At 43.4% G+C, this 922746-nt stretch carries 754 protein-coding genes, 5 tRNA genes, 11 pseudogenes and 1 riboswitch (2 of these 771 cut by a window edge); of the genes and pseudogenes, 382 read left to right on the forward strand and 388 right to left on the reverse strand.

Annotated features, from left to right (window positions below):
• Positions 1-146, reverse strand: the 5' portion of a protein-coding gene (rpmF, locus tag ACL6C3_RS06395; protein WP_413166310.1) for a 50S ribosomal protein L32. It extends 34 nt beyond the left edge of the window; only the first 146 of its 180 coding nucleotides appear in the window; the start codon lies at positions 144-146; the stop codon falls past the left edge of the window.
• 226 nt (positions 147-372) lie between these two features.
• Between rpmF and ACL6C3_RS06400 the strand changes: the two genes are divergently transcribed.
• Positions 373-1515, forward strand: a complete 1143-nt coding sequence (locus ACL6C3_RS06400) for an amidohydrolase family protein (protein ID WP_413166312.1) — start codon at positions 373-375, stop codon at positions 1513-1515.
• On the opposite strand, the gene ACL6C3_RS06405 is transcribed toward ACL6C3_RS06400, so the two are convergent.
• Together ACL6C3_RS06405 and psbA are read right to left on the reverse strand one after the other, a co-directional pair.
• Positions 1512-2294, reverse strand: coding sequence for a hypothetical protein (locus ACL6C3_RS06405; RefSeq protein WP_413166313.1), 783 nt, complete (start codon positions 2292-2294; stop codon positions 1512-1514). The two genes, ACL6C3_RS06400 and ACL6C3_RS06405, sit on opposite strands and share 4 nt — an antisense overlap.
• A 155-nt stretch (positions 2295-2449) precedes the next feature.
• Positions 2450-3514 carry a photosystem II q(b) protein gene (psbA, locus tag ACL6C3_RS06410; protein ID WP_413164888.1) on the reverse strand — a complete coding sequence of 355 codons (1065 nt, stop codon included), beginning with the start codon at positions 3512-3514 and terminating at the stop codon, positions 2450-2452.
• A 302-nt stretch (positions 3515-3816) separates the two neighbouring features.
• Here psbA and ACL6C3_RS06415 point away from each other — a divergent pair, with 302 nt between their 5' ends.
• The 3 genes from ACL6C3_RS06415 to ACL6C3_RS06425 all read left to right on the forward strand — a co-directional run bounded on the left by ACL6C3_RS06415 (position 3817) and on the right by ACL6C3_RS06425 (position 10701).
• Positions 3817-7533: a CAAX protease gene (locus tag ACL6C3_RS06415; RefSeq protein ID WP_413166315.1), complete on the forward strand. Its 3717-nt coding sequence runs from the start codon at positions 3817-3819 to the stop codon at positions 7531-7533.
• 780 nt (positions 7534-8313) lie between these two features.
• Positions 8314-9144, forward strand: a complete 831-nt coding sequence (locus tag ACL6C3_RS06420; protein WP_413166317.1) for a fatty acid desaturase — start codon at positions 8314-8316, stop codon at positions 9142-9144.
• Between the two features lie 366 nt (positions 9145-9510).
• Positions 9511-10701: a GNAT family N-acetyltransferase gene (locus tag ACL6C3_RS06425; protein ID WP_413166319.1), complete on the forward strand. Its 1191-nt coding sequence runs from the start codon at positions 9511-9513 to the stop codon at positions 10699-10701.
• Between the two features lie 435 nt (positions 10702-11136).
• On the opposite strand, the gene ACL6C3_RS06430 is transcribed toward ACL6C3_RS06425, so the two are convergent.
• Together ACL6C3_RS06430 and ACL6C3_RS06435 are read right to left on the reverse strand one after the other, a co-directional pair.
• Complete coding sequence (locus ACL6C3_RS06430; RefSeq protein WP_413166321.1) at positions 11137-11700, reverse strand: ExbD/TolR family protein; 564 nt, start codon at positions 11698-11700, stop codon at positions 11137-11139.
• A 58-nt stretch (positions 11701-11758) separates the two neighbouring features.
• Positions 11759-12628, reverse strand: coding sequence for a MotA/TolQ/ExbB proton channel family protein (locus ACL6C3_RS06435; RefSeq protein WP_413166323.1), 870 nt, complete (start codon positions 12626-12628; stop codon positions 11759-11761).
• Between the two features lie 242 nt (positions 12629-12870).
• On the opposite strand from ACL6C3_RS06435, the gene ACL6C3_RS06440 reads away from it, so the two are divergent.
• The 4 genes from ACL6C3_RS06440 to ACL6C3_RS06455 all read left to right on the forward strand — a co-directional run bounded on the left by ACL6C3_RS06440 (position 12871) and on the right by ACL6C3_RS06455 (position 18358).
• Entirely contained in the window at positions 12871-14724 is a 1854-nt protein-coding gene (locus ACL6C3_RS06440) for a PQQ-dependent sugar dehydrogenase (RefSeq protein WP_413166325.1), read from the forward strand.
• A gap of 178 nt (positions 14725-14902) precedes the next feature.
• Positions 14903-16399 (forward strand): FAD-dependent oxidoreductase, encoded by a 1497-nt coding sequence (locus ACL6C3_RS06445; protein ID WP_413166326.1) that lies wholly within the window; start codon positions 14903-14905, stop codon positions 16397-16399.
• A gap of 553 nt (positions 16400-16952) precedes the next feature.
• Positions 16953-17627: an actin-binding WH2 domain-containing protein gene (locus tag ACL6C3_RS06450; RefSeq protein ID WP_413166328.1), complete on the forward strand. Its 675-nt coding sequence runs from the start codon at positions 16953-16955 to the stop codon at positions 17625-17627.
• Positions 17628-17629: 2 nt separating this feature from the next.
• Positions 17630-18358, forward strand: coding sequence for a hypothetical protein (locus tag ACL6C3_RS06455; RefSeq protein ID WP_413166330.1), 729 nt, complete (start codon positions 17630-17632; stop codon positions 18356-18358).
• Positions 18359-18428: 70 nt separating this feature from the next.
• Here the strand turns inward: ACL6C3_RS06455 and ACL6C3_RS06460 are convergent, their stop codons facing one another.
• The 7 genes from ACL6C3_RS06460 to ACL6C3_RS06490 form a co-directional block, all read right to left on the reverse strand.
• Complete coding sequence (locus tag ACL6C3_RS06460) at positions 18429-19178, reverse strand: PEP-CTERM sorting domain-containing protein (RefSeq protein WP_413166332.1); 750 nt, start codon at positions 19176-19178, stop codon at positions 18429-18431.
• Between the two features lie 506 nt (positions 19179-19684).
• Positions 19685-20230: a hypothetical protein gene (locus ACL6C3_RS06465; protein ID WP_413166334.1), complete on the reverse strand. Its 546-nt coding sequence runs from the start codon at positions 20228-20230 to the stop codon at positions 19685-19687.
• 72 nt (positions 20231-20302) lie between these two features.
• Positions 20303-21670, reverse strand: a complete 1368-nt coding sequence (locus tag ACL6C3_RS06470; protein WP_413166335.1) for a 1-acyl-sn-glycerol-3-phosphate acyltransferase — start codon at positions 21668-21670, stop codon at positions 20303-20305.
• 225 nt (positions 21671-21895) lie between these two features.
• The gene (mnmE, locus tag ACL6C3_RS06475) at positions 21896-23305 is read right to left on the reverse strand and encodes a tRNA uridine-5-carboxymethylaminomethyl(34) synthesis GTPase MnmE (protein WP_413166337.1); all 1410 of its coding nucleotides are present in this window, start codon (positions 23303-23305) and stop codon (positions 21896-21898) included.
• Between the two features lie 667 nt (positions 23306-23972).
• Entirely contained in the window at positions 23973-24746 is a 774-nt protein-coding gene (locus ACL6C3_RS06480; RefSeq protein ID WP_413166339.1) for a lipoate--protein ligase family protein, read from the reverse strand.
• Between the two features lie 295 nt (positions 24747-25041).
• Positions 25042-25512: a YbjN domain-containing protein gene (locus ACL6C3_RS06485; protein WP_413166341.1), complete on the reverse strand. Its 471-nt coding sequence runs from the start codon at positions 25510-25512 to the stop codon at positions 25042-25044.
• Positions 25513-25619: 107 nt separating this feature from the next.
• On the reverse strand, positions 25620-26690 hold the full coding sequence (locus ACL6C3_RS06490; protein WP_413166342.1) for a class I SAM-dependent methyltransferase: 1071 nt from the start codon (positions 26688-26690) through the stop codon (positions 25620-25622).
• Positions 26691-26772: 82 nt separating this feature from the next.
• Between ACL6C3_RS06490 and ACL6C3_RS06495 the strand changes: the two genes are divergently transcribed.
• Positions 26773-26907, forward strand: a complete 135-nt coding sequence (locus ACL6C3_RS06495; RefSeq protein ID WP_413166344.1) for a DUF6906 family protein — start codon at positions 26773-26775, stop codon at positions 26905-26907.
• Here the strand turns inward: ACL6C3_RS06495 and glnA are convergent.
• Positions 26849-28270, reverse strand: a complete 1422-nt coding sequence (glnA, locus tag ACL6C3_RS06500) for a type I glutamate--ammonia ligase (RefSeq protein WP_413166346.1) — start codon at positions 28268-28270, stop codon at positions 26849-26851. The two genes, ACL6C3_RS06495 and glnA, sit on opposite strands and share 59 nt — an antisense overlap.
• Positions 28271-28434: 164 nt before the next feature.
• On the opposite strand from glnA, the gene apcB reads away from it, so the two are divergent.
• The 5 genes from apcB (at position 28435) to ACL6C3_RS06525 (ending at position 33123) form a co-directional block, all read left to right on the forward strand.
• Positions 28435-28944 carry an allophycocyanin subunit beta gene (apcB, locus tag ACL6C3_RS06505; RefSeq protein ID WP_413166348.1) on the forward strand — a complete coding sequence of 170 codons (510 nt, stop codon included), beginning with the start codon at positions 28435-28437 and terminating at the stop codon, positions 28942-28944.
• 215 nt (positions 28945-29159) lie between these two features.
• Positions 29160-30053: a TlyA family RNA methyltransferase gene (locus ACL6C3_RS06510; RefSeq protein ID WP_413166349.1), complete on the forward strand. Its 894-nt coding sequence runs from the start codon at positions 29160-29162 to the stop codon at positions 30051-30053.
• A gap of 4 nt (positions 30054-30057) precedes the next feature.
• Positions 30058-30750, forward strand: a complete 693-nt coding sequence (locus ACL6C3_RS06515) for a hypothetical protein (RefSeq protein WP_413166350.1) — start codon at positions 30058-30060, stop codon at positions 30748-30750.
• A gap of 196 nt (positions 30751-30946) precedes the next feature.
• Positions 30947-32302 carry a hypothetical protein gene (locus ACL6C3_RS06520; protein ID WP_413166352.1) on the forward strand — a complete coding sequence of 452 codons (1356 nt, stop codon included), beginning with the start codon at positions 30947-30949 and terminating at the stop codon, positions 32300-32302.
• A 41-nt stretch (positions 32303-32343) separates the two neighbouring features.
• Entirely contained in the window at positions 32344-33123 is a 780-nt protein-coding gene (locus ACL6C3_RS06525) for an OmpA family protein (RefSeq protein ID WP_413166353.1), read from the forward strand.
• Positions 33124-33368: 245 nt separating this feature from the next.
• Here the strand turns inward: ACL6C3_RS06525 and holB are convergent, their stop codons facing one another.
• A complete protein-coding gene (gene holB, locus ACL6C3_RS06530; protein WP_413166354.1) occupies positions 33369-34343 on the reverse strand; it encodes a DNA polymerase III subunit delta' in 975 nt (324 codons plus the stop codon).
• 19 nt (positions 34344-34362) lie between these two features.
• A complete protein-coding gene (gene tmk / locus ACL6C3_RS06535) occupies positions 34363-35022 on the reverse strand; it encodes a dTMP kinase (RefSeq protein ID WP_413166355.1) in 660 nt (219 codons plus the stop codon).
• 676 nt (positions 35023-35698) lie between these two features.
• Here tmk and ACL6C3_RS06540 point away from each other — a divergent pair.
• Positions 35699-36046, forward strand: a complete 348-nt coding sequence (locus ACL6C3_RS06540) for a hypothetical protein (RefSeq protein ID WP_413166356.1) — start codon at positions 35699-35701, stop codon at positions 36044-36046.
• Positions 36047-36263: 217 nt separating this feature from the next.
• Positions 36264-36941, forward strand: a complete 678-nt coding sequence (locus ACL6C3_RS06545; protein ID WP_413166357.1) for a hypothetical protein — start codon at positions 36264-36266, stop codon at positions 36939-36941.
• Between the two features lie 56 nt (positions 36942-36997).
• Here ACL6C3_RS06545 and ACL6C3_RS06550 read toward each other — a convergent pair whose 3' ends face one another.
• The 5 genes from ACL6C3_RS06550 to ACL6C3_RS06570 all read right to left on the reverse strand — a co-directional run bounded on the left by ACL6C3_RS06550 (position 36998) and on the right by ACL6C3_RS06570 (position 44404).
• Positions 36998-39358 (reverse strand): heavy metal translocating P-type ATPase, encoded by a 2361-nt coding sequence (locus ACL6C3_RS06550; protein ID WP_413166358.1) that lies wholly within the window; start codon positions 39356-39358, stop codon positions 36998-37000.
• Between the two features lie 132 nt (positions 39359-39490).
• Positions 39491-39943: a D-aminoacyl-tRNA deacylase gene (gene dtd / locus ACL6C3_RS06555; RefSeq protein ID WP_413166359.1), complete on the reverse strand. Its 453-nt coding sequence runs from the start codon at positions 39941-39943 to the stop codon at positions 39491-39493.
• A gap of 44 nt (positions 39944-39987) precedes the next feature.
• The gene (locus ACL6C3_RS06560) at positions 39988-41130 is read right to left on the reverse strand and encodes a CobW family GTP-binding protein (RefSeq protein WP_413166360.1); all 1143 of its coding nucleotides are present in this window, start codon (positions 41128-41130) and stop codon (positions 39988-39990) included.
• A 173-nt stretch (positions 41131-41303) separates the two neighbouring features.
• Positions 41304-41939: a Uma2 family endonuclease gene (locus tag ACL6C3_RS06565; RefSeq protein WP_413166361.1), complete on the reverse strand. Its 636-nt coding sequence runs from the start codon at positions 41937-41939 to the stop codon at positions 41304-41306.
• A 113-nt stretch (positions 41940-42052) separates the two neighbouring features.
• A complete protein-coding gene (locus ACL6C3_RS06570; protein ID WP_413166362.1) occupies positions 42053-44404 on the reverse strand; it encodes a glycosyltransferase family 4 protein in 2352 nt (783 codons plus the stop codon).
• A gap of 467 nt (positions 44405-44871) precedes the next feature.
• Here ACL6C3_RS06570 and ACL6C3_RS06575 point away from each other — a divergent pair, with 467 nt between their 5' ends.
• The 9 genes from ACL6C3_RS06575 (at position 44872) to ACL6C3_RS06615 (ending at position 58046) form a co-directional block, all read left to right on the forward strand.
• Positions 44872-46002, forward strand: a complete 1131-nt coding sequence (locus tag ACL6C3_RS06575; RefSeq protein ID WP_413166363.1) for an AI-2E family transporter — start codon at positions 44872-44874, stop codon at positions 46000-46002.
• Positions 46003-46042: 40 nt separating this feature from the next.
• The gene (locus ACL6C3_RS06580) at positions 46043-47278 is read left to right on the forward strand and encodes an FIST signal transduction protein (protein WP_413166364.1); all 1236 of its coding nucleotides are present in this window, start codon (positions 46043-46045) and stop codon (positions 47276-47278) included.
• A gap of 246 nt (positions 47279-47524) precedes the next feature.
• Positions 47525-51208, forward strand: coding sequence for a response regulator (locus tag ACL6C3_RS06585; RefSeq protein ID WP_413166365.1), 3684 nt, complete (start codon positions 47525-47527; stop codon positions 51206-51208).
• Between the two features lie 262 nt (positions 51209-51470).
• Complete coding sequence (locus tag ACL6C3_RS06590; RefSeq protein ID WP_413166366.1) at positions 51471-51848, forward strand: response regulator; 378 nt, start codon at positions 51471-51473, stop codon at positions 51846-51848.
• A gap of 215 nt (positions 51849-52063) precedes the next feature.
• Positions 52064-53137 (forward strand): adenylate/guanylate cyclase domain-containing protein, encoded by a 1074-nt coding sequence (locus ACL6C3_RS06595; protein WP_413166367.1) that lies wholly within the window; start codon positions 52064-52066, stop codon positions 53135-53137.
• A 73-nt stretch (positions 53138-53210) separates the two neighbouring features.
• Positions 53211-53741, forward strand: a complete 531-nt coding sequence (locus tag ACL6C3_RS06600; RefSeq protein WP_413166368.1) for a Ycf51 family protein — start codon at positions 53211-53213, stop codon at positions 53739-53741.
• Between the two features lie 12 nt (positions 53742-53753).
• A complete protein-coding gene (locus tag ACL6C3_RS06605; protein ID WP_413166369.1) occupies positions 53754-54896 on the forward strand; it encodes a hypothetical protein in 1143 nt (380 codons plus the stop codon).
• 682 nt (positions 54897-55578) lie between these two features.
• Entirely contained in the window at positions 55579-57369 is a 1791-nt protein-coding gene (gene typA, locus ACL6C3_RS06610) for a translational GTPase TypA (RefSeq protein WP_413166370.1), read from the forward strand.
• 467 nt (positions 57370-57836) lie between these two features.
• Positions 57837-58046, forward strand: a complete 210-nt coding sequence (locus ACL6C3_RS06615; RefSeq protein WP_413166371.1) for a hypothetical protein — start codon at positions 57837-57839, stop codon at positions 58044-58046.
• A 151-nt stretch (positions 58047-58197) separates the two neighbouring features.
• Here the strand turns inward: ACL6C3_RS06615 and ACL6C3_RS06620 are convergent, their stop codons facing one another.
• A complete protein-coding gene (locus ACL6C3_RS06620) occupies positions 58198-59400 on the reverse strand; it encodes a Coenzyme F420 hydrogenase/dehydrogenase, beta subunit C-terminal domain (RefSeq protein ID WP_413166372.1) in 1203 nt (400 codons plus the stop codon).
• Between the two features lie 303 nt (positions 59401-59703).
• On the opposite strand from ACL6C3_RS06620, the gene ACL6C3_RS06625 reads away from it, so the two are divergent.
• From ACL6C3_RS06625 to ACL6C3_RS06650, 6 genes are all read left to right on the forward strand, one after another.
• Positions 59704-60123 (forward strand): hypothetical protein, encoded by a 420-nt coding sequence (locus ACL6C3_RS06625; protein WP_413166373.1) that lies wholly within the window; start codon positions 59704-59706, stop codon positions 60121-60123.
• Between the two features lie 135 nt (positions 60124-60258).
• The gene (locus ACL6C3_RS06630) at positions 60259-61692 is read left to right on the forward strand and encodes a TerB family tellurite resistance protein (RefSeq protein ID WP_413166374.1); all 1434 of its coding nucleotides are present in this window, start codon (positions 60259-60261) and stop codon (positions 61690-61692) included.
• A gap of 189 nt (positions 61693-61881) precedes the next feature.
• Positions 61882-62475, forward strand: a complete 594-nt coding sequence (locus ACL6C3_RS06635; protein ID WP_413166375.1) for a hypothetical protein — start codon at positions 61882-61884, stop codon at positions 62473-62475.
• An 11-nt stretch (positions 62476-62486) separates the two neighbouring features.
• The gene (locus ACL6C3_RS06640) at positions 62487-63083 is read left to right on the forward strand and encodes a hypothetical protein (RefSeq protein WP_413166376.1); all 597 of its coding nucleotides are present in this window, start codon (positions 62487-62489) and stop codon (positions 63081-63083) included.
• Positions 63084-63208: 125 nt separating this feature from the next.
• Positions 63209-63727 (forward strand): PspA/IM30 family protein, encoded by a 519-nt coding sequence (locus tag ACL6C3_RS06645; protein ID WP_413166377.1) that lies wholly within the window; start codon positions 63209-63211, stop codon positions 63725-63727.
• 498 nt (positions 63728-64225) lie between these two features.
• Positions 64226-65173 (forward strand): calcium/sodium antiporter, encoded by a 948-nt coding sequence (locus tag ACL6C3_RS06650; RefSeq protein ID WP_413166378.1) that lies wholly within the window; start codon positions 64226-64228, stop codon positions 65171-65173.
• Between the two features lie 80 nt (positions 65174-65253).
• Here the strand turns inward: ACL6C3_RS06650 and ACL6C3_RS06655 are convergent, their stop codons facing one another.
• From ACL6C3_RS06655 to ACL6C3_RS06675, 5 genes are all read right to left on the reverse strand, one after another.
• Positions 65254-65631: a phage holin family protein gene (locus ACL6C3_RS06655; RefSeq protein ID WP_413166379.1), complete on the reverse strand. Its 378-nt coding sequence runs from the start codon at positions 65629-65631 to the stop codon at positions 65254-65256.
• Positions 65632-65672: 41 nt separating this feature from the next.
• Positions 65673-66764, reverse strand: a complete 1092-nt coding sequence (gene ychF, locus ACL6C3_RS06660; protein WP_413166380.1) for a redox-regulated ATPase YchF — start codon at positions 66762-66764, stop codon at positions 65673-65675.
• Positions 66765-66846: 82 nt separating this feature from the next.
• Positions 66847-67803, reverse strand: coding sequence for a diguanylate cyclase domain-containing protein (locus ACL6C3_RS06665; RefSeq protein ID WP_413166381.1), 957 nt, complete (start codon positions 67801-67803; stop codon positions 66847-66849).
• A gap of 122 nt (positions 67804-67925) precedes the next feature.
• Positions 67926-69383: an ATPase domain-containing protein gene (locus ACL6C3_RS06670; RefSeq protein WP_413166382.1), complete on the reverse strand. Its 1458-nt coding sequence runs from the start codon at positions 69381-69383 to the stop codon at positions 67926-67928.
• A 211-nt stretch (positions 69384-69594) separates the two neighbouring features.
• Positions 69595-70257, reverse strand: a complete 663-nt coding sequence (locus ACL6C3_RS06675) for an L-threonylcarbamoyladenylate synthase (RefSeq protein ID WP_413166383.1) — start codon at positions 70255-70257, stop codon at positions 69595-69597.
• A gap of 105 nt (positions 70258-70362) precedes the next feature.
• Between ACL6C3_RS06675 and larC the strand changes: the two genes are divergently transcribed.
• The 3 genes from larC to ACL6C3_RS06690 all read left to right on the forward strand — a co-directional run bounded on the left by larC (position 70363) and on the right by ACL6C3_RS06690 (position 73554).
• Positions 70363-71637 (forward strand): nickel pincer cofactor biosynthesis protein LarC, encoded by a 1275-nt coding sequence (larC, locus tag ACL6C3_RS06680; protein WP_413166384.1) that lies wholly within the window; start codon positions 70363-70365, stop codon positions 71635-71637.
• A 495-nt stretch (positions 71638-72132) separates the two neighbouring features.
• Positions 72133-73335: a hypothetical protein gene (locus ACL6C3_RS06685; protein ID WP_413166385.1), complete on the forward strand. Its 1203-nt coding sequence runs from the start codon at positions 72133-72135 to the stop codon at positions 73333-73335.
• Positions 73336-73341: 6 nt separating this feature from the next.
• Positions 73342-73554: an NACHT C-terminal helical domain 2-containing protein gene (locus ACL6C3_RS06690; protein ID WP_413168274.1), complete on the forward strand. Its 213-nt coding sequence runs from the start codon at positions 73342-73344 to the stop codon at positions 73552-73554.
• 98 nt (positions 73555-73652) lie between these two features.
• On the opposite strand, the gene ACL6C3_RS06695 is transcribed toward ACL6C3_RS06690, so the two are convergent.
• Entirely contained in the window at positions 73653-74507 is an 855-nt protein-coding gene (locus tag ACL6C3_RS06695) for a neutral zinc metallopeptidase (protein ID WP_413166386.1), read from the reverse strand.
• A 445-nt stretch (positions 74508-74952) separates the two neighbouring features.
• On the opposite strand from ACL6C3_RS06695, the gene ACL6C3_RS06700 reads away from it, so the two are divergent.
• A complete protein-coding gene (locus tag ACL6C3_RS06700; protein ID WP_413168275.1) occupies positions 74953-75399 on the forward strand; it encodes a J domain-containing protein in 447 nt (148 codons plus the stop codon).
• A 30-nt stretch (positions 75400-75429) separates the two neighbouring features.
• A complete protein-coding gene (locus tag ACL6C3_RS06705; RefSeq protein ID WP_413166387.1) occupies positions 75430-75723 on the forward strand; it encodes a DUF3143 domain-containing protein in 294 nt (97 codons plus the stop codon).
• A gap of 34 nt (positions 75724-75757) precedes the next feature.
• Here ACL6C3_RS06705 and ACL6C3_RS06710 read toward each other — a convergent pair whose 3' ends face one another.
• The 3 genes from ACL6C3_RS06710 to lysA all read right to left on the reverse strand — a co-directional run bounded on the left by ACL6C3_RS06710 (position 75758) and on the right by lysA (position 79071).
• Positions 75758-76507 (reverse strand): isoprenyl transferase, encoded by a 750-nt coding sequence (locus ACL6C3_RS06710; RefSeq protein ID WP_413166388.1) that lies wholly within the window; start codon positions 76505-76507, stop codon positions 75758-75760.
• The gene (gene cdaA, locus ACL6C3_RS06715; RefSeq protein ID WP_413166389.1) at positions 76504-77421 is read right to left on the reverse strand and encodes a diadenylate cyclase CdaA; all 918 of its coding nucleotides are present in this window, start codon (positions 77419-77421) and stop codon (positions 76504-76506) included. Before cdaA ends, ACL6C3_RS06710 begins: the two co-directional genes overlap by 4 nt.
• A 240-nt stretch (positions 77422-77661) precedes the next feature.
• A complete protein-coding gene (gene lysA, locus ACL6C3_RS06720; RefSeq protein WP_413166390.1) occupies positions 77662-79071 on the reverse strand; it encodes a diaminopimelate decarboxylase in 1410 nt (469 codons plus the stop codon).
• 276 nt (positions 79072-79347) lie between these two features.
• Here lysA and rimI point away from each other — a divergent pair, with 276 nt between their 5' ends.
• Both rimI and ACL6C3_RS06730 read left to right on the forward strand, forming a co-directional pair.
• Complete coding sequence (gene rimI / locus ACL6C3_RS06725; RefSeq protein ID WP_413166391.1) at positions 79348-79959, forward strand: ribosomal protein S18-alanine N-acetyltransferase; 612 nt, start codon at positions 79348-79350, stop codon at positions 79957-79959.
• 685 nt (positions 79960-80644) lie between these two features.
• Positions 80645-83122: an ATP-dependent Clp protease ATP-binding subunit gene (locus tag ACL6C3_RS06730; RefSeq protein ID WP_413166392.1), complete on the forward strand. Its 2478-nt coding sequence runs from the start codon at positions 80645-80647 to the stop codon at positions 83120-83122.
• Positions 83123-83246: 124 nt separating this feature from the next.
• On the opposite strand, the gene lptC is transcribed toward ACL6C3_RS06730, so the two are convergent.
• From lptC to metG, 3 genes are all read right to left on the reverse strand, one after another.
• Positions 83247-84470 carry an LPS export ABC transporter periplasmic protein LptC gene (lptC, locus tag ACL6C3_RS06735; RefSeq protein ID WP_413166393.1) on the reverse strand — a complete coding sequence of 408 codons (1224 nt, stop codon included), beginning with the start codon at positions 84468-84470 and terminating at the stop codon, positions 83247-83249.
• 10 nt (positions 84471-84480) lie between these two features.
• A complete protein-coding gene (locus ACL6C3_RS06740; protein WP_413166394.1) occupies positions 84481-85098 on the reverse strand; it encodes an NYN domain-containing protein in 618 nt (205 codons plus the stop codon).
• A gap of 110 nt (positions 85099-85208) precedes the next feature.
• Positions 85209-86813: a methionine--tRNA ligase gene (gene metG / locus ACL6C3_RS06745; protein WP_413166395.1), complete on the reverse strand. Its 1605-nt coding sequence runs from the start codon at positions 86811-86813 to the stop codon at positions 85209-85211.
• 548 nt (positions 86814-87361) lie between these two features.
• On the opposite strand from metG, the gene ACL6C3_RS06750 reads away from it, so the two are divergent.
• From ACL6C3_RS06750 to ACL6C3_RS06765, 4 genes are all read left to right on the forward strand, one after another.
• Entirely contained in the window at positions 87362-88087 is a 726-nt protein-coding gene (locus ACL6C3_RS06750; protein WP_413166396.1) for a lysophospholipid acyltransferase family protein, read from the forward strand.
• A gap of 102 nt (positions 88088-88189) precedes the next feature.
• Entirely contained in the window at positions 88190-89035 is an 846-nt protein-coding gene (locus tag ACL6C3_RS06755; RefSeq protein WP_413166397.1) for an alpha/beta fold hydrolase, read from the forward strand.
• Between the two features lie 647 nt (positions 89036-89682).
• Positions 89683-90618, forward strand: a complete 936-nt coding sequence (locus ACL6C3_RS06760) for a class I SAM-dependent methyltransferase (protein WP_413166398.1) — start codon at positions 89683-89685, stop codon at positions 90616-90618.
• A 160-nt stretch (positions 90619-90778) separates the two neighbouring features.
• Positions 90779-93037: an alkaline phosphatase D family protein gene (locus ACL6C3_RS06765; protein ID WP_413166399.1), complete on the forward strand. Its 2259-nt coding sequence runs from the start codon at positions 90779-90781 to the stop codon at positions 93035-93037.
• A 192-nt stretch (positions 93038-93229) separates the two neighbouring features.
• Here ACL6C3_RS06765 and ACL6C3_RS06770 read toward each other — a convergent pair whose 3' ends face one another.
• A complete protein-coding gene (locus tag ACL6C3_RS06770) occupies positions 93230-93958 on the reverse strand; it encodes a GGDEF domain-containing protein (RefSeq protein WP_413166400.1) in 729 nt (242 codons plus the stop codon).
• A gap of 279 nt (positions 93959-94237) precedes the next feature.
• Between ACL6C3_RS06770 and ACL6C3_RS06775 the strand changes: the two genes are divergently transcribed.
• Both ACL6C3_RS06775 and ACL6C3_RS06780 read left to right on the forward strand, forming a co-directional pair.
• Entirely contained in the window at positions 94238-95290 is a 1053-nt protein-coding gene (locus tag ACL6C3_RS06775) for a dipeptide epimerase (RefSeq protein WP_413166401.1), read from the forward strand.
• Between the two features lie 279 nt (positions 95291-95569).
• Positions 95570-98023, forward strand: a complete 2454-nt coding sequence (locus tag ACL6C3_RS06780; protein ID WP_413166402.1) for a putative PEP-binding protein — start codon at positions 95570-95572, stop codon at positions 98021-98023.
• Between the two features lie 558 nt (positions 98024-98581).
• On the opposite strand, the gene ACL6C3_RS06785 is transcribed toward ACL6C3_RS06780, so the two are convergent.
• The 4 genes from ACL6C3_RS06785 to ACL6C3_RS06800 form a co-directional block, all read right to left on the reverse strand.
• Positions 98582-99085, reverse strand: a complete 504-nt coding sequence (locus ACL6C3_RS06785) for a YbjN domain-containing protein (protein WP_413166403.1) — start codon at positions 99083-99085, stop codon at positions 98582-98584.
• Positions 99086-99139: 54 nt separating this feature from the next.
• Positions 99140-99745, reverse strand: coding sequence for a hypothetical protein (locus ACL6C3_RS06790; protein ID WP_413166404.1), 606 nt, complete (start codon positions 99743-99745; stop codon positions 99140-99142).
• Between the two features lie 482 nt (positions 99746-100227).
• A complete protein-coding gene (gene ppc / locus ACL6C3_RS06795; protein WP_413166405.1) occupies positions 100228-103332 on the reverse strand; it encodes a phosphoenolpyruvate carboxylase in 3105 nt (1034 codons plus the stop codon).
• Between the two features lie 1028 nt (positions 103333-104360).
• On the reverse strand, positions 104361-104597 hold the full coding sequence (locus ACL6C3_RS06800) for a hypothetical protein (RefSeq protein ID WP_413166406.1): 237 nt from the start codon (positions 104595-104597) through the stop codon (positions 104361-104363).
• Between the two features lie 168 nt (positions 104598-104765).
• Between ACL6C3_RS06800 and ACL6C3_RS06805 the strand changes: the two genes are divergently transcribed.
• Complete coding sequence (locus ACL6C3_RS06805; protein WP_413166407.1) at positions 104766-108314, forward strand: DUF1574 family protein; 3549 nt, start codon at positions 104766-104768, stop codon at positions 108312-108314.
• 227 nt (positions 108315-108541) lie between these two features.
• Positions 108542-111271 carry a zinc-dependent metalloprotease gene (locus ACL6C3_RS06810; protein ID WP_413166408.1) on the forward strand — a complete coding sequence of 910 codons (2730 nt, stop codon included), beginning with the start codon at positions 108542-108544 and terminating at the stop codon, positions 111269-111271.
• 10 nt (positions 111272-111281) lie between these two features.
• On the opposite strand, the gene ACL6C3_RS06815 is transcribed toward ACL6C3_RS06810, so the two are convergent.
• Both ACL6C3_RS06815 and ACL6C3_RS06820 read right to left on the reverse strand, forming a co-directional pair.
• Complete coding sequence (locus ACL6C3_RS06815; protein ID WP_413166409.1) at positions 111282-111479, reverse strand: type II toxin-antitoxin system HicB family antitoxin; 198 nt, start codon at positions 111477-111479, stop codon at positions 111282-111284.
• A 260-nt stretch (positions 111480-111739) separates the two neighbouring features.
• Complete coding sequence (locus ACL6C3_RS06820; RefSeq protein ID WP_413166410.1) at positions 111740-113104, reverse strand: NB-ARC domain-containing protein; 1365 nt, start codon at positions 113102-113104, stop codon at positions 111740-111742.
• Between the two features lie 402 nt (positions 113105-113506).
• Here ACL6C3_RS06820 and ACL6C3_RS06825 point away from each other — a divergent pair, with 402 nt between their 5' ends.
• Positions 113507-114091: a hypothetical protein gene (locus ACL6C3_RS06825; protein ID WP_413166411.1), complete on the forward strand. Its 585-nt coding sequence runs from the start codon at positions 113507-113509 to the stop codon at positions 114089-114091.
• A gap of 350 nt (positions 114092-114441) precedes the next feature.
• Here the strand turns inward: ACL6C3_RS06825 and ACL6C3_RS06830 are convergent, their stop codons facing one another.
• Positions 114442-116715 (reverse strand): calcium-binding protein, encoded by a 2274-nt coding sequence (locus ACL6C3_RS06830; protein WP_413166412.1) that lies wholly within the window; start codon positions 116713-116715, stop codon positions 114442-114444.
• A gap of 484 nt (positions 116716-117199) precedes the next feature.
• Entirely contained in the window at positions 117200-117805 is a 606-nt protein-coding gene (locus ACL6C3_RS06835) for a hypothetical protein (protein ID WP_413166413.1), read from the reverse strand.
• A gap of 158 nt (positions 117806-117963) precedes the next feature.
• On the opposite strand from ACL6C3_RS06835, the gene ACL6C3_RS06840 reads away from it, so the two are divergent.
• Positions 117964-119037, forward strand: coding sequence for an acyl-CoA dehydrogenase family protein (locus tag ACL6C3_RS06840; protein ID WP_413166414.1), 1074 nt, complete (start codon positions 117964-117966; stop codon positions 119035-119037).
• Here the strand turns inward: ACL6C3_RS06840 and ACL6C3_RS06845 are convergent.
• Both ACL6C3_RS06845 and ACL6C3_RS06850 read right to left on the reverse strand, forming a co-directional pair.
• Positions 119008-119253, reverse strand: coding sequence for a hypothetical protein (locus tag ACL6C3_RS06845; RefSeq protein ID WP_413166415.1), 246 nt, complete (start codon positions 119251-119253; stop codon positions 119008-119010). The two genes, ACL6C3_RS06840 and ACL6C3_RS06845, sit on opposite strands and share 30 nt — an antisense overlap.
• Positions 119254-119624: 371 nt before the next feature.
• Positions 119625-119828 (reverse strand): hypothetical protein, encoded by a 204-nt coding sequence (locus ACL6C3_RS06850; RefSeq protein ID WP_413166416.1) that lies wholly within the window; start codon positions 119826-119828, stop codon positions 119625-119627.
• Between the two features lie 100 nt (positions 119829-119928).
• On the opposite strand from ACL6C3_RS06850, the gene ACL6C3_RS06855 reads away from it, so the two are divergent.
• The 7 genes from ACL6C3_RS06855 to ACL6C3_RS06885 all read left to right on the forward strand — a co-directional run bounded on the left by ACL6C3_RS06855 (position 119929) and on the right by ACL6C3_RS06885 (position 127349).
• Entirely contained in the window at positions 119929-123909 is a 3981-nt protein-coding gene (locus tag ACL6C3_RS06855) for a magnesium chelatase subunit H (RefSeq protein WP_413166417.1), read from the forward strand.
• Between the two features lie 119 nt (positions 123910-124028).
• Positions 124029-124331 (forward strand): hypothetical protein, encoded by a 303-nt coding sequence (locus ACL6C3_RS06860; RefSeq protein ID WP_413166418.1) that lies wholly within the window; start codon positions 124029-124031, stop codon positions 124329-124331.
• On the forward strand, positions 124328-124828 hold the full coding sequence (locus tag ACL6C3_RS06865) for a PIN domain-containing protein (RefSeq protein ID WP_413166419.1): 501 nt from the start codon (positions 124328-124330) through the stop codon (positions 124826-124828). Before ACL6C3_RS06860 ends, ACL6C3_RS06865 begins: the two co-directional genes overlap by 4 nt.
• An 18-nt stretch (positions 124829-124846) precedes the next feature.
• Positions 124847-125050 (forward strand): type II toxin-antitoxin system HicB family antitoxin, encoded by a 204-nt coding sequence (locus ACL6C3_RS06870; RefSeq protein ID WP_413166420.1) that lies wholly within the window; start codon positions 124847-124849, stop codon positions 125048-125050.
• Positions 125051-126166: 1116 nt separating this feature from the next.
• Positions 126167-126433, forward strand: coding sequence for a type II toxin-antitoxin system HicB family antitoxin (locus ACL6C3_RS06875; RefSeq protein ID WP_413166421.1), 267 nt, complete (start codon positions 126167-126169; stop codon positions 126431-126433).
• Positions 126434-126438: 5 nt separating this feature from the next.
• On the forward strand, positions 126439-126684 hold the full coding sequence (locus ACL6C3_RS06880) for a type II toxin-antitoxin system HicA family toxin (protein WP_413166422.1): 246 nt from the start codon (positions 126439-126441) through the stop codon (positions 126682-126684).
• 86 nt (positions 126685-126770) lie between these two features.
• Positions 126771-127349, forward strand: a complete 579-nt coding sequence (locus ACL6C3_RS06885) for a Uma2 family endonuclease (RefSeq protein ID WP_413166423.1) — start codon at positions 126771-126773, stop codon at positions 127347-127349.
• 240 nt (positions 127350-127589) lie between these two features.
• Here ACL6C3_RS06885 and ACL6C3_RS06890 read toward each other — a convergent pair whose 3' ends face one another.
• The 8 genes from ACL6C3_RS06890 to ACL6C3_RS06925 form a co-directional block, all read right to left on the reverse strand.
• The gene (locus tag ACL6C3_RS06890) at positions 127590-128321 is read right to left on the reverse strand and encodes a rhomboid family intramembrane serine protease (protein WP_413166424.1); all 732 of its coding nucleotides are present in this window, start codon (positions 128319-128321) and stop codon (positions 127590-127592) included.
• A 121-nt stretch (positions 128322-128442) separates the two neighbouring features.
• On the reverse strand, positions 128443-129210 hold the full coding sequence (locus ACL6C3_RS06895) for a ChaB family protein (protein WP_413166425.1): 768 nt from the start codon (positions 129208-129210) through the stop codon (positions 128443-128445).
• A 22-nt stretch (positions 129211-129232) separates the two neighbouring features.
• Positions 129233-129769 carry a Dps family protein gene (locus tag ACL6C3_RS06900; protein WP_413166426.1) on the reverse strand — a complete coding sequence of 179 codons (537 nt, stop codon included), beginning with the start codon at positions 129767-129769 and terminating at the stop codon, positions 129233-129235.
• Positions 129770-129922: 153 nt separating this feature from the next.
• Positions 129923-131506 carry an alanine/glycine:cation symporter family protein gene (locus ACL6C3_RS06905; protein WP_413166427.1) on the reverse strand — a complete coding sequence of 528 codons (1584 nt, stop codon included), beginning with the start codon at positions 131504-131506 and terminating at the stop codon, positions 129923-129925.
• A gap of 870 nt (positions 131507-132376) precedes the next feature.
• Positions 132377-133246: an SDR family oxidoreductase gene (locus tag ACL6C3_RS06910; RefSeq protein WP_413166428.1), complete on the reverse strand. Its 870-nt coding sequence runs from the start codon at positions 133244-133246 to the stop codon at positions 132377-132379.
• Between the two features lie 42 nt (positions 133247-133288).
• The gene (locus tag ACL6C3_RS06915) at positions 133289-134809 is read right to left on the reverse strand and encodes a GMC oxidoreductase (protein WP_413166429.1); all 1521 of its coding nucleotides are present in this window, start codon (positions 134807-134809) and stop codon (positions 133289-133291) included.
• A gap of 59 nt (positions 134810-134868) precedes the next feature.
• A complete protein-coding gene (locus tag ACL6C3_RS06920; RefSeq protein WP_413166430.1) occupies positions 134869-136461 on the reverse strand; it encodes an FAD-dependent oxidoreductase in 1593 nt (530 codons plus the stop codon).
• A gap of 261 nt (positions 136462-136722) precedes the next feature.
• Positions 136723-137838 (reverse strand): carboxylate-amine ligase, encoded by a 1116-nt coding sequence (locus ACL6C3_RS06925; RefSeq protein ID WP_413166431.1) that lies wholly within the window; start codon positions 137836-137838, stop codon positions 136723-136725.
• Positions 137839-138143: 305 nt separating this feature from the next.
• Here ACL6C3_RS06925 and ACL6C3_RS06930 point away from each other — a divergent pair, with 305 nt between their 5' ends.
• Together ACL6C3_RS06930 and ACL6C3_RS06935 are read left to right on the forward strand one after the other, a co-directional pair.
• Entirely contained in the window at positions 138144-139034 is an 891-nt protein-coding gene (locus ACL6C3_RS06930; protein ID WP_413166432.1) for a TIGR02587 family membrane protein, read from the forward strand.
• A complete protein-coding gene (locus tag ACL6C3_RS06935; RefSeq protein ID WP_413166433.1) occupies positions 139031-139453 on the forward strand; it encodes a TIGR02588 family protein in 423 nt (140 codons plus the stop codon). The genes ACL6C3_RS06930 and ACL6C3_RS06935 overlap by 4 nt, the downstream gene beginning before the upstream one ends.
• 164 nt (positions 139454-139617) lie before the next feature.
• Here ACL6C3_RS06935 and ACL6C3_RS06940 read toward each other — a convergent pair whose 3' ends face one another.
• Together ACL6C3_RS06940 and ACL6C3_RS06945 are read right to left on the reverse strand one after the other, a co-directional pair.
• Positions 139618-141993: a calcium-binding protein gene (locus ACL6C3_RS06940; RefSeq protein WP_413166434.1), complete on the reverse strand. Its 2376-nt coding sequence runs from the start codon at positions 141991-141993 to the stop codon at positions 139618-139620.
• Positions 141994-142141: 148 nt separating this feature from the next.
• Positions 142142-142378, reverse strand: coding sequence for a DUF4278 domain-containing protein (locus ACL6C3_RS06945; RefSeq protein WP_413166435.1), 237 nt, complete (start codon positions 142376-142378; stop codon positions 142142-142144).
• Between the two features lie 482 nt (positions 142379-142860).
• Between ACL6C3_RS06945 and ACL6C3_RS06950 the strand changes: the two genes are divergently transcribed.
• From ACL6C3_RS06950 to ACL6C3_RS06970, 5 genes are all read left to right on the forward strand, one after another.
• The gene (locus ACL6C3_RS06950; protein ID WP_413166436.1) at positions 142861-146577 is read left to right on the forward strand and encodes an eIF2A-related protein; all 3717 of its coding nucleotides are present in this window, start codon (positions 142861-142863) and stop codon (positions 146575-146577) included.
• A 335-nt stretch (positions 146578-146912) separates the two neighbouring features.
• Complete coding sequence (locus ACL6C3_RS06955) at positions 146913-147983, forward strand: trypsin-like serine protease (protein WP_413166437.1); 1071 nt, start codon at positions 146913-146915, stop codon at positions 147981-147983.
• Positions 147984-148364: 381 nt separating this feature from the next.
• Positions 148365-148691: a hypothetical protein gene (locus ACL6C3_RS06960; protein WP_413166438.1), complete on the forward strand. Its 327-nt coding sequence runs from the start codon at positions 148365-148367 to the stop codon at positions 148689-148691.
• 406 nt (positions 148692-149097) lie between these two features.
• On the forward strand, positions 149098-149307 hold the full coding sequence (locus ACL6C3_RS06965; protein ID WP_413166439.1) for a DUF6629 family protein: 210 nt from the start codon (positions 149098-149100) through the stop codon (positions 149305-149307).
• 325 nt (positions 149308-149632) lie between these two features.
• Positions 149633-150505 carry an S-methyl-5'-thioadenosine phosphorylase gene (locus ACL6C3_RS06970; protein WP_413166440.1) on the forward strand — a complete coding sequence of 291 codons (873 nt, stop codon included), beginning with the start codon at positions 149633-149635 and terminating at the stop codon, positions 150503-150505.
• Between the two features lie 127 nt (positions 150506-150632).
• On the opposite strand, the gene ACL6C3_RS06975 is transcribed toward ACL6C3_RS06970, so the two are convergent.
• The 6 genes from ACL6C3_RS06975 to ACL6C3_RS07000 form a co-directional block, all read right to left on the reverse strand.
• Positions 150633-150890, reverse strand: coding sequence for a GGDEF domain-containing protein (locus ACL6C3_RS06975; protein ID WP_413166441.1), 258 nt, complete (start codon positions 150888-150890; stop codon positions 150633-150635).
• Positions 150829-152817, reverse strand: coding sequence for a transporter substrate-binding domain-containing protein (locus ACL6C3_RS06980; protein WP_413166442.1), 1989 nt, complete (start codon positions 152815-152817; stop codon positions 150829-150831). Before ACL6C3_RS06980 ends, ACL6C3_RS06975 begins: the two co-directional genes overlap by 62 nt.
• Positions 152818-153021: 204 nt before the next feature.
• Entirely contained in the window at positions 153022-153795 is a 774-nt protein-coding gene (pstB, locus tag ACL6C3_RS06985) for a phosphate ABC transporter ATP-binding protein PstB (RefSeq protein ID WP_413166443.1), read from the reverse strand.
• A 30-nt stretch (positions 153796-153825) separates the two neighbouring features.
• Complete coding sequence (gene pstA, locus ACL6C3_RS06990; protein ID WP_413166444.1) at positions 153826-154749, reverse strand: phosphate ABC transporter permease PstA; 924 nt, start codon at positions 154747-154749, stop codon at positions 153826-153828.
• Positions 154750-154775: 26 nt separating this feature from the next.
• Positions 154776-155705 carry a phosphate ABC transporter permease subunit PstC gene (pstC, locus tag ACL6C3_RS06995; protein ID WP_413166445.1) on the reverse strand — a complete coding sequence of 310 codons (930 nt, stop codon included), beginning with the start codon at positions 155703-155705 and terminating at the stop codon, positions 154776-154778.
• A 171-nt stretch (positions 155706-155876) separates the two neighbouring features.
• Positions 155877-156818, reverse strand: coding sequence for a PstS family phosphate ABC transporter substrate-binding protein (locus ACL6C3_RS07000; protein WP_413166446.1), 942 nt, complete (start codon positions 156816-156818; stop codon positions 155877-155879).
• Between the two features lie 552 nt (positions 156819-157370).
• Here ACL6C3_RS07000 and ACL6C3_RS07005 point away from each other — a divergent pair.
• Positions 157371-157604: a hypothetical protein gene (locus ACL6C3_RS07005; RefSeq protein WP_413166447.1), complete on the forward strand. Its 234-nt coding sequence runs from the start codon at positions 157371-157373 to the stop codon at positions 157602-157604.
• A gap of 16 nt (positions 157605-157620) precedes the next feature.
• Here the strand turns inward: ACL6C3_RS07005 and ACL6C3_RS07010 are convergent, their stop codons facing one another.
• The gene (locus ACL6C3_RS07010) at positions 157621-159084 is read right to left on the reverse strand and encodes a mechanosensitive ion channel domain-containing protein (protein ID WP_413166448.1); all 1464 of its coding nucleotides are present in this window, start codon (positions 159082-159084) and stop codon (positions 157621-157623) included.
• A gap of 106 nt (positions 159085-159190) precedes the next feature.
• Between ACL6C3_RS07010 and ACL6C3_RS07015 the strand changes: the two genes are divergently transcribed.
• From ACL6C3_RS07015 to arsC, 7 genes are all read left to right on the forward strand, one after another.
• The gene (locus ACL6C3_RS07015; RefSeq protein ID WP_413166449.1) at positions 159191-160174 is read left to right on the forward strand and encodes an acetamidase/formamidase family protein; all 984 of its coding nucleotides are present in this window, start codon (positions 159191-159193) and stop codon (positions 160172-160174) included.
• Positions 160161-161054: a sulfite exporter TauE/SafE family protein gene (locus ACL6C3_RS07020; RefSeq protein WP_413166450.1), complete on the forward strand. Its 894-nt coding sequence runs from the start codon at positions 160161-160163 to the stop codon at positions 161052-161054. Before ACL6C3_RS07015 ends, ACL6C3_RS07020 begins: the two co-directional genes overlap by 14 nt.
• A gap of 232 nt (positions 161055-161286) precedes the next feature.
• Positions 161287-161607, forward strand: a complete 321-nt coding sequence (locus tag ACL6C3_RS07025) for an ArsR/SmtB family transcription factor (protein ID WP_413166451.1) — start codon at positions 161287-161289, stop codon at positions 161605-161607.
• Positions 161608-161742: 135 nt separating this feature from the next.
• The gene (locus tag ACL6C3_RS07030) at positions 161743-162771 is read left to right on the forward strand and encodes a PstS family phosphate ABC transporter substrate-binding protein (RefSeq protein WP_413166452.1); all 1029 of its coding nucleotides are present in this window, start codon (positions 161743-161745) and stop codon (positions 162769-162771) included.
• A 30-nt stretch (positions 162772-162801) separates the two neighbouring features.
• Positions 162802-163950 carry an ACR3 family arsenite efflux transporter gene (gene arsB / locus ACL6C3_RS07035; RefSeq protein WP_413166453.1) on the forward strand — a complete coding sequence of 383 codons (1149 nt, stop codon included), beginning with the start codon at positions 162802-162804 and terminating at the stop codon, positions 163948-163950.
• A gap of 14 nt (positions 163951-163964) precedes the next feature.
• Entirely contained in the window at positions 163965-164420 is a 456-nt protein-coding gene (locus tag ACL6C3_RS07040; RefSeq protein WP_413166454.1) for an ArsI/CadI family heavy metal resistance metalloenzyme, read from the forward strand.
• A gap of 48 nt (positions 164421-164468) precedes the next feature.
• On the forward strand, positions 164469-164861 hold the full coding sequence (gene arsC, locus ACL6C3_RS07045; RefSeq protein WP_413166455.1) for an arsenate reductase, glutathione/glutaredoxin type: 393 nt from the start codon (positions 164469-164471) through the stop codon (positions 164859-164861).
• 164 nt (positions 164862-165025) lie between these two features.
• Here the strand turns inward: arsC and ACL6C3_RS07050 are convergent, their stop codons facing one another.
• The 3 genes from ACL6C3_RS07050 to ACL6C3_RS07060 form a co-directional block, all read right to left on the reverse strand.
• Positions 165026-165349 carry a YnfA family protein gene (locus ACL6C3_RS07050; protein ID WP_413166456.1) on the reverse strand — a complete coding sequence of 108 codons (324 nt, stop codon included), beginning with the start codon at positions 165347-165349 and terminating at the stop codon, positions 165026-165028.
• 1200 nt (positions 165350-166549) lie between these two features.
• Positions 166550-167422, reverse strand: coding sequence for a YihY/virulence factor BrkB family protein (locus ACL6C3_RS07055; RefSeq protein WP_413166457.1), 873 nt, complete (start codon positions 167420-167422; stop codon positions 166550-166552).
• A gap of 38 nt (positions 167423-167460) precedes the next feature.
• Positions 167461-168675 carry a 2,3-bisphosphoglycerate-independent phosphoglycerate mutase gene (locus tag ACL6C3_RS07060; RefSeq protein ID WP_413166458.1) on the reverse strand — a complete coding sequence of 405 codons (1215 nt, stop codon included), beginning with the start codon at positions 168673-168675 and terminating at the stop codon, positions 167461-167463.
• A gap of 711 nt (positions 168676-169386) precedes the next feature.
• Between ACL6C3_RS07060 and ACL6C3_RS07065 the strand changes: the two genes are divergently transcribed.
• The 6 genes from ACL6C3_RS07065 (at position 169387) to ACL6C3_RS07090 (ending at position 174226) form a co-directional block, all read left to right on the forward strand.
• A complete protein-coding gene (locus ACL6C3_RS07065; protein ID WP_413166459.1) occupies positions 169387-169695 on the forward strand; it encodes a hypothetical protein in 309 nt (102 codons plus the stop codon).
• Between the two features lie 170 nt (positions 169696-169865).
• Complete coding sequence (locus tag ACL6C3_RS07070) at positions 169866-170414, forward strand: DUF3611 family protein (RefSeq protein ID WP_413166460.1); 549 nt, start codon at positions 169866-169868, stop codon at positions 170412-170414.
• A gap of 373 nt (positions 170415-170787) precedes the next feature.
• Entirely contained in the window at positions 170788-171738 is a 951-nt protein-coding gene (gene pstC, locus ACL6C3_RS07075) for a phosphate ABC transporter permease subunit PstC (protein ID WP_413166461.1), read from the forward strand.
• Between the two features lie 11 nt (positions 171739-171749).
• On the forward strand, positions 171750-172643 hold the full coding sequence (gene pstA / locus ACL6C3_RS07080) for a phosphate ABC transporter permease PstA (RefSeq protein ID WP_413166462.1): 894 nt from the start codon (positions 171750-171752) through the stop codon (positions 172641-172643).
• A 39-nt stretch (positions 172644-172682) separates the two neighbouring features.
• Positions 172683-173666: a phosphate ABC transporter ATP-binding protein PstB gene (pstB, locus tag ACL6C3_RS07085; RefSeq protein WP_413166463.1), complete on the forward strand. Its 984-nt coding sequence runs from the start codon at positions 172683-172685 to the stop codon at positions 173664-173666.
• Between the two features lie 338 nt (positions 173667-174004).
• Positions 174005-174226 (forward strand): hypothetical protein, encoded by a 222-nt coding sequence (locus ACL6C3_RS07090; RefSeq protein WP_413166464.1) that lies wholly within the window; start codon positions 174005-174007, stop codon positions 174224-174226.
• 127 nt (positions 174227-174353) lie between these two features.
• On the opposite strand, the gene ACL6C3_RS07095 is transcribed toward ACL6C3_RS07090, so the two are convergent.
• The 3 genes from ACL6C3_RS07095 to psb35 form a co-directional block, all read right to left on the reverse strand.
• Positions 174354-174536, reverse strand: coding sequence for a CsbD family protein (locus tag ACL6C3_RS07095; RefSeq protein WP_413166465.1), 183 nt, complete (start codon positions 174534-174536; stop codon positions 174354-174356).
• Positions 174537-174816: 280 nt separating this feature from the next.
• Positions 174817-175137 carry a hypothetical protein gene (locus tag ACL6C3_RS07100; protein ID WP_413166466.1) on the reverse strand — a complete coding sequence of 107 codons (321 nt, stop codon included), beginning with the start codon at positions 175135-175137 and terminating at the stop codon, positions 174817-174819.
• 117 nt (positions 175138-175254) lie between these two features.
• Positions 175255-175461, reverse strand: coding sequence for a photosystem II assembly protein Psb35 (gene psb35, locus ACL6C3_RS07105; protein WP_413166467.1), 207 nt, complete (start codon positions 175459-175461; stop codon positions 175255-175257).
• A gap of 240 nt (positions 175462-175701) precedes the next feature.
• Here psb35 and ACL6C3_RS07110 point away from each other — a divergent pair, with 240 nt between their 5' ends.
• A complete protein-coding gene (locus ACL6C3_RS07110) occupies positions 175702-175974 on the forward strand; it encodes a GlsB/YeaQ/YmgE family stress response membrane protein (RefSeq protein ID WP_413166468.1) in 273 nt (90 codons plus the stop codon).
• Positions 175975-176124: 150 nt separating this feature from the next.
• Here the strand turns inward: ACL6C3_RS07110 and ACL6C3_RS07115 are convergent, their stop codons facing one another.
• From ACL6C3_RS07115 to ACL6C3_RS07140, 6 genes are all read right to left on the reverse strand, one after another.
• Positions 176125-177441: a hypothetical protein gene (locus ACL6C3_RS07115; RefSeq protein WP_413166469.1), complete on the reverse strand. Its 1317-nt coding sequence runs from the start codon at positions 177439-177441 to the stop codon at positions 176125-176127.
• 167 nt (positions 177442-177608) lie between these two features.
• Entirely contained in the window at positions 177609-177803 is a 195-nt protein-coding gene (locus tag ACL6C3_RS07120) for a hypothetical protein (RefSeq protein ID WP_413166470.1), read from the reverse strand.
• 88 nt (positions 177804-177891) lie between these two features.
• Positions 177892-178920, reverse strand: coding sequence for a sodium:calcium antiporter (locus ACL6C3_RS07125; RefSeq protein WP_413166471.1), 1029 nt, complete (start codon positions 178918-178920; stop codon positions 177892-177894).
• A gap of 24 nt (positions 178921-178944) precedes the next feature.
• Positions 178945-180036 carry an ion channel gene (locus ACL6C3_RS07130; RefSeq protein ID WP_413166472.1) on the reverse strand — a complete coding sequence of 364 codons (1092 nt, stop codon included), beginning with the start codon at positions 180034-180036 and terminating at the stop codon, positions 178945-178947.
• A gap of 105 nt (positions 180037-180141) precedes the next feature.
• Positions 180142-180597: a BON domain-containing protein gene (locus ACL6C3_RS07135; protein WP_413166474.1), complete on the reverse strand. Its 456-nt coding sequence runs from the start codon at positions 180595-180597 to the stop codon at positions 180142-180144.
• A gap of 47 nt (positions 180598-180644) precedes the next feature.
• Complete coding sequence (locus tag ACL6C3_RS07140) at positions 180645-182111, reverse strand: hypothetical protein (RefSeq protein ID WP_413166475.1); 1467 nt, start codon at positions 182109-182111, stop codon at positions 180645-180647.
• A gap of 217 nt (positions 182112-182328) precedes the next feature.
• Between ACL6C3_RS07140 and ACL6C3_RS07145 the strand changes: the two genes are divergently transcribed.
• The 4 genes from ACL6C3_RS07145 to ACL6C3_RS07160 all read left to right on the forward strand — a co-directional run bounded on the left by ACL6C3_RS07145 (position 182329) and on the right by ACL6C3_RS07160 (position 186110).
• Positions 182329-183153 (forward strand): DUF2382 domain-containing protein, encoded by an 825-nt coding sequence (locus tag ACL6C3_RS07145; protein WP_413166476.1) that lies wholly within the window; start codon positions 182329-182331, stop codon positions 183151-183153.
• A 171-nt stretch (positions 183154-183324) separates the two neighbouring features.
• The gene (locus tag ACL6C3_RS07150; protein ID WP_413166477.1) at positions 183325-184140 is read left to right on the forward strand and encodes a DUF2382 domain-containing protein; all 816 of its coding nucleotides are present in this window, start codon (positions 183325-183327) and stop codon (positions 184138-184140) included.
• Between the two features lie 44 nt (positions 184141-184184).
• On the forward strand, positions 184185-184970 hold the full coding sequence (locus tag ACL6C3_RS07155; RefSeq protein WP_413166478.1) for a DUF1206 domain-containing protein: 786 nt from the start codon (positions 184185-184187) through the stop codon (positions 184968-184970).
• 60 nt (positions 184971-185030) lie between these two features.
• Positions 185031-186110, forward strand: a complete 1080-nt coding sequence (locus ACL6C3_RS07160) for a DUF3616 domain-containing protein (RefSeq protein ID WP_413166479.1) — start codon at positions 185031-185033, stop codon at positions 186108-186110.
• A gap of 32 nt (positions 186111-186142) precedes the next feature.
• Here ACL6C3_RS07160 and ACL6C3_RS07165 read toward each other — a convergent pair whose 3' ends face one another.
• The 5 genes from ACL6C3_RS07165 to ndhC all read right to left on the reverse strand — a co-directional run bounded on the left by ACL6C3_RS07165 (position 186143) and on the right by ndhC (position 191206).
• A complete protein-coding gene (locus tag ACL6C3_RS07165; protein WP_413166480.1) occupies positions 186143-187408 on the reverse strand; it encodes a M16 family metallopeptidase in 1266 nt (421 codons plus the stop codon).
• A 209-nt stretch (positions 187409-187617) separates the two neighbouring features.
• Entirely contained in the window at positions 187618-189246 is a 1629-nt protein-coding gene (locus ACL6C3_RS07170; protein WP_413166481.1) for a hypothetical protein, read from the reverse strand.
• 346 nt (positions 189247-189592) lie between these two features.
• Positions 189593-190099 carry an NAD(P)H-quinone oxidoreductase subunit J gene (locus tag ACL6C3_RS07175; protein WP_413166482.1) on the reverse strand — a complete coding sequence of 169 codons (507 nt, stop codon included), beginning with the start codon at positions 190097-190099 and terminating at the stop codon, positions 189593-189595.
• The gene (locus ACL6C3_RS07180) at positions 190092-190820 is read right to left on the reverse strand and encodes an NADH dehydrogenase subunit K (protein WP_413166483.1); all 729 of its coding nucleotides are present in this window, start codon (positions 190818-190820) and stop codon (positions 190092-190094) included. The genes ACL6C3_RS07175 and ACL6C3_RS07180 overlap by 8 nt, the downstream gene beginning before the upstream one ends.
• A gap of 23 nt (positions 190821-190843) precedes the next feature.
• On the reverse strand, positions 190844-191206 hold the full coding sequence (gene ndhC, locus ACL6C3_RS07185) for a photosynthetic/respiratory NAD(P)H-quinone oxidoreductase subunit C (RefSeq protein ID WP_413166484.1): 363 nt from the start codon (positions 191204-191206) through the stop codon (positions 190844-190846).
• A 205-nt stretch (positions 191207-191411) separates the two neighbouring features.
• On the opposite strand from ndhC, the gene ACL6C3_RS07190 reads away from it, so the two are divergent.
• From ACL6C3_RS07190 to ACL6C3_RS07215, 6 genes are all read left to right on the forward strand, one after another.
• On the forward strand, positions 191412-191753 hold the full coding sequence (locus tag ACL6C3_RS07190) for a rubredoxin (protein ID WP_413166485.1): 342 nt from the start codon (positions 191412-191414) through the stop codon (positions 191751-191753).
• 26 nt (positions 191754-191779) lie between these two features.
• Positions 191780-192790, forward strand: coding sequence for a photosynthesis system II assembly factor Ycf48 (locus ACL6C3_RS07195; RefSeq protein WP_413166486.1), 1011 nt, complete (start codon positions 191780-191782; stop codon positions 192788-192790).
• Positions 192791-193088: 298 nt separating this feature from the next.
• The gene (gene psbE, locus ACL6C3_RS07200; protein WP_413166487.1) at positions 193089-193340 is read left to right on the forward strand and encodes a cytochrome b559 subunit alpha; all 252 of its coding nucleotides are present in this window, start codon (positions 193089-193091) and stop codon (positions 193338-193340) included.
• 22 nt (positions 193341-193362) lie between these two features.
• Complete coding sequence (gene psbF / locus ACL6C3_RS07205) at positions 193363-193500, forward strand: cytochrome b559 subunit beta (RefSeq protein ID WP_413166488.1); 138 nt, start codon at positions 193363-193365, stop codon at positions 193498-193500.
• A gap of 9 nt (positions 193501-193509) precedes the next feature.
• On the forward strand, positions 193510-193629 hold the full coding sequence (locus tag ACL6C3_RS07210; RefSeq protein WP_413166489.1) for a photosystem II reaction center protein L: 120 nt from the start codon (positions 193510-193512) through the stop codon (positions 193627-193629).
• 68 nt (positions 193630-193697) lie between these two features.
• Complete coding sequence (locus ACL6C3_RS07215; protein ID WP_413166490.1) at positions 193698-193817, forward strand: photosystem II reaction center protein J; 120 nt, start codon at positions 193698-193700, stop codon at positions 193815-193817.
• Between the two features lie 112 nt (positions 193818-193929).
• Here ACL6C3_RS07215 and ACL6C3_RS07220 read toward each other — a convergent pair whose 3' ends face one another.
• Positions 193930-194580: a YdcF family protein gene (locus ACL6C3_RS07220; protein WP_413166491.1), complete on the reverse strand. Its 651-nt coding sequence runs from the start codon at positions 194578-194580 to the stop codon at positions 193930-193932.
• Between the two features lie 249 nt (positions 194581-194829).
• Between ACL6C3_RS07220 and ACL6C3_RS07225 the strand changes: the two genes are divergently transcribed.
• The 4 genes from ACL6C3_RS07225 to ACL6C3_RS07240 all read left to right on the forward strand — a co-directional run bounded on the left by ACL6C3_RS07225 (position 194830) and on the right by ACL6C3_RS07240 (position 200464).
• The gene (locus tag ACL6C3_RS07225; protein WP_413166492.1) at positions 194830-195831 is read left to right on the forward strand and encodes a 2-keto-4-pentenoate hydratase; all 1002 of its coding nucleotides are present in this window, start codon (positions 194830-194832) and stop codon (positions 195829-195831) included.
• Positions 195832-196044: 213 nt separating this feature from the next.
• Entirely contained in the window at positions 196045-196965 is a 921-nt protein-coding gene (locus tag ACL6C3_RS07230) for a TIGR01777 family oxidoreductase (protein WP_413166493.1), read from the forward strand.
• 7 nt (positions 196966-196972) lie between these two features.
• A complete protein-coding gene (locus ACL6C3_RS07235) occupies positions 196973-198391 on the forward strand; it encodes a GTP-binding protein (RefSeq protein WP_413166494.1) in 1419 nt (472 codons plus the stop codon).
• Positions 198392-198961: 570 nt separating this feature from the next.
• Positions 198962-200464, forward strand: coding sequence for a sugar transferase (locus tag ACL6C3_RS07240; protein ID WP_413166495.1), 1503 nt, complete (start codon positions 198962-198964; stop codon positions 200462-200464).
• Positions 200465-200525: 61 nt separating this feature from the next.
• Here the strand turns inward: ACL6C3_RS07240 and ACL6C3_RS07245 are convergent, their stop codons facing one another.
• From ACL6C3_RS07245 to ACL6C3_RS07255, 3 genes are all read right to left on the reverse strand, one after another.
• A complete protein-coding gene (locus ACL6C3_RS07245; RefSeq protein WP_413166496.1) occupies positions 200526-201302 on the reverse strand; it encodes a WecB/TagA/CpsF family glycosyltransferase in 777 nt (258 codons plus the stop codon).
• 43 nt (positions 201303-201345) lie between these two features.
• On the reverse strand, positions 201346-202998 hold the full coding sequence (locus tag ACL6C3_RS07250) for a B12-binding domain-containing radical SAM protein (protein WP_413166497.1): 1653 nt from the start codon (positions 202996-202998) through the stop codon (positions 201346-201348).
• Positions 202999-203272: 274 nt separating this feature from the next.
• Positions 203273-203527, reverse strand: coding sequence for a SemiSWEET transporter (locus tag ACL6C3_RS07255; RefSeq protein ID WP_413166498.1), 255 nt, complete (start codon positions 203525-203527; stop codon positions 203273-203275).
• 384 nt (positions 203528-203911) lie between these two features.
• Between ACL6C3_RS07255 and ACL6C3_RS07260 the strand changes: the two genes are divergently transcribed.
• From ACL6C3_RS07260 to ACL6C3_RS07295, 8 genes are all read left to right on the forward strand, one after another.
• Positions 203912-205567, forward strand: a complete 1656-nt coding sequence (locus ACL6C3_RS07260) for a DUF3352 domain-containing protein (protein WP_413166499.1) — start codon at positions 203912-203914, stop codon at positions 205565-205567.
• 348 nt (positions 205568-205915) lie between these two features.
• Positions 205916-207202 carry a WcaI family glycosyltransferase gene (locus ACL6C3_RS07265; RefSeq protein WP_413166500.1) on the forward strand — a complete coding sequence of 429 codons (1287 nt, stop codon included), beginning with the start codon at positions 205916-205918 and terminating at the stop codon, positions 207200-207202.
• A 51-nt stretch (positions 207203-207253) separates the two neighbouring features.
• Complete coding sequence (gene yqeK / locus ACL6C3_RS07270; protein ID WP_413166501.1) at positions 207254-207901, forward strand: bis(5'-nucleosyl)-tetraphosphatase (symmetrical) YqeK; 648 nt, start codon at positions 207254-207256, stop codon at positions 207899-207901.
• 159 nt (positions 207902-208060) lie between these two features.
• A complete protein-coding gene (locus tag ACL6C3_RS07275; RefSeq protein WP_413166502.1) occupies positions 208061-209239 on the forward strand; it encodes an RNA-guided endonuclease InsQ/TnpB family protein in 1179 nt (392 codons plus the stop codon).
• A 165-nt stretch (positions 209240-209404) separates the two neighbouring features.
• Positions 209405-209821: a ribosome silencing factor gene (gene rsfS, locus ACL6C3_RS07280; RefSeq protein ID WP_413168276.1), complete on the forward strand. Its 417-nt coding sequence runs from the start codon at positions 209405-209407 to the stop codon at positions 209819-209821.
• 183 nt (positions 209822-210004) lie between these two features.
• Complete coding sequence (locus ACL6C3_RS07285; RefSeq protein WP_413166503.1) at positions 210005-210505, forward strand: CGLD27 family protein; 501 nt, start codon at positions 210005-210007, stop codon at positions 210503-210505.
• Between the two features lie 100 nt (positions 210506-210605).
• A complete protein-coding gene (locus ACL6C3_RS07290; RefSeq protein WP_413166504.1) occupies positions 210606-211559 on the forward strand; it encodes an asparaginase in 954 nt (317 codons plus the stop codon).
• Between the two features lie 180 nt (positions 211560-211739).
• Positions 211740-212300: a Uma2 family endonuclease gene (locus ACL6C3_RS07295; protein ID WP_413166505.1), complete on the forward strand. Its 561-nt coding sequence runs from the start codon at positions 211740-211742 to the stop codon at positions 212298-212300.
• Between the two features lie 442 nt (positions 212301-212742).
• Here ACL6C3_RS07295 and ACL6C3_RS07300 read toward each other — a convergent pair.
• Together ACL6C3_RS07300 and ACL6C3_RS07305 are read right to left on the reverse strand one after the other, a co-directional pair.
• Positions 212743-212813 (reverse strand) — tRNA-Gly (locus ACL6C3_RS07300).
• Between the two features lie 71 nt (positions 212814-212884).
• Positions 212885-216352 carry a response regulator gene (locus tag ACL6C3_RS07305; RefSeq protein ID WP_413166506.1) on the reverse strand — a complete coding sequence of 1156 codons (3468 nt, stop codon included), beginning with the start codon at positions 216350-216352 and terminating at the stop codon, positions 212885-212887.
• A gap of 320 nt (positions 216353-216672) precedes the next feature.
• Between ACL6C3_RS07305 and ACL6C3_RS07310 the strand changes: the two genes are divergently transcribed.
• Complete coding sequence (locus ACL6C3_RS07310; protein WP_413166507.1) at positions 216673-217317, forward strand: GNAT family N-acetyltransferase; 645 nt, start codon at positions 216673-216675, stop codon at positions 217315-217317.
• On the opposite strand, the gene larB is transcribed toward ACL6C3_RS07310, so the two are convergent.
• The 3 genes from larB to ispF form a co-directional block, all read right to left on the reverse strand.
• Positions 217314-218090 carry a nickel pincer cofactor biosynthesis protein LarB gene (gene larB / locus ACL6C3_RS07315; RefSeq protein WP_413166508.1) on the reverse strand — a complete coding sequence of 259 codons (777 nt, stop codon included), beginning with the start codon at positions 218088-218090 and terminating at the stop codon, positions 217314-217316. The two genes, ACL6C3_RS07310 and larB, sit on opposite strands and share 4 nt — an antisense overlap.
• Positions 218091-218126: 36 nt before the next feature.
• Positions 218127-219893: an ABC transporter substrate-binding protein gene (locus ACL6C3_RS07320; protein ID WP_413168277.1), complete on the reverse strand. Its 1767-nt coding sequence runs from the start codon at positions 219891-219893 to the stop codon at positions 218127-218129.
• An 82-nt stretch (positions 219894-219975) separates the two neighbouring features.
• Positions 219976-220455 (reverse strand): 2-C-methyl-D-erythritol 2,4-cyclodiphosphate synthase, encoded by a 480-nt coding sequence (gene ispF / locus ACL6C3_RS07325; RefSeq protein WP_413166509.1) that lies wholly within the window; start codon positions 220453-220455, stop codon positions 219976-219978.
• Positions 220456-221400: 945 nt separating this feature from the next.
• On the opposite strand from ispF, the gene ACL6C3_RS07330 reads away from it, so the two are divergent.
• Positions 221401-221544, forward strand: a complete 144-nt coding sequence (locus tag ACL6C3_RS07330) for a chlorophyll a/b-binding protein (RefSeq protein WP_413166510.1) — start codon at positions 221401-221403, stop codon at positions 221542-221544.
• Between the two features lie 177 nt (positions 221545-221721).
• On the opposite strand, the gene ACL6C3_RS07335 is transcribed toward ACL6C3_RS07330, so the two are convergent.
• Together ACL6C3_RS07335 and ACL6C3_RS07340 are read right to left on the reverse strand one after the other, a co-directional pair.
• The gene (locus tag ACL6C3_RS07335; protein ID WP_413166511.1) at positions 221722-221967 is read right to left on the reverse strand and encodes a hypothetical protein; all 246 of its coding nucleotides are present in this window, start codon (positions 221965-221967) and stop codon (positions 221722-221724) included.
• Between the two features lie 258 nt (positions 221968-222225).
• Entirely contained in the window at positions 222226-222600 is a 375-nt protein-coding gene (locus tag ACL6C3_RS07340; protein ID WP_413166512.1) for a response regulator, read from the reverse strand.
• Positions 222601-223258: 658 nt separating this feature from the next.
• Here ACL6C3_RS07340 and ACL6C3_RS07345 point away from each other — a divergent pair.
• Together ACL6C3_RS07345 and ACL6C3_RS07350 are read left to right on the forward strand one after the other, a co-directional pair.
• On the forward strand, positions 223259-223438 hold the full coding sequence (locus ACL6C3_RS07345; protein ID WP_413166513.1) for a hypothetical protein: 180 nt from the start codon (positions 223259-223261) through the stop codon (positions 223436-223438).
• A 162-nt stretch (positions 223439-223600) separates the two neighbouring features.
• Positions 223601-224503, forward strand: coding sequence for a ChaN family lipoprotein (locus ACL6C3_RS07350; RefSeq protein ID WP_413166514.1), 903 nt, complete (start codon positions 223601-223603; stop codon positions 224501-224503).
• Positions 224504-224763: 260 nt separating this feature from the next.
• Here the strand turns inward: ACL6C3_RS07350 and ACL6C3_RS07355 are convergent, their stop codons facing one another.
• Complete coding sequence (locus ACL6C3_RS07355) at positions 224764-226050, reverse strand: Glu/Leu/Phe/Val family dehydrogenase (protein WP_413166515.1); 1287 nt, start codon at positions 226048-226050, stop codon at positions 224764-224766.
• A 343-nt stretch (positions 226051-226393) separates the two neighbouring features.
• Here ACL6C3_RS07355 and ACL6C3_RS07360 point away from each other — a divergent pair, with 343 nt between their 5' ends.
• Positions 226394-226987 (forward strand): DUF4126 domain-containing protein, encoded by a 594-nt coding sequence (locus ACL6C3_RS07360; RefSeq protein ID WP_413166516.1) that lies wholly within the window; start codon positions 226394-226396, stop codon positions 226985-226987.
• Positions 226988-226997: 10 nt separating this feature from the next.
• On the opposite strand, the gene hemH is transcribed toward ACL6C3_RS07360, so the two are convergent.
• Positions 226998-228161 (reverse strand): ferrochelatase, encoded by a 1164-nt coding sequence (gene hemH, locus ACL6C3_RS07365; RefSeq protein ID WP_413166517.1) that lies wholly within the window; start codon positions 228159-228161, stop codon positions 226998-227000.
• Positions 228162-228263: 102 nt separating this feature from the next.
• On the opposite strand from hemH, the gene ACL6C3_RS07370 reads away from it, so the two are divergent.
• On the forward strand, positions 228264-228923 hold the full coding sequence (locus ACL6C3_RS07370) for a class I SAM-dependent methyltransferase (RefSeq protein WP_413166518.1): 660 nt from the start codon (positions 228264-228266) through the stop codon (positions 228921-228923).
• Positions 228924-229090: 167 nt separating this feature from the next.
• A complete protein-coding gene (gene psaK / locus ACL6C3_RS07375; protein WP_413166519.1) occupies positions 229091-229351 on the forward strand; it encodes a photosystem I reaction center subunit PsaK in 261 nt (86 codons plus the stop codon).
• 227 nt (positions 229352-229578) lie between these two features.
• On the opposite strand, the gene ACL6C3_RS07380 is transcribed toward psaK, so the two are convergent.
• A complete protein-coding gene (locus ACL6C3_RS07380; protein WP_413166520.1) occupies positions 229579-231141 on the reverse strand; it encodes an FAD-binding oxidoreductase in 1563 nt (520 codons plus the stop codon).
• Positions 231142-231457: 316 nt separating this feature from the next.
• Here ACL6C3_RS07380 and ACL6C3_RS07385 point away from each other — a divergent pair, with 316 nt between their 5' ends.
• Both ACL6C3_RS07385 and ACL6C3_RS07390 read left to right on the forward strand, forming a co-directional pair.
• Complete coding sequence (locus ACL6C3_RS07385) at positions 231458-232165, forward strand: LamG domain-containing protein (protein WP_413166521.1); 708 nt, start codon at positions 231458-231460, stop codon at positions 232163-232165.
• An 88-nt stretch (positions 232166-232253) separates the two neighbouring features.
• A complete protein-coding gene (locus ACL6C3_RS07390) occupies positions 232254-233135 on the forward strand; it encodes an Rpn family recombination-promoting nuclease/putative transposase (RefSeq protein WP_413166522.1) in 882 nt (293 codons plus the stop codon).
• A gap of 61 nt (positions 233136-233196) precedes the next feature.
• Here the strand turns inward: ACL6C3_RS07390 and bchH are convergent, their stop codons facing one another.
• On the reverse strand, positions 233197-236871 hold the full coding sequence (gene bchH / locus ACL6C3_RS07395; protein ID WP_413166523.1) for a magnesium chelatase subunit H: 3675 nt from the start codon (positions 236869-236871) through the stop codon (positions 233197-233199).
• 150 nt (positions 236872-237021) lie between these two features.
• Here bchH and ACL6C3_RS07400 point away from each other — a divergent pair, with 150 nt between their 5' ends.
• From ACL6C3_RS07400 to ACL6C3_RS07410, 3 genes are all read left to right on the forward strand, one after another.
• Positions 237022-237993: a glycosyltransferase family 2 protein gene (locus ACL6C3_RS07400; RefSeq protein ID WP_413166524.1), complete on the forward strand. Its 972-nt coding sequence runs from the start codon at positions 237022-237024 to the stop codon at positions 237991-237993.
• 13 nt (positions 237994-238006) lie between these two features.
• The gene (locus tag ACL6C3_RS07405; protein ID WP_413166525.1) at positions 238007-238651 is read left to right on the forward strand and encodes a TVP38/TMEM64 family protein; all 645 of its coding nucleotides are present in this window, start codon (positions 238007-238009) and stop codon (positions 238649-238651) included.
• Between the two features lie 236 nt (positions 238652-238887).
• Positions 238888-239235: a hypothetical protein gene (locus tag ACL6C3_RS07410; RefSeq protein ID WP_413166526.1), complete on the forward strand. Its 348-nt coding sequence runs from the start codon at positions 238888-238890 to the stop codon at positions 239233-239235.
• Positions 239236-239340: 105 nt separating this feature from the next.
• Here ACL6C3_RS07410 and ACL6C3_RS07415 read toward each other — a convergent pair whose 3' ends face one another.
• From ACL6C3_RS07415 to ACL6C3_RS07425, 3 genes are all read right to left on the reverse strand, one after another.
• Positions 239341-239931: a YkgJ family cysteine cluster protein gene (locus ACL6C3_RS07415; RefSeq protein ID WP_413166527.1), complete on the reverse strand. Its 591-nt coding sequence runs from the start codon at positions 239929-239931 to the stop codon at positions 239341-239343.
• 207 nt (positions 239932-240138) lie between these two features.
• The gene (locus ACL6C3_RS07420; protein WP_413166528.1) at positions 240139-240816 is read right to left on the reverse strand and encodes a PD-(D/E)XK nuclease family protein; all 678 of its coding nucleotides are present in this window, start codon (positions 240814-240816) and stop codon (positions 240139-240141) included.
• The gene (locus ACL6C3_RS07425) at positions 240816-242765 is read right to left on the reverse strand and encodes a protein kinase domain-containing protein (protein ID WP_413166529.1); all 1950 of its coding nucleotides are present in this window, start codon (positions 242763-242765) and stop codon (positions 240816-240818) included. The genes ACL6C3_RS07420 and ACL6C3_RS07425 overlap by 1 nt, the downstream gene beginning before the upstream one ends.
• A 420-nt stretch (positions 242766-243185) precedes the next feature.
• On the opposite strand from ACL6C3_RS07425, the gene ACL6C3_RS07430 reads away from it, so the two are divergent.
• Both ACL6C3_RS07430 and ACL6C3_RS07435 read left to right on the forward strand, forming a co-directional pair.
• The gene (locus ACL6C3_RS07430; protein WP_413166530.1) at positions 243186-244286 is read left to right on the forward strand and encodes a hypothetical protein; all 1101 of its coding nucleotides are present in this window, start codon (positions 243186-243188) and stop codon (positions 244284-244286) included.
• A 467-nt stretch (positions 244287-244753) separates the two neighbouring features.
• Positions 244754-244960, forward strand: a complete 207-nt coding sequence (locus tag ACL6C3_RS07435; RefSeq protein WP_413166531.1) for a glycogen debranching protein — start codon at positions 244754-244756, stop codon at positions 244958-244960.
• Between the two features lie 30 nt (positions 244961-244990).
• On the opposite strand, the gene ACL6C3_RS07440 is transcribed toward ACL6C3_RS07435, so the two are convergent.
• The 7 genes from ACL6C3_RS07440 to ACL6C3_RS07470 form a co-directional block, all read right to left on the reverse strand.
• Entirely contained in the window at positions 244991-245440 is a 450-nt protein-coding gene (locus ACL6C3_RS07440; RefSeq protein ID WP_413166532.1) for a DUF3574 domain-containing protein, read from the reverse strand.
• A 78-nt stretch (positions 245441-245518) separates the two neighbouring features.
• On the reverse strand, positions 245519-246394 hold the full coding sequence (locus ACL6C3_RS07445; RefSeq protein ID WP_413166533.1) for an SDR family oxidoreductase: 876 nt from the start codon (positions 246392-246394) through the stop codon (positions 245519-245521).
• A 56-nt stretch (positions 246395-246450) separates the two neighbouring features.
• Positions 246451-246930, reverse strand: a complete 480-nt coding sequence (locus tag ACL6C3_RS07450) for a TM2 domain-containing protein (RefSeq protein WP_413166534.1) — start codon at positions 246928-246930, stop codon at positions 246451-246453.
• Between the two features lie 196 nt (positions 246931-247126).
• On the reverse strand, positions 247127-248068 hold the full coding sequence (locus ACL6C3_RS07455; RefSeq protein ID WP_413166535.1) for a GNAT family N-acetyltransferase: 942 nt from the start codon (positions 248066-248068) through the stop codon (positions 247127-247129).
• A gap of 275 nt (positions 248069-248343) precedes the next feature.
• On the reverse strand, positions 248344-248466 hold the full coding sequence (locus ACL6C3_RS07460) for an isochorismate synthase (protein ID WP_413166536.1): 123 nt from the start codon (positions 248464-248466) through the stop codon (positions 248344-248346).
• Positions 248467-248832: 366 nt separating this feature from the next.
• A complete protein-coding gene (locus ACL6C3_RS07465; RefSeq protein ID WP_413166537.1) occupies positions 248833-249705 on the reverse strand; it encodes an MBL fold metallo-hydrolase in 873 nt (290 codons plus the stop codon).
• A gap of 239 nt (positions 249706-249944) precedes the next feature.
• On the reverse strand, positions 249945-255146 hold the full coding sequence (locus tag ACL6C3_RS07470) for a response regulator (protein WP_413166538.1): 5202 nt from the start codon (positions 255144-255146) through the stop codon (positions 249945-249947).
• A 356-nt stretch (positions 255147-255502) separates the two neighbouring features.
• Between ACL6C3_RS07470 and ACL6C3_RS07475 the strand changes: the two genes are divergently transcribed.
• Positions 255503-256024, forward strand: a complete 522-nt coding sequence (locus ACL6C3_RS07475) for a DUF4330 domain-containing protein (protein WP_413166539.1) — start codon at positions 255503-255505, stop codon at positions 256022-256024.
• Between the two features lie 112 nt (positions 256025-256136).
• Here ACL6C3_RS07475 and ACL6C3_RS07480 read toward each other — a convergent pair whose 3' ends face one another.
• From ACL6C3_RS07480 to ftsH2, 7 genes are all read right to left on the reverse strand, one after another.
• Complete coding sequence (locus tag ACL6C3_RS07480; protein WP_413166540.1) at positions 256137-257972, reverse strand: hypothetical protein; 1836 nt, start codon at positions 257970-257972, stop codon at positions 256137-256139.
• A gap of 256 nt (positions 257973-258228) precedes the next feature.
• Positions 258229-258954 carry a precorrin-2 C(20)-methyltransferase gene (locus ACL6C3_RS07485; RefSeq protein WP_413166541.1) on the reverse strand — a complete coding sequence of 242 codons (726 nt, stop codon included), beginning with the start codon at positions 258952-258954 and terminating at the stop codon, positions 258229-258231.
• Positions 258955-259209: 255 nt separating this feature from the next.
• Complete coding sequence (locus ACL6C3_RS07490; RefSeq protein ID WP_413166542.1) at positions 259210-259473, reverse strand: hypothetical protein; 264 nt, start codon at positions 259471-259473, stop codon at positions 259210-259212.
• Between the two features lie 8 nt (positions 259474-259481).
• Entirely contained in the window at positions 259482-260423 is a 942-nt protein-coding gene (gene thrB, locus ACL6C3_RS07495) for a homoserine kinase (RefSeq protein ID WP_413166543.1), read from the reverse strand.
• 99 nt (positions 260424-260522) lie between these two features.
• Complete coding sequence (locus tag ACL6C3_RS07500; RefSeq protein WP_413166544.1) at positions 260523-260789, reverse strand: hypothetical protein; 267 nt, start codon at positions 260787-260789, stop codon at positions 260523-260525.
• 1004 nt (positions 260790-261793) lie between these two features.
• Positions 261794-263104: an aminopeptidase P N-terminal domain-containing protein gene (locus tag ACL6C3_RS07505; RefSeq protein ID WP_413166545.1), complete on the reverse strand. Its 1311-nt coding sequence runs from the start codon at positions 263102-263104 to the stop codon at positions 261794-261796.
• A gap of 202 nt (positions 263105-263306) precedes the next feature.
• Complete coding sequence (gene ftsH2, locus ACL6C3_RS07510; protein WP_413166546.1) at positions 263307-265193, reverse strand: ATP-dependent zinc metalloprotease FtsH2; 1887 nt, start codon at positions 265191-265193, stop codon at positions 263307-263309.
• 539 nt (positions 265194-265732) lie between these two features.
• Here ftsH2 and ACL6C3_RS07515 point away from each other — a divergent pair.
• Together ACL6C3_RS07515 and ACL6C3_RS07520 are read left to right on the forward strand one after the other, a co-directional pair.
• Positions 265733-266845: a ParM/StbA family protein gene (locus ACL6C3_RS07515; RefSeq protein ID WP_413166547.1), complete on the forward strand. Its 1113-nt coding sequence runs from the start codon at positions 265733-265735 to the stop codon at positions 266843-266845.
• A 352-nt stretch (positions 266846-267197) separates the two neighbouring features.
• Positions 267198-267761, forward strand: a complete 564-nt coding sequence (locus ACL6C3_RS07520; RefSeq protein WP_413166548.1) for a hypothetical protein — start codon at positions 267198-267200, stop codon at positions 267759-267761.
• A gap of 63 nt (positions 267762-267824) precedes the next feature.
• Here ACL6C3_RS07520 and ACL6C3_RS07525 read toward each other — a convergent pair whose 3' ends face one another.
• From ACL6C3_RS07525 to ACL6C3_RS07555, 7 genes are all read right to left on the reverse strand, one after another.
• Positions 267825-269525 carry an ABC-F family ATP-binding cassette domain-containing protein gene (locus ACL6C3_RS07525; RefSeq protein ID WP_413166549.1) on the reverse strand — a complete coding sequence of 567 codons (1701 nt, stop codon included), beginning with the start codon at positions 269523-269525 and terminating at the stop codon, positions 267825-267827.
• Between the two features lie 145 nt (positions 269526-269670).
• Positions 269671-270075 carry a response regulator gene (locus ACL6C3_RS07530; protein WP_413166550.1) on the reverse strand — a complete coding sequence of 135 codons (405 nt, stop codon included), beginning with the start codon at positions 270073-270075 and terminating at the stop codon, positions 269671-269673.
• A 182-nt stretch (positions 270076-270257) separates the two neighbouring features.
• Positions 270258-270788 carry an acetolactate synthase small subunit gene (ilvN, locus tag ACL6C3_RS07535; protein WP_413166551.1) on the reverse strand — a complete coding sequence of 177 codons (531 nt, stop codon included), beginning with the start codon at positions 270786-270788 and terminating at the stop codon, positions 270258-270260.
• 232 nt (positions 270789-271020) lie between these two features.
• Positions 271021-272430: a cation:proton antiporter gene (locus ACL6C3_RS07540; protein ID WP_413166552.1), complete on the reverse strand. Its 1410-nt coding sequence runs from the start codon at positions 272428-272430 to the stop codon at positions 271021-271023.
• A 95-nt stretch (positions 272431-272525) separates the two neighbouring features.
• Complete coding sequence (locus tag ACL6C3_RS07545) at positions 272526-273335, reverse strand: carbon-nitrogen hydrolase family protein (protein WP_413166553.1); 810 nt, start codon at positions 273333-273335, stop codon at positions 272526-272528.
• 217 nt (positions 273336-273552) lie between these two features.
• A complete protein-coding gene (psaJ, locus tag ACL6C3_RS07550) occupies positions 273553-273678 on the reverse strand; it encodes a photosystem I reaction center subunit IX (protein WP_413166554.1) in 126 nt (41 codons plus the stop codon).
• Positions 273679-273738: 60 nt separating this feature from the next.
• Complete coding sequence (locus tag ACL6C3_RS07555; RefSeq protein WP_413166555.1) at positions 273739-274227, reverse strand: Photosystem I reaction center subunit III; 489 nt, start codon at positions 274225-274227, stop codon at positions 273739-273741.
• A 310-nt stretch (positions 274228-274537) separates the two neighbouring features.
• Between ACL6C3_RS07555 and tsaD the strand changes: the two genes are divergently transcribed.
• Positions 274538-275602 (forward strand): tRNA (adenosine(37)-N6)-threonylcarbamoyltransferase complex transferase subunit TsaD, encoded by a 1065-nt coding sequence (gene tsaD, locus ACL6C3_RS07560; RefSeq protein ID WP_413166556.1) that lies wholly within the window; start codon positions 274538-274540, stop codon positions 275600-275602.
• Positions 275603-275942: 340 nt separating this feature from the next.
• Here the strand turns inward: tsaD and ACL6C3_RS07565 are convergent, their stop codons facing one another.
• The 3 genes from ACL6C3_RS07565 to ACL6C3_RS07575 form a co-directional block, all read right to left on the reverse strand.
• On the reverse strand, positions 275943-276797 hold the full coding sequence (locus tag ACL6C3_RS07565; RefSeq protein ID WP_413166557.1) for a calcium-binding protein: 855 nt from the start codon (positions 276795-276797) through the stop codon (positions 275943-275945).
• Positions 276798-277008: 211 nt separating this feature from the next.
• Complete coding sequence (locus ACL6C3_RS07570) at positions 277009-277866, reverse strand: alpha/beta fold hydrolase (RefSeq protein ID WP_413166558.1); 858 nt, start codon at positions 277864-277866, stop codon at positions 277009-277011.
• A gap of 247 nt (positions 277867-278113) precedes the next feature.
• Positions 278114-278839, reverse strand: coding sequence for a hypothetical protein (locus ACL6C3_RS07575; protein WP_413166559.1), 726 nt, complete (start codon positions 278837-278839; stop codon positions 278114-278116).
• Between the two features lie 73 nt (positions 278840-278912).
• On the opposite strand from ACL6C3_RS07575, the gene ACL6C3_RS07580 reads away from it, so the two are divergent.
• From ACL6C3_RS07580 to ACL6C3_RS07605, 6 genes are all read left to right on the forward strand, one after another.
• A complete protein-coding gene (locus ACL6C3_RS07580) occupies positions 278913-279461 on the forward strand; it encodes a GNAT family N-acetyltransferase (protein ID WP_413166560.1) in 549 nt (182 codons plus the stop codon).
• Positions 279462-279603: 142 nt separating this feature from the next.
• A tRNA-Pro gene (locus ACL6C3_RS07585) sits at positions 279604-279677 on the forward strand.
• A gap of 632 nt (positions 279678-280309) precedes the next feature.
• Entirely contained in the window at positions 280310-281101 is a 792-nt protein-coding gene (locus ACL6C3_RS07590; RefSeq protein WP_413166561.1) for a Tic22 family protein, read from the forward strand.
• 26 nt (positions 281102-281127) lie between these two features.
• Positions 281128-282048 carry a peptide chain release factor N(5)-glutamine methyltransferase gene (gene prmC, locus ACL6C3_RS07595; RefSeq protein WP_413166562.1) on the forward strand — a complete coding sequence of 307 codons (921 nt, stop codon included), beginning with the start codon at positions 281128-281130 and terminating at the stop codon, positions 282046-282048.
• A 109-nt stretch (positions 282049-282157) separates the two neighbouring features.
• Complete coding sequence (locus ACL6C3_RS07600) at positions 282158-282757, forward strand: L-threonylcarbamoyladenylate synthase (protein WP_413166563.1); 600 nt, start codon at positions 282158-282160, stop codon at positions 282755-282757.
• 24 nt (positions 282758-282781) lie between these two features.
• Positions 282782-283711 (forward strand): sensor histidine kinase, encoded by a 930-nt coding sequence (locus ACL6C3_RS07605; RefSeq protein WP_413166564.1) that lies wholly within the window; start codon positions 282782-282784, stop codon positions 283709-283711.
• Positions 283712-283748: 37 nt separating this feature from the next.
• On the opposite strand, the gene ACL6C3_RS07610 is transcribed toward ACL6C3_RS07605, so the two are convergent.
• Positions 283749-284249 (reverse strand): GNAT family N-acetyltransferase, encoded by a 501-nt coding sequence (locus tag ACL6C3_RS07610; protein ID WP_413166565.1) that lies wholly within the window; start codon positions 284247-284249, stop codon positions 283749-283751.
• A 498-nt stretch (positions 284250-284747) separates the two neighbouring features.
• Here ACL6C3_RS07610 and ACL6C3_RS07615 point away from each other — a divergent pair, with 498 nt between their 5' ends.
• The 4 genes from ACL6C3_RS07615 to ACL6C3_RS07630 all read left to right on the forward strand — a co-directional run bounded on the left by ACL6C3_RS07615 (position 284748) and on the right by ACL6C3_RS07630 (position 290547).
• The gene (locus ACL6C3_RS07615) at positions 284748-284978 is read left to right on the forward strand and encodes a hypothetical protein (RefSeq protein ID WP_413166566.1); all 231 of its coding nucleotides are present in this window, start codon (positions 284748-284750) and stop codon (positions 284976-284978) included.
• A gap of 138 nt (positions 284979-285116) precedes the next feature.
• On the forward strand, positions 285117-286925 hold the full coding sequence (locus ACL6C3_RS07620) for an efflux RND transporter periplasmic adaptor subunit (protein WP_413166567.1): 1809 nt from the start codon (positions 285117-285119) through the stop codon (positions 286923-286925).
• A 369-nt stretch (positions 286926-287294) separates the two neighbouring features.
• The gene (locus ACL6C3_RS07625) at positions 287295-289844 is read left to right on the forward strand and encodes an efflux RND transporter permease subunit (protein ID WP_413166568.1); all 2550 of its coding nucleotides are present in this window, start codon (positions 287295-287297) and stop codon (positions 289842-289844) included.
• Complete coding sequence (locus tag ACL6C3_RS07630) at positions 289735-290547, forward strand: efflux RND transporter permease subunit (RefSeq protein ID WP_413166569.1); 813 nt, start codon at positions 289735-289737, stop codon at positions 290545-290547. The genes ACL6C3_RS07625 and ACL6C3_RS07630 overlap by 110 nt, the downstream gene beginning before the upstream one ends.
• Before the next feature lie 81 nt (positions 290548-290628).
• Here ACL6C3_RS07630 and rpmA read toward each other — a convergent pair whose 3' ends face one another.
• The 4 genes from rpmA to ACL6C3_RS07650 form a co-directional block, all read right to left on the reverse strand.
• Complete coding sequence (rpmA, locus tag ACL6C3_RS07635) at positions 290629-290922, reverse strand: 50S ribosomal protein L27 (RefSeq protein WP_413166570.1); 294 nt, start codon at positions 290920-290922, stop codon at positions 290629-290631.
• Between the two features lie 89 nt (positions 290923-291011).
• Positions 291012-291422 (reverse strand): 50S ribosomal protein L21, encoded by a 411-nt coding sequence (gene rplU / locus ACL6C3_RS07640; protein ID WP_413166571.1) that lies wholly within the window; start codon positions 291420-291422, stop codon positions 291012-291014.
• A gap of 225 nt (positions 291423-291647) precedes the next feature.
• The gene (locus ACL6C3_RS07645) at positions 291648-292061 is read right to left on the reverse strand and encodes a hypothetical protein (protein ID WP_413166572.1); all 414 of its coding nucleotides are present in this window, start codon (positions 292059-292061) and stop codon (positions 291648-291650) included.
• Positions 292062-292143: 82 nt separating this feature from the next.
• The gene (locus ACL6C3_RS07650) at positions 292144-293943 is read right to left on the reverse strand and encodes a CapA family protein (RefSeq protein WP_413166573.1); all 1800 of its coding nucleotides are present in this window, start codon (positions 293941-293943) and stop codon (positions 292144-292146) included.
• A 229-nt stretch (positions 293944-294172) separates the two neighbouring features.
• Here ACL6C3_RS07650 and rfbB point away from each other — a divergent pair, with 229 nt between their 5' ends.
• The gene (gene rfbB / locus ACL6C3_RS07655) at positions 294173-295270 is read left to right on the forward strand and encodes a dTDP-glucose 4,6-dehydratase (protein ID WP_413168278.1); all 1098 of its coding nucleotides are present in this window, start codon (positions 294173-294175) and stop codon (positions 295268-295270) included.
• A gap of 265 nt (positions 295271-295535) precedes the next feature.
• Here the strand turns inward: rfbB and ACL6C3_RS07660 are convergent, their stop codons facing one another.
• Genes ACL6C3_RS07660 through rpaB form a run of 5 tightly spaced genes read right to left on the reverse strand, consistent with a single transcriptional unit; the run spans position 295536 to position 298312 of the window.
• Positions 295536-295895, reverse strand: coding sequence for a hypothetical protein (locus ACL6C3_RS07660; protein ID WP_413166574.1), 360 nt, complete (start codon positions 295893-295895; stop codon positions 295536-295538).
• 10 nt (positions 295896-295905) lie between these two features.
• Complete coding sequence (locus ACL6C3_RS07665; protein WP_413166575.1) at positions 295906-296286, reverse strand: hypothetical protein; 381 nt, start codon at positions 296284-296286, stop codon at positions 295906-295908.
• 60 nt (positions 296287-296346) lie between these two features.
• Positions 296347-296868, reverse strand: coding sequence for a DUF456 domain-containing protein (locus tag ACL6C3_RS07670; protein ID WP_413166576.1), 522 nt, complete (start codon positions 296866-296868; stop codon positions 296347-296349).
• Between the two features lie 36 nt (positions 296869-296904).
• Positions 296905-297558, reverse strand: a complete 654-nt coding sequence (locus tag ACL6C3_RS07675) for a cofactor assembly of complex C subunit B (RefSeq protein ID WP_413166577.1) — start codon at positions 297556-297558, stop codon at positions 296905-296907.
• A 22-nt stretch (positions 297559-297580) separates the two neighbouring features.
• A complete protein-coding gene (gene rpaB, locus ACL6C3_RS07680; RefSeq protein WP_413166578.1) occupies positions 297581-298312 on the reverse strand; it encodes a response regulator transcription factor RpaB in 732 nt (243 codons plus the stop codon).
• A gap of 471 nt (positions 298313-298783) precedes the next feature.
• On the opposite strand from rpaB, the gene radA reads away from it, so the two are divergent.
• Complete coding sequence (radA, locus tag ACL6C3_RS07685; RefSeq protein WP_413166579.1) at positions 298784-300460, forward strand: DNA repair protein RadA; 1677 nt, start codon at positions 298784-298786, stop codon at positions 300458-300460.
• Positions 300461-300564: 104 nt separating this feature from the next.
• Here radA and rpsU read toward each other — a convergent pair whose 3' ends face one another.
• The 7 genes and pseudogenes from rpsU to ACL6C3_RS07720 all read right to left on the reverse strand — a co-directional run bounded on the left by rpsU (position 300565) and on the right by ACL6C3_RS07720 (position 325582).
• Positions 300565-300762 carry a 30S ribosomal protein S21 gene (rpsU, locus tag ACL6C3_RS07690; protein WP_046281223.1) on the reverse strand — a complete coding sequence of 66 codons (198 nt, stop codon included), beginning with the start codon at positions 300760-300762 and terminating at the stop codon, positions 300565-300567.
• 762 nt (positions 300763-301524) lie between these two features.
• A complete protein-coding gene (locus ACL6C3_RS07695) occupies positions 301525-301710 on the reverse strand; it encodes a hypothetical protein (RefSeq protein ID WP_413166580.1) in 186 nt (61 codons plus the stop codon).
• An 82-nt stretch (positions 301711-301792) separates the two neighbouring features.
• Positions 301793-302650, reverse strand: coding sequence for a calcium-binding protein (locus ACL6C3_RS07700; RefSeq protein WP_413168279.1), 858 nt, complete (start codon positions 302648-302650; stop codon positions 301793-301795).
• A 129-nt stretch (positions 302651-302779) separates the two neighbouring features.
• Positions 302780-305212, reverse strand: a pseudogene (locus ACL6C3_RS07705) (Ig-like domain-containing protein); the annotation flags it as partial.
• 57 nt (positions 305213-305269) lie between these two features.
• Positions 305270-309499 (reverse strand): annotated as a pseudogene (locus ACL6C3_RS07710) (Ig-like domain-containing protein); the annotation flags it as partial.
• A gap of 877 nt (positions 309500-310376) precedes the next feature.
• On the reverse strand, positions 310377-317609 hold the full coding sequence (locus ACL6C3_RS07715) for an Ig-like domain-containing protein (protein ID WP_413166581.1): 7233 nt from the start codon (positions 317607-317609) through the stop codon (positions 310377-310379).
• Positions 317610-318763: 1154 nt separating this feature from the next.
• Positions 318764-325582, reverse strand: a complete 6819-nt coding sequence (locus tag ACL6C3_RS07720) for an Ig-like domain-containing protein (protein WP_413166582.1) — start codon at positions 325580-325582, stop codon at positions 318764-318766.
• Positions 325583-326436: 854 nt separating this feature from the next.
• On the opposite strand from ACL6C3_RS07720, the gene ACL6C3_RS07725 reads away from it, so the two are divergent.
• Entirely contained in the window at positions 326437-326679 is a 243-nt protein-coding gene (locus ACL6C3_RS07725) for a hypothetical protein (protein WP_413166583.1), read from the forward strand.
• A 433-nt stretch (positions 326680-327112) separates the two neighbouring features.
• Here ACL6C3_RS07725 and ACL6C3_RS07730 read toward each other — a convergent pair whose 3' ends face one another.
• Complete coding sequence (locus ACL6C3_RS07730; protein ID WP_413166584.1) at positions 327113-331378, reverse strand: filamentous hemagglutinin N-terminal domain-containing protein; 4266 nt, start codon at positions 331376-331378, stop codon at positions 327113-327115.
• A gap of 178 nt (positions 331379-331556) precedes the next feature.
• Between ACL6C3_RS07730 and ACL6C3_RS07735 the strand changes: the two genes are divergently transcribed.
• Complete coding sequence (locus ACL6C3_RS07735) at positions 331557-331736, forward strand: hypothetical protein (RefSeq protein ID WP_413166585.1); 180 nt, start codon at positions 331557-331559, stop codon at positions 331734-331736.
• Positions 331737-331750: 14 nt separating this feature from the next.
• Here the strand turns inward: ACL6C3_RS07735 and ACL6C3_RS07740 are convergent, their stop codons facing one another.
• The 4 genes from ACL6C3_RS07740 to ACL6C3_RS07755 form a co-directional block, all read right to left on the reverse strand.
• Positions 331751-332035 carry a nucleotidyltransferase family protein gene (locus tag ACL6C3_RS07740; RefSeq protein ID WP_413166586.1) on the reverse strand — a complete coding sequence of 95 codons (285 nt, stop codon included), beginning with the start codon at positions 332033-332035 and terminating at the stop codon, positions 331751-331753.
• A gap of 93 nt (positions 332036-332128) precedes the next feature.
• Positions 332129-338251, reverse strand: a complete 6123-nt coding sequence (locus ACL6C3_RS07745) for an Ig-like domain-containing protein (RefSeq protein ID WP_413166587.1) — start codon at positions 338249-338251, stop codon at positions 332129-332131.
• 913 nt (positions 338252-339164) lie between these two features.
• A complete protein-coding gene (clpB, locus tag ACL6C3_RS07750) occupies positions 339165-341789 on the reverse strand; it encodes an ATP-dependent chaperone ClpB (RefSeq protein ID WP_413166588.1) in 2625 nt (874 codons plus the stop codon).
• A 362-nt stretch (positions 341790-342151) separates the two neighbouring features.
• Complete coding sequence (locus tag ACL6C3_RS07755; protein ID WP_413166589.1) at positions 342152-343870, reverse strand: ATP-binding protein; 1719 nt, start codon at positions 343868-343870, stop codon at positions 342152-342154.
• Between the two features lie 284 nt (positions 343871-344154).
• On the opposite strand from ACL6C3_RS07755, the gene ACL6C3_RS07760 reads away from it, so the two are divergent.
• The 9 genes from ACL6C3_RS07760 to ACL6C3_RS07800 all read left to right on the forward strand — a co-directional run bounded on the left by ACL6C3_RS07760 (position 344155) and on the right by ACL6C3_RS07800 (position 353543).
• A complete protein-coding gene (locus ACL6C3_RS07760; protein WP_413166590.1) occupies positions 344155-344682 on the forward strand; it encodes a DUF937 domain-containing protein in 528 nt (175 codons plus the stop codon).
• 185 nt (positions 344683-344867) lie between these two features.
• A complete protein-coding gene (locus ACL6C3_RS07765) occupies positions 344868-345161 on the forward strand; it encodes a TIGR03792 family protein (protein WP_413166591.1) in 294 nt (97 codons plus the stop codon).
• Positions 345162-345521: 360 nt separating this feature from the next.
• Entirely contained in the window at positions 345522-346349 is an 828-nt protein-coding gene (locus tag ACL6C3_RS07770; RefSeq protein WP_413166592.1) for a hypothetical protein, read from the forward strand.
• A gap of 146 nt (positions 346350-346495) precedes the next feature.
• Complete coding sequence (locus ACL6C3_RS07775; RefSeq protein WP_413166593.1) at positions 346496-348196, forward strand: ShlB/FhaC/HecB family hemolysin secretion/activation protein; 1701 nt, start codon at positions 346496-346498, stop codon at positions 348194-348196.
• Between the two features lie 563 nt (positions 348197-348759).
• A complete protein-coding gene (locus tag ACL6C3_RS07780; RefSeq protein WP_413166594.1) occupies positions 348760-349884 on the forward strand; it encodes a THUMP domain-containing class I SAM-dependent RNA methyltransferase in 1125 nt (374 codons plus the stop codon).
• Between the two features lie 13 nt (positions 349885-349897).
• A complete protein-coding gene (locus tag ACL6C3_RS07785) occupies positions 349898-350656 on the forward strand; it encodes a carbonic anhydrase (protein ID WP_413166595.1) in 759 nt (252 codons plus the stop codon).
• 241 nt (positions 350657-350897) lie between these two features.
• On the forward strand, positions 350898-351155 hold the full coding sequence (gene grxC / locus ACL6C3_RS07790; protein WP_413168280.1) for a glutaredoxin 3: 258 nt from the start codon (positions 350898-350900) through the stop codon (positions 351153-351155).
• A 112-nt stretch (positions 351156-351267) separates the two neighbouring features.
• On the forward strand, positions 351268-352251 hold the full coding sequence (gene gshB / locus ACL6C3_RS07795) for a glutathione synthase (protein WP_413166596.1): 984 nt from the start codon (positions 351268-351270) through the stop codon (positions 352249-352251).
• A gap of 179 nt (positions 352252-352430) precedes the next feature.
• A complete protein-coding gene (locus ACL6C3_RS07800) occupies positions 352431-353543 on the forward strand; it encodes a Gfo/Idh/MocA family protein (RefSeq protein ID WP_413166597.1) in 1113 nt (370 codons plus the stop codon).
• Positions 353544-353756: 213 nt separating this feature from the next.
• Here ACL6C3_RS07800 and ACL6C3_RS07805 read toward each other — a convergent pair whose 3' ends face one another.
• Positions 353757-357209, reverse strand: coding sequence for a diguanylate cyclase domain-containing protein (locus ACL6C3_RS07805; RefSeq protein ID WP_413166598.1), 3453 nt, complete (start codon positions 357207-357209; stop codon positions 353757-353759).
• Positions 357210-357242: 33 nt separating this feature from the next.
• Positions 357243-358988: a methyl-accepting chemotaxis protein gene (locus tag ACL6C3_RS07810; protein ID WP_413166599.1), complete on the reverse strand. Its 1746-nt coding sequence runs from the start codon at positions 358986-358988 to the stop codon at positions 357243-357245.
• 455 nt (positions 358989-359443) lie between these two features.
• Here ACL6C3_RS07810 and ACL6C3_RS07815 point away from each other — a divergent pair, with 455 nt between their 5' ends.
• The 3 genes from ACL6C3_RS07815 to ACL6C3_RS07825 all read left to right on the forward strand — a co-directional run bounded on the left by ACL6C3_RS07815 (position 359444) and on the right by ACL6C3_RS07825 (position 363958).
• The gene (locus ACL6C3_RS07815) at positions 359444-360391 is read left to right on the forward strand and encodes an ABC transporter ATP-binding protein (protein WP_413166600.1); all 948 of its coding nucleotides are present in this window, start codon (positions 359444-359446) and stop codon (positions 360389-360391) included.
• Positions 360392-360580: 189 nt separating this feature from the next.
• Positions 360581-362350: a hypothetical protein gene (locus tag ACL6C3_RS07820; protein ID WP_413166601.1), complete on the forward strand. Its 1770-nt coding sequence runs from the start codon at positions 360581-360583 to the stop codon at positions 362348-362350.
• Positions 362351-362419: 69 nt separating this feature from the next.
• Positions 362420-363958, forward strand: a complete 1539-nt coding sequence (locus tag ACL6C3_RS07825; protein ID WP_413166602.1) for a hypothetical protein — start codon at positions 362420-362422, stop codon at positions 363956-363958.
• Here the strand turns inward: ACL6C3_RS07825 and ACL6C3_RS07830 are convergent.
• The gene (locus tag ACL6C3_RS07830) at positions 363955-364740 is read right to left on the reverse strand and encodes a globin domain-containing protein (protein ID WP_413166603.1); all 786 of its coding nucleotides are present in this window, start codon (positions 364738-364740) and stop codon (positions 363955-363957) included. The two genes, ACL6C3_RS07825 and ACL6C3_RS07830, sit on opposite strands and share 4 nt — an antisense overlap.
• Positions 364741-365102: 362 nt before the next feature.
• On the opposite strand from ACL6C3_RS07830, the gene ACL6C3_RS07835 reads away from it, so the two are divergent.
• Positions 365103-365690 (forward strand): hypothetical protein, encoded by a 588-nt coding sequence (locus ACL6C3_RS07835; RefSeq protein ID WP_413166604.1) that lies wholly within the window; start codon positions 365103-365105, stop codon positions 365688-365690.
• Here the strand turns inward: ACL6C3_RS07835 and ACL6C3_RS07840 are convergent.
• Positions 365685-366167, reverse strand: coding sequence for a hypothetical protein (locus tag ACL6C3_RS07840; protein WP_413166605.1), 483 nt, complete (start codon positions 366165-366167; stop codon positions 365685-365687). The genes ACL6C3_RS07835 and ACL6C3_RS07840 overlap by 6 nt on opposite strands.
• Before the next feature lie 525 nt (positions 366168-366692).
• On the opposite strand from ACL6C3_RS07840, the gene ACL6C3_RS07845 reads away from it, so the two are divergent.
• The 4 genes from ACL6C3_RS07845 (at position 366693) to ACL6C3_RS07860 (ending at position 370688) form a co-directional block, all read left to right on the forward strand.
• On the forward strand, positions 366693-368126 hold the full coding sequence (locus tag ACL6C3_RS07845) for a circularly permuted type 2 ATP-grasp protein (protein ID WP_413166606.1): 1434 nt from the start codon (positions 366693-366695) through the stop codon (positions 368124-368126).
• 39 nt (positions 368127-368165) lie between these two features.
• Entirely contained in the window at positions 368166-369164 is a 999-nt protein-coding gene (locus ACL6C3_RS07850) for an alpha-E domain-containing protein (protein WP_413166607.1), read from the forward strand.
• A gap of 43 nt (positions 369165-369207) precedes the next feature.
• A complete protein-coding gene (locus ACL6C3_RS07855; protein ID WP_413166608.1) occupies positions 369208-370056 on the forward strand; it encodes a transglutaminase family protein in 849 nt (282 codons plus the stop codon).
• 206 nt (positions 370057-370262) lie between these two features.
• A complete protein-coding gene (locus ACL6C3_RS07860; RefSeq protein WP_413166609.1) occupies positions 370263-370688 on the forward strand; it encodes a response regulator in 426 nt (141 codons plus the stop codon).
• A 149-nt stretch (positions 370689-370837) separates the two neighbouring features.
• Here the strand turns inward: ACL6C3_RS07860 and mnmH are convergent, their stop codons facing one another.
• Positions 370838-371872, reverse strand: coding sequence for a tRNA 2-selenouridine(34) synthase MnmH (gene mnmH, locus ACL6C3_RS07865; RefSeq protein ID WP_413166610.1), 1035 nt, complete (start codon positions 371870-371872; stop codon positions 370838-370840).
• 106 nt (positions 371873-371978) lie between these two features.
• Positions 371979-372218 carry a hypothetical protein gene (locus ACL6C3_RS07870; RefSeq protein ID WP_413166611.1) on the reverse strand — a complete coding sequence of 80 codons (240 nt, stop codon included), beginning with the start codon at positions 372216-372218 and terminating at the stop codon, positions 371979-371981.
• Positions 372219-373056: 838 nt separating this feature from the next.
• Here ACL6C3_RS07870 and ACL6C3_RS07875 point away from each other — a divergent pair.
• On the forward strand, positions 373057-373359 hold the full coding sequence (locus ACL6C3_RS07875) for a hypothetical protein (protein ID WP_413166612.1): 303 nt from the start codon (positions 373057-373059) through the stop codon (positions 373357-373359).
• Between the two features lie 13 nt (positions 373360-373372).
• Here the strand turns inward: ACL6C3_RS07875 and ACL6C3_RS07880 are convergent.
• Positions 373373-374432 (reverse strand): annotated as a pseudogene (locus ACL6C3_RS07880) (hypothetical protein).
• 175 nt (positions 374433-374607) lie between these two features.
• Here ACL6C3_RS07880 and ACL6C3_RS07885 point away from each other — a divergent pair.
• Positions 374608-374680: transfer RNA gene (locus ACL6C3_RS07885), tRNA-His, on the forward strand.
• A 247-nt stretch (positions 374681-374927) separates the two neighbouring features.
• Here ACL6C3_RS07885 and ACL6C3_RS07890 read toward each other — a convergent pair.
• Together ACL6C3_RS07890 and ACL6C3_RS07895 are read right to left on the reverse strand one after the other, a co-directional pair.
• Positions 374928-374999 (reverse strand) — tRNA-Gln (locus ACL6C3_RS07890).
• A gap of 149 nt (positions 375000-375148) precedes the next feature.
• A complete protein-coding gene (locus tag ACL6C3_RS07895) occupies positions 375149-378805 on the reverse strand; it encodes a PAS domain S-box protein (RefSeq protein WP_413166613.1) in 3657 nt (1218 codons plus the stop codon).
• Between the two features lie 540 nt (positions 378806-379345).
• Between ACL6C3_RS07895 and ACL6C3_RS07900 the strand changes: the two genes are divergently transcribed.
• The gene (locus tag ACL6C3_RS07900) at positions 379346-379738 is read left to right on the forward strand and encodes a response regulator (RefSeq protein WP_413166614.1); all 393 of its coding nucleotides are present in this window, start codon (positions 379346-379348) and stop codon (positions 379736-379738) included.
• 27 nt (positions 379739-379765) lie between these two features.
• Here ACL6C3_RS07900 and cheB read toward each other — a convergent pair whose 3' ends face one another.
• The 10 genes from cheB to ACL6C3_RS07950 form a co-directional block, all read right to left on the reverse strand.
• Entirely contained in the window at positions 379766-380854 is a 1089-nt protein-coding gene (cheB, locus tag ACL6C3_RS07905; RefSeq protein ID WP_413166615.1) for a chemotaxis-specific protein-glutamate methyltransferase CheB, read from the reverse strand.
• A gap of 158 nt (positions 380855-381012) precedes the next feature.
• Positions 381013-383382 (reverse strand): response regulator, encoded by a 2370-nt coding sequence (locus ACL6C3_RS07910; RefSeq protein ID WP_413166616.1) that lies wholly within the window; start codon positions 383380-383382, stop codon positions 381013-381015.
• A 58-nt stretch (positions 383383-383440) separates the two neighbouring features.
• Positions 383441-384850 carry a methyl-accepting chemotaxis protein gene (locus ACL6C3_RS07915; RefSeq protein WP_413166617.1) on the reverse strand — a complete coding sequence of 470 codons (1410 nt, stop codon included), beginning with the start codon at positions 384848-384850 and terminating at the stop codon, positions 383441-383443.
• 32 nt (positions 384851-384882) lie between these two features.
• On the reverse strand, positions 384883-386337 hold the full coding sequence (locus tag ACL6C3_RS07920) for a methyl-accepting chemotaxis protein (RefSeq protein ID WP_413166618.1): 1455 nt from the start codon (positions 386335-386337) through the stop codon (positions 384883-384885).
• 25 nt (positions 386338-386362) lie between these two features.
• Positions 386363-387814 carry a methyl-accepting chemotaxis protein gene (locus ACL6C3_RS07925; protein WP_413166619.1) on the reverse strand — a complete coding sequence of 484 codons (1452 nt, stop codon included), beginning with the start codon at positions 387812-387814 and terminating at the stop codon, positions 386363-386365.
• Positions 387815-387849: 35 nt separating this feature from the next.
• Positions 387850-388908, reverse strand: coding sequence for a chemotaxis protein CheW (locus ACL6C3_RS07930; protein WP_413166620.1), 1059 nt, complete (start codon positions 388906-388908; stop codon positions 387850-387852).
• A 24-nt stretch (positions 388909-388932) separates the two neighbouring features.
• The gene (locus tag ACL6C3_RS07935; protein WP_413166621.1) at positions 388933-390483 is read right to left on the reverse strand and encodes a CheR family methyltransferase; all 1551 of its coding nucleotides are present in this window, start codon (positions 390481-390483) and stop codon (positions 388933-388935) included.
• A gap of 144 nt (positions 390484-390627) precedes the next feature.
• On the reverse strand, positions 390628-392382 hold the full coding sequence (locus ACL6C3_RS07940; RefSeq protein WP_413166622.1) for a R3H domain-containing nucleic acid-binding protein: 1755 nt from the start codon (positions 392380-392382) through the stop codon (positions 390628-390630).
• A gap of 95 nt (positions 392383-392477) precedes the next feature.
• Positions 392478-393635: a circadian clock protein LdpA gene (gene ldpA, locus ACL6C3_RS07945; protein ID WP_413166623.1), complete on the reverse strand. Its 1158-nt coding sequence runs from the start codon at positions 393633-393635 to the stop codon at positions 392478-392480.
• Between the two features lie 700 nt (positions 393636-394335).
• Positions 394336-394812, reverse strand: coding sequence for an NAD(P)H-quinone oxidoreductase subunit N (locus ACL6C3_RS07950; RefSeq protein ID WP_413166624.1), 477 nt, complete (start codon positions 394810-394812; stop codon positions 394336-394338).
• Positions 394813-395711: 899 nt separating this feature from the next.
• On the opposite strand from ACL6C3_RS07950, the gene rplC reads away from it, so the two are divergent.
• The 31 genes from rplC to prfA all read left to right on the forward strand — a co-directional run bounded on the left by rplC (position 395712) and on the right by prfA (position 414239).
• Positions 395712-396401: a 50S ribosomal protein L3 gene (gene rplC, locus ACL6C3_RS07955; protein ID WP_413166625.1), complete on the forward strand. Its 690-nt coding sequence runs from the start codon at positions 395712-395714 to the stop codon at positions 396399-396401.
• Positions 396402-396418: 17 nt separating this feature from the next.
• The gene (gene rplD, locus ACL6C3_RS07960; protein WP_413166626.1) at positions 396419-397051 is read left to right on the forward strand and encodes a 50S ribosomal protein L4; all 633 of its coding nucleotides are present in this window, start codon (positions 396419-396421) and stop codon (positions 397049-397051) included.
• On the forward strand, positions 397044-397352 hold the full coding sequence (locus ACL6C3_RS07965) for a 50S ribosomal protein L23 (protein WP_413166627.1): 309 nt from the start codon (positions 397044-397046) through the stop codon (positions 397350-397352). The genes rplD and ACL6C3_RS07965 overlap by 8 nt, the downstream gene beginning before the upstream one ends.
• A gap of 57 nt (positions 397353-397409) precedes the next feature.
• The gene (gene rplB / locus ACL6C3_RS07970; RefSeq protein WP_413166628.1) at positions 397410-398273 is read left to right on the forward strand and encodes a 50S ribosomal protein L2; all 864 of its coding nucleotides are present in this window, start codon (positions 397410-397412) and stop codon (positions 398271-398273) included.
• 86 nt (positions 398274-398359) lie between these two features.
• Positions 398360-398644 carry a 30S ribosomal protein S19 gene (gene rpsS / locus ACL6C3_RS07975; protein WP_413166629.1) on the forward strand — a complete coding sequence of 95 codons (285 nt, stop codon included), beginning with the start codon at positions 398360-398362 and terminating at the stop codon, positions 398642-398644.
• Positions 398645-398748: 104 nt separating this feature from the next.
• Positions 398749-399108 carry a 50S ribosomal protein L22 gene (gene rplV / locus ACL6C3_RS07980; protein ID WP_413166630.1) on the forward strand — a complete coding sequence of 120 codons (360 nt, stop codon included), beginning with the start codon at positions 398749-398751 and terminating at the stop codon, positions 399106-399108.
• Between the two features lie 101 nt (positions 399109-399209).
• Positions 399210-399935, forward strand: a complete 726-nt coding sequence (rpsC, locus tag ACL6C3_RS07985) for a 30S ribosomal protein S3 (protein WP_413166631.1) — start codon at positions 399210-399212, stop codon at positions 399933-399935.
• A 66-nt stretch (positions 399936-400001) separates the two neighbouring features.
• The gene (gene rplP, locus ACL6C3_RS07990) at positions 400002-400430 is read left to right on the forward strand and encodes a 50S ribosomal protein L16 (protein WP_413166632.1); all 429 of its coding nucleotides are present in this window, start codon (positions 400002-400004) and stop codon (positions 400428-400430) included.
• Between the two features lie 38 nt (positions 400431-400468).
• Positions 400469-400771 carry a 50S ribosomal protein L29 gene (rpmC, locus tag ACL6C3_RS07995; RefSeq protein WP_413166633.1) on the forward strand — a complete coding sequence of 101 codons (303 nt, stop codon included), beginning with the start codon at positions 400469-400471 and terminating at the stop codon, positions 400769-400771.
• Positions 400772-400855: 84 nt separating this feature from the next.
• Positions 400856-401104, forward strand: coding sequence for a 30S ribosomal protein S17 (rpsQ, locus tag ACL6C3_RS08000; RefSeq protein WP_413166634.1), 249 nt, complete (start codon positions 400856-400858; stop codon positions 401102-401104).
• A gap of 71 nt (positions 401105-401175) precedes the next feature.
• Positions 401176-401544 carry a 50S ribosomal protein L14 gene (gene rplN, locus ACL6C3_RS08005; RefSeq protein ID WP_413166635.1) on the forward strand — a complete coding sequence of 123 codons (369 nt, stop codon included), beginning with the start codon at positions 401176-401178 and terminating at the stop codon, positions 401542-401544.
• Positions 401544-401894: a 50S ribosomal protein L24 gene (gene rplX, locus ACL6C3_RS08010; protein ID WP_413166636.1), complete on the forward strand. Its 351-nt coding sequence runs from the start codon at positions 401544-401546 to the stop codon at positions 401892-401894. The genes rplN and rplX overlap by 1 nt, the downstream gene beginning before the upstream one ends.
• Before the next feature lie 92 nt (positions 401895-401986).
• Complete coding sequence (gene rplE, locus ACL6C3_RS08015) at positions 401987-402535, forward strand: 50S ribosomal protein L5 (protein ID WP_413166637.1); 549 nt, start codon at positions 401987-401989, stop codon at positions 402533-402535.
• 23 nt (positions 402536-402558) lie between these two features.
• Positions 402559-402960, forward strand: a complete 402-nt coding sequence (gene rpsH / locus ACL6C3_RS08020) for a 30S ribosomal protein S8 (RefSeq protein WP_413166638.1) — start codon at positions 402559-402561, stop codon at positions 402958-402960.
• Positions 402961-403126: 166 nt separating this feature from the next.
• Entirely contained in the window at positions 403127-403672 is a 546-nt protein-coding gene (rplF, locus tag ACL6C3_RS08025; protein ID WP_413166639.1) for a 50S ribosomal protein L6, read from the forward strand.
• Between the two features lie 3 nt (positions 403673-403675).
• Positions 403676-404038 (forward strand): 50S ribosomal protein L18, encoded by a 363-nt coding sequence (rplR, locus tag ACL6C3_RS08030; protein ID WP_413166640.1) that lies wholly within the window; start codon positions 403676-403678, stop codon positions 404036-404038.
• A gap of 54 nt (positions 404039-404092) precedes the next feature.
• The gene (rpsE, locus tag ACL6C3_RS08035) at positions 404093-404638 is read left to right on the forward strand and encodes a 30S ribosomal protein S5 (RefSeq protein WP_413166641.1); all 546 of its coding nucleotides are present in this window, start codon (positions 404093-404095) and stop codon (positions 404636-404638) included.
• A 69-nt stretch (positions 404639-404707) separates the two neighbouring features.
• Positions 404708-405208, forward strand: a complete 501-nt coding sequence (rplO, locus tag ACL6C3_RS08040) for a 50S ribosomal protein L15 (protein ID WP_413166642.1) — start codon at positions 404708-404710, stop codon at positions 405206-405208.
• Between the two features lie 40 nt (positions 405209-405248).
• Positions 405249-406556, forward strand: a complete 1308-nt coding sequence (gene secY / locus ACL6C3_RS08045) for a preprotein translocase subunit SecY (protein ID WP_413166643.1) — start codon at positions 405249-405251, stop codon at positions 406554-406556.
• Positions 406556-407134 carry an adenylate kinase gene (locus ACL6C3_RS08050; protein WP_413166644.1) on the forward strand — a complete coding sequence of 193 codons (579 nt, stop codon included), beginning with the start codon at positions 406556-406558 and terminating at the stop codon, positions 407132-407134. Before secY ends, ACL6C3_RS08050 begins: the two co-directional genes overlap by 1 nt.
• A gap of 272 nt (positions 407135-407406) precedes the next feature.
• Positions 407407-407631, forward strand: coding sequence for a translation initiation factor IF-1 (infA, locus tag ACL6C3_RS08055; protein WP_009782729.1), 225 nt, complete (start codon positions 407407-407409; stop codon positions 407629-407631).
• A gap of 109 nt (positions 407632-407740) precedes the next feature.
• Positions 407741-407854: a 50S ribosomal protein L36 gene (gene rpmJ / locus ACL6C3_RS08060; RefSeq protein ID WP_071782548.1), complete on the forward strand. Its 114-nt coding sequence runs from the start codon at positions 407741-407743 to the stop codon at positions 407852-407854.
• Between the two features lie 331 nt (positions 407855-408185).
• The gene (gene rpsM / locus ACL6C3_RS08065) at positions 408186-408569 is read left to right on the forward strand and encodes a 30S ribosomal protein S13 (protein WP_413166645.1); all 384 of its coding nucleotides are present in this window, start codon (positions 408186-408188) and stop codon (positions 408567-408569) included.
• An 87-nt stretch (positions 408570-408656) separates the two neighbouring features.
• Positions 408657-409049, forward strand: coding sequence for a 30S ribosomal protein S11 (gene rpsK / locus ACL6C3_RS08070; protein ID WP_413166646.1), 393 nt, complete (start codon positions 408657-408659; stop codon positions 409047-409049).
• 120 nt (positions 409050-409169) lie between these two features.
• Entirely contained in the window at positions 409170-410117 is a 948-nt protein-coding gene (locus tag ACL6C3_RS08075) for a DNA-directed RNA polymerase subunit alpha (protein WP_413166647.1), read from the forward strand.
• A 142-nt stretch (positions 410118-410259) separates the two neighbouring features.
• Positions 410260-410610, forward strand: coding sequence for a 50S ribosomal protein L17 (rplQ, locus tag ACL6C3_RS08080; protein ID WP_413166648.1), 351 nt, complete (start codon positions 410260-410262; stop codon positions 410608-410610).
• Positions 410611-410665: 55 nt separating this feature from the next.
• A complete protein-coding gene (truA, locus tag ACL6C3_RS08085; RefSeq protein WP_413166649.1) occupies positions 410666-411556 on the forward strand; it encodes a tRNA pseudouridine(38-40) synthase TruA in 891 nt (296 codons plus the stop codon).
• Positions 411557-411633: 77 nt separating this feature from the next.
• The gene (gene rplM, locus ACL6C3_RS08090) at positions 411634-412092 is read left to right on the forward strand and encodes a 50S ribosomal protein L13 (RefSeq protein WP_413166650.1); all 459 of its coding nucleotides are present in this window, start codon (positions 411634-411636) and stop codon (positions 412090-412092) included.
• Positions 412092-412502: a 30S ribosomal protein S9 gene (gene rpsI, locus ACL6C3_RS08095; RefSeq protein ID WP_413166651.1), complete on the forward strand. Its 411-nt coding sequence runs from the start codon at positions 412092-412094 to the stop codon at positions 412500-412502. Before rplM ends, rpsI begins: the two co-directional genes overlap by 1 nt.
• A gap of 143 nt (positions 412503-412645) precedes the next feature.
• A complete protein-coding gene (gene rpmE / locus ACL6C3_RS08100; RefSeq protein WP_413166652.1) occupies positions 412646-412894 on the forward strand; it encodes a 50S ribosomal protein L31 in 249 nt (82 codons plus the stop codon).
• Between the two features lie 238 nt (positions 412895-413132).
• A complete protein-coding gene (gene prfA / locus ACL6C3_RS08105; RefSeq protein WP_413166653.1) occupies positions 413133-414239 on the forward strand; it encodes a peptide chain release factor 1 in 1107 nt (368 codons plus the stop codon).
• Between the two features lie 263 nt (positions 414240-414502).
• On the opposite strand, the gene ACL6C3_RS08110 is transcribed toward prfA, so the two are convergent.
• Complete coding sequence (locus ACL6C3_RS08110) at positions 414503-414955, reverse strand: DNA-binding protein (RefSeq protein WP_413166654.1); 453 nt, start codon at positions 414953-414955, stop codon at positions 414503-414505.
• 253 nt (positions 414956-415208) lie between these two features.
• Between ACL6C3_RS08110 and ACL6C3_RS08115 the strand changes: the two genes are divergently transcribed.
• Both ACL6C3_RS08115 and ACL6C3_RS08120 read left to right on the forward strand, forming a co-directional pair.
• Positions 415209-415649, forward strand: a complete 441-nt coding sequence (locus ACL6C3_RS08115) for a hypothetical protein (RefSeq protein ID WP_413166655.1) — start codon at positions 415209-415211, stop codon at positions 415647-415649.
• Positions 415639-416310, forward strand: a complete 672-nt coding sequence (locus ACL6C3_RS08120) for a hypothetical protein (RefSeq protein WP_413166656.1) — start codon at positions 415639-415641, stop codon at positions 416308-416310. Before ACL6C3_RS08115 ends, ACL6C3_RS08120 begins: the two co-directional genes overlap by 11 nt.
• 112 nt (positions 416311-416422) lie before the next feature.
• Here the strand turns inward: ACL6C3_RS08120 and ACL6C3_RS08125 are convergent, their stop codons facing one another.
• On the reverse strand, positions 416423-416761 hold the full coding sequence (locus ACL6C3_RS08125; protein WP_413166657.1) for a peptide chain release factor 1: 339 nt from the start codon (positions 416759-416761) through the stop codon (positions 416423-416425).
• Between the two features lie 188 nt (positions 416762-416949).
• On the opposite strand from ACL6C3_RS08125, the gene ACL6C3_RS08130 reads away from it, so the two are divergent.
• Positions 416950-417168 carry a hypothetical protein gene (locus ACL6C3_RS08130; protein ID WP_413166658.1) on the forward strand — a complete coding sequence of 73 codons (219 nt, stop codon included), beginning with the start codon at positions 416950-416952 and terminating at the stop codon, positions 417166-417168.
• Between the two features lie 139 nt (positions 417169-417307).
• Here the strand turns inward: ACL6C3_RS08130 and ACL6C3_RS08135 are convergent, their stop codons facing one another.
• The gene (locus tag ACL6C3_RS08135) at positions 417308-417970 is read right to left on the reverse strand and encodes a hypothetical protein (protein WP_413166659.1); all 663 of its coding nucleotides are present in this window, start codon (positions 417968-417970) and stop codon (positions 417308-417310) included.
• Positions 417971-418588: 618 nt separating this feature from the next.
• On the opposite strand from ACL6C3_RS08135, the gene ACL6C3_RS08140 reads away from it, so the two are divergent.
• From ACL6C3_RS08140 to ACL6C3_RS08175, 8 genes are all read left to right on the forward strand, one after another.
• A complete protein-coding gene (locus ACL6C3_RS08140; RefSeq protein WP_413166660.1) occupies positions 418589-420577 on the forward strand; it encodes a S8 family peptidase in 1989 nt (662 codons plus the stop codon).
• A gap of 105 nt (positions 420578-420682) precedes the next feature.
• Positions 420683-420934 carry a cyanobactin biosynthesis system PatB/AcyB/McaB family protein gene (locus ACL6C3_RS08145; RefSeq protein ID WP_413166661.1) on the forward strand — a complete coding sequence of 84 codons (252 nt, stop codon included), beginning with the start codon at positions 420683-420685 and terminating at the stop codon, positions 420932-420934.
• A 50-nt stretch (positions 420935-420984) separates the two neighbouring features.
• Positions 420985-421227, forward strand: a complete 243-nt coding sequence (locus tag ACL6C3_RS08150; protein ID WP_002796591.1) for a cyanobactin biosynthesis PatC/TenC/TruC family protein — start codon at positions 420985-420987, stop codon at positions 421225-421227.
• A gap of 58 nt (positions 421228-421285) precedes the next feature.
• Positions 421286-423616, forward strand: a complete 2331-nt coding sequence (locus ACL6C3_RS08155; RefSeq protein ID WP_413166662.1) for a TOMM precursor leader peptide-binding protein — start codon at positions 421286-421288, stop codon at positions 423614-423616.
• A gap of 131 nt (positions 423617-423747) precedes the next feature.
• Positions 423748-424017 carry a DUF5837 family cyanobactin class RiPP gene (locus tag ACL6C3_RS08160; protein ID WP_413166663.1) on the forward strand — a complete coding sequence of 90 codons (270 nt, stop codon included), beginning with the start codon at positions 423748-423750 and terminating at the stop codon, positions 424015-424017.
• A 289-nt stretch (positions 424018-424306) separates the two neighbouring features.
• On the forward strand, positions 424307-425257 hold the full coding sequence (locus ACL6C3_RS08165) for a LynF/TruF/PatF family peptide O-prenyltransferase (protein WP_413166664.1): 951 nt from the start codon (positions 424307-424309) through the stop codon (positions 425255-425257).
• 315 nt (positions 425258-425572) lie between these two features.
• Positions 425573-426403, forward strand: coding sequence for a DUF5829 family protein (locus tag ACL6C3_RS08170; RefSeq protein ID WP_413166665.1), 831 nt, complete (start codon positions 425573-425575; stop codon positions 426401-426403).
• A gap of 167 nt (positions 426404-426570) precedes the next feature.
• Complete coding sequence (locus ACL6C3_RS08175; protein WP_413166666.1) at positions 426571-430644, forward strand: PatA/PatG family cyanobactin maturation protease; 4074 nt, start codon at positions 426571-426573, stop codon at positions 430642-430644.
• A gap of 62 nt (positions 430645-430706) precedes the next feature.
• Here the strand turns inward: ACL6C3_RS08175 and ACL6C3_RS08180 are convergent, their stop codons facing one another.
• From ACL6C3_RS08180 to ACL6C3_RS08215, 8 genes are all read right to left on the reverse strand, one after another.
• Complete coding sequence (locus tag ACL6C3_RS08180; protein WP_413166667.1) at positions 430707-430892, reverse strand: hypothetical protein; 186 nt, start codon at positions 430890-430892, stop codon at positions 430707-430709.
• Between the two features lie 10 nt (positions 430893-430902).
• Positions 430903-432585, reverse strand: a complete 1683-nt coding sequence (gene hflX, locus ACL6C3_RS08185; RefSeq protein ID WP_413166668.1) for a GTPase HflX — start codon at positions 432583-432585, stop codon at positions 430903-430905.
• 208 nt (positions 432586-432793) lie between these two features.
• A complete protein-coding gene (locus tag ACL6C3_RS08190) occupies positions 432794-433099 on the reverse strand; it encodes a hypothetical protein (RefSeq protein WP_413166669.1) in 306 nt (101 codons plus the stop codon).
• A 123-nt stretch (positions 433100-433222) separates the two neighbouring features.
• Positions 433223-434335, reverse strand: a complete 1113-nt coding sequence (locus tag ACL6C3_RS08195) for a hypothetical protein (protein ID WP_413166670.1) — start codon at positions 434333-434335, stop codon at positions 433223-433225.
• 67 nt (positions 434336-434402) lie between these two features.
• Positions 434403-435386: a hypothetical protein gene (locus ACL6C3_RS08200; protein ID WP_413166671.1), complete on the reverse strand. Its 984-nt coding sequence runs from the start codon at positions 435384-435386 to the stop codon at positions 434403-434405.
• 62 nt (positions 435387-435448) lie between these two features.
• On the reverse strand, positions 435449-435829 hold the full coding sequence (locus ACL6C3_RS08205) for a hypothetical protein (RefSeq protein ID WP_413166672.1): 381 nt from the start codon (positions 435827-435829) through the stop codon (positions 435449-435451).
• Positions 435830-435924: 95 nt separating this feature from the next.
• Positions 435925-436629 carry a hypothetical protein gene (locus ACL6C3_RS08210; protein ID WP_413166673.1) on the reverse strand — a complete coding sequence of 235 codons (705 nt, stop codon included), beginning with the start codon at positions 436627-436629 and terminating at the stop codon, positions 435925-435927.
• A gap of 105 nt (positions 436630-436734) precedes the next feature.
• Entirely contained in the window at positions 436735-436995 is a 261-nt protein-coding gene (locus ACL6C3_RS08215) for a hypothetical protein (RefSeq protein ID WP_413166674.1), read from the reverse strand.
• Between the two features lie 263 nt (positions 436996-437258).
• Between ACL6C3_RS08215 and ACL6C3_RS08220 the strand changes: the two genes are divergently transcribed.
• From ACL6C3_RS08220 to ACL6C3_RS08245, 6 genes are all read left to right on the forward strand, one after another.
• Positions 437259-437597, forward strand: a complete 339-nt coding sequence (locus ACL6C3_RS08220) for a helix-turn-helix domain-containing protein (RefSeq protein WP_413166675.1) — start codon at positions 437259-437261, stop codon at positions 437595-437597.
• Positions 437598-438287: an ImmA/IrrE family metallo-endopeptidase gene (locus ACL6C3_RS08225; RefSeq protein ID WP_413166676.1), complete on the forward strand. Its 690-nt coding sequence runs from the start codon at positions 437598-437600 to the stop codon at positions 438285-438287. It begins immediately after the preceding gene.
• Between the two features lie 438 nt (positions 438288-438725).
• Positions 438726-440030 (forward strand): NAD(P)/FAD-dependent oxidoreductase, encoded by a 1305-nt coding sequence (locus ACL6C3_RS08230; RefSeq protein WP_413166677.1) that lies wholly within the window; start codon positions 438726-438728, stop codon positions 440028-440030.
• A gap of 56 nt (positions 440031-440086) precedes the next feature.
• Positions 440087-440488 carry an ester cyclase gene (locus tag ACL6C3_RS08235; RefSeq protein ID WP_413166678.1) on the forward strand — a complete coding sequence of 134 codons (402 nt, stop codon included), beginning with the start codon at positions 440087-440089 and terminating at the stop codon, positions 440486-440488.
• Positions 440489-440496: 8 nt separating this feature from the next.
• Entirely contained in the window at positions 440497-440931 is a 435-nt protein-coding gene (locus ACL6C3_RS08240; protein WP_413166679.1) for a hypothetical protein, read from the forward strand.
• Positions 440932-440981: 50 nt separating this feature from the next.
• Positions 440982-442529 carry a mercuric reductase gene (locus tag ACL6C3_RS08245; RefSeq protein WP_413166680.1) on the forward strand — a complete coding sequence of 516 codons (1548 nt, stop codon included), beginning with the start codon at positions 440982-440984 and terminating at the stop codon, positions 442527-442529.
• Positions 442530-442547: 18 nt separating this feature from the next.
• Here the strand turns inward: ACL6C3_RS08245 and ACL6C3_RS08250 are convergent, their stop codons facing one another.
• Together ACL6C3_RS08250 and ACL6C3_RS08255 are read right to left on the reverse strand one after the other, a co-directional pair.
• On the reverse strand, positions 442548-443756 hold the full coding sequence (locus ACL6C3_RS08250; protein ID WP_413166681.1) for a NupC/NupG family nucleoside CNT transporter: 1209 nt from the start codon (positions 443754-443756) through the stop codon (positions 442548-442550).
• Between the two features lie 33 nt (positions 443757-443789).
• Entirely contained in the window at positions 443790-445193 is a 1404-nt protein-coding gene (locus ACL6C3_RS08255) for an NCS2 family permease (RefSeq protein ID WP_413166682.1), read from the reverse strand.
• 250 nt (positions 445194-445443) lie between these two features.
• Between ACL6C3_RS08255 and guaD the strand changes: the two genes are divergently transcribed.
• The 3 genes from guaD (at position 445444) to ACL6C3_RS08270 (ending at position 450381) form a co-directional block, all read left to right on the forward strand.
• A complete protein-coding gene (gene guaD / locus ACL6C3_RS08260) occupies positions 445444-446787 on the forward strand; it encodes a guanine deaminase (RefSeq protein WP_413166683.1) in 1344 nt (447 codons plus the stop codon).
• Positions 446788-447006: 219 nt separating this feature from the next.
• Entirely contained in the window at positions 447007-448125 is a 1119-nt protein-coding gene (locus tag ACL6C3_RS08265) for a TRAP transporter substrate-binding protein (RefSeq protein ID WP_413168281.1), read from the forward strand.
• A 51-nt stretch (positions 448126-448176) separates the two neighbouring features.
• Entirely contained in the window at positions 448177-450381 is a 2205-nt protein-coding gene (locus ACL6C3_RS08270) for an ATP-binding protein (protein ID WP_413166684.1), read from the forward strand.
• A gap of 29 nt (positions 450382-450410) precedes the next feature.
• Here the strand turns inward: ACL6C3_RS08270 and ACL6C3_RS08275 are convergent, their stop codons facing one another.
• The 3 genes from ACL6C3_RS08275 to ACL6C3_RS08285 all read right to left on the reverse strand — a co-directional run bounded on the left by ACL6C3_RS08275 (position 450411) and on the right by ACL6C3_RS08285 (position 454356).
• Positions 450411-452936 (reverse strand): sigma 54-interacting transcriptional regulator, encoded by a 2526-nt coding sequence (locus ACL6C3_RS08275; protein ID WP_413166685.1) that lies wholly within the window; start codon positions 452934-452936, stop codon positions 450411-450413.
• A 190-nt stretch (positions 452937-453126) separates the two neighbouring features.
• Positions 453127-453489 (reverse strand): DUF2784 domain-containing protein, encoded by a 363-nt coding sequence (locus ACL6C3_RS08280; protein ID WP_413166686.1) that lies wholly within the window; start codon positions 453487-453489, stop codon positions 453127-453129.
• Between the two features lie 87 nt (positions 453490-453576).
• Positions 453577-454356, reverse strand: coding sequence for an MlaE family lipid ABC transporter permease subunit (locus tag ACL6C3_RS08285; RefSeq protein WP_413166687.1), 780 nt, complete (start codon positions 454354-454356; stop codon positions 453577-453579).
• A 204-nt stretch (positions 454357-454560) separates the two neighbouring features.
• On the opposite strand from ACL6C3_RS08285, the gene ACL6C3_RS08290 reads away from it, so the two are divergent.
• The 4 genes and pseudogenes from ACL6C3_RS08290 to ACL6C3_RS08305 all read left to right on the forward strand — a co-directional run bounded on the left by ACL6C3_RS08290 (position 454561) and on the right by ACL6C3_RS08305 (position 457021).
• On the forward strand, positions 454561-454848 hold the full coding sequence (locus tag ACL6C3_RS08290; RefSeq protein WP_413166688.1) for a hypothetical protein: 288 nt from the start codon (positions 454561-454563) through the stop codon (positions 454846-454848).
• 230 nt (positions 454849-455078) lie between these two features.
• Positions 455079-455480 (forward strand): fasciclin domain-containing protein, encoded by a 402-nt coding sequence (locus ACL6C3_RS08295; protein ID WP_413166689.1) that lies wholly within the window; start codon positions 455079-455081, stop codon positions 455478-455480.
• Positions 455481-455790: 310 nt separating this feature from the next.
• Positions 455791-455940, forward strand: a pseudogene (locus ACL6C3_RS08300) (RNA polymerase sigma factor); the annotation flags it as partial.
• A 334-nt stretch (positions 455941-456274) separates the two neighbouring features.
• Positions 456275-457021, forward strand: coding sequence for an ISAs1 family transposase (locus ACL6C3_RS08305; RefSeq protein ID WP_413166690.1), 747 nt, complete (start codon positions 456275-456277; stop codon positions 457019-457021).
• Between the two features lie 660 nt (positions 457022-457681).
• Here ACL6C3_RS08305 and ACL6C3_RS08310 read toward each other — a convergent pair.
• From ACL6C3_RS08310 to ACL6C3_RS08330, 5 genes are all read right to left on the reverse strand, one after another.
• Positions 457682-461572 carry a calcium-binding protein gene (locus ACL6C3_RS08310; protein ID WP_413166691.1) on the reverse strand — a complete coding sequence of 1297 codons (3891 nt, stop codon included), beginning with the start codon at positions 461570-461572 and terminating at the stop codon, positions 457682-457684.
• Between the two features lie 294 nt (positions 461573-461866).
• Positions 461867-463174, reverse strand: a complete 1308-nt coding sequence (locus tag ACL6C3_RS08315; RefSeq protein ID WP_413166692.1) for a CO2 hydration protein — start codon at positions 463172-463174, stop codon at positions 461867-461869.
• 66 nt (positions 463175-463240) lie between these two features.
• Positions 463241-464743, reverse strand: coding sequence for an NADH-quinone oxidoreductase subunit M (locus ACL6C3_RS08320; RefSeq protein WP_413166693.1), 1503 nt, complete (start codon positions 464741-464743; stop codon positions 463241-463243).
• Between the two features lie 84 nt (positions 464744-464827).
• Positions 464828-465526 carry a carbonic anhydrase gene (locus tag ACL6C3_RS08325; RefSeq protein WP_413166694.1) on the reverse strand — a complete coding sequence of 233 codons (699 nt, stop codon included), beginning with the start codon at positions 465524-465526 and terminating at the stop codon, positions 464828-464830.
• A gap of 58 nt (positions 465527-465584) precedes the next feature.
• Positions 465585-467420 (reverse strand): NAD(P)H-quinone oxidoreductase subunit F, encoded by a 1836-nt coding sequence (locus tag ACL6C3_RS08330; RefSeq protein WP_413166695.1) that lies wholly within the window; start codon positions 467418-467420, stop codon positions 465585-465587.
• Between the two features lie 795 nt (positions 467421-468215).
• On the opposite strand from ACL6C3_RS08330, the gene ACL6C3_RS08335 reads away from it, so the two are divergent.
• Together ACL6C3_RS08335 and ACL6C3_RS08340 are read left to right on the forward strand one after the other, a co-directional pair.
• Entirely contained in the window at positions 468216-468380 is a 165-nt protein-coding gene (locus tag ACL6C3_RS08335; RefSeq protein WP_413166696.1) for a hypothetical protein, read from the forward strand.
• A 56-nt stretch (positions 468381-468436) separates the two neighbouring features.
• A complete protein-coding gene (locus ACL6C3_RS08340) occupies positions 468437-470356 on the forward strand; it encodes an N-acetylmuramoyl-L-alanine amidase (protein ID WP_413166697.1) in 1920 nt (639 codons plus the stop codon).
• 249 nt (positions 470357-470605) lie between these two features.
• Here the strand turns inward: ACL6C3_RS08340 and ACL6C3_RS08345 are convergent, their stop codons facing one another.
• Together ACL6C3_RS08345 and ACL6C3_RS08350 are read right to left on the reverse strand one after the other, a co-directional pair.
• Positions 470606-471133, reverse strand: coding sequence for a single-stranded DNA-binding protein (locus ACL6C3_RS08345; RefSeq protein WP_413166698.1), 528 nt, complete (start codon positions 471131-471133; stop codon positions 470606-470608).
• 123 nt (positions 471134-471256) lie between these two features.
• Positions 471257-473809 (reverse strand): sugar phosphate nucleotidyltransferase, encoded by a 2553-nt coding sequence (locus tag ACL6C3_RS08350; protein WP_413166699.1) that lies wholly within the window; start codon positions 473807-473809, stop codon positions 471257-471259.
• Between the two features lie 582 nt (positions 473810-474391).
• Between ACL6C3_RS08350 and ACL6C3_RS08355 the strand changes: the two genes are divergently transcribed.
• From ACL6C3_RS08355 to ACL6C3_RS08405, 11 genes are all read left to right on the forward strand, one after another.
• Positions 474392-474592: a hypothetical protein gene (locus ACL6C3_RS08355; protein ID WP_413166700.1), complete on the forward strand. Its 201-nt coding sequence runs from the start codon at positions 474392-474394 to the stop codon at positions 474590-474592.
• Positions 474593-474828: 236 nt separating this feature from the next.
• Positions 474829-476742: a CHASE2 domain-containing protein gene (locus tag ACL6C3_RS08360; protein ID WP_413166701.1), complete on the forward strand. Its 1914-nt coding sequence runs from the start codon at positions 474829-474831 to the stop codon at positions 476740-476742.
• 610 nt (positions 476743-477352) lie between these two features.
• Complete coding sequence (locus ACL6C3_RS08365; RefSeq protein WP_413166702.1) at positions 477353-479218, forward strand: response regulator; 1866 nt, start codon at positions 477353-477355, stop codon at positions 479216-479218.
• 221 nt (positions 479219-479439) lie between these two features.
• Positions 479440-484074 carry a PAS domain S-box protein gene (locus tag ACL6C3_RS08370; RefSeq protein ID WP_413166703.1) on the forward strand — a complete coding sequence of 1545 codons (4635 nt, stop codon included), beginning with the start codon at positions 479440-479442 and terminating at the stop codon, positions 484072-484074.
• Between the two features lie 462 nt (positions 484075-484536).
• Positions 484537-484914, forward strand: coding sequence for a response regulator (locus ACL6C3_RS08375; RefSeq protein ID WP_413166704.1), 378 nt, complete (start codon positions 484537-484539; stop codon positions 484912-484914).
• Between the two features lie 437 nt (positions 484915-485351).
• Complete coding sequence (locus ACL6C3_RS08380) at positions 485352-485891, forward strand: hypothetical protein (RefSeq protein ID WP_413166705.1); 540 nt, start codon at positions 485352-485354, stop codon at positions 485889-485891.
• On the forward strand, positions 485857-486243 hold the full coding sequence (locus ACL6C3_RS08385) for a response regulator (RefSeq protein ID WP_413166706.1): 387 nt from the start codon (positions 485857-485859) through the stop codon (positions 486241-486243). The genes ACL6C3_RS08380 and ACL6C3_RS08385 overlap by 35 nt, the downstream gene beginning before the upstream one ends.
• 336 nt (positions 486244-486579) lie before the next feature.
• Positions 486580-486738, forward strand: coding sequence for a hypothetical protein (locus ACL6C3_RS08390; protein WP_413166707.1), 159 nt, complete (start codon positions 486580-486582; stop codon positions 486736-486738).
• Between the two features lie 264 nt (positions 486739-487002).
• Positions 487003-488832: a PAS domain S-box protein gene (locus ACL6C3_RS08395; protein WP_413166708.1), complete on the forward strand. Its 1830-nt coding sequence runs from the start codon at positions 487003-487005 to the stop codon at positions 488830-488832.
• Positions 488795-492025: a PAS domain S-box protein gene (locus ACL6C3_RS08400; protein WP_413166709.1), complete on the forward strand. Its 3231-nt coding sequence runs from the start codon at positions 488795-488797 to the stop codon at positions 492023-492025. The genes ACL6C3_RS08395 and ACL6C3_RS08400 overlap by 38 nt, the downstream gene beginning before the upstream one ends.
• Positions 492026-492055: 30 nt before the next feature.
• Positions 492056-493027, forward strand: coding sequence for a diguanylate cyclase (locus ACL6C3_RS08405; RefSeq protein WP_413166710.1), 972 nt, complete (start codon positions 492056-492058; stop codon positions 493025-493027).
• A gap of 27 nt (positions 493028-493054) precedes the next feature.
• Here ACL6C3_RS08405 and recF read toward each other — a convergent pair whose 3' ends face one another.
• Positions 493055-494227 (reverse strand): DNA replication/repair protein RecF, encoded by a 1173-nt coding sequence (gene recF, locus ACL6C3_RS08410; protein WP_413166711.1) that lies wholly within the window; start codon positions 494225-494227, stop codon positions 493055-493057.
• Between the two features lie 356 nt (positions 494228-494583).
• On the opposite strand from recF, the gene ACL6C3_RS08415 reads away from it, so the two are divergent.
• Entirely contained in the window at positions 494584-495777 is a 1194-nt protein-coding gene (locus ACL6C3_RS08415) for an RNA-guided endonuclease InsQ/TnpB family protein (RefSeq protein ID WP_413166712.1), read from the forward strand.
• A gap of 123 nt (positions 495778-495900) precedes the next feature.
• Positions 495901-496557: a HEAT repeat domain-containing protein gene (locus ACL6C3_RS08420; RefSeq protein ID WP_413166713.1), complete on the forward strand. Its 657-nt coding sequence runs from the start codon at positions 495901-495903 to the stop codon at positions 496555-496557.
• A 405-nt stretch (positions 496558-496962) separates the two neighbouring features.
• Here the strand turns inward: ACL6C3_RS08420 and ACL6C3_RS08425 are convergent, their stop codons facing one another.
• From ACL6C3_RS08425 to ACL6C3_RS08435, 3 genes are all read right to left on the reverse strand, one after another.
• Positions 496963-497223, reverse strand: coding sequence for a MoaD/ThiS family protein (locus tag ACL6C3_RS08425; RefSeq protein WP_413166714.1), 261 nt, complete (start codon positions 497221-497223; stop codon positions 496963-496965).
• Between the two features lie 106 nt (positions 497224-497329).
• Complete coding sequence (locus ACL6C3_RS08430) at positions 497330-497803, reverse strand: DUF1816 domain-containing protein (RefSeq protein ID WP_413166715.1); 474 nt, start codon at positions 497801-497803, stop codon at positions 497330-497332.
• 455 nt (positions 497804-498258) lie between these two features.
• A complete protein-coding gene (locus ACL6C3_RS08435) occupies positions 498259-500226 on the reverse strand; it encodes an NACHT domain-containing protein (protein ID WP_413166716.1) in 1968 nt (655 codons plus the stop codon).
• A gap of 291 nt (positions 500227-500517) precedes the next feature.
• Between ACL6C3_RS08435 and ACL6C3_RS08440 the strand changes: the two genes are divergently transcribed.
• Positions 500518-500640, forward strand: coding sequence for a hypothetical protein (locus ACL6C3_RS08440; protein ID WP_413166717.1), 123 nt, complete (start codon positions 500518-500520; stop codon positions 500638-500640).
• Between the two features lie 260 nt (positions 500641-500900).
• Positions 500901-501860, forward strand: a complete 960-nt coding sequence (locus ACL6C3_RS08445) for an aldo/keto reductase (RefSeq protein ID WP_413166718.1) — start codon at positions 500901-500903, stop codon at positions 501858-501860.
• 201 nt (positions 501861-502061) lie between these two features.
• Here the strand turns inward: ACL6C3_RS08445 and ACL6C3_RS08450 are convergent, their stop codons facing one another.
• The 3 genes from ACL6C3_RS08450 to ACL6C3_RS08460 all read right to left on the reverse strand — a co-directional run bounded on the left by ACL6C3_RS08450 (position 502062) and on the right by ACL6C3_RS08460 (position 506826).
• On the reverse strand, positions 502062-503042 hold the full coding sequence (locus ACL6C3_RS08450) for a DUF928 domain-containing protein (RefSeq protein ID WP_413166719.1): 981 nt from the start codon (positions 503040-503042) through the stop codon (positions 502062-502064).
• A 184-nt stretch (positions 503043-503226) separates the two neighbouring features.
• Entirely contained in the window at positions 503227-505575 is a 2349-nt protein-coding gene (locus ACL6C3_RS08455; protein WP_413166720.1) for a CHASE2 domain-containing protein, read from the reverse strand.
• A 93-nt stretch (positions 505576-505668) separates the two neighbouring features.
• On the reverse strand, positions 505669-506826 hold the full coding sequence (locus ACL6C3_RS08460) for a DUF1822 family protein (RefSeq protein WP_413166721.1): 1158 nt from the start codon (positions 506824-506826) through the stop codon (positions 505669-505671).
• A 788-nt stretch (positions 506827-507614) separates the two neighbouring features.
• Here ACL6C3_RS08460 and ACL6C3_RS08465 point away from each other — a divergent pair.
• The 4 genes from ACL6C3_RS08465 (at position 507615) to ACL6C3_RS08480 (ending at position 512175) form a co-directional block, all read left to right on the forward strand.
• Positions 507615-508904, forward strand: a complete 1290-nt coding sequence (locus ACL6C3_RS08465; RefSeq protein WP_413166722.1) for a glucose-1-phosphate adenylyltransferase — start codon at positions 507615-507617, stop codon at positions 508902-508904.
• A 330-nt stretch (positions 508905-509234) separates the two neighbouring features.
• Entirely contained in the window at positions 509235-509690 is a 456-nt protein-coding gene (locus ACL6C3_RS08470; RefSeq protein ID WP_413166723.1) for an AAA family ATPase, read from the forward strand.
• A 336-nt stretch (positions 509691-510026) separates the two neighbouring features.
• A complete protein-coding gene (locus ACL6C3_RS08475) occupies positions 510027-510458 on the forward strand; it encodes an RtcB family protein (protein WP_413166724.1) in 432 nt (143 codons plus the stop codon).
• Entirely contained in the window at positions 510412-512175 is a 1764-nt protein-coding gene (locus ACL6C3_RS08480; RefSeq protein WP_413166725.1) for an RtcB family protein, read from the forward strand. The genes ACL6C3_RS08475 and ACL6C3_RS08480 overlap by 47 nt, the downstream gene beginning before the upstream one ends.
• Positions 512176-512290: 115 nt before the next feature.
• Here the strand turns inward: ACL6C3_RS08480 and ACL6C3_RS08485 are convergent, their stop codons facing one another.
• A complete protein-coding gene (locus ACL6C3_RS08485; protein ID WP_413166726.1) occupies positions 512291-512557 on the reverse strand; it encodes a hypothetical protein in 267 nt (88 codons plus the stop codon).
• Here ACL6C3_RS08485 and ACL6C3_RS08490 point away from each other — a divergent pair.
• On the forward strand, positions 512550-513134 hold the full coding sequence (locus ACL6C3_RS08490) for a hypothetical protein (protein ID WP_413166727.1): 585 nt from the start codon (positions 512550-512552) through the stop codon (positions 513132-513134). The genes ACL6C3_RS08485 and ACL6C3_RS08490 overlap by 8 nt on opposite strands.
• A gap of 50 nt (positions 513135-513184) precedes the next feature.
• On the opposite strand, the gene ACL6C3_RS08495 is transcribed toward ACL6C3_RS08490, so the two are convergent.
• Positions 513185-514969, reverse strand: a complete 1785-nt coding sequence (locus tag ACL6C3_RS08495) for a glycosyltransferase family A protein (protein ID WP_413166728.1) — start codon at positions 514967-514969, stop codon at positions 513185-513187.
• A gap of 21 nt (positions 514970-514990) precedes the next feature.
• A complete protein-coding gene (locus ACL6C3_RS08500) occupies positions 514991-515608 on the reverse strand; it encodes a Uma2 family endonuclease (protein ID WP_413166729.1) in 618 nt (205 codons plus the stop codon).
• A 207-nt stretch (positions 515609-515815) separates the two neighbouring features.
• On the opposite strand from ACL6C3_RS08500, the gene ACL6C3_RS08505 reads away from it, so the two are divergent.
• The 3 genes from ACL6C3_RS08505 to ACL6C3_RS08515 all read left to right on the forward strand — a co-directional run bounded on the left by ACL6C3_RS08505 (position 515816) and on the right by ACL6C3_RS08515 (position 519309).
• The gene (locus ACL6C3_RS08505) at positions 515816-517675 is read left to right on the forward strand and encodes a tetratricopeptide repeat protein (protein WP_413166730.1); all 1860 of its coding nucleotides are present in this window, start codon (positions 515816-515818) and stop codon (positions 517673-517675) included.
• 105 nt (positions 517676-517780) lie between these two features.
• Positions 517781-518644 (forward strand): hypothetical protein, encoded by an 864-nt coding sequence (locus tag ACL6C3_RS08510; protein ID WP_413166731.1) that lies wholly within the window; start codon positions 517781-517783, stop codon positions 518642-518644.
• A gap of 29 nt (positions 518645-518673) precedes the next feature.
• The gene (locus tag ACL6C3_RS08515; protein ID WP_413166732.1) at positions 518674-519309 is read left to right on the forward strand and encodes a class I SAM-dependent methyltransferase; all 636 of its coding nucleotides are present in this window, start codon (positions 518674-518676) and stop codon (positions 519307-519309) included.
• 116 nt (positions 519310-519425) lie between these two features.
• Here ACL6C3_RS08515 and ACL6C3_RS08520 read toward each other — a convergent pair whose 3' ends face one another.
• The 7 genes from ACL6C3_RS08520 to ACL6C3_RS08550 all read right to left on the reverse strand — a co-directional run bounded on the left by ACL6C3_RS08520 (position 519426) and on the right by ACL6C3_RS08550 (position 529212).
• Positions 519426-521777, reverse strand: a complete 2352-nt coding sequence (locus ACL6C3_RS08520) for a tetratricopeptide repeat protein (protein WP_413166733.1) — start codon at positions 521775-521777, stop codon at positions 519426-519428.
• 3 nt (positions 521778-521780) lie between these two features.
• A complete protein-coding gene (locus ACL6C3_RS08525; protein ID WP_413166734.1) occupies positions 521781-523073 on the reverse strand; it encodes a tetratricopeptide repeat-containing sulfotransferase family protein in 1293 nt (430 codons plus the stop codon).
• Between the two features lie 53 nt (positions 523074-523126).
• Positions 523127-524290 carry a DegT/DnrJ/EryC1/StrS family aminotransferase gene (locus tag ACL6C3_RS08530; protein ID WP_413166735.1) on the reverse strand — a complete coding sequence of 388 codons (1164 nt, stop codon included), beginning with the start codon at positions 524288-524290 and terminating at the stop codon, positions 523127-523129.
• Positions 524291-524310: 20 nt separating this feature from the next.
• The gene (locus tag ACL6C3_RS08535) at positions 524311-524889 is read right to left on the reverse strand and encodes an acyltransferase (protein WP_413166736.1); all 579 of its coding nucleotides are present in this window, start codon (positions 524887-524889) and stop codon (positions 524311-524313) included.
• Complete coding sequence (locus ACL6C3_RS08540) at positions 524882-525826, reverse strand: Gfo/Idh/MocA family protein (RefSeq protein ID WP_413166737.1); 945 nt, start codon at positions 525824-525826, stop codon at positions 524882-524884. The genes ACL6C3_RS08535 and ACL6C3_RS08540 overlap by 8 nt, the downstream gene beginning before the upstream one ends.
• Positions 525823-527154 carry a nucleotide sugar dehydrogenase gene (locus ACL6C3_RS08545; RefSeq protein ID WP_413166738.1) on the reverse strand — a complete coding sequence of 444 codons (1332 nt, stop codon included), beginning with the start codon at positions 527152-527154 and terminating at the stop codon, positions 525823-525825. The genes ACL6C3_RS08540 and ACL6C3_RS08545 overlap by 4 nt, the downstream gene beginning before the upstream one ends.
• A gap of 114 nt (positions 527155-527268) precedes the next feature.
• Positions 527269-529212: a putative capsular polysaccharide synthesis family protein gene (locus ACL6C3_RS08550; protein ID WP_413166739.1), complete on the reverse strand. Its 1944-nt coding sequence runs from the start codon at positions 529210-529212 to the stop codon at positions 527269-527271.
• Positions 529213-529451: 239 nt separating this feature from the next.
• Here ACL6C3_RS08550 and ACL6C3_RS08555 point away from each other — a divergent pair, with 239 nt between their 5' ends.
• Complete coding sequence (locus tag ACL6C3_RS08555; RefSeq protein ID WP_413166740.1) at positions 529452-529580, forward strand: hypothetical protein; 129 nt, start codon at positions 529452-529454, stop codon at positions 529578-529580.
• On the opposite strand, the gene ACL6C3_RS08560 is transcribed toward ACL6C3_RS08555, so the two are convergent.
• Positions 529577-529726 carry a hypothetical protein gene (locus tag ACL6C3_RS08560; protein ID WP_413166741.1) on the reverse strand — a complete coding sequence of 50 codons (150 nt, stop codon included), beginning with the start codon at positions 529724-529726 and terminating at the stop codon, positions 529577-529579. The genes ACL6C3_RS08555 and ACL6C3_RS08560 overlap by 4 nt on opposite strands.
• Here ACL6C3_RS08560 and ACL6C3_RS08565 point away from each other — a divergent pair.
• Complete coding sequence (locus tag ACL6C3_RS08565; RefSeq protein WP_413166742.1) at positions 529725-530294, forward strand: Uma2 family endonuclease; 570 nt, start codon at positions 529725-529727, stop codon at positions 530292-530294. The two genes, ACL6C3_RS08560 and ACL6C3_RS08565, sit on opposite strands and share 2 nt — an antisense overlap.
• A 145-nt stretch (positions 530295-530439) precedes the next feature.
• Here ACL6C3_RS08565 and ACL6C3_RS08570 read toward each other — a convergent pair whose 3' ends face one another.
• Together ACL6C3_RS08570 and ACL6C3_RS08575 are read right to left on the reverse strand one after the other, a co-directional pair.
• Complete coding sequence (locus ACL6C3_RS08570) at positions 530440-530916, reverse strand: hypothetical protein (RefSeq protein WP_413166743.1); 477 nt, start codon at positions 530914-530916, stop codon at positions 530440-530442.
• A gap of 61 nt (positions 530917-530977) precedes the next feature.
• Positions 530978-531481 (reverse strand): hypothetical protein, encoded by a 504-nt coding sequence (locus tag ACL6C3_RS08575; protein ID WP_413166744.1) that lies wholly within the window; start codon positions 531479-531481, stop codon positions 530978-530980.
• A 351-nt stretch (positions 531482-531832) separates the two neighbouring features.
• Between ACL6C3_RS08575 and ACL6C3_RS08580 the strand changes: the two genes are divergently transcribed.
• Entirely contained in the window at positions 531833-533197 is a 1365-nt protein-coding gene (locus ACL6C3_RS08580; protein ID WP_413166745.1) for an FkbM family methyltransferase, read from the forward strand.
• Positions 533198-533255: 58 nt separating this feature from the next.
• On the opposite strand, the gene ACL6C3_RS08585 is transcribed toward ACL6C3_RS08580, so the two are convergent.
• Both ACL6C3_RS08585 and ACL6C3_RS08590 read right to left on the reverse strand, forming a co-directional pair.
• Positions 533256-533474, reverse strand: coding sequence for a tetratricopeptide repeat protein (locus ACL6C3_RS08585; RefSeq protein ID WP_413168282.1), 219 nt, complete (start codon positions 533472-533474; stop codon positions 533256-533258).
• Between the two features lie 8 nt (positions 533475-533482).
• The gene (locus ACL6C3_RS08590; protein ID WP_413166746.1) at positions 533483-534691 is read right to left on the reverse strand and encodes a tetratricopeptide repeat protein; all 1209 of its coding nucleotides are present in this window, start codon (positions 534689-534691) and stop codon (positions 533483-533485) included.
• A gap of 38 nt (positions 534692-534729) precedes the next feature.
• On the opposite strand from ACL6C3_RS08590, the gene ACL6C3_RS08595 reads away from it, so the two are divergent.
• Both ACL6C3_RS08595 and ACL6C3_RS08600 read left to right on the forward strand, forming a co-directional pair.
• Entirely contained in the window at positions 534730-535809 is a 1080-nt protein-coding gene (locus ACL6C3_RS08595; RefSeq protein ID WP_413166747.1) for a glycosyltransferase family 1 protein, read from the forward strand.
• Between the two features lie 68 nt (positions 535810-535877).
• Complete coding sequence (locus tag ACL6C3_RS08600; RefSeq protein WP_413166748.1) at positions 535878-537806, forward strand: sulfotransferase; 1929 nt, start codon at positions 535878-535880, stop codon at positions 537804-537806.
• Between the two features lie 53 nt (positions 537807-537859).
• Here the strand turns inward: ACL6C3_RS08600 and ACL6C3_RS08605 are convergent, their stop codons facing one another.
• The 8 genes and pseudogenes from ACL6C3_RS08605 to ACL6C3_RS08640 all read right to left on the reverse strand — a co-directional run bounded on the left by ACL6C3_RS08605 (position 537860) and on the right by ACL6C3_RS08640 (position 556295).
• On the reverse strand, positions 537860-541636 hold the full coding sequence (locus ACL6C3_RS08605) for an FkbM family methyltransferase (protein ID WP_413166749.1): 3777 nt from the start codon (positions 541634-541636) through the stop codon (positions 537860-537862).
• A 64-nt stretch (positions 541637-541700) separates the two neighbouring features.
• A complete protein-coding gene (locus tag ACL6C3_RS08610; protein WP_413166750.1) occupies positions 541701-542477 on the reverse strand; it encodes a class I SAM-dependent methyltransferase in 777 nt (258 codons plus the stop codon).
• 353 nt (positions 542478-542830) lie between these two features.
• On the reverse strand, positions 542831-545203 hold the full coding sequence (locus ACL6C3_RS08615; RefSeq protein ID WP_413166751.1) for a tetratricopeptide repeat protein: 2373 nt from the start codon (positions 545201-545203) through the stop codon (positions 542831-542833).
• 54 nt (positions 545204-545257) lie between these two features.
• Positions 545258-548437, reverse strand: coding sequence for a glycosyltransferase (locus tag ACL6C3_RS08620; RefSeq protein ID WP_413166752.1), 3180 nt, complete (start codon positions 548435-548437; stop codon positions 545258-545260).
• A gap of 59 nt (positions 548438-548496) precedes the next feature.
• Positions 548497-550536 (reverse strand): glycosyltransferase, encoded by a 2040-nt coding sequence (locus ACL6C3_RS08625; protein ID WP_413166753.1) that lies wholly within the window; start codon positions 550534-550536, stop codon positions 548497-548499.
• Positions 550537-550539: 3 nt separating this feature from the next.
• Positions 550540-550854, reverse strand: a pseudogene (locus ACL6C3_RS08630) (tetratricopeptide repeat protein); the annotation flags it as partial.
• Positions 550836-553439 (reverse strand): tetratricopeptide repeat protein, encoded by a 2604-nt coding sequence (locus tag ACL6C3_RS08635; protein WP_413166754.1) that lies wholly within the window; start codon positions 553437-553439, stop codon positions 550836-550838. The pseudogene ACL6C3_RS08630 and the gene ACL6C3_RS08635, both read right to left, overlap by 19 nt.
• 90 nt (positions 553440-553529) lie before the next feature.
• The gene (locus ACL6C3_RS08640) at positions 553530-556295 is read right to left on the reverse strand and encodes a tetratricopeptide repeat protein (RefSeq protein WP_413166755.1); all 2766 of its coding nucleotides are present in this window, start codon (positions 556293-556295) and stop codon (positions 553530-553532) included.
• A gap of 361 nt (positions 556296-556656) precedes the next feature.
• On the opposite strand from ACL6C3_RS08640, the gene ACL6C3_RS08645 reads away from it, so the two are divergent.
• On the forward strand, positions 556657-560058 hold the full coding sequence (locus tag ACL6C3_RS08645) for an EAL domain-containing protein (RefSeq protein WP_413166756.1): 3402 nt from the start codon (positions 556657-556659) through the stop codon (positions 560056-560058).
• A 37-nt stretch (positions 560059-560095) separates the two neighbouring features.
• Here the strand turns inward: ACL6C3_RS08645 and ACL6C3_RS08650 are convergent, their stop codons facing one another.
• Positions 560096-560473: a hypothetical protein gene (locus tag ACL6C3_RS08650; RefSeq protein WP_413166757.1), complete on the reverse strand. Its 378-nt coding sequence runs from the start codon at positions 560471-560473 to the stop codon at positions 560096-560098.
• Positions 560474-560729: 256 nt separating this feature from the next.
• Complete coding sequence (gene sufR, locus ACL6C3_RS08655; protein ID WP_413166758.1) at positions 560730-561380, reverse strand: iron-sulfur cluster biosynthesis transcriptional regulator SufR; 651 nt, start codon at positions 561378-561380, stop codon at positions 560730-560732.
• A 219-nt stretch (positions 561381-561599) separates the two neighbouring features.
• Here sufR and sufB point away from each other — a divergent pair, with 219 nt between their 5' ends.
• The 7 genes from sufB to ACL6C3_RS08690 all read left to right on the forward strand — a co-directional run bounded on the left by sufB (position 561600) and on the right by ACL6C3_RS08690 (position 576226).
• Entirely contained in the window at positions 561600-563036 is a 1437-nt protein-coding gene (sufB, locus tag ACL6C3_RS08660) for a Fe-S cluster assembly protein SufB (RefSeq protein WP_413166759.1), read from the forward strand.
• Complete coding sequence (locus tag ACL6C3_RS08665) at positions 563036-563473, forward strand: GFA family protein (RefSeq protein WP_413166760.1); 438 nt, start codon at positions 563036-563038, stop codon at positions 563471-563473. Before sufB ends, ACL6C3_RS08665 begins: the two co-directional genes overlap by 1 nt.
• 14 nt (positions 563474-563487) lie before the next feature.
• On the forward strand, positions 563488-564270 hold the full coding sequence (gene sufC, locus ACL6C3_RS08670; RefSeq protein ID WP_413166761.1) for a Fe-S cluster assembly ATPase SufC: 783 nt from the start codon (positions 563488-563490) through the stop codon (positions 564268-564270).
• On the forward strand, positions 564270-565610 hold the full coding sequence (gene sufD, locus ACL6C3_RS08675; RefSeq protein WP_413166762.1) for a Fe-S cluster assembly protein SufD: 1341 nt from the start codon (positions 564270-564272) through the stop codon (positions 565608-565610). Before sufC ends, sufD begins: the two co-directional genes overlap by 1 nt.
• A 116-nt stretch (positions 565611-565726) precedes the next feature.
• Entirely contained in the window at positions 565727-566989 is a 1263-nt protein-coding gene (locus tag ACL6C3_RS08680; RefSeq protein ID WP_413166763.1) for a SufS family cysteine desulfurase, read from the forward strand.
• 326 nt (positions 566990-567315) lie between these two features.
• Positions 567316-570663: an EAL domain-containing protein gene (locus tag ACL6C3_RS08685; protein WP_413166764.1), complete on the forward strand. Its 3348-nt coding sequence runs from the start codon at positions 567316-567318 to the stop codon at positions 570661-570663.
• 589 nt (positions 570664-571252) lie between these two features.
• Positions 571253-576226, forward strand: a complete 4974-nt coding sequence (locus ACL6C3_RS08690; RefSeq protein ID WP_413166765.1) for a PAS domain S-box protein — start codon at positions 571253-571255, stop codon at positions 576224-576226.
• Here the strand turns inward: ACL6C3_RS08690 and hppD are convergent.
• Positions 576207-577298: a 4-hydroxyphenylpyruvate dioxygenase gene (gene hppD, locus ACL6C3_RS08695; protein ID WP_413166766.1), complete on the reverse strand. Its 1092-nt coding sequence runs from the start codon at positions 577296-577298 to the stop codon at positions 576207-576209. The two genes, ACL6C3_RS08690 and hppD, sit on opposite strands and share 20 nt — an antisense overlap.
• 62 nt (positions 577299-577360) lie before the next feature.
• Positions 577361-578068 (reverse strand): SDR family oxidoreductase, encoded by a 708-nt coding sequence (locus tag ACL6C3_RS08700; protein WP_413166767.1) that lies wholly within the window; start codon positions 578066-578068, stop codon positions 577361-577363.
• A 452-nt stretch (positions 578069-578520) separates the two neighbouring features.
• Between ACL6C3_RS08700 and ACL6C3_RS08705 the strand changes: the two genes are divergently transcribed.
• From ACL6C3_RS08705 to ACL6C3_RS08725, 5 genes are all read left to right on the forward strand, one after another.
• Positions 578521-578769, forward strand: coding sequence for a peptidoglycan-binding domain-containing protein (locus ACL6C3_RS08705; RefSeq protein ID WP_413166768.1), 249 nt, complete (start codon positions 578521-578523; stop codon positions 578767-578769).
• A 219-nt stretch (positions 578770-578988) separates the two neighbouring features.
• Positions 578989-579468 carry a peptidoglycan-binding domain-containing protein gene (locus ACL6C3_RS08710; RefSeq protein WP_413166769.1) on the forward strand — a complete coding sequence of 160 codons (480 nt, stop codon included), beginning with the start codon at positions 578989-578991 and terminating at the stop codon, positions 579466-579468.
• Between the two features lie 165 nt (positions 579469-579633).
• Positions 579634-580089 carry a peptidoglycan-binding domain-containing protein gene (locus ACL6C3_RS08715; RefSeq protein ID WP_413166770.1) on the forward strand — a complete coding sequence of 152 codons (456 nt, stop codon included), beginning with the start codon at positions 579634-579636 and terminating at the stop codon, positions 580087-580089.
• Between the two features lie 473 nt (positions 580090-580562).
• Entirely contained in the window at positions 580563-580841 is a 279-nt protein-coding gene (locus ACL6C3_RS08720) for a WGxxGxxG family protein (protein WP_413166771.1), read from the forward strand.
• A 240-nt stretch (positions 580842-581081) separates the two neighbouring features.
• Positions 581082-581576, forward strand: a complete 495-nt coding sequence (locus tag ACL6C3_RS08725) for a peptidoglycan-binding domain-containing protein (protein WP_413166772.1) — start codon at positions 581082-581084, stop codon at positions 581574-581576.
• Positions 581577-581605: 29 nt separating this feature from the next.
• On the opposite strand, the gene ACL6C3_RS08730 is transcribed toward ACL6C3_RS08725, so the two are convergent.
• Genes ACL6C3_RS08730 through ACL6C3_RS08740 form a run of 3 tightly spaced genes read right to left on the reverse strand, consistent with a single transcriptional unit; the run spans position 581606 to position 586025 of the window.
• Entirely contained in the window at positions 581606-583120 is a 1515-nt protein-coding gene (locus tag ACL6C3_RS08730) for a hypothetical protein (RefSeq protein WP_413166773.1), read from the reverse strand.
• A 9-nt stretch (positions 583121-583129) separates the two neighbouring features.
• Complete coding sequence (locus ACL6C3_RS08735) at positions 583130-584443, reverse strand: APC family permease (protein WP_413166774.1); 1314 nt, start codon at positions 584441-584443, stop codon at positions 583130-583132.
• 49 nt (positions 584444-584492) lie between these two features.
• Positions 584493-586025, reverse strand: a complete 1533-nt coding sequence (locus ACL6C3_RS08740; protein WP_413166775.1) for a transposase — start codon at positions 586023-586025, stop codon at positions 584493-584495.
• A 64-nt stretch (positions 586026-586089) separates the two neighbouring features.
• Between ACL6C3_RS08740 and ACL6C3_RS08745 the strand changes: the two genes are divergently transcribed.
• From ACL6C3_RS08745 to ACL6C3_RS08785, 9 genes are all read left to right on the forward strand, one after another.
• Positions 586090-587598 (forward strand): UbiD family decarboxylase, encoded by a 1509-nt coding sequence (locus ACL6C3_RS08745; protein ID WP_413166776.1) that lies wholly within the window; start codon positions 586090-586092, stop codon positions 587596-587598.
• A 64-nt stretch (positions 587599-587662) separates the two neighbouring features.
• On the forward strand, positions 587663-588079 hold the full coding sequence (locus tag ACL6C3_RS08750; protein WP_413166777.1) for a hypothetical protein: 417 nt from the start codon (positions 587663-587665) through the stop codon (positions 588077-588079).
• Positions 588076-588513: a type II toxin-antitoxin system VapC family toxin gene (locus ACL6C3_RS08755; protein WP_413166778.1), complete on the forward strand. Its 438-nt coding sequence runs from the start codon at positions 588076-588078 to the stop codon at positions 588511-588513. The genes ACL6C3_RS08750 and ACL6C3_RS08755 overlap by 4 nt, the downstream gene beginning before the upstream one ends.
• Positions 588514-588894: 381 nt before the next feature.
• On the forward strand, positions 588895-590307 hold the full coding sequence (locus ACL6C3_RS08760; protein WP_413166779.1) for a folate/biopterin family MFS transporter: 1413 nt from the start codon (positions 588895-588897) through the stop codon (positions 590305-590307).
• An 83-nt stretch (positions 590308-590390) separates the two neighbouring features.
• The gene (locus tag ACL6C3_RS08765; protein WP_413166780.1) at positions 590391-591875 is read left to right on the forward strand and encodes a carotenoid oxygenase family protein; all 1485 of its coding nucleotides are present in this window, start codon (positions 590391-590393) and stop codon (positions 591873-591875) included.
• A gap of 244 nt (positions 591876-592119) precedes the next feature.
• Positions 592120-593259, forward strand: a complete 1140-nt coding sequence (locus ACL6C3_RS08770) for a glycosyltransferase family 2 protein (RefSeq protein WP_413166781.1) — start codon at positions 592120-592122, stop codon at positions 593257-593259.
• A gap of 125 nt (positions 593260-593384) precedes the next feature.
• Positions 593385-594164 (forward strand): ABC transporter permease, encoded by a 780-nt coding sequence (locus ACL6C3_RS08775; RefSeq protein ID WP_413166782.1) that lies wholly within the window; start codon positions 593385-593387, stop codon positions 594162-594164.
• A gap of 167 nt (positions 594165-594331) precedes the next feature.
• Positions 594332-594958: a Uma2 family endonuclease gene (locus ACL6C3_RS08780; RefSeq protein WP_413166783.1), complete on the forward strand. Its 627-nt coding sequence runs from the start codon at positions 594332-594334 to the stop codon at positions 594956-594958.
• A gap of 152 nt (positions 594959-595110) precedes the next feature.
• The gene (locus ACL6C3_RS08785; protein WP_413166784.1) at positions 595111-595434 is read left to right on the forward strand and encodes a hypothetical protein; all 324 of its coding nucleotides are present in this window, start codon (positions 595111-595113) and stop codon (positions 595432-595434) included.
• A gap of 148 nt (positions 595435-595582) precedes the next feature.
• Here the strand turns inward: ACL6C3_RS08785 and glyQ are convergent, their stop codons facing one another.
• Positions 595583-596455: a glycine--tRNA ligase subunit alpha gene (gene glyQ / locus ACL6C3_RS08790; protein ID WP_413166785.1), complete on the reverse strand. Its 873-nt coding sequence runs from the start codon at positions 596453-596455 to the stop codon at positions 595583-595585.
• Between the two features lie 165 nt (positions 596456-596620).
• On the opposite strand from glyQ, the gene ACL6C3_RS08795 reads away from it, so the two are divergent.
• The gene (locus ACL6C3_RS08795; protein ID WP_413166786.1) at positions 596621-597181 is read left to right on the forward strand and encodes a Uma2 family endonuclease; all 561 of its coding nucleotides are present in this window, start codon (positions 596621-596623) and stop codon (positions 597179-597181) included.
• Between the two features lie 11 nt (positions 597182-597192).
• Here ACL6C3_RS08795 and ACL6C3_RS08800 read toward each other — a convergent pair whose 3' ends face one another.
• Positions 597193-597801 carry a pseudouridine synthase gene (locus tag ACL6C3_RS08800; protein WP_413166787.1) on the reverse strand — a complete coding sequence of 203 codons (609 nt, stop codon included), beginning with the start codon at positions 597799-597801 and terminating at the stop codon, positions 597193-597195.
• Between the two features lie 529 nt (positions 597802-598330).
• Between ACL6C3_RS08800 and ACL6C3_RS08805 the strand changes: the two genes are divergently transcribed.
• Positions 598331-598567 carry an NfeD family protein gene (locus tag ACL6C3_RS08805; RefSeq protein ID WP_413166788.1) on the forward strand — a complete coding sequence of 79 codons (237 nt, stop codon included), beginning with the start codon at positions 598331-598333 and terminating at the stop codon, positions 598565-598567.
• A 275-nt stretch (positions 598568-598842) separates the two neighbouring features.
• On the opposite strand, the gene ACL6C3_RS08810 is transcribed toward ACL6C3_RS08805, so the two are convergent.
• The 3 genes from ACL6C3_RS08810 to ACL6C3_RS08820 all read right to left on the reverse strand — a co-directional run bounded on the left by ACL6C3_RS08810 (position 598843) and on the right by ACL6C3_RS08820 (position 605752).
• A complete protein-coding gene (locus ACL6C3_RS08810; RefSeq protein WP_413166789.1) occupies positions 598843-604362 on the reverse strand; it encodes an AAA family ATPase in 5520 nt (1839 codons plus the stop codon).
• 735 nt (positions 604363-605097) lie between these two features.
• Entirely contained in the window at positions 605098-605358 is a 261-nt protein-coding gene (locus ACL6C3_RS08815) for a hypothetical protein (protein WP_413166790.1), read from the reverse strand.
• A gap of 94 nt (positions 605359-605452) precedes the next feature.
• A complete protein-coding gene (locus ACL6C3_RS08820; RefSeq protein ID WP_413166791.1) occupies positions 605453-605752 on the reverse strand; it encodes a DUF4278 domain-containing protein in 300 nt (99 codons plus the stop codon).
• A gap of 332 nt (positions 605753-606084) precedes the next feature.
• Between ACL6C3_RS08820 and ACL6C3_RS08825 the strand changes: the two genes are divergently transcribed.
• Together ACL6C3_RS08825 and ACL6C3_RS08830 are read left to right on the forward strand one after the other, a co-directional pair.
• The gene (locus ACL6C3_RS08825) at positions 606085-607818 is read left to right on the forward strand and encodes a ShlB/FhaC/HecB family hemolysin secretion/activation protein (protein WP_413166792.1); all 1734 of its coding nucleotides are present in this window, start codon (positions 606085-606087) and stop codon (positions 607816-607818) included.
• Positions 607819-607859: 41 nt separating this feature from the next.
• Positions 607860-610580, forward strand: coding sequence for a CHAT domain-containing protein (locus ACL6C3_RS08830; RefSeq protein ID WP_413166793.1), 2721 nt, complete (start codon positions 607860-607862; stop codon positions 610578-610580).
• 15 nt (positions 610581-610595) lie between these two features.
• On the opposite strand, the gene ACL6C3_RS08835 is transcribed toward ACL6C3_RS08830, so the two are convergent.
• From ACL6C3_RS08835 to ACL6C3_RS08900, 14 genes and pseudogenes are all read right to left on the reverse strand, one after another.
• Positions 610596-611381 (reverse strand): DUF928 domain-containing protein, encoded by a 786-nt coding sequence (locus ACL6C3_RS08835; RefSeq protein WP_413166794.1) that lies wholly within the window; start codon positions 611379-611381, stop codon positions 610596-610598.
• Positions 611382-611693: 312 nt separating this feature from the next.
• On the reverse strand, positions 611694-612179 hold the full coding sequence (locus ACL6C3_RS08840) for a hypothetical protein (RefSeq protein WP_413166795.1): 486 nt from the start codon (positions 612177-612179) through the stop codon (positions 611694-611696).
• A gap of 116 nt (positions 612180-612295) precedes the next feature.
• Positions 612296-613102, reverse strand: coding sequence for a hypothetical protein (locus tag ACL6C3_RS08845; RefSeq protein WP_413166796.1), 807 nt, complete (start codon positions 613100-613102; stop codon positions 612296-612298).
• 42 nt (positions 613103-613144) lie between these two features.
• On the reverse strand, positions 613145-613804 hold the full coding sequence (locus ACL6C3_RS08850) for an LURP-one-related/scramblase family protein (RefSeq protein ID WP_413166797.1): 660 nt from the start codon (positions 613802-613804) through the stop codon (positions 613145-613147).
• 144 nt (positions 613805-613948) lie between these two features.
• A complete protein-coding gene (locus ACL6C3_RS08855) occupies positions 613949-614161 on the reverse strand; it encodes an SUMF1/EgtB/PvdO family nonheme iron enzyme (RefSeq protein WP_413166798.1) in 213 nt (70 codons plus the stop codon).
• A 25-nt stretch (positions 614162-614186) separates the two neighbouring features.
• Positions 614187-614462, reverse strand: a complete 276-nt coding sequence (locus ACL6C3_RS08860) for an SUMF1/EgtB/PvdO family nonheme iron enzyme (protein ID WP_413166799.1) — start codon at positions 614460-614462, stop codon at positions 614187-614189.
• A gap of 125 nt (positions 614463-614587) precedes the next feature.
• Complete coding sequence (locus ACL6C3_RS08865; protein WP_413166800.1) at positions 614588-614836, reverse strand: DUF1269 domain-containing protein; 249 nt, start codon at positions 614834-614836, stop codon at positions 614588-614590.
• Between the two features lie 53 nt (positions 614837-614889).
• Positions 614890-616166: pseudogene (locus tag ACL6C3_RS08870) on the reverse strand (ISL3 family transposase).
• Between the two features lie 695 nt (positions 616167-616861).
• Positions 616862-617149, reverse strand: coding sequence for a hypothetical protein (locus ACL6C3_RS08875; protein WP_413166801.1), 288 nt, complete (start codon positions 617147-617149; stop codon positions 616862-616864).
• A gap of 204 nt (positions 617150-617353) precedes the next feature.
• On the reverse strand, positions 617354-618445 hold the full coding sequence (locus tag ACL6C3_RS08880; RefSeq protein ID WP_413160293.1) for an ISAs1 family transposase: 1092 nt from the start codon (positions 618443-618445) through the stop codon (positions 617354-617356).
• Positions 618446-619503: 1058 nt separating this feature from the next.
• Positions 619504-619815: a hypothetical protein gene (locus tag ACL6C3_RS08885; RefSeq protein WP_413166802.1), complete on the reverse strand. Its 312-nt coding sequence runs from the start codon at positions 619813-619815 to the stop codon at positions 619504-619506.
• A 255-nt stretch (positions 619816-620070) separates the two neighbouring features.
• A complete protein-coding gene (locus ACL6C3_RS08890; protein ID WP_413166803.1) occupies positions 620071-620523 on the reverse strand; it encodes an N-acetylmuramoyl-L-alanine amidase family protein in 453 nt (150 codons plus the stop codon).
• Between the two features lie 110 nt (positions 620524-620633).
• Positions 620634-620879, reverse strand: a complete 246-nt coding sequence (locus tag ACL6C3_RS08895; protein ID WP_413166804.1) for a hypothetical protein — start codon at positions 620877-620879, stop codon at positions 620634-620636.
• Between the two features lie 113 nt (positions 620880-620992).
• Positions 620993-621574 (reverse strand): C39 family peptidase, encoded by a 582-nt coding sequence (locus ACL6C3_RS08900; protein ID WP_413166805.1) that lies wholly within the window; start codon positions 621572-621574, stop codon positions 620993-620995.
• 938 nt (positions 621575-622512) lie between these two features.
• Here ACL6C3_RS08900 and ACL6C3_RS08905 point away from each other — a divergent pair.
• Together ACL6C3_RS08905 and ACL6C3_RS08910 are read left to right on the forward strand one after the other, a co-directional pair.
• On the forward strand, positions 622513-623919 hold the full coding sequence (locus ACL6C3_RS08905; protein WP_413166806.1) for a hypothetical protein: 1407 nt from the start codon (positions 622513-622515) through the stop codon (positions 623917-623919).
• A 202-nt stretch (positions 623920-624121) separates the two neighbouring features.
• The gene (locus ACL6C3_RS08910; RefSeq protein ID WP_413166807.1) at positions 624122-625204 is read left to right on the forward strand and encodes a DUF1822 family protein; all 1083 of its coding nucleotides are present in this window, start codon (positions 624122-624124) and stop codon (positions 625202-625204) included.
• 85 nt (positions 625205-625289) lie between these two features.
• Here the strand turns inward: ACL6C3_RS08910 and ACL6C3_RS08915 are convergent, their stop codons facing one another.
• Positions 625290-626192: a WD40 repeat domain-containing protein gene (locus tag ACL6C3_RS08915; RefSeq protein ID WP_413168283.1), complete on the reverse strand. Its 903-nt coding sequence runs from the start codon at positions 626190-626192 to the stop codon at positions 625290-625292.
• A 30-nt stretch (positions 626193-626222) separates the two neighbouring features.
• Positions 626223-626276, reverse strand: a pseudogene (locus ACL6C3_RS08920) (hypothetical protein); the annotation flags it as partial.
• A gap of 202 nt (positions 626277-626478) precedes the next feature.
• Between ACL6C3_RS08920 and ACL6C3_RS08925 the strand changes: the two are divergent.
• A complete protein-coding gene (locus ACL6C3_RS08925) occupies positions 626479-627279 on the forward strand; it encodes an ISL3 family transposase (RefSeq protein ID WP_413166808.1) in 801 nt (266 codons plus the stop codon).
• 257 nt (positions 627280-627536) lie between these two features.
• On the opposite strand, the gene ACL6C3_RS08930 is transcribed toward ACL6C3_RS08925, so the two are convergent.
• From ACL6C3_RS08930 to ACL6C3_RS08940, 3 genes are all read right to left on the reverse strand, one after another.
• Positions 627537-628415 carry a ParB/RepB/Spo0J family partition protein gene (locus ACL6C3_RS08930; RefSeq protein ID WP_413166809.1) on the reverse strand — a complete coding sequence of 293 codons (879 nt, stop codon included), beginning with the start codon at positions 628413-628415 and terminating at the stop codon, positions 627537-627539.
• A complete protein-coding gene (locus ACL6C3_RS08935; protein WP_413166810.1) occupies positions 628408-628656 on the reverse strand; it encodes a hypothetical protein in 249 nt (82 codons plus the stop codon). The genes ACL6C3_RS08930 and ACL6C3_RS08935 overlap by 8 nt, the downstream gene beginning before the upstream one ends.
• A gap of 94 nt (positions 628657-628750) precedes the next feature.
• Positions 628751-629446 (reverse strand): RNA-guided endonuclease InsQ/TnpB family protein, encoded by a 696-nt coding sequence (locus ACL6C3_RS08940; protein ID WP_413168285.1) that lies wholly within the window; start codon positions 629444-629446, stop codon positions 628751-628753.
• 415 nt (positions 629447-629861) lie between these two features.
• Here ACL6C3_RS08940 and tnpA point away from each other — a divergent pair.
• Positions 629862-630264 (forward strand): annotated as a pseudogene (gene tnpA, locus ACL6C3_RS08945) (IS200/IS605 family transposase).
• A gap of 33 nt (positions 630265-630297) precedes the next feature.
• Here the strand turns inward: tnpA and ACL6C3_RS08950 are convergent.
• From ACL6C3_RS08950 to ACL6C3_RS09000, 11 genes are all read right to left on the reverse strand, one after another.
• Positions 630298-630744 (reverse strand): AAA family ATPase, encoded by a 447-nt coding sequence (locus ACL6C3_RS08950; protein ID WP_413166811.1) that lies wholly within the window; start codon positions 630742-630744, stop codon positions 630298-630300.
• A gap of 117 nt (positions 630745-630861) precedes the next feature.
• Complete coding sequence (locus ACL6C3_RS08955; RefSeq protein WP_413166812.1) at positions 630862-636171, reverse strand: hypothetical protein; 5310 nt, start codon at positions 636169-636171, stop codon at positions 630862-630864.
• Positions 636164-636727, reverse strand: a complete 564-nt coding sequence (locus ACL6C3_RS08960; RefSeq protein WP_413166813.1) for a hypothetical protein — start codon at positions 636725-636727, stop codon at positions 636164-636166. Before ACL6C3_RS08960 ends, ACL6C3_RS08955 begins: the two co-directional genes overlap by 8 nt.
• Before the next feature lie 2 nt (positions 636728-636729).
• Complete coding sequence (locus tag ACL6C3_RS08965; RefSeq protein ID WP_413166814.1) at positions 636730-638154, reverse strand: P-loop NTPase fold protein; 1425 nt, start codon at positions 638152-638154, stop codon at positions 636730-636732.
• A 201-nt stretch (positions 638155-638355) separates the two neighbouring features.
• Complete coding sequence (locus ACL6C3_RS08970; RefSeq protein ID WP_413166815.1) at positions 638356-639036, reverse strand: tyrosine-type recombinase/integrase; 681 nt, start codon at positions 639034-639036, stop codon at positions 638356-638358.
• Positions 639037-639956: 920 nt separating this feature from the next.
• Positions 639957-640217, reverse strand: a complete 261-nt coding sequence (locus ACL6C3_RS08975) for a hypothetical protein (protein ID WP_413166816.1) — start codon at positions 640215-640217, stop codon at positions 639957-639959.
• Between the two features lie 1343 nt (positions 640218-641560).
• Positions 641561-641965: a hypothetical protein gene (locus ACL6C3_RS08980; protein WP_413166817.1), complete on the reverse strand. Its 405-nt coding sequence runs from the start codon at positions 641963-641965 to the stop codon at positions 641561-641563.
• 506 nt (positions 641966-642471) lie between these two features.
• Positions 642472-643020 carry a GUN4 domain-containing protein gene (locus tag ACL6C3_RS08985; RefSeq protein WP_413166818.1) on the reverse strand — a complete coding sequence of 183 codons (549 nt, stop codon included), beginning with the start codon at positions 643018-643020 and terminating at the stop codon, positions 642472-642474.
• A 379-nt stretch (positions 643021-643399) separates the two neighbouring features.
• Complete coding sequence (locus ACL6C3_RS08990; protein ID WP_413166819.1) at positions 643400-644074, reverse strand: M48 family metallopeptidase; 675 nt, start codon at positions 644072-644074, stop codon at positions 643400-643402.
• A gap of 40 nt (positions 644075-644114) precedes the next feature.
• Positions 644115-645731: a UvrB domain 3-containing protein gene (locus ACL6C3_RS08995; protein ID WP_413166820.1), complete on the reverse strand. Its 1617-nt coding sequence runs from the start codon at positions 645729-645731 to the stop codon at positions 644115-644117.
• A gap of 6 nt (positions 645732-645737) precedes the next feature.
• On the reverse strand, positions 645738-646610 hold the full coding sequence (locus ACL6C3_RS09000; protein ID WP_413166822.1) for a type I restriction endonuclease: 873 nt from the start codon (positions 646608-646610) through the stop codon (positions 645738-645740).
• A 95-nt stretch (positions 646611-646705) separates the two neighbouring features.
• On the opposite strand from ACL6C3_RS09000, the gene ACL6C3_RS09005 reads away from it, so the two are divergent.
• Positions 646706-647317, forward strand: coding sequence for a Uma2 family endonuclease (locus ACL6C3_RS09005; RefSeq protein WP_413166823.1), 612 nt, complete (start codon positions 646706-646708; stop codon positions 647315-647317).
• A gap of 10 nt (positions 647318-647327) precedes the next feature.
• Here ACL6C3_RS09005 and ACL6C3_RS09010 read toward each other — a convergent pair whose 3' ends face one another.
• Positions 647328-647993 carry a restriction endonuclease subunit S gene (locus ACL6C3_RS09010; protein ID WP_413166824.1) on the reverse strand — a complete coding sequence of 222 codons (666 nt, stop codon included), beginning with the start codon at positions 647991-647993 and terminating at the stop codon, positions 647328-647330.
• Positions 647994-648250: 257 nt separating this feature from the next.
• On the opposite strand from ACL6C3_RS09010, the pseudogene ACL6C3_RS09015 reads away from it, so the two are divergent.
• Positions 648251-651254: pseudogene (locus tag ACL6C3_RS09015) on the forward strand (Tn3 family transposase).
• Here ACL6C3_RS09015 and ACL6C3_RS09020 read toward each other — a convergent pair.
• Together ACL6C3_RS09020 and ACL6C3_RS09025 are read right to left on the reverse strand one after the other, a co-directional pair.
• Positions 651231-651422 (reverse strand): tyrosine-type recombinase/integrase, encoded by a 192-nt coding sequence (locus ACL6C3_RS09020; protein WP_413166825.1) that lies wholly within the window; start codon positions 651420-651422, stop codon positions 651231-651233. The pseudogene ACL6C3_RS09015 and the gene ACL6C3_RS09020 sit on opposite strands and share 24 nt — an antisense overlap.
• 58 nt (positions 651423-651480) lie before the next feature.
• Positions 651481-651810 (reverse strand): annotated as a pseudogene (locus tag ACL6C3_RS09025) (tyrosine-type recombinase/integrase); the annotation flags it as partial.
• A gap of 237 nt (positions 651811-652047) precedes the next feature.
• Between ACL6C3_RS09025 and ACL6C3_RS09030 the strand changes: the two are divergent.
• From ACL6C3_RS09030 to ACL6C3_RS09050, 5 genes are all read left to right on the forward strand, one after another.
• Positions 652048-652446, forward strand: coding sequence for a hypothetical protein (locus tag ACL6C3_RS09030; protein WP_413166826.1), 399 nt, complete (start codon positions 652048-652050; stop codon positions 652444-652446).
• Between the two features lie 78 nt (positions 652447-652524).
• Positions 652525-652983 carry a hypothetical protein gene (locus ACL6C3_RS09035; protein ID WP_413166828.1) on the forward strand — a complete coding sequence of 153 codons (459 nt, stop codon included), beginning with the start codon at positions 652525-652527 and terminating at the stop codon, positions 652981-652983.
• Between the two features lie 410 nt (positions 652984-653393).
• Positions 653394-653684, forward strand: a complete 291-nt coding sequence (locus tag ACL6C3_RS09040) for a hypothetical protein (protein WP_413166829.1) — start codon at positions 653394-653396, stop codon at positions 653682-653684.
• Entirely contained in the window at positions 653671-654114 is a 444-nt protein-coding gene (locus ACL6C3_RS09045; protein WP_413166830.1) for a vWA domain-containing protein, read from the forward strand. Before ACL6C3_RS09040 ends, ACL6C3_RS09045 begins: the two co-directional genes overlap by 14 nt.
• Before the next feature lie 97 nt (positions 654115-654211).
• Positions 654212-655936 (forward strand): protein phosphatase 2C domain-containing protein, encoded by a 1725-nt coding sequence (locus ACL6C3_RS09050; RefSeq protein WP_413166831.1) that lies wholly within the window; start codon positions 654212-654214, stop codon positions 655934-655936.
• Between the two features lie 470 nt (positions 655937-656406).
• Here the strand turns inward: ACL6C3_RS09050 and ACL6C3_RS09055 are convergent, their stop codons facing one another.
• Positions 656407-657054, reverse strand: coding sequence for a phage integrase SAM-like domain-containing protein (locus ACL6C3_RS09055; RefSeq protein WP_413166832.1), 648 nt, complete (start codon positions 657052-657054; stop codon positions 656407-656409).
• A 163-nt stretch (positions 657055-657217) separates the two neighbouring features.
• Positions 657218-657291: transfer RNA gene (locus ACL6C3_RS09060), tRNA-Pro, on the reverse strand.
• A gap of 109 nt (positions 657292-657400) precedes the next feature.
• On the opposite strand from ACL6C3_RS09060, the gene lipA reads away from it, so the two are divergent.
• The 5 genes from lipA (at position 657401) to ACL6C3_RS09085 (ending at position 663483) form a co-directional block, all read left to right on the forward strand.
• Positions 657401-658270 (forward strand): lipoyl synthase, encoded by an 870-nt coding sequence (gene lipA / locus ACL6C3_RS09065; RefSeq protein ID WP_413166834.1) that lies wholly within the window; start codon positions 657401-657403, stop codon positions 658268-658270.
• A gap of 632 nt (positions 658271-658902) precedes the next feature.
• A complete protein-coding gene (sigC, locus tag ACL6C3_RS09070; protein ID WP_413168286.1) occupies positions 658903-660108 on the forward strand; it encodes an RNA polymerase sigma factor SigC in 1206 nt (401 codons plus the stop codon).
• 290 nt (positions 660109-660398) lie between these two features.
• Positions 660399-660818, forward strand: coding sequence for a DNA-binding protein (locus tag ACL6C3_RS09075; RefSeq protein WP_413166835.1), 420 nt, complete (start codon positions 660399-660401; stop codon positions 660816-660818).
• A gap of 239 nt (positions 660819-661057) precedes the next feature.
• Positions 661058-663055 carry a protein kinase domain-containing protein gene (locus ACL6C3_RS09080; RefSeq protein WP_413166836.1) on the forward strand — a complete coding sequence of 666 codons (1998 nt, stop codon included), beginning with the start codon at positions 661058-661060 and terminating at the stop codon, positions 663053-663055.
• A gap of 149 nt (positions 663056-663204) precedes the next feature.
• Positions 663205-663483 carry a hypothetical protein gene (locus ACL6C3_RS09085; protein WP_413166837.1) on the forward strand — a complete coding sequence of 93 codons (279 nt, stop codon included), beginning with the start codon at positions 663205-663207 and terminating at the stop codon, positions 663481-663483.
• Between the two features lie 180 nt (positions 663484-663663).
• Here ACL6C3_RS09085 and petH read toward each other — a convergent pair whose 3' ends face one another.
• The 3 genes from petH to cruF form a co-directional block, all read right to left on the reverse strand.
• On the reverse strand, positions 663664-664872 hold the full coding sequence (gene petH / locus ACL6C3_RS09090; RefSeq protein ID WP_413166838.1) for a ferredoxin--NADP reductase: 1209 nt from the start codon (positions 664870-664872) through the stop codon (positions 663664-663666).
• A 964-nt stretch (positions 664873-665836) separates the two neighbouring features.
• The gene (gene cruG, locus ACL6C3_RS09095; protein ID WP_413166839.1) at positions 665837-667066 is read right to left on the reverse strand and encodes a 2'-O-glycosyltransferase CruG; all 1230 of its coding nucleotides are present in this window, start codon (positions 667064-667066) and stop codon (positions 665837-665839) included.
• A 132-nt stretch (positions 667067-667198) separates the two neighbouring features.
• Positions 667199-668137: a gamma-carotene 1'-hydroxylase CruF gene (gene cruF, locus ACL6C3_RS09100; RefSeq protein ID WP_413166840.1), complete on the reverse strand. Its 939-nt coding sequence runs from the start codon at positions 668135-668137 to the stop codon at positions 667199-667201.
• 362 nt (positions 668138-668499) lie between these two features.
• On the opposite strand from cruF, the gene ACL6C3_RS09105 reads away from it, so the two are divergent.
• The 7 genes from ACL6C3_RS09105 to proB all read left to right on the forward strand — a co-directional run bounded on the left by ACL6C3_RS09105 (position 668500) and on the right by proB (position 675526).
• On the forward strand, positions 668500-669675 hold the full coding sequence (locus tag ACL6C3_RS09105; protein WP_413166841.1) for a F420-0:Gamma-glutamyl ligase: 1176 nt from the start codon (positions 668500-668502) through the stop codon (positions 669673-669675).
• A 115-nt stretch (positions 669676-669790) separates the two neighbouring features.
• A complete protein-coding gene (locus tag ACL6C3_RS09110; RefSeq protein ID WP_413166842.1) occupies positions 669791-671056 on the forward strand; it encodes a GNAT family N-acetyltransferase in 1266 nt (421 codons plus the stop codon).
• Between the two features lie 56 nt (positions 671057-671112).
• The gene (gene ruvX / locus ACL6C3_RS09115; RefSeq protein ID WP_413166843.1) at positions 671113-671562 is read left to right on the forward strand and encodes a Holliday junction resolvase RuvX; all 450 of its coding nucleotides are present in this window, start codon (positions 671113-671115) and stop codon (positions 671560-671562) included.
• 178 nt (positions 671563-671740) lie between these two features.
• Complete coding sequence (locus ACL6C3_RS09120; RefSeq protein WP_413166845.1) at positions 671741-672325, forward strand: DUF3727 domain-containing protein; 585 nt, start codon at positions 671741-671743, stop codon at positions 672323-672325.
• 56 nt (positions 672326-672381) lie between these two features.
• Positions 672382-673455, forward strand: a complete 1074-nt coding sequence (gene mltG, locus ACL6C3_RS09125; protein WP_413166846.1) for an endolytic transglycosylase MltG — start codon at positions 672382-672384, stop codon at positions 673453-673455.
• Positions 673456-673548: 93 nt separating this feature from the next.
• Positions 673549-674067 carry a YqeG family HAD IIIA-type phosphatase gene (locus ACL6C3_RS09130; RefSeq protein ID WP_413166847.1) on the forward strand — a complete coding sequence of 173 codons (519 nt, stop codon included), beginning with the start codon at positions 673549-673551 and terminating at the stop codon, positions 674065-674067.
• Between the two features lie 289 nt (positions 674068-674356).
• Positions 674357-675526, forward strand: a complete 1170-nt coding sequence (gene proB / locus ACL6C3_RS09135) for a glutamate 5-kinase (protein ID WP_413166849.1) — start codon at positions 674357-674359, stop codon at positions 675524-675526.
• On the opposite strand, the gene ACL6C3_RS09140 is transcribed toward proB, so the two are convergent.
• Entirely contained in the window at positions 675504-676718 is a 1215-nt protein-coding gene (locus tag ACL6C3_RS09140) for a histidine phosphatase family protein (protein ID WP_413166851.1), read from the reverse strand. The genes proB and ACL6C3_RS09140 overlap by 23 nt on opposite strands.
• A 318-nt stretch (positions 676719-677036) precedes the next feature.
• Complete coding sequence (locus tag ACL6C3_RS09145) at positions 677037-679649, reverse strand: hypothetical protein (protein ID WP_413166852.1); 2613 nt, start codon at positions 679647-679649, stop codon at positions 677037-677039.
• Between the two features lie 1022 nt (positions 679650-680671).
• Here ACL6C3_RS09145 and ACL6C3_RS09150 point away from each other — a divergent pair.
• The 3 genes from ACL6C3_RS09150 to ACL6C3_RS09160 all read left to right on the forward strand — a co-directional run bounded on the left by ACL6C3_RS09150 (position 680672) and on the right by ACL6C3_RS09160 (position 685181).
• Positions 680672-681343 (forward strand): sigma-70 family RNA polymerase sigma factor, encoded by a 672-nt coding sequence (locus ACL6C3_RS09150; protein WP_413166853.1) that lies wholly within the window; start codon positions 680672-680674, stop codon positions 681341-681343.
• Entirely contained in the window at positions 681340-682527 is a 1188-nt protein-coding gene (locus ACL6C3_RS09155; RefSeq protein ID WP_413166854.1) for a DUF1822 family protein, read from the forward strand. Before ACL6C3_RS09150 ends, ACL6C3_RS09155 begins: the two co-directional genes overlap by 4 nt.
• Before the next feature lie 221 nt (positions 682528-682748).
• Positions 682749-685181 carry a CHASE2 domain-containing protein gene (locus ACL6C3_RS09160; RefSeq protein ID WP_413166856.1) on the forward strand — a complete coding sequence of 811 codons (2433 nt, stop codon included), beginning with the start codon at positions 682749-682751 and terminating at the stop codon, positions 685179-685181.
• Here ACL6C3_RS09160 and ACL6C3_RS09165 read toward each other — a convergent pair.
• The 4 genes from ACL6C3_RS09165 to ACL6C3_RS09180 form a co-directional block, all read right to left on the reverse strand.
• The gene (locus ACL6C3_RS09165; RefSeq protein WP_413166857.1) at positions 685171-685872 is read right to left on the reverse strand and encodes an HAD-IA family hydrolase; all 702 of its coding nucleotides are present in this window, start codon (positions 685870-685872) and stop codon (positions 685171-685173) included. The genes ACL6C3_RS09160 and ACL6C3_RS09165 overlap by 11 nt on opposite strands.
• A gap of 147 nt (positions 685873-686019) precedes the next feature.
• Positions 686020-686568 (reverse strand): phosphonate degradation HD-domain oxygenase, encoded by a 549-nt coding sequence (locus tag ACL6C3_RS09170; RefSeq protein WP_413166858.1) that lies wholly within the window; start codon positions 686566-686568, stop codon positions 686020-686022.
• A gap of 174 nt (positions 686569-686742) precedes the next feature.
• Positions 686743-687276 carry a hypothetical protein gene (locus tag ACL6C3_RS09175; protein ID WP_413166859.1) on the reverse strand — a complete coding sequence of 178 codons (534 nt, stop codon included), beginning with the start codon at positions 687274-687276 and terminating at the stop codon, positions 686743-686745.
• A gap of 31 nt (positions 687277-687307) precedes the next feature.
• Positions 687308-688444 (reverse strand): alpha-D-ribose 1-methylphosphonate 5-triphosphate diphosphatase, encoded by a 1137-nt coding sequence (locus ACL6C3_RS09180; RefSeq protein ID WP_413166860.1) that lies wholly within the window; start codon positions 688442-688444, stop codon positions 687308-687310.
• A gap of 124 nt (positions 688445-688568) precedes the next feature.
• On the opposite strand from ACL6C3_RS09180, the gene ACL6C3_RS09185 reads away from it, so the two are divergent.
• Positions 688569-688862: a Dabb family protein gene (locus tag ACL6C3_RS09185; protein WP_413166861.1), complete on the forward strand. Its 294-nt coding sequence runs from the start codon at positions 688569-688571 to the stop codon at positions 688860-688862.
• 13 nt (positions 688863-688875) lie between these two features.
• Here the strand turns inward: ACL6C3_RS09185 and ACL6C3_RS09190 are convergent, their stop codons facing one another.
• From ACL6C3_RS09190 to phnG, 8 genes are all read right to left on the reverse strand, one after another.
• Positions 688876-689208, reverse strand: a complete 333-nt coding sequence (locus ACL6C3_RS09190) for an ATP-binding cassette domain-containing protein (RefSeq protein ID WP_413166862.1) — start codon at positions 689206-689208, stop codon at positions 688876-688878.
• Complete coding sequence (locus ACL6C3_RS09195) at positions 689162-689608, reverse strand: ATP-binding cassette domain-containing protein (protein WP_413166863.1); 447 nt, start codon at positions 689606-689608, stop codon at positions 689162-689164. The genes ACL6C3_RS09190 and ACL6C3_RS09195 overlap by 47 nt, the downstream gene beginning before the upstream one ends.
• A gap of 34 nt (positions 689609-689642) precedes the next feature.
• Positions 689643-690422 carry a phosphonate C-P lyase system protein PhnK gene (gene phnK / locus ACL6C3_RS09200; RefSeq protein WP_413166864.1) on the reverse strand — a complete coding sequence of 260 codons (780 nt, stop codon included), beginning with the start codon at positions 690420-690422 and terminating at the stop codon, positions 689643-689645.
• 3 nt (positions 690423-690425) lie between these two features.
• Positions 690426-691088 carry a glutathione S-transferase family protein gene (locus ACL6C3_RS09205; protein ID WP_413166865.1) on the reverse strand — a complete coding sequence of 221 codons (663 nt, stop codon included), beginning with the start codon at positions 691086-691088 and terminating at the stop codon, positions 690426-690428.
• Positions 691089-691137: 49 nt separating this feature from the next.
• Positions 691138-691992 carry an alpha-D-ribose 1-methylphosphonate 5-phosphate C-P-lyase PhnJ gene (locus ACL6C3_RS09210; RefSeq protein ID WP_413166866.1) on the reverse strand — a complete coding sequence of 285 codons (855 nt, stop codon included), beginning with the start codon at positions 691990-691992 and terminating at the stop codon, positions 691138-691140.
• A complete protein-coding gene (locus ACL6C3_RS09215; RefSeq protein ID WP_413166867.1) occupies positions 691976-693154 on the reverse strand; it encodes a carbon-phosphorus lyase complex subunit PhnI in 1179 nt (392 codons plus the stop codon). Before ACL6C3_RS09215 ends, ACL6C3_RS09210 begins: the two co-directional genes overlap by 17 nt.
• Before the next feature lie 31 nt (positions 693155-693185).
• Positions 693186-693770: a phosphonate C-P lyase system protein PhnH gene (phnH, locus tag ACL6C3_RS09220; RefSeq protein ID WP_413166868.1), complete on the reverse strand. Its 585-nt coding sequence runs from the start codon at positions 693768-693770 to the stop codon at positions 693186-693188.
• Between the two features lie 69 nt (positions 693771-693839).
• Positions 693840-694289 carry a phosphonate C-P lyase system protein PhnG gene (gene phnG / locus ACL6C3_RS09225; protein WP_413166870.1) on the reverse strand — a complete coding sequence of 150 codons (450 nt, stop codon included), beginning with the start codon at positions 694287-694289 and terminating at the stop codon, positions 693840-693842.
• A 120-nt stretch (positions 694290-694409) separates the two neighbouring features.
• Here phnG and phnF point away from each other — a divergent pair, with 120 nt between their 5' ends.
• Positions 694410-695129, forward strand: coding sequence for a phosphonate metabolism transcriptional regulator PhnF (phnF, locus tag ACL6C3_RS09230; protein ID WP_413166871.1), 720 nt, complete (start codon positions 694410-694412; stop codon positions 695127-695129).
• A gap of 56 nt (positions 695130-695185) precedes the next feature.
• Here the strand turns inward: phnF and ACL6C3_RS09235 are convergent, their stop codons facing one another.
• The 7 genes from ACL6C3_RS09235 to ACL6C3_RS09265 all read right to left on the reverse strand — a co-directional run bounded on the left by ACL6C3_RS09235 (position 695186) and on the right by ACL6C3_RS09265 (position 701792).
• Positions 695186-695692: a sterol desaturase family protein gene (locus ACL6C3_RS09235; protein ID WP_413166872.1), complete on the reverse strand. Its 507-nt coding sequence runs from the start codon at positions 695690-695692 to the stop codon at positions 695186-695188.
• Positions 695693-695786: 94 nt separating this feature from the next.
• Positions 695787-696149 carry a TSUP family transporter gene (locus ACL6C3_RS09240; RefSeq protein ID WP_413166873.1) on the reverse strand — a complete coding sequence of 121 codons (363 nt, stop codon included), beginning with the start codon at positions 696147-696149 and terminating at the stop codon, positions 695787-695789.
• Between the two features lie 52 nt (positions 696150-696201).
• A complete protein-coding gene (phnE, locus tag ACL6C3_RS09245) occupies positions 696202-697050 on the reverse strand; it encodes a phosphonate ABC transporter, permease protein PhnE (protein ID WP_413166874.1) in 849 nt (282 codons plus the stop codon).
• Between the two features lie 187 nt (positions 697051-697237).
• The gene (gene phnD / locus ACL6C3_RS09250; RefSeq protein ID WP_413166875.1) at positions 697238-698311 is read right to left on the reverse strand and encodes a phosphonate ABC transporter substrate-binding protein; all 1074 of its coding nucleotides are present in this window, start codon (positions 698309-698311) and stop codon (positions 697238-697240) included.
• Positions 698312-698367: 56 nt separating this feature from the next.
• Positions 698368-699162, reverse strand: coding sequence for a phosphonate ABC transporter ATP-binding protein (gene phnC, locus ACL6C3_RS09255; protein ID WP_413166876.1), 795 nt, complete (start codon positions 699160-699162; stop codon positions 698368-698370).
• Between the two features lie 125 nt (positions 699163-699287).
• Entirely contained in the window at positions 699288-701336 is a 2049-nt protein-coding gene (locus tag ACL6C3_RS09260; protein ID WP_413166877.1) for an NAD-binding protein, read from the reverse strand.
• 195 nt (positions 701337-701531) lie between these two features.
• Positions 701532-701792, reverse strand: a complete 261-nt coding sequence (locus ACL6C3_RS09265) for a DUF1830 domain-containing protein (protein WP_413166878.1) — start codon at positions 701790-701792, stop codon at positions 701532-701534.
• A 633-nt stretch (positions 701793-702425) separates the two neighbouring features.
• Between ACL6C3_RS09265 and ACL6C3_RS09270 the strand changes: the two genes are divergently transcribed.
• Positions 702426-703445 (forward strand): CHAD domain-containing protein, encoded by a 1020-nt coding sequence (locus tag ACL6C3_RS09270; RefSeq protein ID WP_413166879.1) that lies wholly within the window; start codon positions 702426-702428, stop codon positions 703443-703445.
• Positions 703446-703698: 253 nt separating this feature from the next.
• Here the strand turns inward: ACL6C3_RS09270 and dnaN are convergent, their stop codons facing one another.
• Positions 703699-704874 (reverse strand): DNA polymerase III subunit beta, encoded by a 1176-nt coding sequence (gene dnaN / locus ACL6C3_RS09275; protein ID WP_413166880.1) that lies wholly within the window; start codon positions 704872-704874, stop codon positions 703699-703701.
• Between the two features lie 389 nt (positions 704875-705263).
• Here dnaN and ACL6C3_RS09280 point away from each other — a divergent pair, with 389 nt between their 5' ends.
• The gene (locus ACL6C3_RS09280) at positions 705264-705599 is read left to right on the forward strand and encodes a (2Fe-2S) ferredoxin domain-containing protein (protein ID WP_413168288.1); all 336 of its coding nucleotides are present in this window, start codon (positions 705264-705266) and stop codon (positions 705597-705599) included.
• Here the strand turns inward: ACL6C3_RS09280 and ACL6C3_RS09285 are convergent.
• Positions 705565-706506 carry an alpha/beta fold hydrolase gene (locus ACL6C3_RS09285; protein WP_413166881.1) on the reverse strand — a complete coding sequence of 314 codons (942 nt, stop codon included), beginning with the start codon at positions 706504-706506 and terminating at the stop codon, positions 705565-705567. The two genes, ACL6C3_RS09280 and ACL6C3_RS09285, sit on opposite strands and share 35 nt — an antisense overlap.
• Positions 706507-706751: 245 nt before the next feature.
• Between ACL6C3_RS09285 and ACL6C3_RS09290 the strand changes: the two genes are divergently transcribed.
• Both ACL6C3_RS09290 and ACL6C3_RS09295 read left to right on the forward strand, forming a co-directional pair.
• Positions 706752-706919, forward strand: coding sequence for a hypothetical protein (locus tag ACL6C3_RS09290; RefSeq protein WP_413166882.1), 168 nt, complete (start codon positions 706752-706754; stop codon positions 706917-706919).
• A 298-nt stretch (positions 706920-707217) separates the two neighbouring features.
• A complete protein-coding gene (locus ACL6C3_RS09295) occupies positions 707218-707679 on the forward strand; it encodes an ATP-binding protein (RefSeq protein WP_413166883.1) in 462 nt (153 codons plus the stop codon).
• A gap of 186 nt (positions 707680-707865) precedes the next feature.
• On the opposite strand, the gene ACL6C3_RS09300 is transcribed toward ACL6C3_RS09295, so the two are convergent.
• On the reverse strand, positions 707866-708177 hold the full coding sequence (locus tag ACL6C3_RS09300) for a DUF6439 family protein (protein WP_413166884.1): 312 nt from the start codon (positions 708175-708177) through the stop codon (positions 707866-707868).
• A gap of 136 nt (positions 708178-708313) precedes the next feature.
• Between ACL6C3_RS09300 and ACL6C3_RS09305 the strand changes: the two genes are divergently transcribed.
• A complete protein-coding gene (locus ACL6C3_RS09305; protein ID WP_413166885.1) occupies positions 708314-708652 on the forward strand; it encodes a DUF2203 domain-containing protein in 339 nt (112 codons plus the stop codon).
• A gap of 138 nt (positions 708653-708790) precedes the next feature.
• Here the strand turns inward: ACL6C3_RS09305 and ACL6C3_RS09310 are convergent, their stop codons facing one another.
• The 3 genes from ACL6C3_RS09310 to ACL6C3_RS09320 all read right to left on the reverse strand — a co-directional run bounded on the left by ACL6C3_RS09310 (position 708791) and on the right by ACL6C3_RS09320 (position 713045).
• On the reverse strand, positions 708791-711253 hold the full coding sequence (locus tag ACL6C3_RS09310; RefSeq protein ID WP_413166886.1) for an ABC transporter substrate-binding protein: 2463 nt from the start codon (positions 711251-711253) through the stop codon (positions 708791-708793).
• Between the two features lie 50 nt (positions 711254-711303).
• Positions 711304-712254, reverse strand: a complete 951-nt coding sequence (locus tag ACL6C3_RS09315) for a DUF1822 family protein (RefSeq protein WP_413166887.1) — start codon at positions 712252-712254, stop codon at positions 711304-711306.
• A gap of 68 nt (positions 712255-712322) precedes the next feature.
• Positions 712323-713045 (reverse strand): hypothetical protein, encoded by a 723-nt coding sequence (locus ACL6C3_RS09320; protein WP_413166888.1) that lies wholly within the window; start codon positions 713043-713045, stop codon positions 712323-712325.
• 1270 nt (positions 713046-714315) lie between these two features.
• On the opposite strand from ACL6C3_RS09320, the gene ACL6C3_RS09325 reads away from it, so the two are divergent.
• Entirely contained in the window at positions 714316-714519 is a 204-nt protein-coding gene (locus ACL6C3_RS09325; protein WP_413166889.1) for a hypothetical protein, read from the forward strand.
• A 144-nt stretch (positions 714520-714663) separates the two neighbouring features.
• On the opposite strand, the gene mtnA is transcribed toward ACL6C3_RS09325, so the two are convergent.
• The 11 genes from mtnA to ACL6C3_RS09380 form a co-directional block, all read right to left on the reverse strand.
• The gene (gene mtnA / locus ACL6C3_RS09330; RefSeq protein WP_413166890.1) at positions 714664-715710 is read right to left on the reverse strand and encodes an S-methyl-5-thioribose-1-phosphate isomerase; all 1047 of its coding nucleotides are present in this window, start codon (positions 715708-715710) and stop codon (positions 714664-714666) included.
• 34 nt (positions 715711-715744) lie between these two features.
• The gene (locus ACL6C3_RS09335; RefSeq protein WP_413166891.1) at positions 715745-717004 is read right to left on the reverse strand and encodes an NAD(P)/FAD-dependent oxidoreductase; all 1260 of its coding nucleotides are present in this window, start codon (positions 717002-717004) and stop codon (positions 715745-715747) included.
• A 180-nt stretch (positions 717005-717184) separates the two neighbouring features.
• A complete protein-coding gene (locus ACL6C3_RS09340) occupies positions 717185-717601 on the reverse strand; it encodes a hypothetical protein (RefSeq protein ID WP_413166892.1) in 417 nt (138 codons plus the stop codon).
• Positions 717602-718283: 682 nt separating this feature from the next.
• Entirely contained in the window at positions 718284-719417 is a 1134-nt protein-coding gene (locus tag ACL6C3_RS09345; RefSeq protein WP_413166893.1) for a redoxin domain-containing protein, read from the reverse strand.
• A gap of 260 nt (positions 719418-719677) precedes the next feature.
• Positions 719678-720934, reverse strand: a complete 1257-nt coding sequence (metK, locus tag ACL6C3_RS09350) for a methionine adenosyltransferase (protein WP_413166894.1) — start codon at positions 720932-720934, stop codon at positions 719678-719680.
• Positions 720935-721104: 170 nt separating this feature from the next.
• On the reverse strand, positions 721105-721860 hold the full coding sequence (locus tag ACL6C3_RS09355) for an HAD family hydrolase (protein WP_413166895.1): 756 nt from the start codon (positions 721858-721860) through the stop codon (positions 721105-721107).
• Between the two features lie 89 nt (positions 721861-721949).
• Complete coding sequence (locus ACL6C3_RS09360; protein ID WP_413166896.1) at positions 721950-723044, reverse strand: 30S ribosomal protein S1; 1095 nt, start codon at positions 723042-723044, stop codon at positions 721950-721952.
• Between the two features lie 527 nt (positions 723045-723571).
• The gene (nrdR, locus tag ACL6C3_RS09365) at positions 723572-724186 is read right to left on the reverse strand and encodes a transcriptional regulator NrdR (protein WP_413166897.1); all 615 of its coding nucleotides are present in this window, start codon (positions 724184-724186) and stop codon (positions 723572-723574) included.
• A gap of 209 nt (positions 724187-724395) precedes the next feature.
• Positions 724396-724491: a photosystem II reaction center protein T gene (locus ACL6C3_RS09370; protein ID WP_413166898.1), complete on the reverse strand. Its 96-nt coding sequence runs from the start codon at positions 724489-724491 to the stop codon at positions 724396-724398.
• A 203-nt stretch (positions 724492-724694) separates the two neighbouring features.
• A complete protein-coding gene (gene psbB / locus ACL6C3_RS09375) occupies positions 724695-726224 on the reverse strand; it encodes a photosystem II chlorophyll-binding protein CP47 (RefSeq protein WP_413166899.1) in 1530 nt (509 codons plus the stop codon).
• A gap of 280 nt (positions 726225-726504) precedes the next feature.
• Complete coding sequence (locus ACL6C3_RS09380; protein ID WP_413166900.1) at positions 726505-726855, reverse strand: hypothetical protein; 351 nt, start codon at positions 726853-726855, stop codon at positions 726505-726507.
• 220 nt (positions 726856-727075) lie between these two features.
• On the opposite strand from ACL6C3_RS09380, the gene ACL6C3_RS09385 reads away from it, so the two are divergent.
• The 4 genes from ACL6C3_RS09385 (at position 727076) to ACL6C3_RS09400 (ending at position 730800) form a co-directional block, all read left to right on the forward strand.
• A complete protein-coding gene (locus ACL6C3_RS09385) occupies positions 727076-728236 on the forward strand; it encodes an AI-2E family transporter (protein WP_413166901.1) in 1161 nt (386 codons plus the stop codon).
• Positions 728233-729357, forward strand: coding sequence for a tetratricopeptide repeat protein (locus tag ACL6C3_RS09390; RefSeq protein ID WP_413166902.1), 1125 nt, complete (start codon positions 728233-728235; stop codon positions 729355-729357). The genes ACL6C3_RS09385 and ACL6C3_RS09390 overlap by 4 nt, the downstream gene beginning before the upstream one ends.
• A gap of 205 nt (positions 729358-729562) precedes the next feature.
• On the forward strand, positions 729563-729880 hold the full coding sequence (locus ACL6C3_RS09395) for a helix-turn-helix domain-containing protein (protein WP_413166903.1): 318 nt from the start codon (positions 729563-729565) through the stop codon (positions 729878-729880).
• A 218-nt stretch (positions 729881-730098) separates the two neighbouring features.
• Entirely contained in the window at positions 730099-730800 is a 702-nt protein-coding gene (locus tag ACL6C3_RS09400; protein ID WP_413166904.1) for an RNA-guided endonuclease InsQ/TnpB family protein, read from the forward strand.
• A gap of 83 nt (positions 730801-730883) precedes the next feature.
• Here the strand turns inward: ACL6C3_RS09400 and ACL6C3_RS09405 are convergent, their stop codons facing one another.
• Positions 730884-731324 (reverse strand): hypothetical protein, encoded by a 441-nt coding sequence (locus ACL6C3_RS09405; protein WP_413166905.1) that lies wholly within the window; start codon positions 731322-731324, stop codon positions 730884-730886.
• A 275-nt stretch (positions 731325-731599) separates the two neighbouring features.
• Between ACL6C3_RS09405 and ACL6C3_RS09410 the strand changes: the two genes are divergently transcribed.
• From ACL6C3_RS09410 to ACL6C3_RS09420, 3 genes are all read left to right on the forward strand, one after another.
• On the forward strand, positions 731600-732250 hold the full coding sequence (locus ACL6C3_RS09410; protein WP_413166906.1) for an esterase/lipase family protein: 651 nt from the start codon (positions 731600-731602) through the stop codon (positions 732248-732250).
• A gap of 99 nt (positions 732251-732349) precedes the next feature.
• A complete protein-coding gene (locus ACL6C3_RS09415) occupies positions 732350-733189 on the forward strand; it encodes a TIGR00297 family protein (RefSeq protein ID WP_413166907.1) in 840 nt (279 codons plus the stop codon).
• Positions 733190-733261: 72 nt separating this feature from the next.
• A complete protein-coding gene (locus tag ACL6C3_RS09420) occupies positions 733262-734023 on the forward strand; it encodes a peptidylprolyl isomerase (RefSeq protein WP_413166908.1) in 762 nt (253 codons plus the stop codon).
• Positions 734024-734103: 80 nt separating this feature from the next.
• Here the strand turns inward: ACL6C3_RS09420 and hetR are convergent, their stop codons facing one another.
• From hetR to ACL6C3_RS09435, 3 genes are all read right to left on the reverse strand, one after another.
• Positions 734104-735009, reverse strand: coding sequence for a heterocyst differentiation master regulator HetR (gene hetR, locus ACL6C3_RS09425; RefSeq protein WP_413166909.1), 906 nt, complete (start codon positions 735007-735009; stop codon positions 734104-734106).
• Positions 735010-735438: 429 nt separating this feature from the next.
• Entirely contained in the window at positions 735439-735699 is a 261-nt protein-coding gene (locus tag ACL6C3_RS09430; protein WP_413166910.1) for a hypothetical protein, read from the reverse strand.
• 389 nt (positions 735700-736088) lie between these two features.
• The gene (locus ACL6C3_RS09435; protein ID WP_413166911.1) at positions 736089-737987 is read right to left on the reverse strand and encodes an FAD-dependent oxidoreductase; all 1899 of its coding nucleotides are present in this window, start codon (positions 737985-737987) and stop codon (positions 736089-736091) included.
• Between the two features lie 147 nt (positions 737988-738134).
• On the opposite strand from ACL6C3_RS09435, the gene ACL6C3_RS09440 reads away from it, so the two are divergent.
• Together ACL6C3_RS09440 and ACL6C3_RS09445 are read left to right on the forward strand one after the other, a co-directional pair.
• On the forward strand, positions 738135-739709 hold the full coding sequence (locus ACL6C3_RS09440; protein ID WP_413166912.1) for an SLBB domain-containing protein: 1575 nt from the start codon (positions 738135-738137) through the stop codon (positions 739707-739709).
• Positions 739710-740012: 303 nt separating this feature from the next.
• The gene (locus ACL6C3_RS09445) at positions 740013-742289 is read left to right on the forward strand and encodes a GumC family protein (RefSeq protein ID WP_413166913.1); all 2277 of its coding nucleotides are present in this window, start codon (positions 740013-740015) and stop codon (positions 742287-742289) included.
• Between the two features lie 404 nt (positions 742290-742693).
• On the opposite strand, the gene ACL6C3_RS09450 is transcribed toward ACL6C3_RS09445, so the two are convergent.
• From ACL6C3_RS09450 to ACL6C3_RS09485, 8 genes are all read right to left on the reverse strand, one after another.
• A complete protein-coding gene (locus ACL6C3_RS09450; RefSeq protein WP_413166914.1) occupies positions 742694-743710 on the reverse strand; it encodes an alpha/beta fold hydrolase in 1017 nt (338 codons plus the stop codon).
• Between the two features lie 334 nt (positions 743711-744044).
• Positions 744045-744284, reverse strand: coding sequence for a hypothetical protein (locus ACL6C3_RS09455; protein WP_413166915.1), 240 nt, complete (start codon positions 744282-744284; stop codon positions 744045-744047).
• Between the two features lie 490 nt (positions 744285-744774).
• Positions 744775-749829 (reverse strand): sacsin N-terminal ATP-binding-like domain-containing protein, encoded by a 5055-nt coding sequence (locus ACL6C3_RS09460; protein ID WP_413166916.1) that lies wholly within the window; start codon positions 749827-749829, stop codon positions 744775-744777.
• Between the two features lie 273 nt (positions 749830-750102).
• Positions 750103-750450: a type II toxin-antitoxin system PemK/MazF family toxin gene (locus ACL6C3_RS09465; RefSeq protein WP_413166917.1), complete on the reverse strand. Its 348-nt coding sequence runs from the start codon at positions 750448-750450 to the stop codon at positions 750103-750105.
• On the reverse strand, positions 750447-750662 hold the full coding sequence (locus ACL6C3_RS09470) for a hypothetical protein (RefSeq protein WP_413166918.1): 216 nt from the start codon (positions 750660-750662) through the stop codon (positions 750447-750449). The genes ACL6C3_RS09465 and ACL6C3_RS09470 overlap by 4 nt, the downstream gene beginning before the upstream one ends.
• Before the next feature lie 110 nt (positions 750663-750772).
• The gene (locus ACL6C3_RS09475; RefSeq protein WP_413166919.1) at positions 750773-750919 is read right to left on the reverse strand and encodes a hypothetical protein; all 147 of its coding nucleotides are present in this window, start codon (positions 750917-750919) and stop codon (positions 750773-750775) included.
• Positions 750920-751228: 309 nt separating this feature from the next.
• Positions 751229-752668 carry a hypothetical protein gene (locus ACL6C3_RS09480; protein ID WP_413166920.1) on the reverse strand — a complete coding sequence of 480 codons (1440 nt, stop codon included), beginning with the start codon at positions 752666-752668 and terminating at the stop codon, positions 751229-751231.
• Positions 752665-753474: an alpha/beta fold hydrolase gene (locus tag ACL6C3_RS09485; RefSeq protein ID WP_413166921.1), complete on the reverse strand. Its 810-nt coding sequence runs from the start codon at positions 753472-753474 to the stop codon at positions 752665-752667. The genes ACL6C3_RS09480 and ACL6C3_RS09485 overlap by 4 nt, the downstream gene beginning before the upstream one ends.
• Positions 753475-753888: 414 nt before the next feature.
• On the opposite strand from ACL6C3_RS09485, the gene ACL6C3_RS09490 reads away from it, so the two are divergent.
• The 3 genes from ACL6C3_RS09490 to ACL6C3_RS09500 all read left to right on the forward strand — a co-directional run bounded on the left by ACL6C3_RS09490 (position 753889) and on the right by ACL6C3_RS09500 (position 755195).
• Complete coding sequence (locus tag ACL6C3_RS09490; protein WP_413166922.1) at positions 753889-754134, forward strand: TIGR02450 family Trp-rich protein; 246 nt, start codon at positions 753889-753891, stop codon at positions 754132-754134.
• Between the two features lie 128 nt (positions 754135-754262).
• Complete coding sequence (locus tag ACL6C3_RS09495) at positions 754263-754880, forward strand: hypothetical protein (protein WP_413166923.1); 618 nt, start codon at positions 754263-754265, stop codon at positions 754878-754880.
• Between the two features lie 63 nt (positions 754881-754943).
• Positions 754944-755195 carry a hypothetical protein gene (locus ACL6C3_RS09500; protein WP_413166924.1) on the forward strand — a complete coding sequence of 84 codons (252 nt, stop codon included), beginning with the start codon at positions 754944-754946 and terminating at the stop codon, positions 755193-755195.
• 156 nt (positions 755196-755351) lie between these two features.
• Here the strand turns inward: ACL6C3_RS09500 and ACL6C3_RS09505 are convergent, their stop codons facing one another.
• Together ACL6C3_RS09505 and ACL6C3_RS09510 are read right to left on the reverse strand one after the other, a co-directional pair.
• Positions 755352-756221: an aldose epimerase gene (locus ACL6C3_RS09505; RefSeq protein ID WP_413166925.1), complete on the reverse strand. Its 870-nt coding sequence runs from the start codon at positions 756219-756221 to the stop codon at positions 755352-755354.
• A 285-nt stretch (positions 756222-756506) separates the two neighbouring features.
• Complete coding sequence (locus ACL6C3_RS09510) at positions 756507-757031, reverse strand: hypothetical protein (protein WP_413166926.1); 525 nt, start codon at positions 757029-757031, stop codon at positions 756507-756509.
• Between the two features lie 209 nt (positions 757032-757240).
• Here ACL6C3_RS09510 and ACL6C3_RS09515 point away from each other — a divergent pair, with 209 nt between their 5' ends.
• The 6 genes from ACL6C3_RS09515 (at position 757241) to ACL6C3_RS09540 (ending at position 762803) form a co-directional block, all read left to right on the forward strand.
• Positions 757241-757678: an RrF2 family transcriptional regulator gene (locus ACL6C3_RS09515; protein WP_413166927.1), complete on the forward strand. Its 438-nt coding sequence runs from the start codon at positions 757241-757243 to the stop codon at positions 757676-757678.
• 324 nt (positions 757679-758002) lie between these two features.
• The gene (locus ACL6C3_RS09520; protein WP_413166928.1) at positions 758003-758698 is read left to right on the forward strand and encodes a J domain-containing protein; all 696 of its coding nucleotides are present in this window, start codon (positions 758003-758005) and stop codon (positions 758696-758698) included.
• Between the two features lie 190 nt (positions 758699-758888).
• Positions 758889-759755 (forward strand): 6-carboxytetrahydropterin synthase, encoded by an 867-nt coding sequence (locus ACL6C3_RS09525; protein WP_413166929.1) that lies wholly within the window; start codon positions 758889-758891, stop codon positions 759753-759755.
• Positions 759756-760194: 439 nt separating this feature from the next.
• Positions 760195-761208: a ScyD/ScyE family protein gene (locus ACL6C3_RS09530; protein ID WP_413166930.1), complete on the forward strand. Its 1014-nt coding sequence runs from the start codon at positions 760195-760197 to the stop codon at positions 761206-761208.
• The gene (locus tag ACL6C3_RS09535) at positions 761156-761506 is read left to right on the forward strand and encodes a PEP-CTERM sorting domain-containing protein (RefSeq protein ID WP_413166931.1); all 351 of its coding nucleotides are present in this window, start codon (positions 761156-761158) and stop codon (positions 761504-761506) included. The genes ACL6C3_RS09530 and ACL6C3_RS09535 overlap by 53 nt, the downstream gene beginning before the upstream one ends.
• Before the next feature lie 100 nt (positions 761507-761606).
• Positions 761607-762803: an acyl-CoA dehydrogenase family protein gene (locus ACL6C3_RS09540; protein WP_413166932.1), complete on the forward strand. Its 1197-nt coding sequence runs from the start codon at positions 761607-761609 to the stop codon at positions 762801-762803.
• Between the two features lie 288 nt (positions 762804-763091).
• Here ACL6C3_RS09540 and ACL6C3_RS09545 read toward each other — a convergent pair whose 3' ends face one another.
• Both ACL6C3_RS09545 and ACL6C3_RS09550 read right to left on the reverse strand, forming a co-directional pair.
• On the reverse strand, positions 763092-763898 hold the full coding sequence (locus ACL6C3_RS09545; RefSeq protein WP_413168290.1) for a S8 family peptidase: 807 nt from the start codon (positions 763896-763898) through the stop codon (positions 763092-763094).
• A complete protein-coding gene (locus tag ACL6C3_RS09550; protein ID WP_413166933.1) occupies positions 763789-764139 on the reverse strand; it encodes a hypothetical protein in 351 nt (116 codons plus the stop codon). The genes ACL6C3_RS09545 and ACL6C3_RS09550 overlap by 110 nt, the downstream gene beginning before the upstream one ends.
• Before the next feature lie 395 nt (positions 764140-764534).
• On the opposite strand from ACL6C3_RS09550, the gene ACL6C3_RS09555 reads away from it, so the two are divergent.
• On the forward strand, positions 764535-766553 hold the full coding sequence (locus tag ACL6C3_RS09555; RefSeq protein ID WP_413166934.1) for a tetratricopeptide repeat protein: 2019 nt from the start codon (positions 764535-764537) through the stop codon (positions 766551-766553).
• 170 nt (positions 766554-766723) lie between these two features.
• Here ACL6C3_RS09555 and clpX read toward each other — a convergent pair whose 3' ends face one another.
• Positions 766724-768064 (reverse strand): ATP-dependent protease ATP-binding subunit ClpX, encoded by a 1341-nt coding sequence (clpX, locus tag ACL6C3_RS09560; protein ID WP_413166935.1) that lies wholly within the window; start codon positions 768062-768064, stop codon positions 766724-766726.
• A gap of 237 nt (positions 768065-768301) precedes the next feature.
• Entirely contained in the window at positions 768302-769921 is a 1620-nt protein-coding gene (locus tag ACL6C3_RS09565) for a sensor histidine kinase (RefSeq protein ID WP_413166936.1), read from the reverse strand.
• Between the two features lie 1136 nt (positions 769922-771057).
• On the opposite strand from ACL6C3_RS09565, the gene ACL6C3_RS09570 reads away from it, so the two are divergent.
• The 6 genes from ACL6C3_RS09570 (at position 771058) to ACL6C3_RS09595 (ending at position 777771) form a co-directional block, all read left to right on the forward strand.
• Positions 771058-772260: a glycosyltransferase gene (locus ACL6C3_RS09570; RefSeq protein ID WP_413166937.1), complete on the forward strand. Its 1203-nt coding sequence runs from the start codon at positions 771058-771060 to the stop codon at positions 772258-772260.
• 193 nt (positions 772261-772453) lie between these two features.
• Positions 772454-773194: a sugar transferase gene (locus tag ACL6C3_RS09575; protein WP_413166938.1), complete on the forward strand. Its 741-nt coding sequence runs from the start codon at positions 772454-772456 to the stop codon at positions 773192-773194.
• A gap of 383 nt (positions 773195-773577) precedes the next feature.
• Positions 773578-774606, forward strand: coding sequence for a GDP-mannose 4,6-dehydratase (gmd, locus tag ACL6C3_RS09580; protein WP_413166939.1), 1029 nt, complete (start codon positions 773578-773580; stop codon positions 774604-774606).
• A 27-nt stretch (positions 774607-774633) separates the two neighbouring features.
• Positions 774634-775590: a GDP-L-fucose synthase family protein gene (locus ACL6C3_RS09585; protein ID WP_413166940.1), complete on the forward strand. Its 957-nt coding sequence runs from the start codon at positions 774634-774636 to the stop codon at positions 775588-775590.
• Between the two features lie 724 nt (positions 775591-776314).
• A complete protein-coding gene (locus ACL6C3_RS09590) occupies positions 776315-776941 on the forward strand; it encodes a 5-formyltetrahydrofolate cyclo-ligase (RefSeq protein ID WP_413166941.1) in 627 nt (208 codons plus the stop codon).
• Positions 776938-777771 (forward strand): carbohydrate ABC transporter permease, encoded by an 834-nt coding sequence (locus ACL6C3_RS09595; RefSeq protein WP_413166942.1) that lies wholly within the window; start codon positions 776938-776940, stop codon positions 777769-777771. The genes ACL6C3_RS09590 and ACL6C3_RS09595 overlap by 4 nt, the downstream gene beginning before the upstream one ends.
• 17 nt (positions 777772-777788) lie before the next feature.
• Here ACL6C3_RS09595 and ACL6C3_RS09600 read toward each other — a convergent pair whose 3' ends face one another.
• The 7 genes from ACL6C3_RS09600 to glyA form a co-directional block, all read right to left on the reverse strand.
• Positions 777789-780314: an HD family phosphohydrolase gene (locus ACL6C3_RS09600; RefSeq protein WP_413166943.1), complete on the reverse strand. Its 2526-nt coding sequence runs from the start codon at positions 780312-780314 to the stop codon at positions 777789-777791.
• Positions 780315-780469: 155 nt separating this feature from the next.
• Positions 780470-781591 carry an ADP-ribosylglycohydrolase family protein gene (locus ACL6C3_RS09605; RefSeq protein WP_413166944.1) on the reverse strand — a complete coding sequence of 374 codons (1122 nt, stop codon included), beginning with the start codon at positions 781589-781591 and terminating at the stop codon, positions 780470-780472.
• 13 nt (positions 781592-781604) lie between these two features.
• Entirely contained in the window at positions 781605-782141 is a 537-nt protein-coding gene (aroQ, locus tag ACL6C3_RS09610; protein WP_413166945.1) for a type II 3-dehydroquinate dehydratase, read from the reverse strand.
• Positions 782113-782343: a hypothetical protein gene (locus tag ACL6C3_RS09615; protein ID WP_413168464.1), complete on the reverse strand. Its 231-nt coding sequence runs from the start codon at positions 782341-782343 to the stop codon at positions 782113-782115. Before ACL6C3_RS09615 ends, aroQ begins: the two co-directional genes overlap by 29 nt.
• 166 nt (positions 782344-782509) lie before the next feature.
• The gene (locus ACL6C3_RS09620) at positions 782510-783784 is read right to left on the reverse strand and encodes a competence/damage-inducible protein A (protein ID WP_413166946.1); all 1275 of its coding nucleotides are present in this window, start codon (positions 783782-783784) and stop codon (positions 782510-782512) included.
• Positions 783785-784423: 639 nt separating this feature from the next.
• Positions 784424-785479 (reverse strand): glycosyltransferase family 4 protein, encoded by a 1056-nt coding sequence (locus ACL6C3_RS09625; RefSeq protein WP_413166947.1) that lies wholly within the window; start codon positions 785477-785479, stop codon positions 784424-784426.
• A gap of 282 nt (positions 785480-785761) precedes the next feature.
• Positions 785762-787045 (reverse strand): serine hydroxymethyltransferase, encoded by a 1284-nt coding sequence (gene glyA, locus ACL6C3_RS09630; protein WP_413166948.1) that lies wholly within the window; start codon positions 787043-787045, stop codon positions 785762-785764.
• A 284-nt stretch (positions 787046-787329) separates the two neighbouring features.
• On the opposite strand from glyA, the gene ACL6C3_RS09635 reads away from it, so the two are divergent.
• The 4 genes from ACL6C3_RS09635 to ACL6C3_RS09650 all read left to right on the forward strand — a co-directional run bounded on the left by ACL6C3_RS09635 (position 787330) and on the right by ACL6C3_RS09650 (position 789492).
• Positions 787330-787527 carry a hypothetical protein gene (locus tag ACL6C3_RS09635; protein ID WP_413166949.1) on the forward strand — a complete coding sequence of 66 codons (198 nt, stop codon included), beginning with the start codon at positions 787330-787332 and terminating at the stop codon, positions 787525-787527.
• A gap of 103 nt (positions 787528-787630) precedes the next feature.
• On the forward strand, positions 787631-788104 hold the full coding sequence (locus tag ACL6C3_RS09640; RefSeq protein ID WP_413166950.1) for a Tic20 family protein: 474 nt from the start codon (positions 787631-787633) through the stop codon (positions 788102-788104).
• A gap of 116 nt (positions 788105-788220) precedes the next feature.
• Positions 788221-788586, forward strand: coding sequence for a 30S ribosomal protein S6 (gene rpsF, locus ACL6C3_RS09645; RefSeq protein WP_413166951.1), 366 nt, complete (start codon positions 788221-788223; stop codon positions 788584-788586).
• Positions 788587-788934: 348 nt separating this feature from the next.
• A complete protein-coding gene (locus tag ACL6C3_RS09650) occupies positions 788935-789492 on the forward strand; it encodes an Npun_F5560 family protein (protein WP_413166952.1) in 558 nt (185 codons plus the stop codon).
• 143 nt (positions 789493-789635) lie between these two features.
• On the opposite strand, the gene ACL6C3_RS09655 is transcribed toward ACL6C3_RS09650, so the two are convergent.
• A complete protein-coding gene (locus tag ACL6C3_RS09655) occupies positions 789636-789980 on the reverse strand; it encodes an STAS domain-containing protein (RefSeq protein WP_413166953.1) in 345 nt (114 codons plus the stop codon).
• A 213-nt stretch (positions 789981-790193) separates the two neighbouring features.
• Between ACL6C3_RS09655 and ACL6C3_RS09660 the strand changes: the two genes are divergently transcribed.
• On the forward strand, positions 790194-790814 hold the full coding sequence (locus ACL6C3_RS09660) for a DedA family protein (RefSeq protein ID WP_413166954.1): 621 nt from the start codon (positions 790194-790196) through the stop codon (positions 790812-790814).
• A 121-nt stretch (positions 790815-790935) separates the two neighbouring features.
• On the opposite strand, the gene ACL6C3_RS09665 is transcribed toward ACL6C3_RS09660, so the two are convergent.
• The 6 genes from ACL6C3_RS09665 to ACL6C3_RS09690 all read right to left on the reverse strand — a co-directional run bounded on the left by ACL6C3_RS09665 (position 790936) and on the right by ACL6C3_RS09690 (position 796173).
• On the reverse strand, positions 790936-791544 hold the full coding sequence (locus tag ACL6C3_RS09665) for a hypothetical protein (RefSeq protein WP_413166955.1): 609 nt from the start codon (positions 791542-791544) through the stop codon (positions 790936-790938).
• Positions 791545-791883: 339 nt separating this feature from the next.
• A complete protein-coding gene (locus ACL6C3_RS09670; protein WP_413166956.1) occupies positions 791884-792501 on the reverse strand; it encodes an RloB family protein in 618 nt (205 codons plus the stop codon).
• A 20-nt stretch (positions 792502-792521) separates the two neighbouring features.
• Positions 792522-793721: an AAA family ATPase gene (locus ACL6C3_RS09675; RefSeq protein ID WP_413166957.1), complete on the reverse strand. Its 1200-nt coding sequence runs from the start codon at positions 793719-793721 to the stop codon at positions 792522-792524.
• A 12-nt stretch (positions 793722-793733) separates the two neighbouring features.
• A complete protein-coding gene (locus ACL6C3_RS09680; RefSeq protein WP_413166958.1) occupies positions 793734-794684 on the reverse strand; it encodes a lysophospholipid acyltransferase family protein in 951 nt (316 codons plus the stop codon).
• Positions 794685-794847: 163 nt separating this feature from the next.
• On the reverse strand, positions 794848-795549 hold the full coding sequence (locus ACL6C3_RS09685; RefSeq protein ID WP_413166959.1) for a lysophospholipid acyltransferase family protein: 702 nt from the start codon (positions 795547-795549) through the stop codon (positions 794848-794850).
• Positions 795550-795573: 24 nt separating this feature from the next.
• Positions 795574-796173 carry a sulfite oxidase-like oxidoreductase gene (locus ACL6C3_RS09690; protein ID WP_413166960.1) on the reverse strand — a complete coding sequence of 200 codons (600 nt, stop codon included), beginning with the start codon at positions 796171-796173 and terminating at the stop codon, positions 795574-795576.
• 306 nt (positions 796174-796479) lie between these two features.
• Here ACL6C3_RS09690 and ACL6C3_RS09695 point away from each other — a divergent pair, with 306 nt between their 5' ends.
• On the forward strand, positions 796480-796707 hold the full coding sequence (locus ACL6C3_RS09695) for a hypothetical protein (RefSeq protein ID WP_413166961.1): 228 nt from the start codon (positions 796480-796482) through the stop codon (positions 796705-796707).
• A 39-nt stretch (positions 796708-796746) separates the two neighbouring features.
• Entirely contained in the window at positions 796747-798522 is a 1776-nt protein-coding gene (gene ggt, locus ACL6C3_RS09700; RefSeq protein WP_413166962.1) for a gamma-glutamyltransferase, read from the forward strand.
• 377 nt (positions 798523-798899) lie between these two features.
• On the opposite strand, the gene ACL6C3_RS09705 is transcribed toward ggt, so the two are convergent.
• The 3 genes from ACL6C3_RS09705 to ACL6C3_RS09715 form a co-directional block, all read right to left on the reverse strand.
• Positions 798900-799991, reverse strand: coding sequence for an ISAs1 family transposase (locus ACL6C3_RS09705; protein WP_413160293.1), 1092 nt, complete (start codon positions 799989-799991; stop codon positions 798900-798902).
• Between the two features lie 382 nt (positions 799992-800373).
• Positions 800374-801756: a hypothetical protein gene (locus ACL6C3_RS09710; RefSeq protein WP_413166963.1), complete on the reverse strand. Its 1383-nt coding sequence runs from the start codon at positions 801754-801756 to the stop codon at positions 800374-800376.
• A gap of 268 nt (positions 801757-802024) precedes the next feature.
• Entirely contained in the window at positions 802025-802213 is a 189-nt protein-coding gene (locus tag ACL6C3_RS09715; protein WP_413166964.1) for a hypothetical protein, read from the reverse strand.
• A gap of 99 nt (positions 802214-802312) precedes the next feature.
• On the opposite strand from ACL6C3_RS09715, the gene ACL6C3_RS09720 reads away from it, so the two are divergent.
• The 4 genes from ACL6C3_RS09720 to ACL6C3_RS09735 all read left to right on the forward strand — a co-directional run bounded on the left by ACL6C3_RS09720 (position 802313) and on the right by ACL6C3_RS09735 (position 804061).
• Positions 802313-802465 (forward strand): hypothetical protein, encoded by a 153-nt coding sequence (locus ACL6C3_RS09720; protein WP_413166965.1) that lies wholly within the window; start codon positions 802313-802315, stop codon positions 802463-802465.
• The gene (locus ACL6C3_RS09725) at positions 802462-802668 is read left to right on the forward strand and encodes a hypothetical protein (RefSeq protein WP_413166966.1); all 207 of its coding nucleotides are present in this window, start codon (positions 802462-802464) and stop codon (positions 802666-802668) included. Before ACL6C3_RS09720 ends, ACL6C3_RS09725 begins: the two co-directional genes overlap by 4 nt.
• A 194-nt stretch (positions 802669-802862) precedes the next feature.
• Positions 802863-803477 carry a Uma2 family endonuclease gene (locus tag ACL6C3_RS09730; RefSeq protein ID WP_413166967.1) on the forward strand — a complete coding sequence of 205 codons (615 nt, stop codon included), beginning with the start codon at positions 802863-802865 and terminating at the stop codon, positions 803475-803477.
• A 227-nt stretch (positions 803478-803704) separates the two neighbouring features.
• Positions 803705-804061 (forward strand): glycine-rich domain-containing protein, encoded by a 357-nt coding sequence (locus tag ACL6C3_RS09735; RefSeq protein ID WP_413166968.1) that lies wholly within the window; start codon positions 803705-803707, stop codon positions 804059-804061.
• A gap of 275 nt (positions 804062-804336) precedes the next feature.
• Here ACL6C3_RS09735 and ACL6C3_RS09740 read toward each other — a convergent pair whose 3' ends face one another.
• The 7 genes from ACL6C3_RS09740 to ACL6C3_RS09770 all read right to left on the reverse strand — a co-directional run bounded on the left by ACL6C3_RS09740 (position 804337) and on the right by ACL6C3_RS09770 (position 809214).
• A complete protein-coding gene (locus ACL6C3_RS09740) occupies positions 804337-804552 on the reverse strand; it encodes a hypothetical protein (RefSeq protein WP_413166969.1) in 216 nt (71 codons plus the stop codon).
• Positions 804553-804741: 189 nt separating this feature from the next.
• On the reverse strand, positions 804742-805590 hold the full coding sequence (locus tag ACL6C3_RS09745; RefSeq protein ID WP_413166970.1) for an energy-coupling factor ABC transporter ATP-binding protein: 849 nt from the start codon (positions 805588-805590) through the stop codon (positions 804742-804744).
• A complete protein-coding gene (gene cbiQ / locus ACL6C3_RS09750; protein WP_413166971.1) occupies positions 805574-806377 on the reverse strand; it encodes a cobalt ECF transporter T component CbiQ in 804 nt (267 codons plus the stop codon). Before cbiQ ends, ACL6C3_RS09745 begins: the two co-directional genes overlap by 17 nt.
• Positions 806377-806670, reverse strand: coding sequence for an energy-coupling factor ABC transporter substrate-binding protein (locus tag ACL6C3_RS09755; protein WP_413166972.1), 294 nt, complete (start codon positions 806668-806670; stop codon positions 806377-806379). Before ACL6C3_RS09755 ends, cbiQ begins: the two co-directional genes overlap by 1 nt.
• Before the next feature lie 9 nt (positions 806671-806679).
• The gene (locus tag ACL6C3_RS09760) at positions 806680-807396 is read right to left on the reverse strand and encodes an energy-coupling factor ABC transporter permease (protein WP_413168291.1); all 717 of its coding nucleotides are present in this window, start codon (positions 807394-807396) and stop codon (positions 806680-806682) included.
• Positions 807397-807452: 56 nt separating this feature from the next.
• Positions 807453-807618, reverse strand: a riboswitch (cobalamin riboswitch).
• Between the two features lie 57 nt (positions 807619-807675).
• Positions 807676-808257: a hypothetical protein gene (locus ACL6C3_RS09765; RefSeq protein WP_413166973.1), complete on the reverse strand. Its 582-nt coding sequence runs from the start codon at positions 808255-808257 to the stop codon at positions 807676-807678.
• 66 nt (positions 808258-808323) lie between these two features.
• Positions 808324-809214 carry a (2Fe-2S) ferredoxin domain-containing protein gene (locus ACL6C3_RS09770; RefSeq protein WP_413166974.1) on the reverse strand — a complete coding sequence of 297 codons (891 nt, stop codon included), beginning with the start codon at positions 809212-809214 and terminating at the stop codon, positions 808324-808326.
• A gap of 411 nt (positions 809215-809625) precedes the next feature.
• Here ACL6C3_RS09770 and ACL6C3_RS09775 point away from each other — a divergent pair, with 411 nt between their 5' ends.
• Entirely contained in the window at positions 809626-810978 is a 1353-nt protein-coding gene (locus ACL6C3_RS09775) for a protein kinase domain-containing protein (RefSeq protein ID WP_413166975.1), read from the forward strand.
• Positions 810979-811030: 52 nt separating this feature from the next.
• Here the strand turns inward: ACL6C3_RS09775 and ACL6C3_RS09780 are convergent, their stop codons facing one another.
• The 11 genes from ACL6C3_RS09780 to ACL6C3_RS09830 all read right to left on the reverse strand — a co-directional run bounded on the left by ACL6C3_RS09780 (position 811031) and on the right by ACL6C3_RS09830 (position 818536).
• Positions 811031-811849: a DUF6816 family protein gene (locus ACL6C3_RS09780; RefSeq protein WP_413166976.1), complete on the reverse strand. Its 819-nt coding sequence runs from the start codon at positions 811847-811849 to the stop codon at positions 811031-811033.
• A gap of 7 nt (positions 811850-811856) precedes the next feature.
• A complete protein-coding gene (locus tag ACL6C3_RS09785) occupies positions 811857-812264 on the reverse strand; it encodes a ChuX/HutX family heme-like substrate-binding protein (RefSeq protein WP_413166977.1) in 408 nt (135 codons plus the stop codon).
• A 38-nt stretch (positions 812265-812302) separates the two neighbouring features.
• The gene (locus ACL6C3_RS09790; protein ID WP_413166978.1) at positions 812303-813256 is read right to left on the reverse strand and encodes a PhoH family protein; all 954 of its coding nucleotides are present in this window, start codon (positions 813254-813256) and stop codon (positions 812303-812305) included.
• A 55-nt stretch (positions 813257-813311) separates the two neighbouring features.
• Positions 813312-813722, reverse strand: coding sequence for a RidA family protein (locus ACL6C3_RS09795; protein ID WP_413166979.1), 411 nt, complete (start codon positions 813720-813722; stop codon positions 813312-813314).
• Positions 813723-813921: 199 nt separating this feature from the next.
• A complete protein-coding gene (locus ACL6C3_RS09800) occupies positions 813922-814260 on the reverse strand; it encodes a KH domain-containing protein (protein WP_413166980.1) in 339 nt (112 codons plus the stop codon).
• Between the two features lie 31 nt (positions 814261-814291).
• The gene (gene rpsP, locus ACL6C3_RS09805) at positions 814292-814591 is read right to left on the reverse strand and encodes a 30S ribosomal protein S16 (protein WP_413166981.1); all 300 of its coding nucleotides are present in this window, start codon (positions 814589-814591) and stop codon (positions 814292-814294) included.
• A gap of 495 nt (positions 814592-815086) precedes the next feature.
• Positions 815087-815263, reverse strand: a complete 177-nt coding sequence (locus ACL6C3_RS09810; protein WP_413166982.1) for a hypothetical protein — start codon at positions 815261-815263, stop codon at positions 815087-815089.
• A complete protein-coding gene (gene ffh / locus ACL6C3_RS09815) occupies positions 815250-816695 on the reverse strand; it encodes a signal recognition particle protein (protein ID WP_413166983.1) in 1446 nt (481 codons plus the stop codon). Before ffh ends, ACL6C3_RS09810 begins: the two co-directional genes overlap by 14 nt.
• A gap of 263 nt (positions 816696-816958) precedes the next feature.
• The gene (locus tag ACL6C3_RS09820) at positions 816959-817822 is read right to left on the reverse strand and encodes a hypothetical protein (protein WP_413166984.1); all 864 of its coding nucleotides are present in this window, start codon (positions 817820-817822) and stop codon (positions 816959-816961) included.
• Between the two features lie 75 nt (positions 817823-817897).
• A complete protein-coding gene (locus ACL6C3_RS09825) occupies positions 817898-818161 on the reverse strand; it encodes a hypothetical protein (RefSeq protein WP_413166985.1) in 264 nt (87 codons plus the stop codon).
• Between the two features lie 186 nt (positions 818162-818347).
• Entirely contained in the window at positions 818348-818536 is a 189-nt protein-coding gene (locus tag ACL6C3_RS09830) for a hypothetical protein (protein WP_413166986.1), read from the reverse strand.
• 119 nt (positions 818537-818655) lie between these two features.
• Between ACL6C3_RS09830 and ACL6C3_RS09835 the strand changes: the two genes are divergently transcribed.
• A complete protein-coding gene (locus ACL6C3_RS09835) occupies positions 818656-819225 on the forward strand; it encodes a Uma2 family endonuclease (RefSeq protein WP_413166987.1) in 570 nt (189 codons plus the stop codon).
• Positions 819226-819281: 56 nt separating this feature from the next.
• Positions 819282-819848: a Uma2 family endonuclease gene (locus ACL6C3_RS09840; RefSeq protein WP_413166988.1), complete on the forward strand. Its 567-nt coding sequence runs from the start codon at positions 819282-819284 to the stop codon at positions 819846-819848.
• Positions 819849-819882: 34 nt separating this feature from the next.
• Here ACL6C3_RS09840 and ACL6C3_RS09845 read toward each other — a convergent pair whose 3' ends face one another.
• Entirely contained in the window at positions 819883-820626 is a 744-nt protein-coding gene (locus ACL6C3_RS09845; protein WP_413166989.1) for a pentapeptide repeat-containing protein, read from the reverse strand.
• Positions 820627-820847: 221 nt separating this feature from the next.
• Entirely contained in the window at positions 820848-822044 is a 1197-nt protein-coding gene (locus ACL6C3_RS09850; RefSeq protein ID WP_413166990.1) for a pentapeptide repeat-containing protein, read from the reverse strand.
• 2588 nt (positions 822045-824632) lie between these two features.
• Between ACL6C3_RS09850 and ACL6C3_RS09855 the strand changes: the two genes are divergently transcribed.
• From ACL6C3_RS09855 to ACL6C3_RS09880, 6 genes are all read left to right on the forward strand, one after another.
• Entirely contained in the window at positions 824633-825991 is a 1359-nt protein-coding gene (locus ACL6C3_RS09855) for a class I adenylate-forming enzyme family protein (protein ID WP_413166991.1), read from the forward strand.
• A 3-nt stretch (positions 825992-825994) separates the two neighbouring features.
• On the forward strand, positions 825995-826735 hold the full coding sequence (locus ACL6C3_RS09860) for an SDR family NAD(P)-dependent oxidoreductase (RefSeq protein ID WP_413166992.1): 741 nt from the start codon (positions 825995-825997) through the stop codon (positions 826733-826735).
• Positions 826736-826806: 71 nt separating this feature from the next.
• Positions 826807-827148, forward strand: coding sequence for a hypothetical protein (locus ACL6C3_RS09865; RefSeq protein ID WP_413166993.1), 342 nt, complete (start codon positions 826807-826809; stop codon positions 827146-827148).
• Between the two features lie 414 nt (positions 827149-827562).
• Positions 827563-832278: a beta-ketoacyl synthase N-terminal-like domain-containing protein gene (locus ACL6C3_RS09870; RefSeq protein ID WP_413166994.1), complete on the forward strand. Its 4716-nt coding sequence runs from the start codon at positions 827563-827565 to the stop codon at positions 832276-832278.
• Positions 832279-832835: 557 nt separating this feature from the next.
• On the forward strand, positions 832836-833825 hold the full coding sequence (locus ACL6C3_RS09875) for a glycosyltransferase family 2 protein (protein WP_413166995.1): 990 nt from the start codon (positions 832836-832838) through the stop codon (positions 833823-833825).
• A gap of 64 nt (positions 833826-833889) precedes the next feature.
• Positions 833890-834291, forward strand: a complete 402-nt coding sequence (locus ACL6C3_RS09880; RefSeq protein ID WP_413166996.1) for a hypothetical protein — start codon at positions 833890-833892, stop codon at positions 834289-834291.
• Positions 834292-834393: 102 nt separating this feature from the next.
• On the opposite strand, the gene gatB is transcribed toward ACL6C3_RS09880, so the two are convergent.
• On the reverse strand, positions 834394-835881 hold the full coding sequence (gene gatB, locus ACL6C3_RS09885) for an Asp-tRNA(Asn)/Glu-tRNA(Gln) amidotransferase subunit GatB (RefSeq protein ID WP_413166997.1): 1488 nt from the start codon (positions 835879-835881) through the stop codon (positions 834394-834396).
• A 239-nt stretch (positions 835882-836120) separates the two neighbouring features.
• Between gatB and ACL6C3_RS09890 the strand changes: the two genes are divergently transcribed.
• From ACL6C3_RS09890 to ACL6C3_RS09910, 5 genes are all read left to right on the forward strand, one after another.
• A complete protein-coding gene (locus tag ACL6C3_RS09890) occupies positions 836121-836726 on the forward strand; it encodes a hypothetical protein (protein ID WP_413166998.1) in 606 nt (201 codons plus the stop codon).
• A gap of 13 nt (positions 836727-836739) precedes the next feature.
• Entirely contained in the window at positions 836740-839361 is a 2622-nt protein-coding gene (locus ACL6C3_RS09895) for a BON domain-containing protein (RefSeq protein ID WP_413166999.1), read from the forward strand.
• A 2-nt stretch (positions 839362-839363) separates the two neighbouring features.
• Complete coding sequence (locus ACL6C3_RS09900; RefSeq protein ID WP_413167000.1) at positions 839364-839897, forward strand: Rab family GTPase; 534 nt, start codon at positions 839364-839366, stop codon at positions 839895-839897.
• A 173-nt stretch (positions 839898-840070) separates the two neighbouring features.
• On the forward strand, positions 840071-841945 hold the full coding sequence (locus ACL6C3_RS09905) for a diguanylate cyclase (RefSeq protein WP_413167001.1): 1875 nt from the start codon (positions 840071-840073) through the stop codon (positions 841943-841945).
• A 224-nt stretch (positions 841946-842169) separates the two neighbouring features.
• A complete protein-coding gene (locus ACL6C3_RS09910; protein ID WP_413167002.1) occupies positions 842170-843264 on the forward strand; it encodes a sensor domain-containing diguanylate cyclase in 1095 nt (364 codons plus the stop codon).
• Between the two features lie 24 nt (positions 843265-843288).
• Here the strand turns inward: ACL6C3_RS09910 and ACL6C3_RS09915 are convergent, their stop codons facing one another.
• The gene (locus ACL6C3_RS09915; protein ID WP_413167003.1) at positions 843289-844608 is read right to left on the reverse strand and encodes a TAXI family TRAP transporter solute-binding subunit; all 1320 of its coding nucleotides are present in this window, start codon (positions 844606-844608) and stop codon (positions 843289-843291) included.
• Positions 844609-844853: 245 nt separating this feature from the next.
• On the opposite strand from ACL6C3_RS09915, the gene ACL6C3_RS09920 reads away from it, so the two are divergent.
• On the forward strand, positions 844854-845945 hold the full coding sequence (locus ACL6C3_RS09920; RefSeq protein ID WP_413167004.1) for an isocitrate/isopropylmalate family dehydrogenase: 1092 nt from the start codon (positions 844854-844856) through the stop codon (positions 845943-845945).
• Between the two features lie 23 nt (positions 845946-845968).
• Here ACL6C3_RS09920 and ACL6C3_RS09925 read toward each other — a convergent pair whose 3' ends face one another.
• The gene (locus tag ACL6C3_RS09925) at positions 845969-846673 is read right to left on the reverse strand and encodes a response regulator (RefSeq protein WP_413167005.1); all 705 of its coding nucleotides are present in this window, start codon (positions 846671-846673) and stop codon (positions 845969-845971) included.
• A gap of 316 nt (positions 846674-846989) precedes the next feature.
• Here ACL6C3_RS09925 and ACL6C3_RS09930 point away from each other — a divergent pair, with 316 nt between their 5' ends.
• Entirely contained in the window at positions 846990-847916 is a 927-nt protein-coding gene (locus ACL6C3_RS09930; protein ID WP_413167006.1) for a DUF4349 domain-containing protein, read from the forward strand.
• Between the two features lie 242 nt (positions 847917-848158).
• Here the strand turns inward: ACL6C3_RS09930 and ACL6C3_RS09935 are convergent, their stop codons facing one another.
• Positions 848159-848578 (reverse strand): hypothetical protein, encoded by a 420-nt coding sequence (locus tag ACL6C3_RS09935; protein ID WP_413167007.1) that lies wholly within the window; start codon positions 848576-848578, stop codon positions 848159-848161.
• Between the two features lie 367 nt (positions 848579-848945).
• Between ACL6C3_RS09935 and uvrB the strand changes: the two genes are divergently transcribed.
• Both uvrB and ACL6C3_RS09945 read left to right on the forward strand, forming a co-directional pair.
• Positions 848946-850943 (forward strand): excinuclease ABC subunit UvrB, encoded by a 1998-nt coding sequence (gene uvrB / locus ACL6C3_RS09940; RefSeq protein WP_413167008.1) that lies wholly within the window; start codon positions 848946-848948, stop codon positions 850941-850943.
• 343 nt (positions 850944-851286) lie between these two features.
• Positions 851287-852759, forward strand: coding sequence for a pentapeptide repeat-containing protein (locus ACL6C3_RS09945; protein WP_413167009.1), 1473 nt, complete (start codon positions 851287-851289; stop codon positions 852757-852759).
• A 27-nt stretch (positions 852760-852786) separates the two neighbouring features.
• Here the strand turns inward: ACL6C3_RS09945 and ACL6C3_RS09950 are convergent, their stop codons facing one another.
• Positions 852787-853761, reverse strand: a complete 975-nt coding sequence (locus tag ACL6C3_RS09950) for a patatin-like phospholipase family protein (RefSeq protein ID WP_413167010.1) — start codon at positions 853759-853761, stop codon at positions 852787-852789.
• Between the two features lie 176 nt (positions 853762-853937).
• A complete protein-coding gene (locus ACL6C3_RS09955; protein ID WP_413167011.1) occupies positions 853938-854609 on the reverse strand; it encodes an HAD family hydrolase in 672 nt (223 codons plus the stop codon).
• A 644-nt stretch (positions 854610-855253) separates the two neighbouring features.
• Here ACL6C3_RS09955 and ACL6C3_RS09960 point away from each other — a divergent pair.
• From ACL6C3_RS09960 to ACL6C3_RS09980, 5 genes are all read left to right on the forward strand, one after another.
• Positions 855254-856618 carry an NAD-dependent succinate-semialdehyde dehydrogenase gene (locus tag ACL6C3_RS09960; RefSeq protein ID WP_413167012.1) on the forward strand — a complete coding sequence of 455 codons (1365 nt, stop codon included), beginning with the start codon at positions 855254-855256 and terminating at the stop codon, positions 856616-856618.
• A 181-nt stretch (positions 856619-856799) separates the two neighbouring features.
• On the forward strand, positions 856800-858437 hold the full coding sequence (locus tag ACL6C3_RS09965) for an acetolactate synthase large subunit (protein WP_413167013.1): 1638 nt from the start codon (positions 856800-856802) through the stop codon (positions 858435-858437).
• A gap of 152 nt (positions 858438-858589) precedes the next feature.
• A complete protein-coding gene (gene xth, locus ACL6C3_RS09970; protein ID WP_413167014.1) occupies positions 858590-859375 on the forward strand; it encodes an exodeoxyribonuclease III in 786 nt (261 codons plus the stop codon).
• A 134-nt stretch (positions 859376-859509) separates the two neighbouring features.
• The gene (locus ACL6C3_RS09975) at positions 859510-859731 is read left to right on the forward strand and encodes a hypothetical protein (RefSeq protein ID WP_413167015.1); all 222 of its coding nucleotides are present in this window, start codon (positions 859510-859512) and stop codon (positions 859729-859731) included.
• Positions 859732-859733: 2 nt separating this feature from the next.
• A complete protein-coding gene (locus ACL6C3_RS09980; RefSeq protein WP_413167016.1) occupies positions 859734-860180 on the forward strand; it encodes a PIN domain-containing protein in 447 nt (148 codons plus the stop codon).
• A 1048-nt stretch (positions 860181-861228) separates the two neighbouring features.
• Here the strand turns inward: ACL6C3_RS09980 and petA are convergent.
• Together petA and petC (ACL6C3_RS09990) are read right to left on the reverse strand one after the other, a co-directional pair.
• Positions 861229-862218 carry a cytochrome f gene (gene petA / locus ACL6C3_RS09985; protein WP_413167017.1) on the reverse strand — a complete coding sequence of 330 codons (990 nt, stop codon included), beginning with the start codon at positions 862216-862218 and terminating at the stop codon, positions 861229-861231.
• Between the two features lie 177 nt (positions 862219-862395).
• The gene (gene petC / locus ACL6C3_RS09990) at positions 862396-862935 is read right to left on the reverse strand and encodes a cytochrome b6-f complex iron-sulfur subunit (RefSeq protein ID WP_413167018.1); all 540 of its coding nucleotides are present in this window, start codon (positions 862933-862935) and stop codon (positions 862396-862398) included.
• A gap of 236 nt (positions 862936-863171) precedes the next feature.
• On the opposite strand from petC (ACL6C3_RS09990), the gene ACL6C3_RS09995 reads away from it, so the two are divergent.
• Positions 863172-863480, forward strand: coding sequence for a DUF3067 family protein (locus ACL6C3_RS09995; protein WP_413167019.1), 309 nt, complete (start codon positions 863172-863174; stop codon positions 863478-863480).
• A gap of 77 nt (positions 863481-863557) precedes the next feature.
• Here ACL6C3_RS09995 and ACL6C3_RS10000 read toward each other — a convergent pair whose 3' ends face one another.
• The 6 genes and pseudogenes from ACL6C3_RS10000 to ACL6C3_RS10025 all read right to left on the reverse strand — a co-directional run.
• The gene (locus ACL6C3_RS10000; RefSeq protein WP_413167020.1) at positions 863558-865324 is read right to left on the reverse strand and encodes a PAS domain S-box protein; all 1767 of its coding nucleotides are present in this window, start codon (positions 865322-865324) and stop codon (positions 863558-863560) included.
• An 83-nt stretch (positions 865325-865407) separates the two neighbouring features.
• On the reverse strand, positions 865408-866436 hold the full coding sequence (gene glsA / locus ACL6C3_RS10005) for a glutaminase A (protein WP_413167021.1): 1029 nt from the start codon (positions 866434-866436) through the stop codon (positions 865408-865410).
• A gap of 6 nt (positions 866437-866442) precedes the next feature.
• Positions 866443-867201 carry a MinD/ParA family protein gene (locus ACL6C3_RS10010; protein WP_413167022.1) on the reverse strand — a complete coding sequence of 253 codons (759 nt, stop codon included), beginning with the start codon at positions 867199-867201 and terminating at the stop codon, positions 866443-866445.
• Between the two features lie 329 nt (positions 867202-867530).
• Positions 867531-867866 carry a tRNA-binding protein gene (locus ACL6C3_RS10015; RefSeq protein ID WP_413167023.1) on the reverse strand — a complete coding sequence of 112 codons (336 nt, stop codon included), beginning with the start codon at positions 867864-867866 and terminating at the stop codon, positions 867531-867533.
• Between the two features lie 412 nt (positions 867867-868278).
• Positions 868279-871635, reverse strand: a complete 3357-nt coding sequence (locus ACL6C3_RS10020) for an ATP-binding protein (RefSeq protein WP_413167024.1) — start codon at positions 871633-871635, stop codon at positions 868279-868281.
• Between the two features lie 34 nt (positions 871636-871669).
• Positions 871670-871828 (reverse strand): annotated as a pseudogene (locus ACL6C3_RS10025) (zinc-ribbon domain-containing protein); the annotation flags it as partial.
• A gap of 294 nt (positions 871829-872122) precedes the next feature.
• Between ACL6C3_RS10025 and ACL6C3_RS10030 the strand changes: the two are divergent.
• Positions 872123-873487 (forward strand): hypothetical protein, encoded by a 1365-nt coding sequence (locus tag ACL6C3_RS10030; RefSeq protein WP_413168292.1) that lies wholly within the window; start codon positions 872123-872125, stop codon positions 873485-873487.
• A 308-nt stretch (positions 873488-873795) separates the two neighbouring features.
• Here the strand turns inward: ACL6C3_RS10030 and ACL6C3_RS10035 are convergent, their stop codons facing one another.
• Entirely contained in the window at positions 873796-874350 is a 555-nt protein-coding gene (locus tag ACL6C3_RS10035; RefSeq protein WP_413167025.1) for a hypothetical protein, read from the reverse strand.
• Positions 874351-874485: 135 nt separating this feature from the next.
• Here ACL6C3_RS10035 and ACL6C3_RS10040 point away from each other — a divergent pair, with 135 nt between their 5' ends.
• The 6 genes from ACL6C3_RS10040 to ACL6C3_RS10065 all read left to right on the forward strand — a co-directional run bounded on the left by ACL6C3_RS10040 (position 874486) and on the right by ACL6C3_RS10065 (position 880469).
• A complete protein-coding gene (locus ACL6C3_RS10040; RefSeq protein WP_413167026.1) occupies positions 874486-875595 on the forward strand; it encodes a DnaJ domain-containing protein in 1110 nt (369 codons plus the stop codon).
• An 80-nt stretch (positions 875596-875675) separates the two neighbouring features.
• Complete coding sequence (locus ACL6C3_RS10045; RefSeq protein ID WP_413167027.1) at positions 875676-877022, forward strand: P-loop NTPase fold protein; 1347 nt, start codon at positions 875676-875678, stop codon at positions 877020-877022.
• 242 nt (positions 877023-877264) lie between these two features.
• Entirely contained in the window at positions 877265-878137 is an 873-nt protein-coding gene (locus tag ACL6C3_RS10050) for a shikimate dehydrogenase (protein WP_413167028.1), read from the forward strand.
• A 177-nt stretch (positions 878138-878314) separates the two neighbouring features.
• Positions 878315-879214 (forward strand): hypothetical protein, encoded by a 900-nt coding sequence (locus ACL6C3_RS10055; protein WP_413167029.1) that lies wholly within the window; start codon positions 878315-878317, stop codon positions 879212-879214.
• A 243-nt stretch (positions 879215-879457) separates the two neighbouring features.
• Positions 879458-879925: a hypothetical protein gene (locus tag ACL6C3_RS10060; protein ID WP_413167030.1), complete on the forward strand. Its 468-nt coding sequence runs from the start codon at positions 879458-879460 to the stop codon at positions 879923-879925.
• A 112-nt stretch (positions 879926-880037) separates the two neighbouring features.
• Complete coding sequence (locus ACL6C3_RS10065) at positions 880038-880469, forward strand: hypothetical protein (protein WP_413167031.1); 432 nt, start codon at positions 880038-880040, stop codon at positions 880467-880469.
• Between the two features lie 53 nt (positions 880470-880522).
• Here ACL6C3_RS10065 and ACL6C3_RS10070 read toward each other — a convergent pair whose 3' ends face one another.
• From ACL6C3_RS10070 to upp, 3 genes are all read right to left on the reverse strand, one after another.
• Entirely contained in the window at positions 880523-880801 is a 279-nt protein-coding gene (locus tag ACL6C3_RS10070) for a YggT family protein (RefSeq protein WP_413167032.1), read from the reverse strand.
• A 98-nt stretch (positions 880802-880899) separates the two neighbouring features.
• Entirely contained in the window at positions 880900-881211 is a 312-nt protein-coding gene (locus ACL6C3_RS10075; protein ID WP_413167033.1) for a hypothetical protein, read from the reverse strand.
• Positions 881212-881252: 41 nt separating this feature from the next.
• On the reverse strand, positions 881253-881903 hold the full coding sequence (upp, locus tag ACL6C3_RS10080) for a uracil phosphoribosyltransferase (RefSeq protein ID WP_413167034.1): 651 nt from the start codon (positions 881901-881903) through the stop codon (positions 881253-881255).
• A gap of 376 nt (positions 881904-882279) precedes the next feature.
• On the opposite strand from upp, the gene crtH reads away from it, so the two are divergent.
• Complete coding sequence (gene crtH / locus ACL6C3_RS10085) at positions 882280-883824, forward strand: carotenoid isomerase (protein ID WP_413167035.1); 1545 nt, start codon at positions 882280-882282, stop codon at positions 883822-883824.
• A gap of 225 nt (positions 883825-884049) precedes the next feature.
• Here crtH and ACL6C3_RS10090 read toward each other — a convergent pair whose 3' ends face one another.
• Positions 884050-884718 carry a HEAT repeat domain-containing protein gene (locus ACL6C3_RS10090; RefSeq protein ID WP_413167036.1) on the reverse strand — a complete coding sequence of 223 codons (669 nt, stop codon included), beginning with the start codon at positions 884716-884718 and terminating at the stop codon, positions 884050-884052.
• 162 nt (positions 884719-884880) lie between these two features.
• On the opposite strand from ACL6C3_RS10090, the gene ACL6C3_RS10095 reads away from it, so the two are divergent.
• The gene (locus ACL6C3_RS10095) at positions 884881-887289 is read left to right on the forward strand and encodes a CBS domain-containing protein (protein ID WP_413167037.1); all 2409 of its coding nucleotides are present in this window, start codon (positions 884881-884883) and stop codon (positions 887287-887289) included.
• Between the two features lie 68 nt (positions 887290-887357).
• On the opposite strand, the gene leuB is transcribed toward ACL6C3_RS10095, so the two are convergent.
• The gene (leuB, locus tag ACL6C3_RS10100) at positions 887358-888446 is read right to left on the reverse strand and encodes a 3-isopropylmalate dehydrogenase (protein WP_413167038.1); all 1089 of its coding nucleotides are present in this window, start codon (positions 888444-888446) and stop codon (positions 887358-887360) included.
• 446 nt (positions 888447-888892) lie between these two features.
• Between leuB and ACL6C3_RS10105 the strand changes: the two genes are divergently transcribed.
• Entirely contained in the window at positions 888893-890005 is a 1113-nt protein-coding gene (locus tag ACL6C3_RS10105; RefSeq protein WP_413167039.1) for a sensor histidine kinase, read from the forward strand.
• On the opposite strand, the gene ACL6C3_RS10110 is transcribed toward ACL6C3_RS10105, so the two are convergent.
• Both ACL6C3_RS10110 and petC (ACL6C3_RS10115) read right to left on the reverse strand, forming a co-directional pair.
• Positions 889998-890909, reverse strand: coding sequence for a S66 peptidase family protein (locus ACL6C3_RS10110; protein WP_413167040.1), 912 nt, complete (start codon positions 890907-890909; stop codon positions 889998-890000). The two genes, ACL6C3_RS10105 and ACL6C3_RS10110, sit on opposite strands and share 8 nt — an antisense overlap.
• 154 nt (positions 890910-891063) lie before the next feature.
• Positions 891064-891597 carry a cytochrome b6-f complex iron-sulfur subunit gene (petC, locus tag ACL6C3_RS10115; protein WP_413167041.1) on the reverse strand — a complete coding sequence of 178 codons (534 nt, stop codon included), beginning with the start codon at positions 891595-891597 and terminating at the stop codon, positions 891064-891066.
• A gap of 313 nt (positions 891598-891910) precedes the next feature.
• Here petC (ACL6C3_RS10115) and ACL6C3_RS10120 point away from each other — a divergent pair, with 313 nt between their 5' ends.
• Positions 891911-893215 carry an NAD(P)/FAD-dependent oxidoreductase gene (locus ACL6C3_RS10120; RefSeq protein WP_413167042.1) on the forward strand — a complete coding sequence of 435 codons (1305 nt, stop codon included), beginning with the start codon at positions 891911-891913 and terminating at the stop codon, positions 893213-893215.
• 129 nt (positions 893216-893344) lie between these two features.
• Here the strand turns inward: ACL6C3_RS10120 and ACL6C3_RS10125 are convergent, their stop codons facing one another.
• From ACL6C3_RS10125 to ACL6C3_RS10135, 3 genes are all read right to left on the reverse strand, one after another.
• The gene (locus ACL6C3_RS10125; protein ID WP_413167043.1) at positions 893345-895738 is read right to left on the reverse strand and encodes an Ig-like domain-containing protein; all 2394 of its coding nucleotides are present in this window, start codon (positions 895736-895738) and stop codon (positions 893345-893347) included.
• Complete coding sequence (locus ACL6C3_RS10130) at positions 895629-901025, reverse strand: DUF4347 domain-containing protein (RefSeq protein ID WP_413167044.1); 5397 nt, start codon at positions 901023-901025, stop codon at positions 895629-895631. The genes ACL6C3_RS10125 and ACL6C3_RS10130 overlap by 110 nt, the downstream gene beginning before the upstream one ends.
• A 484-nt stretch (positions 901026-901509) precedes the next feature.
• Positions 901510-901944: a DUF29 family protein gene (locus tag ACL6C3_RS10135; protein WP_413167045.1), complete on the reverse strand. Its 435-nt coding sequence runs from the start codon at positions 901942-901944 to the stop codon at positions 901510-901512.
• Between the two features lie 161 nt (positions 901945-902105).
• Between ACL6C3_RS10135 and ACL6C3_RS10140 the strand changes: the two genes are divergently transcribed.
• The 5 genes from ACL6C3_RS10140 to ACL6C3_RS10160 all read left to right on the forward strand — a co-directional run bounded on the left by ACL6C3_RS10140 (position 902106) and on the right by ACL6C3_RS10160 (position 908097).
• Positions 902106-904238 carry a DNA-binding protein gene (locus ACL6C3_RS10140; protein WP_413167046.1) on the forward strand — a complete coding sequence of 711 codons (2133 nt, stop codon included), beginning with the start codon at positions 902106-902108 and terminating at the stop codon, positions 904236-904238.
• 220 nt (positions 904239-904458) lie between these two features.
• Positions 904459-905139, forward strand: a complete 681-nt coding sequence (locus ACL6C3_RS10145) for a fasciclin domain-containing protein (protein WP_413167047.1) — start codon at positions 904459-904461, stop codon at positions 905137-905139.
• A gap of 358 nt (positions 905140-905497) precedes the next feature.
• Complete coding sequence (locus tag ACL6C3_RS10150) at positions 905498-906220, forward strand: choice-of-anchor E domain-containing protein (RefSeq protein WP_413167048.1); 723 nt, start codon at positions 905498-905500, stop codon at positions 906218-906220.
• 542 nt (positions 906221-906762) lie between these two features.
• Positions 906763-906963, forward strand: a complete 201-nt coding sequence (locus tag ACL6C3_RS10155) for a hypothetical protein (protein WP_413167049.1) — start codon at positions 906763-906765, stop codon at positions 906961-906963.
• 228 nt (positions 906964-907191) lie between these two features.
• Positions 907192-908097 (forward strand): alpha/beta fold hydrolase, encoded by a 906-nt coding sequence (locus tag ACL6C3_RS10160; protein ID WP_413167050.1) that lies wholly within the window; start codon positions 907192-907194, stop codon positions 908095-908097.
• Between the two features lie 275 nt (positions 908098-908372).
• Here ACL6C3_RS10160 and ACL6C3_RS10165 read toward each other — a convergent pair whose 3' ends face one another.
• From ACL6C3_RS10165 to ACL6C3_RS10175, 3 genes are all read right to left on the reverse strand, one after another.
• On the reverse strand, positions 908373-908834 hold the full coding sequence (locus ACL6C3_RS10165; protein ID WP_413167051.1) for a DUF4359 domain-containing protein: 462 nt from the start codon (positions 908832-908834) through the stop codon (positions 908373-908375).
• A 132-nt stretch (positions 908835-908966) separates the two neighbouring features.
• The gene (locus tag ACL6C3_RS10170; protein WP_413167052.1) at positions 908967-909938 is read right to left on the reverse strand and encodes a M48 family metalloprotease; all 972 of its coding nucleotides are present in this window, start codon (positions 909936-909938) and stop codon (positions 908967-908969) included.
• 163 nt (positions 909939-910101) lie between these two features.
• A complete protein-coding gene (locus ACL6C3_RS10175; RefSeq protein ID WP_413167053.1) occupies positions 910102-911310 on the reverse strand; it encodes an RNA-guided endonuclease InsQ/TnpB family protein in 1209 nt (402 codons plus the stop codon).
• A 166-nt stretch (positions 911311-911476) separates the two neighbouring features.
• Here ACL6C3_RS10175 and ACL6C3_RS10180 point away from each other — a divergent pair, with 166 nt between their 5' ends.
• The 6 genes from ACL6C3_RS10180 (at position 911477) to ACL6C3_RS10205 (ending at position 916068) form a co-directional block, all read left to right on the forward strand.
• Positions 911477-912142, forward strand: coding sequence for a chromophore lyase CpcT/CpeT (locus ACL6C3_RS10180; RefSeq protein WP_413167054.1), 666 nt, complete (start codon positions 911477-911479; stop codon positions 912140-912142).
• 306 nt (positions 912143-912448) lie between these two features.
• Complete coding sequence (locus ACL6C3_RS10185) at positions 912449-913066, forward strand: CP12 domain-containing protein (RefSeq protein WP_413167055.1); 618 nt, start codon at positions 912449-912451, stop codon at positions 913064-913066.
• Positions 913067-913445: 379 nt separating this feature from the next.
• Positions 913446-913970, forward strand: coding sequence for a pentapeptide repeat-containing protein (locus tag ACL6C3_RS10190; protein ID WP_413167056.1), 525 nt, complete (start codon positions 913446-913448; stop codon positions 913968-913970).
• A gap of 278 nt (positions 913971-914248) precedes the next feature.
• Entirely contained in the window at positions 914249-914725 is a 477-nt protein-coding gene (locus ACL6C3_RS10195) for a DUF2358 domain-containing protein (RefSeq protein WP_413167057.1), read from the forward strand.
• Positions 914726-914842: 117 nt separating this feature from the next.
• On the forward strand, positions 914843-915166 hold the full coding sequence (locus ACL6C3_RS10200) for a DUF760 domain-containing protein (protein ID WP_413167058.1): 324 nt from the start codon (positions 914843-914845) through the stop codon (positions 915164-915166).
• 68 nt (positions 915167-915234) lie between these two features.
• On the forward strand, positions 915235-916068 hold the full coding sequence (locus tag ACL6C3_RS10205; RefSeq protein ID WP_413167059.1) for a sulfurtransferase: 834 nt from the start codon (positions 915235-915237) through the stop codon (positions 916066-916068).
• A gap of 55 nt (positions 916069-916123) precedes the next feature.
• Here ACL6C3_RS10205 and ACL6C3_RS10210 read toward each other — a convergent pair whose 3' ends face one another.
• Positions 916124-917563 (reverse strand): trypsin-like serine protease, encoded by a 1440-nt coding sequence (locus tag ACL6C3_RS10210; protein ID WP_413167060.1) that lies wholly within the window; start codon positions 917561-917563, stop codon positions 916124-916126.
• Between the two features lie 112 nt (positions 917564-917675).
• Here ACL6C3_RS10210 and ACL6C3_RS10215 point away from each other — a divergent pair, with 112 nt between their 5' ends.
• The 4 genes from ACL6C3_RS10215 to ACL6C3_RS10230 all read left to right on the forward strand — a co-directional run bounded on the left by ACL6C3_RS10215 (position 917676) and on the right by ACL6C3_RS10230 (position 921154).
• A complete protein-coding gene (locus tag ACL6C3_RS10215) occupies positions 917676-918368 on the forward strand; it encodes a hypothetical protein (RefSeq protein WP_413167061.1) in 693 nt (230 codons plus the stop codon).
• A 1030-nt stretch (positions 918369-919398) separates the two neighbouring features.
• Positions 919399-920142 (forward strand): SIMPL domain-containing protein, encoded by a 744-nt coding sequence (locus ACL6C3_RS10220; protein ID WP_413167062.1) that lies wholly within the window; start codon positions 919399-919401, stop codon positions 920140-920142.
• 147 nt (positions 920143-920289) lie between these two features.
• Positions 920290-920646 carry a hypothetical protein gene (locus ACL6C3_RS10225; RefSeq protein ID WP_413167063.1) on the forward strand — a complete coding sequence of 119 codons (357 nt, stop codon included), beginning with the start codon at positions 920290-920292 and terminating at the stop codon, positions 920644-920646.
• Between the two features lie 112 nt (positions 920647-920758).
• Positions 920759-921154 carry a hypothetical protein gene (locus ACL6C3_RS10230; protein ID WP_413167064.1) on the forward strand — a complete coding sequence of 132 codons (396 nt, stop codon included), beginning with the start codon at positions 920759-920761 and terminating at the stop codon, positions 921152-921154.
• Positions 921155-921511: 357 nt separating this feature from the next.
• Here the strand turns inward: ACL6C3_RS10230 and ACL6C3_RS10235 are convergent, their stop codons facing one another.
• Complete coding sequence (locus ACL6C3_RS10235) at positions 921512-921736, reverse strand: DUF4327 family protein (protein ID WP_413167065.1); 225 nt, start codon at positions 921734-921736, stop codon at positions 921512-921514.
• 386 nt (positions 921737-922122) lie between these two features.
• Positions 922123-922746, reverse strand: partial view of a glycoside hydrolase family 3 N-terminal domain-containing protein gene (locus ACL6C3_RS10240; RefSeq protein ID WP_413167066.1) — the final stretch only. It continues 984 nt past the right edge of the window; 624 of the gene's 1608 nt are visible here — the last part of the coding sequence; its start codon lies beyond the right edge, outside the window; it ends in the stop codon at positions 922123-922125.

Genomic DNA, 922746 nt, shown 5'->3' on the forward strand with positions numbered 1-922746 from the left:
GGATAGACAAAGCTACCAGAACGACCGGTCAGAACAGATTTACCCAGAGAAAGGGCTTTTTCCGCTTCTAGTCTCGCCTTGCGCTTCCAATGCGCTTTTCGCATATCACGCTTCGACTTAGAGGTTTTCTTCTTTGGAACCGCCATGAGAGTTACTCAAATGATCATTACAAGACAAACTGTAATTATACCTTATTTGTAAACGACTTGCTCAAAATTCGTCTATTGATAAAAATCCCCGAGTGAGATCGGATTGAATCTAAAACTTTAAATAAATACTGATTAACTGACATTTGTATTAAAAATGAGTATCTTAGTGTAGAGGTATTTTTTAGAATACCTTCCCTGTCAACTTGGTTTTCTGAGCTAATTTATGATCGACCTTTGGGATATTCCTGCAATTGACCATCACGCCCACAATTTATTAACAGTAGAAGCCTCTCAAGAATTCCCCTATATTGCGGCTTTTACCGAAGGAAATGACCCCGATATTCTCAACGATCACGCCCGTCACAGTTTATTTTATCGGCGCAGTATTCGCGATATCGCTCAACTCTTAGACTGCGAACCCACCGAAACGGCTATTTTAAATTCCCGTCAAAATTTGGGTTTAGAAAAACTCACCCAACACTGTATAAAAGCCGCCAATTTAGAATCCTTATTCCTCGATGATGGATTTTTAAGCAACCAAACTTTACCCCAAAGTTGGCATCAACAATTTATTCCCACTCAAAAAATACTAAGATTAGAAGAATTAGCCGAAAATTTACTCGGTGAAACCTCCAAATTTGACACCTTTTTAGACCTGTTTTTAAAAGCCATCGATCCGCCTCCACCCGAAGTCATTGCTTTTAAAAGTATCGCCGCCTATCGTACAGGTTTAGATATTCAAATCACCCCGAAAGATTTTGCTCGCTCCCGGTTTATTTTACTCAAAAAAGCGGCGCAGAATGAATCATCTATTCGGTTGGTTGATAAACCCTTAATTGATTTTTTAATTACCGAAGCCTTAGAAGTCGCCGCCAAACATAAACTTCCCGTTCAATTTCATACCGGTTTTGGCGATCCGGACTTGGATTTATTTGTTGGAAATCCCGTGCTTTTGCGTCCTTTACTCGAAGAAAAACGTTGGCGGGATGCTCCCATTGTTTTGCTTCATGCGTCTTATCCTTACATCCGAGAAGCGGGATATCTCGCCTCAGTTTATCCCCAAGTTTACCTCGATTTTGGTTTGGCGGTTCCCTTTTTAAGCGTCATGGGAATGCGTTCAACTTTGCGACAATTACTCGAACTTTCTCCAACGACAAAGTTAATGTATTCTTCCGATGCTCATCATATTCCTGAACTCTATTATTTGGGTGCAAAATGGGGGCGAAAAATCTTAAAACAAGTTCTCGAACAAAGCATTCAAGACGGAGATTTAACCGTTAATGAAGCCGAAGATATCGCCCGAGGACTGTTATCGGAAAATGCGAGAAGATTGTATTTAAACTTTCAAGCTCAAAAGTTAGATTAAGTTGGATTATCATTAGAAACCGGATAAAGTTGTTCGAGTTTTTCCGGGGTTGCATCTTTGAACGGAATAACTTGTGTTGTTGCTAAAGGTAAGGTATAATCTTGATACTGCACAAAACTTAAATCCTCCAAACTCAGGGCAAGATTAACAGGCGAACGCATTTTGATAAGTTCCTGGAGTTTCTGCTGAACTTCCCGTAATTTTTCCGTTGAAACAGTGGAATTTAAAACCCCAACTCGCAGGTAACAATCATTATCAACAGCCTGGGGATTTCCGTGATATTTATGAAGTAAATTAAAATTCTCAGCGGAACGGCGTAAGTTATCAATATCCATAATAATTTTTTCCCCTTTCATCGGCCACCCCATCAACACTGCAATCTCATTTTGAAAGCAAAAAGAGCGATCGTAGGGATGTTTACTGCGACTGGTAAACCCATAGTCTACTTGAGGATGATAAGCGCCAAACTGAATATTCATCGGAAATTTATCGCAATTTTGCACGGAGTTAATAAAACCATCCAAATCAATCATTCTCGATTCTTCTCGGCTTTCTAAAAACCATTTACTCAAAATTCCCCGTTCAGTTTTTACCCCTTCACAACCCAAAAGCGTGGCGTGAATAGACTCCAATTTATAGCATTCAAAAACACCGGGAAGTTCAGCAGAAAGATGTTGCTGCAACTGTTGAATTAAGAGCGTAAATTCAAGAGATTTCTTTCCATAAAAAGCAACCAAACTCACATTCGGAAAATTCGGAATCAAGCCTTGAGAAATCATATCGTAGAATGCCAAGCGTGGTAACGTAACCCATCAAAAACACAATAAAAATGAATTCTAGAAACCAAGTTTTTAAAAAATATATTACTCCCATCAATATTACCAACAAAAAACGCCCCCCCGAAGGAGAGCGTTTTTTTAGGTTAAGCTTTTAATTAGCCGTTGATAACCGGAGCGGACTCAACAGAAGCCAAGTCTAAGGGGAAGTTGTGAGCGTTGCGCTCGTGCATTACTTCCATACCCAGGTTAGCGCGGTTGATGACGTCAGCCCAAGTGTTGATGACGCGACCGCTAGAATCGATTACGGATTGGTTGAAGTTGAATCCGTTCAGGTTGAATGCCATGGTGGATACACCTAAAGCAGTAAACCAGATTCCAACTACGGGCCATGCACCTAAGAAGAAGTGCAGTGCGCGAGAGTTGTTGAAGCTAGCGTATTGGAAGATCAAACGACCGAAGTAGCCGTGTGCTGCAACGATGTTGTAGGTTTCTTCTTCTTGACCGAACTTGTAACCGTAGTTTTGAGATTCGGTTTCGGTAGTTTCACGTACCAAGGAGGAAGTTACCAAAGAACCGTGCATTGCACTGAACAGTGCGCCACCGAATACACCTGCTACACCCAACATATGGAAGGGGTGCATCAAGATGTTGTGTTCAGCTTGGAATACCAACATGAAGTTGAAGGTTCCGCTGATTCCCAGGGGCATACCATCAGAGAAGCTTCCTTGTCCGATCGGGTAGATCAAGAATACTGCGGTTGCTGCTGCAACGGGTGCAGAGTATGCAACACAGATCCAAGGACGCATTCCTAAACGGTAGGATAATTCCCACTCACGACCCATGTAGCAGAATACACCGATCAGGAAGTGGAAGATTACCAACTGGTAAGGGCCACCGTTGTACAACCACTCATCTAAGGAAGCAGCTTCCCAGATGGGGTAGAAGTGCAGACCGATTGCGTTAGAAGAAGGTACAACAGCACCAGAGATGATGTTGTTTCCGTACATTAATGAACCCGCTACGGGTTCACGGATACCGTCGATGTCTACGGGGGGGGCTGCTACGAAGGCGATGATGTAGCAGATAGTTGCTGTTAACAGGGTCGGGATCATCAGTACACCGAACCAACCGATGTAAATCCGGTTGTTGGTGGATGTTACCCAGTTACAGAACTGATCCCACAGGTTGGCGCTTTCGCGTTGCTGTAAGGTAGTCGTCATGGTATGTATGATTGCTATGTATTTTTCAAGGTTCGGCGGCAGGCTTTTGTGCTTGCCGTTAATACTATAGTAATGGATTTTTGAGATTTGTAAAGGTGTTTAACGAAAGTTTTGTTTATGTAAAGTATAAGCTGAACTAATAAAACATCCGGAAAAGGGCGAGACTCTTGCCGTACAGAGGATCGAGAACTATCGATCATCACAAATGATCCGTTACAGCCAATCCAAGATATCCTGATGGCGGAACCCAAATCCTAAAACAGCAACTTAACGTTACTTTTATTTACAAACGTCACCGTGCAATGAGTGAAACCGCACTATCCCTATTTTGGCAACTGGTCGGATGGGTATTTGCCCTCAATGCTGAAGCTTTCCGAGTCGTCAGCACACTTCCCCAAGGCTTAACCGTCGCCCTGTTTATCGTTTTATTCGCCGGACTCTCCCAAGCGATCGCCCAAAGCATTATCCTATTTATCAACAAAGTTAAGCCCCTGCGGTTCGTTTTCAGCCTGCTGATCAACGCCCTACTATTTGTCGCGGGTTTTTTATTCCTGGTATTCAGCACTTGGTTAATCACCCTCTTACCCGCAACCGTCAACGTTAGCCTGATCACCCTGATCACCGTTTTCGGAATTAGCTACGCACCCCTAGTCTTCAGCTTCTTAGGTGCTTTACCCTATCTGGGTCTTCCCCTACTATCATTACTCTCCGTTTGGCATTTGTTAGCCCTTGTGGTTGGCTTTGATGCTGTTACTGAAATTGGACTCAATGGCGCCTTTACTTACGTTGTACTCGGATGGGTCATTTTACAGATATTACAGCAAACCGTCGGACGACCGATCGCCAACTTTAGTCGTTGGTTAAGCGATCGTGTAGCCGGAGTTGATTTATTAACTCGTCGTGAAGATATTATAGATCTGGTTCAAACTCGCGCCCAACAGTCTTCATCGGTTTGGCAGGAACAACTCAAAGAGCGAATTACAGAAATTCGACACCCCAACAATTTATCACAAACCACCTCACAAACCACCCCAACACAAAACAGACCAAACCGGGCTAAAATTCCCACAGCAACAGCAACCCGTTCCGAACCGTTAAAAAGAACAGAAAACCCCAAAACCACAATTAACAAAACCCTAAAAACCATACTCGGGCTATTAGGAATTGCCGTATTAACCTATATTATTATCGTCTTTTTGCAGCCGGTACGCGAATGGTGGTTTGGGTGGTATAGCAGCCTACCCAGCTTGTTTAGATTGATCTTTAACCTCTTTTGGATCGGTGTAGTTGCCATTATCGTAGCGGGATTACTTGCCCCTTTAGAAACCCTCGGTTGGTGGGCAGGTTGGTATGATGATGAAGTCAATACGATTGATAATGCGGGAAAACTTGCCGAACCTGTTGCCGATTTTAAAAACATTTCTCGCTACATTGTCTATTTAGATGGTATTGGGAAATCCAGCTTTGAATACTTACCCGATATCGAAGAATTTTTAAACACTTTAGCCCCGGCTTTACCCGATGATATGGCTATAATTCGGGGAATAATGCCCTATTCTGTGTTAAATAATCCCCTCGATCAAGACCGACCTTTAGCTTTTTTGTGGAAACTCGTTGAAAAATCCCGACTCGCCAATCCCGCCAGTTTGTTAGGATTATTAATTAACATCCGCAACGTTTTAATTGTCGGCGTTTCGGCGGATAAACGTTACGGCCCCCTCTACAATCAAGGCATTGCTCAAGTCGTTTATAATGGCTTAGTTAATAACGGCTATCCCCTCGATAGTAGCATTCCCATTACTTTAATTGGTTATAGCGGCGGCGGTCAAATGTCTTGCGCCTGTGCGCCTTTTTTAAAACGGGCGATCAGCGCACCCATCGATGTGATTTCCTTAGGCGGCGTTATTAGCGGAAACTGTAATATTCTCAAACTCGAACATCTTTATCACCTGGTCGGAGACGAAGATGGAGTCGAACAAATCGGGCCGATTATGTTTCCCGGACGCTGGAAAATCTTTCCTTTATCTTACTGGAACCGAGCCAAAAGACGGGGTAAAATCTCTATTTTTTCAATGGGTCCGGTCGGACATCAAGTTCCGGGCGGTATTCTCGATCCTAACTTAATTTTATCAGATGGTTCGAGCGCTCTCCAACAAACAATCGACTACATTAAAAAGATTTTACAAGGCAATTTACTGCCACAAATCGATTTAACAGCCGTTCAAGCCAGCAATTACGAACTCTACCGCCAAGCCGACTTTAACCGCCCGGAATATTATCCGATCAATCAAACCGTTAACCCCAATCTTTACAAACCCATTGGGACTTGGATGGGAAGATTAATCTTACCCAAATTAGAAGAACGTTCGCAAATTGGAGGGGTTTTATTTGAAGTTCATCACGCCGATGCTGAGTTTCAACATCTGGTCGGACAGGTGGTAAAATTGCGCTGGGCCGATCATCCCCAAGTCCAAAAACTGCTTAAAGCGGTTACTCAGGACGTTCATTTTAGCGCCGATGCCGAATATACCAGCAAATATGGCGGGTTGGTTCACCCGGTACGCCTAAACCACTGGCAATCTGTCGATCCGCTGGAATCTTTAGCCGGTTCTCATCCGGTTGATGATATGATTGTTATGCTCGATGGTGCCGTTCAAGTCGAAGAAGAACCCACAGCGACCTCCAACTATCCCGTCACGCTGCGAATTTATCAGACTCCGATCCAAATTACCGGGCGCTACTACGGTTTGATTCAATTTATTGAACCGATTGCTTATACTGACGAATTTCGAGTCATTCATTTTAACCCGAATTCCCGACAGTTTGACGGCCCAGAAGAACGGGTGCGTTTACCCGAAGTTATTTTAGCGCCCGCCTACAAAAGTTATCCTTCTACAACAAATAAAATAGAACAATCCCCTTTAAACGAAACCGGTTGGTACATCTACGGCGCCAAAGATGCCAACGGGCGGTTTGTAGTCCAGTCTCTCGCGCCCCGATCTCTGTTGCGTCTGCAACCGGATCGGGTAATATTTGGTAAGGCTGGCGATCGCTATATTCTCAAAGAGGCTTGGGATAATATTGTCGCGCAAAAAGGGCGCATTTCTTCGGTATTATGTTTAAATCGCGAAGATCGGTCTTCATCGGCGATTCAAAATGCGATCGCAGATTGGCAGGAAGGCGATCGGGCTTTGTTGCTTCACAGTTATGGCGGAATAGGCGGGAAAAACAAGGAACCAGCCGCCTCAAGCCCCATTTTCTTCGGACATTTTGCCTACGGGGTGGCGGAAGTTGTTCGCGATCCGTTAACTTCCGAATTGCGCTTTGAAATCAATTATCATCAAGTTTACACCCACAATACCGACGGATTAATTGCCGGAACGCTACACTGGTCGAGGTATGTTGGCGATCGCCAGTTTGGTTGGTTGGGAACCCGTCCAATTGGCGATATTTTAGTCAAACTGGATGCCTTTACCGGAGATTATAATTTTGATGGGGTACGGCGATCGCCACTGACGGAGATGTTATCGCAGTTGCAAGTAATGACCGCCCGCTATCGCATCGGAGACGGCACCGGAGGCACCTATGTCGGGCCTGCGAATAATTGTTCTCAAGACTCCAACCGGGCGTTATTTGCCAGCATTGAAAACATCAAAGCCGGTATAGAATCAAATCAAGATTGGTTAAAAAATTGGGCAAGTCGTCATCCTAAACAAGCCGAAGATTTTCAACAGTTGATCGAGTTGGGTATCGATCTCAAGCGAGAACTCCAACCGTTTGGTCAACCCCGTTCAGACTGGGAAAATCAGGAATATAATCTCGGTACCACTCTAGAAGATGAACCCCTGAGAAATTTGGCGATGGGACTCGGCAGTTGGCGAACTTTGCTTCCCCGCAAAGCCAGCGATACCGTTGTTAAAATTTTCCTCAGGTACAACGCTTGCGTGTGGGTGTTGCGAACCAATCAAATTGGCGGATATAACCCCAATATTGAACCCATTGCCCCGATAACGTTCTAACACTCACCAGTCACCAGTGTTGTATAGCGCTACGCCGACACGGTTAGGACATTAGTAAAAGCGAAAAGTTGAGGCAGTGCGGTGAGTCCAGTGCGGTCTTGCGGTCGGAACCCGCGCCACCTGCGGGCGCTAGGGAACGCCGACCAAGAGAGGGGTCACGCCTGGGTTGAGCAACTGGCGAACCCGGAGGGTCTTGGGGTCACGCCTGCGTGAAGCAACTGCGGTGGCGGTAAGTGCAGCGCGTTGCCGAGGTTCCCAGAGTTGTAGCGACTGCCGCACCCAAAGGGTGTCGGTTTCCGGAGTCCGTGTCGCCTGGGGTCTCCCCAGGCGTTTATACCGGACGTTCCCGCCAAACTTTTTAAGAAGCTGAAAGCCTACTGTAGTCTACTTCTGACTTCTGACTTCTGACAGAAGCGACTTGCGCGTAGCGCTATAAGAGCAGGTTCGACTTCAGAACTGGAGTTTAGACCAAAGTTTGAATAAAAATTCAATACACAAAACAGTTGGAATAGTTGATTTTACAATCAATAAAATCAATAGTCGCGCACCCCAGTTCCCATTCCCTATCTGTCAAGCTTTGAGTAGGCCATTTTTGACTGATTATACCTTCTAACAAAGATACCCTTAGGGGTTCTATTTGTTGTAAACTTGCTCAGGGAAAGCAGATAGTGTAATTGGGACTAGAGAAGCTGCCTGGGAAGTAGTTAGCTGCTCTGGTTCTGATGATAGATCATGCTTTTTCCGATCAACTCAAAACTTGTCCAACTACCTACCTTAAATATGCTTGTTAGAAAGAAAATTGATTGCTATCCTATCGCCACCATTTTGCTAGTTTTAGGGATTGATTTAGTCATTTTTCTGTTTAGCCCTTCTGTGTTGCTCCCGATCATTTGGATGCTCTTAAGCCTTAACATTAAGGGATGGATTTGTAGTTGGAACCATAATCACCAACACTACAAGTTCTTTAGTGTTAACTGGGCTAATCGTCTAATTGAACTCATCATGGGGTTGCACACGGGAATTGTTGGAGAAGCTTGGGTTTTACATCATACCCTTGGGCATCATCTTAACTATTTAGATCAATCTAGAGATGAATCTGCTTGGAAAACCCCCCAAGGTAGACTAATGTCACGTCTAGAATATACTTTTAAGGTTGGCTTTTTGGCTTATCCTACAGCATTAAAGGTAGGGGAAAAGCATCATCAATCTTGCAACAAGCTGATTCAAAATATGCTGCTAACCGCATTAATTTTAAGCTTACTTTCCTCAATCAATTGGATTAATACGTTGATTATATTTATTATTCCGATGGTCATCTTGTTATTTATGGTTGTTTATGTAACTTATGATCATCATGCTGGATTAGATCAGCAAGACCCATATAAAGCTACCTACAACATTACCGATCGCTGGTATAACTTTTTTACTTGTAATTTGGGCTACCACACTGCTCATCATCTTCAATGTGGCCGACACTGGAGTGAACTACCTCAGTTACATGAAGAAATCAAAGATAAAATCCCACCTCATTTATATCGAGAAGCAGGCTTTCCATTTAGCTTAATGACAAAAGTTGAGCAGAAATTAACACAGATTCTAACTGGAGCTTAGACTAAAGCTAACTCAGATTAAACACTTGCATCACCTCCTAGTTATACTATACATAAAATCTAAAAATCGTCTACGGCTTTTTAGCTCGCACGGGGAATAAATTCCCGCAGCGCACTAAACCCCCATAGTTAAAAACTAGGGACGCTGTGCGCGGTTTTGCTAGATCAGATTGTACTCACCGATGGGGATATGCTGCAAGTTCCAGAATTGCTTCCCGGTTGGGAATTACCCATTCAGGAGATTTGGGCGCCGGAGTTTGATTAAAAACAGCCATCGCGCTTTTGCTCTCAATGCACAACCAAGCTAGATTACATTACCCTATAGATTAAATCGATTAAGATGCGTCCCCACAGATTTTTTAAAAACATGGTGAAACAGCTTACCTCGCCCTATTCTGCGACTTGGACTAGCAACTTGGCCGACATTCCCAAATCTGAATGGGATGCTTTGGCAATGCCCTTAAAAACGCCCTTTTTTGAATGGGACTGGCTGCACAATATGGAATCTTCTGGAAGTGCAACCGGACGTGCGGGTTGGCTTCCCCATCATCTCACGGTTTGGCGCGATGGTCAACTGGTCGGAGCGGCGCCGTTGTATATTAAAGGTCACAGTCGGGGTGAATTTGTTTTCGATCATCAATGGGCGGATTTGGCCTATCAGCTTGGGGTAGAATATTATCCTAAAATGTTAGGAATGTCGCCGTTTACTCCGGCTGAAGGCTATCGATTTTTGATTGCACCGACGGAAGATGAAGAAGAATTGACGGCGTTTATGGTGCATGAAATTGACCGCTTTTGTATGAACAATAATATCTCGGGTTGCAATTTTCTTTATGTCGATCCGCAGTGGAAAGCGTTAATGGAACGGCACGGATTTATGGCTTGGTTGCATCACAGTTATATTTGGACGAATCAAGGCTTTAATTCTTTTGATGACTATTTGCAGGTTTTTAATGCCAATCAGCGCCGCAATATTAAACGGGAACGCAAGGCGATCGCCAAAGCCGGATTGCAAATGAAAACGTTAACGGGGGATGAAATTCCCAAGTCTTTCTTTAGTTTAATGTATCATTTTTATGCCGATACTTGCGATAAGTTTGGCTGGTGGGGAAGTAAATATTTAACCCGAAAGTTTTTTGAACAACTCCATCACGACTATCGCCATCGGGTGGTATTTGTGGCGGCTTATAGCGAACAGGACGAACGGGAACCGGTGGGAATGTCGTTTTGTTTAACGAAAGGCGATCGTTTGTACGGTCGCTATTGGGGAAGTTATCAAGAAATTGATTGTTTGCATTTTAATGCTTGTTATTATTCTCCGATAGAATGGGCGATTAATAATGGCATTCAAAGCTTCGATCCGGGTGCGGGCGGACGGCACAAAAAACGTCGGGGTTTTCCGGCGATGGATAATCACAGTTTACACCGATTTTATGATAACCGTCTGAGTAAGATTTTACAGTCTTATATCGGCAAAATTAACGCAATGGAACAGCAAGAAATTGATTACGTGAACGAAGATTTACCGTTCCGTCAGCAGGAGGAAAACAGTCAATAATTCCGGGGTTTACCGGCTTGTAGGGGCGGGTTCTAAATTCATCTATGTTTCTAATCAACAACTTCTATAAACCCGCCCTTAAAGGTTGATCTAGGTTATATGATATCCGGTTGATTAATGTTTGTTATGGTGGCGGGGCGGGTTTAATTCAATCTCAGAGTAGTCGTCAAGATATGGGCTGAACCCGCCCTTACTGAAAAAGATTCTCAAAACCCGGCGATCGCGAAAGTGACCGGGTTTTTAATCAACAGATCTATCATACCGGTTTGTAGGGGCGGGTTCTAAATTCATCTATGTTTGTAATAAACAACCTCTATAAACCCGGCCTTACTGAAAAAGATTCTCAAAACCCGGCGATCGCGAAAGTTACCGGGTTTTTAATCAACAGATCTATCATACCAAACCTGCGCTCAAGCGCAACAACAAACCGCCCGGTTACTGTTGACCCTCAGAAGGTGGAGGAGACAATAAAAACGGGTTGGGAGGGGGTGCATCCGAACCTTCCGGTAAAGCGGGAAGGAGGGGGTTTTCTCCTTCGGGTGAGAGGGGAGGAAGCAAATTTTCCGGGTTGGCTTCGTCGGTGGGAACTTCAGCGGAACTGGGTAAAGTAGCGAGGGCGACCCGTTCACCGCCAACCGCCCGTAACTTATCTAAAACTTGAACAACATCATTATATCGAGCATCCTTTGGGGCATATAATACCATTAATCCGCTCGGATTCCAACGTTTAAATCGCGTTAATGCCCGCTGTAATTGTTGATCGTTAACAACCTGCTGATCGATGTAAGTTCTTCCTTGAGGATCAATTCCAACAATCAGCATTTTTTGCATCTGAGTTTCCCCGGTGGTCGCCTTGGGTAAATCAACATTAATGGCTTGCTGACGGGTTAACTGAAGGGCTGCCAAAATAAAAAAGGTCAGAATACAAAAGACCACATCAATCAAGGGAAGTAGTTCGATCCGACCTTCATCGGGAGAAGATTCAAAGTTAAATTTCATAGGTCGCGAGTGGTTTGATTTGTAGAGAAGTGAAATAAAAATCAATCAAAAAAACGGCTTAGTTGCGGTTGTCGTCTCGTCTGTCATCCTCCTCAATATAGTCGGAAGGGTCGGAAGATTGAATTTCAGTGTCTCTCTGAATTTCAGTTTCTTTGTGATTCCAGGACTGTTCTTGTATCTCCTCAGATTTGTCTAAATCTATCGTAGAAACATGGTGGTTATTGTTAAAAGAACCGTCATCGATTTCGGCTTCATATTCCATTTGGGCTTCTTGATCTCGAATCACTTGTAACTGAGATTGTACCTGAGGCCAATCTTGGCGGTAAAGCAATTCTAACTCATTGCCGACTTTGCGAAACACCTTAATCTGACTAAAAGAAAGTGCCTGAAATAAACGATAAAACGTTAAACTAACAATCGCCACAATCAAACCGGTTGCGGTACTAATTAACGCTTCCCCAATTCCCAACGTTACATCAGAAGCCGAAGACGTTCCGATATCACCCAAGCGAATAGAACCGAGAGAATTAATCAAACCCAAAACGGTACCCAACAAGCCTAACATGGGAGCGAGGGCAATGACCGCCTCTAAAATTTTATCGCCCCGTCGCATGGTGGCTAGTTCATCATCGGCGGCCGATTCTAACGCCAGTCGAAACAATTCCGGGTCGGGATTATTAAACCGTAGCGGTGCATACAGAAATCGACCGACGGGTCTGTTAACCGCCTGACGGGTGGCTTGATAAGCAACGCCCCACTGTCCCCGACGGGCGGCGTCCACGACTCGGTTAACAATTTGCTGTTCGCGAGTCAGAGTAGTTGCCCAAAACCACAACCGTTCAATAATGGTACTAACGGACAAAATTGATAATACAGCCAACGGCCACATCGCGGGGCCACCTTTGGCAAAGATTTCTTGAATATCCATAGATTAACACTCCTCTACAACAGGCTTAACCCCAAGTTTGAACTTCGTAACCGCAAACCAGATCGGACCAAAGCACTCTCAATTTTAATCGCTTGCCCGGGATTGACAAGTCTAAATCGGCGATGTGGAAATTTTCCAACAGTTCTAGAAAGGCTACCATGAGATGAATCCGGCAAAATTAGAAATCTTACGCTAAACTTTAACAGCATATCAGTTCATTATTTATAACTACACTTACTATCTTGACTGGTATAAATCCCGATGGGTTCTATGATCTAACCCCCAACCCGGATATTTTTCAGATCGGGGCAAATTTGCTGACGAACCTGGCGTTGGGGTTGCGGGGTTTACAAGGCGATGACCGAATTATCGGATCGGAAGTTGGAGAAATCATTAATGGCAATCAAAATAACGATACAGTAGTTGGTAATCAAGGCAATGATACCTTATTTGGCGGAAAGGATTCTGATGTCTTAAGTGGAGAGGACGGAGAAGATCAACTCTTTGGAAATTTGGGAGACGATCAACTCTTGGGGAACTCGGGGAACGATACCCTGTGGGGCGGAAAACAAAACGATATCTTGACGGGAGACGAAGGAAACGACTGGTTAAGCGGTGATTTCGGTCAGGATACTTTAAGCGGGGGCGAGGGAGAGGATATTTTTGTTTTGGGTCAAGATTTGAGTCTGACTAATACTACCACTTCTGATTTTATCGAAGATTTTGAGATCGGTTTGGATCGAATTGCACTAACAGATAGTTTAACGGTTGAGAATTTGAGGTTAGAGACGGTTATGATCGGAGAAATTGTCGCGACATTAATTGCAGTTGAAACGACGGGGGAAGTATTAGCAACGGTTTCGGGTGTTTCGCCCTCCCAATTGAATAACGAACAGTTTATTGTATTAGCAGATAACAATTCTATCACGACCGAAACCCTCAATCCCGCACCGATTGAAATTATCCCCGAAGAATTACCCCAACCCTACGCCACCGAAAGCGCCAGCAATTCCCCCCAGGTGGTTCCCATTCCCGAAAATCCCGTTTTAAAGGTTCCGGCCGGCTTCACGGTTAACGTGTTTGCGGAAAATTTGAACGACCCCCGCTGGTTGGCGCTAACCCCGGATGGGGATGTGTTGGTTACGGAAACGCCAGATAACCGCATTCGTCTGCTGCGGGATGAAGATGGCGACGGCGATGCGGATGTTTCTAAAACGTTCGCCGGACCCGAAAACGGGTTAAATTTACCTTTTGGGATGACATTTAGCGAGGATGCTTTTTTTGTGGGAAATACCGGGGAAGTGTTGAAGTTTCCCTATAGCGGTCAAGACCAACTGCAAGGCACCGGAGAAAAAATCGCCGATTTACCCGGTCAGGGCTACAACCAACACTGGACGCGGAATGTGGTGATTTCTCCCGACGGACAACAGCTTTATGTTTCGGTGGGTTCGGCGACGAATGTTAGCCCCGAACCTTTACCTCGGGCGTCGGTTCAAACGATGAATTTAGATGGTTCCAATCAACAAACTTTTGCTTGGGGTTTGCGAAACCCGGTTGGGTTAGATTTCCACCCAGTTACGGGTCAACTTTTTGCCACTGTTAATGAGCGGGATGGACTGGGCGATAATTTGGTTCCCGACTATTTAGCGGCGTTAGATTTTGGCGAATTTTACGGTTGGCCTTACGCTTATATTACCCCGAATAATATTGACCCCCGCCGCCAGGGAGAAAATCCTGATTTAGCCGCAAAAACCACAACGCCCGAGGTCTTATTTCAGTCTCATTCTGCGGCGTTGGGGTTGCAATTTTATGATGGGGAAACGTTCCCCGAAAAATATCAAAATGGTGCGTTTGTGGCGTTTCGCGGAAGTTGGAACCGTAACCCCGGAACGGGTTATAAGTTGGTGTTTGTTCCGTTTGATGAAAACGGACAACCGACGGGAGAATACGAAGATTTTCTCACCGGTTTTTTGATCGATCCTTCTGTTCCAAAAACCTGGGGGCGTCCGGTGAGTGTGTTGACAATGCCGGATGCTAGTTTGCTGTTTACCGAAGAAGCCAACGATCGCATTTATCGGGTTCAATATCAAAATTAGGAAGGCGGTAAAATTAAAGTTGGCGATCAGGTTTTGGGAATAGAAAAAGATTTCCGAAGCGGGCGGGGAGAATTTGTGTTATAAAAAGTTTGTAGTTGTTGCTCTAGCCCCATTGAATTTTTACGCTAAAGCGCGACTACGAACCCGGGGTTAAACGGAGGGTCGATTGGCAGTATTTATGTCTACAGAAACTCAAAACTTAAACCAAAAAGCCGTTATTGTTGGTGGGGGGCCTGCGGGTTTTGCGACGGCGTTAATGTTGGCAAAGCGGGGTTGGTCGGAAATTACCGTATTAGAAAAACGTCCCTCGGCTGATTTCTACGAACCGGATAAATCCTTTAACTATTTAATCGATGGTCGGGGTCAAAAATTTACGGATTTATTGGGTTTTACCGAAAAGTTATCAAAAATTGGTGTTCCGAACACCGAATTTTACTTAACAGAAATCAAAGCCGATGGAACTTGTAAAACCTCAAAACTACCCGTAGTGGACCCCAACCGAAAAACCGCTTATTGGTTGCCGCGACGAGCATTTTTGCGGTTGCTTTATCAAGAAATAGAGGAAAATTGGCAAGATTCTATCCGAGTTTTATTCAATACAAAGTGCGTCAAAATTGATCCGGCAGTTGAAGAAAACTTGGGGGAATCAAAACTCACCGTTCTTGCCGAAGAAATTAATACCGAAAACGCTGTCAAATTGGAAACCGATCTCTTGGTTGGCTGCGATGGAATTAACTCTGTGGTTCGGGAAACTTTAGATCGCTGGGATAACTCGGGAACCGATCAATTTAAAATGCAGTTATTTCCCTCTCAAAGTTCCGGTTTGAAATACAAAGTTTTGACCCTGCCGCCAAACTTTCCCCTCGATAATAATAAGTCCGAACGGGCAGTTTGTACAATGGCTTATGCGATTCGTTCGGCCTCTACGGATTCTCAGGGTGGCTTATCTCTGGGTATTTTACCTTTTGCCGACCCCGACGAACCCAGAACCGCAAATATTATCAGACAACCGGATAATCAAATTTGGAAAATACAAGACGGCGAACAGTTGTCTAAATTCCTAGAAACCGCTTTCCCCCAGTTGCCAATCCCTGAAATTGTATCGCCCGAAGAAAGCGAACGTTTTGCCAAAAGTGAAGGCGGATTTTTTCCCGTCCCTCAATATTTTTCTGGGTTGCACTGGTTAGTATCGGCTAAAAATTATTCAAGCGGCGCGGTATTATTGGGAGATGCCGTTCACTGTTTTCCCCCGGATATTGGACAGGGGGTTAATTCGGCATTGGAGGATGTTTGTATTCTCAATCAAGCCCTATCTCAAACTAACGATATCATCTCCGATGCTTTGCGGTTATATCAGTCTTGGCGTTCTCCCGATTTGAAACCTTTAATCCGTCTGGCTCAAACGGCTTTCCCCTGGCAATACAATCAAGATATCCTCCGGAAACGACTGTGGATGATTAACTTTTTGATCCGGTTATTGTTGAGCCGAGTCTTACCTTTTATTTTCAGTCCTCCCGCTTTTATTTTAATACAAAATCATCAACTCAGTTATCGCGAAATCTGGAATAAAGCGGAAAAAACCACCAAAATTCTTTATCTATTGCTTGGGTTGATATTGGTCGGGAGTTTATTGACTTTATCTTTCGGCTATATTATAACTTTGGCTAATAAATAACTGGGTTTACGTTCTAAAGTTTCTATCAATACCCCCAAATTTACAAAACTTAACCCAAGAATAATTCTCAATAAGCAACGTGCTTGCGTTGTTTCAGCCTTTATGGTATTCTAATCTGTGAAAATAATAGAGGATTGGTGTGACCAATAAGGGATTTTTCTCGGATCTAACGCCTCAAACCCCGATTATTCCGTTACTTTATTCCGTCGCACCCCCCAAATTAACACCCCCATCTCAACCGACGACGCACCAATTTTTACCCCTCTCTTTTGAGTACCCTTGACAAAAATCTAGAAATGTGCGTTATCAATTTTGAGATAGAATCAAGTTTAATAAAACATCGCAGTCTCATTTGAGAATTTCCAGAATATTTTGTCTGAAGTTTCGGGAATTCTCGATTCTGACGGTGTAGGGCTTTTTAGCCAATTTGGGTATTTCTCTATTCATTCTAACCTTTAGGGGTGCAAAAGGCTAGCACCCGAAATAAATATATTTCGCGGAATTGAAATCCGGTGTAAATTTACCCGTTTACAACATTAATCGAGGGGAACCAATGAACTCTTTTGCAACAGTAATGAATTTGCTGCGGGAAAGACAGCAATTCTTGGAAGATATTCGTCTGGGCGTTAAACTGAAGCCAAAACTTGTAAATTTATTCATCTCAAGCTCGGTTTTTTTTGGAATTTACGGTTTGATTATTGGTTCGTCGAGTAGCTTTTTACAGGCTGTGTTTTCGGGGATTAAACTTCCCGCCCTTTACTTGTTAACGCTAATCATCTGTTTTCCGACATTATATTTTTTCAACGTGATGTTTGGGTCAAAACAAAGCTTTGAGCAGTATTTAACCCTGTTACTGGCAGCGATGGCTGAAATTAGCGTTTTACTTTTGGGGTTTGCACCGGTGACGTTCTTTTTTATGTTGAGTACCCAAGACTATCAGTTTTTTAAAATTCTGAACGTGGGAATATTTGCCCTGACGGGATTTTTAGGGGTTAAATTCTTCTACGACGGGATGCAGTTTATGTGTGAAAAAGACGAAGAAGGTCAAAAACTGCGTTTAAGTATTTTGCGGTTTTGGTTAATTTTATATGCTTTTGTGGGTAGCCAACTCGGATGGACGTTAAGACCCTTTTTCGGGGCGCCCGGAGAACCTTTTCAACTGTTTCGAGAACAAGACAGTAATTTCTACCTGAACGTTATAGAATCCCTGAATCAACTTTTTCAGTAAGCATGAATTATGACTTGAGTCTTTTAAAATTTTCAGAAGAAGAACTCGATGAGTTAACGGGTTTATCTCGGGAGAGTTTGATCGGAAGTCTCTGTCAAAACCGGGGAGTTCGACAGGCAATTTTAGGGAAAATCTGGAGCGATCGCCAAAAACTCTTTTCTTTTATTTCTGGCGAATTGGTCGCCCTATTTCTCAGTTTGGTGATCGCTTTTCCCGTAATGTTGCTTATCCTAGATCGAAGAACAGTTGCAAGTTCCGATCTGCAAGTCACCATCCAGTTTTTACTCAAAGCCGTTGGCTTATCTGTGGCGATCACTTTGGGGGTTAACTTTGGCGTTTGGTTGCAGTTAAAACCCTTGCGAAATATGTTGTCTTTATTGGATGAAGCGGAGAAATACAACGATACCGTTAAAGCGGTTGAAATTTTAGATCGCTTAAGCAGAAGCGGAACCCTAGAAGACAAACTGGTGAACCGAGAAGAAGTCATTCAAGCGTTAACAATTACCCGAGATAGTTTAGTTAGCGCCTTTCAAACTGAACGAATCCTTCGCGAACATCAAGATTTTATTGATCGCCGCTACGAATTGTTCGCTCAGTTGGAAAACAACTTAACCGCTTTAATGACTTTGAACGTCACCAACCAAGCCAACGAATACGGAGAGTTACTCAATGAAGCCTTACAAATTGGGATGAGCGTTCATCGAGAACTCCAAAAATTCAAGCGAAACTAAATCTAGAGATTAAAAAAAACCCGGTTTCTGTTATCAACCGGGTTTTTGAGATTTAAGTAAGACTATTAAATTAGCTCTTGCGATTAATCATTTTCTTTCCGAAGACGACGCTACCCAAAGCCAACAAGCCAACCAAAGTACCGGGTTCGGGAACTTCTTGAGAATCAGGAGTATCGGTGAATTGTTTGGAAGCAACAAACAGAGAGGCGTGAGATAAACCTTTTCCATTACCGTTATTTTGGTTAACTGCAACCCCTAAAGTATCGAAGAAACCACCTGTAATCGCACTATCAAGATTCTCGAAATAATAAGCACTCCAAGAAGTAGAAGATTTCAAGCTAAGAATAAACGGGCCTTCAATTGCAGTGTTTAGACTCCAGTTTCCAGAGCTAGTTTCAGGCGCACTGATCCCAAATTCGCCGCCACCTCCGTCAGACTTTCCAGATAATTCCCAATCCCAAGAACCGATTTCGCTTCCAAACAAAGTACCATCTTTGAGCAGGGTTAATAAGGGATCTCCGTTACCGGTATCATTTCCTTCATAAGTACCCGCACATTTGGTAGCGCCATAACTATTACCGAGTGCGTCTGTAGCGGTAACAGTACCCGCTTCACAACTCAAACTTCCTAAAGCTTGCTCTACAATTTCATCGGTTGCCAGAACGTTATTATTATTAGATTGGTTTGAGTTGTTACCGTTACCATTACCGTTACCGTTACCATTACCATTACCATTACCGCCAGCTTGTGCGGGTGCGGCGATTGTTCCGAGAGCAACTATAGTGGCGAGTAATCCAGAACCTAATAATTTGTAAGACATAGTTTTTATCTCCGTTTAACTGTCAATTGTTGACTTGAACTCTTGAAAGTAGACTTGGTTTAACCCACAGGGGTTGAGAGCCTTTTTTCCTTGCTTGTTAACTATACTACTCGAGTTTTCTAGTAATTGTCTAGTTTTTTTTGATGTTTTCACCCTGTCTTTACACAGACTTTATAGGAGGTTTAAAAATTATCAAATTCTCAGTAAAATCAAACATACAGGCATTTTACATAAATTTTTTTTTATGATAAAAACCCCTAATTTAAAAACAAACATAAGATTAAATCTCTCCAAAACAGGTAATTTCACGGTTGGCTTAAAGTATAATTCTTTACAAGTGTACTTAAGTACAACCGTGCAAGCCGAAAGTAGAGATGAACAATAGCATCTGTCCATCCCCAAAATTTTCGGAGTCAATTTTGAAAAAATAAGTAGATTTGCTCTATCTTTCAAACAAGTTCAAGGGGTTTTTTGATAAACCGACCCCTAAGCCTGAGTCCGGGGGGCTAAAAGTCGGGACTGTGTTCCGTATCCCAACATTGTCCGTGCAACCAAATTCTTCCCGTTTTTTCGCAGTCGGCTTGATTTGTTAGCCAAGGAATGGATGTCGGCGCCACCGTAGCCGCAGGCGAACCCCATTTTAAAAGAAGGTAGATAGACATGATAATCGTAAAGGCGAAGCTTCCCAAGGTAATCGTCAGGACGAAAATATTTAAAGGAGTCCACAGGCGATGTTTCTGGCGTTCAAGTTGGTTGCGTTGAGTAGAACGACGTTCCCGACCGGCCAACAGAACCAAATACAACTTTAAACCGGGAATGGGAACGCTCAGACGCAGGTTTACCGGATGATTATGTTGCCAGGGTTGAACCGTTCGGGCCGTTACCAACGCTTGAGTAATTGCCATCACTTGTTCTTCGTTTAAATTAGAATTGATAAGCGCCTGGGTAATTACAGCCGCCTGTTCTGGAGTCAGAACGGTAGAAACTTCCTGAGATAATCTCAGAACTTTTCTTTTATATTGATATTCTTCTTGAGATGGCGAGGGTTCCATTTCGGTTACATTTGAAAGGCTACAAGATCTGTCTTACTCAAAAATTGGGTCATTCAAAAAAAACTTAAGATTTTACTTGTCGGGTTTGGACTGGGGTTGACTCATCTTTTCTAATGAACTTTGCAACTGTTGAGTCAAATTTTCCACCGCCTGACGCCGATTTGTTTTATAATCTGACCATCGTTGAGAAACAGAAATCGGTTCACCAACGGTTATTTCTACTCGTTGTTTTCCGAGGTAGGGAGTACGGTTGGGGTTTCCGCCTTTGAGTCGCATAATCATCGTCCAAATGATAATTGTAATTTGTGCAAAACGGTCAAAAGTCGGATTTTCCTGAACGTATTTTCCACTAACAGCCACAAAACTTTCAACTAATCTCATATGCCACATTCGCAGACTCGCTTCTTCGGCGATGCGGTTGGCTAATCCGCGTTCAACCGGTGACAAGCTTTCTGCATCTTTGATATCTTCTCGATAAATATAATCCCATCCGGTTTGTTCGAGGCGCCGACACCGTTCTGTTAAACTACCTTTGGGTTGAATGGCAAAGTAACTTTCTGCAACTTGTAAGGCAATATCTAACAGTCTTTGTAAGCGGATGGGCAATTCTTCGTTTGTGTTTTTGGGAATGGGTTGATGATAATATTGACGGTAGAAATTTTCCATCAAATCTAACAGGTAATTTCCCAAGTTAACCAGGCGCGGATACAAGGCGCTCGGAGTCGGTTGAGAATTATTATTTGTCAAACCGCAATCGGTTTCTATTTGACCTAAGACTTGGGCGAGGGCTTGCCAATTTTCTTGTAAATAATGATATTGAATTCCCAAAGGAACAATAAACACGTCTTCGCAACGTTGGGCTTTTTCTAAGTCTTCGACACACCAAAATCCCAGTTGAGCAATTCCCGGTTCTAATGGACTGACTTGGTAATTTAAACCGTTGGTTGCGCCTTCGGGTGCAGCCGCCATTGGAAAGCGACCATTTGCAAATAAATTTCTAGCCGATTTTAATCCTTTACGGTCAAGTTTTCCCCTTAATATTGATGTGCCGCCCAATTTGGGAAATAACCAGGTCACATAATTTCCCGCCCATAATGGAATGCCTCTATCGTACATAAAATGAGCGTGAACGGGAGATTTTAAGGTAATATTTTGTTTTCTGGCTTGTCCGGGAACTTTTCGCCAAATCAGTTGAGAAATGGGTAAGGGATCGTCGGGGTTGGGATGGCGAAAGGCTAACAAAAATCGAATTTTTTCTTGTTGAAATTTTTGATAAAGTTCAACTAATTGTTCGACGTTTTCGGCGTCTATTTGGGTGATGGGTGTTTTTAAACGAATCCACCAGGGAACAATCCATTGGGTGAATTTTAATACTCCCGGTTGAAAGTCTGGGGGAAGAAATTGTAAGGGCGGTTGTACGTTGGTCATTAAATTGGGCATTTTTCGAGTTATCCGATTATTTTAGATTAAATTGACAAAAGAATTAGTAGGGGCAGGTTTAGACAGTTATCATTTTACAGTTTACAGTTATCATTTTACAGTTTACAGTTATCATTTTACCTGACACCGACCTTGACACCTATTGACTGTTGATTGTTGACTGTTCACTGTTCACTGTAAAAAACCCGCCCCTACAGAATAATTATTAATTAATGGAACATAATATTATTTCCCAATACAAAATCGACTGAATATTCTATCCAAAACCGATTCTGTAACTTCTTCTCCGGTGACTTCTCCTAAGGCTTGAATGGCTTCTCTCAGGTCAATTGTCCAAAAGTCTAAGGGGAGTTGATTTTCTATGGTTATTTTCATTTGGTCTAAGGCTGTTTTTGCTCGGGTAATCGCGGCCGCTTGACGTTGGTTGATGGCAATGTCTAAATTTCCCGCTTGCAGATTTCCGGCGTTAATTGCGGTTAATATCGCGGTTTCTAATTCGGGAATTCCTTGATTTAATGCTGCTGCCGTTTTCACGGTTAACAGATTTTTTCGGTTGAGTTTTGCTAAAATATTCTCTATTTTTGAGTCTAACTCATTGTCGGGTACTCGGTCAATTTTGTTTAAAATTAAGATAAACGGACGATGTTTTATCTGCTGATAAATTTCTCCGTCGCTTTCAGTCCATCCCGCTTCTGCATCGATTGTTAATAACACTAAATCTGCTAATTTTGCCGCACTTTGCGATCGCTCTATCCCGATTTTTTCGACCCGATCTTCTGAGTTGCGAATTCCGGCGGTATCTAATACTTGTACTGGAATTCCTCCCACAACTAATTGCGATTCTACTACATCCCGAGTCGTCCCCGGAAGGTCTGTTACAATCGCGCGATCGCTTTGACTCCACGCATTTAATAAACTTGATTTTCCCACATTTGGACGCCCCACAATTGCCACTTTCAATCCACTTCTTAACCGCTCACCTTTTTCGGCAGTTTCTATTAGTATTGACAATTCGGCAGAAATCTGGTTTACTTGTGATACAATCTCGGGAACGTTTAGTGGCGGTAGGTCTTCCTCGAAGTCGATCCGGGCTTCAATTTCGGCCAAAACGTCCAAACAGGTAGCCCTAAGTTGGCGGATGGGCGTGGCGAGTTTTCCCTGTAATCCGGCTAGGGCAACTTCAGCGGCCGCTTGAGATTGAGAACCGACCAACTCCGCAATACTTTCGGCTTGGGTTAAGTCAATTCGTCCGTTGAGAAAAGCCCGTAGCGTAAATTCTCCCGGTTGAGCCAGTCTCGCTCCGGCTTCCAAGCACAGTTGTAGCACCTGCTGAACCGCAATCATTCCCCCGTGACAGTGAAACTCAACCACATCTTCGCGGGTGTAAGAACGGGGAGCAAGCATCAGCAACAGCAACGCTTCATCGACCATCTGGTGAGTCTGAGGATGGCGAATATAGCCGTAAAGGATGCGATGGCTTTCCCAGGGTTGACGTCCGGGTGCCTCAAACAGCAATTTGGCGATCGCGATCGCTTGAGAACCAGAAAGACGCACGATACCGATGCTCCCCTGTTGGGGAACAATTGCGGTTGCGATCGCCGCTATAGTTTCACCGCCCGATCCGGTTTCAAACATGAGTAGGCATTGAACAAAGTCGGTTCTTTTATTGTACCTGTCTCTATCAAATGAAGGATCAAATAATCACAACAGTTTCCGTCTAAAGATCGATGGAATTCCCCCGGTTGAATTGATAGATTAGTAACTGTGAATAACCAGCGTACCGGATGAGGGTTTTGCTGTTGTGACTCATTGCTTTTCACCGAAGGAGAGCGAACTGACAGGTGAAAAGACGGTACAAGGAATAACAATTGGCTAATCCGTTGAGAAGTTTTTATCGCTTCCTTCTCTTTACCACTCCAAGGCGAGGCGCAATCCTCGATCAGAACGGCCCGAGGTAGTGAACGGAATTAGTTCTTCCCTTTTACGTTACTTAAGTGTAACCGATTATCATACCGGATGAGGGTTTTGCTGTTGTGACTCATTGCTTTTCACCGAAGGAGAGCGAACTGACAGGTGAAAAGACGGTACAAGGAATAATAACTAGATAATCCGTTGAGAAGTTTTTATCGCTTCCTTCTCTTTACCACTGCCAAGGCGAGGCGCAATCCTCGATCAGAACGGCCCGAGGTGGTGAACGGAATTAGTTATTTCCCCTTTATTGTCTGTTTCTCTTGGAGCTTGAGCCGAGAGAAAAGGCAATCTTTTTATTTAAAGTAGCAGAAAATCTTGGGTTTTGCAACCTCTAATTTGAAGAAACGGAAAATTTAGGCAAATTGGCTTTAATCGCCTGCCATTCGTGATTTAATAAAGGCTGAGTCTGCAAGTCTATATTAAAACATTCAGAGGCGGCTGTAACCAAAGCGTTAATCACAAGATTTTTCACATCCGACGAGTCAGAATTCACAGAATTAAACCGTTGAACAATAGAAGGTACAGAGTTAACTCCAAACACCTGCTGATAGAGTTCGCCATCGGGATTTAAACGCATAGAACCGTGTTGTAAAATAGCGTTATCCCGTCGCAGTTGAGCGCTACCAATTAACTTGGAACCGTCAGATAAAATTAAATCGGCACCTGTAGCCGTTTCAAAACAATTGGGGTTGTGAATGTAGCCCCGCCCTGCCGAGCCGTAAACGAGTTCAAACCCCAGTTGACCCCACCCCTCAATCAGAAATTTACAGAGGGTTTGATAAGCTTCCAAACGGCGTTGAGGGAGTCCTGAAGTCACGACCGCATAAGTTAAATCCCCCTGATGAAGCACCGCCCTTCCCCCGCTCGGACGGCGGACTAATTCTATCGGTTGTCCTTGCCAAGTTAAATGTTGCCAAAATTCCGGCCAAGAACGTTGATGATAACCGAGAGAAATTGTTGCGGGTTTCCAAGTATAAAACCGCAAAGTCGGGGGATGTTTACCCTGAGAATGTTGTTCAAGTAACCAAGCATCAATCGCCATTTGAAGCCCTCCTGAAGCTTCTAAAAATGGGATTAAACGCCAAACCGAAGGGTTACTAAACATAGTGATCAGTTATCAGTTATCAGTTATCAGTAACGGGGAAAAACCCTGTTTCTTGAACAATAAATATCGTTGATTGAAAGAAGTTGTAGGAGAAACCGGGTTTTTTACTCTCTACTATTTTGCACTGCATGATAAAAATCGGTTTGCTGGTGTTAGGTGTTAGGTGTCAGGTGTCAGGTGTCGGGGCGGGTTTATAGAAGTTATTTCTGGGAGGACATATATTTTGGCGGAACCCGCCCCTACGTTGATTGTTGCCTATTTGCCTCTTGCCTCTTGCCTATGACCTCTTGCCTTTTTACTGTCCAAATTCGGCTTGTAAATCGTCGTCATTGTTATCGGCAATAGTAGCAACAACGGTAATAATCCGAGAAATTTCTGCGGGAGTAATTCCGGCGAGGGTGCGATTAGAAAGAACAATCACTTGATTATTATTAATAGCAAAATGAGATTCGTAGGTCGATAACCAATTCATCTCCAACAATTGTCGCATCAATGCTTCTTCATTTTTAGCGGGAAGTTGCAAAACCGGCGACCAAACCGTTAGCGTATCGTCTTCGGTATCCCCAGTTAATTGTACAAAAACTTCGGCGCTGCCGTATTGAAACTTCCACAAATGACCCGCATCACTTTGACCGACCAAAACTTTCTGCTCATTTGCCAAACCCGCAATCACCGTTTCAATTTCTTCAGTGTAGGTGATAGTCGTTGTCTCTAATTCTAAATCTTCGGAGATAGCTTCCAGATTTTGGGGAGTTGTACTGCTCATCGCAAGTTCCTCTGATGAAAAGATTGAGTGTCTGCACCCATAATATCCTGTCTGGTGGAGACATTCCCCGAGAAAATCTCGGGAAACATCTCTAAAATGAGTTTTGATTATGCTTCAACGGGTTTGTGAGCAACCCAGTATTTGCTAACAAAATGATTTTGAGTGGTAATATTCTCAAACCCCGCCTTTTCTAAACGTTCAACCAGATTATCGGTTGCATAGTGACGGTAGTAGGGTTCGTGGAACATGACGGGGAAATTGTCCATCATGGTTTTCATACTCGGAAAATCATCAGCTTGCATCGAGTCACAAATGACGAAAACTCCGCCCGGTTTAATGACTCGAAAACATTCATCAATCACCCGCTGACGGGCATCTGGGGGCAGTTCGTGAAACAAAAACACCGAAGTAATGCCATGAAAATAGTTATCTACATAGGGCATTTCTTCCGCATTTCCCCGAACAAATTGGGGTAACTCGCCGGGAATTTCCGATAGCCATTGATTGGCTTTGCGTAAATAGGCGGGTGAGAGGTCAATTCCGTACAAAGAAGCTTTGGGAAGACTCGCACGAATATATTTTAAAGTGCGACCGGTTCCACAAGCAACATCCAAAATCCGAATCTGTTGAGGAATAACAGTATTAAACGCCGTTTGTACACCTTGCTTTAGAGGTGGCAATACCCGTCGCCGCATGGCATCAGCAGCCCCGTTAAACAGAATATCCACCTGAATATCGTACAGGTTGGCCGACATATCGCTGAGATAACCATCGGTTTGATGATGGAAATTTTGCAAGTAATATTTGGGATAGCCTTCTGTATCGATATCGGGTGCAAATTCGTGATAGCGCTTTTGGTTGGCCCGCTGTTGAATGGTAAACAGGTCAAACCAAACTGTGGGATAGTAGGTCAAGAAATCTTCCCATTCGTTCTCAAACAGGACAGATTCGGGATAAACGCCCCGTTGAGCATCCTGCCAATCGGTTTCGATGATTTTATCAAGCCAACCTTGCAGGGTAGCCAGATTTTCCGGACTGAGGGATTGGGGTTTGCGTTCGGGTGTGGGAGGGCTAACCCAGTTTAACAGTTGGGTGCTGAGGGTTTTGTGAGCGACACCAAAATAAATTTTGCTTTTCTGAAAAGCCTCGTAGGTGAGTTTTGTAAGCGTATCAGTCATGGACAATTGATGAATAAATAGAATGAATTGCCAGATTACTTTGTAAATTATTGTAAATTTTTTCAGAAATTGCCAACGGTCTTTGGAGAGAATTTTCGACAAAAAAGCCACCCTGAGTAGGTGGCTGGTCCAATCTCAAGATTCAATTTGTCTAAAGCTTAGACATCGTAGTACAGGGCGAACTCGTAGGGGTGAGGACGTAACCGCATCGGGTTGACCTCGTTATCGAGTTTGTAAGAAATCCAGTTGGCGATGAAATCTTCGGTGAAAACGCCGGATTCGGTTAAGAAAGCGTGGTCGTTTTCTAAAGCTTCCAGGGCCAGTTCCAGAGAACCCGGAGTCGAAGGAATCTTGCGTAACTCCTCGGGAGACAAGTCATAGATGTCTACATCGAGGGGTTCGCCCGGGTCAATTTTGTTTTTGATTCCATCTATCCCGGCACACAGCATCGCCGCAAACGCTAAGTAGGGGTTGGCTGTAGCATCAGGACAACGGAATTCTAGCCGCTTGGCTTTGGGATTGGTCCCCGAGAGAGGAATCCGAACCGAAGCCGAACGATTACCTTGAGAATAGGCCAAGTTTACGGGCGCTTCAAACCCGGGAACCAAGCGCTTGTAGGAGTTGGTTGTCGGGTTGGTTAAGGCCAGTAACGCCGGGGCGTGGCGTAAAATACCGCCGATATAATGCAAGCCCATTTCGCTGAAACCGGCGTATTTATCGCCCGCAAACAAAGGCTGACCGTCTTTCCAGATGGACTGGTGACAGTGCATCCCCGAACCGTTGTCATTAAAGATGGGCTTGGGCATAAACGTTACAGTTTTGCCATATTTTTTAGCAACATTCTTAATGACATATTTATAAATCATCAAGTTATCGGCCGCTTCAATTAGAGTTCCGAAGCGGAAACCCAACTCATTCTGACCCCCAGTGGCCACCTCGTGGTGATGCTTTTCAATGGGAACCCCACAGTCGGCCATCGTCAGCAGCATTTCTGTCCGCATATCCTGCATGGTGTCGGTGGGAGAAACGGGGAAATAGCCTTCTTTGTAACGGGGCTTGTATCCCAAGTTACCGCCAGGTTCTTCCCGTCCCGAATTCCAGCGACCTTCGATAGAATCTACATAGTAGTAGCCACAGCTTTGGGTTTGATCGAAGCGAACATCATCAAACACAAAGAATTCCGCCTCTGGCCCGAAGAAAGCGGTACTTCCTATACCGGTTGATTCGAGATAGTCAATCGCCTTTTGAGCAATGACCCGAGGACAACGGCTGTACCATTCGCCTGTACGGGGTTCTTTGATGCTACAAATGATACTCAGTGTGGGTTCGGCCATGAACGGATCGATCCAGGCGGTCTTGGGATCGAGTGCCATCATCATGTCCGATTCGTTGATCGCTTTCCATCCCCGAATACTGGAACCATCGAAGGGAACGCCGTCTGTAAAAGAACTCTCGTCAATCTGATCGTGGTAAACCGTTAAGTGCTGCCAGATTCCCGGCATATCAATAAACTTAAGGTCGATCATTTTAATCTTCTGGTCTTGAATCATGCTCAAGACTTCTTGCGCTGTTTCCGGCATATAGGCCTCCATATTGTCTGCGATCTGAGGCGCTCAGCAGATCTTCTCAACCAAGCATCTGGCTGATCATAGTGACTCAGATTGATTAAGTTTTGTATCAAGCATTACACTATAACACGACATGGCTCAGAATAATTGAAAGATATGATAAGGAGATTATTTTCATGCGGGACGCAGTAACGAGCCTGATTAAAAATTACGACCTGACAGGACGATATTTAGACCGAGATGCCATTGATCAGTTAAAATCCTACTTTCAGACTGGTACCGCACGGGTTCAAGCTGCTGCCGTGATTAATAGTAACGCAGCGGGACTGGTCAAACAGGCCGGTTCCCAATTGTTTGCGGAACTGCCCGAACTGATTCGTCCGGGTGGCAATGCCTACACGACTCGCCGTTACGCTGCTTGTTTGCGTGATATGGATTATTATCTGCGCTATGCCACCTATGCGCTAGTAGCTGGAGATACCGATGTGCTTGATGAACGGGTTTTACAAGGCTTGCGGGAAACTTATAATTCTTTAAGTGTTCCGATTGGCCCGACCGTTGTCGGAATTGGTATTCTCAAAGATCTCGTTCGCGAACAAGTCGCCGGCGCCGGAATTTCGACGGGCGAATATCTGGCTAAACCTTTCGATCACATGATCCGCGAGTTATCAGAAAAGGATATCTAGATTTTTTCTAGAATTGACTTGATTTGACTGGTTTTGATTCAAATTTTGAGACTCAATCGCTGGGTTGGGGTTTTTTTCACTCGGGAAGCGAGTCATCGCAGGCACCGGATTTTAAATCCGGTGTACCGATGACCCCTATTTGTCGTTGGCTAGGGTAAAAATTTGGCTCAACGATTGTGGTAAAATCAAGCAGGTTCACGTGCTTTCAATCGGTCTTGGCAAAACAACGGCTTGACACCCTATTAATTGACCTGAATTTGTGTTCTTCCCGACAGATCGCCCAACGCTTGATTCGGGCCGGTGAGGTGATGGTGAATCAGCAGGTGATCGATAAACCCGGCACCGAAATCGACCCCCAAGCCCAAATTACCATTAAACAGCGATCGCCTTTTGTGTCTCGAGGCGGAGAAAAACTGATTAAAGCTTTAGAATATTTTAAGATCGATGTGGACGGACGGATCTGCATCGACGGGGGAATCTCCACCGGCGGGTTTACAGACTGTCTCCTACAAGCCGGAGCAAGCCGGGTTTACGGTATTGATGTCGGTTACGGACAGGTAGACTGGCGACTCCGCAACGATCCGCGAGTGATTCTGCTCGAACGAACCAACCTCCGCCATTTGACCCCCGAACAACTCTACAGTCACGGGGACCAATCGATTTCTCCCCTTGCGAAAAATGACATCGAACCCGATACTAAGGAAAGTTCTTACGCAGATTTGGCAGTTGTTGACGTGTCGTTTATTTCCCTAACGAAAGTCCTCCCGGCTCTGTGGCAGCTTCTCCAACCGCCTCGCGAGGTGGTACTGTTAGTAAAGCCGCAGTTTGAAGTCGGCAAAGGGCGCGTCGGGAAAAAGGGAGTGGTGCGATCGCCGGTTGATCAAGCCAATGCCATTTTTGCCGTCTGCAATGCGGCTCAAACTCTGGGATGGAAATACCGAGATTTGACGGGATCGCCCCTACAAGGCCCTGCGGGTAACATCGAGTATCTGTTGTGGTTGGGTAGCGACGGTGAATCTTTTCCCGGTGTTGATTCTATTTTGGAAATTGCCCAAATGACTCTAGACGACTTCTGTCGATCCGCGTCTAAATCCTCAATTCGCTCGTAGTTCCATGCAGTTGATTCACCAACTAGGGCGTGTCGGTCTCTACATCGTAAGTGCTTTTGGCTATGTGGCTTGTGGAGCGATTCTGTTTGGGGTCGCCGTTGCCATCAAAGTTGCTGCACTGGTACTCGCTCATCGATATTTATATCCTATCTTTATTTTTGGCGATTTGTTGCGGGGACTGGAGCTAATTGATTTATTAAATCTGTTAGTTTTTGCAGTGGTTGGAATGGGATTTGGACTCGCAACGGGTTTGCTTCCAACTCCTGTCGGTCGCAAAATTAGTGCGGGATTTTTGGTGGTTTTGGTTCCCCTAATTTTAGCCATTCCCCAATCTGTAAAATACGATTTGTGGATTGAAGATATTACCAAAGACGATCAAATTTCTGAAGCCGAAGCCATTGAATTAGCCGATAGTTTTTTAGAAAGTCGGGTGAACCATCCGGGAGTGTTTGGATTTTATCTCTACACGGGTCAATTTCCGATGATTCCGACGAAAGCTTCTCAGATGGAAGATTTAGCCAAACTCGAAAAACAAGTCAATTCTAGATTTGTGAAAGTCAGCGGTATTCCTCCGACTGTTGTGACTTGGTTGATGGGAATTTGTTTCTGGGGAATTAGAATTTTTTACTTTTGTGTCGCCGTTGTCACAACGGTTGCTCACTTCAAAGATGGCTTAAAAATTGTCGGACGTTACTAAAGAAAAGAGCTTTTTCAGTGAGATTTCAGTATGATTAAGATAGGTTCGCTTGATCGCTGGTACTAACCTATAATTTTAACCGATCCTCAATGTTTTGAGCCGTTAACCCTCTGAAATTAGTCTTCAACTCGAAAACGGAATCAAGCCACCCAAAACTGTAGCATCTACCGACTGTTCCAATCTCACTGTAATTGCTATGTCTATTATTCCGAATTATTTAGTTATCCTAATTGTTGCTTTAGTCATTATTCCTGCTGTCGTAGCGGTATTTCTACGCATGGTTTTGCATTATCATCTTACCAATCAAGGAAATCAAGTTTGGCGATTAATTTACGGGAAAGTTTCAGGAAGTAAACCGAGATTAATCCAAGACTTAGAAAGCCGTTTAGCGCAAGCCAGACGGGAATTAGAACGGGTGAATACGGGTGCATTAATCGATCACATTTACAGTCAGGAAAGAGTATTTTTCATCTCCTGCGAACAAGTTGATTATTTTACCCGCATTTTACCCAACTTATTATTATCTTTTGGTTTGTTGGGTACTTTTGTCGGAATTACGATTAATTTGGCGGCTTTGAGTCAAGCGGTGAGTGCAACCGACAGCACCGATTTAAGCAGTTTACTCCAACAGATTCAACAACCGCTACAAGGGATGGGAATCGCTTTTATTACCAGTTTGACGGCGATTTTATTTAGTGCGTTTCTCACGATTGTTAACTTTCTCTTTAATACCACTTTTGCTAAAAATAAACTGTTGAGTGCCTTAGAAGATTATCTAGATAATATCTACCAACCCACCCTAAAAGGAGAAACCCACTTAGATAAAATTGTACAGGGAATGGTCAACACGTTCGACCGATTTTTACATCAATTTAGCCAAAGTATTCAAGGTTCGATACAAGCAGCACTTCAAGAAAAAATTCAAGAAGTTTCAGAAGCACAAATTAAAACCAATCAACTCGCCGAACAAGTTTATCATCGGTTAATGGAAGCCTCGTTACAAGTAACCCAAAGTTCCGAAAATTTCCAACAAACCACAAATAAGTTTATGGAAGCGGCGCAAGCTTTTGAACGCAGCCAATTCCCCCAAACCCTTTCTAGCGCAACCACAAACCTCGCCAATACTCAGCGAAATTTTTCTCAATCGGCTTCGACGTTATCGGCTTCGGTACAATCAGTTGATTTGGCAATGATCGAACTCCAAAATTATAGCAAACGGTTGATTAAATTTGGCGAACAAATGAACCAAACCAATCAAACCTCCCAGGAGTTAATCGAGGCGCACCGCATCAACCAACAGTCTTTGGGGGAAATGACTCAACAGCTTCAAAATGCAACCCAAGGCTTCCAGTTGGCGATGAATACTTTAGATATTTTACAGCGCCGAATGGTAACGCGCACGGAAAGTTTAGAAGAAATTCACAGCGAATTAACCAAGCTGGTGATTGCAATTGAACGTTATACAGAAACCGTCCGTTTAGAACTCAATAAACTTGGCGATCGCCTGACTCAAGGTACAATACATTCTACCGCTAACAATCCTAAACTGTGAATTCAAACTCAAAAATTTAAAATCAATGGGGAGAATTGAAAATGCGTCAATCTCGGTACAAAACCTCAGACGAAGAATTAAACGTATGGCCAGCATTTACGGATTTGATGTCAAACGCTTTTATGATATTGAGTTTGTTTTTAATTTTAGCCATCATTAAATCGGTGTTTGTACAATCTGTTTCCGAAGCCAACGCCTCCCGTTCCGAACGACTTGAACGACAATTACAACAACGTTCTAACCGAGTTAGCGACTTAGAAGGAGAAATTGCCAGACTGAAAGGACAATTAAAACAACGCAGTAGCAATATTACCCAACTTCAGCAAGAAATTGAACGTTTAAAATCGCCTCCGGTGATTGTTTTAAGAGATTCAACCGAACGTAGATTTGAATCGGGAAGTGCTGAATTATCTCCGCAATTGAATCAATTTATAGAAGAGGAGTTAATCGAACAAATTAAAATCCAGGCGCAGGATTATCAAAACTATATTGTTGAAGTGATCGGACATACGGATGGTCAGGTGAATACGGGAAATTATAGTAATTTAGATTCAAATTTAGAGCAGGTGATTCAAGGAAATGAATCGCTTAATCAGTTAATACCGGGATCGAATGCTGACTTGGGGTTAATGAGGGCGTTAGCGGTGGTTAATAAACTGCAAGACAATCAAGAATTGCAAGCATTGGGGTTAAAGTTTAAAGCCTATTCTGCGGCGCAACTTTACGATACTTCCGGAGATTATGCACCGCAAAATCGTTCTGCAAACCCCAACCGACGCCGGATTGAAATTAGGTTTACTCCTCCGGCTGAAGAACGGTAATTTCAGTCACCAGTTATGAGATAGGTTACAGTTTGCTAACTACAAAATTATACATAATAAGATGTTCGTTGTAGCAGTTTAGCGTAATTATAGCGCCGTTGCGATCAGGTACTCCCAAAAACCCGGTTTCTGATAGAAACCGGGTTTTTAATTTCTTTGACCTCTCCCCCAACCCCTCTCCAATCCCCCCTTGATCCCCCCTTAAAAAGGGGGGTGGGGAGAAGGGAGTAATAAATTCAATGAGATTAAGTTTGACAAAAAGATAAAAATGTGCATTCCCAAACCAAACGGGGTTGGACAAAACGGAGCAACAATTTTCGGGCTTTTTCTAACTGTTGGAGGAAGAAAGGATTTGTTAAATTTGGATTTTGTTGCTGTTTCCAATAACAATGCTGTAAATAATCAATTAACCAAATTTGGGCTTCTGTATCGAGAGTTTGGCTGATATCTTTGGCTAAACTTAAAGCATCATAAACCGTTGTCGGGGGCTGTTTAACACGTTCTAAAAACTCCGGTGAAAGGGCTTGTAATTGTTGCCAACAAACCATCGCTTCTCCGGGACTTCCTTGAGACATGGCGATAATTTCAGGATGGGATAATATTTCTTCCTGTTTCTGTTCTTTTAACACCCGTGTCATGGCTTGTTCATCCAAGCGATAAAAGGGGATTTTGGCACAGCGGGAAACCAAAGTTGATAACAACGAATCAACTCCCGGTGCAATTAAAATTAAAGTCGCATTTCCCGGTTCTTCTAAGGTTTTTAACAGCCCATTTGCAGCGGACTCTGCCATCGTTTCCGCTTGTTCTAACACCACAACTAAACGACTCGCTTCTAGCGGGGGACGGCTCAAAAATTGACCGATTTCTCGAATTTGTTCTAAGCGAATTTGGGGCGGCGAACGGCGTTTAATTCCGGCAACTTCTGCCTCGGAAGCCGACAGACGTTTTCCCTGATGTAAATAAGTCGGTTCAACCCACAGTAAATCGGGATGATTTTTGGCTTGAATTCGATGTCTAATTTGTTGAGGATTGAGCGGTTTTTTCCCGACATTACAGAATAAAAACTCGATAAAACAACGGGCGGCTAAACTGCGGCCAATCCCCGAACTTCCGGCAAATAAATAGGCGGGTGCAATCCGATTTTGAATCACCGTTTGAGTCAGCAATTCTACCGCTTGGGGTTGTCCGATCAGGGGTGAAAAGGCATTTTCTGAACTCATTATCAAAAGTTGGAAAAAATTAGGCGGGAAAGGTGAATCCCCATTTCAATAAATATTGCTTTAAAATACTCTGGATTTGTGCGCTAACTTGTTCTAAACTAAGATTGGCGTCAATCCGAATGATGCGATCGCTGGCTTGGTCGGCCAATTCACAAAACCCTTGATTCACCCGTTGATGAAAGGCTAAATCGGCTTTTTCCATGCGATCCATTTCGCCTCGGGTTTGGGTGCGGGCTAACCCTTTTTCAACCTCAAGATCAAACCACAGCGTTAAGTCGCTTTCTAAGCCGGCTGTGGCGATGTGATTGAGTTGTTGGATTAAATCTTTGTCCAAACCCCGCCCAAAACCTTGATAGGCGATGGTAGAATCGGTGAAGCGATCGCATAAAATAATCGCGCCTTGTTTTAAATGGGGTTTGAGAAAGGTTTCGACGTGTTGAGCGCGATCGGAGGCGAACAAAAGTAACTCGGCTGTGGGTGCGATGGGTTCTTCTGAGCGACTGTCAAGTAATATTTTCCGCAGCGATCGCCCCAAAGTGGTTCCACCCGGTTCTTTAGTGGTGAGGATCGCCGGTGCAGACGATCCGAGTTGATCGCGCAACCATTGACAAGTTCGTTGGATCTGGGTTGTTTTTCCCCCTCCTTCGATCCCCTCAAATACGATTAATTTTCCGTTCATACCCCACTGCTGAAATTGGTTTAGGCGTCCTCTAGTATAACTCGCCGACTGCGTTAAATTGAGAGTAACTTATTTTCATTTAAACCGATAAGAAAACCGCCGGAGTTTGATATAATTTTAAGGACGGATTTTGCTAACGGTTTGATAGAGTAGTAAAGATTGAGCGGTCAAGATTGGTGAGAAGGGGAGTGACATCTGTCCGATTTGAGTGAGGAGTAAATCATTCATATTCAGAGATTTAAAAAAATACTCTGATTTCCGAAGAAATGGTTAGAAGATCAATTTTAGTAGCCTGGTTACAAAGTAGTCAAGTGAAAACTCTCATGTGGCTTAAAGCTAGACTCTACTCTCTACTCTACTCGGTTGAAGTATAAAGATTGCTCAGTTTGAGTTCTGATTTTTCAGACTTGTTCGAGAAGATTTTATCGGGTGATGTCGCTAGAAATGATCGGACATAATCACCCAATTTTCCGGGGACAATTGACCCGCTCAAACTGGCTAAAAGCATTTTATATTAAACGAGAAAACTCAAACCTGTTGATCCAATGATTCAGAATTAAGCTCGATGAAAAAGTTAGTGACTCGGATGGAAAACTAAAAAACAAACCCGGTTAATTATTCATAGATTTTTCCCTAAAATATTAGTTGTTGATTGTCAATAAATTTGGAGTTTTATATGGCTCGCTACACTGGTTTTTTTGTGATTGGGACTCGGATCGATGAGTTACGACAGATGTTAATTGAAATGTTAGAACCTTGTAATTTAGAGGTGATGTATGAAACGCCGAGTTCAATTATTTGTCGCGAACTCATTGGTCAAGTTCCGGTTCCTCAATTAGTAACTGTAGAAGTGGTATTCGACACGGCGACGTCTACAGAGTCCGAAACCAAAATGACATTAGTGATTAAAAATGAAGAACTTCCTTTACAAGTCAATAATCACTGTCGCCAAATGTTTGAACTGATCAGTCAGTTAATTATCGATAACCGTCAGTGGGATCTCTTAGAAAGTATCGCCATGTAATGGTCAATTCTTACTCGGACTCGAACTTTACATAACTTATCAAATTGATCGAAAAATTAAGAGAGTTCAAATGGGGGGGTGATAACTTTACATTCACCCCCGTTTTGTAAAGGAATGCTGTAAAGAGTTGATAAAGCTTGCGGATATGGGGATCAACAGACAAAGGTGCAATGTATTGTAGAAACAAGCTTTATTGATGTTATAAGAATCTGGAAAAATGAAGAAAAACTCTTGCATCTCTCAACTCACCCGAACAACAATTAGTATTGCTTCTGTTAGTATTGCTTCTGTTAGTATTGCTTCTGTCACCGCGATCGCCATACAACCCGCCCAAGCTGCTAATATTAAAGAATGGAAAATTGACTTTTTTGATAATGCGGGAGAATTAGTTGGGGAAGGAGGTTTTAGCTACAATCTGGATACGGAAAGTTATGTTCCCTACTATTTCTGCGAACCCTTCTGCGATGAATATAGCGGTTTCTACGTGGAAACTGGGCTTAACAGCTTCAACGCCGATTTACCCGGATATAATTGGAGTTTGGGAGATTCTGCGGGTTATTATTGGTGGGATGAAGAAACCAAATCACCCAATAACGCCAGTATTTCTCGCTATGGAATTTATTTCAGCGATGATTCTTGGTTTTTTGGCGATCCCTACTTTGCCGAATATTTCCTCAGAATGGATGGCACCCAAGGATCGGGAAGTTGGAGTCACGCTTTGAGTTACGATTTCTTAAACGAAGATAATGAGGGCGAAGAGGGTTATCTTGGTGGTTTTTATAAATTTTACAACTCCGGAACTTGGGTCGCCACACCCATCCCCGAACCCGCCACTGTATTCGGTTTAATTGCGGTGTTTGGCTTTGGGGTTTTATTCCCGCAAAAACGGCGTTAATGGCGAAAGTTACGAACCCCTTCCCCGCCAAAATTCCGAGAGGAAGGGGTTAAAAATTAGGAAAATTTTCGACGCAATAACAGCGAATTTGTGACCACACTCACCGAACTAAACGCCATAAACGCCCCCGCAGTCGCCGGACTTAAAATAATTCCAAAAGTCGGCAATAACAAACCCGCAGCCACCGGAATTCCTAAGGTATTATAACCAAACGCCCAGAATAAATTTTGGCGAATTTTATTAAACGTTGAACGACTCAAACGAATGGACTCAACCACATCCATTAACGACTCTCGCATCAACACAATATCTGCCGTTTCCATCGCCACATCGGTTCCCGTATGCAAGCCAATTCCCACATTCGCTTGGGCTAACGCGGGGGCGTCATTAATGCCATCCCCAACCATCGCCACACGCTGACCTTGTTGTTGTAAATCGCCAATGGCTTTTGCTTTACCATCCGGTCGCACTTCTGCCAATACATTTTCTGGGGGTAATTCTAATTGTTCCGCAATCGTTTTAGCAACCTCAGCGCGATCGCCCGTTAATATTATCACATTTAATCCGATTTTTTGCAACTGTTTAACGGTTGATTTTGCATCTTCTTTTAAGGGATCGCTAACCGCAATTAAACCGACAAATTGTTTCTCGACGGCGACATAAACCGCAGTTTTTCCGGGGACTTTTGGTGTATGTTCGGGGAATTCAATTCCCTGCTGAATTAACCAGTTTTGATTTCCCACCCAAACCCGTTTACCGTTGACATTGGCGGACACACCCAAACCCGCTTCTGTTTGAAAATCGTCTGCGGAAAGTAGGGATAATTCCCGTTTTTGGGCTTGATTAACGAGCGCTTTGGCGATGGGATGAGTTGAACCTTGTTCGACGGTTGCAGCCAATTGTAAGAGATTTTCAGAAGTCGAATTTTCGTCAATCGACAAACAATCTGTTACCGTCGGATGACCCGTTGTCAGGGTTCCGGTTTTATCAAAAACAACGGTATCGAGTTGATGAACCCGTTCAAGAATATCGCCACCTTTAATTAATAAACCCCGTTCCGCACCGATACCGGAACCGACTAAAATAGCAGTCGGCGTCGCCAAACCCAACGCACAAGGACAAGCAATAACTAACACTGCGACCGCCAACTTCATACTCAATAATAATGAAGCGTGACTCGCCAATTCCGACGCGCCAAAATTAATCACGTCCGGCCATATTTTCGTGCCGATTCCGTACCAAAATAGAAACGTTAACGCCGCCAAACTCATCACGGTATAAGTAAAATATCCGGCAACTTTATCGGCTAAATTTTGAATGGGAGCCTTGCGAGTTTGGGCATTTTCAACTAAACTGACAATGTGAGCTAAAGTGGTATTTTCTGCGGTGCGGGTGGCTTGAATAATAATCGCACCGGACTGATTAATCGTCCCGGCTGAAACCAAATCGCCCGACTGTTTTACCACAGGCATTGACTCGCCGGTTAACATCGATTCATTAACCGTTGTTTTCCCGGAAAATATCTCGCCATCAACGGGAATTTTCTCGCCCGGTAAGACTTGCAAGCATTCCCCAATTCTAACTTTTTCGGCGGGAATTTCAACAGCCTGTTCAATCTTTTTATCGGCTTTATCCTCCTGGGGTTGCGGAACCAAACGCGCCATTGTGGGTTGTAAAGCAATTAAAGACTGTAGCGCATTTGTCGCCCGATGTCTGGCCTGTTGTTCGAGAGTTTTTCCGAGTAAAATAAACCCCAACAACATCACGGGTTCATCAAAGAAACATTCCCAACCCAACTGCGGAAATAACAGGGCTACAAAACTGGTTGTATAAGCCGTTAACGTTCCCAACCCCACCAAAGTATTCATATTGGGAGCGTTTCTCAGCAGGCTACGAATGCCATCAATAATAATCGTTCGACCGGGAAATAACAACGCTATCGTTGCCAAACCCCAGTGAAACCAAATATTATTTAAAATCGGGAGATGACCGAACCCCAAATGATGTAAATGACCAATTCCCGAGAGTAAAATTAATAACCCGCAAGTAACAACCCGACGAATTTGTTGGCGAATTTCTTGACGGTGACGCTGGGCTAAATTTTCACTCGCCTCCGCAGTTTGACGACTCCCGCTTCTGGGTTGAGAAGGAAACCCAGTATCGGTTAATTTTTGGGCGAGTTTTTGAGCGAATTCTTCAGTATCAACGGTGTTCGTTTCGCACTCAACTGTTGCGACTTCTGTAGCCAAATTAACACGAGCGGAAATCACCCCCGTTTGTTGGGTAAGCTGACGTTCAACCGCACTGACACAGCCAGCACATTTCATTCCACCCACATCTAGAATTATCGTTTCTTTCGACTGCTGAGGCGAAGTAGACTCAACTTGTTGAATTTCAGTTTTTGGAGCAAGTTGCATAGATAAAAATTATGACAAATTAATCTTAGTGGTTATGATTTTACCAACCGAATGGCTTCAGGGTCTACCCCCCAAATGTATAAAACTAAAGGTTTAAGCGAATTTTTAGGTAATTTTAAACTCTATAATTTTTTAGCTTTCCCGTTCTAAAATCAGCGTCACCGGGCCGTCATTGTGGATCGAGACTTGCATCATTGCCCCAAACTGGCCTGTTTCGACTTTTAAGCCACTTAAACGCAATTTTTCGACAAATTTATCAAAAAGTTTTTTGGCGGCTTCTGGGGCTGCCGAACGGTCGAAGGATGGACGGCGACCTTTGCGACAGTCTCCGTAGAGGGTAAACTGACTGATGACTAACAGTTCACCCCCAATTTCTTGAACCGATTTTTCCCAACGTCCACTATCGTTATTGGGGTCGGGAAATAGTCGCAAGTCCAAACATTTGCGAGTCATCCAGTCGAGTTCCGCTTCCGTATCCGTTTCCGCAATACCGACCAGTAAATTTAACCCCCTGTTAATTTTACCGATAATTTGACCGTTCACTTCAACTTGAGACGCCGTTACTCGCTGGATAATTACTCGCATTTGTTCAATCTTGACTGAGGAAAACATCAAAAACTAAGGAAAAATTAGGCTTTTCCGAACCCTTTTCCTCTCGCATCGCTGGAAGTTCCCAAACAGTTTTCAAGCTGCGATCGCAAGGTTTCGATATCGATATTTTGACCAATTAAAACCAGTTGGTTTTTCTTCTCGCCTTTCCACTCGGAATCATCGATAGAAAACCGCTTTCCGCTTAAGTGGAAAATGTGGCGTTTTGGACTTTCATCAAACCACATAATTCCCTTCGCCCGAAATACGTTACTCGGGAGTTGGTTATCGAGGAAATATTGAAATTTTCGCAAAGAAAACGGACGATCACTTTGAAAAGAAAGGGAAGTAAACCCATCATTTTCTAAGTGATTGGAATGGTGATGGTGGTGATGTTCGTGATCGTGTTCGTGATGATGATGTTCGTGATCGTGATCGTGGTGATGATGTTCGTGTTCGTGTTCGTGTTCGTGATGATGGTGTTCGTGTTCGTGTTCGTGTTCGTGTTCTTCCAGTTCAAAATAGCGATCGGACTCAAACAAACCGACACTCAAAACTAACGGTAAAGAGACCTGAGATTGAGTTGTTCTCAAAATTCTTGCATCCCGTTTTAGATCGCGAATTCTGACTTCCAAACTATCAACATCGGCTTCATCAACCAAGTCAGTTTTATTCAGAACAATAATATCGCCGTATGCAATTTGACTGTTGGCGGCTTGACTGTTGAATAAATCCAAACTAAAGTTAGCACAATCGACCATAGTCACGATAGAATCAAGCCGGGTCATATCGCGCAATTCTGTTCCTAAAAACGTTAGCGCGACCGGAAGCGGATCGGCGAGTCCAGTGGTTTCTACAACCATGTAATCTACTTTTTCTGGACGTTCCAAAACCTTGTAAACGGCGTTCACCAAATCTTCATTAATGGTACAGCAAACACAACCATTGCTTAACTCGACCATTGTGTTATCTTCATCGGTGGTAACGATCAATTCATTATCAATCCCGATCTCTCCAAATTCATTCACCAAGACTGCGGTTTTTACCCCTTCTTGGTTGGAAAGAATATGATTGAGTAAAGTCGTTTTTCCACTTCCCAAAAAACCTGTAATAATCGTAACAGGTAAACCCCGTTTGGGATCATTCATACTTGATTCGGTGTTGGAAGTAGCAATTGAGGTCATAGCAAACTTACCTGAACGAAAATCTTATATCTTCATAGTTTATCGTATCCTATTGCTTAAAGTGGGTAGATCTGCGCGATTTTTTAAGTTTTCAGTCCGATCTCCCCCGTAACTCGATATTTACAGAGTCGCTTTGGACTCGATCCGAACCTCAACCCCCCGACAATTAATTATTACACAAGTTGGCGTCTAATCCATTGACGAAATTCTCGCACCAAAGTTAAATAATCCATTGTCTCTGCTTGCGTCAGAAAAGTTGTAATTTCATTCAAGGGTAAATTGGGAAAAAACAAACTTTGGTTGGTTGAAATATATTCGGCTTGATTTTGAAGTTGTTTGATGAGTAAACTTTCTCTATTGTAAATCCAAACTTCAGGAACCCCAAGTTCAGCATAAATTTTTAAACGAGTATCGGAACTGCTGGTGATGTCAATTTCAACCACTAAATCCGGGGGAGGATCTTCAACAAAATTCAATCTTTTTTTACCTCTCACTCGTTCAATATTGCGAATATAAAAACATTTATAGGGTTCCGCACCCGTATTTTTAGCTTGTTTAAATGTTGTTGAACCAAGCGGATAAATACTAACCTGTAATTCTTCGGCTAAAGTTTCGACAAAACGACCGATAACTTCTTTATAAAATTCATGTTCTGGAGAAGGAACCATAATTTCTAATTCACCTTGATAATAAGTCAACCGCAAACGTCTTTGTTGGCTGATATCTTTAAGTAAATGTTCGTAGGTTTCCCATCGAATATCGGATAGTTTAATCGAGTCCAAAGCTAACGTTAAATCCTGAGTGTTCATTGTAAGGTTAACTTCCTATCTAGATAAACTTTTATCAAACTCACCTTGTAGGGTGGGTGACAACCGATAATTTTATTCTTGATAGAATCAAGTTTTTGCTGTCACCCACCCTACTAGAAAATCACGGTAAGTAATTGATCAACAACGTGCTTCCAGGTAAAATTATCGGCGACAAATTGGGATAAATTCTGAGAAGCTTGAATTCTGAAACTGGAATTATTAATCATCGCCTCCATCAACTCAATTAAATGTTCGGTATTTGGTTCAAGAAAGAATTTAATATCCCCATTTTTTTCGACGTTCAATTTCAGTTTACTCTCAATTTTCCAAACCAACTCCGGGTGAACAAAATCATCCGTTGAACCGCCATCGGTACAAATAACAGGTAAACCACAAGCCATCGCTTCCAACACCGGAAGATTAAAACCCTCCGCAGAATAAGGCGAAACGTAAGCATCCGCAGCTTGAAAAAGTTCCGCCATTTCTAACGCCGATAAACTCTCGCCAATATAGTGAATTCGTGATTTTATCCGTTCTATTTCTGTTTCCGTTAAAATATCCTTACTCGCTTTTTGAATAGATTCTTTAGACGGAAAAATCGCATCTCTCCCCTTAAGAACCAAGCGAATATTTGAATACTTTTCCGTCAAAATTGCAAACGCTTTCAATAGCCGATCAATCCCCTGGCGTTCATTCCACATCACCCCAATATTGAGGAACACAAAAGCATTATTCCATCCAAATCTTTGCCGCAAAGCTTGACGTTTATCGGGTTTTAAAGGATAATAAATATTGGGATCGAACCCCAACGGAATCACAACAACCCGTTCCGGATCGGCGCCGCTATTGAGAAATCCTTGTTTTGACCAGTGGGAAGCGGTAATAATAATAGTGTCAGAATTGAGATGTGCTTCTCGGAAAGAAGACACTTTCATTCCTCTTAAAATAGACTGGGGAACGCCACCCCATTCGGTACAAGCAAACATCAAGGTTTTTTGACTGCGAGAATTAGCTAAATTGAACGGACAATGCACCCGTAATGTCACATCTGCGGCTTGATTTTCTATTGCAATGGGAATCCGTTTTAACTGCTGTTCCGCTTCGGGAGAAAGCAACCCCTCAACCGCTTTCCAACTGTCGCTAACATAAGCCATATCTTGATGGAAAAGTTGAATATTTTCTCGGCGATGAAGTTCGAGAGTTAGATAGCTGTTAATTAACGCATAGGAATGGGGAATAAACCGCCAACCTTCAACCAACAAACTCAACTTTTTAGTCGAAATTGGAGAAAAATTCTCGCTTAAATGAATCGGCAAACTTTTGTCAGCTTTAAAAACGTTTAAAAGTTTATCTACCGTATGTTTCCAAGTATAATTTTCTCGAACAAATTCCGGTAAAATTTGACTGGCTTGCTGACGAATTTCGGGTTTTTCAATTACCTTTTCCATCAACTCAAGCAAATGTTCCCAGTCGGGATGGAGGAAAAAATGAAGGCGTTGGTTAATAATACGACTTCTATATTTACTGTCAATTTTCAAACTAAAATCGGGGTGAACAAAATCATCCGTCGCACCGCCATTTGTAGAAATGATCGGTAAACCACAAGCCATTGCTTCCAACGCCGATAAATGAAAACCCGAAGCCACATAAGGACAAACATAAGCATCAGCAGCTTGATAAAGTTGCGCCATTTGTTGAAAAGAAAACGTCTCACCAATATAGGCAATATTGGGTTTAATTTTGGCGACTTCAGCATCACTGAGAATACTTTTACTCGCCGTTAAAACCGATTCTTTAGAGGGATATAAAGCCTCGCACCCTTTTAAAACTAACCGGACATGGGGATAACGTTCGACAACAGAAACAAACGCTTTTAACAGGGGACGAATACCGTTTCTATCTTCTAACGGACTAACATTCAAAAAGATAAAATAGTCATCCCAACCCAATTTTTTTCTTAGGCTTTGGCGTTCACTCGGCGCTAAGGGTTTATAAAGATTGGGGTCAACTCCCCAAGGAACAACGGTAATTTTATCCGCTTCTATTCCGCTACGAAGCAATCCTAATTTTGACCAATGAGAAGGCGTAATTAACCTGATATTTGATTTTAAATCAATCGGACTTCCCAAAGGTTTTTTCAGGAAAACTTTATCCAAACCCAGACCCCATTCCGCCAGTGCAAAAACAACCGTTTGGGAAGCTTGCGACGGCGTTAAATTTAACGGTTCAGCCATTCTCAGCGTCACATCGGCGAAAGGATCAATTTCCGTTTTTAGTTTATCAAAATCGGGTTGAACGGTCAAATCAAATAAGTTAACAGCCCGCCAATTTGAGTTAGAATAAGGTAAATCTTCAACCCCCAATTTAAGTTCGGGTCGCCGCAACAGTTCCCCCAGTTGAAATTGATTTGCGATCGCCACAGAATGGGGAAGAAAACGCCAGCCTTCAATCTGAATTTTCATCATTCAAAATTCTCAGAACTTCTCAAAAAAATTATCAGCAAAATCAAGTCAAATTGTAGAAAGAACAAACCCCGATCTTTTCTTATACACTAGAATTGAAAAAATCCAACGGCGAGGGGACAAACCCGGAGCCAATCAAAAAGAAGTTTGAGTTTAACCTTGAAAGGGGAATCTGTTCTCGCTAGAATTAAAGTTTTGATTAAAACCATTTTAAGTCTCGCCCCTGAAAAAACAATCAATAGCGCGTTTAAACCCCTAAAATCTATGGTAAAATCACTCAAGAATTGATGGGTGTTTATTTTCCCCGTTAACTCAATTCAAACGTCCTCAAACCTATCATCATGTTATCCGGCTTCTTGCGACTCCCAATCCGAGAGAAATCATTAACAAAACAGCAAACAGTCGCCAATCAAACCCCTTCAATCCCTGTGAATTGAAAAACCCTGTAATCAATCCCTGAGACTCGACCCATGAGTAATGATGAACGTCCATTAATATCAGATCGTCGCATTACCCTATCACTATCTAACATCGTGCTAGTGTTATTAGCGGTATTGGCTTTAGTGCTGCTTTGGCAGCTTCAAAGTTTAATTGTACTGCTAATGATCTCGGTCGTTCTCGCCGCTTCAATTGTACCCCTAGTAGACTGGGCCGAAGCGAAAAAAATCCCCCGTTGGTTAGCCGTCATATTAGTTTATTTAACCCTAATCGCCGGATTAACCGGATTTGGTTTGGTCGTTGGCCCCCGCGTCTTCGACCAAATCAGTTTATTAGTGCGCCAACTCCCCCTATTTTCCGAACGAATTGTCGATCTGGCCAGCGCCTTAGCCAGTCGCCTCGGCGAAGACACCCCCGCATTAGTCGAAGATCTGATCGATACCCAATCTGTCACCAACTGGGTAATTCGTTCCAGCCAACAACTTCTAGTGCGCTCTTACAGCATTACACGGGGTATCGTCGGGGGAGTCTTCAGCCTAATTATTGCCCTGTTCCTCTCCGGGTACATGGTCGCCGATAGCAAAACCCTAATCAAAAGCTTAGTGCAGCTATTCCCCTATCCCTGGAACGAACGCCTGGAGGCCCAAGTCGGCCAAGTCAGCCGCCGCATGGGGGGATACATTCGCGGACGCCTGCTCGTTTCTGGAATTTTAGGCGTTGCCACCACAATGGGGTTAGGATTTTTAGGACTGCCCGAATTTGCACTGGGTTTGGGAGCAATTGCAGGCGTCACCAACCTCATCCCCTTTCTCGGGCCAATTCTCGGAGCCATACCCGCCCTGATTGTCGCCCTCGCCAAAGGAGGATTTTTGTTTTTCTGGGTGCTTCTACTGTACGTGATCGTTCAAAACGTGGAAACCTACGTTCTCGATCCCCTATTGGTCGGAACAACCGTCGGAGTCCATCCTTTGTTCCAACTGTTGTCTGTTTTGGGGGGAGTACAAGTGTTAGGAATCCTGGGTGCTTTAATTGTTCCCCCTTGGTTTGCAGGAGTCGCCGCCCTCGTCGAAAACCTCTACTTAAAACCCAAAGAAGAACAAGAAAAGCTCAAAAAAACTCAGCAAGCAAAGGCATTAACCCTCACCCCCGAAAAACCCGGATAAACCTTGAAGCCCTGCGGTGAGAACTGCACTCTTGAAACCCATGAAATTGGAAACCTTTTTCTGGCATCCTCAAAACGGATGGTCAGTTAAAACCCTTCCGGCCCTCGACTCCGAACGGACCTTAGTCTTAGTCTTTGGTGCGGCGGAGTTGATCGACCACCTTGATCCCATTCAATACCTGCAACAAACCTATCCCCAGTCTCACCTGATCGGCTGTTCAACCGCCGGAGAAATCTTTGATAACCGTTTATTCGATCGCACCCTCTCGGTCGCCGTCGTCCAGTTTGAACAGACTCACCTGTGCAGCGCCAGTTGTTCGATCGATCTCAGTCAAGATCTTCCCAGCGCCGAGTCCTATCGCGCCGGACGAACCCTCGGCCAAAAACTCAATTCAAAGGACTTGCGAGGTTTATTCCTTCTCGCCGATGGACTCTTGGTTAATGGTAGCGAACTGATTCGCGGCTTGAACTCCATCATTAACCCCCGTTCCCAACCCTCCCGAAACGTAACCATTACCGGAGGATTGGCAGCAGATCACCACCAGTTTCAGCAAACCTGGGTCCTCGCCGAAGGCGTTCCTCGCACCGGGGCGGTGACGGCGGTGGGGTTTTATGGAAAACACATTCAAATCGGTTTTGGATCTCAGAGCGGATGGACGATTTTTGGCCCAGAACGTCGGGTCACTCGCTCCAAGCATAATATTCTCTACGAACTCGATGGCAAACCCGCCCTGCAACTCTATAAAGAATATTTGGGCGTACAGGCGCGAGATTTGCCCACAACGGCCTTATTTTTTCCTTTGGCGGTTCATACCCCATCGACTCGCAAAGCCACCGTTAGAACCCTTGTTAGCCTCGATGAGGATACCCAGTCGATGCGCTTGAGCGGTAATATTCCCCAAGGCGCCCTGACTCAATTAATGCGGGGAAATTATGAGCGACTCGTCGATGGGGCTTTGGCTGCGGCTTTGGTCAGTCGTCACCACATTCAACGTCAGATCAACGCCTGGGATGAGAAACCCTGCAACGGTTCTAGCGCTTGGCCTTCGCCTACACTGGCGATCGCGATCAGCGGTTCGGGACGCCGGCTGGTTTTAGGGGAGCGAACAGAAGAAGAACTAGAAGTTACACTGGAAGAGTTACCCGCCCAAACCCAACAAATTGGCTTTTATTCCTACGGCGAATTTGCTCCTTCTGGGATGGAAACTCTCTGTCAACTTCACAATCAAACTATGACTTTAACCATTATTCGAGAAAATCCCAACATCAGCCCGTAAACGGTTCTCAATTCTCAATTGCTGCTTACTGCTGATGCTTGACTCCCAATCTCACAATCAAATAAATCAATCTTCTGACAGCCCGCGATGTCACAATATTCCTCTCAATTTGACCCACTGTCAGGACCAAAACATCTATAAACCGCTCTGTCTTCACAGACATTAACCAAGCTGAAACCCTTGCATGATTGCCTCTTAACTTTTGCTTTTTGCCCGTTGCCTTTTAGCCAATCATTACCAGGAACTATGCATCCTTTGCTCCAGCGTCAACTCAAACGGCTCGATCTTAGCGAAAATACGCCTCCAACTCATGCTATCGCATGGCAGGAATTTCTCGATCGCATCAGTCGCAGCTACACCGAAGCCGATCAAGAGCGGTATCTGATGGAACGCTCCCTGACGCTTTCTTCTCGGGAAATGTTACAACTCTACGAGCAGCAACGCCAGGAAACCGAAACTCGTTTGGCCACCGAACGCGATCGCCTGCAAGCGGTGATCAGTTCTTTGGGGGCGGGATTGTGTATTCTTGATCCCAATGGTTGTTTGCTGTCGATGAACCCGGAAGCCGAGCGGTTGTTGGGATGGAAACAAGCCGAACTTCTCGGTCAGCCTTTATTAAAACGCATTGCTCCCCATTCTCAACTGTCTTTAGTTGATTTTCCTTGTACTTTTACTGATTGTGGTAATTCTTCTTCTCCCGTTTCTCCCGAACTCCGAATTTTAAAATCGAGCGACGATCAATTTCGCTGTAAAAATGATACCATTTTAGCGGTTTCTTACGTTCTGAATCCGATTGTAGATGAGGAAACGCTTTTGGGTGCGGTGTTGGTTTTTCTCGATATTACCGATCGCAAACGCGCCCAACTCGAAGCCGAGCGATCGCTGTCTTTGTTACAGGCAACTTTTAATGCAACCGATGCCGGAATTGTTGCTTTGGATCGGGCGGGAAAAGTTTCTAATTTTAATCAGAAATTTGTCGAAATGTGGCAAATTCCTGAGGAAATGTTACAGTCGCCCCACGAACAATCGGCCCTGACGTTTGTTTTGCGAAAACTCAAACATCCGCCCCGGTTTCTCCACACCGTTATGCAGTTGTCGGCCGACCCCAAAACCCCTACTTATGATATTGTAGAATTTAAAGATGGTCGGATTTTTGAAGTGTATTCTCACCCGTCTAAAGTGGGAGAAAAAATCGTCGGTCGCGTCTGGAGTTTTCGCGATATTACCGAACGAAAACGGGTTGAAAAATATTTAAAAAACCGGGTTGAATTTGAACAGCTTTTAACCAATTTATCGACTTATTTTATAAGCTTAAGCACCGATGAAATCGACAACGGAATCGAACAAGCGCTGCAAAAAATTAGCACATTTATTGGCGTAGATCGGGCTTATATTTATTTATTTCCTGATGAAGAAATGGAGATGAAATCCCTCTACGAGTGGACGACGTTAAAAGCAAACGAAGCGTCAAAAGAATCAGCCCAAGCAACGCCGAAAACCTCTCCGCTACTGAATATCCTCGAACATCGACTCAAACCGATCATTGGCGAAGAAAAGCTAAATGCGGCAAAAATTCCTTGGATTACCGAACAACTCAATCAGCTTAAAACCATTCATTGTTTAACCCACGAGTTGCCAGAAACCGCCCACAATGACTTACAATATTTGCAACAATTTCATTCGACAAATTGGCGGTCAACTTCTAGAAATAATTTGCTAGAAGACCTACAACACCTAACAATTATCCCGCTAGTTTGTAGTAAATCAGTGGTCGGATTTTTGCGGTTTGATGCCATCAATTCAGCCTTTGCTTGGTCATCGGACAGCATCGCTTTATTAAAAATGGTGGCGGAAATGTTTTCTAACGCCATAGAACGCAAACGAACCGAAGCCGTTCTTCGACAAACCGAAGCCAAATATCGAAGCATCTTTGAAAACGCCGCCGAAGGCATTTGTCAAACCACTCCCCAAGGACGTTATCTGAGTGCCAATCCCGCTTTAGCCCGAATTTTGGGCTATGCCACACCCGAAGACTTAATAGAAGCGATCGTCGATATTAGCAAACAAGTTTATGTTAAACCCAATCGACGGGCCGAATTTATCGCCGAAATGCAAGCCAATCCAGTCGTTTCCGGGTTTGAATCCCAAGTGTACCGTCAAGATGGTAGCATAATATGGATCTCCGAAAATGCTCGGGCGGTACGGGACAGCATGGGGCGAATTGTCTGTTATGAAGGCACCGTCGAAGACATTACCGAAAGCAAAGAAGCCTCCGTTGCCCTCAAACAAGCCAAAGAAGCCGCAGTCGCCGCCAGTCGAGCCAAAAGCACTTTCCTGGCTAATATGAGCCACGAACTGCGAACGCCCCTCAATGCAATTATTGGCTACAGTGAAATTTTAACCGAAGAAGCCGAAGATTTGGGCTACCGAGATCTAATTCCCGATTTAAACCGAATTTGCACCGCCGGACGCAATCTGCTGAGTCTAATTAATGATATTCTCGATATTTCCAAAATCGAAGCGGGTCGGATGGATTTATATCTCGAAGATTTTAGTCTTTCAGTCCTGATCGAGAGTGTGATTTCTACGGCTCAACCCCTCGTCGATCGCAATGGTAACACCTTAGAAGTCGAATGTAGCGATCAAATAGAAACCCTATACGCCGATGTGACCAAAGTGCAGCAGATTTTATTAAATTTGCTCAGTAATGCGGCTAAATTTACCACAGCCGGACAGATCAAATTAAAAATCTCACCGCTACCCCCAACACCCGAAAATGAAGACTCCGACACGGAGAATTTAACCCCTTCCTACATTCAGTTTCAAGTCAGCGATACCGGAATTGGAATGAGTCCCGAACAATTAGAAATGCTGTTTCAACCCTTTACTCAAGGCGACGCCTCGACAACCCGCCGTTATGGAGGGACAGGACTGGGGTTAACCATTAGCCAACGCTTTTGTCAAATGATGGGGGGAACTATTACGGTAGAAAGTGAATTGGATCACGGTTCAACCTTTACGATCATTCTCCCGACACGAGTCACAGATCAAAACCAGGAGAGTACAACCGTTATGGATGAGTCCGACGACGAGGAGGAGGAAGGGGAAACACCCGGAGTTACTCCCGTTAACGATGAATCTGTTCCGGCGATCGCCAAGACAGCCGAGCCAGCCAATACCATTTTAGTGATTGATGACGATCCGATGGCGCGAGATTTAATCGTGCGATCGCTGACCCGGGAAGGGATGAAAATAGAAACCGCATCTTCGGGAGAAGAAGGACTCACGATCGCCAGAGAACTCCATCCCGACGCCATAACCTTGGATATAATGATGCCAAGTCTCAATGGTTGGACGGTATTATCGGCCCTCAAAGCCGATCCGGAGTTAGCCGATATTCCGGTGATCGTGTTATCGTTCATCAGCAATAAAACCAGGGGTTTCGCCTTGGGTGCGTCGGACTATTTGATCAAACCCGTCGATGGAAAACGTCTGGCGAACTTGGTGTGTAAGTATCAAGCTCAACGACACAATTGCGATCGCAGTACAGTCAATCCGATTTTAATCGTCGAAGACGATCCGGACACCCGGCGTCTACTGCGACAACTCTTGGAACGGGAGGGCTGGCAAGTTTGTGAAGCCGAAGACGGCCAAGCCGCTTTGAAACACGGGGGCGAAAATACGCCCAGTCTAATTTTACTGGATTTGGTCTTGCCTCAAATCAGCGGTTTCGAGCTAATCGATCTTTGGCGAAATAGCCCCCAATGGGCGAGCATTCCGATTATTGTGATTACCGCAATGGACTTGAGCGGCCAAGAAAGTTCCCAACTGCAAGGGTGTGTCGAACAAATACTGCAAAAGGGAAGTTATAACTGTGACGATCTGTTGCGCGATATTCAGCGGCTAGTCAATGCCAGTCTCAATTATTAGCATCAAGCGGTTGTTTGATGGCTTGGACTCTAGATCTGCTCCCTCAATCTTCAACACTGGGAAAAATATCGGGACTGGGGACGGTTGAAAAAACGTAATGACTACCCAGAGGGGGCGATCGGGGGCGACGATCAAATTATGGGTATTGTTCGGTACAACAGCCGAACTCTACCAAAATCTCTGTGAGATAATGCTAGGGTGAAAACATCATTTTTAATTTCCCCAAGTCCCTATACTCAACTGTCAACGCTCAAATCAGATCATGGCTAAGATTTTGTTGGTTGAAGATAACGAAATGAACCGAGATATGCTCAAACGCCGTCTCACCCGGAAGGGATATGATGTCTTGATCGCGGTTGATGGCGCCCAAGGAGTAGAACTGAGTCGCTCTGATCAGCCTGATATTATACTCATGGATATGAGTTTACCCGTGATGGATGGATGGCAAGCCACACGGGAAATTAAAAGCTATGGTAAGACGAACAATATACCCGTGATCGCTCTGACGGCTCACGCGATGGCCGGCGATCGCGAAAAGTGTATTGCTGCCGGATGCGATGATTACGACACAAAACCCCTAGAATTTCCGCGACTGTTAGAAAAAATAGAAACCTTGTTAAAAAAAGCAGCAACTCCCTGAGTCAGTGGTTCGAGCGGTGATTGATCTTTGCAGGATTAAATTACGGTTGAAGTTCGATCCCCGCTTGCACGGCCGATCTTTTGCCCAACGTCAACAGCGATGCAATTGCTCTGATCCCAATTGTTTACTCTCTTAAGTGGGGATTCAACCCAAAAACTTGAGTATGAGGCGCGATCGCATCCCCCAGGGTTATCAAATCTTTATTCCCAAGCCAGATGAACGCTGACCCAGAAGCATCTCTTGTTCTCGTCGTTGATGATAACGAGGTTAATCGCGACTTACTAGCCCGACGTATTAAACGAGAAGGCTATCGAGTCCTGTTGGCTTCTAATGGCTTTGAGGCTTTGGAGATCATTCGTTCTCAATCGCTTGATTTGGTGTTGCTTGATATTATGATGCCTCAAATGAACGGCTATCAAGTTCTAGAAGCTTTGAAAGCCGATCAGAGTTTGCGCTACATTCCGGTAATTATGATCTCGGCGGTTAACGATATCGAGAGTGTTGTCCGCTGTATTGAACTGGGGGCGGAAGATTATCTGTCTAAGCCGTTTAACCCGGTATTGTTACGCGCTCGCATTAATGCCTGTCTGGAAAAAAAGCGACTTCGCGATCAAGAACGGGCCTATCTGAAAAAACTGGCTCACGAACAAGAAAAGTCCGAACAGCTTCTGCTCAATATTCTTCCTAAGCCCATTGCAGAACGCCTTAAACGGGGGGAAAGTACCATCGCTGATAGTTTTGATGATGTGACGGTTTTGTTCGGCGATATTGCCAATTTTACCAAGCTCTCGGCCGATCTCTCTCCGGCGGAATTGGTGGAAATTCTCAATGAAATTTTTTCTCGCTTTGATGAGTTGGCCGATAAGTATAACCTCGAAAAAATCAAAACTCTCGGTGATGCTTACATGGTTGTCGGCGGACTCCCGACGCCTCAAAGGGATCACGCCGAAGCGATCGCGGAAATGGCCCTGGAAATGCAGCGCATTATCGGTCAGTTTAGCCTCCAAGAAGGTGAACCTCTGCAAATGCGGATCGGGATCAATACAGGTCCGGTGGAAGCGGGGGTGATTGGTATGAAAAAGTTTACTTATGATTTGTGGGGTGATACGGTCAATACAGCCAACCGCATGGAGTCTCATGGGGTTTCCGGGAAAATTCAAGTCACCACCACTACCTATGAACGTTTGAAGGAAAAGTATCTCTTGGAGGAACGGGGGAAAGTCAATGTTAAGGGTAAGGGAGAAATGATCACCTATTTTCTTCTGGGTCGAAAAGGGGGTTTACAGTGACCAGGTTTACAGTCACCAGTCAATGCTATAAGCTTGTTGTTTGAGTGAACTAAAAATATCGAACGACAAGCTTATGTTATCGACGGCGGCACTGCTCAATTATTCTAAATGGATTGGCTTTTTTACCTTATTTTGCGCCTTTTTAACGGTAGTTGGATTTATCTTTAAATGGGGAATTCGCTTTCGCTTGGTTGGGGTGACGGCTTTTATGGGGGTTTTGACCGGAGGGGTTTTTGCTTTGGGTTTGGGACTGTTTAACCGGGTTGAAATTCCCGGTGCGGTTCGCTACGCTCGGGTTTATGATGATGGGGGGACTCAAATTGTGATTGCAGTGGCATCCCAGACGACTCCAACGGAGTTAGAAGCGACGTTACAGCAAGCGGCGGCGGATTTATTTTCTCCGGGACGTTCGGGACGGCCCGATCAGCGTTTAACCATTCGGGCGCGAACTTTAATTCATCCTGAAGCAGGTGTTTCTGAACCGGTTTTTTTGGGTCAAGTTAGACGTTCCAATTTTCAACGAGATGATCAAAATTTAGAGGTTGATATTTATCTCGAACGGTTTGCTCATGTTGAAGAAGCGGTTGAGAATTCCCCCGCCTAATTGGTGATTTCGATGCGATATCTTTTATACAAAAATTATGAGTCGGGATTGAATAATGATTTAATGTCTTTGGAGTTGGCCGTCGGATTGGCTTATCTTACCCAACGACGGCTCGTTTATTACGGTTCTGCGGGAGAAGATAAACAGTTAAAGTCGGTTTCTGGAGGCTGTTTTCATCGGGTTCCCGAACATCGCCGAGGGATTGTTAACAACCATAAAATTCCCACAATTCTCGATTTGTTAGACCCGCTGCCGATTGACTGTATTAGTTATTCAGAGTTTCTCAAAGAAAAGCGCTCAAAAACTTTAAGTTGGTATGACTCGGATGTGCGGTTAATTGACTCTGTTTTTGTTCCTAACAATGCGGTGGTTATTCCTGATGTTTTGGAACAATTTGCAGAAAATCGATTAATTATTAAAGATGTTGACCAAGATATTTTGCATTTAACTGAATGTAATTTTGGATTCTATTCTCGCTTTTTTTATTTACCTAACCCTTCTCTTTATGCTTTAATGGAATCCGTTCGTCCTCGGGCTATTTATCGGAGTTTGGCGGATAAAGTGAGTAAAACTCTGGGAAAGTTTAACGGAATTCACGTTAGACTGACGGATTATCGCAAACAGATTCCCAGTCTCGATCAGTATTATTCTTACAAAATTATCAAAAATATTCAAGGGAATTTTAGCCAAAACGAACTCTTAGTAATTTGTACGGATGAATCGGATAATAAAGACTTTTTTACTGAAATCACTAAGTTCTACAAAAATCATTTATTTATCGATGAATTTATTATCAATGAATTTCTCTATGATTTTAAAGACTTACCTTTTACCGACGAACAAACTTTAGGACTCATTTGTAACTTGGTGATGCCAAAAGCCGATCAATTCGCCGGAACACTTCGCAGCACTTACACGGGAATAATTCATCGAAACTGGCTGAGAAATAAACTGAAAATCAATCCCGACATTTCTCAACATTCCTTTCAATTTATTGACGGTGGCTTTGATCGGCAAGATGTTCCTTTTAAAGATGGATTTTATCAGGAAAAAAACGCGGGTTTATTTAGTTGGAATCGAATTCAATTTCCCATTTCATCGGGTTCAAAATCTTGGTATCGAGAATGGCCGGAATCGGTAGTTTTAACTGTTTAATCAAGCGATAAAATTGTAGGGAGGGTTCCGAATCAAATTAGAATTCTAGGGTTTTTGGGATGTACCTCATAGACTGGTGACTGTAAAGACTGGTGACTGGTGACTGTAAAGACTGGTGACTGGTGACTGAAAAGACTGGTGACTGAAAAGACTGGTGACTGGTGACTGGTGACTGGTGACTGGTGACTGGTGACTGTAAAGACTGGTGACTGGTGACTGTAAAGACTGGTGACTGGTGACTGAAAAGACTGGTGACTGAAAAGACTGGTGACTGGTGACTGGTGACTGGTGACTGGTGACTGGTGACTGAAAAGACTGGTGACTGAAAAGACTGGTGACTGGTGACTGGTGACTGGTGACTGAAAAGACTGGTGACTGAAAAGACTGGTGACTGGTGACTGGTGACTGGTGACTGAAAAGACTGGTGACTGGTGACTGAAAAGACTGGTGACTGGTGACTGGTGACTGAAAAGGGGCGGGTTTAGCAACATTTAGAGTGAAAATTGAAGCCCATTGGGGAACCCGCCCCTAGATGACGGCTTGAACCGGCCCCTTGGGGCGATGGAAAAACGGTTAATTTGTCATCTATAACCTTTTTCGCGATCGCCGATGCGTTACAATTATTAAGATACGTCAATAAATGCCAATAATCTTAATAAATTCTGCTACTAGGCACTAATCTATGTCTCTCCCCATTCGCAACGTTGCTATTATCGCCCACGTCGATCACGGCAAAACAACCCTAGTTGATGCTTTGTTAAAACAGTCCGGTATTTTCCGCGAAGGGGAAGATGTACCGGACTGCATCATGGACTCTAACGACATTGAACGAGAACGCGGAATCACCATTTTATCGAAAAACACAGCAGTTCGATACAAAGACACCCTAATTAATATTGTTGATACTCCCGGTCACGCGGACTTTGGGGGCGAAGTTGAACGAGTTTTGGGCATGGTAGACGGGTGTATTCTGATTGTAGATGCCAACGAAGGCCCGATGCCTCAAACCCGCTTTGTGTTGAAAAAAGCGCTAGAAAAAGGCCTGCGTCCCATTGTGGTCATCAACAAAATTGACCGTCCCCGGGCTGAACCCTACGGCGCCATTGATAAAGTGTTAGACTTATTTCTCGAACTCGGCGCCGATGACGATCAATGTGAATTTCCCTATTTATTTGCATCGGGTTTAGAAGGCTACGCCAAACGGGACTTAGAGGAAGAAGGCGTTGATATGCAGCCTTTGTTTGAAGACATTATCGAACACGTTCCGCCCCCGGTCGGCGATGCCAGCAAACCCCTACAATTACAAGTGACAACCCTCGACTATTCTGAGTATGTGGGTCGAATTGTTATTGGTAAAATTCACAACGGCACCATCAAAGCCGGACAACAAGCCGCTTTAGTAACAGAAAATGGTGATATTGTCAAGAGCAAAGTCAGCAAATTAATGGGTTTTGAAGGCTTAAGCCGGGTAGACCTCGAAGAAGCCAGCGCCGGAAATCTGGTCGCGGTTGCGGGGTTTGCGGATGCGAATATCGGCGAAACCATCACCTGTCCCAACGAACCCCAAGCCCTGCCTTTGATTAAGGTGGACGAACCGACGTTACAGATGATGTTCTCGGTGAATGACTCTCCTTTTGCCGGTCAAGAAGGATCTTACGTCACTTCTCGCCAGTTGCGGGATCGCTTGATGCGGGAGTTGGAAACGAACGTCGCCCTGCGAGTTGAAGAAACCGACTCCCCCGATCAGTTTATGGTGTCGGGACGGGGCGAACTTCACTTGGGGATTTTGATCGAAAATATGCGGCGCGAAGGCTATGAGTTCCAAGTGTCTCAGCCTCAGGTGATTTACCGGGAAATGACCGGTCAACCCTACGAACCGTTTGAATATCTGGTGTTGGATGTTCCCGAAGATGCGGTGGGAAGCTGTATGGAACGTTTGGGCCAACGACGGGCGGAAATGCAGGATATGCGGGTTGGCGGTAATGGTCGCGCCCAGTTAGAGTTTGTGGTACCGGCCCGAGGGTTGATTGGTTTCCGGGGTGATTTTATGCGGATCACTCGCGGAGAAGGGATTATGAACCACAGTTTCCTTGAATATCGTCCCCTGTGTGGCGAAATTGAGACCCGTCGCAATGGGGTGTTGATTGCGTTTGAGGAAGGGGTGAGTACCTTCTACGCCATGAAAAACGCCGAAGATCGCGGATCGTTCTTTATTACGCCGGGAACGAAGGTGTATAAGGGGATGATTGTTGGGGAACACAACCGCCCTCAGGATTTGGATTTGAATGTCTGCAAGGCGAAACAGTTGACCAACCACCGATCGGCGACTGGGGATGAATTGGTTCAATTGCAAGCCCCGGTTGATATGAGTCTGGAACGGGCGTTAGAATATATTGGCCCGGATGAATTGGTCGAAGTTACACCGGAGTCGATTCGTCTGCGGAAAGTCAGTAAAAAGTTAGTCAGACGTTAGACTTTTCTCAAAAGGCACGGCATTTTTACTCAAGGGGTGAAGGTCGTGCCTTGCTGTTTTTTCCTAAAAGATTAAGATTTTTAGGATAGAGAACGGGGTATAATTTCCTTTGAATTTGAGAAGGTTTTGAAAATCCTGTCGGTTTTAGAGAAAAACTTAAACGGGATCGTCGATAAATGATAAACTCTCAAATTTAAACGGCGTGAAAAGCAGCGATCGCATTGGGTTTTCTAATGGTCGAGTTAGCTTTTCTTGACAAACAATTTAGCAATAGGAGTATATACTTTTTGTTTGGAGATGCTATGATCTGATGAATAGGATGATCCAATTCACCTCCCCCAACCGCTGAACTTCAACGTAGAACTACAGCGATCGAGGAAGATTGCAATCGGGATTTATCCCGTCTGCGTTAATCCACAAGCTAGGAACGCGCTTGATTTTAAACCTTTGAGAGGGGGCAGCCTTAAATGCTAATACCTGATTTAATTTATCTGTCAATTTCTATTTTGGCAGTTCTCGTTAGTGTGATTATCCCTGATGAGATTGCCAAAATTATGGCCAGAGGAATTGCTTTGGTATTTTTGTTCCTCAGCATTGCGTCGGCGCCCTGGTTAGTTTTACTCATCATACTCGTTCCTGTGCTTAGTTATAAGCTAACAGAGCGTTTTCAGTGGTAACGTTGAATACTAACCGGGAAAAAAGTTGATTCTTGTGACGGGGAAGGATGTATAATCTCAACAGCCTAGCAAACTGCTTTCGTTCCCTCCCCCGCCTCAAGTTCAACCCAGATTTCAGACTAGGGCTTTATAAAATGATTCCGGTATAATATTATTCCGGAAGTTCATACTGTCCAACGATACGCTTGGCAAACTCGGGAACGTGGGCTTTTAGTTTCTCAGGATGGTTGCGCTTCACATACAAATAATTGCGGGTGAAGTGAGAATCAATGGAAAACCGAGCATATTCTAACCCTTTCGGGCCGATTTTTTCAATCACCACCCCCATCAGTTTCGCCGCCCACATCGGTAGCGTTACGCCTTTGTCGTAAGCGGGAATACTTTGTTGGACTGCTTGTTGACGCTTGCCTTCAGAATGAACGGGTTGAGTGTCTAGCTGACCTGATACCAAGTCTAACATTTCTTTGCCCGTTTCGTTGCGAACGACAATCCACTGCCAACCAAAGGGCGCACCCATATATCCTACCACGAGATCGGCTAAAGAGTTGACATAATCAAAACAACTCAAACAAGAGGGGGCGAAAATATCTTTTAGTTCTTTGGTATTTAACCCAAAAAAGGGAACTTTTTCGATAGAACCATCTTCGTGTTTGAAGTGAACCCGAAAGTCTTGCATAAATTCATAATGTACGACAGTTTCGGGAGATTTACTGGTAGTTTCTAGAAACTTTTGCAAACCGGCGCGAGTTACGTTATCAACGCAGGGCGTTCCCAACACGTAAAGTTTTTCTAATCCTAATTCTTTCTCAACCGCCCGCAGCGCTTGAATTTGACAGCCCACACCGATCACTAATAATCGCTTCATTCCCGATTTTTCGATTTCTTCGAGAACCGAAAGATTCGGCGAAAGTGTGGGTTTGTTGACTCTTGCTGCTAAAATATCTTCGGGAGTTCTCGCAATTACAGGCATGGGTTGAAAGCGATCTTCTTTGGTATTTTGAACGCAAACAACGCCTTCTACAATTCCCCGAGTCAACATTTCACAGGCGATACTGCTAACAATTCCCGTCCATTGGGCGCCTTCGATGGGCTGTTTTTTTCGCGCCGCTATCATCGTTTGATGAACCCCAAAATAGAGATCATCATCGTTTTCTAAATTACGACTTCTCCCGTGTGTTTGGGTTTCGAGTTGGGGAATTTGTTGGTTGATGAAAGCGCAGGCTTCTTTAACGTAATGCACGTAATAGGTGTCACACAGTCCGCACTCGCTACACAGTTCTTTAGCGGGACGGCGACTCCCCGGTTTCAATGCTTTGGCTTTCCGATGTTTGGGTGTTTCCTGTATTGCGGTCATTGAAACTTTGTTTATTATACCAGTTTATAGATTTATCACATTTTGTCACCCAGTTTGCTATTTGTCATATTTTTTAAGGTTGGACATCAACGGGATTGAGTTTGTATTAGAAAATAAGTCTATAAACGCATCAAATTAAATCGGAATGTTGGTCTAAGTAAATTCACGGACAACAGAGGTAAAAAATAAACGATAAAGTTCCGTAAAACCTCGAATAGCATAAAATTAAATTTTCAGATAGTCTATTAATAGAGATTTCTAAACTCTAAAAATTTTTATTGTCAGTTTAACATTCAAAATCTCATGAACATGATTGCAAAGTCAAAATTTGTTAAGTCTGTAATGATTACCTTTATGGCTATTTTAATTGTATTTAGCCAGTTCTTGTTTGGTGTAGCAAGTCCTGCTTTTGCTGCCAATAATAGTTGCAAAAATCAGCAAAGCACAGAAGTATTAGCAACTGTAGGAATAGCAACTATAGCCGCTGCTAAAACAATTGCGATAATTTCTGCTCATGCTACCTGGTGGTCTGCGAGTGCAACCGTATTAACAGGTGGGACGGCTGCTGTATTAGCTGCGCCTGTAGTGGTAGCAGGAGGAGCCGCATTAGCAACCTATGCAGTTTGGGAAGCTTTTTCTCCTGATTGTGATAGTCAAAAAATAGCAGCGAATCCACCCAAGCATAATGGTAATTTATTGGATAAATTCAGTCAACGTAAATAGTATTTACACACAGAAACCTCTTGTATGAGTAAACACTTTTAGTCTTAGTCAATTAATCTGATTAAGGCTGAGTGAATCTTACAAGAGGTTAACTTGCAGAAATCATAACTTTTTTTTGAAATTAGAGGAATAACTATGCCTGTATTTTTAGGTTTTTTAACACAATACATAGTACCTGGACTGGGTATAATATTTGCTACAATTGTTCCAGTAATGGGTCATGTTTTAGGTTTTGCAGTCACAAGGATTCCTAAAATCCCGAGTTATATCACCCTGATCAGAATCCTCTGGAAAGATACTAACCCTGATTCACAAGCGCGTCGCTATCTGAATACCGCTTTATTAATTTTGGGCGGAATTTTATCTTTCATGTCTTATTCTCTAATTCCCTTTACTGCAATACCTATAATTAGTACAGCAACAGTACCCATCGCATCTGTGTTGTCAATTATAGTTGCATTGGTATCCTTAGATCTTGTCTTTAATCTAAACGAAGGGTATTATCGAAAACAGCTTCAATCCCAAGAAAACTATAGAGGTGTTGAAGATCTTTTTGATGATATTGAAGGCTTGCGTAAAGCTTTAGGGGGGTCTTGGAAGAAAGTTGAAAAAGCAATTCGTGACCTTTCTCAGAAGATTGATAAAGAAGCGAGTCAAAATCAATATTTATTTGATGATTTTGAAGCTCAAGTCGGACATCAGATTGATGGATTGCTCGTTTTTGTTAACCAAAAATCTATTCATAAAGAAATTGATTCTAATCAGCTGAGACAAGTTGCAACAAATAGTCTTGATTCTTGGTTACAAGACCTTGGTAATGTGAGTGTAGGATTACTTGCGGGTGGTGCGGCTGGTTTGGGAACAGCTACAGCAGCATCATCGGTTTTTGTTCAAGCGAGTATGTGGACGAGTATTCATAGTTTGTTCGGATTGTCAACAGGTGGAATTGTTGTTAGTGCATCAACTTATGGACTTTTAACACTTGCTGCTCCTGTTGGGGTAGGTGCTATCGTAACAATGGGGATTTGGGATGGTGTATCCCGACTGAAAAGGCAACAAGAAAGTGAAAAATTTAGTGTTTTTTTGGCAGATATTATACTTTGCAGCATACCAATGGCGTGGAGTGATGGATATCTTCATCTTGAAGAAAAAAAAGTTATTCAACATCTTCTCGTTAGCCAAGGAATACAAGAAAAAGATAGACAACGAGTTTTAGAAGCCCTTGAAAAAGAAGTGAGCTTTGACGAAATCTTTAAAACTAATGCACTTTTTGATGAAGAATATCGTCAAAAAAATTGCAAACAAAGTGAGGCAGAACAACTCAAACATCGTCTTTTACTCTGTACAGCTTGGCGAATTGCAATTGCTGATGACATAATTCTTCCAGAAGAAATAGAATTACATAACCATATGGCTGATGTGCTTGGATTTTCACAAAGAGACCTTGAAGAAATACGTCGAGTTGTTGAGTTGAGTGCGGCACGTCCAGTATACCAAGTCAACTACGATCAATTCAATCAAAAATCGCTGACAGATGTTCAGAAACGTTATCTTCCTGCTGCGGCATAATTGAAGCCTACAGCCATTAATATTAGGGTAGGTTATACAAAATAAAATTACTCAACCTGCCCTAATGATGTGACAAAATCAGAAGTGGATAGTAAGCCGATCAATTGCGACACCAATTCTATAAGATATAAATTGAGGCTCTCAAACTAGAGTGCTGAAAAAATAATTGATTGCATCGGGAGAAAGCGTGTGTCTGATTTTAAAGAGTATAGAAGTGTAACTGAATTTCCGGCAAAAGTTGAGAACTTAACTTACGAAGAATTAATAGCAAACTATTATGATTTGCGGAATACTTACAGAAGTTTAACGGGTAGTCGGGGACAGCTTGTTCGTCGTCAGAGAGAAGCAAAAGAAAAAATTGTTATCCTTAATCAAGAGATTCAGGAAAAAATACAGCAGTTAGAAACTTTAGATCGCGAAAAACAAGAAATTGAGAGAATACTTGAAAGACGCAACTTTGAACTTCAACAAAAAGATATCCAAAAGCAAGAACTCCAACAAGAACTCAATACAATAACCGCAGAAATTACCGACTTGAAAGAAGAAAGACAAGCCATCACAAAAATGATTCACAACTTGAAAAATAGTTATGATGAAGTTCAAGGAACAAATGGTATAATGGGTACATTTGAACGTCTACAAAACATCATGCGAGCCGTTAAGATTTTCTTTACTACAGATATTGGCGAACTGATTAAACAGCAAAAATCGGAGATTAATTCTAATCCTGATAACCAAGAAAATTATCGAACCAACGGGAAAAATTTATTAGATAAGAAATAGGAGTCAAAAAAATGCCGAATATTTTAGAAACCCTGCAAGATGAAAGCCGCTTTGACAAAATTAAGAAAAGTATTAACAACGTTAATCAAGGCGTAGAAAATCTGAGCGATATTGCTGAAAATTTAGCCGATCAAACCCTCGATGCGGTTGAGTCTGGAATGCGGTTGGGATATGCTTATGCACAGGTTGAAGCTGAAGGAAAACAATCCTCTAATTCTGATCAATATATCGATGTTGAGGTTGAATCTTTATTACCCAATACCTCTGAAGTTCTCGAACAAGAATATCTCAAAAATGCAGATTCTTGGACAAAAGACGCTTTAAAAGATCGTTTTGGAACTTGTAATAAAGCTTATCGATATTTACAAGAGACTTATAATTTCAAGTTTCAACCCAGTTGGGATAAAGTTCTAGAAGCTTTTAATACGGGTGGAAAACGGGAAAGTATTACTCTTGAACAGGAAGTCGAAACGTTAAAACAGACTGTGAGTTTACAACAACAGCAAATTAACAAGTTAGAACAACAAAATACTTTGTTAGAAGCAAAACTGAACGAAGTTTTGAGATTGCTGAATTCTCCTAATTTTAAAAAACAAAAAAATAGCTGAATCAAGTCTTTAGGATGCGTCAAACTTCTACATTTATTGATTCGATAATTAACTAAACGGTTTGGCGCATTCTTAGGAAATCAAGATTAACAATCACAAATTTATCAACCTTCGAGGTTTGTCTGATGGTGTACAACTTTATTCTCTTTGAAAGAGTCTTGAGATGGAATTTACAGGATATAGCGAAAGTTGCTGAAAATCCTGATAAGCTTTTAGATTTGATGATTCTTAATATGCAAGAAGATCTCATCGAATTTCGTCAAGTAGTAGATCAAGCAACGGCTTCTCAAAAAAAGAAACAGCAACAATACAATCAATATAAATCTCAAGCGGATAAGTGGTTTTCTCGCGTTCAACTCGCACTACATAAAGGAGAAGAAAACCTGGCTAAAGAAGCATTACAGCGTTACAAACAATATCAAGAACAAGCAGACGAAATTAAATTTACTCTCGATAAGGAAACGATTCATGTTGATAATTTTCAGAATCACCTAATCACCTTTGAAAAACAAATATCGGAATTAAAAATCAAGCAAAACAGCTTAAAGTATCATAAAAACAGCGAAAGCATAGAAAAAAATGATCAAGAAAATTATCACGATGTAAGGGCGGGTTCCGCGTTAATTGATGTCGGTAACAAATAATATTATTAAACCCGCCCCGGTTTTTTTAATGGTATTGTGGGGGTGGGCGGGTTTAGCTAGATTTTTGCTGAGAATCTGTATTTTTGGGTGGAACCCGCCCCTACAGATAGGTTTTTAAATATTGTTTTGGGGGTGGGCGGGTTTAGCTAGATTTTTGCTGAGAATCTGTATTTTTGGGTGGAACCCGCCCCTACAGAAATTAATTGATTTTGATTCTATTTAAAAATTATTCAAATCTATACAACAAAACCTTAGATTTGAAATCTTCCAAAAGATAGTAAAATAATATTTTTCCTGAAGAATTTTCTAAAAAAACAGTAAATTTAGGCACTATTCCCAAAGCATAAAAGTAATTTAGTAAAAAATTGTAATATTATTCAATCTGGGTGAAACAATGAGTTAACCTAAAAAATAGTGCTGAAATCGGTGAGTGCGATCGCGATTTTCATCGATTCTGTTCCTGTTGTCAATTTTTATTTTTGTGGAGTCATTTAAAAAATGCTTGAGTTGTGGATTTGGCTTCTTGTTTTTGCAGTTAGTTTAACAGTCTTAATTAAATTTTCAGATATTTTTACGGAGACTGCGGGAAAAATTGGAGTTTGTTTGGGATTTAGTCCGTTTATTGTGGGTGTAACGATTGTAGCCATTGGAACTTCACTTCCTGAATTAGTCTCCTCAATTTTTGCGGTTTATCAAGATGCGACTGAAATTGTTGCGAGTAACGTTATCGGTTCAAATGTCGCCAATATATTCTTAATTATTGGTGTCGCCACGCTGTTGAGTAGTCCCCTGAAAATATCTTACAACTTACTTGATGTCGATTTACCGTTGTTTGTGGGTTCAGCGTTTCTCCTTTATTTTACCCTGTCAGACGGTGATTTTTCCTTTGGAGAAGCGATTCTTTGTATTTTAGGATATGTGGTTCATTTGGCTTATACCATCCGTTGCGGACAAGTTGAAGCGCCGGAAACGCCCGGTGAAGCCAGATCTCGTTCTAGCTACTTGTTAAAACAAATTACTGTTTTATTAATCTGTACGGCTTGTATGTTTTTGGGGGCAAACTTTACAATTGAATCTATTATCAAAATAGCAGATATTTTAGGAATTGGCAAAGAATTAATTGGGATAAGTGCGGTTGCACTGGGAACGTCTTTACCGGAACTTGCGGTTACTTTTTCTGCTTCTCGTCGGGGAGATGCGGAAGTTGCGATTGGAAATGTCTTGGGTTCTAATATTTTCAACTCATTAATTGTGATGGGAGTTCCCGGATTATTTGAGAATTTAATTGTTCCCGATAGCATTATTGAAGATGGTTTACCGATGTTACTCGCATCAACGTTATTATTCTTTTTTGTCACTCAAGATAAGAAAGTCACTAAATGGGAAGGATGGTTATTTTTTGTCTTGTATGCTTGGTTTATCGGACATATTTTTGATTTAATTTAATTTAATTTTCATTAAAAACACCGACCTTGATAACAGTCAAAACAAGTCGGTGTCTCCACAACTTCAAAATCAAAATTTTGTTACTGAACTCCAATGATTTGATAAATGACCGAGTTAATAACCCCCAATGCGATTGAACCGATTAAAGCGCTCAAGACTCCCCACTGTAAACGAAATCCTGAAACCAACCAAGCCGCCAACCCAAAAATTGCCATATTCAGAAGAACCCCAATAATAAAGGTGGAGAAAATGGCGTCTAGAGGTACAGCCAACCTGATCAAAAAAGGTCGAACCAAAACATTTAAAACCCCGAAAATTGCAGCCGACCATAAAGCCTTTTGAAAGCTATCTATTTCGACTCCAGTAATCGGGCGAAGTTGAGCAATCACAAACAAACTAATCGCGTTAACAATCCAAGCAATGAGCAAAACAACGGGATCATCCATGATATTTTCCATCTGAGTTGACCTCCTCAGTGATATTTTTTTTGGATCACACCCTAAACATTAAACCGGAACAGCATCACATCCCCTTCTTGTACAGTATAATCTTTACCTTCTGAACGCACCAACCCTTTTTCTTTCGCCGCAGTCATCGAACCCGTACTGACTAAATCTTCATACGCAACGGTTTCGGCGCGAATAAAACCCCGTTCAAAATCGGTATGAATCACCCCTGCGGCTTGGGGGGCTAACATTCCCGCCTGAATAGTCCAAGCGCGAGTTTCTTTTGGCCCTGTAGTCAGGAATGTTCGCAAACCCAAGAGTTGATAAGTAGCTTTAATTAAAGATTTTAAACCGCCTTCTTTTACGCCCAAAGACTCTAGAAAATCCGCTTGTTCTTCCGGGGGTAATTCAATCAATTCGGATTCAACTTGAGCGGAAACTACGACAACTTGAGCATTTTCTTGAGCGGCAATTCCTCGCACTTGTTCGACCCAATCATTACCCGTTGCTAGGTCTTCTTCCGAAACATTTGTAGCGTAAATAATCGGCTTTTGGGTTAACAATTCTAAGACCTTAACCGCTTCTTTTTCTTCCTCGTTTAAATCGGCTTGTCTGGCTGATTTTCCTTCGTTTAATACTGCGGTTAACTTCTCTAATGCCCCCAATTCTAACTGCGCGTCTTTGCTTGTCCGGGCTTGCTTGCGAACTCGTTCGATTCTGCGTTCAATTTGTGCTAAATCTGCGAGTCCTAATTCCAGATTAATCACCTCAATATCCCGCACCGGATCGACCGAACCCGAGACGTGAATAATATCATCATTTTCAAAGCAACGAACCACATGAATAATCGCATCAACTTGACGAATATTCGCCAAAAATTGATTTCCCAATCCTTCGCCCTGACTCGCTCCTTTAACTAATCCTGCAATATCAACAAATTCAATTCGTGTTGGAACTATTTGTTCAGAATTAGAAATCTTGCCTAACACCTGTAAGCGTTCATCGGGTACGGCGACAACACCAACATTCGGTTCAATTGTACAAAAGGGAAAGTTCGCGGCTGTGGCTTTAGCATTCGCCACAACAGCATTAAATAGGGTTGATTTACCAACATTCGGAAGTCCAACAATTCCTGCTCTAAGCATATCGCAAATTAAAAGGTGTTACCTTTGTAACCATAGCAGACAAAACGCTGATTTTGTGAACCTTTTTGTGAATTTTGGCTATTTAACCCTGATTGCACTTTAAAGGTTTGAGAAAAAATCGATTTCGCCCTTCTATTTTAGCTTGATAGAGGGCTTGATCTGCAATTTCAATTAGACAGACGGGAGAGAGATCGCAATGGGGAATTCCCCCCGCAATTCCCATACTGAGGGTAACATAGGAACTGACGAGAGAAGCGCTGTGAGGAATGGCTAACGCTTCTACCGCCTCTTGAATTCGTTGGGCGACATGAATCGCCCCTTCACTAGAAGTATTTGGTAAAATAATCGCAAATTCTTCTCCCCCATAACGAGCAACTAAATCCGCCGGACGTCGAATCACTTCATCTAGGGTTTGAGCAACTTTTTTTAAACATTCATCTCCGGCTATATGTCCGAATGTATCATTATATTTTTTAAAATAATCAACGTCACATAAAATTAAAAATAAAGATTTTTTTTCCCGACATAATCTCAGCCATTCTTGATTTAAGGTCTCATCAAAACTGCGACGGTTAGGAATTTGAGTTAAACCATCTAAAGTGGCTAGGCCGAATAAAATTTGATTTTTAACTTTAAGTTCTTCTTGTAATAAATGCTCCTGATGAATTTCTGCTTTGAGTTGGAGAGACATTCGTCGCACTCGCATTAATGCTTCTATTCTTAAAAAAAGTTCGGGCTTTTCTAGGGGACTAAAAATGACTTCATCTACACTTTGCCAAACTTGAGGAGTTAAGTTTTTGGCCTGTTGTCGAGGTGTGATTAATAAAAAGGGTAAAAAAATCGGCTCACAAGTTTTTCGTTGGGTTTGAATTGATTCGTAATATTGTTTGAGCATCACTCCATCGAGCAAACATAAATCAAACGCTTGCTCTAAGATTTTCTCATCTTCTCCAAGAATAATCTCGTATTTAGTTTTGAGTATTTCTACTAAAAGATGACAATTTTCCTTGTGGGCGATTAATAGTAAAATAGAGTTCATCAAGAGTTTACCGATAATGCTGCAAACTTATTCAGTTAGCGGCAGGAAAATTAATAGAAAGCGATATAAATGGGAAAATGAGAGCTTATCGTCACTGAAACCCATTTTAAAAGCACCGATTTTTACTTCAACTTGTCAATCTCATCCAGCCGAAGAAACTCGGGTTTTCCGCTTAAAATTCCTCGGAGATTTGTTAAGGGTTCGCCCACTTTAATCCCATAACGAGTAATTGAAATTTCTCGCAATGTTTTTTCAAAGTCACTGAGTCGCTTTTTGAGAACACCAATAGCTTTGCGAAGTTCACCCCGAATTTCCAGATACCGCATGAAAATAATATTATCAGCCAAATAGGAAATCCCCAACTCTGTCACCCGAAAATCCCCTGTTATCCATTCCATTTCATTAATCAATAATGTTGCAACACCCATATTTTTGAGATACCGACACAAACTATGAAGGTGGTGGGTTAAGTTTTCTTGCTGAAAAGAAAGCCGATAACCCGCCATACTATCAATCATAACAATTTGAGCGGACTGTTTCTCAACTTCTTCTCGGACAGTATTTGCAAACTCATCCGGCGTATATAAAAGCGGTTCGATCGAAAGAATACTTAAAGTTCCCCGATCGATCATGGCTTTGACGGGAATATTTACCGACTCGCAACGACGAATGAGGGTGTCGGGTGCTTCCTCAAAAGTACACACCACCGAGCGCTCACCTCGACCCGCAGCTTCTTTCATAAACTGCATTCCCAAAGTGGTTTTTCCGACTCCAGAAGGACCGCTAATAATAGTAATGGTACTGCGTTCTAAACCTCCTTCTAAAAGCTCATCTAAATCGGGAATTCCAGAGGAAATCGTTTCGCTCGAAAACTTTTGTTGAAATTCATCGGGAAGCAATCGCGGAAAGACGAGCATTCCCTCATCTGTAAGCCGCATTGAATGATATCCCGAACGAAAGTTTGAACTGCGAAACTTAGAAATACTTAAGCTGCGTCCGTGAGGATAAAACTCCAAGTTAATGATGCCATCACTGATAAATTGTAGATCTTCGTCGGGGGCTTCTGAACTGCTTTCTGTGGTGAACAATACCGTAATTTTATGTTCTTTTAAAAACCTTAAAAACGCGCTAATTTGTTTTCTAAATATAAACGCATCGTTAGCCAGATAGCGAAATTGAGTCATCGAATCAATAAAAACCCGCTGAGGTTTTAGGGTTTCGATCTGTTCAATAATTTTTTGAGTGAGGGGATCGCGTTCAACGTCCGCCGGTGAGAAAATATCATAACTTTGAACTTGAGTAAAAAAATCAGAACTGGGACTCAAATCTAAAAAATGAATTGGATTTGGATCAAAACTCAATACTGAAGCGATTCGCCTTAACTGAGTTTCTGATTCTCCTAAGGTAATAAATAAGCTGGTCTGGTCGGCTAAAACTCCGGCTTGTAAAAAGTGCAATCCAATCGTTGTTTTCCCACATCCTGGCCCCCCTCTGACTAAATAAGCCCGTTCGGGAATCAACCCCCCATAAAGAATTTCATCTAACCCGGGAATACCCGTTAATAACCGATCTTGAGTCATATTTTGAGTTGCAACCAATGCCGAAAAAATATCGAGTCAATTTTTAACAGGATACTACTTTAATGATCATATCCTAATTAATCTATTTAAAATACAAAAATATTATTTTTTAAAAGTTCATATTTTGACTCAAATCTTGACTCGATGTAAACATTCATTACCAAACTTCTCCAAAAAGTCTAAGTTTTCTTTCCGGATAAAATAATCTCTTTTACCCCACCCAATTGGCTGCGGCTTCCCATCCTTTCCCCTCGCGGACTAAAATCGGTTCATCCCCGCTCAGATCCAAAATCGTCGAAACTTGATAACCCGGATCGGAACTATCATCAACAATAATATCAACCAACTTTTCTAAACTATCAAACAACTCCGCTTTTCCGACATTTCCATCAATGGGAAGCGCTACCGGAGCCTGTCCTTCTTCTTCATTTGTAATGTGAGCCGAAGTCGAAATAATTGGATTTCCCAACTTTTCAATTAAAGCCAAACAAAAATTATTATCTGGAACTCGAATTCCGGTTGTTTTTCGCTTGGGAGACATCACCAGACGCGGTACCAACTTCGTCGCCGGAAGTAAAAACGTATAACTACCCGGAATTAACCGTTTAATAATTCGATAAGCCGGATCGCTGACCATCGCATAATCAGAAATATTCGATAACGACGAACACAAGAACGTCAACGGTTTATCATTAGAAAGTTGCTTAATTTGTCGCACCCGTTCAACCGCCGACTTCACATTGAGATCGCAGCCGATCGCATAAACCGTATCTGTCGGATAAAGCATCACCGCTCCATCGCGAAGATCGGTAATTACTTTAGCGATCGTCCGTTCTTGAGGGTTTTGGGGATGAACTTCGTAATAAGTTGCCATCGTTTTGAATCTGATTAAAATAATGGTTTAAATTTAAGCATTTTAATTTTAGATTAAAGTGAGAAAGTTAATTCTCCCTTTACCACCAATTACCGACACCAAACCATGACCAAAATCGCCTATTTTCAATGTCCCACAGGTATCGCAGGCGATATGTGCCTTGGCGCCTTAGTTCATGCGGGAGTACCCCTAGAGTACATCAGCGACAACCTCGAACGTTTGGGACTTTCCTCCGAATATCGCCTGTGGGCCGAACCCACACACCGCAATGGTCAGTTCGCCACCAAAGTTCACGTCGATCCGACCCATTCTCCCACAGGTCACACTCATCACCACCATCACGGGGATCATTCTAGCGTTGTTCGCCATCTACCCGACATCGAAAATCTGATTTTATCGGCTCAACTGCCTAAACAAGCAGAAGCCTGGAGTTTAGCGATTTTCCGCCTACTCGCTGAAGCTGAAGGAGCGGTTCACGGCATTTCACCTCAAAAAGTTCATTTTCACGAAGTCGGGGCTACAGATGCCATTGTTGACATTGTTGGGACTTGTTTAGGTTTGGACTGGTTAGAAATTGAACAATTTTATTGTTCGGCTTTACCGACGGGTGGGGGTTTCATTCGGGCGGCTCATGGCCAGCTTCCCGTTCCCGCACCTGCGGTTTTAAAGTTGTTAGAAAGTCGTCAAGTTCCAGTTTACAGCAATAATATTGAAAAAGAATTAGTTACACCAACCGGCGCCGCGATCGCCGTCACTCTCGCTCAAAACTTCGGACAACCGCCGGCGATGTCTATTCAAAAAATCGGTTTGGGTGCGGGTTCGCGAGATTTACCCTTACCTAATATTTTACGACTTTGGATCGGAGAAACTTCACAAACAAATATTTCTCATCACGTTTCTTCCACTTCTAAACATTCTACCCCAGAACCTTCTACTGTTGAAACCATTTCGGTTTTAGAAACTCAAATAGACGATCTCAGTCCCCAAGCGATCGCCTTTACTTTAGAAGAATTATTTTCAGTCGGGGCGTTGGATGTATTTACCCAACCCCTAACCATGAAAAAATCTCGCTTGGGAGTGTTATTAACGGTGATTTGTCATCCCGAAAAACAGACGGTTTGTGAGGATATCTTATTTAAAAATACCACAACATTGGGCATTCGTTCGAGTCAACAACAACGGCGTATTTTACAACGAGAAATGCAAATTGTAGACACGCCTTACGGTTCGGTTTCTGTCAAAGTTGCCTATTCGGGAAAAACAGTCACAAACGTTCAACCCGAATATGAAGACTGTGCTAAATTAGCCCGACATCATCATATAAGTTGGTTAGATGTTCACCGAACCGCATTAGAAAATTGGTACAATTCAAAAAGCTAGTTGTTGGGCTAGTTGTTGGGCTAGTTGTTGGGCTTCAGCCCAAAAAATAATGCGCTGAAGCACAACTACGAACAATGGGTGTATCAGTTAAATCAGATTACCATAGCAAGCGAGACGCTTGCACTATTGTTTCCATTTCTTTTTGAAATGCTATATAATAACATTACCTCATCTGAACTACTTGAGTTTAAGCTGAAAATATGGAGGAGATAAAATACCCACTCCATACTAGCTGAACAATTTTTTAAACAAAAAAGAATAGAGTGTTGGAAAATATTTGTTGGTATAAAATCTCAATATATTACTCCAGTAGAACAGAAAATATGGTCTTTACTCAATCCAGATAAACCATATAATTCTGACTTCGATCTCCAGACTTTATTACATAGTTTTAACCGTAAACTAAAAGAACGTAGAATTGGGATTTTAATCGATAATCTTGAACCCGCATTAAAAAAGGGTAAGCTACTTGAAAATCATCATCGCTATGTCGATTTGTTAATTTTACTCAGTCATCCAGAAGTTAAGTCTATTACGTTAATTACAAGTCGTGAATGTTTGAAAGAATCTAAAGTAAGAGTAGCTGATGCTTATTATGGATTACCTGGCTTAGAAAAAACTGAATGGCAAGAATTTTTTAATTATTATCAGATCAAAACTGATTCTCCTGCTTTTCATAAGTTGTATGAAGCCTATGGCGGAAATACTAAAGCAATGGAAATCCTTTGTGGAGCAATTCTAAGACCGCCTTTTAATGGAAATCTAGATGCTTATTATCAAGAAAATAAAGAAGATTTACTAATTGAAGGCGAACTAGAAGATTTAGTTGCGAGTCAGTTTGAACATTTGAGTAAAAATGATGAAGAAGCCTATAAACTTCTTTGTCGTTTGGGAATATACAGTTATCAAAACACCGATTTTTTGCCTCTTATCGCTTTAAATGTTGTGCTTTGGGATGTTCCAAAGCATCGAGTAAAAAGGGTTATAAAATATTTGCAGGATTGCTTTTTGATCAAAACTCAAACACAAGAAATTATAAAGGATAATTTTTATCAGATATTTGAGATTCACCCAGTAATTTTATCTGAAGCATTATCAAGATTATATTCTTGCACCAGTAATATAGGAGATATTGTGTTTTTAATGAAGCAAGAAATTGACAGCTTTGTTGAAAATAACACTGAAATACAAACGATATTAAAAAGGGTGAGCAAAAAATCGGACTTAATTTTTAAACAAATAAATATAAGATATAAGAAAGGATCTATTCGCTCGTTTTATTTATCGCAATATTTTGAATTTTTTACCTCTTCATCATTTGGTACTAATGGACGTTATCTTGTACTATCAAGAATTATTGATGGTTGTTTTCCAGGAATTATAGGAGTAAGCTTTGGTTCTAGAAATGTTCCCAAAGAAATTAGACTTGATAATTATCTTTTGATCTGTTTATTATACTTTTTGAAAATTTTATCTCTTATTCAAGAATCTGATGAAATAAAAAGTCATACATTTATAAATTCCAGTGCTTTGTTTTCAGAGTGCCTCTATGAAAGCTTGGGTTATACGTCCAACATAATCTTTAAGATTATGTCACATAAAATAATATCTGAAATTAACAGCAAGTTGAAAGACATTAAAATTTTAAAAGAATGGTGGATAGAGACGGGGATTAATATGGTCAAAGAATTACAATAATGGACAATTGAAAATAGAGGAATTGGCTACTGCTTTGATTTCAGTGAAGAACAACAGCAAATCCTAAAAGATTACTATGAAGCAAATCTGGTCTTTGTAAAATGTTTAAATAGTCTTCCTGATATTAGTCCTGAAGTTCGGGAAGAAATCGAAGAAACGCTACTACTTCCGATTGAAGAAATTGAAAAATGGAAACAACAACATCGCCCTAACAGTTAAATACTCACAAAAAAGGATCATGTAGCGATTTCTAACAAATCCCCATCAATGAGACTCAAACAACAGGTTGCCAAACCCCTACATGAACCCGAATAAAGTTATAGATTTTCTGTTGCAAAGGTATTACATTCGTCAATATTTCCTGTTTGTAAACCTCGCTGAAACCAACGCACCCGTTGGGCGGAAGTTCCATGAGTAAACGAATCCGGTACCACATAACCTTGAGATTGCCGTTGTAAGCGATCATCCCCAATACTACTCGCCGCATTAATTCCTTCTTCTATATCCCCTTGTTCGAGAATTTGTTCGGCTTTTTGAGTACGATTTGCCCAAACTCCAGCAAAACAATCGGCTTGCAATTCTTGTCGAACAGAAAGATTATTAGCACTCACTTGATCAACTTGACGCTGTAAATTATTCACCTGTTGAGAAATACCCAATAACGTCTGAACGTGGTGTCCGACTTCGTGAGCGATCACATAAGCTTGAGCAAAATCTCCCGGTGCATTAAGATTATATTTTAGTTGTTGATAAAAACTCAAGTCAATATAAACTTTTTGATCGCGAGGACAATAAAAAGGCCCCGTTGCAGCTTCAGCATAACCGCAAGCCGACTCAACCGCATTTCTAAACAAAACTAATTCGGGTTCTACATAAGTTTCCCCTCTTTCCCGAAATATTTTATGCCAAGTATCTTCGGTATAACCGAGAACAACCGAGACAAAATCAACCAATTCTTCTTCTTCAGGAGAACTGGAAGTTATGGTAGAATCTGGATAGGAACTTTGTTGTGGGGATTCTTCGAGAATAATACTCGGATCGATACCTAAAAAGATGGCAGCGATCGCTAAAATAATAGTACCAATACCTCCTCCGATCGCGATACGACCTCCGGGAGAACTTCCCCGTCTGTCCTCCACATTGTCACTGCGGCGCCCCAATTGCCAACGCATAGATCATCACCCTCCCGACGATTTTTTTGAGATCAATAAAATCAAAATCAACTTAATATTAAACCGAAAAAAGCCCTTTCTTCTCTGTCAAACGGAAGAAACCGATCTCTACCTTAATCTCAATAAATCAGAGGAACTTGTCAAAAGTAGAGAATCACCTTTCTCGCCAAAAAGAATCGGCTAAAAAAATGTAACTCGAAGAAACACCAGCGTTCAACTCAGAACCCTTTGACAACAGTTAAGAAAGTTTTGGGGCGATCGCTTGCGAATCTTGGGGAGACAGTGTAAAAATAGATTGAACAAATGTAAATCTTCTGTTTACCTTGAGATTACCGTGACGGGTCAGAAAGCCAATTCACGCGCTCACAACCGCTCCGCCTCAGCACATCAGTCATTGGCTGATAGCTACTACGGCTTGCTAGGGCTGCATCCATCCGCATCCGCGATCGAAATTCGTCGCGCCTACAGGGAACTCAGCAAGCGCTACCATCCCGATACAACAGAATTATCAAAACCCGTCGCGACAGCCAAATTTCAACAGCTAAACGAAGCCTACGCAACCCTCAGCAATCCCCAACGGCGTCAGGCATACGATCTCAAAATCGGCTATTCTCGTTACAATGTGATTCAACCTTCCTATCCGTTTGATCGCACAGACAATAACAGCAAATACCGTGTATCCTCCTCGGCTTATCTCGATCCGACAGATCGCCCGTTATCAGCCGGAGAACTGTTTGCAGTCCTGATGATGGCCCTCAGTTTGATCGCCTGTCTGATCCTGGCGATCGCCATCGGTTTAACCCGTTCTGAGGTAAGCTTAGAACCAATACAACCCCCCGGAGTTTTGATCGAGAATCTGATCCTGATCATTGCCCAGGGAAAACCAACTTAAAATTAACGACAAACCGATAACAAAACGACCATGATGACTATTCTTGACAATCTAGACCTTCCGAGTCCCGAAACGCCCCTGTACAATCATACCCTTCCGAAAATCGAAGCTTGGTTGCGTAATCAAGGCTGTCATCAAGACAGCAAAGAACTCAACGCTTGGTCTATCGAAACCCCCACTTGGAAAGCCCAACTCTGGCTGGATGTCGAACAAATCTCAGTCCGTTATATCGGTGCCGGAGAAGGAAACCAAGATATCCAACGCTCCTTCAAATATTCCCTGAGTCGCCAGGATATCGAAGAAGCCGTTTTTACAGGACCCTAAGAGCCGTTGGACACCTTAGCGGTGGGGGGCGGCTTCAAACTTTGCCAAACCGCCGTTCCCGTTTTTGATAGGAACACAGGGCTTGATGAAATTCCGAGCTATCAAAATCCGGCCACAAGGTATCGGTAACATAAATTTCAGCATAAGCCATTTGCCAGAGTAAGAAATTACTAATCCGCATTTCTCCGCTGGTGCGAATCAGCAAGTCGGGGTGAGACAATCCGGCGGTATAAAGATGTTTTTCAAATAAAACTTCATCTATATCATCAGGATTTAACTGTCCTTGCTGAACTTGAGTGGCAATTTCCCGACAAGCCCGGATAATTTCTTGACGCCCGCCATAGTTGGTCGCCACGTTAAACACAATGCCGTGATTGTTGCGCGTAGACTGCATTGATTCTTCAATCTTAGCCTGTAAAGAGGCCGGCAACGCATTCAAATTCCCCACGAACTGAATTCGCACCTCCTCCTCCATCATCTCGCGCAGTTCCCGCATTAAAACCCGCTCAAATAAAGCCATCAAAAAATCCACTTCTTCGAGGGGACGGCCCCAATTTTCGGTGGAAAAGGCATAAGCAGTTAAGGCTTCAATCCCCCAATCCCGACAGCAGCGCAGCAGTTCTTTGAGCGTCTCTACCCCCTGGCGATGACCCATTGTACGCGGCCATCCCCGACGTTTAGCCCAACGACCATTACCATCCATAATCACAGCAATATGTTTGGGCAGTCGGTTGGGATCGAGGTCGGCAGGTAACTCGTATACAACCCTTTGCTTTGCAGTCATTGTTTCTCCCGAGAAGCTGATGAACGAAGACGAAATACCCGCGATATTAATGCCCATCCCTTCGATCCTATCTGGCGTTTAAGAGTTCCAATCGAGATCGGAGCAGATGTTCTTTCATCACCAGACGGTCCGGAGCGAGCTTCTAGTAGTTCCTTTAGTTTACTGCTAGTTAGCGGTCGATTCAGAACGCCTTTTTCTGCGAGTGAGATTGATCCGGTTTCTTCTGATACCACAATACACAAACATTTGGCGACTCGCTCTGTAATTCCCATCGCCGCCCGGTGACGGGTTCCCAACTGTCGGGAGGCCATCCGTTCCGACAACGGTAAAATTACCCCCGCCGCCGCCACCCGAGACGCCCGAATTAAAACCGCCCCATCATGGAGTAGGGTTTTGGGTTGAAACAGAGTTTGTAGCAGTTCTTTGGAGACTTCAGCATTGAGCTTGACACCCGGCACCGAAAAGTCCCGTTCATCAATTGGACTTCCGGTTTCAATGATAATTAAAGCACCTGTACGGTTTTGGGATAGCTCTTTAACGGCTTCCACAATTTGATCGATGACGCTATCGGGTTCGGGAATGGCTTTGCGACCCCGGCCAAACAGTTGTAAAACTTCTCCTCGACCCAATTGTTCTAAAAACTGGCGAAATTCCGACTGCAACATGACAGCCATTGCTACAGCAGAACCTGTCACCAAACTATTGAGGGCGATTGATAACAGTCTCAAATTTGCCCAGTTGCTGATCGCTGTAGCCAGCATTAGGATGATAAACCCCCTGACCATCCACAGCGTTCGACGCTCTCCAATGATGACAAGCACCATGTATGCGACAGCAAAGACCAGTCCAATATCAATACTATGAACTAACCAGGACTGCATCCAGCCAGGGTCATTACTAGGACCCGATTTCATTGAACTTGATGAGATTGAGCTAAGTGGTCTTGTATATGGTACAAAGTGAACTGTTGCCAGGTCGAGTCCATTGGGGAAGAGTTCAGCCGTTGACAGGGGTTTGAGGCGTAAAAATTCGGCTCCGCTCAACCCCCAAGAGTATTAATTTCTCAAGATGTCACCCGTTTGGTCACTCTTGACCCCCAATTTCATCGCTTTTCGGAGTGAGTCGCACTCACTCACCGTGTTCTTTACATATCCTTAGAAACCAGCGAGTCGTTCGGGTAAACGATCTTGCCGAATTAAGTCTTGATAGGTTTCTCGTTCTAAAATCAGGTTACTCTCTCCCTGGTCAACTAAAACTGCTGCCGGTCGAGGTAAGCGATTGTAGTTAGAAGCCATGCTGTAATTGTAAGCTCCCGTTGCCAGAACCGCCAAAATATCTCCCGTTTCACAGGGGGGTAATTCGGCATCTTTGATCAAGATATCCCCCGACTCACAGTGTTTTCCGGCGACGGTCACGGTTTCGGTTAAAGGGGCAGACATCCGGTTAGCCAGGACCACCCGATAAACAGATTGATAGGTGATCGGCCGGGGATTATCTGACATTCCTCCATCTACAGCAACATAGGTGCGAATTTCGGGAATTTGTTTTTGAGAACCAACCCGATAAGCCGTAATGCAAGCAGGCCCAATAATCGATCGTCCCGGTTCGCACAGCAGTTTCGGGAGCGGCATATTCTGCTGCTGACAGGCTTTGACCATCGCCTCCGCAACGGTTTGCACCCAAGTTTCAATACTGGGCGGATCGTCGGCTTCTGTATAGCGAATTCCCAATCCCCCGCCAATATTAACTTCTGTAATATTTAAGCCGTACTGACCCGCTTTGGCGATCGCTTCTACCACCACACCGGCGAGATCTTCGTGAGGTTGCAGTTCAAAGATCTGGGAACCGATGTGAGCGTGTAAACCCACGCAACTCAGGGCCGGTTGTTGGGCGATCGCATTAAAAACCGCATCGAATTGATTGGGATCGAAGCCGAACTTACTGTCGAGATGACCCGTGCGGATATACTCATGGGTGTGACATTCAATTCCCGGTGTCAAGCGTACCATCACCCGGATCGGCGAAGAATTCGATCTTTGTTCGGATAACTCGGCTAGCATCTGTACATCCAGCCAGTTGTCGATCACAATTGTGCAACCGGTGTCTATGGCTAAGATCAGTTCCTCTCTGGATTTATTATTCCCGTGCAAATAGAGCCGGTTCGGACTGACATTGGCGGCGATCGCGGTGTAGAGTTCACCCCCCGAGACCACATCCAAGCCTAACCCTTCCGATGCGACTATCGCACAAACCGCCAAACAACTCCAGGCTTTGGAGGCATACAATACCAGAGACTCACCGGGATAGTAACGCGCTAAAGCATCTCGATATTGGCGACAAGCGCTGCGAAGGGTTTGTTCGTCTACAATGTAAAGAGGTGAGCCAAATCGCTCCACTAGGAGCCGTACATCACAGCCTCCGATTTCCAGGTGATCTTGGTCGTTCACCCGAGCGCTCAAAGGCAGAAGTTGCTGGTTAGGTGAGCGCGTTTCGGAGGTCGTCTGTGTTGATTGAGGTAGATATTGGAGTCCTGACTTTTCCACGCTTGTGTATATTGAGTTCATCTCGGTCAGCCACTACCCGCCCCACCGCATGGTCTCCGGTTTGGCAGGGTGATTCCCTCTGCTAACCGAGGTCAGCTTTGCTCCCGTCGGAGTTTAAATTTTGTGCCGGGTCTCGACCCAAACACAAACTTAGTGTACTGTTGGTTTCAGCTTGATTGAACTGTGCAGTTTCACTCAGGCGGGTCAATGACCACCTAGATTGTACATCAAAACGGAGGCTAAACCATCATCGGGCAACGCCTTCTATCTAAACATTGTTTGAAGAATTAAGATCGCGTGGTTTGGTTAAAACTTCAAGCTTTAACTTCCGAACACCTTCCCGCCGCCGCCGAACTCGATCGCCAGTGTTTGGGGGGACTGTGGACGCTGGCTGGTTATCAGCGGGAGTTAGAAAGTCCCAATAGTGATTTGTTGGCCTGGGTCGTAGATGAGGAAGGGGAAGAAACAGCCCCCAACGGGCATAATTTCGCGTTTGACCTGCCCGGAGTTCCCTTCAGACCGGAAACCTCCCTGGTCGGGGTCGGCTGTCTGTGGGCGATTTTAGAGGAAGCTCATATTACCTTACTGTTGATTCATCCCGATTATCAAGGGCGGGGTTTGGGACAGGCCTTGCTGTACGCTTTACTCAAGTCCGCTTGGCATCGGCAACTGGAGCGGGCCACCTTAGAAGTCCGCGTCTCCAACTCGGGGGCGATCGCACTTTACCAAAAATTTGGCTTTAAACAAGCCGGACGCCGACGCCACTATTATCCCGACACCGGAGAAGACGCCCTGATCCTGTGGAGAAGCGGCTTACAGCATCGCGAGTTTAGCCGCACCCTCGGGAGTTGGTCTCAAGACATTCGCTCGCGCCTGCGCCAACCCCAACCGAAAACATATCAAAATTAAACCCTTCGCAGTCTTAAGAAAATTTTTGTATTCAAGACTCGATTGGGGGCGAAAAGTTCGACAATCGCTTTTTGATAGAATTTGAGTAGGTTGTGGAAAATCTCTCATCCGTTGGGGCAACAATCGGTTCGGGAAAGAACCCCGGACAGTTCCCCAACTGATTGTGCTAGAATCCATCATTAAATCTAAAACAAACTGTGTTTAACGAATGACTCAAGAGACAACCTCTATACAGAATGAAAATTCAGTTGCAAGTAGGTTGGCTCTATGAACAAAGGAACTCGGTGTCTATTTCAACCCCGTTTGAAATCAACCACAGAGTGATTGTTCAATCCTCTTGTCTGTATTCTCCGTTACAGTCATCCTCTGTAAAACTCAAGCCAGAGAATCAACTGTCGATTGCGAGGCAAACTTCAACTGAGAAATCAGCAGAAGTCCCGAGTCAGAAGAACCGGATAAACAGACAAGAATCAAAAAAACGAAGAGAAATCTTCACAAGCTAAAAGGGAAAGGTTGTCGGTCTACTCCTCAATTGGAATTTTCCAGTTGTATAAGACTCAGCAGCCCCAACCTAGAGGCTACCCCAGAAAAATTAAAAATTTTTATGATCGTTTAATTTTTCGGGAGTTGAAAGTGTCACGCTAAAATTAGCGTACGGGTATGCAGCAGGTGGTGGAAATTTGCCATGTTTGAACGCTTCACAGAAAAAGCAATTAAAGTAATCATGTTAGCCCAGGAGGAAGCACGCCGTCTGGGCCATAACTTCGTGGGAACCGAGCAGATTCTTCTCGGTCTGATCGGAGAAGGGACAGGCGTTGCAGCCAAGGTGCTGAAGTCGATGGGGGTTAACCTCAAAGACGCTCGCATCGAGGTCGAAAAGATCATCGGTCGGGGTTCGGGGTTTGTCGCCGTCGAAATTCCCTTCACCCCCCGAGCCAAGCGCGTCCTAGAACTTTCCCTCGAAGAAGCCCGCCAACTGGGTCATAACTATATTGGAACAGAACATCTGCTTCTCGGCCTCATCCGCGAAGGAGAAGGGGTAGCCGCTAGAGTCTTGGAAAATCTGGGAGTAGATCTGTCGAAAGTCAGAACTCAGGTGATTCGGATGCTGGGCGAAACCGCCGAAGTCACGGCCGGAGGAAGCAGCAGCCGCACCAAGACCCCAACTTTAGACGAGTTCGGCTCGAATTTAACCCAAATGGCCTCCGAAGGGAAGCTCGATCCCGTGGTCGGCCGTCAAAAAGAAATCGAACGGGTGATCCAAATTCTCGGCAGACGGACCAAAAACAACCCCGTCCTGATCGGAGAACCGGGGGTCGGTAAAACCGCGATCGCCGAAGGATTGGCCCAGCGCATCGCCCAAAACGATGTTCCCGATATTTTAGAAGAAAAACGAGTCGTCACCCTCGACATCGGTTTATTGGTCGCCGGAACCAAATATAGAGGGGAATTTGAAGAACGGCTGAAAAAAATTATGGATGAGATCCGCTCGGCCGGTAATGTCATCCTGGTGATCGACGAAGTTCACACCCTGATCGGTGCCGGTGCCGCCGAAGGGGCGATCGATGCGGCAAACATCCTCAAACCCGCTCTGGCCCGAGGAGAACTGCAATGTATCGGCGCGACCACCCTCGACGAGTACCGCAAACACATCGAACGGGATGCGGCCTTAGAACGACGCTTCCAGCCCGTGATGGTCGGCGAACCCACCGTTGATGAAACCGTAGAAATCCTTTACGGTCTGCGCGAGCGCTACGAACAGCACCACAAGCTGAAAATTTTGGACGAGGCTTTAGAAGCCGCCGCCAAACTGTCTGATCGATATATCAGCGATCGCTATTTGCCCGACAAAGCCATCGACTTGATCGATGAAGCCGGCTCTCGCGTCCGTTTAATTAACTCCCAACTGCCTCCGGCGGCCAAAGAACTCGATAAAGAACTGCGTCAGGTTCTCAAAGAAAAAGACGACGCCGTTCGCTCCCAAGACTTCGACCGGGCCGGAGAACTTCGCGATCGCGAAATGGAAATCAAATCTCAAATTCGCGCCATCGCCCAAAGCAAAAAATCGGAAACCCGTACCGACGAGGACGATTCCCCGATGGTGACGGAAGAAGATATCGCCCACATTGTCGCCAGTTGGACCGGCATCCCGGTGAACAAACTCACCGAGTCCGAGTCCGAAAAACTGCTGCACATGGAAGATACTCTCCACCAGCGCCTGATCGGTCAAGAAGATGCGGTCAAAGCCGTTTCTCGCGCCATTCGTCGCGCTCGGGTGGGCTTAAAGAACCCCAACCGACCTATTGCTAGCTTTATCTTCTCAGGCCCGACAGGAGTTGGTAAAACCGAATTAACCAAGGCTTTGGCGTCTTATTTCTTCGGATCGGAAGAAGCGATGATTCGCTTGGATATGTCCGAATTTATGGAGCGTCACACCGTTTCCAAGCTGATCGGTTCGCCTCCCGGTTATGTCGGCTACAACGAAGGCGGTCAGTTAACCGAAGCCGTCCGTCGTCGTCCTTATACGGTGGTTCTGTTCGACGAAATCGAAAAAGCCCACCCCGATGTCTTCAATATGCTGTTGCAAATTCTTGAAGATGGACGCTTGACCGATGCCAAGGGTCGGACGGTAGACTTCAAGAATACCCTGATCATTATGACCTCCAACATCGGATCGAAGGTGATCGAAAAAGGTGGCGGCGGTTTAGGATTCGAGTTCGCCGAAAACGAAGCCGATGCTCAGTACAACCGTATTCGCAACTTGGTGAACGAAGAACTCAAGCAATACTTCCGTCCCGAGTTCCTCAACCGTCTCGATGAGATTATTGTTTTCCGTCAATTGACGAAGGATGAGGTTAAGGAAATTGCGGTGATCATGCTCAACGAAGTCTTTAGCCGTCTGACGGAGAAAGGCATCAGGCTGGAAATCACAGATCGGTTCAACGAGCGCTTGGTTGAAGAAGGGTATAACCCCAGCTACGGCGCCCGTCCGTTACGTCGGGCGATCATGCGGTTGCTCGAAGATAGCTTGGCCGAAGAAATTCTCTCTGGTCGGATCAAAGAAGGCGACACCGCGATCGTCGATATTGATGCCGATGGCCAGGTGCAAGTGATGCCGGGAGAGAAAGAGAAGCGGGAACTCTTACCCCAAGGGGCCGAATAACCCGATAATCGCAGATTAACGGTTTGGGGTGCGGCGATCCCGTACCCTTTTTTTTGATTCTTTTTTTGATTGGATTTCAAAAACCCGGTAACTGAATATCAACCGGGTTTTTATGGCCGCGGAGTTAGGGAACAAATTCAGTGACCACCTGATCCCCGTTTTGGCCGCCGCTGACCACAATGGTATTATTGGTAAACTCGCCGACCGCCCGCTCCCCGGTTAAGGTCAAAGGGGGATCGATTTGGCGGTAAACCACATCTCCTTGAGCTTGAAACTGTTGTTGAGAGACAGACCAGGTTAACTGCTCGGTGTTTAACTGAGCTTGACGTTTTTGACCGATCCCGATTACATTTCCGACCAAATCAAACTGTTCGGCTTTGAGATCGCCCCATCCTTGGTTGGCTGTTACCGTGACTTGTTCTTCACGATGGATAATGGTAATGGGTTGGGGAGATTCTATTTTTTGCTGTTCATACTGCCATTTAATTTGATTGCTGGCAATTTGCAAAGGCGGCTCTGACATGGCGATCTGCACATTTTTTTTCAGGTCGGCGAGTTCAGTTTTGAGATCGACGATCGCTTCGCCGGCGACTGCGCGATCGGTCACGGTTTGCTCTTGATAGCGATCCACTTCTACTCGAACTTCGGCAATCAGTTTTTCTTGTTCCCACTCCCAAATAATATGATCGGTGCGTAACTGGATCAGGGGATCTTTGACATTAACTTTAACTTGATTCCAAAACTCGATCCGTTTTTCTTTGTTAAAGGCTTGCACCTCCGAAGCGACAAAGTGAACCTTTTCGTGTTCCCCAGTCACCCCATTGCGAACAATCAAAATCTCCTGATCGACGATCCATTCTAAAAAATTCCCCCGTAAAACCAATCCCCGATCAACATCGGTCGCCACAATATTATTGCGTAAAACAATCCGCTTGCTATCTTGGTAAACTTCTCCGAGTTCAGCTTCGACTTTGTAGAGAAGTTTACCATCGCGAAACAACTCGCCCATCGGTTGAGTCACCTGAGCAACGCGGTTATCTTTACTGTAGCTGGCTTGCTTGGACTGCACTCGCCAGAGTAACTCTCCCTTCTCGTTGGCTTGTTCGAGGGTGACATCATCGAGAGTCAAACTGTTGTCAAACTCCTCTTCGGACTGGGGTTGAGTTTGAGTGACTTCATTTTCGCGCGGTTCTGGGGGGCTACACCCTGAGAGTCCCATGAAAATGAGTATCGCGATCGCCGCAGGTAAAACCTTCCCCGTGACCGAAACCCACTGACCGGGGATCAATTTAGATTGAGTTTGATTCTCAACCGTTTTGAATCTGAAAAACCCCCACCTGTTATTCATAGTTGCGATCTTACGATCCCTCCATTTGTCGGTGATCCATTAAACTCATGCTGGAAAGCGGACGGTAAGGGTAGGTGTTCGGACTGCGAGGATTTTTTTGAATATCTTCTTTGATATTTTCGAGATCGATATAGCGATCGGCGACATTAATTAAACTGTCGCTGGTCATCGCCCGCAAACTGACCACTTCGACCCGCACCCCTCTGTAGCTTACACAGTCCACCGCATAAGCGAGATCTCCATCTCCGCTGACCAAGACCGCCGTGTCGTAGGAACCAACCAAAGCCAGCATATCGACGGCAATTTCTACATCTAAATTGGCTTTTTTAGAACCATCGGGAAGCTGAACCAAATCTTTGGCGATCACCCGGTAGCCATTGCGTCGCATCCACAACAGAAACCCCTGCTGTTTTTCATTGGTGCGATCAACACCGGTATAGAAAAATGAACGCAACAACCGCGATCCCCCGGTCAACCGACACAGTAATTTGGTGTAGTCAATCTCGATCCCCAGTTGTAAAGCCGCATAAAACAGGTTGGAACCGTCAATAAAGATAGCGACCCGACCCCGATTTTCGAGAACTTGTTCGGGCGTAAAAATTTCGCCGTTTTTCATGGGATTAAACATGATTGTTATACCTCGTTTATTATCGAAAGATTGTTTATTGAATGAGTTGTGAAGTCGTCAGATTGAAGACAGATGTGTTATCTTAAGTAAAGCTTAACGATCGCGCCCGGCTATGACGAAAGAGTTTCTGGGAGTTCGAGACGCAGGAAAACCGGTTGGGGTTCAGCAAGCCGTTGATCAGCAGGTAATACTCCCCACTGGGCATGGGTTTCATAGGGTAGTGCGGTCTCAATTGTGGTTTTGTCATTAAAATCAATTGAGAATCCAAGCTGATTATAGATCCGATTGCTGAGATTCGGCGTAATTGGAGACAGAAGGTAAGCCGCTAGTCTAACAGATTCCAGTACCGAATACAGTACGGATTTTACTAAATCTAGCTTTCCTTGCTTGTATAAAGACCAAGGGGCCTGTTCGTCAATGTATTTGTTACCGGCTTGAACAAGATTTAAGATGGCTTCACAGATTTGGCTGAACGCTAAATTTTCATAACCCTGAGCCACAGTTTTCCCCAACGTTTGACCGTAGGATTTTAAAGGATGATCCTCTGCCATAGCTGCCAGATTGACCTCAGGAACACGACCATCAAAGTATTTGTGTACCATCTTCAGGGTTCGATTGAGCAAATTCCCCAGGTCATTGGCTAAGTCTGCATTTAACGTATTGACAAATCGAGTGAGATTAAAATCCCCATCTTGTCCAAATTCTATCTCTTTGAGGAAGTAGTAACGAACTGCATCCGATCCAAACTGACTGACTAACGCTACAGGGTCTAGCGTATTACCCAAGCTTTTCCCCATCTTCTTACCATCTTTGGTGAGAAATCCGTGTCCAAAGATACGACCGGGTAAAGGTAAATCAGCAGACATTAACAACGCCGGCCAAGAAATAGCATGAAAGCGCAAAATATCTTTGCCAATCAAATGCAAATTAATCGGCCACCATTGGGATAAAGCATTCTCTAATGTTGGCTCTTGATCGGAATCAAGTAAAGCCGTGACATAACCCAAAAGCGCATCAAACCAGACATAAATCGTTTGCTTGGGATCGACCGGAACGGGAAATCCCCATTCTAAATTAAGCCGGGAAATCGAGAAATCTTGTAAACCCTGACCGATAAAACTTAAGATTTCATTACGACGGCTTTCAGGTTCAAGAAACTCGGGTCGCTCTTGGTAGAGGGCTTCGAGTTGCTGTTGGTACTTAGAAAGCCGGAAGAAATAGTTCTCCTCATCGCGCCATTCAACGGGCTTATTGGTATGGATGGGACAGTATTTTTCCGAGATCAGTTCGCGTTCCTCTTTGAATTCTTCGCAAGCCACGCAATACCAACCCTGTTGTTGACTCAGATAGATGTCCCCTTTGTCCCAAAGACGCCCGAAAAACTCTTTAACAATGTCAGCATGGCGAGAAGCCGTAGTCCGACTAAAGCGATCGTATTGAATATCCAGTTTGTCCCAGAGGCTTTCAAAGCTAGAAACAATTTGGTCGCAATGCTCTTGGGGAGAACGGTTGAGCGCTTCCGCCGTGCGCTGAATCTTTTGACCATGCTCGTCGGTTCCGGTGATCAAGAGTACCGATTTTCCTTGCAGACGCTGAAATCTCGCCACGGCATCGGCGGCCATCGTGGTATAAGCACTCCCCACATGAGGCACATCGTTAACATAGTAAAGAGGGGTTGTTAGAGCAAATAAGTTTTCTGTCTGTTTTGGTGTCATTAGATATTCCCGCTGGATATCCCTTCGCTAGTCTTAATCCGATCGGAACCCTCCGATCGCCAGAAATTGAAACTGGGGCGGGGTTTGCCATCGGTTATGCTGTTGAATGTTAGATCCACTAACTTCGACAGCGGCACCGCCCGAACCCCCGTCCGCCCCTAGATTTTTTTTACTTGTATTGGGTCAAAGTTGATTGACTCAAAACTAATTCTAATCATAGCTTAGGGATTAAACTCAATTAATTCTCTCTTGAGTTGCCCAACCGGCTCAACATGACAACAAAGCTTTTATTTTTGGCTATCCCAACCATCAACAACTGCAACTAAACTTTGAAACTATAATACTTTCTTAAATTTTGATCACAGGGGTCACAGGGCTGATAATTGTGATGAAACCGAAAGCCAAGTCGGTTAACAGACATCAGACTGGTGATTGACACCCTTTGAGTAATTCTGTCGGAGGAACGATCCGATCGCCGCTCATGTAAAGTTATATTAAGACAGACCCCTTCTGCTCAAATTCAGACCTACCCAACAAACCTGTTAATTATGTCTTCAGATCAAACCGTGCAAAGTTCGCGCTGGTTGCTCACCGCATTAGGAACGCGGATGTTCCTGCACAATGAAGACCGAATTCCCACGAAAAGTGCGGTATTGGTCGTGAGCAATCACCGTAGCTTTCTAGATCCGATCGTCTTGACGGCCGCTCTGGGTCGTCCGATACGTTTTGCTTGTCATCATTATATGGGCCAAGTGCCACTATTGCGGGAAGTCGTGACCACCTTGGGGGCTTTCCCGCTGCAAGAACCGACCCATCGTTCTCAGCATTTTTTCCATCAAGCCAGTCAACTGTTACAAAATCAAGAAATGGTGGGTGTATTTCCCGAAGGCGCAAGTCCGATGGTTAAAGTCACATCTCCCGATCAAATCGGTTCTTTTCATCGGGGCTTTGCTCATCTGGCTTGGCGAGTTCCGGTTGACGATCTGGCGATTTTACCTGTGGCGATCGCGGCTTTTGATGAAGAATTAATTCGATCGGGTATCCCCTTACAACTGTTAAGCTGGTTTGATCCCTCCGAACCGCTCTTTAATCGTGAGGGTTGGCATCCGATGGTCCTCTACAAACGAACAAATATTCTTGTCGGTCGTCCTTATTGGATTCAACCCCAACAGCAGCAACAATATCGAGGCAAAGGCGCCAGAGAACTTGTTGCTAATTTAACAGCATATTGTGAAGATGAAATTGCAAACTTATTACATCAGGGCTGTATCTAACCCTTTCGGTTAGACTGGTTGATAGCTAACTGAACCCAAGCAAGCTGTCACCCTTTTCAATAAACCGATTTCGGTTGTGAACCCTGTGCTAAACACCATCTAATGATCCCCAGCGAGTTCGTGCAACAAAACCCAAATCTCAAAACGCTCTGTTTCCTCCAACCCGCACCACCCCAACCCAATTTACCCTTATTTGTTTTTTTACCGGGAATGGACGGGACGGGTCAACTCCTGCACACCCAAATTCCTGGTTTGGCCAATGTTTTTGATATTCGCTGTCTGAGTATTCCTTTGGAGGACCGCTCCAACTGGTATACCCTCACCACCCGAACGATCGCTCTGATTCAGTCAGAATTGGCTCGTAACCACTCCCGACCGGTTTATGTGTGTGGGGAGTCATTTGGGGGATGCTTGGCTCTAAATCTGGCTTTGAAAGCCCCTCAGCTTGTCGATCGCTTAATTTTGATCAATCCCGCTTCTTCGTTTAAACAGCAGCCCTGGCTTCAGTGGGGATCATTTTTAACTCAATCGATGCCGGGATGGTTTTATCCGTCTTCTGTGCTGACGATTTTGCCTTTCCTGGCATCTTTAGGACGGATCTCACCCGACGATCGCCAAGCCCTGATCAAAACCATGAAATCGGTTCCTCAACAAACTTCCGCTTGGCGTTTAGAATTATTACAATCATTTCATTTTGATACCCATCGACTCTGCCAAGTTAAAAAACCGGTTTTAGTGATCGCGGGTGCCGCCGATTTATTATTGCCTTCGGTGAGAGAAGCAGAATTTTTAGTCAAACATCTTCCTAATAGTCGCTTCGTCGTGTTACCGAGAAGTGGTCACGCTTGTTTGCTGGAAACCGATATTGATTTGTTAGAAATTTTGCAACAACAACACTTTCTCGGTAAACTTGTCAGTCAGTCTTCGATGTCTGCGATCGCCAGTTAACAGTTAATAGCGACCGTAGGGGCGGGTTCTGCCTAGATTTAGATTTTCCCCAAAATCACCGTAAATATTCCCGCCCCGTCACCACCGAACCGGTGTTTACAGTTCTCACTCAAGAGTGGGGTGGGTTGATCTAAATCTGGGAATAGTCATTAAAGATATTGGCAGAACCCGCCCCTACATTTTGGTTGTGCCGGTTGTCAGTGGGGCGGGTTTATCCAAATCTGGGAGTAGTAGTTAAAGATATTGTAGAACCCGCCTCTACATTTTGCTAGTCAGTCAGTCTTTAATTTCTGCGATCGCAAGTATACAGTTAATAGCGACCGTAGGGGCGGGTTCTGCCTAGATTTAGATTTTCCCCAAAATAACTTTAGTAAACCCGCCCCGTCACCACCGAACCGGTGTTTACAGTTCTCACTCAAGAGTGGGGTGGGTTGATCTAAATCTGGGAATAGTCATTAAAGATATTGGCAGAACCCGCCCCTACATTTTGGTTGTGCCGGTTGTCAGTGGGGCGGGTTTATCCAAATCTGGTAGTAGTAGTTAAAGATATTGTAGAACCCGCCCCTACATTTTGGTTATGCTGGTTGCAGGATAACCCTTTGAATGACAAACTGAGTGGTTGAGTTTACAAAGCCTTATAAACGAATATGACCGTTAGTACAGCTTCTCAACCCGGACTCGCATCCCGTTTAGTCAGTGGATTTTTGGCCGTTAAACCTTTATTTAATCTGGCCAAACATCAAGCCCGTCAGATGATGATAGATCGGGCGGAAAAACTGGGTGTTCCCTGGCGTCAACAAGCCGAAACCCTGCTTTCTCGCAATTGGGACAACGAATTTACTCAAGTCCACAATCCCCAATTAAACTATCCTGAATACTACCTGCGTCCGTTTCATGCTTACGATGAGGGGAATTTAAGCTGGAAAGCCGCAGTAGAAGTGGAAGTCGCCGCCTATGCGGTTCATGCGAAAATCTGGCCGGAAGCGGGCGTTGAGGGGGATAACCGTCTGCGTCAGAGTTACAACGAGGTTTTACAAGCCCATTTACCGACAAATTTACAGGATATTGCCGACTTGGGATGCAGTGTCGGAATGAGTACCTTGGCGCTACAACAACTTTATCCGCAAGCAAAAATTACGGGCGTCGATCTATCTCCCTACTTTTTGGCTGTTGCTCAATATAATAGCCAAAAATGGCAACAACAGGGATATCCTCTACCCACTTGGGTTCACGCACCCGCAGAAGCAACAAATTTACCAGAAAATAGTTTTGATCTGGTTTCTTTGTGTTTAGTTTGTCACGAACTCCCGCGAGTTGCAACTCAACAAATTTTTCAAGAAGCAAGACGGATTTTGCGTCCGGGTGGGTATCTTGCAATTATGGATATGAATCCCAACTCGGAAGTGATTACTCGAATGCCTCCTTTTGTGTTTACTTTACTCAAAAGCACTGAACCCTATTTGGATGAATATTTTAGTTTGAATTTAGAACAAGCGTTAACCGATGCGGGTTTTCAACTTTTAACGGTAACTTGTAACAGTCCCCGTCATCGCACAGTAATCGCTTTAAACAGTCACCAGTAAATAATTTTGTAGGGGCGGGTTCCGAACTAATTTATGTTTTCCGAGAAACAATTTATATAAACCCGCCCCGCCTGGGTAAAATGTCAAATGTCCGGTATTAGGTGAGAAGATCATTGTCAGGATCGGGTTTATCAATCTTATTTGTTAGAAACATAGATTTTTGCACAACTCGCCCCTACAATTATCTCTATTTAAAATTGCTGATTTTTCCACCATGTTAAATGCAGAAGATTTGTTTAATGAAGCCTTTTATTTGGCGAATAATCCCGATGTAGAAGCAGCAGTAGAAGCGGGGATTATTGAGAGTGGGTTCGCTCATTTTATTGAGTCGGGACAGTTTCAGGTTCGCCAACCGAGTCCATTATATAGCGAATTGGATTATTTAGCCGCCAACCCGAATATTGCGGAGGCGGTTAACGCGGGTTTAATTACGAATGGCTTTCAACATTTTATCCAATTTGGTCAATTTGAAGGACGCAACCCCAGTCCGTTATTTGATACGCAGTTTTATTTGAGTCAAAATCCCGATGTGAGTGCAGCCGTTAACGAGGGTATTTTAACAGCAATTGAACATTTTGTTAGGTTTGGTAAATTTGAAGATCGCGCCCCCAGTCTTTTATATAATCCCAATTATTATTTATCTCAAAACCCGGATGTTGCTGTTGCAGTTGAACGGGATGAATTAACGGGAATTCAACATTATCTCGATATTGGAGCGGCTTTAGATCGAGATTTTAGTGCGTTTCTTTCTCCGGATAATTCTGCTTTTCCGAATCAAGTTTTGGTGGGGGATATAACTCAAGGTTCGGCAATTTTATTAACTCGTAGTACGGTTCCGGGAGAGATTTTATTTGAAGTATCAACCGATCCAAATTTTAATCAAATTATCACGGCTCAAACTCAACCTGTTAATAATATTATTGAACCGATTAAAGTTGAACTGGGGAATTTGGCACCGGGAACTCAATATTTTTATCGGGTGACTAACGCTTTAGGAACCAGCCAAGTGGGAAGTTTTAGAACCGTTCCCCCAATAGAGGTTCAACAGGGGTTGAGGTTTGGTGTGAGCGGAACTATTCAGGGAGAATTAGCGCCTTTTCCGGCTATTATTAACGTTCCCGAACGGAATTTAGACTTTTTTGTACAACTGGGAGATACAATTTCTGCGGATACGGTTTCGCCAGATTTACCGAGAGTTTCTCAAGCTTTAACTCCTCTTGAGTTTAACACAAAATACAATGAAATTATTTCTCAACGGGCGGGTATTAATCCTTTGGCAAATTTGGGGTCGTCAACGCCTATTTTTTCGGTGTGGGATGACCAAAATTTAATTAATAATTTTGCGGGAGGTGTGGCACCAACGAGTAGCGTATTGACTCAGGCGATTTTTGGAACTGAGGGAGAATTTGTTAATGATACGCCTTTGTTTGAAACGGCTTTAAATGCTTTCCAAGATTATCAACCGTTGCGGGATTTCTTTTATGGAGAAACGGGCGATCCTCGCACCGCAAATGAGCGAAAACTTTATCGAGCAATTCCTTATGGACAAGATGGGGCGGCGTTTATTTTAGATGTTCGTTCTTTTCGAGATGCGCCCTTATTTCCGCTTCCTGATGTTCCGACAGAAACCCAAATTAATCAATTTATTGAACAAACGTTTATAGCAGATAGAACGTTATTGGGAGAAGCACAGTTAGAAGAATTAAAGAATGATTTGTTGGCTTCAGAAAGTGCGGGAATTACCTGGAAGTTTATTTTTTCTCCGGTTCCGATCCAGAATTTGGGTTTTGTTGATGCGGAAGATCGTTGGGAAGGCTACGCCGATGAACGGAATGAGTTATTGCAGTTTATTGATGAAAATAATATTGATAATGTGGTGTTTGTTTCGGGAGAGGCTAACGGTACAATTGTCAATGATTTGAGTTATCAAACTGGCTTTGAACAGCAGCAAATTCAGACGAATGCTTTTGAAATTACGGTTCAACCGACGGCGGTACAATTACAGTTAGACAATGAAGAAATAGCAGCCCCGTTTGGGGTGGAGACTGTTGTATTAACGCCGGATGATTTATTGTCTCCCCAACAGAAAGAGCTTTATTTTGACTTGGAAACTCGACCCGCAAAAAATGAGTTTATTCAAGGGGTTTTGGATGATAGAATTGTGCCGTTGGGTTATGATCAAATTGGGTTAGAAGATTCTGAAATTGATGCTGAATTAATTCAGGGTTCTTATGTGGCGGCTCATACATTTGGCTGGACTGAATTTGTAATTGATCCGCAAACTCAACAGTTACAGGTGACAGTTTATGGCATTGAACCCTATACTCAGGAGGAGATTGAAACCATTCCGGCTACTATTATTAATCGTCAACCTCAAGTCGTGAGTCAGTTTATAATTAATCCTATTTTGAATGAGTAACTTTTCAAAAAACTGGAATTTATAAGCTTTATCAGGTTCGCGACCGAAAAATATATCCAATAATATAAAAAGATAAATTATTGGTTAAAACAGGAAATTATGGTCGCGATTCTGAGAGGGGTAGATGTGATTTAAAAGCAGGAAAAAACTGGATCAATTCAGTTAATCGATAGAACCGTTACCCCGAAATTTTTAAGCTTGTTGTTCGCAGCAGGAACAAAACGTATGACTTTCCGAACTGTGTAAATGGGAACTATATGCAACCCGATTTCGTCCTTTAGATTTGGCTTTATACAACGCCCTATCCGCATTCATTAAAAGTTCTAACGGGGAGAAATTATCATCGGGTTTCCGAGTGGCTACTCCCAAACTCATGGTGACAAAGGGAGCGGTTTTAGATTCTTCGTGAGGAATATTCAGATCGAAAACTTGTTGACGAACTTTGTCGGCGATCGCGAGGGATTGTTGAGTATTTAATCCGGGAATAATCACGGCAAATTCTTCACCCCCATAGCGAGCAACGAGAAAAGAATCGGGTTCGAGAACTTCTTGAACGCCCTTTTGAATGGCTTCTGCAATTTGTTTTAAAGTGACATCTCCAGCGAGGTGTCCGTAGGTATCGTTATAAGCTTTAAAAAAATCAACATCGGCGATAATCACAGAAAAAGGTTCTTGATTAGATTTTTCCCATGTTTCATAGAGATAACTGTAAAATTTCCTGCGGTTTGCCAGCCGTGTTAACTCATCTAAATTTGCCAAGCATCTCAAGTCTTGATTTTCCGATTGCAGTTGTTGTATAATTTGATTTTGATGCTGAATCACTTGATGCAAACTCAAAATTGTCAAGTCAGTTTTGGATTTTCCGGTGAATCGTTTCCGCATAGAAAATAAAATGGCTTTCAGGTTAAACATATCAGACATTTGTGATGCACTTGGACAACGAAATCTAGTATCAATCTAAATACAGAAAAAAAAAGTGATGACATTCCCGAAATCCTGTGAGAATTCCGAAGGATTCTCGTGAGGGGAACCAATGGAGTTCGTGACAACTCCGATGTGACAGTAGTGATGAGTGTCACATCCCAAACCGGAATTTTAGGGGTAGAGTAAAGTCAAAGGAAAGACTACAGGGAGATTCCAGCCCCCTGTAGAATTGCCTACGATCGCCAACAGCACAAGCAATCACGCCCATAGCCCCCGATGCAAGTTCAAGTTGAAACCTTCACGGTCCACAAACGTTTTCCCCTGAGAATTAGCAGGGGAACCACAACCGGTTCGACGAATATCTGGCTAAAAGTCCAGCAGGATGGGATCGAAGGTTGGGGGGAAGCTTCCCCGTTTTCGGTGGGGGATCGACCCCAAACCACTGAAACGTTAGTGGCGGCTTTAAACTCATTCATCCCCGAGTTAGAAGGCTTGAGTCCGTTGGATCGACAACAAATTGAGGCGATTTTGCAAGATAGTCAACTTCCCTCTGCGGCGAGGGCGGCGTTGGATCTGGCGTTTCACGACTGGTTGGGGAAAAAGGTGGGATTACCCTTGTGGCGGTTATGGGGACTCGATCACAGGCGGATGGTTCCGATTTCGGTGACTATCGGAATTAATACCCCAGAAGGGGCGAAAGCCCGAGTAGAAGATTGGTTGAATTATCTCGACGTGCGGGTGTTGAAGGTGAAATTAGGTAGCCCCGAGGGGATCGAAGCCGATCGAGAAATGTTCAAGGCGGTTCAAAGCACAGCCCCCCCGGATGCGGTGTTGTACGTGGATGCGAACGGGGGTTGGAGTTTGTCCGATGCGGTGAAAATGTGCGATTGGTTGGCCACACTCGGGGTCAAATACGTCGAACAACCCTTAGCCGCAGAGATCGCCTTACAACAGCTTCCGCAACTTTACGATCGATCTCCGCTGCCGATTTTTGTGGATGAAAGTTGTTTTAATAGTGGGGATATTCCTGTATTGGCGGGTTGCGTTCATGGAATCAATATTAAACTGATGAAATCGGGGGGGTTAACCGAAGCGTGGCGAATGGTACACACGGCGAAAGCGTTGGGGTTAAAGGTGATGTTTGGCTGTTATTCTGATAGTTGTTTAGCCAATAGTGCGGCTTCTCATTTAGCTTCTGTTGCCGATTATCTGGATCTGGACTCTCACCTAAATTTAATCGACGATCCGTTTGTGGGGTCAACGGTCAAACAAGGATGTCTAATTCCCAATGATTTACCGGGGTTGGGAGTTCAGAAAAAATCAAGCTAAAGATTAAAGTTTTTAATATTTACTGGCAATCAAACAAAGCATCTACATCTTAACCGATGGACTTCAACAATGGTTTCAGTCGGCCAGTATCTCCCTTAACAGAACCCTTTGCTCAGTTGTAGCTAAAATTGCGTGAAAACCCCTTAATTTAGGACAGACAAGAAGACCACTTCTAAATCTTCTGCGGATCGACATCGGATGATTTTCTGTTCCCCTGACTACAGGCAAGCCGTTTCGCTAGAATAAGAGCGACTTTGTAATAATAATATATATACTAAGGTGTCTTTCAGTCTATTAACTACTACTGATGGCGTGGAAAATTTGTATTGGCTGCACCAAATTCGACCCACAGACCGAGCAACTGTTGGGGACAGAGCATTTTACTTGGGTGACTTGATCAAACAGGGTCATCCGGTTCTCCCTGGCTTTGTGGTGGGTGCAAAAATTTATAGTGAGTTCTTAAAAACAATAGACTGGCAAGAACCGATCTTAGTGGACTTTGCAACGTCTTCGTTACATCTGGATCTCGAAGATCCCCGACAATTGCAAGCGATCGCCCAACGGATTCGTCATCAAATCATTACATCGAGATTATCCTCAGCGCTGCGAGCGACCCTGCAATCGGCGCTCAACACCCTGAACGCTCAGGCTGTCATCTTTGATCTGGGTTTAAAATTTCCGACAGTACCGACCAATGGATTATTTGATCCGGTGATGAGTTGGGCAGAAATCGATGGGGTAGAATTGGGAATAAAACAAGCTTGGGCGGAGTTATTTCGAGCCAGAAATTTATTGTACTGGCAACGCAAAAGCATTAAACTCGAACAACTACAACCGACAATTTTAGTCCAACAAATACCCGAGGCTCGCGCATCCGGTTCAATTCGGATCGAGCCGGAATCTTGGGAAATTCAAGCCACTTGGGGTTTAGAATTAGCAATGCTTTGGGGACAAACTCATCCCGACAGTTATCAAATCAATTCCCAAACCGGAGAACTCCAGCAGCAACGACTGGGTTACAAAACCATTGCATACCGTTTAAAAAAGTCTTCTAAAAGCGATCGCGGCGATCTGGAGACCAAATGGAATGGGTTTGCTCAATGTTCGCTCTCGCCCCGACTTTGCCCCGTAGAGGTGAAATTATTGGGTTCTCAAGAATTTCTTGAACCGGTACTCAACCCGGAGCAACTGAAATCGTTGATTGAGTTGGTCAAACCGATGGCGCCCGGTGTTTGTCGGAAAATTGCAACCGAGTTGGGAAAACCAAGCTTGATCGAGTGGACGCTTTGTGAGTCCTGCGAATTTTATATCTCTAAAGTCTGCATTCTCGATAGTTGTGCGATCGACAGCGATAAGCCGATATCCGACTCGGAGGACTGTTCGGCGGATTTGAGGGGAATAGCCGCTTCCGCCGGTCAAACGGTGGGGAAAGCTTATATAACCTCAACCGCTTCGGGGGTGGAAACTCATCGGTTTCCGACGGGGGCGATTTTGGTCGCCAGGACGATCACTCCCGAGTTGCTTCCCCTACTCAAACGGGCTGCGGGTTTAGTCACCGAACAGGGGGGAATGACCGGACACGGTGCGATTTTAGCCCGAGAATTGGGTATTCCGGCGGTGATTGGAGTGCGGGGGGTGACAGAGCAGATTAAAATGGGAGAATCCGTTTTAGTTGATGGCGATCGCGGAGAAGTTCATCGAATTGCCAATCCCAATATGACAACCGATCAACATTTTTCGAGTTTGGAGAGTCATTTCAACTCGAAACCGATTGTTTCCGAGAATTTGTTACGGGTTCCCATTGCGACTCAATTGATGGTGAATGTGAGTCAATCGAGTTCTGTGCTGCGATTGAAAAATTTTCAGAATTTACCGATTGATGGGATTGGGTTGGTGCGATCGGAACTGATGGCTTTGGATGTGTTGGATTCGGTGAATAATCCCGGAGATTTTAGTCAGTGGTTGCACCCTCAAAATCAGTCTCAGTTTATTGAGGGAATGGCTGTCGAGCTTCAGCGGTTAGCGACTTATATTGCTCCCAAGCCTCTATTTTATCGTGCTTTGGACTTGCGGGAGTTTCACCAGGAGGTTAGACCGTTTTGGAATGAGGAAAATTCCGAATTGGGGGCGTTAACTCATTTCTCGGGCTGCGATAACCACTGTCACGCCCAATATTCGACTTTATTTGAGTTGGAATTGGCGGTTTTATCTAAGCTTTATCAGTCGGGTTGTGATAATATTCGTTTGATTTTGCCTTTTGTGCGATCGGTTGAGGAGTTTTTGATTTACCGCCGCTTTATTGAAAAAACGGAGTTAACACAAAATCCTCGTTTTCAAGTGTGGATCATGGCGGAAGTTCCTTCTGTGGTGTTTTTACTTTCCGATTATATTAAAGCCGGAGTTCAAGGGATTTCGATTGGTACGAATGATTTGAGTCAATTTCTTCTCGGAATCGATCGCAATCAAACTCACAAACCGCCTCATCTCAACGAACTGCATCCGGCGATGTTAAGGGTGATTCAACAGTTGATTACTCAGGCGAAAGCGGCGAATATTCCCTGTTCAATTTGTGGGGATGCTCCGGTATTATATCCGGAATTGGTTCAAGATTTAATCCGTTGGGGAGTGACTTCAATTTCAGTCAATCCTGATGCGATTGAAAAGACTTATTTGGCGATCGCGAGAGCCGAACATTCTCTGATGTTAGAACATTCTCGTTCGATGAGTCAATAAGAAAACCTCTCCCCTAACCCTCTCTATCCCCCCTTGATCCCCCCTTAAAAAGGCAGGGCTGTTTCATTCTCAGTTAAAAATTGCCGGGGGGGATGGGGGGATGGGGTGATGGGGTGGTGGGGAGAGGTCTTTTTTCTGATGAAAAATAACTTTTTATTAATAAAAATTCTCCCAATCTCCCTACCTCCCTACCTCCCCACCTCCCCACAAATCAAGTTTTAGGGCTAGAACGAAACGGCCCTGCCCTTGATCCCCCCTTGATCCCCCCTTAAAAAGGGGGGTGGCGAAGCCGGGGGGGTGGGGGGGGTTAGTGGGAAAAGGTGTCCCGTCGGGGACTATTTATTAATCGAGAGGGACAATTGTATCTCCCCTACCTCCCTTTTTAAGGGAGGTGCCGCAGGCGGAGGGATCGGAGATTATAGATCAGCCTTTTAGGGGGGACTGAGGGGGGTCAAACTTAAAATAACCTTATCCCCTAGCTTTTTTCGACAAAGCGAAAAGACTGGGTAGGAGTTAATTATTATTTAACCCACTCTACCCAATTGTTCTGAATAACGCTTAGTTTTCGATGCGAGAAATCACTTCTTCGGGGGAGAAGTTGCCAAAGATAACCGACATAATCGCTGGTAAATATTTATCCATTGTGGTAACATTGGCATAAACTAAGTGCTTCACCAAAGTTGAGGATAAGCGATCGCCTTCGACATCCAAACTGGTTTTATATCGAATCTCGCCATCGGAGAAATTCATTTCAAAGTTTCCGATGAGAATCCCATAATTAATCATGGTGATCAAAGCCGCCACGTTATAGCGTTTGTAGTCGGGAACTCTCACCGGAAATACCGAATAAACGCTCAATTGTTTTTCCTCTTCCCGAGCGATCATGTAGCAGTCAAATCGACCATTTTTCCCTTCAATTCCGAGGGCTACTACTCTGCGATGATCGATTTCTTTAAACACCCAACCATCTTCATCAAAGAACTCTAGCATGACCTCAAATAAAGGTCGGTCGGGTATATTTTCTTTGGTAACTGTTTGGGGATTTTGTTCGGAAGCAATCATAATTTTATTAGTCTCCTAAAACCACTCCGGCTGTTTTTTTAAACCCTAGAAAACTCACAGCTTTTTATTGTCAGGTGCGATCATATCATCTCTCACCTTGTTTGACTTCGGCTCCAAATAGATGATATTACTAACCTCATAGTAAACTGGCCAATAATAACCCACCTGACTGTAAGTGAGCCGATTTTTCTTGTTTACCGATTTTTTATCATCAACAATTCGTTTTCGAGTTCCTGAAAAAATGCGCTGATTTTTTTCAATTGTTTTCGCATCAGCATGAATTTCTGGCTCAATATTTTCAGCTTCAACCCCTTGTGTGATTAACTGAAAACAGCGTTCGATGACTCGACGAATGGTTTCACGTTCTCTCGACTCGTACTGAAAAACGGGATTTTCGATATCTCCCTTTGACAGGGTAAACCGATAGGAACCGTAAGGGTTTGCGTGAGGATACCAACCGAGTTTCAACGTATAACCAACGGGATCAACTGTTGAACTTGTTCCCTCAAACCTGATCGGCTGAATTAAAAGTAAATTTTCATTGTAAAAGTGAGAATTGACAATTCCGCCATCTCGAATTAATGGATCTTCATTTCCGAAAGCATTATGAACGATCGCCCAGCCACTAGGTATATTGAGTGGAACCAGTTTTGAATACATGAATTGTGATTGCTCAGTCTACTGAATTCAAAGTTGCCGTTGTTTTTTTGGCCGCATCCGAGCGAAATGTCCGCGTACCGATATCGATACCCTTTCACTCCACCCCGATCACCTCTTATCAATAACACGTTTTTCTCCCTCTCGCAAGAAAATTACAGTCAGAAGTCAGGGAATAGGTAATAGGTGTTAGGTGTCAGGTGTTAGGGGTCAGGTGTTAGGTTTGTAGGGGCGGGTTCCTAATTAATTTATCATTCCCCGCAGACAACGGATATAAACCCGCCCCGGGGTTGGGAGTTAGGTGTTAGGTGTTAGGTGTCGGGAGTCGGGTTTGTAGGGGCGGGTTCCGCAAAAATTCATGCTTCCCAGCAATAACTCACATAAACCCGCCCCTGAGTTGGGAGTCGGGAAGACTAAAGATACTCAAGACCCGACACCTGAAACCTCTTTACCGATAACCGGTCACTGATAACTGCTGACTGAAATCAGCCTGTATTCCGCATTCCGGCTGCAATACCATTAATGGTGAGCAACGCCCCGCGTAACAGTTCACCCTTGCTATAACGCGAATGAATCACTCCGGGCGCACTGGCGGTTCCATGCTGACGCAAACGCTTCAACAGCGCCACTTGCAAGAACCCTAACGGAATAATCGTACCGTTGCGTAACTGTACCGAACGCTGCAAGGTGGGATCGCCATCTAACAAACGTTGATGTTCGGTAATATCAAGAACCAGTTGGCGGGTAAGCTGAAATTCTTGAGCAATTTGTTCGTACAACGCCTCAAAGCGAGCCAAATCTTGAGGATCGCTCAATTCTCTGACATAGTGGTGAGCAATTTGCATATCCACTTTCGCCAGGGTCATTTCCACTTTAGAAATCGTCGTGCGGAAGAACGGCCATTTATAGTAGAAATAACGCAACAGTTTGAGATGTTCCTCGGGTTCTTTTTCGACAAATTCTTGTAACGCCGTACCCACCCCGTACCAGGAGGGAAGCAGAAAACGGCTCTGAGTCCAGCTAAACACCCAAGGAATCGCCCGTAAACCGGAAATATCTTTTTTCTTGTCTCCGCGACGGCGAGCGGGGCGAGAGCTAATTTGTAGCTGGCTAATCTCTTGAATGGGGGTGACTTGATCGAAGAACTCGACTAAATCGGGCTGTTCGTAGATCAAGGCGCGATAATGCGATCGCGATTTCACCGATAATTCTTCCATGATCTGGTTCCAGGTTTCAATCTCATCAAACCCGGTATGCAGTAAACTCGCTTGGATAACTGCGGTGGAGACGCTTTCGAGGTTGTAAAGCGCTAGCTGCGGGAGGGAATATTTAGAGGCGAGGACTTCACCCTGTTCGGTAATTTTAATCCGCCCACTAATACTTTTACCGGGTTGAGATAAAATCGCTTTGTAAGCAGGCCCGCCACCTCGTCCGACGGAACCGCCCCGACCGTGGAAGATGCGAAGATGAACGTTGTACGGTTCGGCTATTTTTTGTAGGGCTTTTTGGGCTTTATGAATTTCCCAGTTACTACTGAGGAACCCCGAATCCTTGTTACTATCGGAGTAGCCCAACATAATCTCTTGTAAGGAGTTATTGCCTTCGAGGTTTTGCTGATAATGTTCGTAACCTCCGGCCAGCATCGCCCGATACAGAGGTAAATCGAACAAATTCTTCATTACAATGGGAGCGCGTTTGAGGTCTTCGACGGTTTCAAACAGCGGTACCACTTGAAGATTAGCAATTCCGGTGGCCGGATCATAGAGTCCGGCTTCTTTGGCTAACAGCAAAACTTCCAGTAGGTCACTGACTTCGTGACTCATACTGATAATATAAGTTTGACAGATTTCCGGGCCGAACTCCCGCTGTAAATCCCGCATCATTCGGAAGGTTTGAATGGTTTCGCAGGTTTTCTCGGAAAAGGGAAGTTCAGAAGGAATCAAAGGGCGCCGGGTTTGAAGTTCTGTAGACAACCACAGGGAACGTTCGGCTTCGGAGAGTTGGTTGTACGGTTTGGGTAAGATTTCGAGATATTCTGCAATTTCACTCAGGGCGTTAGAATGAACTGACGATTCCTGACGCATATCTAAACGAGCCAGGGAGAACCCATAAATTTCCACTTGACAGAGGAGATTTTCGAGATCTCGACATTCGATTCCGGTTTCGTGTAAATTGCGCTGAATTTGGGTCAATTCTTCTAAAAATTGGCTCCCAGATTGATAAAAACTGCCGGTATTTTTATCGGGGCTGACGAGTTTTTCCCGTTCTAGGGTAACATCATCGCTATTGTAAAGCCGCCAGTTGCGATCGCGTGTATTTTCCAGTCGCTTTTGAACGTAGGCGAGTTTCAGGCGATAGGGTTCTTGGCGATAGCGGATGGCAAGTTGATCGTAGATTTCGGGAAGTTGTACGCGATCGCGATCGAGGGATTCGAGCAATTCCGGGAGGACATCGCTCCAGTGCAAGGATAAGCTTAACAGTCCGTTGAGCGCTTGTACCGCACAGATGTATTTTTCGAGAACCAAATGGCGTTGATAACAAGCGGTTCGCCAGGTGACTTCCGGGGTAACGGACGGGTTCCCATCGCGATCGGCTCCCACCCAGGACCCAAATTTGCAAAAATCGTATCTAGGGGGTTTTAAATAGGGGAAGGAAGCGTGTAAGGCGTGTTTGATGCGTTGATAGAGTTGGGGTATGGCATCAAACAGAACTTCTTGGAAGTAGTGTAAGGTATAGTCTACTTCATCGAGGACTGTGGGTTTAAATTGGTGGAGTTCATCGGTACGCCACCAGAGGCGAATTTCTTCGGTGAGTTGTTGGTACAGTTCATCGGTCCAGGAAGACAAGGTTGACATCTGATCGATGTTATTTGTCAATCCGGTGGAATTTTGATCGACTTGATCGAGTTGTTGTAGGACTTTGGCGATCCGACGTTGTTTGGTGCGGATGGTATGACGAACGATTTCTGTCGGGTGTGCGGTGAATACTAGGCGCACATCCAAGTTATCTATTAATCTCTGAATGAGTTGAGAAGGAACGTTTAAGCTTCGCAACATCGGGAACAGGTAATGGAAGGTCGCAAGTTCCTGTTCCGTTTGAGATTTACTTGAGATATCGGCAAGATTCAGCGGATATTCTCGTTCGTCGGAGAAGCGTTGGTTGCGAGTTTCAAAGATTGAATTTTTTTGGTCGGCGGGAAAAAGGGGTTGCTTCTCGGTTGATAATCCTTTTGTATATGCCCGTTGTTGCTCGCGTTGTTCGTAATGTTGTTCTACGATGTTAATCAGTTGGAAGTAGAGTGCAAAAGCGCGAGCCGCACGAATGGATTCATTGATATCTAACTGCTCAACGAGTTGTAAAACGTTAGATTCTTGAACCGGAGATGCTTGTCCTTCTGGAGAGGTCATTGAGCGCATCTGCTTGAGCAAATCCACTAATTCTTGACCGCACTCTTGACGCAGGACTGACTCCCACAAATCTTCCACTATTTTAAGACGATTTCGCAAAAATAAATCGCTTTCGGTTAGCGTACCATTGGATGAAACAACTTTGTTAGAGACCTGATCTGAAGGGTGGAGCAGTGAACTCATAGGGCCTGTTCCTGTTTGGCAAGATTATCCTTTATTGTATGGGTTAATCGACCGAATCTCATAGATTTTTAAGGTTATATTCCTAAACTTTGGATGATTCTTGTCTTATTATGATGATTCTTTGACATAAACAGGCAATAACTGTCACTCATTACCAGTCACCCTCCGGGAACGTCCGTTGCGGAAGATCGCAAACTTTGCTCTATGCGCGTTGGCGTAGCCTGCCGCAAAGCGGCTTACTTCGCTCTCGACTATTGGGCGCCCGTCGCAAGGAGCGCGCTCTCGACTATTGGGCGCCCGTCGCAAGGAGCGCGCTTCGCGACTATTCCGCCAAGTCAGCACTGCCTCACCAGTTATTAGTGAATAGGGTAAGGGGTAAAGGGTAAGGGGTAAGGGGTAAGAGGCAATTCTGTACGCGCAGCGAGCGCGAACGCGCTTACTCCTGTCTCCTGTCTCGGTGTCTCCTGAATCCTTACTATTAACATAAGTTCTCTATTTTGTCAAGATGTCTATTTTGGGCGATCGCTTGGGCTTGAAAAATTCGTTCGTTGGGGTTGCTATTTTTTGGTCAGAATCTTCTGAGATTTAACCAGAGAATCGGGGTTTTAGCCTCTATTTTGACGTGTAGACACAGTAAACCCTTGGGTGGTGTTTTTTATAGCCTACCAGAACCCCTAGATTTTCGTCAACTTTTTGAAAATTTTTCTCAGTAAAAATTTCGATTTTTTCCCAAAACTTTTGTTTATTAAAACATATTCTTTAATTTAATTAGAAAAACTTATGATATCGGGGCGAGAGTTGATTGCGGGGTTGAGAGTTGGAAGTTAATTAATTGAGGAATTTTGAAAAGCCTAAATTGTCGTGAAGCGGGGTGGAAAAAAGCACGTTATCAATGGATAATTGACAATTGATAATTGACAATTAATTATCCATTATCCATTATCCATTATCCATTGATCTGAGGGCTGTTTAGGAGGGCGCGATCGCGATTGCGCCCCTACGCAAAAATCTGTTTCCCATCTCCCGACTTATTCTTCGGCTTCGGGAGGGTAATGGGGAAAATTGAGGACGGGGAGGCGATCGCCTTGAAAGACGGCTTCGCTGCTGCGACTGAGGTCTAAAATAGTATCGGCGACAACTTTACCCCCCATTAACATCAAGATGACGGGTGCAGTGGTGATACTCAATAAAAAGTCTGATGGAAGTTTTAACCCTTGTAGATCGGTAGGCTGAGGATCGTTCGGGTTGCGATCGCGAGATTCCATATGTATTTCCTCTAACAAAATTTCTTTAGAAGAATTTTAACATTGTAGAATTTTAAGTGCAGATGGAGCAAGGAGACTTTGATCTGGGGATAATTTGACGGTGGGGCAGATTATACAACCCGAGGGTGAATATGTCAAAATTGAGAGGGTAGAGAGAAAATCAATTGGGTGTCAATTCATCCGTTGGGCATCGGCCGCCAAACAAACAAGAAATTGTGCAGCAAAAAGCCTACAACTCTCACCTCTTGCACGGTATTATCGAAGACGAAACAGTGGGTCGAGTTTAAAACAATTGGGAGCGTCTTGGCGAAAGATTGGTCAACACTAACACAATGGACAGAAAAAGCAATCGGACTGTCGGATGTCCGGGTGCAAGTCCGCCTGCGGGGAAACCATCTGCACGTCTTGTGTGAAGCAACTCCGTGTCCCCGCGAAAAAATAGCCGTGTCTCAGTTTTCAATGGCACTCGAACAAACGAGTTTGAGTACATTATTACCGGAGTCGGCTCCTCCTGTATATAAAATATTTCTCAGCGGCCGTCAATTGGATGCCAAACGTCCGGAATGGACGGTCAAACTGGAGTGCAATGCAACTGATGGGGTCAGCGATCGCGAGTCGGGATCGGTTGGATCAAATATAGATCCGGTTGGCGACCAAAAATCTATTTTAGACAAACTCAGCAGTATCTTTAAGCCCAACACTGCGATCGCGGAGGATGAACAACCCCCCGCACAACCGGAAACCGAACCCCAATCTGTTTTAACAAAAACTCGCGAATACACCGAACCCCAACCCTTAGAGACAATCTCCCGCGAGACTGAACCCATCGAAACCGCAGTGGCCGATCGCCATTCGTCTAAAAACCCCATTATCGCCCCAACTTCTACGGAGTGGAAACCGGAACCTTCCCCCAAGCGGGAGCGACTCAAAACCCGAGAATTAGACAAGAAAAACCCTCAACCCCAAAAGTCCACCCCGGATCATCCGGTTAAAACGTCCCTGACGGTTTCCACAGAAACCCTCGCCCGTCGGGGTCAGAGTCACGCGATCGCCAGTTATCTGAGTGAAATTCTCGGGAATTTGGGAGTCAGTGTCAAAGTCAGCGTTAAAGAACTCTCTAAAAATCGTTCCTCGTCGGTAACAACCGAAAACCTCACCCAACCGTTAACCCGCAGACTGTGGGTGCGCTGCGAATCAGCCTACAGTCCCGATCCATCTTTGTTGGCAGAACCGATCGCGCAACGGTTGCGACAATTACAACTCGAAAACTTTCGGGATGCTTGTATTTTACTACAAGTTCAGGGAGAACCCACCCCCGACTGGATGTTAAGAATCGATCTAACTCCGCCTTCCCAACTGTTAAAAAATTGGGCGCGTTGGGGTTCACAAAGCGCGATCGCATTTCTACTCAATCAACAGTTAGAGGAGTCAAACGTCAAAGTTCGCGCCACCCTGAAAGAATCAACCCTACATTTATTCTGCGAAACCCTCACCCGAGACCATTTTACTCCCGATAAACCCAATAAACGCCAGAAAAATAAACGCTCCGCCCCCGACAAAAAGCAGGTGATGGGTGCCGTCGCCCCAATTCTCGACACCCTCGCCCCCCAAGGAATTCTCGCGGCTACAGTTTATGGGATTGATGGTCAAAAGCAGTCTGAGGCTGTAGAATCTCCGGTGTGGATCGATTGGCTAAATCTCCCCGCCCAAAGCCATCTTGACTTACAACCTTCTCCCCTAACTCTCGCCCAACAGGGAAACCTAGAAGCGTTAACCTTTCTCCTCAATCAACTGATCAACCCCGATCTCGATCATCAACTCGCGACAGGTGGAGTCCGGGTGTTGTTGCTGCGGAAAGGGAAACTTCTGCACGTTATGACAGAAGCGCCGACCTGTCCTTCCCAGTCAAAAGTCGCCCCACCGCTGGCGGAATTTCTCCGCACTTATAAAATTGAGGGAATTGCCGGCGTGCGAATTTATGGCCGGCGTGCGGGTCAAAAGCATCCCCTGTGGCGTTATGGGGTGGCTTTGTCCGAACGTATTATAACACCGGAAGAACAAGTTAATGGGTTTTCTGAGGGAGAAAATCAGGACTTGGTGACTCAAACGGAGGGACTGGTTTGGCGTCCGGATCTGGCTTCTGATGAACTCGATGGCCATGAATCCTGGCTGTTGGGGCGTTTGCGAATTGACAGCGATCCGTTAGAATTGCTCTCAACGAGGCTACAACAGGGCTTGCTGGCGACGGGTTTGTTTGCGAGTCGGGAGTCGGTTTTGCTGCCGATTGATTCTTCTAATACCCGTCGGTACGCTAAAACGGGATTGGCGTTAATTTGGGGGGCTTTGGGTTGCTTGGTGGCGTTGCAGGTGGACTGGGCGATCGCGGAATTTTTAAATAATAATCCCCAGTTGGATATTGCGAATGAAGAAGTTAATTTTCCTTCTGCAACCGATCCGATGACAACGACTCAGGAGGTTTCGGCGATAGAAATCACTTCTGAAATTGCCGAGGGTTATCCTGAGGAAGAGGGGGTTTTTAATCGTTCGGAATTTTTAAGGAAATCGGAAACAAATAAGTCGGAAATTGAAGTCTGTAAAACGGCTTCCGATCCGCAGGCTTGCGAACTTTCTCAACTGTTGTATCCTTCGTTTAATACTCCCCAACTGGATGAACAATTAGCCCGTTATCAAGACTATATTGCCGCCGAAAAACGTCCGCCCGATATTTTGATTGTGGGAAGTTCTCGGGCGTTGCGGGGAATCGATCCGGCGGTGTTAGAAAAAGCATTGGTTGAGCAAGGTTATCCCCAACTGAAGGTGTTTAATTTTGGGGTAAATGGGGCGACGGCGCAGGTGGTTGAGTTGATTGTGCGGCGCATTTTACCCCCGGAACAATTGCCAAAATTAGTGATAGTTGCCGATGGGGTACGGGCGCTTAATAGCGGTCGCAGCGATCGCACTTATGAAGCGATTACGGCTTCTTTGGGCTATCAACAAATTGCCCAAGGAACGTTTAGAATTCCCACTCAACAACTCAAATCCGGGTCTGATTTCCAACAAACGCTTTTAACCCTGCGGGAGTTGAGTCAAAATCCTGCGACTGCGATTAAACAAATGCAGGAATGGTTTGATGGAAAATTGATGGAAATTTCGGCTTCTTATCCCCAACGCGATCAACTTAAATCGGTGTTGTTGGCGGTGGTCAATAATCAAACCCTGATGAAACAGCCGGTCGATCTTCCTGATGTTCCCGATGCTGAAGATGTTTCGGCTTTGGAAACTCCCCAGTTGACAAATAATGGTTTTCTTCCTTTACCGATTCGGTTCGATCCTGAAACTTATTATCAAAAACATTCTAAAGTTTCTGGCTACTACGATAGTGATTATGAAAGCTTTGAACTGAGCGGCGTACAGACGAATGCGTTGAGAAAATTAGTAGAATATGTGCAGTCTCAAGATGTTGAGATTGTGTTTGTGAATATGCCTCTAACTCAAGAATATCTCGATTCGGTTCGCACGGCTTATGAACAGAAGTTTCAAGAACATATGCAGGAACTCGAAGCGGAAATGGGATTAACTTTTATTAACTTGGCTTTTGAGTGGTCGGATACTCATCAATATTACTCCGATCCCAGTCATTTAAACCAATTCGGCGCCGCAGCAGTAGCCGAGAGACTCGTCGAAATCCAAAATATTCCTTGGCCAACGAGTCGTTAGGGTTGGGACATTCGGCGATCGCGAGTTAGAATTATACATAGAAATCGAGCCAATGAAAACTTTGGATAATAGACTGGCAAGTTTTAATCAAAAATTTGCGAGTTTTGGTGAAAAACTGTATCGTAGCCCTCTATTTATAATGAAACCTTGAATATGTTCTAATGTGCTGATTGCTGTTTTCCACTCCCAAACCTACCCTCTGCTGACATTTAGTTTGATTCTTAGGAATGAGAAAAGTTAAGACATTTTTCGCTCTGTTTAGCCTGTCTATACTGCTAACCTTAGCATTATCGGCGCTACAAGTTAATCCACTCCACGCCGCGACAGAATCAGCATCGTGGCTGATGGCTCAGGAACAAACGAACAACCGCAGCTTTGAAGAAATTGTTAAAAATAGTCAGAAAAAAGAAGGGCTATTTACGCTTTATCATAATCAAGAAACCGGAAAAGTTCATCTTGAACTATCTCCCGAACAACTGCAAAAAAATTATCTCTGCTTTATTAGTTTAGAATCGGGAATTGGTGAAGGGGGAATTTTTCGGGGATTAGATTTGAATGAGTTTTTATTTCAATGGCGGCGACAAAATAACAAGGTGCAGTTGGTGGTTCCGAATATTAATTTTAGAACCCAACCGAACGACCCGCAAAGCCGATCTGTTAATCGTTCTGTGAGCGATTCTGTGCTTTATTCTCTCCCTATTCTTAGCACTCATCCCGAACGTCAAAGCATACTGATTGATTTGACTAATGTGATTACCAGCGATCGCGATCTGTCTAATTTGGCGAATTCTTTCTCTAAGTTTCTCGGTTCTCGCTACAGTATCGATTCGGAAAAATCCTATGTTTATCAGGTGAAAAGTTTCCCCCTCAATATTGAGATTGAATCGGTTTTTGGGTTCTCCGAAAATAGTGGAAGTCGCGGTAGAACTCTATCTTCGCTTCCCGACAGTCGAGCATTTAACCTCAATGTTCGCTATAGTTTTATCGAAGTTCCGACAGAAAATAGTTATCGTCCGCGTCTGGCCGATGAACGGGTCGGATTCTTTACCAGCGCCTACAAAGACCTTTCTAATTCTACGGGTCGCTCTCCGTTTGTGCGTTATATTAATCGCTGGAATTTGCAAAAACAAGATCCCAATTCTCCCCTTTCTCCTCCGATTAAACCGATAGTATTTTGGATAGAAAATACCGTTCCTTTAGAATATCGAGAGGCGATTACTGAAGGGGTGTTAATGTGGAATGAAGCCTTTGAAAAAGCGGGTTATCAAGATGCAATTCAAGTCAAACAAATGCCCGACGATGCCCCTTGGGACCCCGCAGACGTGCGCTACAATACGATTCGTTGGTCTACGTCTTTTCAACCCTGGTTTAATGGGTACGGGCCGTCTCATGTTAATCCGTTAACGGGTCAAATTTTAGATGCAGATATTGTGATTGAAAGCAATGCTGTTGCTAAGTTTTATGAGGGAGTTGGCTTTTTAATTGATAATAACGAAGGAAATAACAGTCAACAAAATAGCAGTTCCCAGATGAACCGAAATCCTTGTAATTTGGGACGGTTATCTTTGGCAGCAACTTCGGCTGCAAATGTTAATTTATCCCATGATATTTCTTCAGAACATTTATGTTTTGGATTTGAATCAAACCGTCAGTTGGCGATGGGTGCGATGGCGATGTCGTTATTTGATGGTGTTAACGAAAATAGTCCGAAAATTCAAGACTATGTACACCAGTATTTAAGATTTCTCACCGCCCATGAAGTCGGTCATACATTGGGACTGCGACACAATTTTCACGGTAGCACTTTACTTTCGCCAGAACAACTCAATGATACAAATATTACCCACAATTTGGGATTAGTTGGCTCGGTAATGGATTATGTTCCGGTGAATCTCGCCCCGAAAGGTGAACCGCAAGGCGATTATTTTCCGATTATTATTGGGCCTTACGATCGTTGGGCAATTGAATATGGTTATACTCCAACTACCGCCAATACTCTGTATGCAGAAGAACAATTTTTAAAAGATATTGCTCAAAAATCCGGCGAACCCGAATTATCTTTTGCTACCGATGAAGACTTGTGGGGTGTATTTCTCGATCCGGCGGCGAATGTGTTTGATTTGAGTAATAATATGTTGCAGTATTCCGAGTGGCAACTTGATAATGCGATCGCCATGTGGGATCGTTTAGAAAGCCGTTCTCCCCGTGCGGGTGAGGGATATTATCAAATTCGACGGATGTTTGAAACCATCTTTGGTTACTATCAAAATCACGCCGAAAATATTGTGCTTTATATTGGGGGTCAGTCGTTTAATCGCAATAGAATTGGCGATCCAAATGGACGATTACCTTTTGAACCCATTCCGGTTATTCAACAGCGTGAAGCCTTAGCAACCTTGCAGAAATATGTGTTTTCTGAAGAAGCGTTTCAATTTTCACCTCAGTTATTGAATAAACTCGCCCCTTCCCGTTGGCAAGATTGGGGAAATCCCGATGCAAATTCTTCTTTAGAATATCGAATTGGCGATCGCATTTTGCGGTTACAAAAATCGATTTTAGAAGAAATTTTAGCGCCGACTCGTTTGGTGCGGTTGCGAGATTTAGAATTCAAAACTGCACCCAACAATTCCCTAACAATGCCGGAGTTATTTGAAGCGTTGCAAAATAGTATTTGGACTGAGGTTTTACAACCCGAAGAGGGAGTTGAGATTTCAGGGATTAGACGTTCATTGCAGCGCGAACATCTGAATTTATTAACTAAAATGGTGTTGCGTGAAGTGAGCGTTCCCGAAGATGCGTTAACCTTAGCTTGGTTTCAGTTGAAGCAGTTACAAGAAGTGTTGGATAAAACGTTAGAAAAGCATAATGACGGAATGAATGCTTACACGTTGGCGCATTTAGAAATGACACGCGATCGCATTGTTAAAACGTTAGGAGCGCAGTTACAAACGAATTAAATACTCAAAACTAGAGTAGTTCTAAAAAATACTCTAAATTCAAACTCAAGCTGTCTTCAGTGGGTTCAAGATATAACTCAATTGCTTCTTGAATATTGGAGAGGGCTTCACTAATATTTTCGCCTTCACTAATGCAACCGGGAAGAGAAGGAACAAAGACAGTGTATCCTCCCTCTTCACTGGGTTCAAGCACAACTTTTAGCTTCATAGATGTAAGTTGTTCACTACGCTTACATTTTTTAGCATGGAAACCTGTTTCTGTCAAAAGACTGGAGAACGTGAATAAAGCGATCGCAAATTATCCGATTGTTATATCATCTCCGATTAATCAATAATCATTCTGTAGGGGCGGGTTCCGCCAAGATCTTTACGACTACTCTGAGATTTACATAAACCCGCCCCACGCCATAACGCAATTAATCAACCAGGAGATCATATTAAAACGTTAGGAGTGCAGTTACAAACGAATTAACTTGTCAAATAATGGATCAGCAAGGGATGTAGAGAAAAAAGAGCCGATGTTGTATCTACGAGCGCTCGCGCTTTGAGAAATTCTAACGTTCCTAAGAGGGTATTTCCTGAGATAGAGTGTGAAAGATGCGATCGCAACTGGGAAAAAGAAAGGGGTGCATTTTGAGTTGCCAAAGCTTTGATGATTTGTTGCGCGGGTACGGATAAAGCGCTCAACTGTTCGTCTAATAGCTCACCAATATCTTCAGAAATTAGGGTTTTGTGATTGAAGAAATTGGTGAGACTGCTATCAAAGAAACGCTGAATGGTTGTGGCAACAAGGGCAAGAATCAAAGGATTACCATCGTAATACTCAACCAAGCGGTTCCATTCGTCATCCGTTCCTTGAAATTTACCTTTTGCGTTTAACATCTGTTGAATATCTGCAACTTGTAAACCCCGCACACCTAAAGAATGAACTCCTAAATTTTCCCCAATAAAGGGTTGAATTTCTGTGGGTTCGACTTGACTCGTTAGTATCACACAGCTTTGATGTTTTGCCTGTGCTAAGTGTTTGAGTAGTTGACTGTAGGCTTCATAGTCATAATCATTGATCGAAGCGATTTTTGGGATCTGACTTGGCAGAATAGATTCAACGTTATCCAAAATCAATAAACAGCGTTTCCGTCTCAAAATATCCATCAATTTCCGGATTTTAGCGTTGATATTTTCTGGAATACTCGGGTGAGACTCGCCCGTGAGATTGTTAATCAAATCATCGAGAAAATCGCCAAAAGGTAAGGGAGAATGCGATCGCGATATCGGTTGAAGACTCCGCCAAACCAAAACCTTGAATTCCGGTTGTATTTGTTCTGCTAATTTGGTCGCCAACCAGGTTTTACCGATGCCAACAATACCGAAAAGCGTGATTAAACGACAGCGATCTTCTAGAACCCATTGCTGCAAAGTTTCCAATTCTGTTGTGCGACCACAGAACATTGAAACATCGGGCGCTAAACCCCAACTGACCACATGATTTTGGGGAGGAAATGCTGTTACCAACGCTTCGTTTTCGGGGGTGGAGGGGACGAGTATAGTTGTTTCTTCATGTCCTCTAGGAGGCATATAATCATCCGGTTCTAAAGTTAGGTTAAAACCGTTAAAGTAGCGGGCCAAAGTTTGCAGATCAACCCCCTTTTTTCGGGCGTGGACTTTGCTGAGGGTGTGGGTTGATAGTCCGGTTTGTTCGCTGAGGGCTGCCAACGTGCAGGATTTGGTGAAATCGTTCCAAAGGTTGGTTTGGGATTGTGCGGTTTGGAGTTTTTGAAATCCTTGCTGAGTGAGGATGGCAACTTTTCTGCATCGTTGTCTGAGGGTAGGCATGGGTAGATGTGTGAAGGAAGATAAACAAAAACAGAAAATAGATCAATCCTTCAAGAAAGATTGATATTTTACCCAGAATAAACAGATTCAGGTGAATTGGCCTGAGGCAGTTGGTAAACCTTTCTAGAAAGTTTGAGGCTTCACACATCCAAATTAACAAATATTATACGGTTGTCAAGGGTGTGATCGCCTTGGAAGTCTTGTGGAGAGGGTGTTAGAGGTGTTTTATGTAAAGTTAGAAGTAAAGTTTCCTGCTTAAGTTCGCAAACTTCGATGGTGATAGGTTTTTGTTCAAGCTAGAAATATTACAGAGATTCTGAATGAGTCTCAAGGCGATTCCTGAAGACAATAAGCAAGAATCACTTCTGATCCGCAACTCTAGAAAAACACGGAGGAAATTTAATGTCCATCATCACGGAGCCAATGACCCAAGCAGAATTTGAAGATTTCTTGGATAAAGTCAAGAGGTATAGTCTCGCAACAGTCAAAGGACAGGCAGCACAACCATTACCGAGGTCTATTTCACTACTCTTTGTTAACGCTAAGTCGTTCTCTAGTGAGTCCCTAAATCAATTTGAAAAAACGCTCAACCAAGAGACCGGTTCAGACATGAAGCGATGGAAAGACGGCTCAGAATCGGCTATAAGTGAGGTAACAGAGCAAAAGCTCGACCAAAATATAACCGATGATGAGTGGGAGCTGCTGTTGAACAAGAAAAAGGAGGAAGATATAAAGTTTGCCGTCCAAAAAATTGAAGATGTATATAAGAAGGTAATAGAACGCGGAAAAAACCACCCTGAAGAGCGAGAAGCATTGATTGCTATCCTCAACACTATAACTGGCGCTATCAAGCTAGTTGTAGATATAGTGGTATCTTTTCTCGAAGAGATAGCACGGAAAATATGGCTGTGGTTAAAAGAAACCTTCGAGAAGATCAAGATAACGTTCATAACTGTTACTGAGGCGATCACTAACTTTTTCGGTTGAGGCAACGAAACCTAGCCTTATCTTTTCCCGGTTTATAGCAATTCTCATAGCTGTGAGGTACAGTGAATTTTATCTATTTTCCCGTGTAAAATAGGCGCCTTAAATAAGGTGTACCTCATAAGTTCGAGAAACGCTTATATGGATGTGTTGGGTTGAACTTCGTTTGACCCAACCTACTTTTTATTTCTTCTACCAATCGCGATCGCCAATTTTGTAGGTTAGCCGGAGGTAACGAAACCCAACATTATCTTTTTTTATCCGACTTTAAAAAGCATTATAGAGACGCACCTTAGCACGTCTCTACAAACAAATTAGTTAACCGGATTAGATATTATAGGCGGCCAAGAAAACTAGACAAAGATGAAGTAATCTTCCTCTAAACTGGGGAAAGGTGTTCCTTGAATAATGGCAACTAATTCATCGTTATCTCCAACGGTTCGGTAAAGGGCGGCTCCATCGGGTAAACCAGATGGTCGTTCGTCTAAGCGATAATCTTCAGGAGAACCGTTTAACTGAATGATATCTTCCGAGGGGTTAAAATCGCGAATTAAAGCGTAATCATCCAAACCGGAAACTGTTGCATCGCCATCGTTATAATAGGCTTGTAAACTGTCTCCTAAACTGAAAGTATCGGAACCTTCACCGCCAAATAAAGTATCAATTTCAGCGTTTCCGGCATTAATTTCGTTGGGGTCAACGCCGATTAAAAAGTCCTCACCGCGATCGCCTTGGAGAATATCATTACCTTTTTCTCCTTCGAGGGTATCGTTTCCTTGACCTCCGTAAAGGGTATCATCTCCATCTCCGGCTTTGAGAATATCGGTTCCTTCATTACCATTCAGCCAGTCGTTATCATCCTCGCCGTAAAGGTAATCATCACCCAAATCACCGAACAAAGTATCTTCTCCAACTTGACCCCGCAACGTGTCATCATCTTGACCTCCGTAGAGGAAATCATTTCCATTTCCCCCTTCGATAAAGTCATCATCTTGATTACCAAATAAGATATCATTTCCGTCATTTCCAAACAGGTTATCATCTTCGGCTCCACCAAAGAGTAAATCTGCACCCTCAAAACCTCGGAGAATTTCGCTTTCGTCGGTTCCAATTTCAATGTCATCGTCGTCAGTACCCGCTATACTTTCACCGGATATTTCGGGAACGGTTGGTAACGGTTCGGGTTCGGGTATAGGTTGAGGTTCGGGTTCCGGTGAGGGTTCCGGTGAGGGTTCCGGTGAGGGTTCCGGTGAGGGTGCAGGGGGTGGGGTGATAATTGGAGGGGTGACAACGGGAGTTGGACTGGGTTCAGGTGTTGCAACAGGTTCGGGTTCCGGTTCAGGTTCCGGTTGAGGTTCGGGTTCAGGTTCCGGTTGAGGTTCGGGTTCCGGTTCGGGTTGAGGTTCGGGTGTGGGAACGGGTTCCGGTTGAGGTGCGGGTACGGGAACGGGTTCGGGTGTGGGAACGGGTTCCGGTGAGGGTTCGGGTTGAGGTTCCGGTTGAGGTGTGGGAACGGGTTCGGGAACGGGTTCGGGAACGGGTTCCGGTTCGGGTGTTGGTGCGGGAACGGGTTCCGGTTGAGGTGTTGGAACGGGTTGTGCGGGTTGGGGAATTGTGATCGGTACTTGAGGAGTGGAAGCGTTTATGAGTTGAAAACTAAAGTTGTAGCTACCTCTACCATTTACAGCGCCAAAACCTTGATTATTGTTATCCAAAATTAGCGTGTAGGTTCCGGTTGTTTCGAGGAGTGCCTGAAGCGGTGAAAATGGAATATCTTCTTCGGATTCCACGAAGGTTCCATTGGGGTCAAATAAATGTGCTTCGAGTTCAAAAGGAAATCCCGAGTCAGTGCCATTGATGAGAACCAAATCCCCCGCCTGCGCCTCAAAGGTATAAGTATCAATTTCCCCAAACAAATCAATACTTCCCGAATAAACTTGATTGGGATTGATAGGAATCGCACCAATGGGATCGGGAATGCGCTGAAGCATTAATCCGTAGCCACCGGTAGCCGCCTGCCGAGTTTCGCCAAAAAGAAGTGTGTAGGTTCCTTCAACGGGATGATTAACCCAAAAACTTTTACCTTTAGGCTCAATAACAGTCTCAAATCCCTGTGTGAGCAAACTACCATCCGGCGCAAATACTTCTATATCTGGAGAAAGTGAAGGATCTCCAAAACCCGAACCGTTAATAAAGATAGTTTCCCCGGCTTCTTTGGTAAAAGTATAGGTATCTTCTTCGCCGGGAACGCTGAGATTAGCCGGTATATAAACGCCTGGATTAATCGGAATTGCACCGACGGGGTTGTTAGTACGTTGAGCAAAAACGATGTAATCACCAATACCGTCGAACTCTTCCCTAACTAAAAACTCAATCGTTGTATCCGCAAGTGCAGAAACCTGAAACTCTAGCTTTTCATCTAAAATAAGACCTCCCTCAACAACATTTATAATTGCGGTACCCGGGGCGGCGCTGACAATTGCACCGGGTTTAAAGTTATCGAGGCGGCGATCGGCGACAGTCAGATAAACTTGATCTCCCGCAGCCACATCCAGCGTATAGATGTCTTCTTCGTCTACAACGCTAATTTCCCCCGGAAAGGGAACACCAAACGTTAATGATGTCATAAAAGGACGGTGGTGTAAACTTTTGTAACGTCAAATCTCAGTATAGATCAGTTTGATCCGCATTTTCACTCATCTGAACGTAAAAAACTACGGTACTGTTATTACTATCGTCAACATTCCAACAGGGGACGATGAGGATAATTTTGTTTTAGATCTTTTCTTTTTCTATGGATATGTTGGGTTGCACTTCGTTTAACCCAACCTACTTTTTATTCCCTCTACTCCGAAGCGATCGCAAATCTTGTAGGTGGGGTTGAGGCAACGAAACCCAAGATGATCTTTTCTGTTTTTATATAGATGTGTTGGGTTGCACTTCGTTTGACCCAACCTACTTTTTATTCCCTCTACTCCGAAGCGATCGCAAATCTTGTAGGTGGGGTTGAGGTAACGAAACCCAACATTATTTTTTTCCGGTTTATGTGGATGTGTTGGGTTGCACTTCGTTTAACCCAACCTACTTTTTTGGGGTTTGAATTCAAGATATTTAAGATAACGCTTGAACTAATATTCGCATTAACGGTTCAATATCTTCGGGAACGCGATAACTTTCTAAACCTTGTTCGATCTGTTTTTGTTCGCGGTTTAATCGGGCAAATTCCCAAATTTTTCCCGTTGTTACCGCACCAACGAGATGGGTTTGCTGCTTGTTTTCTTGCCATTGTTCTAAAGCGATTAATTCGGCGATCAGTTGACTCATTCCATAATCTAAGTCTTCTTTTTTGGCTTCGATCACCAATAAACTATTGACATTTTCCAGAAAATAATCAAAACTCCCCTGCAACTGTTCGCTAACTTTAATCGAATATTCGATAAAAATTTCCGATTTTGTATAATAAACCAAGTCAAAAATCAAAGGAGAAATTAATATCTCTCTCCTCGCCTGTTCGCTGGATAAAGAAGCATAGGGTAAAATTTCTTCAATTCGTTGTTTTAATTGGTTTATTCTGTCCAAATCTCCCTGATCTTGTGGTAAGTTCAGCTTGGTTCTGGAAAATGAATAACCGAAGTATTTGGCTAAATCTTTCGGTTCTATTTTGAGTTCAAAAATTTTACTGAACGTATAAGATTGTTCGGGGTTAATAATTTTCATAATTCTGGCTATATGAAAATATTATTTTAATCTATCATAGCAAAGTCTGAGGACGTTATATCAAATTAATAATAAATTGATCTCCTGTTATCTGGGCTTGCAATTTCGGGCGTTTTGCGTCACAACATAAGGAATAGCTGATTATATAGGTATCAAACGTGTCTGATTTTCTCCAACAAACCGAAGCCTACTTACAAACTTCCGTTGCTTCTATTGCCAATGAAATTGATAGTTCTTCTGGCCGACTACAAGAAGCTTTTGAAGGCTTAGGAAATTTGGGCGTGTTGGCTTTACGAGTTCCCCAACAGTGGGGCGGAAAACAAGCGAGTTCGGAAGATTTTGCTCGATTTCAAGAACTAATTTCCCGATATTCGGGGGCGTTGGCGTTTCTACAAACTCAACATCAAAGTGCTGCGGGAATGTTAATGCAGAGTTCAAATTCTGAACTGAAAGAAGTTTATCTTCCCCAAATGAGTCACGGAAAAATAACGGTTGGGGTTGGTTTTTCTCAGCTTAGACGCAGTGGAAAACCGACTATTATTGCCAAAGAAGTTTCGGGCGGATACGAACTAAATGGAAATGTTCCTTGGGTGACGGGATGGACTATTTTTCAAGCGTTTATTGTTGCTGCAACTTTACCGGATGGACGGGCGGTTTTTGGCTTGGTTCCGTTTGAAAATATAAACACTTCGCCGGGTGAAATTCAACTGAGTTCGCCGATGTCTTTGTGTGCGATGACGTCTACAAATACTGTGAGTGCGAGTTTAACGCAATGGTTCTTACCCTCCGAAAAAGTGGTTTCGGTTAAACCTGCGGGTTGGATAGCGGAAAATGATGATAAAAATGCTTTGAAAGCGAGTTTTTTTGCGTTGGGATGTGCGAGGGCGGGGCTGGATATTTTAGAAACTAATTTTCAGAAAAAAGGGTTTACTTTTATTGGAGAAACTGTTAATCTATTGATGGAGGAACTCAATCAATGCCGGACAAAGATTCAACAGGCACAAGAAAATCCTTCTCTGAGTTTGGCGGAAAAATATCAACTCAGGGCTTGGGCGATTAATTTGGCGGTTCGTTGCAGTCACGGGGCGGTTATTGCATCGAGTGGGGCGGCAAATTTAAGCCAACATCACGCCCAACGGGTTTATCGAGAAGCGTTAGTTTTTAGTGTTTCGGGTCAAACAAAAGGCTTAATGGAAGCGAGTTTAAATACTGTTATTCCGTCCAAATTTTAATCGAATTAAATCAACCCGGTTTCGAGTTAAAAAAATACCGGGTTTTTGGTTTACTTCCATTCGCCCTTTTTTTAGCGCTTGTTGAAAGTCGGAAGCGTTTCCCCGTCGAAAAAGTTGTAAAGCTTCGAGGTCGTGGCTTTCTGCTTGGGTGTAGGAGTCGTTTGTTGGAGTCCGGGCGTCCGTCTGACTTTTTGAAAAGGAAAGGGTTAAAAACACCAAAAACAGATTTACAACTCGACCGAACTTTTTGCCGTTTTAAACATCCAGATAGATTTTACCACGTCTTGCTTCTGTTGTCATATCTCACCCACAACCCCAAGGTAAATCGGAATTATCCCTTCTAATTTATCGCAACTCCTTTGCAAATTAGGAAGGGTTTTAGGGGTGATGTCGCGCCGCGCGATCTTTAAATACATATTTTAATATTTTTGTCAAGTTACAATTTGTTATCTAGTTTTAAGAGTAATCACTCACAAAATGTCAAGTTTTGTTACGAAAGATTTCGATTTTCTTGTCGAATTATGTCAGTTCGGGGAAAAAAAGGTTTTAAGTTAACGTTTTCTGGTAACAATACTCATAGTGCAATTTCATGCAATTGGATAAAAATAGGCAATATTGCGGTTGGCAATGCAGCCAAGGTTTAATCCAATTGTGTAGAAATGGCCATGAAGAAACGGCAAAAGTTGAGGAGAAATCCAACACCGATCGTTTCTAATTGCAAGCACTCGAACCCGAGAAACAGAAACTCGCGATCGCAAAGGTAAGCCGCATGGGTTGACTCGCCATCCCATTTATGCTTAGATATTTTGCTCAGAGATCTGTTTCAAATTCCAACCAAGCCTGATATTTTCCATTTAAAGAAAGCCGACTCAAAGGGACTGAAAGGTTTATATGTTTACATACGTTAAGCCCACTGTTAGACACATCAAACCCGATAATCTGAACGGACGAGCGCTCCTCAAAGTCGTCTACGTGGTGTTAGAAGCACAATATCAAAGTGCGTTATCTGCTGCGGTTCGTTCAATCAATAAAAATAACCCGAATTTAGCCATTGAAATCAGCGGTTATTTAATTGAGGAATTAAGAAACCCCGATAACTATGAAGACTTAAAAAAAGATATCGCCGAAGCCAATATCTTTATTGCTTCTCTAATTTTCATCGAAGACTTAGCCGAAAAAGTTGTAGAAGCGGTTACGCCCCATCGAGATAACCTTGATGTCGCGGTTGTTTTCCCCTCCATGCCCCAGGTAATGCGCCTCAATAAAATGGGCAGTTTTTCGATGGCGCAACTGGGACAAAGCAAAAGCGCGATCGCTCAATTTATGAAAAAACGGAAGGAAAAATCCGGTTCTTCCTTCCAAGATGGGATGCTAAAACTGTTGCGAACCCTGCCGAAAGTTCTCAAATATATGCCCATTGACAAAGCGCAGGATGCCCGCAATTTTATGATGTCTTTCCAATATTGGTTGGGCGGTTCTTCGGAGAACTTGGAGAACTTCTTACTGATGTTGGCGGATAAATACGTTTTCAAAAATAGCGAGTTCAAATATGCCGATCCCGTTGTCTATCCCGACATGGGAATTTGGCATCCTTTGGCGCCGAAAATGTATGAAGACGTCAGCGAATATTTGCAGTGGTATAATAGCCGAGATGATATTAGCGACGATCAAAAAGATCCCCTCGCGCCCTGCGTTGGCTTAGTCTTACAACGCACCCATTTAGTAACAGGAGATGACGCCCATTATGTGGCAATGGCACAGGAACTCGAAGCGATGGGCGCCCGAGTTATTCCGGTATTTGCGGGCGGTTTAGACTTCTCCAAACCCGTCGATGAATATTTCTGGGATAACCCCCCGAAAGGCATTCAAGCCCAACCGTTGGTGGATGCGGTGGTTTCCCTCACCGGGTTTGCCCTGGTCGGCGGCCCCGCCCGTCAGGATCACCCGAAAGCGATAGAATCGTTAAAACGCCTCAACCGTCCCTACATGGTCGCCCTGCCTTTGGTGTTCCAAACTACCGAAGAATGGGAAGGCAGCGAGTTGGGCCTGCACCCGATCCAAGTGGCGTTACAGATCGCCATTCCCGAACTTGACGGCGCCATCGAACCCATTATCGCCTCCGGACGGGATGGGGCCACCGGGAAAGCGATCGCCCTGCAAGATCGGATCGAAGCGATCGCACAACGGGCGATGAAATGGGCAAACCTGCGGAAAAAACCCAAACTCGACAAAAAAATTGCCATCACTATTTTTAGTTTCCCGCCCGATAAAGGAAACGTTGGAACTGCAGCTTATTTAGATGTATTCGGTTCCATTTATGAGGTGATGAAAGCCTTAAAAAATAACGGTTATGACCTCCCAGAATTGCCGGAGTCTGCCGAACAATTAATGCAGGAAGTTATTCACGACGCCACCGCCCAATATCAAAGCCCAGAGTTAAATGTTGCCTATCGAATGTCGGTGGAACAATACGAACGTTTGACACCTTATTCCGAACGTTTGCACGAAAATTGGGGACCACCTCCGGGGCATTTAAACACCGACGGCGAGAATTTATTAATCTACGGAAAACAGTTTGGAAATCTGTTTATTGGGGTACAGCCAACATTCGGTTATGAAGGCGATCCGATGCGGTTGTTGTTCTCCCGTTCGGCCAGTCCCCATCACGGTTTTGCCGCTTATTACACCTTCTTAGAACAGGTTTGGCAAGCCGATGCGGTGCTGCATTTCGGAACGCACGGATCGTTGGAATTTATGCCCGGAAAACAGATGGGAATGTCGGGCGAATGTTACCCGGATAATTTAATTGGCACCATTCCCAATATCTATTATTATGCTGCCAATAATCCCAGCGAAGCGACCATTGCCAAACGCCGCAGTTATGCTGCGACTATTTCTTATCTGACTCCGGCTGCGGAAAATGCGGGGCTGTACAAAGGTTTGCAGGAATTAAATGAGTTGGTTGGTTCCTATCAAACCTTAAAAAATAGCGGTCGGGGCGTGCAAATTGTTAACACCATTATCGAAAAATCTCGGATGGTGAACCTCGATCAAGATGTGAATTTACCCGAATGCGATGCGGGTGAACTTTCGGCCGAGGAACGTGATAATGTAGTTGGGCAAGTGTATCGCCGCTTGATGGAAATTGAGTCGCGTTTATTGCCCTGCGGTTTGCATATTATTGGGAAGCCTCCCACCGCAGAAGAAGCGATCGCCACGTTGGTGAATATTGCTAGTTTAGATCGCGAAGAAGATGGGCTGTTGAGTTTGCCTCATATTATCGCCAATAGTATTAACCGCGATCTCGAAGAAATTTACCGCAATAATGATAATGGCATCTTAGCCGATGTGGAATTATTGCAGAAAATTACCGAAGCAACAAGGGCGGCTATTGCGGCGTTAGTTAAAGAACAAACCGATGCAGAAGGACGGGTTTCTAAGGTTTCTAAACTCAACTTCTTTAACATGGGTAAAAAGGAACCCTGGATCGAAGCGTTGCATCAATTTGGCTATACAAAAGTAGACAATGAAGCCATCAAACCCCTGTTTGAATATTTGGAATTCTGCTTACAACAAGTTTGTGCGGATAACGAATTGGGGGCATTATTGCGGTCATTAGAAGGCGAATATATTCTACCCGGACCGGGAGGCGATCCCATTCGTAATCCTAACGTTTTACCGACGGGTAAAAATATGCACGCCCTCGATCCGCAGTCCATTCCAACTGCTGCTGCGGTGAAGTCTGCGGCGATTGTTGTTGAACGATTAATTGCCCGTCAAAAGATAGAAAATGGCGGCAATTATCCCGAAACAATTGCGGTGGTTTTGTGGGGAACGGATAATATTAAAACCTACGGAGAATCCCTCGCCCAAGTGATGTGGATGGTAGGCGTTAAACCGGTTCCCGATGCGTTAGGACGGGTGAACAAATTGGAGTTAATTCCCCTAGAAGAATTGGGGCGTCCGCGTATTGACGTTGTAATTAACTGTTCCGGCGTGTTCCGCGACCTGTTCATCAACCAGATGAATTTGTTGGATAAAGCGGTGAAAATGGCGGCAGAAGCCGACGAACCGTTAGAGATGAATTTTGTTCGCAAACACGCTTTAAAACAGGCCGAAGAATTGGGAATTAACTTGCGTCAGGCGGCTACTCGGGTGTTTTCTAATGCGTCTGGTTCCTATTCTTCTAACATCAACTTAGCGGTTGAAAATAGCACCTGGGAATCCGAAGAAGAGTTACAAGAAATGTATCTGAAGCGGAAATCTTTCGCCTTTAATTCGGATAATCCGGGGATGATGGATGATAACCGCCAAGTGTTTGAGTCGGCGTTAAAAACCGCAGAAGTTACTTTCCAAAACTTGGATTCTTCGGAAATTAGTTTAACCGATGTTTCCCATTATTTCGACTCTGACCCGACAAAAGTGATCAGCAGTTTACGCAAGGATGGGAAGAAACCGGCGGCGTATATTGCGGATACCACAACCGCCAATGCACAGGTTCGCACGCTATCAGAAACCGTGCGGTTAGATGCGCGAACCAAAATGTTAAATCCCAAGTGGTATGAAGGGATGTTATCTCACGGTTACGAGGGGGTTCGTGAGTTATCAAAACGCCTCGTTAATACGGTGGGATGGAGTGCTACTGCGGGTGCGGTGGATAATTGGGTTTACGAAGAAACCAATGAAACCTTCATCAAAGATGAGGCGATGCAACAGCGTTTGTTGAACCTCAATCCTCATTCTTTCCGTCGCATGGTAACAACGTTGTTGGAAGCCAACGGACGGGGTTATTGGGATACGGATGAGAGTAATTTGGATAAGTTGCGCGAGTTGTATCAGGAGATTGAAGACCGCATCGAAGGCGTCGAATAGAGACATCTAAACTCAAATTCAGTTAAATCGGTGGTAGAGGCTTTTATGTAAGTCTCTACCGTTTTTGTTAAAATAGATAAACAGCATACTATTAATTGAATTGAACAGGTCTAGTCAAAATGGTAGAACAATCTAATCAACCTCAAATTATTGATGTGAAAAAAGCGGTATTCGCTGCGCGTAATTATCTGCAATCCTTAGAAACAGACTTAGGTGGACCATTTCAAGATTTATTGTTAGAGGAAACTGAATTAACCGACGATAGAAACTTTTGGTTAATTACATTAGGATTTAACCATCAGATACAATCTCTAGCACATCCACTCGGTATTAGTTATTCAAAAGAAGAACGAAAATATAAAATTTTAAAAGTTAATGCAGAAACAGGTGAGGTTGAATCCATGAAAATTAGAGAGTTATGATTGATTACATTCGAGGATTGTTGCAACAATATAAGCAAAAAGGTATCTTAGTTGATACTAATATTTTACTTTTGTTATTTGTCGGAACAGTTAATCCTAATAGAATTGAGAAATTTAAACGAACTCAGCAGTTTAATAAAGAAGATTATCAGCTATTATCAGCCATTCTAAAAGATTTCTCAAAAATTGTAGTAACGCCTAATATTTTAACCGAAGTCAACAGCTTTATTAATCAACTCAGTGATCCTGAACGTTCTGAATGCTTGAACGCTTTAACCCAAGCTGTTAATCAGTTAGATGAGTCTTATATAAAGAGTAAAGTGGCTACTCAAGTCGAAAATTTTACAAAATTTGGATTGACAGATTGTGGGATTATTCATTTAGCACGGGATTCCTATCTCGTTTTAACGGATGATTTAAAATTAGCGAACTATCTTCAAAAAATTGGTATTGATGCGATCAACTTTAACAATATTCGAGGATATGGCTGGAAATAATAATTGTTAGAGTTTAAAATGAAGCTACATTATGAAATCATGCTTTTCTGGAGTTATGAAGATGAAGCGTTTATTGCAGAAGTTCCCGAACTCCCCGGATGTATGGCTGATGGTTCAACCTATCAGGAAGCGTTGCAAAATGTAGAAGTGATCATGCAAGAGTGGATAGAAACCGCTCAAGAATTAGGGCGAATCATTCCCGAACCCAAACAACATTTGTAGGGTGGGTGAGAAACGAGAATTTAATTACTCAAACATTAACGGGTTAATCTCACCCACCCTACTTATTGGTAAAACGAGAATTTAATTACTCAAACATTAACTGGTTAATTTCACCCACCCTACTTATTGGTAAAACGAGAATTTAATTACTCAAACATTAACTGGTTAATTTCACCCACCCTACTTATTGGTAAAACGATAACTTAATTACTCAAACATTAACTTGTCAATCTCACCCACTATTCCCGAACCCAAACAACATTTGTAGGGTGGGTGAGAAACGAGAATTTAATTACTCAAACATTAACTTGTCAATCTCACCCACCCTACTTATTGGTAAAACGATAACTTAATTACTCAAACATTAACTTGTCAATCTCACCCACTATTCCCGAACCCAAACAACATTTGTAGGGTGGGTGAGAAACGAGAATTTAATTACTCAAACATTAACTTGTTAATTTCACCCACCCTACTTATTGGTAAAACGATAACTTAATTACTCAAACATTAACTTGTTAATTTCACCCACTATTCCCGAACCCAAACAACATTTGTAGGGTGGGTGAGAAACGAGAATTTAATTACTCAAACATTAACTTGTTAATTTCACCCACCCTACTTATTGGTAAAACGATAACTTAATTACTCAAACATTAACTTGTTAATTTCACCCACTATTCCCGAACCCAAACAACATTTGTAGGGTGGGTGAGAAACGAGAATTTAATTACTCAAACATTAACTTGTTAATTTCACCCACCCTACTTATTGGTAAAACGATAACTTAATTACTCAAACATTAACTTGTTAATTTCACCCACTATTCCCGAACCCAAACAACATTTGTAGGGTGGGTGAGAAACGAGAATTTAATTACTCAAACATTAACTTGTCAATCTCACCCACCCTACTTATTGGTAAGTTAATTTAACAAAAATTGTTAGAATCAGGGAAAATTGCGATTGGCTCCGCCACTGCGCGGAGCGCAATCGCTATCTCGTCGCCAAATAGATTGTGATGTTGGTTGTATCGAACTAAACTTGTGCTACCGTTGTTAATAAGTTCTGATTTGTAGCAGATTTTTATAAAGAGTTCAAGGAGGTATAAAAAGCCGTGTCACAACCTATTGAAGTGCGAGTTGAAATCTTCCGAGAAGGAGATTTGTATGTCGGAGTTTGTCCGGATTTAGATGTTTCGAGTTTTGGTGAAACTGTGGAAGAAGCCAAGCAGTCTTTACAAGAAGCTTTATCTGCATTTATAGAAGAATGTGAAGCAATGGGAACTTTAGAAGAAGTTTTGGAAGAATCGGGTTTTGTTTGTCAAAATGGGAGTTGGATTTCGCGCCAACCGATCTCATCTGAATTGGTCGCTATTGGGTAAATCGAATGGCTTCCAAGCGAAAAATAACTCCAATTCCTTATAAAACGCTGGTCAAAGTGTTTGAATTAAAAGGTTTTATCGTCAAGCGTCAAAAAGGCGATCATTTAATTTTAACTAAACCGGGAATCAAACGACCCATTGTTATCAAAACTAGCCCTGGTGAAGTCCCTGTTACTCATATTTTAACAAATATAAGAACAGCAGGTATTAGCCGAGAAGAGTATTTTCAACTGTTAGACCAAGTAGAATAGTCTGCGATCCGTTAGAAGCGTCAAAGATTATGCGATCGCCTATCTTCTAATTTATACTAAAAATAGCGTTGAGTTGATTCATCCCCATGACAAACTTCACTCTGAACCTAGAATCAATTGAACTGACAGATGAGCAATTCTTTCAGCTTTGTCAGAATAACCGGGATTTGAAATTTGAACGAAATTCTAATGGAGATTTAGTCATCATGTCACCGACTGGAGGAGAAACTGGAAGAAGCAACTTTGAAATTGCGGTTGATTTGGGGATCTGGAATAGACAAACTAAGTTAGGAGTTGCTTTTGATTCTTCTACGGGTTTTAAACTTCCCAATGGTGCGGATCGTTCTCCCGATGCTGCTTGGATAACCTTAGAACGTTGGGATAGTTTAACATCTGAACAACGCCGAAAATTTATTCCTTTGTGTCCCGATTTTGTAATTGAATTGCGTTCGGCGAGTGATAGTTTAAAGAAAATTCAGGAGAAAATGCAAGAATATATTGATAATGGTGTTCGTCTTGGATGGTTGATTAATCCTATTGATAAAAGTGTTGAAATTTATCGTCAAAATCAAGATGTTCATATTTTAGAGTCCCCAACAACGTTATCGGGAGAAGATGTTTTACCGGGTTTTATTCTCAATCTTCAAGAAATTTGGTCGAATTAAATTAATCAAGAAAAAAGAACATGAGTTGATCATGTCCTTTGGAGTGTTGGGATAGAGGTTAAAACTCTGATTTTTGTAGCGATTTCAAAGGGTTTAAATTAATATGAGATCCGGTTTATTAATGCCTGTTATCTGTGCGGGGCGGGTTTAAGTCAATCTCGGAGTGGTCGCCCTCGATTAATGCAGAACCCGCCCCTACGCTTGGGATTATTGATTAGTCGGATATCAGATGAGATCAAACTACCAATCTACCACCGAATTTTCGTTGGATGTGGTGTCGGAAAATATTCCTAAAATTGGGGCTAATATTGCACCGAAAATAAACCCGCCGGCGTGCGCCCAATACGCAACACCACCCTGATTCATCATTTCCCCAACTGCGGTTTGAACTTCTAACATGGAAATTCCGCTAAAGGCTTGTTGAACAAACCAAAATCCTAAGAAAAGAAAGGCGGGAACTCTAACAACATAGGGAAAGATTCCGAGAGGAATTACTGTTAAAATTCTCACGTTGGGAAACTTCAAAATATAAGCGCCCATAACTCCGGCGATCGCACCGCTCGCCCCCAGAGAAGGAATAGCCGATCCGGTTGCTAAAGCATACTGAGAAAGAGCCGCTAACACCCCACAAGCCAAGTAGAAAATGATAAATTTCACCCGTCCGAGTTCTTCTTCGATGTTATTCCCAAAAATCCACAGAAATAACATATTAAAGCCCACGTGAATAAAGCTGGCGTGAAGAAACTGAGAGCTAAAAAGTGTTAAAAATTCTGGAACGGGTTGATCGACCGAAATTCCATTAAAACTCGCGGATAACTCTTGGGGAACCACCGCAAACAGATGAAAGAAATTATTGAGTTGATCGGGCGATAACATTAACTCGATCAAAAATATCAGAAAGTTCAAACCGATCAGAACGTAGGTAACAATCGGGGTAATGTGAATCGGATTTTCGTCTTTTAATGGAACCATGCGATTTTACAATTAAACGTCAAATTGAACATCAATATTGAGTTAATAGAAATATTTTTAAAAGGTTGGAGCCGGACTCTTGAAGCCCAACTCCAACCCAAAAGTTTGAGCATTCCCGGAGTTATGCTGTAACTTTCTGCTTGGACCAAATCCCATTTTCATCTTCGTCGTATTGTTGATGAATGGTTTCCCAAGCCGCCTGTTCTGCTTTCATCTCATCTTCGGTGTCATCAAAAACGGCATTGTAGCGTTTGATGAACGTGCTTTGAGCATCTTCCGACAGATGAGCGCGAACTTCTGGGGATAACTCCTCGGGAGAGTTGCATCGTCCCGGACAAGGACGGGGTAAAGCCCGGTCGGTGACATGAATTTCCTCACCGTGAGCATTTTCGATCGCGCCTTTGTATTCATCGGACTTGTTCGCGGGAACTTCGGCCATCAACAGATATTCTCCGGCTTTGACGCGCGTTTCATAAACGGCTGCTTTTTCTTCGGGCATTCCCAAGGTGGTGAGGACGGACGCCAAACCCGCTCCCGCACTCCCGGCTAAGGCTCCGGTTGCCGCACCCAATAGGACTGCGCTAATGGGGCCTGCGGCTACCACTGAACCGACAAAAGGAATAAACAGCACGCCGACGCCGGTCAGCAGACTGAGTATCGAGCCAAACAGGGAACCAAAAACGGCTCCTGTTCGCAAGCCACCCAAGATAACATCTTTTTTACTGATGAAGCCAGAAATGCGGGTTTGAGATTGAAAATCTCGACCCATTACCGATACATGATCGCGAGAAACACCCTGATCAATTAATCGCCGAACGACATCATTAACTTGCTGTTCTTCTTTAAAAACGGCTGTAATTGTCCGTTCTGCTTTGTATTCTTCCGCCATAAAATTTGGTAACTCCTAAGTTTTATTTCATACCTGCTTTAACGCGATCGCTGGGAATATTACCGCTCGGTTGCAGTTCTTCTCCTTCAATAAAGGAACGCAACATCCACGCCATTTCTTCGTGTTGTTCCATTAATCCGGTTAAGAAATCTGCCGTTCCTTCATCATGGAATTTTTCGGAACAGTTATCGATATTTTCGCGCAAATTGCGAATAATTTGTTCGTGGTCTGTCACCAAACGCTGTACCATTTCGTTAGCATTGGGCAGATCTCCGGCGTGTTCTTTGAGCGTTGCCTTCTCTAAAAATCCTTTGGCAGTACCCAGAGGATAACCGCCTAAAGCACGGATACGTTCGGCTGTTTCGTCGATATTTATAGTTAAGGCTTCGTAGTGTTCTTCCCACAGTTGGTGCAGAGTGCGGAATTGAGGGCCGACGACATCCCAATGATATTTTTTGGTTTTAATTAACAGCAGATACATATCTGCCAAGTTCATATTCAAGAGTTCTACAACGCCTTGACGTTGTTCATCTGTTAAACCAATATTAAGCTTAGGCATAAAAAAATCTCCTGCTTTTTTAATCACTTTAGTCATTAGACCAAAAAAGCAGAAGGCTTTTCATCTATCGTTTGAGGGAACTTGAATAAACGTTAGAAATTGTATCTAACTTTAGGAAGACATCAAATGGTGTACAATCTGCTAAAAGTGGAGTTAGGCAGATGTCTCGCGAGAATATACAGGCATTTGTCCGGAATTGAGACGGTTCATATAATCGCCGAGTGCAGAAGCGACTTTTCCTGACAAAATATAGCAGCCGAGTAAATTGGGAAATGCCATCGCCAGTAACATCATATCGCTAAAATCCAACACGGCGCCCAAATTCACCACCGAACCGATGAACACACAGAGAACATAAATCCCTTTATAAATGATGGCGCTTTCTTCACCAAACATAAAACTCCAGGATTTTTCCCCGTAATAACTCCAAGAAATCATGGTGGAAAAAGCAAATAAAACCACCGCGATCGCTAAAAGAATGGGAAACCAACCAATCACAGAACTAAATGCAGCGGCCGTCAGTTCAACGCCGTTAGCTTCGGCGGCGGTTGTATCGCGATAAACCCCGGTAATAACAATCGTTAAACCTGTTAAATTACAGATAACAATTGTATCGATAAACGGTTCAAGTAAGGCAACAATTCCTTCCCGTAACGGTTCATCTGTACGGGCCGCAGAATGTGCGATCGCCGCCGAACCAATCCCCGCTTCGTTAGAAAAAGCGCTGCGTCGCACCCCTTGAACTAAAGTTCCAACAAAACCGCCTCCGATGGCTTCCGGGGAAAAAGCTTGCACAATTATTGTACCAAATGCGGCCGGAATTTCGGTTAAATTCCCCAATAAAATCCACAAACAAGCCAACACATAAATCACCGCCATTGCCGGAACTAATCTCGCCGTAACCGAAGCAATTCGACCAATTCCGCCAATAATTACAAACCCAACTAATACCGCTACAACTAATCCAAAAACCCAACTCGGTAAAGCCGGAATAATCCCCGCAACTGCGGCATAAGCTTGGTTGGCTTGGAACATATTTCCGCCCCCCATACTGGCTAAAACGCACAGCAATGCAAATAAAATCGCCAGTCCTTGTCCGAGAGGGCGCAAACCCCGTTCACCTAAGCCTTTGGAGAGATAATACATCGGCCCGCCGGCAACGGTGCCATCGGGTTGAATGCGGCGATACATTTGGGCGAGAGTGCATTCGGTAAATTTACTGGACATCCCAAAAAAGCCGCCCACGGTCATCCAAAAAATTGCACCGGGGCCGCCGACCTGTACGGCAATGGCGACGCCGGCAATATTTCCCAGTCCAACGGTTCCCGAAAGGGCGGTGGCCAGGGCTTGGAAATGGGAAACATCGCCTTCATCGTCGGGATTGTCATATTTACCCATGACCACATCAATGGCGTGTTTAAAGGCGCGAATATTGACAAAACCCATCCGCAGGGTAAAGAAAATCGCCCCTCCAATTAGCCACAATACAATGAAGGGAAGACCGAAAATCTCGAAGAAGAAGATTTGGGCTAAAAAGTTAACAATCCCAGAAAATACCGCATCGAGTCCGGCAACAAATCCAGATGGCTTGGTTTCGGCTTCTTCTACTGCGATCGCCACAGTCGGTACCAGTAGAATTAAGAAGAACAACAGCCCATAACTGCCGCTAAGACTGCGTTTGAGGGTTCTAAAAAGCCGATGCAGAGAAGCAGCCAGAGGATACTTTTTTGAGTTCATTCTGTTCCTGTTTATCATCGCTCTGTATTTTGTTTTTTATAGTGTACTGCCAAAATTTGAGGATAACGAGATAGATTAGTTTAGCATTGGTTTAGCTAATTTTGTAGACCACGATGAACAGAAAAGGGGATCTGAATAAACCTGCAACAAGAAAGCTTTGTCTCATCTCCGGTAAAACCCTGTTCAATAATTGATAATTAATAATGGATAATGGATAATTACCTCGACCATTATGAAGAGGATTGATAGAGAGGAAATAATGGATAATGGATAATGGATAATGGATAATGGATAATGGATAATTACCTCGACCATTATGAACAGGATTGATAGGGAGGAAATAATGGATAATGGATAATGGATAATGGATAATGGATAATGGATAATTACCTCGACCATTATGAACAGGATTGATAGGGAGGAAATAATGGATAATGGATAATGGATAATGGATAATGGATAATTACCTCGACCATTATGAACAGGATTGATAGGGAGGAAATAATGGATAATGGATAATGGATAATGGATAATGGATAATTACCTCGACCATTATGAACAGGATTGATAGGGAGGAAATAATGGATAATGGATAATGGATAATGGATAATGGATAATTACCTCGACCATTATGAACAGGATTGATAGGGAGGAAATAATTTTTCTTTTTTCTCCTTGAAAGGAGAGGTCTTAAACCTCATTAATTAATGATCAATTATCAATTGTCAATTATCCATTGATAATAGATCGGGTTTGGCGTCGCATCCCAACAACAAACTAACAGATTGAGAACAGAAAAAAGATCTAAAGAAAGAAAGACTCCTTCTTTAGATCTATTTTGAGTAAATGATTTGAGGTAATTTCAGTTAATTAAGCAGCCAGTTGACCGCCAGTTACATCATACAACGCACCGGTCACAAAACTGCTATCAGCCGACGCTAAAAACACATAAGCGGGCGCAAGTTCTTCCGGCTGTCCGGCCCGTTGTAGAATGCCGTCGGTATCGTAGTTATCCACCTTTTCCACAGGCATAGTGGCGGGAATATTGGGAGTCCAAACTGGGCCGGGAACGACAGAATTAACCCGGATTTTCCGTTCGCCCAAACTTTGGGCTAAAGACTTCGTAAAGGCATGAACCGCCCCTTTACTGGTGGCATAGTCCACCAAAATTCCTTTGCCCATTTTGCCGACAATGCTACCTGTATTAATAATAGAATCGCCTTCTTTCAGGTGAGGAAGTGCGGCTTTGACCATGTAGAAATAGCCAAACACGTTAGTTTCCATTGTGCGGCGAAATTGTTCTAAGCTGACATCTTCAAACTTCTTCTGTGCCATCTGATAAGCGGCATTGTTGACCAAAATATCCAGATGTCCAAAATGTTCAACGGTTTGTTCAATTGCCCGTTTACAGGTGTCAAAATCCCGCACGTCTCCTTGAATCACCAAACATTCTTTTTGTTTGGATTCTACGGCTTTTTTGGTGACTTCCGCATCTTCGGTACTTTGGTCAAAAAAGATGGCAACATTTGCCCCTTCCATTGCGTAGGCAATCGCCACAGCCCGACCAATACCGGAGTCTCCGCCCGTAATAAATGCGACTTTATTCAACAATTTATCCGCAGGTTTGTAGTTAGAAAGATCGCTATCCGGTTTCGGGGTCATCTTTTCTTGAGATGCGGGATAGTCTTGTTTTTGTCCGGGAATTTGTTCGGGTGTTGGACGACGTTCTTGAGTTTTCATAGTCAATTTCTCCAAATGAATTACAGTTGAAAAGTTGAGAGTTTACCCCCATTGATTTTTGAGGTGATCGGCAACTCTTAACGCATTGGCAACAATCGTTAAGGTCGGATTTACTGCCCCCAAAGCCGGGAAAAAACTGCTATCAACCACATACAAATTGTTGACATCGTGGGTTTGACAGTTGAGGTTAAGAACACTCTCTTTCGGGTCGTCACCAAACTTACAGGTTCCGGCTTGATGCCAAACGACTTTTACAGGCATTTGTTTCGCCCAAAACAGATAAAAATCGATCTGTTTTAAATATTGTTCTAAAATGGCGATTAATTCCTTGTGGGGTTTGAGATTGTTCGGCTTGTAGTTAACCACAATTTGACCTTGGGAATTGAGAGTAACGTGATTTTCCGGTTGGGGTAAATCTTCCGTTGTTATCCACCAGTCAACCGAATGTTTGGCAATATATTCTAATACCGCCTGGGGAATTTCTCCGGCTGCCATGTGTTTTAAGCGCTGCCAAACCACTTTTCCCGTCAGTTGAATTTGTCCGAGGGGATAATCTTGTTTTGGTCCTTTAAAGTAAAAGTCATTAATTCCCAACGTCTTTTGAAAAACTGTCTCATTGGGTTGATGAGAAGCCGCAATTAATGCCGAATGATTGTGTAACATTAAATTGCGCCCGACCAAGCCCGAGGAGTTGGCTAACCCGTTGGGATGATGGATATTCGCGGACTTTAATAATAGCGTTGCCGAATTAATTGCCCCGCAAGATAACACCACCAAATCGCCACTAAATTGTTGCGTTTCTCCGTCGATTTCCGCTTCTACGGCCCGAATTATTTTACCGTCGTTATTGGTAATCAAACGGGTAACTTTGGCATGGGTTAATAAAGTGATGTTATTATGTTTTAACGCCGGATCAATACAAGTAACTTCGGCATCACATTTAGCATCAACTAAACAGGGATAAGGATCGCAAGTATTACAGCGAATACAAGGGCGATTTTCGGGGTGTTCTTCATCCCGATTTAATGCTAAAGTCAGATGGTAGGGATTTAAACCGCGATCGCGTAATTTATCGGCGACTTCTTGGATGCGAGGTTCATGCTTAAAAGGCGGAAAAGGATATTCATTTGTTGCGGGAGGTTCGGTGGGATCTTCCCCTCGTAGTCCATGCAATTTAAACAAACTTTCGGCGCGAGTATAGTAGGGTTCAAAGACATCGTAACCCAACGGCCAAGCGGGAGAAATGCCATCAAAATGACGAAGTTCGCCAAAATCTTCGGCCCGCATTCGTTGTAAAGCTGCCCCATAAACTTTAGTATTTCCGCCCACAAAATAGAAGGCTTCCGGACTAAAAGATTGATGGTTACTATCCAACCATTGTTCTTGAGTTTGATAGCGTTCTTTGAGAAAAATTTCGTTAGGATTCCAGTTGGCTTTTTCTCGCGGAAGATAACCGCCTCTTTCGAGAATTAAGATATTTTTTCCGGTCGAAGCTAGGGCATAGGCGAGAGTTCCTCCACCTGCACCCGCCCCAATAATAATTAGGTCGTAGTGCTGTTTCATGGTTAATTTTTTAGATGAACAATCTGGGTAAATTTTCAGTTTTGCGATGATAAAAAATGCTAGGATTGATGGATATATTCAACCCAATCAATGGATTGATTCCGAATCCGATCCGCATTGGGAACTTGCTGAAGGCGCATCAATTCAGTAATCGCGTCAACATCGCGATCGCGTCCGCATCCGGTCACGGCTAAAACTTGATTATTTTTGATGTAGAATGCTACAAATTCTTGGGAATTGACATCGCCATCAAAGATAATTTCATCCCAATCTTCTGCATATCCAGCATAACGAAGTTTCAGGTCAAATTGCCCACTCCAAAAGAAGGGAATCCCGGTAAATTTAACCTGATTTCCGGCCATATTATGGGCGGCAATTCGTCCGTGTTGGGCGGCTAAACGCCAATGTTCAATCCGGGTTAATTTTCCGAGAGGGGCGTAGGGAAAACGGGCAATATCTCCGGCTGCATAGATATCTTTTCCGGCTTGCAAATATTCATTGACAATGACACTATTATCTTTCTCATCAATATTCACGCCCGAGAGAAAGTCCGTTACGGGTTGAACACCAATTCCAATTATCACTAAATCCGCCGGAATTTTATCGCCATTTTCTAAAATTACCGCTTCAACTTTGCCATTTCCTTCAAACTGGGTGGCTTTGGTTTGAAAGCGAAAAGAAACGCCGTGACTTTCATGCAAGTCTTGAAACATTTTCCCGACTTTTTGACCCAAAGTTTTTTCAAAAGGTACGGAATCGGGAGAAATAACCGTTACAGAAAGTCCTTGCTGAGACAAACTTGCAGCGGTTTCCATGCCAATAAAACTCGAACCAACAATCACAGCCCGTTGGTTGGGTTCGGCTGTTTCTAAGATATGATTCACATCCCCGGGCTGACGCAAAGTGAAAATATTATCTAAATCAATTCCCGGCGCCTTTAAACGTTTTGGCCGTCCGCCTGTTGCCACTAATAAGCTGTCATAACTCATCACCGAATTATCTTCAAAGGTGATGGTTTTTAAGTTAGCATCGACTTTTGTAACCGCTTTTCCACAGCGTAATTCGATGTCATGTTCTTGATAAAATTCACAAGAACGTTGGGGTAAAGCGTCTTCTTCTACCTTACCTTGTAAATACTTTTTACTCAATTTTGTGCGGTCATAGGGCAAACGTTCTTCGCGGGTAATCAGAAAAATTTGCCCTTGAAACCCTTGTTGTCTTAGGGTTTCTGCGGCGAACATTCCAGCAGGCCCGGTGCCAATAATTGCAAACACACGACTATCGGCACTGGGGTTATGTTTTGCCATGTTTGGCGTGCGAGATTCGGGTATTTTTTCGGGGAGTTCAACAATAATATTTTCCCCATCAATTCGCACCGGAAAACTCGGCAATGAATCTAACGCTGGTGGTTCTTGATAATCACCTGTCGTCATATTAAAACAGGCATGATGCCAAGGACAAGCTATTCTTTCTCCAACTAAAACCCCTTTCTCTAAAGGGGCGCCAAAGTGAGTACAATGGGGAGCGGTAGCAGAAAATTTTTCTTCGCTCAGACGGGCGAGTAAAATATCAGAGTTATTTACAGAAATTTGCTTGAGTTGACCAATTCGCAGGTCATTAATTTTGGCGACGGTCACTTCTGAAGTCGTCATATAATCCTCTTGAAAATATCGACATAAAAATCTCGGCTTAATACACAGTTGACGAGTATTAAGCAGCTATTTAGAATGATGAATTCTTATACTATATGATGATTTGATCGGGTCACTTTTCCCCTCTACCTCTGGGCATAAATTCCAATAATTTTCGGGTGAAATTGCCGATTTTTGGAAATTTAGCCCCAAAATTTGCAAAATTATTCAAAATTCTGTTAGTTTATGAATAACTCTGATTTCAGGTTGGCTAGTAAACTCTTACACAACTCCCAAGCGAGTTTGTTCTACTAAATAATCAACCACCTCAACAATATTACCTTGGCGCTGATAGATTTCGAGTTGACGTTGGGCGCCGTTTCCCTCTCTGAGAACTTTATCCACCAACGATGAAACTTCTTCCCAGTCTCCCAACATTTCTAAGGCCGGACGGAGATAATTGAGAAACTGCTTGACCAATTTTTTTGCGGGTTTAGAACGTTGTTCACTAACATCGATTAATTTCCCTTGTAAACCGTATCGCGCCGCATACCAATCAGCCGTTTTAAGGATTTCGGGATGTACAGAAATCAGAGGAAAATTATTCTTGATTTCAGTTAAACAAGTTTGAACTAATCCGCGAACTAATCCGGCAATCATCACCGCTTCATCAACGGTTAAACAAATATCGCTTACTCGAAATTCTATGGTAGGATAATGTTCGGAAATGCGAATCGTCCAATAAATCGTTGTTGTATCTTGAATGACCTCGATTTTAGTTAATTGCTCTACCAGGTTTTGATAAGCTTGATAATCTTCAAAAAATGGAGGTGAACCAAACAGGGGGAAAGGACTCCAAAGTTCAGTTCGATAGCTGATATAACCCGTTTTTTCTCCCAACCAAAAGGGTGAATTTGCAGACAGGGCTAACAATACCGACAGCCACATTCTAGCACGATTAATCACGGCGATCGCCATTTCCGGATCGGAAATTCCGACGTGAACATGACAGCCAAAACTTACCAACTCTCGCAGAATTTGCTGATACTCTTGTTCTAATTTCTGATAGCGACAACTCGCCGTTGTTTCTTGTTGTTTCCAGTGAGAAAACGGATGAGTACCGGCGGCAGCAATAACTTTATTATCCCGTTGGGCGGCTTCGATCACAATGCGGCGCGCCTCAGAAAGTTCGGTGCGGACTTCAGCCAAACTTTTACACACAGAAGTGGCAATTTCGATTTGAGATTTATTCATTTCGGGCTGAACAATTTCCTCACCATAATTTTCTTCGGCCCAAGAGATAATTTTCTCGGCTCGTCCAGAAAGTTCGCGAGTTTTTGGGTCAATAATTTGATATTCCTCTTCTACCCCAAGCGTTAAACCTTCACAAGAATTCATGGTTTGAATCTGATTCCTTTTCAAATTTTATCTAAAAGTTTCGAGGTTTGCATAATTGAGTTGATCGCCAATCTCAATTCAATTCTCATCTCTCCTCAAATGGGAGTTCTATAGCGAAATAACTTAACATTATGCTTATCTTGTGATATTATCGAATTTCTACTTCTTTATTCAACCCCCTTTGTGCTGAATTTTAATTGTTAAGTTAAGAATATTTTGAGGAAATTCAGTCTTATGGACTATTTTCAAAGGTAGAGTCAGAACAAATACCTAACAGTTTCTAGGTGAAGTCCATGAACAAACGAATGAGTAAACGGCAATCCCGTTTAGTTTGGCTAAAAGAAATTAATGATATTGTTCGAGGTGCAGCCGGAGGATTTTTGTTTGGAATTCCCTTGTTATATACTTTTGAAGTGTGGCAAGCGGGTTCCTATTTAAAACCCCCTTTGATGCTGGCTATTTTAGCGGCTACATACTTAGTTGTTTTCTTTTTTAACCGGGTTGAAGGCTTTCGACGCAAGAAACGAACTAACCTGAGTGATGTATTTTTGGAGAGTATAGAAGCCTTGGCGATCGCCATTGTTTGTGCTACTTTTATTATGATATTATTGCAGCGAATCACCTTGAATACTTCTCTAGAAGAAGCGTTAGGGAAGATTATCTTTGAAAGTGTTCCTTTTGCCCTTGGTGTGGCTTTAAGTCGATTAATCTTAAGCGAAGATGACTCGAATAACTCCTCAGACAATTCTCGAACCCATGAAGATTTTATGGTGAAAAAGCTGCAAAAAGTAAAAGGAATAAACGAGACCTTAGCTGATTTAGGCGGAACGTTAACCGGAGCGATTATTATTGCTTTTAGTATCGCCCCAACCGATGAAGTCACGGAATTGGGGGTGGCGTCTTCTCCGCCTTGGTTAATTGCGATTATTTTGGCTTCTTTATTTATTTCTTATCTGATTGTTTTTGCGGCAGGGTTTGCGAACCAGAAAAAACGCAAACAGCAACAAGGACTCTTTCAAACTCCCGAAAGTGAAACGATTTTATCCTACTTAATTTCTCTGATGGCTTCCCTTTTGATGCTGTTGTTTTTTCAAAAATTAAGCTTGGGCGATCCTTGGTTTCTCTGGATACGTTATACTATTTTATTAGGACTTCCCGCCAGTATTGGGGGTGCAGCAGGACGTTTAGCCGTATGAATGAAACTTCTACAGACTCAGAACAAAAGGAACAAACAAAACAGCGTTCTTTCCCGGAACGTTTAAGTTTCGGAATTGCAATTTGTATACTGGGATTGTTAATCTTTCTGATTCTCTATCAATGGAAAGTTCAAGAAAATGAACCCCCGATTTTAACTGTTACTCTCGATCAAGAAATTCGTTACTTTGGAACTCAATTTTATGTTCCTTTCACGGTTTATAATATCGGAGGACAAACGGTAAAATCCGTTCAAGTGGTTGGAGAACTTCAAATAGAAGATGAAAATCTCCAACAAGGTGGAGAACAACAAATAGACTTTCTTTCTGCGGGTGAAAAAGCATCGGGTGCGTTTATTTTTACACGCAATCCTGAAGATGGAAAATTAATCATTCGAGTCGCCAGTTACAAACTCCCTTAAAGTCGGGTAGGCATTTTTCACCCTACAAACTAGGAACTAAAAGTAAAACGGTAGGGGCGCAAAGCCTTGCGCCCCTACGGATGATTGATGTAAAAAAATAGGGTGCTAATACAGCACCCCACCCAAGATTAGAGACTTGATTTCACATCCGAACAATGGAAGAATTAGACGTAGTTGAAATAACTCGCTCTCAGGTCAATGCTACCGGAATCCGGCGCTTGAATAATCGCCACTAAATCTTGATTTTCTCCGGCGAGAATTCCCAAACCCGAAACGCCACTTTGTTGAACGGGTGCGAGTGTAAATTGATTGGCGGTTCCGTTGAGTTGAATAACATCTTGAGTGAAGTCAAAATCAGCAATGACCGCAAAATCTTGATCGCCTGCTGCGGTGTAAAACTTGCCATTTTCATCACCCAAAATGAACGTATCGCTACCAACACCGCCTGTTAATTCATCAATATTAACTCCTTCGGTTAGTTCGGGAACAAACGCACCAATTAACACATCATCCCCTTCACCGCCATCGAGTTCATCGGTACCCGCACCGGCTTGTAAAGTATCATTTCCAAGTTCACCAAAAACAATATCCGTACCGCCACCGGCTGAGATAATATCATCGCCTTCGCCACCAGAAATTAAGTCAATAAAATCACCACCGAAGATAGTATCATTACCGCCATCACCATTAACAAAGTTTTCACCCAAACCCGCAGTAATCAGATCGTGACCTAAACCCCCACTGATAAAATTATTGCTATCATTGGCTTGAATAGTATCATTACCCGCATCACCGTTGAGGAAGTTACTTCCGGTGATAAAATCATCCCCATCCCCGCCATTCGTAACATCTTCACCGATACCGCTATTTAGGGTATCATTTCCGGCACCACCGTTAATAAAATCGCCTTCATCGGTACCGTCAATCACATCATTTTCAAAGGTTCCATTGAAAGTATTAACGGTAGTTGAAATACTCTCATCTGTCGTCGAACTGCTGCTAGAATTCGTAATTCCTTCTAACGCCTGTTCAAAGGAAACAAAATTCGCTTCGCCAAGCTGTTCGACGGGAACAAAAGTTAGGGTGGCAATTTGTTCGCCCGTCTCAGTAATTTGAATTCCGGTTCCGGTGCCAAATAAATCGGGAACTAATGTTAGCTGATCGAAGGTTAAACTTTCACCGAGAACCAGTAAATCTTCTCCGAGTTCAAAGTCAAGAATTGTCGTTAAACCGCCCGGTTCTAACACAAAGCGATCGCTTCCGCCTCCCCCGCTAACGAGGTTAATTCCGGCACCGCCACTAATGAGATCATCCCCATTATTTCCAATTAACAAATCATTGTGTTGTTCGCCGAAAATTTGATCGTTATCATTTCCTCCCCGGACAAAATCATTCCCCAAACCCCCTGAAGAGGTATCATTTCCATTTCCATCAACACCGAAGAAGAAATCATTTCCATCGCCACCTTCGAGGAAGTCGTCATCTTGGGCGCCAACGATGAAATCATTTCCTTCATCGCCGGATAACGTATCATTTTCGCGATCGCCATCTAATAAGTCATTTTCAGAACCGCCAGAGATAACATCCGCCTCATCTCCTCCTAATATAATATCATTCCCACCATTGCCATTAACAACCCCGATCACTTCGCCATCGATACCGTTAAAGCTGTCATCTTCTGCACTCAGTTCGACATTTCCTTCAATTTCCCCCTCATTAATAACCGACACTCCGCCAACCGCTTCTCGCACATCAATCGCGAGTTTTCCGTCTTCAATTGCACCCCCAATAATCGTACCTTCGTTAAAAATTGTACCGTTAAGTTGGGTTTGTTCTTGGATAATAACGGTGGCTGCATTTTCGGCGGTTAAAGTGCCTTCATTAATAATATCTCCGTTGAAAATAGAAGTCTCCGCCCCCGATGCTGGCACCCAATATAAACGCACCGCAGCGGACTGATTATTTCCTATTGGAACGCCCCGCCCTTGAATTAATCCTTCGTTAACAACTGAACCGTTAACGTTGGCGCCAAGTTCGAGAGAAATGGCATCCCCATCGTTTCCTTCTCCGACATCAATAACACCCCGACGATCATTTTCAATAAAGATATTCAATCCGGTAACGTCGCCGTAAACGGTACCATTTCGGGGGCTTAAACTGGTGAGAATTTGACCTTCGTTAAAGAGAACTCCGCCAACTCCTCCAATATTAACTGCACGGCTTTCGCTGGTGATTAAACCTTGGTTTTCAATGGATGCCGAAGCAATATTTCCATTGGCAATATTAATCCCGTTAAAATCACCGCTAATTGTCCCTTCGTTTTCAATTAATGTGGCAACTCCATCAACTTGAATGGCACTGTTTTCGGATTGAATTGTGCCGCTACCATCGACTTCTATTTGATTGAGAGTATTTTGGGTGGTGACGGCATCTTCTTCGCCTGTATTGAGTGTGCCTTCTACTTCTAAACTTTCTGCAAATTCATCGAGAATGATCGGATTGTTGCTGATAGTGTTGTTGTCGATTTCGATGCGTTCCATGAGATAAACCTCCAGTTAAAGATGGAATAGATGAATAGAAAAAGGGGAATGGAAACTAAATGCTAGGTGAAGCGGGGCGGGTTCAGATGGATTTGAAATCTTCCTAAAACCAGATGGCTAAACCTGCCCTTCGATATCTAAATAAGATTTAGATCAAGGCTGATTTTAAATTCGGAATAGCTTTCGTTACTTTCACGGGTTGAGAACCATCTTTATAATAGGAAACACCCCGATAGGTTAATTTTTTCGTTGAAAGTTCTTTGGCGAGGTTTAAACTTTGGTGATAGTAGGAAACACCCCGATACTTTAAAAAATGACTGGAAGCTGAAGACATAGAAGAAGTAGATTGAGCGTTATAGCGTACACCCCGATAACAAAGAGCCATGATTTTTTCTCCTCAAGCTGAAATTTAGTTGGTGGTCTTTTGGCAATCAATTAATGGTTTTTTGCTTGCCTTGTTGTTAACCAATATAAGCAAGTTATTTGAGGATAACAATATGAAAACGTTTTAAAAAGTATGGTGTTTGTTAAAAATATCCCGATTTTTGTAAAACCTATTTTCTGATGAATTTTATCTAAAATTGTTCTGAATGTTTTCTGAGATTTTCCTGAGAGATCGGATAACAATGTGATCGAGATCGCTTAATGGTAATGATCTCTTTCTTCTCAAAAATATAATCTTTAAGTTTTGTATCGTCCAAATTTGTTAATGAGGGGTCGAACCCTGAAATTTTGATAACTTTTTTGATCTCCTCTTGACAACATTCAAGAAATGTTTGAAAAAGTATGATTAAGTAACAAATGTTTGGCGTCCAAACGAAGTGGGAAGTTGGATCGATGACAATAGCAGCCCAATAGAGGAGGAACATGAACCGAAAAGGCACTGTCGAACTTGAAACCGCACTGGCTACAGCAGATGCGCTCGTTTTAGCGAAGACAGGTAAACATCTGACCACCCTACAAGCGGATATTTTTCGCGGCTCTTGGATGGGTCAAAAGTACGATCAAATTGCTCAAAACTGTTATTGTTCAGATACTCACGTTCGCATTGTCGGCTCGCAACTGTGGGAACTTCTCTCGCAAGCTTTAGAAGAAAAAGTTACGAAAAAAACCTTTCGCGCCGCTTTTGAACGTCGTTGTCTGTCGGATGACGCCTCGGAAGTTCAACCCACTCCACCGACTCCACCGACTCCACCGCCAACCCCAGAACCTCAAACGACCCTATCTCCTCCAAAAACGATTGTTAACGGTAATGGCACCAACGGTAACGCCGCTCATGGTAAGACTATTAACACAAAGGTTGTGCCGAATAATACTCCCAGACAAGACTGGGGAGAAGCGCCGGATGTTAATCTTTTTTATGGTCGCAACGATGAACTAACCACCTTAGAAAAATGGGTAAAAAGCGATCGCTGTCATCTAATAACCCTACTGGGAATGGGGGGGATTGGTAAAACGTCTTTAACGGCTAAACTCGCCCAAAATTTAGAATCTGAATTTGATTTTATTATCTGGCGGAGTCTTCGCAACGCCCCCCATATTGATGATATTATTGCAGATTTTATTCAATTTATTAGCAACCAACAAGCCGAAGATATTCCCCCAGATTTTGATGGTCGAATGCGATGTTTGCTCGACTATTTACGCAACTCTCGCTGTTTAATTATTTTAGATAATGTTGAGTCAATTTTACAAAGTGGCGATTTTGCTCAAAGTAATTTGACCCGACATACCGGTAATTATCTTTCGGGCTATGAAAGTTACGGTCAACTGTTTAAATTAATGGGTCAAAGCCGACATCAAAGCTGTCTAATTTTAACCTCTCGCGAAAAACCCGCAGGACTCGCCGCCCTCGAAGGTCAACAGTTACCCGTCCGTTATCTTCAGTTAAGCGGTTTACCAACTTCCGACGGACAAGCTATTCTACAAGCTAAGGGATCTTTTGCCGGAGATGAACAACAATGGCAAACTTTAAATGAACGGTATGGCGGTAATCCTTTGGCTTTAAATATCGTTGCTTCTGCGATTGAAGAAGTTTTTGATGGCAATCTTTCGGTGTTTTTAGATGTCTTTCAACAGCAGGGTTGCTTTATTTTTGATGGGATTCGAGAATTACTTAAAAGTCAGTTTGATCGCCTGACTCCCCTAGAACGAGAATTAATGTATTGGTTGGCAATTGAACGAGAACCGACCCCCCTCGATCAGCTTCAAGAAGATATTGTTCGTCCGGTGTCGATGGGTGAACTTCTCCCCGCTTTGGCGTCTTTACAACGCCGTTCTTTGGTGGAAAAAACCGGAAATGCTTTCACCCAACAACCTGTAGTTATGGAATATGCGATTGGTGAATTAATCGACCGCAGCGTTCAAGAAATTCTTAATCGCGAGACTCATTTATTGCGATCTTATGCTTTTTTACAAGCTCAAACCCGAGACTATATTCGAGAGGCTCAAACTTGTTTAATTTTACAACCGATTCTCGACCAAGCGATCGCTCAGTTGGGTTCACCTTCTGCGGTCGAAAACTGTTTACAAGAAATTTTGATTGATCAACAACAACAAACAACCCCAGAAATGGGTTATCTCGCCGGAAATTTGTTGAATATGTTTCGTCAACTCAAAAGCGATATTACCGATTATGATTTCTCACGTTTAACCATTTGGCAAGCCTATCTACAAAATTATCCCCTGCACAACGTTAATTTTACGGAGTCCGATCTGTCTCGGAGTGTATTTACTGAAACCTTGGGAAATATTCTCTCTGCGGCTTTCAGTCCCAAGGGTTTACTCGCCACCTGCGACACCGACTGCAATATTCGCCTCTGGGAAGTCAAAACCGGTAAATTAGTCGCCATTTGTCAGGGTCATCCCAACTGGGTGCGATCGGTGGCGTTTAGTCCCGATGGCGAAATGTTGGCCAGTGGCGGGGCGGATCGGTTGGTGAAGTTGTGGAATGTTAGCACCGGCGCCTGTATAAAAACTTACAGCGGACAGCTTGGGGAAGTGTTTTCTGTGGCGTTTAGTCGCGATGGGACGAAAATTGCAAGCGGAAGCGGCGATAATACGATTAAACTCTGGGATACTCGCACGGGTGAATGTCTCCAGACTCTAAGCGGACATACCGACTGGGTGCGATCGGTGGCGTTTAGTCCCACAACCGATATTCTCGCGAGTGGTTCCCAAGATGGGACGATGCGAATTTGGGATGTGAACACGGGAGATTGTATTAAAGTTTGTACTGAACATCAAGGATGGGTGCGATCGGTGGCGTTTAATGGTAATGGAAATCTTCTCGCGAGTGGAAGTAGCGATCGCAATATTAACCTTTGGAAAGGCGACACGGGAGAGTATTTAAAAACGATTTCCGGACATACGGGCGGGGTTTATTCGGTGTCGTTTAGTCCTCAAGATGATCTGTTAGCGAGTGGAAGTGCAGATCATACGGTGAGAGTTTGGGACTGTAAAAATGAACGTTATATTAAAACTTTACACGGACATACCAATCAGATTTTTTGTGTCTCATTTTGTCCCGAGGGTGAAACGTTAGCTTGTGTTAGTCTCGATCAAACAGTTAAACTTTGGGATGTTCGCAGCGCTCAATGTTTAAAAACTTGGTCGGGACACACTGACTGGGCGCTTCCGGTGGCTTGTCACGGGGATAATATTGCTAGTGGAAGCAATGATAAAACGATTCGTTTGTGGAATATGTACACGGGAGATTGTATTAAAATTCTAAGCGGACATCAGGATCAAATTTTCGCGATCGCCTTTAGTTCTCAGGGGGTTCTTGCGAGTGGAAGTTCCGATCAAACGGTGCGACTTTGGGGGGTTTTGGAGGGTCGTTGTTTTCAGATTTTAACCGGACATACGGACTGGGTTCGTTGCTTGGCGTTTAGTCCGAATGGTGAAGTTTTAGCCAGTGGAAGTGCAGATCAAACCATTCGATTATGGAATTGGCGAACCGGTCAATGTTTGCGGATTTTAAGCGGACACGGCGATCAGGTTTATGCGATCGCTTTTAGCCCAGATGGTCGCATTTTAATTAGCGGAAGTACCGATAAAACGGTGCGGTTTTGGGATACTCAGACGGGAAATTGTTTAAAGGTTTGTTATGGACATCGCGATCGCGTTTTTGCGGTTGATTTTAGTCCGAATGGTGAAATTATAGCCAGTGGAAGTATTGATAATACGTTGAAATTGTGGAATGTTTCTGGAGAGTGTTTAAAGACGTTATCGGGACACAGCAATTGGATTTTTTCCGTCGCTTTTAGTCCCGATGGAAAGTTTTTAGCCAGCGCTTCTCACGATAGTACCGTTAGAGTTTGGGATGTGGAAACGGGCGAATGTCGTCATGTTTTGCAGGGACATACGCATTTAGTTTCTGCGGTTAGGTTTTGTCCCGAAGGTAAATTTATTATTAGCGGTTCTCAAGATCAAACCGTTCGGTTGTGGGATGTAAAAACGGGTGAATGCGTTAAATTGTTGCGGGCGACTCGTTTGTATGAGGGGATGAATATTACTAAAGCTATTGGGTTAACAGATGCTCAAAAATCCACTTTAAAAGCGTTAGGAGCCGTTGAATTTTAACATCCCCCTCCCGTCCCCCTTAGAAATCCCCCTCCCGTCCCCCTTGGAAAGGGGGAGGCTAGATGTTGCTTCGCTTTTGGTTGGATGGGGGACTTTCAAGAATTCCCCCCTCTTTTCCCCTTCTTTTCCCCCCGATCATCGGGGGGCGAGGGGGGATAAAAAACGAGTCCGGGAGTACCTGTACTTTTGGCTAGGTCAAACACTGAACAAAAGTTGGTTTTGTGAAAAAGCAGGTTTCTGATAGCCTTTCTAGCAAGGTTACATCTTGGGTGCAGAAGAACAGTTTGCGATCGCAAACCTCAGAAAAATTCACTACATTTATTAAGGAAAATCTGATGTCAATGTGTTTCAAAAAAGTGGGCTTTCTTGCATCCACAATTGTTTCGACTGCAATTTCTACAGTTAGTCTATTTGCAGCTTTTGAACTGAACCATCAAGCCAAAGCCATTGTTGTTTCAGGCGACCCAAACGATTATATTGTTGAACCGGGAACGGGATATGATGGTGTTGTACGTTTATTGCAGCGAGAGGGTTCAGAACGCGGTGGTTGTACGGCTGCACTATTATCTTCAGGAAAACATATTCTAACTGCGGCTCATTGTCTCGATAATCGCTTGGCTCCGGGTTTAATTTCCTCTGCTAATGTACTGTTTGATTTACCGTTCGGTACGACTAGCATTAAAGCTAAAAACTTTTTTGTTCATCCAGATTGGGATGGTTTTGATAATTTCGATTCTTTGGATGGTGATTTAGCGATTCTTGAACTCACATCTATGGCACCGGAAGCGGCAGAACGCTACGATATTTACCGAAATACCGATGAAATTGGTCAAGTTAACACCAAAGTGGGATATGGTCTTTCCGGTCAAGGAAATCAGGGTTTAGACCGAGAGAATTTCCCTTATGGAGTTAAACGTTTGGGTCAAAATCTATATGACAGTGTGGGAGAAATTTTGAGTACGGTAGTTCCGGCTAATTTTATTCCTGGTGCTTTTTTAGCCTATGATTTTGATAATGGAAAACCCGAAAATGATGCCTTTGGAACTCTGGGTCTTCCCGATTTAGGATTAGGTCTGCAAGAGGTTACTCCAGCGTCGGGTGACTCAGGAAGTCCAATATTTATTAATGGGTTAATTGCTGGAATTACATCCGGTGGTACCTGCGTGGGTTTTGATTTCGTTAACTTCAACTGTTCCAGTCCTCCCGATGTTGATAATGTTGTAAATGCTAGTTTCGGAGAGTTTGGTTTTGATACTCGCGTGTCAACTTATGCCAGCTATATCGATGATGTTTTAGCCGGTAATATTGCTCCAACCAAAACCATTCCCGAACCCAATACTATTTTTAGTGCGATATTGGCTTTGGGTGCTTTTGCCGTTCATTCTCGTTCCAAAAAAGCACAATAAAAAATAACCGCTAACACTTCCGAGTCAACCCCGTTTGCACAGGGCTATCTGATCTGAAATACTTAAATATTTGCTACTAATACTGCTCGGTTTTCGATCCCCCCTTGCCCCCCTTAAAAAGGGTGGAAATCATATAGTCCCCGCCCCCCTTGCCCCCCAATTCTGGGGGGAATTCGCGGATGCTTCGCTGTTTTACAGAAGGGGGATTGAGGGGGATCAATTATCTGTAGCATTATTTTCTGTATTTCAGATCACAGCGATGGATTTGGGGTCGTTTCCTCTAGGATTAATTAATCCAGAAGTTGGCGTTCTGTATCAAATTTATTCCTTTTGGTAGATGCAAGATGATATACTCTTGTAAATTACCTGAAGAAAAAATAGATGAAAGAAACGACTTCTCTCGATACAAGAGCATTTTCGATTGTTGAAGAAGCTACAGGAGTTTACACCTGGCTGACTTCTGAAGGCTGTTATGGCTCGTCTACAGACCCCGTAAAGGCGAGACAAGAGGCGATTATTCAGATTTTCAAGGAAGAAATTGCACTCGCACCCGAACGGCTGTGTATACTGAGAGGAGAAATTCCAATCTTTTATAATCGGTTAGCGCAGAAGTTGAGAGCCAAAAAAGACTGTTCTATCGATCGCAGTCGATCTTATCGAATCAAAATCGATGAAACCCTGACCATCGAGATCGCAGTGATTCAATGAACGTTCAACCCCTTCGGAATAGCTACGGAGTAGCCTTTCAAGTCTTCTGGTGATTTACTCGGTCTGAGGAAGGGTTGAGTTGACCCTCCGGTCTTCGGTTGCTTACTCCAAAAATCGTAAATTGGCAACCCTCCTTAGATAGAAGCTTAATTTTAACTGGGGCAGTATGATAGTGTTGAGCTGATGTACATTGACTCTAAAGAGATAAGCCTTGGCTGGCATTTATAATCTCTTCATTTCACTGAGTAGACTTGGTAAGATCGCTATTTTCCCCTTTATCATCTGGAACATCTAAATTCAATCTAATTACACGACCTAATAATAGATGGCGATCTGAATCACCTCAACTTTTTTACGGAAAAGTTGGGGGGTTTTTTTTAATTGAGTTTGTTTTTAATATGATCTTATGTGTTTTTCTGCAACGGCTAGTTTTACGGCTACGGTGACGCTAGTAATTTTAGGAACAGCAACTCTGATTGAAACTCCCTCAAAAAAAGAACTTTTACTAGGAGTTTTTCCGATTTTGTTTGCTATTCAGCAGTTTTGTGAAGGTTTAGTTTGGCTGAGTTTAAATTCTTCCTCTATCGAGGGGATTTATGCGCCTGCAACTTATTGATCATTAATTAATGAGGTTTAAGACCTCTCCTTTCAAGGAGAAAAAAGAAAAATTATGCAGGGTACGAATCATCGCAGGCTCCGCCTTTTAAAGGCGGAGTACCGATGATTTCCTCTCTATCAATCCTCTTCATAAAGGATCGAGGTAATTATCCATTATCCATTATTAATTATCAATTATTGAACAGTGGTAGCCTTTACGTGATATTTAGATATTACCCCTCCCAACTTTAAGAAGAATTTATATTCGACTGGGGTTGAATTGAATTCGTGAGCCAATTCACTGGTAAAATAGTCTGAGTGATAAACGCTATGGGAATGCTCAGATGAGTCAGGCTAAAGTTGGAATTATTGGCGGTAGTGGTCTATATAAAATGGAGGCGCTACAAAACATCGAAGAAATTGAAGTTGATACTCCCTTCGGTTCCCCGTCCGATCGCATTATTTTAGGGACGTTAGAAGGAATGCGGGTGGCTTTTTTGGCGCGACACGGACGCACTCACCATTTATTACCCACAGAGTTACCCTATCGCGCTAATATTTATGCGTTGAAAAGTTTGGGGGTTGAATACATTATTTCGGCGTCTGCGGTGGGATCTCTCAAAGAAAACGTGAAACCCTTAGATATGGTTGTCCCCGACCAATTTATTGACCGAACTCGCTCCCGAATTTCTACTTTTTTTGGCAATGGAATTGTTGCTCATATTACCTTTGGCGATCCGATTTGTTCCCAGTTAGCCAAAGTGTTAACCGATGCTATTTCTGCTTTAAATTTACCCGACGTTACTTTACATTCTAGCGGAACTTACGTTTGTATGGAAGGGCCTGCATTTTCCACAAAAGCCGAATCAAATTTATATCGCAGTTGGGGCGGAACGATTATCGGAATGACGAATTTACCGGAAGCAAAGTTAGCCCGAGAAGCGGAAATTGCCTATGCAACTTTAGCCTTAGTTACCGATTATGATTGTTGGCATCCCGATCACGATAGCGTTACCGTTGAAATGGTTGTGGGAAATTTACAGCGCAATGCTTTTAATGCTCAAAAAGTGATTCAAGAAACGGTAAAACGCTTAAGTGAAAATCTCCCGGAATCCGAAGCCCATTCTGCTTTAAAGTTTGCCATTTTAACGCCTTTAAATCAAGTTCCACCCGAACGAATCGAGCAGTTAGAATTACTTTTGAAAAAGTATCTCTAACCATTCAATCCCTCTGATTCGTCCCTAACTGGAGTTTAAACTCAAGCTTGAACAATAATTCAATTCCTGAGGCTTATTGGTAGGTTAGTGTGAACTTCAGGATGAAACAGAGGGTTCCATTGAATCACTACATGGTCTGCGTTTTTTGATAGGCGACCACACAGTTACGACCTCTTTCTTTAGCCTTGTACAACGCCTCATCGACCTGGCTGATCAGATGGCTGATAGACTGACTACCCTCGTGAAATTCAGCGACTCCAAAGCTACCCGTTTGATGACCAACTTTGGTAAACTCATGGTCAGCCAACTGTTGACGCAGTGCCTCAGCTAGAGCCGTTGCCCCCGGATAAATCAGTGTTGGGAGTAATGATGAGAAACTCTTCACCACCCCATCGCCCTAAAATATCTGTGTTTCTGAGTCGTTTATTTAATAACGCTACCATTTCGATCAACACAGCATCTCCCGCTAAATGCCCAAAGGTGTCATTAATCTTTTTGAAATAATCGATATCACAAAGAATGACGCTAAATGTGTGTTTGTATCGATTAAAAAGGGATTCTTGTTTCTGCAAACAGTCTTCAATTTTCAGGCGATTGTAGCAGCCCGTCAAAGGATCGGTAACTGATATCTTTTCTAGCTTGCGGTTATAAGTTTGTAGTAAATATTGGCGATAAAGAACAATCGCTAAAATGGTTAGCCCTACGAACAAAAATCGCCGAATGATCCGATAATCGACACCTTGTTCATACCGGACAGAAATCCAATCGTTGATGATGCCTTGTTTGGCTTTTTCATCGATAGAAGCGATCGCTTTCTCAAAGATACTTAGTAGCTCAGGCTCATCATTGCGAACGGCAATTCCCAATTCCCAAGGCTGCTCAAATCGACCGGCAATTTTCAGGGAAGGATATCGTTTCTGAATGGCATATGAGGTCGTCGGTAAAAGATCGATATACCCAAACAAATTCCCCTTTTCGACTTGCTGTAAACCCTCGTCAATGGAAGTCACCTCAACAATTTGGATATCGGGGTATTGGTCTTGTAAAATCTCCGTCAATGCGTAGCTCTTAACAATCCCAATTTTGTGATTAAGAACATCGGTAATATCGGCAATAAACGGTTCCTTTTCTCGGGTGGCAATCACTAACGGCAGTTCAAGATAGGGTTGAGTAAAGTCAGCATATTCGCGCCGATCTGGGGTGGCAACAGCTAGGGATAGAATGTCACATTGCCGCTGTTTAAATTGCTCAATACTTTCGACCCAGGTCTTGGTTTCAAACAGCGTAATCGGAATTCTAATCCGGGCATTCAACAAGTTAAAAAAGTCTGCACTCATCCCCGTATGTTGACCATTAACGATTGCCTCCAGGGGCATCCAATTCGGGTCAACACACATTTTGATCTGACCTTTATCTTGTAGATATTCTAATTCTCTTTTCGTAAAACCAAAGCTGGCGGTATCAGAAGCTAGATACCAGCGCTGACGCAGATTGGCATACTCCTGTTCTGAAACTGCTGCCATCGCTTTGTCTAAAATTGATTTCAAAATTGGGCGATCGTTGCGGATGCCTAAATATTGACCTGCATTGGAGAAATAAGGGTTGCCAATCAGAGGACGGCTGATTAAATCTTTCAAGAAATAGCGGTCAATATAATAGTTGAAAGTGGCATGGCTTTCTAAAGCGGCATCTGCTCTCCCCGCTTCGACCTGCTTCATGGCATCCAATGTATTGTTAGTTAACAGCAGGTTGATTTCGGGATAGTTTTTGGTTAAAATTTCCTCAAAAAAGAAACCTCTGACAATCGCCAAATTTTTTCCTTGAAGCTGTTCGAGTTCGGTATAGTCTTCGCCATCTTTGCGGGTCAACAAAGAATTAACCAAGTCAAATACATATTGCTCAGAATAGATCGCGAATTTCTGACGATCTTCAGTGATCACCATATTGGTGACGACATCAATTTTTTTCTGAGCCAACAGGGTCATAAATTCATCCCAATTAGGACCAACCACAAACTCAACTTCAAGACCCACTTTTTGGGCAATAAGCTGAATGTACTCGTTGCTGAATCCTTTGACATTACCATTCTCGACAAAGTTATAAGGGGGCCATTGGGACTCCGCGTGAACTCGGAGGACCGGATTGGCCTCAATGTACGCTTCTTCTGCTGCGGTGAGTTCAACTGTTGAACTGCTTTGGGCTAACGGCTCACCGGTTTCTTGGGCAATTCCAGGATTCCAAGCCAGCAGTAACGTTAATACTAGGCTTAACAGGCTTAAGATCAAGTGATGACAATTGAATTTGCAGGCCACTTTAATTTGTTTCTGAAAAAAATTTCTGCAAACAGGTCCTACACTATCATAACAAGCCCAAATCTTTGATTACTGGTTTGTTGACACTCCCCCTTTGAGTCACCTCCTCATCCGTCACCAGTAATTAGGCAAGCGAGCAACAGCCAATCTTACAGTTATCAATTATTTTACAGGCGTTTGCCTACAAAAATGTTGCCTCTTTTTCTAACCAATTCTTCCCCGTAAATAGTCTTCAGTTTGGCTGTGAGAAGGGTTACTAAACACTTCGGAAGTTGTGCCGAATTCTAGCAATTCTCCCAAATACATAAACGCCGTATAATCGGAAAATCTCGCCGCTTGCTGCATACTGTGAGTCACAATTAAAATGGTAACGTGTTGTTTTAATTGGCTCATTAATTCTTCAATGCTAGCGGTGGCGATGGGGTCAAGGGCAGATGTCGGTTCATCAAATAAAATAATTTCAGGATTTGCGACCAACGCCCGGGCAATACATAAGCGTTGCTGTTGACCGCCTGAGAGGTTTAACGCCATATCATTTAAACGGTCTTTGACTTCATCCCAAAGGGCGGCTTCTTTGAGCGCTTGTTCTACTTTTTCATCAATATAACTGCGTCTTTTCTCTCCTCGCACCCGCAACCCATAAGCAACATTTTCATAAATCGATTTGGGGAAAGGATTCGGTTTTTGAAAGACCATACTCACCCGCATTCGCACTTCAATCGGGTCAACATCTCGACCTAAAATGTTTTCTGAATCAAGAAAGATTTGACCTTCGTAGCGGTTTCCAGGGTAAAGGTCGTGCATTCGATTAAAGCAACGTAACAGGGTTGTTTTCCCGCATCCAGACGGCCCGATCAAAGCGGTAACTTGTCGTTCTGGAACCGTAAAATTAACATTTTTCAAAGCGTGAAATGACTCATAATAAAAATTGAGATTTCTGGCTTCGGCTTTGGGTTTAACGGTAATTAATTCTTTCATTTTTTGACTGAAAAACTCGTAATTTAAACTTTACCATTTGATGCCCCGACGGAACCGATAACGCAAATAAACGGCTAGGGCGTTCATGGTTAGCGTCATCATAATTAATACCGTACCTGCTGCTGCCGCATTCACAGTAAATTCTGCTTCCGGGCGAGATACCCAGTTAAACATTTGAATGGGCATAACGGTAAAAGGTGCCTTTAACCAAGCAAAAGAAATAAAGGGAAATTCACCCTTAAAAGGAGCATCGGGTAAAAAGGCAATAAATGTTAATGCACCGATAGTAATTACGGGAGCAGTTTGGCCAATTGCTCGGGATAAACCGATGATTACACCTGTTAAAATACTCCCGGCAGAATAGGGCAGAATATGATCCCAAATCATTTGCCATTTACTCGCACCCAAGGCATAAGCCGCTTCTCTCAAACTATTTGGAATTGCTCGCAATGCTTCGCGAGTGGTCACGATAACAACAGGTAAAATTAATAAGGCTAATGTTAAACCTGCGGCGAGAACACTTTCTCCGAAATTGAGGATATAAACAAACAAACCTAGCGCTAATAATCCGTATACAATCGAAGGAACGCCCGCCAAATTGGTAATGTTAATTTCAATTAAATCTGCAATCCAGTTTTTGCGGCTATATTCTTCTAGATAAATTCCCGAAGCAACCCCCAAGGGTACGGCAATAATTGTCGTTACAAGCATTACCAAAGTTGTTCCCACCCAAGCGGAAAGAATCCCCGCTTCTTCGGGTTTGCGACTGGGAAAACTGAAAAAGAATTGGGGTGAAATTCGGGAAATACCCGTGATTGCCATTTGCAGGGTTAACCCCAACAAAATCAAAATGGAAACAAAAATTACTAAAAAACCAAGGATTGCAAAGATTTGATCGATCTGTTTTCGACGGCTTAATTCGGCTCGAATTTCTTGAAGTTGTGAGTCTGGCATTTTGTTTTAATTTAGTGTGTTTAAATTTAGTAGATTTCGCGATAGCGTTTGGCGAGTAAATGACCGATAATGTTTAACACCAGGGTCATTAAAACCAGCGTTAGTCCGGCTGCAAAAATGGTATGATATTCTAGCGTACCGTGCGGAATATCTCCCAAACTAACCTGCACAATATAGGCGCTAATTGTAGCGGCTTGATCGAAAGGATTCCAGGTGAGTTGCGGTTGTAAACCGGCTGCAACTGCCACAATCATTGTTTCACCAACTGCGCGAGAAATTGCCAGAATATAAGCGGCGCTGATGCCGGAAAAGGCAGCCGGAAACACCACTTTTAACGCCGTTTGTAGGCGAGTTGCACCCATCGCATAGGAACCTTCTCGCAGTCCGACGGGAACCGAACGCATCGCATCTTCACTAATTGAACTAACAAATGGAACAATCATTAATCCCATCACTAAACCCGCACTTAACATATTAAAACCGGGAAGCATGGGAAAGATTCTTTGCAGAAGCGGCGTGACGGCTAATAGGGCAAAATAACCGTAAACAACAGTAGGAATTGCGGCTAAAATTTCTAAGCCCGGTTTGACAAATTCGCGAATTTTCGGATGGGCAAATTCACTTAAATAAATAGCCGCAATGGTTCCTAAAGGAATGGCAACAAACATCGCCACAGTAGAAGTGACAATTGTTCCAGAGAGTAGGGGTAAAATCCCATAATGAGCGTCTGCAAATAAAGGAGTCCATTGGGTATCTGTGAGGAATTCTACAATGGAAACTTCCCGAAAAAATAAAACGGATTCGTCGATGAGAATGAATAAAATTGCTATTGTTGTCGCGACGGAAGAAAAAGCAGCTAGAAACAAAATGAATTCGATTACTTGTTCCCGTAAACTCCGAATTTCCTTCGGCGATAATTGTTTGACTTTTCTAAGTTGCAGTTGCTTTTGACTCATGGGTTTGTTTATCCTAAACCTGAAGTGACCAAGACAGGGATTAGAGAGTTCTTTAACAGCATTCTCCAACCCCTTCCCTCTCAATTTCAATTGTTGTCTGAGAAAAGAACACCAATCAAACTCTTATTAATGGTTCTCAGATTGGCTGTCAATTATATTGAGCTATAACGGTTAATTTTGCCCTCTTAAACGGCTCATTGCCTGTTGCTGCATATTGCTCGGTAGAGGAACGTAACCAACTTCTTTCGAGAGTTTAGCACTATTTTGTAAGTAATATTCTACAAACGCTTTCACCTCGGGGCGCTTCAGTGCGTTAGTGCTAACGTAGATAAAAATTGGCCGCGAAAGGGGTTTGTAGGAACCGTTATTGACCGTTTCTAAAGAAGGCTTTACGCCGTTAATTGCTAAGGATTTTAACTTGCCTTTATTGTTTTCGTAATAGGCATAACCAAAGTATCCCAATGCACCCGGATCGCGAGAAACACCCTGTACTAAAACGTTATCATCTTCGCTGGGAGTATAATCGGTGCGACTCGCTTGAGATTTACCGTTAATTTCTTCAGTAAAGTAATCAAAAGTTCCTGAATCTGCACCCGGCCCGTATAATTTTAAGGGCTTATCCGGCCAGCTTGAATTGACCTGATTCCACTTCATTACTTTACCTTGGGCGGCAGGTTCCCACATTTTTTTCAGTTCCGCAGGAGTAATACTTGTGAGTGGATTACTGGGGTGAACAACAACCGTTATCGCATCATAAGCAACCGGAAGTTCAATATAGTTAATTCCTGCACTTTTACAAGCTTGTGCTTCAGAATCTTTGATCGGACGGGAAGCATTTGAAATGTCCGTTTGTCCGGCACAAAATTTCTTAAAACCGCCACCGGTTCCCGAAATACCAACAGTAACTCGCATCGCCCCCTGTTTGGCTTTTTGGAATTCTTCGGCGACGGCTTCGGTGATCGGATAAACGGTACTTGAACCATCGATTCTAACGGTTGGAGTCCCTTGGGAATGAACCGCAGGGATCGCGAAAGCAACCGTCGCTGCGATCGCCGTGAAAGCACCTGCCAATGTCCAACGATTTTGTTTAAACTGCATTGTTTTTAGTTGCATAACTCTGTTTAGGATGAAGCTAAATTTAGAAAAAGGGTCTGTCTAGTTAATTCCTAATCCTTAGTAACCGAAATATTAGGAAACGGCGATTAACAGTTCTTAGGTTAAGATAGAAATACTATTTTAAATTTAAGTTTGGTTTAAATTTAGGTTAAATTTAAGATTTTCTGATTTCGTCCAGAAAAGCTGCGGGTAACTCGGTGATTTAAGCAGGTTTAACCCTTGGATTAAAAATCAACCTGTAATTTTTCCAAAATCCCTGAATACTGTTATCAATTCAGAGAAAAAGTAGGGAATTAAAGGTTTGAATTAACCTCAAAAACTCCAGAAAAAACTCATCCGGTAGACAGTTGAGAAACTGTCCGCGATCGCCGAGTCAAAGTTAATCAGGGCGATCGCATCAAACCCCCCTCAGACGACATCAATTGCAACTCTAGCCAACAAACATCCCGACTCAAAATGAGGACAATTGAAACAGCAGCATAACCCTTTTCGTCAAGCGTTTGTAACTGGGTTTAAGCTAAATGAAATAGTCGCTCAAAACCCCTTGTTATGGAACCTCTAAATTTATCCGTCTCTCCGCTATTTTTATCGCTAACCGTTGCGAGTGCTGCAATTTGGATCGGTTGCGATAGCCGTGAAGAAATTGTTCGGGTATTTACAACAGCGATCGCCTTAGTCAGTTTACTACTGGCTTTAAGCTTTACCCCTTGGTTTATTTTACTCATTTTTGTCGGCTTATTATTGTCCTTAAAAATCCCAAAAATTGAAAAATCCATTCGCTAAACTTATCGATTTTAACTTAAATATTAAATAAAGTTCGCATCCGTTTGCGAATCCAAATCAACGGATTATTTTCTAAATCATCATCGTCGGACAAACCCAACTCTTTTTTTCGTTCAAGAAACTCCTGTTTTCGTTCGGCTAACTTTTCAGCAATTTGATTCGCCAATTGCGGATAACTGGATAAAAAGTTCTGAAAAATATTACGATTCACCACAAATACTATCGTTTTTTCTTTGGTTCGTACCCCCGCAGAACGACGAATTCCCATTAATAAAGACAACTCACCAAAAAAATCACCCGCATACAGATCCCGAATATGCTTGTGTGCTTTTTTCTCGGCGATAATTTCCACAGAACCCGATAAAATAATATGAAAAGCATCTCCCGGATCGCCCTCATGGAAAATAAACTCGCCCTTCATAAAGGTTTGGCGATATCCTTTTTCAATCAAACTCAAAATCTCTAAATCAGTGAAATTTTCAAAATAAATAACCTTTTTTAATAAATCTCGTAAAGATAGATTCTCCGGTGTATAATCCGCGTCTTTTTTCAGGTTAATTCTGGATAGCTTTTCGTTGGGTTTTTGGGCATCTTGGGAATGAATAGAAGCAAAAACCGCTTTTAAATCTTCGGGATTTCTCAGCCACAAATCCCGTTGAGAAACCGGAATCCGGATATTTTTCAAATACAACTCATTGTGAATAATAAAATTCAAAGAACTTTGAATCGGCAATCTAAACCGAGGTTTATCAATCCAAACGAGCAATTCAAAATTCATCGAATCTTCACCAAAACCGCTTAACCAAACCTGGGGAGGCGGATAAGATAAAATCCGAGATTCTCTCTGTGTAGCGGCTAAAAGAGCCTCTGTAACTAACACCGGATCGCTTCCATAAGCAACTCGCACCGGAATATGAATCCGGCTATTCATGTTTTCATAACTCCAATTAATAATCCGATGATTCACCAAATCCGAATTCGGAACAATAATCGAAATTCCATCATTGGTCACAACAATAGTAGAACGGATGGAAATTTTGCGAATGGTTCCTTCCAAATCTCCCAATTCAATATAATCACCGACTCGGATCGGTTGTTCAAAAACCAAAATCAAACCGCTAACAAAATTTTGCGCTAAACCTTGAAATCCAAACCCGATCCCAATCCCCAAACCTCCGGCTAAAAACGCTAAAGAACTCAAATCCAAACCCGCAGCTTGGGGAACAATAATAAACGCCAAAGTTATCGTAAAATAACGAAAAATTGTGGCGATCGCTTCTCGGGTTCCTTCCTGAAAACCCAACCGAGTTAACAGATGATCTCTCAGCCAGTTACTCACATAGCGAGAAGCCACAACCACCGCAAAAAAACCAACCAGGATCGTAAGAATTAAGCTAATAGAAACCGAAATTCCGCCCATAGAAATCGGCTGAGTAAAAACTTGATACAAAAACTGTACAATATTCTCAAGGATTTTCATTTAAAATCGAGGAGTGGTAAAAGGGATTAAGTTCAGAACATTCGTCTTGGGTCAGACCGTGATGAACTGCTACACAGACATCAAATTTTAGGATAACAGAATTAACATGATTGATCATCTTTTAAAAGCAAATTGTCAAACCGTTCATTTAGGGGGATTTTCCCACAAACTTTCGCCCGCTTTAACCGTGAACTCCGGCGATCGCATCTCCGTTGAAACCTACACCGGATTCAAAATTTGCGATCGCGCACCCGACGCCTTTCTCACCGCCGAATTAATCGAAATTTACCACAATTTACCCCCAGAACGGATCGTGGGGGATGGCCCTCACCTGCTCACCGGGCCAATTTATGTTAACGATGCTCAACCCGGAGACGTTTTAGAAGTGCGCTTAGAAGCCATTTCTCCCCGTTTGGCGATGGGGTTTAACGCCATTCGTGGCGGTTGGGGTGCTTTACCCCAAGAATTTTCTGAACCCCGACTGCGGTTTATTCCCCTTAATTTAGAACAAAATTGTGCGGAATTTCCGCCCAAAAGTGGAATCTATATTCCCCTGCGTCCTTTCTTTGGAATTTTAGGGGTTGCGACAACTGAAAGCAACCGTTCATCGATTCCCCCTGGAATTTATGGGGGTAATATTGACAACCCGGAATTACAAGCGGGTTCGCGTTTATTTTTACCGATTTTTGTTCCCGGTGCGTTATTTTCAATCGGCGATGGACACTCGGCACAAGGCGAAGGAGAAGTGAATGTTACCGCCATTGAAACTTCGATGAATGGCACAATTTTATTAAAGTTACATCAAAATTTATCTCTAACTGCACCGATAGCAGAAACCCCAACCGATATCATTACAATGGGTTGGGGTTCGACTTTAGATGAAGCCTTTGAATTTGCCCTCAAACAGATGATTCAGTTTCTCGAAAACTTTATCGGATTGGATGCAGAAGATGCTTACGTTTTATGTTCTCTAGCCGCTAACTTTCGGATCACCCAGGTGGTTAATTCTCCAAAAAAAGGGGTTCATGGTATGATCTCGAAGTCTATCTTACCTCAAACCTTTAAATTTATCAGGGATGACCATTTCTGAATTACTCACTTTAGCCGGAAGCGGAATTTTTGCCGGAATTTTAGCGGGATTTTTAGGCATTGGTGGCGGTACTGTTCTGGTGCCGATGATGCTAGCATTAGGATACGAACCGGTTAATGCAGTCGCCACCAGTACCCTATCAATTATGATTACTTCCATTTCGGGTAGCTTTCAAAATTGGCGCATGGGTTATCTAAGTTTTAATCGTGTGATTGGCATTGGATTTCCCGCTTTAGTTACCGCTCAAATCGGGGCTTATCTGGCCGAACTTTTCCCCTCAAAGCTGTTACTGATTTTGTTTGGACTGTTACTGTTGCTGAATATTTATTTAGTTGAAGTTCGCAAACAAGTCACTCGCCGGAAAAAACAGCAGGAAGAACAACAAAACTCGCCAGAAGAACAAGCCACCCCGAACAACTCAACTGTCTCGAATTTGATTCCTGAGATTACCTTTCCGATTACGGCTCATCCCTTTTCTTTGGTGTTTGAATATCGGCAAAATTATAAACAAATTCAATCCCAACAAATCGCCCGTATTATTACCGGAAGTTTGGCCGGATTACTTGCGGGACTGTTTGGAATTGGTGGCGGAGTGATCATGGTTCCTCTACAAATTATCCTTTTAAATGAAACCATTAAAACCGCGATTCAAACCAGTTTAGGCGTAATTGTAATTACCGCTTTTTCCGCTTGTTTGGGCCACGCTTTTCAAGGCAATGTTATCTGGATTTCGGGTATAATATTGGGATTGGGTGGCTTACTCGGCGCTCAACTTAGCACTCGATTTTTACCCAAGTTATCAGAAAAAACGGTCAGTATTGCTTTTAGAAGTTTACTTTTTATCCTCTCGATTTACATCTTTTGGAAAGCGTTTCAATAATCTTCCTCGTCGCCTTTTGTTGATGGGGTGAAAGCCTGCGGGGGTCGTGCGATTCTGTTCGCCGAGCGTACCGCAGGCTTATAGAAATTCTCCCGACCTCCGGGGCGGATTTATCTAACTGATTTGCAGGGAAAACATACATTTAGGGAGAACCCGCCCCCACAACATGGGTCACTTAATGGGGGATTTTATATATAAAATAGAATATAGGAGATAGTATCAAAAAATTTTGATGAAAACAATTTCTAACGAATCATCAACTTTACTTGCTGCGGGATTCCACGCCCTGTCTGACCCCCTGCGGATGGAAATTATCGCTCAGTTGCGAGAGGCGGAGTTGTGCGTCTGCGAACTCTGCGAACAGCTTGATTTGGCCCAGTCGAAACTCTCATTTCACCTAAAAATCCTCAAAAATGCAGGTTTGGTTCAATCTCGCGCCGAAGGGCGGTGGATATACTATCGCCTCAACCTCGCCCAGTTCATCGCCCTAGAGGAGTACCTGGCGGAATTTCGCCGTTTCAGCCCCATTTGGCCCGCTCGCAAATGCGAGTAATCTCCTAACCCATCAAAATTTTTCTATCTGGGAGTAACGCCTTTGCGGAAAATCTTCACGGAAGTTTACTTGACTAATCAAACTTTTTTGATAAAGTACAAGTATATCTTCAACTCCGCAAAGGAGGAGAAACCCATGAGTCCAACTCCGATAAACTGGCTAAAAACCTTTAAGGTCGCCAGTTTCGGCATTTGTTCAACTGTCCTGTTGTCCGCTTGTGGTTCCAGTCAGTCGCAACAAAACCAACCCATAAAAATTGATGGTTCCAGTACCGTTTATCCGATTACCGAGAAAATTGTTGAACAGTTCAACGCCGAGAACACAAAAAATGTTGATGTAACCGCAAACTTTTCCGGAACCGGAGGCGGTTTTCAAAAATTCTGTGCGGGGGAAACCGACATCAACAACGCTTCTCGCCCCATTTCCCGCAGCGAGATGGAAACCTGCAAACAAAACAATATTGCTTATATCGAACTCCCGGTGGCTTTTGATGGGCTAACCGTTGTCGTTAACCCCCAAAATACTTGGGCCTCTGAGATAACGGTTGAGGAGTTAAAAAAAATTTGGGAACCTGGGGCGCAACAGAAAATTACAAAATGGAATCAAGTTCGTTCGTCTTGGCCGGATAGACCTTTAGTTTTATTTGGTCCGGGAACAGACTCGGGAACTTACGACTATTTTACAGAAGCAATTGTCGGTAAAGCTGGGGCATCTCGTAGTGATTATACAGCCAGTGAAGATGATGAGATTTTAGCGCAGGGAGTGAGTGGAAATCCCAACACTTTGGGTTATTTTGGTTATGCTTATTACGACAAAAACCAAGACAAATTAAAACCCTTAGCCGTTGATAATGGTAGCGGTGCGGTGATGCCTTCGGAAGAAAATCTCCGCCAAAATCAATACAGACCTTTGGCACGACCCCTGTTTATTTATGTTAATGCTGCTGCCGCCAGAGACAACCCTTTGATGACAGATTTCATCGATTATTATTTGCGAAATGCAGAGGGCGCTGTGAGTTCGGTTGGTTATATTCCCTTTGAAGAAGATGACTATTCTTTGCTGTTCCGCAACTTCCATAAAACCAAAGTCGGAACTGCCTTTGGGGGTGAATCTGAATTCACAATGACCATTGATGAAGTGCTAACAAAATTCACAGAATGGTAGTTTATTTTGCTGTAAGTTTGAGGAATTTATATGAGTGTTAATTCACCTCAAGTTAATCAATCTGCCGTACAAGCAGGCGGTCAACTGAGCGTTTTTGAAAAATATCTCACTGTTTGGGTTTTTTTGTGTATTATTGCCGGAATTGTACTCGGAAGATTGTTTCCCGGTGTGGCGGTTGCCCTTGATTCGATGAGTGTTTATCAGGTGTCGATTCCGATTGCCATTTGCCTGTTTTTTATGATGTATCCCATCATGGTAAAGATTGACTTTACCCAGGCTCGGAAAGCGGTACAAGCACCCAAACCTGTAATCTTAACGTTGGTGGTCAACTGGCTGATTAAACCCTTTACAATGGTGATCTTTGCTCAGTTTTTTCTGGGGTACTTATTTCGGCCGTTACTGAGTTCGACCGAGGTTTTAAGAGGAACAGAAGTGACCCTGGCTGACTCTTATATTGCGGGTACAATTTTACTCGGAATTGCCCCCTGTACGGCGATGGTTTTGATGTGGGGATATCTTTCTTATAGCAACCAAGGACATACTTTGGTTATGGTGGCGATTAATTCCCTAGCGATGCTGTTTTTGTATGCGCCTTTGGGACGTTGGTTGCTATCAGCAAATGATTTAACCGTGCCTTGGGAAACGATTGTTTTATCGGTGTTAATTTATGTCGGATTGCCTTTGGCTGCTGGAATGTACAGTCGCTATTGGATTTTTAAACATAAAGGAAAAGCCTGGTTTGAACGGAAGTTTCTGAAGTATTTAAGCCCCGTTGCCACTTCCGCTTTATTGATTACATTAGTATTGTTGTTTGCCTTCAAAGGAGAATTAATTGTTGAAAATCCCCTGCATATTTTGTTAATTGCCGTTCCCCTGTTTATTCAAACTAACTTCATCTTTTTAATCACTTATGTAGCCGGATTAAAGATGAATTTGTACTATGAAGATGCCGCACCCGCAGCGTTAATTGGCGCCAGCAATCATTTTGAAGTCGCCATTGCAACAGCAGTCACTTTATTTGGTTTAAATTCCGGCGCCGCGTTAGCAACCGTTGTCGGGGTTTTAATTGAAGTTCCGGTGATGTTAATGTTGGTGGAAGTTTGCAAACGAACCGCTTCTTGGTTTCCCCGCGAACCCGAAAAAGCAACATTACTTGATCCCCGTTGTTTGAACTGTTAAATTAAAGGTGAATTATGTCAGTATTTAAAACTCATGTCGCTTTAGTTGTCCGAAACTTAGAACAGTCTGTTACCTTTTATCAGACTCTATTTGGTGTTGAACCTGTCAAATATAAGGCTGATTATGCTAAATTTGACGTGAACAATCCCCCGCTAAATTTAACCCTGAATTTAGCCGAAGAAATTCAACCGGGCGGCACTTTATCTCACTTAGGAATTCAAGTCGAAAGTTCGGAAACCGTACAAGCGGCAATTGAACGATTTAAACAGGCAAAACTCACAACGTTTGAAGAACACAATACCGACTGTTGTTATGCCATTCAAGATAAAGTTTGGGTAACAGACCCGGATGGAAATCGTTGGGAAGTGTTTGTTGTTAAACTGGCTGATACAACCCCAGAGGAGAATTTATTCGCGAAAAACTCAAAGATTACAGCATCTAATTCGGTCAAGTATTCTTGCTGTAAATAATCTACTTATTCATTTAATCAATTCGGGTTAAAGCCGGGAGTTTTTAGCATGAAAAAAGTCATGTTTGTCTGTAAAAAAAATTCTTCTCGTTCTCAAATGGCGGAAGGATTTGCTAAGAAATTGGGTGAGGGAAAAATTACCGTTACCAGTTCAGGATTAGAAGCCAGTGAAGTGAATCCCCACGCGATTAAAGCGATGTCAGATGTGGGAATTGATATTAGCAATCAAACGTCTAACGCCTTAAATGAATTTAACCCAGAAGATTATGATGCGGTGATTTCTTTATGTGGTTGTGGGGTGAATTTACCCCCAGAATGGGTAACAAGAGAAGTGTTTGAAGATTGGCAACTCGATGACCCCGCAGAACAACCGGAAATCTTTCCCCGTGTGCGAGAAGAAGTCAAAGAACGAGTTGAAAAGTTGATCGAAAAATTGAGTTAATTTCCGACTAATCAATAATCCGCTTCGTAGGGGCGGGTTCAGTCAAGATTTTTACTACTACTGAGAGATTCAGGTAAACCCGCCCCACACCATCACAGAATTATTAATCAAGTAACAGTGTAGGTTGGGTTGCAAAACCCAACTTATTTAAGTCTTCAATTCATTTAACTTCGAGGAAAATACATCATTACTCCCACCCCAACTAAGATAATTAAGCCACCAACTAAATCAAAACGGTCAGGAACAACCCGATCTATTTTCCAACCCCAAAGTAAAGATAATATTACAAAAACACCACTGTATGCAGCATAAACCCGACCAAAATTAGCAGGTTGTAGCGTTGGAACCATTCCATAAATCATTAAAATTAACCAGCCTAAAAGGGCGAGTTTAATACTTTTTCCTTCCCGCAACCACAACCAAACTAAATAACCTCCTCCAATTTCACACAATCCTGCTAGAAGAAAATAGAATAGAGATTGAATCATGGTAATTGTACTTTGTGAATTTTAGACCTCGTTAATCATAGCAGCTTGAATCAAATTAACAACTTCAAAGCCTAAAAATAGCGATAGCAATCTAAACTTTACCCGCCAACTTGATTTCTGATTAGATTTATCAAATCAATGGAGTTAACTGTTAGTCGGAGAGTCGCTAAGGGTATAGTTTCCGGGTTGAACTTACAATCAGTTAAATTCCAGATAGAAAACAGCATCGCTTAAAAATGGGGATCAGAAACGCAGGCTACCTGATCCCCTGGAACTATGCGTATGAAGCTAAACTTACTCTATCGTTTTCTATCTCGGGAAAGTTCTGTCTTAGGGAAGTTTTATTAGAATTTGATCCATTCTACTAGCCACTTCGTCCGATTTTTGGATCAAAGATAATCTCTTTAAAACCCTCATAGTGAAGGGGTTTGGGTCTATGGGATTTAACTTGATGTTTTCGCCATTATACTTTTTAAAACAAAATCAAACAAATTAATATAATGTTAAAAAAGTTGATAGTAATTTCAACAACCCAGGACTAAAAAGATTTAATTTTCTACTGAGGAATTAAAATCAGATCACAACTGTATTGTTATTTCAATCACCACAGCAGCGTGACTTCTGAGATTGATCGGATTAAATTTTTAGTGTATTTTTAGATAAAAATAATTAATTATGTCTATTAATAAATCACTTCAATAAATTGGATGTCCATACATTTTCAAACATTTTTTTCTCGACATTCACGAAAAACTGAATTATATTAGTTAATAACGATATCAATGAACGGGCTGAAACTAATTTGAGCTAGTCAAAGTTTCATTCAAAAAGATAACTGACTTAAGAATTTAGTTTTTTAAGTCTAGGAAAGAACAATACTTATACAGGTGATTGCTTCTGTATAAGGAAGATTTTTAATTAAATCATCAACCCAACTCCTTAAGTTGAATTGAATGAAACGTCATTGAATCAGGATGAGCTAGAGTTATAGGAGAAGCACCCTGGAGTTGGGGTGCTTTTTTGTTGAATTTATCGGGGTTTTGTATTAAACACTTGCCACATGATAAAAACGGTAATCCCTAGATATCCAAACACGACGACCCAATCGAGAATTCCGCTCTCGGATAAATAGCCTAGATTTTGCATAAGGAGACAAATTTTAGTGAACGTTAGAGCCAAGCTTTTAATATTCTACTATTGTTAAACTCGGATCGCGTGTTCGTCGGGAACAATTCGAGAACCATATCTTCGCGCATAAACTTGTGTAAATTCTGCCCCAAAAAATAGAATTTGAGCCGAATAGTAAACCCAAGCCAAAATAATCACCAGAGAACCGGCAGCGCCATAGGTTGAACCAAAACTACCCCGTCCTAAATAAAGTCCGAGAGCAAATTTACCAATCGTAAATAACAACGCCGTAATTAGCGAACCAATCCAAACATCGCTCCACTGAATTTTAGCATCGGGTAAGAACTTAAACATCAGCGCAAACAACAAAGTAATTACGCCAAAAGATACCACAAAGTTGACAATTTGCCAGAGGAAATCTGCCCCCGGAATTAAACCGCTTAAATAATTGCTCAATCCCGAAATTGCCGCGCTCAAAATCAGAGAAACTAACAGCAAAAATCCGATGCCAAGAACGGCAGAAAAGGATAAAATCCGTTTTCTAATCAATCCAGCAATACCGTTTTTGGGTTGGGCTTTCACATTCCAAATGGCATTGAGAGATTCTTGCAAATGAAGAAAGACTCCAGAGGCACCAATCAACAGAAAAATAATGCTAAAAATTGAAGCAATACTACTAATTTGAGGTCGATCTGCATTTTGAATTGCTTCTTCTATAACCGTTGCACCCTGTTTTCCCACTAACCCTTGAATTTGACCGACAATTTCACCCCGAGCCGCTTCTTCTCCAAAAATAGCCCCGGCGATCGCAATCACAATAATTAACAACGGCGCCAACGAAAAAATAGTGTAATAAGCCAGAGATGCAGCCAGACGAGAAGACTTATCCTCTTGCCATTCTTTAAACGTTTCTTTCAACAGTCGAAAAATTTTTTTTAATCCCATAAAATTACTCCAAATTATTAAGATTAAATTGAAAAAAATTAAGCCCCAAATTTTCGCAATCGTTGAGCGTGAGCCAATGCCAATCCGATCAGATGAACGCCCGGTCTTGTTCCCAACGCACCGTGCAAACAAGCATATTCATCAAACGTCGCCACCTCATCAATTCGTGCTGTTTTTGCTTGCATCATTACCGGCACCGGATGCCAGCTATGACGGCCGAGAATTGCAGGTGTAGAATGATCGGCACTGACGACTAATACATCGGGATTTAATTGAGTAACAACCGGCATCAATTTATCGACTTCTTCAATCACCTGAACTTTAGCATCAAAGTCTTCATCTTCGCCGCGACTATCAGAATGTTTAACATGAAGAAAATAGAAATTATAATCATTGCCGTAGCAAGATTCTAAAGCTTGAAAGCGTTGTTTCATACCACCCGGACGGGGTAAAACGTCCATTCCCAGCAAACGACTCACCCCTCGATACATGGGATAATCGGCAATACAAACCCCCTTTAACCCAAAGCGATCCTGCAAAGATAGAAAAGGAACATAGCGATCAAATCCTCGCATTAAAATGCTATTAGCAGGTTTTTCATCTGCCAAAACTTGATTAACTTGGGCGATAAAAGACTTAACTAACTCGGCGGTTTGTTCCGATTCTTCAGAAGAAGGCTTGGGATCTTTTGGCGGAATTCCCGTCGCTTGGGGGTCGGTATCTTCTAGCTGACCATCTAATTCTTTCCCTCGCAATACAAACACCGCTCGATGTTCACTAACCGTTTCAAAAAAATATTCACCCTCAAAATCTAGGGTAACTTTTTCGTTAATTTTTTCACACAAACGCCGGTTTAAATCAGTGTCAATCCGACCTGCACGACGGTCAGAAACATTCCCCCCTTCATCAACAGTGGCGAAGTTAACCCGTGCGGCAACATCACCCGGTTGTAGGTCAAATTCAATCCCCAAAGCCGATAAAATACCCCGACCTACGTCGTAGGTGAGGGGGTCGTAACCAAACAAACTTAAATGACCCGGGCCGCTTCCGGGGGTAATTCCCGGGCCGACAATTTCTAACAATCCACAACTCGACTGTTGAGCAATTTGATCGAGGTTGGGAGTGCGAGCAATTTGTAGTTCAGTGCCGCCTTTTTCGGGATGAGGAAGCCCTCCAACACCATCGAGAATAATATATATAATTTTGCCGCCTCGTTCCCAGGCGAGTTCTTCCCAAACGGTGGTAATATCCATAATTATCGTTCCCTCTATTGTACGATTAAGGCTTCTAATTTCAGAGGAGTTAACTAAGGCAATGCTCGCCGTGCCTCTACTTTACGGTTAAAGTTTCCAATTTTACAGCAATATCTCGAAGGTATATAAATATAGATAAAATTTCCTCTAACCTAAGACGGATTAATCACTGCGATCGCACAGAAATTAGGGCGGGGAGGGGCTGTCAGTCGCCCGTCAGCCATTAATTTGGCAAAAATTTCATCGGTACTCCGGTTTGAAAAGCCGAAGCCTGCGATAACTCGTACCCTGCGCCAATAAATTTTATACTTGTACGGTATTATCCTCAGTAAGGTAGACTGCGATCGCAAACTTTAGCAGGAGATTGTAAAATCTAATCAGTTGTTTTCATCCCCATGAATAATGGTTTTTATTTACTCGATTTTTATAAATTTTTAATATTCTCTTTATCAGTCTGCTATTTTCCTTTGCTAAAATAGCAAACTTTGAGACTGTGGGCATTTTTGGCGACAGTTATCACTCCAGTTGAGTGACTCTATTTTTGATTGCAACGCCCTTGAAGCCCAAACTTATGACCTATGGGAGATAAAAGTTACGCGGCATTCAAACTATATTATAAGAGGGGCTAATTTAAAATTACTTGATTTTTAAAACCAATATTTTAAACTAAAACTGCGTCCAACTCAAAAACAACATAGGAGGTTATAACAAGTGAGAGTACCCAGTTATCTAAAACAAGTTCAGATGGGATCGCCCGGAGGAGGAAGAACCAGAGAAGAACCAATTGCGGTTAAACTCTCCGAAGAACAAATCGCTCAAGTCCTCAAGGAAAAAGAAATTCGGGCTGCTCTGGGTCGTCCAGTCAAGCGAATTATTCGAGATGAATGGGGCGAAATTATTCTCGAGGTGGGAGATTTAATCACTCATAAAGCCGTCCTCAGAGCGAGACAGGCTGGTGTATTAGATGTGCTGCTCAGTTCTGTTTATCGCCGAAAATCTCAACCCTCGTTAAACACATAGAAGTTCAAATCGGTTTAAAGTCAACAGTCTCAAGTGTTGCTGAATTTAGATTAAAGTTGAGCAAAATTTTTGACGAACTTGAGAGCGAAATCCTTTTGAAAACCTTTTCTAAATGCGGGCTGTTTACTATCAGTTTTTACCCAAACCCTAGAAAAATTAAATTTTAAAAAATGAACAGTTCATCCGTTCCTACAACTTTAAAAAAGAAAGCATTTAACCTGCGTTTGACGGGATGGAGTTGCTTTTGGCTGCAAATCGTCGGAGTTTTAGCTTCGGGAATTTCCTTGTTATTTGTCGTCACCGGTCGTCAGCTTTCGGCCCAAACGAATCCCGCTATGGGATGGGGTATATTTTTTGCAGTCAGTGGAATTTTAGCAGCCGCAGTGAGTATTATTTTGGCGTTTATGTATGCCCGAGTCGGTCAACGCTTGCGAAAATCGGATGTCGTCCAACCCCCTCCCAAATCTAATTTAATTCGACTGGTTAATTTCGGATTAATGGTTGGTTTAGGGGGAATGTTACTAACTTTAATTGGTTCGGGTTTAACAACGGCCGTGTTGGTGGCTAAAACCATTTCTCAACCTCCGGGAACAACCCTAACCGATGCCAGCGAAGCGGTGCGAGCGCTCGATGTGTTCATTATGGTTGCCAATTTGAACGGTGTTGCGGCTCATTTTGTTGGGACTGTAACCTCGATCTGGTTGAAATATCGAGTCTAAAAACTGAGTCCGGGGCTAGTCCCCGAATTCAGATTCTTCTCAAGTTTGGAATGTAGAAATTAAAATTAATCTTTTATTGTATACAACTCAGGTTAAATTAAAGTTAAATAAAGGTTATTTAAAATTTAAACTTTTAAAAAACAGAGCTATTTTTATAAAATTCAGTCTTCAGTTATAAATAGAAAATAAGTTTTTTCTTAGAAATCTATCCCGTGAGGGACAGAGAATCAGGTGAGTCTGATTTAACTTTAAGGCATTCACACAGATTTAAAACAGAATCAATCCCTATTTTTCGGAACTTGTAATCAAGATTTCGAGCAATTTCGATTGATTTTTCTGGGTGGAATTGTTCAAGTTAAATTATTTTTTGAGTATGACTTCTAATGCTCAGAGTTCACAAGCAGATGGCGATCATCGTTCATCCCGTGAACAGATAACAGATCAAACCTTTTTTTGGTTGAATCGGATTCTAGCATTTAGTGTCGCTGCCGTTTTAATTTGGTTAGCAATACAAGTTACACTCGCGGGTATTCCTGCCATTAAAGAATTTGGAGCCAGCTTTTTAACCACCAGCGCTTGGAACCCTCCCGAGAGTAATTTTGGGGTACTTCCGATGATTTATGGAACAATTGTTAGTTCCTTAATTGGTTTGTTAATTGCGGTTCCCATTGCGATTGGTACTGCTGTGGTTTTGAGCGAAAACTTTTTGCCCGTTTCTGTTCGGACTGTACTCACTTTTCTGGTGGAATTATTAGCCGCAATTCCCAGCGTAGTGTATGGACTGTGGGGAATTTATGTTCTGATTCCTTTTTTGCTGATTGTCGGCGGATGGATACACAAATATTTGGGCTGGATTCCTATTTTTTCTACCCAACCCATCGGCCCCGGAATGTTACCCGCAGGAGTGATTTTAGCCATAATGATTTTACCCATTATTACGGCTATTTCTCGCGATTCTCTCGCCTCTTTACCCCCCGAGTTAAGAAGTGCATCCTATGGGGTCGGTTCAACTCGATGGCAAACGATTTTTAGCGTTTTAATTCCGGCTGCATTCTCGGGAATTGTGGGCGGGATTATGTTGGGATTGGGTCGGGCTTTGGGAGAAACAATGGCCGTCACGATGGTGATTGGAAATAGTAATGATTTGAATGTTTCTCTATTTGCACCGGGGAATACAATTGCCTCTCTAATTGCCAGTCAGTTTCCCGAAGCCAGCGGCTTGCAAGAATCTTCTTTAATGTATGCCGGAGCCATTTTATTTTTGATTACGCTAATCGTTAACATTTTGGCGGAATGGATTGTTCGTCAGGTCAAGAAATATTAGGGAATTGATCAATGAGTTCAGGAGCAACAACACAACAAGATGGTTTTCCGAATGAAAGTATCGAAAGTTCGGGTTTTGATTCAAGTAATCTGATTGAAAAACTCTTAACCGGATTGGCTTTTTTCCTCTTAGGTTTGGCAATATTGCCTTTAGGCTTGGTCATTTCTTATGTGATTGTTAAAGGATTGGGTCGGTTTAACCTGGCTCTGTTTACCGAAATTCCTCCCACTGCAATGGCAGAAGGAGGGGGTGTTGCGTCCGCGATCGCCGGAACATTACTAATGGTTGGTATTGCCGCAGTCATTAGCATTCCTATCGGGATTGGAGCCGGAATTTATCTGTCTGAATTTAGCTCAAAAAAAATTGCCAAATGGATTCGTTTTGCCACCAACGTTCTGAGCGGTGTTCCCTCAATTATTGTCGGAATTTTTGCTTATAGTGTAGTGGTCTTAACGATGGATAAATTCTCCACTTTAGCCGGAGGATTTGCCCTGGCGATTCTCATGCTTCCGATTATTGTTCGCACCACAGATGAAGCATTACAACTCGTACCCAAAGATGTTCGTTGGGCTTCTGTTGGCGTGGGAGCATCGAGTTTTCATACTGTTTTACAGATAGTTATTCCGGCGGCGATACCCGCTATTTTAACCGGAATTACGCTCAGTTTGGCTCGGGCAGCAGGAGAAACAGCACCCCTATTATTTACGGTAATTTTTGCTCAAAGTTGGCCGGATGGAATTATCGATGAAACCGTTCCTTCGATGTCCGTTTTGATCTACAACTTTGCAACCGCTCCCTATCAAAATCAACAAGAACTAGCTTGGGCTGCTGCATTTATTTTGGTTTTGTTAGTTCTGCTTGCTAGCGCCCTTGCTCGCTGGTTTGGTCAAAAAGCAACCTATTAAGTTATCAACTCATTTTCACTTTATACTCAGAGGTTAATTATGGACAATCGCCATATCGAAATAAAAAATAACACCGGAAAAAAAAGAGAAACTCAGCCCAAACCTTCTGTTGAAGTTCGAGAGAATTCGCCAACCCAACAAAAGAGGAATCCCGGTAATTTGGAAGAAAATAAATCTTCAAAAAATCGCAACTCTCATCCGAATCGAGAGAAAAACGATCAATCTAATCAAAGCATAAAATCCTTCAACAATAGCGTTTTTAGAACCGAACAGTTAAGCGTTTATTACGGCGATACCTTAGCCTTAAGTAACGTTAACATGGAAATTCCCCCCAAACAAGTCACCGCTTTAATTGGCCCGTCGGGTTGCGGAAAAAGTACATTAATTCGCTGTTTTAACCGTCTCAACGATCTGATTGAGAGTTTTCATAGTGAGGGGAAAGTATTTTTCCATGATAAAAATCTTTATGGTCGCAAAGTTGATGCGGTAAAAGTTCGGCGAAAAATTGGCATGGTTTTTCAAAAACCCAATCCTTTTCCCAAGTCAATTTATGAGAATATCGCCTATGGAGCAAGGATTAATAACTATTCGGGAGATCTGGATGAATTAGTCGAAAATTCTCTGAAAAAAGCGGCTTTATGGAGCGAAGTCAAAGATAAACTCAAAGAAAATGGTTTATCCCTCTCTGGAGGTCAAAAACAACGCCTCTGTATTGCTCGTGCTGTGGCGTTGAAACCGGAAGTGATTCTCATGGATGAACCCTGTTCTTCTCTTGACCCCGTTTCGACTCAAAAGGTTGAAGAATTAATTCACGATCTCAAAGAGAGTTATACCGTAATTATCGTCACTCACAATATGCAGCAGGCGACCCGGGTAGCTGATTTTACGGCTTTCTTTAACGCAGAAGAAGGAGAATCAGGAAATCGATTTGGCTATCTCGTTGAGTATGATAACACCGAAAAAATCTTTCAAGATCCCCAAGAACAAGCCACCCAAGAATATGTAAGTGGTCGCTTTGGATAAATCCCTTTTATTGTCGTAAAACTTTGGGGTTGTGGGGGCGTAAAATACCTATTTTGTAGGGACGCAAGGCTTGCGTCCTTAAATTTATATTTAATCGCGTAATATGATTTATTTCATTAGCAAGAGGTCGATTTTTTAAAATTGTCGTTAATGTAGAGATATAGCGGTTTTCAGTTGAACGAAGTACAGTAGAGATTAAAAAAACCCGGTTTCTTGTACCGCTTCCTCCAATAGGTAATGTGTATTGTTAAAGAAACCGGGTTTTTGGCTTGTACCTCCGAGGAACGCACACTGCTATAAATCCGATTATATTTAGAACAAAAAAGGAGAACTTAAACATGATTATGAATAATCAAAAACCATCCGATCGCGATCGAGCAATTAATTCTGATGTCGATCCGGGTGCTGACCCTGCGGTTGAACTCGAACAAAAGTTTAAATCAAAAAATCCTAAACCGGAGTCACAACCCAAGTCAGAAGATCGAACAACTGACTTTGCAAACCGTCAAATTATCATCGCTCACGAACAAAGCGGAGCGGTTGATGCTGATTTTTCCTAATTTTATTCGATAAAATCGGTTTAAAAAACCCGATTTCTTTGAGAAGTCGGGTTTTTATATTCTCAAAAAAAATGAGGTTCAGGCGAACCTCAGATTAAACACCTAAACCTCAACTGATGTAAATTTATTAGTCAATAGCTTGCTTGGCTTTATCCTTAGCATTCTCAACAGTGTGTCGAGCTTTAGCTTCACCTTGCTTCATTTTACCTTCAGCTTTATCCTCAGGATCGCCCGTTACTTTACCCATAGCTTCTTGAGCTTTACCTTCGATATTTTTAGCTGTTGCTTTTGCTTTATCTTCGTTAGACATAACTAAATATCTCCTATGGTTTTTCAAAATCAAGAGCTTATTTGCTCTCTATGTTTATAGAATAACAAATTTTTTCTAGAGCTAGGATCTATCGAGAGATAGATTAATCACATCCGGTTTTCTCCGACTAAATCCCCGATAAATCCTAGCTATATTCTTGGCAAATATAAGCTGAAACTCCACAGAAAAAAACTCCCGCTACTGAAGGCGAATAGGCTTAGTAAACCCTTCAGTAGCGGGAGATAATGATCGGACTTTTATGCTAGAGGCTCCACTTAAATTAGATCAAACCCTGACCTTTTTTACCGTGTTTTTGAACCTCTTTTAATTCTTCGACCCGTTCTTGTTTTTGAGCTTCTTCTTCTTCTCGCAAGTCACCCGGTTCGTTGATGTACATTTCGGGTTCAATGGCGTAGTTATTTGCTAACCCTTCTTGGTCAACCGTCTGGCCTTTAGTGGTGTTAGGCTGTCCTTCTTGTTCTTTAGCAAGCTTTTTATAATTAACACCCTCTCGGTCCTGACGAGCGCCAACTTCGGCCGGTTGAATTCCGCGATCGTAATGACCTTCATCGCCACCAGTTTTCTTATGAGTATCAGCCATAAAATCCTCCTTAATTAAAAGAGATAAACTACAAGTGCAAGCCAAATCTTGAAAATTCAGTTATTCGATGATCTAGCTTTTTAAAACATTCAGACTGTTAGGAATTTTACTGTTCAATTAACCTAAACCGGGATCTTCTGACTTTTCCACATTCGGAACAATGTCAGGACGCTCCTTGTCTTCCCAACCCGGGGGACGCTTAGAATTGTACCAAGCAACTGAACCGATGGTCGTGGCCGCAAGGAAGCCAACCACCCCAACAACTACAACTGAAATTGGAAAATGAGGTGCGGCATCTACACCCACTTCTAAAAGTAAACTCATATTTTTATATTCCTCATAGTTTGTAACTACGCAGTTGTTTAAATATAAGATGAATTGCTTAGTTTAATCATCTCTCTAAGTGATGAGTTTATTAAATAAAAGCTATTTCTATGGGGAGAGAACCATTAACTTCTACTCTTTATTTTGAGGAGAAATGAGTTCCGCCTATTGATAGAAGACGATCCCCTTTTTAAAAGGATACTATGACAATATCAAGATGAATACATTGAGGAAAAAATTATGGGTATTTTAGCTTGGTTAGTCTTAGGTTTAATTGCAGGTGCGCTTGCAAAACTCATCTATCCCGGTCATCAAGGTGGCGGTATTTTTGCCACAATTGGATTAGGAATTTTAGGTGCTATTGTGGGGGGTTTCTTAGGTCAGCTATTGCTTGGCAGTGCGGGGGCCGCCGGAGCCTCAGCCGGAGCATTAAGCATTCCCAGTATTATCTTTGCTGTCTTGGGTGCGATGCTTCTGATCTTTATCTGGGGTTTAGTGGTAAGACACGCCTAAGTTTAACTAAATAGACCATATAAACTAATCATTTGAGATCAGGCATAAAAAGACAGGTAAGACAATAGAACGAGAATTAAGCGGAGCTTGTAAAGGCTCTGTTTTTTATGCTCTTAATTTCTCATTCTGTTCTCTATAATTTTCTGGATCTTACACTTGAAAACCCTTTCCTTTCTTTTTCTTTTTGCTACTTTTAGATTTGGACTGCTGCACTTGAGTAACAGCTTCTTCAAATAATTGATGCAAATGTTGAGGAACGCTGGCAATTTCTGGAAGTTCGGGTTCGAGAGATTTATTATACTGTTTGAGTGTCGGTTCTAAATCGGTTTCTATGTTAAAATCCGGACGCTCTAACACAGCTTGTAATAGTTTTTCGAGTGGGGTTGGATATTCGGCTTTGAGTTGTTGCCAAATAAAAGCATTGATTTCTTTATCCTCTAAATATTTTTGTACCAATTTATCAGCATTGGGTTCGCTAACGGGATCTTCTGACGTGAGTATATTCACAAATTTTGAATAAGTCGGCACGAACATTTGACCCCAACGGGGATGGGAAAACGCCATCACTTCTTCTGCCCGTTTGATCTCATCGGGTAGTTCAACTTTCGGCGAAAACATCCCAGAAGAATTATTTCCTAACGCTTTTTCCACTGATGCTTCATCCGCCCCGGCTTCGGTTGCTGAAGCTTTCACTTCGCTTTCATCGACTCCCGCTTCTTGAATAATTTCTTTGAGCGATTTTGAACTATCAATTCCCGCCGCTTCTAATTGTTTTTTTCTCAATCTTTCTTGCAATTCGGCGATTTTTTTGTTAAGCTGATAGCCGGGAAGTAAAATGCGATCGCTTCCAAAATAATCGACAAATTCTTGATGATATTTCACCACCGAGTCCCAAGCCTTTTCTAATAAATCCGGCGCATCTCCATAGAGTTGATTGGGATAATTTTTCTTAAATTCTCCAACCACAACCGCCAGCTTGGGTTTACCGAGTTTTCCTTTGGGAATACAAGCGCCAGAAAACATCCAATTTCCATCGGGTAACGGCGCGATCCGAGACAGCAATATATCCCCCGGTTTCCATTTATCCATATCTGACCGAGAAATTTCTGGACTCGGAAACACTGTATAAGATTTCGCCGTCAACCAGTTCATTAACTTAAAACGTTCCGGCTGAATTTCTATAATTTCAAATAAACCGGTAAAAGTATTTTGCCAATTTTTAACCAGATCGCGATCGCCAGCACTTAAGTCCGACTCACTCGCCAAGAATAAATCAATCGGAGTTCGATCGTCAACTTCTCCGGAATTTAAAAACATATCTACAACCAAATTTTGCAGACGAATATCTTGACGATCTCGACTCCCGTGAGTGGCGACATACTGTTCAAAGGCGACAGCTAAATCTCCCTCTGCATCATAGACAAAATCCACTAACGCCTGCTTTAACTGGGCTGCTTGCTCTAACATCGTGTTTATCCGGTTTCCCTCTGCTACTCGGAACCAATAGCATAACAATTTGAGGAGATGATGGCTTCTCCTCAACGATAGAATTTCTAACTATTCCTTTAGGTAGAGTCCCTAATTATTCCCCTTCAGATAAACTAACAGTGGGAGATTCTGCCTTCATCTAACCTTTAGTTTCCCTGACTGACTAGCCCTCCGATGATGCCAATTCCGAGAGTCAGGAGAACCAACGCCCAGATCACAAAGTCGGGAAGAGCAGATAAGATTCCCAACCCCCTCAAGATCACAATTATGGCAATAATAATCAGGGCAATTCCGACCGTAAATAGGACAATTTTTGTACCTGTTTTTGGAGAACGACTCATGGGAAATATTTTAGTAAAATTCAGTAATTAGTGTTCAACAGAGTTCGTTCTAATTATACAGGCAAGTGAGTCCTATTGAACATCAAAATCAACCCCAAGTTAATAAAATCACAAAACCGCCCAGATAAAGCACAAGAATTGAAAAGGTTTCAAAACCAATATTACCAATACCGGACTTTTCCCGTTTGAGAAGTCCTAAGAGCAGAATTGATGTCATTAAAATCGTTAAACCAATCACAAACACTTCCGACTGAGTAATTGCATTATAAATCGAACCTTCGGGATAAGCAAAATCGGAAAAAGACAATAACAAAACATCAAAACTATTTCCGCCAATAATGGCGCTAATAGCAAGTGTTATGGCGCCCCGTTTCACCGCAGCAACAGAAGTCACCAACTCGGGTAAAGCGGTAGAAATCGCAATAAATAATCCGCCCACAACTGTTTCAGAAATTGCCGTTTGTTCAGATAAACTCACCCCCGTTTTTGCCAATAAATAACCCGCTCCAGCAATCACAATCGCCAACCATCCCAACATCAGCCACAACTGGGGAAGATTCACCGAAGAATCCGGATCGGACTTTTCATTTTCATCGGTTAACGTTTCGGTGGTAAGCTGAGGTTTCCACATCGGATCATCCCGCACTTGGGAGACGATCCGTAAGCCAAACAAATATCCGCAAATAATCGCAATAGACGCCGGATGAATTCCCAAAAATTCCACATTAGGCGCCGTTACTGCCAATAAAGGAATAGCCAATAAAGCATTTAATAAAGCGCCCTGAACCAAAGTCGGTAAAGAAGCGGCCGCGTGTTCTAAATTCGCCCGACAATAGAAAAAATCCGCGATCGCTAAAAAAGCAGTTTGAGCGGCAATTCCACCCAAAGCATTACTCACCGCAATTTGAGGATGGGCGTCTGCTGCTGCGGTAATTGAAGTAATAATTCCCGCTAAAGAAGTAATTCCCCCCAACAACAACGCCCCAACAACCGCTTCACCCAACCCGGTTGCATCGGCGAGTTGATCGGCAACTTTAGACAGTTTAGTTCCCCCAATACCGATAACAATCGCTGACAAAATAAACAGAAGTAAATTAACTTCTAATGACTCGCTCATTCTTGATTTTCCTAATTTAAAATTCTAAGTTTTGGGGAGGCGATCCATCCCCATATAAACAACATCATCGAGCGCACTGTGATCGTCTAAATTACTCGCCCGAGAGGTGGTTCTTGTTGAAGCGATCGCATCCCAAGTCCAGCCATCATTGCGAATTAACTCCAACAAAATGCGCCGGCGTTGAGAGAGGTTTTCACTCGCCTGTTGAAATTGGGAGTCGCTGACGGTGGGAATTCCCTCCAGCCGAAGCAATTCTAAAGCGGGTAAAGGGGGAGTTTCTTCGGTGGGGTTGAGATAGGCAGACTTTAGCGTAGCAACAAAAGCAGCGCTCGCCCGACGAACCGATCGCAGCGCCGCCGCATCAGGTTGATGCTTGGGGGGAATGCCATATTGCAGTAAAGTGAGGGCATCATCGAGGGCAACCAAACTCAGGGTCATGGCGCGATAACGCTCAATACTGTGGAAATAGTGCAGAATCGGATAATTCAAATGATTTTCGCCCAGTTGCGTCAGCATCGCACTCAAAGCGATCAGGTGTTGATCGAGTTGTCCGAAATTTTTGCCATTCCAAGCCCGGATCACGATCTCATCTGCGGTACCGCCCAAAGAAGAAATATAAGTCGCACAGGAACGTTTTTGACTCGCCGCAGAAACCACCGGTACCAAATAAGCAAAGGTGAGAGTGACAAGAAAAAAGCCGTTAATTGAAGCGATCGCCGTCGCAATTTCCCAAGGTTGTCCTTGGGGTTGATAGTTTCCCTGTCCTAAGGTTGAGAGGGTATAACCGACAAAGTAGACTCTTTCCCAAAACGTCGCCGGGATTAAATTAGAAGATCTGACCACCGCCCCTTGATCCGAGACAAATAGCAGTGTCCACCCCATCCAGGTTAACAGAAACCACAGCAATGTCATAAAAACCAACAGTGACAGGCCGATTATCCCCAAAATGCGATGATTGGGATAATGACGGTGAACTTTCAAGACGATCATCCACAGTCCGGCGGAAAGTCGGCTGGTGAGTGGGCCTCCTCCACCTACGGTTAAGGTGGTGATCAAAACATCAAGCGTGACGAATAATAAAATTAAGACACTAAAAATAGTCAGCCCCATTGACATCGATATAAATCCCTTTGATCAGTTCTTTCTCATCTTTATAGAGACGCGCCCTCGCACGTCTCTACTTAAAAAAATGGTCTTAAGTTTTAGTTGGATAACCGCTAATTAGGATTCTGTTGGTTCTACAACTCTGACGTTAGTAATATCAACCGATTCCACCCCGAGAATTTCTTGGGCTAACGGTTCAATGTTTTCATATTGTCGTTGATCGGGTACGGTTCCGGCGATAATTACCGCCCCATCTTCGGCTTGAACGGTGAGTTTACTTCCCTGAATATTTGCTTCTAATTTGGCACGAACTTCGCTTTCAAGATCCGAATCGGCTCGATCTTGTTGATCTCCGATCCAATCATTTCGTTCTTCTCGCGCCCGAATATCTGAATTTAATTGCGCTTGACGAACGTTTTTATCGGCGTCTTTTCTGGTTTCTTCTACGTTTTGAGGATTTTGTACTTCACCGTCGATAGAAGTGGGAGCGTCGGCGCTGGTGCGAGCGACATCGCATCCGGCCGCACCGAATAAAACTAGACTACTGATGATTAAAGTTGTTAACTTTTTCATTGATTTTCCTCCATTTTTTAGGCAAAAACAAAAACTTTTTTCCAATTTTAATGATCTTTATATTTTTCGTTTCGGCGATCAATGATGATAATTTCTGGATCGTCCGAGATCTTTTTTCCCTCTAGATTTCGGTGATTCTCTTTTTGGAACTTCTCCGAATGCTCTGGGGTGACTGCGGGTTGACGAACAATTGTTTCCCGTTCAATTCTTGCCGCTTTTCCGTTGGATTCAACCGGATTTTCTATCTCAACGCGAGGGGTTACAGTTTTTCTTTCTTCTCGTTCCATAATTTCGGGGCGTTCTTGATGTACAACTTTTGGTTTCACGGGCGGCGGCGTGATATTCGCTCTTTCTTGACGTCGTTGTTTGGGTTCGAGCGCTTCCGGTTGTTGAGTGTATTCAACGGGGTTCTCTGTCTCGACTGGCTGACTGTATTCGACAGAGTTGTCTGTCTCGACGCGAGGATTAATGTTTGTGTTTTCTTCGGGTTTCATAACTTGTTTGGAATGTTCTTGGTGTACAACTTTTGGTTTCACTGACGATGCAGTGGTGGCAATTTTTTCTGGACGTTGTTTATGTTCAATCACTTCCGGGTGGCGACCATTGGATTTAACCGGATTTCTTGTCTCGATGGGAGGGGTGATCATCGCTCTTTGTCTTTCAATTTCGCGATGGTCTTGGTGTTCGATTTCCCCTTTCACTGGCGGAGTGGTGGTGACTATTTCTTGACGTTGTTTATGTTCAATGACTTCCGGTTTGCGAGCATCGTATTCAACAGAGTTTTCTGTCTCGACCCGAGGGGTAACAATTGTTCTTTCTTGTTTAATAACTTCAGGATGTTCTCGGTGTTCGACTTTCGATTTAACTTCTGGCGGAGTGATGATCGCTCTTTCTTTTTCTTTACGTTCGAGGACAGTCGGAGAAACCACATCATCCATTGTGGGTGTAATTTCTACTTGCAACGCATCATAAACCTGCCATTGTTCAATTCCTTGATCGCGTAAAATATCCTCTGCTTCATCGACGCTTCTTGGTGTTCCCGTCACCAATACAATATATTCGCCTTGTGAAAGTCGATCATTATAAACTTTCGCCTGATCTTCGGGAATTCCTAAACCAATTAAAGCCCCGATAATTCCCCCGGATGTGGCGCCGATCGCCGTTCCCGCTAAAGTTGTCGCGATCGCTGTGGCTTCGGCACCAGCCAATAAAATCGGCCCAATTCCCGGAATCGCTGCGGCTCCCAAACCGACCAATAATCCGCCAATAATACCTAAAGTCCCTCCCGCGATCGCCCCGGTAACTGCCCCGGTATCGGCGTGATTTCCCTCAGAATGGGTATAAACATCCACTTCTGCGTCTTTTGTTGCCGGATCGGAGTGGGGCGCCATCACAGAAACTTGTTCGAGATTAAAACCCCGATCGCGCAATTGATAAAGAGCCTGTTCTACTTGTCTTCGGGTTTTAAAGACTCCTATTCCTCGTTTGTAATCTCTAGCCAATCGTGTTGCCATCTTTTTTACGCTCTTATTTTCTCAATTTGAATAACCCTTTCTTGAATATTTAGAAAGGTTAAGAAAATTTGTATCTTTGTTTTCTTAAGTATCTGAAATTGCCTCTATCTTTATCATCCATCCCCCGACATAGCTTTTGAATCTCCCGGTGGGGGGATTGATTATACTCGCTATTTTCCTAAGATAGTGAGTGTAGTTGAAACAAAAACAATTAATTATGGCTTTAGTACGAATAAAAGATTACTATCCCAACTACGTGGATGAGTTGTTTAAAGGAAACGACTTTAAAGGTTATACGGTTTATGCCGGAACCAGCAATGAAAAAGTTGGCTCAGTTGATGATGCTTTAGTCGATGAAGCTGGTCGAATTCGTTATTTTGTAATTGACACCGGTTTCTGGATCTTTGGTAAGAAGGTATTATTACCGGTAGGTCGTTCTCGGATTGATTTTAACGAACATAAGCTTTATGCTTTAGGTTTAACCAGCAAAGAACAGGCTGAGGCTTTACCGAAGTATGATAGCGATATGAACGTAGATTATGACTACGAAGAACGGGTTCGCCAAAGTTATCGCACCCGTCAGCCTCAAGCGGGTTATAGTCGCAATGACTATCGTTATGACCACGATCGCGAATTATACGATCTCAACGAACGCGATCACGGTACGCTCAAGCTCTATGAAGAACGTTTAGTTACTGATAAAGAGCGTCATAAAGCAGGCGAAGTTGTTGTTGGTAAAACCGTAGAAACAGAAAGAGCAAGAGCTTCTGTTCCGGTTGAAAAAGAGCGAGTTATTGTTGAACGGACGACTCCTGACAATGCAGGACGACCTGTAAAACCGGGTACTGCGGACTTTAAAGAAGGTGAAGTCGCACGGATGGAAGTTTACGAAGAAAGCGCAGATTTCCATAAGGAAGCTTACGTCCGCGAAGAAGTGAATGTTCGCAAAGAAGTTGATCGCGATACCGTCACCGCAGAAGAAACTTTACGTCGTGAAGAACTGCGGGTTGATAAAGACGGAGAACCCATTATTCGACGATAAAACTGGGTTGAATAAAAACCGTGAAAGTTAGGTTGAGTTTGGGTCTTAGGTGGTTTTTCGGGTCTTAGGTTCTTCCTAACACCAACCACCTAACACCTCTATTCAATTTTAGTTTGAGAACCCCTAGAATTTTTAAATTTTTAGCTTATAAACGTAGCATCCAACCAGAAGATGAAAACTCAAGATAGTTATCCTAGTGTTTCTCCTCATCAAAATTTATCAAATCCCCAGGAGCTTCAGACTTATTCGGTGGTTGATGAGCGAGGGGAGTCAATTGGTCAAGTTGAACGAATTTATAAAAATGAATCTGACCAAATTCAGATTCTTTTTTCTCTCCCCGGACAATCGCGACCTTTGTTTAGAGTTCATCAAAAATCCATCGTAAAAGTTGATTTGGCAAATAATAAATTCGTTATCAATCTCACGGAAAAAATGCGAGAAAAACTTGATGAACATTCCGCTTATTTTAGTCAAAGTATTTCCGACGAAAATCGGATAAAATCCGTCGAACAGTCGGAAGATGAGATAGAGGAGACAACAGAGTTTGGAGACGAATCATTTCCTCAAACCGTAGATAGTGAAACGGTTCGCCTGCTGGCTGAACGATTGGAAGTCAAGCATGATCGCAAAAAAATCGGTGAAGTTATCGTTCGTAAACAAGTTGAAACCGAAATCGTTGAAGTTCCAATTCGACGGGAAAAATTAATTATAGAACAAGTCGGCTCGACCGATAAACCTTTAGCCGAAGTTGATTTATCTCGGGGAAAAATCCAGGGAATTGAACTAGAACAACTCAAAACTAAGCCGCATCAAGTCACCGTGAAAGGTGAGTTTTTGTCTTTAAAAGCCGCCGCCGATTTATTACAAATCATTGCGATGGAAGATGCTCACGGATGCGCGAAAGTTCGAGTTGAATTGGTTCTCGACGATCCGCAATATCAACAACAATATCAAGATTTATTCGACCGCTGTATTAATAAGTCGTAGTTCGTTAATATTTTCATCAATTCTCAGTGTTGAGGTCATCAGTCATGTGGATAGAAAGATTAGCTCGTTTTGGATATGCAACCAAAGGAGCAGTTTATGGATTAATTGGTTTATTAGCATTAATGGCTGCGTTTAGTTCGGGAGGAAAAACAACCGGTACAAGAGGTGCTTTGCGGACAATTGCCGCCCAACCTTTAGGACAAATATTATTAGCTTTAATTGCCGTTGGTTTAGTTGGATATGCCATCTGGCGAATTGTAGAAGCCATCCAAGATCCCGATCGCAAAGGTTCAGATTTTAAAGGAATTGTCACCCGAATCGGTTATATTATTAGCGGTTTAATCTATGCGAGTTTAGCCTTTAATGCGGCTTTATTAGCCATCGGAGCGGGCGGAGGAGGAGGAGGAGATAGCAAACAAACTTGGACGGCTCGTTTACTTTCTCAACCCTTTGGTCAGTGGTTAGTCGGGACGATTGGTGCAATTCTTATCGGAATTGGTTTGTATCGAATTTATAAAGCCTATCGGATCAAGTTTCGCAAAAAATTAAACTTAAGAGAACTTGATTATAAACAAGAAAAATGGGTGGTTAATGTCTGTCGCTTTGGAATTACGGCGAGAGGCGTTATTTTTATGATGTTGGGTTTCTTTTTAATTCAAGCCGCCCGACAATTTGATCCCAGTGAAGTACAGGGACTCGATGGCGCGTTACAAACCTTAGCACGCCAGCCCTATGGTAAGTTTTTACTGGCAATAGCGGCTTTTGGTTTGGTGGCTTATGCCGTTTATATGTTTGTACAAGCTCGTTACCGACAAATTCAAACCTATTAACCCCCAAAATCGAGTAAGATGACAACATCAAAGACAACTGTAATTTGATTAATTAATCTAATGCCACAAGGTTTTTTATTGAGTCGGGTGTTACTGCGGTTTGAGGATAATTCCGATGATTTAGTCGGCGAACTCTCAGCCGCAGCCATGACCCCAGATGGTAGTCTGTGGGTGGGTTCTGATGAGTTGTTGGGAGTCGAGAGACTGTCCCAAATTGAACCGTTTGTTTTTGGCAATCACCAGCATTTTTCTCTGTTGGATTATATGGAACTCCCCAATACGGAGGATGAAATTGATATCGAGAGTTTGGATTATTCTAACGGTTATTTGTGGGTGATGGGTTCTCACAGCACAAAGCGGAAAAAACCCAAGCGAAAAGATCCTGAAAAAGATGTGGAGCGATTATCGAGGGTGGAGTCGGAGGCGAATCGTTATTTATTGGCTCGTATTCCGGTTATTGATGGTAATTTAGTTAAGTCTTGTTCTTTGAAAGATGATCCAAAAAAAGAACGGAGTGCAGCCCGTTTAGAAATCACCGACAATACTAATATTTTAGTGGAAAGTCTCAAAAACGATCCTCATCTTGGCACTATTGTTTCTAGCGGTTTACCGTCTAAGGATAACGGACTGGATATTGAGGGTTTGGCGATTCATGGCGATCGCATTTTCTTAGGCTTAAGAGGGCCGGTTTTGCGGGGTTTGGCGGTAATTTTGGAGATCGATGTTGAAGAAAAAGAACCCGGTGTTTTAGCCCTAAAACCCATAGAAAAGGACGGTCAACTTTATCGCAAACATTTTATTGAGTTAGATGGATTGGGAATTCGAGAACTTTTTTTACATAATGGGGATTTAATTATTCTCGGAGGCCCTACAATGGATCTAAATGGGGCGATGCGAGTCTTTCGCTTGAAAAAGATTGCCGAGCGAACCGAGGAAATGATTTATTGGCAGGATGGTAAACATTTAGAAGTGATGTTTGATTTGCCGATTAAAGTTGGGGCGGATAACGCCGAAGGAATTGCTCATTTTCCCTGTTTGGGCGAATCGGATTCGGTGTTAATTGTTTATGATTCTCCCGCTCCCGAAAGAAGGCTTAAACCGAATGAATTATTGGCTGATGTTTATCGGCTGAAGTCTTAATTCATCCGTCTTTAGGGATTGAATTTCTCTGATTAACCCGGCCGAACAATCGTAACCGCATGAGAATCTAGGCTTAAATATTTTTGAGCTAATTCTTGGATATCGGAGGTGTCAAACGATTGAATTTCTGTCGGGTATATGACTGAAAATTCCGGTTGAGATACGGTAAAATAGTAACCGTATAAGCCCGCGAGTTGAGCCGGAGTTTCCGTAGAAAAAGCGTAATCATTGCACAGTAAACGTTGACTTCGTTTGAGTTCGAGTTCCGAAATCGGTTCGCTGTGCAGTTGAGAAATACAATCGAGTATTACCTGTTCAACGCTTTCAATTTTTTCGGGATCTAATAAGGCGTTAATTGTCAGTATGCTCGATTCTTGTTGCAAAGAAAAGCTACTGCTTAGATGATGAACCCATTGGAGTTCCTCCCGCAACACCCGCACCAAACGGGAGCTTCTCCCTTCGGCCAAGATCACCGAGAGCAAATCCAAACCGTAGCCCTCCCGCAATTGTTTGACATTGGGGCCTAGCCATGCTATACTCATTCTGGCTAGTTCGGCGTTGGGAAGTTGTAGTTCTTGACGGCGAATTTCTCGAAGTTTCGGTTCTGGAGTTAAACCGATACAGGGACAACGCTCGGGAGTGGGAAATCGATTAAACGCTTCTTCAATCGTTTTCAAGGCGCGATCTTGTTTAACTCCACCGACGATCGCCACGACCATGTTTTCCGGTTGGTAGTGGGAGCGATGAAAACAGCGCATTTCTTCTGGCGTTCGCTGCATTAATTTTTCAGGAGTTCCCAAAACCGAACGTCCGTAGGGATGATGAGTGTAAACCGTTTCCATCAAGGACTGAAACTCAATCCAATCGACATCATCTTCAGCCTGACGAATTTCTTCTAAAACCACATCCCGCTCTCGGATAAACTCATCATCAGGAATTGTGGCGTTTAGGAGTAATTCGGCTAAAGTCGGTAAAGTTTCTTCGAGGTATTGAGAAGCCGTTGTAATGTAGAAATGAGCGTAGTCGTGACTTGTAGCGGCGTTGGCGACTCCACCCCGACTTTCAATCACCTGATCGAAGATTCCCGGAGCAATTTGATCGGTTCCCTTGAAAATCATATGTTCTAGGAAGTGAGCCATACCAGACCAGGGTTCAGGCTCTTTTCTGGCTCCCGCTCCCGTCCAAACATCAACCACAACCACAGGAGTTGCAGAAATCTCCTGATGAATCACCGTTAATCCATTGTCGAGTCGAAAAATCGTAGCAGGAAACTCTAAAGCGCTTTGCTGTTGAAACAATTTGATTGAAGTTAAACTTAACTTAATTTTTTGCTAATCCTTTGATAATATCGCCTTTGAGTGCCGTGATTTGAGTATTTTGATACAATTTTCTCAAAACTGTTAGAAATCTTCACAAAAAAAATCATCCCAGGAGTCTGTCAAGATCGATGAGATCAGCCTTGAATGTCCTGGGAATGACTCAATACACAAAACTTAACGACTTCTAATTAAACAATCAGATTGGGATCGGGAGTCGGAACAATAGGAGCCGGAGTCGCGTTCGCCAGAGGATCGAAACCTCGGACGCGGATGGGGTCTGGGTTGATACCACCGCCCGGTTGAGCAAATTGGTTCTCGGGCGGGAACGGTTCGAGATTGGAAAGTCCGAGCGTCCCTTGAGCGGCCTCGCCAAAATCGAGGGTATAGGCGGGAATTGGAGTTGTTACGTTCTCCAGATCGTCGGTTGGTTCCACTCGCAGGATATAAGACTCTTCTAGGGAAGCCAAACCCGTTACCGGATCGATCGGCAGGGTCGGGGGTAAATTCCGAAAGATAAAGTTTCCGTTGAAGTCGGTTGTCGTGCTGGGTTCCTCGTCTCCAAGTTGACCATCTTCATCGAGGTCGAGGTAGACCGTTGCACCCTCAACGACCTCGTCGGTCAAACCCGTGAGCGGATCGACATCTAACAGGGAGTTGGCGTTCAAGTCGTTGAAGACCACACCGGAAATACTGTTGGGTACGGGTGTAATTCCTGCCGCATTGAAGACCAGTGTAGAGTTGACTTGGCGAGCCTCATCCGGAGGAATGGTAGCCCCAATTTCACCCGGAACCAAGCCCACAGGAGGAACTGGAGAGGTAAATACATAAGCCGACGAAGGTAAATTGTTACCAAAATCTAGGATAAATCCCCGAGCAAACCGTTCGGGTTCTTCTCTTTCAATGAACTGAGCGAAGGGGTTTTGCGGATCGTCGGCTCCTGGAATAGAAGTATCTAGATTGGAAAAGATGTAGAATCCATCGTCGTCAGTGGTTACGCTGCTAACATTCCCATCTCCATCGAGAATATCAATGTCAATTCCCGCCTGTCCGGGTTCAAAGGGCTGCGGCTGACCATCACCGTTGAGGTCGCGGATCACACGACCGTAGACGCTATCCGGATCGATAACGGGGATGTCCACTTCATTGACGGTTGCCGCAGCTACCGGAGCAACAATCGGGTTATCTCCCAGCACCTCAAACCCGCCGGGAAGTTCGGTTCTCAGCAGATAAGAACCGGGTAGCAAGTCTCCAAAGAAATAGAAACCCGCTTCGTTCGGTTCCGAAAAAGGTTCGCTGAGTTCGCGGAAACCGCTGTTATTGAGGTCAATGTAGACAATTGCACCGGGAAAGCCATCGGCTAGCGTGGGTTCACCGAGTTCCCCAAATGGCTCGTAGATTTGATTTCTGTTGTTGTCAACGTAAACCGCACCGCGAATCACTCCAGTTGTGGCAACGGGGGTAGGGGGTGGGGTGGGATTAACGTTGAGAATATTGACATCAATCCGCTCGTTGGGATCGCCTGTTGTTGCCAAAGATAAAGGTACACCGACGGGTTCATTGAAACCGGCGGGAGTAACCTGATCTAGGGTAAAGGTTCCTTGCGGTAAATTCGTAAAGGTATATTCACCCAGATCATCCGTTAACGTGGTTAGTTCACCACCCTCGGGTATGCCATCCCCATCAGTATCAGTACCCGGATCGGGTACACCATTTCCATTTTGATCTAGAAATACCGTAACGTTGCGAAGACCTTCGCCGAGATCAAAAACACCATCGCCGTTAATATCCTGAAATACTGATCCTCGAATAGTACTCACAATTTAACTCCTCCACCAAAGTATTGTACGAAGACGAGTCCCGCAGGACTGTATAAAGTTGCAACCTAAATGGTATCGTACATATGCGTTCTCAAAAATCTAGAGTGAACTGCATTCAACCCAGACCAGAACGCGATCGCGATCGTAGGCAACTATACCAGACTTTTCGGAAATCTGGCAATGCGTTCGGATCGCCTATTGTCCTATAATGGATCACCTTTGCCGATTCCCCCAACCAAGAATTGTCATTGAGTGGCAATTACCCATTAAATTTTAATCAGCACTCCCCCCAAATGACAGGAGTGCTGTGTGGTCTCAAGATGAAATTAATCTAACCCAACAATTGTTAATAGGCATCTTGCAACTCGTGGAAATCAGGAGAGATGTAATCTTTCCGCAACGGCCAGCCAACCCAATCTTCGGGCATTAAAATCCGCTTCAGATTCGGATGGCCTTCGTAGACGATACCGTACATATCATAAGACTCCCGTTCTTGGAAGTCGGCCGCTTTCCAAATCCAGTACACAGACGGAACTCTAGGATCATCGCGGGGAACAAATACCTTGACGCACACTTCTTCGGGTTGTTCCACATTATCGTCAACTTTTACCAAATGATATACGCTGACGAGATCTTCGCCCGGGCCGAGGTCGTAGGCACACTGACACCGCAAATAGTTAAATCCGTTGGCGTAGAGTGCCGTAGACAGGGGAATCAGGAAATCCCGACTCACCTTAACGATCTCCACTCCCGAGTGATCCGGGCCTAAGGATTCGTGTTCAAAGCCATTTTGACTGAGCCACTGGGACACCGGGCCTGCTTCAACAATTGCTGTTTCTTCAGTCTCAGCCACGTTGTTGTTCCTCCTTGGTTTGTTCTGCTAACAGTGCCGGCGCTACGGGCATTCCCATCGCTTCGGTGAGTTGTTTCGGCGGGGTTTGACGGGTTTGAGACTGTAAATATTGACCCGTTAAAATCGGTTCAACCGCCTTCATTTGATGGGAACGAGTGTAATAACGGTGAGTTTGTTGTAAGTTTCCTCGTTCCTGAAATGAATCATTGGAAATTTTCTTCCGCAGTTTGATGATCGCATCAATGATCGCTTCGGGACGGGGAGGACAGCCGGGAATATACACATCCACCGGAATCAGTTTATCTACCCCTCTAACTGCGGTGGTCGAGTCCATACTAAACATCCCGCCCGTAATTGTACAAGCTCCCATCGCAATCACATACTTGGGTTCGGGCATTTGTTCGTACAACCGCACCAATACCGGTGCATATTTCATCGTGATTGTACCGGCCGTAATCAGTAAATCGGCTTGACGGGGACTTGAACGGGGTACCAAACCGAAGCGATCAAAGTCAAACCGAGAACCAATTAAGGCCGCAAATTCAATAAAGCAGCAAGCCGTACCGTAAAGCAACGGCCACAAACTCGACAGTCTCGCCCAGTTATACAGATCATCAACAGTGGTTAAGACCACGTTCTCCGACAGTTCTTGAGTAACTTGGGGTCGTTCTATGGGATTAATAATTTTTTCCGGGTTCGGGGAAATACTTTGGCTCGTCATAATTTCTGTGTGATTCTAACAACTTAAGACCATTCCAGGGCGCCTTTACGCCAAGCGTAAACTAACGCAACTACTAGAATGGTAATAAAAATCAAGGCTTCGATAAACGCTAACAATCCCAGCTTGTGAAAAGCCACAGCCCAGGGGTAGAGAAACACGGTTTCTACGTCAAAAATGACAAACACCAGGGCAAACATATAGTAGCGAATATTGAACTGAATCCAAGCTCCGCCAATCGGTTCACAACCCGACTCGTAGGTGGTGCGTCGGACGCCACGTCGGCTTTGAGGACGTAATAGCTTCGATGCACCCAAAGCGAGAATCGGGACTAGGCTACAGATAATCAGGAAGCCTAGAAAGTATTCATAACCACTGAGAATAAACACGATGACTGATTCAGTGCGATTGTACTATCAATTGTCTTTTACATTATATAGTTGCCTTGGGTAATCTTTTCAGTGACTGGTGACTGTCCCCCTTCCCCCTTCCCCCTTCCCCTTTCCCCTTCCCCTTTCCCTATTCACTTTGGTGAGATTCTGTAATATTATGTAATAGACATTTTAAGAATTAAGCCCTTCTCCAGGTTAAGCTATGAGCGAGCAAGCGACTGAAGTTCAACCGCTAGATCAGTACGAATGTAGAGCCTGTGGCTACGTCTACGAACCCAACAAAGGAAGTTCAATGGGAAAAGTTTCCGTCCCTGCCGGAACAGCCTTTGAAGAACTTCCCTCCGGCTGGCGTTGTCCAGTCTGCGGGGCGCCGAGAAATCAGTTTTCTAACATTGGATCGAAAGAAGGCCCTTCCGGGTTTAAAGAAAATTTGAACTATGGCTTGGGTGTCAATACACTCTCCTCTCAACAAAAAAACCTACTCATTTTTGGTGGACTTGCCTTAGGCTTTCTGTTTTTTATGAGCTTATATGCTTTGAAATAAAAGCAATTTGAACCGTTCTAAACCCCATGAATTTAATGAAATTTTTGCGAAAAATTCTAGTTGTATTTGCTGTTATTCTCCTGTGTACCAGTTGTAAATTTCTTCCCGCCCTCACTTACAACCCTTGGGAAGTTGTTCCCACCGCTACCGACGCCAATTTATTTGATGTCGCTTTTTCAGAAAATGACCCCAATCACGGATGGGTTGTGGGTAGTAATGCCACCCTATTAGAAACAACCGATGGCGGTAACAGTTGGGAAACAAAAGCCCTCGACTTGGGCGAAGAAAAGGCGCGGTTAGCTTCGGTGAGTTTCTCCGGTTCCGAAGGATGGGTCGTCGGTGAACCTTCGGTTTTATTACACACCACCGATGACGGAAACTCTTGGACTCGCATTCAACTCAGTTCTAAACTTCCCGGAGCGCCTTATAATATTGTGGCATTGGGTCCGCAATCAGCCGAAATGACAACCGATGTCGGCGCCATTTACAAAACAGAAGATGGCGGTCAAAACTGGAAAGCCTTAGTTGAAGAAGCCGTCGGAGTCGTTCGTAATGTCGCCCGTTCCTCTGATGGTCAATATATGACCGTATCGGCGAAAGGAAACTTTTATTCGATGTGGACACCGGGATCAAAAGCTTGGGAACCCCACAACCGTTATAGCTCTAAACGCCTAGAAAACATGGGCTTTGGTCAAGACGGGCGTTTGTGGATGATCGCCCGAGGCGGTGAACTGCGCTTTGGCGACCCCGAAAACCCCGAAGAATGGAGCGAAGCCATTCAACCCGAATATGCGACCAGTTGGGGATTATTAGATTTAGCCTATCGTACCCCCGAAGAAATTTGGGTCAGTGGCGGGAGTGGAAACTTGGTGTGTAGTTTTGATGGCGGAGAAACTTGGCTCAAAGATAAACAAGTTGAAGATATTCCCGCTAACTTTAACCGCATTAAGTTTATGAACCCCGAGAAAGGTTTTATCCTCGGTCAAAGGGGAACGCTACTGAGATATACAGGTGAGCCTTCTCAAACGGCCGCTTGAACTCTAAACTGATTTAGACCCGATCGTTTGTTCAATTGGCTTGTTACGAATCCACAAATTTCGTATCATAATACAGGGAGAGGCGTTTACCACTCTTAAACGCTCTCAGACTCGAAACGTCTAAATTTGAAGTCGGGAAAATGTTGGATTCCCCTGCTTCAAGAATCGGGATAAAAATAGAACCGGCCTCTGTTAAAAAGCAGGGGAGATTGGCTTTTCAAACCCCATTGACAAAACGTAGTATAATTTCAAGTCACAGAGCCAAATTTGTAAACCGTTGTAATCAGGAGAATTGCACATGGCAGGCGATACCGGAGAGCGTCCCTTTGGGGATATTATTACCAGTGTTCGGTACTGGGTAATTCATAGCATCACCATTCCGGCTTTGTTTATTGCAGGTTGGTTATTTGTCAGCACGGGTTTGGCTTACGATGCTTTTGGCACCCCCCGTCCTGATGAGTATTTCCCCAGTCAAGAACGTCAAGAAATTCCGATTATTTCTGATCGCTTTAGCGGCAAACAACAAATCGACGAATACACCAGGAAGTAGTATAAATTAGGAGTTTTATAACATGACCAGCAGTTCCAATCGCAATGAACCGATAAGCTATCCGATTTTTACGGTTCGTTGGCTCGCCGTTCACACCCTGGCCGTTCCCACCGTATTTTTCTTAGGCGCGATCGCCGCCATGCAGTTTATTCAACGCTAGGAGGTTTTAATGGATCGCAATACCAACCCGAATCGTCAGCCCGTCGAGTTAAACCGGACTTCTCTTTATCTGGGTTTACTCTTGATTTTTGTACTGGGTATTTTATTCTCCAGTTACTTCTTTAACTAACGAGAATATCATTCTCAATTTAGCTCGCCATTGAGTCGGTAATGTTTTGAAATAAGAGGTAAAAAACCGTGTCTGGACAAGCCCGAATTCCCTTGTGGTTAGTCGCAACCGTTGCAGGAACAGGTGTATTAGTAGTTGTTGGTCTGTTCTTCTACGGTTCTTATGTGGGTGTTGGTTCTGCCATGTAAGACAGAAGCCATGAGGCTAATCCAATATAGAACTTTTGTTTAACAACAGTTCAGATCAAAAAAAATCCCGCTTCACAACGAGCGGGATTTTTAGTATTATTATCAATCAGTCTTAACCCGGTTCAGGTAACGGTGCTGCATCTCGTTCTGCGATCGCCCGACGTAAAGCATAGCGGGGATTAAGATTTTCACCGGCCCAACCCGTAAACGTCCAGACCACCGCCCGACTCACATCTCGCGCAATGCGAACCCCCGACTCAGAAGGATAACCTTCAGTCGGAATGGAAACTGGAGTAAAAACAATCCCTTGACTCCCCAAAACAACAGAAGCGATCGCCTTCGCCCGAGACATATGAAAATCTGAAGTGATCAAATAAACATGAGAAATATCCCGTTTTTTCAAATCCTCAACCAAAGTTGAAAAGTTCGTCACCGTGTCAACGGCGCGATAGTCGAGATGAACTCGCTCCAAGTCAACCCCTGCTTTTTGAAAAACCTCGGTGGCGCTGCGCCGATCCACACCCGATGACACCCAAACTTCTAAATGATCGTGTTGTTTGGCAAACTCTGCGGTAAATTCTTCTCGATTTGGACTTCCACCCAACATCAGAATCCCTTGAGGTTCGGGGGCGGTATGAAGTGCTAAAGTGGATCGAACTGAAATCACATTTGCTAAAGTTGTTAAGGCAACACCGACTGATAAGGCAGACGTTACGCCTAAAGTGGGTAGATTAATAGATCGAAAGAGTTGTTTAATATTCATATGACTCTTTTTAACCGACTTGCTCCCGTCAAAACAGCCTCTAAGTATTCTTAGAAATCGAGATGCACAAATTTCGCTAAACTCTGTTTAAATACACTCCCACCCTGCTGCTGTAATCCCTTGAGAATCTATCAAATCCCTGTTTCTAAGATAAAATTAAAACCTGAGCAGTGACTTCCCCAATTGAGAGGAAAAATGCTCACCCGATACGAGCGAAATCACACTGCTTTCATCTATCTATTGAAACAAATGCCAACTCGAGTTAATCATTTGTGGCGTCGATTCTCAATCATTGCAGTTTGTGCAACTGTTAACACATTCGTCTGTTTAAAATGGGCAAACGCCACAGGTTCTCCTGACACAACCTCGACATCGGATCGCTGTTCGTTAACCCCAAGACGAGAACGTGATCTCCTCTCCACCGAAAAAAAAATTGCCACAGACACCAGTTTAGCGCAACAACTGGCAAATACCTACCTAAAACGCGAACAGGTTCCCGCCCTCAGTGGCGAGATGACCTTACCACAGGGGATTCTCCTGCAAAAACAATTTGTGGAAATCCTCACTTCCCATTTAGGCCCAGTCGTCGGTTACAAAGCCGGACTGACAAACCCCGTCGCCCAACAGCGTTTAAACGTATCCCATCCCGTCCGGGGCGTTCTCCTCAAACAGATGTTACTCGATAACGGCGCCGTTGTCTCCCCAAATTTTGGGGCCAGACCTCAGTTTGAAGCCGATTTAATGGTTCGAGTCGGCGATGATAGCATTAACCAAGCCACCACTCCTCAAGAAGCGCTTGCCGGTTTAGATGCGGTGATTCCGTTTATCGAACTGCCCGATTTAGTCTATCAAAGCGATGTTAAACTCAACGCAGGCGCTCTAGTTGCGATCAATGTTGGGGCGCGTTTGGGCGTCTTGGGTCAACCTATCCCTTTGGAAGCGACACCCGAATGGGAACAACGCTTAGGAAATATTCAAGTCATCATGTTCGATGACAACGGAAAAGAACTCGCCCGGGGCGAAAGTTCAGCTTTACTCGGACATCCTTTAAAAGCCGTATTGTGGCTACGAGACGACCTCAAAGCCGCCGGGATACGCCTTAAGCCCGGAGATTTGCTCTCTCTCGGCACGATTACCCCCTTAATGCCCGTTCAAGCAAAAACTACCATTCGCGCCCGTTATATCGGCTTAGAACCCCAACCCGTAGAAGTTTCGGTTCGTTTTTCAGAGGGAATGGGGGAAAGGCAATAGGCAAGAGGCAATAGGGGGAAGGGGAAAGGGGAAAGGGGAAAGGGGAAAGAGTTTTTTCGATGGCTTCTTTCCTCCTGAACACAGGAACTTCTGACTTTTGACCTCACGACTTCTGAGACAACCCCAGTCGTCTTTAGGTCGGTATAATCAAAAACAAGTTGAAATTGATCGCATATCGAGTCACCAACTGAGTCAGTCAGCAGTTATAAATTGATGAAAGTAGCAATTACCGGAGCAACAGGATTTGTCGGGACTCGCTTGGTCGAGCGACTTCACGCAGAAGGACATCAGGTGCTAGTGCTAACCCGCAACCCCGAACGGGGTCGGCGAATTTTTCCCAATTCAGCCTATCCGAATTTAGAAATTGTCGGCTATACTCCTACAGAATCCGGATCTTGGCAACAAGCGATCGCCGGGTGTCAGGGCGTGGTTAACTTGGCGGGTGCTTCTATTGCGGAGGGACGCTGGACCCCCCAACGCAAACAAGAAATTATCAACAGTCGCGCCCAAGGGACCGAAAAACTGGTTGAAGCCATTCTACAAGCCGATCCCAAACCCTCAGTGTTAGTCAATTCTTCGGCAATTGGCTATTACGGCACCAGCGAAACCGCCACTTTTGACGAAACCAGTCCGCCAGGAGATGATTTTCTCGCCCAAGTGTGTAAAGCTTGGGAATCGGCCGCCGAAAAGGTAAAAACAGCACCTACCCGCCTGGTAATCGTCCGCACCGGAATAGTATTGGGAATGGGAGGCGCCCTGGCGAAAATGCTGACCCCGTTTAAACTCTTTGCCGGTGGGCCTTTGGGTTCGGGAAAACAGTGGTTTTCTTGGATTCATCGGGATGATTTGGTGAATTTAATGATTTTTGCGCTGACTCACCCGGAAGTCGAAGGGGTGGTCAACGGTACCGCTCCCAACCCGGTTCGGATGGAACAATTGTGTAATACACTCGGAGAAGTTCTCCACCGTCCCTCCTGGCTACCGGTTCCCGATTTTGCGTTAGAAACCCTGTTGGGAGATTCGGCGAAGTTGGTTCTCGAAGGTCAGCAAGTCATCCCCAAACGGACGGTATCCTACAATTTTAATTACCAATATCCCACCGTTAAACCCGCTTTAGAAAATATTGTCCGATAGTAGTATTATGACTTCCTCTGACTCCCCCGACTCCTGGGATCTCAATCGCGCCCGTCGCAGTCTCCGACAGGCGATAACCCGCTATTCTCACAAACGACGCCAGCGACAAAACGCGCCGGAATTGCAGGCGACGCTGAAAACTCAGTTGGATGTTTTGGCGGCGAGTTTGGATAAACTGGATCGGGGTTTGGTGCGAATTGCGGTTTTCGGGTTGGTGAGTCGGGGAAAGTCGGCGGTGTTGAATGCGCTGTTGGGGGAACATATTCTGCAAACCGGCCCTTTAAACGGCGTGACCCAGTGGCCCCGTTCGGTGCGCTGGACGGTTCCTTCTCGCTACGATGACCAACGGGATAATATTCCGGTGGAGTTAATTGATACGCCGGGACTCGATGAGGTGGGGGGTCAGGTTCGGGGTGATATGGCGCGTGAGGTGACTCGTCAGGCGGATTTGATTTTGTTTGTGGTGTCAGGGGATTTGACTCGCACCGAGTATGAGGCGCTTTGTGAGTTGCGAAAGTGTCAAAAACCGTTGATTGTTGTTTTTAATAAGGTTGACCTGTACACCGACACCGAACAACAGGCGATTTACTCCAATTTACAACGGTTAACGGCCCCAGACGGGCTGGATTTTGATTTTGATGATTTAAACTGGGACGGGCCAAGCGAACCGTTGACAGTCGGAGAAGCGGCGAAAACGGACTCCTCTCTACTAGAAGTGGTGCGGGTTTCGGCTGAACCGGCTGCGGTTCAAGTTCGCTTGGAATGGCCCGACGGTCGGGTGAGTTTGGAATGGGAGACTCCTCCGCCTCAAATTGAGGAATTGAAAAGTGCTATTGTTAATATTTTGCATCAAGAAGGGCGATCGCTTTTGGCTTTAAATGCTTTGGTTCAGGCAAAAGAGGCGGAAAAGCGGATTGCTCATCAAACGATTAAGCTGCAAGCATCGGAAGCTGAGGCGTTAATTTGGCAGTTTACTAAGTATAAAGCGATCGCCGTTGCTATTAATCCGATTGCTGTTTTGGATGTTTTGGCGACGACTATCAGCGATTTAATTTTAATTCGTTCTCTGGCTCGTTTGTACGGTTTGCCGATTACAAATTATGAAGCGAGTCGGCTTTTACGAACAATTTTGTTGAGCGCCGGCGGGATGATTCTCGCGGAATGGGGAAGCGGTGCAATATTAGGATTGGGTAAAAGTGCTGCGGGGTTGGCGACGGATATTTCGACCTATGCGGGTGTGGCTTTGACTCAAGCTTCGATTTCGGCTTATGGAACTTATACTGTAGGTAAAGCTGCTCAGGTTTATCTCGAACAAGGTTGTACTTGGGGAGAGTCTGGGATTGATACGGTGATTCAAGAGATTATTAATCAAGTCGATCGCGATACAATTGTTTATCGATTGCGACAAGAATTAACCAATCATTAGAATTCTTCATGTTTTTAATAAAACAAAAGCCGATTATTGATTGGTAATCACTCGTTCTATAATATTAGCGCAAAGCGGGGAAATTCGCCAGGATTTGATATGATAGACTGGTAATCGCCCTCGAGAGTTGGGCAAATAAGCACAATCCCTCATTTGAGACGGTCTCCAGTCTTGAATCAAGATTGATTCTCCGGTCGTTGATGGGATGATCTTGAGCTAGCTTTTTTCTCAATTTCAGTTGATAACGAGCTTCACTTCCAAAACGGAAATCATCTCAACTCTAAAGGGTATTGAGGTCGTTTACAGATTCTGACTTTTTTAGATTGTATCATCAATTCTGCTTTAGTTGTTGATTTTACAATTCAATTTTACTCAACTGTGTTAGGCTTGATTTTTATTCAAGTTGAACGGAGTTAATTTCAGCAGTCGGTTTAGTTAATCAGGGTGGCATTTTTATCTTAATATCATTAATCTTTGAGCCAAATTTTGATCGAACAAAAGCTCAAATTTCATCCGTGAAAAATCAATTGACTTTCAATTTTGTGAATTTTTAACCAGAGTGATCAAACCATGATGAAGAATGTGCCGAACCCCGAAAAAAAATCCGACCCCGAAATTGAAAAGGGTCAATATCAAGATCAACGCGCTCCTAATATTTTACTTCATATTGACCAGGGCGTTGCCGTTGCTTTAGTCCGAAATTTGATTCTTTTGTTGTTTGATGCCACCTTTATTTCTTTGGGATGGTTGCTGGCGAAATGGGTGGTTATGAACTCGGAATATTTTCAAAGTGTTGACTCATTTGATCTGATTGGAACTGCAACAAATCAACCGGGTTTTTTACTTCCCATTTTGGCGATTACAATTGGTATTATTTCAGCCGCAGGCCTTTACAGTCGCCGGGATAGTCGCCGCCGTTTCTTGCGGTTAATTAGTTGTTTAACCTTGGCTCAATTTATCTTAATTGTCTTGGCTTTTCTCTACAGACCGGGCGTATTTATATCTCGCTCTCTTTTCTTGCTGGCTTGGCTTTTTACCCTCACTTTTGTCTTGATGGGTCGGTTTTTATTAGAGTTAGCCGTCATCACGGTTCGCAGCAAAGGAATATTAACCCGGAAGATATTTTTAATTGGAACTCCTCGGGATACATTGGCGGCAAAAATTGCGCTCAAATTAATTAGTAATCGCGAGTTTCAAGTCGTGGGTCAACTTGATTTATCGACCATTGAAGGACAACAACAATGGCCTAGTGTTCTCGAAGATATTCAGGGTAAAGGCATTGGAGAAGTGTTTGTTTGTTCTTGGCAATCCATCCCAAATCCCATGTCTTTTTATTGGAATTTAAAAACCGCAGGAATTAACCTACGAGTCTTACCTGTGGGTTTAGAACTTCCCTATCAATCCCCCCAAATTGAAATGATTGGTCGAATGCCAACTATTCAGTTTACTACACCTGCAATTATAGGAACTGATTTCTGGTTGAAGCGGGGATTTGATTTAACTTTTTCGATATTGCTGTTAATTTTTATTAGTCCGATTTTGCTGTTCATTGCAGTTTTAATTAAACTGGACTCGCCGGGGCCGATTTTCTACAAACAAACTCGTTTGGGTCTGCGAGGGCGGCATTTTAAGGTTTGGAAATTTAGAACAATGGTGATTAATGCCGACCAATTAATGAAAGAATTAGAAGCCAAAAACGAACTGAAAGGCGGTGTTTTGTTTAAAATGAAAGATGACCCCCGCATTACCAAAATTGGCAAGGTTTTGCGTAAATATAGTTTGGATGAATTGCCCCAATTAATTAATGTTCTGCGAGGTCAAATGAGTTTAGTCGGGCCGCGTCCTTTGCCTTTGCGAGATGTGGAAGGTTTCGCCCCTCATCACTTCGCCCGACAAAATGTTTTACCCGGAATTACCGGGTTGTGGCAGGTTTCAGGACGTTCGGATATTATTGATTTCGAGAATGCTTTTCGTCTGGATGTGATGTATATTAATAACTGGTCACTATTGCTGGATTTTCAGATTTTATGGAAAACCGTTCAAGTGGTTTTAAATCGCAAAGGGGCTTATTAATTAATCACGATTTTCTGTTTTGCTAAACACCCCCCAAGTCTCTCAAATCAAACTCATTCATTCACTCTGACCATTTTTTGACCGGAAGTACCCGAATCAATTGCAAAAATAGTAGAATCAAATAAAGCGGATTGAGGAGTACATATCGTTTCCAAAGCCGTTTGGGTTCCTGCCAAAGTCGAAACGCCCATTCTAAGCCGCCTCGTTGCATCCAAGCCGGGGCTTGAGGTATATTTCCGGCATGAAAATCAAACGCCGCCCCCACACACAGTATCGGACAATTTAACAACTCTCGATGTTCAAACGCCCAAGTTTCTTGACGGGGACACCCCAAACCGACAAATAAAATATCTGTTTCTGAGGTTTGAATTTGTTGGATAAAAGCCGCATCTTCTTCTATCGTTAACGGGCGATAGGGCGGGGAAATTGAACCACAAATTTTGAGAGTCGGAAATTTTTCTTTAAGATTAAACGCCAATTTTTCTAACACTTTGGGGCGGGAACCGTAAAGAAAAATCTTCGCCCCTTGTTGGGCGGCTTTTTCACAAACGTACAGGGTTAAATTGGGGCCGTAAACTCGGTCTTTGAGATTGGTTTTGTAAAGTAAATTCAACGCCCAACGCACGGGTTGACCGTCGGGACAAACTAAATCAAAGCGGTTTAAACGATAGCGATAAGCCTTGTCTAAAACCGCCGTCATAATGCCGTGAACGGGTTGGGCGGCGACAATATAGGATTGATGATTTTTAGCCGCATTCATCACATGATTGACTGCACTTTCGTAGTCAACTGCACTAACTTTAACCCCTAAAAGGTTATATTTTCCTAAATCTAACATTAGATTTCCCCGACGATAGCCCAGATCAATTAGGCTGTTTTAATTATACTTGATTGACCGGGATATTAGGGAAATTTTGTAGTTTTATAAAGTGAGAATTTGCCTCGGCTAAATGTTTTTTCAGTGTGGTGTCAGGAAGTGGCCCCTGTAGATGAGACCAGGGGAGAACATCATCGAGATGCCAATTCTCATAAACATAAAAATCAAGTTCGGGTAATTGTCCCCGCAACTGTTTAAACGCCCGTCGATAACTTCCCAAAGAATCCCCATAGTCTCTTACTAATTCTAGCAGATGAGAGATGCGGCGATCGCCCCGGGAAATCAAAGCTTGAATAACCGACCATTTATAGCTTTCCGGACGAAAATCTATCCCATTTTTACGAAGATTTTTTTCAAGAAATTTCAGTCTTTTTTCCGCTTCTGAGTTCACCCCAAACCATTGAAAGGGAGTGTGAGATTTCGGGACAAAGGTACTACAACCGAGGGTTAATTTTAAACCGGGGGCGGCTTTTTTGAGGTATTTCATCAAATTAAAAGTTTCTTCTAAATCTTCCGGTTCTTCGCCGGGAACTCCCACCATTCCATAGAGTTTTAAGGCTTTTAATCCTCCGGCTTTGGCGTTAATAGCGGCTTGAATGATTTCCTCATTCTCCAATTTCTTGTTAATAATCTTTCTAATTTTATCGCTCCCACTTTCTATCGCAATGGTCAGACTTTTTGTATCTCGTTTTGCCAAAGTTTCTGCAAGCTGAACCGTCACCGTATTAGTTCTCACCGAAGCAATACTTAACCGGACATCCTCATATTTCGGCTGACTCAAATAGTCTAATAACTCGTTAAATTCGGGATGCTGAGTCACAGAAGCCCCCAACAAACCAATCCGGTTCGTAACCGTTAAACCCTGTTCAATCGCCGGAATTAATGAGGCTTCTAAACTGGCAGTTCTAAACGGTAACGTGAGATAACTCGCCAAACAAAAGCGGCACATTTCCGGACAACTGCGAACCACTTCCACCATAAAAATATTTTCCCAGGCGGCTTTTTCGGTGACAACAGTAGAAGCAGATAAGGTATTTCCCCGATAGGTTTGTTTCTGAACTTTTGCGGGAATTTCTGCTGTTATCGGTTCAATAGCTGTTATTTTCCCATCTGGACTGTCATAACTGACCTGATACAAACTGGGAACATAAACGCCGGGAACTTGGGCGAGATGTTTTAATTTTGTTTCCCGGTTCGCCGTTCTAACTTGTTTGTAGGCGTCGATCAAATTGGGTAATAAATCTTCTCCATCTCCCAACAAAATAATATCAAAAAAATCGGCAAACGGTTCGGGATTGGCGGTTAAAACAGGCCCTCCGCCAAAGACTAAGGGATGAGAATCTTCTCGATTTATTGAACGAATAGGGAGATTGAGAAATTCCAACCGTTCTAAAATATTGATATAATCCAGTTCCCAAGAAACGGAAAATCCCAATAATTCGGGTTGGGCGGGTAAAGGTTCGGAAATATCAGTAAATAGCCGGCTGACTTGTACATCGGAACGCAAAGCCAAAGTTGCCCAAACAATTTGATATCCTAAACTGGTAATTCCGACTGTATATTCATTAGGAAATGCAAAAATAATCGGAATGGCGTTCACATCGGGCGACGCCGGAGTAAATAAAAGACGTTCGGAGTCGAAAACAGAAGTATTCACAAGTCGGGTGAAAATTAAATAAACATCAATAAACGGCAGATTGCCTTATAAAAAATTGGGATTCTGAAAATTACGATTTTCCAGAATAACAGTGCAAGCGTCTCGCTTAGTTGTTAATTTTCCTTTGAAAACAACAGTTTTCTACAAAATCCCAATCCCTGGCTGCGGAATTTTAAGAGTTCCAAAGATATACATTCTATCAATGGATAATTTACAATTGATAATTGATCATTAATTAATGAGGTTGAAGACCTCTCCTGATCAATGATTGAACCTATCTATATTTTAGCTTAAAAAAGAGAATTGTTGAAGCCAAACTCAAGGTGACAATATTGGCAGCTACAACCGGTAAATCTCCAATTAAAGCCCCATAAACAATCCACAAAAAAACACCCGTACAAAAAATCACAAACATTTCTAGAGAAACATCGCGAGTTGATTTTGTTTTCCAGGTTTTAATCACTTGCGGTAAAAAAGCAATTGTTGTTAAACTACCTGCAAGCAGTCCAATTGCTGTCGTAAAATCCATCCCAGTATGACCCCGAATTTCGCCTTTATCATTTTAGTTTACCGGAATCGGGAATTGGGGGGGTCGGGGAGGATGGGCAGAAAAGAAGTCAGAAGTCAGAAGTTAGAAGTCAGAAGTTCAGGAGTCAGTGACCACCTCAACAGTGACCAGTTCTACAGTGACCAGTTCTACAGTATCCAGTACCATGCTACTGATAACTGGTAACTGTAAACTGTAAACTGCCTATTGCCGGGCCGCAAGATTGCCGGGCCGCAAGATTGCCTGAAAAACGGGTTCGGTGGTGACGGGTTCGGTGGTGACTGTAAATTGCCTGTTCCCCGTTAACTGGACTAGAAACTTTAAGATAAATAGATATTGCCAACTGAAAACGGTGAACTCGAAAAAATGCCACTGAAGAAACTTAACTTGCTGGTTGCAACTGCAACTGTAATCTGCGTGGGTGCTTTAACGAGTCTGGTTTATCTCAAAACCGCTAGAGTACGAGCTTACACTATAGCCGAAAGTGCCAAGTTCGTACCCGATGAAGCAATGATGGCAACTTTTATCTCCCCGACTCCAGAAGCGATCGCCCACCTCAAGCAGTTTGGGACGCCAGAAGCGCGAACTTGGATCGCTCAAAATTTAACCGCTTTTAAACAAAAAAGTCTCGCGGATACGAGCCTAAATTTTGATCGCGATCTCCAGTCTTGGATGGGAGGTGTGATGGTTGCATTTTTACCGGATGAAGACCAACAACCCGACCAACAAGAATCAGAAGATTTTGATCTGTTGATGGTTATCGGGATCAAAAACCCGATCAAAGCTTGGCATTTTGCTCGCCAGTTTAACGCTCAACCCGATCTTCAACGTCAGCAACGCAATTACAAAGGAGTCGAAATTGTTGAGTATACAGAGTCAGAAGGCAGACGCTACAATGTTGCCGTCGTTGACAATCATGTGATCGTTGCTGCCGATCCGAGCGCCATTGAACGGGGAATTGATACGGCTCTGGGCGAGGAATCTTTAGCCAGTGTAACCGAAAGCAATCAGGTGTTTCTCAACAGTGTCGATGTCCCCCATCCAATTCTGACCCTTTACGTTGCAGAATATCCCACCTTTGTTAAACAAATCACCAGCGACGTTTCCGGTTCATCCCAGTTATCAATGCAGCTTTTATCGCGAATAAAGCCTGTAGAGTCTGTGGTTCTCGCAATTGGCGTCGATCGAGCCGGAATTCGTCTCAAAGCAACCACTAAACTCAATAATCGCGCTACCCGTCAATCTCAGCAACCTCAACTCGATCCCCTGGTGACTCGCTTTCCCACCGATACCATTGGATTAATTCACACCCAGGGAATTAAGCGCATTTGGTCGGAAATTCTCACCATCTCCGAAGACAATTCCGATCTCAGGCGTTTGGTTCGACAACTCCGACGGGGACTGAATGCCATTAACTTAGACGCGGATGAAGATGTGTTTGGCTGGATGGATGGTGAATTTGCACTGGGGTTGATCGCTTCCGATGAAGGAGTGCTGGCTCCTTTAGGCTTGGGAGGGGTGTTAATGCTCGAAACGAGCGATCGCGCCGCCGCCGAGAGAATGCTCGCTCAACTCGATACAGTCGTCTCTGAGAGCAATCCGCCGGTGAACGTCGAACAGCGGAAAATCGCCGGCGTTGAAGTCACCGAATGGAAAGATCCCCAACAGGGAACTTTATTTGGTCACGGTTGGCTACAATCGAATTTAGTGTTTATTGCCTTTGGTGGGCCTGTGGTCGAAGCGATCACCAGCGAACCTCAACTTCCGCTTCCGGCTAGCCCCCGCTATCAGAATGTTACCGAATTGTTACCCCAACCCAACCACAGTTATGTCTATCTAGACGTTGAGGAGTTGGTGACTTGGGCGACCGGTTATCTGATCGCGGCACCGGCGATCGCGGTTCAACCGAATGCTTTAGCTTTGGTTAATTCAGTTCAAGGTTTGGGGGTTAGTGCCACTCGCCTCGATTCACAAACTGCTAGAGTAGAAATGATTTTAACACTGAAGGCAAAAAGAAACTGAAAAGTGAGTGGTCAATGGGGGGAAATGGGTAAGATGTTATATAGTTTGGCAAAAAATATTAATTCAATGCCAGATCTGGGTGTATCCAAGTTGCCGATCTGAGTTCTTGCTCACCAACGTGTTTTTATTGAGTCGGGTTGGGGTTGAGCATCAACAGAGAGTCAAAGCCAAGTGTTGCATTTTAAGAGTGTCAAAGCCAGCTAGTTCGCGAGTGAGCTAGACTGTGATGATCCAGGCCGCACCAAGCCGACACGGTGAGGATGGGGGTAGAAGCTAAAAAGTCCCGAAGCTCAACTTTTGCCTTTTCCCGAACCCGTAGCGGTATATCTTTAACCATTGCCAAAGATTATGCGTATTTTAATCTACTCCTATAACTACCATCCGGAACCCATTGGCATCGCCCCTTTAATGAGCGAGTTAGCTGAAGGACTGGTCAAGCAAGGTCACGAAGTTCGAGTGGTCACGGGAATGCCCAACTATCCCCAACGCCGCATTTATGAGGAATATCGAGGGAAATTATATGTGACCGAGGAGAGAAATGGGGTAACGATTCAACGCAGTTATATCTTTGTGCGCGGTCCGGAACCGGGTGTATTGGATAGAATTTTACTGGATGGAAGTTTTATTTTTACCAGTTTATTTCAAGCGATTAATGGTTGGCGACCGGATGTTATTTTTGCCACCGAACCGCCTTTATTGGTCTGCGTTCCGGTGGCTCTTTATGCTTGGGTGAACCGCTGTCCGTTTGTGTTAAATATTCAAGATATTGTTTCGGAAGCGGCCGTCCGGGTTAACCTGCTCAAAAAAGGCGGGCCGTTGGTTGCGATCGCCGAAATGTTAGAAAAGTTTGCCTACTGGCGGGCCGATCAATTGAGCGTAATTGCGACGGGATTTATTGAAGCTTTAGAACGCCAAGGTGTTTCGTCGAAAAAGATCACTTATATTCCAAATTGGGTTGATACGAATTTTATTCGACCTCTACCCAAAGGGAATAATTACTTCCGAAAAAAATATCAACTCGAAGATAAGTTTGTTGTTTTGTATTCGGGAAATATTGCCCTAACTCAAGGTTTGGAAACGGTTATTCAAGCCGCAGCCCAATTAAAAGATATTCCCGAAATCGTTTTTGTGATTGTCGGAGAAACCAAAGCGTTAGGACATTTAGAAGAATTTTGTCAGACTTGGAACGCTAGCAATGTTCGCCTATTGCCTTTTGAACCCCGAGAAAAACTTCCCGAAATGCTCTCGGCTGCCGACTTGGGTCTGGTGGTTCAAAAAAGTCACGTAACGGTTTTTAATTTGCCCTCGAAAATTCCGGTTTTGTTGGCGAGCGGATGTGCAATTGTTGCTTCGGTTCCCGATACCGGAACTGCCAAAGAAGCCGTTCAAAAAAGCGGTGGAGGTGTGGTGGTAGCGCCCGAAGATGCTGAGGCGTTAGCGGAAGAAATTAAACATCTTTATCACCATCCCGAACAGGTAAAAAGTTTGGGCGAACAGGGCAGAAAATATGCGGAAGAATGCTTTTCGTTTGAGGAAGCGTTGAAACTGTATGAAGCCCTATTTTCGCAAGTGGTTCCGGCGGAAAAAGTTTCATTATTTAAACCGATGATCAAGCAAAATTCTGACTTGCATTAGTCACCGGATTGATCGAAAATAAAACAGGAGAATTGAACAGAATCTGTAAGCATGACATCAACAGAAGCTTGGCAAAATACCGCCGATTCTTTTATCGATCCTCAGCAACGAAACCAAGTGTTAAACTGGCTGAAGGATCGGGTTCCGTCCTCTCGAATTCAACATATTCTAGGGGTTGAAAAAATGGCCGATGATTTGGCAATTGATCATCAACTCGATCGCACTAAAGCTCAAATAGCCGGGTTGATGCACGATCTGGCTAAGTATTTTCATCCCCAGATTCTTTTGGAAACCGCGATCGCCGAAAAATTGCCCCTCGATGATATACTGAAAAATCATCCCCATTTACTCCACGCCGATATTAGCGCCGTCGTCGCCCGAGAAGAATTTGGAATAGAAGATCGAGAAGTTCTCAACGCGATCGCCAACCATACCTTAGGAAAACCGGAAATGAGTCCCCTCAGTTGTGTGGTGTTCCTCGCAGATACCCTAGAACCCGGTCGGGGGAACACCGACGAACTGGAAGCATTGAGAGCGCTGTGTTATCAAAATCTCTATCGGGCGGTTTGGAAAACCTGCGACTATACGTTAAATTATCTGATCAAAACCTCATCCGTGATTCATCCACGTGCAGTCCTGACTCGCAACTGGGCTTTACAACAGCATCAAAATAAAGTTCAACTCGGCCAAAAACGTTAACAGTTTGGGGGTTTGGGGGGCTAGAAGTCCCACGCCATAATCTTTGATTTGGCGTTGGGATACATAGACCGACCAAGCCAATTGAAGGGTTCGATGCCCTGATCATTGGCAATTCGACAAATTTTCTAACAAGATAGTTAAATGTGTTAGAATGTGAGTATGGAAAGTAAAACTTACACATACCGCATTCATCCAGATCTCGACCAAGAAGCAAAAATGCTCAATTGGCTTGAACAGTGTCGCCGTGTCTATAATTACGCACTGCGACAAAGAAAAGACTGGATAAATAGCCGTAAGTGTAGAGTTGATGCTTGTAGTCTCAGACAGGAATATATTATTTCTGCTGATGAACCATACCCCGACTACTACAAACAACAGAATGCACTGACAGAAGCTAAGAAAAACATACCTGAACTCAAAGCTGTTCACTCTCAAGTTCTCCAAGATGCTCTTAAGAGACTTGACCGAGCATTTAAGATGAGACAGGAAAGACAATTTGGGTTTCCGCGCTTCAAAAAAGTTGGTCGCTACCGTTGCTTTGTATTTCCTCAGTTCAAGGCTAGTCCCATAACGGGTTGGCAGATCAAACTTCCTAAGATTGGCAAGAGCAAGATTGTTTTGCACCGAGCTATCCCAGAAGGATTTGTTGTCAAACAGGTTCAGATAGTTTTGAAAGCTAGTGGATGGTATGCTCAACTAATTTTGCAGTCTGACATATCTATTCCCGAACCAATGCCTCATGGTGAACCATTGGGAATTGATTGGGGTATCTCCAGTTTTGTTGCTACATCTAGCGGTGAATTGATAGACAACCCTCGATTCTACATTCAATCTCAAAGCAAGCTTAAATGGCTGCAACGTAGACTGAACAAGAAACTCATAGGGAGTAAGTCTTATCAGGAGTTGGCAAAAAAGATATCTTTGCTGCATGAAAAGATTGGTAATCAGCGAAAAGATTTTCACTACAAAACCAGTCATCATCTTTGCCGTCAAGCTGGAATGATATTTGCCGAAGACTTGAATATTTTGGGTTTGAGTCGAGGGATGGTTGCCAAGCACGTTCTTGATAGTGCGCCTGGCCAATTTCTCAATATTTTGGATTGGGTTTGTCATAAGACTGGGACTTACCATCAAAAAGTTGATGCCAAGGGTAGCAGTCAACTTTGTCCCGAATGTGGGGCTGATGTGCCTAAAGATTTGAGCGTCAGAATACATAATTGCTCTTATTGTCATGTCGTCATGCCTCGCGATGTGGCTAGTGGAAAAATCATAGTAAATAGAGGTATTGCAGCCGTTGAAGGTCTAGCGGTCAAGCTGGGTGCAGAGGAAGAATCCTAGGATTCCCGATGAAGCACCAAGTTCTCAATGTGAGTTGAGAAGCCAACGCTGAAATCAAAGATTTCAGCGTTGGGAGTACGTCACGAAAATCCACTGCTACAATATAAAGAGAACAGTCAGATCCGAAAATTAGGCTATCTAGTTGCACAGAAGCTGAAAAACTTAATGCAAAATCACGCCAAAGCAGAATACTATGCTAACCCAACAGCCCCTGAGCTAGATCACGACGAAGAACGGACTCAAGAAACCGTCCGCTGGGTCGCTCAAGCGGCTGAAGACCGCAAAGCCGAAGACATAACGGTGCTGAAAGTCTCCGAAGTCTCCTACCTCGCCGACTACTTCGTGATCGCCACCGGGTTCTCTCATGTTCAAATTAGAGCCATCTATCAAGCGATCGCCAAGCAGGTGGAAGAGGAGATCCAACGAGTTCCCATCCGCATTGAAGGCCAGCGAGAAGGGGCATGGATATTAATAGATTATGGAGATGTAGTTGTCCATATCATGCTCCCCGAAGAGCGAGAGTTTTACAGTTTAGAAGCTTTTTGGGGTCACGCCGAACGAGTAGACTGGTCAACACTCTGATAAAATTGCCGCTTAATCCCAACTGAAACGGGGCGATGACATTGCTCGAACCCCACCCAGTAGAGACGTTATCCCAGAGCGTCTCTTTAATATTGTCAACATCTGACTCGAATTGGATAGATTCGTTATGATTAACTATGATTAATTTTAGATTTTAAAATCCTTGATTCATTCACAGTAGTTATGAGAGATGTTTCAGTTTCAGTTTGCCCGGTTCCCCCAGAACAACGTCCTGTTAATGAATATCAAGAATTGCAGGAGTCTTGGTTTTTTAGCTGGGTCACTCTAGAATGGCATCGCTATCTAAAAAAATTGGCTTGGGTGTGGGCCTGGAGTTGGTTAGTATGGGGGCCGGTGGCGGCGGCGAGTTTTCCCCCTCAAAAGGCAATAGTACCCTTTCTCGTCAGCGGGGGAGCCGGAGCCAGTCTGATGGTGTTGTTGGTTGTGATCCGACTCTATTTAGGATGGTTTTACGTGCGATCGCGTTTGACCAGTGCCAGTATTTGTTATGAAGAGTCAGGCTGGTATGATGGTCAAACCTGGGAAAAAACGCCGGAAATTCTAGCTCAAGATCGGTTAATACTATCCTATCAGGTCGAACCCCTGTTGAAGCGACTGCGGCGAACCTTGTATGGTTTAGGATTGTTACTGCTTGTAGATGGACTGGTTTGGATGTGTTTGTAATTGCACCGGGGCGATCGGCGAGCGTCTTGCAACATCTAAACTTTTGATCTCACTGTAAATTCTGGGTTTTTTCTTTTATTCAATTCCAAACTCACTCGATATGACAAGGGCAAAACGAACACAGGCGGCGGAACTCGAAGTAAGACTCTTACGGTCTGGCATTTGTGAGTCTATTCATCGCGTTCAAGCCACAGTTTGTGACAATCGCGGACGGGTGCTATCGGTCGCAGGCAGCGCAGAGATGGGAACCTTTGTGCGATCGGCTCTCAAACCGTTTCAAGCCTTAGCCACAACTACCACCGGTACACTCGAACGCTATGATTTAACCGATCTCGATCTGGCGATTATTTGCAGTTCTCATCAAGGCACCATCGGACAAGCCCGACGCGCCTTTAATATTCTTTGGCATAGTAATGTCGATCCGGCTTACCTTCAGTGTCCGACTCCTCCGGGAAAACGCAGCCCCCTACAGCACGGATGTTCGGGGAAACACGCCGGAATGTTGGCCGTCTGTCGTCAACGTCACTGGCCGTTAGAAACCTATTTACAGCCCAAGCATCCGGTACAACAATTGATTGTGGGTAAAGTGGCAGATATGCTCAAAATGCCACCGGATGAATTAATTGTTGCCAGAGATGACTGCGGGGCGCCAACTTATTATATGGAGTTGGGTCAAATTGCGACTCTGTTTGCTCAGTTGGCTTCTGGGGATAATCTCGATATGGAACGTATTGTCAGAGCGATGACTCATCACCCGGAAATGGTCGCAGGAGAAGGTCATTTGGATACTGAGTTGATGCGGATGACTCAGGGGGAATTGGTCAGCAAGTCCGGCGCCGAAGGGGTTCAGTGTATTGGTCGCATCGGTGAGGGGATGGGGTTAGCGATTAAAGTGATTGATGGTGCCAAACGGGCTAAGTATGCGGTTGCTATTCAGTTATTAAAGCAGATGGGTTGGATTACGCCCACTCAGTCTGAAAGTTTGTCCGAACAATTTCTGACTTTAGATGAGTATAGACGTTTAGAAGTGGTTGGAGAGTTGTCTTTGGTTTAGGGTTCATAAAAAAGTACAGTGACCGAATTGAATTTCTTTTCGTCACTGTCAAAACTATTACAATTAAATATTAAAATGCGGTTGTCTGGGATTGGTCTTGAAATTCTGCGGTTTGTTGGGGTTCAATTTAATCAACCGGATATCATATAAGTTAAAAGAAAGGATGCTTATCTTTGAACCATGACAACAAATCCGTCGGTTCGTTGGACTATTGCCGATCTCGAACTGTTTCCAGAGGATGGGAAACGCTATGAAATCATTGATGGAGAGCTATTTGTGACGAGAGCGCCCCATTGGGAACATCAAGAGGTTGCGGGAAATGTCTATGCTCAGTTAAAGGCTTGGTCGCGTCAAACGGGTTTGGGGAGAGCGGCGATCGCTCCGGGTATTATTTTCTCAGCAACCGATAGCGTTATTCCCGATGTTGTTTGGGCGAGTCATCGGCGTTTGCAGGACTGTTTGGACGAATCTGGACATTTAACCGATGCACCGGAGTTAGTGGTTGAAGTGTTGTCTAAAAGCAAAAAAGATAGACAGCGAGATTTAGAATTAAAATTAAAAGTTTATTCGGTTCAAGGAGTACAAGAGTATTGGATTTGCGACTATCAGAAACAAGAGGTTAAAGTCTATCGGCGCGAACAGGGGATTTTGAAGTTAGTTATCACGTTGTTTGCCGAAGATACCCTGAAAACTCCGCTTTTGCCTGAGTTTAGTTGTAGGGTAAGCGATTTATTTAGTTAGATTAAACCAGCCAAATATTAGCTATTTCACCAAATTAATTTGTTATAAACGAAATTTAATCTGGTAGTTTACACCTGATGTCATCCGAAACAATGTTGAAAAAATTTAGCTTGTTCAGTATACTAAAAAATAGTATTCTTCTTGATCGGTTACAAGTGCCAAGGTTCAAAACTGTGCTTGGCTTCACTGATAGGCTTGCAGTTGTCAGGCAAGGTGTGGGAGTAAAGACAGAGTAAATGTCTGATTTGACAGAATGAGAGTTTTATGCGTATTGGCTCATCAGTCAATCTTGATAGTTTAGTCAATCTATCAATTATGGGATAGTCAATCGCCCAATTTTCTAGTTAGACTTTACTTGATTGGGTAACAAATGGGTAAAAAGCGGATAACTCAAGCTTGAGTTAAAACCTGAAATCACATCAGAACAGAATTTTAGACACAAAGCGGGTGGGGGGAATCGAACCCCCATCATTAGCTTGGAAGGCTAAGGTTTTACCACTAAACTACACCCGCAATATTGCAGTTCTCTTATAGTAGCACAACATTTTGGAAAACGATCAAGATTTTCTAAAAAATTTTTCGACTCACCCAGAAACCGCTTCGGGACTGATCACAAAGGTACAGACCGGCTCATCAATCCCCTTTAACGGGTGAGTTTCTGAAGTGAGGATTTCCCCCGGATTAACGTACTGCGCCACATCTGTGGAGACTAAAATACTGTTGGGTTGGGCGACTTCCTGCAAACGGGCGGCGATATTCACCGACGGACCGATCGCCGTATAATCCGATCGCGATGCGGCGCCGAACATCCCCACCACCGCCATTCCCTGATGAATCCCGCAGCGAAACCGTATCGGTTGGACTCCATTGTGACCGATCAAACCCCGTTCTAGCCAACTTTGGTTTAACTGGTCTAAAGCACCCAACATCGCCCGTGCAGAAGCCAAAGCCCGCCTCACCTGTTCTTGGGGGGTCAACTCCTGAGGCGCCCCGTACAACGCCATCACCGCATCCCCAATAAACTTATCAACCGTTCCGCCATTTTCAAACACCGCCTGAGTCATCGCCGCCAAATACTCGTTTAAAACTTCAGCAATGCGGCGAGACTGAAGCTGATTTGACATCCGAGTAAACCCAACAATATCAGTAAATAAAATCGTCACCAAACGGGGTTCTGGATCTAAAGCTAATACTAAATCACCGGCTGCGGCCCGTTCAACCATTGGGGGCGGTAAAAACCGTCTTAATACCGATTCTGTCAGATACCGATTTAACTCGGCAACCCGACGTTCATTTTCTTTAAGCGATCGCAGGTTGCGAACTTCGGCGAGTAATTCTCGGTCATTAAACGGCTTAGAAACATAAGCATCGGCGCCCCGTTCAACGCCTTCGATGCGAGTATCTTCATCGGCTTTTGCAGTTAATAAAATAATCGGAGTTCCTTTCAACTCAGGATTTTCTCGAATCATCCGAATTAAATCCAACCCGGAGACAACAGGCATCATTAAATCAGTAATAATCACTTCGGGACGATAAGCCTTGGCTTGTTCATATCCTTCGGCGCCGTTCCGGGCGGTAATCACATTAAAATTAGCAGGTTTTAAAATATTAGATAAATATCGACGTAAATCGGGATTATCATCAACAACTAAAATACTATTTTCTAACCGTTCGGAAGTATTAATCGGACGATTCTCAACCAAAAGTTCCTCCGTTTGACCGGATAATTCATCCTCGCTTAATTCTACTTCCACATCGGCTAATTCTACAGCAGCCCGTCGGGGATTTAACTCGGCAGGAACTTCTAAAACTTGTTCGGCGGGTAAATGGGCGGTTCCCGTTTGTAGCCAAATGGTAAACGTTGTTCCTTGACCATAAACCGAATCTACCGAAATTTGACCCCGATGTAAATCGACCAATTCTTTAACCAAAGCCAACCCTAAACCGCTTCCTTCATAGGAACGATTTGTCGAACCTTCGGCTTGACGAAAGCGTTCAAATAGATGGGGAATTTGTTCGCGATGAATCCCAATTCCCGTATCTCTAACTTGCAAATGACAATAACTTCCAGTCGCTTCTAAACTCACCGAAATCACCCCATTTTCTGGGGTAAATTTCATAGCATTTGATAGCAGATTATAAAGAACCTTGTCAAACCGTTCTAAATCCAAATAAATCGGTTCGCAGGGTTTCAAATCAATTTCGAGGTGAATGCCTTTTTTTTCGCAATATGGTTGGAAAGATTCCACCGTTTGACGACAAAACTCGACCAAATTACACGGTCGAAAACTGGGTTGCATTCGTCCAGCATCAAAGCGCTGTAAATCGAGTAATTGATTAACCAAACGTAGCAGTCGCCGAGAATTTCTCAAAGATATTTTCGCCTGTTCGTAGGGCAAATGTTGCATCTGATTTACAGCCGCTTCCAAGGGGCCGATCATCAACGTTAACGGTGTTCTAAATTCGTGAGAAATATTCTGAAAAAACTCGGTTTTTAAGCGGTCAACTTCCTGTAAACGTTCGGCTTGTTGACGGGTTTTTTGATAAAGACGAGCCTGTTGTACGGCTAAGGCGGCTTGGGCGGCGACGATTTGAACTAAATTAACTTCTGCTTCTGTCCACTTGCGAATAGTATCATTTTGACGGAGGGAAATACTACCAATAATTTGATTATCTAACAGTAAAGGAACCACCATTAACGCTTTAGATGGCGATCGCAAAGGAAGCTCAATTAAATTCCAATCGGGTTTTTGAGTCAAATCATCAATGACCACCGGTTGTTGAGTTTCTAACAACTGTTGGAGAACGGGATTTCCACGAATAGGAACGGCAGAAATCGGTAAACGGTCTGGAGTTTTTTGATCCGAAGAATTATTATTAATTTGGTCTTCAGACAAGTCCCGAACCATCGCCGTGTCATAGTGAGCATCGTACAACCCGACACATTGAACAAACTCATCTTCTCTCGTCCACAAAGACAAGGCGCAACCCTCAACATTCAGCGCCTGTCCGAGTTGTTGGGTGATGGCGGCAAAAATCTTTTGAGGATCGAGACTCGAACGGATGGCGGCCGTGATAGTATTAACCAGACGCTCCCGTTTAGCCAGTTCTTGGACTTGTTCGTAGGCTCGGGCTTGAGAGAGGGCGAGGGCCGCCTGATCAGCGACCGTACTAATCAACTTGACTTCGTGATCGATCCATTCGCGCCACTCATCAACTTGGTGCATCGCCAGAACAGCCATCAGTTCTTGTTGATAAAACAGCGGTACAATCAAACTGGAGCGGATATTAGTCGCGCTATAAGCTTGTTTTCTGGCTTGCAATTGCTGAGTATTTCCGTTAATCCGTTCGTCGCTACTGGCATCGTGAATAATCTCGACATCAGTGGTTTGCCAAACCAAGATTTTAAAGGCAGAATTTTTCACCCCAAAATCAGAATCTTGCAACCCATAAGCCTGATAAACAAACCATTCCTCAACCATTTCCCCGTCTTGAAACGGTTGTAAAATGCAGTAACTCACCTCAAAGGTTTGTCCGACGGTTTCAACAATGCGTTGCAGCATTTCCCGATAATTCAAAGCCGACCGAATGGTACTGGTAACGGCGTTGAGGAGTTCTTTTTGGTTGAGCGCTCTTTTGAGTTCTTCGGTGCGAGTTTTGAGAACGTTGTGAGTTTCTAAAGCTTGATTAACGATCGCCTTGAGTTCTTCGGCCTCCCAGGGTTTGGTAACGTATTTAAAAACCTGACCGGAGTTGATCGCTTCGACCAAATCCTCAACATCAGTATAACCCGTTAACAGAATCCGAATCGCATCGGGATATTGAGTCGCCGCCACACTCAACAGTTCAGTCCCACTCATTTGAGGCATTCGCTGATCGGAAATAATCACCGCAACGTCCTCTTCTTCGGCTAAAATTTCTAAAGCTTGCGGCGCACTGTCGGCCCGAAGGACTTTATACGTCCGATAAAACGTCCGATAGAGCAGATCTAAGTTGTCCGGTTCGTCGTCAACAACCAGAATTTTGGGCTTAGATTTCTTGAGAGAATTCATGCACCGCTCTCCTGCTGCAAAAGCGAATGATGTTGATCACTAGGTGGGACACAGGGGGCAAGTGATGAGCGATCACGGTTGCCGTAGAAACCCCATTTAGTCGGCATAACGGTTGATTACGTTAGATATAACATTCTGTGATTTTGGGAGGTTGTCTAGAATGCACCCATATCAATCATATTCTGATCTATTGTTCATTGGTTTGACCCGGCAACAGAAGACATCCAAAGCCCCGAAGTCGATCGGTGCAATTGCGATCGCTGAATCTAAGATGGGTTAAAGTGTTATAACATGAACTCTCAATCGTGAATCCATTCTTCTTGGCCTCAACATCCCCCACTTCGTCAATTTCCGGATCTTCTCCCAATCCTTCTCAGTTGAAGATCCGAGTAGCTACATCCGCCGATCTGCTGGCCTTAACAGAGGTTTTAGCCGACAGCTTCCACTCTCGCGAAGGCTTTCTCGGATGGGCTTATCCGATCCTGCGTTTGGGAATTTACGAAGATTTACGCAACCGTCTGACGGCTTCCTCAGACTATTATGTCTGTTTGGTTGCCGTAACTGCAAATTCCGCCCGTCCTCAAGTCCCCAACTCTCCGCTAACAACCGATGTTTTGGTGGGAACGGTGGAAATGGGCCTGCGTTCGGTGAGCATCTCTCCCAGAGAATCCCCCAATTCTTGGATCACTTCGAGAACCCGCCAATTTCCCTATTTGTCGAATCTGGCGGTTCATCCCCAGTACCGACGTCTGGGAGTCGCCCAGCAATTGCTATCTCGCTGTGAGTTGATTGCCAGTCAATGGGGATATTCTCAACTGTACCTGCACGTTTTAGAAAATAACAAACCCGCCAAACGATTGTATTTCAAAGCGGGTTATCGATTGGCCGAAATTGATCGCGGCTGGAATTCCTGGCTGTTTGGTCAACCCAAACGGCTGTTTATGCGGAAAACCCTGCGGACTTAGGGAGCGGTTTGTTGTTTTTGTGCCACTCGTAAGATTTGGCAAGCTAAAATTGCGGCACCAAAGCCATTATCAATGTTAACAACTCCGACTCCCGCCGCACAGGAGTTTAACATGGTTAACAAGGGGGCTAAACCGTTTAAACTGGCTCCATAACCGACACTGGTGGGGACGGCGACAACCGGACAGTCGGCTAAACCGGCGACTACACTGGGTAATGCTCCCTCCATTCCCGCAACTACAATTAATACATCCGCCTCAGCGATTAAATGCCAGTTACTCAACAAGCGGTGTACGCCGGCGACTCCGACATCCCAGAGTCGTTTGACGGGAAAACCGCATAAACTCGCAGTGATGGCGGCTTCTTCGGCGACGGGTAAATCGGCGGTTCCTGCGGTTAAAATCGTGATGGTTTGTTGGGATTTGGGCGGCGAGGTTTGGGAGGTTATTGCACAAATTCGGGCGCTCGGATAATAGACGAGATCGGGAATTTTTGCGCTTAATTTTTCATAGACTTCGGGTTCAATGCGAGTCGCCATCACGGTGGGGTGATTTTGTCGCATGGTTTGCATAATTTCGATGATTTGTTCTGGGGTTTTACCGGGTCCCCAAATGACTTCGGGAAAGCCTGTTCTGAGTTTGCGATGGTGATCGATCCGGGCAAAGTCTCCGACGGGTTCAAAGTCAAAATGTTTGATTTTTTGCAGGGCTTCTGTGGGGCTGACTTGACCGGTGGCGACGGATTCGAGTAAGTATTGTAAGGCTTCTGGATTCATTTTCAAGTTTAAAGAAAGGGTGGGCTTAATTGGCAATTATTCTTTGATTTTAAGTTCGTACAGATTCCAGAATCCACCGCCTAAGGGGGTATATTCTAGATTTTCTATGCGATCGCGAATCGCTTCAAAGGAAAGGGGATTTACCATGTACAAAAAGGGCAGTTGTTCGGCGATAATTTGTTGGGCTTGACCGTACAATTCTTTACGTTTTTCTTCGTCTAACTCTTGAGAAGCTTGTACATAAAGATCGTCTATTTTTTGTTCCCAGTCGGCAACGGTCCAGCCGACAATATCTTCCTGTCCGGGTTGGGGTCCTTGATTGAAGCTGTGTAATCGTCCGTTTACCGACCAAATTACATAACCTCCGTGCGGTTCAAATCCCCCGGTAAAACCGCCCAAATAACTCTCCCAGTTCCGGTTTCTTAAGCGGTTCACATAGGTATTAAATTCTAAAGGTTGAGTGTAGACTTTAATCCCCAGTTTGGCTAAATCTTGAGTGATTTGGGTTGCCATTTGCGCTCGAATTTTATTGCCGGATGAAATTAATATTGTCCATTCTACGGGATTATTTTCCGCATCAACTAACCGACCATTTTTAAGTGTAAATCCTTCCTTTGCTAAGATTTCTTTGGCTTTTTCTAAATTGTACTCGTAGGTTTTTAGTCCTTCTTCGGGAGACAAATAATAGGGACTTTGTACCGGAATCGGAGAATGTTTTAAAGCCCCCAAACCCAAGTAGATATTATTTTTCATCACCTCCCGATTAATTGCGTAATAAATCGCCTGTCGAAATTGTTTATTATTAAACCAACGGGATTTTGCCGGGGGAACAAAAGGCTGATTGGTGTTGGAACTTCTGCCTTGATTGAGATTAAAAGCGAGGGAAACGGTTCCGGTGTCTGGACCCGAACTATAAATGGTATATTTTCCCCGTTCTTCGTTCGGTTTCAACAAAGGATAAGCTTCGGGTTGTATCTCTAAAGTATCTAACGCCCCGGAGCGAAAATTGAGCAGTTGAGTATCGGTACTTTCCATAATTTGCCACACCACTTGCTCAATATAAGGTTGTTCGTTTCCCCGTTCATCTTGGCGCCAATAGTAGGGATTTTTTTCTAAAATAACTCGCTGATTTGCCGCATAACTTCCCAGACGATAGGGGCCGTTTCCAACAATTTTATCGGGATCGGTATCGGTTCCCCAAGTGCTTAAATACACCGGATTTCCCTCTTGGTCGAGGGTATTAACGGACTCGGCTAAAGCGTGAGACGGTAAAATGGGTAAGCCGCCTGCGTAGCGCAAAAAGGGCGCGAAAGGTTCGGGAACAGAAAATTCTACCCGACGATTATCTAGCTTTCTAACGGTGGGAAATTGACGACTTTCTCCGACTTGTAAAATATCGGCCGCTCCGCTCGGGATTTTCTCATTCAGATAGATTTGATTGTAGGTGAAAATAATATCATCAACGGTCATATCTTCTCCGTCCGACCATTTTAAATTGTCCCGTAAGGTGATGACAATTTTTTGTCCGTCGGGAGAAACATCCCAAGATTCTGCAAGTCCGGGTTCGAGTTCCCCCGTGTAGGGATTTTCTCGTAACAGGGAGTCGTAAATATAGCCAAATATACTGTAAGCTGATGAATTGAGAGGATAGTTAAAGGTTGCAGGCCCGCTCGGGGTAGGAACCACCAAACGAGAGGGAAGGCTGGATTGGGCCGGCCCGCAGGCGGACAGGGCGATCGCCAACAGGCCCGCGATCGCGATTTTCAGTCCATGATGCCAAACCGGAAATAGGGGAGATTTCATAACTTGCACGGGTTGAATTCGATAATTTATCGATCGCCTGGGTGATGGCATTTTAGAGCTTATCAAGGCTTGACAAGGCTGTTTACATTGCTTCGAGCAAGGCGACTGCATAGGCGGCTATTCCTTCTTCTCGTCCCACCGGGCCTAATTTTTCGTTGGTTGTGGCTTTGATACCGACTTGTTCGGGTTGGATCTGGAGAACCGAGGAAATGCGCTCGCGCATTGCTGAAATGTGAGGTTTGAGTTTGGGTCGTTCGGCGACAACTACAGAGTCAATATTTCCGACTTTCCAACCCCGCTGTTGAATCATTTGATGGACTTGATCGAGTAGAACTAAACTGTCTGCGCCCGTCCATTTTTTATCGGTGGGGGGAAAGTAGAGTCCGATATCGCCGAGGCTGAGTGCGCCTAGCATTGCATCCATGATAGCGTGCGTTAACACATCTGCATCGCTGTTTCCCTCGAGTCCCCGTTCGTGTTCGATGTGAACTCCACCCAAAATTAAGGGTCGTCCCTCTACCAGTCTGTGGATATCGTAGCCGTTACCTATGCGGATATTCATCGGGTTGATCGATCCATCGCTTGTTTACAACAGTTCATTATGTCGGATGAGGGCGCCGTAGTGAACAGTATTCCCTATTCCCTGTCCCCTAATAATCCGATCGCTTTTTTCCTAAATCGGCGATCGCTTTTTTTCTTCCTAAAGTTGTCAATTTTCCTGAAAATATTCCCCCAAAATTTCCCCGATTTTCGATTGACAAATCCTCGGACTTGACCTATTCTAGAATAATGGAAATCTGTGCCGACCTATAAGGTGCTTTTTCCGCCCCGCTTCACGACAATTTCGGTTTAAATATAGGCTTTTCAAAACTCCTCAATTAATTAACTTGCAACTCTCAACCCTGCACTCAACTGTCGCCCCAAAATCATAAGTTTTTCTAATAAATTTTACGAAGTTGTTTTAATAAATAAAATATTTGGGAAAAAATCGAAATTTTTACTGAGAAAAATTTTCAAAAAGTTGACGAAAATATAGGGTTTCTGGTAGGCTATAAAAAACACCACCCAAGGGGTTACTCTGTCTACACGTCAAAATAGAGGCTAAAACCCCGATTATCTCGTTAAATCTCAGAAGATTCTGACAAAAAAGTAGCAACCCCGACGCACGAATTTTGAAAGACCAAGGCCAAGCCCAAAACAGACATCTTGACAAAACAGAGAATTTATGTAATGAGTCAGGAGTCAGGAGTCAGGAGACAGTGACCAGTGACCAGTTAACAGTGAACAGTGGTAAGTGATAACTGATAACTGATAACTGTCTTTTGCATGAGCGCAAGATTGCCTTTTGCAAGAGCGCCTTTTGCAAGAGCGCCTGTTCCCTATTCCCTATTCCCTATTCCCTGTCCCCTGTCCCCTTTTCTGGAATTTGTAAAAAAATGTTGCACATTTGGGGGAAGTTATGTTAACTTTTGTATAGGTGACAGAGATAACAAAGGAGTCTTCAGACATGGAAAACCAACAACCTAAGTTCGGATTTACAGAGTTTGCTGAAACTTGGAATGGTCGTCTGGCTATGCTGGGTTTCGTGATTGGAATTGCAACTGAATATCTGACCGGCCAAGGTATTCTTTCTCAAATTGGCTTAATGTAATTTACCCTAAGTCAGTTGAATTGTTTAGTGCTGCCATACACAATAGTTGAGCTATAGTTGATTCGGTTTCCGAGTGTGTACTTCGGGAACCTTTAGTATTTATGATAAAAAACCCCTTAAAACTGGAGCGTCAAAGGGGTTTTATGGTTTGATTTTATAACAACTTGAAAATTGAGTTTATTTTTTGATGATTTTCTCCACCTGCTGCACCAGTAAGCGTTCGGGCAGATAAAATTTGTACCAGCCTAATAATCCACACAGAATCAAGATTTGAAGACTCCAATGGGTGAATGCAAATCCCCACACAAAACAAGCTAGTCCGGTTAGCCCTGCTAAAACAAATGGAATATCTTCGGATGTTTGTAAATAAACCCAGATGCAACCGATAGTAAAGGCGAGTAGAATGATATAAACCCCAGGCATGGTTGTGACCTCCTTGGGAAATTGTAGACAGTCACCCGGTCAGGGGAAACTATCATTACTATATATTTTAAGATAAAGCTAAAACATACATCAGATCAAACTTGTCACAAAACTTGATACTTTGGCTTACAAAACTTGATACTTGAGAGCGAAATCGACATTAAAAACAACAAGACTTTTTTGAGCTTTATGTACTCTGTCGAAAGGATGAGTTTTGCTCAAATTTTGTTGAAGTTCAATTCAAAAATACTGTTGGAGTCAACTCCAATCTAAAATTTGAGCAACTAAATTCCCTAAGGTGAGAGGTTCAAAGGGTTTAGTAATGACTCCATTGACTCCAGACTCAGCAAATAGGCGTTGTTTCTCGGTTTGTACTTGTGCTGTTAGTAAAATGACGGGGATATCCTTAGTTTTGGGTTCGGCTTGTAGTTTTTGAAATGTCATTAGTCCATCCCACTCGGGCATCATCACATCGAGTAGAATTACATCGGGCTGTTCTTGGCAAGCTTTGGTGAGTCCTTCCGGGCCGGATTGAGCCGTGATCACTTGCCATCCTAAAATGAATTCTAAAGTCATTTGAGCAACTTCGCGAATATCATCTTCATCATCAATGAGTAAAACAAGTCTAGTCATTCTGATCTCAAGTTATAAAACGCTCTAAAATAGAGGATAATAGAAAATTTTTCCAATAAAAGCAATCTGGATGAAAATTATTAATTTGTCACCTTCGTGTTGAGTCCTGGGGTAATTTCAAGAATCTTCTTCCCCTGACTGGGCTGTTATCCCCCTACAATCAATTGTATCCTTGATTGACCCGATCAACGCTTGGAGTTTTTGTTGGGGAGACTGGCAAGGATGAGAACCAATGTTGTATAATTGGTGAACTTCAGAGAAAAGAATTGATCGAAAATAGAATTAATAACTTTAGATTTAATTGCTCGAAAAGAACCTGTTAATAAAACTTGAAGATTAAAGATCAGAAACTCTACTGTTATTTCTGTCAAGATTTTTTTTGACCAGAGATTTATCTGGGGTAAGTTTCATCATTCCAAAACTGCATCAATCTGATTCCAAGATTCGATTTTACCCTTGAATTTTGTCACCTTTTCCGAGAAAATATAGTCAGTGAGTTGTTCGGGTGAAACGCAACATCACTGTTGAGGTGTCGCAGAGAAAGTCTAGACTAGAACCCCGAGAAAGGAGGGACTATCCGAGGACGATTTTTGCACCCAATCACATTCTGTTTGGGAACACCAGTGTAAAACGAGTCATGTCACTTAAAAGGCGGGATATGGAAAACACAACCAAAAACAAAAAACATTCTCAAGATTTCCTCGTAGATATCGGTTATGAGGAATTTAATTTTGATCGATGGGCAAAAGCGGTAAAACCTCAGTTAATTGCTGCTTTGCGAGGAAATTTCACGGTTACTCCCAAACAATGGAAGGAGTTTGAACGCAAACAAGACTGATGGTGTCTAACATTTTTTTTTTGCCTTCTAAAATCTATTGAATTTAAAAAGAAAACTGATTAAAACCCATTTGACAAAATCTCATCTCTAGCAAACAATCAAGCTAGAGATTTTTTATCGGTTTAAAATGTATAGCGTCGAGTTTTCATAAAATCAATCAAAATGAATCAAGTTACATTTGCTAAAATTTTAACCTGGTCGCTGGGATTATTTTTTTGGTGTACGTCTCCGGTTTGGGCTGAACATCCTCAGGATTTTTATGCTTTTCCCGGTTTTTCTAACTTATACGCCCTGATGGGCGAAGAACAACAGAAGATTTTGCAAAATCTCGCGACTGCGGATGTCGTGTATTTAGGAGAAACTCACGATCGCACTCCGGATCATCAAGCTCAACTGCAAATCATCCAACAATTATACCAAAAAAATCCTCAAATGGCGATCGCTCTAGAAATGTTTCAGCGTCCCTATCAACCCGTTTTAGATCAATACATTGCGGGAGAAATTAGCGAAACGGAGTTAATTGAGAAAAGCGAATATTTGCAACGTTGGGGTTTTCCCTGGTCAAATTATGCCGAAATTTTGAGATTCGCTCGTCAAAATAAAATCCCAGTTTTAGCGTTAAATACTCCGACTGAAGTCACCCGAAAAGTCGCTCGAGGCGGCTTAGAAAGCTTAACAACCGAAGACAAAACTTATATCCCGCCCCTGACTGAAATTCGCACGGATAACGCCGAATATCGGCAAATGCTACAAGAAATTTATCAACAACATCATCAAGGAAAAGGCAATAGCGAGGCGTTTGAAAACTTCTTTTTAGCTCAAGTGCTTTGGGATGAAACGATGGCGGAAACTATCGCCGAATACCTTGATAATCATCCCAATTCTCAAGTGATTGTTTTGGCTGGAAAAGGTCATATTATCTATAATTATGGAATTCCCAGTCGAGTTGAACGGCGCTTAAACAATCGAAATTTAATTCAGCGTTCGGTGATTTTTTCGGCGATAGCGGAAGAATCGGTTGGGAGCAAAACGCCAATTTCTGATTATATTTGGCGGGTAGAATAAAAGCAAATCAACAGAATTATGAACGGTCAATTCTGAAGAACAAAAAGGATTAATTATTGGACAGCAGAGAGCTTTTTTCTCTTGTCCGGGAGTTCCTTTCATAATTCAGAATTCCTAATTGAATTAAGTGGGATGATATCCGACTAATTAACATCCGCTTTGTAGGGGCGGGTTCATCCGAGATCTTGATGATCACTTCGAGATTGAATTAAACCCGCCCCACCCCCATAAGAAAATTAATCAATTGGAGATCATATAAGTTAGTTTTTGAGGTAAAAATCACGGGTTCCTTTGGCATTAATCGCTTCTCCCAACCGATTTAAACCGTGTACATAGGCAGCGGTTCGCATGGAAATAGCAAGCTCTTGAGAAAGGCTCCAAATTTCTTCGGTTTCGGCAATCATTTTTTGTTTGAGACGAAGATTAACTTCTTCAAGCGTCCAGTACAATCCACTGCGATTTTGTACCCACTCAAAATAACTAACGGTTACGCCTCCCGCATTCACTAAAATATCAGGAATAATCCGAATTCCCCGTTCTTCTAAAATCCGATCTGCTTCGGAAGTAATCGGCCCGTTTGCCACTTCAAAAATATATTTTGCTTTGATAGTTTTGGCATTTTCAACGGTAATTTGATTTTCCAAGGCTGCGGGAATGAGAACATCAACATCGAGGGTTAAAAGTTCTTCATTGCTGATAATATCATGTTCAACAATATTACAAACGCTGCCTTCACAGTAAACCGCTTTCACGCTTTTATTGGATTCTTTAAACTGTCTCACGCTGGGAATATCCAAGCCATTTTTTGCATAAATTCCCCCTTGAGAATCACTCACCGCAACGACTTTATAACCCGCTTGGGCGAGAAGTTGGGCGAGAGTGGCGCCGGCATTTCCAAACCCTTGAATGGCGACGGTTGTATTGGCGGGAAATTGACTTAATTTTGCCATAATAATTTCCAGGACAAAAAAAGCGCCCGTTGCTGTGGCTGTATCCCGCCCCAAACTTCCACCCAAAGCGATGGGTTTACCCGTCACAACGCCGGTACAAAGTTGACGGCGAATGATGCTATACTGATCCATCATCCATCCCATAATCATCGGGTTGGTGTAAACATCGGGGGCGGGAATATCAATATCCGGGCCAATAAAATCGGCGATCGCATCGACATATCCGCGACTCAAACGTTCTAATTCGAGTTTTGAAAGTTCTTTGGGATTAACAGTAATTCCGCCTTTTGCACCCCCAAAAGGTAAGTTTAAAACGGCGCATTTAAAGGTCATCCAAAAAGCCAAAGAGGTGACTTCATCGAGGGAGACAGATGTATAGTATCTCACCCCTCCTTTGGTTGGCCCTCTAGTGTCATCATACCGCACTCGATACCCTTGAAAAATTTTTAATGAGCCGTTATCCATGCGAACGGGAATAGAAACCACTAAACTGGATTTAGGGAATTTCAAACGTTCGGTGGTATCTTCGGAGAGACAGACGTACTTTAAAGCGCGTTCAAGTCTTTGGCTGGCATCGGCAAAAAGGGAATCAGACATGAGGTTTAGGATCTACTCAATAATTTAAGTCATATCATGGTAATTTTGAGTTATTCAGATTGTTGATTCTATGTATCAAATCGCAATCAAAGTTAAGAAGGAAAAGGAGGTTGATCGGCGGGATAAACTGCAACCCAGATTTTCGAGATGATTTTAATTTTTTATTAAAAAAAGGACTAGCGCAATTTGAGAGGAATATGTAAAACTGTATAGTGTGACCAACTCGAACTCAGTTCGTTTAAATGGTAGGAGTCTTGTGTTTTCAACTCCCGACTCTAACCCATAAGAAACTCTGGTTGTATCTCGGCTGAAATTGTGATCAACTACTCACCTAAACAATATTATGATAGAACTCCTAGCTGCCCTATCTGCATCAGCCGCAGCGGGGATGAGAATTGCTTTACCCTTACTTTTAATTGGCTTATTGCAAGCGGATTTGTGGTCGCGTGTTCCTTTTTTGTCTCAGTTTTCTCCCCAGTGGGTGGTGGGGATTTTAGTGAGTTGGTCGCTGTTTGAACTGTTCGCCTCGAAACAGTTACTGGGACAGCGAATTTTAAACTTCATTCAACTGGCTTGCAGTCCGTTTGTGGGGGCGATTATGGGAATTGCCATCGCCCAAGCTGCGGATCTTCCCCAATGGCTGGTGGGGTTAATTGGAGTAACGGGGGGTTTGCTGGCGTTGGTGTTGCAACTGGTACAGGTGGGATGGTTTTACCGTTTGCAAGGTTTACCAATTTGGATGATCTTTTTCCAAGATATTCTCTGCATTTCCCTGGTGGTGTTCGCCTTTGACGCCCCGCAACAGGGAGGATTAATCGCTTTATTATTGCTGTGGTTGGCGATTCGCAGTTCCAAAGAATGGTATCAATGGTACACCGCCCAAAGTCACCCCAAACAACGCCATCGCCCTCGGGGTGAAAAACGAAATCCTGACTAAGCCATCGGGTTTACAGCAAACCGACGAAATGTAAAGGGCCATGACCGATAATTAATTCCACCAAAACCGCGACTATCCCAATCATTGCCAAGCGACCATTCCAAACCTCGGCGGTGGTTGTCATTCCCCACTCCCAACGTTCTTGGGGGTACATTTTGGTTTTTTTCGGGGGATGAGCGACTTCTGCAAATTTGACTTGAGGCCCATCTAAAGCTTCAATCACCATATCGGCCAAATCTTCGATAAATACCGGATGGGTATTTAAAGCGGGAACTCGATAAAAGTTCTTAATTCCCGATTCTTCGGCGAGATGGCGGTACTCCATATCGATTTCTTCGAGGGTTTCGATATGTTCGGAGACGAAGCTAATGGGAACGACCATCAGGTTTTCTACGCCTTCAGTGGCGAGTTGGGGAATGGCTTCTTCGGTGTAGGGTTTGAGCCACTCAACCGGGCCGACTCGACTCTGATAAGCTAGAGTGTGGGGGTTCGGACGGTTGAGGGTTTCCATGATCAACTGGGTGCAGGTTTCGATTTCCTTCTGATAGGGATCGCCGGCTTCTTCAACGTAATTCAGGGGAACTCCGTGAGCGCTAAAAAACAGATGAATCTGTTCTGAATTTTCACAGTGATCGAGTTCTTCGGCAATGAGTTGACTCATCGCCCGTAAATAGCCGGGTCGATCGTACCAGGAGGGAATCACGGTATAATTAATTTTTTGCAGAACCGGATCTTCAGACCAAAGTCGTTCTAACAGTCTGAAGCTAGAACCGCTGGTACTGATGGAAAATTGGGGATACAGAGGTAAAATCACCAGTTGTTCAATTTGGTCGCGCTTAATTCTGACGAGCGCTTCTTCGGTGAACGGATGCCAATAGCGCATTCCGACGTAGATTTGAACGTCATGCCCTTTTTCTTTTAACTTTTCCTCAAGGGCGACGGCCTGTTCTTCGGTAATCCGTCGCAGGGGTGAACCGCCCCCAATCGCTTTATAATTTTCCTGAGATTTGGTGAAACGCAAAGTCGAGATTAACCAAGCCAGGGGGTTCTGCAACCAACGAAAGGGCAGACGAATGATTTCCGGATCGGAAAATAGGTTATACAAAAAGGGGCGGACATCTTCGAGTTGCTCTGGCCCGCCCAGATTTAACAATAAAACTCCGACTCGTCCCATAGCGGTTTGTGATCCCCAATTTTTAATCTTTGTTACCTATTTTAATAATAGTAGCCTGATCTTGGGGCAAAGTCGATAGCAAAAAAATTCAAATATCCAGATATGGCAACAATTTTCAGAAGTCTCAGCTACCGTTACCAATGGCTTTACGATTCGATTTCTCGTCTGGCGGCGTTGAGCGTGGGCGGAGAAGCCCGTTTTCGGCGATTGGCATTGGAAGGGTTATCTATTGATTCTAACACCAAAGTGTTGGATTTATGTTGTGGCAGCGGACAGGCGACGGAGGTTTTGGTCCGGCATTCTCAAAATGTTGTCGGGTTGGATGCGTCTCCTCTATCATTAAAACGCGCAAAACACAACGTTCCTAAGGCTGAATATGTGGAAGCCTTTGCGGAAAAAATGCCCTTTGGCAATGATGAATTTGATGTGGTTCATACCAGTGCGGCGTTGCACGAAATGAATCCGGTTCAGTTACGACAAATTCTGGAGGAAGTTTATCGGGTTCTCAAGCCCGGAGGGGTGTTTACCTTGGTTGATTTTCATCGCCCCAACAACCCGCTTTTTTGGCCCGGAATTGCTGTGTTTTTGTGGGTGTTTGAAACGGAAACGGCTTGGCAATTGTTACAAACAGATTTGATGGCGTTACTCTCTGAGGTGGGGTTTCGGGCTAATTTGTCGGAAGCGCAGGGGGCTGATTTTCCCCAACAGCGGCTTTGTGCGGGGGGTAGTCTTCAGGTGATTCAAGTTCAGAAGCCCGGTTGAATGGGTCTCTATCTGGGGATAGATTCCTTAAATTCAGTTAACTAAATGTGGGGAAATATTAAGGATTGCAACAAGAACCGTTTTGACTACCAAGTTCGTGATAAGAAAAGGAAACTAAGATTCTTAATCCAATTTTGTAAACCTCGAAAAACAAAGGAGAAGGTCAATTGATGTATTTAGAATTAATCGCCGCAACAGCTAACACCGTAACCACTACTTCCTGGAGTCCCAAAGTTGCAATTGTGATGATTATTTGCAATGTTGCCATGTTTGCAGTGGGGAAAGCTGTTATTCAAAAGCCCAATGTTGGCCCCGCACCGAACACCTTTTTAGGGATGAGTTTAGCCGCCTTAATTGGGTCAACTTGTTTGGGTCATATTGTCGGTACGGGTGTAATTTTAGGATTAGCAAACGTCGGCGCTCTTTAGATTTGATTTGACTCAACTCTAGAAACTGCATTTGAGTAATTTCTGGGGGTGGGGCGGGTTTTTTTAATTAACTAATGGGTGTCAAAGATAGTCTAGAACCCGCCCCTACATAATCATCATCAATTAATCGGACATGAAATCGCCAGTAGGGGCGGGTTCAGAGAAAATGTATGTTTCTCACAAATAACATTCATAAACCCGCCCTCCGCACAGTAAAATTTAGTGATTTAGCCGTGATAATCTTGACCCGAACCATATTTCCAAGCATCTAACCAACGATGATAATAATATTGTTGCACGGGCGGAAGATTTTTAATTGATGGTTCGAGGTTTTTTCCGACAGAAAATAACGCCGTATAAGCGGCTAAATTAAAATAGTGAACCGTCCACTCTAACAACGGTGTTAACCCAACTTGGGGAATGATTTTAAAGACCATATCGGGATGAGAAAGGCTGGTTTTAAACAAAGTTTGAGCCAAGGGGAAAAACTGCACAACATCCTGTAAAAAAGGTTTGAGAACCCCATCGCCCAACTGTTCCATCTCTTGAAACACTGCGGCTAATAGATTATTAATGTTATCCGGGTTAATAGTTTGATGAACGCCCACACTCATCGAACGTTGAAACAACCAAGTTACTGATATACTCGGTTGATAGGGTTGCAACAGCGTTAACGAATTTTTATCGAGACATTCGGTTTTTAAAGCTTCTTCAATTCCAACCGTTAATCGTTGTAAATGACGCACCATCGAACCAAAGCCGCCAAAACTTAAAGGAGATTGACTGGCGCTGCTATCTCCAATGGGTAGAATTCTATCCCAAGGGGTTTTTAAAGGACTATTTTTATAACAGGGAAAAAAGCCAAACAAAGCCCGTTTAAACGTTAATTGACTGAGTTCAACCTGTTGATATTCGGGTAACAACCGTAAATATTCTTCAAAAAAGAATTCTAAACTAAACCGTTCGGGATGGGCGTCCATGTAGGTAAATAAATAAGTTGTGCGTCCATCTTTGGCGGGAAAAGCTTCCCAAAAATATTGACATTGATTTTCTAAAGGCGTAAACGAAGCAAAAATATCCCCGGTTTCATTGTTTGGATATCCCGTCGCACAAGTTCCCACCACCAAACACACCGCATCGGGTTTTTCTCCGCGTCTGGCTTGTCGAACAATTGGGGAAAAATGCCCCATTCCATCTAACAGTAATCGGGTGTTAAGATTCAGTTGGGATTTATCTTGTTTTGCGGTAATTTTCACCCCGTTCGGATGAACGGTTGCGGCTTCATAAGATGTATTTTCAAACAGTTTACCTCCCGCTTCTAAAAAACGGTTTTTGAGCGTTTCGAGTAAATAAACCGGGTCAACCCCAATATTTAAAACATCTTTCACCCAAATATCGGGAAGACTCGGAAAACTCAAACGGGCGGGATTATATTCGGTTGATATCGCTTGGTTTAATTCGTCAGGAGAAAGTAAATTTAACGCTAAAAATACTTCTAATTCCTGGCGAGAAATATTCCATTCCTGTTCTCGTCCTTTTAAAATTCCCCGTTCAATTAACGCGACTCGCCAACCCCGACTCGCCAAGGAAGCGCCGATTAAAATTCCCAAGGTTCCGCCACAAATAGCGACATCATAATCAATGGTTCCGAGGGGTTCAAAGTTGCGTTCAACGGTTTGGGGAATGGGAACTTGATTGTTTTTGAGCGAGTTCCACATCTTGTCTGCTTTTCGCAGTCCGTTCAGGGGGTTTCCGGGTATTTGAGTGAGAATTTCTTCAGTTAGAGACATGGATGTTGGAATAATACACTATTACTAGGATAGAAGATTTTGTAGTTTAGGCAATGGCACTTGAGAGATAACTTTTTCAGTAGCTTTCACAAAGCTAGAGGATGATTATTACCCATTCACAAGTATATTTTAACTTATATGATATCCGACGAATCAATAATCCCAAGCGTAGGGGCAGGTTCATTTTCAACCCGCCCCGCTCCATAATACTCATTAATCTGCCAGATATTATCTTATATTAATCCTCAATTTGGTGGTATAATTTAAGTGATAACATCTTTTTTAAAGTCTATCAAAACTCAAAAAAATATTAGTTATGTCAATTTTTTTCATCCGTAAAAAAAGTTTTGCCTTGTTATTTGATGGAGTTGATGATTATGTCGAGATTAAGAACAACCGTATAATTAACCAGATTGGTAGCGGGGATTTTACCTTATCCGCAATAGTTTATGCACTAGAAAGTGAACAAAAGCTTCATCCTCAAATCCTATCTAATCGCCAAAGAGAAGGAACAGGATTTCTCTTTGGATTTCATGGTCGTTGGCGAGGAAGTCAGAATAAAATTCCCTTTGTTCAATACAATAATACGAATTGGATTGACTATCAAAATCAACCGAACTTACTTAATAATCAATGGCATCACTTTGTAGCTCGTAAATACCAGAATAATATTACCTATTTTGCCGATGGAAAAAAGATTGCATCTTTTACCAGTTCTCGAATTGTTAACTATAATATTTCCTCTAGACATCCTCTGTTAATAGGTTGGGACTCAGTGAATCCCTCTGCTACACACTTTAAAGGTAAAATTGATGAAGTCAGTATTTGGAATCGGGCATTAAGTAATGCAGAAATACAGTCAGGTATGCTCAAGTCTATTCGAGGTAGAAAACCAGGACTGATTAGTTATTGGTCTTTTGAGGAAGGTTCTGGTAATATTGTTAGAGATTATTCGGGTAATGGTAATCATGGAATGATTTTTGGTGCCGTGTGGACAACTGGATGGCTTTCTGAATGTCGGTAAACGGGTTAAAGTTTACAATCACTTAAAATACAAGCCTATATTAACCACATCTTGTAAAATAAAACAATAATATTTTCATCAGCTAACATTGGCTTACGATAACCTTTGTAAACGGCTTGCTGAAGAATCTCCGGCTACTTTTGCACGGTGGTTACTGGGAACAAATCCCGGAACAATTCAAGTTCTTAAAACCGAACTCAGTCTCGAACCCATTAGTGCGGATGCTATCACGTTTTTAGAAACATCCTCGCAAATTTTGCATCTAGAATTTCAAACTCAACCCACTTCCGAACCGCCTTTACCCTTGCGGATGTTGGACTATTGGGTGAGACTTTACCGCAAATATCGCCGTCCCATTCAACAGTTTATTATTTTTCTGCAAACGACAACTTCCGAAGTCGTTTTTACCGAAGAATTTGTCACGGAAACAACCCGACATCGCTATCGAGTGATTCGGATGTGGGAACAAAATCCCGCTATTTTCCTGAATGATAGGGCTTTGTTACCCTTAGCACCTCTAGCCCAAACCAATTCCCCAGAAACGTTGTTAACCCAAGTCGCCGCAGAAGTGGCTAAAATTGAAGCAATAGAACAGCGTCGAAATGTCTTAGCCGCAGTTCAAATTATAGCGGGTTTAAGATACGACAAAACACTGATTCAACAATTACTCCGGGAGGATATTATGCGAGAATCTGTTATCTATCAAGATATTCTTCAACAAGGAATTCAACAAGGAGTTCGCCAGGGAATTCAACGGGGACGAGGAGAAGGAGAAGCGAGTTTAATTATTCGTCTATTAACTCGTCGGTTTGGTGAACTTCCCCCCCAACTTCCCCAACAAATTCGGAGTTTATCTCTGACTCAGTTAGACGCTTTGGGCGAGGAATTGTTGGATTTTACAGAGATTGCTGAAGTTATCGCTTTTCTTGAACAGCTTCCCTCAGAAACCGATTCTGAAAACACGAATTAACACAGATATTTTCCAAAAACCCGGTTTCGATAAAGTTACCGGGTTTTTATATCTTGACTTTTTATATGTTGACTCCTTCGATATCAGCTTCGGCTGACTCATATAACTGTTGTAATTTTTGCAATTTTTCTGAGTCAGCTTGCCATAAACCCCGACCGTTTGCTTCTAACATTCGGCTAACAATATTCCGAAAAGCTTCGGGGTTTGCTTGGCGTAATTTTTCCGCCATTTGTTCATCAAAAGCGTAAGTTTCTGCGGCTTGGTCGTAAACCCAATTATCCTTAAAATTCGCAGTTCCCCCCCAACCGATTAAAGCCGTCATCCGTTGAGAAATTTCATAGGCGCCACCACTCCCTTGATTTGACATCGATTCCGCCCACTTGGGATTTAACAATTTAGTGCGGTATTCCATGCGAAGTAAATCTTCTAAATTCCGGGGTGTCGTATCTTTTGAAAAGCTTTCGACAAAGCTAGCATTAACTTTTTTACCCCGTTTTTTTTCAGCCGCCCGTTTCAAGCCGCCCGTGTTGGCGTAATATTCTTGAATATCCGTTAAACCGTATTCAACCGAGTCAATTTCCTGCACAATTCTTTCGGTTGTTTTCAACAATTGCGTCATAACTTCCCGTCTGGCTTGACCTTTATCTTGCCGTCCGTAACTAAACACATTTCGCCCTTCCCAAGTTTGGGCGAGTTCATCTCCAGATTCCCAATTTCCATCAACAACCCGGTCATTAACCAACGAACCAAAATCACCCGCAGGATTAGAAAAAAGACGGGCGGAAGGATTCTCAACGCCTTGAGATTTCAATTCTAAAGCGTGTTTTCTAATAAAGTTTTGTTCCGGGGGTTCATCGAGGTTAGCCGCCCGTTGAAACAGGTCATCAATTAACTCAATAATATTGACAAAACTATCGCGGAAAATACCCGAAAGATTCCCCAACACATCAATCCGGGGATGACCGACTTCTGTTAACGGTTTGAGTTCATAACGAACGATGCGACCCGTACCTTCTTTTAAAGGTTCTGCACCGACCAATTCTAACATAATTCCGATGGATTCTCCGCGTGTTTTAATCGCATCCAAACCCCACAACATCACGGCAACCGTTTCGGGATATTTATTATTTTCTTGCAAATGTTGATTGATAATTTTCTTGGCAATTTCTCGGCCCCGTTCGTAAGCCGCAGGAGAAGGCATTCTGTAGGGGTCTAACGCATGAATATTGCGACCCGTTGGCAAAACTCCCGGCCCATCTCTTAACAAATCTCCTCCCGGTGCCGGCGGAACATATTCCCCATTTAAACCCCGCAATAAATTCGTTAATTCGTCGGTGGTTTGCATTAACAACTCCCGAATGATTTGGGCTTGGGGATGGGTTTTAAAGTCTATTTCTGTTGTATTTTGACCGTCAAAATAAGCCTGTAGATAGGAGTCTAACGCTTCCTCTGTTGGGGCTTCTCCTAACGTATGTAACCCCGAAGAAAACAGACGTTGTTCGACGATTTGTAAGTATTCGTAAACCTTGAGAAAATACTGGGATAAAGACTCAACACTAAACATTCTGGCCGTTTCTGGACTAAACTCAATCCCCAATTTTTTCGCTTCTTCAAACGGACAATCGACATCCAAACCCGTATCAACAATCTTTTTAGAAATGGCTTCCTGCAAAGCCGAATTTTTCTGGGGGTCTTCCCGATATTCTGCAATCAAATCTCGCAGCGAAACCAATTCTTTATACAATCCCGCCCGACTGTAGGGGGGAACGTTGTGAGAAATCAAAACCCCATAACCCCGACGTTTTGCTAATATCGATTCTGAGGGATTATTCGCCGCGTAAATGTAGAGGTTGGGCAGATTTCCCAGTAAAATATCCGACCAAGAATAACCCGTATTTCCCAACGGAGAACCGGGCAACCATTCAACGGTGCCGTGCATTCCAAAGTGAACAATGGCATCGGCTTTAAATTCATTTTGTAGCCATTTATAATAAGCCGCATATTGAGGATGGGGCGTTAAATCTCGTTCAAACATTAGCCGCATCGGGTCGCCCGAAATGCCCAAGGGGGGCTGAACTCCAATCCAAATATTACCCAGTTGAACGCCGCCAATATTAAAATCTTCCCCATCGGTTTTAATTCCCGTCCCCGTGAGGGATTGCCATTGTTTTTCAATCCGACTTGCGAACAAATACCCCAACCATTTATCTAAGGTTTTGACATTAACAATATTTCTCTTTTTGCCTTTATCTTTGGAGAAAAATCCCGTAACATCTTCGTCCGTTTCTTTCACTTGTTTAATCAATTCTTCCCCATCTTCTGGAATTTCCCCAACGGTATAACCCCGTTCTTTTAACGCATTCAGAAACTTAATTAAACTGCGGGGAACGTTTAATAAAGCTGCGGTTCCCGTCGCCCCATAACCGGGAGGAAAACCATATAATATAATCGCTATTTTGCGTTCGGATGGGGGCGTTTTTCGCAGGTTAATCCAATTTTTAACTCGTCCGGTTAACCGTTTAACCCGTTCGGGTATAATATAGATATTTTCCCCCACTAAACCGCCCAAAGGAACGGTATCAATTGCCCCATCAAGTTCGGGTAAAGCGTACAAAACAACACTTTGTAAACCGCCAATTCCTTGACGAGTCCAAGAATAAATATCTTGAATGAGTAAAGGCGCCGCAATTAAATAGGGAATGTTTTTAGCGGTGAGGATTTTTTTAGCAATATCCACCTGTCTTCCCGCTTCCATTGAACCGGCCGGGCCACCGACGAGAGGAAAGCCAATAGTAGAGACAATAGCATCAACTTCAACGGCTTCTTTTGACAGCGATAATGTTTCAATATTGCCCTGTTGACGCTGTTGGGTTTCGTAGCTGGTTGTCATCCAATCTCGTACCGCCACATGACCTTCAACGCCGTTAATAAATATGGGTAAAGGGATTAAACCCGCTTGTTCAAAATAACGAATGAGTTGGGGAATATAGGGCTGTTTGGTAATAACGTGTTTGCGATAGAGTAAAATTCCAACAACCCCGGAGTTTTGATTATTCTCAGTGTTTTGTTTGTACCAGTCTAAATACTGTTTGGGAGATTCAAAATAACCTTGATACTCTGGATGAAGTAAACCCATATTGGGCGTTTCAACGGGGGGCGGAATTTCCCCAATTTGTAGGTCTAAATAGTTCTCGGCAATTGTCCAAAACATCGCGGCAACATTCTCGCTTCCGCCCGCATTCCAATAGCCGTAAATAATCAACCAATTGCGAAGGTCTTGAACTTTTTTAACGGGTACAAACTTTAATAATTTCGGCCCGGTTTTCAAAAAACTAATATATCCGGCGAGTTTATCTTCTTCCCGTCCGCTGGAAAATTTACTGAGAATAAATTGAACGGGTTTTGGCATTCCTTTCGGTTTATCGCCGATTTTAAACGCCCCAATTTGAGTTAAACTCATCAATTCTAACGCCGACTCAAACACCAAACGAATCGGGATATTTTGCACCCGTTCCCGCAACCATAAAACTTGGTCGTAGTCAAACAGCAAACTGGCAAAAAATACATCGGCTTGCTGTAACGCCGCCTCTACTGCCTCCGGTTCGCTACTAATAGCGCGATCGCTAAAAACGTCAATTTTTAAATCTCCACAGCGACGAGAGGCAAAATTAGCCGCCTGACGGTACAAATCGGCATTAAACGATTCAAATCCAGCAATTAATACAATTCGTTTCATCGCCCCAAGTTGATCACTCTGTTCAGATTGATATTTTAATGATAAATGTTTTTTGGCAACATTAGACTAATTTTCGACATCTATACTGTTGTCCTTGATAATAGATTCCGGATAGATTATATTTCTCCTCTAGTTTAGCGGATCACAAAAATGGTTTCAAATCTTAACGCTGTGGTGCTTTCTGTGGTGGTTCCTTGCTACAACGAGGAACAGAGTCTTGATGACTTATTTACCCGATTGATTTCTGTTCTCAATTCACTTCACCTCACCTATGAAATTATCTGTATTGATGATGGAAGCCGCGATAACACTTTGAAACGTTTGATTGAGTATCACCGTGCAAATTCCGCGATTAAAGTGGTTAATTTTTCTCGAAATTTTGGGAAAGAAATTGCGTTAACTGCGGGAATTGAATACGCGAGAGGTGAGGCGATTATTCCCATTGATGCCGACTTGCAAGACCCGCCCGAATTAATCAAAGACTTGATTTTAAAATGGCAAGAAGGCTATGATGTTGTTTACGCAAAACGGCGCTCTCGTCGGGGAGAAAGCTGGCTAAAACGCAAAACCGCAAGTGCATTTTATCGCACAATTGGGAAGATGTCGCCCGTTCCTATTCCGAGTGATACGGGTGATTTTAGGTTGATGGATAGACGGGTCGTAGAGGCTTTAAAATTACTCCCAGAAAGGCATCGATTTATGAAGGGTTTATTTGCTTGGGTTGGCTTCAAACAAACTGCGATAGAATACGACCGCCCGCCCCGTTTTCAAGGGGAAACGAAGTGGAATTATTGGCAACTTTGGAATTTTGCTTTGGATGGAATTACTTCGTTTAGTTCTTTACCGTTGAAAGTTTGGAGTTATATTGGTTTGTTGATTTCTGTGCTGGCTTTTCTCTACGCAACTTTTTTGATTTTGAGAACGTTAATTTTTGGAATTGATGTTCCGGGTTATGCTTCAATTATGGTGGTTACGCTGTTTCTGGGCGGCGTTCAGTTGGTTAGTTTGGGGGTAATTGGAGAATATTTGAGTCGGGTTCACGACGAGGTTAAACGACGACCTCTGTATATTGTCCGGGACTGTTACGGGTTTGAAAAAGAAGCCAATCAACATCAAAAATAGAGGAATTTTATCTGTGTTAAACACTAAAAATAAACGGGTTAAACTGATTATTTTCTGTGGTATTATTACAATAATTGCGTTTTACGTTCTCAGTCACTTGGATTCAGAACGCCTTCAAACCCAGTTACAACAAATGGGAATATTTGCCCCCATTCTCTACATTCTCGTTTATACCGTTGCCACAATTTTGATTTTACCTTCTACCGCTTTAAACCTCTTGGGAGGGGCGTTTTTTGGGGTGTGGTGGGGGACGCTTTGGACGAGTATTGCGGCGATAACCGCAGCTATTATTACGTTTACTTTTACTCGAACGGTTGGGCGAAAATGGGTCAAAAAAAAGTTAGCCGGACGCTGGAAAGTTATCGATGCAGAAATTCGCCAGGGGGGATTATTTTATCTGTTTGCGATTCGATTATTGCCGATAATTCCCTACGGTTTGGTTAATTTTACCTCGGGTTTAACGTCTATTTCTTTTAAAGATTATCTCATCGGTACAACGCTTGGAACCGTTCCCGGTCTTTTGCCGTTTGTGATGTTGGGAAGTTCGGGTTTAAAAGCGGTTAAAACCGGGGATATTTTACCCTTAATTATGGCTTTGAGTTTAATCGGAATTTTGATTTTTGGGGCGAATTACTATCGCCGACACCGAACTCAATAGAAACCGGATTTTTAATAATAAGAACATTCCCAAAACCCGGTTTCGCAGAAGTTACCGGGTTTTTTATCTCGAGATTGAGGTAAACCCGCCCCCAGAACAAAATTAATCAACCGTATAGCGTCTAATTTCCCCATTGAAAAATCACATGAATATTTCTGTGTTTTCACTGATGCGGCGAAACAGTTTCTAGGTTTAAACTAAAGACATGAACTGACAGACTCAAAGGAACGTGCGTCATGGATGAAATTGTGAGAAAATTAGCTGGAATTGGTTTACCTGCTGTTGTTTTATTGATAGCAATGGCAACAACGGGATTAACGGGGGCTGCTGCTATTACTGCTGCATTAGCAATGTTAGGACCGGGTGGAATGATTGGCGGAATCGTGTTCTTAGGAATTATTGGACTGGCTTCTGATGCCTTGACTAAGTATGGTTTAGAAGCTTTGCTTGTCGGTATTTATCAAGAACGAGTTTCCAACGGTGAAAGCAAGACAAACCTATGTCAAGAGATTGATAACTTACCGATTTCTAGAGATATTAAATTAATTTTAAAGGATTCAATATTTTCCGATACTGATTCATAACCTATCCGCTTGATTAATTTGGTTTTGGGGATGGGGCGGTTTTTTTAAGTTTAATAGTGGGAATCAGAAATGGTCTAGAACCCGCCCCTACAGAATCATTATTGATTACTCGTTTTGACCGAACATTTGCAAATACAGCCCGACCTTTTGAACCGCAACTTTCAACGCTTCATTTATTGGCAAACGCTGATGACCAAACCCCGGTTCAAGACTGGCTATTTGTTGGGCGATATCGGCAAAATTCGGAGGATGAACCGTCTTTTCATCAATTGCCGCCTGAGTTTGTGCGACAATATGAGGCATGGCGGCTTTATGACGAACACAAGCGGCTAACTGTACCTCTCCCGACTTGGAAGTTACCGTCGCAAACCCAAACAACCGGCAAATTGTCGGCCGCGAATGATAAACTTGACAGCGACCATTTCCCATCACAAACGGGTCGGGTTTGTAGAAAATACATTGTCCTTGATAGTCGGACTCCTCGGCGAGTTTAAGCCACTGTTCAACCTCTCCCCGTTGAAACAATTCCAACACCAGAGGTAACATTTCTAAAGGCGTCGCTTCAACGTTCGGACTCTCGCAACACCAACCGCATCCCGTCGGACAATACAGTTGAGTTTCAGCCTGAAACGTTTCTATTTTTTCGTCAATTTGGGTATATGACTCCATCACCTGGGCGGCGATATCTAGACTCATAAAATTTCTACGCAGGTTGAAGAAAAATAAGGATAATATCAATCATAGTCTATTTTTTTTAAAATGATATGATATCCGGTTAATTAATTCTATTATGGGGCGGGGCGGGTTTATCTCAATCTTTGAGTAGTAGTCAATATCGTAGGCGTAACCCGCCCCTACGCTTGGAATTATTGATTAGTCGGATATCATATGATTTAACTTAGATTAAACTTGATAAAACAGTTCTAGCCTGGACTGAAACTCCCGCCAATACTCCCTTAAATATTGGCCTTCCAAACAGAAGATTTGGGCTTTTTCGTCGGGAAGGGCCACCACAACTAAAGCCTGTTCAACTTTAATGTCAAATTCGGTGTAAACTTGTTCTATGGCTTTAGCATAGGCGGCGCACTGCAAATAATAGTTTCGGTTCCATTCATTCTGTCGGGGTCGTCTGGCGGTTTTCCAATCACATAACGTTATTTCTCCGTCAATTCTTGCCAAACAATCTAATTTTCCCGCATAACGGTTGGGAGAATTCCAAACCAAACTTTCAACTAATAAGGTTTGCTCTATTTTATCATCAAGAAACGGATAAACTGAGTTCCAAAATCCTCGGAGTTCATCGGGAATGAGTTCGGGTTCTTCTCCTGTTAATTTTTTGGAAATTAATTGATGTAATTTTGTCCCCCGTCGGGAGGACTGGGAGGAAATTTTCTGGGCGGTTTCTTGACCAACCCGTTGTTTCCATTTGAGGAGGGGTAGTTTATCCTCAAAGGGTTCGGTTGCTTGAATAATTTTAGTCACTCCCGGATAACTTTCTCCGGTGGGAACTTGATAAAAAAGTTGACCATTTTGGCGAACATATTTCGCTTGATAGGCGGGAATCGGGGAGTTTTCTAACATTATTCAACTTCGAGAATCAATTCATAATTAATCGGGTCTTTGGCATCAGAAACAACGATAATTTCATAGTAGCCTGTATCTTCCAATTTCCCCGACCAACTCTGAAGTCTAGCATCTTCAATTATGATTTTAGCATTTTTACGACGGCTCGGAGTATAAAGAGAAAGAAATGTAGATTTCGGAGGAACTTCTAATTTTACCCGCAAATTTTGCCGACGTTTTAACCAAGCAATATAAGCTTTTCCTTCTCCGGGTTGTAACACTCCCCGCAACACTTGACGGGTTGCATTTTCCTCAAATTCAACTTCTTGTAAATTCTCCCCTTTTTGTAACCGATTTAATTGATCTACAGTTACCGCTTGCCAAACCTGACCGATGGGCAAATCAATTAAATTTTCTCCGCGAGGTTGTTCGGGAAACAAATAGAAAAATCGGGCATCGGATAAATCTTCTAAAGCCCGACTACTCAAATTTAATTCGTTCACTTCTTTCGCCCAGTCTTTAATATTTTCGGTGCTATATTCTCCCAACTTTTTGCGAGATTCATCGCTAAGAATAGCCAGTCGATTTAACACATCATAGGCGGTTTTATCCCAACGTTTTCGCCAGGACGCATCGGCGGGGTCTTGGGTTAATGTTCTGCCTTTTTGAGAGGGATAACGACTGTAAAACTCCTCGTTGACCAATTCAATAAAATATCGATAATCTACTCCCAATTCTTGACGGCGATTTTGGATAAATTCCTGACGCTGCAATTCTCCCATTGCACCAAATCCGCCATCATTTAATTTGGAAAGATAATTAACAAAATATAACCCGCCAACCCAACCAACTCCCCCCATAAGAACGATAGAAATTATGACTAATAATACCGTTTTCCAAGTGGAAGATAAAGAAGACCAATTGACGGGAAGTTTCGGCCATTGAAAGCCCGTTTTTTGCAGTCGGGTTGTGTTAGGACGGGCAGTCGGACCGACAGGAACAGAAGGGGGAAATTGGGTTTCTACAGGCGGAGGCTGAGTCAACACCGCAGGCGTAGGAATTTCCAATTCTGGCGGGGCTTGGGTGGGAATATGGGGGAGGATCGGCGTGTCTTTGATCGCTTGTAAAACTTGGGAAGCATTTTGATAGCGGTCGCCCGGTTTGTAAGCTAACATTTTATCTAAAATTGCCGCCAATTTCGGACTAACAGAAGTATGCGATCGCCAGTTCCAAGTTAAATGATAACTATCAATTAAATGCTGAGGTTCAGTCCCCGTTAACAACACGACTACCGTTGCCGCCAAGCCATACAAATCGCTGTGAGGGGAAGCAATTCCCATTTGCATTTGTTCTTCGGGAGCATAACCCATTTTGCCCAAACGAGTGGCGGGAGAGGGGGGAAGTTGACGCACGCCCAACTCCGAATCAACTTTTGCTTTTATTTGTTTAACGCCGCCAAAATCAATTAATACCGGCAAACCATCGGCTTGACGGCGAATAATATTATCGGGGGAAATATCACGATGAATTACACCATAAGCGTGAATATATTCGAGAACTGGTAAAAGTTGCAACATCAGTTGCGTAACTTCCAGTTCACTGAAGCGGATTCCCTGACTTTTATATTGGGTAACTAATTCTCGATAGGTGGCACCTTTAACATAATCTTGAACAACAAATAAATAGCCTTTACCATCAATTTTTTCGCGAAACAGTTCTCGAAAACAAGGGATTTGAGGATGCTGGAGTTGATAGAGAATTTGCGCTTCTCGTTCAAAAAGTTCTTGAGACTTTTGTAAGCCGTAACTTCCTTGAACTTGCGGGGCAAATTCCTTCAAAACACACAGTTCGTTAAACCGATGCTGATCTTCTGCTAAGTAGGTGCGTCCAAAACCACCATGCCCCAACTGGCGCATAATGTGATAATGGTTTCGCAGAATCATGCCCGGACTAATGGAGGTACTCATGGGTTTGAGAGATGAAACTCAGGGTTCAAGTTGAGTCAAGTACAGTTATTTGTTATGCTTCAGTCGATTTGAGAATTCCAATCAGCAGGATGCCCAATTTACATCTGAGACAGTACAATCACGAGTATAGCCGTCTAGATCGCATCTAGACCGAACCAACCCGTTAAAGTTACTCAAGAGGGTTCACTGGTATTTTAAAGCCTATGAGCGATATTGTGACGGGTCGCCGGGTCAAGCCACGAAAGATCAAGTTCAGAGATTTACTCAATCTTTACACTCTCCCTCTTGGATTTTACACAACCCTCTGGTTTTCTGGGCTAGAGACTCTATAAATTTAGGCAATACGGACTAAAACCCCATCTTCATCGGGTTTGGGGATGTTGGCTGTATGAGTCCAATCTTCAGAACTTGAGAAATCAAATGAGCAAAACACAACGCATTGCTTCAGCTACTGCAATTCTCGGGGCTTTGGCGTTTCCCGCTTTAAATGCTTTCCCCAGTCAGGCGGCTTTATTAGTGGGGAATAGCGAAGGAAACAATATTCTTCTGTTTGATGAACAAAACGGCGACTTTTTGGGTGAATTTATCGCACCCGGAACTGGGGGGTTACTTGCTCCGGACGACTTGACTTTCGGCCCCGATGGCAATCTTTATATTACCAGTGGAACGACACCGGAAACCTCGGCTGTCTACCGTTTCGATGGGATGACGGGAGAATTTATTGATATCTTCGCCTCGGGTAACGGCTTATTTCGCCCCTACGGGGCGGCGTTTGGGCCGGATGGCTACCTCTATGTCGCCAGCTTTTTGAGCGACGAAATCCTCCGTTTTGACGGGATGACGGGGGCATTTGTCGATGTGTTTGCCTCCGGTAACGGTCAACCTGGAGGGTTAAACGGGCCGGATGATTTGTTGTTTGGCCCCGATGGTCGCCTTTATGTTACCACTCAGGGGAGTGTTGCGACCAATGGTCAGGCTGATTTGAGTGCGGGTCTTCCCAGTCAGGTGTTAAGTTTTGATCTTACCACCAAAACCTCGACGGTATTTGCTGAACCGACTCCTTCACCGGATGGTTCTGGGTTTGTCAGTTTATTAGGGTTGGCGTTGGGACCAGAAGAAGATTTATTTGTTAGTGATTTTGCCAATGATATTCGCCGCTACGATTTAGAAACGGGGGATTTAGTGAGTGTTTTATCGACAAACTACACGGGAACTGTTCCGAGTAATAATTTTATCGGAAATTTAACTTTTGACCCGAACAATATCCTCTATACCGTTGGTTTTGATTTTACCAATAATAATTTTGGAGCAATTCTCCGCTACGATGGCATCACGGGAGAACCGTTGCCTTCTGTTGGAAATAGCGGTGCAGTTTTTGTGCCAACCAACGATAAGTTATTACGTCCAATTGGCATCACGTTCACCGCACAGCTTCCGGCAAAAAGCGTACCTGAACCCGTTTCGGTGTTGGGTTTTCTAGGCGTTGCAATTTGGGGAATTCAGAAGAAATTCCGCCACTAATTCAATTATAATATGATATCCGGTTGATTAATGCCTGTTATGGGGCGGGGCGGGTTTATGTCAATCTCGGAGTAGTCGTCAACATCAATGCAGAAGCCGCCCCTACATGACGCTCATTGATTAGTCGGATCTCATATAAATCCTGAATTATGAATTCTGAAAGGAACTCCCGGATCGGATAAAAAAGAACTCTATTCTCTAAAAACTAATTCTTTTTGTTATTCATAATTGGTAATTTCTAGTTTAGAATTGATAATTTCTACGGCAATCGCTGGGGGTTGTTTTAAAATCCTCAACGGTCTTTTTTTAGATGAAATACAGAAAATAATCCTACACCTCTTTGCCATCTCTCCACCTCCCCAGCGCCCGGACAATTTTTTTCTGAGAATGAAACAGCCGGCTCATCCCTGGTACAATAGAAAGGGTTTAATTTTTGAACAAATCGATAGGCTAAAGGAGATGCAGCAATGAAAATTTGGATTAACGAACAACTCGATCCCGCAGGACTGATTTATTCTTGTATTGCTTGCTGTGATGAAGAACAAGCCAAAGCCTGTCACGAATCTTTTGAAAACAACCTCACAGAAACCCAAAAACAACAGGGTTGGGTCGCTAGAATGAGAACCGTTGAATCTTGGGAGGAAGTTCCGGTCAGCGCTTTAAAATTAAACTAAATCTAATTCACTCCTAAAATCAATAAAGATTTAAAAAGAGACGGTCACTGAACTGCTCACCCGCAAAACCGACTCTTGATTAAATCTTTGTTTATATTCGCCGATAATTTCTTGAATAAATTTTTCTTCTTTGGGGGTGTTTGGGTGAATTAAAATCACCAGTTTGGTTTGTTCTCGAATTAAACTTCCCGCAGAATTCAAATATTGTCCGTTAGCATCAATCACCGTCAGTCCGGCTTTAAACCGAGGCGTAATCACTTCTTCTAAAAACAACTTCCACTCGGTTTCTGTCACTTTTCCTTGTTGTTTAGATAAACCAAAATAAAGTTCATCTTGGGTTAAACTTTGGCTAACATTCTTAGCAGAATCTTCGGGATTATCAATAAACTGCGCCCGAACTTCTAACCGTTGAGAAGCGGGAAAAAGAAGAACAGAACCGACCAAAACCCAACCCAAACCCCGAACCACCCTAATTTTCATTAATTCCCCGTTAGTCATGTCTAGAACAACAAAAAAGGCTAACCCCAAAGATTAGCCCTCCAACCTATATTTTAACAATTAAGCCCCTAAATAACGGCGAAGAAAACTTTCCAACGATTCCATCTTCATATCAAACATCATTTCTAAATTAGTGATTTCTTCAGGAGTACAGAAAAACTCATTAGCCAATAACGTTCGTAACGTTCCCAAACTCCGTTCAACATCAGAATTCAACACCCCAATTGTACTCCGCAAGCCATCAAAAAGAAACAGAGGGGGATTAATCACAATCGGATCTCGGTTAAAAATGCGGCTAAAAATCTGAGGAATATCGCCCCGAGTAATAATTTCCGGACCGCCAACAGACAAGACTTTATTTTTCGCACTTTCTACAAAAACCGAATCAATTGCAATACGAGCAACATCATCCGTACTAACAACAGAAGTCCGATTTTGCGGATCACCAATTAACAAATAAATCCCCGTTTGTTTGAACCGTTCCGCCAGAGGTAATAAACTCGAAGCAAACGCCGAAGGACGCAAAATGGTATAATTTAAACCGCTATTTTGTAAATACTTTTCAACCTCCCGTTTGGCTTTAAAAACCGGTGAATCTTCATAACCGCGATCAACACCCAACACCGAAGTAAAGACAAAATGTTCGACACCCGCTTCTTTCGCCGCATCAATTAAATCAATATTAGCCCGATATTCAACCGCTTGGGGTTTCCCTCCCGAACCGTGCGAACTAATCACATATTTTACCCCTTGACAAGCCTTATAAATATCCTTATCCCGTTCTAAATCTCCGATAAAAATATTTACCCCCCGACTTTCCAATTCCGAATACCGGGAAGTCAACCGCACAAACCCCCGCACATCTTTTTCCTGTTGGCGTAGTCGGCGAACAATGCGGCTACCGAGTCCACCGGTTGCTCCTGTAACTAAAAACATGATTGCTTGTCCTTTCACTGAAAATCACTACAGGAATATGTTAGCGAATCTAACCGCTAAAGTTCATAGAAGTCATACAAAACAATACCCGTCTCCGGATCATTTCCAATTCCCACATAACCACTTTTCAGCATTTGATTGAGAACGTTTTCCACCTCCTGAAAACTCGCTCCAGTCGCCATAACCCCTTGTGTTACCGAGAGTTTACCGCCTCGGGTTGCAGCGGCTTTTAAAAGCTTCACTCTAAACTGTTCTTGAGTCGTTGGCGTAATATTATAACTAACGGTAGAAATCGATGAATATAGAGGTACACCGTTACTAGAAACCCCCAATTTTGCTTTAATTTTAGCGTTATGTTCCTCAACCATACTCGGAATCACAAGTACATCTAATAATTGTGCAATTCCAAATAAACCAAAGGTACACAGCCACAAAGTACCCGTTCCAACTTTGCCATTATAAAAACGGTGGAGTCCGTGAATGGGGATAATAAAACCAATCGCCCACAATAAATAACTGATTGCAAGTTTATTCATGGATTTTTCCTTTAAATTATTGATCCGATCCCACTCAACCGCCTAAAGGAGAAAGCCGCAGGGGAATGATCGCTATCTCAATTGTAAAAAAATTTAGTTAAAATTCTAGCTGTTTTCGGAGACATTCCCGATTTTCATCACAACAAAGGGGCTAAAACCTAGCCCCTATCGTAATTTTTGGTTTAAGTTGACTTTCCTACAAATTTTTAACATAGGAAATATTAGTCAAAACTTTCTCAAAACCAACAGATTCGTACAGTCGCAACGCACCGGATGGATTTTCAGCATCAACCCCTAAAATTGCGCTATCCATTCCTTTTGTTTTTAAATGTTGCATTGCGGTTAATAACATCGCCCGTCCCAACCCAAGCTGACGAAATCCCCGTCGGGTTCCCAACACCCCGATCCAGCCTTCGTTACGTCCGTTGCGTTTGTTATCTTCAGCATGAATGCGGGATTCACAAAAGGCGGCGAAGGTGCCATCGGGGGCGATCGCAATTAAGTTTAAATCCGAATTATATTCTGAATGCTGACAGTCGTGTAGAAATTCTTCAACAGTATAATCATGGTGATTCCAATGATCGATAAAAGTTTGGTTAAACATTTCTACCCACTGCATCGCATCTTTTTCGGGTTCGACAATTCGCAGTTTAAACCCTTCTGGAAACTTAGGTTCATCAATGGGTTTAGCTAATGATCGTTTCATGCGGAAAAAATACCGCACGGCGATAAATCCTAAGTTTTGAAGGATGGTAATCACATCACCGCGATCGCTGCGGGCGCCAGAATAAAGTTTGACCGTCCCGTTGCAGTCTTTTGTCGCTTCTTTGAGTCTGTTTTCTCCCCAAGAAATGATTTCTTCTTCAAGACCTTGATTTCGGACACTTGGATGAACTCGGAAGTTTAAAAATCCGTCTATTCCGTCTTGGGAAGGGTCGATCCACACCGATCCATATCCGACTAATTCCCCTTCGGAATTTTCCCAAAGCCGCAGATTTTCAGCCCGGTTAAATGAGGGTGTATTTAAGGCTTGTTCGAGTCGTTCAACGGTTTCCCAAATACCCGTTTGATCGACTGTTTCGCAGGCATTAAAAAGTTCAGCGATCGCACCCAGATCGCCGTCTGTACAAGGGCGCATAATTCACCTTTGCTTGATGGTTGCTCACCTATCGTAATACATAAATACTACAACGTCAAGACCTAGCCAAAAAAAGCCCCCAACCGTCGGGTTAGGGGTTTTGGGTCATCTCGGATGAAACTTGTATTAAACCTTGTATTAAAACTTGTATTAAAACTTGTATTAAAACTTCTCTTAAAAGGCGATAAAACCCTCTCCTACACAGTGCAGTCTGAGGGTTTAGATTGGGTTAGACTTGATATTAGAATTCACAGACAATTCACTCGTAATTTAGATTAGTCTTCCCATTCAGAACCGTGATAAGGAATGCCATCAAAAGGTTGTACACCAATCACCGGATAAGTGTTGTCGCTGGGGCTAAAAATGCGACCAGCAGCTTCGGAGACATAAACAACCATATTTGTCAGTGCATGGAAAATATTCATATCTTTTACCTCTGTCTCATCAATTGTTCTCGATCACCTAACACTTCTATAATAATGTAAATAAATCGATTTTGTGTAAGCTTGCAACATTTATTTGCACTCAAAGATTATTTACAATCGTTCAGGTTGTGTTACTTTTTTCGGGGGCGGTTAACCGAATTTATCAAGCTAGGAAACCCGTAATTTTAAGGAAAAATAAAAAGCGTTAAGTTCTAGTAACAATTGCAATCAATCTCAATATACTTTTTAAGTATAAAAACTTAAGTATTTCTACCACTTTAATTATACACGCTGAGAAACCCAGTTTCGGTGAGAAACCAGGTTTCTGGGTTTAACCTTCTAATTTTGGGTCATCCAACTCACACATTCTTGCATTTGTTTTTCCATCGTGATACTATCACTATGATGGCGGTGTCCGTGACCGGGAAGCACCCACTCAAAAGAATAATTGGCTAGTTTTTTCATGGAGTCAATTTGTTCTGACCACGAATACCAACAGTAGCGCTGAAAAGCATAAAGTTGGTTTAATGAGTCTGACCAAGCCAGATGATCGCCTGTAAATAAAAACTTGTGATTGTACAGTAAAACCGTATGACCTTTACTGTGTCCGGGAACGGGAATGATTAACAAATCGGGAGCGAATTCGATTTCTTCAAAACCCGAAAGTTGAATTTCTACAGATTGGGTTTGAGCGGTAATATCATCCGCGTGAAGAATGCGATCGCATCCAAAATGATCCCGAAATTTTTGATGATCGGCGACATCATCCCGATGGGTGAGATAGAGATAGCGTACTCCCCCTAATTCTTCCAAACGTTTAACTAAAGGCGGCGCAAACCGAGGAGAATCGATGAGAATATTACCGTCTTTTCGCTCAATAAAATAACTCGCCGCAGCAAAGGAACTCTCAGAATGGTAGCCGCAATGATAAACGTTATCTTCGATTAAAATGGGAAAACTTTGGTGTACAGTTTTAATATCTTTGGGTTTTTCAAGGGTACCAATTGAAGCCGTTGGACAGGATAACAACGCCTGCATTGCTCGCAGTTGTTCGGTTTCGCTACTCGGTTGATGATACACCGCAGACTGTTCACCCGCTCGATGAAACACCTCCGGCGCCATCCAGCGACAGGTATCGCAGTCAATACAGCTTTGATCGACGTAAAAATTACCGCTCTCGTTTTCAGAGCGACGTTGTTTGAGTTGGGCCATTGTTCTCTCCCCAGATGATTAACTCATACTCGTTATGAGTTTGTATTTATCAGCATATACATATTTTAGCTAAAATGTCAAGTTCAATCCTATTGATAGAGTTAGAGACGCGCTTAAAGGGCGTCTCTAGAGAGTTTATGGGTTAAACGTCAGCTAGAACTTACTGAGCGACTTGAGAAGGGGACAACTTTTATCAAGAAATCAATTCTCTCTCATTCTCGCTATTCCCGATATTCAGCTTACTCTTCTGTTTTGATTTCTTCACGCAAAGCCGCTTCAACTTTTTGCCATTCCGCCTCAATTTCTGAGAGTCGTTGAGCCGCAGCGCCAGAAACAAAACATTCAACTTCTGTTGAGTTACTTTCCATTCCCATACGCCCCATATATTCTATTTCTTTACACAATTGAGAAAATCTCATCGCCCCCAATTGAGCGCTACTCGATTTAAGCGTATGAGCCGATTCTTTAAGAATTTTTGCATCTTGAGACTGAACCGCGATGCGAATTCCGTCAATATGTTGAGGGGCTTCGTTGAGATAAGTTTCAATTAAAATATCAACAAACGGATCATCTTCATCATCGTATTCTCGCAAATTTTGTAAGATTTTATCATCAATAGAAGGCAGATCGGAAAGGGGTTGTTCGTTGGGTGTAGTTGTCATTTGAGGTGATGAGCCGTTATGAGATGAAGGTGATTCTAAACTGTAGGATTGTTCGGGAGTAAGCGGATATAAAGGTTGACATTTTGCTAATGCTTGAGCCAATTCTTCTCGACGAACGGGTTTGGTGATATAGTCATCCATTCCCGCAGCCAAACACATTTCGCGATCGCCTCGCATGGCATTAGCAGTCATGGCAATAATTTGAGGTTTTCTCGGGCGTTCATCGGTACCATCGCCATATTCTTGGCAGATACGACGGGAAGTTTCTAAGCCATCCATTTGGGGCATTTGTACATCCATCAAAACCACATCATAGGGTTGTCGTTTGAGTGCATCTAATACTTCCACGCCATTCCCCGCAATATCCGCTCGATATCCTAATCGTTGTAATAATTTAGTTGCCACTTTTTGATTTGTGACATTATCTTCCGCCAATAGAATTCGTAATGCGGCGTGATTTTGAGGCGGATCAAGAGGCCCGGAATCGTCGCTTAATTTTAACCCATGAGTTGAATTCTCAGTCGTTTCGTGATCGGCAAAAATCTGAACTAATGTGTTATAAAACTGAGATTGTTTGAGCGGTTTATTGACAAAGCCGGCGCAGTTAATATTGGTGCGTTCGATCCGTTTAACAATGTTCGTGTTGCTGGCATAGTTAAAGAGAACTAAATGAACGGGTTGTCGTTTGGGATTGTTGCGGCTTAAATCCTTTTCGAGTAAACGAATTTTACGGGCGAGTTCAATTTCATCGATATCGGGTAAGTTAATTCCAATAATCACTAAATCTAAGCAAGGATTCTCTTGAATACATTTTAAAGCATCAATTCCAGTTTTTGCAACTATCGGTTTCATTCCCCAAGTCTTAACCTGTCGGGTGAGAACGGTTTGATTAATCCCATGATTTTCGACGATTAAAATTTGCTTACCTGTAAATAAGTTATCCGCAAACTCATCGGAAAGTGAGGTTTCGATAGCGGATGATTTAATCGTAAAGTAAAAAATAGATCCCGTATTTTCCAAATTGGGAACTTGAAAAGATGGCGGAGGATTTCCGGTAATACTAGAAATCAGAGTTTGAGAGTTTGAGGATTTATGATCGGGTTCAACCCAACTCACAACCCACATTTGACCCCCCATCATTTCACTCAAACGTTGACTGATAGCCAAACCCAAACCCGTTCCTCCATACTGTCGGGTTGTAGAAGCATCCACTTGAGAAAAAGCTTTAAATAAACGGTGCATTCGATCCGGAGGAATTCCAATTCCCGTATCTTTAACCGCAAATTGAACTTCATAAGTAGGTTGAGAAGAAGAAGGTTGAATCTCGCTCTTTTCTGGAGACTCTTTAGACGGTTTACTTTCCGGTTGAATCAAAGTAGAACTAACCGAAACAATCACTTCGCCATGATTGGTAAATTTGACCGCATTACTGAGTAAATTGACTAAAACTTGACGCAAGCGGGTCACATCTCCAACCATAACTTCCGGCGTCTTCGGATCGACAATATAAGCCAATTCTAAACCTTTCTCGGAAGCTTTAGCCGAGAGTAAATCTAAAGATTCTTCAATACAAGTTCGCAGTTTAAACGGTTGATGTTCCAGTTCTAATTTACCCGATTCTATTTTAGAAAAATCCAGAATATCATTAATAATAGTCAGTAAAGCATCTCCGCTGGTGCGAATGGTTTCCACAAAATCCCGCTGTTCCGGATTGAGATTCATATCCAGAAGTAAACCCGTCATTCCAATGACCGCATTCATCGGCGTGCGAATTTCGTGACTCATGGTTGCGAGGAATTCACTTTTCGCACGACTGGCGATTTCTGCGGCGAGTCTGGCTTCTTCTAAAGCTTTATTTTTATCCGCGAGTTGCTGGCGACTTTTGACTTCAAATTCCAACAATTTAGCTTGGAAAAGTGTTAAACCGACTTGACTCGCAACATCTTCTAAAAACTCGACTTCTTGTTCCGTCCACTGTCGCGAATTATCACATTGATGCAACATAATAATCCCGTTGGGTTCGCCGTTGTAAGAGGTGCGAACCGCCAACATTGATTTTAATCCCATACGGCGACACATCGGCGCCGACGACTCCAGCAACGGGTCGGTAAACACATCGGGAGAAACCACCGCTTTATCTTCGTCGAGCAACCTTTCAATATAGGGATTATAATTGACCGAAATTTCTAAATTTAAAGTCGATTCGTAACCCACCTCTAAGTATTCAGCCACACAAGCCAAATGGGGATAAGGTTTGGGAATATAAGTATAAATCGAACAGCGATTCACCCCAAAAACGCGACCAATTTGAGTCGCAGTCGTTTGAAAGATTTCCTGAGTTTCTAACTTAGACCGCACCTTTTGAGTGATTTGCTTCATCAATAATAAATATTGATTTTGTCGCTGCAAATCTTGATGATTATTTTCGCGAGCGATTTCACTTCCGATATAACTCGCCATCAATTTTAGTATTTCTAAGTCTATCGGTTGGAATGAAGGGCGAGCTTTCCGACTCATAAAACTCAGGGTTCCATAGACTCGTCCTTCTACCTTAACCGGAGTTCCAATATAAGCTTCTAACCGTCGAATTGTATAGGCTTCGTGATTTTTCCAACGAGAATTTTTAATCGATTCAATACAAACAACATTATCGGCGCGCAACGCTTCCCGTTCAAAGGTTTGTTCTAGAGAAAAAGTATCTCCTTTTGTAAATCCGAAGGGGAAATCTTGGGATAAATAAGCCGAAATTACTTCGTAACGATCCGCCCGAATTCGACCTAATAAACCAATATCCATTTCAAAGCGATCGCATCCCATAATTAAGAGTTGATTGATGCGTGATTCAAAATTCGCACTAGAATTAATCGCAATTTCATAGAGTTGATTAATCACTTCTAATTTTTCGATAGCGGGTTCAGGACGCTGAGAATTAACGCATAAATTAAGCGTTCCGGTAATTCCAATCACCCGATGTTCGCTATTCCAAATAGCACAGGCTGAGAGTTCAACCCGTTGATAAAGGGAACTCTTATTATCAGATTTTAATGGATTTTTTTCTAGCGGTTCAAAAGCATTTTTAATCCGAATTTCCTGATGAATTGATTCTAATTCTGCTTGCCAAAGAGAAGAAAATAAAGAAGTCAATTTCAGGCGGTCATCTGGATGAAGATAATCCGTGAATAGCGTTCCCAAACTTTCCGAAACTAACAGTCCAGTTTGTTGAGTCCAGGTCGAATTTAAAAACGTTAATTTCAGTTCATTATCCAGTTGAAAACAGATAGATTTTAGATTAGTTTCTCTATCTTGTTCTGAGAAAATATTATCAAAATTTGAATATATTTTTTTACTAGAACTAATATCGGTATGGGTACCAATCATACGGATCGGCTCTCCATTTTCGCTCCAAATTGCCTGTCCCTGACAGAGAACCCACTTGTACTCACCATTTTTACATCGCATCCGATATTCTAAAATACAGGAATCTCTTTTTTTAGCAAAATATTCTTTGAGAGTCCCGTGAACCTTTTTCAAATCTTTACTATGAATTCGACCCAACCATTCTTCAATTTTAGTCGAAATTTCACCATCTTGATAACCCAACATTTCTTTCCAACGGGGAGAATAAAAAACATCTTGAGTCTTTAAATTCCAATCCCAAAGTGCATTTTGATTAACCGATAAAACCGATTTTAACTCCTCTTTTTGCCGGGAAACTTGAGGCTTGACTTGCTGAGATAAAGTTTTAATTTGTGATTTCATCTGTTGAACTTGTCGCTGCAAACTCAAAATAGTTGTGTGCATTGATTTCGGACAAAGCATCTGCAACAGTACGATTTGCGGCGATATAATATTAATCGGATAACCACTTTCATCAACAACAATCAGAGGCAATTGATTGTAATACTTTTGCATCAAACTAATCGCCGAGAGAACCGGAGCCTGCGATCGCATCAACAAAGGCGGCTTGTTACAAATCGCCCCGGCTTTAATTTGACTGATATCGAGTCCGAGTGCTTGCACTTGAATAATATCGCGACTGGTAACAATCCCCTTTAATTTACTGGTATTTTTCCGAGAAAACTGAGATTCTCCCGTCACATCAGAAGTCGTTTCCCGATTATAAGAAACCGTTTCTGTAATCACAACACAGTTAACCTTGTATTGAAACATCAACCGAGTCAAATAATCCACCCCCGCCTGATGAGAGGCGTGAACAATCGGAGTTGCATTGGCTGAAATTTGATTAATTTTAATTAAATGATCGGGAATAAAAGTCGGAGAACTAATAGAATAAATCGACTGAATATCCGAATCAGAAGAAGAACAAAGCCTTGAAGAATTAGACGATTGTGTATTGCTAGAACAGGCAATTTGAGCTTGAGCCAGTCTCAACAGATGAAGCGGCGTAATCACCCCAAACAATCCCCCAAAATCATCCAAAATCGGCAGATGATTAATTTGATGTTTATTCCAAAGAGAAACCAAAGCAAAAACATCGGGAAGTTCCGACAGTTGAACCGCGATCACCGATCGAATCATAATCCGTGAAATCGGAAATCCCTTCAAAGAATCGCCAATCGAATTAAGCTGAATAATATCGTGTTCGGTAAAAATTCCCAAAAGAGAGGGATTACACCCCAAAGCCTCCGGTTCCTCTACAATCAGCACATAGCTTGCACCCGTGCGACTCATTAACTGAATTACATCTTCAACGGGTGTTTCGGGTTTTGTAGTCACCGGATGACGATCAATGGCTTGAGAGATAGAGGGAATTAACATAGGAACGCGGTGAGAAGTGCTTGATGGTAGAATCTTGAGTCGGGAGACTAAAAAGGCATAGAATAACAATTTAGAAGGTATTGGTTATCGTTGCTGTTGGGTTTGACTCGGATTTTCAAAACAAAAGTGTTGTCGATGAGCGTGCCAGATGTAACTGACCCAGTAAGCGTGACAGCCAAGCCAATCTCCGATTGAGAGTGACCCTCTACTACCATTTTGACCTTTTACTTGCAATTGTTTCAGATTTATCCTGAACCTGTAACGTGTAACATAGTAACTGACAACTGACAACGGATCGTCGGTTACTGCTCCCCGACTGCTGTTGTGTCCGCTCTCAAGGAACTGTTACATTTTTGATGAATATATTAGATTCTAAAGGTCGCCTGTTTGGAAAAGTCAGCATTCTCGATATTGGTGCTGCTTTGGTAATTTTGATGGTGATTGTGGGAATATTTTTCTATCCCGGCACCTCCGGTTCGGTGGCTCAAGTCGGCGTCACCAGCAAACCCGTTGAAGTGGATGTCATTGCTTTGGGTTTGAAGGGACGTGACCCAAGCACCATGATCAAACCAGACGAAAAAACCAATTTGATTATCCGTAACCAACCCTACGGAGAGGTCAAAATTAAAAAAGCCGAGGTTTTACCCCGACTCATTCCCGTTGCTCAACCCGATGGGACCGTTAAAGCTCAACCCGACCCGACTGCTGAGTATACTTACAGCAACAATGTTTTAATGACCCTTGTCGGCAACGGTCAAATTACCGATACCGGTCCTGTTTTGGGTAATATTAAGATTAAAGTCGGCACCACTGTAGAACTCGAAGGCAAAGACTACAACTTCAATGCCACCGTGATTGATGTGCGAGTTCCATCCTAAAAACACAACCTTGGGGCGCTGTTGTTGGCGCCCTCATAAACTGCAAAATTTCCCGAATTTATCCCTAATTCATCAATTCTTCTGACTCAGCAGGTAGGGTATTTTCTGACGGTTATTCCATCGTTTCTGCTTCTGGAGTTACAGGTACTTCAGTGTCCGGTGGAGTTTCCAAAGCTTCCTGAGAGGATTCATCCATCGTTTCTGCTTCTGGAGTTACAGGTACTTCAGTGTCCGGTGGAGTTTCTAAAGCTTCCTGAGAGGATTCATCCATCGTTTCTGCTTCTGGAGTTACAGGTACTTCAGTGTCCGGTGGAGTCTGCAAACCCTCCTCAGAGGATTCATCCATCGTTTCTGCTTCTGGAGTTACAGGTACTTCAGTGTCCGGTGGAGTCTGCAAACCCTCCTGAGAGGATTCATCCATCGTTTCTGCTTCTGGAGTTACAGGTACTTCAGTGTCCGGTGGAGTCTGCAAACCCTCCTCAGAGGATTCATCCATCGTTTCTGCTTCTGGAGTTACAGGTACTTCAGTGTCCGGTGGAGTCTGCAAACCGTCGTCAGAGGTTGGAATAACAGGATCTTCCCCATTATCTTCAGACTCAGTTACCTCAGAAGTAGAATTATCCTCCGCCGGTTGAGGATCTCCCGGTATGACTTGGGGTGGCATTTGATCGGTAGAACTCGGCTGTCCACCACAATTTTCGCTGTTAAAACTAAAAGAATATTGATAAGCGGTAGGACCTCCTCCACCTGAACCTTCAGAGGCGGCAAACTCCCGCACCCTTTGAACCGCTTCGTTATCTAAAACCGGATATCCCGTATCTAACAACAGTTCGGGTCCTGCTAAAATCTCACCCCCAGAACCAACAACCACTCCCACCAATGCTTGTCCACTTAACTGTTGTTCGCAAGCTTCTATCGGATAGACATCCGATATAGAAATAGGCGAATCGGTTTGAATATCGGGATAACTTTCCTGCAAGCCCGAAACCCAACTCACATACAGACTTCCCCCTTCTATTCTTCTGGCTTGTTGATCGGAAACCTGCCCTTGAGGGCCTTGTTCGGGTTCCAACTCAAACGTCGGCCCATTACCAGGAGAATTAGCCGCAACATCGGTATTTTCTTCTTGACCTAAACCTTCTTGCAAACGTCGAAGAATTAATGGCGAAGACGGTTGAGAAGATTCCTGATTAGGATTACCACTGGCTAGTTGATCATTAAGCCCTTTTCGCGCAGAAACAGCAGGCGGTTTGTTTTCCTGTTGATTATCATATTTACTTTCTGGGTCAAGAACCCCACTTGCACTTAGCTGCTCTGGGTCTTGAGACCAAGGAATTTCTTGTCCTCCTAGTAGTTCCTCCCTTGTTCTCAGGTTGTCTAATTCTTGTGTCTTTCTATCGGTGAAACCACCGCCTTGTTGAGAAGGAGAGGGTGCAGGGGGAGTATTGATGGGAAAATTAGGAGGGATAGGGAAAGTTGAAAACGAATAACTCTCGTCGGGATAACTCTCGTCGGAATAACTCTCGGATGTCTCGGGATAACTACTTTGTGGATAAGAGGGTAAACCGCTTCCTCTGCTTGCAACTGAAGGGTCAACCGGAATGGTAAAAAACTCGGGCTGAGGGCTTGAAAACGTCGGAGAAGGAGGAGGAGGAGCGTTCGACGGAAATGAGGGGAGAGTCGGCCCACCGAGAATAGACGAAGGAACCGGGATCTGACTCAAGCCATATTTCGGCTGAGGGGGCGGATAAATACCACCAACTTGATCGGCGGATAATTCCACTAATTCCACACTGGGGGGAAGTTGAGCCGTGTTGGGAAATAATGGAATCTTCTCAATATTAACTGCAAAGAGGGCATGAATTCCCACCGAAGCGATCGCCGCTATTGCAGCAGGTTGACGCAATGATGCCAGTCCAGACCGAATGAAGGGTGTAGAAGAATCCATAATCACAACTTTAGAGGTTAGAAATTGACTCGCATCTATCAAGGCACGGGGAGAAGATTAACCGTCGCCCCCAGATGTGAACCGAGTTTGGGTTGTTCACTCTGATACTCTGTTATGTTATAGCAAGCTTGAGTCAGATCATCAGGGGAAAATCTTTTCGACTGTACGATCCGCGATCGCCAAACTCCCCTGAGCTTTAGCATTTCCCCAACGCTTGAGAACAATCGAGACACTCCAACACAATTGCGTCTCTACTTTAACGCATTTGCTGCACGATCAATAACGAAAAATAAGATAATTCTAAATTAGGGCGATCGCTTAACCCTCGATAAATCTTTTGCTGAGGGAGCGTCGCCCATTCTACCACGTAGGCATTCTCTAACAAGTCTCGCTGGTGTAAAACCTGCCAAACTTGAGAATACACCGAACTCACTTTCATCAACACCACAACATCCGCCTGTTCCAGAGTGGTTTCTAACGCCGCGATCGCGTACAATGCCGGTAACACGACTAAACGTTGATCTCGCACGGTTAGCGGAAGTCCGAGACTCGAAACCGCCGCCAAAGGAGAACAAACTCCGGGTATTGTCTCCACTTTCACTTCAGGACGCAATTGTTGTAGCGTTTGTGCCAGGTAAGTGAACGTACTGTAAAAACTCACATCCCCCTCACACGCAAACGCCACATTTTGTCCTTGTTTGAGATATTCCCAAACCTGTTGGGCGGCTTGTTGCCAAGCTTCGGTTAAAATAGTTTCGTCTTGGACGTAGGGAAATTTTAACGATAATTGGATTTGCTCGGAACTCAGCCAGGGTGCGATAATGGTTTGGGCTATACCCAATTTTCCGCGAACTCCTGCCGGAAACGCAACAACGGGGGCGGTTTTGAGAAGATTTAATCCTTTCAGTGTAATCAGTTCGGGATCTCCCGGCCCGACACTAATACCATATAAAATACCAGATGATTGGGGTGATTGGTTCACAACAAATAACTAATTTTTCTACTATTGTAGGTTGGGTTGAACCGCAGTGAAACCCAACAACTTCTAAGAAGGTTTTTCGAGTGTTGGGTTTCGTAGCCTCAACCCAACCTACTGGCTTATTTTTCCTCTATTGTAGGTTGGCTTGAACCGCAGTGAATTCCAACTTGAGAAAAAGGGATGTTCTAAAACTTGTGTTGGGTTTTGTAGCCTCAACCCAACCTACTTTACTGTATTTTGGGCGCAAGCCTTGCGCCCCTACAGAGGGTTTTCGAGTGCATCTTTTACCCGTTTAATTAATAGTTCCAAATGGGTTTCACAAAAACGTTCGGCTTCAGGAACACTCATTCCTTCTTGCAACAAAAACTCCTCAAAAGCATTATAAATCATTGCTTCGGAAATTTCCCTTTCTTCTTCTGTCACCGCCCAACGGTGTTCGATACAACCCCAGGCGATCAAATTAGCAAGTTTAATCTGTTTTGTGAGTTTACCGAGTAACTGATCAATTTCCGAAGCCGACATAAAACCCCTCAACTCTCCTCTACAACACGCGCCCCCCGACTGTCTATTTGTAGCGATCGCACTTCAACTTTAACACCAAATTCATGCCACGCCTCGGCCATCGCCAAAGCCACATCCGGCGCCGAAGTTACATCACTGAGGGCTAACAATGTCGGTCCGGCGCCGCTGATCGCCAGTTGGTAAGCGCCGGACGCGATCGCCGCTTTCTGTACCGCTTCGTAGCCTATAATCAAAGACTGACGGTAGGGTTGATGTATTCTATCCTGCATGGCGACTTGCAGCCATTTTCCCTTTCCGGTTTGCAAACCCTGCACTAACAAACCAAAATGGGCGGTGTTAAAAATGGCGTCGCTTCGACTATACTCGGTGGGTAAGACTTTACGGGCTTCAGCCGTAGACAGTTCAAAGTCGGGAATGGCAACAATCGGAATAATACTAGAATGCCACGCAATTTCGCAGATTTCCCAGTCCGTTTCCGATGCGGCGACCGAGAGTTGACAGTTTCCCAACAGCGCCGGCACCACGTTATCCGGGTGTCCTTCCATTGCGATCGCCAAGTTCATCACTTCCGTTTGACTCAGGGGTGAACCCGCCCATGCGTTAGCACCCACTAACCCTCCGACAATGGCTGTTGCTGAACTTCCCAACCCTCGGGCGAGGGGAAACCCCAAATTAATCTCCATTTGGACCGGAGGCGGAGATTGACCCAAATGCTGATAAACTCTCACAAAGGCTTGATAGGCGAGATTATCTGGGGTGGTTGATACGCGATCGCCATCAACCCCGGAAACGGCAATTTTCACCGGGTTCTCCCCCTGTTCTGGGTCGGGTGATTCCCATTGTGAGATCTTGAAAGTATTATACAACGTTAACGCTGCACCAATACAATCAAAACCCGGCCCCAAATTGGCGGTTGTCGCTGGAACACTAACAGTAACGGACTTGGACATTCTTCGTTTTTTGACCCACAAAAATCAGGATCAGCTATTATCCCTCCATTAGATTACCGCAATTTGATGATCCCTGACACCTTAACCGATGCGATCGGGTTAAGTATTTGAATCTCCGTTATTCTCATCTTCTGAATCTTTATCGCCGATGTTGAGATTCTTCTTAGAAGATTTAAGCTGTTTCCAAAGTTCTTTAATTCGGTAGTAAGCTTCTTCCGGTGTGATTTTCCCATTGGTTTCCAAACCACAAATATAGTTTACCTTGTGAGCAAACTCTTGGATATTGGAATTAAACACCAAGTTTTCCGGTGAGAATTCTCCCCGGTAGCGGCTTTTCGGATACAGAAATTTTTCACGTTCGTTCATATCGATCTCCAAATGATACAGCTAAAACTTTTGCAATCTTCTCGGGGAATAATCTACAAGCTCATCACTTTTGGTCTTTATCCCCGACCCTTGAATCTTTTTTTGATAGTAGAAACTTTTACTGGATTTTAATTTAAATCTTCTATTGTGCTTCTGACTATAGCATAACTTTTGTTCCCGTCAAGATCCTCCTGCTTTATCTAATTTAACAATTTTCTCAAACCCTGCGATCTTGATCGCTTTTTATTCACATTTTACCGAAGTTTTCCAGAAAAAATTATCGATTTTTAAGGGTTGTAATGGGGTTGTCTAGTTTTTGGGTTGGTTTGGCGATTCAATTGTTAAAGTTGATTTAAGGCTGATGGTTTTTAAATTTATGTCTTTGGGCTTATTTCTTAAGACAAACTCAGGAATAAAAGTCGAGAATTGTTCAAAAAGTTTACAGAATTAATAGGTTTGCGAATTTTATCTACTTTCTAGTTTCGAGAGTATACAGTCAAAATCGCCCAAAACAACGAAAACATCTTTACCCCTTGTTTTTTAAGTTTTATCCCCAAATAAAGATTCCGGATTTATACGGTTATGTTTGTTTTTTGAGACCGGATAAAATTTCGGAAATCCAAACGAAAATTGAACGGTATAGAAAATAATTTTTATTGATTTATAATCAACCCGCAAAGGTTTTGTACAGAGATAAAATTGGGTTTTATTTATAAAAATTCGCCAAATTATCAAATAATAAAAATTTTAAACGCGGCTAATATTTTTGTTTTTCGTGTGAATTTAGCGACGAACTCTAGTTTTAGCAAATTTTTCAAAACATCATCTCAGTTCTTTAGTCAAACCCGCCGATTATGTTTTCAGGTTCATCTACTATTCCTCGGTTTTCCACCTAATTTTTCAGTCGCCAACAAAACCCATAAACTTTATCAAAATCTAATCAAAATCTAATCAAAATCTAATCAAAAACCCGGTATCTCAAAAAACCGGGTTTGTCTATCTTTTTAAGCTTCCATCTCCTCAACAGACTTCGGTACACCCGCAGTTAAAACATCATAACCCCCAGACGTTACCAACACATCATCCTCAATTCTCACCCCAATTCCTCGCCAACGTTCATCCACTTCTGGCTGTCCTTCAACGGGTTTAATTTGAGGTGAAATATAAATTCCCGGTTCAACCGTTAACACCTGTCCCGGTTGCAAAGCTTGCGGGTTTTCTCCCCACTGATAAACCCCAACATCATGCACATCCAACCCCAACCAATGACCGGTTCTGTGCATATAAAACGGCTTATATTTTTCCTCTTTAATAATCTCCTCAATATCCCCCGCTAACAGTCCCAAATCCATCAAACCTTCAACAATTACCCGCACGGCTGCATCGTGAACATTTTTATAAGGATTACCCGGTTTCACCTGTTCAATCGCCGCCAGTTGCGCCTTTAAAACAATCTCGTAAATCGTCTTTTGTTCCGGCGTAAACTTCCCGCTAACGGGGAAAGTTCGGGTAATATCGGCGTTATAATAATTATAAGAAGAACCCGCATCAATTAACAACAAATCTCCCTCTTGAAGTTGTCGATTATTTTCGATATAATGCAAAATACAAGCATTCTGCCCGGATGCAATAATCGAAGGATAAGCCGGAGTTCCCCCATTCAACCCAAAAATATGTTCCATTTCCGCTTGAATTTCGTATTCATAGCGTCCGGGTTGGGCAAAATTGCGGGCGTGATTGTGCGCTTTAACGGAAATATCAGCCGCTTTTCGCATCAATTCTAACTCCGTTTCGCTCTTAATCAAACGCATCGAATGGAGAATAGTTCCCGCATCTTGTATTGCAATGGGTCCGGTGCCGTGTTTGGGATAAACCCGCATTAATCTTTGCCAATGTTTGAGAACCTTATTATTAAAAGCTTCATCGTGTCCCAAACGGTAAAAAATGCGATCAGCTTTTTGCAAATATTTCGGTAATTTTTCATCCAGTTCGGCGATAGAATAAGCCTCATCCGCCCCATAAACTTCTTTGGCTTTTTCTACCCCGGTTCGATAACCCGTCCAAGTTTCTTTTTCCAAGTCTTTTGGCTGTACAAATAGCACAAATTTATGTTCTTCGTGATGGGGTGCAAGTACAGCAACGGCGTTGGGTTCGTTAAAGCCGGTCAGATAGAAAAAATCGCTTTCTTGACGAAAAGCATATTCAACATCGTTGTGCATCACCGCCATCGGCGCACTTCTAAAAATTGCGGTACCGTTGCCGATTTTTTCCATTAACTGTTGGCGGCGTTGTTGATATTCTGCGGATGTGATCATTGAAGCTGTTGGATTTAAGATTAATTCTAGTTTAATATAAGCCGTGAGGTCAGGAGGCAGGAGGCAGAAGGAAAAGGCAAAAACCCGGTTTCGCAGGAGAAACCGGGCTTTTAGTGGGGTGGGGGCGGGTTTATTTTAGTTATCGGTGGGAAACATACATCCGGACCGAACCCGCCCCTACAACTAGAAATATCAAGGAGAGTTACATCACGGGAGTGAAGCGCTCTTTTTCGGGAACTTCTGTGTACTCAGCAACAATTTGCCGGAATTCATCCCCATCGATGGTTTCTTTCTCAATCAACAAATCAACCAAACGGTCAATTACCACACGATTTTCGCGAATAATTTGACAAGCGTGTTGGTAGCAGTGATCGGCGATCTCTTTAATTTGAGTATCGATGCGAGAAGCTATCCGGTTAGAATAGTCGGTGCGGGTAGCAAAGTCGCGGCCCAAGAACACCTCGCCTTGCTGAGACTCCAACGACAACGGCCCCAAGTCCGACATTCCGTAACGAGTCACCATCTGACGCGCCATCCCGGAAACCTGTTGTAAGTCGCCGCCGGCACCGGTTGTAATTTCCGCATCGCCAAAGATCACTTCTTCTGCGGCACGACCGCCCAAAGCGCCCGTAATGCGGGCCAGAATTTGCGCCCGAGAAATCAAACCTTGTTCTTCATCGGGCATAAACCAGGTTAAACCGCGAGCTTGACCCCGAGGAATTAAGGTGACTTTTTGGACGGGATCGTGATCTTTGATCAAAGTTCCAACGATCGCGTGTCCGACTTCGTGATAGGCAATTAAACGCTTGCTCTTACCATCAATTAACGGAGTTCCCTCCATTCCCGCCACAACGCGATCGACCGCATCATCAATTTCCGACATGGTGATCGCTTCTTTGCGGCGACGGGCGGTCAAAATAGCCGCTTCGTTGAGGAGGTTCGCCAGGTCCGCCCCGGTAAAGCCGGGAGTCCGACGGGCGATCGCTTCTAAGGAAATTTCTTCAGCCAGTTTTTTATTGCGGGCGTGAACTTCTAAAATTTCCAAACGGCCTTTAATATCGGGAGCATCAACCGTTACTTGTCGGTCAAAGCGTCCCGGACGCAATAAAGCCGAGTCTAAGACATCGGGACGGTTGGTAGCGGCGATAATGATAATACCAGTGTTGCCTTCAAACCCGTCCATTTCGGTGAGAAGCTGGTTGAGGGTTTGTTCCCGTTCGTCGTTTCCGCCACCAATACCGGCACCCCGCTGACGGCCTACGGCGTCAATTTCATCGATAAAGATGATACAGGGAGCGGTTTCCTTGGCTTTTTTAAATAGGTCGCGGACGCGAGAGGCGCCCACACCCACGAACATTTCTACAAATTCCGAACCGGAAATGCTGAAGAAGGGAACTCCGGCTTCTCCGGCGATCGCTTTGGCCAAAAGAGTTTTCCCGGTTCCGGGAGGGCCAACCAAGAGTACACCTTTGGGAATGCGGGCGCCGACTGCGGTGAAGCGTTCGGGTTTTTTCAGGAAAGTAACAACTTCTTGGAGTTCTTCCTTGGCTTCTTCGACGCCGGCGACATCATCAAACAGGACGCCGGTTTTCGCTTCCATTTGGAACCGGGCTTTGGACTTGCCAAAATTCATGGCTTGACCGGGGCCACCGGGAACGTTGTTGGAGCGGCGGAACAGGAAGAATAAACCCGCAATCAGTAAAATGGGGAAAATCAGATTACCCAGTAAGCCCCAAATGGCGCCATCGTTGCGAGGAGGATGGGTATCGAAGCTAATTTCGGCATCTCGCAGGCGGGAGATGAGTTCAGGAGTGTTGTTGGGTAAGTCCACCCGCAGCCGTTGTACGCGATTATCGAGTTGGGGATCAACCGCTTCTACAATTGCTGTTCGACCCCCATCGTAGAGGTCAACGCTGGTGACACGGCCCGCATTTAAGTAGTCTAAAAAGCGACCGTAACTCATGCGAGTGCTGGCGGTGTTGTTACCCATATCGGTAGCAGAGTTGCTAAATGCTCCCTGCCAGAGGAAAAAGCCGATCACTAACGCTGGTAATGTCCAAAGTAGTATCGTTCTCCAGGTTGTTTTCATAAATTAAGTTGCCTCTGATCTTGTAAACCTATTTTGTCAAACAGCAGTGCGGGTGAACTGCTGATCGGATTATTAATAATCTTAATTAAATTTAACGTAATCATCCCTGATCGAGCAACAGTAGCGATTCATCCTTGTGGTAAAGTGACAGGCGTTGGCCTACCCGACAGGGGAATCAGGATGGTTTTGACTCGGGAAAACAAATGTGCGCGATCGCTGCGGGTATAGTCCCCTAGTACGCCAGAACGTGAACATCACAAGGCTGAAAGACCTGTTGAGGTCAGGCAAAAGACATCCTGTAAACATTTATTCCTCCAGGTAGAGTTTTGATTTGGGCCTCCCGAGTCGGATGTTGACTAATCACAGGTTTTGACATTCCTCAACGAATTATGCTAGGCAATTAGCGCGATCGCCAAAATTTTCTGCGATCCGATCCGGTTTAACTCGCTTATTGTCGGTCTATGTGAAAATGTTATGGGTGTAAATGGTATAGAGATCGGGCATTATAATTTTGAGTCTGAGTGAGGTAATTGATTCTAATGCAAAGCAATAAACAGCCAGTCGGACAGCCAGCAATTGGCCCTAACACAATTGTCAACAGACAAACCACAACAATATCCAATAGTCGCAAAACGATCCTGAGTGTGGACTTGGGACGAACATCAACCAAAGCCTGTGTCAGCCGCAACCCCAACGAAGTGATCTTTATTGCCTCTAATGTTGCCCAGCTTACGGTTGAAAAAGCCCGAGGGGGCGGGTTTGAGTCGGAGAGTACCGATCCGTTAGTCGATCTGTGGTTGGAGTATCGCGGCGATGGTTATGCCCTCGGTCAATTGGCAGCCGATTTTGGGGCGAACCTGTTTGGCGGAGATTCCAGCAAGAGTCCTTCTAAAGTTGATGATGCTTTGGTTAAGGTTTTTGCTTGTGCCGGATATTTTAAGATTAAAGGGGATGTTGATGTCATCTTGGGTTTACCGTTCTACTCCCAAGAACAGTTTGAACAAGAAAAAGACAAAATTATTAGTCTGTTGATGGGGCCTCATGTTTTACAATTCAGAGGTGAGCCAATTTCCATCGATATTAAGAGCGTGCGAGTCATGCCGGAAGGTTATGGCAGTTTGATTTGGTGTGAAGCCCAAAAAACCAAAGATACCCCCAATTTTGCTGATTGTAATGTAGCAATTGTTGATGTCGGACATCAGACAACCGACTTTTTGGCTGTTGATAGTTTTCGCTTTGCTCGCGGGGTTTCCCAGAGTGAAGTGTTTGCGATGAGCAAGTTTTATGAAGAAGTCGCCGCCAAAATTGAGGGCGCCGATAGTCAGTCTCTCTATTTGTTAGAAGCCGTTCATCGTCCCGCAGGTGAACGGTTTTATCGCCCTCGCGGTTCGGCTAAACCGGTCAATTTGGATGAAATTATCCCCGAGTTACGGAAAAAATTTGCCCAAGAACTTTCCTCTCGTTTGGTCGCGTGGCTCCCGGAACGGGTGACGGATGTGGTCCTGACCGGCGGTGGCGGTGAGTTTTTCTGGGAAGAGCTTCAACCCCTGCTTAAACAAGCTCAACTTAAAGCTCATTTGGCTCAACCCGCCCGCAAAGCCAATGCTTTAGGACAATTTGTCTACGGGGAAGCTCAACTGGTGAAGCGATAATTTTCTCGACTCAACCCGCCCCCTCTCAATTTCTCAGTCGAACGGCCATCGGTGGTTTCTTTGCCTCTATCTATCTATCTATTGTGAATTTTGAGAACAAACCGGGCGGGCTGAATGCCCGAGTTGAGCAAGAATTCTGGTACACTGAAACCAGTTGACTTTGAGCGCTTTCGGGATCTACAAATTTTTACGTCAAGAAACCCCCGTAATTGCTGATTCTCGTGGCTGTAGATTTCACGTCTGAAATAAAAAGGTAAAAACCATTATTTGAGCTTCAATCAGCGGCTTGAGTCCCTTCTAAAAACTGGCATTCTACTCGATATTTTGCAGGCAGATACTTTTATTTTTAATTATGTTTCGGGCTAATAAAAAACTAACCCAGTCAGTCACGTTTACTACAGAAGATGCTGCCGATCAAGCTTTATGGGAAGCTATAGAAAAAGAGCTATCTCTGACCAAGTATCAAACGTTTAGTAACCTTTGTAAGCAAGCACTCTGGCAATTTTTATTTGGCTCAGAGTCTCCCGCTACGACTTCAACACCCACAACCCCAACCGTTGCTTCTTCTTCTTTTATACCTTCGACTCCCGAGTATTCTCAACAGTTAGAAGAACAGGTCCGTCAACTACAAAACCAGCTTTCTGTTTTAGAACAAAAAGTCCTAACGAACGAAGAAAACCATTTTGAACGTCTCCAAGGTCAACTCATCCAAATGACTCAACAACTGGCTCAGTTACAAGTGGCTATCACTTTACAAGCCAGTTCACCTTCTCCTCAACCGACCTCTCAAACTCCTCCCCCCTCCCCACCTGCTGAACCTATCGTCGAACTGGCTGAACCTGAACCCCAAGCGACCCCAGAGCAAAAGTCCGATCCCGTATTGCAGCGTTTGAGTTCGCTGATTGATGATTTTTAAACAACACAAGATCGGACTGTTTTTTGATGGGTTTAGAGTAGAAAAACGCTCGAAAAATTTAGCTTATCGACGTTTAGCAGCCGCTTTCTTTTTCGCCGCTTTAGCCGCTTTTTTAGCCGCTTTTTCGGCCGCAATTTTCGCCAAACGTTCCTGTTCTTTCTCCTCTTCGATTTTGTTCAAATAGTAGTGATAATCTCCCAAATAGGTGCGAAACTCACCGTCTCGTATTTCTACGATTTTGTTCGCCGCTTTTGAGATAAAATAGCGATCGTGAGAAACGATAATCACCGTTCCATCGTAGTTTTGTAGAGCCTCCTCTAGCATCTCCTTCGCCGGGATATCTAAGTGATTGGTCGGTTCGTCCAAAATTAGCAAATTAACGGGCTGTAAGAGCATTTTAGCCAGGGCTAATCGCGCTTTTTCACCTCCGCTCAAAGCAGCCACTTTCTTCGCCACCGTTTCTCCGCTAAATAAAAAACGACCCAACAACGTCCGCACTTCTTCGTTTTTCCAGTCAGGAACCTCATCGTGAATGGTATCGAGAACCGTTTTATTTAAGTCCAAAGCTTCCGCTTGATTTTGCTCAAAATAACCCGGAATAACGTTATGTTTGCCCAAACTAACTTGTCCTTCGCTGGGCTGTTCCAATCCCATTATTATACGCAATAGCGTTGATTTTCCGCAACCATTCGGCCCCAAAAACGCAATGCGATCGCCCCGTTCTATCGATAAATCTGCCCCCAAAAACAGAATTTTATCATCGTACATATGAACCAAATCTTTAATCTCAACCACATCTCGACCGCTGCGGGGAGCCGGCGGAAATTGGAATTTTAACGTTCTTAACGCCGCAGTTGGGGCTTCAACCCGTTCGATTTTTTCCAGTTGTTTTTCACGGCTTTTCGCTTGGGTGCTGCGGGTGGCACTGGCTCGAAATCGATCCACAAACGCCTGTTGTTTTTCCAGTTCTTTTTGTTGGCGCTCGTAGGTGGTTAATTGAGCGGCTTGGGCTTCGGCTTTTTGTTCGAGATAAGCACTATAATTGCCCAAATAAACCGTAGAAACGCCCCGTTCAGTTTCCACAATTTGCGTACAAAGACGATCTAAAAATTCTCGGTCGTGGGAAACAATCACCATCGGCGTTGTTAACCCTTTGAGATAGGTTTCCAACCACTCAATCGTTTGTAAATCTAGGTGGTTTGTCGGTTCGTCTAGGAGCAGTAAATCGGGATTTTGCAGCAGAATTTTTCCCAAACTCATCCGCATTTGCCAACCGCCACTAAACGCACTCACCAGGCGATCGCCATCTTCCGGTTCAAACCCCATCTCCGGTAAAATTTTCTCAATTTGTGCTTCCAAAGCATAGCCATGAATGGCTTCAAATTTCCGTTGAAAGCGATCGAGTTTAGTAATCAAAGAATCAAGTTCTTCGGGGGTAGCGGTTTGCATTTCCCGTTGGACCTGAGCCAGCGACTCTTGAATCTGATTAGCTTCTGTAAAAACCGTCCAAAATTCTTCCCGGACCGTGCGAGCGGGATCGACTTCAAATTCTTGAGTCAGATAGGCAATATTGAGACTGGCCGGACGAATCACCTGACCGGATGTCGGTTCCATTTCACCGGCAATAATTTTGAGTTGGGTGGTCTTTCCGGCTCCGTTAACCCCCACCAACCCGATCCGCTCTCCAGGTTTGACTTCCCAGTTTACATCTTTGAGAATAACGCCAGTGGGGTAAATTTTGCTAATATGTTCGAGTCGCAGCATCAGGTATTTTCCAAGACAGCAAGGTAATGGTGCAGAGGATTCGGCCCAAAATTATGGGCATCATACATTAATTGAATCAATGTTAACAAAAATTAACCCGATGTTACAGTTAATCGCGAACAGTAACCCGTAAACTGAAAACTGGTCACTGCTCCGATGTTCGGTCCAAAGTCGCTTGGTAAACTTCAGCCGCCTGCTGTACAATTTCTCTCAAATTTTGGGGGTCCCAAGGCTTACTAACACATTTAAAAATTCTAATGATTTCCGGGTCATGTTCTAGAGCATCTTCGCTATAACCGGTTAGCAGAATCCGAATCGTATTGGGATAGCGATCGCTAATTTTGCTCAAAAATTCAATCCCCGTCATTTCGGGCATACTCTGATCGGAAATAATAATCGCCATTTCTCCTTCGGCGTCTAGAATTTCCAGAGCGGTGGCTGGACTATTTGCCAAAAAAACCGGAAAATGACGGCGAAAGGTTCTGTAGATCAGATCGAGGTTCGCCTGCTCATCATCAACCACCATGAGCTTAAGTTTAGATTTGGGCATCTCTAGATTGGGAAGCGCACTCTTGAGCGTTTATTGTGGGCTGATCTCCAGTACAGGTATCGCTCGAGTTTTTCACAAAGAAAAGCACAAAAGCGCAACCTGTACTTATTATCGATTCGTCTTCTAAGCTATCATATATTTCTCGTCCCATCTGCATCGGCTAGAGTCAACCGAACAAGAACTTATAGACGGCTCGTTTCCATCGGCTGACTTTTGAGAAACTCGGTATTAACGCCAGACTCGCGAGTAAGAGCCACCTTTCCAGTGCGAGCAATTTCACGAATACCAAACCGACTCAACACCTGAACAATAGCAACCATTTTCCCCGGATCTCCCACCACTTCAACCGTGAGAGTGCTTTCACCAATATCAACAACACGCGCCCGGAAAATGTGAGCCAGTTCAATAATTTCCGAACGCATCGCGCTACCATTACAGTTAATCTTGAGCAGCATCAACTCCCGTTCAACACAAGGAACCTCAGTAATATCCTGAACTTTGAGGACATTAATTAATTTGTAGAGTTGTTTGGTAATCTGCTCAATAATTCGGTCATCACCGGGAACAATCATCGTAATGCGAGAAATACCGTTTTGTTCGGCAGGACCGACCGCCAAACTTTCAATATTAAAACCCCGACGCGCAAATAAACCCGCAATACGAGTTAGAACACCCGCTTCGTCTTCTACTAAAACAGAAAGAGTATGTTTCATCTCAAAACTTGAGCTTGATCAAAGTCACAAATTGGCATTTCTTGATTCTATCGAAAACCTGTCACGAGTTATTAGGCAAGAGGGGAAAGGGGTAAGGGGTAAGGGTAAGGGGGAAGGGGTAAGGGGGAAGGGGAAGGGGGAAGGGGAAAGAGGCAATTCTAAACTTCTGACTTCTGACCTCACGACTTCTGACTTCTCCCCACCTCCCCACCTCCCTCTTCCCTGGGAGTTGTCAAGTAGAAGTTTCGACTTCGGGAACTTCTTCAGTTTTCATCACCACACGCAACAGAGGGGGAGCGACAAAGGTCGTGAGAATCACCATTAAAATAATCGCCACATCCAAAGCCGGTGAGAGCGCTCCGCTATCAGAACCCACCGCAGCAAAAACCAGTCCAACTTCACCCCGAGGAATCATTCCCACGCCAATTGCCAAGCGGTTAATTTGAGGTAAACCAAAAACACTCCAACCGGAAACCACCTTACCGACCATCGCCACCAAAATCAAAAACGAGGCAATAATTAAACCTTCTCGGTTTTCCGGTATGGCGGGATTAAGAACACTCAAATCCGTTTTGGTTCCCACCGTCACAAAGAAAACCGGAACGATGACATCCGCAATCGGTTTAATTAATTCCTCCAAATCCTGGTTGTCAATCTCCGTCTCATCGAGAACCAAACCCGCCGCAAACGCCCCTAAAATCGCTTCTAGGTTAATCGCCGCCGCAATATAAGCCAGGATCAACGCCAGCATTAAAGCCGGAATCACCACGCGACCCCGAGTTTTAAACTGTTTGGCGAGGGCGACAAAGGTGCTGTTTAAAAAGCGTCCCAGGAGAATAGAACCCACCAAGAAAACGCTAGCACTGATAATCAGGTAAACCACATTGAGAACATCAACTTCCCCGGTTTTGGCTAAACTGGCAACAACCGCGAGAACGATAATTCCCAAAATATCATCCATCACCGCCGCACCCAGAATAATCTGGCCCTCGGTAGACGAGAGTTGACCGATTTCTGTGAGTACCCGTGAAGTAATGCCGATACTCGTCGCCGTTAACGCCGCACCCGCGAAAATCGCCGCAACGGTCGGTGTGTGGAAAATTAGGATTAAACCTGCGGTTCCGGCAACAAAGGGGACTGTCACCCCGACAACCGCCACCAGTAGAGACTGAATGCCGACTTCCAGCAGTTGTCTGATGTTGGATTCTAATCCAATTTCAAACAACAAGATAATCACCCCCAATTCGGCGAGAACCGAGAGGACTTCACTCTGAATTTCATAGGTGGCTTGAGCGGCTCCGGGGTCTAATCCGGCTGTTGTCTGTAACAGAGTCATAATTAGGGAGCTAGTGGAGTCCCCATTTTCGGGAAAGACAACCAAATGCAGGGCGGACACGCCAATCACCACGCCGCCGACCAATTCCCCCAAAACGGGCGGAAAGCCCAACCAGTTAAAGAACTCACCGCCAACTTTACTCGCCAGAAAAATAGCAACTAAACTCAGCAGTACCCCGCACAAAATCCACACGGATTCGGGTTCGACAGATGCTTCTTCTGTTGCCGTTGCCAGCAACGGGACAATCTTAGAGAAGTCAATAGAAAATACTGGGTAAGAATTTACTCCAGCAACGAGATCAATCATTCATTCGGCAGAACTCATCGATGTTTAGTCTAACTGAACGAGGATCATTCCCGTTGAGACAATTGCAACAGTTGCGATCCGATCTAAAATCTTATTTAAAAGACTCGATGCTTTAGACTGGGCATTTGTACCCGCACTTGTTCGAGGCGAGTCGGTTGAATTTCGGCGATCGCGAATCCCGGTTTATCTCCGGCATCATCTAAAATCACGCCCCAGGGGTCGATAATCATCGCGTGGCCGTGAGTGTAGCGCCGGCCGTAGTGATTTCCCGTTTGGGCGGGTGCGACGACATAACAGGTGTTTTCGATGGCTCTGGCTTTGAGCAATACTTCCCAGTGGTCTTTTCCGGTGTAGGCGGTAAAAGCGGCCGGAACAAATAAAACTTGGGCGCCTTGGCGGGATAAATGGCGGTAGAGTTCGGGAAACCTTACATCATAGCACACCGATAAGCCCAAATTTCCCAAATCTTCCGAGTGATAAACTGACGGTAGCTGTTGACCCGCCATCACGGTAAAAGATTCTTGATAGGTATTTCCGTCGGGCAGATTCACATCAAACAAATGAACTTTCTGATACCGAGCCAATTCATTTCCGCTCGGATCGATCAGCAAGGCGGTATTATAAACTTTGCCGCTTTCGGTCGGGACGGGAAATCCTCCGGCCAGTAACGTCACCTGAAAGCGTTGGGCTGTGGTTTTGAGAAATTTTTCCGTCTGTTCGGCAATTTCGGGCGCTTGAGCCAATTTTTCGGGTTCCTCGCCCATAAATGAAAAATTTTCCGGTAAACAGACTAGCTCCGCCCCACGACGCACAGCCAAATCGATTAACTCCTCTGCCTCGGCCAGATTTTTTTCCAGCTTGGGCAAACTTGTCATTTGAATTGCAGCAACAAGATAAGGTCTCATAGAGCCAAAGACGACAGTGGGGACAGTTAGCTAGAACTGATAATAACACTCAAACAACACGGAGCGAATAGCGATCGGGGGGACAAACGGTGAGGCTTGAGAAATTCGGGTGTATCCCCGGGACGGGATCAACAAGATTTATCTTCTCCATTGAGAATTGATTCTCATATCTTTTGCCTTCACAGTCCCCCCAATTGTTCCTAAACCCGATTATTGTTTATAACGGGTGAAACAGAAGGTCCGGGAAGAAACGATTGAATTCAATCAAAATTCCGGCAGTAATCACAAACCACACGGCTGCTAATACGGGTGCAGTAGAAAGATAGGTCAGAAAATTTTTCATCGGATTATCTCCTTTTTCAAGCGATGCAAACACAACAAAAGTTGAGCGGATCAAGCCCAACTAGCGGGGTGAAACCGTAATTTCAGTATCTTTGGCAAACATTTCGCCCGAGGTGGCTTCTTTGAGTGCCGCTAAAGGCCAAATAAAACCACTCAACATGAGGCTAACCGCTTTGGGAACGTCGATAATAATCTCTTTTTCGCTCGCATCTTTTGTGGTTTTAGCGTATTGTAAATAAGCCCGACCAACCCAACCAATCCATCCGGCAATATACAGGAATAAAATACTGGGAATTAAAAATTCACCCGCATGGGCCAGGCTACCATCTACGATCAAGTGAGGCAGACCATCTTCTCCACATAGCGCTTGAGAATAGCGCTCAAACCGTGCTTTAGCCAGATCCGGGCTGGGACTGTTTGCGACGGAAATTTTCGCCCGTTGCTGAAATGCTGCTGATTCCGAGCAAGGGGTTAAGTTGTACGCCGATGCACTGGGAACAACACTGATCCACAGACCAAAAGCCAAGACTATAGCCAACAATCGTCGCATAGAAATGTTTCCTTTTGTTACAGAACAATAAGTTTTATGTACAATTGTTTCAGAAGGCTCGTTAAGAAACCATCTGAATTCTTCCGAGCAAGGACAAGACATCCTCGTGATCCACTCCCGTTGACCCAAGTTGTAGGTTGTGCGGGGGTTTCTTTTTTCAGAGGTTGGAATTAAGGACATCCCTAAAGTTAGGGTGTACCCTAAATGATAAAGCTACTCAAGCGCAAGGTCCGTTACTCTGGTTCTTAGAGTTAGGGGAACGATGCCACCCGAGGAAGCTTCGATCGTTTCCTAAAGAATTTATCAGTCAATGGCGACAGTTTTAGCAATTGAAACAAGTTGTGACGAAACCGGCGTGGCAATTGTAAAAAATCGTAAAGTTTGCAGCAATGTTGTCGCGTCTCAAATTGCCGTTCATCAACCCTATGGCGGTGTTGTCCCGGAAATTGCTTCCCGCCAACACCTCGAAGCGATTAATATTCTCATTGACCAAGCTTTAGACCAAGCACACCTTACCTGGACAGATATTGATGGCATCGCCGCCACCTGCGCCCCGGGGTTGGTGGGTGCGTTGTTAATAGGGATTACCGCGGCCAAAACCCTGGCAATTGTACACCAAAAACCGTTTTTGGGCGTTCATCACCTCGAAGGTCACATTTATGCCACCTATTTAACCCAAACGGACTTACAACCGCCTTTTTTGTGTCTGTTAGTCTCGGGAGGTCATACCAGTCTGATTCGCGTGTTAGACTGCGGAAAATACGAAACTCTCGGCCAAACCCGAGACGACGCCGCAGGGGAAGCTTTTGATAAAGTCGCCAGATTGCTAAATTTAGGTTATCCGGGCGGCCCGATTATTGATAAACTGGCAAAAGACGGAAATTCCCAGGCGTTTCCACTTCCAGAAGGTAAAATCTCTCTGGCAGAAGGCGGTTATCATCCCTACGACTCCAGTTTTAGCGGTCTAAAAACTGCTGTGTTGCGTCTGGTGCAAAAACTCGAACCGAGTCCAGAATTGCCCGTTAACGATATTGCCGCCAGTTTTCAGCAAACCGTTGTTAATAGTTTAACCAAACGGGCGATCGCCTGCGCGTTAGACTACGGACTCAAAACCATAGCTGTTGGTGGAGGCGTTGCGGCTAATAGCGGTTTACGCCAACATCTCCAAGAAGCCGCCAGTCCGCACAACATCCAAGTCTTGTTTCCCCCCCTAAAATTTTGTACCGATAACGCCGCCATGATTGCCTGTGCAGCCTGCGATCATCTCAATCGGGGTCATTCCTCATCTTTAACGTTAGGAGCGGCTTCACGGCTCAAAATCGAGGAGGTCATGCAGCTTTACAGTCACCAGTCACCAGTCACCAGTCACCAGTGAATAGAGGGAACAGGGAACAGGGAACAGGGAACAGGGAATAGGGAATGGGGAATAGGGAATGGGGAATAGGGAAAATTCATAATTCATAATTCAACACTCCTGGTCTTCCCGACTCCGGGGCGGGTTTATATCGGTTGTCTGTGGGAAATTATAAATCATATGATATCCGGTTGATTAATGTGTGTTATTGGGCGGGGCGGGTTTATATCAATCTCGGAGTAGTCGTCAACATCAATGCAGAACCCGCCCCTACGTTTAGGATTATTAATTAGTCGGACATGATATCAATTCGGAGGCGCGCCCCTACACCGACTCCCGACTTTTGCCTTTTGCCTAAAATTTACACGGAAATGAAATGATTCCAAAGGGTATTGGCGGGAATATTGCTGACAAAACCCAACGCTGTATTTGAGTTATTGTTAACAATGAGAGTGCCGGGACTGCCAAATAAATTAAAGGGAATTAAGTTAAGATTCATCGCAGTTAATCCATCAGTTAAACCGATGTTGTCTTCTCCGACTTGAAAATCGGTAATAATATCAGCCTGAGTAAAATCAGACGTAGCCGAAGAATTAGAGAGAATAAAAATATCAGAATTTAAACCCCCAGTGAGAATATCTTGACCTCTATCTCCGCTTAAAATATCGTTTCCCGCACCTCCATTCAACAAATCATTCCCTTGACCGCCAAATAAAGTATCATTTTCACTATCTCCGTTGAGGGTATCATTTCCCAAAGCCCCGCTTAAATAATCATTTCCTCCGCCACCATTTAAACTATCGTTTTCGGGAGTTCCCAATAAAACATCGTGACTTTGATAGGCGTTTAAAATATTGTCGGAGTTGTTTAGATTAATAGAATTGAAGTTATTATTGTTGTTTCCTCCATATTGAAACAGGGGAAACGTACTAAAAGTTACCTCACCCGTTGAAATGATTTCTCCCGTAACCGGATTAATTTCAAAAGGTTCAAAATCTGAAATTCCAATCGCTTCAGGATTACCCGTTGCAGGTATAATCGGACGAAGTGTTAAACCGTTTTCTTCCGGCTCAAAAAATACTTCTTCTCCAGCAAAAGGAACGTTGGCTACAATGGGAGGAACAACAATACTGTTGAGGACAGTTTCCCGAGAAGGCGGATTAATTCCCCCAAAGTTGATGACGCCAAATCCTCCATCATTGAGAAAAAATACCATAGTGTTAACATCAGTTGAGGTCTTAACTGTTAACTGTACTCAACTCCTCAGCAATTGTGTTGTATGCTAGTTATCAGCAAACAGATCATCTGGTGATAGACTTCCGACTCTGGTGCGGGTTTATAGAACTTGTTTGTGAGATAGATAGATTTTTACCGAACCCGCCCCAGAGAGCGACACCTGACACCCGACACCTGAGAGCTATTCGGTATTAACTATTCTGCCGAATAAGAGTTAAAATATGAGAGGCGATCGCTAACGTCTGTTCCAGCATTGCCAGATGTCCGCAGTTGGGAATCTCGATTACGTTACCGTCTCCCTGTTTAAACATCCAGTGAAAACTCGCTAGATATCGTACATATTGGGGCATCATAACTTGATCTTCGATACCGGCGATAAAATAAACGGGTTGTTTGAGGCGAGCAACAATTTGGGGGAGGCGATGAACTTCCGTCTCTGTTGTAGAATCCAATAAGGCACCCAAAGCCGCTTCTGGATTAGCAACAACAAAATCAATTACTCGTTGCCGTCCCCATTTTCGGGCTATTGGACGAGCCACTTGAGTTCGAGAGAACAGAACATCCAGTAAGGGAACAGTCGTTAACCAGCGAGGACGAAACTTAACGATTTGTTTTCCAGCCGAGCGAAATTTCTCAAATTCTTCCTTGAGGTAAATTCCGCCTCCTGCGTTAACACAGATAACCCCTTTTACTTGTTGGGGAAGTTGGTCAGCGGCTAATAATGCTATCGTACCCCCGAGAGAATGCCCTACAAGCCACGCTTGCTCAATATTGAGATGTTTTAATAGCAAAGCCAAATCGGAGGCGTAGGAAGCCGGAGAATAGCCTAAACCTGCGTTAACAGACTCACCAGAGAGTTGAGAATCGCCAAATCCCCGTAAGTCATAAGACAGACATTGGTAGTGAGATTGTAACTGTTCGATGAGGGGTAGCCAATAGCGACGGCTCAACAACCAGCCGTGAATAAAAACAATTACAGAACCTCGTTGGGGGGTCAAAGGGGTCAACTCGTAAGTATGTTTGACACCCTGAATCTCGATAGTTTTCATACCTTAATCCTACCCCAAACCAGTCATATCAGTCACCAGTCACCCTTCGGGAACGTCCGTTGCTTCGCGACTATTCCGCCAAGTCAGCACTGCCTCACCAGTCACACGTTCGCTGTCGCTCACTCAGTCACCAGTTAAGAGGCAATAGGCAATAGGCAAAATAATGATGACTGTAAGCTGTAAAAACTGGTCACTGACCACTGCTTTCACTGGTGACTGGTGACTGGTGACTGGTGACTGATGACTGTTAAAATCGTTCTCCCATAAGTCGTTGACGCATACCTTCGGCGATTTTTTGGCCGAGGTAGTCGGGAATTAAACTTTCGTTGGGGCCAAGCAGGTAGAGAATTAGACGAGTTCGACCCCGCCAGACCAACAGGTTAGCGTTGACGACTAACAAATCTTCTTGCCAAATCGCATACATGACCTTGTAAAATAAACCAGGTTGGTTATCGGCTTCAATTAACAAAGCCGGAAGGTGAAACACCGGATCAACGTAAAATTCGGTGGCGACATCTTCGAGACCTGCATCCAAATTAAATTCTACAGCGAGCATCTCCTCAACTTCAAAATGTCCGGCCAGAGCTTCTCGAATTGCTCGACAGACATTATCGGCGGTCTTATCGGTGAGTGCTTTCCCGCCTCGGGAAACGACTAACTTGATAAAGACCAACATGGGGGGGTAAATTTGTCCATATAGACTGAGATTATGGATTGTTAAACCGTAGGCTGCCAATACACCGAAAATATCGCTCAGAAGAAAAGACTGATTGCGGTAGGCAAAGTGTAAGGCACTCCTACTTCCCTCGGGTTTAATCTCAATCACCGCTTGTTTAGTTTTGTAAATTTGATAGGCGAGCTTGAGATTTTGCAGTTGAATCTCACTACTGACAAATTGCTCATAAAACTGGGGAAACGCTCGATTGAAGCGTTTAAGCAGTTCTAGTGTTGATGATTTTAAGCCCAAAGCCATAATTGAGGAGAAGGTACGGGAGATATACTATCTAGTACGGTCATTCAACGTCTACTACCTTAACCACACCTGCATGGGTTTCTGGAAAAACTTGTTTAGCGGTTCTGATTCCACTTCGAGTTCCTCGACAGCAGACTACGAGGTTCACAATAGCGGGGAGGGCAATGATGCACCCCAGGCAGTTCGCACATCGACTAATAGTAATGGTCGCATTTTTTTTAGTACAGATCGTGATATAGATCTCTATGAGCTAGAAGAACTTTGCAGTGCGGTGGGTTGGTCTCGTCGCCCCTTACGAAAGGTCAAAAAGGCTATCCAACATAGCTATTTGGTGGTTTCGATGTGGCAACTCCAAGGCAAGCAACGCCGGCTGATTGGATTTGCTAGAGCGACTTCTGACCATGCTTTTAATGCGACCCTCTGGGATGTGGTGGTTCACCCCGATTTCCAGAATAAGGGTTTGGGTAAAGCTCTGATGAAGTTTATTATTAAAAAGCTCCGTAGCGACGATATCAGCAATATTACTCTGTTTGCTGACCCCCATGTTGTGGATTTTTATCGAAATTTGGGCTTTATCCCCGACCCCGAAGGGATTAAGGGAATGTTCTGGTATCCCGACTGAGGGACAGGGTTTACAGTCACCAGTGACTGGTGACTGGTGACTGATAACTGGTGACTGTAATTTGCCTGTTACCCTGAAAAATTTTGCCATTTTTAACTGACTTGGTGTAAACTAGAGAGGCGTGCATTAAAAGTGCATTGTCCGGGATGTAGCGCAGCTTGGTAGCGCGCCTGCTTTGGGAGCAGGATGTCGCAGGTTCAAATCCTGTCATCCCGATTTTTAAAATTAATCTGGAAAGAGGCTTAAACTCCGACCGATATTAAAACGGTTGGATTAGACTCGACCCGCCGACCCCCTCTGAACCCCCCGAGTTGCTCGTCTACTCAACCGCTTAGAGGGGATTATGGTAGGATGAGTAAAAACTATGGTTAAATAGTCCATAACAAAAAATTCAACGTCGTTTTTGGGAGAAAAACCGGGGGTAGAGTCGTCTATGAAGCAGTCTGTCGTTTTGATTACAAACGCCATGCTTTTCCAATAGGCTTTAACCTTCTACTATCAATTGGGTGCAAATGCCATCGCCCAAAATAGAGAAGGTTTTCACTTGGATCTTTTGGGAACTAAAGTGTTGGCATATCTAGGGAAAAACCGGGGAGATCGGCGCGCCCATATTCGCTCAAATTCAAAGACTCTAATTGCCGTCATAAAATCGGCAAAAATACAGCCGGGGTAGCAATTGATAGAAAATAAATTCTTCCAATTGTGAGTAATTAAAACAGTGTTTAGGAGGCCGAGAAAATACCGAAAACATAAAGAGTCGGTAACATAAAACGCCGAGTTTCACACTGAAATCTAACAATAAGTCTAACTCTTGATTTAATGTTCTTTCAAAATACAAACAGGGAAAAATGATGAAATTACTGGCTCGTTTAAGTTTGGTGTTGGGAATCCTCGGTAGTCACTTACTCATTAACCCTGGCTTACCCCCCCGCTTACCTGGTTTTTTACCCATCGGAATTCAACCCGCACTCGCACTAACCCCGGACGAAATTGTACAAAAATTGGGTGCAGTCCCTGTATTTACCATTACCGACTCAGACGGATCTCCCTTAGTTGGAACCGCAGAAACTCAAGGAGGGACTGCTTCGGTTGTTGAAGTTTATATTAGCCGTCAGGATGCCCAGAATTTTATTAACGAGTTGAAAACCCAAAATCCTCAATTGGCGTCTTCGGTTCAAGTGACACCGGTTCCTTTAGGAAAAATCTATGAAATTGGCTTTTCAAATCAAAACAACCCCGAACGGTTGATGTTTTCATTTGTCCCGACTCAACAACAGTTAAACTCTGCAAAAGCTGTTTTAGAAGCCAATGGTCAAGATATTAATCAGTTTCGAGGAGTCCCCTTATTTTTGGCAAGAGCCGGAGCCGACGATCGCGTGATCACGGTACAGCAGGGCGATAAACAGGCGATTCCGTTCTTTTTTACCAAAGAAGACCTACAGGGAATGCTCGACCAGTTCAAAGCTCAACAACCGGATTTAATTTCTTCGGTGAAAATTGAGGTCGTCCCCTTAGAAGTTTTGCTGGATGCGTTTCGTACCGATAATGACCAATTTTTAGAGTTGGTGATTTTGATTCCGCCTCGGGAAACCGTAGAATACATTCAACAACAACGCCAGTCTTCCGGTTCGGGTCGATAGTGTTTGCAGCCTCAGATCAGTCAGATATGACAGACAATTCTGCTATCTCCGGTCAACAACTCTGGGAATGGTCACAACAGGCGAAAGCCGAAGCAACTCGGGCTGATATTTCCCCCGCCGAGGTCGATTGGTTGCTCGAAGAATGGGCGGGTTTAGATCGCCTCTCTCTCCGCTTAGGCTCGTTTAAAGACCAACCCCAGGTTAATTTACGCCTTCGGTGGCCGGAATTTTTGCAGTTGTGGGAACGACGTCTCAAACAACGGGTTCCCCTGCAATATCTGACTGGGGTGGCTTGTTGGCGTCATTTTGGGCTGAAAGTTTCTCCGGGGGTTCTCATTCCCAGACCGGAGACGGAACTGATTGTTGATTTGGTTGTCGCCTCGATTCGACGACAATCTCAATCGGAAACTGGATCGCGCCCTCTCCAACAAGGACACTGGGTAGACCTGGGAACCGGGAGCGGTGCGATTGCCCTGGGACTGGCGGAAGTGTTAACAGAGGCTTCCATTCACGCCGTTGATTGTAGTCGAGAAGCAATGGCGATCGCCCAAGAAAATGCTCAAAATTTGGGTTTTGGCGATCGCATTCAATTTTATCACGGGTCTTGGTGGGAACCGTTAGAACATTTGCGAGGTCGGGTGAGCGGAATGGTGTCCAACCCGCCTTATATTCCCACCGGAATGCTTTCGACCTTACAACCGGAGGTGGCACTACACGAACCTCATTTAGCCCTAGACGGGGGAGAGTCGGGTTTGGGCTGCATTCAACATTTAGTCAAAACTGCGCCTGTTTACTTGCATTCTGGAGGGGTTTGGCTGGTGGAAATGATGGCCGGACAGGGGGAACAAGTGGTTGAGATGCTCAACAATGAAGGCTGTTACACTGAGATTGAGCGAATTGCTGACTTGGCCGGAATTGAACGATTTGTCCTGGCTAAACGGGAGTGAATGAAGTCAGAAGTTCAGAAGTTCAGCAGTTCAGGAGTTCAGGAGGAAAGAATTGCCTTTTCCCTTCCCCCTTGCCCCTTGCTCCTTGCCCCTTCCCCCTTGCCTTTTTATGACACAAGTTACTTTGGATACTCTGGTTGAAGCGGCAATTTCGGGAGATCGGGTGGTGAGTTTTCCCACCGATACCGTCCCGGCGTTGGCGGTTAGACCCCAACAAGCCGAATTAATTTTTCAACTCAAACAGCGAACGCCCGATAAACCTTTAATTCTCATGGGCGCTAATGCCGAGTCCCTTTGGCCGTTTGTGGAGGGGACGGTTGAGGAGTTGGAAGTCTGGAGTCAAATGGCCCGTCAGTATTGGCCGGGAGCGCTAACCCTGGTTTTACCGGCGAGTGAAAAAGTTCCCCGAGCGATGAACCCGAGCGATCCGACTACAATTGGTTTACGGGTCCCCAATGCGGATATTGCCCGTTCTATTCTCCAACGAACTGGACCGTTAGCCACGACGAGCGCTAATTTATCGGGTATGCCGCCTTTGTTGACTGTGGCTGAAATTAACGCTCAGTTTCCCCTGGTGTTGACTTTAGATCCGGGCGAATTGCAAGTTATGCCCGTTGCGGATTCTGTTCCCTCAACGGTGATAAAGTGGAATGGGAATGGAACTTGGAAAGTCTTACGGCAGGGGGCAGTCAAGTTAAAATTTCAATAAAACTTACAAAAAGATACTAAGCTCATGGGTTGGAGTGAATTTCTGTATTTGGGAGTTGGGCTAGGCTTGGGTTGGGGAGTCAAGGAAATTTTGCCCAAGAAGGCGGGAAAACCGTCCAAATTCAACGCCCAACCCGAGGAAGCAACTATACCTTCAGAACAGTTATATCGAATTTCGCATGAGTTGAAGCATACTCAATTGGCTTATCGGATGGCTTTGGAGATGAGTCAGTTTAAGGGGGGGTTTCTGGCTCGGACTTCTCACGAGTTGCGATCGCCGATTAATAGTATTATTGGCACGCTTCAGTTAATTTTGTCGGATTTGTGCGAGAGTCCCGAGGAAGAAAAAGAGTTTATCCAACAGGCTTATACTTCGGCTTTGAAGTTGGTTGAACGTCTCGATGAGATTATCAAAGTCGCCAAAACCGATCATGGCACCGAAAAGATGAATATTCAACCTCTGTCTTTGGCTGAGGTTTTTGAGGAGGTTGAGAAGTTAACTCATTTACAAGCGGCTAACCACAGTATTCGTCTGAAGTTTCAAAAGCCTGATTCTCAAGTTCGAGTTTTGGCGGATAAACCCCGACTTCGACAAGTTTTGATCGGTTTGGTTGATACGGCGATCGCCAACATGGAAGAAGGGAGTGTGATCGTTTCTTGCGATGTGGTTCTTGAGTCTAAATTGGTTTATATTTGGGTTGACGATCAACGTCCGGTCAGCGGTTGGAGCGAGTCTTGGGATTTACTTCAGTCTACTTTTGAAAAGTCGCCTTTGGAAACGGCTTTGACTGAGGTTTCTCTGACTGAAGCTCATCAATTATCGCCGGGAATGCGGTTGTTAATGAATCAAACTCTGATCGCATTGATGAATGGATCGTTAGAGGTGGTTGCTATTCCCACTGAGGGCGAAGATTATAATTTTACTCGCACTCAATGCTCACTTCCTTTAGTTTGATTTTTTCAACCCAAATACGATTTAGATTGAGAGCAACTTATCCGCCCACACTAACGGCGTTTGCTGTTTGTTCGACTGGTATTTCTTCGGTTCGGGGTAAGCTTTCTAACGGTTGATTGTACAGTACCATTGTGGTACTTTCGTTGTACTCAAAACCAATCCGTTCGTAAAATTTTTGTTGATAGGTGGTCATTAAATAAACTCGTTCAACCCGACACATTAACGGATGGCTGATAAGGGTTTGCACGAGTTTTCGTCCGAGTCCACCGCCTTGATAGTCCGGGTGAATGACAACATCCCAAATGGTCGCCCGATAAATACCATCTGAGGTTGCTCGCGCAAAACCAATCATTTGTTCTCCATCCCAAGCGGTGACAATGGGATTACTATTGGCGACTGCAATTTCTAGATCTTCTGTGCATCGTTCACGCGCCCAAAATGCAGCGAGTTTAAATAAGGTTTGTAGCTGTTCGATATCAACTTGGGTGCGATCGTCACAGAATTGGATATGTCGGTAGTCTTTTGCAGTGCTTTTCATGGGTTAATTTTTCCTTCTATAGATGAAATACAAACTGACGATAATAGGGTAGCTCTTCGGGAACTTGAGCCACATTTGAATCTTTGGTTTTACAAAGAACTCAACAAAGAATGAATTTTACTGGGTCTGATGTTATTCGCTAGAGGCTTGAGTGCAAATAGCATCTGTTCACTAGAGTGATTGTTTTTTCAAGATGTTAGCGATCTTGGGTGGTCTTTACATGGGCGAAGTCGATGAAAAACAATGAAATATCCGAACATGAAGTTAGTGAAGGGGGATTTTAAGTTTATCAGGATAACGATAAACTTTTGGAGTGAAGTTATGCTCTTGATTGCTCTGGAAGGTTCAAAAAAAATCACAGATTGGATAATTTTCTTTTTTTCCTAGAATCTATTAACTTTAGAGCAGTTTTAATCTTCATACTGTTAAATCTATAACATTTTTCCAAAATGATCAAGGGAGTTTGGCAAATTTTCTCCGGGATTATGTTGTAATTTGATGACATTTCTCCAAGGTACAGCCGGACAATTCTTGAACGATTTTTCAACACAAATGGTTGCCTTTACCGAAGCTTTATGCAACCTCCAGTTCGGCGATCAGACAACGGTAAGCAACACGATGATTAACTTTGGCCAAAAAGATCGAACCGTTAACACTCACTCAAACCTGTCCCCTCAACCTAAAGACCGCCGACCCGATGATATCCGGCCTGAAATTGAGGTTGGGTGATGCTATATCTCAAAAATCCGAAAAATTTCTTAGAATATTTTAATAAAAATTTCATCGTGACTTCAGATGGAAACGAGAAAGTAAACAAGATAAGCTGTTTCCCCTATCTGCCCTATCTACCGGAGGAAGAAAGCGATCATGAGTCAAACCCCGCCTGTCTCCACTGATTCACAACTTCTGAATCAGTCGAAGCCGGAGTATTTCTCAGCCCAAGACCTCGAAAGCATTCCCGATCTGCAATCTGTTGAGGAAAGCTCTACCCCTGCCAATCCTCGGCGTTGGTTGGGTCTATTTTTTTTAGTCATGGTATTTGGTAGCGGCTTAACCGTCTGGAATCTGATTAAAAGTTCAGAATCTCAACCGGCCCTATCCAACGCCCAAACCCCTCCGCCCCGTCCGGTAACAGTAACTCGCCTGCAAACCGGAACCCCAGTTGAGAAACTCCAACTGATCGGTCAAGTAGAAGCCAGCGAACAGGCGACCATTCGTTCTCAAGTCGATGGGACAGTCCAAGAAGTTCTGGTTAAAGTCGGCGATCGCATTACCCCCGGTACAACCGTCGCCATTTTGGATAATACCGATCAACAGCTTGCACTCCGCGAAGCCGAAGCCCGTCTAGCCGGCGAACTCAGTCGATTGGCCGAACTGCAAGCCGGAACCCGTTCGGAGATTCTCAGCCAACGACAGGCTCAACTGAGATCGGCTCAGACTCGGGAACAGGAGGCCAGAGATTACCTCAGACGCACCCAGGAACTCGCCCCCAAATTAGTCGCCCAACGACAGGCGGAACTACAGGCGGCGATCGCTCGGGAACAGGAAGCCCGGAGTAATTTAATCCCCACTCAAGAACTCGCCCCCAAACGCATCGCTCAACGACAGGCTGAGTTACAGTCGGCAGTTGCTAGAGAACAAGAAGCCCAAGATAACTTAGAACGCATTTCTAGCTTGGTCGAAAGCGGGGTACAGTCTCAGCGTATTTTAGTCGAAGCCCAGTCAGCAGTCGATCGCGCCGTCGCCGAACGGTTGGCGGCTTCTGCCGCTTTAACGGCGATGGAAAATGAAACCCAACAGGATTTAATTTCCGCCCAAGCCAATATTGACACGGCAGTTGGGGAGCGTTTGGAAGCTGAAGCGGTGCTGGCAACCGTAGAAACGGAAAATCAGCGCAATATTGCCGCAGCCCAAGCCGCTTTGGATGCAGCCATCGAGGAAAAACTGCGGGTTGAAGCGGAACTGGCCGAAGCTCAAGCCGGGCCAAGACCGGAAGAAATCGCCGCCCAACAAAGTCTAGTCAAAGCCGCAGAAGCCGCAGTTAATCAAGCTAGAGTTAACCTGCAACGGACTGAAATCAAGTCTCCCAGTGCGGGTGTCGTGCGATCGCGTGCGGTGAATGGGAGTGATTATGTCGAGAGGAGCGATCCCATTCTGACTTTAGTCAGCGAGGAACAGGTCGATATTTTCTTGGAAGTGCCAGAATCCCTTAGCGGTGCGGTAAGCGTGGGACTGCCCGTAAATTTAACCGCTCGGGCTTTAGAAGGATGGACGCAAACTTCCCGAATTGATGCTGTCGTTCCGGCGACCGATACCACTTCCCGCCGGCAACTGGTGAGAGTGAGTTTGGAGAATCCTCCCGTCGGACTGTTACCGGGAATGGCAATTCAAGCTGACTTGGAGGTTCCTGTAGAAATGACGGGCAATTCCGATAGTTTTGTGGTTCCCCGTGATGCTTTAGTGCGTCGGGGGAATGAATGGTTGCTGTTTACCGTAGCTGACAATAAAGTTCAATCGGTAACGGTGGAAGTTTTGGCTGACCTTGGAGAAGAAATGGCGATCGCAAACGAACAGTTGCAAGCCAACCAAACCATTGTTCTCAAAGGCGGAGATGGGCTACAAAATGGCAGTGTCATTTCAGTCACCAGTCACCAGTCACCAGTCACCAGTTATTAGTTGTTAGTAAAATCACCTGAGCAGACAAATTTTATGGGTTCGGCTCAATTTTGAAACGCTTGATGATTGTTTTCTATTTCTCTTGTCATCAAGTTTTCTAGAGCAATTAACTAAGATCCTATATTTTGTAATCATCAGTTGCGAGTTCTAAACTCCCATAACAACCCTCAATTATTTATAACAAAGAACGGAGAAAAGGGAATAAAGAACAGAAAGAATAAAGTTCTGTTTTTGCTTTAAGCGTTCTGACAACTGCAATAAATCCCAACTCCCAATCTGAATGCGAGTGAAAAAATCAAAAACCCAATTACTTTTTTTTTGTTTTTGCGTTTAATTCCACTGTTAACAAAACCCTAATTCTTAATTGCTATGAACCTGATAAAAACGGCTGTTCGTTGGCGACATGGAACCTTTGTTCTGTTTTGTATTTTGGCACTATTCGGAACATTAGCCCTGTTAAGTTTACCGCTAGAACTGCAACCGGGAGGCGATCGCCCCGAAATTACCATTACAACGCCTTACTTGGGTGCCAGCCCGACGGAAGTCGAAGAAGTGATTACCCGCCCCATTGAGGAGATGATGGAACAAGTACAGGGGGTGCAGGAAATCACCAGTACCAGCGCCTTGGGGCGCAGTTCTATCAGTTTGGAGTTTAACTGGGAAAGCGATATCAACTCCCGGTTGCTGGATGTTTTGAACAAACTGCAACAGGTGGAAGCGTTACCCCCAGAGGCGGGTGAGTCCGAAGTTGAATTGGTTAGTGGTAGCAGTAGCCCGATGATGTGGGTGCTGATGATGCCCAAAGAAGGCTTTACTGGGGATGACAACCGCTATCGGGACTTGATGGACGATGTGATTATTCCCCGGTTTCGGCAAGTCGAAGGGGTTGGACAGTTCCTCGAATCTGGGGGGCGGGGCCGGGAAGTGGAAGTGATCGTTGACCCGAAAGCCTTAGCCAGTCGAAATTTAACGATTGCCGATGTGGTTGCGGCTTTGCGGAACAATAACAGAGACGTGCGGGGCGGGCCGTTAGTTGTCGGTCGGCGAGAATATCGAGTTCGGACGGTGAGTCGGGCGACAGACGTTAAACAGTTAGAAAATCTAGTGTTAAGGCGGGATCAAGCCGGAACGGTTTACCTGTCGGATGTGGCGGAAGCCCGTATGGGTCGGCAAATTCAAGATCGGGCTTTAATTCGCGATAATGAACCTGCGGTGGCGGTGGGAATTATTCGTCAGACGAACGCCAATGTCCCGACGATTTCTCAAGGAATTCGAGAGGCTTTGGCTGAACTCGAAGAACGCTTTGACCGCGAAGGAGAAGGAATCACCTTTGATATTCCCTACGACGAGAACGATTATATCAATCAATCGATTGCCTTTGTACAGGGCAATTTAATCATGGGGGCAATTCTGGCGGCGGCGGTGTTGCTGTTGTTCTTGGGTTCGCTGCGAACGGTGGCGGTAATTGCGATTACCATTCCGACCACATTAATTACCGTTTTTATTGTATTCAAACTGTTGGGTCGTTCGTTGAACGTGATCAGTTTGGCGAGTTTGGCGTTTGCGGTGGGGATGGTCGTAGATAACGCCATTGTGGTGTTAGAAAACCTGTTTACCCATATGCAGCAGGGTAAGTCTCCGGTACAAGCGGCGATTGAGGGCACTGAAGAAGTGGGCGGGGCGATGCTGGCTTCTACTCTAACAACTATTGCGGTATTTGCGCCGATTATTTTGGTCGAAGGAGAAGCGGGACAGTTATTTTTTGATATTGGAATTGGTCTTTCTGCTTCGGTGTTGTTCTCGCTGTTTGCGGCGCTGACGTTGGTACCGATGTTGTCGGGTTTGTTCTTGAACCGCCACGAAGCCCAACAAATGTTAGCCGGAATGGGTAATAATCCGGTAGACTCTAATGGCAATGGGAAATCTAGACGGCAACGCAACAGTTTCCAAGAGCGCATTGAACGCTCTATTTTTCAGGGTTCAGCTTTATTTCGAGTCTGGCAGGGGAAATTAGAACAGTTTTTGTTAGGTACGGTACGGTGGTCGATGGGGTCACGTCACACGGGTCGGCGATTAACGGTTGTGGCGATTCCGTTGGTGATGTTGGTGGTGAGTGTTTTGCTGTTACCGCCGGCCGATTATTTGCCGGAAGGAAATCGCAATTTAGTTCTGTGGCTGGCTGAACCCTTTCCGGGAACCAGCATTCCCGAAGCGATTGAACTCTCAGAAGAACCCCGACTGTTTGCCAGGGAACAACCGAACGTTATCCGGGTTCTGTACGTGCATCGTCCGGGCCGACGTTTAATGGCGGTTTTCCTCGACCCGATGAAATCGACCAGCAAAAATCTTAATGGGCTTGTAGATAATCTTCGTTCTGTCAGTGGCAATTATCCGGGGTATCGCTTCCTCGTTCCCCGTCGGGTTTCGATTTTCCGCTTTCCGGGAAAGGAATTTGAAATTCAACTGGTGGGTCAAGACTTGAACCAATTGGATCAAATTCACCAAGATTTAATGGGGCAGTTACGACAATTACCTGGAGTTCAGAACGTTCGTCCTGACTTCGTGAATGGGGCGCCGGAACTGCAAGTGATTCCGAACCGAGAACGGTTAGCCGAGGTGGGTTTATCGGAAGCGGAATTAGGACGGGTTGTTGAAGCGGCTTTGGGCGGGTTGCGGGCTTCTAAATTTGTCGATGGGAAGCGCGAACTCGATGTAACGGTCGAACTCAAAGATACTTTTGTTGATACGCCCGAAGATTTGCGTCAATTGGCTATTTATGCAGGAGATGGCCGTCAGGTTCAACTGACAGATGTGGCTGAGGTGGTGGAAACGACCGGGGCCGGATGCGATCAACCATGTGGACTTGGAACGTTCCATTACCCTCACAGTGGGCTTGGAACAAACGGCTTCTCTCGCTGAAACCATTCAATTGGCCCAAGAACAGGTTTTGATTCCCCTGCGGGAAACGCTACCGCCCGGTTTTCGAGTGGAGTTGGCGGGTTCGGCTGATATTCTTTCGGACACTCTGTTTCAACTGGGGTCAAGTTTTGTTCTGTCTCTGGTGATTACTTATTTGTTGTTGGTTGCCCTGTATCGTTCTTTCCGATATCCTGTGATTATTATGATCACCGTACCGATGGGGATTGCCGGGGCGGTGTTGAGTTTGGTGATTGCCAACGCCATTCCCGGTGTTAACGTTCCTCTGGACATGATGACGGGGTTGGGGTTTGTGATTTTAACGGGGGTTGTGGTGAACAATGCTATTCTTTTGTTAGACCGCACCTTACAATTGCGCCAAGAACAGTCTTTAACTTGGGATGATGCCCTTTATTTGGCGGTTAGCGATCGCCTACGACCGATTTTTATGTCTGCGGGTACGAGTGTATTGGGGATGTTACCGCTTGCCGTTTTTCCCGGTAAAGGGGCGGAGTTGTATCAAGGTCTGGGGATTGCTTTGACGGGGGGATTGGCCTTGTCAACGGTATTGACGCCAACGGTTGTTCCTGCGTTGGTTCGGCTGATGGAAGATTGGCGAGAGATCCGAAAACCCCGGTCTTCTATTGTTCGGACTCGGGATGCAAAAGTTAAGCCGGTTAAAGAAAAAGTGGGCGGTCGAAAGTAATTGTTTAATTTTTGTAGAGGGTTTACAGATTAAAAACCACCGGGGATAAGTCCCCAGTGGTTCAACTTTTTGACAGCTAGACTAGGAAGCGCTAGCTGTTGCTGCTACGGGTTCAGTTTCGGGGACGGGATAGACACTAATTTTCTTGCGGCTTTTTCCTTTGCGTTCAAAGGTAACAATGCCATCAATTTTGGCAAATAGGGTATCATCTCCACCGATACCAACATTGTTACCGGGATGATATTTACAACCCCGTTGGCGAACTAAGATATTACCCGCACGAACAACTTGACCGCCATAACGTTTGACTCCCAACCGTTGGGCGTTTGAGTCGCGACCGTTACGGGTGCTTCCTGTACCTTTCTTATGAGCCATGATTTCCTCTGCAACAGTTGACTTTACTATTATTATGTGCTTTTAACGGCGAGGGTTGAGGCAATTAACCCCAGTCTCGCCCTTTGATTTTACTCAGATTCACCGGCGCCGGCTTCGGAGGGGGACTCAGAAACGAGTACGGGAGTCTCCTTTTGAACATCGCTGCTTTCTGCAATGACAGAACCGTTGAGGGCGATGGAATTGATCATCAAACGGGTGATCTCCTGGCGGTGTCCCCGTTTTTTCCGGGTTTTCTTCTTGGGGCGCATCTTGTAAACGATCACCTTGCGTCCCCGAAAATGACGTAAAACCGTACCTTCTACTGTCGCACCTTCGACCCAAGGTTGACCGACGTGAATATCGTCTTCGTGCTTGACCAACAGAACTTTATCGATGGTCACTTTTTCGTCAGCTTCAACCGGAAGCAATTCTATATCGTAAAACCGACCGGGTTCGACTCGTACTTGCTTACCGCCCGTTTCAATAATCGCGTAACTCATGAGATTATGATTAAATTTGGCCGTACAGGTAGCTGGCGGGGTTTCGGTGTCAACTCGACTTTAAATAACCCGACCGACGCGATCGGGTCGCTTAAATTCGATCAACCGAAGTACACCGTGCCAACATTTGTTAATGTCTCAACCTGATCCGAGCAGGGATTAGACACAATCTATTATTGTCTCAAGTTATGCGAATTTTGTCAAGTCTTAGTTTGGAAAAGTCGATCAGGATTCTGTGGATTTTTCTGAAGCTTGATTGACGGCGAAAAAGTCTAAATCAATGGCTTCTATTCCTTTATCCGACCACAATTGTAACATCGAACCGAGTTGAAACCACATTAGAAAAGCGGTGGGAACAACAACCGCAACCGCGATCGCCGAAGCCAACCAAAAAATTTGAACAAATACCGTTAAACTCAGCGCCACCGAGAACAAAACAAATAAACTCGTCAAACTGTAAGCCAAAACAATGTTACCTGTTTTGTAATTAATTTGGGATTTGGCGTCGGGATTTGCCGTCCACAAAGCAACCTGATATTCTAACATATCTTTAAAGATTATCCCAAGCATAACAGCCAAAAATGTCGTCGCGACAATCAGGCTGTAGATAGGAGCGATCGCCGAAGATTCTGAGTACATAAGTGCGGGTTAAATGCCAAAGTTTACAAAATGTTAACTTTTAGTATAAACTCTGCTAGCCGTTTCTTGCAATTGCTTTTTTTTAATCGGATTTTAGCAAAATCTGACCTTGACTATCAATTTCCAAAGGCGTTTCAGGAAAATTACTTTGAGTCAAGCTGCGAATTAACCCAACACTGCGAAAATTATTATCACGATAGGGAATACCTTTGCTATCAAGATGAATAGGAATAATTTTTCCCCCCTTAAAATTTCCCACCGGATCGAGATCAGCTTCCAACACCAAAGAATAGCCCAATTGTGCTTTTGTTGATAACGTCCGATAACCCATAAAATTGCCCAAAGAATAAGCAATTAACTTCCCCTTGTAAAGTTCTAAAGCCCGAGGAACATGAGGCCCGTGACCCAACACCAAATCCGCTCCCGCATCAATTAAAGTGCGGGCAAATAACACCTTATTCCCCCGATTTTCGCCATAGAAATACTCGGTTTTATTATAAATATTTAAAGCCGCAGTTCCTTCCGCCCCCGCATGAACAGAAATCACAATCACATCCGCACCTTCGGCTTCCGCTTTTTTCACGATAGCCTGAGATGCCTCCAAATCTAACATATTATTATGAACCGAAAAATAACTAAACCCAATAAAAGCAAATTTTACCCCTTTAACTTCGTGGTAAACAATCTCATCTTTGCGCCCAACCGCTTTCATTCCCAGTTTATTAATATTCTCAATCGTGTCATCAAAACCCGCCTCAAAAAAATCAAAAGAATGATTATTCGCCACACTCAAAATATCAAAACCGGCATCCTTTAAAATCGAAGTATATTCCGGAGGCGTGCGGAAAGCAAACACCAAACCCCGACCGACATTTTTAGCGCTGCTGGGATAATTCGTTAGGGTACTTTCAAAATTTCCAAACACAATATCCGCCCCTTGCAAAGCCGGTTTAACATCTTGAAATAACGCTTCTTTGCTGGCGGGAAGCTTGTTAGAAGGATAATTAGTGCCGGGAATAATATCGCCGACCGCCTTAATTTTAATCCGCAGATCGGGACTGATCGGATTTTGCAGAGAAGTCAGCGTCAACTCCGAAAACTTGTTGAGATTTTTCAACGTTTCTTCTTCGCTAACCGGTTCGGAATTGGCCGTCGAACCCGCAGAAGAAAAAGAAAATTCGGGAAGTTCAGGAAGGCTAGGCGCTTGGATATTTTGCAGCCCAGAAGTTAACAGAGTGGGAACCGAAGCGAGCGTTTGAGAAACCGTGCGAGAAAACTCAGAAATTCGATCTTGCTGAACCGTAAAAAACCAACCCGAAAGCGGCGCCATCATCAACCCAATTGAACCCGCCATCAACAATTGTTTAACCGGTTGGGGAAGTAAAACTTTGGGAAATTTGACTGGAGGCGGTTGAATTTGACGGCGAGAACCCTGCTGTTTAACTTTTCTTGAAGCGGTTTTTTTAATTTTTGTTGGTGGGTTCGCAGATGTGGGTATAAAATGGGAGGGAGCAGGAATAGATTTAGCTGGAGTAAAGGCTGATTCATCCTCCATCGTAGGCACGCAAGTCTTTGCAGATGCCACAGAAGTCTGGAGTGCGATCGTATGAGTCCAACCTGAAGATTGGTGATGAGTTTTCTGGCCTCTAATGGTAATAAGGGTAATGGCAGTTGTCCCCAAACGGAGAATTCCATTCTGGATGACTCGAATGCAAGATGATTGATTAGGCAGTTGTTCAGACTCAAGTAAGATGTACAGATGACGATCCCGCCGAGTAGCTTGTGCTATAACTCCTTTCGAGTGCAGCGCGTGATTAATTAAGGTGGCGATCGCATTGGCATCTCCCTGCTGGGCGAGCTTAATTAAATTTTGCTGACTCACACTCTGTCTCCTCACACCGACAAATAAAACAGACTGTATCAATCATACGGTTGAGTGGCAATTTGTGGAGAGCTTGAAACGGGATTACTGGTCAAGCAGGATTTTTCCGGCTTTATGCAATAGAGCAGTTAAAATGGTCACGCGGTAGATAGTATCAGGGTTTAAAGCATTTCTATTCAATCAGTTTTCAGTCAATCAAGCAGATTCTTGGGAGGAAATCACTGTGGCAATGCAGTACAGTTATGATAACAGTGACATCGGTTCGCCCCGTCGGGTGTTAGTGACTGGGGGAGCGGGTTTCATCGGCTCGAATTTTGTCCATCACTGGTGTAACGCCTACCCCGACGAGCGGGTGGTGGTGTTGGATGCGTTGACTTATGCGGGAAATCGGGAAAATTTGGCCAGTTTAGAAGATAAACCCACCTTTCGCTTTGTCAAGGGTGATATTTGCGATCGCCCTTTAATTGAAAAACTGCTTCAAGAAGAAGAAATTAACACGGTGGCTCATTTTGCTGCGGAGTCCCATGTCGATCGTTCTATTCTTGGCCCGGGGGCTTTCATTCAAACCAATGTTGTCGGTTCGTTTACATTACTCGATGCGTTTCGCCAACATTGGAATTCTCAAGGCTGTCCTGCGGATTATCGTTTTCTTCACGTATCTACCGATGAGGTTTATGGTAGTCTCAGCAGCGACGATCCGGCTTTTAGAGAAACGACTCCCTATGCTCCCAACAGTCCCTATTCTGCCTCAAAAGCGGGAAGCGATCATTTAGCGAGAGCTTACTATCATACTTATAATCTTCCCACAATTATTACCAATTGTTCTAACAATTACGGTCCTTACCATTACCCGGAAAAATTGATTCCGCTGATGTGTATTAATATTTTGCTCGGAAAACCGTTACCCGTTTACGGAGATGGGCAAAATATTCGGGATTGGTTATATGTTCTCGATCATTGTCGGGCTTTAGATACGGTTATTCATCGGGGTAAACCGGGAGAAACTTACAATATTGGCGGGAATAATGAGGTTAAAAACATCGATTTAGTCAAGATGTTATGCCGAATTATGGACGAACTGGCGCCCCATTTACCGGTTAAACCTTCCGAACAGTTGATTACTTTTGTTAAAGACCGACCCGGACATGATCGCCGCTATGCCATCGATGCAACTAAGATTAAAACTGAGTTGGGTTGGGCGCCTTTGGTAACGGTTGAAGAAGGGTTGCGACAAACGGTCGGTTGGTTTTTAACCCATCGCAGTTGGTGGGAACCTCTCTTATCTGAAGAATACCAAAGCTATTACCGCAAGGTTTATGCTTCCTAATTAGTTAGATCTGATCGGCCTAGAATTTTATTTGAATCTAGGCTCAGATCGGATATTCTAACTGTAGGTTGGGTTGAGAAACAAAACCCAACAAACCCTTTTTTAATTTAGGTTGATATGATAACCGACTAATCAATCCTCAGTGCTGTAGGGGCGGGTTTATCCGGGATCTTGATCACCACTCCGAGATTGAATTCAACCCGCCCCACCCCCCGAACCCAACCCAACAAAACCCTATTTCATCTAGTGTCATCCGGGTTCAGATTTAAAACTCATTGAAACTCCCAACCGGGGATAAATTCTCTTTAGATATCTCTTTAGATACGGCGGGTTGAGAACCAACTAAATCGGTTAAATACAATTTTCCATCCGCATAATGAAGATAAATTTTCCATTCTCCTTTGGGGTCAATATTCGCCGTATAAACCGGAATTTCAGTTCCTAAAACTCGCTTTAACTTCCCTTGAGGAAAGCGTTTTTTCAAATAACAATGTTCGTTTTCAAGTTCGGCTAAAATCGCCAGAAAACGTAACTTGAGTTCATTCGGTAACGCTTTATAAGCCCGATAAATAATTCCCGAACTATCAACAATCGAAGGAACATTACTTTGAATTTCATCATTCATGGTTTAAAAATTACCCCGCTAAAGTCGGCTGTTTTGACTGCAAAATTTGCCGATAAATCTGTTCGCCCACTTGTTTGTAAGTTTCGGAACTCTTTTGACTTTCGACGGCTCGAAACAAGGTAATTAATGTGCGTTCAAAAATCGGATCTTCATCAAAACTGAGAATGACTCGAATTCGATAATCTACCCGAAAAGAATACAAAGACGAGCCATAATTATGGGGAAGTTGAAAAGACTCAAATTGATGAAGTCGTTTGTCTCGGGAAATTTTCTCTCCAAACAAAAGAGGTATACCCTGCTGAATTTGTTCAAGAATTATTGACTGTTCCGCCTCACTAAAACCCGTGAGGTCTTGTTTAAAAGCCTCTGTTGATTCGACAACAATATCCATTTTATTTGCAGATTTTGTTTAGTCTAGAGCGAACATTTGAGAGTCTTCTAATTTCAGGAATTATAACGGCCAAGTTGTGACTAAAAACACCACAACACAAGCCAAAGCAAGCAATCCTTGAATTAGATTTCCGACAAAAGTTCCAACAACAATTCCAATTGCTGCTCGAAATGCTAGCTTAATTCTCGCTTCAAATTCTAAATCTTTGCGATAGAGAAACTCACCAATCATTGCTCCCAATAACGGCCCGATGAGAATCCCCAAAAGCGGACCCCCAAAAGGTAAAGCCGGTAAAAACCCAAAGAATCCAAACACAAAGCCGATAATCGCTCCAATTTGACCCCATCGGCTTGCGCCGGCTTGTTGGGCGCCGAGATAGGCGCTGAGAAGATCAACCCCTACACTCAACAATAATACCGCGATCGCCGCACCAACAGCCCAACCCAATTCGGAAAAGCCGTTAACAATACCCCAGACTAAAATCGCACCCAATATCAAGCTCGAACCGGGAACAGCGGGAACCACAGCACCGATAATCCCGACCAGCATCACGAGAACCAGAATCCAGTATAAAATTAACATTAGGATGAAAATTTAACAACTACAACAATTATTTTTTTAGGTTTGATTCCAGGATTGACTGAGGGTATTTTCGAGTTTATCCGCAATTCCTTCAACCCACTTTTCATCTTGTTGGGTATAACTGCGGGGTGCATTCGCTCCCAGGATTAAAACCCCTTGATTTCCCAGGGGTTGACAAATAATCCCTTGTGTGTTTTCTGGCAAATAATCAAACTCAATCCGACCCGGATAAAGAGCCAAATTCACCAAATAAACCGGCTTTTGCTTATCTAAAACGCGCTTTAAAATCGGGCCGGGTTGAACCTGAGAATTTTTCCCCAAAACTCCCCGTCGCAGCAACACTTCACCCCGATAATAAACCACCACCGAGCGGGTGACGGTATTGGTCAGCAACAGATGGGAAGCCCAGGCCAATTCCGTTTTCACCGCATCGGGTAAATCCGGTTTCAACTCAAAGCCGGTTTCCCCAATTAAATCCACCGTATCGGGAGGTTTGGGCTGAATTTGCTGCCACAATAAGCCCGTCAAAATCAACACGGCACTCAAAATCACCCCTAAGGCATCAGAACGGGCTTGTGAGTCCAATATCTGCGGGGTGAGAATGCGATTGATCAGTAACAACGACCCTCCCAATCCGCCCGCGACGATCGGCAGAAATCTTAAGACTCGATTGGGGTCAGACTTGGCCATTGTAATGATAATTTATCTGTAATTATCCAACTTCTCCCGGTTCTATAATACGTTGAAACAGATAACCTGTGCCGCGTGCGGTTAAAATTAATTCGGGGTTGCTCGGGTCGTCTTCCAATTTCGCTCTCAACCGAGAAATATGAACATCCACAACCCGCGTATCAACGTGACGTTCGGGAGTGTAGCCCCAAACCTCCTGTAAAATTTCCGAGCGAGAAAACGGTTCGCCCGAGCGACTGACCAACAACTCCAAAAGACTAAATTCCATTCCCGTCAGCCGAATGCGTTCGTCGCCCTTGTACACTTGGCGTTTGTTAGTATCTATTCTAATACTAGCAACCTGAATTACCCCGGAACTCGGTATTCCCGACCCGCCATTTTTATCAATCCGACGCAACACCGAGCGAATACGGGCTTCAAGTTCCTTCGGAGAAAAGGGCTTGACCACATAATCATCCGCTCCCAATTCTAACCCCGTAATCCGATCGGCAACATCTCCCAAAGCCGTCAACATAATAATCGGAATATCCGACTCTTTCCGCAACTCCTGACAGACCCCATAACCGTCCAGTTTCGGCATCATCACATCCAAAACGACTAAATCCGGGTCAGTTTTGCGAAAAGTGTCTAACGCTTCTTCTCCGTCGGCTGCCGTCACTACATCATAACCGATCATGGAGAGGCGGGTCTCCAAAATCCTGCGGATACTTGCTTCGTCATCCACAACCAGTATTTTTTCTTTATGATTTTCCAATTGACTTCACCAATCCCTTTGTTACGTTAAGCTACATTTTTGATAGAACCCTACCCCAACTCAAAACCCGGAAAAACGGAAACTCAAGTCTACAACAGAGTAGGTTGTCTGTGCGATCGCACGATTGTTTGACAATTCTGTTTATTTTTTTACCCTATCATTAATAGAACCTGCAATATTCTCCCCCTCTAACTTAGCTTAACCGTCTGGCTGGTACAAATACCATCGGCTCAATACCGTCTAGGAATAAATGACTAGAGAATTGGATTTTCCGCTAAAATTAGAAGTGAAAAAATTTTACATTGTTTTAATTTTTCAATTGGGCTTCGTGGGAGAGTTTTTTCGGGTCGCTCCGGGTTAATGGGAATCACAAATAGCCCGAGTCCGATTTTGGGGGAATTCCTCAAAAAAATCTAGTCTATTTTAAACTTCAACCTTAAATCTGTCTACATCAATCTATTTTAAACCACAATGCCAAAGCAACGAACACGATATATTTGTCACGAATGCGGGGCAGAATTTCCCCAATATTTTGGCAGGTGTCCGAGTTGTCACGCTTGGAACTCTTTAGAAGAACAAATCGAATCCCAAAATCCTCCTTCCTTACAGCGATTTAGTTGGAGTACCTTAATCGAAGATGGGGCTGAACCGACGGTTGATTCTTCCTCGACCGGACAACCGAGATCTTCGTTTAAACTCTCTCAAATTGCCGATCAAACTCAGTCGAGAATGTCTTCCGGTTATGGCGAACTGGATCGGGTTTTGGGCGGGGGAATTGTACCGGGTTCTTTGGTGTTAATTGGCGGCGAACCGGGGATTGGAAAGTCAACTTTGTTGTTGCAGGTTGCTAATAGTTTATCGCGAACTTCCAGGGTTTTGTATGTTTCGGCTGAAGAATCCGGCCAGCAGGTGAAATTGCGATCGCAGCGTTTGGGAGTCGGACCAAAACCCGAAGATGTTGACCCTCCAAATGGTCAGACAGAAACACCTGAAACTTCTCCGATCAAGCCTTACAGCCCGGATAATCCTTTTAACACGGTCGAACTTAAAAACTCTAAAGAAAATTCATCAAAAACCGATAAAACAGAAAAAAATAAGACAAAAAATGGCAAAGAAAATCAGGATAATCACGAAGAACCTGAGCCGGAATTATATCTGCTTCCCGAAACCGATTTAGAAATGATTTTAAGGGAGTTAGAATCGCTAAAACCGCAGCTTGCGATTATCGATAGTATTCAAACTATTTTCTTTGCGAGTTTAACTTCCGCTCCCGGTTCGGTTGCTCAAGTTCGAGAATGTACTTCGGCTTTAATGCAAGTTGCTAAACGGGAAAATATTACCTTATTAGTCGTCGGTCATGTGACTAAAGATGGTAGTTTGGCAGGTCCAAGAGTTTTAGAACATTTGGTCGATACCGTGTTATATTTTGAGGGGGATCGCTTCGCCTCCCATCGCTTGCTCCGTTCTATGAAAAATCGCTTCGGGGCGACTCACGAAATCGGCGTGTTTGAAATGGTTGCCGACGGGTTAATGGAAGTTCCCAATCCTTCGGAATTGTTCTTAGGAAATCGCGAAGAATTTGCCCCCGGAACTTCAACGGTTGTTTCGATGGAAGGAACTCGTCCGATTGTGGTAGAATTACAAGCATTGGTTAGTCCTGCCAGTTTTGGTTCCGCACGTCGGGCGGCGACAGGCGTTGATAGCAGTCGCTTGCTGCAAATTTTAGCCGTGTTGGAAAAACGGGTCGGCATTCCCCTATCCAAGTTGGATGCTTATGTGGCTTCGGTGGGAGGGTTGAAAGTCGATGAACCGGCGGCGGATTTGGGCATTGCGATCGCCATTGTAGCCAGTTTTCGCGATCGCATGGTCGATCCCCGAACGATTTTATTGGGAGAAGTGGGCTTGGGTGGCCAAGTTCGTCCGGTTTCTCAGTTAGAATTGCGTCTGCGAGAAGCGGCGAAATTGGGCTTTAAACGGGCGATTATTCCCAAAGGACAAAATCCGGCGGATTTGGGAATGCAAATTATTCCGGTGGGTAAGGTGTTGGATGCGATTATTGCGTCGATTCCCACTCAACCCGCAACGATGACAAGCGCCTCTGACGAAAGTCCTGGTGAGGTTGATTCGGAAGACCTTCCCGATTTTTAACCCAAATCTTTAATCCAAATTAGAGAATACCCCTCATCTTCTCTACCAGAATGACGAGGGGATAATTGTTAATTATAAATGGAGCGGTTGAGGCGATCTGGTCTTTAAAACATTCTCTTTTTACGCATCGCCCGTCTTTGACGCTGGTTGGCGATCGCTTTGCGTTTACGCTTTTCGGGTGGGGTTTCAAAATGACGCTTCTTTCTGACGTCTGCTAAGATACCCGCTTTGGAAACTTCGCGCTTAAAGCGACGTAGTGCTGATTCGAGTTGTTCGTTTTCACCCAGGATCACTTGGGTCATTGTTTCTCCTTGATCTTACAAAACTACAGGGGATGGTTGGCTAAAATCCTCTAAAAACCTACGGTTGTGGGATCGGGTTTGAGTGTTATAGCGAAGTCCAGTAGAAATGTTTCTGTTGTTTGAAAAGCCGAGTCTGTCCTTGGTTGATCGCGAGAACCGAACTCCTGACCCTTGTGAGGAAATTTGAACGGCTTGACGACAGTCTTTTCAGGAATTTTGCTGACTTCAGCACTTACAGAAACCATTTCGCTTTGAGCTTCAAGAAGCTGATTATACCGGAAACTAGAACGATCGCGTCAATGAGTTCTTAATCTCAACAAGAGTTAAGGTTTTCTTTAGCTTACGGTTGAGCCTATTTGGAAATAGCCTCAGCAACCTCTAGCTGTTTTTTTCCTCTTGCTTCTACCTGAGTTACTTTCTTGGCAGCTTACAACCTGTTTCCAGCTTTAAACCTAACCCGAACAGATTCGAGTCAGGAGTTAAATTAATCTGCTCTATCGAGTCAAACAACTATGTCTATAATCGTTTGGGAAAAGATCAACTTCTAACTTTTCATCCGGTGACAGTGTATTAGCCTTTTCCTGCACGGGAACTTAGAAGTTTTCCTCAGACCATAGGAATTGACTGTTAAGCATTTATTCTTAAGTTTACCTGATTATCCCTCACCTCTGAGGATAGATTTCAATATTACTAACTATCATAGTAGCGCAATGGGTCAACTTTCGTCTATATATCGACAGATTCGGGAAAAATAGCATCTTTTTATCGGCTAACCTGTCGAAGAACCCCGGTGGCGATCGATAAAATCAGCAGTATCCAGATGACAATCCCCGGCAAAAAAGCCAAAACCTCCAAACCTCTAAGAATCCAAACCAACAGGGTGAGCGTGGTAATCGCCGCAAACAGGTAGGAAAAAACAACTTTTTCAGAAAAAGGAGGTTGAGTCACAGCAAATGCCTCATCAAGATTAAAGACAAAAAAACAGCGATCGCCTATATTCTAAGCGATCGCACTTTGTTAGGATAACAGGTTAGCCAGCAAAAGTGGTAAAACTACTTTCAGTAATGGCGCTCGCCTGGATCTGATTGAGAATCGCCAACTCTTGACCATCGAGACTAATAACGGTGGAAGTTCCACTTTGAGAAAGAGTTAACGCATCAAAGCTTAAACCGCCACCCAAAGCGATCAAATCCGTACCGACCTGGAAATCTTGGATCGTGTCCGTACCGCTACCTGAGAACAGAATAAAGCGATCGCTCCCACTTCCGCCAGAAACCAAATCATCACCTTGATCGCCGAACAACCAATCATCGCCCCGTTCACCGGCCAGGGTATCCTCCGCCAAGCCCCCATAGAGGGTATCATTATTTTCACCCCCGCAAAGGCGATCTTGGTCTTCATTCCCAAACACGACATCATCACCATTACCGCCGCAGATAGTATCCCGTCCGGGAGCATCACCGATACTTTCCTGGTTGTTAATATCACCATAAAGGCTATCGTTGCCGTCACCGCCGCAGAGTTGGTCATTGCCCAAATCCCCGTACATCAAGTCCGAACCGGCTTCACCGTAGATGAGATCATCTTCCTTCCCGCCGCGAACGGTATCATTTCCAACCGCACCGCTGAGAGTATCATTACCGCGACCGCCATTGATGAAGTCATCACCGGCACCGCCCCAGACCAAATCAATCATGCCATTAACACCGTTTTCGGGGTCGATCTCATTTTCATCGAGAGTATCACCCACAAGAGTGTCATCACCCTCATCGCCGTGCAGGGTATCATTACCCAAATCCCCCCAGACAATATCATTACCCTTTCCACCGTAGGAGAAGTCATCTTCTTGACCGCTATACATCAGGTCATCACCGGGGCCACCTTGCATTAAATCATTACCGGCGTGGCCGTTAAGGGTATCATTCTCGTCAACAGCGGACGCCGCCAAGCCGTTACCGCCGTTACTGCCGATCAGGGTGTCGTTACCGTCAGCCCCCAACAGAGAATCATTACCTTGGTCGCCAAAAGTCAGATCGTTACCAATACCCCCAAAAACCGTATCATCGCCCTCAAAGACTTCAATACTATCGTCTCCGCCAAAGGCAAAGACAACATCGCTACCGGGCGAACCGGCTAGGGTATCACTGTCTTCTGTACCTTCAATAGCAGCAAATTCATCAAAAGCAGTCGGAGCTAAGTCCAAACGTTGCGGTAACAGAACAGTACCAAAATCAGGTAAAGGAGGACAGTCACAGCCGCCATCATTAATCGGTTCAGGCCCGGGAATTGAAGCGCCATCTTCGACCGTCAGGCGTACAGTACCGACATTAGAAACGGCGTTATCATCATCGGTGGCGGTGAAAGAGAAGCTAATCTCACCGGTAAAATTGGGATTGGGTTCAAAAGTCAGTTGTCCGGCCTGTTCGGGAGTCAGACCTTGAACTTGCTCCAAGCTGGTGATTTCTTCGCCATTGAGGAACAGAGTCCCATTGGCTGGTAATTCGGTAATGGTGTAGAAACGAATGTTACCATCATCATCGTTTGCCCTTAACTGAGGGACGGGGAAACGAGTGCCGTCATTGGGAACAGTCCCGGTTTGATCTTCGGCGACCGGCGGTAAATTCGCCGCAGGTTCGGAAGGTTCGGGGGGAGTTTGCGGAAAACTGGGAACAGACAAGGCGGTAACGGGGATGGTAATATTACCCACATTAGAAGTCGCCCCATTATTGTCTGTGACGGTATAAGTAAAGCGGACATTACCCGCAAACCCGCGATTGGGGACGAAGGTGAGACTATCGAGTTGATCTGGGGTTAACCGTTGAACCTGGGCCGGGTCAGTCACCGTCTGACCATTGAGCAATAAAGAACCTTGTGCGAGGTCGGGTAATGTAAAGTTAATCAGTTCTACGGTGCCATCGGGGTCGCTAAAGTTCCCCGTCGTCAAAGGTAGAGGAATGGCGGCGCTACTGTTGAGAATGGAATCATTTTGAACATTCTCCGCTGTAGGCGGTTGGTTGGCATTAACGGTAATGGAAATATTGGCCGGTTGTGATGTTGCTCCCAAATCATCAGCCACCGTGTAAGGAATGGTGACAACCCCAATAAAACCGTCAACGGGTGTAAACGTAACTTGACCTTGCTCGTTAACGGTCAATGTTCCCTGTTCTAAAGTCAGTTGGCGATCAATTTCCGGCGTTGTCGGATCGAGGTCGATTGTACTGAGATCCTGGTTGTCGTTGGGATCGGTAATATTATCGCTCAGATCGAAAGTAAGCGGAGTTTGAAAAGCGGTCTCAACCACTTCGTTGGTCGCTGTCGGGGGAAAGTTTTCCGGGGGTTCAACGGTAACGGTAACTGTTGCGATATCCGTATTAGTTCCGTCGCTGACCTGATAGGTAAAGGTATCAATGCCAGTAAAACCCTCAGCCGGCGTGTAAACTAAAGATTGACCGTCTTCAGAAAAAGCGATCGTTCCTCCGTTAGCGGAGGCTTCATCAAAGGAATTAACAGTTAATTCATCGTTTTCCGGGTCAGTATCATTGCTCAAAACATCGATATCGACTTCTGTATCCTGTTCGGTGGTTGCACCGTCGTCAACGGCTTCAGGTCGGAGTTGTTGAGCGATAACGTTAATTGTCACCGTCGCAATATCGCTACCCCCGTTACCATCATTAATGCTGTAGGTAAAGGTGTCGGTCCCCACAAAACCATCTGCGGGTGTATAAACTAATGCGCGACCATCTTCAGAAAGAGCAATTGTTCCCGCGTTGGCTGAAGTTGCATCAAAACTCTCGATATTTAACGGATCGTTTTCCGGGTCAGTATCGTTGTTGAGAACGTTAACGGTAACTGCTGTATTGGGGAGAGTCCGGCGCTCGTCATCAATAGCTGCGGGTTCGGTGTTGGTCGGTGGGTTAACGATAACCGTAACTGTTGCGATATCTGTATTAGTTCCGTCTGTCGCCTGGTAAGTAAACGTATCTGTTCCGACAAAATCGGCAGCCGGTGTATAAACTAATGCCTGACCATTTTGAGAGCGAGCAATGGTTCCCCCGTTGGCGGAAGCCGCATCAAAAGTGCTAATCTGTAACGGATCATCTTCCGGGTCAACATCATTAGCCAGAACATTGATACTGACATTAGTATTCTGCTCGGTGATAGCCCGGTCATTTGCGGCGATCAGGGTTTGATCGGTTTCAACGTCAATGGTAACTGTCGCCGTATCCGTACCCCCATTCCCATCGCTGATGGTGTAGGTAAACGTATCTGTTCCGACAAAATCCGCAGCCGGTGTATAAAGTAACGCTTGACCACTCGAAGAAGCCGCAATAGTACCCCCGTTGGTTGTGGTTTGGTCAAAGGTGGTAATTTCTAACGGGTCATTTTCCGGGTCGCTATCGTTACCAACAACATTGATAATAACTGCGGTGTTAGAACGGGTTGAACGTTGATCGTTAACCGCATCCGGATTAGAATTTACAGGGGGTTCAACGCTAACGGTAACTGTTGCGACATCCGTATTCGTCCCGTCAGTTACCTGATAGGTAAAGGTATCAATGCCGATAAAACCCTCAGCCGGCGTATAAACTAAGGATTGACCGTCTTCAGAAGCCGCTATCGTCCCTCCGTTGGCGGAGGCTTCATCAAAGGAATTAATCGTTAACTCATCGTTTTCCGGATCGAGATCGTTAACCAGAACATCGATATCGACTTCTGTATCCTGTTGGGTGGTTGCACCGTCGTCCACCGCTTCGGGTCGGAGTTGTTGAGCAATGACATTAATCGTCACCGTCGCAATATCGCTACCCCCGTTACCATCATTAATGCTGTAGGTAAAGGTGTCGGTCCCCTCAAAACCATCCGCCGGTGTATAAACTAATGCGCGACCATCTTCAGAAAGAGCAATTGTTCCCCCGTTGGCTGAGGTGGCGTCAAAAGTATCGATATTTAACGGATCATTATCCGGGTCAGTATCGTTGGTGAGAACGTTAACGGTAACGGGTGTATTCAGGTCAGTCCGGCGCTGGTCATCAATAGCTGCGGGTTTGGTGTTGGTCGGTGGGTTAACAGTCACCGTAACTGTTGCGATGTCTGTATTAGTTCCGTCTGTCGCCTGGTAAGTAAAGGTGTCCGTTCCCGAGAAACCGGCAGCCGGTGTATAAACTAATGCCTGACCATTTTGAGAGCGAGCGATAGTTCCCCCGTTAGCGGAAGCCGCATCAAAAGTGGTAATCTCTAACGGATTATCTTCCGGGTCAACATCATTAGCCAGAACATTGATACTGACATTAGTATTTTGCTCGGTGATAGCCCGGTCATTGGCGGCGATCAGGGCTTGATCGGTTACGTTAATGGTAACTGTCGCCGTATCCGTACCGCCATTACCATCGCTGATGGTGTAGGTAAAGGTATCGGTTCCGACAAAATTCTCAGCCGGCGTATAAAGTAACGCTTGACTACTCGAAGAACGAGTTATAGTTCCACCATTGGTTGTGGTTTGGTCAAAGGTGGTAATTTCTAACGGGTCATTTTCCGGGTCGCTATCATTACCAACAACGTTGATAATAATTGCGGTGTTAGAACGGGTTGAACGTTCATCATTAACTGCATCGGGAGCAGTATTTACGGGGTCGAAGCCAAAGTTAATATTGGCGATCGCGCTATCGGTAACTTCTACAGCTTGGGTAGAGGTTTCTAGGGTTGAACCTGTGGGAATATCAGTGTCAGCAGTATCAACGCTAACGGTATAGTTTCCCGCGACAACATTCTCAAACTGATAGCTACCATCAGTACCAGTGCTAACAGTAGCGAAAACAGTACCATCCGCATTCAGCAAGTTAACGGTAATATTGGCTAATCCCGACTCATCAGGACTGTTAAAGGTATTATCGCCGTTGGTATCGGTAAAAATAGTTCCGCTAACCGTTGTTGTCGCAGGGGGTGCGGGGTCAAAGCCAAAGTTAATATTGGCGATCGCGCTGTCAGTAATTGTTACAGCTTGGGTAGAGGTTTCTAGGGTTGAACCTGTGGGAATATCAGTGTCAGCAGTATCAACGCTAACGGTGTAATTTCCAGCAACAACATTCCCAAACTGATAGCTACCATTAGCGTCTGTCGTCACAGTAGCGAAAACAGTACCATCGGCATTAAGCAAGTTAACGGTAATATTGGCTAATCCCGACTCGTCAGGACTGTTAAAGGTATTATCGCCGTTGGTATCGGTAAAAATAGTTCCGCTAACCGTTGTTGTCGCCGGTGGTGCGGGGTCAAAGCCAAAGTTAATATTGGCGATCGCGCTATCGGTAACTTCTACAGTTTGGGTAGGGGTTTCTAGGGTTGAACCTGTGGGAATATCAGTGTCAGCAGTATCAACGCTAACGGTGTAATTTCCAGCAACAACATTCCCAAACTGATAGCTACCATTAGCGTCTGTCGTCACAGTAGCGAAAACAGTACCATCGGCATTAAGCAAGTTAACGGTAATATTGGCTAATCCCGACTCATCAGGACTGTTAAAGGTATTATCGCCGTTGGTATCGGTAAAAATAGTTCCGCTAACCGTTGTTGTCGCAGGGGGTGCGGGGTCAAAGCCAAAGTTAATATTGGCGATCGCGCTGTCGGTAACTTCTACAGCTTGGGTAGAGGTTTCTAGGGTTGAACCTGTGGGAATATCGGTGTCGGTAGTATCAACGCTAACGGTGTAATTTCCAGCAACAACATTCCCAAACTGATAGCTACCATTAGCGTCTGTCGTCACAGTAGCGAAAACAGTACCATCGGCATTAAGCAAGTTAACGCTAATATTGGCTAATCCCGACTCATCAGGACTGTTAAAGATATTATCGCTGTTGGTATCGCTAAAAACCGTTCCGCTAACGGTTGTTGTCGCAGGGGCGTTTACAGTAACGGTAACGGTGGCTATATCCGTACCGCCATTACCATCATCTACCGTGTAGGTAAAGGTATCAGTTCCCGTGAAACCGGCAGCCGGTGTATAAACCAACTGACCATTTTCAAGGGTAATAGTACCCCCATTTTCTGCTGTTTGGTCAAAAGTGCTAATTGTTAACGGATCTTCTTCTTCATCACTATCGTTAGCGAGAACATCAATAGTAACAGGTGTATCTACAACGGTTGTGGCTGTATCATCTTCGGCAACAGGATCAATATTGAGTGTTGCCAGTTGATAAATATAGCTTCCTCCAACTAAGTCCAAACCCCCACCGTTGGCTTCAGTGGTATTGGTCGGAAAGCTTGTGAAATCAACTAAATTATTGTTCTCGTTGACATCTCCAGGAAACAGAGCATACCCGAAGAAGTTATTACCCGTAAAATTTGGACCTAACAACTCTTCGTAGCTCACAAAAATCCCTGCGATCCCTTGTTGACCATTGGGGAATGTGAGGGCAATTTCCTGTTGACCTTGGTCTTGACGCAGAACTGCCACACTATATTGAAAGTCAGAAGTACCCCAATTATTATTTTGAACAGTGATTAATGGCCCGAACTGACTGGGATCGCCATTGGCATCAAGTGCGGTAATGGCTGCTACTTTGACCGGATCACCCGTTCCCCGCTCCATGATCACAAAACCAATACTATTTAGATCGGCGGTTGGGTCAACTGGTATACCTTCATCATCTGTGTTAATGTAGTCAACTCGTTCTATGTTGTTGTTATTTCCATTTTGATTTCCAGTATTGGTGAAAATATTATCCGTACCTCGGTTAATTAAGTCGCTAAACAAAGCGTTTTCCATCGAGGTAGAAAATCCTGTGTCTGTTATTGTTCCTGAAAAATTAGGAGCTAAATTAACTGGATTGGTGCTATTATCCTGTCGTTCATACCAAACGATTTGTCGGTCATCTGGAATACCTGTAATTTGCTCGTTCCGCCGTAATACAAACTTTGTGACCCCTCGCTTAACATACTCATACTCTTGCCCTGTGTTTCGATCTAGAAAGCTTTCAATTTCTACAAGCTCTGATTGACCAAAATTATAAGTAACTTGTGTTCCACCTTGGTTGGGATTTGGAGCTATAATCGTCGCTTCTGTGAGGACTTCAGTTTCATTTTCATTGATCAGAAGATCCTCAGCTTGTCTGATATCGGCGGGGCGAGGAAAGGTAAATTTGTAGTTGGCGATCGCTTCACAAGTCAAAGCTAAAGAAACTTCAAATTCTTCGGTTTTAACTTCTAAATTCCAGTCTCCTCCCAAAGCGGAATGACCAGTTTTATTAGCAGAAGCGGCAATTTTTGCTCCGGTAATTTCACGGAGTTTTTCGATAAATTCAACTCCGGCGTCTCCGGCTGCAACGTTACAACCGTAAAGCAATAAACTGCTAACAGACCAAGTTTTTAGGGAGTTGGCGTAGCGGTTTAACGTCTCAAGACTCAGTTCGCTATTCCCCAGTTGTAAACAACCCGGAGAACCGTGAGAAATTATATGAATTTCTGAGATATTGCTATTTTCTCGCCGAGCCTCTGTTATCTGTTCAACTCCATCTTGAGTTGGGTCGATCAGAATTGCTTTCGTTCCGGTTAAAACGCCTTTGATGAGGTTTTCTGCGTCTTCGACTTGAGCATCAATAACAACCAGAATCTCTCTTTTAATCCTGTTTGTTACGCTCTCAGAATAACTTTTTGAATTGTTTTGAAAATTTTCCGGATTTTCTTGAGAAAATTGGGAAGAAGTCGAGTAGAAAGTTGTGGTAGTCATTGAAGTAGAATGCGCCATTTTGAGTTAACTGGTTTCAAAAAAAATACGTTAAAATTTCATAATCCTCTTACAATTTTTAGGAGGATTAATTTTAGGTATTGATGATTTCAACCTCTGATGAGGTTTGTTGCTCCTTAGAACAGCCGACTTTTTCAGCAGCAGTTAAACAGTTTTAAGCAACTTAGAGCCAGCCGTCTGTATTATACCCATGAATCATCAAGAATAATCAGTAGATCTTCTAAAGACCTAAAAGCTTTTTCTCGGAATACTCAGGCATTATATAAGGCTAAATTTTACAACAAATTTAGCCTTCTTGGGGTGATTTTTAAGGGTAAAGATGTTCAGTGACCCTTAATTCTGAGCAATTCTTTTAAGGGTTGAAACTTTGGAGATTTCGCTTACATATCCGATGAAGCTTCAAGCCTCTTGTTTGCTGTGAAGATTTCAGATGCTTTTCTAGAGTTTTGCTGGTAGTGATCTCGAAAACCGTTTCTATGTTATCACTTCAGCTTTTTGTTTAAACACCCTCAGTAACTAAGCTTTTGTTAAATATCGTGAGGATCGCACAGAGAACACTTACAGGTATAACCTTTCTTCGCGGCTATCTAAGTTTTTTTCTATGGCACTTCTTAAACTGTCATTATCTCCATAGACAAAATAACCCGTTTGTGGTAGAGAGGCATCGGAGACGGATTGAAAGTTTATTATAAAGTTTGTTATCAATTTCAATAAAAAAAGTGATAAATCCGATGAAATTACCGTAAACTTCTTAACTGGGAAACTCTAGGCAAAATTAGGTTAAAGTTTGGGGTTAACTTGTATAAATTACAGTCGAGAAGATGACAAAGCGCGATCGCGTAGAATGCAGGCGATCGCACTTTGTTAGAATAACAGATTAGCCGACAAAAGCCGTAAAGCTATCTGATGTTATTGCAGTTGCCTGTATATCATTGAGAATAGCCAACTGTTGACCGTCGAGACTGATAACAGTGGAAGTTCCAGTTTGAGACAGAGTTAACGCATCAAAACTTAAACCGCCACCCAAAGCAATTAAATCAGTACCGACTTGGAAATCTTGGATCGTGTCCGTACCGCTACCCGAGAACAGTATAAAGCGATCGCTACCACTTCCGCCAGAAATCAAGTCATCACCTTGATCGCCAAACAACCAATCATCACCCTGTTCGCCGGCTAAGGTATCCTCAGCTAACCCACCATAAAGGGTATCATTATCCGTTCCCCCGCAGAGGCGATCTTGGTCTTCATTTCCAAACAGGATATCATTACCGCTACCGCCACAGATACTATCACGTCCGGGGACTGTACTGAGAGTTTCGCTGTCATTAATATCACCATAAACGGTATCGTTGCCCTCATTCCCGCAGAGTTTGTCATTGCCAAAATCCCCGTACATCAGGTCATTTCCAGCTTCACCGTAGACGAGATCATCTTCCTTCCCGCCGCGAACGGTATCATTTCCAACACCACCGCTGAGGGTATCATTACTGCGACCGCCATTGATAAAGTCATCACCGGCACCCCCCCAGACCAAATCAATCATCCCACTCAGACCGCGTTCAGATTCGATCTCGCTTTCATCAACGGTATCGCCAACGAGAGTATCATTGCCCTGATCGCCGTGCAGGGTGTCATTACCCTGATCTCCGAAAATCATATCATCGTTTTTGCCCCCGAAGGCGAAATCATCTTGCTTGCCGCTATAGATCAGGTCAGCACCGGGGCCACCTTGCATTAAATCATCATTGCCGTGACCGTGAAGGGTATCATCATCCTCAATATTAGCCGACGCTTCAAAGCCGTTATTGCCTTCAGTACCGATCAGGGTGTCCCGACCGTCTCCTCCGAGGATAAAATCGTTACCCTGGTTGCCAAATTGAAGATCATTACCAACACCCCCATACATCGTATCGTCGCCGTCAAAAGCTTCAATGCGGTCATCTCCCCCAAGGGTAAACAGCACATCACTACCGAGCGAACCGGCTAGGATATCATCAGCGTTATCACTGCCATCAATAACGTTATCGAAGGCATTAAACGCACTCGGAGTCAAATTTAAACGTTCGGGTAGCGCAACAGTACCAAACTCGGGTAAAGGAGGACAGTCACAACCGCCATCATCAATGGGTTCACCCCGAGGAACTGAACCGTCATCTTCCACCGTCAGGCGTACAATCCCCACGTTAGAAACCGTGTCGTCATCATCGGTGGCGGTGTAAGAAAAGCGAATTTCTCCTGTAAAATTCGGATTGGGTTTAAAGGAGAGTTGTTCGGCTTGAGAGGGGGTTAGGCGCCGAACTCGTTCCAAGCTGGTGATTTCTTCGTCATTGAGGAACAGAGTACCATTCGGGGGTAATTCGGTGATGGTGTAGTGTTTAATGTTACCATCTCGGTCATTCCCTTTTAACGGGGGGACCGGAAAACGATTTCCGTCATTGGGAACGGTCTTGCTTTGATCTTCGACGACAGGCGGTAAATTAGCCGGAGGTTCAAAAAGTTCAGAGGGAATTGACGGAATAGAGGGAGTTGGGGGAACGGTGGGAACGGTGAAGGCGCTAACGGGAATGGTAATATTAGCCGCGTTAGAATTGGCGCCATCATCGTCTGTCACGGTGTAAGTAAAGGTGACGTTCCCGACAAATTGAGAATTGGGTCGGAAGCTGAGGTTATCGAGTTGGTCTGGGGTTAACCGTTGAACCCGAACGGGGTCTGTTACCGCCACACCATCGAGCAACAGTGTACCTTGTCCGGGGTCGGGTAAGGTAAAGTTAATCCGTTCTACGGTCCCGTCGGAGTCCCCAAAGTTCGCCGCAGACAAGGGTAAAGGAATGGGAGCGCTATTGTTGAGAATGGATGTATTTTCAACGTTCTCGGCTGTGGGGGGTTGGTTGGAGTCGGGGTTAACGGTAATGGAAATATTGGCCGGTTGTGAAGTTTCTCCCAAGTCATCGGCTACGGTGTAAGGAATGTTGACAACTCCGGTAAAACCGCCAACGGGTGTAAAGGTAACTTGACCTTGATTATTTACGGTTAATGTTCCCTGAGATAATGTTAGCTGACGATTAATTTCTGGGGTTGCCGGATCGAAGTCTATTGTACTCAGGTCTATGTTTCCATCCGGATCACTAACATTATCACTCAGATTAAAGGTAACAGGAGTTTGAAAGGGTGTGTTAACGTTTTCGTCGGTGGCTGTGGGGGGTTGGTTTTCCTCCCCGTCGGCGGCTTCAACGCTAACGGTAACGGTGGCGATATCGGTATTTGTTCCATCGGTAATTTGATAGACAAAGGTATCAACACCGATAAAACCGGAAGCGGGGGTATAAACTAAAGATTGACCGTCTTCAGAAGCCGCAACAGTTCCTCCGTTGGCGGAAGTTTGATCGAAGGAATTAATATTTAACGGATCGTTTTCCGGGTCAATGTCATTAGCCACAACATTGATACTAACTTCTGTATTCTGTTGGGTCGTGGCTCGGTCGTCAACCGCTTCGGGTTTGAGTTGAGAGTCGGTAACGTTAATAGTAACTGTCGCCGTATCGGTTCCCCCCTGACCATCATTAATGGTGTAGGTAAAGGTGTCCGTTCCCACAAACTCCTGAGGGGGTGTATAAACTAACGCCTGACCCTCCTCGGAAGGCTCGATAATACCCCCGTTGGCTGAGGTTGCATCAAAATTTTCAATGGTTAACGGGTCGTTTTCCGGGTCGGTATCGTTGGTGAGAACGTTGACGGTAACTGCTGTATTGACCTCAGTCCGACGCTGGTCATCAATGGCTGAGGGTTCGGTGTTGGTTGCGGGGTTAACGGTAACTGTTACGGTCGCGATATCGGTATTTGTCCCGTCTGTCGCCTCGTAGGTAAAGGTATCTGTTCCCGAGAAGCCGGGAGCGGGTGTATAAACTAATGCTTCACCATTTTCTGAGCGAGAAATTGTTCCGCCATTGGCCGAATTTTCGTCAAAGGTGTTAATCTCTAACGGATCATTTTCCGGGTCAATGTCATTAGCTAAAACGTTGATTGTAACATTGGTATTTTGGTCGGTGGTGGCGGTGTCATTGGCGGCGAGCAAGGTTTGATCGCTTTCAACGTTAATGGTAACTGTTGCGGTATCGGTTCCCCCTTTACCATCATCTACAGTGTAGATAAAGCTATCTGTTCCGGTGAAATTCGCCGCAGGTGTATAGACTAACGCTCGACCGCTTGCTGAACGAGTTATCGTTCCACCGTTAGCCGAATTTTGGTCAAAAGTTGTAATATTTAACGGGTCGTTTTCCGGGTCGCTATCGTTACCAACAACGTTGATAATAATTGCTGTATTAGAACGAATTGAGCGCTCGTCGTCAACTGCGTCAGGGTTAGTATTTGCAGGAGGTTCAACTGTTACGGTAACTGTTGCGGTATCGGTTCCCCCATTGCCATCATTAATGGTGTAGGTAAAGGTATCTGTTCCAGTGAAATTCTCAGCCGGGGTATAAATTAACTGACCATTTTCCGAACGTGCAACGGTTCCCCCATTAGCGGAATTTTGGTCAAAAGTTGTAATGCTTAACGGGTCGTTTTCCGGGTCGGTATCGTTACCGAGAACGTTAATAGTAACGGGTGTATTGAAACCAGTGATCAGAGTATCATCAACCGCGTCGGGATTGGTATTTGGACGGGTGTCAACTGTTACCGTAACTGTTGCGGTATCGGTTCCCCCATTGCCATCATTAATGGTGTAGGTAAAGGTATCTGTTCCAGTGAAATTCTCAGCCGGGGTATAAATTAACTGACCATTTTCCGAACGTGCAACGGTTCCCCCATTAGCGGAATTTTGGTCAAAAGTTGTAATGTTTAACGGGTCGTTTTCCGGGTCGGTATCGTTACCGAGAACGTTAATAGTGACGGGTGTATTGAAACCAGTGATCAGAGTATCATCAACCGCGTCGGGGTTTGTATTTGGACGGGTGTCAACTGTTACGGTAACTGTTGCGGTATCGGTTCCCCCATTCCCATCATTTACCGTGTAAGTAAAGGTATCTGTTCCAGTGAAATTCTCAGCCGGGGTATAAATTAACTGACCATTTTCCGAACGTGCAACGGTTCCCCCATTAGCGGAATTTTGGTCAAAAGTTGTAATGCTTAACGGGTCGTTTTCCGGGTCGGTATCGTTACCGAGAACGTTAATAGTAACGGGTGTATTGAAACCAGTGATCAGAGTATCATCAACCGCGTCGGGATTGGTATTTGGACGGGTGTCAACTGTTACCGTAACTGTTGCGGTATCGGTTCCCCCATTGCCATCATTAATGGTGTATTCAAAGGTATCTGTTCCAGTGAAATTCGCCGCAGGGGTATAAATTAACTGACCATTTTCCGAACGTGCAACGGTTCCCCCGTTGGCGGAATTTTGGTCAAAAGTTGTAATGCTTAACGGGTCGTTTTCCGGGTCGGTATCGTTACCGAGAACGTTAATAGTAACGGGTGTATTGAAACCAGTGATCAGAGTATCATCAACCGCGTCGGGATTGGTATTTGGACGGGTGTCAACTGTTACGGTAACTGTTGCGGTATCGGTTCCCTCATTCCCATCATTAATGGTGTATTCAAAGGTATCTGTTCCGGTGAAATTCGCCGCAGGGGTATAAATTAACTGACCATTTTCCGAACGTGCAACGGTTCCCCCGTTGGCGGAATTTTGCTCAAAAGTTGTAATGGTTAACGGGTCGTTTTCCGGGTCGGTATCGTTACCGAGAACGTTAATAGTAACGGGTGTATTGAAACCAGTGATCAGAGTATCATCAACCGCGTCGGGATTGGTATTTGGACGGGTGTCAACTGTTACCGTAACTGTTGCGGTATCTGTATCCTGACCATCAGTAATGGTGTATTCAAAGGTATCTGTTCCAGTGAAATTCGCCGCAGGGGTATAAATTAACTGACCATTTTCCGAACGTGCAACGGTTCCCCCGTTGGCGGAATTTTGCTCAAAAGTTGTAATGGTTAACGGGTCGTTTTCCGGGTCGGTATCGTTACCGAGAACGTTAATAGTAACGGGTGTATTGAAACCAGTGATCAGAGTATCATCAACCGCGTCGGGATTGGTATTTGGACGGGTGTCAACTGTTACCGTAACTGTTGCGGTATCTGTATCCTGACCATCAGTAATGGTGTATTCAAAGGTATCTGTTCCAGTGAAATTCGCCGCAGGGGTATAAATTAACTGACCATTTTCCGAACGTGCAACGGTTCCCCCATTAGCGGAATTTTGCTCAAAAGTTGTAATGCTTAACGGGTCGTTTTCCGGGTCGGTATCGTTACCGAGAACGTTAATAGTAACGGGTGTATTGAAACCAGTGATCAGAGTATCATCAACCGCGTCAGGGTTGGTATTTTCAGGAGGTTCAACTGTTACCGTAACTGTTGCGGTATCTGTATCCTGACCATCAGTAATGGTGTATTCAAAGGTATCCTCACCAGTAAACCCTTGATTGGGTGTATAGATGATAGAACCATTCTCCCCAATGCTGACAGTACCGTTAGCAGGAGTTGTAATACTATTTTCAACGATACTTATTACATCCTCAAAGTTGGCATCAGAATCATTGCTTAAAACGGCAATTGGAACTGATGTATTTACCGGTGTTGTAGCAGTATCATCTACAGCAACGGGACGAAAGTTGAGATTAGTCCGTTGATAAAGAAAACCTCCTCCTACTAAGTCTAGCCCACCGTCATTTTCTTGGGTATCGTCGGGAAACTCCCTCCAATTAACCAAATAGTTTGGGTCTTCCTTTGCTCTCTGTGGATCAATATCTGTTGGAAATAAAGCATAGCCGAAGAATTTATCACCGACAGAATTCTCCCCCAATAAGTCTTCATAGCTGACAAAAATGCCTGCGATGACTTGTCTTTCTGGGGTTGTGAGGGCGATCTCATTTTCGCCTGGATCTCGGCGCAAAACTGCAATATTATATTCAATCTCAGATTTACCCCAATCATTGTTTTGAACAGTGATTAATTCTCCAAACTCACTTGGATTACCATTTTCATCAAGTGCGGTAATGGCTGCGATTTGAACTTGATCATTTCCTCCCCGTTCCATGATGACAAAACCAATACCATCTAGATCGGCTTGGGGAACTGGTAAACCATCTCGGTTAATGTAGTCAACTCGCTCAATGTTGTTGTTATTCAGTTGGCGATTGCCGTTGTTAGTGAAAATATTATCTGTACCCCGGTTAATTAAGTCGTCAAATAAAGCGACTTCCATCGGATCTTGATCTCCGCTAGCCAGAGCAATATCCGGGGCTAAATTAATCGTTGTATTGTTACTACCATCGGCTTTTTGATACCAAATGATTTCTCGATTACCTTTGGCTTGCTGGTTGTCATCCCGTCTTAATTTAAACTCTTGGATTCCCCGTTCAACAAATGTATATTCTTGATTATCTCTCGGGTCTAAAAATGAGTCTATTTCTGTGTTCTTACCCAGCCCAAAGTTATAAGTAACTGTTCTTCCATTTCCGTCTGGAGCTACAATTGTCTCTGGCGAGGCTGGATTGGCAATTGTATTCCCATTATCACCCTGATCATTATCGCTTAATTTGATTTCAATGGGGCGAGGGAAGGTAAAGTTGTAGTTGGCGATCGCGTCGGAAGTCAGAGCTAAAGATACTTCAAATTCTTCGGTTTTTACTTCTAAATTCCAGTCTCCTCCCAAAGCCGAATAACCGATTTTATTGGCTGAAGCGGCTATTTTTGCTCCGGTAATTTTACCGAGTTTTTCTATAAATTCAACCCCGGCGTCTCCTGCGGCAACGTTACAACCGTAGAGCAATAAACTGCTTACAGACCAAGTTTGTAGGGAGTTGGCGTAGCGGTTTAACGTCTCAAGACTCAGTTCGCTATTCCCCAGTTGTAAACAGCCGGGTGAACCGTGAGAAATGATCTGAATTTCGGAAATATTGCTATTTTCTGTGATCGCTTTTGTAATCTGTTCAACCCCGTCTTTATTCGGGTCAATAACTATTGCTTTTGTTCCGGTTACAACGCCTTCTAACAGCTTTTCTGTTTCTTCGACCTGACCATCAATAACAACCAGAATCTCAGTTTTTGTTGGGTTCATTGCAACGGGCGAATAATTTTTTGAATTGTTTTGAAAATTGTCCGGATTTTGTTGGGTGAGTTGGGAAAGAGTAGAGTAGAAAGTTGGGGTAGTGACTGGAGTAGAATGCGTCATTTTTGTCAATTTAGAAAAATTACGTTCAAGACGGTAGATCCTCCCGAAAACGTTAGGAGGATTAACTTTTTGCACTTAGAAAAGTAACCTCTAATGAGGTTGATTGTTCCCGATCAATTTGTTGCTTTGTAGCATAAATTCAGCCTATTTTCTAGACTAGAAGTAACATGATGTCCGTAATTCTGTTATGGGGTTGGGCGGGTTTATCTCAATCTTTGAGTAGTAGTTACAGATATTGTCGAACCCGCCCCTACAGAATAATTATTCATTGTTCGGACATGATATTACTTCAAATCACTCCATTGACTTGAGCTAAATAATCTAGAAAATCGCTAGTTTTTGAGAAATCTGTGAAAGGATTTTCTCTGAATACTCAATCTTAACTTGAGGCAAAATTACACACAAATCTAGCCTCTTGTTATTGATTTTTAAGAATCAAGATGACCCAGAAACCCTTAACTCTTATCAATTTTTAAGGGTTCAAACGTTGCAAAGATTGTAGAGGTCTGTGTTCAAACTTCGAGCCTCTTGTTTCTTTTAGAGTTTAGATGCCTTTCTAAAATCAAGGTTCTAATTTAATAGAACACTTGTTTTATGTTGTCATTTGAGCTTGGTTATGTACCCACCCTGATTTTCACCAAGCTTTGTATCTCGTTCACTGAGTATTTCAGTGAGATTACTTAATTGATATATAGCTTTTTTTCGTCGCTCTCCGAGTTTCCTCCTATGACAGTTAGTATATTGTCATCTGAACTGTGGACAAATTGACTCGTTCGTGGTAAAAAGAAGCCGGAGTCGGATATGTATTTTGCTATATTTTTCGCTATATCATAAAAGTTTGGAAAGGTCGAGGTGTAGTTTGGGTTGAGGAAAAAAACCCAATAGATAGCAGTAATAGGATGATTATCTTTCCCAACATTGAATGATTTTATATGAAAAAAAAGCGGTCGGATTTCTTTCCCTCAAAATTTGAGTTGAATCAGAAGAAATCCAATCGCACAAATATTAATGATTGCGATCGCGCTCTGTTAGGATGTAAGTTAGCCGGTAAAAACAGTAAAGCTAGTTTCGGTCAAAGCAGTCGCCTGTATATCATTGAGAATAGCCAACTGTTGACCGTCAACACTGATAACGGTGGAAGTTCCGCTTTGAGACACAGTTAAAACATCAAACGTTAAACCGCCACCCAAAGCGATAAAATCAGTACCGAGTTGGAAATCTAGGATCGTGTCCGTACCGCTACCGGAGAACACAACAAAGTGATCGCTACCACTTCCACCGGAAATCAAATCATTTCCTTGATCGCCAAATAACCAATCATCGCCCCGTTCACCACCTAAAGTATCTTCTCCTAACCCACCATAAAGGGTATCATTCTCGGTTCCCCCGCAGAGGCGATCTTGGTCTTCATTCCCAAACAACACATCATCACCGCTACCGCCACTGATCGTATCCCGTCCGGGAACGGTACTGATGGTTTGATTGTCGTTAATATCACCATAAATCGTATCATTGCCCTCATTCCCGCAGAGGTGGTCACTGCCCAAATCCCCGTAAATTAGGTCCGAACCGGCTTCACCGTAGACGAGATCATCTTCCTTCCCGCCGCGAACGGTATCATTTCCAACCCCACCGCTGAGAGTATCATTACTGCGACCGCCATTCATGGAGTCATCACCGGCGCCGCCCCACATGAAATCAATCATACCACTCAAACCGCGATCGGCTTCGACGTCGTTTTCATCAGCAGTATCGCCAATCAAGGTATCATTGCCTTCATCGCCGTAGAGGGTGTCATTGCCTTCATCGCCGAAAGCCATATCGTTCCCTTTACCGGTATAGGTGAAGTCGTCTTGCTTACCCCCATACATCATGTCCGAACCGGGGCCACCTTGCATTAAATCATTACTTTGATGACCATAAACAAAGTCATTGTTCTCCAAGTTAGCGGCGGCGGTCAAGTCGGTCGTGCCGTTACTGCCGATCAGGGTGTCCATACCGTCTGCTCCCAACAGAGAATCGTTGCCATCATATCCAAACAGTCTGTCATCACCAGGACCACCAACAAGCCTATCATCGCCCTCAAAGGCTTCAACGGTACTATTTCCACCCGAGACAATTACAGTGTCATTTCCAACCGAAGCGGCGATGATACCGCTACCGATAACCGGACCGAAAGGATTAAAGGCATTGGGAGTCAAATTTAAAGGTTCGGGTAAAGGAACGGCGCCAAACTCCGGTAAGGGAGGACAGCCACAACCGCCATCATCTATGGGTTCCTCCCGAGGAATTGAACTGTCATCTGCTACGGTGAGTCGAACAATAGCCTCATTAGAAACGGCTCCGTCATTATCGGTGGCGGTATAAGTGAAGCTAACATCACCGGTAAAATTCGGATCGGGTTCAAAGGTGAGTTGTCCGGCTTGAGAGGGGGTCAGACGCTGAACTTGGTCCAAACTGGTGACTTGTTCGCCATTGAGGAATAGAGTCCCGTTGGGAGGTAATTGGGTGATGGTGTACGAAGTCACCTCACCATCGGGGTCAACTGCGGTCAACGGCGGGAGAGGAAAACGGCTTCCGTCATTGGGAATATTGGCTGTTTCATCTTCAGCTTGGGGGGGTAAGTTGGGTGAGGGTTGACTGGGGTCGCCGCCGCCGACCGGGTTGGTGGGAACGGAAACCGCAATCACCGGGATGGTGATATTGGCAACATTGGAGTTGGCGCCGTCCGAATCGGTGACGTTATAAGTAAAGGTGGCATTCCCCGCAAATTGAGAATTGGGTCGGAAGCTGAGGTTATCAAGTTGATCTGGGGTTAACCGTTGAACCCGAATGGGGTCAGTTACCGCCACGCCATCGAGCAACAGCGTACCTTGTCCGGGGTTGGGTAGTGAAAAGTTAATCAGTTCTACGATACCGTCAGGATCGCTAAAGTTCCCCGTAGACAAGGGTAGAGGAATGGGAGCGCTACTGTTGAGAATGGACGAAGTTTCAACATCCTCGGCTGTGGGGGGTTGGTTGGAGTCGGGATTAACTGTAATCGAAATATTAGCCGGTTCTGAAGTGGCTCCCAAGTCATCGGCTACCGTGTAAGGAGCGCTGACAACTCCGCTAAAACCGCCAACGGGTGTAAAGGTAACTTGACCTTGATTATTTACGGTTAATGTTCCCTGAGGTAATGTGACCTGACGATTAATTTCGGGGGTTGTTGGATCAAGGTCTATGGTGTTGATATCGAGGTTTCCATCGGGATCGCTAAGGTTATCGACCAGATTAAAGGTAACAGCCGTTGCAAAGGGTGTGTTAACGTTTTCGTCGGTGGCTGTAGGCGGTTGGTTGTCTGGGTTGGCGGGTTCAACGGTAACGGTAACTGTTGCGATATCGGTATTTGTTCCGTCGCTCACCTGATAGGTAAAGGTGTCAATTCCGATAAAACCGGCAACGGGGGTATAAACTAAGGATTGACCGTCTTGAGAAGCGGTAACAGTTCCTCCGTTGGCGGAGATTTCATCAAAATTCTCGATAGTTAACGGATCACCATCGGGGTCAACGTCGTTGGTCAGAACGTTGATACTAACATTGGTATCCCGTTCGGTGGTTGCACTGTCGTCAACGGCTTCTGGTCGCTGTTGTTCATCGATCACGTTAATGGTGACAATGGCAATATCAGTCCCGCCTTGACCATCGTTAATGGTGTATGTAAACGAGTCCGTTCCCACAAAACCCTGAGCCGGTGTATAAACTAATCCCTGATTATCTTCAGAAAGAGCCACCGTTCCCCTGTTGGCGGTGATTTCATCAAAACTCTCAATATTTAACGGATCGCCATCGGGGTCAGTATCATTGGTGAGAACGTTGACGGTGACGGAGGTGTTGGGGTCAGTCCGCCGCTCGTCATCAATGGCTGCGGGTTCGGTGTTGGTTGAGGGGTTAACGGTAACGCTAACGGTGGCGCTATCGGTATTTGTCCCGTCTGTGGCTGCGTAGGTAAAGGTATCTGTTCCTGAAAAACCCTGAGCCGGTGTATAAACTAACGCTTCACCATTTCCAGAGCGAGTAATGGTTCCCCCGTTGGCTGAATTTTCGTCAAAGCTAGTAATTGCTAACGGTTGGTTTTCCGGGTCAACGTCATTGGCGAGAACATTGATGGTGACATTGGTGTTTTGGTCGGTGGTGGCGAAGTCATTGGCGGCGATCAAGGCTTGGTCGCTTTCAACGTTAATGGTGACTGTCGCCGTATCGGTTCCCCCGTTACCATCATCAATGGTGTAGGTAAAGGTATCTGTTCCGGTAAAACCCGAAGCCGGTGTATAAACTAAGGCTTGACCGCTTTGAGAAGCTGCAATGGTTCCCCCCGACGCTGATGTTGTATCAAAACCGCTAATTTCTAACGGATTATTTTCGGGGTCGGTGTCATTGGTGAGAACGTTGATTGTAATTGCTGTATTAGAACGGGTTGTGCGGGTATCATCAACCGCATCGGGATTGGTGTTTGCAGTCGGTTGAACGGTAACGGTAACGGTGGCGGTATCGCTTTCGGCGCCGTCGCTAATGGTGTAAGTAAAGGTATCGTTTCCGGTAAAACCCGCCGGCGGTGTATAAATTAACTGACCATCATCCGATCGCGCAATGCTTCCCCCGTTGGCTGAGGTTTGATCGAAATTCGTAATTTCTAACGGATCGTTGTCCGGGTCGCTATCATTGCCGAGTACGTTGATACTAACTTCTGTATTGACTGCTGTTGTTGCCGTGTCGTTGACGGCATTGGGTGCTTCATCGCTAACGTTGATGGTGACAGTTGCAATGTCGGTACCGCCTCTACCATCGTTAATTGTATAGGTAAAGGTGTCAGTCCCCACAAATCCCTGACGGGGTGTATATATTAACTGACCATCCTCTGAACGCGCAATGGTTCCCCCGTTGGCTGACGTTTGATCGAAGTCTGCAATGGTTAACGGATCATTTTCCGCGTCGGTATCATTGGCGAGAACGTTGACCGGAACGGAGGTATTTAGAGGAGTTGTGCGTTCGTCATCAACCGCATTCGGATTGGTGTTTGCAGGTTGCTCAACTGTTACGGTAACGGTGGCGGTATCGGTTAGGGAGCCGTCGCTAATGGTATAGGTAAAGGTATCGTTTCCCCTAAAACCCGCAGCGGGTGTATACTCTAACTGACCGTTTACAATTCTGACGGTACCGCCATTGTCGGTCTGTTGTTGGATATCGGCGATGGTTAACGGATTACCTTCGGGGTCGCTATCGTTCCCCAATACGTTAATTGTAATCGGGGTTTGGAATGGGGTTGTTCTGTTGTCATCAACTGCATCTGGCGGTTGGTTAACGGGGGGATTAACGATAACGGTAATGGCTGCGGGATTGGATGGGGTTCCGTTGTTATCGTTGACGGTGTAGTTGATGGTTGATGTTCCACTAAACTCGCCTTCGGGAGTAAAGGTAAGTTCGCCTGTGTTGTCTACGGTATAGGTTCCTTCTCCGGGAATTATCCGGGTTGTTTGTTGTCCGTCGGTATCTGGATCGAGGTCTACGCTTGCCGGGTTAATATTATCACCGGGATCGGGATCGTTATCGTTGGTTGTAATATTGAAGCTGATTTGATTACCATTCGGAGTTTCTACGGTGTCGGGATTGGCAACGGGGGGATTATTTGGAGGAACGATATCAAACCCAAAGTTAACACCATTTAAAGGTTGATTCGGTGCAACATTAATGGCTACATCGTTTGCGGTTCCCAATGCTGCATTTTCGGGAAGATCGGCGTCGTTGGTATCGACTTGAACGATATAATTTCCCGGAGGAACATTGTTAAATTGGTAGACTCCATCAGCACCGGTTTCGACGGTATTAACGACGTTACCGTTACCATCGACTAAATTAACCGTAATACCCGCCAATAACGGTTCTTCTGGGTCCAGATCATCTTCGCCATCGGTATCAGTAAAAACGGTTCCGCTCACCGTTGCGATCGGCGGTACGTCGATAATTGTACCAATTCCTTCTGCATCTCCAATTAAACCTCGGCTGGGATTAGAAAGGCTAACGGTAAAGGTTTCCTCATCTTCTTCGAGGTCGTCTGGGAGTGTATCAACGGTGATGGTAACTTCGGTTTCTCCGACCGGAATGGTAACTGTTCCCGTTAATGCTGTGGCTGTATAGTCTTCGGGGTTTGTTGCTGTTCCCTCGATAATTGTATACTCAACTGTTACCGGATCGATAACAGGTCTTTGTACGCTAACTGTAAATGTGGCTTGCTCACCTTCATTGACTCTGGCATCACCAATTGAAATTAAAGTTCTACTGAAAACAACTCCACCTGCAATTAAGTCCAGACCTCCATCGGGTTGTTCGGGTGTGTTGTCGGGAAAGTTTTCAAAATCTGTTAAGTCAAAGCTTTCATCAACATCAGTGGCAAACAGCGCATATCCATTAAAGGTCTGACCGGGTACAATACCGAGATCGGCAAAACTGATATAGACACCGCCTATCGGTTGACCATCAACATTATTTCGGCGTTGTAAACTGTTATTTGGATAGTCATCCGATCGCAAGACAGAGGTATTGAGTATTAAGTTGTTATCCCGACCCCAATCACCTTCTGTAATAGTTAGTAATTCCCCAAACTGACTGGGAACTCCTTCACTGTCTAGCTCTAAAATCGGCGCGATTTTAAAGGCATCGTTTCCTCCTCGTTCTAAGATGAGAAAACCAACCTCATTTAAATCTGCTACTTCGTCAGATGCGGTTAACCCATTGGTGGCGATATAATCAACTCGCTCAATGTTATTGATGTTTTGATCGACTGCGCCTGATGTATTGGCAAAAATATTATCCGTACCTCGGTTGATGACGTCATCAAATAAGGCAATTTCCATTAATTCCTCAGTTGAACCGGCTGGAATTTCAGGTAAAGGCGCACGTAAGTTGAGTACATCGTCTGTTTGGCTTTCTCGCTCAAACCACAGAAGTTGGCGGGGGGTTGTAATCTGATCGTTATTTGATCGCCTCAATTTGAAGTCGTTGAGAATACTTCCGGCTAGAAATTCATCTCCCTCTAAAGTGGTAAAACCATCAATCCTGAGAAGATTGTCTTCACCAACTTGAAAGTTATATTCTATGGTTTTTCCCGGAGGTGCAGTTCGCAAAAGATCGGGAGCAATGTAGGTCACATCGCCGCTATTATCCTGAGGATTATCTCTGATAACGTTTAGACCATTGATCGGTATGGGAAAGGTAAAATTATAGTTTTTGATCGCCTCTGAACTCAGCGCCAAAGATACATCAAATTCATGGGTTTTGACTTCTAAATTCCAGTCTCCTCCCAAAGCAAAATGACCGATTTTATTGACCGATGCGGCTATTTTTGCTCCCGTAATTTTATGCAGTTTTTCAATAAATTCTATCCCGGCGTCTCCGGCGGCGACGTTACAACCGTAGAGTAATAAGCTGTCTACAGACCAGCTTTGCAGAGGGTTGGCGTACAGGTCAAGGGTATCAAGACTCAGTTGTGTGTTACCGAGTTGTAAGCAACCGGGTGAACCGTGAGAAATGATCTGAATTTCAGAGATATCCGTATATTTACGGAGTGCCTCTGTAATCTGTTTTACCCCATCTTCGGTAGAATTGAGGAGTATGACCTCTGTTCCCGGCACTACCCCTTTGAGTAGCTTTTCACAGTCTTCGACTTGGGAATCAATAATAACAATAATGTTAGTTTTTGCCGTGCTTTTGGAATCACAAGAATAGGTTTCTAGATCATTTTTGAAAGGTTCCGGATTTTGTTGAGTGAGTTGAGAAGTAATAGAGTAGGAGGCTTGGCGCTTGACGAGAGTAGAATACATCATTTTAAATTAATTCGGCAGAATAGATTCAAGGTTGTATCTCCTCCAAAAGTATTTCGGAGGATTAACAAATAGGGATTGTTTTTACTGCTGCGGCTGAGGTTTAAGCCGTTCAGAATTTTATGACTTGATAGAATTTAGCTTTTTTCCCAAAACTAAATCTACTCAAAATCATTATTTTTATAGTTTAGAAAAAGCAGAGAGGGTTATCGGAAAGATTACAATTTTTTTGGGTTGACTCGCTTTGATTAGTCCGCTAATACGGGTTAATTTTTTCGATTAAAAGCGACCGCTAAAACTTCTTAATGAACAATCTAGTTACAATAATTTTGTTCGATTTTTTTGAGAAAAATTTGAGTGTTTTGAAACTATTCGCTCAAATTTTTAATCGGCTTGTTTATAGAAATCACGGCGATCAACTTTTACAGCTTGACTTCTGCTGAGTCTGAAAACCGCTGCGATCGCTTAACCTGACCTTGCTCATGTCCTGAATACCCCCATAAATCTTATCAAGGTTTGTATCTAACGGATTGCGGATCTCCGTGAGATCACTTACAGGTATAACTGTTGTTCAATATTCTCCGTGTTTTCTCGTATGGCAGTTCATTATCTGTCCCATTATCAATTGACAAAATAATGCTTTTATGCACTCTAAAGCCGGAGATCGGTGCGATCTCCGGAGTTGTCAATCAGGAATAGAAGAGGGTACAAGGCTGAAAATCCTTGCGTTGTAATGGTTTTAGCTTTTTAGAGGGTTGGGGGCGAATGGGTGTAGTGATATATTCTTATGTATAAAGAACTATATAATAAATTTGATACAGCGATCATACCTCTTTGAGCGAGAAATAAATGAGCATTTGCAACATATTGTTAGAGTTTGGCTTCCGGGTCGAGAAGCAAGCCAGTCAATAAACCAGTGCTTCGGTGCTATATTTTCTATATGCCTGGAAACGGTAAAAAATACGGCGATCGCCAAGTCAAATTTTAATCAAAACAACCTTGAAGGCGATCGCACGGAGATTAAAGTCAGCGACCCCCTTCCCCGTGAGCCGCTGCTTTCCAAAATGGTACATGAAAGTTTTCCTTCCTACCGCTCTTGAATGAAACGGGACTTGTCATATCTACCTCACCACCAGCAGATTTTCTACCCTTTGATAATTGTTTGGGATGTTGGATAGTGGTTTGGGTGTGACACGAACCGGAAACAACTCCTGACCCGGAACCCGTTTTTTAACCGGAACTCAAACCCGTAGCCGAACCTACTGAATCCGTATTAACGGAACCCTTACCAATAGTTGTAATGAAATTTTAAACGATAAATAATATTTAACCCCAAAAAATTTTCAGTATAAAATATACATAAAAATATTGAAACTTATGAAAAAAGTAACCGCATTTCAAAAAAAGTAAAGTCGAGCCAAGTGCAGATGCAAGCCAGGTTGATCAGCGTGATCAAACGATGAACGAACAAATCGAAAAAGTTTTTAAAAACTAAACTAATTTTTTTTGAACTGCTACCAATATGGATGTTTTTTACTCGGGATTGGGATTGCATTGATTGATTGGGGATTGTTGACGCTGAACTCCCGTATTTGTCGGGTCGTAACTCACCAAAATCACCTCCCCTTCTTCGGTTCTTATCCATCCCCTCGCCGGAACAATCGTTCTTGAATCAACGGTATTATTTTCTCGTTTTTGCGATTGTTGTTGAGGACGTTGTGATAAATTATTGGATTGAGAAATAACAGGTTCAATCAGGGGAGATTGTAATTCAACTAACCGGGGAATTGTTGATGAATCTTGAACGGGATTCGGTGCAATTCCTCCCCGACCCGTGATCACAAATTCGCTAGTTCCCCTCTGTTTGCAGGGGTCTTGGGCGATTAATTCAGCCGGGTCAACAACCTCAACTTCTAATGATTCTGGGGGGTCAAAATTGAGAGTTGTATCGATAGACAGTTCTCCGGCTGCATTGATGGTGCTATTTTGAGATTGGAGAAGTCCCAGTTCCGAATTTTCAAAAGGACGGATATTAATATTGCTTCCACCCGTTGGGTCAAAAGCGTTGGTAACAATTTGGCTATTTTCCAACAACACTAAAAAATTAGAATTAATATCAATATTTCCATCAAACGTTTGACCGCTTTGACTTCCGGCTGCTGAAATTGCGCTTTGACGCCGCACGCTAATATCGGGAGAATTAATAGTAATATTTCCCCCTTGACCTGTTACTGAGTCTGCAAGTAGAAATGCTTGTTCTAAGCGAACTTGGGAAGCACTCACGTCTATATTTCCGGGATTACCTCTACTACTCTGACTACCTACTCTAATAGCAGATTGATTTCTAACCGTTAAAGTTTCTGCATCAACAGCAACCGTTCCCCCATTTCCGACTCCCGTTTCGGAAACGTTCGCAAAGATAAAAGAACTATCTATTAATTCAATATTTTCGGCTTGTATGTTCACCGAACCTGCATCTCCATTTCCTAAAGTTCCTGTAGATAATGAAGCTCGATTGCTCACGGTTAAACGTCCGGTTTCAATGGTAATATCTCCCCCATTACCCACTCCAGTTTCGGAAACGTCCGCAAGGATAAAAGACCTATTTCTTAACTCAATATTTTCAGCCTGTACATTCACCGAACCCGCATTGCCCTTTCCGAGAGTTGATGTAGACAAGAAAGCTTGATTGCTCACAGTTAAATGTCCGGTTTCAATAATGATATTTCCGCCATTTCCTATAGCTCCTTCTTCATTAACTCCAACCATAATAAATGTTCCTTCCCCGTCAAGAATAACTGAATCCGAGGCTTGAATGAAGACTGTTCCTCCTCGGCGATTCGGTGGCATTTCAACAGTAGTATTTTCTGATTCAATGGGTAAACTAATTCCTGAAAAAATTCTAGAATTATTCAGCATTGTAAGTTTTTCAGTTTCAATGGTAAGATCTCCTCCATTACCCGCACCAAACGTTGCACTAGAAATATTAACCTGATCATCAAATAACACCTGTTGAGATTGTATACTAATCGAACCTGAAGAACCCGTTCCCGAACTAAAAGTGTTAATCAATGCTCCATCAATTCCGACTAATGTCTGTGCGGTAATTGAAATATCTCCGGTGTTACCTCCTTTACCCGCTTGAGCGACAATTTGACTACCCCGTGTTGAAGGTTCTCCTGTGAATGAAGTAGTCGCTTGAGTTCCCCTGCCACTAATTTCGATACTATTTGCACGAATATCAATTGAACCCGAACTGCCGACATCCCCTGAAAAAGTTGATATCTGCGCTCCGTTGAGTATTCTTAATTGGTCTGTTTCGAGTGTGATACTTCCCACGCTAGTACCGCTCAATTCTATATTAGGAGATGTTTCGTCTGGTATCCTACCTGTTGTTACAGCAATTTGACTGGGAAGTATTCTCTCTCCAATTACACTGGAAAACCTTTGATCACCAATTAATTCAACAACAGAAGCTTTAATATTGATAGAGCCAGCACTACTGCCGTTTACACTGGTTACTGATATTTGACCTCCATCTAGAATGGTTAATCGTCCAGTTTCTAAATTGAGAGTTCCTGCGGTTCCTGTACCGTTTGTAAAAACATCTAAGCTACTTATTGAGGCGCCTCCATCAATATTCAACTGTCCTGCTATCTCTACTTCATTGGCTTTGACTTCTACCAAACCTGAACTCCCCCTTCCTAAAGCAGAAGTTCCTATTTGTCCTCCCTCTCGAATTGTCAGTTGATTTGTCGTGATGAAAACACTTCCTGCCCTTCCTTCTCCACGAGAACTCCCTGTTGATATGTTGCTAAAAGATGCGGTTATATCTTCAGGATTAATCGAAGGTTCTAGAACAAATTCAACGGAATCTAGATCAAATTGAACGGGACTTCCTCCACTGACTTCAACGGATTCTGAAGCATTAATAATTATGTCTCCTGCTTGTCCGATGTCGAAGGTTGTCGCAAAGATAGTACCTCCATTCCGAACGGCTAATCTAGGAGTATTAATAATAACGCTTCCTGCATTACCATTGCCAAATGTTCGGGTGTTGATTCGACTTCTAACACCAGTCGGTGAAACGCCTATTATCTCTACAGATTCGGAAGCGTTAACGGTTATATTCCCGGTTGAACCTGTTGCTTCTCGGTTAACATCAAGCCGAATATCAGCACCATCGCGAAGCATCAAAGTTCCCGTATTGATAGTAATATTTCCGATGTTACCCGTTCCAGAAGTTTCGCCCGTTACAATAGAATTTGAAAAGTTGATGTTCTGTGCTTCAAGATAAATATTTCCTGCGTTTCCGTTACCTGATGTACTCGATATAATCTCTCCATTTGTTGCATTTAGCGATGGGGTTGAAATTTCAATATTGCCCCCATCTCCAACTACATTTTCTCCAATTCTATTAAATATATTACCAGTCGATAACTCCACAAAGTCTGTTGCAAAAATTGAGGTTGAACCCGCATTTCCTTGTCCAAAACTACCGTTGAGAATTTCCCCGCCTTCTGTTAATCTAAATTGTCCTGTTTCTATTGTAATATTTCCTCCATTACCCATACCTGTCTCACTTAAACCTGCAATCAAAGCACTCGGAAATTCACCATCAGCAGAAGTACCAGCAATTTCAACCGATGCGGCTTTGACATTGATATTCCCTGCGTTTCCGTTTCCTAAAATAGAAGTGCTGATAAAAGCACCACCATTTATTGACAGTGAATTAGCTGTGATGTTAATGTTTCCAGATAGACCTGTTCCACCCAAATTTATTCTATTGGTAATTGAACTGCTTGCACCTGTTAGGAGAATATTTTCCTGAGCGTTAATATTAATATCTCCAGTTTTTGCTTCTAGAAACCCTAAACCTTCATCAATTCCCACTCGAATAACGCTATCACCAGATATCTCAACATTTCTCGCATTAATATTAACGTCTCCGCCCCCATTTCCACGAACGTTAATTTCTGATTCATTGGTTAACGCTACATTTCCCCGTTGAATATTATCGGGAAAGGTTAAACTATTATCGGGGTTAATTTGAATAATTCCCGGTTCTGATAATCCCCCCAATTGAATTCGACTTCCTGGAGAAATTGCAAAGCCATTATTAAATAATACATCTCCCCCAACCAATGCTAAAGTTTGATTTTGAGGAACATTTAAACCTTGAGAAATCAAAAACCCTGCATCATTTCTTAACGCACTCCCATCGGGTCGAACCAGTTGGGGTGCGGCTTGATTAACAATTGTTCCGGGATTTTCTCGAATATTCAATCCCAACGGCATATTAATCGTTAATAAAGGCGGTGCTTCGGGATTACTGGCTGCAAATTCAACACCATTTTCAAATAAGATTCCATCGGCTGTAGAGGCAAAAAATGAACCGCCTACATCTAACCGTGCATTCGGCCCGAATACTATTCCATTGGGATTAATTAAAAATAAATTGGCATTTCCCAAAACTCCCAACGTTCCCAAAATTTCCGAGACATTTCCGCCCGTAACCCGAGTTAAAATATTAACAATATTATCGGGGTTGGAAAAGTACGCCCCCCGTCCTTCTCTGATGTTAAACTCTTGAAAGCTATGAAATAAGTTCCCACCCCTAACCGCTCCCCCGTCAATGCGCGTGCTATCAATTCCGCGAATGTTAACATTAGGAGTAACAACGGAGTTTTCATTACCCAATGTGTTATCGGGGACAATTTGTGCCACAGTTGCCAGTGGAGTCAGACAAAAAACTGTTGCTGCACCCACGACTGAAAAGGTAGATAGACGACAATCCATAGATTGATTAATAAAGCAACGAGGTTGATGAAGCTTTTTAGAATTATAAACTCAAACTCTAGAATTTTTCCAAATCAATTTTTGTTATCATAAACACCCGTTCGCCAAATCTTAAGATTGACTTGACATAACGATTCGGATTTAAAGAATATCCAGGTGTTGAGGGATGTCGAGATCGATGGCTCCTTCTGGAAAGGGAATCCCCAAACAACGGGAGCGATGCTGGCGAATGATTGATTTTGCACCCACATCTGCGCGAAGTTGGAATAATTCTGAGAAAAAGGTTCGGTCAAATCAAGCCGGAACACCCAAAACGCCGGCGTATTCAGAAGCAACAATCGCAGAATTTGAGGTTTGATATCCACAAATCAATTAACGAATTAAATCCGATGAAACAAACGGTTGATCGCACACCATCAGAACAATTGCATCGAGTTCCGGTGAAATAGTCAGTATCTCCCGCAAGCCGCAGCGGATCGAACTCGCCATTCCCGTTGACGAGCGTTGGTTGTCAGCAATGTGGATGCTCAGATTTGCCAGATGGGGTTTGATTGTCTCGGAGTACGCTCCCAAAACCACCCCAACAGGCTGTCCGCCAGATGCGATCGCCGGCCAAGCCTTCAATCGTTGTAAAATTACTATGCAAATGCCAGCCATCCCCCTATTTTTAGGTTTCGGCTGAACAAATCGCACTAGAGTGACATCATGTCCGATCGATATGTCGATATCAACCGGACAAGATAGAGCAAGTTAGCCAACAAAAGCGGTAAAGCTATTAGATGTCAAAGCAGTTACCTGTACATCATTAAGAATAGCCAACTGTTGACCGTCGAGACTGATCGCGGTTGAAGTTCCACTTTGAGTGAGGGTCAACTGTTCAACAGTCAAACCGCCACCCAAAGCAATCAAATCGGTACCGACTTGGAAATCTTGGATAGTGTCCGTACCGCTACCCGAGAACAGAATAAAGCGATCGGTACCACTTCCGCCAGAAATCAAATCATTCCCTTCATCGCCAAACAACCAATCATCGCCCTGTTCACCGGCCAAGGTATCTTCACCCAAGCCACCAAAGAGAGTATCACTGTCTTCGCCACCACAGAGACGATCGGAATCTTGATTTCCATACAGAATATCATTACCCGTACCGCCACAGAGCGTATCCCGTGCGGGAGTCTCTACGAAAGTTTCGTTGTCGTTGATATCGCCATAAAGTATATCATCGCCCTCATTACCACAGAGTTGGTCATTGCCCAAATCTCCGTACATGAGATCATTTCCGGCTTCTCCGTAGACGAGATCATCTTCTTTCCCGCCGCGAACGGTATCATTACCAACCCCACCGCTGAGAGTATCATTACTGCGACCGCCATTCATCAGGTCATCGCCAGAGCCGCCCCACATGAAATCAACCATACCGGCCAAACCCCGTTGACCTTCGACCTCATTTTCATCGGCGGTGTCACCGATCATCGTATCATTGCCATTATCGCCGTAGAGGGTATCCGTTCCCAAATCACCCCAGACCATATCATTGTTTTTTCCGCCATAGGTGAAGTCATCTTGCTTACCGCTATAGATCATGTCTGCACCGGGACCACCTTGGAGTAAATCACTGTTTTGATGACCGTAGACAGAATCATTGTTTTCGGAGTTGGCGGTTGCTGCTAAATCTCCAATACCGTTACTGCTGATAATAGTGTCATTACCTTCAGATCCCAGGAGATAATCGTTACCATCATCGCCAAAGTAGAGGTCATTATCAACACCGCCATAAACGGTATCACCGCCGTTAAAGGCTGCGACCATATCATCTCCGTCAAAGGTAAGTACAACATCACTGGTGGGGGTTCCGGGTAAGGTATCACTCTGGTTGGTACCCCGAATAATATTGGACTCCGACGCCGACTGAGGAGTTAAACCGAGACGTTCGGGTAAAGGAACGGCTCCAAAATCAGGTAAGGGAGGACAGTCACAGCCGCCATCATCAATAGGTTCTTGGCGAGGAATAGAATCATCTTGTTCTACATTGAGTCGAACCAGCGCTTCATTAGAAACAACCCCGTCATTATCTGTAGCCGTATAAGTAAAGCTGACATCACCGGTAAACTCGGGATCGGGTTCAAAGGTAAGCTGTCCGGCTTGTTGGGGAGTCAGACGTTGAACTTGATCTGGGGTGGCTTCTTCACCGTCAATGAACAGTGTACCGTTGGGAGGTAAACTGGTGATGGTGTAAAAATTAATACTACCATCGGGGTCTGTTGCCGTTAACCCAGGGATAACAGAAGGAGTCCCATCGTTAATAATGGTTTCTGTCTCATTATCGGCTTCTGGGGGTAAGTTCTCCGAGGGTTCAGTGGGAGGTTCCGGTTGAGGTTGCGGTTGGGGTTGCGGTTGGGGTTGCGGTTGAGGGGGTTCGGTCGTTGGGGGTACATTGGGAACCGAAAGCGGGATAACGGGAACGGTGACATTAGCTGCATTTGAAGTCGCCCCATCATTGTCTGTAACCTGATAGGTAAACGAAGCATTCCCGGTAAACCCGACACTCGGACGGAAACTCAGGTTATCGAGTTGATCGGGGGTTAACCGTTGAACTTCAACCGGGTCTGTGACGGGAACACCATCCAACAACAGCAGACCTTGTGAGACATCGGGTAATGTAAAACTAATGGTTTCTACGATACCGTCGGGGTCGGCAAAGTTCGCCGTAGACAACGGTAGAGGAATGGGGTTGCTGACGTTGACAATAGAGGAACTTTCAACATCCTCTGCGTTGGGAGGTTCGTTGGCGTCGGGGCTGACGGTCACGGAAATATCAGCCGGTTCTGAAGTTGCACCTTGTGCATCGGCGACGGTGTAAGGAACGCTTACAGTTCCGCTAAAGTCTTCCTCGGGTTGAAAAGTACCTTCGGCTTGATCGTTAACTGTCAATGTTCCCTCGGGTAAAACAACCTGTTGGTCTATTTCGGGTGTGGTGGGTTGTAAGTCAATGCTGCTGAGGTCGAGGTTTCCATCGGGATCGCTAACATTATCCGCCAGGTTGAATGTTACCGCAGTTTCAAAGGGGGTGTTCACGTTCTCGTCGGTTGCTGTCGGCGGAACGTTTGCGGGGGGGTTAACGGTAACATTGATCGCCGTCGGTTCGGAAGGTTGACCTTCTTGATCTTCTACGGTGTAGTTGATGGTGGAGGGTCCGGTAAAGCCGGGTTCGGGTTCAAAGGTGACAACGCCCGTATCATCGACGGTGTAGGTCCCAACTCCTGGAACTTCCCGAGTGGTTTCTTGTTCGGGTGTATCGGGGTTGAGGTCTACGGTTGTCGGGTCAATGTTACCAACGGGGTCGTTATCGTTTTCGAGTACATCGATGCTGACCGGTTCCCCTTCTGTGGTGACGCCTTGATCGGGAACGGCGTTGGGCGGAACGTTTGTCGGTGGGTTAACGGTAACGTTGATCGCCGTCGGTTCGGAAGGTTGACCTTCTTCATCCTCTACGGTGTAGTTGATGGTGGAGGGTCCGGTAAAGCCGGGTTCGGGTTCAAAGGTGACAACGCCCGTATCATCGACGGTGTAGGTCCCAACTCCTGGAACTTCCCGAGTGGTTTCTTGTTCGGGTGTATCGGGGTTGAGGTCTACGGTTGTCGGGTCAATGTTACCAACGGGGTCGTTATCGTTTTCGAGTACATTGATGCTAACCGGTTCGCCTGCGGTTGTTAGTCCTTGATCGGGAACGGCGTTGGGCGGAACGTTTTCCTGGGGTTCAACGACAACGCTAACGGTGGCGGTATCGCTGTTTTCGCCGTCGGTAACGGTGTAGGTAAATTCGTCTTCTCCAGAAAAACCGGCGGGGGGTGTATAGATCAACTGACCGTTGTCAATGACAACACTACCGCCATTTTCGGTTTCTTGTTGGATGTCGGCGATGGTTAACGGATCGCCTTCGGGGTCGGTATCGTTTTCGAGAACGTTGAGGGTAACGGGGGTTTCAAAGGCGGTTGTCTGCGTATCGTTAACCGCATCGGGTGGAAGGTTTGCGGGCGGGTTAACGGTAACATTGATCGCCGTCGGTTCGGATGGTTGACCTTCTTGATCTTCTACGGTGTAGTTGATGGTGGAGGGTCCGGTAAAGCCGGGTTCGGGTTCAAAGGTAACAACGCCCGTATCATCGACGGTGTAGGTTCCAACGCCAGGAACTACCCGGCTGGTTTCTCGTTCGGGTGTATCGGGGTTGAGGTCTACGGTTGTCGGGTCAATGTTACCTGCGGGGTCAGTATCGTTTTCGAGTACATCGATGCTGACCGGTTCGCCTTCTGTGGTGACGCCTTCATCGGGAACCGCAGTCGGTGGAACGTTTGTCGGCGGGTTAACGGTAACGTTGATCGCCGTCGGTTCGGAAACTGCACCTTCTTGATCCTGTACGGTGTAGTTGATGGTTGAGTTTCCGGTAAAACCGGGTACGGGTTCAAAGGTGACAACGCCCGTATCATCGACGGTGTAAGTACCGACATCCGGAATTTCCCGGGTGGTTTCCCGTTCGGGTGTGTCGGGGTTGAGGTCTACGGTTGTCGGGTCAATGTTACCGTCTAGGTCGGTATCGTTTTCGAGTATATTGCCGCTAACGGGTTCGCCTGCTACTGTTTCTAACGGATCGGGTTGGGCAACCGGTGCGGTATTTTCGGCGGTTATATCGAACCCAAAGTTAATTCCGTTAACAGGTTGCTCGCCATTAACCGTGACCGGAAGGTTATTTTCTGTTCCTAAAATGCCCTCGCCGGGAATATCTTCGTCACCCGCATTGACTTCAACAATGTATTCGCCCGGAACAACATTATCAAATTGGTAGCTACCATCGGGATTGGTTTCAACGGTGGCGTACACATCATCAATGTTAGCCGGAGTATCAATTAATAAGCCAACTTCAATTCCTCCCAAACCGGGTTCATCCGGACTGAGACTGTCGTCGCCGTTGAGATCTCTAAAGACGTTTCCGCTAACGGTTGTCGTCGGTACGCTCGCATCAACAATTGTACCAATTCCTTCGCGATCGATGATGAAGCCCCGACTGGGGTTAGTAAGAGTCACCCGAAACTGTTCGTCTGGTTCTGTGATGTCATCGGCTAAGGTCTCTATGGGAACCGTAACCTCTGTTTCTCCTGCGGGAATGGTAAAGGTGCTGTCTGGAATGGGAATGTAATCTTCTCCTGCTGTCGCCGTCGCCGTACCCTCTAAATCGGTATCGCTGGTGGCATATTCTACAGTGAGATCTGTATCGAGGGGAGCAGGAATATTAACGGTAAATTCAGCTTGTTCGCCTTCGATAACGGTGACATCGTTAATGTTGATGAAGGTCCGACCATAAACGACTCCACCCGCAATTAAATCTAATCCTCCCCCCGGATCTTCGTTGAGTAGTTCGGGTGTATCGGTGGGAAAACTCTCGAAGTCTACTAAATCAAGAGTCTGGTCAACATCTGGCGCAAACAAGGCGTATCCATTGAATTGTTGACCGGGATCAATACCGAGATCGCTAAAACTGATATAAACACCGCCGACATTTTGATCGTCAACGTTGATTCTTCGCTGAAGACGTTCTTCATCCGGTTCGTCAGCCCGCAAAACAGAAGTATCGAGGGTGATCGACTCATCAACACCCCAAAGATCGGCTCCTATTTCTATTAAATTACCAAATTCGGTTGGTAGTCCGGTCTGGGGGTTGACATCTAGAATGGGTGCAATTTTAAACGCATCGTTTCCTCCCCGCTCTAGGATTAAAAAGCCAACTTCGTCCAAATTTTCTTGGGGTGCTTGTAAACCGTCTGTTGAGATATAGTCAACCCGCTCAATATTGTTGATATTTTGATCGGGTAGGGTGGTGGTATTGGCAAAAATATTATCCGTACCAATATTGATGACGTCATCAAATAAGGCGACTTCCATCAGACTCTCATCGGGATTATCCCCAGGAATTTGAGGAAAAGGGGGTCGCAGGTTGAGTTCTGTATCGGTTTGGCTTTCTCGCTCAAACCAAAGCAGTTGTCGTCTACCTTGAACATTGTCATTATCAACTCGCCTCAATTCAAAGTCGTTGAGGATATCCCCGGCTAAAAATTCTTCTTGTCCCGAGGTAAAACTGGTGACGACGAGAAGATTGTTTTCACCTTGTTGAAAGTTATATTCTATCTCTGCTCCTTGGGGAGCGCCGACTCTGATATCGGGAGCGGTATAACTAACGCCGCCGTTATCATTGTCTGGTGAGACTCTCTCAACTGTTAGATTTTCAATCGCTAAGGGGAAAGCATACCGATAAGTTTCTTGGGTTTCTGGAGTTAGAGCTAAGGTGACTTCAAACTCATCGGTTTTGACTTCTAATTCCCAATCTCCGCCCAGACCAGAATAACCGGTTTTGTTGGCGGAAGCGGCGATTTTTGCTCCGGTTTTTTCGCGCAGTTTTTCAATAAATTTAATCCCCACATCTCCCGCTGCAACCTGACAACCGTACAGTAATAAGGTGTTTGCAGACCAGCTTTTCAGTTCCTCGCTGTAAAGTTGGATTGTGTCGGGGTTGAGTTGAGTATTACCCAGTTGTAAACAGCCGGGTGAACCGTGAGAAATTAGATGAATTTCTGAGAGATTTGTATGTTCTCTTATAACTTTTGTGATTTGTCTAACTCCGTCTCGCCTAGCGTCGAGAAGAATCACTTTTGTTCCGGGAATAATGCCTTCGATCAGGTGTTGTTGATCTTCGACTTGGCTATCGATAATAACCAGAATGTCGGTTTTTGTTGAGTTTTGATAAGTTCCCGGTTTTTTCAACAATTCTGTTGCAGACATTATAGAGGAGGAAGTTTGGGTATTGGTTAAATTAGAAATCATCATTGGATTAAGGTTTGAAAAAGGACGTTCAAGACGGACTATCCTCGTAAAAAGAATTCGGAGGATTGCCTGAAAGTATGGATAAGTTTGTTTGGGTCGGAGGTGGGTTTTTTGTAGAACAAACCTCGGTTTGAATGACTTGAGTTCCGGCTTCTAATTTTGCCTCTGCTTTGAGTGACTTTTGAGCAATTTACCAGAAATATATACTCAAGTATAATTGGACAAGCTTGACGAATTCAATCGAACTGAATTCGGTTTTTTGAGGGTTTATTCTACATTTTTTTTGAGCTTTGGGATGGCGCGGATAGAAATATAAAATGATCGCCTTAATTGAATTTAGCACTTTTACTCTTAAAAGGGATCAAATTTCTATCTGAGGGTTGAGGATTTAGCTTAATTTTACTGTGTTTTTCTTCTTGAATACTTCAGCTTATTTCTAGAGTTTGACTTTCAACCCCAAACCCTAAATTTTGCAACTCAACCTGTCAATTTAGACCATTCCCCCATAACATCAACTCGGCTTAGTGCTGAGTTTACTCATTTTTTCACTCAGATCACTTACAGGTATAACTGCTGTTTGTCCACCTCCGTGTTTTCTCTTATGGCAGTTCATTAACTGTCATATTATCGGTTGACAAAAAGCCATTTTTATGATTAGAAAAAACTCTAGTTTGTTATATATCTAAGTGTAGAGAATTAGACTCTGTACGGTCTAAAATGATTGTAGCTTATCTGCTTCTAGATAGATGACTATTCTCTATATTTTTTTCAAACTTTCCCAACTCTTCTTCTATTTCAGATAAAAATCCCGCTTTTGAACAGTAACCCTATCACTATCCCTACCTAAAGAATGAGGGTACGGCGTACCGTACCCCTGGCTAAATCTCATCGAGATAATTCAATCGGTTGATGTAACTTACTGCACTTTCACCAACTGAACCGGAGGAAGCCGCTTAAACGTCAACCGTTCATTTTCAACATCTACAAAAATCGTATCGCCATCGTTGAACTCTCCGCGCAAAATTCCCTTAGCGATCTGAGTTTCCAACTCTCGCTGAATCGCCCGTTTCAACGGACGCGCCCCATAAACCGGATCAAACCCCACTTCTGCCACAAAGTCAATCGCTACATCGGACAATTTTAACGACATTTTACGATCACCGAGGCGATCGCGCAAATGCTGAACCTGTAACTGAACAATGTGTTGCAGTTGTTGGCGTTGCAGGGGATGAAAAATAATAATCTCATCAATTCGGTTGAGAAACTCCGGTCGGAAACTCGTCCGCATCGCATCCATCACCCGACTTCGCATTTCATCGTAGCGACTATCATCACCGGCAACATCGAGAATATACTGAGATCCAATATTACTCGTCATAATAATCACACTATTTTTAAAATCAACGGTGTGACCCTGACTGTCGGTGACGCGACCATCATCGAGAATTTGCAACATCACATTAAACACATCGGGATGGGCTTTCTCAATTTCGTCAAACAAGATCACCGCATAGGGACGGCGGCGAATGGCTTCTGTTAACTGACCGCCCTCATCGTACCCCACATATCCCGGAGGCGCCCCAATTAACCGGGAAACGGCGTGTTTTTCCATGTATTCGGACATATCAATCCTCACCATCGCCTCTTCGGTATCAAACAAATAAGCCGCTAAGGTCTTGGCGAGTTCAGTTTTTCCGACTCCCGTTGGCCCGAGAAAGATAAAACTGGCCACCGGACGTTTCGGGTCCGATAACCCGGCCCGCGATCGCTGAATGGCTTCGGCGACGGCGGTGACGGCTTCTTCTTGTCCGATGACTCGCTGATGCAATTCGTTTTCGAGGTTCAGCAGTTTTTCTTTCTCCGACTCGACCAATTTACTAATCGGAATTCCCGTCCACTTAGAAATAATTTCGGCGATATCGGCTTCGGTTACTTCTTCCCGCAACAGAGTTTTTCCGCTGGTTTGGGTAGCTTCGAGTTGAGTTTCTGCCGATTGTAACTGCTTTTGCAACTGGGATAATTTGCCATATTTCAACTCGGCCGCCCGGTTAAGATCATAATTCCGTTCGGCTTGTTGAATTTCAATATTCACCCGATCAATTTCTTCTTTAATCGACTGAATATGAGTAATCACATTTTTTTCAGAATCCCACTGAGCATTTAAAGCGTGCTGTTCTTCTTTGAGATCGGCAAGTTCTTTTTCGAGCTTTTCTAACCGTTCAATTGAAGCGGGATCGCTTTCTTTTTGCAGCGATAACCGTTCCATTTCCAGTTGCAAAATTCGGCGGTCAATTTCGTCGAGTTCTTCGGGTTTGGAGGTAATCTCCATTTTTAATTTTGCTGCGGCCTCATCGACCAAATCAATGGCTTTATCGGGTAAAAAGCGATCGCTAATATAACGAGTAGAAAGGGTGGCGGCCGCAACTAAGGCACTATCAGAAATTTTGACGCCGTGATGCACTTCATAGCGCTCTTTTAACCCCCGCAAAATCGAGATGGTATCGGCGACATTGGGCTGATCAACATAGACCTGTTGAAAACGCCGTTCTAAGGCGGCATCTTTTTCGATATATTTGCGATATTCATCCAAGGTTGTCGCTCCAATACAGCGCAATTCTCCGCGAGCTAACATGGGTTTTAATAAGTTGCCGGCATCCATTGCGCCTTGGGTTGCACCCGCCCCGACGACGGTGTGAATTTCATCAATAAACAGGATTATTTTTCCTTCAGAATCGGTGACTTCTTTGAGGACTGCTTTGAGACGTTCTTCAAATTCTCCTCTGAATTTTGCCCCGGCAATTAAGGCACCCATATCTAATGCAATGAGTTGCCGATCTTTGAGAGATTGGGGTACATCTCCGGCGACAATTCGTTGAGCGAGTCCTTCGGCGATCGCAGTTTTTCCGACTCCGGGTTCGCCAATTAATACGGGGTTATTTTTGGTTCTGCGGCTTAAAATTTGAATGGTACGACGAATTTCGTCATCTCGTCCAATGACGGGATCGAGTTTTCCTTGACGGGCGGCTTCGGTGAGATCTCGCCCGTATTTTTCGAGGGATTGATATTTTCCTTCTGGGTTTTGGTCTGTCACTTTTTGGTTTCCTCGGACTTGAGCGATGGTTTGTTTGAGTTTGGCTTCATTTAGTTTAAATTCTTGATAGAGGGATTTGCCAAAGCGATCGTCTTGGGTGTAGGCTAAGAGCAAATGTTCGATTGCTATATATTCGTCGGTGTACTCTTTGCGGTAGGCTTCGGCGCGATCGAGCAGAAGGTCTAAACTGCGACCTAAATAGATGTTTGTGCTGCTTCCTTTGACTTTGGGCTGACGGTTAATGAATGCTTCTACTCGTTCTCGAAATTGGGGAACGGAAACGCCGGTTTTATTTAATAAGCTGGCGGCGAGTCCTTCTTCACCGAGTAGGGATTTCATTAAGTGTTCGCTTTCTATCTGTTGTTGTTCGGCTTGTTTGGCGATGTCTGGAGTGCGAACTATTGCTTCCCAAGATTTTTCGGTAAATTTACTTTGATCGGTAGGTTGCATTGATTTTTTTCTCCTTTTTTTGAATAGATTGGAGTAAATTTTTTAGGGAACGTTTGGTTATAACGCTAAAATTTATTGAGTTGAATTTGCGGGGTTCACCAAATAGATGGATCAGGACTCAAGCCGTTGATTTGAGAGTATTTATAGAGGTGAACTTTCGCAAGAAAATCATTAATCTATTTTCCGAACGTTTGACTTCCCGTTGAGAATTAGGAGATTCAAAAAGAATGACCTAGAAATTTACTCAATTGACGACTCTTAAACTGTAGCTTACCTCGAAACCGGGTTCTTTACAATGTTCCTCCCCTCCGGGGTACGGATCACCGCAGTCCTCTGTGAACAGTCTGAGAATTATTTGTCGGTTATGCTTTGACATGAACGGGTAGCCAAACGGTAAAGGTCGATCCTTTTCCAACTTCGCTTTCGACGGTAATTCCACCGCCTAATATTTCGCACAAGCGTTGACTGATCGCGAGTCCCAAGCCGGTTCCCCCGAAGCGTTTTGTGGTGGAAGCATCGGCTTGAGTAAAGGCTTTAAAAATGACTTTTTGTTGTTCTTCGCTCATCCCAATTCCGGTATCTTTGACCTGAAAAATGAGATATTGTTGCATTTGATTGGTTCCAAAACGACTTTTGCTTGAAGAGGTGTTTCGGCGAGTGGATGGGGGTTTGGTTTTGACCCGTTTAACGGAGATGGTAATCACACCATTTTCAGTAAATTTACAAGCGTTACTGAGTAAGTTTAAAAGGATTTGTCGAACTTTGGGTAAATCGGCGTACATCCGACCAATTTCATTTTTGGTTTCTATTTTAATGACGTTTCGGTTCTTTTCAGCCAGGGGTTTGGCGGTGGTTACGACGTCTTGAAGTAATTGTTCTTCGACTGCAAAATCTTCGAGATAAAGGGTAACGTGACCGGCTTCGATTTTGGAAATATCGAGGATATCGCTAATCATATCTCGCAGATGTTTTCCGGCGGTTTGAATTTTTTCTAAGTCGGGTAGAAAGTCTTCATAACCGAGATCGTCCGCTTCATCGTGCAGCATTTCGCTATAACCAATGATCGCGTTTAATGGGGTTCTAAGTTCGTGGCTCATGTTCGCTAAAAATACACTTTTAGAACGGTTGGCAGATTCGGCTAAAAATTTGGCTTTTTCGAGTTCTTCGGTGTATTCTGCGACTCTTTGAATCAGATGATTTAAGGCGTCGGTGAGTTCTCCGATTTCGTCTTCGGTTGTCACCGGAATTTGTATGGCAAAGTCTGATTCCTCCCCGACTTGATTGGCGACTTTGATCATGGTTCCGATGGGATATGCGATCACCCAACTGATATAAACGGCTAAGACTAACCCGATAAATGCTGCAATTAACAGGCTAAAAAATATAATTTGATTTCCGAGAGTTTCTGCTTTTTCGCTGGCTTTTAATCCTTGACCGACGCGGTTTTCTAAACTGACCGTGAGCGCGATTGATTCTTCGGATAAATTATATAAGTTTTGAGCTTCCGGACTCTGACTAAACTGAATTAAAGCGTTTCGCAGTTGTTGTTGGGTTGTGGGGGCGCTTCTGCCGAGTTCGATTCGCTGTAAAATCTGTTCTAGATTTTGGGCGTAGACTTGTAGATTGTCCGTGTAGTTTTGGGAGATTTCTTGCAGTTGTAAATAATCGTTTTGAACGCCTTCATTTTCGGTTTTTGGAACAAATTTAAGCTGTTGAAGTTGACGGTTTATTTCAAAAATTCCCGAACGAATGGCGGAAATATCGCCCGAAATCGACGTGGGTGAATCGATTAATCCGACCAATTCTTCTTGGTTGGATTTGAGTTCAAAGACGTTGTGATTAATCCGAATTAAAACTTGCGCTTTTTCTTGATCGATAGGAAACTGATCTTTGAACTTTCCTTTGTAGTATCCTTCGACAATAAAGCTTGTGATTGCACCTAACATTGCAATTCCAATCACCACCGCATAGCCCAAGCCGATTTTTTGCCGAATACCTAGACGATGGAATAACGACAGTTGTAACCCGACGACTCCTGTCGGGCGAGCGTGAGGGTTGTGAGTTTTGGCGCTTAGAGACATCCGTGAGGTTGCAATCAGCTTGAAAGAATTATTTTAATTTTAAGTCAGTTCAGAGCGATCGATGGGATTAAAAACAGATTTCGACTGAAAAACCGTATTAATACCCAACTTTAGGCTGATGACAGACAACACCCGGAGGGATAACGAGTTGATGTAGGGATTGGGTCAATTGTAGCAAGTCTTGTCGGTGGAAACAAATTTTACCCGATGTTGCTTTGATGAGCCGAACGAATAGGGTAAACTATTGTTAATAAGTTCAAGTCCGTTAATTGCTTTGGAATCTTATGGGACTTTTTGATCAAATTGTTGGCGCTTTGAGCGATCCGAACCGAGAGGCGAGTAACTCTCAGCTTGATGACATTTTAAATACGGTACAGCAGCTTAGTAATAATCAGGGGGTTTCCTCCCAGGCGACTCAAGCGGCGTTATCCGTTTTGGGTGGCTATGTTCGTTCTGCTTTGCAACAGAAGCGGACAAGCGAGGGAAATGACTCCGTGCAGTCTTTTGTTAATCACTATAGCGGCACGGGGACTAATCCTCAAGCGGTGGCTTCGTTATTTTCTCCCCAACAACAGGCGCAGGTGGCGCAGGCCATTTCTAGCCGGACTGGTATTGATGCGACGATGATTCAAAGTCTATTACCCAGTTTAGTTCCTTTGGTGTTGAATTTGTTAAAAACCGGAAATTCGACTCAAAATCCTCAACGGGGTTCTAATACGGTTCTCAGTAGCTTTTTAGATGCGGATGGAGATGGGGATGTCGATGTGGCTGATGCGATGCGGTTAGCCGGACAATATTTGAAGAAGCCTTGATTCAATAATTGATAATTAATTATTTTTCTTTTTTCTCCTTGAAAGGAGAGGTCTTAAACCTCATTAATTAATGATCAATTATCAATTGTCAATTATCCATTGATAACGGCATTTGTCAACCGGATGTTTATCGGGGAAATTGTTTACTTTTCCCGCAGTTTTTATGGAATTGAGTGTGAATAGAAATGGTGATTGAATGGTTACAGTTGAAAGTTCCTCGGGAAAAATGGGAAGCTTTTCTCAAGCGGGATGAGGAAGTTTGGACTCAAGGACTCAAACGGTATCCGGGTTTTATTGGAAAAGAAACTTGGATCGATCCGCAAAAAGAAGAAATTGTCTTGGTCATTCGTTGGGAAACTCGCGAACAATGGAAGTCTATTCCTCTGGAGGACTTGGAGGCTTTAGATCGGCAAATGGGTGATTTACAAATGCCAATTGTTAACAGTTACGAATACCAAGTTCGGAAATTTTTACATTAGGATTCGGGTGGGTTTTAACTGAATTTGGAGATTAAAGCCAAAACAAAATTAAAACTTAAAAACCCAACCCCAATTACTAATAACACAAAGGTTGTTACACTCAAAATGGGTCGGATTTTCTCGAAAAAACTGGGATTTTCAGGTTTCATTGGGCAAATAAAATTAGGTTAAAGGATAATCGAACTGGTGTTTGAGTTGATGCTCGCTAACGGGTGGCTTCAACGGGTGGAAATTTATATTTGAACTTCCGTATCGATTTTAGGCATAGACATCTCCGGCAAATTAAACTAGGTTAGAGACAGCTTCTTTTTCGACATCTACTCAACCGCCTTTAGTCCTCATACTATCGAGATCAAGACCATGTTTCCTGAACTCTCCGAGCGCGAACAACGGCGATCGCATCCAATCCCGAATCAGGCTATGCCTCCATCCCATTCTAATTCTTCAGGTGCAGTTGTGCAGAAACTCAAACAACGACACTGGTTGGAACTAGCAGAATACATTTCTTTACTCAGTTCTGCGGTGGGTTCGGTGGTGGTCGCCCTCTCAGGTCAAGCTTTCTACGGTGTCGCCCCTTTAACGGTAGCCCTCTCGCTCAATGTTGCCAACCGCTACCGAGTCGAACAGCAAGTTGAACGCTGTCAGCAAGAGGTTGCAGAAGTTCACCAGTCGATGAACCAGCTTGAAAGCAATGCAGTCCGAGCCGTTTGGCTGATCCGACAACAGCTAACAGCGGAGATCGCCGCCCTGCGAGAGAAACAGGAACAACTTCCCGATCAGGACTCCCTGGAAACCACTTACCGGGCCAAGCAGGTCGCCATTTTAACTGAAAATGTTTCTTCTATTCAGGATAACATTTCGATAGCGCTCGAAGAAATGCGACAACAATTGCATCAAGAAATTGCCACAACTCAACAGCATTTGCAGGGTGTTAACGGACAAGTTTATGAAATTCAACAGGCGATCGCCGCCCTGCAAAAAGGACAACCCATTCCGCCTTATCAACCGGATGTTGATCTCGGACAACTGCAAGCCCAACTCAATCAATTGTCTTACGAACACCAAGAAATCATCAAACCTCATCTCAAGCGTTTGATTCTTGCTATTAAGCAACTCCAAACGGTTTACAATAGACCTTTACCCCGGCCGCCCAAACCTTTATCAAAAGAACCGATTCAAGAAAATTGAACTCCCAAAACGGTCTGTAAAAAAAGGGGAGTAAAAAGCCTGAAATTGCGGCTCAAGTTTCAATCAAAATCCGTCAAAAAAAATTTTTTGGCATTCGTTGTCAAATCGACGTATTCTTGATCTTGAATAATAAAATCCTTGAGTATATGCAGCTTGCCAAACTACCCTTGCTGGGATTAAAATTATCCCTGTTAATATTGATAGGAACTCCGGCGCTAAGTTTAGCTCAAATTCCTCAGCCCATTAACCCCCCCGAACCCCTTCCCACGCCGATCCCCATTCCTCAACCTTCTCCTCCCCCTCCTTTGGAGGTCGAACCCCCGGTTGTTCCTCCGACGCCTGAAGAACTTCCTGGTATTCCGGATACGATTATTATTGAACGGTTTGAGTTTATTGGAAATACCGCTTATACTGATGCAGAATTAGCAGAAATTACGGCTGAATTTGTGGGTCGTGAGATTACGTTTGCTGAACTTTTGCAAGCCGAAGCGGCGGTAACTCAATTTTACACTGAGTCGGGTTTTGTTAACTCTGGAGCGATTATTCCAGCAGGTCAAAATCTGATAGATGGGGTAATCACAATTCGATTGCTTGAAGGCGGTTTAGAAGAAATTAATGTCACCGGAACCGGACGTTTAAGACCGAGTTATGTGAGCAGTCGCATCGCGATCGCAACGAAAACCCCTTTAAATGTTAACCGTTTATTGACCGCTTTACAACTGTTACAACTCGACCCATTAATTGAAAATATTTCTGCGGAATTGGCTGCGGGTTCCCGTCCGGAATTAAGCGTTTTAACGGTCACGGTAACGCCTGCTGATCCGTTTAGTGTAGACTTAATTGCTGATAATGGTCGCATTCCCAGTGTGGGAAGTTTTCGTCGGGGTTTGAGTGTCACTCATTTGAATTTGTTGGGCTTTGGCGATCGCATTAATACGGCTTATACGAATACCGATGGTAGCGATCGCTATGATATCAACTATACTTTTCCCATTAATGCCCGCAATGGTACAATTCGTTTTGATTATTATGGTACCAATTCAGAAGTGATCGAAGAACCATTTGATCGCCTCGATATTACGGGAGATTCGGATCGGTTTGGTTTAACCTTTCGTCAACCGATTTATCAAACTCCCATTCGAGATATTGCTGTTGGTTTAACCCTATCGCGAGAAAATAGCCAAACGACGATTTTAGGAGAAGAAGAACCGCTTTCTGTGGGTGCCGAAGAAGATGGAAGTACGAAAATTTCAGCGATTCGTTTGTTTCAAGAATATACTCAAAGAACTTCGCGATCGGTGTTGGCGGCGCGATCGCAATTTAGTTTAGGAGTGGGTGCGTTTGATGCGACAATTAATGATCAACCGCCCGATAGTCGATTTTTTAATTGGCGGGGTCAGGGTCAATATGTGCGATTATTAGCCCCAGATACGTTGTTAGTGGTGCGATCGGATATACAATTATCAACCCGAGCGTTAGTACCGTTAGAACAGTTTCCGTTGGGGGGTTATCAAAGCGTTCGTGGCTATCGTCAGGATGTTTTATTAACGGATAATGGTGTATTTTTCTCGGCTGAGGTTTTGTTTCCTATTGCTCGGTTTGGGGAAGGAAATGTTTTGCAAATTGTGCCGTTTTTTGATGTGGGTCGCGGTTGGAATATTGAGGAGGAAGCCAGCCAAGAAAATGATACGATTGCGGGGGCGGGATTGGGTGTACAATTGCGTTTAGGAGATCGGTTTAACGCTCGAATTGATTATGGCATTCCGTTCAATGAAGTTGATGATAGAGACGAAAATTCTTTACAAGAAGCGGGGGTTTATTTTTCTGTGACCTATACGCCGTTTTAGCCAATAGCAGAAGCGGGGTTTACAGTCACCAGTCACCAGTCACCAGTCACCAGTTATTAGAGTTGTCAGTTTTCAGTAACTTCTGACGACTGACATCACGACTTCTGACGACTGACATCACGACTTCTGACCTCACGACTTCTGACTTCTGCCTTTTGCCTGTCCCCTGTCCCCTGTTCCCTGTTCCCTATTCACTGGTGACTGGTGACTGGTGACTGGTGACTGTAAACCGTTATCCCAGAGGGGTTTTAGGAAAATTTAAGAAAAAATCCTGATGAGAGTATTGACAAAAGGATAATGGTTTGGATACAGTTACAAGCGTGTGAGGAGCGAACCAGTGAGGACACCGAGACGAAACACGGCCAGTCGTCGGTGTCCTTTCTGAAAACAACAAATGACGTCTCTGCTGAATTTGTATGTCATTCCTGTGTGTGTGGTGTGAGGATTTTCGATGCGGTCGGTGTGTCTGACCGCTTTAGTCTTTTCAAGTCGAGTGGGGTTAAGGTCAATCTGGGGTATTCTGGTTTAGTTGTGTGTCCCCTCTCGATGAATCTGAGAATCTGATGAGCGAATATTTTGCCAAAGTTGCCCGAAGTTTGGAGTTAGTTGCAGCCCGAGAATTGGAAAGCTTAGGTGCTTTGGCGGTGCGTCCCGATTATACTGGAGTATATTTTGAAGGCGATCGCGAATTGCTTTATCGGGTGAATCTGTGGTCGAGGACGATTTTTCGGGTATTGGTTCCGATTCATAAATTTTCTTGTTCCGATGCCGAACAACTCTACAAAGCCGCTCAAAGCATTTCTTGGGAACAATACATTAAACCCGATCAGACCTTCGCGGTTCACTGCACGGGTCGAAATCGTTCGCTCAATCACACTCATTTTAGCGCCTTGCAGGTCAAGAATGCAATAGTCGATCAGCAGCGTCAACAGTGGGGCGAACGTTCAAGCATTGACACCGAAGATCCCGATATTGTGATTAATCTCCACATTGACCAAGATCGGGGAATTCTGAGTTTAGATAGTTCGGGAAACAGTTTACATCGACGGGGATATCGGCCGGCGGTGGGGAAAGCGCCCCTGAAGGAAACTTTAGCCGCAGCGTTGCTAGAAATGGCGCAATGGCAGCCAAATCTGCCTTTTTTAGACCCGATGTGCGGTTCGGGAACGTTACCCCTAGAAGCGGCGTTGAAGGGGTTGAACGTGGCGCCGGGGCTGTTTCGAGAGACGTTTGGGTTTATGAAATGGCAGGATTTTGATGGCCAGTTGTGGGACTCGCTGTATCAAGAAGCGGAAAAGAGTCAATTATCGGAGTTAAAGGCAATTGTAGCCGGATGCGATCGCGATGGTGAAATCTTAGCTCAAGCGCGTTATAATGCTCAACAGTGTGGAGTCGAAGATCAAATTCGTCTGACACAAACAACATTATTTCACCTCGAACCGCCGGCAGATCAAGGTATAATTATCTGCAATCCTCCCTATGGAGAACGGTTAGGTGATGTAAAAAAGTTGGGAAATTTATATCAACAGCTTGGAGATATTTTCAAGCAACGTTTCAAAGGGTGGACTGCATTCATTCTAACTGGAAATAAAGCCCTAGCCAAGCAAGTCGGACTGAGAACGGCGCAACGTCTTCCCGTTTACAATGGAACGATTGCTTGCACTTTACTGAAATACGAACTTTACTAACAGGCAGCCTCAAATGAACAGAATTAAAGGTTGGATGAGTTATTTTCTCATCTTCTTTTTTACCGTGCTAATTATTCCCGTTGCTTGTTCAAACAGTCAGCCAGAAATGGGCGAATGGGGCTATAAAGGTGAAATTGGGCCGGAAAATTGGGGAGAGTTAAAAGAAGACTTTGCGCTTTGTGAAACCGGACTGCAACAATCTCCAATCAATATTGACACCGAAGCTTTAACACCGAAACCCCAAATAGAATTTAGTTACGATTATACGCCGCTAAGAGTGATTAATCTAGGTCACACCGTTCAGGTCGAGTATGAACCCGGAAGTACAATTAAAGTTGATAACAAACAGTATGAATTGAAGCAATTTCACTTTCATTCGCCGAGCGAACATCAGTTAAATGGAAAATCTTATCCGATGGAAGTGCATCTAGTTCATCAAAGTTCCGATGGTGAATTAGCAGTCATTGGAATTTTCATGGAAGAAGGAACAAAAAATAGATTTATTTCCAGTATATGGCCTCATGTACCGAAAGAAACGCGAGAAAATCCTGTTAGTGGAGTGGCAATTAATGCCAGTGCGTTACCTCCTCAAGAACAAGTTTATTTTAATTACACCGGTTCGTTAACAACACCGCCCTGTAGTGAAGGGGTAAACTGGATCGTATTTGAAAAACCAATTGAAGTTTCAGACGAACAGATTGAATATTTTCGCTCTCATTACAATGTCAATGCTAGACCCGTTCAACCTTTAAATGAACGTCAGGTTATTTAATACCATTTCTTTCTAATCATGCAACTTTTTCTGTTCGCGTAGCGTGCCGTCAGGCATCCCCCCCGCGAACGCCACCCCCCTTTTTAAGGGGGGCAAGGGGGGATCAATTTAGATGCAGTTTCATAAAGAATTGGTATAAACAGTGAACAGCGACCAGTTATCACCTGACCAGTTGATTGGTTGAATGTGATCGCGCTTTGGGATTAAAATGAGGAAACGTTACTCACAAATTCACAATATTATGGCCGCTCAAGTAGAAATCTATACTTGGAGTTCCTGTCCTTTCTGTATCCGGGCGAAATCACTCCTCAAAAAGAAAGGCGTAGACTTCACCGAGTACGTGATCGATGGGGATGAAGAAGCGCGAGACAAGATGAGTCAACGCGCCAATGGTCGCCGTTCCGTTCCGCAAATTTTTATCGACGATCAACACGTTGGCGGTTGTGACGATATCCATGCGTTAGACGCCCAAGGAAAGCTCGATCCGATGTTAGCTTAATTTTTGGGATCACAATTTTTGGGATAACAATTGTGTGAAGGTGTAGCGTGATCGCGCTAGGATAAACAATGCGGCTTGATTGTTGCTCCTTCACCAATACCCTTAAAATCCGATGAAATTTGCATTCATCATAGACCCGATAGAAAAGCTGAACCCCGGCCATGATAGTAGTGTGGCGATCATGGAAGCCGCCCAAGCTTTGGGTCACGAAGTCTGGATCACCGAAACACACCAACTGACTGTTATTCAAGGGAAAGCCTGGGCGAGTCTCATTCCGGTTCGTCTGACTCCGGTTAAACGGGAAGGCGCGCGCTGGATCGCGGCTGAACTTTGGTTTTCGTTGGATAAACCGCAGTTACTCGCTTTAGAAGATATGGATGCGGTGTTTATGCGAACCGATCCGCCCGTGACGGTTCCTTATTTGTATGCGACTTATATTCTTGATTATATTGACTCTAGAAAAACGTTGGTGATTAATTCACCTCGCGGGTTGCGGGCGGCGAATGAGAAGATGTACGCTTTACAATTTACTGAAGCCATCCCGGAAACGATTGTCAGTCAAAGTAAACAGGTAATTCGGGAGTTTGTCGAGAAAAAAGAAGCGGCTGTTTTGAAGCCTTTGGGCGGAAAAGCGGGTGAAGGAATTTTATTTTTGGAACCTGGCGATCGCAATTTTAACTCTTTAATTGAGATTAGCACAAAATTAGGCCGAGAACCGGTGATGGTACAAACTTTTTTACCTGCGGCGAAAGACGGAGATAAGCGGATTATTTTGTTAGATGGGGAACCAATAGGGGCGGTTAATCGAATTCCGACGGGGAAAGAATTTCGCGGAAATATGGCGGTTGGCGGACGGGTTGCCCAAGCGGAAATTACGGATAGAGAACGAGAAATTTGTGTTCAATTGGCTCCAAAATTAAAAGAAGATGGGTTATATTTTGTAGGAATTGATGTGATTGGCGGCTATTTAACGGAAGTCAATGTTACCAGTCCAACGGGTATTCGGGAGGTGGATTTATTGGATAATGTTAATTTAGGAAAACAGGTGATTGAATGGATTGAAAATCGAGCTAAATCTAATATGATATCCAACTAATTAATGATGGTGATGTAAGGGCGGGTTCAGCCTGCGATCGAGGGCGACCACTCCCAGATTGAGTTAAACCCGCCCCGCAACCATAAAACGCATTAATCAACCGGAGATCATATAAGCAATAATTTTTTGAATTCACCAATTTGAATTGCACTAAAAAACTGACGAATTTGAGTTGAATAATGACGAATAAAATCGGAATTGCAGTGATCGGTACGGGGTTCGGAAAAAAGGTTCATATTCCCGGACTACAAGACCATCCGCGTACAGAAGTTGTGGCGGTTTATCATCGGGATATTGAGAAAGCCAAAGCAATGGCATCGAGTCATAATATCCCCCATGCGGCTGATAGTATTGAGGATATTGTTGGTTTACCGGATGTGACGGGTGTGGCGATTTCAACGCCGCCTTTTTTACATTATGACATGGCGAAGATTGTTTTACAAGCCAAGAAACATTTATTGTTAGAAAAACCGACAACGTTGACTGTAAATGAAGCGAAAAAACTCTATCAACTCGCCCAACAAAATAACTGTGTAACGGCGTTAGATTTTGAGTTTAGATTTATTCCAGCTTGGCAACATTTCGCCGAACTTTTGAGTCAAAATTATGTCGGTGAAAAACGGTTAATTAAAATTGATTGGTTGGTTTCGAGTCGGGCGAATCCTGATCGCAGTTGGAATTGGTACGCCCAAAAAGAAAAAGGCGGTGGGGCGTTGGGGGCTATCGGTTCTCATGCGTTTGATTATGTTGATTGGTTGTTCGGAAAAGTGAACCGAATGTGTAGTTTATTAAGCACGTCTATTCCTTTTCGTCCTGACCCCACAGAAGGCGGAAAATTAAAGCCTGTGGATGCGGATGATACTTGTAGTTTAATCTTAGAATTAGCGGACGGAACGCCCTGTCAGGTGAGTTTGAGTTCGGTAACATATCAAGGACGCGGACACTGGGTAGAAGTTTATGGAAGTGAAGGAACGCTAATTTTAGGAAGTGATAATCAACAGGATTATGTACATGGTTTTAAGCTGTGGGGAAGCAAAAACGGAGAGGCGTTAGCGGAGATTTCTATTCCTGAAAATTTACAGTTTCCCCGCGTTTATCCCGATGGAAGAATAGCGCCGTTTGTGCGGGTTGTTAACCAATGGGTAAGCGGAATTGAACAGGGAAAATCCTTAATTCCTTCGTTGCGTGAGGGCGTTTATTCCCAGTTGTTAATGGATTTAACTCACGAGTCGAGCGAAACGGGAACTTGGGTTAATATTCCCGATTTAGAGAGGGTTTTAGCAGGGGAATAAACAGCAAAATAAAAAGTAGGATGATTGGTGGGGACTAAAGAAGTCGGAAGTCAAAATTTTTGTAGGGGCGGGTTTATGTCAGTTATTGCTAGGAAACATAAATTTGTTCAGAACCCGCCCGTACAAATCTTCTTGTGAGGAGGGGGCGGGTTTATGTCAGTTATTGCTAGGAAACATAAATTTGTTCAGAACCCGCCCCTACAGTATTTTTTATCAATCATTGTTGCTGAGATAATAACAATTTCGCCCATTTTCTTTAGCTTGATAGAGGGCGAGGTCGGCTTTTTTAACTAAACTTTCAGGAGAATTAACTGTCGTTGGATAAGCTTGAGCAATGCCAAAACTGAGGGTAATTTGTGAACTCACAGATGAACTTTCATGGGGAAGATGAAGTTGGAAAATATCGGCTTGAATATTTTCTACTACTTGAATGGCTCCCAAACTATCAGTATTGGGTAAAATAATTACAAATTCTTCGCCTCCATAACGAGCGGCTAAATCGGCCGGGCGTCTGACTGCACGCCGAATAGCTTGAGCAACGTTCACCAAACATTCATCTCCGGCCGGATGACCGTAGGTATCATTATATCGTTTAAAATAATCAACATCGCAGAGAATTAAACACAAAAGACCTTTTTCTCGGATGAGACGATGCCATTCTTGATTCAGATATTCATCAAAATAACGACGGTTGGGAAGTTGAGTGAGTTGATCGTGAGTGGCGAGATGTTGAAGTTCTTGATTAACTTGTTGTAATTGTTGATAAAGTTGAGATTGTTGGATGGCGATCGCGAGTTGATTGGCGACGGTTCGAGCGAGTTCAATTTCAAAAGATTGCCAATCAGAATGTTGGGAATTTCTAATCAAACTTAGACTTCCCCAAAAAGAAGATTTCCAATAAATAGGAATCAGCAACCAAGCGCCGGGATAGGTGCGAGCATAAGCAGAATTCATTTCATCTTCTACCTGATTAATATCGGCAACCTGAACGATTTCAAGTTGTTTAAGTTGGGCGGCGAAGGGTTTATCTTCATCAGAAATTTCGGTTCCCAATGCTTTTTTAAACTTGGGATCTCGACAATATTCGCCCACATTTAACCAAACTTTTCGTTCGGGTAAATACTGCACAATATGAACCCAATCGGCATAAAGTAATCCAGCAATTTCATTAGAAGCGGTGGCAAAAATGGTGTTTAAATCTAAAGAGTTGCGAATGGCTTGAATCACTTCGTTAAGTGCGTGTTCTCGTTGGGCTTGATATTGGGCATATTGATAAAGTTCGCTTTGGGAAATTGCGATCGCAACTTGATCGGCGAGTTGACGGAGAAGTTCAATTTCTGGGTTTTGCCAAAGTCGGGGTTCTGAACAATGTTGAGCCACTAAAAGTCCCCATAATTTCTCACCGTGCAGAATAGGAATTACAAGATTTGCTCTAACTTGAAACTCAGCCAAAAGCTGAATATAACAGTCTGGCAGTCCACTATTATAAATATCTGAAGTGTTTTGAATGCGACCGTGAGTATAGGCGTGGATGCAATCATCGCTCGCTAAACCTTCATCAAAGAGGATTTTTCCCCGCAAAGATAACCAGAATTCATTAACTGATTCTGCAATTACAGTCCCTCTTTTATCGGGTTCAAAGCGATAAATTAAAACTCGATCCGTTTGCAAAAGTTGTCGAATTTCAGCAACGGTTGTTTCTAGAATATTATCTAAATTAAGGGATTGACGAATGCGTTGAGTAACCAGGGTAATGAGTTTTTCCCGTTGAGCCTGTTCTCGCAATCGTTTTTCATTTTGTTTTCTGGCGGTAATATCCTGTCCGATACCAATTTGACTACCATCGGATAAACGAATATTTGTCCAAGATGTTTCTACAATTTCTCCGGTTGCAGTTCGAGTTTGGAAATCTTTCCACTGTCTGTTTGTCGCTTGCATATGAGTCACAACTTGTTGATAATCATGGGGATTAGGATAGCATTGGAATAATAGATTTTGTTGTTGCCACTCTGCAAAAGACCAACCCAAAACTTGCTCCATTTCACGATTAATAAATTCTATTCGCCCCTCGGAATTAAAAAAGGTCAACATGATCGGGATATGATTGAAGATAGCTTCTAGAAGTTCGGTTTTATTTTGTAAGTCTAATTCGGCCCGTTTGCGAGTGCTAATATCGATAATATAACCAATAATTTCTATTGGCTGACCCCGTTCATCTTTCAGGAGTTGAGCTTGATCGTAAATCCAATGATAGGTTTGATCGCTGTGTAGACAACGATATTCTATCGTTATTTTTCCTTTTTTAAAAAGGGTTTTAATACCGTTATTAATTGTGCCTAAATCTTCGGGATGAATGCGAGAGTACCAGAAGTGATGAGGGTTATTGAGAAAGGTTTCGGCATCAAATCCCAAAACGGTTTTCACATTTTCACTAATATAGGTAACTCCATAGTTTCCTTGAGGTTGACAACTATAAATAATACCCGGACTAGAGGTGAGTAAATGTTGTAAACGATGGCTGAGAGATTGTAGGGCAATTTCTGCTTGTTTGCGATCGCTAATATCAGTAACGGAACCGAGAACTTGAAGGGGCTTTCCTTTTGCATCTCTTTGAAAGACAATTTCTCGACAGTTCAACCAACGCCATTCCCCGTTTTTGTGGCGAAATCGATATTCGGTGGAGAGGATTTCATCATCTTGGAGATAATCGAAACGATTGGGCAAACTGTAACATAAATGTCGATCTTCGGGATGAAAATGATCGATCAATAATTCGTGTTCCCAAGTGCAAAATTCTTCGGGAGAGTAGCCTAAAATTTCGATGCTCCGTTGGTTGAGATAAAGGCTTTTATTTTCGGTTAAATCAAAAAGATAGAGAATTTGGGGGACTGTATTGGTAAGTTTTTCTAAAAAACGTTGACTCTCGCGTAGTTTTTCCTCGGCTTGTTTGCGATCATTAATATCTTTTTCGTTGACTAAAATTAAAGGATTCCCCGTAACTGGATCTTCTGTTTTTCGCGCTTCTATTTTGTGCCAGCATAAACCGTTTTCTGTTTTGACTTGAGTTTCTACGCTAAATATTTTTCCTTGATTAATACAGTCTAAGGCTTGCTGTCCCAATTTGGGATCGAGAAAACGATTGAGAAAAATAGAGGAATTATTTGTAGAACTATCATCAAGATTTCCATAACACTTTTGAGCGGCTGAATTTTGCAGCAATAATTCACCCTCTAGACTGTAGAGAGAAATCATAAATGTGGTATGACGCCAAATTTCAAGTAACCGCAAAATCTCCGGATCAATTTGGGGATTTTGTTGGAGATGACCTTCTACAAGTATGGCTAACTGTCCTTCCTCAGTTTCAACTTTTGAACAGTGACAGCGAAGATAAATTATTTTTTCTTGAAAATAAATTTTGCAGTTATCCTCAATTATTATGCCCAATTCATGTTTGTTTAATCGGTTTAATATTGGGGTAAGTTTAGAGCGAAAATACTGTTTAAAAAGAGGACAAAACTCGTCGAAATTTTCAGCATCGAGCAGTTGCAAAGCCGCATCATTTGCCCACTGCACTTGACCGTTTTGTGGATCGTAGAGCCAGATGGGAGCGTGCAGGTATTGAAATGCAGTCAGATAAACCGATGTCAGTTTTTTAAATGGTTTCATTCTTGAGTATTATTTTGATTGATTAATCCTATTTTATAAAACATTTTTTAAATTATTAGCAGCATCATTTAGTTTTTCGCTACCGACTTTAATTTGATTAATTCCTTGGGCGGTTTCATTTGCTCCTTTTGTGAGGTTATTCATCGCTTGATTGACTTGCTGAGTCGCCAATGCTTGTTGTTTAGACATTAAAGCAATTTGTTTGCTACTATCTACAATTTGTTCCATTGATTTCGAGACTTCAAAAAAGACTTGAGCGGTTTGATGGGAAGTTTTTACTCCGGATTCTACATTTTTAGTTCCTTCTTCGGCAACTAATACAGTTGATTGAATCATATGTTGAATATCATTAACCAAGGTATTAATCTTTTGGCTCGATTTTTGACTCGCATCAGAAAGTTTACGAATTTCTGAGGCAACAACAGCGAATCCTTTGCCATATTCTCCGGCTCTAACGGCTTCTACAGAAGCATTTAAGGCTAACATATTGGTTTGATTGGATAAATCACTCACCACGTCAGAAATGCTCCCAATTTGATGAGTTTGTTCACTGAGACGTATAATTTTTTGAGCAATGGCTTCTACTTTCGCTTTTAAGATTTCCATTTCTTCTAAGGCTTGTTTAACCGCTTTATTTCCCTGTTCAACTTGATTTAAGGCTTGTTTAGCCCCCGCAACAGCCGCTTCTGCTTGTTGGGCAGATTGTTGAGATGAAATATTTAATTCATCCATTGTTACTGTCGTTTCTTGAACAGAAGATAACTGTTGGTTGGCGATTCGTTCCTGTTCATTAATCATTAAAAAAACTTGACTTACAAATTCACTAACTACCCCGACTACCTCTAAAATAGAATTCACTAATTTGCGGAATAAAATAATGCCAAATACCAAGAAAATTACCCCGGTAATTAGGGTCACAATCGTGGCGACACTAATAAAATCATCGACGGGTTTTAAAACAACCTTTTTTGGAGTTTTGTAAACCAATGTAAACGGATTTTCCTTGTATTTAGGGTCTGGAAAAATTGTATTATAGCTGAGGATATAGTTGGGAGAGTTAGTAATTATTCCACTGGTGTCGGAAAGAATTTTTTGAACAATTTCCGATGGATAATCTTTGCTTAAAGTTTCATTGTGTCCGAGTTCAAAACCCCAATTTTTTTCGGTGTTCGGGTGATTTAGGTAATATCCTTGAGAATTGACGACAAAAAACTGTTGCTCATATTCCGATTTTAAGTTTTGATTATCTACCAATTCAAATAAGCGTTCAACCAGAATATTAGCGACTAGAATGCCTTTTTTTTCACCCGCAGGATTGTAAATGGGAATCGCATAACGAATGACGGGTTTATAAGGAACTTCAATTTCTTGGTTGTTTCCCCGACTTAAATTAATCGGAGAGACGTAAATTTCACCTCTCTGTAAAGCCATCGTTTCCCGAAAAAATTCACTATAAGCTTTCTTTTGTAATTCAGAAGTCGGAACGATTTGCACTTGCCCATTGACAATATTAACTCTCACCATTTCATTGCCATTTTCATCGATATAACGAATTTGATCGTAATAAGGTCTATTCTTGAGAAAAGAGGTGAAAATAATGTTAAGTCGAGATACCCATTCTTGATAAGTAGATTGATCTTGAGAATCAATTCCCTTCCCTTCTCTAGCTCGAATAATTCCTTGTATTGGAGGTGTTTCACTCAAATATAAAATATCAGATCGAAAATTTTCTAAAAACAAACTGATAACTTTTACGCTGTTTTCTCCCTCATTACTCATGGCGCGAGATACAGAATTAATCAAATATTGACGAGATGATATGATATTAAATGTACCAATAGCCAGGACTGGAAAAATAATCCCAGCAATCAGAAGATATAAAAACTTACTTTGAGATTGACCACGCCTATTCCAGCTTAACATATGTTTTAACTTAGTTTTAACTGTTTTAATTCCGATTGTATCACGACCTTTTCATCCTCCGATGAAACCTTAACAATATTTATACCTATCGCCGTTTTTTGTCCGATTTATTGGAGAAGTTATCCCTTAATAAGTTGAGAAAAGGAGACTCAAAAAATAGCAGAATCGGGGACGGATAACTCAACAATGAATGGCAGTGAAGAATTAATTTTATCTAATTTTCAGCAATTTCCGAAAATCTGATGACGAATCCTGTAGAAAAAGGTTAGTCTGGATGCAGACCGACTGTTTACTCAACGCTTGACGATGACATGGCAGAACTAGCAATTGAAACTCGCGCACTGACGAAACAATTTGACCGTCATCTGGCGGTAAATGACTTGGATCTACAAGTTGGGGCGGGTGAAGTTTACGGATTGATTGGGCCGAATGGTGCCGGAAAAACAACTTTATTGCGGATGTTAGCAACTGCGGAAGAACCCACAACCGGCGAAATTTACATTCACGGTGAACGTTTAAAACGCGATCGCACCAATTCCAGTCTTAAACAACGTTTGGGTTATTTACCCGATGATTTTCCCCTGTATGATGACCTGACCGTTTGGGATTATTTAGATTATTTTGCGCGACTTTATTACTTGCGAGAACCGAAGCGATCGCGGCGTTTATATGAGGTTTTAGAACTGGTACAACTCACCCATAAACGCAAAAGTCAAATTGCCACATTATCGAGGGGAATGAAACAGCGTTTAAGTTTGGCGCGAACCATTATTCACGAACCGTTAGTGTTATTATTGGATGAACCCGTTTCGGGTTTAGATCCCATTGCCCGAATGCAGTTTCGGGATATTATTAAAAGCCTCCATGAAGCCCGAATGACTATTATCATTTCCTCTCATGTTTTAAGCGATTTAGAGGATTTTTGTACATCAATTGGGATTATGGAATTGGGTTATTTAGTTGAAAGTGCATCTTTACAACAACTGTATCAACGTTTAAGCCATCAACATATTTTAATCGGGGTGTTTGGCGATGTTGAGCCTTTAATTAATCAGTTAAAAAATCATCCCCGGGTTGAAGGATGGGAAATCATTCCTCAAACTGAAAAAGTCCGAGTTAAGTTTTCCGGAAACCCAGAAAATTGTGCGGATCTATTGCGGACATTGATGGCTGCAAATCTCGCGATCACCGAATTTGCTCCGGCTCAAGAAAGCTTAGAATCCATTTTCCTCAAGTTGGAACACAAGCAAGCCTCATAGAACCAACCCCATACAATTTAGCTCGATTATTTCAAAAATTTTTGGGGTGTTTAATGACTTCAAGTTAGAGAATTAGATGGTAAAATCAAAAAAACCCTCTAGTCTCCAACATTTTTTTTAGATAGAAGATCAACGTTCTAGCTAAAACCTGTTTGATGCTTTAAAGTTATCCCGTTCAGGAACATTAACATGAACATCCATTGGTTTAATCAAGTTTGGGAACTCAATCCCCAACTCTTTCGAGAAATAAAAGGAAAGTTTACTCGAAATAATCTCACTCTGGCAATTACTCTTTCTGTAATAATTCAATTGTTTGCTTATTTTTCCATTTGGAGCCGAAAAGCAAGCATGAATTTGATTAATTTGAGCAGTCAGTATTGCAATGCCAAAGACATTTACAAACAGTACGAACAACAATACACCCAAATTCAAAATCAACTTTATTCTTCCCCGACGGGTGAGCTTCCCATTAACCACCAAGCTTTAGAAGACAAGCTGTCTGAACTTAGTCGATTAATGAACGCTAACTGTCCGCCCGATGCGATTAATGTTTCTTTATGGTGGCGCGACTACTGGACCGAGATGTTTATGCTCTTGAGTGTATTTGCTTTCTTCGCGTTAATTGTAATCGGAAGCTATTTACTCATCAATGATTTAGCCACCGAAAACAGACGGGGAACACTCAACTTTATTCGTCTTTCTCCTCAGAATTATCGCAGTATTTTTATCGGGAAAATCTTAGGAGTACCCAGTTTACTCTACCTGGTGATTTTGTTACAAATTCCCTTTCATCTCTGGGCGGGAATTGCCGCTAAAATTCCCCTATTTGAAATTTTAAGTTTCTATGGGATTGTGATTGCAAGCTGCGCTTTTTTCTACAGTTTATCACTCCTGTTTGCGTTAATGACTGCGGGATTAAGTGGATTTCAAGCTTGGTTGGGTAGCGGTTCAATTTTCGCATTCTTGATGATTGCTAACAATAAACCTATCTATCAAGATGGTAGTGACTGGATCAACTTATTTTCTCCGTCTTTTATTCTACGGTATTTAATTGACGAAACCCATTCATCTTATCTCGGTTTTCCATTTGAGCATAATAGTATTCAAGCCTTAAAATGGTTTGAAATCCCTTTGGGAACATCAGGAACATTGATTTTTTTATTCTCTCTGTTCCATTTCGGAATCTGGACATTTTGGATTTGGCAAGGACTCAAACGTTCCTTTCACAATCCCGATGCTACGGTTTTCAGCAAACAACAAAGCTATTGGATTACAGGCGCTTTTACCCTGGCAAATTTAGGGTTTAATCTTCAGCGATTTGAACTCAAAGATGAATATTATGTAACCACCGCTTTTTTGTGGAATCTGATCCTGTTTTTAGGATTAATTGCGGCTTTATCTCCCCACCGTCAAACCCTCCAAGATTGGGCGCGATATCGACGAGAACGAGTCAATAAAAAAGCACATTTAATGTCGGATTTAATCCAAGGAGAACGTAGTCCGGCTGTGGTTGCAATTGGTCTCAATCTGGTGATTATGATTCTGTTATTTGGAATCACTATTTTATGGATGGGCTTACCCGATGAACGCCTAATCATATTGTTTGCTGTGCTGTTAAATGCCAGCTTAATTTGGATGTGTGCAAGCTTGGCTCAATTGGCGCTATTGATGAAAACCTCTAAACGGGTATTATGGACCCCTGTAATGGTCGGGTCTGTCCTCACTTTGCCTTTAATGGTTTGTTTTTTCTTAGGATTTGAACCCAATCAAAATCCCTTTCCTTTTCTCTTTTCTCCCTTTTCGTTTGTTACGGTTCAATATGCAAGTGCTTCCTTGATTTTGACTGCGATTGTTAGTCAATCAATGTTCACTATTTTATTGAATTTACGGCTAACACGACAACTGAAAAAAGCAGGTGAATCGACTACAAAAGCTTTATTTAGTGGTCACTCGGTTTAACTTCCTAAAAAGGGTGGCCTGTGAAAACCCACCCTTGATTCTCATTTAAAATTCATTGGAAAAATTACCATGACTCACACCCTATCTAACCCCTTAAAAGAATGGAATCCGCAGTTATTGCGAGAACTAAAAGGTCGCCTCAAACCCCTCAATATTAGCATCGCAATAGCTATTTCTCTGATCGCTCAATTTGTGATTGTTGACTCTCTAGAGTATGACTGGTTTAATATTTTTATCGTTCTGAGTTTAAGTGCAATGACGGCGATTTTAGCCTTTGGAACCTTCATGTTAATTAGCGACTTAGACCAAGAAGAACGACGGGGAACCCTCGACTTTATCCGCCTAACTCCCCAGTCTGGAACTCATCTTTTTATCGGTAAATTGTTGGGTGTTCCCTGTATTTTATACCTGGCTGTTGCTTTGGCAATTCCCTTGCAATTGTGGTCCGGGTTGCTGAGTGGTTTTAATCTGGTAGAGACTTTAGGATTTGATATTATCCTGATTTTGCGCTCAGTTTTTGTGTTGAGTTTGGCTCTATTGTTTGGGTTAGTTAAAGGAAACTTAAGCGGACTAAAACCTTGGTTAGCGAGTGCATTTGTACTATTTTGTTTGTTTGTTTTTATGGTCATTTTCCCCCATTCACCAACTTTAAATAACGCATGGGATGCAATAAAAATCTTTTCTCCTTCTCCACTTTTACCTTATTTTCTGTCTGAATCTCCCCAACAACAAATTTTTGATAGATCGGCTGAATATTACATAACAGAACTTCAAAGTCTACGCTGGTTTTATCTCCCCATCGGTGCAAATGTTGTGAGTTTAAGCTTATTTTATCTGGTTAACTATCTGGCTTGGACTCGATTAACTTGGCAAGGAATTAACCGTCTTTTTCAAAATCCTACCGCTACAATTATCAGCAAACGTCAGAGTTATATCATCACTGCTGCTTTTACCCTTCTGAGTTTAGGATTCTCGCTCAAAAACTTTGGATTGATAAATTATATACTCTTAATCAGCCAAAGTATTTTAGTCTTTTTTGCGTTAATTGCTGCACTTTTACCCAACCGTTTAACCCTGCAAGACTGGCTGCAAGACTATCCTGTAAAGTTAAAAAACAAACAGGATTTCATCTCTGATTTAATATGGGGTGAAAAAAGTCCGGCGATTCTCGCGATTGCCATTAACCTAACAATCATTTCAGTTCCCACCGGCTTGATAACACTTTTCAGCGTCAATTCTTTTGACGAACAATGTCGGATACTGTTGGGGCTGTTTTTGAATGCCAGTTTCATTTTACTCTGTGCAAGTTTAGCCCAACTCCTGTTATTAATGAAAACCAAAAGACGGGCATTATGGACAACTGGCATTCTCAGCGCTCTGATTATTTTACCCCCAATTTTGTTTAGTATTTTTCAACTTTACCCCCATCAATCCACGATGTTTTTCCTCTTTTCGGCGCTATTCTTTATAGCGATAAAAGAAGCCGCTATTCCTTCGCTGATCGTTGTTTTTATCGGTCAAGCCCTAATCTTAACCGTCTTAAATCAGCAATTTGTTCGTCAGCTAAAAATGATGAGGAAATCCCGATCTAAAACGTTAGCATCTTAGGCTTCTTGCTCATAAATTTGATGCTCTCTCTTGATGAAAACTTCTGCTAAAAGTTGATAGGCTTCTTTCCAAGCAGCCATCACTTCATCAGTGGCGGCATCGCCCAAAACGTCTTTCATCGCCTGTAACAAACTCTCTCCAACAATCGAATATTGTTCCGGTTGAACGTGGGTTTCAACATGGCGATGAGCGACTCTTTCCACCATTGATTTTAAAGATTCTAAGTCATCAATATGAGTCGCATAACTGTAAATTGCGGTGGCTAACCGGGCGGGTTGAGAACCATTTTTTTGATCTTCCATGTTAAATTGTTCTTTAACTTCGGGATGATTTTTAAACATGATTTCATACATCCGAGTTGTAATCTCCTGACCCTGTTTTTTTAATAAAGGAGCGGTCGATTTAATCCGTTCAAGAGTTTCGGGACTAACAAAGGTTTTGACTTGAGGCTGTTCGGAAAGGATGAGAACAAAAGCGAGGTTTTCTTCGGCTTCTAAGGCATGGGGAGCATGGGCGGGCATAAATACAAATACCCCCGGATTTAACAGAATTTTTTCTTGATTTAGTGTTAAAGTTCCGGCTCCTTCAAACACCATGACTGTTGCGTTGCGAGTCGAAGTATGTTCTTCTATTTCAGTTCCTTTTGCCAAACAAAACAGCGTATATTGACTGTTTTTATCTTTGAGAATAACTTTGCTTAAAATTCCCTGCTGAGGATATTCAATTAATGCTTGTAAATTACTGTTGTAGGGAGCGTTGGGTGTTGCAATTGTATTCGCCATGATTTTTTCTCCTGTTGTTTCTCCGTTTTTACCGTCAAATGGTAAACTTTACTTAAGAATGAATACTTATCCGATCTCCGGTTGATTAATGGGTGTTATTGGGGCGGGTTTATGTAAATCTTTGAGTAGTAGTAAAGATCTTGGCGGAACCCGCCCCTACATCACAATTATTGATTGGTCGGAGATGATATCAACCTCCAATTCGGGGCTTTTGCGGTACACTTGTTCTTATCTTTACTGTAGCGAATTATTTTAATTTTGTATCCGACCGAACGGATAATTTAATCAATTCTGAGAAAATTCGGATTTTGTAGCTGGAAACGAGTAATTGCAAATATAGGCGTTCTCAGGTTGAATTTGCGATGAAAAATCTTTCCTATTTTTTAACAATTACTCTCGCCAGCTTAACCCTGCTGAGTTTAAGCAGTTGTAATTCTGGGGATTTAGAAGCTGAGTCTTCAAAGTCAGCCCAAGCCTTAGATGAACCGACTCAGACCCAACCTTCTACATCCACAAATTTAACGAGTCAAACTTCCCCCAAAAAGTCTGAAAAACCAACCGCAACTCCTCCGGTTTTAAAAGAAGCAACCGCCCCGACAAATACCATACCGATTAATATTTATCGGGTTGATAGTGAATGCTCAAATTTAGTTGCTGAACCCGTGACTGTTCCCCTCGATGGCGCCGTTGAAGCCGCAGTTGCTAAAACCTTAGAAATGCAATCCGGTTTTGAATTACCCTTAAATTATCGGGTAACAGTCGATCCTGACTATCAAATTGCAGTCATCGATCTGCGGGTTCCCCCGTCCTCTCGCCGCAGTTTATATTCACTCTCAGCTTGCGAACAATTCACTTTATTTCAGACTTTGCGAGAAACGTTAACCGGCAACCCCGATTTAAAAATTCAGGACGTTTATTTCACCAATTTGGGTGAAGATTTGGTCTTATGATCTCAACTGTTGCCATCGAGTTCTTAAGTAAAGAAATACCGGAAATTGATAGGCTTCTGCGATTAACCACAACACTAAAAATAGATGAGATAAAAAGGCGATAACTGTCCACATAATCGGAAACCAAGCCCACACACTACCCGAAACTGGAGGAAACAAAAAAGCAGATAATCCGATCAAAGTCGGTGGAAAAATAATGATCGCCAAAGCCGCCAACCAATAGAACCAACTTAATTCTAAGTTTCCAATATGTTCTCCTTGCCAACTTTGACCATTCCATCGCCAGGTGATAGAGGGTTCGCGATCTGCCATTTTCAGAAGTTGTTTTTCTGGATGAATGGTAAAAATGTGGCGACACACATCACAACCAAATGCGTCCATCAAAGCTATGTTAGACAGACGACCGCAGCGACACACCGGACAGGGATAAATTTCCTGATAGCTTAATGGGTTTTCCTTTTCTTTGAACATGAACATATGTTAATCCTGTATTCATTCTATCCCAAAAATCTTTGTAGTTCTTAATCGTTTTTCATCTTTTGGTCAATAGTCTGTACTGACATCAATTAATGTAACACAACCGCTCCAAATCAACATCAATCTTTGTATAGGGATGCTCTCCTGGCTTTCCTCTGGGGAGATAGTTGTATAATTAGTTACAGCATCCGGGGTCAAATTTTCTCTGGGCAGAGATCGGATGGAGACCAATTTTAAAAAAATTCTGAAATTTTCATCGATTTCGTCGCGAACAATCGGGTCATTTTTGTTAATTTTTTTTGATCGCCTTCAAAAAAATATCCAACGGTCACAAGTTCTGGTAAAGTAATAAATACCCTCCTAAATAGGGAGTTAACTACTCATCCCTTGATGTGTTGTTAACAGCAAATCAGAGAATTATCAAAAAATCAGTGCGCTGAGATACAAATTTTCTGAACCGATCAATCGATTTGACAACCATCAAGTCAAATTACTTCGTTGTGACAGCAATAGGGACAAAAGCCAGTGCGATTTGATTCCTACGAACCCGGGGACTTCTACGATGAACTTTTTATCGCCAAAGGGCAACCTCGCCCCGAAGCGAAACTCCTAATTGAACGGATTAATTCTCTTTCTCCAGGGGAATTAACGATGCGACAGCAAGCCGCTCAAATGGCTTTAATCAAGTTGGGAGCAACCTTTAATGTTTACGGAGATCATCAAGGTGCAGAACGAGTTTTTCCGTTTGATATTATCCCTCGAATTGTCTCGGCTTCGGAATGGGAATGGTTAGAAAAAGGACTCAGGCAACGAATCCATGCTTTAAACTTATTCATTGCCGATATTTACAGCGATCAAAAAATCATCAAAGATGGCATAATTCCCGCCGATTTGATTTATTCTTCTAAAGGATTTCTCAAACCTTGTATGGGATTAAAACCCCCCCAAGGAATTTGGTGTCATATTACCGGAACCGATTTGGTTCGCGATCGCGACGGACAATGGTATGTACTCGAAGATAATCTCCGCTGTCCTTCGGGAATTTCTTATGTACTCGAAAATCGGCGCGTGATGAAAAGTACATTTCCGCAAATTTTTGCCACCTTAGGAATTCAGCCGGTGGATGAATATGCGAGTCATTTATTAGAAACATTACTCAATCTCGCCCCGCCCCATATCGCCGATCCGATGGTGGTGGTTTTAACGCCGGGAATCTACAATTCCGCCTACTTTGAACATTCTTTTCTCGCCCAACAAATGGGGATAGAATTAGTCGAAGGGCGAGATTTAGTGGTGGTCGATGGTTACGTGCAGATGCGAACCACCAAAGGCTTAAAACGAGTTGATGTTATTTATCGTCGAATTGATGATAACTTTATCGATCCGCTAGCATTTAATCCCGAATCTTTACTCGGAATACCGGGTTTAATGCAGGTTTATAGCGAAGGTCGAGTCGCCCTCGCCAATGCGTTAGGATCGGGAGTTGCCGATGATAAAGTCATCTATGCTTACGTTCCCCAAATGATTCGCTATTACCTGAATGAAGATCAAATGTTACCCAATGTTCCGACTTATTTATGTTGGGAAAAAGAACAACTGGATTATGTGTTAGCGAACCTGGATAAATTAGTTGTAAAAGCCGCCAACGAAGCCGGGGGTTATGGAATGTTAGTCGGAACCCAATCCACCCCAGAAGAACGTCAAGAATTTGCGGAAAAAATTAAAGCCAATCCCCGCAACTATATCGCTCAACCCACCTTATCTTTATCCCGAGTTCCAACCCTCTTAGAAGACAAATTTGAGGGCTGTCATGTCGATTTACGGCCCTATATCCTCTACGGTAAAGACATTTACGTTCATCCGGGCGGCTTAACCCGAGTTGCCTTAAAAAAAGGTTCTTTGGTGGTGAATTCTTCCCAAGGCGGAGGAAGTAAAGACACTTGGGTTTTGAAAAATTAATTCACTTAATTAACCGTAAAAATCAACTAAAAAACGCCTATGTTAAGCCGTGTTGCAAATTCAATTTATTGGCTCAATCGCTATGTAGAACGGGCTGAAAATATCGCCCGATTCATTGATGTCAATCACAATTTATTGTTAGATTCTCCCTCGGGACTCGAACAACAATGGCAACCTTTAGTATTAATCACCGGAGATGTACAACTGTTTAAAGAACGTTACGGACAAGCCAACGCCGAAAACGTGATTCAGTTTTTGACTTTTGACGCAAATTATCCCAACTCAATCTTATCTTGTTTAAAAGCCGCCCGAGAAAACGCCCGCTCAATTCGAGAAATTATTTCCTCAGAAATGTGGGAACAAGTCAACGAATTTTATATGATGGTTCGGGATGCAGCCTTAGGACAAAATCCCTGTGATTTACCCGAATTTTTCTATCAAGTCAAACTGCACGGACATCTATTTGCGGGAATCATGGATGGTACCATGTCTCATAACGAAGGCTGGCATTTTGGTAATATTGGACGGTTATTAGAACGAGCCGATAAAGCCTCCCGAATTTTGGATGTAAAATATTATATTCTCTTACCTTCTGTAGAAGACGTTGGTACCACCCTCGATGAAATTCAATGGATAGCCCTGTTAAAATCAACCAGCGCCTATGAAATGTACCGCAAACGGCAAAAACGCCATCAAATTACCCCCTACGGCGTGGTTGAATTTTTTGTTTTAGATCGAGAATTTCCCCGTTCCATTCAATACTGTTTTCTCCACGCCGAACAATCTTTACATCAAATCACCGGCAGTTTATCCGGCACCTGGCAAAACTCCGCCGAACGAGAATTAGGACGACTAAGAGCCGAATTAGACTATCTGACAATCGATGAAATAACCGAAATCGGATTGCACGAATTTCTTAATAATTTGCAGTGCAAAATTAATCTCGTCGGAGATAAAATGTTTGAAACCTTCTTTGCTTTAGAACCCATCCCCAATCAAATAACAATCAGTTCCCGACAAACAATTTCGACGGTTTAAATCGGGGAAAATTGGATCGGGAAATATAGAGACATCACTATCGATGGATTACCAAATTACTCACACAACCACTTACACCTATACTGAACCCGTAAATTTGACGCCTCACATCGTTCGCCTGCGCCCCCGTTGTGATGCCTTTCAAACCTTACAATCTTTTGCAATAGACATCTTTCCCGAACCCGCAGGTGAATCTCATCTTGTTGATTTAGGCGGAAATGACATCATCAAACTCTGGTTTAAACACCCCACCGAGCAACTGAATATTAAAGTCAGTTCTCACGTTCAAACCCACTGCACAAATCCCTTTAACTATCTGTTAGAATCTTGGGCGCTAGAATTGCCGATTACCCATTATCCTCAGTCCATGTTTGCCCATCTTCAACCCTATTTACAATCCAATTTTGTCGATCCGATTATCGCTCAACTCGCCCAAGAAATTTGGAATAGTTCGAGCGCCAGTGTTACGGGTTTTTTACATACTCTCAATCAACGAATTTACCAAACTTGTCAGCATATTATCCGAGAAACCGGCGCACCACTTCCCCCCGGAATTACTTGGACTCAGCAATTTGGTTCCTGTCGAGATTTAGCCGTTGTGTTCATCGCCGCTTGTCAGGCGGTCGGAATTGCAGCAAGATTTGTGAGTGGATATTGTGAAGGGGATTTATCCTATCAAGAACAACATCTTCACGCTTGGGCGGAGGTTTACTTACCGGGTGCGGGTTGGCGAGGTTACGATCCCACCCAAGGGTTAGCCGTTAGCGATCGCCATATTGCTCTAGTCGCCAGCGCCATTCCCCGCGATGCGGCGCCAATTACCGGCAGTTTTCAGGGAGTCGGTGCCAAATCTCAAATGAACTATAGCGTTTCCATTGAAAAAATCAATTGAGGGGTGAGCTTCCATTGGGGTTATCCCCCTGAATTTTTTGGCGATCGCCAAGATTGTACCTGAACTTTTCTATCTTTTTTCCTCTGAGTTGGGAAGATCGCCTCTCAACTCCTGAACTTATCCCTATCGACTTCTGGGACAAAATCCGTCACACTAAAGAGTAGATCAGCCAAAAACTATCTTGTAGATCGGAAGGTGAATTAGTAATGAAAACCGTTTTAGTCGTTGAAGATAACCCCATCAACTGGAAAGTATTTGAGCGAATTCTCACCAAACGGGGAGGATTAGCCGCCAAACACACAGAAGATGTACAAACGGTAATAGATTTGGCTCAGTCCAAACAAGCCGATCTGATTTTGATGGATATTGCTTTGGCGAATAGTTACTATGAAGGTCAGGCGGTTGACGGGATTAAAATTACCCAAATGTTGAAAGCGAACCCCCAAACCGCAGACTTACCGATCATTCTCGTTAGCGCTCACGGCGGTGATAACGATCGAGAATATTTTATCCGCAAAAGTGGTGCAGATGGCTATATTCCCAAGCCGGTTGTCGATCACAAAGCATTTGTTGAAGAAATTAAGGCTAAACTTTCCGCTCAGGAAGTGCAGGAAATGGTTGTCGCCAGTTAATTGATGATATTGGTGAAACCAAAAGATTTTACTGATAAATCGGTCAATCTAATCGAGGAGCTTCTTTCTATCTTAATCAACTAATCAACCGGACAAACTCAATGCTAATCTTGCTCCAATAACACTCGGCAAGTCACTCAACTTTTAAATTACGCACAATCTTGATTAAAAATCTGTTGGGCAGTTTCACTCACTAAAATAGCCGCTTCCTGACTTGATTTTCCAGAAACATCTACAGCATAAACTAACCCTCGACGTTTTTCTAAATAATAACTATAGGTTTTGTCATAGTAATGCAAGATTAAATCAAACCCTTCGTAGAGTTGATCTTGTTCGATAAAATGAATCGCTTTTTGAGTAACTAACCCCCCCAAACGTTTGCGAATTCGTTCGGTGGCTTGAATTAAATCTTTTCGGTTGGCGGCGCCATAAAGTTCAACTAACAGCGAAAGTCGTTCTTCGCGAGTTCGTTGAATTTCAATCACCGGTGCCCGTTCCATCTGCTGAAAAATCTCTTGAGGAACCCGACAAATTCCGATCCGTTTACTCTCCGCTTCGATCCAAACCCGTTGCTGACGCTGAAATTTTGACCATTGTAAAGCGATCAGGTTCCAAAATTGTTCGTTTGTCGGTTGGGGAGGTTGACCCAAAGCGCCGTAACTGCTTCCTCGATGGTTGGCCAGATGTTCTAAATCTAAAGTTTGTTCTCCCAAACGGGCTAAAGCGTGAAGAATGTCGGTTTTACCTGTTCCCGTCATTCCCCCCAAAATGATGATTTTTTGACAAACCCCAAACAGGGAACGTCCCCAACGGCGAAAGGCTTTGTATCCGCCCCGGAGAAGAAAAACTTCAAATCCCGCCATTTCCAACACCCAGGCGACTCCGCCACTTCGCATTCCCCCCCGCCAGCAATACATCCGCACCACACCATCCGGGGCTAAAATTCGGGCTTCAGCGATAAAATGGGCAAATTTCGGGCCTGCGATCGCCAACCCCAACTCAACCGCTTGAGATTGTCCAAATTGTTTGTAGCAAATTCCCACTTGGGCGCGTTCGTCGTCGGTAAATAAGGGAAAAGCGATCGCACCGGGAATATGTCCTTGAGTGTATTCGCCGGGACTGCGAACGTCAAGGATAACGCCGGGACAGCTAAAAAATTCGTCAGGATCGAGAGATTTTGACATAAGCGGTGGTCAGTTGAAATCTATTATAAAACGAACTTCAACGTTACTGCTTTAGTCTATTCTCTCGATTCCGGATCTCCCAGTCGTGGGTTCGTCTGATGTTGTGTTAACTCTTACCGAGGATATTTTCGAGAGTTCCCTCTTGGCAATCAAAGTTTGAAAATTGATCGGAGAAGTTCATCGGCATTTGACAGGAATGACTGCGAAAGTTATCTAAAATTGCCGTAATTTTCATCCAATCTGCTAAATTTGGCATTTCTTGCTTGCAGTTTGAGCAGTACCAATAAACCTGAGATTGACGAATATGACGCAGCATCGGAGTTGAGCAACAAGGACAATTATTCATTTTTGATTTTATTAAAGGTTCAACAGTTTTTATTGGCTTGGTTTCGACTGGCTAGTGGGTGGCCATAGCTCCGGTCTATCCTAGTTAGGATTGCTGTTATCAATGGATAATTGACAATTGATAATTGATCATTAATTAATGAGGTTTAAGACCTCTCCTTTCAAGGAGAAAAAAGAAAAATTATGCAGGGTACGAGTCCGAAGCAGGCTCCGGCAATTCATCGCCGGAGTACCGATGACTGAACGCTCTTTTTTGAAAAGATTTCGATCTGATAAAATCTCCTATTGTTTGAACGACTTTCTATTGATTTGATCTCGAAAATACTAGGATTTAAGTCAAGCTATCATCATTGCTTAACAATGACGAACACACTTGATTTCCCGCTTGTGAAACTTAAAAATTGAAAAATGGGGTTTGATAAGTCCATGATACTTTAAAAAAAAATTAAGTTTGTATCAGAACATACTATTCGTTATCATTTTCCTAATAAATGCCGTTGCGAAATCAAAGTTTTTATTGTTAAAATTCTTCACAAAAACCAAAACAATTGAGTTTTTCCTCAGGTTCAAAGCTCGGCGATCGAGTCCCGAACCGCAACCGAAGCCCGGAAAATCAAGCCTCGGCGTTTTCTGGGGTTCGCCAGACATCGAGATGAAGTCTTTACAAAAAATTTACAGTCTCAGCCCCAAACAATTACTAAAGATTTATAAAACTCCCTTGTAAAACTCGATAACAATTCACTATTATTAGAGAAACTAAGCCCAACAAAAAAGGCTTCTATTCCAGAATAAATAAAAAAGATAGTAATTGTTTCCATATTTAAACAGGAGAAAAAAACGTGAATATTCTATTTTTCGGAGTCATTGCAACAGTATCCCTGATCATTTTAATTAACCGAATTGACAAATATTTTTTAACGTTTCGTCCCTATCAGCCTCAAAAATCCCCATCAAAGCCTCAAGCAGCGTGGATAGCTCCCCTGTATAAACTGTTATTTTGGGGATTGGTATTCCCCCTATCTTGTGTAAAGTTATTGATTGAAACTCACGGGGAAAAAGAAGATTCAAAAGCATCGCAGCCCAAGCTGCACGTCGTTAAAACAACGTCTTCGAGTCCAATTTTGAGCAAAAAAGCAGGTTAAAACATTTACAGCCTCAGCGTTTATCCCCAAAAGATTCATCGCGATCGGCTAAAATTTGTAAGCGGATTCTGCCCTCTCGACCCTCTCCAAGCTGCACTTCTAACACTTGACCCGCCAGTTGTTCCAAACACGAAAGCAGCGATCGCAAATGGGGCGTACTTGCCCCCCGTATCCACATAAAGGCGGTCGGCCAAACTTCCAACCCGTTTCCAGGTACTATGAAGTTTGACCACCGCTTGTTCGAGTTGAGTCGCTTGCTTAACCAAATCGGCCGCCGTGTTCAAACAACCCACTCGCAAAGCTTCTTCTAAAGCCATTTCCACATCAATAGAAGATTGATTGATCGCTTGGACTTGAGCGGCAGCATCGAGATATTTCGATAAATTTTTGGCCTCTGAAGTCAGATGTTTAATGGTATCGACATCTGGACTTTCAGAGACTTCCCGGCGAATTTCAGTAATATGAGACTCGGGCAATTTTTCCATCTCCCGCACCAGGGGAGCCAGATAACGGGTCGGCATGGCGCCTGCGGCCGCTTTTTCGCGCACTTCTTCCGGTAACAGATCCGAACTCATCGCAGTCCATTCATCGGAGATCTGACGCACCTGACGGCGAGTAATGCGATCGCCATTGCAAGCCGCATCGGAGATCATTTGTTGAACTTGGGGGGGAGATTTTGCCGTCTCCACAAACGCCCGTTTGCTGAAATTGTTGATCGCGTCCGGGTTTAACTGACCTTGGGCCAGGAGAGTATCGGCGCTGTTAGCCAGTTCAATTAAAGCATAGGCCTGACTTTTGCTGATTTCCCGGTCTTTGAGCCAATTGAGAAATCCCGTTCCCCGTCCTTCGCCGCCCCGTTTTTCGCGATCGCGCACCGCCCGCAAAATTCGACCTCGCCAAATTTCCGTCTGTAGATCGAAGCGATCGCAGACTTTCCAGGCGATATCAATTTGTCGTTCAAAGTCCGGTTCGGCAATTTCATCGTCTTCCGGATCGGGGAGTTCAAATTTGAGATCGGTTAGCTCTTGTAGAACCTCAGCCAACTCATTGGGCGATTGGGGAATATCAGCCATCGGGACTCCGCAGCGTTGGATCATTGCCGGATTATTATGGCGCTACGGGCAGGCAATAGGCAAGAGGCAATCTTGCTTGAGGAAAAGAAAAAGTCCATACCCCTAGCGTTTTCAGGATTTTTTCGACCGAGCTTGCACAATTTAAAATTCTTGTGCTATATTAAGAATTCGTATGGCGAGCGTAGCCAAGTGGTTAAGGCAGTGGATTGTGGTTCCACCACTCGTGGGTTCGAGTCCCATCGTTCGCCCTTTGTACAACACCAGATTTAACTAGATTTCAGCTTTTAGACAAGCTCAAATCAATCTAAACTCTACCTAAAATCTACCTAAAACAAGTCTAAATCACCTTAACCCAATGTGGCTATCAAGTTCGTTACATTGACTGATTAGCCAATAAGCATAAAACTCTCGTTCTGTCAAATCAGACATTGACAGTGAAGAACTCAAGCTTGAGTTAGAAGCTGAAATCTAGTTAGGATAACTGTTTAGACAGAACTGGGGCGGAAGGATTCGAACCTCCGAATGGCGGGACCAAAACCCGCTGCCTTACCGCTTGGCGACGCCCCATCGCGTTACCATCAATTATGATAGCAGCACTCCCCCCAAGTTTGTCAAGTCTTTTGAAGCGGAAATTTAAAAATTTTTTTTGACGGCAGAATCCAAAACCCTCAAAGCTATATCTCAAAAGGCTTTGGTGGGTTTTAGGGTTTATGAGTTCAATCTAGGGGACGCAAGCCCGGGGGCGGTTCAACGGGAATTTCGATCCAAAACTCACAGCCTTCTCCGGGTTCGGAGAAACACTTGAGCGAACCGCCATGTTTTTCGACGACGATTTTATAACTAATGGATAATCCCAACCCGGTCCCTTTCCCGACGGGTTTGGTGGTGAAGAAGGGATCGAACAGGCGATTTTTCACGGCGCCAGAAACACCGGGGCCGTTGTCTTTGATTTTCACGCGAACATAGGGTATATTCGTCCTATCTTCGGGATTTTTTACCTCAAACAACTCCGTTGCAATGGTAATCATGCGGGGATCGGGTTGATTATCGAGGGCATCAATGCCATTGCTAATAATATTCATAAACACTTGATTGAGTTGACCGGCATAACATTCAACTTTCGGCAATTTGGCATAATTTTTAAGAATTTCCACGCCCGAACCGACCTTTTTCGCTTTCCAACGGCTCTGCAAAATTAACAGCGTGTTATCAATACCTTCGTGAATATCAACCGGCTTCATTTCCGCCTCATCCAAACGGGAAAAATTCCGCAAACTGACCACAATTTGCCGAATGCGATCGGCTCCCATTTCCATCGAAGCAATAATTTTCGGCAAATCTTCGCTAATAAATTCTAAATCGACTTCTTCAATTTTCTCTTGAATTTCTGGCGACGGCGTGGGATAATTATCTTGGTATAAAGTCAGAACATCTAATAAATCGTGAGTGTAATCTCTAACATAGTCAAGGTTGCCATAAATAAAGTTAACCGGATTATTAATTTCGTGAGCAATACCCGCCACCATTTGACCCAAACTTGACATTTTTTCGCTTTGAATCAGTTGAGATTCTTTTTCTTGCAAATCCTGCAACGCATGAGACAGTTGAGCCGCTTGGGTTTGAGCCGCTAAAGCCGCCGCTCGGGTTTGGGCGTAAAGTTCGGCTTGGTCGATGGCGATCGCCAACTGATCGACAACCGCCTGTAACAACTCCACATCGTTACTCGTCCATTCGTGGGTATTTTGGTAGTGGTTACAAACGATCGCCCCCCGCTGACCGGAACGAGTTTCTAGGGGTAAAAATAACATCGAAGCGACTCCCGTCTGTTGGAGGGCGGCTCGGGTCTGTCCGTCTAAACCGTCGGCTTGCCTGCTATCATTAACTTGAACGATTTGATGCTGCTCAATTTTTTCCGACAGCCAACTGACACAATCGGCGGGATAATCAACTAAACCGGGAGAAGTGCTAGAAGACTGGGCTTGATGAGTCACCACAAAACTCGATCGCGGATCGGTGGTGGGAAGATACCACAGAAAATGACACTGATCGACTTGTAATAAACTTCTAATCTCACTAACGGCTTTGGCTAAAATCGTATTGAGATCGAGAGAATCGCGAATTTGACTCGCCAAACGGAACAGCAACCCTTCCCGGCGACTGTGAAGTTCTTCTAATGCGGCTACTCGGTCAATACCGACGGCGATCGCATTGGCTATCCAATATAAAGCATTTTGAACCTGTTCGGTGAGGGGAAAACGGCTGCTAATTTCCATCATCCCCACTTGTCTCCCTTCGACGACTAAAGCAAAATTTAGACACAAACAATTGTGATTAATTCGTCGTTGCGGGTCCGAACAATTTTCTACTTGACAGCGACCGGATGATACTTGTAATTCTAAGTGATGAGTCGAGCGGTTTACTGTCCAAATAGCTACCCCCGTGACGTTGAGATGATTGGCGATCGCATCGCTACAAGCTTGTAAAATAGTGGTGATGGTTCCCCCCTGTCCTAAAGCTTTACCGACTTCGGCTTCAAGTAAAGATAAATGCGATCGTTCTACTAAAGAAACTTCTGCTTTTTTACGGGTGGTAATATCGCGAGAAACGGCGACCAATTCTTGAACTTCTCCGGTTTGGGGATCTCGAACGGCGTGAGCGGTGGTTTCAAACCAAATATATTTTCCATTTTTCCGACGAATACGGTAACTCACCATAGAGACTTCTCCCTTGGCGAGTAAGGTTTGGTGAGAGGCTTGAACCGAAGGAATATCTTCGGGATGAAAAAAGTCATAAACCGAATGTCCGATCAGTTCTTCCGGTTCGTATTCGAGTAATTTTCGACAAGCCGGAGACGCATAAAGATAGATTCCTTCTGAGTTGTGTCGGGAAATTAAATCGGTGGCATTTTCGGCTAAAAGTCGATACCGTTCTTCGCTGGCTTTTAACGCTTCTTCGGCTCGTTTTCGTTCGCTAATATCGGTTTGAATGCCGATATAATGGGTGACTTGACCTTCTGCATCTCGCACCGGAGAAATTGCCAGTTCGTTCCAAAAGGGAGTGCCATCTTTGCGATAATTTTTTAACGTCACTAAACAATCTTTAGCTTCTCGCAAGCAAGTGCGAATTTTATTAACCGCTTCGGGATCGGTATCGTTTCCCTGTAAAAATCGACAGTTTCTCCCTAAAATATCGCGGCTTGAATATCCGGTGAGCCGTTCAAAGGTGGGATTACAATAAATGATCGGATTCTCTTTAACTCTCGCATCGCTAATCACTATACCGTTGGGACTCGCCGCGATCGCCCGTTCTAATAAACGCAGCATTTTTTCCGACTCCCGACGCATTGTAATATCGGTTCCGGTGGCGATGATATGTTCGACGGAACCATCGGGATTATAAATAATAGTATTCGACCAAGCGATCAAGTGATGGTGCTGGTCGTGGTCGATCCATTCGCTTTCACAATGGGAGGGAATATCGCCGCTAGAGGTTGACGTTTTTGAGGATAAAGAATTGATTTCTAAGGGAAAATTATAGATAGACAAACCGACTTCTTGAGGGGTTTTTCCTTCCACTTCTTCGGCGGAATATCCGGTAATTTCTTCACAAATTTGGTTAAAACGAATAATTTTTCCTTCCGGATCGAGAACCACAACTAAGGCGCTTAAAGTATCGAGAACGTGACAGACAAAATCCCGTTCTTGGCGGACAATTTCCCAAACCGAGGAGCGTTTTTTGATGGTATCTTCGACTTTGAGCAGTTTTCCTTTTGTATGAATCAGTTGGCGGTGCAAGTCGATTTGTGCGCTGATTTGATGGGCGAGAGTTTCTAAAACTTTTCGGTTTTCTGCGCTCAATTGGCGGGGTTGATAGTCCATCAAAGACAGCATCCCGATCAATACATTTTCCCGGGTTTGAATGGGAATACCGACATAAAAACGAATTCCCGGATTGAATTTGACCAGGGGATGAGTCGCCAATAGTTTTTCTGTAGAAAGATCTTCATATATAATGGGAGAAAACCGTTGGCTAGTTGAAAAATCGGCGGTCGGGAGGGGTTGAGTTTCGGCAGATTTTTGATCGCTTTTGATCGCTTTTGAGGTTTGAAGACTCCGGTGGTTATTCTGTAGAGAAACAACCGTTTCGCAAAAGTCTAAATACTGATAGCTTTGAGCTTGAAAACCGACTTGTGATTTTAACCACTGACAACTCGCATCAATCAAGCTAATATATCCCACAGGAGCTTGAGCGATATGGATGGCAATTTCGAGTAGATGGTCAAAGTTGACTCCCGCCTCGAATGCCATGATTTCCGGTAGAGATAGGTTCTCTTGTTCCCCCATTGTACGATAATCTGAAAGTTTGATTACCATTTATAACCTATTCCCCTTAAAAAAAATTGAGCGAGCAAGTTTCACACTCAAGAGCGAAAATTTAAGGGAGTCTATTTGCGAATCCGTTTTCATCTTGCGATTGCCGGGTTGGGTTTGCGCTCGTTCTCGGAGTGTATCTCAATCATAACAAGCTCGGGTCGGAGATGGCTTGCAAGTCTAAGAAGAATTTCATCTTAGGCTCGGCTGTGAAAATCTCGATTCCTCGGCTTCAAAACGGACGGAAGATGACAAATAACAAGTTTATTTTATGTATTTCATATGAACTTTTTGCCAAAATTCGTTACAATTATTATTAATAGTACCGAGAATTTGAACGGAAGTTTGTAGATGTGAGTTCGGCAGCCGAGGTGATAGAATTTTTCTATCAAATCTGTTGATGCCTTCTGTTACTTCAACCCCAAAATCCATAAATTAAGTCTGGAGAATTTCAAGTTATTTTCTGAGGTCGTTTAAACTGTAAATAGAGATTGAACATCTCAACTTCTGCGGAGATGAGATCAAAAAAGGAAAGCGGCGAATATGTCTGCCATAATTGATAACCCCATACCCACTGTTTTAGCAGTTGATGATAGTCCAGTGATGCACGGCTTGGTTAAACAAGCGCTCGGCAATGATTACCGGGTTCTAGTCACCGACAATGCCGTAGAAGCACTGTCTCTATTATATCAAGAAAAAGTCTCTATTTTACTGCTCGATGTTACCATGCCGGAAATTGACGGCTTAGAACTTTGTCGAACCGTGCGAAATTTGCCCCAGTTTCAAACGTTACCGATTATCATGCTCACCGCCCGAGATGGAGCGTTTGAGAAGGTACAGGGGCGTTTGGCGGGGGCTACAGAATATTTAACCAAACCCTTCGATCCGCAAACCCTGTCTCAAGTCATTACTCAAGTTCTCGGCGGCAACTCCTAAATGTTTGAGATGGGTTGTTGTCAGCTTCTACGAGGTGCGACCGGCCCGGGCGATGTGCTTCAACAGTTGAGGGGCGATGGCGTCAATACTGAGAACCTGTTGGGCCGCTTGTAGGGCGATCGCTTCTTTGGGCATTCCAAACACCACCGAACTCGCTTCATCTTGAGCAATGGTCATCCCCCCAGATTCGGCGATCGCGGCCATACCCTCCGCCCCATCCCGCCCCATTCCGGTTAACAAAATCCCCACACTGCGATCGCCGTAGTATCGGGCGAGGGATTGAAATGTTACCGTAATTGAAGGTCGGTGTCCGGCTAAAGGCGGCGCATTGGTATAGAGAAAACGACCTTGACGATCCATTTCTAAATGATAGCATTCTGGTGCAAAATAAACCGTTCCATTCTGAGGAATTTCTCCATTTCGGGCAATTTGAACCGACAGAGAACATTGAACGTTCAACCAGTTGACCAAACCCTGTAAAAACCCCTCGCTAATATGTTGAATACAAATCACCGGAACCGACAAATTCGCCGGCAGTTGGGTTAAGATCGTATGCAGCGCTTGCGGGCCACCGGTCGAAGCGCCAATCCCCACCATCCGAACGGGTTTTGAGGCAAGTTTTGAGGGAGAAACGGGAGTAAAAGGTGAAGTAAATTTTCCCAAAATATGCGATCGATGATGACTTTCAGAAGACCGCTTTCTCCGGGTAAACACCCGCACTCCCGACAGAATTTTAATTTTGCGAATTAAATCTTCTGCCAATTGAGAATTTTCCAGTAAAACTCCATTTTTCGGCTTCGGAAACACATCGACTGCACCCGCATTTAACAGTTGAAAAACATTGTAAGTATCTTCCGGTTGCACTGCGGTACTAATCACTAAAATAGGTCGGGGATAGTTTGCCATAATTTCTTGAGTAAATTCCAAGCCGTTCATCTGCGGCATATGAAAATCCGTACAAATGACATCGGGTTTTACTGTCGGAATTAAAGCTAATGCCTCTTTAGCGCTGCGAGCGGTTCCCACGACTTCAACTTCCCGAGAGGAAGCTAAAATGCGCTTGAGAACAATCAGAGCAACGGGAGAATCATCGACCAAAAACACTTGGATGGGCATATGTTAGGAAATTCAGGGGTTAGCCATTTTCAGGACATTCTGAGAATCTCTTTGGGTTGTCAGCTATCAGGTTGACGGGGTTTTTTTCAAGAGAGAATTAATATTATTTTAACCGATAATTTGAACCGAGTTCACCCGTTCCAATTTCCGGGTTGAGATTAAATCAGTCTTTTCAAAGTGTCTAATAACACTTGTTGATTAAAACTACTTTTAGTGATGTAGGCGTTGGCGCCCGCTTCTGCTCCCCTGCGTTTATCTTCATCAGAGGCTAAAGAAGTCACCAAAATAATCGGTAATTCATTATACTCCTGATTTTCCCGAATTTTTGCCGTTAAACTCAACCCATCTAAATTCGGCATCTGTACGTCAGAAATCACCGCATCAAAGCGGCGCGTTTTCAACTTATTAAACCCATCCAACCCATCTACCGCCGTGATCACTTCATAGCCTGCGGCTTCCAAAATTCGTTTTTCTTGAGTGCGAGTCGCAATGGAATCTTCAACCAGTAAAATTAACGGTTTTTCAACCCCAGATTCTCCGGTATTTTTTCCCTCAGGATTAGACACAGAATTGACAAAACTATGACGTTTTCGAGCGGACTTAATTAAATCAGCCGGATTCAAAACCATGCAAACTTCACCCGTCCCGAGAATCGTTGCCCCGCTAATATTTCGCACCCGTTTGATCAGTTGACTTTGTGCTTTTAAAACAACATCTTGTTCGTCAATTAAAGCCTCAACAAAAACCCCCAATAGTTCCTCGCCAACTTTTAAAATAATACAAGCAAAATTGCTAAAATTCTTCAAATCTTTTTCTACAAATTCAAGTTCGAGAAGATCGGCCAACTGAGCCACAGAAAGGGGTTGCTCTTCAAAAACAATCGTATCTCGTCCTTCAATGGTAAACAATTCGGTCGGAGAAACCAAGCGAGTGGTGCGAACAAATTCAACAGGAATCCCGTAAGAAACACCCCGAACGCCAACAATTAAAACATGAGTTGTCGCCAGTGCGGTCCCCAGTCGCATCCGAAAAGTAGACCCTTTTGTGGGAACAGATTCTAATTCTATTGAACCTTTTAATTGTTCAACATTATTTCGCACCACATCCATTCCCACACCCCGACCCGAAATTTCGGTAACGAATGTTCGGGTTGTAAAACCGGGCGAAAAAATTAGTGCTTGAATTTGTTTTGGGGTCATCATTTCCAGTTCTTCGAGAGGATATAAACCCCGTTTGAGAGCCGTTGTTTTGATATGTTCCGGGTCAATTCCCCGACCATCGTCGCTAACTTCAATGACAACATGAGTCGGGGTTTGATAGCCTCGCAAGCGAATTTGAGCGGTCTCAGGTTTACCATATTTTTGTCGTTCTTCTGGGGATTCAATCCCGTGATCAATCGCATTCCGCAACAGATGCAATAAAGGATCTTTCATTTCTTCTAAAATCCGTTTATCGGCTCGGGTTTCGCCGCCTTCAATCACGAGTTCAACCTGTTTATTTTGTTGTCGAGCCAGATCGCGAACCATCCGAGAAAAACGGTTAAAAATCGTTGAGAGGGGTAACAGTCTTAAGGTGCGAATATCGTCTTCTAGTTCATTGGCAATTAATTCTAAACGGGCGGTATCTTCGTAGAGGGAAGTTCTCAACTGGTTCACCAAAAGACCCAATTTTTCCAGGTGTTGACTCGCCCGATGAGAATAATTTTGCAGTTGTTCAATCGCTTTATTCGTCGTTGTTGATTGGTTTTCTAAATCATTGAGAACGAACCGATTAACAAAGGCGTCTCGACTCCATTCTTCCCATAAGTTTGTCAGCCCTTCTACTTCGTTGAGTCGGTGAGCAATGCGAATTTTGGTAACGGTAAGTTCTCCGGTTTGGGTCATTAATACATCGAGTTGACGGGTAGAAACTCGGATAGTTTCAATCCGGTGTGCGTTCCCGTCAAAGGTGACTTTATCATCGTTTGTTGGGGATGAATTTATCACCGATATCGGGGAAGATGCCCCCTCATTTTCGGGTTTTTCTAACGAAGGGGTGGGGATTTCTTCGGGAGGAGATTCAACCGCAACTTCGATTAATTCTGAAACTTCTAAACCCTTTTTTTCGGAAAGAGCGGCACCGTTTAGCGGTTCAGTTTCGGGTGGGGTTTGAGCTTCAGCCGCAATTAAACTCGCCATAATTTGAAAGGTTTTGACGCCCGAAGGTTCGCCGCTAACGGCTTCTTGAACGAGCTTTCGCAGGGCGTCTAGGGCTTGAAACAGGCGATCGCTAACTTCCGATGAAAAGCTAACTCGCCCTTGGTTTATCGCCCCCAATAAGTTTTCAATTTGATGGGCGAGCGTCGCCACATCTTTGACGCCTAACATTCCGGCGTCTCCTTTAAGACTGTGAGCTTCTCGCAGCAGTTCTTCAAGTTTATTCAAATCTCGGGGATTTTTTTCTAAGTATAAAAAACCGTCGTCAATATTTTGTAAATGTTCTTCGCTGGCGGTTTTAAAGACTTCTCTGAGTTCGTCATCTTCAATCATAGTTTTAATTCTATCCTCGGCTATAAACTGGGCTGATTGTGGGTCAATGCGTTAACCTTTAAACCATTTCTTTTAAGTGAGTCGCCGTTTGATTGAGGAGTTGCGTGCTAACTAAGGTTTGAGAAAAGCCGTTAGTCGTTTCTTGAACGCCGAGATTTAGGCTGTTCATCGCTTCTACAATTTGCTCAATGGCGATCGCTTGTTGTTTAATATTTAAAGAAATTTGCTGAACGTTTACCGTCACCTCATTAATAGCAATACCAATTTCCGCAACCGCTTTTGTTCCTTCTTCCGTGACTAATATTGTTGCATTAGTTGCATTTTGAATATCAGAAATTAACACTCCAATTTTTTGAGCAGAAGTACGGCTTTGATCGGCAAGTTTACGAATCTCACTGGCAACCACTCCAAATCCTTTCCCCTGTTCTCCCGCACGCACAGCTTCCACAGAAGCATTAAGAGCCAAAATATTCGTTTGATTGGCTAAATCACTAACGAGATTAGTTATATTATAGATCTGGTTTAAATTTTCACTCAAACGAATAATTTGTTCTTGAATTTGGCTCATTTTGACTTTTAAGTTTGTTTTCTCCTGCCATTGTTGAGAATTTCTTCGAGAATTCCCTCCCGCCAATGTTAATACCTGAGTTGCACTCTCTGCGGCGGCGGCGGCTTGTTCGGCGGACTGACGGGCGGAAACTCCCAATTCATCAATGCTGGTGGTGGTTTGGTTTACAGAAGCCGCTTGTTGAACGGCGACTTGTTCTTGTTGGGCGACGGTGGTGGCAATTTCTGTGGTAGCAGTTGCAATTGCATTGGCTTCTTTCTCTAATTTATGGATAATTTGAGTGATAATCCATCCCCCAAAAATTAAGGCTAATAATAAAGAAATCCCCGTTACTATCCAAATCATCCACAGCAGATTATTTAACGCTTGCTCTTGGGAAATCACCCGACTCTCAACAATTTCGTTTTCCCGAGTATTTAGACTGTTGAGAATCGTTGTAATTTCTTGTGATAATTCTAAATATTGAGATTGTTTCCACAGTTGAAGGGCATCTAAAGAGTTATCTTGATTGACTAACTCCAGCAAACGCCGATCTAATTCCTGCTTTGTCGCAACCGCTTCTTTCAACATCTCTAAACTTTGCCGCTGCCGCTCATCTTCGATTAATTGTTCCAAAGTCTGCTCGATAATTTGGTAGTTTTGTTGTGCGGTGCGATAATCGCGAATATAGATCGGTTGAGCATCGAGCAAATAGCTTTTGACCGCACTAGACATCAGTTCACTTTCTTGGGTTAGATGATCGATCTCTTCAGAAATTTCTTGAGAAAGATTCAGTCTTTGCTGTTGTTTCTGAACGATTTTGACATTGTATGTGACAAAGAAAGCTGCTATAATGATCAGAAGAATTGGAATACAATATCCGCCAATCAGTCCATATCTTAACTTTTTCAAGGTGAACATTTCGCCCCCATTTTAAGATGTAAGTGTTGATTTTAGATAGACGATTGCAACTCCAACGCCACTTGATTAAGTTTTTGCAGTCCGGTTTTGGTTTGATTTAAACCGTTTGCTGTTTCATTTGCCCCTTGATTAATCGAGTTCATCGCTTCTAAAACTTGAGAAATCGCTATGGCTTGTTGTTGCGTATTTAACGAAATTTGCTGATTATTTAAAACCACATTATTCACCGCATCAGAAACCCCCATCAAAGCCTCGGCTGTTACTTGAGCAATTTCCACCCCCGAAAGTACCGTTTTTGTGCCTTCTTCGGTAACAATAACCGTCGAATTAATTGCGTTTTGAATATCGCTAACTAAGGTGTTAATTCTTTGGGCGGATTTTTGACTTTCATCGGACAATTTACGAATTTCCGACGCCACCACCGCAAAACCTTTCCCGTGTTCCCCCGCTCTTACCGCTTCTACTGCGGCATTTAACGCCAACATATTGGTTTGATTGGCTAAATCGCTGACCAATTTAGAAATATTACCAATCTGATTGGTTTGTTCGCTTAAACGAATAATTTGTTGGGCAATAGCATCCACTTTTTCCCGCAAATTTGCCATTCTTTCTAGGGTTTTTTCTACCGCTTGGCTGCCATTTTCGGTCAGATTTAAAGCCTGTTTTGCATCCATTACAGCGGATTCGGCTTGTTCGGCGGTAGACTTAGAAGATGTGCTTAATTCGTTCATGGTGGTGGTGGTTTCATTCACTGCGGATGCTTGTTGGTTGGCGGTTCGTTCTTGTTGTTCTGTTGCTGTCGCAATTTCAATAGAACTCTCAGAAACCACTTCTACCGTTTTTTTCAACGTCTTTGTAATCGACTGACTGAAAATGTAACCCATCGGAGAAGCAACAACTACAGCGACAAAAATAATTAGTCCAAAAAACAGTATAATTCGGGAGTAAACGTTTTGAACGTCCGCCCGTTTTTGGGCGGCAATATCTAACTGTAAATTAATTAACTCTTGAATCTTTTGAGTGAGCGGATCGATCACTTCATACATTGGTCCGTCATAAGCATCTAACACAGAAATATCTCCCGTTTCTAAGACTTGTTTGAGTCTCGAAATCGTTTGATTAACAGGCACAAATAAAGCTTCAACTTCCCGTGCTAGTTCTTCTTCTTCGGGGGTGAGATTAGTTTGTTTATAGGCTTGCCAATGGTCTTCGATTTCTAATGACGCCTGTTCAAGAGATTCTAAGGCTGTCTCGGTAGAAGTGACCCCTTCATGGGCTTTATTCACCGCATCAACCACCAAAACCGCATAAGCATCAGAAACTAATTTAAGTTGCTGAAGCGGCACAATTCGATCATCATAGAGTGCGGTCACTTGTTGATTAATTCGCCCGAAGGAAATCATTGAGTAGAGGCTTATTCCTAAGAGGATAACAGCCGGAGTAACGAAAAAGCCCCAATAGAGTTTTGTGCTTAATTTAATATTCATTGTTCTGTTTTGATAGAGAGAGTTACTACATGGTCGATTGCAACTCCAACGCCACTTGATTAAGTCTTTGCAGTCCGGTTTTGGTTTGATTTAAACCGTTTGCCGTCTCATTTGCTCCTTGATTAATTGAGTTCATCGCTTCTAAAACTTGAGAAATCGCTATGGCTTGTTGTTGCGTATTTAACGAAATTTGCTGATTATTTAAAACCACATTATTTACTGCATCCGAAACCCCAATCAAAGCCTCGGCTGTTACTTGAGCAATTTCCACCCCCGAAAGTACGGTTTTTGTGCCTTCTTCGGTAACAATAACCGTCGAATTAATTGCATTTTGAATATCGCTAACTAAGGTGTTAATTCTTTGGGCAGATTTTTGACTTTCATCAGAAAGTTTACGAATTTCTGACGCCACCACCGCAAAACCTTTCCCGTGTTCCCCCGCTCTGACCGCTTCGACTGCGGCATTTAACGCCAGCATATTGGTTTGATTTGCCAAATCGCTGACCAATTTTGAGATATTTCCAATCTGATTGGTTTGTTCGCTTAAACGAATAATTTGTTGGGCAATTGCATCCACTTTTTCCCGCAAATTTGCCATTCCTTCCAGGGTTTTTTCTACCGCGTGACTGCCATTTTTAGTCAGATTTAAAGCCTGTTTTGCATCCATAACCGCAGATTCGGCTTGCTCGGCGGTAGACTTAGAAGATGTGCTTAATTCGTTCATGGTCGTGGTGGTTTCATTGACTGCGGCTGCTTGTTGGTTGGCGGTTCGTTCTTGTTGTTCGAGAGTTGCGGCAATTTCTGTTGATGAACCGGCGATGGCTTGGGTGGCCCGCTGTATCGTTCCACTAATATTTGTTGCCATTAAACTCGCAATGAATACCGCCAAAATCATTACGAATATCGTACCCAAAATCAAGGCATAAGTTACCCAATTTAAGCTGTTTATAGTTTCTTCTGTTTCTCGATCTAAGAGTTCTTCTTCTCTATTGGTTATTTCTTGAGCGAGTCGATCAATTTGCTGTACATATTGAGTGGCATTTTGAGATTTAATTAAGGCTATCCCTTCAGCAAGTTTTCCCTGTTGAGCCAGTTCCAAAGCTGGACGACTGGCTCGATCATAATTATTAACTAAGTCTCTAAGTTGAGCCAAACGCTCTTTTTGATCGGCATAGAGTGTTAAATCTTCGACTCTAGCTGCTATGGTATAAAATTGTTCTAAATAGTCTTCATATTCTTCTAAAAAGAGGGGGTTTTGTAGTGCTAGATATCCTCTAGAACTCTGAATAACTCCCATCGCACTCTTATCCATTTTATGAACATTTAGCAACATCGTTTGTACCCGTTCGGTATTTTTAAACGTGTCAAAGACTTGTCTAATGTTTGTGTAAACCAGTCCGCTTAATCCCACAAACAACAGAAAAGGTAAAGTATAACCTAATAATAAACGTCCTCTAAGATTCAAGTTAGCAAACATTGATAATATCCTCCCTTTTTTAGCCTCTCTTTATTTTAGACTTCCTCATTAACAACAAGTTCTTCTAGAGTTAGAATTTTTTTTAAATCTAAAATGCTCATCATTTTCTGTTGATAGGGAGCCGTTCCCTGAAGATACTCATTTTGGATCGAACGAAGTGCAGTTGGATTTGAGCGGATGGTCGCAGAATTGAGATAAACGATATCGAAGACTTCATCAACTATCAAACCAGAAATTATATTTTCAACTTGGACTATTATTGCTTTTGATGAATTTTTTTTAGAAGTCGTAGATAAATTCAGAAAACTGCGAATATCTATCAAAGTCACAATTTCGCCCCGCAAATTAATATTACCAACAATATGTTCGGGTGTGCAAGGAATTCGGGTAATATTATGAATTTCTATAAATTCTTTAACACTACTTAAAAGTATGCCAAAATATTCCCGATTTAATCCCACAACAGCCAGGGGAATTAACCCTTGAAAGTCTTGGCTTTCAATCTTTTGTAATAAGTTTTTCGCACGATCTCTTAAAACTTGTCGTTCCTCCGGGGTAGCCTGGGGACAAAACCCCAAGCTTTTATTAAAGTTAACTCTATTTTTATCAACAATATTTTCGGATAAACTTTCCAAATTTTCTAGGTTTCTCGTTTCCCAAATTAATCGTTCAAGTTCAATCAGCATCACCAAGTTATCGCCAAGGTTAGCGATTCCCATAATCGAGGGGCTAATTTTGTTTTGATGCGTCTCTTTTTCCCCATAAAACTCAGATAATTCTGTCGAGATTTCTTCCGTTGAAATCATCTGCACTTCATTGACTTGATGAACTAACAAGCCGACTCGAAAATTATTCCACTCAATCACAATAATACTATCAGTTAACTGATAATCAGAATTGGGAGAACCCCAACGATAATTTAAGTCTAAAATCACTAAAAGTTGACCCCGCAAGTTAATCATTCCAACAATTTCATCCGGTGTTTCTGGAATGGGTGTTACTTCGGGAAGTAAGAAGATTTCCTGTACTGCTAAAGCACTAATTCCATAGAAAGTCTGATGGATTTTAAAAATAAGATAAGGTTTTTGTTCCATTGTTATAATTGAGATATAATCAATTTAATTTAAGTTATTAATCAGGCTATTCAGAGAGGCTTTTAACTCGGCAACGGTCAAATTTTCCGCGTACTCAACTTGAGCTTTAAGCGGCAAATTTTGTAGAATTTCTAAAGCCGTTTTATAATTTTTCTTCGCCTTGTTTGTATTCTGCTCTTGTTGATATAAAAAAGCCAGTTTAACATAGGCTGAAATAGAGGAAGGCGAAACTCCCGATAAATAAATAATTCGTTTGGCTAATTTTTTAGCTTCTTCTATATTATTCGTTTCCTCGGCAATATTCAGTAAAAGATAACAGGGTAAAACCGAAAGCGAATCGACAGCAATTGCCCTTTGACAGTAATAAGTTGCTTCTTCATATTGACCCAAATTCGCGTAAATTTTCCCCAACAAATAATAAGCCTCAAAGTTAGAAGATGTTGTTTCCAAAAATCGATTAACTTTTTGAATCGCTTCCGGGTATTTTTTTTGTTGAAAGAGTTGGTTTGCTTCTTCGATCTCCGCTGAAATCTGAGAGGAACTTCCGCGATTGATTTGTTGTGAAGAATTTACGATTTGTGATTTCAGATTGGCCGAAGAATTGACCAGAATATTATGATTTTCGGGGCGGCACGTCAAACTTGAATTTAAACCATTTTGGTGATAAACCGGGGAAAGAACCAAACACAAATCCCTCGGTTTTAACTGAGACTTCGCGGGAGAAACTTCCGATAAACCTTGTAAATCATCGGAGCGTTGATAAACAACCGACTCGGGAAATATTAGCGGTTTAAAAGGATTATTTTCCACCCCTTGCAGTTCCGCATGAGCCGTGATCAAATAGCCTTGAGGTTTGAGAACTCGATAAAATTTCTGAAGAACTTTAGAAATCTGATATTTTTCAAAATAAACAAAGACATTTCGACATAAAATCAGGTCAAAACTTCGGAACTTAGAATCCTCAAAAAGAGCGTCCTGAACCAAATTAAAATTCATAAAATAAACCGATTTTCGAGTTTCAGGATTAATTTTCCATCCCGAACCCAAAGCCAGAAAAGACTGAGAAATAATTTCCGAGTCTACCTGACGAAACGACCAAGGACTATAAACCCCCTGTCTGGCTTTTTGTAACGCCAATTCATTAATATCCGTCCCCAAAATAATAATTTTCCATTCCTTCCAGTTGGGAAGCAACTTTTGCAGCAATAAAGACAAAGAATAAGGTTCTTCACCCGTCGAACATCCCGCACTCCAGATGTGCAACTGTTTGCTCTGTTGTTGACGAGCAATTAACTGAGGTAAAATTACAGTTTGTAACAGCTTAAACTGTCCGCGATCACGAAAAAAATAACTTTCCGGTGTCGTAATCAAAGGAATAAGCTGAAGCCACTCTTTCTGAGAACCCGCAGCCTCACCCGTTAATATTTTGTAATAATCTTGAGGATGAGAACATCTCAACTCTCTGGCCCGCGTTAAAATTTTTTGAGATAAGATCGGATAATCTTGCGGTCTAATTTGTAAACCGATAGACGCAGAAATCAGTTGAGCAAAACGTTGAATTAAAAGATCATCCATTCAAGAAAACAATTTCCTAGAGTAAATCAATCTAATCTCAGTTTAACCACAAACTAGAAAAGAAAGTAGGAGGGACTATTTTCCCTCCTCCTCATCGGTAACTAATTGTTAATGCCGAGTTGCTCCCAACTCCGAAAATCCGAATTAAGCCGGATAAATCCGCAAACGACGGTTAGGTTCTTCGCCAAAACTGTTAGATTTTAAGCGATAATGTTCCACCAACTCATGCTGCATCTTGCGAACTTGGGGCGATCGCGGTAACAACTCCACCGGTTGTCCTTTCGGAATCACAATTTGCTCAACCGCCAAACGAGCCTCCTCAAGCGCCTCAATCTCATCTTCAGAGCCACTATTGGCAAACAAAGCCAAATCGGGAACTTCCGGGGCGTTGGGATCTTCCATATTCAACAACCGTCGCAACGCCCGAGCCACTTGGGGCGCCGTTCCCGACTTCACCGTATGAATGGGAACCTGACGAGTTTTCGCCATATGACGCAACTTAGACTGATTGCGAACGTGCGATCGCATCGCCAACACCACATCGGCGCTATCAATATCCTTCGTCACCATCACAGGCAATTGCAAACTGCGAATCACCTGATCGATGTGGTGGCGGGGAATACCATAAGGATAGATGTGCAGGGGCAAATCTTCCCCATTCGGGCCAACGCTCGGCTGTTGGGCATTTCCGCCAACAATCCCCCTCAACCCCGTCGTAAAAGAAGCATCAAGCAACTGTTCAAAATATTGATTTTCCGGTGCCGACTTTTCAGGCGGAATCGGGATCATTTTCCCCGACCCCCGCAAACCCCGCAACCCCGGAGCCGAAACCTCAACCGTTTTCATCACCTGAGGACTCAAAGTGCGGGTTGGCGTCGTTGTCGGCACAGAAGGGCTATTATAGCGTTCTTCGGCCACCGAAACTTCCCCGGCCTCATCCATCGTGCGGACTTGCATCGTCGGCTGCATCCCCCGCAACAGGCTGTCAATCGTATTGGCAACGCTCTCATGCACCACCCAGCGATCGCGTTCGAGCATCTCAATGGCAATCTCAAACGTCGGCGGCGCTTTGCGTTCCAAGACCGTTTTTTGCGAACCCCGGCGGCGAGCCTCCTCATCCCCTAACGTCACTGCTTGAATGCCCCCGATCAAATCGGCCAGAGTCGGATTTTTCATCAAATTTTCAATCCGATTTCCGTGAGCCGTACCGATCAGTTGCACCCCGCGCTCGGCGATCGTTCGAGCCGCTATAGCCTCCAATTCCGTCCCGATTTCATCAATGACAATCACTTCCGGCATATGGTTTTCCACCGCCTCGATCATCACCTGATGTTGCAGTTCCGGACGAGCCACCTGCATTCGACGGGCGCGACCAATAGCCGGATGAGGAATATCACCATCTCCGGCGATTTCATTCGACGTATCGATAATGACGACCCGCTTGGATAATTCGTCGGCCAGCACGCGAGCAATCTCTCGCAATGCCGTAGTTTTACCCACCCCAGGACGACCGAGCATTAAAATTGACTGACCCGTTTCGACTAAATCGCGAATCATGCCAATTTTGCCAAACACCGCTCGACCCACCCGACAGGTTAAGCCGATCACTTTGCCTGTGCGGTTGCGAATCGCGCTAATTCGGTGTAAAGTTCGTTCGATACCTGCGCGGTTATCACCGCTAAATTCTCCGATTTGAGAAATACAATGGTCTAGGTCTTCCCAAGAAACTGGCGTTTGGGAGATATACTCCGCTCCCAATGGAAAACGAGCTTCGGGACGACGACCCAAATCCATGACAATCTCAATGAGACTATTACGTTGGGGGTGTAACTCCACATTCCGGCGAATTTCCTCGGGAACAATATTGAGCAATCTATTAAGGTCGTCTGTAATCTGCATACTTCCAACAGTGACGTTTTCTTTCCGTGTGATCGGCGGCACTTCGGGGTTCAACGGGAGTAGAAACTCGGCAGTGACATCAGTACCGCCAACGTTTAACCCCTTTCAGCCGTCTGAAATCCCTTGAGTTGGGCAACGAGGGAATGGGCGAGGCTCACCGTCTGCCAAAGCAGGTCTGGGTTGGTTTCCAGTCGGGTGAGCGTGGAGGGTTGAGCGGTTGTGGCTAACCCTACGTCGTTGTTTGGGGTTGACCCAGGTTCAGGGGTATAATTTGATTCTAGTTTTTCTAAAAGCGGTGACAACAAAACCCGGGCATAGCTACCGTAGGCTACACCCGCAACCGTTTTAGAGCCGTTCTGAGGGTCTTGTTGGGCGAGTAATCCCATCGATTTGAGTTTGGCGACGGTGGAATGGTTGGTACCTCCTGCCAGTTGCACATATCCCGGCAAGTTCGCCGCCAACACTTTTTGACCCAGTTTGAGACAGGCTGTGGTGGTTCCCGCTCCGATATCCCCGCTCATCGGTCTGCCGTCGGTTTGCCAGATCAACGCACAAGGTAACGGAGAGATGATTTCGTACAGCGTCCGCAAATAATCGATCAGATCCTCGCCATCGGGACAGCTAATGGCGACTAATTTCAGTTGACCGATCTGGGGTTGCACACTGTACCAAAGTCGTTTAAAATCAGAGACTCTGCCAATTTGGGTGTGAATCTCGATCGCGTCTACTCCTGTGGACAACACCAAAGGGGCGATGTTTTCCGGAGTCGAAACGATTGAACGAGTTAAGATGATCTGACTCGGACAGACCGGGATGCACCGACCGCAGCCGTAGCACAAGGGATCGCGCACCCCTCCACCGTTGGGTAGTTTCGGATCGTTAAAGGCGATCGCCCCCGCCGGACAGACGGTTTCACAAGGCCGCCAGCAGTCCGTCGGACAAGCCGTTGAGTCAAATTCGGCTTTGCGAAAATGGGGATCTTCTCCGTCGTTGAAACTGACCATTAGCCAGGGGCGATCGACAGCAGGAAATCCCCGCTCTCGGGCAGATTTAACCCAAGACGAGGCGGTGGAGATCGCTTCGCGAGCGAAGGCTATCACCGCAGGATCGGCCGCAACGTCAATGCAGTCTGCACCTGCGAGGGTATAGGCAAGGGTAAGATTGCGAACCGCAGGCAAATGTTGGTAACTGGCTCCGCAAATCAGTTTGAACCAGTTGCCATTTTGCAAGGATTGGAGAGGGGAACTGTTCATTGTCACAGTTAATATGGTTACACAATCCCGCTCAAATTACTCATTCACTTTGACAGAAAACTCAAGTCAGATCACACAGCCCATTCATCAGATTTTCTTCCCCCTCTCCCTTCCCGTCCCCCAGACACTACGGGTAGCATTCGTTACACGCATTCAACGCTAGATCCAGTCTTTACAGTCACCAGTGATCAGTGATCAGTGATCAGTTATGAAGTTCAGTTTGTAGGGGCGGGTTCTGTAATGATGTTTGTTACCCACTCTCAACCTCACTAAACCCGCCCGGACACTCCTTCCCCGACACCTGACAACTGTATTCACGGGTTCGCAGGTGACTGAAAAGGGGCGGGTTTATCTAACTTATTTGTGAGTCCGATCAATTTACTCAGAACCCGCCCGGACACTCCTTCCCCGACACCTGACAACTGTATTCACGGGTTCGCAGGTGACTGAAAAGGGGCGGGTTTATCTAACTTATTTGTGAGTCCGATCAATTTACTCAGAACCCGCCCCTACAGCCGACACTCCTTCCCCGACACCTGACAACTGTATTCACGGGTTCGCAGGTGACTGAAAAGGGGCGGGTTTATCTAACTTATTTGTGAGTCCGATCAATTTACTCAGAACCCGCCCCTACAGCCGACACCTGACACCTGTCCCCTGTAAAAACTGGTGACTGGTGACTGGTGACTGGTGACTGGATCTAGGCTGCCGCTAAAATCTCTTTGAGGGGTTGATAGCGAAAATAGCGATCGCCTCCCATCTCAATAGCGATTTTAACTCGCGGTTCCTGAGTCGGTAATTGAGTCAAAAAATCAATTTCTTGACTCGATAAAATCTGACCTTCAATGATCCACAAAACCAATCCTTTTGATTTAGCCGGAAGCTGTTCTAACTGATAATTAACAATCGGAGGAACATAATAAACATTACCGACCGCAGCATCATTACCGCTACTTTTTTTTCCCAAATGAGGCGGACGTACCCCATGCACCCCCGTCAAATAAGCCGAGACATCCCCCAAGCCTCGGGCGGATAAGCTGTAAGTCGTGTAACCGGCCGCCCGCAAGCGACGGCGGTAACGGCCCTCAAACCCCCCTTCTAGGGGAACATACAAGGCTAAAGCCCCGTGAGTTTCCAAGTCGCGAATTAATTTACCACCCGTTGTGATTAATGCCATAAGATTACTTGATACCTCTTGTCTAGGGATTGCTAATTTCTCAACAGAATTCATTCAATAGTATTATAGGGGTCTGGTTCCGTCTCTCCCATTTGAACCTACACAAAAAAAATCGATTTGGGGGCTTGACAGACACAAAAGATTCAAATAAAATTAGAAATTGTCGCCAAATGTACGCACGACTGTGGGGTTCACGGCTCGGAAAAACACGGATCAAGTGAAAACGTAGTCTCGTGAAAACAGGCTTCGGAGCCAGATCAATCAACTTCTCAGGAGTGGCAAGCTGACTGAGAATAGAGAAGTGTCATTGAAGCCCCATTGAACCCGCACCGAAGCCGATGTTAAACCCCACCCTGTGAAAGCTAATTGCAGCTACTCCGTCCGCTATTGGGTTGAACACAATCGCTCATCGGTGAGAGGATCGGGAGAGGATACTGAGCGGCAAGCCGTTCAAGTCCTGGCGACCAACGAGATCGGTATCGAGGAAAGCCCTCGAACTTAGAGCAGCTTAAACAAGTTGATAGCTTAAAGCCGTGTCAGGTAGCCGAGTCTTTCTCCTACAACTTGAGTAGGAAAAGATTTTCGTGTGTCTGAATATTTTAGCGGGTCAACTCCGAGATCTTCACCAACAAGGTCGGTGAGTCTATCCCAAAAATACAAAGCCAAATCAAGCCAAAATCCACTATAGCCGTAGGGCGGACGGTCGCTTGAACGAGCAACCCGATCGCACCTGTGGCAAACGATTTACAGAAATTCCTGCATGATCGGCTTTCATCAGCAGATCTCACGCAGGCGATCGTCTGGTCGGAGACCCTTATATCCTCCCGACTCCCGACCCTTGTGAAGGGAGAATCAATCAACTGAGTTCGTACATACATAGAGTAGAGAGGCTAGTTGAAGTGTCTGTAGGTATCCTCGGCACAAAACTCGGCATGACCCAAGTCTTCGATGTAGAAAACGGGATAGCCATTCCCGTCACCGTCATTGAAGCCGGGCCGTGTATTGTGACCCAAATTAAAACCGAAGCCACCGATGGCTACACCGCCATCCAGGTGGGTTACGGAGAAGTCAAAAACAAAACCCGCAAACTGAACACCGCCAAGTCCCCCGGCAAAGAGGTCAACAAATACCTCAGCAACGCCGAACAGGGACACCTCGCCAAGTCGGGAGGGCGGTTAGTTCGTCATTTGCGAGAGTACCGCATCGAAGACACCAGTACCTATGAACTGGGTCAAGAACTGAAAGCCGATCTGTTTGAACCCGGTCAGCTAGTCGATGTCAGCGGCATCAGCATGGGACGAGGTTTTGCGGGTTTTCAGAAACGGCACAATTTCCGACGGGGGCCAATGGCTCACGGTTCCAAAAACCACCGTCAACCCGGTTCAATCGGCCCCGGAACCACACCCGGTCGGGTCTATCCCGGTAAAAAGATGGCCGGACGTTACGGCGGGACAAAAACAACCACCCGCAAACTCACCATTGTGCGGATCGATCCCGAACGGAACTTACTGCTGATCAAAGGAGCCGTTCCCGGAAAAGCAGGAGGTTTACTCAATATCACTCCCGCCAACTTGGTGGGCAGTAAATAGAGAGGAGAGAAACAAACATGGTTGATTGTGTTGTACGCAACTGGGATGGCGAAGAAGTTGGACAAGCCAACCTAGAACTCAAAGTCGCCAAAGAAGAAAATGCCGCTCACATCGTTCATCGCGCCCTCGTGCGCCAAATGAACAACGCCCGTCAGGGAACCGCCAGCAGCAAAACCCGCTCCGAAGTCAGAGGGGGCGGACGCAAACCCTGGAGACAAAAAGGCACGGGTCGGGCCAGAGCCGGATCGATACGTTCTCCCCTGTGGCGAGGGGGCGGTGTCATTTTTGGGCCGAAACCCCGGGACTTTTCCCAAAAAATGAACCGCAAAGAAAGACGTCTGGCGCTGCGAACCGCCTTGCAAAGCCGCATCGAAGACATGATCGTGGTCCAAGAATTCGCCGATCAACTTCCCCGTCCCAAAACTAAAGACCTAGTGGCGGCAATGACTCGCTGGGGAATCGACCCCGAGTCCAAAATCTTGTTAATCCTTCCCGAAAAACAAGAAAACGTTTACTTATCAGGGCGCAACATTGCCCGGGTGAGAATGTGTCTGGCCGATAGTATCAACGTCTATGACATTCTGCACGCCGACAACATCGTGACCACACCCGCCGCCCTTGAGAAAATCCAGGAGGTTTACGGTGACTGAATATCAAACCCGCGATCTCGCCGACGTGATTGTAAGACCAATTGTGACCGAAAAAGCAACCATCTTAATGGAGCTAAACCAATTCACATTTGACGTCGATCCTCGGGCGAGCAAACCGATCATCAAACAAGCGATCGAACTGCTGTTCCCCGTAAAAGTCCTCAGTGTCAATACTCACAACCCGCCCCGCAAACGGCGCAGAGTTGGCAAATTTATCGGATTCAAATCCGGTTATAAACGAGCCATTGTCACCCTAGAGGACGGAGAACCCCTAAGAAAAGTCCTATTCCCAGAAGTTTAAGGGAAATTCAGAATTTAGTAGGATTGTTTTTTGCAGATATTAAAATGAGGGCAAATCATGGGAATCCGTTCATACCGACCCTATACCCCCAGTACCCGACAACATTCAGTATCCGACTTTGCTGAAGTTACACGCTCAGAACCGGAACGCTCCCTGGTAACAACCAAACACCGCCATAAGGGACGCAACAACCGGGGTGTAATTACCTGTCGTCATCGGGGTGGCGGGCATAAAAAACTCTACCGCATTATCGATTTTCGCCGCGACAAACACAATATTCCGGCAAAAGTCGCTGAGATCGAATACGACCCCAACCGCAACGCCCGGATCGCCTTGGTGAATTACATCGATGGCGAAAAACGCTATATTCTCCATCCCGTCGGCTTAAAAGTCGGTACGGTGATCGTTTCCGGGCCGGACTCTCCCATCGAAGTCGGTAACGCTTTACCCCTGTCGAGAATTCCCTTAGGAACAGACGTTCATAACGTGGAATTGGTCCCCGGAAAAGGCGGACAAGTCGTCCGGGCCGCAGGTGCCAGCGCCCAACTTATGGCAAAAGAAGGGGAATACGTCACCCTGAAACTGCCCTCGGGAGAACAGCGCAAAATCCCCGCCCGCTGTTATGCCACCATCGGCACCGTCGGCAACACCGAAGCCCGTAACATCAGCATCGGAAAAGCCGGTCGCAACCGTTGGAAAGGAAAAAGACCCACCGTTCGCGGAAGTGTGATGAACCCCGTCGATCACCCGCACGGTGGAGGTGAAGGACGCGCCCCCATCGGTCGCAGCGGCCCCTGTACGCCTTGGGGTAAGCCGGCTTTGGGTATGAAAACCCGCAACCCCAAAAAGCGCAGCACTTCCTTAATTGTTCGCCGTCGCCGCAAGTCCTCCAAGCGGGGTAAGGGCGGCCGTCAGAGTTAATTCCGTTCGAGTCTGGGCTGGATTTTTCTCGGGGAAAATCCCCCCAAATTCTCAACGCTGAACCTTAAACCCAAACCGTTGTACCTATGTCTCGTTCACTAAAGAAAGGCCCCTTTGTTGCCGATCATTTACTCAAAAAAATCGCCGCCTTGGATGCCAGTGGCAAAAAAGGTAAAGAAGTGATCAAAACCTGGTCGCGGGCTTCGACCATTCTGCCCCAAATGGTGGGCCATACCATCGCCGTTCACAACGGCCGACAACACGTTCCGGTCTTTGTTACCGAACAAATGGTGGGACATAAGTTAGGTGAATTTGCTCCCACTCGCACCTATCGCAGTCATGCCGGAGGCGATAAAAAAGCTCGTCGATAAGACGGGCGGGCTGAACAGTCGGTTGCCCAATACACCCAGATCGATAGGTATTGGCGCCGGTGCGCTGTTAACGTCTCTACACTCAAGGGATCGAGGAAATCATAATGCCAGTAGACACTAGCACAGAAGTAAAAGCGATCGCTCGCTATATTCGGATGTCGCCTCACAAAGTACGACGAGTCCTAGATCAAATTCGGGGACGTTCCTATCGGGAGGCACTGATCATTCTGGAGTTTATGCCTTATCGCGCCTGTCAGCCGATTTTAAAGGTTTTACGCTCCGCCGTTGCCAATGCCGAACACAACCAGGGTTTAGATCCGGCCACCCTCGTTGTTTCCGAGGCGTTTGCCGACCAAGGGCCGAGTTTGAGACGCTATCGCCCTCGCGCTCAAGGTCGCGCTTATCAAATTCGCAAGCCAACTTGTCACATTACTGTGGCGGTTGCACCCAATGTTGAGGAATAAATTAATTCGAGTTAATTCCAGTTCAACAAATACCATCCATTGAATTTTGTACCTTTCAATCCAATGATGAATCGTTAACCCATTTCATACCTTAATTCGCTATGGGACAAAAAATTAATCCAGTCGGTTTTCGTTTAGGAATCACCCAAGAACACAAGTCTAGATGGTTTGCTGATGCCAAACATTATCCCGACCTTCTACAAGAAGATTATAAAATCCGTCAATACATTCAGAAAAACCTGAATAATGCCGGAATTTCGGATGTAAGGATTGAACGCAAAGCCGATCAAATCGACTTGGAAGTTTTAACCGCACGTCCGGGGGTGGTCGTCGGTCGCGGCGGTACGGGAATTGAATCTCTCCGCGTCGGTTTACAAAAAGAACTCGGCAACAACCGCCAAATTCGGATCAATGTTGTAGAAGTTGCTCGCGTAGATGCTGACGCCCGGTTGATCGCCGAATACATCGCCCAACAGCTAGAAAAACGGGTATCGTTCCGACGGGTGGTTCGTCAAGCCATTACCCGAGCGCAAAAAGCCGGGATCGAAGGGATTAAAGTTCAAGTCAGCGGACGACTCAACGGCGCAGAAATTGCCCGGACAGAATGGACTCGCGAAGGTCGGGTTCCCCTGCATACTTTGCGCGCCGATATTGATTATGCTTACTGCACCGCCTTGACCATTTACGGAATTCTCGGCATTAAAGTTTGGGTGTTCAAAGGGGAGATTATTCCCGGACAAGAGGAGACATCCAACGCCAATCCGGGTCAACCCCGACGCAAACAACCGCGACGTCAAAAATACGACGATCGCTCCAATGAAGGATAGAAAATCCTCACAGTTTGGGGCTTTGGGCCTCCGACTGATCGCCAACCACGAATTCACGAACCACCGATGTTAAGTCCTAAAAGAACGAAATTCCGCAAGCAACAACGGGGCCGAATGAAGGGTCAAGCTACCCGAGGAAATACCATTACTTTCGGCGAGTATGCTTTGCAAGCTCTCGAACCCTCTTGGATTACTTCCCGTCAAATCGAAGCCGCTCGTCGGGCGATGACTCGTTACATTCGTCGGGGTGGAAAGATTTGGATTCGGATTTTTCCCGATAAACCGATTACCATGCGTCCGGCTGAAACTCGGATGGGTTCCGGTAAAGGCGCTCCCGAGTATTGGGTCGCCGTCGTTAAGCCCGGACGGATCATGTTTGAATTGGCAGGGGTTTCTGAAGAAATTGCTCGGGAAGCCATGCGGTTAGCCGCCTTTAAATTGCCGATTAAGACCAAGTTTATTATTAAGCAACAAGAGGAACAACCCTCTGAGTAAAACATGGGGGAGAGGGAGATTTAGGAGGTTAAAACGTTATGTCTTTGCCCAAGATTAAAGACGCCCGAGAGTTAAGTGATGAACAACTGTCAGATCGGATTCTGGAACTGAAAAAAGAACTGGCTAATCTGCGTTTGTTGAAAGGAACAGGACGGTTAGAAAAGCCCCACCAGTTTAAACACGTTAAACACGAATTGGCTCAATTATTTACCGTTGAAACTGAGCGACGACATCAGCAAGCTGCCGAAGCTGAAACGACTTCAGCCCAGTCAGAAACAACCGGGTCTACTGCTGCTTACGAACCCGTATCAGCAGAAGCTTCATCCGCTGAAGACGCTTAAAAAATTCGCTAAACTGAATGGGGTTTAGCATTCAAAAATAAGTAATTCTTGGCGGGTTTTACGAACAATTAGGTAAACCAAACTATGGCAGTAAAAGAACGAGTTGGCTTAGTGATAAGCAACAAAATGCAAAAAACGGTGGTGGTGGCTGTAGAAAACCGTTCGCCTCACCCCAAGTATGGAAAAATTGTGGTGAAAACAAAGCACTACAAGGCTCACGATGAAGAAAATAAATGTCAAGAAGGGGATAGAGTTCGCATTCAAGAAACTCGCCCTTTGAGCAAAACTAAACGTTGGAATGTGATAGAAATTTTGACTTCAGAACCCGAATAATTTTGGGGAAAAAGAGTCAAAAATTTTAGGAGCTTTTCAACAATCAACCTCTCAACAATCCATGAAGTGCCATGATTCAAACGCAGACTATCCTGAATGTTGCTGATAATAGCGGAGCGCGAAAATTGATGTGTATCCGCATCTTGGGCGGAGGTAATCGTCGCTACGCCTATATCGGGGATGAGATTATTGCTGTCGTTAAAGATGCGATTCCTAATATGGCCGTTAAACGCTCAGATGTGGTCAGAGCCGTTGTGGTCCGAACCCGTCACAGTCTGCGCCGTGATAGTGGCATGAGCATCCGATTTGATGATAACGCCGCCGTGATCATTAATCCGGAGGGTAATCCCCGAGGAACTCGCGTGTTCGGTCCAATTGCTCGCGAATTGCGAGAAAAAAATTACATGAAAATCGTTTCTTTAGCACCGGAGGTTATCTAATGCCTGGGAAGAAACAAGCCTCAACCCAACGTCAGAAAATGCACGTGAAAACAGGGGATACCGTGCAAGTGATTGCCGGAAAAGATAAAGGCAAAATCGGAGAAGTGATTCGCGCTATTCCTAAGTTGAGTAAAGTCGTGGTCAAGGATGTGAATATTCGCACCAAACACGTCAAACCTCAACAAGAAGGAGAATCGGGTAAAATTATTACCTTTGAAGCCCCGATTCACAGTTCAAATGTGATGCTCTATTCGACCAAAGAAAAAGTCGCCAGTCGCATTTGTTATACCTTCACCGACGAAGGCCGGAAAGTGCGAATGCTGAAAAAAACCGGAGAGATAATTGATTAATTATTTCTCTGAAAATCGGGGAACACATTCCCTCTTTTCTAGGTACAAAACCCACCCTGACCAAGCCCAGGGATAGACAAGGAACAACCACTATGGCAGCCAATCAAATTAAAACCCAGTATCTCGAAAAAGTCGTTCCCAAACTGATGGAGCAATTTGGATATGAAAATATCCATCAAGTTCCCAAACTCGTGAAAATTACCGTCAACCGAGGCTTGGGAGAAGCTTCACAAAACGCCAAAGCCCTCGACTCCTCCCTCAACGAAATCGCGACCATCGCCGGACAAAAACCCGTTGTGACTCGGGCCAAAAAAGCGATCGCCGGATTTAAAATTCGTGAAGGAATGCCCGTTGGGGTGATGGTAACACTGCGCTCCGACCGGATGTATGCCTTCTTAGAGCGCCTCATTCACCTGGCATTGCCCCGAATTCGTGACTTTCGCGGGATTAATCCTAAAAGCTTCGATGGGCGAGGAAATTACAGTTTGGGCGTTCGAGAACAACTGATTTTTCCCGAAATTGAATACGACAGTATCGATCAAATTCGGGGTTTAGATATTTCAATTATTACCACCGCTAAGTCCGACGAAGAGGGACGTGCCTTGCTCAAAGAGATGGGAATGCCCTTCCGGGAAAATTAAGGCTATCAGATAACGAGATAACTATGCCAACAAACGATACTATTTCAGATATGTTGACGCGCATTCGGAACTCTTGTTTGGCGCGACATCAAACCACACAAATTCCGGCGACCAAAATGACGCGCAGCATTGCCCAAGTGCTGAAAAATGAAGGCTTCATTGGCGAGTTTGAAGAAACGGGAGAAGGAATCAAAAAATCTCTGGTTCTTTCTTTGAAATACAATCCGAAAACTCGCACCCCGATTATCAAAAAACTGAAGCGCGTCAGCCGCCCCGGTTTGCGAGTCTATAGCAATCGCAAAGAACTCCCGAGAGTTTTAGGCGGGATTGGGATTGCGATTATCTCTACCTCTCGGGGAGTAATGACAGACCGAGAAGCCCGCAGTCAGGGTATTGGTGGAGAAGTGCTTTGTTACATTTGGTAAGTCGAGGCGAAAGTTGCCTCAACAATTGATGCGTCTCGAACCAACAGTCGGCACAAATTAACCCGATTTTGACTGAACTCAATTTGTGATTCACCAAGCAAGATTTCTTTAAAATCCTTGCGGTTTGACTCCCGAAAATTGACAACTTACAACAGCACATACCATTATGTCTAGAATTGGTAAACGCCCAATTCCCATCCCGGCTAAAGTGACCTTAACCATCGACGGACAACAAATCACCGTCAAAGGCCCCAAAGGAGAACTCTCTCGCGTGTTACCCGCTCAGGTGCTCCTCGAACAAGAGGGTGAAAGCTTGCTCGTTAAACGGCGCGATGAGTCCCGTTTAGCCCGTCAACGACACGGATTATCTCGCACCCTGGTTGCCAATATGGTCGATGGTGTCTCCAAAGGATTTGAAAGACGCCTAGAAATTCAAGGGGTGGGTTATCGGGCGCAAGTTCAAGGAAGAAATTTGGTTCTCAATGTTGGCTACAGCAAACCCGTTGAGATGAATCCCCCCGAAGGCATCACCGTCGCCGTCGAAAATAATACCAACGTGATTGTCACCGGCATCGATAAAGAAATTGTCGGCAACGTCGCCGCTCAAATTCGAGCCGTTCGTCCGCCCGAACCCTACAAAGGCAAAGGCATCCGCTACGCCGGAGAACAGGTCAGACGCAAAGCAGGTAAAGCAGGTAAAGCCAAGAAATAAACTATGAAACTGACACGCAAGGAATCACGCTACCGTCGCCATCGCCGGGTGCGAAGCAAAGTGTTCGGCACTTCCGAACGACCCCGTTTGGCCGTGTTTCGCTCCCACAAACACATCTATGCTCAGGTGATTGATGATACCCAACATCATACCTTGGCGGCTGCCTCAACCCTAGATCCCGATCTCAAGACTAAGCTAGAGACAGGGGGAACCTGTGACGCCTCCGTACAGGTGGGACAGCTTCTAGCAGAACGTTTACTATCCAAAGGCATCTCTAAAGTCGTTTTTGACCGGGGGGGCTATTTGTATCACGGTCGAGTCAAAGCGCTCGCTGACGCCGCCCGAGAAGCGGGTTTAGATTTCTAAACTTCAGCACAGACCGGTAAATTGGTCATTTAATTGCTCAAAGGATAAACAATTATGGCAGAACAGCAACAGCAGCGGCGCGGCAAAAAAGGAAATCGCGCCAAAGAAAAAGAAACCGAATGGCAAGAACGGGTGGTGCAAATTCGTCGGGTGACTAAAGTGGTCAAGGGCGGTAAGAAACTGAGTTTTCGAGCCATCGTGATTGTCGGTAACGAACGCGGTCAAGTCGGCGTCGGCGTCGGTAAAGCAGCCGATGTGATTGGAGCGGTGAAAAAAGGGGTCGTAGATGGCCGTAAAAATGTGATTGAAGTCCCTTTGACCAAATCTTATTCGATTCCCCATCTGGTCCAAGGAGAAGGCGGCGGAGCCAAAGTGTTAATCCGACCCGCAGCGCCCGGTACGGGTGTAATTGCCGGGGGAGCAGTCCGAACCGTTCTCGAATTGGCAGGCGTTCGCAATATCCTGGCCAAACAACTCGGTTCAGGTAATCCCCTCAACAATGCCCGGGCTGCCGTTGATGCCCTCACCACCTTACGAACCCTCTCAGAAGTCGCCCGAGAACGGGGAATTTCTGTTGAGCAGCTTTATGAGGTCGGTTAACGGGTTGAAACCGTTGAGGATGAATATTCTCACCATCGATAACTGATTACTGTTTACTCAGCAACAATTATGAGATTAGAAGACGCCGTACCAAAATCCGGCTCCCGCCACCGCCGCCGTCGCCTCGGCCGAGGAATTTCCGCAGGCCAGGGGGCAAGCTGTGGCAAAGGGATGCGCGGTCAAAAGTCACGCTCAGGCGGGAGTACCCGACCGGGCTTTGAAGGAGGTCAAAATCCTCTTTACAGACGTTTGCCCAAATTAAAGGGCTTTCCTCAGGTCAATCGGAAACAGTACACTACCATTAATGTAGGAAGGTTGGCATCTCTGAGTGCGGATACAGAAGTTACCCTTGATTCTCTGCGAGAAGCGGGAATTTTAACGGCCAACAACGGACCGTTAAAGGTTTTGGGAGATGGGGAACTGAACGTAGCGCTAAGAGTCCGAGCCGCAGCTTTTACCCAAACGGCACGCTCAAAAATTGAAGCGGCCGGGGGAAGTTGTGAAACGATTGATGCCAACAACCGCCAAACAAGTGAAGACACTCAGTCCACTTCAACCGAGGAAGAGTGAGTTGTCTTGGTTCAACTGGGTTTGAAAGAGGTAGTCCTTAATGGTTGTTAGTCGAGATAAAGCACCAACTGCACAAGAGACCTTTTTGCAGATGGCTCAAGCCGCCGGGTTGCGGGGTCGTATCCTCATTACCATTGGCTTGCTGATTTTAGTTCGTTTGGGGGTGTTCTTACCCATTCCAGGAATCGATCGCGCTTCCTTCACTGCTGCGATTCAAAATAGCGATGTGATCGGCTTTTTGGATTTGTTTGTGGGTGGGGGCCTTTCCGCTCTGGGAATTTTTGCCTTGGGCATTTTACCCTTTATTAATGCTTCGATCATCATGCAGTTGATGACCGCAGCATTGCCGACTTTAGAAGATTTGCAGAAAAATGAAGGGGAAGCCGGACGGCGGAAGATTTCTCAGATTACCCGCTATGTTGCCTTGGGCTGGGCGGTTCTGCAAAGTATTGGTCTGGCCCTGTGGGTGAGTCCTTTTGCGGAAAGTCCGGGGTTTTTGTTTATGGCGGAGGTCGTCTTGGCGTTATCGGCCGGGGCGATGTTTGTCATGTGGGTCTCGGAACTGATTACGGAGCGGGGGATCGGTAACGGGGCTTCGTTGCTGATTTTTGTCAATATTGTCGCGGTTCTGCCCCGGTCTTTGGGAAATACGATTGAGTTGGCTCAAAGTGGCGATCGCGCGATTGTCGGCCGGGTGATTATTCTGTTATTGATTTTCTTGGCGATGATCGTCGGGATTGTTTTTGTACAGGAAGGAACTCGCCGGATTCCCATTGTTTCGGCTCGCCGTCAGGTCGGTCGCAAACTTTATCGGGAAAAAACCAGTTATCTGCCCTTGCGACTCAATCAGGGGGGGGTAATGCCGATTATTTTTGCTTCTGCGGTTCTGATTTTACCTGCATCCCTATCGCAATTTACCAATAATCCGATTTTAGTTCAAATTGCCACCGCACTCAGTCCGAGCGGGCCGACCCCTTGGCTGTATGCGGCGTTCTATTTGGTGCTGATTTTGTTCTTTAGCTATTTCTATGCGTCGCTGATTTTGCAACCGGTAGATATGGCGCAGAACCTCAAGAAAATGGGGGCGTCGATTCCCGGAATTCGTCCCGGTCGGGCCACGAGTGAGTATATTGAACGGGTTCTGAATCGATTGACCTTTTTGGGGGCGATCTTTTTGGGGTTTGTGGCGATTATTCCCACTGTCGTTGAAACCGCGACTCGGGTTCCCACTTTTCGCGGATTTGGGGCGACCTCTCTGTTGATTTTAGTGGGTGTGGCGATTGACACGGCGAAGCAGGTGCAAACCTATGTAATTTCTCAACGCTATGAAGGAATGGTGAAGCGATAGTGGTTCAAGTTATTTTTTTAGGCCCTCCAGGTTCGGGTAAAGGAACGCAGGCGGCGCGGTTGTCGGAGTTGTTGGCAGTTCCTCACATCTCAACTGGTGACATTTTGAGAACTCACGTCGCCCAACAAACGGATTTAGGTCAAAAAGCGAAAGCTTTCATGGATAGCGGCGATCTGGTTCCGGATCAGTTGATTCTGGATATGGTTCAAGATCGTCTCCATCAGCCTGACGCTCAAAAGGGTTGGATTCTTGATGGGTTTCCTCGGAATGTGGCTCAAGCTAGTTTTGTTGAAGAGGTTGTCCTCCAACAAAAGGCTGAAAACGGTTCGGGTAATTCTGATGATCCGGTTAGTATTATTAACTTGGAAGTTCCCGATGAGGTGTTAATTGAGCGTTTGCTGGCTCGCGGTCGGGCTGATGATTGTGAAGAAACGATTCGTCATCGTTTGCAAGTTTATCGCGAGCAAACTGCACCGTTGATTGAGTATTATCGCACGCGCAATCAGTTGAGTGTTGTTAATGGAAATCTTTCCGTTGATCAGGTGACAGCCGAGTTGAAAAAGGCTGTTGCTTCTTAGGGGTTTTCTGTTTTGGGACCTCAGACAGTGGAAATCGATTGAGTTCAATTCTCATCCCACTTCCAGACCAGGCGAATCGTTCTTCAGACTAGACTCTAACCCCCGTTGGCGGTCTCCCCTTGACATGAGTTCCTCCGTTTATTTGAAGATTTTGATAAAATATGTTAAGAATTGCATCTTGACTGCCCATGTCGGAGGGGTTAGAGCTAGTCTGCCAAGAACGGCAAGGAGGGGTTCAAGACGCACTTCGGTTGAATTGAGGAAACAACAGCTTGTCTAAACAAGATTTGATTGAAATGGAAGGCACGGTAACAGAGTCTCTTCCAAATGCGATGTTTCGTGTGGATCTTGATAATGGGTTTAATGTTTTAGCTCATATTTCCGGCAAGATCCGCCGGAACTACATCAAGATTTTACCAGGAGACCGAGTGAAGGTGGAATTAACGCCTTACGACTTAACTAAAGGTAGAATTACGTATCGCCTGAAGAAAAAGTAGATTGAGGTTGAACCCCTGCCTTTTCGATTGTCAAGAGGTAGAAATGCTGGCTCAACTTTCCCAATCAATGATATAATAATAAATTTGTTGTAGTATTGCCAGAAGCGGCATGAAAGTTAGAGCATCAGTCCGAAAAATTTGTGAAAAGTGTCGCGTCATTCGTCGTCGTGGCCGAGTGATGGTCATTTGTTCCAATCCCAAGCATAAACAGCGACAAGGATAGGTGAACAGACGACTCCCTTGAACTCCAAATCGGCTCTAGCACAGAAGCAAATCTAGAGCGAAGTCCGACAAACTCAAATGTTTTGACTTGACTCCCCAAAAAGCGGTTGAGGTTCTGTGATCTCAACTGCAAGAGCCACGACCACCGAAGCGACCGAGACGAACCTCAACTCAATTATGAGTCTATGGAGTGGGTGGAAGCCTTTCGGGACGCTCACGCTTGACACTTGGGGCGTGCGCCGGGAGTAACAACAGGAGAACCAACGCAGTGATTGAACTGCATCTGCTTTGAAGAATAACTTCACGTAACGTATTTCACAGGAGAAATCAGTGTGGCACGTATAGCCGGAGTAGACCTTCCACGAGATAAACGTGTTGAAATTGGTCTAACTTACATTTACGGAATTGGACTGTCACGGTCCAAAGAAATTTTGGAAGAAACCGGGGTTAATCCCGATACCCGAGTCAAAGATCTCACCGATGCGGAAGTCGCCGCCTTAAGAGCTCTAGTTCAGAGTAAATATCAAGTCGAAGGGGATCTCAGACGCTGGGAAGCAATGAACATCAAGCGTCTGATGGATATTGGCACCTATCGGGGTCGCCGTCACCGTATGGGCCTGCCTGTACGCGGCCAGCGCACCCGCACCAATGCCAGAACACGTCGGGGCGTCCGGCGCACGGTCGCAGGTAAGAAAAAAGCTAGTTCGAAGAAATAGGGTTAAAACTTGCTGGCAACCCAATCCTCTGCTGACAAGCTCTAGGTGGGTGATAGAGACAAATGAGATCGCGTTAGAAATGTAACTATGGCAAAACCATCCAAAAAATCAGGAACCAAAAAACAAAAGCGGAATGTACCCAACGGGGTCGCTTACATTCAATCAACCTTCAACAATACCATCGTCACGATTACCGATCCCAACGGCGAAGTGATTTCTTGGGCCTCCGCCGGCTCGACCGGGTTTAAAGGCGCGAAAAAAGGGACTCCCTTTGCCGCACAAACGGCCGCCGAAAATGCCGGACGGCGGGCCAACGATCAGGGAATGCGACAAATTGAAGTGATGGTTAGCGGGCCGGGTGCCGGTCGAGAAACCGCTATTCGCGCATTGCAGGGGGCGGGATTGGAAATTACCCTGATTCGAGATATTACACCCATTCCTCACAACGGTTGCCGTCCTCCGAAGCGGCGTCGCGTCTAGGAACGGAACTCACAGTGCGGGGATGGAAATGGAAAATGAAAAATAGCCGGACTGACATTTTTCATTTTTCGCTTTTAATCAAATACACTTCGGGGTTCAAAGGAGAAGGGAGGTCAATCGGTGGCGCAATTTAAGATTGAGTGTATTGAGTCAAACACTGATACAGACCGGAGTCAATACGGTAAATTTGTCCTGGAACCGCTCGATCGCGGCCAGGGAACAACAGTTGGCAACGCACTCAGACGGGTACTCTTGTCAAACCTAGAAGGAACGGCGGTCACGGCCGTTCGGATTGCTGGAGTTAACCATGAGTTTGCCACAATCTCAGGGGTAAGAGAAGATGTATTAGAAATTCTGCTCAACTTGAAAGAAATTGTTCTCAATAGCTATTCTAACCAAAGACAAATCGGTCGTTTATTGGTTCAAGGGCCGGCAACGGTAACAGCAGGTCACTTTGACCTGCCCTCAGAGGTCGAAGTCGTAGATAAAAACCAATATATCGCGACCTTATCTCCAGGAGCAACCTTGGAGATGGAATTTCAAATCGAAAAAGGGACGGGCTATCGGGCCGTAGAACAACGGAATCGCGATGAAACAACCCCTGTGGATTTTTTACAAATCGATGCGGTGTTCATGCCGGTTCGCAAAGTCAATTACACGGTAGAAGATGCGCGGGTGGGGGGTTCGCTGGAAAAAGATCGGTTAATTATGGAGATCTCGACCAATGGCAGTCTGAGTCCCCAAGATGCCCTGAGCCAAGCGGCAAACATCTTAGTAGACTTGTTTGTTCCGCTCAAGGATATCACACTCGATATTCACAAACCGGATCAGAGCGATGATATCGATCCGACCAGTCAGATCCCCATCGAAGAACTTCAGCTATCGGTGCGAGCCTATAACTGTCTCAAACGCGCTCAAATCAACTCGGTGGCAGACTTACGGGATTATACCCAAGAAGACCTCTTAGAAATCAAAAACTTTGGTCAAAAGTCCGCCGAAGAGGTGATCGAAGCCTTACAAAAACGCCTGGGGATTACCTTACCTCAGGAAAGAGCCAGCAAACCCTAGTCGGGGGATGGAAAAAAGGCAATCGCAGGGGAAAGCAAGCGGCTCGCTCCCCTGCTTGGCTTGAGAAAAACAAACAGCCAAGCCAAAAATACCTCTCAATTTTTTTGAGTGATCACATTGAAGTCGTTAATCGGAAATTGTTATGCGTCATCGTTGTCGTATTCCCAAACTGGGTAAACCCGCAGACCAGCGCAAAGCCTTATTGCGAAGTCTGGCAACCGAATTAATTCGTCACGGTCGAATTACCACCACCAAAACTCGGGCCAAAGCCGTACAATCGGAAGCCGAAAAAATGATTACCCTGGCCAAAGATGGCTCCCTGTCCGCCAGACGAGCCGCGATGGGTTATCTCTACGATAAACAGCTTGTACACGCCCTGTTTGAAGCCGCAGCAGAGCGTTACGGCTCCCGCAAAGGCGGATATACTCGGGTCGTCCGCACCGTGCGCCGTCGGGGAGATAATGCAGAAATGGCGATCATCGAATTAGTTTAACCTCGAAATCGACCGAACTTCATGGCGCGAGACGGACACAACACAAACCCAAGGCATGAACGGGACAACACCAGAAGCGCTCACCGAAAGCCAACACCCGGACTCAACTGACCGCAAACGAATTGCTCTGGTCATTCAATACCAGGGAACTCATTTTAACGGTTGGCAGCGGCAACCCAACGGACGAACGGTGCAAGAAGAAATCGAAACCGCATTGGCCAGTGTGGTCAACCATCCCGTCACCTTACACGGGGCCGGTCGTACCGATGCCGGAGTTCATGCGGCCGCTCAAGTGGCCCATTTTGAAACCGACGGGCCAATTCCCGGCTATCGCTGGGCGACCATTCTCAATCACCGCCTGCCGAGCGACATTTTAATTCGCGCCTCGGCCGAAGTCCACAACAGTTGGCACGCTCGCTTTTCTGCGGTGTGGAGACGCTATCGTTACCTGTTGTATACCGAGTCACGACCGAACTTGTTTGTCCGCCCCTGGAGTTGGCACTATTATCATGCCCCTTTGGACGAAAACCTGATGCAAGCCGCCCTAGACCCCTTGCTCGGACGTCACCATCTCAGCGCCTTTCAACGGGCCGGCACCCGCCGCCCTCACGCCTGGGTAGACGTGCAAGAAGTCTCCTGTCAGCGAAAAGGCCCCTTTATTGAGATAGAAGTCCAAGCCAGCGGCTTTTTATACGGGATGATGCGCTTGCTCGTGGGGTTATTAGTCGAAGTCGGTGCAAAAACGCGATCGCTGGAAAACTTCACCCAAATTTGGGTAGACGAACGCCGAGAACTCGTTAAATACTCAGCCCCCGCGATGGGTCTTTGTTTGCTGCGAGTCGGCTATCGGGACTTTCCCTTCGATCGCGAGGTTTGGTTTAATACCTATCCCGAGTATGTCTTTAACCCAACCCCAACCGATGAAACTGCGACTCATTATTCTTAACCCCCGATCGCCTTACCCATATTCCTGAATTTCCAGCCCCAATTCCTGGATATCTCAAAGCTAAAGGATAGCGAAAAATGACAACAAAAACCTACCTTCCCACCCCCGATACTCTCGAGCAAAAATGGTATGTCGTCGATGCGGCCGATCAGCGGCTCGGTCGGCTTGCCACGGAAATTGCTAACATTATTCGCGGCAAAAAAAAGCCCACTTATACCCCCCATTTAGATACCGGGGATTTTGTGATTGTGGTTAATGCCGAAAAAGTGCAAGTCACCGGCAAAAAATCCTCCCAAAAACTGTATCGCAACCACTCCGGTAGACCGGGAGGAATGAAAACCGAAAACTTTGCTCATTTGCAAAATCGGATTCCCGAACGAATTATCGAACAAGCGGTTAAGGGAATGTTGCCGAAAAATGCTCTGGGGCGACAACTGTTTAAAAAACTGAAAGTTTATGCAGGTCCCGATCATCCCCATCAGGCTCAACAACCCGAAATCCTTACTGTTAACACCATTCCTACAGGAGATAAATAATGCAAGCAACTGATACCGATCGCGCCGTCTATTGGGGAACCGGTCGCCGTAAATCCTCGATCGCCCGAGTTCGTCTGGTTCCCGGTACCGGACAACTGTTAATTAACGGTCGAGATGGCGAATCCTACTTACAATTTAACGCCAGTTATGTTTCCTCGGCTAAAGCCCCTCTGGAAACTCTCGGCTTAGAAAATGATTATGATATTCTGGTCAATGTCCAAGGCGGAGGATTAACCGGTCAAGCCGAGTCTATCCGTCTGGGCGTGGCTCGGGCGTTGTGCGAACTGAGTCCCGACAACCGCCAACCGTTGAAAATTGAGGGCTATTTAACTCGCGATCCCCGTGCGAAAGAACGGAAAAAGTATGGGTTACGCAAAGCCCGTAAAGCGCCTCAATACTCGAAACGATAAACCCACACCCCCAACGACGGGTGATAGACGACCTCCGATGGAGAAACAGGGACTTCTAAGAAGTCTCTGTCTGCTGTGGGATTGGAGGGTAAATTGTCGTTACAATAGAGATCAAAGCAATCTTTTTTTCTTTCATCAAAACAATGCCTAAATCTGATATTCATCCCGAATGGTATCCAGAAGCTGAAGTTTATTGCAACGGCGAATTAGTAATGACCGTTGGTTCGACTCAGCCGAAAATTTACGTTGATGTGTGGTCGGGAAATCACCCCTACTACACCGGAACTCAAAAGATTATTGATACAGAAGGGCGGGTAGAGCGCTTCTTGCGGAAGTATGGCATGGTGAGCGAAACTCCCGTCGAAACGAAAAACGATCAGCAAGAAAAATAGCTCAGTTGTCGTTTGTCTGTCGTCTGTTGTCTGTAGCGTTCTCTACTGACAACTGACTCTCAACATTCTATCGGGTTGATCCATCGGGGTAAAACTTGAAACACCATCAATTTAGAGGGTCAGCGGGGTCAAAATCGACTTGAATACCGAGATTTTTACTCCCTGACTCCCCCGCCTCCGTCAACCGCAATTTATCGACTATTCTGACAACTGACAACTGACAAAGGACAACGAGACAATGGCTGAGACTTATTTAATCGAAAAATTAAAGTCTTTCGAGCAGACTTTTCGGGAGCTAACTCTGCGACTTGCCGATCCCGATGTGTCTAACAACCCGACGGAACTACAGCGCATCGCTAAAGAACGGTCTTCTATTGAGGAAGTGGTGAATACTTATGAACTCTGGAAAACCGCTCAAGAAGAACTAACCGGGGCGCGACAGATCCTCAAGGAAGCCGGAGAAGATCCGGAAATGAAAGAGATGGCGGCTTTGGAAGTTGACGAACTTCAAAACCAACTCGAACAGCTTGAAAGCCGCTTGAAAGTGCTTTTGTTACCTCGCGATCCTAATGATGATAAGAATATCATGTTGGAGATCCGAGCCGGAACCGGAGGCGATGAAGCCAGTATCTGGGCCGGTGACTTGGTAAGGATGTATTCCCGCTACGCCGAAGGCCAAAACTGGCAGGTGAAAATGGTCAGCGAGTCGCCGGCGGATATGGGCGGTTTTAAAGAAGCGATTTTGGAAATTAAAGGCGATCAGGTTTATAGCAAGCTGAAATTTGAAGCCGGAGTTCATCGGGTGCAACGGGTTCCCCTGACGGAAGCGGGGGGTCGAGTTCATACTTCAACCGCAACGGTGGCGGTGATGCCGGAAGTTGATGAGGTTGATGTGGACATTGATCCCAAAGATATTGAAATGAGTACGGCTCGTTCAGGGGGTGCAGGGGGTCAGAACGTCAACAAGGTGGAAACGGCGGTCGATCTGTTTCACAAACCGACGGGTATTCGCATTTTCTGTACCGAAGAACGGAGTCAGTTACAAAACCGGGAACGGGCGATGCAGATTTTGCGGGCCAAACTCTACGAGATGAAACTGCGCGAACAACAAGAAGCGGTGACTTCTATGCGGCGATCTCAGGTGGGGACCGGCGCCCGTTCGGAGAAAATTCGCACTTACAATTATAAAGATAACCGCGTTACCGATCATCGCCTGGGTCAAAACTTCTCTCTCGCACCGGTTTTGGAGGGGGGTTTGGATGATGTGGTTGATGCTTGCGTGTTTACCGATCAGCAAGAACGACTGCTCGAATTGGCGAATTCTTCCACTGCGGCTTCGGTGTAGTTGAGTCGAACAGCGCTCTAGAACCGGAAAATCAAGCTGTATAAGGATAATTTTAATACTTTTCACGGAGGGTGTCCATCGGGTCGCCCTCTTAATCATTTTTGAAGGCGATATAGTGCTACGCGCAAGTCGTGAGGTCACCAAGTCGTGAGGTAGACTATAAGAGGCTTTGCTGCCTTTACTAATGTCAAACACCGTGTCGGTGTAGTGCTATATAGTGCTTCGGGAGTCGTATATTTATATCAAGTCCGGTTGAATACCGATCATAAAAGTGTGGGGAGATCAAGAGATTTTGACTTACAGATGACTTTGACTTCGTGTAGGGTTTCAATCCAAACCCTGGCACCACAACGGAGAGGTTTATCGGGACTATAGACAACACGACATCCTCCCGGTATTTCGACAATATGCCCATAAGTATTGGTGTTGCGCGTTTTGACGGTAATCACGGGAAGTTGTTCCTGGTGTTTTTGATTTTGCCGAATTCTTTGAGAATTAACGTGAACAATCGTTTTTGCAGGCTTTTTGAGATTACGCCAACGCGGAGCCGGGCCTCTTGTACCTCGCTTAATAGTGGGTTCGCCTTCAACCAGGGGAATGAGCCACATCTTCCCGGTCTTATAGGCACCTTCGACTCGGCCTGCGCTTAGGAGAACTCGCAGTCGAGCGGTAGAGATTTTTAAAATACGGGCTGCTTCTGTAGTACCGACAATCATTGGACTAATAGGGAATCGCAATAGTTTTCAAAGCTCTATAATCAAATTATAAATGATCTGCGGATCAATAATCAATGATCTGGCTATTGGGTATTCGGAGTAGCGCGGTTCACCTATTCCCTAGCGCTTCGCGCTATAAGTTAATTTTCGTTGACTTTTAAATCATTTTTTGGAAAAAATCCGCTACAATAGAGTCAGTTCTCAAAAAGCATAGCTCGGAAAAATTAGTAACAATAGTAGGGCGGTGACAGTGATGAATGAACAAGACTGTTTGACCGTTTATGATGAATTGGTCGAAATTTTAAATCAACTTCAATTGGGTTGGGTAAGCGAACAAGTTCTTGAGGTTATTAGTGCGGGTAAAACCGTTGAAGAAATGGTATCGGGGCGGAAATCTCCCGATTTAAAATTAACGTATCATACCCCACAAGAACAACTTCTGCTATTAATTCATGCTCTGGAAAAAGCCATCGTTCAGGCGGTTGATATTGAGTTGGAAATTGCTAAAAATTTCGGGGAAGAAGCGACGACTTCCGATCTGCAACCGGAGATTCAGTTTACCTCTTCATTTGATCGAAACAGTCCCCATCTTAAATTTCCCGTTGAACTGGCAACCCATCGCAAAAAAGAAGCTGAAAAGTTGTTAAAACTGCTGCAAAAATTAGAGAAAGAGGTAGAAAAAGATGTCGGTTAATACTCGCCTAATTCAAGACATTAGCCAACAGTTAAAACAGACGCTTCATCCGGAGATTCAATCGGAAAGCGAACTTTCTGAGTTGTACAACTTTTATGTTTTTTCTATTATTATAAAAGCGGCTCGGAATGAAGGAGCGTTAGTTTATTATAAAGATGTTCTCAAACGCAACCCAGAACAGTTAGTCTTTCGCAAACGAGCCGGACAAATTTATGACCGTTCAAAACCCTACACTCATGCGGTGATAGAATTTCCAGATAAACCACCTTTAGAAATTCACATGGGGGTAAAAATTCATGGTCGCTTGAAAGTTTTGTATGATTGCGATATTTGTGTATTGTATAAAATGGAGGCTGATAGCTGTCGGGCGAACCAACGACAACCCCGGGCTTCTCGGATTTTAATGGCGGTTGATTGTCAATATTATACCTCCGAACTGAAGTTAGAACTGGCTCAGGCTTTTATTGCTTTTTCGTCGGAGTTGAGAGTCGCCGGAAACTGTTATTTTGTTTCTAATAGTTCATCGGATTATGTGGGTAAATTGTTGGCGAGTCGCAAGCGAAAATGGGAATATGATATCTTTCCCAAAGCGACGAATAATGTCAATCGGTTGATGTACGAATTTCAAACAACGTTTAAGGATTTTAAAGCCAAAAATTAGGCTAAAAATTAGGCTAAAAATTAGGGGCGAAGGGAGTGGTTTGGGGTTGAACTTGTATGCTTGAAGTGGATGTTTTAAAAATAATCTTTCCGGCTTCTTCCTCCCGCCTTTTTTAACGCCAATAAGGTCTTCCTTTCCAAAAAACCCCGATTAAAATTCCCATAAATGCCAAACGAGATAAATCAACTAAAAAGTCAGGGAGGCGAAGTAAAGACTTAATCAACAGTCCCAACAGTAAGCAACCGACCAACAGCCAGAGCGTCGATGAATTGAGGATGTATCGCTGCTGCCAGACTTCTAACCAGTATACCGCTAATGCTCCCATACCGATCGCGATCGCCACTTGGGTGAGTACACCCAAAGGAGGAGAAAACAGCATTTGAAAGACGTTACTCACAACCGGGGATGCAGGCGCTCCCCAAAAGAGTAAAATTTCTAAAGCTGCAATCAATAAGTTAGTCAGAGCCGCACTTTGCAGTAGCGATCGCTACTGCAAGGTTTTTTAGGCGTTGCATCCAATTATTCATAGGAAATGATACTACAATTTTTAAAGATAGACTTAGGTTTGTTTAGGTAGGATGTCAATTCGTCCGAACTTTCCCAAAGTCGAAAGCTGGTTAGAATTGAGAGGAGACGACCGTGGAAGCAGACAATATCAACAAGATCAATTGTGCAGAAGCCTGCGTTAATGGCTGCGTTTTAGGGGATAAATGTCCAAATCGCGACTATGCCAAAAGCACAGAAAGCTTCATTAACAGTACGTCCTTAGATCAGATGCTCGATATGGCTGAAGAAGCCGTTCGCAAAAAACGCATGGAACCCCCCCAGTGGGTAATTCCCGATTTTCCCGAATCCTAGAACTCTTCTATGACTTCGAGATCGCGATTGTGAATTTACATCTAGTTTAACCGCATTGTCAGCTTTAAGGGAAGGGGAATGGAGAAGTCGTCAATCTATTTCCCCTTCTTTTTTTGCCAAGATTTGAGATCGGATTTTTCTACTCGGCTAACACATAAAAAATTTGAGACTCGGCTAAATTCGATGGAATTTGAAAATTTTCGGTTGTATTCGCCATATCAACTCGTCGCCAGAAATTCCCTCGCTGATCTTGGCGAACTTCTCCATGATTCCACTCGTTAAAGGCTTCTTCTTTAAAGCAACCGTTGAGACTCAACCATTGACGATTAACCATCCAGGGTCCGGCTGAATAGGATTCTAAAGGACGCATCAATTGCTGAGGAGATTGATAGGAATCCCAGATTTTCTCGGGCGTTTCTTCTTCTTTTTTAACGCGATCGCAAAGTTTATAATAAAGTGAATAAAGACGATTGAGTTCGGCTTGAGTTTGTCGTTGAGCTTCTATAAGAGTATTAAATAGTTGATTAAACTGTTGAGATTGTTGTCTTTGACTGTCGGCGATTTGGTTTTGAATCAACTCTAGGTCTGGAGATGTTTCTTTATGTAATTGCTCCTCCTGGGTCGAGTCATACTGTTCGAGTGCGAGTTGCAACAATTCGACTATCGTTTCTGAAAGTTGAGGTCGTTTTGTCCGGGGATGAAGTTTGGCTCCCTTACCGATCGCGATCGCTGCTAGTTGCTGATAGAGTTCTTCAGGAACTCGAATCTGATATCGTACCAAATCACCTTGATTTTGTGACATCTAACTCTGTTGTTTCTCAACCGATTTGCTCTTTGATTTTATCGAAAATTTGGGAATTTGAGTTAAGATTGAAAAAATTGGAAATCTCCGTTCCTTTGATTTCCGGCTTACATCCCCACCGAATACGCTTCGGGGGAAGTAAGCCTGCTAAGTTATGGAGATTTTCGTCTTCCCCAAGGTTTGATCACAGAAATAGCAATTATCGCGAATAGGCAATTGACGTACTCCAAGACTAGTCGTCAGTCAATTTCCCTTTTGTCCAACTTATTATGGCCAAAGATAACTTTGTTAAACATTGTATCAAGATTGACATCTGTGCTTTGATTATGCTTAGATATCTTTAGTGAGTTGGCATTGAGCTAAACGCTCTTCCACTAGCCAATTTAACAAACCAGTCATTTCAAGGAACCGTGTGTGGGATCATCTAGCCAACAGACGATTGTGCATCACTCAAACTAATTCCTTTTTTTCAAGACACTGTTATGATAGTCTTCTTTTAAAGATTAGACTTAAATTAGCCTGCTTTTTATTCGCTTACATTGAAAGTAAAAACGCAGCTATCAATAGATGTAAAAGAACGACTCTATGCTGATTAGTATTTGGAATAAATACGTTTAAATGCTAGAGAAATTAAGTACCATCTCCCAAGGAGATAGTAGTATTTGTGTGGCTGTTTTGGATGGTCCTGTTGACCAAAATCATCCTTGCTTCCAAGGCGCAGATCTAACCTATCTTCCCACCTTGGTTCAAGAGGCTCCTAGAATTGATGGCAATATGTCCATGCACGGAACCCACGTTGCCAGCATTATCTTTGGGCAACCGGGCAGCCCAGTGCAGGGAATCGCTCCCCATTGCAAGGGGATAATCGTGCCGATCTTTGCCGATGACCGCCGCAAGACTTCCCAATTAGATTTGGCTCGGGGAATCGAGCAAGCGGTCAATGCTGGAGCCCACGTGATCAACCTCAGTGGAGGTCAACTGACCGACTTTGGCGAAGCCGATGGCTGGCTAGAGAATGCCGTTCGTCTGTGCAGACAAAATAACGTCTTGCTGGTCGCTGCGGCTGGAAACAATGGTTGCGATTGCTTACACGTACCCGCAGCCTTGCCCTCGGTGCTAGCGGTCGGGGCGATGGATGGGAATGGCAAACCCCTCGACTTTAGCAACTGGGGCGAAACCTACAAAAACCAAGGAATCCTGGCCCCTGGCAAAGACATCCTGGGGGCGAAACCGGGTGGTGGCACCCACCGCCTGAGTGGGACAAGTTTAGCCACGCCAATTGTCTCCGGTGTAGCAGCCGTGTTACTCAGTCTTCAACGGGAGCAAGGAGAAACCCCCGACCCCCAAAAAGTTCGTCAAATCTTGTTGCAGAGTGCCTTACCCTGTGACCCTGACTTGCCAGAAGAAACCCGGCGGTGTCTGGCAGGCAAACTGAACGTCTCTGGAGCCATAACGTTAGTAAAAGGAGGAAAAATGGCTGAGGAATTCACATCAGTCGAGGTATCAGAAGTACAAGCCGCAGGCTGCGGTTGTGGTGGCGGTCTAACCAACGCAGGTGAAGCCACTGCCGCCCAGCAAGAGCAACCCGCTCAAGGCTCGGTTGCAGCAGCCAGTCCAGCAGTTGGGGCAGTTCCGAGCAACAGTCCTAACTTGCAAGACTTGATTCAATCATTGCCCACCCCTGTAACTCAACAACCCATGATGCCCAACTTTACTGCTAATTCCGTCACTGCCAGCCAAGCCCCCAGCGAACTTGCCGACATGGGTCAGCTTGTCTATGCTTTAGGAACCCTCGGCTACGACTTCGGAACAGAAGCACGCCGGGACTCATTTAAACAACTCATGCCTCCCTTTGATTTAGGTGGAGGAGTGATGGTTCCCGCCAACCCCTACGACGCCCGTCAGATGGTGGACTATCTAGGGGAAAACATCTCCGAGGCGCGATCGCTGATTTGGACATTGAACATTGAACTGACTCCGGTCTATGCGATCGATCCGGCTGGCCCCTTCGCGGCGGAAGCATACCGCGCCCTTCAAGAACTCCTGGCAGGTCAAATCCAACCGGAAAACGATGCCGAATACGTTGAGCGCGTTAGTATCCCCGGTATTTTAACTGGACGTAAGGTCAAACTCTTCTCCGGTCAAGTCATCCCGGTGATTGAACCCCAAAGCACTCGTGGCCTCTACGGTTGGAAAGTCAACAACCTGGTCAGCGCAGCGATGGGCGCGGTACAAGCTGAAGATGGCACTGCTGACGAAGAAACGATCCGCAAAACCTTGGATGGCTTCCTCAACCGCATCTACTACGACCTCCGCAACTTGGGAACCACTTCCCAAGACCGCGCCCTCAACTTCTCCGTTACCAACGCCTTCCAAGCCGCCCAAACTTTCAGCCAAGCGGTAGCCGTTGGCATGGAACTCGATAGCGTGACGGTAGAGAAAAGCCCCTTCTGTCGGATGGATAGCGACTGCTGGGATGTGAAGCTGAAGTTCTTCGACCCGGAAAACAGCCGCCGTGCCAAGAAGATTTACCGCTTTACCATTGATGTCAGCGATCTAATTCCTGTCACCCTCGGCGAAGTTCGTTCTTGGTCTTCTCCCTACTAAGGAGCCGCACAATTTTAGTGAGAGTGCAATAGTAGACCCCACTCTCACTAAAAGATGCAGATGTGTTCAGTTGATTAATACTCTCCATAGGGAGAATCCTAAACTATGCGACTTCCTCTATTATCTCCCCCGATTAAACGTCCCCATTTCATCCAGCCAGCACTGTGCGTGGATCTCGAAAATGGTCGTCCCGAAGATTTGGTGCATATTCGGATGGATCTGCTCCATGCCGCTAACTATAACGATCCTCCAGCCTTTGCCAACCGTAGTTTCAACCAAGTGATGCACTCTAGTGCCAGCCAAAGTTCAGCCAGCCAGGGCTGGGGCGGCTTTGGCAGCATGGGAGGATTCTATTAATGGGCTGCTAATCACTCGCCCTCAGCCAACCCTAAACATCCAAGGACACTATGAGCAAGAACAAAACCACAACAACATCCTCGGAAGTCCCCTCTAACCCTGAACCGAGCAAGTCTGAACCGAGCAAGTCTGAACCGACGACGATCGCAACGCCTGAACCCAAAAAGTCTTACGTTCCCACTTCCCAGACCGGGCTGCAAGATTATTCCTACTGGTGCCAATACGTCAAGGATCAAGCCAAGAAATCAGACAAAGACCCTAAATCCTTCCGGCGCGGTCGCATCTGGGCTTAACCCCTAGCTGCTGCTGCTGGTCTTGTTATCGTCCACTTAATCACTGACTGTTCGTTTTATGCAATCCACCCCACTGCTCCAAATTCAACCCCACTTTCATGTCGAGGTGATCGAGCCAAAGCAAGTCTATCTCCTTGGCGAACAGGCTAACTATGCCCTCACCGGACAGCTTTACTGCCAGATTTTGCCCCTCTTGGATGGGCAGTACAGCCGTGAGCAGATTGTCGAAAAGCTGGATGGGGAAGTCCCACCAGAATACATCGACTATGTACTGGAGCGCCTCGCTGAGAAAGGTTATCTGACTGAGGCAGCCCCGGAACTGTCCTCGGAAGTGGCGGCATTTTGGAGCGAGTTAGGGATTGCACCTCCGGTTGCTGCGGAAGCTTTACGGCAGCCTGTAACCCTAACCCCAGTGGGCAACATCAGTGAAGTGACGGTAGCAGCCCTGACAACGGCTCTGCGGGACATTGGTATTTCCGTGCAGACGCCAACGGAAGCAGGTTCTCCAACGGCGCTCAACGTGGTGTTAACCGATGACTATTTGCAGCCCGAACTCGCCAAGATTAATAAACAGGCACTAGAGAGTCAACAAACTTGGCTACTCGTCAAACCTGTAGGCAGTGTGCTGTGGCTGGGGCCTGTGTTTGTTCCGGGCAAGACGGGGTGTTGGGACTGTCTAGCCCATCGGCTACGGGGCAACCGCGAAGTCGAGGCGTCAGTATTGCGGCAAAAACAAGCCCAGCAGCAACGTAATGGTCAGTCCGGTTCTGTAATGGGCTGCTTGCCTACCGCACGGGCAACCCTGCCTTCCACCCTGCAAACGGGGCTACAGTTTGCAGCCACGGAGATTGCCAAGTGCATTGTCAAGCAATACGTCAATGCCACTGCACCGGGAACCGTGTTTTTTCCCACTCTCGATGGCAAAATTATCACCTTCAACCACACAGTTATTGACTTGAAAAGTCATGTTCTCGTCCGGCGACCCCAATGTTCTAGCTGTGGCGATCGCCAGATTTTGCATCGACAAGGCTTTGAACCCGTAAAACTGGTATCGCGGCGTAAACACTTTACCCATGATGGCGGTCATCGTGCCTTTACTCCAGAGCAAACAGTACAGAAATATCAACATCTCGTCAGCCCCATAACTGGGGTAGTGACAGAACTGGTCAGACTGACTGATCCGGCTAATCCTTTGGTGCATACCTACAAGGCAGGTCATGCCTTTGGCAGTGCTACCACTCTGCGGGGTTTACGGAATACTTTGAAATACAAGAGTTCTGGTAAGGGTAAAACTGATATTCAATCCCGTGCCAGTGGTTTATGTGAAGCCATAGAACGCTATTCGGGCATTTTTCAGGGAGATGAACCCCGCAAACGGGCAACTTTGGCGGAACTGGGAGACTTAGCCTTACATCCTGAGTCATTGCTGTACTTTAGCGACAAGCAATATGCCAACCGGGAAGAGTTAAATGCTCAGGGTTCAGCCGCCGCTTATCGTTGGATTCCTCACCGTTTTGATGTTAGTCAAGCGATCGACTGGACACCTGTATGGTCATTGACGGAGCAGAAGCATAAATATGTCCCTACTGCCTTTTGCTACTACGGTTATCCTTTGCCCGAAGAACAGCGCTTCTGTAAAGCCGATTCTAACGGTAATGCTGCGGGTAATACTTTAGAAGAGGCGATCCTGCAAGGATTTCTGGAACTGGTAGAGCGGGACAGTATCGCCATGTGGTGGTACAACCGGATACGCCGTCCTGCCGTAGATCTGAGTACCTTTGATGAACCATATTTTGCCGATTTACAGCAATTCTATCAGCAACAAAATCGTGAGTTATGGGTATTGGATGTCACTGCTGATCTAGGGATTCCAGCCTTTGCAGGGTTTTCTCGGCGCACTGTGGGTACTTCAGAACGGATCTCCATCGGCTTCGGGGCGCACCTTGACCCGACGATTGCGATTCTCCGCGCCTTAACTGAAGTCAGTCAAGTGGGATTAGAGTTGGACAAAGTTCCCGATGATAAGCTTGATGGCGAGTCCAAGGACTGGATGCTGAATGTAACAGTGGAAAATCATCCTTGGTTAGCTCCCGATCCCTCTCAGCCGATGAAAACTGCCAGTGATTACCCAAAACGCTGGAGTGATGATATTTACACCGATGTGATGAATTGTGTCAAAACTGCTCAAACAGCAGGACTGGAAGTGATGGTATTAGACCAAACGCGACCGGACATCGGCTTGAATGTGGTCAAGGTGATTATACCAGGAATGCGAACTTTTTGGACGCGGTTTGGATCGGGACGGCTCTATGACATACCCGTAAAGCTGGGATGGCTCGATGCGCCACTAGCTGAAGAGGAATTGAACCATACCAACATCCCATTTTAAGTTTTTTAAAGTTTAGGGGCGACAGATTTCTCTACATATCCTTGCCCCACCAAGCTTCTTCCCAAAGAAGAAGGGGACTGACCCACCCCTAACGGGTTAACAAAGCAAACAACAAGATGAGGATTACTCCAATGGATAAGAAAAACATTCTGCCTCAACAAGGCAAGCCTGTGTTCCGTACCACCACCGGTAAACTCCCCAGCTACTTAGCTGAACTCTCTGAGGAAGCTCTCGGTGGTAATGGTCTTGAAGCATCTTTCACTGCTTGTGCGACAATGTGTGCTTTCGATGGTGCAGAAGCATCTTTTACTGCTTGTGCGACAATGTGTGCTTTCGATGGTGCAGAAGCATCTGCCACTATTTGTGCGACAATGTGTGCTTTCGATGATGCGGAAGCATAAAAAGATATAGCCTAGCTCACTTTAATGGCACGACAGTTAACCTCCTGTTGCCATCGCAGTGATTTTATAGGCTGTAAGTTGTTGACGAGGTTATAGATTTTAATTTGCAGTCAAAACTTTACTATATCCTGAGTTTTGTGCAATTTTAAAATCTACCTCGTCTTCGTTCTTTTTGGTTGTTAAGTCCTTAGACTGACGACCAGGCAATCCATACTCTTGGTTAGAGTACCTAACTCTAACTAAGAGTAGCGACGAAAATGATAGTGATGCGATTTAACTTACTAAGATAATGACCCTAACTTTTATGCTTCAAGAAAATCATCTCAAAGATCGCCGTGTTCAGTTTATCCAAACTCATCAACAGGCTTTTGATGTTGAGCCAACGTTTATTCTTTCGCTCTTTGAAGAGGCAGTACTTGGAATAGAAGGTACTTGTGGTGTTGAACCCATGTGTCATGTTGAAGCTGACCAGTTGTTTGCAGTTGATTTTCAAGTTTCTAATGAAGAACACACATGGCCGAGAAGCTGGACTGATGCTGTAAAGTTTTTGGATAAAGTTGAAAGTCAAATAGGTGTTAGACTCAATCGTGACTTGCTGGAGAAGTTTGTAGCGGTACACATTGGCTCGCATAAGATAGTAAACAACACGATAGGAATTGACCTACGGCCGAGACATGAGGATTCTTGCATAAAGATATATATGCATATTGAATTTGAAGAATATCCTGAAGAATTAGTGAGGACAGCGATAGAACTTGATGGTGGTAGCTATTCATCCGATTTGCTACAAGTATTACTCAAAAGTACTATTGTAATTGGGTTTAATATGTTTTTGAATGGCTATAGCAATGTTGAGTTATGGCCGGCTGCTCTGGGAGATAAATATAAGAGCCATATATTAAATCGAGGCAAATATTTAAAAGATTATATTCAAAAAAAATTCTCACCAAAAGTCAATTCTATCTTAAAAAAATCGACTCTCTTGGCAGTCAGTTTTTCTAAAGCAAAGAATGTAGAGCCACTGCTGATATTTCATTCTGATGATATTAAAGACATAAGAAAATATTTCTCATTCAACAGTTTAGGTGATAGGATATACAGCTTTTGTCTTAGTCAAGATTGCATCACTTCTGGGGGTGTGGTTTTAACAGAGTCAGAACTAGAAAAAAATCGACTGGAAAACTTCAGTATTTTTTATAATGAACGCGATCAATGTCGTCAAGATTTGCCCTCTCTTTAAAGCATCAACGAATAATTTATATTGCGTAATATGGATAACCAAATCTAGCTTAACCGAATAGCTTAACAACATCAGGTAAATATTTTGAGTATTGCGCCCCTCTACATAGCTGAGTAAAACGAGCATACCAACCAGAACATAATAAATCTCTCCTTCAGTTAGCGTGCTAAACAATCGTTCAACAGTCTGAAAAAAATCATAACCTTCTGAGATTACACCACCCCAAATTTTAACATCAAATAAGATTCCATTTCTGATAATTTCACAGATCCCCCTCTCCCCGTCTCCACTTTAATTATAATGATTGAAAATAACATGATATCAGGCTCAAAAAGTAAGACTCTGGGAATAGAATTTAACCATTTATATGTTACCCTCGACCCAGAAACCCTAGATTCAATTGCCAAATCAGAGTTTATTAAGCAAGAATTCTGCTCCATGTCCAGAGATACTGTAAAAACTGATGCAGAAAGCTGGACGGGAATTTATCTCAGGGGAAAACATTCCTATCTAGAGCTTTTTCCTCCCGGCGGTGCTGAAGGGTTAAGAGAAGGTTTTTCTGGTATTGGTTTTAATAGTCAACAATCAGGAGAGATTGATATTGTACAGGAAAAGCTTAGACCCTTATTAGGAGCTAAAGAAATACTTTCAGATTTGCAAGTTCGTCAAACCGAAGATGGAAAAGTTCCCTGGTTTCATTATTTGTCCATCAACCCAGTAGAGAGAGAAGCCTTTGCTTCTTGGTTGATGGAATTTCATCAGGATTATTTAAAGTATAAAAACATCAAACTTACCAGTGATGGTTGCTTTAACCGTGCTGCTTATCTAAAAAGCCTTGATACTTCCGAAACCTGTTTATTTGATGACATATCAGAAGTTCATCTGGAATTGACTTTATCGGAACAGGAGGAGTTGGCATTACTCCTTCAAGCTTTTGGCTATGAATCATCTAGCGTAGGAGATATTACTATTTATCATTCTCAGGGTTTTATTGTACAAGTCTGCCAGAAATTTGCTCCCCGTTATCGAATTCGCAAGGTTGTTTGCACTCTCAAAGAGCAATTACAGCAGGAAAAAACCTTTACTTTTGGTAAAAATGCACAGTTAAATGTGGGTAACTCGTTAGCAATTTGGGAGTTTGGATAGCCGATCTCTATACAGAATGGTGATGGGTTACGGCGCGGAATCAAAACTTATTGGTTTTTCCCCAAAATCATCCCCGCGCCTAACCCATCCTACAAGTTATAAGATTTTATTATAACTTTTTTTCAATTTCCCACCTATCTAATTATTGTTTACCATTATCAATCAATATGAACAATTGCCCTTTTGCTATTTCCCTTAACCCTGCTGTCCAAGTCACCAGCACTAAAGACGGTTATACCCTGCACGGAGCCGAATCTGAGCCAAATACTTGGCTAACCCTTGCCACAACGCCCGGAATAGGTATGGCTCTTGATAGTCTCAAGGCAGGCAACACCACCCCTGAATCACTCGTGCAAGGGTTAGCCGAACTCGAGGGTCAGGCTGCCGGGGAACAGTTTGGGCAGATGCTACAACAATTGGATGAGCGAGGTTGGTTGAGTTATGCTGTATTGCCCCTAGCAGTGGTGATTCCGATGGTGGATTCCGCCGAGTTGAATCTCACCGAACCCTACTGGACACAAACCCGCCTCAGCCTTTCCCGTTTTGCCTATCAGCATCCCTACGAAGGCACAATGGTACTGGAGTCCCCCCTGTCGAAGTTTCGGGTCAAGCTCCTCGACTGGCGAGCCAGTGCGATCTTAGCTCAACTGGCCCAGCCCCAAACTTTAGGATCACTGACGCCACCGCCGTACTTGGGAGCAGAAACCGCCTATCAGTTTCTCAACCTGCTGTGGGCAGCAGGGTTTCTGACGGCTGACCCCGAACCCCCCTCGCTTCAGCTTTGGGACTTCCATAACCTGCTGTTCCATAGTCGCAGTCGCTTAGGTCGCCATGACTACCCAGTCAAAGATATTGACATTGAGCAGTGGTCAGATTTCCCGGTAGTGAAACCGCCCATGAGCGATCAGATTGTGCCGCTGCCACGTCCGAACTTGGGAGCCTTGATGTGTAATGATGCGACGCTTACAGAAGCGATCGAAGCCCGAAAATCGGTTCGAGAATATGACGATAACCATCCGATATCGATCAAGGAACTGGGTGAACTACTGTATCGCACTGCTCGTGTTAAGGAATTAGCTGGCGTAGAAGAGTGGCTAGGCAAGAATTGGCCAGAAGAACTAGGTTTGAGAGCAGATTTTGACTTTGGCGAGTTGAGCCGTCGCCCCTATCCCGGTGGTGGGGCAATGTATGAATTAGAAATTTATCCAGTGGTACGGCTTTGTCAAGGCTTGCACCAAGGAGTGTATCACTACGACCCTCTGAATCACCATCTAGAACAGATTGTTGAATCGAAGGATGACGACATTTTTGCTCTGGTTGGTTATGACATTTCTCGGATGGGTTTTAACCCACAAGTGCTATTGGTGATTACGGCACGGTTTGGTCGGCTATTTCGTAACTATCGCTCTGTGGGCTATGCGCTGGTGCTTAAGCACGTTGGGGTGCTACAACAAAACTTTTATTTGGTGGCAACCAATATGGGTCTGGCTCCCTGTGGGCAGCCGAGTGCGGATAGCGATGCTTTTGGTCTGGTGGCGGGTCTAGACTATGTGGAAGAGTCGGCTGTCGGAGAATTTGCCATTGGTTCGTTGCCTAACAGCAATGTTGAAGCAAGTGGGCTGGAGTCGATGGAGGTGGATGGCTCAGAAGAACCTGCTGAAGCAACTGTCTCAGCCAGTGAGACCGAATTGGCTGGAGTTGAGGCTGAAAGTGAGTTTGGTGCTGACTTTTCACATGATGTAGAAAAATCAACGCTAGACCTAACCCCCCAACCCCCCCTACAAGGAGGGATGGCAGAGGACGAAGCCTTTTATTCAGGGAAGGAGGAGAATTCAAAGCCTCTCTCCTTGCAGGAGAGAGGTTTGGAGAGAGGTTTTCCAGATCCCGTGAAAAGTCAGGAGTTTAGTGAAGCTGAGTCAGTTGGGTTAGTGGCAGAAAATCCACAGACTGATGTAGGCGAAAGTCCTGAGAATACCTCGGTGCAAATTGAGGACATGGCTCCTTCAGATGCGAGCGTTGGGACTCCAGATTCATCGGGTGTCGCTGAAGGAGAAAAATCAGCAGGGGTTTCAGCCAGTGAAGTTGAGAGTTCTGCAACCCAACTATCGATCGCACTCCATCCCCACGACCTGGACGATCGCATTCCCGGACTGGCTGAACTTCACAACCAAACATTAGGCGATCCTCGGATCACGATTGTAATTCTAGATGGCAACCCAGACCACACATTATCCTGTTTTGCCGGAGCCAACGTTTCTAAGGTGTTTCCCTACTGGCATGAACCAGCCGATCCAATCAGCCCAGAAGATTACGCCACCTTTCAAGCCATCCGAGACCAGGGGCTAAAGGGCAAAGCGAAACAAGAGGCACTTGAAAGTGCTATACCCGACACCATAAATCGTGTTGAACTCAATGACCATGCTTGTCATGTCACCAGTACCATCGTGGGTCAAGAACATAGTCCTGTTTTTGGCCTGGCTCCTAACTGTCGGGTAATTAATATGCCCCAGGATGCTCTAGTACGAGGGAACTATGACGATGTGGTGTCTCCCCTTAATATGGCTCGTGCCTTTGAGTTAGCCTTAGAGTTGGGTGCAAATATTATCCACTGCGCTTTTTGTCGCCCAACCCAAACCGGTGAAGGGGAAGAAATCCTAGTTAAAGCGATTAAAAAATGTATTGACAACAATATTTTGATCGTCTCGCCGACGGGGAACAATTTAGGCGAATGCTGGTGTCTGCCTGCTGTGCTGCCGGGAACTTTGGCAGTGGGAGCCGCAAAAGTTGATGGTACGCCCTGCCACTTTAGTAACTGGGGCGGCAATAATGCAGAAGAGGGTATCCTTGCTCCGGGTGAAGATATTCTCGGAGCGCAACCTTGCACGGAAAAACCTGTGCGCCTAACCGGAACCAGTATGGCGGCTCCGGTGATGACGGGTATTTCCGCGCTGTTAATGAGTTTGCAAGTGCAACAGGGCAAAACTGTTGATGCTGAAGCCGTCCGAACCGCACTGCTGAATACTGCTATTCCCTGTGACCCAAACGTTGTAGAAGAACCAGAACGCTGTCTACGCGGCTTTGTGAATATCCCTGGGGCGATGAAGGTGCTGTTTGGACAACCTTCTGTTACCATTTCCTTTGCGGGCGACCAAGTGACCCGCACCGAATCGGCCGGTTATGCCCTACCTACCCCGACAGCGATATCAGCCAGTTCAGCCCCTAGTCCGACTGTTGAGGCGGCGATCGCAGAAAATTCCGTTACCGACTCGGCGATCGCAGGACAAACCGCTACACCCAGCCCAGCAGCAGAAACCCCTGGTGTTGCTGAGTTGTCTAGTTCCGATCCGAGTACCGTTGAAGCAAGTACCGCTTTCTCTGGGAATGTTTATGCTCTGGGAACCTTGAGCTACGACTTTGGCGATGAAACCCGTGTTGATACTTTCAAAGAACGGATGGCTCCCGCCGAAGTCAACGGCATCATGGTGCCGCCAGACCCCTACGATCCCCGTCAGATGGTTGAACACCTGGATCGCAACCCAGACGAAAGCCGTTCGTTGATCTGGACGTTGAGCTTGGATGGAGACACCATCTATGTCCTAGAACCAACAGGACCGTTTTCAACGGAAATCTACGAGATATTTCTGCTGATGTTGGCGGGTCAACTGGAACCAGAAAGCAGTGATGAATTTGTAGAACGAATTAGCATCCCCGCCCGACAAACTAACCGCACAGTTGAACTATTCTCTGGTCAGGTGGTGCCAGTCGTGAAAGTCCATGACCTCCGAGGAATGTACGGCTGGAAAGTGAATACCCTGGTCAACGCGGCGATGGCGGCGATCTCTCGTCAGGTGGACGAAGCCCAAGCACCCCTCGTCCAACAAGCTTTGACAGCGTTCCTCAACCGAGTCTACAACGATCTCCGCAATGTGGGTCAGACTTCCCGCGATCGCGCCCTCAACTTCGCCGCCACCAACATCTTCCAAGCGGCTTCGGTCTTTGCCAAAGCGATCGCTGATCGCCGTCAACTCGACACCATTAAAGTCGAAAAAAGCCCCTTCTGTCGCATCAACAGTGACTGTTGGGATGTCAAGCTTGAGTTTTTCGACCCGGAAAGTAGTCGTCGGGGGCGCAAGGTTTTCCGCTTTACCCTTGATGTGGTGCTTCAGATGCCAGTAACTTTAGGTGAGGTGAAAAGCTGGTCATTGCCCCCTCGCTCACAGAAAAGTCACTGGCAAGCTTGACCTAGAAAAAGCGGAATACAAGCCCTGTTATGTGCAGACGGTTATCTCAAATTGATGCACATTTAGAAAGGTTGGGTAAATAGACCAGCGCGAAGCGCTTTAATTACCATGCAAAATCCCGTTCCCAACTCAATTCCTGCCGTCGCGACCTGAAGAGAAACCAGCCAATTTTTTTGTTTAAGATTAAGTTTAAAATTGGCTGATTTTTGCTGATTTTCCTCGGGTTTTGTTGTTGTCGATTGACCCATAATCAACGGGTTAACTCATCGTTGAAACATAATGAACAAGCTGACCAATTCGTTGACGTAAAGTTTCCAAACCCAAAGCATTAGAAGCCGAAATAAATGCCGCTTGGGGATATTCTTCTTGGGCAAATCTTAACCTTTCCCCATCCACTTGATCGATTTTATTAAAAGCCAATAAAGCAGGCCCGGGTGTGACGGGCATTGACATCAAAATTTGCATCACCGATTCAATTTGACTTTGCCAAGCCGGATGAGATAAATCTACCACATGAACCAGCGCATCGGCATCGCTAACTTCCTCTAAAGTCGCCCGAAACGCATCAATTAATGCGGGGGGTAATTCATGGATAAATCCCACCGTATCGGTTAAAACGACAGTTTGAGGTTCATCGGTGATCGCATTGGGAATCATCAAGCGGCGACTGGTGGGATCGAGGGTCGCAAACAGTTGATCGGCCGCATAAATTTCCGAACTCGTGAGAACATTGAGTAAGGTAGACTTTCCGGCGTTGGTATAGCCCACGATCGCGATCGTCGGAACTTCTTGCTGGCGACGCTGACGCAGACGAGAGCGATGGGCTTGCAGTTGATTGACCTCTTGTTGCAAGCGGGCGATGCGGCGTTGAATGGACCGCCGTTCGGTTTCCAGTTTGGTTTCCCCCGGACCTCTCGTCCCGATACCGCCCCCGAGTCGAGACATGGCTTGACCTCGCCCGGTCAGACGAGGTAAACTGTACTCAAGTTGTGCGAGTTCAACTTGCAATTTTCCGGCGCGAGATTGGGCGCGTTGGGCGAAAATATCGAGGATCACTTCAGTGCGATCGACGACTCGAACCCCGATTTTCATTTCCAAATTGCGAACTTGAGCCGGAGATAAATCCCGATCAAAAACAATTAAATTCGCACCCACCGTTTGGGCGGTGAGGGCAATTTCTTGAACTTTTCCTTCGCCGACAACCGTTTGAGGGTGGGGGCGCGATCGCTTTTGACGTAAGGTTTCTAACACCCGACCCCCGGCGGTATCCACCAGTCGCACCAATTCCGCCAAGCCGTCTTCAAAGCGTTGGGGGCTGATGTCTTCGGTTTTCACACCCACCAACAGCACTTTATCGCCATCGGACTCAACGGTTTGGGCGATAAACTCCCGTTGCAATTCGGCTTCGAGGTTATCCACCAAATCGATAAAATCCTGTTTGGAAAGCATATCCAAACTTTGCGGCGGAGACAGATAGTAGGGAATGGGCGCTAAAGGCGTGGCGATGTTACCGTTGTTGTCTTCGGCGTTGTCTTCGGCGCTGTTCGGGAGCAAATGGGCGAGATAGGTTTGTTCGATGTATCCGGTTCCTCCCCCGCCTCGGCGTTCAAATCCGCTTCCTGTCAGCGTCAGGACGACCAGGACATCCAACCGTTGAATCGCCATCGCGGTGATTGTCGATTCTTTGGGGGGTTCCGATTTAACTTGAGTCGCAATGCAGCGAATCCCACTCAAACGTCCTCCCCCGTAACGGGGTAATTCTAAGGGAGGGATTTGGGTTTGACGGGGTGTTCCGACTCCCACCCGAATCACTTGTCCCCGACGGTTGAGGTAAGCGCAGACGGGTTGACCGATTTCTGTACTGCTTGCGGCTAGGCGTTGAGCAAACTCTGGGGTGGTAATGCGATCAACGGGTATGCGCTGATGGTAAAGTCGCTGCAATCCCTTGAGTTGACTCGGTTTTAGCCCTTGCAGGTTTCCGTAGATTGTCTCGATAGGCCCTCCTAACCAGTTTTCTGGTGTTCTAAATAATAACTGAGAATGTTTAGATTATGATAATAACATTTTCTTCAAAATGGTGTAGATTCTGCTGAGTTTCTGGATGTGGGTTTGAGTCGGAGTTCTTTGTTTGTTCTATTTTTCCCGACTTCTAACTCAGCAAACTTCTAATTTTCTTTAATAAGAATAATCGCTGTTCTTCGGTAAGGGTTTGGGAGTCTTCGGTTTGAGATGTGTTTAAATGTTCCCGCACGGCTTGATAAACCGGGGGATTGACATCACAAAAATCGACGATGGCCGAAGCTAAAAAATCACTTTGCTCCGCTTCGGGGATGTATTCTAGGCGATCAACCGCTGTGTCTAATAGGGTTAAATCTTGTTTAACTTCTGGGGTAAACAGTTCGGGCTGATTGTTGAGAACTTGAATAAAAGAAGCTGTAATTTGTTCGGGTTTCATGGGCTGTAGGTTCGGGCGGATAGTCTGGGTTAATTATAGATCAAAGCCCGTGTTTTGTAAACCAAAAAATCCCGAATTCTTCAAGAAATCGGGATGAGAATCTAGGTTAATTTGGATTAAGTCTTATTTGCCTTTTTGTTGATTTTTAGCCTGTTCTAAAGCAAGTTCTTTCATGGCTTGGAACGAACTGGCGTTGGAGGTTCCTTCGATAGCTTTTACCGCCAAATCTTGAACTTGTTTGAGGGCGGAGTCGAGTTGTTTGGATAAACTTTGAATCCGGTTTTCTTGATTTTGAATAGTTTCCGAGAGGGATTTAATTCGCAGTTCAAAGAATTGTTTTTGTCCTTCAACTTCTTTGGCGAACAAGTCGGCTTTAATTTTGGCTTGATAGTTGCCAATATTTCGCCCGGATTCTTTACCCCGTTTAATATTTTCTTCTAACTTCTGGGAGAATTCTTCAACTTTGGCTTTCACTTCGGCGTATTCTTTCTCTTTCTCAGCAATGGCTTTTTCTCGTTCTTCCCATTGTTTTTCCCGTTCCTGTTGCAATTCCTCCAACTGTTTGTACAAGGTTTGCTGAGTTTGTTCGTATTCTTCGGTATCTAAATCCCGTTGAAGTTGTAAATTATAGTGATAGGATTCTTGATCTCGTTCTCGGGTTTTCTTGTAATCTTCCTTGCGCTCTTGAATCGTTTTCTGATGTTGGCTTTGTTCTTTTTGCCAAGCGTTTTGTTGTTCTTGAATTTGCTGTTCTAAGGTTTCTTGCTGTTGAGTCAGTTCTTCGGTAAACGTCTTAGAATTTTCTTCGTAGCGTTGAACTAAAACATCTAAGGTGTTATCGCCGACTTCTTCTAAACTGTGTAAATCTTTCAGTTGTTCTAACTCTAGCTCTACATTTTTTTGAAGTTCTTGTAGTTGGGTTGCTTCGCGGGTTAACTGTTCCGATAATTCGCTAACTGCACCGCCAAAACCCGCTTGTAACAGAGTTAAATTTTCCAGAACTTGCTGCATTTTCGCTTTTTTAGACGAGGAAAAACTTAAGGGTTTTACTTCAGTTGCAACGGTTCCATTTTGACCGTTACCGTTACCATTACTGTTACCATTACCGTTACCATTACCGTTACCGTTACTCGACTGTTTAACTTGAGATTGCAGAGAAGAATTTTCTTTTTTCAACTCTTGATAAGCTTCTAAAATCTCGGCTTTTGTATTGCGATCGCTAACTCGTTTAGCCATTGTTTTCTCCTTTTAGTTTGGGGTTAATTTGACTTGGTTTTATTCGATTTAATTAATTTTGCGGCGATTATTTTTGAATCGAAGAACTTGCAAACGCTCGCATCGCCAAATCTTGTGCTTGCTTCATTGTGGCTTGTAACTGAGCGGATAAATCGGCAATTTGTTCGTTTTGACGTTGAATCGTTTGTTCTAAAGAAGCGACTTGTAATTCATAACCCTGTTTGTTTGATTCCCACTCTTTCTCGAATAAATCGGCTTTAACTTTTGCTTCTCGGTTTGCATCTTGAATCGCATCTTCTTTTGCTTTGACATAAGCTTTCTTCAGTTGTTCTTCAAAGCCTTCGACTTGATTTTTATTTTCCTCAAATTCCGCTTTATTTTTCTCTAAAATTCCTTCTCGTTCCGACCAATTTTTCTCTTTGTCTTGAGCCGTGTTCGCAAACTCCCGTTCTAACTTGCGGCGAGTTTCTTCATATTCATCTTGTTCGATTTTGCGATTTTTTTCAAGTTCATAGTTATAATTTTCTTCTTCTTGCTGACGACTTTTCGTCTGTTCTTCCTGCTGCTGTTGAACGTTGGCTTCAAACTCCTGCTGTTCTTTTTCCCAAGCTTTGCGTTTGGCGATTTTATCTTTATCTAACGCTTCCTGGCGCCGGGTTGCATTTTGATTGAGTAAATTCAGTTTTTCTTGATGTTCTTGGCTTAACAAATACAGCGCATCCGCGACTACGCGAATTTTTTGTAACTCTTGAAGTTGTTGAGTTTCGATTTCAATGGCTCGTTTGAGTTCATCGAGTTTAGAGGATTCTGTTTTCAGTTGTTCGGAAATTTCAACGATAGTATTGCCAAAATCAAGCTGTAAATCAGCCAAAGTTTTAACAATGCTATCAACGGTGTAGGTAGAAGCTTTTTCTAGCAGTTCTTTTCCTTTTTCTTTTTCGGCTTCTTCTTCTTTGGTGGCGATTTTAGAATCAACTTTTTTGCGCTGTTCTAGAATTTGCTGAAATTTGCCGATGATTTGAGTTTTGCTGTTTTGAATTGTAGATTCCATGATTGACTTGACCTCAAATTGTGAACAAAAACTCGGTGAGAACGGAGAAGGTTTATCCTATTTTAAGCCTTCATCCGAGCCTGACGCTTGCGTAATTTTGCGATAATTTCTTGATGATCGGATACCGAACTTGAGCGTTCTTCCGTATTTTCACGCAAGATTGTATTCAAAATCCGTTGACAGCGATCGCAGCGATTTCCGGGCCAACAATAACAACTATTTACCAAATCTTTCAACATCGATTTTAGCCGCTGATTTTCTTCTAAAACCGCTTCATAATTGCGTTGAACAGATCGAACAACTCCCCGCATATGTTCAAAGTCTGCACACAAACTTTCTAAGTCGTCAAGGCTATTTTCTCGAAGGCGGCGGTTGAGTTCCTGTTGATTGATAACCGGAGAATCGGGCTGAGTTTGTTGGATTAACTTCAGAAAATTTTTCATTTTTTTAAGGTTTCTCCCTCCGAACAAAGCGTTAGATTTAAAGAAAGGAGGAACAAGAAAAATAACTCGATCCTCCATTCCTACGAATTCAGAGGTTAAGAAACATTAGCCGGAACTTTTTCCGATGCGGGGGGAAGTGCATTTTCCCGGGATGAATCTAAAGAAAGTTCGTCGGTTTCATTTCCCGAACCGTGAGATGAAATCAAATAGGCAATGTCGCGGGGGGATAAATTATCCAAACAAATCATCGCCTTTGTGCCTTCTAAATCAATCATCCGAGACAAATTACTTTCATCGGCGAGGACTGCTGCGGCTTGTTCGACAACAGACCAGTCTTTTCGTTCCTCCCAAGACCATTTTAAGCTATAATAATTAATGGGTTTCAGCGTTCCATTTTCATCGGGTTTTTGCCCGGAATGTTTGGCGAATTCGGGAACAAAAATTCCGGTGGCGGGTTCGACTCCTCGCGCTTGAATGGAGGCAACTAAACGGTTAAAATCATTCAAGGTGCGGCTTTTGATATAAGTCACCATAACCACGCCCTGAGGGAGATCGCCGGATTCGGCAACGAACCAAATTTGACCCCACAATGTATTTTGAGTTTGACCTAAACTTCCAAAAAATTTGCTAAATTTTAGAATGGTCATCGAACATTTGGAGCCATATTCTTCATCGCCGATTGTCCATTTTCCCGACTGACAGTTATTGCGAACGGCGATGGGCATTTCCGGTACAAGGATGGCTTCTTTGTGTTTAGCACCAAAAACAGAAAAGTTAAACTTTTCACCAACTTTTGACATTTTTCTCTTCCTTTTTTGCGCTTTTTAGTTTACGATTGTTGATGTAGAGTGAAAGGTTTTGAGTCGATGGATGAATTTTCTCTCTCAAAAAAAATGAACGTTGAACTATCGAATCAAATGGCTTTGGGTTTTCGGTTCCGGATAGGAATATAAAGTTTGTTGTTGAGCTTTAATGATTCGTAAAGTCGCAACCAGATTTTCCAGCATTTCGGTATGAGCAGGAGTAAAATGGATGCTAAAGCCTTCACCATCTCGGGCATATCCGGGGCAAACCAGAGACGCCGAACCCTGTTCTTCGTGAGTGGCAATATACATCCAATCTTCGTCATCCAATTTGTAGTGCGTATCCGTCCAAGTTCTGAGCATTAGAGATTCATCCTCCTGTCAATTTTCAAACCTTAGAGGTTTGTGGTTTTAATGATTCTTCACACCCTTTAATCCCAATAGGGGTAAACCTTATCTAGACTGCCGTTAAAATTGATTTAAGTTTCAACCCCAGACGAGGATTGAGAGCGATGTTGAATCTTTTATCAACTATGCCAATGTTAACAGGCGTTGATTCACTCGTCAAGTCTTAAGTTGAAATTTTCATCAAACTGGCATATGATCGAGCATAGGAGGGAAATATCGTGGAACAAACATTTGGAAAGCTAATCCGTCAGGCCCGCAAGGACAAGGGGTACTCCCAACGACAGCTTGCGGCGCTACTCAGCGTTGATTTTACTTACCTGTCGAAGCTGGAGAATGACCGTGCTGACTACCCGCCCAAAGAAGATGTGATTCGGGGATTGGCGCGAAATCTCGGCATAGACGAGGAGGAATTAATCTTTTTAGCGGGTCGAATTCCGCAGCATTACGAGAGTTTTCTCAAGCAAAATCCCAAGGAAATAACCGCTTTATTCCGTCGGTTGCAGGAGAATCCGACCTTTGCTAAAAAGATTTTTGATGCCGCTCAGGAGAGTGAATAAGTGAGTATTTTGAAGCCATACCGTTTTTATCCAAAAGAATCGATTGAACGGCGGGCGCATGATATTCTCACTCGAATGCAAACTCAGTCTAATTTTGCTCCCCAGTGGCCGTTTGAATCGTCTTTGGTGGCGGATTTTCTCGATTTAGGAGTCGTTTGGGATGAAATTCCGGCCGACGAAGAAGGAGAAATTGCCGCCCGTATTCTCCCCACTGAACGAACCATTGAAATTAACGAAAAAATACTCGAAAAACCTCAGGGGTTTATTGAGTCTACCATCGCCCATGAAATTGGTCATTGGGTTTTACACATCAATCAAGATGAAGTCGATGGTGAGGTTAAACAATTGGAATTGCAGTTAGGAGAATACGGCACAAAACCCACAAATTCCGATGAACCTTTTGTATGTCGGGGTTCGGCTTACGACTCCAAAATAGCCTCTATTGAATGGCAAGCTCAATATTTTGCGAGTTGTTTGTTGATGCCCCAACATATTTTAGAAGAAAAAAAACTTGGGCTAGACCTAACAAAATGGTCGGATTTATATCAACTTCGCGACCGGTTGGGCGTGACGATTTCTAATCTTACCAATCGCTTGCAAGATTTGGGCTGGATTACTATTCCTAAAGGGACTCGAAAAATTTATCGAGGTCAAGGGATAACAGAAAATCAGCAGCGTTTGTTTGGATAGTTCAATAATGTGGGAAATAAAAAGCCCGGTTTCTCTTAGAAACTGGGCTTTTGAGCTTGGAGTTTGAGGGCTAAAGCACAACAACAAACAATGATATAAATCTCTATCTGGAGAGAGAGGAAAAGTTACCGGAGATCACTCAAAAGAGAGTCGAGTAAAAAAGTCGAGATATTCCTAAAGTTAGAAATCAAGAGAATAGACTTAAAAACTCAGAATCTTTGTTTTACAATGGGATTGAAATTGAATACTTTCAGCTATAGCTTATTATGAAGCAGTCAGGGTGCATTTTCTGATTCTCGAAAAATTTATTTTCTAACGCCAGCACTTTGTCTTGAGTTTATTCGAGATTAAAGTGCAATTTTATCAACCAATGCTTGTCAACAAAATCAACAGTTAATCCCGAGTTGATTTTATTGTAACAGATTTCACAAAAAACCGATGACAATTAATTCTAACTCTAATCTTAAAACTAGCGAACATTATACGACGGCAATTGTTGGGGCCGGCTTTACCGGTTTGTTTACCGCCTTGCATTTGTGCCATCATCATTATTCGCGACCGACTATTTTAATTGACCCCAAAGAACGTTTTGTTTTTAAACCTTTACTCTATGAAGTTTTTAGCGGGGAAATGGAAATGGATCAAGTTTTACCCCGTTACGAAGAACTATTAGACTGTAGCAATATCACCTATATTCAAGGAAGCGTAGAAGAAATTGACCTGCAAAGACGCGAACTCAAACTCTCCTCGGGTTTGGGTTATTCCTATGAAAATTTAGTCTTGGGTTTGGGGAGTGTTGCCAGTTATTTCGGAATAGAAGGAGCCAAAGAAAACAGCTTTGCTTTTCGGGATGGTGAGGATGCAATTCGTTTAAGAAATCACCTCAGACAACAGTTGCAACTCGCGACACAAACCGAAGATGAAACAACGCGAAATCAGCTTTTAACTGTGGCGGTTGTCGGCGCCGGACCGTCAGGAATTGAAATCGCCAGCACGTTAGCAGACTGGCTACCCCAATGGTATCGGGAATTGGGGGGAAATCCTTCCGAAGTGCGGGTAATTATTCTCGATATGGTGTCGGAAATTCTCACCGGTGATATTAACAGTCAACTGCGAGAAAAAGTTAAAAAAGCCTTAAAAAAGCGAGTGGTTCCCGTAGAGGTTCAACTGGAAGCCAAAGTTAGCAGAGTTTCCCCCGACTCTTTGGAATATCAACAAAATAATGAACTGCAAAAATTACTAACAAAAACGGTAATTTGGACGGCGGGAAATGCGGTTAATCCCTTGATGAAAAAATTGCAAATTTCCTCAGAAGAACGGGATAAACAAAGCCGTTTGCGCGTCACCCCAAGCTTACAATTGCGAGAGTTTCCGGAGGTGTTTGTTGGGGGAGATAGTGCAGTTTTAGATCGGGGTTTACCCCCAACGGCTCAAGTGGCTTATCAACAGGGGATTTCTATTGCTAATAATATCATTGCTTTGGCCGAAAATGATCTGCTTGAACCGAGCCAAATTCACCTCAGAGGTACGTTAATGAAGTTGGGACTCGAAGCCGCAGCCGTCAATTTATTTGAGCGGTTTGTAGTGGAAGGTAAACCCGCTCATTTAATTCGTCAGGGAACCTATTTGGAACTTTTACCCACTCCGGTTCATAATTTTAAAGCTACTGTAGATTGGATAACGGATGAGATTTTTAATGACCACGCTCCCCCCAGTCCATCTAAACAGAAAGTTTCCGGTTAATTGGAAAAATAAAGCCTAAACTTTGAGTTTTATACTGTAATTTTAAGGAGAATAAAATGACATCGATGGTAGAATTAGAACGGTTGAGTTCAAAAGTTGTGAGCGAGGCGATTGTTCGGCGTTTTTGGAACCGAGTTTGGAATGCCGGTCAATTGGAAATTCTCAAGGACTTGGTTGCCGAAAATTGTACGTTTTATTGCGGGGGTAATCCGATAGAAAGCCGAGCCAATTTGATTGAATGGATTAAACAGTTTCGAGAAAAAATTGATGATTTCAAGTTTATTACAGAGGATTTATTTGCTTACAATCAAAAAGTTGTAACTCGCTGGCGAATTCAGGGTTTTAATAACGGATTTTGTGATAACTATTCGAGCGGAGAACCCATTGAACTAACGGGAATTACGATTTTTAAGTTGGAAGGAAATCAAATCAAAAAAGGATGGATTGAAAAAAGTTAAATTTAACGATGATGGAATCAATCAAAAAAAATAAAGAATTACTCAGAGTAATTTTAGCGGGGAGTCTCGCCACTGTCGGAATTTTACATTTTGCAGTTGACGAACCTTTTATTAAAATTGTACCCGAATTTCTGCCGGCACCTGCGGCGTTAGTTTATATTAGCGGTTTTTTTGAAATCCTGGGAGCAATTGGATTGTTAATTCCTCCCGTTTCTCAAGCCGCCGCTTGGGGAATCTTGGCGTTATTTATTGCCGTTTTTCCTGCTAATATTAATATGGCAGTTAATAACATTCATCTCGATGGGGTTCCGGATGGGGCTTGGTTTCAGGCGATACGGCTTCCTCTTCAAGCGGTTTTAATTGCTTGGGCTTATTGGTATACTAAATTTGATGATAATCCCAAACAAGCTTCTATTATTCCCGGTTTACCCCGCACGGAATAGTTACAAACGAGCCGAATCAAAACTCTTATATCTGGTAAATTTAAGCAAGAATGACTCAGTTTGAGACTCAGCCGGTTATCATTTCCCCGATGGATGAATTCAATCAAACTTTGATTGAAAATTTGCATCCTCCCCGGTGGAAAAACCCCCAACCGGCACGGCGTTATAATTTAGTTGTGATTGGGGGCGGAACCGCCGGATTAGTAACAGCAGCCGGCGCAGGTTTATTAGGGGGAAAAGTTGCGTTAATTGAACAACATTTGTTGGGGGGAGACTGTACAAATGTCGGTTGTGTTCCTTCAAAAGCGTTAATTCGTTCCAGTCGAATTGCAGCCGCAGTCGGTATCGCTTCCGAGTACGGAATTTCCGTTCCTGATGAGGTCAAAGCTGATTTTTCTGTCGTCATGGAACAAATGCGAAAAGTGCGATCGCAAATTAGTTCTAACGATTCTGCGGCGAGATTTCAAGAAGAATTTGGAGTGGATATTTTTCTCGGAAAAGCTCATTTTTCCAGTGCAAATACAATCGAGGTGGGCGGACAAAAACTGAAGTTCAAAAAAGCCGTTATTGCTACGGGTTCTCGTCCGATTATCCCGCCAATTGAAGGTTTAGAAACGGCCGCATATATTACCAATGAAAATGTATTTTCTTTAACCGAACTTCCCGAACGTCTGGCTGTAATTGGCGGCGGTTATATTGGGTGCGAACTGGCTCAAACTTTTCAACGTTTGGGTTCAAAAGTAGTATTATTGCAAAGGGGAGATCAACTGCTTAAACGTTCCGATCCGGAAGTTTCGGATATCATTCAAGATGTATTTGCACGGGAAGGAATCTATACGGTTTTAAATGCGGATATCAAGCGGATAGACTCTGAAAATGGGCAGAAAACGGTTTATTATGATGTGTTGGGAATTGAAGAAAAATCCACCGTTGATGAGATTATTGTCGCGACCGGAAGACAGCCGAATATTGCGGGTTTAAACTTGGAAGCGGTTGGGGTAAAATCCGACTCGAAAAAAGGAATTATTATTAACGATTACTTGCAAACAACCAACCCCAATATTTATGCAGTTGGCGATGTTTGTATGGAATCAAAATTTACTCATGCGGCGGACGCTGCGGCGAGAATTGTCGTTCAAAATGCTTTGTTTTCTGTGTTTGGAATTGGACGAAAAAAACTCAGCAGTTTGATTATTCCCTCTTGTGCTTATACCGATCCGGAAGTCGCTCAAGTGGGGATAACGGAAGCAGAAATTATGGAAAAACCCGAAAAAGTGAAAACGTTTTATGTGGCATTAAGTGATGTAGATCGCGCTTGTATCGACCGACAAACGGACGGGTTTGCTAAAGTTCACGTTCGTCACGGCACCGATAAAATATTGGGCGCGACAATTGTATCCGCTCACGCCGGAGAAATGATTAATCAAATCACTTTGGCAATGGTGGCTAATGTGGGATTAAGAACAATTGCTAATACAATTTATCCCTATCCCACCCAAGCGGAAGTGATTCGGAAAGCGGCGGATGAGTACAATTTTACTTGGTTAAAAGGATGGGTGAAAAAGTTAGCTGCAATGTGGTTAAGTTGGCGACGCTAACAATTCCCACCAAGATAATTATAACAAAAATCCTGCCGTTGCCGCAACAATTAAATTGGTTAAAACACCGCCAATCATCGCTCGAATTCCTAACTCAGCAAGTTCGCTGCGACGTTGGGGCGCTATCCCGCTTAACGCCCCAATTTGAATCCCAATTGAACCAATATTAGCAAAGCTACAAAGGGCAAATGTAGCAATTCTAATCGAACGTTCGGAAAGGGTATTATTTTTAATCAATTCGGCTAAATCTACATAGGCAATAAACTCATTTAAGATAATTTTTTTGCCAATTAATGCCGCAACTTGACTAACATCACCCCAAGAAACACCCGTGAGTAACGCGATGGGATACAACAGCCAACCCAAGATTAAATCAAAAGAAAGTTGAGGATAGCCAAACAATCCCCCAAACCAACTTAAAACCGCATTTAAAAAGGCAATTAATGCCAAAAAAGCAATGATCACCGCAGCAATATTAACCGCTAATTTTGCGCCTTCGATGGCACCACCCGCCGCCGCATCGACAACATTTGTCGCCGTTTTTTCGACGTTTAATTCTAACTTTCCTGCGGTTTCCGGTTTCTCGGTTTCCGGGTAGAGTAATTTAGAAATTCCTAACGCACAGGGCGCCGCCATTACCGAAGCCGAAATTAAGTCTCTCGCGGAAATTCCAAAAGACACATAAGCCGCCAAAACTCCCCCCGCAACCGTCGCAAAACCTCCCGTCATTACGGTGTTTAATTCCGATTTGGTCATGGTGTTGATAAAGGGTTTAACCAAAAGCGGCGCTTCCGTCATTCCCACAAACACATTCGCCGCATTAGAAAGCGATTCCGCCCCGGATGTTTTTGTCGTTTTTAACATCACCCAGGCGACGGCTTTAACGATTTGTTGGAGGATATTTAGATAGTACAAAACGGAGACAAAAGACGAGAAAAAGATAATAGTTGGTAAAACCTTAAACGCAAAAAAATGTTCTTCGTAGTTTTCCCCAAAAACAAATTTAGCCCCCTCAACGGTAAAGTCTAAAAACTTGGTGACAACCGCACCAATAGCATCAAAAATTAAATAAGTACCGGGAATTTTGAGGATAATTACAGCCACAATAAATTGTAAGGCAATTCCCCAAAGAACGGGCCGCCAGTTAACAGCTTGGCGGTTGGCAGAGATGCTGTAGCCAATCCCCACAAACACAAAAATACCCAATAACGAGATGAAATTTTCCACTTAATTAACGCTCCGAATATCAGTTGAAAAACATTAACCAAAACGCACCGTCATAAACACAAACCGCAGCACAAAAACACCCGCTAAAATCCAAGTGGCGGGGGAAACTTCCCGGCTTTTTCCTTGAAAGGCTTTTAACAGGGGATAGCTAATAAAGCCAATCGATAATCCTTCGGCAATGGAGAAGGTTAACGGGATGGTAAACAGCGTTAAAAATGCCGGAATTGCTTCGGTTAAATCCTGCCAATTAATTTGGGCAATATTGGACAGCATCAAGACGCCAACAATTACTAATGTGGGCGTAGTTGCATAGGCGGGAATGGCTTGTAAAAGCGGAATAAATAGAATAGATAACCCCAATAAAATCGCCGTAATTACGGAGGTAAAACCCGTGCGTCCGCCTTCGGATACACCCGCCGCAGATTCAATATAAGTCGTCACGCTGGATGTTCCTAAAATCGCCCCCGATGTTGTTGCAATTGCATCCGCCATTAACGCTTGATTTGCCCGAGGAAGTTCGCCATTTTCATCAATATAACCCGCTTTCATAGCAACACCCGTAAGCGTGCCAACGGTGTCAAATAAATCAACAAATAAAAATACAAATGTCACCGCTACAAAATCCAAAAAATTATTAGCATTTAGATTAACAAGTCCTAAAAATGCCTCTCCGAATAATTCTTTGGGAAAAGGCGGAATTTGAAAAAGTCCTTGAGGCGGCGGAGTTACGCCCAAAATCCAGCCTAAAATTGCGGTGGCTAAAATTCCCCACAATAAAGCGCCTTTGATGCGACGAACCATGAAAGCAGACGTGATAAAAATTCCCGCAATTGCCACTAAAGTTTGCGGTTCTTTTAAACTCCCAAAGGCGGTTTTGGTGACTTCATTCGCCACAATAATTCCCGCACCTCCGGCGTCAAGATTACTCCCCAAACCAATATAAGCAATAAACAAACCAATTCCCGCAGCCGTCGCACTTTTTAACGACATGGGAATAGCGGTAATAATTTGGCGGCGAATATTGCTGAGGGTTAATCCGATAAAAATTAATCCCTCAATTAAAACCGAACTTAACGCTAATTTCCAGTCAATTCCTAACCTTAAAACCACCGTGTAAGCAAAAAAAGCGTTGAGTCCCATTCCCGGCGCTTGGGCAAAGGGATAGTTGGCTAATAACGCCATTATTAACGTACCAATTGCCGCAGAAATTCCCGTCGCAACGACTAATTGAGGAAATAAATCGCCGGATTGATTAATATAGATTGCATCTGATAAAATAATCGGATTAACCGCTAAAATATAAGCCATTGTCATAAACGTGGTGACTCCGGCTAAGGTTTCGGTGCGAAAGTTCGTGTTAAATTTTTCAAAGTGAAAATAACGGGCGATCGCATTTTCTCTGCCCCGGTTCGGTGGGGGATAATCGTCGGAACTCATTTCAACTCACTCCTAAAATAGATGGGGATATTTGGCTATCATATCAAAGCTTAATCTATTTTCTGAATCCCTCACAACAGATTTATAAAACTCAATATCCGACTCGTCAGTTCATCAATAAAATGATATACTAGAAAATCTATAGAATCCTTAAAAAGAGTAACCCGGCAAAAGAAACGCTGGCAGGGAGATTAATCTAAACTCAGTTTAGGGTTGAATCTTACCAAAATTAACTTCACTTAAAAATACAATGATAAATCAAACAATTCTTAAAGCCTTTCGGAGTGCATTTTTAGACTTTGTTGGCGATCCGTTTTATCAGACAGCCGAAGAAAGTGTCCGCTATATTCCCGATGGGTTAATGATTGTCGAAAATGGAAAAATTAAAGCATTCGGCAGTTACGAACATCTACAGCCTCAATATCCCAACCTCGAACCTATCAGCTATCCCGAGAAATTAATCGTACCGGGATTGATTGATTTACACATTCATTATCCGCAAACCGAAATGATCGCTTCCGATAGCAATCAACTTTTAGACTGGTTAGAAAAATACACCTTTTTAACCGAATCCAAATTTAAAGATCCCGAATATTGCCGACAAATTGCCGAATTTTTCCTCGACGAACTCCTGGGAAATGGCACCACAACCGCAGTCGTTTTGGCGGCGGTTTTTCCTCAGTCTGTAGATGCTTTTTTTGAAGCAGCAAACGCCCGAAACTTGCGAATGATTGCGGGTAAAGTAATGATGGATCGTCAGGCGCCGGAATATTTACTCGATACCGCCAAATCTTCCTATGAAGACAGTCAACAATTGATAGAAAAATGGCACAAAAAAGACCGCCTTCTCTACGCCGTGACTCCCCGGTTTGCGATTACTTCCACACCCGATCAATTGCAATTTGCGGGGAAACTTCTGGAAGAATACCCGGATGTTTATCTACACACTCACCTGTCTGAAAATCTGAATGAAATTAAATTTGTCGCCGAACTTTTTCCAGACAGTTTAGACTATTTACAGGTTTATGAACGCTTTGGTTTGGTCGGTAAACGCTCTATTTTTGCTCACGGAATACATCTTTCAGACTCCGAGTTTCAACGGTTATCAGAACATGATTCTACCATCGCCTTTTGTCCGACTTCTAACCTCTTTTTAGGAAGCGGACTTTTTAAACTCCATCAAGCCAAATCTAGAGAATATCCCGTTGGGGTGGGTTTAGCAACCGATGTGGGGGGAGGAACCAGTTTTTCTCTGCTGCAAACGGCGGGAGAAGCCTACAAAGTCACCCATTTACAAGGACAGAATTTATCGGGGTTTCAAGCTTTATTTTTGGCAACCTTGGGTGCTGCAAACGCTTTATCTTTGGACGATAAAATTGGCAACTTTGAACCCGGAAAAGAGGCGGATTTTGTGGTGTTTGACGGACAAGCGACCCCCGTTTTAAATTTGAGAAATCGAGGAAAAATCCCCCCGAAAACCCTAGAAGAACTGGCGGATTTTCTGCTGACGCTCATCATGTTGGGAGATGACAGAGCCGCATCAGAAACTTATATTTTAGGAGAGCGTCTAGGGCGAAAACATCAAAATTATTAATTATAATTATTTGCGAGGGTTTGAGGTCTAACTTAACTTGTATCGACGCAATTCAATATAATTAAAAATGGTTTAGTTCACCGGCAAATTATGCCCGGCGATGGAATTTTAATGCTATAATATAGTCGCCATCAGGAAAAATATCAATTCGTAGATAACCAATTAATAACTTTTCGATAATAGATCGATAACATTTTCTATTTAATTGAAATTCCAGTGATCAAGCGCCGAACTTTTCTCCAGCGCAGCACCCTAACCGCAGTCGGTACGGCAGCGATCGCCGCCTGCTCTCGGGAACCTGCCACCGAGTCCGAACCCGTTACCAGTCCCGGCCGGCCCTTTGTGCGGTGGCGGATGGCAACCAGTTGGCCAAAATCCTTGACCTTCACCTTTGGCACCGCCGAACAACTCTGTCAGCGAGTCAGCCACCTGACCGACGGACGATTTGCCATTACCCCCTTCGAGGCCGGGGAAATTGCTCCGGGGTTGGAGGTGTTGTCGGCCGTAGAAGCCGGAACCGCCGAATGCGGCCACACCGCCAGTTTCTACTACATCGAGCGAGTTCCCGCCCTCGCCTTTGGAACCGGCGTCCCCTTTGGTTTGAACGCCCAACAGCAGCAAGCCTGGTTGCAGTCGGGGGGCGGTTTGGCGGCGCTGCAAAGCCTCTATGCCGAGTTGGGGGTTCGCAACTTTCCGGGGGGCAGTACCGGGGGGCAGATGGGGGGATGGTTTAAGCGGGAAGTCAACACCCTCGCCGACCTGAAAGGCCTAAAAATGCGAATTCCCGGCTTGGGGGGCGAGGTGATGGCCCGCTTGGGAATGGAGGTCCGGGTTTTGTCCAGCGATCAAATCTTTGACGATCTCGACTCGGGCAAGTTGGACGCCGCCGAGTGGGTTTGCCCCCACGACGATGAGCAGTTGGGCCTCAACCGGGTCGCCCCTTATTACTATTTTCCGGGATGGTGGGAACCGGGAACCACCTACGAATTTCAGGTGAATTTGGCCGCGTGGCAAAAATTGCCCTCCCAGTACCGGGCAGCCTTTGAAGTGGCCGCCGCCGAAGCCAACACTCGGATGTTGGCAAACTACGATGCGGCTAACGGCCAAGCCTTGCAGCGGCTGTTATCTCGGGGAACTCAATTGAGACAATTTAGCCCGGAAATTTTGCAGGCGGCTCAAAATATTGCCTTTGAATTGTACGAAGAAAAAGCCAGTAAAGATCTGATATTTAAACAAACTTATCAACAGTGGAAAGCCTTTCGTTCGCAAGTTTATCAGTGGCATCGTGTTAGTGAACTGGGTTTCATCAGTTTTGCTTCTCAAACCCTCGAACCGTAATCGGCCATGCTCCCACCCAAAAAACATAAAACTAAGGGAAAAATATTCTCAATGCTGTGGAACTTTAAGCCGAATTTTTTCCGGACTTTGTATCGCAAATACTCCGGGTATAACTCCAACGATCATTTATCTTCGTTCACCCTCAGATGCTTTTTAGTTTCTCTCAAAAATCTTAGTATTAAACAAAAATTAAACGCGGGGTTTGGTGCGCTTGTGGTGTTAACCTTTTCTATCGTTGGCTTTAACTATCTGAGCAGTACCCAGGCGCGAATCAGCATCAAACAGACCGAATCTTTGCGGGTGCCAACCGTCGTTAACTCCGCCAATGCTCAGGCGAACTTGCTAAAAATGCTTTCGAGTTTGCACGGATATTTGGCAACGGGAAGATCGGAATTTCGCGACGATTATCAAGCTGCAAGACACGAATTTGAAAAAGATTTAATCCAACTGCTCGCCCTGACAGAACGGTGGAATTTAACCGATCAATATCAACAATTACAGGAACTCAATCAAATCTATCAAGATTGGTCGGGTTTGGCTGAACGAATGTTTATCTTAAAAGATAATATGTTGCTCAATCAACCCGCCTGGCGTCTGTACCAACAACAAGGCCAGTTAATGATCGATAGCATTTTGCAAGAAATTAACCGGATGCAAGATGAGGAGAAAAAACAATCTCCCTCAACAATTCATCAAGATCTGCTCATCTCAATGTCGGAGTTTGAAAATTCTTTTACTTTAATGGTGGCGGCTTTACAAGCTTATATCACCACGACAAATTCGACCTTTCGCTATCAGTATTCCGCACAAAAACGTAAAAATCAGGCGGCTTGGGAAAGCTTGGAATTCAATCAATATATTTTCACGGACAATCAGTGGCAAAGTTTTGAGAATCTGGCCGAAGATCTCGATCAATTTGATTTTCTCAAGCAGCAAATCTTTTCGGCGGTAAAAGACGAACGATCCCGAGAAGATCTCTACCTTTTTCAAACCGAAGTAGAACCCCTGGCTAACGAAATGTTGGACTTGCTCAATGAAATTGTCACCGAACAACAAGGCTTGCTAACTGCGGAATTAAGGGCCGGACACTATAACTTAATTTCCGGACAGTGGACGGCTTTAGCCGTTGGGATCATCACTTTAATTTTAGCGATTGTCATGGCAAGTTTTCTCCGCCGAACCATTGCTTTTCCCATTCAAAGACTCACGAATGTAACGACTCGCATTATGGAAGGAAACTTTGAAGTCAAAGCAACTGTCGAGTCTCAAGATGAAGTCGGAAGTTTGGCGAGTACGTTTAATCAAATGACCGCTTATTTAAAAAAATCTCGCGAAGAATTAGAACATTATAATACCACTTTAGAAAACCGAGTTCAACAGCGAACTCAAGAAATTCAAGAAAAAAATATAGAATTAGAATCTACTTTAAATCAACTCAAAGCCACGCAAGCCCAATTGATTCAAACTGAAAAAATGTCGAGTTTGGGGCAGTTGGTCGGGGGAGTTGCCCACGAAATTAACAATCCCGTCAATTTTATTCATGCTAATATTTATCATCTCAACCAATACGCTTTTGATTTATTAGAGTTACTCCAACTTTACCAGCGGGAATTTAACCCGCTTCCGTCAGAAATTCAAGAGAAAACAGAAGAAATTGATCTCAATTTTGTCAAAGAAGATTTACCCCGTCTGATTCGTTCGATGCAAACCGGAACACAACGCATTTCTCAAATTGTAAGTTCTCTCCGCAGTTTTTCCCGTCTCGATGAAGCCGAAATGAAATGGGTTGACCTTCATACCGGACTAGACAATACTTTAATGATGGTCGAAGGCAAGCTGAAAGCATCCGCAAAATCCCCCGAAATTAAAGTTATTAAAGAATACGGAGAGTTACCCGAGGTTGAATGCTACGCCGGTCAACTCAATCAAGTTTTTCTGAGTTTAATTGCCAACGCAATTGAAGCTTTAAACGAGTCTCAAATTCCCCAACCCACTTTAACAATTCGCACCCAATATTTCGCCGAATCTTCGCACATTCAAGTTCAAGTTCAAGATAATGGCAAAGGAATCGATCCAACAATTCAAGATAAAATATTCGATCCCTTTTTCACCACAAAACCCGTCGGTCAAGGGGTAGGTTTGGGTCTATCCATTAGTTACAGTATTATTGAAAAGCATCAAGGGCATTTGCAATATTTTTCGGAATGGGGAAAAGGAACAACTTTTCAGATCGAAATTCCCGTGTCTCAAACTTAAAATTTTCACATCTAAAAACCGTCTTCGCCTTAATACCCCACAATTACCTGCCACAAACACACCGTTAAAATTACAGTCGCTAAATGCTGAGGCAACAAAAACTTAAACGATTGACGGGCGATTTTCTGTGTTAAAATTATAGCAGTAATCGCGCCAAAAATCAACCCCGTTCCCTGGAGAAAACTAATCACCGCCGGATGAGCAACTAATATCGGTAATCCCTCACCATTCAAGCCAAAAGTCGCCAAAGCCACCGGAAGAATACGTCCGCCTTCTGACAACCCCAACCGCAAATAATGGGCTAAATTTCCGGCTAAAACCAGCGGTAAATATCCATAAGCCAGTTCCACAAAAGAGCGAGATTTAAAACTCGGAAAAATCCGATCAATTCCCCGGATAAACAGATGAGCCAAAAGCGGCACCAATACCGGTAAACTCAAAGCCGCCACCGACAGCCATAAATGAGGTTGGGACTCAAGTAAATTCCAGGGTAAATTTAACTCAATTTGTAACTCGGGAAGATGGTGTAAAAATACCGCTCCCAACAGCAAAAATAACAACGCCACTTCGTAACTGCGAGCCACATGAGTTGTCCAGAGTTCAATTCCCGGCGGACGCAAATTAAACTCAACCGAACGGTGGGGACAAGCTTTCAAACAAGTCATGCACAAAACACAGTCCCGGTTATCTTCTAATTGTGCCGGATGAGAATACAACGGACAGCCATCGGTTGCCATTCCTTCGCCTTTTTGCGGCCCCCCTTTATAACATTGATAGGTCGTACATTCGGCCGAACAAGTCCCCTGCTGCGCCCTTAATTCGGTCATTGAAAGTTTGGCAAACATTCCATTCATCCCGCCAATGGGACAGAGATAACGGCACCAAAAACGCCGCTCAAATAGAGCCGAAAAAATCATCGCTCCGGCCGTAATTAACAGCAACAAACAGGCCGATAAATAAGCCGTATTCGTTAAATCCCAGAGTTCCTCCCAGAGTAAAATTAAACCAAATAACCCGAACAAAAACCATCCGCCCCAGCGTTCAGCCTCCTGTCTCGGCCAACGTTTTAGTTTGCGGGGAAACAACCACAGGGATAATTTTTGGGTGACTTCTCCATAAATCATAAACGGACAAACCGCACACCAAACCCGCCCTAAAAACGGAAACAAAATCAAAACAATTGGCCACCACCAAGCCCAAAATAAATTTAAAGCAAAATTTTCCGAACGGGTTTGGGGGCCGAGAAATAAAATCCCCACAATTAACGCAAAAGTGGTTAGCGTAAACCCATAATTAATTCGATCCGGCCACCAAGGACTGCGAAGAAAATGCCGAAGTCCGGGATAAGTATTGAGTAAATTGAGACGAAATTGTTTTTTCTTGGTTTGCGACGGCCAGATAATTTCTTCGGTAATTTTTAAACTGCCTTCTAGCTGAATAATTGCCCGTTCAACCAAGTTGCGAAGTTCCCGTAAATTATTCGGAAAATCGTAAGCTTGCAGCCGCCGCAACGCTTCGGGACTAATGCGGGCTTTTTCAATGCCTTTGGCGCGACAAATTAAACTAATATAGTAATTGACCCAATCTTCTAAGTCCGCTTTTCTCACCCGCAACGGAGGAACTTTAATTAAATTTTCAACAAGAGAACTCAGTTCAGAAATAACTCTTTCTGAAACAATAATAATTTGGGCTTGGCAAGATTTTGGCTGTGGGGTTGGTTCTCCCGCACGACTAACCGGAGTGTAGGTTTTCGTTTTCACCAGGTTAATAACTGCGGGTAAAAGTTCGGGCGGAAGATCGTGTACATTATTAAACATTAGACTTCCTTCGCCCAACGCTTCAATTAGTCCCGGTTTTCCCCCCACCCGACCAAATAATTCAAAACCGCTCGTTTGTAACGTGCTACAATCGACTTTAATTAACGGTTTACGTCGCTCCGATGAACCAAAATGAATTAATGTCGCAATATTATCTTTTTCGAGTCCGGGTTCACCAAAAACTAATACAGACTCACGGTTTTTTGCCGCCTGTTTAATTTGCGATCGCAGTCGCACCGCATAGCGACTTCTCCCCACAATTCCCCGTCTGGCTTTCGGAACTAAATAAGGCTGTAAAATCAGCATTCGTTCCTGTTCATAAATCAGTTGAGAAGATAAAGATTCAACTTCTTCAACTAATTTCTGAGAAAAAGCCTGAGTAATTTCCGGATATTGACTCACCAATTGATGAAAAGATGCGGCCGAAATAAACCAAAATTCACATTCACTGAGGGTTACTAACGTTTGTCGAACCGGTTTATTCACCAACAATTCTTGAAGATTAATCGCCGATCCCGGTAACAAACCGTAGGATCGCAACCGCTCCGGTTGAGCTTCGATATGACCCGATCGCAAAATGTAGAGTCCTTCGGGTGATGTTGCTTCAGTGGCGATCGCTTGCTCAACGGCGACAGTGCGGTGTTCAAGTTGGGAAGCGATCGCTTCTAAAATTTCTGGGTTAAGTAGGCTCAAAGCGCTCCGTTCTTGCAGCCACGTCACCAACTCTTGAACATTCATCGCGGGTTCTCCCGTTTACCTTTATTCTTTATTTTATCGGAAAACTTACTTTAACTCAAACTATGATAGAACTCTCTAATTTTTGGGTTCCCCTAGCGCTCTTAGGTTTAATTGTGTTGGCGGCTATTTTTTTCAGTTCGATCCGATGAAAACTTAAAGATTTGCCAAAAATAATTCCTGGGGAACAGTCTCAGCGTTGGCGACGAAAAATCAGCCAACTGTAAATGCTGAGATTGACAATTAAAACAAACAATCCTAAAAAGATTTGTAGGCCGCGAGTCAGTGCCGTCGGATAAATCAGAGGGAGGAGATAATGTTCAATAAAACTGGTATTGTAACCCGCTTCTCCTCCCTGTTGACGCAGCCAATTTTCCAAAGGCGTTAGAGGACAAACCCACCCCGCAAATGAAATCAGAATCGCCCATCCGAAAGCGGGGATATGAACCAGAAGCAAACGCCTCCATCGCAACACCAACAAGCCTCCAGCAACCGCAAACAAGATGAAAGCCAGGTGAATAACGACAACGAAATCTGCTGCAATTCGGTAAATCATAATTTCTAGTCACTCCGAGGGGGGGTTTATCTAGGTTGAAAGTGAGATACATACATTTTGGCTAAACCCGCCCCTACACCGGACAGCTTAAAGCACAGCATTACCCGTTCCCTGAAACATCAACCAAGACAGGAAAAAGTCCAAAATAAAGATAGACAGCAAAGCCGTCACCACAGCAGTTGTCGTCGATTGTCCCACACCTTTGGCGCCGCCGGTCGTCGTCAGCCCCCAATTGGTACCGATCACCGCAATCACCCCCCCAAACACCACCGCTTTGATTTCGCCACTAATTAAATCCCAAAGGCTGAGAAAATTCTGCACCGACTCCAGAAACAAATTTGGCGGAATGTTATATAGACTACTGGAAATAAATAAACCTCCTGCCAGACCCGTAATCAGACAGATAATATTTAGCAAAGGCAACATTAAACAACAGGCAATCACCCGAGGGATCACCAAATAATCAACGGGATCAGTTTTTAATACATAAAGCGCATCGATTTGTTCCGTGACTTGCATCGTGCCAATTTCTGCGGCAAAAGCCGATCCCACTCGTCCGGCAACAATTACAGAAGTTAACACCGGACTTAATTCTCGCGCCAGAGAAAGAGCCAAAACACCCCCCACTAAATTTCCGGCACCTAATGTGATAAACTCACGGGAAACTTGAATTGTAAACACCATTCCGACAAAACCTGCCGTGATCAAGGCAATTAGCAATGACTCCGGCCCGACCGTTGCCATTTGTTCTAAAGTGTTACGACGATGAATTTTACCTTGAAACAGATGTACAATTACCTGTCCGGCTAAAAACAAAGCAGCAATGAAGCGGCGCGTCCAAATTCCGAGACTTGAATGAATTTGCATCTGACTTAAAACAATCCTCACCTTAAAATGACAAAGAAAAATAACAACTATGTACAAATCTTAACCAAGTTTTTTGAATATTAATTTAAGTTTTCTGACAGAGTGGAACGAAACGAGTAATTCCCTTTATCTTATAAGTTAATAGTCTAGATTAACTTGCCCCTACTCTGGCATTAGCTGAATTCAATTCTCTATCATTCTCCTATGAGTATTTTTCCTGATTTTCTCCGTTCGGTTCTACTAACGATGGTTCTGAGCTTTTTGACTCCCATTCTGGTGATCAGTTTTGGTTTAGCAAGCTCGGCAATTATCGGGTGTCTTCCCTTTCTCGAAACCATCGGTCAATTTTCCTGCCAACAAATTTTACAATTTTTGGCAACCTTTGGCAGCGGACATCCCTTACAAGGAAGTCTGATCATTGGTATAACCTGTAGTCTAGTTGGTGGTTTATTTGATACCTATGCCTCCTATCAAAGTCCTCGCAGTCAGTAAAATTACCCCGTCAAACCCCGATTCGTTTACTTAGCCTCCCGAAGGAGGCTTTAGCTTAGTTTGACAGAGGAGAGAAATAATTATCAACCCCCAACCTCTGTTTCCCTTTCCATCCCATCAGGTTCAACCTCCAATCTATCAAAAGATCTTGTCATTTTTCAGGGGAACAATTATGTTAAACTAGAGCCACACAAAAGGATTCTCAAAAGCAATCGAGTTAAACACAATCAATGGCTGATATTGTTGATATTGCAGTTGGTGCAGGCTCATTTACCACCCTTGTACAAGCGGTTCAAGCCGCAGGTTTGGTCGAAACCCTCAAAAGTCCCGGCCCCTTTACCGTTTTTGCCCCCAATGACGACGCTTTCGCCAAACTTCCGCCCGGCACCATACAAACGTTAGTCCAAAATATACCCCAACTGACTCGCATTTTAACCTATCACGTTGTTCCCGGTCGGCTCAAGAAAGCCGATTTAGAAGAACTTCAAACCCTAACGACCGTTGAAGGTTCACCGCTTCCCCTCATTTTTACCGAAGGTTTTGAAGTCAAAAATGCCACCGTCGTCGCCCCCGACATCGAAGCCGATAACGGCGTAATTCATGTGATTGATACTGTACTTTTAATGGGTTAAAGCGTCAATCAATTTAGCAGTTCTATACAGTCCAGTTCAATACTCATCATCAAAAACTGGCTGTTTGTAGGTTGAGGAAAGAAACCCAACCTACTAATTATTATTCAAACTCTCCCCTTCAAGTCTCTACAGATCAATTTTCTTGGCGTTAACTTCTGAATGTATCGATATCGGGGATAGATTTAGAACTCTCCAAAAGTCCTAATAAAAGCTTAGTTTTTAATCATAAAACCGAGAAAATTATCCGGTAAAAATTCACAAATCAGTATAAACACGCAGAGATTAATCGATATAATTCCGTTTACCGCCCAAACTCCGCGAAGTTTTTGTTCTCCTCGTACACCAAGAACTCTCTTATAAAGAAATAGCCCAACACCTGAATATTTCTTACGATAACGTCCGCCAACGAATTTCTAATTCCGATTTATCCGATATTGCCAAACCGTTAGAAATTCAGTGAAAATCGGCCTTCTCAATTGTTAGATTTTCTCAAACCAAACCCCTAAAGTTAGGGCGTATGCCAGAAACCCCGACGCAGAAAAACAGGCGAAATTTTGGCGATGCCCCCCCTTTGTCCCCCCAACTTTAGGCAGGGCCGTTCCGTTCTAATGTTTTGCGATCGCTAGAAGCTATAGCTGAATGCGATTTCGTCCCTTTTTTTTTAGAACCCCTAAAAAACGAGAAAAACCCAGGCGATCGCTTGACTCAAAGAGGTTATTCCCCCCTAAATCTTCAGGGCAGGAATTGAAAAATAAAACTGGCGAGACCGCTTGATGTAAAATGATTTTGTTTCCTTGTATAGTCAAGAGTATCAAGTTGTTCTAGGATTAAATCGCTTTGAGAATAAACACTCTTCAGAAATCAAGCAAGTTCAAGAGATGATCGGGAGTTTACCCTTCACAAAAAAAGTATTTACTCTCGATGCTTTACACTCTCTTGCGGACTTCCTCCTTGATGGAAACCACCAAGACCGGAGTCCGCGCTGCCAAAAGCCAACGGTTCAACAAATCATAGCTTCAGAAAATCACTACTTAATCACCGTCAAAAAGAATCAAAAAAAATTGTATCAAGCTTTAGAGTCTATCACTGACTCAGAACAGCCTTTCAGTATTAATATAGAGCAAGAAAAAAGTCATGGCCGTCAAATCAAACGCCAAGTTTCAGTTTTCAAGAGCATAGAACCCCTAAAATCTAATTGGTGTGGAATTCAAAGCTTAATCCGAGTTAAAAGATGGGGTAAAAGAGGAGACAAGGATGATCACCAAGTTGCTTACTACATCAGTAGTCTCTTGGAGAAAGCTGAAGTTTTTGCGACTCGAATCAGAGGACATTGGCAAATAGAAAATCAGTTGCATTGGGTAAAAGATGTAATATTTCAAGAGGATGGTTCTCAAATCCATCACTTTCAAGCCCGAACGAATTTATCCATCCTCCAAACTATAGCAATGAATCTGTTTCGACTGTTAGGATTTGTCTCTATTACTGAAGGTCAAAGATGGCTTAATAATCACTGGTTCAAGCTTTGGATTTTGCTAGAATGAAACGGCCCTGGCTTTCCAAGGGGGGTTAGGGGGGATCGAATAAAACCCTTGACAAACTGCAAGAAACAGGATTAGAACAAATCGTTGAAACTAACAGTTATGAAAAAGAAACCGGGTTTCTATGACATTTTTTCATCTCGATCAAAATCTTACTGAAGAAACCCGGTTTCTCACTATTGAACTTATACCATTTCTCTAAAGTTGAGATACAGATGATTTAGTCCAAACCCGTAGCCTATCTACTTCTGACTTTTGACTGTCTTGCAAAGTTGCTCTATGCGCGAACTTCCTTCAACTCTGGGAACTAGAGCAACGGAGTTCGCGCTCCACGCAGGCGTGACCCCAAGACCCTCCGGGAACGTCCGTCGCGGAAGATCGCAAACTTTGCGGAAGATCGCGAACTTCGCTCTATGCGCGAACTTTGCTCTATGCGCGTTGGCGTAGCCTGCCGCAAAGCGGCTTACTTCGCTCTCGACTATTGGGCGCCCGTCGCAAGGCAAGCGCTCTCGGCGGAAACCGCGCCCGTCGCAAGGAACGCGCTCCACGCAGGCGTGACCCCAAGACCGCACAATACCCGCACTTTGCGCTTCTGACTTTTGACTTCCGCGAAGCGGTATTACCTCAACCCAAACGACCAGTCGCCGTTTGTTAAACGCATCTTTAGAACACAGATGTACTGAAGTCATCCGAGGAAATCACCCCAGCATCAATACCCACTAATTCCGCCAGAATTTCGGAACCCAAAGCAATTTGAGTTTGACCGTTAACGGAAGTAATGGTGAGTTGTTCAAAACTGATGCCACCGTCGAGGACGATCGTATCTTCGCCGTCGGCAAAATCAGTGATGGTATCCGGGCCGTAACCCGCCACGAGGACAAAGCGATCGCTCCCATTCCCCCCGGTGAGCAGGTCTGAACCCTCCGCCCCGATGAGGAGATCATCCCCATTGCCGCCGGTGAGTTGGTCGTCACCTTCCCCGCCATCAAGGGTGTCATTACCCCCGTCACCCAAGATCACGTCATCACCCTCACCACCGTCCACCAGGTCATCTCCCTGACCACCGTAGGCCGTATCATTACCGTCATTGCCGGAAATGGTATCCGCCTCTTGGTTGCCGAAAATGATATCATCACCGTCGTTGCCCTCCATCAGGTCAGACCCCTGGTTGCCGAAAATGATATCATCACCCTCGCCACCTTTCACCTGGTCGTCCCCCAGGCCACCGTAAACCTCATCATTGCCGTCGGCGCCGTCGAGAACGTCGTTTCCTTGGTTGCCATTCAGCCAGTCGTCCCCCTCGTCGCCGGAAATCGTATCATTTCCGAGGTTGCCGTAGAGTTCATCGTTGCCCGTACCGCCAAGGATTTGGTCGTCATCCTTGCCACCTTGGACGGTATCGTTACCCGCCCCGGCATCGATGATATCGTTACCTTGGTTGCCGTTAGCTTCGTCGTTCCCGGCCCCCAAATTGAGATTATCGTCACCCGCAAAGGCAAACAGTTCGTCGGCTTCGGGAGTTCCGGCTAGGTTGTTGTCTCCCTCACCCGGTTCGGAGTCGGAAACAGTGATGTTGGTGGAGAAAATCAACGGAAATGCGATCGTACTAATAGAATCGATGACCTCGTAGACATCCAACACCATCGGCAGTTCCAATTCGGTTTCGGTTTCCAAATCGTCGGAAGAGGTGTCGCCGTCCCCAGAAGTCGAGTCATCCGCCGAGTCGTCAGGGAGGAAATCGGAAACGGGAATTGAGGGTATTGTCGGATCGGAAGGGGTTTCTGGGGAAGGAGTCGTCGAAGTTCCACCCAATACCACAGAACCATCGGGGCGAGTAATCGAAGAAGAATCAATTTCTACCCCATCGAATTCATTGACAAAAACATTGACAGTTTCCCCAATCGTTAAACCCAATTCATCCGCATCTCGAGGATCGGGATCGACAATCGTTGAACCCCCCGACCAATTTAATATAAAATCATCGCCATCATCGGCAAAACCCGTTACCACTCCTGTTACTGTTGTTCCCGCTTGAATCTCTGTTGAGGGAACAGTCGGATTATCCGTTGTCGGATCGGAAGGGGTTTCTGGGGAAGGAGTCGTCGAAGTTCCACCCAATACCACAGAACCATCGGGGCGAGTAATCGAAGAAGAATCAATTTCTACCCCATCGAATTCATTGACAAAAACATTGACAGTTTCCCCAATCGTTAAACCCAATTCATCCGCATCTCGAGGATCGGGATCGACAATCGTTGAACCCCCCGACCAATTTAATATAAAATCATCGCCATCATCGGCAAAACCCGTTACCACTCCTGTTACTGTTGTTCCCGCTTGAATCTCTGTTGAGGGAACAGTCGGATTATCCGTTGTCGGATCGGAAGGGGTTTCTGGGGAAGGAGTCGTCGAAGTTTCACCCAATACCACAGAACCATCGGGGCGAGTAATCGAAGAAGAATCAATTTCTACCCCATCGAATTCATTGACAAAAACATTGACAGTTTCCCCAATCGTTAAACCCAATTCATCCGCATCTCGAGGATCGGGATCGACAATCGTTGAACCCCCCGACCAATTTAATATAAAATCATCGCCATCATCGGCAAAACCCGTTACCACTCCTGTTACTGTTGTTCCCGCTTGAATCTCTGTTGAGGGAACAGTCGGATTATCCGTTGTCGGATCGGAAGGGGTTCCTGGGGAAGTCGTCGTCGAAGTTTCACCCAATACCACAGAACCATCGGGGCGAGTAATCGAAGAAGAATCAATTTCTACCCCATCGAATTCATTGACAAAAACATTGACAGTTTCCCCGATCGTTAAACCCAATTCATCCGCATCTCGAGGATCGGGATCGACAATCGTTGAACCCCCCGACCAATTTAATATAAAATCATCGCCATCATCGGCAAAACCCGTTACCACTCCTGTTACTGTTGTTCCCGCTTGAATCTCTGTTGAGGGAACAGTCGGATCATTCATTGTCGGATCGGAAGGGGTTTCTGGGGAAGGAGTCGTCGAAGTTTCACCCAATACCACAGAACCATCGGGGCGAGTAATCGAAGAAGAATCAATTTCTACCCCATCGAATTCATTGACAAAAACATTGACAGTTTCCCCAATCGTTAAACCCAATTCATCCGCATCTCGAGGATCGGGATCGACAATCGTTGAACCCCCCGACCAATTTAATATAAAATCATCGCCATCATCGGCAAAACCCGTTACCACTCCTGTTACTGTTGTTCCCGCTTGAATCTCTGTTGAGGGAACAGTCGGATTATCCGTTGTCGGATCGGAAGGGGTTTCTGGGGAAGGAGTCGTCGAAGTTTCACCCAATACCACAGAACCATCGGGGCGAGTAATCGAAGAAGAATCAATTTCTACCCCATCGAATTCATTGACAAAAACATTGACAGTTTCCCCAATCGTTAAACCCAATTCATCCGCATCTCGAGGATCGGGATCGACAATCGTTGAACCCCCCGACCAATTTAATATAAAATCATCGCCATCATCGGCAAAACCCGTTACCACTCCTGTTACTGTTGTTCCCGCTTGAATCTCTGTTGAGGGAACAGTCGGATTATCCGTTGTCGGATCGGAAGGGGTTTCTGGGGAAGGAGTCGTCGAAGTTTCACCCAATACCACAGAACCATCGGGGCGAGTAATCGAAGAAGAATCAATTTCTACCCCATCGAATTCATTGACAAAAACATTGACAGTTTCCCCAATCGTTAAACCCAATTCATCCGCGTCTCGAGGATCGGGATCGACAATCGTTGAACCCCCCGACCAATTTAATATAAAATCATCGCCATCATCGGCAAAACCCGTTACCACTCCTGTTACTGTTGTTCCCGCTTGAATCTCTGTTGAGGGAACAGTCGGATTATCCGTTGTCGGATCGGAAGGGGTTCCTGGGGAAGGAGTCGTCGAAGTTCCACCCAATACCACAGAACCATCGGGGCGAGTAATCGAAGAAGAATCAATTTCTACCCCATCGAATTCATTGACAAAAACATTGACAGTTTCCCCAATCGTTAAACCCAATTCATCCGCATCTCGAGGATCGGGATCGACAATCGTTGAACCCCGCGACCAATTTAATATAAAATCATCGCCATCATCGGCAAAACCCGTTACCACTCCTGTTACTGTTGTTCCCGCTTGAATCTCTGTTGAGGGAACAGTCGGATTATCGTCGATATCGTCATCGTCATCATCGTCGTCATCATCGTCGTCATCATCGTCCGTATCGTCTGCCGAATCATCGGTGGTGGCATCGTCCGTCGAGTCAGTCGAAGTTCCACCCAATACCACAGAACCATCGGGGCGAGTAATCGAAGAAGAATCAATTTCTACCCCATCGAATTCATTGACAAAAACATTGACAGTTTCCCCGATCATTAAACCCAATTCATCCGCATCTCGAGGATCGGGATCGACAATCGTTGAACCCCCCGACCAATTTAATATAAAATCATCGCCATCATCGGCAAAACCCGTTACCACTCCTGTTACTGTTGTTCCTGGTGTGGGATTAGTCATCTCTTGTTCTGCCTTCTTGAACTCGACGCTGCAACTTTAAACAGGAAAAATGACAGGAAGATGACAGAAATTTGATGAATTAATCATTGTCAGTTTTTTTATAGATCCATCAAGTTTAGGTTATATTAGCTGCGTGTAGGGTGGGTGATAACCGATGAGTTAACGTTGAAATTCTTCAGTTTTTTCCCTCACCCACCTTACTGTTATTTCGGAATCAATGTGAATTCAACAATAGAAAAACCCTCTCCTGGTAAGAGAGGGGTGGGGAGAGGTTGATAGAGGCTTCAAAAACGTTTAACGATAATTTTGAGTTTGGATATTTCTCAAACGGGCTTCAGGACGTTTAAAGCGATCTAATTGCATCTCAAAAAAGTCACGATTTGCTTGTAAATGCCGGGGATTTGTATCATCTAAAGGATACAACAAAGCCGTCCGTAACGCTTGAATAACCGCAGAAGTTACACAATACATTGAACGTTGGAAAGTGTTCGCCAACTGAATCAACATATCGTCCTCGCCCCGACAGTGTTTTTGGTAATATTCCACCAAATAGGGCGGTAAGAAATGCAGCATATCTTGCATTAACAAAGTCGGCGGAATTCCCGCAGTTCCCACCGGGAAAATATCGGCGTACAAAATGCCATAATGGAAGTCTTTTTGATCCTGGGGAACTTCGTTGGCTTGGGCGTTGTAAGACTTCGTACCCCGGAAGGGTGCGGTGCGATAAAATACCGCTTCTACATAGGGAAGTGCGGCTTCATATAACCACATAAAGCCTTTCGACTTGGGAATAATTTCGTAGCATTCCCCATCGATATAAACGTGATGATAAATGGGTCGCCCCGCAATGGCAAAAATTCCGTTGACCAAGAAGTTCATCGCTTCGGGAACGGTGGTAATTTTCCCTTCATCGTACAAGTCGCTCATTTCAAAGAAAACCGGCGCCATGACTTCCCAGAATAGCCCCAAATTGCTGTAATATGAAAGTTGGCGAACTTGTTCGAGAAACATATCCGGAAATAGCTTGTACAAGCTTAACATCACCGGATTCTTTTTGAAGTAAGCTTTAATCGCCCGGTCAGCATTGGCTTTGTATTCGTCGGTATCGAGATAGGGGTCAAATTGACCGCCCATTTCTCGATGCCAAAACATCGCTTGCATACAGGCTTCTGCAAACTCCATATTAATCCGGTCGTGCCACAAATGATGGAGTAATTTGGGAAGCTTGGTGGTTTCTCCCTTTTCAATAAAAGCCAATAATTCCGGGTGTGCGGTGGCTTCTCCCCGCCAAATTCTTAAATCCGCATCGTCTCCGGCATAATGATTGTGCAGGTCTAAATACTCTTTGGGAAGGAAGTATTTAAAAAAGGGTAAAGGGTTTAAAAATACCCGTTCGGCGATGTATAATAAATCCCGCCAATAGAAATCCATCGGCACCGCGTAGGCTTTATAAATGCCGATAATTTGCATTAAATTTTCCGGGGTATCGGGAAGCATCGCCCCACCCGCTTCTAGGCGATGAATGATCTCCGAAAATTCGTGAGTTGAAGGCGGTAATTTTGCGGATAAGGATTGCAATTGCATTTCGGTTGTGACAGTCATAAGCCGTTAACAGTTTAGAGTTAAAAAGTGAGAAAACATCACTCAATTTGACGCACTGTGAAAAAATTAGGGTTGTTTTAGGTGCATTGAAACTTGAGTCGGAGTCTGATTTTTTAAAGCAATTTCCATTGCTTGTGCTGTCGGTTCGCTCCAACGTAATAACCAACTCGGTTGCACGCCAAAGAAGAAAATTAAAACCGCTAAAACCAAAGCCGGAGCCTGTTCAGAAAATTTGACTTTGGGATAATAAGCTAAGTCATTATTCAGCTTACCAAAACAAGTTCGGTTGAGCAGAATTACGAAGTAAACAGCCGTTAAACCGGAAGCAATAATGCAGAGTAAACTTTGGATGGGGAAAACGGAAAATGTGCCTTGGAAAACCAGAAATTCGGCTACAAAACCGACTAACCCCGGAATTCCGGCGCTCGCCATTCCCGACATAATTAACAATGCACTAACAACCGGTAAACCGCGAATGGGATTCATCAAACCGTTGAGAACTTGTAAGTCACGAGTCCCAACTTTGGCTTCCACCACACCAACCAAATGAAACAGAATCGCCAGAATTAAACCGTGAGCCACCATTTGAGAAATCGCCCCAATTAAACTAATGGTGGTTCCTGCTGCTGCTGCTACTATGATATAGCCCATGTGACCAATTGAGCTATAGGCAACCATACGTTTAATATCCTGTTGGGCGATCGCCGTTAACGCCCCGTACATGACGCTAAAAACCCCAATAATTGACAATCCGGGGGCGATTAATTCCCAAGTTTCGGGGAACAGTTGCAAGCCAAATCGAATTAAACCGTAAGTTCCCAATTTTGCCAGAATTCCCCCCAACAAAATTGTTACAGGAGAAGAAGACTCAACGTAGGCGTCGGGGAGCCAAGTGTGTAGCGGTACCAACGGAATTTTAATGCCAAATCCGATTAGTAAAACACTTAACAGAATCAGTTGGGTGGTCTGAGATAAGATTTGAGTATTGATGGCATTGTAGTCAAAATTTGTCGAACCACCCAACCAGGTCATGCCCAAGAATCCCGCTAAAATTAGGATTCCCGATAACGCCGTATAAATCAAGAATTTGGTGGCTGCATAACCCCGTTTTTCGCTTCCCCAAATGGCAATTAATAGATAAAGGGGAATCAGTTCTAACTCGTAAAACAGAACGAACAGCAATAAATTCTGTGCCAAAAATGCGCCCGCAATTCCCGCATTAACCAACAAAATCATCGAATAATAAAGGCGGGGGCGTTGAAGTTCCGGGCGGGTGCTGGCGATCGCAATAATCGTTAAAACGGCATTCAACCCCATCAAGGGTAACGATAACCCATCAATTGCTAAACTGTAGGATAAACCCAATTGGGGAATCCAAGGAAGATATTCAGAAAACTGAAAATTGGGGTCGCTCAAGTCAAAATCTGCGGCTAATTTTAGGGTAAATCCCGCAATGACGAGCGCAATAATTAAAGCAACAGAACGAATTTGACGGCTGATTAAATTGGCGGGAAGTATCCCCACAATCAGCGCTCCGACCACCGGAATTAAAATGAATAAATTGAGCATAGGTCATTGATCACAGACTGTGTATCTGGTTTATAAAAAGATGAGTTTTGGTCACGCGAATTTCAGCTGACCCAGAACAATTGATTAGGCAACTAACTCGATTTGGCCCGTCTCTAGATTATAGTATCCGCCAACTATTTTCAGATTTCCTTCTTGAACTAATTGTGTGAGAACGGGAGAACTTTTCAAGTTTTCAATTTGTAGTTTGACATTCGCTTTTACTGCTGTTTCTATGGTTTGATTTGCTTGAATTGCGGGTTTAATTGCATCGATAATGCTGCCAATCTTACCCGGAACAGCGTTGCCATCAATGGTCGCTTGAACAGCACCGCAATTTTGATGTCCGATGACCATTAAAACTTTTGCTCCTAAAACTAAAGTCCCAAATTCTAAGCTACCAATTTCTTCAGGAGTTGCAATGTTTCCAGCATCTCGAACGACAAAAATATCTCCCAATCCCTGATCAAAAATAATCTCAACCGGTACTCGTGAATCTGCACAACTGAGAACCGCAGCAAAGGGATTTTGACCTTGAGCAACTTCTGTGAGTCGAACTGTACTTTGATTCGGATTTTTACGTTTGTTCGTCACAAAACGCTGATTCCCATCCATCAAGTTTTGCAACGCTTCATCAGGAGTCATGTTTTTATTTGTAACAGCAGATTTCGGTTGTTCTGAATCACAACCCACTCCTGCTATTAAACTTGCTGTTCCCAATGCAACCGCACCAAACTTTAATAATTGACGGCGAGAAAAGTCCTGAAATTGATCGGTTGTTTTCATTTGTTTGACTGCTCAAATTTTTTGGATTCCCGATGATGCAACCCAAATTTTCTCCTCTCTAAAAAAGATTAAAGGCGAGGATTCCTAAGATCACCGTAACTCCCACAACAATTGTTAGAGCATAAAATTGAGTTTGTCCCGTAACGTTATAGCGCAAACTCTGACCGCCAAAAATCGTCGCAAAACCGACCAAATTGACAAAACCATCTACTAAATAACGGTCAACCCAAGACATCACCTTAGAAACCGAACCCACAACCGCAATAATCGTCAAACGATAGAGTTTTGCGGTGTAAAAATCGTAAGCAAAAAAGTCTTGAATAGCCGGCACGCTCAGTTTAACAGGTTTTTGCCAATTGTCATTGATATAAATCAAACAACCCAGTCCAAAACCCGCCAAAGTTGACAACAGCAACACACCCACAACGGTTTTATTAATCGTGTCAAATCCGGGTAATAAATCCCAAGTTGCTAACAACAAAGGAACGTGCAAACACAATCCCGCCAAAAACGTCATCGGCAAAACTAAAGCCCAAAGACCTTCGGGAGATCTCACCGTCATTTGTTTGGGTTTTCCGGTAAAAATCAAACCAAATTCTCGCGTTAAACTAAACGCCGTCAAACCATTAACAATTAACACCGTCCAAGCCACAGCCGGCTGTGTAGTCCAGAGATTTTCAATTAATTGCTGTAGCGTCCAAAACCCCCCCAAAGGTGGCATCGCAATTAAAGCAAAAACCCCGACAATAAAACACAATCCCGAAATCGGACGGCGCGACCACAAACCGCCATATTGGGTTAAATCTTGGGTAATATTATTGAGGATAATTCCCCCCGTACTCATCACCAACAACGCCATCGATAACGAGTAGGTCAATAACAACAGTAAAGCCGTTTCCGGGTGTCCGCTTCCCACCGCCACAAATGCGATTCCCATGTAGGAACTCACCGAGTAAGAAATCCCCCGTTTAATGTCAATTTGAGCGATGGCAATTAAACTCGCACCCAAAGCGGTTGCTAACCCGACAAATATCGCCGTTGACATCACCGTTGGGGAGAGGGCTAAAACCGGTTGCAACTTCACCAATATCCAAGCCCCCGACGCCACCACCACCGCATTCCGTAAAATGGTACTGGGAATGGGGCCTTCCATCGCTTCATCTAACCACAAATGCAAAGGAAATTGAGCGCATTTACCCATCGGTCCGGCTAACAAGGTTAAACCCAATAATGTGGCAACTTTGGGGTCAATATTAGCCGAGTCCGCCCATTGGGCCAATTCTGGAAAGTTCCAGGTTCCCGCCAAAGGATACAGCGCCACAACCCCCATTAATAAGAATAAATCCCCCACCCGTTTGGTGAGAAACGCATCTCTGGCGCCTGTGACAACCAACGACTGGTTAAACCAAAAACCGACTAACAAATAGGTTCCAAGCGTCAGAATTTCGAGGATAATGTAGCTGTAGAATAGGGAATCGCACAGCACCAAAGCCGAGAGTCCCGCTTCAAACAAGCCGAGAAGACAATAAAATCTCGCCCATCCCCAATCCATTTCCATGTAACCAACGGCGTAAATTTGGGCGAGTAAGTTTAACCCCGTAATGACTAATGTCGCCGCCAAGGTGACAACAGAAATATCTAAGGGAATGGAAAAATCCAACTCGGCAACTTGTAAGTAAGGAATAATTAGTTTTTGGGCGGGTTCACCCCAAACGGCGTTTAGGGCAAATAAGCCGTGCAGAAACGCAATCAAGGTCATCAATATATTCAGATAACCCGACGGTCTTGGCCCGGTTCTGCGGATGATTCCCGGCGACCAAGGAATCGATATGATTGCCCCCAACAAAGGATAACAGGGGATTAACCAAATGGTTTTTACAAAAAATTCTGACATCAATGTTTCCTCAACGTCCTGTTTAAGTCGTTAACTATTGAGTAAATGAGCAAATTCGCTACACGAAACAAGAGTGTTGAGTCCATCAACCTCTAAAGTTCTATGGGTTTGTCCCTGTGGGGACCCGAAAGACTTGATCTTTACTGGATTAACCGAGTCGGTTAGAAAGCCGGTCAGAAAATTGACATAGACTTTACAAAAAGATATCACAGTTTGACATAGATTTTAATCTATAGTTCGTCCCCCAGTGAACATAAAACTGAGAAATATCGATGATGGCTTGGTTTACGAAAACTTATCAGTTATCGCCGTTGAAGGGGTGGCGTTGATATCGACTGATTCTCAATCCTCGACGGTGCAATGTTTTCCTCTGTCTGCGATTCGCGGTTCTCTCCCGTCCGGCTGCGATCGCATCTATCTAAGGGATGAATTTATTTTACTTCAAACAAGCGCGATCGCTCTCCAACTCAAATTCGCAAAAAAACCAATAAGAAATGTAAAAAACTGGTTTCGGTATTTATACTGAGGAGTTATAACAGAATTGTGCAGAAAAAGCAATTTCTAATCCAATCGTCCCTATCATTTCCCAGGTTGTGCATTGCCAGGACGATAGAAACTAATCTGAAGTTTTTCAGCATTGTAAATAACAGATACCCAATCCAGTTTAGTGTACTTCTAAGCTCAAAGTCTGAAGTCTTTTGAGAGCAAAACTTTTCAGAAAGAGTAACAAATTTTGAGTCAATTGGATGGGGTCAGCAATGAAATTTTGACAGCATCATTGAGGGAGGCTGTGTTATGGTTTTTGCTGCTCAAAAATGCCTTTCTAAAAACTCAACATTTGACATTGAACGGGCAAGAGAATTAATTCCCAGGCTCGAAGTCGCATCAAAGGAATACGATCAATATAAAGAATATCAGACAATCCCTTCCCCTCAGAGAATCAACACGCTTGTTTTGTAGTTGTCTTGAAACTCGTTTATTTTCAATCACTTTAAGCGAATTTAGAGGTAAAAACCATGATATTTTCTTGGTCAGACTATATTTATGCCGTCGCCACAACCAACAAAATTCCCCCAGAATGTGGTAAACTGCGAGTCGTTCAGTTAGCGCAAGCCATCCTCGAATCAGCAGGAGGAACCAGTACACTCTTTCAAGAAGCAGGAAATCCTGGCGGACTTCAATGGCGAGAGCATATTGACGATAACTATTTAGAAAAAATCACAGAAAGGGTTTGGTTGAAAACTCCCAGTCAACCCGAAGGTTGTTATTGGTGCCAATGGAAAACAGCAGAACACGCGGCGATGGGATACTGGCGGTTTATTGATCGTCCAAACTCTCCCTATTCAGGATGGAAACTATATCTTAACAATCCTGAAGGCTACTTACAGCATATTTGGGAAAAAGGCTACGCCACCGATCCGAACTATGTTAATAAAGTCAAAAAACTATTTCCAGAAGCACAAAACTTACTTCAACAATACAATCAAAAACAGCAATCACCAAATCCTCAACGGACGTTCAAAATAGCAATTATGCCAGGACATGGAGGCAGCGCTCCGGGAGCCGTTAACCCCGATTTGAACATCTGTGAAAAAGATTATAACTGGAAAGAAGCCGTTGAAATTAAAACTCGTTTAGAAGATCGCGGCAATTACCAAGTTATAATTTGTAGACAAGAAAACGAATTACCGACCCTTGCCACATTGCAACAACGAGCTAATAATATTCAAGCTGATGTTTGTCTGTGCCTTCACCATAATGCTTGCAATCGAAAAGCTCAAGGTTGGTGGTTATTTTATGCCAACAATAAACCCCAATTTGAGACGTTTATCCAAATTATGGATCGGCATTTCCGTCAACTTCCGTTAACACCTCGCGGATACGAATATGTGAGCGAACCTTTTACTGAAGCTTGGCGAAAAAACGTCTGGAATTGTATTCATAGCTGTCAAATGCCCACCATTTTGTTTGAAAGTTGCTTCATTGATAATAACGAAGATGCTCTGTGGTTAACAAATGGCGGCTATCAGGAAATTGCCGATAAAATTTGTGCGGGAGTTCAAGAGTATTTAGAAAGTAAAATTGCTCAAAACCTACAATCAGTAAAATTAGTTGTTGTTAACGATCCTAATGGCCCTTTAAACGTTCGTTCGGGACCGGGAACAAACTTTCAGGTTGTCTCTAAGTTAGACAATAATACAACCTTGACCGTGATTAATCAGGCTTTGGATAATCAAGGAAGGGTTTGGCTGGAGATTAGTTCTCCTTGTTCCGGTTGGGTCTTCAAATCTTTAACCTCAGAAGTGATCGGCGAACAAAATCAACCCGCACCCTCAGCAATGTCTGAAAGCGAAAAATATGACTACTATTGTGATATTATTACTCGCAATGGTGGACGCTTGCACAACCGAAATTTGATCTCTTTCCGCAAAGAAACTAGCACAAAAGCGAATAACTGGGACGGTCGTTACGATGATATTACGGTAATGATTTGGAAAGATAACTCTGGTAAACACGTTCGTCAATATACCTCCAACACAGAACCTTCTTCTCAATATGAAGATTGTTCCGATCCCCGGGCCGACCGCGGCCCTATGGGTGTGGATGCAAATGGGGATGGAAAACTCGATTTAGGCCGTTTACCGGCAGGTTATTATGAATATGAAACGGGTTATAGCGAAAAACTGGGTAAGGTGTTGCGTCCGACCCAACCCGTGATGCTTGAACGAGATACCAATCATAACGGTATTTTTGAACCCTATGAACCCGATGCCAGTGCAGGAAAGTCAATCCTATTCCATCAAGGTACACTTACCAATCCTGTCAGCGCCGGATGTCAAACCCTCAATCCCAGTGAATATAGCAAATTCTGGAATGACTTAAATCGTGACGGGAATCCGGGTATTATTGGTTATACCCTGGTCAACTGGTGTTAATAGGATATCCGGTTAATTAATGGGTGTTATGGGGTGGGTTCATTACAGTTTACAGTGATCAGTTATGCAGTGACCAGTCAACAGTAAACAGTCAACAGGTTACAGGTTATAGATTACAAAGTGATTGCTGAAAACACGCTCTAATTGATAACTGAAAACACACTCTGACTGTTCACTATTCACTGTAAACTGTAAACTGTTTAAACCCGCCCCATCCCCATAACAGAATTAATCAACCGCTAAAAACCCCTAAAAAGGAATCGGATCATAATCGGGGTTTTCTGGGTCACTGGGAGGCTCAAAATCGGGTTCGGACTCCTCCATTTGAGAAGGCGTGGGTTGCATCGGTTCGGAACCCGAAGAATTCGCCGGCGCCGATGAATTGCGGTTCCGAGAACTTAATTGAACCACATTACTCGGAGCCGAAACCATTTCTGACATTCCCTCATTATCATTAGAGGAAGAATTGCTCGCCCCCAGATCGAGTATATAAATCTTTTGGGCGGTGAGTTCGGCTCGTTTTTCCTTAAACCCTTCCGGTCGATCAATAGTATTCATACCCAAACGACCTTCAACAATCACATGATCGCCTTGATGGTATTTTTCATTAATTTCTTGAGCCAAACTCCCCCATCCGACAACCTTTAACACCGCAAAGGTATCATCGCGCAAATTGGGAAACTTCACCAACATTTCCGCTATAGGAATCTGATTATCGGCCGTGTAGCGCAGTTGAGGATCTTGTACGATCTCTACCATTAAAATGCAATTATTCATAGCTTGAGATTCAGTAGTGGTCTGTTCGGGGTTCTTCCCGATTTCAATCGGGGTTTACCAGTAGAGACATTGCACACAAAGCCTCTACAAAAGTTCAGAATGATTTCTGAGTCAACACCTATTTTATTCTACCTGACTCAAATGATAATCTTGATCATCTCGATTAATACCTTGAGATTGATTGACAAAATCTTGTACCAGATTGCGAAATTCTCTGAGCGTGGTATCGACCCAATCGCGATCGTGACTGTTAGCATAGAGATGAACCAATGGTTCACCCGCATCCGGTAAAACCAAAATCCAGTTATCATCTTGGAAATTCAACAGCTTCACCCCATCGATCAATTCTAAATTCTCAGTGGCGTGAGTTTCCACCAAATGGCGCATCAGAGTTCCCTTAACCGTCCAGGGACAGCGAACCGTGTAGCGACGGTGAATCACATAAGGTAAATCCGAGCGAATTTGAGCCAACGATCGCTCTTGAGTCGTCAACATTTCCACCATTTTAGCGATCGCAAACATCGCATCAAACCCCGGATGAAACTGGGGAAAAATAAAACCCATCTCGCCACTACCCCCCATCACCACATTCGGGTTAGTGTGACAAGCTTCCATCAAAGCAGTCGGATTGGCTTTGGTGCGAATCACCTTCGCATCGTGACGGCGAGCAATCTGTTCGATCGCCGAAGACGCATGAACCGGAACCACAACCGCACTTCTGGGATTGGCGGTGAGAACCATATTCACCATCAAAGCCGTCAGCAGTTCTCCGCGAATGGGACTTCCGGTTTCATCAACCAGAATAAACTGTTCGCCGTTGGCATAAACCTGAACCCCAAAATGCGCCCGCAAAGCTTCCACCACGCGGCTGAGTTGATCGAGGAGATTTTCTCGTTCTCGGTTAGAAACCGAACTCTGACTCAAACTCGCATTGAGTACCACCGCATCACAGCCAAATTTAGCCAACAACCGGGGTAAAATCGCCCCAGAAACCGCATAAACATAATCGATGACAATTTTAGCGTTGCTGTGGCGCAAAGCTTCCACATTCAAATGTTTCTCAAAACTGATGCTGTAATTATCCACCACTTCTGCCGGATAAACCACATTCCCAATTTCGGGAATTTGCGCCCGTCGCAAATCTTCTTTAAAATAAGCCCCTTCAATTTTTTTCTCTTTAGCTTTGGTGATATTAATCCCCTTATTGTCGAGAATTTCGACTAAAATTTGGTCAGCGCGATCGGGAGAAAGACGAACGTGCAAGCCGCCTGCGACATTGAGCGTCGGAATCACCGCCCGGGCGACAGGAATAGCAGTCGCTTCAAGATTAAACACATTAACCCCCACCGACATTAAACCCGAAATCAGCGATCGCGTCACCATGCGAGAAATCCCCCGCTGATCGCGAGATACCGCCACCGTCGCGCCATGTTTGAGGGTCGAACCATAAGCGGCGCCCAATTTCACCGCAAATTCCGGGGTAATATCAATATTGGCTAACCCCTGAACCCCCCGCTGTCCGAACAAATTCCGTTTGGCGGTATTGCCCCAAATCAAGTTAATATTGAGCGTGGCGCCCGATTCAATTTTTTTGCTCGGCCAGACCCGCACACTGGGGCTAATTTGGGCTTCTTCCCCCACCGTCGATAAAGAACCCACAACCGCCCCTTCCAACACGTGGGCGCGCCGATCTACCCTTGTTCCTCGGGCAATCACACAGGCCCGCAGATGCACATCATCGCCAACGATCGCGCCATTCCAGATAATGGGGCGTTTAATATTGGCATCGGCACCAATGGTAATATTATCGCCAATCACCGAACCGGCGGCGATTTCCGCTCTCGGTCCGATGCGACAATTGCGACCAATTAAAACCGGAGTTTCGACAATGGCGGTATCATCAATGTAAGTATTTTCGCCCAACCACAAACCCGGCGATCGCTCCTCATAGACAACATCGAGTTTAACTTTACCTCTCAAGGCGTCGTATTGGGCTTCTCGATAGGCATCCAAATGACCGACATCGCACCAGTAGCCATCGGCGACATAACCGTACATGGGAATGTCTTTTTCCAGAAGTAAGGGGAACAAGTCTTTAGAGAAATCGGACTCTTGATTGGCGGGAAGATAGTTCAAAACTTCCGGTTCAAGAATATAAGTTCCGGTGTTGACGGTATCGGAGAAAATTTCACTGGTGGAAGGTTTTTCTAGAAATCGGCGAATGCGATAATTTTCATCAGTAATTACCACACCAAATTCTAGAGGGTTGGGAACCCGAGTTAAGACCAATGTAGCTTTTGAATTGTGTTGTAGATGAAAATCAATCGCGGCGCCGAGATCAAAATCAGTAATACAGTCACCGCTGATCACCAAAAAAGTATCATCGAGAAGTTCGGCAATATTTTTCACACAACCTGCGGTACCTAAGGGTTGATCTTCTTCCACCGCATAGGTCATCTGCACCCCAAAGTCGGTACCATCGTGAAAATATTCTCGCATGACATCCGGCAGATAATGAAGGGTAGCAATCACTTCATAGATTTGATGTCGTTTGAGTAAATTGATAATATGTTCAGCAATGGGGCGGTTGAGAATAGGCACCATCGGTTTGGGGAGATCGCAGGTTAACGGTCTCAGTCGTGTTCCCGATCCACCAGCCATCAGCACTGCTCGCATAGATCCTCCAAAAGTTGTCTGCGTGTTGTTAGAATTGGGCTTGGCTCACTCTGGTTGAATGGAAGTAAGATCCACCCGGCCGAACCCGACTCGTGAAAGTATCCCTCTTTTTTTTGCGCGCACGGTAGAAGTTCGACCTTAACCCGGAACCTGTTGAGAGCTAAAACCTCTAGACTGACTCGGTTCGCGAGTCTACCCCACGCACCGCCGCCGATCGCGGCGGTGAACGGATGACCGTGATTTGAGCGAACAACGCACCGAGGGAACTTGGGCGAAGATTGATGAGCATCACTGTGCCGCGTTTTCAAGGTGCTGGCATCGAGAAGCCCTCTGGCCGGGCGCACATAAATCCACCTCTTGCCTAGCGTTAATTTTATCATTCCCTTCGTTGATCCCTGCCGTTGGTCTACAATTGCACCCCCAATTGCACCCACCGACGGCCAACCCCAGTCCGGCTCGAAGGTTGGGGAAAATCTCGCTCACCCTTGACTAAAACTGCTAAAATAGAGGTAACTTTTGCAGCGGGTTGCGGTGCAAACTTTTACCTTGACTGACAACAATATCTAGAGAGTAACGATCATCATGGGTTCGCTCATTACAATTGCTTTATTGGCTCTCTACGCAGGTGGAGTTTGGAAGTTCTGGAATGGATTTGAGCAAACTAACTTTGTCAAAAGCTTCGAGAACCGTGTTTACCTGTCGTTGCTGTGGCCTGTGTTATTTACAGCTAACCGCTCCTATCGGAAAAACTTTACCAAAGCGTTGAAAGGATCGAAGCGGTAACTCGATCAATAGATGACAGTTGCAGCGCGGGGAACTTGCGTCTGGGCTGTCCCATCTGATATTCTAGCCTCTAACTTGGGAAAATTCATCTCCATCGCTGAGTTATTCGGGCTTAGTTGGGCTGAGAAGTTCCACCAGTTCACAGTCAGCCTCAAGCTGAATCGCTCCCATTCGAGTCAGTTCGATCCAGGAGTCTGGCATCTTCCCACCCCTTCCACTGCACTTAAGGGGTTGCTGTGATCAATAAGCTTCTACGAAGACTCAAACGCAAGTGGCCCGACGCGACGGAGTTCTCAATTGTCGCGACTTCAACATTGATCTTGACGGCGGTTCTACTGGCGGTCAATCATTTCGGAGGCTTCCAATCTTTAGAACTGTTCGTTTACGATCAGATGATGCGGTTGCGGGGCAGTTTCTCACCCGATCCGCGAATTTTAATCGTTGGTATTAGCGAAGACGATATTCGCTCTTTTAACCGCTTACCCCTGTCCGATGAAGTGATCGCCCAACTGCTGGAAAAATTATTAGAACTTGAACCCTCTGTCATTGGTCTTGACCTCTATCGTGATATTCGCTACGAACCCGGATATCAGCAACTCGTTGAACAACTCAAATCTCCCAAAATTATCGCGATCAAAAAATTGGGAGATACAGAAGGCGTTCCCCCGCCTCCAACGGTTCCGCCCGATCGCGTTGGGTTCAATGACTTAGTATTAGATCCCGATAACGTGGTTCGCCGCAACTTAATCTTTGCCGACGCCCCCGAAGGCACCTCATTTTCTTTTTCTCTAAAACTCGCTCTCAACTATCTTCAAGCCGAAGGTATCCAGCCGAAAAACGATCCGGACGATCGCGATCGCATTCGTTTGGGAGAGGCGGTGTTTTTACCCCTACAAAGCAACTCCGGCGGATATCAAAATATTGACGCCCAAGGTTATCAAATTCTATTAAACTACCGTTCAGAATCAGATGTTGCCCGCATCGTCAGCGTTTCTGATGTCTTAAACGGATCAATTGAACCGGACTGGGTAAAAGACAAAATTGTGTTAATTGGCACCACCGCCCCCAGTGGAAAAGATCTGTTTCTCACCCCCTACAGTCCCGGAAAGAAAACCACTCCCAAAACTCCCGGTGTGGTCATTCACGCCCAAATGATCAGCCAAATTCTCGATGCGGCTACCGGAGAGCGACCTTTATTTGAATTCTGGCCGCAATGGATAGAAATGGTCTGGATCAGCAGTTGGGCGGCGATCGGGGCGACTCTGGCTTGGTTGAGTCGTCATCCGTTGATTTTAGTCTTGGGGAGTCCCCTATTACTGGGGATTTTATTTGGCTTGTCGTTGATGCTGTTTCTCAACGCCTACTGGGTTCCGGTGGTCAGTCCTGGTTTTGCTTTTATCTTAACGAGCGCTATCCTAATTTCCTATCGCGCCTTTCAAGCCCAACGCCAACAACAGGTTATGATGCGCCTACTGGGTCAAAATGCTTCTCCTGAAGTGGCACAGGCGTTGTGGAGAAGTCGCGATCGCCTGTTAGCTGATGGCAAGTTACCCGGTCAAAAGTTAACCGCAACTATATTATTTACCGATATTCGCAACTTTAGTACCATTTCTGAACAAATGCCACCCGAAAATTTGTTAGAGTGGCTTAACGAATATCTTGCCATGCTCACCCAGTCGGTTCACAACCATCACGGCATTATCAATAAATTCACCGGCGATGGCATTATGGCGGCTTTTGGTGTGCCGATGGCCCGTGTCAGCGAGAACCAAATCGCCCGAGATGCTTATTCTGCCGTTTGTTGCGCCTTGGAGATGGGTGAACAACTGCAACGGTTAAATCAAGAGTGGCAACCCAGAGGTTTACCGGTGATTCAAATGCGGGTCGGTATTTTTACGGGTCCCCTGGTTGCCGGCAGTTTGGGCGGTCGCGATCGCTTGGAATATGGTTTACTCGGAGATAGTGTTAATATTGCTTCTCGTTTGGAAAGTTGTCAAAAAGAACGTCAATCTAGTGTTTGTCGGATTTTAATTGCTTATCAAACTTTACAATATATTCAGGATAAATTTGAAGTGGAATCTTGGGGGTTGCTACCGTTAAAAGGTAAACAGCAAATGGTTGATGTTTATCGGGTGATTCGTAAGTATTAGGCAGTTTACAGTTTACAGTTACCAGTTATCAGTTAAGAGGCAACAGGCAATTTTGCTATAGGCAAGAGTTTTGTAGGGGCGGGTTCTACATCAATCTATCTTACTCACCAAATAAATTACATAAACCCGCCCCCACCCCACACCTACCAATATACCGGGGCGGGTTTATATTAGTTATCTGTGGGAAATGATCAATTGACTCGGAACCCGCCCCTACATAACATCCAACATACCGGGGCGGGTTTATATTAGTAATAGGCAATAGGTAATAGGCAATAGGCAAAAGTTTTGTAGGGGCGGGTTCTACATCAATCTATCTTACTGAGAAATAACTTACATAAACCCGCCCCCGCCCCACACCTAACACACCAGGGCGGGTTTATATTAGTAACAGGCAATAGGCAAGAGTTTTGTAGGGGCGGGTTCTACGTCCATCTATCTTACTGAGAAATAACTTACATAAACCCGCCCCCACCCCACACCTAACACACCAGGGCGGGTTTATATGGGTTATCTGTAGGACATGATAGATTTAAACAGAACCCGCCCCTACAAGACCTCACGAGTTCTGCTATATATTGAACTGTAACGGGTTTGGCGATTGAGTCCGATGAAAAAGCCGGCGATCAAAATTTTAGTGGTAGAGGATGATAACCTACTCGGTGCGGGTTTGAGAAAGCTGTTAGAGGCTAATCATTATACTGTCGAGTTGGCAACTGATGGAGAACTCGGACTGACTCTCGCTTCGACGGTTGAGTACGATCTGATTTTACTCGATGTCAATCTTCCCAAGCGAAACGGAATTAGTATCGTGCGACAATTGCGATCGCAAGGTTTCCCCAAACCGATTTTACTCCTAACCGCTAACAATTCCGATGCTGATATGATAGCGGGGTTTGATGCGGGGGCGGATGACTATGTTAATAAACCCTACCAACCTCAAGTTTTGTTGGCGAGAATGCAGACTTTATTGCGCCGTAGCGGGGTTGTTTTTAGCAATAATTCTACTCAACAGCCTTCGACTATTTTAAGCTGGAAAAACCTGGATTTAGATTTTTATTCCGGTCGCGTTACGATTGACGATCGCGTAATTTCTATGACCGCCACCGAATTCAATTTGCTGAAATTGTTTTTACAATATCCCGAACGGATTTTTAGTCGCAATGCTATTTTAGATCGGCTTTGGGGATTTGATAATGCTCCCACCGATCGCGCTATTGTTACTCACATGAAAGATATCCGCAAGAAACTAAAAGCGGGCGGGTTAACTGAAGACATGATCGAAACGGTTTATGGGATGGGATATCGCCTCAAACCTTGCCCTCCACCGCCTAAATCTGCGGGTCATACTTCCTCATCTGAAAATAATCATCCAGAAGAAATACAATCTAAAATTAACAATATTTTTGAACAATTTCGGGGCAAGTTTAACGAAAATTTTGCCGTATTAGAACGGGCAAACTTGGCAGTTTTAGCTGGAAAATTAGACCCGGAATTACAGAATAATGCCCGGGCAGAAGCTCATAAATTGGCGGGGTCGATGGGTTCTTTTGGATATCCCGAAGCTTCAAACCTTGCCCGAAGTCTCGAACATCTTTTAAGCAAAAATCCTCCTTATCCCCCGGAAGAAATTACTCTGTTTTCTCAAAGGATCGCGGCATTAAAGCAAGAATTGGCAAAACCTCCCGTTCCCACAAATGTTTCTGAAATCGCCAAGATTTCCCATGCTAATCTCTTGGTTATTGATGATGATAAAGCTTTAACGGATAGACTCAAAAATGAGTCGGAATCTTGGGGCTTTAACCCGAAAATTGTTCCGAATTGTAGCGGCGTTCTCTCGCGAATTGGAGTTTTCAAACCCGATGTTATTTTGCTCGATTTAAGCTTTCCAACAACAGAAGAAGATGGATTAATCTTACTACAAGAACTTACGGAAGAATTGCCCGATATTCCTGTTATTGTCTTTACCGGACGAGATAGCCTCGCGGATCGTTTGGCGGTTTCTCGTTTGGGTGCGAGACAATTTCTCCGTAAACCCGCAACTCCCGAACAAATTTTTCAAGCCATTAGTCGGGTTTTACATAAAACTGAACCCCTGGAAACTAAAGTTTTAATTGTTGATGATGACCCGGCAATATTAGCCCATTTATCAACAATATTAACGCCCTGGGGTGTGAAAGTGATTACCTTAAACGAACCCCAACAGTTTTGGAAAATTTTAGGCAAAACTTCGCCCCATTTAATTATATTAGATTTGGAGATGCCATTCGTGAGCGGACTGGAATTGTGTCAAGTTGTACGACAGGATACGCAGTGGGGAGATTTGCCGATTTTAGTCGTTACCGGTTACACTGATTCAAACTCGTTACAGCAAGCTTTTCGGGCGGGTGCTGATGATTTTATTACCAAACCTGTACTCGGTCCGGAACTGGTTGCACGGGTACTCAGCCGCATTGAACGCCATCTCAAAATGTAGCAGGATCAAAGCAGTTGGTGGATGCTATTTGCAAAAATTGAAAAGCCTTGTTAAAAAAGTTGAAAACTCAAATGACAGTTGTGAAAAGGTCATATAATAGTAACACAAAACCCAGTCATTGATATTTTGTACCTTAACAATCTGACCAAGACAACTTTTTCACATTTCAGATCATGCGACTTTCAATCTTGTGATTTGGGCGCTTTAGCGCAACAACAAATATGGGACTTACTCGAACCTTTTTACCCTACGGAATCGCCTTTTCCTTCATAACAATCGCTTTCCTGCTGACCGCTTGGCTAGAACCGCTCATCTTTCCGATTATTACTCCGCTTTTTTATATTGCCATAATCCTAAGTAGCTGGTCTGGCGGTTTTCGAGCGGGAATGGTTGCGATTGTCCTGTCAACTCTCGGAATTAGTTATTTTTTTATTCCCCCCCGCAATCAATTCTGGGTAAATCAACCCGAGAATTTATTGGAGTTAGGACTTTTTCTGATCGTCGGGATAATGATTAACCTGGCCATTAGCAATCTTCGGGAGAGCAAAAAAAAACTTGAACGACTCAAAGAACAATTAACCCAAGAAAACAGCCAACAATTGCGGATGGCTTTATCGGCGGCGCAGATGGGAATGTGGGACTGGAATCTGGTCACGGGAGAGATTGAATGGTCGCCCGAACACGAACAATTGTTTGGGTTAACTCCGGGGAGTTTTGATGGGAAATATGAGACATTTGATGGTTGTATCCATCCCGAGGATCGACCCGGTATAAATCAAGCCGTAGAGCGATCGCTAAACAACAAAATACCCTATTATCACGAATATCGGATTATTTGGCCCGATGGTAACATTCACTGGATAGAAGGACGGGGACAGACGGTTTATGATGCTGAAGATCAACCGGTGCGGATGATAGGAACGATCATGGCGATCGACCAACGCAAGCAAGCAGAAACGTTGCTTCATCAGCAATTTGAACAACAGCGTCTTGTACAGGAAATTACCCACCGCATTCGCCAATCCCTAAATTTATCGGAAATACTGCAAACGACAGTAGAAGAAATCCGTCAACTTTTGCAAACTGATCGGGTGATAATCTTTAAATTTACCCCCTACTGGAGGGGAACAGTTTTGGTAGAATCCGTTGGGCCGGAATGGACGGCAATTTTATCGACGGAGATCTACGATCCTTGCTTTGCAGAGGAATATATTCAACCCTTTAAACAAGGTTTAGTCACCGCAAAATCTGATATTTATGAACCCCGAATTCAAGAGTGTCACCTGCAACTGTTAGAAAGTTTTCAAGTTCGAGCAAATCTCGTTGTTCCCATTATCAACGGGGAAGAACTTTGGGGATTATTAATTGCTCATCACTGCGCCGAACCCCGTCCGTGGACAGATTCAGAAATTTCGCTGATGCGACAGCTAGCCCTGCAACTGGGAATTGCCATTCAACAAGCCAATTTATTTGAACAAATACAAACCGAATTAAACGAACGTCGCCGGGTGGAAGCCGCCCTGCGGGAAAGTCAAAACCAGCTTCAGCGACAACTGACTGAAATTGAAAGCATTTACCGTTCCGCTCCCATTGGTTTGAATATTTTAGATACCGAACTCCGTTTTGTGCGAATTAACCAGCACCTAGCCGAAATGAATGGTATTCCTGTAGAGGATCATATTGGTCGCACCGTTGGCGAGTTGCTTCCCGAACTGGCTGAGAGGGCAGAACCCCTGTTAAAATCTATTATAGAAACGGGAGAACCGCTTTTCAATGTGGAAATTAACGGGGAAACTCCCGCCCAACCCGGAGTGAAACGAACCTGGTTGGAGAGTTTTTTACCTTTAAAAGATGGCGATCGCGTGATTGGAATTAGTACGGTTTGCGAGGAAATTACCGATCGCAAAAAAGCCGAGATCGCGCTGCGAAAATCGGAAGAACGCTATCGAATGCTATTTGAATCGATTGATGAGGGGTTTTGTGTGATCGAAATGTTGTTTGATGACCACAACAAACCCGTCGATTTTCGCTTTTTGGAAGTGAATCCCACATTTGAGAGACAAACCGGACTTCAACAGGCTCTCGGTAAAACCATACGTGAATTTATTCCCAATCTCGAACCCGAGTGGTTTGACATTTATGCTGAAGTCGCACTGACGGGGGAAGCGATTCGGTTTGAAGGTTATTCCGCAGTTCGGAACGGTTGGTTTGATGTTTATGCGTTTCCAGTTCCGGAGAAATCTAACCGCAAAGTTGCTATCGTTTTTCAAAATATCACCGAACGCAAACAAGCAGAAATTCAACTCAAACAACTCAATACCGAACTTGAGGAACGGGTAAAAGAGCGCACAGCAGAATTGGAGGAAACCAACGAACGCCTGAGAGACGAGCTTGATTATCGCTTGAAATTACAACAAGAATTGCTGAAACGAGAACAATTGTTAGATGCTTTTTTTAATGCGGCGTCATCGGCTAATATTGGATTATCAATTCGCGATCAAAACTTGCGATATCTCAAGGTTAATCAAGCTTTGGCTGAGATTAATGGCGTTCCCATTGAAGACCATATCGGAAAAACAGTCGAGGAGATTTTATCCTCCGATATGACAACAATTGTGACGCCTCTATTGCAAAGGGTGATTGATACCGGAGAAGCAATTCGCCGTTTGGATGTATCGGGTATAAATCCCGATCGCCCGGAATTGTTGAATTATTTTCTGGTTTCCTATTTTCCGATTTTTTCAGAAACTCAACAGGCGATCGCCGTCGGTGCAATTGTACTGGATATCACCCAACGCAAACGGATAGAAGAAGCTTTGCGACAGCGAGAAGCCCAGTTTCAATCTTTGGTTGCTAACGTCCCCGGCGGAATTTATACTCTGGTTTACTCGCCCGATGGTGTTGCTTGGTTTGATTATGTTAGCCCCGCTTTTCAAGGAATTTTTGAGTGGGAACCGGAGGATATTTTAAACAATATTTCTTTGGTTTTTAATCAATTTTATTCCGAGGATGTTGGGGCTTTAAAGGTTTTGGTCAATCGCGCTTTGAACAGTTTAGAAATATTCGATCACGAATGGCGGATTATGACTCCATCCGGTCAGTTAAAATGGCTTCACGCTCGCGCAGTTCCCCACCGCGAAGAGAATGGGAATATTGTTGTCTATGGAATGGTTCGCGATATTAGCGATCGCAAACAAGCGGAAATAATTCTACAACAGCAAGCCCGACAAGAACAGTTACTTTTTAGTATTACTCAAGCGATCCGTCAGTCTTTGGATCTCAATGTTATTCTCAAGACTGCGGTGACTCAAGTTAGACAAACTTTAGAAGCGGATTGGGTGCTGATTTATCGCTTCAATTCTAATTTTAATGAAAATTTTATTGTAGAATCGATTGATGAAAATTGGAGAGATAGTCTAGAAGATTATCAGTTAACCGTTCAACAAAAATGGATAATGTTGTTTGTTCAAAAAACTCTTACTTATTATAATTATCACAATAAAATGACTATAGTTCCGGATATTTATCAAGCCCCGATTTCCCTGTATAACCTCAAAATATTAGAACAGTTTAAAGCTAAAAGTTATATCGAGTTTTGCATTTTTTCAGGAAATAAAATATGGGGTTTATTCCTGGTTTTTCAAAATTCTAAACCTCGGAATTGGGAATCTTGGGAAGTCGCACTACTCGAACAAATTTCGGATCAACTGGCGATCGCGATTCAACAATCACAACTTTGTAGTCAACTTCAGATCGAACTTTATGAACGCCAACAAACAGAAGCGGAGTGGCGAGAAGCGGAACGACGTTGGCGATCGCTGTTGGAGAATGTACAGTTAATTGTGGTTGGGCTGGATTTGGAGGGAAATATTAACTATGTCAATCCTTTTTTCTTGCATCTGACTGGATACACAGAATCGGAAGTTTTAGGACAAAATTGGTTTGAGAACTTTTTACTGGCTTCGGAACTACCGGAAGTCAACAAAGTTTTCTCAGGAATTTTAGCGGAGAATGCTTATCCTTATCATCAGAATTATATTTTGACCAAATCGGGGGAGGAAAAATATATTGCTTGGAATAATACGATGCTGCAAGATTCGGGAGGTGAAGTGATCGGCTTAATTAGCATTGGGGAAGATATCACCGAACGACAAAAAATAGAAGAAATAAAAAATGAATTTATTGGGATTGTTAGCCACGAACTTCGCACCCCATTAACTGCAATTCAAATGTCACTGGGATTGTTAAATACCGGGATTTATGAGAAAAAACCCGAAAAGTTTCGACGGATGATTGAGATTGCTCTGCTCGATACCAATCGCTTAGTGAATCTGGTTAATGATATCCTAGATTTAGAGCGCTTAGAGTCCGGTCGGGCGATTTTAGATAAAACGGTTTGTCAAGCCGCAGATTTGATTCAGCAAGCCATAGACGGAATCCAAGCGATCGCGACTCAACAGCAGATTACCTTGTCGTTTACCCCCACCGATGCCGAAGTCTGGGCGTCACCCGATGGGATTATTCAAACCTTGACAAATTTACTGAGTAATGCGATAAAATTCTCCCCGCCCAATTCTAGGATTGATCTGAGTGCAGAATCTCAAACCGACTGTGTTTTATTCAAAGTCAGCGATCGCGGACGGGGGATTCCAGCCGATCAGCTAGAAGCGATTTTTGGCCGATTTCAACAAATAGATGCGTCCGACTCCCGTCAAAAAGGAGGAACCGGTTTGGGGTTGGCAATTTGTAAGAGTATTGTTGAGCAACATGGCGGGAAAATTTGGGTAGAAAGTCGCATCGGTGAGGGTAGCACATTTTTCTTTACAGTACCCTTACCTTCACAAGAGAGTTTGTAGGAGGGTCAAACCTGTTGCTGTGATTAAACCTGAAAAAGTTGTGACAAATTGGCATCCGTTGACAGAGAAAATCTCTGAAATTTTCCAGCGAAATACCTGGACTTTAATCCTGGTGTTGGTGCGAAAATGATATGATCCGGTTGATTAATCGGTGTTATGGGGCGCACAGAAATGGTTGACTATTTTTTCTCTCTTGAAATTGATGCCTTTTATTTGTTTTCTTGTTCTCATACCATTTCTTTCTAATCATGCAACTTTTTCTAATTCCTCCAGGCTATATCCTTCGGATAGGCAACGCCTACGCCAACCCCCCCACCCCCCTTTTTAAGGGGGGATCAAGGGGGGATTAAAGGGGGGATCAAGGGGGGATTAAAGGGGGGATCAAGGGATGATCAATTAGATGCAGCTTCATAAAGAATTGGTATCAGACTCAGCAAAAATTTAATCATTTAATTGTATAATATGACAACCAGAACAATTCTAATTGTTGATGATGAAGCACATCTGAGAGAATTGGTGCAGTTGTGCTTAGAAGATCTAGCCGGATGGCAAACTTTAACGGCCGGATCGGGAGAAGAATGTTTAAAGATTCTAGAAACAAAAGAACCCAATGCGATTTTGTTGGATATCTCGATGCCGGGAATGGATGGATTTAAGGTGTACGAACGGCTTCAATCTAATCCGAAAACCCGCTCAATTCCGGTCATTTTGTTAACGGCGAAAGTTCTACCTAGCGATCGCGCTCAATTCAATCAAATGGGCGTTGCGGGAGTGATTACCAAACCCATTGAAGTCACCAGTTTAACTGAAGAAATCGCCGACATTTTGGGTTGGCTTTAGACAGTTTACAGTCAACAGTAAACACCACCCCAAAAACCCGGTTTCTGTTAGAAACCGGGTTTTTAACTTGTCCACACCGTCAGAAGGGAAAGGGGAAAGGGGAAAGGGGTAAAGGGAAAGGGGTAAAGGGTAAGGGGTAAAGGGTAAGGGGTAAGAGGCAATTCTGTAGGCAAAGCGAACGATAGCGAACGCGCTTACTTCTGACTTCTGACGACTGACATCACGACTTCTGATGACACCCGGGCGGGTTGATATGGGTTATTTGTAGGAAATGATTAATTTATTGAGAACCCGCCCCTACCAACCAGACACCCATCTCCCTAATATCAGTTATCTGACAAAGTTTTGTTACAAAAACAGAATCTTTACCAATTTTTTACCGTTTGTCTCTAATCTGTTATTGGGTGTAAAAATTTTTTGCAAATGAGGAGATTGAGATGAGTTTTGTTCCCGGATTCAATCAAATCTTTTCAGAATCTATTGAAGATTCTTTTTCTCATTCATTGAAAAAGTCTCAATCCTCAACCCTGTGGATCGGTGAGGCGGAAGAAACTCCGATCGCAGCAGTTCAGATTGAGGATATGGAAACCAAAGCTTTACTCAAAGTATATATTTCTGATATTCATCTGGTCAAGCTGGATGTAGAAATAACTCCAGAAACAATTTTAATCGCAGGTCAACCGACAGAATCAAGTATAGTTGAAGGTTATTTTCGACCAAGTGATTTTGAGAGTCTGATTCCGTTACCTTACCCGGTAGAACCTGAAAGCTGTCGGGTTGAGGTACATTCAGATGGTTTAAAAATTGAATTAAAAAAGCACTTGGGTGTTCAACCCCGCCGAGTTCGGATAGAAGCTTTAACAGCCAATTTCATCCCCAAAAATTCTGACAGAAAACCCCATTTTGAGCCAAAATTAACCTATGAGAATGCCAGTGGTTTCTATGACCACCAAAAATATTTTACTCATTCACAATGAATCGAATACTGAAGAGATCATCCAGATGTTTTTGACCTACGGTACTGACTGGAATGTGCAGTTAACCAATTCGTTTTTTGATGGATTAGAACAAGCGAAACTCAATCATCCTGATGCTATTGTTCTTGATGTTTGTTTAACTGAAAATGATGTCTTGTGGTTTGCCAAACAACTGAGAAATCTACCGCAAACCGAAAAGATTTCGATTGTATTACTCAGTCTCAGGCCGAAATGGTTTGATTTCAAACAATTTGAACAATATCAAGTTACAATTGTGATTGTTAATCCTTTTGATTTAAGCCGGCTTCCGGTTGAAATTGCCCATGTGTTGGGCTGGAATCCTCCAGACTAATCTCTACTAACCTCCTATTAAATATCGGTGTAGGGGCGGGTTGATTACAGTTTACAGTTTACAGTTTACAGTTTACAGTTTACAGTTTACAGTTATCATCTCACCTTTCACTGGTTACTGTTGACTGTAAATTATCTATTCTTTTCTTTATATTAAGATTTAGACCGCTGTGTTAAGAATTTTACATTTTTTACTAAATCTTTATTTTTAACTTTTACAGTTCAGATTGTTGTTAATTAAACCGATTTAACTAACATTTGATAGCCAAATCGTTGAAAATTTATTAACATTAAAAATGAGGTTTTTATGCAAGATTGCCCTTGCTGCTCAAATCACATGGTTCGTCAGATTCAGCAGAAAAAAGTCTATTGGTTTTGTCGTCACTGTTGGCAACCGATGGTTAGTTGCGATGGGAACAGAGCGGGTTCATTGTTATCCGGCAACCTCGCCGCAGAAGTCAAACAAAAAAAAGGAGTTTCATCTCTACTGGCTTAACGTTTCAATCGAGTTTTGACCAGATAAATTTTAACAAAGATTTAACGTTTCCCCGGTTGAAAACCCTTATCTCATCTCGTTATAGATGCCAGAGAATCTATTTGTAACATATCTCGAATTATTAAGTTGTGAAATCAAGCCGAATTAATTCGAGATATCTTAGATCTAGTAACCTCATCGGTTTATGGCTCTATGATTCTACTCAACTTCATTAAAATTTTATGGAAAATACCAGTTAAAAAACTACTGCCTGTGTTAATCGGTGTGCTAGCTTCTGTTGCGGTTTTACTGCTGTGGCACCAACTAACCATTAAAGAACAACTTCACATTGAACAGTTAATTCAGCAAGAAGCCGATGCCATTGAGTTACAACTCAGCCAACAACTCACCTCCCGAGTCCAAACCCTGGAGCGCATGGCCAAGCGTTGGGAAAGCAATGGAGGGATAACACAGGACATTTGGAAAGCCGACGCCACCGCTTTAATAGAAGACTTCTACGATTATCAGGCGATAGAATGGGTTGATTCGGACTTTCAACTTCGTTGGGTGGTGCCACAAGTCGGAAATGAAGCGGTACAAAACCTAGATTTAAGTCAAGAACGACGTCGCCGGATTACTTTGCGAGTGGCTCGCGATTTAGACCAAGTTATTTTAACTCGACATATTTTCCTCGTGCAAGGGGGTCAAGGATTTTTGGCGACAGTACCTTTATATGTCGATAATAATTTTGATGGATTTATTGTCGGGGTTTTTCGGTTTCAAACTCTACTCGATAACATTTTGAGAGTGCCAACCGGATATAAGGTGGCAATTTATGATGGTCGGGAATTAGTCTATTGTCAACCGGGATTTCCCGATGAATCTTCACTTCAGAAAACAGGTGTTGTTCAGGCTTATGGTGCAAACTGGCGAGTTGTAGTAGCGCCGACTAAGGCATTGATATCAGAGGCGAAATCTTCTTTACCGATTATTGTACTTTTCGGGGGTTTAGTGTTAGTTTGGCTATTTGTATTAGTCGTGCATCTTGTTCAACTCAGTCGGTGCCACATCTATAAAGTTCAGAACGTTAATCGAAAGTTAAAATGGGAAATTCATCAGCGAAAATTGGCAGAAATAGACCGGGCGCGATTAGCTGCAATTGTTGAATCTTCCGAAGATGCGATTATTAGCAAAAATTTAGAAGATAATATTACAAGCTGGAATGCAGGAGCGGAACGAATTTTTGGTTACACAGCCAGTGAAATGATTGGGCAATCTGGAAAAATCCTGATTCCCCCAGACTATCAAGAAGAAGAACAGGAAATTATTCAGAAAATTATTCGAGAAGAACGCATCGAACATTACGATACCCAACGACTGAGAAAAGATGGAAGTTTAATCGATGTTTCGATTAGCGTTTCTCCGATTAAAGATGAGACGGGTTATATTATTGGGGCTTCAAAAATTGCTCGAAATATTGCCGAACGCAAGCAAGCTGAAGCTGCGCTGCGCCAAAGCGAAGAACGTTGGGAATTGGCTTTAAAAGGGAATAATGATGGCATTTGGGATTGGAATGTTCAAACGAATGAAGTCTTTTTTTCCAGTCGTTGGAAGGAAATGTTGGGCTATAAAGATGATGAAATAGAAAACAAGATAGACGAATGGGAAAAGCGAGTTCATCCCGATGATTTAGAATCGGTAACGCAAGTTATTCAAGATCATTTTGCCCAGAAAACGCCTTTTTATCTCTCTGAACATCGGGTTCGCTGTAAAGATGGTTCATACAAATGGATACTTGATCGCGGTCAGGCGCTTTGGGATAATGGGGGTAATGTGATTCGGATGACCGGTTCTCATACCGATATTACCGAGCGCAAAAAATCAGAAGAAGCGCTGCGTCAAAGTGAAGCTCGATATCGACAATTGATTAATAATTTAAGTGCGGGTTTTGTTATTCACGCGCCCGATACTAGCATTTTGTTATGCAATTTAACCGCTTGTGAGTTACTCGGGTTATCGACGGATCAAATGATGGGAAAAACCGCGATCAATCCGGCGTGGTATTTTCTCCGAGAAGATGGCAGTATTATGCCCCCAGGAAGAATATCCGGTTAATCGGGTTTTATCCAGTAAAAAACCCCTCAAAAATTATGTTTTAGGAATTTATAACGGCGCTCAAAACTTGACTTGGGTATTGGTGAATGCTTATCCCGAGTTTGAGGAAAATGGTAAAATAAAACAAATTGTTATTACCTTTATTAATATTACCAAACGCAAGCAAGCCGAAGAAGAAATTAAACAGACTCGGAATTTTTTACAAGCCTTATTAGATCATTTACCCGTTGCGGTTTTTGTTAAAAATGCAAACCCGGATCATTTTGGAGTCATTCAATTTTGGAATAAAACCTCCGAACAGTTGTTTGGGATTTCAGCAGAACAGGCAATTGGTCAAACGGTTTATGAGTTTTTCCCTGTAGAACAAGCAAGCTTTTTTGACCAAAAAGATAGAGAAGCTTTTTTGAAGGGTGAAATTGAGGATATTCCCGAAGAATTAATTGATAGTTATAGTTTGGGCAGACGTTGGCTGCATACGGTGAAAGTTCCCGTTTATAACGAACAGCATCAGCCTCAATATTTGCTTTGTTTTTCCGAAGATATTACCGAGCGAAAACGGGTTCAAGCTGAACGCCTAGAATTGACTCAGGTGATGGAAAATGCCCTTTCGGGGATTTCTAAACTCGATACTCAAGGATGTTACGTTTATGTTAATAAAACCTACGCGAATATTGCCGGCTACCAACCCGAAGAAATGATCGGGATTTCTTGGCAAAAAACGGTACATCCCGACGAATTAGAAAAAATGATTGCCGCATATCAGCAGATGGTTAAAATAGGTCGAGTCGAAGTGGAAACCACCGGCATTCGCAAAGACGGCTCAATTTTTTATAAAGAATTGGTGATGATTGCCTCTTATGATGAAGACCGGCAACTTCTCGGTCATTACTGCTTTATGAAAGATATTAGCGAACGGCAAGCGGCCCTTCGCGAACGCAAACAAGCCGAAATGAATTTAGCACAAGAACTGCTGCGAACTCAAACCTTATTTAATACCTCAATCGATGGTATTGTTGTGATGAATAATCAAGGAGATGTGGTACAAGCCAGCACCAGTTTTGCTCAAATGCTCGGCTATTCTTTAGAAGAAGCTTTGACTTTAAATGTTGTCGATTGGGATGCTCAGTGGACAAAAGAAGAACTGGAAATTATGCTCGCCCGAGAAGAAGTTATTCCTCTGTTTGAAACCCGACATCGCCGGAAAGATGGTTCAGAATATGATGTGGAAATTAGCTGGAACCGCGTTGAATTAGACGGTGAGATGATGAACTTTTGTATTTGTAGAAATATCAGCGAACGCAAACAAATAGAGGAAGCACTACAGTATCAAAAGGAAATATTTCAAACGATTGTTAATAATATCCCGGTGATGATTACCTTGTTTAATTCCAAGGGTCAAATTGAATTAATTAACCCCGAACTCGAACGAGTTTTAGGCTGGCCCCTCGAAACCTGGCAGCAAAAAGATATCTTATCAAAATGTTATCCCGATCCCGTTTATTGTGAAAGTGTTTTAGAACATATGTTGGCGGCAAATGGAAAGTGGAAAGATATGACCACCCTAACCGCTACCGGAGAAAAAATAGAGACTTCTTGGGCAAATGTGCGGCTATCAAGTGGGTATTGTTTGGGAATTGGTCAGGATATTACCGAACGCAAACAAAAAGAATTGACCCTGCAACAAGCAATGGAAACCGCAGAAGCCGCGAACTTGGCGAAAAGTCTATTTCTTGCCAATATGAGTCACGAACTCCGTACCCCCCTAAACGTGATTCTTGGCTTTGCTCAGGTGATGGCCCACGATAGCGCCCTGACTCCCGCCCAAAAACAAGATTTACAAACCATTCAACGCAGTGGCGATCATCTTTTGAGTTTGATTAATGATGTTTTGGATTTGTCTAAAATAGAATCGGGACATTGTACCCTCGATGAAACGGGTTTTGATTTAATTGCTTTGCTTCATTCTCTGCGAAATATGTTAGCTGAACGGGCGAGTTCAAAAGGGCTTGATTTGAGTTTTGAAATTGCTCCAGAGGTTCCTCAATTTATTATCGCAGACGCTCAAAAACTTCGTCAAGTTCTGATTAATCTTATCAGCAATGGGATTAAATTTACAGAAAAAGGGATGGTAACTTTGAGGGTGAAAAGTCAGGAATTCACACAAATAAACACCCTGATTTTTGAAGTAGAAGATACGGGTGTCGGAATTTCTCAGGAAGAATTAGAAACAATATTTGATGCGTTTGTTCAAGCTACAGCCGGAAAGCGATCGGTTAGCGGTACCGGCTTAGGATTAACCATCAGCCGCAAATTGGTAGAATTAATGGGCGGAAAAATTTCCGTTCGCAGTAAAATAGGAAAGGGGAGTCTATTCACTTTTAGCCTTCCGGTTTGTCTAACCAACGGAGTCGATCTCACTCCCGAACAAAGCGATCGTCAGGTGATTGCTTTGGTGCCGGGTCAACCTCATCATCGGATTTTAGTTGTTGATGATCGGGCTGAAAATCGTTTGCTGATGGTTAGATTATTGGAACAGTTGGGATTAGAAGTTTATCAAGCTAGTAACGGACAGGAGGCGGTACAACTTTGGAAACAATGGCTACCCGATCTAATTTGGATGGATATTCGGATGCCTATTCTTGATGGCTATGAAGCAACAAAGCAAATTCGGGCAATGGAACAAGGACAAAAAAGTATTATTATTGCACTCACCGCCCAAGCTTCTCACAGCGATCGCGCTCTCGCTTTGGCGGCAGGTTGTAATGATTATATTAGCAAACCTTTCCGCGAACAAACTTTATTTATTAAAATGGGAGAATATTTGGGTTTACAGTATATTTACCAAGAACAGAAAACGGGTTATTCTGATGGGGGTAAAGAATCATTCACGGGGAATTTGTTAAAGGGAAAATCGGAAAATAACACCTCAAAACCCGATATCAATCTCACCCTTTTGGCGAAATTACCCGGTGCTTGGTTGACACAATTGGAGGATGCGGCTATCTGCGGAAATGATTTGGCGATCGCGGAATTGGTCGAACAACTTTCTCCCGAATTTGCTAGACTTGGAACTCGTTTAACCGAACTCGCGAACCAATATCAATTTGAGAAAATTATCGATCTAATTTCCAGTCGAGTCTCGGAAAAGTTAACAACAGAAATTGAGAGTTCATTTTCAACGGTATCCGATTGAACTCTAACTTCAATTTTGGGAGAATCACACATGACAACTTTACTCAAACCCACTTCAGAAACTCATATTTTGATTGTCGATGATAATCCCGATAATGTCCGGTTATTAGCTAAAATTCTAGAGTCACAAAGCTTTATTGTTCGGAAATCTCTCAGCGGTCGGATGGCGCTGCAAGGGGTTTATCGCGACCCGCCCGACCTAATTTTACTGGATATTAATATGCCAGAAATGAATGGTTTTGAAGTGTGTCAGCAGTTAAAAAACTCGGAAAAATCCGCTTCCATTCCGGTGATTTTTATTAGTGCGTTGGAACGAATTGAAGACAAAGTACAAGCGTTTGAATTGGGGGGCGGAGATTATATTACCAAACCCTTTCAAGAACAAGAAGTTTTGATGCGGGTTAAAAATCAATTGCTCATTCAACAGCAACACCAACAACTCCTCGAACAAAATAAACGCTTAGAACGGGAAATTCAAGAACGTTTAAAAGCCGAAGCCGAAGTGAGACAGTTATCCCTCACCGATGAATTAACCGGACTTTATAACCGACGGGGCTTTTTTGTATTAGCTGAACAACAAATGAAAATTGCCCGACGGACTAAACTTTATTGCTGTATTGTATTTACTGATTTAGATGGTTTGAAGAAAATTAATGATACTCTCGGCCATGAAATGGGAGATCGGGCAATTATTAACGCCGCCCAAATTTTAAAGCAAACCTTTCGGGATGCCGATATTATTGCTCGACTGGGCGGCGATGAATTTGCTCTATTTATATCGGGGGCTGATGGAACTTCTCAGGATTTTTATCGGCGGTTAAAAGCCAATATCGATGAATTTAATCATCATCAAAATCAAGCTTATAAACTTTCAATGAGTATTGGGGTGCAGACTTGTGATTTTAATAATAATCAATTTTCACTCGCAGAAGGATTGGCGCTGGCCGATCAACTGATGTACGAACATAAAAAAAATAAATATAGTCAAGTTCCCACATCATAATCTTGTCTAAAAATCTGGTCTAAAAAATTAAAAACAGGGGCCAATTTTTCCCCCCTGAACCGATAAAATTTGGGTGTGTTGCAACCACTGAGAATCAAACGCACCCAGATGAGTGGTTGTAATTAACGTTTGAAAGCGATCGCCAATGGCTTCTAAAAGTTGATTTTGACGGTTGAGATCCAATTCCGCCAAAACATCATCTAAAAGCAATAAAGGCGGTTCGCCCACCACCGCTTCAATTAACTGCAATTCTGCCAATTTTAAAGCTAAAACCAGCGTTCTCTGCTGACCCGAAGACCCATATTGACGGGCTGGCGTTTCGTTAATACTAAAGACAATATCATCCCGATGGGGACCCACTAAAGACGTTCCTTGCTGTTGTTCCGCGATCGCCCGAGTCGAGATTTTTTGTAAAAAAGCATCTTGAACTTCTTGGGGAGATAAAGCAGATAAACGGGTATTTTCCGGAGCAATGACTTTAACATTGGGTTGATAAGTTAGCTCTAAATTCTCCGTACTCCCGCTAATTAAATGGTGCCAGTTTTCAGCCAAAGGCGCCAACCGTTCCAAAACCCGATCTCGCCGTCGGATCACACGCGCACCCGTCACCGCCAGTTGAGCATCCCAAACCGCTAATTCCGAGTCAGAAATAGACGGTTTTTGTTGAGTTTCCCCCAAACCCTGAAACGAAGATCTCGCTTTTTTTAGCAACGCATTTCGCTGTCGCAAAACCTGATAATATTGTTGTAAAATATAAGCGTAAACCGGTTCTAGCTGTATTAACAACCGATCCAACCAACTGCGGCGCCGTTCGGGACTTCCGCGAACTAAATCCAAATCTAAACTCGAAAACTGCACCACATTGAGAACGCTTAAAAAATCCAGTTGGCGCCGCAGAGACTGACCATTTAACATCACGGTACGCCGTCCTTGACTTCGCAAAATAATCCCCAATTCTACGAGTCCGGTTTCTCGCTCTAAGTTTCCCGTAATTTGTCCGTTATCTTCAGTTTCTAAAATTAAATCGCGATCGCGGCTCACCCGATGACTTTTTAACGTAGAAAGCAATTCCACCGCTTCCAAAAGATTAGATTTTCCTTGAGCGTTATCCCCCACCAAAATCGTTTTCGGAGCATCAAACGCTACTTTTTCATCGTTATAATTCCGAAAATCTTGAAGGTGTAGCGTTTTAAGATACATAGCCAACCGAGAAAAAAAAAGAGCAACTAAGGCGTGTTCAATAATTGATAATTAATAATGGATAATGGATAATGGATAATGGATAATGGATAATGGATAAGTCGAGGTCTTAAACCTGATTAATTAATGATCAATTATCAATTTTTAATTATCCATTGATAAATAATACACCCAATCGATTCAATTCGACAATCTATCAGCAGGTTATTTTTAGCTTTTCGCGCTTGTTGCCCCGCGCTGTACCCGCGCTTGGTCAGCGACGGGATGAGGAGCGGTGAATAAGGGATTCAATATCCCGAAGATGAGCAACCTTCTTTTTTGTGCTATAGTTTTTATAGGATATTCAATTCACTCTAATGTTAAAGGTCGTCAAAGTAAGACTATATCCAAATAGAGAACAGAAGCAGTCGCTAGAGCAATCCTTTGGCAACTGCCGTTTTCTGTGGAACTATTGTCTTGACTTGATGAATAAGACTTATAAAGAAACAGGTAAAGGGTTGTCAGGATACGAGGTCAAAAAGCAAATCCCTCAACTTAAGAAAGAATTTGAGTGGTTGAAGTTGACCTACTCCCAGTGCCTACAGCAAGTCTGCCTGAACTTGGGTGTTGCCTTTAATAATTTTTTTGAGAGGAGAGCAGGATATCCTAGTTTTAAGTCAAAACATGGGAAGCAGTCTATTCATTACCCTCAGAACGTTAAGGCGCTAGATAGTTGTCTTGATTTACCTAAGATTGGGGAAGTTAAAGCAGTTATTCACCGTCTTATAGAGGGGAAGATAAAGACTGTTACTGTCTCCAAAAATAAGTGTGACCAATACTTTGCTTCAGTGTTATTTGAAGATGGGAAAGAAAAGCCATCGCCTAGCACTGAGGGTAAAGCTATAGGTATAGACTTGGGGCTGACTCACTTTGCTATCACCTCAGATGGTTCTAAGTTTGATAATCCTAGATGGTTGGCGAAGCATGAGAAGAACTTAAAGAGAAAACAGCAACAACTTTCTCGCAAGCAAAAAGGTTCTAGCAATCGAAACAAAGCGAGATCGAAGGTAGCTAGAGTTCATAATAAGATATCTCGTTGTCGAGAAGACTTCCACCACAAGCTATCGCGTAGGATAGTTAACGAAAACCAAGTGATTGTGGTTGAAGATTTGGCAGTCAAGAACATGGTCAAGAATCGCTGTCTCGCTAAGGCAATTAGCCAAGTTGGATGGGGTCAATTCTGTACCTTGCTCAAATACAAGGCAGAGCAAGAAGGAAAGGTTTATCTCGAAGTGGATAGGTTCTTTCCTAGTTCAAAAACCTGTAATGTCTGTTTGAACCAAGTCGCTAGTCTGTCTCTTGATATCAGGTATTGGACTTGTACTAACTGCGGTACAAAGCATGATCGGGATATCAATGCAGCAATTAACCTCAGAGATGAGGGTCTACGAATTTTGACCTTGGGAACCAGGGATAAAGCCTGTCGCCAAACTGTAAGACGTAGTAATAGAGGACGTAAGAAATCTACTACTACGCTAGTTTCTGGGCAGGAAGCCGACGCTGTAATCTAGGATTCAGCGTTCGGTAGTTCACACCATCACCTTGTCAAGTCCAGTCCAACCCATTATAAATGTAAATAAATGTAAACCTCGGGAGTCAGCCGGCTCTCATTTGCTAATATTGGAGAGCGAGTCATGGAAATAGAGCAGATCCAAACCTATCTTAACAGCAGCGATTCTCAACAGCGTTTAAAAGGATTAACCGAACTCAGACATTATGATAGTGCGGTGGCAGTTCCCCTGTTAATGACTCTGTTAGCCGATCCGGAGTTTTTAGTCCGCTCTTTTGTGGCGATGGGTTTGGGAAACAAGCGTTCTCCAGAGTCGTTTGAGGCGTTGGAGAAGTTGCTGAAAGACGATCGCGATCATAACGTTAGAGCAGAGGCGGCTAATGCTTTATCCAAGTACGGAGAGATGGCGATACCCCATCTGGTCGAAGCATTTCGCCTCGATGAGAGTTGGTTGGTTCGTCGGAGTATCCTCGCCCCTTTGATGGAAATGTCTCACCCCGAAGCGCTTTATCAAATTTGTGATTATGGTTTAGGCGGAGACGATGAAACCGTCAGAGAAGCGGCGATTGATGGCTTGGGAACGCTCTCGGGAACTTCCAAACAAACAGAGGCGTTAAAGCAGCTTCTCGGGCTTGTTAATAGCGAATCCTGGCGGGTTCGATCTCGGGTTGCTCTGGCTTTAAGAAAATTTGACGACCCCCAAGCCCAAGCCGCACTGAGTTATCTGAAAAAAGATGAAGATCACCGGGTTGTGGGTGCGGCTCTCGAAGGGGTTTTCTAACTCGAAGTTGAACTATCGGGCCAAAGTTTTGATCGGACTGGCTCGATAGTTTAGGCTAAATAGGCTACAGTTTAGCGAGGGGATGACAGCTAAAAATATTAATCAATAAAAAATTAGTTGCGTTTTAGGCTGGAGACGTATATAATAGAGCCTGTCTCCGGATCAATCACCTGAGAACGATGAATTGCTATAGAAGAAGAGTCAGTAGGTTCTGCGGATTGTTTAAACAGGCAAGAGACAGAGCTTGCGCTAACAATGCCAAGGGCTAAAGCAGCAGATACACCGACTCCAATAGAATTGACGCGCTTCATGGTTTCCATGACTGAGTTAGGTTTATATTAACTACTCTATTAGATATCCTGTTAAATTAGCATGAGTTCAGGATGAAAAATTTCTCATCTCAGCTTAACCTCCGCTCACCGGGGGAATGAGAACCACTTCATCGCCATGACTCAGAGGAGTATCGGGGGGGACAAACTGCAAGTTCACCCCAAAATGAGTGACAGAACGCCACTGTTCAAGTTCGGGGTGTTCTTGGATGCAATGCTCGAGAACGTGAGAAACAGGCGTTTGAGACGGTAAAGTTAAAACCAGTTCAGGTACTCCATAGACTTCTTGATACACCGCAAACAGTTTTACCGTGACGGTAATGGATAAGTTAGACATAGCACTTTCCTTCAGCAACCCATGCCAATTTTACCGAAATCTCAGTTTCGGGAGTATAGATTTCGGTAAATTGTATTCAATCAACTCATTTTAATCCAACTTTCAGTTAAACCCCAAACCAAGCGGGAACAAAACTCGAAAACTCTGAATTGACAAAATAATGTTCCATCTCCTCCTCAAAAATCGTTAGACTTCTCGGAATTCCTCGTTTGATCTCCAGACTAACAATTTTAGCATTTTCCGCTTGCAAATCCTCCAAATACCCCCGAACAGAACGTTGAGCTTCACTCCCGCTCGCAAATGGCCCAAAATAGTAAATACATTTTGGGGATTGGGTAATCACTTCTATCCAGCAAGCCAATCCCATTCTCTCCAAATACGAGGTAAAATATTCTTCAGCCTCGCTAAACCAGTCGATTTCATATTCAAGTTCATCCGGGTGAAAATCATCTAAAATTTTATCAATATTTTCTGGATTTTTAGGGTAGATTGTTTGCTGATTGGGAAAAAAACCCCGGATATTGGGAGCTTGTTCGTTAATTTTCTGAGCGTTGATTTTTAAGTTTTCTGGTGTAGTCATAAATTCTCTTATTTTCAAGTTTTGATCAATGGATAATTGACAATTGATAATTGATAATTAATTAATCAGGTTTAAGACCTCTCCTTTCAAGGAGAAAAAAGAAAAATTATGCAGGGTACGAGTCCGAAGCAGGCAGGGCGCGATTCTGCGCCGGAGTACCGATGACTTCCTCTCTATCAATCCTCTTCATAAAGGATCGAGGTAATTATCCATTATCCATTATTAATTATCAATTATTGAATGTAGCCTGGGATAGTCTTCAGCCTAACAGATAGAGGTTTAAGATGGAGTATATCCCCAAGTTTAATCCCGGTATAACTTGTCAAAATTGGGGGATTTGTTATGACTTTTTACAAAATAATGAACCCATATCCAAACCCCACCTTACACTTGAGAACGTTCACATTCCCAATCAGAACCCATTAAACTTCAGACCCATTTTTTGGTCGCAATCACTAAGCAGATAATAACCAAAAAGCTTTAATTTCTTGACGTACCGACTCGGTAACTTTACAGGTACTCTTGAGACAATCAAACAACAATTGATTTGCTTGGTAATAGCATTCTAACGTTTGCTGTTGTTGGGGGGTAAAATGGTTAAAATTGTCCCGAATCTGTTGAGAGATTGCCCCTTGTATTTTTAAGGTATTACCCGCTTGAAACTGTTGGGGAACCGAACTCAAAAACGCTTTAATTTCCGGGTCTTTAGAAACGAGATTATCAATCTTTTGCTTGATTAAATCTATTAAAAAATCGGCATTTTCTAGCTCGGAAGCCGTCAACAAAAATATCTTGTGCCATCGGGGTTCCTTGATGCGATTGACCAAATTTTGTAAACTCCGTTCGGATTTTTGTAGATTATATTTATCGGCAATTTGTTGAGCCGTGAAATAGTCTTGAAACCCCGAAAAAGAGAACGAAAAAATATCGGGAAGCCGTTCTATCAATATTCCATGTTGCAGTTCAATCGCCTTCAGCACCGCTTCACTATCAACTTGCAGTTGCTCTAAGTCTATCAGATCATTGGGTAAATTATGCAAGTAACCACTAATATATTGCTGAATCTGTTTTTTGTGAAAAAAATATTTTCCCTCCTCAAAGCTATCGGTAGCAAGCTGACGGAATAATTTCAGCTTTTGGACTAAGGAAAATTCGGGATAAATCTCATCCCGTTTAATACTTTTGCTTTGATCCCATTTCCCCAGAAGTGAGTCCAAACAGACCTTAGAAAAATTATTAAATTTCAAGAAAAAATCTTCCGAGCGACTGAACATCAAGCAAGCAATATACAAAAACAAAGGTCGCACAGCCAGTTGACGAAACTGTAAATTTTCGGGGAGGTTGAGACTCTCGTTGAACTTAACCGCTTGTTTCAAGCCATCGTTAAGATCTAGCTTCCTGAATTCTACCAACCACTTCTCAACAAACTGGGTGATTTTTTCCTCGGTTAAGGGTGCAATTTCAACATCGGTAAACCCTTTGATTTTGAACTCTTTTGCAGCCGTTCGACAACCGACAACAAACAGATTATTGTAATATTTCTCGGAAAATCGCCGAAGTTCTTGAATGACATTCGGAAAGTCTTGAACGTTAACTTCATCGAGTCCATCCAACAACAATAAGATTCGACCGCCGTGCAGCAAATTGATTAAAATCGTCGGATTTGTAATTTCTGTAGTGATAAATTCTCCATGAATAAAGTTAAATAAGCTAAAGTTTCTCGCTTGTCTGGACTCCTCTGCAAAATCTCTCAAGTTAATAAAAATAGGCACTCGGTTCGGGCAGAATTGACCTTGATTACACAGCAGCGCCAGATGTTGTAAAAAAACCGTTTTACCTACTCCGGGCTGACCTAAGATTCTCAGTTTAGAGTAAGTTTCTACGGCTTGGATTCCCGACATTTTTTTCGGGACAATACTGTTGTTGAGACTAAAGCGCTCAAATTCTTCCGGTGTCCAGTTTTGAAGTTGGGCAATTTCTATGCCGGTGTGGGTGCCGATCTGTTCTAAAATATCAACATCAACATAAATGTCGTTAATATTGACCGGATAGTGAACATCTAACAGCGTTAAATAGCCGCATCTGTGTTGAATTTTGTCGTAACGTTTTGAACGCGCCTGTTGAACCAGAACGTTAATATCTGTATTTCCTATTTTTTCAGGATTATCACAGATTTTTTCTAACACTTCCGCCGGCGGATCTTGAGCAATTTCTAACCAATTTAGCTCCAGTAATGAACAAATTTCAACAAATGTATGGCGTTCGATGGGGCGACCTGTAAAAAATCTCCAAATCGGCTGACGAGTTTTAAGATTCACTTCTGATGCGAGGTTTTCTTGGGTCCAGCCTTTACGAGCAAATGCTTTTTTTGCCAGGTGGATTCCGGTAGAAGAAGCTTTCAATGAGCGTTTGGTAATTGACATCGCTACGTCCTCTCAAATAGGAATTCTAGAATTACACGAGAGTTGGCACATTTTCAAAATAGGTCTAGATGATTAGATAACTTATTTTATACCTTTAGATAGATGATCGCTCTTTGAAAATGTGATATTATTTCCTGGGCTAAATGTTTTATCCCTATTAAGTCTCGAAAACCATTGTTTTCTTGATATCTGCTATCGTTTTCGACAAAACCCAATTCTTTAGATTTTGTTAACTTTGTTTAAGTTCTGTAAAATCAAACAATTCAATCATTAAGTTATACAAACTGAATTTTGCTCCATCTCCAAGTTGAACAAGAAATGTTGTTGATTCAAGGAAATCGAGTGGAACAGGGCGATCAACTCTGGTTAGCGGCACCGAACCAACAACAACCTCAGTTTAAAAGTAAAAAATAAAAATTTGGTAAAGAATTCGAGACAGAGGTGGGGAAGGTGGGCAGGATGGTAACGGATGGGTTGACGGCTGGGTTATCAACGTGTTTCGCTGTCAACACTGGGTCACTGTTCCCTTACCCCTTACCCCTTACCCCTTACCCCTTCCCCCTTCCCCCTTACCCCTTCCCCCTTCCCTGTTCCCTAACTCCGGTAAAGATCTTTTTCGGGCGATCGCGTCACAATATAAAGAAATGTGAAGAAAGCTGTTAGGAGATTTTACCGTGACATCGACGATCACAACCACAACGCTGGGACAAACCGGGATCACTGTTCCCTCACTCTGTATCGGCACCTGGTCTTGGGGGGATAACTTCTTTTGGGACTATGGTAAAAGCTTCGGAGAAGGCGACGTCGAAGCCGCATTTAACACCGCCCTAGAATTGGGGATCAACTTTTTTGATACCGCCGAAGTTTACGGACAGGGGTTATCTGAGGAATTACTCGGAAAATTCATGCAAAAAACCGATAAACCCGTGATCATGGCAACCAAATACGGGCCGTTACCCTGGCGAATTTGGGGAAACTGCGTCGCCGATGCGTTAACAGCCAGCCTCAAACGGTTACAGGTGCCTCAAGTGGCATTGTACCAAGTTCACTGGCCGTTTACCTTTTTGATGACCCAAGAAACCTTAATCAACGCCCTCGCCGATGAAGTCAAACAAGGGAGAATATTGGCGGTGGGAGTCAGCAATTATTCGGCTGATGAAATGGAAAAAGCCCACGAAATTTTAGGGCGGCGGGGTATTCCGTTGGCGACAAATCAAGTCAAATATTCCTTGCTCAACCGCAAAATCGAACAAAAAGGAATTTTAGATCGGGCGCGTCAGTTGGGCGTGACCTTACTGGCTTACAGTCCGCTCGCCCAAGGACTCCTCACCGGAAAATATACCCCCAATAACCCGCCGGTGGGTGGGCGGCGGATCGACTCTCGCTTCTCACAAGCGGGGTTAGAAAAAATTGAACCCGTCATGTCTGTTATCCGCCAAATTGCCGAAAAATATCAGCGTACACCCGCTCAAGTGGCGTTAAACTGGATTAATGCTCAAACCGGAGTGATTGCGATCGCAGGCGCTAAAAATGCCGCTCAAATTAAAGATGATGCCGGGGCTTTGGGTTGGGAAATGACCCAAGCCGAACTCGATCAACTCGAACAAGTCACTCGCCCCTGGCTTTCGGAGTAAAAAGGGAATCTTGCAAAAGGGGTAAGGGGTAAGGGGGAAGGGGGAAGGGGAAAGGGGTAAGGGGTAAGGGGCAAGGGGTAAGGGGCAATTCTAAACTTCTGACTCGGTGACTCGGTGACTCGGTGACTCCTAACTCCTGACTCCGGGGCGGGTTTATATAGGTTGTCGGTGGGAAATGATCAATTTAGATCGAACCCGTCCCTACAAATTCGACACCCAACACCCGACACCCAACACCTCTTCACTGGTGACGGGTTCTGAGTGACTGTTAAATGATTTTGCTCCTTTTTCCTTGAAGGGGAGAGAGAGGGAACTGGTTTGTTCAACCTGACAACAGGATAATATCGGTTCTTGGGCGATGTTGTTTAACTTAACCGCTTCATGTTGTAATAGATTCATCCATTGGGCGGCAACTTGGGCATTTTGCGGTTGAGTGCGTCGCAGTTGAGCCAGATGAGTCAGGGTTTCATACCAAAGACCGTTTTGGGCATACAAAGCGATCTTCTCATTTAGGGAAGCATTTTCTAACTTTTGGCTGAGTTCGGCAGAAGGTGCAATCCGAGCAATAACTCCACTAACGGTAGGGGGGATTGGTATCTCCGAGTTAGTAGAGGTACTCATCTCCTCAGACTGACAGGAAAATGTAAAAATCCAGCGATAGGCCTTGCCTTCTTCGAGGGGAGGAGCGGTTTCCGGTAAGGGGAAACTGACAATACCCGGCCCCTGTGTGACGGGAAATTTCCCCTCATAAACCACTTTTTCGCTGTCTTCCTCTGTCAGAAGAAATTCAACTGTCGTCGGTCGAGTTGGAATATACAACCAGAACGTCGGATGAGCCGCTATTGTTTCCCCCCAGTTTGTGGTCGGAATTAAAGCCGTCAACTTTTGCGACTGATTTGGCGACTGAGAACATCCGCCTCGACTCCCCGCATCCGCTCGGGTTCCGGGCGCTCCGCGATCGGGGGGTTGAAAATTAAAAGTTTGTACAATAACAGAGTTATTCTTGCCAACGGTTTGTTGAGAACGGGTTTTACTGACATCAGTTTCCACCGGACCAGACAGTCCTAACTGAGGGCTAACCCCCTCAATTCCGGCTAAAATCAACAGGCCAATCAGTGGGATAGACCGACAGGATAAGCCAAACGTCAGGCGGCACAAACGACGGATCAACGACTGCATCATTATTTTTACTCCCCGGTTGAATCGTAAAATGCTTTGTTAATATTTGCTCTATTCAGTTGAGTTGAAAATGAACAGAGGCAGGTGAAAACTTTGTTGGATTTAGGTGCTTAACTTTAAGCCACAACAATTTGATGCACTAGCAATCTATAGAAAAATTTCTAAAGGTTCTCTCAACCGCATTATTTTACTGATTTCTCAATAAAAAGGGACAAACGGCGGTGATCACCAACGTGAAACCAGATGGGACTAACGGAACCCATCCTCCCCAAAGGAAGAAGATGTAGCAAACTCCAGATAAAACAACAACGGCGACTGTCACCGCAGATCCCAAAAGGGCTCCGGTCCGAAAATTCCAAGCAATAATACCTCCTACTATAGACCAACTTCCGATCCAGACCCAATCCCCCCATTGATTCCAGACCCAAATTAGAGGACGACCATCGAGTACAGCACTGAGAATTTGACTAATCATTTGCCCTTGTAGCATCACTCCGGGCATTTTTTGATGCTGACTCGAAGTCGAACTGTAAGGGGTAGAAAAGTAATCAGTTGAAATCGGTGCCGTAATGCCAATTAAAACCAAACGATCTTTAATCCAATCGGGATCAATTTCACCGTCTAGGATTTGAGAAAAGGTTACTCGTCGCAGCGGAGTTTGGGTCGCCCGATAGTTGAGTAACAGTTGAAATCCGCGATTGTCGAAGTTTTGATAGCCCCCCGAACGTTTGGCTAAGGGTTTTAAGACCACTTCACCCAATTTTATCGATTCATTGGCTTTTAATTGGGGTGTAATGCCCTCTTGTTTGAGGAAATATTGAGCCAATTGAAAACTTAAAGAAAATTGAGTTTGACAGGGAGAACTGCTTTCGGGAGACATAAACAATAAATGCCGCCGCAGAATATCATCGGAATCTACCACCACATCGGTAAATCCGAGTTGGTTTTTGCCGACATTGGGGGGAGGACTGACGCCGGGTTTATTGGGATCGTTGATCTGTGATGCACTGCAAACGGCGATTAAATTAGAAGTTTCTAAAAATTGTTTGATTAATTGGGGATTACCCGGTTCTCGGGGAACGTCTCGATATATATCGATTCCCATGACTCGGGGTTGATAGGATTTGAGTTTGTCAATCAGTTTGGCTACAGTCTCATCGGGTAGGGGAAAACCGCCGTATTTTTGCAGATCCCGTTCGGTAGCTTCTACCACTAACACCCGAGAATCAACGCTTTCGGGGGGTCGCAGTCGTAACAAATGGTCAAAGGCGGTCAGTTCCCATCCTTGCATTAAACCGAGCGTTCGCGCCGCAATCACCAAAACGGTGGCAACGCTCCCCAAACCGATGATCCGGGACAGCGAGGGCTGTTGAGTGCCGCGCAGGTCTTGCCAACTCGGAGGAACAACGGTCGGATTTTGACAAATCACCGGCAGCCAACAAGCGCAGGGATATTCTGGCTCTAAATCTTGTAATTTTTCTCGGGCTTCTCGAACCGATTGATAAAAAGAGGTTCCTTTAGAAAAGGCGCTCAACCAGTGTTTTAAAAAGGCTTGGGCGACTTGATCCGGTACCGGTTCGCGCATGATCACCAGTTGGGGAATCTGCACGTCAGCCAGTTGTCGGGCCAGTCCCAAACCATCGCAGGAGTTAAAAACCGCCAGTTGTAACCCCCGGGCGATCGCGGCTCTGAGGGCAAATTTTAACTCGGTAATGGTAATCGCATCATGTTGATTAATATTTATATATCCGGTTGCCCCGCTGATATGACTGGAACTGTGTCCGGCAAAAAACAGAATATCCCACCCCTGTTCGTCCCAGAGGAGGCGGTTCAGTTCGCTGCGTTGGGGTTCAACTAAAAAGACGGTTTTCGCACCGGGTAAACGTTCAATTACCGTGCGATCGTGTTCGATATCAATACCGTGAGAGTTACCCAGAATCGCTAAAATTCTCACGGCGCCTCCCGGAGATCGTTGCATCGGTTCGATCCGTTCAGCTTCTAAGGTACTGCTGAGACCGACTTCTGATGCCGGGTAGTCTTCAAAAAAATTCCACAGATGCCAAGGAAGTCGCCGAAGTAAAGGGTCGTCTGTTTCAATAATGACTCGTATTTCGTCTTGGGGCGACAATTGAGTGCGTAACTTTCGTTCAATCCGGCCAAATGATCCCGAATCTAACCACCGATTGAGACAGGCCTTTAACTGTTTAGATAAATCAAAGAACTCGACTTGAGAAACTTGAGCAATCTCCTCCTCGTCAAACTCAATCGCCACATCAACCACGCCTCGCCGCCAACTCAAACGATGATTTAAAGCTTCGTAGAGGGCGCGCCAACGCTGGTAGAGTTCGGCCAACTGTAAAGCCGGGGGCAAACTCCCTGTTAGTCGAATCGGGGGATTACTGCCGTCGGTCCACAAATTAGCCACAATCATCGGACAGCCTTGTTGAGTGTTGCCGCTACCGAAGTTGAGGACAACAGACAGACTTTCCGATTTGACGGATTTGGGGCGACCGATTGAGGACGTTAGACTAGGCATGAGACCTTGATAACAATTTCCAAATTCTGTATTGATGCTCCGCTTAAAATTTTTTTACTCTGGGTTAATCCCGGTCAAAGAGTAAAAATGAATTTAAACTTGGAAATATTCGGTAACGCTGGTATCTTCCCAGGTGATTTCAACACTAAAGCGATATCCAGGTAAACACTTAAATCGAGGGATTTGAATATAGTTGTCTTGAGTACGGGCGACGACTTCGCGCAGGACTTCACCGGATTCTGAGCGTAAGGTCAAGCGGGTATAAGCCGGAAGGCATGAACTGTTGGGTTGGGGGTGAAGTTGTACCCGGACTCCCAGACGGCCGTCGGTTTCTGGACTCAATCCCACAAACAGGACGACGAAATTAGAGGTTTCTAGGTTTCCGATGGAAATTTGTTTAATCCGTTGAACTTCCCGTTGGGGAGCGTTGGTGGGCCTGCGGAAAATGACTTGAGATTCGCGCTGGGGAAATAAGGTTTTAATGGACTGCCAACCGGTGTCAAACAGATTATCTAACCAACGGCTTAAATCGATTGCGCCTTGACCTTGCCGTTGTTGAGACAGGGGTTGTCCTTGATTGTATTCGAGGAGGGCGGCCCAGCGTTCAAAGGGAATGGCCAGTCGAGGGACTAGAACATCGGGGGCGCTCAAACGTTGAACCAAGTTTTCCGCTTCAACGGGGGTTAACCTCGATAAGGGGGGGACGGGGCTGCGAGTTGGTTCGGTCGGACAGAATTGACGGGCAACCCAGAGAACGTTTAAATCGCCGATCAGTTCCGATCCGTCTAAACTGTAGGTGCGATCTCTCCAATTGTAGCGTCCCTCGGTTTTCAGGTGAGCGTGGGTGGTGTATCCCCAAATTTTGACGGACTGTTCGTCGGGGTTAACTTGGACGGCCAAGTAATAATCTCCGATCCAACTGGGAATATCAACCCATTCTTGGGGGACGCGAAATTCATCGGTGTCAATGGTTTCGCTGGGGATTAAAATCAGTCGGGTTCCATCGGCTAGGGTAATGACAGCGCCCTCAACCAGTTCCCAAATATTCGGAAGTAGAGTCTCAGATTGAACAACTGAGTCATACTCTTCTTGTAGCCAGGGAACAACGGTGTCGAGGCAGAGTTGATTGAGATAAGCACTCCAACGACGACTGGCGGTTGAGTAGGGCTGACTTTGCTGCCACGCCTGATCGGAAAGGGTTGGGGAGATTTCCAACCTCAATTGAGTTGCTTCAGCAAGTAAGAACGTCATCGGAACATCTCCTATGAGAACATTGAACGGGGAGGTCTGATGGAATAAGCGCGATTTTTTCGGGATAACCGCTCTCAGTATTGTTCAATACGTTGGGTTCGAGAAGAATATGCACTTTTGACGGTGGAAATCTTCCAGAAGATTTTTGATCGCTTCGGTGAGCGACTAATGTTTTCTTCATTTTATTAACGCTCAATCCGGTTTGAGCGTACATTTTGTTAAAAAACGTTTGGTCATTGCAGTTTGGTAACAGTTCCGAGCAGAGTACCCCCTAAATGGTATGATAGGCAGACAAACAAGCAGTCCAACTGTCCGAGTGAGGGATTTCTTCTACTACGCACTTTGGCCTTTTAGAAGCCGATCGCCGCGCTCGGGACCGGGCGCGATCGTGATTGATGTCCATTTGTCTGGATGGGACTGTTTTGCTCTGTCTGATGATAGAGGAATAATTCGGGGACAGAGTGCTAAACTGAACCCGAAAAAATTAATCGGTTAAATCATCGATAACGTCAACTGTTAGCGGGTTGTAGGACTAGATGTTTATCCCTTAGACATTTTTGGCAATCAGGGTTTTAAGGAGTGTTTCTGCTTTTAGCTAAATTTTTCAAATTGGGGAAAGGAACAGGGAACTTATAGCCGAATTTTGTTGCTCCATTTCATCTGGCCCTACTCTCGATCCAATCATAACCGAATTTTAACCGACCTTTTTTCCTTTCCCCCCTTGTCAATTTGAGCTAACAGTCGGACACTAAACTTGAGAAAACATTGGCAGATAAGAGGTGGTTTTTGTGAAAAAAGTTTTATCGATTATTCTCGGCGGCGGTGCAGGTACCCGTCTTTATCCCCTAACCAAGCTGCGGGCCAAGCCTGCCGTTCCTTTAGCGGGTAAATATCGACTGATTGACATTCCTATCAGTAATTGTATCAATTCCGAAATTCTTAAAATTTATGTTCTGACTCAGTTTAACTCGGCGTCTCTCAACCGCCATATTTCTCGGGCTTACAATTTTTCGGGCTTTACCGAAGGGTTTACCGAGGTTCTCGCCGCCCAACAAACCGCCAGCAACCCCAACTGGTTCCAGGGGACAGCCGATGCGGTTCGTCAATATATTTGGCTGTTTGCGGAGTGGGATGTTGATTATTTCTTAATTCTGTCCGGCGACCATCTCTATCGTATGGACTACCGGGAGTTTGTCCAGCGTCACATTGATACTAACGCAGATATTACCCTCTCGGTACTCCCTATCGATGAGAAACGGGCGTCTGATTTTGGGTTGATGAAAATTGATGATTCGGGTCGGATTATTGATTTTAGCGAAAAGCCCAAAGGTGAAGCCCTCAAGAAAATGGCGGTTGACACCACAACGTTAGGACTCTCCCCCGAAGAAGCCAAGGAAAGCCCCTTTATTGCCTCGATGGGGATTTATGTCTTTAACCGAGAGGTTTTGATTAAGTTACTGACCGAAAATACCGAACAAACCGATTTCGGTAAAGAAATCCTTCCGAGTGCGGCCGCAGACCACAACGTTCAGGCTTATCTGTTTAACGACTATTGGGAAGATATCGGAACCATTGAAGCGTTTTACAATGCTAACTTAGCGTTAACGCAGCAACCCCAACCTCCCTTTAGTTTCTACGACGAAAAAGCCCCCATTTACACCCGTTCTCGGTATTTACCTCCGTCTAAAATTCTCGATTGTCAAATTACAGAATCGATTATTTCTGAAGGTTCTATTCTCAAAAAATGCCGCATCGACCACAGTGTATTGGGCCTGCGTTCTCGCATTGAAGCCGGTTGTGTCATTGAAGATACTTTGGTTATGGGTTCGGATTATTACGAACCTTTCGCCGAACGTCAATCCAATCTGCAAAAAGGTAAAATTCCAATGGGAATTGGTGCGGATACGACCATTCGTCGGGCTATTGTTGATAAAAATGCTCGCATTGGTAGCAATGTTACCATCACCAATAAAGAAGATGTCGAACAAGCGGACCGCGAGGAACTCGGCTTCTATATTCGCAGTGGAATTGTTACCATCTTGAAAAATGCTATCATTCCCGACGGTACAGTAATTTAGACCGGGTTATGGTGCATCCAACCCTTGAAAATCATGGGTGGGGTGCATCAAATTCCGGTTGTTTCTGTAGAGAAATCATATCATGTCCGACTAATCAATAATGATTCTGTAGGGGCGGCTTTATTACAGTTTACAGTTTACAGTTTACAGTGACCAGTTTTTACAGTTATCAGTTATTAGTTATTAGTTATCTGTTACCAGTTTTGACAGTTATCACTGTTCACTGGCTACTGTTCACTGTTCACTGTTCACTGTTCACTGTTTAAACCGCCCCACCCTATAACAGAATTAATCAACCGGACATCATATCACCCGTGCAAACCGTTTGAAATGAGTAAACTAATTTTAATGATAGGACTTCCTGGAAGTGGGAAGTCTTTTTTCGCACGTCAACTCAGTGCCAAACATCCCAAATACAAACTAATTTCTACCGATAGTATTCGGGCGCAACTGTTTGGAAATGAGGCAATTCAAGGACCTTGGTTAAGAGTTTGGAGTCAAGTTCTCCAACAATTTCAGCAAGCGGTTGAAGAAGGCACAGATGCAATTTATGACGCCACAAACACCCAACGCCGCCAACGTAAAGATGTAATTACTATAGCACGAAAAATCGGTTTTCATCCCATTTTTGCCGTTTGGGTGAACATCCCCTTAGAAATCTGTCTGCAACGCAACCAAAACCGCCCCCGTCAAGTCCCCGAAGAAATTATCCTCAAAATGCACCGCCAGTTAACCGACGTTCCCCCCTCTTTACAAGAACCCTTAGACAGTTTAATTATCCTCTAAAACCCGTAACCCAAATCTTACACCCAAATATTGCCCTCATATCATATCCGAAATCAATAATAATTCTGTAAGGGCGGGTTCTACAAGATTTTGACTGCTACTGAGAGATTGAGATAAACCCACTCCAGCAACAGACTTAATCAAGCGGATATCATATCAGGAGTAGGGCGGGTTTACCTAAAGAGTTGATGAGAGACAGACATCGGCACCGAACCCGCCCCTACACGATAATTATTAATTAATCGAACACCATATTACACCCACTTGACAAGTATAATACAAATATACTACAATACGACTAGACAAAGCTAATTATACGAACCAACTATTACAACCATGCCCTACGAACCCTTAGAAATATCAACACCAAAACCCGTATTATCTTGGGCAAATCATTCCTTAGCATCCCAAGAAACCCAAATGGCAAAAAACGTCGCCTCCCTCCCCTTCGTGTTCAAACACGTGGCATTAATGCCGGATGTACACTTAGGAAAAGGGGCGTTAGTTGGGTCTGTTATTGCCACCAAAGACGCGATAATTCCCGCAGCCGTTGGGGTGGATATTGGTTGCTTCACCGGAGATACATTAGTTCCTCTAGCAGACGGCAAATCTTATCCCTTGGTCGAGTTAGCTTCCTGGCGGCGAGAGTTTGTGGTTTACTCCTGCACCGACACCGGTCGAATTGTAGCAGCTAAAGCGAGCGCTCGCTTGACTCGTCGCAATGCCCCCATTAGTCAAAGTGGTTCTCGACAACGGTGCGGAAATTAAATGCACTCCCGACCATCAATTCATGTTGCGCGATGGCAGTTATCGAGAAGCAAAAGACTTAAAAAATGGTACGTCTTTAATGCCGTTTTACTCCAAAAAGGATAAGGATGGCTATAGCTTAATTCAGCATAATTATTCCGGTCGATACCAAAAAGCCCACTGGATGATTGCACGCTCTGGTTTGTTAGGTAAAATTCCTAAATTTTCCGGTCAAAAAACTGTGATTCATCACAATAATTTTGACCCGGTTGATAACAAGCCAGAAAATTTGGAATTTATGGGAAATAACGAACATTCCGCCTACCATCGCTCACGGGTTGAGAAAAATACTCATTGGCAATCTCCAGAATTTGAAGATAATAGAAAGCAAGCTCTAGCTAGAAAAGCTCGCACAGCCGAGGGATATAAATACTTTTCTGAAAGGGGAACAAAAAATATTCTGCGGTATATGGAAGAGCGCCCCGAACATTTCCAAGCATCTGTCGCGGAGAATGGGGAGCGGGGAAAAAAATATCTTGTTGAGTACAATACCAGCGAAAAAGGAAGAGCTAAAAGCAAGGAAATTGCCAATCGGATTTACACTTGCGAAACCTGCGGCACCGAGGTTAAAAGTCCCATTGGATTACACAACCATCGGCGAAAAGAACACGGGTACAACCATAAAGTTGTCGAGGTAATTTTCCTATCAGAAAAGCAAGATGTTTACTGTTTAACAGTACCGGAATATCACAACTTTGCTCTAACCGCTGGAGTCTTCGTTCATAACTGCGGAATGTGCGCCGTAAAAACGCCGTTTTCGGGCGACCAATTAGAGGGGAAACTCAAGAAAATTCGCCAAGAAATAGAAGCAATTATTCCCGTCGGTTTTAACGAAAATAAAGATATCGAAAAATCGGTTACAAATTGGCAGGGATGGCGACAGTTTAAAGACCTGCATCCGAAAGTTCAAAACCTCGAATCAAAAGCATTAAAACAACTCGGTTCTTTAGGCGGTGGAAATCACTTTATAGAACTCTGTATTGATACAGAAAACGCCGTTTGGTTGATGCTGCATTCCGGTTCCCGTCATATTGGAAATATGCTCGCCCAACGTCATATCGACAGCGCCAAAGCGTTGGCAAAACTGGCAGAAATGAAGCTTCCAGACCCGGATTTAGCCTATTTTATTGCGGGAACTCCCGAATTGGCAGCCTATTGGCGAGATTTACAATGGGCGCAAAATTACGCTCGTTATAACCGGGATGTAATGATGGCTCGTTTTAAACGAATTGTTGAACAAGCAATTGCGGGAGGAAAGCCAACAAAACCGCTTTTAGAAGTTAACTGTCATCACAATTATGCCGAAAAAGAAGTGCATTTTGGTGAGGATGTTTATGTGACTCGTAAAGGTGCGGTGAGGGCGCAAGAAAATGATTATGGAATTATTCCCGGTTCAATGGGTGCAAAATCTTTTATTGTTAAAGGGAAAGGAAATGCGGAAAGTTATTGCAGCTGTAGTCATGGCGCAGGTCGTTTAATGTCTCGAAGTAAAGCAAAAAAACAGTTTACGGTTGATGATTTAGTTCAGCAAACTGAAGGGATTGAATGTCGAAAAGATAACGGGGTTATTGATGAAATTCCCGGTGCTTATAAACCCATCGATGAGGTGATGAAGCAACAATCTGATTTGGTAGAAATTGTGGCGACGTTGAGACAGGTTGTTTGTGTGAAAGGGTAATTTTATCCCCCTTCGCCCCCTAAATCCCCCAATTCTGGGGGACTTTGATTTTTACTCCAACCTTACCAAGCGCTAACTTCCCCAATTTTGGGGGACTTTTAATTTGACTTCAACCTTACCAAGCAACAACTTCTGTAATGTTATGCACCAATCCAAATGTAGGGTGCATCACATCAATAATATTATGGAATTTAGCAAGAATTTCTTTAATGTGATGCACCATTTTCAGGTTTGTTTTAAATGTAGGGTGCATCACATCAATAATATTATGAAATTTAGCAACAACTTCTGTCATGCGATGTACCCGAGCGGGTTTATGGGGTAAAATAATATATTGGTTAAATGTAAAAGTATGAGTTGAGAGAACGACACCCGTGACCACAGAACAACAAATTAGTCAACAAGAGTATGAACAACTGAAGTCGGAACTTCACGACGTCCGCGAGGAACTCGAACGCACTCAGGCGCAGTTTGATGAAGTATTGGGAGAGTTGGAACAAACCCATTTTCAGCTATACCAAATTAAACAACAAGAACAGTCTTCCTCGGAGTCGGTTCAACAGGAGTTACAAAAAACTAAACAGGAGTTAGAACAAAAACAAACACAGTTACAGCAAACTGAGGAAGTCTTAGAACAGTCTCATACTCAACTCAAAGAGACGATGGAAGTTTTAGAAAAATGTCACGCGGAGTTACAAGAAACTCGCCAAGCGTTAGCAGAAAAGCAAGAACAGTTAGAACAGTCTCAGTCGGAATTTGAACGGGTTTCACAGGAGTTAGAAAAAACTCAATCTGAATTAGAGAAAATCAAACAAGACTATGATAAAATTAAAGTAGAGTCACAACAACAGAAACAGGATAAATTAGAACCAACTCAACCGAATTCACCCCAACAACCCAAACAAGATATTTCGGTAAGTTCGTTATCTTTAACCGTGTCTGAGTGGGAGTTATTTTGATGATTATCAAATTTTGAAAAACCCAAGTCCTCTTAAAAGGATTTTCTAGATTAAAAAGAGATTTTAATCTCTGGCGAGTTAAGAGTTTTTAAAAACTGTTTCCAGATGGGGAGATTGTTAAGTGTATTTGGGTCAAACTGAGAGTTATATTCTTGGGAAATGCGAGTAAATCTTTCTATCCAATTAGATAACGTTTCTGCTGTGGAATAGGAACTATAGGAAAGCGAACGTTTTAACAATTCAATCATTTGTTCAAATTCACCGCTTTGATAGGCTAAAAAAGCCAACCAAACCCAACAATTGTAATGGGCTTTTGGTTTTAACGGCTGCATCCAGTGGGGAAGATGGGGACGTTCAAAAAAGCGGTTTAAAATATATTCGCAGTCGTCAATTTTTTGAGCAATATTTTCTTCTAAAATCGGACAACAAACCCCAATATTTTCTAAACAAATTCCCGCAAACCCTCGGGAAGACAGATGTAAAACCCTATCGAGAATAGCAGCAGTTGGCGATAGGTTTGTATCGAATTCTCCACAACGTTTTAACGAATTTCGTTCAAACATTACCGAACTTGGATGCAACAATAACCACAAATTCGGTAACATCCAAATATGCAAACCGTGTAAACCTTGACTCCCTTTTAAAACGGGTGAAAGAATAGGCGAGGGTTGAATAGAAGTGTTGGACGTTTCCCATCCAGAAAACACCATTTCGACTGAACCCGCTTGTTCTTCAAAACCGTTAATATATTCATAAATAGCATCTGGTTTGAGAAGACAACCTTCATTCAGAAACAGGATAAATTCTCCTTGGGCGAGGTTTAATCCCGTATTGTAAGCGTCTACGGGATTGGAAAAAGATTGAGGGATCTGGCGAATATTATTTGAGTTTATCGGTTTTTGAATTTCATTAAAAACAATAATTTCAGGATTTTGATGAGTTTTATTTTCGATGCTTTCTACAGTATTTTGCAGGTTTTCAGAGTGATTTAAACCGGGAATAATAACTAAACTGACGCGAGGATTTTCTGAGGGGGTTTGAAAGGTTAAATAACAAGTTGCATCCGCACTATTTCCCGCAAACGTTCCGCGACTGAGGGCTTTATTTTGTTGGGCTTCTCCCCCGTGAAAGGCTTCCTGTCGCTGTCCTTTTAGGTGTCGATAGTCGTGGTTTTGATGAACTGCGGTTATGACTCGACTGGCGTTAATAACAGGGTAATTTTGTTTGAGGGCTTCCCCCACCATCCAGTTATCCCAACCCGCCCTTCCCACCGCAAATTCGGGTAATTTTGAAAATAAAGGTTTGGGAAATACGAAATAGTCTAACGCCCCAATTCCCCCAAAGATTGCGGTTTGTTGAAGGCGATCGCGAAGTTGCTTTTCGACCTCGGATGTGGTAAAATTAATAGAATGATTAATATCAAGATTCCAACGCCGTCCTAAGATTAAAAATTTAGGCTCTTTGCTGCCAACCTGTTGAACGGTGGGAAGGAAATCATTCAGTAGAATAATATCGGCGTTAACGTAGGCTAAAATCGGATGGGTGGCGATTTGGTGAACTTGGGCAAAAATATCATTGAGTAGGGGCGTACCTTGAGGCGTACAGCGAACGTTAGGAATATGTTTCACGCCGAATTCTTGGGCGACTTCCCGAACACCTTCGTCATTTCCAAACAGGATAATTTCCGGTTGGGGCGAGAGGTTCAACCAACTGGCGATCGCATTGCGTTGTAGAGTGGAAATCTGACCGATAAAAGGTTTGGGAACGGCGAATAGGGTAATTTTTAAAGTCGGTTGAATTTGGGGATTAATAGCAATTTTATCTGAAGCATTCATAGTGTTTAATTGAGTTTTTTTCTACCAAATATTTTCTAGGTTTAACAAAAATCCGGGTAAAATGCGATCGCCGCTCAGAGTTTTAGGATTATCCAAACATTCAACTTTTGTTTGAGGGCGATAGATGTAAACTTGGCGATTTTTCCGGTCTATTAACCATCCGAGAGAAGCACCGTTATCAATATATTCTTGTAGTTTATCTTGCAAAGGTTGTAACGAATCGCTGGGAGAGCGAAGTTCGACAACAAAATCCGGACAAACGGGAGCAAATTTTGTCTGTTGTTCGGGGGGAATTTTATTCCATTTTTCTAACGTCATCCAAGCCGCATCCGGTGAACGATTTGCCCCATTTGGAAGCTTGAAACCGGAGGAAGAATCGAAACCAATTCCCGTCCCATTTTCGTCTGTCCAGTTGGCAAGTTGTTGGGAGAGTTTAAAGTTTCGGTTTCCCGTTTCCGAACCGGTGGGCGACGTAATCATTAATTCTCCGTGAGCAGTCCGTTCAATATGGTATTCTCGGTTGAGTTGACAGAATTCAAAAAATTGTTCGTCTGTCATTTCCAAGACAGGTTGCATCTGGAGAATAATGGGGGTATTTTCGATGAGTAGGGTTTCGGTCATGGTTTTAGTCGGGAGCATACATTTAACGATACACTTCCTCAGAGATTTGGTTCAATGGGCTTGGCGACAGTTGTTGATTTTAACCGGAAACTTTTGGGGGACGGGATGCGTCGGGGTGGGAGTGCCGGAATCAAGTTTCTGGTGTTGAGCGAATTTTGGTGTCGGAACGTGGTAAGATTTCTGGCGGTGGAGATATCCCCCTCGATTCTAGGATAAAGTTGAGTGATGGTCAGTAAGTTTCAGGAAGCAAACCAATTGCTACGAACGGGCAACCTCAAAGAAGCGGTGGCGGCTTATCGTCTGGTTATTGAGGAAAATCCGGGTTTCTATTGGGCTTATCAGAATTTGGGGGAAACGCTTTGTCAGTTGAAACGCTGGGATGAGGCGGTTGAGGCGTTTCGTCAGGCGGTGGTGGTGAACCCTGGGGCGGGATGGTCTCATATTTGTTTGGGTCAGGTTTTCGCCAAGCAGCAACAATGGGAAAAGGCGATCGCATCTTATCAGCAAGCGCTGGGGTTGCAACTCCATCAACCGGAGGTATTTTATGAGTTGGGGATTGCTCTGGCGGGTCTAAAGCGTTGGGATGAGGCGGTTGAGGCTTATCGCAGGGCGATTGAACGCGATGATTCTCAGCATAAATATTATCATCATTTGGGAGATGCTCGGCTCAGGCAGGGGGAGTTGGAGGAGGCGATCGCTTGTTATCAGAAGGCGTTGGAGTTGAACCCCATTTCTGATTGGTCCCATTATAATTTGGGTCAGGCTTTGGAGAAGTTGGGGAGGACAGAGGAGGCGATAGCTTGTTATCAGAAGGCGGCGGAAATTCAACCGAATCTGGTTAGGAAAAGGCTGGTTACTGAGCCTAGAGATAAAACATTTGGCTCTACTTTTTCTGAAAATCATCGCTTGAAAGTTACTCAAAATAATCAGGTTGAACCTGAAGAAAGTGCTGCATTTTCTTTATATGAGCAGAATTTATTCAAATCTGCTAAAAGTCATCTGCTCAAGCAGGAATACGACCAAGTAATCGATAGCTGTTCAAAGATAATTGCGGCTAACCCAATTTTAACTGATGTATTTCCTGTATTGGGAGCAGCTTATCACAAGAATAATCAACTACAGGAAGCCGAAGATTTTTTAAGGACAACTCAACATATTCGCCATTTAATTGCGGCTAAAACTGTAGAACAAACTTGGGGGCCTGTGATCAGCAAATTTTCTGAAGGTGGGAGTGGTAAAATTGTTGAACGTCAAAAACAGAAAAGAATTAACAAAATAGTAATTTATACTTGTGTATGGCGCAGACCCGAGTTGACCAGGATTGTTTTGTCTTATTACTCTCATCTTAAGAAAGAGTTATCTGGCAAGATTCAGCTAGAGCTTCTGGCGGTTGGTTCTGAGGGAAATGTTTCTCGCAAATTATGTGAAGATTGTGGATTTGATTATATTGAGTATGCAAATAAACCCCTAAGTGCCAAGTGGGAGCATGGTATTAATCGATGTGCTGATTACGATCCTGATGGGGTAATTATAGTGGGTTCTGATGATTTAATTTCTCAGAATTTAATTGAATTTTATGACAGTCAGCTTAAAAATAATATGGTGTTTTGTGGCTTAAAGGATGGATATTTTTTTGATGTCAGTAAGGAAAATTTAATCTTGTGGACGGGATATAATGTTGTAGCAGACCCAACACGGGTTGGGGAAACAATTGGTATGGGAAGATGTTTATCTAGGATTTTACTGGATAAGTTAGGTTTTAGTATATGGAAAGGACTTGATATCAATCAAGGCTTGGATGGTGCTATGACTCAAACACTTTTTCAGTTGGGTTTGCAAATGTTAGATTATAATAATTGTGTGGTAGCTAATGTTGATAATCACGAGGTTAAAATAGGTCATTGTGGATTTGAAATGGCGGAGATTGGAGGTTGTGCAGTTGATCTCAAGTTTGCGGAAAATTTGACAACATTTGACCGTTATGGTAAGCGTAGTTTGGTTGTGAATCAGGATCATCCTTGGGAGATTTTGTCAAAGTTTTTTCCTGTTACAACAACTACGTCGATCAAGCAACTGCTCTGTTGAAGTTTTCTCTGGCTAAATTATGAGTCTAAACTTCCTTGAAAAGTACCTCTGAAAATATTTGAGCTTGCCTTTTATACCGTTGATACTATATTGGGACAATTCATTATGTTTTATAACGTTAATTCAAAGGATTTAAAGAAGGTTATTATGTACGGTAAAGGAATAGATTACATTGATGACTTAGTTGCATTATTGCCAAAGCCTATATTACCAATGGATAAATACGATCCTTTATTAGAAACATATACACTCTTGAGGCATGACGTGGATTTCTCTATATTAAATGCAATTCAAATGGCAATAGTTGAGGAACGGCACGATATTCAGTCAACTTATTTTATGCTGCATCCAAACAACATGGATATTAAAAGTAACTATTATGGTCATATTGAAGGTAATAAAATAATCCATCATCCGGATTTCATTTATCATTGTAAACAAATTATTGATTTAGGGCATGAAATAGGAATTCATAATGATTTAGTAACTGCATCTTTAGGGATTAGAGAAAAGCCGGAAAATTTACTGTATGCCCAAATCGAATTTTTTTCTGAAAATGGCATAACTATCAAGGGTACAGCCAGCCACGGCAGTATTCTTGCAAGGGAGTTAGGTTTTGTCAATTATGAAATTTTTAGTGATTGTACAAGAAAAGATAGTGAAACTGGCAGGACAATTGTTTATAATGATTGGAGCTTACAACTAAACTCATTGAAGATGTCTGATTTTAACTTGACTTATGAAGCTTATTTTACGAAAAGAGATACCTATATATCTGAAAGTAGAGGGAAATGGGGAGGAAAATTTCCTCGTGACACCCCCGAATGGACAGAGTGGAATCAAGAGTTTTCTATAAGCAATTTTCGATCCATGATATCAAGTATGGCTGAAACCTATGGAACCAAGAAGGCACAGCTATTAATTCATCCCTGTTGGTGGTCAGGAATTGTGAACGGTCATCAGCTATAGTTAACGGTTAAGAAAAAGGAGGTTTAAATATGATTCTGTATACTCGCGAGTTAGATACTTTTAAGGGCTACAATCAGAGGTATTCTGAAAACAGCAAGCTATTTGAAATTTATGCAAATGCACAAAAGTTCTTAGATCAGATAATTTCATTGATGAAGTTTAATTTTCCAGTCTCTGTTTTAGAAGTAGGATGTGGACAAGGAGATTATTTAGCGCTTTTTAAAGAAAAATTGATATCCCATAATCTGATTCATCAAGATTCTCGGTTTATTGGTCTTGATGGTTCTACAGCAGCGATAAAGCAGTGCGAAGAAAAGTATCCAGAACAGCTTTGGATTGGAGATTCAGTTCAAAAATTCTTGCTTGACCCTCGTGCCAGTCAGTTCGATAATAATATTGATATACTAATGAATAAAGGTGGAACTACTTTTATAGAAGATGAAGAAGAGTGTCGTGAAATTTTGACTAACAAAAAGCGATTGCTTAAGCCAGGAGGTATATTTTGTTGGTTTATAAGCAAGAGCTTTTATGACGATTCATGGATAAAAAAAACTTCTATGAAAGATTGGAATAAAGATTTTATGTCCCTAGCAAAAGAAGTTTTTCCTGTTTACACTGTTTTTGACAATCCAGGCGTATATGCGATCATTTTTCATAATATCTAGCTACAATTCGTTGGATATTTCTATTATTACCTGTTGTCAATATAATTCAGATTGAATTTGTCTTCTAGCTGTTGCCCTTGAAATGAAGGCTAGGAGATAATAATTTTTTGATTTTACTATAGCTTTGTAGGTCGAATACTGAAGTAAAAATCAGTAATCTCACTAAAGTTAGATAAAGAAAAAGAATCTTCAATAATAAAGCCACTAGATTTACTGGAATAGATTTGAATCTTTAAAGGTTCGCTATCATTATTTCTTAATTTCTGGGCAGCGTAAGCATAAGCCCATAGGTGCGTAGGCTTAAAGTTGTACAATCCATGACTGGGATGAATTCTAGTAAAATATTTAGCGATATTATCCGCTTCAACAAACAGGGGCAAATATTTGTATGAAACTGGATATGCACCTTCTTTTCCAGAAATGAAACGCGAAAAGGAGTTGTAGCTTACTTCTAGATTATTGCCAATAGCCTCCAAATCAATTGGTATCTTTGTATCTAATAATTCAGCAGCATTAAGAACAAAATTGGCTGTAATTCTTGCGTGAGAGGAATCTTCATATATAGTATCATTAGAGGATGTGTAAACAGGAGTAATAGTTGATTTTCCTGAAGCCAACTCCCAACCTTGATAAAATTCACAAGGCCAGTAGTGCCAAAGATGTACTCCGTCTACCAGGTCAAGTTCTTTAATAAAAGAGTTAAATATACTTTCCACTCTATCGTAATATTTTTGCTTTCCAGTAGCTTGATAAAGCTCCGCCGCAACCATACCCATAGCAGCTTGATAGTTCCAAGGCTGAACAATACCATCGAAACGATAGGGTTCTGCATATGGAAAGTGGTAAAAATTATTGTAGAACTGCTTTTCAAAATAGCTAAAAGCTTTTTCAGCCTTAAAAATTAGTTTCGCTTCATCTAGGTTCGTTAATTGACCTCGGCTAGATAACATTGCTTTATATATAACTGCATTGTCAATGTTTGAAGATACGGGAGTCTTTAAATCGTAGCTATATCTGGTGCTAGAATAAAGTCCTTCTGGATCAGAGTTTTGCATTATGTTCAAAACAGTTTGCTCTATAATTTTCTCTATTCTTTTATCTTTTGTCAGTGCATGAATCTGATTTAAGCCCGCTATCCTATAAGCTTGATTCCATGCTAAAAATCCGTGATCTTCATTACCCCAAGAAAAAGGTTCGCCGTATTGATCTCCAAACATAACCGTTAAAGCACAGAACATTGCTTTGAGACTATCCGCCCCATCAATTATTAGTATTTGATCGCCAAACAGTTGAGGAACAGATACAAGCGTCTTTTGGGTTTCAAAAGTGTAAAGTTGTTTTGAGAAATCAGAGCTTACACCTGATATTGAATATAAATCATCCATAGGATTATATTCAACAATTGTCACAAGTTCCTCATTCTTAAACAAACAAAAAGGAATGCACGGTGGATTAATTGACTTATATTTTGACTTTCGATTAACTAAATCATATCTTACATAATAGGAGGGATCGCTGGCTGACCAGGTACGATTAATAGTAATAAAATAAAGATAGTTTTCATTGATTGCTTGGATTTTGTTAAACTGATGTGGAGTATCAATTTTGCTTCCATTAACAAATAATTCCGAACTTCTATTATGATTTAGTACACTATAAGCATAGTCACCCCTATCGTTAATTGCCGGATTAAAAGAAACTTTACTATCGTTAGTTATGCAAACATTATTGAGCCAAATTTTGGGTTGATCATTAATCCCGATTCTTACCTCTATAAGATGACCATTTTTGTTTGATTTGCGATCATATACACTACCTTTAAATTGAGATGCAGTAAGAGGAGTATCATCATCAACTGTTTCAAACTTTATTGAACGCCACTGAGACCATCTAATATTATCTTTAACACGAATCCAAAGTTGGTCAACGCCAGCTTTATTTGCTCCAGTTATTTTTAAGGTATCAATTTTTTCCCATGCCAATGTTACTGTATGACTTGGAGGAATTACCTTTTCAGCTATTATTAGAACCGCTTGTTCTCCTTGTATAGCGGCAAGATGAAGCTCTAATATTGTAATATCATTATCTCTGTTTACATTTAATACCTCAAACAAACCACCTACATCAACTTTAGTCCCAGCCTTTATAGGAGAATTAGATACCTGAATGATGCCCTTATATGGCAATAGCCCTTTTCTTATACTTACAACTTGACTTAACATATAATTGTGACAAGCAGAGTTTGGATTGATTTCACACGCTCTACTCAAATAAAAAAATGCTCCATCATAGCACCCCTGTGATGCAAGAAGTAATCCTAAACGATAATAATACCAAGAAAAACCCGGATTAAATTCAATCGCCTTCCTATACACAGCAATTGCTTCATCTTGCTTCCCTTGTCTCTCCAGTTGACTTGCCTGTTTGATATATAAGTTTTGCCTCATAACTATTGACCCTTTAGCCATAAATTACCAACTATTAGCGTCTGTATACCCAAATTGTTCTAAATACTTTTGTGCTTTATCTTTAAAAATTACCTTATCATCTTCTGTCATTTCTTTTATCCATCGGCCTCTGCCATCAAATAAAGGCTGATTAATTTGCCAATTTCTTAGATTTTTGTAATCTTCCGCAGTGTCTATATTTTTCGGCTTGGTTATTTCAGAGCTATACCAAAACTTAGGATGCTGATAATATTTAAAAACATCATCAGTATATGATACACCTAAAAAATTACAAATATCCCGGATGGTTGCTTCTGGACTTGTAACTAAGTTTTCATATTTAACAACTTTGACTTGTGGATGGCTCCAATAAGTCCAACCAAACAAGTTATCATGTATCCATCTATCAATAGCCGCTGAGATATCTTTATAGGCTTCTCGAACTCTTAAAGAACAAACTACGTCACGTCCATCCCTGATCATTAGAATAAATTTACAATTTGGTCGGTAGATAAAAGCTTTCTGAATATACAAAATGTGAATCGGTGTTTTTTCTACCCAAATGCTTTTATTTTTTTGTAGACATTCAGCGTTCCATTTTTGGAGATTATTCTGAATTACGTCTGGTTTTTTTATTAACAGATAAGTTTCCTCAGTGATTGGATATATTGAAGGATGGCTTCCCAAAATATTAAGCATTATCGACGTGCCACTATGACCGCATCCAGCAATAAAAACTGCTTGAGGATAAGATACATCGCTAATACAACTCTTATCATCAATATGCAAAGCACTTTGATAAGTGTGTGCAATTCTAGGGTCAATTTGAATCGCTTGATAAAGAGATTTGTATGCTTCTTGCCTCTGACCCAAAGCCACTCCCAAGCCATAATAATAAATTGCTGAATCCGGTTTTAGATTCAAAGCTTCTCTAAAAGTTTTAGCCGCCAGCGATAATTCCCCCAATTGAATTAAAGCTTCTCCTAAATATTTATGTATTAAATGAAATCTGGAATTAAGTTGAATGGCTCGACGATAGCTTTTTACAGCTTCAGCATATAGCTGTTTCCTAAATAAAGCTTGTCCTAACTTTAAATGGCAAAGGGCTGAATTGGGCTGAATTTCTATAGCATGATAGTAGCATACAATCGCTTCGCCAAAATCGCCGACTTCTGCTAATACATCTGCTAACAGTTGATATAACAAATAACATTTTGGATTGAACTCTAACGCTTGACGATATAGCTTAATGGACTTGTCTAAGTTACCTTGTCGTCTGAGTGAGTTAGCAGTTTTAATTAAATGATTTTGAGTCATTCAAACTGAGTTATTGAAACAAAGTTAATTCGTTTTTTGTGAAAACTTGATACTCAACAAGATAGCAATCCTTGTTTGAGTTGAATTACAATATGAGTAATGACTTCTTCCTCCAACTCAGGCCAAATCGGTAAACTCAACACCTCCTGAGCCGCAAAATCACTCACCGGACAAGCCTCATATTGGCCTTTATAAACAGGTAACTGATCCTGTGGCACAGGATAATAGATCATAGTCCCAATCCCCTGCTCTGCCAAAAACTCCTTCAACCCATCGCGCCTTCCGCCAGTCACCCGCACCGTATACTGATGAAACACATGACCCTCAGCAAAACCCGGACTCACCACACCCTCCACATCCGCCAATAACCGATTATACACCTCAGCCACCCGACGCCGACCCCGATTCCACTTATCAATATACTGCAACTTCACCCGCAGAATCGCCGCCTGAATCGTATCCAACCGGGAATTATACCCCAAAACCTCATTGTGATACTTCTTCTTCGCTCCATGCACCCGCAACATCCCAGCGACTTCAGCGATTTGCTCATCATCCGTGACAATCATCCCCCCATCACCATAACCCCCCAAATTCTTAGACGGGAAAAAGGAAAAAGCCCCCACATCACCAATCGTACCCGTCGCCTTACCACTAATCGCCTCCCGTGTCTGTTCCTGACAAACACAATCCAACTGACACTGACCCGCATACCTCGCCCCAAAAGACTGGGCGCAATCCTCAATCACCTTTAAACCCTGTTCCCGGGCAATCTCCATAATTTGCCCCATCGCCGCAGGTTGTCCATACAAATGCACAGGCATTATCGCCTTGGTGCGGGGAGTAATCTTGGCCCGAATCTGCTGGGGGTCAATATTGTAGGTACTCCCGTCAATATCGGCAAACACCACCTTCGCCCCGACGTTATTAATCGATTCCGCCGTCGCAAAAAAAGAAAAAGGAGTGGTAATCACCTCATCCCCTTCCCCAATTCCTGCGGCTCGTAAACCAATCACCAAAGCATCCGTACCGGAATTAACACCAATAGCATACTTGACTCCCAGATAAGCCGCCACCTCCCGTTCAAACTCCTTAACATCAGGCCCCATGATAAACTGACTCGACTCAATCACCCGATTGATAGCCGCCTGAATCTCCCCTTTAATACTGTCGTATTGTGGCTTTAAATCCAAAACCGGAATCTTAGTCAGACTCATTTTAAACAAATCTCCTCACTCTAAACTTGTTCAATTTCCACAGCCGAAATCTTTCGATACTTCACGCCAATCGAATCAACGGCGTACCCCTCAGCATCAAACTCCAACACATCCCCGTAGGCGCTCATCCAACCGATAAGTTTGGCCGGTACTCCCGCCACCATTCCGTAAGCCGGAACATCCTTCGTCACCACCGCCCCCGCCGCCACAAAAGCGCACTCATGCAGCGTTATTCCGCAAACAATCGTGGCATTCGCCCCAATACTCGCCCCCCGTTTAATTACAGTTCTCAAATAATCATCACTGGTATTGCGGGGAAATTCAGAACGGGGGGTTTTAATATTGGTAAACACCATACTCGGGCCACAAAACACATAATCCTCCAGAATAACCCCCTCATAAAGAGAAACGTTATTCTGAATTTTGCAGCCATTCCCAATCACAACATTATTCGCGACAAAAACATTCTGCCCAAAAGAACAGTTTTTGCCAATTTTCGCTTTGCCCATCACATGACAAAAATGCCAAATCTTAGTGCCTTCTCCCACTTCAGCCCCATCATCGACATAGGCTGACTCATGGACAAAATATTCAGCCATGTAACATCTCCGTCGCTTTCTCTAAAATATTGACCACCGCCACACCATTCCACCCATCTGAACGGGGACGTTTTCGAGTTTGAACACAGTCTAAAAAATGTTCACATTCAATCTTCAACGGTTGAGTATCTGCCACTTCCACCTCATAGCTTCCCTCATCCCGATTGTTAAAATTCTCATCCACGCCCTTATCATAAACCGTGATTTTTTGCAAGACCTCATCATAAACCAGCATTTGCTTTTCCGCAATTACCACCGTCGTTCTCGTCAATAAAGGCCAGTACCAAGAACAGTGAATGTGAGCCGTTTTTCCGCCTTCAAACCCCAAGTCAACATGAACATTATCTTCTATTCCCGACTGCAACATCGCATGACCGCTCGCTTTGACCTCAGTTAGCCCGGGCTGTCCCAATAAGTCCAACACTACGGAGATATCATGGGGAGCAAACGACCACCAAACGTTTTCTTCCCGCCGAACTTTTCCCAGTTTCACCCGTTGCGTCGAGACGTGCAACACCTCTCCGGCTTTCCCCGTCGCCAAATAGTCCCGCATCCAGCTAATCGCAGGTTGATACAGCAGGAGATGACCAACCATCAATATCCGAGACGTTTCCTCAGCATATTCCGCCAAGTGTCGGGCTTCAGAGGCTTGTAAAGTCATCGGCTTCTCAACAAACACATCCTTACCCGCCCCCAACGCAGTCAGGGCTAACTGATAATGAGTTGGGGCGGGAGTTGCCAAAACCACTGCGGGTATATCGGTTTCTAACCCCTGGTTATATTTTTCATAGGTGGGAACATCCGGATAAGTTTGAGCAAATTGCTCTCGTAACGATGAGTTAAGCTCTACTACTCCGGCCAAAGCTCCCAACTGATAAAAGTTTTTAACCAAATTTCGGCCCCAATTTCCCGCCCCAACGACAATCACTTGATTCACAGCAACGTCACCTTTTCCCGATTACAGTTTAAATGCCGAGTGACACCCCGCGTATCCAGAACGGCTTTTGCCTTCTCAACCAAATCAACATAGTCAATCTGGCTGTGATCGGTGGCAATTATAACTAAGTCTACAGCCTTTAGGGTCGCTTCTGTGAGTTCAACGCAGGACAATGTACAATCTCCCACTTGAATTTCCGGCACATAGGGGTCATGGTACATCACTTTGGCTCCATCCTCTAACAAATCATCCATCACCTCAATCGCCGGTGACTCCCGCCAATCTCCCAAATCCTTCTTGTAAGCCGCTCCCATCACCAAAATTTTAGCTCGACTGGGTGCAATCCCCATCTGATTTAGAACTCGCCAAGCTTTGTGGCGGACAAACTCGGGCATTTTTCTGTTGATTTCCCCCGCCAATGCGATAAAGTGGGTGCTGAAATTAAATTCTTTGGCTTTCCACTCCAAATAGTGGGGGTCTAAAGGAATACAGTGTCCACCCACTCCCGGGCCAGGATAAAAGGGCATAATACCAAAAGGTTTGGTATTGGCAGCATCCAATACTTCCCAAACGTTCAGGTTCATACAATCACACAGCATTGCCAACTCATTCACCAAGGCAATATTAACCGCCCTGAAGGTATTCTCAAAAACCTTAACCAACTCCGCCGCTTTCGCACTGCTGACCGGGACAACGTGTTCAATGGTTTGTGCATAGAATAAAGTAGCCACCGCCAATGAACTGGCATCGGAAGCACCCACAACTTTGTTGGTGTTTTTTGTGGTATATCTTTTATTACCCGGATCAACCCGTTCCGGGGAGTGAGCCAGGAAAAAGTCTTCTCCCTGTTTTAGCCCGCTCACTTTCTCCAAAATTGGTTTCATTACTTCGTCGGTGGTTCCGGGATAGGTTGTAGATTCCAAAGAAATTAACTGTCCCGGCCGTAAATGATGAGCAATTTCTTTTGTCACATTCTCAATATAGCTTAAATCCGGTGTCAGGTTTTTCGTTAAAGGGGTGGGGACACACACCACAATCACATCGGCATCCGAAATCGGTTCAAACGCAGTAAAAGCCCGCAACTTTCCACTTTCAACCGCTTGCTTTAGCTCCTCATCTTTGACATCACTGATATAATTTTGGGCTTGATTCACCTTTTCAGTTCTTGCTGGATTTTGCTCCACCCCTAAAACTTGAAAACCCACCTTGGTTTTCTCCACAGCAAAAGGTAAGCCCACATATCCCAACCCCACAATTCCTACAATTGCTGTCCGATTTTCAATTTGGTTTTTCAGTTGATTCAATAGGATTTTTTGACTTTCTATCATCGCTTTAAAACTTTTTGAAAACTAAGTTTGATTCTACCATAAAGCTTGGCTTTGACCGGGGTAATAAAATTTAAGTTTAAACTGGGGTTGATTATGATTATTATATAAACCCGCCTATTTTGATTGATAATTTTGATAAAATTTTTCGATTTGTTCTTCTGTATAAAAGTGCTTTGTATATCCAGACAAAAGACATCTATCGAGATATTCACGACTCAAAGCTAAGTTTTTTATAAATTGCAAATACCTCTGATAATACCATTTTTCAGAAGCTAAATTATGATTTATTAATTTGAAATTTTGACTTTTAGAAAAGGTTTTTATAATATTTTCTTTTTCGGAATCTTGTAATTCAACTTGCATTACCAAAATATGATATTTCTGGTGAAGATATGTTTTCCATCCCAGTACAGAAAATGGAGTTGCATAGATATCAAAACCCAGTTGCTCTCTAAACTCTGTGTCAAACCATTTTAAAGGATAAGTTGGATCAAGACTGATAAATTTATCAATCATTTCATTAACATCTAACTCACTAATCTGCATTTTTGTCAGAGTTGGATAGTGTTTTTCTATATTTTGGAAGAATCCTGAAATATTAACTTCGATTGGATTTCGGACAAGAGATATAATTTTAAGATGCTGATTTAACCAATTATTTAATACAAACAAACTATCTCGGCAATGTCCTCTATCTAAGTTGTTTCTAATAAAACTTTCGTTTAAAAAATGAAGATCATAAACATTGGCATCTCCTACATACTTCTTTAAGGAGTTTGAAATGGAAGTAGATGCTACTTTTCCCATTGTGTAAATCAACCATTTTTGTGAATTAAAGGAAGATAAATTATTGTTTAATGCCGTATGCTTCGAGAAACCAAATGTCACTACTATATCTTGTAAAAAAACCGATAATTTATCGGGGCTTATATCAGTGATTGAACCGGATAGTTTGGTTTTTATTTTTCTAAGAAATAGATTGGCTTTTTGATGATCAGGAATAATATCTGTTAAACTTTTTAAAGCCGTAATTGCATCATTGATTCTACCCAGCCTCGCTAAACTGACGGCTTTTCCATAATATAACCCGACTTGATCGGGACGAAACGCAATACAATCTTCAAACAATTCCAAAGCTTCTATATTTTTTCCTGTATTCAGTTTCTCTATGGCTTGCTTTCTAATGCCATGAAAATACTGTCTTCCACTTAATCGATGACAATCTATTACTTTCTCTGCTTCCGAATCACGAACCAATTTAGTCGGATGTTTTAAGGGAAATGAAATTTCTTCTAAAGGAATATTTGCAATTTCATCAAACTCGTTCTTGGTATGGGCTGCATCCACTCCAAAACCAATATTAGAAATCAAGTTAACATTTGATCCAATACACAAACCCTGATGCAAAAAGCAAGTAAAACTCCACGCCCATCCCCAGGAATTAAACCCCTCATAAACCAGGTCAAATATCTTCGACCAATACTGAACAGCCCGTTCATTTCCCAGTAAATTATCTAACCACTTAGTTTCCCGAAGTTTCGGCCAAACTTTCAAACTGCCATCATACAATTTCCAGGCTCTACGCCAAGTTGCCCAACCACAGTAAAATGTATAGCAGGATAAATAGTAACTATATTTTTGAGATTGATAACCATGAGTATTCTCGCCTAAAATTTGCATAATGCGAGTCTCATCTCGATATCGTTCCAACAACTCCTGGCAAAAGTAAAAAAACGTCGGGTCTGGTACACAGTCATCCTCTAAGATAATCGCTTCTTCTACTAAACTAAAAACCCAATCTAACCCACTAGAAACCCGTTGTTTGCAGCCCAAATTAATATCAGAATAATTCGTTAAAACTTCACAATTCCAGTTGACCTGCTCAATAATTTTTCGAGCAGCCATACATTTTTCAGCTTCCCCCGGTTTATCTAAACGTGGCCCATCAGCAATAACGAAAAGTTTGGAAGGCTGAACTTGACGGATGACCTCAAAAACTTTTTGCGTTGTATCCGGACGCCTAAATATAATTAGAACAACAGGTGTTCTTAGTTCCATAACGGTTCCTAGTTCAGTACATTACATTTGTTACTCTGTCTGTCACAAGATCAATGATGCAGACTGACAAGCCAAGTCATTTGTTCCTCAATTTTCAACCGTTCCCTTTCCTCGAACATCTTGCAGAAGTTCAGGGAGATCATCACTAAAACCAATCATTCCGTTCTCCTCGTAGGAGAGAGGCTTGGGGAGAGGTTAAGATAAAATAATAGCTCAAGACTTCCACTCCAGTTAACCCCATGAAACTCCACCGACCCACTCTCACTCAGCAACACAACCTCACCCCACGCGGTATCATCCACATCGGCGCCTACGAAGGAAAAGACCTGAAACGCTACCCCACCCCGACACCGCCAAAATACTGCTAATAGAAGCCAACTTCGCCAACAAACCCAATATTATTATCTCTCAAACTGCGATCGCGTAGCGTCTCAAAAATGGCGATCGCAATGTATTCTATACTCATCGGTGGGGAGACAGTCAACAGCCTATCAATGGTTAGGAGGAAAAACATGGTTAGTTTTACTCAAATTCAACCCGAAATCACGCTGGAAGAATTTTTAGAGCTTCCCGAAACCCAACCCGCCAGCGAATACATTGATGGAAAAATCGAGCAAAAACCAATGCCTCAAGGAGAACACAGTGTTTTACAAGGTCGTTTAGTTGCGGCAATTAACCCGGTAGCATCACCTCAAAAATTAGCCTATGCTTTTCCCGAGTTACGCTGTACTTTTGGAGGACGTTCTATTGTACCAGACATCAGTGTTTTCACTTGGGATCGCATTCCCAAAACTGAACGGGGAAAAATAGCGAATCGTTTTGAAATTCATCCCGATTGGGTAATAGAAATTTTATCTCCCGAACAGTCTGCAAATCAAGTGATCCGGAAAATCATTTTTTGTGTCAATCAAGGCACCCAACTCGGATGGTTAATCGATCCCACAGATGAGTCAGTTATGATATTTCAACCCAACTTATTTCCAGAGGTTAAATTGGGCGAAGAAATTTTACCCCCCTTAGAGACGCTTCAAGACTTACAATTGTCAGCAAAAGAAATGTTTAGTTGGTTAAATTTTGAGTAAATCTTTCCCCACGTTCAAACCCAATATTATTATCTCTCAGTTTGCGATCGCGTAGCGTGTGCGTAGCACGTATCGCTTCGGCGTCTCCGAACTGCGATCGCCGCCAACACTTGACAAAAATCAGTTTTTGTGTATCCCCAGCCCCCTAACTCAAATTCGATTCGTACAACAAAGGAACATCCCGCCTCACCCGGTCCAACTCAAAACCACCGATATCAGTTCCCATCAACTTAGAGTCAAAAAACTCCATTAATTGCTCATAATTCCTGACCTGGACTTGAGGCTTATATTTATACCTTTTAAACTGCCAATTCCATTCCTCGTTAAGCTGATCCGCGTAATCTTCAGCCTCCGGTTCAAATTGAGAACCAATAATATAAAGCATCGGATATTTACCCTGTTTAGTCCGTTGCTTATACCCTTCTATATAATGCCGTGCTAAAGTATTATTAACTTGAGTAACAGTTATCGTGGTTTTTTTCAACTCCATCAAAATATGTTGGGGGCTTTGGGTTTTTAAAACCAAGTCGATAAAACCCTGCTTTCCCTGAAAATCAACCTCGAATTCTATATATAAACGCCAAGGCAGATACTGACAAGCCTTAGTCAAATAATAAACCAACTGTTGCTGATAATCCTTCTCAAAGCGAGGTCTTCTATCTAAAACCCGGCGACTGGTTTCATCAAAAAGGACACCCCCACTTTTCGACTTGCCTTCTGGCGTACTCGTCTTGTTCCTTGCGTCTTTTAACCCAGGCTTGATAGCTGCTGTAGGTTTTCCTGAACCACTCGTCTGTTTGTCTTTCTCGGTAATAGTAAGATTTTGAGTATTTTGGGTCTTCTGGGTAGTCATCGTACTCAAAAAATCCAGCCCCAAGTCTAGCTCTAATTGTCTCATAATTTTCGTAACAATTTTTTAGCTGAATAAACTTGTCATGGCTCCCCGACTGCTTATCAGGATGCAGTTTAATCGCCATTTTTTTGTATAACTGTCTGGCCTCTACTTGATTATCCGCCGCCAAGACCCAAGTACCAACTTCCAAACCCGCAAAAATCGTCCCTTTTTTACGGTGGAAAACACACCGACCTTTACTCATTCGTAAAAACAGCACATTCTCCCAAACTTCAATCACAGTCAAATTCGGGTACTTATTTTTAAGTAAAGCTAATGCAGAGGAATAGTTCATATTCAGCAGATTGAGCTAAACAGATTGTACACAACCACAGAGCTAGTCGCAACAGATTGAAGGTTAGGGGACTCAATAGCACCCCGAACAACAACGAACCATAGGCGACCCCAGTTGCACGCCGGAGATTCGGTTTACCGATGTAAAGTATTCGGTTATCCGTACTTGACAAATATTGCTTTATTAAGAATATAAGTAATTACGGCTTGAGAGAAACTAGGGGGAGAGATCAGGTGAATCACTCCCTTCTCCTCGTAGGAGAGGGGCAGGGGGAGAGGTTAATATTAAAAAACTGACCGCAACAGGACTAAGATAAAATACTAACTCAAGACTTCCACTTCAGTTAACCCCATGAAACTCGACCTCCACACCCTCACCCAGCAACACAACCTCACCCCACGCGGTATCATCCACATCGGTGCCTACGAAGGAAAAGACCTGAAACGCTACCCCACCCCCGACACCGCCAAAATACTGTTAATAGAAGCCAACCCCAAAGCCGTTGAATACCTGCAAGCCAACTTCGCCGACAAACCCAATATTATTATCTCTCAGACTGCGATCGCCAACCACAACCACCCCGTTACCCTCAACCTCACCTCTATCGAGTCCAACAGTTCCATCCTCCCCCTAACTGGATACCGGGAAATTTACCCCAACCTGAAAGTCACTCAAGAAATTACCGTAGAGTCCCGCAGCCTCGATACTCTCCTGAGTGAACTAAACCTACGTCCGACTGACTTCAACTTTCTCTATCTGGACATCCAAGGCGCCGAACTTCTCGCCCTCTCGGGTGCCACCGAACTCCTCAAACACATCGAAGCGATCTACACTACTGTTAGCTACGAGGATTTATTCGAGGGAGGCGCCCTCATTGACCAAGTTGACGCTTTCCTCGCCGAACATCACTTTGTTCGTGTCGCCGAAGCTAACCCCTATCATCCTGCTTGGGGTGAAGTTTTCTACCTGCGAGAACACCTCAGTTTAAATAACGACGAAACTCAGCCTAATGCTGATGAAATGACTCTCCCAGTCGTTGAGGAAACGGTCACTAAAGCTGAACTTTTGCAAACTCAACAGGAATTAGAAGATTTACAGTCTCGCTACGAACAAATACAAAAAGAGTTAGAACAGTCTCAAATTAAACAGCAACAAACTAAAACCGAATTATCCCAAACTCAACAACAGTTACAAACCTCTCAAACCGAACTCTCCCAAACTCAACAGCAGTTACAAACCTCTCAAACGGAATTATCTCAAACTCAACAACAGTTACAAACCTCTCAAACCGAACTCTCCCAAACTCAACAACAGTTACAAACTTCTCAAACCGAATTAACCCAAACTCAACAGCAGTTACAAACTTCTCAAACCGAATTAACCCAAACTCAACAGCAGTTACAAACTTCTCAAACCGAACTCTCCCAAACTCAACAACAGTTCGATCAATCTCGTTCTGAACTGCATCAAACCCGTGAAGAATTGGAACTCACCCAATTTCAACTTGATGAAATACAAGTTGAGTTAGAACAGTCTGTCTCTCAACTCCATCAAACCAAAGAAGAACTCGCACACACCCAAGAAAAACTACAACAAACTCAAGCTGAACTGACTCAAGTGCAACAAGAAAAAAGCACTCAAAAATCTTCCCAAACTAACTCAGCCGCCCATGTTAAAATGTTAGCTAAAATTCTCGCTGAAACTCTCCCCGATTAACAATCAGTTAATGATGAAGCAAGTTTAGGATAAAAGCCTTACGCCCCTAAAAAGAAGATTAAACGGGGTTAGGAGAGACTTTATCCTGTTCTATTAATGCTTCTGCTAAGTTGCGATAATAGACCAGATGAACCGCATCTCCTAAAAGTTCAATACCCCTTTGATAACAAGCGATCGCCTCTTGTAACTGACCCGCATTTTCTAATGCTTTTCCTAAATCTAAATAAGCTTTCCCATCAGAAGGATTACGGTTAATTTTGTCTTGATATTGAGTAATGGGATCGGCTAATTTATCTTTTTTTTTACTAACACCGCTTCTAACCCATCATAGGCAGCTTGAAAGTTGGGATTAATTTCAATTGCTTTTTGATAGGCGGCGATCGCTTCGGGAAACAAATTTTGTTCGGCTAAGATATTCCCGAGTTGATAATGGGTTTGAAAAAGTTGAGGATTAAGTTGCAAAGCTTGATGATATTGTTCTTTGGCTTCCTCCAAATTTCCTAAACTCTGTAAAAGTTCTCCCAAACTGTGGTAAGCTTGAGTAAATTTAGGATTAATCTCGATAGCAGTTTGATATTCTGCGATCGCCTGTTCAAATAATCTTTGTTTGGCAAGAACTACCCCAAAATTGTGATGGGACCAAGCATAGTTCGGTTTTAACTCGATCGCTTTTTGATAACTGCGACCGGCTTGAGCGAGTTGACCCTGACGGAGAAAACCATCGCCGAGTTGATGGTGAAATTGAAAATTATCGGGGTCTAACTCAACCGCTTTTAAACAGCAAGCAACAGCTTGATCCCACTGTCGCAGTTTACCCAAAACTGCACTCAACAGCGAGTGTAGCTGGGGGATATCGGGAATAATGGCGATCGCTTGGGAATAGATAGCAACCGCTTCATCGAGTTGACCCTGTTGTTCTCGCAGTTTCCCCAAACTGGCGTACACCTGCCAAAAACAAGGGTCGAGTTGCAAGGCTTGCTGATAGGCGTTGACGGCTTCATCAGGCTGTTTTTGCTGTGAGAAAGCTTCCCCCAATTTATAATACACTATAGAGGAGTTGGGGTTAAGCTGCAAGGCTCGTTGATAAGCATTAACCGCTTCTGATAAGCGATGATTTTCAACCAGACTTTCTCCCAAATTTTCATAAAATTTAGAGCAACTGTCCGGGTCAAGTTGAATGGCTTTTTCAAAAGCAGCGATCGCTTCAGAAGCCCCGCCATTTTGTAGGAGAACTTCACCCAAATTATTATAAGACCAAATGGAGTCCGGATTTAATTTTAGGGCTTGACGATAGGCGGCGATCGCTTGGGATAGATTTCCCTGTTGAGCGAGGGCATCTCCCAGGTTATGATAACATCTGGCCGAAGTTGGATTCTGTTCTATCGCTTGACGGTAAAGGGCGATCGCTTCAGACAACTGACCCTCTCTCAGCCGTTGGTTTGCGGTTTGAAAATCTCGTAAATACAAACTTTGAGTTGATTCCGATATCATCATTTGTGCAGTTAGTCTAATGTTTCAAATTGTAGTCAAGAATGGATAATCAAATCCCTAATTTACAGAAAATTTTAGCCGATTTGGAGCGGTCCCAGTCTCGACTCGAGCAAATTCTTTCCGAACAAAGGGATTTGTCTCCCACCCCGCTCAAAACCCCAACCAACGATTCTGGGAAATCCATCCTATTTTACCGCGATTTTAGACGATTTAGCGGGGGTCATCTAAAAGTTTGGGACTATTTCAATCATGTATTGCGATCGCCAAATTACACGCCTTATATTTATTTTTATTCCGCTCCGACCGTTTGGGATAGCAGTAATCCCTGGTCAAAAACGGATTCTAGTTTAATTTTATCTCAACCTTTAGACCATCCCGATCTTATTTTTTTAGATGGCATGGATTGGCAACAGCTACACCCAAGCGAACGGGAAAATTCGGCGATTCCAATTCTTAATCTGATTCAACATATCAGACACGCCGATCCCAATAATGCCCGTTATTCTTTTCTGAAATACAAAGCGATTCGCATCTGTGTTTCTGAAGAAGTCAAAACGCATCTCATCGAGTCGGGTTGTGTGAACGGGCCTCTATTTGTAATTCCGAATCATTTGGAGACTGCATCTTTTCCCAAAGCGATTATACCCGAAAACAAAAAAATTGATCTGCTGATTGCCGCCCTCAAAGAACCTTCGATGGGACTCGAATTAAAACAACAGCTAGAAAACCGGGGAAAACAAGTTCAGCTATTAACCCATCCCTTACCCAGACGAGAATACTTAAACCAAATTAATCAGGCTAAAATCACAATTTTCTTACCCAACTCTCGGGAGGGAGAAGGATTTTATCTTCCCGCATTAGAAGGGATGGCGTTGAGAACTTTAGTGATTTGCCCCGATTGTATTGGCAATCGTTCCTTTTGTCTACCGGGTTATAATTGCTTTCGTCCGGAGTACAAAATTGAGAAGATCCTGTCTGCAATTGATCGAGCATTACAACTTTCTCAATCCCAAGTCAAGCAAATCCTCTCGAATGCTCAACAGACGGTTAGCGAACACAGTTTGTTCCGGGAACAAAAAGCCTTTTTAGACATTCTAGAGAACATTGGGCAATTATGGTAGTCTTTACTTCTGTATACCTCGACTGGCATTATGTTATTTAGCACATCATGTACCCAAAGCTAGAACCCATGAATCGGCTCAACTTACCAGAAAAATCCTCTATTGTTGTGATTGCGGGGATGCACCGTTCAGGAACCTCTCTAACGACGTCCTTGCTGGAGAGTGCGGGATTGCATATTGGTCGTGACTTGGTGGGTGCAAATAAAAGTAATCCGAAAGGACACTTTGAGAATAAAGACTTTCTGGAGTTTCATAGAACCGTTTTACGTTCTCAGGAAATTATCGATAAAGGTTGGACACTTCAGGATAAAATTACAGTTGAGGAACAATATGTTGCTGAAGCGAAAGAAATTGTTGCGAAAAATGCAATTAGTAGCCTTTGGGGTTGGAAAGAACCCCGCACAACCCTTTTCTTAGAATTTTGGGCGAATTTACTTCCGGAAGCCAATTTTATCTTAATTTATCGTTCTCCTTGGGAAGTGGTTGATTCTCTCTATCGCCGTCGAGAAGATACTATTTTTCAACGAGAACCCGAAATGGCGGTCAAGCTTTGGATTCATTATAATCAAAAAATAATTAATTTTTATAATCATTTTTCTCGGCGGTGTTTTTTAGCGAATTTGCGTGAAATTGTTAAAGACCCGAATTTATATGTAGAAGCGATTAAGGAAAAGTTTAAAATCCCGCTATCTGCACCCGCATCAAATCTTTACGATCCGAGTTTATTACACCATCAAAAGGAAGAGGGTCATCGACCGAGTTTGATTGATTATTACTTTCCTGAAGCGATTGAAATCTATCAGGAACTCGAAGCGAGATCCTGGCAACCCGATGAGAATTTAGATGGGTCATGGCGGGAATTAATTAAAGCCTCTCCCTACCGAGTTTGGGTGTTTAAAGATTGGGTAAATTTCCGGGGATTTGAAACCGAAAATCAAGCGTTAAGAGCGGAAATTAAGCAACTGAAATCACAGCTTAACCAAACCGAGCAAGAACTAGAAACGGTAACATCTCAACAGTCAAAAACGCAGCAAGAGTTGGATAAATCGCAAGATAAACTGCATCAAACCGAGTCACAGTTGCGTCAAACCGAGGAAGTGTTAGAGAAATTACAGTCCCAATTGCGTCAAACCGAGCAAGCGTTAGAACAATCTCATTCACAACTGAAATCAACCCAAGAAGAACTCACCAGAACTCAATCTCAACTGCATGAGACTCAAGAGGAATTAGAACAGTCTCAGGGGGATTTATCTCAAACCAGACAGGAACTGCAAAAATCTTTATCAAACCAGCACCGTTCTCAACTGGAGTTAGAACAAAAATACGCTCAATTCCATCAAATACAGGAAGAATTAGAACAGTATTATCTGGTTTTCCAAGAGAAAGATTCAAACTTGAAGCAATCTCAATCTCAACTGAAACAAACCGAAGAACTGCTGGATAAATCCCAGTCTCAACTGCATCAAACAGAGGAGGTTTTAAAGCAATCCCACAGCCAATTTAAACAAACCAAAGCCGAACTTGAAGCCAAACAATCTCAACTTCAGGAAACCCAAGAGAAACTGAAACAATCGAATGTTAAGTTAGATCAAACTGAGAAAGAGTTAGTACAAGTTCAATCTAAATGGTCACAAAGCCAACGGGAACTGGAGCAAACACACTCTCAACTCAAACAGGTTCAAGCCGAGTTTGAGCGTTCACGGCTACAACAAGCGATCGCGGGTCAACCGGATGAATCTTATCAGCTTTTGCTGCAAGATGCGTGGTATGCTTACAAAAATGGTAATCTTGAAAAAATGGCTCGTTACTTGCAGCAGTCTCTAAAATATAAGCCTTTTTCCCGAACCGAAACGGTTTTGAACTGGTTAGAGAGTTTTGCAAAGTTTTCGATGGAAAGCGGTGTTTCTCTAAATACTGAATCTTTAACAAATTCGGACGAGTGGAAACAGTTAGTTCGTCGTCTGATGAGTGTTAAGCCTAAGTTAGTTAGCGCTTAGTGATGCTTATTCTAATTTGAGAAATAGAATTGAAACCCAAAAATTCTTGTCAGTTAACGTGAAAAAGTTTTGAAGTATTCACGAATTTGCCGAATTTCCCATAAACCCATGCTTTTATCGGCATAGGGATCATTTTTCAATGGGTTTCGGTCTTTAAGAAGTCTAATAGGTAAAGGAAAATTAAAAGGAGATTGACACAAATTCAATGGCCGCCACTGTCCTGTTTTAATATCCTTGTTTTCCTTTTCCGGAAAGGTAGTGGTTAATAAATATTTGGATTGGCTGTTAATGATATTGGAAAAAGCTTGATAAGCATCTTGGTAAGAAAAGTGAACAATACAGTCCCGACAGAAAATCAGATCTACACAAGGAAGCTTATCCGTCAAAATATCAACACATTCAAACTTATATTGTTTATTAGGATATTTTTTCCGATTCTGTTCTATCATTTCTTCAACGATATCAAATCCGAAATAGGTTTCAACATTAAGATCGACATGACTCATCCAGTGAAAATCTCCACAGGGAATATCTATCATGGTCTTAATGTTCAGTTCTTTGAGCAGGGGGGGTAATTGTTCCCTAATTTTTTCTGTAGCCACTAAGCTCGATCCGGTGCCTGAAATCGACTCAGAACCTCTCCAATTATTGTTTTTATAAATATTAGTGAATATATCTTGAGTTAATTGGCGGAGTTCTAAAGGTTTTAATGGGCTAGATTGATTGCGAGGATAAAAGACCCAATCCGAGCGAAAAAGATGGAAATAGTCATAGTCAAATTCATTCATTAACTTAACAAATTCAGAAAAATTCTGTTGCCAAATTTCAATCAGTAAGATAGGCTGGCTTTCTTTGATCACTCTAGCGGCACCCTTGATCACATCCAATTCATGACCTTCAACATCAATCTTAATTAAAGAAACTTGCTGTCCTTGCTTAATATCAGAATCCAATGTTCTGACTTCAACAGATTCAACGGCAACAAAATCTTCACTATCCAGTCTTGCCATCCCCAAATTATTACTAACAATTTTCAGATCTTGTACACCTGGCTTTGAACTCACAGCCGCATTAATTAATTTAACCCTTTTTAAGTCAACTTGATCCTGATTCCTGTATAGGTTGTCTTGCAATAGCGTAAAATTGAACTTAAGTGGTTCATACAAAAGCACATCACCATCAAAAAGTCTAGAAATAAAAACAGAGTGAGAGCCAATATGTGAACCGACTTCAATAACTATCCCATTTTTCAATCGGGGGAGAAGTTCGACTAAGAATAAAGCAATCGGCAATTCCCACGGCACTTTCCGAGCCAGCCGAGATTGCAGGCAATCCGCATTATCAGTAATCTTAAATTGACCGACACCTTTGACTTCAGAAAATTCGCCTGCTGAACAAGGATTGGGAGCGTAAATTCTCCATCCTTCTATCCAATCAGGTATTGACTCTTTAAGCTCTTTTCTGAGCAAAGTTTGCTTGGAATTGAGTTGTTCGTCAATCTCCGTGAGTAAGTCGGCTTCTTTTAAAGCTTTGAGTAGAGAATCTATTTTGCTACAACACTTCTCAATTTCCACCTTTGCTTTCTTATTGAAATCAATTTCACCAGCCTTCCTGACTGTTAAAATCCGAGATTCTAATTTCTGAATTTGTGAAATATTTTTTCGTGACTGATATATTTTAAGTAAACTTGTGAGATAGGTAAGATTATTGGGATCTAAATTCAGAGCCTGCTGTTGTGCTACCTCCGCTCGCTTAAATTTCTTGAGTCCATTCAATTGCCATGCTAGCTGATGCCAAATTTGAGGATCATCAGGAAAAGCTGAACACAGAGAATATTGGAATTTGAGAGCATCTCTAAACCGTTTTGATTCAAGCAAAAACTTCCGAAATCTCAAAGCACGACTTTTCAGCATAGAAAAATGATGATCTTCGAGGAACGTTCTTAAAGTTTGAATTTCCCATATTCCTGTAAAAATACTCGATTCTTCGCTTTCTTGCCACTCAAAGAGTTGGGGGGGAAACCTGACGAAGGTCTTGTTGACTTCAATAGCTCCTGACTTCTTTTCTTTGATATAGGTTAATCCATAATATTTTACCCCATTATCTATACTAGATCGAATAAATTTTAGATGAGTTAGCAAGCGAAAATTTGGGCAAAATATTCTTGCGAAAACGCAGGCATATAAATTGGAATTTGCGGGTTTAAGGATATAGTTAAAAACATCTAATTGAGCGGATAAATCTTGAAAGTCTTTTACCGAAAGAGACAAAATATTTTCCCCTAAAGATAGTGGAGTATTATCGGGTTTAAATTCGGTTGAATGAATATGTAGAATGCGATCAATTGAAAAGTTTTTAAAAAATTGATTCAAATTATTTTTAATCCTATCTAATGGTTGATTGTTATTTTTGGGTAAGGTTGCTTTATTCATACTAGATAAAGAAGTCAGAAGGTCTTGAACTTTCCATATTCCGATCAGTTTATCATTATATAGATCATCTGGATCATTTTCTCGATCTTTAAGCTTGACAATAGGATTGGGAAAATTAAAAGGAAGGAGAGTAAAGTTTGTTGGGAAAAAACCTTGCCTATCGATATATGGCTCCTGCCGAGGAAAGTATGAGAAAGCAATAAATTTCACTCCGGCATTATGGACTTTATGAATAAATTTAACTACGCTTTCCTGATTCCGAGAAATCAGCATATTCCGAGCAATCAAAAAATCCACCTGAAGAATCGGGATTTCATCCAAGTGACTGGGGCGATTGATGACTACAACTTTAGAATAATTTGTGCTTTTTCTATCTTTGCCGACATGAACAATAAAGGCATAGTCTATCACTTCTAAAAGATCTAATGGTAAGATAGACCAATCATTATATATTTCCTGAATACTCCGAATTTCCTTTTCCTTGACTAATCTCAAGATAGAAGATCTAATAAAATCAATATTTTTGCCTGTATCACTAGGATTCAATACCTGACTAAGAGTTAAATTTCCCTTGATTTCATCAAGACTTCTGGTAATGACAAACTTTTGGCAAAATTCTGAGAACCGATCAAATTCATTGCGGGCTATGTTTTCTATCAAAGTTAAACAGTTTTTTATTTCTAGGTCAAGAAAAGGATAAAGGAGTTGAAAATCACGATCCTTCATCATTTGTATAAAAGCTTGACTGTAAGGTTCAATCATCCATCCGGGTTTGAGTTTTCCTTTGTCAATCCACCCCAGAGGATGCCTATTCATACTAATATGAATTCCATGACCCGGACGATAAGTAGCACTTTCTGGAACCATCACTCCTTTACGAGACATCATTGTGTAAAGCAGAAACTCATCATTTGCTGTTCTCACGGGTATGTCTGAAACATCCGGTAATGGGTACTGAAGTTGAAACGGGGCAAAATGTAAGCCCGTCAACCTGGGGAATTCCGAATGAAGTGTTCCCGGTCTAATGATGTTGCTGAAAGGTAAGTTATTTACATTCATATTGTGAAGATGCTTTTTGCAGATATCACCTTCCATGATTAATATATCAATATCCCCGATGTACACATATTCACAATGATTGAACTTTTGCGGAGTTTCTAAAAATCTGACAGAATTGGGAAGAATTTTAACAAAATTCGCATTTCTCAAGTGAAATTTATCGGGAAAAACCTGACTGAGTATTTGAAAACATTCTGAGTTTTTAGAAATATATTCGCTGCTATTTTCTAAACAAATCTCAACATAAGCGTCTTGATTATGCTTCAGACAACAAAATATATAGACTGGAACAAACTTTTCGTAAGCTTGATTTGCCGAAGTAAAAAACAAGAGAGACATTTAGGTTATAATTATTGATGGGTACATATTACGAGTATTATTCAAGCAATCAATGGCTTGGGCTTTAACTTTGAAACACTTTGGCTTGAAAAGGTGAATCATCTTTTAATGAAAGAATATAGGATGATTGGCCGTCATTTGTATGTCTATATCTAAAGTAATCAATAATTAGTCCAGAATCATAGACCATATCTTCAAATGTAAAACGATTAATCCGAATACAGTGCAATGCCCCAGACCACTCGCGATAGTATCCTTTTGGATTTTCTTCCTCCTCCGGTACACCATGCTCTACAAAGAGTGTTAAAAAAACCTTACCTTTCACGGCTAAAACTCTTTCTATCTCTTTGAGATAAGCTTGAATATCTTTCAATCTCATGTGAGAAAAAACTGAGACTAAAACTATTGTATCAAATTGACGCTCGGGAACCGGAAAATGAACTTCTTTCGTGATTGCTTCGCCATCGGGATTGTATCTCTCATTAAAAATATTCAGCAGTTTGAAAGAGACTGGTGGAGATTGACTGGATAAATTTTTAGATGTCCAATCAATAGAAGCCTGATGTACATCCAACCCGACATACTCTTTAATTTCTCCATAAACAGATAGAATTCCCGTAAGTAAACATCCTTGTCCACAGCCGATATCTAAAACTCTGCTGTTTTTTGAAAACCCACAGAGGTTGGCTAACAACTTGACTCTATCCTTAGATGACTTTAAATAAAACTCATCATCTAAATAGCGTGGGCCTCCCCAGCGAAGGTTTTTAGGCGGTAAACGTAAGCCCTGATAAAAAATGTAATCTTGAGTGACTTGAGTGGAATTAGAAAAGTTATCCATGAAATCATTCTCCGTTTAAGATCACTTGGGAACAATAGATACTGAACAGCTTTGGTTCTCATCTTTGAGGAAATATCTTCCGAGGACTCAGAAATTCTAGACATCTAATTTTCTCAAACCCAAAGATTCACACCGATTCCCTATTTTACCACTTTGCGATTTTGATATAACTTAAGAGATGATAAATTTTGGTTTTTCAAGCCTGCTGTTTATTTTTAATACGATCTTGAACACCCTAATTTTTATGAATTAATTCAGTCTAACTGCTAAAGTTTAGATAGTTTTATCAAAGCTTTTAACTTCTTCGTATTAACTAGAATATCTTGTTGTGTTGTCACACGATTATCATTAATTTACTCTCCAATCAAATAGTAATATTCTAAATCACAATAACTGCTGAGAATATGATAAAAGTTCTGTACATAGTTGGGAGAAAAAATCTCTATTATTTTAGTTCTTGGATCACAAAATATAATGTTACTAAGACCCGCACCATGAGGAGAAACTACCACCTGGGCTGATGACATCAGTGATGCTTGTTGAGTAACAGACATTGACTCTAAAGTAACACTTGTAAAACCAAAATTTTTCAATAAGTCGCTCACTTCATTCTCATTAATCACTTTTCGGTAAGAGGCGTTTTTACGACTAATATAAATCATTGTAGACAATTGTTCTCGATCTGTGATCAGAAATTTATTCTTGAGAAAATTCACCGATCTTATACTTGGACAAGGTAGTGAGAGTGATGGAACAATCATCTCTTCTGCCTTGATAAAAGGATAAAAGCGGGTTTCTATGATTTTCTTGTCGGGAATGCCTAATATTTTTAAAGTTTCTTGATGAAATGAAAGATGGCAAGTATGTAAGACAAATTTATCTATAGATTCTAGAGTAAAACCACTTGCTTCTATAAGTTCAAGACGTGCGATCACATGAAACATCCAATGATAGTAGTTTCCACTACTATGCTTTGCTGATAAAAAAACAACTTTCCCCTCTAATTCTAGAACTTCTGGTAGTTTTTTAGACGCGAACACTAATTCACAATTTCCTGTTGAAGCATACTTCAAAAGCTGGTTACTAGAAGTGATGACAGCACTATTGAGTGTGTCTCCAAATCCACATCCATTTTCAACAAAAACAACAAAGTCTTTAGGAACTTTATAATGTGAAATAAAGCTTTCATGGAGTGTCTGAGATAGAGTCTGAGCAGGTATAAGTTTAATTTTTTTCTCTTTAGATAACTCTATATATTTTGTTTCTGTAGCAGAAGAGTTTGAAGCAATTTGAATTATATTTCCAGAGGAAAAGCCAAATTCTTTGAGAAGAGAATTAGGAAAAATAGCCCTACAACACTGCTGAGATTCATCTAGTCTTCCCAATTTTTCGAGTACATAACCTAATTGCTTATACAGTAACTGATGATTAGGGGTAATACATAGTGCTTCTATAAAAATATAAATTGACTCACTCCATTCCTCTTGTTGAGCTAACAACATACCTAATTTTGCGTATCCTAGTACAGATTTAGGATTGAGTTCAATCGCACGGCGATAAGCTTTAATTGATTCATCTAACTTACCTTGCTGGGCTAGAGCATTTCCTAAACTCTGATAATAAGAAAAAAGGTTTGGACGTATATCTATGGCACGTTTATAGTTATGAATTGCTAAATCAAAATGTCCTTGATTGACAAAAATATTGCCCAAGCTATGCAGTGCTGAATCATAATTTGAATCAAGTTCAATTGTTTTTAGATAAGCATTAATTGCTTCATCCCATTTTTCCTGTTTTTCCAGTGAAAAACCCAAGTTATAATAAATTCTTGGGTTATTTCCTCCTAAATTAATTGCCTTGTTATAAAAACTTACTGCCCTCTCAAATTGTTCTATTTTTGACAATGTTAGTCCCAGATTATTATAAGACCAAATATACTTGGGGTATAGTTCAATAGATTTTTCATAAGCATCAATTGCATTAAGATACTGTTTAAGGTATAAAAATGTATCTCCCAAGTGGTGATAGTAATCATAAGAATTTGGATTAAGTTCAATTGCTTTTTTATAATAAGAAGCAGCTTGATCTAGTTGGGATAAACGAGATAGAGCTATTCCTTGTTTGAAGTATGCTTCTGGCTGTTTAGGATCAACTCTGATCGCAGCATCGTAAGCTAAGGCTGCTTCATCCCATTGCTGCTGAGTTTTGAGAATATCTCCTAAAGCAAGGTAATATTCTGCTTGATCTGACTTGAGTTGAATTGCTTTTTTGTAGAAAGAGATAGCTTCTAGATTTTGATTTTGCTGAGATTTGACTTTTCCCACATTATAGTAAACTTGTGCAGCTTCTATTAAGTTACCTAATTTGATCCATACTTTTGCTAAATTACAATAAGCTCCTATAAAATCTGGCTTCAGATTAATAGCTGTTTGATAGAGAGAGATAGCTTGATTCCAATTTTGATTATTAGCGTATAGACTTCCAATATTTGCATAAACTTCAGCGTAATTCGGCTGAAGTTTAATAGCTTTAAGATACTGTTTTTCTGCGTCTTTAAATTGTCCTATTGATTGCAAAATATTGCCCAAAACTTTATATGAAGTAGCTTCCATGGGTTTGATTTGAATTGCTTTCTGACAATAAACTATCGCCTTTATATAATTTTTTTTGACATAACTTTCTTCTGCTTCTTCGATATAAAGTAAATATTTATATTCTTCTTTCATAACGATTAATACCCAATTATTTTAGACATAATAAACTCTCTTTTTTTGTATGGTTTATGCTCTTACCGTAATTAAACTACTATATCTCTGATCATACTGTATTGCCATATCTTGAACAGTTGGAAGTTCGAGACTTTTAACCTCAGCTAACCGTTGTTCATATTCTCCAGGTGTATCTAAAACTTTGACCATACCATCATACCACACCTGAGGGTTTTTATAATCGAGCAACCAACCGCCACCATGATTTTGTATTCGCTCTTTTAGTGTTCCCAGGTTGGAGGCAAAAGCTGGAATTCCAGCCGCCCAAGATTCGGTTAAGGTATGACAATAAGTTTCGGGCCAAATCGAAGGAACAATCGAAAAAGAAGGAGCAATTTTAGATAACAAACTGGGTAATTCTTCGCGTTCATAGGGGCCGTGATAGACTCCTCCATATTGAGCGGGTTTAAAAGTCCAAGGCTTATCACCGATTAAATGAAACTCAAAGATTCCACCTCTTTCGGCATTAATGTGCATAATACGCTCAACGATAGTTATTCCCTTAGAAATTCCCAGCGCTCCGAAGAAAACAACCTTCACCGGTTTATCGTTTGGAGGCACAGAAGAAAATTGGTATTGCTGCAAATCTCGCCCGTGTTCAATAATTGAAAACTGAGCGTTCTTTAAGAAGGGAAAATGATCGACAATCACATTGTAAGCACTGTTTGAAGTGGTAATAAAAGCATCACAATGACGCAACGCCTCTGCTACCCTCTCCCGCCAAGTATACACATATTCATGCTTGAGTGTAGGAATTTCTTTAATCCAAGTTCTTGGCACTCGACAGGTTCCCTTGCCGGGGCTGCAATGTCCCGCACAATAATTGCGACGGTTATCAATCAAATGAACCGTCGGACAAACGGTATAAAAATCGTGGAAGGAAAAAATAACAGGTAATCCTCGTTTCTTGATAGCGGGGATAATTTCCGGCGCATTGGCGAGCAAGTTCCGAATGTGTACTAGAACTACTTTAAATTCGGATATTACCTCATCTAAGATACTCTCTTGTTTTGTTTTTAATGAGTGTTCAATTCTCCACTCGTCTTGCAATTCAAATTGCTTTAAAAATTTCAGGGAGTTTTCTTTATACTCAAACAAACGCCATTGCTGAAGGTTGGTTTTCAACATCAAACATCTATAGTTTTGGGAAACCACATCCATCAAATCTTGATTGTTATTAATGATTCCACCTTGACCATCGTGGTGAATATAAAGCAGCGCCGGACCTTCATCCTGCGGTTGAACTTCTGGTAAAATGGGAGGTTTTATTTCCTGTAAAGCCTGTTTTAAAGACTGACGAAGTGGTTCTAAAGGATCGCGTTCTAGCCAGTCGGTGATAGATTTTTTGTAGTGAGGATAGAGGGTTTTTAAACTCGCTTTACTGTCTTCTAGTAAGCTGTTTTTTTCCTCTTTAAAAGATGCACTGCGTTGGTGATAAATAAAGGTTGAGTCGTCAATTAAATGAATAAAACCTGCGGCACTAGATCGCATACAAAAATCATTTTCCGCCCCGTATCCTCTGGGAAAATGTTCGACATCAAACAGCCCCACTGTATCTAACACTTGGCGACTGACATACATACAAAATCCATTTCCAGTTGGAACTTTGGGTGATAAGTTTGAGGAGAGTTTTTCAACTAAATTACTCATCTCCTCAAGAGAAATATATTCAGGTAAAGTGTTAACAGTATTATTTTCAGGAACCGAAAAAGCGCCTGCTGCATTCGATAGAGGAGTGACTGTTGCCACATTTTCTTGACTCCGTGCAGTTCGGATAATTTTTTCTAACCATTGAGGTGTTACTTGAGTATCACTATTGAGAAGAATCAAGTCACCTGTTGTCAGAATAAATGCCTTATTCATTGTCGCTGTCCACCCCATATTTTTCAGATTTCTAATCCCTTTTATATGCTCGTGAGCATCAACATAGGAGGTGAGCAAAGGCCATATTCTTTCATCGGTACTACAATCATCAATGAGTAAAACCTGATGAGGAAATTCAGTATTTTTCAAGAGGCTCTTGATACAAGCTTTTGTTTCTTCGTAGGCATTATAAACAGGAATAACAACTGTTATTGTTGTTTTTGTTTCGGTTTTTGCTGTTTGAAAATAGTTGTATTGGGGAGTTAACTTCTGATAAAATAAGTTGAGAATGCTAAAAGCTGCTCGCTTGGTTGAGTATCTTGCAGCCGTTTCAATTGCTTTGAACTTCATATGAGTGAGTACATGAGCATCGGCTTGAATTAACTCAGAAATATTCTGAATACATTCTTTTTCAGAAGTTGTATCAATCACCAAAGAATTCACATAAGGGATTGCAAATTCATTGGTTCCTCCCCGTTCGGGAACGACTGAAATACAACCTGATGCCATTGCTTCTAGTGCGGTTCTTCCAAAAGCTTGATAATCTGATAAATCCAGAAAAATATCTGATTTTCTCAACACACTAGCCACCTCAGAACGACTGAGTTGACCTAAAACTGTTGCCGAATCAGGAACAGAAAATCCCTGAGATTCTATTTCTTCAACGGTTGTTCCAAAGATGGTAAAACGGACTTGATTGGGAAATAAATTAGAGAGTAAATGAGCGATTCGCAAAGTTCGCAGGGGAGCGCGACGTTTGGTTGAAAACCGCACCATAGCCGCAATTTCAATTAGGTTTCGGTTGGGTTTTAAATCGGGATAATAAACTTGATGATCGATACTGGGTTCAACTTTATGTACAGTAACGTGATGAGAGCGATGAACAACATCACAAAGCCACTGTGTTTTTGCAAATAAAACGGCATTGGGAATTAAAGTGTAGGATTCTATCGCTTCTTTCCATTCAGGAGTATGAGGTTCAAAAAAAAGGGGTTCGTAATCTTGTACATAATACGCCGGAAGTATATTCGGATGAACTTTAACAATCTCTGCTACAATTTTGACCGATTTAAAAATCGTAGCACAGACAACCGACGCTGACCGTGCTAATTTTTTCAGATGATCTTCATTAGAATAGGCAAGAATTAGTTGATCAATCTCCGGGATTTCATTTTGATAGATCCTCAGAAAAGAATTAGAATTTTCTTGATTAACAGCTATTTGAATATCAACCCCAGATCTAAATAGCTCCAAACATTCCTGCACAACCGAGTGAGCGCCACCACTGCCACTTCTAACAGGTAAGACAAAAATAATTTTAAACTTCATAAACACTCTTTATAAATACTGACTTTAATTCAAGGATTTCTAACTTCATGTGTGACCTCTCAACTTGTTCTAGCCAAAATCCAAATACCTAAAGCTTCTTTGGTAAAGCTCAGAGGAATACTTTCACGCAGATCTGTTGTAGCCTGCTTCATCAATTCAGATATGGTATCCCTGATCTCTTGATCTGAAAGCTGAGAAAGTTTCTGACGAAGCTGGTATCCATGTTTCCTCCAATAACACCCACGAATTACAACAATATCGCTAGGGAATAACTGCCTGAGATTAGCCTCATTGTACCCAACTCGATAATGCTCATGTTTTTTCCAAGCATTTTCTCGATATTTAGGATTAGCATTTTCTTCTGGGTTAGCAAAAGGAACTAACGCAAATATGTATTTATTCGCGGTTTTACACATATTTGATATAGCAAGAGCATCATCTTCAATATGTTCAATCACTTCGACTGAAGCCACAAAATCATAAGTTTTATTATGAGAAACAAGGGCATTGTAAGCCCCAAATGTTACATTCGGTATAGACCAATTTTTAACGATTTGAATTGATTCCTCATACCGATAACTTTGATAATCAGTGAGATGAAAGTGCGTGTTGGGAAATTCCAAAGCTAAAGCAACTTCGGCTAAACCGGTACCGCAACCGACACTCAGAAAAGAATCCATAGGTTCAACCTGTCTGAAAGCTTCTCTCAAATGAAGGTAACGTAAGTAAGCCCACTTTCGTCTCAGCATTAACCTTAGATGTAATTTCGCTAAATATTTCTCTCGAACACTTGTTTCAAGTATTCCCTGAGTAGATGGCTCTGACTGCTTGCTAACTTGATGGGGAGATTGAGCTTTATTTTGGAGTTTTATTCGTAAATTTTCCAAATTTTTGTTGTGTTTAATTTCATCTGTTAAAGCTTGAATATCAACCTCAGGATGCTTTTGCTTCAGTTTAGCTGATCCTTGCTTTCCAAGTTCTTTTCGACGTTGATGACCAAAACTTTTTGATTTCGCGTGATAAACATAAGCATGATCGGCTATTGCTAACTTAAATCCTGCTTTTCTCACCCGCAACGAAAAATCATTTTCCTCCCCATAGCCATAGGGAAAATTGTCTTCATCCAAAACACCAACTTTCTCCAGTGCAACACGCTTAATTAGGTAGCAAAACCCATTAATAAAACCAACTTTGGGAAAACTTTTTTCTGAGAGTTTTTCAACCAATTCACTGTATTGATCTAACGAGTAATTGCCAGGAATAGTATTGATCATCCAGTCGCCTTTACCATCATAAAGTTCCGGCACAGATTGCCACGAAGCACAATTAGACAAGGGGCCAACAACTGCAATCTCCGGATCAGATTCGGCACATTCTATCATTTTTTCCAGCCATCTAGGAGTAACAATGGTGTCACTGTTTAATAAGACAACATAGTTACTGGTACTACTTGCTAAACCTTTATTTGCTGCTTTAGTGTACCCTTGAGCCGTTTCATTTCGATGCAGAATTACTGAGGAGAACTGCTGCTCCCAATGACGCAATAACTCTGCGGTTGGCGGTTCAGAACCATCATCAATTAGAATCAGGCGATACCTCCCTTTTGTCTGTTGGATAATAGAATTTATACAAGCGTTGACATCTTCTAAGGCATCGTGAACGCAAACAATAATATCTGCTTGGTAAGACAAACTCGGCTCTGATTTTTGGGGTAAAGCCTCAAGTAAGGGTTGATTATAGAAGTCTATTTTCTCTAATTGCGATCGAACGGCTTCATCCTCAAAACCGCTTTTCAGGGGGTTCAACTGTAGAATATTTTGGGAATCTATACTTTTTTCTGGATTCAGTTTTCGTCCTCTTTCAAAACTTTTGATTGCCTGTTCAAGCTGTCCTTGTTTCTGTAAAACAGTCCCTAAGCTGTAGTGAGCTTTGGCAACTTCTGGATTGATTTTAATCGCTTTTCGATAACAACTTGCCGCTTCTTCTAACTGACCTTTTTGATGAAGCACCTCTCCTAAATTGTGGTGACTCCAGTAATACTTTGAGTCGGACTTAATCGCTTGACGATAAGCATCTTCTGCGGCATCAAGTTGACCCATTCTTTTTAAAAGATCTCCAAGATTGTGATGAGATTGGCAAAAGTCCGGTTGAAGTTGTATTGCTTTTTGATAACAATCTACCGCTTCTTCCCGTCGTCTTTGTTTGCTGAGTGCATCCCCTAAATTATGATAAGTTCCGTAGAAATTGGGATTAATTTCAATCGCCTTGTAATAACAGTTGATCGCATCATCAATCCGATTGGTTTTCAGAAAAATATCACCTAAACTCTGATAAGACCAAAAGTGTGCAGAGTTTAATTCAATAGCTTTTTGATAATACTCTGCAACTTGGTCAATGTTTACTTTTTTTTTTCTAATACCTTACCTAACTGATAGGCAATATTGGCATCTTCGGGTTCTAACTGTTGTGCCATTTGATAGAATACAATTGCCCCATCTAACTGATTAAATCGGACTAAAGTATCGGCCAACTGACAGTATAATTGGGCATCATCGGGTTTAATTTCTAACGCCTTGTGATAAATAGCAACGTGATCGGGATTTTGTTGGATAACTTGGCGATAATACCCTAACGCTTCGTTTAAGTCTATCATCGCCCGTTCCCGCAACGCATCGGCTAATTTTTCTTCAATTGCGGGTAAGTCGGACTGAATTTTTTGGGCGTTTCGATAGGCGACAACGGCTTCTTCCCAGTTTCCTAACTTAACCAATACTTCCCCTAAATTGTAGTGCGACCAGGGAAATTCGGGGTTTAATTCTATGGCTTTACGATAGGGAATAACGGCTTCTTCCCAACGTTCTAGCTTGACCAACGCTTCGGCCAAACTGTTGTGCGACCAAGAAAACTCGGGGTTTAATTCTATTGATTTCCGATAAGATTCTATCGCTTCAGACCACCGTTCTAACTTTAACAAAACATCGGCTAATCCGTTATGAACCCACCACACATCTGATTTTAATTCTATCGCCCGATGATAAGTAGAAATCGCTTCTTCAAACTGTTCTTTATCCCGCAATAAATCGGCGAGTTTTTGATAGGCTTCTCCGTAATTTGAATTTAATTCTGTCGCTTTTTGATAGGCTTTAATTGCCGCTTCTGTCTCTCCCGCTTGCACGAGGGCATCGGCCAAACATTTACAGGCTTCTGCATCTGCATTTTGGTCTAATTCCATCGCCTGACGCAACACGGAAGCCGCTTCTTGCCATTGTTCCTGTTTGGCTAATACTTTCCCCAAACTGTAATAAGAGGCGGCAAAATTGGGACTGAGTTGAATGGCTTTTTGGTAGGCTGCTACTGCTTCTGTTAACTGCCATTGTAGTTTGAAAATTTCCCCAATTTGATGATAAGCTAAGGCTGAATTCGGGTTTAATGCTAACAGTTTTTTATAGCTTTCCAGCGCTTCTTGGGACTGTCCTTGCTGGGCTAACAGTTGAGCTAAACTCTGATAATATTCGGGTTGTTGGGGTGCAAGTTCTGTCGCCTTGCGGTAAGATTCTAGGGCGTTAACGGCATCTCCCTGTAGGCGTTGAATTTCGCCAATTCCGTAGTAAGCACCGGCAAAGTTAGAATTTAACTGCAAAGCATGACGATAACAAGTCATTGCGGCTTGCAGTTGCCCCTGTTGTAGACGAGTATTTCCCAGTTTCAGATGATCTTCTGCGGTGGCTTTTTGGGGTTCTAACTCGTAGGCTTTTTCTAAACAATGAGAGGCTTTTTGATGTTCTCCCATCTGGGTAAATATTTTCGCCACATTGCGGTAAGCCCCTGCAAAATCTGGTTTTTGAGTAATGGCTTGTTGATAGTAAGAAACGGCTTTTTCTAACCGTTCTTGTTGGGCGTATAAACTCCCCAAATTGGCATGAACTTCGGGGTAGTGAGGCTGAATATTTACGGCTTTTTCATAGGAACGAATCGCCGCTGAAATCTCACCCAACATCTGTAAAGCGTTGCCTTGAATTTTATAAGCAACGGCTAAATTTGGCTGTATTTTTAACGCTTTTTGACAGGTATTAATTGCCGCTTCCCATTGTTGAATTGCACAAAATGCTGTTGCTTTTTCGATTAATTCTTCGGGTTTGGGCGGTTGCGGTTGAGAAGGAGGCTTAATAGATGCTGCGGTGCCATTTGTTGTCGCGGCAACAGAGTTATTCATCGCTGCTGCTAAGGTATCTTCTGGGGGGATTTCTTCCGGTTTTTCGGCTGCGGCTAAGGTATCGGCTGGCGGATTGAATTGTGCGGGATTTTGTTGTAGATTTTGTTGTAGATTGGGTTGGGCATTGAGTTCAATTGCCTTGCGATAATAGGGGGTTGCCTCTTTCATTTTCCCCTGTTGTTTGAGCGCATCTGCTAAACTTTGATAAGCCGAAGATAGATTGGCATCGCGTTCGATCGCATTCCGATAACAAACGATCGCTTCTTCGATTTCTCCCTGCTGTTTTAGAGCATTTCCTAACTGTAAATGTTCCCCTGCCGTTACCTGCTGCGGTTCGAGAGTATACGCTTTATACAAACATTGATTAACCTTTTGGGGCTGATTGAGTTGTGTCCAAACTCGTGCTACATTCCGATAAGCGCCGGCAAAATCGGGCTTGATTGCGATCGCTTTTTGATAACATTCTAAAGCCTGTTGCCATTGTTGGGCTTTGGCGTGAATGCTGCCAATATTTGCGTGAACTTCCGCCCAATTCGGTTCCAACTCTAACGCTTGAGTATAATAACGTTGCGCCTCTGGTAAGCTGCCTTGACGCAACAACACATCCCCAATTAACTTATACCCTGGGGCGTGTTTGGGCTGAATTTTCAACAGTTGCTCGCTTGCTTTGCGGGCATCCTCAAATTGACCTTGTTTCAAATAGGCTTCAGCCTGTTGAGTCAGGAAAGCTAGGCTTTTACGCAGGATATCTTCGGCTCGCATCGGTTGATTGGATTTAGACACATTCATGGGAATTCCCGATTATTAATTGTAGTCTTTTTGGTGTCACAAATAAAAAAAATATTTTTTGATCGCTGTAGATGTACCCTCGCCCCCGATTTAGCTGTCCTTGAGTCCCATTCGCTTGATTAATCGCTTGAGGGCGCTGAGATTAACGCATAGATCTTCAATCAGCGGGTTGGGATACATTAAACTCAGAATCGGATAGCAAGCCAAACCAATTCCTGTCAGCGAGTAATGTTCTAACCCCAGATATTGACTGATTACCCGATAATAATATCGTTCGTAATGGGGTGAGATCAATTCTATCACTTTAACATCTTTACTACAAAAAACAATATTTGTCAAACCGCTTCCGTGAGCCGCAACAATCGCTTTCGCCTGAGCAAATAAACGCACTTGCTCGCCAAAGGATAAAGACTCCAAAAATACCTCTACAAACCCCAAAGGACGCAACACTTCCATCACTTCAGTTTCATTGATCACTTGTCGGTGTCTGGCTTTCGCCCGACTGATATAAATTCGTTCGGGTGAATTTGGGTTTTTCTCAACGGCTAACGGTAAAAACGTAGTTCGCAAAAACTCTATCGCCCAAGGCTGTAACCACCCCAAATGTCCGGCAAAAGAAGGCACAATTAACCGTTCCGCTTGCAGGTGACAATGGCGATCGCTTTCTAACAGCTTTTCTGTCGGTATTCCCAACAGATTTAACGTTTCTCGCTGAAAAGGTAGCTGATAACTATTCACCACAAACCCGTCAATCTCCTCTAATTTTATCCCACTTTGACGCAATAAGTCAATCCGGGGTAAAACATCCACCATCCAATGAAAATAAATGTTTCCCGAGAGTCCCGATAATACCGCCACCGATCCTTTTACTGACTTGACCGGCGGTAATTTTTTCTGGTGAAAAACTTGATGATTTTCGGGATTATAACCCTGACATCCGGGAAGTTCGCCGGGATATTCCCGAGAAACATCAGCTAATAATTGGTTATCGGGTGTGAGAATTGCGATCGCTTTACACACCATCCAAGACTTTTCTTGAGGAACAATCCAAGCCCGTCCATTCGGAATAATAGCAACAAAGGTTTCAAACTCAGGAATTGGAACCGATTTTTCGGGTGAATTTACAGAAATTCCATGTCCTAAATTGATTAATTCAAATTGTTGACCAATCTGTTTTAAACAGCGTTGACATTCCAATCCCCCACAGTCTTGAGAGGAAGCGGAGGAAGATAAGGAAGAGGGCGGGTTTATATCGGTTGTTTCTGAGAGATGTAAATCTGTGTAGAACCCGCCCCTACAACTGGGCTGAATGGTAACAGTTAACTGTTGATCTAGCCAATTTTTGGTAGACAGACAAACGTCTTGGGGAGGTTGCTGTTGCGGTGGATTTTTTTCTGATAAATTAGCGAGTTTTGAAATAAGATTAGCGTTATAAATTTGACCCTGTTGCAACACTTTAGTATAATAATAAATGGCTGTTTCCCAACGTTCTTGATTTTCGGCAATATAGCCTAAAAGCAGATCAATTTCGGAAATGAACTGTTGATTTTTATCCCTGAACGCTCGGGCTAAATTACAAATAGCGATTGCCGAATTCCACTGTTTTTGTTGAATAAAACAATCGACTAGCCGCCAGTAAATTTCCACTCGCTGCGGCTGAATTTGCAAGGCATTTTGATAATGTCTCGCGGCTTTATCGAATTTACCATATTCCGCCAAAGCGTTTGCTAAATGCACATGAAACTGAACTAAATGATTATAGAGGTCTAGAGACTCTTTAGACGGATTGGAGGGGGTAATGTTCCCGGAATCGAAGTTAAATTGTTGTAAACTGCGGAGGAAACGAACACAAGCGTTTTGGGCGAGTTCCCACTCATCGGTTTCCGTCTGGGAGATCGACATCGACTCAAACCGACGACAGTAGGCTTCGACAAATTTAGGATCTAAAGAAATTGCTTTTTGATAATACATCATCGCCCGATCAAATTGACCTTGTTTTTGCCACGAATAACCGCAGTCACTATAGGCGAGAATATTTTCCGGGCTGTGTTCGAGGGCTTTTTTAAAAAAATCAACGGCTATTTTATGAAAGTTCTGCTGTTGATAAAGTTTGGCTAAATTTAGATAAGTAACTGTTAGATCCGGTTGCAATTCTAGGGCGCGATGATAAGCTAAAATCCCCTGCTGTTTTTCGTCCTGTGCGAGCAAAGCTTGTCCGAGATTATTATAAAGTATTGCCCAATTAGGTTTTTGAGTAATCGCCTTTTGCAAGATTTCAACGGCTTCGGAGGATTGGTTATTTTCCAGCAGTAAACAGCCCAAAACGTTGTAAGCTTCCGTGTAAGTTGGAACGATATCAATGGCTTGTTTGAGGAGTTCAATAGCGCGATCAATTTGAGATTGAGTGTTCAAAACTAGCGCCAAACCCAGATAAGCTTGGACATATTTCGGGTTTTGGGCGATCGCTTGTTGGTAGCTAGAAATGGATTCATCAAAATTTCCTTGTTTGTATAAAGCCTCTCCCAAATGGTAATATAACTCTATCCAGTTTTTTTGGAGTGAGATGGCCGTTTGATAAAGCAGAACTGCATCATCAATCCATCCAGCATCCCGGTAAAGTTGAGCGAGATAGGCGTAAGCTTGTGCATCATCAGGTTGGAGTTCAATGGCTTTTGTATAAGCTAAAGCCGCCTCGGTTAACTCTTTTTCAGCTTCTCGGATATTCCCTAAAATTCGATAGGCGATCGCACAGTGGGGAGATTGATGGAGAACTTGTTTACAAATCTTTAGGGAACTCTCAATTTTTCCCTGTTCTAAATGGACAAGTGCGAGTTGAAGTTGTTGTTCAATCTTCATGTTGAATGCTCTAAAAATAATCGATAGGTTCTTGGACAATCAAGCCTTAATATTAGCTTGGTAAAGATTTTTAGGGTTGGGAAAAATTGTAACATTTTAGAGGAGTTCATTAATTCCTAATTAGGCCGAGCTTGATTGTAAAGAAGGGTAAATTAATGGTAAACTTTTGTATAAATTCCGTTTTTTTTTTAGCTGACAAAAATACACTATATATAACGTTGTATATAGTCTCAAACATCTCCGGCTTTAAGAATCGTTGAATCATAACTCAAAACAATTATTTTACTTATGACAATAAAATTTTGAAAACTCGGATTGTAAAAAGTTTCACTGAAAATCATCTTTAAGAGAAATGGGTACGATGAGAGCCTGGAATTTTATTCAAAAAATATTCAATCTCTATCGAACAAGTTCCTCAATAGCTGCGAATCAAAAAGCGAGGAATGAAAGCCTGTACCGTTTGTTCATGCTCTCACCTGACTTGGTAGCTATAGAGGGGTTTGACGGTTATTTTAAGCAAGTTAACCCGGCTTTTGAAACCACATTAGGCTACACCTCAGAGGAATTATTAACTACACCCTGGATTGAATTTGTTCATCCGGAAGATCGAACGGCAACCCTTCTGGCCTTTGAACAGCTTCTCAATCAAAAGTCTATCATTAATTTTGAAAATCGCTATCGCTGTCAGGATAATTCCTACAAATGGTTATCTTGGACGGCGATACCCGATCGGGAAAATCATTTAATTTATGGGATAGCCCGAGATATAACCCCTCAAAAACAGACCGAAACTCAATTGCGATCGCGGATGAGTCAACAAGCGGCTGTTGCTCAACTGGGTCAATTCGCCTTAGAAAAAAATCTTGATGTAGAGGAAACATCTTGGCTCGATCAATTATTTCAGCAATCGGTCAGGATTGTTGCCGAGATTCTAGAAGTTAAGTATAGCAAAATTTTACAACTAATCCCAGAGCAGAACAACTTTTTAATCAAAGCCGATTTTGGATGGGAAGCGGGTGTTATTGAAACTGCTACTGTGGAGTTAAATTACCAAACACAAGCGGGTTATACCTTGCTTGAGAGTGAACCGATAATCGTCGAAGATTTGCGACATGAAACCCGTTTTGATGGGTCATCTTTGCTAAACAATCATCAGATTATCAGCGGGGTCAGTGTGGTGATTGGTTCGAGAGAAAAACCCTTCGGAGTTTTAACGGTTTACAGTACAAAACGGCGTAAATTTAGCAGAGATGATATTAATTTTCTGCAAGCGATCGCCAATATTTTAGCAATGGCTGTAGAGCGGTACCGCTCCGAAGAACATTTACACCTATTAGAACGAGCCATAAATTCGGCGAATAATGGCATGATTATCACCGATCCCAATCAACCCGATAATCCGATTATTTATGCGAATACTGCTGTTGAACAGACCAGCGGTTATTCAAGATCGGAAATCATCGGCAAAAATTGTCGCTTCTTGCAGGGAAACGACCGAAATCAACCGGAACTCAAGACCATTCGAGAAGCAATTATCGCTCGCAAAGAATGTAATGTAATTCTACGAAACTATCGCAAAGATGGAAGTCTGTTTTGGAACGAACTGTTTATTTCACCTATTTTTAATACTCAAGGAAAACTGACTCATTTTATCGGGATTCAAAAAGATATTAGTCAACGCATTCGCTCTGAAGCCGAACTGGAAGCGTCTCAAGCCCGTCTTAAAAAGATCGTTGCAGCGGTTTCTGATGCTTTGCTGGTTCTCGATAGTCACGGTCTAATTCGTTTTGTCAATCCGGCTGCGGAAGTTTTATTTGGGCGCTCTGAGTCTGTACTGGTTGGTTATTGGATGGGAAATTTTATAGTTCAAGAAAATATGACAGAGTTAACCATTTTACAACCCGAAGGAAAGCAAGTGATCGCCGAAATGCGAGCGGTTGAGATTGACTGGGAAGGAGAAAAAGCAACTCTAGCATCTTTGCGAGATCTCACCGAACGCTACCAAAACATCCAAGAAATTCAACAAACCCGGAACTTTCTTAAAACCCTCATCAATCATCTTCCCCTGGCTATTTTTTCTCGACAAGTGAACTCAGAAATGGGTCTTGAAAGTCGGTTAAATTTGTGGAATTCCACCTGTCAAAAACTCTACGGACTCAGCGCCGAAGAAGTCATGGGAAAAACCGTTCATCAGGTGTTTTCTCCTCAGCAAGCTAATCGAATTCTAGAAGCCGATCAAAAGATATTAGCTTCGGGAAGTCTGCAAGAAATCCCCTCAGAACCGATTAAAACTCCCCGTAGGGGAGAACGTTTGCTGCATACTTTGGTAGTTCCAATTTATAACAGCATGAACGAATTAGAGTATTTTTTATGTATTTCTGAAGATATTACCGAACGCAAACAAACTGAAGAACAACTGCGACACAGCGCTTTTTACGATGGGCTGACCAACTTACCCAACCGGGCTTTATTTATGAAGCAGTTGGAACAAGCGATTTATCAAACCAAAACCTTAAATCAGACGTCATTTGCGGTGGTCTTTTTAGATCTCGATGGCTTCAAATTTGTTAATGAAAGTTTGGGACATATTATCGGGGATCAATTGTTAATTGCGATCGCTCGTCGCCTAGAAACTTGTTTGCGTCCTGATGATACTCTGGCGCGTTTGGGAGGGGATGAATTTACCTTTCTCTTAAAAGATATTCAACACCTCGATCAAGTTGTCGGGGTCATGCAGAACGTTCAGCAGCAATTAACCTTTCCATTTAATCTCACGGGTCATCAATTGTTTAGCAATGCTAGTATGGGAATTGCTTTGATGAATCCCGAGTATACCTATCCCGAAGAACTGTTGCGGGATGCGGATATTGCCATGTATTCCGCCAAACAGAGGGGAAAGAATTGTTATGCTTTTTTTAACTCTAAAATGCGCCAAAAAAGTCAGAAACGACTGCGGCTAGAAACGGACTTGCGTTGTGCTTGGGAACAGCGAGAATTTTTAGTTTATTATCAGCCGATTGTTTGTTTAAAAACTTATCAAATTGTCGGGTTTGAAGCTTTAATTCGTTGGTTCCATTCAAAAAATAGTTGGATGTCTCCGGCTGAATTTATTCCAGTTGCCGAAGAAACCGGATTAATTATTGATCTGGGTTATTGGGTGCTACAAACAGCTTGCACTCAACTCCACGCTTGGCATCAACTGTTTTTCCCCCCTTACGAAGGGGGGCTAGGGGGGATACAAATGCGGGAATTAAGCATGAGTGTTAATTTGTCAGATCGTCAAATTCAAGAATCTAATTTTGTCGAAAATATTAATAAAATTATTAGACAAACTCAAATTAATCCCCAAACGCTAAAGTTAGAAATTACCGAAAGTATATTGATGGAAAATCCCCAGATTGTTCAAGAGAAATTTAGGCAAATTCAAGGGAAAAATATCCGTTTAAGTCTCGATGATTTTGGCACCGGATATTCCTCCTTAAGCTACCTGCATAAATTCCCCATCAATACCCTGAAAATTGATCGCTCTTTTATTACCCGAATGAATTTAGACCCGGAAAACACAGCCATTGTCCAAGCTATTATCACCTTAGCCCACACTTTAGGAATGGATGTAATTGCCGAAGGTGTGGAAACCTACGAACAATTAAAACGTCTTCAAGCCTTAGGATGCGAGTATGGACAGGGTTATTTTTTCTCAAAACCGGTGAATGCGATCGAAGCCGAACAGTTACTCAAATCCCAACAGTTTCTCACCCAATAATTGCGGTTCAAAACCGAAAAAAAGCCCGTTCAATTCCTTATTCTTGTCGGATTTTACTCTCTTTCTCAAACCAAGCAATCACCTGTTCTACTGTTAGATTTTCAATCGGTTTATCTTCTTCGATGGCGATTTGTTTTAAAGGGTTCAACGACGACAACACCAAACGAGTAAAAAACATTTCAAAACTGCTATCCACTTCGAGTTGTTGTTGAATATTCTCATCTTGTTTAATCCAGTCGGAAACTTGTTCGGATGTGACCTCCGAGACTGAAATTTCTTTTTCAGCAGCAATTTGTTTCAAACATCTTAGGGCATAAATGGCCAATCGAGTGGAAAATTTTTCTTTCGACGACAATAAAGCCGCATCAACTTTAATCGCTTCTTCTGTGGTCAAAAATTCCATTGTTGGTTGCATAACTTAATTAAAAATTCAACATTAAATCGACTGCCACTATGGGGCGGGTTTATATAAGTTTTCTGTGGGAAACATACATCAATTGGGAACCCGCCCCTACAGGGAAAAAATTGTAAACTGTTTTCACCCTCTGAGGAGGTTCGGGCGGGTTTATATAAGTTTTCTGTGGGAAACATACATCAATTGGGAACCCGCCCCTACTGATAACTGATAACTGGTTACTGATCACTGTTTTCACTGGTGACTGGTCAGGTGTTCACTGTTCACTGATAATCAGATATCCACAGCGATGTTCGCCATTAACAATCCAGTGGGTTCGCTCTACTGTACAATCAAATAGAACTGCACTAAACATCTCTAATTCATGGCCGCAAACACTCGGAAACGATTCCGCCACATTAGAAATAGCGCAGTTATGCTCGGTTAAAACATACCGTTCGGTTTCCGGACTCGAAGACTCTACCGGATACCATTCCGCCATGTAGCCTTCAGCTTTGCGAAGTTCCACTAACTTAGCAACCCGTTCTTTCACCGAACCCGTTCCCACCTGCTGGCGATATTCCAAGGCTTTACGCTGCCATTGTTTGTGTAAAATTTGACTAACTTGTTCGTGTCCAACCGTTTCGGCTAACGTATCGAGGAACGAAATCGCAAACTCATCATATCGTTTGGGAAAGCGATCGCGCCCCTGACTGGTAAGCTGATAAATATGCTGCGGTCTTCCCATCCCCACCTGGACAGACTCGTATTGAATCGCACCTTCGGCTTCTAGGTCTTTGAGATGACGGCGAATCGCTTGGGGACTGATTTCGAGGGACTCTGCCAACTCGTGCGCTGTGGCTTGACCCCGCTTGATAAGCTGCTGCACGATATCCCGCTTAGTCGAATGCTGCTGAGTGGTGGTCATTGGTATTTTTTATAAAAATTTACAAAATTAGACTTTGACAATGCACTTGTTGTTAATGTAGCTTAAAATAGACTTAAGTAACAAATCTGTTGTTTAAGTTCCGAGTGCCGGGACGGAGGACAGAAGGCCCGAGGCTAACACCCGAGTTCCCTCACCCATCTGCTATCGGTAAACAACTGATTGGCCCTTATTGAGAAGAACACTAAACAAATTAAGCCTATGACTGCTTCAGTTAAAAATCTAGTCAACCAACCCTATAAGTACGGCTTCGTCACCGATATCGAATCCGACTCCATCCCGGCGGGTCTCAATGAAGACGTTGTACGTCTGATCTCCGCCAAGAAAAACGAGCCAGAATTTCTGTTAAACTTTCGCCTGAAAGCTTATCAGCAATGGCTGAAAATGAGCGAACCCACTTGGCCGCACGTTGACTATCCCCCGATCAATTACGAAAATATTGTTTACTATTCTGCCCCAAAAGTAAATGAAAAGAAAGGCAGTCTCGACGAAGTAGACCCGACGCTCCTCGAAACTTTCGAGAAACTGGGGATTTCCCTTTCCGAACAAAAACGTTTGGCCAATGTCGCCGTTGACGCGGTATTTGATAGCGTTTCCATCGGAACAACCTTCAAAGAAAAACTCGCCGAAGATGGAGTAATTTTCTGTTCGATTTCCGAAGCCGTCAAAGAACATCCCGAATTAATTGAAAAATACTTGGGAAGCGTGGTTCCCGTTGGCGATAACTTCTTCGCCGCCCTCAACTCCGCAGTCTTTAGCGACGGTTCCTTCGTTTACATCCCCAAAGGTGTAAAATGTCCGATGGATTTGTCAACCTATTTCCGCATCAATAACGGCGACTCAGGTCAATTTGAACGCACGTTAATTGTTGCCGAAGAAGGCAGTTCCGTCACCTACCTCGAAGGCTGTACCGCCCCGATGTTTGACACCAACCAATTACACGCCGCCGTTGTGGAATTAGTGGCATTGGATAACGCCGAAATCAAATATTCTACCGTTCAAAACTGGTTCGCCGGCGACGAAAAGGGTCTTGGCGGAATTTACAACTTTGTCACCAAACGCGGACTCTGTAAAGGCGTCAATTCCAAGATTTCTTGGACCCAAGTAGAAACCGGTTCGGCCATTACTTGGAAATATCCCAGTTGCGTGTTAGTTGGGGACAATTCTGTGGGAGAATTTTACTCAGTTGCCCTGACCAATAACAAACAACAGGCCGACACCGGAACCAAAATGGTACATATTGGTAAAAATACCCGCAGCACGATTATTTCTAAAGGAATCTCTGCCGGAAATTCATCCAATAGTTATCGGGGTTTGGTGAAAATGGGGCCGAAAGCAGAAGGCGCCCGCAACTATTCTCAATGTGATTCAATGTTAATCGGGGATAACTCCCAAGCGAATACATTCCCCTATATTCAAGTTGACAACAACACCGCCAAAGTTGAACACGAAGCTTCCACCTCAAAAATCGGAGAAGATCAACTGTTCTACTTAACTCAACGGGGAATTTCCGAAGAAGATGCCGTCTCCCTAATTATTAGCGGATTCTGTAAAGATGTCTTCAACGAATTGCCGATGGAATTTGCAGTTGAAGCCGATAAATTACTGAGTCTGAAATTAGAAGGAACCGTCGGTTAATGCGTTCTCAAATGTCAGAACCTCAATACAATGGCGGCTGTTTTTGTCAGAACATCCGTTATCAAGTTAAGGGAAATCCCGTTTGGGTTGGTCATTGTCACTGTCATATTTGTCGGCGAACTTCTGGGGCGGCTTTTGGGTCATGGGTTCATTTTGAAATCTCAAACTTTTCCCTCAACCAAGAAGCAACTACCTTTAAATCTTCCGAACACGGAGAACGTAGTTTTTGCCCGATTTGTGGAACGCAATTATTCTATAAAGATAGTCGCGCACCTCAATATATCGGAGTGACTTTGGGGAGTTTAGACCAACCCAATAATTGCCTACCCCAAGACCACATTTGGACATCAACCCAACTGGAATGGTTGCACCTCAGCGATGATTTACCGAGATATCCTCAACAACATCCAGCCGAGGCTGAGTTTCTGAATCAATAATGGAAAACAAACAGATGATTAAAGAAAATAGCGAAGTAATTCTGTCCGTCCGAAATTTAACCGCCAACGTTGACGGAACGCCGATTCTCAAGGGGTTAAATTTAGAGATAAAAGCTGGAGAAATTCACGCGATCATGGGTCAAAATGGCTCCGGAAAAAGCACGTTTTCTAAAGTGCTGGCGGGTCATCCGGCTTATGAAGTTACGGGCGGAGAAATTACCTTTTTGGGTCAGAATTTGTTAGAATTAGAACCCAACGAACGGGCGATAGCGGGGATATTTTTGGCGTTTCAATATCCTCTAGAAATTCCCGGTTTAACCAACTTAGACTTTCTGCGGGCGGCTTATAACGCTCGGTTGAAAAGTCGGGGAGAAGAAGAAATTGATGCCTTTGATTTTGACGATCTAATTCGCGAAAAATTAGAAGTAGTTAAAATGAAGCCCGAGTTTCTTGAACGCAGTGTGAATGAAGGCTTTTCTGGGGGAGAGAAAAAGCGCAATGAAATCTTACAAATGGCATTATTAGAACCGAAATTAGCCATTTTGGATGAAACCGATTCCGGCTTGGATATTGATGCGCTGAAAATTGTTGCCGGTGGTGTAAACCAGTTAGCAACGCCCGATAATTGTATGTTGGTGATTACGCACTATCAGCGACTTTTGGACTATATTGTGCCAGATTTTGTTCACGTAATGCAAGCCGGAAAAATCATCAAAACCGGAAGCAAAGAATTAGCCTTGGAACTCGAAGAAAAAGGCTACGATGAAGTGATTGAAGCAGCAACAGTGGGAGTTTAATGGTTACACAAGTACAAAATAAACCCGAAGTTTCTTATTTGCAGCAATTGTTAACCTTGGCGAGTCGCCAAACAGTTGCTTATCCAAATTCGCATCTACAAAAACTTCGCGATCGCGCCGCAACCGAGTTACAAGAAAGAGCAATTCCAACCTCAAAAGACGAAGATTGGCGGTTTACGAATTTGTCTGGTTTGTTGCAGGTCAATTTTGAAGCGGCTAAACCTGTTCAGCTAACCCTAAAAGATATTTCACCACTGACGTTACCCGAAGCCGAAAATAGCCGCTTGGTGTTTGTTGATGGGGTGTACGCGCCCCATTTATCAACCCTCTCCGAAGCAGCCGGACTGTTTGCGGGTTCACTCGGAAATTTACCCGCATCTTTGGGCGAGAAACTTGACAATTATCTCGACAAACAACCCGGAAATTCCGAGATTTTTACCGCCCTCAATACCGCAGCGTTAACGGATGTGGCTGTAATTTGGGTGGAGAAAAATAAAGTTGTAGAAACGCCATTGCATTTACTCTTTATTTCCACCGCAGATGATACGCCGAGAATGAGTCAACCTCGGGCGTTAGTTGTGGCAGAAACCGGAAGCGCTTTTAGCTTCATCGAACACTATGCTAGTTTAGAAGATTGTTCGGGTTTCTCAACGCATCATCCCTATTTTGTGAACACCGTTACCGAAATTTGGGTCGAAGAAAACGCCGAAATTAAACATACCCGAGTCCAACGGGATGCACCGAATGCCTTTCATATTGGTAGAAGTGCAGTTTCTCAAGCCCGAGATAGCCGTTATACCCTCAATACAGTTAGTTTGGGGGCGAAATTATCCCGTCATAACCTCGATATCGATCAAACCGGAGAGGGAACCGAAACCACGCTAAATGGGTTAACTTTAATCGGAGAAGAACAGTTAGCCGATACACACAGCGCCACCTTTTTTAATCATCGACACGGGATCTACAACCAACTGCATAAATGTATCCTCGACGATCGCGCCCGAGGTGTATTTAACGGACGGGTTGTGGTGTCGAAAGCCGCCCAATTAACCAATGCTAACCAACTGAGTCAAAATCTGTTACTCTCACCCCACGCGAGAATTAATACCAAACCGCAATTAGAAATTGTCGCCGATGATGTTAAATGTTCTCACGGGGCGACGGTGAGTCAATTAGAAGAAGATGAAATCTTCTATTTGCGGAGTAGAGGTTTGGATGATCGCACCAGTCGTTATTTATTAATTGATGCTTTTGCTGCGGAAATTTTGCAGAAGTTACCGTTTGACTCTTTACGACAAACTTTGACTCGCTGTGTGGCTTGTCGCACCGAAATTAGCTAACAAATTACGGGTTTGAGAAGGTCTCCAAAGGGCGTATGCCATACGCCCCTACAGAATTGTTTCCCAGTATTTTCTCTCTTAATTTTGAACATACAGCAGAAAAAGGATAAGCAAAAATGACTTTAATTCAAGAAAAAACCTTGGCGGAAAAAGTTCGTTCGGACTTTACGATTTTGCATCAAAATGTTAACGATCATCCGTTAATTTATTTTGATAACGCCGCCACGTCTCAAAAGCCGAAAGCGGTTATTGATGCCCTGCGAAATTATTACGAAGGGTATAACTCCAATGTTCATCGCGGGGTTCACGCTTTGAGTGCCAAAGCCACCGATGAATATGAAGCCGCCCGTCAAAAAGTGGCGAACTTTGTCAATGCGGCTTCCTATCAGGAAATTGTTTATACTCGCAATGCCAGCGAAGCGATTAATTTGGTCGCCTATTCTTGGGGGTTAAATCATCTGAAAGCGGGGGATGAAATTATTCTCTCTGTTATGGAACATCACAGTAATTTGGTTCCCTGGCAGATGATCGCCCAACGCACGGGGGCGGTGTTAAAGTTTGTTGAACTGACGGCAACGCAAACTTTTGATTTAGAACAGTTTAAGGGTTTAATTTCTAGCAATACTAAGCTGGTTTCTGTCGTTCATGTTTCTAACGTTTTGGGCTGTATTAATCCCGTTGAAGACATTTGTAAAATCGCCCACGAAAACGGCGCGAAAGTGTTGATTGATGCCTGCCAAAGTTTGCCTCATATGCCCGTAGATGTGCAAGCAATGGACTGTGATTGGTTGGTGGGTTCCGGTCATAAAATGTGCGGCCCGACGGGGATTGGATTTTTGTACGGAAAGTTAGAAATTCTCAAAGAAATGCCGCCCTTTTTAGGGGGTGGGGAAATGATTGATGAGGTGTATTTAGATCGGTTTACCTACGGAGAATTACCCCATAAATTTGAAGCGGGAACTCCGGCGATTGGAGAAGCGATCGCGTTGGGGGCGGCGGTGGATTATTTAACCGGAATCGGTATGGATAAAATTCATGCTTATGAACAGGAATTAACCGCCTATTTATTTGATAAATTGAAAGAGATTCCCGAGTTGAAAATCTACGGGCCAAAACCCGAAGCAGACGGTTCTGGACGGGCGGCTTTGGCAACATTTACCGCCGGAGAAATTCATGCCAATGACTTATCAACTCTACTCAATGATAGCGGGGTAGCTATTCGATCCGGACATCATTGTACTCAACCATTGCATCAATATTTGAAGATCAATGCTTCAGCCCGGGCGAGTTTGTATTTTTACAACACCCGACAAGAAATTGATGTGTTTGTCACCCAGTTGAAAGAAGCGATCGCCTTTTTTAATCAGATGTTTTCCTGAGTTAATCAAATGTTATCGGATTGATTAGTTAAATCCTGGCGAGTCCCCTGTCATTAGACGGGGGATTTTTAATTCAGGATAGATGCGACCGCCTCTATCTCAAGTGTGATTGCGTCGATCCCCAAAACACGGTACGATATCAGACTGAATTTTTCAAAGTTTTCATCTAAGATAAAACTTTAAGTCAATCCGGTGCCGTTTAAGAGATCTCAGCAATTGGGGTCGGATCAAAACGAGTATCGGTCGATGTCGGGAAACCGAGCGCGTATCGGCTTTGTCTATTTTACCCCGAAAGTTATGAGATCGAACTGCTGAACGATTAACCAATGTTATCAACGACAAAGCCAAATGAAGGGATGTGCATCTACTATCAAGATCAAGAGTTTAGTCGGTTAATCATTAATTTCATAACAATGGAAATTTTACGTCAGGTGAGAAAATATCTCCCTGTAAATCCTCTAACAACAGGAAACATTCTGGGTAAAACATGGATAACAATGCTGATCGGTGCTGGAATTTTAGGAACAACACTGATACTCTGTCAATCCCTACTGCTTCAAGAATACATCACCGAAGCGGGAAAATTTCACTTAACTTGGTTCACATTAGGAGTCGCCATGTTAGTGGGGGCGATGGCGACGAAATTCGCCAATTCAGCCGACATCAACCCGGACTCAGACGCCAACTCAGCGGTCGATCCTTTCACCCCAACACCGCCTCAATGTGAACCCTTTATCCAACAACGGGAGCGCTTTTTTAGTCTTTCGCTGGACTTACTTTGTATTGCCAGTTTTGAGGGCTATTTTCAATGGGTAAACCCCGCTTTTGTTACCACCCTCGGCTATACGGAAGCGGAACTTTTATCGGTTCCCCTGTCGGAATTTGTACACCCGGACGATCGAGACGCCACCAAAGCCGAACTTGAACAGATAGCCCAAGGAAAACCCGCTTTTAACTTTGAAAACCGCTATCGTTGTCGGGATGGAAGTTATCGCTGGTTATCTTGGACTGCGGCGCCGTTTGTAGAAGAAGGACTGTTGTATGCGGTTGCTCGGGATGTTACCGAATATAAGCGCTCTGTGGCACAATTACAATCGCGCATTGAACAACAAGCGGCGGTGGCTTGGCTCGGTCAATATGCGCTCAGTCAAACCAACCTTGAGGAATTATTGGGGAAAATTACCACCCTCGTCGCCCAAACTTTAAACGTTCAGTTTGTCAACATCTTAGAACTGTTACCGCACGGTCACGCTCTACTGTTAAAAGCCGGTGTCGGTTGGTCGTCTGGACTGGTGGGCTATGCTCGCATCAGTGCCGGTTCTCAGTCCCACGCGGGCTATACTCTGGCTCAAAAACAGCCGGTTGTGGTCGAAGATCTGCGAGTCGAAACCCGCTTCACTGGAGAACCGATGCTTCACAACCATCGCATTGTTAGCGGAATGAGCGTGATCATCGGCGAAGAAGACCAACCCTATGGGGTTTTAAGCGTTTACACCTCCACCCAACGCACCTTTACCACCGACGATCTCAATTTTGCTCAGGCGATCGCCAATATTATTGCGACCGCGATCGCCCGCAAGCAGTCTACTGACAGTCTGTATTTGATGGAACGGGCGATCAATGCCAGCAGCAACGGGATTATTATTACCGATGCGACCGAAGCCGATAATCCGATTATTTATGTTAATGCCGGTTTTGAACGGATTACCGGCTACAGTAGGGAGGAGGTGATCGAGCAGAACTGTCGTTTTTTGCAGGGGCCGCAAACCGATTCTTCTCAAGTTGAGCGCCTGCGAACTGCAATTTTACAAGGTCGAGAATGTCGGGTTGTTATACAAAATTATCGTCGGGATGGTAGTTTGTTTTGGAATGATCTGCAAGTCGCTCCGGTTTTTAATGATCGCGGACATTTGACCCATTTTATTGGGGTTCAAAATGATATTACCGAACGCTACGAAGCTCAGGAGGAAGTTCGTCAAACTCGTAATTTTCTTCAGACGATGATCGATCATTTACCGGTGGCGGTGTTTGTTAAACAGACTTCACCCGACGAAGATTTTGGGCGGTTTCGGTTGTGGAATAAAGCCTGCGAACAGTTGTTTGGTTTGAGCGAAGATCGGGTTTTGGGGAAAACGGTTTACGATGTGTTTCCGCCTTCTCAAGCTGAATGTTTTGACCAACAAGATCGGGCCGTTTTAGAAACGGGAAGGGTTTTGGATATTCCCGAAGAACAGGTGGAAACTCCAACGGTGGGGCGGCGAATTTTGCATACCGTGAAGGTACCTCTGCGCGATCGCAATGATGATACTGAATATTTGATTTGTATTGGTGAGGATATTACTCAACGCAAACAAGCTGAAGAACAGCTTCGTCATCATGCTTTTTATGATACTTTGACCGATCTCCCCAACCGGGCTTTATTTTTGGATCGCTTGGCTCAGGTGTTGAAGCGGGTTCAACAGGGGTTTGGGAAATGGTTTGCGGTTTTGTTTTTGGATTTGGATAATTTTAAGCGAGTTAATGATAGTTTGGGCCATGAAATTGGCGATCAATTGTTGATTGCGATCGCTCGGCGCTTAGAAGGTTGTCTGCGTCCGGGAGATACTTTGGCGAGACTGGGAGGGGATGAGTTTACCATTTTACTCGAGCCGGTTGGGGGTGTCACCGATGCGATTGAGGTGGCCCGTCTGGTCCATCAACAGTTGATTCTTCCGTTTAATTTGAAGGGAAATGAGGTGTTTACTAATGCCAGTATTGGGATTGCTTTGAGCGGCGCCAGTTGCGAACGTCCCGAGGATTTGCTGCGAAATGCAGATTTGGCGATGTACCGGGCGAAAGAGATGGGTAAGGGCGCTTATGCGGTGTTTGATACGAAAATGCACCGAAAAGCGGTTGAACGGTTACAGCTTGAAAGTCAACTGAGGCGAGCGTTGGAACTTGAGGAGTTTCAAGTGCATTATCAGCCGATTGTTTCGATTCCTACTGGTGAGGTGATGGGTTTTGAGGCGCTCATTCGTTGGCTGAATCCTTATAAGGGTTTGATTTCTCCGGGTTTGTTTATTCCGGTGGCTGAAGAAACGGGGTTAATTGGTCAAATTGGCGAGTGGGTTCTTTATCAAGCTTGTCAACAATTGCAGCTTTGGCGCCTAGAGTTTCCTCAGCTTCAAGAGTTGACGGTGAGTGTGAATCTTTCGAGTCAACAGTTACGAGAACCGGATTTATTAGAGCAGATCGATCGCATTTTAGCTCAAACCGGTTTGCCGAGTTCTTGTTTGAAGTTGGAGATTACTGAAAGTTTGTTGATTGAAAATTCGGAAACGGCTCTGAAAATTCTTCGCCAAATTCGAGAGCGGAATATTTGCTTGAGTTTGGATGATTTTGGGACGGGTTATTCGTCTTTGAGTTATTTACATCGGTTCCCCATTGATACGTTGAAAATTGACCGTTCTTTTGTCCGACGTCTTCGAGAAAATCACGACAATACGGCGATTGTTAAAGCGATTTTGAGGCTGGCTCACGCTCTGGAAATGAATGCGATCGCCGAGGGGATTGAAACGGTTTTTCAACTCGAAAAACTCAAGTCTCTTGGCTGTGAATGCGGACAGGGAAATTTGTTTTCTGAAGCTTTAGAGGCTCGGAATGTTCCCCATTTTCTCGGTGCGATTATCCGTTAATTCACTGAACACTACAATCCCGCGTTTTTTAAGAAGTTTATCTTTTTATTTCATTTTGTAAACTTCACCGACAATTTAACGGCTTTACTCCCCCGGATTTGCAGGGACTTTGGGAGAAAAATAATCGAGTATTTTGGGGTGTCCTCTAGCACATTTTCAGTTCGGATTCCAGCATTATTATATCATCCTTGTCAACGGTTGGGGCGGTGAAATTCTTGTTTTCTCTATTGCTCAAGGACTCCTTGGGAGTGACAGATTGTATTTGTCTGTTACAATATGAGAGGAGTCTTCCGGTTCTACTGAAACGTTTAAGCGGATTGAATTCTGATTAAAGAGTTGAATCTTGACTTGAAAGTTAATTACAAGCTTTTCCGGGATGATGATTGAACTCTCTAATCCGAGCCATTAAAAAAGTTGAGGTCAAGCCGAAGAATAAAAATTCGGATTCGCACTTACAACAATCGTTATTCAATGAATTGAAGTTCAATCCTTTCATGCAAATCGGTCTATTTCAATTTTGAATTAAACTGTGTTTTCAAGTTAGCAAAATCTCTAAAATTTATTATAAAAATTGGGTCAGGGACTTGATATGTTAGAGTTGAAAGATATAAAGTTGTGGAGAAAAATTGGAATTTCGATCTTGGCGGGGAGTTTGGTTCTCAGCACAACTTTAATCTTCTGGCACAACTTAAACCAGGAAAAAAAAACCGAACTAGAACGCAATATAAAACTCACAGAAGCCCATCTAAAAATCGAACTGAAAGAAAAAATCAAAGACCAAATTCTCACGCTCACTCACATGAGCAAACAATGGCATTTTCATTCACCCTCGCCCGAAGAACGGGAAGCCCAAGCCAGTTTATTTTTAGAAAACATCAATGGCTATCAGGCGATTATTTGGATTGATGAAAATAACAAAAATAGACAAATCATATCTAAGCTCAACCGGACAGTTAACCCGAAAGATTTAAACCTGGCTCTATTAGAATGGGATAAAATCGCTCAAAAACAGCTAAAAGACACGGATTATTTAATCGTAAATCCTCTAAAATTTTCCGAGTCTCAAGAAAAAATATTGCTGGTTTGTATCCCCTATTTTGAGCAAGAAAAGCTGCAAGAAATTATTATTGGAGTTTTGAGCGTCGATGATTTTTTAAAGCATCTAAAACTACAGACGGTTAATGAAGATCTAAACTTCCCCTCAACAGCAATCAGGAATTCCAACCAAACTTTTATTTGGACGCTAATCAATCCGAACCCAACCCAATGGATTGAAGACATCAGCGAAGAGATCGAGCAAAAAGTCGAGGAATTACAATTCGATTCAAATCAGACTAATTTTTCAACACCAACTTCCACCCAGACCCCGATTTTATTGGGAGGGGGAATCACAATTTCGCTGTTGGTGGGAATCAGCACCTTTTTAGCTCAAACCTCCCGGGAAAAAACGAAAAAACTTCAAAAAATCAACCAAGCTTTACGAGAAGAAATAACCCTCAGAGAAGCCGCACTTCATCAATACCAAAAAGTCGAACAAGAACGCGATCGCTTATTTTTACTATCCCCAGATTTGTTGTGTATAGCCGGATTTGATGGTTATTTCAAGCGAATTAACCCCTGTTTTGAAACCACACTCGGCTATCCGCAAGTTGAACTGTTATCCAAACCGGTGATCGCATTTGTACATCCAGAAGATCGAGCCGAAACCCTCGCCAAATGGGAAGAATTATTAACCGGAAAATCCATTCAACTCGAAAACCGCTATCGCTGTCAAAATAATTCCTACATCTGGTTATCCTGGAAAGCCGCACCCAGTCTAGAAACCCGTTTAATCTACGCCGTCGCTCGCAATATCACCGAGCGCAAACAGGTTGAAGCCTTACTCCGCAGTCGAGTTCATCAACAAGCAACCGTCGCCCATTTGGGTCAATTTGCTTTAACTCTTTCCTCCCTCGATGACTTATTTAACGAAGCGCTCACCCGGATGGCCGAGGTTCTCGAAGTCGAGTATACCAAAATTGTGGAACTGTTACCCGACGGTGAAGGCTTGTTGTTGCGAGCGGGAGTGGGTTGGTTAGAGGGACGAGTCGGAACCACCCGCATCCAAACGGGAAATCACTCTCAAGCGGGTTATTCAATGCTTGCTGGCGAACCGGTGGTGGTGGAAGACTTGGGGAAAGAAACTCGCTTTAACCCCTCTGCTTTACTGCAAGAACACGATGTGATTAGCGGGATGTGCGTTATGATTCGCTTCAAAGATCAAAATTTTGGAGTCTTGGGGGCGCATAGTCGCACAAAACGAGTCTTTAGTCAAGATGATGTCAATTTTTTGCAAGCGATCGCCAATATTTTAGCAACGGCCGTCGAACAAGCCCAGTCTACCGAACGTTTGCGCCTGTTGGAACGGGCGATGAATTCGGCGAGTAATGGGATTATTATTACCGATCCGACGCAATCTGACAATCCGATTATTTATGCCAATTCCGCAGTTGAACGGATAACCGGCTTTTCTCGCTCAGAAATTATCGGTCGCAACCCTCGGTTTTTTCAACAAAATAACCGCGATCAACTTGGAATTAACCAGTTGAGAGAAGCGATCGGCCAAGTCGAAGAGTGCAATGTTATTTTACAAAATTACCGTTCCGATGGTACGCCAATTTGGATTGAACTTTACATCTCGCCGGTGTTTAATGAAGCGGGTGTGTTGACTCATTTTATTGGGGTACAAAATAATATTACCGAACGCCGACAAGCCGAAGTCGCGTTACAAGCTTCTGAAGCCCGTTTGCGGGGAATTTTAGAAATTGCCCAAGATGCGATTATTTCCATTGATGAACATCACCGAATTCAACTGTTTAATCAAGGGGCGGAATCTATTTTTGGATATTCCTCCGAAGAATTGATTGGTAAAGGGTTAGAAGTTTTAATTCCCGAATTTTCTCGGGGAGAATATCGGGTAGAAAATTTGATTGAACCCTTGATCAGACCGTTAGAAATTATCGGTCGCCGTCAAGATGGAAGGGAGTTTCCGGCTGAAGCTTCTGTTTCTAAATTGGAGTTGGAAGAAGGAACATTTTTGACAATTATTTTGCGGGATATTAGCGAACGGAAAGCTGCACTTCGCGAACGCAAACAAGCCGAGATGGATTTGCGAGAAAGTCAACATCGCCTGAGTACGATTATTACGGCAATATCCGATGCGTTAATTGTGGTTGATGTCGATGGAATTATTCGTTTTATTAATCCGGCTGCGGAGTCTTTATTTAATCGTTCGAGCGGGGAACTTTTGGACTATTGGTTTGGTTCGTTATATGGGAAAGTTGATCGGGCGACTGAAGTGACAATTCTCCATCCTCAAGGCGAATTGATCGTGGCAGAAATGCAAGTATCGGAGATTATTTGGGAGGGAAAAGCCGCAACTTTAGCATCTTTAAGAAATGTCACCGACCGGTATCAAGCCATGCAACAAGTTCAGCAAACCCGCAATTTTTTACAAACTTTAATCGATCATTTACCGGTGGCGGTGTTTGTCAAAGAAGGGAAACATAAACAGTTTGGAACGTTCACGTTTTGGAATAAAACCAGTGAAAGGTTATTTGGCTTAAAAAGCGAACAGGTGATCGGTAAAACGGTACATCAGTTGTTCCCTCCCGAGCAAGCTAAACGCATGGTTCAACAGGATCAAGAAGCGTTAAATTGGGGAATGATGCTCGATATTCCTGAAGAACCCGTTCACAGTCACAGTTTGGGGCGTCGGATTTTGCATACGGTGAAAGTTCCGCTTTACGATGAGGAAATGGAGCCGGAATATTTGCTTTGTATTTGCGAAGATATCACCGAACGTCAGCAAGCTGAAGCCCAATTGCGAGAGAATGAACAGTTTTTACAAAGTATTTATCAGGGGGCTGCGGTTTCGATTTTTGTGGTGGATGTTTTAGACAATGGAGAGTTTCGTTATGTGGGTTTAAATCCGGCTCACGAACAGCTTACCCAGTTAACAAACGCCCAACTGAAAGGAAAAACCCCCGCACAGGTTTTACCGCCTTCTGCTGCTGAAAATGTCCGTCAAAATTACTTGGATTGTGTGGCGGCGCAAAAGACGATTAGCTACGAAGAAGTGATTCAATTTCAAGATAGTTTTTCTCACTGGCTGACTCAGCTTACTCCCATTTGCGATCGCCAGGGTCACATTTATCGGATTGTTGGCACCAGTATTAATATAACCGAACGCAAACTCGCCGAAGAAAAACTTCGACACAATGCCTATCACGATACTTTAACAAATTTGCCGAATCGAGCCTTTTTTATGGAGCGGTTGCAGGAAGCAATTCAACGGGTAAAAACCCAAGAAGATTGTTTGTTTGCCGTCTTATTTTTTGATTTGGATGACTTCAAATATATTAATGATAGTTTGGGTCACGCCGTCGGCGATAAGCTGTTAATTTCTCTCACGGAACGTCTGAAGACTTGTTTGCGAAAATCCGATGTTTTGGCCCGGTTTGGCGGGGATGAATTTACAATTTTGTTGGGAGAAATTCAACAAATCGAACAGGTGATTAAAGTGGCTCAAAATATTCAACAAGAGTTGAGTTTACCGTTTATTTTAGACAGCCATCAAGTGTTTACCAATGCGAGTATTGGGATTGCTTTAGTTACCGCAGAGTATCAACAGCCCGAAGAAATCTTGCGGGATGCTGATATTGCCATGTATTCGGCGAAAGAGCAAGGACAGGGAAAATCGGCTATTTTTAATCGCCAGATGCACTTAAAAATGTTGGAACGCTTGCAACTTGAAACCGATTTACGTCGGGCGATAGAACGAGAAGAATTTGAGGTTTATTACCAACCGATTATTTGTTTAAAACGGGATAAAATTGCGGGTTTTGAAGCGTTAATTCGCTGGAAACATCCCGATGGAAATTGGGTTTCTCCGGCTAAATTTATTCCGATTACTGAAAAAACAGGATTAATTGTAGAAATCGGTAAATGGGTACTGTACCAAGCTTGTTTACAAATGAATTCTTGGCACAAAAAGTTTCCCCATTTGGGCGATTTAACGATGAGTGTCAATTTGTCGGGGCGTCAGTTGCGAGAACCGGATTTACTCGAACAAATTGATGATATTATTTTAAAAACGGGTTTAAAAAGTGACTGTCTCAAGCTGGAAATTACCGAAAGTATGTTGATGGATAATCCTCCCGCAGTTCGAGCCATATTGAATAAGATCAAATCTCGTAATATTAAACTGAGTTTAGATGATTTTGGAACGGGTTATTCTTCTTTGAGTTATTTGCACAGTTTCCCCATTGATACGCTAAAAATTGATCGGGCGTTTGTCGTGGCTACCAATTCGGAATTAAAAAATAAAGCGATTACCCAAGCCATTGTTACTCTAGCACAAAGTTTAGGAATGGAAGTGATTGCAGAAGGAATTGAAAGCAAGGATCAATTAGAACAGCTTAAACAGTTAAAATGTGAATACGGACAGGGCTATTTATTCTCAAAACCGATCTGCAAAACTGAAGCTGAAATGTTGCTGGAAACTAAGTCATTTGACGTTTAATTTGTTCCTGTTCCATCGCTTCAAATAACGCTTTAAAATTGCCTTCTCCAAATCCTTCAGCTTCGATCAATTGACCGTTAATCAAAGCATTTTTCCGTTCAATAAACTCAAAAAAGAAAGTCGGTTCATCAAAAATCGGTTGGGTGAAAATTTGCAATAACATCGCTTCTGAAGCCTGATCCGGCAAATCAATTAAAATCTCATACTCTTTAATTTTCTGCCAGTCTGTGGGCGATAACTGACTTGGATTTAACTGTTGTTGCAAGCGAGTATAATAGTGAGGAGAAACCGAAATAAACGGTAAACCTCGCCGTCTCAATTGACCGACAACTTGAATAATATTATCAGTTTTTAGGGCAATATGTTGAATTCCCGCACCCCGATGAACCTCTATAAATTCCTGAATTTGAGAGGTTTCTGAGGTCGGTTCATTAATCGGAAATTGTACGGTTTTTTGAGAATTAACCAACACTTGACTGTGCAAACCCGAGCGCTGAGTTTGAATATCAAAAGCCTGTTTGGGCTGAAACAAAAGAACCCGTTTGTACCAATCAACAGCCGCTTCCAAATCTCCAGAATCCACATTTAAAACCGCATGATCGATTCCGATAATCGGAGAATAAACTTGAGAACCGGGAAGGGCAAAAGGAACAGAAGGAAGCAACTTAAACTGAGGAGAATTATGCTGTTCGACTAAGGTATGATGCAACCCACCCCAACCCAGAATAGTAAACCATTTTAGGCGACAATTCTTAATAGAATCTTGCCGAAGGGGTTGAATAATTTTCACCCCTTCCGCCTGAATTCGTTGAAATGCAGATTCGATATCCTCAATTTGAAACGCCACATCGACAATACCGGGCGGATGTTGATGCAAATATTCGGCCACCGGACTCCCATCGGTTCGGGGAGAAGATAACAGAAAATAAACCGATCCCTGCCCTACAATTTCTGTATGAGTATCAGCGTTTGTTACGCATCCCTGAGGTTCAAAACCCAACTTCTCAATAAACCAATCCCGTGATGCTTGGGCATTGGTAACGTAAAAATGAAGATGATCAAACTGCATCATAAACCGCCGCTATTTGGTATTCCGAATTAACCCTCAGTTCCAGCCTCCCCAGTTCTCAAAAATTAGAAGAATAAATGACTATCCGGCTGAATATTAATCTCCATCGGTACCGCTTGGGGTTCGGCAGAAAGTGCAAAGAAAATTGCATTGGCCGCCGTTTCTGGACTGAGCATTTTTGAACGATCAACCTTTAAACTAACATTATCCCAGAAAGGACTATCAACCCCCCCAAAGTAGAATAACGTAATTTTAATCCCATATCGGCGCATTTCATCGGCCATACACTTACTAAAGCCAACCGCCCCAAATTTTGAGGCACAATAGGCGCTTCCCATCGCCATCGAATGTTTTCCCAAAATCCCAATCACATTACAAATATGACCGGATTTTTGCTGCTTCATCACGTTGGCGGCCGCCTGGGTGGTGTAAAAACTCCCCTTCAGGTTCAAGTCCAGCATGGTATCGAGGTCAGCCGGTTCGAGTTTGTTCCACTGTTTGAGAATACCGGCGCCGGCCGCATTGACCAAAATATCAATCTGTCCGAAATGACTTTCGGCCTTTTGCATCAGTCCCTCGACTTGCTGCGGGTCGGTGATATCGGTCGAAACCGCCAAAACGTCCGGGGTTCCCAATTCTTCGGCCAATGTCTCCAATTTGTGGCTGTCTCTGGCGGCCAACACCAGTTTGACCCCCGATGAAACTAATTTCCGGGCCACTGCCGAACCAATTCCCCCGGTTGCTCCCACGATAACCGCAACTTTGTCTCGCATCTCGTTACATTTCTTAACAACTTCTTTTTTAGTATAAGGCAGAAGGCAGGTAGGGGCGGGTTCGGCAATAATTTCTCATGTCCTACAGACAATTGATATAAACCCGCCCCGGTTTTCCGATGGAACGCTGTTGGGTTTGGGGTTGGTAGGGGCGGGTTCGGCAATAATTTCTCATGTCCTACAGACAATTAATATAAACCCGCCCCGTCGTCGGGGAAAAACGGTTCAGGGGTTGGGGCGGGTTCAGAATTAATATGATTTCCGGTTGATTAATTCTGTTATGGGTTGGGGCGGGTTTATGTAACTGATTTGCAGGGAAAACATAGATTTATTGCCTCACCCGCCCCTACAACACGGGTGACTGTTAATTGTTAACTCAAACAAGCGACTGTGCAATGTAGAAATCTGTAATTAGATTAGAACTATGAAAACAAATCACAGGAGTGTTAATTATGACTCACTCACATTATTATCCCGAAGCGGTTCTATCTCAGCCTACCCTGCGTCGTGGTAGTCAAGGCGAAGCAGTAATCAGACTACAAAATCGTCTCAATGATTTTGGATTTCGTTTGGTTGTCGATGGTATTTTCGGGCCGGCTACTGAAGCCGCTGTTAAACGATATCAAAGTAACAATAGACTGACAGTTGATGGAATTGTCGGGCCGCAAACTTGGAGCGCTTTGTTCCATGAATTCCTCTAAATTCCGGTATTAGGTGACTCTGTTTTGCAGTTTTTCTCTAATTCTCAGGTTTGACTTCTCCCTTTAATCTCTTAAGTAGATGAAGGGAGATTTAATTTTTGATGAAACGCTCAGTGATTGACTCAACCTCAAATAGACTTCACTAAAACAAGCGACTGTGCAGTGATTAGATTAGAAGTTAGATTAGAAACATGAAAACAAATTACAGGAGTATTAATTATGCAGGCTACAGATATTTTTCCAAAAACTATTCAATCTCTGCCGACTTTGCGTCGGGGTAGCCAAGGAAAAACGGTTAAAAATCTACAAGAACGTCTGAATATTTTGGGTTCAAGATTGGTGGTTGATGGTTTCTTTGGGCCTGCCACCGAAGCGGCTGTTAAATACTATCAAAAAGACAATGGTTTATTGGTTGATGGGATTGTTGGGCCGCAAACTTGGAACTTGTTATTAAAATCTACTACCGTTCCTTTTGAGGTTCTGCAAACTTTACCTGTTCTCAGTTTTGGAAGTACGGGTGATAATGTGATTAGATTACAAAATCGTCTCAATGACTTTGGCGCGAGTTTGGTTGTTGATGGCATTTTTGGGTCAAAAACTCTAGCCGCAGTTAAGAACTTTCAACACCGTTATAGTTTGGCTGCTGATGGAATTGTCGGCCCTTTAACTTGGAATGCTTTGCTCCATGAGTTCTTTTAATTGAATAATTCACAGTTAGGATTAAAAGTCCGCTTTCTTTGAGAAAGCGGTTTTTTTTGTGTAGGGTGCCTATTGTAGAGAAGTTAACTTAAATGTGTGACTGCACAATCGATTTTAACTTGAATACAGTAGAACTATAGAAACAAGTTCATCGGAGAATGAATCATGCAATCAACAACCACTATTCTGCGTCGGGGTAGCCAAGGTCAAGCTGTTAAAGATATTCAAGCTCTACTCAATATTTTTGGAGCCAAATTAAAAGAAGATGGTGTCTTTGGGGCTGCTACAGAAGCCGCAGTCAAAGCGTTTCAAAAAAATAGTGGCTTAACCGTTGATAGTATTGTTGGGCCGCAAACAATTAAAGCTTTGTCTCAAGCCACCTCTGTTCCTATTGATGTCCTAAATTCTCTGCCTCTTTTGCGTCGGGGAAGTAAAGGAGGAGATGTGAAATATGTTCAAGCAGAACTGAATAATCATTTTGGGGCTAATTTAGCCGTTGATGGGGCTTTTGGCCCGGCAACAGAAGCCGCAGTGAAGAAGTATCAATCCAAAATGGGATTAGTGCCGGATGGTATTGTTGGTCGTTTAACTTGGAATGCTTTACTGCATCCTTTCTTTTAATTAACAGTAGGAATTGATTGAATTAACTGTTTTCCCTCTGGAATTGTTCTTTTTCTCCCTTTTTCTGTTGAAAAGATGAAGGGAGATTTATTTTTGGTTGTTTGCTCTTTTAGATTGAGGTTGAGCTTAAACTGACTCAGCAATATAGCGCTACTTGCTTCGGAGGTACATCCGAAAAACCCGGTTTATCAATAGAAACCGGGTTTTTAATCGAACAGTGCCTCTAAAAATTGAAAACCGCTATAAATACTCTAAACTCCCGGAAACTATCCGACCCAAAAGGTCTATCTCTCCAGCAAGAGTTGAGGAGTTAACAGGTTCTAGCTGAGGGGTGATTTAAAACCTGTAGCGAGTTGTTACTGTTAGAAAGTGTGATGGCAAATCAAAGCTAATTGACTCTTGAAACCAAGGGTTATCGGCAAATCTTTTAGGAAAACATTGACAGGAAACACTAAGTCTACAGGAGAGAACAAATGGTGAAATTTTCTAATTTAACCAAGCTAGTTGGTATTAGCGCCCTCGCGTTGACCCTCAGTATTCTGCCTAGCGTTCACCCGGCTTCTGCTCAGGTAACGGATGACCCAGTACCGAATAGAACTCTTGAGTATGAGGATGACAACGATTTTGACTGGGGATGGTTGGGTCTAATTGGTTTGGCGGGTTTGGCGGGTTTACGCGGCAGAAAGCATGATGAAACCGTGCGCTACCGTGAACCGGATGTAACCACTACGGGGACTCGTTACCGCGATTAATTCCTTGTCTGGTTGATTGATGTTTTTAAGGCGATATTGTGTTGGGTTTTGCGGCTATGAAACCCAACTCATTTTGTATCTGTATAACAGCAAATTGATATTATCTGTTAAAGGGTGAACTGTTGAGCCGGGTTGGTTGATAATCTTATTTCAAGAGTCACTTAAACAAGGGACTACCGACACTTGAAAAAAGCGATTAGATTAGATTTATTCAACCATAAACCTCAGAGAGTATCAATTATGCAAGCATCTAGTATTTCTTATAAAAAAATTCAATCTTTGCCGATTTTGCAGTTGGGTAAGACGGGGAATGATGTCAACTATTTACAAAGCCGTCTGAATCTTTTAGGGGCGAATCTCAGAATTGATGGAATTTTTGGTTATGATACTGAAGTGGCGGTTAAGAAGTTTCAAAGAGATAATGATTTGGCTGTTGATGGAATTGTTGGCACTTTAACTTGGAGGGTTTTATTAGAAATTACCACAGCGCCTATCGAGAATCCTGATAGTGATTTCCCGATTTTAAAAGCAGGAAATAGCGGCGAAAGTGTGGTTGAATTACAAACTCGTTTGAATAATACGGGAGCGAATTTGCGGGTTGATGGGGTTTTTGGGGCGAAAACGGCAAAAGCCGTTAGAGATTTTCAAGCGCGTATTGGCTTGGAGGTTGATGGAATTGTTGGCGCCTTAACTTGGGAAGCTATCTTACAGCAAGAGTTTTTATATATCGATTAAATTAACTCATTTGAACAGCGTTTCTCCCGTTATTCTTCTTCGGAAGATGAAGGGGGATTTGTTGTAAGTAAGCAAACATTCCAGCCCCGGTCTGTTTTTTCTAACTCAAAGGAATTGCACAAATCGATAAATTTTGGAAATTTGCCTCCGGGTTGAAATTGTTTGATGACTTGGGTAATGGCTAGACCGTATTTTTTGTTAAAATAACTGCCCAAAATTGATAACGAAATGCAAGGCGTGGCGGTTTGGGCGGTGAGTTCTTGAACAATTTCAACCAAAGCGGTTTCTAACTGGTCTAGAGATTGAATGTTTGTTAAACCGTTGGTTGAATTTCCCTCAGAAGTGGATTGACTTTTGACGGGGGCGAGTTCAAATAAGGTGACGTAGGTTTGAGATTTTTCTGACGGTTGATGAATGGCGAAAATTTGAGGATTCTTTAGAAAGATATCTCGGGCTTTCGATTCGGGAAAATGGGCGGAAACCACTTGACTAATTGTCATTTTGTAGGTATCTTTATATAAGGCAGAAAGACGCGAGAGTTTAATCCACTGGCTCTGAATCCGCTTTTGTTCGGAGCGAATTAATTCTTGTAACTGCACAATAAATTCATCTAACGTGGGAATATCGCTAGAGGAGGTTAAATCAAATTGTTGGGTTTCACCGGTGCGATTATTAAAAACAATAATCTTATCTTTTTTCTTCTTAACTTGATACACGGTTAACCCATGACCTTCGAGAGTATTGCACAGATGAGTTAACGCCCGATCCGACGAACAAACCAAAACTTCTTGGGCTGTGGGATAATAGACGAAAATGGAGGAACCCACCGTCGCCATTTTCAAATCGGCGCTATCTTTTCCGGGGGGAACGTGAATCAGTTGATAGCCTCGCTGATGAAATTCAACATCTTTTTTCCCCATGCTACGCCAATTCGCAAAAGCAACTTTAATTTGCAGCGGACAAGCACAAACAGTTTCTAAAAACTTCTCAGTTTCCACATCCAACTGTAAATTTTCCACATCCAACAACAGAATACTAATTCCGCTGGTCGAAAAACTGCGTCCGTTAAAATAGAGTTGTTGGGGGTGAATTTCACTCGGATGCGGATAAGGAGTCAGCTTGGGATTGGGATAAATCAGTTGTTCGAGTTGGGCGACAATCACCTGATATTCCGAAGACTGAATAAATTCCGAACTCAGCAAAACTTTGAGATAATTTTGAACTTTCGCCCATAATTTCTCAAGCGGCTTTACCTGACTCAACCCTTGAGAAATCTTCTTAACAAAGATAGACTGATAGCGGGGTTGATGCCAGGGAATATTTTGGTAGCGAGGATTCAGCCATTGAGGATGCTTTTTCTGGAGAGAAACCAGAGTTTGATAAAGAAAATGGCAAACCGTATCGACTACAGTAGAATCATTCGTCCCAAGTTGTTGATTTGGATGGGGCATGACCCTGTACGCACGACGAAGATATCTGATGCTATATTCAAGAGTAGCACGTTGGGCGCTGGGAATGCGATCGCATCCGAAAAACTCACCCAACTTTCCGACTTACCGAGGCTGAAGCCCCTGAAAAATAAGCCGCCACAACCAGCCCACCGCAATTAATCCCAACCCCACCAACCAAATTTGCCACTCCACCCAAAACGCCAGAAAAAAGCAGCAAACTAGCCCAATAACCGCTATCGGCTTGGGATAAAGTCGCGCTTGTGGGGGAATTTGCAACGCCGCCAAATTGGTGATCGCATAATAAATTAAAACATTAAACGCACTAAACGACCAAGTGGTTTTCACATTGCCAATCAACACCAACAGCCCAATCATCACCGCCACGACAATCACCGCAATAGTCGGTGTCGTCCCCGCCGGATTCAGTCTGGCCACTTGACGGGGCATATCCCGGCGTCGCCCCATCGCCAATAATACCCGAGATAAGCCCAAAATCAAATTCAGCAACACCCCCAACATCGCCGTTATCGCCCCGACTGCGACAATTTGACGAATTCCGGGGAGGCCAAACCGACTCGCCGCCACTTCCAACGGCGCCACCTTTTGCGTCGCATCACTCAACCCGTCAACGCCCACTGCGGCGACTCCGACGACGGCCACCGTCAAATATAACACCATCGTTACCGCCATCGTGACAATCATCGCTTTGGGAATGGTCACTCGCGGTTGGCGGACTTCTTCCCCGAGTGTGGCGATGCGTCCATATCCGGTGTAGGCGACAAACATTAATGCAGCCGCTTCGAGTAAGGCGGCGAGGGAATTTTCAGCCGGAAAAAAGGGCGTTAAATTGTTAGCGCCCGCCGGAGAGAAGGCGGTCGGTAAACCCGTTAAAATAAAGGCAATTAAAGAAAATAACGTTAGCGAAACTATGACTAAATTTGCTAAATTAGACCGACGAATTCCATTTAAGACAATCGCGGTGATGGCGATAACTGCGATTAAAGCTGTCGGGACTAGCAAACGATTATCCCAACCCAAAGCGTTGATAAAATAGCCCGCAAACCCCAACGCAGCGGTCGCAGCCGAGGCACTTTTTGCCAACAAAAACATCCAACCCGCAGTAAAGCCAAATATCGGATTGAGATATTTATAACCATATTCGTAAGTTCCGCCGCTGACAGAATGATTGGCCGCAAGTTGGGCGCTACTTAATCCGTTACATAACGCCACTATTGCCCCAATTGCTACCGCTAAAATAACAGCAGGTCCGGCTATTCCCGTCGCAATTCCAATACTGACAAATACCCCGGTTCCAATAATTGAACCCAACCCCATCAAAGTAGCACCGAAAACCCCGAGTTCTCGTTGAAGAAATGGCGTTTGACCCGACACTTGGCGACCTCTTGCAAAAATCACTTAAGCATTATAATCTAATTTCGTTAATATTGGGTTAACAATCATAATTTTATTTTTTTGCCAGGGTAACGTGATGCTTGTTTTGTTGTTTTTTGAGGATAAAAGCATCGCTGGATGTGATAAACGTTAGGACTTTAGTGGCGATTTTAAGTTCTTTGAGAAGGTTGGAGAGTGAGATTTTATAATCGAGTTGAAACTGTTGCGATAACACTTCTAAAGGAACCAGACTGTTTAAATATTTGGGTTCTAATTTGGTCAGAATCTCGATTAAACTCTTTTCTAATTCCTCTTGAGAGTTAATCGCGGAAGCGGAAGTATTTTTTAAACAAACCTGATAAACATTTTTGTTTTGAGAAACGGCGAACCGTTCGCATTTTTGTAAAAACTTACATAAATTTGACCCCAAGTTTAACTTTTTAATCAAGGTTTTGGGCGATTCCCCATAAACCTTTTTAAACTCGATAGCCAACTCGCTAATTAAAATCGTTGTCTTGGCTTTTGAACCGTTGAGACAAGCGGTTAAAACTGACTGAATCGCCATTTCTAAATCGACTTTATTTTTAATTGAATCACTGGCGGAGACAACTTCAAGAATTTGTTCTGAAATTGAAGAAGATTGAACAGGGGTTGAGTTTAATTCTGAACTGGGAGTTGAGGAATCAGTTTGATAATAGTTTAACTTTTTTTCGAGTTCAAAAAGCTGATGAATTTTCGATAATTTTTTCAGCCGTTCTTCTAAAGAGTCGTGGGTTTCGCTAATTAAAGCTTCTATTTTATCAAACAATTCTTGAGGCGAGGGAATCTCGGAGTTTTCTCGCAATGAATAAGATTTGATCTCCCCGGTATTCATCTGTTCAACGGTGATAATTTTCGGTAATTGTTTGGGATGTTTTTTAGAAACCCGATAAACTAAAAACCCCTGATGTTCTAACTCCGTAATTAAATAAGTTAATAACCAATCCGACGAACAAACAAACACCTCTTTGGCGTGGCGATAATGTTGGGAAATTGCCGCCCCCATTGCAATCATTTGAGCATCGGCGCTATCCTTACCCAAAGGAACGTGTATCATCTGATAACCCCGCTGAAAAAGTTCGCTATCTCCTCCCGTTTTCTTCCAGTTTGCAAACGCCAGTTTTACCGTCAAAGGATATCTAGATAAATCACTCAAAAAACTTTCGACATCCCCATCCAAATCGTTGAGATTTTCCGCATCTAGTAGTAAAATAGAAATGGGAGAATCCGAGGATATTTGAGTCTGTTGTTTCCCGTGTAGCGTTTGAATAATATGTTGAAATGCGGGAGATTTTAAAAACTCGGGAGAGTTGAAAAGCTGTAATAATTCTTGGGTAAAAGAAGCAGTTTGAGGAGAGGGTAGCGAATTTTTGGGTTCAACTCTATTGGTTTGTCCGTTTTGTTCGTTGCGAACAGTTGGCCACCGTTCGTCTAGAAAAGAGGCTGGCGGTTGACTCGCCAACGGTTCGAGAAACTGACGACCACAAATTTTACACTGATAGCGCTGTCTCGCTTTGAGTCGCCCGTTCTTGCGATAGGAGGTAGATTCACATCTCGGACATTTCATAACCCCTATGTTAACAACAAAACCCTCATAATATACTATATAGACCATCACTTTAGAAAAAATAATGGCGAGAGATTTACGGGGATTCCTAAAACTGCTAGAAGAACGGGGACAATTACGACGCATTAGCGCTTTAGTTGACCCCGATTTAGAAATTGCAGAAATTTCCAATCGAATGTTACAATCCGGCGGACCCGGTTTGCTGTTTGAAAACGTTAAAGGGTCGCCTCATCCCGTCGCGGTTAACTTACTCGGAACCGAACAGCGGGTGTGTTTGGCGATGAACATGGAAAAACCCCAAGAATTAGAAGAATTGGGGAAAAAATTGGGAATGCTGCAACAACCGAAACCCCCGAAAAAAATCTCGCAAGCGGTGGATTTTGGTAAGGTTTTATTTGATGTTGTCAAAGCCAAACCCGGACGTAATTTTTTCCCACCCTGTCAACAAGTAATCCTCGAAGGGGAAGACCTAGATTTAAACAAAATTCCGATGATTCGCCCCTATCCCAAAGATGCGGGTAAGATTATTACCTTGGGATTAGTAATTACAAAAGACTGCGAAACCGGAACTCCAAATGTGGGCGTTTATCGCTTACAATTGCAGTCAAAAAACACCATGACCGTCCACTGGTTATCGGTTCGGGGAGGGGCAAGACATTTAAGAAAAGCCGCAGAAAACGGTAAAAAACTGGAAATTGCGATCGCTTTGGGCGTCGATCCTTTAATTATAATGGCGGCTGCCACACCCATTCCCGTTGATTTATCGGAATGGTTATTTGCGGGATTATATGGCGGTTCCGGCGTACAACTTGCCAAGTGTAAAACCGTTGATTTAGAAGTACCCGCCGACTCGGAATTTGTACTCGAAGGAACCATCACCCCCGGCGAAATGTTACCCGACGGACCCTTTGGAGATCATATGGGTTATTACGGGGGCGTTGAAGATTCGCCGTTAATTCGATTTCACTGCATGACCCATCGCAAAGACCCGATTTATTTAACCACATTTAGCGGCCGTCCTCCCAAAGAAGAAGCGATGATGGCAATTGCTTTAAACCGCATTTATACCCCGATTTTACGACAACAAGTTTCGGAGATTGTTGACTTTTTCTTACCGATGGAAGCGTTAAGTTATAAAGCAGCAATTATCTCCATTGATAAGGCTTATCCCGGTCAGGCGAGGCGGGCGGCTTTGGCTTTTTGGAGTGCGTTACCCCAGTTTACTTATACCAAATTTGTGATTGTTGTCGATAAAACGATTAATATTCGCGATCCGCGTCAAGTGGTGTGGGCAATTTCGTCTAAAGTTGACCCGACTCGGGATGTATTTATTCTCCCGAATACGCCCTTTGATACCTTAGATTTTGCCAGCGAAAAAATTGGTTTGGGCGGACGAATGGGAATTGATGCAACGACTAAAATTCCCCCCGAAACCGATCACGAATGGGGCGAAGCGTTGGAGTCGGATGCTGATGTGGCGTCGATGGTTTCTCGACGTTGGGCGGAATACGGGTTAGATGATTTGAATTTAACCGAAGTTGACCCCAATAAATTCGGCTACGACATCCAATAATTCATCGGGTGGGCAATGCCCACCTCAACCATTAATTTTCACTGTAAATTACCCCAGAATCAAAATGACAGTCGAATTTCAACTCAATAAAAGTAAACTCATTTTAGCCCTGTGGATAATCACTTTATTTTCACCCGTTCTTTTCCAATTCTTCAATCTTGATGCGGGTAACTTTTGGTTGGGAATTGCCATTTCAGGAGTCACTTTAATTTCCTTGGTTGTTTGGTGTTTACCCCAGAAAGATTCAAAAGAAGTTTTGTTATTGCAAAAAGAAATAAAAACGTTATCGGACCGTATCTCTACTTTAGAAAAAAACACGATTCCAAGCAACAATCGTTTCCTCCCCAAACCTCCCAATACTTTAATTAATAATCCGCTCTGGGATGAAGTTTTAGATGAGATTGAACAATATCGCCGTGAAATTGATACAGAGATTGAAGCAGAAAATATTTTCCCAAGTAAAAGTCAGAATCCAGAATGAATTATCGATATATTCTTGATACCGATCATTTGTCCCTACTGCAACGCGAAAATCCAATTTTAAAGCAACGTATAGCTTTAGTAGATCCTGACGAAATTGCGATTACAGTTGTGACGGTAGAGGAACAGTTGAGAGGTTGGTTGAGTGTAATTCGGCGCTATTCTCAATCTAATAACCCCGAAAAGCTAATTTGGGCTTATATGGGATTACGAGATGCTGTAAATTATATTAGTCAATTTCAAGTTGTTGAGTTGACGCTTGAGGCTTATAATCTTTTTGTAGAACTCCGTCAGCAAGGAGTCCGAATTGGAACACAGGACTTGCGAATTGCAGCTATTACTCTGTCTCAGCAAGTCACATTAGTTACTCGCAACCAGCGCGACTTTTCTCAAGTTCCTAATTTAATGTTTGAAGACTGGACACGACCATCTTAAACTCTTGAATAAGCCACTTCAAGAAGCAGATTGGAATTAATTAACTTATGATCAATAAGCGCGATCGCACTTTCCTAAAATTCTTAATCCTTAAATTAATCTTAAGTCCGTCAGTGATGTTTCTCAAATAAAAATATTGAGGGAAATTCTCAAAAAAACTGCCAACCCAAAGCGGTCGGCAGTTCCGGATAATTCCATTTGATTGTAGAATCCCGGATCAATAGACTCCTAACGCCTTGATTTTGGTCCCGATGTCGGGAAAAACCCCTAAAATACGTTGCAATGACCCATCGCACAGACTAGATTAACCCGATGGGCAGATGCCAGCCTCAGGGAATCCTGTGTTATAAGTATTTATATTTCTTAATCTTTGTTTATCAAATGCTAATTTCATCGACGGGGCTAGCCGAAATTAAAGAAAGTATCAAGAAAAATATATTCTTCGGTAAGAAGCCAACGCCGGAATTGATTGCAATTTTACTTGTATACTTCGTTCAAGGCACCCTGGGACTGGCGCGACTGGCGGTCAGCTTCTTTCTCAAGGACGACTTGGGAATGACGCCTGCGGAAGTCTCAGCCATGTTGGGGATAGTCGTCTTACCTTGGGTCATCAAACCGGTATTTGGCTTTATTTCCGACGGCTTACCCCTATTTGGCTATCGTCGCCGACCCTATTTAATTTTATCAGGTTTTTTGGGTGCGATCTCCTGGGTTGGGATGGCCACAGTCGTAGACAGTCCGTTAACCGCGACTCTCGTTATTACCCTGAGTTCGTTGTCTGTCGCTATTAGTGATGTGATTGTAGACTCATTAGTGGTTGAACGGGCGCGAAAAGAATCTCTCAGCGATGTGGGTTCGTTGCAATCTTTGTGTTGGGGAACTTCGGCTTTGGGGGGTTTAATTACGGCTTATTTGAGCGGTTTTTTATTGGAAGTTTTTACTGTCCAAACCGTCTTTTTAATTACTGCGACTTTTCCCTTAATTGTTTGCGGTGTGGCCTGGTTAATCACAGAAGAAAAAGTTGGCGATCGCTCTAATTTAGAAGCGGTTAAACAACAAATTCGTCAACTGCGTCAGGCCGTTACTCAAAAAGCAATTTGGCTACCGATGGCATTTGTATTCATCTGGCAAGCCACCCCAACGGCCGATTCAGCCTTCTTTTATTTCACCACAAACGAACTCGGATTTCAACCCGAATTTTTAGGGCGAGTTCGCTTAGTGACCAGTATCGCTTCTCTGGTGGGTGTTTTGCTGTTTCAACGTTTTTTTAAAACAATTCCCTTTCGCAAAATATTCACTTGGTCTACAATTTTATCAGCAGTTCTCGGCATGACAATGCTGTTGCTGGTGACTCATGCTAACCGTGCTTTAGGCATCGAAGATCATTGGTTTAGTTTGGGCGACAGTCTGATTTTAACGGTCATGGGACAAGTGGCTTATATGCCTGTTTTGGTGTTAGCCGCCCGTTTGTGTCCGCCCGGAGTTGAAGCGACTTTATTCGCGTTGTTAATGTCAATTTACAATATGGCGGGGCTGCTTTCTCACGAATCTGGGGCGTTGTTAACTCATCTATTGGGCGTAACAGAACATCAGTTTGATAACCTCTGGATACTGGTGATTATTACCAATGTTTCCACACTGCTTCCCCTAATGTTTCTCAATTGGTTGCCCAATTTTAGCGCCAAAGCAGAGGGAGAAGATTCGGATTCTAAACTGCCCGTTTCTCAACGCACCGGACACAATCATGTCCCGGAATTTGTACCCGAATATGAGGGTGTTGGTCTGAGAGACTAAAGTTTAAATTCACAATTTCTCTCTAACTTTTTGAATCCATTTGAATCAACTTTTCTTGCACTTCTCACATTCACAAAAGAACGATGACTAACCTACAAATGCCCAAACCTTTCGTCAAGAAAGGATTATCCTACAGTACCAAAGATTGGCAAAAAGGCTATCAATCTCAACCCAACGAATATGACTATCCGATAGAAGATATCGAAGGGGAAATTCCCTCCGAATTAGAAGGAACTCTGTATAGGAATGGCCCCGGTTTATTGGATATTAATGGTTATCCCCTGCATCATCCTTTTGATGGCGATGGGATGGTTTCAGCGATTCAATTTTCAAAAGGTCGCGCCCATTATCGCAACCGTTATGTGAGAACTCAGGGATTTGTTGAAGAACAACTTGCAGGAAAACCCCTCTATCGGGGCGTATTTGGCACTCAAAAACCGGGCGGTGTATTGGCGAATGCGTTTGATTTTCGTTTAAAAAATATTGCCAATACTCAGGTCATTTATTGGGGCGGTAAACTGTTGGCGTTGTGGGAAGCGGCAGAACCCCATCAACTCAATCCCCAAACCTTAGAAACGATTGGAATTGATTATTTAGATGGGATTTTAGAACCGGGCGATGCGTTTGCAGCCCATCCTTGTATCGACCCCCATTGTGAGTTAGACGGGGGAGAACAATGTCTGGTGAATTTCTCGATTAAACCCGGACTTTCTACCACATTTACTATTTATGAACTGAGTCCCCAAGGCAAACTTTTACGCAAACACGCCCATTCAGTACCCGGATTTGCCTTTGTTCACGATTTCGCCATTACCCCAAATTACTGTATTTTCTTCCAAAATCCAGTCAGTTTTAATCCTTTACCCTATCTGTTTGGATTTTGTGGGGCGGGAGAATGTGTGGAATTTAAACCCAAACAACCGACTCGGATATTAGTGATTCCTCGCAATCAAAAACAACAACCGGGAATTAAGTGTTTTGAAACTCACTCCGGGTTTGTTTTCCATCACGCCAACGCCTACGAACAAGGGGATAAAATTTGTGTGGATTCAATCTGTTATCAATCCCTTCCCGGTGTTGATCCCCAAGCCGATTTTCACGATACTGATTTTACCACATTAGATCCGGGGCAATTGTGGCATTTTGAGGTTAATTTAAAAACGGGTAAAGTCGAACGTCAACTTGTGGACAAGCGCTGCTGTGAGTTTCCCACCCTCAATCCCGAATGGATTGGACGTCCTTACCGGTATGTCTATGTTGGCGCCGCCCATGACCCGGAGGGAAATGCACCGTTACAGGGGGTTCTCAAGCTAGACTTCCAAACTGGTGAACGTCAACTCTGGAGTGCGGCGCCTTACGGCTTTTCCGGTGAACCCGTGTTTGTTCCCCATCCCAACGGCGTTAATGAAGATGATGGCTGGCTCTTGACATTGGTTTATGATTCGCGCTATCATCGCTCAGATATTGTGATTCACGATGCCAAAGATTTTAATAAAGGGCCAGTCGCCCAATTGCATCTCAAGCATCACATTCCCTACACTTTACACGGGACGTTCGCTCATATTTAAGCGTTGAATCTCCAATTCAGTCTTTAAGTTGTCTTCGCGCTGATCAGATTCCAGGCCTTTTCCCCAAGGGGAGGGCGTGGAATTTGAGTATATTTTGGGTAAATTGGGTGTTGGTTGATATCGAGAAATAGATCTGGCCTAATCTTCGTTGGTAATGCTACTGTAAAGTGTAATTCCGATTTGGTATTCACTCGGGTCGGTAGGGGGAATTTTCAGGGAAATCTCTATTTATTTGAATTTAACAATGCTTGAACAAGCGTCAACAGTGGATATTCGCTTTAGTATCGTCATCACCACTTACAATCGCTTGAATTTGTTAAAACGGGCGATAGACTCCGCCTTGAAACAAACGGTTCCTTGTGAAGTGGTGGTGGCTGATGATTGTTCCTCAGATGGAACTGAAGAATATGTTAGGGGTATGTGTCAATCTCAAGATAGCGATCGCCGTATAATATACCATAGAAATGATCGCAATCGGGGTCACTCTCAAACCATGAATCTAGCGGTGCGTCTGGCGTCGGGAGAGTGGATTAAACCCGTTGATGATGATGATTATCTCGCTCCGAATTGTCTCGAAGAAATGGCGCGAACGATTGCCATTCATCAAGCAACAATTACACCAAAAACTCACTCGAAAGCTGTCATTTGTTCGGCTCAATCGGCACAGGTTGACCCCGATGGACGAGAACTGAGTCGCACTCGAATTTTGGGGCCGGGAAAAGCATTTTATATTCCTCAAGAAGACATTCATTATGGAATGTTACTCGAACAAGTTCCGTTTGGTACTCCCGTACAAGTGGCTTATCGTCGAGATGCGTTTATTCAGTCGGGGGGTTGGGATTCGAGTTTTGATGTGAATTTTGATGATATTGATTCTTGGATTAAAATTGCTCAATTTGGAGATGCTATTTTTATTAATCGCTGTCTGGCTTACCGAACGATTTGGCCGGGAGCTTACAATCACAAGTTATCTCTAGAAACGCGACTGAAAACGAATATTTTAATCAAAGAAAAAATATATCCTCTGGTTCATCAAAAGCATCAAAATCGCCTTCCTGAGCTTGAACAAATTCGGAATTATTTAAAATTACATTGGGGATTGGTTGCCTTAAAAAAAGCTAAAATCTCTTTGGCTTTTCGGATGACTGATTCGGCTATTTTATCACAGAATGCTTGGAAAATATTGTTGTTAGCAATTGCCAGCAGACATCAAGATAAACTGCCGGAATTTATGTCTGTATTTGCCGTTAATATTTCCGATCTAAACCGTAATTTTACCGCCCTGAATTCCGATTTAAAAGCGGAGAGTTTAAAACCCCATCAACTTAAATCCAATCCAAAATTTGGCGGCGGTTTAATGGCAATTCAACGGCTTAAACTCTAGATTTTTATAACCGATATCTTGTTGAAAAACTGGGTTCAAATTGGGATGATTATTTTTCGATAAACCTACAGAAAACCGACTTGAATTGATTAAGACAGTTTCATTAAAACACTTGATTGATCAAAATGTTGAAAACAGCCAAAACCTTACTAACGACTTACTACGCCTATATGTTAGAATATCGGGCCGAACTTTTCTTATGGGCGTTGTCGGGTTCGTTGCCTTTTATTATCATGGGAATTTGGGTAAAAGCGGCCGAATCTCAAGAACTCGCCCTAGAACCTATTCAGTTTGCGCGTTATTTTCTCGCCGCTTTTTTAGTGAGACAATCTAACGTGGTTTGGGTCATTTGGGAGTTTGAACGAGAAGTTATTCAAGGCAAACTTTCACCCCGACTCTTGCAACCCATCGACCCGGTTTGGCATCATTTTTTCTCTCATATCTCCGAACGTTTTGCCCGATTTCCTTTTATTATCGGACTGGTCTTGCTATTTTTTACCCTTTATCCCGAAGCTTTTTGGCTACCCAGTTTGAGTACCGCTTTCATCTTTCTTTTTATTCTTTTAATCGCGTTTTGCTTGCGATTTTTAATTCAATATACTCTAGCCTTAGCTGCGTTTTGGACAGAACGGGCGTCCGCTTTAGAAGAACTTTGGTTTTTACCCTATTTATTCCTCTCTGGAGTCATCGCCCCTTTAGAAATGTTTCCCCCAATTTTGCGAGAAATTGTTCTTTGGACACCGTTCCCCTATCTCGTAAATTTTCCCGCTTCGGTGTTAGTCGGACTTCCTACGAATATTGGGCGAGGGTTATTGGTAATGTTCGGTTGGGGTGTGGTGATATTTATATTAAATCGTTGGTTGTGGCGAAAAGGACTGCGACAATATTCGGGAATGGGTGCGTGAATAAAGCTGCGTGAATAAAATTTAGCTAAACTTGATTTTCAACGTCAAGAATTCACCTCAAGTTTAACAAATAATCGCTATATTGTAATTTAAAAGAGATCTAACCCGCCTTAATTTTTGCAGTGTCAAAAACGGCATCAACAACTGTACTGAGGAATACCAAAACCATGATAGCCCTTTCTGACCATCAGCCCCTAACTCCAGAAGAATACCTCGAACTCGAAACTCAAAGCCCCATCAAACACGAATATATTGATGGAGAAGTCTACCCAATGGCGGGAACAACCGACACCCACAATACAATTGCGGGAAACTTCGCCACCCTAATTCGTAGCCACCTACGGGGAACGAACTGTCGTGTTTATTTTGCGGATATCAAAGCCCGTCTCGAAGAATGCAACTGTTTCTATTATCCCGATCTTTTGGTCACTTGCGACGCCCGAGATCAAGAAACTTCGACTTATAAACGCTTTCCTAAATTAATTGTTGAAGTGCTTTCTGGGAGTACCGAAGCTTTCGATAGAGGCGATAAATTCAACGACTACCAAACCTTAGACAGTTTGGAAGAATATGTTTTAGTAAATACCAAACATCAACGAGTAGAAATCTTCCAACGCCACGAACAAGGGGGATGGATTTTTAAAACCTACACCCCCACCGAAGGAACTTTTCTACTCCAAAGTTTGAATTTAACGGTGTCTTTGGCCGATCTTTACGAAGATGTCACCCTGGAGAAGGATTCGACGGAAACGCCAGAAGCCGAAATCTATCTAAAAATTGAGCAATCCAACTAAAAATTGAGCAATATTTATCACTGCAATGGGGGAAACTTCTCACTAGCGACAGAGGTCTATTTTGGCAAGTGACCGTCATAGTGCATAAGTGTCACAATTCCAGCTATATGTACTCTTGACAGATGCCCGTTCATCTGCACCTATGTACATTGATGGATGTCAGTTCATCTCAACTCCATACCAGTCTGATGAGTGAAGTGCTTGCCAAGTCTATTACACCAGAGTGCCAAACCCTCGAATCCTGGGTCGCTAGAGAAGTTGAACTCCAACTGGGGACACTTCCGAGCCAGATTACCCAGTCTATTGATAAAAATCAAGCGATCGCTTATGTTCTCAAATTTCTTCCGCCTATGGGAAAAAAAACTGAAACCGGATGGCATGATCCATCTGACAAAATGGGTAATATGCTGCAAGAATTAATTGCGGATGCGGCAACATTATCTTTAATTCGTTTAATGTCTGGTCATCGCACTTAAAACTTGATATTAAGAATGACATCAAATTCACAAGCGATCGCTTCGAGATCCGGTGAGATGACCCCGTTTCATCTGACTTATATTTTGGCACTTCTAAAAACAAGGGGCGCGAATTTCGCGCCCTAAATTGTATTTGGATTGCGGCAAATTAAACGGACTTTTGCAGGGGAAATCCTAAGGTTTCTCGCTGTTCTAAATACCGCCCAGCCACTCGTCGGGCTAAGTTGCGAATTCTGCCAATATAACGAGTTCGTTCGGTTACAGCAATCACGCCCCGAGCATCCAACAGGTTAAAGCTGTGAGAACATTTCAACACATAATCTAAACTCGGTAAAACTAATCCTTTGTCGATTAATTGTTCGGCTTCTTGTTCGTATAAACCAAACAAAGTAAACAGTAACTCGGGGTTGGACGCTTCAAAATTATAGGTACACTGTTCGACTTCGCCTTGAAGATGAATATCCCCATAATTAATCGTATCTGTCCAAGCAATTTTAGTCATGGCATCGACATCTTGAAGATACATTGCCAGTCTTTCCAGTCCGTAGGTAATTTCTATAGAAACCGGGCGACAATCGATTCCGCCACACTGTTGGAAATAGGTAAATTGAGTAATTTCCATTCCATCTAACCACACTTCCCAACCGACTCCCCAAGCGCCCAAAGTGGGAGATTCCCAGTTATCTTCGACAAACCGGACGTCGTGATCTTCGGGTTGAATTCCGAGCGATCGCAACGAGTCGAGATAGACTTCTTGAATGTTATCAGGCGATGGTTTAATTAGGACTTGATATTGATAATAATGTTGAAAGCGGTTAGGATTTTCGCCATAACGTCCATCGGTGGGACGGCGACAGGGTTCGATGTAGGCGACAGACCAGGGTTCGGGACCGATCGCCCGCAGGAAGGTATGGGGACTCATGGTTCCGGCGCCTTTTTCGGTGTCGTAGGGTTGGGCGATCAGACACCCGCGATCGCTCCAAAATTGATGTAAAGTGGCAATAACGGATTGAAAGTTCACTGGCTTGACTCTAGTTTAATTGTTTTTCTTTTCAATATGATAAGGGATTGGTTGACGTTTCATGTCTGAAAATATCGGAAATTTAGCCGATTCAAACGGGGGCGATCGCGATCATTTTATTTTTGGCTAAAATTAGACTAATTTGTGGGTTCGGATTTTCAAAAAATGACTGTTCAAACACAGAACCGCCTAACACTGGAAGAATTTTTAGGTCTACCTCAAGATGATATCACCTATGAGTTCGTTGAGGGAGAAGCTCAAGCTAAAATGTCACCGAAATATTTTCATTCCTCACTAACCGGTCTTTTGTTTATTTTACTTCAGCGCTGGAGTCAAAATCGAGGTCGAATCGCGATTGAGTGGTCGGTGAAGTTGAAACGTCAGGAAAAAGACTGGGTTCCGGTGCCGGATTTACTGTATATTTCCTACGATCGCTTAAATGCGGATTGGATAGATAATGTTGCTTGTCCGGTGCCACCGGAATTAGCGATTGAAATTATTTCGCCCGAACAAAGTTTTGGAAAGATGAGCGAGAAAGCGGTTGATTATATTAAAGCGGGGGTTTTAAGGGTTTGGGTGATCGATCCTCAAGATAAAAGTATTACGATTTTTTATCCCGATGCACCCCCGGAAATCAAGCGAGGAACTGCACCCATTGTTGACTCAATTTTTCAGGGGTTAGAACTGACCCCCGAACAACTTTTTCAACAAGCGGGTATTCCTTAAGCTGTAAAGGGTTATTTTTTCGGAGGAGAAACGCCGGTTAACTTATACAAATTCTGCACTTCAATTGCAGTTAAATCGCGCCATAGACCGGGTTGTAATCCCTGTAAACGGAAATCGGCGATCGCCACTCGAACTAATCTCAAAGTAGGAAATCCGACCGCTGCGGTCATGCGACGCACTTGACGATTTCGACCTTCGGTAAGGGTGATTTCTAACCAAGCGGTGGGGACGGTTTTCCGAAAACGAATCGGGGGATCGCGAGGGGGTAAAGCGGGTTCTGTGGGGAGTAATTCCACTTGAGCGCTGCGAGTTTGATAGTCTTTGATATTCACACCCGATCGCAGAGCATTTAAGGCGGTTTCATCCGGTATGCGTTCCACCTGAACCCAGTAAGTTCGAGGGTGATTAAATTGGCGATGACTCAAGCGATGTTGAATTTTTCCGTGATTGGTGAGAAGCAATAATCCCTCACTATCTCGGTCTAACCGTCCGACGGGATAAACCCCAGGAATCGGGATAAAATCTTTCAGCGTTTTTCGGAGGGGAGTTGTCCGATCGTTATCGGTAAATTGACATAAAACGTCATAGGGTTTATAAAACAAAATGTATCGCTCAGACATATTTTTCAAAAAAATAGTGGACGGGGAAAAGGGGAATAAATTGCACGGGAGTGGACGAAATCCGATCTGTCCCAATAATCAACGATTTTGAGAAATTGAATTCAATGATCTTTTAAGGTTCATATTGTATATAGAGATACCAGAAATTGTCTTAAATGAAAAGTTAGATTCTATTCATTCCGGATTTGATCTCATCGTTGTCGATCCAATGCTAGTAGAGATTTTATGGAGGATTAGGCTTTCAATTCCGATGGGGGGCTGTCCGTAAGGATGTCTCAAGCAAACCTCAGCCAAATGACCATCAGGACATCAAAGTGATCTCCTCGGTCAGGTTGGGAGGTTCCAGTTGAGGAACCTATACAGCTTGAATTTCTTCCATAAAATAACCAGGGTAAGGTAATAGTTAAGTACAAAGCTATTCGCAAAACACAAGAACTACCGTACAAATCTTACGAAACTCTACAGGCTGAATCAGTGCCTAAGTTTCTTTTATTGGCTGATATTCGATTGAAGCAAGGGAGATAGAACGATGTTTTTTCGCAATAAGATACACACCACGCCTTGTGAATCTCAACCCGTTACGATCCTGGGAGAAGGAATTGTTTCTGAAGAAATTAAACCTTATCGTCAAGGTCGAGTGAAATTTCGAGGAACTTGGTGGAATGCTCGCTGTGTGACCAATGTGACCGTCAGACCGGGAACTGTTGTTGAGATTGTCAAGAAAGAAAATATTACTTTGTTTGTTGTACCCGCACCTTTTGAGTAAATATACAGGTGAGCGCAGCATCAAATTAAGCTCTTAATTGAACGTTCTTACCGAGTTCCATCAGGCGCATCTTCTTGTTGAGAGGATGCGATTTTTTTTGTCTGGGATAATGGTCTGTTTGGGTTGGCTCGCCCGGTGCAGACCGATTAATAGGTCTATTTTCTTAGTCGTTGCTCTGTTTTGAAGAACAAATTTAAGCTTTTCTGAAAATTATGCTAAAGTACCGCTTACTTCTGTTGTAGAATGAGAAGATAGAGAGAATTTTACCGTCGAGTTTATAGCTGTCGGAGCGGAATTTCAACGATCAACTCTGTTCCTTCATTGGGAGTAGAAATACAACTTAATTGACCTTGGTGACGGTCAACGACAATTTGATAACTAATCGCCAAACCCAATCCGGTTCCTTTCCCGACGGGTTTAGTGGTGAAAAAGGGATCAAAGATTTGTTTTTGTACTTTTTCACTCATTCCCAAACCATTATCGGCGATTTTAATCTTAATCTTTTGATCGGTTGTGACTTCGGTGGTGATGGTAATTTGACTTTGATCACAACCGGTTTCTTTTCTCTTTTGTTGCAAAGCGTCTATCGCATTGGAGAGAATATTCATAAACACCTGATTGAGTTGTCCGGGATAACATTCGATGGTCGGTAAATCCCCGTAATTTTTGATCACTTCTATCGCCGGTTCATCGGGTTTTGCTTTCAAACGATTGTGTAAAATCATTAAAGTGGAATCTATTCCTTCGTGAATATTAACTGATTTGACTTCCGCTTCATCCAGACGGGAAAAATTCCGCAAGGACTCAACAATTTCTCGAATTCGATTAGCGCCCATCTCCATCGAATTTAACAATTTCGGGAAGTCTTCGAGTAAAAAGTCTAGTTCGACTTCTTCGATCAAATCTTGTACCGCTTCTGCGGGTGCGGGATAATATTGCTGATAGGTTTTAATGACTTCTAACAAATCTTCGGCGTATTCTTGAGCGTGAGTGATGTTCCCAAAAATAAAGTTAACCGGGTTATTAATTTCGTGAGCAACTCCCGCCACTAATTGACCGAGACTCGACATTTTTTCCGTTTGAATGAGTTGGGTTTGAGTCCGTTGAAGTTCTTCTAAAGTTTTAGCTAAACACTGATTGTTTTCATGTAATTCTTGAGTCCGTTGCTGTACTTTTTGTTCGAGGGTTTGATTGGTGGCTTCGAGTTGAGATTTGGCGATCGCTAAATTGTCATAAAGTCGAGCATTTTCTAAAGAAATCGCCGCTTGAGTGGTGATTAATTCTAACAGTTGCAAACGTTCGGAAGTGAAAGCACCACGAACGAGATTATTTTCTAGATACAGAATCCCAATCAATTGACCTTGCTTAGAAACGGGAGTACAAAGAATTGATTTCGGTTGCTGTTTGTTCATGTAAGGATCGCTAACCCAAAAGGGGTTATCCGTCGCTTCATCTAAGACTAAAGACTTTTGAGATCGCCAAACATAGTTAATTAAAGATTGAGGTAAATCTTGAGACAAATTCACCGGAATTAAAGGACGCTCAAATGAGTCCAGAGATTGATGAGTATCGGAGGTTGTATCCGTTGAGGAGGTGTGGGCGATCGCTTCGAGAATCAATTGATTATCTTTATCCAAAATTAAAGCACATTTTTGCGCCCCGGCATTTTCAATCGCTAATTGTACTAAAGTTGATAACAAACTATTCAGTTTGATTTTACTTGAAAGAGCATGAAACGCTTTAATAACGGTTGCTAAGTCCAGCAAACTATGAGTTCCGGTTCCAGAAGCGGAGGAGTGATTAACAGAGGTATTGGTCTTGGAAGTGGAGGAGTTGACCATATTATTATTATCCCGCTTAACTATCGGAGAAAGCAACTGTGAATAATCCCGTTCTAATTGTTTAATTTTAACCGCTGCTCCCCAACGAACATAACAATAGTAGGCTTCAATCATGTAAGTTTGAGCAAATCTTTCTCGACCTTGTTTTAAGCAAAATAGAGCCGCCTGTTCGTTGGCTAAAGCTTCTTGTTGAACCCATCCATGTTGTTTAGCTGCGGCTATGGCTCGGTCGTAATATTCTAAAGCGTCCCAATATTGCCCTTGAATTCGTGCTTGTTCTGCTAGAATTAATAAATAGGGAGCCTCAAAATTTTCCGGACAGTTTTCCGCCCAAATTTTCATTTGCTGTAGATTCGTTTGAATCCGACTTTGATGCTTTGGTTTCTGTTGCGATGAGGTTTGAGAATCCAGATGAGTTAAAATCAAAGATTCAAACAAATTAAGCTGTGCAATGGAGATAAAACCGGGAATATATTGAGTAAATTTATGAGCTTCTTCGAGGGAATCTTGAGCTTGATCGAATTTTCCCAACATGAATAAAGCTTGAGTTTTGAGAATTCGATAAAAGCCGACTCCCATAAAGGTTTTATTGTCCCTGCACAGCGAGAGATACTGATTTTCATTAAGAACCTCTTGTCCTAAAAGCTCTGTAATTCTTGCTTCTCCTAAGAATAATTTTACTCCTAAAATCAACCCCAAAACAATATTAGTGGCGAGTTGGTTGTTAATTTTCCGAGCAAATACTAAATACTCAGCCAGTTTTTGAATTAAACTTTCGAGATTGTTTTCACTGTAAAATAAAGTGACCGCTTGGTAAGCCAAAATATAACCGGAATATTGCAACTCTCCCGCTTCCAAACCCGCCTGACATCCCTCAGAAGTGACGCTAGAGATGGTGTTCATCGGTTTAACCCAATGATTAATCACAGCGACGAGAGCCGTACAATTTCGGCATTTGTAACCCCAATCTTGAAAGCGTTCGCTCAAAGCAATTGCTAACTGAACAAATTGATAACCCAGTTGATAGTTTTGGGATTTTAAAATCAGCAGGAGTCCATAGGTCGCATAACCGAAAGACGATTCTGAAATATGACCATATTTCCGGGAAATATTAACCATCTTGGTGACAATTAATGACCATAAATCCGGGTCGGTAAAATAGGCGGGGGGTTCGAGATTACTCAAAATTTTAATCGCGACTTTATATTCGGGCTGTTGGAGTTCGGGCTGGTCGATGAGTTCATAAATTTTGAGATTTTTTAAGCGATACTGAACCTCTATAAATTCTGCATCTAAAGCCGTCTTTATCTGAGATTTAGACAAATTAAATCCCAGAAGCTTTAAGGCGGTTGTTCCCACCCGAATCGCTTCTTGATATTGAGTTCTAAAGGTATGCTGAATGACTAATAAATTATAGATTTCCGCTTTTTCCACTACAGTTTTAACGTGAGATAAGGTTAAATAAATGAAGCGTTCAGCTTGCTCAAAGTTGCCATTCAAATATTCTAATTCTGCCCGTTCTTTATGGAGTTCAAAAGCCAGAGAATAATGAGATTGCCAACTGTCTTCTTCTAACAATTCTAGACCCAATCGGAGAAAATGAATCGCCGCCGCATAAGCGGTAGAAATTTTGGCTTTGCGTCCGGTAATTAGATTGAGTTTTGCCAGTTTATAACGTTCTGTTTTCTCTTGAATTAACCGTACACCTTGATTCAAATGATTGGTGATTTCAAAGATTTTTTCTTCCCGTTCAATGTCCTCAGCTTCTCTCCAGAGTAACCGTCCAATTTTTAAATGAGTTTCTTGCTTTTTCTCGGGTTCAATTAAACGATAAGCCGCCTGTTGCACGCGGTCATGGAGAAACTTATATCGAGGAATTTGTTGTTGAACCGTGAAATTTTCTGGAAGGGTTTCCGATTCATTTTCGGGAAAAAATTTGTACATTTCATCAACCGGAACAATTAATCCAGCTTTTAACGCACTCCACAGATAATTCGCCGTTTTATTGGTAGAATTTTGGGAAATAATCGCCAGAGTTTCCAGATCAAATAAGTTTCCAATGCAAGCGGCGAGTTTGAGAATATTTTGAGTTTCTAAGGGCAATCGTTGTAACTGAATTGTCATCAAATCTAACACATCAGAACTCAGGCTTAAACTCTCGACCTTAGCCCGATCCCACTGCCAATATCCGAGATCTAAATTGGGGAAAATAAACCCTTCTTGATGTAGTTCATTTAGAAATTGACGGCTAAAAAAAGGATTACCTTGCGTCTTTTGATAGACAACTTTAGTTAAAGAAGTGGCTTGGGTCAGGGAACATTTGAGAGCCTGAGCAACCCAACTCTTGAGGTGTTCAAATTCTAGGGGTTTCAAGCTCATATGATGGATATTAACTCCGGCATTGCACAGTTCATCAATGGTTAAAGTCAGCGGATGAGCCGGACTGACTTCATTGTTTCGGTAAGCCCCAATTACGAATAAATAACAAGTATCCGGATCGCTCATTAACAGTTGAATTAATTTCAGCGATGCTAAGTCAGCCCATTGTAAATCATCTAGAAAAATAACTAAGGGGTGATCGGCTGTGGTAAAGACTTGAGTAAACTTGCTAAATAGCAACTTAAAACGATTTTCTGCTGCGGTTGGTTCGAGGGTAGGGATGGGAGGTTGGGAACCAATTAATAGTTCTAACTCAGGAATTACATCGATAATGACTTGACCGCTTTCTCCCAAAGCAGAAAGAATGCTAGCTTTCCAGCGTTTAATTGAAATTTCGGTTTCGCTTAAGAGTTGTTGAATTAAAGTTTGAAAGGCTTGCACAAAAGCCGAAAAGGGAATATCTCGTTGAAATTGATCGAATTTTCCGCCAATAAAATATCCTCGTTGGCGAACTATAGGTTTATGAACTTCGTTAATGAGGGCCGATTTTCCCACTCCTGAACTGCCCCCGACTAACATCATTTCTCGACTGCCTTGAGCCGTTTGTTCAAAGATATTCAGCAAAATTTTAACTTCTTTTTCCCGCCCATAGAGTTTTTCAGGAATTAAAAACTGGGTGGACAGATCGTAAGTTCCCAACCGAAAATTAGGAATCTGATTATGGGCTTGCCACTGCTGTATACAAATATCTAAATCTTGCTTAATTCCGCTCCCACTTTGATAGCGATCTTCTGGCATTTTTGCCATTAATTTCAGAACAATATTGCTAACCATCTCGGGAATTTCAGGAATTCTATTTTTCGGAGAAACAGGTTCGCGGGCGATATGAGAGTGAATTAACTCCATCGGATCGTCACAAACAAAGGGAAGCTTTCCAGTCAGAAGTTCGTAAAACATTACCCCAAGCGAATAGAAATCGCTGCGATAATCAATTCCTCGGTTCATGCGTCCGGTTTGTTCGGGAGAAATGTAGGTCAGTGTACCTTCTATGGCTGAAATTCGATTAATTTCTGGGTTGATACGCGGAAGTTGTGAGGCGTTGGTGAAGTCGATCAGTTGAATTTTTCCGCTGACGGGCTGAATAATAACATTATGGGGTTTAATATCTTTATGAATAATCCGATTTTGATGAAGTTGTTCTAAAATTTCGGCCATTTGTCGGGCGATTTTGAGAAATTGATTCATCCCTTCTGCCGTTTCTCCTAAACCATTTTTGTTCTGTTTTTGGATCTGTTCGTGCAGGGAAATTCCTCCGAAGTCTTCCATGACCAAAGCGAGATACTGATCGACGTTTTCTAGTGCTAATATCCTCACCACTCCCGGAAGATGATGCAAATTTTTGAGCAGTGTATAAGCGTTACGATATTGAGCGATTTCGCTAAAACTCGGATAGGGATGACGGGGTAATTTGACGATCACAGACTTCCGATCCTTTTCTCGCCTGCCCCGATAAATCAAAGTACGAGAACTCGCATAAATTTGTTCGGAAAGACAATAGCCTACAATGGGTTTCATAGAGATACTTCGAGAGGTTGGTAATTGTTCTTAAGGCTTCAAAATTTCGATAACAATTAATTTATATGGATTTATTATCCGACTAAGCTGGTGGTTTTATTTTCAATTTGTAATATAAAAACTGCGGGTTAAGTCGATGTTTTAATTCCGTTTTTCAGAGGGCGATTTTAAAAGATCTGAATTTTTCCCGGTTGTTCCATATTGTGTATTTTTTAAAACCTTGTCCGTTTACAAATAAATTTTAACATTTAGATTTGGCTTTGAGTTTAATCTATTATGATAACACTGTTGAATGAGATGCTGCAATAAAGTCTACAACCCTTGTCAACCACGTGACTCACCCTTTACTCAATCTCAACTGAAGTCGAGAAGTGAATAAAAAATGAGTAACACAACTGAAGTAGGTGAAAACGGGTCATATGAGGGGTATGAAGCGACTAATGCAGCATTCGATCACTCTGGAGTATATCAAGCTGGCGATAGAGTTTGGAAAATTAAGGAAGCGTTAAGGAAATTATCTCTAACTTATCAATTCTGGGAATGGTACGACAGATAAATACTAAAAGTCAATGAAATTGAAAAAGACCTCAAAACCTACCGTCAGATTTTTGAGGAGATAGAAACTAAGTATTTCAACGTTAAAAATAAACTCACCGAAAGGAAACGGTCAAAATCTCTTCCTAATGACCGGGGTAAATTCTACTAAAAATTATCGGATTTAAACCCTTAAACTTATCAGTGCCAAAGCCGTTTTATCAAGATTTTTTCGAGATTTGACCGCCGCTCATTCTCAAAGAATTTACTGTAGCGTTCTTTGAGATCGCTCAAATGCAAATCATAATCAATTTTCCCTGCACCCATTCCCAAAGGTCTACCCATTCCCCGAGAAAAACAGTATTTTTCTTTTTCTCCTGTTTTACCAGTTTCCAGTTGTTGCGATTTATCGCTGCTGAGGCTAACTACCCACAACAATGCACCCAATTCAACATCGCTCAAATTTTAAAAGTGAATCTCAAAATAAATTAAATCCCCGGGGCAATGAGTTGAATTCAGCCGGTTTTATCCTCTTAAATTTTTGGATAATAGCCGGTTATTTTTCAACAAAAAAAACTGACGAAGGAGTGAGTTCCGATAAGTTTTTCCCGGCAACCGCTCGGTTATTGTTCGTGCCGTCACCCATGATTTTTGGGGATGGAAATTCAGAAGTTGAACCCGGACTATAAACAACTCCGCGAAACTTTAATTTGGCGTTTGAGCGAGATGGAGCCAAGTTGACCGGATATTTAATCGGGTAACTCGCGCCCCGATATTTGGCAGTAATTTTACTGTCTGCGGTTTCAACAGATGGGGACTTTTGTTCGTAAGAGTTACCCCGATATTTCAAGCTCATTGGCTTACCCTCCTGAAAATAACTTTGGAATCAATCTGCTTGATTAATTACAACAATAGAACGATAGGCTTGAGAATTCATTCACCTTTGATGCGGAATTGATAGCAGAGATTGCAAGAAAAAATCGCACAACTGTGCAACTTCAACTACCCGAAGTTATTCAAAAACCCGATCCGAATCCCATGCCGAAAGACGAGGAATATAACTCAATAATCTAACGGTTTAAAGTGCAAGAAAATATCAAACCGGGTTGCACCCCCTACTTGAAAAAACTCGGTTATGCTAGGTTCACCCCAACGGGTTAAGTATTTGTCCGAATCCCCATTTTTTCTATGTATTTAATCCTAACGTGGGTTGCAATTTCAGGCTCTTGCCTCGCAGCCCCAGCCTGTTTTTCCCTGGATGAAGTAGCCCAGTCCGCACCCCCGCCCGGTGTTACCATCCCCCCAACCGCACCCGACGCCGTTGAGCAAACAATTCCCAAACCCCCTAAACCCCCCCGTTTTCTGCCCGATGAAACCCCTTCGCCACCACCCGACCCAAAATTACAAACTCCCCCAACCCCAGAGTCACCCTCACCCATTCCCCCATCGGGTGCGCGTATCTTCATCCAGAAAATAGAAGTGCTAGGAAATACCGTCTTACAGAATGAAATCGCCCAACTCACCCAACCTTACGAGAACCGAGAAGTCACCTTTGAAGAGTTACTCGAACTTCGCTCCGCCATCACCCAAACCTACATTGAAAACGGTTACATCACCTCCGGGGCTTTTTTGCCCAATAACCAAGACCTCAGCGGCGGTATAGTCAAAATTCAGGTGGTAGAGGGCGAAATTGAACAAATTGAAATCACCGGCTTAAATCGACTGCGAGAAGGATACGTGAGATCACGCCTCCAACGGGTGACATCCGCACCCCTAAACCGACAACAATTAGAACAAGGATTACAACTGCTGCAACTCGATCCCCTCATCGAACAACTCAACGCCGAGTTAGCCGCAGGTAGCAGCCCGGGGAAGAACATTTTACGAGTCAGACTAAAAGAAGCACGCGCCTTTCACTCTGCACTTGCTGTAGAAAATGACCAATCTCCAAGCATCGGTTCGACCCAAGGCGGCGCAGAAATCAGCCACAATAACCTGTTAGGATTTGGCGATCGCCTCGGCGTCAAATACGGGCGCACCGAAGGGCTTGACCTCTACGACATTAACTATACCATCCCCGTCAACAGTCGCGACGGTACCGTTAGTTTTCGCTACAACAATGGCGATAACGAAATTATTGAAGAAGATTTCCGCGATATCGGTATCAGAAGCGAAACTCAAACCTATTCCCTCGCTTTTCGCCAACCCGTATTAAGAAGCCCAACCCGGGAATTTGCATTGGGTTTATCCCTGGACTTGCGCCGCAACCAAACCTACATCCTCGACGACATTCGCTTTTCTTTCACCGAAGGCCCAGAAGACGGGGAATCAAAAGTAACGGTGATTCGGTTTTCACAAGAATGGGTCGCGCGCGGCATCCGGCGGGTGTTGGCGGCCCGCTCCCAATTCAGTCTGGGGATAGATGCCTTTGATGCCACCGTTAACAACACGGGAACTGACGCGCGATTTTTTTCCTGGTTGGGACAGTTTCAGTGGGTGCAGCAGGTGTTGGCCCGAAATCTGTTAGTCGCACGAATTGACACTCAGCTTACCCCGGACTCTTTGCTGTCTTTGGAAGACTTTTATATCGGTGGAGTCGATACGGTTCGAGGCTACCGACAAAACCAACTGGTTGCTGATAACGGCATTTTGGGTTCTGTTGAACTTCGGGTTCCCCTAACGTCCGACCCCGAGGTGTTTCAGTTGGTGCCTTTTTTTGACATCGGTACAGTCTGGAACAATCGAGATCTTGACCCCGATCCATCTACAATTAGCGGTTTGGGAATGGGTTTGCGGTGGCAAATTTATCCCGATTTATTGTTGCGCCTAGATTATGGTATCTCGTTGGTAGAAGTTGATAACCAAGATGAGTCCCTACAAGATAAGGGACTTTATTTTTTGATACGTTACCAGCCGTTTTAAAGCTTCGTTTAAAATCCTGTTGTAACCGACCTAATTTTATTATGCAAAACCGACACCGCCGATTTAGTGTTCGCCGCCTTTTAGTTATTTTATTTGTTAGCAGCCTGATAATTTGCCTATCGTTTAATTATTATCATCCCTCGAACGCTTTGCAGCCAACAGCCTCACAAATATCACAAATAACAACGGCACAGCCTCCCGATGTTCGGCAACTCGTACAGCAAGGAATTGAACGATATCGCTCGGGAGATGTGGCGGGGGCGATCGCATTTTGGGAAACGGCTTTAAATGCCTATCAAAGCGCCGAAAACCTGGAAAATCGGGCAATTGTTCTAGAAAAATTGGCTATAGCTTATCAACAAATCGGTCAATTTGAACAAGCAATTAACCATTGGAAAGAAGCGATCGCCAACTCTCGCCAGCGAGGAGATTTTATCAAGCAGGGACGTTTACTCACGGAACTGGCTCAAACTTACGGCAAATTGGGGTTAAATCGAGAAGCGATCGCACTTTTGTGCGGCGCTATTGAAACTGATGACGATTGCCTTGAAAGCGAAGGTAGCGCTTTGGAAATTGCCCGAAAATTTGGCGATCGCCCGGGAGAAGCGGCGGCTTTGGGAAGTTTGGGAGAAGCTTATCGTATCCGGGGAAAGTATGATCAAGCGATTAAAATTTTAGAGTCTAGCTTAAAGATTTCCCTGGAAATTAATCTGCCAATTTATCAGTTTTCCGCGCTGAATAGTTTGGGTAATGTTTACTTTAGCAAAGCTCAACTCAACGAACAGCGTGCTAATTCTGCCCGGTTCAGAAATGCAGAAAATAAGGCAAACGAATTTATTAAAGAGGCAAATTTCGATTACAAAAAAGCTTTGGAATCTTTTCAAAATAGTCTCGAACTCGCCCAGACTCAAAAACATCAATCCGGTCAAATGCGGGTTCTTCTCAATTTGATTCAACTTTATTCTTATCCAAAAGATTTAAACTTGCCCGACAGCACCAAACGGGCAGAACAAGTTTGGAAAGATGCTTTTACTCTACTGGAGACGCTGCCCGATTCTCCTAATAAAGTCTATGCGGCTATCGATTTAGCAGAATTTGAACAACCTGTTTTTTCCAATGATTCTACTTTTTTTCCCGCTCAATGTTCTTCGATAAAGTCCGAAAATTCAAAAGCTGAAGAACTCTTTAAAAAAGCTGTTTATATTGCTAAAACTATTCAAGATAATCGTTCAGAATCGTTTGCTTTGGGTAAATTGGGTCATCTCTACGAATGCCGCAAAGATTACGATAAAGCCTTACAATTGACTCAAGAAGCCCGGTTAACAGCCGACCAAAATTTACGGGCAAAAGATAGCCTTTATTTGTGGGAATGGCAGGCGGGACGAATTTTAAAAGCGCAGGGGAAAGAATTAGAAGCGATGGCGGCTTACGAACGGGCGATTGCTATTTTAGAAGCTGAGGGAGGAATTCGAGATAATTTATTAATTGCCGAACGGGATTTGCAATTTAATTTTCAAGATTCTATTAGTCCTCTTTATCGAGAGTTTGCTAGGTTAAAGTTAGAGCGTGCCGAATCTTTACCGCTTGAAAGTAAAGAGTATCAAAAAGAATTGGATTCGGCGCTCGATACTATTGATTCTTTGAAATTGGCAGAACTGCAAAATTATTTTGGGAACGATTGTGTTTTTGAAGTTTTTGATAAAGAACGGATTGATAACTTAGAGAGTGAAGATACTGCCGTTTTTAGTTCTATTATTTTTGAAGATCGCACCGCTATTGTCGCGAGTCTTCCCAATTTTAAACGGGAGATAAATCCGAATATTAATAGGTTAAAGACGTTTCGGTGGATAGAGGTTGACAGCCAAACGTTTAGAAAACAAATCGAAAATTTTCGCCAAGCGCTCGAAGCGTATTTTGAACTGAGCGGGAATTTTTTAACGCTCGGTGAGGAACTGTATAATGATCTAATTGCCCCGTTTGTTTCCGAGCTAAATTCGGCCCAAATCAAAACGCTGATTTTCGTTCAAGATGGGTTGTTACGCAGTATTCCGATGGCGGCGCTCTACGATGGCGAACAATTTTTAGTGGAGAAATACGCCATTGCTACAACTCCCGGACTTCGCTTAACTTCTCCTCAACCGTTTAATTTGGGAAACCTGCGGACGCTAGCTTTGGGATTAACCGAAGCGGCTATTGTCGATGGCGAAAAATTTGCAGCTTTGGAAAATGTGGCGGCGGAACTTAATCAAATTATAGAGTTATTTCCGGGGAGTAAAAAGCTGTTAAACGAGGAATTTACCCGCGAGAGTTTTAAACAGGAACTCGAACAAACGGTTTACCCTATTATTCATATTGCCACTCACGGTCAGTTTGGTACAATTCCCGAAGATACCTTTTTAGTTACGGGTAATAATGATAAGATTACGATTACGGATTTAGAAAGTGATATCCGTTTGTTGAGCGAAAGTTTGGAGCCGTTGGAATTACTGGCGCTCACCGCCTGTCAAACGGGTGTCGGAGATGACCGGACTACCCTCGGTTTGGCGGGTATCACCGTGCAGGCGGGTGTGAGAAGCGCTTTGGCTTCCTTGTGGTACGTTGATGATATTTCTACACAGGAGTTAGTGACTCAATTTTATAATAATTTGCGATCGCCAATGAGCAAAGCAGAAGCGCTCAAAGAAGCTCAAAAAATGTTAATTGACCGGAAAATTCACCCCGCTCGATGGGCGCCTTTTATTCTGATTGGAAATTGGCTTTAAACCCCTTCAAAATTTTCATCGGGTACTGTTGGCAATTTGCTCTAAATTTTCAACCCGTTTCTCGATCATTTCTTGTTCTTGGGGGGTTAATTCTAGTGTTGTTCTTGAGGTTTCCCATTCGGCCAAATCTTTTAACAAAGCCGAACCCATTTCCCCCAGTTTTGAAGGTTCAGCCAGTTTCAGCGCTTCACCGAGGGCGTTGTACCACAACCCCGCCCGAGCATAAATCCTGGCTTTTTCAACACCGTTGGCGGCTAAGATCAGTTGACTTTGCAATTGGTGGGGTGGGGTAACAACTTTAATACTCGCTCTGTCTACGATAGCGCTCGATAGCGAACTCGGGTCACAAAAGATGACCACTTGCCAAACATATTCTTTACCCACTTCTAGCCCCGGATCGTTTTCAGAAAAAGGAGATAACTTCATAATTCCCGGCGTAGTTTGCAACGATATTGCACGGATTTCTTGATAGTTATTCTCCGAAACTAACTCGTAAATTATGAATTTCATCTCTTTAGAAGCGGAGTCGGGGGGTACAAACCAAGCAAACATCGGACGTTGAGAAATCGTTTGTCCAACATAATTGCGAGAGGCTAAAACGGTGAGGGGAATATCGCCTGCGGAACACCCTCTGGTCGTTCCTCCATCCGATTTTCTTTCAGGGGGAACGGGTTTTTGATCGCCCGGTACATAATTAGCCAAAGCCACGGGAGTTGCTATCAGCGTCAAAGCCAGAAAACAACTGTTGATTAGTGCAATATTGGGGCGTTTGTTCAGAAACCACTGGATGGAAATCATCATAAACTTGGTTGAGCAAACGTTCGATTCCATAATACAAACAAAAGCGATAAGATTTCGCTTCGTTTATAAAACAACCATACTTAAATAAGCCTCAGCAAGATACTAGCCCATCGTTTAGTTTTCGACCTAGCCAAAAGTATAGGTTACTTCTCCCCTACCCAGAGTTAATACCTCGGTTCAAAACTCCCAAACCCTAATCCGCCGATATAAAACTCTGAAAAATCTGGGTTTTCTAAATAGCTATCGTACTTTACTAATTATCTCTCCTGCTTATTTAGTTGATAACTTCAGCGAGTTCGTTGACTTATTAGGTCAAAGTTTTTGAAAGCCGTTTTCTCGCAAATAGCCGAGAAGTTCGATCATCGGTTGATAGGCGAGTTCGGTGTAAGGAACATCTAATGCGGGATGGGTTTGGGTTTGGAAAAAGTGTTGAACTTCTTGTTGAAATTGTTCTTCGGGAACTCCCGAGTTAATCACGGCTAAAAGTTCGCTAATTTCCGCCCCGCTTGCGGTATTGAGGTATTCTACATCCCCAGATAACAACGCTTTAAATAGGGGCTGTTCCTGGAGAGAAGGATCTTCGGCTATTTTTTCCCTTAATTTTGACAGGACAAACATTCCTTGAATTAAGGGTTTTTCCGCCCAAAGTGTGCCGTCGTTATCAAAGGTGGCGATTCGGTTTTCAACGGGAATAAAATCCGGACTCCCGGCTGTTGTAACCCGACTTACAAAGTCAATAATTGCTGATTTGGCTTGACCTTCATTCCAGGCCGGAAGGGGATCGTTTTGATTGGACATTTATTGAGCAAAAACAGAAGATGTAAACGGAATAAAAACGAATCCTAAAATGAGGATAAGTGAGGCAATAATTAGAGTAAAAGTTGTTTGTTTTTGAAATCGAATTAACATAACCATTAACGATTCATTTGAGCGGTAACTAATTCATCAACTTCTTGAATAGCCGCATCCGCATCCGCGATCGCAGAGGCGACAATTTCGGGAGAGAGTAAACCCGCTTCAACTAAGGCGACAATTGCAGCTTCAATCTCGCTATCATCCACCACTCCCGCGACCATTAAAGCTTTTAAAGTTTCCGAAGCAATGACAGATGTTGTCATTTCGCTTGCCATTTCTGCCTCTATTTCTTCGGCGGTATTCGCAAAAGAAAGCATATCTAAAACAGCCGCACCTTTGATCGCTTGAGTTGCTTCAATCATCATTTCTGCTTCGGCTATGGCGGCTAATTCTTCCCCGACCACCATCACCGCATCGCGGGTTAAAATACCTTGAGCAATTAAATGTCCGCCCGCCTCTCGAATGGCTTCCGAAAGTCCTCCCGCCCAGGTGTGTTCAAATAATCCCAAAGCCACTGCGGTTCCGGGTGCAATATCAGCCAATAGAGTTTTAATTTCATCGGAAGTAATGCCGTAAATGCTGCTACCAGACCCATTTAATTCCGCTTTGTCTGCGGTTGAAGTTGGATTTTCTAACCCCAATAAACGACTCAAAGCCGTACCATATTCGGATAAACCCCCATGATCGAGATCGCTATCGGTCATTATTTCTATCTGTCCGGCATCATTTTTATGAACAAACAGCAAATCAATCAACCGAATAACTCCCCGGCTGCGAACCGCATCCAGTTCTCGGAGAATTTGTCCGTGAAAGTTTTTGTCGTTTTCAAAACGAATCACAACCAATTGTAGGGGCGATATTTTCATCGCTAAGTTTCCTCAAGTTACAGTAGTTTTTGCAGTTTAATTTCAGAACAAATCCAGCCCGGACCCTGTAGAAATCCCTCCGGTTGTTTTGTTGTTGGTATGGTTGTGAGACATCATATCGATCACAACCGTAATACCCAAAATAAGCGGCGCATCAAACGCATCCGCAACCTCAACACCGTAGGTATCCCGCAATCGAAACCATTTTTTAGAAATAATGGCAATGGGTAATCGACCCCCTTGGCAGATGGTATATTCATGTTGGAGAATATTACCAACTGTTGTCAAATCCTCTCCCCCCGGAATGTCAATCCGCCAGCGATCGCGAATGGGTGAAAACCAAGCATCGTGAACAATCGCCGCTTTGGAACCATCGGGTCGTTTAAGATCCATCGTTTCGCGGATATCCACCATACGGGCGGTAATTTTATACAACTCCTGACCCTGCATATTTTCAAAGATCAAAGTATCGCGCAGACGCAAAAGTTTCCCGTCTACTTTGATAACTCGTTCGTCTCTTTCATTGGTAATAAAAAAATCATCTCCGAAGGTAAAAAGTCGCTGTTTTACTTGAAAGCGTGTTCCGATGCGCTGTTGGGCGGCTTGTTTAATTTCTTGCAGAACTGTTATTCTTTGGGCGGATGCTGTGGGTTGGGGATTTTGGTCAAATAAACGATCTCTAGACGCTTTTCTTCTCAGCATGATTTTTTTCTTTTTTTTATTTGTTTTAACTTGCCCCCGTGACCCCGCCCCCTAAATCCCTCAATTCTGGCGAACTTTGAAATTCCAGTTCCTTCCAAAGTTGGGTAGCTCGGCGGGCAACAAAGTTAGGGCAACAAAGGGGGGCTACCCCAAATTTTTAACAAGGCGAAAACCAATGTGAGTGGTTCCGGTATCAGGCGACTGGGACTCCCGTGCAGCCGGACGGTATCGACTGCAATAGTTAGGCGCACAGAGGTGAGAACCGCCCTTAATGACGTGCAACGCACCCTCGGCGGCTTTTTTGGGGTCAAAACTTTCGGCTTGGCTGGGGCCTTCTGGGTTAACGCTGTGAGCCATCTCCTCCCGTTCCACCCGATAGCAGTCAGCCGTCCATTCCCAAACGTTTCGCCACCGTAATTTCGTAGGGATCGATGCAAAAGGAACTAATACTAACATCTTCAACGGGCAGTTCTTCGAGAAATTCCGGTTGATCCGATCCCATTTTGAATTCTCCTCCTGAGATGAAAACCATATTTTCCGGACAAGTTGGGGAGGATGCAGCCAACGCACTCGGACTAAAAATAGCAACAGCAAGAATGAAAATACCGAGAACAGTTAGGAGTTTTTGAACAGAATTTTTAAAATGATCGAGACTCATTTTTCTAGGATTAACTCATTTAACCGACTCCCCAAAATTTGGGGTCCCGCCTACCCCAGAACAGCCGAAAAAACCGATGGAATTTCCCCCGTTATTTTGGCTGGCGAAACCCAACGATAACCGTTCTAAGCTTCAACGAGAAAATGCGCTTTGAGCTTTTCTTCTTGCTCTTTAGACAAGTTGGATTTGATCAATTCCATTTGCTCTCCTTTCATCGCCTCAAGAACTTTATCAACCGTCACCTGTTCGCTCATTAAAAATAGCGCGGACGTTCCTTCTGTAACTTGAGAGCGCACATCTTTAATAAAATCGTCATCGATGCCGTAATCTTTAAAATGACCGCTCAAAGCCCCCGACAGTGCGCCCACAGCCATCCCGAAAATAGGTACAAAAAAGATGGTTCTTCAGTACCTAGTATGCTAAAAATTTAGTTAAAATTCCAATTCAGTAAACATCTTGATTGAAAGTTTTTAAAATTTCTGAATCCATAAGCCGAACGTTTAATCAGTTTCAGCTTGTTATTAATTCCCTCAACTACACCACTGGTTGTTCTATGATCAAAGTAAGCAATAATTTCATCTAGCCATCGAATAATTGTCTTTTGACTGTTTGGGAAATATTTTTGAGCTTCATCTAAGCACCTCCCTAATTGCCATAATCCCACTAACCAATCATTTGTTTCCTCAAAGATTTGACGAATTTTTTCTTTGAATTCGTGCATCCTTTTCAGGAGGGGAGAAACCTCTTTCACTTCGGCTAGTTTCTGGCTTTGTTGTTCATTCAAATCTTTTTCATTCTTCAAAAGGGCATATTTACTCTTCTTCAATCCTGCTAAAACTTTTTCGGAATTTACTTTTTCCAATTCCGACTTAGCCGTTTTTAGCAAATTTTCTGCCTTCAGCCTTTCTTGTTTCCTTTGCTTATCTAACTCCTGATTGATTTGTACCATTACATGAAATCTATCCGCTACAACTTGAGCATTTGGCATGAGTTTTAAGACTAAGCTTTTGTATCCTTTCCACAGAGCTATGCTAACTTCCTCTATCTTTTCTAACACTTCTTTCCCCCATCCCATCAATACTTTTTTGATTTCATCAGTTGTTCTTCCTGCGAGTAGGGCTATTAATTTTGACTTCTCTAAATCTATGAAAACTGCACAATAATTCCCTTTTCCTTTAATCAATGCTATTTCATCAATTCCTAGCTTTTTTAAATCTGCGGGTTTTAACTCGGCTAATTCTGATGATGCGTCTTTTAACTCGGGAATCGAGTCATCCGCGATTCCCCGCCGATTCTGCGGCGGTGAACGGATGACATTCTTTCTATTTCTTCTGTTGTGACTAACCCTTTTTGGGCAACACTGTTTATGTCCTTTTCTAAAACTTCTTGTAGGATTCTATCCGCCAATCTTTTTGTATAAGTCCTTCTTTTTCCCACGAACTCTAAATCCTCACTAAACGGCTTTTTACATTTCTTACATTTGAACTGCCTTCTATTTATTTCCAAAAATACTGGCGATTCTCCCCAAGGTATATCTTTAATTATATATCTATGGTTTTGATGCAATTTATGACTTTTTTCCCCACAACGAGGGCAAATACTTTCCTGATGGATTGGCTCTATCTCTAAAATTATTCCAATCCCTTTATGCTGATAACGTGACACTACTTTTACTCCTTCTAGCTCCAGAATTTCTGTGAGCATTTTAATTTCCTTTTTTGAAGCCATTATTACTGATTTACTCTTTTTCTGATTTCAGTTAACAGCACATATCGCTTAATTGTCAACCGGAACAAGCTCTTCAGCTATCACTACTGAATACATTTTTCGTCTTTATTGATTTTATTAACTATCATTTTAGCATACTAGATACTGAAGAACCAAATTTTTTCATCAAATTGGGACTAAATTTAAGAGTTTTGGACACAGAAATGAGATTAAAAAGAGAAAAGTACCAACTCCAAAAGCTTATACGGAACTTTTCAAGTAAGCATGGCACTTCGTAGCAGCTTCTCTATCAATACCCCAATGCCCGGAGAAAACCCCGTTTAGTATTTAATCAAACGGATATTGTCTAGTTTAAACTCAAAAGGTGAAACATATGCGTTCGATTTTCAGGATGGTCAAAATTGGACACTTCGGGAAAAGGTGACGCTCTAAAAGTGACTGCAATGACTGTTAAATATAGATTACAACCTATTTGCAGTTAATGTGAGCATTAAATCTTGTTTGTGAGCAATTTGCAATAATGTGAGCCGATTTGCAGAATAATCTGAGCATAAAGCTATTTATATTTGCAGCTAATGTGAGCAGGAAATTGTCCTGTTTGCGAGCATGGGCGTTCTTGTTTGCAAGCAACTACAGATACCTGGCACTTCTATGAAGTCAGAAGTCAGAAGTCAGAAGTCAGAAGTTCGATTTGGGCTGAGTTGATTTCTGTTTTTCGGGTCATAGCAGTTAGCAACCACAAACTTCTCAGCTACGGCTTCCACCTCCAAGTCTACGACCTCCCAACTGTCCCAAGGAAGCTTCATCTGTCCCGGTGAGGGTTTTTTCCCTTTCCCCCTAATCACTTTCGGGAGGAACCTATTTCCCCAGTGATAGCGTTTTTCGGGCTTCGGTTTAGGCTTGTAGCGCTTGCAAAATCCCCGATACTTCCGGGCGCATTCATCCAAAGAACTTCCCATCAAAACTCTGTATTTTGCCCCCCTCCGCCCCCCAAATTTGGGGAGAACTCAAATCTTTAAGTCCCCCAGAAATACCCCCAGAATTGGCAGGGCTGTTTCAAAGTCGGTAAACATTTTGCTATTAACCTCTCCCCCAACCCCTCTCGACCCCCACCAACCTCCCCGATCCCCCCTTAATCCCCCCTTAAAAAGGGCAGGGCCGTTTCATTCTAACAAAATCCAAAGCCTAGACCACCTGTTATTAAGCCATCTTTGACCCTCTGTAATTGACACAAAGCCTAAAAGTCTAAAAAGATTAATTGCAATAGTTTGAAGAATCGATAAATTCGTTCGTGCTTGAAAGTGAGCTATAGAAGAATCATCTTCTTTGAAGATCACATCCTTGACCCAATGCAAGCGATTTTCAATTTGCCAATGACCTTTTATTTTTTCAGAAAAATAATCGGCTTTTTCCCAAACGCTACTGATGTAGTAAGCGACTTGATGATAGTCCTTTTTACCTCTTTTACCCCATCTTTCAACTCGGATTAAGCTTTTAATTTCATACCAACTAGATTTCAGGGAATCTATACTCTTGAAGACAGCTACTTGGCGTTGAATTTGGCGACCATGACTTTTATCTTGCTCTATCTTGATACTCAAAGGCTCTTGATTGTGGGCGACAGACTCTAGAGCTTGATACAATTTTTTTTGATTCTTTTTGACGGTGATTAAGTAGTGATTTTTTGATTCAATAATTTTTTTAACGGTTTGCTTTTGGCAGTGCAAAGCATCCAGAGTAAATACTTGATTCTTCAGGGGAAAATCTTCGATGATTTCTTGGACTTGCTTAATTTCTGAACAGCGTTTGTTCTCAAAGCAATTTAATCCCAATACAACTTGATATTCTTGACTGTACAAGGAAACAAATGAAACAAAGTTTTGATGAGAGTTGCCAAAATTGTCTACAGTGCTGCCTAAGCTTTTGCCATCAATACAGACCCAATCCCTCAAATCATCAGATTCACATAGACTACTAGACCATTGATTAAAAATGTCCTGAAGATTTGACCAGTCTACTCCCATCAGAACTCGTCTTATGGTTGATGAAGATGGAACTTTTGGGGATGAAATCTTAAATTTTTTAACAATTAGCTGTTGATTGGCTTTGGCAAAATCTCCCATCGCTCTATACCCTAAGTATCCCTGCATCGCTGCCAAAATTACTATCAATAGCACCAACCATAATGGATGCCTTCTGCCCTGGCGGCGGCGAAAGTCCTTGACTTTTTTAAGTTCTTTAATTAGACTATCCATAGATAAAATTTAAGAAAAAACTGGCGATTGCTATCATTTTACATCCGGCGCGATCGCCAGTTTTATTGTTCAATTCCCGCCTTTAAGAATCAGAGTGGAACAAGCCGTTTGAGTCAGGCGATCGCTATGTTTTTCTAAGATTTTAGGTGTTCTGAAGAAAAAAGGGGTGAAACTGCTTCCAATTTTAGCTCCTCGCGATCGCAAAATTTTAGAATGAAACAGCCCTGCCTTAAAAAGGGGGGTTGGAGGAGGCCAATCGTTCCCTCTCGACTAATTAATAGTCCCATTGGGGACACCTTTTCCCTCTCCAACTAATAAATAGTCCCTTTGGGACACAATTTTCCCCCTCTCCAACTAATAAATAGTCCCTTTGGGACACGATTTTCCCCCTCTCCAACTAATAAATAGTCCCTTTGGGACACGATTTTCCCCCTCTCCAACTAATAAATAGTCCCTTTGGGACACAATTTCCCTCTCCTCGTAGGAGAGGGTTAGGGAGAGGTAGGAGAGGGCGCTGCGGTGAGGTGGAGAGGGCGCTGCGGTGAGGTGGAGAGGGCGCTGCGGTGAGGTGGAGAGGGCGCTGCGGTGAGGTGGAGAGGGCGCTGCGGTGAGGTGGAGAGGGCGCTGCGGTGAGGTGGAGAGGGCGCTGCGGTGAGGTGGAGAGGGCGCTGCGGTGAGGTGGAGAGGGCGCTGCGGTGAGGTGGAGAGGGCGCTGCGGTGAGGTGGAGAGGGCGCTGCGGTGAGGTGGAGAGGGCGCTGCGGTGAGGTGGAGAGGGCGCTGCGGTGAGGTGGAGAGGGTTAGGGAGAGGTAGGAGAGGGCGCTGCGGTGAGGTGGAGAAGGTTAGGGAGAGGTGGAGAGGGGAGTATTTTTTTGATTATAAAATGTCTAAAACTATTAATTTCTCCTCCTTCCAAATAAAAAACTTTCTTCCTTAAGAATAGGATGAAACTGCCCAACTAAAATTAGGCAGTCTATAGTACGTGACCTCATCGCCGAGAGTCTTTGATTGTAGAAGATTTAGAACTTTTGTACGAGTGTCTTCTGTTCATTTCTTAATTTAGCCCAAGAAACCTAGCAAAATTGAGTTCCATGTATCAGGATTTCTGATTTTTCTGACATCCATGTTTGCCACCTGAATCCTCAAATTCTTATAAATAGTCTTGAATTTGCTATCAAGAGCCTCACTTTTAGAAATCTCTAGCCCCTGAGAAAGACTATTTTGAACTGCTATTAAGATAGCAGCATAATATGGAACTGTGAAGATGATACTGGCTACATCAAATATTCCATTGGGCGGAAGAAAGGACACAAATGATTCGTACACTACAATACTTAAACCGCCAATTCCCTCAGTTATAAATATCCCCATAATGTTTTTAATCTCGTTTTTTTCGGCAAAAGAACCTGTATAGATATACTTGAGCGAAGCAATTGCTCCTGCAATTGTTGCACTTACGAAAGCAATAGTTCCGGGAACAAATTGTACTCCAGTACACGTAACGCAGGCAGCAGAAATAATTGCTAGAGCTTGCTTTTTTTTATTCTTCAGTTCTCTGGCTAAAAAAACAGCTTTTCCTGTTTTAAAAATTTCTGCAATTACATCATTGTTATCAATGAAACACAGTTATAAAAGCAAAGAAGGAATGGTGACTTGGCGACAAAAAGCTAATTTACCAACATGAGTTAATGTATCCGGCTTGACACCTCGATTTGTCAATTCGGGGACTTGTTGAAGCAAAGAATTAAGAATGAGTTCTGCATTCCCTTTGCGTTCATCGTTACCGTCAAGATAAAAACATTCCGTTCCCCGCACAGAACCATCGAAAGCGTTTCCATGAATTTCTAATGCAATATCGCCGGAAGTCGCACGAGAATTAATCCAGTTAATTGTCGGACTTAAATCAAGGTCATCGGGAACCGTCACAAAGTCTTGACCATCCTTTAAACCCATTGATTTTAGTTCTTGAACAATCAAATCCCGAGTTTGCATCATTTCTTGTGCTTCTGTTGTCTTAGCAAAAGATGAAGCGCCCGGTTCGTTCAAGTAATGACCTGCTGAAATAAATATTGTTCCCATTTCAAATCTCCTTCAGTTTAATTCAATGAACCTGTATTAACTTCAATCAAAACCATGCGGTAGCCGATTCATTTTTTCTTTAATAAATCGGCGGAAAAATGTAGAGTTGCTTACAGAATTTTCTGCTCCGAACTGATAGGTTTTGAATCCTCATCGGAAACAGTAGATTCACTTTTGCTAGACTGTGCCAAACCCGCAGCACCCGCGATCGCTGTTCCAGCCAACCCCATTCCAGACGACCATTTAGCATCATTATTACTATCTGTCAGCAAGACCGTTACTCCAATAATTCCACCAATTGATGCAATAAATATAGGGGTTACAGATTCAATAAATTGAGGAGTGGGCAGCTTCATATTTGGTAATCCTTTCTTGACCGAATGTTGCCAGAAAAATTCGAGCGTTAAATCATTTAACCTTCAAATTTTGAGAGGATTTCACTACTGGATTAGGAAATCCTCTCCCCGTTTTAGTTAGTCGAAGACTTTGCTAAAATACACCATCCATCGGTGTTATTTAGGACAGTCCAACGGGCGTTCATCAAATTGTAAGAATACTTCAGCATTTTTCCATTTTCGGAAATGTAAGTACCACTAGCATGATCGATTTCTCCCCAAGGATCGTTAACCAGCCAATTGCCACCGCCAGGAGCGTTTTCGTCGTCTTCATAACCAATAACTATGATCCAATGACCACTACCCGATGGGCTAGAAGAGGGGCCTTTATGAAGAATTCCACAGGGAACGGGAATGCCTTGGTTGAGGTACTCTTTGAGAGTATTATTATTTGCGTTTTGAACAAAATTCGCAGCAACTCCAAAGTGTCGCAGAGTGTCAATTTGAACTGAGGAATCAGGAGTATCTCCCCGTCGGAAAACTTCACGAATATAATCATCATCGCTCTTGATAACTCCCGGTCGGAGAAAGTCTAACAGCATGGCACAAGCAGAAGAAAAACAAGTACGATGAGAATCACGATAGTTGTCAAGTTGAGAAAAATAAGTCACATTTAATTTTACTTGGGTAGATGGTCTGGCTGGAGTAGATGTCATGTTGAGAAACCTCAGATTATTGACGGTAAATTTCGGTTAAGCAACAAAACCAATTTGATTCAAATTGGTTATCTCGCTGTGGCTTTTAGATAAATTCAAACCCAATCGAGTTATGCACTTGTGAAAAGAATTGAGTGGGTTGATCTTGCCGTTGCTTTTAGATAAATTTAAATCCAATCGAGTTATGCACTTGTGAAAAGAATTGAGTGGGTTGATCTTGCCGTTGCTTTTAGATAAATTTAAACTCAATCAACTTATACACTTGTGAAAAGAATTGAGTGGGTTGATCTTGCCGTTGCTTTTAGATAAATTTAAACTCAATCAACTTATACACTTGTGAAAAGAATTGAGTGGGTTGATCTTGCCGTTGCTTTTAGATAAATTTAAACTCAATCAACTTATACACTTGTGAAAAGGAGAACAAATTTTTTTTGGGTAGACCGGGTTTATAGGATGAAAAAATAACTTTAAATTTAATCAATTTTTAATCTACTATTTGAGTAGATTTATCTCGTTTCTATTGTTTAGATAAATTCAAACCCAATCGACTGATACACTTGTAAAGTAGTAAACCCCTCATCCCATCAACACCATCATGCTTTTGCCCATAATCCGGCTTCCCCAGGATACGACACCGGAGCCATTCAAGGCGACTGAGGCCATAAAAAAGATCTCAGGAGAGGTCAAAAAAAATTTTTGACGGATTTAAGATAGCTGAAACCCTTTCTGTATAACCGTTACAAGCAATAAAGCCCTGTTCGCGAATCGCTGCAATACCCCATTTTAGAGCCAGTGCGGGTCGCTCATCTGTATATGTTCCAAAATCCCAAATCTATGTATGTATGTAGTTCTCCAAGCTATTTATAAAAGTCATATGGGGTGAAGTGGCTTTACTGAAAGTATTCTGTTTTGTGAGAACCGAAATAATGCGAGGAACTATGACGGCTCCATCAAAGTATTGGACAATGCAGATTATTAGTGCATCTAGAGGAGAGAACCATCAACTAAAAGATGGCTACAAATCCATAACAATCAACCAAGCACAGGAGTTTTTTAAAAGACAATTCCCAGAATTAGCTGGCAAACTGATACTATCATCGGCAGAAAACAGGCTAATTCAAGTTACCGCATGGAACAAATTTCGTTCGGCTACCGATATTTACGAACGCGCCTTAGCCGGACTTTGCCTGAGATGTTACATATCTCAGACCATTGTAATCGCCTGTAAAAAAATCCCTCACACCAGTAAAGCTGGAGTTGAAAAACTCTTTAGCTACACTGATTTGCTGGCATTCGTTTTAAACGACGATAGCAAACAACTGGTGATTTTAGACGGCGAAGGACAAACTCAACTGATTTTAAATCCCGATGGAACAACTCAACCCCTAGCAAAAGGCGGAGAGTTTTTCAGCGTTGAAATTTTGCGAACATTTGATCCCAATTTAAGCTCCGGCGAAAGCTTGAGAAATTGGACTTGGAGACTAACCCAGCAACATCAAAAACTGAAGCTATTTTTATGGGAATTTGGGGTAAGAACTCCGAGCGACTGGGGGTTATTATGCAAACGCATTCCCCAATCCTTGGAACCGCATTTTCAACCAGGAGATCGCGAAATTGTAGAGGTATTTCATGCCGTCTACCGCCGGGACAGACGTCGCTCAAATCAAAAGGGTCGTTGCTGCGAACCCACGCCGGAACAATTGCAGGAAATGCTTCATTTGTTGCAACAGCGAAAGATTCCCGTCAGTTCTCTTAAAGAACTAATTGTTCATTTCAAAAGAATTGCGGAAATCTTACGACAGGATTTGCTTTGCAGAAAAACGGGCAGCCCCAAAACAATACCGACAGAAATTTATGATAGTTCAACCAACGATTATGTCCCCAACCCAGAATTATTCTTGTACAATGACCCCGCCCCGGAGGAGGTGGAATTCAACCAATTAAAAGAAAAGTGCAACGCTTTGTTTGAACGGGTTTTGTACCAAGCCATAGCAGAAGTTCTTTCCCAACACTTGGAATATTTGAGTAAAAGTAAAGGTTACAAAAGTTTTGCTCAAAAGTTTTACGAGGGATTGCAACTCTACTACCAGGAGAATAAATCATTGGGAGAGATTGCCAAGCTGTGGGGAATTCCTTGGTGTAAGGCTCGACGTATATTTCAACTGGAAAATCTCTTAGATAAGGTCAAAGAGCGAACCGTAGAAAAACTCATTGAAGAATTGACACAGTGGCCACACAGTTCAAAGCTAGTAACGATTTCCCAAGACCCGGATTCACTGAAAAATTTTGCCGATGCCATTCGAGACTATGCCCATGAAAAAACCTTCAAAGATTCCTATGCGTAAATCAAGAGTTGTAACAAACAGCATAAAAAAAGTTTGTTCACTCAAATTATCCGCCGCCATCTTAATGATTTGCTGAAAATGCAGTATGCCTGAGAAAGTTAATTTCTATCTAGAAAATCCTGAATTTTCTTGAGCTATACTGTAGAAAAAAGTATGACTGATAAGTCAAATCTGCAATTATTCGCAAGACAGGAAACGCAAAATGTCATCACAAGTTATTTGGCTAGAACCCGAACATTTCGAGGAAGCTACAGAAATGAGCAACTCCGAGTTAGACGAAAGCCGACAATGGAAAAATTATTTGAACGCTCTGGCGCTGTCCGGCTTTGAAGATTGGCTGAGAGAAAGAGTACCGACTCTTAAATTTAATCGGGATAATTCTCGGGTCTTAAAATCCGATACTCCCAATAGAGTTGAGGTGATTAGCAATCTAACTTTCGAGGGATTTAAAATCGGCTTAATTCCCGTAGATTGTCTGGTCGATGATTTTATTAATCTACCCGAAGAAGCTCTCAATTCGCCCAAAGATGCCGCTCACTTTTATGTGTTGATAGAGGTGCGGGAAGAGGAAGAACAATTAAATCTGTACGGATTTTTGCGCTACGACCAACTCGTTCGGGACGGTCAGCCAATCAAATTGGAGGGGCAATCCAATCACTGTTATCAAATCCCCCTTTCTAAGTTTGACCAAAATATAAATAATTTGTTATTATACTCGCGTTTCTTAGAAAAAAATGCTATTTCTTTACCCCCGGTATTTGAAGCCAATGATACGGTTGGTGAAAGTCTAACTCCAACTCCAAGAAGCATCGCCAACACAATTATAAACCTAAGTCAGTGGTGGGGCGGAATTGTTGAAGAAGGTTGGCAGTCAACGGACAACATTTGGAATGCGGTTTCCCTTAACTACGCCTGGGGTTCTGTAAGGAGTAGAAACCCGTCAAATCATTATTCAGTTTCGCGAACTAAAATCTTTGATTTTGGACTGTTACTCAACGATCAATCCTTGGCTTTAGTTGTTAATCTCAAGCCGGGAGAAAACGATGAAATTGATGTGCTTGCACAGGTGATTCCGTACAATGAAAAATATCTGCCGTTTGGTTTGAAGCTGAAAGTTACCCTCAATTTTGATACCTATGAGTCAGAAAGTCAAGAAGTGACTGCAAGGAAAGCCGATCATACCATTCAGTTAGAATTTTGTGAAGTTCCGGGTAAAAAGTTTAAGGTCGAAGTTAGCTTTATGGATGCTGTCGTAACGGAGGAATTTGTGTTGGGCGTTCCCTGAGAACAGAAGAATTCAGAGTCAAGTGATAAGTTAATATGCACAAGAAAAACAAAGGGGAAGTGTTTGTAAACATTTCTCCTTTTAGCTATTTGGCATCAATCCCGTCGCACAGACGGCGATCACTCTGACTAACATCGAGATTCGTTTTCAGATAATCGCGCACCCAATTGCAACCATAAGCGATTACCTCATCAAGATCAATAACTCGATCCAAATTCCACAAAATTACTGTATTATCCTCACTTGCCGAGGCGAGTTGTTGACTGTCAGGGCTGAAGGCAACTTCCCAAACTTTACCGCTGTGTCCGTTAAGGGTAGCCAATAAAACGGGCAACTTGCCTGCCTCCATTTTCCACAGTTTAACGGTTTTGTCGTCACTTGCCGAGGCAATCATTTTGCCGTCAGAACTGAAAGCAACTCCCCAAACCCCCGCCGTATGTCCCCCAAGAGTCTTCAGCAAACCACCGTTTTTGTTCCACAGTTTGACCGTGTTATCTGCACTGGCGGAGGCAATTGTATTGCCATCGACGCTGAAAGCAACATCCCAAATCGGCTGTGAATGCTTACCAAGAGTATTTAGCAAAATACCGTTTTTGTTCCAGAGTTTAAGCGTCCCATCCCAACCCGCCGAAGCGATAGTGTTCCCGTCTGGGCTAAAAGCAACCGCCCAGTTCCCCGCCACGTGTCCCCGAAGAGTATTCAGCAAAATACCATTTTTGTTCCACAATTTGACTGTAGTATCCAAGCCCACTGATGCAATTGTATTACTGTCAGGACTGAAAACTACTCCGTAAACTGAAGATTGATGATCGAGCGTAACAGGTAAAGAGACATCCCGCTTCCAGAGTTTAACCGTTCCATCGTCGCTCGCCGAGGCGATCGCATTGCCGTTAGGGCTGATTGCAACTCCGATAACCGGAGCGCTATGACCTCTGAGGGTAGTCACCAAAGCACTATCTAATTTCCAAAGTCTAATAGTCTTATCCACACTAGCCGAAACTAGAATTTTGCTGTCAGGGTTAAAAGCGATTCCCAAAACCCTATCGCTGTGTCCCTCAAGAGTAGCTAACAACTCACCGTCCTTATTCCATAGTTTGGTTCTTCAGTATCTAGTATGCTAAAATGATAGTTAATAAAATCAATAAAGACGAAAAATGTATTCAGTAGTGATAGCTGAAGAGCTTGTTCCGGTTGACAATTAAGCGATATGTGCTGTTAACTGAAATCAGAAAAAGAGTAAATCAGTAATAATGGCTTCAAAAAAGGAAATTAAAATGCTCACAGAAATTCTGGAGCTAGAAGGAGTAAAAGTAGTGTCACGTTATCAGCATAAAGGGAATTATTGTGCAGTTTTCATAGATTTAGAGAAGTCAAAATTAATAGCCCTACTCGCAGGAAGAACAACTGATGAAATCAAAAAAGTATTGATGGGATGGGGGAAAGAAGTGTTAGAAAAGATAGAGGAAGTTAGCATAGCTCTGTGGAAAGGATACAAAAGCTTAGTCTTAAAACTCATGCCAAATGCTCAAGTTGTAGCGGATAGATTTCATGTAATGGTACAAATCAATCAGGAGTTAGATAAGCAAAGGAAACAAGAAAGGCTGAAGGCAGAAAATTTGCTAAAAACGGCTAAGTCGGAATTGGAAAAAGTAAATTCCGAAAAAGTTTTAGCAGGATTGAAGAAGAGTAAATATGCCCTTTTGAAGAATGAAAAAGATTTGAATGAACAACAAAGCCAGAAACTAGCCGAAGTGAAAGAGGTTTCTCCCCTCCTGAAAAGGATGCACGAATTCAAAGAAAAAATTCGTCAAATCTTTGAGGAAACAAATGATTGGTTAGTGGGATTATGGCAATTAGGGAGGTGCTTAGATGAAGCTCAAAAATATTTCCCAAACAGTCAAAAGACAATTATTCGATGGCTAGATGAAATTATTGCTTACTTTGATCATAGAACAACCAGTGGTGTAGTTGAGGGAATTAATAACAAGCTGAAACTGATTAAACGTTCGGCTTATGGATTCAGAAATTTTAAAAACTTTCAATCAAGATGTTTACTGAATTGGAATTTTAACTAAATTTTTAGCATACTAGGTACTGAATAACCTAATATTTTAATCCTAAAACTTAAATAATTACAGCTTTTCCTGCATTAGCTAACTGGCGTAAAAATAGCGTGAGCGGACACAAGCCGCACTCGTAATAGATCTGATGCTTGTATGGTAAAGGTTACAGCGTTTTTTTGACAACACTTTTCATCTGTGATTTGAAGAAAATTATGCTCATGTTCCGGGTAACTTCTAGCTTAATACTATATAAATTCATCAACAGTAGACTATTCCTCCTCCAGAATCGCTTCGATTTTCTCAAGCCAAGTCTGCACCCGCTGCCACTTCTTCGGGCTTTTCTCCCACAGCTTTGATTTGTTGAGGCGATGGTAAGCATCCTTAATTTGGGTTTGAGGAGCATCCTGCGGTTGGGGAGCCGATTGCAAATCCTTGATGCGTTCTTTAATCTGAGTTAACGACAAATTGTTCTCAACCACTTCGGCCAATAATTGCTGTCGGTTCGCCTCATCTTTGACTTTGGCGATCGCCTTGGCTTTGGTGTATTCAATTTTTCCTTCGCGGAGAACGTCCAGAATCTCTTGGGGGAGTTTGATCAGTGGCAGTCGGTTGGCAACGAACGATTCCCAACTCATTCCCACCGACTCAAACACCGATTGCACGGTTTGCAGTTCGCCAGTGATAACGTTATCACTAGACTGTTTATTCCTCAGTCGGTATAACAAAGCCGGGACTTCCGATGCTCGAAGTTTGAGTTCAATCCCCAACAATGCCAAAATTCCCTCCGTCTCTTCAACCGGATTGAGATCCTCTCGAATCAGGTTTTCCACTAGAGCCAGAGTCATCGCCTGTTCGTCGGTGAGATTGCGAATTACCACCGGAACCGACTCCATACCCAGATTTTTTGCGGCACGGTAGTGCCGTTCTCCGGCCACCAATTCATACTTTCCATCTCCCGCCGAACGCACCACCAAAGGCTCTAAAATGCCATGTTCTTTGATAGAAACTTCCAGTTGGCTTTGCTTCGTCGGATCGAAGTAACGCCGGGGTTGAAAATTAGATAGCACAATTGCACCGAGCGGTAAACTTGACTCCGGCTCAGAAGGCAGTTCGGCAATGAAATTAGAAACGGTGCGTCGTTTAACCAAGAAGTTTCAGCGCCTCCGTAAATAGAGCCTGATCATCAGCAGCGGCGGACTTCGCTGTGGTATTGGAAAAATCAAAGACCGTTGCCAATTGTATCGGTGCATCGGATAAACACTGCCGTTGATAAATCACAGTTTTGAGTAGAGGAAATCGAGTATCTGTAGACAAAGCTTGTTGAGCTTCCCGCAACAGTACCGTTCCCTTCATGGCCCGGCTCAAAAATAAACCCACTTTAGTTGACATACTCCCCCGTTTTAAAACGGGGGATTCTGGAGTCAAACAACAGTAGCAGGGAAACCCTGTCTTACACTGTCTAATCCAAGAGTCGATGCCCCGACTAAGAGCGATGTTTAAAGAGGCATTTTCCGGAGCGTCCGTTAATACTTGAGCAGGACGGACAACGCCATTCTCTAACATTTAATTCCAGTTTTTCTAGAACATGACCGCAGTGAAAACAAGTCTTGCTCGATGGATACCATTGGTCAATAAAGACGATTGATTTTCCTTTCTTAGTGGCAACCCATTCAAGAATTTCAATGAATTCACCAAAAGCCAAGTCACCTATCTTTCGCCCCCAAAGTCTCTGCATTCCTTTAAGGTTTAAAGTCTCGAAACAAAGAATATCAAACTGGTCTGTGAGCTTATGAGCTAACTTCCAGAACCAGTCTCGGCGACGATTTGCAACCTTTTCATGCTGCCTGACTAAATGTTTTCTCGCTTTCTCCCAGTTGTTAGAACCTTTACGCTTTTTAGATAGGTTCCGAGAAGCTTTCTTAACACCATTGATAGCTTGTTTTAAAAACTGCGGTGAGTCGATAGAAAAACCTTCAGAGCAAGTGAGAAAAGTCTTGAGTCCAAAATCGAAACCTGCGATTTTACCCGTCTCTGGTTTGATTTCGGTTTGACTGCCAGTATCAACAACGACTACTAAAAACATCTCACCTAGAGGCGTTCTCTTAACCGTTACAGTCTTAACTTTTCCTTCGATGGCTTGAGAATTCCAGAACTGATATACTTTACTACCAATCTTAATTCTGTTGCCGCCGAGGAATTTATACCCAGCTTGTTTTCAGGTGAATGACTTGTACTTTTTAACCTTTTTGAAATTAGGTGGTCTGACTCCTTTCTTGTTATACTTGAAGAACAGTTGATAAGCTTTCTCTATGCGCTGACAAATATCTTGAACAGCTTGAGAGCCTACTAATTGCCAGAACTTGTTACGCTTTCTCAGCTTGGCAATATGCTTTTGAAGTCTTGCACAGTTTAAGTGTTTTCCCCTCATTCGATAGTATCGCTTATGCAAAGCGACACAGTGATTATAGATAACCCCGGCTACGTTGATAGCACGTTTTAGGTATCTGTTTCGCTTGTGTTGGTAGAGCTTAAACTTTAGAGTCTTCATGGTTATCTATGATATCATGAACTGTAGACTACTGCAATCTGTCAACGTGAAATCAACATACAGACACTTTAATCATGCTATTGGAAGCGCGACTGTGCATCTAGTCTGGATTCCTTGTCGCAGAAAAAGACTGTTTTATCGAAACGAACCCCTGAAACTCAGATGTATAGAGATTTTTCAGTCAGTCGCTAACGATAACAAGTGGGTTATTAAAGCAATAGAAGTAGCATCAGACCATGTTCATCTTTTAGTTGAATATGATCCTCATCATTCTATTGCTCAAGTAGTTAAAGCTTTTAAAGGTAGAACGTCTCGGTTTCTTAGGAAAGAGTTTCCTGAACTGTTAAAACTTCCTAGTTTATGGACTCATTCTTATATGTTCGATACCACTGGGAAAATAAGTAGCACTCTTGATACTTGATTACATTAACCATCCTCATCATGGTTAACCTTTCACCGCCATTTAAAAATGGCTCCCTCACTTATATCCCCCGGCTGAAGCACGGGGGCTTTACGTTTCGCCACCGTAAACCTCCCCGAATCTTCTGACGATGGCGAATCACCTGGAGAATTTTGTTGCTGCTGCTTACATCCAGTCCAGAGGGTTGGCAGGGAACCAAAGCCAAATCCGAACAATCGAGAATGGTTTTTGTGACTTCGCTCAAACTGCCGGGGCCGTCAATCACAATAGTATTGTACTGAGCTTGGGCAGTTTCAACTACTTCAAATAATTCTTCAGGATCGAGAGAAGCCCGATATTCAAGGGTTGTCGATTCAATCTGACTCACCCAAGTTGAACTGGACTGTTGAGCATCCGCATCCACCAGCAGAACGGAGCCTCGTTGCCGGGATAGCCAGTAAGCCAAATGAACGGCGGTTGTACTTTTGCCGCAGCCCCCTTTTTGATTTACCACACCAATGACCGCCATTCAATTTCGCCCGTTCGACTTGTTATTCTCTATCATGGCGGACAACGGCAAGCTTTACAAGTCTATTTACTGAGCTTTTTTAAGGCGAATGCAGAAGATTAAATTTAAGCGTGATTCTTATGGAGATAAAATATCGTCACAAAGACGCTTATCTTTATTATTCAGATTAGGGTTCGTTTTGAGATAAACTTTTGCCCGGTCACAACTCCGTTTCAATAGATCATCTAAATCCTTGTTTAAAGAAAATTCTCCCTCATTATTTTTAACTGCTATCACCTTAGTATCAGAATTAAACTGTTCACCTGAAAATGAATCAGTTCTGTAGAGAGTCGCTTGTTTCTCTATCCATCCGTTAAGAAAATGAAGAGTAACTCGACCCTCATAATGTTCAAGTGCAAGGATATTACCTTTTTCATTAAAACTAATACTTTTGACTGGCTCATCATTTTTTATCTGATATGGTTTTACCTCTCCAGTTTTTACATCCCAAAGTTTGACATTATTATTAGCACTAACTGAAACAATTGTTTTGCCATCTGGACTAAAAATAGCATGGGTAACTTTATCTGTATGGCGTCCTATATTCTTACTAAAAGTTCCACCCTGTGTCCACAATTTTAATGTTTTATCATCACTGGCAGAGACAAAGCCTTTGTTTTCGGGATGAAAACTAACACTATTCACCTTATCTTGATGAGCATCAAGGTCATTATCTTTAGATATTGTTTTAGGGTGTTTTCCATTAGAATCCCAAATTTTTATAGTATTATCATCGCTCGCTGATACAATCGTTTGACCATCTGGACTCCAAACTGCACTGTTAACCCAATCTGTATGATCTTTAATCATAACTGATTGCTTACCATCAATATCATCTTTTTTTACATCAAAAGTATTCGCTTTCGTTACCCATGCAACTGTTTTTCCATCATCACTCCAACTAATGCTTTTAGGCTTTTCAAAAAAATTCAAATCAGTACGTCCTGATATTGTTTTTATATTACTGATCTGATTTCCATTCCGGCTCCAGAATTTTATCGTATAGTTATACCTATATTTTTCGTGATTTAAAATGCTACTTACTGAAGTTAGAAAATTACCATCAGGGCTAAACTTGACTTCACTCTTAATCTCTTGAGACTCTAAGTTGTTTTTGTAGTTTAATAATGGCTGAGTTTCAATTAATTTACCTTCACGACTCCAAAGTTTGAGAGTATTATCATCGCTGACAGAAGCTAAAACTTCTCCATCCGGACTAAAACTAAGAGACTCAACTGGAGCGGTATGTTCTCGTAAAGTTTTAATGCGACTACCATTATGAGTATTTGAGAGGTGAATTGTATTATCTTCACTCGCTGTTGCAATGATGTCACCCTCGGGACTAAAACTTACGTCTGTAATTCTACTTTCATGTTTAATCGTGTTTTTGTGTTCTTCCAGAGGTTGGTTTAGAGTACTGTTATCAATGGCCCATAGTTTTACAACATTATAGTTTTCATTTTGATTTCCATGTATGGAAGCAATAGTGCGACCATCTGGACTCAATTCAATATCGCTTATTCCATAATCTTCTATGGGCTTACTTTTTTCTGGAAGAAGACTATTATAAAACCAAAATTTTATTCGACTGTTTTGAGGTCTCACATAAGAATAGCTTAAAGAGGCAATAATCTGACTATTAGAGCTAAATTCAATATCAGTTATTTCCTCAAGATGGTCTGTTCCTGTTCCTATTTCTATCTCTTTGCCATCACGGTTCCATATCTTTAAAAAATTATCATCACCCCTGGTCGCAATGATTTTACTATCGGGACTAAACTTAACTTCTTTTACCTCATAAGTATGCCCAGATAATCTTGCAATCAACTCGCCATCTGTTTTCCAAAGTTTTACTTGATTATCAGAGCCAATAGAAGCAACCCGTTGATTATCTGGACTGAAGTAAACACCCGTAACCCTGCTTTTTTGCTCTAAAGTTTCGATCATTTTCCCCTTCTTGTCCCAAAGCGTGATTGAATTATCATTACTTACAACAGCAACAATTTTTCCATTAGGACTAAGAGTCACAGAATTTATTTTCTCCATTTGCTCCGTTAAAGTAATTTCTCTTTTTTCTTCAAAGTTATACAGCTTAACTTGATCGGCTCTATTTGTCTGTTTCCATATGGGAATATTAATTTTCCAAAGTTTTACTGTATCATCATTACTGGCTGAAGATAATATTCGTTTTTCTGGACTGTAATCAAAGTCATTTATACTTTCAATGTGACCTTCTCTGTTCCTATTATACAAAACCTCTAGATCATCAGATATACTAAAATCCCTATAAAAACTTGGATTTTTACCAACGATAATATTTTCTTTTGGGTGAATCAATTCAACATCTTTTAAGTAAGAATGCCCGTGTACTTTAACTAAATCACCTGCAAGGGTGTATAGTTTTACACTATTATTTTTATTGGTAACTTGAATTATATCATTCTTTAAAAACTCAAGCTCTTGGGTTCCATAGTTATCGATATCATTAATCTTGTTTCCTTCAGAATCCCAGATTATTATAATACCATTCTCATCCGCCGATGCAATAAACTGACCATCGGGACTAAAACTAACATGAGTTACTTCACCTTCATGTCCTGACAAAACTTTGAACAAAGTACCTTCTTCTAAATTCCAAAGTCTTAGTTTCTTATCTTTACAAGAAGTAGCAATTAATTTATTATCTGGACTAATACTTACACCTGTAACCTCTTGTGGATGTGAAAAATTATTGATCAAATTTGAATTATCTACCTTGAAAACTTTAGCAGTCTTATCTTTACTGGCTGTTGCTAGTAATGTCCCATCTTGACTCCAACTAACATGAGTAATATCTTCTTCATGCTCAAAGGTTTTCTTAGGTTGAGAGCCATCCACCCACCACACATTTACAGTATTGTCATTACTAGCTGTAGCAATCATTTTACCATCCGAACTAAAGCTTGAATAGGTAACATCATCTTCATGTCCTTCTAATCGGTTGTATTCTGTAACAGTTTGAATAGCTTCACTAAGCTCTGACAAAACTTTATAACGAGTACCAGGTAATGCTCCTATTGGGAACCGCTTCAGATTTTTTCCCGCTTTTATTGCAGAGATGAGCCGGTCTAGTTCTCGATTATTGCTAGATGTCGCACTAAGACCATATAGATAAGTATTAATCCCAATTAAAGAGGCTAAAACCGCAACAGAGCTAACAGCTAAAACAGTTATTCCTAATGCAATAGCTGCACGACGGGCGGTTTTAAGCTGCTGTTGAAGTGCTTTGTTTAGCTTTTCTTCTGTTAGCCTTCGCTGTTCTCGTTCTTTTTCCAATTCAGCAAATAACTGAGCGGATTCTGACTGTTCTTTGCGAATAAAGTGAACTAAGTAGTCGTGAACTAACTGATAGCAATCTTCGGGATTTTGAGGAATCTTTAAAACTAACCCCGAATTGACTAGCAACGTTAAAATCAAATCTAATCTATCCGGTTCTATCTCAATAAACTCCTTAAGTTCAGAACGAGTTTTTAAAGGGCGAGTATTGTTTTCATCGGTTAATAAATATAAAGTCAATTTGGCAAAACGTTCATTTTCTAAACCACAATCTTTGACAACATCTTCTAGAAAACGCCCCACGATAGCATTTTTGGGTCCTTTTTCTTTATACTGATCTATAGTGGTAATGTTCTCGGCTTGTAGCTGTGCGCCTACGACTTGCAGTTCAATTGGGCGTATACATCCCAACTCTCCCGCTAAATCTCCAATCAATTCATCGATTAATTCGGGAGTAAGTTGAAAAGGAGTTGGAGCGGTTAAACTTTGAATAACAGCTTTTGCTCCTTCTGGGGTGAAGTTTCCAATATAGTGAAGGTGTCTTTGACTGAGAATATCGTTATTAACAATATCCAAACTAACTAACCGATTATTACATTCCAAAAGATAGTAGAGATAGTCTTCGCGCAGGGAAAGAATAACCTGAACAAAGGGGATATTTAGACAATCTCGCAAAAATTCATAGAATTGCTTGCGCTCATGCTCATCTTTATGAATGAAGAAAAATTCTTCAAATTGGTCAAAAACTAGAACGGTTAACCATTCTCTCTCATAAATTACTTTTAAGCAAGATAGCAAGTCTTCGGGAGAATTTACGTGTTCAGGAATAGATAGAGTATTCCCTCTACTTTTACAAGCTTGGGTCAAGCTTTTAGTCAATTCAACCAACCAATTGCGATAATATTGTTGCAAAACGGGTAAAACATCACGAGTTTCAATAGACTTATGCTTCAAAACCGGAATTAATCCCGCTTGTAACAGAGAGCTTTTTCCAACTCCAGATGGCCCGTAAAGAATTGTTAATTTATGTTCGGGGCGTTCGATTCTTCCCCTTAAAATTTCAATATCCGGCCATCGTCCTGATGCTGCAATTTCTTGTGTTATTGTTTCATAATTCGTTGGTTCGCCAAAGGCAAAACAAGGATTATAAATATCTTCTTTAGGCTGTAATCTCCCCGCACCAATAAAGGCTATAAAATTATACTGTTGTTTAAGTTCTTGACCCTTTTGCCTAAACTTAAAAGCTTCTAAATATTCACCCTGTTTAAAATATTGATCGCGTAATAGTTGAAGAATCTTAATAACAAGATCGGGATCGGAATCTGTATGCGTCTGCTCCAGCGCTGCCTCTAAACTAACCGTTCCCTCTTGACTTTTCCCCTGTGCGATATAGGCTTTAGCTAATGAAAATAAGTACCACCCCTGCTGATATTTATCGGCTAACTCTAGGTCGGCTTGTTCTTGGGATAAAATTGACCCCAACTCGGCTGTATGTTTAACTTCTTGTACTAAACTTATAGCATTTTCTGCACATTTTTGAGCTTTTTTTGCTGTTGATTTATGCAGGTAAACTTCAGCTAAAAAGCCATAAGTTCTTGCCAGCCTGAGACGCCCCGAATAAGTTTGATGTAAGGTTAATGCGTATTGGGCGCTCGCTTCGAGATCGTTCCACTGTTCTAGTCGGTGTAAAACATCCGCTAAAGCATTAATAAATCGTGCAACTAAATCGGGACGTTCATTTTCTCTCAATAGGTCAGTACACTGTTGAAAATAGCTCCTAGCTTGAGCCATCGCTGACTGATATTCTGCCCGATATTTATCGGCATAGCTTCGCCACCAAACACCGAGACTGTGAAGAACGCAAGCTTTCCTTTCAACATATTGATTTGTGGTTAAAAGAGCTAAACTTCGTTCATAATGAAGTCGGGATTGTTCAATAGAATTAGTTGTTGTATCTCGCCCCAATACAAACTCAACACCCGCTTCTAAAATCGGTTCTAAATTTACTCCCCGTTGTTTAAGTTCTTGTCGAGCCGACTGCAATTCGGTTAAAGGTGAAAAACCTTTATTCACATTGAAAACCATATCGCTGCTGACAAATCGACCCGCCCCCCACCTCCAACACTTTATCAAAGACTTCATCAGTGGTTTTCTGAAGAAATTGAATTAAATCATCGGTGGCCACATAAAATTCAACAGTTCCAGCCCAACTGTAAAAATCCGGTGCCAATCTAATAAATTCATGCAATACCCGGTCATTCGCCCAAATTACCAAAGGAAAAGGAAAATGTAGGCGGAATTCTTCTCGGGCAACATTGGCATTTGTTAAAGCTTTGGGTAGATTAACAAGTGACTCCAGACCAAAGACGATCAACCCTTGAGGAGAACGTTCTCCAAGTTGACTTTTAATGGTTGTATAAAGAGCTTCAACAGATTTTTCTAAATCGATTTGTTGAATTTCAACCGAATAGAGGTCTTGAAGATGACGGGTTAGGCTTTTTTGCAAGGAAATCGAATTGCAATGTGCCAAAATTAGAGAAAATTGTGCATTATTTTCAATTGCCCAAGCAAGCTCTTGTAATGCACTCTGGTTGTCTTCTAAGTTCTTGGGTTCCTCTGGAGTTATCATGTCTATAGTTTCCCAGATTCTAGCAAAATTGGATTGACTTCAAACCAGGACCCGTCGCGATCGCGATATTCGTATACAAACATACTGCGAATTAAAACTTGATATTCTTCATCTCCGCTCACTTGTTTATATTGGCGCTGTTGTAATTGACGTAAAAGTTCCCATTCCCTGTGATCAATACCTAATTTCTTTTGATTGCGAGTCTCTCGAATCACTGTTTCTAATCCCTGACGCGATAAAGGAAGTTGTCGCTCTTTCCTAATCCAAGTATTGAGTAGCTTTAGTAATTCTCGGACATGACCGCCACTCATGCGACACAAATCATCAAAAGTTTCCGGCGAGTCAAAAAGCTCGTGAATGCGGGTCATTTGAGTCTGATAATCTAAACCCGGAAAAGCTCTGGCTAACACCATTTCTCGTAACTTGGCCATACCCATTGGACATTCACTGCCGTCTCGCAATTTGACGGGAACCATCGGCAGAACTTTGGGATCGGTTCCAAATCGATTGGTAAGCTGGCTGAGATCGTTGGAAAACATCAAGCTCAACGGCATGGTATAGATTATATGGCACTTGAGTTGGCGTAACTGTTCACCCCGATCTACAAACAGATATTCTGCTTGAGGTCGTCCCCAAGCTTTGGTTCGATTTTCAACCCGATCCAAGTTATCAACAATAACAACCAAGCCTTTTTTACCCTGTTGCTTTAATTTGAGAATTCCGGGTTCGATCAGTTCGGTATTAATTGCTTCTAAAATATTAGTGGTTCGCGGCTCTAAAAAATCTCTAAGCTTATTGCGTAGCTCCGGGCTATTTTTGGCTTTTGCCGTAATTTTTCCTATTCCCAATGCGCTCAGAGAAATACCTTCTGTATCACTGGCATTAATTTTTCCAACTCCCGGAATTCCAGCTTCCGCAGAAAACTTTCCATCTGTACTTGCAGAGATTTGACCCAGACCGGGAATAGTAGCTTCCGCAGACAATTCAAGTTCGGTTTGCAGCAATCTAGCCGCACCTTGTACAATTTCCTGAAATCGTTTTGCTGGTGGAAGTTTAATGTTGTCTAAACTTTCTAAACTCTCGCTGACCCGACGGGCGATCGCCAACATAATATCACCAATATCTACATCTCCCATTTCCAAGTCTTGGGATGATTCAAAATAAACGACGTGAAAGCCTTCCTGTTTTAACTCGGCTTCTAGACGTCGCAATTCCGTAGATTTGCCACAACCAATATGTCCGGTAAACAGTTCACAGGTGGGTTTATCTGGAGAGAAAAAGGTGATATTTTCTTTGAGTTCCTCAATGATTTGATCTCCTCTAACTTCAGAAAAATCAATATAATACTGCCGATCCTCTAAATTATCCAAAATTAGGGTTCGACTGGGGTTGGTTGCTTGATAAAGTTTTCGTAAGTCTAATTCCACAACTAAATCTATAATTCTATCGTAAATTTTTAGAGTTAATTCAGATGAATAACATGATGAATTATTCAATTAAATATTGATACACCCCTACTTAACCATACTCGCACAAGTCTAAGCTGATTTGCAAGAACCTTTTTCCAGAATAATCAACTAATTATGTTACTTGTTAAGTCCCTGCCCGATCAATGTTAAAAGCTTTGATTAAGAGGGAGGAACATCTTGGGGGTTAGGGCTAGGGACGTCAGGAAATACGGCTATTTTGTCAGGGGTTTCAGATACCGGAGACAGCAAAGACAGAGAGGCGATCGCGCCCTTGACCTGTTCGGGTTGAATCTCCAAATACTCCTGCAACTGTTCGAGGTTGCGGTGGCTGGATATCTCCTGAATGGTTCTCAGGGGGATTCCGGCGTTGGACATCTGGGTGAGGGCGGTTCGTCTCATTGAGTGGGTGGAGGCGCCGTCAATGTCAACCCGCTCAAACGCCTTTCTCAGCACCCGTGAAGCGGAATCGGGGTTGATGTGGCGGTCTTGTTCTTCCCTGAAGACTCCCCCCGGAAACAACCAAACTTTACCCGCTTCGGGTTTGTACTTCTCCAGGTATCCCCTGAGTTCGTCGAGTACCGGGATGGTGCGGGTTGCCAGCTTGCGCTTTGTGTGGGATTTTCTGAAGGTCAGTTCAGGCCTGACGCGACCTTTGCGATCGTAAACGTCGGCTGTGTGGAGAGTGCAGGCTTCGTTAATTCGGGCGGCGGTAAACAGGCAAACGGCAAATAGCGTCCGATCTCTGAGGTTGTACAACCCCTGATTAAATAGAATCTGAATTTCATCCGGGGATAGGATTTTTGCCTTCCCGTGTCGGTTAACTTTCACGCCCGTATCCACAGCTAATGGAATTACTCTATTTGCTCGGGCTGTAGTTTACAAGTGGACGAAAAAATCATTAAAAATTTTTCCTCTCTTCACACAATATTCAACCTCTACACTTTCCAGATATTTGTCATCAAGGTAGCTTCCTTAGCATTAAGCTAATTAACTAAAATTATTATTAGGGTTTGAAGCTAATCATCAAAAAAAAACCAGAGTGATATGATCAACCCTGGTAATCTGATCTTGTTGTCTAATCGCTAAACTTGTGATTTAATCTCGTCAATGTGTTTAGTGATTCGCTGCTCTTGACAATTATTGAAAGCGGTATTTCGGCCCGATTCTTCCTTGATATCATGGCAACTTTGGTTCAACCGTTTCGCAGCTTCCATCAGTTTTAGGCGCTTTTAAATTGGTAAATTCTCAAGATTTTTCATGGAATTAACTCCTCAAAGATCTGGATTGATTGAATTATACTCGCTAGCTTTTCAGGATTTTGAGTCGAGGACTGCTCTAACTCTGGAATGGCTTCCTGAATTAAGTCTAACAGTCCATCCCTGATTATTTCAGCCTCAAATCCCGAATAACTGATCAACCTGTCGTACAGCCGCACCGCTCGGCGCACCCGCCCCTTGAAGGCGACGGCGATATTCTTGTTCTGACATACTCGGAAAGGAAACTCAAAGAAATCTTACCCCGTTCCGGTTCAAATCAGTTAGGCTGCACGAACGATTGGGTGGCTTCGCTATTTCTACGCCAAAAGGCTGCTGTATAAGGCTTTCAGCAAGTAAAAAACTGAAGCATTGCAGTTATAAAGATATTGAAGCTTCGGAGCGTGTTCGCAGCAAATTTCGGATGGTACACCCTAGCGTGGAAATAGCCAAAACCCCGTACAAAATAAAAGTTTCAGTAATTTTAGCTCATTTGTATTCAACTTTTTAGTCTATACCAGCCGTGTCAAAACTCTGACTATCATGGTTAGTTGGTTGGGAATCATTAGAGGAAGTTTCCTCGCAATTAAAGTTTAATGATTCTATCGTCATATACAGCATTGAATCAGCAGAATTATATTTATAACTTGAAATAGCTTTTATAATTTTAAGAGGAATTTCTAAAATCCCAAGTATACCTATCAATGCAAATGAAGCTATAATAATAATGATAGCCAATTCTAAAAAAACGATGGTCAAGTCTTCCATAATGTGATTCCTCTCAAGTTCAAACAAAGTTGACTAGAGTTGCACGGATATTTTTTTCTCTTTAGTTGGGCTAATGCGCTGATTAAGCTGTCACGAAGTGCCAAAAAACTAAAAGCAGTTGCTCATAGTGACGTTGGAACAATTACCCCAAGTTGAAACAAAACTAAGGCGATTCCCATTGTTGCTAAGAGTCCAGGGATTGCAGCTAGTATGAAGTAAAAGTTAGTTTTTATCGCCAGTCCGATGGCACTCAACCAATCTAGACCCGGAAAAAATAGCGGTGCGATGAAAATTGGAATAAAGTAGAATCCCATCAGCGCAGCGCAAATTATCCCTCTCCAAAACCATACAGATGATTTGAAAACCTAGAGGTAAGTTTTCCAGACAATTAACCCTGTAATGAGCAAGGGTAAGACACTAAGAATTAGTTTAACCATGATTAGTTACTCGAATGAGAGAAGTGGATTTTGTTCCGGGTTCAACAATAAGCGATTAAAACTTAGATAACTATGGGAGAATTACGGAAATTTGATAACTAAAAAAGCATCAAAATTTTGTTGGTTCTCCGTAGAATTACTGAACCTATTGCCCAACCCCCAATAGGCTATGGTTTTGAATTAAGTATTGAATAAATAATCACTTGTTGTTGAAGAAATTATTTTTCGTCGAAGGTATTCAATTCTTCAACTCTGTTATCCCAACGGTCATCTCAGTAATTTCACGGAGAACGATGAAATTTTAATTTTAAAAATATCCGTAATTTCCACGTAGCTATTTAAGGTTGTTTGGGTTTATATTGAACACAAGGATGAAAAACAAACCATCCGGGTTGCCACCAACGGTTGGTTTAAACCTTAAATAGTATAAGTAGTTTTATACCTTACTCATGCTCTCTGTGATTCGCTCTAATCTCCTTAAGTTGCAGTGATTATTCAAACCCTAGCCTCATCGGTTTAGGGTTTTTTTATGAGTCAAGGATAGAATGATTTCGATATTGCAAGCTAATTAATAGCGATCTAGTTTTGCTTCTGTTTTTTTTACGTTTAACAAACTCTTGAGATATATTTTTTATCGAGTTCATATTTATTAAGTTTAAAACACAAATGCTATGCTTATAAATCAGCCAAATTAAGAGGAAAATCTAGTTTTAAAAAACTCTAATTTTATTAAAATTTATTTTTACGTTTGGTCATTTATTTTTAAAAATTTAGAAAATACAGTTAATTAATTTCAATTGCGACTTCCTGATAGCTTATAAGCGCATTGGGCTAAAATAATGGTTGGGTAAAAGATTATTCAATTTTCGACAATAAGGTTTGAGCAAACTGCCTATATTGAATGATTTATGATTGATTAAAAAAAATAAAATATTTTTGGTCATCCGAGGAAACGGTAAGCCAGTTTTGTCTATTAAAAATACTAAGAGCAATCAAAAGCATAACAGCAACAAAAAATCTATATAAATTCGGAAAAATAACAAGGTTCACAAGCCAAAGAAGTATCGCCGAAAAACGATTGGAAAACTCAGAAAAACTCTGCCCGTTTATATTAATCGTTACGCCATTAATTTTAGAAAACGGTAAAACCGTTTCGCTCGATTCCTGATGTTTATCCATTTGGACTTTAATATAAAGATAATTATCCCGCAACTGCATTGACGCTTTGCCTTTTTCTGACGAGGGTAAATTGCAGATGTTTACTCCAGCTTGTCCACAGATTTCTGTTATGCTTGTAAAGGGATTATTCATTGGATTTGATGCCTTTTTAAATTTGTACTTAATATTAATTAAACATTTTATTACATTAAAAATAATACTTTTTTTGTATTATTTTTTAGCTCAATTGCCGGAAATATGGGTGGCGTTTACAACGCCTAACTCCAACTTTTGTTAGGTCACAATGAGATTTATCTAATCTAAATATAATTAGATTTAGGGAAAATATTTAATTCGCTCATCCGAGTAAACTTCCTTCAGGTTGGGGTAAAATGCTGCATTCGCTGTCACCAAGTACAAGATAGGTTAAAACCTCTGTTATGTAAGGTTTTACAAAACTGAAACGTAATAGTTGGTAGTGGTGAAAATATTGCAGTTTCTAGCCTGTTTCTACAAAACCTGGGACTCAAGCGCATCTTTAGCAATAAACAATTTAAGTTTACACACAGCAGTTGAGTGCCAGGTATCAAATTGCAGAAAAGCCGATGAAATTATGAAAAATTAATGCCAAATTAGGGATTGACAAAAACCTGAGTTGCTTATATGTTACAAGCTATAATCTTCGGTATAAAATCAGAAAAATAAAAACGCGGATTATCCCCCATGTAAACTCGCTTGCAGCCAGATTTAGGCTGCTCGCCTCTAATGCAATGGCGAAACGCAAAGGGGAGATGTCCCCGAGGGGCTGAAATATCAAAAGTTAATTCATTGTAACTGTATATTATCTCTTTGTTTTCTCGCCATCCCACCTGGTCGTAGAAATCATTAAAGACTCCCCCATCTTCAAACACATTCATAAAATAATCTTCACCTAGTTTACCGCCACATTTTTCAACATAAATTTCCCTCTGCACGCTGAACCCAAAACGCCCGCCGCTGTATTTTACCCAAAGTTGATCAATCATTTGCAGATTTGAACAGGGAAATTCTTTAAATTTATAAATATTTAGCCAACCTTCTTTCTCCCGCTTGGCTGCTTTTAGCATGACTTTAGCGGTTTCCTCATCTGCTTCTTTCCACTTTCCCAACTTGAGTAATTCCTCCAACTGTGAATAATCAACTTTCAGTACATCCGTATCGTTTATCATTAATTTTCCCTCTCGCAAATAAATCAAAGTTGCTCTGAATTTATATCTGAACCCGCCGCCGATTTTATGAAAACCGATTATTCCGTCCCAGATTATTGGGGTTTGAGTAGCAACTGTACAGAAAACCCCGCGCTTGGCTGAAACGCTTACTGTGAGGATGTTTTACAGTAAGCGTATTTGTGAAGTTTTGTATCTAAATTGCTGTACCAGTAAAACTGTAGTTTATTTGGTACAGAAAAAAAGAACGAGATTTCAGGGGTTTGAGCCTCCTAATTTTCAGAGAGTTTAATTGGTACAGTACAAGCGCGTGACTTTTTGCACAATTGCTACTCAAACCCCACTACACCTAAAGTGTTGATACTCAAACTCCGAACCCTTGTTAGAAATCTGTTAGCGGTTGTTGATTCAAAAGATCTCGATATTGCTGCCATTGGGGTAAGTATTCATCCATATAGGTTTTAAAACGTTCATTGTGATGGCGTTCCAATAAATGTACTAACTCATGGACTAACACATATTCCAAGCACTCTATCGGTTTTTTCGCCAGTTCTAAATTTAGCCAAATTCGACGCTGATTTATGTTGCAGCTTCCCCATTTTGTTTTCATTTTCTTAATTCCCCAATCTTCCACAGTTACCCCAATTATCGGCTGCCATTTATTTAATAATTTCGGTATAATATCTTTAAGTTGAGAGCGATACCATTGCGCTAAAACTAAAGCGCAATTCTGGGGAGAAGTTCCCGGATTAACGAATAGTTGCACCGTGTTGTTATTAACCATTTCAAGCTCGTGACGCCCCCGGCGTTCAACCACCTGTAAACGATAGCGTTGACCGAAGATGTAATGACTTTCTCCTGATACCATTTCCCGCTTTGACTGACGGGGTTGGGCGGCAAATTTAGCTTGTTGTTTTTTAATCCAAGATAGGCGGGAAATAATCGCTAGTCTGATATTATCTTCCGTGAGATAAAACGGTGCAGCAACTCGCACTCGACCTTCTGGGGGATACACGCCAATATGCAGATTTTTAATCGATTTCCGAATGACTTGCACCGGAATTTATCGAACGGTAATCTGATAGTCGGCGGGGAATTTACTGATATTCATGCTGCTGTTTAATTAACTCTAATAGCTGGTCAACATCTAAATTTGTATTCTCTACATTAGCATCTGTCAAGAGAGAATTTACTGCATTTTTAACTTCTCTTTCTTTGAACCGACTGCCAATCCAGTTATCTTTTTTCGTGTTTCTCACGACCTCATCAATTTTGAGGGCTAGGGCTTCATTTTTGCCAAGATTATCATAGAGAGAACGGAGGGCCGTAGTTGTTAGAGAAGGGGGATAATTGCTGAGTGCTGACCCGGCGGGTTGGGTAACTTGTTGCGCCAATTGTTTTACTTTTTCTAAATAGGCTTGATAATTAATGGCTTTCTGCTGGCGTTGTTCGATTAAAGCATCGAGTAACTCGGAGAGATCCTCATAATATTTCGGGTTAACTGGACTCTCATCTATGATGATTTTGCGGATGTTATTCTCGATAGTTTCCGCCATTGCTTGCTCATCTTTTTTCAACCTTTCTGGGAGACTGTCCAAAGCGTTTAAGCCGTTATTGACAATTAACTGCACCAGTCCCAATTCTTCAAAGTCCGCCACCACTTCGCTAGGTTCAGCACGGATATAGGTATCCATCAGGTAGCGCATGGCGGGTTCATAGACTTTAGTATCGATATAGTCACCACTGGCTATTTTGACCTCCTCGCGTATCTGAGTGTAGAGTTTAACTTCGGCTTTGATGGTTTCGGCTTCCTGGGGGGTGTAACCTGCTGCTTGCATTTCGTTAGCGAGGTTACTGTAGGCGCGAACGAGGGCGTTAACGGCTTGGTAGAGGGCAACCCGTTTGGGTTCGTTTGCGGCGAGGGCGGTTTTATCCGTAGTATCGGCGGCGCAGAAATAATGGAGATAGTCGGAAGTCTCGCGGGGACGGGGGACGGGTTCACAGAGGGCGCGGACGGTTTCTAGGGTGGTTTCCAGGCGTTCTTTGCCTTTTTCGAGGCGATCGCTCAATAACCCCGCCACGTCCGCCGCATCGTAGCCCTCAAACGCGCCGCCGGTGTAGTCACCAATCGCCCCCTCCAATTGCTGAAATAGGTCTTTGTAGTCCACGATATAGCCATATTCCTTGTCTTCTCCATCGAGGCGGTTCACCCGACAAATAGCCTGAAATAAGCCGTGATCCCGCATGGTTTTGTCAATGTAGAGATAGGTGGCGGGGGGCGCATCAAATCCGGTTAACAGCTTATCGACCACAATTAACAGGCGCATTTGTCCCGGTTCGTTAATAAAGCGCCGTTTAACCTCCTGTTCAAATTCCTCCACCCGATACATCGCCACATCTTCCGGCTGGTTAAAGTGGTTAGCCAACATTCGCCGATAAATCTCGTACTGGTGGAGTTTTTCGGTCAATCCCTCCCCGGTTTCCTCCCCTTTGATATCGGCTGGAGAGGGTTTATAACTGGTGATAATCGCACATTTTCCCTTAAAGTCGGTTTGGCTGAGGAGTTCGTAAGTTTTGCAGGCTTGATAAATGCTGCTACAAACCAGCATGGCGTTCCCCCGTCCGTCCATTAACCGGGGTTTGGTTTCCATATCCAGGAGAATATCGTTGACAATTTCTTCCAGGCGGGACTTGCTGGAGAGGAGTTTTTGCATCGTTCCTCATTTCTTTTTGAGTTGGGTTTTGGCAAACTCCGATAAGCCACGAGTTTTCGCCTCAAACCATCGGTCTATTTTCTGAGGACTGGTGAGGGTTTGGTCAATGTCGCGGGCTTCATAACGTAAATCGAGGACAATGCCATCGGTTACGGCTTCATCAAATTTGTAGGTGTGAATGTACTCGCCAAAGACTTCGATGCTGCGCCGTTTATCTTGTTTCAGTAGGGGGGTTCCGGTGAAGCCGATAAATAAAGCGTTGGGGAGAATTTGCTTCATAGCGGTGTGGAGTTTACCGGACTGGGTGCGGTGGCATTCATCGACAAAGACAAATAAGTTTCCTTTGGGGGAAAAGTTGCTGGGGAGTTGTTGGAGGCTGTCGATAAATTCGTTAGTGGTATCCTGGGAATGGTTGCCAAATTTCTGAATCAGGGAGCAAATTAACCAGGGGTCGTTTTGGTTGAGCGTGTTAATCAAGTTGTCGCTGCTTTTGGTTTTGAGAGAGACTTCTTCGGCGATATAATATTGATTATTTTCGGGATTTTCCCAGTCAATTAACCAGACAGTTTGAGTTTGTTCTCCGGCGCCGGGTTTGATTTTTACGCCGTAACGCAGGAGGCGATAAACGGCTTTGTTGGCATCGTAGAGGTTTTGGGTTTCTCCCAGGGCTGCGGCTTTATCGAGTTCTCTGAGGGTTTTGTTAATTAGGGTGTCGTTTACGCCTTGCCGAGTGAGCCATTGGGTTAAATATTGGGCTTCTATATTGCGGTTATTTTCCCGGTGTTTCCAGTCTCCTAAATAGCTATAACCGAGGTGGTTTTGAAAGAGTTCTATAATTCTTTTTTGGGTAGCACCTTCGGGTTGTCCCACTTCTGTCATAATTGATAATTGATGATTGATAATTAAATAAATCCCTAGTCTATCATAAGCCTATTTCTGATTCCTCATTCCAGATTTTTTATTCCCTTTTTTTTATGACTCAAACGATTAGTAAACCTATCTCCTTTGATGAATTTGTTGCCTGGTATCCAGAAAATGCAAGCTGCAAGTATGAACTACACAACGGAAGGATTGTCGAGATGCCTTTAGGAACGGGAACCCACTCTAATATTACAGGATTTATCGCCTTAAAACTAGGGGTTCAAATTGACCGTTATGAGTTACCTTACTCGATTCCGGGGGATTGTCTATTGAAACCGTTGGATGATGAGTCGGGTTATCAACCAGATGTCATTGTGCTAAATAAAGGGGAGTTAAGCAAGGAACCCCGTTGGCAAAAAGAGTCTGTTATTATGCAGGGGAGTTCGGTGCGGTTGGTGGTGGAAGTCGTTAGCACGAACTGGCAGAATGATTATCTGAAGAAGGCGGGAGATTATGAGTTAATGGGGATACCAGAATATTGGATTGTGGATTATTTGGGTTTGGGGGGACGGCGTTTTATTGGCGATCCTAAATCTCCGACGCTTTCGGTTTATCAAATGGTTGATGGGGAGTATGAGGTGATGCAATTTCGAGGAGATGACCAAGTTGAGTCTTTGGCTTTTCCTGAGTTACAATTGACGGCTAAACAAATTTTTGATAATTAACAATTAACAATTAACAATTGTCAATTAGTCGAGTTTTTCCGGTTAACAATTCCTGCATCATTCCCTGTTTGATGGCTTGAGTTTTGGCGCGGCGTTTTTCTAATGCAGCGATTTCTTCGTCCATGTCGGAGAGTACAGAGGCGATCGCTTTTTGTTCGGAGAGGGGTGGGAGGATTACTCGGATGGAATAAAAATCATTATGATTCAAATCTGGTATGGTACTTGTTCCAGCTTTTTCCATAATTTCTTTTTGTATAAAATTAGATTTTAGGCAAAAAACAAAATAATTTTTGACAATTTTACTCTGGTCAAATTTAATTTTAAAAAAATTGTTATGAAATACTCCACTTACTCCAGTAATGACCATTCCTGTATTACCTTTCCTAGTCATTAATATGTCTTCTTCATTGCAAACTACCGAGGAAGAATAATTTTCTATGTATTCTAAATTATCATTTGAATTAAGAGACTGAATCGTTATATATCTTTTTGCTTTACTATTTGAAAACTTTAACCTTTTATCAATAGCTATTTGAAGACCTTGATTAACCTTGCAAACAAGTTTTAACGGAATTACTTCCCAATCTTCAGGAATTAAACCGATCGCACTTTTTTTATAACCCATTCCCTTACCAAACCCCGGTAAGCGAGTCTTACCCGTGAGGAGTTGCTGCATAGTAGGCGTAAATAGAAGGTCGGTGTCACCAAGTGCAGTCGGTGGCTGAAATGGCTACTATATATAACTTCTAGCCATCAAACCACCTCTTTCTCTTCTATCCAATATTCAGGTAAATTAATAAGTTTTATAAATATATACCTATTCAAGCATTTGACAAATCATCTCAAATCTGCACTTTTGATGAATTTCTGAGAGTACAACTACCTCTTCTCCTATGCTGACTCAAGAAATAACTGTGGAGAAGATGATGAATGATCAAGCTACAGTGGAAAGAAGAAGAATTAATTGAAAATTGGACACTTGCCCCCCAAGAACTAGAACTGGTGAGGAATAAAGTGGGAGGAAATCAGATTGGTTTTGCACTCTTATTAAAGCATTTCCAACTTTTTGCTCGTTTTCCTGAACAAAAATCATCCATTCCAAAAGTCGTTATTTCTTACATCGCTGACCAATTAAATCTTCCTGAAAGTGCGTATTCCGATTATGATTGGCAAGGACGTTCAGCCAAAGTTTATCGAGTTGAAATTCGTCGTTTGTTTGATTTTCGAGTCGCCACAGTTCAAGATTCAATACAGATGAGTGACTGGCTTTTTCAAGAAATATTGCCAAATGAACAACGGTTTGACCTCCTTCAAGAACGGGTCTATCAAAGATTTAGAGAGTTGCAAATTGAACCTCCAACACCTGGAAGAATGGAACGTTTAATTCGGAGTGCTATTACTCAACATGAAACTCACTTTTGTAATCAAACATTCTCGCAACTCTCTCAACAAGCTCTCTCTCAAATTGATATTCTTTTAAGTACAGAAAAATCAGAAAATTCAGATTCTGAACTCAGAAAAACCGCAGCACTCGGAGTGGCAGTCTAGGGAACGAGTGACTTCAGATTTAGCATTTTTTAAAACTGACCCAGGGCCAGTTGGTTTAGAAAGTTTATTAACAGAAATTCAAAAACTTAAAAGGATTCGTACTGTAGGTTTACCAACAGATTTATTCAAAAATACCTCACCGAAACTGGTCAAAACATACCGTCAAAGAGCTGCAACTGAAACCCCTTACCTTTTACGACAACATCCACCAGCAATTCGCTACACACTAATGGCAGCATTTTGTTGGCAACGCAGTCAAGAAATCACAGATAATTTGATTGAACTACTCACTCAAATTATTCGACGGATTGGTACGAGAGCCGAAAAACGAATTGAAAAACAATTTCTCGAAGACTTTAAGCAAGTCACAGGCAAAACTAACCTACTGTTTCGGATTGCTGAAGTGGCAGTAGAGCAACCCGACGGAGTTATTGAAAAAGTCATCTATCCCATCGTTTCTCAACAAACCTTGAAAGAAGTGAAAGAGTATAAATCTACAGGTATTGCTTATCGGCAACGGGTTCACACCATCATCCGTTCTTCTTTTGCTAATCACTATCGTCGGATGATTCCCCAGCTTTTAGAAGTATTAGAGTTTCGCTCCAATAATGACATTCATCGTCCGGTCATGCAAGCAATAGAACTCCTAAAAAAATACGCTCAAAGTTCAGCTCGATATTATGATTCAGGTGAAGACATCCCCATTGATGGAGTTCTTAAAACAGGTTGGAAAGAAATTCTATTAGAAAAAGACTCCGATGGCTCAGAACGGATTAACCGCATCAACTATGAAATCAGTGTTTTACAAGCATTAAGAGAACGATTATCCTGTAAAGAAATCTGGGTAGTCGGAGCTAATCGTTATCGCAATCCTGATGAAGATTTACCCACAGATTTTGAACAGCATCGTCAAGTTTACTATCAAGCTTTAACTCTACCAGAAGAAGTAGAAACTTTCATTGATGACCTTAAACAAAAAATGACAGAAGGATTAGAGAAGTTAGATGAAGGGATGCCGAATAATCGTCATGTCCATGTTATTGGTCAAAATCAAGGGTTAATTCGAGTTAGTCCCTTTCCACCCATCGGCGAACCGCTCAATCTCAAACAGCTTAAGGCAGAAATCAATCGAATTTGGCATCAAACCAATCTATTAGATATTCTCAAAGAGACTGATTTAAGGGTTGACTTGACTCGCCACTTTAAGAGTATGGGAAATCGAGAGATTATTGATAGAGAAACTCTACAAAAGCGATTACTGCTGTGTATCTATGGTATGGGAACCAATACGGGATTAAAACGGATTAATACCGGAATCAACGGTGAAAACTATCAAGATTTACTGTATGTCCGTCGTCGCTACATTCATAAAGAGCAAATCCGTAGTGCTATTGCTGAAGTTGTCAATGCCATTTTTGAGATTCGTTTACCGCAGATTTGGGGAGAAGGAACCACAACCTGTGCCAGTGACAGTAAACATTTTGCCGCTTGGGAACAGAATTTAATGACTCAGTATCACCTGCGGTATGGGGGTCGAGGAGTGATGATTTATTGGCACGTTGAAAAGAAATCAACCTGTATTTATTCTCAACTCAAAACCTGTTCTTTATCAGAAGTGGCTGCCATGATTGAAGGTGTTTTACGGCATTGTACAAATATGGAAGTTGAGAAAAACTATGTTGATAGTCATGGTCAAAGCGAGGTAGCGTTTGCCTTTACTCATCTGTTAGGATTTCAGTTAATGCCACGCCTAAAGCGAATTAAGGTACAAAAGTTATATCGTCCAGATGTCGGTCAAAGTGATGCTTATCCTAACTTACAACCTATTCTTACTCGTCCGATTAATTGGGATTTGATTCGTAAACAATATGACCAAATGGTGAAGTATGCTACAGCTTTACGGTTAGGAACGGCAGAAACTGAAGCCATTCTCAAACGGTTTAGGAAAACATCTCAAAATTCTTTTAAGCATCCAACTTATCAGGCTTTGGTAGAATTAGGACGGGTGGTTAAAACTATTTTTTTATGTGAATATCTAGATTCAGAAGCGGTACGCCGAGAAGTTAATGAGGGATTGAATGTGGTGGAACGATGGAATGGGGTAAATGATTTGATTTTTTATGGCAAAGGGGGTGAGTTTGCCTCAAATCGTTTGGAGAGTCAAGAATTATCGGTATTGTCTTTGCATCTGTTGCAAATCTGTTTGGTTTATGTGAATACCCTAATGATTCAAAGTGTGTTGGCACAGAAAAATTGGCAGAAAAAACTGACCTCGGAGGATTTTCGAGCGATTACACCTTTGATTTTCAGTCATGTTAATCCTTATGGTACATTCAAATTGGATTTGAAGGAAAGGATTGCTCGCTTAACTCAACCTGCCATAGCTTAATCCGTCCAAAATTCCTCGCGCTCGAGACGGACTAAGCTGAGTATAGCGTACTGTATGTTGAATATTGCAATGCCCTAGATAATCTTGGATTGCCCTTGTATCTTGCCCTGAATTGGCTAGATAATAACCACAGGCATGACGTAGTTGATGAGGATGAACTGCATTCATAAATTCCTGCTAATTTCCCAGCTCTAGCTACAATATGACGAATGGAACGAGTTGACAAGGGAGCCTTGTGTTCAGAAACAAATACATATTGAGTATCAGGATAATCTCGTTGCAATTGCCTTAAAGCTCTTAATTCAGGGGAACGAAGGGGATGCACACTATCATGTCCATGTTTGACTCTTGTAATTTCAATATAACCTCCTTTGAGGTCAACATTTGACCACTTTAAAGCGACTAATTCTGCACTTCTCAAGCCATGACGGAACATTAATAAAATCATGGCAGCATCTCTAACTCTATGTCTTCCCACATGACGAGCCGCTTTGATTAAGGCTTCAACTTCATCTGGTCGCAAATATTCCCGTTCTCCCGTAGAAACCTTCTTCATGGGTGGGGGAAAAAAAACTTTGCCGAAAATGAACGTGGAGCTGTTTTGTTTTGCATGGGTCTATCCCTCATGCTATTGTTCCTAGTTCCATGATACATTGCCGACTTTGTATTTTTCTCGGCAAAGTTAGGATTTGTATTACTTATGAATGTGGGCCAAAAAACGAGGGGAATTTACAAAACTTTACCAGGCTGCACCTGATGACACCGACCTTCTATTTACGCCTACAACATTGGATTGAACTTTGGTTTCCGCACTCCCGATGGGCAGTCATTTCCTGCATCAATTACTTTCCATCACCGGGATGCCGTTGAACCCGATAAGCTTTACCTTCGGCGCCGCTATGCCCCCTGGCTATCAGAAAACGAACTCGAACCGGGAACTCCCAAATGGGGGCAGTCGGGCGTTCCGCCTTCGGTTTGGGTGGTACAGCAGCCCGAACAAAATGTGGAGAAAACCTATTTAACAGAAGGGCCTTGGGATGCGGTGAGGTTGGGGGATGCGGTGCGTCAGTCTGGGGAAAGCATTGCCGTTGCTTGCACTTCGACCGGAGCCAGGGGAATTCCCCCTCCTGAGCAACTGAAAGCTATTCCCGGTGAAGAAGTTGTGATTTTTTACGTTTGCGAAGCATGGTGAGCGCAGCGAGGCAATCGCTTTGATGAACACAATGAAGGACAAATTGGCGCGATTAAAATAGCTAAAGCTTTACGGGATGTGGGAAAACAAGCAACGGTGGCGTTGGTTCCCCGAGTCGGAGAAGTTAAGAAGGGGTGGGATATTAGTGATGCTTTTGATGCGGGGTTTACCCTGGAAGATATTCAGCAAGCCGAAGCTGACGTTAAACAACAGCAACGATGGGCGGAAATGGTTGCTTGTGTGGTTTGCGATTGCTTGAACCAGGCTCGAACCCATCACCTTGAGGGTTCTCAGCATACGGCTCATTGGAGTAAACGCGATTGCGCGGAGCGCACTGGCGGAGCCAATCGCAGATTAACTTTATTGGAAAATGACACCGAGCATAAGGTTTTGGATGTTGTTTGGGATAACGGTTGGGTAAATGTTGATAGTCGATTGGAGCAAGCCAAGGTGAATTATTTTGTCGAGGAGGTTCAGCCTAAGCTTCGATGTAACAATACCTCACCTGCCATAAAGCGAGAAACTCTTTTAAAATAAATAATAATCGGTCAATTATATTAAGTTTTTGCATAAATTGTCAACCCGGCAATCAATCGTTCAAAATCTTTGCTAATTTGTTGATTTTAAGAGCAATATATATGGCACTAGATATTTCCAAATAATATTTTATGGAGATGCCTACCTCCAGATACTCTTGAATCAATAGGTGCCATTTCGTAAAAAAATGTAAAGCTTTTCGTAAAATATCCTGAGTGGGCTGATATGTTTCTAATAGGTGAGTCGAAAATCATCTTTTTAGTCCGGGCAAAGATTGCCAAGTAGACTCCGTGAATTTACTGAGACTTTCAATCCAAATAAGACTAACCTATTTTTCAAAATACAGGAGATTTACGGTTATATCTCCAATACATTCTGATGTAAACTGAGAGCAATTGGATAATTTTTAAATGCAGCTATCTAATGTTGTTGAGCCATTTGGCGAAGTTAACGTTTTCCAGCAAAGTAGCGGGGACTTAAAGATTGTCGCTACCATTTTAACTATTCCTGACTTGGAGGGAGTACGAATGGGTTTAGCCCTTGATGGCTCCGCTTCCATGAAAAAAATGTATGGAGTCAGTGGGGTTGTTGGAGGTGTTTTTGGTGCCGCAGCTAGCATTCCCAACGTGGTAGAACCCGTGACTCGTACCATGATTAATTACTTAGCAAATTTTTCTTCTGACAGAGTTGTTATCCTTTAATCCGCCCCATCTTTCCGTAGGAGGTACAACCTCTCTCGGTGCCGCTCTAAAGCTATTAACTAAATCTTTCGATCAAGAAGTTCGTAAAACCAGCGAAACTCAAAAAGGAGATTGGAAACCATTAGTCTTTTTAATGACAGATGGAATGCCCACCGATAGTTGGGAAAAAGCTGCCGATGAACTCAAGCAGAAAAAAGCTGCAAATATTATTGCTTGTGCGGCAGGTTCCGGCGCAGATGAACAGCTTCTCAAACGAATTACAGAAATTGTTCTTAAACTCGATAATCTTCAACCAGATACGCTCAAACAATTCTTTAAATGGGTTTCACAATCAATTAAACAAACTTCTCAAAGTGTAGCTCAAGTGATGGCAGACGATCAACCGATTAACCTGCCACCCCCACCTCAAGGGATTCAAATTGTTCCCTAAAAATGCTTTTCATAGTACCCTGCGGGGTGCTATGAATTCCCCTTCGCTCTAACAGATTAAAATCCTAAAATCCGGATAAACTAATGGCAGTAAAGATATGCAAAACCAACATGATTATGAAAAGATAATTCCTGAGATTGTTCAAAATCTCAGAAGGGAAGGCTTTTTTCAAACCTTGTCGTCGAAATGTAAACAGATAATCGAAGATCATCAACAGCAAAATCAGCTTATTGATGAAGTTGTAAAACATCTTCAAGAAAAGTTATCGAAAATTCAACTCAAAATCCCAAATGGCTCCAATATTGAGGAAGAAATTGAAAAGTTTTGTCAAAGTTTTTTGGATTCATTATTAAAATCTTTTTCTCACTATCAATCCGAAGAACTCGGTCAAATTCAAAACTTAATAGAACAACAAATAACAGCTAAAATCAGAGAAATTTTAAGGGAAAACCTCTCACGAAATTATTCAGAAACCCCAGAGGATTTATCCCGAGATTCACCCCCACAACAGAGTTTAACTAATCCTGAATCTCAACAGCAAAACCATTCAACTATTTCTAGAGAAATTTCGCCTTGGAAACCCGAAGAAACCCCATCCAACACTTCACAACAACAACCCGAACAATTAAACAAACAAGCATCTGAAAATTTCCCAATGGAGACAACAGTTGATGCACCTTGGGAATATCATCCAATACCTCAAAACGAACCCGCTCCCCATTCAGAATTTGATTTTAAAGGACAGGAAACCCCAGAAAAACTAAAACTCGTTGGTGCTAGAGTGCGAGGGAAAATGCACAAGCATAACGGAACCAATTGTGATGATTGGTTTGAGTTTAAAATCAGTACAAACTGGACAATTATTGCTGTTTCTGATGGTGCGGGTTCTAAAAAACTATCCCGCTTGGGTGCAAAAGTTTCTTGTCAAGCTGCGGTTCAATATTTATCAGAAATTCTAAAAAATTGTACAATTAGACAACGAGAAAAAACCGAAAACTTATCGAATGATTTGCAACGACAACCAGATTGGTCTTTTGTTGGTCAAGACTTTAATGAAGTTCAAACAGCCCTTCACATCGCCGTACAAAAAGCCTATGAAGCCGTGAAAGCCAAAGCCGATGATTGCAACAAATTAACCGATTATTACATCGCTTTAAACCATAAAATACCTGAGATTAAGGACTTTTCAGCCACTTTACTTTTAGCTGTTCATACCTTAATAAAAGTGGCGGGAGAATCTTATAGTTTGGTGTTGAGTTGTCAAGTCGGAGATGGTGCGATCGCCGCCATATCTCAAGAAGGAAATTTGAAGCTTTCTTACAGTTCTCCGAGTATTCCTTTCGCTTCATCTAAAATTCGCCGGGGTGAACAGCCAAACTCCGATCTGTTTAAGTCGGAAATTAATCCATCTCAAGAAATTAGCGGTTCGTCTAATGAGTTACAAAAGCCAAAAATTTCTGACAAAATTTCCGATCTGTTTGGCAAGGTTCAGGAGCATATTGAAACCCCGTTAAATTCTATAAAACTCCCTTCAATTCCACAACCGAAAAAACAGATTCAATCTGTATTCGACATTTTTACTCCCAAGCCATCAGAACAACAAGATTTAAAACAATCCCAATCTTCTCCCATTTCAGAACCCGAAGAAAATCGTCCCACCTCCAGTCCAATTAATCCAATTTTTCTGCAAAATTCATTGGATAATAATTCTTATAATTCCAATTCCAATTTTACGTTTATGAAGTTAATTTTAAATTCAAATCATTTATTTTGGGTTGGGATTTTTCTAATTAATGAAGTTCTCCGGACTGAAAAATCGTAAAAATATGGCAATTAAGAATGATTTATGAGGTAGCTTGTGGGTCAAACCGAGTTACCGAAGAAAATTCCATTCTCAGATGAAGTCCGGTTAATCAGTTATCGCCGGAGCGCGAAGAGTTTTTCTTAGCATTCATACCGACGTTGCGTTCACTTCGATGCTGCGGAGCAGTATAGCCATTTTTATTTGTACGTTGATTATACTCCTCAACTTTAGATCACAACTGATTTGCGATCGCTATAGCATTGCTGGATGTTGAGTGGTAGAAAAATATTAAAACATACAATTTTTGGGAAGAGTGAAAGCTTAAAACCTTGCTCCAGCTAGATTATAATCTTCCCTGATTACCCTAAGTACGAGAGGGAGGGATATTTCTTCAATCTCCTCAGCAATAAATTATGCTTCGGGGTTGAGAAAATCCGGGAGTCGGGGTCAAGGGTTCAATACACCCCGCGTAGTTTTCATAAAGTGTTCTAACATCGTGACCTGTTAATATAGTCGGTATAGTAACTGTAATATGGGCTATCTTTGAAGGTTTGAATAATTTTTTGAATCTCCGACAGGGTAAAGGGTTTGGGCTTTTGCTTGGGCGGGAGCTTAAAACGCTTTACTACATCAGTCCAGGGATTGACTTCTATCAAGTCTTGCTTGATTCCATAGTCAAAAGCCGCTTTCAGCAAGGATAGATGCTCTTTTGCTGTGGGGGCTGACATCTTTTCTTGCAACCAGTGACTGAAGGCAATTGTCAATTTTTCGCCGATCTCGCTGGCTTTTCGTTCTCCGAGAAAGTCGCTAACATATCTTAAACAAGTTCGGTATTTTTCCAGGGTACGGGAGTCTAGGAATCCCGACTTGTACTCCATAAATTGCTCAAATAAAACGCCGACGGCAATTGATGAGCGATTGTCCCCGGTTTTGTAGCGTTTGAGGGTGGGGTCAAAATTTTCCGAGAGAATATCCAACTCAATAGTTGTAGCCTTTCTTTGAGCCAGGGAGCGATTGATGGGAGTGTCCGGCAAGCCAACGGGTAAGAAGTACCGCTTGCCCTGATATCGCCAGTAGAGTCTCAAAAATCCTTTATCAGCACCGATACTGACGGAACCTTTCTTAGAACGACTCAAAGCCTATGCCTCCGTTCAACTTATCTCACCAACTTCTCACCAATAATAGCTATATAATGAGACATCCCGGAGCCATCAGTGAGAGACGGTGGAAGTCGTTTGCTGGTGTACTGTCACAGCAAAAACATTCTGAAACTCCCTCTGTGTAAGGATTTGAAATGAATCGGGATGACAGGATTTGAACCTGCGACCCCCTCGTCCCGAACGAGGTGCGCTACCAAGCTGCGCTACATCCCGTAGATAAAATTATTGTATCACATCAATCTAGAATTTCCCCAGACAAATTTGGGAAAATTTCAGCTAGCATGGTTAAATGCAGTATTAAATTGAAAGGAAGCAGTAAAGCGTGGTTGTTAAGCCAGATTGGTTGCGAGTCAAGGCGCCTCAATGGGAACGAGTCGGTCAAGTTAAGGATGTTCTCCGGGATTTGGGCTTGAATACCGTTTGTGAAGAAGCATCTTGTCCGAATATTGGAGAGTGTTTTCATGCGGGTACTGCAACTTTTTTGATTATGGGACCTGCTTGTACTCGCGCTTGTCCCTACTGTGATATCGATTTTGAGAAAAAACCAAAAGCACTAGACCCCAGCGAACCGGAACGGCTCGCCGAAGCCGTGCGACGGATGAATTTGAACCATGTTGTCATTACCTCCGTCAACCGAGATGACTTACCCGATGGCGGCGCTTCTCAATTTGTTCGCTGTATCGAAGCGGTTCGTCGTCTATCGGCGAAAACAACCGTAGAAGTGCTAATTCCTGATTTGTGCGCGAACTGGGAAGCTCTCGATACCCTCCTACAAGCTCAACCGGAAGTTCTCAACCACAATACCGAAACGGTTCGGCGTTTGTATCGACGAGTTCGCCCTCAAGGGGATTACGACCGCAGTTTAGAACTGTTAAAGCGATCGCGTCAACTCAGACCCCAAGTTTATACCAAGTCGGGGATTATGGTCGGCTTGGGCGAAACGGATGCCGAAGTTCGACAAGTGATGCAAGATTTACGAAGCGTAGACTGTGATATCATAACATTAGGACAATATTTGCAACCAACTCCCAAGCATTTACCTGTTGCTGAGTTTATCTCACCCGAACAATTTGACGCTTGGAAAACCTACGGTGAGTCTTTGGGCTTTTTACAGGTCGTTGCTTCTCCATTAACTCGCAGTTCCTACCACGCCGAACAAGTCAGAACCTTGATGGAAAACAATCCACGTTAAGGACTCTCACGCCGAACAAGCAAGCACAACCTGCGATCGCACGGTTCCAATACACAGACAAAAAAACCGCACCTGCGATCGCAATTCCTCATCATTAGTGATTTTGCTCACTCAATCCGTCATAATAGGGAATAGGGTAAAACAGATCTCAATCTCATCTTTGAGTACCCGAACAATTCACAGGCCGATCAGGGGATGACAGAAACGATACGAAAATCAAGGTGCATCTTCTGTTGAGAATAGCCCAGTGAGACCAAAAAATCTTCGATCTATCATTAACCTTCCCCATAAAAGTTCCCTGATTTTCCGGTTGTGATCTGAAACCAGACTAAAGAGTGATCGCGAACCCTAACTTATGGTGATGAAGATTAGTTGAGCGTCTGATGACTATCACTTCTTTGTGATGGGTGTCTCCCTATACTAGCTAATGACCATAAAGGAGTGACTCGTCTACTCGGTCTGCCATCCCCCACTCTCGGATCAACTTCTTTTAAGGAAGTCTCAAGTCCGAGAAGCCCCTGGGTTCACTGGATGCGCTCACTGACCCTAATGATCGATCGTCCGATCAGAGTGGGAATTCTCAGAGTAGACCTCGCAAAAGTTCCAACCACCAGAGCAATAGAACAATGACTATGCCAGCCACCAACGTAGATACAGAATTAGACCGTGACTTCGAGGATATGCCTGAACCTTCCGATATCGATCTCTCGATGGAAGAGACAGACAGCCCTCAACCGACAAAAAACACAAACCGCCGAACAACTGACCTCGTTCGCGTGTATCTGCAAGAAATCGGTCGGGTTCGTCTACTCGGACGGGATGAAGAAGTCGCCGAAGCTCAAAAAGTTCAACGCTATCAACGTTTAATCCAACTTCGCGATAAAGCAGCCAAGAAAGAAAAAGGTATTCTCGAAACCTTTGTAATGCTCATCGCTACTCAAGACCGCCTTGTAGCTCAGTTAGGTCATCGTCCGTCTCTCGAACGCTGGGCAAATGTCTCAGGCGTCCAAGTTTCGGATCTCAAACCTATTATAGCCGAAGGAAAGCGTCGTTGGGCAGAATTGGCTAAACTGACCGTCGAAGAACTTGACCAAGTTCAAACCGAAGGTATACAAGCCAAAGATCACATGATCAAAGCGAACCTGCGTCTGGTCGTATCCGTCGCCAAAAAATATCAAAATCGCGGTTTAGAATTACTGGACTTAATTCAAGAAGGAACCTTGGGACTCGAACGTGCGGTTGAAAAATTTGACCCAACACGCGGATATCGCTTCAGTACCTACTCTTACTGGTGGATTCGTCAGGGAATTACCCGCGCGATCGCCACTCAAAGCCGCACCATTCGCCTTCCGGTTCACATTACCGAAAAATTAAACAAAATTAAAAAAGCACAGCGTAAAATCTCTCAAGAAAAAGGTCGAATCGCTACCATTGACGATATCGCCGCCGAGTTAGAAATGACTCCCGCACAGGTACGGGAAGTTTTGTTAAAAGTTCCCCGTTCCGTTTCCCTCGAAACAAAAGTCGGTAGCGACAAAGATACAGAACTCGGCGAACTTTTAGAAACAGAAGAAGTTTCTCCCGAAGATAAACTCATGCGAGAATCACTTCATCGCGATTTACAACAACTCTTAGCTGACCTTAGCGATCGCGAACGGGATGTGATTCTGATGCGCTACGGTTTGGGAAATGGTCACACCTATTCCTTAGCCGAAATTGGTCGGGAATTAGAACTGTCTCGCGAACGGGTTCGTCAAATTGAAGCCAAAGCTTTACAAAAACTCCGTCAACCCAAGCGTCGCAACCGAGTTCGCGACTACCTCGAATCTCTCACCTAGACCCATAAGGCTCAAGTCTAACGCTTAGACCCCACAAACCCGGTTTCTCAAAGAAGCCGGGTTTTTAATCGAATCGGTCTAAGATAGAATCTAATATCAAATCCCGTTGTATAATCAACGAATAACAGACACCTTCGCAGTACCACCGACAGTGAACAGGTTTCGGTTCAACCACGCTACTCCGAACACCGAATAGCCAGAGCATTGACTATTGAGCGGCCGATCATTTATAGTTGAGTTATACAGTTTTTAAAACTATTGCGATTCTAAAATAGTCCCCGAAGAGTCCAATGATCGTAGGTACTACAGAAGCAGCCCGTATTTTAGAAATCTCTACTGCTCGACTGCGAGTTCTCCTGAGCGAAGGCCGAGTCAAAGATGCCTATAAGACCGGGAAAATGTGGCTAATTCCCCTGGTTAACGGCAAACCCATTATTAAGCGAGGCACAAGAGGCCCGGCTCCCCGTTGGCGTAATCCAAGATTGCCCGCGAAAACCATTGTTCACGTTAACTCTCATAGAATTCGACAAAATCAAAAACAACAGCAACAACTTCCCGTGATTACGGTTAAAAAGGGTAATACTAACGTTTATGGACATCAGGTCGAAATACTGGGAGGATGTCGTGTCGTCTATAGTCCTGATAAGCCGCTCAGTTGTGGTGCGAGGGTTTGGATTGAAACCCTAAACAAAGTCAAGATTATCTGTTAGTCAAAATCTCCCGATCACCCCACACTTTTATGATGGGTATTCAACCGGACTTGATATAAGCTGTTGTACATTTAAACTGCATTGAGCGATCGGCGGTGTCGGGTGTCGGGTGTCGGGTGTTGGGTGTTGGGTGTCGTGTAATTTAGATGTGTAACAGCTTAAGATAGAATAAGATAACAACATCGCTTCTGGGATTTGTTCGATCGACTTGCATCTAAAATCTTACTATCGAGTTGCCGATGAGCTACTGTCTCAATCCGCATTGTACCCATCCCCAAAACTCAGACGACAGTAAATTTTGCTTAACCTGTGGTGCAAAACTGCTGCTGAGAGAACGATATCGCGCCATCAAACCCATCGGTTTCGGGGGTTTTGGGAAAACCTTTTTAGCAATAGATGAAGATAAACCCTCTCGACCCCCTTGTGTCATTAAACAATTTTTTCCCCAAACTCAGGGAAGCCAAAATACTGCTAAAGCTGTAGAACTTTTTCATCAAGAAGCGGTTCGACTCGATCAACTCGGTAAACATCCTCAAATTCCCGATTTATTGGCACATTTTGAACAGGATAAAAACTTATATTTAGTTCAAGAATATATCGAAGGAGAAAATCTCGAACAAGAACTTTCCCGGAATGACACCTTTAATGAAGCCAAAATTCGTCAATTGTTAGATGATTTATTACCCGTTTTGCAGTTTATCCATACTCATCAAGTCATTCATCGGGATATCAAACCGGCTAATATTATTCGACGCAGCGCTTCACCCACTCATACCAGCAGCATCGGCACTTTTCCCGGACAATTAGTATTAGTAGATTTTGGCGCCGCCAAAGTGGTTACAACGACCCAACTTCCCCTGATGGGAACGGTGATCGGGAGTCCAGAATATATTGCCCCAGAACAAACTCGCGGTCAAGCGGTTTATGCCAGCGATATCTACAGTTTGGGAGTTACTTGCATTCACCTGTTAACTCAAGTTTCTCCCTTTGATTTATTTGATATTAACGAAGATCGTTGGATTTGGCGAGATTATCTCAAAGGACAACCCTTTAGCGCTCAGTTGGGTCGAGTCCTTGATAAAATGTTGATGACTATCCCCAGCCAACGCTATCAAACTCCCGTACAAGTTCTCAACGATCTTCATCCCGACGGTATCCCCGCTAACGTCATGGGAAATATTCAGCTTCATTCAACTTCTTCTACCGTCTCTCCCAACGTTACCCCCACACGTAAGCCAACTCCATCCCCATCTGTTGCGTCTACACCCAAAACCACTTCCGTACAAACTTCGGCGCCTTTATCCCGTCAGACTCCGGTTAAACCTCAACGTGTCACTCCCAAGCAGGCGCCGAGTTGGTCCTGTTTGTACACGTTAAAAGGACATCGCAGCGCCGTAACCTCTCTGGCTTTTAGTTCCACTGAAGATATTCTCGCGAGTGGGAGTCAGGATCAAACCATCGAAATTTGGCAGTTAGAACGGGGCAAACGCTGGTATACTTTAACAGGTCATACCAATTGGGTGACTTCGATTGCTATCAGTCCCAACGGTGAGATTTTAGCCAGTGGTAGCCGCGATCGCACGATAGAAATTTGGGATCTCAAAAAAGGAAAGCGTTGGTATACTCTCACCGGTCATCAAGATGGGGTTGAGGTGGTGGCGTTTAGTCCCAAGGGGGAAGTTTTAGCCAGTGGGAGTCGCGATCATACTATTGAGATATGGGATATGAAAAAGGGTAAGCGCTGGTACACTTTATCGGGCCATAGCGATCGCATTTACGGTTTGGCATTTAGTCCCGATGGTCGGATGTTAGCCAGTGGAAGCAAGGATAACACGGTGCGGTTGTGGGATCTGCAAAAAGCCAGGGAGTTGGATAGACTCGAAGATCATTCCGACTGGGTGAGAAGCGTTGCGTTTCGGTCTGACGGTCAACAGTTGGCAAGTGGTAGCCGAGATGGGATGATTAAGTTATGGCAACCTCAAGGTCAGCGTTGGACCGTGCAGCGAACGTTGAGGGCCGATCAAAGTGATGTGTTTTCGATCGCCTACAGTCCTAACGGTCAACTGTTAGCCAGTGGAAACCAACACGGTATCGATCTTTGGGATGTTCACAACGGAACCTTACTGGAAACGTTAACCGAACATTCCTCTGACATCTTGTTTGTAACGTTTTGTCACAAGGGTCTCAGGTTGGCAAGCGGCAGTTATGACGGCACCGTTAAGGTTTGGCAGCGGTAGAATAGGCGTTTGAGCCATCCCGTTCGCGATCGCCTCAGATCTCCGCCCCGAAACCCGTTCAGAAAAATGAGAAATTCAGTTGAGTTTTGTCAAGAAGTGTAATACAATTATTAAATCTTAATAAAAATTTTGAGTTAAACAGTTCATAGATGCACAAAGATTATTACGGCTTGATGATTTGTGCGGTTAGCATCCGAAATCGTTGGAAATGGCAGATTGCTTTACCCTACGGCGTGCAGCTTACCTCAAATGAGGACTATGTGACGGCAGAAAAAGCGCTGAACGGGGGAAAACGTTGGATTGATACCGAAGCAACATTTAACGCGCTCAATAGCTGTATGTCTCAATTTTACAGCGCCGGAAAATTAAGCCAAATTGAATACACAAATTTAATCGAATCCCTCAGAGGAATTACCCAGCGCTGCTAGATCAATTTGGCCATCGCATTTTACAAGAGAAACCCGGTTCAACCGAACTCCGTAGGGGCGTATGGTATACGCCCTCTGTTCAAAAAAATTAAAGGGCGAAGGCTGTCTGTTCGTCCTTCACCCCAAATTTAATTAACTCACTGAAACCTAAATGCTATCAGAACCTTCTAACCTGAAAAATTAGTAGGTTTCAACGTGCCAGCGGTGTTCTTTTTTCAGTTGCTTCTGGTATTCCATCCAGTCAACACCGAACTTACCGGCGGCGGCGGACATTCCCTCATCAATACCGCCTTCCATACCTTTCAAACCGCAAATGTAGGTGTGGGTGTTGGGTTTTTGGATCAACTGCCACAACTGATCAGCGTGTTCTTTAATCCGATCTTGGATGTACATCTTACCGCCATCGGGATTTTGCTGTTCGCGGCTGATGGCGTTAGTCAGGCGGAAGTTTTCGGGGAACTGCTGTTCCAATTCTTCCAACTGTTCTTTATAGAGAATATTCGCCGTGTAAGGAATACCAAAGAACAGCCAAGCCAACCCTTTGAACTGATAATCGGGGTTTTGTTCTCTTTCTTTGAACATCCGCCACAGGAAGGCTCTGAACGGCGCAATTCCCGTACCGGTTGCCATCATAATGATAGTTGCATCTTCATCATCCGGCAGGAGCATTTCCTTACCAACCGGACCGGTAATGGCAACATCGGCGCCGGGTTCGAGGTTGCACAAATAGGTCGAACAAACGCCGTAGACGGTTTCATTGGTTTCTGGATGTTGATACTCCAGTTGACGCACACACAGAGAAACAGTCTTGTCGTCGAGATTGTCTCCGTGACGGGTAGAAGCAATAGAGTAAAGTCTCAGCTTATGAGGTTTGCCATTAGCATCCTCTCCGGGAGGGATAATCCCAATACTTTGACCTTCGAGGTAATGCAAATCACCACCGGAAAGATCAAAGGTGAGGTGACGAACGGTACCTGTTCCACCCTCTTTTACTAATTCTTCATTAGACAAACATTTGCCCATAAAGGGGCTTTTAGGTTTGTAGATGTTGACAGGAACTTCGGTTTTAGCCTTAGCTTGCGTCATGGGCTTCTTCTGTTCTCCAGACTGTTGACTCTGTAGTCCATTTCCTGATGCAGTGCTTTCGGCTGAGGGAGTGCCGTTACAAGGGCGAATATTGACAATCCGACCGCCCATCCGAGAAATGCGACGCATCTCTTGATTCATTCGTTCGTAGGGCACCGTAATGTATACTCTGCCACTCCGACGAATCGGATAAGTCAGTTTGTCGGAATCGCTTCCCTGACGCATTCCCTCGACTTCAAACACAAAGACACGGCTATTAGCGCCTGTCTTCGTTGCTACACCAGATCCACTAGGACTATACATTGATAAATTTCTCCCTTACAATACCGAGCGTTTCACCCGCAGAATGTGACCAATAGATCACTTTAAACCATTCTTAAGGTGGTGTTCTTCCACTTAATACCACACCTTCGCCTCAATGAGTGTAACTACTCACTCAGACAAGGAGGGCTTTTTTTGTTAGACTTTTTACCATTTTACAGTTTAAAGGCAAAAGGCAAGAGGCAATAGGCAAGAGGCAGTTATCAGTTATCAGTTATCAGTTATCAGTAGCATGATACTGGTCAGGTGTTCACTGTTCACTGTCTCCTGTCTCATTACATAAATTCTCTGTTTTGTCAAGATGTCTTTTTTGGGCGATCGCTTGGGCTTTGAAAATTCGTGCGTCGGGGTTGCTATTTTTTTGTCAGAATCTTCTGATATTTTACGAGAGAATAGGGGTTTTAGCCTCTATTTTGACGTGTGGACACACTAAGCCCTTGGGTGGTGTTTTTTATAGCCTACCAGAACCCCTATATTTTCGTCAACTTTTTGAAAATTTTTCTCACTAAAAATTTCGATTTTTGCCGAAAACTTTTGTTTTTTAAAACGAATTAGTTAAGTTGATTAGAAAAACTTATAATTATGGGACAATTGATTGTGGGGTTGAGAGTTGCAAGTTAATTAACTGAGGAGTTTTTTTAAGCCTAAATTGTCGTGAAGCGGGGCTGAAAAAGCACGTTATAGGTCGGCACAGATTTCCATTATTCTAGAATAGGTCAAGTCTGAGGATTTGTCAATCAAAAATCGGGGAAATTTTGGGGAATTTTTTCAGGAAAATTGACGATTTTAGGAATAAAAAAGCGATCGCATTATTAGGCAATAGGCGCGAATTGCAATAGGCGAGAGGGGAATGGGGAATGGGGAATGGGGAATGGGGAATTCTGAACACAGCAACTCTTGAACTCCTGACTTCTGACTCGGTGACTCCCTGTTCCCTGTTCCCTGTCTAAACTGGTGACGGGTTCTGAGTGACTGGTGAGTGATCATAGGTTCTTCCTCGCCATTGAGTTGGCTTGCGGTTGGCGGAAATAAACAGGCGTACCACCGCTAACGGATCAGCCAACGGAGACAGCCAAAATATCCATTTCCCTTTGGCAACAGACAAATCATAACTTTGTGCGATCGCCCCACACAACGCAAACCGAACCACAATCCAAAATAAATTTAAACCCAGTAAAATTAACACTAAAGGATTCGATAAGGGCATTACGCCCGAAAATCCCAGACTCAATAATAAAATCGGTAAAGGCAAACCCTGAACCGCTAACAGTAACGCTAAATCTCCCCAAAGTTGTCCGCGAGAACAAGCATCCTTGAGATCGAGCGATCGCCCCCATCCGGACCAAGTATCGCGAAACCCGTCATACATTCGCACTTTGAGCAAATTCGCCCCATCGAGAAACCCAACTTTAAACCCCGCAGCGGCGATATTACGAGCCAAAGTCACATCATCACAAAAAGAACCGCTGGCGCTGGTGTAGCCATCCATCGCTTCGAGAACCTCACGCCGACACAGAAAACATTGACCGTTCGCCATTACCCGTTCGGGACTGGTAGGATTAATATCCGGCGGTCCAAACCGATAAATCAACGTGATCAACAGTGCCGGTTGTAACCACAATTCTCCCGGATATTTTAAAATAAATCGACAAGATAGGGAAATCAAATCATAATTTTCGGCGATCGCAGTGTTAACGAGAGTTGCAGCCAAAGCCGGACTCGGTTGAGTATCGGCATCAATCCCCAAAACCCACTCACTTTTCGGGGAACTGTGCAGAAAACCCGTGTGTAAAGCCCAAGGCCGTCCCACCCAACCCGTCGGCAATGGATCATCGGTGATCAGGCGAAAGCGGGGATCGCGTTGGGCTGCTGTCTCGACCATTTCCCGAGTGCCATCGGTTGAACGACTATCGACAACCAAAATCTCCCGCACTTCATAGCTAGCCCGTGTCAAGCCCGATAAACACGGAGAAATGCGTTCGGCTTCGTTTAAAGTCGGAACAACAATACTGACCGTTCCCAGTAAACCGGGAGTGGGAGGCTGAGGTTGCAGCAAGAAACGGCGGTTAAGAGCCTTAAACAGACGAGAAAGAACAATTAAACTGGCTGGAATTTGTACGATTAAAATCAGTAAAATTAAAGCACCGATCCAGACGGGCAAAAAATCATTGGTCATTTAAAATTGATGGCGTTCGTTAGCGATCGAGAAGATGCTTGAAAATTTACCATAGAAGGGGACAGGCGAATGCGGGACCCTAAATTGATTGCTTGTCCCCTCAATCAGATTAACCCCGTCAGGTGGGGGTGTTTATTTTGCTAAAATCTCAGCCGGAGTCGCCGGAACTTGTGAGCGGGGCGAGTCTACAGAAACTCGATCGCTAAGTATGTCTTCTACCGTTGCCAGTGTCGGTGCCGTCCACCAGAAGACAAAGGCAGGAATCACACCCAGCGCTACACTGAGACTGACGGGGAACAAGAATCGCTCATCGAGGGCGCAAACTGTAATTGTGGCTCCAAAGGTGAAGTTCGTCAAATAAACAATTAGGGGTAAAGTTAATTGACGGCGAGATAACAGCACCGGTACCCGTCTCCACAAGAAAGCGCCAACGCTCATAAATACCGTAGCGGTTCCCATCCATCCCAGGAGGTTTCGGTAAGGCATTCCAAAAAATTCGCCGACTTCTTGGAATACCCAGAATTTTACCGGAGCTTGGCTCATTGCCGGATCGAGAACGAGATCCCAAGCGGTTAATAAGATAGCGGCTACGGCTAAAGCCGCCCAGTGACGCAGCCAGCTTGAACCGACAACAACTTTTAATCCCGCCCGGCCTAACAGATAGCAAGTGAGTCCCATGTAAAACCAAGACAGGGGAATGGTAAACGGTACTAGGCCCGCAATTTTGTAGCCCAAGCCACTCAGGTATTGATAGTGACCAAAGGGAAATCCGGTGCTGGTGCCGAGTAGTTCACTTCCCAAAGATAAGAAGATTGCCGGAACCATGAACGTTGCTGTCGCCCACCAGCCGAGAGTCCGGTAAGCATAGAGGGAAACGGCGATCGCCCCGAAGACGATGTAAGCCACTCCGCCTCCTGCCATACTCCATCCGAAAGCCGTCTGTCCGATGGGGGGTAGGTTGGCAATGATTTGGGGATTGGGCAGAATGATTAATAGTCCTGCCAAACCAAATAGGGTTGAGATGACGTGGACAGCCAGAAAAATACGTTCAGCAATTACAAGTTGCTTCATTGAACTCCTCAAATAAATCTAAAATCGAAATACCGCTCTTTAATAGTTTACAAATCTTTAACAAAATTAAATGATTTTCGCGATCGCCGGTTTGCCGTCTCCAAGGCGCGATCATTCCGGGCAAACTGAACCCTTTTGCTTGATTTGACTTGGTTTGAATCTTTTTACTGTACCCGTTTTTGTCCCGTTAACGGCCAATTCAATAAAATTTAATAATAATTTTATCTTTTTCCTTAAACAAAAGTTATTTTATCTCGATCAACAGATAGACAAAGTGACCAAGTTGTGATAAAGATCAGGATTTGAGAGGCAGGTGAACGAATCCACTAGAATAAGTGGAGTTAATTTGGGCAGGAGAATTCATGGCAATTTTAGGGATTGTACTGATAACGTTACTGGCAGTGATGGGGATCGGGGGGCTAGCAATGGAACTGCGATATCGTCGAATGCCGGGAAATGACCTGGAACTGACCTCGGGCCAGTGGGATGTGGCGAGATCTCAAAGCGATCATTATCTGCTGATCGGTCAGATGGAATTTCGCAACCGGACATCACGATTTGAAATCATGGTCCCGGAAGTCGAAGCCCAAGTGCAACTGTTGAGCGAAGCAAGTTTAGATAATATAGACTTAACCACCCGCATCATTGGGATGCACCCGGATGCAAGTCCGAGAGCGGATAACTATTGGTTTGCTTATATTGTCAAACGCAAACCGACTCAAATGAAAGTTTCCATCGAAATCAAAGGCGAAAACCTCGATCAACTTCAGTCGGCTTGGGTGAAAGTTCACTACATCGCCTATGGCCCAGACGGACGAATTCCCAAAACTCGCCACGTGGTGATTCCCCTACAATACCCCGATCCCCAAAATCCTCCCAACCCCCGCCAGAGCGAATCAGCAACCGTTTATCCCATTCGCACCCATCTGCTGACTCACCTCGACGATCCCGTAGAAGTTGTCAAAAAATATGTTCTCCCTCACGCCAAACCGGGAGATGCGATTACAATGGGAGAAACGCCCCTAGCCCTAATTCAAGGCCGATTCCGTCATCCCAGCGAAATCGAACCCGGATGGGTAGCCAAGCGCGTTTGTCAGTTCTTCCTGCCCACGTCAAGTTTAGCCACCGCCTGCGGGATGCAAAGCTTAGTGGATTTAGTCGGGCCTGTGCGGGTATTATTTGCCTTTGTGGGAGGATCGATCGCGAAAATACTGGGCAAACCAGGAATGTTTTATACACTCGCAGGAGAACAAGCCCGTCTGATTGATGATGTCACCGGAACTTTACCCCCCTACGATCAATTTATTGTCTTAGGCCCAGACAATCCCCAACAAGTTGTCGAACGGATTCAACAACAAACCGGCTTGGGAGCAGCAATTGTAGACGTCAATGATCTCAAAGCCGTTAAAATATTAGCAAAGACCTCCGATCTTTCCACTGAGTTTCTAGAACAAGCCTTAAGAAGTAACCCCGCAGGAAATGCTGATGAGCGAACGCCATTGGTTTTGATCCGTCCTCTATCCCCCTGCGATCGATAATTGTATTAGTCCATTTTCCAGGGAAGGGCCAGTTAAATCAAATCGGAGAAAGATTCAGCGTAATCAGGCGTCAGTCCGCTGAAGCATGATTAGTAGAAAGACAACGAAATTCAATATGACTTTATTCCTGTCCCAGAACCAAAATCAAGTGAGTATCCGTCCCTTTCAATATCGTGACCTGGATCAAATCGAAAGGTTGTGTCAGCAGGCTTTATCCGATGTTCTCATCGATCCAGAAACAGACGGTTTCAGTTTGGCGGCTCAAGATATTCAAAAGCTGCGTAGCTGGTACGGATTCCTCAAATTCTTAAGCTGGTTTCCGAATCCCTGTCAGCATTTGTTTAATATTCTCGTTGCCGAACAAGAAGATCAAGTCCGGGGAGTGATTCGAGTCTCGCCGTTTAACTGGACTCGGAGTACCTGGCGAGTCAATCAAGTGGCTGTCGATCCCAGTGGCGATCGCAGTAGCATTGGCTCTCAACTGCTGCGGTACTGCTTTGAAAGCATTTGGGAAGCCCGCAACTGGTTAGTCGAAGTTAACGTTAACGATCAGGGTAATATTGCCCTCTATCGTCAAAACGGATTCCAGCGTTTGGCTCAAATTACCTATTGGTCTGTCGAACCGGAACTGCTGCAACAGTTGGCCGTCACCCAACCGGACCTTCCCAACCTCCTCCCGGTGAGCAACGCCGATGCTCAACTGCTGTATCAACTCGATACCGCATCGATGCACCCCTTTGTCCGGCAGGTGTTCGATCGCCATATTAGCGATTTTAAATCCAGCGTGATCAAAGCGGTGATGGAGGGATTTAAACAATGGTTCAACCATACCGAACAAATCAGCGCTTATGTGTTTGAACCCCAACGCAAAGCGGCGATCGGTTATTTCCAAGTTCAACTGTCGCGAGATGGCCGTCAACCCCATTTTGCCGAGTTAACGGTCAATCCGTCGTATACTTGGCTGTATCCCGAACTGTTGGCTCAAATTGCCCATCTGACTCAAGACTTTCCGGCTCAATCTCTGCGACTCAGTTCGGCGGACTATTTACCCGAACGAGAAGCCTATTTTGAGAAAATGGGAGCGACTCGGATCGAACACAGCCTGTTGATGTCCCGTTCAGTTTGGCATAAAGTTCGAGAGTCGAAACTGTCGTTAGAAGGGTTGCAACTGTCGGATGTCCTGCAAAGCCTCCAACCGGCTCGCAAGCCGATCCCCAGTCGGGTGTCTTGGTTGGGACCAATGCACCATTCCCGGCGCGATCGCAACTCCCCGGTTGCAGACACTCTCAGCGGACAATCCAACGCTATCTCGGAACAACCCGAGTTAGAGAGTCAAAACAAGCCTAGCGATCAAGCCTCGGATCATCAACGTGAAAGCTAAGATGCAACCCGCTGTAGATCTGTTTTCGTGTTCCCCATTCCCCGCTGTCGAATGCTATGAGTGAAAACTCCTCGCCTCAATTCGTTTCCGCCCTCGGACTCGATATCGGTCAGAAACGGATTGGGGTGGCCGGCTGCGATGGTTTGGGCCTGTTTGCGACGGGTTTAATGACCCTAGAACGCAGTGCATTTGAACGGGATGTGGCTCAACTGCAAGAATTGGTCAAAGACAGACGAGTGCAGGTTCTCGTCGTCGGTTTACCCTATTCGATGAGTGGAAATTTGGGGTTTCAAGCCAAAAAAGTCCAAAAATACGCCAGCCGACTGGCGATCGCTTTAGATTTACCCCTAGAATATGTCGATGAACGTCTGACTTCGTTTCAGGCCGAGCAGATGATGCGATCGGCGAAGATTTCCCCGTCGCGCAACAAAGGGTTAATCGATCGCAAAGCCGCCGCTCTGATTTTACAGCAATGGTTAGACCAACGACGGTCTCAAAAGCTGTGAACTTCACCGAATAAGTTGGGGAAAAAAGCTCTAGACTGGGATAACTGCGTGATTGATGGGTCTGTTAGGTTGAAGCCACCCCAAGCATGATATTCTAATCGTGCAGTGGGATCGAGATTCGACCCATTCGCGCACCCCGATAGACCCAGACCTGGGATACTCTTTTACATAAGCCTGCATGATGTTTTCATCTCAATCCCCCCAAGAGAATGGACGCTCCCAAGAAGATCTCGTCACAATCACCGACGAGCAAGGGCGATCGCTGGACTGCTTGATTCAATCTATAGTCAATATCGAAGATCAAGACTATTTGGTGCTGGTTCCGGTTGATGCTCCGGTAGAAATTTTACGCTGGCCGGGTGAAGACGAAGACGATGAAACTCCGATTCCGGTAGAATCTGAAGCCGAACTCGATGAAATTTTTTCGATCGCCAAAGCGGTTTTAGAAGAACAAAACCTCACCCTCAAACGAACGGCCCTCACCCTCACCGTTGCGGGAGAATTACCGGAGGTCGATGAAGATGAACTCGAAGACCGGGGGGAAGATTCAGAAGATGAGGAAGATTATGAGGAAATGATGGAGTTGACCAGCTTCTACTCCCAGGAGCAAGAATACGGAATTTATACGCCTGTTGAACCCTTTTTTCTTCTTGCCCGTCAAAACGACCGGGGTGAACCCGAATTACTCTCTAATGATGAACTTGAGAGAATTGAACCGTTTATTCCTCAGATCGAAGAACAACTTTTTGACGATTTCGATTAAACTCAGCACAGTCCGAGCAGAAAACCACAGATAACTGACAACGGATCGAATGACCTATGGGACGAGTTTCAAAGATTGCATTCTACCTGGTGATCCTACCAGCAACATGGATTTTTGTAGGTTGGCAGGGTTGGTCTTGGTGGAGTTGGGTGAGTTCCGCACCGAGCGATAGTGACAGCCTGGGTGAGTCTACAGAAGACAGTACGGGGGTTCAAATTACCATTCCATCGGGAACTTCCAGCCAGCAAATTGGACGGGACTTGGAGGCGGCGGGTTTAATTCGTTCCTCGAAGGCTTGGCGGTTGTGGTCCCGCTGGTTGGTTTTTGCCGATCCCGAAGGGGAATATAAAGCGGGAACTTACCAATTATCCCCAACTCAGCCCTTGAGTGAAGTCGCAGATAAAATCTGGAAAGGTGAGGTAATGCAGTTAAGCTTTACCATTCCTGAAGGATGGTCGATTAAACAAATGGCCGAATATTTTGAGGAACAAGGCTATTTTTCAGCCCAGGCTTTCATGGATGCGGCTTCACAAATTCCCTACGATGATTATCCCTGGCTTCCTCGAAATTTACCGCTTCTCGAAGGCTTTTTGTATCCCGATACCTATCAAGTTGTCGCCGAACGCATTACGCCTGACGCGGTGATCCGCCAAATGCTTGACCGTTTTCAACAGGTGGCTTTACCGGTTTATCAAGAAAATGGCAATAAAACCAATCTTTCTCTCAATGAGTGGGTGGCGTTGGCGAGTATTGTGGAAAAAGAAGCGGTTGTCGCCAGCGAACGCCGGATTATTTCCGGGGTCTTTCATAATCGCCTCAAACAGGGGATGCGCTTGGCCGCCGATCCGACGGTAGAATATGCTTTGGGGATTCGCCAAACGGTCGATCAACCTCTGACGTTTAAGCAGGTGGAAACTCCTTCTCCCTACAATACTTATATGAATACGGGTTTACCTCCGACGGCGATCGCATCTCCCGGTGTGGCCAGTTTAAAAGCGACTCTCGATCCGGAACCGACGGAATATCTGTATTTTATGGCTCGTTACGACGGCACTCATATTTTTAGCCGCACAGCAGCCGAACATCAAGCCGCGATCGCCGAGGTTGAACGTCAACTCTCGACTCAATAGCTTATTCAGTGACCAGTCTTTACAGTCACTGGTCACTGTAAAAAAGGGATCAATTTTCAGCTATGATGAAAAAGCTAAAATTTCTGAGTAGTTATGACTTGGGGGAACCTGTTACAACCCGATTTGATTTTAGGCGATTCGGTGATCGGTTTAAAACCGGAGATTCTCGAGCAACACCGTTTGAGAGGGCTGGTGTTGGATGTCGATGAAACCTTAGTTCCGATTACTCGCTCTTACGTGTCTGAGGAACTCAAACAATGGGTGGAAACGATTCGACCTCTGGCGACGGTTTGGTTGGTGAGCAATAATATCAGTCAGCCTCGTATTGGTGCCATTGCTCAAGCTTTGGATTTACCCTATATTAGCGGTGCGGGTAAACCGTCTCGACGCAAGGTTAGACGGGCTATAGATGCGATGAATTTACCTGTTTCACAAATTGGTATGGTTGGCGATCGCTTGTTTACCGATGTGTTGGTGGGAAATCGCTTGGGAATGTTTACCATTTTAGTTGAACCGATGCTTGATTCTACACCCGGTAAGACACTCTATTCGATGCGATCGCTGGAGGTCTGGGTTTCTAATGTTTTGGGGGCTTCTCTCAAACTTGATTAAATCAATGTCAATCAGGGTGATCGTTCCGTTCGAGGAAATCTAAAAAAAATCTTAAGAAAACTTTTCGGATTAAATTTTCATGGGAATATATCAATGATTTCAAATTGGGGTCAAGCTAATATAAAGACCCTAAATATAAAAGAAGATCAATCAACTCCTGCGGAAAGTGCCAGCTTTATTTTTTGAAAACGAAGCTGGCACTTCTTGATGAAAAGATGAGTTATAAATCGACCGGAAACGGGATATTAAAAAAACAATAAAGCGCTATTTTTTGTATTGATAAACTGCGATGTCTCACAGAATAGTTGTTAAAATTGGTACTTCTAGTTTAACTCAAGTTGGCACGGGTAACTTGGCGTTATCGACCTTAGCAACATTGGTGGAGACGTTAACTCATTTACGCCAACAAGGAGATCAAGTTGTATTAGTTTCTTCCGGCGCCGTTGGGGTGGGTTGCGATCGCTTGGGACTCAGCGAACGACCCCGAACCATTACGTTAAAACAAGCGGTCGCAGCAGTGGGTCAAGGGCGTTTAATGCGGGTTTACGATGATTTCTTTACCTGTTTAAACCAACCCATCGCCCAGGTTCTTTTGACTCGGGGTGACTTGGTTCAACGCAGCGGTTACGTGAACGCTTATAACACGTTTCAACAACTGCTAAAACTGGGTGTAATTCCGATTGTAAACGAAAATGATACCGTTGCGGTAGATGAACTCAAATTTGGAGATAATGACACCCTTTCGGCGTTGGTGGCGAGTTTAGTCGAAGCAGACTGGCTGTTTTTATTGACGGATGTGGATAAACTGTATTCAGCCGATCCGCGTTATAATCCGAATGCACAACCGATTGATTTAGTTACCCATATCGAACAACTTCAAGAACTACAAGTTCAAACGGGAGACTCCAGCAGCGGTTGGGGAACCGGCGGAATGATTACTAAAATAGAAGCAGCTAAAATTGCCACAAGTTCGGGAGTGAGAACGGTTATCACGGATGGAAAATCCCCTCGAAATTTAGCTAAAATTCTGCAAGGTGAAAAAATAGGGACTCATTTTGCAGCCCAAGAAAGACCCGTAAACGCTCGCAAACATTGGATTGCTAATGTATTGATTCCGATGGGGAAACTCTATCTAGATGATGGGGCAGTGCGGGCAATTTGTCAACAAGGGAAGTCGCTGTTAGCCGCAGGAATTACTCAAGTTGAAGGACAATTTCAAGCCCAAGATTCGGTAAAAATGTGTGATTTGGCGGGTCGAGAAATTGCCCGAGGGTTGGTGAATTATAATAGTGTCGAACTTCAGAAAATCAAAGGGTATCGTTCGGAAAAAATACCTGAAGTTTTGGGATATGTGGGCGCAGAAACGGTCATTCACCGAGACAATTTGGTGATTGATAACTCGAATGCAAAGATGAACAATTCACCTAATAATTCACCTAAACATAACACCGATAATTGAGGCTTTGAATGGTGGGAGGATGTTCAAAGGGATAGTAGATAGAATGAATAGTTCCGGGGTCTAATTGCCAGTTTTGAACTTGATTTAAACTCAAATTCAGAACTTGGCTGAGGAAGTGTTTGGTAATCAAATCATCAACAATCACTAAACCTGTACGCATTTTTTGCTCATTTTTAGATGCGGAAACCATTTGATTTCGTTCTTGAATTTTTTTATGCCAAACTTGCAGCAAATCACTTTTAAAAACTTGAAACTGCATAACATTGGGGTGATGACGAAGAATTTGATCGGATATAATTTGAGAATGATCGAGAATTTGACTCAAACAAAAATCAATTGAAACGTTTTGAAGCTGTTCGGAAATCTGTTTAATTTGTTGAGAATTATTGTTTGAAGCCGAAACAAATAGCAAACGCAATCCTTGTTGTTCTTCTTCGACCTGAGGTAAATTTTCAGCCAAATGAGCGGTCATATTAAGAGCCTTTAATTCTCCAGGATGATGAGTCTTTGAGGGAAATTGTAAAATACTAATACCGCAATTTGATTGTTGGATGCTATGGAACAAATTCGGTTCAAGACCCAAGGCTGTACTAATTAAAGCACAATTTGTAGCCCCGTGAGTCACGACTAAAATCGTTTGACCTCGATGGCGAGAAAGAACAGTTTTCCAAAAATTTTCCGCTTGTTTATATAGGTTTAAAACGGGAAAAAAAGATTGTTTAACTTCGGTACAAACTGCTAAATTCTTAAATTTTTTATCTGGGGTTGGGGATGAGGAAACGTCCATTTTGAATTCGTGGGGGCGTTGTTGCCAACAGTGATAATCTTCGGGAAATTCTTCTCTAACTTTGTCTAAAGGTAGACCTTGCCAAGCTGGAAGATCAATTTCTCTTAAAGCTTCCGACTGACGCATTTGAGGTAACAGTTTGCTTTTTGTACTGAGAGCGGTTAAAATTTCAATGGCGGTTTGTTGAGAAGATTTTAGAGCGTTTGTATAAATTGCATTAATATTATATTGTTTCAAAGCCAAACCGGTTAAATAAGCAGAACAACGTCCTTTTTCTGTCAATCCTTCCCGGGCACCGTCTTCTAAATAATAACCTTCGAGATTTGAAATACTCTCACCATGACGAACTAAAATTACTGTAGTTTTCTTATGCAAACGGCTGTTAAAATTAAAAGTTAAAGACATAAAATGCTTCTCCCGGTTGTCATTGAAAATTTTGTTAAAGAGCGGCTATAAAAGCAATTTTAAAGAGTCGATAAAATTAGACTTTCACTCGCTATAGAGAGAGTAGGGGTATAGCTGTTGCTATACCCTTACAGTGTCAGTGTTACCACTGAGGATAAGGAAGCGCGTGTATTGAGTTATAGCGTTTCTCAACCCAACTTTTCGCAAAGGTGAGAAAAAAATTTTTTGGACTACAGACTGAGGGGGGCGAAACCCCCCCATCTCAACTGTTAGAGTGACTTGAAGGAAAATCAATCAAGCCGTTGGGACATCGAGAGTTTAGCCAATCCCAAAGTCATCATCGACTTCAAAACCATTATTATCGACGAGGTAAGCAAATGTTTGAGGGATACCAATTTCATCAACTGAGGTGACAGCGTAGAAATCGGTTAAGCCAATTCGGTTATCATCGACGGTGATAAAGGTTTGATAGAAATCATCTGTCCAGGGTGCGTTACCTGCTTCTAAACCCTCGTCAAACATATACTCAAAAGTGTCACGATAGCTAACATTATCGAGTGAGTTGACATTGTAATGTGTGAGTAAATCCTCTGCATATTCTGGGTTTTCTCGATAGTTATCTACATCTATCCAAGGTGCGGGATTTTGACCTTTTTCTAAACCTGAACTAATTGCATAATTAATTAATTCTGAGTCATCAATCTCGCCATTATCGTCATTATCAATGATGGCTTCGTCGGCTGTTATGGCTTCTTGATATTCATCTTTATACCACTCAACGTTGACTATGCTGGATAAGTCGAAGTCGTCATCAATGTCATCAGAATTATCGTCGAAGTCATCATCAGAATCATCGTCAGAATCATCAGAATCATCAGAATCATCATCAATGTCATCATCGATGTCACCGACAATTTCATCAGAATCCTCGTCTAAATCCTCGTCTAAATCATCAGAATTATCGTCTAAATCGTCATCAGAATTATCATCGAAATCATCGGAATCCTCGTCTAAATCATCGTCAGAATCGTCATCGATGTCATCGTCGAAGTCATCGTCTAAGTCATCGTCAGAATCGTCATCGATTTCATCAGAATCATCGTCTAAGTCATCATCGTCTAAGTCATCGTCTAAGTCATCGTCTAAATCGTCATCAATGTCATCAATGTCATCAAAATCATCGTCTAAATCGTCATTAGAATCATCGTCTAAGTCATCGTCTAAATCGTCATCAATGTCATCAAAATCATCGTCTAAATCGTCATTAGAATCATCGTCGAAGTCATCGTCTAAATCGTCATCAATGTCATCAAAATCATCGTCTAAATCGTCATTAGAATCATCGTCGAAGTCATCGTCTAAATCGTCATTAGAATCATCGTCGAAGTCATCGTCTAAATCGTCATTAGAATCATCGTCGAAGTCATCGTCTAAATCGTCATTAGAATCATCGTCGAAGTCATCGTCTAAATCGTCATCAATGTCATCAAAATCATCGTCTAAATCGTCATTAGAATCATCGTCGAAGTCATCGTCTAAATCGTCATCAATGTCATCAAAATCATCGTCTAAATCGTCATCAATGTCATCAAAATCATCGTCTAAATCGTCATTAGAATCATCGTCTAAGTCATCGTCTAAGTCATCGCCAACAATGTCATCATCATCGGTGTTACCTACATTTACATCTGGGATTTGACCTATTATACCGTCGTTATCCTCAAACGAATCGTCATCTAAGTCATCATCTAAGTCATCATCTAAGTCATCATCTAAGTTATCATCGAAGTCATCATCGAAGTCATCATCTAAGTCATCATCGAAGTCATCGTCATCTAAAATCGGGTTAATTCCCTGAAAGAAACCGATACCAAATGCAAATTTGAATACTTCTTTAAAGCTGATTTCATCAACTTCGGAGTTAAAGAAGTTAGTAACAGCTTCAAAGTTATCATCAAGATAGTCTTGAATATTGAATACTGAAGAAAATAAACGTCCTTCATTTAACCCAAATTGAATCAAATGTTCTAACAACTGTGAAGGACTCCAATCCTCAGGAAGATCGGAATTATTTTGTTGGTAGTAATTGAGATCGATAATAGGAGAAAATAAACGACCCTCATCTAATCCAAATTGTGTCAAATGTTCTAATAACTGTGAAGGACTCCAATCCTCAGGAAGATCGGAATTATTTTGTTGGTAGTAATTGAGATCGATAATAGGAGAAAATAAACGACCCTCATCTAATCCAAATTGTGTCAAATGTTCTAACAACTGTGAAGGACTCCAATCATCGGGAATATCGGAATTAATTTGTTGGTAATAATTTAGATCGACGAGAGGAGAAAATAAACGTTCTTCACTTAATCCGAAGTTAATTAAATGTTCACAAAGTTCTCTGTTATTGAGATTCGCGAGATCGGGATTAAGTTCTCGATAGCTATTAAGGTTAATAATTGGATTAAATACACGTCCTTCTTCTAATCCATAAACTTGAAAGTGAGAGACTAATTCATCATCACTGAGTTCAGCTAGATCCGGGTTGTTGGCTTTGTAATAAGCTAAATTGAGTAAATTTACAGGCTGAATAACGACTCCATCATCTAGATCATCATCGAAATTATCATCAAAGTTGTCATCTAGATCCTCATCGAAATTATCATCAAAGTTGTCATCTAGATCCTCATCGAAATTGTCATCTAGATCCTCATCAAAATTATCATCGAAATTGTCATCAAAGTTGTCATCTAGATCGTCATCTAGATCATCGGTAATTTCAACTTCAGATAAACCAGGAACGAGTGAAATATCATCGAGATCATCCATTTCAGATACACCTATCATTTCGCGATCATCATCTAATTCATCGAAATTATCTAAACCTAAAACTTGATTGTCTAAAATAGTTTCACGGTTTTCGAGTGAGTCCATAGTAGATGTCTCCTTAGTTTTTAGAAAACAAATGAAGTTGATTAGATTTAGAGTGTAACCGTTGCGATCAATCTTCTATTTTTAGCCATGAACAAGCGGCGATTTGAGTGAGAAAGTCTCAAACCGAGAGAAGATTGATCGATGAGTTTGCAACTCCCCGATTTAGGTATGACGGGGAACGCTTTGTAGTGTTATACGAAGATAAATCTCAGTTTTCGCAAAAATCTATCAAAAATTTTTTGAGGGTGAAATTGACAATTCAGTTTGGGGGGCTAATCTCCTGACCAAACACCTTTCCCGTCCGATCTTAAGATATTCTAAAAATCGTCATTTATTAATCGTGAATCCGAAAAATAATCGGGGGGGGTGATTGTATGGGTAATTGATTGGGAGGCGAAGACAGAACAATCACGCATTATGGATCTTTCTCCTCAAGCAATGGATGCGCGGGATGGGAAAACCGATAATGCTTTACTCTGTGCTTTTTCTAATACAAACCCCACCAGTCAAGTTTTAAATTATATTTTTTAAGTTATATTTGTTAAAATTTGGGGTTGGTGTCGGCGATCGCATTTCCAAACTGAGAGCGGTCGCTTTTTGAATTTTAGATCGATTCTGATTTTTCGTCATCTAATTTCAATTTTATTTTCAATGTGGTTTTAAGGCTCTTGTGAAAGTAGACATTTTGGCGGATAATAGAAAATCTAAAGTTCATCTCAATAAAAGTGACCCGTGAACGTCCAAGCTGATGGTGAAGGAGTTTGTAAATTGCTAGAGATCAGGCATCCGATGACAATCGAACCCAGTAAACATCAGCTTTTGGTTTCGGGCCACTGCATTTTAGGGGGAACTCACTTATGACAGTTCAAGAAGCTGTGTAAAAGCTACTGAAGCTGTTGTTAAAGCGTTCGTAAAGATATAGCGACGCTGAAAGCAACTTTTCGCAAGATCTGGAAAAAAAATTTTTTAAGGGTTAATCTGCGAAAAAGACATCGGCAACCCCTATAACTGAATACCAGTCAATGGACAACATACACACTCAACTGCGTCAACTCGTTGCCGAAGCCTGTACCTATCCTCCTGAGAGTGTAGAACGTCGGCAAAGGCTCAATCAGATTATTCGTAAAATTATGCGATCGGGTAAACTGTGGAGAGAGTCTAGCGACTATTATAATGATGCACTCCAGGAAACGTGGGAATATTGCTGCGAGCATTTAGAAGAGTACGATCCCGAACGGGCTAGCGTAATTACCTGGCTTGATAACCACCTAAAAAAACGACTGAGAACCTGGCGCGATCGCAAGTATCGGCAACTAAACCGTCAAATTAGTCCATCTCATACAGAACCAGATTTCACCGATCCCATTGAAAGAATTGCGGCCGAACCTGATATTCAACCCGCTCTGGAAATTTGGGAAGAAACCACAGAATGGGTTAATAACGATCCAGAACGTGTGTTATCTAAAACCTGCTTTAGAAACTGCCCTCACATTAACTGTCAGGTTCTCTTTTTGAAACGGTTTCCATCAGAAACGCCCTGGAATGATATTGCCTCAGACTTTGACCTCACACCGGCAGAAACGAAAGATTTGCCAAAATTTTACAACCGTAAATGTTTACCGCTCTTACGAGAATTTGGAACTTCTCAGGGGTATATTGACCCAACTCAGACTCCCAAAAAAAGGAAATCATGATCACTCAACTTATGCAAACCCTAGATGATTTCTCCATTCCCTTACTGATCCCTTCTCAGGCTAAAAGATTAGCCGAAGAATTTGCCGCCCAACAACCGAGTTCCCGCAAAAGCCGACAGGTTTATCTCAATACCCTGGCGGTGTGCATGGTGAATAATTATTTGCGAATTATGGGAATTCCAACCCATTTAACCGCAGGAGAAAGTTGGAACCCGGCCGTGCGTTTTTATGCGGATGTGGCAGACTTAGAAGTAGTGGGTCGAGGTCGTTTAGAATGTCGTCCGATCCCGGTTCAAGAAAATCTCGACTCGACGGTTTGTAGGGTTCCTCGCGAGGTCCAAAGCGATCGGATTGGGTATGTGATTGTAGAATTGGATTTAGAACAGGAATTGGCGACAATTTTGGGTTTTGTGGAAACGGCGAGCGATAGTATTTTGTTAAGACAATTGCGATCGCCCGATGAATTGCTCGAACATCTGCTTTCTGCTCCCCAACCGGAAACCGCAACATCCGGGGTAAATTTGCGTCAATGGCTGGAAAATACCGTCACAACGGGTTGGGAAACGGTGGAAACGCTGTTATTTTCGCCCGAGGCGAGTTTGGCAATGCGGGGCGCCGATACTGTGGTTGAAAGTGCCGATTCTGTGGCGTCGGTGATCCGGTTGTTGGACTCCGATCAAAGCGAGGAGGTTCGCGCCCAAGCTGCGGGTGTTTTGGGCGATATGGGCGTTAGTAATTCTACCACGATTAACGCTTTAACGGAACTGTTGGCAACCGCAGAAGAAGAAGAAACCCGTTGGCAAGCGGCGCTGAGTTTGGGTAAGCTAGATGCCAATCATCCCCAAGCGGGAATTCGACGGGTGAGAGCGATCGATTTGTCCTCGCAACCCAACCCCGAACAGGTGGCGCTGATCGTGGCGATTATGCCCAAAGCCAACGATCGCATTGGGGTGTGGCTGCAAGTTGAACCGCTCGGAGATTTGACGGTTTTACCTGGGGGTTTGACCTTGAGAGTGCTGTCGATGTCGGGGGAAACTCGCCTGCAAGTCGAAGCCAGAGGCGATGGTCGAGGTCGGGGTTTGGATCGGGCCATTGGCCGTCGGTTTAGTCCGCCCCCCCAAACGGGTTTTCGGGTGCAGGTGCAATTCGGTTCAACCACTGTGACAGAAGATTTTCTGGCATAATTGCCCAAGCAGACAAATTTACTTTATGCAACAAAAAAGAGGGGTATAAGGGGGATCGATCCCAACAATAAAGATTTGCTATAGATTTGGGCTATCTGTACAATAAGTAAAAAGTAGAAATAGTGGGACTCGTGAGCAAGCAGACCCCGAAAAGAGTCTCGCTTGTACAAGCCCGAATGGGTGCGCGTGCAGAGTCAAACCAACGAGATAGGATAGCCTCTATGGGCAAGGTTGCAATATTAAAGTTTGGTCATGGGAGTTTCGAGCAAGGTTTCGATGTCTTGCTTCAGATTAAAACCGATGATAATCGCCTTCTAGCCGAATTAGAAGGCCAACTTCCCCCGAACCCTGGTTTAGAGGGAAGTTATGTTAGTTGGCAAACTCGTTTTCGGCGTCTCAAGGGAGCGAGTCAGTCGAGTCGGCGTCTTCAGACTGAAACCGAAGAAGCTTGGGAAATTGATGAGAGTTTTCAGAGTAATTCTTCGACGGTGGATGATTTTTCTCGCTGTCGGCGTTTGGTGCGAGATGTCGAGAAACGGATGAAAAAATGGTTGCAATCTTCTACTCCGAAATGGCAATGTATTCGAGAACGTTTGGGGGTTGAATTTGCTCAGGGTCAAGGTGAATTTCGTTTGGTGATTCAAACTAAAAATTCTAGACTCTGGAAGTTGCCCTGGCACGTTTGGGATTTGTTGGAAGAATATCATATTGGTTTGGGCTATACTTTACCGGGATTTAATGCAAATTTTTCTCGGGGACAGCGTTCGAGTCGCACGAATAAAGTTAGAATTTTGGCGGTTTTGGGAGATAAGCGGAATCTCAATTTACAACCGGATCAAGAGGCAATTCGCAAATTAAAAGGCGCTGAGGTTACGTTTCTGCATCAGCCCCGATCTACCCAGTTTATTAAAACGCTCCGCCAGTCGAAAGGTTGGGATATTTTATTTTTTGCCGGACACAGTAAAACCGAAGAAAGCACCGGGCGAATTTATCTGAGCGATCAAGAAAGTTTAAGGCTGGATGAGTTTAAAAATACTCTCAAAGAAGCGATTAATAATGGCTTGCAAATTGCGGTGTTTAATTCCTGCGATGGGTTGGGGTTGGCGCAGGACTTGATTCAACTGCAAATTCCCCTGACGATTGTGATGCAGGAGTCGGTGCCGGATTTGGTGGCTCAGTCTTTTTTAAAGGAGTTTTTGGAGGAATATTCTGCGGGAAAATCGTTGTATACTGCCGTTTATCAAGCTCAAAAACGATTAGAAGATTTTCAGGATTTACCCGGTGCGACCTGGTTGCCTCTGATTTTTCAAAACTTGGCAAATGTGCCTCCAACTTGGCAAGTGTTACGCGGTCAAAACGCCCCGGAAGATGCGAATAAAAATCAGGATATTTCGGGAGCATTTTTATTAAAAAGTACCAAACAAAAACGCAGGTTTATTAGAATTATTGTCGCCCTTTGTACGAGTTTAATTGCTGCTTTTTTGGTTATTTTTGTCCGAGATTTTGGACAGTTAAAGCTGTTGGAGTTTAAAGCTTTCGACCATTTAATGCGATCGCGTCCGGCGGAAACGTTGGACTCTCGAATGTTAATTGTTGATATTACTAGCACCGATGTTAATGCTCAAGTTCGCCCCGCAGATGAAGGAAAAAATAAGTCGATCAGCGACGGTTATCTACAACAATTGATCGAAAAATTAACCGCATTAGAACCCCGTGTTATTGGGTTAACCCTTTATCGAGATTATCAACTCAAACCGGAATTTCAAAAGCTGATGAATCGGTTTAAATTCGATAAACGATTGATCAGTCAGTGCGATGTCGGGGAAGATATGTTAAACTCGGGTCGCGCCCCTTCTCCCCATGCGATTCAAGGTGCCGGTTGGAAACAACGGATTGGATTTAGCGATCAGATTTTAGATGCAGATGGTACGATTCGGCGTCAGTCCTTGAGTCTGGAACCGCCAAAAGATTTGCAAGTTTCGCCCTGTCAAAGTGAGTTTTCTTTTAATTTGTTGGTGGCGTTGCGATATTTGTCGGATGAGGGTTTACTTTCTGAAGATATATACAAGGAAGGGGAGGATTTTCAGTCGGAGAATATTATGTTCGATCCGCTCCCTCCCAATACGGCTCTTTATGACCCGCTTCTTAATATTAATCACCGTCAAATCTTGTTAAATTATCGCGCCACCGGAGAAAAAATCGCACCCAGAATCACTCTATCCGAAGCACTGCAAGGTTCAATCGATCCGGCTTTAGTGAAAGATAAAATTGTGTTAATTGGTACGAGCGATCCAGAATTTCAAACAGTTTATTCGACTCCTTATGGAGAAATGTCCGAGATTTATCTTCAGGGTCACATGATTTCTCAATTGATTAGTGCCGTTCAAGATGAACGACAATTGTTAGCATGGTGGCCTGACTGGAAAGAGAATATTTGGATTTTAGTTTGGGCGTTAGTGGGGGGTTTACTGGCTCGTTGGTTCCGTCCTGCGATTGCGGTTGCTGCTGCAATTCCTATCATTTGGGTTTTGCATCGGTACTGTTATCTTTTGTTGATTGAACAGGGGTTATGGATTCCATTTGTTCCCCCTGTATTGGCTTTGGGCGTAGCGTTAATGACAACGACCTTAATTTATCGTCTTCTCAAAGTTTAGAAGCGTTTACGGGCGAATTAAAAGGGGGTAATTGCCAGTATTCCGGTTGAAATTCGCTTAAAGAATTGAGAATTTGATCGGCTTCGAGATAGAGTTGTTTATCCATATCGGCCGCCGGAACTGCAACCACATACATTCCTGCGGCTTTGGCGGCCGCCACCCCCGCTAAGGCATCTTCAAACACCAAACAATTTTCGGGTTGGACGCCCAAACGTTCGGCGGCCAGCAGGAAAATATCGGGTGCGGGTTTGCCGTTTTTGAGTTCGGGATCGTCGCCCTGAATGACGCATTCAAAGATGGAAAACCATTGCTGATGACTTTGAATTTTGGCCGTATAAGGACGGCGACTGGAACTGGTGGCGATCGCTTGGGGAATGCGATGGGCGGCCAAATGTTGGGTGAGTTCAACGGCTCCTGTTAAGGGCGGAACGTTGGTATAATATTGATAAATTATCGCATCTTTTTCGGTCAAATAGGCTTCAACGGTTAGGGGAATTTCTAACATTTCAATAATTAGTTTTGCCGAATCGTGGGATTTTCGACCCCGCAATTTACACATTAAAGAGGAATCGATAATTTTGCCATAACGACCCGCTAACATTTGGTTAACTTTGGCATGGAGCGGTTCTGTATCTAACAGCAAACCATCTAAATCGTAAATAATATGAGTTATTTTTGGAATTGTTGTCATTGATAAAAAACTCAGAAATTAAGGATCATTTGAATCAAATTTGTTGCTGTGTCTCTTTTCTCCTTAAATCTCGTTCAACCCGGAAGATCAAACTAAATTTAAGGAAGTTTAGAGGGTTTTGATCGATTTTCCTTATTATCTCTGATTTCAGGACTTTACACAAGCCTCCAGCGTCGGAATGAAGTCTTCTAAACGGGGGGTGGGGTAATTCACTTGTTTGGCTTGATCGTCCCACATTCGCAGTTTTACCGCTTCTTTCGCGTAGGGATGGTTAACAAATGTCATTGTTTCCTCGGGCGATAAAATCCCCCCTTGTAGCTTTAAACTGTGTTGAGAAGCGGGAGATAAGGCTTGCCAATATTCCGAATTTTCTGTACAAAGATATCGTTTGGCGACCACATGAAGCCGAATCGGTTCGGTAACGGCTGAACTAAATAATAAGCTTAAAAAAGGTAAAGCGCAATATTCGTGGCGATCGTCAATTCCTCGGGTTGCTGCATCTTCTCCCCACTGATGAATGAGATGTCCAAAATCGTGCAATAAACAGGCGGCGATCAGTTCAGGAGAAGCGTAATTTGATTGGGCTATTGTCGCACATTGTAAAGCGTGTTCGAGTTGACTCACGGCTTCTTGACCGTATTGTTCGTTACCGCGATATTGAAGGATTTCTATGATATGATCGATGCTAGGTTTCATAGTGATTTTAATTCCGTAATAATTTCAATTAAAGATTTTAATCTGTAGTCAGATGCGTCAAACCGAAAAATTGTTAATTCTAGAATTAACTTGACTGTTTGACCTATCTTACTAAGAGATCTGATTTTTTTCGAGTCAATTGAGTTTAATGAATAATTTTAGTTAAAGATTGAATTATAGAGGCCAAGACTTTAAACAAGTCCAAGTCCAGTCGGGATGTTTTTGATAAAATCGTAATTCCCATTGAGTCGCAGCTTTAGGGTTAATCATCTTTTTAGCAAGTTTTTTTAAAGTGTCATGGTGTTCGGATGGAAAATTATAAGCAAAACTAACATGAAGCCATTCTTTTAAGCGTATATTTTCCTCAATCGGTTGACTGTGCATGATTTCGGCAAAATTAGCGATCAGGTGTTTTAAACCCGATGCTTTTAATTCTAAACCATGCCACTTCGGTTTGAACATCATCTGCAAAATTTTTATGTCTTGAGACAGATGTTGATAGTGATGATAGACTTGATCTAGACTGTTCAAGTCGTTGCCAATTCGGGTGGGATCGGCGTGAAAAAATCCAGTCAGGGAACAGTGGGGCATATATTGATGAGCAGAATTTTCTCCACAGAGTTCTCGGCTTTTTTGGAAATAAGAATTAATTTGTTCATTCAGTTCTCCGACTGGACAAGCATAGATAATAAATTGTTCGGCGTTCATCACTTGAATCTGGATTTTTTAGATTGACCGATTATGCAACTCGTTTACCTTGACGAATTACCGAAGTTATGCGGGGAACAATTCCATCGTTATGAACGGTGATTAAATCCGCTTGTTTCCCCACTTCTAAACTGCCCCTATCTTCAAAGACATTAATAGCTTTTGCCGGGTTACTGGTGACTAAACGCATGGCTTGATAAATCGGTTTTCCGAGTTGATTTGCAATCACAAAAATAGATTGTAGCAGACTATGAGGCACATAATCGGAGGAGAGAAGATCAACCAGATCGTTTTTAATCAGTTCTATTGCTGAAACATTGCCGGAATGCGATCCCCCTAACACCAAATTGGGCGAACCCATTAACACTTTTAAACCGGATTTGTGAGCCGTTTTCGCCGCATCTAATGTGGTGGGAAATTCCGCAATGGTTGCCCCATTTTCCACCGCTTCTTGAACGTGTTCTATCGTGGCGTCATCGTGCGTTGCCAGAGAAATATTTTTTTCTTGGGTGAGTTTCACAATAGATTGACGGTTTTTTTCAGCATATTTTTGTTGCAAATCTTGACGCATTGTGACAAAGTTTTGCATTTCTTGGGCTGAAAATCCATATTTCCCCATATAATATTCGGTGTATCTTTTTATATCTACAAATTGTCGCTGTCCTGGCGTATGATCCATGACGGAAATGAGAGAAAGTAAGGGATGTTCGCTGTACTCGCTTGCCACATCACAGACTTGTTCATAGGAGAGTTCGCATCTTAAATGCAGGCGATGATCGGCTGTAAATCTTCCGGCGTTTTGACCTTCTAAAATAATCTCAATCATCGGTCTAAAATGACTCATTCGTTTGGAACCGGGTTTAATATCTCCGACTCCAATGGCATCACAAACGGTGGTAATTCCTGCACTAATTAAATCGCGATCGTGATAGCTTGCGGCGGCTTCTAACGGCCATTTAACGCTCGGACGGGGAGACATACATTTTTCTAAATTATCCGTATGAAGTTCGATTAATCCCGGCATTAAATAGTCGCCCTGACCATTGTGACCAATATTAACGATTCCGGGTTGAATGTCGGCAATTTTTCCCTCACGAACGACTAAAGTTCCTGTTATTTCTTGTTCGGGAAGTTGTAGGCGATAATTGGTGTAGACTTGTTCGTTCATGGTTTCTTAATTGTCGGTTAATCTAAACTTAATCGAGAATTTTAATTCTCAAACGTTCATATTGTAACTAAAATTCTGCTAAAATTCTAAAGACGTTTAAAAGATGATCGGGATATCAACGAGAATGATTGTACACATCGTTTTATTTAAGTGGACAGAAGATGCTACACCAGAAGCGATCGCCGCAGCGATAGAGGGATTGAGAGAATTAAAAGCTAAAATTCCCGGTATTATTGACTTATCCTGTGGTGAAAATTTTTCCGAACGTTCTCAGGGATTTCAGCACGGATTATTGGTTAAATTTACAGATAAAGCGGCTTTGGAGGCTTATACTCCGCATCCCGATCATCAAGCGGTTGTGCAGAATTTAATTAAGCCAATTTTAGCAGATATTCTGGCTGTTGATTACGAAGTTTAACCCGTGAGGGCGATTAATCACCAAAGGTTAATTCTCGCGTACAAAGCTGATTTTTGACGTGTTCATCGTGAAAAATTCCAATTAAAGCCGAACCTTTTGCTTGACGTTCTTGTAACAGTTGAATCACCGCTTTTGAGTTGGTTTCATCCAAAGCCGAAGTCGGTTCATCTAGCAGTAAAATTGGATAATCGACCGATAACGCCCGAGCGATATTCACCCGTTGTTTTTCTCCCCCGGAAAAGGTTGTTGGAGATAAACTCCAAAGTCGTTCGGGTAAATTTAGGTGAACAAATAGCTGTTTAATTTTTTGATAAGCGGTGTCTGGATTTTCGCCCAATTCGAGCAAAGGTTCGGCCCGCAATTTCTAACGCCGGAACCCGAGGAATTACCCGCAAAAATTGGCTCACATAACCGATGGTTTTCCGTCGAACGTCTAAAAGTTCGTGGGGTTCGAGTTGAGTTAAATCGAGCCAATTGTTCTCGTGTTTTATCCAAATTGAACCGCTATTAACTCGGTAATTTCCATAAACCGAGCGCATAAAGGTAGACTTTCCCGAACCGGATTTTCCCGATAATGCGACGCCTTCTCCGGTTTTGAGTATCAGAGACATTCTTCTTAAAACCGAGAGGGAAACACCGCCTTGATGGTGCAAAGTAAAGTCTTTAGAAATGTTCTCAGCTTTTAATAATGTAGCATCATCAATATCAGAAATAAAATGGTGATTGGTTTGTTGTTTTAATTGCATTTTTGCTAACTTTTTTCTAATTTAATGATATAAACTAAGGAATTAGAGTCGCACTAACTAACTGTTGGGTGTAGGGATGTTGCGGATCATCTAACACTTGATCGGTTAATCCACACTCAACAATTTTACCATTTTTCATCACAAATAATCGGTGAGCAAGTAACCGCACAACTCCAATATCGTGAGTCACTAAAATAACACTTAGATGCAGATTTCTTACCAGAGAACGCAATAAATCTAAGAGTCTTGCTTGTACCGAAACATCCAATCCTCCGGTTGGTTCATCCATTAAAATTAAACGGGGTTTAGTGACTAAAACTCTGGCAATTTGTAGGCGTTGCTGCATTCCCCCCGAAAAAGTTATGGGAAGTTCATCCATCCAACGAGAATCAATTTCAACCTGTTCTAACCAGTAGGCAACTTCTTGACGAATTTTACCATAATTTCGCACGCCCACATCCATTAAACGTTCCCCAATATTGGCGCCTGCTGTAATATTCATCCGTAAACCATCCCGAGGATTTTGTTGAACAAATCCCCACTCTGTTCGCATCAGTTGACGGCGATAGGATTCTGAGATTTGTTGAAAATCTAAGCATTTTCCCTGACGGTTGAGATAGGTTATTTGTCCGGTTTCAACAGGTAAAACTCCCGCTATTGCTTTGAGTAACGTTGATTTTCCCGAACCAGATTCCCCCACAATTCCTAATACTTGGCTAGGATAAAGATTGAATGAAATGTTGTTACAGGCTTGAGTTGAACCGTAGGATTTGTTCAGGTTTTTAACGGTTAGTAAGGGTTCAATGGGGTTCATTTCTTATTGAGATTTTTGGGTTAAAATCGCTTTAATTCGAGCGTAGGAAGCTTCAACGTCTTCGGGTTTGGGTTGGGTTTCCTGCCAACTTTCTCGTCCCATTAACTGTTCGCACCAGGCTTGCAGTTGAGGATGATTTTCTAGGGAGATGTTCATATATTTTAAGGTGGGAATCACGGTCCCGACGACAACATCAGCAAGGGTGATTTGTTCGCCGACTAAATAAGGATTGTCACCCAAATATTTTTGATAAAAATCGAAAATCGTTGTAATTTTTTTGTAAACGGCTTCTATGGGTTGGTTCGGGTCAGCAGGTAAACCGACAACCTGTTTTAATAGGGGTAAAGTGGTGGGTAAAAGTTCATTGACTGTTACCAATTCCAACATCCGCATAATTCCCATCGTTTTGGCGTCTTTGGGCGTAAAACTTGGCGTTGGATATTGGGCTTCTAGATAGTCTAAAATTGCCAGAGATTCAATTATCGTAAAATCACCATCAACGAGAGTCGGAATATGATGAAAGGGATTTAGTTTTAAATATTCGGGTTCAAATTGATCGCCTTGTAAGCTGAGAATAATTTCCTCAAATTCTACTTGCTTTTCTAACAGCAATACCCAAACTCTACGACTGTTAGCAGATAGGGGAGTATGATAAAACTTTAACACGATTGTTCACCTCAATTTTTGCTTTTTGTTTTTTCGTTTAGATTATACCTTATTTTTGCTGTTGTTGCTGACAATAATCGCTATCGGAACACACCCACATTCTTGTTCCTTGGTCGTCCATAATAACTTCATCTAGATAACTTTCTGTTGAACCGCAAAGTTCACAGGGTTTATTCCATTTTTCTACTGAAAAGGGATGATCTTCAAAATCCAAACTCTGCACAGAAGTATAGGGAGGAATGGCATAAATTCGCTTTTCTCGTCCCGCCCCAAACAGTTGTAAAGCCGGAGAATTATTCAGTTTAGGATTATCAAATCGAGGAATCGGACTCGGACTCATTAAATAGCGATGATTCACCATCACCGGATAATCATAGGAAGTGGAAATATAACCATATTTTGTAATATCTTCGTAGAGTTTAACGTACATTGAACCATATTCGGCGAGGCCGTGCATTTTTTGAGTTTGAACTTCCGAGGGTTCTAACCAACGCAAAGGTTCGGGAATGGGAACTTGATAAACCATCACTTGACCTTCTTTTAAAGGGGTTTCTGGGATGCGGTGTCGAGTTTGAATTATAGTGGCTTCCGAGGTTTTTTCGGTGGTTTTAATCTCGCAAACTTTTGCAAAAAAACGCCTGATATTCACGGCGTTTGTCGTATCATCTGAACCTTGGTCAATCACTTTTAAAACATCCTTTTTTCCAATCACAGAAGCCGTCACTTGAATTCCTCCCGTTCCCCAACCGTAGGACATGGGCATTTCTTTAGAAGAAAAGGGGATTTGATGACCGGGAATCGCAACGGCTTTTAAAAGAGTTCGACGAATTGATCGTTTCGTTTGTTCGTCTAGATAGGCGAAGTTAAACCCTTCGTAAGATTGATGATTAGAATCTGAGTTCATGGTTATGTTTTGAGTAACTGTTAGGAGAAAAAGAAGATTGTTCGTTTTTGGAAGAATCGGAATTGTTTAAATGCGATTCTTGAACAGAAGGATTATTCTCCTTAACTTGCTCTTGTCGCATCTGACGAATTAAACTTAATTCTGCCTGAAAATCCACATAATGAGGTAACTTTAAATGCTGCACAAATCCTTGAGCCTGAACGTTATCAGAATGGTACAAAACAAACTCCTCATCTTGAGCCGGCCCTTGAATTTCCTCGCCAAATTCTTTCGCTCGCATCGCCCGATCAACTAACGCCATTGACATCGCTTTTCGTTCATTATATCCAAAAGTTAATCCGTATCCCCGTGTAAATTGGGGTGACATTTTTTCATTTCCGGTAAACTGATTTACCATTTGTACTTCGGTTACAGTAATGTCAGCAATAGCGACTTCAAAACCCAACTCCTCAGGACAAATAATTACTTCCACTTCTCCCATGCGAATTTCACCCGCAAAGGGATGATTTCGACCATAACCCCGTTGAGTTGAATAGGCTAAACTCAACAAAAATCCTTCATCCGCACGGGCTAAATTTTGCAGCCGTTCATCACGTCCTGCGGGGAATTTTAACGGTTCTTGCGTTAAGTCAAAAGGTTGATTTTCTTGGGGGAGTTCTGCTTGAATTAATCCTTCATTTCCTAACAAATTCATAACCGAAGGAACGGCTTCTTCTGTTGGGGGAGCGGTTGGCGGCGTGGGTGTATTTCCTTCTGCGGCTAATTTAAAATCTAACAACCGATGAATATAATCAAAAGTCGGCCCTAATTGTTGTCCGCCCGGAAGGTCTTTAAAAATAGAAGAAATTCGCCGTTGAATTTCCATTTGGTTTGTATCCAACGGTTTACTGTGATAAAATAGGGGTAATGTTGTCCGATAAGCCCGGATTAAAAATATCGCTTCCACTAAATCTCCCCAAGCTTGTTTAATGGCTAAAGCGGCTAAATCTGGGTCATATAAACTGCCTTCACACATCACCCGGTTAACGGCTAAAGCGAGTTGTTGTTTAATTTGTTCTATTGTTAATTCGGGTGTATTGGCATCCCCTCGCCGCCAAGCTTTTAACAAAGCTTCTGCATTTTCTATCGCCTGTTCTCCGCCTTTAACTGCTACATAAGGCATTTTGATGTTCTCCCTAATTTGTTGATAAAAACTAAAGGCTTAAATTCGTTGTCCGGGGTAAACCGATAACGGTATTTTCCCCAAATAAAAAGACATCAACACCCAAAGGATAGCTTTGATGGTTTTCTTTCCATTCTTGTATAAAACTGGCAGATAAGGGAAGTTTAACGACTCGTACCCCGAAAACTCCCGGCCCGTTTAAGCGAATAAATTGACTTGTTTCTAAGGCTTCAAATTGGATCAATAGAGTTGTTGACCGTTCTGGTTTTTCGGCGGTTCCCCAATTAAAACTTGATAGAGGTTCTCGGTTATTAATATTGTGAATAATCCCAAAATGTGCATCTTGAGGATGATCCGTAAAATGACAACCTGTATGAAATTTTAACCATGTTTTGACTTCCGACTCAAACTCCTCACTCAGCCAAACTATTGTTTCTAAATCGAATAAAGTTAAGCAAGCCGCAGCACAAGCTAATGTTAATCCGGGTGGGGGCGTGAGTTGAATACTAATCTCTCGGGATGTTCCCGGATAGGAGAGGGCATTTAAGAGAGTTCGGAAGGTGATTTGAGCATCGTGAACTTGATCTTTTAAGCCCGAAAATTGGGTATTTTCCATAAAAAGTTGACAACAAAACAATTTTTTTTGTAATTTAAAACCTGATGTTTACATTGATCATTAATGACGTTATTCTCCTCTGACTAAAGTAAAGAAATTGACTTGAGTAGAAGCCGTTTGCGATCGCTTAATTTCTTGTTGACGAATCGCCTCGGCTTGCAGGGGTTCTATGACGATTTTTTGCACCCGTTCGCACCAGTCATCATGCTGCATCAAAGCATCAGCTAAAGCGGCTAATTCGGCGTGAAGATGCGATCGCCCCCCAACATAACCAAATCCTGTTATCATCGGTTCATAATCAAGTTTAATCACACAGCGAGTTAATGTCATTTCTCCTAAGTGAAAAATCTCTCCTGTCCCTCCAGAGCGGCCTCTTACCTTGGTTAAACCGATTTCTGGGGGACGCAAGAAACTGTATTCGGGCCAGGGTTCTAGGCGTTTCATCTTTTCCTGCAATTGCTCTAACGAAGCTTTTGCTAAAATAGCCATCCAAGCCTGTCGTTGGGCAAGATTTGACATAATAATAATGCTTGAGGATTAATGAAGTTAACTAAACTTGTCTAGACAATTTAATCATCTAGTCACAAAGTACCTAACTTTGTCAAAATTGACAAGGTTCACCTTGAAATCAGATCTGGAATGAACCGTGATACCGTGCCTGTTTACGCTCAAATTGCCAACGAGTTACGACAAAATATCAATCAGGGAATCTATCAGGTTGGTGATAAATTACCGACCGAAAATCAGTTGAGCGAACGTTTTCGCGTCAACCGTCATACGGTGCGACGGGCGATCGCTTTGCTGAAAAGTGAAGGATTGTTGCGTGTCGATCAAGGTCGCGGTACCTTCGTTGCGGGGATGCCGATTCGATATCCCATTGGTAAGCGAGTTCGCTACAATGCGGCGATGATGGCCCAAGGTTTAGAAATGAGTTTTCAACTGTTAAGGGCTGTTGAAATTCCGGCTAATTCTTCGGTGGCGAATAATTTGCAACTTTCTCCTGGCGATCCGGTCGCATTGATCGAACGTTTAACGTTTATTGATGACCATCCAATTAGCATTTCTACGGGTCATTTTCCCTTAAATTATTTTCCCAATATTTTATCTTTTCAACATAAGATGTGGTCAATTTCACAGCTTCTTCGAGAGGTTTATGGGTGCGATCATATTCGACAGTCAACGAGGGTTTCCGCTCGGGTTGTTCGTCCTCAAGATGCCCGTTTACTGAGATTACCGCTCAATCATCCTATTCTTTTAACGGAATCGGTTAATCTTGATCAAGATGATCGGATTATCGAATACGGGGTGACAAGATTTCGGGGCGATCGCATGGAATTAGTTTTTGAAAATGAGATGTGATCCGCTGTCAATTCCCAACAATCAAAACCAGTTACAATCCGAATTGAAATTTAATTTTAACTATACTTTTCTCGCCACTTTTTTTTCCATCTCAATAAAACTCTAAACCAGGCTTGAGCGGGTTTGTCATAAAATGTAAAAATATCCCCATAAGCCACTCTAGAATTAAGATGATGTTCCCAATGTCGCTCGGGAGTAGTAATACATAATATTTTGCACATTTGTTTGATTCGGGTTGGAGTTTCCCATTTTTGTAGAGAAACGTGTCTCCACTCAACATGACATTCGGCTAAAATCAAGCCTAAAATAGTGCCAATGGGGGAGATTATCCAAAATAGGGGAATAAACATTAAGTAGGGAAATGCTCCAAAAAATCCGGTAATCAAAGCGACAGGTTTTTTAGTAGAAATGGCATAGCGAATAAAACTTCGGTTCGGACTATGGTGAACCACCGCATGAAATCTACCAAAAATGTGTTCGGGGACGTGGTAACAAAACGTTGAAACAAAATCTCCTGAAAGTAGCAGAAGAAAAGCAACACAGAATATTTTGAGAAAAATCACAATAGACTCCTCACCTTCTATTTGTGACCTTAATCAATTCAGGTTAAACTCAATTAATTTTTGGGTTAAATTTTGTTTAATTTTTGCTGCGGGTTTATTTAGCAAAAATCATCTTCAACCCGACGATCAGCATGGCTACCCCAAATATCCGTTTTAAGTACAACTCTGGAATTAAACCCGCTAATTTTCCGCCCAAAAATCCGCCCAGAAAAAATCCAGCACAGATTAAAATTGCGACTTTAATGTTAACATAACCTTCTTGATAATAAGTCCAAGCCGCCAAAAGACCAATTGGGGGAACCAATAAAGCCAGGGTTGTCCCCTGGGCGTAATGTTGAGAAAATCCAAAGAAATAAACCAAAGCCGGAGTTAATAAAACCCCTCCTCCGATGCCAATTAAACCGCTAATGGTTCCTGTCGCTAGCCCCAGGATTAAAAAAGCAATTGCCTGTATCATGTCTGACTCCTAGCTTTCATTGCTCTCTATTATAAACTAATTTTTTGCGAGTTTAAATCAGCCAATTTCGGAGTTTAGACGATAAAAAATCTATGGTTGATGTGGCGGCAATCAAAATCATTAAAATTGCACAGACTTTTTGATATTGAAAAGCTTGAAAACTTTGATAAAGCGAGACTCCAATTCCTCCCGCTCCCACAATTCCTAACACCGAAGCCGAACGAACATTAGACTCAAACCGATACAAAACATAGGAAGTCCACAACGGCATTACCTGGGGAACAATTCCAAAAATAATCTCTTGAATTTTTTGAGCGCCTGTCGCCCGAATTCCTTCGACCGGACCCGGATCGATAGATTCTACCACTTCAGAAAATAACTTTCCGAGTGTGCCAGTTGTACTCACAAATAATGCTAAAACTCCCGCAAACGGCCCCAAACCAACCGCCACTACAAATATTAATGCAAACACGATTTCATTAATCGCTCGCATCGCATCTAATAAACGACGAATGGGCTGTACTATCCAAACCGGACAGACATTTTCAGAGCCTAATAATGATAGGGGAATGGCGGCGATGGCAGCCATTAACGTTCCCCAAATTCCCATTGAAATGGTGATGATCGTATCTTCTAAATAAAATCTCCAGTCGGAAAAATCCGGGGGAAAATAAGACCGGATATATTCGGCCATATTGCCGCTATTTCTAAAGAGTAAGGGAAAGTTTAGTTCGCTCTGTACATAGGCAAAAATCAGTAAAGCTATGGCTCCGAGGAGAAATAAAATCCGAGTTTTTGTAACTTGTTTTTTTTGTTTTGATAGCGTTTCTAATACAGCGGTCGATGCCAACAATTCTACCGATGAATAGCTAGATTGTAAGTTTTTAGAATTATTTTTCATGCTTAAAACCTTTCAAAGATTGAATCGATCCCCCTAAATCCCCCTTATAAAGGGGGACTTGTTCACTTCTTTTCCCCCCTTTCAAAGGGGGGCTAGGGGGGATAAAAAAGGGGAGCTAGGGGGGATAAAAAAGGGGAGCTAGGGGGGATAAAAAAGGGGAGCTAGGGGGCATAAACAACAAATCAAATTAACCTTGCAGCGCCGTTAACTGTTGGTTTAACTCATCGAGTTTTTTCTGTTTTTCGGCAGCATCCATATTTTCATCTTCTTGAACTTCCATAATTTGTTTTCCAATTTCCAATTCTCGGATCGGATTCCAATTTTTATCATCTGCGGGAATAAAAGCAGACCATTCTAACGGCCCCAATACCGTTTCATCTTTATAATTGTAGAAGAAATCTTGAATTTTCGCTTTTAAATCTTCCGGTAAATCTCGACGATAAGCAATGGGATCGCTCGGAATTTCCGGAGAAGTCCAAATCACTTCGATTTTTTCTCGGGCTTCTGGATTGGTTTTTTCTAAACGACTTAGGGATTCATTATTATTGGTTGCCACATCAACTTGATTATTAGCAACCGCTAAAGCTGTGGCTTCGTGACTGCCTGAAAAAACCAATTTGTTAAAGGCTTTTTTCGGGTTAATATTATTTTTGGCAAACACGTAATAACTCGGAACTAAGAAACCGGAAGTCGAATTCGGATCGTTAAACGCAAAAGTCAGGTTAGGGGCATTTTCAATCACATATTTATCCCCTTGTTCGTTCTGGATTTCCGAAACAATGGGATTATCTTTATTGGTAATTAAATAAGCGTAATACCCTTTAGAACCATCGAGAGCAACCGTTTGAGCAAAGGCTTCGGCATTGGCAATATTCACCGCTTCAATATAGGATTTTCCGCCCAACCAAGCCAAGTGAACTTGTCCGAACCGCATCCCTTCAATCACGCCATTATAAGAAGTCGCATAAAAGGCTTTAACAGGCATTCCAAGTTCTTCCGACATCGCCTGAATAAACGGCTCCCAAATGGGTTTTTGGTTGGCTTGAGACTCGGTAGAAATAATCCCAAAATTGAGTTCTGTAATTTCTGAGAACGGCTTGGTTTGGGCGCTAGTATTCGCCACCGGTTCGGCTTGGGCTGTTTCCGAGTTTCCCGAAGTTTCAGAAGTCGTAGAACTCGGCGAACAACTAGCGAGAAGTTTGGTTCCAGCCAGGGATAAAATAAACAAAGAACTGGATTTTACAAAGTTGCGTCTGTCCATAGGTTCCTCTCAGTGAGTTCTGGATAATTTAAAGAGTTTAAATTGAGAATTCAGGTTTAGACTAATTCTCCATGTCCGCTTAAAACTAACTCTTTGGCGGCGGTTCCATAGAGTTTGTTGAGTTGGTTTTGATCGAGATCTACTGTGGCTCCATCAAAGAGAATTTCTCCATTTTTTAGAGCAACTGCACGGGGAAAATAACGCTGCACCATTTGGACTTGATGCAAAGAAGTAATCACGGTAATTCCGTTTTCTTGGTTCAATTCGCCCAACAATTCCATCACTTTTCGGGCTGATTCGGGATCGAGAGAAGCGATGGGTTCATCTGCTAAAATAATTCGAGCGCCCTGAACTAAACAGCGAGCGATCGCCACCCGTTGTTGCTGACCTCCTGATAGCATTGAAGCCCGTTTGTAGGCTTGCTCCAAAATTCCCACCCGTTCTAAAGCAGACAAAGCCTGTATTTTTTCGGCTTTTGTAAAATAACGAATGGCAGAACGAGCCAGAGAAATTTGACCTAAATTTCCGACCAGAACATTTTCAAGAACCGTCAGTCGTTTGACGAGATTAAATTGCTGAAAAATACAACCGATGTTGCTTCGCAATTGTCTAATTTTTGAGTGAAATTTTCCCTCAGATTGGAGTGGAAAACCCAAAACATTGACAACACCGCTCTCGCCCCGTTCTAAACCGTTGAGATGTCGCAGAAGCGTTGATTTCCCGGAACCCGACGCCCCAACTAACGCGACCATTTCTCCCGATTCTACCGTAAAGCTGACCTGTTTGAGGGCGATTTTACCCCGAAAGCTTTTGGTGAGATCGATGACTTCCACCGCAGTTTCTTTTAGCACACTTTTAAACCCTCCCTTAACGTTGACTATCCATAGTTTGAGAGCTTGACATTAACAGAGAAATATCTTTAGATTATCATTGGGTTAAATTTTACAAAATCTTGCCTCAATCAACAAATAGTTTATTATAAAATATAAGCAAACACTTGGGATTTTCGCAGTTCTTGTACCAAACGATGAGCTTGATGTTTGTAGAGGGGAATCGGTAAAGTTGCCGGGAGATGATTCATCAAATTTCGAGCCAGACTCAGTTGACAGCCCGAAATTCTCACAATCACGTTTGCTCCTTCAAAAGCAGCGTCGGGGGTGAGTGCGTCTTCAATGTGAACTTTTGTGGTTTTCGGGGCAATATTAATCCCCTGTTCGATGGCTCGTAATCCTTCTGTTGTCGCTAAAACAATCATGCGATCGCCAACTGAAAGGAGAATATCATCAGAAGGAATAAACCGAGGCAAATTATTTCCCGATTGATGTAAAATCGTTACAACACCGTAACCGTAAGCCACTTCTGATAATAGCAAACCATTTAACGTATCTCCAGTTTCTATCTGATATTCTGTCACTAAAATTGTTTCATTTCCCATGCGAAATAAATTCAAAATCTTCTCGCCAAATGCCGCTCCTGCAAAAGCCTCAGCAGCCACTTCATAGGCACATAACGCCTGAGTGTGAGGTAAAACATGAGTCAAACTTTCGCTGAGACTTTGTTCCATTGTCCGAATGACAACATGACAGTGGGGATTAACATTGCGTACCATCAAAGCAATTTCTAAGTTTAAAATCTCGTCATCGGTGACAACAACAACACTCCTCGCCGTCGCCAGATTAACTTTACTCAAAGCCTCTGCATAATTGCTAATAATTAGAGGAATAGACGGTAAAAGAGTCGAGTCAAATTGAGAATTTGCTGTAACTCCAACAATTGCCTGTTTAAACTCTTGTAATAAAGCCACAATTCGTTGACCCACCCGGCCCAAACCAATCACAATTAAATGATTATTTTGGGGAATTGGCGGGCGTTTTCGAGTCAGTTGAAATCTGGCACTTAAAAGCGCTTGAGTTAACAGCGCATACAGCACCCCAACCAAAGCGGTTCCGGCTAAAGTTAACCCCAAAGCAAACAACTGTAACCACCAAGGAATGTCGGTGATGGGTTCAAATTCGCCGAAAATATCCGCATAACCGCCTAATAGTAAAATCGCCACGCCGTAAAAAGCGCTGAGATAGGTAGTTTCGGGGTAATAATGACGAAAAAGCAGTGTTCCAATGATCGAGAGAACAAAAACTAATAAGCCACAAAAAAGGGCGACTCGTCGCAGGGGTTGCTGTTCACTTTGTTGCCAAAATTGAATAATTTTTTGTTGGATAAATTGCCGATTTAGCTTTTGTAAAAATTCTCGAATAAGGTGTTTAAAAGAAGATGTTGTCGGGGTTGGGCTAACGGTTTGAGAAAATCGAGAAAAGGACTGTTCAAGAACTTCGACGTAGATAATGGTATCGCCCGCAGCGGGCTGAATATTCGGTTCCCAAGCGTGAACGTTTAAAGGCTGAGATGAGTCTTTGGGAAGATGACAAATTAGGCGACGACTGCGACTATTGAGATCTTGTAAATTAGAACGGCAACACCAAGGATCGCTCGGATTAAGTTGGCGTTGAATAATTTGGATGCGGTACCCATCGAGATTAAAAAATCCGAGAACTTCACTACCCAAAGCGGCTAAAGCAAAGGCAAAAGCGGGGAGTTGAGTAGGTTCGTAGGCGACTAAGTTTCCTAAAAGTTGACCCAAAAGTTGATTGAGATTTTCTTTTGATGAACGAACAACTAAGCGGGAATGAGGGCTAAGTTTGCGAATGATTAGGGCGGTTTCGGCGTTGATTCGTTCGTTGGAAGTGACGATTAATACACAGCGAAATTGTTGAATGTTTATTTGGTTGAGTAAAACCGGATCGCGGCAGTCTCCGACAATTAATTTCTCTAATAAAGTGGGAAAATTAGAGATTTCCCACTGTTCAGAATGCACTAATTCAATGGCGCTGACTTTGACTCCATAGGCTTTGAGTGCGGCTACACAATGCTGTCCTAAACCGCCCAAGCCACAAACTAAAAATTGATCGGATTTGATCTGAAAACTGTTTTCTGGCCGATTTTGATGTTGATTTTCAAGAGTTGACATAGTAGATGCAACCCATCAATAATTGATTTACAAAAATCAAAAAAGAGGAAGTCTACAGACGGGAAAATTTCCAAGATAATCGGAAGACATTGGAATATTATCTCAAAAATTTCCTCATCTGAAACTTTCCTCTATTTCAGTTCCTTTTTAAGGGACTATCCGCGATTGTATTCGGTTGACCCGTTGAACTTTCTTTCAAAGCATCTCGTCTACTCTGAGGCTGATACAGGGAATCTGTTTCATCTCGATGGAGTCGCAACAAACGCTATAATACACTTCCAGATGGGCTTGATCTTCGCCTTCAAAAAGTAAGTGTTGCTCGGGAAATACAACACGCTCAAAATAGCCTGTTGTTAAGTTGGGAATTCGCAACACTTGCAATTGAGAGGTTTGGTTTTTGTAGCTACAAAGAAAGACTTTGTTAGAGGGTAAGTTCGAGAGGTTTCTAAAGTTCATAGCAGATGTTTACAGGCTTTTGGGTATAGAAATTCAAGCACCCCTACTTTCTAAACAGCACTGACGCATCACGTGGGTTTGCTGAAGTTGATTTCAACATTGTAGGTATTGATCACCAATGAGAAATTCAGTGTCAATCCGTGCCTCAGTTCTTCTAAACTAACTCAAATTTTCATAAATAGTCTATGGAAGATTTTCTGTCTCACCCAGAGGGAAAAAGGCCACAAGTCGGGCGAGCCGTCTGTGTCCCTCCCTACCTTGATCAAAACACATCCGCTTGACAATTGAGTTAAGGTATGTTTAAGTAGTCTCTCTGACCTTCTTGATTAAATTGATCAAAAACCCCGACCTCCGAACCCCCAACAGCATCCCAAGTCTTGGCCAGGAAGAACAGTTAACTTTCTTCATTTTCTGTCATATGGGCAACAGATTAAACTGGTTCGCTCTGAAATCAATTTCTAAACGATTGTAATAGAATTGAGTTTAATTGTCATTTTTCCAGACGAATATCATCCTTTTTATATATTTTTTTATAAAAATGAATATTTGTAAAAAACTCGGGATTGAGTTGTTATAATAATTATACTAGAACTGAATCATTTTAAGTAAATGGTTCGATTTCGGGAGGTGAAAATGACCACAACTACTGTACAGAAAGTTAAAACATTAGGAGACTGGGCCGCACTGGGAATTCAGCAACACTTAGAGAAAATTCTCAAGCACGAACCGGAAGTTTTAGCAGACAAAGATCCGGAAGAACTTCATCAAATTCGGGTCGGAATGCGGCGTTTGCGATCGGCGGTCACAGGATTTGCTCCGGTACTCGATTTACCCGAAGCCGCACAAAACAAAAAAATCGGTAAAGTCTCTCGGTGTTTGGGACAACTGCGAGATTTAGATGTCCTACTCGAAGCCCTTCATCAACGTTACTATCCCAATTTGCCCTCGAAAGAACAGAAAGCGCTCAAGCAGGTTTTTTCCGAATTGGATACGCAGCGCAAGCAAGCGTTTAAGCTGGTAAAAACAACGTTAGAAAGCAAGAAATACAAACAATTCAAACAGCAATTGCAACAGTGGTTAGACTTTCCCCGTTACACCAAAATTGAACAATTACCCATTGAGGAAGTTTTACCGGATTTACTGTTACCTGAAGTTAGCAAACTCTTTTTACATCCCGGTTGGCAAGTTGGAATAGAACAGCTTAAAAATGGCTCAAACTCGACAGATACATCCACTCCCAATGGATCGGATTCGTTATCTGCACAAACAGTAGAAATGATCTTACAAGCCGAAGGAGAGAAATTACACGATCTTCGCAAGCAAGTTAAGCGAGTTCGTTATCAGATGAACTTATTTAGTGATTTTTACGGCACTACATATTCGGCTTATTTGCAAGACATGAAAGACATCCAAGAATATTTGGGTCATATTCAAGACAGTGAAGTGTTAGAAACGGTAATGAAGGATGTTTTGAAATCTGATATTGAGTCAGTCCTGCCGACTTTTGCTCATGTACTAACAGAAAGTCGCTATCAAGCATGGCAAAAATGGCAACTGTTTCAACGCCGATATTTGAATACCGAACTGCGTTTAAATTTCCGTTCAACCCTTCTCCATCCCATCGTAGATTCAAATTCCCATGCAGAAGAATAAACCCTCGAAATCAGCCACAACAACAGGCTAATTTGTTGCTGCCTCATGGGGTTGAGGTGAGGGAGAGTTTTGATCGAAAGGGAACATCGGATCGGGAAAAACTCCAGGGGCGGGTTCGGTTTAGATGTCTGTATCCCATCAATAACCCGTATCAACCCGCCCGGAAATTTGTCCTATAAAAGGGCGGGTTTTTGTCAGTGATCGCCTTTCAAAACTCCGGCACAGTGAGATTAAAAACCCGGTTTATCGATCCCTAATTTCTCAACTGAACCGGCATCACCAAATAAGTCATTTTCAATCCTCCCAAAGGATTTAAAATCACCGGACTGGTAGCCGCATTAAGCTGAATTTGGATTTCGGAAGTATTAAACACTTTTAAACCTTCCATTAAATATTTAACATTAAAAGCCAGTTCTTTCGGTTCATCTCCCGAGACTTGAGCCGATAAAGATTCCAGTGCATTTCCCACATCTGCCGCTTCTACCGAGAGAGAAATTTTCTGATTGTCGTTATCAATCGTACACTTAACAATATCATTTTTCTGACTCGCCAATACCGCTATTCGCTCTAACGCCCCTAAGAAATTGCGGCGATCCACATTAATTTGATTGAGAAATTGATTGGGAATAAGCTGTTGATAAGCCGGATAAGACCCTTCAAGTTTGCGACTATTTAAGCGTTGATTCCCGATTTCAAAGATAACTTGACTCTCGTCAAATCTTAGCTTAACTAAAGGTTTTGACTCCTCTTTTCCCGTAGAAGCCGATGCGATCATTCGTTCAAGTTCCCGCAACGCCCGGGCGGGAATGGTGACTTCAAAATCTTCGATTTCTAGGGTAGAAGTGGCTTCGGATTCATCCGAACCGTTTAATTGTTCCGCTTTCACAACCGCCAAACGATGACCATCTGTTGAGGCAAATTCTAGGTTATCCGACTGAATTTTTAAATGAACACCGGTTAAAACTTGTTTGGTTTCATCGGGACTGGTGGCGAATAATGTTCCTTTTAATCCTTCCATTAAAGCATCAGCCGGAAGTTGAATGGATTCTCCTTCTTCAATATTGGGAAGTGCGGGATATTCTTCGGCGCTCATCCCCCGAACTTGGTAGCGCCCCGAAGTGGAAGTTAAAGTAATAATTGATTCTCCTTCGGTATCATCCAAAGCAATCGGACTATTGGGTAAACGGGAGACAATATCATTGAGTAATTTAGCCGGGAGTGTAAATTTTCCCCCGACTTCGACTTCCGCATTCATCGAAGTATAAATTCCCAAGCTTAAATCAAAAGCCGTTAAACTTAGTTGTTGGGTTTCCGAGTTGGCTTCGAGTAAAATATTCGATAAAATCGGATGAGTCGGACGAGAGGGAATTGCTCTAGAGATTAAGGATAAATTAGCACTTAGTTTTTCTTGTTCAACGATAAATCGCATGGCTTGACCTGGGTAAACATTCAGCTTTTTGATAAAAATTAGTCATCGGAATCAGGCGTTTTTAAAACGACAATTGATTCGCATAATGAATAGACCAAATTTTATATTTTATCGCTTTTTCGGCAATTTGATTCACTTAAATTGTGGTTCCGGGTTTTGTGGAAAACCTGTGGAAAACCCCTCGGACTCCAGCGGCTCTAACCGCTTGACCGCAAGCTTTTGAACGTTTTCCACAGGCTCGGCGAAAATTATCCACAGTTTTTTCCACAAATGCTGGGGAAAAATCTTCGGTTGCAGTTTGGCGATCGCATCACTCCATCGGGCGGGGATCAAAAAGTCCGATGGGTAATAATGGAATCAAACAAGAAGATTTAATAGAACCCTTGACCATGCCAGAAACTCAGGTAAATAATTTAAGTTCAAATCCTGCCGAAGCGATCCCTCGGGTTGTGCGGGTTTGTCAGAATCAAAGCTGTTTGAGACATGGTTCTCAAAAGGTGTTAAAAGCCTTTGAGGAGGCGGAAATTTCCGGCGCCGCGATTGAGGCAAGCGGTTGTATGGGCCAATGCAGTGTTGGCCCGACCGTGAAGGTAACTCCCGATGAAATTTGGTACTATCGAGTTCAACCCGAGGATGTACCGAGGATTATTGAACAGCATCTCGAAGGGGGTGAACCCGTCCAAGAAAAGCTCAACCCGAGGATTCACCGTCGTTTTTATTATTAGTTTCCCCCGGAGCGCAGTCGGACAAAACCCAGGCTTTAATCAGTTCGTTGACCTGTTCGGGAACTTCATCGTGGGGACAGTGGCCCGCTTCGAGAAAGTGTTCGCTGAGTTGGGGATAATATTGGCGAAACTTGGCACTGCGGGCGCGACAGTTGATCCAAGGATCGGCTTCTCCCCAGAGTAACAGCAGCGGACAACTCAGTTGAGCGAGCAGAACGTCTACTTTTTCTCCCGATCGCGTTTTAAACACCGAAGCAAACACCTGGGCTGCACCCGGAGAGCAAGAGGGACGATAAATTTCTTCCACCAGTTGGTCGGTGACGGCGTTGGGGTTTAAATAGACTTTTTTCAGCGTTTTGCGGATCACCGCTCGCCGTCTGGTCCACTGAAAGATCATATAGCTGACCCAATTCTGTTGAAACAGGGTTGCGATCGTTCCCGAAGCGGCTTTTTTCCAAGCGGGGGGAGGCGGTGCGGGTTCGGTTTCGGTAAAGGGTCCGGCGCTGTTGAGCAAGATTAAACCTTTGGCGGACTGGGGACGCTCTGCGGCTACACACAGGGCCGCGTATCCACCCAGGGAGTTCCCCGCTAAAATTGCCGATTCACCAATGGTTTCGGTGATGAAGTCATGGAGTTGATCGCGCCAGAGATCGCTGCTATATTCCCAGTTGGGCTTGGCCGAACGTCCGAACCCGAGCAGGTCTATCGCCCAAACCTGGAAATGTTCGCTCAAACCGATCAGATTTTTGCGCCAGTGATCGGTTGAGGCTCCAAACCCATGAATCAGCAGCAGGGGAGGGCGCGAGCTTTGGGGGGAACCAGCCCGCACGTAATAGATTAACTGTTCTCGCCACTTCCAATAATTACCGGAGATTTGATCGGGGTCAGCGGTTACAGTTGTTTGCATTGTATAAATTTATCTAGACTCAGATTGCTATAACCTCTTAATTTTAGGATGGGACTGTCCTGATTGGGGTGATGTCGAATCGGAAAATCCTTTTCGCCTGTTCGGGGCTAGAGCCGGAAATCCCCATCACACAAGGCATGAGAATCGAATTCCGGTTCCCCGGAGGTCGGCGTCTCGGTTGAAATCGTTTTGGGGGAGGTGTTTTTTGGCGAGTGTTTTGATAATCTTAAGATAAGGATCTAATTGTGGCAATCACGTTGACGAGCGCTGAACTTTCTTGGCCTTGGGCTTGGAAAAAGCCGATTGGCTTCAGCATCGGGGGTTTCACAGTCGGATGTCGGTTTAGACCATCTCAGCCCTACAGAAATGATAGAATTGAAAATGAGGAAAAATTTCCCCTTGAGCTTGACTGAAAGGGAAAGGAGATCGCAAAATACTGCTATAAATTCCCAATGTGTTCAGCTATGAAAGTCAAAGTTTGAATTCACTGCCTACAATTAGCTGTTAAGCCATCTAACTCTGTCGAAGATTTGGGGGAAAGGGTGTTTAGTCAACGCACCCATCAACAAGCAGTTTCATCATTTCCCAAGCCTGACTTGGGCCAACGGGAAATTCAGACCGGCTTCGTGCCTTCGCCGCTTGTCGGAAAGGTAGTTGACTACTGATGCAGGGTGTGAAGTTTATCCACCATGACGCCAGGGAGTTTTTCGAGTGATTGCAATATCATCGCGTCCTGTTAAACGCAACTGGGTGACAGTTAGCTTTGCTTCTACGCTTTATCTGTGCCCAATTTTAGATTTGCTCTTAGCAGAAATTCCTGAGTGCTGGCAAGCCGAACTGCGCTTGGGGCTTCAGGAGGCACTGGTCAATGCAGCCAAGCATGGCAATAAACTAGATCCGAGTAAAACTATCGTTGTCCGTTTCTCCATCGTCAAAAATCAATTTTGGTGGATCATCTCCGATCAGGGATCGGGTTTTCAGCCCCCCTGTCCTTGTCGAACCCCTTTATTTGGGGATCATCACCCTCAACGGGAGTCCGAACTTCCTGTTGACGATCACGAATGCGGACGGGGTTTATATATCTTGCACCAGATCTTTGATCGAGTCGAGTGGAACCCCGAAGGAACTGAATTAACTCTTTGTAAGGAAATTGTCAGTTCTTCTTCTGCTTAACCCTGAGGTGACAGCAAAAGGGTGATTCCCAAAACCCAAAGTTGCGTGCATCGGCACCACTTGATCCCCAGCACTTGAGACTGGGCTGATCTCCCATTCAAGCGGAATCGGCGATCGCAATTGCTTGATTCTACCTAGCCCCTGAATCTGCTCTCAACTATCATAACAGCAATTATTCCAATCTATTCAAGATTGTTTTTTTGGTGAATTGCCATCACCGTGAGAGGGACAAGGAGGAGCGGAGATCGACCGATCGAGCCAACCAATGGCTTGATTCAAGCGGGGGATCACTTCTTGGGGTTGATTTTTGAGTAGAAAAACCAGAGCGGCAATAATTTGTTCGCCCGCACGAGCATTGCGATTCGATTTGAGTTTGTGCCAGTCTTGATCCTTGATAGACAGACGTTCGGCCAGGGCTTGGGCGAGTTCTTCGGTTGTATACTCGTCAAAGCGAGTCGTCTGTGAAGTCGAGCCGGTTTTGGGGATCGAGTTAACCATAAAAGACCTTCTATTCGATTGAGATTGAGGGAAGTTGCATCTTTGCATCTATATTATGCCAAGAAACTTCACCGATAAACCGATCCCGATTATACTTAATCACTGTTGCAAGGAACCTTACCGGGTTAGAACACAGATGACATCGGAAGATCAGGAGTTTGAGCAAGCTTTATCTGAAGTTGAGCGCGCGCTGGAGGAAATTAAGCAGCGTTTCGCCCAAATTCAACGGGATCAACGCCGTCAGGCGGAACTGAAAAACCGCATTGATGAAGTGATCCCCGAACGGCGTCAAACCCGATCCCGTCAATTGCGAGAGGAATTGCGTCAACTTGAAGCCGAGTTAGAAACCATTGAACTCAACCTCGAAAGTCGCTTGTTTACTTGGGGAAGTCTCAGGGAACCCTTTTGGCAAGCCGTTCGCTTCGGAGGGTTGGGGATCATCATTGGATGGGTACTCAAGTCGTTGGCGGGATAAAATCGCGGTAAATTGGAAGGCTTCTACTTGAGGGATCAATCCAGTGGAACAAAATTACACTGGAAATTGCACTGCACTTTAACTAAAATCCCCAGTTCATTTTGATTTTCAGCAGTCATTTCGCGATCGCCACTAGAGTCAAATTCTACCGTTCCGGTTGCCCCCTTGAACGGAAAAATTACTTTTGGAAAGTACCCGTTTTAGTCCTTTCCGAGTGGGGTTATTTCCTAATTCCTTTAACCCCTCCACTAAAGCCATAGTTGCATCATAACTACTCGCGGTACGCCAGTTAACGTTTTGGGTTCCCCAGAGTTCTTGGGCTTTTTTGAGAAAAGTCTTGCTACTGTCAGTAAGATTCTTTGAATCCTGATGCCAAGGAACCGCCACAACCATTCCATTAACTGCTTGACCAACTGCACCATCAAGTATTTTTCTCCCATAAATAGCATCCCCAGCCAGCAAGGGTAAACCAGAGTTTGGCAACCTAAAGTTTTGCAAAACTATTATTTCCGTTACATCCGAAAGTTGTGAACTTGGAAACAATGCTAATATGTCCGCACCTTTATCAAAAGCTTGTTCGACACAATCGGAAGCCTGAAAAAATGGTTCTGATAGATTACACTCATGCACAACATCGGTTTGACCAACCTGCTCAATAAATGTCTGACGAAGAGACTTGCTATACTCACTCTTAGACTGATAAGCAATAGCAGCTTGATAGTCATTTTGCTCAATCATATAGTTAACTAATTTTTGAGCAGCGACTTGATCGGTTGGTGGGGTTCGGAAAACATTATCTGTAAATTGAACTAAGTTCCGAGTTGCTGTGCTAGTTGGACTAATAACAACCAGATTGCCTTGATTATATAATTTACCTGCTTTCTGGGTTGCATCACTGCTATAGTGACCGATAACTCCTAAAATTTTATCATAATCTTGTGTCAATTTTAGGGCAACAAATTCTGCCTTGTCTAGCAATACCATATTTTCAGAAGTATCATCATTGGCAATCATGACCTGTAAAGGTCTGCCGTTAATTCCACCATTTTGATTAACTTCATCCTGAACTTGCGCCACACCCCGTAGCATTTCTTGTGCTTCACCCACTAAATTCTCAACTAGAGGAACCGAAACAGCAATTTGAATAGAATTTCCTTGAATTGCAGCCTTAGCATTATTAAAATAAATTCGAGCTTCTGGATCAGAAAGACAACTTTCAACAAAACTTTCAAAGGATTCTGCTGCTGCCGGAAACTTTTGTTGCTTAAACTGTTGAATTCCTTGATTTTTTTGCTCAATATTATTAATGCAGTTTGGTTGATTATTCAAAGCAGATTCAGGTGTTAGATTTTTGTCTCCTAAACTCAACAATTCTGAATTATGATTAATAGGAGATTGCTGATTTCTTTCTATTCTTACTACCTTATAGATTAAAACTAAACCTATTATAATAGCAGCCGATCCAACTCCAACTCGAAATAGTGGATGTTTCCAGAATGATTTTCTTTGAGGCGGTTTGAGTTCAATGGGTGTAATAAGATTCCACCATGTAGGTGGCTCTTCTAAAATCCCTGTGCATACAGTTGGCAACCAGCAAACACCAGGATATTGATGTTGGAAACCTTCTAAATGACATCGTGCTTCCCGGAAGGATTTAAAGAATGACTGACCACCAGAGTATTTTTCCAAAAACACTCGTAAAAATTTGGCTGCAACATCATCGGGTACTGGTTCTCGCATCACAATTGCTACAGGAAGTAGGAGTTTAGAGAGCTGTTTGGCTAACCCTAAGCCATCACAAGAATTAAAGATGCAAAGTTGTAATCCCCCTTTTATAGCCTCGCGCAACGTCAATTTCAAATCATCAATTTGTAATTGATCTGTTTGACTTAGCTCAATCCAACCAATATCTTTACCATCGTTACTTCCGCTATGTCCCGTAAAAATAAAAATCTGGTAGGACTTGCTCCGTAACTCAGTAAGCAAGTCATGGCGAGTAGGTTGTTCTAAAACTTTGAACACCCCTCTCTTCTGGTTTTCTAGTTCCTTGATTGCTTCGAGGTCTTTCTTAACGCCTTCTTCAATACCTTCATTATTACCTACAACGACTAAAACTTTTACTCTATCTGACGAAGGAATCGCTTTACAAATATCTGTGGACTCGTATACAGTTACTTCTGCATTTGGACAATACTCTTCAAAAAATTCCCAATCTTGCCACGGAAACCGTCGCAGATTACTTTCTTCAGTGTCTAGAAAAATATGAATTTCGTCTTCTGACTTTTTGTGTAATTCTACTAATAATTTTTCCCTAGCTTTCCGCCATTTTTCATCTCCTTGGAGCCACTGATCAAAGCTCTTCTTAAAGGATTCAGAAAAATTACGAATTTCACCTCTGCTAAACTGTCTTCTTTTAGATCTTGGTGTCAGGCGTAACGCCACATCCTCCAAACCTAAATAGGCTTCTTGCCATTGCTTAAAAGAGGATTGAAGCTCATCTGGCGCACTTAAATAACCCTCTTGCAATTCTTTACCATCAATAAAAATAGCCGCTCTAAATTTTCCTTCAGGCGCACTTCGCAATCTGAATCGGATCAACATTGAGATTACCCCCTCCGACTTTTTATCTAATGATTTGTAGAATAAAATATTTATATCACAAATTCTTCTGTAATGCAACTATTCTCGTAGGCAATTTTGACTCCAAATCTTTCATCAAACTTTCCACTAAAAGATAGACAAAGTGACTCTTTTAATCTTGTGGTTTTGGCATTCATAAAGTCTGAACCTTGTTCATCGACTATCGTGAGTTGAAGATTGTGTGGTAAGTCAGTATAAGAAGACTCGTTTGTTGGATACAGACAAACTAGAATGTCAGCCTCATCGGTGCTAGTGTGTGTTAAACGCACTACCAATGCCAAAGTTCGCTGGGCTAAGTCTCCACCTAAGTTAATTTCCTTAGCTCGAACAACAGATGGTTGTAGTGTCTCAGATTTTGATCTCTTAAATCTTCTAAATGCAATAACTAACTCTTGTGGCGAGCGCCAGTCTGGTGAATAATTATCTTCTAGCCATTCACGCAAAGCGATTAATTTCTTGAACTCAGTTTGCTCAAGATGACCAATGAGATCATCTAAAGAGTGCAGTTCGTTCAGTTGAATTTCTTCTGATAAATCAGTAATAGAATCACCCGGAATAAAGCCTAACAGTTCAACCTGGGTTAGCTGTTGACTAAATTGAACAGCAACATAACCCATACGAGCCTGTCTAACTTCTACAGGAAGATGAACAAGTTTTTCATTGGGTAAAACAGGACGACACTCTAATTTGCCAATGCCAGGAACAACTAAATCTGCAACGTCAAATAGCATTCTAGTACCCGACTGCCAACTCTCACTTTGAGTTAAATTGGTTTCAATATCTATCCAATGTAAGTATCGATGAACAGCGTAAACTGCTAAAGTATTGAGATAAACTTGCTTACCTTTTTCAGGGTTTGTTTGTTCAACAGCAAATTCTCTAGCATAGCGATGTGCTTCAATTCCCAAAGGAATTGTAATTAAATCCAGGTTTTGATTTCCTATTAAGTTATTCTCGCTCATGTCAATCTCCGTATATACTACACTCTGAAAAAAAACACTCCTCTACAAATAGACTTTTTCCACCCATCTTATGATGAACAGTATCCTAGTTCTAATAAAATCTCTTGCAGTAGAGGCTTGCACCTTCTGTTCCAATGAGCCACGAGAGTTTTATAATTAATACCTAATTCTCGACTTAAAACTGACATCTTTTCCGGTGGATTTTGCAACAAAATTCTTTCGCAAAGCATTTGACAATTACAGTCGGGGTATTCACGTGGATGACAGTTTCGCAATCGCCGTTCTAAGTCTTTTTCAACATAAATTTCAAACTCTAGAAAAGTATTCTTGTTTTTCTCTTTCTGCAATCGCTCTATATATTCGTCTAGACCATCTATAGTTGGTATTTCAGAAGAAGTTGTTGATAGTATATCCAATAAAGTTTTCAAGCTTTCATCATCCTGATAAATTGTTTCATCTAAGCTGCGATTGATTGGTTCTGGTTTGGGTGTGGTTAAATCTTTAATTCTATAGCGAAGGTAGGCATTAATCCATCGTGTTAAGCCTTCTTCATAGGGTCGAGAGTCGTCTAAAGATGGCTTAAACTTACAAATACTTCGGCATAACCATTCAAAAGTTTTGTCTAAAGCTTCAAGATAATATATATGAGAAGACTTAAGGAGTTTAGGTAATTTCTGAACGGTTATTAACAAGCAATTAAGCAATCGTTTGCGCTCTGACCCTTGAATACAGGTCGGATCGTTGCAGATTTTGGCTATTAGCTCTCGCAATTTTGTTTCTATCTCTGTCATAGGTTTAATTAATTAAACAGCATTTTCTAGCGTTAGTTACTTCATCAATTCCAAAAATATTTAGAGTTGTCGAAGTTGCTTAAAAATACAGTAGGAAATCTGAGTTGATTTCAAGAACTAATTAGGTGAAAAGCCGAAATTTTAAAAATTTATAGAAGTTACTGTCCTCTGATTTCTGAGTGGAGTTTATAGCACTGACCGCAGGGGAACGGGGAAAAGGGGACAGGGAACGAAACAGCTCTGTGATCACGTCCAGAAGTAAAGAGGAGAGACGTGCAGAATCCACGAGATCAAGAAAAGTTTGCTTCATTAGGTAAATACCACCCCAACACACATTACAACGTATATCTAGCCACATATTAACTTATGCACGTTCTTCAATTTTTCCACAAATCTACTTGTGTGACCTTCTTCGTAGGAATCCAACAAAAACTCAGTCAACCTAGCCTTAAAGCTATATAGGAAAAGAGTTTCAACCTGAGGGGGGGGAAGTAAAGTCCCCTGAGACAAAACACTGATGTAAAAATCAACAAACTGTCAAAACTCTAGTCAAAAAAAATTTTTTTAGCGTCTCAAATCCTTGATATATCTAGCTTACAGAATTTTAGTTGGACAACCCTGTTGTAGATTTTGTAGATTTTTTGCGAACTGAAGTGACTTTTAAGTAGAGGGGTTAAGGATAGTGATTTTCACTTGACGCTTTCACTCTCAGAAGCAGTTGGCCAGCTCGCTTCTCCGGCATTGACCATAAAGGGGAAACGAACAAATGAAACTTAGCGTAATTACATCACTTCTTGTTTTGCTAACCAGCGAATTTAGTCTAGGTTTAGCATCTACTGTTAATGAGTCTGTTAACTCAGTTTACCGCCAAAATAATGCCTCTGTCGATCAATCATCGACTCATTTCCAATTCACTAAAAATAATCCACCTCCCGAATGCTGCAACGATGGTGGTTCTCGATAATAAAGAGGAAAGAAATTTCTGATCTTGTATTGTAATCTCTTGATTACCTTTCCTCATTTACCCTAAGTTGAAAAAGCCAGCATTCGGTAGAGCTACCTTGGTCTTTTGCTCTCTCTAAGTTTACCGGAAGTCAAGCTGAGGTTGACAATCACAAATTTTAAAATCGACCTGGGTTGGTGAAGAATGCCGAATGTGGGTTACACCTCACTCAATCAAAAGACAGAGAAGACAGGTTTCTGTCTTGACGATCGCTTTCTTCTTTGTGTAGTATATATGTAACACAAAAAAAGACAAAGGAGCAAGCCCATGTACTCGCGCTCCCTACAACTGTTCCGTCGGGTGTTACCCTTTCAACCTCAGGTTAAACCCCTTGAGCGTCAAACCAAGACCCAAACACCGACTCAGCACTCCGAACCGATCTCTCAAAGCCATCCCATTCAAAAGGATTTTACCGAGAGTCTGCATCGTTTAGAACAAAATTATCATTTAGAGCGGCGTTCTATTTGGTAACACCCATTTAAAATTCCATCAACCCAAGGAGGCGATCGCCATGAATAAAATTACTTATACTACAAAGTTCGTCCGATAAAACATCCCTATTCCCCTCACTAGAAACCCGGTAACTTCTGAGAAACCGGGTTTCTCTGTTTACAGTTATTTCAAACTTCTTAACTCCCCAGGGGGAACCGCACCTTTTTCGGTAATAATGGCAGAAATTAATTCAGCCGGAGTAACATCAAAAGCCGGATTATAAAACTCAACTCCCGTCGGACACAAACGAGTATTACCCACTTCATAAAGTTCAGTTGGATCTCGTTCCTCAATCGGAATTTCCGCGCCAGTTTCTAATTTAAAATCCACCGTAGAGAGGGGAGCCGCAACAAAAAAAGGAATATGGTGAGCTTTGGCAACTAACGCCAAACTATAAGTGCCAATTTTATTCGCAGTATCCCCATTAGCCGTAATTCGATCCGCCCCCACAATTACAGCATGAATTAAACCCTGTTTCATACAATGAGCCGCCATATTATCCGCAATTAACGTGACCGGAATCTTGTCTTGAACACATTCCCAAGTCGTTAATTTTGCCCCCTGTAAACGCGGACGAGTTTCATCGGCGTAGACCCGTTCTAAACGTCCTTCTCGCCAAGCCGAACGAATTACACCGAGCGCCGTTCCATAACCGCCAGTCGCTAAAGATCCGGTATTACAGTGAGTCAAAATATTGAGTTTATCAGGCGATTTCGGTAAAACATTTAATCCCGTATCTCCGATAAGTTTACAGGTTTCGATATCCTCAGCATGAATCTTTTTGGCTTTTTCTAATAACGCCTGTTGGATCTGTTCAACCGATCCCTTTGTTTCTTGAGCCGTTTTGAGCATTTCATCAATTGCCCAAAATAAATTTACAGCAGTAGGACGGGTGCGGCGCAATACATCCGCAACTGTTTCTAATTGAATTAAAAATTCTTGAGGATCTACAGTGGGAATTTCTCGCGCTCCCAAATACATTCCGTAGGCTGCGGCGATACCAATTGCAGGCGCTCCCCGAACAATCATGGTTTTAATCGCATGAGCCATATCTTCATAGCGACTAATTTCAATTCGAGTATACTCTTTGGGGAGACGGGTTTGATCGATTAGCAGAACCTGATTATCCTGCCAAATGATCGGATAAACTTGAGTCAGGCTAGAAGTCATAGCGGGTGGGGGATATAAATCCAGAATTCTTCTTCTAGTCTACACCTTTTAGGGGTTTTGTTGCAGTAAACCTAGACTGAATCTGTTGAATTAAATTGTACATCTTGGCCGACAGCTTGTAGCGTAGATAGGGGAACAGTCGGCGATAGAGAGGGTTAAAATTATATTCAAAAAGAACCTGTAAAATTTCCTCCGAACTTAATTGGTTTAAATAGGTGACTCCCCGATCTATTAACTCATCGCTGTATTCTAAATATTTACTAATTCCCATCCGTTCAGACCAATCCCAAGTTTTTTTATAGGTCTGACGCATTTCCCGTTGATAAGAACTAAAATCCCCTTGTTTTCCCGAGAGATAAGCTTCAATAGATCGACCCGCAATTTCTGCACATTCCATTCCGTGTCTGATTCCTTCTCCGCCCAACATATTCACCGTAGAAACGGCATCTCCAATGGCGATAATATTGTTTCGATAATAGGTATCTTGAAGACCGCTACAATATTTTAAAATTCCGCCGTGAACGTCAATAATTTTATAAGGAATGCCTTGCAGATAATCCTTAATAATAAGTTCTATATAACTGGGAAGGGAGCCGGTTCGCTCAGTTTTTTTATCGGGATGACTAAATTGACCGGAACCAATTTTTAAGCGGTTGGGTTCCATTGGAAAAATCCAAGAATATCCTTTCGGCATCCATTTATGACCCAAGAAAAAAATTAACTGATCCGCATATTTTTGATAATCTGAGCTAGAAACTTCGATTAAATATTCGGTTGCAATTCCCGTGAAATAGGCGGGATGTTGTTGTTTAGATGAACACATCACCGCTCGGCTTGGACCTGTGGCATCTACCAACACCTGAGTCGAGACTTTAACGGTTTTATTACTTTTATAGGGTTTAAACTCTACGACGGTTTTTCCGCTTTCTTCAAAAGAACAAATATAGCGATGTCCCATCCAAACTTCGCCACCTTGTCGTTGAACTTCTTGGGCTAAAAATTCTCGTAGTTTGGCAAAATTTAACACAACTCCCCGAGGGCGTGAGCATTCCCAATTCTGATAAACATGAGTGGTAACGATCGCTATTTTTTGCCAGAAACTACCGACGACATCGAGGGGGAGATCGTACCGTTCTAAGGTTTCTAATGGTGTGGCGGCGCTGGAAAAGTCATTTTGGGCGAAGGTTTGATGCTGTTCGGCCAGTAAGACTTTTTTTCCCAATTTAGTCAGCCGTCTCGCACAGTGGCCCCCGGATGGCCCCGCTCCGACAACCACAATATCAAAATGTTTCATTTTCCAACTCAAATGCTAGCTGCTTTTACAGTTTAGCTGATGTGTTGCATTTTATAGACCAACGGTGCGATAGCTAAAAGAAGTCTGTTTGTAGCGGAGTAGATCCTGTTGTTTGTTCAATTCACAGAAGTAAATTGATGCTGATTGTTGTTATTAATTGTTGTGATCAACAGCAAAAATTTAATCAACAGTAGCATAATTACAACTGACAAGATTGACTTTGGGAAGGCAGGTAATGGGGGGGCGAGATGAAGTAATAGGAATGAATTCTCCTTCGAGTACAAAATCATCGGCGTTGAGAACGACTCCTAAAATGGCTTGGGTTGATTTTAATTTGATGACAGCATCATCCAAAAATCCATCTTCATCAAAATCAATCAGTTCCATATAGTCGAGATCTTCTTCGGTTAGTCCCCCTGTCAGTCCGATTTTATCCGCATCCGCAAACCAATCAAAGTTTTTAATGACTTGGGCTTGATAAACATTACTGGTCGCCGCATCAGCTTCTAAAATAAATACATCCGTATTCCCATTACTACTAAAAATTTCAGCTTGAACGGATATCGGGGTGATTAAAGTGGCCATGCAGGGCAGCACAGTTACTAGCAATAATGTGCTTAATTGTGTTACAATCATTGATTGAGCTTTCATCTTTACAGCTTCACTTTACGGAGGTGTCTATTCGTTATCTGAAATCTTAGTGCTACTCTTTAAACCTAGACATCATCCGAAGGTAAAGAGCGGTTTGTGATTAAGATAGTACAATCATTAGCCCGAGGGCAATTATCGCTTATTTAAGCTCCCCCAGATGACCGTATTTTCATAGACAATTTGTGAATTGGTTCGGATTTGTTTAGAAAAACTTATAATAACTACAAGTATTCAATTAATCCCTGTATTCCCAAGCCAATGAGCAAATAAACCCGTCTATATTCTAATTTTTTTTGATGAATATAGCAGGTCGCAAGTCGTGTATTGACAAATTAATGAAACTGAGAAACTCTCAAACCTTTACTAAGAGAAGTTTTTAACTTCCTGTTGCCTGTTGCCTATTCCCTGTTGCCGCCCGCGTTGCGCTATAAGTGAGTTTACAGGGATTGTTTCAAAATAATAACTGATATGATGTACGGTTGATTAATGCGTGTTATGGGGGTGGGGCGGGTTTAATTCAATCTCGGAGTGGTCATCAAGATATGGGCAGAACCCGCCCCTACAGCACTTCGGATTGATTGGTTAGAGATGATTTGAGTCGAGATTGGGCTGAAAAATCCTTGAATATTTAGGGTTGAACTCGAATCACTTGTTCATAATTATTTTTTACTCGGTCTTCGTATTTTTGACGGGCTTCGGCATCTTGATCGTTGTAAAAAAACGCCAGCAAAGCAAAACGACGACCTGCGGTTACATCCGTCGCTTCGTGCATTAAAGAACAGGAAAAAATAATCGCACTTCCCGTATCGGGTTTATAAAGATGGGGGCTATGTTCTGAAAATCTTAAAAATCCGCCTTCATATTCTTCCACATTCAAGTTAATTGTCATGGCAAACCGGCGGTGAGCAGTTCCCGGCGTGGTATTATCTCGATGAGGTCGAAAATATCCCCCTTCTTTTGCATCATAACAGGCTATTTTGTAGGATTCTCGACGGTTGACTTCAAATTGAAAAGCCTGTTTAATTTCTGGAAAAACTCGTCGCCGCATCAGAGAATCAATGTGATTGATCAAAGACTTATCTTCGATAAAATGGTCGCGGCGGAGTTTATGGCGGGGGTCAAGATATCCTATTGTTTTTTGTCCATCTTGTTTCATAAAACCGGATTCTGAGTTTCCGCGAGTTTCCCAAATTTCCATCAGATAGCGACAAAATTTAAGATCGAAAACGTTAGGAATGAGCAAGACAGGGGCTTGCATTTGAATCGCTCGGGGTTCTTCTCGACGGATTAGAATTTGAAGATCTGTTAATAGTTTGTTAATCGCTTCTTCGAGGTTAGCGAGCGGATAAATCTGTAAGATTCGTAAGTTAGAATCGAGTAAAAAAGCAGTCCGAATATAGGAGACATTAGAGGGGTCATTCTCATCTAAAGAACAAACTCCATACTTGATACTGACTCCCAAGTTAGTATCGCAGAGCAAAGTCAAGGGAAGATGATGATCTTGAGAAAATTTTAGGCGGGATTCAGGCCGATTTGAACTAATAGAAAAAACCCGCACATCCGATTGATTTAAAATTGGCATTAAATCTCGAATTCGACAGGCAATTTCTTGACAAGCGGGAATTTCATCCTGAGCGTAGAAGAAAAGAATAATGGGTTTTCCGGCATTGCTACGCAGAAAGAAATCGGCTTGATTTTCAGTCGGTAAGCGAAACCAAGGAGCAGGATCACCAACCCGAAGTAATGGGGTTTGAGGTTTCATTTTTCGGATTTTTGATTTACCGATTTGACGACTAAAAATAGCTTCAAAAAGTTCCTCGAATTGTCCCTATTTTTCCGGCGATCTAAAACTCAAAAATAAAAGCCCTTCTGTACAGAAGAGCTAGTCGTGAAAGATGTTTTAAATTTTACCAAACAACTCAAAGACCGAGAAATCCGATCCTAAAAATTAAGCCTGATTTCACTTTTGATTGTTTAGCAATCAGATTTTTGTCGCTCTTAAAATAAAGGAGACAACGACAATTAACCAACCGCAGACACAGGTAAAAGAGCGTCTTTTAACATCTGAACTTTATCGGTTCTTTCCCAAGGTAAACCCAGGTCAGTCCGTCCAAAATGACCGTAAGCGGCAACTTCTTGGAAGAAATGTCCGCCCCGTTTACCCGGCAAATTCTGCAAGTCAAAGGCTTGAATCATCCCGGCCGGACGCAGTTCAAAAGTCTGCTTAATCACCTCATTGAGCTTCTCTTCGTCCACTTTGCCGGTACCGAAGGTTTCCACAAACAGGCTCACCGGACGAGCAACACCGATGGCGTAGCTCACCTGAACTTCGCATTTCTCGGCCAATCCCGCCGCCACGATATTTTTCGCAATATAGCGGCAGGCATAAGCGGCTGTGCGGTCTACTTTAGTGGGGTCTTTACCGGAGAAAGCACCGCCGCCATGACGAGCATAACCGCCGTAGGTATCGACGATAATTTTGCGACCGGTCAAGCCAGAATCCCCTTGAGGACCACCGATGACAAATTTACCCGTAGGATTGACTAAAAAGCGGGTGTTGGCATCGGGCTTAACGCTAATATCCTCAATTACAGGTTCTACCACTTCCGACCACAAATCTTGCTTAATTCGGGCTTGAATGGCAACCGGGTCAGAAATGCCGCCGATAGTGGCAGTATGTTGAGTGGAAACTAAAATCGTATCAATTCCCACCGGACGGCCATCTTCGTAGATGATCGTGACTTGGGTTTTACCGTCAGGACGCAGATAGGGAAGGGTGCCGTTTTTGCGGACTGCGGTCAATTGACGGGAAATGCGGTGAGCTAAACTGATGGGTAAAGGCATCAGTTCCGGCGTTTCGTTGCAAGCGTAGCCGAACATCAAGCCCTGATCTCCGGCGCCGATGGCATCTAACTGTTCCTCGCTCAGATGTTCCCGCGTCTCCTGAGCCATATCTACCCCTTGGGCGATATCAACGGATTGTTCATCTAGAGCAACCAGAACAGAACAGCTATCGGCTGAAAAACCGTTCTCGGCATGAGTATAGCCAATTTGAGCAATTTTTTGGCGGGCGATGTTAATGTAGTTGACTTGGGCTTTAGAAGTGATTTCGCCTGTGATTAAGACTAAACCCGTATTGACAACAACTTCGGCCGCAACTCGGCTTTTCGGATCTTGAGCGAGTAAAGCATCTAAGATCGCATCCGAAATTTGATCGCAAATTTTATCGGGATGCCCTTCAGTAACAGATTCAGATGTAAAAAGGTAACGACGAGACAAAGGGAGTTCCTCCTTAAAATAGAGCTTGGTTGATTGTGAAGTTTTTGATTGAACTCGCAATTCAAGCTACCCGGACTCGTAAGAGTTTTTGACCAACCAGATTAGAGTTTGTTGCTCTGCCAGAAGCGACAACACAGGGATTTGAGAACATTCTTATCCCAACTTCTGGGCTACTCGGAGTCGTCTGTAGTTTGGAGAACTTGGATTTCGTCGAGCTGTGTAATGATAACATCTGCCCGGTACAAATTAACAGCGCTTTGGGGTTTCCAACTGATCCCAATACAACCGGCTGCACCCGCCTGTTTAGCCATTTCCATATCAACAGCCGCATCTCCAACCATTAAAGTATTAGAAGGTTGTACATCTAAATTTTTGCAAGCTTGGCAATATAAAGCCGGATCGGGTTTGCTCAAGCCTTCATCTACACCCATTTGAACTTGAACATAGTCTCCGAGTTGATAGCGTTCGACAAATGCTTCTACCGCTCGTTGGGAAGCAGCAGATAGAATTGCCAGTTTCAATCCAACTTCTGCGAGAAACTTCAACACCTCTAAGCTTCCCGCAAACAAAGGGGACGGAGGTGCATCTTTGAAATATTGGTCAGCTTCATCAAAAGCTCGACCGGCGATTTCTAATGATTCTAACCATCCCCGTCCCGTTTCCGCAATATAGGCGGCCGCTGCAATTTCATTTTCTCGCCGACTGCCCACTGCCATCAGGCCTGCCGGATCGAGGCGATCGCCTTCCACACCAAACGCCATTAACAGGGGATCTCCAACGCCGGGGATCTGAGCATCAATTAAACGCGATCGCTTCTGAGCCAGATTTCTCAACAAATTTTCAGAATTTTCTAACGTGCCGTCTTTATCAAAAATGACAGCACTGATCTTCTTAAAGGTAACGCCTTGAACCTGAATGCTAACCAAGCAAGACCTCTCCCCTCAACGTGAGTCTTTTTGCTCAACAACAAGCTGAAAAAAGAGGGACGCTTCCCTCTTTGCGAAAACCTGAACGTTTAAGATTCAGCAACAGCCGAGGCTTCTTCTTCTTCTTCTTGTTCTTCAGTTTCAGGTTCGGCTTCTTCGACCTCCGCTGCGGTTTCAGCAACTTCAGTTTCGGCGACTTCTTCTGGAACTTCCTCATCCTCGGTTGCTGACGGAATATCTGCTTCACTCAGTTCGGCTTCACCGCTCGGAACTTCGGTTCCTTGCTGTTCGGCTAGCATTTTCTCCCGGAATTTAGCAGCCATTTCCTCAGCTTTTTCATAGACTAGCTCAGGATTTTTCACCATTGCTCCCGGTTCGGGTTCAAGCTGCTTGGTTGAAAGTGAAATTCGACCCCGATCCGCATCTAGATCGATGATCATCACTTTCACCTCATCATTGACATTGAAAACACTGTGAGGTGTATCAATGTGATCGTGGGAGATCTCGGAGATGTGCAGCAAGCCGCTCACGCCTCCAATATCAATAAAGGCTCCGTAGGGCTTAATACCGCGTACTGTTCCAATTACCACTTCTCCGACTTCGAGTCGGTTCATCTTCCGCTCAACCAAAGCACGACGATGACTTAAGACCAGTCGATTTCGATCTTCGTCTACTTCTAGGAATTTTAGAGGCAGTTCTTCTGAAACCAATTCCTCTTTGGGCTTGCGGGTACTAATATGGGAGCCAGGAATAAAACCCCGTAATCCTTCAATTCTGACCAAAGCACCACCCCGGTTGGTGGCAAACACTTGGGATCTTACCGTTGCATCTTCTGCTTGCAGTTGACGAACTCGTTCCCAGGCTCGCATATACTCAATCCGACGAATCGATAGGGTAAGCTGCCCATCTTCATTTTCATCGGTCAGAATAAAAAATTCGCGGGTTTCATTGGACTGTAATACTTCGTCCGGACTCTCCACCCGGTTAATTGACATTTCCTGGAGGGGTATGTAAGCTGCGGTTTTAGCACCAATATCAATCAGAGCGCCTCTAGGTTCTAAACTAAACACCGTTCCGGCAACCACATCTCCCGGACTAAAATGATAGTCATACTGATCGAGTAGGGCGGCAAAATCTTCGTGGGTAAAACCCACATCTCTCTGATTGGTTTTCTGATTGATCATGCGAGTTGTTTCCTAGATTTTCTCTCCTTAGTAGTTTTTGACACAACTTAGAGCCTCTCTTCCTCTTGCTTTCCTTACGATCGGATGGCGATGGGAAGATCCCAAGTTTTGAGGTTTCAACCTCACTCTAATAGCTTTGACCTGCGCCTCTTTTTAACTGAGGGCAGGAAAACAAGTTGGGTCTAACTAAGCTTAGATCCATTTTGACATTCTCAGAGCTAAACTGTGCGCGCCCATAGGCTACGCCAACGGTATCGCCTGAGATTGTTGCGTATTCCCGTTTAACTAGACTCAACTTCCAAGAAACCTCCCGCGCCGCTACTCTCGACGAGTCAGGAACTCTCTAAATTAGAGGTCCACTGGCAGGCCGACAGCAAACGGAAGGAAGGGAAATTCCGGATTAGTTCTTGAATTTCGGTCATAGCATTACCATTATGCCACAGCGATCGCCGTTTGGTGCCAACGGGATAGAAATATTTAAAACCTGTTGAGATGAGGTTTCAACTGATTCTTGGGAGCGAAGAAATTCAAGGAAAAATCACTTCTTGGTGTCTGGCTTGATTTTCATCAACTTCCCCGTCTGATGGGGATGAACTTTTTAACGAACTCAACTCAGACACCGAGGCTTCCTCCTCCTGGGATGACCAATCAGAAACCGATGCTTCCCCTTGAGAAACGGCCGTCTTTTTCTGGTAGCTTTTGAGGTGATCTAACGCCTCCACAAAATCTCGAATCCCTTGAAACTTGCGATAAACCGAAGCAAAACGGACATAAGCCACTTCACTAACCGATTGTAGCTGTTCTAGAACTAATTCCCCAATTTCCTGACTTGAAACCTCCCGGACAGCCCGCTGTTGTAATTCGGCTTCGATTTCATCAATAACTATCTCTAAAGCCGATCTTTCAATGCCCGTCTTTTCACAAGCCCGAATTAAACCTCGCAACAATTTAGAACGATCAAACGACTCCCTCTTCCCATCTCGCTTAATCACGGTAATCGGAACGTATTCAATTCGTTCGTAAGTCGTGAAGCGATGCTGACAATTCAAACATTCTCGCCGCCGCCGAATACTCTTACCGGACTCCGCCGAACGAGACTCTAAAACCCGACTACTGGTATGTTGGCAAACAGGACACTGCATAACTATAGCTCTTCAAAGTGGGGATTTCCTCCGAGGGTCAGTCCCTTTCATTTGAATCAAGAGAACATCATTTTTTTTACAAAAACCGGATTAGAGACTTCAGGAGGTCAAGGAATTCTCCCCTACCCCATGAAGTCTGTTTATATTTGATTTGATCGGTGCTATATTTTCGATATTTTTATGACTCAAAAGCCAAAAAGCTTTCTGATCTATTTTCCAATCCGAGGCGGTTCCCGGAAGGCGATCGCAAAAAATAGCACTCCAACGCCCAAAGCCAAGACTAAGATATATGCAACGCTTTCCATGTGATCAACGTTTCCTTATATTTCTATTGACTACCAGTTTACCAGTTTACCGATCAAAACTGTCGAAAAAATCCGTTGTCAACTGAATCAATACAAGATGAGAGCTAAGACTAGAGGATCAATTCAATCTTCTAGCTTAACTCTCAGACCCTAATACTCACCCCAATCTGAGGTGAATCCAATTTCTCGACCCAAAAAGGAGTTTAAACCGCCTTTTTAGCACGGGTGGTCTTATCACCCACTTTCTGGAATAATCCCCATTCCACTTGTTCTTCCATGTCGGCTTCGACTCCGGCAAATACATCCCGGAAGATCGTACGAGAACCGTGCCAAATATGTCCAAAGAAGAACAGCAGAGCGAAGCAAGCGTGAGCAAAAGTGAACCAGCCTCGGGTACTGGTGCGGAATACCCCGTCAGAACCCAGGGTTTCGCGGTCAAACTCAAAGGGCTGACCCTGTTGAGCCAAACGAGCATATTTCTTAACGGTGGGCGCATCGCTAAAAGTCTGACCGTTCAACTGACCGCCGTAGAAAGAAACCGTAACTCCAGCTTGCTCAAAGCTGTAACGAGATTCGGCGCGACGGAAAGGAATATCGGCCCGGATGACGCCATCAGAATCCTGTAAGACAACGGGGAAGGTTTCAAAGAAGTTGGGAAGGCGACGTACCGACAATTCGCGACCTTCACTATCTTTGAATACGGGATGACCCAACCAACCTTGGGCGATACCATCACCGTCATTCATCGGGCCTACACGGAATAAACCGCCTTTAGCCGGACTGTTACCGACATAATCATAAAATGCCAGTTTTTCAGGGATCTCAGACCAAGCTTGCAATAAGCTATCACCGGAGGCGACACTGGCCTGAACTCGCCGCTCAATTTCTTGCTGGAAGTAGCCCTGATCCCACTGATAACGGGTCGGACCGAACAATTCGATGGGAGTTGCCGCCGAACCGTACCACATGGTTCCGGCAACCACAAAGGCCGCGAAAAACACCGCCGCAATACTGCTGGACAGTACCGTTTCGATGTTCCCCATCCGCAGGGCTTTGTACAGGCGTTGGGGCGGCCGCACGGACAGGTGGAATAGACCGGCAATAATGCCCACAACTCCCGCCGCAATGTGGTGAGCCACAATACCCCCCGCATTAAACGGGTTGAAGCCTTCCGGCCCCCACGACGGCGCGACGGGTTGAATACTTCCGGTCAGGCCGTAGGGATCGGAAACCCACATTCCCGGGCCAAACAGTCCGGTTAAGTGAAACGCTCCGAAGCCAAAGCAGAGAAGACCGGACAAGAACAGGTGAATCCCAAACATTTTGGGTAAATCTAAAGCCGGTTCGCCGGTGCGGGGATCGGTAAACAGTTCGAGATCCCAATAAACCCAGTGCCAAACGGCCGCCAAGAACAGCAAGCCGGACAGAATGATGTGAGCGGCAGCCACACCTTCAAAAGACCAAACTCCGGGGTTGGTTGCGGTTTCGCCTGTGATGCTCCAACCGGCCCAAGATTGGGTGACTCCCAAACGAGCCATAAACGGCATCACAAACATCCCCTGACGCCACATCGGATTTAAAACGGGGTCAGACGGATCAAAAATTGCGAGTTCGTAGAGGGCCATTGAACCCGCCCAACCTGCTACAAGAGCAGTGTGCATTAAATGTACAGAAATCAGTCGTCCCGGATCGTTGAGAACTACTGTATGTACACGGTACCAGGGTAGTCCCATTGACTACTCTCCTCCTCGATTCCTAAGGTATACTTGTTAAACTTTGCTGTGAATACCCGTTTGCCTACCCTAAAGTTGACAATTTGTCAAGATTTCTTTAAGCTCAGACAAGTTTACGGGCGATCTGCATACATGAAACATATTTAAAGAAGTGTATCGATAGTTAGAACCAATTGCAAGTATGTTGACAAAACTCACCCAATACCCAAGCCAAATTTTGCCACCGGGTCCGGCAGCAAATTGCAGGGGCCAATTGAGTGTTAATACCCGGACAATCGGTTCAAAGTTCACCCTCTGAAGAGATTAAGGCCGTCTCTATCCTTTGACATTGAGCCGAAGCGGTACACAAACGATCCAGCACTTGGTCAGCCGTAATTAGGCGAGTCAAAATCACTTGACCAATGCTACGAGCCGAGTGATTGCGATCGCCGCCTTGATCGATGGGCTTAACTTCCAGCATCAAAACCGCATCTTCTACCCGATGCAGCCACATTTTCTCATTCTTGTCACACAAACACAGATTCAGTCTCTGGATTTCCGGTGGCCGACGGCGGGCTGTTTCATCCCACAAACCCCCTACACCCCAAACACGACCCACAGTCCATCCATCTGTCAAAAAAAAATATTTCATGGACTTTAGACGCGGTAACTGTATCATAAACTCAACTTGAAGATAGCGCGAAATTCCGGGGCAGTTCGGTTTGATAAGAATAGTTTTCGATTTGCATCGATGCCATCAAACTCACCGGTTAACCCCATCTTCCACAACTCCCCAACTCTTGCGATAATGAGGAAAATCTGAACAATAGACTATTCATCCCGTCTATCCGGCTAACAGGAGACATCCCCCAGTGAAACTTGCCGATTGGATTGGTTTACTTTGTCTGATTCTGGCACTGCTGATTTTGTGGCAATTTCGGCAGATTGTCCTGCTGATTTTTACCGCAGTCATTTTGGCGATCGCCCTCAACAGTTTAGTCCGATGGTTGCAACGCTTTCGCCTCAAACGCAGTATTGCAGTAATCGTCGCCCTCAGTTTAGTTGTATTCTTTGGGACTCTATTTTTCAGCCTGGTTATGCCCCCTTTTCTAACTCAATTTCAGCAACTTATTGAGTTAGCGCCCCGAGGATTCAATCAATTTATCCGTTGGGTTGATAACCTCTTAGAAAATCCTCCCCTCTGGTTGCCGGAACAATATCAATACGAATTTCAGATTCCCACCATTCCCGAAATTGCCCAACAAATCGGCCCCCTTGCTCAAAACGTTTTGGGGAACTTTTTTGCCTTCTTTTCCAACTCCGTCACCACTTTACTCCAAGTCTTATTGGTGATTGTATTAACCCTAATGTTTCTCGCCAATCCCCTCGCCTATCGGCAACTTTTTGTGCGTTTATTTCCCTCCTTTTACAGACGGCGAGCCGATCACATTCTCTCGGGATGCGAAACCGCTTTATTACTCTGGATGGGCGGAATTGTAATTAACTCTATTTTTATTGCCAGTTTAAGTGCGGTCGGTTTATTTATTCTGGGGATTCCCTTCGTTTTTGCCCATGCGTTGTTAGCCGGAGTTTTTAACTTAATTCCCAATCTAGGCCCCGCTGCCAGTGTAATTTTTCCGGTGTCTGTCGCCCTTTTAGACGCACCCTGGAAAGCTTTAACCGTGATTATTCTCTATATTGTCATTCAAAATTTAGAAAGCTACTGGTTTAGCCCGATGATCATGCAGAAACAGGTTTCTCTGCTTCCGGCTGCAACCTTAACCGCTCAAATTTTCTTTGCCAGTTTTTTCGGTTTTTTAGGATTAGTCTTAGCCCTTCCTTTGGCGGTTGTTTCTAAAATTTGGATCGAAGAAGCCATAATGAAAGATATCTTAGATCAATGGCACGGCACCCCAGAAAAATCCTTTACCGAAACTTCCAGCGAAGCTTTTACAGATTTTGAACTCGACTCGGAACCTTTCGCCAGTGATAGCCTTTCTTCTATTGAAAATGAATCGGATTTTCCCCAATGAAAGAGATCGAACAAGTCGCCGCAGCTTTAGAAAATCAAGACTATAAAACCGCTGCCAAACTTCTAAAACAACTCCAAAAACAATCCCCCGAAAATCCTTGGGTACTGTTCTATATTGGCCGTTGGTACGAAGGAACGGATAAACTTCAATCCGCCGAAAAAATCTATCGAAAATTGCTTCGCAACGCCACAAATCCTAAAGTAATCGATCTGGCTCGAAAAGGCTTACAACGCCTCGAAACCCTCGAACAAAACCGACGACAAGCCGCTATTAATCAAGCCAAAACTGACCCCCGCAATAGCGAAACCGGAGTCCTAATTCTTGAACCGATTCTCCCCGAACACAAACAAACCGCAGCCCAACATTTAGCCAAACTCCTAAATACCGATCCCTACACCGCCAGAATGCAGTTACAAAGTCGGGGTTGGCGCCTGTATCGCACCGGTGAAATGGCGGAATTACAAGTTTATGGTCAAGAAATGCAAAATGCAGGAATTCCCGTCTTTTGGGTGAGTCTATCGGATATTGAGAGAATTCATGTGTTTCGAGTTCTCTATTTTCAGTCGATTTCACCTCAACCGGTGGTCGTTTGTCAAAATCAAAATAATCAGTTGGGTTCCCTTTCTTTTGACTGGTCAGAAGTCACCCAACGGGTCGAAGGTTTACTTCCTTTGTTTATGGAAGCGATGGACTATGACCCCCGACGACGCCGCACGGACCGATTTCGCCACAAAGAGATGACTCAAGACTACGCTCAGGTGTATGATCTACATCTGGGCGATCGCCAGTCTATTCTGCGCTTTTGTGACCAAACTTACGACTTTCAGCAGGGGATTTCTTTTAATCCCACGACATCCAACCCCTCAGCAAAGGGTGCTTATCCGGCTGAAAATACCACTCGCCTCAATTGGAACCGTCTGCTAGAGCGATTTAACCACAGTTTAGCTAATATTCCACTCTGGTCCGATTTTACCCCGTTTGCGGAAACGGCGATCGACTACACTCAACTTTTGAGCCGTTTAAACTCTCATCTTGATATTGATCGCAAGTCCGAAACCCCTTGGGACCCCGCATTTCATCTTTACAGCGGGTTAGTCTTTCTCAAAGTTCAACAGAAATAGCGGACAATACTGCGATCGCTCAATTCGCTATCGAGATGGAGCAAGAGAACTGCGACCATAATCAAAGATTTGGTCGCACGCGGGAATTGCGATTAACAAAAAAACCACTCCTAAGCGGTCAACCCTGGGAAACCCGCCTCAAGCTTTTCTTCGTCAAATTCTAACGGGGCAACCTAACTCGATAGAATTGTGTTATTATGCCCGTATGCTAACACTAACCTACGAGTTCAAGTTAATCCTCTCGTCAAAACAGATTGTCGTCATTGAAGAAATGTTGGCGGTCTGTAGAAATGTATGGAACTATGCCTTGAGAGAGCGAAAAGACTGGATAAGCAGTAGGAAATGTGCGATTAATTGTTGTTCTTTGCAGCAAGAATATGTAATCCCTGCGGATACACCGTACCCCAACTACAACGTACAAGCCGCAAATTTAACGTTCATCGAAGAAAAACAACTCAGAACTCAAATCAGTAAATGCTCAAGTCTTACAGCAAGTCCTGAAGAATCTAGAAAGAGCATTTAACAACATGAAAGAGCAGGGTTATGGTTTTCCTCGCTTTAAGAATAAGTACAGAATGCGGTCATTTGTGTTTCCTCAGTTTAAAAACAATCCAATCTCTAACGATTGGATTAGACTTCCTCAAATTGGGTTTGTTCGGATGAAATTATCCCGTCCAATCCCAGAGGGATTTAAACTCGCGCCAGGTGCGGGTGGTTAGACGGGCGAGTGGGTATTTTGCGATGTTATCGTTGCAAAGCCCCGTTAATGTTCCGGATATTCCACCATCTGGACATCCGCTAGGGATTGACATTGGACTCGATAAGTTTTTAGCAACTTCTGATGGCGAGTTGATTGAACGTCCAAAGTTTTTAACCCGACTACATAGTAAGCTGAAATTGCTACAACGTAGACTTAAATTAAAAACAAAGGGTTCATCGAATCGACATAAGCTCAATCAGAAAATTGCAAGACTCCATCAAAAAATATCAGATACCCGAAAAGATTTTCACTTGAAGCTGGCTCATCATTTATGCGACCAAGCCGGAATGATATTTGTTGAAGATTTAGACTTTAGAACCTGGGCGAAAGGAATGTTAGGAAAACATACCTTAGACGCAGGGTTTGGTCAGTTCTTCAATATATTGGCTTGGGTGTGTGGTCAACGAGGGGTATATTTTGGCAAGGTTGACTACAGATTTACCAGTCAAATTTGCCCAAGTTGTGGGGCGCATACAGGAAAGAAAAACCTGTCTGAACGCACCCATAAATGCTCCGAATGCCATTATGAAATTAATCGTGATATTGCAGCAGCAAAAGTGATTTGTCAACGGGGTATTACTGCGGTCGGGCAGATCGTGGTTCAAGAAATTGACTGTCTAGGCGTACTGTCGGGTATCGCGAGAACAGATAAGTGCCGTAAAAGCAGTAAGCCTAAATTGTGAAGTTTAGGAATCCCTCGCTATAATCTCCGATTTAGCGAGGGAAAATGTCAATTCGGCTAAAATTGCAGAAAGCCAAACTCAGCTTAACGACGTCCGACTTGACGCGCCATATCTTTGAACATATTCAGGCTCGGACCCGGACGACGACGGCCGGAGGAGGGTTGCTTCATCAAGTAGTCCGTCGAGAAAGTCATCCCCGCCGGAGTAGACTCCAGACCGTTGTTGAATGAAGGGGGTTCTTTCGGCTGAACGGGCATAGAGATAGCCTCAACCGTCGTCTTCGCCTGCTCTTTAGCTTCCTGTTTAGCTTCGGTCGGTGCGGCTTTGGCTTTGGCTTTAGTTGTGGTCTTTTTGCTGGTTTTTGCTGCGGGTTTGGGTTGCTCTTGCTTGGCTTTGGGTTCTACAGGAGCGGGTTGAGATTTTTCAGGAGCGGTTTGGTTTTGAGTTGAGTCGGTTGCTTTAGCATCGTCCAACTCTAAAAAATAATCAGACTTTTTATTAAAACCAAAAATTTTACCTATCATTGTTTTCCCTCTATTTTTTTAAAGAAATATTCTTAGATGCTAGATTAGAGGGAATCTGAAAGATTTGTCTATATTTATTTACAATAATTTACAATTAACGGTTATATAATATACAATAATCAATGGACTGAGTAAAAATACTGAGTAAATTGTTGCAATTCTTGATGTAACTCTCAGAATTGCCAGTCGGTCACTTGACAAACTGTACTACAACTGCTTACACCGCAAACAAATGTTAGTTTACTGGTAACATCAATTCATTGATTGCCTTTGCGATGAATAGCAGCAACCGTAATCCCGTTGTCCTGATTCACGGTATATTTGATACGACGGCGATTTTCCGAACCCTGTCGGCTTATCTAAGCCAACGGGGATGGGAGGTTCACAGCTTTGACCTCATCCCCAATTATGGATTTTTAGGACTGGACCGACTCGCCGAACAAATTACCGACTATATCAACCGTACCTTTCCCCCAGAACAACCAATAGATTTAGTCGGTTTTAGTATGGGAGGTTTGGTCAGTCGCTACTACGTCCAACGCTTGGGCGGAATTAAACGGGTACAACGTCTAATTACCATTTCCTCTCCCCACAACGGCACTTGGACCGCATATTTTTATGTTACACCCGGTACCCTACAAATGCGCCCCAAGTCAAAATTTCTAGAAGATTTAAACCGAGATGTCGCCCAACTCAATCAGATTAACTTTACCTCCATCTGGACTCCTTTGGATGGGATGATTGTCCCGGCGAGTAGTTCTCAGCTTCCGGTCGGTCAAGAGGTTATACTCAATGTGTTGCTTCACGCTTGGATGGTAAAAGATTATCGCTGTTTGAGCCGAGTCGCCGAAGCTTTATCCGCTCCCGTGAAAACATCCAAGCCGAACAATAATCAATATTTAGAAGTTCGCGACTTCAGGAGTTAAGGACTTCAGGAGTGTGGAAAATCGGGAGTAGGGAGGATAAACAAAAAACGGTTAACTGTAAAACGTGGTGACTCATTAAAGTTTAACTGCCTATTGAAAATGTCAAATTTTAACCTGAATTGGAATGATTTGTTGTTGGGATTGAATCCTTGGATCGTGGCGATCGCTTTGAATACTATTTTACTCGCAATCGTGGCGATCGCCCCAAAAAAATTACTCACCACTGCCGGAATTATTCACGCTTGGATATTGGGGGTATTAATTTGGGGAAGTTTGGGTTGGCAAGGCTATTTAGTGGTCGCGTTTTATTTTATAGTCGGTTCTGGGGTAACTCGAATTGGTATGGCCGAAAAAGAGGCCGCCGGCATTGCCGAAAAACGCAGTGGCGCCCGGGGGCCGGAAAATGTTTGGGGTTCGGCGTTAACTGCTGCGCTGTGCGCGTTGGGAATTTTGCTGGTGCGGGGGCTATTTGCTGAAACGGCGACAGCGGGGGAAATTATCCCGTTACTGCTGTTGGGTTATGTGGCGAGTTTTAGCACCAAGCTATCGGATACCTGCGCCAGCGAAGTGGGGAAAGCCTACGGTAAACATACCTTTTTGATTACCACGTTACAGCCGGTCGCCAGAGGAACAGAAGGAGCGGTCAGTTTAGAGGGGACAGTTGCCGGAGTTGTTGCTTCGATTTTAATTGCTTTGGTGGGTTGGGGAGCGGGTTTAATTGGCGCTGCGGGTCTTGTTTGGTGCGTGTTGGCGGCTTTTATCGCGACCAATCTCGAAAGCGTGATTGGGGCGACTTTACAGGCGGAGGTTTCCTGGTTAACCAACGAGGTGGTGAATTTTATTAATACATTTATCGGTGCATTTGTGGCGATGGGACTGGCTTTAGCCTGGAATTCGAGTCAAACGCTGTTAATGACTGAAGCTTTGTTGTTGAGATAGAATTATTCGGGCTAGGATAGACTAGCTGGTTTCTTTTGTGTAGTTGTTTTTCTGTTGAGGAAGTGACTCGGTATGGCTCAACCTTTTTTAACGGTCAATGATGAACCCATTACTTTGGGACAGTCTTTAAGGTATTTGCAATCTTCGGGAAAGTTGCAATCTTTTCTCGGAGAAATGCTGCGTCAGTACATTGTTGATAAAGAGTTAACATCAAGAGAAAATTTGAATATTAATTCTTCTGCTGTTGAACAAGCGGTGATTAATTTTCGACTCGAACGCAATCTGACTGACCCGCAAGCGTTTCAGCAATGGCTGGAAAGCAATCAAATGAGTTATGATTCTTTTCATCAACAAGTGGAAACGGGATTTAAACGAGAGAGTTTAAAACTGTCTATTGTTCAACCGCAACTCGAAGCTTATTTTCAAGAACGTAAGCCTTTTTTAGATTCGATTATTCTCTCTCGGATTGTGGTTGCTGATTACGAACTCGTCGAAACTTTGCACCGTCGCCTTCAAGAAGAAGAAGCCCGTTTTGAGCAACTCGCACGGGAACATTCTCTCACTCCCGAACGGAATGTTAACGGGATGATGGGAGCGGTCAGTTTGGGGTCTTTACCGGATACTCTCAAGCCGATTATGACGGGAGCGGCGCCGGGTCAGATTGTTGGTCCTTTAGAGATTGAAGGACGTTGGTGTATATTTCGGGTTGAACAGATTATAGAGGTTTCTTTTGACGATCCGAAGTTGAAGCAAAGATTGCAAAATGAGTTGTTTGAACGTTGGATTAATGAGAAGCTGAAAAGTCTGACCGTGAAAATGCAAATTACTGATTAGAAATAGAGGTAAATGCTAATTGCTAATTGCTAACTTTTAAAGGTAAATTAGCGATTAGCGATTAGCAAGAAACTAATATTTTATTCCTCGTCTTCTTTCGGACCGAAGACTAATTGTAAAATCATGGTTTCTCCACCGGCTTGATGATAACGATCTGCCCACTGTCTGAGGATTTCATCTAACTCCTCTAAAGCGCGATCAATGCGATCGGGAGGAATATCGAGTTCCTCTAAGGCTCGCATCACTTTCGGTTGACGTTCGGCCCAATCTCTCATTAACCGGAAATATCGGGCGGTATCTTCGACCATGATATAGGTGCGTTCTTCTTGATCTTCTGGGGAATAAGATGCGCGAGTCAGCGCGTAAAAAGGCATTCCCCAAGGAGAATCAACTTTAGTGACCGTACCCGAATAAATTAAACGGCGCTTGATATGTTCGGCTAAGGCTTCACTTAAAGCCATTCGCCGACTCGGATCTAAATCTTCTTGAGAACGTCTGTGAAGAAACTCGATTAACTCCATAAATTGAAAAGAGTTAATCAGTTGAGCATCCGGTAATAATTTGGGAAGTTTGCTTTCGATCACCCGCTTTTCTTCCGGGGTGAGATTATTTCCGGGAATTCGGGGTTTTCCCGGTTGCCAGGGGTATTGTTCTAACCAAACATAGGGAAACTGGATTAGGTAGCGAGGTTCTTGAGACCCCAACATTTTCAACAGTTTTCCTTCGGTTACAGCTTGTCGCACTTCCTCGACAATCACCTTAACGCGCTTGGGTTCAATATGGTGCAGGTGTCCTGTCATCCGCAGGTTTTGATCCTGTTCCATATAGGTCATATAAATTGCACATTTGGCTGCCGTAGCCGCCGCATCTAAAAAAGCCCCATGTCGATGCCCGCTCGTCCGCATGGCACTAAAAGCCAAATATAGCATGATCTGATCCATCGAGCTTGGGCCAAGAGATTTGATCAGATCGGTATCTTTTCTCATGATTGTCCTTAGAAATAGCCTAATTTGGAGGCATGGTATCATCCTCCGTTAACGGTTGCTTAGGTTTGAACTTGCTCAATCTTAACTATCAGGCAAGTCACCTAATCACATCGCCCATACCAGTCCCTGCCCCCTGATGTAGATGAGGCTTGGGTGCGATCGTGAAGTTTCATCCGAATCACGTACCATAGCACCCTCTATTGTCAGTCAATTAGGACCGCTTTGGGTACATTATACCCTCGATATTGAATGATTTTAGGTTATTGGTTTCCATAAGTTCCATAATATAGACAAAATCGGCCAAAATGCAAGACTGCTAACATCCAAGCCGTTTTGGGTTTGGATATTAGCAGTCTAATCGATTAAAATCACTTTAGGGTTGCTCAAGATCACATCGGATGATGTTTGGACTCTGAGTCTAAAACCCGCCTATCGTTGCTCTTTACGACCGCTACCCCGACGGAAATCAATGGCGTTACCTTCAGAGTTGGTGTTATGGTTCTCTACAAACCGACGTCCTTTTCCTCTATTGGGGTCTGAACTTTTATTATTCATTAATTGTGCTGACATCATATATTTTTGGTTTGCTACTTCTAATGAGGCTGTTAATTGGTGATTTGCAGCTTGAACTTGATCGGCAATCCCAAGTAAAAGAAGGCTAGTGAGGGCAAAAAATGTTGTGTATTTCATGGGAAGCGTCCGGAATTAACCTGTCTATTTCCTAATCCGAACCAAACGGGAGTAGATCAGGAAAAATTCCAAAATTTTTCCAATGAAATTCACGGGGTGTTACTCTCTTTAGCAATCTTTCAGTGTTTTTACCGTTGCTTTCTATAAGCGTCAGGAAGTTTTCGCGATTTTGTACAGACTCAAGTCCAGAATTTCCAAAAATTTATGATGACAATCAACTCTCGGTCAGATTGGGATCTGTCACACTCCGGGTCACTGGCGTTGACCGATTGGAGTATGTTAGAATTGGGAACGGTATTTATCCTTCAATTCTCGCCCCTGATTCAACAGAATGATCGAGGATAAACGATCAATTCTCAATTGAGTTCATGGGCTGTGGGGTGGGAAAATTAATTCGGGTCAATCGCCTCAACAATCAACCAATGACCCGCCGGATTGATTCGTCCTTTGACCGAAATTTGAGAATTATTTGCATACTGCTGTAACTTTCGATCAACTTCCGAATCGAGGGTAACGAGCGTCCACGTTTCATCGGGTTTTTGTGGCGAAAAAAAGAGAGTTATGGTATAATCTTGTTCTTGGCGGCGATGAAAAATTCCCTGAAAATAACTGCTATCTTCTTCTACTTTAGCAGTTGATAACGGCGCAGAAACGATAGAATTAACAAGAACTGGATTTGAGCGTTTCTCCTGAAAAGTCGGAAAAGACAAGTTAGAAAAAATCGGTTTGAATGATTGCTCTAAATCCCAATAACCCTGACTCGGATAAGCTTGTGGATGTTGCAGATAATAACACTGTTTCTCGACCCAATCCGGACAATTTGGAGATAAATTAAAAAATGGAATCACAGCAGCAGGTGCAACCGGATCGTGTAATAATTCCTGTTGTAGCCGACGAACCGATAAACTTCGGGGTTGACATTTAGATTCTACACACAAAGCCGCAGCCATTCCAGCCGCTTGTCCGATACCTAAAACAACAGGTTGCAAACGAGTCGCCCCGTTAGCAATATGAGACACCGAGATATTTTTCTCAGCCACCAATAACCCCTCAGTTTCGACTGGAATTAACGCCCGATAGGGAATGGTAAACGGCGTACCCGTCCAACGCCCTCCCCATCGCAAATACTTGAGTTTAACCGGAAAAATCCCTTCAGTATAATGATGATCGTTAGGATAATTGCCGATCGCGATCGCATCACATTCGCCTGTTGTATCATTAAGAGGTAGAGGAGCAACTTTCCCACCCGGCATCGGCAAAATATCCTGTTCCCGAATGGTGGTTAACCCCTGCAACCGTCGGCTTTCCCGATAATACAAATGCAGGGCGAAAGATGTATCGAGAGGATTAAGCGAATTAATCTTATTAGTCGGTTTTTGAGGCGGAAAAGTTCCCGATGCCAAACCATAGCGGCGCCCGAATTCCATTTGAATAAACCGGACAAAACTTTGAGTATGCCATCGGCTTTCTTGAAAAAACTCTTGCTGTTGAGTCGGAGATTGAATTAAACGATTTAATCGGACTCCGTAATCATTCCCCCGACAAGGCCAATTAATCATCATTAATCCGCCCGGAAGCCGACCATAATTGAGAAATTGTTCGGCGCCGTACCCATCGATAGCGCCCACAAATTTGTCGGGATTATCTATAGGAGGGGCGGGAATTTCAGGAGAAACGGCATTTTCGCCAAAATCCCGTAAAATTGCTACCCAAGTGGGGGCTTGTACCGGAGAAGATTTTGTTAGAGAATTATCAATGATCGGCGCACTGGGTTCTTCCCACTCGGTTTGCAACTCCCAACCCCAACGATAGGGAACCTCCCCAAGCGCCAACAAATCACCGAGTTCGGTCGCATCTACAGTAATTTCAGCATAAACAGTAAACTCGGAAAATCGCACCCCGATAACTTTGTTGTCTTGTTTGAGGACTTCTTGGGGTTTGTAGCCGGAAATCCAGTGTAAATTGGGTTGAGTCGATACCCAGTCTGCAAAGATTTTCGCCCCGACCCGGGGATCAAAGGTGAAAAAACTCACCCAACCCCAATCCAATCCCTGCGGGTGTCGGCGTTTTAACTCTTGTAAAAAGGCGCCCCACAACCCGGTTTGAAAGGCGGTTAATTCGTTACCATCCGGCGCGGATACGCCCGCTGAGGTGAGCATTCCCCCCAACCAGGTGAATTCACTGATTAAAATAGTATTGGCGCCTCGACGGGCAGCTTGCAGCGCAGCAGCAACACCGCCTGTTCCCCCACCAACGACTAAAACATCGGCAAAAAATCGGTCGGTCATGGTTGTTTTTGGGGTAGGGGCTACGACAACAAATTAGCTTACCATTATTAGCCGATTCTGGCTTTTTGGCAATGGGTTCGAGAGCAGCTTATATTAGGAAACGCAGGGTAGCAACGTAATGATGCGAGCAGTCGAAATTTAATCGAGATGAAAACCTTGAGCTATTATCAACATCGGTTTGGAAAAACGAGTCTGGGTTCTGTCGTGCTTCTGGGATGGTCTGTTCCCCTGATGGTGGGAGTTTTGGGAGTTCAGGACGCCAAGGCTCAATTTCTTCCCCCCAAACCCGTTCCGGTTCCGGTTCCGACTCCGACGGTAAATCCTGCACCGACACCCATTTCTGACGGGTATATTCTGGGAGTGGGCGATCGCGTACAGATTGATATTTTTAATGTTCCTGAGTATAGCGGCCCCAACGGTCAACATCAAGTTTCGGTGGATGGTTCGTTGAATTTGCCTTTGGTGGGAAGTGTTCCCGTGCAGGGGTTAACAACGGAACAGGCGACGGAAGCGATTAAACAGCGCTATGCCGATTATTTGCAACGGCCGATCATTTCCCTGACCTTGCTTTCGGCGCGTCCGATGCAAATTGCGATCGCCGGAGAAGTACAGAGTCCGGGGGCTTATACGTTCTCGGGAGTTGCAGGCGGTAACGCTATGCCGGGTAGTTTAGCACCAAGTTCTGGCGGTTTGCAACTGCCTCGGGTGACGCAATTATTGCAAATGGCGGGAGGGGTGACGCCGCTGGCGGATATTCGCCAGGTGAAAATTCGCCGCAAACAGCCCGATTCTCCGGTAGAACAGATTATTAGTGTCGATTTGTGGGAATTGCTGCAAAGCGGAGATTTGCGTCAGGATATTACCCTGCGAGATGGGGATACGGTTTATATTCCCACCGTAACCGATATGAACCGCGTCGAAGCCCGTCAGATGGCGGCGGCGAATTTTGCCAGTTCTACCTCTCAACCGATAAGTGTAGCGGTTGTGGGGGAAGTGAACCGCCCGGGAACTCATACGTTAACGGGTTCTCAAATGATGCCGTTACCGGACCCGGAAAACCCCCAACAACCGATGGCTTCTGTCAGTATGGAAGGGATGGGAGTGTTTACGGTGACGAGGGCGCTGAAAACCGCAGGCGGAATTACAGAAATGGCGGATATTCGCAGTATAGAGGTTCGTCGTCTGAGTCGCACCGGCACCGAACAGGTGATTGCGGTTGATTTGTGGTCGCTGCTGCAAGAGGGGGATTTAACTCAGGATATTGTACTGCAAGCGGGGGATACGATTGTTGTGCCGGCGGCGACCGCTTCGAGTTTTAATCAGTCTGATGATGTGGCGATGGCGAGTTTTTCTCCCGATACGATTAAAATCAGTGTAGTTGGAGAGGTGATGAGACCGGGGCCAATTCAGGTGGCGCCGAATACTTCTCTCAATCAAGCGATTATGGCGGCGGGAGGATTTAATCAGTCTAGAGCGAATAAAAAAACGGTAGAATTAATTCGGATTAACTCCAATGGAACGGTGAATCGACAGGCGATTACGGTTGATCTTTCTCAGGAGGTGAATGATCAAAATAACCCGATTTTGCGTCCGAATGATGTTGTTGTAATTGGACGTTCTGGAAGCGCCGCCTTTCAAGATGGTGTCGGCGGGGTTTTAGGAAAGTTAGGCCCGTTTAATGGGGTTTTTGGCATCCTGAGATTTGTGGGAATTTTAGATTAGAAAGTTTAATTTTATTGTTGTGAGGAGCGGACTTGACTCGATTCTGGACGGAGAGTTTAAAATGATAAATTCTGGTAATTTTTGCCTGTTTTATCTTGATAAAATTGGGAAAATGTTCTAGTCAAAAAAAAATATTCTGAACACTTGAATCGGTGTCATTATCAGGATATGATTGAGAACAACACTCCTATTTACAGTCAAAGAATCGGGTTGAATTTGTTATTTTATCGGTTTCAGTTCTGTTGGTCGTCCATTTGGATAAACCTCGATCAAAACACTTAATCAACAACGGCTCAAACTACAATGAACACAGGGAAAAATATTCAAGTCTCAGTCTTTCATCCTCAGAAAAACATTCGTAATTCTGCACAAACTTATCCCTTACAACCGGGTACATTTGTCTATAATCCCGATTTTTCTTCTCAACCGCCTTCTCGGAGTAATAATCAATTCTGGAAATGGGTTTGGCGACGGGCAATTTTAATCTTAGGAATTACGGCGGCGACCACATCGGGAACTTACCTGTGGACGAACCATCAAACCCCAGAATATCGGGGTTCGTTTCAACTGTTTATTCCCGAGAATTCAACCCCGGAAATGGGAGAAAGTCAGTTAGAAGACTCGACCCCGGAGTTGAGTTATGCGTCTCAGGTAAAACTGCTACAAAGTCCGAAATTAATGTCGGGAATTGTAGAACAAATTAAAACCCGATATCCCGAAGTGAACTACAGTGCGTTATTTAATCAAAAAACAGGTCAAACCGCTTTTGAACCCGATAAATTGACCATTACTCCCCTTCCCGACACCCGCATTTTAGAAGTCAGTTATCGGGATACCGAACCGCAAAAAATCCAGTTTATTCTCGAAAATATTGCTAAAAGCTATATTGATTCTAGCCGTCAAGAAGAACGTTTTGACCCCAACAAAGAGAAACTGAAGTTAATTGAAGCCCAACTCAATCCGTTACAATCTCGGGTAGACACAATTAAAAAAGAACTGTTGAATTTGCAGCAGCAACATACCTTTATTACTCCCGAGATTAAAACCAAACAACTCACCGAACAAATTAGTCAACTCGAAGCCGAAAAACTAGAAACCCAAGCCCAACTCGAACAGCAAAGAGCAGGTTATTTAGTGTTGCAAGAACAGTTGGGACTGCAACCGGAACAGGCGATGTTAGCCTCGGCTTTAACCCAATCTCCCCGCTATCAAGCCCTATTACAAAAGCTGTTGGAACTCGAAACCAATATTGCCATAGAATCGGCCCGGTTTACCAGTAAAGCACCCCAAATTCAAGCGTTACTCGACCAACGCGAACAAATTTTACCGCTATTGAGTCAAGAAGCCGAACGGGTTCTCGGACAGGATTTAAACAATATTGACCCGGAAATTCTCTCTTTTCAAGACTCGATTCGCATGGGATTAATTCAACAATTAGTCACATCGGCGAACCAAATTGAAATGTTGGAAATTCGTACCCAAGTTTTGGATAAAGCCGCTCAAAAATTAAATCAATCCGCCCAGGCTTTTCCCTCGGTCATGCGACGTTATAGCGATTTAGAACAAGAATTAGAAGTCGCGACGAACCGTTTAAATGATTTGACCCTGCGGCGTCAAGAACTGCAATTGGTCGTAACTCCCCCGCCTCCTCCGACTTGGGAATTAATTGCAGAACCTTCTATTCCCCGCAACCAAGAGGGCGAACTGATTAGCATTTATCCGATTGTACCGTTAAATTTGGCGCTCGGCGGACTGGCGGGAATTGTTTTGGGGGTGGCTGCGGCCCAGTTGGTGGAACGTTTGGATAATGTCTTCCACAACACCAACGAAGTCACCGACCGGGTACCGCTTCCCCTGTTGGGTGTGATTCCCGCCAGCGATGAGGCGTTGATGCTGCCCTCGGCGACGACACCCCGGATAGCGGTTTCGACGACTCGAACCTACGAACCCAGTTGTACGCCGTTTCAGGAGGCGTTTCGGTCTCTCAATGCCAATCTTCGCCTGTTGGACCCGGAAAGTCCGGTTCGTTCCTGCGTGGTGAGTTCCGCGACCCCCGCAGATGGGAAGTCTACCGTCGCGATGAACCTGGCGATGGGGGCGGCGGCGATGGGACAACGGGTGTTGTTGGTGGATGCGGACCTGCGACAACCGAAAGTTCATCGGATGTTGCAGTTGTCGAATGATTTGGGTTTAAGTGATGCGTTGATTCAAAATTTGCAGGTTGAGGAGGTTGTTCAACAAACCCTCAGCGATGAGAATTTCTTCGTGTTAACTGCGGGTCAACCCATTGCGGACCCCACCCGGTTGTTATCTTCGCGGATAATGCAGGAGTTTATGGGTAAGTTGGCGGAGAAGTTTGATTTGGTGATTTACGACACGGCGCCGCTGTTGGGCTTGGCGGATGCGAATTTGTTGGCGCCAAATACCAACGGGTTGATGATGGTGGTTGGCGTCGGTAAAACGGACCGGGCGGCGGTTGATTTGGCGCTGCGAGAATTACAAATGGCGGGGGTTCCGGTGTTGGGAATGGTCGCCAACGGAGACAAGCAAGAACGCAAATATTACGCCGCTTATTATTAATAAAATCCCTTGTAGGGGCGCAAGCGTTGCGCCCTTCTTTAGGCGTTGGGTTTTGTCCCTCAACCCAATCTACAGTGGGGTGCATCAGATAGAAAAAAAACGGTCTCTATTGTTAACAAGACTGTCAAGGATGAAAAAAGGCTTCCTCAATATCTAGTTGCAAAAAATTATACCGCTTCGCGCAAGGCACTCATGCAAAAGGGAGGAATTTGCCTAGTCCAGTAAGGCTTTTTACAATTCTGTATTTCCGGGGATTGGTAAACATACGACTCGCGACCTGCTATAAGTGTATCATATCATAAAACTGCTCAGATAATGGGTTGATAAACAAGTGATATAAGTATAGAGGATTTTACCTCAGTCAATTAATCGATAAGGCTCCAATATTTATTAATCATAGTTACTCACTCTTTCTGTCTAATTTTATCGGATTGCTGCTTACTAAGATTACTAATTAATTGTTCAATAGCAGCAAGAATTACTTGAGGTTCATCTATCCAAACAAAATGACTACTCCCAGAGGCGGGAAGCTGACTTACATCTTCAGAAAGTCTTAGTAAATCGGTGTGCATTTTTTCTCGAAATTCCTCGACTTGATTGAGAGGTAGATAAAAATTCCAAGGGGAACGTTTAAAAAAAGTTTTTGCTTTGATACTAATCAGGGGAATTTCTCGAAAAGAATTTGCTACTTTAACTTGACTGGCACTTTTTTCCAAATTCCACAGTTCTCTTGCCATGGTCAGCCAATGTTTTGGACGATAAAAAGACTTTTTAACCCGCTCTAAAACTTCCGGAGAAAATTGACGCAAATCAGGTTTTATGAACTCAAAAACTTTGAGATGTCCTAATAATCTAACCAATCCTAATATTGAACCTAAAATCGACATCAAAAATCCGGACAAGAAAAATAACTTAATTGCTTTTAAAGCCATAGGAAGTTTTAACATGAATGTTTCGGACAAACCATCGGTTAAAATCATACCTATAACTTTCTCCGGGTAATAGTGAGCGTATAACCGCACGTTATAGCTCCCGAATGAATTGCCAACTAGAATATAAGGAGGCTCGATTTCGGCTCTTTCCAACAACTCATTTAACTCTCTAACAATCGATTCAGTACAACGGGGTTTAGAACTCGGTTCACTCCACCCATATCCGGGTCTGTCATAAATACAAACTCGTGTTATTTTAGCGATTTTATCAATTAAGAAATAGCCATCAAGCCCACCTAAGCTATGATCTAAAATCACAGTAGGGCTACCTGTTCCTTGAGTGTATAGATGTATTTTGTAGCCATCAATGTCAATGAGTTGACCCGGTGGAGCTTGTTGATTTTCAAGCCAAGTCTTGCCGAGATGATAGCTCGTGGTAAGACTGAGAAACGCCAGCCGAATTAAATTAAACCCAAATTGTTCGCTCATAGGTAAATTAAGCTTAAAACTGAAAATTATAAGATTTAAAATCTTATAAGTTTTAGTATAATTTACCAAGGATTGAAAGTCGAAAACTTTATCTGCTTCCCCCGCTTCCCCTGCCTCCTCCGCTCATCATTCGTAGCAACAATTTAAGTATTTAATATTACGCCGCCGGAAAAACCTGAGAACCCAGAGATGAGTGTCATCGGTACACTGCCGATGAATTGGCAGTGACGGCGTAAACTCGCGACCCTTCGTCAAACGACCCTCTCAGTTAGCAACGAACATACTCTCACCAACAGTTCCTCGCGATCGCCAAAGATCTAAACAGCCGATTCGCTTAAGAAACGGCAACTTTATAATTGCGCTGTTCCCAATTCTGACTCGTTGTCCAGAAAAAGGTGAACTGAATTGGGGTTTGTTGCTCCTGTGAAATAGAGATATCTACATACTCTATGTTTAAAGCTGTGGAGGTAGACGGCGTATCTTCGACCGTTTGCCAATCATCCTTTGACCAGCGAAGCCGAAAAGAATTTACGGCTTGAATTCGCAGAGTTACACCTTTGTTGATTTGAGCCACCTGGCGATTGAACTTCCAAACCTCTAGTTTCTAGAGTAGGGTGCATCAGATAATCAAGTTCATGGTTGAATTTTTAATTCTAGGGTCTGATGCACCCTGCATTCAATTCGGGTCTGTAGTTGGGTTTCTAGAGTAGGGTGCATCAGATAATCAAGTTCATGGTTGAATTTTTAATTCTAGGGTCTGATGCACCCTGCATTCAATTCGGGTCTGTAGTTGGGTTTCTAGAGTAGGGTGCATCAGATAATCAAGTTCATGGTTGAATTTTTAATTCTAGGGTCTGATGCACCCTGCATTCAATTCGGGTCTGTAGTTGGGTTTCTAGAGTAGGGTGCATCAGATAATCAAGTTCATGGTTGAATTTTTAATTCTAGGGTCTGATGCACCCTACATTCAATTCGGGTCTGTAGTTGGGTTTCTAGAGTAGGGTGCATCAGATAATCAAGTTCATGGTTGAATTTTTAATTCTAGGGTCTGATGCACCCTACATTTAATTCGGGTATGTTTTTACTGTCGGATAACTGCTATTAACAATTAAATTCCAGTTCAAAATCAAATCGTTAGAATCGACAGCAAATTTAACGCCATTGTTCAACTCGGCTTTTTGTAGCGTTTCCCAAACTTCCCGAATTTGAATTATTTCAGCAGCAATATTTGGGTTGTCTGCGGAAAAACAAATCATCAGCAGTTCAGCCGTTGGAGTTTGTTTGAGAAAAGACCATTCTTCGTCTCGCAGAGATAGAGTTATAGAACTCGAATTAACCGCTTTAACAAGAACTTGAATGTCTGCTAAATTTTCTCCGCGACAACACCAATCAAAGGTTTTTGAGTTCCCCACAATAATATTATCATAGCCAAGCTGTTGATACAAGCTTTTCGCCAATTCTTTTGCGGAGGTTATCTCTAAATTGCCTGCTTCTGAGAGTTCAGAAGTCGGTAAACTGCAAATTCTCAACTCATCCAAAAGCGGGTGTATTTGAGTCGGTTCGGTATCAATTAAATTCGCCAGGGGTAGCAAGTTCTCCAAGCCAAACTCGCCGAAATGATGGTTCAAGCTTTCCGTTAAATAAGATAGCATAATTTGGCGGTTCGGATGATTGAGAATGTAAAAGGTATTTTGTTCGGAATCAAAATAATCCGTTCCCGGTACGTCCGACGCAATTGGCAATTCATCGGGTAGAAATAAGTTCACGCTAATTTGACTTGCGGGTTGAACTTTGACTTGGGTTAAAAAGTTGCTATCGCAGATAAACTCTATATCCTGTTCGTGAACGAATAACCGCTTTAATCCCTGCAAAAATTGGGGGGAATTGAGGGTAAATTGCCAACGCTGACACCACTGCAAATTTTGAGAATGTGTTGGATTAATTGTCGTATTCACATTAACGGGTTGTTCGCTAATATCTCGCAGCAAAGAAAGACTTCCGCTTCGTTTGGCTAATTTTGCGGAAACTTGAGGGTGAAGAAGGCGTTTGGGTTCAATATAGTCTTTTCGCCAGGGTGCATCGGGAATTAAGATTTTTGTCGCTTCACCCAAAGTATTTGCTGCTGTTAACAACAAAATATTATCAATGGATTTTTCCTCCAAATCTAGCTGCAATTCCAACCGCTTTAACACCTGAATTACACAGTTGATATCTTCTGAGTTTAGAGAATTATCGTGGTATTCTTCTCCGAGTTCTTCGATAAAATCTTGGTAATCTTCTACGGTTGGAGACTGACGCTGACCCAAAAGTTGATAAACTTCTCCAATTTGATGAGAAAAGGAAATGGTAATCCGACGTTTACCGAAAAATGGAACGGTTTCAGTAAAAACATCAAAGGGTTTCCAGAATGTTTGACTGGACTCATCCCACAAACAGCAACACCATTCAAAACGTTCTCGAATTTTCTGGCGTTGTTCCTCTGTTGTTTGGCGGTTATCAACAAAATTTTTGTAGAGATATTGATAAATTGAACCAACAGACTTGAGAAAACTTTCGGTTTGTTCGGTTGTGGGTTCGTCGAGATTTTCCCAAGTTTGAATCACCGCTTCAAAATGGTTGAGAACTTCTGCGGAGGAAAGGGGAATAAATCCCAGTTTTTGCAGAATATTTTGAGTCTGTATCTTTGAAACTGGAAAAATAGGCTTCTGACTCGCCACCAAACAAGCCTCATCAACCCAACCCAGTTCATCGGCTTTGTACAGTCTATTTTCTGGATAAATTGCAGCCGGATATTTTTGTATAAATTCGGGATTTCGTTCAACCGCTAACCAGGCTTTTTCTCGCAAGGCTTCCGCGAGAGTTTTGCTTCCATTATTAACTCGAAAATCCAAAATATTGCCATTGTTCACAATGTATGAGAATATTTCTAATACAGCATCTCGAACCGCATCCCCTCCCAAACGGCTGGCGGTTTGGATAAGCTGTTCAATACAGGCGAATATATCCTCAGCGTTGGGACTATCTTGCATTCCCAGTTGAGAGAAAAACTTCAGCCAATTTTCGAGTCCTTCCGAATAAAATTCGATATCGGGAAATATCGCTTGATTTCCTAAAATTGTTTTGACAATTTCCCGATCTGGATGGTAGATTATGTTAGGCGATCGCAATCGTCCATCGTTACACCGAACTAAACGGGCTTTTTTGATTTTATCTTGCAGTTGATAAAAGTCACTAGGATTTTCTTGCAACTCGGATTTAACGCTGTTTAGATTATCTCGAACCCAACCCAAAGCCATCAACTGTTCTTCGTCGGAAAGGTAAGGATATTCTCGCAGCAAACAATCTTGAATAAAGGTAATTTTATCCAAAACCGGAACTTTCAAAAGTTGCAAGAATGTCAGCCATCTTGTTTGAATGCTTCCCAACTTCAAAAGTTTAAGTTCACCGCCAATTTCCGGGGGTTGATAGCCATCTTTGGGAAGATAAACCGGTTCGTCGGTTAAGTTGACAACCTCATCCGCAACGGTGAGATAAATGGGAAGTTGACGCAACTTTTCCAAGCTTTCATCATCGTATTTGTTGTCTCCCGACAGACATTTTTTATCCGCCAAAAAGTCCAGCAATACTTCACAATGTTCGGGATGATAGGGTGAAAGTCCTGGTTTATAATAATAGTGAATGCTATCGACTACATCGGAACCTGTTACAAACCAAATCAGTTGATTAGGCTGTTTTTTTGCAAAATCTACAATAGCTTTTTGCAGCTTTGGCGATGCGTTAACGATTTTTACGCCAAAATATTGTAAGGATTCTAACGTTTGCTGACTGATATTTCCCGAAATTGAATTATCATAAATTAGCGGTGTTGTCACCGAACCTCCCCGATAGAGTTTTCCATCTGTTGCGGGAACGAGGGGAATTGTTTTCAGTTTTTCTTGAACCTTATCAGCATCCCTAGAAGGGAAGTAATGTGTAAAATACTGATAAACTTTCGTTAGCCATTCGGCGTTAGGAAGTTCAGTATTATCGGAATCCCAAGCTAAACCCTCAGTATCTTGATTGTCTAAAATTAGAGTTAATTTACTCGCAACTTCTAAAGGAGTCATTTCCGAAACGCCTTTATAGTTTGTTGAGACTATTCCTGACAAATTCGGACGAAGGAACCATTCAGGATAACTCGCAAAAATTTCTCGAACTAGGTTTATCTGAGTCTTGTCAATATAAAGACGAGCGTTGTCAACATAAACCGTTCCCGTTGAATTATATCCGAAAACTTCTAACTTGTTATTCGCCAAAACCGCCAACGGTAAACCCCGCAAATCTCGACAACCATCGTTCACACAATATCGGAGTAAATGGTAAATCCAATCAAACCGCTTTAAACAGGGTTTGGGAGCATCCTTTAACTCAACATTCAACGAACGATGTTCAATTAAATGCTGTCGCAAGTCTGCGGCTGAAAAAGGTTTTATTGGACAATTTAAAGCTTTAAATTGTGAAAGAATCGCTTGGGGTAATTCTGGTTCGGCGATATCAATCTTTTCAACTCTTAGCGGTTCCAATAACTGTTTATACCACTCTCCCGTCAAAGTTTTAATAGTATTCGGAGAAACCCAACGGGTGCTTGAAATTACCTTAATATTGTCTTGGATTTCAAGTTCCGTATGTTCAACCGCAGAACGAACGACGGGTTTACAATAAAGAAGCCGAATGGTATCATCGTGGAGATGTTCTAAAGCTTTGCTGCTGGTAATTTTTTGAATCGGCCAAAGTTGATAATATTCTTGAGGATTATACTGTCCTAAATCTTCGACCAAATCAGCAATTAAATTTGCACAAGCGTGGGAAACAACATGGCGAACTAACAACTGATTCCAAATCGCTCGCGGACGGTCTTTTCCGGTTTGTCCAAGGTCGCTGCTGAGGTTATCTCGGGAACTATTTAAGTTAAAAAATCCGTTAATATGTATCGGAAACTCCGTCTCCAAAGGAAGCGGTAAAAAGCAATAAACTCGCCCCCGAATGGGTTGTGCTTTTTCCCCCTGACAAGAAGTAGAAATTCGAGCCGCAGCCCCCGCCCAAGGTAACACTTTCTCCCGACTTTCATACATAGCGGTGATAACATTTGCGAGTTCTTCCCCCTCGTCAATTCTCATCACTTGAGCAACCCGCCAAATTGATGTTATTGTTTGGGTTAAACTCACCGTTTCGATTTCGTGGCGATAGGAAATATTAGCCAAATATTCTTGATGGCGACAGCGTTCAATTAGGTGATTAAAATCCTCGGGAATTGCATTGAGAATGGTTTGGCGTGCTTCTTGAACCGTCTGATAATTTTTGGTTGTGATTCTTAAAAGTTCCTCCCGTGTTCCATCCCCATTCGCCGGAATTTCATAAACATGAATAGACTGAACCGACTTGAGAAACAACAACAATTCTTCGCCGCAGGTGATTAACTCCTCCAAAAGTTCTCTAACATTTGACTCGGTAAATGCTTGCTTGCGAATTTCGCTTTCTTTCGCCTGTTCTTCGGTTCTTAGCGGTAAACGAAATAACGTTCCTTGAAAATCTTCGCTATTTTTGGGGAGTCCTCCCGCTTCATAAACTTTTAAAAAATCGGGATATTTTTCCCACCATCCCGCAGCCAAAAAATGCCATTCTCGCCCCGGTTCCTGTTTGGAAGTCCCCGGAACTGCATTTCCGTGAGGGTCAAAAAAGATTAGGCGATTTCGAGAGATAAAACTCGGATAGTCGGTCACGTGATAAACGGCGTTAAATCCCACGCCAAACCGCCCCGTTTTTTGTAAATCTTGTGCTTTTTCGCTCTGTCCCAAACTGCGAATACTGTTAAAATCTCGCTCGGTAAATGTGCTATTATTATAAACGAGCATGGCAGGCCCCAACAGTTTAACCATCCGTTTGTCGGGGAGGTTGGAAGCAGAATGAGTCCGCCAGTCGAGGGTAATTTCTACTTGGGTCGCCCTCGCATCATCCGCATTTTGAATCAGTTCTTTAACGATACCAACGCCTTCGGGATAGTCTCGAATAATTCCCCGCAAACGAGCAATTAAAGGTTCAAACTGATAAAATGAGGTTCCCGTGAGTAATTCGTCGCTCATCGCCGTCATGCTTCCTTCCCTGATGTTTTTTGAGTTGAAGTCTTTCTCAATTAAATTTAAACGAAAAAGAAGCAAAAGTCTTCAGTAGAAACACGGAAAAAATAGACCAATTTTTATTGAATTATTGAGGTAAATTCCGAGATTTTACCGGTTGGGTCAGGTGCATCATAATTTTTGAGACGAATTGGCGATCGCATTGTTACTCTTCGAGATTGTACCGTTCTATCAGTTTTTGAATGTCACTTTATTCTTAATAGCGGTCAATGACTTAAACTAGAGATCTAAGCAATATCGTACAGCATTTTCAATTTCTAGCATCTTCTTCTCCGAAAGCCTACCTGATGGTTGTTCGGGAAATCGTTTGGGGTCGAGTGAGCGAATTTGAAAACACAGAAAAACGGTTTCAATTGGCAATCCACTTTCTGCTGGCGACACTCGAATATTTGTAGGGTAATCTTTTGTAATGTTAGCCCCTTTTGTCCCAACCACTACTGTAATAACTAAAGGAAGACGATTGATCTGATCGGATGAAAGAATCAGTACGGGTCGTTTCCCCGCCTGTTCTCTACCTTCTACAGGACTTAAATTGACAAAATAAATTTCGGAGCGTTGAGGACTCATAAATCTGATAATCCATCCATCTCAGTGAATACAAACTCGTCATTAATTGCGATTAACTCGGCTTGTACTTCCGGATCGTTTGCCATTTCGGATAGTTCGGCTTCATCCATTTTTCTTAACTGTTGAACAATTCGCTCTAACAGCCAAAGCTTTTCTCCGAAAGACAAACTAGAGATGGAATGTTCAAGGTCTAACAATTTTTTCGGTATCATTTAATTAATTAATCCTTGACATACAATTTGACATGACTATACACTTTAGCATTTGTAACTCGGTTGGCATTATCGGTTAATTTTGATCAAGGTCAACCGCGATCGCATTGTTACTCTTCGAGATTGTACCGTTCTATCAATTCTTGAATATCGTCGTCTTCTAAAAAACGATCAACTGCTAGGTTCAGCAGCTTGTTCATCGAAGTTTCCTTAACTCCAGCAAGTCGCTTCAACAGGCTATAAACTTCCTGAGACACAGTTAGCCTCACTTCCTTCTGATCTGGTTTCCTTGGACTCATACGCCGATCTGTACAATGCGCGTATTTTGTCATATCATTAAGACCTAGTGCGCTATATGCCGCACTTTGGTTAAGAAAGTAGACTAATTGGGTAATTTAGCTATGGTTACACTCTCGGATGATGAAGTGGCGTTGATCAAGTCCATTTTGGATTATTGTTGCGATCGCAGGTTAATTTGAGATGTACAGGGGTAGGGTGCATCAGAAAAAAAGTTAATGTTCTAATTTATAATTCTATTGTCTGATGCACCCTAAAATTAAATTTTCTCAAGTAAATTTAACTCTAAAATTCCCTTGTTCTTGTTCGATAAACTGGTCTAACTGTTCCAACTTTAACGAACTGGGCAAAGGATAACGGGCGGAAATTAAACGCTTTAAATCGGTATGATAGCGAATCATCGAAGAAAAATGTCTGGGGTATTTTTCCTCATCCACCCCGACAAAATTACCCTGAATTTTCGCTTTCTCAAACACCCGACGCCAGCGTTCGATAGACGGTAAACCGATAGAATCAACCCCGTGAGAAAATAACATTAAATAAATTTCATCGTAGGGGTCTGTACTATCTAAATAATTTTCGAGTGCGTCGAGAGAAGGTTGCTTATTAAACTTCATCCAAAACGGCACCGAACCCGTTTTTAACGTCCACATCGGTTCGGTTAACAAAAAAGATTCTACCAACAAACAGTTAGTAACAATTTGACGCTGCTTATACCACCAACGATATAATTCCGCCACAAAAGGACTCAAATCTTCCGGCTCGGTAAAAATAATTCGCCGAACGTGGTATCCTCGTTCTTGGGCAAACCGTTCGACATCGTGGCGCAGTTGGGCTTCAAACCCCCATTCCGCCTCGGGCCGTTCTCCGTCGGGTTTGGGTGCGTCCCACTTGCGGCGATGGGAGTTGTAACGTTCGAGATAGTCTTCTACTCGCTCGCTCCCGTGAAGAAATTCTTCCGGCGTCGCTCCCCCCAACGCTCCAAACTGGAAAATATGGCGATCGCTAACTTTCGTCGTCGGCCAGGTTCGCTGACATTCTACCAAAAAAATTGTACCACCTGGGGGCAAAGTCTTCTGCAAAAAGCGCTCGTAAGTTTCCCCCAAAAGCAAGCGTTTCACCCGAAAATAAGCCATTCCCTGACTCGTCAAACGGTCTTGACAGGGGTCGTGCATTTGGTGTAAAATAAGTTCTGGATTATTTTCGAGCAAAGCCTGCGATCGCTCTCGACCCCAATTTAAAGCCTGTTTCGGTTCGTCGATATTGATCTCGCCGCCGTGCTTAACCGGAATCAGATAGGTTTGGGGGAGCCAGGGAATACCCAACGCCGCACAGAGGTTGACCAAAGCGCCGCAAGACGAACCGATCGCCACAGCCGGATAGGAACGTTGGGGATATTCGTTCACCATCCATTTGGCGACCACTTCGGCTCGGACGTCTTCCAACTGTTCGGGGGGTATCGCTTCTCCCGCACTGCCGGCAATGTAAATCTGTTCTTGCAGCGATCGCGGTAACTGGGTGATTAAATCGGCGATCGGTTCAAGGGCAGAAGGCACCACACCAATTCCGGGAAAATCTTCTCCCCGCAGATAGGCGCCCGTTGCTCTTAGCATACCAGAAGCGGAGTCAAAATTAGCAATATAGGGAGGAGTAAAGCCATTTTGAGCAAAAATAGAACTTAAAATCGGGTTGGTTGAAGGTGCTTTCATCGGGTTAACTCCTTTTCTTCTTTGATATGGGGTTCGGTGCCGTTAACGAAAGCTCGCGTGACTCGGGCGACGGCTTCCGGCATCTTATAATTAAGCGTGTGTCCTCCTTCGGCAATTTCGACAAATTGGCTGTTGGGTAGGAGACTGACAATTTCTTCGGCCCATCGGGGAGGTACCAAGGTGTCATGTTCGCCCCGGACAACCAACGTGGGAACCTTGACGCGGGGCAATTTTTCTTCAATAGCATCGGATAACGCCATTTGGAAGGTGTGAAAAACCCGTGCAAAACCGGCTTTCGAGTAATCTTGAAATTGAATAACGGCTTGCGAGGGCGCTTCTCGGGGCGCATCGAGGATCAACTGCCAAAGCTGTTGGCCAAAGGTGCGGGCGTGGCGATCGACGGTTGGCCCCTGCAAAATGGCCCGTTCGAGGCGGTTGGGGTGGCGCACTGCAAACTCGACAATAATTTGACAGCCGAGGGAGTTTCCCAACATTGTCGCCCCTTCGATGCCAACGGCGTCCATCCATTTGCACAGGATATCGGCTAATTGTGATAAATTTAACGGGGGTTCGGGTTTGTCGCTTTCGCCGAAACCGGGCAAATCTGGGACGTAGATGTGATAATCTGGTGCAAGTTGTTCGGCAGTGGGAACCATGTAACGACTCGAAACCCCCGCACCCGGCACTAAAATGAGTATGGGCGCATCTTTGGGGGCTGTTTCTGTTGATATGCGAGCGTGTATTGATAACCCTTCAACGGTTGTATATTGGCTTTCCAATTTTCCTTTTTGTCGCTTCATGTTCATGGTTTTGACTCGGTTATGCTGATGACATATCGACCAATATGACCCGTTTATTTAGCTGCAAAACGCTCGATAGAAGCGATCGCATCTTATGTGTTATACTCTCAATGTTCTACAGTATAACGGCTCAAATTTGGCGAGTCTTCTAACCACAGAAAGAACTTTGCGGAAAATTATCAATTATCAATTATGAATGTTCCCTAACACCGGACGGGTTTATATATATTGTTTGCCGGGTTGGGATAGATTTTGCAGAACCCGCCCCTACAACACCGGACGGGTTTATATATATTGTTTGCGGGGTTGGGATAGATTTTGCAGAACCCGCCCCTACAAGACTGTAAACTGTAACCTAAGATTGCCTTTTGTCTGGGCTTGGTGCCATAGTGTAGAATGAGGCAAGGTAACGATAGAAGAATGGCGAAGAAGCAAAAATTTCCGCATCTTGTCGGTTCTAAATGGACGGCGACTCAAAAAACCTGGGGTTGGCGACATTTTCAGGTTGTTAACCGCAAAAATGATGGAAAATGGGTGTTTGCTGAAATGGTGGCGTCTTGCGATCCTAATGTTCGTTTTTGGTTAAATGCTAAACAACTTAAAGATCGAACCCTCTGGGAACCGGGATGGCAGTCAACACAGGAATTAGAAGATCTTGAAGATTAATATTATTAAGTAGATGGGCATCACTATCGCTAAAGTTCAAAGGGCTTGTCGTTGTTGTAGTTGCGCTTTTAGAGTGCGCTAAAGCGCAACTACAAACTGATCTTTTTGACCAATTACTTGCCAATTTGATGATGAAAGAAGATTCTCTTTTTACCGCAATTAATTTATCTCAAACTGCAACGGATCAGTTACAATCTCTTGTAAAAAGTTTACCACCCGAAAAAATTACACCCCAATTAATAGCAGAAATAGAAACGCTGTTAAACCAAGCTTTAGCTAACCTAAAAGCGGCGATCAACCCGCCCAGTTTGGATGGTATTCCCCCGGATGTTTTGTCTGACGCCGAACGTTTGGGCATTCCCCTCGATGATATTGAAGTGCGGGTGGCGATGTCTTCCCATCATCTCAGTCAAATTATCGGGGTTTTGACAGAAATTGATAATCGGGCGGAAGTGATTAAACGACGGCGAGAATATTTCTTGGTGAGACTTCCCGATATTGCGGTTGAAAAGTTGGGTTCCCGGCTTCCGGTGATGACCGCTAGGGATTTCAGCGGCCCGAGCGAACAGACGCCCAAAGAAGTTCGAGACGCACTGAGGGCAAAATACAACTTGAATTCATTAAAGCATAAAAGGGGTGCAAGTGGTTCGTTGTTTGAAAAAATTAAACAAGCCAAACAAGCGTTAGAAGGGAATGAACCTGTAGAAGTTCTATCGGAATGGGAAGATGATGATTTACCCTTCTGATTTGGTTGGGGAATCTTAGAAAGAGAGGTTATGCGAATATACAACTTGCGGAGTGTCGCCCCCATGTCTAAGTCTGAGAAAGATCATCAAAATCATCAAAACACAGAGAAAGCGAAAGTTCAAGAAAGTTCGGGTTTGGAAGTGGTTAGTATTGGTTACGGCGAGGGTTCTGCGGCTGAAAAAGAAGCAAGTTTATCTCAAAATAAGTTAGATCAAGTGGCTGATAATGTTAACGCTGTGATTGATAAGGATAAACCGAAATGGGAAACTGAGCAAGACTGGAATGATACTTCTTGGAAGGTTTGGTTGGATTAATTAATTATCCCTAAATTCCCTTTATTTACCCTAAATTTCCCGGAAAAAGGGGGACTTTTTCTTTATAATTCTTCTCGAAATAATCCCCCTAAATCCCCCTAAATCCCCCTTAAAAAGGGGGACTTTTTCTTTCTAAACTACCAATGAATTTTCTATTTAACTGATATCCGCCGTGATCGTAACAAATGTTTCCACAGTTTCACCGGGTTCAGCTTTCATTAAAGATTCACCTGTATTGAGTGCATTTCTCGGTGAACTCCAGGGTTCTAGACAGTAAAACTCTTTTCCTTTAATTGTCCAGAAAACGAGAGTAGAATAGCGTTCATCCCAGTTGAACGTTAGCTTTAAATTGCGACTCGGATCGGTAACAACCGCAGAGGGTTTAGATAAGTTGAAAAACGCCACATCAATTTCATCTTGTTCAAAATCAAACTCTCCTGAAAACGTTTGAATTTTGTCATCATCCTTGGCTTGAAACTGAGTTGAGGGTAAATCAAAAACTAATTGCTGTTTATCTGTCGCAATAAAATAGGGATGGATACCCGTTGCAAAAGGCATCGGTTCCCCAGATAAATTTGTATGACGATAACGCAATTCTAGACAATTACCCCGCAGAGTGTAAATATAATTTAACTCAAAATCAAAGGGATAAACTGCACGAGTTTGTTCATTACTTTTGAGACTAACGGTTAAACTAGCACCGTTTTCTGTAGACTGTTCGGTAACTTCCCAGGGTAAATTACGAGCAAAACCATGCTGTTTGAGTTGATAAGTTTCTCCGTTGAGTGTATAACTGTCATTGGCTAAATTACCGCAAATTGGAAATAATAACGGAACTCCACCCCGAACCGACAACGACGGATCAGCAAAACGTTCGGTATCTAAATAAAAGATTTCAGTTTCACCGATACGCCAAGTTGTGATAATTCCTCCTCGCTCTGGAACAACCGAAACTTTAGCAGAAATCCTTTCATCGGAGAGAATATAGGTTTGATATTGTTGCTGTTTGACAGTAACTTCAGCCATGAATGATGAACCAAAAACAACTGATAATAGCGTCTCATAGAATTGTCTTTGAGCCGTATTTTTTCCCGATTTTTTGAAGAATTCATCCCCTGTAATTGGCTCAAACCTGTGGGTTCAGTCTTTTGAACATTGGGGGTTGACTGCGTAGATTTACCTTGTACTTGGTGTCAACTTAATGACTTGTTCAAAGCCAAAGCGGTAGAACGAGTTGAGTAACATTGTCTCAAAATGCTACAATCAAAATCAAGTTATTAGATGTTTTTTCAGATGATTTCAAGGAATTGATTAAATGATGCGATAAACCACAGCCCCATCTGTTTCTCGGTTGCCAACAATCATTAAATCTTCCTGTTGTAATTCTTTTAAAAGCTGACGAACTTCGGCGGCCGGAGAATTAATTTCTAACACACAATCGGCCAGGGTCACTTCTCCTTGGGTTTTGGCTAATCTTAACAGTTGAATCTTTTGCTGTTCGGCGGTGGGATTAATCGTTTTAAACTTCTGCTCTTGTAAACGTCTTTTAGCTTGGCTAACAGCCCGAGAATTTTCAACCGCAGTCCCCACCCCATAAAGAACTTGTAAAGCCAGAGTCAAATCTTCCGTTTCATCAAGTTCAAGATCTCCAGCCACACAAATACCCGTAACGCCAACAAACATACCCAAACTCATCAACATCGCTTTATAACGTCCGGTGTAAATATAACCGAGTAACGGCATAAAAAACGTCAGAAATGCGGTTGCTCTGGTATTTTTTTCAGCTAGTTTTTTTGTCTTTTCGAGTTCTTGAGTCATAGCAACGGAGGATTTCATTTTTGCTGTTTCTCCAATCCAAGTTAAATTTAGGGACTGTCCGGCGTATGGCGAGCAAGTTCCCTATCTTAGTTTTACCTTGTAGTCCCCAAAATCGCTATTGCCGCCTCGAACTTGATTTATATTTCAACTTGCCAATTCCCATAAACCCGAGTTGAGAACCGGGGTATACTATAAATATAGATGGAATTGTATTACATCCTAATTTGGTGGAATTGTCCTGTAAAAGTCAATACGCGCTTCTAGCCCTACTAGAGTTAGCCGCTCACTACCGTGAAGGTGAGCCGCGTCAAATTCGTCAGATCGCCAGTCAACATAATATACCAGACCGCTATCTCGAACAGCTACTCGCCACTCTCAAACGCAGTGGTTTGGTTCGCAGTCAACGGGGAGCGAAGGGGGGATATTTACTCGCCAAAGAACCCAGTCAAATTACCCTGTTTGATGTTGTGGTTTGTTTGGAAGGGCCTTCTAATTCAGCCTCCAACCGCAACGGACACGATAAAAGCCTTGAAAGTCGCGTTGTTGGGGAAGTCTGGCAAGAAGCCTCGGAGATGGCGAACTCAATTTTGCAAAAATATACATTGAAAGATTTGTGTGAAAAATTAGATGCCCTACGACAAACCAATCTCATGTATTACATCTAGACTTATCCTTACCGATTGTCAATTCAATCGAAGTTAACGGTAATTTCACTCTCAACTGCCGTCAATTTTTACCTGAAATTTTTGGGGGGTAAATTTTTCCAATTTTGGAGCATTTTTTTATAAATTTTTCTGTAAAATCGATCAACTTTTAATCTCTTTTAAAACCTTAGAGGTTTACTCAAAAATAAAAATAATTTTAGCTTCAGATTAACTCAACTTCTAGAATCAATCGTTAAAATAAGCAGTGGGCGAACAACAGTTAATCTCACCGATAAAATGTTAGTCGCCTATTATAGCACGAACAGTTAAATCTGGATAAAATTCATGGTCACATCAACCACAAATCACTACCAAACCTTAGAAATTAAACCGACAGCCACCCAATCAGAAATCAAACAAGCTTACCGTCGTTTGGCGAAACTATTCCATCCCGATAGTCAACAGGAAACCGCCAACCACGAGCGGATTATTCGGATTAATGCCGCCTACGAAGTGTTAAGCGATCCTCAACGGCGCAAATCCTACGACCAACAGCTTAACAACAATTCATATTATCGTACCCCAACCGCAACAACCACAACAACCGCTCAAACCCGAAGGCGGCGTCAAACCGCAAAAGCGGTAGATGCTCAACTCGAAGAATGGCTCAATCAAGTTTATAAACCGATAAACCGTAGTTTAGACCGCATTCTTAAACCCTTTAAAAGCGAGGTGGATAAACTCTCAGCCGACCCCTTTGATGATGAACTGATGGAAGATTTTCAAATCTATATTGAAACCTGTCGGGAGGTTTTATCCCAAGCTCAAAATCGCTTTCGTTCTGTTCCAAATCCCGCCAATGTGGCCAGCGTTGCAGCCCATCTTTATTACTGTCTCAATCATGTTAGCGATGGACTAGAAGAACTTGAATTCTTTACCGTCAATTATGATGATTCCTGCTTGCATACCGGACAGGAATTCTTTAGAATCGCCTCCGGGTTGCGTCGGGAGATCAAATCAGAAATGAAAAAGATTGTATAATGGAAATAGGAGAAAATCAAAATATGAGATAATTACAGTATGAGCGCTTTTGATTGAGCCGTTATTATTAACCTCATCTTCCCCACTCCCGCTCGAACTCAGACCCGAAAATCCGGTGGGGATTGAAATAATCTAAAAAAAAGCTTAAATTAGTTTACATAACTTAACAACAGATGTTGGTGTGCATTTTATGGAATGCGTTATCACTCGTCGGGCGGAGTTTTCAGCCAGTCACCGGTATTGGATGCCCGAATTGAGCGAAACTGAGAACTTTGAACGCTTTGGGCCGACGGCTCGCGCCCCCGGTCACGGACACAACTACGTCCTCTATATTTCGATGGTGGGACAGCTAGACGAATATGGGATGGTGTTGAACCTGTCGGACGTCAAACACGTAATCAAACGGGAAGTTACCAGTCAACTGGATTTTTCCTTCCTCAACGAAGTTTGGCCAGAATTTCAGCACACCCTACCCACAACCGAATACTTAGCACAAGTCATTTGGCAACGTTTAGCGCCCCATCTCCCCCTGACCAACATTCAAGTCTTTGAACACCCCAAACTTTGGGCCGATTACCAAGGAAACAGCATGGAAGCTCATTTAACGGTTAGCACTCATTTTAGCGCCGCTCACAGACTCGCTCACCCCGACCTCAGCTTTGAGGAAAATAGCGAAATCTACGGCAAATGCGCCCGTCCCAACGGTCACGGTCACAACTATCACCTCGAAGTCACGGTTAAAGGTGAAATTGACCCCCGCACCGGGATGATTGTTGATTTGGCGGCGTTACAACAAGTCATCGATGATTACGTCGTTGAACCTTTCGATCACACGTTCTTAAACAAAGATATCGCTTACTTTGCCAAAGTGGTACCGACAGCCGAAAATATCGCCGTTTATATTCGGGATTTGTTACAAAACCCGGTTCGGGAATTGGGAGCGAAATTGTACAAAGTTAAACTGATTGAAAGTCCGAATAATTCTTGTGAAGTTTACTGCGCGGATACTCCCGCAGATTCAACCGCCACCCAAACTCCGGTTTTAGCAACGGTTTAACTGTTTAAAACCGAGCAATTCTAGCAGTCAAATGGGGCGGGTTTATGAAAGATGTTTGTGAGATGAACACATCTGGATTGAACCCGCCCCGCAGTGAATTTTATTTTTAAAGTGAATTTTATTTTTAAAATCATAAGTTTAACTTGTTCCCCAATGCCAACTTAAACTCAAACAAAAATGCAGTCTTGTAATTTCTGCACTTATTCTGCACTTATTAAGTTTTACATTTACTACACATCTAAACAGTTTTTGGCTCGCATTAATTCAATACCCATTCTCCCCCGCCGAATTGACCCCCACCTCGAACACCCCTTACAAAACTTAATTGACTGCCAAGATATTTTTGCGTAAAAAGTGTCATATTTTTGCGAAAAATATGATAACTTTTTGTCGATTGTACCGTGTTAGGTTCTTGGCAACCTTTTATCTTACGGAAACAATGAAACTCAAGCAAGTGAGCCATACACTTCTGACTTTCGGTGCCGTATTCGCCTCGGCCATCCCCGCTTCTGCCGCAAATTTCACCACAATAGCCGACGGACTCAACAATCCGGTGGGAATTACATTGGGTTCGGACGGGAGCCTCTACGTTGCAGAAACGGGTACGGGCGGCAATACCGACAGATGTCAGACCTCCCCCTTTGGGACGGTAACGATTTGTGCCGGACAGAGCGGATCGCTGACAAAAGTTGATTTGGCTAGCGGCACTCAAACCCAAGTCCTCACCAACTTTGACTCTACCGCCTATCAGCCAAGCCAAGAGCAAGGTTCGGGCATTCAGGAGATCGCCTTTGACTCCGAGGGGAATGCTTACCTCCTGAGCGGCTACGGTGGATATCCCGGCAACCGAGACGCGGATCTGTTTGAACTCGGCCAGGGCATCGAGCTACCCCCCGAACAGAACATTGTCGGACTTCCCATTGAAGATCCCGAACGGTTGTTAGATGCGCCCAACCTGGCCAAGCTGTTCCGGCTGAATTTGGAGACTCAAGAACTCACCGAAATTTTTGACTTTGCCGAATACGAACTGCTCAACAACCTCGACGGCGCCGACTACAACAGCTATCCCTTTGCGATCGCCATTAAAGATGATTCGGCTTACGTGGCCGATGCCGGTGCCAACGCCATCTACAATATCGGATTGGATGGGGAACTGCTCGACGCCTTCGCCGCCCCCACCCTGTTGGTTGAAAACGTAGAAGCTCCCCCCGCTTTTCCGCTTCCCGACGGCCCGTTTGAGTTGCAGTCGGTACCGACCGGAATCACCGTAGGCCCAGACAATGCGGTGTATTATGCCGAATTAACCGGCTTTCCTTTTCCGGAGGGAGAGGCGCGAATTTTCCGCATCAACGAAGCGGGAGAACCGGAGGTTTATTTGGACGGGTTTACCCAACTGATTGATGTCGCCTTCGATCGCCAGGGGCAACCTGTATGCGCTCCAATTTGCCGATGAAGCCCAGTGGAAAAACAGTGTCGAAGGGAGTTTAAAGAATTTGCCCGCTTCGGTCATCAAAATCACCCCCGATGGCGATCGCACGACAATTGCCTTTGATGGAATTTTCTCGGCAACGGGCCTTCAAGTCGGTCCCGATGGTGGGATTTACGTTGCCAACAATGCGATCGGTACGAACGGTTCCGTGATCAGGCTCGACGATGCCAAATCCGTACCCGAACCCGCTACAATCTTGGGTTTGCTGTTCTTTGGTAGTGCAGCCATTATCGGTCTAAAAGGTACTCCGACTCAAGGATAAAAAGAACATTTCAATTAAATTGCGATCGCCATAGGACAAGTAGATATTTTATGGCTCCAATGGGGTTGAAAACATCCAATCAACAAAGGAAAAACCGATTATGATCGACTTAAATTTAACTCCAGAACAGCTACAGTTACAGAAAAAAGCCCGTGAGTTTGCCGAAAGCGTCATTAAACCTATTGTCGAGAAAATTGACGGGTCCAACAATACAAACCTCTCTCCTTGGGATTTTTGTCAGGATATTTTTCGCTCCGGTGCGAAATTGGGATTTACATCGCTGCTGCTTCCGCCCGAATATGGGGGTATGGCAGGAAAATGTATAGACTTTGTTTTAGTTCAAGAAGAACTCGGCGCCGCCGATGTCAGCATAGCTTGTAGCTACTTTAACCTGACGGGTGCCATGTCGCTTTTTATTGCCCGAGTGGGAACCGACGAACAAAAAAAGCGTATACTCTCCAATATTACTTCCGGGGAACCGCTTCTATTTTCGGCCGCAGAAAGTGAGCCGAATGTCGCCACCTCCGATATGTTCTGTCCCATTCGCGATCCTCAAATTGGGATGAAAACATTTGCCCGCCGCGATGACAATGAATATGTACTCAACGGCAGCAAGTCCTGTTTGGTCACAAATGCGGGTATTGCCGATGGATACTTTATTCTGGCACGCACATCTAAAGAAAAGCCGTTGCCAGAAAGTATGTCCATGTTCTACCTGCCGGCCGATACTGAGGGTCTCAATTTTGGTAAGAGAACAGAGATGATCGGCTGGAAAGCATCTCACCATGCCGAATTGTACCTTAATGATGTCCGGGTATCTAAGGAAAATTTGATCGGCGTTGAAGGACAAGCCGGACAACTGTTAATGTTGCTTCCCGAAGTCGCCATTGGACTGGCCGCATCTTATTTAGGACTGGCTCGTGCGGCTTACGAGTACGCTCTCAATTATGCCAAAGGGCGGGTCAGTTGGGGTCGTCCGATCATCGAACATCAAGCTGTGGCTTTAAAACTGGCCGATATGATGGTCAACACCCAGGCGGCCCGGTTGATGGTGTGGGATGCGGCAGTGGCAGCAGACACCAATCCTCAACTCGCCGCAACGGTAAAAGCCCCGACAGCCAAGACATTTGCGGTAGATGTAGCTATCAAGAATGCCCAAACCGCAGTTGAGATTCTGGGCGGTTATGGAGTGCTTCAGGAGCATCCGACGGGCAAGTTTCTGGCCGATGCTTGGATTGGATATTCTTGTGATTTCACAAAAGATATTTTACGTCTTGGACTCGTCAATTTTATGTAAATTTGACATTCCCCGGTTGGGAATTCATGGGGATTTTTTGTTAAACTCAACCCAATTTATAATTAAAATGAAGCCAAAATTTTGAAGCGGTATTTTGGGAAATAAAAACCCGGTTTCTCAGAGAAACTGGGTTTTTGAGTTTTTTTGAAATCAACACCGACCGAAATTTTAAAGATTATTTGTATAATCTTCGGTTGATTAATTTTTTTATGGGGTGGGGCTGGTTTAATTCAATCTCAGACTGGTCGTCAAGATCTCGGATGAACCCGCCCCTACAACAATCATTGATTAGTCGGAGATGATATTATTGGTATAATCTTCGGTTAATTGTTTGAGCTTCAAAATGTATTTGCTCGTAAATTCTTCCTTGACAATCGTTTTTAACGTTCGGTCTAAATTAGACAATAATAAAGCTTCCGGGTTAATTAACCCAAAACCATAATAAGGATCAAATCCCGGCATTCCCATATCAATCGCCGTTTTTCGCAAATGTTCGATTAATTCCGCTTGAGTTTTAACCGCAGTTTGACCGCCAAAAGTCCGATGTTTCGACAACATTAACGCCACCACTCCACTCACAAACGGCGTCGCCATCGAAGTACCACTCAAAGCCGCAAATCCTCTCGGTGGATACGTCGAAAGAATATTATCTCCCGGTGCAACAATATCAACCGCTTTACCCCGAGAAGAAAACTGAGCAATTCGGCGAGTGCGGTCAATAGCCCCCACCGCCACCGTCTCGGGATAAATCGCCGGATAGTCTACCGTATCGAGATTTGGGCCGCTATTTCCCGCCGCACAAATAACAAAAATACCCGCTTCAACTGCGGCTTTAATCGCCTCGTGCATTTCATAACTCGGGATAGGACTCCCCAAACTCATCGAAATAATATCGGCTTTTTTATCAATCGCCCAACGAATCCCGTTAACAAGCTGTTGAGCGGTACCGTAGCCATTATCCCCCAATACTTTACCCACCAACAGTTTAGCTTCGGGCGCCACACCGACAACGCCACCGCCATTTTGACGGGCTGCAATAATTCCGCCGACGTGGGTTCCGTGTCCGTCTATATCGCTCGGCCCCGGAAGGACTATAGGTAAAGTCGCGAGCATCTTCTATCGCATCAACCAAGTCTGGATGTCTGAGGGCGACTCCGGTATCGAGAACCGCGATTTTGATTCCTTGACCTTTGGTTTGTTTCCATAAATTGGGGATAGCAAACATTTCTAATCCCCAGTCGATAATTTCAGAAGCCGCAATGAAAACCCGTTCAACTTTGTAGGGAGGGAGGACAAAAATCGGGTCGTCTGCTAATTTAGGCACTTGTGAATTCATTTGATAAAGAATTGTTTTTTCAACACAGCAATACTTAACACCAGTTGCATTGAAGGTCGGGAAATCTCAATGCACTGCGATCGCCGTGGCTGAGATTTGTGTTACCTTTAAATGCTCACCCTGAATGCTAAACTTAGGTGTTATTTTCGTTCGGTTATCGAGCGATTCAGGAGTATTCCTGTATTTCTGGGAAAACAGCGAAGAATGTAACAGTTTTGTCTGGCGGCGACGCTCAAAAATTTTTACCGAATCTTTCCGGATTTCTCTGGAGAATGGCGTATAAGACTGTAATACTCAAACTCTAACTTCGTTTCTCGGTTGAAAACGGTTAGAAGTTGAAGTTTGAGCCAATACCTGTGATTTACTCCTTCTAGCTTGCAAATGAGTTGAGCGTTATGAAATTTTCCAACGTAGCATTTTTGACTTTGGCTGCTTTAATTGCTCAGGACTCAATGAGCGAAGCTAGTTCTGTTGCTGAAGCGAGGGTATCGACTCCTTCGGGTATTATACCAGAAACCAATCCCCAAATTGATCGGATTGAAACCAATACATCGCTCCTTGAACCGTCGGTAAGTACGCCGGAAATGTTGATGGTTCAAGAGTTTTCTCCTTCTATTTCTGCGTCGAAAACGGGTGAGTTGATCGTTGCTTCTGCGGTTCAACCTTTATCGGGTTCTGCTCAATTTTCCCCTTCCAGTCAACAGAAGTTTAGTCAAGTTTTGAGTCGGACTTGGTTGGCTTTATTGGTTGAAACCTTTTCTAATCGTAGCCGTTTATCCTCAAATGTTAATCTGGCTACGGCTAATACTATTCTCGCCCAAGACATCAACCCAAACGAAGAAACTGACTCGGAATTTAATCATACGATTACTTTGCTCAATAGCTTATTAATTGTGGCAATTTTATCGCCTGTGATTACGATGGGGTTTTTTTGGTTGCTTCGCCGTTTGGTGATTCGAGAGTTTGTAGCCGAGGCGAATAGAAGTTTAAATCGGGTTGATGGCTTGGAAGAACAAATTAACTATTCTAGCGAACAATCCAAACAATTAGCCCAAGAATTAGAGTTACAAATTAAAGCAACTCAAGACTCAATTGACTTTCTCAAACAAGAAGCATCAGCCTCTCGCGCTTCTATCGATCAGTTGAAAGAATTACAGTTAAATTTAATCGAAAATTTACAAAAACTTCAGTCCGATTTTAAAACCCAAGAAAAATCGAACGTTATTCAATTTACGTCCGCGAGAAATCGTTATAATTATTCTAATAATCATCAATTACAATCCCCAACATCTGCGGAACTAGAGGAAATATTTCAGTTTGATTCTTCCCCGGACTTCATTGCTGACGATTATCTCAAACAAGGGGAAGCTTTGGCGAATGAAAACCGTTATGGAGAAGCGTTAAATTGTTTTGAAAAAGCGGTTAAACTCAATTCAAACTTAGAAGAAGCTTGGTATAATCAAGGTAATATTTTGGTGCGACTGAGCCGCTATACGGAAGCTTTAAAGGCCTACGAACAGGTTGTAAAAATTCATCCCGATAAATACGAAGCTTGGTACAATCGGGGTAATGTTTTAGTAAAATTAAAGCGATATTCTGAAGCCTTAGAATCCTACGATCGCGCTTTAGCCATTCAACCCAATGATGATGAAGCATGGCACAACCGAGGCGTATTACTCCGAAAATTTAAGCGTTACAATGAAGCTTTATTTTCCTATGATAAAGCCTTGGCTATTCAAGAAAATAAATATGAAACTTGGCACAATCGGGGGAATGTATTGGGCAAATTAAAACGCTATGAAGAAGCCATAAATTCTTACGATAGAGCCATTACAATTGATGCCGGAAAACGAGAAGTTTGGTTAAATCGAGCCGTTGCACTTTGCAAATTAAAACGCTACGATCAGGCGCTCGCTTCCTTTGAACAAGCTATTGGACTCGATCCAACTTCTCCCGAATTGTGGAATATGAGAGGATCTTTATTACAACAATTAGGAGAATATTCTGAGGCGATCGCTTCCTTTGAAACTGCCATAAGTCACCAACCGAACTGTTACGAAGCTTGGTTGGGAAAAGGAACCGTTTTGGTGCAATTAAAGCAATATTCAGAAGCATTATCAACTTATGAACAAGCCATTGAAATTAAACCCGAAGCCTCGGAAGCTTGGCGACATCAAGGACTACTTTTAGAAAAATTAGAACGATATCCCGATGCGATCGCCGCCTACGATGAAGCCATAAAACTGCAACCCAACGATGCAGAAGCGTGGCGTTTTCGAGGTGCATTACTCTCCAAACTCAAAAACTATCAAGAAGCCATTTCTTCCCTCGGAAAAGCCATTTCCATTCAAAAAGAATTGCGTACCGTTAAAATAGCAGCAACGACCGATCCGACTTCAGCATCTAACAATTAGCATTTCACGCCGATCATATGGCAACAGTTTTACAGTCACCAGTTTAGTAGGGGCGGGTTTATACGGTCAACAGTAACCAGTGAACGGTGAATATTGATCGCTGGTTACTGATAACTAAAAATTGATCGTCAAACCGAGAAAATTAAACCGAGAAACCTAAGCCAAAAAACCTAAGCCGACTCGTGTTGTCTGTGCCAAGTGGGATGCCATAAAACCTCAGCCGTCGATCGCTGTTCTACCATTTCCTTGGTAATAATACAGCGAACAACATCCTTACGAGAAGGCAACTCATACATCACATCCAACATCAACTCTTCCAGAATTCCTCGTAATGCTCTGGCTCCAGTTTTGCGACGGTAAGCTTCTGCGGCGATCGCCTGTAAAGCATCTTCTTCAAATTCTAGCCGAACATTATCCATTTTCAGCAGCTTTTGATACTGCTTAATCAAAGCATTTTGCGGTTCGGTTAAAATCCGCATCAGCGCTTCTTCATCGAGGGGAGAAATCACCGTCACCACCGGAATTCGGCCAATAAATTCGGGAATCAACCCAAACTTCACCATATCATCCGGTTCAACGTGTTGCAAAAATTCATCTTGACGTTCGACCGACTTATTATTAACCGTTTCCGTCGGTTGAATAAACCCTAAAGACTTCTTACCCAGCCGTTGCTCAATCACCTTTTCCAAACCAACAAAAGCGCCGCCACAAATAAATAAAATCTTGCTGGTATCAAGCTGGATAAAATCTTGATAAGGGTGCTTGCGTCCACCTTGAGGCGGAACATTAACAATCGTTCCTTCTAAAATCTTGAGTAAAGCTTGCTGTACCCCTTCCCCAGAAACATCGCGAGTAATCGAAGTATTTTCGCTCTTGCGGGCAATTTTATCAATTTCATCAATATAGACAATTCCCCGTTGAGCCGCTTCAATATCAAAATCGGCCACTTGCAGCAATCTCAGCAAGATATTTTCGACATCATCCCCAACATAACCCGCTTCAGTTAACGTTGTCGCATCGGCAACCGCAAAAGGAACATCCAAATGTTTGGCCAGGGTTTGAGCCAGGAGAGTTTTACCACAACCCGTCGGGCCGACTAACATAATATTCGATTTTTGCAATTCTACGCCATCATCAGAATTGACCTTCCCACTCACACTCCCTTGTTCTAGGCTCAAACGTTTATAGTGATTGTAAACCGCGACCGATAGCACCTTTTTAGCATCATGCTGACCGATAACATGATCGTCAAGATACTGTTTAATCTCTGTTGGCTTGGGGATGTGCTGCAATGAAGGACTGCTATGGACTGAACCTGTAGAAAGATAATCGGATTCGGAGTTCGGATGAGCCGTTTTAGCCGGATCGGAAAATTCTTCCTCTAAAATTTCATTACAAAGTTCAACGCATTCATCACAGATGTAAACACCAGGGCCAGCAATTAACTTGCGAACCTGCTCTTGGGACTTGCCGCAAAAAGAGCAGCGTAAGTGGGAGTCATACCTGGACATATTTACCTTTTTGTAAACTGTTGCTTGTGGCTTTCCCGGTTGGGAATGATGTCAATGATGGAAAATCGAGCCAATGTAGGAGAATTCTATCGAACTGAATTCCCTCCTACACCTCTAGTTTAGCATCCTCCACTGAGCCATTGAACACCTGACAACCCAACCGGCCAGGTGAGCAGTTGACACCTGACCGGTTTAGGGTGATAAAAATATTGATGGGTTGAAAATCCGAGCGGGTTTTTATCCGGCTCGATATTCTAAAGCTTGTTGAACCATTGCTTTGAGACGAACCGTAAAGGTTGAACCCTGACCCAACTGGCTGGAAACCGTAATATCTCCTCCCATCATCTGACAGAGATGGCGACAAAGGGTTAATCCCAGTCCGGTCCCCCCATACTTTCGACACAGGGAATCATCGGCTTGAGTAAAGGCTTCAAACAAACAGTGTTGATGTTCGACGGAAATCCCAATTCCGGTATCGGTGAGAGTGAATTCTATCCAATCCCCTTGACGACAAACGGTTAAGTCAATATGACCCCCCTGGGTAAATTTCACGGCATTTTCCAGTAAGTGATGCAAAATTTTTTGCAATTTGCCAAAATCGGTCTGCATCAGTCCCAAATTCGGGCCATAGTGAACTTGAACTTGATTATGATTTTTTTCGGCAATGGGTTTGAGGCTGTGAACGACTCCCTCAACTACATTTACCGGATCAAAAATATCTGGGTGTAATGACATTTGTCCGGCTTCGATGCGAACTAAGTCCAGAATGCTATCAATGAGATGAAGCAGTCGGTATCCTTCTCGGCGAATAATTTCTACATCTTCGACCCAGTTAATTTGTCCTTGTTCGAGAATTTCTTCGCAGAGTAGATCGCTGTAGCCGATAATGGCGTGAATGGGAGTGCGTAATTCGTGGCTAATATTGGCAAGAAAGGTTCTTTTCGCACGCAGCGCCGTTTGAGCGGTATTTTGAGCTTTTTCTAGGGCGAATTCTAGTTTGTGGCATTTGGCAGTTTGTGAGGCTAAATGTTGACGGGTTGTGTGCAGTTGGGCGGAAAGTTGGGCGTTTTCGGCCGCGAGTTGTTGTTGTTGCTGTTGGCGGGTTAAGCGTTCTAGGGTTAAGCTGATTAAGTGGGCTACAGATTCGAGAAAAGATTGGTCTTCTTCTGTCCACTCGGCGTTTAACTGGCTTTCGACACCCATCAATCCAATTTGGTTTTCGCCTCGGAAGATCGGAAGGTTGAATTGTTTTAAGGGTTCCCCAGAATTAAGACTTGAAAAGTCGTTTACCCAAGTTATTAACTCATTTAAGGCGCAGTCTAAACCCGGAAGTTGAGTGGAGGGATGAAAGTAAAAATTAATCTGTTGGACGGCTTTTAGGGTATCAATTGCGGTTTCCCTAATGTTTTGGATTAAACTCGGAAAATGATCCGGGTTTTGGGTGGATTGGCATTGGTTGATTATTTTTTTTAAGGCTAAAGTTCGACAAGAAAGGTTTTCTGTTCTAGAAGGGGAACTTCGCCCGGTCGATGAATTTAAGCCGCAATTTTGATAAAAATTGATGGGAAGTGGAAACCTATGGCGATCGCCATTCGTCAGGGGGTTTATCGATAAATCCAGGATGATTTCATCCAATAGGCGATCGCTGACAAAGTTAACGATGACATCGCTATCGGAGATTTCCCATTCTAGCGGGGATGCTTCTAATTTTAATGGGTGAGGATCGGTCTGATTTATGATGGCGATCCAATGTTTTAGGGTGGCATTTTCACGTCTTAACTGTTGGAGTTCTTGATATAAAGATTGATTAATATTCCGAAATAATTCGGGCTTTGACTGGATTGGATTCAGCATCATGGCAGGGCTTTTCTATCTGTTTTTTTTGTTCGATGGCGGTGAGGATTGTCGAACTCAGTGATTGGTTAATAGCTTAATACACCCTGGCTAACTTCGGGTTGTTGATCCGGTCTCTTGACATTAAAATTGTTGAGACAAAATCAGAAAAGTTAGTGAGTTGAACGGGGAAGACTGAAAGCAGTTTTAAATCGGGGTTTATTCTCAATAAAGCATGAGAAATAAGCCTTGACTGGGAAAAAGTTCCCACTTCTTACTCATCAGCAGTTTCTGACAGAGCGTTCAATCTTCGATCTCTATAGAGTAATAGATTTTGTTTTATGCAGTTTTATTCATTCAGACGAACTCTTTTCGCTCAAAGTTTAGATTAATTAACAGAGTAGATGCTTGCCCGCAAGCTTGAGTTCATCTTATTTGTTAAATTGTAACCGATCTTAACCTTTCTTTAATAAAAAAACACAATTGAGTTGTAACTGAACCGTATTTTTTTGTTATTTGATCTGGGGATTAGATCTGGACTCACAACAAATAAAACCTCTCGACTTGATTAAAAACAGAGTAGCCCAGAACCATTGATGATTCATTACGAATCGGAGGTAAAAATAGACCGAGGAAAGTGATTTGAGTGAGAAAATCTCGGTGTTGTTTTAAATTGTCTTTAATCTCAACTTAAATGTTGATCCATTTCCAGGCAAAAGTAACACTGAATCTTTGAAATTTAGCTTCAAACTCCAGTGTGAGGTTAGCTCTAGGGTCGAATCCGACTTGAACTGCTGTAAATTTACACCCTAATGTTGTCATTGATCAAAGGGTAGGAGTAAATTTACTGAAGTCAGATCGCCCACTCCAATGAGGCAGTTGAGCCTGAGTCCAGTAAATTACCTAAGGCTATTGTAGCAATTTAGTCCTATTTCCATCGACCTGTCGATAAGAATTACTAAACACTTTGATAAGATAAATTAAACAGTTGCCGCCAAATGACAGTAGGATCTAGAGATTTAAGGATTGCAGCCCGAGACAGCAGTAAACAATAAAAGAAAGAGAATAACCCGTTTCTTCTCAAATTCAACTGTACGATTCAGTAATCCCTATGAGATATTGATGGATACGATCTCTAGCTTAAGCGTCCAATATTCGCCGTGCCGTTAAAATACGCTCTTGTTCACGAATGGTTAACCCCGAAAGCAACAGGCGGATCTGAACTGGTGGTAAGAGAAATCCTCAAACACATCGACGCCGATCTGTATGCTCTGATTGATTTTGAGTCAACGAATCCCGAAAGCTACTTATTTAATCGTGCGATTGGCACAACATTTTTGCAACACTTCCCCCTGGCTCGTCGTGGAGTTCAGAAATATCTGCCCTTGCTCCCGTTGGCGATCGAGCAACTGGATTTGCGAGCATACGATGTAATTTTATCCTCATCCCATGCGGTGGCGAAAGGGGTACTAACCGGCCCGGATCAACTGCACATCTGCTATTGTCATACACCGATGCGCTATGCTTGGGACTTAACCTTTGAGTATTTACAAAGCAGCTTGGCAGGTTCTGGGGTTGCGGGCGTGCTGACGCGATACCTATTGCATCGGCTACGCCAGTGGGACGTGGTATCGGCCAACCGCGTGGACTATTTTATCGCCAACTCCCAACATACGCGGGCGCGGATTTGGCGTTGTTATCGACGACACGCTAGAGTAATTTATCCTCCTATCGATCTAGATCGGTTTCAAATGCAGACAGAAAAGCAAGACTTTTATCTGACTGTGTGCCGTCTGGTGAGCTATAAAAAAATCTCATTAATCGTGAACGCCTTCAACCAACTGGGGCGTCCGCTGGTGGTGATAGGTACGGGTTCACAGATGAGTCAAATCAAACACATGGCTAAATCAAACGTGCAAATATTAGGTTGGCAACCGGATGAGGTGGTTCAACAGTATATGGGCCAAGCCAAAGCATTTGTCTATATGGCTTGTGAAGATTTAGGAATGGCGTTAATTGAGGCTCAAGCTTGTGGAACTCCCGTCATAGCATATGGAGCCGGAGGAGCGCTCGAAACGGTTCGCGATATTCGTCAACATCCCGACTCGGGAACCGGGCTGTTATTTTCCACTCAAACCGAGACCGCTTTAATCGAAGCGGTGCAGACGTTTGAGCAACTCAACAGCCGGTTTGATCCACAGAAGATGCAATCCCATGTGGCTCAGTTTGATCGAAAACGGTTTGAGCAAGAATACCTCGAATTTGTCGAACGCTGTCAGAAAAAACAGTTTTCCTCACTCAGAGGTCGGGGAAATTCCCCGCTCAACCGGGAGAACCCGTCGCCTTCGGAAAAATTTGGCTAAAATGCCTGCATAATTGCCGATACTGCTCCCAGCAGATTGAAAACTTGCTTTTACGAGTCATCCCGTCAGGCGATTTTCGGGTAGGCTCCCCCCAATGACGAGACTGAAGACTTCCTTACAACCGGATTTCGAGCGCAAGGTGTCTGGAAGCTTTATGATCAGGACTGTGTGTGGTGTGAATTGAAGGAGTAAGATGACTGCCAACAGCCAACTCATCTTCGGTAGGGGACTGCGACGTGCATTCACCAGGCGTAGTTTTATCCCCAAAGTCCGGCAACAGCCGCGGATTCGAGGTTTATCTGTTTTACAGAACCTCAACGGAGAGTTTTTCAAGCGATCGTTCGATATCGTGTTTTCGCTGTCGGTTTTGATCCTGTTTTCCCCAGTTTACTTGCTTCTGGCTCTGTTGATCTCCCTAAGTTCACCAGGGTCAGTGTTTTATGTGCAGCAACGAGTTGGCAAAAACCGTAAGCCTTTCGACTGTATTAAGTTCAGAACGATGGTGACCAATGCCGATGAGATGTTGACCCAAATGATGGAAACTTCCCCCCATCTGCGTCAAGAATTTCAGGACAACTTTAAACTCAAACACGACCCCCGAATTACCTGGATTGGTCATTTCTTACGAGTGACCAGCCTCGATGAGTTTCCTCAATTTTGGAATGTTCTCAAAGGGGATATGAGTGTTGTCGGTCCCAGGCCTCTGGTTGCTGAAGAATTACACAAGTATGGGCGTCACATGGATAAAATTTTAACGATTAAACCCGGAATTACGGGCCTCTGGCAAGTTTCCGGGCGCAATGATATTCCTTATCCTCGACGGGTTCAAATTGACCTGTACTACGTGAATTTCAAGAATTTCTGGACTGACCTGTGGATTATAATTAAAACCATCGGTGTTGTCATTTTTCCTAAAAATAATGGAGCTTACTAGAGGGTGACAAAGATCAGTTATTAGTCAATGCCACCGCTTTGACTCCGGTTAGACCGTTTCCGAACTTTGTGCAGTCGGTTTTGGGTTAAGGTAGAAATTGAATCGGCGATCGCGGCGATCGCTTACACGACGCCCCTCGTCCTCGATGATTGAATCCCCAACTCAATTTGTACACTTTTCTGTCCGTTGACCGGATTTGATCGCCCGGGAGACTCGGCAGTTGGCGATCGATTGCCAGCTTGATTCTATCTGTACAATGCCGATTGCACTGATGAGGAACGGGTGCTGATGCAGATGCCCCGATCGCGTATGAACCTCGATCACATCTTCTTCAAAACCTGTTGTGGCAACATTGATTAGATTAACTAAAAGAGAACATTGACATGACGGAACGCAAACGCGCCCTAATTACCGGAATTACGGGTCAAGATGGCTCATACTTGAGTGAATTGTTGTTGGACAAAGGCTATGAAGTTCACGGCATTATTCGCCGGAGTTCATGTTTTAATACAGACCGCATCGATCATATCTACAAAGACCCTCACAATCAGGAGGCTCGCCTGTTTCTCCATTATGGAGATCTCACCGATGGCACGACTCTACGGCGGATTTTAGAAGAAGTTAAACCGATTGAAATCTATAATCTCGGCGCCCAATCTCACGTGCGTGTCAGTTTTGATTCTCCCGAATATACTGCTGATGCGGTGGGAATGGGAACGCTGCGAATTTTAGAAGCCATTCGCGACTATCAACATCGCACCGGAATTGAAGTTCGCTTTTATCAAGCCGGATCTTCGGAAATGTTTGGGAAAGTTCAAGAAGTTCCTCAAAAGGAGACAACACCCTTTTATCCCCGCAGTCCCTACGCCTGTGCTAAGGTTTACGCTCACTGGCAAACGGTTAATTATCGAGAATCTTACGATTTATTTGCCTGTAATGGTATCCTCTTTAACCATGAGAGTCCCCGACGGGGTGAAACGTTTGTTACCCGCAAAATTACCCGTGCTGTGGCGAGAATTCTCAAGGGAATGCAAAAAGAGGTTTACTTGGGAAATCTCGATTCTAAGCGCGACTGGGGCTACGCTAAAGACTATGTACGCGCCATGTGGATGATGCTTCAACAGGATGCGCCCGATGATTATGTCGTGGCCACCAATGAAACTCATTCGATTCGCGAGTTTCTCGATATCGCTTTTGGCTATGTTAATCTCGATTGGCATGATTATGTCAAGTTTGATGAACGCTATCTCCGTCCGGCTGAGGTGGATTTATTAATTGGCGATCCGACCAAGGCTAAGGAAAAGATGGGTTGGGAACCTTCGGTCACGTTTGAGGGATTGGTGAAATTAATGGTGGATGCCGATATTCAAGCGTTGGAAAAATCTAAAAAGATCGCTCACGGTTTTGACTAATCGTTTGTATACAATGAGGCTTAATCCATGAATGCACTGGATTTACAGGATAAACGAATTGTTGTCACCGGAGGTGCAGGGTTTCTCGGCCGACAAGTGGTCGATCAACTTCTCAAAGCCGGCGCGAATTTAGATAATATTTTCATTCCGCGATCGCGAGATTACGATCTCTGTACCTTTGAGGCTTGTCAAAAGGTGGTTCAAGGTCAAGATATTATCGTTCACTTGGCCGCTCATGTCGGCGGGATTGGTCTCAATCGGGAAAAACCGGCTCAATTGTTTTACGATAACTTGATGATGGGCGCACAGCTTATTCACACTGCCTATCAAGCCGGGGTGGAAAAGTTCGTCTGTGTGGGAACGATCTGCGCCTATCCGAAGTTTACTCCCGTACCGTTTAAAGAGGATGATCTTTGGGAGGGTTATCCGGAAGAAACCAATGCTCCCTACGGTGTGGCGAAGAAGGCTTTGTTGGTTCAACTGCAAGCCTACCGTCAGCAGTATAATTTTAACGGCATCTACTTGTTACCGGTCAATCTCTACGGCCCGGAGGATAATTTCGATCCCCGCAGTTCTCACGTGATTCCGGCTTTAATTCGCAAAGTCTACGAAGCTCAACAACGGGGTGACAAACAACTTCCGGTTTGGGGGGATGGCAGTCCCAGTCGCGAGTTTCTGTATTCGACGGATGCGGCTCGGGGGATTGTCATGGCAACTCAATCTTACAACGAACCTGACCCGGTTAATTTGGGGACAAACCAGGAAGTTAAAATTCGCGATCTGGTCGAAACGATCTGCGAGTTAATGGGTTTTGAAGGCGAAATTGTTTGGGAAACCGATAAACCCAACGGTCAACCGCGTCGGTGTTTGGATACACAACGAGCGAAGGAGAAGTTTGGGTTTGTTGCGGAAGTGGATTTTAAACAGGGGTTGAAAAATACGATCGACTGGTATCGTCAACACGCTGAACCCGTAGCGGTTTAAATTCCTCTTAACCCGGTTTCACCGAACAAGCCGGGTTTTCAAGTTGATTGTTTGCATCTACATTAATTTTTTTGATTGTCTATTTTTGGTTCAATCTTTTCCTTGGAAAAATTTGAAAGACTCGTTCTTTTCAGGGCGCACTTACACAAAACTAATGTAATGGATAGAGTCTCTCAAGGGTTGTTTTAATCACGGGTTAACCCCGTTAAAGTGTAATTTTTTCCGGAAATTTTTCAGAGTTTAGTTTTGATTCAGGGTGATTTTTTTTAGATATTGCTGTGGCGATTTGCGCCGGGAAAAGGCAAAAAACTCTCTTGTCAAAGGGAATGAAAATGCTCTTGAAATCAGGGTTGGCTGAGTTTCTTGCTGAGGTCAGTTTACAACTAGACGACTCGCAAAGCTCTATAAATTCCTGGCTATTCGCCGAAAGGTTCTCCGGTGTTCGCTTCCCTCACAGTTGACTTGACTTTTGACCGAAGACTTCCTATGATTTTTCCAGATTTAAAAACCAAGTTACAGGAATTAAAAATAACCGAAAGCCATCTAAAATTCTCTGAATTCTCCGGGTCTAAGTTTGGGGTTTATCTCCAAAAAATCCGTATAATTTGATTGAATTTCCGATGAACAATCGGAGTATTTTTGTCAGAAAAATGAGAAAAGACTTAATTCCCTATTGTCATTTGGAAAATTTTTGTTCAAACTAGAACTTAATGATTATCGTCTTATGATTTCTAAGATAGATCAAATCTCTATCAACCTCGTGAACCAACCGCAAACTCCACAAAGTAAAAATCAACTTCGTCGAGAACTGCTACAAATTCGCCAGTCGATGTTAGCAGAAGATTGGCGAGAAAAGAGCGATCGCATTTGTTCTCATTTGCAAGCTTCAGCCCGATTTCAACAAGCCAAAACAATTTTAGCTTATGTGAGCTTTCGTCAAGAACCCGATCTCAGTCGTTTGTTTGCAGAAACCAGCCGAGAAGGAACAAAAATTTGGGGCTTTCCCCGATGCGTAGAAAAATCTCTCGTTTGGCACCAATGGAAACCGGGAGAACTCCTACAAACAGGGGCTTATGGAATTTGGGAACCCCACGCCGACTTACCGATGATAAGTGCTTCTCAAGTGGATTTAATTTTGGTTCCGGCGGTGGCTTGCGATCGCCGGGGATATCGTTTAGGATACGGTGGAGGATATTATGATCGGATGCTTAGTTCGACCGAATGGCAATCGATTCCAACTATCGGAATTGCGTTTGATTTTGCTTATTTTACCGAGTTACCGATTGACGATTGGGATCGACCTTTAAGTGGAATTTGTACAGAAGTTGGGTTAAATTTTCAAGCAGAATGAATTGGAAATCGGCAAAAATCCAGAGATTTAAACATTATTTCCTCCTGGGTGCGATCGCGATTTTTATGCTGTTTCCGCTGTTGTGGTTGTTGAGTACGGCGTTAAAATCGGGAAGCGAAAATATCTTTCAATTTCCGCCTCAACTTTTACCTAGCGAACCGACATTTGATAATTTTATCAAAGTCTGGCAAACCAACCCAATGGGGCGTTATCTCGTTAATAGTATCATTGTTGCCAGCCTAACGGTCGAGTTCAATCTGTTATTTTGTGGGTTGGCCGCTTACCCCCTAGCGCGATTAAATTTTCGGGGACGGGATGGCATTTTTACGGCAATTATAGCCACGATTATGATCCCGTTTCAAATTGTAATGATTCCCCTGTACGTTTTAACGGTACAATTGGGATTAAGAAATAGTTATTTCGGCTTAATTTTTCCGAGTATGGCTTCTGCCTTTGGCATTTTTTTGCTCAGACAAGCATTTCTCGGTGTACCCAAAGAACTCGAAGAAGCCGCCCGGATGGATGGATGTTCCGAACTCGGAATTTGGTGGAACATCATGCTTCCGGCGGTGCGACCGGCTTTAATCACCTTAGGAATTTTTGTGTTTATCGGGTCATGGAGTGACTTTCTGTGGCCGTTATTAATATTAGATCAACCCGAATATTATACCCTGCCTTTGGGAGTCGCCAAATTAGCGGGAACCTTCTCTTTAGATTGGCGTTTGGTGGCGGCGGGAGCGGTAATTTCCATCGCACCCGTTTTATTATTATTTCTATTACTCCAACGCTATATCGTCCCCACAGATGCCGCAACCGGTGTCAAAGGATAATTAAGCTTAAATTAAGCCTATCGAGAAGAAAAGACCCCCTTCGGATAAGCAATACGTTTGTGGTTAACCTGTTCCCAAACCCGAACAAAAATTTCGGCAATTCTAGCCATTTCTTCACGAGAAAGTCCGGAGTCTACCAACTGATTATCTTGCCATCTCGCCCGGAGAATTTTATTCACCATTTGTAAGGCTTCTTCGTGGGTAGCATCTTTGAGACTTCGCAACGCCGCCTCACAGGAATCCGCCAACATCACAATTCCGGTTTCTTTCGACTGAGGAATCGGCCCATCATAGCGAAAATCTTCTTCTCGCACCACAATAGAAGGATCTTCTTTAGCTCGCTGTTGGGCTTGATAATAAAAATAAGCAATCAGCATTTTACCCTGGTGTTCGGGAATAAAAGCTTGAATGGCTTTCGGTAAACGATAACGACGGGCCATCGCCAACCCTTCACTGACGTGTTTTTTGATAATTCTGGCACTTTCCCAGGGGTCATTAATTTCGTCGTGTTTGTTTGGCCCTCCCATCTGATTTTCAATAAACCCGAGAGGATCGTGCATTTTACCAATATCGTGATAAAGGGTGCCGGTTCTCACCAGTTCCACATTACAGCCCAAAGCTTGAGCGGCTGCTTCTGCCAAGGTTGCCACAAACATTGTATGCTGAAAAGTGCCTGGGGCTTCGGTTGCCAAACGTTTGAGTAAGGGTCGATTGGGATTGGCCAGTTCTGCCAAGCGAATCGGGGTGATCAGGTCAAAGACGTGTTCGAGATAGGGACTTAATCCCAAAGCCACCACACTCCAAGCCAACCCTTCGAGAACTTGTAGAACAAATTGGCGCAACAAAATAAACCAGATCGAACTCACGGTTGTCCCCACCACCGTTACCGTTACCAGGAGATAAACGGCACCTTGAGTGAGACCGACCGCCCCGCCCAACAGGGCCAGTTCTTCGCGCGATCGCAATTGTCCGGCCAATAAACTGCCCAAAATCCCCCCCGCAGCGGTGGCTAGCAGGGGAATCATTTCCACATCCAGACCAATGGGAATCATCGCCGAGAGCAAACTGACGACCGTTACACCGACCGCCGAACCGTAGAAGCTACCGGCCAACAAACCGACGGCAGGTAAACCGGTAGAAGGAACCTTAAGCAGCACCAGCAGCGGGGTACTGAGAGTCAGCAGCAACAGGAGTAAATAGTCTCGGTGGCGCAGACTGGGGCGGAACCGTCTGCCGACATACAAAACCACGACTACAGCCCCAGTCACCAGGGTTGTAAACGCCAGCAAGCCTTTCCAATTGATGCCCCGTTCGCTTTTGTTAAAATGATCGAGCATCACGAACTCGCGTTGGGTAATTTTTTCGCCCTCACGAACGATCACATCGCCCCGACTGATGGTCACGACCACCGGATCGACGCTTTCGGCGGCCAGTTCAGCCCGTCTGCGGGTGGCATCGCGATCTTCGATCAAATTGCTTCGCAAAGCGGTGATTAACAGCCGAGCGGCAAATTCTTGGGATTCTGGGGGGACGGCGGTTTCAAGCTGAATCTTGACGGCTTGTTCGAGAATTTCGGCGGGCAATCCGGGGGCGATCCCCTGACTGAGCATTTCTTTGGCGACTTGCAGGATACCGACTTGGGTTTGTTCCCAGGTGTCATCGGACCAGTCGAGGAGCGATTTATTATAAAAGTTGGTTTTATCGGAGGGTAACTGTTTGGAAAAGGTTGTATAGGCTTTAGCATAACGCTTGCGACCATCGGCAATTTCGGCCTCCAAAGCGGAAAACTCAAAGGCTGAGGCTCGTTTGCCATAACCTCGCAGTTGAGCATATGCTTTCGCCCGCAGTTGTTCGACGGTTTCTAGTTGGGAGGATGAAAATTTGTTGCTCGGGATGGATAAACGGGTTGAGGTGTTGAGATTGAGTTGGGGTTGTACGGTGGTTTGTTTGACTTGGGCCAGTAACTCTTTCCACTGCCACTCGGGAATGCGGCGCAGATAGGATTGGACGTCGGTGGAGAGAACTCCAGAATCGACGTAGGGGAAAGGTCGGGCCAGATCTCTGACTTCCTCACCTTGATCGAGTACGGTTTGGATTCTTTGGTTGATTTCTTGGTTGACTTGGGGATTGAGGACTAAAACGGGTACAACGCCGTAGAGGGCTTCTTTGCGCCTTTCCTCTGTGGTTTTTGTATCGGTCAGCATGGCATCGGTCGGCGCTATAATCGTCTCCGGGGCTTCACGGCCGACTGCCAGTTTCGGTTGGTTGTAGAAGCGAACACCCATTACTCCCGTTAGAGAAACAACGGCGAGAAAGATTAGGGCTGGAGAACCTGCCTGTGGAGACTTGGAGGGCTTGCGCTTGAAGTTGTTGGCAGAAATCTTTTCCCCTTTGGAGTCGTCAGAGGGCGATCCCGAAGGGCGGTGCTGCGAGCCATCCGCATTGCGATTTTCGGTGTCGATCCCATTGACTCGCAACGACGAGTGCTGAGTACGGCTACGAAGCCGTTCAATCTGCCGTGTGATTAACTGGAACGTGTTCATCTATATCGAAGCTAGATTCTAGAGTGCAGCCGTGTCATATCAATTCTAGAGTACAGATTTCGGATTTTGGGATGGGATCTCCTCAGACTTGAGTTCAATAGAGTTTACTGGTTCCAGCCTTTTTTCCCAACTCGATCCCTTTACCCGAATTAGGATTAAGGTTGATTCATCCCGTTTGCTGCTGATACCGCTAGAGTGGGATGAAGGTTTTGAAATAGTCGATTGGCTGTATTATAAACCCCAGACCAAACGGCGAATAGCTCGTTTGCCTGTTGCAAAAGTTCTCCGGTTGTCCCTGCTGCTTCTGTCGTGATCCCGGATCCGGATGAGGCTGTTGTTTTCACTTGCATTTGCCAGGATACCGGAAAGCTGCTTAAACTGTTGTAAGCGCCCGATAACGCTCCGGTTAGCGCCGTCGCCCTTGGACTGGCTCCACTGAGTTCAACGGTTCGCAAGATCGCGATCGCTGGATCGTGGGGTGTTCTCACAAAGCTGTAAAATGCTACGGCGATCGCGCTGGTCTCCTCTACACCGTGATCCGCTTGGCTGGCATTTTTCAGCAATTCTTCTCGGGCTGTTTCTAGACTGGCTTTCTGTTGAGCTAACCTCTGCACCTGTTGCAATTGTTTACACCAGTCGCTTGGCCGATGATTGAGACGATCAAGCAGGTGCGGAATTAGGCTTTCTGGGTCGAGGTCTTCTTTGAGTGCTAAAGCGATCGCCAGACTAAAAGTTTGTACGGCTTCTTCTAAAACCACAGCGGGGGCTGAATGCTGCCAAACTTTGATTGCTTCAGTAAGTTGCTGTTGCAGTTCCTCGGGCTGTTCGTGAAAGTACAGGGCGATCGGTAGCATCGCCAGAGCGACTTCACCTGCGGACAGCGGGTAGATCTCACCGGAAAATCCGGCTGCCAATCTTCCCGGGTTTACGGTCTGTGTACGGGAGGCTTTTATCCTCTGTTGCTTTTGGTCTTGCCATTCCTGAGCGCTGCGATCCCAATCGACTCGGTTTAAACCCTGGCATCTAATCAGGCTGCGAGTCATTTGAGCAACCAAGCTTTGTTCATCGGTGGCTGCGAATTTCTCCTCTTGCCGTTCGGATGAACTTCTCCACCATCGATGCTTCTTTAAGTTTACCAAAATTTCTGATTTCTGATGCCTTTCTGGCGGCGAAGAAACCGATTTGCACATTGATCGATCTTCACACCGAGTTAGCTGACTTGCCAACGACACTCCCGCCAGTGTTCCCTCAAACCGACTCAGCAATGAGTATCGCATCGCGTCGCTCTCCTTATTCGCTCTGGACTGGAGAAGGAGACGGGGGCTGCTTTTGGGTCTGACCCAGGTATCGCACTAACGCTTGCAGTCCCAAAATATAGCTGTCTACACCAAAACCACTGATCTGTCCCAGTACAACAGGTGCTATGTAGGAGTGATGCCGGAATGGTTCACGACGATAGATGTTGCTCAAATGCACCTCTACGGTCGGAATCCCTACTGCGGCGATGGCATCTCGAATCGCAACACTGGTATGGGTGTAAGCTGCTGCATTAATAATTAAGCCCTGGTGCTGGTCTGGTGCTGATTGAATCGCATCCACCAGGACTCCTTCATGGTTAGACTGTAAAAACGACACTGCAAACTCATGCAATTGCGCTTCTTGCTGCAACCGTTGATTAATTTCCGCTAGTGTTGTCGTTCCATAAATCCCCGGTTCTCGCTGACCTAATAAATTTAGGTTGGGGCCGTGCAGCACTAAGAGACTTGGCAATTTTGAAACTTCCTGCAAAAGCTGAATCCTAACATTTGCGGCGGCGCTGAAGATCATCAACGGGAACCGGAATCGGCTCGGCTTCTGGCTGAGTTTGGGGGCCTAAGAGGGCTTCTATCAATTCCCTCGCCCACTCTTTCAGTTTTTCCAGCACTTTTTCAATGTATTCCATTGCAAAAATGGCTCCTTGCTGTACACCGACTACAACTTGACTGATGGAGTTAATTCCTAGCTTAAACAGGCACTGCTGCTCAGTCAATGAGTCAAACCTGAATAAACTCTACAAATTTCAAGCCGAACAGACGGTTCTATCCTAGCTTGTTTGACAATTTGTATTTATATCATCATAACGAATCTTCATATGTTTGTGCAAGATTACTCACGAAGATCGAAAATCCTAATCACTCTTTGGGCATTGATCAACTTCAATTAATCAATGGGGGTAGTGAGGCGGACTGAAGCCGACGTCGCAATAAATCCAGGGCCGAACTTGCACTGACGCGCTGTATCCACTCTCGCCCCCGCGAATTTCCAAAGAGAAACTTAAAACTTGTTGCTTGTCCGTCGGGTCCGGCCAAACCCATATAAACCAGTCCTACCGGCTTAGTTTCCGTCCCGCCACCGGGTCCGGCTATTCCGGTAATACTCAAACCCCAGGTTGTCTTTAACTGCGATCGCACGCCGAGGGCCATTTGTTCGGCGACAACCTCACTGACCGCCCCCCACTGTTCGAGATCCTCCCGATTAACACCCAGCATAGCGGTTTTCACCGCATTATCATAGGCAATAATCCCGCCCCGAAAATAGTTTGAACTCCCGGCTACACGGGTAATCATCTGACCCAAACCCCCACCCGTACAAGATTCTGCTACAGCTAAAGTTGAATGGGTTTGCTGTAACAGTTGACCGACCACGGAAGCCAGAGTATCCTCATCGCGGCCATAACAGTCCAAACCGGCAATGTCTTTAATCTGCTGTTCTATCGGGGCAATAAGCTGTTCTGCGGCATCTACAGAGTCAGCAGATGCGGAAATTCTCAGCTTAACTTCCCCATAATTAGCATAAGGCGCGACCGTCGGATTGTTTAAATCCAGGTAGCTAGAAACTTTTTCAGCCAAAGCCGACTCAGCCACCCCCCAAAATCTCAGGGTGTGACTGCGAATTATCCCCCGACACCAACCCTGACTTCGCAAGTAGGGAACGGCTATTTCCTGCCACATTCGCTTCATTTCGGCTGGAACACCGGGAAACGTCAAAATTGTCAGTTTGTCGGAGCGGGGTTGCCAAATAATCCCCGGAGCGCTACCAATGGGATTGGTTAGAATCTCCGCACCTTGAGGAATTAAAGCTTGCTTGTGATTGCTCGGTGACATGATTCGTCCCCGTTGGGCAAACTTTTGACGAATATCTTCAAGAATATCGGGACGTTCGATCAAAGGCACCCCAAAAAAATCGGCAATGGTTTCGACGGTTAAATCATCGGGAGTCGGCCCCAAACCCCCGGTAAAAATCAGCAGTTGAGAGCGTTGAGAAGCAATGCCAATCACTTGTTTAAGGCGTTCTCGGTTATCGCCGACAACCGTTTGATAGTAATGAGCAATTCCCAACTCGGCAAGCTGTTTCCCGAGAAACTGAGCATTGCTATTGAGAATATCACCGAGCAGGAGTTCTGTCCCGACACAAATAATTTCAGCAGTCATTCCCCGACCATTCCGTTATGGGTTCGCTGTAATCTATTGTCTCAAAAGAGGGTGTTAGAGGGAATAGGGGAGGTGGGGAGGTGGGGATGGGTAACGGATGGGTTGAGTGTGGTTTTTTTGGGTTAATGATGCTTGGAAACGGATGGGTTATCGGTGGGAAGACAGTGAACAGTGAACAAGTACCGTGCAGTGACCAGTCAAGAGTACCATGCTAGTGATAACTGATAACTGGTGAAGCACTGCGGACTTGGCGGTTTCCGTATCGGAGCGCGAACTCGCGACTTGGCGGTTTCCGTCGAGAGCGAAGTTCGCAAGAGAGCAACTGCTGTTCGCGCAGCGTCTCCGCAGGAGATACCCGAAGGGTAACTGATAACTGCCCCTTTCCCCTTCCCCCTATTGCCTTCTGCCTATTGCCTCTCTTACAAACTTCGCTCTCGTGGCATCGTTCCTTCAACTCTGTGAACCAGAGCAACGGACTTTGCGCTCGCGACTATTCCGCCTCTCTTGGTCGGCATTCGCGATTCGCCCGCAGGTGGCGCGGTGAACCAGTGCGTTGGGCGGGTTCCCCGACTTAAAGCAACTGGTGAACCCGAAGGGGGTCCGACCGCAAGTCGCGAATTTGCGCTATTGCCTATTCGCTTACTTTGCGTGTTTCAAGGCTTTCCAACTGGTATAACCGAGTAAACCGGTCGCTCCGAATGCGTAAATCAAACCACTGGGAAGACCCGAAAAAGCTAAAGCAACCGTTCCCACCCATAACGTGAGAGAATAGATAAATAAAACCGTCAAACGTTGGGAGAGTCCGGCTTTGAGCAACCGATGATGCAAATGACGTTGATCGCCGATAAAGGGAGATTTACCATGACGCAACCGATCCAAAATCACCGCCGACATATCCAAAATCGGCACGGCTAAAATAATGTAAGGCAGTAAAACCGAAGTGACGACCGTGGTTTTCACCAAACCAATCACCCCGACGGCCGCTAAAGTAAAGCCGAGAAAATAAGAACCGCCATCTCCCATAAAAATCTGAGCGGGATTGAAATTATAACGCAAAAACCCTAACGCACCGCCAGCTAAAGCCGCCGCAATTAACGCCGCCGCCGGTTGATCCATCTGCAAGCTAACGATGAGCATCACAAAGGCGGCAATCCCCGAGACTCCAGCGGCCAAACCGTCGAGGCCATCGATCCAGTTGATCGCATTTGCCATCCCGACCAACCAAATAACGGTAATGGGTAGACTCCACCAACCAATATGAACTAACCCAACAAAAGGAATGGTCAGAAATTCAATATTAACTCCCACCATCCAAGCTAAACTCGACACTGTAATTTGAAGCATCAGGCGAGTGACGGGGGAAAGGCTAAACAGGTCATCTGCTAAACCTATTAAAAAGAAGGCTAAACCGCCAATAGTAACTCCCCAGATTTCATATTCTTGTTCTACGCCGAGCGGTTGGCCGTTGGCATCAATAAATCCTCCCGACCACCAAACCACGAGTAAACCGACCAGGGTACCGAGATAAATCGAAATGCCGCCTAAACGAACCATTGGACGTTGGTGAACTTTGCGATCGCCGGGCTGATCGACACGTCCACTTTTGATGCCCAGGATCTTGACGACGGGTGTCGTCCCCAGGACAACCAGTGCAGAAACGATAAAAACGAGCAAATGGTACAGATGGAGAGGCATCTGAAATTATGGGGGTGCAAAACATTGTGCAGGGAACAAGCAGACTCAAGCCCAGAGGGGATCGGGACCGCGATCGCAGATCGACGGATGAGATTGCACTCCAAGAGCATTGAGTGTTGCTTTGCGTGATTGGCTTTAAAAATTAAAGCGTCAGGCAGAGTCTACTACATTTTTGCTCGTTTCTACCAAAGAACCCGGAATTGGAAATAAATTAGCAGAGGGGAGTCGAGGGAAATGGGGGAGTTTACCCACATTAACCCGGACTCCGCGATCGCCGACTGTTTAAGCCAAAGCGGGGACTTTTACACTCAGATGGGGATAGAGGGGAAAACGTTCGCAGAGGGATTCTACCCGCTGACGACAACTTTGAGCAACGGCTTGGTCTTCGGGGTTGAGCAGGCGCTCGGCGATGATGTCCCCAATTTCGGTAAATTCTCCGGTTCCCATGCCTCGGGTTGTCATGGCCGGAGATCCCAGTCGCAGCCCGCTGGTGACAAAGGGAGACTCGGGATCGAAGGGAACGGTATTTTTATTGGCGGTGATATTGATTTCGCTGACGAGTTTATCGGCCTGTTTTCCGGTCATACCCACCGATCGCAGGTCAACCAACATGACGTGATTATCGGTGCCGCCCGAGACGATTTTCAAGCCCCGTTTTTGTAATTGAGCGGCCATTGCTTGAGCATTTTCTATCACTTGGCCGGAATAGGCTTTAAATTCGGGTTTGAGGGCTTCTCCGAAGGCGACGGCTTTGCCGGCGATCACGTGTTCGAGGGGGCCGCCTTGGCTGCCTGGGAAAACGGCTTTATCGAATTTTTTGCCCAATTCTGGATCGCGGGTGAGGATTAAACCGCCCCGAGGTCCACGCAGGGTTTTGTGGGTGGTGGTGGTGACGACATCGCAGTGGGGAATGGGGCTGGGATGGTGTCCGGTCGCGACTAAGCCGGCAATATGGGCAATATCGGCGAGGAGGTAGGCGCCTACTTCGTCGGCGATCGCTCTAAATTTGTCAAATTCGATGATCCGAGAATAGGCGGAATAGCCGCAGACGATCAATTTGGGTTGATGCTGTTTGGCGAGTTCGAGAATTTTGTCATAGTCTAGGCGTTCGGTGTCGGGGCTAACGCCGTAGTGACAGGCTTTGAACCATTTCCCGGAGACGTTGACGGGGGAACCGTGAGTGAGGTGTCCGCCATGAGATAAGTCCATTCCCATGATCGTGTCACCGGGTTCTAGCAGGGCCAGGAAGACGGCAAAGTTGGCTTGGGCGCCGGAATGGGGTTGAACGTTGGCGTGGGCGGCTCCAAAGAGTTCTTTGGCGCGATCGATTGCCAGTTGTTCGATCGTATCTATATATTCACAACCGCCATAGTAGCGTTTTTTGGGTAATCCTTCTGCGTATTTATTGGTCAGAACTGATCCCTGAGCAGCCATGACTGCGGCGGAGGTAAAGTTTTCGCTGGCTATTAGTTCTAGGTGATCGCGCTGACGTTGCAGTTCGTGTTGAATCCCTTCGGCGACGATCGGATCGGTTTGGGCTAGGATGTCTAAGTTAGTATCGCTCACAGTAGGTTTCCTCAGATTGCAGATCTGGTATTTCAGGGAGTGTTGGCGATCGACAAGTGAGGGTTTTCCCGTTGGCTAAATCTGTTTGATTTTTTTTACCGACTGGGGGGTTCTCTTTCTCGATTTCGCTAGTCCCTGAACTTAAAGATCATAACCCTGTTTGACCAATTGTTCTAGGAGGAGAACTTCTTGACAGAATTGTTAAGTTGTGATCCAATCTCTTAATCTCTCGGGAGTCTTGCCATAAAATGAAGGGCAAAGATGCAATCTGTCGGAGGGATGATATGCTAGTGATTTTAATGGAGAACCAACTGCTCGAACCGGGGCGCGTTTGTCAGGGTTGTCCGCTTGCCGATCGCAGTGGTCAACCTCGCTGGAGAGGGGGACAACTGACTTGTGGTCATCCGGTTCGTCGGACGACTGAAAACCTTCCCAGTCAATACGAATGTCAGATGGGTTTTAGAATTGCCAATATCGAATAGAAGTTTAACCCCGACCTAAAATATAAATATTCTTGAACCTCTGCGCTATCCTGAGTTTAGAGGTAATTTAATCATTGATCAACAACACTCAGGAGAACAGATTATGACCTGGCGCGGTGATACAAGCATTCGGGATCGGATTTTTGCGGTTTTACCTTATTTGCTTCCTTTGATGTATGGGCTACAGTTTGGTCGTTTCTTATTTGTCCAATTTCCCATACTGAGTTTTATTCTGATTCCCTTAGCCCCTTTAATGTCTATCTACCAAGCCGTTCCCTTTGCTAGTTTGGTGATTTTCTTTGCTTTGTTATTCTTGGTGGTGCGAAATGACAATATTCCTCACTTCATTCGCTTCAACACCATGCAGGCGATTTTACTTGACATTATAATTTGGGTGTTCAGCATCATCCTGAGCGTTTTTGCCCCGGGACTGCCGAGCTTTATCCTACAGACTACCTATAATATGCTATTTTTGGGAATTTTCGCGGCGGTGCTTTACTCGGTGGTGCAGTCCTTGCGGGGACAATATGCCGAGATCCCATTTATCTCTGAAGCAGTCTCCATGCAAGTTCGCTAGCCCCTCACAACGGCACGCCGCCGCGATCGCCCAAAGGGTTAATCCATACTGTAAAATTGAAAGGTTCCTTGCTTCTAAGGTTTAGAAGCCTGATAGCCCATGAGGAGACTTTCTCAATGAAAGAATTTGTTTACGAAACCATGTATATCCTGCGTCCTGACTTGATCGATGAACAGGTTGATGTGGCGATCGCCAAATATCAAGACTTGTTAAAAGAACAGGGCGGAGAGAATATCCAGATTCAAAATTTAGGGAAGCGTCGTCTGGCTTACGAAATTGACGATCACCGGGAAGGTGTTTACGTTCAGATGAATTATACAGGCCCCGGTAGTCAAATTGCGGTTTTAGAACGTGCGATGCGGATAAGTGATGATGTTATTCGTTATTTGACCACAAAGCAGCCGGCTTCTCCTGTAGAGATGATACCCGCAGGGGTTGCCGAACCCGAACCCGAACAAGAGGAAGTCTCGGAACCGGCATAGCTAGGAATGATGTTAAATTCCTGAAATTGTTTGTTGTCCTTCCCTCGGTTTTTCTCCGGTTGTGGAGAGAGGGAAGGTTTCCCTTGTTGGCTCTTTTCGACTTTTAAACTTGCACCTGAGAAAAAATCTGGTATTTTAGATTGTTATGAGCAAGCGATTTCTTCTGGAGCAAGATTCTAGAAGGAATTGCGAATAAATGGCGATCGCAAGCCGACAGTCAGTTCAGGGAAAGTCAAAAGTAGATTTCGTGCTTGAGAATCAAGTTTGAGTCTGTTGAGGTGCTGCGGCTTGTGAAGATATTTAAAATGGGTATGCCATAAAGTTTATATTGAGGAGCAGTCTGTCATCGTGAGTTCATCTAACAAACCCACTCAACAAGAGCTACTTGCCGAAATTTCTCGTCTCAACGAAGAGTTGAAAATGCGCGATCAACTGGTTCAACAGCTTTCTCAAGAACTGTTTCGGTTGGTCAAAGGAAATACAGGCTTGATACCGACTCCGGAACTGTCGGAACACCAACAAGTTCAAATGAAAGCTTTGCGAGAACAACTGCAAGATGTGGAACAGCAGGTTAAGTTTTATCAAGAACAAATTACCGAGCGAGATGGCGAAGTTTATCAACTGCGCCAGTCGGTTCAAGAATTAACTGATCGTTCTCGGATGCTCGAACAAGTGGTTCAAGAACTCCCCGGCGTTTACCGTCAGAAGTTCTCAGAACGTTTGCAAGAGGTGATGGAGAAGGTCGAAGCACTCCAACGGGAAAACCGCCAACTCCACGCGGAACTGCAAAGCGTTAGCTACCGTCTGGCTCAAAAGAGTCGGCGTCCGAGCGGTTTGGATCTGCCCAGTTTCCAAGGGGGACAGCCGGGAGCGGGTGTTGATTTTCCCAACTTTAAGAACGCTTGAAACCGGTTAAAGGCTTTTTGGAATAGATATTTTAGCACCAATACAGCCAAAAATTCAACTCCTGCGTCAATACTAATTTTGCAGGAGTTTTTTAATGTTTTGGGTTGTGGTTTGCAAGACTAGAGCAAGGTGAGACTAAACCCTTAGGCAGAGAGCGGTTCAGAGTAGGTGGAGAAAATGGCTTCTAACTCATCAAAGACCTCAAAAACTCTATCGAGTTGGGTGATCTCCAAAATCAGTTTAACTGTAGCGGAGGGATGACACAGAACCAAACGACATCCTTGTTTGCGAGATGATTTTAGGGCCGTTACCAACGCACCCAAGCCGGAACTGTCGATAAACTCAACGTTAGCCAAATCAATAATCCACAGTTTAGGATCTTCGGCTTCGATCGCCAAGACTTGCTCTTTGAGATCGTTACCTCCCTGCAAGTCCAAGCGAGACTGAGGCTGTAATACAATATACTCCTGACATTCTGCTAATTTCATAACTATCACTCCCCAAGGATTATCGTTTGTTGCAAGTTCACCTTACCTTGTTTTTGACCAGGTGAGTCTGATAAAAGTTTCAACATCCTGAAAACGGACTATTCCCGAACAACTTAATTCGGATCGTTCTATTCTACTCGGGAAGACAGATTTCCGCCATCAAGATAATATAGAAGTATAAAGCTTTGCAAAAAAATATGAAGGCAGCATTGAATGTCTTTTGAGATTGTATCATTGGAAACAATCCAGGAAATTGCTCATCAGTACGGCTACTGGGCTGTTTTCCTGGGAATTGCCTTAGAAAATGCCGGGATTCCTCTCCCCGGAGAGACGATCACCTTAGTGGGGGGGTTCCTCGCCGGAAGCGGTGAACTTGACTACTGGTTTGTCCTCGGCTGTGCGATCGCCGGAGCTATCCTCGGGGATAACTGCGGGTATTGGATTGGCCGTTGGGGAGGTTGGCCGTTTTTGTTGGGTATTGGTAAACTCTTTCGGGTTTCCGAAGCCAAACTAACTGAGGTCAAAAGCCAGTTTAGCCGCAATGCTGCCAAAGCAGTCTTTTTAGGTCGGTTTGTGGCGTTGCTGCGAATTTTTGCGGGGCCACTGGCGGGTATTGCCCGAATGCCCTATTGGAAGTTCTTGCTTTGCAATGCCGCAGGTGCCGCAACTTGGGCTTCTGTAATGGTTAGTTTATCCTATTTTGTCGGTCAAGTTGTTCCTCTTGAACAATTGGTGGCTTGGGTGGCTCAATTTGCGATCGTTGCTTTAGTTTTAGTTGTCGCTTGGATCGTTATTCCGATTTGGTGGGAATCTCGCCAAGCGGATAATCTCTGATCGATTTTAGCTGAAATTGAACAACAAAAAAATAGGGGTGAGGGAAAAGAAATTTTTTGCAGCCTGTGGCGTCTTATTCCCCCACTCCATCATTTGTTATTTTTCTGAAAAGTCATTTCTATTACACCCGAACTCGTGGCTTTCTTGCTCCCACTGAAGACCCCGCGAGTGCAGCAGCTAAACCGAATAAAGAACCCAGTAAGAATGACCAAGCGGCTTTAGCACTATTAGCAGCAAAGTTTTGAAGCTCTTGAGCGGTTACATTAGGAGCTTGATTAGGAATATTAGCACCGCCGGGTTCTTGAACTTGGTTAACCACTTCTCCGGCGTTAGAAGCCAGAATACCAAAGACTCCAGAGACACCTCTTGTCAGCAGCCACGTACTCAAAGCTAAGGTAGTCGCCCATAAAATTGCACCGTTTAAAAGGGCTGTTTTATTATTCATCGGTCCGCACATTCTAGCCATCACCCACGCACCGATAAATAATGAAATGAGCAAACTAATAATTGACCAGATTCCGACCCCAGTTCCAATACTACCGGGATTTGCTCCGTTTGCACCTACTGTTAAACCGATCGCACTGCCTAAAGCGGTTAATACCAGTTGAGAAGCGATCGAAATCACAAGACCTGAGAAAATCGGACCCCAACGCACTCGATCATGATAATCGACTACTGTTTCCGTTGTTCTAGTCGGTTGTATCACGGAATCTTCTGTTCTGTAAGCCATTGTTTTTCCTCGACTTTTTTGTAAAAATCTGATCGGTGTTGTTCATTAGCAGAATTTTATAAAATCGAGTTCATCTTTATTATCTACCCTAAGGTGATGAAATAAGCTTTTTATCTAATTCTTTAGATATAAATTTTTGAGTTCTTGAGTCGAAAGAAATAACCGGCAGAAAGCTTTACATTTCTTATCGTTAGAATGGGGTTGAAAATACAGAAATTGGGGTCGGGGATGGTATAATTTGTGGTGATTGCTTGAATTTGAGTTGTCGCTTGGCTGCTGATTCCGATGGATTTGGGAATCTAGCCCGGGGGATAAGCTCTAGATGTTGTTAAATAGATTTTATTGAGCAATAAATCGATTTAATTGTTCAACTAATAAATGAACGGTTGTTGAGGGATTGTCTCGTACTGGATGAGGAGAAGGATACTGATCGAGTAGCTTTTTAGCATTGCGAATTGCATCGGCTTGTCGGCTTTTTAGTTCTTCGTAAATTGTCTCACTATTTTTTTGATAGCGATGATCGAGTAACTGACTCAACATCCGTTTATATTCGCGGCGAGGAATAGCAGTATCATAAAAATTGAAGTGGAGTAAATACCAAATTTCAAATCCTTCGTTGGAGTAAGCAACGTTAATGTTATTTTTTTCAGCAAGTTCTATCGCCCGATTAAATTTTTGGGCGGGGAAAGAATCGCGATCAAAAACACACCAAACTTGATCGTAGTTTCCTTCTTGTTTTAATAAAATTGCTTTGCGTACAATTCCTAATGTATTATCTCCGATTCCGTAAATATCTAGCCATTCTTCGGGAATGGGAAAACTTTTAAAATAATTGGGTTCTGTTTTTTCTCCTTCACAAACAATCAAAAATCGTTCAAACTTTAAATCTCGGTTGGCGACTTTACGTTCTAAATATCCTCGATTTCTGGTTTGTGAACCTCCTTCTTTATCGTGCATCTGGCTAGTTTTAGTTCGGTTTAAAACGGAATTCCGCCATATTTTCCTAAAAGATAATCTTGATCGTAGGAACTATCATTTTTTATTTTAAATTCGGCTAAAGCATATAACTCGGTTTTGCCGATATTTTCTTTAATATCTTTGGCGGTGAACCAAATTTGATCGCGTCTAAACAGTTTGGGATTGAGTAAACTGGTATCATAGGCGGTAAAAATAAGTTGGGCATTTTGAGGGTTTGTTTCTCGCTGATGAAACAGTTCAATAATGGTTTTGGTAATTAGCGGATGTAAGTTGAGATCGAGAGAATCTATAAAGATAACTTTACCGGAATTTAAGACATCTACTAAGATTATAGCGAGTTGTAAGAGTTTTTGAGTTCCTCGGGATTCTTCTTGATATAAATCAAAGCTTTGGGATGTAGTTTGCTGTTTGTCTGGATGATAGCGAGAACGAATAATTTTGACGGGGGGTTTACTTCGGGTATTGTCGGATAAGGATTCTATTTCAATGTTGTCTATTCCTAAATTAAATCGTTTTAAAAATTGGAGAATCTGTTCTTTGTACTCAGGATTTATCAAAAGTTTAACGGTTGTATTGTTAATTATTTCTCGGGGAAACTCAGGAATGATTTCGAGGTTGTGATGAAACCATTTCCACAGGGGTTGCATAATCGGGATATTAAATTGATCGGTAAAAGAAAGCAGTAAATTTTGAGGTTTAATTTGCGGCGTGAGTTCAGGAATTGTCGGAAACGGGGGAAAGAATTCAAACTGATTGAGTTCTCGTTTCAATAATGTTATTTCTTGGTCTTCGGGAACATAGTATAGCCATTCTGCGAGAATTTCTTCGGTATTGATTTCAAAGCCGTAGCGATAAATTATTTTGTCAATTACAACGACTATTTCAAACTGAGAAGGTTGGTTGAGGGTTGCTGAGTTGAGGCGAAAGGGTTTGACGGGAAAGGTAGCATTTAAAGTTGGGTTTTCAACGGAGTCTAACACCCAATGACTCATAAAATTAAAGGCTTGAATCAGATTACTTTTTCCGCTAGAATTCGCCCCGTAGATTACGCTGGTTTTCAGCAAACTAAGCTGACGATCAATTTTTACACTATTGTTGCGGAGTTTTTTGTCGGGAATGGGAATTTTAGCTGTCACTAAACTGAAGGTGACAACATCTTGAAAAGAGAGATAATTCCCAACACTAAACTCAACTAGCATTCAAAACTCCATTTACCACAACATATGATTTAGAAAGTTACTAAATAATTTCACTTCATCCGGTTCTTGATAATTTTTAGGTAATAAATCCAAAAGGGCGGCTTGTAAAGTGTCTAACGCCATTTGTATATCTTTGGGTTTGGGTCGGTTGTTTTGCGGAAAAATCAGCGGTTGACCAAAACGAATGGTGAGTTCTTTGTATAAATAAAGGTTTTTTGTGCCAATAATTCCGACGGGTAAAATCGGGATTCCGGTTTTTAACGCATAGATGACTGTTCCCCGTTTTAGAGGAAGAAATAACTCGCCTTCTTGAAGTCCGAGTCGCCCTTCAGGAAAGATAAGAATTCCTTTGTTTTCTGCAAAAAGTCCCTGTACAATTCGTTCGAGTCGTCGCAAACTTTGTATGGAGTTTCCTTTGTGAACGTCCCGTTCAATGGCTGCGGCTAATTCGGTTAAATGTTCTTCTCCGGCTTGGGCTGCTTCTAAAACGGCTATTTCTTCTTTCCAAATGCGTTCGATGGGTATTGTTCCGCCGCTAAACCGCAAAAATATCCGTTTCCAAAATTTGTTGTAAAGTGTGCGAGCATCCCCTAAAATATAATAGTAGGGTTGATAGGGAATTTCCGATAAAATTAGAAAAGGATCGATATGGCTGAGGTGATTGGGTGCGATGATAACGGGTTCTTTTGGCAGGCGATCGCGACCTTCTATTTTAACCCGAAATAAACTCCGAATCAAACTCCGAATACACAGCCAACGTATCCAACCCCGCAGTTTTAGGCTGGATTTTTGTTGAATTAAAACTTCGGTTTGATGCAAGGATTTTTCGACAATGGCCTCGGCATTGAGTAACTGGGCGGCTTCCAAACCTTGTTGGGCGCGTGTAATGGTATCTTGTGTTAAAGGGGGTAAGATCAGGGGTTGAGTCTTGGATAGGGGTTGAGAAGGAACATTTGTATTCATGTAATAAATTGCGAGAATAGAGGTGTTGTCTCGCAGTTTAATTGATTGAGTTGTAAATTGAAATTAATTGTCAATACTTTTGTTAACTGTCACACCCTCCGGGGGCTAAAAGTGTATGTATCTTAGCACAAAATTGCTAATTTTGTAGACTTTTAATCAACTGTCACAAAAGTTCGGAAGGGGGTTGATGTAAATTTTTGAGCGATTCTTTTAAATCATTAGTTAACTGTCGAGTTGCTTTTTTAATGGAATCATCTTGATATTCTCTCACATTCAAAGGGGTGCCAATATTCACCCAAACTTTACACCCCATTGGCGGGGGTGCGGGATGTTGATAATAAATGCTGACGGGAACAATTTTTAAACTCAAATCTGATTGATTGGAAACGGCTTGTAGGGCAATTCTAGCAACTCCGGGCTGTATTTGATCGATTTTATTCCCTTCGATAATATGCCCTTCGGGAAACAAAACCAAAACCTTTTGATTTTCTAACAATTCGATACTGTAACGAATACTGGAGGTTGTCGGACGATCGCGATCGACGGGAAACCCGCCCAAACGACGCACAAACCAACCTTGTATTCCCTTGGTTTGATTTAACAATACCATGTAGCGCAGATCTCGCCCCGTTACCGTGCGACCGGCGGCATAGGCTAAAAGAATGGGGTCCCAACGCGATCGATGAGTCGGGGCGAAAATCACGGCACCTTCACTGGGTAAGTGTTCCTGTCCGTTAATCTGAATTCTACCAAAAAATATCGGTAAAACCAGATTGCCAAACAGGAAATAAGCCAAAGGAGTCAGCCAGGGGGAGATTTCTGAGTTAATATTAACTCCATTGGTTTGCGAGGCGATATCGGACATAATTCCTCCAACGTTTTGAGGATATTAAAATAAACCGCTATAACGTTCTTCTGCCCAAGGTTCGCCCCGTTTATGATAACCGTTGCGTTCCCAAAATCCTAGCGCTTCTTCGTTTAGAAACTCCAAACCGTTAATCCATTTTGCGCTTTTCCAAGCATACAAATGAGGAACAACTAAACGCAAAGGACCACCATGATCGGGGGGTAAAGGTTCATCAAAAAGGGTATGGGCGAAAAAGTTTTCTTCTCGCAAAAAGTCGTCTAAAGCGATATTCGTGGTATAACCTCCGTAGCAATGTTCCATGATGTGAATTGCTTTAGGATGGACTTCAACCTGTTTCATAAAGTCAGTCACTTTAATTCCCCGCCATTTCACATCCAGCTTTGACCAACGGGTAACGCAGTGAAAATCGGCGGTAAACTCACTTTGAGGCATTGCCATGATATCAGACCAGGTGAAGGTCTTGGGCGTGGCTGAACCCCAAATTTTAAATTCCCAGTCTTGGGTGCTAATTTGGGGTGTTTCTCCGTAGGTGAGGACGGGAAATCCTTTGGCGAGGTACTGACCGGGAGGTACGCGATCGCTTTGTTCGGGTTCGGGCTTGTTGAAAAATTTGCCTAGCATTGCTTAAACTCGATAGCAATCTTGATGCAATGTTAGTATATCGCAGCAGATGGGGAAGATGGTAAACGGATGAGTTGACGCTTGGTTATCAGGGTTAATGCTTTCAGAAACGGATGGGTTGACGGCTGGGTTATCAGGGTTAACGCTTGGTCACTGGTCACTGGTCACTGATAACTGATAACTGCCTGTTGCCTTCTTTCTGGGCTGAAGCCCAACAACGCAATAACGAACCCGGAACGTTAAGGTGCCATTTTTGTCAATTGTTGATTATACTGTGATGAATAGAATGTGAAGAAATGAAAAGTTATGACTGCACAATTCATTATTCCTCTAGTTATCTGCTTTCTGGCGGTTTGGGTGACTTTGGGCGATCCCCTGGGAACCCCGAAAGAATTGACCTGCCTGCTGGCGTCTTTCGTCGGTGTGGTGTGCGGACTTTGGTTTTTTGTCGCCGCCCCCTGGGTCTTGCAACTCGGTTTTACGGTGATGCTGCTGGCTTCCAGCAATTTTTTACCAAAGACAGTTTTACGCTAAGATCAGCACTGCAAAGATCGCAGAGGATTTTCAAATTCGGTGCAGCTTCAGCTTAGAATTGCTCGATGGCGTTCGTATTTACGACTTTTCCAGAGTTTTATTTGTTTACTTATTCTTATTGGGGCAACTGGGTGTGAATCTCAACTGAATGTTGCCGAGTCTGAACGCAGCCGACAGGGTATGGTGGTTTCTGCCGATCCGTTGGCGAGTGAAGCCGGTATTGAGATGTTAAGACGGGGGGGTAACGCCATTGATGCGGCTGTAGCCACAACGTTTGCTATCTCTGTTGTTGAACCGTTTTCCGCCGGTATTGGCGGAGGCGGCTTTTTGTTAGTGGGTTTTCCGCCAACGACTCCACAAACGGGGGAAGACTACACGGTTCAAGCCCTCGATTTTCGCGAACGGGCGCCGAAAGCTGCCACACGCGATATTTACCTCGACGAAGCGGGGAATGTTAAGCCTAGAGCGAGTTTGGACGGACATCTCGCCGCCGGTACGCCGGGAACGGTTGCGGGTCTTTACACCGTTCATCAATATTACGGAAAGTTGCCCTGGGCGACGGTGGTTAAGCCGGCGATCGCTTTAGCCGAGAACGGTTTTCCCGTTGGGGATTATTTTCTCAGATCGGTTGAACGGCGTCAAGAGGTAATTTTGAGCAACCCCGCAGCGAAAGCAATTTTTACTCGCAACGGGGAATTTTATCAGCCGGGTGAGGTGTTAATTCAAAAGGATTTGGCAACGACGTTAAAGAAAATTGCTGAAGATCCGAACAGTTTTTATCGGGGAGAAATTGCTGAGGCGATCGCCGCAGATATGGCAAAAAATGGCGGTTTAATTACTTTAAATGATTTAAAAGCCTATACTCCGATTTGGCGAAAGCCGATTTGTGGTGAATTTCGCGAAACTCAAGTGTGTTCGATGCCTCCGCCTTCTTCGGGGGGCGTGCATTTGGTTCAGATTTTAAATATGATCGGAGATACTAACTTAAAACGTTGGGGAAGACAAGACCCGAACACGCTGCATTTGTTGGCTGAAGCGATGCGAATTGCTTACGCGGATCGGGCGACTTATTTGGGCGATCCGGATTTTGTGACGGTACCGACAGAAGGTTTAACGAGTTTACCCTACGCGACCGAACAGCGTCAAGCGATCGACATGAACAAAGCCAGACTTTCAACGGAGGTAAAACCGGTTGATGAGGCGACTTTAAAGCGTTATTTTTGGGAGTCTGCGGAAACGAGTCATTTAACGGTTGTCGATAACGAACGCAATGTGGTTAGTTTGACGTTTACTATTAACGGGAGTTTTGGCGCCGCTGTGGTTGCCGAGGGGACGGGAATTTTGTTAAATAATGAGATGGATGATTTTGCTGCGGCGCCGGGTGTTCCCAATTTGTTCGGGTTGGTTGGGGGAGAGGCGAATGCGATCGCCCCGTTGAAAACGCCGTTATCGAGTATGAGTCCGGTTATTGTTACGAAAGATGGAAAGTTTGTGATGGCGGGGGGTTCGCCGGGTGGGAGTACCATTATCACCACGTCGCTACAACTGGTGTTAAATGTGGTTGAGTTTGGGATGAATGCGGGTGAGGCGGTATCGGAACCCCGAATACATCACCAGTGGCTACCGGATAAGTTAATTGTTGAAAAGGGGAGAATGAACCCGGAAACGTTGGATGAGTTGCGGCGTCGCGGACATAATATTGATGAATGGGACGGTTGGGGTAATGCAAATTTAATCCGAGTAACGGGAAATGGTGTGTTGGAAGGGGCTGCCGATCCGAGGCGGGAAGGGGCGGCTATTGGGCTTGAAAATTAGGGGTTAAAAACCTCTTTTTAAACGTCTTAGATCCCCCCTTGCCCCCCTTAAAAAGGGGGGGTAAAAATCTACATGAAGTCCCCATTTTCAAGGCGGGTTTAAATCTACATGAAGTCCCCATTTTCAAGGCGGGTTTAAATCTACATGAAGTCCCCCTTTTTCAGGGGGATTTATATCAATTTTTTATGAAGCTGCATCTAATTTATCCCCCCTTGCCCCCCTTAAAAAGGGGGGTAAAAATCTACATGAAGTCCCCATTTTCAAGGGGGGTTTAAATCTACATGAAGTCCCCCTTTTTAAGGGGGATTTAGGGGGATATCAGCGGGATTTGGGTTGAGAATCTACTTGAAGTCCCCCTTCTCAAGGGCAGGGCCGTTTCATTCTAACAAAATCCAAAGCCTAGACCACCTGTTATTAAGCCATCTTTGACCCTCTGTAATTGACACAAAGCCTAAAAGTCTAAAAAGATTAATTGCAATAGTTTGAAGAATCGATAAATTCGTTCGTGCTTGAAAGTGAGCTATAGAAGAATCATCTTCTTTGAAGATCACATCCTTGACCCAATGCAAGCGATTTTCAATTTGCCAATGACCTTTTATTTTTTCAGAAAAATAATCGGCTTTTTCCCAAACGCTACTGATGTAGTAAGCGACTTGATGATAGTCCTTTTTACCTCTTTTACCCCATCTTTCAACTCGGATTAAGCTTTTAATTTCATACCAACTAGATTTCAGGGAATCTATACTCTTGAAGACAGCTACTTGGCGTTGAATTTGGCGACCATGACTTTTATCTTGCTCTATCTTGATACTCAAAGGCTCTTGATTGTGGGCGACAGACTCTAGAGCTTGATACAATTTTTTTTGATTCTTTTTGACGGTGATTAAGTAGTGATTTTTTGATTCAATAATTTTTTTAACGGTTTGCTTTTGGCAGTGCAAAGCATCCAGAGTAAATACTTGATTCTTCAGGGGAAAATCTTCGATGATTTCTTGGACTTGCTTAATTTCTGAACAGCGTTTGTTCTCAAAGCAATTTAATCCCAATACAACTTGATATTCTTGACTGTACAAGGAAACAAATGAAACAAAGTTTTGATGAGAGTTGCCAAAATTGTCTACAGTGCTGCCTAAGCTTTTGCCATCAATACAGACCCAATCCCTCAAATCATCAGATTCACATAGACTACTAGACCATTGATTAAAAATGTCCTGAAGATTTGACCAGTCTACTCCCATCAGAACTCGTCTTATGGTTGATGAAGATGGAACTTTTGGGGATGAAATCTTAAATTTTTTAACAATTAGCTGTTGATTGGCTTTGGCAAAATCTCCCATCGCTCTATACCCTAAGTATCCCTGCATCGCTGCCAAAATTACTATCAATAGCACCAACCATAATGGATGCCTTCTGCCCTGGCGGCGGCGAAAGTCCTTGACTTTTTTAAGTTCTTTAATTAGACTATCCATAGATAAAATTTAAGAAAAAACTGGCGATTGCTATCATTTTACATCCGGCGCGATCGCCAGTTTTATTGTTCAATTCCCGCCTTTAAGAATCAGAGTGGAACAAGCCGTTTGAGTCAGGCGATCGCTATGTTTTTCTAAGATTTTAGGTGTTCTGAAGAAAAAAGGGGTGAAACTGCTTCCAATTTTAGCTCCTCGCGATCGCAAAATTTTAGAATGAAACAGCCCTGCTTCTCAAGGGGGGTTTAAATCTACATGAAGTCCCCCTTTTTAAGGGGGATTTAGGGGGATCTAACCGGGATTTGGGTTGAGAATCTACTTCAAGTCCCCCTTTTTAAGGGGGATTTAAGGGGATCAATTATCTGTTTTATTTTGTTTTTTTTCATCAAAAACCCGTCAATTCAAAGGCAGGTTCAAGGATAAAATATCCGCCAACAGCAGAGGATTCGGGTAATGCTGCGACTTCTTTTTCAAATTCAGAGGGTTTCATTTGATCATGTTTTAACAGTTCGTATTGGGAGACGTAACCTTCAAAAACTTCGCTCCGAGCCATTAATTTTCGCAGGGCTGGAATCACCAGGTTTTTCTCTTTTTCCAAACCAACACCAACATTTTGATTAAGACCAGATTTACCTTTTCTCAAAAGACCTTTAGAATACCAAAATTCGTTAATATGATTGCGTCTCAATTCTTCAATCCAAAACAGTCCTTTCTCATCTTTATATGCAAAATCCAACCATTTTGTTAACTCTAAAACTAAAACATCATCAACAAAATCGCTTGCTATAAAACGTTGGGGATACTCTCCAATCAGAAGTTCTTTGGCAATTCGTCGGGCTTGAGTTTGCCAAAATAAGTTCATTTCCTTTATTTCTTGTAAAGCAATTTCAAGCATTCCTAATTCAGCCGTACATCTTGCATGGGCTAATGCTGTTAGCGAAAAATATTCCTCATTAGCCATTGCCATCTCAATTGTATTAGAGTGGGATAAAAGCTCCTGATAGCGCATATTAATCTCGCCCAGTTTTTTGCGGGAATCGTGCAGAATTGTATGGCGATGTTCAACCGGAATATTATCATCGGCTTTTAACAGTTCTTTGAGAGCATAAAAAAGCTGTGCGCGTTCGGTAGTTTCTAAAAAAGATTTTATTTCCTTAACGTCTTTTTGGATTTCTTGCAGCTTATTATCGATGGCGTTTAGTCGGTTATTAATAACAGCAAAACCAACACAACTGACTGCTAGATTCAAACCCGATAAAATTGTTGTACCTGTTGCGATTTGAAGAAGTTGTTGAGTCACCTGTGAAAGTGAATTAACCTGACCCGACAACTCAAATAATTGATCGGTGTTCAATTGAGCAATTTCTTTAATTTGTCGAGTTTCTCCTTTAACTTGTTCAAGTTGAACATTGGCAATAATTCCAGGAATTAAATTAAGCCCTGAAAGAGCAGCACCGAAAGGATTTAACGCTGTACCTGTTGTCATCTTAAGAAGTTGTTGAGTCATCTGTGAAAGTGAATTAACCTGACCCGACAACCCAAATAGTTGAGCATTAGCAGTAATTCCAGAAATTAAATTAAGCCCTGAAACAGCACCACTGAGGGGATTGAGTGGAGATGCTACTAAATGTCGAACAATTTGACCTGCATTTTCTGTTCCCGCAGCCCAACGAATTACACCGCCATAATCCTTGTATTTTCCAGTTATTAAACCCATAATAACTTCAGGGGGAATTGCTCGAACAACCGTCCATCCTGGAATAACCATGTTTGTTAACCTCTAGAACTCAACCCATTACCATTACCCATCCAAAATCCTGTTCAAAAAAACAATTTAATTTTGATTAGGATTCTCTTTTTTATCCGTCGTTACTATTATCAACCATCCCAATCAAACATACAATTAGTGATTGTACGGAATTTCGATAAATTGGGTTGTATCAAAAGTTTTCAGCAACTCCGAAAATTTACGGTTTTGCACTCATCCTGAATACGGTATAGTTTACGCTTTGAGATTGTCACAGGCGATCGCATTGTTACTCTTCGAGATTGTACCGTTCTATCAATTCTTGAATGTCACTTTCTTCTAAATAGCGGTCAATCGCCTCACCGACAACCTTATTCATAGAACTAGCCTTAACCCCTGCTAGGCGTTTCAACAGGTGATACACGTCTTCTGAAACGGTTATCTTTAATTGCTTCTGATCGGCTTTCCTAGCGTTCATATCTCAACAGGGAATTGACTTCTAGTAATTTTCCTGTATTATGGGAAGTTAGTGGTGTATATACACCACTTTTTAGAAATACGCTTTGAGGATTAACCGATGGTTACACTTACCGATGATGAAGTGGCGTTGATCAAGTCGATTCTGATCGCAGTCCGAAAAATCAAGGTTCGGGACATTGATCAGGCGTTGGTGATGCTGTCGAAAGGGGAAACAGCCAAAACCATTCAGAAACGGAGGGTAGAAAAATGATTGTGTTGACAGACGAACAAGCGATCGCGGTTCACCGCTTGCTAACTTCTGTTTTGTTGAATGAATCCTATCAAATTTCGGATGTGGAAAATGCGATCGTTTGGCTTTCACCAGAAAACAGGCAAATTCTTTGTGCATTTGATTCGCTGTGGTCGAAAAATTTAGCGCAAGAAATTGTCAATGAGTTGAGAAATCGACCCTAATTTTTTAGAATATTTGACAGGTTGTTAATGTTGGTTGATGTTTGTAGAGTTGGGTCGAGCCAAGGCAACACCCAACTTAATTTTAAGCTTAATTAACAACTTGATTTTAATAGTTTTTAACTTCTATTTATTGTATAATACTCAATAATTATCTAAAATGTAAGCAATTGCAGAAACAATCGGGAAAAATGATAATGGTTCAATTCGCTTCAAACCTACTGACTGCTGATGAATTTATTATCCAGTACGGCGATTGCGATCGCTATGAACTTATAGATGGTGAATTAATTGAGATGGAACCCACCGGAACCCATGAGCAAGTCTCAGCATTTATTGGACGAAAACTAAATGTAGAAATAGATCGTCAGGATTTTAATTATTTTATTCCCCATCGATGCTTAATCAAACTTTTAGGAACGGACACGGCTTTTCGTCCCGATGTCATTCTATTAGACAAATCTCAACTGATTAATGAACCCTTATGGCAAAAAGAACCTGTAATTACATTGGGAAACTCTGTTAAACTGATTGCTGAAGTCGTCAGTACAAACTGGCAAAATGACTATGCTCGGAAAGTAGAAGATTATGCTTTATTTGGGGTTCCTGAATATTGGATTGTTGATTATTTGGGGATGGGTGGTCGAGAATATATTGGTAAACCCAAACAGCCAACGGTGACTATCTGTACATTGGTAGAGGACGAGTATCAAAAACAGCGATTTCAAAAGAATGATCGGTTAGTTTCTTCAATATTTCCGAACTTACAACTAACTGCACAACAAATCTTTGCTTCTGCTGAATTGATATAGATTTGATATTCTTCTGATGTCTTCTGAGGTTGGATCGAAGGAAATTCTAAGTTTGTAAAATGTGTCAGATTGTTAAGTTAACCGTTTTGTGAAAGTCTGCGTATCTGTAGAAATTTAGGGTGCTGAAGCACAACAACGAGCGTAATAATAAATTAAGATTTTCATAAAATATAATTAAACGCCTGATGTTATAACAGAGATCTAGATGAAAGCTGTAGAAGAAGTTAATGAATCTTCAACAACAGGAACTTTATCAACGTTTACAAGGGTTTTCTCTGGATGAACCCAACGCTAAACTGTCTTTTAGCAAACGCCTAGCCAGAGATAACGGTTGGACTGTAGAATATACTCAGCAAGCGATCGCAGAATACAAAAAATTTGCCTTTTTAGCAGTTGTCGCGGAACATCCCGTTACCCCTTCCGAACAAGTCGATCAAGTTTGGCATTTGCACTTAGCTTATACCCGTTCTTATTGGGATGAATTATGCCCGAATATTCTCCAAAAAACCCTACATCACAACCCCACCCAAGGCGGACATTTGGAAGGGGAAAAATTTAATGATTGGTACAATAAAACTTTATAAAGTTATACCCAATTCTTCGGAGAATTTCCCCCCGTTGAGATTTGGCCCCCTGCGGAAATTCGCTTTAATCACGATATTAAAGTTCAACGGGTAAATACGGAGGATTTTTGGATTATTCCCAAGTTTCGTAACCTAAATTTACCTCAATTTCGCTTTCCTCAACCGGCAATTTTAGGACTTGGATTTCTTCTAACTCTAGCTTTAACCGCCTGTGAAGTTTCTATTAAAAATATTCAGAATCCTCTTGATTTTACCGGGCCAGAATTTTTAGCATTTTACTTTATTTCTGTTCTTGCTGCAATTGTGTTGAGTTTGGGTTTAAAAGGCTTAACAAAGCCGCCAACATCAACTTCGTTAACCCCTAGAAAACCTTCGTTAATTGAATATTTACCTGTATTCCCTATGTTGGCAGTTTTAGGGTTGGGTGTGACTAAAATTTTTGTAGGTATTTTTCGCGGAAAACCCGTAGGATTTCTATTAATTTTCTGCATTCTGACTCTTTGTATTGCAGTTTGTTTTCTACCGTCTAGTCCATCAGGTTCTACTTCGAGTAGAAGTTACCGAAGTGGTTCTCGTAGCAGTAGCCGCAGTAGTAGTTATGGTGGTAGTAGCGATAGTGGTTGTGGAAGTGATAGTGGTTGCGATGGCGGGGGTTGTGGTGGTTGTGGTGGGTGCGGGGATTAAAGCTGGCGAATACGCTGGCGAATTTTTTGCAATTGTTCCGCAGATAACGGTGTTAATTGATTGAGAGTTAGTTCATCTTGAATAGCATTTAACGCCGTAACAATCAGGGGAACTCCTAAACCCAATTCTTGGATTTGTTGACTTTGGCTAAATACGGTTTCTGGAGTTCCTTCTAATACAATTTCTCCGCTATCCATCACAAAAACCCAATCCGCCCAAGCTTCTACAAAGTCTAAATTATGAGTTGCTAGTAGAATTGTTGTACCTCTGCTATAAACTTTTTCTAAGGTTTGGCGAAAGTTTTGAACTTGTTTTGGGTCGAGGTATGCTGTGGGTTCATCGAGTAATAAAAGTTGGGGCTGTAGAACCATTACGTCGGCAATAGAAACGCGCTTTTTTTGTCCCAAACTGAGGTAATTAATCGGTGCGTCTGCTAAATTAAGCAAGTCAAAATCTAACAAGGTTTGTTGAACCCGTTGGGCGATTTCGGACTCGGGTAAACCCAAATTACACAGTCCATAGGAAATATCTTCTTCTACGGTTGTGGCGACCAATTGCTGTTCGGGATTTTGAAAAACTAAACCAACTTTTTGTCGCAATTGATTTAAGGATTTTCGGTCATAGTTTAACGGTTTTCCCTGCCATTCTATTATACCCCGTTGAGGACGATATAATCCATTAGCGAGTCGAAATAATGTGGTTTTTCCGCAACCATTTCGTCCGATAACCGCACAGCGTTGATGTTTGGGAATTTTCAGCGTTAGATTTTGAACCGCAGGATGTTGGCTACAGGGATAAGTATACTCAACATTTTTAAAACTGAGAAGTTCAGATTCTGGTGACATAATGCCATCCAATATTAACGAACAGTAAAAAACACCCACAAATCGCTTCAGCAGAATAGCGAAAATTAGGTTTATAGCGGCGAATATACCAAACTTTTAGTTCTCCTGTAAATCCCCGCGATGTCAATCCCAGAGAAATTTGACGGTAGTTTTCTAAAGTTCGCTGTAACAGTTGACTGACGACTATTCCCACACTGCGAATTCCGGTTTTCCAATTACAATAACCGATTCTGGCTTGTTGGGCGGTTAACAGTTCGCTGGCGGTTTCTGTGAGGAGAAAAATGAACCGATACATTAAAGTTAGCAGTTCTGTTATCAAACTAGGACAGCCTATTTTGTTTAAAATCCGCACAATTTCCACAAAAGGAACGGTTAACAAAATAAAGTACATACAGGAAGTTAGTACCAGAGAACGGGTTAATAAAACGGCAATTTGTTGAAGTCCTTGTTGACTGATGTAGATAAAAAGATTGCCCAAAGTTACGCCCCAAAAAATATCGGTTTGAACCAACTGCACATCCGACAACCAAACGCCCCCCAAGGCCAAAGCGGGAACGCTGGTTAACCAAAATCCGAACGGAATCGCCTGTAATTTCAAGTAAACTGACGCCGGAATTCGAGCATAAATAACAATCCAAATTGCAATCCAAACTGTTATTAAAAATTGCAGGGGTGAAGATGCCGCCCAACTCAAACCAAACAGGGTTATTCCAAACAGAAGTTTGTGTTCTGGGGGGAGATAACGCAGTCGATTTGTATGGGCTAAAGAATCAATTTGATGGTGCATTAGGGTTTTTGATTTTTTCCCTCCCGACGACCTTTGTACAGGCCAATTACATAGCCAACAATTCCCGCCCCGATAGCGGCTTGGGAGACAAATAATAGGCTTTCTATTTCTCCGCTCGGTACTTCAATTAGGGGATTAAACCAGGGTTGATAGTTCGGCTGAATTTCTGTAATCATTTCCTCTGCTTCGCCATCTGCTCCCCCGTATTCTCCCCGAACAAATATTAACGGTAATATTGCTAAGGCAATCACGGCTAAAACTAGAAACCAATTTCCTTGTTTTTCAGACTGCATAATATTCTCCTAGTTCTCTCGCAAAAGTTTTAAGGTTTGAAGTTCTTCCGAGGCGTAAGATTGTAACCAGTTCCACACTAATACTGTTAACAAACCTTCGCTGATGGATAGGGGAAGTTGGGTTAAAGCAAAAATTCCGGCAAATTTAATAAACGACGCCAAAACGCCCCCGGTTGCAGCCGGAAAAGCCAGAGCAAGTTGAATCGAAGTGACAATATAAGTTGCTAAACTTCCTAGAGTTGCGGCGAGAAAAATTCCGAGTTTTTGTTGTCTTTGTTTCAAACATAAACGATAAATTCCGTAGGCAATCCAAGGGCCGACAATTGCCATCGAAAAAGCGTTTGCTCCCAACGTTGTAATGCCGCCATGAGCGAGTAATACCGCCTGAAAAACTAATACCAAACTCCCCAATACGGCCATTACAGAAGGCCCGAACAAAACCGCTCCCAGTCCGGTTCCGGTTGGATGCGAACAACTTCCGGTAACAGAAGGAATTTTGAGTGCAGAAAGCACAAAACTAAATGCTCCCGCCAAAGCCAGTAATAATTTAAGTTCGGGATTTTCTCGGGTAATTTGGGTCAAAGATTTCACGCCCAAAACGAAAAAAGGTAAACTCAAAACCCACCAAAATATCGCCCAACCCACCGGAAGAAATCCTTCCATAATGTGCATCGCTTGGGCGGGAGATGCGGCGCCGACAACGAGATAAAAGCTTAACCCTGCCATCGCGACAAGGCTGAAAATTCGACTCACTCTTGACATCTGTACCTCGCAGATTGAGTTGTTTGTAGATTTCCATCGGCGGGCATCCTGACTAAGAGATTTGATGAGTAGAAAATCTCAACTAAAATCTCATCACAGTTGCGGGACAGCGTTGGATTTTCACCAAACTTTCCCCGTTAACTCTAGTGGCTGACCCCCACTAAAACCGATAGATGCAGTATTGTATCACGACAACTGGATAATTATCAATAGAGACATCTAATTTGCGCCTTTCTAACTCCATCAAGAAGACTGTTGGGCTGAAAATTGAGTGGTGAGTCGCAAAACTAAACCGTGACAAATTCCCAATCCTGCCGTCCAAATCATATTTTTCACAAACAGTTTTTGTAGAATATTCCACCCCATGCTGTGACCATCGGTAAGCACGGGAAAGGCGAGTAAAATTAGACTTTCGTACAACACAAATCCAAAGATTGCTGCCAGAATAATCCATAAAACATGACCGAAACCCTGTTGGCGACTGAACCCAGGTCTAATACTCGCAAATCCCGTCACCAATATAATACCAACGCCCATAATTAATCCCCAAGCAAACGCATCGAGACTGCGGGGATAATCTCGAATAAGAAAGCCGTAAAGTTGGTTCACCAACCAAACGATTAATCCGAGTAAAATTGCCCGTTTACGGTTTAGGGTCGTTCCGGCTATTGTACCAAAAGCAACTAAAGGGGCGTGGGGATAGATGATGGTGCTACCCGTACCGATTGCCAGAAATAAAATTTGCCAAAACTGACTTTTAGCAACGGCAATCCAACGGTTTTCCCAGATATAATTTTGGGTTTGGGATGGGTGAATTATGCTCATTTTTTTATCCTCAACTTGGATTTCGAGAGGGTTTTTCTTAAAAAATTAACCCGAATATTTCTACAATCATTCTTGAATAGACTTCGATTGAACGGGAGGATATAAATGTTCGGTGAGTTGTTGACCTTGACTCAAATGTTGCGCTACAATTTTATTGGCAACCTCGGGAGTTACGCGAGTATACCAGGTTCTATCTCCTGAATAAAAAACAACCGGCCCCAGTTTACACACTTCCAAACAACCCGATGTGATCACATCAACTTCCAATTCGGCTTGATTAACGGCCGTTTGCAAAGCCTGATAAATCGGTTGCCATTGGCGAGAAGGATAACAACGGGATGAACGACAAACTGATAAATAAGGCCGCTTGAGGGGATTAGAATTAAAAGGAATGGGACGATTGCCCAAAACATAGATTTCTCGCAATTCTTCGTAAAGCGCCAATTTACTCAAATCCGCTTTATTATAAGGAAGTAAATCTTCATCGGCCGTCAAACAGGGATTTGGCAAAAAGATTGTCATCATATTTTCTTGATCCCCATTCCAAAACTGAATTCCCCAACTGGTCGGTCTTCCAGTTGAGTTCAAGCGTCGATACAGCGAAGCCCGATGAATTCGTCGCCGTTGTCGCAACTCCACAGGGGTCTTGCAATGCGGCCCGCCGAGATGATCTTCCAAGCACAAATGAATATGCCAAGCTTCGGTCGCTACGGTGAGATAACCATCGTAAATCATGCACAATTTCGGGGGTTGAGTAAATTCGAGTTCTAACACTCCCCCTTCAACGACATGACCAATCTGAACCTCCTGCCAGCGCTCTTGAAACAGAGTGTACAGCAACGGCCCCGTGATGTCTACCGTACAACCAAAATCTTCATACTCAATCTTTCCGCCTTCGGGTGTGGCTTCAACGGTTCGACGGTTTAGAGGTGTGACCCGGCAATTAAATTCACTCATTCGCTTGCAAAATTAAGACTTCATTTAATCTTAGTTACTTTCCAATATCAGAAAAAACGCTGAAGGAGATTTTCTCGCCGTTGGTTAAACTGGATGGGTTTGATTGAGATTAGTTTGAGTTGAATAATTTTAGCACGAAATTATCAAATATAAGCCATCGCCGAAATAATCGATAAATGCTGCATAGAGATGAGAATTACTCTATTTGAGTGACAACACGCAAGCTGTCACAGTGGAATTTAGGGGGGAATATCGGTTCGGATAGTGAAATTAGGAGTTTAACGGCAAATCGGGGTAAAAATACCTGTGATAGTTGAGAAAGTTGTACGTTAGGGGAACTCAACTTTTTGAGGTGTTTATAGAGTGAAGTTAAGCAGAAACTAGATGATTTCACTCTATCAAGGTCGCCTTATGCAAGTTTTCACTCACACTCCCCCAAATCCGGAAAAACTCCTCAATAATCGCTATCGCATTTTACAATCGATTGGTAGCGGTGGGTTTGGCGAAACCTTTCTCGCAGAAGATACTCAAATGCCTTCGGGTCGTCGCTGTGTGATCAAACAATTAAAACCGAGTGTTAATCGTCCTGAAATTTATTCGTTAATTCAAGAACAATTTCGGCGAGAAGCGGCTATTTTAGAACAACTGGGTGAAAAAAGCGATCGCATTCCTCGATTATACGCTTATTTTGAAGAAGAAGAACAGTTTTATTTAGTTCAAGAATGGATTGAAGGAGAAACGTTAACAACTCGAATTCAACGGTTAGGACGGTTAAGCGAGGCGGAAGTTAAAGAGATTTTACTGGGTATTTTACCGATTTTACATCGCATTCACAAACAGGGTTTAATTCATCGGGATATTAAGCCGGATAATATTATTTTACGTCACCCGTCGGGTAAACCTGTTTTAATTGATTTTGGGGCGGTGAAGGAAACGATGGGAACGATGTTAAATTCTCAGGGAAATCCGACGGCTTCTATTTTAATTGGAACACCGGGTTTTATGGCTTCGGAACAGGCGGTGGGTTATCCTTTATATTCTAGCGATCTTTATAGTTTGGGGATGACGGCGATTTATTTATTGACGGGTAAAACGATTAAAGAGATGAATATTGATCGCGAGACGGGAAAAATTTTATGGCATGAAAATGTTCCAAATATTAGTCGGAATTTTGCTGCCATTTTAGATAAAGCGATTCAGTTTTATCCTCGCGATCGCTTTTCTAAGGCTGAGGAAATGTACGCCGCTTTACAAACGCTTCCGAGTCCCATTCCCAAAACTGAACCTTCCTTACCCCCTTCGACGATTATTTTTCCTAAACCCACTGCGTCGCCCAAAAATAAAACTTCTAAATTACAATTCTTTCACCAGTTAAAAGATTGGCAAAAAGCAACGTTAGTTGGAGTTTTAACGGGTGCTATTTTAGGATTAGGTATTGCGATTCCTTTGAAGATTTTATTTCAACAAAAGTCTTCTGAAGCTTCTACTCTCGCCCAACAGTCTAACCTACCGATGTCTTTTTATTTTATTGCTGATTCTGCTTTTAATGACCCAGAAAAAGCCGAACAAAAACGTCAAGATTTAATAGAAAACGGTTATTCTGATGCGGGTTTATTTTGGAGTCCTAACTATTCTAATTGGTCTCAGCACAACTCTTATAAAGTTTATGCTGATTGGTTTGAAACTAAGTCAGAATGTGAGGAAAATTTACCCGAATACCGTCAATTTAATCCGAGTGCTTACTGTGGTTTTGCAACCAAGTAGGAAATAAAAACCCGGTTTCTATGATCAACTGGGTTTTTCGGGCGAACTCATTTTAAGTTTTAATCGGCAATAATTTTAACTGATAACGATAGAGAGAAACGGGTTGATTTTCTGCTTTAAAATAATCGGGATCTTGAGGAGATAAATAAATCGCTGTTATTTGATTAGCAGTAATTTCATCCACCTTTTTAGGTTGTTTTTCGTTAAATTTAGCGGTGTAGGCGGTTGTGGTTTCGACTTCGTTTAGATAAATCGATGTTTCGGCTTGAAAAATTTGTTGAAAGATTTCTGTAGAAACAAATTGATCGAAACTTGGGGTTTCGCTTCCCCGAAGGGTAACGGTGGAAAGCAGTTGATTGTTATTGTCTAAAAAGGTAATCTGTTTGTTGGGATTTTTCGGGTCAACTTTCACCTCTAAAACGGCTTCATCTCCTAAAACAGCTTTGGCGATATTTAACCCATTAAACGCCCGATCTCCGACAATTTTATTGTTATTTTTCCCGGAATTATTCAGAACGTTTAACGTTTGCGGAAACGGAAAATTAACGTTAACAAGCTTATTTTTTTGCGGATAAAACCTCACCTTAAACGTTAGGGGTTGATTGAGATATTGACGATTACTTTCAAAACCCGGTGTAACAATTTCCGGCGCTAATGGTGCCACCATCTCAACTAACGTACTGGTAACTTGCCATTCTCCCGCCATCCATTTGGGATAAATTAAATCCCCTTCTGCTTCACTCAGAATGGGTTTACTTTCCCAGTTGGGAAACTCTGCAACTCGTTCGCTTAGTTGTCCGGCAGTGGCAGAATTTCCGATAAAAAAGCAGAAGAACAAAAGACAGATGAGGATTAATGTTTTGAATTTCATCTGTTGTTTAGGATAACGTTTCAACGGGGGAAGGTTGCCAAACTTCTCCGTATTTTGACTGAAGTTCTTGCCAAGCTTCGACTTGTCCGGGTTCGTATTCTCCGGGTTTTCCCCACTGTAAAAATGCACTCAGGGCGACTTCTTCTTGGTCATCGATAAAACGAATGGCGTAGGTGGTAAAGTTTCCCCGTTTGGCTTCTCCGGTTTCAAATTTGACCTGTTTAATTTTATCCATATTCAGGTGAAATTCAAAGCCTTCGGTGTGCATATTGGCGTATTTTCCTTTGGGAAGTTCGGCATAAAATAACTTTTCTATTTTTCCTCTGGCTTCCAATACGGCCGAACTACTGGTAACAATTAACCGCAATGTTCCGAGGGTTTCGCAAGCTTCTAAAAAGTCTTTGAGGGTTGCCATAATAATTTTTGGGTGAATAAATAAGTTAACATTTCTGATTATTTATCATGCCGTTCGTAGGCGGCAACAATGCGCTGAACTAACGGATTTCGCACCACATCCGCTTGAGAAAATTCGCAGAACGCGATCCCTTCAACATTCTGTAAAATTTTCAAAGCGACACTTAAACCCGAAGATTGATTAATGGGTAAATCGGTTTGGGTCGTATCTCCAGTTACAACCATTCGAGAGCGAAATCCTAATCGAGTTAATACCATTTTCATCTGGGCGGGGGTGGTATTTTGGGCTTCATCTAAGATGACAAAAGCGTTGTTTAAAGTTCGTCCTCGCATATAAGCTAAAGGTGCAACTTCAATGATACCCCGTTCCATCAAGTTGGCGGTTTTTTCGGGGTCAATCAGTTCGTAAAGGGCGTCATAAAGGGGACGCAAATAAGGATTAACTTTTTGTTGTAAGTCTCCGGGTAAAAATCCCAAACGTTCGCCGGCTTCCACCGCAGGACGGGTTAAAATTAGGCGTTCGTATTGATCGGAAAGTAAGGCTTGAACCGCGATAATGGCCGCCAAATAGGTTTTTCCGGTTCCCGCAGGCCCCGTACAAAAGATCAAGTCGTGGGTACGGATGGCTTGAATATATTGGCGCTGGCGAAAGGTTTTCGCCCGAACTTCCATCCCTCGCCGAGTGGTGGCGAGAACGTCTTGATGAATGGCGGTCAGTTCTTCTTGTTGGTTGGTATTTAACGCATGACGCGCCGTGAGGATATCAACGCCAGTAACCGCTTTACCGGTTTTCCAAAAGTCTTTGAGAGACTGCACCAATTTTTGACAGAGTTCAATTTGACTGGCGGTGCCGCTGATGTGGAGTTCTTGACCCCGCAGCACCAGTTGGGCGCCGGTTTGTTTGGATAGGGTTTTGAGGTTATCTTCTTGGTATCCTGAAAGCGCCATTGCACTTTCAATACTGGGTAACTCGATGGTTAAGCGCTCTGTCATTCGCTGGATTAAATCGGGGTTGGAGATTAACGATTCTGTCTGAAAATAACAGAAATCAAGGATTATTGTTTACTACAATAGCATCGGCTTCAATTTCAATTAACATCGCCGGATCAATCAAACGTTGAACTTCTACCATTGTGGTCGCGGGAGGATGTTCGGCAAAAAATTCGTGATGGGCTTGTCCAAATTCGGCCCAACGATGAATATCGGTGACATACATTCGAGTTCGCACCACACAGCTTAAGTCGGCGTCGAGGTCTTTTAATGCTTGTTGGATAATCTCAAAGCAGCGTTTGGCTTGAGCGTAGGCGTCTCCGGGGGCGAAGACGCTGCCATCGGGGGCGACGGGGGCGGTGCCGGTGATACAGATTTGATCACCAACTCGAATCCCACGACAGTAGCCAACTTGTGACTCCCAAGGGGCGCCGGAAAAGGTACGACGGACACCGGTTAAACCAACCATAGTTTTTGACAACGGTTACAACGGAATTTTCACTCACCGAAAAGCAGTTCTAGACGTCTGACTTTCCCAGTTGAATTTGAACACAATCGGCCAATGTGATTGAGCAATTAAGTTTAATTGAACGCTCCTATTTTGGCAACTGTTATCAAACGGTTTAACTCCCGTTATCCGAGGTTAACGGGAGGAGTGGGTTTAACGCTTATCGCTCCGGCTTTCTAGCAAATCGGCGAGAAGTAGTCGATGGACGGTGACGGGTTGTTCGGGTTGTACGTCTCGGAGAAGGACGACTCGGAGAAATGCGGGGACGATCCCCGTTGGATGGGTTCTCGTAGATATCGAGATAAACCGATTCTCCGGCAGCTTGGGCGATCGCAGACAAGACGGTGCGGATCGCCTGAATATTGCGCCCACCCCGACCGTAAACCCGGCCTTTATCTTCGGCTTCAAAGGCTAACCGAATCCACGTTCTTTGTTGAGCAGAGGAGCGCTCACAATCGACTCTTAAGGACTCTGGAGTTTCTAGAAAGGGTTCGATCAAGAATCGTACTAACTCAGCGTAGTCGGGTCTACTAGCTGACGGGTTGGGGTTCGGGTTCTGACGAATTGGATTCAGCGTTTGATCTGGACTTGAGTTGTTCAAATACATTGGCTTTTTGCAGGATGTTACGCACAGTTCGAGTAGGTTGCGCCCCTTGTTGTAGGCGCCGAACAATCGCCGGGACATCCAATCGAGTTTCGTCTGTTCTGGGATTGTAGAAGCCCAGTTCCTCTAAGGGACGACCTTCACGACGAGATAAACTATCAATCGCAACTATCCGGTAGCTTGCTTCCCGCTTCTTACCATATCTCTTTAATCGCAGTTTGATCATGTTTGTTCACAACACTCCTTTATGATTTTGACATTCCTCTGCCGAAAGGCAAGAAGATTCTTGGTTCAACGAATTCACTTAACACACACAGGGCAACCTGTCTATGCCAGAGATGATCTTCTCCCCAAGCGTTTTGCTCCATTACAAAAGCCTGTTTGGGTATGCCCTACCCTACAGTTCAAAACCGAAGCACCTCTCGGTTTCGCTGTACTTGTTGCCTGTACCCGCAGCGTTGCCGCCGGCTAGTTTTTACCTGCTGCACACTTTCCTACACAGAACCCCATAACGGAGCGTGCGCCACAGGTGCGTTGACTTTCGGCTACTGGGTTTTTAATGGGGTTGATTACCCTTGCCACATCTTAATCCTAGCAAAAGTCACTCTAGAAGGGCGAGGCTTTGGACCCAATTTTTTGGTCATCGGTACTCGGCTTTTAAAAGGCGGAGCCTGCACACTGCCTTCCGGACTCAGCTATTTTTTTGGACCTGGGCATAGGTTTAGGGACTGGGGATAGACTCAGACAACAGCAACGTTAACGCCGAAGCTGCAACAAAGCGCGATCGCGACTCCGGAGTGATGAATAAATCATCACCGCTTTTCAAACATCGACTTCCCCAAGGATGTATTTCTCTGTTGTCTAACGGTTCTGTGGTCGGTGCGTTAGAGTTGCCCAAACCCTTTTTTCTTCTTGGTTTTCTTTTTCTTTTTGCTGCCCCCTGCACTGGGATGGCCTCGCCAACCGGGGGGCGGTGCGCTTCCCATACCCGGCATTCCTCCCATTCCGGGCATTCCTCCCATTCCGGGAAAGGTACCTTGACCCATTTGCTTCATCATGCCCCGCATTTTCTGAAAGTCGCCCACCAGTCGCATGACGTCTTTTTCACCGTGACCTGACCCTTTGGCAATGCGCCGACGTCGCGAGGGAGAACTGGCTAATAGATCGGGGTTTTTGCGTTCTTCTATGGTCATTGAATTGATCATCGCTTCCGATCGCTTCAATTGCTGTTCTCCCTGTTCGAGTTGTTCTTTGGAGATTTTATTCATCCCCGGAATCAACTTCGCCAAACCCCCGAGGGAACCCATATTTTTCATCAGCCGAGTTTGCTTCAAGAAGTCTGTGAAGTCAAATTTGGCTTCCATGATCTTCTTCTGCATTTTCTCGGCATCGGCCAGGTCAAATTCTTCCTGCGCTTTTTCAACCAGCGTCAGGACATCACCCATTCCTAAAATGCGAGAAGCCATCCGTTCCGGGTAAAACGGTTGCAGGGCTTCGACTTTCTCACCCACCCCCACAAATTTAATCGGCGCTCCCGATATTCGCCGGATGGACAGGGCCGCACCGCCTCGGCTATCCCCATCTAATTTTGTCAGAATTGCGCCGCTAATGCCAATCTGTTCGTTAAACGTTTGGGTCAAGGTCGCGGCTTCTTGGCCGGTCATCGCATCAACGACTAATAGGGTGTCGTGGGGTTTGACAACCTCTTTGATGCGGGCGAGTTCGGCCATCATGTCTTGGTCAATTTGCAGACGGCCCGCCGTGTCGATGATCACGGTATCGATGCCTTCTGCTTTGGCCCGTTCGACCCCTTGACGGGCAATTTCCACCGGATCGGCGTCGCTTCCGAGTTCAAACACCGGAACTTCGATCTGCTGGCCGAGGGTTTTCAACTGATCGATCGCCGCAGGTCGGTAAACGTCTGTCGCCACCATCATCGCACTGCGGTTTTCTTTGCGAAGATGCAGGGCTAATTTGGCGGTTGCGGTGGTTTTACCCGTCCCTTGCAAACCAGCCATTAACACAATTGTCGGCGGCGAGTCGGCTTTGGCCAGGGGAACGTTACTTTCTCCCATGACACTCACCAGTTCATCATGCACGATTTTGACGAACTGTTCTCCCGGTCGCACGCCCGACAGCACCTCCGCCCCTTGTGCTTTTTCACCGACTTCGGCGACAAATTCTTTGACGACCTGGAGGTTGACGTCGGCTTCGAGTAAAGCCCGACGGACTTCTTTGAGGGCGTCTTGAATGTTGGAGTCGGTGATTTTATCTTGACCCCGGAGTTTTTTCCAGGCAGAGTCTAAGCGTTCAGCAAGGGCGTCGAACATAGTTTGTGATTTTTCGTGCAGCAGATTGAAAATGGGTCACAGGGGGATGCCGTTGGGAACGGAGTCTTCTGTGACTCGACTTCTACTATGATAATCCCTAATTTGATTTGGTTGATCCCCAAGTCTGTCTATTTTAGCAGTAGCGGTGAGTTCCACGAAGACCAATTTTTTCTCACTGCTTGCAGGTTAACCCGCTTCCATTGAGGATAACTTAGGCAAAATCTGCCGAGACTGCGATCGCCTTTTTCCATTGATACTGTTGTTTAAACCCCTAACTCTCTTTGAATAAATTCCACTTCTTGTTTTAAGCCGGGGACGTGAATTAACCCGACATATCCAGCCAAACAAGCCCTATCTTGATGATCAAAAATATAAACATTGTGAATTCCCAAGAAATTTTTACTGAAGACCAGATATCCACTTTGATCTTTAAAATTAATTTTACTAATATTTTTGTCGAGGCTTAAGGTCTCGCTCAGTTTCATTTGATCTTCGGTAAAACCCGGAACTTGTTTTAATCGTTGAATCGCTTGTTGTATGCAAAGCGTTTGATTCAAAACTTGCTCGTTGTGTTGCTCTAAAATATGGTTGACAATTAAATAAGCCACTCGATCACTTTTCCAGTAGTATGTATGAGCATTTAATGAACCTGCGGCTACTTGTGCATAACTGAGAATATTTGTAATTTCTTGAGGATAAGCAGATTTACGGTTGAGTAATTCAGATAACTGTTCTAAGGTTGCTTCCAGAGGGTTCACGTTTTCTTGAAGATATTCTTCTGTTAGAAAGAGACTGGATAAGTCCTGACTATCTAAAACAGGATGTATGGGATAAGCAATAATATCAGAACCATGAATCAGATTCAGCCAGTTGAGTTTTTGACTTGTATATTGCTGCGCTAAAAAGTTTACCTGCTGAGGTTTTACTTCTAACATAATATTAAATAAAGAAATGGGAGATCCCATTGTTGTAATACTTTTGAGATGAATTTTTCTATCCGGTAAATCAACCGAACTTTTATTCAAAATGTCTCTAATTTTAAAAGCTGGATCATTGGCTTCAAACTTGTCTGAAAATAAAATATCCCATAAAATCACAGTTCCCAAAGAGTGAGTAATAATGTGCAACTCTCTTTCTAAAGGGTTTTTATGAATAAAATCGATTAATTGATTGGCGAGATTCTCTCGGATTTTAGCCCCCCTTTATGAACCTAAATAGGTAAAAGCATCACCCACAAACTGAGACAAATATCCTTTTCTAAACTCTTGATGTTTTAAAGGTTCTTGTGCATTATCAATTCGATTCCAGATAATCTCTAGTTCTCGATAAACATTTCCCCAAAAACCCGAGTAAAATAGAGGGATTTTTTCTTGACGTTGAAGAAACTCTTTTTCTAGTAAAGATTGTAAGGAATTAGCATATTGAGAGGTTCGTGCAGCAACACCATGAATAAAAAAGATCAGCATAAACTTGTCAAGATTAAGAATGCTTTTGTTTGATTTCTAGATTATACTCTATATTTTCAGTGAGATGGGCGGGTTTAATATAAATTATCTATGACAAGCAAAAGTTTTTTTTCATAACCCGCTCCTACAAGTTTTTAACTTGATTGTAAAAATGCCATCAACCCCGCCTATTACCTACTCAATTTATTAAATCAGTTTCATAGTATTTCTCAACCATTCATTCACTAAAACTTGAATGTCAATCTTTTTATGTTCAGCCATTTTTGTCAAAAATTCCTCGACATCGGGTTCGAGATAAATTGGATCATGAAACTTGGCATCAGAATGGTAAAATTTTCCTGATTCGGTTTGGGAAAAATCATACTCGGATTTCATGGTTTTCTCTCCAGATAACATTGGGCTTCCGTTAAAGTCATTCTAGCTTAGATGGAATTAGATATTATTGAGTCAGTTTTTGCTAAAATAATATTATACAAAATTATAGGTAAGCAACTATGATGTTAGAAACTGCAACAAAAACCTATAGCTTTCAAGATTATCTTGACTTCAAAGATAATAGTGATTTAAAATATGAATTATTCAACGGAGAATTAATTTCAATGCCTCCCGCCAGTGGATTACACGCTTTGATTCTTCTGTTTTTATTTCAAGCATTATCGGCTGAAATTCAACGAATACAATTAGATTGGGTTGTTATGCCTGGAAATGTGGGAGTGAGAACCGGAATTACAAAATCTCGCATTCCTGATTTAATCGTAATTACCGAAACTCAACGTCAATTTCTCAAAACATTACCATCAGCAATTCTCGAAGAACCTCCCCTATTAGCCGTTGAAATTGTAAGCGTTAATAACCCCGATGATGACTACCGCTACAAACGTTCAGAATATGCGGCTTTAGAAATACCCGAATATTGGATTATCGACCCGCAAGAACTCAAAGTTTCGGTTTTAACGTTGGTTTCGGGATTTTACGATAGCGTTGAATTTCGGGAAGAAAATAAAATTAATTCGCCGAGTTTTCCCGAATTAAACTTAACGGTTGAACAAATTTTAAATCCTTAATTGAAGACTTTTTTTGCTAAAATAATATTATACAAAACTGCTGTTGAGCAACTCCCATGCTAGAAACCGCAACCCAAACCTACAGCTTTCAAGATTATCTTGACTTTAGAGATAATAGTGATTTAAAATATGAACTTCTCAACGGAGAATTAGTTCCCATGCCTCCCGCTAGTGGATTACACGCTGAAATTTTATGTTTAATCTATGATATCTTAAAAGCAGAGATTCAACGATTACAATTAGATTGGGCTGTACGACCCGGAAATGTGGGAGTGAGAACCGGAATTACAAAATCTCGAATTCCCGATTTAATCGTTATCACTGAAACTCAACGTCAATTTCTCAAAACATTACCATCAGCAATTCTCGAAGAACCTCCCCTATTAGCGGTTGAAATAGTGAGCGTTAATAATCCCGATGATGACTACCGCTACAAACGTTCAGAATATGCGGCTTTAGAAATACCCGAATATTGGATTATCGACCCGCAAGAACTCAAAGTTTCGGTTTTAACCTTAGTTTCGGGATTTTACGATAGCGTTGAATTTCGGGAAGAAAATAAAATTAATTCGCCGAGTTTTCCCGAATTAAACTTAACCCCCGAACACATTTTAAACCCGTAAATATCGCAAAAATAAGCAAAATAAAAATATTTTTCTATTCCTCAAAAATAGCCCCCAGTTTGATTAAATCTTGTTTAACTTGTTCCGATAAACCCGCATCGTGCCACATTCTCGCCTGTTTAACATTCGCTCCGGTAAAATCGGCATCGGTTAAATTTGTTAACGCCAAACCCGCTTGAGTTAAGTTAGCATTTTTGAGGATAGCATTACTTAAATTGGCATCACTCAAATTACAATTGCTCAAATTTGCTTCGGTTAAATTTGCTTCAGTTAAATTCGCCCCGCTTAAATTTGCTAAAGCCAAACTCGCCCGATGTAAATCAGCTTGCGTTAAATTTGCATCACTCAATAACGCCCCACTCAAGTCAGCCCCACTCAAATTAACTTCTCTTAAATCAGCATTACTCAAATCAGCATCACTTAAATCCGAACCTCTCAAATAAGCCCCTTTCAACTCCGCCCCACTCAAATCTAAACCCGTTAAATTCGCTCCTAACAGTCGGGCGCCTGCAAAATCTTCTAAAGGGTTTAAACCCGCAAAATTTGCCAATTCTAAAAAGTTGTCGGTTTCCGCTTCTATAACAGTTTGAATCTCTTTTTGCAGTTGAGAAAAATCACATCCTGCGGCGGCGGCTTGTTGGGTGAGAACTGACAGATTATCAACTTTTATTTCTGATTTTAAACCCTGCGATCGCAACCAAATCGCCAACTTACACTCTAACACAGCCAAGCGATTTGGACTTACATTATGGGGCCACAATCCTTCTACACGAGTCATTGTAATTTTCAGCTATCTTAATATAAAAGACTTCAATACTTGTTACCAATGTTTCTAGGTTTTCGATCCTTCTAGGGGCTAAACCTCTCTTTTATCTCCCCTTGATCCCCCCTTTTATCCCCCCTTGATCCCCCCTTAAAAAGGGGGGTGGGGGGGTTGGGGAGGCAGGGGAGGTTCGGGGAATGCTTAAAGTCCCCCTTTTTAAGGGGGATTTAGGGGGATCAATTATCTGTTGCATTCTTTGATTGATTCTGATCAAAAATAGCGCCTCGTTCGATTAACTCCGATTGAACACGCCGAGAAATTCCGATCGCCTTTGTAAAGCAGACATTCTCCACAATGGCATCTTTTAACTCAGCCCGACTCAAATCAGCATCCTGCAAATTGGCATTTGTTAAATCAACCCCTGTCAAGTCAGCATATTTTAGATTTGCTGAGGACAAGTTGGCATGACTCAAGTTGGCCTGGGGCAGATAAGCGCTACTGAGATCGGCTTGCGTGAGATTAGCATAGCTTAGGTTAGCACGAGGCAGTTTCGTTCGTAAATCGGCTTGACAAAGATTAGCATAGCTGAGATCGGTATCTCTGAGGTTGGCATTGCTGAGGATGGCTTGGCTGAGGTTGGCTTGGGTGAGTTTGGCGCCACTCAAGTCAGCTAGGGCTAAGTTGGCTTGGGTGAGATTGGCATTTTCTAGATTAACGCCCGGAAGATCGGCGTAGTTGAGGTCAAAACCGCTCAGATCTGCCCCTGCGAGGTCTTCTAACAGGTCGAAACCGACAATTTTAGCAATTCGCACGAATTCATCGCTTTTTTCCTCTAGGAACCTCTGACGCAGGATAGCCCATTGCTGTTGATAGCAGTTTTGGGCGTGCGTATCTTCCCCGAGGGTTTGATAGGCGAGTCTCAAGTTTTTTAGGGCGTTTCCTTGGGAAGGATAGTTGTTGGTTTCGGAGGCTTTCGCCAACTGTTGCTGATAGTATTCTAGAGCTTGGGAAATTTCCCCGGAAGCATGATAAGCTATCCCTAAATTGGAGAGGGTTTGGGTTTCGGTTTGCGGATCTTGCAGTTGACGGGCGATCGCTAACCGTTGCTGTTGGTAGCTAATGGCTTGGTGATAGTCCCCTTGAGTGTAGCAAGCATTTCCTAAGTTTCCCAAGGCGTTGAGTTGTCCTTTGAGATCTTCTATTTCTATTGCGATCGCCAAGTGTTGCTGATAAGATTTGATTGCTTGATCGAGATTTCCTAAGGCTTCGTAAGCAACACCCAAATTGCCGAATGTTGATCCAACTCGTTTGCGATCTTTGAGATTTTGATATTGGATCAGGGCTTGTTGCCAAGTTTGCAGGGCTGCTTCAAATTGATGGTTTTGGTATTGTAGAATTCCCTGTTTGAAGATTTGATCGGCTTGTTCTTGCATCTCCGGTTCGTTTCAGCAGCGTTTTTACTGCTTTAGTTATACCGAATTTATCTTTAAGTTGAGCAAGACTTTCTGATGTGGCTGATGATTTCTGTCTATCTTCGGGACAATCGAGCAACGATATAATTGTTTAAGACTCTCACTCGGATTGTATTTTATCTCCGTTTCTCCGAGGTGTTTACCCTTCAATAAAAAAGAGAGAGTTGTTTGAGCAACTCCCCCCACCATCTGGGTGCATCTGTATTTATCATCTCTCAAAATTATCCATAACGTCAAGTTTTTTTGTTAAAATTTCCGTAAAAAAATCCTCGTTTTGTGTGAAGCTTTCGTGTAGAATTTCCGGGAGTTTGTAGAGCGTTTTCTAAATAATAAAAGAGAGAGTTGTTTGAGCAACTCCCCCTACCATCTGGGTGCATCTGTATTTATCATGTCTTAACATCCCGTATAAAGTCAAGTTTTTTTGTTAAAGTTTCTGTAAAAAAATACTCGATTTTTGTGAAGGCTTTATTGCCGATAATTTCAAGAAAAATTGTTGAAATTTATCTAAAAAATAAAAGAGAGAGTTGTTGACCAACTCCCCCTACCATCTGGGTGCATCTGTATTTATCATGTCTTAAAATTACCGATAACGTCAAGTTTTTTCGTTAAAGTTTTTGTAAAAAAATACTCGATTTTTGTGAAGGTTTTATTGCCGATAATTTCAAGAAAAATTGTTGAAATTTATCTAAAAAATAAAAGAGAGAGTTGTTGACCAACTCCCCCTACCATCTGGGTGCATCTGTATTTATCATGTCTTAACATCCCGTATAAAGTCAAGTTTTTTTGTTAAAGTTTCTGTAAAAAAATACTCGATTTTTGTGAAGGCTTTATCAGTCATTTTTTGAGTATTTCTGGAAAGTTCCCAAAAAAATAAAAGAGAGAGTTGTTTGACCAACTCCCCCTACCATCTGGGTGCATCTGTATTTATCATGTCTTAACATCCCGTATAAAGTCAAGTTTTTTTGTTAAAGTTTCTGTAAAAAAATACTCGATTTTTGTGAAGCTTTCGTGTAGAATTTCCGGGGATTTGTAGAGAGTTTTCTAAAAAATAAAGAGAGAGAGTTGTTGAACAACTCCCCCTACCATCTGGGTGCATCTGTATCTATAATCCCTCAACATCCTATAAAAAGTCAAGTTTTTTTGTTAAAGTTTCTGTAAAAAAATACTCGATTTTTGTGAAGCTTTCGTGTAGAATTTCCGGGGATTTGTAGAGAGTTTTCTAAAAAATAAAGAGAGAGAGTTGTTGAACAACTCCCCCTACCATCTGGGTGCATCTGTATCTATAATCCCTCAACATCCTATAAAAAGTCAAGGTTGTAGATTAAAGTTTCTGTAAAAAAAGACTCGAGTTTTGTAAAGCTTTTGTATAGAATTCTTCGGGGGTTGATTCTGTGTTGATCTCAACAAGAAAGAGAGAGAGCCGCTTTAGCAACTCCCCCTATCATCTGGGTGCATCTATAATAATAATCTATTAACATCCTGTATATAGTCAAGGTTTTATTTTAAAGTTTCTGTAAAGTAATCCCCCTTTTGTTGTAAAGATTCTGTAAAGTCAGTTGAAAACTATTAAATAAATTGAAGAGGATTAACCGTAAACAATACTCACGATAATCCGAATATTTTTTTTCACGAGTTTGTCACATTTCTAGGAGAACTGGAGAGCAAAGTTCTCAAGTTTTTCACAAAGTTGTGGATAAGAAAAGAGAGAGTCGCTTTGGCAACTCTCCCTACCATCAGGGTGCATCTACTATCATAATATAACCATTTTGGGGTGTGGGGTCAAGCCCCTCATTTAAAGTTTGGGTAAAGAATTATGGAAAGTTTATAAAGGTTTAGTAAAGCTCGGTGAAATATCAATCAAAGTTGAATCATCAACAGAAAGGTCAAGATAGGCGATAACAGTGAACCTAAAGGAAGTTTGGGGAAAATTTTCTGGCTTTGAAGCCCTATTGACATCAGAAAAACAAGCAGTTGTTTTAGGTAAATCTACGTTCCTGTCTGACTCCTGAAGCATTAAACGACAGAAGAATGAGTTCACAGTGGAAACGAGAACCGATAGAAGTCATTTAAGTGTGTGGCTTCCAATTGGTGGCTGTGCCTATTATACACACTTGCTGTAGTGATTCCCCTCCACAGGGACCAATACCGTAGGGAGCAAATCACGTCGCTAGTGATGGGACAGGGACAGTCTTTTCTATCAATCATTGTGAACATAGAGCCGCCGGCCCAACTCTAGGTTCTAACTGACCAGCTTCAAAAGCTAAATTTGGGCCATAAATTTTTAGAGTTCACCGTTACAAGTGAGCAAATGTATATTAATTGTATGCTTTAAAAACGTTGATTTAAACAGGTTTATCGATAAAATGTATAACCTCAAAAAACATTGAAAAAACAATTTGTAAAGACAAGTAAATGGTAGGCTTTTATAAAGGAACAAAGATAATTTTTAAAGATTGAGTAAAGTTAGTTGCTAATTTTTAATTTTTACTCTAAAATCGCCTGGTAACTGGATTGGACAAAAATCGACCTTTTAAGGTTTGAGTAAAACGATGACTTCCACAATTACTACCCACTGGTTACTCGGTCGCCTGAGTAGCTTCAAAGAGGAACCTGCTCTGATTTGGAACGAACAACAGTACAGTTACCAAAACATATTGGAAGGAGTTAATCGCTGGCAAGATGAACTGAGAAAATCGGGCATTAAACCCGGAGACTGTGTGGCCCTGTACGGAGACTATTCCCCCAACATTTGTATGTTGTTAGTGGCGCTGCTAATCAATCGAAATATTGCAGTACCCTTAACAACTTCAGTGGCCGATAAAAAAGAAAAATTTTTGAATATTGCTCAAGCAGCGGCTCTTTTTGACTTCGATAATAACGACAATTGGCATTTAACAAAACGAGAAATAATCGACACCAACCCTTTACTCCACCAACTGCAATCAGCAGGAGAACCGGGATTAATCCTATTTACTTCGGGTTCAACCGGAGAAAGTAAAGCGTTGTTGCTGAACTTTAATAAACTGATCGCCAACTTTGAAAAACCCCGTCCCAAATTTCGGAGTTTAACCTTTTTATTATTAGATCACATTGGCGGTATCAACACCTTATTCTACATTTTCAGCAGCGGAGGAACCGCCATTTCGATTGACGAACGGAGTCCTAAAGCCATTTGTCAAGCCATAGAACGGTATCGGGTTCAGCTTCTACCCACAACCCCAACTTTTCTGAATATGCTGCTGATTTCAGAAGCCTACAAACGATATGATTTATCATCTTTAGAACTGATTACCTACGGCACCGAACCGATGCCAGCCAGCACGTTAGACAACTTAAACAAAACCTTTCCGAATGTTAAGTTTAAACAAACCTACGGTCTGTCTGAACTGGGAATTCCGAAAACTCAATCCCGAGATTCTAACTCCCTCTGGATTAAAATTAGCGGCGCGGGATTTGAAACCAAAATCGTTGATAAAGTGCTGTGGGTTCGATCAGAATCTGCCATGTTAGGCTATCTAAACGCCCCTTCTCCCTTTGATAAAGACGGCTGGTTTAATACCGGAGATGCGGTCGAAGTAGACGGAGAATATATCCGCATTTTGGGTCGAACTTCCGAAATTATCAACGTGGGCGGCGAAAAAGTTTATCCCGCAGAAGTTGAAAGCGTCTTGCGAGAAATGGATAACATTAAAGAAGTCGCCGTGCGAGGAAAATCCAACCCGGTTATTGGCAATGTTGTGGTTGCAACCGTTAACTTAGTCGAACCCGAAGACCCGCAGAAACTCAACCAACGAATGCGGGAATTTTGCAAAGACAAACTCGCCCCTTTCAAAATTCCAATGGTGTTGAAAGTCAGCGAAGAAAAACTCTATAGCGGACGGTTCAAAAAGATGAGAAAAGGAGCATAATTCATGGATTTTCAACAGCAAGTTATTCTTGTCAGTGGCGGGAGTCGAGGTTTGGGCGGAGGAATTGTTTCCGATTGTTTGGCTCGCGGTCATATTGTTGCCACTTTCAGCCGTTCTTCAACTCAATTTATCGAAGATTTTCAAAGCAAATATGAAGGAACAAACGCTTTTTTGTGGGAACCTGTTGATGGAACTGACCCCGAACAAGTCAAACAGTTTGCTTTGTCTGTCGCCCAACGCTACGGTCGGATAGACGCACTGATTAATAACGCCGGAATTGGTTCCGATGGGGTTTTGGGATTGATGCGACCCGCAGAGATTCAACGTGTGATTTCACTTAATCTTGAATGTGCGGTTCATCTGACTCAAGTTTGTTCTCGGGTGATGCTATCTCATCAAACCGGAACTATTATTAATATTTCCTCGGTCAACGCCGTGCGAGGACACTCGGGAGTTTCGGTTTATAGCGCCACCAAAGCGGCTTTAGATGGCTTTACACGCAGTCTAGCCCGAGAATTGGGGCCGCGAGGGATTCGGGTAAATTCGGTGGCTCCAGGGTACTTTGAAAGCGAGATGGTGGGGGATTTAACTCCCGAACAACGAAACCGAATTATCCGACGAACTCCCCTCGGTCGGTTGGGTTCTATTCAAGATATTGTGGCAGCAATTCGATTTTTGCTCTCTGCGGATGCTCAATTTATTACAGGTCAAACTTTGGTCGTCGATGGCGGCATTACCTGTTAGAAATTAACCGCTTATTACCGATTAAAATTTCAAGATTTCCGTTAATAATGTATTCAAAATTTTGAGGCATCATGGTTAACATCGAACAAATTATTCACGAAACCGTCTTACAGATAGCACAACAAAACTCGGCAAAGATTACCGAAATTGATAGCGAACAAAAATTAAATGCGGACTTGGGTTTTAGCTCTCTAGATTTGGCGCAATTGGTGGCAATTTTAGAAATCAAATTGAATGCCGATCCCTTCGCGGAACTCGTTTCAATTACCACCATTCGCACCGTTGGCGACCTCTGCGATGCCTACGAAAAATACTTCAATCAAAGTGAAGCAAACGAACCGGAAAAAGCGTCTTTCTTAGAAAGCACAACTCGGGCTGAACTGCGCCGTCGAGTCCAACAAGTTCAGCGATAAAACTTCCGTTTTTAATCATTTTAATCCCGAAAAAATTGGTCAAGGATGATAGGTTACAGTAGAGACTAAAAAACCCGGTTTCTGCTACGACTTCCTCGCTCTAGATGATGTGTATTGTAAAAGAAACCGGGTTTTTACCTTGTACCTCATCAATCACCCAAACCAGTACAGTAGAAACTAAAAAACCCGGTTTCTGCTACGACTTCCTCGCTCTAGATGATGTGTATTGTAAAAGAAACCGGGTTTTTAGTCAGGAAAAACTGTTAACTGACAACCGAAAAAACTCTCTTGCAAACTTTGCCTTAAGCGTGAGTCGCTTGGATTTTCGCCTCCAGATCTCTACCGGATGAATTTTTAGAAAATTTCATCACAAAAATTGCACAGCAATCATTAGTAAAATTTACAGACACAACCATGAATCAACCTGGTGCATTCACTTCAATTAACGGAGTGGCAATTGTTGGCTTTTCCGGTCGTTTTCCCGGTGCAAAAAATACCGATGAATTTTGGAATAACCTCAAAAACGGGGTAGAATCCATCTCCTTTTTCACCGATGAAGAACTGAAAGCCTCCGGCATCGATCCGGCTTTACTCAACCATCCCAACTATGTCAAAGCCGCCCCAATTTTAGACGAAGTTGAACAATTTGATGCGGCATTTTTTGATTACTCAACAACCGAAGCCCAATTTATGGACCCGGAACATCGGCTGTTTCTCGAATGTGCTTGGGAGTCCCTCGAACACGCAGGCTACAGCCCAGAAGCCTATGATGGCGCCATCGGAGTCTATGCGGGCGGGGGTTCGAGTTCCAGCAGCTACCTGCTTTCGGCTTGCTATATCACCCGCATTCTCAACGGTGTAACCGGCAGTCTCCAACATCTCGGCAACGATAAAGACTATTTGGCGACTCGCGTCTCCTACAAACTCAATTTAACCGGGCCGAGTCTCACCATTCAAACCGCCTGTTCAACCTCCTTGGTTGCCATTCACACCGCCTGTCAAAGTTTATTAAATGGCGAATGCGATATGGCCTTGGCGGGAGGCTCGTCCATCCGTTTCCCCCATCGCAGCGGCTACCTGTTAGATGAAGAAATTGGCCTGGTTTCTCCCGATGGCCACTGTCGGGCTTTTGATGCCAAGGGACAAGGAACGATTTTTGGGAGCGGCGTGGGTGTGGTGGTTCTTAAACGCCTGTCCGATGCGATCGCCGATCGAGACTGCATTCATGCGGTGATCAAAGGTTCGGCCATTAATAACGACGGCGGCCAAAAAATCAGCTATACCGCCTCCAGCGTCGAAGGAAAAGCCAAAGCGATCGCCGAAGCCCTAGCTGTCGCCGATATTCACCCGGAAACCCTCGGTTATATCGAAGCCAGCGCCACCGGAACCCGGATCGGCGACAAAAGCGAAGTCGATGCTTTAACCCAAGTGTTTCGCACCCAAACCCACAAAAAGCAATTTTGCGCCATCGGTTCGGTGAAAACCAATGTGGGTCACTTAGAAGCCGCCGCCGGGGTAACGGGTTTAATTAAAACGCTTCTGGCTTTCCAACACCAACAAATTCCGCCCCATCTGCATTTTGAAACCCCCAACCCGGAAATCGATTTTGAGAATAGTCCGTTTTATGTCAATACCCGTTTGGTTCCCTGGGAAAAAGGCGAGATACCCCGACGGGCGGGAGTTACAGCCCTGGGTTTTGGGGGGACCAATGCCCATATTGTCTTGGAAGAAGCGCCCCCGGTTGCACCCGATCCCAACCCCCTCGAACGTCCGCTTCATTTGATTAATTTATCGGCCAAAACCGAAACCGCCCTACGAACAATGGCTCAACGGTATTGGCAGCATCTCGAAACCCATCCCCAAGAACGGTTGGGCGATATCGGATTAACAACTCAATTGGGGCGATCGCATTTTGCCCACCGCTTGGCAATTGTGGCAGAATCGGCCGATCAAGTTCAACAACAGTTGGCCGCCTTTGTCGCCGGAAAAACCGCAGAGGGTGTAATGGGCGGGGAAATTCTCCCTCGGGGGTCGCGAAAATTGGCGTTTGTGTTCACTCAAACTTCTCCTGTCATCAATTGCGATCGCCAACTTTACGAAAGCTTGCCCACTTTCCAGCGGGCGATGATCCAATGCGATGCCCTGTTGCGAGTTGACCTGGGTCAATCTCTGTTATCCTTGCTCTACCCCGATTTATTTGGCGTTGAACCGCAGCCGGAGCGGTTGGCGCAGTCCCCCTATAAAGAAGCGGCAGCGTTCGCTCTGAGCTATGCTAAGGCCGAATTGTGGAACGTTTGGGGCGTTAAACCCTCGGCAATCGTGGCGGAAGGTTGGGGCGAATATGTGGCCGCCTGTGTCGCCGGAATCTTCGATCTCAAGGGGGCGATCGCACTTTTGGGGTTAGAATTGGGTTTACATCAAACGCCCCCGGAAGAACTGAATGTCACGTTTTCTCCGGCCAAGATTGACATTTTGTTTCCCGAAACTGGACAGTCGGCGATCGCCCAGATGAGGAGTTTGGACTATTGGAGCGATCGCCAAAGCCAACCCCAATCGATGAAAATGGCGGTACAAGTGCTGCACGCTTGCGGTTGTCAAGTGTTTGTGGAGATTAGCCAACAACCCCAGTTTAAAACGGGACTGCCAGAAGCGGAAGGGATTTTTCTCCCCGGTTTCCAGGGTTCGCGATCGGATTGGCAATCGTTGTTAGAGAGTTTAGCAACATTATATGTTTGCGGAATTGCGATTAATTGGGGGGGTTTTAATCGGGACTACAGTTATCGTCGGATTCCCTTACCCACCTATCCTTTTGAACGACAACGCTATTGGATCGATCCGCCGGAAGATCTGGAGAAAGTTGCTTCGAGTTCGGTGAAAACCGGGGTGTTATTCGGTGCAAATTCATCTGAGAATTTCTCGAAAAATTCCTCTCAAAATTATCGGCCGCCCACCGATGAACTCGAACGGCGAATTATTGCCATTTGGGAAGATGTTCTCAATGTTAAACCGATAGGAATTGAGGATCGATTTTTTGATTTGGGCGGGGATTCGATGAACGGATTGCGGGCGCTCAATAAGCTGCAAGATGAACTCGGAGAAATTCTGCATATTTCCGCTTTATTTGATGCGCCCACCGTTGCTCAGTTGGCAACCTATCTTCGCACTCACTATCCCGAAGCGGCGATGAAAATGTCGGGTGTGGATGTCAAAGAAACGGTTTCATCTTCTTTACCAAAAATCGATTCTCAAACGGTGCGAGAGTTCCGAAAGTTAATCAAGACTTTACCGACTCGGCGTCAGAAATTAAACGAGAAAAATCCCCCTGCGGTGTTTATTTTGTCTCCGCCCCGTTCCGGTTCAACCTTGTTGCGGGTGATTTTGGGCGGACATCCAAAATTATTTGCTCCCCCGGAACTTCATCTGTTATCATTCTGGACGTTAGCTGAACAAAATTCCGCCTTTTCTGAACGCAATCGTTTCTGGTTAGAAGGGTGTTTGCGGGCGATTATGGAAATTCGCCACTGCGAATTAGACGAAGCCCAAAGGCTGATGGAGGAATTACAGGAAAAACAGTTAACAACTCAGCAATTTTATCGCTGGATGCAGGAGCAGATTCCCGGTAAAATTTTAGTGGATAAAACGCCCTTTTATGCGCTGGATATTAATATGCTCAAACGGGCGGAACGGGAATTTGAGAATGCCCTTTATATTCACTTGCACCGCCATCCGGGTGGGATGATTCACTCCTACGAAAAAGCAAAATTAGATTTGTTGGGTGAATTTGGGGGCGAAGGGGTTTTTCCGACCCAACAATTGGCGGAATTAACTTGGTTGGTTAGCCATGAAAATATTCGAGAATTCCTCGCCGATGTACCGCCCGAACGTCAGCACAGTTTGCGGTTTGAAGATTTAGTTTGTCAACCGGAAAAAAGCATTGCCGCGATGTGTGAATTTCTGGGGTTGGAGGTTGATCCCGACATGATGCAACCTTACAAAAATCAACGGGGGCGAATGACCGATGGGGTACAATCGAATTCCCGGATGATTGGGGATGTGAAATTTCACCAATATAAAGGTATTGAAGCGAAAGTTGCTGAGAGTTGGCGCGAGCATTACAATCCTCAACAATTGGGCGAAATTACTCAACAATTGGCGGAGTCTTTTGGCTACGATCCACAACCGTTAACGGTGGTTTCTCCGGCCAATTCTAGTATTAATAAAAATTCGCTGGTGTTGCTCAAATCTGGGGGTTATAAACCGCCTTTATTCCTCGTTCACGATGGAGATGGGGAACTTTTACCCTATTTACAATTGGGGCGTTATATTGACTCGGAACGTCCCCTTTATGGGTTGCGCCCTCACAGTCGGGATGGATATCCCATTCTTCACACTCGAATTGACGAGATGGCGGCCCATTATGTCGAACAAATTCGCAGCGTTCAACCTCAAGGGCCATATTTAGTGGGCGGGTTGTGCGCCGGGGGTGTTCTCGCCTTTGAAGTTGCGGTACAATTGCAAGCCCTCGGTGAGGATGTGCCGGTGTTGGTTTTGATGGATTCGATGGATGTGGAAGCTCCTCTGTACGGGCGAAATCAAAACCGTTTGAGTCGATTTTCTCAAGCGTTGCAGGGGAATTCGGAACAAAATTCGGTTCAACGATTGTTTGGTTTGTTGAAGATTGTTACCCAGAAAGTTAAAAATTTGGTTGTTTACGAAACTCAGAGCAAATTTAACAGTACCCGAGATGATCTGACGCTATCGTTGTATCGATATTACTTGGATAAAGGATATCAACTGCCGGCTTTCTTAGAAAATATTGGGGTGCGAACTACGTTTATGTTTGCCAAAAAAGATTATGTTCCTCGGGTTTATCGGGGTAAGTTGTTGCTGTTGAAAGCGACTGAAGCTTTGATTGTTAATCACCCGTCTATTGACGATCAACCTTACAGCAACCGAACACCAGATTTTCTGTTGGGTTGGGGCAAACGGTCTACCGCAGGCGTTGAGTGGTATCCAATTCCTGGCGGTCATTCGAGTATGTTGCAAGAGCCAAATGTTCAGGTTTTAGCAGAAAAATTAGAAGCCTATATTGGCGCTCGTGTCGGTGAAAATACCTTGATGCGGGTCTAAATTTTCCTCGCTAACGATTATCCTTCTCCCCACCCTCTCCCCCTTCCACCTCTCCCCCTTCCACCTCTCCCCCTTCCACCTCACCGCAGCGCCCTCTCCTACCTCTCCCTAACCCTCTCCTACGAGGAGAGGGAAATTGTGTCCCGTTCGGGACTATTTATTAGTTGGAGAGGGGGAAAATCGTGTCCCGAAGGGACTATTGATTAGTTGGAGAGGGAAATTGTGTCCCGTTCGGGACTATTAATTAATCGAGAGGGAACGATTGTATCTCCCCCAACCCCCCTTTTTAAGGGGGGATCAAGGGGGGATCGGGGAGATTATAGAGGGGTTAGTGGGAAAAGGTGTCAATGGGACTATTTATAAATCGAGAGGGGGCAAATAGCCTCCCCCCACTCCCCACCCCCCTTTTTCAGGGAATCCCTCCAGGCTTCGCCACCCCCCCCACCCCCCTTTTTAAGGGGGGATCAAGGGGGGATTAAGGGAGATTGGGGAGGTTGGTGGGGGTCAAGGGTGAGGTCAAAAACGGATGGATTACTGTCAACAAAAGTGAAGGATTTATGTCTAACTTAAACGGATCTAAATCTCAGAATTTAACTCGCGTTTTGGTGGTGATTGTTAATTACTGCACCCCCAGTTTAACGATTAATTGCTTGCGTTCTTTGCAGGGGGAAGTGCAATCTTTTCCGGGTATTCGGGTTGCGGTTGCCGATAACGATTCTGGAGATAATTCCGTTGAACAAATCCAAACGGCGATCGCATCGGAACATTGGGAAGATTGGGCGGATTTAATTCCTTTAGAACGTAACGGTGGCTATGCTTTTGGTAATAATGCGGTCATTCGTCCCGCCTTGCAATGGGAACATCCCCCGGATTATTTTCTGTTGCTAAATCCCGATACTGTCGTTTATCCCGGTGCGATTGAAACCTTGGTTAATTTCATGGAATCTCATCGAGAAGTGGGGTTAGCCGGAAGCGGGATGGTAAATGGCCTGGGGGTTTTCAAACAGAGAAGTTTCCGCTTTCATACCATTCTCAGCGAATTCGATTCGGGTTTGCGGTTGGGGATTGTTTCCAAACTCCTCTCCAACTGGACGATGACCAAGCCCATGCCCGATGAACCCGCACCTGCGGATTGGCTTCCCGGCGCCAGTCTGATGGTTCGTCGTCAGGTGTTTGAGTCTGTGGGATTGCTCGATGAGGGATATTTTCTCTATTATGAGGAAACCGATTTTTGTCTGCAAGCCAAGCGGGGCGGTTGGTCTTGTTGGCGTGTTCCCGAAAGTCGAGTCATGCACATGGCCGGCCAAAGTACGGGGGTAACGACACCCGGTTCTCGCAAACGTTTACCTCAGTATTGGTTTGATTCTCGGCGTCGTTATTTTATTAAAAATCATGGTTGGATGTACGCCGTTGTTGCGGATACGGTTTGGATTTTGGGCTTTGCTTGTTGGCGATTTCGTCGGATTATTCAACAAAAACCCGATCCCGATCCGCCTCATTTTTTGAGCGATTTTATTCGTCACAGCGCTTGGTTTAATTTCCAATAAATACTTCGCGGGTTGCTTTTAATATGTCGAGTTGAGTTAAATAGTTGGTTTTGAGGAAAACACAATGGTTCAAGCAATTCGTCCGTCAAATTTTATCGTAGACAGTCAGGAGTTGAAAAGGGGAATTCAGCAAATCGGATTAATCCTTTCCGATCCGGAACTTGACCAACTTAATCAAGGTCATTCTATCTCTTTAGAAGGTGTGGAGTTGGGGGCGGTTGGTTCGGCTTTTATCCTGGCTTCTGCAATTTTTGCCCGGAATTTTAGCAAGTCTAAACAACCAATTACCTTTCGAGATTTACGGGGAAAATTACCAAACGGTTCGGGTTTTTCTGGGATTCCTATTTATTGTTGGGCTGCGGACGTTAACCTTCAAAAACGCTGTCTTTGTCTCAGTATAAAAGATGGAACTCCGGTTATTCAGATTTCCGCTTGTTTCTCCGGTTATAATTGTCAGTTTTTTTAAGATAGTTTTTTTAAGATCAAAAATCCTGAATTTTAAAAACCCGGTTTCTCAAAGACACCGGGTTTTTTGGGGTCAACAGAAGAAACCGGGTTTGTTTAACTGTTAGGAATTTAACTTTTTACCTAACAATTTGTTGGTTAATTTTGGGTCGGCTCGCCCTTGGGTTTTCTGCATAATTTGACCGACAAAAAAGCCTTGCAGTTTGGTTTTTCCGTTTTTGAACTGTTCAACTTTATCGGGATTGGCAGCCAACACTTCATCAATGATTTTTTCCAACTCTCCCGTGTCGGAAATTTGAACTAAGCCTTTTTTCTCGACTAACTTCTTCGGCGAACCGCCTTTTGATAACAACTCGGGAAGAATATCTTTGGCAATTTTACCGCTAATGGTGCCGGCATCAATTAAACCAATTAATTCGGCTAAAGCTTCCGGTTGGAGGGCGATTTCAGCAATCGTTAGTTTTTCATTTTTCAGATAGGCGGTAATATCTCCCATCACCCAGTTTGCCGCTTGTTTGGTATCGGCACCGGCTTGAACTGCGGTTTCAAAATATTCGGAAACCAGGCGATCGTCAGTTAAAACGCGAGTATCATAAGCGGATAATCCCAACTCGGTTTCATAGCGATGACGTCTTTGGGCGGGAAGTTCGGGAAGTTCCGCTTTCCATTCTTCTAATTGTTCGGGAGAAACTTCAATCGGAGGAAGATCGGGTTCGGGAAAATAACGATAATCGCTCGAACCTTCTTTACTTCGCATACTGATCGTCCGTTGCGATCCTTCTTCCCACAAACGGGTTTCTTGACTGATTTTTTCACCCGCTTCTAGGGCTGCAATTTGACGTTCTATTTCATAATCTATCGCCCGTTGAATGGCACTAAAAGAGTTCATATTTTTGATTTCTACTTTCGTGCCAAATTCTTTTTGTCCGACGGGACGAACGGAAATATTCACATCGCACCGCAGCGAACCTTCTTGCATATTGCCATCGCTGACGCCAAGATAACGCATAATTCGACGCAATTCTTGAGCATATTCGGCGGCTTCTACGCCGGAACGAATATCGGGTTCGGAGACAATTTCAACCAAAGCAATTCCCGCCCGATTATAATCAACCATCGAATGAGTTGAACCGGAAAGGCGATCGCTACTTCCGGCGTGAACCAGTTTTCCGGCGTCTTCTTCCATGTGCAGGCGAGTGATGCCGATTTTTTTGCGGGTGGCGTTTCCGTCTTCATCAACGATCTCAATTTCTAACCAACCGTTTTGAGCAATGGGGAGATCGTATTGAGAAATTTGATAATTTTTAGGCAGATCGGGATAGAAATATTGCTTACGATCGAATTTACTATAGGAGGCAATTTCGCAGTTGAGCGCTAACCCGGCTTTGACCGCGTATTCTAACACTTTTTCGTTAAGAACCGGCAGAACTCCCGGAAGCCCCATACAGATGGGATCGATATTGGTGTTGGGATCGGCACCAAAGGCAGTGGAGGAACTCGAAAAGATTTTGGTTTCTGTACTAAGCTGACAGTGGGTTTCTAGCCCAATAATGACTTCGTACTCGGTTTTTACCCGTGCAGCAGTGGTCATAGATAATGTGCGTTGAGTGACAACTGGATTTATTGTACCGCTTGTGTTGACTGTCGGTGTTGGGGAAAACCGATGTTGAGGTTGAGGGATTCCGCTTGTTAAGATTTTTAAGAGGTTATAACATTTTATGGGATTGGGGTGAACTCTACAAGTTACACTAAAACTAAACAGCACAAATGTGCTGATCTGACGATCAACTCGATTGAAACCCTTGTCAAACTAGAGGAACAAAAAGACTCATGGCTGATATATCTAAAGAAGAAATGCGGGAACGTTTGGGAAATATTGATCAGATTCGTGATATTTTGTTCGGAGGGCAAGCCCGAGAATATAATAATCGCTTTGAACAGTTGGAGTCTAATTTATCTTTAATCCAAAAAAATCTTACCGATCGGATTGAACAAACGCGGATGGCGTTGTTGAGTGAGCTTCAAACCGCTGTTGATTTAGTTGATAAAAAAATTAAAACTTTAACTCTCAGCACTCAGGAAGAAACATCGGATATTCGACATCAACTTGAGGGAACCAATCGCAAATTTTCTCATAGTATTGATGTAATTAGAGAAAATTTAGACAGCCAAACGAAGTTGATGAAAGCGGAAATTGCTCAATCGAGGGAAAAGTCTCACGAGGAAATTCAAACGCTGAGGACTCAAGTTTTTGAGGAGTTAGAACGGCGTTTTGCTCATTTGAGTGAGGGTAAATTGGCTCGGGGTGAGATGGCAGAAATTTTGTTTGAAGTGGGAATGAGATTGAAAAAAACGGAGTTTGTTCCGGTTTTAAAGGGAGCCGCTGAAAAAGAGGTGAATGGCGATTATTTTCTTCCCGAATCCAATCAAAAATAATTAGGTTAAAGCGATGGCAGTCTCAAAAAAAAAATCAAAATCTTCCCCTTTTGATTCGGGTGCATCAAGAATTAATCAATCCCGGGTTTCAGAGGAAAAAGCTTTAGAGCCTTTGTTGGAATTATTGCTTGATTTACAAGGGGTTCAGAGTGAATCTTCTACTTCTAAGCCATCGGATGCTTTATCCCAAAAACCCAGAGGAAAAAAACAGAAGAAAAAGGATTATTCTGAAGATCCTCCAACTTCTTCACCCCAAAATCAATCTGTTGGATTAAAAGGCTTTGAAGTTTTATTTGAGGCTGTTAATTCTTCTCCGTCTCAAGATTCAGAAACCCCCCGAGAACAGTCGGAGATCGATGAAAAATCTGAACCTTTATCTGCGGGGAATAAAGTTGATTTTACAGCGCCGGATTCTCAAAGCTTTACAGAAACTTCTCAGTCTCAATCAAAGTTATCTGAGAAGGAAATTGATTTAATGTCACTGCAAACTTTGTTAGAAGTTCCTTCTGATGCGGTTGATGTGAGTTATTCTGTCGCTCCACTGGAAGAAGAAAAAAATCAGCAGGAAACGACGACAACCGTTGAATCGAATTCTGATGAAGTCTTGGAGGTTTTAGAAGGGTTAAAAGGTTTAAGTGTTGAGTCTGAGGGTTCGGATTCTGATGATTCATTGGAACAACTTCAAGATTTAATTTTTGGCTCGACTCGCTCGGATTTAGAACAGTTAAAGCAGCAGATTTTTGAGTTGGATTTGCCGGAATTTCGTCAGTTACTTGAACAAATTTCTGCTCAGTTAAAGTCTCTAGAAAATCAAATTTATGAACCCGAACAACTGATCCGGTTAATTCTTCCCTGGATTGCCGATATTTTGAGTCAAAAAGTTAATGAATCTAAAGATGATGTGATTCAAGCTTTGAAGCCTATTATTGATGAGATTATTATTGCTAAAGCTCGGGATAATCGAGAACAAATGAGTGCGGCGATCGCGGATTTAATCCCCGAAGCAATTAAACATCAAATTCGCAATTCTCCTCAAGAAATTGCCCAAGCAATTGCTCCAGAAATTGGGGCGGCGATTCGAGAACAAATTCGCATAGATCGAGATGAAATTGTCGATGCTTTGGCTCCCACAATGGGTAAAGCGATTAAAGAACAGGTGACTTTAGAGCGAGATGCGATGGTTGATGCTCTTTATCCGGTGATTGGAAGTACCATTACTCGCTATTTAGCAGAAGCGATTCGAGAGATTAATGATAAAGTTTCTAATGCTTTAAGTGTTGAGGGAATTAACCGGAAAATTCGGGCGAGAGTTCAGGGGGTTTCTGAGGCTGAACTGATTTTACAAGAGGTGATGAAATGTACCGTTCAAGCGGTATTTTTGATTCATAAAACTTCGGGTTTGATTATTTCAGAAGTTCAGCAGTTGGGTGAGGCGAGATTGGAATCGGAAATGTTGGCGGGAATGCTGACAGCGATTCGCAGTTTTGTGAATGATTGTATTGTACAAGGGGATGAAATTAAAGAAATTAATGAGATTGAATATGGCGATTCTCGCATTGTGATTGAAGTGGCGGGATATTGCTATCTGGCTGTGATTGTTCAAGGAGAAATTAAAAAGATATTTCTCGATAAGATTCGTAAAACGCTGATTAAAATTACTCAAAAGTATGGGAAGGAAATCGAGTCTTTTGATGGCGATCCGGAAACGGTTCCTCCTGAAATTTTAGCCGAGTTAGAAAAGCTGATGCAAGTGGGAACAAAGCAACATCAGGATACATCTAAAAACACGTTATTGGTTCTCAGCGGGGTAATTTTGGGTTCGGTTTTGATTCCTTTTGCGATTGTTCAATATCGCAATAGTGTGATTCATCGGGTTGAAACTCAAGTGATTCAAGCGTTGGATTCTGAACCGGAATTAGCGGTTTATCGGTTGGGGGTAGACGCCAAGGGTAATACGGTGACGTTAGATGGAAAGCTACCCAATCAACGCTTACGAGAAAAAGCGGAAAAAGTTGTACAGCCAATTGTACCAAATTGGACGATTGATAACGATATTATCGCGGTTAAAATGCCTCCCGATCCGGTATTAGTTGAGGCTGAAGTTAAACGGTTGACGGAGACGCTTAATCAAATGAATGGAATTTCGATTTCCACTCAGTACGAACCGGATCAAGTCAAAATTCAGGGTAAAGTGCTTCAGGAAAGCGATCTGCAAAAAGTTACTCAAGCGTTTGAAAAGATAGAGGGGGTTAATTCTGTTGTATCCACTGTTCAAGTTGAACCTTTACCGATTGCTACGCGAGTTTATTTTAATCTGAATTCGGCGGAATTGTTGTCGGAGGATATGATTGTTAAAATTTATCCGGTGTCTCAATATTTGAAGCAATATCCGAATTTAAATGTGCGGATTGTTGGCTACAGTCATCCCAAGGAAAAGTTAAAAAGAAATGCTAAATTGGCAGTTTCGCGATCGCAAACTGTACAAACGGCTTTGGAAAGTTATGGGATTGATCGCCGACGGATGACAGCAGTCGGAAAAAATGAACGTCCGCCTGGAGTTGAAGAAAATCAAGCCGAATGGTTGAGTCGAGCGGTGATTTTTGAGATAATATCACCAGAAGAGTTGAGTAAATAGTCATGGCTATAATTTCTAAGAAAATTTGTTTAGTTGGAGACTTTGGTGTAGGAAAAACAAGTTTAATTCGTAGGTTCGTTGACCGTCAGTTTAGCGATCAATATTTGTCAACGGTGGGGGTAAAAATTTCTCGAAAAAAAGTCGATTTAATCCTTCCCGAAACTCAATCTCAGCAGTCAATTCAATTGTTAATTTGGGATTTGGAGGGTCATACAAAGTTTAAAGGAATTACGCCGAGTTATTTACAGGGGGCGAGTGCTGCGGTTGTGGTTGGAGATGTTACCCGCCAAGATACGTTAGATCACATTCGAGAACATATAGATTTGTTTTTATCTATTAATCCCAAAGGATGGGTTGTGATAGCATTGAATAAAATGGATTTGGTTGATTCTGAAAACCTAGACGGATTAGTTCAAAAAATGTCTGATTCTCAAACCAATCAAGTTTTGTCAGTTTATAAAACTTCGGCCAAAACCGGAGCCTATGTTGATGAAATGTTTGAGCTATTATCTCGTCAGTTTATTTCTAAAAGCTGATGGGAACATAATTTTTGATCGAGCCGGATTAAGGTTGAATGAAAATCAGTTTTATATTAATCTTAAAGTTAACAAGATTCTGCTTTGACTAAACGGTATTCAAGCTGTCACAAATTTTTCCTATTTTAAGTGTTTATTGAAACTTAACCCCAATCTCATCACTTAACTTCATTATGAACCAGTTACTCAAAACGTTTTTTGCTCCCCGACAAATTGACCATGAATATATCTCTTTAAATAGTGAAAGTCAAATTGTAGAATTTTCTCTGAATGTTGGACGATTTTCAGACTCCCCTGAAAATGTCAAACATGGAAATGATATTAGCCTGTGTTTCCCTGAATTAGTTGGGCTTGAATCGGTTTACAATCAACTCTTAGAAGAAAATATTCCCCACTTTGAGTTAAAAGGAATTGCGAGAAATTTAGAAGCGAATTCTCCCGTTTATTTTGATGTTTATATCTTTAAAAATCAAGAGTTTACTTATTTGGATGGAGATATTATAATTTTATTTGATGAAAAAACGGACTGGATGATTCGAGAACAAAAATATAGCCAAATTTATAAAGAGTATGAACTCTCGGTTTCCCGACTAGAACAAATTAATAATTATACGAATCAAATTATTCATTCAATGAATGATATGTTATTGATTACCAATCCTTTGGGTATCATTACAAAAATCAATCAAGCCACTCAAAATATACTTGAATATCGAGAAGATGAATTAATTAATCAGTCTATTACCAATTTGTTCTCCGAGCAACACTCCAAACAAACCGTTAATTTGTCAGATTTATTTATAGATGAAAATTATCATAATAGCTTTGAAGTTTATTGTAAAACTAAAACGGGACGGGAGATTATTATCTCTTTTTCCTGTTCTATTTTTAGCCTACAGCCCTTTGAACGTCAAGAATTACTTTGGATTGGTCGAGATATTACCAGACGGAAACAACTTGAACTACAACTGAATCATCAGTTAGAACAAAATCGCGTTTTAAGCGGGATGACTCAACGAATTCGACAGTCGTTAAGTCTGCAAAAAATTCTACAAACAACTGTGGCTGAAGTTCGACAACTCTTAAAGGTTGATAGCGTCTTATTTTATCATATTTACGACCAAAATAAAGGTGATATTGTCGCAAATTCTTTTGATTGTAGTTTGGCAAAATTACAGCAATTGCCGAACAATGTTTTCATTCCCAACTATTTTTTATCTATTCTAGAGCAAGGAATAATCGTTAGTCTTGATGAAAAAAATATTGTAGAACTCGACCCAGATATTTATAATACTTGGGTTAATTTAAAGATAAAATCCGAGCTAATTATTCCAATCATTACTCACAAACAAGCGATAAACTTAGATTCTCAAAAGGAACTTTGGGGAGTATTAATTGCCTATCAAATTAAGGAGAGTCGGGGGTGGGAAAAATGGGAAATTCGCTTACTCGAACAACTGGCAACCCCAATAGCGGTGGCGATACAACAAGCCGAACTTTATGAACAACTGCAAATGGCAAATCAAGAACTCGAAAAAATGGCAATGACCGACGGTTTAACTCGGGTTGCCAACCGCCGATTTTTTGAAGAAATGTTATCTAAAGAATGGAGTAGAGTTCGGCGAGAAAATGCCAGCTTATCCCTGATTCTTTGTGATGTTGATTATTTTAAACGTTATAACGATACTTACGGTCATTTGGCTGGAGATAGTTGCTTAAAACAGGTGGCTCAGGCGTTGCAAGAAGGGGCGAAACGAGCGGGGGATTTAGTCGCTCGTTACGGGGGGGAAGAATTCGCGATTCTTTTACCAAAAACCGATCTCGAAGGCGCGATTTTAGTCGCCGAAACCATTTCCGCTCAAGTGCGATCGCTACAAATTCCCCATGAAAACTCACCGATCAAACCTTATGTCACCGTTAGCGTTGGGGTGGCTTGTATCGTTCCCGAACCCCCTTTAACCCCGGAAACGTTGGTTCTCCGAGCCGATCAAGCCCTCTACCAAGCCAAAACCAATGGACGCGATCGCTGGTTTGCCGCCCCCAATTAGGGTTAATACCCTGCAAACGAGGTTAAACTAGAAGTAAAAGGGTTAATCAGCAGGAGGTTGGACAGAGAGGGACTTGCTCAAAGTCAAGGGTTAATTTACAGATTTATTTCAGTATTGTAAGTTACTAAAAATTTTTGTTAGGCTTGAAAAAAAACGTTTCATCCTTTAGCTAGGCTGAATCTGTAGCCTAATAGAGTCTTTTATTTTCTGATCACATCGGCACTATGAATAAACAGAAATCGTGGGAAACGCAATGCTATCAGATCCAAGAACATGACTATGTACTTGGTAAAATTTCCTGTGCAGTTTATCAGGGAAAAAGTCTGAAAAGCATTCTCGATCAAATTACAACAGACCTGCAAAAAATTCTTCAGGCCGATCGCATTTTAATTTATCACAAACCCGTTGCCAATCTGGATACACTGCTGTCAGAATCGTTATCAAGCCGTGAATTTTTGAGTTTGAAAAACATTTTATATAGTTCCTGGAATTCAGAGGAAATCTTACATCAACTTCAGGAAGGAAAAATTTGTAATCCTTCAGAAATTGATTCATCAATTCAAACTCAACAGCTTCAACTCGGAATTAAATCCGAACTCATTGTACCGATTTTAATCCACAATTATCACTTGGATCAACCCTCAAAAAGCCAACTCTGGGGAATGCTGATTATTCATCAGTGTTTTCACCGAGATTGGGAACCTTTTGAACTCAATTTTCTCAGTCAAATTGCGATTCAAGTCGCCATTGCAATTCAACAAGCGCAATTATATTCTCAATTAAAAGCGATTCGAGAAGAATTTCAACAACAAAAAATTAAAGATGATTTAACTCACATTGCCAATCGTCGCTACTTCGATCAAATCATAGAAGTCGAGTGGAAACGATTAGAAAGGGATTCTTCTGCTCTGTCTTTGATTCTTTGTCAAGTTGATGGTTTTCAACATTATCATCAAATTTATGGAAAATCTGCGGGGGAGACCTGTTTACAATTAGTGGCTGCGGTTCTGTTAGAAACAGCTAAACGACCGGGGGATTTGGTCGCCCGTTATGATCAACAAATCTTTGCGATTCTTTTACCCAATACTCACCTCGAAGGTGTGGTTAAAGTTGCAGAAAATATTCGGACTCGGGTGAAATTATTACAAATTCCTCATCAAGATTCTCTCCAAAGTCCTTATGTGAGTATCAGTTTGGGAGTAACCAGTACAATACCGACTCCAATTGTAGACGTTAAAAGCCTAGTGGAACTCGCCCACAAAGCCCTAAAAGAGGCTCAAAAAGATGGCGATCGCGTTTTAGTTCGAGCAGATTTGTAAATCGATTTGATTCGTCATCTCCACCTACTTAGAAATGGTCTTTCTATCTTCTGTTAGATGGTTTTCCGGTTCGGAAGTTCTCAGTAGATTTTCCTGGTGACGAATGGAAGCGATCGCCACTTCCCAAGTAAAAGTAAAAGAGTGAAAAGACTCTGAGGAGATGCGATCTTTATCTAAATCAACAATCACTTCTTTAAAAATAGTAAACAATTGACGGCGCAGATCTTTTAACTCCTCAATCGTTTGAGCCGAGTTAATTTGGTCGATCAGGCTAATCAGTTCTAAATTATATAAATCCGCTCGATTTTTTTGTCGTCCTTGAAACCAAAGCCTAAATTGCCAAAGACTGGAAATAACCAGCACAGAAGCCGACAGTACAAACCCCATCGGTTCGGCATATTTTTCTAAAAATGTCGGTTCATCTTGGTAATAATAATCTTTCGCTCCGGGATGGAAAGAAAACCCCAAATCTTTCAAAGATTCGGGTTGATGAATCATCGCCGCTTGGGGAGTTTTGGCAATTAATTCGTTGCGGTATTCAAACAAAATTCGGGTCAGTTCATAAATCACTTTGTCGTCAACATTTTTATGAGTAATTAAAACGGCTCTTAACGCAACAACAGGTAAATCCTCTGCGGGAATTGGAATCGAACCATTATAAGTTCCAATGGGAATTGTACTCGCTTCTAGAGCGGGTTGAAACAGTTGTAAAGCGGTCGCTTGTTCGATAGGAATCAAACGACTTTTACCCGATTGCAGTAGTTGATTAATACTGGGATTTCCCAAAGCAATCACCCGAAATAACGCATCAACTTGTCCCTGTTCCAGCAAACGATAAGCTTCTTTTGGCGGTGCCGTGACTACTTTCAAATCATCTGCATTTAAACCATAATGCCGACTCAACACCCAAAATAAATTATAAGAACCGCTTCCTTTTGGCATCAAAGCAATGCGTTTCCCTTTTAAATCGCTAACCTTGTTAATCTTTGAGTCTTCCCGGGCGATTAAATGAAACATTTCCGGGAACAAAAGAGCAACCGCCTTAGTCTGATGGGGAATCGATAGATCGCTTTGAACCAAAGCCAAATCCGCTTTTTTATTTTTCAAAAATTCTAGATTCTGTTGCGAACCTTCCGTTTCAATAACATTAATTTTAAGCCGAGGTAGGTGTCGAGAAACGACTTGAGAAAAAGCTTGAGAAAAAGCATAATATTCGCCATCCTTGGCGGCACTAGCCAGAGTTAAATTATAAACTTGATGGGGCGTTTTCCAAGAGAGAACAGCAAAAATCAGCACCAAAATTATGCTGAGACCAATTAAAGGAAAAGCGATTTTTTTCTGCATAGCACAACAATCCTAACCCCTAAACGAACTCAATAGTTAAAGATAACAGAAAAACCGAACCCAACAGAATTTTAACCCCTCCGCCCCAAACCTTGTTAATTGGCAACCCTTTAAAAACGGACGGGGGAATCTTGAACCCTTTTAATGGTGAATTAAATCTAAACTTTTAATTTTCCGGAGCGGACTAGCAATTTTCATCCTTTAGTGATATCTTAAATTCTGATCTTAAATCAAATCTTGCGTTGATGAGCGAACAGATCCCCAACCTCGTCGTCCTGCACGGCGACCAAACCGGAGAAGAATTGTTAGGCGAAGCCTTGCGCGTCCTCAACCCCTCGGTGATTCGCCAACCTTTAAACTTCCTTGATTTTGATTTAAGCTTAGAAAATCGCCGCTCTACCAACAATCGAGTCGTCCATGAAGCCGCCCAAGCGACTCTCGAAAGCGGACTCGCCCTCAAAGCCGCAACCATCACCCCAGAAATTCCCGGCGATGTGGGGAGTCCCAACGCGATTTTACGGGAGGCATTGGAGGCGAAAGTCATCCTACGCATCGGGCGGCGAATTCCCAGTATTCGCCCCATCGGGGGAGTTTACGCGCCCATTGCGATTGTGCGGATGGCCGTTGATGATGCTTACGGGGCCAAAGAGTGGCGGGAGTTGACAGAAAATGGAGATGAAATCGCTTTTCGCACCTCAAAAGTTTCTCGTCTCACCTGTCGGGCGGTGGCCGAATTTACCTTTCAATACGCCCAACGAACCCGGGCGCGGGTGTTTGGCGGGCCGAAATTTACCGTCAGTCCCGTCTACGAAGGGATGTTTAAAGAAGAATTGGATGCGGCGTCTGAGCGTTACCCCGATGTTGCCTATCAACCGTTGTTGATTGATGCCACCTTTGCCCTACTGTTACAAACCAGTGGCGAAGCGTTGGTGATTCCGGCGTTGAACCGAGATGGAGACTTACTCTCGGATATGGTCCTGCAAATGTACGGCAGTATCGCGGGTTCCGAGAGTTTGGTTTTGGGGTTTGATGAAACGGCGACTCAGGTGAAAACCGTTATGGCCGAAGCCCCGCACGGCACCGCACCGGCGTTACAGGGGAAAAATATTGCCAATCCGATGGCGATGATTTTGGCGGGGGCGGCGTTGTTGGTGTACGTGGGAACCCCCGAGGCCGAACGCGCTTCTCGGGCCATCTATGAAAGCGTGTTTGAAACGCTACAGGAAGGAAAGGCCACCCCGGATTTAGGCGGCCAGATGATGATGAGTGAATTTACGGACGAAGTGATTCGCCGAGTCGAAAACAAGTTGGAGGTTTGGTCAAGTTTAAATCAATAAAATCAATCGATGAAACTGGCTTGTTATCCCCAACGCATCGGTTTAGTTTCTGTAGATTTTTGTTCCGGTTTACTGTTAGAAATTTGTTTCAAAATTTCCAGTTCCCGATTGCATTCTTCTTGTAAAATCTTCAGATAACGTTTTTGTTTTTCCCGAAGTTTGACCGGATCAAGTTGGGAAGATGGAGTCATACTCAACAATTCAACCGCCATTTGTATCGTTGAAAGCGGGGCGCGTAAATCTTCAGAAAGTTGGTTGAGCATTGCTTCTTTGGAATGGCTAATTTCTTCTAAAGCTTGCACTTTTTCGTTGAGTTTCTGTACATTAGCCTGTTCTTGTTGGTATTGATATAAATACTGTTGATGCTTTTTTAGTCGGGTTTTAACCGCTTCCAACAGTTCGGTTGTTGTAAAGGGTTTTGTAATATAATCATCGGCGCCCAATTCCATTCCCATCCGCTGATCCTGACGTTCGGTTTTGGCCGTCAGAAAAATGAAGGGAATATTCGCCGTCCTGCTATCTTGCTGCAATTCATATAAAACAGCATAGCCGTCAATATCCGGCATCATAATATCACAAATGATTAAATCGGGCTGTTCTTGTTTTGCCAGTTGTAAACCCTGATGTCCATCTTCAGCGCCTATCCCTTGAAATTGTTCAATGGTGAGCAGTTCCAGAATACTCATTCTAATCGGTTCATCATCTTCAATCACCAGTATTTTCTTCATCGTCATAACCCCTATGAAATTTTGATGTTGTGTAGCTCAAGCTTTGCTGAACTGGGAAACTCATCCGTAAATTCTCGCAAACTTGATCCGTTGAATCCGATTATAGATTCCGAAAGATCACCTAAATTTTAACTCCTATTTGCCCACCTGTAGCCTAGATTTACAATATTTATCCGAGAAAATACAGAGTCTTGTGAACAACTTAGATCAATCTGGTCACGATTTAAAGACAAAATGTTATTTTTTCTACATCCGGAGTCAACAGATTTTACATTGAAGCAACTGTCAAGCGATCGCACAACAAGCCAATCCAACCATGAATCACCATAACTGCAAAATAAGTGTTTTTGGGGCGTTTTTATCAATTCTCGCCCTTTCCAGTTGCGCCACTGTTCCCCAAAATTTTTCCGATCAAGTCGCGAGTTCCCCTCAGTTAGAAGTCGCTCCCCAAATGGCAAATTCTGCGGCTCCTCCTCCCCCGGCTCCTGACTCTGTTCCCCAAAAACAACCCCAACTGATCAAACGCGCTCAACTTACCCTGGTTGTCCAATCCTTAAATGAAACGTTAGAATCGGTAACGGCTCTAATTCAACGACAACAGGGCGATATCTTACAATTTTCAGAGAGTCAGCCTCAAAGCGGTTTAAGCCGTCATACTGCTAATTTAGAGTTGCGGGTTCCTCAAGACAAACTCGAATCAACTTTGGATACTTTATCTGAACTGGGAACCGTTGAAAATCGAAGCATTACCGCTGAGGATGTTTCCGATCAACTCGTTGATATTCAGGCGCGACTCCGAAATCTGCGAAAATCAGAAGAAATGGTTTTAAAAATTATGGAACGTTCCGGTTCTGTCGGAGAAGTGTTAGAAGTTGCCAACCAACTCAGTAACATTCGAGACTCCATTGAACGACTCGACGCCCAATTCCGCAACCTTCAAAATCAAGTTGCTTATTCGACAATTAGTTTAAATCTAGAAGCCCCTGTTTCTGCTGAAAATCAACCTCAATTTAATTTCGGCTTACAAGTCGGAGAAGCTTGGGGAGAAGCCTCCCACGCTGTTACGACGTTCTCCTTTACTTTATTGAGTTTAGCCCTGTGGTTACTCGCGTTTACTCCCTATTTTCTCTTAGTTGGGGGGGGCAGTTTATGGTTATCAACGTTGGCGAAAAAAACAGTCCTAAACCCTTTCGCGCAGGCTATAGTAATTACAGTAGGGTGGGTGAGAGTAAAAAGTTGGTAATCTCATCAGTTAAGTTATTAGTTTTCACCCACCCTACAACTACAACTCAATAAAAAGTTGGTAATCTCATCAGTTAAGTCATTAGTTGTCACTCACCCTACCCATGATTTTAAATAAAAATATTCGTCATTCTGAGTCAAGCAAAGAATCTCTACACTACCTTCTTTTCACTCAGGATGACGATTGAAAATTGATAACCCTAACAACAGTTCTAAGGCATTTCTTCCCCTAGAAAACCTGCTTTAGTCCAGATATCCCATTAACGCATAAGGATCATCAACTTGGTTGGAGGCGATGGGACGGTTGGCCATCATTGATGTGATTTGTAGATGAGTTGTTGCAACCGGACGGTTGGCCATTGCGCCGACTGCATCTTCAGAATGTACAAAACTAATCCCCGAAGCGCTCTCGGTTTTGAAAATGGGACGGTTCCCCATAATTGTCCCGACGACTTCGAGATGACTTTCCTCAATGGGACGGTTCGGCATAATCATCGCCGACTGATGATGTGCCACCTGAATTTGAGTCGGTGCCGAATTTTCGGATGACTCCGCTTTTGTCGATTTGGTTTCCATTTCTAAATCCTTACTCATATCTTTTTCTTGTTCCTGCTTATTGTCCGGGTTTTCTGATTTTACAGTGTCTTCAGTAGTTTTACTCATACGCTTTCCTGTAGTTCGAGGGGTTCGCGCAGTCCTCCTTTTTTTTGTAGAAGAGCTAACAGCCATGTTTGAATACCTTTTTTTTCTTAAACGGGTTAGCTGGAAACCATCAAATCCTTGATCGTTACGGACTAACCCCGAGATTTCACCTCATTTATCAAACCTCCCCCCTGCCATTTCGGTAGAGGTTGAGCTTCTTATTTTGATGAATACTAAAAAATTATAAAATATTTTGGGATTTAAGTAAATACTAAATTAAGAAAAATAACCAATTACAACGATAAGTTAAGAAAATCAGACCTATAGGGGACGACTAATTTTCAGCGGAAGTGCTACCATCAATTCTGGAACTTCATCCCCCGGAAAAATGGCGCAATTCCATCTACAGTCCCCCTTTCAGCCGATGGGCGATCAACCGCAAGCGATCGCCAAACTGGTCAAGAGCGTTCAAGCCAACCACCAATTTACCACATTGTTGGGTGCGACGGGAACCGGAAAAACCTTTACCATCGCCGCACTCATCGAAAAAATTGGTAGACCCACCCTGGTGCTAGCCCATAATAAAACTCTCGCGGCTCAACTGTGCAATGAGTTACGAGAATTTTTCCCAAACAACGCAGTAGAATATTTTATCAGCTATTACGACTATTATCAACCCGAAGCCTACATTCCCGTTACCGATACCTACATCGAAAAAACCGCTTCGATTAACGACGAAATCGATATGCTGCGCCACTCCGCGACCCGTTCCTTATTTGAACGCCGGGATGTGATTGTTGTCGCCTCCATTAGCTGCATTTACGGGTTAGGAATTCCCGCAGAATATCTCAAAGCCGCCATTCCTTTAAAAGTCGGCGAAGAACTCGATCAGCGTCAACTTTTGCGGGATTTGGCATCGGTTCAATATACTCGCAATGATACAGAATTAACTCGCGGGCGCTTCCGTCTAAAGGGGGATGTTTTAGAAATTGGGCCGGCTTACGAAGATCGGATTATTCGAGTCGAATTTTTTGGGGATGAAGTCGATGCTATTCGTTATATTGATCCGGTAACGGGAGAAGTTTTACAAAGTGTAGAAGCCTTAAACGTTTATCCCGCCCGTCACTTTGTTACCCCAGAAGACCGTTTAGAAATTGCCTGTGAAGACATCGAAAAAGAGTTGGAACAGCAAGTAAAAGCCCTAGAAGATGCCGGAAAACTATTAGAAGCCCAACGCTTAAATCAACGCACCCGTTACGATTTAGAAATGCTGCGAGAAGTCGGATATTGTAACGGCGTAGAAAACTATTCCCGTCATTTAGCCGGACGCCTAGCCGGAGAACCCCCCGAATGTTTAATCGATTATTTTCCCAATGATTGGTTACTCGTCGTTGATGAATCTCACGTTACCATTCCTCAAATTCGGGGAATGTACAACGGCGATCAATCCCGAAAAAGAGTATTAATAGAACATGGCTTTCGGCTTCCCAGTGCGGCCGATAACCGACCCTTAAAAGCCGATGAATTTTGGGAGAAAGTCAACCAATGTATATTTGTTTCAGCCACCCCCGGAGACTGGGAAATCGAACTCTCTCAAGGCGAAGTTATTGAACAAATTATCCGACCGACCGGTGTCGTAGACCCGGAAATTTTTGTGCGTCCAACCGAAGGACAAATTGATGATTTATTCGGAGAAATTCAAGAGCGAATTCAACGGGACGAGCGGGTATTAGTCACCACGTTAACCAAACGGATGGCGGAAGATTTAACCGAATATTTGCAAGATCGGGGAATCAGAGTGAGATATTTACACTCAGAAATTAAGTCAATCGAACGGATTGAAATTATCCGCGACTTGCAACAAGGGGTGTTTGACGTGTTAATTGGGGTGAACCTGTTAAGAGAAGGTTTGGACTTACCGCAAGTGTCGTTAGTTGTGATTTTAGATGCGGATAAAGAAGGGTTTTTACGGGCGACCCGTTCGTTAATTCAAACGATTGGACGGGCGGCGCGAAATATCCGGGGTCAGGCGATTTTATACGCAGATAATCTCACCGATAGCATGATCAAAGCTATAGATGAAACCGAACGACGCCGAAGCATTCAGTTAGAATATAACGAAAAACATGGGATTACACCCAAACCCATTGTTAAAAAGTTCAGCAATGCAATTTTAGACTTTTTAGATGTTTCTCGACGGTTAAACGCCCAACAATTAGAAGAAGCTTACGAAGAAGTTGATGAGTTACCCTTAGAAGATATTCCCGACTTAATTGGTCAGCTTGAAAAACAAATGAAAGAAGCCGCAAAACAATTAGAATTTGAAGAAGCGGCGAAATTACGCGATCGCATTAAAGTATTACGAGATAAGTTAGTCGGACATTAGAAGTGGGGATTAAAAACCCGGTTTCTTTGAGAAACCGGGTTTTTGGAGTGTAGAAGTTTCCCCTCGCCTCACCCCCCACCCCCCTTTTTAAGGGGGGATCAAGGGGGGATTTAAGGGGGGATCAAGGGGGGATTTAAGGGGGGATCAAGGGGGGATAGAGAGGGGGTTAGGGGGAGAGGTCAAACTTTTATTATGAGATTCTGTCACTCAAAAAAGGGACTGTCGTTAACGACAACAAAATTGCTAAATTGAAACTACAGTCAAATGATTTTGTACAAATTCTAGTTATCAATTCTAGCTTACTTTTACCCCTCTATTGAATATTAGCAATAGGAAATCAATCATGGTGACAGACCTCCAAAAAATTGAATCCGTAAACTCCGCAAAAGTCGAGAATTCTCCATCTACAGAACCCTCGAAAGCGACTCAAACCATTATTAATCCCGAACTTCATCAAGACTTACAACAGTTGTACGAAGCCAAAATTTGTTCGGATTTATTTCAATATGATGTTTTATTGCGTCAACTCGCTCAAAAATATAACTTTGAACTCGAAGAATTTCGTCAAATATTTGAAAACTACGCCCAGAAAACATCCCTAGAAACGTCCCAAGGATTTCAAAAACAATCCCTACAAGTTGGATACTTTATCAATCGTTTTTCTTATCATGCGGCGAATTCAAAACTGTTGAGTATTCTCGCGGCTTTATCGGGTGTGGGATTTACTTTGTTTCAGTTTGGAACTCAAATTCACAGTTTTGTCACCGAACTTCAAGAACAAAATACTATCGCCCGTCGCCAAGTAATTTATCAAGCTTGGGATATAATTCGCAAAAATCAAGATCGAGAAATTAGCGATAATGAAAGCTACCGTTCAAATGGCGGTGTTACCCAAGCGTTGCAAGATTTACACAGCTATGAGGTGAATTTATCCGGTTTAGAAATTCAACGCACACAGTTAGTTTATCTGAACTTAGAACAAGCAGATTTGTCTTACAGTAATTTACAAGGTTCCAATCTCAATTACTCCCAATTTAACGGGACTAACTTTAACGAGTCAAAATTAGCAAATACAAAGTTTTTTAGAGCTAAATTAAATCATGTTTTCTTGAGAAATGCTCAACTTAATAACGCCGAACTGACCAGCGCACAACTGAATAATTCTAAGTTAATTAACGCCGAACTCATCGGCGCAGATTTAACCAATGCTCAACTTGAAAATGCCGATTTAACTGGGGCGAATTTAACCAATACTCAACTCAATCGGGTTAACTTTGAGGGTGCAGATTTTAAAGATGTTATCTGGACTAACGCCGAACTTCAAAAAGCCAATTTCACCAACGCTAAAAATCTTAATCCGGTAAAAATTAGAGAGGCGAAAAACTGGATATCAGCGACTTATAATCCCGAATTTGTTCCCGAACTTTGTTGGGTTCATGGCGGAGATTTAACTTCTGTTGACTTCAGTCAATTTAACTGTAAGCAACTCTATTTTAAACAATTAGATTCGGTGAACTTTAGCGGTGCAAATTTGCCCAATGTTAATCTGATTGAAGCCAGTTTAAAACAAGCCAATCTCAGCCAAGCCAACCTACAAAATGCTTTGCTTCATCGGGTTAAATTTCAAGGTGCAAATTTCCAAAATACCAACCTAGAAAAAGCAAATTTATTGTGTGCAAACTTAACCGATGCAACGAATTTAGAACCGCAACAAGTTAAAAAAGCCGCAAATTGGCGCTCTGCAATCTACAGTAAAGAATTTAATCGAGAACTTGGATTAAACACCAAACCCAGTTTTAGAGTTTGTCTGAAGTAACGAATAATTTTAACCGGATTCCCCAACTTATGCAGATGTTTCTAAAACTTCTTTAATCTGGGGAATCTTTGCTTTTGCAGCATCATAGCCTTTTTGCATAATCGGTTTGGCTTGATGAAAATCAAAAATCCCAAAATCCATTAAATTGGGTTCAATTAATAAATCAGGTTGGTTGATTTGGAGTTGAATCTGGGTGACTTGTTGTTCCATAACATTAATTGAATTTCCAATCACATCAAATATATTTAAACCCGTTTTAGCATCGGGTATCCAGTCGTCAATCTGATTGGGTAAAATCCGTTTTAGGGTATCATATCGACCCGTGAGATTTTGAACAATTCCGCTTTCTTGCTGTTCTTTTTCTTGACGTTCCTGTGATTCTTCGTCTATTTTTTCGCTGCTGATATCACTTTGGGAGATATAGGGATAACCATCAGAATCAGCTTCTTCGGCTTCAGAATCACTATTGAGATTAACCGCAATAATCACCTCAGCACCCATATCTTTAACCACACTAACGGGAACGGGGTTAACAATTCCACCATCGACTAAATACACTTCTTCCCGTTTAAAAGGTCTAAAAATTCCCGGTATCGAAATACTCGCCCTCACCGCATCAATTAAAGAACCCGAGTCAAAAACAATCTCTTTTTTTAACAAAAAGTTCGTCGCCACGCAGCGAAAAGGAATTGTTGTTTCTTCAAACTTCTTATCTGAGATAAATTTCCGAATAAAATTAACAACTCGTTCGCCATCAATTAAACCCATATTGGGAAACGAGATATCCAACAAAGACAAAAGATAATTCACATCAATTTCATTCGCAAAATCTTCTAATTTACCCAAGCTTTCTACACCATAAATCGCCCCCACAAAAGCACCAATACTCGCCCCCGACAAATAATCAACTTTAATCTCCGCTTCTTCTAAAGCACGAATTACGCCAATATGCGCCCAACCTCGCGCCCCACCACTTCCCAACACTAATCCAACTTGTACCAATGGAAATTACCTCCTATTTATTTCAAGTTATTTGATAATAGATTAATTTTATTTTTAACCCGATATAGCCTTTCTCCTGCAACCATAGAGGCGCAAGATTGCGCCCTCATTCTTGTTTGTTTTATGGAATTTTAAACCGTAGGGGCGCATGGCAATGCGCCCTCATTCTTGCGCCCTCATTCTTGCGCCCTAAGCGGAGATTCCTCATAACGGTCGAGTAAATCAGCCGGATCTTTATAAATAGCAATACAACCCGCTTCTTTTAAAACATCTTCAGAAAATCCCCCAGATAAAACCCCCACAGTTGATAAGGATATTTTCTCAGCAGCTTGCGCGTCGTAAGGACTATCACCCACAACAATAACTGATTCTTTACTAACGTTTTCAAGATGGTTAAGTGCGGCGATAAAAATATCAGGATTGGGTTTAGCCTGTTCAACGTCTCCTCTTGAAGTTACCCCATTGATTAAATCTTTAATCCCGAGAAGTTCTTCATAATGTTCAACCGTTTTTGGACGGGCGGAAGAAGCTAAAACAATCTGAGTACCATCCGCTTTAACCCGCTCAAAAAGTTCCCGAACTTTAGGAAAGGGCTTAATTTGATCGAGGAAATTTTTCTGATAGTATTCTTTGCGATAATCGCTAATTTTCTCGCCGTCTTTCTCGATTTCTTCTTGAGAGATAAACTCGGGGAGAATATATTCTCCTCCTTTTCCAATTTGTTGCCTAACCTTATCAAAATCAGCATCATAACCATACTGTTTAAATGCTTTTACCCAAGCTTCAGCATGAAAGTGAACTGAATCAACTAGGGTTCCGTCTATATCAAATATAATAGCTTTAGGCATGAATATTTTTGGCTCTATACTTTTCAGTGCGATCGCTACTCAATCACTTCTTTAGTAAACCCCATCGGGTACGCTGTTGTCCTGTATCTAGAGGTAGAAACTTTTTCGGGTGCATCAGATAGAGGAGTTCATTCTATGATTTCTCTGATTTTTAGTAGGGTGCATCAGATAGACAAGTTAATGCTGTGATTTCTCCTTCTTTTGTCTAATGCACCCTACACCATTTCCTGATAGATCAGATAGAGAAGTTGATGCTATGATTTTTTATTTTCTTGTTTGATGCACCCGAAAAAATTGACCGATACATCAGATAGAGAAGTTAATGCTATAATTTACGATCCTTTTGTCTGATGTACCCGAAAGAATTTTGATTGGTATTTGGTTGCATTGGATACAAGAGTTAATCCGATGCACCCGAAAGTCCGATCAACTGCTTGAGTATAAACCCCTATGATTGCGAGAATTTGTCAGTTATTTATAAAGAACTTTGAAAAGATCTAAAAAAATGTATCAATTTATGTAGACTAACCAGCCCCGGAGAGGTTAAACAATAGTTATGAGTTGTTCAGAGTTAGGATGAAGTAGAAGGGAACAGGTTTGCAAGCCGACCCGAAGTTTAATCTTAAAAAAAACTAAAAGTTACTATGGGGATTGCTACAATAAATCCGGCGACTGGGGAGTTGCTCAAAGCATTTGAACCGTTAACGGATGCTCAAATAGAAGACTGTCTCAGCCGCGCTCAACAGGCCTTTGAGCAATATCGCCGGCTGCCAATGGAACAAAAGGCAGGGTGGATGCAGAATGCGGCCAACATTCTCGAAACCGACGCCGAGAAATTCGCTAAACTGATGACCCTGGAAATGGGGAAACCCATCAAATCGGCGATCGCCGAAGCGAAAAAATGTGCTGTGGTTTGTCGCTATTACGCGGAAAACGCCGCTCAATTTTTGGCCAATGTTTCCGCCGAAAGCGATGCCAGTCACAGCTACGTCCGTTACGAACCGTTGGGGGTAATTTTAGCCGTTATGCCCTGGAATTTCCCCTTTTGGCAAGTTTTTCGGTTTGCGGCGCCGGCACTGATGGCGGGTAACGTCGGCCTGCTGAAACACGCTTCCAATGTCCCCCAATGCGCCCTGGCGATCGCAGAAATTTTCACCCAAGCGGGTTTTCCCGAAGACGTCTTTCAAACCCTGCTGATCGGATCGGATAAAGTCGCCCAAGTAATCTCCGATGATCGCGTGAAAGCGGGAACTCTCACCGGAAGCGAACCGGCGGGAATGAGTTTCGCCTCTCTTGCCGGGAAACATATCAAAAAAACGGTATTAGAATTAGGAGGTAGCGATCCGTTTATCGTCCTCGAAAGTGCAGACTTAGAAGCGGCAGTGCAAACGGCCGTCACCGCTAGAATGTTAAATAACGGTCAGTCCTGCATAGCGGCGAAACGGTTTATCCTCGCCTCCGCGATCGCCGATGAATTTGAACGGCGCTTGGCCGAAAAATTCCAAGCCTTAAAAATTGGCGATCCGATGGCAGAGGATACGGATGTCGGGCCGTTAGCAACCCCCGAGATTTTACAAGACATCGACAAACAAGTCAAAACTTCTGTCGAAAAAGGTGCTAAAGTGCTGATAGGCGGTCAACCCCTGGACCAACCGGGAAACTTTTATCCGCCCACAATCTTGAGCGATATCCCGCCCGGAACCCCCCCCTACGAGGAAGAATTTTTCGGCCCTGTAGCGTTAATGTTCCGTGTATCAAACCTTGATGATGCGATAAAATTAGCCAATAGCACAGTCTTTGGCTTGGGTGCAAGTGCATGGACGACAGATGAAGCGGAGCGCGATCGCTTAATCTCAGAGTTGGATGCGGGTGCTGTCTTTATCAACGGTTTAGTCAAGTCCGACCCGCGTTTACCCTTTGGTGGAATTAAACGCTCAGGCTATGGACGAGAATTAAGTATTCAGGGCATTCACGAATTTGTCAACATTAAAACCGTTTGGATTAAGTAAGCGAAATTCAGAATTGGGAATTCAAAGTTAAAATAATTCAGACAAAACTGAGCAATTCACTCAAGGTTGACCCTCATTTCAGCAATGAAGTCAACCCCTACATTCTCAGCTTTGAATCCCTCTGAAATTCCGCTCGGCAATCAATTTCATTTCATCTCAAAATATCCCAAATAGACCTGACATGAACACAGCAGAACTTCTGGTCAAATGCCTCGAAAATGAAGGAGTACAGTACGTCTTCGGACTACCCGGAGAAGAGAACATGGATGTTCTCGAATCCCTGAAAACCTCCCCGATTCAGTTTATTACCACCCGTCACGAACAAGGCGCCGCTTTTATGGCCGATGTCTACGGACGCCTGACGGGAAAAGCCGGAGTTTGTTTATCCACCTTGGGGCCAGGAGCAACTAACCTGATGACGGGTGTGGCCGATGCCAACCTCGATGGCGCGCCTTTAGTTGCCATCACCGGACAAGTGGGAACCGACCGAATGCACATTGAATCCCATCAATACTTAGATTTGGTGGCAATGTTTGCTCCGGTTACGAAGTGGAATTCCCAAATTGTTCGACCCAGTAACACCCCCGAAATTGTTCGCAAAGCCTTTAAACTCGCCCAAGCGGAAAAACCCGGTGCCGTTCATATCGATCTGCCCGAAAATATTGCGGAAATGGAAGCAGTCGGAAAACCTCTTGAACGAGATAAGCGGGAAAAAGTCTATTCGGCTTATCACAGTATGAATGAGGCGGCCGTGGCGATTTCTAAGGCAAAAAATCCGATTATTTTAGTCGGAAATGGGGCATTGCGAGCCAATGCAAGCGATGCTGTTACCGAGTTTGCGACCCAACTCAATATTCCGGTTGTGAATACTTTTATGGGGAAAGGTGCGATTCCCTACACTCATCCCCTCTCCTTGTGGACAACCGGATTACAAAAGCGGGATTATATTAGTTGTGCTTTTGAGAAGTCTGATTTGGTGATTGCTATCGGTTACGATTTGATTGAATATTCTCCCAAAAAGTGGAACCCCGAAAGCACAATTCCGATTATTCACATTAGCGCTACTCCCTCTGAAGTCGATAGTAGTTATATCCCCATTGCCGAAATTGTTGGGGATATTTCCGACTCGCTCAATGAGATTCTTCGCCGTTCAGATCGCACCGGAAAACCCGAACCTTATGGGCTAAAATTGCGCTCATCTATTCGTAAAGATTACGAACAATATGCTGATGATGATGGCTACCCCATTAAACCCCAAAAATTGATTTATGATTTGCGTCAGGTGTTGGGACCCGAAGATATTGTGATCTCCGATGTTGGCGCTCATAAAATGTGGATCGCCCGTCATTTTCACTGCGATCGCCCCAATACTTGTATTATTTCTAATGGGTTTGCTGCGATGGGAATTGCTATTCCCGGCGCCATTGCCGCCAAATTAGTGAATCCTCATTTAAAGGTTGTTGCGGCGACCGGCGACGGTGGGTTTATGATGAACTGCCAAGAGTTAGAAACGGCTTTGCGGGTCGGTACTCCTTTTGTGACGATTGTTTTTAATGATGGCGGTTATGGGTTAATTGAATGGAAGCAAGAAGACCATTACGGCGATTCTTCTTTTATTAAATTTGGCAATCCTGATTTTGTCAAATTTGCCGAAAGTATGGGGTTAAAAGGCTATCGGGTTGAGTCCGCAACGGACTTAGTTCCGATTTTAAAAGAAGCGCTCGCTCAAGATGTTCCGGCTGTAATTGACTGTCCGGTTGACTATCGAGAAAATGCTCGTTTTAGCCAACGTTCAGAAGGGTTATCCTGTCCCATTTAAGCCTCTCTCTCCTTAAAAAACCCGGTTTATTGTAGGGTGGGTGACAACCCATTATTCAACCGCTGAAATTATCAACTTTTTGCGGTCACCCACCCTACTAATCTCAGAGAAACCGGGTTTTGACAAGAACTAACAAATTCTATGAATTTATAATGAAAATCGCGACTTGGAATGTCAACTCAATACGGACCCGCCAAGAACAGGTTTTAGCTTGGTTACAAACCAACCCGGTTGATGTTTTGTGTTTGCAAGAAACCAAAGTAAACGACCCCCAATTTCCCCGACTCCCGTTTGAAAATTTAGGCTATCATCTTTATATCTGCGGACAAAAAGCCTATAACGGAGTCGCTATTTTTAGCCGTCAACCTTTAGAAGATATTACCGTTGGTTTTGCGGCTATTTTAGATGAAAATACCGTTCAAAGCTTCGACGAACAAAAGCGAGTCATCGCCGGAACAATAGACGGAGTTAGAATTATAAATTTATACGTTCCCAACGGTGCCAGCGTCGGAAGCGAGAAATATCTCTACAAACTCGGTTGGTTAAAACTGTTAAAAGAATATCTACAAAAAACCCTAGAAAAAACCCCAAATCTCTGCGTTTGTGGAGACTTTAACATCGCCTTAGAAGATCGGGATATTCACGACCCCAAAGGTCGAGAAAATCATATCATGGCATCCGACGCCGAACGTCAAGCCTTAAAAGACATTCTAGAATTGGGGTTAGCCGACGCCTTCCGCAAATTTAACACCGAAAGCGGACAATTTAGTTGGTGGGACTATCGCGCCGCCTCTTTTCCCCGCAACAAAGGATGGCGCATCGATCATCATTATTTGAGTTCATCTCTCTACGATCAAGCCAAAAGTTGTACCATTGATAAAACCCCCAGAAAATTAGAAAAACCTAGCGATCATACCCCCGTTATTGTTGAATTATAAAACTTTAAAATCGGGAAAATTTCAAGCTCTCTTATTCTTGCCTGCCACTTTCACCAAAGTACACCCCAACCCTCTGTTAGAATCCTGTCGCCGCTCAATCTATGTTATAATTCAAACAAATCTGGAGATGTAAAATGGCTAATTCAGTTGAATTTAAAGCAAAAATCAAACAAGGTATCATCGAAATACCAGAAGAATATAAACAACAGTTAAGAGAAGAAAGTGAGGTAACAGTAATTGTCCTCAAGCAGCCCAAAATAATTTCTCAAACCGGAATTCTGGCTGAGTTAACTCAAAATCCGATTTCAGTTCCTGGTGTCCGAAAATTAACACGGGATGAAATATACAAACTATAGCAATGCCAAATTCTCTTTATTTTTGTGATTCTAATATATGGTTATATCGATTTTTGAGCGATCCAGATAGCGATCGCGCTGAAGAAATCCAAAAGCATGACATCGCCACAAATCTCACCAGTGCTGAAAACATTCTGGTTAGTAACCAAGTCATTAATGAAGTCTGTGCTGTTTTACTGAGAAAAGCTAAGGTTAGTGAAATTCAAATTAGACAAATTATCCAAGAATTTTATCAGGGTTGTATTGTCATTGAGATTGATTACAATATTATCGTTACCGCTTCTGATTTACGCATGAACTATAACCTTTCATTTTGGGATAGTGTAATTGTTGCTAGTGCCTTATCTGGTGGTGCAAATACTCTGTATTCTGAAGATATGCAAGATGGTTTAATCATTTTTCAGCAACTCACTATTATTAATCCATTTAAAGCCGAGAAACTGGATTAATAGTCAACTTCACCTTCAAAACTCTACTAATATCTATCTTCATTACAAATTAACAGATCGCTTCCCACTCCGACTCAAGCTTGACCAAAAGTTAACTTTTTCTAATCAATACCTGTAAATAGTTTTGAAAAATAAAAGTTTTGGGGTAAAATCGGATTTTTAATTGAGAAAATTTCTTAAATAGTTGACGAATTTATAGGGGTTCTGGTACACTAGAAAAAACACCACCCAAGGGGTTACTCTGTCTAAATGTAAAAATACAGCCTAAAACCCTGATTATTTCGTTAAATATCAGCATATTCTGACTAAAATACTTAAACAGCGACGCACCAATTTTCAGCGACTCAGCAAAACCCCAAAATCAGCATCTTGACAAAATCGAGAGTTTGTGGATACCCAAGTCAACAGGTTTGAGAACAAGAATAAAATTTGAGGAGTCAGAAATTAATCTCGAAGTCTCCCTCAGACTCACCTCTAACTTCTCAGCATTAAAATTCAAATGAATCTCAGCTAATTCTAGAAGTTCATTTCAGCAGCTTGAACCTTTTTAACTGAGATCTATCTTCATTACCCTTACAAATTAACTGATCGCTTCCCACTCCGACTCAAGCCCGACACAAAGTTAAGTTTTTCTAATCGATAACTGTAAATCGTTTGGAAAAATAAAAGTTTAGGGGAAAAATCGGATTTTTAATTGAGAAAATTTCTTAAATTATTGACGAATTTATAGGGGTTCTGGTACACTAGAAAAAACACCACCCAAGGGGTTACTCTGTCTGAACGTAAAAATAGAGCCTACAACCCTGATTCTCTCGTTAAATCTCAGCATATCCTGACTAAAATACTTAAACAGCGACGCACCAATTTTCAGCGACTCAGCAAAACCCCAAAATCAGCATCTTGACAAAATCGAGAGTTTGTGGATACCCAAGTCAACAGGTTTGAGAACAAGAATAAAATTTGAGGAGTCAGAAGTTAACCTTGAAGTCTCCTCCACGACTAACCCCCAACTCCTCAGCGTAAAGATTCAAATGAATCTCAGCTAATTCTAGAAGTTCATTTCAGCAGCTTGAACCTTTTCAACCTGTTTCTTCTTAAGAACCAGCATCACTTGAGTCAACATCACCAAAGCAAAGAAAGCCAACAACCACTTAATCCGGGTAGCACTTTGCAAGACAATTTCAGTATCGGCTTGACCAAAACCACCCACGTTCGGATCTTGGTTCAAGGGCTGACCTGCGGTGATATCTTGACCTTCAGAAACAATCAGTTCGGGGCCTGGAGGAACGGTATCAACCACCGTTTTACCGTCGGGCGTTTCAATACTAATTTGATAGCCGACGCCCTCTTCAGAGGTAATTTGAGCAATGGTACCGGCAGCAGACGCTTTGTAAACCGCGTTATTGCTTTGGTTTCCGGCCGGATAAACCTGACCGCGACCCCGGTTTCCACCGACATGAACGGCAAATTTACCGTAAGTTACAGAAGAATCCGTTCTCGGATCGGGAGATAAAATCGGGAAGACCAGTTCTTGGTACTGTTCGCCCGGTAACGGCCCAACCAACAGGATATTATCTTGATCTTCGCTATAAGGTTGGAAGTACAGATCGCCAACTTCTTCCTTTAATTCTTCGGGAATACGTTCCGGGGGAGCAATTCTAAAGCCTTCGGGAAGCATCAAAACAGCGCCAACGTTCAAACCGCCTTTGCTACCATCCCCTAAAACTTGCTGTACGCCGGTGTCATAGGGAACTTTCACAACCGCTTTAAATACGGTATCCGGTAGAACGGACTGGGGAACTTCAACTTCCGTCGGTTTGGCGCCGAGGTGACAGTTGGCACAAACAATTCGTCCGGTCGGTTCGCGGGGAGTTTCCGGAGCCGTTTGCTGCGCCCAAAAAGGATAGGCAGCAGCCGCTTGAGGAAGGGCAATATCGCTGGTGAAGAAGAAAGTTACCGTTGCGATCGCAATCAGCATCATCTTCCAAGTTGCCCGAATGCTACGATGGAGCATTGCAGTTTGGTCGGATTTTGACATTAGTAATGTTCTTACTCGCTCAAAGTCAAAGGATTTTTTCTTGAGAGCGGGAATTTTATCGTTAAATCTTCCCAATCTCAAATTTTATCTATAGCAGCGGATCTGGGAACACCGGAACAGTAGAACCAACAGTTCACCGTACCCGCCCCAATCACCTTTTGATTTGCTATCAGTTTATTAAGACCACCAGGGATTTTCGCCCGTGCGGAAATCGGTTTCTGTCCAGGGGGTAAAGGTCACTTTGTCGTTTTCGACAGTGGCATGAGCCAACGCCAAAGACAGAGGGGCAGGCCCACGAACGACTTTACCTTGGGCATTATACTGTGAACCGTGACAAGGACAGATGAATTTTTCTTCGCTACCGTTCCAGGGGACAACACAACCCAAGTGGGTACAAACGGCGTTAATGCCGTAGTCGGCTAAGGTGCCGTCGTTTTCTACCACCAAGTAGGTCGGATCGCCTTTTAACCCTTGGGCTAACGTGCGATCGCCGGGATTGTGCTTGGCTAAAAATTCACTGGCGAGAATATCACTTCCAACCGCATCTTTAGCGATGACACCGCCACCGGCACCGCCGCTTGAGGCGGGAATAAAATATTTAACGAAAGGGTAAAGCGCACCCAGAGCTACGCCTGTGGCTGACCCAAACGTTAACAGGTTCATAAATTGGCGACGCCCCATATTCGGAGCTTCCGGCGTTTCAGAAATTTGAGTCATAATTGACTAGTTGATTCTGTCTTACTTATGTTGGTTTTCGAGAGCTTTGGAGCTAACAAACAAAAAATGTATTGCAGATTAGCTTGAATTATTGCACCAAGTCTGCTACAGGTTAAAACCAAACAGAGTGATTCTGTTTACGGCTTTTCCCATCATTAGAGTATTATTACATTTTTTTAACTTGGTCTTTTATTATTACAAAATGTAAACATGAGGGGTTGATTCAGGAGCGAGCCATGACCGGGAAAGAACTACATCAGCTACTGTTGGACAAGTGGGGCGTCTCCTATGATGTCCAGTTGCGGCGCATCCGAGGCAAGGTGTTCTTGCAGATCATGTGGAAATATCTCGAACAGATGTCTTTTCCCTTGAGTGAGGCGGACTACATCGCCCACTTGAACGCGATCGCCCAATATCTTAACGGATGGGGGACTGTGGAGTTGGTTAGGGACTACATTGAGAATACCCGAGAAAAACCCCGTCTCGGTAAAGCTGTTAGTATTCCTTTAGACTTGGGAGAACGAGCTTCCGAGTGGATCTTATAACACTCATTCGGGAGGGAACAGGTTACAGGAGGCACTGGGTCAGAGAACATGGATAATTCATAACTAAACTAAGAATTCTAAGTCCAAAATTCATCTAAGTTGATTTCTGCCATCTCTTGCTGCACCTCCTGAAAATAACTACTCTCAGTGAGGGTTGCCACTTCTTGTTGTCGTTTTTTGTGATCGATTTCAATTTTTAATTCTTCTAATTGTCGTCTGAGTTCATCTTCTTGGCGTTTGCGTTCGGTAATATCTTTGACAATGCCTTCATAATAAAGAACTTTACCCCGACTATTTTTCACGACACGGGCATTAATTTCTGTCCAAATAATGCTACCATCTTTACAATAACAACGGTACTCGAAACCCTTAACGGTATCCTGTTTTTGTAACAACTCTCTAAATTTTGTGCGCTGTTGGGGATTAACATAAAGTTGTTCGCCAATATTGGTAATGCTATTCATCATCTCTGTCGGAGAATCATAACCATAAATTCTAGCCAGTGCCGGGTTAACACTAATATATCGGCCTTGAGGACTCGATTGAAAAATCCCTTCCAGCGCATTTTCAAAGATACTGCGATAATTTTCTTCCGCAATTCGCAATTCTTCGTTTTTTCGTTCTAGAGTTTTAAAAGAGCTTTTCAGTTGTTTAGCCATCGTATTAAAAGAGTTTCCCAACATCAAAATTTCAGTAATAAAACAGGGTTCAACCTCTTGATTAAGCTGACCTTGGGCGAGTTGATCGGAAGCCTGAGAGACACGCTGTAGCGGTTGAGTCATCCATTTTCCCGTGAGAATAGCCATCACAATCGCTAACAGCAATGCCATAATACAGAGCAAAATTGTGTTGCGGGTATTGGTATTAATTTTCTCCATAAAATCGGCTTCGGGAACCACAACCACAATCAACCAATCCAGCCCAAAACCATCTTGAAAGGGCAAAATTTCTAAAAACTTTTGTTTGTTATTAATTTTAAATCTCAGTTGTTTAGCTTGGTTAATTTGGTCAAACCCCTTAAAACTTTCGACTAAGTATTTTGCAGTTTCTCGCACTAATTGATCTTGACTATCAACCGCTTGTAATCGTTGGGCGGTTTCACCCTGACCGCTCATTAAGGATTCGTCGGTTGAATTTGAGATTAAATATCCCTGACGGTCAACAACAAAAGCTTGTCCGGTTTTACCAATTTTTAGACGCTGTAAGAAATTTCTAAATTCTTCGGGTAAAACAACATCGGTTGCACAAACTCCAATTAAATTATTCCCCAATTGATCGTAAACTGGAACGCTGGCGGTAATATTGGGTAATTTTGTTGTAAAGGCAATATAAATATCCGTCCAAGTGTATTCCTGAGCCAAGTTAGCAGCACTATACCAGGGACGTTGGCGAGAGTCATAGGGTTTGTCGGCTTGACTCAAAAGAAAGGTGCGTTGACCTCGGACATCTAAGCGATAATATTGACGAATAAAGTTGGTAGAGCGATTGCTGTATGTTAGTTGCAAAGAACCATCTTCCGGTGATCGCAAAACTCCGAAAAATTCTCCATTTTGGGCGCTGCCACAGTATACCAGAGCAACCGTTGGAGCAATTCTCATCTGTTGATAGAGTAAGCTTTCACCGAAGCTGGCATTTTCGACATCCAAGATTCCCTGCTTAAAGGCGCTGGCATTGAGGCGGTTGATTTCGTGAGGGGTTTCAAAGTATCCCCTCAATTCTTTTTCAATGCGGGCTGTAATTTCAGAGCGAAGTTGTGTTGCCAATTCATTAACCGCTTTCTGCCCATTGCGAAAGGACAGATAACCCACCAAACCCACCGCTCCCCCGATCTGTAGCACAAACATCAAGATCAACACCACTCTCAAGGGCAGATGGAAGGATAGAAGGGCTTTCAGCAGAGGTGATAATGACCCAAAAAGTTTCCTTTTCACCAGCTTTCGATCTCACTGCCATCAATCCAAGCGGCTAAATCGCGCTCGGGTTTAGCCACATTAAACAAGTGTAAGCCAAAATCCCGTGAAAGATCTTCACAGACTTTAATTCCCCGCCAACTATTGCCTTTAGCATCTAACAGGGGTGAAAACGTACCAACACCCAGTTTTCCGGGTGCAACAGCGGTAATACCGCCCCCAACGCCGCTTTTAGCCGGGATGCCAATCCGATACAGCCATTCGCCCGATCCATCATACATCCCACAGGTAAGCATCACGCTAATCACATCTTGCACGTAGCGTTCATCAAGCGCTCGTTCTTGGGTAACGGGGTTGACTCCGCCATTGGCTAAGGTGGCTGACATCATCGCCAAGTCACGGGCGTTCACCATAATCGAACATTGTTGAAAATAGATATCTAAGGTATCCTCAATCTTGTCGCCGACCATGCCAAAATTGAGCATCAGATAGGACATTGCCCGATTGCGGTTGCCTGTTGATTTTTCAGAGAGGAACACCGGAACATTAATTTCATGATCTCGCCCGGTATAACGCTTAAACATCTCTAGCAGTCGTTTCAGGCGTTCGGTGCTATTGTTTCCTTTGATCAAATCGGTTGTGGCAATCGCTCCGGCATTCACCATTGGATTATAAGGGCGGTTGGTGACTTCATCCAAGACAATCGAGTTAAACGCTTCTCCAGTGGGTTCAACCCCAACTTTGCTGTTAACGTATTCCCGCCCATGATCTTCGAGGGCCAAACCAAACACAAAGGCTTTGGAGATCGACTGAATGGTAAATAATTGGTCGCATTCCCCGACTTCAAACATCTGTCCGTCGGTGGTGACAACGCAAATCCCAAACCATTCCGGTTTGGCGAGGGTTAATTCTGGGATATAATCGGCGATCGCCCCATCGTTGAATGATTTATACTTCTCATAGAGATCGTTCAAATAGTTCCGAAAGGGAGAAGTCATCGCACTAATTGAACTGGCGAGGGACTGCATATCTCCAAGATTTGACATCTTAACTTAGGCCTCCTGAATCTGCTGCGCGACTTTCTGGAACTCCTGACTAACGGGGTGTTCTGGATATTTCACACAAAATACCCCTTCGCTGGCAAGCTGCACTAAATCTTCCGATAGGGGAAATACTCCGGCTACGTTTTCGTTATAAGTTTCTTCGACTTTTTGTTTGAGCGCTTCTCGATTCAGGGTGCTGTAAACTTTATTGATCACCAATAGCATTTTGCGGACTTTCAGTTGTCGTGCCACATCCATTGTCACTGCTGTTCCCTGATAATCTTGTTTGTCCGGGCGTAAAATCAAGATCAACACGTGGGAAATAGCAATCGATAAAAAGGTTTCTTTTGAGAGTCCGGGATGGGTATCAATAAATAAATAATCCAACTGAAGTTCTTTGACGAGACGACGAAATCCGTCATTCATCAGCTTGACATCGTAACCATTTTTTAAAATACGGGCAATATCATCGGCTTTAAAACTAGAAGGAACGAGATACAGTTTCCCGTTACTCTCGACTCCCACATTAGCGCTCACATCATAGGCTGTTTCTTCAATGGGAGTATCACCCCAAAGATAATTATTCAGGGTTTTATCGGTGGGTTCGAGTTCCAGACTAAATAGGTTATGAATACCCGGAGAAGGTAAATCGGTATCTACGACCCCAACCCGATATCCTTGGAGTGCAACCGTTGTTGCTAAGTTTGCAGTAAAGTTTGATTTACCTGTACCGCCTCGATAGGAGTGGATGGAAACAACTTTTGGCATATCTGAGCAAATAAAGGTTGATTGAATTCATGCCTACGGTTTAACGGAAATCCTACCAGAGATAAAATCTCGGCTTGAGGAAACTTCCAAATTCCTTAAGACTTTATAATTTTTACTCCAGAGTATCACAGTATCTCTATTTGTCTAGACTAAAATTTTTTGTGGGTAAGCTGCCTATCCGGTCTTCGGGGATTACGCTTCATTTAGGGACTTTTGGCCATCATCTCCGAAGCGGCACTTCTGCGATCGCCAACTGCAAATGAAAAGCGACTTGGGTCAGCAGAACCCACCCCAATTTTAGGAACTTGCCCTCATTTCTCAAGATGAATTTAGAAAATCCTCAGCCCCGGAGGAACCTCTCGATCCGGTTGAACCAAAGCCACTTTTCCTTCATCCATAACCACTCCTAAAACTAATACTTCCGAGATAAAATTAGCCACTTGTTTGGGCGGAAAATTAGTAACGGCGAGAATTTGTTGATTGATTAAATCTTGGGGTTGATAAAGCTTTGTTAATCCTGCACTCGACTTTTTAACGCCCAATTCGCCAAAATCAATCCAGAGTTTATAAGCGGGTTTTCTGGCCTCAAGAAAGACTTCAGCTTTGATAATTTTTCCAACCCTAATTTCTAACTTCAAAAAGTCTTCGTATGTTGCCTCATTCATAAAACAATTCCCCAACGATCGCCCGATAATCTAATTTATATAAAATACTTCAATTGTTGTCAAAGATAATCGATGGGAAATTGTGAAGTACCCAACTCAGAAGACACTGTAGGGGCGGGTTCTGCAAGAATTTATACTTCCCAGCAAGAACTTACATAAACCCGCCCCGGAGTCGGGAGGAAAGAAGTAAGTGCGTTCGCACTGGCTTCGCCTACAGGAGTAGGGGCGGGTTCGCTCTTAATTGATCATCTCCGACAGACAACTGATATAAACCCGCCCAGTCGTCACCGAGTTGGGAGTAAGCGCGTTCGCGCTCGCGCGCGCGTACAGCAGTTCAGAATTGCCTCTTACCCCTTACCCCTTACCCTTTACCCTTTACCCTTTACCCTATTCACTGGTAACTGTAAACTGCCTATTGCCTTTCATAGATGAGAAACTGTTGAACTTCAGCGACCTCAACAGACTCAACTCCGGCGGGCCATTGGCTGTAAACCTTCGCTAACAAATATTGTGCTAACTTAGAATTCCCCTGTTGGGACCAGATGCGTGCTAAACTCATAGTTGCTCTGAGTTCTAACAACTTTCCGCCCTGAGCGTGAGCAATTTCACAGGCTTTATTGAGATAATACTCAACCGACTGAGAATGAGGAGCAGACGCCTGACCCAAAGCCACCAGCATCGCCACCTGTTCGGGGTGCAAATTTTGTCCGCCCCCACCTTTAACATACATTAACTCACCTCTGAGTCGAAACAGTTCGGCCTCCCAAAAGCGTTCACCCGTCCTTTCAACCGTAGACAACGCCTCGTGTAAAACCGCCAACCCCGCTTCTATTTGTCCGGCTTTGGCGTGAGCTTGTGCTAACAGTCCCAAGAAATAGGTCCAAGAAATTTTAGCGCCCGTCGCCGCATGAGCCGCAATACCCCGCCGAAGTTGATTAATTCCCAAGTCAGCCTGTCCGAGTTCAACCAACGCCCAACCCTGCATAATAATCCCAGTGCCTAACCAAAACTCAAACCGCTGTTCGCCGGCCAAAGCTATAGCCGCTTCCGCTTGGTGTTGAACCGCTTCTGGTTCTTGACGCAGTTGATGAAACATCGCCTTCATTGACAAAGCGAACCCCGTACTGTATGGATGAGACAACTCCAAAGCCAAATGAATCGCTTCTTCACTGTACTCAAGGGAAGCTTCTGGCTGTCCGAGCAACCACGCACTCAGCGACATATAAGACAAACTGGCAACTCCGACATCTTGTCCGGTCAAACAAGTCTGACAGGTGCGGTTCGTTTTTTGATACAATTCATAGCTAGTTTTCCAATGTTCGTGAGCCGCTTGTAACCGTCCCAGATAAAATAAAGCAAATCCGAGAGTAAAACGGGCTTCCATCTCTAAAATCGGGTCATTGTGACGTCGGGCTAAACCCATTAACCGGCTCGCAAAATCAAGGGCAATTTTATGTTCTGATCGCGCCGCATGATAGCCCCAAAGTCCCCACAACACCGAAAACAATTGGGGAGTCGTTCCCAATTCTTGACAAATTTCCCGACTTCGTTTATAATTCTGTTCAACTTCTAGAGAAGCGTAACCTTTTGTGGCAATCAAAGCTTTACCCAAGGTCGTTTGCAGTTCGAGTTCTTGCTTTAACAACTCAATACTCGAAGGTCCTCCCAGTAAAGAAATTGTCCGACCTTGTTCGGCTTTGAGATCATCAATCAACTCTAAACCGGATTTAAGATGAGCGATGGCTTCTTCATTCGCCGAACCCAAAAAGGCTTTTTCTCCGGCTTTTTGCCAATAATCAATCGCACAAAAAGGCAATCCGGCTTTACTGTAGTGATAGGCGAGCAATTCCGGTTCGCGGCTAGTTAAAGTCGGAAATTCCGCTTCCAAAACCCGAGCAATACGACGGTGATATTGCGCCCGGGTACTTTTGAGCAAAGAATCATAAGCCGCATCTTGAATCAAAACATTTTTAAAGCTGTAAACCGCTTTGGGAAGTTCCCCATCGACAAACAATAATCGCGTCTCGACCAACTTTTCCAGGCCGCGAATAATGCTACTTTCATTCAAATTGATGGGTACGACCGCCCGACGCCCCGGCTCGTTAGGGCTGCTCGGTACGGGGTTAAGCGCGATCGCCCGCAACAATTCGTAACTGAACTCCCGACCAATGGTAGCGCCGAGTTGAGCCACTTCTTTGGCCCCATCGAGGCGATCGAGCCGTTCCATCAACAAACCTTTGAGGGTGTCGGGAATGCTCAGGGTGGGTAGGGGGCCTGTCAGTTCGTAGGTGTCCTCCGTTTCTTTAAACGGCCCGGACTCCACCACCATTTTAGTCATTTCTTCGATAAACAGGGGAATCCCATCCGTTTTTTCGACAATCAGTTTAGACACCGCATAGGGAAGCCGCTTACCGCCCGTAACGCCCTGAATAATTTGTTCGATCTGATTAGCCGTCAGGTTGTTAAGATTAATTTGACTGACGTGAGGCAGTCGCAGCCAGTGGGATTGAAAACCCGGTCGCATGGTATAAATTCGGAGGATGGGATAATGGGTTTCTTCCCGGATCAGGCGATCAGCCAGTTCTAGGGTAGACGGATCGATCCAGTGGAGATCTTCGACAACCACCAATAGAGGTTGTTGGCTGGCGGCTTTGTGGATCATCGCCAGCATCACTTCTAACAGCTTTTGTTTCGTGGCCTGGGGCGACAGGTTCAAAGGCCGATAACGTTGTTCATCGACAGAGATCGAAAGTAACTGGGCGAACAAAGGAACCGCCTCAGCCCGAGAAATTTGATGAGCGTCGAGGAATTCTTCGAGTTTAGCCAACTGTTGGGCGTTTGTGTCTTCGCGAGTCAGTTTTAAGACTCGTTCGGCGATCAGTTCGATTATCGGATGAAAAGGGGTATTTTGATAGTAGGGAGAACAAAAAATTTCCCGCAGGGTATAAGCATCGTTGCTGATCCGTTCTCGGAAAGCTTGGACAAGGCGGGATTTTCCAAAGCCGGCTTCTGCCATCAACAGTACCACTTCTCCGCGTCCGGATTTGACTCTTTCCCAAATGGCTTGCAGCTGTTCGAGTTCCGCTTCTCGGCCCACGTAGGGAGTCCAACTGCTTTGAGCGACTTTCTGGCGCTTGCAGGAGTCCGATTCTTGCAGCACTTGGTAAATTTCAACCGGAGTTGATACGCCTTTGAGCGAATGTTGACCTAAGGACTGAAATTCAAAAATCCCTTGTACCAGTCGGTAGGTCGTGGGACTGACAACGGCCGTATTGGGTTCGGCGAAGCCTTGCAGTCGGGCGGCGATATTCGGGGTCTGGCCGATGGCTAATTGTTCGCGTTTATTGCCGGCGCCGACTTCCCCAACCACCACTAAGCCCGTGTGAATGCCCAGACGGACAGACAGTTGCAGACAGCGGTTGGCAATACAGCCGAGTTTGAGGGTGGCGATCGCTTTGATAATGCCTAAGGCGGCTCTTAAGGCTCGTCCGGCGTCGTCTTCGTGGGCTAACGGATAGCCAAAATAGACTAAGATCCCATCTCCGAGATATTGGGCAATGTAGCCTTCGTATTGAAGAACGACTTCGGCGCAGGTTTCCTGATATTTTTGAATCAGTTCTCGCAGTTCTTCGGGATCGAGTTCTTCGGAGAGCGCCGTTGAACCGACCAGATCGCAAAACATTACCGTCAGTTGACGCCGTTCGGCGGGGCCGGATCGGGGTGGGTTCTGGAGGGGTGGAGGGAGTGGGGGCGACAGGGTGATTGTCATTTTTTAAGGATGTACCGCATTCTGTACAATATCTGGCTTGGGGTGAATTTTTGTGTTGGCAGTGGGAACATACTTTATACAGAGATGTGCCACATTCCATACAGTAATTTGCACCATCTGAATTTAAAATGCCACAATTCGGGCAATTGACCATTACCTGAATATTTTGGCTGAGTGGAGAAGTTTTGGTCATCTCAAACCTCGCGGCAGGGAGTTGTCTGTCAGTTAATACCTATCTTGCATCCTATAGGAGAGTCTGGGAAAGATCCGTTCATTTGTCTGTGGTGTTGGCGATCGCTGGTTTGTCTGCTTTGACTGCGGGAGTTGTTTTTGGGGGGTAATCGGTATGACAGTTGAAACAGAGAGTGCATAATTAAATTAAGATATCAACCTTTGTAGGAAAATTTATAGCCTACACTATGGGAAATTCTATTTTTCGCCGCGTTGGGTGATCGAAACAATGACAAACGTAGTGTGCGATCGGCAAATGAGTGTTGAACAGGATTATAACCAACAGTGTCTTGAGAAGTTGGCTTGGGCGATGAAACAGCTTGATATTGCTCTAGAATATCAAGACTTGGCTAAAATTACTGAACTGATTGTTCAGACGATGACCGGGCCTTGGCGTTATTTTCACACCCCAGAACATATTTTTGAGGTTGGCGGGTCTGAAGATGCCATTGAGGTGCTAGCGGCTTTATTTCACGATGTTGTTTATGTACAGGTCGATCAAAGTGTTAACTTTAATTTGACTTATTATATTGTTCCGTTTGTTCGACAGGCCGGAGAACATCTGGTGATTCGAGATGCTTCGGAGTTGCCGGCTGATAGCAGCTTTGAGATGGTGATGCGGGTGTTTAATTTTTCTGGCGGTCAAACTCTTTCTCCTCTGGAAGGTCAAAACGAGTTTTTGAGTGCTTTGGTAGCCGCTAAGGTTCTTGAGCCGTTTTTACCGCCGAAATTTATTCTTCAAATTGTCGCTTGTATTGAAGCAACAATTCCCTTTCGGACTCCCAACGCTGAAGGACTGAGCAATAGTGAGATTTTATATCGTCGCTTAGAAACGATTACTCAACAGTTAGATCTGAAGTTAACTCAAGAGGATTGGAAAGCGACTATTATTAGTTCTGTTCGTCTTTCTAATCGTGATGTTGGCAGTTTTGCTCATCCGAATCCGGCTCGTTTTTTAGATAATACTTGGAATTTACTCCCGGAAACCAATCATCATCTGAAATATTCCAGTTCTTATACAATTCATCAATATCGTACCGCCTTACAAAAAATGGAAGGCTTTCTCAATTTTATTAAGCCGGAAGTGATCTTTCATCAGTTTCAAGGATACCCGGATGATACGGTTTATCAAAATTTAGTTAAACGCGCTCGCAAGAATATTGAAGTCGGACGCCTTTATCTGGGTAGCAAGTTATTTACAATTGCGTTTTTAGAAGCACTTTCTCTGCGGTTTGGGCGGGTGATTCCGGTTTCAACTTTGATGGGAGAAATGCCAACGGAAAATTTTGTCGCGGCTTCTTTGGTTGATTTTTTACCGGAAATTGACCACCCCCACGAACCGAAAAATGAGTTAGAACAGCAGGTTTTAACGCTGTTAGATAAAGGCCGGACTCAAAGCGCTTCTTATGATATTAAAAACTCTCCTTTAGCTACCTATATGGTCAAGTCTATGGGGTTTGATGAGATTCGACATCAACGAGACCGCGCCCAAGAATTCTTTCAAAATGTGATTTCCGCTGAGGAGTTTTTAAGCGGTTGTGATATTCATGTTAAAAAGACGGTAACAGATGGCATTGTTAAATTATTTGATAGTCGAAAAGCGGCTTTGTGTCGGTCTTAAGAGGGCAGAGGGCAGAGGGCAGAGGGCAGAGGGCGGAGGGCAGAGGGCAGTTTACAGTTTACAGTTTACAGTGACCAGTTTTTTCAGTTGTCAGTTATTAGTGCTGTAGGGGCGGGTTCTGCCTAAATGTTTGTTTTCCCACAAATAACTTCTATAAACCCGCCCAACTGATCAGTTTTTCGGTGACTCCTGAACTCCTGACTTCTGACTTCTGACTTCTGACTTCTAATGACGACTGGGCGGGTTTATATCAGTTGTCTGTGGGAGATGATAAATTAAGACCGAACCCGCCCCTACAAAACTTTTGGCTATTTTAACCAACGTTCGGTGCCTTTTTTTGTGGGTAAACCGGCAGGGTTAAACGTCCAGATATCGCCTTTCTTTTGAGGGCCGTAACTGAGATGAATCGGTCTACTTTTGCCGTAAAAATAAAGGGAGTCAAAGGGTAATTTTTGGGCGACAATCCAATCAATAAATTCGTCGCTGTCTAAATCTTTGATTTGACAATCACAACCCGCCCCCAATCGATTACAATAATATTGACCATTTTTTTTTACTTCGTGCGCCATGTGCTGATCGATATTCGGCGCAACCCGACCATTTTTTAATCCGGTAATCGGATCTTTTTTTTCGAGAAATCGTTTTAAATCTTTAGAACAAAATCCATAAGTTAGTTTAAATCTTTCCAATCCAAAACAATCAATAATCGGATCGAGAATCCATTGGTTTAACGCTTGAATGGCAACCAGACTTTTTTCAGACTCGGGATAAGGATTAATCTGGTCAGCATATTTGTGATAGGTCAAAGTGCAAGTACAAAAGGTTTCCAGCGTCAGATACTTTCCCAGTTTTAGATCTTTCATCGTTCTCTAAGACTTTTGAATTATCATAGAATTGAACCCGAAATTTAACAGGAGTCTGTGAAAGTGGCGCCTCGAAACTCTGAAAAATATTGCAGTTTGCCACCCGCAGTCCGATGCACGCTATTAGTTTAAAACGTGGATGAGATCGAATACTACTACCGAATCTTAAATCTTCAGCCCGGGGCGTCTTTAGAAGATGTCAAACAGGCTTATCGAAATTTGGCTTTGATTTGGCATCCCGATCGCTATCCTCTCGATTCTAGGTTACAGGCCGAAGCCGAACAAAAATTTAAAGAAATTAATTACGCTTACGTCCATTTGCGATCGCGCTTAAGCGATCCCGAATTTTCGGTTTCTCACGGACCAACCCCCTCAACCGCTTCTTCCCCTCCGCCAACCCCACCCGAGGACAACCCTTTTCAAACCTCAAGGGTTTATCAGGAAACCCCTCAGCCGGTTGATTCTTCCGTATCCTCACCGGATAGCCCCGTAATACCCTGGGGATGGCTGGCGGGTACTTTTTTGGGGTATACCCTGATCGGATGGGTTTTAACCGCCTTATCCGTCCCGCTGTGGAATGAAATCCTCGCCGCCATGTTGTGGGCGATCGTGGCAATTTTGGCTTCGATGGGAGAAAGGTTTGAACATTCCTGGTTTATCGCCTTGATGGTCGCCGGGGGTATGGCCGGATGGGTCGCCGGAAATCAAGCCGCAGGAATCATTACCGGGGTGGTTTGGGCGATCGTGGGGCTGGTTTTGGGGGCGATCGCGGGTTCGCAAGCCCGAGTTAAGGGGATTTTGTGGATACTGACTCTGGTGGGAATTTCTGCGATCGCCGGGTTGGTCGCCGGCAGCAAAACCGGAGATTGGCGGGGAGCGCTGTTGGGAGGTATGCTAGGGGCAGTCATGGGGACAACGATGGGCTTGATTTGCGATCGCGCTTTCCAAACTAAACCCAGGAGAAAAACCGGCGCCGGAAGCGTCTTTGGATTTGGGTTTGGTGCCTGGTTGGGTGCCTGGACGGGTGCGGGAGAAAATGCTGTAATTCGAGCGATTGAAAAAACGGGTTTAGAGGTGATTTTTGGCGCTTGGGCTGCCATCATTTTGATTTCGGGAGCGATCGCGCAAATGGTTGCCGGTGAAAAATTAATTGAGTCGTTTAATGGATTTTATACTTTTATGATTCTCGCTACAACTTCAGGTTTAGGATTAACGTTGGGATATTGGCTCGCCAATAAAGGTTGATTTTATTATTCCCTACTGATTCAAAGAATGACCGCAAGAATGAGAGTTTACGGACACTGGTTTGGTTTGGGTGGACAACGATGGAACTCAATTTACGCAAATTTTTTCGAGCTTCTAATCCCGCAAAAACGCTAAATTTTGGTACAATAGAAGATCGACAATATTACATTGATTTTTCTGAGGTTCGGGGCGGAAAACTGATCGAACAAATTGCCCGGACTATTACCCGCCTTTCGCCAGATAATCCGACTTGTCAACTTTTTACCGGACATATTGGTTCGGGAAAATCAACGGAACTGTTGCGACTGAAGGCGGAGTTGGAAGAACAAGAATTTCATGTCGTCTATTTTGAGTCGAGTAAAGATCTCGATATGGCGGATGTGGATATTACGGATATTTTGTTGGCGATCGCCCGCCAAGTTAGTGAGAGTATAGAACAACTTCAAATCCGATTGCAACCGACGGGGTTTAAAGCTTTGCTTGAGGGGTTGGCGAATGTGTTGCAAGCCGAAATTGATATTCAAGCGGATCTTCCGGGGTTGGGAAATGTGAGTGCGAATACTTCGGGTGAATTTTCTCTATCGTTGGGAATTGGTAAAATTACCGCTAAAGCTAGAGATAGTCGCGATTTACGAACTCGATTAAGGCAATATTTAGAACCGCGTACCAATACCATTTTACAAGCAATTAATCAGGAATTGCTCGAACCTTCGATTGAACAGTTGAAACAGCAGGGTAAACAGGGATTGGTGGTTATTATTGATAATTTGGATCGGATTATTAATTCTAAAACCCCCACCGGAAGACCTCAACCGGAATATTTATTTATTGATCGCGGCGATCAATTGAATCAGTTAAGCTGTCATGTGGTTTATACGATTCCGTTGGGATTAATTTTTTCTAATGATTTGGGACGGCTTACTAATCGATTTGGCGGCGATCCGAAGACTTTACCGATGGTTCCGGTACGTTTTCAAGATGAAACGCCTTGCGACGAAGGGATAGAATTACTCCGACAAATGGTTATGGCGCGTTCTTTTCCTGAGGTTAAACTGGATGAATATTCAAGTTTAATTTCTCAAGTTTTTGATGATTCTCAAACTTTAGATCGCTTGTGTATGATGAGTGGGGGTCATGTAAGAACGTTGTTGGTTTTGTTGTACAGTTGTCTGCAAAAAGAAGATCCACCCCTTTCGAGAGAGGCTTTGGAAGATGTGATTTTACAACGCCGTCATCAGTTATTATTGGCGATTGAAGCTGATGAATGGGAAATGTTGCGTCAGGTTGGGAAAACTAAAAAATTAAGTGGTTTAACTGATTATCAAACTTTATTGCGGAGTTTGTGGGTGTTTGAATACCGCTATCGGAAAGATTTCTGGTTTGATGTTAATCCGATTTTGGTGGAAGCGCCGGAATTTAAAGGGTAGTCAGTAGCGGGTATGGTAACGGATGGCTTTGGGTTGGGTTTTTTGGATTTTGGCTTTTTTAACGGATGGCTTTGGGTTGGGTTTTTGGGGTTTATGATGCTTGGAAACGGATGGGTTAACTTTGAGAGAATTGAGGTTATCTATCCGTTTTAATCTTAGCGTTGTTTTCGTTATCTCAACCCAAGTTGAATTCGTTACCAGTGGGATGTCATAATAACAAAAGCGTTAATGTCAATAGAGTGATGATTCAAGGGACAACAAAACTTTTGGGTGTGATTGGCGATCCGATTGAACATTCTTTGTCTCCCGTGATGCACAATGCGGCGATCGCGGAGATGGGTGTTGATTATGTTTATCTTCCTTTTCCGATAAAATCAACGGATTTAGATGCGGCTTTGGCGGGTTTTTCTGCGATGGGTTTGGAAGGTTTTAATGTTACTATTCCTCACAAACAGGCGATTGTTTCTCGGCTGTCTCACGTCTCCAAACTAGCTGAAGCTGTCGGTGCGGTGAATACGGTTTGGCGGACTGATCGGGGTTGGGAAGGAACAAATACTGATGTGGTTGGATTTATCGCGCCCCTGAAAGAGATTAATAATAATCATCAATTTTGGCGGGAAAAAACGGCGATTATTTTGGGAAATGGCGGCGCTTCTCGTGCGGTTGTCGCCGGATGTGCGGAGTTGGGAATTCGTAATATTTTTGTGGTGGGGAGAAATCGAGAAAAGTTAGATATTTTTCAACAAAGTTGGTTGGATTCTCCTTTGTCTTTATCCCTAAATGTTGAGACTTGGGATAGTTTACCGGAAATGATTCATCAAGCTGATTTATTGGTAAATACGACGCCGGTCGGGATGTATCCTCACGTTGAAAATTCTCCCGTTACCGAAGCTGTTATGGATGGGTTAAAATCTGATGCGATCGCCTATGATTTGATTTATACGCCTAACCCGACTCAATTTTTAAGCCTCGCTAAAGCCAAAGGTGCAATTATAATTGATGGCTTAGAAATGTTGGTTCAACAAGGTGCAACGGCTTTAGAACTTTGGTTAAAGCAACCCGTTCCCGTTGATGTGATGCGCCAGTCGCTTCATAAAAAGTTAGGGCTATTATAATTATAATATGCTCTTTTTTATCAAAGATATTACGGGGTTTACAATTTGTTAGAATTACCCTTGATCGATCTCACATTTTTCATACGGTTTCATCACAGACAATCAATGAATTGAGTTGCTAGCCTTGAAATAGATTTTGCAACTCAAACTTTCTGTTGATTGGGAGAAACGCTAGCTATGAACTCAGCAGACGCATCCATTTCTTCTTCTTCTATTATTCTGTATGGTTTGTTGTTGGTTGTCGGTGTTCTTACCTTAGGATTAGTTTGGATTTTATTCGATCATACAAAATCTGCTGAAGAAGATCATCGTCATCATTCCGCACAAATTGCGGCGTTTATTTACGATCCTTCCAACTATTGGTTTCATTGGAAATATACCCGACAAGATAAGTTTTGGATTTCTCGATCCGAATTTTATACGGGTTTATCTATTTTATTTCTCTGTCCGATTGTTTTCGGAATTCTGTGTTTATGTTTTGGAGTTTATGACTTTGTAACTCATCCGACTTATTATCAATTTCCTCTACAAGAAATCCTAGACGGAATGTATCATGGAATGGTTTTAGGCGGAATTTTAGGTGTAATTGGTTTTATTGTTTCTGGGGTTAAAGCCATCTCAAGATTAATTCAAATTGAGGATGTTTATATTGGTTCAAGTGCGATTTGTCACGGGGGTAAATATTGCAGTTGGAACGATTCTCTATCTTTACTGTCTGAAGTAAAACTCTCGGGAAGAACTCTAGAATTTGAGTTTGAACATTGCATCCCGGAAGACAAACAAGATAAAAGTTTTCAACTCACCGGATATCGTTCAGAAACGGAACAATCAGAAACTTCTTCAAAAACTGTATATGTTCCTCTAGGAAAAGAAACTGAAGCCTTAGAAGTGGTGAAACGACTCCAACCAATTTGTGTTAAAAAGCCTGTGGTTGTCAATCATAATTATTACTACATTGATAATGATTGCGATCATTACTGTGAACACGACTGTGAACGGGATTATGATGAGGATTGCAGTGATTATGATGAGGATAATTATAATGACTACGATGATGGGGGTAGCGATTCTGACTAACTTTAATTCCGTTGAAATTGTCGAAATCCGAGATGTTTATTTGATTAACCTGATTTCATCTAAAATGAGATCCAACTCATCAATAAGCGTCCTGTAGGGGCGGGTTCTGCATTAATTTTACGACCACTCCGAGACTGAGTTAAACCCGCAACGAACCCTAACAGGCATTAATCAAGCGGATATCATATAAAAAATGAGAAACTGTAGGTTTTTTCTCCGATTATTTCACAAGTTGATAAAGTTATGAATGACAACATGAATGACAACATGAATGACAAGATGAATGACAACGACGACTATTTTAAATCGCAGAATCAGTTCAATAATGATCGGAAAATCTTTATTGAAATTCCGTCTTCTCCTCCCCTGCAACATCCCCCAAAGATTTCTTCTGGATTTGAACCCTTAGAATCAATTCATTTAGAAGGTGAAACTTATAGAAATCTTTCTAGGGGTCACGCACCTCGCTGGGTGATGTATAGCAGTTGGGTAGTTTTGGGTTTACCGATTTTGTTTGCTTTTGGTATTGGTTTGGCGGCTACCATTGAATTGCTTAAATACTATTTAATTCGAGGTAATATCGAAGAACATCTTTATGAGATCTTTTGTATGGTTGTTGGAGTTGGGGGAAGTCTCATTTTCGCTGTGGGGATTGTTTATATTTTGACAAAAGGTACCCGCTTGAAGTCGGGTAAACCCAAACGCCAATGATAATTTATCTTTAACTTCTCTTTAACGGTCGAAAATTTCTGTTTAACTAATTTAACGCTCTTTTAGTCCCGATTTGCGGTAAGCTAGAGTTTAAATCGAAAAGGTCAGATTTATGCGATCGCGAATCTTTCCCAGTGTTTTACTTGCAGGTTTAATTAGTCTTTTAACTTGGTTTTGGACTCCCCCTGCTTTGGCTTTGATTCCTGTAGAAATTTACGATCTCGGTTTCAAAGACTGTCCTGCTGAATTATCAGAAGGAATGATTTCTAGCTTTTCTTCTCAAGGTGCAAATTGTTATATGATCACCGGAAAAGCAAAGAATACCTCAGGAAAATATGTCGTAGATGCGGACGTTTTTGGTCGGATCTACGATGCCAATGGTAATCGAGTGATGGAAAATCGGACTCGCCTCGGAAGTATTAGTGAAGTGCCTCCCGGTGTGAGCGATTTTGAGATCAGAATTTCGGTTCCGACGAATCTCAAACCCCCGTTAAGCTTAGAACAGTTTAAAGCTTCCGGGTTTACCGGTCGAATTGGCCGTTAATTTAATGTTTAGGTTGGGTTGGGAATTCTACGAACCCAACCCGACTTTTTTGATTAAACCAAGCTGTACAAAAGTCCGGGGACAATTCCGGCGACAATTTGCAACAGGAAGATAGCAATAATTGCTGAAAAGTCAATCCCTCCCAAGGGGGGAATAATTGAACGAAACAGATTCAAGTAAGGATCGGTCAACTGACTTAAGACGGAGAAAAAGGGATTGCTCCAATCAACATTAGGAAACCAACTCAACAGGATTCTAATGAAGATTAGAACCATATAAATTTGCAAAAACTGAGCGATTGTATCAGCCAGTAAGCCTATTGGAGAACTCATAGAAGTTAATTGAATTTCTACTCAAGTGTAAAACGTGCCTAATTAATGATAGTGTACCATATTTTAGGCTTGTTGAAATTGTGGGAAAATTTTCCCGCTCAGATATCTTCTCGCAGAGATTCGGTATTTTCCGGGGTAACGCCGTTAACGCTTCCCAACTGCTGGCGAACATCATCGATCGCCTGATTGAGTTGAGCGATTTTATCCTCCAGACTCAAACGAGCCATTTCCATATTCTCAGCATCGGGTTGATTGGATTTATTTTTGGCTTTTTTCGGTTCCATCAACTGATTGCTTGAGTTTTCACCGGACATTCGAGAGGTGAGGACAACCCCCAAAACTCCTCCGATGAGGCTTCCCAAAGTTGCCCCAATCATCAATCCGCTGGTAAATCCTTCTCGATTGCTCATATGCGTGCTGCGTGTGTTGTGAGTATCCTCATTTTACCGTTCTAAGTTCCAAAGGTGCGATCGCCGGCATCTCCCAATCCGGGTACAATAAAGCCGTTGTCATTTACCGTTTCATCAATAATCGCCGTGTACACCTTAAGCTGAGGATAATCGACACTTAAACGCTGCAAAGCCGGGGGAGCGGCTACAATAGATATAATTCGGGTTAACTCGGGATTAACTCCCCGTTTGGTCAATTCGTCCATTGTAGCCATAATCGTTCCGCCGGTTGCTAACATCGGTTCGCTGACCAACACCCGAGTTTGCGGATCGAAAGCGGGAGGAAGTTTATTGAGATAGCAGCTACATTCTAAGGTTTCTTCGTTGCGGACCATCCCCAGATGATACACCGAAGTTAACGGTACAACGCTTTGAATTCCCTCCATTAAGGCCAATCCCGCTCGTAAAATCGGAATCACCGCCAGGGGAACTTGAGGATTAACGTAAGTCGCCGGACATTCAGCTAAAGGCGTTTGCACTGTCGTTTCGATGATGGGTAGCCAGTCTCTTACCGCTTCATAGGTCAACCACCGTCCCAATTCAGTCATTGCAGAGCGAAAAATCGCCGACGGGGTGTTAACATCGCGGGCCACCGATAGCCAATGTTTGATCAGGGGATGGGGAGGAACGTGAACGCGCAGTTGCAAAGCCATAAGCCGATCGATCTCTGCTGAAAATCCTCAATTATCATAACTCGCGGCGCGAAGATGTTCCGAATTTTTTGGGCGAGTCCGATCAAAATTTCCCCAAATACTTGACAAAGATTTTCAATAAGTGTACATTAAGTTTTAGTGTTCTCCTCTCAAAGGATCGGCAGACGGGACGGCAGGTATTAAACCGCTCCCGTTTTTGTTTATGATTATGATCAAGCCAGGGGTTAAATCTTGGTCGCTCTACAGCATCAGGCCGAAACCGGAGTCCGGCGTCAATTCCCGGAGGCGTGCGATCGCGGTGCGATACTCCCCTCAAACCCCTTGAGGCGTTACACTGTGAGAGTCAGAAGAAAGATCCTTGAAGAGAGTAAACTTCATGCCTGTTCCTAGCCGTCAGCCGTCTATTGGTATAAATCCTGTACCCCCCTCATCCGCATTTGATGTGATTGTCATTGGTTCTGGGATAGGAGGACTGGTAACAGCAACCCAGTTAGCCGCTAAAGGTGCAAACGTCCTTGTTCTCGAAAGTTATATCATTCCCGGTGGAAGTTCGGGTTATTTTGAACGGGAAGGTTATCGCTTTGATGTGGGTGCGTCGATGATCTTTGGTTTTGGAGACCAAGGGACCACCAACCTGTTAACCCGTGCTTTAGAAGCGGTCAACGTCAGCCTGGAAACTATTCCCGATCCCGTCCAGATCCATTATCATCTCCCGGATGAGTTGCAGGTGAAAGTCCATCGCAATTATGAGAAGTTTTTGCAAGAACTAATTGAGAAATTCCCCCACGAGGAGCGAGGAATTCGGAAATTTTATGATGAATGTTGGAAAGTTTTTAACTATCTCAACTCAATGGAGTTGCTCTCTTTGGAAGAACCCCGTTATTTGATGCGGGTCTTTTTCCAAAATCCGGGTGCTTGTTTGGGTTTAGCCCAATATTTGCCTCAAAATGCAGGTGAAGTGGCTCGGCGTTATATTAGCGATCCCCAGCTTTTAAAGTTTATAGATATTGAATGCTACTGTTGGTCGGTGGTGCCGGCTGATCTGACTCCGATGATTAATGCCGGAATGGTTTTTAGCGATCGCCATTATGGAGGAATTAACTATCCAAAAGGGGGAGTGGGTGAAATTGCTCTCAAGTTGGTCGAGGGACTCGAACAAGCCGGAGGTAAAATCCAATACAAAGCTAGGGTCAAACAAATTCTGATTGAAAACGGTCGGGCGGTAGGAGTGGAGCTAACTACCGGCGAAATCTATTGCGCTAAACGGGTGGTTTCAAATGCTACCCGTTGGGATACGTTCGGGAAGTTAGTCCAATCCGAACAGATGCCCAAATCCGAAGTAAAATGGCAAAAGCGCTATAAAAAATCTCCCAGTTTTCTGAACTTGCATCTGGGAGTTGAGGCTTCGGTGTTCGGTCCCGGTACCGAATGTCATCATGTGATTGTCGAAGATTGGGATCGGATGGAAGAATCGGAAGGGACGATTTTTGTTTCCATTCCGACGCTTCTCGACCCCGATCTCGCCCCGGAAGGCTATCACATTATGCACACCTTTACCCCCAGTTTTCTGGAGGAATGGGAAGGGTTATCCGAGCGGGAATATGAACAGAAGAAAGAAGAAGCCGCCGGACGTCTGATCGACCGCTTAGAACAGTTCTTTCCCGGTTTGGATGCGGGGTTAGACTATATGGAAGTGGGAACGGCGCGATCGCACCGTCGTTTCCTCAACCGAGAAGATGGCACCTATGGCCCGATTCCCAGGCGTCAGTTGCGGGGGCTGTTGGGAATGCCCTTTAACCGCACGACTATTCCCGGTTTATACTGTGTCGGAGACAGCACGTTTCCGGGTCAGGGGTTAAACGCCGTCGCCTTTTCGGGGTTTGCTTGCGCCCATCGCGTTGCCGTAGATTTAAAGCTTTAACAGTCGGGAGAATGGGGAAAGGGGAAAGGGGAAAGGGGAAAGGGAAAAGGCAATTCTAAACTCCTGAACACAGCAACTCCTGTACGCGAAGCGAGCGCGAACGCGCTTACTCACGACTTCTAATGACTCCGGGGCGGGTTTAGATCAGTTGAGAGTGGGACATGAGCAATCAATTTGGAACCCGCCCCTACACACCCGAAACCCGAAACCCGACACCCGACACCCCTATTCGCCCAAACGTTCGAGGGATAATTCAGCGGCTTTGGCGACTTGGGGATGACTATCTTTGGCGAGGTATTTTAAAGCGGCGATACTTTTGGGACTGGGTAAATTTCCTAAGGCTTCACAAAGTCGCTGTCGGATTAACCAATCTTCCGACTGAGCAAAGCGTAAAATGGCATCAATGGCATCTTGATCTTTAATTTCACCCAAGGCCGCGATCGCCGCTTGTTGAACGACAATTTCTTTAGAGTCTAAGGCTTCGATTAAAACATCGTGAGCGCGAATATCCTTGAGATTTCCTAAAGAAACGGCAGCACTAAACCGCACTAACCAGTCTGTGTCTTCATAAAACGCACGAACCAACGGTTCAAAGGCTCGGATATCGCCGAGATAGCCCAAAGCGCCCGCAGCATCGGCTCGAATCCCATAATCTGGATCGGATTCTAATAATTCGACTAAAATTGGATAGCATTCCTCTGTAGGTTTGATGCCGAGGGCAAATACAGCCATAGAGCGGATCGGTAAGTTGGGATCGTTTAAGACCTTCTTGATCAAAGGCACAGCTTGTATTGGGGGAACTTCCCGTAAAGATGCTAAAGCTAACATCCGATCGCGGGAATTTTCGCTTTCCAGTTGAGTTGCAATGGTTTCTAAGCTTAAAGGTTCATTCATGGTTGGATACTTATCAAAAGTTTACATTAGAATTGCTTTGATCTTAATGGACCCGGAAGATCTGCGCCATAAAGCCGCTTGACCTGAAGATGCAGCGCTCCCACCCCGATCAATATAGGGGTGAAATGATCCAAATTTTTATTGATATTTCAAAGATGAGCTATGCCGCCGAACCAACTCCCTCAGTATTCCTCCGCTTTAGAACAAGCAATTGATCGTAACCCGCTTGTGGTGACACCGGACACCTCGCTTTATCATGTGATTCAGTTAATGGGTCAGCTTAACCGCAGCAACCCTTTACCGGCACCGAAAACTTCCGATCCGGCTAACAACGGCTCCGGATCGGATCGATTGCTCGATCTCAGCCAAACTCAAGCCGACTGTGTTTTAATTGTAGATGGAAAAAAATCGAGTTCGTCACCGGAAATTTCGACTTTACAGGGCATTGTTACCGAACAAGAAATTGTACAGATTTTAGCAACGGGTTTACTCGATTTTCCGGCGGAGGCGCGCTTGCACAAAACCCGAATTAGTGAGGTGATGTCGCCTTCGGAGGTGAATTTAGTCGAATCTGAAGATCAAGATATTTTTACCGCTTTGTCGTTATTTCGACAGCATCAAATTCATCATTTACCGGTTCTCGACTCTCAACGGCATTTGCGGGGGGTAATTACTCCCGAACGCATTCGGCGAGTGCTACAACCGTCTAATATTTTGCGGTTGCGACGGGTGGGCGATGAAGTGACCCGACAGACGGTAACGGCTCCGAAAACCGCTTCGTTGCTGAGTTTAGCGCAAATGATGTCGGCGCATCAAGCCAGTTGTGTGGTAATTTATCAGTCATCTCGGAAAAAACAATTGACGCCGGTGGGAATTGTCACGGCGTTTGATATTGTTCAAGCTCAATATTTAGAATTGGATTTATCCCGAATGACAGCCGAAATGTTGTTAACCGGAAGCTCGTTTTTTAGTTTAAAATCGGGGGATTCTCTTTGGGTGGCGCACCAAGAGATGCAACAACAACAGGTGCAGCGATTGATTGTTTGTGGGGAGGAAGGACAACTGATCGGGATTATTTCTCAGATGAGTTTGTTGAGAATGCTCGACCCGACGGAAATGTATCGGGTGGTTCGCAATTTACAGCAATCGGTCGATCAGTTGCAAGCGGAAAAATTTGAGTTGCTCGAAAATAAAACCGCTCAACTGGAAGATTTGGTTCAAGAACGGACGGCTAAACTGTACGAACAATTGCAGCGGGAACGTTTATTTGCCAAGATTTCTTTTCAGATTCATCAGTCTCTCGATCTCGAGGAAATTTTAAATACTACGGTTGCGGAAGTTCGGCTGGTTTTGAATGCGGATCGGGTGCTAATTTATCAGGTAATTTCTAATCAGTCGGCTCAACGGGTGGCGGAATCTGTGGCTCCGGGATGGCATCCTTTGCTGGATAAAAAGTTGAAAAAACAGCTTGTTAAAACCTATTTGACGGCTTTTGAAACGGACTCGGTTTATGCGATCGGCAATCTCAATCAAAGTCGATTAACTCCTGAAGAAGTTGAACGTTTACAGAAAGAACAAATCCAAGCTTATTTGGTGGTTCCGATTCTTCAAGATGGACAACTTTGGGGGATGATTTCGACTCATCAATGTTCGGGTTCTCGTCAGTGGCAACCTTCGGAAATTACGGTTTTACAACAGTTGGCGACTCAGTTGGCGATCGCGATCCAACAGGCTCAATTATACCGCCAAGTGCAGGATTTAAACACGGATCTTGAGCGCCAAGTGCAGGAACGGACGGCAGAATTGCAGCAAAAAGTCAAGGAACTTCAGCAATTAAATAAGCTAAAAGATGATTTTCTCAGCACGGTTTCTCACGAATTGCGGACTCCGTTGGCGAATATGAAAATGGCGATTCATATGATTAAATTGGTGCCGGAAAATGATCGCTTTCAACGGTATATTAATATTCTCGAACAGGAATGCTCGCGAGAAACTAACTTAATTAATGATTTGTTGGACTTGCAAAAGCTGGAAGCTTCCTCAACTCCGATTTCGTTAGAAACGATTGATTTATCCCGGTGGCTTCCTCAGATGGTTCAGTCGTTTTATTCGCGGACTCAAGAACGTCAGCAAAGTCTAAACGTGGAGTATCCCAAACATCTGCCGACAATGCAAACCAATTCTGGTAGTTTAGAACGGATTTTAGCAGAATTGCTCAACAATGCTTGTAAGTATACACCCAATGGGGGGGAAATTTGTTTGAGGGTGAATTGTCAAAGCGCCAGTGAAACTCACTCGGCTAAAAAATCCTCTAAAACTAAGAAAACCGCAGATCATTCGACACCGTTGGGGATACAATTTCTGATTTCTAACCAGGCGGAAATTCCCGAAAAAGAACTTCCGAAAATCTTTGATAAATTTTATCGAGTTCCCAACGCCGATCCCTGGAAACAAGGCGGAACGGGGTTGGGGTTGGCGTTGGTGCAGAAATTAGTTGAACAGTTGCGGGGAGAAATTAAAGTCACCAGTCAAAAGAATTTAACCACGTTTACCGTTGATTTACCGCAATAGTTCAACCGGATGAAGACAAGGGATGAAGACTAGGGATGAAGACTAGGGATTAATTTTAGGGATGAAATTTAGACTTCTGCGATCGCTTTTTGGAGTATTTCTCCCATTTCCCGACAGCCAACCGGTTTCATTCCTTCCGACATAATATCACCCGTGCGATAACCCCAATCTAGAACTTTCAAAACCGCCTGTTCAATTTTATCGGCGGCGACGGGTTGATCTAAACCATAGCGTAACATCATCGCCGCACTGAGAACTTGGGCGAGGGGGTTGGCTTTATCCTGTCCGGCGATATCGGGGGCCGAACCGTGTACGGGTTCAAACACTCCGGGGCCAGATTCTCCCAAACTCGCAGAAGGAAGCATTCCGATACTGCCGGTCAGCATCGCCGCCGCATCGGAGAGGATATCGCCGAATAAATTCCCGGTGACAATGGTATCAAACTGTTTCGGCCAGCGCACCAACTGCATGGCGGCATTATCGACATAAAGATGAGATAATTCAACATCGGGGTATTCTGAAGCGAGTTGAGTGATGCGATCGCGCCAGAGTTGAGAGACATCGAGGACGTTGGCTTTATCGACCGAACACAATTTTCCCGATCGTTTTTGAGCGGTTTCAAAGCCAATTCGTCCGATGCGGTCAATTTCCGACTCGGTGTAGGCCATCGTATTTACCCCCCGTTTTTCTCCGGTTTCCGTCTCAAAAATCCCTTTGGGTTGGCCGAAGTAAACGCCGCCGGTTAGTTCTCGGACCACCATAATATCAACGCCTTCAACAACCTCTCGTTTTAGGGATGAGGCATCGACTAAATGGGGTAAAATAGTCGCAGGTCGCAGATTGGCAAATAATCCTAATCCCGCTCTTAATCCCAGTAGTCCGGTTTCCGGACGTTGATGACGGGGTAGATTATCCCATTTATAACCGCCGATCGCCGCCAAAAGTACCGCATCGCTGGCGCGACATTGCTCAACAGATGCAGTCGGTAAAGGTTCTCCTGTGGCATCAATGGCAACACCACCAATTAAAGCCTCTTGAAAGTCAAAGGTAATTTCTAACTGTTGACCGACGGCTTTGAGGACATCTACCGCCACTGCCATAATTTCAGGGCCAATGCCGTCGCCAGGAAGAAGTGTAATGCGGTAGTTTTCAGTCATAGGAATTTTCGATGGAGGAATGGAAATTTCAGTTCCGGTCAAGGGTTACAGCGTCAACTGTTATCCAGCCTACAATCATACCAAAATATCAGTCAACTCTCAAAATATTAGTTAACTCTAAGAGCGACGGAGAATCTAGAGGGGGTTTAATTACTGTGTTATTTATATAAATTGTATACGTGAAAATACCGAGAAAATCATTTGTGGAATTGATCAAACTTAACCGCAGTCGCTTTGTAGCAATTGGGTTGAGCCTCCTCAGTTCAATCAGTCGTGATTCTATTCAACTCACTTGGATCGAGAAAAAGGACTTTTATCGACCTTTGAACTCAAATATCAAGTTGGAGTCTTGCAGATTTGTTGAAACGATAGCATAGAATAGAACAAGTAGGGTATGGATAACTCTCCGTAAAACTTTTCAGGCAACAGATGGGTGCAAGTGGTCAATGAGAAAACAACTCCAACAGCAAATTAAGATTTGGCAATACACCTCGGTTGGGTTTGCTGGTTTAGCTGGATTGATTTTTCTCATTACGGTTACTCAATCTCTTTTCTCTCTGAGTTGGATGATTTCAGGTCTTTCTGTCTTGGTGGCGATCGCCGCGAGCGTTACGGCTTTCATCTGTTATAAACAACAATATAAATTACAAGAGGAAAAGGCGGAATTAGAAACTTTACTCGCCCAAACCACAGAACAGTTGAAAGCGGAAAAGGTTGAACTTGAAAAACTCTTGGATCTCACCTGCGATCGCTGTTATAAAATACAGTCTCGAAATTTGGCTTTACAAGAAATGAACCGTCGCAAAGATGAGTTTCTCAGACAGACTTCTCACGAACTGAGAACCCCGATGAATGGGATTATCGGTTCGTTACAATTGCTTTTAGATGATTTGTGCGACGATCGCGAAGAAGAGGTCGAACTTTTACAACAAGCTTATCAATCTTCTATTCATTTATTGACTTTACTCAATCAGGTTTTAGATTTGGCAAAAATCGAATCCGGTCGGGTGACTGTTGATATTAAAACGGTTGATTTGCATTCGAGTTTGTCGGCGGCTATTTACTTACAATTGGCAAATATTCGGCAAAAAAATCTTCAACTCTATCGAAAAAATTATCAAAATGTGGTTCGAGTTCGAGCCGATCCCACCAAACTTAAACAGGTGTTTATTAATGTGATTGGTAATGCGATAAAATTTACAGAAGAAGGAAGTATTACGATTACAACTCAAATAGAATCTCGGGAGATTTCTTCAAAAACAAACCCCTCCAAAGAAATGCCGATGGCTATTGTTACCGTTAAAGATACCGGAGTTGGAATTGATCCCTCTACTCAAAATCGCCTGTTTCAACCGTTTCAAGTTGAAGATGAATCTCGATGTTTTCCTCAAGGAAGTACCGGGTTGGGTTTGGTGATTTCTAAACACTTGGTTGAGATGATGGGAGGCGAAATTCAACTTAACAGTCTGGGAAGAAATCAGGGAACAACGGTAGAGATTATCTTACCTCTGGCGCAGGTGGATGAGGAACTTGAAAACGAATTAAATCTGATCATGTAACCGCCAATTGATCGGGCAAACAATTTAAAATTCCCCGATCGCCATCCAATTCTGCTATAATTCCTACAGGTAAGCTAGAATTGACCCCCTCGTGACCAAAAGGCAAATCGGAGACAATCGGAATCCCCAAGTCTCCCAAGCGATCGCGCAAAACCTCGTCTAGCTTAAAACTTTTGGGGTTCATATCCTTCTCGGAGTAGCTGAAGCGCCCCAAAGCAATTCCCGCGACCTGCTGTAACGCTCCCGTCATTCGCCAATGGGTTAACATTCGATCAATACGGTAGGGTTCCTCATTGACATCCTCAAAGGCTAAAATGGCGCCGGATAACTGGGGTTGATAGAGGGTTCCGAGCAAACAAGTCGCAACGGTTAAATTTCCCGGCAACAGCCGTCCTCGCACCGTTCCGTTTCCCCATCCGGTTCCTTCTAAGGGGGGTAAGGGACGACCTTCTAAATAATCAAATAAGCGTTGAACCGACCCGTCGGGTTCTTGTGCCAAAGTCGTTAAAACCGGACCGTGTACGCCGAAAATTCGCCCTTGACTTCCCCACAATAAAGCGGTGATATCGGAAAAGCCCAGCAAAAATTTAGCGGGAGAATTGGCTTTGACCCGTTCCCATTGCCAACCTTCGAGTAAGCGAGTCGCACCGTAACCGCCCCGAGAACAGAGTACGGCTCGACAATCGTCGTCGTTGAGAGCTTCGAGCAGTTGATCGCGTCTGGCTTGATCGGTTCCGGCAAGATAACCCCATTGAGCATTATAACCCGAACACAGTTCTAAATGATAGCCCCGCGATCGCCAAATTTCCAAACCTTGTTCAAAGGGTTCGAGATTGCGCAACCCGCCACTGGGAGTAATCACCCGCAAGCGATCGCCAGGTTTTAACCATTGAGGAGCAATCATTGATTTACAATTTGAGCCGATTGGGAAACATCTATTCCAAAACCATCCTGATTGTACAATGATTGGGTCATCCCCCGCAATTTGATTAATAAAACGGGGGAATTGGTAATACTTTAAAAGGTATTTAGAAGTGATTTTGAATGGATTTTTAACGTTAAACCCACCAGGGAACTTCATTGGTGCGGGGATCAATTTCTGTCCAGGGAGAAATCAAAATTACCTCGCTTTGAACCGCAACATGAACTAATTTTAAAGGACGGTTAGCAGGGCCGCGAACAACGGCACCATCGACAGAATAGCGGGAACCGTGGCAGGGACATTGAAACTGTTGATCGATTTCATTCCAAGGAAAAGTACAGCCGAGATGGGTACAATTATTAACAATTCCAACGGAATCTAAGGTATTATTTTCTAATAGGGTGAGATAGGTCGGTTCTCCCGCCAGTCCCGCCACTAAAGCACGGGTTCCGGTTGGTTCGGCTAAAATTTGACGGGCAGGAATCACATTTCCCAGGCGATCTTTTGCGATAATCGCACCCCCCAGACCGCCTTCAGCTTTGGGAATGAATATTTTAGCACCCGAATAAACAACCGTTCCTGCTGTCGCCGCCAGAGTGGTTCCGGTTAAAAAGTTGAGAAATTGTCGTCGAGAAACAGAAGGGGTTTCTTGGGGAAAATTAGCATCCATGTTGGTTTTCTCCTAAACAAGAGTAAATTGAAATTAAATTGAATTTTTTTCAGATGATGTCCGGTTGATTAATGCCTGTTATGGAGTCCGGGCGGGTTGAACTCAACCTCGGAGTAGTCGTCAAGATCTAGGCAGAACCCGCCCCTACAGCGCGATCGTTAATTAGTCGGATATCGGATCGGGGAACTTCATCAATCTTATAAATTCATTGTATAACTATACAGTTTAATAATCAAGTATGGGAAAATAGAAATGACTGGAGTCAACTCAAAATGGCTTCAGATCGGAATTTTCAGATCAGGAACGATCAGACATGGCGAATGTTGTTATCGCAGGAGCGGGACTGGGGGGACTACCAACCGCCTACGAACTCCGGCATTATCTCCCAAGCGAACACAGAATAACGTTAATCTCGGAGCGACCCAAATTCACGTTTATTCCGGGGTTAATTCGGGTGGCGTTGGGTTTGGCTTCCGTCGATGGTATTCAATTAGATTTGGCGTCGCTCACCCGAAGACATGGAATTAACTGGATACCGGATGCTGTGACGACAGTTAATCCCCATCAACAGTATGTAACCGTTGGAAAGCAAGTGATTGAGTACGACTACTTGGTGATCGCGACGGGAGCATCCTTGGGCTTTGATGAAGTTCCCGGCTTGGGGCCGCACGGGGGTTACACGCAGTCGGTTTGTACTCCCGATCATAGTTTAGCAGCCCGAGAAGCTTGGTTCAAGTTTTTGGAGAATGGGGGGCCTTTGGTGGTGGGAGCGATGTCCGGGGCGGGATGTTTTGGACCGGCTTATGAATTTGTGTTGATGGCGGACTGGGTTTTGCGTCGTCGGGGAATTAGAGATCGAGTCAGCATCACCTACGTTTCACCGGAACCCTACGTGGGTCACATGGGAATTGTCGGGTTGAAAAATTCCCGAGAATTAACGGGTCGTTTAATGAAAGAACGGGGGATTAAAACGATAGATAATGCCAGAATTACGGCAATTAATCCCGAGACTATTGATTTAGAAAATGGTCAACAGTTGCCCTTTAAATATGCAATGATTTTACCTACTTTTCGGGGGGTAAAGTTTGTGCGAGAAACTCCCGGATTGGGGAATGAACAGGGATTTATTCCGGTGACGAACAGCCATCAACATCCTCAATTTCCGACAATTTATGCTGCGGGGGTGAGCGTTCATTTAGAACAACCGGAAACAACACCAATTGCGATCGGACTGCCAAAAACGGGGCAAATGACAGAGGTTATGGGAGCGGCAGTTGCTCATAATATTGCAGTGGAATTGGGAGCGATCAAACCGCCTTTAAAAACTCCTACTTTAGAAGTGCTTTGTTTGGCAGAGTTTGGCGACACGGGAATTGCCTATATTGCCGCCCCTATTCTTCCCGATCCCGAAACCGGAAAACGGCGATTTTCTTCGGCAATTCGGGGGCGTTGGATTATTTGGTTTAAAGCGGCATTTGAGAGGTATTTTATGTTAAAAATGCGGTGGGGTTTGGGATTGCCTTGGTTTGAAAAGTTGGGTCTGCGTTTGTTGTTTGGATTGTCGGTATTGAAGCCTTTACCAAAAGAGAATATCATATCATGTCCGAATCATCAATAATCCTCAACGTAGGGCGGGTTCTACAATATCTTTAATTACTACTGAGAGATTGACATAAATCCGCCCCGTCCCATAAGACAAAAAAACCCGGTTTCTCAAAGAAACCGGGTTTTTGAGATGAAGTCAAACTTAAATGGTTGTAAAGTTATCTTCGCTAATCAAAGTTGAATTAATCCGGTTTAACGTGACTAAAAGTTCGCCCTCAAAACTAATTAAAGTACCCCTTTCAGCCTGTTCAATCGTCAGGTCATCGAAACTCAAACCGACCGTTAAACCGAGTAAATCTTGACCCTCAGCAAAGTCTACAATCACATCGGAACCCGAATTTAAAAGCAGTGCAAAAACATCCGCACCTTCGCCACCCGAGAGGATATCATCGCCGCCATCACCGGATAAGAAATCATCCCCTTCACCGCCAATTAAACTATCATTATCCTCCCCACCGTAAAGGCTATCATTGCCTTGATTTCCATAAACCGTATCCGCACCCAAATCGCCATAAACTTCGTCATTCCCCTCATCACCAAAGAGTAAATCATCACCCTGACCGCCGGCAATAAAGTCATTCCCTTCGCCGCCACTAATCGTATCATTACCTTGATTTCCGAGTAAGAAATCATTGCCTTCACCGCCAACAATACTATCATCACCCAAATCTCCAAATATGGTATCGTCCCCTTCTTCTCCGCTGGCGAGGTCATTATCTTTCCCGCTAAAGATTAGGTCATTTCCATCACCGCCAATTAACGTATCCTGACCTTCATTTCCAAATAACGTATCATCCCCTTCTCCGCCATCCAAGAGGTCTTGACCGTCCGGGTCTGCAATTTCTGTATCGTTGGAACCGCCAACCAAAATATCATTATCCAAACCTCCAATTAACGTATCATTTCCGACGCCGCCGACCAGAAAATCGTCTCCAACCTCACCCTCAACCACATCATTTCCATCGCCAGAATTGAGGGTATCATTACCAATATTACCGAAAAGATTATCATCTCCGCCAAAAGATAAAATGTCATCATCTCCGGCTAAACCCGAAATTTGTTCGCTAATTTCAACCCCAATAATAGATTCGCTAATTTCCGTTCCTTCTATCGAAACTTCAACCGAATTCAAAACAATCGATTGAGTAATAAAACTGTAGGATTGTGCAATTTCGGCGAGGGTGGCGGTAAAGGCTAAAACCTCTAACGGTAAGTCGGTGGGTAGAGTTAAAATCTCCGAAGAAATGGTCGGAACTTGTAAAACAATTAGGCTAGAATTTGAAGTTATACCGACGCTATTTGTGGCAGTATAAGACAGTTGAATTTGACCGAAAAACGTTGGTGCCGGAACAAACGTCAGTTGAGAAGCCTGAGTAATTGTTATCTCTGTAACTTGACTCAAACGGGTGACAGCAACACCATTTAAGAATAACTGACCCCGTGCTTCTTCGGGTAATTCCAGAATTGAGAAACTGACAATTTCTCCATTCAGGTCATTTGCAGTTAAAGATGGAATGGGAATCGCCGTTCCATTATTAGGAATCTCAGGAACAATTAATTCCTCAGTTACCGGTTCAGACTCGGGAATTTCAAAGTCTACACTTGGGGTTGTGGGTAATACATTAATGCTAATAGAAGCGGGTTGAGAACTTTGACCATCGTTGTCATTGGCGACGTAATTTAAAACAATATCTCCCACAAAATTAGGATTAGCTTCAAACCGCAAATTCCCCGCGTCTTCGGGTGTAATTTCACTGACTTGAGAGAGGTTAAAAATGGGAGTTTCACCGATGAATAATTGACCCTCGGAAGCCGCCGGAATATTATTGAGAGTGAAGCTAACAACGGTACCATCTTCGTCATTTCCAACCAGCGCCGGAAGTCCAACAGGTACTAAAGTCGGGATGATACTGGGAAGTTCCAACGGTTCAACGGTGGGTAATATATTGGGAAGAATAAATAACGAGATTTCTCCGATTTGTTCGGAAGTAATTCCCGCCGTATCCGTCGCCGTAAACTTGAGAACCGTTGAACCGCTAAAATCAAGATTGGAAGTAAAAGTCAGTTGTCCGGCTTGGTCAACCGGAATGACTTGATTGACGGTAACGGGTTCTCCATTGAGGAAAACTTGTCCGCCGATGGGAAGTTCAACTAAGGTAAAACTCGCCGCATTTTCAGCATTAAAAGTGGTTAAAGGTGGGAGGGGAACTTGAGTAGAAATATTCTTCAGTAGCGGCGTCGCTTGGTTGGTGGGTAAGGGGGGTACATTTGTGAGGTTAACCACCAGACTATAAGTTGCGGGTGTCTCATCGGTTCCCCCTTGGTTATCCGTCGCCACGTAGCTAAATTGAGTTAAACCGCTAAATTCCGGGTCGGGGGTAAAGGTGAGTTGGTCGGCTTGGTCTGCGGGAATGACTTGGTTGACTTCAACCGCAGTCCCCCCGAGTGAAAGTTGACCCCCGACGGGTAATTCTGTGATGGTGAAACTGACGATACTTCCGTCGGCGTCGCTTCCTTCTAAAGCCGGTAAAGCCACAGGTGTAGGTGCGTTGGGAATAATCGGCCCCGGTTTTATCAGCAGTAACGGGGAGAATATTATTAGGTGTTGACGCCGGAAGGGTGACAGTTGCCGGGGTCGGGTCTTCGGTATTTTGTGCGTCAATGGCGGTATATTCAAAGCTATCTCCGCTAAAGTTTTCCCCACCAATATAGCTGAGGTTTGCTGCATCTGTAACCGCAATTTCTGGGCTGGTTAACGGCTGACCGTTTAATAATAAAGTGCTGTTTGTGGGAAATTTAGTGATGCGAAAAGCGGCGATGTTGCTATCGTCGGTTGCGGTTAATTCGGGAATCGGAATGGCTGTGGTATTACCGGGGTTGGGAGTGGCGATTTTATCAGCGGCGACGGGGAGTTCATTGGTCGTATTAACCGGAATAACAACAATTGCGGGGGTTAAATCGGAGGCGTTATTATTATCAAAAGCGATGTATTCAAAGTCTGCTAATCCGACAAAACCGACTTCAGGAATAAAGGTGAGATTTCCCGCATCTTCGAGAGAAATGGTTTGATTTTCAGTCAGGGGTTCACCGTTGAGTTGGAGTTCGCCGTTTCGAGGTAAACGGGTGATTTGAAAGTTGGCAATTGTACCGTCTAAATCGGTTGCAGTTAAAGCCGGAATCGGAACTTGAGTCGCCGTATTTGGAACAATTTCTGTGATTAAATTTTGAGTAACAGGCGGTAGATTCGTGTCGGTATTAACCGTGATTGAAACTTCTCCTGTTGCCGTTTCTTCTCCGTCATCCTGGACGCTGTAGGGAATATTAACGCTTCCGGTAAAGCCGGCTGTTGGGGTAAAAGTAAGATTGCCTTGTTCGTCTACTGTGGCGTTTCCTTGGTTGTTTAAATTGCTTAAATCCAGTTCAACGGTAGCGGGATTAATGATACCATCGGGGTCAAAATCGTTGTTGGTAATGTTAAAGGTAATTGGGGTATCAATTCGGGTAACTACACTGTCATTATTGGCAACTGGCGGAGTGTTAACTGGGGTGAGGCTAACGGTTGAAACAACGGTGTTGCTGGGGTTGGTTCCATCGTTAATTGTAATTTCAATTTCACGGGGTTTGGTGTTGGGTGTGGTGGAGGTGTTGTTATAAACTATTTGGGATAATGCGGTTTGATAGTCGGCTAAACTGGCTACTCCGCTGAGGGTTAATTCTCCGGTAAAGGAATTGTATTCGCCGGCGGTAATGTTAGCCGGTAATGTACCGAGGATAGAAAGGGTTTCGGTTCCCGGTTCGAGAGGATTTGTTAACTTAATAGTTGCGGTGTTTAAAGTTGTGCTATCTGCGTCCGTGATAGTAATAGTATTGGCAATTGGAACCGCTTCTCCGCCTTCGGTAAAGTTGGCGTTATTTCCTTCTATATTGATAACGGGAGAAACGTCATCGTCGAGAATATTTGCAGTTGCAGTTAAAACACTATTTTCGCCATCTATTCCGGCGAGATTTGTCAGATTAATACTAAAACTTTTATCCGGTTCTTCTAAACCATCATCGAGTAGAGGAACATCAAAACTAACAGTTGTTTCTCCGACGGGAATGGTTAAAGTTCCGGTGGTTTGAGTATAGTCTAAACCTGCTGCTGCGGTACCGTTAACGGTTGCATAATCAAAACTGGATGCAAAACCGCTAATTTTAGAAGCTGTTACCGTGAAAGTGGCTACACCGTCCCCTTCGTTAACCGTAATATCGCTAACGGAAATGCTAGGAGGTGCATCATCATTGGTGATGGTTCCTGTTACTGAAGGCGTAACAATATTCCCATAACTCGCACTATCCAAACTAACATTAAAAACCTCATCCCCTTCAAAGGTGATATCGCCATTAACTTCAACCGTTATCCGCTGACGGGGAGGAGTTTCAACAAAGGGATTCGCCTCAAAGGTTAAGGTAGCATCGTTGTCAATATAATCACCATCGGCGACGGTTGCGGTGTCATCGTTGGTACTGTAGTTAACAACAATATTTTGGGTGCTGGGTTTACTCAGACTAACAGTATAAGTGTAGCCAATAATGCCGTCATCGCCTTCATTTTGAGCGAGATTTTCTATTATTGTAATTTCAGGTAAACTGACATCTACAGCGTTAGAAAATTCCGAGGTGTTGTTATTCGGGTCTGTTGCGGTTGCGGTAATAAATTGACCGGATAAATCACCGGTTTCGGGCAAATTAGCGTTAATTATTGCATTTCCTTCGGCATCGGTTGTGACTTCGGTTGTACCGATAAAGGTTTGACCTTGACCATTTCCTGAAGCATCAACCGCAGCATTGCTAAAGAATTCTAGGCGATAAGTGGTATTCGGTAAACTGTTAAACCGACCCGCAACAACGGTACTATTTTCAACGGGTTCGGCTAATACTAATTCGGGATAATTTTGCAGTGTATTTGGCCCTTCATCCGGATCTCCTGCGTCATTTATCGTTACTCCCTCGTTGGCTAAATCAATCCCAATTGCAGTATTATCTTCTGCACCATTGGAGAAAATACTATTCCCCAAAATCCCATTACTAATCGCCGTATTGTTGACTATTGTGACACCATCTCCGCTATTAAAAGCGATAGTATTACCCTGTCCGGCTTCCAGTCCGCCAATAACATTATTAACCGCATTATCGACGAAAATTCCACTGTTAGCATTTCCCAGTCCGCTACCATCAGGCGCTACCCCGATGCGATTTCCCTGAATTTGGTTTCCGCTAGAATTATTAACAACTGAAATCCCGTTAATACTGTTACCCGAGATGAGATTTCCAACGACACTATTGCCAACAACGTTATCAAGTTCTAAACCGTTATTGCTGTTAGGAACCGGAGCGTTACCTGCGCTATTTGTGCCGATAAAATTCCCTAAAATTTGGTTTTCATTGGCAGCATTCCTTAAAACTAAACCGTTAATTGTGTTTCCAGAAATAACATTTCCCTGATTGGCTTCGCTTCCCCCAATCGTATTACCTGCGGCATTACTAATAAAAATACCGTTGCTTTGGTTGGGAATTGCTGTGACTCCGGTGGAATCCAAACCAATTAAATTACTTTGGATAATATTACCAATAGAATTAAATTCTGGAGAACCCGTTATCCGAATTCCATCAACAAGATTCCCCGAGATTGTATTCTGTTCTCCGGCAGTATTTCGACCGATAATATTGTTGCTAGAATTGATAATTTCTACGCCAATTCCGCCGTTAATAACCGCCGGATCTTCGGTTGTTTCTCCATTGGGAATTGCAGTATTTCCGGCCGCATTGGTTCCGATAAAGTTGCCCAAAACTTTATTGTCTGTGGAATTATTGGTAATTAATACTCCGTTAATTCCATTTCCAGAAATAACGTTGGGGTTTGTTCCGGCAACATCAGGATTTTCGAGTCTATCTAGTCCGATATCATTATTCGTTGAACCGTCGATGCGAATCCCATGACTTCCATTCGGAACTGACGCATCTCCCGCAGCATTAACACCGATAAAATTACCGAGAATTGTATTTTCGTTAGCCGCATTTGTAATCAATATACCATCGACAGCATTTCCCGAGATCGTATTTCCTTCACCGGGATTAACACCGCCAATTGTATTCTGAGTAGAAGCATCAACTTGAATCCCTTGTCCCGTATTCGGAACTGCCGTGTTTCCACTTTGGTCAAGGCCGATATAGTTGCCTAAAATCTGGGTATTGGTGGTAGGAATGGGAGCATCTACCTGGGTCTGAAGTAAAATTCCATTCCCATTATTACCCGAGATAATGTTGCGATCTTCGGGATTAATTCCGCCTATAATTGTTCCGGCTGTATTTTGGATGAAAATCCCATCACTATTGTTTGGTAATGGTGTTGTACCATCGGGTGCAACGCCAATAAGATTACCTTGAATTACCGTATCATTTGAACCGTCGTAAATGATAATTCCTTCAATTCCATTACCAGAAATAACATTCCCAATTACTTGAGTTCCCGTAGCCCGAGCAATTTCAATCCCTTGATCGCGATGGCCGAGTTCTAGTGTACCATCGACATCGGTACCGATAAAGTTATCAATAATTTGAACATTGGTTGTTGTTTCGGCATTATCATTGGTTTGAGTAAAAACATAAATGCCGTTTCTTTGTTCTTGCTCTGCACCCGTTCTAATAAAAGTATTCCCTTGAATAATACTGTTACTACCCGACAGAGAAAGACCCCGATTAATATTATTTTGTAGGATACTATCGGTGAGTACAAGTCGGCCGCGACTGACAATTCCAAACTGAGTATTGTTGCTAATTGTGCTATTAGTAATCTCCAGTGTACCCGGACTATTGTCCCCATGCTGAATTCCCGTGCGAGCATTTTGAACGGTTACGCCGGAGATTCTAACAACCGTTTCGGGGTTCAAAGTATTAACTTGGAAAACAAAACCATCACCTTGTCCCTGAATAATTAAATTCTCCGCTCCCGGACCGTTAATGGTGATATTATTTCCGTTATTATCGTTAATATTTAATGAATTAGTCTGATTAGGATTATCATTGACATCTCGGTTGGGATCGAGTTCCAGTTGAATTGTTCGCGGCGTATTAAAAAATGTCGGGTCAAACTCAATCGTATCATCTTCGGCGTTACTATTGGCTGTTTCTATGGCGGCTCGTAACGATCCGGGTCCCGAATCATTAGCATTTGTAACGGTCAAAATTGCTAACACTCCAGCATAGCTTTCTCGCACCGATTCCGTAAAGGCTAGAGGCGATAAAATTTTATCGGTTTGTACGTCTAACTGCCAATTTCCCCCTAAATTTTTGCTCCCAATTTTGCTGGAGGAAGCGGCGATATTCGCGCCTGTCAGTTGTTTGATTTGTTGCAAAAATGCCGAAACAGATGGGCGAGAAAATGCCGATTGTTCGGTGAGATTATCATACGGATGCGGTTGTTGATTGTCTTCTTGACCAACGTTACAACCATACAGTAAAATCTCCCCATCCTCGGTTAATGCACCCCTCCACTGTTGCAGTTGATCCGCATATTGATCTAGTGTATCGAAATTGAGTTGGCTGTTCCCCAAATACAAACATCCTGGCGAACCGTGACTCACGATATGTAATGTTTGAATAGGGGATAACGGAGTGCGACGAATCCGAGCCTGTAAATGTTCCGTAATTTGTTCAATCCCATCCTGATTTGAGTTCAGGATAATGACCTCAGACCCCAGTAGAACCCCCTGACAAAGATATTCGTAACTTTCAACTTTAGCGTCAATGCAGACCAGATTTTTGCTAGGAGTGAATGATACCATTGTCAGTTTTTATTGAATACTCAGCTAGTTTTTCATTGTAAATGCAAATTTATGATTAAGCCAAGCTTTTCTCACAAAAACTCTAATCCGTTTCTCAATACCAGGTTTGGCGGTTGTTGTTTATGAAACCAACCCTCAATCCCTGCAAATACAACCGATCTGCATCTTTTTCTTCTCGATCATATACCGGGCGATGGATTGACAAATTAATAGCTTTATGCTTTATATTGATTTCTAAATACTATAAAAAAAAGTCAACCCCGTTTTGTAAAGATTGAAAATAAGTTTTTAAATTTTTGGTAAAATGATCGGGAGTCACATTTCCTGAAAGTGTGACCATAAAGTTATAGATTGAGTTTTATTTGTATATACAAATCCGAAAGGCATTCTGAGAGTTTCTCACCAACAGAAGAAAGGGTACAAAGTCAGTACCCCGGTGACGACTCGAACCCGTTAAGCTGCATCGATGAAATTGAATAATGATTTAATAGTCTTCATCTGAGAGAATTAAATTTAAGGCTTGATGCAAAATCGCTTCTTGATTAACTTTTTGTTTTAACTCTCTCGAATCATAACGCCCTTCTTCAACTTCTAGAGAAGCTTCATCAATAGCGTTTAAATAAGCTTCTTCTAAGGTTTCGAGTAATTCATCCCGATTGAGATAATAACCCCCCGCTTGGTAACGTTTATTTTTGCGCTTAATCTCTCGAACCGAATTGCGAATGGAAACATCCCAAGAGCGAGTGGTGCGATTTTCGGCTTGTTGTTTGATCAGATGAAGAAGTAAAATAATAGCATGACTGCGAATATTATTAATAATATCATCCCGACTCATTTCTTCCAATGCCTCAACAATGGCGAGCGAACCTTTGATATCGCCTTTGAGCAGTAATTCTTTTAACTCAAGAATTTCTTCCATAACATCAGCATCAACAGAGGATAGATTAATCTTAGCGTTTGAGTCCAATTTGTAGAGTTCTGATACAAAAGCTACGCGATCGCAAAGCCTAGAAACGTTATCCTTGAGAAAGAAGGCTATATCATAATCATCAAACCCGTTAACTCCCCCCTCCCTGCGATATGCGGCTGCAACGCCAGTTCACCGGACAAAAAATCACCCTAGACACCAGCAACCTGATCGCCAGTGGTGGAGAAGGTCGCATATTTCCGGTTGTCGAAGATCCCTCATTGGTTGCGAAAATCTATCATAAACCGACAGACGAAGACGCCGACAAACTGACGGTGATGTTTAACAACCCGCCTCAGACCCTAACGGTAATGCCAGGAGTCACGGCGATCGCCTGGCCAGTCGATCTTCTCTGTACCCCCGACAACAAGCGAAAAATCGTTGGGTTCCTAATGCCCAGCGTAACGCGATCGCTACCGATCCACACCTTTTATACCCCCAAAACACGGCGGGAACGCAAACCCCTATTTAACTACCTCTACCTGCATCGGACCGCCAGAAACCTAGTCGCCTCCGTCACCGACCTACACGCCAGCGGCTACGTGATCGGAGATGTCAACGAGTCCAATATATTAGTCTCCGATACCGCCCTAGTCACCCTCGTCGATACCGACTCCTTCCAAGTTCGAGATCCCCAAACCAAAACCGTTTATCGCTGTCCCGTCGGAAAAGCCGAGTTTACCCCCCCAGAATTACAGGGCCAAACCTTTCGCGATCGCGATCGCACCCCCGAACACGATCGCTTTGGGTTAGCGGTGTTAATCTTTCAACTGTTGATGGAAGGAACCCACCCCTTTTCCGGAGTCTATCAAGGAAGCGGCGATCCTCCCGCCCTAGAAGCCCGGATCAAAGCCGGTCATTTCGTCTACGGAAACAACCGGGTCCCCTACAAACCCATGCCGCTGGCGCCGTCGTTTGACATCCTCCATCCCAAACTGCAAGAATTATTTGTACGCTGCTTCCAAGACGGACACACCAACCCCAGAGTCCGGCCCGACGCGAGAACTTGGCTGTTAGCGCTGATCGAAGCCGAAGAACATCTCGTCACCTGCGACAAATACAGCCAACACCGCTACGATCGCCATTTAAACACCTGTCCCTGGTGCGAACGCACCGCCCAACTGGGAGGACGCGATCCCTTCCCCTCTCGGGAAGACGTGCAGAAAGGGCTGCACCTAAAACCCCTCAAACCCAAGCGGAGACGGCGTTCTCCCGTGCGTTCCCTCGTTCCCACACCCGCCCCCATCCAACCTCGGGCGATCGTCAAACCAATAGTCAAACCAACCCTTACCAGCCCCCGATCAAGCTATCGTCCCCGCAAACGGACAGCCCCGAGAGGCTTATCGCCGCAAATTCAATCTTTAATGTTCAACCTGGTCCAAGGCGGGATTATCGGCAGCATTTGGGGCGTAGCCTGTTCGTCGGCAATTATGGCGATGATGTTTGGGTTTTTCCGAGGAACCGGAGGCATTCTCGGCGGGATGTTTGTGGGAACCCTTTGGGGGGCGTTTTTTGGGGTATCAATTAGCGTGTTTTTGCCGCCTCCGAGGGGGTTAGATCGGTGGAAAGCGTTTATTGTCGGCAGTTTTTGCGGGGCGATGATCGCGGCGGCGATTTCAGGAATTGTGTTTGGTGCCTTAACCGGAGAGATCGTTATCGGTCAAACGTTGGTTTGGGGGGCGTTTTTGGGGTTAATTTGGGGATCGATCTGGTCGGTGTTTAAACCGCCTTTATCCCTGCCGACTCCGGGCGGGGTGAGAGGCTGGACGGGGGCGGTGTCCGGTAGCGTTTGGGGGGCTTTGTTGGGAACGATCACCGGGGCGGTTTTGGCGATGGGGGCGGTGTTGTGGGGAGAATGGCAGTTATTGCAGAGTTTGACCCTGACGGCGAAGTTGCTGTCGCAAATGTTGGTGATGGCGACGGTGGCGGCCGGTTTGGGGGCCTTGGGGGGCATTCTTTCCGGGGCGACCTTTGGCAGTATTGGGGGTGTGCCGCCTTTACCGTTATCGATGAGAATGGTCGGGGCAAAAGGGGCAATTGTAGGGGGAATTTGGGGGAATTTTTTGGGGGCGATCGCCGGGGCGGTTTTGGGGGCGATCGCGGCTTTCATTTTTCCGGATTTTCTCAGCAGTACATCGGGGGATGGGATGCCGCTGTTTTTGGGGGCGATGGTTGTTTCTGCCGGAGTCGGAGCGGTTTGGGGAACGATTTCGGGTATGGTTTGGGGAGCTTTAGGACAATTTTAAAACTATCTTTAGGTATATTTACGAATTAATTTAAGGTTTATTTAATGGATTGATTTTAATTTGATTCGGCTGATTTTCCGAAGTCAAACGGAATGCTTTTGTAGGTGCGGTTAACTGCACTCTCAAACAACTTGACTTCGGTTAAGGCTGTGTTAAGATGCGCTCAGTTCGATAAAGTTTAGTAACTTTTCTTTACGTGGTGTAAACAGTTATGAACAAAATGACTCAGATCACGAAACGCCTTTTAGTTCTGTTTGCTGCGTTAGGAAGTGCGGCTGTATTGGCAGCTTGCAACCAACCCACTGCAACCAACACAACCTCTGAACCTGCTACCGAACAGGCAGGCGAACCCACCGAACCGACTGCGGCCACCGAAATGCCGGCGGAAACCACCGCAGAAACTCCTGAAGTTGAGCCGGCTACAGAAGCCCTCGCTAGTGAGAATACCGATACAACCGCGACTCCGGCCGCCAGTGAAGCTGAGGGAGATACTATTGTTGCTATTGCCAGCGAAGATAGCACTTTTAGCACTTTGGTTGCTGCTCTTGAAGCTGCTGACTTGGCTGAAGTTTTATCGGGTGAAGGTCCCTACACTGTATTTGCACCGACCGATGAAGCTTTTGCTGCTTTACCGGAAGGAACTGTTGAAGACCTGCTGAAGCCTGAAAATAAGGATAAGTTGGTTCAAGTTCTCAAGTATCACGTTGTTCCGGCTAAGGTCTTATCGACTGAAATTCAACCCGGCGCCGTTGAAACCGTTGAAGGACAACCTTTAGAGATTTCTGTTGACCCCGATACCAATGAAGTTATGGTCAACGATGCCAAGGTGGTTAAGACTGATATTGTTGGTAGCAATGGTGTGATTCATGCTATTGATAACGTGATTCAACTTCCCGAATAACAACAGCACTCCGATTCTAACAACTTAATCATCTAATATAACTTCCCCATAAACCCGGTTTCATTGAGAAATCGGGTTTCTTTTTCTAAAAATTTGCGGGGTTTTACGGATTATTAATGTATTAAAATTTACTTTATACAGAGCTTTATACTTACGTGTTTATTCAAAGAAACTTGATGAATAAATCCCGAAAAGGTAAACATACTGGCCTTTTTTCTCAATCGCTTCCCGTGACTAAATTTACCCAAGTACGTGATAAAAATCACACTACCGGGGTCAAAACCCCTCGATAATGGGTTTTAGATTTGACACATGAAAACACCAACTTCCATTAACAGCAGACCACACCCAAAAATTTATGATTAACCAATTCATCAACCCTAAACTCATCGCTGGTTTAACCACCGTTAGTACACTGACAGGCTTGATGCTGACGGACGGCGCCGCCAATGCTGCGACGATGACAAAATCCTACACTGACAGCTTCGGACTCGCGACTACAGATATTGAAGACGCAATGCTGTCTGTTCAAAAGTTCGATAGCAGTCTGGGAATCCTCAAAAGCGTTAAAGTTACCTTCGATGGCCAAATCGTTGGGAATGCCAAAGTTGAAAACCTCGACGCCAAAGACCAAACTCTCACGTTTGATTTATCCGGTAATCTACAATTAATGGGGCCTGATGCTTTAGGAACTTTATTTGATAAAACCGCAAACAAAGCCGACTCACTCGACGCAAGCGCTTATGATGGTACGTTTGATTTTGCTGGGACTTCGGGCGGTATGTTTACCGGGTTAACCGCTTCGGCTTCAGGGGAAAAAACCTACACAGACCAAAGCATCTTAAGTGCTTTCATGGGAGATGGTAATATTGATTTCCTTTTCTCCGCTTTCACCAACTCCAAAGTTACCGGGTCAGCAAATATTGTTTCTCAAATTAACACCCAAGGCGGCGCGATGGTTTCTGTGGTTTATGAATATGAGAAAGCCCAAGAAATTCCCGAACCGTCTGTTATGTTGGGTTTGGGATTAGTTGCGGGTGCCGGTTGGTTATCTCGCAAAAAACAGGCTTCGTCTAATTAATAGTAGTCGTTTTCCTGGTATTGTTGAAGCTCTAAAAATAGACTGAAGCAGTAATTACTAACAGTTTTCCTTGCAGTTGAACATTGAGATTGACTCCGGGCATGATTAACCTCATGCCTTTTTTAGCAATAAGCTTGTAGGGGCGGGTTCTGCCCGGATTTATATTTTCCCCAAAATAACTTTAATAAACTCGCCCCGCCACCCTGTTTCTCACAGAAACCGGATTTTTGACTTGCTTTTGACTTGGTAACTTGGTGACTTCTAATCATATGATATCCGGTTGATTAATGCCTGTTATGGGTGCGGGGCGGGTTTAACTCAATCTCGGAGTGGTCGTCAACATCAATGCAGAACCCGCCCCTACATCACAATCATTGATTAGTCGAATATAATATAACTTCTGACTTCTGTTATCTCTGTCAATAGATTGATGAACAAATGTATAAAATTTTGATAATTTGAACGAAATGAACAACAATAAATTTCACGTTTACAAATAGGCTTGAAGTTCATTGTCGTTTGTCGTTGAGCAAGGATAAAACATGAGTGAACAATCAATCTCTAATCAAACCCCCAATTCTCCCAATGTAGCAGAGGATGCCCAAGAAGCGAGAACAGAATCTCAGCATTATAGCGGTGGGGATGCTCTTTTAGATGCCGAAATCAAACAAGAAAACACGGCAGAAGAAGCAGTTAATAAGCCCGCCAGCACTAATTTTGCGGATACCGAAGAACAAAGTTAACGGGTTGTTTTCTGATTAATTTGGATTTGTGGGCGACAACGCTAAAAACACATCTAAACCCTTGTAACTTCCATCTTGCAGCATTCTCAACAAAACCGAAGAAACCGGGTTCGATAACGAAAAAAGAAACCCGGTTTCTGATATTGCTGAGAAATAGGCGGCTATTGTTCCAACAGGCTGCTAAAAGATTATCATTTGAGAGTGGTCTTATTTACAAAAGTTTATCAAATGACACTTTCAACCCAAAAATCCCTTTCCAATTTACCCCTAAACCTGCAAACCTGGCACTGGCGAGGACATTCTATCCAATACACCGTGCAAGGAACCGGACATCCTCTGGTTTTGGTGCATGGGTTTGGCGCTTCTATCGGACATTGGCGGAAAAATATCCCCGCACTCGCCGAAGGCGGTTATCAAGTGTTTGCGTTAGACTTACTCGGGTTTGGAGGTTCGGCTAAACCTGCAATTGATTATTCTTTGGAATTGTGGGCTGAATTGTTGTACGATTTTTGGGCAGAACACATCCTCAAACCCACCGTTTTTATCGGTAATTCTATCGGGGCGTTATTGAGTTTGATGATGTTGGCGCAGTATAGCGAAATTTCTGCCGGGGCGGTATTGTTAAACAGTGCGGGGGGTTTAAATCATCGTCCTGAAGAATTAAATTTACCGTTACGATTGGTTATGGGAACGTTTACCAAGATGGTAAGTTCTCGGATAATTGGCTCGTTTGTGTTTAATCAAGTTCGTCAAAAACACCGCATTCGCAATACTTTGCGTCAGGTTTACGGGAATAAAAAAGCGATTACCGATGATTTGGTCGAGTTGCTTTATGCACCCTCCAACGATGAAGGCGCTCAGAAAGTTTTTGCTTCCATTTTAACCGCTCCGGCAGGCCCCCATCCGCAGGAATTGTTAGAAAAGGTTAAACAGCCTTTATTAGTGATTTGGGGCGAAGATGACCCTTGGACTCCCATCAAAGGCTCGAAAATTTATCAAGATTTGGTGGAAATGGGAAAACCCGTTCAATTTATTTCTGTACCGAAAACGGGTCATTGTCCCCACGATGAACGTCCCGAAGTTGTTAATCCTAAAATATTGGAATGGTTGGCAACGGTTGAGTTTAGTCTTTAGTTCTTTTTTGACGTTTTAAAAATCAATCTTAGAAACCCGGTTCATTTTCAAAACTGGGTTTTTCTTTCCTCTTTTTAGGGGTTAAAAGGTCGGGTGGGTGACAACCGACAGTTATTAACTGGGTTTTTATTCCCAAAGATAAAGCGTTAGAGGGTTAATCAAATGATGGGATAAAATCAAAAATCCAGCCGTCGGACTGAAAAAAAATAAAAAAAGGGTGATCTGCTGCAAGAATAAAGGCGAAACTTACAGATCACAGAAATGAATTCAATTATTTATTTAGAAACCGGTTCAATTTGTTTTGTTTCTTCTAAACTTTCTGAGGAAAACGTGAGGAAATTCCCCAACACTCCAATCGTTCGATAGCGCTTATCGACAAAATCAAAATCAGTCGTATAAACGCTAAACAATATTGCATTCTGACGGTCAGTTGCTTTATTAATATTGTTTTGAATCCAATCTCGCTGATTCGTAAATAAAGATTGACAAGCATCAACCAACGATCCCGAAATTCCATTCAAAAACTCGGGTACATTCGATTGATTGCACCAGTTTTCTTTAGCTTCTGTAATTAATCGACCCGAAGCATAATTCAAATATTCTTCTCGGGTGGGATTGGTCAGCGACATCGTACCGGCTAAAATCGTTAAAACAATCGCACCTTTCCCCAAGATATTTCCCCAATTGGGTTTAAAGCCGCCCGAATTATCTTTTTTGCGATCGAAAGTACCTAACATTTGAGATCTTCCCCATTGAACGCTTTACCTTAAGATTATCCTTCAATTCCGGGTTAGTCAATTCCGGATATTCAGCAAATAACTCGTGAGGACATAGAAATAACGTCTCGCTACGTCCTCATCCTTTAATCTTTAGTTTTTGGGTTTACCCGATTTTACCTGATTAATTTCTCGCTGTAACTCCTCAATTTGACGTCGTAACGTCTCGACTTCATCGTTAGAGTCTTCGACTTCGACTTCAACCGCTCCTTCGGAAACCCTTTGTTTATAATTTCCCAAACGAATTTGACGATATTCTTCGGAATTCGCCCATTCCCGCAAATATTGAATTCGTTCGACGGGGAAAGGATGAGATAACATCATACCTTGACCACCATTATACAGCAAAAATTTATACACTTGATTCAACCCATCGCTATCGAGATTGTGATACTGTTCCGATTGTGAAATAAACTCATCAAGAGAACATTGAGAAGCGTATTTTCCACTGACTCCCGCCATCGTCATCATCGTCTGCATCACGCATTTTAAATCATCTGTGACCAACAACGCCGCCCGATCAGCCGACAGTTCCGCTTTGCGACGCCATTCATAAAAAGCATAAATTAAGCCACTGCTGACTAAATTTCCTAGCCCCATTGTCATTTCTCCAATGGTCGAAGCCACACCCATCGCCCAAATTGCCATCTGATTTAAAATCGGATGACCGCATTTAATATGACCGAGTTCATGGGCTAAAACCGCCCGTAATTGGGCTTCATCAACTAAATCTAATAAACCCGTATTCAGAACAATATAAGGGCGTTCTTGTCCGAGAGCATAACTGTTAACTTGGGGATTTTGTGCTACAAATAAAACGGGTTCGTTCAAGACATCGAGATCCCGGACACATTCGCGAAAAATATGATAAATGCTAGCATATTGACGCGGCCCGACTTGAATACTATTTCCCATCAAATAAACATACTGAGGGCGTTCATAGACAAATTCTACAAATTTACTGGCAATCAGATCGAACCCCGGAACGCTGCGGAGGGCTGCTTCTGCTTGTCGGTCCAGAGGATGGCGAAACGCTTCACTTGAAATTCCGGTGTAAGTTGGCATAGGATTGGCAACGGTAAAGTGAAATTAAATTCGGATCTAACTTGATTCGCTTGACATTATTATGTTGACAAATTTGCACGGGTAGCTGCAATTGACGACTCCCCTTCCTAAAAGAAAGGGAATTCAGAAAATAAGCAATCTTCTGGGTTGCGCCAAGCAACCTCTAGACACTCCGGCTAAAAAGCCCGAAGCGCTTACTTTTTCTGCCAATATTCCAAGCCCCATTACAATCGGAATTGACAATATGTTTATCCCGGCTGCAATACAACCCGCGCTTAATTCGCTTCCCCGAAAAGGGTGGCGATTTGGGGCTGTCGGCATTGTAAACGGGCAATTCATCCCCGTCCAAAGCCGAGGCTTTGCTTGTGTAAGATTCTTCGGTCTCAATGTATTGGATGCCGTATCGTTCGCAGAGGGAACTCAACTTGGAGCGCAACTGCCAGTGGGGAATACTAACAAAATTTTGGTTGTTGCGAGAACCAATGTTGATAGATTGTTTCCAACCCGGATTGACCCCGACAATCAGAGTCCCAATCCCGCTTGCGATGCAGTGATTGACAATCAATCTTGCAGCTTTGTTAAGGTAATCTCGAACCCGGTTGTTTCGTTTTTTAAACAGGCAAGATTGATAATTGGTCAGCCCTTGAATTCCCAGTTTGTCTTTGGCGGATTGGATTTTGCTGTTAATGCGGTTAAACCCCTGGTTAATGCTTTTAAGTTTTTTGCCATCCACAATAAAGGATGCCCCATCGGTTGTAACGCAAGCAGCCAAATTGTCCAATCCCAAATCCACCGCCATTGCCCGTCGCGGATCAACGCGGGCGGGTCGTGGTTCTTGCTCTATTACAAATTCCACCTCGAACCAACGGGCGTTATGGCGGGGAACAATGCGAGTTTCCTTGAGTTTTTTGCCCGACAACCGTTCGGGAAAGGGAATGCGAACAGTCCCATATTCTGCCTTGAATTGGCGGGACATGGGAATCTCAAAATACCCGTTCTTAACTTTGATGCGGGGCATAATCAAGGGAAAGTATCCATCTTTCTTCAAGTATTTGGGCAGCCGAATTTGTTCAAATCGGTACAAGCCTTGATTTGCCTTCTTGAGCAATTTGAAGAAAGACTTAAAGGAACGGTCTACCACCTTCAAGGTTTGTTGGGCGATGTCGGTATTCAACAGCTGGTAATTTTCGTTCCCCTTGCAGGTGTGGTAGTTTCCTTCGTAACGAAGGTATTGCCGTTCCGCAAAAAAGAATTGCCTAACCGAATAAAGCCCTACGTTGTAGAGGTTTTTGGTCAGGCGGCACAGGGTTTGGATAGCGGCAAATTGCTGCTTGCTCAAGCCCCGTATTTGATTCTTTTGAGTCAGATACATGAATACCTTTCGCTAGAATGTTGTAATCTTAGCGAAAATAGCGAACATTGTAAACCTTTATGTGGAGGCTCGGCTTTCCTCCCTGTCCTTGAAGTACAGAGTTTCCAAGCCGAGGATTTTCGATGATAGAAACAACCTTGTTGAAATTTTTGCAATGGAGGTCCGGGTGAGTTATCCCCTGAAAACGGCCAAAGCGATCACCGTGTCGATCGCTGCTGCTAGTTTATCTGGATGTGGCTTTGTGTTCAACTCAACTCAACGCCAAGTTATGGAGGTTGTCTCTTATCTGACGGGTGTGATGGAAACCAGCGCCCAAGCCCAAGCGGTTCCGGGGACGCCGAGTGTTCGCATGACCACTTGTGTGGTTGAGGTCGGTAATGCGAGTGAAATTACCCAACGTTCTCCGGCGGTTTTTTTATATCAAGAACAGGCGATGACCGATAATCCCTATCGACCCTATCGCCAGCGTTTTTTACAGATTTCTCCGAGTGCTGATGGTCGGAAAGTTGAGTCGGCGACTTTTGTTCCTCGCAACCCGGAAGCTTGGGTCAATTTTTGTAATCAACCCGAGTCCGAACGTTTGGTCAGCGTTGAGGACCTGGGAGATTATCGCTGTAGTGTTTTTCTACAAGCTGCGGGTTCTCAATATATTGGTCAAACTCAACCGGAAGGTTGTCCAGTTAACTATAAAGGTGCAGTTACCGTTACTAATAGCATTACTTTGGATGCTGAAAGTATGGAAACTCTCGATCGCGGATACGATCAAAAGGGAAATCTGGTTTGGGGTGCTGAAAATCGATCCTATCAATATCAACGGATCGAGCCGAATTAAACCCAGTCAATCCGTCAAAGTTGGACATTTTGCACTGGTTAACTTCTCTAACTTTTTACCTTAGAATTTTCAGCAACAGAGCAATCAAACTGACTTCTAGGAAATCTTGTGAGTTTGATTGCCTTTCTCCACTGTCTATCGTGTTGATGAGATTGGCGATCGCAACAAATTGTTATCCCAACCGAGACAAATCTTAAAGTTTTTAAACTCTGTATTTTAACAGTTTAGAATTAATTTAACAATACTTTCTTTTGTTCCCATAACAAGGCAAGCTAGAGTTTGCAGTGAATGAGTGGAGAAAGAGCCATGATGCTCAAAGCTAAAGATATTATGACGACTGATGTTGTCACCATTCGCGGTTCCGCAACGGTTGCAGAAGCCGTCAAAAAAATCAACGAACACGCAGTCCGCGCTTTAATTGTCGAACGTCGCCACGAACAGGATGCTTATGGCATTGTCACCGAAACGGACATCATTTACAAAGTGACCGCTTTCGGAAAAGACCCCAAAAAAATGCGAGTCTATGAAATTATGACAAAACCTTGCATTGTTGTTAACCCGGATCTGGGTGTAGAATACGTTGCTCGGTTGTTTGCTCAGACTCACATTCATTTGGCTCCCGTGATTCAAGATACTTTATTGGGGGTTATTTCTATTGGTGACATCCTCCGGAAAGGTGATTTTGTTGAGAAGCCAAAAAGTATTCTACTCGAAGAACGGATCGAACAAGCCATTCAAGAAGCTCGCGCTACCTGTGCGGAAAAAGGCGCCACTTCCAAAGAATGTGCTGCGGCTTGGGATATTGTAGAAGAATTACAAGCTGAAGCCGCCCATCAAAAAGCCGAACGAATTGAAAAGACCGCTTTTGAGGTTTATTGCGACGAAAATCCAGATGCTTTTGAAGCTCGCGTTTATGATAATTAAACCTCGTTAAAGGCTACGATCCTCTAAAACTTCATTACCCATTTTGTCGGGAGTTGCGATCGCAGGTTTTGACAAAAACAGTGGGAATTAAGAACCCGGTTTCTCAAGAGAAGCCGGGTTTTTGAAATTGACATCTATCCCCAGATGTATTTCTGGACAATCTCGGGTCTAATTTGTATAAAAATAAAGCCGATAAATTATACAAAACTCTACCGTTTGATTGGGGGATAAAACCGGCGGACTGCGGATAAACCAATCCTTTAAAACTTAAGAATACTCTCATCTTCGGAAACTTTTTCTAGCTCTAGATCGACCGAATAAATATGTTAAAATCTCGAAGTATCAGAAAAAACTGATATGAGGAATAGGAGAAAATCCAATGAAAACTAAACTGTTAGGAACGATCGGGTTATTCATCCCCTTGGTGGCGATAGCCCCGAGTTTGGCTCAGTTTAATACCAGCAACCCCGATGTATTTCTCCGAGGACAAGCCAAATCTTGTCAAGGATGCAATCTCCGAGGTGCAGATCTCAGCAATACCCGACGGGTAAATGCTCAACTCCGACAAGCCGATTTAACCGAAGCCGATCTCAGCGATAGTTATTTTGAAGGCGCCTATTTTACCTGTGCAGATCTGACCCGTTCCAACTTAGAAAATGCTGAATTTCCCTACGCCAACTTTGTTGATGCGAACCTCAGCGGAGCCGATTTAAGCGGTGCAGATTTGAGCAAAACTGACCTCAGCGGAGCGATAATAGATGATACCACTAACTTAACCGGAGCCAACTTAGACGGTGCAAAACTTTGGGATGCTCGAACCATTTATCAACCCGGAGTAGACCTGTCAGCAATTCCTCGAAATGACAATATTGAAGACCAACGAGTTAGATGTAACAACCAGTAGAATTAATTGAAAATTCCCTCAAGATTATTGCAATACCCTCCTTTTCTAGCGACGAAGGAGGGTTTTAAAATTTCATCTTTCCAAAACTTATAAAAAATGTTACCCTATTTTCAGATGATTGATGTCCGGTTAATTAATTCTATTATGGGGACGGTGCGGGTTTATCTCAATCTTGGAGTAGTAAAAATCTTGACTGAACCCGCCCCTACAGAATCTTTATTGATTAGTCAGACATGATATCATTCGCGAATTTTGGATATTTTAAAAAAAAGCAAATTATGACCGCTCAAACCGCAACCCAACTCACTCCCGAACAGTATCAAGCCAAAATCGAAACTGTAATTAACACCCTCAAACAAGACTTACCGACATTATTTGAAAAAGACATCTCCTACGAGATTTATACCTCAGACATTTACTTTACCGACCCCGTAAATACCTTTAAATGGAAATTTAACTACAGAATCATCTTTTGGACGCTGCGATTTCATGCTCGGTTATTTTTTAGCGAAATTTACTTTGATTTACACCGAGTTCAACAAACCGCAGTGGATTTAATTAGCGCCGACTGGACGGTACGCGGAACCCTGAGACTTCCTTGGAAACCACAAATTTTCTTCAACGGTTCTTCGGCTTACAAACTCACCGAAGACGCCTTAATTTATCGCCACGAAGACACTTGGGATCGTTCACCACAAACCATTTTAAAACAATTTATTCAACGTCCCTCCGAGTCCGATTCAAAATCAAGCTAAAAGTCGAAACATCCCCCAAAACGGTTCGGTTTTACTCACTCGAACTCGGTGGGATTAGCGGTTAAAGTAGAAACTAGGCGAGCAAAACAAATTACAACAAACAAACAAGGGTTTAAAATGCAAGATAAAAATATGTCCCATCAAGTTTCTGAATTCTTCAACGATGCTTCATCGGAAGGAAATCAACTGTTAAAATATCTTCAGTCCATGAACCCGGAAACCATCGCTCAACTTTCCCAACCCGACCCCGAAGTTGCTCAAATTATGGAACACCGTCTCAGCCAACTTTTAGGCGGTTTACCCTCCGAACACTTTGATGTTAATATCACAACAAATCGCCAAAATTTGGGTCGCCTTTTGGCTTCCGCGATGATGAATGGTTACTTCCTCTACAGCGCAAAACAGCGCATGGAATTTGAAAAAGCGATTTCTGACTCTTAAGTTTAGTATGATTAGGAGGAAGGTTCTTCCATAAGAACCTTTATTTTCCTAAGAATTGAGATGAAAAAATGACCGATAACGCTTTCGTTGTTTCCGCGTCTTGGTTAGCAAATCAACTCGATAATCCTAATGTTGTCGTTGTTGACTGTCGCTTTTCTTTGGCTGACCCAGAATTAGGACAACGCCAATATCAAGAAAGTCATATTCCGGGAGCATACTATCTCGATCTCAACCGAGATCTTTCCAGTCCTGTTGCTAAACATGGCGGACGTCATCCCCTCCCAGATGTCACCAAATTAGCTCAAACTTTCAGCAAAATTGGAATTCATTCACATACCCTTGTCGTCGCTTATGATGATTCTCGCTTTGCGTTTGCGGCTCGTTTGTGGTGGTTATTGCGATACATGGGACATGAAAAAGTCGCCCTTTTAGACGGAGGTTTTAGCAATTGGAAAACTCAAGGTTATCCCGTCAATAACAGTCAACCCGAACCGAAAGTGGGCGAATTTATTCCCCAAATTAATCCGGAATTATTGGTTGATATTGAAACCGTAAAAGCGAAAAAAGATCGCCCAGAAGTTGCTTTAGTTGATTCTCGCGAACCGGATCGATATTTAGGAAAAACTGAACCGATAGACCCCATCGCCGGACATATTCCGGGGGCTGTTAATTATCCCTGGAAAGAGGTTTCTGATCAGGCGGGATATGTTAAAATAGAAGAACAACCCCAACGCTGGAGTCATATAAAAAATGCAGAAGAAATTATGGTTTATTGCGGTTCTGGGGTAACAGCTTGTGTGAATTTATGGTCGTTAGAAATGGCTGGAATTCATCACGGAAAACTCTATGCGGGAAGTTGGAGTGATTGGTGTTCTTATTTGATAGAAGCTGAAAAAGATTAAACCCCTACAAAAAAACCCGGTTTCTCGTAGAAACTGGGTTTTTGTGATGTAGCTTTTAAGTAGAGATAAAACTCTCGGAAAGTAGATCTTCTGTGGTATTTTGTACAAATCCTAAGATGCTATTTTCTACGCTGTTACGGATTAAAATCCCTGAAGTTCCTGCTAATTCAAAGGCTTCTAAACTTACACTTTCTGGGGTTAATCCGGCGGTTAAAATAATGCGATCGCCGACAGTAAAATCAGCAATAATATCGGCTTCAACCGGACTATTTACTGCGGTTTGAGTCGATAAAATAAACCAATCTTCGCCATTTCCTCCCGTTAAAATATCCCGTCCTCTGTCTCCGCTTAACGTATCTTGACCCTCACCTCCACTGACAATATCATCCTCTTGACCGCCAAATAAGTTATCATTTCCGCTTCCCCCTTCTAGAGTATCACTCCCCCGGTTTCCGTAGATAAAATCATCCCCATCCCCACCATTAATAATATCATTATCCCGACCCCCAAATAACGTATCTCCTCCATTAAAACCGTCAAGATTATCGTTTCCCTGGTTTCCATTTAAAAGATCGTTTTCCTTCCCTCCCCAAATTAAATCATCGCCACTGTTTGATAACGCAATGGTTTCTTCTATCCAACTTGAATAAATAGAAACTCTCGTATCGCTAAAAAACTCGCCGAAACTGGTATCATTCTCATCGGTAACGTCAACGGTTTCATTGAAGGGACTTTGACCAAAAGAACTTAAACCTGCAATTTTTCCATTAATAAAAGCGGGGGCGCCGGAATCTCCGCCACTAATTCCGATTTCTTCCGAACCCAATCCTAAATCTATAATACCATATTCTACACCAAAAGCATCATTTAAAAACGAACCATTATCAAAGTCATAAGCTAATTGAGTTTTGGGTAAAATGTTACTTTGAGGGTCATCATTAAAAATCTCACTAAACGCATCAAAACGATTTTTTCCTCGGCGTTTAATCAGATTAATTTCATCAAAATTTTCTCCCGTCCATCCCGTACCACTTACCCCATATCCAACTTTTTCAAAGACTTTACCGACCTCATCAAACTGAGTGTAAATCTGATAGCGATCTGCTTCTACGGGTGCAGGTTGTGAGAGTTCAATAATGGCAATATCGGAGTTGCGATCATAGTCAGAACGCCAATTGGGATGAACAAAAATTTGTTTGGCGGGGATAGAAATGCGACCCGTTGGTAAATCAAAAAATACGGTATAATTGTTAGGGTTAGGATTGAGGTTTGGGCTATCATCAATATTATTAAAACAGTGAGCAACGGTGAGAATATGACGACCCGTATTTAGTAATGAACCGGTACAGTCTATTTCTCCGTTCATTCCCCATCCGACAACCCCATCAAAACCCGTTCCCGGTTGAATGAGGGAGCGAGGTTCATTGGGGTTATTTGTAGCAACAACAATGCGGGAACGACGCCGAGTTTCGAGTTGTGATAAAGATTCTGTCATGTTTAAAGAATTTGAAAAACTAGACATCTAAAAGCGGGAGAACGGAGTTACAATACTCAGTTACAATACTGGCAAAATCCTATGAATAGATAACCTCTAACAATTTTAAACGATGATCCTAGATTCCCGCTATCAAACCCTAAAACAACGATTTTTAGACATTGATGATTTTCCCCCAGAGTTTTTAGCAATTTCTCGAAATCTCTTTGACTTCAATAACGGTGAAATTGTTCCCAAACGGTTTGAAGTTTGGACGACTTTAGTTGGTCTTCCCCTTCCCCAACCGCTAACAACAAGATTTGAATCCCTTTTCGATGAAATTATTAAACTTCTCCCAAATTCTACTCGTTTTTATAAAGTTCGACCCCAAAATTATCACTGGGAACTGTTTATTATAAAACGACCCGATGAAACGGTTGAGGAAAAGTTGCTGATTCAAACTACGGAAATTATTCGGCAAATTTTGAATAATTTTAAACCGTTTAAAATGTCTTATCGGGGATTTTTAATTACGCCAGATGGTACAATAATTGTGAAAGGATATGGGGAATTTGACCAACTGCGGGAACAATTGCGTCAACAGATTTCTTGGGCTTCCCCCCAACAATCTAACCTCGGACATATCTCCCTCGGACGCATTCTGGACCCGGTGGGTGAAGTTTGTTTTCGGGAACTTAAACAGCTAGTTCAAACGTCTGAAAATGATGAGTATGGCGAACTGAATATTAATTGTGTCAAATACGTTCACGAAAGCCAATGGTACATGGAAACTCAAGAAGTAGTTTCTACTTTTAATCTGAGGTAAAAATAGTCAGATGATATCCGAATAATCAATAACCATTCTGTAGGGGCGGGTATTTTCGCCTCACCAGTTCTGTAGGGGCGGGTTCAGTCAAGATTTTTACTACGACTTCAAGATTGAGATAAACCCGCCCCGTCCCCAGAACAGGCATTAACAACCCGACATGATATGATTTTGAAGAAAATCTAAATTGGTGACGGGTTGATTACAGTTTTTTTGGGGAAAATCTAAATGGGTGACGGGGCGGGTTTAGAAAAGTTATCTCGGAGAAAACATAAATTGATGTGGAACCCGCCCCTACAATATTGATGACTGAAAAAGGGTTTATTACAGTTTTTTTGGGGAAAACATAAATGGGTGACGGGGATTTGTGACGGGTTTATTACAGTTTTTTTGAGGAAAACATAAATTGTTGACGGGGCGGGTTTAGAAAAGTTATCTCGGGGAACATATAAATATAGGCTGAACCCGCCCCTACAATATTGGTGACGGGTTTATTACAGTTTTTTTGGGGAAAATCTAAATGGGTGACGGGGCGGGTTTAGAAAACTTATCTCGGAGAAAACATAAATTGATGTGGAACCCTCCCCTACAATATTGGTGACTGAAAAAGGGTTTATTACAGTTTTTTTGGGGAAAATCTAAATGGGTGACGGGGCGGGTTTAGAAAAGTTATCTCGGAGAAAACATAAATTGATGTGGAACCCACCCCGAAGCCAGAAGAAGTTAGAAGTCACCAAGTCGTGAGGTTACTGAGAACTGAACACTGAAAACACTGGTGACTGTAAAAACTGTTCCCCGTTCCCCGTTCCCTGTTCCCTGTTCCCCGAACACTGTAAAAACTGTCACAATTGGGAATCTTTTTGGGTTCCTTTTTCGTCAATGATATTCAGTAATCGCCCAAAGTTTAAACCGAGTTGAGTTGAGAAATTATCCCGAACTCAACGGGGGAAAACCGAAACGAATGAGTGATACAAAAGAGTTGTATTTGTCACTCGCCCAACCTAACAATTTGATAGAGAGAAAACCTACCATGTCCGTTCGTCGTTTATCTTCTTCTTCCTGGGGTCTGTTAACAGCGTTATCATTGGGTATAGGCTTTCTGGGTTTAGCTAATATTTCCCAGACTCCTCCCGTTATCGCTCAAGAACAACAAATGAGAACGTTAACTGTTAGTGGTCAAGGTATTGTTAATATTCCCACTTCCATGACTCAAGTTCAACTGGGTGTAGAAGTGCAGGGAAAAACGGCCGATGAAGTTCAACAAGAGGCCGCCAAACGCACCACCGCTGTGGTAGAATTATTGCGATCGCGAAATGTTGAAAAACTGGAAACCACCGGAATTCGTCTCAACCCGAATTATAATTATGGCAACAACCAACAAGAGTTAACCGGATATTCCGCGACAAATACCGTGAGTTTCCGTATCCCAACCGAAAGCGTGGGGAGTTTGCTCGATGATGCGGTGAAAGCCGGAGCAACTCGCATTGATGGGGTTAGCTTTGTGGCAGCCGATAAAGCCATAGAAGCGGCTCAACAGCAAGCCTTGAAACAAGCGACTCAAGAAGCCCAACGTCAAGCCGATGCGGTTCTCGATAGTTTAAATTTAACCAAACGGGAAATTGTCAACATTCAAGTTAATAGCACCAGTACGCCTCCCCCTCAACCGTTGATGCGTCAACAAGTGGCTCTGGCATCCGTCGAACGAGCAGACACGCCTGTTATTGGCGGAGAACAGCAAGTACAAGCTTCTGTGACCTTGCAAATTCGGTATTAGAGATTAAGTTTTGTATCCCGAGTTAAGGCGTATAATTCCCTCAAAACAAGGGTTGAGACCGAGTAGAGAAGTCAGAGGATAAAATATCAGGTGCGGGCGGACAGGTAAAATCAGAGGGCAACCGTGAAAACCGTTCGATTTCTATATATGTCCACTGCTCCCCTGACGTTAAATTTAATTCAAGGTTCAGTTTCCATTCGTTTTACCCCAGAAGCGGCTATTGAGTTAAAAGCGGCGCTCGATGAATTAATGCAGCAACTCAAAGCCGTCGCCATGAAGTCTACTCCCGGTACAACGGGTAAACCCACCCCGCAAAAATCGATGGAATATCAACATACGGGGGATGTATTTTTAGAGGTGTTTTGTAATCCCAATATTTGGCCCAGTCCCTTTGCGGCGAAATTGCTGATTACAGTTAGAGATGACCGGATTAAGATTAATAGTGAAGCTGAATTGACTCGAATTATCGAAGATGTCAATCAGTATTTAGAGCAAGTCAGCTAAAAAAATAATGAGTTTATAGCTCAAATTAGCCAGCTAGTGTTAGAATATTCACCCAAATTGACTGATTTCTCAGGAGACGGTCAGTTCTTTATCCACTCATGTTCTGATTCTCATGAATGCCGATAACTTAACTCAGATTCTGCACCAAGGGTTCCGCGTCACACTCGGCGCAACCTCCTCTATGATTGAAATGCTGCAAGATTCGCAAAAGCGAAGTGAGAATCTAGAAAAAATGCAGTCCCAATGGAGTCAGCTTGCTGAGGAGTTGGCTGAAAAAGGAGAACAAACTGAGCAAGAAGCTCGCCGGTTTGTTGATACAATCCTAGAGCAACGAACCAACTCCACAACGACTGGAGGAACAACCTCAACGTCTTCCGAGTCGATGACAACAACTCCCGTCTCGGTTTCCGAACCCGACTCCGCCGAAGAACTTCAGGAACTCACCGCTCAAATTGCCGCTTTGCGACTGGAGTTAGAACGTCTGCGGGGTTCGGAGTCTTCCAATTAATTCTAGCTTGAACAAAGGGTTATCGATAAACTTAAGCCAGCCCGGGGCTACCTGAGTGGGAATGCAAGTAGTTCAAAAAGCTGGCTTAAGATTCAATAGCTTATGGTTCAAAGCAAGTTCTCATCCTGATGATGAGTCCATTTTCAGTGAAAAATTCTGGGACTTTCCCAGGTTTAAGGCTGTTGTTTCAAATTAGCCGTTTTCGTCTATTCGTGTTAATTCAGTGGTTTGATGGAAGTGATGAGTCCGAGCCTTGACAAATTTTTCGCAATTGTTAACTCGATTACATCACGGTGTACTCTAGAGAGCTATGCTTGATATACTCTAACCATCTAAGGTTATCGACCGTTTAAAAACTTAGTCGTTGTCCCACTTCTCGCAGCCGATTAAGTCGCCAATCCGGTCCCGTAGCAGGAAGTTGCAAGCCTCTAACTCGCATTCTACCCCTGCCCATTCCCGAGCCGGTATGTATTGGCAAAGGGTGTAAATCGGCTGTTGACGGCTAACAACGCCTTTGCTGACGAGTTCGCGAGCCTCGTCTTTGATCAAATTGAGTGAGTATTGAACAGTGGTGTAAGTCATAGGATTTGCCCTCTTGGGGTTGCCTTTGGTGGTTTGTGGCATCAGTATCTAATGATAATGGAAAAATTGGATTTAGGGAAGAGATTTTTTCAGTATAAGTGAATACAATTCAGCCCTAATCTTTCCATAAAGAAATTAAAATGGCATGAAATCAGCCGCAATCGCCCATCAGAAGGGGGTTCGAGTCGTGATAACTCCGGCTTCTCGATGAAGTTGAACCCCTGCGTGATTCATTAAAAAAACAAATCTTTTCCTTAGCTCTGATGTGCTAGCTCGACTGTAGACGGATAAAACAATCTGAACTCACAGATAAGTTAAACGATGAATTGAGAGGCCGTCGCCACTTGATTCTACAGCCACAAGCAACTCTCAACCGTGCGCTCGCTTCATACGCCGAATAAAGTTTTTAAGGCAATCGCCTGAGCGGATGGCATTTGACCAAAAGAGAAAACATAGGGCAAATGCGGGGGAATTTCAGGTCGAAACCTTTCTAACGCATAAGGACTACCGTAAATCACTAAGGCCTGCAATTGACCCATTTTTAATAAATTCTTAAGCATATTTTCTCCAACCTGAGTTAAATCGGCACTCCCTCGAAAAGGATTTCCTCGGAGAAAAATCTGAAGTAACGTTAAACTCGGCTCCGAGGGCAATGATTCAGGAAAAAGTTGATTTTTTGAGTCAATTAATTGCAATTGATAACCTTCTTGAGTCGGAAATGCGATCGCCGGAGTATGATTTCCTAAGAACCTACAATTTAACAGATCATCGACAATTACCACATTTCGCAGTTGGGGCGTTTCTGTCCCAGAAGATAGCTCTAGCGGAAGAGAACCCCCCATTTTGAGCGTCTGGTGTAGCAAACCCGAAACCGTTGTTTGAGCCAGCGAACTCGATAAGGTTTGACTCAGACGGCTAAAAGAACGCTTCTCCGCCTCGGGGGGAAACAAAGCGGGATGCTGGGTATTCCAACCCGGATAAACCTTTGTCTTCGCTTTCCAAATTCGTTG

This window comes from Capilliphycus salinus ALCB114379 (assembly GCF_047276495.1).
Taxonomy (GTDB): Bacteria; Cyanobacteriota; Cyanobacteriia; order Cyanobacteriales; family Microcoleaceae; genus Capilliphycus; species Capilliphycus salinus.

Bases quoted from the DNA above. Each gene is read 5' to 3' on its own strand.
- ACL6C3_RS07155 (WP_413166478.1), top strand. From the start codon at position 184,185: ATGTGGATAGAAAGATTAGCTCGTTTTGGATATGCAACCAAAGGAGCA.
- hppD (WP_413166766.1), bottom strand. From the start codon at position 577,298: ATGATGCAGTTTGATCATCTTCATTTTTACGTTACCAATGCCCAAGCA.
- ACL6C3_RS08865 (WP_413166800.1), bottom strand. From the start codon at position 614,836: ATGGCTGTGGGCGCACTGTCGGGGGCTTTGAGCGGTCATTTTAAAGAT.
- ACL6C3_RS06420 (WP_413166317.1), top strand. From the start codon at position 8,314: ATGCTTGTTAGAAAGAAAATTGATTGCTATCCTATCGCCACCATTTTG.
- rpmJ (WP_071782548.1), top strand. From the start codon at position 407,741: ATGAAAGTTAGAGCATCAGTCCGAAAAATTTGTGAAAAGTGTCGCGTC.
- ACL6C3_RS07900 (WP_413166614.1), top strand. From the start codon at position 379,346: ATGTCTGCCATAATTGATAACCCCATACCCACTGTTTTAGCAGTTGAT.
- ACL6C3_RS08800 (WP_413166787.1), bottom strand. From the start codon at position 597,801: ATGTCTGAGCGATACATTTTGTTTTATAAACCCTATGACGTTTTATGT.
- rplF (WP_413166639.1), top strand. From the start codon at position 403,127: ATGTCTAGAATTGGTAAACGCCCAATTCCCATCCCGGCTAAAGTGACC.
- ACL6C3_RS10095 (WP_413167037.1), top strand. From the start codon at position 884,881: ATGCCGCCGAACCAACTCCCTCAGTATTCCTCCGCTTTAGAACAAGCA.
- ACL6C3_RS07660 (WP_413166574.1), bottom strand. From the start codon at position 295,895: ATGAATGATGAAATTCAAAGTAATGTTCCTTCGATTGTTGATAGTTCG.
- ACL6C3_RS07800 (WP_413166597.1), top strand. From the start codon at position 352,431: ATGACGAATAAAATCGGAATTGCAGTGATCGGTACGGGGTTCGGAAAA.
- ACL6C3_RS07820 (WP_413166601.1), top strand. From the start codon at position 360,581: ATGAACATCCATTGGTTTAATCAAGTTTGGGAACTCAATCCCCAACTC.
- ACL6C3_RS08170 (WP_413166665.1), top strand. From the start codon at position 425,573: ATGATATCAGGCTCAAAAAGTAAGACTCTGGGAATAGAATTTAACCAT.
- ACL6C3_RS07515 (WP_413166547.1), top strand. From the start codon at position 265,733: ATGCAAAGCAATAAACAGCCAGTCGGACAGCCAGCAATTGGCCCTAAC.
- ACL6C3_RS07950 (WP_413166624.1), bottom strand. From the start codon at position 394,812: ATGGCATTAATCACAACGGGTGGTAAATTAATTCGCGACTTGGAAACT.
- metG (WP_413166395.1), bottom strand. From the start codon at position 86,813: ATGACACCAAAACAGACAGAAAACTTATTTGCTCTAACAACCCCTCTT.
- ACL6C3_RS08515 (WP_413166732.1), top strand. From the start codon at position 518,674: ATGATTCTGTATACTCGCGAGTTAGATACTTTTAAGGGCTACAATCAG.
- ACL6C3_RS07570 (WP_413166558.1), bottom strand. From the start codon at position 277,866: ATGAAAACTATCGAGATTCAGGGTGTCAAACATACTTACGAGTTGACC.
- ACL6C3_RS08835 (WP_413166794.1), bottom strand. From the start codon at position 611,381: ATGATGATTTCCATCCAGTGGTTTCTGAACAAACGCCCCAATATTGCA.
- glnA (WP_413166346.1), bottom strand. From the start codon at position 28,270: ATGCCGGAAACAGCGCAAGAAGTCTTGAGCATGATTCAAGACCAGAAG.
- ACL6C3_RS08510 (WP_413166731.1), top strand. From the start codon at position 517,781: ATGTTTTATAACGTTAATTCAAAGGATTTAAAGAAGGTTATTATGTAC.
- ACL6C3_RS09685 (WP_413166959.1), bottom strand. From the start codon at position 795,549: ATGTCCGATATCGCCTCGCAAACCAATGGAGTTAATATTAACTCAGAA.
- ACL6C3_RS08140 (WP_413166660.1), top strand. From the start codon at position 418,589: ATGCTAGAGAAATTAAGTACCATCTCCCAAGGAGATAGTAGTATTTGT.
- arsB (WP_413166453.1), top strand. From the start codon at position 162,802: ATGAGTGTTAATTCACCTCAAGTTAATCAATCTGCCGTACAAGCAGGC.
- ACL6C3_RS08575 (WP_413166744.1), bottom strand. From the start codon at position 531,481: ATGAACTATTCCTCTGCATTAGCTTTACTTAAAAATAAGTACCCGAAT.
- ACL6C3_RS06620 (WP_413166372.1), bottom strand. From the start codon at position 59,400: ATGACCGCAATACAGGAAACACCCAAACATCGGAAAGCCAAAGCATTG.
- ACL6C3_RS07040 (WP_413166454.1), top strand. From the start codon at position 163,965: ATGTCAGTATTTAAAACTCATGTCGCTTTAGTTGTCCGAAACTTAGAA.
- ACL6C3_RS07320 (WP_413168277.1), bottom strand. From the start codon at position 219,893: ATGAAATCTCCCCTATTTCCGGTTTGGCATCATGGACTGAAAATCGCG.
- ACL6C3_RS07870 (WP_413166611.1), bottom strand. From the start codon at position 372,218: ATGAATAATTGTCCTTGTTGCTCAACTCCGATGCTGCGTCATATTCGT.
- ACL6C3_RS09320 (WP_413166888.1), bottom strand. From the start codon at position 713,045: ATGACAGAGATAGAAACAAAATTGCGAGAGCTAATAGCCAAAATCTGC.
- ACL6C3_RS09960 (WP_413167012.1), top strand. From the start codon at position 855,254: ATGGGGATTGCTACAATAAATCCGGCGACTGGGGAGTTGCTCAAAGCA.
- ACL6C3_RS08850 (WP_413166797.1), bottom strand. From the start codon at position 613,804: ATGCTGAGAAGAAAAGCGTCTAGAGATCGTTTATTTGACCAAAATCCC.
- ACL6C3_RS07775 (WP_413166593.1), top strand. From the start codon at position 346,496: ATGCAGCTTGCCAAACTACCCTTGCTGGGATTAAAATTATCCCTGTTA.
- ACL6C3_RS07450 (WP_413166534.1), bottom strand. From the start codon at position 246,930: ATGAATAAACTTGCAATCAGTTATTTATTGTGGGCGATTGGTTTTATT.
- ACL6C3_RS09160 (WP_413166856.1), top strand. From the start codon at position 682,749: ATGGGCAAGGTTGCAATATTAAAGTTTGGTCATGGGAGTTTCGAGCAA.
- ACL6C3_RS09930 (WP_413167006.1), top strand. From the start codon at position 846,990: ATGAATCACCATAACTGCAAAATAAGTGTTTTTGGGGCGTTTTTATCA.
- ACL6C3_RS08765 (WP_413166780.1), top strand. From the start codon at position 590,391: ATGACTAACCTACAAATGCCCAAACCTTTCGTCAAGAAAGGATTATCC.
- ACL6C3_RS09920 (WP_413167004.1), top strand. From the start codon at position 844,854: ATGAGCGAACAGATCCCCAACCTCGTCGTCCTGCACGGCGACCAAACC.
- ACL6C3_RS10235 (WP_413167065.1), bottom strand. From the start codon at position 921,736: ATGACTTACACCACTGTTCAATACTCACTCAATTTGATCAAAGACGAG.
- ACL6C3_RS06785 (WP_413166403.1), bottom strand. From the start codon at position 99,085: ATGATTGCTTCCGAACAAAATCCCCAAACAGTTACCAAAGAAAATATA.
- prfA (WP_413166653.1), top strand. From the start codon at position 413,133: ATGGCTGAGACTTATTTAATCGAAAAATTAAAGTCTTTCGAGCAGACT.
- rplE (WP_413166637.1), top strand. From the start codon at position 401,987: ATGGCAGCCAATCAAATTAAAACCCAGTATCTCGAAAAAGTCGTTCCC.
- ACL6C3_RS10075 (WP_413167033.1), bottom strand. From the start codon at position 881,211: ATGAGCAATCGAGAAGGATTTACCAGCGGATTGATGATTGGGGCAACT.
- ACL6C3_RS09600 (WP_413166943.1), bottom strand. From the start codon at position 780,314: ATGAACACGTTCCAGTTAATCACACGGCAGATTGAACGGCTTCGTAGC.
- ACL6C3_RS06590 (WP_413166366.1), top strand. From the start codon at position 51,471: ATGGCTAAGATTTTGTTGGTTGAAGATAACGAAATGAACCGAGATATG.
- ACL6C3_RS08890 (WP_413166803.1), bottom strand. From the start codon at position 620,523: ATGGGAACAATATTTATTTCAGCAGGTCATTACTTGAACGAACCGGGC.
- ACL6C3_RS07850 (WP_413166607.1), top strand. From the start codon at position 368,166: ATGTTAAGCCGTGTTGCAAATTCAATTTATTGGCTCAATCGCTATGTA.
- ACL6C3_RS07810 (WP_413166599.1), bottom strand. From the start codon at position 358,988: ATGAGTAATGAGGGAGAAAACAGCGTAAAAGTTATCAGTTTGTTTTTA.
- ACL6C3_RS06525 (WP_413166353.1), top strand. From the start codon at position 32,344: ATGCGTCAATCTCGGTACAAAACCTCAGACGAAGAATTAAACGTATGG.
- ACL6C3_RS07525 (WP_413166549.1), bottom strand. From the start codon at position 269,525: ATGCTGCGACTCGAACATATTAGCAAAATTTACCCCACTGGCGTTATT.
- ACL6C3_RS06550 (WP_413166358.1), bottom strand. From the start codon at position 39,358: ATGCAACTTGCTCCAAAAACTGAAATTCAACAAGTTGAGTCTACTTCG.
- ACL6C3_RS06490 (WP_413166342.1), bottom strand. From the start codon at position 26,690: ATGACTGATACGCTTACAAAACTCACCTACGAGGCTTTTCAGAAAAGC.
- ACL6C3_RS07555 (WP_413166555.1), bottom strand. From the start codon at position 274,227: ATGCGACGATTGTTGGCTATAGTCTTGGCTTTTGGTCTGTGGATCAGT.
- ACL6C3_RS08430 (WP_413166715.1), bottom strand. From the start codon at position 497,803: ATGACTACACCAGAAAACTTAAAAATCAACGCTCAGAAAATTAACGAA.
- ACL6C3_RS08740 (WP_413166775.1), bottom strand. From the start codon at position 586,025: ATGAAATGTCCGAGATGTGAATCTACCTCCTATCGCAAGAACGGGCGA.
- ACL6C3_RS07940 (WP_413166622.1), bottom strand. From the start codon at position 392,382: ATGCAGATTACAGACGACCTTAATAGATTGCTCAATATTGTTCCCGAG.
- ACL6C3_RS09145 (WP_413166852.1), bottom strand. From the start codon at position 679,649: ATGGACTCACTCGAAAACCGTGAAACTATTTTAGACAATCAAGTTTTA.
- ACL6C3_RS09195 (WP_413166863.1), bottom strand. From the start codon at position 689,608: ATGCAATTAAAACAACAAACCAATCACCATTTTATTTCTGATATTGAT.
- ACL6C3_RS09485 (WP_413166921.1), bottom strand. From the start codon at position 753,474: ATGAACATGAAGCGACAAAAAGGAAAATTGGAAAGCCAATATACAACC.
- ACL6C3_RS06605 (WP_413166369.1), top strand. From the start codon at position 53,754: ATGCGATATCTTTTATACAAAAATTATGAGTCGGGATTGAATAATGAT.
- ACL6C3_RS07590 (WP_413166561.1), top strand. From the start codon at position 280,310: ATGATGAAATTACTGGCTCGTTTAAGTTTGGTGTTGGGAATCCTCGGT.
- ACL6C3_RS10010 (WP_413167022.1), bottom strand. From the start codon at position 867,201: ATGCCAAAAGTTGTTTCCATCCACTCCTATCGAGGCGGTACAGGTAAA.
- ACL6C3_RS09470 (WP_413166918.1), bottom strand. From the start codon at position 750,662: ATGATACCGAAAAAATTGTTAGACCTTGAACATTCCATCTCTAGTTTG.
- ACL6C3_RS07520 (WP_413166548.1), top strand. From the start codon at position 267,198: ATGTTTCGGGCTAATAAAAAACTAACCCAGTCAGTCACGTTTACTACA.
- ACL6C3_RS06790 (WP_413166404.1), bottom strand. From the start codon at position 99,745: ATGTATTCAAAACTGGTTCCACTCAATATACCTAGTGGCTGGGCGATC.
- ACL6C3_RS08295 (WP_413166689.1), top strand. From the start codon at position 455,079: ATGGCTGATATTGTTGATATTGCAGTTGGTGCAGGCTCATTTACCACC.
- ACL6C3_RS08750 (WP_413166777.1), top strand. From the start codon at position 587,663: ATGACAGTCGAATTTCAACTCAATAAAAGTAAACTCATTTTAGCCCTG.
- pstC (WP_413166461.1), top strand. From the start codon at position 170,788: ATGACTTCTAATGCTCAGAGTTCACAAGCAGATGGCGATCATCGTTCA.
- ACL6C3_RS08595 (WP_413166747.1), top strand. From the start codon at position 534,730: ATGGATAATCAAATCCCTAATTTACAGAAAATTTTAGCCGATTTGGAG.
- ACL6C3_RS09530 (WP_413166930.1), top strand. From the start codon at position 760,195: ATGAAACTCAAGCAAGTGAGCCATACACTTCTGACTTTCGGTGCCGTA.
- clpB (WP_413166588.1), bottom strand. From the start codon at position 341,789: ATGCAACCTACCGATCAAAGTAAATTTACCGAAAAATCTTGGGAAGCA.
- ACL6C3_RS06520 (WP_413166352.1), top strand. From the start codon at position 30,947: ATGTCTATTATTCCGAATTATTTAGTTATCCTAATTGTTGCTTTAGTC.
- ACL6C3_RS06820 (WP_413166410.1), bottom strand. From the start codon at position 113,104: ATGCCTACCCTCAGACAACGATGCAGAAAAGTTGCCATCCTCACTCAG.
- ACL6C3_RS08980 (WP_413166817.1), bottom strand. From the start codon at position 641,965: ATGAATAATCCCTTTACAAGCATAACAGAAATCTGTGGACAAGCTGGA.
- ACL6C3_RS07355 (WP_413166515.1), bottom strand. From the start codon at position 226,050: ATGTCTGATTCCCTTTTTGCCGATGCCAGCCAAAGACTTGAACGCGCT.
- ACL6C3_RS09260 (WP_413166877.1), bottom strand. From the start codon at position 701,336: ATGTCAACTCTTGAAAATCAACATCAAAATCGGCCAGAAAACAGTTTT.
- thrB (WP_413166543.1), bottom strand. From the start codon at position 260,423: ATGTCCAAGTCCGTTACTGTTAGTGTTCCAGCGACAACCGCCAATTTG.
- ACL6C3_RS10015 (WP_413167023.1), bottom strand. From the start codon at position 867,866: ATGAATGAGGCAACATACGAAGACTTTTTGAAGTTAGAAATTAGGGTT.
- ACL6C3_RS09215 (WP_413166867.1), bottom strand. From the start codon at position 693,154: ATGCCTTATGTAGCAGTTAAAGGCGGAGAACAGGCGATAGAAAATGCA.
- ACL6C3_RS08335 (WP_413166696.1), top strand. From the start codon at position 468,216: ATGGTTTTTGCTGCTCAAAAATGCCTTTCTAAAAACTCAACATTTGAC.
- ACL6C3_RS07000 (WP_413166446.1), bottom strand. From the start codon at position 156,818: ATGCAACTAAAAACAATGCAGTTTAAACAAAATCGTTGGACATTGGCA.
- ACL6C3_RS09300 (WP_413166884.1), bottom strand. From the start codon at position 708,177: ATGGTTAACTCGATCCCCAAAACCGGCTCGACTTCACAGACGACTCGC.
- ACL6C3_RS07195 (WP_413166486.1), top strand. From the start codon at position 191,780: ATGAATTTAATGAAATTTTTGCGAAAAATTCTAGTTGTATTTGCTGTT.
- ACL6C3_RS09390 (WP_413166902.1), top strand. From the start codon at position 728,233: ATGAAAGAGATCGAACAAGTCGCCGCAGCTTTAGAAAATCAAGACTAT.
- ACL6C3_RS08240 (WP_413166679.1), top strand. From the start codon at position 440,497: ATGATGGAATCAATCAAAAAAAATAAAGAATTACTCAGAGTAATTTTA.
- ACL6C3_RS08795 (WP_413166786.1), top strand. From the start codon at position 596,621: ATGACTGTTCAAACACAGAACCGCCTAACACTGGAAGAATTTTTAGGT.
- rplV (WP_413166630.1), top strand. From the start codon at position 398,749: ATGCCAGTAGACACTAGCACAGAAGTAAAAGCGATCGCTCGCTATATT.
- ACL6C3_RS10170 (WP_413167052.1), bottom strand. From the start codon at position 909,938: ATGCCAACTTACACCGGAATTTCAAGTGAAGCGTTTCGCCATCCTCTG.
- ACL6C3_RS08830 (WP_413166793.1), top strand. From the start codon at position 607,860: ATGCAAAACCGACACCGCCGATTTAGTGTTCGCCGCCTTTTAGTTATT.
- ACL6C3_RS08425 (WP_413166714.1), bottom strand. From the start codon at position 497,223: ATGTCTAACTTATCCATTACCGTCACGGTAAAACTGTTTGCGGTGTAT.
- ACL6C3_RS09585 (WP_413166940.1), top strand. From the start codon at position 774,634: ATGAATGCACTGGATTTACAGGATAAACGAATTGTTGTCACCGGAGGT.
- ACL6C3_RS09085 (WP_413166837.1), top strand. From the start codon at position 663,205: ATGCACAAAGATTATTACGGCTTGATGATTTGTGCGGTTAGCATCCGA.
- ACL6C3_RS08110 (WP_413166654.1), bottom strand. From the start codon at position 414,955: ATGATTGTCGGTACTACAGAAGCAGCCCGTATTTTAAAAATCTCTACC.
- holB (WP_413166354.1), bottom strand. From the start codon at position 34,343: ATGAGTTCAGAAAATGCCTTTTCACCCCTGATCGGACAACCCCAAGCG.
- ACL6C3_RS06940 (WP_413166434.1), bottom strand. From the start codon at position 141,993: ATGGAACGCATCGAAATCGACAACAACACTATCAGCAACAATCCGATC.
- ACL6C3_RS08680 (WP_413166763.1), top strand. From the start codon at position 565,727: ATGACTTTAATTCAAGAAAAAACCTTGGCGGAAAAAGTTCGTTCGGAC.
- tmk (WP_413166355.1), bottom strand. From the start codon at position 35,022: ATGAACGGAAAATTAATCGTATTTGAGGGGATCGAAGGAGGGGGAAAA.
- ACL6C3_RS09865 (WP_413166993.1), top strand. From the start codon at position 826,807: ATGGTTAACATCGAACAAATTATTCACGAAACCGTCTTACAGATAGCA.
- ACL6C3_RS09830 (WP_413166986.1), bottom strand. From the start codon at position 818,536: ATGAAATCCGAGTATGATTTTTCCCAAACCGAATCAGGAAAATTTTAC.
- ACL6C3_RS10210 (WP_413167060.1), bottom strand. From the start codon at position 917,563: ATGACAGAATCTTTATCACAACTCGAAACTCGGCGTCGTTCCCGCATT.
- ACL6C3_RS10190 (WP_413167056.1), top strand. From the start codon at position 913,446: ATGAAAACTAAACTGTTAGGAACGATCGGGTTATTCATCCCCTTGGTG.
- rplM (WP_413166650.1), top strand. From the start codon at position 411,634: ATGACAACAAAAACCTACCTTCCCACCCCCGATACTCTCGAGCAAAAA.
- rplQ (WP_413166648.1), top strand. From the start codon at position 410,260: ATGCGTCATCGTTGTCGTATTCCCAAACTGGGTAAACCCGCAGACCAG.
- ACL6C3_RS06615 (WP_413166371.1), top strand. From the start codon at position 57,837: ATGCTAATACCTGATTTAATTTATCTGTCAATTTCTATTTTGGCAGTT.
- ACL6C3_RS06670 (WP_413166382.1), bottom strand. From the start codon at position 69,383: ATGACTCAAGATCGGTTATTAACGGGTATTCCCGGGTTAGATGAAATT.
- cbiQ (WP_413166971.1), bottom strand. From the start codon at position 806,377: ATGCACCATCAAATTGATTCTTTAGCCCATACAAATCGACTGCGTTAT.
- ACL6C3_RS08400 (WP_413166709.1), top strand. From the start codon at position 488,795: ATGGCAGTATTATGCCCCCAGGAAGAATATCCGGTTAATCGGGTTTTA.
- ACL6C3_RS06400 (WP_413166312.1), top strand. From the start codon at position 373: ATGATCGACCTTTGGGATATTCCTGCAATTGACCATCACGCCCACAAT.
- ACL6C3_RS09510 (WP_413166926.1), bottom strand. From the start codon at position 757,031: ATGAAATCCTCCGTTGCTATGACTCAAGAACTCGAAAAGACAAAAAAA.
- arsC (WP_413166455.1), top strand. From the start codon at position 164,469: ATGAAAAAAGTCATGTTTGTCTGTAAAAAAAATTCTTCTCGTTCTCAA.
- upp (WP_413167034.1), bottom strand. From the start codon at position 881,903: ATGGCTTTGCAACTGCGCGTTCACGTTCCTCCCCATCCCCTGATCAAA.
- ACL6C3_RS06515 (WP_413166350.1), top strand. From the start codon at position 30,058: ATGCAGTTGATTCACCAACTAGGGCGTGTCGGTCTCTACATCGTAAGT.
- ACL6C3_RS10135 (WP_413167045.1), bottom strand. From the start codon at position 901,944: ATGGAAGAAATTCTTGAGTTAAAAGAATTACTGCTCAAAGGCGATATC.
- ACL6C3_RS07220 (WP_413166491.1), bottom strand. From the start codon at position 194,580: ATGAATATTAAACAACTCTTTCGATCTATTAATCTACCCACTTTAGGC.
- truA (WP_413166649.1), top strand. From the start codon at position 410,666: ATGAACGGGACAACACCAGAAGCGCTCACCGAAAGCCAACACCCGGAC.
- ACL6C3_RS07715 (WP_413166581.1), bottom strand. From the start codon at position 317,609: ATGAACCCAACAAAAACTGAGATTCTGGTTGTTATTGATGGTCAGGTC.
- ACL6C3_RS06855 (WP_413166417.1), top strand. From the start codon at position 119,929: ATGTTTACATACGTTAAGCCCACTGTTAGACACATCAAACCCGATAAT.
- ACL6C3_RS06770 (WP_413166400.1), bottom strand. From the start codon at position 93,958: ATGTCTGATATGTTTAACCTGAAAGCCATTTTATTTTCTATGCGGAAA.
- ACL6C3_RS06665 (WP_413166381.1), bottom strand. From the start codon at position 67,803: ATGAACTCTATTTTACTATTAATCGCCCACAAGGAAAATTGTCATCTT.
- ACL6C3_RS06905 (WP_413166427.1), bottom strand. From the start codon at position 131,506: ATGAACTCAAAAAAGTATCCTCTGGCTGCTTCTCTGCATCGGCTTTTT.
- ACL6C3_RS09310 (WP_413166886.1), bottom strand. From the start codon at position 711,253: ATGTTGATCCGATTCAGATTGCGAAGTGCGCCTGAAGGAAAATTTAGA.
- ACL6C3_RS06455 (WP_413166330.1), top strand. From the start codon at position 17,630: ATGAATTATGACTTGAGTCTTTTAAAATTTTCAGAAGAAGAACTCGAT.
- ACL6C3_RS08760 (WP_413166779.1), top strand. From the start codon at position 588,895: ATGCTAATTTCATCGACGGGGCTAGCCGAAATTAAAGAAAGTATCAAG.
- ACL6C3_RS06870 (WP_413166420.1), top strand. From the start codon at position 124,847: ATGAAGCTACATTATGAAATCATGCTTTTCTGGAGTTATGAAGATGAA.
- ACL6C3_RS09915 (WP_413167003.1), bottom strand. From the start codon at position 844,608: ATGCAGAAAAAAATCGCTTTTCCTTTAATTGGTCTCAGCATAATTTTG.
- ACL6C3_RS08415 (WP_413166712.1), top strand. From the start codon at position 494,584: ATGTTAAAGGTCGTCAAAGTAAGACTATATCCAAATAGAGAACAGAAG.
- glsA (WP_413167021.1), bottom strand. From the start codon at position 866,436: ATGTCAAATCTTGGAGATATGCAGTCCCTCGCCAGTTCAATTAGTGCG.
- ACL6C3_RS06645 (WP_413166377.1), top strand. From the start codon at position 63,209: ATGGTGTACAACTTTATTCTCTTTGAAAGAGTCTTGAGATGGAATTTA.
- ACL6C3_RS09935 (WP_413167007.1), bottom strand. From the start codon at position 848,578: ATGAGTAAAACTACTGAAGACACTGTAAAATCAGAAAACCCGGACAAT.
- ACL6C3_RS09395 (WP_413166903.1), top strand. From the start codon at position 729,563: ATGCTAACACTAACCTACGAGTTCAAGTTAATCCTCTCGTCAAAACAG.
- ACL6C3_RS09775 (WP_413166975.1), top strand. From the start codon at position 809,626: ATGCAAGTTTTCACTCACACTCCCCCAAATCCGGAAAAACTCCTCAAT.
- ACL6C3_RS08950 (WP_413166811.1), bottom strand. From the start codon at position 630,744: ATGGCGGTCATTGGTGTGGTAAATCAAAAAGGGGGCTGCGGCAAAAGT.
- ACL6C3_RS09460 (WP_413166916.1), bottom strand. From the start codon at position 749,829: ATGAGCGACGAATTACTCACGGGAACCTCATTTTATCAGTTTGAACCT.
- ACL6C3_RS08785 (WP_413166784.1), top strand. From the start codon at position 595,111: ATGGATGTCAGTTCATCTCAACTCCATACCAGTCTGATGAGTGAAGTG.
- ACL6C3_RS07150 (WP_413166477.1), top strand. From the start codon at position 183,325: ATGAAAACTCAAGATAGTTATCCTAGTGTTTCTCCTCATCAAAATTTA.
- ACL6C3_RS09265 (WP_413166878.1), bottom strand. From the start codon at position 701,792: ATGAACTTTAGAAACCTCTCGAACTTACCCTCTAACAAAGTCTTTCTT.
- ACL6C3_RS09565 (WP_413166936.1), bottom strand. From the start codon at position 769,921: ATGATGCTGAATCCAATCCAGTCAAAGCCCGAATTATTTCGGAATATT.
- ruvX (WP_413166843.1), top strand. From the start codon at position 671,113: ATGAGTGAAAACTCCTCGCCTCAATTCGTTTCCGCCCTCGGACTCGAT.
- ACL6C3_RS09770 (WP_413166974.1), bottom strand. From the start codon at position 809,214: ATGAGTGAATTTAATTGCCGGGTCACACCTCTAAACCGTCGAACCGTT.
- ACL6C3_RS07100 (WP_413166466.1), bottom strand. From the start codon at position 175,137: ATGGCTGATACTCATAAGAAAACTGGTGGCGATGAAGGTCATTACGAT.
- ACL6C3_RS09410 (WP_413166906.1), top strand. From the start codon at position 731,600: ATGAATAGCAGCAACCGTAATCCCGTTGTCCTGATTCACGGTATATTT.
- ACL6C3_RS09440 (WP_413166912.1), top strand. From the start codon at position 738,135: ATGAAAACCTTGAGCTATTATCAACATCGGTTTGGAAAAACGAGTCTG.
- gatB (WP_413166997.1), bottom strand. From the start codon at position 835,881: ATGACCACTGCTGCACGGGTAAAAACCGAGTACGAAGTCATTATTGGG.
- ACL6C3_RS09710 (WP_413166963.1), bottom strand. From the start codon at position 801,756: ATGGTTATTCCAGGATGGACGGTTGTTCGAGCAATTCCCCCTGAAGTT.
- ACL6C3_RS09995 (WP_413167019.1), top strand. From the start codon at position 863,172: ATGACCGGGAAAGAACTACATCAGCTACTGTTGGACAAGTGGGGCGTC.
- ACL6C3_RS09490 (WP_413166922.1), top strand. From the start codon at position 753,889: ATGGCGAAGAAGCAAAAATTTCCGCATCTTGTCGGTTCTAAATGGACG.
- ACL6C3_RS07385 (WP_413166521.1), top strand. From the start codon at position 231,458: ATGTCAATTTTTTTCATCCGTAAAAAAAGTTTTGCCTTGTTATTTGAT.
- ACL6C3_RS08275 (WP_413166685.1), bottom strand. From the start codon at position 452,936: ATGAATGTTCAAGAGTTGGTGACGTGGCTGCAAGAACGGAGCGCTTTG.
- ACL6C3_RS08935 (WP_413166810.1), bottom strand. From the start codon at position 628,656: ATGTCAACTAAAGTGGGTTTATTTTTGAGCCGGGCCATGAAGGGAACG.
- sufC (WP_413166761.1), top strand. From the start codon at position 563,488: ATGATTAAAGAAAATAGCGAAGTAATTCTGTCCGTCCGAAATTTAACC.
- ppc (WP_413166405.1), bottom strand. From the start codon at position 103,332: ATGAGTTCACTGCTCCACCCTTCAGATCAGGTCTCTAACAAAGTTGTT.
- ACL6C3_RS08520 (WP_413166733.1), bottom strand. From the start codon at position 521,777: ATGGCTAAAGGGTCAATAGTTATGAGGCAAAACTTATATATCAAACAG.
- ACL6C3_RS08555 (WP_413166740.1), top strand. From the start codon at position 529,452: ATGAAACTCCACCGACCCACTCTCACTCAGCAACACAACCTCACCCCA.
- ACL6C3_RS08135 (WP_413166659.1), bottom strand. From the start codon at position 417,970: ATGTCACAAAATCAAGGTGATTTGGTACGATATCAGATTCGAGTTCCT.
- ACL6C3_RS09305 (WP_413166885.1), top strand. From the start codon at position 708,314: ATGACATCGGAAGATCAGGAGTTTGAGCAAGCTTTATCTGAAGTTGAG.
- ACL6C3_RS08650 (WP_413166757.1), bottom strand. From the start codon at position 560,473: ATGCAACCAACAATGGAATTTTTGACCACAGAAGAAGCGATTAAAGTT.
- rpsQ (WP_413166634.1), top strand. From the start codon at position 400,856: ATGGCAGTAAAAGAACGAGTTGGCTTAGTGATAAGCAACAAAATGCAA.
- ACL6C3_RS08475 (WP_413166724.1), top strand. From the start codon at position 510,027: ATGCCCTACGAACCCTTAGAAATATCAACACCAAAACCCGTATTATCT.
- ACL6C3_RS09500 (WP_413166924.1), top strand. From the start codon at position 754,944: ATGTCTAAGTCTGAGAAAGATCATCAAAATCATCAAAACACAGAGAAA.
- ACL6C3_RS07805 (WP_413166598.1), bottom strand. From the start codon at position 357,209: ATGAAACCATTTAAAAAACTGACATCGGTTTATCTGACTGCATTTCAA.
- rpsE (WP_413166641.1), top strand. From the start codon at position 404,093: ATGGCAGAACAGCAACAGCAGCGGCGCGGCAAAAAAGGAAATCGCGCC.
- ACL6C3_RS09435 (WP_413166911.1), bottom strand. From the start codon at position 737,987: ATGACCGACCGATTTTTTGCCGATGTTTTAGTCGTTGGTGGGGGAACA.
- ACL6C3_RS09445 (WP_413166913.1), top strand. From the start codon at position 740,013: ATGAACACAGGGAAAAATATTCAAGTCTCAGTCTTTCATCCTCAGAAA.
- ACL6C3_RS10090 (WP_413167036.1), bottom strand. From the start codon at position 884,718: ATGAATGAACCTTTAAGCTTAGAAACCATTGCAACTCAACTGGAAAGC.
- ACL6C3_RS09120 (WP_413166845.1), top strand. From the start codon at position 671,741: ATGATGTTTTCATCTCAATCCCCCCAAGAGAATGGACGCTCCCAAGAA.
- ACL6C3_RS09345 (WP_413166893.1), bottom strand. From the start codon at position 719,417: ATGAAACCTCAAACCCCATTACTTCGGGTTGGTGATCCTGCTCCTTGG.
- ACL6C3_RS07370 (WP_413166518.1), top strand. From the start codon at position 228,264: ATGGCAACAATTTTCAGAAGTCTCAGCTACCGTTACCAATGGCTTTAC.
- ACL6C3_RS08460 (WP_413166721.1), bottom strand. From the start codon at position 506,826: ATGACGTTCTTACTTGCTGAAGCAACTCAATTGAGGTTGGAAATCTCC.
- ACL6C3_RS08845 (WP_413166796.1), bottom strand. From the start codon at position 613,102: ATGAAAATATCGCCCCTACAATTGGTTGTGATTCGTTTTGAAAACGAC.
- ACL6C3_RS09075 (WP_413166835.1), top strand. From the start codon at position 660,399: ATGATCGTAGGTACTACAGAAGCAGCCCGTATTTTAGAAATCTCTACT.
- ACL6C3_RS08665 (WP_413166760.1), top strand. From the start codon at position 563,036: ATGCGTTCTCAAATGTCAGAACCTCAATACAATGGCGGCTGTTTTTGT.
- ACL6C3_RS09050 (WP_413166831.1), top strand. From the start codon at position 654,212: ATGCAAAACCAACATGATTATGAAAAGATAATTCCTGAGATTGTTCAA.
- ACL6C3_RS07120 (WP_413166470.1), bottom strand. From the start codon at position 177,803: ATGAGTCGTTCTCCAAAAACAGGTACAAAAATTGTCCTATTTACGGTC.
- ACL6C3_RS06575 (WP_413166363.1), top strand. From the start codon at position 44,872: ATGAGTAATGATGAACGTCCATTAATATCAGATCGTCGCATTACCCTA.
- ACL6C3_RS09655 (WP_413166953.1), bottom strand. From the start codon at position 789,980: ATGAAATTAGCAGAATGTCAGGAGTATATTGTATTACAGCCTCAGTCT.
- ACL6C3_RS08715 (WP_413166770.1), top strand. From the start codon at position 579,634: ATGCAATCAACAACCACTATTCTGCGTCGGGGTAGCCAAGGTCAAGCT.
- ACL6C3_RS06760 (WP_413166398.1), top strand. From the start codon at position 89,683: ATGACCGTTAGTACAGCTTCTCAACCCGGACTCGCATCCCGTTTAGTC.
- ACL6C3_RS09040 (WP_413166829.1), top strand. From the start codon at position 653,394: ATGCAGCTATCTAATGTTGTTGAGCCATTTGGCGAAGTTAACGTTTTC.
- ACL6C3_RS09895 (WP_413166999.1), top strand. From the start codon at position 836,740: ATGGCAGTCTCAAAAAAAAAATCAAAATCTTCCCCTTTTGATTCGGGT.
- phnE (WP_413166874.1), bottom strand. From the start codon at position 697,050: ATGAAAAATAATTCTAAAAACTTACAATCTAGCTATTCATCGGTAGAA.
- ACL6C3_RS08625 (WP_413166753.1), bottom strand. From the start codon at position 550,536: ATGGGTCAACTTGATGCCGCAGAAGATGCTTATCGTCAAGCGATTAAG.
- ACL6C3_RS07600 (WP_413166563.1), top strand. From the start codon at position 282,158: ATGACACAAGTTACTTTGGATACTCTGGTTGAAGCGGCAATTTCGGGA.
- ACL6C3_RS08115 (WP_413166655.1), top strand. From the start codon at position 415,209: ATGAATGAACAAGACTGTTTGACCGTTTATGATGAATTGGTCGAAATT.
- mtnA (WP_413166890.1), bottom strand. From the start codon at position 715,710: ATGACTTCTAGCCTGACTCAAGTTTATCCGATCATTTGGCAGGATAAT.
- ACL6C3_RS10045 (WP_413167027.1), top strand. From the start codon at position 875,676: ATGGAACTCAATTTACGCAAATTTTTTCGAGCTTCTAATCCCGCAAAA.
- ACL6C3_RS06595 (WP_413166367.1), top strand. From the start codon at position 52,064: ATGAACGCTGACCCAGAAGCATCTCTTGTTCTCGTCGTTGATGATAAC.
- ACL6C3_RS10200 (WP_413167058.1), top strand. From the start codon at position 914,843: ATGCAAGATAAAAATATGTCCCATCAAGTTTCTGAATTCTTCAACGAT.
- ACL6C3_RS09285 (WP_413166881.1), bottom strand. From the start codon at position 706,506: ATGCAAACAACTGTAACCGCTGACCCCGATCAAATCTCCGGTAATTAT.
- rpmE (WP_413166652.1), top strand. From the start codon at position 412,646: ATGCCTAAATCTGATATTCATCCCGAATGGTATCCAGAAGCTGAAGTT.
- rpmA (WP_413166570.1), bottom strand. From the start codon at position 290,922: ATGGCTCATAAGAAAGGTACAGGAAGCACCCGTAACGGTCGCGACTCA.
- ACL6C3_RS08900 (WP_413166805.1), bottom strand. From the start codon at position 621,574: ATGACATCTACTCCAGCCAGACCATCTACCCAAGTAAAATTAAATGTG.
- ACL6C3_RS07145 (WP_413166476.1), top strand. From the start codon at position 182,329: ATGGCTTTAGTACGAATAAAAGATTACTATCCCAACTACGTGGATGAG.
- ACL6C3_RS07785 (WP_413166595.1), top strand. From the start codon at position 349,898: ATGAACAGAATTAAAGGTTGGATGAGTTATTTTCTCATCTTCTTTTTT.
- ACL6C3_RS08420 (WP_413166713.1), top strand. From the start codon at position 495,901: ATGGAAATAGAGCAGATCCAAACCTATCTTAACAGCAGCGATTCTCAA.
- phnF (WP_413166871.1), top strand. From the start codon at position 694,410: ATGAACCGTGATACCGTGCCTGTTTACGCTCAAATTGCCAACGAGTTA.
- ACL6C3_RS06930 (WP_413166432.1), top strand. From the start codon at position 138,144: ATGAGTAAACGGCAATCCCGTTTAGTTTGGCTAAAAGAAATTAATGAT.
- ACL6C3_RS09675 (WP_413166957.1), bottom strand. From the start codon at position 793,721: ATGCTAGTTGAGTTTAGTGTTGGGAATTATCTCTCTTTTCAAGATGTT.
- ACL6C3_RS09890 (WP_413166998.1), top strand. From the start codon at position 836,121: ATGGCTGATATATCTAAAGAAGAAATGCGGGAACGTTTGGGAAATATT.
- ACL6C3_RS09505 (WP_413166925.1), bottom strand. From the start codon at position 756,221: ATGGCTGAAGTTACTGTCAAACAGCAACAATATCAAACCTATATTCTC.
- ACL6C3_RS07760 (WP_413166590.1), top strand. From the start codon at position 344,155: ATGGGACTTTTTGATCAAATTGTTGGCGCTTTGAGCGATCCGAACCGA.
- ACL6C3_RS09625 (WP_413166947.1), bottom strand. From the start codon at position 785,479: ATGCCTCTCCATCTGTACCATTTGCTCGTTTTTATCGTTTCTGCACTG.
- ACL6C3_RS06900 (WP_413166426.1), bottom strand. From the start codon at position 129,769: ATGCCTAAGCTTAATATTGGTTTAACAGATGAACAACGTCAAGGCGTT.
- ACL6C3_RS06895 (WP_413166425.1), bottom strand. From the start codon at position 129,210: ATGGCGGAAGAATACAAAGCAGAACGGACAATTACAGCCGTTTTTAAA.
- sufB (WP_413166759.1), top strand. From the start codon at position 561,600: ATGACTGCTTCAGTTAAAAATCTAGTCAACCAACCCTATAAGTACGGC.
- ACL6C3_RS09980 (WP_413167016.1), top strand. From the start codon at position 859,734: ATGCCAAATTCTCTTTATTTTTGTGATTCTAATATATGGTTATATCGA.
- ACL6C3_RS10020 (WP_413167024.1), bottom strand. From the start codon at position 871,635: ATGACAATCACCCTGTCGCCCCCACTCCCTCCACCCCTCCAGAACCCA.
- ACL6C3_RS08450 (WP_413166719.1), bottom strand. From the start codon at position 503,042: ATGATGCAGTCGTTGATCCGTCGTTTGTGCCGCCTGACGTTTGGCTTA.
- ACL6C3_RS08755 (WP_413166778.1), top strand. From the start codon at position 588,076: ATGAATTATCGATATATTCTTGATACCGATCATTTGTCCCTACTGCAA.
- clpX (WP_413166935.1), bottom strand. From the start codon at position 768,064: ATGTCCAGGTATGACTCCCACTTACGCTGCTCTTTTTGCGGCAAGTCC.
- ACL6C3_RS09870 (WP_413166994.1), top strand. From the start codon at position 827,563: ATGAATCAACCTGGTGCATTCACTTCAATTAACGGAGTGGCAATTGTT.
- ACL6C3_RS07460 (WP_413166536.1), bottom strand. From the start codon at position 248,466: ATGGTTGTTTATGTCTCCGAAGCTGCTGGTCGCATTTTTAGCCCCAGC.
- phnK (WP_413166864.1), bottom strand. From the start codon at position 690,422: ATGAACCCCATTGAACCCTTACTAACCGTTAAAAACCTGAACAAATCC.
- ACL6C3_RS08160 (WP_413166663.1), top strand. From the start codon at position 423,748: ATGGATAAGAAAAACATTCTGCCTCAACAAGGCAAGCCTGTGTTCCGT.
- ACL6C3_RS10215 (WP_413167061.1), top strand. From the start codon at position 917,676: ATGATCCTAGATTCCCGCTATCAAACCCTAAAACAACGATTTTTAGAC.
- ACL6C3_RS07740 (WP_413166586.1), bottom strand. From the start codon at position 332,035: ATGGCTGGCATTTGCATAGTAATTTTACAACGATTGAAGGCTTGGCCG.
- psbB (WP_413166899.1), bottom strand. From the start codon at position 726,224: ATGGGACTACCCTGGTACCGTGTACATACAGTAGTTCTCAACGATCCG.
- ACL6C3_RS08310 (WP_413166691.1), bottom strand. From the start codon at position 461,572: ATGACTAATCCCACACCAGGAACAACAGTAACAGGAGTGGTAACGGGT.
- ACL6C3_RS10225 (WP_413167063.1), top strand. From the start codon at position 920,290: ATGTCCACTGCTCCCCTGACGTTAAATTTAATTCAAGGTTCAGTTTCC.
- ACL6C3_RS06920 (WP_413166430.1), bottom strand. From the start codon at position 136,461: ATGACGACTTCAGAAGTGACCGTCGCCAAAATTAATGACCTGCGAATT.
- rsfS (WP_413168276.1), top strand. From the start codon at position 209,405: ATGCAAAATCACGCCAAAGCAGAATACTATGCTAACCCAACAGCCCCT.
- ACL6C3_RS06775 (WP_413166401.1), top strand. From the start codon at position 94,238: ATGCAAGTTCAAGTTGAAACCTTCACGGTCCACAAACGTTTTCCCCTG.
- ACL6C3_RS07410 (WP_413166526.1), top strand. From the start codon at position 238,888: ATGGATGAAATTGTGAGAAAATTAGCTGGAATTGGTTTACCTGCTGTT.
- ACL6C3_RS08350 (WP_413166699.1), bottom strand. From the start codon at position 473,809: ATGCGAGCAGTGCTGATGGCTGGTGGATCGGGAACACGACTGAGACCG.
- rplN (WP_413166635.1), top strand. From the start codon at position 401,176: ATGATTCAAACGCAGACTATCCTGAATGTTGCTGATAATAGCGGAGCG.
- ACL6C3_RS06835 (WP_413166413.1), bottom strand. From the start codon at position 117,805: ATGAAAATTATTAACCCCGAACAATCTTATACGTTCAGTAAAATTTTT.
- ilvN (WP_413166551.1), bottom strand. From the start codon at position 270,788: ATGAAACATACTCTTTCTGTTTTAGTAGAAGACGAAGCGGGTGTTCTA.
- ACL6C3_RS07190 (WP_413166485.1), top strand. From the start codon at position 191,412: ATGAGCGAGCAAGCGACTGAAGTTCAACCGCTAGATCAGTACGAATGT.
- ACL6C3_RS07920 (WP_413166618.1), bottom strand. From the start codon at position 386,337: ATGAATATTAAATTAAGCACAAAACTCTATTGGGGCTTTTTCGTTACT.
- ACL6C3_RS08725 (WP_413166772.1), top strand. From the start codon at position 581,082: ATGCAAGCATCTAGTATTTCTTATAAAAAAATTCAATCTTTGCCGATT.
- ACL6C3_RS06970 (WP_413166440.1), top strand. From the start codon at position 149,633: ATGAGTCAGGCTAAAGTTGGAATTATTGGCGGTAGTGGTCTATATAAA.
- ACL6C3_RS06890 (WP_413166424.1), bottom strand. From the start codon at position 128,321: ATGGTTCCATTAAAAGACGAAAATCCGATTCACATTACCCCGATTGTT.
- ACL6C3_RS07285 (WP_413166503.1), top strand. From the start codon at position 210,005: ATGAGAGATGTTTCAGTTTCAGTTTGCCCGGTTCCCCCAGAACAACGT.
- ACL6C3_RS09715 (WP_413166964.1), bottom strand. From the start codon at position 802,213: ATGAACGCTAGGAAAGCCGATCAGAAGCAATTAAAGATAACCGTTTCA.
- ACL6C3_RS09360 (WP_413166896.1), bottom strand. From the start codon at position 723,044: ATGATCAATCAGAAAACCAATCAGAGAGATGTGGGTTTTACCCACGAA.
- ACL6C3_RS08290 (WP_413166688.1), top strand. From the start codon at position 454,561: ATGAGTATTTTTCCTGATTTTCTCCGTTCGGTTCTACTAACGATGGTT.
- ACL6C3_RS09240 (WP_413166873.1), bottom strand. From the start codon at position 696,149: ATGATACAGGCAATTGCTTTTTTAATCCTGGGGCTAGCGACAGGAACC.
- radA (WP_413166579.1), top strand. From the start codon at position 298,784: ATGCCAAAGCAACGAACACGATATATTTGTCACGAATGCGGGGCAGAA.
- ACL6C3_RS08150 (WP_002796591.1), top strand. From the start codon at position 420,985: ATGAGCAAGAACAAAACCACAACAACATCCTCGGAAGTCCCCTCTAAC.
- ACL6C3_RS07005 (WP_413166447.1), top strand. From the start codon at position 157,371: ATGGAACCTCTAAATTTATCCGTCTCTCCGCTATTTTTATCGCTAACC.
- tsaD (WP_413166556.1), top strand. From the start codon at position 274,538: ATGGCGACAGTTTTAGCAATTGAAACAAGTTGTGACGAAACCGGCGTG.
- ACL6C3_RS07825 (WP_413166602.1), top strand. From the start codon at position 362,420: ATGACTCACACCCTATCTAACCCCTTAAAAGAATGGAATCCGCAGTTA.
- ACL6C3_RS08960 (WP_413166813.1), bottom strand. From the start codon at position 636,727: ATGATAACTCCAGAGGAACCCAAGAACTTAGAAGACAACCAGAGTGCA.
- ACL6C3_RS07700 (WP_413168279.1), bottom strand. From the start codon at position 302,650: ATGCAAGGTGGCCCCGGTGATGACCTGATGTATAGCGGTCAAGAAGAT.
- ACL6C3_RS09325 (WP_413166889.1), top strand. From the start codon at position 714,316: ATGTACTCGCGCTCCCTACAACTGTTCCGTCGGGTGTTACCCTTTCAA.
- ACL6C3_RS06730 (WP_413166392.1), top strand. From the start codon at position 80,645: ATGTTTGAACGCTTCACAGAAAAAGCAATTAAAGTAATCATGTTAGCC.
- ACL6C3_RS08690 (WP_413166765.1), top strand. From the start codon at position 571,253: ATGTTAGAGTTGAAAGATATAAAGTTGTGGAGAAAAATTGGAATTTCG.
- ACL6C3_RS09170 (WP_413166858.1), bottom strand. From the start codon at position 686,568: ATGAAACCTAGCATCGATCATATCATAGAAATCCTTCAATATCGCGGT.
- ACL6C3_RS09745 (WP_413166970.1), bottom strand. From the start codon at position 805,590: ATGTCACCAGAATCTGAACTTCTCAGTTTTAAAAATGTTGAGTATACT.
- ACL6C3_RS09525 (WP_413166929.1), top strand. From the start codon at position 758,889: ATGGAATGCGTTATCACTCGTCGGGCGGAGTTTTCAGCCAGTCACCGG.
- ACL6C3_RS08645 (WP_413166756.1), top strand. From the start codon at position 556,657: ATGAGAGCCTGGAATTTTATTCAAAAAATATTCAATCTCTATCGAACA.
- ACL6C3_RS08705 (WP_413166768.1), top strand. From the start codon at position 578,521: ATGACTCACTCACATTATTATCCCGAAGCGGTTCTATCTCAGCCTACC.
- psb35 (WP_413166467.1), bottom strand. From the start codon at position 175,461: ATGAGTTTACTTTTAGAAGTGGGTGTAGATGCCGCACCTCATTTTCCA.
- ACL6C3_RS07470 (WP_413166538.1), bottom strand. From the start codon at position 255,146: ATGTTAATTCCCTCTATCTCTCAAGCCATTGATCGTCATCCGGTGACT.
- ACL6C3_RS06960 (WP_413166438.1), top strand. From the start codon at position 148,365: ATGAAAGAAACGACTTCTCTCGATACAAGAGCATTTTCGATTGTTGAA.
- ACL6C3_RS07720 (WP_413166582.1), bottom strand. From the start codon at position 325,582: ATGATGTATTCTACTCTCGTCAAGCGCCAAGCCTCCTACTCTATTACT.
- ACL6C3_RS10120 (WP_413167042.1), top strand. From the start codon at position 891,911: ATGGCGAATGTTGTTATCGCAGGAGCGGGACTGGGGGGACTACCAACC.
- prmC (WP_413166562.1), top strand. From the start codon at position 281,128: ATGACAGACAATTCTGCTATCTCCGGTCAACAACTCTGGGAATGGTCA.
- ACL6C3_RS07730 (WP_413166584.1), bottom strand. From the start codon at position 331,378: ATGGATTGTCGTCTATCTACCTTTTCAGTCGTGGGTGCAGCAACAGTT.
- ACL6C3_RS10050 (WP_413167028.1), top strand. From the start codon at position 877,265: ATGATTCAAGGGACAACAAAACTTTTGGGTGTGATTGGCGATCCGATT.
- ACL6C3_RS08455 (WP_413166720.1), bottom strand. From the start codon at position 505,575: ATGCCTAGTCTAACGTCCTCAATCGGTCGCCCCAAATCCGTCAAATCG.
- leuB (WP_413167038.1), bottom strand. From the start codon at position 888,446: ATGACTGAAAACTACCGCATTACACTTCTTCCTGGCGACGGCATTGGC.
- ACL6C3_RS08775 (WP_413166782.1), top strand. From the start codon at position 593,385: ATGTTGAAAACAGCCAAAACCTTACTAACGACTTACTACGCCTATATG.
- psaJ (WP_413166554.1), bottom strand. From the start codon at position 273,678: ATGAAAAATTTTCTGACCTATCTTTCTACTGCACCCGTATTAGCAGCC.
- rpsI (WP_413166651.1), top strand. From the start codon at position 412,092: ATGCAAGCAACTGATACCGATCGCGCCGTCTATTGGGGAACCGGTCGC.
- ACL6C3_RS09620 (WP_413166946.1), bottom strand. From the start codon at position 783,784: ATGACTGCTGAAATTATTTGTGTCGGGACAGAACTCCTGCTCGGTGAT.
- gshB (WP_413166596.1), top strand. From the start codon at position 351,268: ATGAAATTTGCATTCATCATAGACCCGATAGAAAAGCTGAACCCCGGC.
- ACL6C3_RS06850 (WP_413166416.1), bottom strand. From the start codon at position 119,828: ATGGGATGGCGAGTCAACCCATGCGGCTTACCTTTGCGATCGCGAGTT.
- ACL6C3_RS07780 (WP_413166594.1), top strand. From the start codon at position 348,760: ATGAGCGAATATTTTGCCAAAGTTGCCCGAAGTTTGGAGTTAGTTGCA.
- ACL6C3_RS08720 (WP_413166771.1), top strand. From the start codon at position 580,563: ATGGTGAAATTTTCTAATTTAACCAAGCTAGTTGGTATTAGCGCCCTC.
- ACL6C3_RS08905 (WP_413166806.1), top strand. From the start codon at position 622,513: ATGACGGCTCCATCAAAGTATTGGACAATGCAGATTATTAGTGCATCT.
- ACL6C3_RS06405 (WP_413166313.1), bottom strand. From the start codon at position 2,294: ATGATTTCTCAAGGCTTGATTCCGAATTTTCCGAATGTGAGTTTGGTT.
- ACL6C3_RS09175 (WP_413166859.1), bottom strand. From the start codon at position 687,276: ATGAACGCCGAACAATTTATTATCTATGCTTGTCCAGTCGGAGAACTG.
- ACL6C3_RS07255 (WP_413166498.1), bottom strand. From the start codon at position 203,527: ATGGATTTTACGACAGCAATTGGACTGCTTGCAGGTAGTTTAACAACA.
- xth (WP_413167014.1), top strand. From the start codon at position 858,590: ATGAAAATCGCGACTTGGAATGTCAACTCAATACGGACCCGCCAAGAA.
- rpsC (WP_413166631.1), top strand. From the start codon at position 399,210: ATGGGACAAAAAATTAATCCAGTCGGTTTTCGTTTAGGAATCACCCAA.
- ACL6C3_RS07050 (WP_413166456.1), bottom strand. From the start codon at position 165,349: ATGATTCAATCTCTATTCTATTTTCTTCTAGCAGGATTGTGTGAAATT.
- ACL6C3_RS10035 (WP_413167025.1), bottom strand. From the start codon at position 874,350: ATGAAAGATCTAAAACTGGGAAAGTATCTGACGCTGGAAACCTTTTGT.
- ACL6C3_RS07490 (WP_413166542.1), bottom strand. From the start codon at position 259,473: ATGTCGGCTTCGGAAATTGATCAGTTACTCGGTAAACTCACAAAACAG.
- ACL6C3_RS08525 (WP_413166734.1), bottom strand. From the start codon at position 523,073: ATGACTCAAAATCATTTAATTAAAACTGCTAACTCACTCAGACGACAA.
- ACL6C3_RS07505 (WP_413166545.1), bottom strand. From the start codon at position 263,104: ATGATCACATCCGCAGAATATCAACAACGCCGCCAACAGTTAATGGAA.
- ACL6C3_RS07815 (WP_413166600.1), top strand. From the start codon at position 359,444: ATGGCAGAACTAGCAATTGAAACTCGCGCACTGACGAAACAATTTGAC.
- lptC (WP_413166393.1), bottom strand. From the start codon at position 84,470: ATGAATAACAGGTGGGGGTTTTTCAGATTCAAAACGGTTGAGAATCAA.
- ACL6C3_RS09010 (WP_413166824.1), bottom strand. From the start codon at position 647,993: ATGCAGCAACTCCTCACGGGTAAGACTCGCTTACCGGGGTTTGGTAAG.
- ACL6C3_RS08995 (WP_413166820.1), bottom strand. From the start codon at position 645,731: ATGCAAAAACTCCTCTCCAGCAAGTCCCGCCTGGAAGAAATTGTCAAC.
- ACL6C3_RS07435 (WP_413166531.1), top strand. From the start codon at position 244,754: ATGAAAATTTGGATTAACGAACAACTCGATCCCGCAGGACTGATTTAT.
- ACL6C3_RS09765 (WP_413166973.1), bottom strand. From the start codon at position 808,257: ATGAGCATAATTCACCCATCCCAAACCCAAAATTATATCTGGGAAAAC.
- ACL6C3_RS07055 (WP_413166457.1), bottom strand. From the start codon at position 167,422: ATGGGATTAAAAAAAATTTTTCGACTGTTGAAAGAAACGTTTAAAGAA.
- ACL6C3_RS07060 (WP_413166458.1), bottom strand. From the start codon at position 168,675: ATGGATATTACCACCGTTTGGGAAGAACTCGCCTGGGAACGAGGCGGC.
- ACL6C3_RS07630 (WP_413166569.1), top strand. From the start codon at position 289,735: ATGTGGCTGAGGTGGTGGAAACGACCGGGGCCGGATGCGATCAACCAT.
- ACL6C3_RS07540 (WP_413166552.1), bottom strand. From the start codon at position 272,430: ATGATTGATCTCGTTGCTGGAGTAAATTCTTACCCAGTATTTTCTATT.
- ACL6C3_RS08875 (WP_413166801.1), bottom strand. From the start codon at position 617,149: ATGGGAAGTTCTTTGGATGAATGCGCCCGGAAGTATCGGGGATTTTGC.
- ACL6C3_RS09910 (WP_413167002.1), top strand. From the start codon at position 842,170: ATGAATAAACAGAAATCGTGGGAAACGCAATGCTATCAGATCCAAGAA.
- rpsU (WP_046281223.1), bottom strand. From the start codon at position 300,762: ATGACCCAAGTGATCCTGGGTGAAAACGAACAACTCGAATCAGCACTA.
- ACL6C3_RS06710 (WP_413166388.1), bottom strand. From the start codon at position 76,507: ATGACTGCAAAGCAAAGGGTTGTATACGAGTTACCTGCCGACCTCGAT.
- ACL6C3_RS09845 (WP_413166989.1), bottom strand. From the start codon at position 820,626: ATGACTCGTGTAGAAGGATTGTGGCCCCATAATGTAAGTCCAAATCGC.
- recF (WP_413166711.1), bottom strand. From the start codon at position 494,227: ATGTATCTTAAAACGCTACACCTTCAAGATTTTCGGAATTATAACGAT.
- ACL6C3_RS06800 (WP_413166406.1), bottom strand. From the start codon at position 104,597: ATGGAATCTCGCGATCGCAACCCGAACGATCCTCAGCCTACCGATCTA.
- ACL6C3_RS08190 (WP_413166669.1), bottom strand. From the start codon at position 433,099: ATGAAACCCGAACAAATTACAGCTTCTTTTATTCAAGTTCTCAACAAT.
- ACL6C3_RS07770 (WP_413166592.1), top strand. From the start codon at position 345,522: ATGTTTCCTGAACTCTCCGAGCGCGAACAACGGCGATCGCATCCAATC.
- ACL6C3_RS09165 (WP_413166857.1), bottom strand. From the start codon at position 685,872: ATGACAACAATTCCAAAAATAACTCATATTATTTACGATTTAGATGGT.
- ACL6C3_RS09850 (WP_413166990.1), bottom strand. From the start codon at position 822,044: ATGCAAGAACAAGCCGATCAAATCTTCAAACAGGGAATTCTACAATAC.
- ACL6C3_RS09740 (WP_413166969.1), bottom strand. From the start codon at position 804,552: ATGCAGAAAATTAATAGAAATCCTACGGGTTTTCCGCGAAAAATACCT.
- ACL6C3_RS09705 (WP_413160293.1), bottom strand. From the start codon at position 799,991: ATGGATAGTCTAATTAAAGAACTTAAAAAAGTCAAGGACTTTCGCCGC.
- ACL6C3_RS07230 (WP_413166493.1), top strand. From the start codon at position 196,045: ATGAAAGTAGCAATTACCGGAGCAACAGGATTTGTCGGGACTCGCTTG.
- ACL6C3_RS07235 (WP_413166494.1), top strand. From the start codon at position 196,973: ATGACTTCCTCTGACTCCCCCGACTCCTGGGATCTCAATCGCGCCCGT.
- ACL6C3_RS08495 (WP_413166728.1), bottom strand. From the start codon at position 514,969: ATGAATGCTTCAGATAAAATTGCTATTAATCCCCAAATTCAACCGACT.
- ACL6C3_RS08235 (WP_413166678.1), top strand. From the start codon at position 440,087: ATGACATCGATGGTAGAATTAGAACGGTTGAGTTCAAAAGTTGTGAGC.
- ACL6C3_RS07240 (WP_413166495.1), top strand. From the start codon at position 198,962: ATGATGAAGAATGTGCCGAACCCCGAAAAAAAATCCGACCCCGAAATT.
- ACL6C3_RS08550 (WP_413166739.1), bottom strand. From the start codon at position 529,212: ATGGAACTAAGAACACCTGTTGTTCTAATTATATTTAGGCGTCCGGAT.
- ACL6C3_RS08855 (WP_413166798.1), bottom strand. From the start codon at position 614,161: ATGGCTCACAGCGTTAACCCAGAAGGCCCCAGCCAAGCCGAAAGTTTT.
- ACL6C3_RS09825 (WP_413166985.1), bottom strand. From the start codon at position 818,161: ATGCTGATCTTTTTTATTCATGGTGTTGCTGCACGAACCTCTCAATAT.
- ACL6C3_RS07615 (WP_413166566.1), top strand. From the start codon at position 284,748: ATGACATTTCTCCAAGGTACAGCCGGACAATTCTTGAACGATTTTTCA.
- rplU (WP_413166571.1), bottom strand. From the start codon at position 291,422: ATGAGTTACGCGATTATTGAAACGGGCGGTAAGCAAGTACGAGTCGAA.
- ACL6C3_RS09790 (WP_413166978.1), bottom strand. From the start codon at position 813,256: ATGACAGAGCGCTTAACCATCGAGTTACCCAGTATTGAAAGTGCAATG.
- ACL6C3_RS06625 (WP_413166373.1), top strand. From the start codon at position 59,704: ATGAACATGATTGCAAAGTCAAAATTTGTTAAGTCTGTAATGATTACC.
- grxC (WP_413168280.1), top strand. From the start codon at position 350,898: ATGGCCGCTCAAGTAGAAATCTATACTTGGAGTTCCTGTCCTTTCTGT.
- ACL6C3_RS07910 (WP_413166616.1), bottom strand. From the start codon at position 383,382: ATGATTGAAGATGACGAACTCAGAGAAGTCTTTAAAACCGCCAGCGAA.
- rplP (WP_413166632.1), top strand. From the start codon at position 400,002: ATGTTAAGTCCTAAAAGAACGAAATTCCGCAAGCAACAACGGGGCCGA.
- ACL6C3_RS09725 (WP_413166966.1), top strand. From the start codon at position 802,462: ATGATTGTGTTGACAGACGAACAAGCGATCGCGGTTCACCGCTTGCTA.
- ACL6C3_RS09180 (WP_413166860.1), bottom strand. From the start codon at position 688,444: ATGAACGAACAAGTCTACACCAATTATCGCCTACAACTTCCCGAACAA.
- ACL6C3_RS06950 (WP_413166436.1), top strand. From the start codon at position 142,861: ATGAACCGAAAAGGCACTGTCGAACTTGAAACCGCACTGGCTACAGCA.
- ACL6C3_RS09975 (WP_413167015.1), top strand. From the start codon at position 859,510: ATGGCTAATTCAGTTGAATTTAAAGCAAAAATCAAACAAGGTATCATC.
- rpmC (WP_413166633.1), top strand. From the start codon at position 400,469: ATGTCTTTGCCCAAGATTAAAGACGCCCGAGAGTTAAGTGATGAACAA.
- ACL6C3_RS08200 (WP_413166671.1), bottom strand. From the start codon at position 435,386: ATGGAATCTACAATTCAAAACAGCAAAACTCAAATCATCGGCAAATTT.
- ACL6C3_RS10055 (WP_413167029.1), top strand. From the start codon at position 878,315: ATGAACTCAGCAGACGCATCCATTTCTTCTTCTTCTATTATTCTGTAT.
- ACL6C3_RS08405 (WP_413166710.1), top strand. From the start codon at position 492,056: ATGACAACTTTACTCAAACCCACTTCAGAAACTCATATTTTGATTGTC.
- ACL6C3_RS07340 (WP_413166512.1), bottom strand. From the start codon at position 222,600: ATGACTAGACTTGTTTTACTCATTGATGATGAAGATGATATTCGCGAA.
- rfbB (WP_413168278.1), top strand. From the start codon at position 294,173: ATGCAGTACAGTTATGATAACAGTGACATCGGTTCGCCCCGTCGGGTG.
- ACL6C3_RS08565 (WP_413166742.1), top strand. From the start codon at position 529,725: ATGGTTAGTTTTACTCAAATTCAACCCGAAATCACGCTGGAAGAATTT.
- ACL6C3_RS09430 (WP_413166910.1), bottom strand. From the start codon at position 735,699: ATGAAATACACAACATTTTTTGCCCTCACTAGCCTTCTTTTACTTGGG.
- ACL6C3_RS08215 (WP_413166674.1), bottom strand. From the start codon at position 436,995: ATGCTCAGAACTTGGACGGATACGCACTACAAATTGGATGACGAAGAT.
- ACL6C3_RS06705 (WP_413166387.1), top strand. From the start codon at position 75,430: ATGATGACTATTCTTGACAATCTAGACCTTCCGAGTCCCGAAACGCCC.
- rplD (WP_413166626.1), top strand. From the start codon at position 396,419: ATGGTTGATTGTGTTGTACGCAACTGGGATGGCGAAGAAGTTGGACAA.
- ACL6C3_RS07070 (WP_413166460.1), top strand. From the start codon at position 169,866: ATGAACAGTTCATCCGTTCCTACAACTTTAAAAAAGAAAGCATTTAAC.
- ACL6C3_RS09755 (WP_413166972.1), bottom strand. From the start codon at position 806,670: ATGCAGTCTGAAAAACAAGGAAATTGGTTTCTAGTTTTAGCCGTGATT.
- ACL6C3_RS07620 (WP_413166567.1), top strand. From the start codon at position 285,117: ATGAGTCAAACCCCGCCTGTCTCCACTGATTCACAACTTCTGAATCAG.
- sigC (WP_413168286.1), top strand. From the start codon at position 658,903: ATGCCAGCCACCAACGTAGATACAGAATTAGACCGTGACTTCGAGGAT.
- ACL6C3_RS09840 (WP_413166988.1), top strand. From the start codon at position 819,282: ATGCTAGAAACCGCAACCCAAACCTACAGCTTTCAAGATTATCTTGAC.
- ACL6C3_RS07565 (WP_413166557.1), bottom strand. From the start codon at position 276,797: ATGGTATTTTTTCTCAATGATGGAGGATTTGGCGTCATCAACTTTGGG.
- ACL6C3_RS06830 (WP_413166412.1), bottom strand. From the start codon at position 116,715: ATGACATCATTAACGTTTGGTGTTCCCTTTCCGGGGGAAATTAGCGTT.
- ACL6C3_RS08155 (WP_413166662.1), top strand. From the start codon at position 421,286: ATGCAATCCACCCCACTGCTCCAAATTCAACCCCACTTTCATGTCGAG.
- cheB (WP_413166615.1), bottom strand. From the start codon at position 380,854: ATGCCCATCCAAGTGTTTTTGGTCGATGATTCTCCCGTTGCTCTGATT.
- ACL6C3_RS08825 (WP_413166792.1), top strand. From the start codon at position 606,085: ATGTATTTAATCCTAACGTGGGTTGCAATTTCAGGCTCTTGCCTCGCA.
- ACL6C3_RS09665 (WP_413166955.1), bottom strand. From the start codon at position 791,544: ATGGCTTACAGAACAGAAGATTCCGTGATACAACCGACTAGAACAACG.
- ACL6C3_RS07020 (WP_413166450.1), top strand. From the start codon at position 160,161: ATGACCATTTCTGAATTACTCACTTTAGCCGGAAGCGGAATTTTTGCC.
- ACL6C3_RS08700 (WP_413166767.1), bottom strand. From the start codon at position 578,068: ATGCGAGACAAAGTTGCGGTTATCGTGGGAGCAACCGGGGGAATTGGT.
- ACL6C3_RS07345 (WP_413166513.1), top strand. From the start codon at position 223,259: ATGGAAAACACAACCAAAAACAAAAAACATTCTCAAGATTTCCTCGTA.
- ispF (WP_413166509.1), bottom strand. From the start codon at position 220,455: ATGAATATCCGCATAGGTAACGGCTACGATATCCACAGACTGGTAGAG.
- ACL6C3_RS07935 (WP_413166621.1), bottom strand. From the start codon at position 390,483: ATGGATGATCTTTTAATTCAACGTTTTGCTCAACTGATTTCTGCGTCT.
- ACL6C3_RS09185 (WP_413166861.1), top strand. From the start codon at position 688,569: ATGATTGTACACATCGTTTTATTTAAGTGGACAGAAGATGCTACACCA.
- ACL6C3_RS06540 (WP_413166356.1), top strand. From the start codon at position 35,699: ATGGCTCGCTACACTGGTTTTTTTGTGATTGGGACTCGGATCGATGAG.
- ACL6C3_RS08500 (WP_413166729.1), bottom strand. From the start codon at position 515,608: ATGCTCCCGACTAAAACCATGACCGAAACCCTACTCATCGAAAATACC.
- ACL6C3_RS08820 (WP_413166791.1), bottom strand. From the start codon at position 605,752: ATGAGCTTGAAATATCGGGGTAACTCTTACGAACAAAAGTCCCCATCT.
- ACL6C3_RS07480 (WP_413166540.1), bottom strand. From the start codon at position 257,972: ATGGATTCTTCTACACCCTTCATTCGGTCTGGACTGGCATCATTGCGT.
- ACL6C3_RS09695 (WP_413166961.1), top strand. From the start codon at position 796,480: ATGACTGCACAATTCATTATTCCTCTAGTTATCTGCTTTCTGGCGGTT.
- ACL6C3_RS07745 (WP_413166587.1), bottom strand. From the start codon at position 338,251: ATGATGATTTCTAATTTAACCAATACCCAAACTTCCTCCTCTATAATG.
- ACL6C3_RS09905 (WP_413167001.1), top strand. From the start codon at position 840,071: ATGAACCAGTTACTCAAAACGTTTTTTGCTCCCCGACAAATTGACCAT.
- ACL6C3_RS06465 (WP_413166334.1), bottom strand. From the start codon at position 20,230: ATGGAACCCTCGCCATCTCAAGAAGAATATCAATATAAAAGAAAAGTT.
- hetR (WP_413166909.1), bottom strand. From the start codon at position 735,009: ATGAGAAAAGATACCGATCTGATCAAATCTCTTGGCCCAAGCTCGATG.
- ACL6C3_RS08545 (WP_413166738.1), bottom strand. From the start codon at position 527,154: ATGATAGAAAGTCAAAAAATCCTATTGAATCAACTGAAAAACCAAATT.
- ACL6C3_RS07895 (WP_413166613.1), bottom strand. From the start codon at position 378,805: ATGGTAATCAAACTTTCAGATTATCGTACAATGGGGGAACAAGAGAAC.
- ACL6C3_RS09660 (WP_413166954.1), top strand. From the start codon at position 790,194: ATGTCTTTTGAGATTGTATCATTGGAAACAATCCAGGAAATTGCTCAT.
- ACL6C3_RS08480 (WP_413166725.1), top strand. From the start codon at position 510,412: ATGCCCCCATTAGTCAAAGTGGTTCTCGACAACGGTGCGGAAATTAAA.
- ACL6C3_RS06945 (WP_413166435.1), bottom strand. From the start codon at position 142,378: ATGGCTCTTTGTTATCGGGGTGTACGCTATAACGCTCAATCTACTTCT.
- ACL6C3_RS07420 (WP_413166528.1), bottom strand. From the start codon at position 240,816: ATGTTAGAAAACTCCCCGATTCCCGCCTATCAAGCGAAATATGTTCGC.
- ACL6C3_RS07265 (WP_413166500.1), top strand. From the start codon at position 205,916: ATGCGTATTTTAATCTACTCCTATAACTACCATCCGGAACCCATTGGC.
- ACL6C3_RS07475 (WP_413166539.1), top strand. From the start codon at position 255,503: ATGAATATATTAGATTCTAAAGGTCGCCTGTTTGGAAAAGTCAGCATT.
- ACL6C3_RS08745 (WP_413166776.1), top strand. From the start codon at position 586,090: ATGGCGAGAGATTTACGGGGATTCCTAAAACTGCTAGAAGAACGGGGA.
- ACL6C3_RS09005 (WP_413166823.1), top strand. From the start codon at position 646,706: ATGACTCAAACGATTAGTAAACCTATCTCCTTTGATGAATTTGTTGCC.
- ACL6C3_RS08910 (WP_413166807.1), top strand. From the start codon at position 624,122: ATGTCATCACAAGTTATTTGGCTAGAACCCGAACATTTCGAGGAAGCT.
- ACL6C3_RS10145 (WP_413167047.1), top strand. From the start codon at position 904,459: ATGACTCAGATCACGAAACGCCTTTTAGTTCTGTTTGCTGCGTTAGGA.
- ACL6C3_RS09280 (WP_413168288.1), top strand. From the start codon at position 705,264: ATGCCAGAAACTCAGGTAAATAATTTAAGTTCAAATCCTGCCGAAGCG.
- ACL6C3_RS08230 (WP_413166677.1), top strand. From the start codon at position 438,726: ATGACAATTAATTCTAACTCTAATCTTAAAACTAGCGAACATTATACG.
- dnaN (WP_413166880.1), bottom strand. From the start codon at position 704,874: ATGCGATTTATCGTTGAACAAGAAAAACTAAGTGCTAATTTATCCTTA.
- ACL6C3_RS08530 (WP_413166735.1), bottom strand. From the start codon at position 524,290: ATGAGTCTGACTAAGATTCCGGTTTTGGATTTAAAGCCACAATACGAC.
- ACL6C3_RS10195 (WP_413167057.1), top strand. From the start codon at position 914,249: ATGACCGCTCAAACCGCAACCCAACTCACTCCCGAACAGTATCAAGCC.
- ACL6C3_RS06675 (WP_413166383.1), bottom strand. From the start codon at position 70,257: ATGGCAACTTATTACGAAGTTCATCCCCAAAACCCTCAAGAACGGACG.
- ACL6C3_RS06925 (WP_413166431.1), bottom strand. From the start codon at position 137,838: ATGAATTCTTGTGAAGGTTTAACGCTTGGGGTAGAAGAGGAATATCAA.
- ACL6C3_RS10130 (WP_413167044.1), bottom strand. From the start codon at position 901,025: ATGGTATCATTCACTCCTAGCAAAAATCTGGTCTGCATTGACGCTAAA.
- ACL6C3_RS08165 (WP_413166664.1), top strand. From the start codon at position 424,307: ATGACCCTAACTTTTATGCTTCAAGAAAATCATCTCAAAGATCGCCGT.
- ACL6C3_RS09875 (WP_413166995.1), top strand. From the start codon at position 832,836: ATGTCTAACTTAAACGGATCTAAATCTCAGAATTTAACTCGCGTTTTG.
- ACL6C3_RS07425 (WP_413166529.1), bottom strand. From the start codon at position 242,765: ATGAGTACCTCCATTAGTCCGGGCATGATTCTGCGAAACCATTATCAC.
- ACL6C3_RS07610 (WP_413166565.1), bottom strand. From the start codon at position 284,249: ATGAAAAGCACTGCAAAAGACTACCGACATATCCAATTCTGTGACGAT.
- bchH (WP_413166523.1), bottom strand. From the start codon at position 236,871: ATGAAACGAATTGTATTAATTGCTGGATTTGAATCGTTTAATGCCGAT.
- phnD (WP_413166875.1), bottom strand. From the start codon at position 698,311: ATGGACAGACGCAACTTTGTAAAATCCAGTTCTTTGTTTATTTTATCC.
- ACL6C3_RS07400 (WP_413166524.1), top strand. From the start codon at position 237,022: ATGGTTTCAAATCTTAACGCTGTGGTGCTTTCTGTGGTGGTTCCTTGC.
- ACL6C3_RS08325 (WP_413166694.1), bottom strand. From the start codon at position 465,526: ATGAAAACAACCGATCAATTTCAGGACTTTTCTCGCCGTCAATTATTA.
- ACL6C3_RS06655 (WP_413166379.1), bottom strand. From the start codon at position 65,631: ATGGAAAATATCATGGATGATCCCGTTGTTTTGCTCATTGCTTGGATT.
- larC (WP_413166384.1), top strand. From the start codon at position 70,363: ATGACCAAAATCGCCTATTTTCAATGTCCCACAGGTATCGCAGGCGAT.
- ACL6C3_RS06480 (WP_413166339.1), bottom strand. From the start codon at position 24,746: ATGTTTAGTAACCCTTCGGTTTGGCGTTTAATCCCATTTTTAGAAGCT.
- ACL6C3_RS06470 (WP_413166335.1), bottom strand. From the start codon at position 21,670: ATGCCCAATTTAATGACCAACGTACAACCGCCCTTACAATTTCTTCCC.
- ACL6C3_RS08560 (WP_413166741.1), bottom strand. From the start codon at position 529,726: ATGTTTTTCCTCCTAACCATTGATAGGCTGTTGACTGTCTCCCCACCG.
- ACL6C3_RS09480 (WP_413166920.1), bottom strand. From the start codon at position 752,668: ATGAAAGCACCTTCAACCAACCCGATTTTAAGTTCTATTTTTGCTCAA.
- ACL6C3_RS08805 (WP_413166788.1), top strand. From the start codon at position 598,331: ATGTTTTTTCGCAATAAGATACACACCACGCCTTGTGAATCTCAACCC.
- ACL6C3_RS10030 (WP_413168292.1), top strand. From the start codon at position 872,123: ATGAGTGTTGAACAGGATTATAACCAACAGTGTCTTGAGAAGTTGGCT.
- ACL6C3_RS09635 (WP_413166949.1), top strand. From the start codon at position 787,330: ATGCTAGTGATTTTAATGGAGAACCAACTGCTCGAACCGGGGCGCGTT.
- ACL6C3_RS09540 (WP_413166932.1), top strand. From the start codon at position 761,607: ATGATCGACTTAAATTTAACTCCAGAACAGCTACAGTTACAGAAAAAA.
- ACL6C3_RS07210 (WP_413166489.1), top strand. From the start codon at position 193,510: ATGGATCGCAATACCAACCCGAATCGTCAGCCCGTCGAGTTAAACCGG.
- ACL6C3_RS09140 (WP_413166851.1), bottom strand. From the start codon at position 676,718: ATGTCTTTAACTTTTAATTTTAACAGCCGTTTGCATAAGAAAACTACA.
- ACL6C3_RS06585 (WP_413166365.1), top strand. From the start codon at position 47,525: ATGCATCCTTTGCTCCAGCGTCAACTCAAACGGCTCGATCTTAGCGAA.
- lysA (WP_413166390.1), bottom strand. From the start codon at position 79,071: ATGAACTCAATATACACAAGCGTGGAAAAGTCAGGACTCCAATATCTA.
- ACL6C3_RS08245 (WP_413166680.1), top strand. From the start codon at position 440,982: ATGACTCAGTTTGAGACTCAGCCGGTTATCATTTCCCCGATGGATGAA.
- phnG (WP_413166870.1), bottom strand. From the start codon at position 694,289: ATGTCAAATCTTGCCCAACGACAGGCTTGGATGGCTATTTTAGCAAAA.
- dtd (WP_413166359.1), bottom strand. From the start codon at position 39,943: ATGCGAGTAATTATCCAGCGAGTAACGGCGTCTCAAGTTGAAGTGAAC.
- ACL6C3_RS08315 (WP_413166692.1), bottom strand. From the start codon at position 463,174: ATGACTGTCACAACCGAAATGCAATTGCAATCCTTATCCGCAAAATTA.
- ACL6C3_RS09405 (WP_413166905.1), bottom strand. From the start codon at position 731,324: ATGATAGGTAAAATTTTTGGTTTTAATAAAAAGTCTGATTATTTTTTA.
- ACL6C3_RS09925 (WP_413167005.1), bottom strand. From the start codon at position 846,673: ATGAAGAAAATACTGGTGATTGAAGATGATGAACCGATTAGAATGAGT.
- ACL6C3_RS07110 (WP_413166468.1), top strand. From the start codon at position 175,702: ATGGGTATTTTAGCTTGGTTAGTCTTAGGTTTAATTGCAGGTGCGCTT.
- ACL6C3_RS09795 (WP_413166979.1), bottom strand. From the start codon at position 813,722: ATGGTTGGTTTAACCGGTGTCCGTCGTACCTTTTCCGGCGCCCCTTGG.
- typA (WP_413166370.1), top strand. From the start codon at position 55,579: ATGTCTCTCCCCATTCGCAACGTTGCTATTATCGCCCACGTCGATCAC.
- ACL6C3_RS08885 (WP_413166802.1), bottom strand. From the start codon at position 619,815: ATGGGGATATTTATAACTGAGGGAATTGGCGGTTTAAGTATTGTAGTG.
- ACL6C3_RS06695 (WP_413166386.1), bottom strand. From the start codon at position 74,507: ATGCGTTGGCAATTGGGGCGCCGCAGTGACAATGTGGAGGACAGACGG.
- ACL6C3_RS07415 (WP_413166527.1), bottom strand. From the start codon at position 239,931: ATGAGTCTAGATATCGCCGCCCAGGTGATGGAGTCATATACCCAAATT.
- ACL6C3_RS07445 (WP_413166533.1), bottom strand. From the start codon at position 246,394: ATGTTTTTAGTTACAGGAGCAACCGGTGGACTCGGTAGCCGCATTGTT.
- ACL6C3_RS08610 (WP_413166750.1), bottom strand. From the start codon at position 542,477: ATGGATAACTTTTCTAATTCCACTCAAGTCACTCAAGATTACATTTTT.
- ACL6C3_RS10060 (WP_413167030.1), top strand. From the start codon at position 879,458: ATGAATGACAACATGAATGACAACATGAATGACAAGATGAATGACAAC.
- ACL6C3_RS07305 (WP_413166506.1), bottom strand. From the start codon at position 216,352: ATGAATTCTCTCAAGAAATCTAAGCCCAAAATTCTGGTTGTTGACGAC.
- ACL6C3_RS10175 (WP_413167053.1), bottom strand. From the start codon at position 911,310: ATGTATCTGACTCAAAAGAATCAAATACGGGGCTTGAGCAAGCAGCAA.
- rpsS (WP_413166629.1), top strand. From the start codon at position 398,360: ATGTCTCGTTCACTAAAGAAAGGCCCCTTTGTTGCCGATCATTTACTC.
- ACL6C3_RS07010 (WP_413166448.1), bottom strand. From the start codon at position 159,084: ATGAAAATCCTTGAGAATATTGTACAGTTTTTGTATCAAGTTTTTACT.
- ACL6C3_RS08120 (WP_413166656.1), top strand. From the start codon at position 415,639: ATGTCGGTTAATACTCGCCTAATTCAAGACATTAGCCAACAGTTAAAA.
- ACL6C3_RS07675 (WP_413166577.1), bottom strand. From the start codon at position 297,558: ATGGCCAAGTCTGACCCCAATCGAGTCTTAAGATTTCTGCCGATCGTC.
- pstA (WP_413166444.1), bottom strand. From the start codon at position 154,749: ATGCCAGACTCACAACTTCAAGAAATTCGAGCCGAATTAAGCCGTCGA.
- ACL6C3_RS07645 (WP_413166572.1), bottom strand. From the start codon at position 292,061: ATGTACTCAGAATCTTCGGCGATCGCTCCTATCTACAGCCTGATTGTC.
- ACL6C3_RS10065 (WP_413167031.1), top strand. From the start codon at position 880,038: ATGCGATCGCGAATCTTTCCCAGTGTTTTACTTGCAGGTTTAATTAGT.
- ACL6C3_RS09380 (WP_413166900.1), bottom strand. From the start codon at position 726,855: ATGAAATATTTTTTTTTGACAGATGGATGGACTGTGGGTCGTGTTTGG.
- ACL6C3_RS06580 (WP_413166364.1), top strand. From the start codon at position 46,043: ATGAAATTGGAAACCTTTTTCTGGCATCCTCAAAACGGATGGTCAGTT.
- ACL6C3_RS07015 (WP_413166449.1), top strand. From the start codon at position 159,191: ATGATTGATCATCTTTTAAAAGCAAATTGTCAAACCGTTCATTTAGGG.
- ACL6C3_RS07330 (WP_413166510.1), top strand. From the start codon at position 221,401: ATGGAAAACCAACAACCTAAGTTCGGATTTACAGAGTTTGCTGAAACT.
- ACL6C3_RS06825 (WP_413166411.1), top strand. From the start codon at position 113,507: ATGTCCATCATCACGGAGCCAATGACCCAAGCAGAATTTGAAGATTTC.
- pstA (WP_413166462.1), top strand. From the start codon at position 171,750: ATGAGTTCAGGAGCAACAACACAACAAGATGGTTTTCCGAATGAAAGT.
- ACL6C3_RS06485 (WP_413166341.1), bottom strand. From the start codon at position 25,512: ATGAGCAGTACAACTCCCCAAAATCTGGAAGCTATCTCCGAAGATTTA.
- larB (WP_413166508.1), bottom strand. From the start codon at position 218,090: ATGAATCCAGAAGCCTTACAATACTTACTCGAATCCGTCGCCACCGGT.
- cruG (WP_413166839.1), bottom strand. From the start codon at position 667,066: ATGACCAATGATTTTTTGCCCGTCTGGATCGGTGCTTTAATTTTACTG.
- ACL6C3_RS08375 (WP_413166704.1), top strand. From the start codon at position 484,537: ATGACAACCAGAACAATTCTAATTGTTGATGATGAAGCACATCTGAGA.
- mnmH (WP_413166610.1), bottom strand. From the start codon at position 371,872: ATGTCAAAATCTCTCGATCCTGACGAATTTTTTAGCTGTCCCGGCGTT.
- proB (WP_413166849.1), top strand. From the start codon at position 674,357: ATGTCTCACAGAATAGTTGTTAAAATTGGTACTTCTAGTTTAACTCAA.
- ACL6C3_RS09020 (WP_413166825.1), bottom strand. From the start codon at position 651,422: ATGAATGCAGTTCATCCTCATCAACTACGTCATGCCTGTGGTTATTAT.
- ACL6C3_RS07735 (WP_413166585.1), top strand. From the start codon at position 331,557: ATGGCTCCTTCTGGAAAGGGAATCCCCAAACAACGGGAGCGATGCTGG.
- ACL6C3_RS06445 (WP_413166326.1), top strand. From the start codon at position 14,903: ATGTCTACAGAAACTCAAAACTTAAACCAAAAAGCCGTTATTGTTGGT.
- ACL6C3_RS09720 (WP_413166965.1), top strand. From the start codon at position 802,313: ATGGTTACACTTACCGATGATGAAGTGGCGTTGATCAAGTCGATTCTG.
- ACL6C3_RS09150 (WP_413166853.1), top strand. From the start codon at position 680,672: ATGGACAACATACACACTCAACTGCGTCAACTCGTTGCCGAAGCCTGT.
- ACL6C3_RS08860 (WP_413166799.1), bottom strand. From the start codon at position 614,462: ATGAGTCTCGATCATTTTAAAAATTCTGTTCAAAAACTCCTAACTGTT.
- ACL6C3_RS06650 (WP_413166378.1), top strand. From the start codon at position 64,226: ATGCTTGAGTTGTGGATTTGGCTTCTTGTTTTTGCAGTTAGTTTAACA.
- ACL6C3_RS07605 (WP_413166564.1), top strand. From the start codon at position 282,782: ATGGGTTGGAGTGAATTTCTGTATTTGGGAGTTGGGCTAGGCTTGGGT.
- ACL6C3_RS08285 (WP_413166687.1), bottom strand. From the start codon at position 454,356: ATGCAAATTCATTCAAGTCTCGGAATTTGGACGCGCCGCTTCATTGCT.
- ACL6C3_RS06640 (WP_413166376.1), top strand. From the start codon at position 62,487: ATGCCGAATATTTTAGAAACCCTGCAAGATGAAAGCCGCTTTGACAAA.
- ACL6C3_RS08710 (WP_413166769.1), top strand. From the start codon at position 578,989: ATGCAGGCTACAGATATTTTTCCAAAAACTATTCAATCTCTGCCGACT.
- ACL6C3_RS07930 (WP_413166620.1), bottom strand. From the start codon at position 388,908: ATGGAACAAAAACCTTATCTTATTTTTAAAATCCATCAGACTTTCTAT.
- ACL6C3_RS10000 (WP_413167020.1), bottom strand. From the start codon at position 865,324: ATGTTTGTGCTACAGATCGGGGGAGCGGTGGGTTTGGTGGGTTATCTG.
- ACL6C3_RS06600 (WP_413166368.1), top strand. From the start codon at position 53,211: ATGTTATCGACGGCGGCACTGCTCAATTATTCTAAATGGATTGGCTTT.
- ACL6C3_RS08370 (WP_413166703.1), top strand. From the start codon at position 479,440: ATGGGACTTACTCGAACCTTTTTACCCTACGGAATCGCCTTTTCCTTC.
- ACL6C3_RS09465 (WP_413166917.1), bottom strand. From the start codon at position 750,450: ATGAGTCCTCAACGCTCCGAAATTTATTTTGTCAATTTAAGTCCTGTA.
- ACL6C3_RS08925 (WP_413166808.1), top strand. From the start codon at position 626,479: ATGCTCACAGAAATTCTGGAGCTAGAAGGAGTAAAAGTAGTGTCACGT.
- ACL6C3_RS09680 (WP_413166958.1), bottom strand. From the start codon at position 794,684: ATGAATACAAATGTTCCTTCTCAACCCCTATCCAAGACTCAACCCCTG.
- ACL6C3_RS08385 (WP_413166706.1), top strand. From the start codon at position 485,857: ATGACCACCAAAAATATTTTACTCATTCACAATGAATCGAATACTGAA.
- ACL6C3_RS07095 (WP_413166465.1), bottom strand. From the start codon at position 174,536: ATGTCTAACGAAGATAAAGCAAAAGCAACAGCTAAAAATATCGAAGGT.
- ACL6C3_RS08255 (WP_413166682.1), bottom strand. From the start codon at position 445,193: ATGAGTTCCGACGATTATCCCCCACCGAACCGGGGCAGAGAAAATGCG.
- ACL6C3_RS06630 (WP_413166374.1), top strand. From the start codon at position 60,259: ATGCCTGTATTTTTAGGTTTTTTAACACAATACATAGTACCTGGACTG.
- ACL6C3_RS07835 (WP_413166604.1), top strand. From the start codon at position 365,103: ATGAAAAATCTTTCCTATTTTTTAACAATTACTCTCGCCAGCTTAACC.
- mltG (WP_413166846.1), top strand. From the start codon at position 672,382: ATGGGACGAGTTTCAAAGATTGCATTCTACCTGGTGATCCTACCAGCA.
- ACL6C3_RS09835 (WP_413166987.1), top strand. From the start codon at position 818,656: ATGATGTTAGAAACTGCAACAAAAACCTATAGCTTTCAAGATTATCTT.
- pstC (WP_413166445.1), bottom strand. From the start codon at position 155,705: ATGAGTCAAAAGCAACTGCAACTTAGAAAAGTCAAACAATTATCGCCG.
- ACL6C3_RS09965 (WP_413167013.1), top strand. From the start codon at position 856,800: ATGAACACAGCAGAACTTCTGGTCAAATGCCTCGAAAATGAAGGAGTA.
- ACL6C3_RS10220 (WP_413167062.1), top strand. From the start codon at position 919,399: ATGTCCGTTCGTCGTTTATCTTCTTCTTCCTGGGGTCTGTTAACAGCG.
- ACL6C3_RS07125 (WP_413166471.1), bottom strand. From the start codon at position 178,920: ATGAGCGAGTCATTAGAAGTTAATTTACTTCTGTTTATTTTGTCAGCG.
- ftsH2 (WP_413166546.1), bottom strand. From the start codon at position 265,193: ATGAAAACAACCTGGAGAACGATACTACTTTGGACATTACCAGCGTTA.
- ACL6C3_RS07575 (WP_413166559.1), bottom strand. From the start codon at position 278,839: ATGGCTTTGGGCTTAAAATCATCAACACTAGAACTGCTTAAACGCTTC.
- ACL6C3_RS09955 (WP_413167011.1), bottom strand. From the start codon at position 854,609: ATGCCTAAAGCTATTATATTTGATATAGACGGAACCCTAGTTGATTCA.
- ACL6C3_RS08380 (WP_413166705.1), top strand. From the start codon at position 485,352: ATGAGTTTTGTTCCCGGATTCAATCAAATCTTTTCAGAATCTATTGAA.
- ACL6C3_RS09155 (WP_413166854.1), top strand. From the start codon at position 681,340: ATGATCACTCAACTTATGCAAACCCTAGATGATTTCTCCATTCCCTTA.
- ACL6C3_RS06755 (WP_413166397.1), top strand. From the start codon at position 88,190: ATGATCCCCAGCGAGTTCGTGCAACAAAACCCAAATCTCAAAACGCTC.
- ACL6C3_RS07135 (WP_413166474.1), bottom strand. From the start codon at position 180,597: ATGAAAAAGTTAACAACTTTAATCATCAGTAGTCTAGTTTTATTCGGT.
- ACL6C3_RS10110 (WP_413167040.1), bottom strand. From the start codon at position 890,909: ATGATTGCTCCTCAATGGTTAAAACCTGGCGATCGCTTGCGGGTGATT.
- ACL6C3_RS08535 (WP_413166736.1), bottom strand. From the start codon at position 524,889: ATGGCTGAATATTTTGTCCATGAGTCAGCCTATGTCGATGATGGGGCT.
- ACL6C3_RS09880 (WP_413166996.1), top strand. From the start codon at position 833,890: ATGGTTCAAGCAATTCGTCCGTCAAATTTTATCGTAGACAGTCAGGAG.
- ACL6C3_RS08615 (WP_413166751.1), bottom strand. From the start codon at position 545,203: ATGAAAGAAGAATATAAATATTTACTTTATATCGAAGAAGCAGAAGAA.
- ACL6C3_RS07455 (WP_413166535.1), bottom strand. From the start codon at position 248,068: ATGCGCCCTTGTACAGACGGCGATCTGGGTGCGATCGCTGAACTTTTT.
- ACL6C3_RS09670 (WP_413166956.1), bottom strand. From the start codon at position 792,501: ATGCACGATAAAGAAGGAGGTTCACAAACCAGAAATCGAGGATATTTA.
- ACL6C3_RS09000 (WP_413166822.1), bottom strand. From the start codon at position 646,610: ATGACAGAAGTGGGACAACCCGAAGGTGCTACCCAAAAAAGAATTATA.
- ACL6C3_RS08205 (WP_413166672.1), bottom strand. From the start codon at position 435,829: ATGAAAAATTTTCTGAAGTTAATCCAACAAACTCAGCCCGATTCTCCG.
- ACL6C3_RS07830 (WP_413166603.1), bottom strand. From the start codon at position 364,740: ATGGCGAATACAATTGCAACACCCAACGCTCCCTACAACAGTAATTTA.
- ACL6C3_RS07335 (WP_413166511.1), bottom strand. From the start codon at position 221,967: ATGCCTGGGGTTTATATCATTCTACTCGCCTTTACTATCGGTTGCATC.
- ACL6C3_RS09785 (WP_413166977.1), bottom strand. From the start codon at position 812,264: ATGGCAACCCTCAAAGACTTTTTAGAAGCTTGCGAAACCCTCGGAACA.
- ACL6C3_RS07765 (WP_413166591.1), top strand. From the start codon at position 344,868: ATGGTGATTGAATGGTTACAGTTGAAAGTTCCTCGGGAAAAATGGGAA.
- ACL6C3_RS07380 (WP_413166520.1), bottom strand. From the start codon at position 231,141: ATGTCTCTAACTGAAGAAATTCTCACTCAAATACCCGGAAACCCCCTG.
- ACL6C3_RS08390 (WP_413166707.1), top strand. From the start codon at position 486,580: ATGGTTCGTCAGATTCAGCAGAAAAAAGTCTATTGGTTTTGTCGTCAC.
- ACL6C3_RS08580 (WP_413166745.1), top strand. From the start codon at position 531,833: ATGAAACTCGACCTCCACACCCTCACCCAGCAACACAACCTCACCCCA.
- ACL6C3_RS07275 (WP_413166502.1), top strand. From the start codon at position 208,061: ATGGAAAGTAAAACTTACACATACCGCATTCATCCAGATCTCGACCAA.
- ACL6C3_RS07350 (WP_413166514.1), top strand. From the start codon at position 223,601: ATGAATCAAGTTACATTTGCTAAAATTTTAACCTGGTCGCTGGGATTA.
- petH (WP_413166838.1), bottom strand. From the start codon at position 664,872: ATGTATAGTCCTAGTGGATCTGGTGTAGCAACGAAGACAGGCGCTAAT.
- ACL6C3_RS07670 (WP_413166576.1), bottom strand. From the start codon at position 296,868: ATGTTAATTTTATACTGGATTCTGGTTCTCGTGATGCTGGTCGGGATT.
- ACL6C3_RS06545 (WP_413166357.1), top strand. From the start codon at position 36,264: ATGAAGAAAAACTCTTGCATCTCTCAACTCACCCGAACAACAATTAGT.
- ldpA (WP_413166623.1), bottom strand. From the start codon at position 393,635: ATGAACAGTTCCCCTCTCCAATCCTTGCAAAATGGCAACTGGTTCAAA.
- sufD (WP_413166762.1), top strand. From the start codon at position 564,270: ATGGTTACACAAGTACAAAATAAACCCGAAGTTTCTTATTTGCAGCAA.
- ACL6C3_RS08470 (WP_413166723.1), top strand. From the start codon at position 509,235: ATGAGTAAACTAATTTTAATGATAGGACTTCCTGGAAGTGGGAAGTCT.
- rpsH (WP_413166638.1), top strand. From the start codon at position 402,559: ATGCCAACAAACGATACTATTTCAGATATGTTGACGCGCATTCGGAAC.
- ACL6C3_RS08685 (WP_413166764.1), top strand. From the start codon at position 567,316: ATGTTATCAACGACAAAGCCAAATGAAGGGATGTGCATCTACTATCAA.
- ACL6C3_RS06750 (WP_413166396.1), top strand. From the start codon at position 87,362: ATGTCTTCAGATCAAACCGTGCAAAGTTCGCGCTGGTTGCTCACCGCA.
- ACL6C3_RS08605 (WP_413166749.1), bottom strand. From the start codon at position 541,636: ATGTCTCTCTTGTTTTTTACTTCGGCAAATCAAGCTTACGAAAAGTTT.
- ACL6C3_RS07090 (WP_413166464.1), top strand. From the start codon at position 174,005: ATGATTATGAATAATCAAAAACCATCCGATCGCGATCGAGCAATTAAT.
- ACL6C3_RS10160 (WP_413167050.1), top strand. From the start codon at position 907,192: ATGACACTTTCAACCCAAAAATCCCTTTCCAATTTACCCCTAAACCTG.
- ACL6C3_RS09550 (WP_413166933.1), bottom strand. From the start codon at position 764,139: ATGAATTCACAAGTGCCTAAATTAGCAGACGACCCGATTTTTGTCCTC.
- ACL6C3_RS09535 (WP_413166931.1), top strand. From the start codon at position 761,156: ATGTCGCCTTCGATCGCCAGGGGCAACCTGTATGCGCTCCAATTTGCC.
- pstB (WP_413166463.1), top strand. From the start codon at position 172,683: ATGGACAATCGCCATATCGAAATAAAAAATAACACCGGAAAAAAAAGA.
- sufR (WP_413166758.1), bottom strand. From the start codon at position 561,380: ATGACCACCACTCAGCAGCATTCGACTAAGCGGGATATCGTGCAGCAG.
- ACL6C3_RS07115 (WP_413166469.1), bottom strand. From the start codon at position 177,441: ATGTTAGAGCAAGCAGCCCAGTTAAAGCAGGCGTTAGTGGATTTTGTC.
- ACL6C3_RS10185 (WP_413167055.1), top strand. From the start codon at position 912,449: ATGATGCTCAAAGCTAAAGATATTATGACGACTGATGTTGTCACCATT.
- ACL6C3_RS07500 (WP_413166544.1), bottom strand. From the start codon at position 260,789: ATGAACGAACGTGAAAAATTTCTGTATCCGAAAAGCCGCTACCGGGGA.
- ACL6C3_RS06865 (WP_413166419.1), top strand. From the start codon at position 124,328: ATGATTGATTACATTCGAGGATTGTTGCAACAATATAAGCAAAAAGGT.
- ACL6C3_RS07290 (WP_413166504.1), top strand. From the start codon at position 210,606: ATGACAAGGGCAAAACGAACACAGGCGGCGGAACTCGAAGTAAGACTC.
- ACL6C3_RS09945 (WP_413167009.1), top strand. From the start codon at position 851,287: ATGGTGACAGACCTCCAAAAAATTGAATCCGTAAACTCCGCAAAAGTC.
- ACL6C3_RS09855 (WP_413166991.1), top strand. From the start codon at position 824,633: ATGACTTCCACAATTACTACCCACTGGTTACTCGGTCGCCTGAGTAGC.
- ACL6C3_RS07180 (WP_413166483.1), bottom strand. From the start codon at position 190,820: ATGACGAGCCAAAGTATTTCCCCGAACCCGGAAAAAATTATTAATCCC.
- ACL6C3_RS09210 (WP_413166866.1), bottom strand. From the start codon at position 691,992: ATGAACTCAGATTCTAATCATCAATCTTACGAAGGGTTTAACTTCGCC.
- ACL6C3_RS10205 (WP_413167059.1), top strand. From the start codon at position 915,235: ATGACCGATAACGCTTTCGTTGTTTCCGCGTCTTGGTTAGCAAATCAA.
- ACL6C3_RS08985 (WP_413166818.1), bottom strand. From the start codon at position 643,020: ATGATAAACGATACGGATGTACTGAAAGTTGATTATTCACAGTTGGAG.
- aroQ (WP_413166945.1), bottom strand. From the start codon at position 782,141: ATGATCTTCAGCGCCGCCGCAAATGTTAGGATTCAGCTTTTGCAGGAA.
- ACL6C3_RS09780 (WP_413166976.1), bottom strand. From the start codon at position 811,849: ATGAAATTCAAAACATTAATCCTCATCTGTCTTTTGTTCTTCTGCTTT.
- ACL6C3_RS07225 (WP_413166492.1), top strand. From the start codon at position 194,830: ATGCCAACTCGAGTTAATCATTTGTGGCGTCGATTCTCAATCATTGCA.
- ACL6C3_RS06415 (WP_413166315.1), top strand. From the start codon at position 3,817: ATGAGTGAAACCGCACTATCCCTATTTTGGCAACTGGTCGGATGGGTA.
- ACL6C3_RS07915 (WP_413166617.1), bottom strand. From the start codon at position 384,850: ATGTTCACCTTGAAAAAGTTAAGATATGGACTGATTGGCGGATATTGT.
- ACL6C3_RS06740 (WP_413166394.1), bottom strand. From the start codon at position 85,098: ATGTTTAATCCCATGAAAAACGGCGAAATTTTTACGCCCGAACAAGTT.
- ACL6C3_RS07260 (WP_413166499.1), top strand. From the start codon at position 203,912: ATGCCACTGAAGAAACTTAACTTGCTGGTTGCAACTGCAACTGTAATC.
- ACL6C3_RS07465 (WP_413166537.1), bottom strand. From the start codon at position 249,705: ATGGCCCAACTCAAACAACGTCGCTCTGAAAACGAGAGCGGTAATTTT.
- rplO (WP_413166642.1), top strand. From the start codon at position 404,708: ATGAGATTAGAAGACGCCGTACCAAAATCCGGCTCCCGCCACCGCCGC.
- ACL6C3_RS06885 (WP_413166423.1), top strand. From the start codon at position 126,771: ATGACAAACTTCACTCTGAACCTAGAATCAATTGAACTGACAGATGAG.
- ACL6C3_RS09900 (WP_413167000.1), top strand. From the start codon at position 839,364: ATGGCTATAATTTCTAAGAAAATTTGTTTAGTTGGAGACTTTGGTGTA.
- ACL6C3_RS09495 (WP_413166923.1), top strand. From the start codon at position 754,263: ATGATGAAAGAAGATTCTCTTTTTACCGCAATTAATTTATCTCAAACT.
- ACL6C3_RS07295 (WP_413166505.1), top strand. From the start codon at position 211,740: ATGACAACAAATCCGTCGGTTCGTTGGACTATTGCCGATCTCGAACTG.
- yqeK (WP_413166501.1), top strand. From the start codon at position 207,254: ATGACATCAACAGAAGCTTGGCAAAATACCGCCGATTCTTTTATCGAT.
- guaD (WP_413166683.1), top strand. From the start codon at position 445,444: ATGATAAATCAAACAATTCTTAAAGCCTTTCGGAGTGCATTTTTAGAC.
- crtH (WP_413167035.1), top strand. From the start codon at position 882,280: ATGCCTGTTCCTAGCCGTCAGCCGTCTATTGGTATAAATCCTGTACCC.
- ACL6C3_RS07530 (WP_413166550.1), bottom strand. From the start codon at position 270,075: ATGCCCAAATCTAAACTTAAGCTCATGGTGGTTGATGATGAGCAGGCG.
- ACL6C3_RS08435 (WP_413166716.1), bottom strand. From the start codon at position 500,226: ATGTCAATTACCAAACGCTCATTGAAAGCTTCTTCTACCGGAATCCAC.
- ACL6C3_RS06450 (WP_413166328.1), top strand. From the start codon at position 16,953: ATGAACTCTTTTGCAACAGTAATGAATTTGCTGCGGGAAAGACAGCAA.
- ACL6C3_RS07160 (WP_413166479.1), top strand. From the start codon at position 185,031: ATGCCACAAGGTTTTTTATTGAGTCGGGTGTTACTGCGGTTTGAGGAT.
- ACL6C3_RS09640 (WP_413166950.1), top strand. From the start codon at position 787,631: ATGACCTGGCGCGGTGATACAAGCATTCGGGATCGGATTTTTGCGGTT.
- ACL6C3_RS10105 (WP_413167039.1), top strand. From the start codon at position 888,893: ATGAGAAAACAACTCCAACAGCAAATTAAGATTTGGCAATACACCTCG.
- ACL6C3_RS09105 (WP_413166841.1), top strand. From the start codon at position 668,500: ATGGCAATTTTAGGGATTGTACTGATAACGTTACTGGCAGTGATGGGG.
- rpsP (WP_413166981.1), bottom strand. From the start codon at position 814,591: ATGATCAAACTGCGATTAAAGAGATATGGTAAGAAGCGGGAAGCAAGC.
- ACL6C3_RS07855 (WP_413166608.1), top strand. From the start codon at position 369,208: ATGGATTACCAAATTACTCACACAACCACTTACACCTATACTGAACCC.
- ACL6C3_RS09595 (WP_413166942.1), top strand. From the start codon at position 776,938: ATGAATTGGAAATCGGCAAAAATCCAGAGATTTAAACATTATTTCCTC.
- ACL6C3_RS07860 (WP_413166609.1), top strand. From the start codon at position 370,263: ATGAAAACCGTTTTAGTCGTTGAAGATAACCCCATCAACTGGAAAGTA.
- ACL6C3_RS08195 (WP_413166670.1), bottom strand. From the start codon at position 434,335: ATGGCTAAACGAGTTAGCGATCGCAATACAAAAGCCGAGATTTTAGAA.
- ACL6C3_RS09735 (WP_413166968.1), top strand. From the start codon at position 803,705: ATGAATCTTCAACAACAGGAACTTTATCAACGTTTACAAGGGTTTTCT.
- rplX (WP_413166636.1), top strand. From the start codon at position 401,544: ATGCCTGGGAAGAAACAAGCCTCAACCCAACGTCAGAAAATGCACGTG.
- ACL6C3_RS07030 (WP_413166452.1), top strand. From the start codon at position 161,743: ATGAGTCCAACTCCGATAAACTGGCTAAAAACCTTTAAGGTCGCCAGT.
- ACL6C3_RS10150 (WP_413167048.1), top strand. From the start codon at position 905,498: ATGATTAACCAATTCATCAACCCTAAACTCATCGCTGGTTTAACCACC.
- ACL6C3_RS08330 (WP_413166695.1), bottom strand. From the start codon at position 467,420: ATGTCAGAATTTTTTGTAAAAACCATTTGGTTAATCCCCTGTTATCCT.
- ACL6C3_RS09315 (WP_413166887.1), bottom strand. From the start codon at position 712,254: ATGAGCGAGAATAACTTAATAGGAAATCAAAACCTGGATTTAATTACA.
- ACL6C3_RS09110 (WP_413166842.1), top strand. From the start codon at position 669,791: ATGACTTTATTCCTGTCCCAGAACCAAAATCAAGTGAGTATCCGTCCC.
- ACL6C3_RS09860 (WP_413166992.1), top strand. From the start codon at position 825,995: ATGGATTTTCAACAGCAAGTTATTCTTGTCAGTGGCGGGAGTCGAGGT.
- ACL6C3_RS08590 (WP_413166746.1), bottom strand. From the start codon at position 534,691: ATGATGATATCGGAATCAACTCAAAGTTTGTATTTACGAGATTTTCAA.
- rplR (WP_413166640.1), top strand. From the start codon at position 403,676: ATGAAACTGACACGCAAGGAATCACGCTACCGTCGCCATCGCCGGGTG.
- ACL6C3_RS06935 (WP_413166433.1), top strand. From the start codon at position 139,031: ATGAATGAAACTTCTACAGACTCAGAACAAAAGGAACAAACAAAACAG.
- ACL6C3_RS07440 (WP_413166532.1), bottom strand. From the start codon at position 245,440: ATGAAAATTAGGGTGGTTCGGGGTTTGGGTTGGGTTTTGGTCGGTTCT.
- ACL6C3_RS08355 (WP_413166700.1), top strand. From the start codon at position 474,392: ATGGGTTCGCTCATTACAATTGCTTTATTGGCTCTCTACGCAGGTGGA.
- ACL6C3_RS08320 (WP_413166693.1), bottom strand. From the start codon at position 464,743: ATGCTCAATTTATTCATTTTAATTCCGGTGGTCGGAGCGCTGATTGTG.
- ACL6C3_RS06460 (WP_413166332.1), bottom strand. From the start codon at position 19,178: ATGTCTTACAAATTATTAGGTTCTGGATTACTCGCCACTATAGTTGCT.
- hemH (WP_413166517.1), bottom strand. From the start codon at position 228,161: ATGGGACGAGTCGGAGTTTTATTGTTAAATCTGGGCGGGCCAGAGCAA.
- ACL6C3_RS09555 (WP_413166934.1), top strand. From the start codon at position 764,535: ATGAAATTTTCCAACGTAGCATTTTTGACTTTGGCTGCTTTAATTGCT.
- apcB (WP_413166348.1), top strand. From the start codon at position 28,435: ATGCGGGACGCAGTAACGAGCCTGATTAAAAATTACGACCTGACAGGA.
- phnH (WP_413166868.1), bottom strand. From the start codon at position 693,770: ATGGAAAATACCCAATTTTCGGGCTTAAAAGATCAAGTTCACGATGCT.
- petA (WP_413167017.1), bottom strand. From the start codon at position 862,218: ATGTCAAAATCCGACCAAACTGCAATGCTCCATCGTAGCATTCGGGCA.
- psbE (WP_413166487.1), top strand. From the start codon at position 193,089: ATGGCAGGCGATACCGGAGAGCGTCCCTTTGGGGATATTATTACCAGT.
- cdaA (WP_413166389.1), bottom strand. From the start codon at position 77,421: ATGAAATCGGGTCCTAGTAATGACCCTGGCTGGATGCAGTCCTGGTTA.
- ACL6C3_RS08145 (WP_413166661.1), top strand. From the start codon at position 420,683: ATGCGACTTCCTCTATTATCTCCCCCGATTAAACGTCCCCATTTCATC.
- ACL6C3_RS07545 (WP_413166553.1), bottom strand. From the start codon at position 273,335: ATGAGACCTTATCTTGTTGCTGCAATTCAAATGACAAGTTTGCCCAAG.
- ACL6C3_RS09760 (WP_413168291.1), bottom strand. From the start codon at position 807,396: ATGGCAGGGTTAAGCTTTTATCTCGTTGTCGGCGCCGCATCTCCCGCC.
- cruF (WP_413166840.1), bottom strand. From the start codon at position 668,137: ATGAAGCAACTTGTAATTGCTGAACGTATTTTTCTGGCTGTCCACGTC.
- ACL6C3_RS07755 (WP_413166589.1), bottom strand. From the start codon at position 343,870: ATGTCTCTAAGCGCCAAAACTCACAACCCTCACGCTCGCCCGACAGGA.
- ACL6C3_RS06910 (WP_413166428.1), bottom strand. From the start codon at position 133,246: ATGAAAACTCAAGAACGTCGTCCAACACCCGAACAAATTCCCGGACAA.
- ACL6C3_RS06810 (WP_413166408.1), top strand. From the start codon at position 108,542: ATGAGAAAAGTTAAGACATTTTTCGCTCTGTTTAGCCTGTCTATACTG.
- ACL6C3_RS07360 (WP_413166516.1), top strand. From the start codon at position 226,394: ATGATAGAACTCCTAGCTGCCCTATCTGCATCAGCCGCAGCGGGGATG.
- ffh (WP_413166983.1), bottom strand. From the start codon at position 816,695: ATGTTCGACGCCCTTGCTGAACGCTTAGACTCTGCCTGGAAAAAACTC.
- ACL6C3_RS08180 (WP_413166667.1), bottom strand. From the start codon at position 430,892: ATGGGTCAATCGACAACAACAAAACCCGAGGAAAATCAGCAAAAATCA.
- psbA (WP_413164888.1), bottom strand. From the start codon at position 3,514: ATGACGACTACCTTACAGCAACGCGAAAGCGCCAACCTGTGGGATCAG.
- ACL6C3_RS10230 (WP_413167064.1), top strand. From the start codon at position 920,759: ATGAATGCCGATAACTTAACTCAGATTCTGCACCAAGGGTTCCGCGTC.
- ACL6C3_RS09605 (WP_413166944.1), bottom strand. From the start codon at position 781,591: ATGCGATACTCATTGCTGAGTCGGTTTGAGGGAACACTGGCGGGAGTG.
- ACL6C3_RS10155 (WP_413167049.1), top strand. From the start codon at position 906,763: ATGAGTGAACAATCAATCTCTAATCAAACCCCCAATTCTCCCAATGTA.
- ACL6C3_RS09335 (WP_413166891.1), bottom strand. From the start codon at position 717,004: ATGAAACATTTTGATATTGTGGTTGTCGGAGCGGGGCCATCCGGGGGC.
- ACL6C3_RS09575 (WP_413166938.1), top strand. From the start codon at position 772,454: ATGACTGCCAACAGCCAACTCATCTTCGGTAGGGGACTGCGACGTGCA.
- ACL6C3_RS06860 (WP_413166418.1), top strand. From the start codon at position 124,029: ATGGTAGAACAATCTAATCAACCTCAAATTATTGATGTGAAAAAAGCG.
- ACL6C3_RS07580 (WP_413166560.1), top strand. From the start codon at position 278,913: ATGGGTTTCTGGAAAAACTTGTTTAGCGGTTCTGATTCCACTTCGAGT.
- ACL6C3_RS06570 (WP_413166362.1), bottom strand. From the start codon at position 44,404: ATGATGAAAATTCAGATTGAAGGCTGGCGTTTTCTTCCCCATTCTGTG.
- ACL6C3_RS06965 (WP_413166439.1), top strand. From the start codon at position 149,098: ATGTGTTTTTCTGCAACGGCTAGTTTTACGGCTACGGTGACGCTAGTA.
- ACL6C3_RS08175 (WP_413166666.1), top strand. From the start codon at position 426,571: ATGAACAATTGCCCTTTTGCTATTTCCCTTAACCCTGCTGTCCAAGTC.
- ACL6C3_RS07925 (WP_413166619.1), bottom strand. From the start codon at position 387,814: ATGTTTGCTAACTTGAATCTTAGAGGACGTTTATTATTAGGTTATACT.
- ACL6C3_RS10070 (WP_413167032.1), bottom strand. From the start codon at position 880,801: ATGAGTTCTCCAATAGGCTTACTGGCTGATACAATCGCTCAGTTTTTG.
- ACL6C3_RS09130 (WP_413166847.1), top strand. From the start codon at position 673,549: ATGACTTGGGGGAACCTGTTACAACCCGATTTGATTTTAGGCGATTCG.
- ACL6C3_RS08975 (WP_413166816.1), bottom strand. From the start codon at position 640,217: ATGGAAGACTTGACCATCGTTTTTTTAGAATTGGCTATCATTATTATT.
- mnmE (WP_413166337.1), bottom strand. From the start codon at position 23,305: ATGTTTGAAACCGGATCGGGCGGTGAAACTATAGCGGCGATCGCAACC.
- uvrB (WP_413167008.1), top strand. From the start codon at position 848,946: ATGGCGCAATTCCATCTACAGTCCCCCTTTCAGCCGATGGGCGATCAA.
- ACL6C3_RS07025 (WP_413166451.1), top strand. From the start codon at position 161,287: ATGAAAACAATTTCTAACGAATCATCAACTTTACTTGCTGCGGGATTC.
- ACL6C3_RS07625 (WP_413166568.1), top strand. From the start codon at position 287,295: ATGAACCTGATAAAAACGGCTGTTCGTTGGCGACATGGAACCTTTGTT.
- ACL6C3_RS09450 (WP_413166914.1), bottom strand. From the start codon at position 743,710: ATGAGCGAACAATTTGGGTTTAATTTAATTCGGCTGGCGTTTCTCAGT.
- ACL6C3_RS08640 (WP_413166755.1), bottom strand. From the start codon at position 556,295: ATGAAGATTGAACAACAACTTCAACTCGCACTTGTCCATTTAGAACAG.
- rpsK (WP_413166646.1), top strand. From the start codon at position 408,657: ATGGCAAAACCATCCAAAAAATCAGGAACCAAAAAACAAAAGCGGAAT.
- ACL6C3_RS08210 (WP_413166673.1), bottom strand. From the start codon at position 436,629: ATGTCAAAAGTTGGTGAAAAGTTTAACTTTTCTGTTTTTGGTGCTAAA.
- ACL6C3_RS10165 (WP_413167051.1), bottom strand. From the start codon at position 908,834: ATGTTAGGTACTTTCGATCGCAAAAAAGATAATTCGGGCGGCTTTAAA.
- ACL6C3_RS06430 (WP_413166321.1), bottom strand. From the start codon at position 11,700: ATGAAATTTAACTTTGAATCTTCTCCCGATGAAGGTCGGATCGAACTA.
- ACL6C3_RS06815 (WP_413166409.1), bottom strand. From the start codon at position 111,479: ATGAAGCTAAAAGTTGTGCTTGAACCCAGTGAAGAGGGAGGATACACT.
- ACL6C3_RS08365 (WP_413166702.1), top strand. From the start codon at position 477,353: ATGAAAAAGCCGGCGATCAAAATTTTAGTGGTAGAGGATGATAACCTA.
- ACL6C3_RS10140 (WP_413167046.1), top strand. From the start codon at position 902,106: ATGCGGCTGCAACGCCAGTTCACCGGACAAAAAATCACCCTAGACACC.
- ACL6C3_RS06435 (WP_413166323.1), bottom strand. From the start codon at position 12,628: ATGGATATTCAAGAAATCTTTGCCAAAGGTGGCCCCGCGATGTGGCCG.
- ACL6C3_RS08840 (WP_413166795.1), bottom strand. From the start codon at position 612,179: ATGTCCAATCAAAACGATCCCCTTCCGGCCTGGAATGAAGGTCAAGCC.
- ACL6C3_RS06915 (WP_413166429.1), bottom strand. From the start codon at position 134,809: ATGAAACAGCACTACGACCTAATTATTATTGGGGCGGGTGCAGGTGGA.
- pstB (WP_413166443.1), bottom strand. From the start codon at position 153,795: ATGAAAGAATTAATTACCGTTAAACCCAAAGCCGAAGCCAGAAATCTC.
- ACL6C3_RS08345 (WP_413166698.1), bottom strand. From the start codon at position 471,133: ATGAATAATTGCATTTTAATGGTAGAGATCGTACAAGATCCTCAACTG.
- gmd (WP_413166939.1), top strand. From the start codon at position 773,578: ATGACGGAACGCAAACGCGCCCTAATTACCGGAATTACGGGTCAAGAT.
- ACL6C3_RS08895 (WP_413166804.1), bottom strand. From the start codon at position 620,879: ATGAAGCTGCCCACTCCTCAATTTATTGAATCTGTAACCCCTATATTT.
- ACL6C3_RS09520 (WP_413166928.1), top strand. From the start codon at position 758,003: ATGGTCACATCAACCACAAATCACTACCAAACCTTAGAAATTAAACCG.
- ACL6C3_RS09370 (WP_413166898.1), bottom strand. From the start codon at position 724,491: ATGGAAAGCGTTGCATATATCTTAGTCTTGGCTTTGGGCGTTGGAGTG.
- ACL6C3_RS08880 (WP_413160293.1), bottom strand. From the start codon at position 618,445: ATGGATAGTCTAATTAAAGAACTTAAAAAAGTCAAGGACTTTCGCCGC.
- ACL6C3_RS08270 (WP_413166684.1), top strand. From the start codon at position 448,177: ATGCTGTGGAACTTTAAGCCGAATTTTTTCCGGACTTTGTATCGCAAA.
- secY (WP_413166643.1), top strand. From the start codon at position 405,249: ATGGTTGTTAGTCGAGATAAAGCACCAACTGCACAAGAGACCTTTTTG.
- petC (WP_413167041.1), bottom strand. From the start codon at position 891,597: ATGGATGCTAATTTTCCCCAAGAAACCCCTTCTGTTTCTCGACGACAA.
- ACL6C3_RS08620 (WP_413166752.1), bottom strand. From the start codon at position 548,437: ATGAAGTTTAAAATTATTTTTGTCTTACCTGTTAGAAGTGGCAGTGGT.
- ACL6C3_RS09080 (WP_413166836.1), top strand. From the start codon at position 661,058: ATGAGCTACTGTCTCAATCCGCATTGTACCCATCCCCAAAACTCAGAC.
- ACL6C3_RS09270 (WP_413166879.1), top strand. From the start codon at position 702,426: ATGACCACAACTACTGTACAGAAAGTTAAAACATTAGGAGACTGGGCC.
- ACL6C3_RS09400 (WP_413166904.1), top strand. From the start codon at position 730,099: ATGTTATCGTTGCAAAGCCCCGTTAATGTTCCGGATATTCCACCATCT.
- ACL6C3_RS07430 (WP_413166530.1), top strand. From the start codon at position 243,186: ATGAGCAAAACACAACGCATTGCTTCAGCTACTGCAATTCTCGGGGCT.
- ACL6C3_RS09415 (WP_413166907.1), top strand. From the start codon at position 732,350: ATGTCAAATTTTAACCTGAATTGGAATGATTTGTTGTTGGGATTGAAT.
- ACL6C3_RS06565 (WP_413166361.1), bottom strand. From the start codon at position 41,939: ATGAACACTCAGGATTTAACGTTAGCTTTGGACTCGATTAAACTATCC.
- ACL6C3_RS08600 (WP_413166748.1), top strand. From the start codon at position 535,878: ATGAATCGGCTCAACTTACCAGAAAAATCCTCTATTGTTGTGATTGCG.
- ACL6C3_RS08280 (WP_413166686.1), bottom strand. From the start codon at position 453,489: ATGATTTACCGAATTGCAGCAGATTTCGTTGTCGTTATTCACCTGGCT.
- ACL6C3_RS08635 (WP_413166754.1), bottom strand. From the start codon at position 553,439: ATGAATGTGTCTAAATCCAATCAACCGATGCGAGCCGAAGATATCCTG.
- ACL6C3_RS06880 (WP_413166422.1), top strand. From the start codon at position 126,439: ATGGCTTCCAAGCGAAAAATAACTCCAATTCCTTATAAAACGCTGGTC.
- petC (WP_413167018.1), bottom strand. From the start codon at position 862,935: ATGACTCAAATTTCTGAAACGCCGGAAGCTCCGAATATGGGGCGTCGC.
- ACL6C3_RS08780 (WP_413166783.1), top strand. From the start codon at position 594,332: ATGATAGCCCTTTCTGACCATCAGCCCCTAACTCCAGAAGAATACCTC.
- ACL6C3_RS07130 (WP_413166472.1), bottom strand. From the start codon at position 180,036: ATGTCAATGGGGCTGACTATTTTTAGTGTCTTAATTTTATTATTCGTC.
- ACL6C3_RS08770 (WP_413166781.1), top strand. From the start codon at position 592,120: ATGCTTGAACAAGCGTCAACAGTGGATATTCGCTTTAGTATCGTCATC.
- ACL6C3_RS07245 (WP_413166496.1), bottom strand. From the start codon at position 201,302: ATGTTAGATTTAGGAAAATATAACCTTTTAGGGGTTAAAGTTAGTGCA.
- ACL6C3_RS08505 (WP_413166730.1), top strand. From the start codon at position 515,816: ATGGTCAGTAAGTTTCAGGAAGCAAACCAATTGCTACGAACGGGCAAC.
- nrdR (WP_413166897.1), bottom strand. From the start codon at position 724,186: ATGCAGTGTCCTGTTTGCCAACATACCAGTAGTCGGGTTTTAGAGTCT.
- ACL6C3_RS08810 (WP_413166789.1), bottom strand. From the start codon at position 604,362: ATGAAACCCATTGTAGGCTATTGTCTTTCCGAACAAATTTATGCGAGT.
- ACL6C3_RS08340 (WP_413166697.1), top strand. From the start codon at position 468,437: ATGATATTTTCTTGGTCAGACTATATTTATGCCGTCGCCACAACCAAC.
- ACL6C3_RS09420 (WP_413166908.1), top strand. From the start codon at position 733,262: ATGGCTCAACCTTTTTTAACGGTCAATGATGAACCCATTACTTTGGGA.
- rplB (WP_413166628.1), top strand. From the start codon at position 397,410: ATGGGAATCCGTTCATACCGACCCTATACCCCCAGTACCCGACAACAT.
- ychF (WP_413166380.1), bottom strand. From the start codon at position 66,764: ATGCTTAGAGCAGGAATTGTTGGACTTCCGAATGTTGGTAAATCAACC.
- ACL6C3_RS06955 (WP_413166437.1), top strand. From the start codon at position 146,913: ATGTCAATGTGTTTCAAAAAAGTGGGCTTTCTTGCATCCACAATTGTT.
- rpsF (WP_413166951.1), top strand. From the start codon at position 788,221: ATGAAAGAATTTGTTTACGAAACCATGTATATCCTGCGTCCTGACTTG.
- ACL6C3_RS06560 (WP_413166360.1), bottom strand. From the start codon at position 41,130: ATGACCTCAATTGCTACTTCCAACACCGAATCAAGTATGAATGATCCC.
- ACL6C3_RS07665 (WP_413166575.1), bottom strand. From the start codon at position 296,286: ATGGATATTGTTGTCGAATCAACAGAGGCTTTTAAACAAGACCTCACG.
- ACL6C3_RS09690 (WP_413166960.1), bottom strand. From the start codon at position 796,173: ATGCTAGGCAAATTTTTCAACAAGCCCGAACCCGAACAAAGCGATCGC.
- ACL6C3_RS07140 (WP_413166475.1), bottom strand. From the start codon at position 182,111: ATGGCAACACGATTGGCTAGAGATTACAAACGAGGAATAGGAGTCTTT.
- ACL6C3_RS09590 (WP_413166941.1), top strand. From the start codon at position 776,315: ATGATTTCTAAGATAGATCAAATCTCTATCAACCTCGTGAACCAACCG.
- ACL6C3_RS09730 (WP_413166967.1), top strand. From the start codon at position 802,863: ATGGTTCAATTCGCTTCAAACCTACTGACTGCTGATGAATTTATTATC.
- ACL6C3_RS06425 (WP_413166319.1), top strand. From the start codon at position 9,511: ATGGTGAAACAGCTTACCTCGCCCTATTCTGCGACTTGGACTAGCAAC.
- ACL6C3_RS07840 (WP_413166605.1), bottom strand. From the start codon at position 366,167: ATGTTCATGTTCAAAGAAAAGGAAAACCCATTAAGCTATCAGGAAATT.
- psbF (WP_413166488.1), top strand. From the start codon at position 193,363: ATGACCAGCAGTTCCAATCGCAATGAACCGATAAGCTATCCGATTTTT.